An 816,401-nucleotide genomic window follows, 5' to 3' on the forward strand; every position below is an offset into this window, starting at 1 on the left:
ACAGCATATAATTCTTGCTTTCATCCAGTGTACTAACGATCGCGTACATCAATTTGGCAAGTAAATGGATGGAGAAATTCTCTACTTTCAAAACATGTGACAGCATTCGTTTGGAGGACAATCTATACAGTAGTCGAATGTTTGAATCCACCTCATGAATGTCGAACGGCAACAACCTTGGTATTTGATTGGCTTCTAACATGCGCACCTGCAAATTGGAAAGCTCACTCGCTTCTAAACCTCCTTCCTTGAACAGCTCCATAAGATGTCCATGTCGATAAACAAATTCATAACGAAGTCCGAATACTTCTTGTGTCATACAAACACCTCATTCAAAGCAAAGAATAGTAAATCGTAACGGCTACAGCTGGAAAAACCGCGTACATAAAGGGGAATTTGATGTTTTTTTGTTGCTTAAGTTCAAAAAAGGTTTCAAACCTTTTGAGCACCAGTATAGAGAACAACCAACCGGCAAGCTTACGACTCGTTGTTCTTATTTTTCTTTGAAAAAGAAGAAGGAAAAGTCCGATTAATCCTGCCCATAAAATCGCATAAACAAGTGTTTGCACAACAAACATAACGCCCATTATTGCTCCGATAGCAGCAAAAAGTTTGACATCTCCAGCTCCCAATGCCCCAATTGCATACAACACAAGTACCATGATAAAGCCTGTACCTGCACCAATGAGAGAAAAAAGTAGCCCGTTCCAGCCTTCTGAGCATGTGTGGAACAATACTCCGAATAACGTTCCACACATGGTCAACTTATTGGGCAGCTTTGAATACCGCACATCAATGATAAAGGCAACAGTTATAAAAATAATAAATAGACCAAGACATACAAGAATAAGGTTACTCCTCCCTTCAATTAAGCTCCTACCCAAGCCCGCTCAAAGCCCCTTTTTTTCAGAACAATCGTTTGGCTCATAAAAGGGATGGGCAATTGATAGATCAGTTGAGCCTCGATCCCAAAAAACGCCTCCCCGTCCTGCTTCAAACTCGGCAACGTTACAGAAATGACTTTGAAGTTGCTCTTATTAACGAACTTCACATCACAAAATGCAAACACAATTGGTGTAAAGGCAGCAAGCATCCGCGGCATAACTTGTGATTGATAAAATTCATTCAACTCATCTTGTGCCATGCCTTCGCCAAGCACTCGCTTCTCTTTTTCCCAACGTACGATCTCTAACAGCGAATCAGGTATGTAAGCCGCGTATTCATTAGCAATTTCCTCTGTACTCGTCACATGCTCCCTCGCTGATTGGACTTGATCCACGACAGTATTAAGCATCTCAGCTGCGCGGCTTTGATCATATTTTAATTGAGCTTCTTGAACTAGTATCCTCACAGGATACAGTTGACCCGCAATGGACTTCGTTGCCTCGGAAACGCCGGACTGCAACGCCATTTCTACCAAAGCAATTTGAATGAAAAGGACAAGACCTACTACGAAAGCAAGAAACAAAGGCAGAATAAGTGAAGCTTCCAGGACGATGCCGCCTTCTTGCTCTTTATGCAATTTGAGAAGCAAATCCATGTCTCCTTCCTCAATACGAAACGACGGCAGCTCGGTTCATTTGACAGTGTGTTCCAACAACTTTACATCCTAAAAGTCCAGTCCCATCCAGCAGTTTCATCACTTGAGGAATAAACCAAAGCCTGATTTCACTCGTTGCATTCGCTTGGATATAGGATGTTTGTTGATTGAGATCTTTACCTGTCTCTAATTCGTGGAGGGCCTGCATTCGGGACATCAGCTTGGTATTATTGCTATGTAACATAAGAAATAAACGGAGATAGTCTTTATACGTCAATTGGAGTGCCGATGAGATGAGCTTTGACGATAATTCAACAGCCTCACCTTTCACCAAAGCGTTCATATCGACGAATGCCTCAGCTGCACCTTGAGCCGCGGCTGCCAGAAAAACGAGTAACGGGGAGCCTATTTGGAGAAGTTCTTTTTTAGGATCTAATAACGCTTCAACGGTACGAATTGCTAAGCGTAATGAAAATATTTCTGCATAGGCGGAAGACATATTAGCCACACAGGAAGAGAAACCATACAACAGGTATTCAACCTCTTGATTTACTAAAGCGTGTGTCCCAGGATCAACTAGCTCATTCGACAATTTCGGGTTCCCCCTTGGATCTTTCTCTAGTCCATAGGTTCGGAAGTTAAACTTCGTTAACGCATATTCATTCACGTAAAGTTCATCTCGGAGAACTTCCGCAGCGCTATTCAATAAACCAAGCATATCCATTGCCCTCAAACTAGTAGGTTCTGCTTTTTCAATATCATAGGCAACATTGTTCCCTATCGTTGTATCTTGCGCATTCGCTTGTCGATATTTCTGATAGAAGCCTGAATCACCTTGGAGCTTACTATAAGTCACAGAATCACTGGATTGCGTACTTGTTAGGCTGCAACCACCGATCGCTTGCTTGGCCTTATCCATAATGGCTTGGATTTTATTCTTTTGAGTCTGCTTATCCGTCGTTGTAGCTTCATTTGCATCCATTCTCGATTTTTCTAACGGACTTTGTTTGGCATGAAAATCATTAGCAACTGTCAGGTAGCTGTCATTGGCTTGATTAACTTTGCTTGTATTTACGGTAGTATACAAGACGACACTCTCTACAGCAGATCGGAATGATGAAAACAACGCAGAGATTGCTGCGATCGACGTTTGATATTTGTAAAAATAATCATCTCCAATCAAGGACACATGTTGAAACACATCATACACAGACGAGTTTCCTTGAGTAGAAGTGCTCGAGATTCCCGTCAGCTCTGAGCGTATTTCGTCATTTTTTTGCTTGGCTTGTCGTAAGATTGGCTCAATCACCTGCTGTAGTTGTTGAACTACTTTTTCATCTGCAGCCACCTCAAGTTTGGTACGGATGATAAGTGCTGTGTAAGTCATAATTTTTTGCACTAAAGCTTCCAGCTCATTTAACTTTTGTGACAGCATTCCAGCCTGCTCCTCAAGCCTGCTTTTGGCTTCGGCAAGTGATCGGATACTAGCGGCTGCCTCAGGACCTGCTTGTACAAGTGATGCTAATGAAAGATCCATATTCCTTATGCTCGCTGTAAGCGAACGCAAATTCTCTTGAACTTGACTAATTTCGCTGCGAACTTCGTCAACTGTATGAATGCCGATTTCACCAGATAACTTGTCTAATTCAGCAACTCTGGCACTATAATAGCTATGAAATTCAGTAGTTCTGACATAGAACTCTTCCGCGCTCTGCCATGCTTCATCTAGTAAGCTTTCCCGTTGCTCGATCAACTTCTCGAGCTCAGACGCTTCCTTGGCAAATTGAGAACCCATCTGAAAAGGCTCACGGACGCCGCTCTTTTGAAATTTATCAACTATTTCGAGCGTATATTCAATCGGTGCTTTTATTTTCATATCCTCTAAGAGCTGCCCCTCAAATATGACATGACTAGCAAGCGTATAAACTGGCGTAACGCGTAACGCTCCATCGACAGCTTTGGTATTAATAAAATGAAAAGCATTCTCGGAGACGCCACCCGATAAGTTTTGGATAAAAACATCGTTAAGCAATTTTTCTGACGCCTCTTGAGAGAGACCCATGCCATAAAGCCCTCTCTTCTGCAGCTCGGGATCAAAGGAAGACATCACCGAGCGCGCAGCTGCATGTAAGGCAGATTCCGTTTCTTTCTCGGCTACTTTAATTCTGGCAAAATCAATGAGTACCGCTTGAAATAAAAAAATTGGCACAATAATAAGGATCAAATAGACAGATACGGTGCCATTTTCTGCTCGTAAGAATCTTTTCAATGGCTCCCCTCTTTCTAATTATGAATAACGACTACAATCCCTTTACGTTCAAGTTCTTTGCGAAAAGCAACCGTGGGCATTCCTTTGCCGCTGGCATCCTTCTTAAAAAAATGCCAAACGATGCCTTTCACAGTCGGATCATGCTCGAGTAATTCAACATCCTTCGGGAGCTGTTCGGTGCGAAGCTGAGCTTCCGTCAAACTATAAAACGCTTGATGACCAATGCCTCTTGCGTCTAAAGCATCAATTTTTCTGCTTTTACCAGACGCAGTCGTCCTTACAACCTCTGTCCCTCCTACAAGTGACCTCAAGTACGAAGATGCTTGACGTTCAGATTGAATACTGACGCTTGGACCTGACAAATCGCTTTTGACCGGATCTACAAGTGCCGCTTTCGCTTTCTCGGTAGATATCCGTCCGACTAAAGTTGGCAGATAAGTGCGCGTAAGGTCTGTTGTTCTGATCAGCTCAATAGAATCAATTACATGTACAACAGCTTTACTTTCCGTTTGCGTTGTATGCATCCACCGACTAAGTATTGAAGGCATGATAAAAGACTTGTTTACCGTCACTTCAACTCGATGGTCCAATAAATAATTCGCATAGGATGCTGTTCCAGTAACGCCAGTTGGAAGTAATACCGCGGCTCTAGCTAGTTTTTTCTCAACTAAACCATTAGCTTCATTAGTGGGAAGTGCGATACTAGCCCCAGATCTACCTAGTAACAAGCCAAATAAGTCGCTTACATTGTCCTGCGTTAGACGCCAATACAAACCGTCCGTTTCCTGCGGATTATAACTTCCAGTACTTATATCTTTATGGCTGTTAGTCCAAGTAAAAGCTAACTTTTCAGCAGCTGAACGAGCTAATTGCCCTACAAAAACATGTTGATAGGCAAACATGCCTACAAACAACAATGTCACTGTACAAATTAAGATCACCGGAAATACAAGGGATGCTTCTAACGTAAAGGTACCCAGCTCATTGTTGATGAACTGACGAAGTCGACTACGGCGCACAACTGGTGGTCGGGCTCGGCGCACAGGGTGCAACCGCACTGTTATCCTTCAGGTCGGAATTGGCATCACCGATCAGCTTCTGGAACCATGAGACGATCCACTTTCTGAAAATGATCGCAATTGCAACTAACACCGCTACTATCAATAAAATTTCTAACGTTCCTAATCCGTCTTCCTCTTTCCACATACGCTTAAAGAATTCAAGTATTGTTTCCATTTCAACATTCCTCTCCTATTGGTTCATCATGAGTAACGCAGGTGCCGCGACGATCACCATCACCACAACAAAAATTAACACCATCGGGAATACAAGCTTAGAAGATGCTTCCTCACCTAATGTCCGCGATACACTCTTCCTCCGCTGCCACAGCTCCAGTGAAAGAGAATGCAGCGAAACGACAAAGTCATTGCCGCCTCTTCTATAGTTAAGACCTAACGTTGATGCAAATAATGATACTTCATGTAACGCGCAGCGCTTACTGAAGTCCTCTAATACTTTCGTGAAGGAGATATTCATCTCCAGTTCATGCACAGCAACAAGCAGCTCTTTGTAAAGCGGGGAATCAGACATATTTGGCTTTGCTTGAACACAACGGATCCAAGCACGGTTGACTGTCTCTCCAGCATTTACTAAAAGCACGATTGTGCTCAGAAATTCAGGAAGCTCAAGAATCATCGATTGCTGTTTTTTACGTATTTTGTTGTCCAAATCACGAACCATCATCACTGGTGTCCCTATCGCAGCAACAACGCCAAAGGCAAGCAACGAACTATCTTCACCTGCTAGAATGGCAAGTACGGTAACGACGAATAGACACATGATGGAAGCTGATATAAGTTCTGCCATAAACCATTTACTGCCTTGCGAAGACAAGCTTCTTCCATATAAGGTCATACATTTATGATGGATTTTTAAAGTGAAATCGGGGAACCTTTCTAACAATTGGAGCTTATCGATCACATAATAGCTTGTCGGTAAGAGCATTTTCATCCGAAAGGGGTACGTTTGTATCTGAAGCTGACTACCGTATTTCTTCCGTCCGATCACCTGTACTGACATACAAAACACAATTTGTGCCAAGCCAAATAACCATATCCACATCCTACACCTTGATATTCATTATTTTTTGAGTGAGTACATAACAAGCGCCAAGCAACGACAAGCAGACGGTCATGATGAGAATCCCGCTCCCACGATACAGTGGAACCATATAATCAGGCGAGGAAAATGCCAATACAGCAACAATGAGGACGGGAGCAACAACAAGAACTCTCGATTCAAAACGCTTTTGAGCGACCATGACTGATATTTCCTGGGTTATGTCTAACTTCTCGGCAATGACCGTTGCTGTTCGTTTCATCACCTCAATTAGATTTCCTCCCGTACGTTTACAGGTCAGAAAAACATCAGAAAAGCTGAGAATATCTTCTAAATGACTGCGATCTGCAAAATGTTTAAGTGCTGCTTCGATCGGTTCACCATTTTCGACCTTACGGCAAATCAAGCCAAACTCAACGACGATCAAACAAGCTGGATCAGGATACAGCAGCTTCAAATCCTCCCATGCTTCTCGAAATGCCGATTCAATGGATTTCCCCACCGTCATAGAGGAAGAAAGACAGCTGAGAGCCTGTTTAAATTGTACATAAAGCATATTCTTACGTTTTTGGATTAATTGCTGCCGACGAAAGCGAGGAAACAGAAAACCCGTAGATCCTAAAGCGGCAGCGAGGATAACATTTTGGTAGAAAATATAACCGACCATGAATGACGGTAAACCTAGCATGAGTATGGCTGCTATTCTCTCTTTGGAGGACAAGTGATAATCGTTATAATCGATGAATACAACTGGGAGGACTGGCCGTGACTTGTGTATTGGGGGGATCTCGCTTTCTTTACAAGGGAATTTTCGTTTTTCAAGATATCGTAATAGAAGCCAACTCGCGCCACCCATGAAGATGAGCAGCAACCACACACTCATCCCACAACACCTCCTACTCTTCGAATAAACCAACTGGGTAACTGCTTACCTGCCATTTGGAGTTTGTACATATTAGCAAGTGTCTGCCCCGTATAACGGAGTGTTCCAAGAAGCTTCCCTTCTGGCGACTCCCCGCTTTCCTCAAAGAGAAACAGCGGTTGCAGCTGAACTTCGCCATCCTTCATCCCAACAACTTGTTGAATCTCTGTTACTTTGCGTGATCGATCTCGCATCCGGGAAATATGTACAATTACATCAAGTGCTGAGGCGATCTGCTTACGTATAACTTCAATGGGGAGCGGCGCCGCACTGAGTACCATCGTCTCCAGCCTACTGAGCATATCTTGCGAGGTGTTCGCGTGGCCGGTACTTAAGCTACCATCATGCCCCGTATTCATTGCAGCCAGCATATCTAGCGCCTCAGCTCCACGTACCTCCCCAACAATAATTCGATTAGGGCGCATCCGCAGGGAAGATCGAATTAATTCTCGCATCGTGATCGCCCCCTTCCCTTCTGTATTCGCATTTCTCGTTTCTAATCGGACTAAATTGGGTACGGTTTGGATCTGAAGCTCTGCTGAATCTTCAATTGTAATCACACGTTCATGCTCAGGAATCCACGCACTCAAGGCATTGAGAAACGTCGTTTTACCTGAGCCCGTTCCACCTCCGACGAATATATTGAATCCCGCTTCAACCATCATCCGAAGCATTTCCGCAGCCTCACTAGAAATACTTTCCATCCCAATCAAATCCGACATATCCAGTGGCTTTGCAGGAAATTTACGGATAGTTAATGTCGGACCACTTAGAGAGGCAGGTGGAAGCACGATATTTACACGCGAACCGTCTTTCAACCTTGCATCCACAATAGGTGTGGCCTGATTAACTATCCGATTCACTTTGGACACAATCATTTGAATTAAGTCTTCAAGCTTCTCTGCACTTTCTAGCTCATAGGGGTAACGTTCAACGGCACCCATCCGTTCGAAGAAAATACAGCTATGACCATTAACCATTATCTCTGTCACCGTTGGATCGTCGATTAACGGTTGGAGAATATCTAACCCCCTAAAGCTATCAAAAATACGCTTAACACCGACGTGCATATCACTTGAAGTCCAGCTATGCGCTCTTGCAGCACGAAAAATGGTTTCTTCGATATGCCCCAGTAACTGTGCGTCACTAACCTCATGTGTGAGATCGAGATTCTCTTTAATCTCCTGCTTTAATTCGTTAAACAGCCCTTGATTCAAGATAAGAATGCGCTCCTTCCTTGGAACTTCCCTCATTCTCATTGCAAACAGCCTGCAGCATGACATACACCTGTTCGGAAAATATATCCGATTGCCAAACTTGATCTGCCGAACTCATCACCTTCCAATCAGGAATATAGGGAAGTTTGAATGATAATTCTTTACCTAGAAAATCGAAAGAATTGGTCTGATTCCCCCTAAAGCTCGTCATAACAAAACGGATTTGAGGATATGCACTCATTTGTTTTAATAGTGTTTTAGTTCGAAAAGCATCATTCCAATCATCTCGGATCAGCCAAATGATCACATCGCTAAGCTCTAAACTCTTGACGATTCTCGGATGAACGGACGTTTCGAGATCCACGATAAGGGTATCGTAGACTGACAGGCCCACTATGGACGCAATGAGTTTTTTCACTTGCTCACCACTCATTTCTTGCATCTCCCGCATTTGCTCAAGTGGGGTTAAATAATCGAACCTTCGAGTAGCATCATGTGATTTTAATAGCGCCAGCTTAGGTCCTATCGACTCCGATGAATCTTTCAAATAATAAAGGAGCTGTGATAATCGCCCTGATTCACCTTGCAACCACTGAGAAGCAACGCTAATGGACTCCATGCTCAGATACAAGACACGTTCACCACGGAATGCCAACTGTTTCGCCATATGAACAGCCGTAATCGATTTACCGACATTGCCACTGCTGCTATACACGGATATCACTCGTGTGCGATTCATTTGTGTTCGACCAGAGCCTGACGGGGAACTTTCCGTGTATAAGGCTTGGATGTGTGAGAGCAACTCGTGCAGCGGCTGAAAACGGAATAAGAATGGATGGACAGTTTCTGGGGTTTCAGAATTCCTGATATGTTGACTCAAAAATATTTTGCTTAATGACGTACGATGATGCTGCAATAGCGGATAAAATGCATCAGATATCAATAGCACACCACTGTGGTTAGGTTCTTCTAACACCTGCAGTAGGAGTTCAAATTGCGAGAAAAGCTTTACTTGCATACGTTCAGCGAACTCCGTCGCCCGAATGAATATGGCTAATCGTTCGGCATAAATCATGTCGTCGTCTAAGACAAACAATTGAAGCTTCTTCATTGCAGCACCCCCCTCTCCCACACTTTCGCTATCCAGCGAACTTCGCGTACATACCATTGCCAATGAGTACACAACCCATAACAGCGAGCACGATTGCTATTCGCGTTATTGTTTCCACCCTCATACTTCCCCTCCTGTCTGCTTCGGAAAAACAAAAAAGCACGCGCTGACAATAGAGATTAATCCTCTACGATCAGCGGTGCTTCCGCTTGTCCGATTTTCAATTACCCAAATTGTACCACATTTCCCTAATAAATCAATCCCTTATTCCCAAGGATATTTCATGGTAAAGAAACTAGCAAGCTTCTTACTTTCCACGCGGCGAATACGTCTCATCTCAGCGCGGTGCGGAGCGGATTCGTGGAGTTTCTTCTCTTCTTCCGTTTCAGGAATGACATCTGGCACTTCCACGGGTACCTTATTTTCATCTAAAGCAACAAAAGTTAGGAAAGAAGTTGCCGCAATTTTTCTAGCGCCGGATTTCAAATCCTCTGTTACAACCTTAACGAATACCTCCATTGAGCTTTTACCTGTCCAAGTCACGAATGACTCTAAACAGACAGAATCCGACGTATGAATCGGTGACAAAAAGTCAACAGAATCCGTAGATGCCGTCACAACTGACCTCCGACAATGCTTATGAGCCGCTATGGAAGCAATGTCATCGATATAAGACATCAATTTCCCGCCAAAAAGCGTATTATGGTTGTTTACATCTGTTGGAAAAATACGTGATGTTTTGAAACATCTAGATTCTCTGGAAAATCGCTGCTCCATCTCTGTTTCCCCCTCTATATCTCATGCAAAATATGACTCATCATATCATACTTTTGGCTGGATTTGGTTATAACTTATCCCACGCGTGTAATATAGTAATACAAGCTCATTCATAAATAGGAGGTGTTTGCATGTGTTTACGTTTATCATCGTGTTCTTGATTACTTATGCGCTGTTTTCAATTTCAGGCGTATTGTTCCCCACAGATCTGCCCTACTATGCTACTTTGAAAAAACCCAGTTGGAATCCACCAGCTAAGTTATTCGGTATTGCTTGGGCGATCTTATATGCATTAATTTCTGCATCTGTCGCGATTGTCTACACGAAAACCGATGGATTTCAAGAAGCAGCGAGTAGTTATGTGTTGATATTATTGGTAAATTACGTGGCTAATCAAGCTTTCACCTTTTTCGAATTCAAATTAAAAAACTTACGTCTTGCTTTCCTTGACTCCGCTATTGTGGCTATCACCACGTATTTATTACTATACGCCACAATTCCTTATTCCAAGTTGGCTGCTTGGTTATTGCTTCCTTATTTATTATGGTCTTGTTTCGCTACACTACTAGCATGGACGATTTATCAGTTGAATAAAAACACTAACCGCGCTTATTGAAACGGGAAAATATCGATTTTTTGGGCAGAAGTGCGAGTTGATTGAGGCTTTGGTCCGGGAGAATCTCGTTGAGGAATGGTTTCAATGCTTCGTAAAAAACGTCCAAATATTGTGGCTGATCTTGAATGCAATCCCCTTTCCACACAGCTTGCAATACTTCGGATCTTGCAATTATGGGCATGATACACAATGGTTTAGATGGAAATGAGTCCTGCCACTCCGATCGATAATGCGAAGGCAACGCCCCATTCGCAATGTAATGCACTTTCTTCCCTCGTTGTTGGTAGGATGTGAATTGCGCTATTCGCTGTCGCGAACGTGGGCGATCACATTTCCCAGGCAAGCTATCCACAATAACGATTATTTCATCTGCACTATAACAAAGCTCCTGTACCGCAGGATGCTCCCACTCAGTCGATACATCCCATAGGATGATCGGCTTCTTGAGCATGTGCAGAAGCTTAAACGCATGAGAGGCCTGCCAATTACCTTGAAAACCATCAGGATTAATGGGTGCCCAAGTGGTAAAACCGTTTATCCATGGTGTAGTGATAGTAGAAGATGGGTCACAAATGTGATCAGAGGGAAACTTGTAGGGGCTTGGTGCATGGCGATCTCCATACAATAACATATATAAATCTGGTTCAATCGTCGGCTGTTCAACAAGCGCGTTGGGGATTTGGAGTGCATGTAATAACCTAGCTAGTGTAATAGCTGTGAAAGTCGCACCGACACCTGCAAATAACCCGCCAATGATGATTAATTTATCAGACGTATTGGAATGGTGTGAGCTGACTTGCAGCCCAGATTCAGCAACAATCAGATCGGCTTCAGGGGTTAAGGAACGTAGTCTTAGCTTCACTTCCATTGCGGTTTGACAGCGGTTCTGAGGTTGATCTTGCAGGAGAAAATGAATCGTTGTGCGTAGGGTTTCAGGGATCTCATCTAGACGTAGTTCCAGTGGTTTTGCCTTGCTATAAACATACTGACCTCCGGACAATAAGTAATATAACATAGAGCCAAGTGTATAAAGATCCGTTCGGGCGTCCGTTTGCAGTCCTAGATACTGTTCCGGTGCAGCGAACCCGATCGTTCCCATTTGCATTGTATCGGAAGTTTGTCCTTGTTTAAATTGTCTAGCTACTCCAAAATCAATTAAACGGACTTGATTATGTTGGTTAATCATGACGTTGGATGGCTTGAGATCGCGATAAATGATGGGTCGGGGCTGAAATGTATGTAAGTAGTGGAAGATATCAAGTAATTGAAAAGCAATTTGAACAATTAGCTTAATGGGTAGTTTACGTTGGTTTTTTTCGAATAAATCCTGTAGAGTTGGACCCTCGATATAGTCCATGACAAGATATCCATATCCACCCTCAGTAATAAAATAATCCACTAACTGCGGGAGCTGTGCATGCCCTAGCTTGGCCAGCATTTCAGCTTCTTCCGAGAAAGCAGTCTCATCGGAACCGACGCACTCAACTTCTTTCACTGCCCAACGCTTGCCCTTTAATTTCTTATCCCTAGCGAGATATACCTGGCTCATGCCGCCTTGTCCAAGCATGGACACAAGTTCGTATCTCCCTCCTACAATTGACCCTTGCCACTGTGGTCTAGGCTTCACAATTAGTAAAAACCCCCTCTTATATCCAAGTCATATTGCTCTTGATTATAAGGGAGGGCTTTTGGAAAATCTAGCTATTTTTCCGTTTTTTATATCTTTTGCAAATAAAGTGTCAATTCTTCCCGATTATGAAACAACTGCTTCGCCTTCAAGAGGAACAGTGAGTCTTCGAAAATGCGCAGAATATCGCGAACCGTTTGGAACGGTTTTTTATGCATAAGCTTCACGGTAACGATAGCTGTTCCGCCACTTTGCAAAGAGAAAAGTAAATCCGACACAAGATGTCCCATCTGCCGCGGATCCCAGCTCATGTCACAGACTAGTAAATCAAACTCATTCTCACGCAGCTTCACATCATTCGCATTTTTCTTCAGGAACGTCAGCAATGGATTGCCAAGTAGACGTGGGTTCATCGCAGCCGGGTCAATCGCCGTAACTTTCAAACCGCGCTCTAGCAGCAAAGACGTCCATCCGCCAGGCGCAGCTCCAATATCAATCGCTTTACGAGCGATACTGAAATCAATCCCGAACCGTTGCTCAGCTTCCAAAAGCTTAAATTTGGCACGTGAAATTTGATCCTCTTCTTTCATGAAACGGATCGCACCACCTGACCAATCTGATAAGTTATCACTTGGTTTTGAAATGCCGACGTAGACCTTTTTGGCGCTTATGTACACCGAAATAATATGGTCTGCATAACGGACAACAGGTTCGCCACCACATTCCGCAGTGAGAATTTCATCTATGGCTGCCTTAATAGCAAAAGGTGCATAAGGAACATCAGCACGCTCTTCCTTCCGAATTTGGGTGGCAATTTTCTCTCCGTAACCAAATAAACCAGCGGCATAGGCTTCACGAAGCCAAGCTGTCAAATGTGCAATGTCAGCATCCGTGCGACTAAGCTCCCACTCTTGTTGAACCGGTTGAACATGTCGCAGAAAGATAGGTTCATTCTCTTGCATGGTTGAAATGACATCGGTCGTATCTTCAGGTACCTGGAAATAAAACACTTCTGTCGGTACCAATAACGTAAATTTCGTAAGTGGAAATAACTTCCGCAGTTCGTCTTGCGCATATTGTGCGAACCCATGATTCGAGGTTCCAATATAGGTTGTTAATTGTGTCATAGCCGCATCCTTTTAATATTCTACATTCTTTTTAGGCTAACTTATTAAATACGCCTATTTGTCCTCAATAACCTTGATCCACGGGCGATCTTGGAACCATTCCAAGGCAACATGAATTCCGAAGGCCTTATAAATATTCTCAGGTGTCAATACATCTTCCTTACGTCCAGAGGCAATTAATTCACCTTGCTCGATTATCGCAACATGCGTAAATAAAGGCATGATTTCTTCGATGTGATGGGTGACATATACGACCGTTACATCTTGTTTACTAAGCTCATTTACGTCAGATAAGAACCGTTCACGCTCAAACAAATCCAAGCCCGCAGCAGGCTCATCCATAACGAGGATTGCTGGCTTACTCATCAAGGATCGTGCAAGCATGACCTTCTTACGTTCCCCTTGTGAAAGGCTTCCCAGAGGCTGATCAGCCAGATGTGGAATACGTACACGAGTAAGCATCTCCAGTGCTCGGTCTTTCACTTCCTGTGGAATTTCTTGATAGAACCTCAAATAAGCGTACTCACCTGTTGCAACGACCTCAAGGACTGGATCAATTAAGCTTAATTTTTCGAAAAGAGATTGAGAAATATAACCAATCTTCTTACGAACTTCCCGCACATCACATTGACCGTACCGGTTTCCGAGCACATCGACTGTGCCACGACTTGGAAATTCATAGCCATTCATCATTTCAAGCAGCGTTGTTTTACCAGAGCCATTTCGGCCCAGCAATACCCAGTGTTCACCGGATTCGATATGTACATTCACATCGTTTAAAATATGGCGTTCTCCACGTATAAAATGAATACCGGATAAATGGATCATAAGTTCGTTTCCTTTCACATTACGGTTTACTTGGATCGTTTTTTTGTGCAACTCCCATCAATACATCATCAGGCATACGATGCGCATATAGCCCCATTTCATCTGGCTTGACAGCATATAGCATCTGATACATCTGTGTGCATGCGGAAGGACTAGACGTATGAATATAAATTGCTCTTGGAAATTTACGCTGCTGAATCAACCAAATGACAACATCCATGCCCGTTTGCTTCGACATCCAACCCAAATCATGATCCAAAGATAAGATGTCTACAACACATTCCTCAAGCAAAGCAATGCATTCTTTCGCATCTTTGGCTAACACAAATCCTTGGGGACAAGGACGCGAATCATCTAAGTATACATGAATCATCCTCACATTTCCTTTCCAACAACGAATTTACGAACGCAATCTCTTCCCGATGCGTGCCATCACGCCCCGTACCTGTCTCAAGAACAATTGGAATGTCTCGTAAATAAGGGGAGTGTAAGAGGCTTTGAAAATTCGAAATGCCAATATGACCCGATCCAATGTTGGCGTGCCGATCACGGCGCGATCCCCATGGATGCACCGAATCATTCAAATGAATAGCTTTCAGATGAGATAGATAATCTAGCTGATCTCCCTTCGACTCCAGCTCTGCCCAATCCGTTCCTTGCCAAAGACGACTAGCAAAAGCATGACAAGTATCTAAGCAAAAACCAATTTTCTCGGGTGAATCGCATAGCTTACGAACTTGCACCATTTCTTCAAAGGTTAGACCCAGTTGGGAACCTTCACCTGCTTGGTTTTCAAGCAATATGAAAGAAGCTCCCGTGTAACCTTCCGTAGCACTATTCAAACATTGTATTATATTTTTGTAACCTTGTAACGGGTCTTTTCCCGTATATTTACCAAAATGCACCACAAGTCCAACAGAACCGCAGGCATTTGTAATGTCTAGGCCATTTTTGAGCAAGTTAACCATGATCTCACGTTCTGGCTCATCTGCTGCGGGATTTAATGCATAAGGAGCATGCCCGATGGAGAGAATGCCATGTTCCACACATAACTGAGCACATGCATTCGCGTCTTTACGATCGACAACTTTCGTAGCCAAACTACGCGGATTCATCGGAAAATATTGAAAAGCCTTTGCACCTATTGAAAGGGCGGTTTTGGCTGCATTCAAATAACCGCCTCGCGTTCTTACATGGGCGCCGATAAACATGTTCAATCCGACCTTTCACTTCTGGCAATGGGCACAATAAAAACATTTACGGCTTGAGACTTCGGTTTGAATGATAGGGCTCCCGCATCGTAAACAGGGCTCATCTTTGCGATCATAGACACGACATTTCGGATTATATTGTCCTGTTAAACGATCTCCCACGAATAAAGGTTCTTCCATATAGCCACCGACGGCAATCGCTTCACGAAGTAAAGCCTGCATAGCTTGGTAGAGTTGAAGTTGTTCATTATCAGTAAGCGAGGGTACCTTTCGTAAAGGGAGTAGGCCCGCTTCAAAGCAAATTTCATCCGAGTAACAATTCCCAATACCCGAAAGAAAGGTTTGATCTACAAACGTTACTTTAAGATTCCCTCGCTTAGATCGCAGTACGCTCCGAAATTGAGTGAGGTTAAGTTCGAACGGTTCAGGTCCAAGTTTTTGTAAGAGCTTATGGGTTACCTCTGGCGTATGCAGATGCAAGTAACCTAAACGTAATCCAATAAAGGACAAACTGTTGTTACCTAAATGAATGTCCACTTGAATCGTTCGATCTGGCTTCTCTTCTTGAGTACCAAAGAACATCCAACCGCCAAGCATAAGATGTAAAAGTAGGATCTCACCTGTGGCCAAATGAAACAGTAGGTGTTTGGCTCTGCGCTCTATTCGCACAATTCGATTGCCGATAAGCTTCCCCGCAAATTCTTCAGGATCTACATTCAACGATTTCGGGCGTGTCACATCGACTCCCGTAATCGGTACTCCTATGATTAATCGTGTCAACTGCTGACGATACGTTTCCATTTCCGGAAGCTCAGGCACGAGAATCACTCCTTGCCATTTTTATACCTTGTATAACCAATTGACGAATTGCGTAAACGCGTACCCTAAGGAGAATGAATGAGATGTGATGACTAGTCTTTAAATTAAACCTTCGCTCACGTAAGTAGGTTTTGGTGCCTTTTTTCTTTTCGTCATTTCCATTTTATCCGAAGATGATGGATACGAATCTGATAGCGCTCGTAAACTCATCTCTTTCTTTCGCATTTTCTGCTGCAAACGTGCAAGCCGCTTTTCCCAAGCTTCTTCAATCTCGTTGATCTTGCGGTCACCTCGGTGAAGCGCGCGCCGGCGCCACAGCCTCGCCCACGCTTCCTCTGCATAAAAGACTGCTTGACCCAAGTCCTTTTCACGGTGTTCATAGTACATCGCAAGCTCTAAATACGGTTCTAGCTGTAACGAAATACTTGCAGGTTTAAGTAAAATAGCTTGCTTCCATAGCTCAATCGCACGGTTATATTGACCAATTTTCTTGTAGTAGGTTGCTAATTGAAGTAAGACAGTTTCTTGTTCAGCCGACTGGTTAGCAGTCGTGTTAGTCATTAGTTTCTCGAATAAAACATTGAGATACTGCTCCGCCTTGGCAGGCCTTGCCATTTTGTCAAGCCAGAGTCCTGTCCGAAAGAGTTCTTCCGAGTCAATGTTGGGAATGAGCTCGGGATCATTCTCATCTGGACACAGCAGATTACCAAAATGGACAGTCAACGCGGCCAATGTTACGATATCGTGCTCGTTATGAATAAATACACCTTGAAGGATTGCAGGGTCTTTCTCAGCCAAATATTGAAAATACAATGTTGGCGCCATTGACCCTGGCACATCATCTATGCGTTCAAAGCCTAGTCTGCTCTCCTCTACTTTGCTCAAACGACAGGAGGGCAGCGTATTACGCCACAGACTTCTTGAAGCATAAAGAAGATCGAGCTGAAGCAGCTTCGTGTCATCTAGTTTAAGACGATTCAGGACAAAGCGATTCTTCAGAATCGGCCAATCGAACGTACGGCCGTTATAAGAGACGATATGCGTGTATCGTCCTAACAGTTCTTGTAGGTACACCAGCATCGCATGCTCTTCCGCTGGGTTGCGTATCATGAGCTGTTCAACCGTGAACAGCTCACCTGTGTAGTAGCCGATGCCGACCATGAATGGCACGTTGCCAGCACCGACGCCGAGTCCAGTAGTCTCCGTATCGAAGAAGAGCAGCTCTTCGAGCCGGACGACGGCGTCTCCGTCGTGAAAGCAGGACAGCTGCGCAGCAACATCGGCGAGGTCACGCAGCCGATAGATGCCATGCACGCTGTCCGCGCCGTACTGGCGGCGCCGCATGATGAACGAGCCCGCGGGGCTCGTCGCAATATGGGCGCCGAGCTGCGCCCACTCGCCCCCTGCCTCCGGCGGGGGCGGGGGTGTTACCCCAGCCGCTGCGGGTCCCCGCAGGCGGCCGAGCCTTTCGCGGAGCCCGCTCATCGGGCACCGCCATCGAGCTCTGCGAGCAGCTCCAGCGCGAGCTTCTTGCCCAGCAGACCGACCTCTTCGATCGGTCCTACACAGGCCGGGCAGCCGCTGATGCAACCGCAGCTCTTGATCAGGTTGCGCGCCTGATCCATCAGCTGTCCGTGGACCTCGTACAGCCGATCACTAAGACCCACGCCGCCTGGGTAGCGGTCGTAGAAGAACACGGTCGGCAGCTTGCTGTGCAGCGCCTTCACTTGCGGAACGACTCGGATATCCATCGGGTCGCACATCAAATACAGCGGCGCTAGATGCGCCAGGACATTGGCAATGCCAAGCAGCGCATGCTGCATGTCATTCGCCGATCGTCCTGCCGACATCGCTTCATCGAAAGTAAACCAATAGGAGCTCGTATGCAGCTCCTCTTCTGGCAATCGGATCGGCCCTGAGCCGATATTCTCATGCGTACGCAGACGGATTTTCTTGAAAATCGTTGGTTGTGCATTCACAGTCACCTCACCTAATTGACGAAGTAGACCGCCAACGCGTCCCTCCCGATTCACGTGCAATACCTTGAGCTGTACAGCCATACTCGCATCCGTGAAGTAGTCTACATTAACTTGCCTCACGAATGCTTTCTTCTCTTCATAATCCAACTTTTCAACTTGGAATTGTATGCCTTCATGGATATAAATAGCCTCTTCATGAATCAAGGTTGGCGCACTGAAACGATCACATTCCCCAATCACGCGATGACCATTGGTCATATCAATTATGATGAAGTTCTCTTGCGCCGCAGAGCGCAATGAAATGTTATGCGCAGGGAACGACTGCTCCATCCAATACCAACGATCATTGACTTGGTGCAGAACCTGCTCCTCAGTCAAATACTCAAGCACATCGGTGAGTGACTCCTCACCGAACTTCTCATTCGCTTCGAAAGGCAGCTCATAGGCCGCACACTTCACATGATCCACGAGAATGATCAGATTATCTGGATGAATACGCGCCTGCTCCGGCGGACGCTCGAAGAAATAGCGCGGATTCTGGATCAAATATTGATCCAGCGGATTACTGCTCGCGACGAGAATCGTCAACGAGGTTTCCTGCCGCCGCCCGGCACGCCCGGACTGCTGCCAAGTGCTGGCTATCGTGCCGGGATAGCCATTGAGCACGCACGCTTGCAGCTGGCCAATATCGATGCCCAGCTCCAGTGCGTTCGTGCTCACAACGCCGCGGATTTCCCCGCTGCGTAAGCCTCTTTCAATCTCCCTGCGCAGCTTCGGGAGATACCCACCGCGATAGCCGCGGATCGACTTGCTGCCCAGCTCGTGACTCACGAGCTCTTGTAAATAGGTCAGCAAGATCTCCACACGCACGCGGCTACGGGCAAACACAATCGTCTGGATCCCACTTCGCAGCAACTTGCCTGCTAGCGTACGTGTTTCCAAGACGGAGCTTTTACGTATCCCTAACTGTTGATTCACAACAGGCGGGTTATAGAATACGAAGTGCTTCTCTCCTGCTGGCGCACCATTATTATCAATCAACGCAACGGTTTCACCGATAAGTCGCTCAGCGTGTTCCTTAGGGTTATCTATCGTAGCCGAAGCACATATAAATTGCGGATTGGAACCATAGAAGCGGCAAATTCGTTTCAGCCTGCGTATCACATTCGCGACATGACTCCCGAATACACCCCGATAGGAATGCACTTCATCAATCACAATGTAGTTTAAATTCTCGAACAGCTTCACCCATTTGGTATGATGCGGCAAAATCGCAGAATGCAGCATATCTGGGTTCGTGACAACAATATGTCCAGCGTTTCGTATCGCTTGTCGAACTGTAGGTGGTGTATCACCGTCATACGTATGCGTCTTAATATCTACGTCCATAAATTCAATCATTTCTTGCAGCTCTGCGACCTGATCTTGTGCCAGTGCTTTAGTAGGGAATAAATAGAGCGCTCGCGAAGCGTCGTTCTCCAAAATCTTCTGAAGGACAGGCAGATTGTAGCAAAGCGTCTTCCCCGACGCAGTCGGAGTCACAGTAACAACGTGATTGCCAGCAGTCACTTGGCGAAACGATTCCGCCTGATGCGTATATAATTGCCCGATGTTTTTATGTCGAAGCGCAACACAAATACCCTCATGCAACCCTTCTGGAAAATCAGCCAGTTTCGGATCTCGTGGGGGTATCGTGTGCCAATATGTGACTTGCTGCATGATTTCAGGCGATTTGCGCAGCCCGTCAATCATCTCTATCATTGAAGAAACCTTACCTGTGAAAGGATTCATAAACCGAATCTCCTTACCCATTTCGTTTCTTCCATTTTACAGAATATACGTTCGTATGTCTACATCAAATCAGCTGAATCATCATAATCGTATCGTAGGCCATCATGGTCACTAGTGATCTGAGCATTGACCGACAGCGCTTGGTTGGCACTCTCTTGCATTTTGAACAAAACTTCTTGATAGTCTCTCGAACGGTGCTCTTCTCGATCATGTTTCATGGCAGTTCTTAAAGCTCTCTCAATAATAATGACATCATGACTCGTGAAATTCACGGCTTCTCGCACCTCTTCTTGGTCCATCATGTTCATAACAATTAGCTTTGCCAAATTGCGCCAATGACATACAAGTCAATGAAAAATTGAGAAATTCGTAAACAAGCTCATAATAAGGTAAAATTAGGATGAAATCCACAATAAGGAGGAATAACTAATGTCCACATCACTACCCAATGAAATTGAAGCTCATCGTCAACCGGATCATGAAATTAATCCACAGTTTCTTGAGCGTTGGTCCCCTCGTTCCTTCACGAACCAAGAAGTATCGGAAGAAGTACTGTTAAGTCTATTTGAAGCAGCACGTTGGGCACCATCGGGAAGTAATAATCAGCCTTGGCGTTTCATCGTTGCCCGTACACCTGAGCAACTTGCTAAATTCCATACGTTTATTAATCCGTTTAACCTTGTGTGGAGTGAGAAAGCTCCCGTACTTACACTTGTTATTTCACACACCAAAAGTCCAAGAGGAACAGACAATCCTAGCCATGCATTCGATGCAGGCACTGCGTGGGGATATTTAGCGCTTGAAGCGAATAATCAAGGGTTAATCACTCATGCGATGGGTGGTTTCGAACGTGAACAAGCACGCGAAGCACTCCAAATTCCTGCTGACTACGAACTTCATGCAGTTATTGCCATCGGATACCGTGGTCCTGCAGATGCACTTCCTGAAAAGCTGCAAGAACGCGAAGTTCCATCTGGCAGACTCCCGATAAACGAAACCATATTCGCAGGTGAGTTTGGCCAAAATTTGTCGAAGTGAATAGAGCTAGTATAGTACTTCAGTACTATACTAGCCTTTTTTTATTCGATATAATAGGGAATATGTAATCCAGAAGAAAGGAGAGTTCATCATGAAATTTCTTATTCCACTCCAGAGTGAAAGAGGAAATGTACTTACCTACGTACTTCTTATTCTCCTTGTTTTGATGATCGTAACACCTGTTATTCTTGCTTCGTCTTCAACGAATCAACTTGCCAATAGCCAAACTGACTATGAGAAAAAGGCTACTGATCTAGCCGTTAGTGGCATGGAATCATTTATTACCTATTTGAAGAGTTACGATACCTATGGAAACGGGATGGACCGCAGAACGTACTTCAATATGTACGGCGGTGGTTCGGGAACGCAAGGATTAGGTTGGGTCGCACGAAACATTACAACTCCTGAGGGCATTGTAACGACTTACGAGCAATATGTAGAAGTGGCAGCCACCAATACTAGAATCAATGGCCCCGTTACAGCTGACAATGTATATAATGTTTTTTTCAAAGCTACCGTCAATAATGCGCATAGCAAATTAATCAAATTTCAAATATCTGCGTTTAACGCAATCGTAGTAACAACACCAACACCTAGCCCTACCCCCAATACATCGACCCACATTGAACCGGGGCAAACCGTGCCTATTCCAGCGGGAGTTGGTGTCTTGTACGGGAATAGTTCCAATGTTAACGCTGGGAAAAACACAACTCTTTCACCAGCAATTACCAGCTATATGTCCAGTATCAAGTCTAGCGTATCATCTGCCATTGACGACTATTTGGATGTGACAAAGACACCCGGTCTAATCACCTGTACATCGTGCAGCATAAGTCAAGTAAAGTCGAGTATTAATGCAAGTTCAGCCAATCCTGTTGTTATCTATGTGCCAGGTACATTAAATGTCTCCAGCACTGAAACGCTTGGTTCGAGTACAAAGCCAGTCATTCTAATAGCTGATAATTATTCACTTAATAATGCAAATCTAGAAGTGTATGGTAGTCTAATAGCAAACCAAACTGCGTCTAATCCATCTACAACGGGAAAAATTACTGGAAGTAATCAACTTGATATAACAATTAAGAGCGGTAATGGCGGCACCTATGGCAACTTGTGGAGCGAAAGCAGCTTTATTACAGGCACGCAAACTACATTGAAAATTGATAATAACATCTATGCTGGAAGTATGACACTTAGCAATGGAGGTAACATAACAACTAAACAAATGACAATCGATGACACATTTACAATTGAAACCCAAACCACCTTAAATATCTCAAATGGCAATCTAGCTTCTGGAAATATTTACGTTAAAAATAATGCCGAGTTTAAAGTGTCTTCTGGAGATATCTTTGTATCAGGAGATTTTACCTCTGGGACTCAAATAAACCTTACGACAGGGGGCATTATTGCAGTTGCAGGGAAAATTGACTTTGCAAATAATAAAACAATTACAACCGGAACATCCAATCCGCCTGTAACTTCCTTACAATTAAGTGGGACTTCACCCGCTACACCTACACCAACGCCAACTTCGTCATCAGCAGTAACTGCAACCCCACCACCTGATTGGAATCCTATTAGAAAATAAAATAAGCCCAAATGCTAAGATCAAGTTCCCCTTGGCATTTGGGCTTATTTTACAGTTTAATATTGAAGCAGTTTAAACCCTGTTTCTCTCTTCACATTGTAATTCTCAAACCCTCCGAACAACTTTGAACGCTGAAACGTAAATGTCATAACCACCCTGAATGCTGAACCACCGATCAAATTCCCCGAAATTGTTGTAGTCCCTATAGTAGGTAAATACTGTAACCCAGTAACATGAGAGGTTAGAACTCTTTGATTCGTATAGATTCCAGGAGTTGCTAAAGTTACACTGTCTTGAATAGTCGTAGAATTAAAGTCATACATCGATAAAGTTTTGGCAACAGCATCATAGTATAGCGATTTGACTTTTTTAGTGCCCGATACATAAGTTACATAACGAAAGTCATTCGTCGCTGCATAAGCTTGATTTGAATCACTGATTTCTTTTGCAATCGTATCCATCGTTTTTCGAATCTCTGCATCAACATTGTATTTCTCTCCACTTGATTTGGATTGAAGGCTTGTCGAGGAAAGCAGCATAAGGACTACTCCCAACAATACAGTGCTAATGGTTAGCGTAGCTAATACCTCAATTAAAGTTAGACCGCGTTCATTCTTCAATTCGTCGACCCCCAGTAAACCGTAACCGTCAAAATACGTGGAACTAGCGTAGCCGGAGTTGTACTAACATCTCGGAATAAGACGATACTTTGAAGTGAAACTAATTTCCTGTTTGTAAACAAAGTCGGCGAGAAAGGGGGAGTTTGTAGGCTGGATTGTTGAACATATAATCCATAAGGTAATGCTGGATCTAATGCGGGATTAAGATCTCCCCAATTTTGCACAACGGGTACGGCAGCAGTGTAAGTGCTCCTATATTCATTTAACTTCTGCTCCGCTAAATGCAAGGCATTCACGCGTAAATCATCATTTTTATTTGACATCATAGAAAAGGAAGAAATATTAAGAAACATTAATATGACAAGACTTAAAACTACTGTCGCAGCCAGCACTTCCAGTAAGGTAAGCCCTCTTTCATTTCTTAGCATTTGCATCCCTTCTCTCTTCCATCAGCTTCATTTTTTTATAGTCTTGTCAATAAGTTCATAGTGATACGACTCTGATAATTTCGTTGTTAAATCCTTGTTCAAAAGTTCTGCATTCTTACTGTATATCGTCCAAGCCAGCATATAGTCATCCGTATTCTTCTTCTCCCAGCCGGTTTGCAATAGAATGATGGCAGCTTTCATTTTGTCGATGGTTTGGGACATCGTGAGATCATCTATGTCTTTCGCGATTTTGCTGATTTCTGCATAACGATCAACGATACTTCTCAGATCGTTAAAATCCGTGTTTTTAAACATAGGAATTAAATCTTTGGTGATTTGATTATTTCGAATAGCCACATATTGATACATTTTTTTTTGCGAAGCTGTGAAAAGCTCATTTCTATTATCATGGATAAAATCAAGTGCTACGTTCTTGTTATCACCATCCCAACCAACCTGTGCGCCTAACATTTCGGATAAACTTCGTAAAGGCACGTAAACCGATCCCTCGTACAAAATCGAATCTTTCGTGAGAGTAGTTGGTTGACCGTTAATTGTTACATTTATTCTTTGGAAGAAAACCTCAACGTTTCGAAATTGATCTTCCGCCCATGCCGAACCGCTCATCGTGAATAAGCCAATGATTCCAATTGAAAGAATCAGTTTGTACTTCCTAATCATTCAATTATCCCCTTTTACATTAATTAGTTGGCTTAGATACTTGTAATTGCTGGAGTTGTTTAAAAAACTCTTCATCTGATTGAACTGGATTCGTTCGCTTACTTGGTTCATTTACTGGTAAAGAAGGTAGCTCTTTTAGTTTCCCTACAAAAGATGGCGCATAATAAAAGGAGCATTCCAAAGTAACTAGAAGTTTCGACGCTTGCTCCTCTGTATGATTTGGTATTGTGATGCTCACTGCCGGAAGTACATTCGAAATGTCTGTTTGCTCTGTTTGACTGCTTTTTACTGAAGCTGTTTGCCAGTTCCATTTTTGAATCATAATAAAACGCTCACTATGTTGAACCTTATTCATAAAGTCAATGATTTGTGGATACGTACCCGATGCTTGAATTGTAAATGATTCTTCCATAATAACCGTTTGAGCCTGATTCTGCTGATTAGCACCTGTTGTAGGACTCGCTGAAGGCACCGCTTGTTGAACGCCGTTCGAGTTTGTCGTATAGCCTTGTGTGATGTTCGCTTGCCCCTTCGCATTTATTAAACTATCTGCTGAGCTGCTCGCTGGCTCTTGGTCACCGAATTTGATAGAAAGAATCGATAACCCGACTTGCTGCTCTAGCTCTCTGATACCAAGCAATAAACGCGGTAACTCTTCTTTCGTTGGTACTTGATACAGGACTTGTTGAATTTCATTCTCTTCCACTTTTTTGGGAATAGGACGCTGCAGAATTCGTTTTTTTTCTTGCTCAACTTTACTTAGTTGCATTTGAAGTGTTAAATGCTGCTTCGAAGATGGAAGCACATCTCGAACTACGATATATCCATTGATCAAGCAGCCTACAATAATTACGAGAAACAAAATGGTTGCCGGGGATCTCAATCGACCTATGAGATGATTCCTTTGTTCTTTATTCATAAGCCCCCCCTTATTTGCTATTAACAGGATTTTTCAGTGTAATTTCAATAACTACTTCATATACGTTATATTTTTGTGCTGTTGCAGCTGGGTTTGCGGTAGAAGGAGTTTTGGCTTCAGCTTCTGTAGTTTTTTCAGACTGCATTTTCATTTCGCTTAGCGTTTTACGCGCATCCTCAAAATCCGCATCGGTTAAGGCTGAAGTATCATTCTGGTCAATTTGCGTATTTGTTTCATCATTAAATTTTTTATCTGGCAGTTTTAAACCGTATTCTTGTTTCGCAATTTGCTGATTAATTGTCCATTTGAGTTCGTTTAGAAGCTTATCTCCTTCATTACCGCCTTCAGTAAGCGTGTCTTCAAAGACTTTTTTTATATTTTTATCTGTTTGTACCGATGTAGCTTGTGTATTTGAAGTTACTGGACTTGGTGAACTCGCAACAGCTGTACTAAACGTTTTTTCCGTTTTAACCGCCGTTAGAATCGAAATGGAATTAAACAGTGATGAACTTTGCAGCAAAGAGATGTAATCAGCTACTGATGATAAAGCTGCGAACTCAGTCTTCAAACTTACGATAACCGGAGTAACTTGAGATACGGCAGAATTTGCTCCATTATTTTGTTCTTTGTTCTCATTCTTAGGGATTTCCACAGACAAAATCCGCCCAGTTGCCGGGAGCTTCGTGGAGATCGTCTCTAAAACAGGAATCCAATCGATTCGTTTATTTTTTAATATATCAATTTCGGCTTGTAAGTTTTGAAAGTTAATTGATTGTTCATCCAATTGGCGCTGCTTGGTTAAAGATTGAATCGAAGCATTCGTTAATACGATTTGATTCTCAACGTTTTGCATATTGCTATTAAAGTAGTGACCTACATACAGAAGTGATGATGAAAGGATTATAGAAAATGATATAGATGCCACCAAAAGGGGTAAAAATATTCGTTTAGATCTGGGTGCCTTAGGCAGCAGATTTATATTTTTCATGATTCAGCCCCCCTTAGAGCTAAACCTAAAGTAACAGCATACATGGAAACATCATCTTTAAAAGTCGAATTACGACTAAAATAATTGGCAGATTGAAACAATTGTACTGGAATCGGCAGCCGCTCGTTCAAAAATGATACGATTTCAGGCATTCTGCTCAAATCACCTGAGATGACTACACCTGCAAATTCTTGATTCCGATTGTTTAACGTATAGCGATAAAAATTCATCAATCTTTCAAGCTCATGTGCCAAATCATTACAATGATTTCGAAAATCAGCATCGCCGTCCAAAAACTCTGAGAAGAGCTGATCTGCATTCGTTTTGACATCTACATTTCCCTGCGGTTTTGCAGCGAAGATGAGCGGAATACTACGAGTAATCTTGAGATCCTCACCATGAAAAATACTAAGATCACCAGCAGTCTCGTTCAAATCAACGATCAAGAAGGTGTCTTTTAACTTAGTCAACGATGTGCTTTGCAGCAACCGAAATAAAGAAAGTGCTTTAATCTCAATACTCGTTAGCTTAATCCCTGCGGAATCCAAAACTTCAAGATATTGATCCATTATTTCTTTTGGTGCCGCAACCAGCATAACATCGCATTGCATAGCTGTATCTGCTTTGGATTCTTCCTCTTGGAAATCATCAAACAACCCTTTGCCCCCGCCTAGTTCCTCTTTACCAGCAGCAGCTTCCAAGAAAAATTCCTTTCCTGTAGGAGCTTCAGCTTCTTTTTTAAACTTTTTTACAGTTTTTCTTTTTTTATGTACAATCCCATTCATTTTCACAAAATCATAAAGCGGATTCTCGAATGGTAAATGTATATTGTGTTTGATTTCAAAATCGACTAGCTTAGCCAAATCCTTTTCTGGGATATCAGGCAGCTTTAAAAACCTTACCATCACAAGTTGGCTAGGAAAAACCAAATGTATATGCTTTGGTTTCGAATCTAATCGTGTCATCATGGTTTGCAACGTTTGTATCAAGCGAAGCGGTTCCTTAATTCTACCTTCTTCCATCACAAGTGGTGGAAGCTCCTCTGTTACATTCATCTGTATCAACGGTTCATTATTTTTTCTTAGCAATACTTTGCTCATTTTTATGGTTGCATCAGAAATTTCAATTCCCAAGGAAGTTTGTCCTGGTTTCAGCGCTTTTATAAAATTAAATGATGATGTTAGCATATCCGGACTCACTCCTTTGATGAATTTCTGAGATGTATGCATCGTTATGAACGCTTAATTGAAATGAATCCAGCTTAAGTACCAGTTAATTACGGGCTCTCCCCAAAAGTAACTTATGAAGGCACCCGCAGCTATGAAAGGACCAAATGGAATACCTTGATCTTCTCGCGACGATTTCACGCGCATTTGTACAAGTCCATACATAGTTCCTAATAAACTAGCAGCAAAGAGTGTAAATAAAGTTAATTTGATTCCAGCTATGAGACCAATATATGCGAATAATTTGATATCACCGCCGCCCATACCTTCTTTTTTCAGTATGAAGATGGATGAAAGTGCGATCAGATAAAGTAATCCTCCGCCAACGAAAAATGCTGCTACGTAGTTCCAAAAAGGTAAAGGATGTATCCAAATGCGAAGGAGGAAAGCAACACCCATGCCTGAGAAAACAACTACATCAGGGATGATTCTATATCTACTATCCGCAATTGAACAAATCATTAAGATTGAAACAAAAACAAGTCCGACGATCAGTTCTAATGAAGGTCCAATCTGCCAAGTAGTGATGGCAAACGCAACTGCAGTTAGGAGTTCACCTATGGGATAAATAGGAGAAATTTTAGCTCTGCAATACCTGCAAGCTCCTCGTAATCCTAAATAGCTAAGTACAGGAATCAGATCTAGAGCCTTAAGTTCATGATTGCAGTGAACACAATGTGAGGGTGGATAGGCGATGGATTCTTTTTTTACAACCCTGATACCTACTACGTTAAAAAAGCTTCCAAATACAAGTCCGAATAGTGCAGCTGTGATTGTGTAAAGGAGAGTTAGTGTGTCCATAGTAGCTCCATTCGGGAAAGATTGAAGGATTCAATAAAGGTAACTCGTGAGAGTTACCTTTATTGGGTGTTGTACCAAAAAGTTATTGACTTAAAAATAGTGTATTAATCTGCTGCTGTTGCAGTCCAGCCTGTTGCTGCTGTGTAAGCTACGGTGACTGCTGCATACGCTGTCCCTGCATTGGAGCCTGATTGTTTAACAGGAGCTACTTTTAAATAATTAGCTGTTACAAGAGTCCCAATTGTCACAGAGGTTCCAGCACTTGTTCCAGCTGGATTAGTATCTGTCAAATAACGAATAGCAGTATCTTTTAACAATTCTACCGATTGTGCGTCTGCATTTACTTTTGAATTATTAATAATTCCCCCAATAGCCGGAACCGCAATCGCAGCAACTACCCCCAAAATTACTATAACAGCCAACAACTCGACAAGCGTTAACCCTTTTTGATTTTTAAGCAGTCTAAGCTTTGTGTTCATCATTTTTTTAAACATAGTACCCTCTCCTTCGAATAATAAAATTAATCATATATTTAATGAATACCACCCATCAGCTTAAACGTTGGGAGCATAACTGCTAATACGATGCCTCCAACAATTCCTGAGAGTAGTAATATCATTAGTGGTTCTAATAGCGATTTCAATCGATCAGCCATTGTATCAACATCCGCCTCGTAGAAATCAGCTACCTTTTCCAACATACTATCCAGAGCACCTGTCTTCTCACCAATCGCTAGCATTTGAACAACCATTGGCGGAAATAGCCATGAATCTTTGAACGGATCTGCGAGCGCTCTTCCGCTCCTGAGACCTTCTCGTGATTCCAAGATCAGCTTCCCAATGACTTCATTGCCAACTACATTTGAAACGATCGTCATGGCTTGAAGCATTGGAATTGCCGCTGCGTACAATGAACTGAAGGTTCGACTAAAGCGTGCGATGGATTGTTTATGCGCCAATTTGCCAAAGACGGGAATCTTGAGCCTAAAATAATCCCAGTAATAATTCCCTTTCTTCGAACGCTTCATTGCTTGAATGATAAAACTTGGCGCGAGCACGAAGATTGGCATAAAGAACCAATAAGATTTCAGAAGATCGCTCATTTTGATGACGATCCTTGTTGGTAGCGGCAACTCCAATCCCATTGACTTGAAATTCTCCACATATCTTGGAATTACGAATGTCATCATAAGCGTGACGACTGCTATCGTAACTACACCCATAATGATCGGATAGATCATAGCAGACTTTACTTTTTCCTTGGTGTAATGCTCTTTCTCGTAAAATACAGCTAAGCGATCCAACATATCGTCTAAGTTCCCGCTTGCCTCTCCAGCTCGGATCATGTTGACGAAAACGGTGGAAAATACAGATGGGAACTGAGCGGATGCTACTGAAAGCTGCGTACCTCTCTGCATATCCTCGGCAACTTCCTTCAGAATCTTCTTAAATACTTTGCTCTCTGTTTGCTCGCTTAAGATGCGAACAGATTCGACCATATTGACACCAGATTTATATAACGTTGAAAGTTGTCGACAGAACACGGTGAAGTGCTCCATTTTGACCTTCGGGCCACCGAAAGTAATTTCTCGATGCAAGATGCTCTTACCTTGGTCAAAGCAATCAAGAATCCATAGCCCTTTTCCCTTCAACTCATCCGTTGCCGATTGAAATGAAGCAGCTTCGAGCACCCCTTTATAGTAATGACCATGATTGTCAACAGCTTGATACCTGAACTTAGGCACTCGAGCTCGCCTCCTTACTTACAGCTCACTTATTGGAGCTCTGCGAAACCAAATAGCGCTTCTTTCGCCGTATCCACAGTGATTATGCGCTGCTGAAGCAGCTCGCGAAGCGCCATTTCCATGGTCTGCATGCCTTGAGCTTTGCCAGTTTGCATCACAGATCGGATCTGGTGCACCTTCTCCGAACGAATAAGATTCGCTACCGCTGGCGTATTAACCAACACTTCAATCGCAGCTACACGTCCGCTGCCATTTGTGATTGGTAAAAGCCTCTGCGCCAGTACGCCCAACATAACGGATGCGAGTTGTACGCGTACTTGTTGCTGCGCTTCCGATGGAAATACATCAATGATTCTGTCAATTGTTTGAGGAGCATCCGCCGTATGTAAAGTTCCAAAAACCAAATGACCCGTTTCAGCAGCAGTAATGGCAATACTAATCGTTTCCAAATCACGCATTTCACCCACCAGAATAATGTCTGGATCTTGTCGTAGTGCTGCCCGAAGTCCAGAAGAAAACGAATGGGTATCCACGCCGATCTCCCTTTGATTGACAATACAAGATTTATGCGGGTGCACAAACTCAATAGGGTCTTCCAGCGTGATGATGTGATCATTTCTAGTACGATTGATAAAATCTAAGATGGCAGCTAATGTCGTTGATTTTCCGCTACCAGTAGGTCCTGTGACGAGCACGAGACCTTGTGGCTTTTTGGCAAAATCTTGTGCGATCGATGGTAAACCTAGCACTTCCATTGCCGGTATTTTAGTAGGAATAAGACGAATCGTCAGACTAACGTTTCCTTTTTGTTTGTAGACATTGACCCTGAATCTGGAAACATCAGCAATACCATAAGATAGATCTAAATCCCCTTTTTCTAAAAAGGATTCATACTGTTCAGTCGTCATCAATTCTTTCGCCATCTCTAACGTTGTAGAAGGGATCAGAATTTGATCGTTCACTGGCTTAAGTACGCCATGAATACGAAACATAGCTGGTGAATTAACGGTAATATGTATATCAGAAGCTTTTCGATCATGAGCAAGCTTCATCAACTCAATCATGGCCACAAGAATCCCCCCCAACCCGTGTACATAGGTATATTTACTCATATATACATAGTACTATAGAACTGTAAGTAAAGTGTTAGGAATATTATTCGACATAATTTTTATGGATTAAGCAAAAAAAAATATTCAACCATTACCTGTAACACGGAACACTTCCGCTAATGTCGTTTGACCGGTGATCACTTTGCTAATACCATCTTTAATCATCGGTACCAATCCATGTTCAGTTGCGTAATTCAGATACTCGTTATCTGAACGTTTTTGCAAAATCATAGTTCGAAGTGTATTATCAATTGCCAAAATTTCATGAATCGCAAGTCGTCCCTTGTATCCACTTCTCCCGCATTCTCCGCACCCATTACCTCTACGCAGTACCTCAACTGTATATCCATGGCCTTCTAGCAACATTTTTTCTTCTTGAGAAGGGACATAGGAAGTTGAACAGCCTGGACAAATTTTACGTACAAGTCGCTGTGCAATAATGCAATTTACCGCGGATGAAATCAGGAAAGGCTCAACTCCCATATCAATTAAACGAGTAATCGAATTCGCAGCGCTGTTTGTATGCAGTGTACTGAGCACGAGATGTCCGGTCATGGCTGCGCGAATTGCAATCTCGGCTGTCTCTACATCCCTGATTTCTCCAACCATGACGATGTTAGGATCTTGCCGCAGAATTGTACGCAGTCCTTTCGCGAATGTCAGCCCAGTAACCGAATTAACCTGTACCTGATTAATACCTTGAAGTTGATATTCCACGGGATCTTCAACGGTGATAATGTTAACTTCCTCATTATTCAATTTAGATAATGCGGAGTATAGGGTAGTTGTTTTCCCGCTGCCAGTCGGTCCTGTAATAAGTACTACGCCATGAGCATTGTTAATTCCTTTTTGAAATAACATAAGGTTGTGCTCAGAGAGTCCTAATTTCTCAATTTCGGTGAGCGTGCTTCCCAGATCGAGAATTCGCATGACAACTTTCTCTCCATGAATCGTAGGAAGCGAGGAGATTCGGATATCTACTTTACGGAATTCAATATCCATCTCAACGCGACCATCTTGCGGCAATCTTCTTTCTGCCACGTTCATATTGGCCATGATCTTGACCCTAGCAATAATGACACTCTGCATGTGAGGAGGAAGTGTCCTCTCCGTGCGCATGACCCCATCCACGCGATAGCGAATACGCAAACTATCTTCCTGCGGATCTATGTGAATGTCGCTCGCTCCAATTTGGATCGCTTGAATAATGATTTGATTAACCGTCTTAACGACTGGTGAATCCTCATCTTCCACGACAGGCTTCGCTTCTTCCGATTCACGAATTGTTAAGTTCTGCATGATCTGCTCAACAGATTCCTGCAGTCCATAATAACGCTTAATCGCCCGTTGGAGTTCATCTTTCGAAGCAATCGTAGGCTCAATACGGAAACCAGTCGTCATACGAAGCTCATCAATCGCAAAATAATCTAACGGGTCAGCCATTGCCAAAATAAGTTTATTGCCTTCAGTCCGAATGGGTAAAACCTGATGTTGTTCAGCAAGCCGCTGTGGGATAATATTAATAATTTTGGTTTCGATTTTTTGACGGTAAAGCTGGATATGCGGAATACCCAATTGGAACTCAAGAACTTCAATTAATTGCTGTTCTGTGATGTAGTTACGGGTGATCAGCACGTCGCCGAGCCTCATATTCAGCTCTTTTTGCTCTCTGAGGGCATTTTTCAATTGTTCTTCCGAGATCAGGCCAGATTCAACCAGAAGATCTCCGATTCTTTTACGAGGAGCCATAACTCCGTTCACCCCCATCGATTTCAAAAAAAAAGGCCAGTTGCTTAATTCGCACCTGACTCATTTGCGCCAATGATAAGAGGCCAACCTATTATTAGAGGCGTAAAATGGATATATTCTTTTATTTAAACATAACGTGAAATCTTTGGTCAATGTAAGTTTCATCCAAATCCCGAAATCCTCGCAATCACAGAGTAAGTCACAACATGATCACACATATGGCGGATCCCAAGCTTTTTTGTCCATACCAATCCGATCACTCACAACATTCATTTCCCGATCTAGATGTACATCAACGCCGAAGCTCAGCTTTCGTTTGTGCCAGAATCGCATATCGCGCCACTGTACTTCATATCCACCATTCTTTTCTTTCCAACTCACATAAATATGCTGAGCAAATTGCAGAAATGCACGAACGCCATCTGTCCCCATCGATGCTTTCACGATTGGATGGGATTGCTGTTTATTGTAATCTTTCTTACTATACTGCTCTAGGACTTTCACCTGACCATGGCGAAGCTCACCTAAATAAAAGCTGGTATCACTTTCAAAAACAAACTGCCAATAAAACCAACTTAAACTCGGTACAAGATGACATACACCTGTAGGAATTTTCAACTCGCTATGCACAAGCTTAATGAGCTTATTTCTTTGCGATTTTTGGAACCACACATACAGAAGCGATGCAGCGAAAATAAGTGCAAACATCTCCCCAATATGACTTCCGGCCATTCCTCCCCATAACGCAAACCACAGGATTACACCCGCAGCATGAAGCGTGAACAAGAATGGATCATACAAACACAGCGTATCCAGATGTACCCATTTTTTTGTAAAAGGCCGTAAGCATTGTACGCCATAAACATTCAGAGCATCCAGCCCCACATGGCATAGAACAGCAAGAAACGTCCATAGGAATAGATGAAAGAAATTCTCCCAAACACCGAAAACAGCCGCGAGCGGTACACTTATCAACAGAGGCCAGATCAATAAAGCTGGTATTGAATGTGTCACACCTCGATGTATACGAACATAACTCGCATACCCCCGTAATCGGGCAAATGCATCTAAATCCGGCGCATGGGATCCAATCAACGTTCCAGCGAGAATGGCATGACTTAATGCGGGTTGCTGCGTAACCACCGTTTCTAAACAAGCTAATCCTGCGAGGCTAACCCCAAACAATAAGTGGCTTGCAGTATCCATTTATCGATTCCCCCGTCCTTATGTCCATTATGCTTACTGAAGACCGTTTTCCCAACGTTCATGAACGTTAAACCAGTAGAACCAAGAAGCAGGCTGCTCCCGGATAACCCTCTCCACGAAGCTATTTAAAATCAGATTGGTTTCAACCCTTGCAGCTCGGACACAACTAGTGTCGCAGGCGTGAACAAAAAGAGGTTCACCCACCACAAGCCGGTGCTTGAAGCCATAAGAACGGAATCCATAGAAGGGTACGATAGGAATTTGCAGCTCAAGTGCCAACATAGCCGTACCTTCAGGAGTACGCGTCACCCTGCCGAATAGCTTTGACAACGGAAAAGAAGGCCGCCAGAAATCGCCAAGCAAGAAAACGACACCTCCGGATTGTAAATGTCTCTTTAAGCTGCGATACAATTCCAGTGCGGGAACACTGTCATAATCTAAACCTTTACAACCTAACGCCGCGAACCTGTCATATAAGGGCTTGAGTTCAGGGCTCCCCGCTGAGGCTACAGTAAGACAATCGAACCTTCTTGAGAAATACCAATAGTAATTAAAAAAATTACCTACATGCGGTGTGTAAATAATAAACCCTTTCCCACTGGCTAACTCCTGCGCGGCCTGCAAATGCTCCTCACCTTGCAACTTGAATTTATACGTGGGTAATCGATCCGTTTGGAAACAAATTTCGAACAGTGAAAATACAACATTTCGCAGATAATTTCTTGTAAGTGATCTGACTTTCCGTTCCGACATCGGCCCTAAAACATCTGCCAGATTATGCTTCACATTCTTTAGAAACTCGTTTCGTGAAACGAGATACCATATGGAAGCTACTCCCCAACAAAAGAACGATAATATCCACAATGGAACAATGGGTAACATACGCACCAGAAGACTTCGTTCTCCTTCACCTGAGGTTAGCTTTGCGATCCATTCATACAAGGCAAGCCCACCTCATTTCACTCCGTGTGTAGAAAATGACGTTTATATCGACGCGCCACTTTATCTTTTTGTAAGATGATAAAAAAATCAACCGTCCCAAATAGCTCATCGTACGCAGGATCCCCACCAATTTCAGCTCCAAGCCATTGATAGCCTTTCATCAATGGCGGTAGTTTGCGAAACATGTCTTTCTCATTACAAGTGAGATCAATCTGCGTGAGACCAGAAATCCGATGTGTTTCAAGAGGTTCTATCCCAAATCGATCCGTTAGCACCTGTTTATGCTTCAGCATCGTATAAATTTCATTTAAATCCTCAATCGTTGAAAAGTGTACACTTGCACAGCCTATTAAATGAGTGAAATTGCGCTCACTAATATAACTCGCAATCCCTTCCCACAACATTTGTATAGCCCTTCCGCCGCGATAAGCTGGAGCAATACAACTGCGACCCAATTCCAAAGATTGTTGTCTTAGTTCTGACATAGCGCTTAAATTAAATTCGGTTTCGGAATAAAATCCAATCCCCTCGCTTGCCCGATCACCAGGCAGAAGTCGATAAGTACCGATCACTTGATCGGTTTCAAGGTCTTTAACAATCAAGTGATCACAATACGGATCATAAGCATCACATTCAAGCTTTTGTTCATTCATCAAACGTAAATTCTTCTCTTCCTCCACAAATATTTGATATCGCAGTTGCATGGCTTGCTCAATTTCTTGTTGATGTTTGGCAAGTTTCACGATCAGCTTTGCAGGTTGTGGCGCCGTCAATAGAGGTACTCCATTCATTTTTCCTCACGCCCCTCGACTAGAGTTTACAACTCCAGATTACCAAAGCTTTATTTTCTGCTGATTTGCTGGTTGTGAAGTTTTTGTAAGCATCCTGATATTTGCTGAGAAAAATGAAAAAAACACAACCCACCCGAAGGCGAATTGTGTTTATAGGAATCATCAATTGATATATTGCAAATAAATTAATAACCGTTTCAACATGACAGCTGCTTGCGCGCGAGTCGCGAAGGCATTGGGATTAAGTTGTGTCTCAGTGACGCCTTGTATTAACCCTGTTTGCAGGGTAAACGCCATTGCTTGCCTAGCCCAGTTGTCGATCGCATGTTGATCTATAAATGGATTAAGAACTGTATCTTGTTCGTAGTTTACTTGCTGGCTACCTGTGATTTGAATCGTTCTATTGATCATGGCAGCCATCTGCTCACGTGTCACCTGCAATAGCGGTCGAAAAGTCCCATCTTCAAAACCCTCAATTAAACCTGCTTTAGCCGCTGTGTTGACCATTTGCGAATACCAGTCATTGTCCTTAATATCCTGAAAACCAGAGATCCCAGGATCTGATTCGTTTACTTCTATACCAAGGGCACGGATGAGCAATGTAGCAAATTCAGCACGAGATATTTCCTTCTCGGGTTCGAAATGTTGTTCATCTACCCCAGAGATGATCCTTTTGGAAGCAAGTTTTTCTACATCTTCTCGTGCCCAATGCGTCCTCATATCTTCAAAATGTTTATCTTTCTGAATGATGGTGTATAACCCACCATATTGGTCTTTAATGACCATCTTCCATGCACCATCGCTACCAGTTAAGATAGACGGAACGAAGGCTATTTCTCCTGTTTCCACATTTAATCGTACAGCGGTCACATTGGTTGTGTAAGAAGTACCAGGAAGAGTGATTGATCTCTCCACTTGCATGTTTGCATAATGACGAATCGGAATGCCGCCTGCTTGGATTTCAAACCCGATTGGATTGGTCAGCAGCAAAGCAGTTTGTTCGGAAGTTGCTTTATCTTTCAGTGTTTTTGCTAGTTGACTTGCTTCATGTCGGATAATCACTGAGAATAGTCCATTCGAACGTTCAGCTTCACTTACATGATTTTTGAAAAGAAGCAATGGAATTGTAAACTGAATGGCATTCATATCCAGTTGAATACTTCCATTCATATCCTGTAAATCATTCCATACGCTGGATGCAAATTCGACGACTGTCGTATCGTGATCATCTTGAATTTGTAATAGCAAAGATGAAGCCGAACCCTCATTTATTGCGTTGAAAGCATCCCGTAACTCACCATCATCGGCATGGAATTTGGAGAGCATCCTGCCGTCAGGTGCCGCTTCACGGACACGCTGACTCGAAATTAGAAGTGCCTGAGAATCTGTTGACTTCGTAACTCCTGTTAACGTGTAAGTTACGCTGGGTCCTGAAGAGGACCAATTATCCGCTTCATCTCCCGCTTCCACTTTAAAACTCATGTTTATGCCTGCAGCTAAGCCTGATAATTGCTTCGTAAGCTCACTTCCGCTCACCGTAGTTAGCAATTCCGAATCTTTATATATCCGGTAGGAAGTGACCCCAACGTTGTCTGTTGCTGCCGACCAGGTTAATGTGACAGAAGAACCCGAACTTGGTGTAACCGTTACATTGGCACCATAGTTCCAGGTAGGAGCTAGTATGTCTTTGAATCCTACCGTGACATAAATCGTTGTCGAGATACCATTATAAGTCGCTGTAATGATTGCACTACCTGCACTTACTGCTGTGATATAGCCGTAACTACTTACGGTAACGACAGATGAATTTGAACTTGTGAAGCTCGTATTCGAGGTTACGTCAGTGATATTATACTGCGGATCGTAAGCGTTGATTGTAAGATACTGTGTCCCATTTATCTCCAAGTAAACTGTACTTTCATCTGCTTCAATCCGACTAACGGTAGTTGTCACATTCACACTCGCTGATGCTGTGAAACTACCATAAAATGCTGTAATCGTCGTAACGCCAGGCGAGATACCAGTCACCATGCCACTTGAATTTACACTTGCCACTGCTGGATTTGAACTCGTGAAGGTCAGGCCAGTTGTCAACGTTTGTGTGCTGCTGTCATTTTTATAACCAATCACATAGGGAGACCGTGTTGAGCCAGATTGAAGTGAATATGAATAGGAGTCGAATGCAATACGATTCAAATTCGTCAAATTTGTTGATACCGTAATATTGGCTGAAGTCGATTGGCCATTATAGGTTACCGTTAAAGTTGTTGAGCCAGCAGCAACTCCCGTGATAACGCCATTCGCATTGACTGTTGCCACAGCTGTATTCGCGATTCTGTAGGTCGCTCCAGATTGGATAGTGAATGTATTGCCATTCCCATAAACCCCTGTTAAGTAACTGGCTATCGTTCCAGTTGGTTGCAGGTTATACCCTTCCTCATCCAAATACACACGAGTTAGCGTTTGTGCATTAGGATTATTATTCAAACCACCATCAGGACCATATATTTGAAACTCTGCAAGACTAGCATACCCTCCTGAAGCGACACGCGTAGTTGTTAATCGAAAGTATCGTGCCGTGACATTCCCTTCATCCACATAACGCGGATCTCCCGCCTGCATATTCCCTGTTCGATCGGTAAAGGTATACCAGATGATGCCATCGATTGAAAAATCAATTTTGTAACCATATATATCCTGTATATTGGCATACGTCGTCTCAAAACGCTGCACATTGCGCAGTTGCCCGAGATCCACAACCAGCCATTGCGGTAATGATGGGCTACTTGGCGCCCAACTAGTTAACAATTGACCATCCACAGCCTTATCAGAGCCCCAAGAACCAGAGAAACTTGATAATGCAGCCGTAGTCTTATTTTGTGACAGAAGCGTCTGAGCCTCACTCGTTGAATATACGCGAAAATCAAATACACTGGCTTGATCTCCTGGTGAGCCAACGCCTACTACTTGTAATCTGACGAATCTTGCTAGAACATCCCCACTGTCAGTATAAAAAGGGAAATTTATTGCTGTATTCGCTGAACGATCCGCAAAAATGCTCCAATTGATGCCATCGATCGAGGATTCAATCTTGTAAGCATATGAGCTATTCACATGTTCAAATACAGTTTCAACACGTGAAACATGTACATTTTGCGTAAGGTCTACTGTTAGCCATTGTGGAAGTTGCGAATTACTAGCTAACCATTTGGTATGAATGAAACCGTCCACTGCTTGACTTGCACTATATGTAGCTCCTGTAACGGATGACGCCACAGCAGATTTCCCCTGAGAAACTGGTATTTCAGAGGCATAGGTATCTCTTGATAGACATAAAATCCCAATAATGACACAAATAGAAATGAGTAAGGCAAAATGGTATACAGTCACTCTGTAAACCGGATACGTCATGTCCACCCCCCAGTTATTAAGCGTTTACAACTATTTTATCAGAAGCCCTATCATTCCGTATAGGGCTTCTGATCTAATCTTCAAACTATTCTGAATCTTTGTACGACTTTCTAATTTCCTTAATCATAATGAAAAAGATCGAGGATATAAAGATAGAAAGCAGCACTTCACCAAGTGTAATTTCCATACCTTCACCTCGATTTCCGTTGGTTTTGTTTAGTGTATGAGGTGAACATAGGAAATTGACGTTAGGATACAAAAATAAGCTTCTCCCATTCGTAATTAATGGGAGAAGCTTATTTTTTACACTTTGCGTGGTATATCAAAGCTCCAGAAATCCCTTGCTAAGTGACTATTCGCGTGAATTTGTTGTGCCTGGTGAAGCAGTTCATTTACGCTTTCCCCTTGATACCGCGAACTAAGATGCGTCATGATCAGCGCATTCGCACCAGCCTCCTGTGCAGTCCGCGCGGCATCTGTCGAAGTCGCATGATCGAAAGCGTAGGCTAGCTCCTGCTTATCCATGGCGAAGGTCGCTTCATGAACGAGAACATCGGCATCTCTTGCCAACTTTTTAGCTCCCTCACAGTAGCGTGTATCTCCTAAAATGACGACCACACGACCAGGAACTGGGGCACCTAAGAAATCTTGCCCATGTATAGTCCGGCCATCCTCAAGCTGTACCGTGTGTCCTAGTTTCAGTTGGCCATAGATCGGACCTGGTGGTACTCCGAGTTCCTTAAGCTTTTCATTTAAAAGCTTGCCAGGTTGATCCTTCTCCACGATTCGGAATCCAAAACATTCAATACGATGCTCTAAGCGAGCCGTTTTCACAAGAAAGCTTTCGTCTTCGAAAATAATCCCCTCTTCATCAAGCTCTACAAGATGAAGTGTATAACTCAGATGAGCCCCGCTGACTTCCAGCGCAGTTTCAACGAATTGCTTAAGCCCCCGCGGACCATATAAGGTCAATGGTGTATCTCCACCCAAATAAGAGCGACTCGTCAATATTCCTGGGAGCCCATATAGATGATCACCATGCAAATGCGTGATGAAAATTTTCTCCGTTCGTCCCAACTTCACCGGAGAGTTCAGAATCTGCTGCTGCGTCCCCTCTCCGCAATCAACAAGCCAATATGTTCCCCGTTCGTCTAATAAATTCAAGGCAATTGAGGTTACATTTCGCTGCTTGGAGGGCATACCTGCCCCCGTTCCTAGAAAATACAAGTCCACAAGCCAAACCCCATTCTATCTCAATATCACATCGGCAAAACGGAAAGCGAGGATGCCGCGGAACAGAATCGTTCCTACTCGCTACCTCGCTCTCGCAATCTTATCCTACGTTAAAATAACGTGCTTCTTTATGTGCAAATACAATCGCAGATACGGAAGCTTCCGGCTCCATCATGAATGACTCCGTCAGCTCAACGCCGATATCCTCAGGCTTCAGCAGATTAAACAGCTTCGCTTGATCTTCGAGATTAGGGCAAGCTGGATAACCGAATGAGAAACGTTGTCCGATATATTTGGCTCCGAATCTTTCTTGCATCGTCATATCGACACGGTCTGCAATACCAACAACATCGCGCATAATGTGATGAACACGTTCTGCAAAGCCTTCGGCTACTTCAAGCGCTGTCGCTTGCAACGCATGGGATTTCAAATAATCCCCTTTGTCACGCCACTCTTTTGCCAATTCGTTAATATCATGTCCAGCTGTCACGAGTAGGAACCCTACATAGTCCATTTCGCCGCTTTCGACGGATTTCAAATAGTCAGCCAAGCAGAGATAAGGCTCTTTATCTTGACGAGGGAATGTAAATGTCTCAAGCAATTTGCTCGTATCTTGCGGATCATAAACGATGACATCATTCCCGTTCGATTGTGCTGGAAAGAAACGATACATGCCATGAGCCTTAATGATACCGTTATGCTGCGCAGCGTGAAGGATTGAATCTACCGTGTCCTTTAACTGAAGTGCTTTGGAATCCTTATCACTCAGCAGTTGCTCTACTTTACCCTTCAAACCAAGGTGATGACCTAACAGCATTTGCATGTTCACATAAGGCATCAAATGACTAATCGGGTAATCACGCATGATATGACGATCAGTATCTTGTGGCACCTGAACAGGTAGATCCTTAGAAACTGCAGAAGAACTCACACGTGTAAGCTGTGGCAGCTTCTCTTCTTTTTTTCCTGTATCCATAACATCGGATTCCAAGCTTTCACGAAGCTCTTGAATCAACCGTTTACGCTGCTCAGGGTCACTCAACTTGTTCGCGATATCCAGACCATCCATCGCATCCTTCGCATATAGAACAACACCCTCATATTCCGGTTGAATACGTGTCTTGGTGAATTTCCGAGTAAGCGCAGCACCACCGACGAGAATCGGTACATCTACACCTGCAGTCTTTAAATCCTGCGCAGTGATAACCATTTGTTGTGCGGATTTAACTAGCAATCCAGACAACCCGATCGCATCTGCTTGCTCTTTACGATAAGCTTCGATGATTTGCTCCGGTGGTACTTTAATTCCTAAATTGATAATTTTGTATCCGTTATTGGATAGGATGATTTCAACGAGGTTTTTCCCAATATCGTGAACATCCCCTTTGACGGTTGCCAAAATAATTTTGCCCTTCACCGCAGTCTCGGATTTCTCCATGAACGGCTCCAAGAAATTAACGGAAGCTTTCATGACTTCAGCACTTTGAAGCACCTCAGCTACGATAAGTTCGTTGCCATTGAACAGACGCCCAACTTCCTCCATCCCCTTCATAAGCGGTCCATTGATGACCTCTAACGGTGAATAAGTTTGAAGTGCAATCTCCAAATCCGGTATTAAGCCTTCTTTCGTGCCTTCAACAACATAAGAGCCTAGTCTTTCTTCCAGAGATAGGTTGGAAATCTTCTCCTTCTTCTCGACCTTCTTCTCACGGAAATGGGCAACGAACTTCGCCAAGGTATCATCGTTGGTATTATAAATGAGTTCCTCTGCTAGTTGACGCTCCGTATCAGGAATCGACGCATACCGTTCTAGTTTCTCCGTATTTACAATGGCGTAATCAAGTCCAGCCTTCGTACAATGGTACAAATAAACAGAGTTCAGAACCTCACGACCTGCATCAGGTAAACCGAATGAGATGTTACTTAGTCCTAGAATCGTTTTGGCGAGAGGATACTTCTCCTTAATCAGCTTGATCCCCTCTATTGTTTCGACGGCAGAGCCAATGTACTGCGGATCTCCTGACCCAACTGGGAACATATTTGGATCAAAAATGATATCCTCTGGATTCATGCCATATTTGCCTGTAAGAAGCTCATACGAACGTGTCGCTACCTCAATTTTGGCTTGACGTGAAACCGCCTGCCCACGCTCGTCAATTAAGATACAAACGACCGATGCCCCATAGCGATGAATCAGAGGTAAAATTCCTTCGAATTTGCTCTCTCCATCTTCTAAGTTAATCGAGTTAATAATCGCTTTACCTTGCGAATATTTGAGCCCGAGTTCGATAATATGATCATAAGTGGAATCAATCATTAACGGAACTTTGACCTTTTTTACAACTTCTTGCATGAATTCTTCTACTGCATAAGCTTCATCAATGTCCGTATCCTGTAGATTAATGTCGATAACATGAGCGCCATTTTTCACCTGGTTACGCGCAATTTCAGAGCCCTCTTCAAATTTGCCTTCTTTAATGAGGCGTTTAAACTTCCTAGATCCGGAGATATTCGTCCGTTCTCCAACCATGATTGGTCGATTTTCCGGCTCGATATATACAGTTTCAATACCTGAAATCGCAGGTGGATGAGAACCGTATTCCCCTCTTGGTTTGTAATTGGCAAGTGTTTCTGCCATTGCCTGAATGTGAGCAGGCGTCGTTCCGCAGCAACCACCAGCAATATTGAGCCAACCTTGCTCAGCAAAGCCAGCCATTTTTTTGGCCAAAGATTCGGGAGACTCATGATAATGCCCATTCTCATCCGGCAACCCTGCATTCGGATAACAACTGATGGCTGTATCAGCAATACCAGAAAGTGTACGAATATGATCTCGCATAAATTCAGGTCCCGTCGCACAGTTCAATCCCATCGAAATTGGCTTCAAATGCTCAAGGGAAATATAAAAAGATTCAATATTTTGACCAGCAAGCGTTGTACCCATCGGTTCAATCGTACCCGAGATCATGATTGGAAGCTCTACACCTAATGTTTCAAAAGCTCTGCGAATCCCGATACTGCCCGCTTTCACGTTCAGTGTATCTTGGGATGTTTCCAGAAGCATGGCATCAACGCCTGTTTCGACAAGCGCAAGTGCTTGCTGGTAATAGCTTTCTTCCAGTTGCTCAAACGTCACGCCACCAGTCACGGACAAGGTTTTGGTCGTCGGTCCCATCGCACCCACAACGTAACGTGGCCATTCTGGTGTTGAATACTTCTCAGCGGCAGCAATCGCTAATTTCGCAGCGGCGATGTTCAACTCCCGGTGACGGTCTTGTAAATCATACTCCGCCAGTACGACACTCGTCGTTCCGAACGTATTCGTTTCTATCATATCAGCGCCAGCGGCGAAATAAGCTTCATGAATTTTTTGAATAACATCTGGGCGTGTGACACATAGAATTTCATTACACCCGTCCAGGTCATCACTTCCGAAATCCTCAGCAGTCAAGTCCTCTTGCTGAATCATCGTACCCATGGCACCATCTAGGATCATAATCTTCTTCTTAAGCTGTTCTTGAATCGGTGGTTTCTTCATGACAAGACTCCCTTTCAACTTTTCCTAACGCAGAATCAAAAAAATCGACAAATTATGTTAAGATTTAGTGTAACAGAATACGGCTTCTATGAAAAGATTTTGGAATATGATAAATTCCTATAGGATTTATCGGAAAAATTTATATCCTTCCATCGACAGTTAACTTAATATCCACTATAATATGTATATATTTATTTATGAAAGAGGGATATCACATGGCACAAATTAGAATCCGCAATACCAATGAACGTATTGAAGGCGAAGCGGAAGTCAAAGCCTTCTTAGATAGTCAAGAAGTCGTATACGAGCACTGGGATGCAAACAAGCTTCCTGTAGCACTTCGCGAGAAATTCATCCTTAGTGATGAAGAGAAAGCAGAAATCATTTCCACTTATGAAGCAGAAATTAAAGATCTAGCTGCTAGACGCGGCTATGAAATTTGGGATGTCATCTCCCTATCAGATGTGACTCCGAACATTGAAGAACTTCTAAAAAAATTCGAACAAGTGCACACGCATACCGAAGATGAAATCCGCGCTATCGTTTCTGGAAAAGGGATTTTCATTATCAAATCCGAAGAACTTGGCTATTTCGATGTTGAACTTGAGCCAGGTGATGTGATTTCTGTTCCAGAGAACACGAATCATTTCTTCACTTTGATGGAAAACCGTGAAATCGTCGCTGTTCGCCTTTTCATCGAAAAAGATGGCTGGGTTGCGTACAACATTGATGATCCTGACTTTATCAAAGCTTAACACTAAAGTTACTGTAACCTAATAAAGCCCAATAGCACTTCAGACCATTGCGTCTTAAGTAGCTGTTGGGCTTTATTTCTATACGAAATTAACCATTATTGATAATCGGCAAAATTTCTTGAAGTCGTGACACTTCATAAGCAGGTACGATCTCATCGCCACTTTGAAGCCCATGATGATTAATCCATATATTACGCATTCCAATGCTTCCTGATCCCAAAATATCTGTCGTCAGTTTATCCCCGATCATGATGCCTTCCTCCGCATTAATTTCAAGCAGACCCAGTGCATAATTGAAAATCGCCGCAGCTGGCTTTCCTTGTCCAAATTCTCCAGAAATTACGATATGATCAAAGTAAGCAGCAATCTCAGGAACCCCTGCTAGTTTCTCTTTTTGTAAATCCGGTGAGCCATTCGTTAAAAGAAGAAGCTTGTAGTTGCCTTTCAACTCATCTAGTACACGGAAGGTTTCTTCATATACATAGGGACGACTGCGGCGTTCGGCTGCAAACAATTCACCCAGCTTGTACCCTAAGTCACGATCTTCAATCCCTAATCCTGCAAGCCCTTTTGTCCAAGATTCTGTGCGATAGCCAGGTGCTAGCTTCTCTAATTTGCGGAAGTTTTCATCCTCGCCTTGTGTGAAGTTAGCCCATAGTCCTTCAAATGGGTTAATCCCAATCATTTTGGTAAATGGGAACGTATCGAAAGATTCATATAAACTCCTTGCTTCTTTACGAACAGATGCTTCTAATTCCTCTGGGTTCAACCCATTGACTTGCTTCGCGGCTTCTGCGCATGTTGCAGCAAAAGCTTCCTCCACACTACGATCATCCCATAACAGCGTATCATCCAAATCAAATAGCACAGCTTTCAACGTCATCATTCATTTCCCCTTTGAATGTAGTATCTATTGTAGTAGGCTTATTTCTCTTCGTCAGTAAACTTAATGGAATCTAGTTGAACCTTCAGGTTACCCCTGAACGCATTAATATAGATTTTCCTTAGCTCATTTCGCTCATCAATCTCTGCATCCGTTAGGCCAACTGTCTTCGCCTTTCGAGCTAGTTCATTGATTCGCTCAATCGTCTTATCCATGCTGTCACTCATTGTAATCCTCCCAGTCAAAATTTCAATATGAGTACTACTTTGCCATCACCGATTAGGATTGTCAAGGATACAACGCAAAGAGACATAGCAACAGACGGCTATGTCTCGAACAATCATCTATATAGTGAACTAAGAATTAGCTCATACAGGTAGTAGTAGAACTTGCCCCTCTTGCAATGAACTGTTCGATAAGTGATTCAATGCTCTCAATTTCTCGATATAAGAACGCGTGTTCTCACCCTTCTTTTTGTGAGCTTCTGCAATCCCCCAAAGAGTATCACCACTTTGAATAACAACTTTCTCGTTTTGAGTAGCTTTCGCTGATAATTGCGCGGAAATGATCGGTGTAGACACGGTAACATTGCCATCACCTGCATAGGCTTGTACGATCGCACCGAACGAAAACACAGTTCCAAGAATTACTGCTATCAGTATGAAACGAAGTAGTAGCTTCGAATAACCCCGTTTAATCGTCATCCCTTTGGATGTATGAGCAGTACCACGAAGTGTTGTTGTTCCGTTAGATTGTGAATAAGCCATATACATATCATTCATCCCCCAAACATTTGTTCTGTTATTAGAATAACACGAACACATGTTTGAGTCAACCGTTTCTCGAACTTATGTTTGTACGAACTCGGGTTCTATGTTATACTTTGGGTAATGATTCCCAGTATTGGAGTGATATCTTATGAGTAAAATTTCGCAGCGTCAACAAGCAATAATGGAATTCATTAAGAACGAAGTGAAAGATAAGGGTTACCCGCCTTCCGTTCGTGAAATCGGCGAAGCAGTTGGACTAGCCTCCAGTTCTACCGTACATGGCCATTTGGAACGTCTTGAGAAAAAAGGCATGATTCGTCGAGATCCTACCAAACCGCGTGCAATTGAAATTCTAGGGCTGGATGGTGCCGAATCCCAATTCGCTGTCTCCGTCGCTCGTGTTCCCCTTGTTGGTAAAGTAACGGCTGGTGTTCCTATTACGGCCACTGAGAATATTGAAGATTATTTCCCACTTCCTTCAAGTATGGTTGGTGACAACAACGTGTTTATGCTTAGCATTATGGGTGACAGTATGATTGAAGCTGGTATTCATAATGGCGACTATGTCATCGTTAAACAACAACAAACAGCGAATAACGGTGATATCGTTGTAGCAATGACAGAAGATGATGAAGCTACTGTTAAGCGTTTCTACAAAGAGAAGGATCATATTCGCCTTCAACCGGAGAATTCCGCTTTACAACCCATTCTATTGAAGAATGTAACGATCCTTGGACGTGTAATTGGCTTGTTCCGGGATATGTAAGAACGGCAGATCCCGCAAAAAAAGCAAGGCTCTCAAAGTGAACTTTCACTTGAGAGCCTTGCTTTTTACCACATAAGAATTTATAAGTTTCCAGTACCCTGAAGAACAAATTCTTATTGGCGATAAAAACCACCATTTAAACGCGGTCATTCTTCCTTGAAGGACTTCGATAGAAGTTTTTCTCACATTTAAAACGTCAATACCCAGTTCCCTGCCCGGAAGATCGGTTCGATCGTCCCATCCGCTAGTTCTCCATCGATTTCAAGTTCCGCAGAACCAATCATGAAATCCACATGAATCAAGGAGCTATTCCCTCCGCGATCTTTCAACTCAGCGTTCGATAACTTGGTACCATCCTTCAAATTAATCGGATAGCAGCTACCCAACGCTAAGTGACAAGAAGCATTCTCGTCAATGCCAGTGTTGTAAAAAATACGATTTAAATTAGAAATCGGAGAATCAAACGGAACGAGTGCAACCTCACCTAAATAACGTGCCCCTTCATCCATATCCAGTAAACGTGCCAAATGGTCATAACCAACCTCCGCTTGGAAGTCCACAACCTTGCCCGCTTCGAAGGTAAAGGTAAACCGATCCACTAAAGCGCCATTAATATTCAATGGCATTGTACTCGCTACCGTACCACTAACACCTGTTCGGTTTGGAATGGTGAACACTTCTTCCGTCGGCATATTCGCTACATAGCGGACACCGCGAGCGTTCTCGTTATCTCCACCTAGCCAAATATGTCCTTCCGGCAGCTCGACACGCAGATCAGTACCCGTAGCCCGATATCGCAAAGCTTTATAGCTTCTTTCATTCAATATGTTATGCGTGGCCTTCAGCGTATCCAAATGGGACTGCCAAGCTGCCACGGGGTTCTCTTCATACACACGGTTGATTTGGAAAATAGCATCCCACATCGCAGGAATACGCTGCTCCTCTGGCAAATCCGCGTACACAATCGAAGCCCAAGCTTCTGTAGGTGCTTTAATTAAACACCAGCTAAACTCACCTGTACGCACATAGTGCTGATACTTGGCTCTTGCTGTTGAAGCGGCTTTGGAAGCTCTTGAAATCAGACTGGCATCAATACCATCGTATAGATTCGGATTTGGTACCTTAATGTTCAATAAGGCTCCTCCGTTTTCAACAAAACGTTCGAGCATCGTCGTATACCACTCAGGGTAATAGTCCATTGAATCTTCTGATGCATAATCAAATTTATTCCGAGTAATGACATCATCCTGCCAATGCACATGGACAAAATTCGCCCCAGCTTCATACGCTTTCTGAACGATTAATCTTGTTAAATCCAACGTTTCTATAGGAGCTTCAACCAACAAATCTTGGCCTTTATTCAAGTTAACCCCGATCCGGATTACTAACTCTGCATACTTCTCTATATTTCGTTTGAAATTGTCCATAGTTCAATTATTCTCCTTCGCGTTAAAAAGCCCATCAGCTCATTCTAAACGAGTCTGACAGGCGATAAGTATGTATTGGTCCTTCTTATCATACAATACCCCCTTAGAGGTTGGCAATGAAGCAAGAACAGATGAGCGAGGTAAGAACGCCGTATTCTCGTCATGCCGTCGTTGTTAGCGGAGTTTGTAGCTTTAGATTAGCCGAAGTAATATTATACAAACTTGTATTAACTGGAAAACATACAGTTATTTTCGATGAATCTCCTCGAAAACTCGATTTAGATGGAAAACATGTAGTTAATTCTGCCACTTTTGTTCTATTCGAGTAAAATGGTTAAAATTAACTGTAGGTATGGAACTAGAATAAAAAGTAGACACCTTGTTAAGAGATGAGGATAATAATCTTATCAGGAGGTGTTCATTTTGGGTGAACAGCGGCAACGGTATAATGATGAATTTAAACAACAGACGGTAAAATTTATTCAAGAACAAACGAAGTCGGTAACGCAGATAGCCGAGGAATTGAACATTCCGGCAGGAACCCTGCACCAATGGGTAGCGAAATATAGACAGTTTGAAAGTGAATCCATTGCAACACCAGAAAGACTCCGCCAGTTAGAACAGCTTTTGAAAGAGAAAGACCGCGAACTTGCAGATAAAGATCGCCTCATTGCAGATGCTCAAGAAGAACTTGCGATCGTAAAAAAGGCCGTACACATCTTCAGCAAACCAAAGAACTAAGGTTCCAGTTCATTGAAAAGCATCGTTCCGAATTTTCAATGGAGAAGATGTGTCAGACGCTTGAGGTTTCCCGGAGCGGTTACTATAAATGGTTACTTGGAAAAGAGGCGGTGAATAGCTACCAGAAGCGCAGAACTGCGCTCTTAGCTCGAATCACGTTCATATTTCATGACCATTTTGGTAGGTATGGCAGCCCTAAAATCACAGAGACACTCGTGCGTGAAGGCTGGACGGTATCTGAACGACTAGTTGGTTCACTAATGAAAGCCAATGGGCTTCGTTCCTGCGTTTCTAAGAAGTTTCGAGTGAACACGACGGATTCAAACCACGATTCACCGATTGCACCTAACTTGCTAAATCAAAATTTTCAAACAACCGCACCTAACAAAGTCTGGGTCACTGACATTACCTATATTCCGTGCCGTGAAGGCCGGTTGTATTTAGCTAGTGTTTTAGATCTTTACACGCGCAAAATTGTAGGTTGGAAGCTCGGAGACCGCATGACAACAGAGTTAGTCCTGGCTGCACTAGACCAAGCTTATGTGGCGCAGCAACCCCCAGTAGGGCTTGTGCATCACTCAGATCGAGGCTCACAATATGCCTCGGAAGATTACCGCGAAAGACTTGAAACCTACAAAATGAAAGCAAGTATGAGCCGAAAAGGCAACTGCTACGATAATGCCTGCATCGAATCCTTCCACAGCGTATTAAAGAAGGAGTTTGTTTACTGTACGAAATTTTGGACAAAGGCACAGGCTCAACAGGACATGTTCGAGTACATTGAACTCTTTTACAACCGTAAAAGAATCCATGGTTCTTTGGGCTATGTCTCGCCTGATCGATTTGAAGAACTATATTACAAAAGCGTTAGTTAATTTCTCTTAGTAGGTGTCTACTTTCTTGACAGAGGTCCAGTAATCCGTCTTTTCTGGATTTGATCGTAAAATCCAGAAATTTAACTGTAGAAAATCCATTTATTTGCCGGGAACACGGGAGATTTTCGTAAATCCTCCCCACTAAATCTACTCGCAACCAGCATATCACACATCACTACGCCTATTGGTAATCATCGCTCGCCCCAAACAATGAAAAACCCTCAACGCTTACAGCGCCGAGGGTTTCATTCATTTTAGTACAGAGACAGATATTGATCTCTTTCCCATTGGTGAACTTGAGTACGATACATGTCCCACTCAATTTCTTTCAACTCATAGAAATGCGCTAGCGCATGCTCACCAAGTGTATCGCAGACAACATCATCACGAAGCAACTCGTCTAAAGCTTGTTTCAAGTTAAGAGGCAAGCTAGGAATGCCTTCAGCTTCACGCTCTTCTTCCGTCATCACATAAATGTTGCGATCTGTTGGCGGAGGAAGCTGCATTTTGTTCTTAATGCCATCCAAACCAGCTGCAAGCATTACCGCAAGTGCAAGGTAAGGATTTGCTGCTGGATCCGGGTTACGAACTTCAACACGTGTGCTTAGACCGCGGGAAGCTGGAATCCGAATCATTGGGCTGCGGTTACTAGCAGACCAAGCTACATAGCAAGGCGCTTCATAGCCAGGAACTAAACGTTTGTATGAGTTAACAGTTGGGTTCGTAATAGCAGCGAAAGAACGCGCATGACGTAGTACACCAGCCATATATTGTCTTGCAACCGTGCTCAAACCTAATTTGTCGCTCTCATCGTAGAAGGCATTCGTCTCACCTTTGAACAAGGATTGGTGACAATGCATACCAGATCCATTCATTCCGAATAATGGCTTCGGCATAAATGTAGCATGCAAACCATGCTGTCTAGCTACCGTTTTAACAACTAGTTTGAACGTTTGAATTTGGTCAGCAGCTTTAATCGCATCTGCATATTTAAAGTCGATTTCGTGCTGGCCTGGAGCTACTTCATGGTGAGAAGCTTCGATTTCAAAGCCCATTTCTTCCAGCGTTAGCACGATATCACGACGGCAGTTTTCCCCAAGATCCATCGGTGCCAAATCGAAATATCCACCTTGGTCATTCAATTCCGTTGTTGGATTGCCTTTGTCATCTGTTTTGAACAAGAAGAATTCTGGTTCAGGTCCAACGTTCATTGCTGTGTAGCCCATATCTTCAGCTTGCTTCAATGCATTTTTCAAAATGGCGCGCGGATCTCCAGCGAATGGAGTACCGTCTGGCATATAGATATCGCAGATCAAACGAGCAACTTTGCTCTCAGTTACCCAAGGGAAAATTACCCATGTATCTAAATCGGGATATAAATACATATCCGATTCTTCAATTCGCACATACCCTTCGATGGAAGATCCATCGAACATCATTTTATTATCAAGCGCTTTCTCAAGCTGGCTCAAAGGAATTTCAACGTTCTTAATACTTCCCATCAAGTCAGTGAATTGCAAACGGATAAAGCGAACGTTTTCAGCTTTGGCAATACGAAGAATATCTTCTTTGGAGTAGTTATTGTTGTAAGTCACGCGTGCATTCTCCTCTCAAATGTAAGCGATTTGGCAACCTATTTGTAAAATCTGGAAAGCTGGCCTTGAATCAATGAAACCTGATCCGGGCGTTTACCCCCGCCAATCAATTGTTGCTTCAGCATTTTGTGCAATTGAGAGTCGGTTAATTCCTTACGCTTCACTTCCGTGTGCTCGTTAAGAATAGTTGCATCTTCAGAATCCTTATCTACAGGGATAAGAACCTGCTTGATACCTGCAATGTTAACACCTTTTTCAATCAAATCTTTAATCTCAAGAAGACGTTCCACGTCATTAAACGAATAGAGCCGTTGATTTCCAGCTGTTCTAGCTGGAATGATTAATTCGTGTTGCTCATAGTAACGAATTTGTCTTGCCGTTAGATCTGTCAGCTTCATGACGATCCCAATGGGGAATAACGCCATATTCCTACGTATTTCATCACTCATGCTAATCACTCCTGGTCAGTAAGTACCTCACTCTCATTGTACCTTCCTAACAAAAACGTGTCAAGGAGTGTCAGGTTTGTTCACAGTTTAAATTTTCACAGTAATCCCTTGTCTTCCATATGTTGGATAGCAGTTAGTACACCTAACTTGCAATGTGAGTAGGTCAAACCGCCTTGCATATAAGCGATAAAAGGTTCACGAATCGGAGCATCCGCTGACAGCTCTAAGCTGCCACCTTGAATGAAGGTCCCTGCTGCCATGATAACAGGATGCTCATACCCAGGCATGTCCCAAGGCTCGGGTACGACATGCGAATCGACAGCAGACGCCTTTTGAATGCCTTGCACGAACGTAATCAAATGTTCCGCTGATGTGAAGCGGATCGCTTGGATCAAGTCCGTCCGCTGCACATCCCATCGCGGTGAGCTGACAAAGCCAAGGTCTTCGAATATCGCTGCCGCGAAGACCGAGCCCTTGACGGCTTGCCCCACCAAATGCGGGGCAAGGAATAGCCCTTGAAACATAGCTCGCGTCGCACCGAGCATGGCTCCGACCTCGCCCCCTATACCTGGGGCGGTCAATCTGTACGCGGCGAGCTCCACGAGGTCGCGCCGCCCGGCGATATAGCCGCCCGAAGGGGCGATGCCGCCGCCGGGGTTTTTGATCAGCGAGCCGGCCATCAGATCGACGCCAACCTGCGTCGGTTCCTGCGGCTCAGTGAATTCACCATAGCAATTGTCCACGAAGACAATGAGCTCTGGGTTGATCTCTTTGACAAATCGGACCATTTCACCGATTTGTTCGACCGTGAACGACGGCCGCCAGGAGTAGCCGCGTGAACGTTGGATGCCGATGACCTTCGTATTCGGCTGAATGGCTGCCGTGATTGCTGGCCAATCCGGCGAGCCGTCTTCCAGAAGCGCGACTTCACCGTAGCCGATGCCGAAGTCTTGCAAGGAGCCCGTGCCGTCGCCAGGCTTACCAATGACCTTGTGCAACGTATCATAGGGCTTACCTGTGATGTAAAGTAGATGTTCACCAGGACGCAACACACCGAACAAAGCGGTACCGATCGTATGTGTCCCCGATACAAAGTGTGGGCGAACTAGTGCTGCTTCTGCCCCCATAGCATCGGCATAGACGAGGTCAAGCACTTCTCTGCCTCGATCATTGTAGCCATAACCCGTCGAAGAAGCAAAATGATAATCACTTACTTTATGTGTTTGGAAAGCACGTATAACTTTCCATTGATTTAGATCGATCGTTTTCTCAATTTGACGAAAAGCGCTATCTACGCGGTTCTCCGCCTTTTCCATTCTGGCAATAACTTTTTCCCCGAAATGCATCTTAGTTGCTCTCTCCCTCGTTCTCATCCTGCTCTGGCTTCGCTGAAGATTGATCGTAATCTACCAGCAAATAGGCCTGTTTCACATAATCTTCCTTGTTCACACGAACCTTGAAGATCATGTCTTCCCCATCCACATCGGTCTCAAGCACCTCACCAATACGATACATGAGGGCAATGACATCCCCTTTATTGGCTGGAATGCGGAATTCTTTGCTATCGCCCATCAGCTTATCTTCAATCGTAATACGAAGACGTTCTAAATCCTCAGGTGTGTAAGCACTCACCTTCATGAACTCACCTTGGTCAGAAAGCAATTCCCGCTCTTCTTTTGAGATAAGATCAATTTTGTTGAAGACAGTGATCTGTTCCTTCTGATGGGCGCCTAGCTGCTCTAGTACCTCTCCAACAACACGCATTTGCTCACCACGCATATCTGTGGAGCTATCCACCACATGCAGAATCAAATCTGCCTCATTCGCCTCTTCTAACGTGGCACGGAACGAAGCAACTAGATCATGGGGTAGATTTTGAATAAAACCTACTGTATCTGTGAGGACGATTTCCTTGCCGTTTGGCAATATCATTGTCCGTGACGTCGGATCTAACGTAGCGAAAAGTTGGTTCTCAATATAGACGTCTGCTTGTGTTAATTGTTTCAATAACGTGGACTTCCCTGCATTGGTATACCCAACCAACGCAACTTGAAAAACACCACTTTTCTTACGACGTTCCCGATGCAAAGTACGGTGACGCACAACTTCTTCCAGCTGCGCTTTCAGTTCGTCAATACGTCCGCGGATATGTCGACGATCCGTTTCTAGCTTCGATTCCCCTGGTCCTCTTGTCCCAATACCGCCACCCAAACGCGACAAGTTTTTGCCTTGCCCTGACAGTCTAGGTAGAAGATAGCTTAGCTGTGCTAATTCAACCTGGATAATTCCTTCACGTGTTTTGGCACGCTGTGCGAAAATATCCAATATGAGCTGAGTACGATCGATAATTTTCACATCAAGTGCTGCTTCTAAGTTACGAACTTGTGCACCTGACAATTCCTGATCGAAGATCGCCGTATTACCACCCAGCTCTTCCAACATCAGCTTTAACTCTTCGACTTTCCCTTTCCCAATAAACCACTTGGTATCCTTAGCTTCTTTGTTCTGTGTCATCGTGTCCAGCACTTGAACGCCAGCCGTTTCTGCCAGTTTCACAAGTTCTTGCAACGAATATTCTGCCAGCAGCTCATTTTTCTTCTGCTTCTGTGTAATCAAACTGACGAGCACCGCTCTGTCGTCGATTTCTTTTTCTACCATATGTGAAGTTGTTTTCATAGTCGTCTCCTTTACTTACCGCATAATGCTTAAAATGACTGAAATAAGGCCTAATTGGCCTATTCCTTCATCATTGTGGAGGAAATGATTAGGAAAGTCAATTTGAGACACAGGAAAATTCAATTATAGCGGTCTTGCCAACAAAAAACAGGGCCAGTCACACAAGTAGATCGCTCTACTCGCGGAACAACCCTGCTCCTGCTTCTTTATTTCACTCAAACAATGTCTGCCCTAAGTACGAGCCTTTCGAAGAAACACCAGGCAATACAGCAAAATAACCGCCGCCAGTCGTATCCGTATAGGCCAGCATTTGATCCGGCATCTTAGGATTCGTTAAGCGTTTCTGGATCGATTCGAACTGCGTTTGGATATTCCGATTAAAGCACACAAACAACAATCCGGCATTGATACGACCTACGCTGTCCAGATTTTCCATGAAATTATAACCGCGCCGCAAAATACGTTCACGCTCAGAATTTTCACCACTTCGTGGGTTAGATAACCGTATATGCGAGTCCAAAGCCGTCACCTTGCCCTCGGCATCTGCGGCAAACTGCGGCGTATCGAATTCAGCTTTGCCGTCCATGGGTGCTCCAGATACCTTTTGACGACCAATGATCTCTTCTTGATCCGAGTAGGTTTGTTGATCCCATGTTTCGATCCGCATTTGAATGCGACGAACAACCATATAGGTACCGCCTGCTAACCACGGTGTGCTTTCCCTATCGCTAGCATCAATCCAAACGTTATTTTTCATAAAAGACTCATCTTGTAACGCAGGATTAGCCGTACCATCTTTAAAACCAAATAAATTCCGTTTCGTCCCTTGCGCCTTCACTCCTAGTTGACCTGTTTGCTGCCAACGCAAGTGTGCAACGCCTCTAGCAGCTTTGGTTAAGTTGCGAATCGCATGGAAACAGATGATCGGATCGTCTGCACAAGCTTGAACCACGATGTCCCCATGAGTCAACTGTTCTTGAAGTGAATCTTTATGAAAGATCGGCATCTCGGTCAGGCCATCCGGTTTACGTGAACGAAGCCCGAAACGGTCAACACCTTCCTTTTCAAAAAGAGAGGCACCTACAGCAAATGTAAGGGTTAATTTACCTGTATCAAGCCCGAGCTGCTCGCCTGTATCCGTCGGAGGAAAAGCCGCGTCCTGAGGCTCAACAGCCAGCGGTTTACCCGCCATCAGAGCTGCTGCTATCTCCGTCCACTGCTTCAATAGTGCTTGCAGCTCTTTCGCATCGCTAGTTGTTACATCGAAAGCCGCCACATTCGCAAAATTTTGCTGGGGTGTGACAACACCTGTTTGATGGGTGCCATAGAAATCCAGCGTCTCATTGGCTACAGTAGCGGCAGCTTTATTCGTTGGATGCGCGGCTTGCACTTTCCCCAGCAAATCTCCCAAAACAACGCCCGCCGCACCCGCAGCGGTCATCCCCAAAAAGGCACGACGATTCATTTTGTCAGACATACCGCTTAACCCCATTCCTCTATTTGCTTAGCGTCCCCGGCATTTTCACAAGCGGTTCAGCCAATGCTTCTAATTTATTTTTCAAATCAACTTGTTTGGCTTGTTCGAGTTTACTGAAATCATTCCAAGTTGGGCCAACCGGTGAAAGTGTGTTCATGGTTTCGATAACTGTCGCTAGGCTCTTGCTAATTTTCTCATCCAAAGCCGCATCTTTGTTCTTCAATTCAGATTTAACTAGATCGTAGATTGCTTGAGCGCCTTCTACATTTGCACGGATCACCGGCACTGTCGCACCGCTCCAACGTTCTTCTTCACCTGTAATTTTGCTGGATTGCGCTTCCTCCATTAATTCCCCGACACCAGCGATAAAATCAGTAGGTGCTATCGTTGTAGCCGCTATCGCTTGTTGCATTTTCTTACCATCTTCAAGCAAACGCGCCGCAAAAGGCTCAGCATCCTTGATGTTTTTCTTCACAAACAATAAGTATTCGATTCGGTGATACCCTGTAAAAGCAGGATCCTTCTCATTTTTGAAATCATCAACGCGCGCATCCATCACACCGTCCAGCTCACTGAACGTTTCGATGATTGGCTCAATTCTCTCATACGGCATACGTGCTAGTCCATATGCTTCTGTCGCTTTTTTCATATCACCACTTTTAATGGCTGTGTTCAGTTGATCGAGCAATGTCACCAGTTGGTTACCTTGGTCTTGCACATATTTATTGTAAGCTTTGGCGGCATCCTTAAGCGCTGTAGAAGCTTCAATGACGTCTTTATTAACTGCACCTTTGTTCTCTGCAAAAGAAGTTGTCAGCTCCGTCAACGCCGCTTTTAAATTCGTGTTCAAGGCAGTCAATGTTGGTAAATCTAGCTTATCTTCTTTCAAGGCAGCTTGTAATGGTGTCAAAAATTTCTCTATTTTAAAATACAATTCCGGATATTTCGGTTTTACTTCATCTTCAAAGCTCGCCCATTGATCTTCGAGCTGGTCTGCCCATTTCTTAGCATCCTTCACTTTTGAAGTGTCTAATTGACCTTTCAAACTATCAATACTTGTAACTAGTTTCGCGGACCCGTCTTTGAGTGGGACTTTCGCAACTTCGGTTGGCTCTGATTTCCCACAACCTGCGAGAACAAGTGTTGTTGCAGCTGCTAACATAAGAAGTTGTTGACTTTTTTTCATGGGATGAACCCTCCACTTTTCTTTGAATTAGGATTTATTATTTATTGGCATATGTCTGTTAGACATGCTTTTAAGACGGTCTCTTACCACGGCTATGAGCGCCAGAAGCAACAAGAGGAACTGTGGAATTGCGCTCTCTAACGTAGGATATAGCGCAACGGCATCCCAGCTAGGCAGCCAATTGGCTGTTGTCGCTGGCAAATATCCGGCTAACTGAAGTCCATGAACGCCCATCCCGGCAAATTTAAAGCATAAGTAGAAAACAAAAACACTTGATATCAAGAAAAAGGGACGCATCGGGATACGCAGTCCGATCTTCAGAATTAGAAAGGCAATAATGAGCAGCAGACCTACACCAATCCCAATTCCGCCAAGCAGCGAAGCCAATGAAATTGAGGAAGCCATCCCGATCATAAATAAGACCGTCTCTGTCCCTTCACGGAACACAGCAAGAAAGGCAAGTAAGCTAAGCGAAGCTAGACTTCCAGTTGCTAATGCTTTGACACTTTGATTACGAATATAAGATTGCCAATTCGAAATACTTGCCTTGCTATGCAGCCAATAGCTCATATACAGGAGCATCAGAGCTGCAAAAACTCCTGTACACCCGGCAATCAGAAAATTGTTATTCCCAAAAGCACTGGCCGAGAATAACTGTTGAACCACAATGCCCAGCGCCAAGCTGACAACGAGTCCACCATAAACACCGAACCAAATCCATCTTTTCTTGTCCTCATGACCTGCTTTCTTAAGAAACCCAAGTAATGCAATAATAACGAGTAAGGCTTCGAGCCCTTCACGAAGGATTATCGTTGTAGCATCAAGCATCGTGTAGCTTGTCTTCGACGCTAACGGTTGTAAATCAGCATGCATCCGAGAAATCGTCACAGCGGCTTCCTCTGTTTGAGGCGGACTAGCGGAAAGCTGAGCGTAAGCTGTTACCATGTCTCGCTCCATGGAGGTATAAACGGCTGAGGACTGTGTCAATACAATTCCCTCAATAAGCAACCAGGAGTTGCGAAGCGTTTGAATACTCTCGGAAGCTCCCTCTATATCCTTCTCCTTCACTTGATTTGATGCTTTCTCCAACAAAGTTACTAGTGATGTAACGGTTACTTTACTATCACTCTTCGCGGAAGACCCGAATGCAGTGAGATCTCCTTCTATGAAAGAAGAGTTCAACTTATGTAGATCCTTCAATTTGGCCGCAAGTTTCAGAGCATCGACAGGCTGCTTCATCGTTTGCAGTGATGCTTCACCCATTGCGCCTTCGATTTTCTGATAAGCTGCTAACGAGATCTCTTTAACTCCATCTTCATAAGTCAGCCAATTGATTTGAAAAGCTTCGAACAATTTCGTCGCTTGCTCGATATTTCCGCTTTCTGCGGCTTGAATTGCGCTTACGATGCCTGCATCTTCTTTGGCCAGATCATCCTGAGGCTTGGCACTGGCGATCAATGGTACTGATAGAAACAATAGAAGAGCGATCCAACTGACTAAAACAACTTTCCGCATACATGACAACTCCTTTGGAGTGGTGAACATTACACGCTCCAACATTTATTTAGAAACAATATTGATAATCATTATCAGCAAAATAATTACTCTGTATATTTTACTCTGATCCTCTAAACTGTCAATTACTTTCCCATAAAAAAAAAGCCAATTAACTTAAATAAGTTAATTGGCTCTTTGATCTGTCATTTAAATTTCACATCTTCCGGACGAATCGACATCAACTCAAGTTTGGATGGTGCGTTCACATATTGACTTAACAATCGTACGGCTTGATGCCGCATCGCTTTCTCCAAAATATTCCGAACATACCTCGCATTACTGAAAGAACGCCAAGTCATCGCCTTCTCCTCGGCTAGGTGTTGCTTTAGCTTCGCTAATGTTTGTGGCAGCAGGACATATTCCCGTTCCTTCGCCATCAACTCCGTAATTTGGATCAATTGATCAATGGCATAATCCTCGAAATCAATTTGAATCGGAAACCGTGAAGGAAGTCCAGGGTTCGTTGCTAAGAATTGCTCCATTTCTTCACTATATCCCGCTAGGATGAGGATGAAATCATTTTTCTTATCTTCCATTCCTTTGACCAGCGCATCAATCGATTCCTTGCCAAAATCCTTCTCACCGCCACGTGCCAAGCTATATGCTTCATCAATAAATAGGACGCCGCCCATCGCTTTTTTCATGAGTTCACGCGTTTTTAGTGCGGTATGCCCAATGTATTCACCTACGAGGTCTGCACGCTCCACTTCAATGAAATGCCCTTTACTCAGTACACCCATGGCATGAAACATACGACCTAACAATCGTGCTACTGTCGTCTTCCCAGTTCCAGGGCTGCCCTTGAAAATCATATGGTACACATGAGCATTGCTCATAAGTCCGGCTTCAACTCGAAATTGAGAGATCTGCAGCAGCGCATAAATTTCATGCACCAGCTCTTTGACATTTTCTAAGCCAATCAGTCCATTCAGCTCTTTGAAAACATCCGATAGCGGACCCTCCATTGGCGTCCTTTTGCCAGAGATCATCGGCTCGGCGTCGGCAAGGGGTGAAGCGCCTGACTGCCCACCTGATCCCTCAACAGTTCGCCGCTGACTGCCAGGTTCCGGCTGCCGTAAAACGATGTTGATTTGTCTGGATGGCAAGCTTCTACCACTCATGAGGATCACCTCGTTTACTTGATGGTTTATTAGTGCGTATCCACCATCCTACGCTTGTAAACGCCATTTTAGACCGCAGCCTCTGCCAGAAACCAATAGTCTTTGTTTATTAACATCAATGGCGCTTAAGTCAGCATAAGTAAGGCCACGAATGTCTCCTTATCCAGAGCACCGAAGTAGCGTTTCAGTTCCACATCTGCCAATCGTTCACGAACCGCACTTTCCTCATACCGCGTGCCAACCAGCTTATGTTCTAGTTCAGCGACATCATAGGCACCGAAGAAATCACCAAATATTTTAACATGCTGCAAATGTCCTTCTTCGATATTTAAGCGAATATCTACTCTACCAACACCTTCCATTCTTTTGGCATGCTGAATGGTGCTCTTAGGTGATTTCCCATAATTCCAATCCCAGTTCTGATACCGCTCTTCCGATATCTGATGAATCTCTGTCCAATCTTCCTCTGTTAGCTTATAGCTAGGTACGTGCTCAGCATTGACTCCGAAAATAGAACTAAGCAGCTTAGATCGAAACTCTGCCATCGCAATTGGTTCTTTCAGAAACTCCACAATATTCGCGACCCGACTACGGATCGACTTAATACCTTTGGATTGGATTTTATCGGGATCAACGCGAAGTGCCGAAACGACATTCTCTATCTCCGAATCGAATAAAAGCGTCCCATGACTGAACATTCTTCCCTTGGTTGAAAATTGCGCATTGCCTGAAATTTTGCGTTCACCAACTTGGATATCATTGCGCCCTGTTAATTCAGCTTGAACTCCAAGTGAATGCAACGCTTGAACAACTGGCGCCGTAAACTTCTGAAAATTATGGAACGAATTGCCGTCATCTTGGGTGATGAAGCTGAAATTCAAGTTCCCCAGATCATGATAGACCGCACCACCACCAGACAATCGACGAACCACATGCAGGTTATTCGCTTTCACATACTCGGGATTAATTTCTTCTAGTGTATTTTGGTTTTTGCCAATAATAATTGAAGGTTCGTTTATATAAAAGAGTAAATAACTCTCCCCAGCTGGGAGCTTACGCAAGGCGAACTCTTCAATGGCTAGATTGATTCTCGGATCTGTGATTCCTTCATTATCTATAAAAAGCATACGTAATCTCCTTCTATTTCACTAAATTTGTCGTAAGGGTGCGGTTTAACGTCAGCATGCCAAGAGATGCATAGAAAAGCAATGCACGCTCATTAAATTCCCAAACATTTAACTCGAGTGATTCGGCTTCGCGTGCTCGTGCCCATTCAGCAGCAGCCTGATAAAGTCTCTTGCCAATTCCTTGACGTTGATGTACGGAGGCAACGGCAAGTTCATTTAAATAAGCATATTTACGCGGCACAAGCGCTTCATAGTTTGGACTTTGCTTCATCTCTAACATCGCGACACCGACTACCTCCCGTCCAATCTCTGCCACAATAATCTCTTTGTCCTCCCGATCCGAGAAGCTTCGATACCAGCCCATCGCAACAACATGATCAAGTTTGGCAAATCGATCTGGCAATGCCTCGGCATGTTCTTCCTGACCTTCACGAATGATTGTATTCACAGCATCATAGTCCTCCCATGTGGCTGTTCGCAATCGTAGTTGCATCGTATTCTTCCTCCCCAAATACACATTGATAAATTATTAATTTTTCAATTGAATTTTTATACACTAAATTGTATATTTATGTAATAACTTTTGAGGATGGAGGCAATTTCATGCAAACAGAACCATATTTTTTCGAATACCTTGATCGTATTGCTGCAAATACTTGGCCAGCGGAAAGTAATGCTATGGTAGATCATTGGCTCATTCGAGCATCAAACGGGATAACGAAAAGAGCAAACAGCGTTTTCGCTATTGGGTCATACCCTCGTGATGACAATTGGTTATCGCATGTTGAACAATTTTACCATAGTCATGGGTTACCTGCTATTTTTCATGTTAGTTCTGCCTCTCCTGATCAATTAGACAGCTTGCTCCAAGACCAGGGTTACGAATTAGATACTCCTTGTTATATGATGACAGCTGATTGCCAGCAAGTGGCTTCTCACGCTGAAGAACGCATAAAGAAGCAATATCCTTCAGCACTGGATCTTGAATTAGTAATTACACAATCCGTTACGAGCGAGTGGCTAGATGCCTTCCTTTTCTTAGAGCAGTACCCTGAGGAACGACGGGGCTTTTATCAAGGTTTAAGTGAGCGAATGCCAGCATCGAAAGCCTTCTTTACATTGAAAGACCAAGGTCAGACTGTCGCACTTGGCACAGCCATCGTTGAAGGAGAATGGGCTGGCTTCGTTAATGTGATCGTACACGAAGAACACCGCGGCAAGGGATACGGCTATGCCATTCTTCATGCAATGACGATTTGGAGCATCACACAAGGCGCGACGCAGCAATATTTGCAAGTGATCGCAAACAATGTGCCCGCAGTTACGTTATACGAAAAACTAGGATATAAAATGAAATATGGCTATCATTACCGAGTGAAGTATGATTTGGCTGCTCTTGTATCATCCTAACTAAGAATTTCTTAGGATGAAAGGAGCCGATTACATGACAGCCACCAAGGAAAAACCCGTTTTCCCATCACAGCATCAGAACCATCAACCTGGTATCGAATCAGAAATGAAGCCACTTCCCGAATTTGAGAATGCGAACTACAAACCAGCTGGTAAACTAAAGGATAAAGTTGCCATCATCACTGGAGGCGACAGCGGTATAGGGCGCGCTATTGCCGTGGCTTATGCCAAAGAAGGTGCCGATGTCATAATCGTCTACCTGAATGAGCATAAGGACGCTGAAGAAACACACCGACATGTGGAACAAGCGGGTCGCAGGTGCCTACACATTGCAGGCGACATTGGTGAAGAGAGCTTTTGCAAGCAAGTCGTTGACCAAGTCGTCAAAGAGTTCGGTAAGCTAGACATTCTTGTTAACAATGCCGCAGAGCAGCATCCGCAGAAAAGTATAACGGATATAACGTCAGCGCAGCTTGAACGAACGTTCCGAACGAATATTTTCTCCTACTTTTATATGGCGCAAGCCGCCCTTCCTCATCTAAAGCCAGGTAGTGCGATTATAAACACCGCTTCAATTACTGCTTACCATGGTCACGAACAATTAATTGATTATTCATCAACGAAAGGTGCAATTGTCACCTTCACGCGTTCGCTCTCCCTGCAGTTGAACGCCAAAGGCATTCGAGTGAACGGTGTTGCTCCTGGTCCCATCTGGACACCGTTAATTCCATCTACATTTACAGCGCAGGAAGTTGAGGTCTTCGGCTCTACGACACCGATGAAACGGGCCGGACAGCCTAGTGAATTGGCACCAAGCTATGTATTCTTAGCCAGTGAAGACTCCTCTTACATGGCTGGGCAAATTCTACATATCAACGGTGGAGCCATCGTAAATGGATAAATGAACAAAAAGCATGACAAGGAGCGGCCTTCCCCGCTACCCTGTCATGCTTTTTATTCATTTGAGCCCGAGCTTCAATTGCAGTTTGGTTAAATACCAATTCGTATAGGCTAGCGTTTCTCTTGTATCATGATAAGGCATGAAAAGCACCACTGACTTGGCCCCGGAGACTCGCGGATCTTTGAAACCAATCGTTTCTGCAATATCAAGTGAACGAGAGCTATGAAACTTATGCGTGATGATAATTGCGCTAACAAGTGACTTCTCATCCATAATCTGCTTACTGAACAGTAAGTTCTCATAGGTACTCGTTGCCTTGGGCTCGATAAGTATACTTGACTTCGGCAATCCATTCTTCACCAAATAGTCCCTCATGCCCTCAGCTTCAGTCAACTTAGAACCATTATGATCCAAACCACCAGATACAATAAGTTGCTTGAAGCGCCCCTGCTTGTACAACTCAACAGCCAAATCCAGTCGCTCTTGCAGCCCAGGACTTGGAATATCATTACGCAGCGAAGCTCCCAGTACAATGCCTACATCAACTTGCTTAGGCAAACTCGACTGATTTGGGCCTATCTGTACTTTCCACTGGATAAACACAACCCAACTCACCAGCAAGGCAAAGGAGATCAAAACGAATTGAAACGTCCTTACAAATATACGGTACAACCTAGATGGCGTTTCCCCTTTCGAGGTGCTTGCCTTCTTCTTCGTTGGCGCAGGTGCGATGGCGCGTTGTTTTTTGTTCATGCTAGGCTTTGCCGGCATCCTTCCTACTCCTTATCCAGAAATGTACTTACCTGCCGAAATAAGGCTGGAGCGTCCTCGCTCAAACAGATTAAATGATCCGATTTAGCGTGCCAGTGAAGCTCTCGCTGCCCTCTAAGCTTGCTATAAATATACCGCGCACTCTGCGGATGAATGACTTGGTCTCTTTCCGCTTGTGCAATAAGGGTAGGCTTATTTACTAGACTGAGCTCCGGTTTCAGATGTCGGACAAGCCTCGTAAACTGCCAGGTCGCCACCAATGGCGTCGATTTCCCCTTGATTAAACTAATTTTACGTTGATACTTCCATTCCTCACGAAGGACGTTCAAGAGCCGGCCTGGGCTCACATAAATGACCGCCGTGTTTAACAGTATGAGTCTACGTACAGGGTAACGAACCGATAAGTAGGCTGCCAATAGACCTCCCATTGAAAATCCAACCATATCAAAGGAGCCATAAGTCTCTGTCATTTTGGCCGCATGCCATTCGGCTGCCTGCACCCAATCTTCCCAACGCGAAGCGTGAAGCTGATGTCGGCATTCTCCATTCCAAGGTAAGATTGGCACCTCACACAGCTGACCACGCTCTCGTAAATGCCGAGCTAACGGCTCAACCTCATAAGGTCCACCTGTAAATCCATGGAACAATAGGCACGGTTGTTTCATGAGATCCACTCCTATCCTTTTATGAAAGCGTTGTTTATGTTAGTTTATTTTTCTTTGATTAAAATGGTGTTAATCGTTACTTTCTCTTTTGGCTTACTAGGGGTGGACTCTCCACCCATTTCCACTGGAGTTTCTGCGATTTTCGAAATTGTGGCCATACTGTCTGCTGTGACTTTTCCGAAAATCGAATAATTCGGCGTACTGTTCAAATTCGCGCAATCCGTACCCGAACAAATGAAGAATTGGCTGCCATTTGTATTGGCACCTGAGTTAGCCATCGCCACAGTACCTGGTTCATACTTATGCGTTGTTTTCAGTTCGTCAGCAAATTTATAACCTGGACCCCCTCTGCCTGTCCCTTGCGGATCTCCCGTTTGGATCATGAAGGTTTTGATAATACGGTGAAACGTCACATTGTTATAGAAGCCTTCTTTGGACAAAAAGACGAAGTTATTGACCGTTTTCGGTGCCTCTTTGGCGTACAAGTCGATTGTAAAAGTTCCTTTCGACGTTGTTACTTCAGCCTGATATGTTTTGTTCGTATCAATCATCATTTCTGGGGCTTTGCTCCATTGCTTGCCAGCTGATGCGGATGTCGATGCCGCCGGTGTTGCTGTTGCAGATGAAGCTGGTGCAGTTGTTGTTGGTGCAGAAGTACTAGAACCAGGCGTTGCCGTGCCGCCAATTGTTTCCGTAGGTTTATTGCCGCAAGCGGATGCGATCAGGGTTAAAGTAAGCAAGGAAGCGGTGATTAGCATTTTGGACTTCATGGATTTGGTAGCTAGTTTCATGTAATGGACCTCCAGTTTGATATTGTTTGATGATGCGTGCACGTACGTGCCATTAGGGCAAGAAAATATTTGCCCAACCCTTATCGGACATAACGGCTTGTCCGCTTTGGCCCGTTGGAGCTATTAGGCCCTTCAGGGCCTTATTATGCTCGCAATGTTAGTTAATTGCCGTTGCCGTTCTTCGGTTTCTCGTCAATCGGCTTATTCACCGGTAATGGCGTCGGCGTTGGACTCGGCTTAGGACTAATGGATGGGCTAGGTGTTGGTGTTGGGCTTGGCCCTGTTTCCGTTCCTGTACCAGGTTTGATCGTGGCCCCAGGGGTTGTCGAAGGGCTAGGCTTCCCACTAGGTGATGGGGATGGATTAGGATTATTCCCCCCATTACCTGGCGATGGTGACGGCGAAACCGATGGGGATGGTGACGAAATTCCGCCATTCGGAAGCGAATCATCCTTCGGAATTTCAACAGTAGCGATATTCGACTTCGCACCTGGTGTATTCGATTCGTTCGCCAGAGGTACCACATAATATTGGTAAGTTTCACCACTATTTATCGTCGTGTCCTCGACCAGCACTTTAGGTGTTTGAACAATCATTTTCGCTTCAGCCTCTGTCGCGCTTTTACGATAAACTTCGTAGCTAACTTTCTCTCCGAGAGAGGTCCATGCTATCTTAACACGCTTTGACTCCGGTACATAAGTGGCCGTAACATCTGAGATTCCACTAGGCGGTTCCTTCAAATCGTCCACATTGGCAGGCTTAACGAAGTTGGTAATTGGCTTGCCGTCTAGCGCTTTTGACATGACGGTCTTGAAAATAGCAGCCGTACTGCCGCTACCCACCGTCACATAATGTTTGGAATCGACCTTATCGAAACCTTCCCATACAGCCGCAGTCCATTCAGGCGTATAGCCAACAAACCATACATCTCGATCGTACTGTTCAATGCCCTTAATATCAAGTCCTGTTGAACCCGTTTTCCCTGCAACCGGTCGATTGAACTTCGCTTTCACACCCGTACCACCCGTCTCAACAACACCTTGCAGCAGCAGGGTCATATAGTAGGAAGTGCTTGGCTGCATAACTTGCTTTTTCTCAGGCTTATATGCTGCAACTTCTTTACCTTGAGCGTCAGTGATGCGCAAAATCGCATGTGTTTTATTTTGCGAACCTTGGTTGGCAAAAGCTGTATAGGCTCCAGCCATTTGCAATGGCGAGACACCATCCGTCAGACCACCTAGCGCAACAGCTAAATTCTGATCTTTCTGAGGATTTAAGGTGGTACCTAGTTTATTAGCAAATGCAGTCCCCGTTCCGACACCTATTTTACTTAATAACCAGACAGGTGCTAAATTGTAGGATTTCTTGACGGCTTCAAACATAGTAACTTGACCATGTGTTTGCCGATCATAGTTTTGTGGTGTGTACGAACCGAAAGACGTCTGCGTATCATCTAACATCGAATAGGGTGTGTATTTACCACTATCTAAAGCAGGGGCATAGACAGCAATTGGTTTAAAAGACGACCCTGGCTGTCTTTTGGAATACACACGACTGAACCCTTTGGTTTTATAATCCCGGCCACCGATTAACCCCATGATACCACCGGTTTTATTATCAAGTATAACCATGGCGCTCTGAATTTTCTGACCATCGGTTGCATCCTTCTGGAAAAAACTCGGATCTGCGTAGGTTTGCTCGATAGTTTGCTGAGCTTTAATATTCATCGTTGTGTAAATTCGATAACCTTTGGTCAGCAGCTCATCTTCTTCAATACCATACATGTCCTCCGCTTCATTAACCACATAGTCCACGAACGAAGCATATTCTTTCGTCCCTCCTGTGCTTGTCGATACAGGCGGTACGTAATCGACATCAGCAGCTTTGGCGCGCTCAGCCTCCGTAATATAACCCTGATCCGTCATCAGTCTTAGAACAACTGCTCGACGTTCTTTCGATAAGTCAGGATGGGTTAAAGGTGAGTAGCGGGAAGGTGCTTTGGGTAGAGCGGCAAGTGTCGCCATCTCCCATACTTCCAACTCGTTCAAATTCGATTTATTAAAGTACACCTTGGCTGCCGCTTTAATGCCGTAAGCATTGCTTCCGAAGAAAATACGATTCAAATATTTCTCTAGAATCTCATCCTTCGTAAAACGCTCATCAAGCGCAAACGCAATCGACATTTCCGTACCCTTCCGGAAAGCTGTCTTTTCCGAGCTTAGGAACACATTCTTGGCAAGCTGCTGTGTGATCGTACTTCCACCTTCAACTGCGGACATATGAATAATATCCGTGACAAGCGCACGCCCGATGGCTCTCAAGTCGACACCTGAGTGTTCATTAAAACGACGATCCTCTGTAGCGATAAAAGCTTGCTTCAGCCGTTCCGGAACGTCTTTGATATTGACACTTTCCCGATTTTCACCGCGATAGATTTTCGATATTTCAGTGGCAGGTTTATCTTTCCCATCCTTATCTTTACCTTCTTCTTGCGCATAAATAAGGGTCGACTCTGTTGTGGAGATAATTTTATCAATATTTGCATCCAGGATTTTGAAGCCGCTCATGATGACAACAATATAAATCCCCGTTGCGCAAATCACAGCAACAATTGCAGCAATGATGGAACCCATAATGAGCTTGCGTGCATTGAATTTTTTCTTCTTAGAGCCCTTATTCTGGTTTGGTTTGGACTCCCTTGGCTTGGTTTGCGGCGTGGATGGATGTCTCGTAGGTTTTTTATCCATATTCACCAACTCCCTTACGTTTCGTTTCTCTCTAGATAGATAGTCGATTTATCAAGCCCAATGAAAAATCGCCTAAATTTCAACAAAAGAACAACCTTTATACAAGGTTGCTCCCAAAAGTTTCTATTCGGTTAGACGTTTCAGTCCATTAAAAAGTTGCAAATTGAAGCGATATACAGATTATTCCGTTGCTTCTGCAGCCGCCATTAACGAAACAGCACGCTGTGGTGTGAAGGTAGAGATGGCATGCTTGTACACCATTTGTTGACGGCCTTCGCTGTCAATGATGATAGTGAAGTTATCAAATGCACGAATAAGTCCTCTAATTTGAAAGCCATTCGTTAAATAAACGGTTACGGGAATGCTTTCTTTACGCAGCTGATTTAGAAAATTGTCCTGAATATTAATGGATCGGTTCATCAGTATGTCCCCCTTAATGGAATGAAACTTTCGCCCAAACGGCGCTATTTTCTATTGGTGATATTTGTTAATTATATTCTATTTTATGTACAAACTTTCCTGCTAGTATATCACTAATCATTTCGAAATGGGCAGAAAAATTTGCTGTATCTGTCACATCAACCCAATCAATGTCCTTCATGTGCCGAAACCAAGACAATTGACGCTTCGCAAATCGACGTGTATCCCGCTTGAGCAGGATCACAGCATCTTCGAAACTGAGCTCATGCTCCAGATAACTAACGATCTCTTTGTAACCGAGAGCTTGCATGGAAATAGCTGACTTTGGGGTGCCAGCGGCCAGAAGCGCTTGTACTTCTTCGACCAATCCTTCCTGAATCATCGCATCGATGCGTTCTTCAATCCGCTGATAGAGCAGGGCTCGGTCCATCGTTAGTCCAATGATACATAGTTCGTAAGGAGATTCTTTTTTCTGGGAGGCCAAATGAGCAGTCATAGTTTCTCCAGATATATGGAAAATCTCAAGTGCTCGAATGACGCGCCTGCGGTCATTCGCATGCAGACGATTAGCACTTTCGGGATCAATTTCCCGCAATTTGGCATGAAGGGCTTCTTCCCCATACGTGTTTGCGAATTCTTCCTGCAATTGCCTGAATTCCTCATCCATGCTGACATCCGTGAATTGATAATCATAGCAAACCGATTCGATATATAATCCTGTGCCACCTACGATAAAAGGCAGCTTACCGCGCGAGTGGATGTCTTGAATTAATCCTTTTACTCGCTCTTGAAACTCGGCTGCAGAAAACGAATACGATGGATCATGAATATCAATTAGATGATGCGGGACGATTTGCTGCTCCGCCTCGCTCGCTTTGGCGGTTCCGATGTCCATACCACGATACACCTGCATCGAATCACCAGAAATAATTTCACAATCGAAGCGCTGAGCAATTTCCAAGCTGAGCTTGGTCTTGCCAACAGCGGTGGGACCAAGTAGCACGAGTAATTTCGGCTTGGCTGATGGGGCTAACACAATCGAATCACTCCATACGTTGTTTTCGTTGTTGAACGTAACACATGCTCGAACCCTAATCGAGCAAACTCAGAACTGTCTCGGTTTTCCTTAAGCACAATACTTTTGCGCGCAACGCGTCTTGCTTCAGCGATCGAAGCCAAGCTAACGGCTTCATCGTTCGCACGATGCCGAAGTGGGGATATCGCATGCGATTCCTCAATCGGACTGCGAAACATGGGATCAAAATAGACCACATCCACACTCTGCGAGTCTAACTGCTGCAAATAGGATAGGTGATGCGTGTGCCTAACCTCGATACGTCTCATTGCAGCATTCAATTCTAGTATTTCTGATTGATACTGTACCAAGCCTTCTTGAATCAGCATGGCTGGGATCTTCTCACTCTCAAGCGCTGTAACACGCCCTTCCATACCGACCACATAGGAGAATACGATGGCATCTGACGCAAGCCCCGCTGTACAATCCACAATACGGTCACCGGAAACTGCTCCTGATGCCTCAATGAGTAAATCAGGCTCCCCCCTCTGCATCCGTTTGACACGAACGAGAGACATACTTGGATGAAAAAAAGCTGCAGGGTGGTCTTCTTCATAGTACCTGATCTCTTCCCTTGTCACAAGCAGAACAGAACTATCCTTATAATTTCTCCTAAGAAGTTCCAAAGAATACTTCTTCCGGGGCACATTTCGGCCCCCATATAATACGGATAAGCGTGCGGCTTCCGCCACCAATTCAGCAGACGGGTTATACGAAGTTGTTACTAACACAGGGTTACATCACTCGCTTAAACATTTTTTCTAACTCATAGGTTGTAAAACTTACTACGATCGGTCGCCCGTGCGGACACGTATAGGGATTTCGACAGCCCGCGAGACGATCAATTAATGTCTCCATCTCCAATATACTGAGGCTTTGATTAGCCTTTATTGAAGCCTTACACGAGCACATAATCGCTGCCTTCTCGCGCAGTTTGGCGATATCCAACGCTTTGCGATCAGCAATAATGAGCTCACACATCTCTTCGACGATGCCCTTCTCTTCTCCTGATGGGAACCAATGCGGATGCGCACGTACAAGGAACGTGTTACCACCAAAGGCTTCCATATACACGCCAACTTGTTCAAATAAGGCAAGCTTATCCGCAATAACACCCGCTTCAGACGGAGTAAATTCCAGCGTAATCGGAACGAGCAATTCTTGGCTCGCCTCAGCAGGATTGCCAAAATGCTCATAAAAATATTCATAATTGATGCGTTCATGTGCTGCATGCTGATCAATTAAGTACAAGCCGGTTTCATTCTGCGCAATCAAATAGGTGCCATGCATCTGTCCAATCGGATCTAAACGAGGAAACGTTGGGAGCTTAGGTGCATCGCTATCCTCACTCGAAGGCATCAAATCCATAAATGCCTCATTCGTGCGACGTTGCTGTTGAATGGAGGTGTTTCGAAATGCTGAATCACGTACAGGCATGTAGCTCTGAGTATTTGCTGTCGTTTTTTTCGACGCAAATCCACTATCGGAAGGTGGAACAGTTCTCGAATAAGTCACGTCAGACGGCTGCTTTTGCGAAGGTGGCGTGGAAGGAAATGGCGCTGCCTGACGGTAGTCAGGAGCCGTTTCTTTAATCTGAGGTGGCAACCACTTGGTGTCATCCGTCCTCTGGTTAGAGCTTGATTCCTTCAAACCATTTAAGCCATCCAAGCTATTCGATGCTTCCAAGCCATTCCTTGCATGCAAACTCTTCGAATCTTTCAAATCCTCAGCATCTTTATGATCCTTGTAAAATTCCGCATCGAGCTCCATCGACGGACTTCGAGTTTCTTTTGGCGGCTCCACGGTACGTGTGAGTTCCAATTGTTCCTGAACGTAAGCGCCTTTCGGCACTGATGACGATTTGACTCCTGTAGGAATCAGCACTTGTCTGCCGAATAGCCGTTTCACCTCGGCTTCGATCAGTGCCGTTAGCTCCGCTTCTTTACTGAAGCGGACCTCCAGCTTGGATGGATGTACGTTGACATCCACGAGCGCAGGGTCCATCCCGATGTGCAGCGCAGCAACGGGAAAGCGATTGATCGGCAGCAGGGTGTGATACCCCTGCAGCAGGGCCTGATTCAGCGCGAAGTTACGCACATACCGACCATTGACGATGGTCGAGATGCCACCGCGATTCGCGCGTGTCATTTCGGGCTTGGCGACGAAGCCCGAGATCGTATAATCCAAGCTTTCCACTTGGAGTGGAAGCATTTGCTTGGCAATTGCCGTGCCGTATATGCCGGCAATGACTTGGAGTAGATCCCCATTGCCTAACGTTTGGAGCAATACATTGCCATTATGCTTCAAGGTGAAAGCAATGCCTGGATGAGCAAGCGAAAGTCGATATAAATAATCGGAAATATGCCCAAGCTCCGTCTGGATCGTTTTCATATATTTCAATCTAGCAGGCGTGTTATAAAATAAATCACGTACTGTCACTTCTGTTCCTCGCGATGCGGCTGTTTCTTCCACAGCACGAATCGTGCCGCCTTCGATGGTGATTTTACGTCCTAACCCATCATTCGTTGCACTTGTTACACACTCAAGCCTGGAGACAGAAGCAATACTTGGCAAGGCTTCGCCTCGGAAGCCTAGTGTACGGATCGAGAACAGATCCTTGCTCGTTGCAATTTTACTCGTAGCATGCCGCTGGAAAGCTAATTCACAATCCTCAAGAGCCATGCCTGAGCCGTTATCGGATACCCGAATTAAGGTTAAGCCACCTTCTTCAATCGTGACGTCAACACGGGTACTCCCCGCATCAACCGAGTTCTCAACCAGCTCTTTCACGACCGATGAAGGCCGCTCCACCACTTCACCTGCTGCAATTTGGTTCGCAATATGCTCGCTTAAGAGCTGAATTTTTCCCATCGTCTTAATTCCCCTTTGTAGCCTGTATAGAAACGTTCTCCCCTTGGTGAATGACCTTCAACTGTGGAAAATAATCATCAAATACATCGACATTGACGTAACTCATACCGTTTACAAGCATCAGCTTATCGGATTCAATGGCAAACGCATGCGTTCCCTTGCTATCCGTGATATCTACCGTACGATTCGGATCATTCCATGTAATTTTGGCCCCGATAAGAGCAGCTAGCCCACGTGCCGAAGCATAGAAGTTACCTTTTTCACTGAAGCTGCCGAAGCCATACCCAACGTCAACACCGTTATACGTAACATTATGTTTGGTAAACGACACTTGGATATCTGAAATACCTGTTTCATGAAGTGCTGTAATAAGCTGTGCCGAAACGCCATCAACCTTCAAGTCCGGTGTAATGCCTACTTTGTTCACTTTTCGCATTTTGGGTGTTAAGTATTCTTCGACTGTGACCTTCAAAACACTTTGATCTGGAAGCTCAAAGAGCTGCTGAACGCTCCCTTTACCAAATGTTTGCATACCAATCACTTTCGCAACTCCGTAGTCCTGTAAAGCACCCGAAAGTACCTCTGAAGCACTTGCACTATTCTCATTCGCTAAAATATAAACAGGAATCCCCAGCGGACTTCCATCTTGAAAAGTCACAGGATCATCCACACCATCACGGTTCTGGGTATGAATGAGGACGCCATCTTTTACAAAATGCTTGGCAATATTACGAGCCGTTTCTAGATAACCACCGGGATTATCACGAACATCTAGAATTAATGACTTCAGTCCTTTGGCTTGCAGCGCACTTAGTTGTTTGTCAAATTCTTCATCAGCTTCATCTGAAAAGTCCGTGATTTGTACGTAACCCACGCCATTGGCAAAACTTTTGCTGTACACTTCCGGGGAATTTACAGCTTGGCGAGTAAGTTCGAACGTTATTTCTTTATCCCCGCGAAGTACGGTCACCTTTACTATGGTACCTGCGACGCCAATAATTTTACTCCGAACAGCATCAATTGAAGTTGTCGAAGCAGCCATGCCATCCACAACTTTGATATAATCATCAGACTGCAACCCAGCTAATTCTGCCGGGGAACCTGGGATTGTTCTCGACACATATACACCTTGGTCATCAAGACCAATAACACAGCCTATGCCTTCAAAGCTATTTTCAAGGCTATTCGAGAATTGACCGTAATCCTGAGGTGTGAAGAGTACCGTATACGGATCTTTCAAACCAGCAATCATCTGCTCAATGTTCTGATTTGCCAAAGCCTCTAGGGAAACGCCACTCACATGGTTTTCGACAAGTGTCTTTCGTACGAGAACGGTCTGTAGATCCTCATCTGCCATGGCACTTGCAGGCATAACGACGGCTAGAGCCGATGCGAGTGCCAGAGTTGCTTTAACTGCTTTATTATTCAAGGGTGAGAAACTCATATACATATCTCCGTTCCAGTAGTGATCTAAAGTCAAGTTATGAAGTGTGCGATTAAAAATAACTGAAACAAGCAACCTTGGTTTACTGCAGTTTTTGCTTCCATTCATAGACTAAATTGAGCGCCTGTAGTGGCGTCATATTGATGAGATCAATGCCCTTCAACTGGTCAAGCACCAGTTGGGATTTGCCGTCAGGTTTCTTCTTGACGGCAACATCAGCTGGACTGTCCTCCTCGAAGAGGGACAGTTGCCGGATCGGTGTTGCCACGGGAAGTGCAATTGTGGCAACGGCAGCGGTCGCTGCTGCTTTCGGTACAGCTGACGCTGCCGCGCGCTCTTCAAAGCCATTCAGCAGCGCATACGAGCGCTGAATGATCGCGTCTGGCAGCCCGGCGATTTCGGCACAGTAGATGCCGTAACTCGTGCTAGCTGCCCCAGGGATGAGCTTGCGCAGGAAGGTCACCTGCCTGCCGCTTTCTTTCACGGCCATGCAGTGATTGCGCAGATGCACAAGGCTCTCTTCCAGATGGGCGAGCTCATGGAAATGCGTCGACACGAGCGTCTTGCAGCCGATCCGATCGTGAAGGAATTCAATGACCGCTTGAGCGATCGCCATGCCTTCCCCTGTCGAGGTGCCGCGGCCCAGCTCATCAATGATGACAAGGCTTCTGCTCGTCGCCTTCTCTGTCATGACCTGGATGTCCATCATCTCGACCATGAATGTACTCTGCCCGCCGATCAGATCATCTGCAGCTCCGATCCGCGTGAAGATCCGGTCCGTGACCGGAATGCGCGCGGAGCTTGCAGGTACGAAACAGCCGATCTGCGCCATGAGGCAGATCACGGCTACTTGCCGCATATACGTACTCTTACCGGCCATGTTCGGCCCGGTAATGAGCAGAATGCGGCCCTGCTCTTGAAGCAGGCTCGTCCCGTTCGCGATGAACGAGCCGTCCTGGATGACAGCCTCCACCACGGGGTGTCGTCCGTCTTCGATTTCAAGATCGAAGCCTTCGCCGATCTCCGGCTTGCGGAAGTGATGCGCCGCGCTGACCGTCGCTAGCGATTGATACACATCGGCGGTGGCAATAACCTCCGCCAGCTTCTGCAATCTGGAGATATGCTTCGAAATCCGGTCGCGCAGCTCCGTGAACAGCTCATACTCCAGATCAATCATTTTATCCTGCGCTTCCAGAATAAGCGCTTCTTTCTCTTTGAGCTCTGGCGTCACATATCGCTCCGCATTCGCAAGCGTTTGTTTACGCTCATAGCGCCCTTCCTGCAGGGCGGACATGTTGGCTTTCGTGACCTCGATAAAGTAACCGAACACTTTGTTATAGCCGATTTTGAGCGACTTAATGCCAGTAGCTTCTCGTTCTTGACGCTCCAGCTCGGCAATCCATTGCTTCCCGTTCTTGCTAGCTTCACGAAGCTGATCTAGGTAAGGTTGGTAGCCTTCGCGAATCATTCCTCCGTCACGAATAGAAACAGGTGGCTCGTCCTCAATCGCATTGGCAATCCAGGACATGACATCATCACAGACGTCCATATTCTCAACGAGCTTCCGCAGCGTTTCGGATCCCGACGTGGCACATAACTGCTGCAGCATCGGAACTTGCTGCAAGGAGTGCTTCAACGCGATCATATCGCGAGCATTGGCATTGCCATAGGAGATTCGAGCGACCAAACGCTCCAAATCATAGACTTCCTTCAGGGCTTGCTTCACATCTTCTCGCACAATCAATTGATTGTAGAGCAGATTGACAGCTTCTAATCGTTCCTCAATCCGCGCCACATTCATAAGTGGCTTCTCGATCCAACGGCGCAGCATTCGCGCACCCATGGCAGTTACCGTTTTGTCCAAAAGCCACAATAACGACCCTTTTTTCGCACGCTCACGAACCGTTTCAACGAGTTCTAAATTTCGACGAGTAAACGGATCCATCGTCATAAATTGATCAGGTTCATAGATGCGAATGTGCTTCACATGCGTTAGTGCTCTTTTTTGCGTTTCTTTTAAATAAGCAAGCAATGTAGCAACACCTTGTCGACTGATGCTAGATAAATTTGATAACGCGGCATCTTCTGCAAAATGCTCATCAAGCAAGGTTTCATCCGCTCTGCTCCACTCCGTTAGCACCATATTTCGGCCCCACGCAGCACCAGACTCGCGAATCGTTGTCAGCAGCACTTCACTGGTAACAATTTCAGATGGATTATAGACATTTAACTCATCAACGACGAGCTCCCAGGAATTAGCCAGTTTCGTTGTGTAAAGCTCCCCTGTTGAAATATCACAGGCTGTAAATGCATATCCATCCGCTTGGTTGACCAAAGATACAATATAGTTGTTGACGGATTCTCCAAGGAGTTTGCTATCCATCACTGTACCTGGCGTAACGATCCGTACGATTTCTCGGCGTACAACGCCTTTGGCCTCAGCAGGATCTTCCACCTGTTCACAGATGGCAACTTTGTAGCCTTTCTCAATTAAGCGGGACATATAGTTGTCCGCCGCATGATGAGGGACGCCACACATCGGGATTTTCTCTTCACCGCCACCTTCACGGCCTGTTAACGTAATCTCTAATTCGCGGGACGCATTAATGGCATCTTCAAAAAACATCTCATAAAAATCGCCCAGACGAAAAAATAAAAAAGCATCTGGAACTTGTGCCTTCACGGCTAAGTACTGCTGAATCATCGGCGTATATGTAGCCAACTTGTGTTCCTCCAACCTATTCCGTTATTAAGGTGAACTCTTTGAAACTATCATTCTTATTTTCATCCGTACACAACTTAATAGAAGTCATTCTGCTTGCGGCATACCCAATAATGGCCCAGCAAGCAGAACAACGAAATTCGTGTACAGCCTTCACATTCCATTCATTTTCCAACCAATTTCCAACTACTACTAATCTCGTAAATATCCCTAACTCTATGATGCGATAGATAATCTATTATAACATGATTCCTTCATCAAAAGCTTCTTTCAGCACCCCGGGTGCAATTTTCCAAGCGAACCGAATGTCCGCCATTTCGTTCCACGACACCATGGAAGTGATTTGTGATCGAAGACCTTCCAACAATCCAGCATGGACCTCATACCCCTTGAGTTGCTCCAAGTCCTTCCATAGCTTCTCTACTTCATCTTTTAGCCTTCGCTTATCACCACTGTAATACGCGGCTTGGATATCAGGTTCTTGCAGTGGCTTCCGCGTTAATCGCAAGTAGTTATTCACGATCAGCGCAGCCAATGCGAATACACCGCGAGTGATGACGGGAGAGGCCAGCCAACTCGGCAACGTCCGGTACTCGAACCCCCCATGCGACTTCTTACGGAAGTCTCCAAGATAGCCATATCGTGGTCGCCGACCACGCGTCGATTCATCCTCGATCAAGATCAGCGGCAGCGCGAGATAGTTATCCAGCGCACGCAGCAGATGCCCATTCATCCAGCAGCGGCTAAAATGCAGGTGACCGCCCAGCGGGTAGCCGCGCACGGGCATGCCACCCGAGCACCAGGCGAGGCTATGGTCTGTGATCTTCCGTGCGGCAAGCCCCATGGTTACACGCACGTTCTTTGCGAGCTGCAGCGGGTCCACGCTAGGCTGCGGGCGCAGCTCAGCCAGCGGCAGAATCACGCGATGCCCGCTTAGCACGATAGCATCGCTGCCTACGGCGCCATCGCGGGTTAGGAAGCGGTCGGCGAAGACGACCTTGCCCTGCGGGTTCACGAGCAGGAACTCCGGATCGCAGCCGAGCATTGCTCGCTCTTTGCGCTCCAGCTCTTTCGCAAGTGATTGATCGTATTGATCGATCGCTTGCGCGAAGAGCTGCACCAATCTCCCGTTCAGCTTCGGAACGGGATCGACATCCAGCACGAGTGTATGCCCCGTCGGCGTGATGCCAATGGTGACGAGGCCATAATCTAAGCCAAGGGCATAGATCGCTTTGACGGATTCTCGGCTCGCCCTCCGAGAGTGGAAATTGATTTGTGCTGGACCCACTTCTATGTAAGCAGCATTCACATTCACTTGTCTTTGATGCTGCAAGGACTTCTCCGAAAGCAGGACCGTCTCCTTTTTCTCATAAATAAGAAGTGTTTGGAGATGAAACACAGCTACTTTATATTTATGCGTAAAAAGCACGGGTTCCCTTTTCCCTCTTGAGGAGACTGACTGTGAGGTGATCGTTTTCATACCGTGAAGTTGTAACAGCGCATCTCGCTTCCTTCGATTCTGAGCGCGCATGATCGCTTTAATGGGCTGCAGAGCAAGCTTCTGGGGATATTCATCATGTGCAGCTCCCCAATGAATGATGAGCTGACCTTGCCAATCCACCGGAAGATTGGTTCCACTCGGAATACGGATTCGTTCGGCCAGCTCCTTTGCGTCTTTCTCCTGTGCGTGCAGGAAGAAGGTTTCCATTCTAACACCTCCTATTCACCTATTACCACTGCTCCTGGCGCTTTATATACGCGAATGCCCAAATGTGCGAATACAACAAAAAAGAGGGCAAATGCCCTCTGCCGAACCTCTTTAGCCCGCATATAATGGCGTATAAGATCCCCTAATCCAGTTCATCCTCGAGCAGATCGGCGTCCAGATCCTCAAAATCACCATCGCCACTGTCATCGAAATCCACGTGCTTGTCGTCGAAGTCATTGCAGCCGTTGGTGCAAACGACTACACAGACTTTCGTTTCGGCAATGAGCTCAACTTGAAACTCGCGTTCCACCCGAATGATGACGCTGTCGCCGCTTGAAGAGATGCTGGCCTCTACGCAGTTCGGCTCTTGCGTCGCGACAGCTGATACTTCGGCTGTCGTCGGCTTATGTTTTTTGTCCAAGTAGCTTAGTCCAACGATTTCTACATACGATACGGTTTCTTTTGCTACGTCTGTTTTGGTGTTACGATCGTAAGAATACCAGATGTTGATATCGTAAGTACCAACTACCTCTACGCCCTCTCCAGAATGGACAGCCTCGAATTGGTTATTAATAATCCAAGCGCCCAAAATACTGGTTGGAGAATAAGGCGGAGTCACGGTATGACTTACATGAGAAAATTTGCGACCTTTACCGCAGACAGCCTTTGTAATGATCTCTCTGCATTGCAAATCTTTATCTAATGACATCCTTTCAACCTCCTCCATACAATCATTCATTACAAGTGTATGCAGGACAGTAGTCTAGAGTGACAATTATTTTATATTATTTTTGAGATTCAAAAATACTTATATCTGTCAGAGTCAACCCGCTTCAGGTCGGTGTTTTTTTTGCTTTTTGGCAATACCTAAGTAGTGCATTAACTCTCTGTTAAGCTGTAAAATCGCTGATCTCACTTCGAATTCTTCTCGAGTCTCGGGCAATGGCATTCCCTTGTAACGAGCATTCAGCTCTTGTAATTCTTTCTCTGCTTCCCCTGTATAATAGTCTTCCTTCACAGATTGGCTAATATCTTCGAAGATCGCAGCAACCAACTCTCCTTGTGGCAAGGTCTGATACACCCCGGCAACGAGATCAATCATCCGATGTATGGATTCCAGCTGTTCGCCTCTCATGTAGAAATACACGCGCCAGTAAGGATCCCAACCAAACAACAACGTATTCTCCATTGACCGTTTCGCCAAGCTTGCCCCGCGTTCAATTTCCTCACTGACTTCGAGAAGCTCTTTCCCATCCCAAATCACCGTATTATCCCGAAGATGCTTCGCAATATTGACAAAAATGTCGGAAAACAATCCCTCTATTTGTTGTTTATGAGCGATAAGTGCGGCATCAGCCTTCGGCATATAAGCAATATTGATAAGAGTAGCTGAACCCAGTCCAATAACTAGCAAGATGAGTTCATTAAATACTGTCGGCCAGTCCGCTGATTCATAAGCAAAAAGATGCAGCATGACGACCGCGCCTGTTACAGCCCCTTCGGTAATCCGGAGCCGAACTAGAACTGGAAACACGATAAGAATAAATAAACTAACGACCCAAATATGGAACCCAAGCAGGTTAAATAAGACCGAACCGATGAGTAGTGCCAGAATGGATGCCGCGATACGGTGCAAGGCACTTTGGATGCCTTTCTTCTTCGTCACTTCAATGCCCAGAATGGCAAGAAGCCCCGCTGCTCCAGGCGTATGAACCCCTAATATATACGCCAGATACATCGCGATTATGACCGCAATGGCTGTTTTGAGCACACGAAAGCCCATAGTGTTTCACCTCTTTTACAGGTTTTTCTATGGGCTCATTATTTCATTTTGCATAGGGCTGTGGCAAGTCTTTCCTGATTACCGATGCTTCGTTAATTTTTTCTCTAAATTGGCTACGAGCTGATACATCACCGTTGCGACGATTGCGATTACGAACAGGGTAGATATCACTAAGGTGAAATTAAAAACTTGAAAACCATATATGATTAAGTATCCCAGCCCCTTCTGGGACACTAAAAATTCGCCAACGATGACGCCGATCCAGGCCAAGCCTACATTGACTTTCAGCGTAGAAACGATAGCAGGAAAAGAGGATGGCAAGATCGCTTTGAGAAATACCTTACGCTGATTGCCTCCAAATAATTTTACGACCTTGACGTAGTTATGATCCACTTCCTTGAAGCTGCCATAAACGACAAGCGTTGTAATAATGACCGTGATCGACAGTGTTGTTGCGATAATCGAGAGCAAGCCAGGACCAAATCCGACAATAAATAAAGGACCCAGTGCAACCTTAGGCATACTATTCAGCACGACAATGTAAGGATCCAGCACACGCGACAGAAATGGCGACCACCAAATCACAACCGCTAAAGCTGTACCCATGATCGTCCCCAAGAAAAATCCAATAATCGTCTCCTCTACTGTGACCGCTACATGTGGAAGCAGCGTACCGTCTAGCAGTTTCTCCCAGAGTAGTGCGAGTACCTTGGTCGGATAACTAAAAAGCAGGACATCAATCCACTTCAAACGTGAGGCAATCTCCCATAGGGATAAAAATAGAAGTAAAATGGCCGCTTGAAAAAGTCGTACCCACTTCGTCTCTCTCTTCCTCGCCTTCAGAAAACGCTGATGTACGTCCTGCTTTAATGTCTCATCCTGTTGATTGGTTTGGATGCGCTGGTGGTTATCGTGATTATCCATGCTGCACACCCCCAAACTCCTGCCAAATTTGCCGAAATAATGCATGAAATTCAGGCAATTCTCTCGCTTCAAATGGCACAGCTGCCCTTACCACCTCTGGCATTAGGAAGGACCTGCGAATTCGCCCTGGATTCGGAGCCAGTACGATAATGCGATCACTCATCGCAATCGCTTCTGAAATATCATGCGTGACCAGAATCGCTGTTTTCTTCTTGGCGCGCAGCGTCTCTACAACCAAATCTTCTAGCTGCAGCTTCGTTTGATAATCCAGTGCCGAGAAAGGCTCATCTAATAGTAGCAGCTCAGGTTCTGTTGCCAATGTTCGAACAAGTGCAACACGCTGTCTCATCCCGCCAGACAACTGCGCAGGATAATAATCTTTGAAAGCTAGCAGACCCATTTCCTCCAATAAGTGAAGCGCCCCCTGCTTCTTCTCTTTCGTCAGAATGCCTGCGATTTCCAGTCCCATACAAGCATTAGCTTCAATCGTCCGCCAAGGAAATAAGTAGTCCTGCTGCAGCATGTAACCCACTTTAGGCGATGGCCCCTGTACGTGATGCCCTGCCACGATTATCCGGCCTGACGTCGGTGGAAGGAGTCCCGCAATGATGGATAAGAGGGTAGTTTTGCCACAACCACTAGGTCCAATCAGACTGACGAACTCGCCATTCGCTATGTCAAACGATATTCCTTGTAAGGCAAGCGTTGCCCGCTCCTCAGTTACGTAAACCTGTGTGACATCTCCGACCTGAACAGCTGTGTCCATGGCACCTAACCTCCTCTTATCTTCATCCTGCGTTGAGTAGTTCGTACATGAGATTATTTCTTAACGGTTGATTTCGCTTTTTCTGCAAAAGTGTTATTCACCAGTTTGCTCCATGCCACTTTCTCTTTCAGCTCTCCAGCTGATGTCATCACGTCAAGCAAGTTATTCCATTCTTTCTCATCCACAATGCCATCCGTTGCGAAAGAGCCCTGATCTTTGTATCGTTTCACAACATTTTTCACAATCGCTACATCAATATCTTTAAAATAAGGCAATACCGCTTCCGTGATTTCATCTACGCTCTTCGCGGCAACCCATAACTGCGCCCGTTGAATCGCATTCGTGAATTTCTGAATGGTGGCCGGATTGGCTTTTATGAAGCTTTGCTTTGACATAAACACGGTATAAGGCAACTGTCCGCTTTCGACTCCGAAGGATGCAAGTACATAACCCTTGCCCTCTTTCTCAATGATCGATGCTTGCGGCTCGAAAAGCTGTACGTATTCACCAGTTCCCGAAGCATATGCCGATACGATATTCGCAAAATCAATGTTTTGAATTAACTGCAAATCCTTCTGCGGGTCGATATTGTGCTTCTTCAGCGTGAACTCTCCTGCCATTTGCGGCATGCCGCCTTTACGTTGACCAAGGAACACTTTCCCTTTGAGTGCATTCCAATCCAGCTTATCGACTTTTGTTCGAGCAACTAGGAAAGTGCCGTCCGTTTGGGTCAATTGTGCAAAATTAATAACTGGATCATCCGAGCCTTGTTGTGACACGTAAATCGATGTTTCTGACCCAACGAGTGCGACATCAATCGCATTCGAGAGCAGCGCGGTCATCGTTTTGTCTCCACCAGGTGTTGTTGTCAGCTCTACATCGAGCCCTTCATCTTTGAAAAAGCCCTGTGATAGCGCAACATACTGCGGTGCATAGAACAAGGAACGCGTCACCTCACCAATGCGCACCTTCGTTGTTTCTTCCGTTTTGGTTCCACACGCTGAAGCGATTAAGCTTAAGAGCAGAACGACGGATAATGTGAATCCCCATCTTTTCCGATTGTTCATAGGACGTCCCTCCGATTTGAATTGTAATGTATCCTATGCAGGAGCCCAGACGTCGGTTAATGGTTCTTCCAGAAAAGCTAATGGAGTTGAATAAATTTGGGATTTATGACGAAGATGCTGCGGTGTTTGTGCGTGTGCACGAAGACATGTCGAGGGATTGAATGAGGTTTTGAGCATATCGCAATCCTCCACTCGAAAGGAAGAAAAGTTTATCATGAGTGAGAAGTTGAATGAGGGAGTAACTGTTGATGTTCGGATAGAAGGAAGCAATAGTTGATAGTTGGTGGGTCGTTGAGCGTAAGATAGAGATGAAAGACAAGTAGCGACACGAAAAAACAGCTTCCCCCGACGAAAAAACCGTCAGAAAAAGCTGTTTTATCTCACACTCTTATGAATAAAAACATTGAGCTCTGTAATTACTAAATGCCATAGATTTCGGAGTACTTCTCTTCCAGATACGCGACCAAATACTCCGGATTCAACGGCTCGCCCGTTACTTGTTGAATGATTTCGTTCGGTGTCAGCAGTTTACCATGCTGGTAAACCTTCTCTGTCAACCACTCTTTGATCGGTGTTAGGTTGCCTTCAGCAATTAAGCTATCAAAGTTAGGCAGTTCTTTGCGAAGCGTGTTCGTGAACTGTGCCGCGTACATGTTCCCAAGCGCATACGATGGGAAATAACCGAACGCACCGCCAGACCAGTGTACATCCTGTAGGACACCTTCGCCGTCGTTCGGAGGCGTAATTCCCAAATACTCCTCGTATTTGGCATTCCACGCCGCAGGTAAATCCGCTACAGCGATCGTGCCGCTGAATAGCCCTTTTTCCAGCTCATAGCGAATCATAATATGTAAGTTGTACGTAAGCTCATCCGCTTCAATTCGGATCAAGGATGGCTCGATATGGTTAATCGCACGATAGAAATCGTCTACGCCAACCTCATCGATTTGCCCGCTAAAGGTCGTCTGAAGTTCACCGTAATAGCGATCCCAGAACTGTTTGCTGCGGCCAATGACGTTCTCCCAGAAGCGGGACTGCGACTCGTGAATCCCCATCGAAGTACCAGAGCAGAGATTCGTACCTACGAGGTCAGTAGAAATATTTTGCTCATACAGCGCGTGTCCGCCTTCATGAATCGTTCCGAATAGGGCTGATGTGATGTCATTTGGCAAGTAACGCGTCGTAATCCGCACATCGCCTGGGTTCAACGCTGTCGCAAATGGGTGTACCGTCTCGTCTAGACGGCCAGCGTCGAAGTCATATTGCATCTGTTTCAAAATAGCAAGCGAGAATTGCTTCTGCTTCCCAATATCAAACTGTTGATCTAAGAAGGAACGATTCGGCTGATTCGCTGAAGCACTAATCTTTGCAAGGAGTGGCACAGCTTTTTCTCGAAGGGTACCGAATACTTCATCCAGCTTTTCAACGGTCATCCCTGGCTCGTACATATCCAGCAAGGTGTTATATTTATGCCCTTCATAGCCCCACAGCTCAATAAACTCCTGTGTAGCCGCCACGATTTTCTCCAAATATGGCTGAAAAGACGCCCAATCCGAATTATGCTTCGCGCCTTCCCATGCGGACTCTGCTTGAGACGTTAACACGACATAAGCTTGATATTTGTCAGCTGGAATTTTTTTGCTGCGATCGTATTCTTTTTTGCATTCTTGCACCATTTTGCGGGATATGGGATCTAACTGCTCTAGCTCATCCGGCTGCATGAAGAAATTAACATAGTCGCCCATCTCTTCCGATGTAGACATTCGAAATACCTCGGTGGAGAGCTCACCGACAACCTCAGAACGTGTTTCGATCCCTTTTTTTGGAGCACCTGTCCACATGTCCCAATAGATCAAAGAGATCGCCTCTTCGTACTGCTTCATTTTACGAACATAAGCTTTGAACGATGCCAATTTGGCATTACCAACACTAACACTCATGTGCTCATCTCCTCCCAAATGTTTCATAAATATCATACTTCCAACGAGAGTTAGAATCAAATTTCGATCTGAATGTGGTAGAATAAGGACTAGCATTTATTCAACATTCTGTTTGTTGTGCAACGAAGTGAGGAGATGACCTTATGAACATTACATTTACCGATACAGCTAAACAACGATTAACGCCTTGGATGGAGCAAAATAACACCCTAATTAAGCTCGTTTTTGATACAGAAGGCTGTGGCTGCTCCGTGAATGGCGTACCTACCCTATGGTTGGTTTCTGAGGCTAATGGTGATGATATTTCCGCTGTAACCGATACGTTTCCTTTGATATTTAAAGCGAAGGACGAGATCTTTTTCGAGGACAACATGAAAATCGACTTCCATGAAGGCAACAAATCCTATATACTGAAGAGTAATAATCAGATTTACAATGCGGGTATGAGCTTAGTCGATAAACGATAAAGCTGCACAAACATAGACATGCAGCACATCAACTTACCTGGAGGGAAACCCATGTCTTTAATTAATGAGATTTTAAGCTACAACAAGGATTTCGTAGAAACGAAGCAATATCAAGAGTTTCTGACTACGAAATTTCCTGACAAACGAATGGTTGTCATCACGTGTATGGATACGCGACTTGTGGAATTACTTCCAAAGGCGATGAATCTTCATAATGGAGATGCCAAAATCATTAAAAATGCTGGCGCCATTATCTCTCACCCCTTCGGAAGTTTAATGCGTAGTATTATCGTCGCCGTTTACCAGCTGGATGCCGATGAAGTATTCGTCATTGGACACTATGATTGTGGTATGACAGGACTTAACTCGGAAACAGTCATTGCCAACGCAAAAAAAAGAGGCATCTCCGACGATGTCATTGAAACATTGGGACATGCTGGCATTGATCTAAAACGCTGGCTCACTGGTTTCGAGCATGTGCGCGATGGCATCGAGAAAAGTGTTAATATTATTCGGAATCATCCTTTACTTCCCAAAAATTTACCCGTACATGGTCTGATCATCGACCCAGAAACAGGTCGTTTAGATCTCGTTGACGCGGCATACCCGCCTGCATCAGAGGTGTAATAAAAAAGAAAAAGAGTAGATCCAATTCTAACTGGACCTACTCTTTTTTATTTGTCGTTATGGCTTAATCGTACGGATCAAGCGTTTCGCTTCACCATTCGGAGTAGAGATAACCTCATAAATGTTGAAATAGGAGCCTGTATTCAGTTGCTCAGATCTAATATTGGTAAATTCGAGGAACTGAACGCCAGACAATATTCTTTGCTGACCTGTAAAGGTCATTGGTTTGGAGCTCAGTAAGCGTCCTTCGGTATCTACAACCTCAAAAACGAGTGAAGAGAAATTCGCATCTGTGATGACTTGTGCTTGGCGCTGAACATCTAGATCTAATCGCAAACGATAACTATAGGACCCATCTTTGCTATACGTAGCGCTAAGCGAGTAATCGTCGAAGTCGATCGTAAATGGATACACAGAGATTGGTCCCGTCTCTGGGATTGGCTGCACTTCCGTTTTAAATGAACCAACTGCCAAACGGTTCGTATCATAGAGATTTAGTGCAAGTTTATCTGCATCCTCACTATCTGGCACCATGTAAGAATAATTCAACACATAGCTCGTGTTTGGTGCAATGTTTTTGGCCACATTGGTTTGACGCACACCTGTATAGGTGTAGCCATCTTCATTCGTCAGATCGGTTTGGAAATCAGGCAAAGCCAATGTTGTCGTGCTTTTATTCGTTAGTTTATACTTCGCAACTACCGTCTTATACCCGAAGTCTGTGTTCACACTCATTCCTAGTTCAACGAGCGACATGTCCATATTCGAATCCATGCTATTCGTCGAGGCTAGCTTAAATGGTTCACCGATCTTATACGCTGACGCAGCAGCATAAGTTGTCGCTTCGCCAGCAACACCTGCACCTGCAAGTGAAGTCACGGAAACGGGCAGCGATGCTACTTGCTTCGAATTATCCGTGTTACCTGCAGCACCTGTTCCTGTTCCTGATCCATTTCCTGTTCCTGTGCTTGCTCCTGTAGTTGTGGAGGCAGCCGCGCTTTGCTTCTCCAGTACGACCAGTTGTAACGCTTCTGCATTAAGTGAAGCGGGTACAACACCTTGGAAATGGAACGTCGTCGACTCATTCGGAGATAAGTAAGCAGAACGAACGGCATTATCGCTCGATGTCACACCTACATTACTACGACTCGCCTGGAATTCTCCAGTCAAGTTAGGAACTGTAACAATGCCATCACTTTCGTTCGTCAATGTCACATTCGCTTGCACATGTAACCCATCTGTTTGCTGAACAGCTGATGCCCATGAGGTCGACATAACTAGCCCGTTCAAAGCATCACTCGCATCTTTATTCGGGTAGGCAATTTTGTCACTGAGACGGCCAACTGAGAAGGTTTTAGCTGCATTCAGTGTACCCAGAAGTGTCGTTTTCACTTTTCCTTTAGGCGAGAACAGCAATGATAATTTACTCGTATCCAGTGTAGCGGGAACAGCTGCTTGAAGCGTCGCTGTCACAGGCTGATCAGGAAGCAAGGCACCTACATTAGCTACAAACTGAGCGCCATACGTCAACCCTTTGCTATCTTGGAAATTGAGTTCTAGTCCATCTGGCAGCTTCACACTGGCACTGCTTTCGTTAGACAGAGTCAGATCCGTGTAGACCATCCACACGCCATCTTTGTACACTTTATAGCTTTTTCCTAATTTAGCGGTAACTAACGTTTCTTCAGCGAGCGTCGTATCAATCTCTTTTAAGTTAATAACGGCTTGTTGTTCCAACGTTTGACCTGTTTCGACCATCGCAGATTCGACAGAAAGCGCACCGATATCAGATGTCGAATTATTATTCCATTGGAAAATATCAACCTTCAAATCGGAAGGTGTCAGATTGTTCGGAACTTCTGACGTAAATTTAAACGTCCCCGTTTCTCCTGCCTTCACACGTGCAACAACCTTCTCATTGAGCTTCGCAGTATACGTAATGCCATTGGCATCAATGACTTTTACGCCATAATTATTGAAATCGACGATACCATCACTATGATTGTTCAAGCCTAATGAGAAACGAAGCGAACCATCCTCGGCACCAACCGATAACGACACTTTGTCCAGAGTAAAATAGACGGAATCACTGAGAAATACACCTTCCTTGCCAGCGAAAGCTGATGTTGCCAAAGGAAGTGTTAAAAAGCTTGCAGCGGTTAGCAATAAAGCCGAACGGCTGAGCAGTCGTTTCATCTTACGTTGTTGGATCACTGGGAGTCCTCCTTGTAGTTACATTTAGTCAGAACGCAATGCGTCGATCGGACGCAGTTTAGATGCTTTGTTTGCCGGATATAAACCGAAAACCACTCCGACTAATACAGAGAATAAGAAAGAATAAAGGCCTACATTAAAGGAAAGACTGGTCGACTGCTTCGGACTAAAATATGGTAAAGCATATGAGAATCCGATGCCTAGCAGCAGTCCAATTAAACCACCCATACCACTAATAACGACCGCTTCCACTAGGAATTGAAGCAAAATATTACGACGCTTAGCCCCAATTGATTTGCGAATCCCAATTTCACGTGTTCGCTCACTTACTGTAACTAACATAATATTCATGATTCCAATTCCACCGACGAGCAAGGAAATCAAGGCAACCGCCACTAATTGATTCGTAAGTGTATTCGTTGCTTCAGTCCGTGCTTTCAACAACTCGTCCTGATTCGTTAATACAAATCCAGTATCGCTCTTGAATTTATACGTCAGGTACTGCTTCATCGTCTCTTGCGCTGTGTAAATATCATCCTTCGTAGGTGCTTCGACATACGTTGTTCGAATTTGACCCAGCTTGAATTGACGTCTAGCAGATTCTAACGGCACGATAACTGAGCTGTCTACAGAAGCTCCTCCAATATTGGATCCCTTTTCCTTAAGTGTACCGATCACGTTGAAAACAACACCATCAATGTTGATATTTTCACCAACTGGATTCAATGTCCCAAAAAATTTCTTCGTGACTTCACTGCCCAGAATGGCTACATTCGAACGAAATTCAAGGTCTGTCGGCGACAAATTTCGACCCTTGTCGATGGTTGCTTTGATGATGTCGAAATAGCGGTCATTCGTTCCAAGGACGTTATATTTTTCTTGCGTGCGATCATATTTGACATTAGAACCATTCTTGGACATCGTTGGCGCAATGGATTTGAATTCTGGGAAATTCTCGAAATTCATTAAGTCATCATAACTGAGCTGTGTCGCACGCCCATTCCCCGTCGCCGTTACGACGAGCAAATTCGTTCCCATGTTCTCGTATTGCTTCGCAATAGCTTCCGAAGTTCCTTGTCCGATGGAAACGAGTGTGACAACTGAGCTTACGCCAATAATAACGCCAAGCATGGTCAGGAATGTACGCAGCGGACTTGAAATGATCGTCCGAAGCGACATCCGGATCAGTTCACTTACCTTCATACACTCACCTCTTGCTGCACTAGCGACTTCTTCGTGTCATTCCGATAATCATCCACGATGACGCCGTCGCGGAGGGCAACGACACGCTTTGCATTATCCGCGATATGATGATCATGCGTAATGAGAACAATGGTGTTACCTTGTGCATTCAGTTGCAGGATAAGCTCCAGCACTTCCTCACCTGTACGCGAGTCCAAAGCACCTGTCGGCTCATCTGCCAAAATCAGCGAGGGTGAGATCGCCAATGCACGTGCAATGGCTACCCTCTGCTGTTGACCGCCTGACAGCTCACTTGGCCGGTGATGACCACGTTCTCCCATGCCCAGCATTTTCAACATCGCATTCGCACGTTCCTTACGCTCTTTCTTAGCAATGCCAGCATAGATCATCGGGAGCTCAACGTTTTCCATCGCGGTTAGTCTTGGAAGCAGATTAAATTGTTGGAAAATAAAGCCAATCTTCTGATTTCTAAGCTCTGCCAGTTCATTATCACTCATACGCTCAGTAACGACGCCGTCCAGGGTATAGCTACCTGATGTAGGAACATCCAACAAGCCGATCGTATTCATCAGTGTCGACTTGCCGGAACCACTGGGACCGATAATGGCAACGAAATCTCCATCAGCAACAGTTAACGATATGTTACGCAGAATGGGAAGATCTTCATCACCGCGTCTGTACGTTTTCGTTATATCTTTCAGTTCAATGATATTCATCAAAGAAATAGCTCCTTTCAGGGCAGCCTTATCTGTTACCGCCACCGGCATTACCACCACCGGTAGTACGCTGTGCAGCTCCGCCTCCAGCATTACCACCTGCTGCTCCGCCAGCTCCACCTGCTCCACCTTGCTGGAAGCCACCTGCTCCACCACCGCCAAAGCCACCGGCTCCGCCGCCTTGCTGGAATTGCTGTCTTAAGCGATTGATCTCATCTGTACTTAGATTTTGCTGTCTTCTAACAGCCGCAGGCAATACGACTTTATCGCCTTCCTTAAGTCCATCCGTGATCTCAATTTGTGTTGTCGAACGAATACCAATTTTCACTTCATGTTCAGGTTCAGATGTTCCATCCGCTTTCTTCACGGTTACAACACGTTTACCTCGTTGCAGCTGAAGCGCTTCAGGCGGGATATACAGCACGTCCTTTTTATCCTGAATCAAAATTTCACCTGTTGCCGTCATCCCATATTTCAACACATTATCTTTATTTTCGGTGGCTAAAATAACATCGTAGAACGTTACACCGTTCGTTGTTGTACCAACCGTAGAAACTTGTGTCACTTCTGCTGGGAATGTGCGTCCAGGGAAAGAGTCAACCTTAATTTCCGCTTTCATCCCCACTTTAATATTAGGTAAATCAAGCTCATCCACTTGCACAGGAAGCTGCATTTTGGCAAAACTTGCTACAGTACCAAACTGAGTCCCGCTTGTAACCCTTGTTCCCGGTCTGAAGTTGCTAAGAATATCCACTTTTTTATTCACGAAATCTGTTGAGAATACGCCATCGAAAGGAGCTAGAATTTTCAATGCTGTAACGCGATCTTGTGCCGCATCCACTTTCAACTTCTGACGTTCTAGCGCAGCTTGCGCCGTCGTTATATCATCGTCTAAGGTATCATTTAGGAAGGAGGCAAGCAGATCACCTTGGTGTACAATTACACCTGTTTTGAAAGGCATTGTGGAAATACTGCCCGTCGTACCTGCAAGTACTGTAGCAATTTGTACGTACTGTAATGCGGCTTTCCCTTGCGAATCAACCGTACGTCCGCCAATCGTTGCAGATCCCATTGCATTCAATCCTGCATCCATGGAATTATCATTCTTAATTTGAATATCGATATCGACAAGCTTACCACCCTTACCATCCGATTTCGGGTCTTTGGAAATGGCCGCTATCGTTCCTGTTTTGGTGATCATGAAACCATCAACCGTTATGTCAATGGTATCGCCTTTATGTAGTTGTGCAGCATCCTCCACAAAAAATGGCAAGGTTACTGTTAGTGTACTTGCATCGCCAATCGTGGCGATTTTCGTTGATTTATTAATCGTTGCACCAACATCAATATTGGCATACGTTAATTTCCCGCTAATTGGTGCCGTTACGCCTGTTATTCCTTTTTGTTGCTGCTTCGTATTCAAATCTTTCTCCAATTGCTCATAAGTCACCTTGGCATCTTGAAGATCGTTTTCCAAGTTTGAACTTGTCAACTCGATAAGCACATCGCCCGCTTTAACCGCTTGATTACGTGTCAGGTTAATCGATTTGATGCTAGCATTTTCCGTCGACGAAATGGTTTGGGTATCTTTGGGCTCAAATTGAGCTGTTCCCGAAACGGAGGAGCGAATGTTTCCTTTTTTAACATCAACCGTAACTTCTTTGGCCACTGCTGCTTTCGATTTCTTCCCTTTCGTTAGATACGCATAGGAACCACCAGCGCAAACGAGAATTGCCACAATCAAAATGAACCATTTACTGCGAAAAAATTTCATTCTGTTACTTCCCCCTTAGCATTTGTACGCTTGTACATGACCTTACAACTTCGAGATCAGCAATTCGATTAATTGCTTTTCAACACTGGTCCCCATTCCTCGTATGTCCAGAGATGGCACAACATTGTTTACCTGCTCTGTCACACCAGCTTCAACCCGCTGCTCAGACTTCCTCCTTTTTTCGAAAGCGTTTACAAATCGCTCCCTCTCCGCCGCCGTTAACGCTTCCCTGTGAGTTTTCACTCGTTCCGCGATACGTTGCTTCAATTGCTTCGATTGTTCATCCAAATAAGCTTTCTGTTCATTCGTTAACACTTGGATGACGGCTTTACGTTCGGATTCGTCAATGCTGCCTTCTTCTTCACTTTTGCGTACGATGGGCAAAATGGATCGAGATTGCTCTGCAGTCAATGCTAATAACGGTTGTCGATCCATCACGATTAACCCTTGAAATAGCATAACCAGCCGCTGTTCTGTTGCATTCTGTACATCTTCAGCCATAGGGAGCTCTTGCGAGACTTGGGTGGAAGCAGGCATAGTCGGGTTCCCAGTTGAAGAGGATTCGGTTTGTCCAATATCCTGTTTGGTACAACCGACTAACAAGAAGGTCGTGAGGATCACACACAGCAAAATATTGCGTGTACGAATGCTCATCCAATATACACCTCCACAAAAAAACCTATCCATCAGCAAAAGGATAGGTGAAAAATGTGTATGAAGTATGATACTATTGTGACAACTTTGTGAACATTTCAAGATTTCTTGGAAAAACAATGCGAAACTCCGTACCTTCCCCAATTCGGGAGCGAACGGAAACCTTGCCTTTCATTCCCGTGACCAGATGTTTCACAATGGTCAGTCCTAACCCTGTTCCCGAAATTGCATCCGAATCGGATGTTCGAGCTTCGTCCGCTTTATAGAATCGATCCCAGATTCGTGATAACTCACTTTCCGTCATCCCAGTTCCTGTATCTCTAATATACAGATGGACTTCTTTCTGATGCTCTTCTAATGCAACAGTTAAAGTGCCCCCTTCAGGGGTGAATTTCAACGAATTATACATTAAATTACGAATGATTTGGGCAAATCGATCGGGGTCTAATTGCACGAAACAACCATCCGTATTTTCGTCAGGCAAAATGAGATGCAATGAAATGTTCTTCTCCACAATAGCAGGCTTCAATAACTCGAGTGAGTCCTCAACTAATTCGATAATGTCAACTGGACGTAATCGAAATACATCCACCCCATTTTGAATCTGAGCAAGGTCCAGAAGATCTGTGACAAGTCGTTGCAGCCGCTGTACCTCTTGATCACAAATATGTAAATAATGCGGATATTTCTCTTGGGGGATAATATGATCATTCATGGCAACGATGAAACCACGTAAGGATGTCAAAGGTGATCTGAGTTCATGAGAGACATTAGCTAGAAACTCCTGCCTCGTCTCCTCCCACTCCTCCAACTGCTCCACCATAAAGTTAAAACTTCTAGCCAGCTGCCCAAGTTCATCCTGTGAATTGACAGGAACACGCGTCTTGAAATCTCCATGAGCTAATTCTAAAGCTGCACGATTCATTTGTTGCAGTGGCCCTGCAAGTTTACGGGAAACTACGAACAGGATAATGCCAACTGCGATGAGAGAAAACAGCAAAGGTAACCAGAGGTTAAGACGCACTGCAGAGATGACCTCACTAATATCACCTGCAGGGAAATGAAGAATGATGACCATCGGTTGTTCATTCAATTGATAGGGCGCATAGTAGGCAAATAAATTTCGTTTCCCATCCGGCGTTTCTAGACTTATCATGCTATGTCCTGAACGTCCGTGCAGACCATCAATGAATAAAGTGTCCATCTGCTTCGGAATCGCTCTTCCTTCACTATCTGAAGAACCATTTGCTATGTTTCCTTTGTCATCTACGAGCCAGACTTGTCCATTAATGCTTCTAGCTAAAATCCGAACCGTATATTTCAACTCACGTGTAGAAATCGTGCCATCCTGAACGGAATCCAATAATCGGATAATTTCTGTATTTCTTTTTTCAAGAAGTTCGATTTTATCCTTATAGAAAAGATCCGTAAAATAAGAATTCCAAAACACGAAAAGCGCAATAAAAAAAAGCACGCAGGTCGCGAGAAAAGAGAGGAAAATTTTAATATATAAGCTATTGTATTTCCCCATGACCCAACGCTTAAACATGCTGTACAACCTCAAACGAGTACCCAATCCCCCAAAGGGTTTGAATATTCCAAGTCTCATGCTGGCCTAACTTCTTCCTTAGGTTCTTCACATGCGCATCAACGGTACGTGTGCCTCCCGTAAAATCAAAATTCCACACATACCCCAGTAAATCTTCACGTGTAAATACACGCCCCGGGTTGCTCATTAAGAAAAACAATAGTTCAATCTCCTTAGGAGTTAATTCAATACGATTGCCGCCAACCGTAACGCGATACTGCTCTAAGTCGATCATAATATTTCCCATTTCCAACCATTTACGAGGAGAGCTTTGCGGACCCGTCATATCAGCAGGCGGTTGCATAGTTCTCCGAAGTACGGCCTTAATCCGCGCAATGAGCTCGTTCGGGTCAAAGGGCTTCACTAAATAATCGTCTACACCCAAATTAAAACCTCTCAGCTTGTCCAAGGACTCCCCTTTCGCCGTTAAGAAAATAATCGGTGTATGATGAAAAGGCGCATCCATTTTTCGAATTTGCTCACACAACTCGTAGCCAGAAATATCTGGAAGCATAATGTCAAGCAGCACCAAGCTTGGCCTCTCGTTCATGATGGTCTTCAGTACATGACCACCGCGAAACAATTGTATGGCTTCATAATTCGAGTGCTCCAAATATAACTTAACAACCTCAGATATATTAGTTTCATCTTCAACGACTAGAATTTTACCTTCCGAATTCATCGGTTTTCACCTAATTCCTTTCGAATAACTTGTTGTCTCGCTCGCTCTTCAATCACTTCGGACCGATCTCTTCGCGTGTGCTTGTGAATAATCATCTCATCTGACATCGGGCTTGGCGTTTGCCAGTTCCACCCTTTGAGCTGACATAACTCTAAACATAAATTCAACAACTCAGGATCAGATATAGGCAAATTCATATCTTCAAAGAGATAGTTCCCGGTTCCGATCGCTTGCCAAGCCTGCTCAATTCTCGCTTGCAGCTCCACATCGTCTAGTCCCAACGTGCGAACGTCCTCCGACTGGAGGTTATTTGCTGCACTTTGCAGCATTTTCACAGCCCCCGCATAATTCCCTCTTCGGCTATGATACATCCCCACGGCGATTTGAATAAGCCCAACATACGTTAATCTTGCTGGATCCTTGGGATGCTCTTTCCAATACTCTTCCATCACTTCATGACATTCGAAATAATCCCGCGCTCCGTGAAAGTAACATAAATAATCGGTGTATGCCTCTGGATATTGCGTCATTTGTATTCCCCTCACCTTAAGTTCATCACGGTAAATCAATATCTCTCATGTTACTAAAAAGTCAGGTCATCGTCCAATTTCACGCGGTCATCCATGAACTTCCAACTAGTCGGAAGCGCAACCAATCTACTAGTTCATGCGTCCAATAGAGTAGTTTACTAGAAAGAGGCGAATGCATGAAAATCGGAAAATGGTTACTTAGCGGTACATTACTTCTCTCCATGACGTTACCTTCAACAGTTCTTGCAGCAAGCAATGGTCCTTCCAGCATAGACAAAACGACGAAATACCGCGTCTACCAGTACAACCAAGTACTTATGGAATTTGCAACCTATGGACAGGCAGAAGCATATGCCAAATGGTTTTCCAACAGTCACGTAGAAGAAATAGGCACGCGGACTTGGGTTTGGAGCAATCTCCCGCGTTATCAGGTTTATCAGCAAGATATTACCCTCCCGGAGTGGCAATTCGCCACACTGAATGAGGCCATCGCAGAAGCAAAGAAATGGACAAACGCAAGTGTGCGGGATTTACAATCCACGGGCTGGGTGTGGAACAATTATGCGCGTTACCAACTCTATCAAAATGAAATCACGCAGGATTCGTGGAGGTTTACGAGTCTCACTGACGCCATTGCAGAAGCCAAAAAGTGGGGCAATGCGCATATTATTGATTTGAACTCCAACGGATGGGTATGGGATAACATCCCCCAAGCCGTTAAAGAGGCCAACAGCGCGGGCAGCGTAGTCTACAATGTTTATCAAGGAACGTTTTCAGCTCCAAATTGGGGATTTGCCTCCTTAGAGGATGCGATTCAAGAAGCACTCAAATGGGGAAACTCCACAGTCGTTAATAGGAACTCCAAACAAACGGTTTACAGCAATCTTAAACAATACAAAGTTTTTCAAAATGATGTTTTTCTTCAGGAATTCACATCCATAGATGAAGCGATTAGTTATGCAAAGCTATGGGGACACAGTGCCATTTACCGCGATGGCCGTAAGATTTGGAACAATTATGCCTCTTATCAAGTGTACCAGAGTACAAATCTGATTGGTGAGTTCCGAACCTTACCAGAAGCCTTATCCTATGGGAAACAGTACAGTAATGCTTCCATTCAAACGTTGGAGAATCGTACACTCTGGGATAATTTCAAAAAGCTGCAAGTCTGGGGCTGGAACGGCAGCTCAGGTGCAGAGGTCATTAAAGCTCATGTATCAAATACGATTGGACTCGATGTCGATTCTCCTTCTTATTTCGAGTTGGCAGATAACACAGGTAATTTGAAGGATACATCGAATGCTGATACGGTCAAATGGCTGCAAAAAAGCGGTTATACCGTATATCCATTGGTTAGCAATCAATTCAGCTCTACCTTAACTACACAATTCCTTGCAAACAGTGCTGCGCAAGACAAGTTTATTACGGCATTGATTAATCGCTCTGTGCAATTGGGGGTTCCAGGGATCAATGTCGATTTCGAAAGCTTAGCGGGTTCTGATCGTAATGCCTTTACTGCGTTTATTTCAAAATTGACAGCCGCTGCGCATGCAAAAAATTTAGTCATTTCTATTGATTTGCCGCGCGGTAGCGTGAAATGGAATCATCTTTCCGCTTTTGATCATGAGAAGCTTGGTGGCATTGTCGATTACATGGTGATCATGGCCTACGATCAGTTCTGGAAAGGAAGCACCTCACCTGGTTCAGTTGCTGGTATCCCTTGGGCTGATGGCGGCGTTCAAGAGTTCCTCTCCTACGGTATCCCGCGGGATAAAATCATTCTAGGCATCCCGTATTATGTACGCGAATGGCAGTTGGATGCCAAAGGAGCTTTAGTCGGGAATCGCACCGTTCTCATGAAAGATATTCCTGCGCTTATGGCTTCCAAATCGACTACGCAAACCTGGGACAACGAATTCGGGCAATATAAGGTCGAGTATAAAGAAAATGGTTACACGTTCGTATTTTGGTTGGAGAATCAAGCTACCGTCACGGCTCGTATGGATATCGCTAAGAAGTATGATATCGCTGGTATCGCAGCTTGGCGCTTAGGTTATGATACACCGGATCTATGGCAGGCTGTCTTGCAGAAGAAGTAAATAATAAGACAAAAGACCTGATAGGTAATAAGACAAAAACCTGATAGGTAATAAGACAAAAAACCTGAGCTGAGGACTTCGTCCTTGTCTCAGGTTTTTTTATTGGATAAGCCCCCACTTGGTCTAGATGAGCCCCAACTGGCTAAACGTTGTCTCCGTACCGCAATCCGCGCAGTACTTGGCATCCGCCTTATTAACCTTATAGCACCCCTTGTGCATAAGTGATTTCTCTTTGGTGCATTTGTTTTTGAGCGGCGCCCCGCACCGTATACAGTACCTGTCTTCCTTCACGGCAACATATTTGCATCTGACACAGGTTTGCAGCTCATTCTTCTCGGCCATACCTTCATCCCCTTGAAGTTCGTTGATGCGCTACTTCAAGTATATTCGGACTGGGGTCTCATTTGTTCCTACATCAATGCGCTAACTTACAACGATCAACTAACGATGAAAGGGAATGAGGATCCTCTATTCGTTCGATTTTGATGTAATAAGGGATCTACGTTCCCTTCATTCAAGTTATTTTAAGCGCTATGTATAAAAAGAGGTCCCTTTCGCCCACCCTATGAGGTAAGGGAGGTGAAAGAGACATGGCAAAAGATGTGATGTGCGAAGTGAATTCCTGCAAATACTGGGCAAATGAAAACAAATGCAAAGCTAGCTCGATTTCGATCGTGAGCCACCACGGTAGTGATCAAGCGCGCAATTCGGAAGAAACCGATTGTAAAACATTTGAATCCAAGGTTTAGTTCATCCATTACACGGTGAGTTGGACTAATGAGTTTTGTTTAAGAAGAGGCCTTCGGGCCTCTTTTATGTTTCTAACACTATTGTAACCAATAATGATAATTATTATCAGTCATTGTGAAAGAGATTTTTGCGTGTAGGGATAATCTCAAGTTAGGAGAGATTTGCAAGGTCCTCCACATCTTGTGTCGGTGCTTGACATGCAAAGTTCTCACACACATACGCTGTTGCTCGGCCACCGAGCGGCAGCTTATCTTGAACCAGCGGAATTAGCTGGCGCACCTCCTCGCCTGCGAATCCAGGCGGATGAAGCACCAGCAGCGCATTCGGCAGGTACTGCCGCTGCACCGTGCGCAGCATGTGCTGTGTCTGGGGCTTCGCCGGGTCGCCGGCGATCACGATTTCGCTGGCTGCGCCATAGGCGAAATCAAGCGCTGCCAGCGTAAGCGCGTGGCCCGGCGGGTACTTGCTAACAGCTCCAGCGAACGCCTGGAGCTGCTCTTCTGCTGCCTGCGACAGCTTCGCGTCGTAGGTCAGTTTGGACAGCCGCAGCATGTTGAGCGCGGCTGCTCCATTCCCCGACGGCATCGCGCCGTCGTAGATCTCTTTGGGGCGGGTGAGCAGCTGCTCGGCATCGCTGCCGTAGAAGAAGAGCCCGCCCCGCTCTTCGTCTCCGAAGAGACGAAGCATCTCTGCGTTCAGCTGGACCGCTTCACGGAGAAAGCGCAGCTCGAACGTGGTCTCGTACAGCTCGATCAGTCCCCATACGAGGAACGCGTAATCGTCCACGTAGCCCAGGAACGCCGCTTCGCCATCGCGATAGCGAGCGAGCAAGCGCCCATCTTCGCGGCGGAGCTCGCGAAGCAAGAAGTCCGCAGCCTTCGTCGCGGCGGCCGCGTACGTTGGCTTGTCCAAAGCGCGTGCCGCCTTGGACAGCGCAGCGATCATCAGACCGTTCCACGCGGTCAGAATTTTATCATCCTTGCCCGGATGAATCCGCTGTTCGCGATGCGCAAACAGCTTGACGCGAGCAGCCTCCAACCGCAGCTTCAGCTCATCCAGAGGGATTTGCTTCCGCCTTGCCACAGACGCCAGCGTCGTGTCGCGTAGATTCGGGATATTTTTACCCTCAAAATTCCCCGACTCCGTCAAACCATAGATCTCACTATAGAGATCTCCCTCGTCAATGCCGAGTACGTCCTCAACTTCATCCATCGTCCAAACGTAGAACTTACCTTCCACGCCTTCCGAATCAGCATCCTCCGCGGAATAGAAAGCGCCGCCTTCATCTGTCATATCACGTAGAACATAGGTAATAATTTGCTCGGCCACCTCAGCGTATTGATCTTTCCCAGTCACTTGATAAGCCTCAATATACGTCATCACCAGCAGAGCGTTATCATACAGCATTTTCTCGAAATGCGGCACTAACCACTGGGCATCAACAGAATATCTGGCGAAACCGAACCCAATATGATCATACATACCTCCACGGTGCATAGCGTCTAGCGTTTTTTCAACCATTTCAAGTGCCTGCTCATTCCCCGTTTTCTTATAATACCTGAGTAGGAATGATAAATTATGGGAGGTTGGAAACTTCGGAAACGTACCAAACCCACCATGTTCAGCATCAAAATTAGACGCATATAAGCGGAATGCCTCATGTAGCGTTTCCTCTGACAGCGTGCCGCCAGTTTGATTCTCTAGCAACCGTTGTGTCGTTTCCGTAGTCACTTGCTCACCAAGCTCGCGAACTCGCTCAGAGTCCTCCCTCCACTTGCTGGCAAGCTGTGCGATGATCTCAACCATGCCTGCTCGATTATATTTACGGCTGCGTGGAAAATAGGTCCCTGTAAAGAATGGCTTCTTCTCAGGAGTTAGGAACACCGTCAGCGGCCAACCACCTTGTCCAGTCATCGCCTGACAAACCGCCATATAGATGTGATCAATATCAGGACGCTCTTCCCGGTCAACTTTGATCGAGATGAAATCTTTGTTTAACATATTGGCTATGGTTTGGTCTTCGAACGATTCGTGTGCCATGACATGGCACCAGTGACAAGTGCTATACCCAATAGACAAGAAAACAGGCTTATTTTCCTGCTTCGCTTTTTCAAAAGCTTCCTCTGACCAAGGGAACCAGTCGACCGGGTTATATGCGTGTTGTAACAAGTAAGGTGACTTTTCCTTGGTTAGTCTATTGGGTTTGTTGTGAGTTGTCATGGGGGACCACCTCCTTATTTGTTGGATAATATTGATGTTATAGGCTCAGTTTAGCATAGTGATAAAAACTAGTTACTTAATAATTTAGCAGTTGAGATCATTCCCCATGCTCGTCTACGGAATCGAAATCCAGGCACGTTGATTTTGCCATTTCACTTCTACTGGGGTCTCAAAGAAGGAAGACAAACTGTCACTTGTCAGCACTTCGCTTGTGTCTCCTTTGGCAAACACACCACCACGGCGAATGAGTAAAGTTTGACCAAACACTGGAAGAATCTCCTCAATATGATGGGTGACAAATATTAGCGTTGGTGCATCCGACACCACGGCCAGCTCGTTAATACTGGATAATAAGGCTTCTCTGGATAGAAAATCCAGACCGTTCGTAGCCTCATCCAAAATAAGCAACTTTGGTGATGCCATTAATGCTCTAGCAATGAGCAGCTTTTGCTTCTCTCCTTGTGAGCAGGATTGATAAGTGCGATCATACAAATGCAGGCAAGACAGCCGCTGCATAAATCCCCTTGCACGTTCGAAATCTTCCTCACTCGGCTTATCATACAGCCCAATAGATGCATGTTTCCCACTGATAACTACATGCTGTGTTTTATCTGAAGCGTACAACTTTTCCTGCAAGGAGGAACTGACCCAACCGATAGATTTGCGTAATTCTCTTATATCTACGCTGCCAAAAGGATGCCCCAAGACAGACAATTGCCCCGTTGTTGGCCAAATGTAGCCATTAATCATATTCAGGAGAGTTGTTTTACCTGAACCGTTTAGTCCAAGTATGGCCCAATGCTCGCCTTTGGCAACCTGCCAATTCATATCATCCAGGATGATTTTGTTGTCCCTACACCAACCTATATTGTTCATTTCAATAACCTGCTTCATATGGTGATCACTCCTTCCAATTGCTCTCCTATTCATCCTATCATCAGATGTTTATTCGCTCAAGGAAGAAATCCTAGGCGACGGTATTAGTAAGATAAACAACCATATCCGCGTGTAGTAGGAATCTGTGGATGATAGGTTAAGTTTACCATAGGAATTGGAAACAAAAATAGAAGCTGCGAATAAATTCGCGGCCCCCGTGTTTATTTACCGTTATTAGTTTAAGTATCCTTCAAATTCCCCGTGTTTCGAATCGTGGTTGAGACTTGCAAATCGATTTTCAAATTTTTAAAATACTCGGCATGCCATTCTTCCAGTTGGGTTCGTGTCAATTCATTCCGAAAATGTTGTCCAACTCCCAGAACATCTGCTCCGCCTAGCTTAATTTTTTCAAATAAATGCTCGAACCGTTCCAGAACCAGCTTGTTCAGATCTGACTTGATGGAATCTAGCGAAGGATTACCTTTCGTATCCAATAAGATTACTTTTAAGCTTAGCTTACTTTTCAATAGAGCTTGGTTATTAACCAAATAACTTCTATGCTTCAGATGGTTACTTACAATTTGAATTGTACCCTTTCCCATCACTTCGATTTTCCCCTGCGTTTCCTTCCCATTAAATACATTGATGAGTAAGGTTTCTTCATTATTGAGTCGCCCTACCATTTTGCCATTCTTCATGATGGCTGAGCCTGTGCTTTTAATCGCCGTTGTATTTCCTGATTTAATAATAGGGATAACCACATCGTTCGTAAAGGAATGGATGCTCCTGAAAATTTTCCACGTTTGCGTGTAAGCAATTTCAGGACTCAACCCACTATTGCGCTGAAAAAAGTCATAAATTAGAGTTCCATCATTTGAATTTTTGTCCATTTTTTCAAAAAAACGATCTGGCGATTCATCACAGATAACGAACAGTGTTTTCGGGGAGACATGTCTAGAACGAATAAGACTTGACACACCGTCATTTAAACCGTGTTTGGCAAACTCTTTATCGACAAGGATGATTTTCAAATGAAGCAGATCAATTTCGCTTTCCATATTCATACTAATTTTGTCAATGATATCATTGATTGTGTCGCCACTCTCTGAAACGACTTGTATCTTGTCTGTTTCACTTACTTTTGGAATATCGAGATATACCGTATATTGCCCTTGATTGTATGAAACCCCCATAGCGATCGGTAAAGAACGATGATTGATATCCTTGTTATCCCAACAGCCGCTGAGAATAAAAAGTAAGAGTGTTGCAACAATCCATTTCAGCATATTCTTCACTTCAACTCTCTCTGACATGTTTTTGATGTTGATACCCTGCTATGAAAATGACAGTCGGAACAACTATTGCAACATACAATCGAAGAAATGAATTCCACTTCAGGAGCAATTCAACATGACCCCAGTCAGGAATGAATAAGCATATCAGGAACACGACAATTGAAATGGCAGAAATAAGATACTGATTTTTCATTTTTTTTGATTGAGACCTGATTAAGCATGCGATCTGCCAGAGGGTCATTGCGATAAAAAGAAGGACAAACGCAATTTGACTCAGCAGGAAAAAAATCGTAATCCTATCAAACATGAGCCAGTTGATTTCTATCGTATCAATCGTGAAAATGAAGGGAAATGCCAGCTGACGGGCGGTTTCTTCCCCTAATGTCACAATAGGAATATAAACCGAAAGCAGGAAAAAAATGAAAACGATAATGCTGCTCAAGTAAATGGTTTTGGGTTTATACGTGATATAAGAAGGAATAAAGCCCAGAAATAAAAATCCTCCCGCGAATGCAAACAAGCTTTTATAATAGGAAAAATCGGTGAGAAATGCGAATAGTTTGGAACGATCCTTGGGGATCAGTGGGAGTGCATAGTTCAAATCGATGCTTTGAAGAGATGCGAACATGACAAATAGCATGGGAGGAAGAAATAGGACAGCTAAAAGAAGTCCCGCTCTTAATAGTGATCTTACTCCACCATGGATGACCATAAATGCGGGAATCCCAAGCAACATACACATAAGAATCCAGATTGGAGTGTCTGCTAGAAAAACAATCGAAATGATTTCGGCATAAGCCCTCACTGTAATTATGGTAATCATTGAAAGATAGAGAAAAACCGGAAGAAGCGTTAACCACATGATTAGTTTATTCTTGTTGATCAGTACTTGAACGATATTCTGATTGTTAAAATAACTAAGCCCCTTCAGATAAATAAAAATGACGGTAATATGGATTAAATAACCTAAACCTACAGGTATCCAATAGGCTTCACGTGTACTCGCTAAGATATCCGTCGGATACATAAAGAATATCAACCCTAAATGGGTTATGATGTAGATAACTACAACTTGTAAGTTTCTAATCATGTCATTCACCTTCTGGATTTTTCAATTGCAAATATGGAACTCCAAGTGATTTGACGCCTGCTAAATAGGAGCAGATAATGACAATCCCGAATAAAAGACCGAGGACGCCAAAGATTGCGGAAAGGATCAATAAGACATATTTAAACAATCGTATCGTGAGCGCATTTTGATAGCCGACAACGGTTGCACTTGAAATAGTCGTAGCAGCCAATACAATGATGAGTAAACTGCTGACTAATTTCGCCGATACGACAGCTTGTCCTAGCACGATCCCCCCTACCATAGTTATTGTAGGTCCTATACTCGGAGGAAGTCGGACGATGGCTTCTAATGTCAATTCCAATACAAACAACAATATTAAGGTCTCTACAATCGCAGGATAGGGTACATCTATTCTACTCTTCGCGATTGAGTGCGCCAGCTCAAACCTCAACACATCCGGATTCACAGAAACTAAGGCCACATATAAACCTGGGATAATTAGCGTGATCAGCGCACCTACGATACGGATGAAGCTAAGGGCCGCAGCAAACACATACGGATGATTGGCATCATCTGCTGTCACGAACAAATCCGAAACAAGACTGGGGAGTACTAATGCGAAAGGCAACCGTTCGATGAAAAGAACCGCTTTTCCATTTTTTAAAGCTCGTGCTGCACTCTGTGGCAGTTCCGTTGTATTGTAACGTGTTACCAGTGTAAAGTTTGAAAACCCAAACATTTTCGATAGTTCTTGTACATTGCTAACATCTAAATGCAAATTCGTTTCGATTGCTTTGATGATAGATCTTAGAAGTGTAGGATCAATCTTTGTATTCAAATAGGATAAAACCACGCAATTTTTGGATACTTCCCCAAATCTATACGTCGCAATCTGCAAATCACTTGAATTTATATGCTTTCGAAGCAGGCCGACATTGAGCTCGATATCCTCGTTAAAAGCGCTGCTTGACCCTCTAACTACATTTTCAGTTAATGGCACTGTTACTGAACGATTGAGCGGTTGTGCAACCGGTATGATGCTAATATAAGTACCAGATGGCTCATGAATGGCAATAAGCATGCCATCTAATATTTCTGAGATGAGCTCGTCCAGTGTGCAAGTGGATACATTGTGACCAAGCCCACTCAGCCTATCTTCTATTGGTTGATCTATATCATCAACTGTATGTAGCTGTTCACGCACCATGGTAAGTGATCTCGGGAAATTAACGAGCGTCCTTAATCCTAGAAAGGTTAGAGGATCACTGCCTATCCATAGTTTGCGTGAAATATACTCCCTGTCTTGTTCAAAATGATATTTCAGACTGGCCAAGATAGACAAATCATATCCTCCCTTCCAATTATGCTAATAGTTCTCAAGTAGTATTTGCATACTTTAGACTTGTTAATCATGATCAAAAAAGGTACAGATCCTCAATAACTGAGATCTGTACCTTAAATTTAGACATCAAATTCCAATTGTTTCTTCGCCAGCGTAATAAACTCCAACGGGTTCGGAACTTCCTTAGCATCATATTCAATCGCGCCCATCTTCAAGATAAGCTCGACTCGGTATTTCTCCCTGTACTCGTCCCTGTTTCGCTCCTCCACACTATTTCTCAATCGATCAATTACGATAGAAGCGCCCGGTCGATCGGTGAATAACAGCATGCCCCACATTGGATTTTCCTTATTGAGCAAATAAAGCGAATCATTCGTACGGATGCTGGTCTGACTCATTTGTGATAGATCAAGTACAGCCTCCATCAGTTGTTCTTCTCCGATAATACGCCGAATTTCATCCCAGTATTTCACACTGAAAACCAGAAGTGTTAATGGGATGTGATAACGAACCGACAGCGCCATGAAAATCGTTGCATCGGATTGAAACGAAAACGTATTCTTTAAGCTTGTTTTGGCATCTACTGTTGCGAGCGATTTGTTAGCCTTCTGCAGTTGCTCATTTTCCAACTGAAGCTGGCGATTCCCATAAGTAAGCAGCCATGTTGAGATCGTAAATAGTGGCGTCATGATGAGCCAAAAATAGTTCTGAGCTCCAACTACTCCGCCCACAACCACCGTTTGATACAGCGTAAATGTGCCGTAACCGAAGATGAATAGGATATTCAAAATCAATCCCGTTGTAACGTTTGTAAAGTAGGTGACGATCGCAATTAGTAACGCAAGGTTCAAGAAAATAATATTTTGGATATAAAGATTGGGGTTTCCCGCGGTAAACACGATACAAACGAAACAGACAATAATCAGGAAAATAAATGCGCCATCCGAAACCATATTGCTTTGTAAACGCCTCATCCGCGATCCCTCCGCTTCTTTCGGTATTTACGAATTAGCAGGATAAGCGAGAGAATAACCAATAAGGCAACAAGGACAACAGCAATCATGAAACCCAGAACATCCTTGCGATTCATGACATCGCTCAATACCGTAGATGGCTCAGTCGTCGTTATTTTTTTAAATCGAAACGCATTAATTTGCCCGTCAATGTCCGTAACAGCTCCATCGCCGAATACTTTCCACAGCGTACCTTCTGATCCGATAAGTTTAGAGGCCAGATAAGCGTACTCTGAACTGGCCCCTGTGACGGCTAGCAGCCCGAAGCCATTCCCATATGGTGAATCAATCAATTGCAGCGAGCCTATGCGAGTGCCGTAGTTAGCTTCGATACTCATTTTTTCATTGGAGACGAAGCCTGTTCCACTTTTATCATATTGAAAATATAGCTTGTCATTATTCGTACGGATAACTTGATTATTCTGATAACTACCGATCGCAATGATCTCGCGGTTCTTCAGTTGTGAAGCCGCAACATTATCTTGGTAAAAAAGCACTTCCCCCGTATTGGTCTGCGCGTAACGCCCTAACAAATTAAAAATGTTCGAAATCGTTTGGTATACGTATGTATCATGCTCTTTGGGCAGAACGACTGCCAACTGATTGTAGCTGCCATCTCTCAGAAAGGGATAAGGGTAATTGTTAAACAACATATCCGCTTTATCTTTGGTATTCAGCTGTAACATGGAATCCTTATCTACAAACGCCCATGGCATTTGATCCTGATTCTCAATACAGCCTGCATTTTTGAGTTCCAAATCAAAAGCAACTTTCACGGTGAAATTCCCGTTAATATTCAATGTTTTGGGGATTGCAATATCAATGTGATCATTGTCTGCGAGCTCCGTAGACAAGCGCTTGCTGCCAATTGGTGTATCATTGATTAGGATTGTAACCATCGAACGATCGAAATCTAAATTTTTCGCGTATCGATACTTAATACTCAACTTGCTCGCATCCGCGATCGAACGGTTACCTGGAAGTGAAACGAAATAAAATTTCTCACGATGACGGTCACCGACGATCTTATCGCCTGTTTCCGTTAACGTTATGTTTCGGCTAATACTAACCGTAGGGGATTCTACCTCTGTTGTGGCATCGACTACCTTCGTATCCGTGTCAAGCTGACTGAGCAACGACTGATTACCTATTAATCGTCCTGCTTTCACTAGTAAAGCGGTATCCAAAGAAGTGACCACTAACGTCGGTTTTCCCGCAAAGGTGACCAACTTAATGTATGCTTTATTATCCAGATCATCCGCTGGAATCGTTGACTTCACTTCTTCAGGCAGATCGTTATAGAAGGAGATGAGAATAAGGGCTTGCTTTGCTTTCATACTATCCGCACTGTATGCGACGATAGGAATCCCTTTATCCGAAAGAGGATTCACCTTAGCGAATCCAGAAAGCGCGTAGGTAGCCGCTTCAAGTACAGCCAAGTTACTTTCCCCTTCTGTAACTAGGATCGCATTCAGACCTTCTTTGATCGTATCCAACCCGATAAAATGCTCATTGAAATCTCGGATATTCTTTTGAATTGCCGAGTTTGCGTAATTCACTGAAATACGCGAGGTTTTGGATATTTGCAACCAATTATCACGCGTAGCTGTCGGTAAACAAGCATTCACAGCGAGCGGCGCGGTTGTTTCGAAATTTCCTTGAAGAGTTAGTGTATTCACGTCTTTCACGAGATACGAAACGGGAATAAGAACGGTCAACTGCTGTTGTTTCGTTTCTTGAATGACCGGACGAAATGAGTGAAACGGCTTTCCGTTTATCGATAACGTTACACTTGATCGGTCATTCTGCAGAAGGCGTGAAATCTCATAATCGAGATGAACTTCAACACTGGCTACGTTCCAATAATCCTCAATCTGAAAGTACTGTGATGTATAGGTTACGCCTCCAAGTAATGACGTATCTGCAAAATTAGTTTGGTATTGTTTATTCCCAGTAGGTGAAAGCTCTTCCGCCCCTGCTGTTGAGCTTAACGAAGTAAACAGGGATAAAAGACAAACGGTCGTAATCAACAGCCATCGTTGCTTCATAAATTCTCCCCAATCTAATACCTTTCGGTTTTATACCATTTGGCTTCTCGCTTGAATACCAAATCCTTTAAATATGCATACATGCCATATGCCGCTACAACCATCCACATCTGGCAGTAAGAGACGTACATGAGCATAATAATCCAAACATTAGAAAGCTTCATTTCCCCCTTCTCTGTTACTAACGTAATGAATGTCCCGAGAATAAATAAGATGATGGCAAGCCCCCACAAGAAAGAGCTAAAACTAGCAATGGTTGTACTAACATAACCCAAAGCATGCAATATGAGAAGTAAATCGGACATGACTAACGAGGTTAGCAACAACACATATATGGAGAGATAGTATAAAATATCAAAATGAATGTTTCGAGCTGATCGTTTGAATAATAAGGGGATGTTTTTGACAATGACATAAATATTTCCCTTCGCCCACCGCGTTCGCTGCTTAAACCATACCTTGACTGTTTGTGGCTCTTGTTCCCAAGTGACTGACTTAGGTTGGAATTTAATCTTGTATCCCATTAAGTAAATGCGAAAACTAATTTCTGTATCCTCAGCAATTGCCTTCACATCCCAACCACCCATTTGCTCGATGATCGAACGCCGAAGAATAAAGTTCGTACCTGGAATCGTGCACAGCTTGAATAACTTCCATCTCCCCGCTTGTGCCATCCATTGAAATGATAATGTTTCAACATTAATAAAACGAGTCAAGAGGCTTGCATCACGATTGCGGGTTCGAAATTTCCCGATTACGGCTCCTAAACTAGCATCATGCGTAATTTCGGAAACTAGATACGTCAAAGCGGTTTTCTCAGGAGTATTATCAGCATCATAGATGGCAATAAGTTCTCCCTTGCTTAGTTTAAATCCCAAATTCAAAGCATTAGACTTCCCTTTTCCACCTATAACATTATCCGTGTTCAAGATGATCAAATTGCGCCCGGGGTACTTCGTTTGGAGATTTCCTAATAGGACACTGCTATTATCGGAGGAATTGTCATTGATGACGATAATCTCATAACGATTATGAGGATATGATAGCGCTAGCAAAGATTCCACAGTCTTCGTTATGACCTTTGCCTCATTGTGTGCCGGTACCATGATGCTAACGAATGGAGGCTCACCTTCGATAGGTGCAACCGGTTTGTTCTCAATTTGAATATAGTACAAGTAGCCTGCTACGATTAGAACAACATTAACCAATAACAGTGACCAAATACAGAAGACGGAAATTAGCATCAAAATATCTGCAACTGTCATAATGACCTCTCCTGATGGGTGAATTTTCGTTTGTACAGGCGATACCCAATGATGAGAAATACCATAAAAATAAGAAGCGTCGTTACGATGAGTACAATGAAGATATTATTTTGCACCGAAAATAAGGTCGTAAAGCTCTTCTTCACTTCTTGCACATAGGTGTGATCAGAGTCGATCTCAGCTATCGTATTGTTTAAGGCAATAGGTTGTCCATTGATTTGCAAGTGACCACGATGTGAGGTTAATTCGTTCTTTTCCGTACGCACACTATGCTCTTCATTCTTATAATCGGCAAATGTCGTCCAACTTTTTAATAAAGTGTCCAGTGTTGCTTCCATTTCTTGGCGATTTATTGGAAATGGATAAACAAATGCGGTATTCATAGGTAGGGGATTAAGTGATTTATTTGAATTTATATATTTGTTTAAATCCTTCCCATTGATTGTATACATCGCGGAATGGAACACACTCGAATTATTTCTTTGCGTATGGTATCTGATGTTTCGATTATCATAAAGTATGCCTGAATCAAAGATCGACAAGCCATACTCCGAATAATGCTGATCATAAGTCCAATATAATTCGGAACCTATACCAAGTGGAACAATCTCATATTCAGCTAAGGCATCAAGAAAAGAACTCAATTGTGCTTTTAAACCTGCGATGTCTGGACTAATTGTAGAAGCAACTACGGGTGCATTCACCACGATACTTCCATTGCGAGACTGAATATGCTTAAGTGTCTCCAAATATCGCTGCATTGCGGGGAATTGGAAATTACTAAAAACAGGTTGCACACTTGCAATGAAAGGTATGCCAGCACTATATAAACGATCTGCAGCTTCGTTAAGTAAATCCAAATCTGAGAATGGGTAGATTTCATTTAGTAAAACAAAGTTCTTACCAGTACTAGTCACATGTAACCAATCCTTCAACACGAAGGAAGCGGCCAACTCGCTTAAATTCCCTTTTAGCATGTATGGGATATACGCATTTTTGCCATGAATGACCCCATATGGATAGCTTGCTTTCCCGTTTTCAGAAAAAATAGTACCATAGGAGGTCCCGTTGAACTTTGTTGTAAACGAGATATTGCTTGCAATTATAGATCCTTGAGTGAATTGACCAATTGAAATTTTTAATGTGTCTGTAGCTTGCTTTTGTACCTCAATACCCATTTCTTGTTGAACATACGGTGGGAGTTGATACCCTATATGCATATAATCCCCAAAGTAGCCTTTCATATCACGCTTAAACATTTCAGGGGAATGAGAAACATCTTCCAAATTACTAATGTTAATCACTTTATTAAATTTGGCGAGCATGCCCGCTTCGTATTTATCATAGGAAGTTATCGTTACTTGGGCATTTAACGAAGCAAGGATACGTTGTACAGCATCTATATTACCTTCAAAGGGCGTTCCATTTGCTAAGCTATCATAAACAACTAGCACAGGTGTTGTCTCCGCTTGAGTGGCAGAAGTTATTTGGGGAAAGCATATGAAGATCAGTAGATTGACTAATAGCAATAAAGAAGTACCCATTTTGTATCGATTAAACATACCTATACCCCCTCTCCCGCGATATCAACCAAGTAAGGCTCAAGTTTCTTGGCTCCATAATCTCTTGGAAATGAGATCTATGATGGTAATCAATGATACTAAATCAAAAATTAATGTGAATAAAAACTCATGTTTGGCAAGATCCGCATCCCCGGCACCAATGATGGATACAAAAATACCGGAAAGCCCAATCCCTATTAGCATCACAATCAGAGGCAACCTGATTGCATTTCGCCATAATCGTGACCGAATAGCTGTGACAAATGAAGGTAGATATAGTCCGAGAATAGTTAAAATCCATAATAAAACAAAACCAAACGTTTTAGGAGCAATGGCTTTCTTTAACAAACTGTAACCCGAGAAGAACACGGTTTGTGCTCCAAAAGGCTTGCCCACAGAGCGTTCATAATTCCCCATCGCGTTAGGTCGGATACTGAAACCGTCGCGTGCAGCCAAGTTCAACATTTGACCAGCTTGGTTCGGATGCATCATATAATAGGTCAAAATGGAGACGAAACCGTATTTACTATAGAATTCGTCCTGTAGAATATCTGACTCCACATTTACTGTCGTATAGGCATCGAAATATTCCGTTTCGTTCAATATGGCGTATTGCTTATCGATGTCAAATCTCTTTAAGGTCTTCTCTGGATCCACAGCGCCCATAAGTACGCCCCGCGTCATAGCATGGTATTTGTTAATATTGACAAATTCTTTCGGAATGAGCATGTACGTGCCAACACCAACGCCAAGTAATGCAATGAGCAAAATCGAAGTTATTGAGCGATACAGCGTATTTTTCCTGATATAAATGAAAAAGACACCAATCGGTGCAGCAATCATACCAACAGGAGCATTTTGCTGTTTACTAGCCGTCAAAATCATGGCACTAAGGATAAATAATATCATCATAAGGTAATCATTATATCTTTTCCGATAGAGCAATAAGCCAAAAGAAACCATGTAAACACTCATAATAAGAACAACGCTCTCGCCATAAAACGAGCTAAAATAAGCCGTATATCCAGTGTCACCTAATACAAAAATTACGATCGCGGCCATTACATAGCCTAATTTCCTAGACAATTTCCAGGTCAATGCTTCCACAAGTAAATAAATGGCACCTACATAAAGTATCAAGTACATGCCTGCTTGAAAACGAATATCAAAGGTATCTTCACGATAAAAAAGTTGATTGATAAGAATTGCAGCTTTCATGAAAAATGTTTGTGTGGAAAATATGGAGGCACTATTTTCGTTATAGTATTGAAAAATACCAAAGGTTTTGACAAAATAACCAAAGTATTGGCTTGTATAGTCCGCATCCTTCACATACAGTCCATTCAAAATTCGAGCATAATCCCCATTATCCGCCATCCCAATATAGGGAGGTGTAAATAGTGCGATCACTGAAATCAAGAACACCACGATGGCAGCGAAAGCAGCTGGGGACAACTTGCGCAGCAGCATTTGGAGGAAACGATTGTTCCACATGTGATCGCACTCCTTTCTGATCAGTACGTGTAGGCTAGAAGTGCCATCAAATTATCGAAGGAATAGGCCTGCGAGGCATTGACATCTCCGAAGCCGCCATTCAGCGGGCTCTGTGGATCATGGACTTGAAATTCATTCATCTTGAGAATACTATCGGCATAAAGCTCATGATCCTTGATGACCGATCCAATCATGGCTGATATCGCGTAGATAGCAGTTGACCTAACTTCATTCAGTGGTTTTCCATCCAGATCATATTGACCGTATAAAGTTCCTGCTTTAATCTGATCTTTGATATAACGGATACTTGCTGGCTGTTCCATCTTAACTTCAGCAAGGTTTAGAATCGTTAGCAACGATTCTACCGTGTTTATGCTTTCAGATTGATAACCCTTCTTATCAAAATCGTAGCGAGTTTGGTAAAATGGAAACGAATCCGACAAATATCCTTGTTGGACAATTTGCAACATACTGGCTTCAAGTGACGCCTTCTTTTTCCGTGATAGCGGTACAAGCTCCAACGAAGCAGTGTCGATATAGCACAAGGTTAAGAATGAATTTGTCATTTTATAGGTTGGATCATAGAAGTCTCGCATTTGTCCATTCACAACATTGTATTGATAGAGTCGCTTTCCGTAAGTTTCCGCTTCCGCTCTGTAGCTCTTAGTCCCAAAAGCGACGGAAGCTTCATCGAGTGCCCGAATAATACGCAAATCATCTACAATGGCATTCATTGGATATTGTTTATTCCTTTTTGGACTATACCGATAGCTGAATCCAAATGGTGTATCGAATACTTGCTTGGCTTGCTGCCACTGCTCATCAAACTTATCTTTCTGACCTGTTAGAGCGTAATAACGCATGAAGAGACCCGCGGATTCGCTCAGAACTTCATGACCTGAAGCAGCAGCACCCATTTGATCGGTATCCTTCAGATTCGTATAAATGCCATGTTTACTTGTAAGCTTGTCCTTCATAAATTCCACTACTAAGTTGCGATTGTCAGTCACTTGCATGGTCTGACCATATTGACTGCTTGATTGCCGCTGCAATCTCGGAGTGTCTCCAAGCATAAAGTTAATCACATAATAAATCACATAGATGCCGATTAATCCGAGGCTGATCAGTCCTATATTCCTGAAAATTTTCATGTATTCCGGCAGCTCCTAACACAATCATTTCCAGAAAAAACGTCGAATGGTATGATAAAAAGACTACACACTACATCTGAGGTGGAATCTTTTATCTAGAGGTTGTATTATACGCGCGAGTAGGCTTAGTTAGTTGTAGTTTATCACATGAAACTATTCGATCAAAAGGTAAATCCTCCCTAAATCAAGAAAAATGTCGTAATAATAAGAAGGATGTCATGAACTTTTCAAATTTACTAGAAGAACTAGAACCAGCCAATCTTGTAAGTTGCCTCATCAGCCAAAGAGGTCAGATCACATTCGAGCTATACCGAGAACCGCAGTTAGCTGAAACTGTAGCAAAAATCAATTCCTGTACCAAAAGCATCCTCTCAGCACTCTATTGTATCGCTATGGATCAGGGTCTGTTGCCAGCCCCCGAGACACCTGCATCCGTATTTTTCCCGCAGTTTGCGAAAGATCCTGCATCACATAAGAGCGAAATAACGCTGCTGCATTTATTAACGATGACATCAGGCCTCGATTGGACAGAATTTGGTGGACAGAATTCTTTTCCACGCATGACAAGAACACCGAACTGGGTAGATTTCGTGTTGGATCAACCCTTATCCGATTTACCTGGTATGAAAATGTCTTATAATTCAGGCGGCTCTCAGTTATTATCTGCGATCTTGGTCCAAGCAACAGGAATGTCAGTTGCTCGTTATGCTGAGTTAACTTTATTCGAGCCGCTTGGTATTGAATCGTATAGTTGGGAACAAGACCCGCAAGGTATCCACACGGGTGGTTTCGGATTGTCTCTTCGTCCTATCGATATGCTCAAATTTGGTCAGCTCTATCTCCAGCAAGGAAAATGGGGAAATACTCAGCTTATTTCCCAAAAGCTTGTCGCTCTTTCCACGCAACCTGCGGTACGTGTAGAGGCACCTCGCCGCGGCAGCTATGGCTGGCATTGGTGGACAGACACTTACCCAGATCGTACAGATAACGACGCCTCCCTACAATCGCTAAATTACTTTAACGCGTATGGCTTCGGAGGCCAGTGCATTTATATCCTACCTTCTATTGAAACCGTTGTTGTATTGACCAATGACCAACGAAAAAAGAGCAAAATTCCGCTGCAGGTGTTCCGCCAATCCGTGGCACCTTATTTGTTGGAACTAGTAGAAGGTTCTATCACTAAATAGCAAAGAGCTTGCCACCTCTGGCAAGCTCTCCACCTACTTTTTACATAATAAAAGAATACACTAAGAAACCGCCTAAAGGCACAATCCAGAGAAGCGGGATACAATTCCAGATCAATGATGCCCTGTAGTGCCGACGTGAAAAGGTTACCCAACCTCCAATAATTGCTGCGAGTAGTCCAACCGGATATAGCCATATCGTGATGAAAATAAGCCATGTTGTTGTATTGTTGATCGCATCGGGATCGTCAAACATCATGACAGACATCCCCGCGATAAATATCCAAATAAGTATAAATATGACGTACACGATTTGTGACATAATTAATGTCCACAACATTTTGTTCCGATTCAGATTAAATCCCCCAATTCCACTCTCTACGTATGAATGATGAATGCAACTCCTCAAACAGCCTTATTTTAACATAATCCAAGGATGATATCTCTATGATTTCGTCTAGTTTCGTTATTTCACTCAAACTCTGATCAAACGAGAAAAGGGTCTGGAGCAGTCATTAACTGCATCCAAACCCTTTTAATCATCAATTAAATACCATGTTTTTCCCATAGAAGATCTCATCCATCTCCCATTTGACGCTTTTCTCAATTTCCAACTGCTCTTCTTTGCTGAGAGTATCTTTCGTGTATCCAAATAAATAGTTATTCAGATCAAACTCGCGAAGCTTGCATTTCGTGTGGAAAATATTTTCTTGATACACGTTCACATCAATCATCTGATATTGATCTTGAATTTCCTCTGGAATATAATTTTGAATAGAGCTGATCTCGTGATCGATGAAAAGCTTATGCCCGCTGATGTCACGCGTGAACCCTCTGACTCTGTAATCCATCGTCAGGATATCGTTATCGAAAGAACGAATAAGGAAATTCAACGCTTTAAGCGGCGATATTTCTCCACATGTTGAGACATCAATGTCAGCTCGGAAGGTGCTGATTCCCTCATCAGGGTGATATTCAGGATACGTATGGACAGTAATGTGACTCGTGTTGAGATGCATGACCACCGCGTCTGGTAGCGGCCCTGGCGACTCTTCAAACGATTCGTTCGGTTCCTGCTCAATTGGGCCTTCCGATACTAGCATGGTTACGCTAGCTCCTTGAGGGACATAGTCTTGCTTCGCGATATTTAAGACGTGCGCTCCAATAATGTCGGCAACCGTGTTCAATAAAGCTGTCAAACGATCCGCATTATACTGCTTATCAATATAAGCTATGTAGGCTTCGCGCTCTTCTCTTGTTTTGGTGAAACAGATATCGTACATATTAAAACTTAGCGATTTGGTTAAATTATTAAAGCCATGCAGAGTGATCATCTGCTCCGAAGTTAATTTCAAGTAAATTCCCCCCTATGTGTAAACTATAAACTGCTTACACAAATATTAAACAGCTACACATAGGATGGTATGTCGGAGTCGCTTTTATTCCATGTTAACTTTCGTCATATTCCACTTTTTAAGAATTAGCAAGAAATCGCTTCTGCAAATTGGGATGGCTACTTAATAAATCCTGATACGTTTGACCCCAATAAGCCTCTTTTAACTCGTCTCTCGACAGTTCCAGACTCGTCGATTTACCTAATTGTAAAGCATGATAGCGATAAGCATTGAAAAAATTTCTTTCTGCTGTGCTAATCCGACTTCCATTATAAATAGAAGATTGCGTCGTAAACCCTATGCTAACGAGTATGGAAACAACTGACGCTACGATGCGAGAGACCATGTAGGAGGCAACACCAGCCCACCCCGTCAATACGAATCCAATCGCAACGGCAATTATCGTCGGAAGAAAGAGTCCATATATATGCGAAAACATAGCACCTAACTGAATAAATGGGAACCACACGATGCCACTAAATGTAAGTAGAATACCCACCGTCATCGCAAATAACGTACATATGGCAATATGCGAAGGACTTAATTGCAGTGCAAAGCACAAGATCCCTGTGACAAAACCTAAAGATGAAGGCATCACACTAATGGACTCCGTGGTTTTGAGAATGCTATCCGGTTTAATATCCGGATACAATCTCGCCATAAGACCAAAGCTTGTTGGAACGTCCAGACTTATTTTAAGCCCCTGTGGCGTGTAAATAGCCATACCATGTCTCTCCTCTGCGCCTCCATCTATTAAGCTCTCTTTTTCCTCGTAACGACATCGAAAATAACTGCAATTGCGAGTACCGCACCACGAATCATGTATTGATACGAAATGCCTATTCCCATGAGATTCATCCCACTGGATAAGGAAGCCATTACAATTGCACCGATAATGGAACCTGTCACTTTACCAACGCCGCCTGCTGCGGAAACACCGCCAACATAAGCCGCGGCGATCGCATCGAGCTCGAACAATGTTCCTGCAGTCGTTGTAGCGGATTGCAACCGCGCCGTAAAAAGGATCCCGGAAAGTGCTGATAGCATACCCATCGATCCAAATACGATATAAGTAATCTTTTTCACACTAATCCCGCTCAAATTCGCTGCCTCTGGATTACTGCCTACGGCATAAATATGTCTACCTAAAACCGTTGAAGTCGTCAGGAAGTGGTATACAGCCACCACAATCATGACTACGATAACCGTCCAGGAAAAACCGTTATATCCAGCTAGAATCCATGTAATATAAGCGATGATCGCTGAGACGAAAATAACTTTTACGGTAAAAATGTTAGTAGAAACAACTTCGAAACTGTATTTCAGCTTGTTATTTCGTTTTGAAAATTCACTGTAAATGTAAAGAACGATCATGACTGCCCCCAAAATTAAGGAGAGCAGATTTAATCCCCCTACCTTCGTAATCGCGGGGATGAAGCCGTTTCCGATCGCATTGAAATTCTCATCTTTTACGATAATCGTGCCTGTTTTCTCCGTTACGCGCAGCAGTGCGCCTCTGAAAATCAACATGCCCGCAAGGGAAGCCACAAAGGACGGAATACCGAACTGAGCAACCAATAACCCATTGAATAACCCAACGACAATACCTAGCACGAGAATAATTGGAATAGTGATATAGAACGGAACTCCCGCTTGTGAGAGGAGTACAGCAGCAATGGCGCCTAGAAACCCTGCCGCAAATCCCACAGATAAATCAATATGCCGGATGACAATGACGAGGGTCATGCCTACAGCTAGAACTGCAATATACCCCGTTGCGTCAATCAGATTACTTATATTTCGCGATGACATGAACAACCCATCTGTCATGATGGAGAACGTCAGCATGATGATGAATAGGGCAATGTACATCCCATATTCTCGAATATTCACCTTAATTAGCGATTTCGCTTCACTATAAAATTGCACGGGTCTTCCTCCTATTGCGTCGCAAGCTTCATAATTATTTCTTGATCCGCGTCCTCGATGGATAGCTCGCCTTTTATTTGACCTTCGGCCATGACATAGACACGATCACTCATGCCCAAGACTTCACTAAGCTCAGATGAGATCATAATAATGCTCATTCCTTCACTGATCAGCTTGTTCATAATCGTATAAATTTCATATTTGGCCCCGACATCAATGCCGCGCGTAGGTTCATCTAAGATGAGCAGGCTCGGATTCACAAATAACCATTTGCCGAGTGAGACTTTCTGTTGATTTCCCCCACTCAAATTACCAACAATTTGTTCCACGGAAGGAGCTTTAATATTTAATGATTGCTTGTAATGATTCGAAATTTTCACTTCTTCATTATGATTAATGATACCGTTCTCAGAAATCTCGTTCAGGTTGGCAACCGCAATGTTTTGCTTAATATCTTGGATAAGGAACAATCCATCCCCTTTACGATCTTCCGTTACATAGGCAATTCCCGCCTTGATGGCATCCCTCGGATGGCTGAATGTTTGTTTAGTGCCTTCCATAAGGAGATCTCCGCGAAGCTTATACGCTTTGGGATTTCCAAAAATACTTTGCGCTAGCTCCGTTCGACCAGAGCCCATCAGACCCGCAATGCCAACAATTTCACCCTTTTTAATATGCAAATTCACATCTTTCACGACGTCCCGACCCAACTGAGGATCATATGCTGTCCAGTTTTGAATCTCGAGTATGTTCGTACCAAATGACTTCGTCATTCGTTTCGGATAAATATCGTCGATCTCGCGACCTACCATGTTTTTGATAATGACACTTTCCGAAATCTCACCATTTGCAGCATCCAGCGTACATATCGTTCTGCCATCTCGTAAAACCGTGAGTTGATCGGCTATCGCCGTTACTTCTTTGAGCTTATGAGAAATCATAATGCTCGTAATGCCTTGTTCTTTCAACTCTCGTAATAGTTCAAGCAGGTTCTCGCTTTCTTTCTCATTGAGTGCCGCTGTCGGTTCATCCAGAATGAGCAGCTTCACATCCTTGCTTAAGGCTTTGGCAATTTCAACGAGCTGTTGCTTTCCAACTCCCAAATCTTTAACAAGAACCTCTGGGTTCACATCCAGCTTCACTTTATGAAGCATTTCTTTGGCTTGACGAATCGTTTGATTCCAATCGACCATCATGCCTTTTCTTACTTCGTTACCTGCATAAATGTTCTCATACACCGTAAGGTCGGGGAATAGCGCTAACTCTTGATAAATAATGGCGATGCCCGTCTTCACACTGTCGCTGATTTTGGAGAATTGCTGAACCTTGCCCTCGAAAACGATGTCTCCTGCGTAAGTGCCGCTTGGGTATACACCGCTAAGGACCTTCATTAAGGTCGACTTGCCTGCGCCATTTTCACCCACCAAACAATGAATTTCGCCTGTATTCACTTTAAAATTAACATTCGCAAGTGCTTTCACACCCGTGAATTCTTTGGATATATTGTTCATTTCTAAGATATATTTACTCATCATCAAGCGCTCCTTAGCCAACCGACTCTCGGAATAGAGGAATAGTGATAGACGCATCTATCACTATTCCTTCCAAGCTATGTGATCTTACACCTACAAGCCTTTGAAATCGGATGCTTGATAGTACGCAGAATCCACAAGTGCAGATTTAACATTTGCTTTGTCAACGACGATTACATTTGTTTGTTTTGCTTTCACATCAATTTTGCCATTGTTATACGATCCTGTTGTTTCAGGTGTTTTACCATCCAGGATAGCAACAGCCATAACCATTGCATCTTTAACAAGTGTACGAACATCTTTGAACACGGTCATGGATTGTTTGCCGTCGATTACGTATTGAATCGAAGCTTTCTCCGCATCTTGACCCGTAACTAGGAACTTCGTAACCGCTTTATCTGATGCAAATACATCCGCGATGGAGCGAGCTGTTCCATCATTTGGAGCTAGAATGGCAACATCACCCTTCATGTCTGCTGCAGCAGCTGTCAAATGGGTTTGTGCTTTATTTTTCGCTTCGTTCGCATCCCAGTTCGTCGTGACTTGCCCGATAATTTTACTCATTTGCTCACGCGTTAATTTGGCAGTTCCTTTCAAAGCAGCAGCCTCACTGGAGTTTGCAATTTTGAATGTACCATCGGCAATTTTCGGTTGAAGCACTTGCCATGCACCGTCGAAGAACAAGAAAGCATTATTGTCAGATGCAGCGCCTGCATACAGGTACAATGGTTGACCTTTTTTAGCTTTATCAACTAAGTACTGTGCTTGTGCTTTACCCACAGCAATACTGTCGAAAGTCACATAGTAGTTAACTGCATCTGTTTTGGTAATCAAACGGTCATAGGAGATGACCTGAATGCCGGCTTTCTTTGCTGACTCTACAGCAGCTGCTGCTGCATCACCGTCTTGCGGACAAATGATTAATACTTTGATTCCTTTGGCGATCAAAGCATCAACGTTTTCTTTTTCTTTTGCTGAGGAGCCCTGGCTGAATAGGATTTCCGTTGTATATTTCGAACCTTTCAAAGCGTCTTTGAAACGTTGCTCATCTTGAACCCATCTTGGCTCGTCTTTGGTAGGCAATACAATTCCAACGCTTACTTTCGAGCTGCTGGAGTTCCCACATGCTGCAACCATAACGGCTAGAAACATAACAACTAACATCAAAGAAATCGCTTTCACACTTCGCTTCATTTGTAATACCCCTCTCAATTGTTTTGGCTGTGCGCCAACTACAAACTGAGTATATCACCGGGATTTTTCAATGTAAGCGGTTTATATTAGCACTTTTTTTAACAATGCTATACTATTTTGTCATTTGCTTTTGATTCACATTTTTATATACGTCTTCTCTCAAATGAAAGCCATCTGCGATGATCGTGGCATCCATATTGGACTGATCCACGGCAATCGGTTCGAGTAAAATGGACGGTACATCAATTTTCTTATTGTTTACTTTTTTATCTGCATGAACATTTTCGCCATTCGCCATCTTAACTGCAAGCTCAGCAGCGGTTTCTGCAAGCTTCTTAATGGGCTTATACACCGTCATTGTCTGGGTGCCCTCGACGATTCGCTGCGCAGCTGCAAGCTCCGCATCCTGCCCCGAAACGGGGATGCGACCTGCCATTTTCTGAGCTGTTAATGCTTGAATCACGCCACCTGCTGTCGCGTCATTCGCGGCAACAACAGCGTCTACTCGATTCTGATTCGCGATCAAAGCCCGCTCCATGTTCGCCAACGCATTGGCAGGCTTCCACTCTTTCGTCGATTGATCAAAAACGATAGTAATGTCCCCCTTCTCGACGAGTGGCTTCAGAATGTTCATTTGACCTTTCTTGAACATATGCGCATTGTTGTCTGTATCCGCGCCCTCGATTAAGACATAGTTGCCTTTAGGTGCCTTCTTCACGATCGCTTTCGCTTGCAATTCGCCAGCTTTCTCATTATCGAAGGAGATATATAAATCGACATCCGAACCCACAATCAAACGGTCATACGAAATAACCTTGATACCCGATTTGTGTGCCTTCTCTACGATCGCTGCAGATACCTCTGCATTGTGGGGCACAACGACAAGCACATCTACACCGCGTGATATCAAGTTCTCTGCTTGCGCAAGCTGCAAGGCATCGTCACCATTCGCGGCTTGAACTTCAATAAGCGCACCGAGCTTTTCCACAGCAGCTTTGAATAAATCCCGATCCTTCTGCCACCGTTCTTCCAACAGCGTATCGATCGATAAACCAACGACCACTTTGTTGTCGCTTTGTATAATTCGATTGGGGCTTGGCTTACTATCGAATTGCTGACTAGCTTTATCCGTTGGTGCACTGTTCGTTCCGATGAACGAGCAAGCCGATAGCACGAAGGTCAGAATCACGGTTAAACCAACCACTTCACTACTCTTTCTGACATGTTTCAGCGCAAACCCCTCCTTAAAGTTTTCTTTAGAAAACTAACTTCGTAAGCATTTATTCAGATGTGCTTTTTGTTGGTTGGCCGAATCAGCATCTTCCGATAATCCGTCGGTGAATATCCTACTAACTTTTTAAATACGCGACTGAAATAATTCGGATCGTTATATCCCACTTCAAATGTAATTTCTTTAAGACTTTTATCCGTTTCCTGCATCAATTGTTTGGCCGTTTCGATCCGATATTCCGTAAGAAAGTCAATATAATTCATTCCGAAATGCTCTTTAAACAGCTTACTGACATAGAAAGGATTCCGATCAACTGTAGCTGCAATCCGCTCCAGGGACAATTCCTCATGAGCATGTTTCTGGATATATAACTTCATCGTTTGGAGTAAATCTGTCTCTACAATTTCTCCAACCTGAACTAAATTATGAATGAGCAATCGGGATTCTGCTTTCAGTTGTATATAGCTTGTCGTTGAATAGGGAAAATAAGGCGTTTGAACATCCATCCCCATTTCCTGCAACATGCGGGTCACAACAATTAACACTTCAAAAATTCGTTGCTGCGACATCCCAACGCCCTGCTTGGCGCCTTCAAAGATATCAATCATTTGGGCAATCCGATCCCCGGCTGCTTCTAGATTTCCACGTCTAACCTCTTCGAGCACACTCTTCTCCATCTCAAGTGTCCGACCGCCAATGGCTTGAATATCATCCCGCGTCAGATTCTCATACAAACAATAACGAGCAGCCAGCGTGTTATCCATCGAAGCCAACAAAGCTTCATGATAGGATTTGCGCATGTCCCGTATATCTTTACATAATCCGCCTATGCCAATAAAAAGACGAAATCCACTCTTCACATCCAAAGCTTGGATCCATTTCTTCGCTACACTTATAGCCTGTGCGCGATAGGAGAACTCACCATCCGTGAATACAATTGCAGGTACTTGATTACCTGACATTTTCCCTAGCCAGATCGGATTGGACACATCCAGGAGTAACTCATTTAGTTCCAGGTACACATCATCGTAATCCCGTAGATGCGAAGGTTCCGCCATATCATGCGAGAATTGCAAGGTCATTACAAAACCCTCTCGCCCAGACGGAAACCCAATTAAGTCAATCATCTCAGCAAGTGATGCCGATTGCACATAATCAAATAGCAGCTGCTCCACAATATCCGCCTCCACCAGAGGCGTCATCTTCTGCAGTCGTACTTGCTCTATGCTTCTATTCGCCAGCTCCTGTTGAATCATTTGAATCTCATTGGCTACCCGGCCAATCGTCTCCAGCACGACAGAAAGTCGGCTTGGTTTCAGCATATAGTCATAGACGCCTAGTTTAATGGCTTGTTGAGCAAATTCAAACGTGTCAAATGCAGTGACCACAATAAACTTAACTGCTTTATTAGTCTCCCTAATCTTCTCTATCGCTTGAAGTCCATTGATGCCTGGCATCTTAATATCCATCGTGATCAGGTCTGGTTGTAACCGCTCGGCAGCTTCAATGGCTTCTCTGCCATTCGAGGCTTGGCCTACGACCTCTACATCTGGAGAACCTTCTTCGATTATTCGTTGCAACGCAATCCGCTCAATTGGTTCATCATCCACAATTAGCATACGAATCATACGACATGCCCCCTCGGCAGCTTCAATGTAATACAAGTACCAGCTCCTAGATGGGATTCAATCTCTATGATCTCTTCAACCCCATAGAATAGCTGTAACCGATGAATCACATTCCATATGCCTATCCCCGTAGAATGTCCTTTATATATGGAATTTTCAGTCTGTGATAATATTCGATTTAACTGCTCTTCATCCATGCCCTGTCCTGTATCTTGTACCTGAACAAGGATGTGTTTCTCTTCCTGCTTGACTCGAATCGTAAGCGTACCGCCTTCTTCAGCCGGTTCAATTGCATAAATAAACGCGTTTTCTGCAAGCGGTTGCAAAACAAGAATAGGAAGCTCAATGCCCAATGCATCCTCATCAATTTCACGAACGACTTGCAATCGATCACCGAAGCGAGCCTTCTGAATCGTTAAATACTCCTCTAGCACCTCGAGCTCATCCTTCAAGGACACTCGACTATCCAACTTACGGAGATTATATCTAAGCATACCGGCAACAGAGCTAATTAATTCACTTGTTTTTCCCGCGCCTGCCAAATATGCTTCCTTCGACAACATATTTAACGTATTGAAAAGAAAATGGGGATTAATCTGACTTTGTAAGCTCTTCAACTCGCTTTCCTTCAGCATGAGCTTATGTCGATGAAGATCATATTCCAATTGCGCTTTACTTTGAATATCATCGATGAAATGACCAATCTTAAGTCGCATACTGTCCAGCGTTTTAGCCAAGAAGGATATTTCATCGTTATTGCCCAAATCAATAGGATTTTTGAAATTCCCCCGTGACAATTCTCGTGCAGACAGCGTTAATTTCAGCAATGGCTGTGTCACACTATCAACAAATCGATAGGAAAACAGCAAAAGCAGCAAAGAAACCAACGCTAACGTCCAGAGCCCCATCTTCTTAATATTTTCACTTCGCTTAATAATTTTTCTATAGAAGGCATCATAGGTGTTCTGTTCACCACTAATTAAAGTGAGTGTCGCTTCTGAAATATACTTGGAAATATTGGATGCTTCATCAAATTGTTTCGCTGCGTTTTCTTCATCATTATCTTTTTGAAAGCGAACGGCCAAATCCATCGCCTCTGCCTGACTTTCCAGCATATTCTGCAAATTATCGAGCAGCATCATGTTGCTTGCATTTCGCAACCAGCTCATCTCTGTCTTGGTTCGAAGTAGACTATTGTTATCCGAGGCATATTGATTCAAGCTTTCTAACGTAGGTGACATTCGATATTTATTCAGAGTGGTTAGAGATTGTTGACTTAATTGCGAGGCTTGATTCATTTGCATATAGCGCTGAAGAATTTCATTATACTTTTCGACGGTACGCTGATTATAAATACTCATGGAAAGCCAAATAATCGCCATAATTACCCAGATCAAGATCGACAGCATCATCATTTTACTTCGAATGGTTTTCAGGGTGCTCTCTCCTCTTCTCCAGATGAAGTCACCACACTAATTGGCGTGAAGTAGCTGTTCTCAAGCGGCAGCTGCGCAGCATCTAACCAACGTTTCATTAAATTAACACTGAGAATACCCATATCTTCATAATGCTGCGAGAGCCCAGCTTTCACCTGCCCATTTTTAATAAGCATCATGGTTTGGGGGGAATCATCAAATTGGAAAATCGGATATTCTTTGGTCCGCGAGCGCGAATGCGCCGCTTGAACGATACTCTCTCCAGATTCGGACGACAGTCCGATAAAGGCCTTCACATCCGGATAGTGATTCAAAATATCATTCGTTTGCATCTTCGGTTGTGTCATTTCAGGATCATTAGCTGCAATTACGACCCTTAGTCCTTCATATTTTTTAAAAACTTCGGTCAGACCTTTCAATCGCAGATCATCCGTTGATGGTGAGGATATGCTCTTAATGACACCAACTGCGCCTTTTCCATTCAACTGGGTCGCAATGTACTCCCCCATAATAATCCCTTCTCGATAATGATCGGAACCGATATATGACTTACGCAAGCTGCTCGGAGCGTCGGAATTAATCGTAATGATCGGTATCCCTTTCTCTGTCGCCTTCTTCACTATATGATTAAAATCAGGATGATCCACACCTTCTACAACAATCCCGCTCGCTTTGGAAGCGATTGCAATATCGATCTGCTTAATTAACCCTTCCAAGTTCGAACGGTATACACCCCAGAAATCAATTTGAATATGATGTTCTTCTGCGGCCTCACGGGCCCCTTTTTGAATGGCATTCATCATAAAGCTGCCTTGTTCCTGTGAGATGATTACGATGCGCTCAGCCTGTTCACTCACCATTGGCTCTCCTGCCGTAGACATACTCAAATCGCTTTGATAAATCTTGAGCATATAGTAGAAAGAAAATGACAGCGTAACAAAACTACTGGCTATGATCGCAATCAAAATCAATTTTTTCATACTTTCACCCACAGACTCTTCCAATTTCCAGTAATTCTATCATGATTTCGGGGATTCGAATAGAATCAAAATTCATATTTCTTAATTGCCTATACGTAAAAATGCTGACTAATCTTCTTGCAACCGTACGATTGCATAGTTCGAGAAACCAACAAGCCCAGTACGGTGTGCGTACTGGGCTTACGATGCCTTGCAAGAACTATGAATCTTAGCTTCCCTTCGTAAATCAATTGATTATTCTTACAGATGTTATTGTTGGCTCCCGCTTTAAATCCACTATTTTCTTAAAGCTGTGTGCTGCTTCACAAAATTAACGCCAATACGCACTTCATCTAGCTGTTTAATGGATTCATCGTATTGGCTAGTCAGAACGCACATAAACAAAATATCAATGAGATGAAGCTGTGCGAGACGCGAAGAAGTGGCTGCGCTTCGAAAAACCTCTTCCTGTTTGGCAGACACGTATAAACTAATGTCAGCAATCTCGCTGATAGGAGACAACCCGTAGCTCGTCAGACTTATTGTCTTTGCGCCTTTCTCTTTGGCTAACTCTAGCATTTTCCCCACTTCGTAGGTCTCGCCCGAGAAAGATATACCAACAACTACATCATCCATTGATGACTTCGATACTAAAATGGCCGAGGTATGAAAGTCCGTATGTGCCGTCGTGAATCTGTTAATACGAACGAATTTCAGCTGGGCATCTTGAGCGATGATGGCAGAAGCGCCGATACCGAAGAAATGGATGCTTTTCGCCTGCTGCAAAGCCAGAACCGCTTGGGCAAGAGCTTCATAATTTATAATTTCAGCGGTTTCCTGTAACGCTCGAACGCTAATATTCGTCATTTTTTGAACAATAGCGTCCTGTGTCTCGTTGGGCTGTATATCCGAAAAGCTAGTGTCACTTAAATTGCGTATATCTCCAGCTACTCTAAGTTTTAATTCCTGAAACCCACTGAGTCCCGCTGATTTGCACAATCTAATGACCGCAGACGCGCTTGTTGAGCTTAGTTCCCCCAGCTCATTCGCTGTACAGCGGATAGCTTCATGAGGGTTTTCAATAATATATTGGGCAATCTTACGCTCAGAAAGCGGCAATTGATCTGCAATTTCTTGAAGCATAATTAGGCCGCCCGATAGCGACTTTGCAAGATGGTTATCCGAGATGGTTCGCACTCCCTTCAATGGTGGATTGACCTTAACTACTCCTTCAATCATACCATGAACGATGAATATTTGGAAAAAACATACAACGGGACCTGATCTTTAGAGATATTGCCAATGCAAGGCGTACACAAAGAGCTGCCAATCGGAAGATATTTCCATGAAATATTTCACTTTCCTTGAACCATCAATTGGCCTCTTGCTCTCCCAAAATGTCCACCAGACTTATGCAAAGCTTGCACCACTGTCGAATAGTCAACTTTGCATTGCAGCATGAGGATTGCCACTCGCGCATCGCCTTTAGCTAAATCGCAATAACGGCGAGCCTCTTCTTCAGTCGTCGGCGTCGCTTCCATGACGATATCAATAACACGATGACGAAGCTTGTCGTTAGTCGCCTGCACGTTGATCATCAGATTCTTATATATTTTGCCTAGACGAATCATCGTAGCCGTTGAAATCATATTCAACACTAGCTTTTGAGCAGTTGCCGCTTTTAAGCGAGTGGAGCCCGTCACGACTTCTGGGCCAACGCTCACTTCAATGGCATAGTCAACCCATTGACTTAAAGGCGTAGCTGTATTGCACGAAAGTCCAACGGTCAATATCCCGAGCTTCTTAGCCTCTTGTACAGCCCCAAGTACATATGGAGTTCTGCCGCTTGCTGCTATCCCAACCAAGACATCCCCGGTATGTAAACGTGTTCGTACTTCATCTCTTCCTACTTCCCCATTATCCTCGGCATCCTCTACCGCTTCAAATATAGCTTGAGATCCACCAGCAATAATCGCTGTCACAAGCTCTTTGTCCGTGCCAAATGTAGGTGGGCATTCCGCTGCATCCAAGATCCCTAGCCTTCCACTCGTTCCAGCTCCGATATAAAATAATCGGCCACCGTTTGCCATCTTTTTAACGATAGCCTCAATAGCGCGTTCAATTTGAGGGAGAGCCTGTTTAACTGCTAAAGGCACGTTCTGATCTTCCTCATTCATCAAAGTAATAATCTCGAGTGCACTTAGTTGATCTAATTGTTCACTTCGCTCATTTCGTTGTTCCGTCGTTAATTTATGGTTCATGGTGTTTTCGTAAACTCCCTTCATCCGGATTTATTTCACTGCACCTGCGGTCATGCCGCCTGTAATCTGTCTTTGGAAGATAAAATAGAACAGCAGCACAGGTACCATGGCGATGGTTAACGCTGCGAACAATGGCCCCCATTCGGTCCGATACTGCATCTCGGCCTGCATAACGGCAATCCCAACAGGCAGGGTATATTTCCCAGGTGTACTAATGAAAACCAATGCCATAATGTATTCATTCCAAATATTCAGCACCGTCACAATAGCCAGTGACACGAGGCCAGGCTTTGCTAACGGAAGCATGACACGGAAGAATGTGCCATAATGGTTGGCACCATCGATAGCCGCCGCTTCTTCCAGCTCTTTGGGCAGCGTTTTGAAGAAGCCTACCAGCATGAACACACCGAATGGCACGGCGGTTATCGCATATATCAACATTAGCCCGCTGAGCGTATTGGTCAAATGAAGATCATTCATAAGGAAAAAGAGCGGAATAATGCCTAGAAATGCTGGAATCATTTTATACGCCAAGTAGGAAAGAAAGAGCAGGTTACTCCCGCGAAAAGCAAATCTCGCAATGGCATAGGCTGTTGTCGCTGACAATAACACACCAGCAGTAGTGCTGACGGTTGTTACACTAATGGAATTGATGAAATAATTGCCGAATTTATACTTTTGCCATACATAAGAATAATTCTCCCAAAGTAAAGGGAAATTCGGCAGCGCCCAGGGATGACCTAACAGGAACTGTTTATTATCCTTTAACGAAGCAATAACCGTCCAAAATAACGGATACATCACGCATAGGGACCAAAAGCCGAGAATGACTGTCATACTCCAGGTCTGTAGTCTAGTTTGTCTCATCTACCGTTCAACTCCTGCTCATCTTATGTCAATTCGATGGTTTCTCTCTTCATCAGACGCTGGAGCGTGATGGTTGTAATTAAAGCAATGACAAGTATTAATACCCCGATAGCTGCTCCGTAACTGAAATTACCGTAATGAAAAGCTTGCGCATATAAATAGGAACTCATGACTTGCGTTGCATTATCCACACCGCCTTCAAAGGTCATAATACTGACAATGACGAAGGAACCACTGAGCGTTGTCGTGACAATCCAGATTACGGAAGTTTGGACTTGTTCCCAAGCGAGGGGGAGTGTAATTTTCCAAAATTGCTGCCAATGCTCAGCTCCATCAATGTTCGCCGATTCATATAAGGATTCAGGAATGCTGAGTATGCCTGCGATAAGCAAAATAATCGTAAAACCGATACCCGCCCAAATGGATGTTGGCAATAAAGCGAAGATCGACCATTTTCCACCCAACCAGGCAAACTCGAAGGATTTCCCAGTAACACTCGAAATGAAGGAATTCACAAATCCGATATTTGGATTATAAATAAACCGCCACAGAACACCTACAATAACGACCGAAATGACATTCGGGATGAAAAAAACAGAACGGTAGAAGCCAGCGCCTTTGATTTTGAATCGCGTGAGTGCAACCGCCAGCAGTAAGGAGGGAATCATAAAACCAATCACTTTGCCAAAGACTAGAATATAATCGTTCCGAATCGCTTTCGGAATGACCTCGTCGTGAAACATATTTTTATAATTATCAAATCCGATAAAATTGTACGTCTCTGAACCGCCCGACCAATCAAAGAGGCTCAAATAAATTCCCTTCATCATCGGGTACACGAGAAAGATACAATACAGGATCAGTGTTGGCAAAATGAATGATGCGACAAATAGTTTCCGCTGTAGGTTAGATCTCAATTTCATTGCGCCATGCCTCCAATCAGGTTGTCATTCCAAAAGCAGGATAGATACTTCTCTCAGGTTAATGAAGTGAAGTATCCATCCCTTCTCGGCTTCTCAAAGTTTACTTCGCTTTATCACGTTGTTTCGCTGCGCCTTCTTCTAGACGTGTTGCCCACTCGTCTTTCGTAATTTTGCCGGTTACTAAAGCTAACGTAGCATCTTTTTCGATCTTGAACAGTTCTTCTGCAAGAACAGGAACCGGTGCAATGATAACATCTGACGCAGAGAAGTACGCGCTAGCTTGCTTCACAAGTGAACTTACTTTATCTGATTTGTTCAAATCCGCCTTCACATTGAGCACGGAGCCTGTCAATTCAGCCCATGCAACGGCTTGCTTCTTCGTGAATACATACTGCAAATACGCTTTTGCCGCATCTGGGTTTTTCGCCTTTTTCGCGATACCCATCGTTGCTGTAGAAGGAATAATAATAGCTTTTCCACCTTTATCTTGAACCACAGAAGGGATGAAGCCGAATTCAAAACCAGCTGGGATATCTTTCTTCATTTCATTTTCAAGCCATAGACCATTCGGGATAAAAGCTGCTTTATGTTGTAGGAATTGCATTTGCGAATCCGTATGATTAAGCGCTGCTGCACTACCTTCGATAAAGCCTTTTGTATTAAGCTCAATCAGTTTATCGAGAGCTTTCATCACAGGTGCACTTTTGAATACACCCGCTTCAAGCGAGTTAATCTTGTTAATGATGGACGGGTCGCTTCCATTCGCTGCAACAATCGCTGAATTTAGCAAACCACCAATAATATACTGTGGATACACCCCAGTATGGATATACGGTGACATTTTGCCCGAATCTTTAATCTTCTGCAAAGTATCTAGGAAGCTAGTCCAATCTTTCGGCTCATTCCAGCCGTTTTTGCGCAATTCGGCCTTGTCATAGAAAGTTCCGTAGGATCCGAATACAATCGGCAAGGTAAAGGCTTTGCCTGGTTGGTATTCTTCCGGTTTACTGAACAGAACATCTGTGATTTTCTCGCCATCAGCGTTCTTCGCATCCTTGAGCCAATCGGTTAAATCCATCAATTGATTATCAAGGAACATCTGTCTTGCATTGGAGCCTGCTCCGTTGATAAATACCAAGTCTGGCGGGTTGCCTTGAATCCAACGTGGTTTCATCTGTTCATTAATCGTTGGCCCAGCTGTTTGCGTAATCTTCAGCTTCGGATTCAGTTTCTGAAATTCATCAAGGGATTGTTTCCACCAAGCATCACCATAGCCACCGACAAAGTATTGAATTTCAAACTCACCTGTCAATTCTTTCGCGCTGGCCGTTTCGGCCGGTTTCACAGAGGATACAGCTGGACTTGCCTCTTTTTTCGGTTCTGCCGTACCGCACCCAGTTACTAATCCTGCAGTTACCATAACACCCATAAGACTTGCACTAATTGACTTCATTTTCATACCATTGATCCCCTTTTTTAATAGAATGGATGATATCATTGTGCGAAAGAATCTCAGCTGTAAGTTAACATCCTAAGTATTCGCATGAAAATACTAAGGATTATATATAAAAAGAAGCTTGAAAAGCCTTCTTTTTGTATTCTTTTACTTTTTGGAGAGCTGTTTAACAAATTGTATGCCTAGTCGAACCTCGTCCAGCAATTCAATTGATGTATCATAATCAGCAGTAAGTACAGAGATGAATAAAATGTCAATCACATGCAATTGAGCAAGTCGCGATGATGTTGCAGCGCTGCGAAAAACCTCTTCTTGCTTGGGCGACACATACAAATTAATATCCGCCATTTCACTAATCGGTGATAACCCGAAACTGGTTAGGCTGATGGTTGTCGCACCTTTTTGCTTAGCTAATCCCAATACCTTGCTTACCTCGAACGTTTCTCCCGAAAATGAGATGCCGATTACTACGTCTTTCGGTCTTGTTTGTGCTACCAGCATGGCAGTTAAATGATAATCTGAGCTGGATGTGGTGAATGGATTAATACGTACGAATTTCATATGTGCATCTTGCGCAATGACTCCAGATGCCCCTATGCCATAGAAGTGAATTTTTTCTGCATGCTTTAATACTTCGGCTGCTCGTACCAACGCATCATAATTCATAATCTCGGCGGTTTCTTGCAAGGAGCGTATACTGTTGTTTGTCATTTTTTGTACGATAGATTGCTGTGTTTCGTGGGAAATAAAGTCTGTAAAATCTGTCTCTGATGTATTGCGTATATCCCCAGCTATTCGTAGCTTTAACTCCTGAAATCCACTGAGTCCCAACGACTTGCATAACCGGATAACCGCTGATGCACTTGTAGCGCTTAATTCACCCAACTCATTGGCCGTGCTGCGTATTGCCTCTTGGGGATTCTCTATGATATAAAGGGCTATTTTGCGCTCCGAAAGCGGTAATTGCTCCGCAATTTCTTTCAGCATTATCAAACCGCCTGTCAATGATTCGGCAAGGTGGTTTGCCATAAACTTCCCCCCTTATAGGTGCTGTTTAGCAATGGCTTCCATGGCTACGATTACAGCGCCATCCACAGGATCTGCGAACGCAGGTTGATAGCAGCCCAGCTTATGTTCCTTCAAACCCTCCATGAACTGGTTCCTAACAATATCCGAGTACATGAAGATTGATCCTGCAACCGTGACCGGCGTTGATTCATGGAAGGCGTCTGATTTTCTTCGTAACCCGCGTACCAAGCCAACAAGCTCATTACCTGCTTCTTTCAAGATATTCACGGCTACCGGGTCAAATTCTCTGGACGATTCAATGACCAGTCTAGCTAAGCTAGCAATCACCTGTTTGTTCGGAACATCACGATAGATATACTGAATGAGGTCATGTTCAGTTGCTAGCTGTAATCTTGCTAAAATCATCCCGGTTAATTGTGTAGGAGATTCCCTACGATCATAGGCTTTACAGACAGCACTAAGCGCTTGGAGTCCAATCGAATAACCGCTTCCTTCATCACCTAAAATGTGCCCCCATCCCCCATTAAAAGCTAATTTACCAGTTCGTGACAACCCAATCGCGTTAGATCCTGTTCCCGAGATAACGAGTATACCTTCTTGATTCTCAGGATGCATCGCCCCGCGAAGGGCGATAAATAAATCACTTTTTACGGTGATGTCAATACCCTCATGTAGATGTAATTCCTTGGCAATATATTTCAGCTCTTGTACAACGGATAGTCTATCCTTTTCTAAACGCGTACCGGCAATGCCTGCACAAATCCCAATAACTTCACTGGGCTGGATGTCATAAACCTTCAGACCCTCATTTATGAGATAATGAAGCCTTTTTTTCATTGTCTCCACACCAACAGTTAGTACGTTCGTACCATCCCCGACAACAACGCTTTGACATCTCATTAGATGATTATAATTCTCTACTCGCTGGAAGGCACATGTCGTTTTCGTTCCGCCCCCATCAATCCCAATGATATAAGGCATAATAGGATCACTCCAAGTAGTTAGTATCAGTATAGTCAAATTATATGTGAGTTGAAATTTAATGTCAACATTTTTTAATTTTTATTGAAATGTTATTTTAGATTGCAACGAATTCAGTTGTCGACTGAGGATTAGTCATTGAGAATGAACCGACAAAATCCTCTCCCAGTCGGCAATAGCCTTCTAGAAGAGGATTCAGCTTGATGAATAAGATTGCCTAATGTACAGAAGCCGCTTGAATTTCTTTAAACGCCCAGAACTGCTCCGTTACATCAGACCATATGGCTTTCGTGCCAGATAATGGCTCTTGACCGAGTAGTTTGTTGATCATGACTACGGCTTCAGCACGAGTCAATCTCATCTCCGGACGGAAAGTACCGTCCGCATAACCGCTGATAATTCCAGTTGCCTTTCCTTGATGAATGGCCACTTGCGCCCAATGATCACCCACGTCAGTGAAGCTTTCACCGACTGCCTCAATCTTCACTGTCAACAGCTTGGCTGTGATGCTCGCCATCTCCGCCCGCGTGATCGTTTGTTCTGGTTTGAAACTGCCATCTGGGTAGCCTGACATCAATCCCATTTTTGCCACGTGATCAATCGCTTCCTTCGCCCAATGTGTCGATACTACGTCCGTGTAGGCAATGCCTGCTTGAGTTGTAGCCATATCGAATGCACGGGTCAATATCGTTGCCATCTCCGCTCGGGTAATGCTTCGTTCTGGTCCAAATGTGCCATCTGGATAACCTGATATATATGCATTGTAATGCTTGACTGGCGTTGCCGCCGTAGCTTTCCAACCCTTCATATGCACAATCGTAAACGTACTAAATTTGTTCACTGCAAAGCGAATGCCGAGTTCACCGCTTTGGTCGAACTTTACAATCTCTCCTCGGACAAATTCTTTCGTGCCGTCACTATGCTCAATGTAAATACCTAAATCGTTCTTCTGCTCATCGCTAAGCGCTACGTCGCCGAGCGGCAACGTCAACGTTACTAGGCGACCCTGCAGATTCGTTTCGATCGTCATCGGACGACCGATCACTTCGGCGCTTCCCAATTCTGCGATTTGGAGCACGGCTTGCTCAGTTTTTGCACGCTGTTCGACTGCATCATGCTCTACTTTCTTCTTGATCGGTACAACTTGGAAGTAAGTATCATGGCTAAGTCCTTGCAGCGAGCTGCCAGAAATATCTATTCGCGCGTTATCCGTAACAATTTCGAGCCCTACGTTTGCGTTGGCCAATTGCTCGGTCGATGCTTTCGGGATCTTCACATTCAATTCCGCAACCTCGTCCTTCTCATCCGGAATGACGATTTTGGCCGAGTTGGAGCCTGTTGCTGCGAGTTGAGCGATTGTCTCAACCACTTGTTCAGATGTCAAATTGACTTCATCGCGCTTCTGTCCATTTGTATCCGGCGTACGGTAGATGACGACTGCTAACACGACGGATCCGTCATCGCTTGTACCGCCTCCAGTATGGATAGTTTCAGTTTGGGGACCTATCACTGAATCATCATCGCCACTGGCCGATACAGGTATTTGCAATTGAATAGAAGCTGTGAGAGGAACAGCCGTTACATTGCCTGCCGCATCCTTCAACTCCATATATACTGTCTTTGCTCCATCTCCCGATGAAAGTACCCATGCTTTCGTTCTAGTAGCCGCCTCCCAGCTGCTCCAAATTGCACGGTCATTGGAGAAGCGCATCTGTACGCTTCCTGAACCCGCTCCGTCGAAGCTGTATACGGCCAAAGTGACCGACGTTGAATTCGTTATAGCCGCTCCTCCGTTAATGCTGAGCGTCCCAGAAGGTGCCGTAATATCGAACGCTACTGTCCTGAACGCCATATTGCTTCCGTAGGTCGTTCCCACAACGTTAGTGGCATAGGCTCGGAAATAGTACGTCGTGTCAGGCGTTAAGTTCGCAAGGTCAAATGAGTACACCTGTGGCCTGTTTGCGCCGCTGATCGCAATGTTCCCCTCACTGCCATCTGGGTTCTGAGCAGTTCCATATACGGCACCATATACCGTAAGCGGATTACTGCCGACGCTAATGATTTCCGTTTGGATCGTCGCTGTGGTCTCTGTCACATTACTAGCTGCTTTTGTTTGTATGGCAGGCGCTGCAGGAAGAATTAGTCTGTTTACCGTAAAACTTGCCGTTTTCTCCACGCCTGACACATATTTTATTAGTACCAGTAGCTCCGCATCGCTTATATAATCTGCTGGAACACTGTCAATACCAAACGTAATGGTTGAATCTCCATTCACGACCATCGTTTGAAGAGATAATGGCGATTCCGTTGAAACGCCATCTTTGGTCACTGTAAACGTTCCGCTAAAAGAGCTTTTCAAAATATCCGTAGGCAATTCGCCAAAGGTTACCGTTAATTTGCCGTTTTCAGGAATGACAGCTGTCGTCAAATCCGTTACTGTAATTGAACGGACAGCATATTTGGCGTTGTCAGCAGTCGAAGTTGCTCTAATCTCTGCCGTACCGATTCCCACCGCCGTAACAAGCCCGTCTTCATTGACAGTTGCCACACCTTCATTGTCTGACGACCATTGCAGCGTTTTGACGGAAGCATCAACAGGCAGCACTTCGGCTTGCAACTGCACAGCCCCGCCAACGCCCATTACTTTGGCAGTTGTGTCCAAGACCACTGATTCCACTGGCTTGGGTGCAATAGCCAAGTGGATCGTCCAAGTGTTTTGGAACTGGGCTGCATTTATTTCCGGATTTATTTTAATTACGATTTGCGGGTCTGTCTCCTCAACAGTAATGTTATCGTCTTTGGCGATAACGCCCAGAGCCTTTCGGTCAACAGTGACAGTTAGTTCTTTGTTGCCATTTACTGTTGGGTTCATCACGGCAATTTTCATTGTGTTGTCCTCATACTCCCGAACAATAACAGACGCTTCATCGCTGACAGTAACACCGCCTGCACTTTTTGTCGTCCGCGCAAAGTTGTTAAGCGCAGTAATACCCAAGGCGTCGTGCTTAACCGCTTGCAAATCCGCCGTATTGGACAGCACTTTAAATTCAGGGGCTTCCGCGTACGCCGCCACCTCTTGGGAATTCATACCGGGAAGTATGGCATATTCATAGAAAGAGCCATTAGGGTTCGTTCCATGGTCTACATACATGGTCAAGTAGTTATCCGTTACAGGCGTATCATCATAAAACATAGAAGGGTTATCGTTTATTGTCTTCCATGATTCTGTACGTGATTCTCTTAATACGTTTAAATTGGAGCTATCTGGGAAGTAATAACCAATATCGGAACCCTCGACTCTTCCCTCAAGATAAGCCCATTTTGGATTTTCAACAGTTTCGCTATAGCCTAATGCAGAAGATTTGATCTCGCCATCAACTACAAAGGTATTGCTGCCTGCGGAATTAAGCCTCCTGTTCTCTATAATCGATTCTACAGAACGACCTTTGGAACTGGTAATTCCCGCGCCTAGCGCGACAATTTCATTGTCAAACATAAACCATGATTTTTTAGCTTTCAAATCCATATCTTTCGCGTTAGTGCCTTTTATATTATCCTGGAGGTCGGTTTTATCCAAGGCCATACCTGCCACCGCATACCCATCCAACTTTGAAGCTCCTGCCCATCTGATATTGGGGTTAACTGAGGAACTCGTTCCGCTTGTTCCTAGAACCTCGATTTGCTCGATCGGTTTGGTATCAACCGTAGTCCCTGGCAGTCGCTTATAGTCAACGGTAGCCCAGAAATTTTCCGCAAATTGCATAATGTCATTATTGTACAAATACGTAAAACCGTCCGACGTATGCGCACCTCGTCTGTTTTCCTGATTGCCCGCTTCAAACGACGCTACCCGATAATTATACATGGCCACATCAAACAAATAATCGTCTCTCTTCACGGTTGTACGAGCCATCCGATTAAAGGTGTAAGCACCTGTTGCTTCTGCTTCCGGCGCGATAGACTGATCCTGCAGCACACTTTTAAATAACTGTCTGTCAAATAGGCTTCTCGTTTCCAAAAGCTTCGGGTTAGCAAGTAAATGTGACTTTGCAGCTGCCTTAAAGTGGGTTGCTTGCGAACCATTGACCGATTGGGCAAGCATAATCAACCCTTTGACATGTGAATTTGCGCTTGTTCCTTCAACAGCTTTGGTTTGCCTTGATGCTGACCGTCCCCAGGTTGAATACAACAGCATCCCCTTGTACATCTGAGGCAAGTATGCGGTATCAACTGCATCATATACGCGACTAACATCGGCCTCGTTAGGCCCATAGGCTGAATCGCCAATCACATACAAAATTTCACTGATGCCGCGAAGGCTTTCGGTTCCATAGCTGTTCGTGTATGGAATGTTGCTATGCTCAATGAATGAGCCGTCATAATAAATGCCAGTGCCGGTTGTAACTAGTTCAAGAACCTGACTGCTCGAATTAAGCAGCTTGCTGGAGGCCTCCGTGATTCGGGCAGAATCTTTGGTTAATACGCCATGCATCATAACGATTAAACTTTTGTCTACTCGATTAGCGGCAATAGCGTTGCCTCCAGTTACAACTGTATCCGCTTTCGGTGAGAACACTTTCACCTTAGCCATATACTTGTTGATAGTTGCTTGCGGCAGGTAATCGTAGAGCAGCGTTACAATGCTGTTCACTTCCTTAGGCATGCCGATATCTCTTTCCCACCAGTTGGATATCGCCCATTTGGGACTCGTCGTGAACAGTGTACTGTCCATCCACTCCAAACCAAAAATAATGTCCCTATACAAGTCCGCATTGTATTGGAATGGTGAACCTTCCGCAACGTAAGCCACGGACATGTCTAACAGAAATTTATAGTACATCTGGAACTCTCTTGAGCGATTGCCAATATCCGCATCAGTCCATAGCTGGGAGACCGTGTTGGCACTTTTGTTCATTTTCTCCCAATACATTTGTCCTCTGGCCACTCTTTCATCAATTATGGCTTTGATTTCTGGATCTGTTACGTCATAGCCTGTATAAAATATGTAATCTGACCACCGTTTACGCATACGGTCAAATTCATCCTCCGAATACGGCGTAACGGTCAACTGGCAATTGGCTGAATATCCACCAGAAGTCGCCGTAATCGTTACGGTACCAGTACCTTTACTAAAAACTACACCATTTTTCACTATCGCAACGCTTTCGTCGGATGACGACCATTGGATTGGATCCGTTGCATTGATGGGTGTCCGACTAGCTTGGAGTACAACATTTTTGCCTTGCGCAATCGTTACTGCAGTCTGGTCAAGGCTAAGACCCGTTACATGACTGCTAGCCGTAACTACACACGTGGCTGTCTTATCAGGATTTTCAACGGAAGCTACTTTAATTGTCGCGGTGCCATCGACTAAACCTTTTACCAAACCATTGTTATCGACTGAGATGATCGAAGGATCAGAGCTAGACCATATGACTGCTTTATTGGAAGCGCTAACAGGAGAGATCGTAGCATGCAACAAATGCTCGGTACCTGTCAGAATAGTAAGTGTCGACGCATCCAAGTTCACATTATCAACAGCCGTTGGTACAGGTTTAATCACGAGATTATCTAGCCAGAATTCGCCTGTGTTCCACGGGGTAGTTGTTCGCGTACTTGTTACAAAAATAAATTTAATTCCAGCGATTTCATTATTATTTGGCGCTGTAAAGGTTGCCGTATATGTCTTCCAACCCTGATTAGCAGTTATTGTAGCATGATTAATGCGATCAGGACTGGCGCTGCCTGTTGAAGTGCCATCACTCTTTACAAACTCCGTACGCAATTGCACAGATGAGGTGTTGGCTCCTGTTTTGACATCCACTGAAAGGGTGTACTTGCCATTTGCAACCGCGGGCAAATCAGTGATTTTCTCTAAATAGCCGACGGATTGTGTGTACTGTACACGAAGAGACTGAGTTCCTTCTGTTTTCTGGGTTGTATCGTAGGTAGCTGAGGATAAGTTAACTGCGCCATGATTTTTTCCGAGCTTCCACTCTTTCCCAACCGTAGCAGTCATTGGTCGACCTTGTACAAAAACATCAGTCGTGTCGGCTGGATTGATTTCATCAGGCTCAAAACCTCCTCCTTTCAGAATCATATTGTTTGTATCGGCAGCTAGAGCAATCGGCTGCACGAAGTCAAAACAACTGAGCGCTATGATGATGCTGAGAAACATGGCTAAACATTTTTTGATTCGGATCATAACAATAATTATTCCTCCTGTTTTCCCGAATGGATGCAAGCACAACAGTTACCTGCCATGTATGTATCCTACTAGGAACGCTCTTCTTCGGACAATGACCAATTCTTGTGACAAACAATCCTTTATTTAAAAAAGAGAAGTCCTTGTGTAGCAAGGCTTCTCCTCCTGTAAGTTCGCTTTTTTAGTCATGATAATGACAGCTGATAATAATATTTGGGCATTCTAATTATTATACTCATTGCCTATAAATTTCCCTTGGCATACCGCCAACTGCAATGTCATTATCCAGTCCCTATTATTGAACCTCTAGGTCTGGTGGATTTTCTATGTAACCAGTGGTAGAATATAGGAGGTTGTCCCAATTTCACAATTAGAGGAGAATGGTCATGTCAATTAATGCTTATTTAAATTTCCAAGGAAACACTCGCGAAGTTGTGACTTTCTATGCTGAAGTATTTAATCTGCCCACTCCGAAAATCATTACATTTGGCGATATGCCAGCACACCCAGACTATCCGCTTCCTGAAGAAGCCAAGAATGGCGTTATGCACACTCGTCTAGATATTAACGGAAGCCCACTTATGTTCTCCGATGTATTCCCAGGTATGCCCTACGTTGTAGGTAACAACATCAGTCTTTCCTACGTGAGCTCAAACGCCGACGAAATCAAAAATGCTTTCCATAAGCTAAAAGAAGGCGGAAAAATTGGCATGGAGCTTCAAGCAACTGACTGGAGCAAATTGTACGGCCAAGTTGAGGACAAGTTCGGCATTCTATGGCAGTTCAATCTTGATAGTGGTGAAAGTTTCTAGAAATTACACATAGCTCTCTCTAGAGAAAAAAGGATTCCATCGCTCACTTCGTTCAAGTGAGTTTATGGAATCCTTTTTATTTGAACTATAAGATGGGTGATATCAACTTCGAAATCGACTCCAGGAAACGGATGCGAAGCGACCGCTTCTCATATTCCTCCAACGTCAGCTCCATACACCCCTCCATATCCTTCCAGAAGGTGTTTTCCAGCTTCGTTGCTGTCTCTTCATGAAACATCAGTGCATTCGTCTCAAAATTAAGCCGTAAGCTGCGAATATCGAAATTTGCAGTACCGACTGAGGCCACTTTACCGTCTACGATAATGGTTTTGGCATGCAGAAAGCCATAATCATACAGATAGCATTTCACACCTGCACGCAGCAGTTCCCCCACATAATACAATGAAGCCCAATGAACGAATAAATGATCAGCCTTCTCAGGTATCATAATTCTAACATCAATCCCCGATAGCGCGGCAATTCGCAAGGCATTCAACATACTTTCTTCGGGAATAAAATAAGGTGTTTGCAGCAAAATTCGGCTTTTGGCCAAATGAATCAGCTTAAGAAATGTATACACAAAATGCGGCCAAGTTTCATTCGGACCACTTGCGACAATTTGCATGGGAACCTGACCTTGTTTGGCATTCTCCAAAACTGCTGGGAAATATGTCATATCTACTTCCAATGTTTCTGCCGATGCAAGGTTCCAATCCAGGATGAACCGTGATTGCAACGCTCGCACGACACTGCCCGACAATCGAAGATGTGTATCCCGCCAGTAACCAAATTTCGGATTCAGGCCTAGGTACTCATTCCCAATATTAAATCCGCCAATGTAGCCGATCTGCCCGTCTATAATGACGAGCTTGCGATGATTCCGATAGTTAACACGATAATTAAGAAAAGGAATACTTGACGGAAAGAATGCCGCTTTGTGTCCACCTGCCAGTAGAAAATCCTTGAAAAACGAATCTTTCAACGTACGCGAGCCGATATCATCATATAAAAAACGAACAGTCACCCCTTGCTTCGCTTTGCGTGTGAGCACTTCCAGAATCCGCTGACCCAAGGTATCATTTTTCACAATATAATATTGCATGTGGATATGGTGCTCCGCTGCCTCAATTCGGCTAATCAAATCATTAAACTTCTCGACCCCATCTGTGAAAATATGTACATCGTTATCCTGCGACAAAAATGAATCATTCGTTGCAACATTCAAATAAATTAAATAACGATACTCCATAACCATCGGATCGATATAGGGAAAAGTCCCTTCCATGAGCTGCTGCCGCTGCTCACTAATCACAGTCTGCATCCGTTCCTGCATGCGCTTATTCCATTTATACAGCTTTCGGCGGCTCAAATTTTGACCCAGCATCACGTATAATAGAAAGCCTAGAATAGGAATGAATAGCAGCACCATTAACCAAGACCATGTAGCTGCCACATTGCGCCTTTCTAAGAATACCACCGTGAGCGCCAATAAAATATTAACGACGAACAACACGGTCAACATATGAGAAATCCAATCCATGCCCATTGTACCACTCCAACCCTCTTTACTTATCTGTATCTATTATACCTGAATTTTCTAAATAACGAAAAAAGCCTCTGAATTCTTTCGAATTAAGAGGCTTACTTCCAGTCAATTAAGAAGTCATTTCCGTGTAAATGGTGATATATTGCTGAGCAGACTTGCGCCAGCTAAAGTCACCTTTTTTCATATTGTTCTGAATCTTCATCCAACTATCACGATCATTCTTATAAAAGAAAACCGCGCGCCTGATGATGTGAAGCATATCATGCGCGTTATAATGCGTGAAGGAGAAACCTGTGCCCTCTCCTGTAAACTCATTATACGGCTGCACCGTATCCTTCAGACCGCCTGTTTCACGAACGATCGGCACAGAACGATAGCGCAGCGCAATCAATTGCCCAATACCACATGGCTCGAACTGTGATGGCATTAAGAAGAAATCGGATGCAGCGTAGAACTGGTGTGCTAACGCTTCATCAAAATAAATGTGCGCCGACACTTTAGTCGGATGTGTGATTGCAGCGTTCCGAAACATTTGCTCATAGACAGGCTCACCAGTTCCAAGAACAACAAGCTGTATGTCTAAGGCTAGGATTTCACGAAGCACGTGCTGAATCAGATCCAGACCCTTCTGTTGTACTAGACGAGTTACAAGGACAATCATTGGGATATCGCCGTTCACAGGAAGTCCTAGACGCTCCTGAAGTGCCGTCTTATTCTGCGTTTTCTTTGGTAACGAATCCCGATAATTCACAACCAGATTCTTATCCGTCATAGGGTCGAACACATCGTAATCAATCCCGTTCACGATGCCTGTTAATTGATCTTTGCGGTGGCGCAGTAGGCTGTCCAAGAATTCACCGTAATACGGTGTTTGAATCTCCTCCGCATATGTCTGACTTACTGTTGTTATCTGATCCGAATACAACAGTCCACCCTTCAGGAAGCTTGCGCCACCGTGAAGCTCTAGCGCGGTTCCTGAGAAGTGATCATCCGACAAACCGAACAAATCCTTGAACACTTGTTGGCCAAATACGCCTTGATATTTCAAATTATGAACAGTCGTCATCGTCTTGATCTCGCTAAAGAACGGCAAATGCTGATAATGAGCCTTCAACAACACAGGAATCATACCTGCTTGCCAATCATGACAATGAATCACGTCCGGTTGAAAGTCCAGATACGGAAGGGCCTCAATGACACCTCGACAGAAGAAGCCAAATCGCTCCGCCTCATCCCCAAAGCCATATATACCAGATCGCTTGTAATAAAACTCATTATCGACGAAATAATAGGTAACCCCTTCATGCACCAACATATCAATACCGATATATTGTTTCCGCCAGCCCAACTGTACATCAAATGACGTCACATGTGTCATCAGATCTCTAAACTTAGCCGGGATATCACCGTATTTCGGCAAAATAACACGCACATCAAGTCCTTGACGCATCAGCTCCTTAGGCAAGGAGCCGATCACATCCGCTAAACCGCCTGTCTTTATAAAAGGAACGGCCTCCGAAGCCGCGAACAGTATTTTCAATTTGCCACTCCTCCAACTTTGCTAGAACCTGATCCAACACACGAACTTGCGATTAGATCACTTTGGTTTTCGCTGCAATGAATGGTGCTTTATTGTCACCAGTTAATACACGGCCGCGGCTAATGAAGACGTCCTTATCCAGAATCGCATTCTCGATAATTACGTTTTCCTCAATCTCGCAGTTTTGCAGGATGATACTGTTTTTCACGTAGGCGCCTTTGCGGATCTTCACCCCGCGGAACAGAATGCTGTTCTCCACTTTCCCTTCAATCTGGCAGCCATTTGCGATAAGTGCGTTCTTAGCGGAAGCGGAGTCCAAATATTTGGCAGGCGGCTCATCCTTAACCTTGGTATAGATCAGATTATTCTTCTGGAAGAACAGCTCGCGCCAAATCGCAGGATTCAGCAGCTGCATACTGTGCTTGTAGTAACCTTGAATGGAATTCACAATGCCCAGATGCCCTTCAAATTTGTAGCCATAAACGCTCAGTTTATCAATATTTTTCATAATGCCATCACGAACCAAATGATCATATCCTTGCGCTAAACAGGATTCCACCATATCCAAGAGCAACGCTTTGCTCATGATATACATTTCCATGGAGATGTTATTTGTCCGCAAACGACCTGTATGATCTTCCATTAAGGTTACTTGACCAGTGTCCTTCACAGCCATGCGGCGGAATTTCCCATGAACCTCTTCATCGGTTTGCTTATAAATCACAGTGATATCCGCTTGCATATCTTCGTGGTAACGTACCGCGTCGCGTAGATCCAGATTGCACACCATGTGGCTGCGGGAAATAATGACGAACTCTTCTTTACCGCGGTAGAAATAGTCACGATGGCTATAAAACTGATACAAATCACCGCGCGAGATACCCGTCGGTTCATCCAGTACGGAAGGTAGGACGAAAAGTCCCCCACGCTTACGATCCAAATCCCACTCTTTTCCAGATCCCAGATGATCCATGAGCGAACGATATTTGTGTTGAGTGAATACAGCTACATTGTCAATCCCTGAATTCACCATATTCGATAGTGCAAAATCAATTAACCGATAACGACCACCAAAAGGCACAGATGCCGGGCAGCGGAAATAAGTCAGTTCCTCCAAATCATCCGGTTCATTGACTAAATTAATGACTCCCATCACATGTTTCAACTGACATCATCCCTTCTGATTAGCGTAGCCTGTTACCCGTTCGTTACCGCCAATAAGTACAATTTCACCATTGCCATCGACAACCGCACCATCTTCAACGACCGTATTCTCACCAATAATGGCTTTGATAATCGTTACGTTATTACCAATCTTGGCATTCGGCATAATGACTGAATCTTTAATTTGGCTGCCTTCACCAACTTGGACACCGAAGAAGAGAACAGAATGATCGACATCTCCAAAAATCGCACAACCCTCATTGACCAATGAACGTTTAATATTCGCCGTAGGTGCTACGTATTGAGCAGGTTGGTACGGATTCTGTGAATATACACGCCAATCTTTATCATTTAAGTTTAATTCATTATTGTCGTCTAAAAGATCCATATTTGCTTCCCAAAGGCTATCAATGGTTCCAACGTCTTTCCAATAGCCTTGGAACGGATAAGCAAACATTCTCGCTTCATCCTTTAGCATCATCGGAATGATATCTTTCCCAAAGTCCTTACTGGACTCCGTATTCGCTTCATCCTCAAGTAAATAGGATTTCAATACTTTCCAGTTAAAAATGTAAATACCCATTGAAGCCAAGTTAGAGTTTGCTTCTTTCGGCTTTTCAGCGAATTCGGTAATCTCCTGCTTCTCATTTACGCTCATGATACCGAAACGGCTTGTTTCTTCCCATTTCACTTCGATAACAGCGATCGTTGCGTCCGCTTTTTTCTCTTTGTGATAAGAAAGCATGAGATCGTAATCCATTTTATAAATATGGTCACCCGAGATGACCAAGACGTATTCTGGATCATACTGCTCGATAAAGCCGATGTTGCGATAAATCGCGTTTGCAGTTCCTTTGTACCAATCTCCACCTTTTTGCTCCATGAATGGTGGCAATACAGTCACACCGCCATACTTGCGGTCAAGATCCCAAGAGCTTCCAATACCAATGTACGTATTGAGAACAAGAGGCTGATACTGTGTAAGAACACCTACGGTATCAATCCCTGAATTCGTACAATTGCTGAGAGTAAAATCAATGATGCGATATTTGCCGCCAAAGTGAACAGCTGGCTTAGCTAAATTGTTCGTCAGTACGCCTAATCTTCGCCCTTCTCCTCCAGCGAGGAGCATAGCAACACATTCTTTACTGCGCATATTTGATTTCCCCCTTCACCTTCATCAATCTCTGATTGGAATTCACTCACACACTTGATATAGACAGCCGCAAGCGGCGGAATACATAACGATAAACTGTATGGCATACCATGCATGGGACTTGCTTTGCTTGTGATTGGCAGCGTATTTCCTTGTCCGGAACCGCCAAACTCTGTAGCATCGCTATTAAAAACAACTTCGTAGAGACCTAATTTCGGAACGCCGATCCGATAATCCGGATGAACAACAGGTGTGAAATTACACACAAGAATAAGTTCATCCTCCGGCGATTTCCCTTTTCGCAAATAAGTGACAACACTTTGGCTCTCGTCATGGGGATTAATCCATGCAAAGCCTTCTGGATCATGATCCAGCTGCCACAAGGCCGGTTCGTTCAAATAAAACTGATTGAGCGACTTCACGTAATGATGCATCTGCTCATGCTTCTCGTACCCGTCTAATAGAAACCAATCCAGCTCTTCGAGATCCTTCCATTCATCGAATTGACCGAATTCACTACCCATGAAAAGCAGTTTTTTGCCTGGATGCCCCGACATGTAGCCATATAAAACACGCAAATTAGCGAACTTCTGCCAATAGTCTCCTGGCATCTTATGCAGGAGTGAACGCTTTCCATGCACGACCTCATCATGTGACAAGGGAAGTACATAATTTTCACTCCATGCGTACATGAATGAGAAGGTAATTAACTTGTGATTATATCTCCGGTGGATGGGATCCAGCTTCATATATTTTAGCATATCGTTCATCCAGCCCATATTCCACTTGTAGTTAAATCCAAGTCCACCTTCGTGCACAGGAGCCGTAACTAGCGGCCAATCCGTCGAATCTTCCGCCATCATCAGCGCGTCTGGATAATAGGAGAATACAACTTGATTCAGCTTGCGAATGAACGCAACGGCCTCCAAATTCTCATCGCCACCGAGTTGATTATGGATTGGCTCCTCATTCCATCTGCCGAAATTAAGGTGCAGCATAGAAGCAACAGCATCCACTCTGATCCCATCCATATGATACATGTCCATCCAAAATAAGGCATTTGAGATTAAGAAACTCTGAACCTCCGGCCTGCCGAAATCGAAGGTAAGTGTCCCCCACTCCAGCTTCTCTGCTTTGCGAGGGTCTTCGTATTCATACAATGGCTTGCCATCAAACTGGCGGAGTCCGTGGCTGTCCTTGCAGAAATGACCTGGGACCCAGTCCATAATGACCCCAATACCCTTTTGATGACAGCGATCTACGAAACGCATGAAATCCTTAGGTGCACCGTGACGACTAGTCACAGAGAAGTAGCCAGTGGCTTGATAACCCCATGAACGATCAAACGGATGCTCGGCCAGCGGCATGACTTCAATGTGCGTGTAACCCATGTCAACCGCATAATCCACTAATTCACTCGTTAATTGTTCGTACGTGTACAGCTCCTCGCTCTTGCGATCTTTTTTACGCCAAGTGCCTAAATGCACTTCGTAAATAGAGAGCGGCTTGTTATACGCGGGAATTTCTTTCTTCTGCTGCTGCCAGGCTTGATCCTGCCACTCATATCCCTCTAAATCAACAACCCGTGAAGCCGTGCCGGGCCTTAATTCAGAATAGAAGGCATAGGGATCAGCTTTTAACAAAATCTGCCCTGTCTGACTATGAATTTCGAACTTGTAATAGTCGCCTTCACGTGCTTCTGGAATGAAAATCATCCAGAGTCCTAATGAACTAATCTTTTCCATCGTATGCTCGCCGGATTGCCAATCATTGAAATCTCCAAGTACAAACACGGTTCTCGCATGCGGTGCCCAAACGGCGAATCGAACACCTTCATGCCCTATTTCTTTGCTAACATGTGCCCCTAAGATACGATAACTGTGGAAAAGGGATCCTTCATGAAGCAGAAACAAATCCTCGGAGCTGGGTATACCAACGTTTGCTCCCACATTATCCCCCCCTATTTCGACATGTCTTTACTCTAAGATGCTTGTAACAAATCGTCTCTACCTCTACAAATACAACAAACAGGTAAGGAATTCCTTCAATTCGATACGAATAAAAAAAAGGAAATCTCTCAACCTTCGGTGAATTATTGATAGGACAAGAAATGAAAGGTGGATCACCCATAATGAAAGATAAAGTAAAAGGACTTATCGTAGGTTTAACCATTGGTTCTGTTTTAAGTGGAACTGTCGCATTTGCAGCTGGGACACAAATCGAAGTCGCTTTCCGTAATCTGACGTATATGTTTGATGGTGTCGAAAAAACGCCAACGGCAGGCAAAGGATTTATTTATGAAGGGGATACTTATGTACCCCTGCGTTTTATGAGCGACGCCCTGGGCAAGAAAGTTACGTGGGATGACGCAACAAGTACGATTTGGGTCGGAAACAATCCGAATCAAGTTGTTGCAACTTACACAGGTGGAACAGTGACGAGAGCTGAGTTCGATGTGGTCTTTAACCTTAAATCACTGTTAGATAGTGCATATGCAAGCTCCAAGGACAATATCGACTATCAGACAAGTATTCTTAAAGAATTAGTGACGAATCGGATTCTCTACGGTCGTGCATCTGATGCTGACCAAGAAGCTGCCAAAAAGAGTGCTGCTGGACAGGTTGCTGCATGGAAGCAGCAAATGGGCGTTGATAAGTTTCAAGCCGATTTGAAAAAGGCAAATGTGACTGAAACTGAACTTCAGTACTTTCTTGTTGGCAGTATGACAGCGACGAATTACGTAAAATCCAGTGTTACGGACGCTCAATTGAAATCTCAGTATGATGCATCGCTTGCTGCGAATAAAGATGCGTTTACGATCGCTTCTGTTCGTCATATTTTGATCGGACTTACAGACACAGCAGGTAAAGCTCTTCGCACGAAAGAAGAAGCTCTAACTCTTGCCAAGGATATTCAACAGAAACTCAAAAATGGTGGAGATTTCGCTGCGCTTGCTAAGCAATACTCTGAAGATCCAGGGTCGAAAGATAATGGTGGTCTTTACGCAGATGCTGATGTCAGCCAGTGGGTTGAAGGATTCAAAAACGCAGCGATCTCACAAACCGTTGGTGCGATTGGCGATCCAGTTGAAACCGAGTTTGGCTATCACGTGATCAAAGTTGACTCTCGCTCTGTTAAACCTTTTGCTGCAGTAAAAGAATCACTGCGTGCTTCGATTGAACAGGCGCAATTCCAACAATTTACCGAAAAAGAACTGCCTAGTCTGATTGAAAAGATCGATTTAGGTCAATAAATGGTGTACAATGGATGTTTAGAAAAGTTTACAAGTTGAAGGATGGATTACAACATGTTTTATGCAAAAGATTGGGTCGATTATGAGCTTCTCGATACGGGCGGCGGCGAAAAGTTAGAGCGCTGGGGGACGATTGTTCTTCGTAGACCCGACCCACAGATTATTTGGCCACTACAGAAAGAAACGCCAGCTTGGCGTCAAGCTGATGCGCATTATCACCGCAGCTCCAGCGGCGGCGGCCAATGGCAACAGAATGCTGAGCTCCCTGAGCGTTGGACGATTACGTATGATCAGAAGCTGACCTTTTATATTAAGCCAACTAGCTTTAAGCATACGGGTCTTTTCCCTGAGCAAGCGGTCAATTGGAAATGGATGATGGACAAGATTAAGGGTGCTGGTCGTCCGATCAAAGTACTCAACCTCTTCGCTTACACGGGCGGAGCAACACTGGCGTGTGCGCATGCAGGTGCGGAAGTATGCCATGTGGATGCTTCTAAAGGGGTCGTTCAATGGGCGAAGGAGAATTTGCACTTGAGCGGTATGGGTTCTAGACCTGTTCGATTCATTACGGATGATGTTTTCAAATTCGTACAGAGAGAACAACGTCGCGGCAGCAAGTACGATGCGATCATTATGGATCCACCATCCTACGGACGTGGACCTAACGGTGAAACCTGGAAATTGGAGGATGACCTCTTCCCTTTCATTCAGACTTGCCAATCCATTTTGACGGACAACCCCTTGTTCCTGTTAATCAATTCCTACACGACAGGCATCTCGGCAACAGTGCTTCAGAACATTTTGACAATGGCGATGAAAGACAAGCATGGCGGCACGATCTCCAGTGGTGAAATCGGCCTGCCGATCACTCACTCCGGCCTTATGCTCCCTTGCGGTATTCTGGGACGCTGGGAGGCGTAAGCGGTGGCATTGAAGGATGAATACGGTGCATCGCAGATACCGATTATTTTCGAAGACAACCACATTCTTGTTGTTGAGAAGCCCGTCAACATGCCTACGCAGGAAGACGAGTCTCGTGATCTTGACTTGTTGAACGCCTTGAAGGCGGATATCAAGGAGCGTTACAACAAGCCCGGCAATGTTTACCTCGGGCTTGTTCATCGCTTGGATCGTCCGGTTGGCGGCGTGATGGTCTTCGCCAAAACGTCAAAAGCCGCGTCCCGACTATCGGACGCGGTACGAACACGTCAGCTCGATAAGACGTACGTCGCTGTCGTGCACGGTAAACCCTCCCAGCCGGCCGCTACGCTGCGCCACTGGCTGTGGAAGGATACGCGGACGAATACTGTCAGCGTGGTCAAGGCAGGCCAGCAAGACGCCAAGGAGGCGGTGCTGGACTATAAGCTGCTCGGCAGCCAAGACGGGCTCAGCTTGATCCAGATCAAGCTGCACACCGGGCGGCCGCATCAGATCCGCGTGCAGCTGGCTGCCATTGGCTGCACGCTGTACGGGGACCAGCGCTACGGCAGCGCTGTCAACAAACCAGGCCAACAGCTCGCGCTGTGGGCCACGGCACTTACCTTTGAGCATCCTGTGCTCAAAGAGGAGATGCACTTCCGGTCACTGCCACCTGTGCAGCGACCTTGGAACGAATTCTCCATCCCCGAGCTATGAGGGGATGAAGGCCATTTAATTCGCAACCTTGCCCAATAAATAAATAAGCAATTTCTGATTATGAGCGGAAACGCGATTCAGGTACGAATCCAACAGTTCTTCACGGATTCCACGGCCTCTCTCGCATTCCGCTTTTCCTTTATCCGTGACATGGATCCAAACAATTCGGCGATCCTTCTCATCTCGCACACGGGTAATCAACTCCGCTTTTTCCATCCGGTCTAGTAAGGTTGTAACGGCAGCAGGTGTCGTGGATAAATACTCGATTAAATCCGAAGGCTTCATACGTTCATGGACTAGGAGCAATTCAAGCACATTCAGTTGTCCTTCCGTAATCGTAGGGGCTAAGCCTACCTCCATCTGATTTTTCAATTCCTTCGATAATTTTAGCCATAGCTTTCCGAATTCATCGGAATACATCCTCATCAACTCGCTTCCATTTTCACCTATTTACAGCAAGTATAGCATGCCTTTTCTCTACTTTAAAGATTAATGCCATTAATATTTTCTTACAAAAATTGCGAGATTCATAGACATGCTGTGGTTTGCTGATACCTAATGTCGAGCCTTCACATAGTTTGTCTAGTCATGTGTGGAATGACAAGCGAATCGACTTCTTTTAACAAGTTGCCCAGTACCTACATATACTGATCGAAGGTGTCATGCACCCTTGTAATCAACAGCGAATCCCTTTACTTTCGGAGAAACTTGACGTGCAAGGCTGTTAACTTACTTTCAAGGAGTGATTGGATTGGAAGCTTGGAAAGTGGAGCTAGGCAAAAAAGCGCTGGAAGCCGGTATGCTAAAAGACCCACAGTGGCTTGATCGATTAGATGAACCGATGCCCCTGTGGGTCTTATTAGAGTTAGCTTTTGCATTAATTGAAAGGTTGGATCCTCCAACGATTAGTTACGATTGAGGAAAGCGCAAAATCTCAACAATCGATTCTGTTTTCGTCACAGGAATAAGTGATTTACCTTGGGCTTTGCGATCTTCTAAAGGAGCTGTTTCTGTTGAGAATCGCAGTTTCTCGCCATTACTCATCACCGCTGTAATCAAGTAATCCATTTTCACAATGAATGTCCGGATTAAAGCTGAACCGTTAGGTCTGACACGCTTACCTTCCTTGAATTCGAAGGTAATAATCCCCTTCCCGCCGCGACCTTGAATTGGATAGTCTACAACGAGAGATCGCTTCGCATACCCGAGGTCCGAGATCACCAGTACTTCCCCTTCATCCCCATAGATCCACTCAGCTGATACGACTTCATCGTCTTCCTTGAGCTGGATGCCGCGTACACCTGCGGCCGCACGGCCCATCGGGTTTACTTCTTCCTCACGGAAACGAATGCTCATGCCTTGCTTCGTTACGAGAAGAATTTCCTTCGAATTGTCACTCATTTGAACATGAAGCACTTCATCTTGCTCGCCAAGTTTGCACGCAACAATCGCATTTGAGCGGTTCGTCATATATTCCTTCAGCTCTGTCCGCTTCACTTGACCTTTTCGTGTTACGAACACGAGTGACTTCGTCGGATCCTCGAATCCCTTGACTGGAATGACATTCACGATTCGATCTTCCTTCGCAATCGGGATGACATTCACGATCGCTGTTCCGTTCTCTTTCCACTTATACTCTGGAATTTGATGGACAGGCAATAAGTAGTATTGCCCCTTCTTCGTGAAGATCAGCAAACTCTCGATCGTATTGACATCCAGCAAGAAACGAAGATAATCGCCTTCCTTCAAGCCTGTATTCTCAAGCTCTCCACCTGAACGTGTGAATGAAAGCTTGCTTGTACGCTTCAAGTAGCCTTCATTGGACAAGGTGACAAGCACATCTTCCGCCGTTACTAGAACTTCTAGATTAACTTTCAGTTCTTCGACTTCTCCTTGAATCTCAGAGCGACGATCAATACCATATTTCTTGCGGATCTCGCCCATCTCATCCTTAATAACGCCTAGTAGTTTCTTCAAGCTGCCAAGAATCCCACGCAAGTATGCAATTGTTTTCTCAACATCCTTCAATTCCTTCTCCAGCGTTGTTATTTCCAAATTCGTTAAACGGTATAATTGCAGGACGAGGATGGCATCAGCTTGTCGTTCCGAAAAATGAAACTTCTCTACGAGATTATTTTGAGCATCCTGCCGATTTTTCGATGCTTTAATTGTGGCAATGACCTCATCTAGTATGTTCAGTGCTTTCACAAGTCCTTCGAGGACATGTGCTCGATCTTCCGCTTTCTCAAGCTCATATTGGGAGCGGAACGTCACGACCTCTTTCTGATGCCCTATATAGGCTTCTAGAATCTCGCGGATACCGAGCTGACGAGGTGCTTTATTCACAATTGCAACCATGTTGAAGTTATACGTGACTTGCAGATCCGTTTTCTTCAGCAAATAGGCCAGAATCCCTTGTGCATCTGCTTCCTTCTTGAGCTCAATCACGATACGAAGCCCATTCCGTCCGCTTTCATCCCGTACTTCCGCGATTCCCTCGATTTTTTTCTCCAGACGGATATTCTCCATCGCCGTTACTAACCGAGATTTAACCACTTGATAGGGAATTTCTGTTATCACAATTTGCTGTCTGCCACCGCGCATTTCTTCGATCGCAGTTTTGGAACGGATATAGATACGGCCTTTACCTGTCCGGTAGGCTTCACGAATGCCTTCTTCGCCCATGATGATCCCTGAAGTCGGGAAATCAGGACCTTTGACAATAGACATTAATTCGTCAACCGTAATTTCAGGTTTATCGATCATAGCAGTACAAGCATCAATAATTTCGCGCAAGTTATGTGGCGGAATTTCTGTTGCAAAGCCTGCAGAGATCCCACTTACCCCGTTAACGAGCAAATTTGGATAACGAGCAGGTAAAACGACCGGTTCTTTGGTTGAATTATCGAAGTTATCTTTGAACATGACCGTGCGCTTCTCAATATCCCGCAGTAATTCCATTGCGATTTCTGACAACCGTGCTTCGGTATAACGCATTGCTGCTGGTGGATCATCGTCTAAGGAACCCCAGTTCCCGTGACCATCGACTAGTGTATGCCCCATTTTCCATGGCTGTGCCATACGTACCATACCGTCATAAATCGACGCATCACCATGCGGATGATAATTACCCATTACATCCCCAACGGTTTTGGCTGATTTCCGGTAAGGCTTATCTGGCGTATTGCCGGAGTCATACATCGCATACAACACACGACGTTGAACTGGCTTCAAGCCGTCTCTCACGTCAGGTATTGCGCGATCTTGAATAATATATTTGGAATACCGACCGAAGCGATCCCCTACGATCTCCTCCAGAAAGGCTGGCAAAAACTCTTCTATGATACTCACTTTCTCGTCACCACTCTTTTTGGAAATATAACAATTACATGTTTCACATGATAAGTTGTCTATATTTTTAGATAAACGCTTTCGTCCTTTGAGGACGACGTAGCCGTTTATTTCATCTACTCAACATATTCCGTAAAATCAACGTTTTCGATAATCCATCTCTTACGTGGATCTACTTTATCGCCCATCAATGTTGTCACACGACGTTCTGCTTTGGCCGCATCTTCGATCTGTACTTGGAGCAGCGTTCGACTTTCTGGATTCATCGTCGTTTCCCACAGCTGATCCGGATTCATCTCGCCTAATCCTTTATAGCGCTGAAGCTCCGTATTCTTACCGAGTTCTTTGACCACTACCTGCAGTTGATCGTCCGTCCAAGCATATTTATGACCACCATTTTTACCTTTTCTCGTCACTTTATACAGAGGAGGCTGAGCAATATACACTTTGCCAGCATCAATCAATGGTTTCATGTAACGATAGAAGAAAGTTAGCAGCAACACTTGAATGTGTGCGCCATCCGTATCGGCATCTGTCATCAGAATAATTTTGCCGTAATTCGTCTCTTCCGCCTCGAACTCAGAACCTACTCCAGCCCCGATCGCTGCGATAATGGCTTTATATTCCTCATTTTTCAAAATATCAAGAAGCTTGGCTTTCTCGGGATTCATCGGCTTACCTTTGAGCGGCAATATCGCTTGATGCTTCGAATCACGCCCTTGCTTCGCTGATCCACCAGCGGAATCACCTTCCACGATGAATAGCTCATTCCGTTGCAAATCCTTCGATTGCGCAGGTGTTAGCTTCCCATTCAGGTTAGAGCTCTCACTCTTCCCTTTCTTGCCGCTGCGAATCTCTTCGCGTGCTTTACGCGCGGCTTCTCTCGCTCTGGATGCTTGTACAGCCTTCTTCAACATCATTTGCGCTATGTGAGGATTTTCTTCAAGGAAAACGGTCATTTTATCGGATACAACGGCATCTACCGCACTACGTGCAATAGCACTTCCTAGTTGGTCCTTGGTTTGACCTACGAATTCGACATCACCCATCTTGATATTGATGACGACCATCATACCTTCTCTGAGATCCGTCCCATCGAGGTTTTTATCCTTTTCCTTGAGAATGCCCCCTTTACGGGCATATTCATTCATCACTCGCGTGTAAGCTGTCTTAAAACCCGTCTCATGGGTTCCACCGCCGCGTGTAGGAATCGAATTTACGAAGGATGCAATCGTCTCCGTATAGCCATCATTGTATTGCAGAGCGACTTCAACTTCAATTTCTTCCTTCTCCGAGGCAAAATGAATAACAGGATGCAGCACGGTCTTCTCTTCATTCAGGAAGGCTACAAACTGGCTTGCACCGCCTTCATACTGGAACGAATCCACTTTATCTGTGCGTTCATCTTTCAAATTAACTTGAAGACCCGAGTTCAGGAATGCAATTTCCTGCAATCGCTCAGCAAGCGTATCGTAATTGATCGTCGTTCCACCTTGGAAGACGCGTTTATCTGGTTTGAAAGTTACTTTCGTCCCTGTGCGATTGGTATTGCCGATAACCTCAAGTCCTGTTACAGGTTCACCAACATGTTCTATGCCTTTATCATCAACCCAATATTCAAAACGCATCTTATGCACTTTGCCATCGCGATTAATTTCTACTTCCAACCACTCTGAAAGCGCGTTAGTTACCGAAGCACCGACACCATGCAAGCCTCCAGATTTCTTATAGCCTGAACCTCCGAATTTACCGCCAGCGTGGAGGATGGTGAATACGACTTGTGGCGTAGGAACACCTGTCTTATGCATGCCTGTAGGAATACCGCGGCCATTATCATGGACGGTAACCGATTGATCTTTATGTATCGTGACATTAATTTTGGAACAATGCTTTGCCAGATGCTCATCGACTGCATTATCTACGATTTCCCAGATCAGATGATGAAGACCTGAAGAACTGGTACTGCCAATATACATCCCTGGTCTTTTACGAACAGCAACAAGCCCTTCCAGGACTTGAATATCGTCTGCTTCGTAATCTGTCGTGGGTGTCGGGGCTTTCCCTTTCGCAAATTCTAGCTGCTCAGCCATTGGAGCCCTCCTTTATCTCTTTAATCTCTAATTTAAAATATCTTTGCGCGAAAATACCGTAAACGAAACGATAAGCGCTATTACAGTCCATACGCTTAGCACACTAAGCGAGAACCCTAAATCCATACCTTGAATAGGTGGGATCCCTCCGGTTAGATACTTCGTCAGATCCAAATTGACCATAAACAAATATTTAGCCGTCTCCCACGAGGAAACCATGTTTGATAAAATGGTTCCTGATATTAATACGGCAAGCATGACCCCCATACCTGCTGCGGTTGATCGAATTAGTACAGAAAGCATAAGCGACATGATCGCTACTACGATTGCTGTAAACCATACTAAGCCGAATTCCATCAAGAGAAAGAACCATTGATCTACGGCGCGAACACGACTAAAATCGACATCTGCCCCAGACAACTGTATGCCTGTGAAAATAGGCATGTTCCATCCGTTATAACCAAAAACAACGCCAGAAATCAAGTAACAAATCAATCCCGTCGATAAAACAGTCAGTGAGGTGAAGAAGATAACGGTAATTAATTTACTCAATAGGATTTTCCAACGCCTGACCGGTCTTGTCAACAATAATTTAATAGTCCCCGTAGAATGCTCGGATGATACGATATCTGCTGAAATGACCATAATAATCAACGGAATAAATAAACCAACGGCATTTTTCACAAATTCACGTGTAAATGTAACCGCATTCGGTGAACTTGGATTCACGTCTTGATCCAGATAGTAATTTGCAATTTGAATTTGTACACGGAGCTGCTGCTTCCACTCATCCGGCGTTCGTGCTGAGCTAAGGCGTTTTTCCCAATCAGTCACTTTCTGCCGCTGATCCGCCTTCCAATCCGATGTACCAAATTGCTTCTGTGTATGTTGAGCAACTCGCATTTGAGCATAAGTGAACATGGGAATTAAAGCAAGAAGAATAAGTAGAATGACATAAAATCGCTTTTTCTTAATCATTTTGATCATTTCATTTTTAACTAAAGCATAGAGTCCTGTCAATTCATTCACCTTCTCCTACTCGATTCGTTCCCCTTCGGTTAGACGCAAGAACAAATCTTCAAGTGTTGGATTTTTGATTTCTACTGCGTACAAACTAATTCCTTGTTCGATAAGAAGCTGGCTTAGTTTAGGAATGTCTTCTTGATTCATTTGAGTTGAAATCTGCATAACCGTTGGTGGTAAGTTAGATAGATTATCTGTATCTACCGCAATGGCTGAAATCACGAACTCAGAAGATTGCAGTACGCGCTGCGCATGTTCACCTGGTGAAACCGTCCACACCACTCTACCGCCTTGAGCAATGAGTTCATCGACAGCACCGACTTGAATCACTTCACCATGACTAATAATCGCTACACGGTGGCACATTTGCTGAAGTTCGCTGAGCAAGTGACTTGAGACGAATAAACTCAGTCCATCTGCAGCTAATCGTTGTATAAACTCCCTCATTTCTTTGATCCCCTGCGGGTCAAGTCCATTTGTTGGCTCGTCCAAAATCAGTAAGCTTGGTCGCCCTAATAACGCTTGAGCAATCCCTAAGCGTTGGCGCATGCCAAGTGAATAGGTACGCACTTTATCATGAATCCGCTGATCCATCGAGACAATTTCCACGACTTCTCTAATCCGGTTCTCATCGACATCAGGCAGCATGCGGGCAAAATGCTCGAGATTTTCCCAACCTGTCAGATAGGAATAAAGCTCTGGATTTTCAACAATACAACCCACTTTTCTCATCGCTTCGTCATGCTCTTTATGTACATCAAACCCACAGATTTGAATAGTCCCTTCCGTAGGACGAATCAAATCCACGAGCATACGAATTGTCGTTGTTTTGCCTGATCCATTAGGCCCAAGAAAACCAAATATTTCACCAGCATAGACATCAAAAGAAATGCCTTTAATAATCTCTTTGTTTTTGATTCTTTTTTTAAGATTATTGACAGATAAAACGATTTTAGGCGTTGCTGCTATAGCCATAGCATGTCCTCCCTATTTTAAAATTTGGACGATCCGATCCGCAATTCGCTCATACCCATCCCCGTTCGGATGAAAATGATCGGCAGAAGATAAATATTTGATCAAATTTTGCTCAAATAGGTCGTAGGTAGGAACAATGAGCATCTGTGGGTACTTATTCGTCAGTTTAAACACGCCGTTATTCCAGCGTTGCACGGTTAAGGAACCTTGTCTCGATGGATCAAGATCTAGAAAAGGGTGATACAAACCGATATATAAGAGCGTTGCTTTCGGGTTCGCTTGATTTATGGATGAGATGATCTTTTCCATTTTGGCTAGTGCTGGGTCTACCCGTTTCTCTGCTGCTTCAGGATTAAATTCGGTCTGATTGTCTCCTTTAAAGAGCCCATCCCCTCCAGCAAAAATATCATTTCCACCGATCGTAAGCAAAATGATATCTGCTTGCGCTAGTGCATCTTGTGTTTTTTTTAATTCTAAATCAGCAAGAAGCTGATCGCTTTTGTAGCCAGGAATAGCTAGGTTATTAAGCACAAAAACGGGTTTACCGCTTGCTTTTTCCAGCTTTTCACGGACACGACCAACATAGCCTTTACCCGTATTGTCGCCAGTTCCTGCTGTGAGTGAATCCCCGAGTGCAACGATTTGCAGCTTGCTGCTGCTTTCAATAATCGATGGTTTCGTAGGTGCTGGAGTAGCGAGTTGCAAATCTCCAGACGCTTTAGGGAACCATATTTGATTCGCCGCGTACGCAAAGCCAACGGCGAAAACAATCGTAGATATTGACGCGGTTAAACCAATGGCACCCCAGATGAAGCGAGATGATTTCAATGCTTTCCCCTCCTGCGAATAATTGGCATATTTCCAATTTAAGAGTATAGCTTCTCGTCAAATTTTGCAAACATTGGACAGATTCGTCGAGTTTACGGCATGGGATTGCAGGATGCTCACAAATAGTTCCACTCTGCAAGTCGATTTTATCGACATACAGCGTGTTCACTGCTCTAATTCTCCCTTGTAAGTCGATTTTATCGACTTACAGCAACTACACACCACTTTTTCAGGTGACAGATTGTGTCGTTGGGATGGCGGGTGGTGACTAGTTGGGCGCGGGGGCTATTAGTGAATCGTGTCTCGTTAAGTGGCAGTTGTCTCTAGTAGGTGTGTCCCTGTGGCTCAATTACCCTATTAATCGGTAGCACTCAAATTCAGAAAATTAGCCCAACCATGGGCTTAAATGATGGTGAATATGACAAGAAAGCAGCCTAACCCTACAAGAGGCCGGCCGCTTCCACTGCATTTATTTACTATCGAGGTTTAACAATAATTTGGTTTGAATATCGAGTTGTTTATCAATGGAAACAGGTCACCAGGGAAGATCTCACTCGTATTCAATTAGTGCGGACGTTGTTTATTTTTCATATATGTGGCCGGTGGAATACCAGCCATTTCGGCTAATTCCTCAATTGTCATTTGAAGATGAGAAAATTGCTCCAATTATTCCATGGTGCGCTTTACAGATAGAAGACGATACTTCTCTAGCTCAAATGCTTTTCCATCCTCTAGAATACGGCGTAGGAGGTCTTGAAAAGCCGCTTGTGAACGCATTCTACCTAATGCCTCAACAGAATGCCAATGTATCCAAATCGTATAACAGAGTTCGCTTATTGCTGATGCATTGGTTAACCCAATGTCACCCTGCAGCTCTCGCTCTTGTAATTTCTAGTATTGAACCCCTGTCTCCTATTTCATCAATCGCATCGCATAAAAAAACTGCCCAACCACATTCAAGTGGCTAAGCAGCTCCTCTTCTTTATGTCTACACAGCATCCTGCAAAAATTTATACTGGGCTTGGATCAAACCGTAATAGATCTTCTGTTCCTTCATGAGCTCATCATGATTACCAATTTCCATCATGCGTCCGTGATCAAGCACGACAATTTTGTCTGCATTACGAATCGTAGATAGACGATGTGCCACGATAAAGGACGTACGACCTGCTAAGAGTGTCTTCAGCGCCTCTTGGATTTTGAGCTCCGTATCTGTATCAATACTTGCTGTCGCTTCATCCAAAATGAGCACACGCGGATTAGCAAGCAGCGCTCTTGCGAATGAAATCAATTGGCGCTGTCCCATCGACAGGACGTTACCGCGCTCTTGCACCTCTGTATCGTACCCATTGGGCAACTTAGCTATAAAATCATGCGCATGAACCGCTTTCGCTACCTGCTCGATCTCATCGTCTGTGGCGTTTAAACGGCCAAAGCGAATGTTGTCGCGAATCGTACCAGAGAAAATAAACGTATCTTGGAGCACGACACCAATTTGGGAGCGAAGACTATGGATCGTCACTTGACGGATGTCGTGACCATCGACTTCTACAACACCCTCATTCGGGTCATAGAACCGGCAAAGCAAGTTCATGATCGTACTTTTGCCTGAACCTGTATGTCCCACTAGCGCAATGGATTGCCCTGCGGTTACATCCAAATTGATCCTGTTCAGCGCAGGACGTCCTGGCTCATACTCAAACACGAGATCTTTGAACTTCACATTTCCTTGTACATGAGGTAAATCCTTGGCACCCTCGATTTCGGAAACAGTAGGTTTCTCATCGATGAATTCAAAAATCCGTTCTGCGGAAGCCATCGCAATTAATAACTGTGAGTACATCTGCCCTAATCGCGTAATTGGCTCCCAGAAGTACCCAATGTACGTTGCAAAAGCAACAAGCAAACCAATGGAAATTTCCCCAGTTTGAACCAAATGCGCACCTAACCAGAACAAGATACAATATCCTATCGCGCCTGTAATTTCAATGAGTGGCCCAAAGGATTGATTTAACATGGATGCGCGGTTCCAGGACAACCGATTGGTCATATTCATTTTCGTGAAAAATTGAATGTTCTCTTTCTCTTGCGTGTACGCCTGTGTGACACGAATACCTTGAATACATTCGTTTAAATGGGCATTTAATCGGGATTGCTTCATCGTAACGTCCTGCCAAGAACGACGAATTTTGGTCCGAAGCTTCGTCGATATGAAAAACATAATCGGAACTGTTACTATGATCGATGCACCTAATTTAAAATTAAAGGATAACAAAATGATGATGATTCCTACCAGTTGTACAATATCAATCAATAAGTTGACGACACCGTTCGTAAATAAATCTTGTAACGAATTGACATAGTTTGTTACACGAACAAGTACGGATCCAGCTGGTCTTGTATCGAAGAACCGGAATGAAAGCTTTTGAATATGGCTAAAAAGGTCATGACGGAGGTCGTAGATTACTCGTTGCCCTATCATGTTCGTATATTTAATGCGGAAGGTGTTCGCAATCCATTGAATGAGATAAACACTGAGCATAATACCAACTATCAGTAAGAGAAGGTTCTTATCTTTAGGTATAATGGCATTGTCAATCGCTTTACTGATGAGAAGTGGAACTGTCAATTTAGTAATCGCACCCAAAAGCATCATGATGATGATAATTGGGAGCATTTGTTTTCGATAAGGCTTCATATAACCAAACAAGCGTTTTAATTGGCCCCAGTCAAAAGGCTTTTCGATCAGTTCATCATCTTGATAAACGAAGCGATGCCCTGTTTGAGAATCAGGATTGGTTGAAGCTGCATCAGCTTGCTTCGATGTAGTACTCAATTTGCCAACCTTCTTTCTGGCGTAGCGATTGGATTTATTTTGGCATCAACCGATTCCTGAGAAGTACCTTCTTCACGAGCAACTGCTGCTTGGTTCTTTGCCGTTTGATTTTGCGGACCGTCCGCATACTGAATGTCATACGTTTGACGGTATAGGCCTTCTTGCTGTAAAAGCTCTTGATGCGTACCTCGTTGAATGACCCGCCCTTTATCAAGCACAATGATTTCATCTGCGTGCTTCAACGAAGAGATCCGGTGAGCGATGATAAACGTCGTACGACCTGCCATGACTTCACCAAAACCTGCTTGAATCTCATGCTCAGTTTCCATATCAACCGCACTCGTAGCATCATCTAGAACGAGGATTTTCGGATCTTTGATCAAGGCTCTTGCTATAGCAATCCGTTGCTTCTGACCACCTGAGAGCCCAAGTCCTCGCTCACCAACTAGCGTGTTATATCCCTCTGGCAGTTCTGAAATAAAATCATGTGCTTTCGCAAGTTTAGCTGCGCGAATAATCTCATCCATCGTTACATCCTTGCGACCATAAGCGATATTGTTACGAATAGTAGATGAAAATAAGAATGTTTCTTGGAAAACTGTTGAAATTTGGCTACGGTAGCTTTCAAGTTGCAAGGAACGAATATCTTTCCCATCCAACATTACCTTGCCTTCTTTCACGTTATAAGCTCTCATGAGCAGCGAAATCACGGTAGTCTTTCCAGACCCTGTGCTTCCTAAAAGCCCAATAACAGAGCCTGGAGGCGCATCCAAAGTAAAATCATAAAGAGCCGGCTGTTTCTCGGGATACGCGAAAGTGACATGATCGAATCGCACATGCCCATCAACCTTAGTAAGCGCTGCAGCATTTTCGCTATCTTTGACATGCATGTACTGATGTAGAACCTCTAGAATCTTTTCACCAGAAGCTTTCGTTTGCGTAAAGTTATTAATGTGAAAACCAAGACCCCACATAGGACCGATTATGTACCAAATGAGACTAAAGCAGGCAACTAATTCACCTAGTGAAATCATCCCGTCAATAACCATGTAGCCCCCAGCTCCGAGTAAAATAACAACACTCAAGTTCGCTAGAATTTCCATGATCGGAAAATACTTCGCCCAAATCCCTGACGATCCAATATTCATGGACTTGTAATCTTCATTGCGTGCTGCGAACTTGGCAACCTCATGAGGTTCGCGAGCAAAAGATTTAACCGTCCGTACACCTGTAATGTTTTCCTGAACAGCCGTCGTCATTGTGCTTAATGACTGACGTACCATCCGGAAAGCCGGATGAATTTTGCCTTCAAAGCGTACTGCCGTAAATGCCAGAAATGGCATTGTGATCATCGTAAGTAAAGCTAACTTCCAACTGATGGAGAACATCATGCCCATGCCGAAAACGAGCATTAACAACACATTCAGCATTTGTGCGAAGCCAAAACCAATAAATTGGCGTATCGCTTCCAGATCAGCTGTCAACCTGGACATTAGATCTCCTGTTCTAGCTTGATCATAATACTGGAAAGATAAATATTGAAGCTTTTGGTAAAGCGCATTCCGTAAGTGGAATGCAACACGGTTTCCTAAGCGTCCCCCGCATAAACCATGTAAGAATTGAAACATCCCTTTCGTTGAAACGACTAAAACAACGATCAGTGCCAGTCGAGGCACCAGGTCAAATTGCTTCTTGGTGATAACTTCGTCAATCAGATACCGAAGTAAATTGGGATACACCAAGCCGAGCGCGGTAGCGATTGCAAGACATGCAATAGCTCCAAAAAACAGTTTTTTCTCTGGCCAAAAATATGGCTTCAGTTGCCTGAATACATCCACTTTGGGCCCTCCTTAAAAGGATAGATTTGAAACGCTTATAATGTGTGAACACTTTATGAATCTTAACACCATCACTATATGTGAGCAATTCGAGGAAACTCGGATTTAAACGCTTAATTAGGCATAAATTCACAAAATCGTGTAGTAATCCCCCCTATTCTTTTAAATCATCGGGATAACCGCCATTGAAAGCCCTTACATGAGCAATCCAAAAAAAGGAGCAACTAAGTTCCACAGAACCTAGTCCCCCTTTTGTTTAACAACTAAACAAATGCCTTCAACTGATGCTGTTTAGATATGAGTTCATCCAAATCAATCTTCATTTGAAGCGCATCACGAAGCCCTTCTGAGTGCTCTTTGACCTGTTGCTCCATGATCGATTTCTGAGCTACTAACCAATTTTCTAACTGGATGCCATACGCTTGTTCAAGCTCTGAGGTTTGACTTTCAATAAAAGCAACAACCGGCGCATTGATCCGATTTTCTAATTCGGCTTTGAGCTTGCTCTTACCATCACCCTCGAAAAATTGCTTCGCATTCTTGAAATAACTCTGAAGCAGCTTCAAGCTCACTTCCGACGCTTCAAGCTTCGTTGTCACCTCAGGTGTCACAAACGTATTCGGCTCGTAGGCAGCCTTCTCAAAGCCTTCAAGCAGTAAGCTCAGCTCCTCGCCCCAGCGATTCATCCGTTTGGTGCTGATGAGATTCATGCGGTTCTCCACACGCAGTGTAGTCGCTAGAACCTCCTGAGATAAGTCATGACCAATCATACGTAGTAGTTCATTCCAAGCGAATTGTAGTGCGGCTTTCGGATCTTTGGCCTCATCACGGAAAGTTGAAGGGTTGAATGCAAAATTATAAAGCTCTCCGAACCGATACATCGTACGTTGCTTGACATAGTACATCAACTCTTGAATTTCTTTCTTCAATTCTTTTAGCTCTGCATCATACCGCGTGTCATCAAGCAAATCTAAGCCCTGCTGCTCCGACTCGTCCAGCATGATCAATTGCAACCTGCGTTCTTCCTCACCTGACTGTGCTCGCTCCAACCACTTCTGCATCGTACCGATGGCGCGATGCAGCTCGAGATTAGCCGAGTGAATGGCGACATCACTGAGCTCATTCAAGGTAAACTGCACAAACTGCTGCTCAAAAGGCTGAATACCCGATTGTACAACTAAGTTATCGTCCCCCTTGATTTTCCCCTCTGCTGCCAAGTAACTGGAAATCGGATAAATTCGTGGATGACGAATGCCATGCTGCACTAAATTCGTTTCCACATGCTTAACAACACCTTCCAGCTCCTCAGCGCTTGCCGCCAAATCAGCTGCATTCACGATGAAAAACATTTTATCCATTTCAAAGCTATCCTTCACACGGCCTAGCTGGAGTAGGAACTCACGATCCGCTTGGGAAAAAGCATGGTTATAATAAGTGACGAATAGGATGGCATCTGCATTTTTAATATAGTTAAAAGCAACACCCGTATGTCGAGCGTTAATGGAATCTGCCCCTGGTGTATCCACGAAAATGATACCTTGATCCGTCAGTGGGTTGGAATAATACAATTCAATAAATTCTACAAAACAGGATTTATGTTCTTCCGCCACATAACCAGAAAATTCATCTTTGGTGATCCGAAGTTCAGTCCCCAAATGACTGGAGGCTGATTCCCAGCCTTTTTCAACGGCTTTCAGGAACGAGAAATGCGGTTTTCCTTTGGCTGTTACGTCAGCAGGTGAAAGCTGACTAATCCGCTTCAAAGCGCTAGTCATATCCGTCGCCTCTACGCCAAGAATTTGGAGCGAGTACAGGACATCTTCCAAGATGGCGTCAGCCTTCTTCATCTTGACCTTAGCTGTGCCATGCGGCCAGCCTTCCGTCGGCGGCATAATCTTGTTGATCGCCGCCGTCGTCGGATTTGGCGACACTGGCAACACACGTTCACCAATCAACGCATTCGCGAACGAAGACTTACCAGCGCTGAACGCGCCGAACAGCGCAATTGTGAACGTTCGCTGGCGCAGACGTTCCGCTTTCTCGCGCATGGAGCGCGCGAGCGACCGCATCGACGGCAGCCCGTCGATGAGGCTCGAGGCCGCCTGCAAGTCGGCGGCCTTGCGCTCCATGCGCTTGCCGTGTTCACCCGTGGTGAACACGGATGACGGCACTTCGGACGTTTCGGCTGCCACTGTGGAGGCAGCCGCGTCCGTGCCTGCAGCCGCCGACGCAGTCGCGGCGGCTTGCAGGATCGTGCCCATGGAGGTCACGTGCAGGTTAGCCCCGCTTAGCGGGGCTGCTGCCGGCTCCTCCATGGCCGTGTACTGCTGCGCATCCGGCAGCGCCGGCGCAGAAGGTCTTTCCCAGCTGGCCATGCGCAGCAGCTGGGTCTCTGCTGCCGCCTCGGCTTCCTCGAGGCGGGCGAGCTCGCGGCTGGCGCTCAGCCGGCCGCTTAGGGCTTGCAGCTCAGCCGCAAGCGCAGCGGCTGCTGGACGTGAGTTATCGCTGACCGAAGCCGCGATGATGTCAATCACCGCAAACGCCAGTTTGCGGTACTGCAGCTTCAGTTCCCCAGCTAGCTGCTTCATGTAGTTCAGCGTATACTCGCCGCCAAACGTCGCTCCTGTATTCACTTGTGAACCGATCAAATCGCCAGTAACTTCGACTTTCAACGCTTCAATCTGTGCAATTAGCGCAGCATCATGTTGCCCTTGCTCGCTTGCTGCCTTTTTCAGCGCATCACGCAAATGCCAATCCAGCTGTGCTTCTACTTGCTCTGCCAAATCGGCCTGAAATGCGGTTAGCCGTTTCTCTTGCTCTGCAGCAGTCTTTGCTGCACTTGAGAAAAATCCAACCTTAAATCCGGGTTTACGGCTCTCTAGATAGGCATTAGCATAATCCCTCGTTAGCGCAGGCGTAATATTTGCATTCTCAATTATGGCGCCAACATCTTTACGAAGCTCAGTAATTAACAATTCAGGCAAATTTTTCAATGCCATAAGTTCGGCTTGCTTGGCTGCTGCCAACGTTTGAACGTCCTCAACATCGCCTTCCTCGTTGATCGACTCCAGCAACTCCGCCTTCTGCGGTTCATGTTGCTCCGCCAACCATTTGCTGTGTTCGGCAGCCAAATAACGTGCAGATGCATCAATGCTATAGCTTCGCAAGATTTCACCGCGCTCGATAAGACGGCTCAGCAACCACTGCAGCTTAGCGTACTCATTATGTGGATGAGCTGGCTCCTTCATTGTCACAAATAACAGATCATCAGGTTCAATACCCCAATTTAAGAAGGCTTGCTTCGTTCCACTTTGGTACTGCTCGAAAGGAAGCTCCCATTCCTTATGCTTATCAATCATATTAACAACAAGATAGAGCGGTTTCCCCCACTCTTTCATTTTCTTTGTGAAAGCTAAATTCACTTCAGATTGCACATGGTTATAGTCCATGACATAGAACACCACATCAGCTAAATGCAAAGCGGATTCAGTAGATTGATGATGCGCATCATCTGTAGAATCAATGCCCGGCGTGTCCAGCAAAGCTGTATCTTCACCGAGGAAGAGAATAGGGTAAGTAATCTCAACCGTTTCGATATCCGTTCCGTTCACACAATAGGCTTCTAACTCGCTGAGTGGAATGGTTGTTGTCATCCCTTGCGGGTTGACCTTCCCTTCATGGCTGCGATGAGTTACATGCGCACCAGGTTGCCCATTACGAATACTAACAATATTAGCACTCGTTGGAATTGGACTTGATGGTAACAAAGCTTGGCCACACAGCTGATTAATAAGTGTTGATTTTCCAGCAGAGAAATGCCCGCAGAACGCAATATTCATCCGTCCACTATCGAGCTTATCCAGCAATTGCCCCATTTTCGTGGCATTATCATCATCACCTGCATGCCCAAGCACTTGCTGCATCTTCTTAAGTGCATCCGGCATGACCGTGATGCTTCCAGCTACCAATTGCGTCATTCGTTCATTCCGCTCCTCTATGATTTGTTCTTTAGTACTACCTCTCAGCTATACAGAAAAAAAATCTCCCAAAGGGAGATTCTGGACTTACGTGAGGGCGATTTTTTCTTTTTCCGGTAGGAAAATTTCAAAAACGTCACGATGTTGAAGAATCGTAATATCCGAATCCTTCACTTTCATCACAACAACCTCGGATTTTGTTTTCATTTTGTCTATGTAATTCTGAGGAACCTCACCGGATTCACTGACAGTTACACCTTCAATGACTTTTTCCTCATTATCAGCTAACGGTGTATTGATTACTTGCTCATAAATATCGGAGAACAATTCGAAGCTATTAGTATATACGGCGATGCATTTCATTTCAATCCCATCCTTTGTCAGCATTTCATTTGTTTGTAATAGTTTTCCTAGTTGGTTGTGGTTTCATACGCTTCTTCCCCTCACGGCATTTGTCCAATAGAGGACAGAAGGTGCAATTGGGGTTCTGTGCCTTACAGTGATATCGACCAAAGAAAATGAGTCGATGATGTGTTTGCGTCCATTCGTCTCGCGGAACTTTCTTCATTAACTTTTTTTCAACTTCCAGCACGGAATCATCCGAGCCCACAAGTCCCAATCGCTTAGAGACTCGTTCCACATGTGTGTCAACCGCAATCGCCGGCACGCCAAAAGCGTTCGATACAACGACATTTGCTGTCTTACGTCCAACACCTGGCAATTCAACTAACTGCTCATGCTTCTCAGGAATTTCACCACCGAACTTGTCCAGTAGCAATTGACACAGCTTATGAATATGACTAGCCTTGTTACGAAATAGTCCAATCCTCCGAATATCTTGCTCCAATTCCTCTAACGGAACAGCCAAGTAGTCTTCAGGGGTTTTGTACTTCGCAAACAAGTCTTTTGTAACCTTATTCACGGTTTCATCCGTACACTGAGCCGATAGTAATACAGCAATTGTTAATTCAAATGGATTACTGTGGTTCAACTCACAATGCGCATCCGGATATAGCTCACCGATCGTATCCAGAATATGTCTTACTGTCTTCTGTGTCATAGCTGATCTTCCTTAGGGTCGTAATATTCTCCAGTTTAGCGAATTGTTAGGTCATAATCAATCCTTGAAAGCGTCAAAATGCGAACATTTTCTAAAAAATAAACATTTTTTTTTGAAAAATAGAAAAAACCGTCTGTTTGAGATGATTAGCTTCTCAAATACAGACGGTTGTCCTCTAACTTTTGTTCAAATTTCTATTTTTCAATCTCAACAATTTTATTGTCAATGATATACAGATTCAATTGATCACCAGATACATAGGAGGATACCGGTACAACTGTGGAACCATTATGGAAGTAAGCTCTAGGGAACAAATTGTACGCAGTCCGATCACCTGCACTATTAGCTTTCATGTAGACTTGGTTCAACGTAGAGCTGTATTGATCAAACTCACGTTTAGAAGCTGCAGCTACTTGGATGAGCAATTTATCATTGATATCTTTCATCAATTGAACACGATCCCCCACCTTAATGGAGGAGAAACTCAAGTCAGCACCACCGTTAAGTTTCACACTGTAATTGCTACCTGCACTAATGACTTGACTTTTACCCGTAAAATCTTGAACAGTCAAGCTTGTACCTGCTGCATTCACAGCTGTTACTTTACCACGAATCGGTGTTATTAGCTCTGCCTTCGTAATCGCAAGTCCTTTAAAAGTTAATTTCACATAGTCGTCAATTGCCAAATCAGCGAACGCTGCACTAGTACCATCGGCTTTCACAAGGGAAACACCATCTAATGCGATTGTATAGTTTGTATTCGTGCCATCCATAACCGTAGCTTGTTTCAAGTTCGCATTGGTTAGAAGGGTTTTATATATCGTCGTGTTCGTTGTGACGATTTTAGTTACAGTCGTTTGATCATAGCTAAGCAGAAGACTTACCTTATCTCCCACTTTCAAATCAGAAAGCGTACTGTTCGGCTTATTTGCAACTTCAACGATAGGTGTAAAGTTCAGTTTAAACGTTAAGCTTTGCCCACTATCTGTTTTCAACGTGACATCATTCGTCTGTAAATTCAATTGTGTTAATGCGCCGTCTAACTGCGTGGACATTTGAATACTCAACACTTTTTTATTAGAAACCAGAACATCTACATATTTACCTGGGGTAAAAATACCATTAAAAGAGCTAAACGGCAATTTGCTGCCATTAAACGTGATGGAAATACCATCATTTAAAATATAAGCATTTGGATTTCCAGCATTATCTGTAACCGTTAGAATTTTAGATGAGTCCTTATAATCAATGATTTTGGCAAAATATAAATTCTCAATCGATCGATTTATTACTGTAATCGTTGTAACCTTATTATTCAACACGTCTAGCTTTAATTGATCACCAGCAGCCAGATCATAAATACTTGCGTTCGTTAAACCATTAATAACAACGCTAGCATTATTACTCAATTCAAAGGCATCGACTGTCTTACCAGAAGTTTTATTGATCAAAATCGTAGAATGATCGTCCGTAAATTGTTTGAATGTTCCTTCTACACTCGTTCCAACATCCGCTTGCTTTTTAACGATAATCTTAACAATCTCACTATTCTTGACCGTGTACTCTACCGTATCACCAACATGTATCGCATCTACACTAATTAACGTGTTATCTGCGAGTGTCGCAACTACATTACTCGAGAAGCCAAAAGTCTCAGTCTCACCTGATGCGGACTCAAGCAACGTCAATTGCATTGCGTCTTTATTTAATGTCTGAATATCGCCAACCGCTGTTTTATTCACCGGGATTTGTTTTACAACGATAGATGTATATTTGTCGCTGTCCACAAGTTGACTTTTACGAATTTGAATCGTGCTGCCCACAACGATCTCACCTAGGCTAAGTCCTCGCCCTTCGCTATCTGTTACAGCAACATCCGACGCTAAATCGTAACTTTCATAATCATCTAGGGTTGCTTTCATCGTTGTCAGATTCAGCTTTAACAACTGACCTTCGTGAATGTCCATGTGCAGTTCATCACTAAGAATTTCTACATAATAAGCTGTTCCGTTTACTTGAACAATCGATATTTCGTATGTTTCTTGCAGAACTTTTGGTGATATGGCAACATCATCTTTATTTCCGAAAAATACAGTATTCGGTGAAATTTTATAAGTACTAGTATTCCCGTCTTTATCCATAAGACCGATGCTACCGCTCGTTAGGCTAGTCAAATAGCCCTTCTTCGCACGCTCTGGCAAAGTAATCGAATCCTTTTGAGAACGACTTAGGAAAGCCGCCATTTGCGCACGAGTTACAGCGCCTTTCGGTTGAAAAGAACCATCCTCGAACCCATCTACGATTTTTAGAGCTACGGCTGCATTAATGAATCCTAATGCACTGCTGCTGATCTGCGTATTATCTGTAAATGATGTTGCCTGGCTCGATAAACTTTGTGCAAGAGAAGCTTTGCCAATAGCTCGGATGACAACTTCAGCTACCCATTCTCTTGTCGCTTTTTGATTTCCCCAATTGCCAACAAGCTTCGTTCCTTGACTTCTTAATTTTTCTTGTTCTGTTGAAATCAAGCCTTTTTGTAGGGCTAGTGCTACGTAGTTTCGAGCATATTTATCAACTAACATGAAATCAGGAAACACCGTTTCCGACGACAAATTATCGACATCTGCCTGTAAACCCATCATCCGTGTAGCCATAATTAGCACATCTTGTTGCGTTACCGAAGTTTCCGGTGAATAGATGCCATCGCCTACTCCCTCAATAACGCCTTCCAAAGCAAGCTTCGAAATGTGGCGAATCCCCCAGTAGTTACTACTCACATCATTAAAAGAAAGACGAACATTCGAATTAGAGGTTGTCGTTGAAGTTGTTGAAGTTGTTGAATTATTCACGGGTGCTGCAAGGACTGGCGTACCTGCTAGACTTGTGATGATTAATGAGCTTACGATAGCACTCGCCAATTGCTTATTTTTCATAATCAAAGTTAACTCCTCTTCAGATCCTAATTAGTAGGTCGTTTAATCGGGTATGGAAGCTCCAAATGTCCCATTAAACTATCTACTTGCTTACCATCTTTAAGTACATACAATGTTTTTACTTCTGGGAATTGAAAAATCGTTTTCTTCAGTGCTTGTACGAATAACTCTTCCCCAGGAGCACCTAATTGCGTTTTGGGGCCGAATGTCATATCCAGCTTCATTTCACCTTTGACAGCATCGAATTTCACACTTGTGAATTTCAAATCATCAAATAAGGGAATAGCCTTTGGATCATCACTTTTCTGAAGTGCTTTAAGAGCAGCCTCATACGCATCAGAATCCTTCTCAACACTCACTGTGACCACTTTTTCAACGAGCTTCATTTCATCTTGGTCACTGTAATAGGCTTTCACCTGCAACTGCTTCAGAGGCGCAACTGTAGGTTTCGGCGTGACCGTTGGTGTGGAAGTTATTGCACTTGGTGTTGTAGTTGACTGCGGTGCCGTAGTAGCTGCCCCAGATAATTGCATTTTCTGGCCACAAGCCGTAACAGACAATGTTATGGCACTTACAAGGAGCGCTCCTTGAACTAGGCGACTTGTTTTGTTCATCTTATTCACTCCTTAGCGTTATGCCTAGACAGGCTAGCCTAGTTTGAACCGCTTGATGGTCTATTTGCTTATTTAAGGTTCAAATATTCCTTAATCGCGGCAACAAGTGAAGCAGCTAATTTGTCCTGAAATGTCTCTTTATACATGGCAGATTCATCATTTTTATTGGACAAATAACCAACTTCAAGCAAGACTGCAGGCATACTAGTTTTGGTGATAACGCGGAAGTCTGCTTGACGAACCTTTCGATCAGCAAACCCAGTAGCTGGAACAGCGTACTTATGAATTACGTTAGCGAAATCTAAGCTTTCTGGCCTGTTATAGTAAGTTTCCGTTCCTGATACAGTTGCTTTGGCACTATTTCCGTGGATCGATAAAAATAAGTCTGCTGAAATATCATTAGCAAAAGAAACTCGATCATCTAGCGGAATAAAAGTATCATCAGAACGGGTCATCAGAACATGCATCTGCTTATCTTTCGATAATAGTGCCTCTACCTTCTTCGCTGTAGCAAGTGTAAATTCCTTCTCATGCTTACCCGTGATGGAAAGTGCGCCAGGATCGTTGTCACCGTGACCAGCATCGATGATAACCGTTAATTTCCTCTCTCCAATTGAAGCCTTCCATTGATTAGGAAGTTTGGATGTAATCGTCTGGTACTCCGCTGGCGCGTTCAAATCCAGAATAACTCTAACTGTAGCCGGATTATCGTTGAAATTTGAAAATCGTACTTTGGACACTAACGGCTGCTTGGATGGCAATTCTCCTGAATTTTTAACAAGTAGCTTCTGCAGTGATTCATCTAATGTGGTGTTAGGGAAATCAAACACAAGACGCGAAGGATTCGATAAAGTTAAGACTTTCGGACTTAGGCTTCCATCCTTAGCAATGACTGATAATTCCGTTTCTGATAGTGAAATAGACGTAATCACGTGAACGGACGGGTCTGGCGTGATTGTACCTGTACCTGTACCTGTACCTGTACCAGTTCCTGTTCCCGTACCGTTTCCTGTGTTTGTCCCGGTAGAAGGTTTCGTTCCTGGAGGTTTGGTCTCCGGATTTGCTGTACCTCCATCTGGAACTACAACTTCTACAGGACCCGTGACTGGTTTAGAATCCGAATCAATATCTTTGAACATATGCACGGAAGAAGTAGCGCCATCCCACTTAAATTCTATACCCAATACTTCACCGATGAAACGCAGCGGAAGCATTGTTGAGCCATTTTCGATCTTAGGTCCTACTTCTAACGTTTCTTTTTTACCATTAATGATAGCTGTTACATTGTTAATCACGAGTTGGATATTGATTTTGTCCTTCACGATAGTTACCTTACTTGTAGCTTCGTCCCAGCTCACTTTTGCACCGATTTGTTCGACGATTATTCGAACGGGAACAATCGTATTATCATTCACAATACGCGGTTGAACACCTTGGACTTCGAGTTGCTTCTCATTCATATAAAGCTTAATCGGCTTTGGCGCTTCAGCTCCAAAGGCGGTTGTTGGCAGCAGCAACAGACATGCGAGCAAAAACAAACAAAATGCAGGAAATTTCATCATTCACCTCTATGTAATGTCGGAATTGGGGGATTTCGGGGGATGTAGGAACGCAACCAATCAGCTAATTCTACGAAACTATCAACTTCCTTTATATTATAGCAAAATTAACCTATACCTGACAGCACAACCTCCTTCACTTCGACATTCTAGTAATCTATTAGACGAAGCAAATTGCCAAAAGTTGCAAGATTTATATATAAAACTTGAAAATAAAAACAAAAAAGACGTATCCCACTAGGGGATACGTCTTCTCGCATTTGCTTATTTGTAAGCTAAACGTTTTTGGTGAGCTTGCTCATACGCTGTAATTTTCGCTTCATGTTGAAGTGTCAATCCGATGTCATCCAAGCCTTGTAGCAAGAATTGACGACGGTGTTCATCCAAATCAAATTGGATTTCAAGACCGTACTCATCAGTCAGCTTTTTATTTTCTAAATCAACATTTAATTTGTATCCTTCGTGCTTCGCAGTACGTTGGAACAAATCTTCAACTTGCTCTTCCGACAATTTGATTGGCAGAATGCTGTTTTTGAAACAGTTGTTGTAGAAAATGTCTGCATAGGAAGGCGCGATGATAACGCGGAATCCGAAATCTTGAATCGCCCAAGGCGCGTGCTCACGGGATGATCCGCAACCGAAGTTCGCTCTGGAAATCAGAACGGAAGCTCCTTGATAACGGTCTTGATTTAATGGAAAATTCTCGATTACGTTACCTGCTTCATCCCATCTCCACTCGAAGAAAAGGAATTGTCCGAAGCCAGAACGCTCAATGCGTTTAAGAAATTGTTTAGGGATAATTGCATCTGTATCTACGTTTACACGATCAACAGGGCCTACAAGACCTGTATGTTGTTTGAAAGCTTCCATGTTCTCATTCTCCTTAAAGTTTTGCTACAGCAAAACTAGCATCTTAAACATTACGTTAAATAGCCGAAATTATGCTTGTTGGTATTCTTTAATTTCCCAATCACGAACGTCATAGAAATGACCTTTGATCGCTGCAGCAACAGCCATAGCTGGGGAAACAAGGTGTGTGCGTCCGCCGCGGCCTTGACGACCTTCGAAGTTACGGTTGGATGTGGAAGCACAACGTTGTCCTGGTTGAAGTACGTCTGGATTCATCGCCAAACACATACTGCAGCCCGCATCGCGCCATTCAAATCCTGCTGCGGAGAAAATTTTATCCAAGCCTTCTTTTTCAGCTTGAATTTTAACACGTCCAGAACCTGGAACAACGATTGCCGTTACACTTGGATCTACGGAGTAACCTTGCGCAATTTTAGCTGCTGCACGAAGATCTTCGATACGTCCATTTGTACAAGAACCGATGAAGACATAATCTACTTTCAGTTCTGTCATAGGTGTTCCTGGTGTTAAATCCATATATTCAAGTGCTTTTTCAGCAGCTTTACGTTCGTTCTCTGTCTCGAAGCTTTGTGGATCTGGAACCAAGGAAGTAACGCTTGTTCCCATACCAGGGCTCGTACCCCAGGTTACTTGCGGGATCAATGTATCTGCGTCGAATTCCAATACCCAGTCATACGTTGCGCCTTCGTCAGTAACAAGATTCGTCCACTCTGCTACAGCTGCGTCGAAATCAGCACCTTGAGGTACATACTCACGACCACGTAGGTAGTTAAAAGTTGTAGCATCTGGTGCAATTAGACCAGCACGAGCTCCACCTTCAATGGACATGTTACATACAGTCATACGCTCTTCCATGGAAAGACCACGGATCGCTTCACCTGTGTACTCAATAACATAACCTGTTGCGAAGTCTGTTCCGTATTTTGCGATAACACCAAGGATCAAATCCTTTGCTGTAACGCCTGGTTTCAAACTTCCGTTGATACGAACTTCAAGGGATTTTGCTCTGGATTGTTGCAAAGTTTGTGTTGCCATTACGTGTTCAACTTCACTTGTACCAATACCGAAAGCAAGTGCGCCGAATGCGCCATGCGTCGAAGTATGGCTGTCGCCACAAACGATTGTTTTGCCTGGGTGTGTAAGACCAAGTTCAGGTCCCATAACGTGAACAACACCTTGATCTAGGCTGTCCAAGTCAAAAAGTGTAACGCCGAAGTCACGGCAGTTTTGTGAAAGTGTATCAATTTGTTGTTTGGAAATTGGATCCGTAATATTGAAACGGTCCTTCGTTGGCACGTTGTGATCCATAGTTGCGAAAGTTAAGTCAGGACGACGAACTTTACGACCGGACATACGAAGCCCTTCAAAAGCTTGCGGTGAAGTTACTTCATGTACTAGATGCAAATCAATATAAATAACGCTAGGCTTGCCATCTTCCTGGTTAATAACGTGATTATCCCAAATCTTCTCGAACATTGTCTTTTTACTCATACCCAGTCACCTCTTGTCATTATCCGCATTAGTTTGCTAATGTCTTACCCTCATAAAGTACTTTAGCACGGATCACGTCATAGTTCCAAGATATAATAACTATAAGCTTGATAGATTATTCCTATATATTATATAATGGTTGACAATTGTAATGATAATGATTATCATTCTCCTAACGATATCGAATTGGCCATCGATTCACCAATCATTTGAATACATACCAATCAGGGGGATTTTATTGTGCGAAACTTTATAAAACCAGTTACTTTTTCACTTTCACTCATGTTACTTTTCATTACCGCAGCTTGCGGAACTTCAACTTCTACACCTACTCCAGCTTCATCTGTTCAGCCTGCAGCATCAGCAGTTGCTACACCTGTAGCAGATGCAGTCAAAACAATTACACATCCACTAGGAACTACTACAATTAAAGGTACACCGAAACGCATTGTTACATTAGAATGGGCTTATACCGAGGATGTACTTGCTCTAGGAATTCAACCTGTTGGTCAAGCTGATACGAAAGGTTACAACACATGGGTCAATGTGAAGCCTGCACTTGATGCTTCCGTTGTTGATGTGGGGACTCGTCAAGAGCCTAACTTAGAAACGATTACAGGCTTGAAGCCAGATCTTATTATCACAAGCACATTGCGTTCGAGTAAAAATTATGATGCACTTTCCAAAATCGCCCCAACGATCGTATTTGAATCCTATCCGGCTGAAGGAAAAGGCGATCAATTTGAAGGCATGTTAACGACATTCAAGACAATTGCAGATGTAACAGGTAAGAAAGCTGAAGGCGACAAAGTCGTAGCTGATCTTGACAAAGCTTTTGCGGATACGAAAGCGAAATTAGCAACTGCGAAAAAAGATGGCACCGAATTCGCATTAACACAAGCATATAGTAACCAAAACAATGCAGATCTTCGCATGTTCACAGACAACTCCATGGTTGTTCAAATTCTGCAACGTATCGGATTGAAAAACGTTTTCAAATCAAGCAAATTTGAACTTTATGGATTCTCAACAGCCTCTGTTGAAGCTTTACCAGCGGTCCAAAATGCGAACTTCTTCTACATCGTTCAAGATAATGACAATGTATTTGAGAAACAATTGAAAGACAATGCCGTTTGGAAAGGTCTTGCTTTTGTGAAGGAAAACAAGACTTTCAAACTACCTGGTAATACATGGACGTTCGGTGGTCCATTATCAGCTAAAGTGTTCGCTGAGCTTGCTGCAACTGCATTAACAAAATGATCCAATCTGCGATGAAATCGAAAACTAACCGTTTCGCTAATATCGAATGGAAATCACTTCTTGTGTTTGGAGGCGGACTGCTTACACTCTGCCTACTCCTTTTCCTCAATTTGACACAAGGAGAAGCTAACATAACTGTTCATACGGTCATCCAAGCTTTGATATCTCCACAAGATACCCCCGACCATCACATGGTGCGGGGGCTTCGCATGCCGCGCGCTGTCATTGGTATGCTTGCAGGTGCTGCTCTTGCTGTTGCAGGAGCACTGCTACAAACAGTCACCCGCAATCCCCTGGCCTCCGCATCAACACTTGGCCTGAACGCTGGTGCGTATTTCATCATCGTTTTGGCGGCGGTATTTTTCCCTGCACTAAAGTCTGATCATTCCTTGCTTCTAGCGTTATTAGGTGCATGTGGCGCTGCGTTCATGGCCTACTTCATGTCAGGAGGTCGCAAAAGTTCACCACTTCGCATGGCACTTGCAGGCATGATCGTAACACTAGTACTATCTGCCTTCACAAGTGGTCTGCAAATTATGTATGAGAATGAAACAAATGGCTTATTTATGTGGGGATCAGGTGCGTTAGGACAAAACGATTGGCAAGGTGTCCAATATGCGCTCCCTTGGATATGCATTGGACTTGTCGCAGCTTTTCTATTTAGTCAGAAACTGGATATGCTTGCATTAAATGAGGAAACTGCTGTTTCATTAGGTGAAAATGTGAATATGGTTCGGATGGTAGCCCTTGCCTCGGCCATACTGCTGGCTGGTGTTACAGTAAGCGTGGTAGGCCCCATAGGTTTTATCGGCCTAATCGCACCTCATCTAGTCCGTTTAATAGGTTTACAACGTCACCGACTATTGATACCAGGTAGTGCCCTCTGGGGTGCTGTCGTCTTACTTAGTGCGGATCTAGTTGCCAAAATGTTTCGAAGTACACTAGGAGAGCTACCCGCGGGTTCTGTTACCGCATTATTAGGTGCTCCATGGTTAATCTGGCTAGCCATTCGTGGCTCCAGAATGAAATCTTCAGCTGAAAGCAGCTCAATGAGTGTCGGTTATGTCGGAACTAAAATCCCGTATCCCATTCTAGTTATCGTATCTAGCATTGCTTTAGTTTTCTTATTCCTATACGGATTGACGGCTGGAGCCCTGCGAATACCTTTCGCTGAAGTTATCGCTGTAATAACAGGCCAAGGTGAAGAAATGGCTCGCAATGTTATTCTGAGTTTACGTCTTCCTCGTATTCTCGTTGCCGCTCTCGCAGGTGCCTCTTTAGCTGTCGCAGGCTCCATGATGCAAGGTGCGGTTCGCAACCCGCTCGCGGATCCTTCCGTTGTTGGTGTCACCTCAGGTGCTGGGATGGGCGCCCTATTGGTCCTAACCATTTGGCCATCAGCTCCTGGTACTTGGGTACCCGTTGGTGCCATCATTGGCGCACTCCTCTCTGCAGGAAGTGTGTATGCCTTCGCTTGGAAAAAAGGGCTTAATCCCGTTGTTCTCATTCTTATTGGGATCGCCGTTTCGGCACTTGGCTCGGCTGTCATCCAATTTCTTGTTATTAAATCGCAGCTCGGTGCTGCTCCTGCACTAACATGGTTGGCTGGCAGTACTTACTCTAGAGGATGGAAGGAATGCATCCAACTCCTGATTACGACTGTCATCCTACTGCCAAGTGCATGGCTGCTAGGTCGACGTGTAGATCTGTTGGCCTTCGGTGACCACGTGTCACTTGGATTAGGCCTTAAGTTGCAGAAAACAAGGCTTATCTCTGCAATAATCGGTGTGTTAGTTGCTGCCATCGCTGTTGCATGCGTAGGCACCGTTAGTTTCATTGGCTTACTCGCCCCTCACGCAGTACGTCTATTCTTGGGGCAACATCACCAGAAATCTGTTGTCCTTTCGGCCATTCTCGGCGCCATATTGCTTACAGGTGCTGATATCATTGGTAAAACGATACTTATCCCAAAAGAGATTCCCTCAGGTATCGTTGTAGCTATCATTGGCGCTCCGTATCTATTATTCCTCATGTATAGAAGCACTGTTCGCAAATAGCGTTGTGCAACCAAAATTAACCATAAAGGGCAATGAATCTGGATGAAACCAGTCGTCATTACCCTTTATGGTTATTTATTCCTATGTCCACCTTGTTTCGCCCCACAAAGCTTGATATGATAACCTTCAAGACATCTATAAAGGAGACACTTCTTCGCATGGAATTACGTCAATTACAGTACGCCATCCAGATCGCCATAGAACGGAATTTCTCGCGTGCAGCGGAGAAGTTACATATAGCCCAACCTTCATTGAGCCAGCAATTGTCGAAACTAGAGAAGGAACTCGGCGTCCTTTTATTTCAACGTAGCACGAATTCCGTTGAGTTGACCCACGCGGGTTCTCTGTTTGTGGAGAAGTCACAGAAGATTCTCGATATGATCGAAGGGCTCAAAAAAGAAATGGAAGACATTTCTCAAATGAAGAAAGGCCGCCTAGTCATCGGCAGTATGCCAATTACAGGATCAACTATTTTACCATACGTGGTACCTGTCTTTCAGGCTGCTTATCCGGATATTGAAATTTCGCTCGTCGAAGAAACTTCATCCAACCTGGAGACCTTAACAGTCAATGGTCAAACAGATATTTCTCTTCTATCCTTACCCTTACGTGAAGAATCACTCGTCTATGAGACGTTATTAGATGAAGAAATTATCCTAGCCGTTCCGCCGCTGCATCCATTAGCATCCAGCAAAGAGCCTATACGAATTTCTCAATTGGAAAAGGAAGCCTTCATCGCATTGAAAAAAGGACAAGGTTTCCGAAAGCTGACCCTTGATCTGTGCCAGGAAGCTGGCTTCACACCGAATATTGTTTTTGAATCGAGTAACATGGAAACCGTCCAATCGCTTGTTGCTGCTGGCATGGGGATCGCTTTCGTGCCCTACTTGATTTCCAAAAGAAGCTTACATGAACTTTCTCCCGTAAACGTCATCTTAGATGGCAGACCCACGCGCAAGCTTGTTATCGCTTATCGCAAAGGTCGATATATTTCCAAAGCTGCAGAAGCATTTATCTCCACAATGAAAGAGGTTATGCAAACGATACGTTAGCATAACCTCCAATGTCAAAAGGAGTGGTCCCTTTGAGTCGTAATTTAATTATTTTCCTGTGTATTGCTAGTTTAATGGATGCAGGACTAACAGATATGGGTCTCCGGTTGCAATTGATTGGCGAGGCCAATCCGATTATGGCTTTCCTATATGAACATAGTTACATTGCCTTCTATGGCATTAAAATTATACTCCCCCTTTCTCTCTTCTTTATTGCAGCAAAAGTAGGCAAACGACTGCTCATCAACAATCTATTCCGCCTATCTACCGTTATTTATTTAGGTATTCTCCTCTTGCATGCTTACTGGATCTCAACTTCATTCTCTCAAAGCTTGAATATCTGAATCGTGCGCTGCAATTGGGTTACCATACGAAGCATTTGCTCGGACTGAATAACAACAGCTTTGACGGAACGCGTTTGTTGTACCATCGATGTAGATACCTGCTCAGTACCCGCTGCTGATTGCTGGGTAATCGCTGAAATATTTTCCATGGTACCTGTTATGAATTGGGCTGCATTCAACATCTTCTGACTTTCTCCTGTAAACTCGCTCATACGCTGCGTAATGAATTGAATACTTTCAACCATCTCACCGAATATTTTTTCCGTTGCTTCAATGGACTCTGTCTGCCGGCGAGCAATTTCCTCATTGATCTGAATATTTTTCTGGGCCATTTTAATGCTATTTTCAATATTATGTACCATATGGAATACGCTCTTGGCCGATTTGGATGACTCTTCAGCTAACTTACGAACTTCTTGAGCTACAACAGAGAACCCTCTTCCGTGCTCGCCTGCACGCGCTGCTTCAATGGATGCATTCAAGGACAGCAAGTTCGTTTGTTCGGCAATTTCGGAGATCGTACGTGTAATGGAGGAAATTCCAGCCGCTTCCTTTACTAGATCATCAATCGTCCCCGATACATTACTTGTCGCAAGTACGATATGAGAAACACTCTCGGATTGACTTTCTACTGCTCTCATTCCTTTTTTCACAAGATCAAGCGTTTGCCCGCAACGATTATTCATTTCATGTGTAGAATCCACATAATCCGTGATTTTGGTTTCGATTTCTTTGACGACGGAGAAGCTTTTAAACACACCAGTTGAAATCTCATTCGCTCCCTCAGCAAGTGAAGTGACCGAGCCCGTTGCTTCCACGATCATCGTGTTAATACCTTCGTTTTTATGATAAATATCACGACTTGAGTCTGCTACATGCTTCGAAATCGAAGCCGTTTCATTCAGAAGTTCCTTCAATTTCACGATCATGGCATTAAAGGAGCGCCCCATATCGCCTAGCGCATCTTTGGAAGAAGCATCCACGGTTTGTGTGAAGTCTCCTTTGGCAATATTCATCGCGACACGCGTTACATTATCAATGGGCTCTGTTAACGCCTTTTCCAAGAAACGCACATAAGGAAAGCTGAACACCATGAGAATAAGTGACGAAGATAATGCAAAAATGATGGAGACATCTGCCGTTAACATCAGAATGAGGATAATAATTGTGTAAAAGGCAACAACAGTATAATAACCGAGCTGAAGCTTAGCACGAAACGATTGAGCTAGAAACCAGTTCATAGGAGTCCGACCTCTCTTTTTACAAAATGTAGTTTTACTGCCATACGATGAGGTCCATGTACCACGTCATCAATGGGTCTCCGAAACAAAAACAGATGAAACCAGCAACAGCGATGAAAGGACCATAGGGAATTGGTGAACGCCGATCCAGTTTACCTGAGGCGATTAGAGCCACACCGATGACGCTGCCAAGCAGCGCCGAAAGAAATATGCATAACAGCACGAGCTTGATTCCCATGACGAGTCCTACTAAAGCCATCAATCGAATATCTCCAAAGCCCATAGCCGGCTTCCCCATCCAAGTTGCAGCCAGAGACACAGCAAGTAGTGTGCCCCCTCCAATGATGAATCCCAACGCATAGTGCCAAATTGGCAGTGGATGAATGAATAATCGCAATCCGGTAAATAGCAACATGGCTGGATAAATGATTTTGTTGGGCAGGAGCATGTAGGCCAAATCACTCACTGTCAGGATGAGAAGCACAGATACAAGTGGATAAGCAATCCAAAGTTCATTTACGCTGACCACGAAGGGAAGGGAGGCAAATAGGATACCTCCTGCTAACTCTCCAACGATATACACAAGGGATATTGGGGATCCGCATGTGTGACATTTCCCTCTTCGGATAAACCACCCTAAGATCGGAATTAAATCAATCGCGTTAAGCTGGCGCCCACAACCTCCGCAGCTAGATCGCGGGGCAACGACGGATATACCTTTCGGTACCCGAAGCCCAACGACATTAAAGAATGAACCGAACAAAGCACCCACTATGAACAATAGAATTGTGTAACTCCATGCTTCCCACCCCATTGCCTAACCCCCTCTAGATGTCTTCCCTTATCAATACGTAATTAGAAATCTGCTTTCTTTGCATATTCACGATTGCTTACGGGGGCAGTCCCCAACTGAACCTGAAGCCAAGCAGCTAATTGATTAAAACTCTCAATGGTAACGGTTATGGATTGCTTTTGCCCACTTGCCGTTGTCATATCAATCTCAATTTTATTCTCTGCTTCCGTACAAACAACCAAGTATTGAGACATCTCGCCGTTCAGATCCTCGCTCCAGTTACACATAACACTGCTTGTGAAATTTTTCATTGGTCCAGTCCCCCTGAATAAATTAATGATCTTTCCGCCATTCACAGCTTTAAAGCCAACTTTATTCACGTCAACCGCTTCTTGTGACTTAGAAGTCGTGTTTACGGGAACTTCTTCTTTGAATACTGGAACTTCTTTGGCTGGATCTTTCACTTCATAGGTGGATTCTAAAGATTCCATCTCCAAAGTGATCTCATTGAGGTCATCTATGCTAAGTTCCATTGAGCTCGAATTTGTATCTTCATCATTAGTTTCGACTGATTCCTCTACGATCGAGTAGTTCTCCGTTATTGAAGGGTCTTCATGCGCATTAACGCTTGCTTCTTGCTGTTGCAATTGATCTTGCATTTGCTGTTGCTCCAGCTGCCATTCAAGTTCCAAATCGCCTTGCATCACAGCGGCCAGCCTCTCCATTTCCAAGAGACGATCCTCTTCTTCTGTCGTCTGTGATTGTTCAGGCATGTGCATGGTATCCGAGGACTCCATAGCAACCTTAGACTCCTCTACCTCGGCAAACGCGAGCAGAACTTCCAGCGCATTGACAACCTGAACAGGTTTGCCTGTAACTTTCCGTTCCTCCGCGACGTAATTCTTAATTTGAGATTCAGGTTCTTCTGGTTCTTGTACAGGCTCTGGATCACCACTAGTTTGTTGAAGTTCAACGACTTCAGGAATCTGTTCTTCCTCATGAATCAGCTTATTTGTTAATTCTTGGTTGGATTGGTTGGACTCGCTGCTCGACGAAATTTCATTCAAGATCTCCTCATCTTGCTTCGTAAGATGTAGCTCCTTCGGTTCTGCATATCCTTGATCAACGGCATGCAAACTTGCTGCTGGGGCGGTAGCACCTTCGGCTAACTTAGCATGTAATTCCAATTCCTCTATCTCAACTGTCGCCTCTACAACTTCGATTTCGACGACGACAGCTTCCGTGCGCTGCATATCTTGCGGTATGAGATGGCCTATAACACGGGGAACACCATATTTTCGAACGATTTCATTCACGCGATTCGGTTTAAAAGGTTTCATCACATAGCCGTTTGCACCAGCTTTCAATGCATCTGAGATGAGATCCTGCTGACTCATAGCCGAACAAATGAGAACGACTGCCGATGGATTGAGTTTACGAATTTCCTTCATCGCTTCAATTCCATCCATTTCGGGCATCGTAATGTCCATTAGAACAATATCAGGCTGAAGTTCCTCATACTTCTGTACAGCCTGTCTACCATTCTCTGCTTCTCCGACCACCTCATGACCGTATTGCTTCAAAATATCAGTCAACATTTTCCGCATAAATTTCGTATCGTCAACGACTAGGATTTGGAATGACATTGAAGGTACCTCCTTTCAGAATGTTTAATCTGTAGTTACTTGATGAATTTAACATTTTTCACAAACACGTTAAAATTGTCTGTCGTTGGGATGCCGTCTGGCGGTTGATCATAGAGATTATCATCATAGAAAATCTGAAGCCTTGATGGTTTTGAATTGTCCAATTGCACTTCAGGTACTTCTCTACTCCAATTTGAACTACCTTGATACTTTGTAACTGAGCTTCCACCGCCAGTAGTTAAATCGCCTCTCACTGCGTTGAGCTCAACACCTCCTGCACCACCATGTATGCCACCTCGAAGTTTCAACTTCGACATAACACCGTACAAGCGAATACCTTGCTTCGTATAGAAGAAGGCGCTAACATTCTCATCATCGGTATTTGTGCTATTACCTAGCACGATCTCCCCTGAAGCGACAACAATAAGCGGAGTTAATGAAGGGGCGGGAGTCTCCTCCGTGTTTTTATTAATAGAAGTCATCTGCTTCAATTCCACATTCCCATCAACATAAACAGTACCTTGAAGCCAAACATTTCCAATGATCTTCAGATCACCCTTGATATACATCGTGCCATTCGGAAAACGGAATCCGTTATTCAAGGTCACGTTGCCATCAATGGCTAAAAATTTTCCAGCTTCTACGGAAAGCTCGCCTCGCAGATCAGCCGCTACTAAATTAGGATCCGGCGACTTTACATACAGGGAACCATTCTTGAGTTTGAGCTTCGATGCGTCATCCGCCATGCTGAATACACCATTATTGATGAATAAGTCAGCCTCATTCGTAGGTGAATCTGCATCGAAAACGTTCACATCACCATCAACCGTCACCCATTGATCGTTAAACAGCTTACTCCTCATCAAATCTTGAGTCAGTGGTGGCAATTCAATAATTTCTGGATCTGGTGCTGTATACCCGCCTAGAGTAGCTAACTTAGCTGTTAGATCGATTTGTGTTTTATTCGAAACATACCCCTCTACATCAACATCAACGTCAGCATCCAGGGTAGGATCTTCTAATGGAAAATATTGCGGTCTAAAATAGGAAGGCTGTACAATTTCACTTGTCTTCGTGAGCGGCGGGAATTCTGTCACACCATCGGATTGCGTAAAATTAAACTTTCCTGGAGCTAGTGTGTCGTTGTCTCCATCGACTCGAATGAATCCACGAATCTCTGGAAGTCCTGTTTGAATCCCATATTTACTTCGATTCGTGCCGCTTGTTGTGCCTGTGAATAAGGCTTCATCCCGAACATGCAAATGATTGGCAACATAGATGTCTCCAGTGATGGAGGGTGTTCCATTTAGTACCAAATCACCATCGGATGAAACTGGATAGCGAAATACCGGGTTAATTGTGCTCACATAAACCGTCATTTGCTTCGTTATTGTTTTCGTAGGATGACCTTCAATCACGCCTCGGGAACTGATAATAAATTTGCGAACATAGGGTAAATCAGGACTTGCAAGTGGTTTAAACGGTGCTTCTGGATTTCGGATCGTCTTTGCATAGAGAATATCAACTTGATAGTTCCCTTTCTTGGCTGCAACGATCACTCCATTTCCTTCACGTTTGTTCTGCTCATCCCCCACTTCGCTATCAATAAATGACTGCATCTGGGACCATTGATTCTCTACATTACGAACACGATTCCGATAGTTCGTCCCCCCAATGGATTCTCCATTGGCGACTGCTCTGCGAATTTGTGCAAGCGTGTCGTCTAGCCCTTTCTGAGCGATCGCTTCGGCTTGAACACTAGACTCTGACGTAGCTGCTTGAATAGCCCCACCACGCAGTACACTCATGAGAATAAGCCCCATCATCGTCATTAAGACGACGGCAAGTAAGGCAATGACAAGCGCAGAGCCTTCTTCATTCTGTTTCCTCGGTTGGAGGCCATTATTGTCGACATACATTGCGTTCACTCCATGCCTCCTCCAATCCGTTACTATTATTCATTACGGAATAGTGGGATTTGTGAATCAATAACCAGCTTCGGGCTGTCAGCTAGTTTAAGCTGATCCGCATTAACTCTGGCATACTCCAGCGTAACTTGAACACGGTCATGATTCTGGCTCGCTTCACTCAAACTACCCTCACGAATCGTAAAATTGCTTCCTAATTGGAAAACACTTTTAACGACATTCGTTCCAGCTTCCCTGATTTCAATTTTCCCGCCACCGGTTGGATCCGGTTTAACTTCCATTTCATAAAGATCAATATAAATGTTCGGGTTATCATTTTTTTTCGCATAACGAATAATTTTCTTATCGGTGCCTTCATCTTGAACATAGATCGCTTCTTTCAGCTCCGAAATTATTTGACTGTATAACCCGTCTCCTTGATTACGCATCTGGGTTTCCATCGTGACTCGTTTATACATCGACACGCCCATTAGCATAAAAGAGTACAGGATGGAGGCTACCATGCCAACGATCAGCAAGGCAGCCAGAAGTTCAATCATGGACATCCCTTTCTCATTGCGCTGCATGTGGCGCTACCACCTTTTGATAAGATACGTATCGAGTGTCGTTGATGCTTTCACTGAAGGTGCATCGAGAGAATCTTCGTTCGACCAATACACAGTAACGAACATTTGAGCCAAATAGTCATCTGAATCATTACGAAACGGATCCGCAGCCTCCCAGCGAGCGTAGCTCTTCTCAAGTTCAACCAAATACCGATACGTTGTACCATTGATCTCCGTTGAGTCCAATCTCCCTTTCATTAACTCCGAACCATTACTCGATAAGTCACCAGAAAATTTGGGGCTGCTTGTCAGCTGTGAAACAATGGCGTCTTTATAGCCATTCTTGAAGTAATCACGCAGCTCAGCTGCTTTCAATCGAGCTAAGTTGGCACCGATAATTTTGCGGCTCTCTTGCGCGGATTTATCAACAGCTGAAGTGAAATAACCCATCAACGTGACACTGATAATCGACATAATCGTCACAGCAATCAAGATTTCCACGAGTGACATACCGTCTTCATTAGGCTGGGCTTGCTTCCGACGTTCATTGCGGCGCACCGTAAGTCCTCCTCACTACCTCACCGATTTGCCAGTCTAGTTGTTGTTTTGCTCGGTATCGAATTTAACAATTAGTGGTTGTTGAACCATTTCTACATTCGAACTATCGACTAATTTTAAGAAGACATAATACGTTCCGGATGTCGTGTTCGTTTTGGTTGTCACCGTTAAGCGCTTCGATGCCAATGGCTTCCATTCACTTGCTTCCGGTGTCGCTGATGATTGTTTAATCACGTAATACATATTTTTCAACGTAAACCCGTGCTCTACGTGACTACCGAAAGTTCGATCAGATACTGGATACTTCTCATCCACCACAGCAACACTTACAGGTTTATCGGAAATATCACCAGCATTATAATTCATGCCTTTTAGCGTAGCCGTTGGACCTGGGTTAATCACAAAATATTCAGGAGTTTCAGCTGTTGTAGTTGTACCTCCAATGGAAGTAGCTTCGAATTGAATTTGATGCCAACCTTGACGTTTCTCAACCGTATCGAAACCTGTCACATCACTAAGTCGAAACGCATAGGTGTTGCCATTCCGAGTCATTTTCGACGAGCTAGAACTGATAGAATATGATTTATTATCAAACCATACTTTCACACTCGTTACAGGACTTAGATTATCGGTTGCCGTGATATAAATAATGCCGTCATCTGTTGGATTTACAATATTGTGGCTCCAGCTTATCATCGGTCCTGTGCTATCTAAGGAAACATTTCCGGTTGCGACAGCACCAGCAATAGGAATCGCAGCGCTGCCACTAATCGCATTAGTGAACGCACGCGTTTTGAAATTCACGCCATTTCCATCAGGAATGACGACACCGCTTGTTTTTTGTGATTGCCAGCCTCCGTTATTAACGGAGATCTCATAACCTGCAATATAAGCCCCTTGAAAGTCATCATTGGCATAAACGGTTGAGTTTGGTAGCTGTGTGCTTGAACCAGATACAGAACGAAGCGCTCCAGGACCGACATGCCAACCATTTTCAATAATGGGCTTACCATTTCCATCAACGAGCTCATAAGTCCCTGGTGCAGTTGGCTTCAAATCAAATTCATCTGTCGTCCCATCCTTGTAAGTAATGCGTACAATGGAATGGATTTCTGTATCAATAAAACGGATATCTGAGATGGCTATCTTCTTATTATTAATCGTCCATTGCTTTTGTTTATCACTAGCTCTTAGACGTTGAAGTTCGCCCTGACTATTCCCGATATACACATTGCCATATTTATCAACCACACGAACACTTACAGATAGCTGCGTACCAAAATTAATATTGAACTGTCGATTGGCATTACAGGCATCCTTATACGTCACCTTAGCATCTTGCAGTGGATAGTCACCTGCTGCTGTATCTGGAATTAATTTAATGGAGAGATCGATCTTATCCTGGTCAAAAGGAAAATTAATGTCCCCTACGTTGACCACAACTTCATGTGTTGCAGCTTCATATTTTACGTTCGTAGCATTCTCACCAGGTGCTAAGATGAACCCCGCTGGAATGGGTTGACGAAGCGTCACCGTTTTGAGTTGAGCTGGCGCTTCAATGGTTTTGGCGATGTTATCAAAAATCACTGAAAGTTGGCTCGCAGAGCTCGCTTCATAAGCCATTCCGCCCGTCTTTGTTGCAATATATTGCAACAATTCTAGATCAATTTCATCAGAGCCAGCTGTTGCCAAAGCGATCGTATACACTTTAATACCAAGGCCTGCTAGTACATCAGCATCTGCTTTTGCAGCATTCGCAGCACTTGTTCCTCCGCTTTTTTGTTTATTTCCGTCGTTCTCATCCGTCCAAACCGTTGCTTTGCCATCCGTTAACAAAATAATTTGTTTCACGGGCTTTGTTCCACTCGCCGTTAACATCGTCTTCGCTTTCGCAAGACCATCGTCAATATTGGTAGAACCATCAGCTTTAAGTTTGTTAATTTCGGTCTGTACTTTCTCATATTCCGTTGTCAAATCATACACTTTTGACGCATCAGAGCTAAATTTTATAAGTCCTAAGCGGTCACCCATGTTTACGGCTTTAAATTTATTCGTTAATGTTGCTGAAGCACTCTTCAGAATATCTAGACGAATAGGTGTTCTGCTATCATCTTTGTCCATGTGGTAGGCCATACTTCCAGATACGTCAGCTACAAAAGCAATATCAACCGCATCCCGTGTTTGCGTTACTGTATGTGTGCCACTCGGGTCCAGTGTGTAATTAATAGTAACCAATTGATTGCGTTCAACACTTGTTATGGGGACATTTCCCACACCGCTAATAGCTAAGCAACCATTGTCTACTTCAGTCCCATAAACGGTATTCGTTCCAACGAAGACAGGGAGCATAGTCGTGAGCAACATTCCGGTCAACAAAATTGCACTTTTCTTTTTCGCTTTTTGATACCAATGCATAGTTACGAACTCCTTTCTACACCAAATGAATGATTCTCGAGATGACCTTGAAAGCTTCAGCACGAGTGAGTGACCCTTGCGGTCTGAACGAACCATCTTCATAACCGCCGACAATGCCTGCATGTATCACATTCTGAAGAGATGCTTTATTACCGTCTGTTAAACTTCCGATATCCGTGAATTCACCAGTGCCCGCTCCACCCTTAACGGCATACTTTTGTAAAATGCGATCAACGAGACCAACCATTTCAATACGCGTAATCGGTAAATCTGGAGAAAAGTTTACATCTACAGGTTTCAAATCCAACAAACCCATAGCTTGCGCAGAAGCAACCATGCTGGTTGACCAATGTTTCCCCATATCCTCGTAACCTTTGACAGGAGTTTGAACAGGTTCAATCCCTAATGCTTTAACAACAAGTGTTACAAACTCTGCTTTTGAAAGCGTACGATTCGGACGTATTGTGTGATCTTCATAACCATCGATAATCGATTTCTGCATAAGATCAAGAATGTCATCCTTTGCCCAGTGCGTTAATGCATCGCTTGGAACCGCGCTTACGGACGTTTGTTTCCATGTGCGCAGCGTTGGCACGGCATCTGGCATATCTGGCAAATTCTTTACTGAGCCAAGTGTCGGTGAAACGGCACGATCAGGATTCTGAAAAACGATACCATATACGTTGATTAAGCCATTCGATGTTACCTTTGTACTGCCATCTCGAACTGCCTCTGCATCCGTAGGGATGTTCGCCCAAGGTACTTTGCCTAGGTAGGCTTTGACACGATAGGACTCTTGGGAGGCGCTTTCAAAGTATGTACGTGTCGTCTCTTCGACGTCAGTGGCATGGAAATCAAGTTTTCCTGACACTTCTACACCAATTTCATCCCAGAACACGAGCAAATCATTGAAATCACGTGCGATTGCTCCTGTCCATATTTTCACATGTGCGCCAGAAGCATCTACGCTAGTAACAACTGCATAAGGTTCTTTGGAAATAATCATGCCGACCTGCCAACCTGCTGGTGAAAGCTTCATGTTTTCGTACTGTTGACTACGCGCTTCATTATCGAGCCCTTTTAATACGGCGAATGGATTGCTTGCTTGCACACTGACTGCTGAATTGACTGCAGCTTCACTCGCGAGAACGGTTGTTGGTGACAGTATGGATAAGACAAGAAGAGCAGTAACGAGTGCATGTTTATTGGTTTTCATTTAATCTTCTCCTAAGGTCATTTCATATTCTTTGATCGCGTCCCGATGGATAATGCCTTCTTCCACTAATTGCTTCAAGCTGGAAACCATCGTTTGCATACCGATTTGTCGATTCGTTTGAATGACCGATTTGATTTGATAGATTTTCTCTTGTCGAATTAAGTTGGCTACAGCCGGAGTATTGATTAATATTTCCAGCGCCATAGCCCTTCCTCGTCCATCCATACGCGGAACTAAACGTTGGGATAATACACTAATAAGTACGGATGCTAGCTGAACGCGTATTTGTCTTTGTTGCTCTGTTGGAAAAACATCGATAATCCGATCGACGGTTTGAGGAGCATCCGGGGTATGAAGTGTCGCGAGGACAAGGTGACCTGTTTCTGCTGCCGTAATGGCTGTCTTAATCGTTTCCAAATCCCGCATTTCACCAACTAGAATGACATCGGGATCTTGACGAAGTGCAGCACGTAAACCATTGGAGAACGTTAAGGTATCAATACCAATCTCACGTTGTGCCACCAGACAATTTTTACTCGGATGAATATACTCGATTGGATCTTCCAACGTAATAATGTGTTTCTTCTGAGTTTCATTAATGAAATCTATGATGGAAGCAAGCGTTGTCGACTTACCGCTACCTGTAGGACCTGTTACTAGAACCAGACCTTGATGCTTGTGTGCAAATTCCTGAACCAAATCAGGCAAATTTAAGCTAAAGAGGGAGGGCACTGTCGTCGACAAGACACGAAACACCATGTTAATATGTCGTTTTTGCTTAAATACATTGCCCCGATAACGAGAAAGACCTGGCAGCTCGAACGAAAAGTCAACTTCCCCCTTTTTAGACAATGTTTCATATTGTTCCTTCGTTAAAATTTCTTTCGCCATGCGATGTGTATCTTCAGGAGAAAGAACGGAATCAACCACCTTCATCAACTTCCCATGTAGCCGCATAAGAGGTTCTGTCGTTGCATTAATGTGCAAGTCAGAAGCCTTCGATTCGTAAGAAACACGCAGCAAATCTTTCAATGATAAGGTATCGGATGTCGTTGGCGAACTCATACTCATCGTGTTTCCTCCCGTATGTACATGGTTTTATTAATAAACCGGGTTCGTCTTTCCAGCAGGCTTCGTATAAGGAACAGTTAGCGGATTCTTGAAAAATTTCTGTAAACCAGGTGCATAATACGATACTAAGGAGACATTGACCGTTATTTCTCTTTTCAGAGCATTCAGCTTCACGGGGGCTCCGCTTTTCACAGCAAAAGTCAACTTGTCCACCTGCATCAAGCGATTCGTCGTTTGCAGTTCATCTAGAAAGCGATGGATCTGCGCGTAATCCCCTTTAGCTGTTGTGTTGAGCTTGATCGGAATGGCGAGTGATGGCATCGGTGGAGCAACTTGCGTGACGGTAGTACTTCCTTTCGCAGGTGCTGGTGAAATCGTTGGAGCTTTAATCACAACATCGGACGCCTTACCAATTTCAAAGTTATAACTGGCCAGTGACATCTTCGTAATGACCTCTAGCATCCGGATTTCACGTATAAGCCCTTCCACATCCGGTTCTTCAGGCACGCGATTACGTGTTTGTGATAGACTTACTTGTTCCGCAGCCCCAATTGCACCTCCGCCGGCAGAGCGTTTGTTCAAAGCGTCTAGTTCTTGTTTTTTCTGTATAAGAAGTCTCTCTTTGGTCGCCTTTTCAGTTTGAAGCGGTGAAATGAAATTGATATACACCATCACAAGCGCCAACGCGAGGATGAACGCCACGATGATTTGATTCCGTTTACTGCTGAGCATGCTCATACGTTCGATCAACCTTTCTTGTTGGGCTCGGACTTGTATTGAAGCTCGAAAGTCGCTTGAATAATAGGCAATGGTGGTTCGGTAACTACCGCTGCGTTTTTATCTTCTTGTGACGAAATCACTTTGTTCATCCCACTGCTTGAAATTAATGTAAACGAGCTGGAAGCTTTCGTCGCTTGCATGAATGTAATGATATCTTCGCTGGTAGCAAAATTTCCTGTGATCTTGACCTTATTACCATCTCCGAAGGAAAGCGCGGTTAGATTTGAAGTAAGTGGCATTAGGGCAGAAAGCTTATCAAGCACATCTGTCGCTAAGGGTTTACTTGCGACGAGTTGTTTCGGTAAAGCAACGAAATCGGCAACTGCCCCTGCTGATGGGGAGCTTGCAATCTTTGTTTGACTTTCTTTAATTTGAAGGTTCACCTGCTCCAATGCCTTATTCGTGCTCTTAATTTCTGACTTTGCGCTCGTATACATCCATCCCATTCCACTGACCACCAACACGATCGCTGTCATAAAGACATAGCGGAAAATGGGACTAGTTCCTGCTTGTTCTTCGTGCCGCATTTGCAGCAAGTTAATTTCGATGGACTGTAGCTTCTGTACGCCTGCACTCATCGACCTTAAGCCCCTTTCATTGCCAGTCCAACTGGAACTGCATATGCTTGACATGTTGTGTCTTCATCTTTCAGAATGGCAGGCAATGGGAACGATGTAATCTCACCTGTGAAAGCACTCTCTAGATGTTCTGGGAGTGCAGTGATCCATTCATGATCGCCTACCAAATAAACGAGCTCGACATGCTTCTGATCGTTGGAAACGGTGTATTGGAAATAATTCAAAACACGACCAAGCTCCATCGATAGATTGCGCGCATAAGCCGCAAGCTGATCCGTTCCTGTGTCTAGGAAGAAACTCGTATTAATTTGAATGGAACGGAAAAATACAGGTATGCCATCTACGAATATGCTGACATCCGCATGATCTGGCTCGACATGCAGCAGCATGAATCGATCCTTCATCGCGGAGCCAGTTAATTTGGTATGACGTACCAACATTCGATGAAGAGCTAGTGGTGCCAAATCAACGGCTACTGGCACTAACCCTGATTGCTTGACGACATGTGCATAACTTTCGACCACCTCGCCAGGTGTTGCAAATATGAGAACTTCCTCTTGTGCCGACGACTTGGAGGATTTGACTACACCTTCTGAAGAAGCTGCAGCCTCATCTTTTGGGGCTCCCAGTCGAACAAAATCAAACACAGGATTTTTGAAAGGCAATTGCTGTCCGCCGTGTAATTCTACGTCGATCATGTTACGTAACGCTTTATCTTTTAAGGCCGAAAAGACGGATTTACGGAGTACCACATTGGATAATGGCACCGTCACATTGATATGTGCACCTTGTAACCCAATTTGCTTGACTAGGGTTGAGATGCGCGCAATGACCGAATCTTCGTCCACGAATTTTCCGTGTTTAATACTGCCTCTATCCAGCGCAATGGAATGACGCTGTGTCAGGGTAACCTGTCCATTCTCGTTCATAATTTCAACCAGCTTCGCTTCTGTATCCGAAATTTGCATGCCGTATGTATACTTGCTCGTTTTCTTTGCGAACATTGCGGTAACTCCTCTCGGTTCTGCATAAGGGATAAGGGGCGCGCCGCTAGGCGGCGCGCTTGGTTAGATGATTATGGTGTAGTTGTTGGTGCAGTTGGCGTACCTGTTTCCACGACGTATCCTGCAATTTCAATGTTGGATTCTAGTGTAGCGTCCATATATTTTTGTGCACCATCCAAAGTAACTTGATACGTGAAGTTTCCAGTAGTAGCATCCTTTTTAACGAGTACGTGTGATTCCGAAGCATCTCCAGCACTTCTCACACCATTTGTCACAGTAGCCGCAGTACCTGGCTTATAGTTACTTGGTTTATTCGATGGATCTTTTGGAATGTTCTCCAAATATCCACTTGCATTAAGATCAGTTAATGATAATACAAGCGTTGTTCCCGCTCCTGCCAAAGTAACGCCTTCATTCGAAACATAAAGTCGTGCAGCGTCAATCGCCATGTGAGCGTTTGAACGATGTGCGTTAATTCTTGTTTTCTCTAGAATCGAACCGATTGAAGGAATAGCGATAGCTGCAATAATCGCGATAATTACGATAACAGCTAGCAACTCGATGAGCGTCAAACCTTTTTCATTTTTCATTGCCTCACGGAAAGACATTTTAGGAGCTTTAAATCCTTCTTTTTGAGTGTTTTCCAATGCCAATGCGTTCATTTCATTCCCACCTCTAGGTTTATTTTGGTTATGTACGTGCTCTTGCCAATCTGGTGTTACGTTATGTTGTATTGCTAGTAAAGCCGCCGACATGTTTGTCTATCACCTCCTTTCAAGCCGGTCGGTAATTATCCTAGGAAATTGTCGTACATTTTGAACATTGGACTCATGATCGCCGCCACAATCACGCCAACAATACTGGAGATAAAAAGCAGCATGAGAGGTTCAATCACCGCCTTTAATCGATCTACACTCTGATCGACATCCGCTTCGAAGAAATCAGCGATCTTCGCAAGCATATTATCGACCTGCCCTGTCTCCTCTCCAATGATCAGCATTTGCACGACCATTTTGGGAAAAATGCCACTTTTTTGAATCGGTTCCGATAGCATTTTACCTTGCTGCAAGCTGTCTTTGGCATCTCGGAGCACCTTGGCAATTACTCGATTGCCAACTACTTTCGCGGTTACATCCAGTGCCTGTAAGACAGGCACTGCACTCACGAATAGCGAGGACAGTGTACGCGTCATTCGGGCAACCGCAGCTTTTTTGAGAATAATGCCAAAGACTGGAATCTTAAACTTGATCGTATCGATCCAGTACTTCCCTTCTTCACTCGATGCAAAGCTCCTATACAAGACCACGATGCCAATGACGCCAGCCAAGAACATCCACCAATAATGCACGATCGCATCACTTGAGCTCATAACAAATCTGGTAATCAGCGGCAACTCTGAGCCTTGCTCTAGAAACATATCCGCAAAGGTTGGGACAATTTTCAAGAGGAGGAAGATAACGACGACGATGGCGATGACCAGAACCACGATCGGATACGTCATGGCTGATTTCACCTTCTGAACCGTTTTATGCTCTTTCTCGTAGTGTTCTGCCATCCGTTCCAGGACTTCATCCAAATTACCGCCGGTTTCGCCCGAAGCCATCATATTGACGAACATATCGGGAAATACTTTCGGATGTTCGCCCATCCCTTTCGATAAGGGGTGCCCACTTCTGATTTGCTCCGAGATATCACCTAAAGCTGCTTTCAAATATTTGGAGGTGGATTGATCTTCCAGAATCGAAACGGCCTGGTCAATCTGAATCCCAGCTCGGATCAACGTAGCGAATTGCCGACAGAAGATAACGAAGTCCTCAAGCTTGACTGCCCTTCCGATATGAATCTCAAGATCCATCGTTGTCTTCCGCTGTTCTTGGATGCTCCGAATGGTAATCCCGCGTCCTCGCAACTCCGTAATCGCCAGCTGTTTGTTCTGTGCTTTCACCATCCCTTTCAGCTTCTTACCGCTTTCATTGACGGCTTCATACGTAAAGTTCGCCAAGTTATTGTTCACCCCCATTCATAGCCTTCTTCATTTCAACTGCTATTCGTCTGCCACGGCTTTCAATACTTCTTCAATTGTGGTATGACCTTGGCGAATCTTGAGCAAGCCATCGTAGAGCATATTTTTAAAACCATTCTTCATCAAATGCTGCTCCAACTCGCTAACGGGACGATTCTGTACGATTAGGCTGCGCAGCGGTTCATCGACAACTAACAGCTCATGTACAGCGATACGACCTCTGTAGCCTGTCTTATTGCATGTTCCACAGCCTTTTCCCCTTGTTACCATGATTGGTTTATCCATGGCTCTCGGCGAAGTCATAGGTACTACGACACCTGTTCCAGTTCCCGCCAGTTGTTGTTCAGTGCCGCTTAGCAGCCCATGCGTTTCTAGCAGCTTCATCTCATCCTCTCTGGCAGGTACCTGGGCTGCACATTCACGACATACACGCCGTACTAGGCGCTGAGCCACGATACAGGAGAGTGAAGAGGCAATGAGATAGGAATCAATTCCCATATCAACAAGTCGGCTAATCGTACTGACTGCACTGTTCGTATGGATGGTGCTTAACACTAAGTGCCCCGTAAGGGAAGCACGTACCGCAATTTCTGCTGTCTCTGCATCCCGGACCTCCCCGACCATAACAATGTTCGGATCTTGTCTGAGAATAGATCGTAAGCCAGAAGCGAAAGTCAGACCAATCTGCGAGTTAACCTGTACTTGCGTTACACCATTCATTCGATACTCGACTGGATCCTCAACTGTAATGATTTTGACATCATCACCATTTAATTGACCCAATGCTGAATAGAGTGTTGATGTTTTCCCGCTTCCCGTAGGTCCCGAGATCAACATGATCCCATTCGGCTTCTGAATCATTTTGTCGAATTTCACCAAATTCGCATCACTTAGTCCCAATTCGGCAATTTTTTTAACACCTGCCGATTGATCTAGGATCCGAAGAACGATACTTTCACCATGAACTGTCGGTAATGTCGAAACCCGTATATCAATTCGGCGATTATCCACCTGCATCTGGATTCGACCATCTTGCGGTAATCGTCTTTCCGCGATGTTCAACTTTGCAATGATTTTCAATCTTGCTGTCAACACGCCCTGCATATGCTTCGGCAGCGCTTTCTCCGTTCGAAGCACACCATCGATTCGGTACTTCACGATCAGTTGTTTCTCCTGAGGATCAACATGAATATCGGACGCCCTCTGCTGCACAGCGGATTGAATGATTTGATTGACCAGCTTTACGATCGGTGATCCTTGATCATTCGCTTCGGATTCCTCATCCTTGATCTCGATTTTATCTAAGTCGACCATCAATTCATCGACAGATTCTTTCATGCCATAATTTTTCGTGATGGCTTGCTCGACTTCAGAACGAATCGCGATGACTGGCTGAACACTCATGTTCGTCGCCATTCGAATTTCTTCAATGGCTCCATAGTTCAATGGATCAACCATGGCAACTTTGATTTTGCCATTCTTACGTTCAATCGGGATCACACAGTGCTTGCGAGCAAGCGTTTCTGGAATGAGCTGAACGGTTTGCATATCGAGTTGTGTCTCAAACATGTTAACAACCGGAAACCCTAATTGAAATTCCAGTACTTCAACCAGTTGTCTTTCTGTAATCAACCCTTTATCGATAAGAATCTCACCGATTTTCTTCCTCGTGTGCACTTGCTGCTTCAGCCCTTGTTCAAGCTGATCCTCTGTGATGAGTCCGTTCATTACAAATAATTCACCTATGCGCATTGGGGGGCCTCCCTTCTGTTAATAGAGTACGTGACGGATCTGTGCAACCTAACAAGTGATTTAAGGTGATTTAAGTTCTTCCGCTGTTGGAGCCTTCGCGATGACATTGGGATGCGGTGCGTAATAATCTTTATATATCAACACGTTCTTGCCATCATTCTTCTCATCCGCGAACACCTTGACTAGAAGTCCTGATTGACCTTCACTACGTTTATCACCTTGACCAGCCAGTGTAAAATCCGTGAGTACAATGTTCTCTGGTGTGAATACTTCTTTACTAACCGTAATTTTCGGAGCTTGCCAATCCGCTTTCGGTTTCCCATTGAACGTAACGACAGGTGTTTCCCCGTTGTATATCACGCCAACTGTAATGGGTACGCCGATTGAATTATAGAAGGTTAAATCTTTCAGCTCGCTTTGAAAATTAACATCAAATCCAGCAGCTGCATAAGCGGGATTATCTCGATGTGGATAGCGTTCACCAACTTGCATGCCAGCACGCAGAGCAGCTTCATACAAAAGGGATGCCACATGCGATAACTCATCTGCCTTCATTTCAGGTACTTTGCTTTTGCTGACCTCGGTCAACCAAGCTTGAAAGGAGAATAGCTTCCCTGACTCAATCTTGATCTGTCCCGCCTGCTCTAGCCATAATTTCACATTCGCATTTACAGCAACAATACTCTGCGCTTGTGAAATGACTTGCAGACCCGATGTTAACGTCTTATCTGGTGATGTTGTTGCTGCTGTACTTATAGGCGTACTAGCAGGTACAACTGTTGGCGATGCCGTGGCCGTAGTCGTTGGCGTTGATATCGGTTTGACCGATGGCTTCGCACTTTCTTTGTCCACGCCAGCTGCAAGCGCTGTTCCTTTCGTTGAAGCATGATCCGTGTCTTTCCAGAACATCAAGCTTTCTAGTTTGTGCTCTGAATTCCACTCAATGAACCCTGCCGCCGATAATCCATATACACTCCCAGAACCGACGACGCCTAGAAGAAGAATCCATTTAATAGGCTGCAGGATCAAGGCCCTTCTTCTTTGTCTCATAGCCAACCGTCCCTCAAAGCTCGACATTTTCCCTCCCGTTTCGGTGGGATGCCTCAAATATAGACGGTAATTTCTGTAGAGCAAATCATACATATTTATTAATTCAAATGACCTAATGCATGAACTATAATTCTTAAGCCACGTTAGCCATTCAGACGCTATTTCATAGGGAATTCAATCTAGATGGGGGCTGGAGCAGGGGGCGGAAGTCGGGATTTCGCAATAGAAGTCGTACTTAGGAAGCGGTTTCATATAGTTCTTTTGAAATGTACGCGTACCCTATTAATTCCATTGCTTTTATATACCACTTGCATATGTATAAGATCGAACGCGCTTTTTCAGCAAATTCCTCAAAAAATGGGTCTTACTCCTATATATAAATTCTAACCATGCCAAAGCATGTTAGGGATTTCCAAGGTATTCATTCATAGAAAACCCAAACTACTCGGGCAGTTACTTGCTTTTCGCTCCTGACCCTTCTTGAAAATTCAAATCCTAAAGACGTTGAACACACAAAAAAAGCCCCGATCCCCACATACATCGTGAAAGATCGAAGCTTTTTTCTACAATTTGAACCATTTCTCAACGTAATACGTCAATATGTATAAATCCTATGTAATGCATAGGTATGACTTCTTGCTTTCAACCTTAAATAGCGCCAAGTACACTCAAAATCAATGATGCTTTGGAATTGACTTTCAACTTGCGATTGATTTTCGTTACATAGACACGGACCGTATTCTCGCTGATCCCCAAGACTTTGCCGATTTGCTTATAATCGTAGTCGAGCAACCAATACGTCGCGACTTCTTTTTCACGCAGCGTTAGTTTGAAAGCTTTCAAGCGTTCTTCCAGCATCTCTTCAACGAACCATGTTTTACTTTGTAATTCGGTCTTTCTCAACTCGTATTCAAGCAGAAGTGCAATCGATTTGATACACGGATACATAAAAGGTGCTGAAATATATTGAAAAGCAGTCAAAACTAAGTAACCGATGATCTGATTATCCGCAGTTTGAATCGGAACGCACATCGTCACCCAGTTATGCATCGTATCCAGATAATGATCCTCACCACTAATCCAAACTGGACGCTGAAGATCAATCGCAGCCGAAACCGCATTGGTCCCTGCACTAGACAACGATAACGAAGATCCGATCCCGATGTTGTTCAAATTCGCAGCTTGCAAGATGGATCGTTCATCCCCATTAATCGTTAAAATGACCCCATGATTATCCGTTACCATCAATAAATTAGGAAAGTAGAAGGTGTTCGTCTTCAGATGTGCTTGCCGAAGGATGACATCCATGAGTCCTTGGTTTTTAGCTAGTAGCCGTTCCATCATTTTCCCTTGCACGCGAAACCTCACGCGCGTCGAATCTCTTTGAACGCCATTAAGAAATGATTTCTCATGTAGCTTGGCTATCTCCGCTTGAGAGATGCCGACTCTCTCTGTAAATTCATGCATTTGCGTCTCTTCAGCTAATCCTTTCATCAATTCCACTCCCTTTTCCTATGTAACCCCGAAATAAATAGCATCCATGCTGTGAGTAGAATTGAATTATTTGTCGTATGCCGTCGCCCCTATCTTCACAACCTTTACAAATTTATGTATTTTTCGCGCATGTGTCACTAACTATAAGGCTCAAATCGAATGCTTGAAATAGTGCAAAGGTAGTAATTCTAAGAAGATAGTATACTTGTACTACAAAAAGATAGCGTTTGCAGTTCTTTCATCAGGAATAAGGATTTCTGGCATGTGCCGTTCGTAGGATATATACGAAAAAAGTGTCCCCTTTCTAACATCGAAGGGTAACACTCTTAAAACTCGGCTATTCGTCTAGTTACACTTCTTTGGTTGTAACTTTCGATTTGGCTCTGTTCATGAACCATCTTTGAAACATCTCCCCGTCTGCAGACTGATTTCCGCTTTAAATTCTTACATTTAACCCTAACCTTTTGAAACACCAAGGCATATTATATAAACAAAACTTATCCATTCCCAAATTAATATTGATAAAGAGATAAGAATGCCTAGGAGGCGAGATGCCAATGACGCTCATCAGAGCAATTGAACAGACATTCTGTAAGTTGCATGCACCAACACTGGAACAATTAAAAGAGGCACTTCAATCGATAGAGAGACATCTAAACTTCGTCCCAGATTTCAAAACCGAACCCAATCAACTACCCTATGGTAGAAATGTAGTGTTTAGCTCACCCGAACTGGAAGTTATCGTCATTCACATTCCGACCTCCCGCTCAACAGCCATCCATAACCATGGCTTGTCCATAGGCACGGCTTATTTGGTTTCAGGATCCTTAGTGAATTCAACCTTCTTATTAGATACAGAAGGCTATCCTGTTGCTCATAAGGATGACTTCATCCAAGCAGGAGAATACTTCATTGCGCCTGCTGATCAAATTCACCAGTTAAGCAATCCATTTCATGAACCGGCTATTTCTATCCATGTGTATACACCGCCGCTGCGTGAAGTTCGACGTTACTTACCTTATAGTGAAGTCTTAGATTATGTTATCTAAAAGAAAAACCCCTTGTAAGCTTACGTCATTTGACGTGCTCACAAGGGGTTTTCAAGTAACAATTAGAATTGTAGGGCATTCTCAATAAAGGCTTTTAGCTCCGAAATCGGCATACGCGTTTGAACCATTGTATCACGATCACGAACCGTCACTTGACCATCTGTCTCGGACTCGAAATCATATGTGATACAGAATGGCGTACCGATCTCATCATGACGACGGTAACGTTTACCAATGGATCCTGTATCATCGTAATCCACCATGAAATGCTTCGCAAGGTCTGCAAATACAGCTTGTGCACCCTCATTCAATTTCTTCGAAAGTGGGAAAATCGCGGCTTTCATCGGTGCTAATGCTGGGTGGAAGTGAAGAACAGTACGGCTGTCGTCACCTTCCAATTTTTGCTCTTCAAACGCATCAATCAGAAGCGCCAAAGTAACACGGTCTGCCCCAAGGGACGGCTCGATACAATAAGGAACATAACGCTCATTCGTTTCTTGATCGATGTAGTTGAAATCTTCACCGGAATGCGCCATGTGCTGCTTCAAATCGTAGTCCGTACGATCCGCGATGCCCCAAAGCTCGCCCCAACCGAACGGGAATTTGTACTCGATATCCGTTGTCGCATTACTATAATGTGACAACTCATCGTCGTTATGATCACGAAGACGAAGGTTATCGGCTTTTGCACCTAGGGATAACAGCCAGTTATGGCAGAAGCTTCTCCAGTACTCGAACCATTTCAAGTCTTCACCTGGCTTGCAGAAGAACTCAAGCTCCATTTGTTCGAATTCACGCGTACGGAACGTAAAGTTGCCTGGCGTGATTTCATTACGGAAGCTTTTACCGATTTGACCGATACCAAATGGCAGCTTTTTACGCATGGTACGTTGTGCGTTTTTGAAGTTAACGAAGATCCCTTGTGCTGTTTCTGGACGAAGATAAACAACGTTTGAACTCGCTTCTGTTACACCTTGGAACGTTTTGAACATCAGGTTGAATTGACGAATATCTGTGAAATCTTTGCTTCCGCAATCTGGACACACGATGTTGTGTTCCACGATCAATTTCATCATGTCATCGAACGTCATACCGTCTACGATGATTTCGATATCTTTTTCAGCCAACTTGTTCTCGATCAATTTATCCGCACGGTGACGTGCTTTACAGCTTTTACAATCGATCATTGGATCGTTGAAGTTACCTACGTGACCGGATGCCACCCATGCTTGCGGGTTCATCAAGATTGCCGCATCTAATCCAACGTTATACGGGGATTCTTGAATGAATTTTTTCCACCATGCGCGTTTAATGTTGTTTTTCAATTCAACACCAAGCGGGCCGTAATCCCATGTATTAGCCAAACCGCCATAAATTTCTGAACCTGGGAAAACGAATCCTCTGTGCTTCGCTAATGCGACGACTTGCTCCATTGTTACACTCATTGTTCAATCGCTCCTTAAGCTTCTTATATGTGGGTCTTCGACCGATGACAACCGTTTGGATATGAGCAAACATCAAAAAAGCTCAACATCCAAAGGCATCAAATAATGCCTAGGGACGAGAGCTTTAGCACCCGCGGTTCCACCCTAGTTGATATACCTGATACAAGCATATATCCCCTTTATCGTATAGGCTCCGGATAGCCGTTTCCTTGACCTTCATTCTGGGCTTTCACCATCCCCAGCTCGCTGAACATGAAGTCCTTCAAGTACTATTCATCCTTCACAGCCATAATTGATCATTCAATTGGTCTTAGTTTACAGAATATCGCAGCAAAAATCAATCTCCCTAGTACAAATGGGGCCGACGATCTTCAAAAACAGGTATTTTACCTCGAACGCGGACAACTTCTTCTAAATCAATCGTCGCCCGAAGAATGGCTTCGTTCTCATCACCTTCAACAAGCACCTCGCCCCAAGGATCGATGACCATCGAATGACCGAAGAAATTTGTCGTACCACTCGTCCCAACACGATTGCAAGAAACGACGTACATTTGATTCTCAATTGCTCGCGCCATAAGCAGTGTACGCCAGTGGTGCAAACGTGGATGCGGCCATTCTGCAGGCACGAACAAAATACGTGCGCCATCTAACGCCAATTTGCGTGACAGCTCCGGAAAACGAATATCATAACATATCATCGCCCCAGCAGGAACCCCTTCTAGATCAAACAAACCTAGTTGCTCCCCACTGTGCAAAAATTTCTCCTCATCCATAAGTCGGAACAGATGGATTTTGGAATACTCTGCGATCTCGTTACCTTCGCGATTCCATGCATAAATCGTATTGAGTATACGATCTTCTTTTTTATCCGCAATTGATCCACCGATAATGTTCACCTGATGAGTCCGAGCAAAAGTGCTCAAAAACGCCTTCGTCCGCTCCCCATTCACATCAGCAAGTTGATGAATTTCAGTTAGTGCATAACCAGTATTCCACATCTCAGGAAAAATGATGACGTCTGGCTTCTGTGCCGCGTCAACGGCTTCAAGAAGCTTTGTTTCGAGCACCGCATAATTCACATCGGGTTCACCGATCGCAATATCCATTTGAATTAGAGCAAGATTAAGTAGTTGTGACTGTGACATGTCGAGTTGACTCCCTCCGATTGAGAAAACCTCTATCGAGGCCATTCGAAGATGAGCGACCGCGTCTAGAGGTAGGTTTTATCGCCAATAAGCAAGACGTTTTCGGGAACCGAAAACTTATACTTTCTTATGTGGTAAAAAACATCTATGACTACATACTAGTCGAAAAGTACGCTCAACTCAACACGCATCACGTTTAAACCGTAGGTTTAAATTGTTTGGACTGCCCTCTAGCGATGCTGAGCGTCTGCCAATCTGTACTAGCCCAATGCTTGCAAAGCAACACGATTTGCCCGACATGATAACCATAATGCGACACTTGTCGTTGAATCGCTTGCAATACCGTATGACTTTCACCTCGGATTCGAACGTGAGACAGCACATCTTCAGGAGTCAAAGCTTGCAGTGTCGTCATCACAAATTGCCAACCCGTTTCCCACTGCTCAATCAGCTCTTCCCGAGAAAGGTGGTCGCCTTCAAATTCACCATCACGATCACGCCACCCTTTTTCCCCATCTGAGGTTAAAAAATCCGTCCAACGGGACAACATATTCCCATGCATATGCTTCATAATCACTTCCAGTGAATTCGATTCTTCATCTATAGTCTGATAAAAGAATGACTCCGCTGTCTGTGCAAATGATTTGTCCGCCAACTTCTTCATACTCTGAAAAGCACGTATGGATTCCTGTAGAAATACTTCAGCAACTTGCGTGTTCGATGCCATCAACGTTCATCCCCTTTTACATTTGTTACCATCATCATAAAGCAATATGAAAAAGATGACCAATTCAATATCTTCATCGACTATGAAAAAAAGATTAATCATGTTACATTTAGGGTATAGTTTAAAATCCCGACCTCCGGAGTGTGAATTAAACCGTGACAAACGTATCTTCAACAACCTCTCGATTTTCCATACAACCAGCTGAAAGAATGAAGGGTCTGCCTACACAATTCTTCGCAACGCTCGTTGGCAAAGCAAATGCACAAATTGCCGCTGGCCATGATGTCATTAATTTAGGCCAAGGGAATCCTGACCGTCCTACGCCTCCGCATATTGTGACTTCCATACAGGAAGCTTCTGCGAATCCGTTGTATCATAAATATCCGCCATTCAGCGGGTTTCCATTTCTGAAACAGGCGATTGCGCAACGTTATAAAGAGGATCACAACGTGGATTTGGATCCCGATACCGAAGTTGCTATTCTTTTCGGCGGCAAAACAGGTCTCATCGAAATTGCCCAATGCTTATTGAATCCAGGCGATGTATGCCTTGTTCCTGATCCTGGCTACCCTGATTATTGGTCTGGTGTCGCACTAGCAGGTGCAGAGATGGCATTCATGCCGTTACGCGAGGAAAATAACTTCCTGCCTGACTATTCGCAGTTAAAGCAGTCTGATCTGGACCGTGCTAAGCTTATGTTCATTAATTATCCGAACAACCCGACGGGTGCGACAGCTCCTGCTTCTTTTTATGAGGAAACAGTTGCCTTCGCTGAGAAAAATGGTGTCGTTGTTGCCAGTGATTTCGCCTATGGAGCTATTGGATTTGATGGTCAGAAGCCGATCTCATTCCTGCAAACCCCTGGAGCCAAAGAAGTAGGCATTGAATTCTATACCTTGTCCAAAACATACAATATGGCAGGCTGGCGTGTAGGCTTTGCCCTTGGCAACAAAGAAGTCATTCGCCTCATTAACTTGATGCAAGATCACTACTATTGCTCTTTGTTTGGTGGTATCCAAGCAGCGGCGGCTACAGCATTAACTGCCTCACAAGACTGTGTCACAGAGCTGCGTGATGTGTACGAAAGTCGTCGGAACGCGTTATACACAGCACTTGCCAGCATCGGTTGGAACGCAAAGCCATCGCAAGGTTCCTTCTTCTCCTGGCTGCCAGTACCGTCAGGACATTCCTCCCAAAGCCTTGCCGATTTACTATTGGAGGAAGCAAAAGTTGTCGTAGCACCAGGTGTTGGTTTCGGAACGCACGGTGAGGGCTACGTCCGACTGGGCCTTCTTTCTTCGGAAGCGCGATTGGAAGAGGCTGTGCAGCGGATTGGGAAATTAAATCTTTTTAACTCCTAATTATCCAAAGAACCTTGAAAGCAAGCCATTTATACCTTTACAAAGTCTCGCGTACCATGCTATTCTAGATAGAATTAAAATTCCAAACAGCAACGTTATGATGGGAATAGTACGAATCGTGCCGCACGTAACCAGGGAGTAAGCTCCATTGACTGAGAGAGCTTGCCGTGAACCGAATCCGAACCCGCCCCTGAACCGTCAACGATGAGTTGAACAGAACCCTACTGTTATACAGGGAATCTAGAGTTGAGCGCTTTCTATTTGATATGCGCTAATCTAAGGTGGTACCGCGGAAGCAACAGACTTTCGTCCTTATGTTTTAAGGACGGGAGTCTTTTTTGTATCTACATAGTTGGAAATCGAAGGATGGGATGAATATGACTCAGCGAATCGTAGTCAAAATCGGCAGCTCCTCATTAACCTCAGATACGGGTGGCTTGAATCCGGATAAAATACGTTTTTTTGCGGCGGAACTCGCGCACTTGCAGCGCAGCGGCAGCCAAGTGCTGCTCGTGACCTCCGGCGCAGTAGCAGCAGGCTTCACCTCCCTTGGCTATCGCACACGGCCCAAGGTCCTGCATGAGAAGCAGGCCGCGGCAGCCGTCGGCCAAGCGCTCTTAATGCAGGCGTACCATGAAGCATTTGCATCCCACGGCGTAAGCGTGGCGCAAATTTTGCTGACCCGGTACGACTTCTCCAACCGCAAGCGCGTGCAGAACGCGATGATGACGATTGATGAGCTCCTGCAGCGCGGCGTGGTGCCGATTATTAACGAGAACGACACCGTCTCGGTGGATGAACTGAAATTCGGCGACAATGATACGTTGTCGGCATTGGTAGGCAATTTGGTCAAAGCGAACAAATTGATCATCATTACCGATATGGACGGCCTATACACGGACGATCCTCGTAAGAACGCGAACGCACAGCGAATCGATCGCGTAGACGCCATCAGCGATGAGCTGTTCAGCTTCGCTGGAGGCTCAGGGAGCGCGGTCGGCACCGGCGGCATGCGCTCCAAGGTCGAGGCCGCCCGCATCGCGATGCGCGGGGGCGTGCCGGTCTTCATCGGGCGCGTACTTGAGCCCGATGATCTGAACCTTGCCGTGGGCGGTACCGGCAAGGGAACGTACTTTGACACGGCGCTGAACAATCTGCCGGTCAAGAAGCAGTGGGTCGGCTTCCACTCGCTGCCCCAAGGGCAAATCATTGTTGATCAAGGGGCGAAAGCTGCCTTGATCAACGGTGGGAAGAGCCTGCTCCCCGCTGGCATCACGGCAGCGGTTGGTGACTTCCACCCCGGCGATGTCGTCGAGGTGATCTGTAGTGACGGCGCGCTGCTGGGCCGCGGCGTCGTCAATTATGCGGCTTGGCAAGTTCAAGCCGCGGCAGGATTATCGACGGACGAAGTCCAGAAACGCGTCGAAGTATCACGCATCGAAGTCATCCACCGCGATGAATGGGTGCCTTTGACCTAAGTTTAGATTCACCTATAGAAAGCGAGGATCTTCCCTACACATGAGACAACAACGATTACTTAACCCAACTTTACGAGATGTACCGGGAGATGCCGAGGCAGCCAGTCACCGTCTTATGCTGCGAGCAGGACTCATTCGCCAGTTATCCAGCGGTATTTATTCCTATTTACCCTTGGGTCTTAAGGCCCTTCAACATATTCAAACGATCGTGCGTGAAGAAATGGACCGCGCTGGTGCACAAGAAATGCTCATGCCTGCCCTCCATCCTGCCGAATTATGGAAAGCATCAGGTCGTTGGGATGTCTACGGTCCTGAATTAATGCGACTTGAAGACCGCAATGGCCGTGAGTTTGCTTTAGGCGCTACACATGAAGAAGTCATTACAACACTCGTTAAAGATGAGATTCATTCTTATAAAAAGTTACCTGTCACGTTATATCAGATCCAAACGAAATATCGCGATGAGCGCAGACCACGATTCGGCCTATTGCGTGGTCGTGAGTTTCTTATGAAAGATGCGTACTCTTTTGATCGCTCAGCAAGCGGTCTAGATGCCAGCTATCAAGCGATGTTTGACGCTTATGTTAATATTTTCACACGATGCGGTTTGCAATTCCGAGCAGTTGAAGCCGATTCCGGCGCGATTGGAGGTACGGATACGCATGAATTCATGGCCTTAGCGGATGTTGGTGAGGATACGATTGTCCATTGTCCTTCCTGTCAGTATGCGGCTAATTTGGAGAAAGCCTCTGGCGTAATTACCAACGAAGGTGCTTCATCTACTGACGTGCCACATGCACAACCAACGAAAATACACACACCGGGCATAACGAGCATCAAACAATTAAGCCAATTCCTTACCATTGCACCGCAACAAATTATCAAATCCGTTGCCGTCCAAGCGGACGGAGCGCCTGTGATCATGCTCATCCGTGGAGATCTCGAAATAAATGAGATCAAGCTAAAGCAAGTTCTCGGTGTAGATGAAATCACGATGCTAACCGAAGCTGAAATCAAAGTGCTTGGTTCGATAGCCGGGTTTATTGGGCCGGTTGGTCTCTCAACCGTCAAATTACTTGCAGACACATCGATTCGAGGCTTAAACAACGCGGTTGTTGGCGCCAATGAAGCGGACTATCATCTTCAGCACGTAGATGTTCAACGTGATCTTGGTGCATTAACCTATGTTGACGTTCGCAATGTGGGCCAAGGAGAAAGCTGTATTCATTGTGGTCATGAACTCGCTTTTGCCAAAGGTATTGAAGTTGGTCACGTCTTTAAGCTCGGCACCAAATATAGTGAATCCTTAGGCGCTTCGTTTAGCGATGAAAATGGCGTCTCTGAGCCAATGATCATGGGCTGTTATGGAATCGGCGTCTCTCGTGTACTAGCTGCTGTAATCGAACAGCACCAGGATGAGCGAGGCATCATTTGGCCAAATGCCATTGCTCCTTATTCCATTCATCTGTTAACTGTTCAAATGAAGGATGAAGCCCAATTGGCATTATCCGAGGAAATCTATCACGCCTTAACTAGCGCAGGCTATTCGGTCCTGTGGGATGATCGTGAGGAACGCCCTGGCGTGAAATTCAACGATGCTGATTTACTCGGCTTCCCTTTACGATTAACCGTTGGTAAGAAAACGAACGAGCGAATTATCGAATGCAAAGAACGCCGTCAAGGCGATGTCTATGAACTGAACGTGGAACAATTGTTAACGCATTGCCAATCCTTATTTAACTAGGAGGTCTACCCATGAGTGAAGTTATTACAAAATCTAAGCTTGCTAAGCAAGCTGCCCAAGCAATGAGCAATCTCACAACGGAGCAAAAGAATGCAGCCTTGCTGCTGATGGCAGACGCCTTAATTACGGAGCAACAAGCGATCATTGAAGCTAACAGCAAGGATTTGCAGCGTGGCAAAGAACTAGGCACTAGCGCTTCTCTGCTTGACCGATTGGCGTTAAACGAAACGCGCATTGCGGCAATGGCCGAAGGTCTTCGTCAAATCGCTGAGCTTCCTGACCCAATCGGAGATACGCTTGAATCATTTGATCGCCCTAATGGTCTGCGCATTCGCAAAATCCGTGTACCACTCGGCGTTATCGGCATTATTTATGAAGCTAGACCGAATGTCACGGTTGATGCGGCAGGTCTTTGTCTCAAAACAGGCAACGCGGTTGTGCTCCGTGGCGGATCTTCAGCCCTATTTTCAAATGAGAAAATTGTGGAGGTACTGCATACAGCCTTAGAACGTTCTGACTTGCCAGCGGATGCCCTGCAATTAATCCTAAGCGCTGATCGCAGCTCCGTCGATGAAATGTTGAAGCTGAATGGCCTCATTGACGTGCTAATTCCACGTGGTGGACACTCACTTATTCAAAATGTTGTCAATAACGCGTCCGTCCCAGTCATTGAAACAGGTGCAGGGGTGTGTCATACTTTTATAGATCAAAGTGCACAGCTAGATATGGCGATTCGAATCGGGATTAATGCGAAGGCGCAACGTCCTTCTGTTTGTAATAGTATGGAGACTTTGCTTGTACACGAAGCCATTGCAGAGAAGCATTTAGCTGCGATTGCCGATGCCTTCCAAGGTGTTCATGTTGAGCTGCGGGGTGACGAGCGTTCAAGAGCTTTGGTACCAAGTATGCTGGTTGCTGAACAGTCCGATTGGGGTACGGAGTACGGGGATTATATTTTATCCATCAAAGTTGTTAAGGATTTAGATGAGGCGCTAGCTCACATTCGTAACTACGGTACGATGCACTCCGAGTGTATTGTGACAGAAGATGCTGCTAATGCTGAAAAATTCCTGCAAGAAGTGGATGCTGCTGCGGTTTATCATAACGCTTCTACCCGTTTCACCGATGGGTTTGAGTTCGGATTCGGAGCTGAGATCGGCATTTCCACGCAAAAGCTTCATGCACGTGGTCCTATGGGGCTGCCTGCGCTAACTTCAACCAAATACCGCGTCTACGGAAGCGGACAAATACGCGAATAAACCTTAGAGGAGGAACAACGGATGTCAATCATGTTATCGCAAGTTAAAATTGCTTTTGTGGGCGCAGGCTCCATGGCTGAAGCCATCGTCCGCGGACTTATTCAGACGAAAGTTGCGAATCCGCAAAACGTTTATATGATGAATCGCTCCAATCAGGATCGCTTGGCATTTTTATGCTCGGAATATGGCGTTCAAGCCACTTCAGATCAAGCGACGAAAAACACAATTATTCAAGAAGCCGACGTTGTTGTTCTCTGTATGAAGCCTAAAGATGTGGAATCTTCTTTTGCAGAGCTTGGGCCGCTTTTGAGCGAGCGTCAGCTGTTAATTTCGGTAATTGCAGGCCTTTCCATCGAAAAAACGGAAAGACTTCTGCAATCCAACTTGCCCATCGTTCGTACGATGCCAAATACTTCCTCCACCATCGGATTAGGCGCAACAGGAATGAGCTTCTCGACTAAGGTTAATGATACATTCAAGCAGCTTGCCATCCAAATGTTTGAAGCGGTTGGGACTGTTACGATTGTAGAAGAAGATAAGCTTGAAATCCTTACTGGTATATCCGGAAGTGGTCCTGCATATGTGTACTACCTCATGGAAGCGATGATTAAAGCGGGGATCGAAGGCGGTCTAACCGAAGAAGATGCGAATCAATTAACGCTTCAAACAGTACTCGGCGCCGCGCACATGGTTCAAACTACGAAGGAACATCCTGCGGAATTACGCCGTAAAGTAACGTCTCCTAACGGAGCTACGCATGCTGCTATTCAAGCATTGGATCGCCATCAGTTCGATGAAGCTATCCATCAAGCTGTGTTGCATTGCGCCGCTCGTACGAAGGAAATGGGCGAACAAATTGCCGCTACCAGCACTGTTGGAAAAACAGTTTAATCCGTTTCTGTGAAACAAGTGGAACCTAAGTGAAGTGATTCTAGTAAAGCAGGTGAAAGTTCGTCATGAGTTCATATTGTTTAGCAACGTATCGGAGTTTCGATGAGAAAGCCGATTTTCATAAAAAAGCAACAAGCATCGCTGTTGGTCTTACCGTTGGCAGCTGGACGGAACTGCCTGAGGCTCAGAAAGCTTCTATGGAGAAGCATTTGGGTAAAGTCGTTTCCGTTGAAGTCCATGAGCCTGGGGCTGGTGAACCTATTTCCGGACGCTATGCGGATATTACCATCGCCTATCCCGATGTGAACTATAGCCGAGATATTCCCGCGCTGTTAGTGACTGTTTTCGGTAAGCTTTCTATGGATGGCAAAATCAAGCTGATCGACCTTGCCTTCTCTTCTGATTTCCTTGCAGGATTCCCTGGACCGAAATTTGGCATGCAAGGCGTTCGTAATCTTCTAGGCGTGCATGATCGCCCACTGCTAATGAGCATCTTCAAATCCGTTGTCGGGTATGAATTGCCAGCACTGCGTGAGCAGTTTTACTTACAAGCGGCTGGTGGCGTCGATCTTATCAAGGATGACGAGATTTTATTTGAAAATCCGTTAACACCGATGGAGAAACGCATTGCGATTTGTCTTGAAGCAGCTGAACAAGCCACCAAGGAAACGGGTCAAAAGCTGCTCTATGCGGTTAATTTGACTGGATCAACCTCCAAACTTGCTTCACAAGCCAAGAAAGCCATCGCAGCTGGCGCTAATGCTTTGCTTTTCAATGTGTTGGCATACGGCTTCGATGTTCTACATGAGTTAAGCTCAGATCCGGATATTAACATTCCGATCATGGCACATCCTGCCTTGGCTGGAGCTACCTATCCGTCACCGCACTACGGCATCTCGCCTTCTGTCTTACTAGGCAAATTAATGCGTCTTGCTGGTGCTGATTTGGTGTTATTCCCTTCCCCCTATGGCTCCGTTGTAATGCCGAAGGAAGAGAATTTAGCCATTAAGCACGTGCTGCTAACGCAGGATTTACGTAAAGATTACACATATCAGGCGCCATCTGATCTAGAATTAAAATTAGCACCAAGCTTCCCTGTTCCTTCTGCGGGTATCCATCCTGGTCTAGTTCCACTCATTTTGCGTGATTTCGGAGGGGATGTTATTGTGAACGCCGGAGGCGGTATCCACGGTCACCCAATGGGCACTATCGCTGGAGGACAAGCTTTCCGCCAAGCGATTGATGCGACTTTACAAGGCACAACATTACGCGAGTACGCCCTAACACATCCAGAGCTACAATCAGCTATTGACACATGGGGGATTAGAGAATGAGCAAGGAACGCATTATCTTTTGTGACTTTGACGGTACGATTACCGTTAACGATAACATCGTAGCGATTATGAAGCACTTCAATCCTGAAGGTTGGGAAGGCATCGTCGAGCAGATTGTGACGCAGCAAATATCGATTCGTGAAGGTGTGGGGGCCATGTTTGCTCTTCTACCTACATCACGTAAATCGGAGATTGTGGACTATGCGATCAACAATGCGACTATCCGTGATGGTTTTGAAGAATTTGTCTCCTACTGCAAGGAGCAAGGGATTACCCTTTTGATCACAAGCGGAGGGATTGATTTCTTTATTTATCCACTGCTTCGTACGTTTGCGATTCCTGAAGATCATATTTATTGCAATGCCAGCTCTTTCGAAGGGGAAACCATCGAGATCCTGTGGCCGAACCCGTGTGATGCACATTGTCAAACCGACTGCGGGATGTGCAAAACAAGTATCATTCGTTCCTACAATCCTGAGCGGTATGAGCGGATTATTATCGGAGACAGCATCACCGATTTTGAAGGTGCTAAGTTAGTGGATACGATTTTTGCCAGATCTCACCTCATCGAGCGTTGCGATCAACTTGGCTATGCGTACCACCCCTTCGAAACGTTCTTCGATATCATTAAGCAATTGGAGGCTGAACCCGTCAAATGAGTATTTTACTTGAAGAAAAACAGCGTGCTTTCGCTGAATTACGAGACATCAAAGCAAATCTAGCGGCGCGTGGATGGTTTCCTGCGACAAGCGGCAACTTATCTGTTCGTGTTGGCGGCTTTGAACCGAATGCTTTCACCTTCGCTATCACGTCTAGCGGTAGAGATAAATCCGTCCAAACTCCTGAGGATTTCCTTCTCGTCAATGAGAAAGGTTTGCCGACGGAAGCTACAAGCCTTAAGCCATCAGCTGAAACCTTGATCCATAGTGAGATTTACCGCTTAACAGGTGCTGGCGCCATTTTTCACGTGCATACAATCTTTAACAACTTAGCTTCCGAGCTGTACGGAGAACGTGGGAGCATTCCAGTTGATGGCGTTGAGTTGATCAAAGCATTCAACATTTGGGATGAGGAAGCACAGATCGAGATCCCGATTCTGCCAAATTATGCGGAAATTCCGCGTATTGCTGAGCTTGTTGAAGGTGCGATCGTACCACGTATTCCAGGGATTGTGCTCCGTAAACACGGGATCTACGCTTGGGGAGCGAATCCCTTTGAAGCGAAGCGTCACCTCGAAGCGTTCGAATTCTTATTCGAATATGTGTACCGCTTGCATGTGCTAAAGAAGTAATCTAATCCACGTGTAGCCGCGGACACTTTAGCCTGCAGTTACGGAACGTGGTTACGCTATTTCACTTAAATTTACCTTTTACTTAAAGTTGTGGAACGTCAGTCCTCTATTTCGTAATTTCAGCGCATATACTGCGTTTGCTGCGAAATATAGGAACCTCGTTCCGCAACTTTTTTTATTGGCTATTTTCATACAACTAGCAGCCTCTCGTTCCGTATCTTTATGGTGAGAATCATGGTTTGGGGGTCGGAGGCAATATTGTCAGGCTAGGTAATCGGGTGGTATTTCGGCAGATGAGCTCTCGCTGGCGTAGGCGGGAAGCTGGGGACTTGGGGTAGCGGGTGGTTATAGGCGTGGAGACAACGTGGGTTAGCGGCAGGGTAGTCGTAGCTATGCGGTTTGTGAGCATGTATGCACTGGCTGAGTGCTGGTAGGCAGGGTACTTCGGGAGGCTGTGAGGCAGCGCATAGTTATAGATTGATCGCACTATTTCACACACTCACTCACTTTCACTTTCACTTTCACTCACACTCTCACTCTCACTCTCACTTCTCACTTCTCACTTCTCACCTCTCCTCTTCCCTTTCTCAAAAATGCAAAAAGACAACCTTTTCTACTAATTTATGATCGAAATTAGGAAATGCGTGCGAATAGGCAACCTTTTTAAGGTTTTTCAGGAAAATTTCCTGAAATTACTCCCATTTGATGCCTATTTGCATCAATTTCCAATAAAGGAGGAAGGAAACCATTCGAAAAATGCTCTTTTGCATTTTTGACAGGCTAGAGGACTTGATACATTACGCCACTTCCCCCCAATTTCTTCTCTTTATCGTAATACGCTCCAATTACTCACATAACACTCATAACACCACATTACGTTCCTAATTACACAATTCTCATACTGGGGGGGGAGTCGCGGGGCCGGCGGCAGGGGGTTTGCGCTATGCGTCGGCGACACAACGCGCATCCAGGATTCGCCCGCGTTGGCAAATACACAGAGAAGTAGCAAAAAAACGCCCATTTTCTCTCCTTCCGGAGAGAAAAATGTGCGATTTCCTTTATTATCGTGACTGCCTAAACCGCTGCGAATACTCTTTGGCCTGATCGACTGTCGAGACGCGATTGCGACTCCAATCCAGCAAAATCCGATCAATATACCGGAAATGGACTTTCCCGGCAAACACAGCTTCTTTCAAAGCGGTCATGATCAGCTCTTCTTTATACATATCTTTGTCCAGCCAATTGCTGATCGTTTCCAGCTCCATTGGCGTTAGCGGTCTAGCGAATTCATTTTCGATGGTTGTATAAATGTTCTTCACTCGATCATCGCTAGGCGCTTGCGTAGTGGCCGCCAACTCCGCTAACTCTTTCAGCTGCTGCTCCGCCACACGTTTCGCTAATTTCTTGTAGAGCGGCGTCAGGTTATACTGCTCGCTGCGAAAGCCCGTTGTTTCGTGCGTATCCTCATCGATTGCGATAAACTGCTCACGAATCAACTTCTGCACACTGGCAATAACGACATCTGGTGAAGCCGACATTCGCTCCTGGATTTCATCCAGTGTCGGGAATGTGTTCCTATCCTTTTCAACAAAGGAAATGAAATGAATCAGTGTCATGACGTCAACTTCACTCAAAAGTAGTGCACGATAATGCTTGAGTAATAGACTCGGTACCGCGACACTCCCCTCCAGAAAGCTATTCATCAGGATCGCTTCGACCTTCATCTGTATATTCGATTGCGTACTCATACGTCTTTCCCCTTTCTCCCCATGGACAATGCCACTACTTAAGGGTATAGACGGTATAACAAACGTGGGAATGGAATGGTTTCACGCACATGATCCAAACCGCAAATCCAGGCAACCGTGCGCTCTAAGCCTAAACCGAAACCGGAATGCGGTACAGTTCCATATTTGCGAAGATCCAAATACCATTGATACGCCTCTTGCGAAAGCTCGTGCTCCTTGAAGCGCTGCTCCATTAATTCAGGGTCATCAATCCGTTGACTTCCCCCAATAATTTCACCATAGCCCTCTGGCGCGATCATATCGGCACACAGTACGACTTCCGGACGACTTGGATCTGGTTTCATATAGAAAGCCTTAATCTCCGTTGGCCAGTGAGTGATAAATACCGGTGTTTCGTACTGAGCTGCAATCGCTGTCTCATGCGGAGCTCCAAAATCTTCTCCCCAAGCGAATTCATGTCCATTTTTTTGCAGATAGTCAACAGCCTCATCGTATGTGATTCGTGGGAAGCTGCCTTTAATTTTCTCTAGCTTGGATGTATCTCGCTCCAACGTTTCAAGCTCCGCTTGGCAGTTCTGCAGCACCGTTTGTACGATATGCGATACGAATTGCTCTTGTACCTCCAAGTTTTCTACATGATCCACGAACGCCATCTCTGGCTCAATCATCCAGAACTCGATGAGATGTCTACGTGTTTTGGATTTCTCCGCACGGAAGGTAGGACCGAAGGAATATACGCGGCCTAGTGCCATCGCAGCTGCTTCCATGTATAACTGTCCGCTTTGCGTCAAGAAAGCATCTTCATCGAAATATTTCGTGTGGAACAAGTTCGTCGTGCCTTCGCAAGAGGATGGTGTCAAAATTGGCGGATCCACCAAATGAAACCCTCTGTCATTGAAGAACGCTTGAACCGCTTTGATAATTTCTGCGCGAATCACAAGAACCGCACGCTGACGCGGGCTCCGAATCCACAGGTGACGATTGTCCATTAGGAAATCAACACCGTGCTCCTTCGGTGTAATCGGATACTCTTCGGTGACTTGAATGATTTCTACGCCAGTCACGTCGAGCTCGAAACCGCCTTTGGAGCGTGTGTCTTCTTTTACTTTTCCCGTTATGTATAAGGAGCTCTCTTGAGTTAGCTTAGAAGCTGCTTCCCACACCTCTTCACTCACTTCACTTTTAACAACAACACCTTGTATATATCCCGAACCGTCACGAAGCTGCAAAAACTGAATTTTACCACTTGAGCGTTTCTTGTTAAGCCAACAGCCAATGGTAACTGACTCGCCGACATGATGTTTCACTTCACCTATTGTACTTTTCATTTGGATATCCTTCCTCCCTAGAACTGAAGATCACTACTATTGTACACTATTTCCCGATTTCCACGAAAGAATCAGTCGGATTGCGATTGCACGAGACTGTAAGTATCCTGTGCGATAACCCATTCTTCATTTGTTGGAATAACAAGTGCTTCAACCTTTGAACCACGCTTGGTTATTCGCTTTTCTATACCTCTACCAAGCAGGTTCGCTTCCTCATCAAAATCAACCCCAAGGAAGCTCAAGCCCTCGCATACCGCTTTACGTAGCGGCGCGGAATTCTCGCCTACGCCTGCGGTAAACACAATCGCATCGACGCCATTCATCGCCGCGGCGTAAGCCCCGATGTATTTGCGCAGCCGATACGCATACATCTCAAAAGCCAAGGTAGCGTTCTTATCGCCCGCTTCCACAGCTTCCACGATCTCGCGCATGTCGCTGGAGATCCCTGAGATCGCCTGCAGGCCGCTATGCTTATTCAGCATGGAGCTGACCTCGCCGATCGTCAAATCCTCCTTGCCCATCACATAGGGCACGATGGCCGGATCCAGATCGCCGCTGCGCGTGCCCATCATCAGACCTTCGAGCGGGGTCATTCCCATGCTCGTGTCAACCGACTGGCCGCCCCATACAGCGGCGCAGGAAGCGCCATTACCAATGTGACAGGTAATGAGCTTCAACTGATCTAGCGGGCGTCCTAGGAAGGCAGCGGCACGCTCGCTCACGTACTTGTGCGACGTACCGTGGAAACCATAGCGGCGCACCTTATGCTTCCGGTAGAGCGCCATCGGCACCGGATACAGGTAGGCCTTCGCCGGCATCGTCTGATGGAAGGCGGTGTCGAAGACGACGGCCTGCGGCACGCCAGGCATGTTCGCATCCACCGCCGAGATGCCCAGCATATGCGCCGGATTGTGCAACGGCGCCAAATCGAAGAGACGCCGAATCTCCTTCTTCACCTCGTCCGTGACGAGGACGGAGCTCTTGAAAGATTCACCTCCGTGGACGACACGGTGGCCAACAGCATCAATCTGTGAGATGGCTGTCAACACGCCATGCTCCGGATGGACAAGCACATCAAGGACTCTGCGGATGGCCGTTGTATGCTCTAGAATTTCATCCACCTTGTGAAATTCGGGTTTGCCCGCTGGTTCGTGCATCAGGATAGCGGTATCCATCCCAATGCGTTCTACTCTCCCCTTTGCCAGTACAGTTGCATTTTCCATATCATACAGTTGATATTTCACGGATGAACTGCCAGCATTGATGACCAGAATATTCATAGTCGGTCACCGTCCTTGTCGTAACGGAAGAAACCTTCTCCCGTCTTAGCACCAAGATGACCGGCACGTACCATTTGTTTCAGCAAATAGGAAGGACGGTATTTGATATCGCCGTATTCACGGAACATCCCCTCTAGCGCAGCCAATACAGCATCTAGCCCGAACCGGTCACACATCTCCAGTGGACCATGCTTGAAATCATAGCCGATACGCATCGCTTGATCGATATCTTCAGCGGAAGCGACACCTTCGGATAAGGTGTGCAATGCCTCATTAATGAGCGTACAGATCAATCTCGTCGTAATATATCCTGGCGATTCATTCACTTTAATACTCTTTTTGGTGAGTACGTCGTCCACAAACTGACGTGTAAGATTATAAGTCTCGTCCGACGTTTTCATCGCCCGTACGATTTCAACAAGATTCACTTTGGCTACCGGATGTAGAAAATGCAAGCCAATGACACGCTCAGGATGCGTTGTAATTGCTGCAATCTCCGTAACACTTAACGTAGAAGTATTCGTAGCTAGTATGATTTGAGGCGAGCATATTTGATTGAGTTGGAAAAAGACATGCTTTTTCGCATTCAAATCTTCTGAAATCGTTTCAATCACGAGCTCGCAGGAAGCCATGTCCTGAATCGAGTTGGCTCGTTTGATTTTCGAAAGGATGGACTTCTTCTCTGCTTCCGTCAAAGCCCAACGCTCAATTTGCTTATCTAAACTGACCGTTATTAGCTCAAAAGCGCGGTCTAGCTTTTCTGTTGTTTTCTCAGCAAGTATGACATCAAGACCTCGCGCGGCCAGCATTTCGGAAATGCCCTGCCCCATCGTCCCTCCGCCAATGACACCAATTGTTCTGAACATCATAGCTTGTTTCTCCTTCTTCCGTACTTCATCCGTACTTCTTTCAAACTTCTGTCTTACTCTATTAGTATATGTATCATGCATACGTGTAGTAAAGAGAATAACCGCTGGCCTAATTGGCCAACGGTCATTATTATGCACTTTGTGACACAGAAGCGTCAAATAATGTACGAAAAGTATCACCAGAAAGTACTTCTTCCTTCATCAGAATTGCGAACGAGTGCTCAAACACACTGCGTTGCTCATCTAACATTTTCTTCGTACGCAGCATTAACGCATCCAGGATGGCAGCATTTTCTTTCATCAGCTGTTCCTTCGTCACCATCTCACGATCAATAATACCCAAGCTGGTAAGTCCGGCATCCATCATGTTACGAACCATGGAAAGCGACTGTTCGAAATCGTTGCGAGACCCGGTACTGCGACCTCCGTAAATCATTTCTTCCGCAGCCGCTCCACCAAGTGCAATCATGATCTGATCTTCGATATAATCTTTCGTATACAAATAATGATCCTGCGGCGGGTTATGACGAACATACCCCAAGGCTTTCCCACGTGGACTCACTGTTACTTGGGAAACGGACCCAGGACGAACAAGCTCTGCAATAATAGCATGGCCTAATTCATGATAAGCCACACGTTCTTTCTCACCATTCGCTGTTTCTTTATCTGTTCGCTCACCCATCATGACCTTATCAATTGCGGAAGCCAAATGCGGCTGCTCAATCGCTGGCTTATCTTCACGCATCGCATAAATAGCTGCCTCATTCAGCACGCCCTCAAGCTGTGCACCTGAAAAGCCAAAGGTTTGATCAGCCGTTTGCTCCAAAGTAACACCTTCAGCTAACGGTTTATTTTTGGCATGGATATGCAGAATGGCTAAACGACCTTTTTTATCTGGCAGATCAACCTCAATATGTCGGTCAAATCGGCCAGGACGCAGCAAAGCACTATCGAGCATTTCCTTCCGATTCGTCGCGGCAATAATGAGAATTCTCGGTGCATCATTCGTATGAATCCCATCCATCTCTGTCAACAACTGATTCAATGTCTGGTCATACTCACGTTGTTGGCCACCGTCCCGTTTTCCACCAATAACATCAATTTCATCAATAAAAATAATGGCATTATCCTTGCCTTCTTTGACAGCACGAGCTCTAGCTTCCTTAAATAAATCACGTACTCGACTTGCACCGACACCTACATACATCTCAACAAACTCACTGCCTGAAGCAGCCATATAAACAGAATTCGTATAATGCGCAGCGGCTTTGGCCATTAAAGTTTTCCCTGTACCAGGAGGCCCTGTCAATAGTAATCCTTTCAGCGGACGAATGCCTAGCTTCTTAATTTCCTCATGCTTAATCAAGAAATCAAGTGCTTCCATCAATTCTTTCTTCGCCCGATCTTGTCCGCCAATTTCATCAAAAGTGAGAAACGAAGGGGTCCGATTCTTGCTTTTCCGATCTCCTCCGCCTGCTGCAGCTCCGATACCGCCGCGGGTTTTCATCATATACAATAACGATCCACCCAGCGCACTCACGAATAAGATAGGTATCACATTCACACCTAGGAAAGCTAAGAACACTAGAAAAACAGGAATAAATCCAATCCCAATTTCTTTATATATTTTACTCATTCGGCCACACTCCAATCTGGGAGATTCTTGGCAGCATGATAAATTTAGTCGTATCACCATCTGTTAATCGAATGTAAACATTAACCTCATCCATTTCGCTGTCTACGTTCATTGTAGGCATACCATTTGCATATTTCTCTAAGGTTGTCGGAATATCCGCATAATGCTTCGTTTCCATCGCTTGAGCTACCTCAAATAACGCTTTAGACCACCATTGATCCAGCTTGTCTGAGGGTTGATTCTTAATGGTTATATTTACGGTACGTTTCCCGATAATTGATGCGCCTTCGCCTTTAATTAACTCAACAACTTGTCGTAAATTAGCGTCAGGCTTCAAAGTCAACTCGACATCCACTTGATTCGAAGAAAGCTTCATCGTGGAATTCGTTACACCTGGTGCCGTATTAATGATATGTGATAATGGATTTTCCATCGCAAAACTTGTATAAGCGAACCAGCCTCCAAAAAGTACACCAGCCGAAATAATCACGCTCAAAATAACAGGTAAAACGCGCAGTTTCATCTTCATAGGTTGGCGTCCACCTTTCTGTAATGATGTATTTGTATGCCTCTTAAGCAATACGATAAGTATATCATCACTTATATACGATATGCCTTATGTAAACAGTGGAAACTCATGAAGTCAGCATTCTAGTTTTAATACAAAAAAACTCAACCTTCTTATTGAAGGCTGAGCCGATAAGTATCCAGATAAGTACCATCTTTGAAGGTATAGTAATCATAGAAATACCGCGTACCTCTATCATCCTTCGTCTTATAAAATACTTCCCATACATAGTCATTTCCTAGTTTGCCTGGAATTGCTCGCTCAATTTCACTAGTCGGCACCTTTTTCGATACCGCAGCACGGGCTTGCTCTTCAGTAAAGGCTTCCTCCGCCATTTCCGTATGAACATCTTCAGCAGATACCCAAGCAATTAAACGCTGTCCTAGCTTGTTCTCCCCATATACAATCTGAAACGGCTCATCACCGTAGAAAAAATCCACCTTTGATGCCTTTGTCATCATACTTCCCACATAGGCTTTTTCAACAGCTACACGTTTCTCATCCCAGTGTTCGTTCTGCACATTCAGGTAGAATCGGCTAAGCACAACACCCAGCGTTGCTATAATAAAAACGCCAAGTGTGATCGTTCGCTTCGCATTCATAACCGCCGCGCACCTCCCCAAAACCACTTACTTTTCCTTAGCATTTAGCCTTTTAGTCGATCAAAACATAATTCAAATTCACGTTTAATTTTCTCTTCATCTAAAGTTAAACACTCACCTTTACGGACGATCCAGTTGCCATCAACGCAAACATCTACGACATCTTTCGCACAAGCGGAGTACACAATGTGGGAAACAAAATCCGTTTTGGGAAGAAAATGAGGCTGATCAATATCCAGTGCGATGAAATCTGCTTTCATACCAGGCTCAAGTAAACCAACATCCTCCAGCCAAATGGATTCTGCTCCCATCCGAGTTCCAAGCAATAAGGCTTCTTTCGCAGGGATCGCTAATGGGTCACCAGTTACTCCTTTATGAATAAGAGCTGCCAAACGCATTTCCTCAAACATGTCCAAATTGTTATTGGATGCCGCTCCATCTGTACCTAAAGAAACTTTAACGCCAGCACGCAATAATTCTGGTAAACGGGCAACACCACTTGCAAGTTTAAGATTACTGCCCGGATTGTGGGAAACACGTACATCATATTGTTTAAGAATAGCTATTTCTTCATCATTCAAATGGACACCATGCGCAACAAGCGTTGGGCGAGTGAATACGCCTAGTTTTTCCAAGTGCGCCACAGGTCTAGCGCCATACTGTTCGACATTGCCATCGACTTCACGGCGAGTTTCCGACATATGCGTATGAATTGGAAGATTAAGATCATGTGCAGCCTGTACAATACGCTCGATATAATCTGGTGGACAGGTGTAAGGTGCATGCGGCGACATCATCGTAGTAATTCGACCATCCGCCTTACCATGCCAGCTCTTTGCAAATTCAGTTGCTTCAATCAGCTTAGCTGTTTGCACATCCGGCGGACATAATCCGATCACACCGCGGGTCAAAACGCCGCGCATCCCTGATTCCTCTACTGCCAAAGCAACTTCATTCATATGGTCGTACATATCGACAAATGTCGTTGTGCCGCCTTTGATCATTTCTAGGATCGACAACCGCGTTCCCCATTTGACGTCCTGCGAAGTGAATTTTCCTTCCATCGGCCACATTTTTTCCTCTAACCATACTTGCAGTGCTAGGTCATCACCATAACCGCGGAGCAATGACATCGCAGCATGTCCATGTGTATTCACAAGTCCTGGCATGTACAGCTTATTCGTACCGTCAATCACTTCATCATAATTGTCTAATGGTTCTGGTACTTCTGTCCCGATGTATGTAATCTGACTGCCTTCAATAACCATGCAGCCCTTGATGGATGTTTTGTCTTCCTTATTAGAAATAAAAATACCATTTGAAATTAATGTTTTTTTCATAGTAAAAAACCCTCTCTATGCTCATTCTATAAATAGCAACTGCTCCATAAACTTTACATCTTCAAGCTTGTAAAATCAAGGAAGCCGTGTACGATTCCTAAGTTGTTGAGAAATTGTAAATTGTCACGGAATTTTCGTTGCTTTAGCCCTAACGAGTATGATACTTTAAACATTGTGAGTTTTTTCTACAATTTGGTCATTTTTAAATCACAAATTCGTTCAAAAACTTGTACATATAGTAAAAATTAGGAGGATTCTATGACAACGTTATTCACCAGAAAGAACGAAGTCGATTTCTTGCAACTTCTTATCCGTGCTGCAGAGAACGCTTTGCAAACAGCTCAATTGTTTCGTACAGCTATGATGGGTGATAAACCCCCAATTGAGTATGTCAAAGCAATTCATGATCTTGAGCATGCAGGAGACTCCATCACACATGACATTTTCAGAGGTTTGAACAAAGTATTTATCACTCCCATTGATCGGGAAGATATTATGGTTCTAGCTTCCAAAGTCGATGATGTTACTGATGGTATTGAGGCTACGATTGCTCGTTTCGACTATTTGAGTGTTTCTCATACAGATTCCTACATGAAAGATTTCTCTGGAGTTATCGTAGACTCCTGTCAACATATGCTAGATGCTTTCAAGCTTTTAGCTAAGAAAAAATATATGCAAATTCCGGAGCACACGGTGGCTATAAATAAATTAGAAAATGATGGAGATCGTTTGATGCGCGAAGGAATTCGCCAAATTTTCATCACACGCAAAGACCCTTACGAAGATTTCAAGCTCAAAGAAATTTATGAGCGTTTGGAAGAAACAACCGATGCTTGCGAAGATGTCGCTAACATTCTAGACAGCGTAGTACTTCGTTACTCTTAAGACAAGATGTCTATGTGTACGAAGAAAGTTTTCCAATTGGAAAGCGCTAGGAGGAATTCATGTTAACTTATTTGATCATAATCGTTGCACTAGCCCTGCTATTCGACTTCATCAACGGATTCCACGATACAGCTAATGCGATTGCTACTTCCATTTCTACGCGAGCATTAAGCCCGCGTGTAGCGATTTTCATGGCTGCTTCACTTAATTTTGTTGGGGCTATGGTTTCATCGGAAGTAGCCAAAACAGTAGGCGGAAGTATTGCCAATCCTGCGAAGATCGAAAATGGCGTTGAAGTCGTGATTGCAGCCTTGCTTGCAGCAATCATCTGGAACTTGCTTACCTGGTACTTGTCTATTCCATCTTCGTCCTCCCACACGTTACTTGGTGCCTTAGCTGGTGCTGTAATTGCAGGAGCAGGCTTCAATGGCGTTAACTGGAGTGGTTTCACACAAATTATTATCATTCTTATTTTATCGCCCATTATCGCTTTCGTTCTAGGTTATCTCATTATGGTATTGATCAAAAATATCGTGCTTTGGTCAGGTAACACATCCAGATCCAAACTAAATCGTGGTTTTCGTACGTTACAAATCATCTCTGCCGGATTACTTTCGTATTCCCATGGTGGAAACGATGCGCAGAAGGCAATGGGGATTATCGTGTTTGGTCTCGTTGCAGCCGGCGTTCAAGATGATTTGAATGTACCGATCTGGGTAAAAATTGCTGCAGCCCTCGCGATGGGCCTTGGTACTTCCATTGGTGGATGGCGGATCATTAAAACAGTCTCAGGTAAAATTGTTAAAATTGAACCGATCAACGGCTTTGCCTCGGACTTAACATCATCGATTGTCATTCAAATCTCAACCTTCATTGGTAAACCATTATCAACGACACACGTTATTTCCTCTGCGATTATCGGGACAGGCAGTGTCATGCGATTCCATGAAGTACAATGGGGTACGGTTGGTCGAATGTTAGTCACTTGGGTTATTACCATTCCGATCTCAATGGTTCTTGCTTACACCCTGTACTTTGCGATATTCCGTTTAATCATGTAATAACAAACAAAGGCACGACCCGCTGAAGCTGCGCGGGTCGTGCCTTTTTCATACTAATCGAGATAATAAGCTAAGCTTTGAAGCTCTGTCGTGAAATCCGCATAATGCACGCGCACATCTGGCGGCACCTTGATGATGACTGGAGCAAAGTTCAAGATCGCTTCAATGCCACAAGCAACGAACTCATTTGCTACATTCTGTGCTTCAGCCGCGGGGACGGTAATAATACCGATCCGCACACCAAGTTCAGACATAACAGACTTCATTTTATCCATGGGGAGCACAACCAAATTATTGATCACTTCGCCTGTCTTAGAAGGCATTGCATCGAATAAAGCTACAATTTTCATATCATTACGTAAGTACGTATTATAATTGCAAAGTGCTCTGCCTAAATTTCCTGCCCCAACGAGGGCAACTTGAATATGTCGATCTAATTTCAGAATCTGGCGAATCTTCTCTATCAAGTAATTGATATCATAACCAATACCTTTTTTGCCAAACTCGCCAAAATAAGCTAAGTCTTTCCGAATCTGAGCAGGATTCAGATCTAACTTCTGACCTAAATCCTGAGAAGACACCGTGGAAACATTGTTCATTTGCAACTCGTTTAGATAGCGTAAATAGATAGGTAATCTGCGGACAACAGCTTCTGAAATTTTTTGTGTTTTCACGAATTAAGCTCCTCCCATCCATTGCTCAATCCTCGGCAGCATTTGTTCGCAGGTCATGTGCTCGATCTTCGGACCAGGCAACGAATAGAGGAAGTGCTTGCCATAATACGTTTCAATAACACGTGTATCATAGATAATGACGATCCCTTTGTCTGACGCCCTCCGAACTAATCGACCGAAGCCTTGTTTAAATCGAATAACAGCTTGAGGAACAGAAAATTTCATAAATGGATTCTCATTGCGCTTCTTGATATTCTCACATTTGGCTTCTACAAGCGGGTGATTCGGCGGTTGGAATGGGAGTCGAATGATCGCCAGACAACTTAACGCATCTCCTGGAATATCTACACCTTCCCAGAACGAACTAGTGCCCAGTAACACGCACATTTTATTGTCTTGGAACATTCGGGTCAACTTACTGCGATTGCCGCTGTCAACACCCTGGCCAAGCACAGTGATGCCATGTGGGTTCAGCTTTTCCTTCATCCCTGCATGAACAAGCTTCAACATCCGGTTCGAGGTGCATAGAACTAGCATTCGCCCCTTCGTCACCTGTGCAACATCACTTAGAGAGTTGATCAGTGCTTCGATGAAAACGGGATCTCCCGCTCCCTTGATCGTTGGGAAATTACGTGGAATGACGACCAAAGCCTGCTCACGATAGTTAAAAGGAGACGGTAATTGCACTGTTTTCAGCTTACCTGACTCTTCGTCTTCTGGAATGGCTAAGCCTAGCTGCTCCGCCGAGTACTGGAACGATTTATTCACCGAAAGCGTTGCGGAGGTCAAGATAATACTGTCTTTCGTTTCAAAGAAATGCTGCTGCAGTAACCCACTAACATCCGTTGGAACGGAATTCAGCTGAACCGATTTGGCTTTCGCATACGTGCCAGCTTCAATCCAATACACGTACCCTTCATCTGCCATTTTCATAAAGAAATGAAGCGCATCACGATGCGCATACAGCTCTTTCACGGTTCCATTCAGATCGGTCACTAACCCTTGAACACCAAGTCCATCTTGCTGCTCCTTTAGTTCACTCAACAATTTATCCAAAGTTCGCAAAAGTTCATTCGCATTCAGATAAATGTTATCCTCCATAATCAACAACTCACGCCAATTCGCAGGCAGAGTCTCCGGCTTTAAACGCAGTACATATTGCGAAGTTTCCGATTGTGAAGGATCACTTTTGGAGGAAACCAACTCGTACAGGGCTTCACTTAAACGTTCCCAGTCCTCTTTGATCGAAATGATTTTCGGGAACAATCCATCAATCGTGTTACTCCATGCGGCTGCGCGCTCTCCTGCCTCTTCCGATTTCTGTAATCGGAAACGAAGCATTGGAAGCTGTCCGCTTCGATTATCCTTATACAGCCACAATAAGGAGTGGTAGAACGCAGAGGCATGCAGCTCGATCCCGAGGTGCTTACTTGCCACTTCTTCAAAGTGATGCGCCTCATCAATCACAAGGTGCTTGTAGGACGGTAGAAGGCGGTTCTCAGCCTTCATATCCGTAAAGAGGAGGGAATGGTTCGTGATGATCACATCAGCCGTGTTGGCGTCATTACGAGCTCTGTGGTAGAAGCACTTCTTATACCAAGGGCACATGCGGTTTAAACAGGAGTCCGTATCACTCGCAACCGAGTACCAGAATTGAGCACCTTTATTGCCAAAGTGTAATTCTTCCTCATCCCCATGTTCGGTTTCACTTATCCAAACGACCATTTGCGCGGCTGTTATCGGGTCTTCTCTGCCATTTTCGTAGTCCCGTGTTGTGAGCTTCGTCTCAAACTTACGAAGGCACAGATAGTGACTTCTTCCTTTGAGGACAGCTGCTTTGAAAGGAACAGGAAAAATTTCTTTTAATAAGGGGATATCCCGCTCACGCAGCTGCTCCTGCAAATTAATCGTATGTGTCGAGACGACCACTTTCTTCTCATATTTCAAACCGTAATAGATCGAAGGAATCAAGTATCCCAGTGATTTGCCTGTCCCTGTTCCCGCTTCGATCATCAAATGCTGATCTGCCTCGAGAGACTTCTCCACTTCCAGAATCATTTGATCCTGAGATTCACGATCCTCGTACACCTCGAATCGTTGTTGGAGCGCGGATTTCAGGCCTTGCTGAAAGGCTGTAAAAGAAGTTCCTAACGCTGCCGTTACTTCGTATTCAGAGCGCGGCTCTTCGTCTTCTCCCCAATCCGTCACATTCAATGTAAATTGACGAAAGTAACGATTCGTATCCATATCGACACTTGTTACTGACTCTTTATATAAACAAATTTCGTCCAAAAACCAACCCAAATCGGTGTTACCGTTTTCGAAAATTTGGTTCAACCGTTGCACCGTTAAGAGAGGCAGCCCCAGTAAGCGATCCAAGCAGTGGATCCAAATCAATGCAGTAACTTCCGCATCACTGTCTGCTTGGTGTGGCCTTTCATGATCAATCCCAAACAACGCCGCCACCATACTAAGCTGTAGACTAGAGATGGACGGGAATAAAATACGCAGCATATCCATGGTGTCCAGGACACGACCCGAGAAAGGAGGATAACCAGTTCTCGTTAGTCCTCGCTGCAGGAAAGATAAGTCGAACGCTGCTTGATGCGCTACTAGCACACAATCAAACAAGAGTGGAAACATGTCTGACATAACCTGATCGAGTGATGGTGCATCCGCAACCATCTCATTGGTAATCCCTGTTAAAGTTGTAATCGAAGAAGGTATACTAATCCCTGGGTTCACCAGAGAAGTATACCTGTCTGTAATTTCAAATTGATCTATGATGACGAGTCCAACCTGTATAATTTCGTCCCCAGGCTGACTTCCTGTCGTTTCAAAATCCAAAACTGCAAATTTCATAACGTCTATCTTCAATCCCTTCGTCCTACACTTCTCCTAGCATACCAAATCTGATTAGGAAAAGGGAATACCTTGTTTTACCGTTTCGGGTTAGGACTCATCGAGATTGATTAGCGGCTCCATACAAGAGGGGTCGGTATGATAAGCTTTTTGAAAATATTCGAAAGCCTTCTCAAGGTTCTGGTTTTGCACTTGAATACAACCCATGGCATTATAAGAAATAGCTTTCATCTTTGAATTTTCCGTCAATGGCAAGAGGAATTTGAAGTGTTGATACGCATCACCAAACTCCCCTTTTCGCAAATGTCCCATCGCTAAATACACTCGCGCTAATAAGAAATCAGGCTGCCGCTGAATCAGCACCTCGAATTCTTTGATCGCTTGATCATACATGTACAACTTATAATAACCTTGTCCGCGCATGAATTCCTCGGTTTGTTTGCCGGACATGTCGAGCTCCATAAGTTCATCATGTAAGGTTTGAGTATTGCTGATCGGCACCGCCCCATAAAACTTTCCCAGCTTCTCCTCAAAAAGCAGCCACGCCTCGATGAATTCATCACTCATCGTTTTTAACACTTGCAATTGTTCGTCAAGTTCGGCCTTTTTCTCCACATCGCTGTTCGGATATTCCTTCTGGATTTCTTCCAAAACCTCATTCATTGTGGAAAATAAATGCTTAAACATTTGGCATCCCCACCTTTGCTTCGAAAGCTTACCCTCATTCTTTGTAAACAAAGACGTTTTCATGCATGGCATGGTAAGTCTGCCTGCTTAGAGGACGGTTGAATGTTCTTCTTCCTTCAGCAACTGGGCAACGGTGTTGTTTGCTCCCATAATGGCAATCGTTGGATGATGCTTTTTCGCTTCTTCGTCGCTCATCATGGCATAGGAAACAATAATAATGGTATCACCTGTTTGAACGAGTCTCGCTGCCGCGCCATTCAGACACACCACACCTGTGCCGCGTGGCCCAGGAATAATATACGTCTCCAGACGTGCACCGTTGTTGTTATTCACGATTTGCACTTTCTCATTTGGCAGCATATCAACGAGATCAATCAAATCCTCATCGATCGTGATACTGCCGATATAGTTTAAATTCGCCTCTGTAACCGTGGCGCGGTGAATCTTTGCTTTCATCATTGTGCGAAACATAAGACGTCACTTCCTGACTTGTAGAATAAGATTATCAATTAAACGTGTTTTCCCAAACTTCACAGCCAGCGCAATAATAAGAGTAGTAATAGAATGGCTATGTTCAAAAGGCTCTAAAGTTGGGTAGGACAATACTTCAACGTAATCAATAACGGCTAATGGCGCCGTTTGGATATGATCGCGAACTAAGATTTCTAGCTCTTGTGATGTAAAAGAGGATGCTAACTTGCTATGGATGAATGCCTTCGCTTGCTGTAAAGACTGTGACAATACCAGCGCCTGCTGACGCTCCTCTGCTGATAGATATACATTACGCGAGCTCATCGCCAAGCCATCGTTCTCACGTAGGGTTGGGCAAGGCACGATTTCAACGGGTATATTTAAATCCTGAACCATTTGCTCAATCACAGCCACTTGTTGGGCATCCTTCAAACCAAAGAATGCTTGGTCCGGCTGAACCATATTGAACAGCTTACTAACAACCGTAGCCACACCATCAAAATGACCAGGTCGTGAAGCCCCGCAGAGTCTTGTCGTGACCTCCGACACACTCACCGTGGTGCGTATTGGTGTTGGGTACATCTCATCTACGGAAGGCATAAATACGATATCCACACCTGCCGCCTCAGCCACCGCCAAATCTTGCTCTTCATTGCGCGGATAACGTTCAAAGTCTTCACCAGGACCGAACTGCAAAGGATTCACAAAAATGCTTAACACAACCAATCCACTTTGAGAACGAGCTTTTTGGAGAAGACTCGCATGTCCTTCATGTAAAAAACCCATCGTCGGCACGAAACCAACAGACTGATCATTCTTGCGTCGATACGCTTTGATCCGAGCTCGTAAATCGGCAATTGTCTGAACCACTTCCATGGTGTGGATCGCTTCCATGACCAATCACTCCTTATCGCCGTATAGATATTGAACAACATCATTGTCCATATGAAATGTATTTTCTTGCGCCGGGAACGTCCGTGCTTTCACTTCTTTCACATATTCGCCAATCCCTGCACGGATAGTTTCCCCGATATTTGCATAGGCTTTAACAAACTTTCTGGGAGCACTGTCAGAACCATACTGCAGCAAATCATGATACACAAGCACTTGCCCATCACAATGAACGCCAGAACCTATGCCAATTGTGGGAATGGACAGCTGCTTCGTGATCCATGCCGCTAATTCATCCGTCACCAGTTCCAGAACAACCGCGAACGCACCTGCTTCTTCAATAGCCTTCGCATCACTCAACAGCTTCTTCGCTTGCTCCGAGCTGCGCCCTTGTACACGAAAGCCTCCCAGTTGGTGAACTGACTGTGGCGTTAGCCCCAAATGACCAACGACAGGCACGCCTGCCTCTGTAATCGCTTTGACCGTAGCCGCGATCTCCGCGCCGCCTTCCAATTTAACCGCCTTAGCTCCGCCCTCACGCATCAAACGTCCAACACCTTGTAAAGTAGCGTCCAAGCTGCCGTGGTACGTTAAGAATGGCATATCAGCGACGACAAACGTATTCGCGGCACCACGCACTGCAGCACGTGTATGATATACCATATCATCCAGAGTAACAGGCAGTGTAGAATCATAGCCTAGCACAACATTGCCTAGTGAATCGCCAACTAGAATGACATCAATACCTGCTTCTTCCGACAAACGTGCTGAAGGATAATCGTAGGCCGTAACCATCGTAATCGGTACGCCGTCTTGCTTCATTTTTCTCATCTTTGCTGTCGTTAGCGCTTTACGTTGTTCCACAGTAATCCCAGCTTCCTCATATAAAATAAAAAACCTTTTAGCTAAGAGCTAAAAGGAGCGCATGCAGACAGAATCAATGATCCCTCTGTCTCGGTCCTGTAAGGCTCAGAGCAGAATCCAACATCTTGTTCCATAGTTATTCCGTTGTCGTGGTAGACACCGACAGTGCAGTTATGACCATGCAAATTAATGAATTGCAACATTCTGCAAGGTCAATTGCCAGATCAACATACAAGTGCAGTTCCTATAAGGATACCGCCTTATGCTTCTATTATACCAAAGCTTGCTTCTGGAGGATACCCTTTATCTCCCACTACTTCAGTTCAATGTCTCCGGAATAAATCTTAACCCGTTCACCATTGGGGGTTATCACCGTCAATGCACCCGTATCATCCAAAGAATCTGCAATACCTTCAATAAACCCCGATGGCGTTGATGTCCGAATCGGTCTCTTCAGCGTGACACTTAACGCCTCCCATAGTAAACGAATTGGTGCAAATCCCTTCTCCATATAAAGGTCATACATCTCCTCGAATTCCAGTAGAAAAGCTTGTACTAATCCCTCGCGTGAAACCTTTCCGCCGGACTCAATCGCTAAAGAAGTTGCAATCGAGCGTAGTTCTTCCGGATAATCCTCTTCTAACAAATTGACGCTAATGCCAATCCCTGCGATTACATACTTCAAACGTTCGTCCTCGCCACTGCTTTCCAGCAAAATGCCGCTGACCTTTTTACCATGTATAAGAAGATCATTCGGCCATTTGATGCCGATATCAACTTGGCACACCTTTTGAATCGCACGACATAGAGCAACTGCACTAAGTAAAGTTAACTGCGGCATGAAGTATACAGGAATACGCGGTGTCAGAATAAGACTCAACCAGATCCCCTTACCCGATGGAGAATGCCAACTACGCCCCATTCGGCCTCTTCCTGCTGTCTGTCTCTCTGCGAGCACAATGGTACCCTCAGGTGCCCCTGATGCGACCAGCTTATGAGCGATCGTTTGCGTAGAGTCTACTTCATCATAAATATGTACTTTTTGACCAAGTACCTTCGTTTTCATGCCATTCAATAGCTCACTGACCTGCCACTTCGCTGGCTTACTTATCAGACGATACCCTTTGCGTGAAGCCGCTTCAAACGCATAGCCCTCCGCACGAAGTTCCTCGATGTGCTTCCAGATTGCAGTGCGGCTCACACCTAATCGCCGACTGATTTCCGCCCCGGATACGTAGGTCTCGGGCGTTTGCTCAAAAAGTTCTAAAATTCGTTCATTCATACGATTTCACTCGCAATCTTATAGTTTGATCTATAGTAGCGCAGGAGATGCGCTTGATTTCTAATTCAAATAATACTTCTAACCCAATTAACTTGCTACTTCAACGTACAATATACCTCTAATTCATTTAACTAGCTAATTCTTGCCTTACTAGATACGTCTACTCAACTAACTAGCAAGATACCTTTAACTTGACGCACTAGCTACCCCATGCTCACAATCTACTTTTACCCAATCTAGCTACCTAACAACCACAGACTTTTTCGAATAACTGGATTTCATGTAGTTATTTTGTGTAAAAAAGCGACCAATTCATGATTAGCTGGATTTAATGTAGTTAATTCCGAGGAATTCTTCCTTTTTCACTTGGAAGGCAACATTTAACTGGAGGTTTTCCAGTAAAATACAATCTCAAGAGTAAATCAAGAAAAATAAATGTAGTTTTTACCGTTATTTGATTTCATACATGCAAGCAATGGCTTCCATATCCGCCACTCAAAAGAAAAACCGCACAGCGCTGCTACTTCGCAGCCTGCGCGGCGTAAATCAGAGCCTCGCGCTCATTCGGGATTTCCCCGAGAGCCGCTCGCTCGAGCAGATCTTGCAGCAGCCTGCCCATCCATGGGCCGGGCTGCCGATCAAGGGCCGCCGCCACATCCTTGCCGGATATGGCGAGTTCCTTCAAGCTGAAGCAGGGGACCTCCTTCAGCCAATCCTCCCCGCGCCGCAGTAGCTCCGGCGCTGTTTGGGCCAAGAAGCGCGCCAAACCGCCGCGCTTCCCCTCCACCTGCGGCAGCTCGCGCAGCAGCCGCAATAACGCGCGGGCTGCGGCTTCGCCGCGGCGCACCGCGCCAAGCTTCCAGACCCGCTCCAGCGGAGCCGGGTCATCCACCTGAGCCTGCGCGGCGACAGCGTCGCGCAGGGCCAGCACTTCCGCGACCGCAGCGCCATCGGCGCGGGAGAACGTCAGCTCCTGGAGCGCCGCACGGACTACGTCCACTGGCACCTCCAGGAGCATCAGTAGCATGGCCCAGCGGTCATGCTGCCCTTCCAGCGCGCTGACAACATCCAGCGCGTCGTCCCAAGCGAGCCAAGCCTCAAAAGGCAGCGGAAGCTGCTTTTTGAGATAGGCTAGCAGGCCGCTCGCCAGCAGTAGCCGCACAGCCCGCGCAGGGGCTGGGCCTTCTACCATGCGCTGCAGCTCGCTGCGCACGCGCTCCATGGCGATATGGCGAAGCAATGGGGCATTCGCTAGCAGCGCCTGCCAAGTGCTCGCCTCGATCTCAAGATCATAGGTCGAGGCGAAACGAATGCAGCGAAGCATCCGCAAAGCATCTTCACTAAAGCGCTCTTCTGCAATGCCTACGCAGCGAAGAACACCAGCTGCCAGATCTGCTTGTCCACCATAAGGATCCTGCAGAACGCCAGCTACATCCATAGCCATCGCGTTCATTGTGAAATCCCTTCGCTGTAAATCCTCGGTTAAATCCGAAATATAGGCAACTGAGGCAGGACGACGGAATCCTTCGTACGCTGCCTCCTTACGGAAAGTCGTTACCTCATAGGCTCCTTGAGCTATCAGAACGGTCACAGTGCCGTGTTGGAGTCCCGTTGGCACCGTCCTCTGAAAAATTTCAATAACCTGCTCTGGCAGTGCAGAGGTCGCGATATCAATGTCTTTGATTGGTCGTCCCAGCACAGCATCACGTACACAGCCACCGACATAATAGGCCTCATAACCAGCTTCCATGAGCGTCGTCAATACCTCCGAAGCACCTGGATCATTCATTCCCTTACCTGCATCCAACATAATTCTCCTATCCAGTTAGCATCCTTATTGACACGAAGATGCTGAAATGCGATGTGATTCAGGGAGTTCCCGTCCTAACACGCGATAGTAAATCTCCTCGTATTGAACAGTCGTAATATCGTTACAGAACGTATATCGCGCACGATTCAAACAATTCTGTGCCATTTGTTCATACATCACTTGATTTTTCAACAGATTAATCGCATAGCTGGCCATTTGCTCCGTATCACCAACTTCAGCTAGAAAACCCGTTTCACCGTGTGTAATCAACTCAGGAATTCCTCCTGCATTGGAGCCAATCGTTGGCACGCCGCAAGCCATAGCTTCAAGTGCAACAAGTCCGAAGCTTTCTTTCTCAGAAGGCAGCAGCATGACATCTGCAAGTGAAATGACTTGGGCCACATCATCCTGTTTCCCACAGAATGTTACTTTATCCGAGAGTCCGAGCTCCTTCACCTTCGAAATCATTTTCGAAAGATCCGGTCCTTCCCCAACGAATAAAAGTCGGGACGGTACTTCTTTACTCACTTTTGCGAAAATATCCACAACATCCTGCACACGTTTCACCGGTCGGAAATTGGAAATATGGATTAGAATTTTCTCATCCGGTCGCGCGAATTCGCCTCTTAGCTTCGATATATCTCGCGGGTAATACACCCGTTTATCTACAAAGTTATAAGTCAAATCAATATCACGATCAATGGCTAGCAATTCCCGTGTTTCTTTGATGAGATCCTTGGAAACAGCCGTAACCGCATCACTTTCATTGATGGCATAACGGATTAGATCTGATATCGATTGATCCTGCCCGAGCACAGTGATATCTGTTCCGTGAAGTGTCGTTACAACCTTCAGATTCGAACCCACCATTTGCTTTGCAAGCAAGGCACAAACAGCATGCGGAATCGCATAATGCACGTGGAGCAAGTCAAGCTCTTCCATTTTGGCAACCTGAGCTAACTTACTAGCTAGCGATAGATCATAAGGTGGATAGCGGAAGACATAATATTGGCTAACTTCCACTTCATGATAATAAATATTTTTATGAAATTTGCCTAATCGAAACGGCATGCTATGTGTAATAAAGTGAACCTCGTGTCCTTTTTCAGCTAGCAGCTTTCCAAGCTCTGTCGCTACTACACCTGATCCGCCAAGTGTTGGGTAACACGTAATACCAATCTTTAACTTGTCTTTCATCTCTCACACCTCTTTCCGATCAATCAAAATGTTCTATCACCAAGGGGAGTTTGGAAACGAACCCTTCCGCGTACGTCAGTTGACGCTTCTGACCCATGATTCGATCACGAGCTTCTACACGTTCGACATAACCTTGATTGAGTGGCGTCGCAACGGTACCTGTACCCGTAATAAATTGTGACCGGTACGCACGCAGTGCTGCCATTTTGTTATCGTAAGTATTTGTTACATCTACAATTACATCAGCTTCATACACATCATTTATAAAATAAAAAAATAGTTGCTCCACATTCACAGCTTCTGTTTCTGGCAAATATTTACGTAGTTTCGCATTAAAAACAGCTTCCTGTACGAGCGTTGAACATGCTATATGATCAGGGTGACGATCTTGCCAATAAGGAGCGAACACGATTCGTGGACGAAACTTCCTGATTTCTTGTGTAATCCGTTCGATATGATCTGCTGTGACAAATAATCCTCGATCTGGTAATCCCAGATTCGTACGTGCTGCTACACCTAGAATTTTCGCTGCTTCCGCTGCTTCTTCTAGTCTAGTTTCCACCGTGCCATTTGAGGACATTTCGGCATAGGTCAATTCACAGAGTCCAACGCGAAGTCCACGTTGTGTATGTTTGGCAATGGTTGCGCCCATCCCAATTTCAGCGTCGTCTGCATGAGCACCAAATATAAGAATATCTAATTGTTCACTCATCTTATTCAATCCCTGGCTTATATTTATGTACGAGTTCTCTCCACGCAAAATCCCCACGATCCAAAGCTCTTACAAGCAACTCAGCAGTAGCAATATTCGTAGCGCATGGAATTCCCTGTACATCACACAAACGAAGCAGAGCGATAATATCAGGCTCATGCGGCTGAGCCATCAATGGATCACGCAAGAAGATGATCAAGTCCATCTCATTCTCTGCAACCAGCGCCCCAATCTGCTGATCTCCACCAAGTGGCCCTGACATAAATCGATGAATATTCAACTTCGTATTTGCCATGATTCTCGTGCCTGTTGTACCAGTTGCATATAGTTTGTGACCCTCGAAAACATGCTCATAAGCCGTAACGAAATTCACCATCTCATCTTTTTTTCGATCATGGGCAATAAGTGCGATGCTTAACATCTGACTTCCACTCTCCTAGGGGTCTCTAATCTATAAAATGCTCAAAACCATAAATCATTCCAGTATAGGTCATAACTTTACGAACCGCTATCGCTACACCTGGCATATAGGCTGCACGATCGTAAGAGTCATGTCGAATTTTAAGCGCTTGACCTTGTTCGGCCATAATAACTTCCTGTTGCGCAAATATACCTGGCAGACGTACACTATGTATTCTGAATCCATTGTAATACCCACCGCGGGAACCTTCAATTGTTTCTTCTTCTTTCGGATTACCTTGCTTAATTTCTTCACGAATTTCTGAAATAAGCTCAGCAGTTTTCACAGCTGTACCGGAAGGTGCATCCAGCTTTTGATCACCGTGATATTCGATAATTTCCAGATTCGGGAAATATTTCGAAGCTTGGGCAGCGAACCTCATCATGAGAATAGCCCCGATGGAGAAATTCGGTGCAATCAATCCGCCAATATTGTTGTCTCGGCATAGCATGTCCAAATCAGCAATAGCTTGCGGGGTGAAACCCGTCGTTCCCATCACAGGTCGAATCCCTAAGCGAATCGCAAGATTTGTATGTGAAACCGCTGTTTGCGGTCCTGTAAAATCAACTAGCACATCTGGTTTGGATTCAATTAAGACCTTTTCGATGTCGCTACCCATTAGAATCCCGCAGTCATCCATACCAACCATTCTTCCAAGATCAATGGGGCCGGAGGTACGACTTACTCCTGCAACTAACTCCATATCAGTCTCACGCAAAACGGTCTTCACGACCTCCCGCCCCATTCTTCCACTTGCTCCAATAACTGCTACTCGTATTCTACGCTCCATATTGTGATGATCTCCTTTATCTTTGTTTCGGACCTAACTCTGAATCCATTTTGATCTTGTAGATCGTGGCATGCTGCTTGGCAAGCTCATGATGCGGCTCTAGACGTACAGCCTCCATAACGGTTTGATAAGCTCTGGTATAATCCTTTCGCATGGCGAAAGCTTCACCTAGAATAAGATACGCTTCAATGGCTAGCGGATCAAGCACTATCGCTTCTTTCAGCAGAAAAATAGCGCGCTCCGGATGAGCTGACTGATTCGTAAGTTGCCTTCTAGCTTGTTCGACAAGCTCACGTGCATTCAACACTTGCAAATGGAAGCGAAATGCCTCGTTCGCTGGATCTAGATCAATCGCTTTTGATGCATGTTCCACCGCTTTGATAAGCTTATTACTTCTCGCGAAAGTAATGGAAAGTTTGTGATGATAGACAGCATTGTTTGGTTCTTCAGCTATTGCTTTTTCAAACCATTCAATGGCCTTTTCAAAATCATGCCCAAGTATGGATTCGTATGCTTTTTGTATTTGATTTTCTCCATTCATCTGCCCATCCTCCTTTGCCATTAGCGGTTTTCCCGATTCATGGGGGATGGTTTAGTTTATGAAGGTCAATTCGTTTCGGTGTTTATTTTAGTCCATCGCCCTGCATCGCGGGTATTGAATTTATGCATGATTTTGTCATGCGCTTCAGTCAGATCAATGCCAAGTGAATTCGCAAAGCAGATCGTAATGAATAAAATATCACCAAGCTCCAACTCGATTGAATTGTCCGCTTCTGTACTCTTTTTCGGTTTTTCACCGTAAGAATGATTCACCTCACGAGCTAATTCACCAACTTCTTCAGACATTCTAGCCAGCATAGAAAGAGGACTGAAATATCCTTCCTTGAACTGGGAAATATAAGTATCAACCTCTTGTTGCAGGTCTTTAAGTGTACGTTCTGACATTGGCATCCTTCTTTCTATCCTCTTCACAAAGGTTATCCTCCTTATGTTAAACTAAACGAGAAAAGTTGACAAATTTTTTGTTAGATAAGACAAGCATATTAGGCATGGAGGAATTCAGATGATATTTAAAGAAAGGTTCCAAGATCAATTTCTCAATGTGTTGGGAATCTTAATTGGGACAGCAATTTATGCGTTTGGTTTGCACTATTTTGTTATATCGAATGAGCTAATGGAAGGCGGATTAACGGGTATATCTCTTTTGCTCAAGTACGTGCTTAATGTCCCCCCTTCCATCTCCACCCTTGTATTTAATATTCCTTTATTTTACTTAGGCTGGCGAAATTTTGGTAAGGGTCCCATGCTGTATACGATATTCGGCGTCATCTGCCTTTCATTGTTTCTGTGGGTGATGGAATGGCTAATCCATATGGGTTGGTTAGTACCTTTTCATACGACGCAAGACTATTTTCTTGCAACTCTCTATGCTGGGATCACACTAGGCACGGGTCTTGGGCTTGTATTTCGATTCGGTGGAACGACAGGTGGTTCTGATATATTAGCTCGCATTGGTCATAAAAAAAGAGGCTGGAGTGTCGGACAAGTCATCCTCATTATAGATGTTGTCGTAATTGGCTCTTCTTTCCTTTATCTCCCTAAAGAAAAAGTGCTCTATTCACTAGTAGCCGTATTCGTCACATCACGGATTATTGATTACATATCAGAAGGCGCTTATGCGGCTAAAGCCTTTACGATCATTAGTGACCAGCCCAATGTGTTAGCAGAATCTATCACCAAAGTACTTGATCGCGGAGTAACGCTCTTCCCAGCACGAGGTGCCTATTCAGGAAACACGAAAGAAGTCGTCTATTGTGTCGTTTACCGGCATGAGACAAGGCAATTGCGAGAGTTAATTCACGCCGTCGATCCACGTGCTTTCATCATAGTTGGGGATGTCCATGAGGTCATTGGTGAGGGTTTTAAAACTAATTGATTTGTTTTCTAAATAAAAATAAGAAAAAGTGGGTTAAACAGCTCAACCGAGCTTGCTTAATCCACTTTTTCTCATCTATTTTCGCTTTCCTTTGTTTGCCTAACGGGAACGATATGTCGACCAGAATGATACATTTGCCAACCAACATACGATAAAACACCAATGATAATAACACCTATACTGAGTGACCAGATGATGGGATGATACGGATCCGTGAGAGGCACATATGCCAGTGCATCTTTATGTTTCATAAAGATGTCATCCAGCACTTGGTTCAAATTCACGATTCCAGCTTCTAAAGGTCTAATAGGCATTGGTTTCGTATTCACATTCGTACGAAGAAAGACCATTAAGGAATCTAACTTCTCAATGGATGATGGATCACGGCTAATGATCAACGAGGGATGAATAATGGCGATATGCTGTGATAACTTACCAAATTCTTCTATTGCTTCTTGCTGTTTATTAGCCTTGACTTGCTGACTTAGCAATTGACTATCATTTTGCAGAACCTTATAGTATTGCAGCCACATCGGCTGGTTCTTATGTGAAAGCGCATCTGTTGCTAGACGAATTTTGGCAACCGCTACTTGTCCATCAGTTGGTGAGTAATTGACCGCGTTATAAACCCGTTTCGCATCCGTGACGGTTGCAGTCAAAGCATTCAATCCCTCAATGGACGTAATTCCTTCAAATGAAATTTTCGGAATTTGATCAGATAATTGAATCAACTTATTTCTTGCCTCAGCAACTTGTCCAGACATCGTAAATGTATACATTTCTTCCGCAATCTGATTTAAAAACGTAATCCGCTCTACTTGAACTGGGTCTATAGGTTTACTAGCTTGTCCAACTGTATGTTGATTGGTTCCGCAAGCTGCAAGTAAACAAAGAACAAGGCCGAGTAAGATAGTCACCGCTATCCCTCTTAACATTCTATCGAAAAACATGGGACATCCCCTCCTTCACCATCATCATATGGAGGTTCGTCCCACTTTAGACCATCAGGTATTAGCTTTCAACAATTTTTTCTCTCTTACCATAAGGCATGTAATCGCGATCCAGATTCCAATGATACTTAAGCAGATGGTAAAAAATTGAATTGTTCCCAAATAGGGATGCAACTCACGTTGGAGCCTCGGAAAAACCCCTCTTTCATAGTCCATGAAATCATTCCAGAACGTCCAGATCGCCACCAGTACAATGGCAGGCAAGCGAAAAGAAAACCAACGAACAAATAACAGCGTTTCCACGGCCATTGCCAAATGAGACGCGGTCAGCATCCATCCATCCCAACCAACAGCTGCCCCATGCCAAGCACCTGCCCAGATCATCGTAACTGCCCAGATCCCATACTTAAATGATGTGATAAGCCCGAAAGCTTCAACAAAGCCGCGAATAGCCCTATACAGCTTACTCGTTGGTTTGGTAAGGGACCGATCCACAATCAAGTAACCAACAGAAAGGGTGAAAAACAAACTTGCAGTCGGACTATCCGGTACAAAAAACACATACCATAACGGATTCTCTGCAAGGGTGTCTACCATTTGAAGCCAATACCACTCATAGCCATATAGGGTTCCTAGTAAATTGCTTATGAATAGCAACCAAAGCATTCTCTTACTAAGTAAGAAGTCTCTGCTCCACAAATAGGAAACGGACATATTGGCCCCTCCTTTAGAATCAAGTTTGATACGTAGACCATCTAAAATTTCCAAAAAAAACCTGATCACTTTCGCGACCAGGTTCTGTTTTATTGAGTTTTTTGTTTGGATAACCACTCAGCTAATTTATCAATATCGGCATCTGTTAAGCCTTTATCGATATTAGGCTTATACATAGCAGGCATGTTGCCTTTACCATTTTTGATAATGCCCATAATGTCATCTTTCGTGTGTCCATCGCCTACACCTAATAAAGCGGGTACACCAGAAGCTGGCATTCCTTTAAGCTGTGCACCGTGACAAGCTAAGCAAGTTGCTTTTGCATAAATCGCAGCACCTGGGTCATCAGCAGCAACAATTGCAGCTGCTTTTTTCGTTTCTTTCTTCGCACCCTCACCAGCTGCGCCACCTTTGTTAGCGTGCATTTCTTCTTCACGCTTGATGTGCTCTGGAATGATATTTTTCTCTTTAAGCTCAACTTGATAGTGAGACCAAGACGTGTACGTCAGGTATGTACAAGCGATCAAAGATAAAATCATAAGGCTTGAAGCAATTGGTCTTCTATAGAAGCGACGTTCTTTACCAGTATCCAAGAAAGGAGCTAGCAATAAACCACCAAATAGTAAACCTGGTACAACTACCGCTCCAAGAACAACGTAATCACCCGATGTGTATGGATATTTCAGCAATTGATACATGAACAAGAAATACCAGTCAGGCATCGGAATAAATGCTGTGTTCTTCGGATCCGCAGGATAACCTAACGGAGCTGGGTCGGACATAACTAGAACTAGCATACCGACCAAGACAACGACACCAACCATCCATTCTTTCAACAAGAAGTTAGGAATGAAGGCTTCTGATTTACCTGGGTAAGCAGAGTAATCTCTAGGAATTAGTCGTTGTTCTTGCGTTTTCTTAATTACGCGGGAATCCCCTACGTAAACGATTTTTTCATCAGACTTATGACCATGCGCCACGCTATTCGCCCCTCCCTAAATTATAGCGGTCCGGAAATACCTTGTTTGCGAATCATGAAGAAGTGTCCGGCAAGCAAAGCGAGCAGAACGCCAGGCAGGAAGAACACATGAATAGCAAAGAACCGTGTTAGTGTTTGTGCACCAACAATGCTTCCGCCTTGCAGCAATGTTTCGATGTACGGACCAGCAAATGGTACCGATGCTGCAATTTTCATACCTACTTGTGTTGCAAAGTAAGCTTTGTTATCCCATGGAAGCAGGTATCCCGTAAAACCAAGACCTAACATAACGAAGAAAATGAGCATGCCTACCACCCAGTTCATTTCACGCGGAGCTTTGTAAGATCCTGTGAAGAACACGCGCAGGGTATGTAAGAACATCATTACGATAACTAAACTAGCTCCCCAGTGGTGCATACCTCTGACGATAACACCGAAAGCTACTTTATGTTGTAGATAATCAACGCTTGCATACGCATTGATAATATCAGGTGTGTAATACATAGTAAGGAACATACCTGACAAAATTTGAATTACTGTGATGAAAAACGTCAATCCGCCAAAACAATAAACGAATGCGGAAAAGTGATGAGCAGGGTTAACGTGTTCTGGCACCTCATGATCCGCTACATCTCTCCACATAGGCGTAATATCAAGACGTTCGTCAATCCAGTTGTATACGTTTTTAAACATCTGATCGTGACGCCCCCTTATACTCTAGTGTTAGCATGCAGTTGTCCAACATACACGAAACCATTCTCTACTTTTGTTGTGTATTCGTCTAGCGGTTTAGGTGCTACAGCAAGGTTCTTGCCGTCTTGCGTATAATGCGCACCATGACATGGACAGAAATACTGATCTTTGTAAGCAGGGTTATCGTTCCAGTTAACCGTACAGCCAAGATGCTTACATGTCGGATTTAACGCAAACAGTGCACCTTTACTGTCTTTGGAAATCCATGCTACCAGTTCAGCATCACTTTCGTACCAGCCATCTACCTGATGGACTTGGAACGTAAACGCTTGTGGAACATTCGTAATTTTACTTTCTTCGACAACTTTAACCCAGTCCGATGCTGCTTTAGGCTGAAGGACAGGATCAACGGCAAACCGAATCATCGGTATGATAATGCCGGCCCCCATGAATCCACCAGCGCCACCAAGGGTATAAGAAAGAAATTGTCGACGAGACATTTCGCGTTTGGTCCCGGGTTTCTTCCCATGCTGTTCTTCATTGTGATTGTTATGATCACTCATTCTCAGGTCTACCCTCCTACATTGGCCGAAGCCCGAACCCTCTCGGACATCAGCTACCTCTATCACGTGTCGTTCGACATTACACTACATAACTAGGACATTTCTAATAATAGCCTACGTCTACTAGGTCGTCAAGAATTCATAACTCCTTTTATTGGATTGAAATCTTCGCTTTCGGACAAATTTTAACGAAATTGTCACAACTTTTTGCAAGCCACATTCATCCATTACTACCCTTATCTTGCACATTTTTTTTCCATTAATACACGACATCACCAAAGTTACTCTACAGGGTACCATAGTTGCTGAACTTGTTTGGATATACCTGATCTAATTGCCTCTGATTGCTGCGCCCACTGCTCTTTATCGACAACGATCAACAAATCTGTTTCAGCTGATTTCCAGTGGATTGCTTCCGAATGTAAGGTTAATACGATTATGTAACGAAATCCACTTTTCTTCAATTGATGTACGATAGTCTCCACTTGCTTACTTGCACCCGTATCTGCTATGTAATGAAGAGCTGGATAAGTGACAACTCTGCCCTTGTAAGGAATCTCGATAATTTCCATGACATCACGGAGCCGCTCTAACACGGTAGTCACTTCCATCGGATCCTCAACCCCTGTCAACCCCGTCACAGGAAGAAGACACGTATCCAAATAGGGTTTCAATTCCGTCCATTCTTGTGAAACAATCTCATTAAACTTCAAGGTGTAGCGCCTCCCTATCATTTACCAAAAGAACATCCGCTATGTAGCGCAAGCTCAACTTGTACTTTAAGTACTTTAATCCGTCATCTCTTAGCTGTCAATCAAGTATTCAGTCTTCCAAATAAACTTGGTATACACAGACAAAAAAGACATGGGACTGGTATCCTCATGCCTTTATGTTTACTTGCTCATGCGCAGCTAATGATTACCCTAGTGATTGTAAAATCCTTAATTCAGACGTTAGCGCTAAAAAGGATGTCTGATCGCCTTTAGCAAGAGCGCTATCGATTTCTTTATAAAGATTTTCTTCTCTATATTTGCGTAAGGCATTATCCCAAATCATTTCCGCGAAAAGTGCCAGCAGCGCATCGTTAGATACATTCATTTTTCCCATGAGACCTACCTCCAAATGTTGTCCGCGGTTTGTCAGGAGCTTCTTTTTCGCAAGAATATATGTCTGCATTATGGTGTACGCCAACCCGTTGTTATGCTCCTATTACATCATATTCACTAGCTAATTCAACGCTTCATTCAAAAGCCCGTTTGAACGGGAATGTGTTAATACCTAGATCAGAAGAGTACCACTTTGTCTTCCTCTGCAAGACTTATCCCTCGAATCACTTTTGAGCCTATCTTAGTGACCTGGATAACTGCCCCATACGTATGATCTTCACCTATCCGGATTAAACCCATGTGCATCATCATTTGTAGGATTCGCTGCTCGACAATAGATTCTGAACCATCATAGTAAAATGGTTTAACTAATTTACTAAATAAATCTACAATCGAAGCCATCGTCACCCACTGATCACAAAGTCGATCTAGCCAAACCGATATACTTTGTAAATTAGGAATCGGATTTTTGTACAGCCTTAGCCAAAACGTATACACATCCGTAACTGTTTCTTTTTTCCCTTCCAGTAATCGTGCCTTTCCTGCTTCTGTAATGCGAAGCACCAGGTCATGCTCACTGATTAGTTGGTGGTAATAGCAATAGTCATAGATAAGTGAAAATCGATTCGGGTATTCCTTGAACATTCGTCCGTAACCGAATCGCCATGTCCCCTTTGCTACCAATCCCTCTTGAACAGATAAGATACTGAGGAGCTGCCCAAGTTGTCTTTTGTACATAAAACCTTCTGCTGTTAATGGCATTTCTTGCTGAGCAATCGCGGTTAAGAAATGAAATATGTCGTCGACTAGAAGTGATTGTTCATCGCGATAAACGTTTGGTTCATCTGTTTTCACCAAATTTTGCTTAAATTGTTTCGCTAGCACATCACCAAATCTTCGCTTTAAATCCGCTGGAACATGAAAGAGGTATTTGGTCTGTTGGGAATGCCCGTTAAACAACCAACCTAATTTCTTGAATTTCAAAATCATATCCCTTGGATTCCAATCTCCTGGTGCCTCTTCTTTCTGAAAGCGTGACTGCTGGGCTCTAGCGATGAGTTCCTCCATACTAAACGAATTGCGAGGGTCCGAGAGTAAGGAGTTGAGGAAGCGAATGTTTTCCAAACTAAGACTTTGAATGTGTTTTTCGAATATGTCTTTGCGCATGGCCGTACTCAGGATCGATTGAATCAACTCATTCTTAGAATGACCATTGCACTCACACTCGTAGGTATGTGCAATTCGGCCTAATTCATGGATATCGGCATAGCTGAGCATATCCGCTAGGTTCATTTCCATCCTACATCTCCCATCTGGCGGAGCTTTCTACTCCGATGTTTCTAGTAACCATTATGGGATTTTTTTCCGAAAATATTCCGTAACAAACAAAAAAACATGACTCTATCGAGTCATGTTTACTTTCATACCACCGTTTCCGAGGTCGTTTGTAAATGGGTTAAACAATTGTACAATTGAAGCTCCCATTGATCACTTTGTCGCAATAACAAGGTCAAAGAGGTATTCTGCAGGAACTCCTCTTGGTTCAATTTCAGAACACGAAGCACCTGAACAATAAAGCCTCCATGCGAGATGAGTAAGATCTTCTTACTCGGGTACTGACTCAAAATCTCTGTTTCAAGCTCCATCCATCTAGCCCACAAATCGCTGTCCGACTCCTGACCCAGATCCTGAAGCTTCCAATCGGCTCCCCAGCGCTCTTCACGTTCAGCGACAGTAGTTCCTTCGACCAACCCGTATTTACGCTCTCTCAAGCGTTTATCTGTACGCAATAGAGGGATACCAGATCGTGTTGAGATAATTTGTGCGGTTTCTTTCGCTCGCTTCAAGTCACTGCTAATGATGCCATCCCAATTTTCCTGAGATAGACGCAACCCAAGTAATCTTGCTTGCTCTCTGCCTTCATCCGTTAAATCTGTATCCAACTGCCCTTGCAGTTTACCTAACCGATTCCACTCTGTGCTTCCGTGACGTATAAACCCTATCATAGTCATTCTTTTACCTCCAGCGCTAGAAATGCAAAATGCTCCACTAGGAGCATTAAGTTTTCGTTCTTGATAACCAATTCATAATAATAATGGTTGCTACTAATCCAAGAAGCGATACGACTAATAAGTAATGAGGGTACGAATGGATCGGTCCAACATGAAAACGTAAAGGTTCCATGAAACTTGGATTCAGACTGGCTACAGCATCACCTAACTTATGTCCATTCAAAGATTCTGTACCGCTAATTTTTAGCGCTTGTGGTGCTTCAAGATCGTAAAGTGAATTGTCCGCGGAAGCCAATGTTGACTGTGGAGAGCCATCATATACGATGGCAAATAAAAAGCTAAACACAAAAAGAGCTAGACAAAATGCAATAACCGCCGTCAAATTTCGTCTTAATTTATAGGAAATCGAATACATCCGTTCGGAAACTGGAATTCGCCATGATTCATCCTCGTAAATTCGGCTCATTACTTTGGTGGAGACTATAGGCTCAAAGTCCGTCAGCTCCTCGTCAGTTGCAGCACTGCGGATCAGAATCATGCTTTCTTCCCATATTTGAAATTCCTCTTTACAGGAGTCGCATGTTTCTAAATGCTTATCAACTGCTGCACGACGCAGGTCATCATTCGGCAAATCCCAATAGACTCCAAATAATTCCTGGATCTCACTACACTTCATCGCTTGTCATCCCTTCGATTCTTCGAATATCGGTTCACTGAAATAAGGATCCAGATGCAATTTGACTGATGCTCTCGCTCTAAATAGAAGAGATTTCACTGAGCTGACGGTTTGACCCAAAATGTTGGCAATTTCCTGATAATCCATCTGATCATATTCACGTAAAATCAAAGCCGATCTTTGCTTTTCAGGCAAGCTATTAATCGCTTCGCGAACCATGGACACCTTTTCGTTCCTCAACATCGCCAGCTCTGGCATCGCATCAAAAGAAGCATGCGGTGTAAGACCGCTTTGCTCCAGTGACACCTGGACACTTTTATTTTTGCGCAGCTCACTCAATACGGTATTACGGGCAATCGTATATAACCAAGTAGAAAAAGATGCCTCGATCTCACGGAAAGAATGCAAACTGCGATACGCTTTATAAAATGTTTCATTACACAAATCTTCCGCGATAGCTTCCATTTGTGTGCTCTTTAGCATGTGATAAATAAAGGCAAGGATTTTACGCTCGTAACGACGCATTAGCTCGTTATACAGCTGAACATTTCCATCCTTGATTTCTCTGATCAATTGGGAATCGGTCATTACGTGGCGACCCTCCTCGCGATTCCGGGTACCACTCCAACTGTTCATACATGTTTTACTACGGTTGGAGTGAAAAGTTGCGTTATATTTGTAAAAAAAGTGTGAATGCGAAATTTAGCAAACATTTAGCCTATAACCTATTCTCGCTTCAAGACGAGATTCCTGCTAGATTCGACAAATTGTTGGATAAAGTTCATATTTCTACTACAACTCTACTATCGACATCTAAGTGCATTCCTTTTATATGTATTTTAAAAAAAGGGAAAAAGACAAAAAAAAAAAAACCGCCGAATCGGCGGTTGCACTTATGGTGCGATTATCGGATAGGAGTGGAGAGAAACCATACTGTACTTTTATTATATGTATACGGTTTCATTCTGTCAACACCTTTTTGAAAACGTTTACCAAGTATCATTTTGAACTAACAAATTGTGATTGTTCTCTTTTGGCCTGCTTGATCAAATTGCTAATGGAATGCGGACGTATAAAAGGACTTCCACCGTTGATTCGCGGTATTTGCATCGAATCCGTCCATTCTGAAGCAATACCTGCTTTCGTTGTAAAAGCGTATTGGATACCTGCCTCGTGCAAGTAAGAAATCGTCGTATCATCGTAGCTGCCATATGGATAAGCATAGGAATCCACATTTTTCGAAGCATTCAACTCCTTGAGTTTGGCAATACATTTGCGAGTATCCTGAACAACCCGACTCTTAAACTCTACCTCAGTTTCTAGCTTTCCATTTAGAATAATTTTGTTAGATAACATGGGTTTTCCATCTTTCATTGCATGAAGCTCATCGGAGTGCCCCTGGAATTCAATATTTGGGTCTTCACTACGCATCTGTTTAATCTCATCCTTAGATAAAGACGCTAACTTAGGCCTTTTGGGATCATCCAAATCTTTCGTAATAACGAAATTCACGGCAGGGATTTGAAGCCTCTTCAGAATTGGATATGCATGCGTATAGAAGCTTTCGTAGCCATCATCAAATGTGATAAGCAGCGCATTATCCGGTATTGCCGCACCTTTGGTTTTGAAGTCTTTAAATTGGTCCAAGGTAATGAAATGGAATCCTTTCCTTTGTAACGAAACTAGCTGCCGCTCAAACAGCCTCGGCGTGATTGTAACTGAGCTCTGTTCAAGTTCGTCAATGTGGTGATAGACAAGAACGGCAACCTCATTGGAATAATACACATCTTTGGCACTTGCTAAAATAGGTGAAAAATTAAGAAAGACAATCATGACCGTTAGCAAGCTTATGAATAACATTCGGTACTTCACATCAACCGCCCCATAACAATGAATAGTATGTATATAAATAATAAGACCCATTATAGCATGAGCCTTTTGACCTGTGAATCGGTTACAAAAAGAAAACAAAAGGACTTCCTTTGCGATGGCGGAAACCAACACAAAGAAAGTCCTGAACAGATAACATGGCATTCGAATTTAAACATGCACCGCATATTCTTTGCCTAATAACTCCGAAGCGCGATCGGCTTCCTCTTGGTTACGGAAAGACAATCGGAGAATACCAGGAACGTCTTCACGGCTTTCGATAATTTGAATATTGCTCAAATTAATTCGAGCATTTCCGAGCAGCGAGGTAATTGAGCCTATAATACCCGGGTGATCGGGTACATCCACATAAATATCAAATAAGGAAGTGAGTACACCTTTACGACGTTCCGGTAACTTGCTTCGGAATTCGCCAGCAATACGGAATTGCTCCGCAATCCCTTCCCCATCGCTTTGTTCAATCAGCTGAACGAATCGTGAAATCTCATCATTCCAATCCTTGAGCAGCTTGAGTAACACTTCACGATTGTTGACGAGAATATCACGCCAGATCGTAGGTTCGCTTGAGGCAATCCGAGTAATATCTCGGAAACCGCCAGCCGCTAAGTTTTGATACAAGGGATTACTCTCGTTATAGTTTCTAACTTGATTAACAAGTGCGACTGCAATAATATGCGGCAAATGGCTAATTGCACCGACGATGTCATCATGCTCTCGAGCATCGACTTGCACGATTTGCGCTTTAGTATGACTAAGTAGATTAGTCAGACGATCCACCTCAGCCTGTGGTGTGCCCTCTGCTGGAGTCAAGACATAGAAAGCATTCTCATACAGATGCGACGAAGCTGCTTCCACCCCGTGTCGCTCAGAGCCTGCCATCGGATGACCACCGATAAAATAGTAGCCTTCCTTCAAGTGCGCTGCAGCGCTTTCTGTAATGGATGCTTTCGTACTGCCCACATCCGTAATGATACAACCTTGTTTCAAAGGCAGCTTCATCAACTTCTGAACATATTCCTCCAAATTACCCACGGGTACGCATAGGAAGATGTAATCAGCCCCATCCACGGCTTCTGCCATATCGGTAGTTGCATGGTCAACAACATTCCGTTTCAGCAGCTTTTCGACGGAATTCGGATTGGGTGAATGGCCAACAACGGTAAAGTCTGGTTTTCCTTTGAAACATAAGGCAAGAGATCCACCGATCAGACCTACTCCGAATATTGCTATTTTCGTCATGACAAGAATCAACCTTTATCTTCTGAATTAGACTAGAACAGGAACCTCTGCAAGAACTTCCGTTAGAGCCGCAATGAATTTGGCATTTTGCTCACTTGAACCAATAGTGACACGCAATGATGTTGGGAAGCCCAACATATGACCACCACGAACGATTAACCCTCGGCGCAATAAGCCGTTGAATACGTCTGCCGCTGGACGAGCTACGTCCACCATAATAAAGTTCCCATGAGCAGGAAACGAGTGCAGCCCAAGTTGTTTAAATTGTTCTTCTAAGTAGTTCAAACCAGCAGTATTCGCTTCACGACAGCTTGCGATGAAATCCTGGTCATTAATCGCCGCAAGAGCAGCAGCTTGTGCGAATCGAGTCGTATTGAAAGGCTCTCGCACTTGATTAATCGAACGAATGACATCTGGATGCCCAATACCATAACCAATACGAAGCGAAGCCAACCCATAGATTTTGGAGAAAGTACGCAAAGAGATCACATTTTTGTATTGACCGATAAGCTCAATGCTATCTGGGAACTCACCTGTTGTGTTGTACTCGCAATAAGCTTCATCAAGAACAACAATCGTGTGCGCAGGAACTTTAGCTAAGAAAGCTTTAATTTCCGCATCTGTATTCATCGTACCCGTTGGATTATTCGGATTACAGATCCATACGATTTTCGTGCGATCAGTAATAGCCGCAGCCATTGCATCCAAATCATGTGTGCCATCTTTCAACGGAACTTCAATGGAGATTGCGCCTTCGATTTCACAATTGTGTTTGTATTGTGGGAATGTGTGTGAAGCCATAACGGATTCATCACCTGGCACTAGAAAAGCACGTGCTAACATAAGAATGACTTCATCCGATCCAGCGCCGAAAATAAGTTGATTCGTCTCAACGCCTAGAGAAGCTGCAACAGCTTCTGTTAATTGTACGGCGCCTCCATCTGGATACAGACTAATATTTGCAATTTCTGCTTCAATCGCAGCCTTCACATGCGGAGATGAGCCGAATGGGTTTTCATTGGAAGCAAGCTTGATCACTTCAGTTAAGCCAAGCTCACGCTTTACTTCCTCAATAGGTTTACCTGGTTGATAAACTGGTAAATGTATAATGGTTTGTTTCGGTTTCATGAAGTCACCTCATCAATTAGTGGTTCGAACGTTTTAATTGACCTACAAAGTTACCTATTTGCTTAAGACCTTCCGGATGAGCAGCATCCTCTTGGAAATGTGGTAATGCGCTCTCGATCGTGCGGACAATCGCACTCCCTACGACAACACCATCGCACAGCTTCTCAAAGCGTTCAACCTGCTCCCGCGAAGATATGCCGAAGCCCACAACAATGGGAACAGACGCGGCTTCACGCACGGTTGTAAGGAAATCTTCAATGCCGCCAAAAAATTCAGCACGCTCACCTGTAACTCCTAGGGAAGATACACAATAAACGAAACCACGTGCACTTGAAGCAATACGTTGTACACGTTCATTCGATGTTGGTGCGACTAAAGGAATCAAATGAACGCCATATTTCTCAGCAATCCCTCTAGTCTCACTATCTTCTTCCAAAGGAAGATCTGGAATAATAATGCCACTGATTTCATTCTCCTGCATCACTTTGAAAATACGTTCCAAACCAATTTGGAGAACCGGATTATAATAGGTAAAAAGGATAAATGGCAGCTGAGATCCGCGATTCCTTGCCTGTTTAGCTACATCGATTACATCAAAGATGGAAATTTTACGCTTCAAAGCGCGCTCAGAGGAGCGTTGAATAACAGGTCCATCTGCGAGTGGATCCGAGTAAGGAACACCAAGCTCGATTAAATCCGCGCCAGCGCGTTCCATTTCTAGAATCAGCTCCAAGGATGCTTCAATCGAAGGGTCACCAATTGTTAGAAAAGGGATCATTGCGGTTTCACCGCGCTCTTTGAGTTCTGCAAAACGACTGTCAATACGGTTCATCGCTTATACCCCCTCGCCAAGATAACTAATAATGGATTCCACATCTTTATCGCCGCGGCCTGACAAACTCACGATAATAATTTGGTCCTTCGTCATCGTCGGTGCTAATTTCAACGTATGTGCAATGGCATGAGCGCTCTCAAGAGCTGGTATGATACCTTCTGTGCGGCTCAACAATTGAAGAGCATCTAGTGCTTCTTGATCCGTTATTGGATAATAAGTAGCACGCTCAGCATCTTTGAGGTATGCATGTTCGGGACCAATTCCCGGGTAGTCCAAACCGGCCGAGATCGAATGCGCTGGCAATACTTGACCATACTCATCCTGAAGCAAGTAACTGAGTGACCCTTGGAATACACCTGGCGTTCCTTTGGTCATGGTAGCTGCATGCTCCTCCGTATCAACGCCGCGACCTGCTGCCTCGACACCAATCAATTTCACGGACTCATCTTGAACGAATGGATAGAAAATCCCCATCGCGTTACTGCCTCCGCCAACACAAGCAACTACTGCATCAGGCAGTCTGCCTTCTGTTTCCAAGATTTGCTCACGGGACTCATCCCCGATCACGCGTTGGAAATCACGAACCATCATCGGATACGGATGTGGCCCAGTTACGGATCCGAGAATATAGTACGTATCTTGAACGTTACTTACCCAGTAACGCAATGTTTCGTTACAAGCATCTTTCAATGTACGCGTTCCTGAAGTAACAGGAATGACTTCCGATCCTAACAATTTCATGCGAAACACATTCAATTGTTGACGTTTCGTGTCTTCTTCCCCCATGAAAACTTTACATTCAAAGCCCATTAATGCTGCGACTGTCGCTGAAGCAACACCATGCTGACCAGCACCAGTTTCCGCGATTATCTTTTTCTTCCCCATGCGTTTGGCAAGTACGGCCTGTCCGATGGTGTTATTAATTTTGTGTGCGCCTGTATGGTTTAAATCTTCACGTTTCAAATAAATCTTCGCTCCACCGAGTTGCTCTGTTAAGCGCTCTGCATAGTAAAGCGGAGTAGGTCTACCTGAATACTGCTTCTGCAAATATCGAACTTCCGCAATAAATTCAGGATCATCTTTATATCGCGCATAAGCTTCTTCAAGCTCATGTAAGGCATTCATCAATGTCTCGGGCACATAGCGGCCACCGAACTTGCCAAATCTACCTTGCTGATCAGGTACTTGTGTCACTTACGGGTCACCCTTTCCACAAACGCGGTTATTTTCGCAATATCTTTCACGCCATCTGTCTCCACGCCGCTCGATACATCAACGCCATCAGGAGCATAAGCATCTACTAATTGATCTACGTTATCATGTCGGAGTCCGCCAGCTACTAGCAATTGTATACCAGCAGAACGAGCCCACTCTTGATAAACAGGTATACAATCCCAGGCAAAAGTTGTCCCAGAACCGCCTCCGTAAACAGGGTCAAAGGTATCTAATAAGATGGCATCTACATGCCCGATATAAGGATCTAGTTGCTCAGCTACCTTGGATAGAGAAGGTATGGAATCTTCTGTTTTGGAGATTGAAACCGATTTAAATACCTGTACACCAAATTGATCACGAACCCATCCACAGAAAGCCGGTGTTTCCTGACTATGAAGTTGCACGACATCCAGAGGAGCTGCTGCTAAAATATCAACCAACTGCTCTTTCGTTGGATTGACAAACACGCCAACTGTAAGAGGCACAGTCTGACCCTTCGCTTCTTCAGCTTTCAAATAAGCAATCAGCTCGGCTGCCTTCTCAGACGTGACTTGTCGCTTACTTGGTGCAAAAACAAAGCCGATATGAGCTATCGGCAAATGTACGATTGATTTTAACACTTCAACGCTTTGAAGTCCACAAATTTTTACCGTTGGAATCGTTCCCACAGTCATCAAACCCGCCTCTTTCTGCCTATAACTGCCTCTTATTGACCAGTTCACCCATCAACTGATGAACCGCTTGTTCAACGACAGGTTGTCGCATGAAATGCTCTCCGATGAGTACAGCTTGTGCCCCAACTTTCTCGACATAGGCCATATCTTCAACGGTAGATATACCACTCTCGCTCACAACAGTTTTACCCTTTGGCATAAAGCTTATTAATTCTTCCGTTGTTCCTAGATCGGTTACGAAAGTTTTTAAATTCCGATTATTGACACCTATCAGTTGGGTATCCAGCTCAAGTGCACGCTCCAACTCTTCACGATCATGCACCTCAACCAGTGCATCTAGGCCAAGATCCTTCGCTAGGGTCAAATATTGCTTCATCTGTTCTGTTGTCAAAATCGCTGCGATAAGCAGAATGGCATCTGCTCCCAGAAGTCTTGCTTCATAGATTTGCTTCGGATCAATGGTGAAATCTTTGCGTAGCAACGGAACGTTCACCGATTTACGCACAGCCTCCAAATAATCATTGCTTCCTTGGAAATACGAAACATCGGTCAATACCGAAATACAATCGGCGCCTGCACGCTCATAAGCTTGGGCCAATCCAACCGGTTCGAAATCTGCGCGAATCAATCCTTTGGATGGCGAAGCTTTCTTCACTTCTGCGATAAGTCCCATGGAACGATTTTTCCCAAGCGTCAATGCCCGCTCAAAGCCTAAACAAGGAGGAAGCTGAGAAATTAACTTTTCAGCCTCCGCGATCGAAAAATCGCTCATCGCCTCTACTTCCACGCGTTTTGTAGCTACAATTTTATCAAGAAACATGGCATAGTTCTCCTGTGTATTGGATTAAATCTTGCAATTTCTGCTCCGCGCGTCCCGAATCAATGACTTCTGCAGCTAATTTCACGCCCTGTTGAAGAGTGCCTACATGACCCGTTACATAGAAGCATGCCGCAGCATTCGCTAGCACGATGTCCCGATATGGACCTTTCTCACCTGCAAAAATATGACGAATAATTTCTGCGTTCAGGGCAGCATCTCCACCCGCTACATCTTTGATACTATGTGCACGAAGACCTAAATCGTCCGGTGTAATGGTGTAGGTCGTAATTAGATCTGACTTCAGCTCAGAAACTTTCGTGGGTGCAGAGATACTGAATTCGTCCAACCCATCCTCACTGGCAACAACCATCGCACGTTTCAAGCCTAGTGCTTGTAGCGATTGCGCTAACATCTCTGTCTTGGTTCTATCGAAAACGCCAAGGACTTGACGATCTGCGCCCGCAGGATTGGTTAACGGTCCAAGCAAATTAAAAACCGTTCTGAATCCAAGTTCTTTACGAGGTGCTGCAACATGCTTCATCGATTGATGATAGGCCTGTGCGAACATAAAACAAATGCCAGTACGTTCAAGACATTTCGCTGCTTGTTCTCCGCTCAGTGTAATCTTAACGCCAAGCGCTTCTAGAACATCCGCACTACCACTTTTACTCGACATCGCTCTATTGCCATGCTTCGCTACTCGGATCCCGCCTGCTGATGCTACAATGGCAGCTGTCGTTGAGATATTGAACGTGTCAGCACCATCTCCACCTGTTCCACACGTATCAAGCAGGTCACTTTGGTGTACGTTCACTTGCACAGCTTTGCTTCGCATCGTCTCCGCAAACCCCGTAATCTCTTCAAATGTTTCCCCTTTGATACGAAGCGCCGTCAACAAACTGCCTATTTGTGCAGGTGAAGCAGCTCCATCCATAATCTCAGACATGACACTACGTGCTTCTTCCCGGGATAAATGATTGCCACTAATTACTTTACCAAGCGCTTGTTGTATCGAAATTGTTCCACTCATGTTCTTCCATGCCCCTTCCTTCTATGAGTTAACGAAATAGTCTTTGTTAATATCGCTAACAGGTCTAGGCTCAGGACTGAACATGGCTTCTGCCATACGAATTGATTTCAGCAAAGCCGTCGCTTTGTTCACGGTTTCTTGATATTCACTCTCAGGTACAGAATCCCAAACGATTCCTGCTCCTGCTTGCACATAGGCTTTGCCTTTTTTGAATACAATCGTCCGGATCGTAATACAAGTGTCCAAATTCCCGGAAAAACCTAGATAACCAATCGCACCTGCGTAAGAACCGCGAGACTCAGGTTCCAGTTCAGCAATAATTCCCATCGCTCTCAGCTTCGGTGCTCCAGACACCGTGCCTGCAGGCATACAGGAAAGGAAAGCATCAAAGAAATCCTTATCTTTGGCAATCTTGCCAGACACATTGGAAACGATATGCATCACGTGTGAATAGCGTTCAATGTCCATGAAGGTATCACATTTGACCGTACCGAATTCGGAGACACGCCCGATATCATTTCGACCTAAATCAACCAACATCAAATGCTCTGCACGTTCTTTCTCGTCGGCAAGCAGCTCCAACTCAAGTGCGTGATCTTCCTCTGGGGTTTTCCCTCTAGGTCTTGTTCCAGCAATCGGCCGCGTTTCTACTTTTTCTTCCTCTACCCGTACTAGCAACTCAGGAGACGTTCCAACGATAACCTCATCGTCCATTTTCAGCACATACATATACGGAGATGGATTCATTGTACGAAGCACGCGATATACCTGTAAGGGAGAAACCGTTGTTTCCATTTCAAAACGTTGGGAGAGCACGACTTGGAAAATATCGCCGGCACGAATGTATTCCTTTGCTTTATTCACATTGGCAATGAATTTATCTTTCGTAATATTGGAGCGAATTTCGCCCAAATCTGGTTCTGACACGATCGGGTTGTGCGTCATGGTATCGGAACTAAGAGGCCGTTTAATTTTTTCAATTGTCGCATCGATTTTCTCACAAGTTGCTTGATACGCCTTCGCAATATCCGCATCCGTTGCGAACTGGGGAACATGTAGGTTTGCAATCACTTTGATCTGTTGTTTGAAATGATCAAATACGATGACCTGATCGCAAAACATAAACTGAATATCATTCATTTGTAAGTCATCAATCTGATGAGCCGGTAGTTTCTCATAGTATTGCAATAAGTCATATCCGAAGAATCCAACCGCACCACCCGTAAAGCGTGGAAGATCTGCAAGCTGAGGGCTGGAGTAGGAACGAAGATACGCCTTCAACACTTCGATCGGTTTCTCATCCGTGATTTTTTTCTCGGACCCCGTTTCGACCGTTGTTTTTCCATGCTTCGCCGTGATCATCAAGAATGGATCGCTGCCTAAGAAGGAATAACGTGCCCATTTCACTCCTCCCTCTACACTTTCTAAAAGGAAGGCACGAGGCTCTTGATATAAATGTTGAAATACACGTATTGGCGTCTCGGTATCAGCTAGTAAATGACGCACCACTGGGATAAGATTATAATCTTTGGACAAACGAATGACTTCTTGCAATTCAGGTGTATACATGGAAACATCCCCTCTCAGCTTGTGAGCTGCTCGCGGTCTGCGGCGCTCAAAACTCTATTCGAATACAAAAAAACCTCTACCAGGGGTAGAGGTTGACTTTAGTTTCAGTAGACGATCAGGATGAATGTGAAAAAAAGAAAATCAGAGCTGGGTATGAACAAATAGACGATCCCCCTCTGGGAACGATCCAATGGTCATATAGCTACTTGTCTTTTTCTCATCTCAACTCGGCTCTGCTCTACTCGACTAAACTCTGCTCTACTAACCTAAACTCATCTAATTTCACTATACTACCGGGTAGCTTCATTTGTCAATTTAACAATATCAGGACGAAGTGCTTTAGCTTCTTTCAAGTACACATGATTGATCTCTGCTTGTGTTTTAGTCGTGTTGACCTGAACCATCAAGCGAATACATTTGGGTAATGCATTCTCAACTGGAACTTCCAGCGAACACATCAATGGAACAAGCTCCCAGCCAATTAGTGTACGAATTGCTCTTGCTGGAAATGTTGCCGTAATATCTTCCGTTACTGTAATGAAAACCGATCCAATATCCTCTGGAAGGAAATCATTCGCTTCTACAATTGCTTGAAGAAGCTCACTCGTTGCAGCAAGAATTTCTTCTGCATCATTCTGTTGAACTGTTGTCGCGCCACGAATTCCCCTTAAGTACATCGGTTATTTCTCCCCTTTTAGAAGGTCAACAATTTCTCTCACTTGCTGTGAAGTAACATCCTTACGGATCTCGACTTTACCAATTTCAGTCGGGATGATATACACCATCGTACCTTCTTTGAATTTCTTATCATGCATCATAGCACTCATAATGCGATCTGTATCCAAATGTGACGGGATGCTCACCGGCAATCCGTATTTCACAAATAAACCTCTAGTCACCGTATGTATGTCCTCGCTATAGCCAAACTGCTGTGCAAGCTTTGCCGCACCGACCATCCCAATAGCGATGGCCTCACCATGTAACAGCTCACCATAGCCCGCTACGGCCTCTAATGCGTGACCGATCGTATGTCCGAGGTTTAATATCGCCCTGAGATCATTCTCGCGTTCGTCCTGAGATACGACGATAGCTTTCACTTGACAACCTATGTAAAGCGCATAACTTAGCGCTTCTGGATCTAATCCTAACAGCTTGTCTGCGTTTTCATCGCACCAATGAGTGAAAGCGGAATCCCAGATCAAGCCATGCTTGATCACTTCCGACAGGCCTGCCTTCACTTCACGCTCAGGCAAAGTCAACAGCAAGTCGATGTCGAAGAGGACTAGCTCCGGCTGGTGGAACGCCCCGATGATGTTCTTCGCCATCGGGTGATTGACCGCTACCTTGCCGCCGACAGAACTGTCGTGCGCAAGGATGGTCGTCGGGATCTGCACGAAGCGGATCCCCCGCATGAAGCTCGCCGCAGCGAAGCCGGCGAGATCGCCGACCACGCCTCCTCCAAGGGCTATGATCGCAGAATTGCGATCAAGGCCCGCCTGGAGGGCGGCGGTTACGATTCCCTCGAGCTGCGCGAGGGATTTGGACGTTTCGCCTGCGGGCACGACGCAGGCTGTCGCGGCGAAGCCGCCGTCACGAAGCAGCGTCAGGACGCGCTCCAAGTGCAATGCCGCCACCGACTCGTCGGTGACTATGAGCAGCGGCGACTTGCGGCTGAGCTTCGCGCGATCGAACAGCGTCGAGATATTGGTAAGAATGCCTTGGCCAATATATATGGGATAAGACCGTTCTCCAAGCTCTACGGTAAGTTCTCTCATCTTAGTAGTTCTCCACTTGCTTAAGGAAATTCGCTAAGTTCGTGCGGATTTCTTCGATGGAGTCTCCACCAAATTTATCTAAGAAAGCATTGGCCACTTCCCAAGCGATGACATTCTCCATGATCACGCCTGCTGCTGGCACTGCACACGTATCGGAACGCTCTACTTGTGCTGTAAATACTTCTTTCGTATCGATATCTACGCTTTGCAAAGGCTTGTACAAAGTAGAAATTGGCTTCATTACCCCACGAACGATGATTTGCTCGCCTGTTGTCATTCCGCCTTCAAATCCACCTGCACGATTCGTTCTACGTCTAAAGCCAGTTTCTTGCGTATAAAGGATTTCATCATGCACGTTCGAGCCTCTGCGCTCTGCAGCTTCGAAGCCGATTCCGAATTCCACACCTTTGAAGGCTTGAATGGAAAGCACAGCTTGTGCAATTTTACCATCCAATTTGCGATCCCACTGTACGTGACTTCCAAGTCCAACAGGTACACCTTCGATAATCACTTCCACGATACCACCTAATGTATCGCCATCTTCTTTAGCAGCATCGATAGCTGCAATCATTTTCGCTTCTGCATCTTTATCAACAACACGTACTGGTGATTCTTCTGTAATACGAATAAGTTCATCGACAGGAAGCTCCTGACGTTCTACTTCAACATCACCAATGCGGATAACTTGTCCTGCTACTTTGATCCCGAACTCTGCTAACAACTGACGAGCAACAGCCCCAGTGGCTACACGCATCGTTGTTTCACGAGCACTTGATCTTTCCAAAATATTACGCAAATCTTTTTGATTATATTTGAGGCCGCCGTTTAAATCTGCATGTCCAGGACGTGGACGGTTCACACGGCGCTTACCTTCATTATCTTCTTCAACGGGTTCAATCCCCATAACGGAAGTCCAATGTTTCCAGTCATTATTCACGACAACTAATGCGATTGGCGCACCTGTTGTTTTACCATGACGCACGCCACCTGCAATGGTAGCTGTATCTTTCTCAATTTGCATCCGACGACCACGACCATAGCCTTTTTGACGTCTATGTAATTGATGGTTTAAATCTTCAAAGTTAAGGTTTACATTACTTGGAAACCCTTCAATAATCGCAGTGAGCTGCGGGCCATGCGTTTCACCTGCTGTTAAATATCTCACAATCCGTTACCCCCTAAGAATTTTACGAAGAACATCGAACTCCGTATATAAACATAATAGTATGGAAAAACCGAGCCTGCTTACTCCATGTGCCACGGTAAAAAAGCTGCAGCACCAAGCACTTTAGCGCTTTGACGCGCGATTATCTGTTGTCATTATAGTATAGCTACTCAGGTTTGGCAACAACACAAATGCAAAAACACGCTTCACAGGTCAGGGACAAACCCTTCCGCGTAAGCGTGTCATCATCTAGGCAAGAACTAGTATTAGCCGTGCATAGGTTGCTTCTGGACGACCCTCGGAGGCTCACAAAGCTGAGGATCATTCATAAGACCCGTAATTTGTGAGGAATCAACTCCTAAAATTTGAGCACATTCTTGAATGGAAATCATTCCTCTGCGATAAGCGGTAATCACCTTGCGTTTGTCCATGATAGCCCCCTAAGCGTGTATGCAATGTTCAAAGCTTGGTGTCTCCTTCACTTTGAACTGCTACATCTTAGTATTGGAAAATAAGGAAGTTCTTATACTCCTTTTTTCCGATAAAAGAACGTTTCAGCCGCTTCCAGATCATATTGACCAGGAGAAAAAATCTGTTCTGTCGAGCCAACGAAAAGCAGGCCGCCTGGTTTAAGGGCTTTGGCAAACTTCTGGTACAGCACATGCTTCGCTTCTTCTGTGAAATAAATGATGACATTACGGCACACGATCAGATCGTAACCGCTATCAAATGTATCAACAAGTAAATTTTGTTTCTGAAATCTAACTGACTTTTTGAGTTCATCCGAAACATGAAACATTAAGCCATCTTGTTTAAAATATTTCTTCACATAATTAGCTGGTACATCACGTACGGAACGATCTAAGTACATCCCTTTACGTGCTTTCTCCAAGGCACCATCGTCAATATCTGTAGCATGTAGGCTCGTCTCAGCCAATGCCCCTTGCTCAGCTAAAATCATGGCTAGTGTGTACGGTTCTTCACCTGTGGAGCAGGCTGCACTCCAAATCTTCAACCGGCGATTCCGTTTCAGCATCTCAGGTATAAACTTCTGTTCTACAAGCTCCCAACGATTCGGGTTTCTCCAAAATTCAGAAACATTGATCGTCATCCGATCCAAAAACTCATAGAATAGTTCCTTGTCCTTCATCATCGCTTCAAAAAAAGAAATAAACGTATTGTAACCTCGCTTCATTCGCAAGGTAGTTAATCGTCTCTTCATTTGCGCTTCCTTATACAACGCAAGATCAATGGACGTGTGTTCCTTTATTTTTTTAATAAACAACAAAAAATCTTGATCCTCCATGCTGTCCACCCACCTTGATCATTATGTACCTTGATACATTCTGTGTGGATTTACCAAATTCCTTCATTAAAAAACAAAAGAACCTGTGTCGTATCCGATAACAGATTCTTTGCGATGGAAGATTAGATCCATTCTTGTATGTTTTTTGAATATGTAAGAATTTCGTTTGGCTGAAAAAAATTATTTATTTCACGCTCAGCACTTTCTGGTGAATCAGACCCATGAATCAGGTTAAGATTCGTATGTACAGCATAATCACCGCGAATGGTTCCAGGTGCGGCTTCCAATGAATTCGTTTTGCCAATCATGGTTCGCGACAATGTGATAACTTGGTCACCATGCCATACCATGGCAAAAACAGGTCCTGATGTAATGAAATTCACAAGTCTTTCGAAAAAATCTTTTCCTTTATGCTCTGCATAGTGGATCTCGGCTTGTTCTCGGGAAATAACCGTCAACTTGCTGCCAATCAATTGGAAACCTTTCTGTTCAAACCGTTTTACAATCTCGCCGACAAGCCCCCGTTGTACACCATCTGGTTTAACCATGAGAAATGTTTTTTCCATTGAAAGACTACCTCCTAAAAAGTTATCGCCAGAAAACTGACTTCGTAAGCATTGGCTTACGTTTTCGTCAGAAAACTGGTTAATACGATCGATTCCCGATAAAATGAGCGATTTCGATGAGATCTTTCTTCGCTTGGTTATCCGGTAATGTGTCTAATGACGAAATCGCCTTATCGATATATACCTGGGAAAGTCGATCGGCTTCCTTAATGCCAGCACTGCCTCGAATCATTTCTAAGAATCGACTTATATCCGTTTGTCCATCCAGTTTATGTATTCGATCAAGTTCTGTCAATATCATTGGCTTTAAAGCTGGATCTTGCAGGGTCAAGATCACCGGCAACGTAATATTCCCTTGCTTAACGTCACTTCCAGGCGGTTTCCCGATCTGCTTTTCGGTGCCTGTTAAATCCAGAATATCATCCCTAATTTGGAAGGCCATACCTACATTATACCCAAAATTATACAACTTAGTGCTTATCCAGTCAGGAGCGCCTGAAGCCATCGCACCCAATTGGCAAGAAATTGCTATTAATAATGCAGTTTTGCGTCGAATGCGAAGTAAATAGTCACGTATGGTTTGCTCGGAATGAAAGAAAAAACGAATTTGCTCCATTTCTCCAATGGACATTTCAACAATTGCTTTTGACATGATCTGGTGAATTCTCGGATCCGGAATCTGAGTAATCACACCTAGCGCTCTTGCAAAAATATAATCCCCTGTAAACATCGCAATGCGATTATCCCACTTGGAGCGAACCGTCAATTGACCACGTCGTGTGTTCGCATCGTCAATAACATCATCATGCACAAGAGAAGCCATATGAATAAGCTCTAATGGCACTGCTACGTTTTTCATCGTTTGGAGTTCATAATGACCAAATTCACCAGAAAGAAGAACGAAAACGGGTCTAATCCGTTTTCCTCCCGCTTTAAGTAGGTGGATCGAAGTTTCTCTTAGCAAAGAGTGATCGTTATTCACACTCTCTTCCAGCTCTTTCTCTATCGCTGAAATATCTCTTCTTTTCCTTGCATATATATCCAACAAATTTTTCATTCGGTCACCCGTGCCACTTTAGTTTCTTCCCAAATGCCAATCTGAACTGGCTTCGGTAAGAAACCAAGTTCGAAACAGTACTGATAGTACGAATGAAGTCCATCCCACTGCTCAGCCGCGAAATCATAACACAATGTATGAAAATAATGATGCCAATAGTCGGAAGTGCCACCAACAGTAGCTTGTGCCTCTTCAATCATATACTTTGGCTCCCGATGAGCCTTTTCCTTACTTGCCTTAAATGCTTCAAAAATAGTAGTTACAAGCTCTGGATAGGCACGAATCGTTTCTTTACGAATTGCCCAGACAGCGAACGTCATCCATTTCCCCGTCCATTTAGCCCATTCTTGACCGAGATCCGTAATCATGTACTTTTGATTTCGCCAGCTTTCCTTAATGGCGTCATCCCCAATGAGAAGAGCAGCATCTGCTCCCTCCATCATTTGGTCTAGATTTGGCTTCGCATATTCATACGTCGGTTTACCATTATAAAATTTTTCTAGAATAATTTTAAGTAAATTTACAGATGTCGCAGACGTCGTAGGCAGAATGATTTTCCCGTTCACGATTTCTCGTAATGGTTTGTCATGGAAAAGAAGAATCGAGTTGACTTCGCCATAGGAGCTAACGGATAGATCCGGGAAAAGCATATAATCCTCAAAAAATTGACCGTATGAAAAAGAAGAAATGGGTCCCATATCAATTTGGCCTTCAGCCATAGCTTTATTAAGAGATGTGGGTACCTGTTCAATAATATCGACTTCTGAACTCTTCATCAGCTCAGGGAAATAATAATAGATCGGCCACACGTTTGTATAGTTGATTCGACCTATTCGGATTTTATGGTCTAGGTTGCTCATCATTATCTCCCCATCTACGGTACAAGGAATGATCAATCTCCATGCTATCCATCACTTTACCTACCAAAAAGTCAACCATCTCATCGATTGAGCGCGGACGATTATAGAAGGCTGGCATAGCCGGTATCATTCGCACACCCATTCTTGTTAGGGTAAGCATATTTTCTAAATGTATAGCATGCAAAGGTGTTTCCCTTGGCACCAGAATTAATTTTCTTCCTTCTTTTAACATGACGTCCGCGGTACGCTCAAGCAAGTTATCAGACGAACCATGCGCAATGCCAGATAATGTTCCCATCGAGCACGGAATCACAACCATCCCTCTGGTTCGAAAAGAACCACTTGCCACAGTCGCACCAATATTCGCTACGGGATGATATTCATACGAACCTGCTCGTCCACCGAAGTGCTTCTCAAGCACCTCTTGACGTTTTGTTGCACTCCAGTCATGTTCATCCTGCAGCACACGCCAACCTGCATCTGTAATAATAAGATGCACATCTAACCCAAGATCCAACAATACTTCACATAATCGGACTCCGTAGATCGCTCCACTCGCACCCGAAATTCCAATAACCCAGTTTCCGCTGCTCATGAGTGCTTACTCACAAGGACATCAAGCAATGTGAAAGTAAACATGACTAAACTCAATACGCCATTCATCGTGAAGAAAGCCGTGTTTAATTTGGACAAATCCTGCGGTGTAACGAGCCTATGTTCTTTAAACAACAATATATAAGCAATAATAAGCCCCACCAAATACAACCAACTCAGATGCGTGATGAAAAATAAGGAGACTAATCCGATTGCGGTTAAGACATGCAGTACTCGTGCTGTTAGTAGTGCTGCTTTAATGCCAAAGCGACTTGGCAATGAGTGCAACCCTTCTTTGCGATCAAACTCGGCATCCTGGCAAGCATAAATGAGATCGAAACCAGCACTCCAGCAAGCAACCGTAAGGAAAAAGATGATCGATGACCATGTAAATTGACCTGTAACCGCAATCCAACCGCCAAGCGGAGCAAGTCCCAACGTCAAGCCCAGTACGAAATGGCATGTCCAAGTAAACCTTTTGGTATAGGAATAAATCACAAGAAAGAACACTGCAATGGGTAGAAGCTTCATGGACAATGCACTTAAGTGATAGGTTGCCCAAAAAAGAACTGCAAACGAGATGATGATATAGAGAATAACTTGCGGTATTGAAATGAGTCCAGCTGGAATTGCTCGATTCTCAGTTCTTGGATTACGTTTGTCAATGGCTTGGTCAATTACACGATTCAATGCCATCGCGGCAGTGCGTGCCCCCACCATAGCTAAGGTGATCCAACCGATCTGTGCCCAGCTAGGCAAATGTCCCTGCCATACAACGGAACCGAGAATAGCCCCCATGAAGGCAAATGGCAAAGCAAACACACTGTGTTCGAATTTAATCATTTCGAGAAAAATCTTTAATTTAGTAAACATATGTGAATTACACTCCTGATTTCTTATTACCTTTTGTCCCTACATGTAGCGCCGCCACACCACCAAAGAGTGGATGGGCCTGTACGTGATCTAAACCATTCTTCGAGAAGATGGCCGCGAGTTGCTTATGATCTGGAAACGAAATTAATGATTCCGGTAACCACTTATATTGCTCATATTTCTTAACAATCAATTTGCCGAGGAACGGCATGATATGTCGGAAATATACATAATAGATAGACTTAAATGGCTGCCATGTTGGCTTGGATAGCTCTAAAGACACAACTAGCCCTCCGGGCTTAACGACACGTTGCATTTCTCGAATGACTTGTTCAAGATCGGGAACATTACGCAAGGCAAACCCGATTGTAGCAAAGTCAAACGTATTGTCGTCAAACGGAAGACTCATCGCATTTCCTTGAATTAGCTCAACCTGCTGATCTAAGTGTTGTTGTTTTATTTTCTCGGCACCAATATCCAACATATTTTGGCTGAAATCCAATCCAACCATTTTCCCTGTTCTACTAGCTTGAGCAAGACTAATGGTCCAGTCACAAGTTCCACAACATAAATCTATTGCTGTAGCCCCAGGCTGTACATTCATCTTCTTCATTGCAAATTTACGCCATGCTTTGTGACGATTAAAACTAATGATATTATTCATCAAGTCATATTTAGGTGCGATGCTTTCAAAAACACCATGTACAAATTCTTCTTTACTTTTCGCTTTTTTATTTTCATTACTCGTATTGCTTACACTCATTTCCCAGGTCCCCTTAAATTTCTTCTAACACTTTAGGATGCTCCCCAGCAAATCGTAAAAAGGGCTCTCCCATGTGAAAGAGTTCACTTTGTAGCCTATCCGATTCAAGCTTCTTTACAAAGTCCTGCAATTGCTTCGTTTGAATGTTCAGCAATTGATACAACTGTGAAGATATATTGTATTTATGTAGAAGTGTACGAACCTTCGTTGTATCAACCTCTTCACCTTGTAATTGCTTCCGCTCTTCTCGTGTACCGTTCTGGCTAATATGCCAATAACCCCAACTGCCCCTGAACTTAGAAATGGTTTCAATCCGGAAAATTTCTGTGAACAACAGTTCACATCTCACAAAGCCTCTCAGAATTTCAGGCCATGCTTGTTTGTTCGCACCATTCATAACTTCTGAAAAAGACAAAAAAAGCTGAGATTTAATTTCCACCGTGAGGTGAATGTAATCTTCTGCCGTCATTTTCAGCTGTTTCATTTTCGTGTAGCTGCTCATCTTTAACCGATTGACTTCACAGATCGCATTCGAAAGTTGCTTAATCATATCGATCTGCCCTGTTTTAGCAAGTAGATGATAAAATCTCGCACTAAAGTAATCACCTGCAAGCACTTTTAACTGCCTCGATCTTGATGCTTTCTTCTCCTTGACTTTATTGGACACTGTCACAAGATCATGAGTATCGAGTCCTAGCTGCACAAGTGCTGTTGCTAAAGTAAATAATTCACTTAATGAGCTTAGTTTGTTATTTTCATTCAAGAATGCAAACAACAGACGTGTGCGCAACTCGGGAAAATCGGGCAAGTCTGTGTGAATTTGGATCATATCATACTGCGTGTACTGTTTAGCGATCTCAGGGATCCGATAAGAATTCATGCAAAAGCCTCCGTAACCGTATGCCAAATATCATTTAATGAAACTGGATGTCTCAATCCAAATTATTATAGCATAACACGTTAATAGAAGCACAATAAATTATAGTGGATACTTTTGTTGCCATTTGGAGGTATACGTGATGCGAAATCTGTTCTGAAGCTCTTGCTCCAATTGAATTAAACTAAGCTCTGACGGCTTCTTCTCCATATCTTCGCCAAATTCACGTTGAGCAACCATAGCCAAGACAAGCTGAGTTGAGGTTGTATCGGCCGAGCCGGAATAGTCAATAATACGTACCCACACCTGATCGACATTTTTGGTTTTAACTAGCATGGTCTGTGCAATTGTATACAAATCACGATATACCGCAATCGTCTCCGCATTTTTGGGTAAACTTAAATCGAGTGACAACCGCGACGTACTTAGTTCTACTTTCCGTATTCGAAGCTGCAGTGGAATTTGAACTAGAAGATCTGCCAAGTTATTCTCGGTGAGCTGTCCCCCTCGATTATTGGACCACGTGTAGGCAGATCCTAAGCCTGAAGAAAGATCCAGCTTTGGTAACATGGATAGACTAATCGCAACAACAACCGAAATCCCTAATGTGATCACAATACGCATTGACCATTTCACAATCTACACCCCCTAAGCATATGCAGGAGCCAAATAACCGACAGGTTATCCAAATAAACAAGTCCTATACACCATTGTACATAGAAAAAAAGCAGGCTATGCCTGCTTTTCTTAAAATATATGTATTCAATTGTTACACACGATAACATGGATGTATTTCATGACAAACACTTCGCCCCGTCCAAGATGGACGTTGCAGCCGTTTATTGGAATACGCTTTTATTCTTCTGTATCGATCGTGCCAAACTTGGTCATAATCAAAGCTTTGCCTCTTACTTTAACCGCGGATGTATGCTCAGTAAACTGAGCAATCATAACCTCACCCTTGTCTAGCTTCTCTGTATGATGAAAACGTGTGTCTTGTCCACGTGTTAATCCAATCACATGAACCCCATTATCTTTCGCTTTAATCACGAAATACTCGTTACCGTTCGAATTTGACTGATCTGATTTATTCGATTGTTCCATATCCATCCTCCGTTCTTCCCTAACCTTCATACCTTACCTAATGATGCCAAAAAAAGTAACCGGAAGTCAACATGTACTAGATAGTTAATTCAGAAGGGGCTGATGTTGTTGCGCGTTTCCGATAAAATTGTTTGAACTTCGCTGGCAAAGCATGCGTGGATCCTAAGCGAATAAGAAGATCCGTCAATTTAACGGTTCCATACGCAAATAACATGCCTGCGATCACATCGATCAGCCAATGAATTTGTAAATACAGCGTCGAAAATATAATAGCCGAACAATACGTGACCATCATGTATTTGAAGATGCGATCCTTCTCCCGAAGTGCAAGTAGCAGCATGGCAAACGAAATGGACGTATGCATACTAGGAAAGCAATTCATAACTGCTACTAATAAGGAGTTTTCATCTGCAAACACACGATGAAGTAAATCAGGCTGCTTATTTACGTACCATACTTCATGAAGCAGGATCAAATTATAAAAAGGCAAGATAAGCGGAAATTGCAGCATATGCCCTGAAAGCGCGTATGACAACATTTTCTTAATACTACGTGTCCAGAAACTGCGAACAATACAGATCCAAAGCGAAAGCACAAAGCCATAGTTATACACCCATACCATAGCTCTATCCAAAAATGGTGTTGAGATCCACCTTGCCCAACCTCCCGAATTCAACGGGATTGCGTTCATATAGCTATCCCAGCGCCAGGGGTGGCGATTATTTTCAAACATCCAGTTTGCAATTTTCCACCAAAATCCATTGCCTGTCCCATAAAAATAATAAAAAACACCTAATAGGGGAATGCCGAATAGAAAAAAGCGTTTCCAATCTACATCGATCTGATCCTTCCGCACGCCTAATAAACAGATACATAGTAATATCCAACATTCTGTACTCCAGTTGCCCACCGTACCAATTCGCCAAATCAAGAAAATAGAAGCAATTATTCCGAACATTGTCCAATCCAGTGACTTAATCAGCTCATTCAACTTCAATTTAGTCAACCCTGTACCCCCTACGTAATCCAAGAGATTCAATCATATGAATGTTAACTCGCTTCGTTTCTTGGCATTAGAAAAAGACATCGAACACCGATGTCTCTGTCATAATCGGAGTAACACGATTCGAACGTGCGACCTCACCCACCCCAAGGGTGCGCGCTACCAGGCTGCGCCATACCCCGTTACGTTTACAGCCAAAAATAACGCATTCACTTTTGTTAGTATAGTAGGAGAATTTCAAATTGTAAAGCCATTTTCAGGCAAAACAAATAAAGCCGCTACCCGCATTTAGCGGCCACGGCTTTATAATTATGTAACGTTCAATCCTATGTATAAATACAAATTATTGAATGCCATCTTTAAGTGCTTTACCAGGTTTGAAAGCTGGGATTTTGCTTGCTGGGATATCAATTTCTCCACCAGTCTGTGGATTGCGTCCTTTACGAGCAGAACGTTCACGAACTTCGAAGTTACCAAATCCAACCAATTGCACTTTATCTCCACCTTGCAATGCTTCAGAAATTGCATCAAAAACAGCATCTACTGCTTTCGTTGCGTCTTTCTTGGAAAGCTCAGATGTTTCCGCAACTTTGTTGATCAATTCAGATTTATTCATGCCATTCACCTCCCCCCAAAATTTCTCACTACCGTTACTTCCTGTTTTCACCGTTTTCCTAGAAATTATACATAAACTTCTGAAAAATCGTTGATTTTCTAAGCAAAATGAACTTTGAAAGCAGACGAATAAATTCATAGTAATACACTCAGAGAGCAATTTCAAGTATCTATTTCCATTTTATGTGGGTCTTTCCGCTATTAAACGACAAAAAACACCCTTTCGAGTGTTTTTTGTCCACATTTTATTACAATATAATGGCGATTAAGCCTCCAGAGCCTTCGTTAATAATACGTCCAAGCGTTTCTTGAAGTTTGTATCTCGCATTGTCTGGCATTTGGGCAAGCTTGCCTTGTATGCCTTCTCGCACAATCGAATGCAGTGATCTTCCGAAAATATCGGACTCCCAAATCTTGAGCGGATTATCCTCAAAATCCTGCATGAGATAACGTACAAGCTCTTCACTTTGCTTTTCAGTTCCGATGATCGGTGAGAACTCGGATTCTACATCCACTCGAATCATATGAATCGAAGGCGCAGTTGCTCTTAGACGTACGCCGAATCTGGAGCCTTGACGGATTAACTCAGGCTCATCTAACGCCATCTCAGCAAGTGTAGGAGGCGCTATCCCATACCCGGTTGTTTTGACCATCTCAAGAGCCTCAGCGAATTGATCATATTCCCTCTTCGCATGTGTGAAGTCCTGCATAAGCTGGAGAAGATGATCCTTTCCGCGAATCTCAACACCAACGACCTCGACGAGAATACGATCATAGAGTTCATCAGGTGCAAAGAGATCAATCTCTGCCACACCCTGCCCCATATTCAGCCCTGCTAATGCAGCCTTATCGATAAACTCATATTCAGCAAATTGGCTGACAACACGATCAACATCGCGTAAGCGTCTGATATCCTGTACCGTATCGCGAACGGATGCTTCGAACTGTGTCCGCAGCCAATGATTCTCATCTAGAACCATTACCCAGCTAGGCAAGTTCACATTCACTTCATGAACCGGGAACTCATACAGGACTTCACGAAGCACGGAGACCATTTCTTCTTCTCCAGCACTAGCTACACTCATTGTTACAACTGGAACATCATAGCGGCTTTGCAGCTCGCTGCGCAGCTCAAGTGCAGGCTCACTGTTTGGCTTCTGAGAGTTTATGATCACAATGAACGGCTTCCCGACCTCTTTAAGTTCATTAATAACTCTTTCCTCTGCCAATACATAGGAAGACCGCGGGATATCCGAGATCGTGCCATCTGTCGTAACCACAACACCCAATGTGGAGTGCTCTTGAATGACTTTCCGTGTTCCAATCTCAGCCGCTTCTTGAAAAGGAATCGGCTCATCGAACCATGGTGTATTAATCATCCGAGGTCCGTTCTCGTCTTCATAGCCTTTGGCGCCATCGACTGCATACCCGACACAATCAACAAGGCGGACATTGACGTTCAGTCCTTCAGCCACAGAAATTTGAACCGCCGTATTCGGTACGAATTTCGGCTCCGTTGTCATAATCGTGCGGCCAGCAGCGCTCTGCGGGAGTTCATCGGTAGCCCGGATCCTATCCGCTTCGCTTTGAATGTTCGGCAGCACTACAGATTCCACAAAACGCTTTATAAAGGTTGATTTCCCTGTCCGGACTGCTCCGACAACCCCCAGGTAAATGTCCCCTCCCGTTCGTTCTGCAATGTCCTTAAAGATATCCACTTTCTCCAAGAGAATCCCTCCTACAGTTTGGTCGTCAACTGACGCTAGTGACGGTAACAATTGACTACTCGTACATTCATTTGGACTAGTAAAAATATATGTACTTTCGATAGAAATATGATAGATGCGTTTCAACTTTTTTTCGCTCATATTTTATGAAGCACATACGGCTTTCGAAAGAATATATGATCAGTCCGTTGCGCTTATTCTATAAAGACAAAAAAACCTCTTACACATGGGTAAGAGGTTAGTTCATTTTCAATTCTGTGGCATAGGTTGTTTATCTTTCCAGGCATAGGAAACGCTCCGAATCGGCACGAAATAGGAATTATCTACAAGAATCCGCCTCAAATCTTGATCCGGTTTCAAGGAATTCTCTAAAGCATTATTCTTAATGAACGTGTTGATATCCATTGCATAATCTATGGCTACTTCTCCCGTTTGCTTGTTTAAAATGTACGTAATGGCATTTTTTCGATTATACACAGATTTAATATCCGGTTCTTTCATCCCTATCAATTTGAAATCTACATAGGCAAAAGCATCATTAATGGCAACCCCTTGCGGCATATTACCACCATGTTTCGCTATGTAATCATTTACTTTCTTCTGCACGTCTTCCACACTTTGATAGGCGGACAGGTCCATTAGCTTCACCGTAGGCTTCGTTTCGGCATCAACGAGTACGTAGATGAAGACACCTCCGCTTTCAAATGCGTTCGCGGGCACTGTACTGAGCAGATTCGTTTTTTTTAGTTTTGGAAAATCAATCACATACTTCTCATAGAGTGGTGTTGTCATCTCACTATTTTTAATGGGAAGTACACCTGTTTTCTCATGATAGGTATCAACAGCTTGCCCCACAACGGTAATAAATTCTGCAGGATTAATCAGATTCTCTTTCCGTAGTTCTTGTGGGTACGCGCAGCCTGTAAGCAAAATAACCAAGATGAGTGCCAGAAGCAAGCTTCTACCTTGGGTTCGTTGTCGTTTTACTTTCACTATTCAACCATCCTATCTTGTCTAAATGAAATCGTCATCCTCCGCTTGTCTAGCTAGCTGAGCTCGAATTGCTGCCTTTAAGGGATCCTCCGGAATGTTTACTTCCACATCACCTGTAACTCGTGCTTGGCATGCAAGACGAACCCCCTCATCTACTAGGGAGCCAAGCTTCAACCGTTCATTCGTATTCAGAGGGGCTAGACCACTTTGGTCGCCTACCTTTACTTTACACATTAAACAAGCGGCCTTTGCTCCGCAACGCGTTCTTATATGAACTTTGGCTTTATTACCGGCGTCCAACAATGTTGTGCCTGGTCTTACTTTAATTTTTTTATTATCTGGCCAAAAATGAACATCAAATACACTCATCATCGTCACCGGTTCCAATCTAGCAATTCGTTCATCTTCACTTGAAATTCATGACCCCACTGATTACGGTTCATCAAATCACTCAAAGCCTGCATATGTTTGTCAGGATGTTCTTGCATCATTCTGAGAATCGGTTCATAGCGATCGGGCCGATTTCGCAGAACATTAAAGAGAAATTCATGCGCTAACGGCATAACTGGAACTTTCCACTCCTCAATGGAGGCAGAACTGTAATAGTTCTCAAACAAGTAATTGACTTCAACTTGATATAAGGATCCAAGCGCCTTGACTTTAAAATCACCAACAACCTCAATGGCATGTCCATCAATCCGATAATGACTCAGCATCGAAGCATATATAGGTGTTTCACTAAATTCTGGGTTATCAATCGCGTAAGTCTGCAGCAATTTATGTACCGTGTGAACATCCTTCAGATCGATATAAATATCCAAATCTCTGGGAGTTCTTCCAATATCGACGTTATGCAGGAGTAAGCCACAGCTTCCACCAATCAGCCATTGAACGTTATGGGCTTGCTGTAACCGAGTATGAATAGTCGAAATCGACGGGAGTAATGGCTCCAGCAGTTTCATCATGCCCACACCTTTCAGGCAGTAATTTTTTTAAAAATAAGGCTTGTGCGTAACGGAAATCGTTCCCACTTGTTTTACTACGCATTGACAGGCTAGACGATAGCCTTGTGCAAGCTCCTCTGGCTCTAGTCGATCCTCTTCCGCTTCGGAAGCCTCTGCGAGCAGCTCACGACCTTCAGCAACGTAACAGCGACATCTCGCGCAGGTTCCTCGCGTACATGAGAATCCCCAATCCACATCTGCCTTCAAAGCATGGTCCAGAATGGTTAATCCCGTCTCGGGCGTTAGTTTTATCTGCGTTTTGCGTGTTTTCAGTTCTAACATGATGATTTCCCCTCCGGTTGGTTAAAACAACGAAGATAACATAAAAAGTAAGATAGGAATAAACATTAAAAAAGCAATGAAAGACAGCACTCCGCGCCATACGCCAGATGTTCTTGTACGTGCATACGAGATCAGGAATGACGCAACAACCATCAGTCCCATGGCCACGAATGAGGCCCACATTTTGTCTAAAGGTGACATATAATAAACTCCTTATGTAAAAATCGTAAAAATGAAACACATGTAAGTATAGCACAGAATGAGAAAAAAGCATAAAGGGGATGGACCCCTTCATGCTTCTTATTTCTTACCCATCATCATGCTCATCAATTGCTGCATATTATTGGTATCAAGTTTACTGCTTTTAACGGCTTGAACGATATCATTAATCGTTTCTTCAGACACCTTGACATTCACTAATCCAGAAACCTGTTTAATGAGAGCTCTTAATTGAACTTCACTCTGCATGGTAGAAGGTTTCACTCCACTTGCAATTTTTTCGATATCTTTAGCTGTAACGGATTTGCCCGTCTTCTTCTTGACCACACTTAATACGTCCTTCGACATATCTTTATTCGCCAATTGTGCCGCCTCCTGTACCCTAAGCTAATGAGAAATCCTGATAGGGTATAGTATGAGTGCGGAGAAGAACTGGTGTAGGCTATCTCAACCCTTTTGTTTAACCTTTTGTTTATCTTGTCATCGGTAATTCTTCCATTTCGTGTGTACGCACACGTCCCATAAGATCACCTGCTGCAAGTTGTGGAGATTTTCCTTCAAATAAAACGTTATGTAATTCATTCGTAATCGGCATGGTGACCTCATAGCGTTGCGCCAGGTCATAGGCTGCTTTCGTCGTTTTCACGCCTTCAACAACCATTCCCATCTCTTTGAGCACATCTTCTAATAGAATCCCTTTGGCCAATTTGTTGCCTGCTCGCCAGTTTCTACTATGTTTACTTGTACAGGTAGCGATCAAATCACCAATTCCAGCTAATCCAGCAAAGGTAAGAGGGTTAGCCCCCATTGCAGTACCTAGTCGCGTGATTTCCGCGAGCCCTCGAGTAACAAGTGCCGCCTTCGCATTATCACCGAAATCTAAACCATCGGTTAGCCCTGCCCCAAGTCCAATGATATTTTTCAGCGCGCCGCCTACCTCAACACCTGTTACATCCGGATTCGTATACACACGGAAATATCGCGTAATAAGTAGGTCTTGAGCAGCCTCAGCGGCTTCTAAATCCTCTGCTGCGACAACGACGGTTGTCGGCATTTTGCAAATAACTTCTTCTGCATGACTTGGTCCCGAAAGGACCACGAATCGCTTCGGATCCATCTCGGGGAGCTCGTCCGCGAGCACCTCTGTCATACGCTTAAGTGTACCTGTTTCAAAACCCTTGGTCGCATGAATAATAAGTGTATCTTTCTTCAAAAATGGACGAATTCGTGAAGCAACCTCACGCATGCCTGAAGATGGAACGACCATAATAATCGCATCCGCATCTTGTACAGCTTCTAGCAAAGAATGGGTCGCTATGATCGAAGGAGATAGCGATATGTCTTTGAGAAAACGGCTATTCGTGTGCTTTTCATTAATTTCTACCACTTGTTCTTCGTTACGAGACCATAGAAGGACTTCTTTCCCATTATCCGCCAATACTGAGGCGAGTGCCGTCCCCCAACTTCCAGCTACAAGGACCGATACTTTATGTGTCACGGTTTCCCCTCCTACGCGTAGTTGTTTTTCGTTAGGCTCTTTTCTGGCCCAGCTTGTTTTCTTTACCTTGAATAAGTTTCACGATATTTGTCCGGTGACGTAAGAAGGCAAAAGCACAAAGCAAAATACTTATCCACAAAACAGGTAACGGCCGGTCCATTCCCCAAATTAGAAAAGGTAAGAGTGCTGTAAGAATAAGGGAGCCGAGCGATACGAATCGTGTGATAGCGATGATGACGATGGCTGTTAAGCCTGCGATCAAGGTAGGGACAAAACAAAGTGTTGCCATGACTCCAATGGTGGTCGCAATTCCTTTACCACCTCTGAAGCCGAAAAACACAGGCCAATTATGCCCTACAATGGCTGCTAACCCACACAAAACAGAAATCCAGATATCATCAGATCCAGGAGCAGCCCAGACCCCCAGTAAGACAGCTACGACGCCTTTTAAGGCATCCAGCAGCAGGACGAGGATTGCTGGCCCCTTCCCCAGAACGCGGAGCGTATTCGTTGCCCCCGCGTTCCCACTGCCGTGCTTACGGATATCAATTCCCTTGAACCATTTTCCGAATAAATAACTAAAGCTGATGGATCCTAGTAAATAGCCCACTACAATTGTTATTATCGAAAGCAATGTACAACATCTCCTATTCTTTGTCCGAAGTTTTTCTACGGCTCAAGATGCGAATGGGCGTTCCTTCAAAGCCGAATGCAGCACGGATTTTGTTATCCAAATAACGTTCGTATGAGAAATGCATAAGCTCTGGCTCATTCACGAAGAGTACGAACACTGGCGGCTTAACGGCTACTTGCGTCACATAGTTAATGCGCAGACGCTTCCCTTTGTCCGTTGGCGGTGGGTTGTATGCAACCGCATCGGAAACAACATCATTCAGGAGATGCGTTTGTACACGCAAGGCATGATTCTCAGCCACTTGTACGATAACAGGCAGCAGTTTATGAAGCCGCTGTGTTGTTTTCGCAGATACAAACACAATTGGTGCATAGCTCAAGAACAAGAAATGATCGCGAATCGTCGTCGTGAAATGTTGCATCGTCTTATCATCTTTCTCAACGATATCCCATTTATTTACGACAATGACAATCGCTTTTCCTGCTTCATGCGCATAGCCTGCAATGTGTTTATCTTGGTCAATAATACCTTCTTGTCCGTCGATTACAACAAGCACCACATCTGCTCGTTCAATAGCTTTCATTGCCCGCATAACGCTATATTTCTCAGTGTTCTCATAAACTTTGCCACGTTTACGCATACCAGCTGTATCAATGATAACGAACTTCTGTCCATCACGCTCGAAAGGTGTATCGATCGCATCACGTGTTGTACCTGCAACGTCGCTCACAATGACTCGCTCTTCACCAAGAATCGCATTTGTCATTGACGATTTCCCAACGTTTGGACGACCAATCAATGCGAATTTAACAACTTCTTCGCCATACTCGTCATCCGTTTTGTCAGGGAATAAGTTACATACGACCTCAAGAAGATCGCCAATCCCAATTCCGTGCGAACCCGAAATCCCTACAGGATCACCGAAACCAAGGGAATAGAATTCATAGATATCATCTTGACGTGCCAAATTATCTACTTTATTTACTGCCAAGACAACTGGCTTCTTGGAACGGAATAGTAGCTGCGCTACTTCTTCATCCGATGGAGTTACGCCCGCCTTCGCGTCAACCATGAACACGATGACATCCGCTTCTTCAATAGCAAGCTCAGCTTGTACACGAACAGATTTCAGAATTACGTCTTCGCCGTCAATTTCAATACCGCCTGTATCAATGACACTAAACGATGTATTAAGCCATTCACCAACACCATATAAACGATCTCGCGTGACACCTGGTTTATCTTCTACGATCGCCATACGATCGCCTACGATTCGATTAAAAATGGTGGATTTCCCGACATTAGGTCGGCCTACAATTGCAAGTACAGGTCTAGCCAATTTACATCTCTCCTTCGGATTCCATGATCATACATGGAAAATTACGCAACTTACATCATAACAAAAAAGAGGCGCCTTGGCTAATCTCTTTTGAGACTTCTATTAAATATGCGCCCTTCCACCGGATAATCAGGAATGTTTCACCAGAATCATCGTACCATTTTTCAGATCATGGGCATTCGCGTCTAACATTTTCTCTAAAGAGAATGCGGTTCTCTGCATCTCCTCTTCACCTTCAACCACAAAAATTGGCGCACCGCCAGCAATACGGTCTTTCGACAATGTCACGATCGCGAGAATTTGCGACATAAGGGCTTTACCCCTCCTTCTTTTTATTTACACCAGCTTCAGAAGGCATGCGCACAGCACTTTCAAGAACAGGTACACGATGAAGGGCAGTGTATGTTTTCTCTTTGTCATTTTCCTGCAAAAGTAAGAGCAAACCGATCGTCCCTGAGTCTAGGTCCAATTTAGCCATGGGCCGTAAGGAAGGCTCGCCCTCATCACGATACACACCGAACAAAGTAGACATATCATACATAATGGCTTGCCGCTGTCCAACATGAGAAATCGTTACACGGGCATTACGATTTTTCGGCTTAATGAGAAAGCCTTGACCATATTTCATTATTTTTTCACGCGAATCCCTAAGTCCTACGTTCATGATATAAATAGAACCCACCGAAACATCCGGCCCATCCATATGAATATCAACGGGTTCAATATCAGCGATGTCCCCTAATTTGCTACCCGATTTAAAGAAATTTGCAAGCCAGATTGATATTAATCCAGCAACTATCCCCCAGTACCAAGCTCCTAATATACTAAAAAAGGAAGCCAAAAAAGCTGTCATAATGACCAAATAATTACGGCCTTCGAATACCATCGCAATCCCTTCGATGTAGGCGGCTCCACGGGGGACAAGTTCTAACTCATCCACTTTCGTTAAACTCTGTCTTTCCATATTGCGCACATCTCTAAATTGTTGTGCCGCTAAAGAAAGAAACGTGACTGCTGTGTAGTTTTTATCCAACAGTGCAGGAACAGCAACCGCTCCAAGACCTGCGGCTATCACGCCAAGTGAGATATGAATGATTTTGCCATGTGGATACGTTGGATATTGCCGATAATCCGTTCGCAGCATATTGATTCGCGACAAAATGCCAAAAATGACACCAATGACAATCCCAATGGTATACCGATGCGTATGTAACCAAGCTATATCCATTGCTTAGTTGCCCCCCCTGCGGTCTAACCAGCTTCTCACTACGGTTCGGCAACCACTGTATGCAGCTTGTACTACAATCGTTATTGTTCTTGCTGTAAAAATAGACAACCACCATTGATCTTGAAACGTAGCCATACCCAACTGATGAAAGCCGTCAACTTCGTGAATACTCGCTTGATACATATCCCCGATCAAATATCCGATCGAAATGGCTGCAATTTGTTCCCAAGCATTGCGCTGAACAACTACGGCTACCAGGGCAATTAACAGAGCAGTCTGCCATTCTGAATTACGAATGATAAGAATCGGGTCCATTTCTAGCAGTTGTTGAAATAGAAAGTGTAGTGAACCAATCAGTAGTCCTATGGAAAGCAGATGTAGCTTATGTATAAAACCTTGTGTGACATAAAGAATACTAAAGGCAATCGTTAGTACAACAACATAAACAAGTTGAATATGTACATGTTGTATCGTTACGGTAACTCGTGATCCGATCAGCCAAGAGGCAAAAAAAAGAAGCATGCCTTTATGCGATATACTTCGGATGTACAGCTCCTTCCAGCCGCTGGCGAGCAAGATCAACGTGATGCAAAGGAGAATAAGCGATAGATAACCAGCATTCATAATCAAACCACCTAGCCTGCGTAGCTATCGATGACATCCTGTCATCAATGTGCTTTACGGATCTTCAGGCTCCCCCTCAAGTAAGTAATAAGGGAGATCTGCCTGATCCTTAGTATGGCAATATTTTGATTATTTACTCTGAATAGTTCGCTCTGCGTATGAAGTTAAGTCAATGCCTCTCGTTCGACACCATTCCGCGGTATCTCCAACGATGACAACTGGACACCTTGTAAGGGCTTGAATCGAATTAGCTCCTAATGCCGTCATAATTAAAATGAGTCCTTGGTGAAGTTCTTCTGCATAATCGTGAAGTGCATCTACACCATCTACACGCAATACCTTCAGAAATGCTCCTGCCATACCCACTGCCGATGCGCCTAAGGTAAGTGCTTTCGCCACTTCCAATGCATTTGTAATGCCGCCTGACGCAATAATAGAACCCCACGGATAAACAGATAGGACTTCTAATAAAGTCATACTTGTCGGTGTACCCCAATCATTCAGCCAATCTAATGCAGCAGATCGTCTCGCATTTTCAATAGCAGCAAAATTCGTGCCGCCTGAGCCTCCCACATCGAGTACCTGAACACCAACATCTCTTAGCTGCTTCGCATTATCACGCGAAATGCCAAAGCCTACCTCTTTCACAATTACCGGTACAGGCGTGTGACGAACAATGCTTTCAATGCGTCCAAGCATGCCTACGAAGCTGCGATCACCTTCTGGCATAATCAGTTCTTGCATAACGTTCAAATGGATTTGAAGCGCATTCGCTTCTATCATCTCTACCGCACGTAATGCTTGTTCCGTTGTGGCTTCACTCCCCAAATTAGCAAAGATGATACCCTTCGGATTCTCGCGCCGCACCACTTCATAGCTGGATGCCACTTCGCTATTCTTAATAGCTGACATCTGGGAGCCAACAGCCATAGGCAAACCTTTCTCCCTCGCGAGTATGGCCAATTCGCGATTAATGCTCTCTGTCTCGTGAGCGCCGCCGGTCATTGCATTAATTAAAATCGGCGAACTCATAGTGAGATCGCCGATTGTTGTTGTTAAAGCAATATGATCCGTCGAAGTCTCAGGAAGACAGTTATGCACAAGCTTGATATCCGCCAACCCTTGTTGACGAGTTTGACCAAGCTCCAGCGCATAATGGACATGCTCCATTTTGCGTGAGATGCGCATTTCTGTAACCTCCCTAGAAATTGGATCTATTTATTTTTTGAATTTAGCCAGTTTATCTCCGAAACGCTCACCAAGTGTCATGGACAAACCTTGATTGCTTAGGGATACGTTTTCGTTACCAGCAATTTCTTTTTGGTGACTAGCGCTGTTACCACGGTCACGATCACCGCGCGGTTGTCTTTCTCTATCTGGCTTGCCAGCTGATGACGGAGCCGCTGCACCAGCAGGTGCTTCAGGAGCATCTTCTGTATCTTTAATGCTTAAGCTAACGCGTTTCTCAGCAAGGTTGATTTCCAAGATTTTCACTTGTACTTCTTGGCCTTCTTTCAAAACTTCATGCGGAGTACCAATGTGACGGTGTGCGATTTGGGAAATGTGAACAAGCCCCTCAACACCTGGTGCCACTTCAACGAATGCACCGAAAGCTGCAAGACGTTTAACTGTACCTGTTACGATATCACCAGCTTTGAAATCACGCTCAACATTTGACCAAGGACCATCTTGCGTAGCTTTGATGCTCAAGCTGATTTTGTCATTGGATGGATCCAATTTAAGGATTTGCACCTTAACTTTGTCTCCTTCTTTAACAACATCAGAAGCTTGTTCAACATGCTGCCAAGCAAGTTCAGAAATATGAACAAGTCCATCAATACCACCGATGTCAACAAATGCACCGAATTGTGTCAAACGTTGTACAGTACCATCTAGTACTTGACCAACTTGAAGACCTTCGATGATTTTCTTTTTGTTTGTTTCGAACTCTTCATCCAAAATATCTTTTTGGGAAAGGATGACTTTGTTTTTCTCGCGATCAATTTCTTTCACACGAAGTCGCAATGTGCGGCCTTTGTAGGAAGAGAAATCTTCAACGAATTGACGCTCAACCATGGAAGCAGGTACGAATCCACGTACACCAATATCCACAACTAATCCGCCTTTAACAACCTCAGCAACAGCTGCTTCGATAATTTCTTTGCTCTCAAGTTGTCCTTGTAGCGTTTCCCAAGCTTTCTCGTTGTCAACAACACGTTTGGACAATACCAACGTTTCTTTTGCATCGTTGATGGAAACGATCTTCAATTCTACTTCTTGACCAAGCTCGACTGCTTGCGCAGCATCGTTCAAGCTTACGGAAGAAAGCTCACGAACTGGGATGACGCCATCGTATTTGTAACCGATATCCACGAAAGCTTGATCAGCGTCTACTTTAACGATTTTGCCTTTTACCGTAGCGCCTTTCTTCAACACAGCAACATTGTTAAGCGCGTGCTCTGCTTCTGCTTGTGATACGGCCGTTTCTTGAGCTTCCTGTGATTGATCTTCAACTTTTACTTCATCTGACATGAGATTAGCCTCCTCTATTTACAACCAACAAAAATAATTTATAAGTCACAAAGCAGCAGTCAAGCTCCTACTCTGTTTCAAACACAATAATAAGTTCAAATCACTTTATGGTTAGTATAATTCCAAGCTTTCGATTCCATACATTTCTGCTTATGCTTTACTAGTAACTGTATGTAGTCGGCGAATTTCTTTCATAATCGCTTCCGTCGCCTGCTCCAGATCCTCTGAACTACCGCCTTCATAAGCGCTCATATCAAGTGGTTTACCGTAAACGATCGTCATACGACGGAATAGTGAGTAGGTACCTACGATAGCTACCGGAACAACTGCCGCGCCCGACTTCAATGCAAGACTAGCAGCGCCTTTCTTCCCCATTCCACCCGCATTGCTTCTAGATCCTTCAGGAAAAACACCTAGCATATTGCCATCACGCAGCAGCTGTACAGCAAGTCGAATCGACTCTCTGCTTACGCCTCCGCGTTTAACTGGGAATGCGCCTACTTTAGATATGATAGACCCCAGTACTGGTATATCAAACAGCTCCGCCTTGGCCATGAAATGCACCTTGCGGCGCAGTGGTGAACCTAAGAATGGTGGGTCTAAGAAGCTAGTATGATTACCACACAAAACAACTGCCCCTTGCGTTGGAACATTTTCCATGCCGATAGCACGCATTCGGAAAAAAACGGTGAAAATAAATCGAAATAAGGCTCTTCCGATGCGATATAGCATCTTTATTTGCCACCTCCGACTTTGTCCTTGCAAAGTCCAAGAATTTCTTCCACTACTTCTTCAATCGTCATTGATGTACTGTCCATCAACACGGCATCATGCGCCCTACGCAGTGGTGAAATTTCCCTCGCCTCATCGAATTGATCGCGACGTGCGATATCCTGCTCCAATTCGGAAAGAGTCAGTGTATTCGTACCACTGTTTTCTAATTCCTTGAATCGGCGCTCAGCACGTTCCTTCACACTCGCGGTTAAGAAAACCTTGATCTCTGCATCTGGCATGACATGTGTACCAATGTCACGGCCGTCCATGACTACGCCTTTGGAAACAGTCATTTGCTGCTGTAGCGCAACTAACAAATGACGTACAGCGCCATAGCTGGCAATTTGTGAAACATGTGTCGTTACATCCGTTGAACGAATCGCTTTCGTCACATCAACACCATCTACGATGACCTGTTGCCCTTCATCTCCAGGGATGAGCTCAATCTGCATTCGATTGGCTAACGCAGCCACTTCTGTTTCTTGCTCAGGTAGCAGCCCTTCTTGCTGTACTTTCCACGTTACTGCTCGATACATGGCTCCTGTATCCACGTAAATGAAACCAAGTGCACCGGCAACTAGCCGTGCTATGGTGCTTTTACCGGCTCCAGCAGGACCATCTATGGCAATATTGAACTTATCCAAGCTGCTGTTCCTCCTAACAATACTTCACAGTACCTTACGAACAAAAAAGCAGGCACTTGCCTGCTAATTACTAGAAATTATACCACACAACATGGTCATATGCAAAACTTGGGTTCTATCCTACCTTGATTTCATGCGCTTATGAGCGTTCTCTTAAGGGATGTTCCGGTACGATATATGGTTGCCCTTCGAGTGGCTCGACACGTGTGAAATGCTTGCGAATATACGCATTTTGAAGTAATGCTTGTACACAAACTAGCAATATAATAACGAAAATTACAGCTCTAATAATGACCTTCTCTACTTTCGCAGAAAAGCGCAAAAATAACTGTTCATATGGTTCTGTCTCTGGTTCCTTGGACATGAGATCACGCTCCCGCTAGCATCCGATATGCATAGCAGTATACCCTTAGCGTTTATGTCTCAATCCCTAGCGTTTGCGAAAATCCATTTGTCTCTCAAAGCAAAAACGAATCAGTTTCTGCCGCTCTCTATCCGCGATCTCTGCGAATCGAATCATGACTAATTGCTTACCCGTCTCCGTACCTTTCACGCGTACAACTTCACCTGTAAACGGAATATGCTCGATCGTGCCATTTTTGAATGGCGCAAGTACCCAACAAGATATGATTGCATTTAAGCCTATCGGAATATGACCATCACAAATAAATGAAATACCTCCACCGCCAACATCATCCGTCAATCCAATAAATTGGATCTGGTCGTTCAGCTTCACGGCGATTTCTAATTCTGCTAAAACTCGAAGGAAATTCCTGCGTTGTATTTGCGTAATCGCACTTAACTCTGGGAGTCTTAGTTCGATCAAGCGAATAACATCCTCCGTAAAAGCTACAACTTCTGTTGTGAAATAATGCTTCACACCGCCTTGACCTAGGAAATGAGCACTAATCTCATCACCTTGATAAAGTTTTTTCAATCGTCCTGTCTTTTCATTCAAAGGGATTTCAATGATAATCGCGCTTTCTGTCACATCCGCAATTCTAGACTTATATTCGATTTTGGACTCTTCTTCATCAATACTGTTCATTTGCATATGTAAAATCTGGTTGACCTTAGGAAGCAATTTCCGCACCTCCGCGAAGTAATATGCATTAATTATACCATGACCTCACCATTTAGATAGAAAAAAAAGAAGCAGGATGATATCCTGCCTCCTCTTCCTATGATTTTCCTTTTGCAGCTTCCGCTTGATCTTGACGAATTGTCTCTATTTTCTCTTCCATGCCCACATCTGCATTTACATAAACACGATAGATATTGTTATTCATTGTGCCGATAAATTCATGACAGAGCACTTCTTCGTCCAAATCATTTTTAATAATCGCAAGCGATTCGCCAGTCACTTTCATTTTAGAACTCAGTTGTTTACGTGCTTGGTCTACTGTAATTTTCGGTTGACCAATATTGCGTTTCTTCTGTGAATAAATATAATTGGTCGCTTGTAGCCCCGTTACTTCAAGGGTATCTAAAGCAACTTTAACTGTAACTTGTTCCGGATATATGGTGACATTATTTTCTTTCTTTGCGAACAGAATGGTCGCTGTATTCTGATATTGATCGTAACTAATTGCACTTAAATCCTTGTACTCATGCTGATCCAGAAATTCATTCGCAATATCTCTTGCTTGACGAAGATTAAATTTCGCAGCTGGTACATCACGTGTCTTCATAAAATAGATCAGGTGACCACCTTTTTTGGTGTAATCCATTTGTGTATCCGTTTTGGAAGCATCATTGCTTGGAATAACAACACTATAACTTTGAAATTCAGGTGCACTTCCGCCGTTCTCGACAACTTTAATGCCACTAGAATCTTTTACGCCAAGGAAATCAATAGCTTTCTTTTTAACTTGATCTGCCGTCATATCATTGCCCGTCAGCATTTTGACATCATTTTTGGAGAACACATTTAAACTGCCTGTCCCCCAATTCAACTCATCATATCCACCTACTTGTTTGTCCACAATCTTAAAGCCATCGATAATCGCATTGTCATGCATTTCTTTTTCAGATGCGAGAGCCGTCTCCACATCCATCCAACGCAAATTATTTGCAATTACTTTATTTTGCACACCCCTAATTTCTTTAGTTATATCAGCAGAATGTGCATACAAGGTGTTCAACGTTTTCATTTCCGCTTCGGTTAAAGGCTGTTTCGTCATATCGCGAACAGACATGCGGTAAGAGAAATTAGCCATATTCGCTAGGAAATCTTCCGTTTTGTTAAAAGGCAGCAGCATTAAAGGCAATTGTGTGATGTCACTCTGCGCTTGACTTGTTAAACGCCAAACATTAACCAACCCTTTCCGGTAGGATGGTTCCGAAGTTTCATTTACCGCCAATGTATTGCCTAATTCCGTATGTAGCTTATCCATGTGAAAGGACAGGTCATGAAACGCGCGTTGATACTGATTCTCCGCTTTAATTAATATCGTATTCTTTTCTTGGTGTTCCAAATACCCCCACACAGAAGCCCCGATTAAAGCCAGCAGTAGAAATGGAAACATGACGATACTTAATCTTTTATACACAGAACTGCTCCTTTCATACCCAATCTTGCGCTTAGTTTTTACGCGTGGAGGCAGGTTTATACAAGATTGTCACAAAATAAACAGCTACTCCATCCCTTTATAGGACAATGGCGTTTATCGATTTGTACATACAAAAAAAGGCCTATTCGGAAGAATGGCCTCTTGCTAACTTTCGGTTTCTATTTCAAAATCGTGCTCATTACTGCATATGCATTGCCGAAATCCAGTTTCAATCTTGTCTTTTTCCTTCTTGCCTCGCAATACGAACTTCTCACCACATAACCGACATCGGATCTTCACTTTCACGCGCGTCGTTAATGACATGTATACCCTCCCGGTCTTTCCCCATTCCATGTAATGGAGTTCAACAAATATACAGTCATTATGACCCAAATCATCCCATTTTAATCTTCTCATCGACAGTTACAACGCGTAAAGGAGAGTGTGCATTAGCACGATCTACACGCCATATCGACCGTAACCATAGAAAAGTCATAAGCGGAATCATAATCCAAATCCAGTTGTTTGTGAATATAAGCAAAATATAATCAAATGCACCGTGCCAAGCAATTGGCAGCAACAGGGATATCCATAAATACCTATTTTGCTTATGAGGAACGAATTTGGCCTTGCCCATGTAATACCCCATCATGACACCAAATAAAGCGTGTCCCGAGACTGGCAATAGCGCACGAAGCATCAGTGCCGAGAAAGAGGAAGCATGCAAGAATGCATAAATAATATTCTCCAAGGTTGCAAAGCCAAGACTGACAGCCACCGCATACACAATCCCGTCGTATGGCTCATCGAAGGCTTCATGACGGAAAATCAAGTGATACAGTAACAACCACTTCAGAAACTCTTCAATTCCTCCTGAGAGAAAAAAAGATGTCATGATCGTGCCATTGCCGAACTCCTGGATAAATGCGTTCTGTAGAACCATCGTCGGATAAACGAGTAGTACACCAAAAAGAAACATCCGTATCACTAAATGGATAGGTTCTGTTTCGTACCGATCCTTCAGATAAAAGTAGGCGAGCAATGAGAGACCTGGCGCTATGGCTGCCAATAAAATAGGCACGATATGCATGTTCCAGCTCCCCTCTTTTTTGAATACATACCTCTATTATAGTCGTTCTGTCTAGACATTTCTACGTGTAACACAAACGACCTTAGTTGCGTATTATGGAAAACAAAACAAGCATCCTCAAAAACGGTTGTTTTTGGGAGATGCTTGTTTCATTCTCATGCATCAGGACGTGAGTCCCAATTATTTGAAATGGCGGCAGAGCACCTTAACGGCATCATCTGCAATGATGGTTTTCCCGTATTCCTCAAGAACAGCCAAGGTCACTGAAGAAGCTTCACCGAACTCAGACAAGACAGCAATAAGAGCTTGATACTTGGTTTCTTCAAGATCTACAGGTTCTAGCTGTAAAATATATTTCCCTTTGTACGAATACAGGGTACCGCCTTCCATCAGAAGGGGATTAATTACTTTGGATACACGCAGCAGATCTTCAAAATCACGGAAAGCATAGGAGATTAGATCGCTTTGTTCAAGCGTAACTTCCATTTCGTACACTTCTTCAGCTTCATGATCATCATACGCATCAGAACTCGCATACAAATCAAGCTTGCCTCTAGTGACGATGACAACCATACCTTGCGCTGGGAGGGCGAATACCTCAACAGCAAGGGGACCGGACGGGTCAAATCCGAGCTCCGAATAGGCTTGATCCATCATCTCACTAAACAACTCGTGCACTTTCGGAATTTCTCTCCACATGTCGTCTTTTTGAATTCCACGTTCAGTTAAGTCATCGAATGTTAGGAAAATCCGTATCTTATCCTGACTTAAGCGTTCTATTTTCATGATAGGATCCTCCTTTGAGCTCTCCAACTGGAAAGCTTGCATCGAAAGCATGGTCACCTTATTTCAATCAGAATATGTTAGAAAAATAAAAAGGTGAACCACTAATCAATAAATGGACATGCATCCATCTATTGTTTTCACCTATCATGTTAACACTAAATCTTTGTAATTGCACGCTTAAGTTATGTATAAAAAGAAAAAGCACAGCCGGCCCCGTGGGTATGCCAGACTGTGCTGAGCGCTTATCTTTATTGTATTGTTGCGCTGCTTATTTTATTATCCTGCAGGATTTCATTGACAGTTGCCTTCAAACTCGGGTCTTCTTTGACGATTTTCTCTACTTGGTTTAAGCCATTTGTACTCGTCGAGGAGAAATTTCGGGCTGTAGATTCTCCAACAGATTTGCTTGTGAACGTTTCTTTGGCCTTATCCATGACATTGCCCATCGATTGACTAGATGAGCTAAATGCTGAGAAAAGCATGGATTTACTTTTACGATTGAGATAAATAACAGCAGCCGCGCCTGCAATGCCACCAAGCATAAATGTTCCTAATTTCATTGGATCTCCCTCCATGATAAGTAGTATCAATCCTTTCTAGGTTGTGCGAGTTTAGAAGTGGTCATACACAACTGAAGAAGGAAAACATAGGAGAATTGACATCTGCGAATTATGGTCTTAATTGTGGTACTATAAGGGATGACCACCATGTAAGGATCTGAGGAGAATACGAATTATGAAAAAGAAAGCAAGCACACTATTCCTAACAGTCATGCTTCTATTGGCTGCCTGCAGTGCAGATCAAACCGAAACAAGTCCTGCTGCGACTACAAGTGTAGCGCCAGTTGTTCAAGTGACATCAAGCCCAAGTGAATCTCCAACCCCCACCGCGGCTCCTACACCCACACCTTCACCAACACCAACTGCTCCCGTTCAAGAAGTAGTACAAAAGACCTACCATATGAACAAAAACTATGATATCGTGCCCAATGACCCCAATGGTAATAAAAAAGTCGTCTTATTAACCTTTGATGATGGACCTAAAGAACAAGCGATGAATCAATCTCTTATTGATATCTTGAACAAACATAAGGCGAAGGCCATCTTCTTCATGAACGGTTATCGTATAAAGCAAAAGCCTGAGCTCGTAAAACTTGTTCACGAAAGCGGCAATATCATTGGTAATCATGCTTGGGATCACGACAATATGAAAGATATGCCGAATGATAAAATTGATAAACAAGTTGACGATGTTGGGCAAATTGTGAAAGAAATTACGGGTCAGTCCCCACAATTTTTCCGTCCTCCATTTGGCTCAGGTAATGATTATTTGAAGTCGAAAATTAAAAATAACAAAATGCTTTACATGACATGGTCGAATGGTTCATTAGATTGGGACATGACGAATAAGAATAATGATTCCAATAAAGTCATTGAGAATGTGATGGGGCAGCTTCACAACGGCAGCAATATTCTCATGCATGAGCTCCCATGGACAGTAGCTGCGCTTGATACGTTGCTCACGAAGCTCGAGGAAAAAGGTTATACGTTTGTTGATCCCAATGCCATTGAATTAGAAATGAGATAGGAATGAACTAAGAGCCCTACGCTGCCGCGAATGTTTCGTTCGTAGCGACGTAGGGCTCTTTTTATTTTTTACAACGAAGAATTTGAGTACTTGATCCCCCAAACAGTTAAACTCACAACTAAAGCGATAAATAACCAAAGTAATGTCATATAGAAAAGATTCGTCCATTTGCCTTGCTCCGAAGGGTGTACGGCTCTACGCGGCGGTAAATAGGTATCATCCTCTTGTTTCTCCTCCACGTCAGGATTCGAACGCGAAGCTACTCTTTCTCCAACACTCATGAACCTTGATCTTCCTCCTTGCCAAACCGAAGTATGCAACCCATCACCATATCAATCATAAAGTGAGCAATAATTGGTGTCCATAGGCTTCCCGTATGAAGGTAAATCCAACCTAAGCCATAGCTAATACAAAATACCATCCCTGTCATGAGCCAATGCTGCAGATAGCGAACATGAATTGCGGCAAATAAAATACTAGTCCAGTAAGGTCCCCAGGCATGTTGAATCGCACCACGAAATAGGACCTCTTCACAGACTGATACGACGAATGAAATAAGTGCAATATGCCAAATGGCCCTATTCCCAAAAATCATTTGATTAATGCCACCGTCATCAGATACTTCTTTGGGTACCCATCTTGAAATAAGCAGGTCAATACCAAGGACAACTACAGCAAATAAACAACCCCAAATGAGGACAGGCCAACCACCTTGAAACGACAACGCAGAAAGAATCTTTGAATTACTCTGAAATAATAGGATGATAATTCCGATAATAAGCGTAAGCAGTTGTGTAATATAAAGATTCAGCAATAAAGTTTTGTCATTCAGTTCATTGATATCAACTTTCCCAATACGAAGGTTTTTAAAATCGAATTTTTTCAAAGGAAGCAGCCTCATTTCCTTATAATATTCCTTTTTCATGCTGATTGACCTATACTAAAACAACTATAAGAGACAACAAGGAGCTTGATTTATGGAGAAGCGTCTTACCCGCACTGATTATTTATTTGCCCTCATGTTTATCTTTATGCTGGTCTGTATCCTTGGCGCTTTTTTCTATGGCTTGCGATTAGGACAAACGAAATCCGATTTAAAATATGATAAAATCATGCATGCTGATCAAGCGTCATCAGTCCCCGAAGTAGGCGCTTATGATCAACAAGTGCTTGTGTCATATTACCATACCATCTTTTTACCCTTTAGGGAATTTCAGAATAAATGGTTTGAATTATTGAGTCAAATCGAGATGGATAATGCAACTGTTGACGCTTCCGCAGTCCTGAAAGAGCTAAGTAAAATTGCAGCTGATAAATACAATACGCTCCAAAGTAAGAACATGCCTGCCTCTTCACCCTTACTTGTACAGTCACACCAAGGCTATCTGAAGAGCTTGAAGCTATTCACTGATGCATTAAGTAACTATCAGTCCAAAGCGAATGCACAAAGTCACGCACAGCTATTAGATGCCATCCAGAAGGATGCATACTTCCTTGAAGCCAAAACACAAGCCTTAACTGCGCAGAAAAATTACTTTGACTCCATCCTTGTCTGGAACGGCACTATGGATCCGGACATTGAATATTTCGATCCTAATAATACAGCCAATCTTGATCAGTGGCGCGCAATGAATTTCAACGTAAAGAATGTATATATCACCGCTAAATTATTGAAAAACAAAGCATTCTCGCCTTTTTATCCGCAGGATTTAACGATAAGAATTGATGAATTCATCGCATCCGGCCAAGCCAAAAAATTAAATGTGAATGATGTGAATCAAACCATGGAATTATTACTCAGCACGAATGCTGTTCGCACAGGAGACTTCGTCAAAGGCAAAGCGAAATGGTATTCCAATGAAACACTGCCTCAATTACCTTTCTTTTCAGATGTAAATTAAGAAAAAAGCTGAAGATTTGGTCCTCATGGACGAAGTCATCAGCTTTTTCTATTTAGTCGTATTGGAAGCCGCGGAACATGCCAATAGCAGCCATTCCCCCGTCTACATTAATGACACGCTCAAAACCGTTTTCTTTTAAATATTCAGCAACACGTAGACTGCGCATCCCATGTGCACAAACGATATAAATGTCTTCATCTTCTGGAAGCTCACCCATACGGAGTGGAATTTGCTGCATGGGAATTAATTTGGCTTCTTCCATATGATAGTAATCCCATTCATGGGGTTCCCTTACATCAATGATGACACTATTTCCTAGTGTTTTTTGGTCGACAGCTTGGAGAAAAATTTGGGGATAAATGCTCTTAATTTCCATTTAGGTACACACTCCTGCTTTCTTTAGTTAAGATCCTAACATTCACTGTACCATACATGAAAATGAGCCTCAAATATAAGCAAAATGTCATTGCATTCTGAACATTCTTGCTATAAAATAAACGAAAAGCTTCTTATTGAGTGTCAATCCGAACATTTATGACGTAAAAGTGAAAATCGTTCGACATGTATTGACACGATTTCGAACGCATGGTAATCTATTTAAAATTCTATATCACAGTACAGCGTTGACGGAGCCAAGCAAATAAAGTAGCTTTCAGAGAACCGGTGGTTGGTGAGAACCGGTAGCGAACAAATTGCGGAGCACTCCAGAGTTATTGCATTGAACGGTAGTAGATGCAATCGGGTTAGGAACACGTTACAGTTCCAGGTCGCAAGACCAAATGAGGCTACCCATGCGAATGGGCAGCGAACTAGGGTGGTACCACGAAAGCAATCTCTCGTCCCTTTGGCTACAGGCTAATTGTCTGTATCCGAGGGCTGGGAGTTTTTTTATGTTCAAATCTAAGGAGGAACCGAATTATGTTCAAAGTTCTAGTATCCGATCCAATTAGTGACATGGGAATTCAAATGCTTTATGATGCAGCTGATGTTGAAGTGGTTAAGCAATCTGGTCTATCTGAAGACGAACTCATTGCCATTATCGGTGAGTACGATGCCCTCTTAGTTCGTAGCCAAACAAAAGTAACAGAGAAAATCATGAATGCTGGTACAAAGCTTAAAGTAATTGGCCGCGCAGGTGTTGGTGTTGACAATATTGATTTGGAAGCAGCAACAAAACGCGGGATTATCGTTATTAATGCACCTGACGGTAACACAATTGCCACTTGTGAGCTTACTTTCGCCATGATGATGGCAACAGCTCGTATGATTCCACAAGCTTACAAGAAAACAGTTGGCGGCGAATGGGATCGTAAATTCATCGGCGTTGAGCTTCGCAACAAAACACTAGGTATACTCGGTATGGGACGTATCGGTAGTGAAGTTGCGAAACGTGCGAAAGTATTTGGCATGGAAGTTATCGGCTATGATCCATTCTTGACTGAAGAGCGTGCTGAGAAAATGGGCGTAAAGCTAGGTTCAGTTAACGAAATCGCAGCAAAAGCAGATTTCATTACTGTTCATACGCCACTTACACCGGAAACGCGTCACTTGATCGCGAAACCACAATTTGAATTAATGAAACCAGGCATTCGCATCATCAACTGTGCCCGCGGTGGAATTATCGATGAGCTAGCGTTGGTTGAAGCAATTGATCAAGGAATCGTTGCAGGTGCAGCTTTCGACGTATTTGAAGTCGAGCCTCCAACGAAGGATCACCCTTTCCTATCGAATCCAAAAGTGATTGTAACACCTCATCTTGGTGCATCGACGATCGAAGCACAAGAAAACGTAGCAATCGACGTTTCCGAGGAAGTTCTTCATATTCTTCGTAATGAGCCATTTAAGAATGCTGTCAATATGCCTCCTGTTCCTGCGGATGTATTAAACAAACTACAACCATACTTCAGTCTGGGTGAAAAAATCGGTTCTGTCCTTGGACAAATCGCTCAAGGTGCGGTATCTGAAATCGTAGTTAACTATGCAGGCGACTTAATGGATGTAGATACAAGCCCATTAACACGTTACATTGTAAAAGGTATTTTCCAAAATCAATTGGAATCCATCAATATCATTAATGCTATGCATCTGGCCAAATCACGCGGTGTTAACATCGTTGTGCAAACATCAAATGCATCAAATAGCTTCACTAACCTCGTTACGGTGACGGTTAAAACGAAACAAGAGGAAAAAACACTTGCTGGAACATTACTAGCTGGCTTTGGCGAGCGCATCGTGCGTATCGATCAGTATCCAGTTGACTTCGCAGCTGAGGGTAACTTGTTGTTAATTTCTCACAACGATAAACCAGGTATTATCGGACGCGTTGGAACACTTCTCGGAAGCAATCAAGTCAACATTGCAACAATGCAAGTAGGACGTAAAGTGATTGGCGGTTCCGCAATCATGGTACTGACGATTGATAAAACGGCTCCTGCTGAGGTATTGGCCGAGCTTACCAAACAAGATGAAATCGTAAATGTTCGTGCACTTACGCTTTAAAATAAGCACAAATTGTTTCACGAACAACAAGATTTTATCTGAATATTCTACAAATAAAGGCGAATGCCGAGTGATAACTCAGCATTCGCCTTTTACTATGTGTCGAAATTCGCACAATTTTCTGTTTATTTATGTTCACAAGGCAAGCAGATCGTAAATGTGCTGCCTTGCCCCCATGTGCTTTGTACCGTGACAGTCCCATGATGGGAATCAATAATGTTCTTGACGATCGCAAGGCCAAGTCCAGTTCCCCCAGAAGATCCACGCGTACGCGCCTTGTCCGCCTTGTAGAAGCGTTCAAAGATGAACGGCAGATCCTCGGCAGGGATTCCCTGCCCCTCGTCGGCGATCTCGATTCGGATCGCGGGCCGATCCTTCGAGAGGCACGCCTCCGCCTTCAAGGCGATACGCGCCCCTGCAGGCGTATGCCGGAACGCGTTGTCGAGCAGGTTCGTCAGCACCTGCTCCAAACGATCCTCATCCGCACGCTGCAGGATGAGCGGCTCGTCTGGCAGCGTCACGCTTAACGCGATGCCGCGCTCTTTGGCCAGCACCGCGAATTTGCGGTGCATGCGCCTCACCAGGGAGTCGATTTCGACCTCCCTGAAGGAAAGCTCGAGATGGCCGGCTTCCATCCGCGCCAGATCGAGAAGATCACGGACGAGGCGCCCCATGCGGAGCGACTCGTCGTGAATGACCTGCACCAGCTCCACGCGTTCTTCCGGCGTGGAAGGAATATCATCCAGCAGGGCTTCACTGTAGCCCTGCAACATCGAGATCGGCGTACGCAGCTCATGCGAGACGTTCGCCACGAAGTCCTTGCGCAGCTTATCGAGTCGTTCCTCCTCCGTCACGTCACGGAGAACGGCCACAGCGCCGCGCACTTGATCCCTGGAGTAGAGAGGCGTCATTGCCACGGACCACACGCCATTTTGCACATGAAGCTTTGTAGCGGCCTCTGCTGACTCATCGACAACCGCTTCAAAGAGCGGAATCAGGGGTACAGGGATCGGTAACGTGTTTGGATTGCTGAAGCTCATAAGTCCCCAATCGCCAAGTGCAGTATCTGGTTTTGGGAAACGTCTTGGCTCACCTTCATCATCCGACCACTCAATCGTACTCCACTCTTCTACGATTTTCTCCCCTTGCGGGTTGCTTAGCATCACAGATCCATTCACATCCAGGGTGATCACCGCATCGGTCATACTTCGTAGAATGCTCGATAGATGTTCTTTCTCCTGACTGAGGGCATGAATACTTTCCTGCACCTTTTCCCCCATGTGATTAAAGGTTTTGGCAAGCTCTCCAATCTCATCCTTGGAAAGAATAGGGACACGCGTACCATATTCCCCATGCGTGATGAAATCCGCTGCTTTCTTCAATTGCTGCAGCGGTCTCGTAATTTGTGAGAACAAGAAGAAGGCGAAGAAAGTTGTCATGAGAAAACCAACAATGGACACATAAACAAACAATCTTAACATATACGATTGTGTGGCTTCTAACGACTGCAGGGATTGATAAAGCAATGTCGCCCCTACAATACCACCCTCCAAATTGAAAAGCGGTACGGCCACAACAAGGTATTCCGCACCTGCATCAAAGCGGCCTGTGCGCGATTTATTAATTTGCTTATCGATTGTTTGGCCGGCAAATACAGGCTTCAGTTCATCTTCTGTATAGAAATCAGATACATGGAATTCAGCTAACTGACTTCCGTTGGTTCGCGGGATGGCCATTTCCTTCATTTCCGTAGAAATCACAAGCATTCTTGAATCTTGAAAGCTGAGCAACTCATTACTTAATTGATAAAATTGCTCGTTGTACATATGCGTCGTTGCTTCCTCTGAAAACTTAACTGCCACTTCTTTCATATTCTCGCGCTGATCCGTTGCTTGCGCAAAATAATTTTCCATATAATTGACAAGAAAAAAGCCCAGTATGAGCAAGACAACCCCAACTAGGCCTATAATTGTTAACCACAGTTTACCTACGACACTTCTGAAAATAAACACTTATTTAGGCACCTCTAGCTTGTAGCCTACACCCCATACTGTCGTAATCATCGCTGCAGCATCCGGGGATACTTTGTTTAATTTCTCACGAAGTCGCTTTACATGCGTATCTACAGTACGTAAGTCACCGAAAAACTCGTAGTTCCAAACATCCTTGAGCAGCTCTTCACGAGAAAAAACTTTATCAGGTGAAACAGCCAAGTAATGAAGCAATTCATATTCCTTCGGTGTTAGGGCAACTTCCTGACCACCAGCTGTCACACGATGTGCGTCATGCTCAATAATCAAGTTCGGGAATACAATATTATTGCTTGAACTTGCATCTTTGGATAAATACGCTGTCGCTGAAGAACGACGAAGAATCGCTTTCACACGGTAAATCACTTCACGCGGTGAGAACGGTTTGACGACATAATCGTCCGCACCAACTTCAAATCCACTCACACGATTCGTCTCTTCACCCTTCGCTGTTAACATGATGACTGGTGTGGACTTCACTTGACGAAGGCGTGCACAGACTTCAATGCCATCAATGCCAGGCAGCATCACATCAAGCAAGATCAGATCGAAATCGGTTTCGGTAGCCATTCGCAAAGCGGTTTCACCGTCTTCCGCTTCTTCAATCAGATAACCTTCCTTCTCTAAATACATACGGAGTAATCGGCGAATACGTTCTTCATCATCAACAACGAGTATACTTGGCTTCAATTCCATCTTAGCGTCACATCCTCTATTAATGTACGTACTTATGTTTAAACACCTGCATAAGAATGCAGTCCAGCTATGACTAAGTTCACACCTACTAATGTAAACATAACGACGATAAATCCAATTACAGTTAACCAAGCGGATTTCTTACCTTGCCAACCTTTTGAAAGACGAAGATGAAGGAATACTGCATAGAATAACCAAGTTATCAATGCCCATACTTCCTTCGGATCCCATCCCCAGAAACGGCCCCATGCTTCCTGAGCCCAAATCATCGCGAAGATGAGTGCCCCCAGGGTAAAGATCGGATAGCCAATCGCAATAGCGCGATAACTGATTTCATCTAGATCTTCCGCATCCATCCCTTTTACAACTGGGCCAATCGCTGCTCCCAATGGTTTACGAGCCACTAGGCGTGCTAGCCAATAAAGAATGAGACCACCAAGAATGGACCAAATGACGGTATTTAATTTACGACCTGCACTAGCCCCTTCCATCCAAGATGGCGCTGTAAATAAGGGTTCAGACATCCCAAGGAATGACTTCATTTCTACGACTTTCGTATCATACGGCTGTACAATTGGAGGCAGTACGTAGGTTTCTGTCGTATGATTGGTTTCCTGTACACCTTGAGCATTCGTAACAATCACATCTTTGGAGAATACTGCTTTGTAACCTGATCCATTAAATGTAAAAATCGAGGCAATAAATGCAACGAGCATAAGGATAAAGAATAAGGTAAGCTCAACACCTCTTTGTTCCTTCTTATCGGTCTTCGTCGTCCCTGTAAAGTCAACGGCTCGAAGCAGATACATTAATCCACCGGCAAAACCAACAGCAAAGAAAGCTTCTCCGGTAGCCGCAGTTGTTACGTGAATCTTCAACCAGTAACTCTGCAACGCAGGAATCAATGGCTGTACTTCACTAGGGAAAACGGAAGCATAGGCAATAATGATAAAGCCAATCGGAAGTGCAAAGACACCTAGTACCGGAGTCCGATAGATAAGATATACGATCAAGAAAGCACACATGATCATCATCCCTAAGAATGTCATAAATTCATACATATTGGAAGTAGGGATATGATCCCCTTCAGCCCATCGTGTGAAGAAGAATGTCACATGACAAGCAAACCCGACAACCGAAGTAATAAAAGCAACGAACCCCCATTGCCTCGTATGGTCTTCCGGCTTCCGGTTGCTCCACCTTTTACCCGTTATCGAAAGAACAAACAGGAAGAATGCGAGCAAATATACAAAAAAAGCGATGAGTAGAAAGGTACTGCTAACAGAGTTTACATTCACCCCTGGTTTCCTCCATTTGCTAATGTTTTCGGTAAAACGTCCAGATCATTCTTATTTAGAGCTGCGGCAACTTCATTTCGCAGTCCAAACCAGTTCTTGTTCGTATGGCCGCCGAGCGTCAACTTGCCCTCATCAATTCGAATCCAAATGCGTCGATGCTGCCAATAGAAGCCCATAATGACACCAATCATAAAGATCGCAGAGCCAACCCAGATATATGGCATTGCTTTATCCACTCGTATGTTCAAATATGTCGTGTAATTGGCAAATTGAACACCTTCCATGGAACCAACCGCAATCTTTAGCTTCTGACTAATCGCACCGTTAATGGTATCTTGTGAGAACGTTTCCTTATCGATTTGTCTCGGGAAATACAGATAAGGTTCCCCTTTTTCAGCTAGCCCTGGTCCAGTTATGCTAAAAATAAAGGCTGGCGCTTTCGGCTCATTCGATTTGGAAATTGGTTGCCCCTTCTCTATGCCAAACTCAGGGAAGAAACCTTTCAGCGTAAGTGTATAGGCACCTACCTGATAGGACTCTTTCGGATTATTCATAGGTAGATCAAAGCTGCCATATGTCTCACCCGTAGTTGGATTGCTTAGTGTAGGCTTCACCGAGATCAGCAGTGGTGTTGCTTTATAATCAAACTGATATGCTTGCAGACCCTTGTAATCCAATGGATGATTCACAATGATATTGGCCTTATGAACTTCCTCCAGTACTGGCGCTTCTGCCCCATCCCCGCAGTTCGCGGTACAATGATACAAGACAGCTTGCGTTTCATACGTCTTCGGAACGATCTGACCTTTGGCTTTGATGCTTTCAGGAAGCTCTTGTTCATCGTACAACGTGAGTGTAAATTTCTCATTCTTGATGTAGTACGAAGTATGCGGGATGGGCTTGGTTTCACCTTCAAGGATGCTCATGTATTGATCCATATGCCAGCCAGGAATCCCGCGCATAAGCACACCGATTAAAAAGATAATGAGTCCAATATGATTGATATAGGGCCCCCAGCGGCTAAAGCGATATTTTTCAGCAAGTAATGCAGAGCCATCGGTATGTATGCGGTAATTCTTTTTACGCAAAAGCGTACCCAGCTTATTCGTCCAAGCGATTTCATCCGTTCCCGCAGGCAAATCTGTAACAAGTGTGACATTTTGCCTAGTCAGAAAATTGATATGTTTACGTATTTGTTGCTTAGACAACGCCCTATATAAGGGAAGAACACGATCCAAACTGCAAATGACTAGCGAAGTTCCAATCATGAATAGCAACGTGATGAACCACCATGAGCTGAAGGTATGAGAAAAGCCAAGGGCATGATAAATATTCCCTAGTTCCCCATAGTTTTCGCTGTAATATTGAGATGGATCCATGTCCAGAAAGGTATTCTCTTGCGGAAATATCGTACCTACAGCTGAAGCGAGCAATGTAATGAAAATGATCCAAACGGCTATTTTCACTGAAGAGAAGAAATTCCAGACTTTATCGAGCAGAGAAGGATTGGACTTCTGAGACCGTCTGGCCATCCCATCATAGCGCATTTCCAGAATGTCTCTGCCATCGATATCGATCAGCGGATTCCCACAGGATTCACACAGCGTAGTACCTGTGGGGTTCTGATGTCCGCAATCGCATTTGGTATTGTAGAACATGATGACCTCCTAAAAACGTTGAACATGTGTACGACTTATAAATTACGATTTACTGACCAAGCTAGATATCGTTTCATCAATAAATGACTCTTCCATTTGGCCAATTTTTTTCACAGCAATTTTGCCATCTGTCCCTATGAAGAAGGTTGTTGGATAGTCCATTACACCATATAATTTACGCACAACTTCATTGGCATCTAACAGCACTGGCATATTTAATTTGTATTGCTCCATGAAGCCCTGGACCGTTACTTTATTCTTGTCCACATTCACTTCTAAGAAAACGACTCCTTGGCTCTTCCACTTATCGTATTGCTTCTGCAGATCAGGCATTTCTTCTTTACATGGTGGACAAAATGTACCCCAGAAATTCACTAGCACAACCTTCCCTTTGTAATCAGAGAGCTCGTGCGTTTGACCATCTAATCCAACCAAGGAGAAGTTCGTCGCTTTCTCCCCTTGCTGCGGGTATTTCTTGCTTGCTGAAGCAGACAAATTTGTAATAATCGTAAACACACCAATAATGAGCACGATTGCAAAGATCCCAATCTGTACCCACTTTTTATTACGACCCAATGTTAATCACCTTCGCTTTGTCGACAATGTTAGTTTTTGCATATCGAATTATACCCTTATTATAACGAAAAGAAGGCCAATTCTTATTGGCCTTTTTGAACGTTATGTGTCCTTAGAGCTTCGTTCCTAAGCTCTTCAACCTCTTTGGGCGTCAAGTGGCGATACTTCGCTCTTGCCAGGCCAGTTAAGAAGATGGGACCGAATTTAATCCGTTTTAATTTGATTACTGGGAACGAAATCGCCTCAAACATCCGTCTGACTTGGCGGTTTCTACCTTCATAGATAGTGATTTGAATGACAGACTCATTCTTCTCCATATTCACATCTGCGTACTCGACCTCAGCAGGTGCAGTCATACCATCTTCTAACTGTATGCCCATTTTGAGCTTATCTAATAACGTGCCGTGTGGCACTCCTTTGACAGTTGCTTGGTATGTCTTCGGTACATGATGCTTCGGATGTGTAAGCAGATGTGCGAACTCACCGTCATTCGTTAGAATGAGCAGGCCTTCCGTATCATAATCCAGTCGACCGACCGGATATACACGCTCTCTGATTCCTGGCAAGAAATCAGTGACAACCTTACGGCCTTCGGGATCCGTTGCACTCGTAATAACACCTTTGGGCTTATTTAAAATGACATAGATCTTCTTCTGTTGACCTATCGCACGTCCATCAACCCTTATCTCATCTTCAGCTGTATTCACTTTCACACCCAGCGTCGTGACGACTTCACCGTTCACTTGCACGCGTCCCGCTGTAATGATTTCTTCACATTTCCGGCGGGATGCGATCCCAGCTTCGGCTAATACCTTTTGCAGTCTTTCCATTATCCGCTTTCACCTCAAGCTAATGATAACGGACTTAACCACAAATCTCAAGCGGCAACCCACAATAACTGACAGAAGGTGACAGAATGATGGCTATTCAGGTGCCATTACGTGCCTGCCATTTATGAAAACACGAAATAACAAATAACAAGAGAAGCGATAAAGCCAACAGCATCCGAAATTAATCCCACTTTGAGCGCATAGCCAGCTTTCCGAATTCCAATCGCGCCAAAATAGACAGTTATCACATATAAAGTTGTGTCTGTGCTCCCTTGTACCGTTGAGGCAATCCGCCCAATCATGGAATCCGGACCAAATTGCTCGATTAAATCAGTCGTAAATGCTAAGGAACCCGCTCCTGTGATAGGCCTTAGAATTGCTAAAGGGAGCACTTCTGTAGGCACACCAATACTTTCAAAAAATGGCCGCATCCAGCCTATCATCATGTCCATCGCACCAGATGCACGAAATACGGAAATCGCGACCATCATCCCGACAAGGTGGGGAATAATTTTGATCGCCGTGTCAAAGCCATCTTTGGCCCCCTCTACAAATGACTCATAGACAGGAACCTTGCGATAAGCAGCGTAAAGGGGAATGAACACTATCATGATCGGGATTGCCCATGCTGAAATAAGTGAAACGAGTGCGTACATGCTGGTTCATCCTTTCAGCGGAGGGATAGGTGAGCGAGATCTGCGATACCATCTATCCACGAATATGGCCACTGTTGTGGAAATGATCGTCGCAATGAGTGTTGTACCTACGATTTCTGCCGGGTTCATCGAATTAAAATTCATCCTTATTGCAATAAGTGTTGTCGGGATTAAGGTGATACTTGACGTATTGAGTGCAAGCAACGTGGACATAGCTGCACTGGCTTCCTCTTTGTTAGGATTAAGCTTCTGAAGCTCTTGCATCGCTTTAATCCCCATCGGAGTCGCAGCATTGCCTAAGCCAAGGATATTAGCACTCATGTTCGACATGATATAGCCAAGCGCAGGATGATTCTTTGGAATACTTGGAAAAAGGAAGCGTACAACAGGCTGAAGAAGTCTTGCCAACTTGTGCAAAATACCAGCATCTTCCGCAATACGCATCATTCCCATCCAGAATACCAATACACTTATTAAACCGAAACATACGGTTACCCCATTCTTCGCCCCATCAAATGCAGCTTGTGTAACGGATTCTACATCACCATTAATAGCTGCGACGAGGAAACCAACGACGATAAAAAATAGCCATATCCAATTCACCATAGGTCAGCACTCCTTACAACTTGGCTTTACAATTTATTAATTAATCCGCCCATATGGAGCCAGATATATGAAATAACCCCTGTACTAGCATTCTGCAGATATAACTATACTTGGTCAGCAATGTCTCTTTATAAGGACTGCTCGATTGATAGGAGAATGTTGCTTTCTCGGGAACTTGCATTAATGGGTTTGCCGGATCATAGATCGGTATCGTTTGTATCAGATTATTATTCAATGAAATTCGCAGTGCACCGCGTTCAGCTAACCGATACTCCGTCGCCATTGGATCTACCAAGCTAACTTGGTGCGTTAAGCTAGCGTATTCACCTTCTGCGAGTGGGTACTTAAACGTTCGGCTTGCTACCCAAGGGGTGCCTTCGATTGCATCGCCTTTCTTCACCAGTGTCTGCAGCGGGAAATGATTGAACCCATATTGAAGCAGCTTCGCGTGATCCGCCCAATCATCACCATCATTCAAAGTCACCACGACAAGTTGCTGTCCGTTCCGTGTAGCCGAAGATACTAAGCAACGCTTAGCGAGCTTGGTATAACCCGTTTTCACCCCATCTGCACCTTCGAACATGGAAAGCATCTTATTTTTGTTGAGCCAAGAGTAATCCCACGTTTCATTCGGATTAGGTACTTTTTTCAGCTTTGTAGATACGATGTCAGCAAATACACTATTCTTGAGCGCATACGCGGTGAGCTTAGCCATATCATTCGGACTTGAACGATGACCTTCACCTTCGTCCAGCCCGGATGGATTCGTGAAATGGGAATGATCCATCCCTAGCATTTTCGCTTTCTCGTTCATCAAATAGACGAACCCTTCAACACTACCTCCAATATGCTCAGCAATTGCCGTCGCGGCGTCATTACCGGAACGCATCATGAGTCCAAATAACATGTCATGAAGTCGCATTTCTTCTCCAAGCTTCAAGTAGATGGAAGACCCTTCTTTGCCGAAAGCATTCTTACTGACCTTGACCATGCTGGTGAGGTCGCCTTGTTCAATCGCAATGATCGCCGTCATAATTTTGGTCAAGCTAGCTATACGCATAGGCGTGTCCCCTTTTTCGCTATAAAGCACACGTCCTGACTCCACATCAACGAGCGAAGCACCGACTGCATTCGTATGAATGCTTGGCGGCGCGGCTTCTACATAGGTCCATGGCGCAATTAACAATCCAATCAAGGCACAGCAAATGACGATGAACTGGCTTTTGGTTTTCATTGGTTGGGTTATCCTCCTACACGAGCGAACTTGTACACTTTTTGAGCGAATCCACTGATGAAACTTTGTACAAGTATATGCGAGTGGACGAGGGATATGTCCTGAAAACGATCCAAAACAAAAAGGCCATCCAGAAGTAGAAAATCTACTTATGGATCAGCCTTCAATTAACGCAACTTGGCGTTTACGACTTACTTATTCAATTTAGTTCGCGATTAGTACGCTGTCCAGCCTGCATCCGCTGTAACCACAGTCCCGTTAACAAAGCTCGCATCGTCGGAAGCCAAGAATAAAGCAACCTTTGCAATTTCCTCTGGCTCACCTGCTCGTGGATTTAACCCCATGCCAACCATTGCTCTTTCCATACCAAAAGGATTTGGAGCTGTAATCGTTGTTCCGATGTTTGTGCTCACACCACCAGGCGCGATGGCATTACAACGGATACCGAGATTCGCGTATTGAAAACCAACGTTTTTCGTGAATCCAACTACCGCATGTTTAGATGCCGTATACGCTGCACCCGCTCTGGATCCATTTAGTCCGCCAGCAGACGCTATGTTTACGATGACACCACTTTTTCTCTCTGTAAAAATAGGAAGAACTTTCCGAGTTGTGCGCATGACGCCTGTTGTGTTAATAGCGAAAACTCGCTCCCATAGCTCGTCCGTAAGATCTCCAGCAGGGACAAAGTTATCCATAATACCAGCATTATTTATGAGAATATCAACGGTACCGTATTCTTTCACAGCCGTATCAATCATTTGTGCAACATCTTCTTCTTTCGCAACATTCGCTGCAACAGCAATCGCTGTACCACCTTTTGCTTCAATGCCAGTAACAACCGTTTGTGCCGCCTCTACCCGAAGATCCGACACGACAACCTTAGCTCCTTCAGCTGCGAACAACTCTGCGATTGCTTTCCCCATACCTGACGCTGCTCCTGTAACGATAGCCACTTTTCCAGAAAGCTTCATGTGTATTTCCTCCAAATGTCATGTATTTTAGTGCGAATAACTCACTGAATTGTGCCTATAGAACTTCTTACACTTGGAGTATAATAGAGTATCAGAAGTGATACAATCAGTAAAAAACGCTTGTTTGTTAGCTAACGTACAAAATGATTGATTTTGTTCACTAACGCCAAAAAGGAATGAACATGAATGTCAGAAATTACTAAAAAAACAGATCGCAGAATCGTTCGAAGTAAAATCGCTCTTCGAGAAGCCCTGCTGGCGCTGATGTCACAAAAGCCCTTTACTTCCATTTCAATAACTGAAATCGTAGAATTTGCCAACTATAATCGCGGGACTTTCTATGCCAATTATGAGAGTAAGGAAGATTTGCTTGACGATATCATTGCCAATTTAACTGGGCAATTACTACAATCCTTTCGAGCACCTTATGAACATGTTGAAATATTTCGTATTCAAGAACTGCCTGCTAAGTCCGTTATGATATTTGATCATTTTTTTCAGAATTCCTCCATCTATACCACGCTGATGAAAAGTGAAGTACTGCCCAAGCTGAAGGAAAACATGTTTAGCGCCCTAAAAAAAATCACACAAGAAGAACTATTCTACCCCGATCAAGATAACGAAATCGATCAAGAGTTGTTGAGCATTTATTCGCTTCACGCCTTACTTGGCCTTATATTTCATTGGATTGAAAGTGAATTCAAATATTCACCTTCGTATATGCAGGATCAACTGATCAAACTGATTAACTGGCGTCCCACTTCTGCCAAAACGGTCGTAAAAAGCTCTCACGATTGATGAATGCCCATGAAAAAAGCTGTCCTCAAAGGACAGCTCATAATGACAACAGGCTACACAATAAAATTCTGATTCTCGACGTTGGTGACATTCGTTGAAACGGCTGCTGGCGGCTTCGCTGACATTCCCTTGATCATACTTTGAATCTTGTCCACGACCTGCGGCGCAGAATCGATTAGGCGCTCCAAGATATGCGTTTGATTATCTAACGGCACAACCTTCACGCCATTCTTACCTACAACAAGGAAAGCAATTGGCGTAATGGATACCCCACCACCGCTACCACCACCGAAGGGGAGAGCAACTTTGGCATTGAGTGCGTCGCCACGGTTTATTCCGCCTTCGATTTCGATTTCGGAGTCTGTCACAAACTCACTACCACCTGCAGCGAAACCAAATCCGACTTTTGAGATCGGCATAATGACACTACCGTCTGGCGTTTCGACCGGGTCACCGACAATTGTGTTTACGTCGACCATCTCTTTTATATTTTCCATGGCGACTTTCATGAGGCCTTGAATCGGGTGTTCAGACATCTTCATATTCCTCCTTAGCGTTTTTTCACTATCATCATACGTTTCTGACATCGAAAGCTCATACATCAAGAACTCTAAAGAACTATCATGGTTCAGTTCTAGAATGCCCCTACTAGCATGGGGTTATGTAAAACTCACGAAGCAGGTTTGAATCTAGCTCTCGCCTTCAACGCAAACTGGATCCAGGTTCGAATACCTCCTTTAATTTTAGCTGCTCGATACAACAGCCTTATGCCAGCTGTGACAGCAAACCACACTCGGATTCGACCGGCAAAACGAAACTCCGTTGCAAATTGCTTTTCATTATATTGTGGAATCACATCAATGCGCGGCTTCGCAATTAGCTTCACATACCGGATTGTAAAGCCAAGCAATGAGGACTTGATTCCCCATATGGCCCCTGTCGTTATCGCCGTTTCCGGAGCATCACCAAGACCTACACGAGTAATCCACTTAAGCTCTGTGCACTCCACTTTAGCTAAGGTCATCTTCATCCAACCATACAAATTCAGCGTATGAACAAGAACGTCTTTCGCTTCCTCGTAAAAGGCGATGACTTTATCTTTGGTAATATGATCTCTCGTTTCATCTTTCAGCTTGGCGTTATGTTGGGTCACTTTTTCAGACTTAATTAAAATCCCTTGGGTAAATCCTTTGAATTGAATGATCGGGATGACATAACGGTATCGCACGAGCCCAAACAACCCTCGCATCTCCACGGTAAGCGTATCATTATCTTTTACTCGGGAGAAATAAAACTCACCGCGCATAAAGCTGCATAGCACAACGATAATGGCAATGATGATAACCAAGACGGCCAACCCTACCCACAGCAACACTTACGCCTCCTTAGTCAAAATGAACGAAAACTCCACGCGCAAGATGAATTCTCGCAGGTGGAGTTAGTATGACCTCTAAAAGGAAATGAAATGCATGTATGGATAAGCTTTAACCTAACATGGTCTACTCAGAGTGTTCGTCACTCACGTCGTCTAGTGTCAATTGTTTCTGATCCCCGCTCAAGCGATCGAATAGCATCCGAGTTTCTTCTTCCAAATCAAAACTACCTTGAAAGTTAGCAGAGTCTGGTAGTTCTTGGATCGAATTTAAACCGAAATACTCCAAGAATTGTTTGGACGTGCCATATAAGATCGGTCTACCCACTGCATCTGCACGCCCTACCTCCGTAATTAAGTCCTTACCCGTTAACGTAGCGAGTGCTCGATCACACTTCACGCCGCGGATCTCTTCGATCTCAACGCGTGTGATTGGTTGTTTATAAGCAACGATGGATAACGTTTCAAGAGCAGCTTGTGAGAGCGAGGAACGTGATGGCGTATAAGCAAGTCTTTCAAAATACGGAGCATGCTCCGCTAATGTAGTCAGTTGGTATGCGCCAGCAACTTCTACAATTTGGACGCCACGCCCTTTACGCTTGAAATCTGTCCGCATATCTTTCAGCAGATCTTTAATCACATAAGCATCAAGTTCCATCACCTCAGCAAGTTGCTTGAGATCTAGTCCTTCGTCGCCAGAGGCGAAGAGAAGTCCTTCAATAATCGATTTCATCTGTAGGAAGTTGAGTGTCAAGGTCGGTTCCCTCCTCTTTGGCTTGAATGACGATATCTTCAAAAAGCTGATTTTGGTAGCATGTGATTTTCTTCATTTTCATCAACTCAAGGATAGCTAGAAAGGTAACGACAATTTCTTCCCGCGTCATCTCATAATCGAATAGCTTGGAAAATAACAGCTTACCACCTTTTATTTTAAGCAAATCAACAACTTCACGAATCCGATCCTTTACCGAGATCTCATCCCGTCTGATCCGTGCAACTACGTTTCGGTTTGCTAACTTGCGCAAAGTACGCTGAAAAGCAATCAATAAATCAGCAACATCCAACCCTTCCACCGGGTTCTCTTGAAGATCCGGCAGATACGGTGTTAAATCCTCGGGTTCACGTGTGTAAACGAGGCTGCGCTCCACCTCTTTGTCCCGAAGCATATCAGCAATCGATTTATATTTCCGATATTCAATCAGCTTAGCAACGAGCTCAGCGCGTGGGTCTAACGAATCATCCATATCATCAAAATATTCGTCAAATTCAATGACAGGCGGCTTAGGTAAGAGCATTTTGCTTTTGATGGAGAGCAGAGTGGCAGCCATAACTAGAAACTCACTCGTAATATCTAACTCCAGCTCCTGCATTGCTTGTACATACCCAAGGTATTGATCTGTAATTTCTTTGATCGGAATATTGTAAATGTCGAGTTCATTTTTATCAATTAGATGAAGCAATAGATCAAGGGGGCCTTCAAATGCTTCCAACTTATAGGTAACCTTCATGTCGTTCTTCCCCTTGTCATAGTGAATAAAGATGCATAATAACCTTTACGGCGTAAGGATAAATTCCGCTGAGTGCCCATTGTCCAATCGGGGTCACCATTAAAACGATTACAAGAATAAGTGCTTTGATCTGTTGTCTATCAATCCATCGCTGTTTCGGAGTCGAGAAAAACCCTCTCCATATATACCATCCATCAAGCGGATAGAGCGGCAACAAATGAATGAGTCCAATCATTAAGTTAACGATAACACAATATTGTAAATATACACGCCATTGTTCCACAACGAGCGATTCCGATGCTGCACCAAGAAGGGCAGGTAAGTAGAAGTAAAGCCACCAAAAAAATAGCACGAGTACAAGATTCGTGAGAGGTCCCGCTAGATAAACAATGGTAAGCGATAGTTTTTTATTCTTGGGAAAACGGTCCGAATCGACTGGCATTTTCTTGGACCAGCCATATGGCCCGAAGACGATCATCGCCAACCCCAAGACGTCAAGATGCGCCAAGGGGTTAAGCGAAAACCGTTTGCTATCACGAGCTGTTCGATCTCCTAGCAGCCAAGCGACCCCAGCATGCGCTGTATCATGTAAAGTCATAGCAATTAGGAAAGCAAACAGTCGCGGCAGCAGTGTTTCTAAATGGTAATAAGCCAGCATTAGGAAGAGAATTGCTTCGTCAAATTCGCCATTTCAATCGCAGTTACGGCAGCTTCCCAGCCTTTATTGCCTGCTTTCGTACCTGCACGCTCAACGGCTTGCTCAATGGAATCCGTTGTTAATACACCGAAGATTGTGGGAATACCTGTTTTCAAGTTAATAGCCGAAACACCTTTGGCCACTTCACTGCACACATAATCAAAATGCGGCGTTGATCCACGAATAACGGCACCTAGGGTAATGACAGCATCATACTTGCCACTTTCGGCCATTTTTTGCGCGATAAGAGGAAGTTCAAATGCACCTGGAACCCACGCGATATCAACTTCACTTTCATCCACACCGTGACGCTTTAGCGCGTCTTGTGCGCCGCCAAGTAGTTTGGAAGTAATAAACTCATTGAAACGTCCTACGACGATCCCGTATTTTAAATTTTGCGAAATTAAATGTCCTTCATAAATCGTAGCCATGGTAAGAATCTCCTTTTCTTTTGAACCGTATTAGTTTAGTATGTGATCTTCACTCATTCACAAAATTAAATGCCTTTGCCTACGTCGATAAAAGTAAGCATGTGGCCTAGCTTCTGTTGCTTGGTTTGCAAATAATTAAGGTTATCTTTCTTGCTCTCCATTTGAATCGGAACGCGCTCATCTACTTCGAGCCCATAGCCTTCTAAGCCTTTAATTTTACGCGGATTATTCGTCAACAAACGAAGTTTCGAGATCCCAAGATCTTTGAGAATTTGAGCACCAATGCCATAATCACGAAGATCTGGAGCAAATCCAAGCTTAATATTCGCTTCTACGGTGTCTAATCCCTGCTCTTGGAGGACATATGCCTTCAATTTATTGATTAAACCGATGCCGCGACCTTCCTGTCGCATATATAATAATACACCATTGCCCTCTTCATCAATCTGTTTTAGTGCAGCATCCAGCTGTGGACCGCAATCACAACGATGAGAATGAAACACATCACCTGTCAAACACTCGGAATGGACACGCACCAAGGTAGGTTTGGAAGGATCAATTGTCCCCTTAACTAAGGCTACGTGTTCCTTGTCATCCAATTGATTCGTATAAGCAATCGCTTTGAACGTACCGAAATCCGTTGGCAGATCCACCTCAACCTCGCGCTTCACCAACTTTTCTTGTTGATTGCGATACTGGATAAGGTCTTGAATCGTAATGATGCAAAGTTCATGCTTCGCGGCAATCTCCATCAGATCGGGCACACGAGCCATCGTGCCATCTTCTTTAATGACTTCACAAATAACGCCAGCCGGATATGAGTCACAAAGAATAGCTAAATCGATCGTTGCTTCTGTATGGCCTGCTCTGCGAAGTACACCGCCTTTTTTGGCGATCAAAGGGAAAATGTGACCTGGTCTGCGGAAATCCTGCGGCTTCGTTGACGGATCGATTAAGCCTTGAATTGTTCTGGAACGCTCATGAGCAGAAATCCCTGTACTTGTATCGGTATGATCAACGGAAACTGTGAAGGCTGTGCCGTGATAATCAGTGTTCCGTACCACCATAGGCGGTAAATCAAGTTCCTTGGCTCTCTCTTCGGTGATCGGTGCGCAGACAAGTCCACGCCCTTCTTTAATCATGAAGTTGATCACTTCAGGAGTTGTTTTATCAGCAAGCGCGATAAAATCACCTTCGTTTTCCCGATCCTCATCATCTACGGCAATAATTACTTTACCTAATTTCAGATCCTCAAGAGCTTCTTCAATCGTATTAAATCGAATGGGTTGTGTCATATGCACCTCTCCTAACTTACATAAAGCCATTATCTGCTAAAAAGCTTGCGGTCAGCTTACTTTTCTTAGGCTCTCCGTGAACAGCAGTCTCAGAAGAACCAAATTTGAGCAGTCGTTCCATATATTTGCCAAGAACATCGCATTCAATGTTGACTGTATCTCCGGCTTTTTTGTCGTGGAGAACAGTTTGCGCAAGGGTATGCGGGATAATCGAAACGGAAACATCGTTTTCTGTGACATCTACAACCGTTAAACTTATACCATCAATCGTGATGGATCCGCCAGGAATAATGTAGCGGAATATATGCGGATTCTCCGGTGCGAACCGGTAAACAACTGCATTCTCTTCGGGTATGCGGGAAAGGATCGTTGCTGTGGCATCCACATGACCTTGGACAATATGTCCGCCAAATCGGCCATTCGCAGCCATCGCCCGCTCCAAATTCACACGTGTGCCGGATTGAAGCTTCCGAAGATTCGTTTTCCGATACGTTTCAGGCATCACATCAACGGAGAAGGAATCACTATCATACGAAATGACTGTGAGACACACGCCATTAACGGCAATACTGTCACCTAAATGGACATCTTCCAGTATTTTTTTGGCGCCAATGGTCAACACCATGGCTTGCCCTCCACTATGAATGCGGCGCATGTGGCCGATTTCTTCTACAATGCCGGTAAACATGCCACTCCTCCATTCTCTAGCTCTTATACAACGGATAACCGGTGATACAAACATCCGGTCCGAATTGCTCGACACGCAGTCGGTCGAGCGTAATGGCGTCATCCATCTTCGCGTAGCCGTCGAAGTGGATGTTCACAGGTGCTGCCTGGCCCCCGCCGATAATTTTCGGCGCATACATCAGCACCAGCTTATCAATCAGGCGCCGCTCCAGCATGGCGCCGTTCAAGCGGCCTCCACCTTCGAGGAGGATGGATCCGATCTCGCGCTCGCCGAGCTGCTGCATGGCGAGCGTCAGGTCCACCTGCGGGCCGTCCCCGCAGATGAGGACCGTGATGCCGCGCGCTTCCAGCGCGGCACGGCGCTCTGCGGGCGCCTGTGCGCTCGCGAGCAGGATCGTCGGCTGACGATCCTGCTCGGTGAGCACGCGGGCGCCGAGCGGGACTCGCAGCTGCGAGTCCGCGATGATGCGTACCGGCTGCACAGCCGGTACATCGCCGCGCGTGCTCAGCTGCGGGTCGTCGGCGATGACGGTCTGTACGCCGACGAGGATACCCTGATGCCGATGGCGCAGGGTATGAACAAAAGCTCGCGACTCCGCGGATGTAATCCACTTGCTGTCGCCGGTTTTGGAAGCGATGCGGCCGTCTAGGGTGCTCGCGGTCTTCATCGTCACAAAAGGCATACGCGAGACGATGAATTTATTGAAAGCCTCGTTCAGCTTCGCGGATTCTTCACCTAGTAGGCCTACGCTCACTTCCAAACCGTGCGCGCGCAGCTTAGCGATTCCTGTCCCAGCAACTACCGGATTCGGATCCGTGGTAGCCACAACAACACGAGTCACACCAGCTTCGATGAGGCGGTCACTGCATGGCGGTGTTTTGCCATAATGACTGCAGGGCTCCAAGGTCACATAAGCTGTACTCCCCTTAGCTTCTTCGCCCGCCATACGCAACGCCAAGACCTCTGCATGCCCTTCTCCGCGCTTCAAATGTGCACCCATGCCAACAATGCGGCCCTCTTTGACAAGAACACACCCTACTACAGGATTAATTCCCGTTTGTCCAAGTGCACTCTCTGCCATCTGAAGCGCAAGTCTCATATAGGTTTCGTCATTCAACAGCCCCATGGATGATCACCGCCTTCTTAATCCAATCATTGATTCTAATGCAAAAAAGCCCCTTCCGCTTACGGATGGGGGCCAGAGATTGTTTAGATAACACGAATAAACTTCAGCTATTACGCTTGTCACATTTTTGATCAAATCAAACAATACCGACGAGGTAGTCACTTTGGACAGACCTGCCGAATTTAGGTTAATGTGAAAAAATGAACAAGCATGCTAGCGAATTGGCATTCGCATTTTCCTTCTCCCATCCAGACTATACTGTCGGTCCCGGAATTCCACCAGGTCAACCGTAGCGAAGCTGTTGTCAGGTACCGCTAGCTTCACAACGGGTCACGGACTGATCGCACCATGTACACGTACATGCATACGAATCACCGCCGGTGTGGAATTTCACCACGCCCCGAAGGTTTTGCATACTATAAAAAGAGATTAATAACTAAACCTTAGCTACTAATTTCTTTATTACACAAAAATTTATCACTCACGCATGAAAATTGCAAGGTCTTTTTTCATTTTTTCTGATAAAACTTGTCGGAATTAATGGATTTGGAACTCAACCTGGTTGAATTTACTATGAATTCATTGTTCTAATAAGGCAACATCTGAACAAATCGTTCCTTCTTCCCAATGAGGATTCGCATAGCCTGCGGGTGCATTCAGATATGTCAACCAAGCCTTGTCGAAGCCAGCTTTCTTCTTGGCCGATACACAAGCGTTTCGTTGGTCAACGCCTCTGTTCACCTCCGTTAAAAGTTCTTTCCGCAGCAGTGAATAACGTTTGATCGTACGGTCGAACTCAGCTTCCTTATCGGAATTCATCCCACCCTGTACCCACTCACCTTCAAAAATAAAAGCATAATCTTGATAAGACGCAGCTTGCATCTTGATGGCTTCAGAATAATCACGTAACGCCTGATCCCTGTATCCATGCGATTCAGCCCACATGCCATTTATCAGACGATGATACGGTGTAGGTGATTGCACATAGACGCGTTCAGTCCGTTTAAGCGAATTTTCAACAACCGCATACGTCTCGGTGAATTCCTGCTGCCACGGTCCCGCTCCAACTGAACCGATTAGCCCACCTGACAGCTGAAGCTTCCTATCTCGAATTTCCGCTTTGGATTCACTGGCTATCACAGCTGTTCCCGCGTATGTTTCAAGTTTTCTACCTACCCATGAAGACACGGTATATTCGGAAAAAGTGGTGTGCGCGCCGCTATTTATGGATCCCCAAACAACCTCTGGCTTGCTATCACCTGTAAGATCATCAATGGTCATGACCTTTGTTCGACCGTTATTCGCAGATGAAAAATGTAAATACTGAAGGATGTACTGGCTATCTTCATCAAAATCAATGATGACCCCATAAGACTTTCGTTCCTGTACCAAGCCTGTTTGCTCATCCAGAATATCCTCAACTAGTACAGTTACCCATTCATTCGAAACGCCATCTTGATCTAGATCCGTCTGGATGACGTTTAACAACTCTTTCTTGGAATCGTATGGCGACACTCGTGTTTGAAGCCATTCCGTCATATCAGTCATAGGTTCATTGAAGTGGCTAAGCTCTATTCTAAGCTGCTCAATCAAAGGTCGCTTCACCGTTTCAGAGGGCGTTTTAGCTACATCTACATCTGAGATCAAGGAAACATGTTGCGGGCTTTGAACGGTGAGTGTGGGCCGCTCTTCTCCTGTCAAAGTGAATAAACAGAGTATACCCATCCCTATACCTGCTCCTACATACCTAAGCCAAGTCTTTTTCAAACTGACATCACCTTTCATACGTATTCCCTTTTTAAGTTTGACGTATCCGTGTTCAGATCGGTTCTGATTGACTTGCTGTTACATGAGAATATTTACGGCTAATTTCGTTATTCATTCGACAACTTATTGAACCTGGATAACATGGGTAGGAGTTGGATTAGATGTATTGCATTGGAGGTTGGGTAGTGGGGAAACGTGTGTTGTTTTGCTGCTGAGTTCCTAGAGGTGTTTTGTTGCTGAGGTGCTGAGTAGCTAAGACATGGAGGACGTGGGCATGAAGTCTGTAGAATTAATTTAATTACCCATCAAACCTCAATTTACCTGTAAAATATGTAGCTAATTCAGAAGAATTTCATCAAATTTTTCAAGTAAATGGAAATTATACAGTTAATTCTTCTCCGTTCACGCTTTTGTACAAAAACACCTGAAATTAACTACAGAAAATCCATTTAGTTTGAATTTAATCCAGAAATTCAAGTAATTAACTACATTTAATCCATCTATTTCCGCCGAATCCTTTCTAGTTACATACAAATACAAAAAACTGCCCAGACCTAAGTCTGAGCAGTTCATATGACAGAAATTATACTTCTACAACTTCTACTTTTTCCATTTTGTCTTTGCCTTTGAATGCATCAACAAGCTCCATACCTTTGGATACTTTACCGAAAACCGTGTGTCCGCCATCCAAATGTGGTTGTGGTTGGTAAGCGATGTAGAATTGGCTGCCACCTGTGTTACGACCAGCATGCGCCATCGCTAGGGAGCCGCGCTCATGTTTGTTGGGGTTGATTTCACAGTTGATTTGGTAGCCAGGGCCACCAGTTCCTGTTCCAGTTGGGCAACCACCTTGTGCTACGAATCCTGGGATTACGCGGTGAAAAACAAGTCCGTTGTAGAAACCAGAGTTTGCTAGTTTTTCAAAGTTAGCGACAGTATTAGGTGCATCTTTCTCAAAAAGATCGATAACAACCTCTCCGCCACCTGCTAGTTGAATTTTTGCTTGTTTTGCCATTATGTGGTTCACTCCTTTAGGAAATAATATCTTATTCTACTATGAATGACTGCATTACACAAACAGCAGGAGGAACCCAGCGTAACTCTAGGGCCTCCCGCTGTTTTCATGATGCCTCTATACCGTTTTGCTCACTTGTTTCATTCTCGCTGGAATCACGTCATTCCCTACGATTTGATCAAAAGATTCACGTTTCACGACAAGGTCGCTTTGACCGTCTTTGACAAATACAACACCCGGTCTACGAATTCGGTTATAGTTGCTGGCCATCGAGTAATTGTAAGCTCCTGTACTCGACACCGCCAAAATATCACCTGCCACAACCTTCGGCAGATTCACATCCCAGATCAGCATATCGCCGCTTTCACAGCATTTGCCGGCAATGGAAACAACTTCAGCTGGCTGCTCTGCAGCGCGGTTCGCGAGACCCGCTTCGTATACAGCATCATATAGGGCAGGACGCGGATTGTCAGTCATACCGCCATCCACGGCCACATATTTACGAACACCGGGAATATCCTTCGTTGTGCCAACCGTGTAAAGCGTTGTCCCTGCATCGCCTACGATGCTCCGACCCGGTTCAACCCAAATTTCCGGAAGCGGATAGCCGTTGCTGCCGAAATTCGTTTTGATCGCATCAGTAATCGCCTTCACATACACAGCTACAGGTAGAGGTATATCTTCACTCACATAACGAATTCCGAAGCCACCGCCAAGGTTGATTACTTTGAACGTGACATCTAATTCTGTCCGCACATGAATTGCAAATTCAGCCATTTTCTCAGCCGCGATACGGAACCCTTCGACTTCAAATATCTGCGAACCAATATGCGAATGAATGCCCAAAAGATCTAAATTGGATAACTGCGATGCCTCTTCAATCGCGCGGAATGCAGATCCATTCCCCAAATCGAAGCCGAATTTGGAATCTGTCTGGCCTGTTGAAATATATTCATGCGTGTGCGCCTCTACACCTGGCGTAATCCGCAATAAAATTTTCACTTTTTGGCGTTTCTCAGCTGCAATCGCATTTAACATTTGCAACTCGATAAAGTTATCCACGACGAAGCATCCAATTTTGGCATCAATGGCCATTTCCATCTCAGAAATGGTTTTGTTATTCCCATGGAAATGAATACGTTCAGCTGGGAAGCCTGCTTGAAGCGCTGTATACAGCTCGCCATCGGATACAACATCCAAAGACATACCTTCTTCTTCGACAATTCGGCACATCGCCATTACACAAAACGCTTTACTTGCATAGGCTACTTGAAATTTCAGCCCAGAAGCTCCGAAAGCTTCAACGAATTCACGACAGCGCTGACGTACGAGTGTCTCGTCAAAAACATAGAGAGGCGTACCGTATTCGGCAACTAACTTTGTCGTATCAACACCGCCAATTTCGAGGTGGCCTTGGTCATTTATTCTACTGGTACCATGTAAATACATAGCAATATTTTCCCCTCTCTACTTGAACCTTCCCTATGCCAAATTCCGCTAAAGAGGTCGCATACATACTAATAAAAGTACCATAGAGCACGCGCATTTGACAATACATGCGCCTAGAACAAACAAAAAAGGGCAGGAAGATTCCAGCCCATTTTTAAGCTATGATTTAGGTTGACGGGTACCATCAATTGGCTTTGTAATGCTAAGTCTTGTTTTGCTTGCTAGTACTGGTCGACGAAGCAAAATTGCGAAAAAGCTCTTGGCATTAAACGGGATAAACGGCCACATATAGGGAGCATCATAAGATTTCTTTGAAGCTAACATAATTAGCCATAATGTGGAGCCAATCACAAACCCAGGAACTCCAAAAATAGACACTGTAATTAATAACGCCAGCCTCACGATTCGATTCGCTAAACCTAATTCATAGCTTGGAGTAGCGAACATCCCGATTGAAGCGAGTGCTAAGTAGAGGATGACCTCGTTGATAAAGAGTCCTGTCTTAACAGCAATATCTCCGACCAATATCGCGGCCACCAACCCCATCGCAGTTGCAAGCGGTGAAGGGGTATGTACCGCTGCCATCCGCATGAGATCGATTCCTATATCTGCAATCAGGAATTGAATGAGGAGCGGCAACGTACCTTCCTTCTGCGGGCCAAGGAATTCTAATCCCGCTGGTTTTAGGGAAGGCTCCATTACCATTAGATACCAGAGTGGCAGCAAGAAGATCGACATCATAATGCCGGCAAAACGTACCCACCTCAAATAGGTACCGATAAATGGTGTATTCCGATATTCCTCAGCATGTTGCACATGATGGAAAAAGGTCGTCGGCAAGATCATGACGCTTGGAGAGGTATCCACAAACACACAGACATGACCTTCTAATAGATGTGCCGAGACCACGTCCGGTCGCTCCGAATAGCGCACCATGGGGTATGGATTCCAACCCTTATTTACAATCACTTCCTCTAATTGCTTCTCACCAAGGGGCAGACCATCAATTTCTACTTGTTTCATTTTGTCTTTAATATCTTGGACAAGTGCCGCATCCGCAATATCATTAATATATCCGATACAGACATCTGTCTTCGTACGCTTACCGATTTGCATGATTTCTAGTTTAAAACGCTCATCACGAATGCGCCGTCTAACTAGGGTAACATTCACTAACAACGTTTCTACAAAACCATCGCGCGAACCTCTAACCACACGTTCTAAATCTGGTTCTGCAATCGATCTAACAGGGAAGCTTTTCGCATCAACCGCAATGGCCGTCGTTACTCCCTCAATGAAGAATGCAGTCCCACCCATTAACACTTGTCCAACAATCTCCGACATTTTCGTATAATGCTTCACTTGAATATGTGGGATTAATTTTTCAATAAAAGTTTCCAACGTATGGTGAGCCACTGCTTCACTATCTGCATAGGTCAGTCGAGTAATTATGTCCGTCAACACAGTATCTTTCGCGAACCCGTTGCAGTAGAAGATTCCGACGCGTTTAGATCCAAACACCATCTCTCTCATCACAAGATCAAAACTCCGATTTAAGCCGACCCTTTCTTCCAATACGCGCTGTACTTCTCGCAGACTTTTAGGAATATCTTCTTGGATCTTAAGTGCCTTCTCTCTCGGCGTCATATTCGTAATGGGATTATAGGCCGATAAATTCCCTTCCTCATCAACAGCTAACTTTTCTTCTTGATTTTCTTGTTTATCATCGTCCTGTAGGTCTTGCAATTTCTCCTCTTCGCTGTTTTGACCATTTCGAACAATAAATTTCATTGGTGCGCCACCATCCTCCGCTCTTTAATAAAATAACCATTCAAACAAGGAGCCAATTACCTTTCCGAAAATCATGGCCATTAATAACACAATTCGATAAGAATCCATTCCTACTCGTTTAGCCAAAATCGGCAGCACATTGACGATTTCAGTCAGTGCAGCCGCTAGCAAGCCAACGAAACAACCTGCAAATAGACCAAATAGTGCTGCGCCCATTGGAAATAAATGCATATGCAAATCACTGAAATCCACCCAAGTAAACACGAGTGAGCCTAGTACTACCGCTGCTTCATAAGCGTGGATTTTGGAGAATGAACGTGAGATTTGAGCTAACCTAGGGATGATATCCAGAACGACTAGAAAGGCAACCATGCCGCTCCCAACTGCAATGCCTCCAGCTAATCCGATAAAAGCAGCTAGGAAAGCTTCCCCGATCAGCGTAATCACTTCGCGTCCCCTTCTTCATTGATTTTCGAGTATTCTTCTGTGATTACGTAATGATTAATATTTTCTTGATACATAAACATCTCAACTTCCAAAGGACTCGGCTCTTCGTTGAATTTCTTTTTAAACAGATGGTTAAAGAAAAGCACCATACCTACACCGATGCCAATTGAATAGGGTATTTGCAAAATGAGCGGATGATCGACCTTTTTACCCGTCATCAATTCATAAATACGCTGATGGACGGTTAGCATGGACACATCCGCATGGAAGTTCATGATCGCCAGCCCAGAGCCAATAAATAAAAGCAACCATACGATCACTATGAGAAGCGGATTTGCCTTCTTATTATCGGTGTATATTTCTAACAACACGTGTGGTTCTCCAAAATGTTCAACTTGCAGCTCGGGAAACCGTTTCTTTACTTTACGAATGATTAATAGCATGTCAATGAGCACGCGATTCCCATCCTCTTGCTGGGGTTGATGGATAATCAATTCATTCAGAGCTTGTTCATATTCAGGCTCCACAAATAGCTGTGCAATGTGGTGTAGTCTCACGATCTGACCTTTGCGAACGCGAGCTTTGCGGCGCAGACGTATGTATAAATATTTATTAACTACCTGGTCCATGGTTCACCCCTCTCAGAGCTTAACAATGTCAATTCTGTCTGCAGTCATCCATGTATAGGAATAGTATGCAAAATCCTTCCTTCTCGTAATCCATTCGAGATTTGGTAAATTCTCCATGCATAAAGTTGGATATGGCAAGGCATGTTAAATAGGGAATACGATTACTTATTCCATATAAAGAAGGTGATAACATGGCAAAATTCGCGTTAACACTCGTCATCATTGGTGCGCTGAATTGGCTTCTAGTTGGGCTTTTCGAATGGGATTTAGTTTCTGCTCTACTTGGGGGAGATTCACACCGTGAATCTTCAGGGTTAAGTCGTATTGTATATTCCCTCGTAGGTTTATGCGGGATATACTGCGTCAGATTTTATGCGGTTGACCGTTATTCGGCACGGTAAAAAAGCGTTCGGTGTATAAGGAACAAGCCGCTCATCCCCCTGATACTTACTCATGGGAAATTAGCGGCTATACGTATATGCACTGAAAAACCGTCCTCCCATAGGGAGCACGGTTATACCAGCGCGCTGTTGCGTATAGAAACAATTATTGTGCAATCTGATCCTTGATCGATTGCAGAATTTTCTTCTCCAAGCGCGATACCTGCACCTGAGATATACCCAGTCTGCTTGCAACCTCCGACTGCGTCTGATCACGAAAATAGCGGAGATATACAATAAGTCTTTCTCGCTCATTGAGCGTCCCAATCGCCTCATTCAAGGCTAACTTCTCGAACCATTTCTCGCCGGATTCATCCGAAATTTGGTCCATGAGCGTGATGGGGTCTCCATCGTTCTCAAATACGGTCTCATGAATCGACGAGAGAGGTTTATTCGCCTCTTGAGCGAACACAACCTCCTCCGGCGTAATCATAAGCTCCTCGGCAACCTCTTTGATCGTAGGAAGCCTCCCCAAGCGTTTCGAAAGTTCATCCTTCGTCTTGCGAATTTTGTTCGCAAGCTCCTTCAGAGAGCGGCTTACCTTTAATGTACCATCATCTCGTAGAAACCGCTGAATTTCCCCGATAATCATCGGGACGGCATAGGTTGAGAATTTGACATCATACGATAGATCGAATTTGTCCACGGACTTGAGCAGTCCAATGCACCCGATCTGGAACAAGTCTTCGGCTTCGTAACCACGGTTCAAAAAGCGCTGAACCACGGACCACACCAAACGGATATTGCAGCTGACAAGTGTTTCTCTAGCGAGTCCATCTCCGGATTGGCTGAGGGCGATTAACCGTTTGACTTCCGAATCGTCTAAATAACTATGAGAAGCATGCTTCAGATCAACATCCATAGATCCTACCCCTAATTGTATAAAGCTTTTTTAGATTCAATTCGCTTCAACATGTTTATTTTCGTTCCGATTCCGACGGCCGTCACAACTTCCACTTCGTCCATGAAATTTTCCATAATTGTAAAGCCCATCCCAGAACGTTCTAGCTCTGGTTTAGAGGTATACAAGGGCTCCTTCGCTTGCTCTAAATCAGCAATACCTTCACCCTTGTCCTCAATCGTCAATCGAATCGTGTCATCATCAATTTCAGCTGAAATGGTAATGACACCATCCTGATTATTGTTATAACCATGTATAATCGAATTCGTTACGGCTTCTGAAACAACCGTTTTGATATCCGTCAATTCATCTAATGTTGGATCTAATTGCGAAACGAATGCGGCTACTGCTACACGTGCAAAAGCTTCATTCTCCGATCGGCTGGCAAATTGCAAGGTCATAAAGTTTCGTTCACTCATAAAGCAACCTCCAAACTGGACATTGCATTACGTTCGTTATCTTGAATCGAAACGATCTTAAACATTCCCGAAAGTTCGAACAAGCGATAAACAGCCGGTGAGACGTCACAGACGACCATTTTGCCGCCTTTGCTCGTGATTTGCTTATAACGGCCAAGAATAACGCCTAGACCTGAGCTATCCATGAAGGAGAGGTCCTTCAAACTAAGAATGAGGTGATGCGTCTGCTCCTTCGCAATTGCATCCTCCATCCTCGCCTTTACACTATCCGCTGCATGATGGTCAAGTTCACCCTTCAATCTAACAATCAGCGCTCTTCTGCCTTGCTCAAACTCAATTTGCATGCCCAATATGTTCACTCCCTTCAGGTCATGAACACTAGTTTCTACAACTGAGTTGGCATTTCCTGCCACCCGACAAAACTAGAAGAAAACCGCTAAAAGAAGGCAAAATATACGATCACATCAACTTCTATTCGCTGTTTTCCGCATTAATTCGTCCTAAATAACTCCGACGTTGTCCGCTTAAACAGCTTCCACCAAGATGCTTTATCAACAGCTTGCGGAGACTCTAAAGGGTATTCAGCCAAGACATTATCCCCATTGTAGACCATGATTTTACCAATCGGTTGACCTTCACTTACAGGTGCTCTCAAGCTTGGATCAAGCTGCAATTCATGTCGGATATTTGCCGTGTCCGTCCCTTTTTTCATTAATATGCTATAATTCTGCTTTGCAACTAACGGAACTGTCGATACTTGACCCTTATTTATCGTGAAGCTTCCCAAACTATCTCCTGTTTTGAACAATGGATAATTCGTATATTGCGCAAAAGCATAATCAAACAACTTTGTTACTTCCGCGTTTCGCGTTTTGGTATTAGGTTCACCCAGTACAACAGCAACAACACGTAAATTATCTCGTTTAGCTGTAGCTGACAAACAGAATTTGGCTTCACTCGTATAGCCAGTTTTCAATCCATCGGCTCCACTATAGAAACGCACTAATTTATTTGTATTTACAAGCCAGAATGGCTTCGGTGAGTCTTTGCGTAAATAATCTTGGTAGGCACCAGTGAAATTTGTAATCCCTTCGTGCTTCAGAAGTTCACGTGACATAATCGCGATATCATTCGCCGTTGTATAGTGATTCGCCACAGGAAGTCCATTACAGTTGGAGAAATGGGTATTCTTCATCCCGAGTTGACCTGCTCGCTCATTCATCATGGCAACAAAATTCTCTTCCGATCCCGCAATTTTCTCAGCCATTGCGACAGAGGCATCATTTCCAGAAGCCATTGCGATGCCTTTCAGCATCTCTTGAACAGACATTTGTTCACCAGGCTCTAAGAAGATTTGTGAGCCTCCCATGGAAGCCGCATATTCACTAACGCTGACTTTTTCATCCATTTTGATGGTACCCTTGTCGACTGCTTCCATAATCAATAGCATGGTCATGATTTTGGTAATACTCGCTGGCGGAAGTTTAGCATCCTTATTCTTCTCCGCAATCACCGTGCCAGTATCCGCATCCATGAGAACAGCTGATAGCGCATTCGGTGTTAGATCCACGGGTTGAACCTTGGTTTCCGCCGCATAAATCGCTGGCAGAACCAGCATCACACCTAGTTGTAAACAAATAAAACTAATTAGCCCTTTTTTTCGCATAGCAATTGTACCCCTCCTGTGATGTATGAAGTGAAAGTTTTGGCATTTTGCAGCATGAATGACTGCTAATCAGTGTTGACGAAATTCCTCTAAATTATTCCATGACGGTGAAAATAAGCCAGAACGAAAAAAAACACCTTCCGTTAGGAAAGTGCATGTTCACTGCAACTGTTATTCGATTACATCATAAATTAATTGCTTCTGTGCAGGCTGCGAAGACGTGATTTTATAGGCATCGAGAATCATCGCTTCAACCTCAGCTACGTCGAGTCGATTCGCATGGATGGTACAAATGGATTCCCCTATTTGAATGGCATCTCCTATTTTCTTATTTAACGTCAGTCCTACTGCATAATCAATCAAGTCTTCCTTCTTCGCTCGTCCCGCGCCAAGGACCATCGCTGCGATGCCGATATTTTCCGCTTGAATCTCGTTAATGAAGCCAGCTTGTTGTGCAGTAACCTCGATATGATAAGCTGCCGTTGGCAATAGCTCAGGCTGATCAACAACACGCGAGTCGCCGCCTTGGCTGGCGATAAAGCGCTTGAACGTATCCAATGCTTTCCCCTTGGAGATGATGTCACGAACAGCTTCCTGCGCCTCCTCAAAGGAGGTAAACACCTTACCCAGGACTGCCATATAAGCGGCAACAGAAATCGCAACTTCCGTTAGCTCCTTGTCTCCTGTTCCGCGCAATACATCGATGGATTCTCGAATTTCATTCGCATTTCCGATTTCGCGGCCAAGCGGCTGATCCATATCGGTAATCATCGCAATTGTTTTCCGATTCAGACGAGTTCCGATATCAACCATTGTACGAGCAAGTACTCTTGCATCCTCGACCGTTTTCATAAAGGCACCGGAACCTATTTTCACATCCAATACAATCGCTTCAGCGCCAGAAGCAATTTTCTTACTCATGATGGAGCTGGCGATCAATGGGATCGAATCCACCGTTGCCGTCACATCACGTAAGGCATAGATTTTCTTATCTGCTGGAGCCAAATTGCCACTCTGTCCGACAATGGCTATTTTATTCGTGTTAACCGCCTCAATAAAGGCTTCTTTCGACAACTCGATTTGAAAACCTGGAATAGACTCCAGTTTATCCAACGTACCTCCTGTATGCCCTAGCCCTCTACCTGACATCTTAGCAACAGGTATTCCGAGCGAAGCCACAACTGGACCTACGATGAGGCTAACTTTATCCCCTACGCCACCCGTCGAATGTTTATCCACTTTCACACCAGCAATCGCAGATAAATCAATCATTTCACCGGATCCTGCCATTGCGAGTGTAAGAAACGACGTTTCTTCATCTGTCATTCCGTTTAGAAAGGTCGCCATCAAGAAGGCGGACATTTGATAATCAGGAATACTCCCCGCGGTATATTCATTGATGATAAACGTAATTTCCTGTTCACTTAACGCTTCACCAACACGTTTCTTATGTATTAAATCAACCATTCTCATGATATTACCTCCTTAAAGTTTTCGCCAGAAAACTGACATCGTAAGCATCCGCTTTAGCTACCATCTTACATCACAATTAGGAAAATGGAAAAAAGGGAGCTAATAAGCCCCCTCTTATCTGTTATCTATGAAGATTATTGTACAATTAGTTTGGATTTCATTTTGGCATGTCCTTCGCCGCAAGGAAGAACACAATCAATTTCATATGTACCTGGTTTGTCAAACGTAATTTCTTTAGAAGGGTTTTCTTTGTCAAGTTTAATATCCAAACCAACAATTTCAACCGCATGTACGCCTTCTTTTAAAGATAAAGATACTTTTGTAGGTTCACCTTTTTTGATCGTGTACTCTGGCGTATCAAACTGCCAGTTTGAAGCAACTAATTTTAGCTGTTGCATTTTACCAGCGGCAGCCTCGGCTTCCTGTGCCTCTTGGCGATCAGAAATATCTTGAAAGAGGACTCCCAGCCCCAATGCGCCCGCAAGTATAAATAGTACAAAGAAAATCCACTTTTGCATGCATATCCCCCTCATCGTGTGTTCACTTCATCTATTCTACCTAACATCAGAGAATAATCCCATATCTAGTCCGTGGCAAAAAATTGACTATTTCGTGACAGAATTGTGAACTGAACTCCATCTTACTATTGCCCATTCCACAGCAAATTACACGCGATTCCAACGATCACTAATTTTGAAGCCACCCGTGATACCCTGAGGTTTCAACTCAGGTTGCTTCATTCGTTGCTGTACGGTCCCACTCTCTGAAAGCTTACGAATTTCATGAGTAATACGCGTGCTGCAACTAACACACAACTTATGTTCACGAATTGGTTCCGCACAGGAAGCACATTGATAACTCAAATTAGGATAATCAGAAAGATGTAACTTGCCTTCTTTCATCCAAACTTGTAATTGAATATTGGAAACACCTGTAGCAGCACAAACCTGCTCATTGGATGAACGATAATTTCTACGGAGATAATCGAGACAATCCTTTAATTGATCGTTGATACTAGTGCTGCAATCCATGCATTGGTTGCGTAAATTTCTTTGAAACACTTTCCCGCAGCGCGGGCAATTGGCCACCATGAGTTGCTGAGGAACTGACATGCTACAACACATCCTTCTATGGAATAGGTAATCTCTCTCAGAAAGATTACCATCGAATATAGTTCTAATTAACTATATTCTACCATGTGGCCCATAGGAAGGATAGGTCTTAAGGCGCCTAACCCCGCAAAAAATCATGTTTTTTTCGATCCAATTTATCCCAATTCAACCTCACGAACAAATGCTTTCACCAAAGCAATAAATTTGGGCTTCGTTCGATTCGCCACAGCCACAACCTGCTCATGCGTCAAGGGTTCGAGTTCCTCACCAATGGCCATATCTGTAATGCATGAAATGCCCAGCACTTTAAGTCCTGCATGACGGGCAGCAATCACTTCACCTACAGTGGACATACCGATCGCATCGCCTCCGATACGTGCAAGCATCGTCAACTCTGCAGGTGTACAGTAGGTAGGACCTGTAATACCCGCATATACGCCTTCCTGGAGCTTGAGTGGTGTGCCATCTTCTCCCACAACAGATGATGCCAACTCACGAGCAAGTCGGCGATAGTCACGATTATAGGCTTCTGACATATCTGGGAAACGAACACCGAGCTCACCATGGTTCGGTCCAATCAACGGGTTATCGCCTGTCATATTGATATGATCACTGATCAACATCAAATCACCCGCCTGGAAGGAGCGATTCATCCCTCCCGCCGCGTTCGTCATTACAACGGTCTGTACCCCGATAGCTTTCATCACGTAAACCGGGAACACCACTTTTTTCATATCGTAGCCTTCATAATAGTGAAAACGGCCTTGCATCACGATAACCTGCTTACCTTCTAAAGTCCCAATCACAAAACGGCCTTCATGGCCCTCTACTGTAGATACAGGGAAATGTGGAACGTCACTGTATTCGATCGCTATTGGCTGCTCAACCTGATTCGCCATATCGCCAAGTCCTGAACCTAGAACAAGTCCAATTGTTGGTGACACACTGCCTAAACGCGATTGGATGAAGCTTGCAGCCTCATTAATTTGTTGAATGTAAGTCAATGTCATGTTGTTCTCCTTATCTGCTTATAGAGGTTGTTTGAACACGCTCTTATAGTGCCTCAATAATCCCTAGGACTAGCTTCAAAAATTTAGGTTTAACTTTCTCCGTCGTCTCCATCACTTCTGCATGGGATAACGGTTGGTCTAATATACCCGATGCCATGTTGGAAATACAAGAGAAGCCCAATACTTCGATGCCCGCATGACGAGCCACGATGACCTCAGGAACAGTAGACATCCCAACGGAGTCTCCACCCAATGTACGGAACATGCGAATTTCAGCAGGTGTTTCGTAGTTAGGTCCAAGCAGCCCGACATAAACACCTTCTTGTAATTTAAAATCCTGCGTAGCCGCAACATCATGCGCTAACTTACGCAGACGCTTACTGTAAGCCTCTGACATATCCGGGAAGCGAACACCTAGCCCTGAATCATTCGGCCCAATCAACGGATTGCGGAACGTCATATTCAAATGGTCGCTGATGACCATGAGATCGCCAACTTGATAGGACTCATTGATTCCACCAGCTGCATTAGTAACGATCAAGGTTTGTACACCAAGCTCTTTCATTACACGTACAGGGAAAGAAACCGTCTCAGCCCCGTAACCTTCATAAGCATGGAAGCGCCCTTTCATCATGAGGACTTGCTTACCTTTAATGGAGCCCACAACGAGCTCACCAGCATGTCCCTCAACAGTAGAGACCGGGAAATGCGGGATACGTGAATAGTCGATTACAATGGGCTCTTCTATCAAATCAGCTAGAACGCCGAGACCTGAACCTAGAATAAGACCAATTTGTGGTGTCATATTTGTTTCTTTTTTAATAAATGCTGCAGCTTCTTGAATTTCTTGAATCATGGATGTACCTGACATGTCATCATGCCTCCTCAAATTAATGTAACTCAACTTTATTTCAAAAGATGCAAAAAGCTCTCACCATTCTTAGTTGGTTCTACGCCAAAGTTCTCAGCGATCGTCGCGCCTAAATCTGCAAAGGTTCCACGGATTCCCAAGGAAACTGGCGATTGGAAGCTTGGGCTATACAGCAAAATGGGTACATACTCGCGTGTATGGTCCGTCCCTGCGTGCACAGGGTCATTCCCATGATCCGCGGTCAAGATCAGCAGATCCTTCGGACCGAGTCCAGCTTTCAGCTGTGGTACATAGGCATCAAATTCCTCTAACGCCTTTCCGTAGCCTTCAGGATCACGTCGATGTCCATACAAGGAATCGAAATCGACTAGATTGGTAAAAGCTAGGCCCTTAAATGAGGTCCCGAGCACGTCAATCGTTTTCTGAATGCCATCCAAATTGCTTTTCGTTGAGGTCGCTTTCGTGACCCCTTCCCCATCAAAGATATCATTAATTTTACCGATGGCAATGACATCCCATCCGGCATCCTTCAGTTGATTCATAACGGTAGGCTCTGGTGGCTTGACCGCATAATCATGACGGTTTGGCGTTCGTTTGAACGCACCTGGTGAACCCAGATAAGGTCTTGCAATCACACGCCCCACGGCAAATTCATCTTGCATAGTTAGCTTGCGGGCAATCTCGCATGCGCGATACAGCTCGTCTAGTGGAATGATGTCTTCATGTGCGGCCAACTGGAACACACTATCCGCTGACGTGTAGACAATCCATGCGCCAGTTTTCATCTGCTCTTCGCCAAGCTCATCTAAAATCTCAGTCCCCGAAGCCGGTTTATTTCCGATCACTTTCCGACCTGTCTCTTGCTCAAATTGCGAGATCAAGGCTTCGGGAAAACCGTCAGGGAACACTTTAAATGGTGTAGAAATACGGAGTCCCATCAATTCCCAGTGACCCGTCATCGTATCTTTGCCAACGGAAACCTCTGCCATTTTGCCATAATAGCCTTCTGGCGACGCTACCGCAGGAATTCCCTGAATGTCTGCAATATTCCCTAAACCCATTTGCTGCAAATGGGGCAGCGCAAAGCCGCTTACTTTCTCTGCAATATGACCTAGGGTATGTGCTCCAAGGTCGCCAAACTGATCAGCATCCGGCAATTCTCCGATGCCTACGCTATCTAATACGATTAAACTAATTCGTTCAAAGCGCACCGATGTCCCTCCAAATCAATTCCTAATAGTAATGATATCCACCCTTCATTATCCCACTTCCAACCCGTGAATGCAAAACAGCAGCAATTCCAGTTGGAAGTGCCGCTGCCCTTCTGTCAACAATCATAAATGAGCTCTCGGGTGTGCTCGATTATAGACATCTTTCATTTTGATCTTCGTAACTTGCACATAGAGCTGTGTTGATGAGATATCGGAATGACCAAGCATTTCCTGTACAGATCTTAAATCCGCACCATTTTCGATTAAATGCGCAGCGAAGGAATGTCTTAGCGTATGGGGTGTAATTTCATTCGTAATATTCGTCTCCAACGCATAGCGCTTCATAATTTTCCAAAAACCTTGTCTCGTCATCCGCGTACCTAAATGCCCAATGAAGAGTGCTTCCTCATCTACCGATCTTTTGAGGAGCTTTATGCGATAGAGCTGGATGTAGGTATCAATGATCCGAATGGCAATGCCGCTAAGCGGAATCATCCTCTCTTTCTCTGCTTTGCCAATACATCGAATAAAGCCCATCTCTAGATTCACATCGGCTATATTTAATGCCACTAGTTCAGAAACACGAATCCCTGTAGCGTAAAGTAATTCAAGCATGGCTTTATCCCGGGCGCCATTCACTTGGTCTGATTGAGGAGCTTCAAGCAACTTTTCAACTTCGAGAATGCTTAGAACTTTAGGAATCCTCTTTTCCAACTTAGGAACCTCGATGAAAACAGAAGGATCAGAATCAAGCAGCCGTTCTTTCACCATGTATTGAAAAAAGGAACGTAATGAAACACGTATACGCGATAAGGTCGCTGAAGCTCGTCCGAGCGTTTTTAATTGTGATAGATAACTTCCAAGATGTACTTTCCCAGTATCTCGCCAGTTTGTAACACCCTGCATCTCAAGATAAGCAACAAATTGAAGGAGATCCCTTTCGTAGGATTCGAGTGTATTCCGTGAAAGTCCTCGTTCAGTCGTCAGAAATTGGATGAAGGATTGCAGCTCACTCGTCATTATGTCAGTCTCTCCCTCGTTTACCTGCTATGATTTCCATTCTATAGCATTCCACGGTGACTGGAGAGATTCCTTTATTTTTCGCTTTACTCACCATACCAATAAAACAAACGCAATCGCTCACTCATTGAATTCGATTCAAAAGAAACATGCTCGCTTTGTCCGAATACCTTAACGGATTTGCCAGTAGGAGCTTTGTATTTGTTTACAGGTTGGATCCAGCCGGATACGGCAAGCAGCACTTGATATAAAATGACCGTCAATGCTACAAAAACCAAAATATACTGTAAGCGAACAATTAATTTCCGATAGGAAAATATCATAGCCCGTCCCCCATGTCTATCCCATGTCTTAGGAACAGAATATGAGGTTCGGTCTATGATTATGACAGATCCGTCAATTTGGTATAAGGCATTCCGAGCGCCTCAGCGACCGCTGGATGGGTGACATTACCTTTGTACGTATTAACACCTAATTGTAGTGTGTAGTTCTCTGCTAAAGCTTGTGTGAAGCCTTTATTAGCCAACTCCAATGCGTATGGCAAGGTGACATTCGTCAAAGCAAGCGTTGAGGTACGAGGAACAGCTCCTGGCATATTGGCAACTGCATAATGAAGAACACCGAACTTCTCATATGTTGGATCACTATGGGTGGTTACACGATCAATCGTTTCGATGGAACCTCCTTGATCGACAGCAACATCCACAATGACGGCGCCCGGCTTCATACTCTGAACCATCGCCGCTGTCACTAATCGCGGTGCTCTTGCCCCTGGGATGAGGACTGCCCCAATGAGTAGATCTGCCTTTTGGACTGCACTAGCAATATTATACGGATTGGACATCAATGTACGGATATGCCCTCCGAAAATGTCATCCAAGGCTCGCATCCGGTCCGCACTTCGTTCAATAATAACGACATTAGCACCAAGCCCTAGTGCCATTTTGGCTGCATTCGTACCTACAATCCCACCGCCTAGAATAATGACATCTGCCGGCGGAACGCCTGGAACACCGCCAAGCAGAATGCCGCGGCCTCCATAGAATTTCTCGAGATAGTGGGCTCCAATCTGTACAGACATCCGCCCCGCAACCTCACTCATCGGTGTTAGTAAAGGCAGAGAGCCATTCGGCAGTTGAATCGTCTCATAGGCAATACCCGTCACTTTCTTCTCCAATAACTGAGTTGCCAGATCGCCAGCAGCTGCTAAGTGCAAATAGGTAAATAGCATCTGACCTTCTTTGAAATAGCTATATTCAGCAGGCAACGGCTCTTTCACTTTCATGATCATATCACTTTGCGCCCACACTTCAGCTGCATGTGCGATTATTGTAGCGCCTTCTTGCTTATAATCCTCATCTGAAAATCCACTGCCAATGCCTGCTCCCGCTTCGACCAACACACGATGACCAGACATTTGCAGCATCCCTGCACCGCCTGGGGTCAAAGCAACGCGATTTTCATTGTTCTTGATTTCTTTAGGAACGCCAACGACTAGGTTTGGTTTCGACATACTCGCCACCTTCTTCCTTCGGATCATTCGTCTATAATGTACCCCGACTTCCTTGCCAATTATGTGACAGTAAGCTAACTCTTAACTACTATTTAGCATATGATGTAAACACAAAAATGCCTGTATGCATTTGTCTGCATACAGGCATTTTCATAAGTTGAACAGCTTCCTTGCGGCAGCTGTTAGTGGGATTTCTCCAATGAGTCCGGTTTCCCGCGTTCGTTACAGCGGTAGCAAATACCTTGGAAATCAAGTCGATGATCTAAGACTTGAAAATGAAATTCTGATTCTAACCGTTCTTCGAAAGGTCCGAGCCAGTCTTCCATGATTTCATCTACGGCTCCGCATTGCACGCAAATTAAGTGATGATGATGATGTCGTGAATTATCGTCACGTAAGTCGTAACGAGCCACGCCGTCGCCAAAATTCATTTTCTCCAAGACGTGCAGTTCGCTCAGAAGTTCTAACGTACGATACACTGTTGCTAGCCCGATCTCTGGCGCTTTATCCTTCACAAGCATAAACACATCTTCTGCACTAAGATGATCTTGTTCATTCTCCAGTAGAACGCGAACAGTCGCTTCCCGTTGAGGTGTAAGCTTGTACCCCTGGGATTGTAGTTGTTGTTTAATTTTCTCGATCCTTGCTTCCATATGCCTCCCCCTCAGAAAGGTGGGCATCCTAGCCCATTTTTAGCCACTCTTTTCATTATAGGGGGAGCTTGCTGACAAAGTCAAACACAATCACAATTCATTTCATTCCCCATAAACCCCCACCAGCATTGGGGTTACCCATTTCATCATGTATTGGGAGAAGTATCCTTCTAATAATGCAGCTGCTAAAAGGAAGCCTCCCATCGCTAAGGTGATCGTTGTATATCTCATGAAAGGTTGGTAAATGTTACCACTACGACTCATGATTCTATGCTTTATCATATATAGCGAGAATGACATCGCAGCCACACTGCAGAAAAGAATCGCCGGTATTACGATCAAATTCTGAGGAACAACGGCTACAAGTGCAAAAAGCATCCCTTTCCACGACATCTGACCCACGAGGTATCCGACTGTGAAGCCAATCAGTACACCTTTTAGAAAATCCAATACTAAGATTAACGGCAAACCTATTATCGACAAGCCAAATAACCAAATTAATAGTATCCACTTCATATGCATACCGAATGCTTGACTAAACGACTGCTGGCTGTCAATTTCGATACCTTCATTAATTTCATGAAAAAAACTGCCCAAATGGCGGGTCATTTCCGTCCTCTGTTCCAAGGAAAGTGCATTAACCATGACGGCACCGAAAACAACGCCAATAACAAAGAGCACAGAGACGAATATAAATAACGGCAAATTATCCTTCATATATTGTTTCATCGTTAAGTTCCTATTCACACTCGCCACTCCCTCCTTGTACAACCTCTACAAAGACAAGCTTATGAGCGAAAAGGTAAAACTATGAATGATTTTTCACTTTGCCATACTTTCCGCCGCCGCCAACTTCGAGATGCAAGGTCCCTTCTCGAGCACTCACAAGGTACGCAGCAATCTCGTCCCCAACGACACTTGCTAACGCCTCTGGCGTTGCATGGTGTAAGACCTGCATTTCTGTTCCGAACTGGCTTAGCAGTTGTTCCAGCTTCTTCGGACCCAATCCTGGGATGTATTCTAAGGGGACTTGAAAATGGTACGGCGGACGATGCGCTGGTTGATAAGACATCTCCCGATCTGCAATCGCCATGATTCGGTCCATGACGCCGCGCACAATTTTGGCACTGCCGCAATTAACACAGCGTTCCACAGCTGTTTCGCCATCGTCCAATACAGCCTCACACACGCTGCAATAGGTTCGATGATATTTGCCTAATCGCGAGTTCAGGCCATAGTTGGCAGTAACACCCCGTCCATCCTGACGTCGAAGAGCTTTAGCTAACTCATCAAAAGTTGGCGCAGCAAGTTTCATCTGGTTGTATTCACGACCTATTTTGGCCAAGGAATGAGCGTCTGAATTCGTTATATATGTGAAATCATCCAGCTCAGAGATGTACCCAGCCATATCCGAATCCGCACTTAGCCCAAGTTCAACCGCAGGTATCTGCTTCACATCAAGCAAATCATTCATGCAGCTTGTAGCGCTGCCGTACACGCTTTTGTGCGGCGTAAATATGTGTGCAGGGATTAAGATGCCTCCCCGGCCCAGCACCTCTTCCTGGAGATCACGTGCAGGCACATAGATGCGTTGAGAACTAAGCTCCACATTTTTCATATGCCGGCTCATCCATCCCGTAAACTCCTGCATCACTTGAAGGTTTGGCATGTAGGCCAAAACATGCGCTGGCCCCATCCCAGGGTCTCTTACTTCAATTTCACTCCCTAGAATGATGGATGTATCCCGATACTGAATTCCCCCGCCTTCGAGCTCCGCCATGTCTCCCTTATCCAAATACATCATAATCTCATCTTGGACTGACGGAGAGTGTGTATCGATGATGGAGATCATCTCCATCCCCTTACGGTTCGCAGCTTCATGAGCAATATTGAAAAAGGTGAGATTATTCGCTGCGCTTATTTTGACAGCTTGACCTTTCTCCGTCCGGCCAATATGAATATGCAGATCAACATAGTAATCCTTCAACATTTAGATCTGACCCGTTAACTTGTAAAGCTGCCAAGCATACACCGCCATGATCGTTTTGGCGTCACTGATACGTCCCTCACGCATATACTGCTGAGCTTGTTCTAAGGTGATCGCTTCACAATCAAGGAATTCGTCCTCATCCGGGTTCGCTGTACCCTTTACTAGATCTTCCGCTATGTATAAATGGATAATCTCATCTGCAAACCCAGGTGATGTGTAGAAAGAGCTTACCAATCGAATGTTATCTGACTTATATCCTGTCTCTTCCTCAAGCTCACGTAAAGCCGCTCTCAAAGGCTCCTCACCGCTGTCGAGCTTCCCAGCAGGGATTTCCACCTGACTCTTCTCAAGCGGCTTACGGTACTGCTCTACGACGATCATTTTATCCCCTAGGAGCGGGATCACCGCTACTGCACCTGGGTGCTTAACGATCTCACGTGAAGCTGTTCCTCCATTGGGCAACGTTACTTGATCTACTTGCAGGGAAATTATTTTACCCTTGAAAATCAATTCACTGCTCGTTGTCACTTCTTCAAATTTCTTATGGTTTGTCATTCGTGCACCTCATCCTCGTAAATTGGTCTAACTTGTCCACATGCAGCATATCGTTCATTATATCAAATATTTTCCTGAAAAGAGGGTCTGTGATATGAAGAGCTATGTGAGTGCTAAGCAAATTCGACTTGTAGGTAAAGCCTGGGAGATCAAATATCAGCTGCAACAACTGCTTCAACAAGGGGATCCGAAGATACCATTGGTTGATTTCTTAGCAGGCTTGAACATAGCTCAGAAGCCTTCCTCACAAGGACATTCATATAAACTTCGAATCATCCATGCATAAATGAACGAAAACCGATTAGCCGCGCCAGTTGGCGGACGAATCGGTTTTTATTTTGTTTCTGGAGCTAGACCTTAGCAGCTTCTTTCACTAGCGCTACGACAAGTTCAGCGGTTTTGACGAGATCACGGATCGCAATGCGCTCTTTGACCGTGTGAATGTCTAAATAACCAACGGCCAAATTCACTGTAGGAATCCCCATCCCGTTGAACACATTCGCATCACTTCCGCCACCCGAGTGGAATGTACTTGCAGTTAAACCTATCGTGCTCATCGCGCGTGAAGTTAATTGTACAATCGGTGCAGAATCATCATGCATATAGGATGCGTAGACGATATCCGCATGGAATTCACAGGTCGTACCTGCATCTGCAGCAGCAGATTCACAAGCCTGTTTCATCGCTTCTATCTGCGCTTCCAGTTTGTGCTGCACAATGCTGCGTGCTTCAGCTTCCATTTTCACTTTATCGCATACCACGTTCAGCGGGCCTACGCCAGAAAAGCTGCCAATATTGGCTGTCGTTTCATTATCGATTCTACCCAATGACATGCGCGAAACAGCTTTGCTGGCCACTTGGATGGCTGAGATGCCATCTTCCGGATTCACACCAGCATGCGCTGTTTTTCCATGGAAAATGATTTCAATTTCTGCACGCCCAGGTGCCGCAGTAGCAATAGCACCAAGATTCCCATTGGAATCTAATGCGAAGCCATATTCAGCTTCCATGGAGCTGCGTTCCATGGCGCGAGCACCTTTCAAGCCGCTCTCTTCACCTGCGGTAATGACGAACTGAATACGACCATGTGGAATGTTCTGTTCTTTCAGAACTTGAATCCCTTCAAGCATGGCAGCAATACCTGCTTTATCATCACTGCCAAGAATCGTTGTGCCATCAGAGCGAATGTACCCGTCCTCACCAATTTGAGGCTTAATGCCATTCCCTGGAGCAACCGTGTCCATATGGCATGTGAAGAAAATGGTAGGAATTGCCGGATTGCTGTCTGTCGCTTCCAATGTGCAGATCAAGTTACCTGCACCATGTCCACTCTTGGACATCGATGCATCTTCGACAACATGTAAGCCATACTTGCCGAATTTCTCTTTGAGCACAACGCAGATATCTTGCTCAAATCTAGTTTCACTATCCACTTGAACGAGGGAAATGAATTCTTGGACTAAACGATCTTGTTGAATCATGTACTTTCCTCCGATACACACTTTGAGTTACAATAAAACGGTACAAGCTTGGATGAAAAAGGAGTGAATCCCGTGCTACAGAATAAGAAATGGTTTAAAGTCGTTATTTACATTATGCTCTTCGTTATGCTGCTATCTAGTTTATTGTTTACAGCCGGATTATTTTTCACGTCATAAAACGTTAGTAAATTTTAGTATCCGCGTTGTAGCTTTCTAGATTTTCTTTCACTCTTTGTAGGAACCTTCCACAGATCACACCATCCAGAATCCTGTGATCGAGCGACAAACAAAGGTTAACCATGGAGCGCACCGCTATCATATCTTGAATGACGACAGGCTTCTTCACGATCGATTCGAATGTAACAATCGCCGCTTGCGGATAGTTAATGATTGGGTACGACAGAATCGAACCGAAGGAGCCTGTATTATTAACGGTAAATGTACCGCCAACCATATCCGTGAGAGCTAATTTCCCCGCACGCGTTTTCTTCGTCAACTCATCAATTTCCCTTGCAAGTCCTGCGATATTCTTTTGATCTGCTTTCTTGATCACCGGCGTCATAACGGAATCTTCCGTACCAACAGACAAGGAAATATTAATATCGCGTTTCACGATAATTTTATCAACAGCCCACACGGAATTGATAATCGGATAGTCTTTGATCGCATTGACGACAGCCTTCAGCATAAACGCGAGGTAAGTCAAGTTGATGCCCTCGCGGCGCATGAACTCGTCCTTCACTTTGTTCCGCAGAACAACTAGATTCGTTACATCCACTTCAATCATCGTCCAAGCGTGAGGAATTTCGGTGACGCTTTGACGCATCTTCGTAGCAATCGCATTACGCATAGGTGTTACATCAATGAAATGCTCATTCCGAGCATCTAAGTTGTGGCCTTCTGCTTCGATCAGCGGTGTCTGTGGACTCGCTGATAAATGGATACCCGAGCTGCGAACAGGCTGGTTCTCCGGTTCTTCTGGGACAACAGAGGCTGCTACGGGCGCTGCTGCAGAGACTGCTTGAACAGCCGCAGGTGCAGTGTTAGCTGCATTAGCTCCACCTGATGCGATGAAGGTCTCTACATCCTTGCGCGTAATACGTCCGCCAAGACCTGTCCCTGCAACGCGTGACAAATCGACACGGTTATCTTGGGCAAGTCTGTGGACCGCTGGAGAGAAGCGGCCGCGCATGCTTTGATCCGTGTCTTCGGTAGCAACTGCTGAATTCGTGGCAGCAACAGGCGCTGCTGAAGCCGCCGCTGAGGAGCCAGCAGGCTCTTCAATGACACAAATCGCTTCACCAACGGCAGCCGTTTCACCGTCCCCAACAATAATTTTGATCAACTTGCCCTCAATGGGACTTGGCATTTCTGTATTTACTTTCTCTGTGAAAAGCTCACAAAGAACATCATATTGTTCAATATAATCGCCTGGCTTTTTCAGCCATTTGCCGATTGTAGCCGAAACGAGACTTTCCGCCAAATGCGGAACAGTAACCTCGGTGAGGCGGCCGGTTTGGTTCATACAAGTACCTCCTAATTTCGGAAAAGATCAACGAATAAGAACAAACATTAGAATAAAGCAAGCTGACGCATAGCATCCTTCAACTTATCAGCATTCAGAAGGAAAAACTTCTCCATCGGAGGATTACTTGCAACGGCTGGTACATCTGGGCCGCATAATCTTGCGATCGGCGCATCTAACTCAAATAGCATTTCTTCCGCGATAATCGCAGATACTTCCGCGCCGACACCACCGGTCTTGTTGTCCTCATGAGTTATAAGTACTTTGCCTGTTTTTCTAGCGGCTTCTAGGATCGCATCGCGATCGAGCGGCTGCAAGGTACGCAAATCAAGCACATGAGCCGAGATCCCTTCCTTGGCCAGTTCCTCAGCGGCTTGAAGCACATAATTGACTACCATGCCATAGGCGATAACGGTAATATCTGTCCCTTGACGCTTCACGTCAGCTTTGCCGATAGGTACAATGTAATCTTCTTCCGGAACTTCGGCCGATAAAGCCAAGTAACATTTCTTATGTTCAAAATAAAGCACAGGATCGCCATCGCGAATAGCCGCTTTCAGCAGACCCTTGGCATCATACGGGTTCGATGGAGCTACGATTTTCAGACCTGGCGTACCAAAGAACACGGATTCTGGACATTGAGAATGGTACAAAGCACCAGCGCCAGTTGCGCCATAAGGAGCACGAATGACGATCGGGCAGCTCCAGTCATTGTTCGAACGATAGCGAATTTTCGCCGCTTCGCTCAAGATTTGATTCGTTGCCGGGAAAATAAAATCGGCAAATTGAATTTCAGCGATCGGCTTCATCCCATACATCGCTGCGCCGATGGCAACACCAACGATTGCGGACTCTGCAAGCGGCGTGTCCATCACGCGTTCTTCGCCAAATTGATCGCGAAGTCCCTTGGTTGTGTTAAGAACGCCGCCTTTTCCTACGTCCTCACCTAAGACGAATACGTTGTCGTCCTGTTGCATTTCCTCCTGCATTGCAGATCGGATTGCTTCCAAATACGTTATAACAGCCATCTCTATTTGCCATCTCCTTCCGCATAAACATGAAGAAGCGTATCTTCCGGCTTCGGATAAGGGGCAAGATCAGCATACTTCGTTGCTTCATTGACTTCTTGCTTTTGACGTTCTTGAAGCGCTAGGTCTTGCTCTTCACTCCACAGTTCACAAGCGATGAGATACTCCTTGAATTTCAAGATGCCATCCTTCTTGCGATTTTCTTCGACTTCTTCCTTCGTACGGTACAACATATCGTCATCCGAGGTGGAGTGCGGCATAATGCGATAGCACAGCATCTCGATTAATGTTGGACCTTCTCCACGAAGGGCTCTTTCTCTTGCTTCTTTCGTTACGCGGTACATTTCCAAGACATCAGTGCCATCGACTTGAACACCTGGGAAGCCATATCCAATCGCACGATCCGCGATTTTGCCTGCCACCTGTTTATGGAGTGGGACAGAAATTGCATATTGATTATTTTCACAAACGAAGATAACCGGCAGCTTATGTACACCTGCAAAATTACAGCCCTCATGGAAATCTCCTTGATTGCTGGATCCTTCTCCGAATGAAACGAAAGTAACGAAATCCTGTTTTTTCATCTTCGCCGCCAAAGCAATCCCCGCTGCATGCGGAACTTGCGTAGTAACAGGTGAAGATGCCGTTACGATATGATTTTTACGATCACCGAAATGACCTGCCATCTGTCTGCCACCGCTATTCACATCTTCTGCTTTGCAGAAAATGGCGAGCATGAGGTCCTTCACCGTCATTCCAACCGATAAAACGAACGCATAATCACGGTAATATGGCAAGAAATAGTCTTTCTGAGCTTGCATCGCAAAGGCCATACCAACTTGTCCGGCATACTGTCCCATACCTGATACGTGAAACGGAATTTTACCTGCGCGTTGCAGCATGAAGGCGCGCTCATCGAATTTAGTTGCAAGGCTCATGACCGTATACATACGTAGTGCTTCATCATCGGATAAACCTAAACTTCTGTGCTTATATAGCTGACCAATGGACATGGAGTTTGCCTCCTTAGTGAGATTAAATGACTACTAAAACTTAATACCTGGTCCTAGTACTTGACTCTATAAGCATATTATAAACGTAAACGTTTATGATTACAATTTTTATCCGCTAATTGCAATGCCATCCACAGCTAGCATCGCTTCACCCAAAGCCTCCGAAAGTGTTGGATGCGGGTGGATCGTCTGTCCAACCTCCCAAGGCGTTGCGTTCAACACCTGAGCTAGTGCTGCCTCAGTAATGCTGTTAGTCACTTGAGGGCCAATCATGTGAACTCCTAGAATATCATTCGTGTCTTTATCAGCAATTACTTTCACAAAGCCATCGGAGTCCCCATAAACTAGAGCTTTCCCTATTCCTTTGAAACTAAATTTGCCAACTTTCACTTGGCGACCTTGATCAATCGCCTGCTGCTGGGTCCAACCCACACTGGCAATCTCAGGTCTTGTATAGGTACATTTGGATACAAGGTGCGTCTGAAGTTCATCCGGTTGATGTCCAGCAATATGTTCTGCTGCCACGATTCCCTCATGGCCAGCCATATGCGCCAGCATAAGTCCACCGATTACATCACCTACCGCGTAGATATGGGATTCCGTCGTTTGCATATAGCGATTGACGCGAATGACGCCTTTATCAATTTTGACATCCGTATTCTCAAGACCCATCGATTCTACATTTGCCACCCGACCAACCGAAACCAAGACTCGTTCTGCGGATAGTTCCTGTACCTCACCCTGCTTGTCCAATTGCATCGTAACCTTGCCATCTGCCACTTTCACAGAATCCGGGAGCAATTTCGTACCCGTCTCTAGCTTAATCCCACGTTTCTTGAATAAACGTTCTAACTCTTTGGAAACATCAGCGTCTTCTAAGCTGACTAATCGCTTATCGACTTCTACGATCGTTACTTCCACGCCAAAATCGTTTAACATCGAAGCCCATTCAACACCGATGACCCCACCGCCGACAATGATGATCGACTTCGGCAGACTTTCCATCCGCAGCGCATCTTCGCTAGTAATAATTGAAGTACCGTCTATTTCTAATCCTGGTAAACTGCGTGGTCTAGAGCCCGTTGCAATAATCAAATTGCTCGAAAGGAGCGTTTCGATATCGCCATCCTCCTTCTCAACAGAAACAGCGCCGCTGCGTGGTGAAAAAATCGAAGGTCCGATAATCCGTCCATTTCCATGGTGAATCGTAATCTTATTCTTTTTCATCAGAAATTGAAGTCCTTGATGCAGTTGATCGACAATTCGTTGCTTACGTCCTACTACTTGGTCAAAATTCAGCGAAATGGATTGTGCTGTGATGCCATAATCCTCGCTATGCTTCATCGCGGCAAACACTTCAGCACTTCTAAGCAAGGCTTTACTTGGGATACAGCCCTGATGCAGGCACGTACCGCCCATTTTATCGCGTTCGACAATCGCTACAGACTTCCCAAGCTGTGCAGCACGAATTGCAGCGGTATACCCGCCGATTCCGCCACCTAATACCACGACATCATATCTATGTTCACTCATGTATGTAAGCCTCCTATGAAACAATTACTTGTTATATGTATACGTGCGTCTCTATTATATTACCCTTTTTTGGGACCGAAGTCATAGTCTTATTTGTGAGAAAAACTTCTATCGAAGCAATTCGAGGTTGAGCGACCGCGTTTTAAATGTTGTTTTTATCGCCAATAAGAATTTGTTTTTCCGAGCACCGGAAACTTATAATTTCTTATGTGGGGAATTAGACACGCTAGCGGTTTCGAGTTATGATGTTAGAAAAAACATGTTTCATGTCAGGTAAGGAGTTACTATGAAAGCACCCTTTTATCGATTTATTGCTATTCTACTTCTCGTTATTCCTGGAATAACCGCTACTTATGGCTTTCTCGCAATGAAAGATGCCTTTTTCGCACAATTTGATACAGTTGCTAATAGCGGTATGTTATGGGGAAAATTCTTCTTAGGCTTGGTACTGTTTCTGATAGGTGTTGCCTTTATTGGCGGCTGGACCTTTTTCAGAGATCGTAAGCGGAATTATTTGGCTCCACGATTCAAACCAAAGCGCAACAAATAGACCGGACACTATGTCCGGTCCTTTTTTTACGTCAAAGCCCTCATTCTACCCCAACAAGCTTCCACACGACATGACTCGCTCGTTTAAGTATCCAATGCAATTGGAACAGACTCAAACCAATGAAAACACAAGATAGACCAATAGTGGAAAGCACTTCTTTACGCCTTTGAGTTGGTTGAAGTGTTAGTGCTTGTAAGCTTTTTATATCTACGAGACGAGCTCCAATTTTCATTCGAACAAGCAACGCACTCCCCATATTTGCTAAGCCTTTTGCTACAAAATCACTCATATAGGAGTGTACGCCGACCGTAATCAGCCATTCTCCACCCTTTTCATAGGCTAATAATAAAGCAGCATCCTCACTGTTTCCTATGCAGGACAAGACGAGATGGTGCTTACTTAGGCAATCAGGCGAACAATTATCAAGGATTCCTTGAGGATCTGGGTAGGTGTGGACAATGATTTCTGCACCACTCTTCCACACGCGATTCGAAATTTGATCTGCATCACTAACAACTACATCTGGTTGATATCCGCTGGATATTAGCGCATCCGCTCCTGAACCAACGCCAAGTAGTATCGGCTTAAACGCCGTTATAAATCCACTAGCGGCTTGCAGGTCCTTCTTATAACCTTTCCCATCGGACACTACCAAGATGTGTCTACCCGTGAATTGCGTGCGCAGGGGCAAGTTGGGTAACGAGTCTCTGACAGCTTGTTTTTCTCGCATTGCATAAGCTAAAGTGTGTTCAATAAAGGGCTCCCACCGTTCACTCGCCTGCTCATTGGCGGCTCGTTGCGCTATCAACCAGTCTTCTCTCGTAAATAGCTTACAAGTGACTGATTGACCGGCTATATGGATCATATCATGATGAATAATCATTTCTGCTTCGTGCAGAAAGATTTCAGCATGAACGGCATCCACTTCAATAATTGGGATATGCTGCTGTAACAATAATAGCGGACCTTCCGTCGGGAAGACACCACTCATAACTTGCCCACAATGAACGATCGCTTTCACTCTTCGATCTAACAGTTCTTGTGCCTGTTCTTCCTCGATATCACTCTGTGAAAGCACGAGTATACGACCGCTTGAAACCTGTTCAAACGTTTCAAATGAACCTGTTACCTTAGCTATTTTCCCTTTGCAAATTAGGCTTGGCTTTGTGGCAAATAAAGATAAAGATGACCAATTCATAGTTAGACACCTAGCTTTCCTAACGTCGTCTCATGGCCTACCTAATTTACCCGATCCCACAAAATTCTATGTATATTTTAAGCTTTGAATGGCAAGCATTGTTTAATATTCGTAAAGAAAGGAGAGGACATCTATGGAGCTAAACATGAGCGCAGACGAAGTGTTAGGCCAAATTGTACAGCTTCACAGCACAGGGGAATCGCTAGCCAAAAAAAATGTGAAGAAGCTGCATCCTGATCTTATGAAAAACGCCCTGTATTACTACCCAAGCTGGGAACATGCTTTGCAGAAGACCGGAGTAGGCAACATCGTTCACTAACATACATAGGTTGTACACTGATGCTCCGTAGGGTAGATCCTTACGGGGCCGTTTTATTACCTACTCGTCTATAACTTCCCATTCCACTTGAACCATCCGATCAACCCACGTTCGAATCTTCACCTCAATTGCTTGCTCAATCTCTTCGTCCGTCATTTCACCAAGTTTATGCTCGGCAATTTCGAGCACTTCCGTTTTCTTCGTTTCGCCATCTATCGCTAACTGGATTTGAATGCGCATATTGTTCACCCTTTTTCATTATCAACTAAACTTTCCATTGCCTCTTCCTCAACACCTGTTACAATAGAAGTATACACTCACTATAAAATAGAAAAGAGGAATCCCGATGTCACGATCACAAGCTCAAAAATTGCGTCAACGCCATATCCGTGAAGGCAAGCTCGATCCCCTTATGCAGCGATTGCACTGGCATGGTACGAATCCAGTAACCCGAACAACACCAACACGAATAGAACTTCAAAACAAACAACAGAATAAACACAAATCAAGGAATTTGAACCATGCATTACATGGCGATAATTCCTTTTGTCATTCTTGGCCTTCATCTTCTCGTATGGAAATCCCTTGTAGAGCTGCATAATGGATCATTTCTTCTTTCTCAGATGGACGGAAATTATATTTGCAATCAAACCCATTGAAGAATAACTGCCAATGCTTAACAACCCCTTGATCGTCAACCTCAAGCTCAGCCACATACAAAGAATCAGGCTCATCCTCGAACTGTAAACCAATGTGAATGAATGTCTGACCTTCTGAAATTTCTTGTTCACAATAGTCCATGATCATGTCTAGATGACCTCCTATTGAATAAAATCTTTTTTATTTATATAATATACTAATGCAACTGAGCAAACAAAGAGAAAAGCATGTTAATTTATGAATTTGCGATGTAGATTGTCTAGCTGAGCAAACTCTTAGGAGGAAATACATATGGCCTACGATCCGCAGGTAGTTGATGCAACAATAGTGAGTGATAATAAAAAGAATGGACTTTTCGAGGTTGTAGTTTCCTTGAAAGATCGCAACAAATGCCGTCTTTTCTTTGAAAGAGATGCTGAAACTGGCATCGGCCGCGTAACGGATTTGAACCGTTTGATGAAAGAACCTTGCCCAATTTGCCGCAAAGATTACCTGTGCAATTGCCTTGATCGCTACAAGTTCTCCATCGCTGATCAAGCTTTAACGTTCATTAAGTAATTGGCATAACATGAGAAAACCCCTTAGCCGCATTGGCTAGGGGGTTTGCCATGTGTAGATCAATTAATTATTCGTAGATAACACGATAGAGCCCCTCTAGTAAGCTCTGGTAATTCCTCGGATCATACGAAATCTCCGCAAAGGATACTTGAATGACCTTATTACTTGTCTTCACAATAAAAAAACTCTCCAAGCTATTCTCAGCATCAATATACGTGTAGCACACCAATTGACTGCTGCCTGTCTGTTTGCGTAGAAATGCCGTCGCTTCTTCACTCTCATTCGCGAACTTAGGCATACTTCCACCTCCTAAGCACAATTCACTCCACTACATTCAGCTGATCACCCTATCTAATGTACCGATCAGGTAATTAGGATTGGGATGTCTTCTTCCTCTTCAATACAAGATATCCACCTAGGAGCGATACTGGTACGATGGCTACTAATCCAATCAATTCGTACCATAGCGGGATTACATCCTGTGTTAATATCGAATCAAACCCAATCCCTGCACCAATGACCCCAATGATCGCTGCGTTGAATAGTTCCCCTCGTTTCGCAACCTTCGCGGTGAAATAACTACCTAGGAACGTCCAGAACAAGCCAACGACCAGAAATAAAAGTAAGAGAGCTGCATTTGAATAAATCGCATTTACATCTTGATCTTCCAACGGCCGGTTAGCAAAATATAGACTGCCAATCACCCCTGACGATAACATCGTCCCGATATTATCAATAGCTATTCCTAGCACAACGGCTAGAAAATGAAATTTTCGTACACTTTTTTGTTCCGACATAGACTTATCTTCTCTCCTGCTCACATCTGACTATTAACCTAACCATAATACCATGTGAAGTCCCTTGTAGCTAGTTCAGCTCGAACTATGCCTGTACCCACCAATTCACTTTCGAATAGGACTGTACGTCGGAACCCTTTAAAATAATAGTCTGTCCGATAGGTGGCGTGATCATCTTAACCCCTTTGGTCTTAGCAGCCTTCGCGGCGCGGGCCACAGGATCATTCCAATCATGGATGGCTAGTGTGAAGGCACCCCAGTGGATTGGCAGCATCACCTTCCCTCTCACATCCAAATGGGCTTGAACCGTTTCTTCCGGCATTAAGTGAATATCCGCCCAACGTTCATCATATTGCCCACATTCCATCAAGGTCAGATCGAAAGGACCATATTTATCTCCAATTTGCTTAAAATGAGGCGTATATCCGCTATCCCCACTGAAGAATATGCTAGAGCTCTCTCCTTTGATCACCCATGAGCACCATAAAGTCGCCCCGCGATCATTCGTACTGCGTCCTGAGAAGTGATTGGCAGGCGTACAAGCTAAATCCAGCCCTTCGAACGATATTTCTTCCCACCAATCATGCTCCTCAATCTTGGCTGCTGGAACTCCCCAGCGGATTAAATGAGCACCTACTCCAAGTGGGACAAAAAACCGTTTCACTTTGTGTTTTATTTTCATAATGGACCCATAATCCAAATGATCATAATGATCATGAGATAGAATGACAGCATCAATCTGCGGGAGCTCCGCTATCTCAAACGGGATTCCGCCGCTATATCTGTTTTTACCTATCCACGGAAATGGCGAAGGTGTTCTTCCAAACATCGGATCAAGGAGCAAGGCTTTCCCATCGATTGTGAGCAAGCTAGCCGAGTGTCCGAACCAAGTGACGCTGGTATCACCATTCACGCTAAACTGTGGCTTCTCCATCGGTAAGGGGGACTTAGGACGTCGGTTAGGGCTTCCTTTGATCATATCGCGCAAAATCCCTAGCGTTGTACGAAAGCTCATATTCATCATCGCTGGGACTGGATTTTCGAACTTGTTTTGCGCATATTGCGGTGACTGACTGAACCTTCGAATATCACCTTCAGAAGGTCTTCGACCGAATACCGGATACACTTTCATAAAGAGAACATACACACCAATTAAAATCACAATGATCACTATCGTCAATAACATTCTCGTTTCCTCCATGCCTCTAATTCCGCTTACACGATCTCTTGTTGAAAAGAATAAGCTACGATGTAATAACGTAACAACTTATCCCTTGGTTCCAAGTTTTCACGTTGCCCCTTCCCTACCCCAAATTTATTTCAGAGGACAGGGACATTAGCACAATCAGTCGTTTCGCCCAAACATTCCTCAGAAATAGTCATAAGCTATCTCGAAACACAAACCAAATATCCAATTGGAGGTTGATTCGAATGAGTTGTGGAACTGGGTATGGTACTTCCGCTGCAGCTGTCTTGGTACTTTTCATCTTATTGGTTATTATCACTAGCGCATTTGTTTGGTAATTCAAAACTAATACAGAAGGACTACCTAGAATGTCTAGGTAGTTTTTCTGCTTCCTATCTCATTCATGCAACCAAAATAAACGGCTATGTCGTACACTTGAGACGGGAGTATTTATGGAGAAATTTAGCCGAATTATGATGTGAAACATATAAATTCTTATATTTTATAAAAAATGAAAAGAACGCTCAAATTGAGCGTCCTTAACTTAACATATATTATAAAGCTCCTAACTGTCTCAAGAAACTTTATGCTCGATTCTCAGCTTGTCAGCAACCATCGCGATGAACTCGGAGTTCGTCGGTTTGGATTTCGAGATATTAATCGTATATCCGAAAATGAAGGAGATACTGTCGATATTGCCGCGCGTCCATGCGACTTCAATCGCGTGACGGATAGCGCGTTCGACGCGGCTAGGCGTTGTTTTGTATTTTTCGGCAATAGCTGGGTAAAGCGTTTTGGTGATCGCACCTAGGATTTCAATATTGTTGTAAACCATCGTAATGGCTTCACGTAAATATTGATAGCCTTTAATGTGAGCAGGTACACCAATTTCATGAATAATGCTCGTAATATTAGCATCCAAATTTTTGCCTTTTGGCATATGTACGACATTCGCACGAGGGGTTGAGGATGTTGTAGTCGTAGTTGAAGAGTTACCAGCAAGCTGACGAATACGATTCGTAAGGGTTTCCATATCAAATGGTTTTAAAATGTAATAAGAAGCGCCAAGCTGCACGGCTTTTTGTGTAATGTTTTCTTGTCCGAATGCCGTTAGCATAATGATTTTGGGCTGAGAAGGAAGATTCATCTCTCGCATTTTTTCCAGAACACCAAGTCCATCCAGATGAGGCATAATAATATCTAGAATGAGAACATCGGGCAGCTCACGCTGTTGCTCCAGAAAACGAAGGACCTCGTTACCATTGTAGGCAACACCCATAATTTCCATATCCTCTTGCTCACCAATGAACTCTGACAATAGATGGGTGAATTCTCGGTTATCGTCTGCAAGTAATACCTGAATTTTTTGCAACTGAATTTCCTCCTTTAGCTACTGAAACAAGTTGGTATTTTTCTCTCTTGTGTAAACTATTCGACAGCTCTTTTTAAATTCCTTCTGTCGAATATTATTTTTCTTTTCTTTTGTTTGAGTTTCTTATATAATATAATATTTATCTTCTAATTCCAACATTTTTCGACATGAAGACACGAAACTCGCTATTCTCTCGTAAAATGAGATTAAAAAGAAATAAAGAACTAAAGGCTACTAACTCACCTTTAGTTCTTTGTCTGTGTTCCCCGAGGTCGGTCGAAGGATGATTCCGGAGTCCTGAAGCATCCATTCGATAAAGCAACCATAGCCACTAGTCGGATCATTCACAAATACATGTGTGACCGCTCCGATCAATTTACCATTTTGGATGATGGGAGAACCACTCATGCCCTGCACAATGCCGCCCGTTTTATCTAATAAGCGTGGGTCCGTGATTTTGATAACCATGCCTTTCGTACCCGGAACGTCTTGTTTGGATACATGAACCACTTGGATATCAAATTTTTCTACCTTTTGACCTTCTAACACGGTATAGATCTGGGCTGGTCCTTCTTTCACTTCTTCTGCGAAGGCAACAGGTATCGCTTCTTTATCTAAGCTGTGATCAGGAGCACCATACATTTTCCCAAAAATCCCGAAAGCCGTATTCCGTTCAATATTTCCAATTACCTTGCTGTCCTTGTAAAGCGTTGCATGCTTTTCGCCAGGATCTCCATTATGGCTTTTGGAAATCGACGTCACATTCGAATAGACAATGTCGCCATCGCCTACAATAATGGGTGTCTGAGTATCCATATCTGTTATGACATGTCCAAGAGCCCCGTAGACGCCTTGATCTGGTGCATAGAAGGTTAACGTCCCAACCCCTGCCGCGGAGTCGCGAATGTACAGACCCAAGCGATAAGACTTATCTACTACGTCATATACTGGCTGCAATTTCACAACAAGTTCTTGATTGTTTCTTAAAATTTGCAGAACAAGGGGATTCTTGCTTTCGCCTGATTTGGCCACCAGCTCTGCGACCTTACTAACATCCTTAGAATCCTTGCCGTTAATTTTGGTTATTAAATCGCCAACTTGAATTTTAGCTTCTTCCCCAGGTGAAACTTTTTGTTCAGAGGCAACAGTCACTAGATGGTGACCTACTACCAAGATACCGGCAGACTTAATTTTCACACCGATTGTCTGGCCCCCTGGGATTACTTTTAAATCAGGTACGACATTCACTTTGACAGTCTTGATTGGAATGGCTCCGAACAGCTTGAGCTTCATTTCCGTTTGCCCAGAATGGTCGGATTGCAGTGAGATAGGTTCGTTCAAATTAACTTGAAATGAGTGCTTGGCGTTGCCATTTACCTTTACAATATCCGTATCCTTGACCGTGACCTGGGCACTGACCGGCATCGTTAACTGAAGCTGCTTCCCTTGGCCGCTAAACAAGCGGAGTTCTTGTGGAAAGGAGGCGAAGCTCTGAAAAGGCGGGGACATACTGACCAAGCAAACGAAGAAGACGAGCAAGAGTCCGAACAATCTTTTTCTTTTGTTGGATTGCACTATCAACACGCTCCTTCAAAATTCCTTGAGCCCTGACGAATAACCTCGTCAATTGCGTACCTATAAGTTAACCCCAGTCCCCTTCTTTTATAACTGTAAATGATGACTATCTATACTTTCATACCCTTGCTTTCTTATTTTTTGCCATGGTAAGCATTTCTCCAGCATGATGAAGCGTTGTTTCTGTCACTTCTACACCGCCAAGCATTCTTGCAAGCTCTTCAATTCGGCCAGCATCTGGCATATCTTGAACACGCGTGAACGTTCGCTCATGATCCACTTCTTTCCGAATATAGAAATGAACATCTGCAAAGCTTGCAACCTGCGGCAAATGAGTAATGGAGAAGACTTGACAGCTTTGCGAAAGAACGGACATTTTCTCAGCTATCGCTTGTGCCGCTCGTCCGCTAACCCCCGTATCAACCTCATCAAAGACAAGCACTGGAATTTGATCAATCCGTGCAAAAATCGCCTTCATTGCGAGCATAATACGTGAGAGCTCTCCACCTGAGGCAATTTTGCTTAATCCGCGCAGCGGTTCCCCTGGGTTAGGAGCCATGAGGAACTCAACCTGATCAATGCCTTGTCTGGAGAAGCGAACCTTATTGCCGTCAACTTCAACGCCGCGGTCATCAATAATATGAGCGATCTGCACTCGGAACTGTGTTCGTTCCATCTGAAGATCACGCAATTCATGTTCAATCTGAGCAGAGAGTTCGCTGGCAATACCTTTACGCAGGTTAGAAAGGTCTAGCGCATGCACACCAACTTGTTTCTCAGCAAGTACAAGCTTATCTTCTAATTTACGAATAATTTCATCTTTATTTTCAATCGTATCGACTTCATTTTTGATCTTTTCTAAATAGCTTAGAATCTCTTTTATATTCTCTCCATATTTTCGGCGAAGAGACGTGATGGTATCTAATCTTTGTTCAATATAATCTAATCGAGATGAATTGAACTCAATGCTGTCGCGATAGTCTCTGATTTGATAAGCTGCGTCTTCCAGTTGGTAAAAGGCCGACTGCGCCTGCTCAAGAATTGGGCTCAAATTCGTCGGATCTAGCTGAACGATATCTTGAAGGCGTGAGACTGCTTTGCCAGCAGCATCGAGTCCTCGATTCGTGGCATAGAGAAAATCATACGCTTCAGACGAGCTTTGATAAAGCTTCTCTGCATTAGCTAACTTGCGCTTCTCCTCAGCTAAAGTTTCATCTTCCCCTAATTTCAGCTTGGCTGAGGATATTTCTTCAATCTGGAACCGATACAGGTCTAACATTTGCAGCGCCTGCTTGCTCGTTTCTTGAAGATCGTTCAGCTCCTTTTGAAGCTTCATATACTGATCATAGCTAGCTTGGTACGTCTTCTTCGCTGACTCAATCTCGGCATCTCCGAACAGATCCAAGGAATGAATATGCTCGTCCACATGAAGTAAAGATTGATGCTCATGTTGGCCATGAATATTAACGAGCCACTCCCCCGTCTTGCGCAACATCGTCATATTCACAAGCTGACCATTAATTCGACTTGAGCTTTTGCCTGTTGCTGTAATTTCACGACGGATAATGAGATGCTCGGAAGCATCGGATTCAATCCCGAACTCTGTAAGCGTATGCCAAACCGGATGAGACGCAGGTAAGTCAAACATCGCTTCAATCTCTGCTTTATCAGCTCCATAACGAACTAATTCAGAAGAACCTCTACCACCGACAATCAGTGTTAACGCATCTATGATGATCGATTTCCCAGCGCCAGTTTCCCCAGTAAGGACGTGAAAACCTGCTTTAAACCGAATATGTACATGTTCAATGACAGCCAAATTACGAATTGAAAGTTCTGTAAGCATGAACGCCTCCTGATTTTATGATAATAAGGACATGACTTCATTTACAAAAGTTACACTATTCTCTTTCCCGCGGCAAATAACAAGTATCGTATCATCTCCACAAATCGTTCCCATGACGCCATTCCACTCCAAATTATCTATTAAAGCACAAATCGTATTCGCTGTGCCTGGCAAGCATTTCATAACAACCAAATTATCCGTATAATCAATGCTGACAAAATGGTCACTTAATGCCCGGCGAAGTCGCTGCATCGGATTAAATCGCTGATCTGCCGGCATGGAATACTTATATCTGCCATCATCTAGCGGCACCTTAATGAGATGGAGTTCCTTAATGTCCCTCGAAACTGTCGCCTGTGTGACATGAAATCCTGCCGCGCGCAGCGCCTCGACCAATTCATCCTGCGTTTCAATCTCATGATTAGTTATAATTTCTCTGATTTTTACATGCCTTTGACCCTTCATCCTTACACCTCTATGTGAAAAGTGATTTTTTTGATTTTGCTAACGGTCATATCAACGTAAAGGATACCCTGTGCCTCCGGATAAATGAGAGTGTAGGGCAGCAGCATATCACGTACAGCGCTCCCTGTCATCTCAAGTGGCTTGCGTTCTCTTGCCACTTTCACAAGAAAAATATCATCTTCCTTTTGCACAAAATAATCGATAAATAAGCGGCTTTCCAGCTGATCTCTCTCTCCAACGGTCATGGTAATTGGAATTTTGGTCTTACCAGCAAGCACTTCGAATCCAGCAGCCTCAAGCAAATCAACAACATCATCCTCGGGGATATTCGCATGCCTTGGAATACGTCCTCTTCTTCGACTTGAACCCACTGACCACTTCTGAAATCGCCAAAAGACGATACAAACAACAACGATAAGGATTAACAAAATGACTCTTACATCGCCTTGTTCCATGTCCTTCACCTCGCCATAGTATTCGCGAAACCGGAAGGCAAATCCTTTCTCTTAAGTGAAAAAACCCATCTTAGGGCCGCAAAAGGCGTTCTCAAAGATGAGTTTATTTTCCATGTAATTTCTGAGACTCTTTAACTGTTTCGGCAATAAGGGCTTTGATCGAAGTTGGCGCTGCCAATGACTCTTCCGTCTCGTTGCTCGACCAGTACGCAAGGAATTCAATGTTCCCTTCACCACCGGTTATTGGCGAGTAAGTGAGTCCCTTCAAGCGAAAGCCGAGCTCCTCAGCAAATGAAAGAACCGTTGTCAGAACATCAATATGTACATCAGTGTCCCTTACAACGCCCGACTTCCCAACCTTCTCTCGACCAGCTTCGAATTGCGGCTTAATTAAAGCTACAACATGACCCTGATCCCCTAAGATTTCCTTAAGTGGTGGCAAGATAATACGAAGCGAAATGAACGAAACATCAATACTGGCAAAGCTAGGTCTCGGACCGTTCAAATCCTCCAATTTCGTGTAACGGAAATTCGTTCTCTCCATGACATGAACACGCTCATCATTGCGCAGCGACCAATCCAATTGATTGTAGCCAACATCCACCGCGTAGACAGAGGCCGCACCATTTTGCAGCGCACAATCCGTGAATCCGCCCGTAGAAGCTCCAATGTCGAGCATTACTGCATCATGTAAATCGATGTCGAAATGCTTTAACGCTTTCTCCAGCTTTAATCCGCCACGGCTCACGTAAGGATGCAGCGCACCCTTTACTTTCAGCACGGCTTTCCTGCTGATCTTCATCCCCGCTTTATCAGCTGGTTCTTCATCCGCAAAAACAAGGCCTGCCATGATGGCGGCCTTTGCCTTTTCTCTGCTTTCAAAATATCCTTGCTCCAGCAGCAATAAGTCTAATCGTTCTTTATCCGATGACATATATAATGTGTTGCTCCTATTCAAAATCGGTTACTAGACCTTCGCACGTAGGACCTTACGAGGTACTAGCTTCTTTACTTCGGAAATCAAGTGATGGGCAGTTAACCCAACCTCTTCGCGTTGTTCAGGCACGCTGCCATGCTCTACGAAGTAGTCTTGAATCCCCATCAATTCAACCTGCAAACCAACAATCCGTTTCTCTGCGTAGAATTCTAAGACCGCGCTTCCGAAACCACCTTGGATTGAACCCTCTTCCATCGTGATCACTGGCATCGATTCCTTAGCTAGCTGTAGCAAGTAAGCTTCATCCAACGGTTTAATAAATCTTGCATTCACAACACGAAGTTCAATGCCTTCTTGGGCCAGCTGAGCAGCTGCTTCCTCTGCAACTTGAACCATAGGTCCAACAGCGAGAACTGCAGCATAATCACCTTCACGTACAGTTTCCCAAGTACCGAGCGGAATGGCCTTTGGAGCCTCATCAATATTAGCGCCTGTGCCATTAATACGCGGATAACGATACGCAATCGGACCATCATTATATTCAAGCGCCGTTTGCATCATATCACGCAATTCCTTCTCATCCTTCGGCATCATTAAGACCATGTTAGGAATTGTTCGCAAAAATGAAATATCATAAACACCTTGATGTGTTTCACCATCCGGTCCAACGAAACCCGAACGGTCAATGGCGAAGGTAACATTTAATTTAGGACGACAAATATCGTGAACTACTTGATCATACGCACGCTGTAAGAACGTTGAATATACAGCGAATACCGGCTTCAAACCTTCACTCGCAAGTCCTGCACATAACGTAGCCGCATGCTGCTCAGCAATACCAACATCAATCATTCGATTCGGAAATTGCTTCGCAAACTTCAATAATCCAGATCCACCTGGCATTGCAGGCGTAACCGCAACCACACGAGAGTCCTTCTCACCAAGTTCAATTAATGTATCTCCAAAAACTTGTGTATACATCGGCGGACCAGATGATTTAAGAACTTGACCTGACTCCATTTTGTAGGGCCCTAAGCCGTGCCAAGTATGTGAATCGTTCTCTGCAGGTTTATAACCTTTGCCTTTCGTCGTAACGATATGAATGAGCACAGGACCTGCAACCTTCTCAGCCTGTTTCAACGTATCCATGAGTACTTGGAGGTTATGTCCATCTACAGGACCAATATAAGTAAACCCTAGTTCTTCAAACCACACGCCATTTAAAACAAAATATTTAAGACTATCCTTCAGCTTCTCCGCTGTTTTGGCTAGCGTTCCGCCGATGGCAGGAATTTTCTTCAGTAAATATTCGACTTCCTCTTTAGCTTTCAAATAATGACGGTCCGAACGAATTTTGCTTAAATAATTATGAAGAGCCCCTACATTGGGCGCAATTGACATTTCATTGTCATTCAGAATGACCGTAATATTCTTCTTCTCATGACCAATATGATTCATGGCTTCTAATGCCATGCCGCCTGTAAGCGCACCATCACCAATGATGGCCACAACCTTATTATGCTCGCCTTTGAGATCACGCGCCATTGCCATACCCATGGCAGCTGACAGGGAAGTACTACTATGTCCTGCTTCCCAGACATCATGTTCACTTTCGGAACGCTTAATAAACCCGCAGAGCCCTTTATATTTGCGTAAAGTATCGAACTTGTCTTTACGTCCAGTCAAAATTTTGTGTACATACGCCTGGTGACCCACATCAAAAATCAGTTTATCATACGGGCTGTGAAACATGGTGTGTAACGCTATCGTGAGTTCAACCACGCCTAAGTTCGGGGCTAGATGTCCACCAGTAACGGAAAGCTTCTCAATAAGAAATTGACGGATTTCTCCTGCCAATTCTTCGAGCTCCGTCAAGGATAACCGCTTCAAATCTGCAGGCCGATTGATTTGTTCGAGCAGCACGCTTGTTTCCTCACTTTCAATGTGAAAATACTAAGATTTCACCATTATATCATATTATTGGGTAATTCGTGTGATTAAACCTCTATGGAGGCAACTCAATGATGAGCGACCGCGTTTAAAGGTAGGTTTCATCGCCAATTAGAAGATGTTTTCATTATGTGAAAACTTATTTCTAATGTGGAAAAACTACCTTCAGGTATGTCATACAAATTGTATACGTATGTCTAATGATCCCGTTTCATCAGGTAATCTGCGATCTGCAGCAACCGTTCAGGGTTGGGTATATTGGATCGAATTAAGGCTTCTTTCGCTTGATTCGTCAGCTCTTGCACTTTCTGCTCAGATGCTTCCATACCGATAAAATAAGGGAATGTCACTTTTTGCTGTTTCTCATCGCTCTTCACAGGCTTACCTAGTTTCGCTTCATCACCGATAATATCCAAAATATCATCTTGAATCTGAAAAGCAAGTCCAAGCGCATGTCCAAATTCACTGAGTGCTTCCAATTGCGCTTCGGATGCCCCAGCAATATGTCCACCAGCACGCAAAGAGAACACAATAAGATCACTTGTTTTATGTGTATGAATATAAGTAAGCTCTTCTAACTTAGTTAAACCTTGCTCTCCTAACATATCCGCAGCTTGGCCGCCAACCATGCCACGAGCACCTGCCAGTACGGCAAGCTCTTCTGTAATGGCTAGTACACGTTCTGCAGGAACACCAAACCTCTTGTGTGATTGCGCAACGCAGAAGAAGGCGTGCGTAAGCAGCGCATCGCCAGCAAGAATAGCCATTGCCTCACCATAAACTTTGTGATTCGTTAACTTACCTCTGCGATAATCATCATTATCCATCGCTGGCAGATCATCATGAACTAACGAATAGGTATGAACCAATTCAATGGCCATCGCAACAGGCATAGCAGACTCCAGCGAGCCACCTAGCGACTCTGCTGCAGCGAGAACCATAATAGGACGCAGTCGTTTGCCGCCTGCCATCAAGGAGTAGTCCATGGACTCACGTAACGAAGCTGGTACCTCCCAAGCAGTTGGCAATGATTGACGCAATGCGGCTTCAACCAATTCAGCATGGGAAGCGATGTATGTATGAATAGTAGACGTCGTGTTATTCAAACTAATTCCCCTTATCTTCCAAGACAGGCTGGAAAGGCTTCCTTGTTACCCCAGCTTCCCCTTCAACCAGCATCTCAATTTTCTTCTCCACTTGCTCCAGCTTAACGCCGCATATATGGGAGAGTCTTACACCTTCTTGATATAGTTCAATTGCTTTCTCTAAAGGAACGTCACCGCTCTCCAGCTGACTTACGATACGCTCTAACTGCTCGATAGCCACTTCAAAACTTACTTCTGTTTCACTTGTTGACATCAATGTTCGCCTCCATCCCCGAAACTTGACATTGTATTTTACCGTCCTTAAGACGTATGGATAATCGATCACCGATGTTTACTTGGGCGACCGAACGAATGAGCTGTTTCTCCTGCTCATCATAAGCAAGACTGTAGCCCCGCTGCATAACTTTCAGCGGGCTGAGGGCGTCCAGATGACGGACGCTGGATTGCCACTCCTGCTTCTTCGAGCGCAGGAGGGTCTGCATGGCCGTGAGCATCTGACGTTTGGACGTGTCCAAACGTCGTCTCGCCATCACGGCCTGCTCGGTTGGATTGAAGCTGGATAAGCGACGCTCCAGCTTCATACGCCTCTGCGCCAGCTCCGTGAGGCGCTGACGCATACGGTAACCGAGCTGCTCCGCCAGCCGGTCGAGTCGCTCCGCAGGCTGCATGAGCAGCTGCCTGCGGGGGTTCGTCAGGAACGGCGAGCGCTTCGCGCGCTCGAGCCGTTCCTGCTTGCGGCGCAGCTGCTGCAGCAGCCCGTAATGCAGGCGCTGTGCCTGCTGCGATAGCTGCTGCTTCAGCTCGAGGTGGTGCGGCACCGCGAGCTCTGCCGCTGCCGTAGGCGTCGGCGCTCTGAGATCGGCGACGAAGTCGGCGATCGTGAAGTCCGTCTCGTGGCCGACGGCAGAGATGATCGGGATCGCGGAGGCTGCGATAGCCCGCGCAACGATCTCCTCGTTGAAAGCCCACAGCTCTTCCAGTGAGCCGCCGCCGCGGCCCACGATGAGCACGTCGGCTTCACCTAGCCGGTTCATCGCTTCGATCGCTTTCACAATCGAAGGCGCCGCCTGCGTACCCTGTACAAGGACAGGGTACAGCAAGATCGGGATCGACGGGTAGCGCCGCTGCAGCGTGATGATGACATCACGAATGGCGGCCCCCGTCGGGGACGTGATCACACCAATGGCGCGCGGAAACCGAGGAATCGGTTTCTTGCGCTGTGGCGCGAATAATCCTTCTGTTTCGAGCTTCTTTTTCAGCTGCTCGAAAGCCAAATACAAGCTGCCGATGCCATCAGGCTGCATCGCCGTCACATAAAACTGATAGGCACCGTCACGCTCATAAACGGAAATATTGCCGCGAGCAATGACTTTCGTGCCTTCTTTCGGGATAAATCCCAGTTTTTGATTATGCGAAGCAAACATAATGCTTTTCAACCGACCATCCGCATCTTTCAATGTAAAATACATATGACCGCTGGAGTGATGAGTGAAATTCGAAATTTCGCCTCGCACCCACACATCCTGGAGTCGTGAATCTCCTTCCAGCAATAGCTTGATATAACGGTTTAGATCCTTTACGGATAAAATCTTGGTCTCATTTCTCGCCATAAGGTGACTATACGCTCACATTCGCTTTAGCTGCACGGCTAGCCGCATCAACTGTATTGCGAAGCAGCATCGTAATCGTCATTGGCCCTACACAACCTGGAACAGGTGTAATCGCACTTGCAATCTCTTTCACAGCTTCGAAATCAACATCACCCGTTAATTTGCCGTCTGCAGGACGGTTCATCCCAACGTCAATAACGACTGCACCTGGTTTCACATGATTAGCTTTGATCAAATGCGCTTTGCCAACCGCTACAACAAGAATATCGGCTTGTTTGGTAATTTCTTCCATGTTAGGCGTACGGGAATGAACGACAGTTACCGTTGCGTGTTCGCGCAATAACAGCATCGCCATCGGTTTACCAACGATATTACTTCTACCTACAACAACAGCATGCTTACCTGCGATTTCCACGCCCGTCCGCTTCAGAATTTCAATTACACCGTGCGGGGTACAAGGCTTCATACCATCTTTACCAATCATCAGGTTACCAACATTAATCGGGTGGAAGCAATCTACATCTTTCGCTGGATCAATTTCATCAACAACCGCTTCTTCATTGATATGCTTAGGCAGTGGTGATTGAACAAGAATCCCGTTAATTCGATTATTCGCGTTAAAACCATGGATGAGTGCAATTAATTCTGCTTGCGTCGTCTCTTCAGGCAGACGGTGTACTTCGGAATAAATACCTACATCATCGCAAGCTTTCGCTTTGTTTCTAACATATACTTGCGAAGCTGCATCTTCACCTACAATCACAACGACAAGACCTGGCTGGTTTCCCTGAGCTGTAAGTGCCGCTGCGTCAGATCTAATTTCCTCACGGATTGAGCTCACGAGTTCTTTCCCATTAATTACTTGTGCTGACATGTTATTTCCCCCTTAGCCGTTTAAGCCTTACCCCTATTTAACTATGCTGATGATCTCAATAAGGTTGTTCAAAGCGTACGCAGAACTTTCTCTTTCAGTTCGTCGATTTCTTTGATCATTTTTCCTAACACACCATTTACGAATTTCCCTGATTCCTCAGTGCCATAATGCTTGGCCAAATCAATAGCTTCATTGACAACAACCTTCGGTGGAACATCGTCGCGATACAGCATCTCGTAGGCACCCAGTCGCAGAATTTCCCGATCGATGCGAGACAGTCTGTCCATCGCCCACCCCTTCAGATACTCCTCCAACAACTCGTCGATGCTTACTTTGTTCTTGTAAGTTCCTTCAACAAGCTCAACAATGTAGACAGGATCTATCTTATCTCCGGAGAAATCCAGCTGCGTTTCATTATCATGCTCAGCTTCATGAATCGCTACTTGAACAGCCTCCTGAGGAGTAGCCTCATTCATTTGGATTTGGTATAAGCTTTGTATAGCAATTTCACGTGCAATTCTGCGTTTCATTCTGTTCCTCCTAAGTGCTTTACTCCAGCAAAGCGACCTTCTCCTAAAAACTCTTTCTCCTAGTATACGTCAAATTGGATCCAATCCAAACAAAAAAATCCATGGTTGAACCAGGGATTTTAGCGAAACATTCTCCATTTTTGTGTGAGATAGCGCCAAATGTCTTCCAGCATGACGAAACTTTCTTTGCGATCCAACTTATTTCCAACATAGAAACCAACAAGAACGATAAATGCAAAGATCAACATATCCCAGAAACCAAAAAATAAATAAACGAAACCGAAGAATATACCCGCTGACACTCCGATTACTTTGCCCCTATGGAATTCCCACAGTTCATTCCACATATGTGGATTCACCTCTATTCGACCCGGCTTTTAAACGTTGGGGCAGATTGCACGATATTCGCTACGAATACGGTTACGGAAGCTACAGGAATACCGGTAATCTCTTCTATGTAACTTTTCACTGTTCCTTGCATGTCTTCAGTCAGTTCCGGAATCGAGCTTTCCCCATCGACAATCGTTCTAATTGTTATTTCTAACCCGGATTGATTCACTCTAACTCGTGCACGCAAGTCCTTGGCACCTTTCGTGCGACCCGCTGCTTTCAGCGAAAGATTCTCAACCGTCTCGATGGAAATTCGAATATCCCCAAAATCAGTGCGTTGATCAATCGATGGTGCCTGGGAACGTCCGCGACGAAGCGTTACGATCAAGAATCGTACGGAAATCAGCAGCATAATCAAACTAATGATAATGCCCGGATAAGCGTAGCTCTTCTCGTAATAGAAATGACTAAGCGTTGTACTTGCTTGATCGAGTGGGATCCAGCTAGATGCTGTGAACAATACAAAGATCGATGCGACGAAAATAATCAGGCTATAGAAAAGTAGCAAGAGCCTGTCCACAATTTTACCCACTACGCTTGTCCCCTTCCTAAGTTAGAGGAAACCCCCTGCAACCTGTAGGGGGTTTCAATTGATCCATATGGCTCAGCTTTACCGCCTATTTCACACGATTGGCAGCCGCTGGTTCTTCGTCAATCGGTTTATCCGCCTGCTTAAAGTGAACATCATGAATGTGTACGTTGACCTCAACAACATTTAGACCTGTCATTGATTCAATAGCCATCTTCACATTGTTCTGAATATCATTTGCAACTTCTGGGATACGATTTCCATACTCGATAATGATGGAGACGTCAATGGCAGCTTCACGTTGTCCGACCTCTACCTTTACGCCTTTGGACAAATTCTTGCGTCCAAGTAATTCAGCAATGCCGCCAGCTAATCCGCCACTCATCCCCGCTACACCTTGCACTTCCACCGTTGCCAATCCGGCAATGATTTCGATAACCTCGGGGGCAATCTGGATGCTGCCCATGTCTGTCTTGACGTAATCCGGAGCGATTGTGCTCATTGTGGCACCTCCTAAAAGTTTTGCGCCAGCAAAACTGGCTTGTAAATCTTAAAATTGTGATTGTAACAATCTTGCATCATAAGCTTAAAATATAAATGGGATAAGCCATCTTAATTTATTAGTATAACATTTCGGTAAAAATATGACAAATGATTATCTACGATTCTGGATCGTTCACATCGTGCTCTTCTAAGAACTTAATATCGTGATCGCCACTGATAAATTTCTTGTGCTCAAGCAGCTTCAAATGAAAAGGAATCGTCGTGTTTACACCGTCCACCGCGAACTCATTGAGCGCTCTTTTCATACGGTTAATAGCTTCTTCACGCGTACTTCCCCAAACGATTAGCTTCGCGATCATGGAATCATAGTGTGGCGGGATCGTATACCCAGGATATACGGCACTATCCACGCGAACACCAAATCCACCTGGCGGCAAATAAAATTTCACTTGCCCTGGAGATGGCATGAAGTTCCGATTCGGATCTTCCGCATTCACGCGGCACTCGATCGCCCATCCATTGATGCGAACATCCTCTTGTCTGAATGACAACGGATTCCCTTCAGCAACGCGAATCATCTCTTGAATAATATCGATCCCCGTAATCATTTCGGTAACAGGATGTTCAACTTGGATTCGTGTATTCATTTCCATAAAGTAAAAATTACCATCTGGACCTAACAAGAATTCCAAGGTTCCCGCTCCGGAATAATTCACGGCTTTCGCTGCGCGCACTGCCGCCTGCCCCATAGCTTTACGCGTTTCCTCCGTAAGGATCGGACAAGGTGCTTCTTCAACAAGTTTTTGTCTACGACGCTGTACAGAGCAATCACGTTCGCCTAAGTGAACGACATTGCCGTGTTTATCAGCAAGGATTTGAATCTCAACATGCTTCATGCCAGTTAAATACTTCTCCAAGTAGATCCCTGCATTACCGAAGGCATTCTGCGCTTCTTGTTGAGCTGCCGTAATTTGTTGAACAAGTGTTTCCTCGTTCTCTGCAATACGGATTCCTTTACCGCCGCCGCCTGCTGTCGCTTTAATAATAATCGGATATCCGATATCACGTGCAATAACCACAGCATCATCAATATCCTCAACCAACCCATCAGAACCTGGGATAATTGGAACTCTTGCTTCCTTCATCGTTTGCTTGGCAACCGCTTTATCCCCCATTCGGGAGATCGCGTCTGGCGAAGGACCAATGAAAGTGATATTGCAGCTCTCGCAAATTTCTGCGAAGTCTGCATTTTCAGCAAGAAACCCGTATCCCGGATGAATCGCATCGCATTCCGTTAACGTTGCAACACTCATCAAGTTAGTGAAGTTCAAATAGCTGTCTTTGGAAGCTGTAGGCCCGATACAATAAGCCTCATCTGCCAAACGAACGTGCAGTGCTTCTCGATCTGCTTCCGAGTACACAGCAACCGTATAGATGCCAAGTTCACGGCATGCTCGGATAATACGAACTGCAATTTCTCCGCGGTTCGCAATAAGTATTTTATTAAATTTCATGATTTGCCCTCCTAAGAGCTCTTCCTGCGAAAAGCTTGCGCTGTCAGCATAAGCTTGCAAACGCAACTATTCCGGTCTAACCAAAAATAAAGGTTGTCCGTACTCGACTAGCTGTCCGTTCTCAACGAGAATTTCAACGATCTCGCCTTTCACTTCGGCTTCTATTTCATTCATTAATTTCATAGCTTCCACAATACAAACAACACTCTTGTCCGTTACTTTAGAGCCAACGCTTACGAATGGCGCTGATCCTGGCGAAGCGGATTGATAGAATGTCCCTACCATCGGAGATACGATCTTATGTAAAGATGAATCCTCTTGCTTGGCTTGTCCGTTAGCAGTTACTGGCACTTCAAGAGCAGCTGCTGGCGCTGTATTCGTGTAGTTTGGTTGACCAATCGGTGCGTATGTGTGTTGAACTGGAGCGGATACATACAGAGGCTCCGCTTTATTCGGTTTACGAATAGAAAGGCGTGCACCTTCATTTTCAATTTCAAGTTCTTGTAAAGAGGATTGATCGACGAGTTTAATTAACTCTTTGATTTCACTCAATTTAAACATTCAAGTCACTCCTTTAGACGTTGGTGAACCCTTAAAAAATGCGTTTTCATAGCCGCAACGTATGTATTATACCCATAAACGCACGAAATGGAAAGAGTCCAGTTTATCCGGACCCTTTCCACTTCCCATTTGTGAAGCAAAAACTTCACTAGAATCCCTACGGACGTACGTATTGGATCTTGATATTTTCTGGCATAGCTCCCAGTTCTTTGACAACCATGTCGACGATGGAAACACCTTGGCTTTTTTCCAATTTATCGGCTTGAACTGTTACTTTCCACTTATTACCATCTTGATTAATAACTGCTTGCGGGAAATCTTGTATCAAAAGATCTTGAAGATTTTCAATTTTATCTTGCAAATCTGACAAGGCAGACAAATCGTTTGTTGCTTTTGCTACCGCTTCAGGTGTTTTCTTTGTATCCAAAATGATTGTCATCAGATCCGTGGAAACTTTGCTGAAGTAGTTGTTTTGTTTCACTTGTTCATTCGTGAAATAGTCGTTAGCAGAAGTCGTTTTAGCTTGCTCTTCTACCTGTTTCAACACTTGATCATCTGTTTTAGAAGTTGTTGGTTTGCTTGCATCTTTTGTCGTAGTTTTGGAGCTATCTTGTGTCGTCGTCGCTTTAGCGTCTGTTTTTGTAGAAGTTTGCGGCGTTGTTGCTTTGGTGTCGGATTGTGTTCCTGTTCCAGATGTTGCTTTTACATCCGTTTTTGCGCCAGTAACTGGGTCCACTTGTGCCATATCAATCTTCACTTCTTGCGATTTCGTGATGGCATCAGACGATGCGAGATCCAACTTATTGACGTCCTCAGTAAAGAGATAATACGCGGATAGTACCACCATCAAGCTAAGCATCGATACGAGCCAAATTGTTTGTCTTTTTGCATTCATTGTTTATTCCTCCTTAGATTAGTTAGATAATTTGCTGAATTAATTGCCTGTTTTGCGCGGTAAAATCGAAATCTTACTCGCTTGAACATCCATTCCTCGCTCAACGGCTTCCATGATCATTTTCTTCACCGTAAGATTTTCTGCACCTTTTGCAACAACAATGACACCTCTAATTTTGGGTTTAATGTATTTGAGCACAAGCGGCTTCTGGTCACCTGATACTTGATAAATAACGACTTCACCACTTCGCGTTACCTGGGATATGTTGCGTGTTGCGCCACCATTGTCGCGTTCTGTCGTCATGGTCTGATTATCGTTATAATTTTTGTCAACGGTCATTTCTTCCGTAGATTCGATAGTAACGAGCACTTCCACTTCGCCAACACCGACAATTTGTTGCAGGATGCCCTTCAGTTGGTCACCATAAGCTTGTTCATAGTCATGAAAGCTTGCGTTTTCCTTAGACGCGCTTCCTGCAAAGGTTTCCTTACTTTCCGCTGGGGGAGACGCTCTGCCTGTGTTGATGGGATCCAGATCTTTGACATTTATAAATGCGTTGATAATCATTAGCGCAGCTCCTAAAAGCCCAACCATGATGACCCAAAGCAACGTATTCTTACGCTTGGGTCCACCTGGTCCGCCGCCGAATTTGTGCTCCATCCATTGCAGCAATGTTCCCATCGATTCACCTCGCCATCCATCCTTTGCTTTGTATAGTTTCGATCTCGATTTTGGCAGGATCCACTAACCAATTCCGTGAAATATCTTGCTTAAGTCGATCCTTTTCTTGCTCGCTAGGCAGCGCTTTAAGGGTTGAATGCAAGTCGCCTTGAGCAGAAGTCTGACGATCTTGTGCTGTCGCGGTAGAGCCAATTTTGATGGGATCTACAGGCTTGACAGGCTCCATCGCTGCAATGCTGTTACTCTTCGTTGTCGTTTGTTTCTTCGTTTCTATATCATCAAGGGTCACCTTCACATTGGTAATGCTGGGTTTCCCATTATTGTCTACCTCTACATAAACTTTTACCTCCTGTACTGGCCATTCCGTTTGTTTCTGTAAGTCCTCTTTAATCAATGCGGCTAATTGCGTTTGTACTAATTCCTGTGTTTTCTTCTGTTCTGCATCTTGAATCTTATTGGCATCCTTCGTGATGGCTGCCAATGACTTCATTTGTGTTTGATTGCCGCCAAAACCACCTGCAAGCATCGTTTTCTCATTCTGCTCCTTCTCCGCTTGACTGAGCAGCTGATCCATATCCCAGTCCTTCTGGAACAGCTGAAGCACAGGGGTGAGTAGCGTCAGTAGAATAAATAGACTCAAAACCGTCTTCACATACCGCTGCATCGTATTGCTTGGGAGCAGAAGATCAACAAACGTCGCGAGCATAATGACCATAATGACGGTTTTCAGCCATCCTGCTAACCAATCCATCGCCTAGCTCCTTTCACCTCATCATGACGGAGACATTGCTAATTGTGATCATGATGGTCAGGGCAAGAAAAAACATTAAGCTTACTGCCGCTAACGCTGCAAAAACGTAAATTAAGCTCTTACCAATCGTTTGCAGACAAGCAATAATCGGGCTATCTCCTAAGGGCTGCATCAGCGCTGCGGATAAGTTGTAGATAAAAGCTAGCGTTAAGATTTTAATCGCTGGAAACGCGCACAAGAGAACGAGGATGACAACACCAACAAGTCCTATGGCATTTTTGACAAGGAGAGAGGCCCCTATCACCGTTTCCGTTGCGTCCGAGAACAACCGCCCTACAACAGGCACGAAATTCCCAGTAATGTACTTTGCTGTTCGAATCGCTACACCATCTCTAACCGCACCTGCTGTCCCTTGAATAGAGATGACACCAAGGAAAATCGTTACGAACACACCCAGCATACTTAAACTTACGGTGCGCAGTAGATTTGCTAACTGGGTAACCTTAAACTTGTCGCTGAGTGAGCTAACGATGTGCAGCACAGCCGAGAAAAACAAGAGCGGGAAAACAAACACATATATCGCCGTTCCCACCGAGTGAATCATGAACACGATCAGAGGATGAAGGATGGCCACGGAAGTAACATTACCCATGGACGCTAATAAAGTTAGTAACAAAGGCATGATGGCGAACATGAATTGAATCATAGACGAAATGGCTGTCTTGGCGTACCCGATCGCAACGCTGAAGCTATTGATGGCAATGATGATCAATACCATATACGTGATCGTATAACCTAGCTTGCTAACCGTATTTCGTTCAAAAGAGCTTTGCAGCGTCTCCAGAATCATGCTAAAAACGGTCAATACAACGATGGAAGCTAGTAACTTGCCATTGATGATAATCTCATGAAATACATAGCTCAGAAGTCCTTTAAAGATACTTTTCATACTAATGCCCTTAGTCCCAAGAAGAAGTTCCATGAAGGTTGGAGGTTTGCTTTCCGGGAAATACCCGCCATATTCCTTCATCAGCTTATCCCAATATTGCTCGACTGGCTCCGTATTCAAGCGGTTCGCTTGTTCTTGGATGATAATATCTGTAGGCGATTCAGCCGTTAGGGAACTCGACAAGCCGAGCCAAAGACCCATCGTTATAATAAATAATAAGATCCACCGGTTGTTCAGCTTCTGGTGCGAATAAAGTAGGTGCATGCGTGTCACTCCTTAGGTGAATCTTCTAAGCAGGGAGCAGTTTAACCACGGTTTCGATAATGACTGTTATAATTGGAATGGCCATAACCATAATGAGTACCTTACCCGACAGCTCGATTTTGGAAGCAATGGAATCTTGACCGGCATCTCTAACGATCTGAGCGCCAAACTCGGCGATGTAGGCAACACCTATAATTTTCAGAATCGTTTTGAGGAAAACGAGGTTTACGTTCGACTTCACTGCTAAGTCCTCAAGGACTTGAATAACCGAAGAAATTTTGCCTATTAAGAACAAGAATATGACTATGCCCGTAAAAGCAGCTAATAGAAAGGCGAACATCGGCTTCTGTTCCTTGATGATGAGCGTCAAGATCGTGACGATGAGTCCTAAACCTACGATTTGGATGATTTCCATCAGACCACCTCATTGGAATAGGAAAATAGTTTTAATTTCTTTGAATAAGTTATCCAGCATACTAACGACCATAAAAAGCACGACCACGAAGCCTATGACCGTGACCCAGTGTGCCATATCCTCTTTACCCATCTGCTTCAGCACCGAATGGATCATCGCGATGATGATTCCGATGCCGGCGATTTGGAAAATGGCGTTCACATCTACATTCATTCCTGGCACCTCACTCCGCCTTCAAGGAACTTGTCATCCAGGGATAAATGATCCCCACTAATACATTAAAATTACGACTAACGCTCCGATGAGGACACCTAGGCTTTTCCACATTTTCTCGTAGCGTTGCTGCTCATCCCTTGCATCCGTCTCTTCCGATTGAAGTTGGCTCATCGCAAGTCGCAAGTGTTTGATTTGGTCACTTCGATCTGAGAGCCCCAGCACCGGACCGAGCCCAAGAATCACTTCTTGCTCTGCTTGCCGCATTGAGGTTCTTGCCCAGACTTCTTTCACTGTCATTTGCCATAGATCCTTAGTCGATTCACCATTACTGCCGAGCAAACGTTCTGACATTAAACGAAATAAAGTCGAAAGCGGATCAGCAACTTGCTTGCTTAATGAAGCGAAAGCTTCAGGAAGCGGCGTGAGCGCGTAGGAAATTTCCGTCTCCATTCGGCCAAGCGCGCCAATAAGTATACGAATTTGCTTGGGTCGTCTTACATAGTGAGCAGCTTGCATAAACCCATACATCGACGCTGCTCCGAAAATCAGTACTCCTCCAACGAATTTCAGCATCTTCATCGTCCTTTGCGTTCGTCATCCATCTCCCATTGCCTTACCTTGATGATCCAAGATCCGAAAGGAAGCTGAAGCACCTTTTCTTCGCTGCAGGATCACATATTTCGTAAACACACCTGACTCCATCAACTCCCTAAGAACTGGTCGTCTATGGACATCTTCATAGCTTGCTCCATGTGCTGTCGCTAGAACACGAATCCCGGTGTGAACCGCTTCATGAATCGCAAACGCATCCTCAACTCGTCCAATCTCATCCACGATGAGCACCTCAGGTGATAAGGAACGAATCATCATCATCATCCCTTCAGCCTTCGGACAACCATCTAACACATCTGTGCGAGGACCTAAGTCGAATTTCGGTACGCCTTTGACACAAGCAGCCAATTCGGAGCGTTCATCTACGATGCCTACTTTTTTGCCTGATAGTGAGCTATGCCTAGCCCCCCACTCGCCTCGGCTAATCAGTCTGGCCAAATCACGAATTAAGGTGGTCTTCCCTTGCTGCGGCGGTGAGATGATCAGGGTATGATGAATGTTCCCCATGCTCTGATCTACCAGATACGGTAAAATCTCCTGACCCACACCTTGAATTTCGCGCGCGATCCGAATGTTAAAGGAACTCACATCGCGTATTTGCTTCACTTGACCTTGGTCGAGAATCGTACGACCAGCAAGTCCAACTCGATGACCACCTGAAACGGTGATGTAACCTCTGCGCAGTTCTTCCTCAAACGTGTACAACGAATGATTCGTTAGGATCTCAAGTAATGTCAGGCAATCTTGCCTGGACGGTTTGTATGCTAAAGCTTCCTGGGTGATCATTTGCCCACGCTCGCTAATGAAGGCATATCGGTCCGCCCAGCTAATTTCAAGAGGACGTGACTCTCTCACCCTGATCTCCTCCACACTAGCTTGTACGTTCGGTGGAAGTTCGCTCAGCATGAATCGAATGTTCTGCGGCAACAAATGTGAAATACTCGCTAGCATTGGGAGACAGCCCTCCAAGTTGTCCAGTCTTCTATATTCATTTCTATGCTTACTAGAAAGAAATATGACCGATTACTTTTTAATAATCCCAATAAACAAACAACTGACCCCTGCTATGATCCACAACATCTTTCCATATGATAGTTTGTCAGCTACGCCTACTAATCCAATCGTTGTCGTAGTTAATAGTACTAGAGGACCTACTAGTGCTAGAGCTGAATTCACCAACAGCGCCTTCTCGATCGTCGCCAGTCTGAGCATAAGAATAGCAGCAATAATTTCGATGCTCCCTGACATCAGCCGCAAGGAAGCCATCGTGAGTACAATCTTGTTCATGAACTATAACACCTCCTAAAAGTTCTGTAACACATGCAAGCGAAGCGGAATAGTGCAGCGACAAAACTAGCTTCGGAAGCATACGCTTTTCCCTACCTTATGCGAGCTCGTCTCATTTTAGGCATGCTGGGCACCTCCATTTGTACTCATGCATATGCTGTACACATAATTGATCCTTCGAAGGACAGTGAGGAGAAATACCGATGGAAGTGACCTCTCAATTAAAATGGAACCCCGTTCTAGCCGACCCTACAGGAAAAAGGCAGCTGAAACCAAGAACGTTGGGGAAAACAATGGTGATGGATAAGGGGCTTGGCATGCTTGCCTTTCAGGATTTGCTCCAAACCTCTAGCAGCCATGTGGATATGATCAAACTCGGATTCGGCACTTCACCGCTTTATCCGCAATCCGTGCTGCGGAGCAAAATAAACCTAGCTAAAGAGAATAACATTCTCATTTATCCAGGAGGTACTTTTCTGGAAGTGGCTGTAACCCAGAATGCGGTAGATTCATTTTTTGACATGATACTTGCACTCGGCTTTAATGGCGTTGAAATATCCGACGGCACCATTCAAATGGATCGTAGACAACGGAATAAGTTAATTACCAGAGGGTTAGATGAAGGGTTAGAAGTCGTTACGGAGTATGGAAAAAAAGGATGGGGATCCTCCATAGAGTTAACAGAATTAATTGATACAGTCTTAATCGATTCTGAATTAGGTGCTTCCCTTGTCACGATTGAAGCGCGTGAGTCTGGCATGGGTGTTGGCATTTTCGATGGGGAAGGGAAATGCAAAGATGAGGAATTGCATAGCGTGCTTGCTTCCATTTCAGGACATAAGCTCTTATGGGAAGCACCGCAAAAAAGCCAACAAGTGCACCTGATCAACTCCCTCGGTCCCGATATTCACTTGGGCAATATTTCCCCAGATGAAGTTATTGCATTAGAAGCTTTGAGGAGAGGACTCCGGTCAGACACGTTGTCCTTAGGTACCAGAAAGGATTAGCACATGCATATCGAGGTGATCGCCAACATCGGCGAAGCAAGAAGTGACGAGTTTCTCCATAAAACCGTCATTGTCGTTGATGTTTTACGTGCAACCAGCACAATCATCACCGCTTTGATGAATGGCAGCAAGGGTGTAGTCCCTGTTGATACGGTTATAAAAGCGAAGGAATTGGCGAGAGATGGCGATTTGCTTGGTGGGGAGCGCTATTGCAAAAAAATTCCTGGATTTGATTTTGGCAATTCACCACTTGAGTACACACGCGAAGTCGTTCAAGGCAAACGCATCATCTTGACGACTACTAATGGCACAAGAGGAATTCAGAAAGCGATAAAAGCCGATCGTGTGCTAGCGGGAGCCATTATTAACGGCAAAGCCACTGCTGCGGCAGCAATCGACCTTAAACGGGACACAGTGATCGTTTGTGCAGGTACGCAAGATGTATTCTCATTAGAGGACGGCCTCTGTGCCGGCCTCATCCTGAATGAAATCGCGATTCTACTTGGCGAGCAGCACATGATAACGAATGACTTCGGTCTAGCAATGCGAGGTTGCTATCTCGAAGCTAAGAATCACTTATTCGAGACCATACTCGCTTGCAGCAACGGTAAAAAAATGAAAAAGTCCGGTTTCCTCGCGGATGTCGAACTTTGTGCCAAGACGAATATAACGGAATGCGTTCCCGTTCTGGAACACGATCAGATGGTTCCTTTTGGGCGCTAGTCCCCCATCACCATGCGTTCTAAATACAAGCCCCTTTCATAAACTTAAATGACGACGATGAGGACAAGGGGTTTTGTATATGAATGGTGATATGCTCTTAGTTATTTTAATTATTATTGGACTCATAGGCCGTTCTCCGATCATTACAACCGCGGCTTGTCTTTTACTGGCCATTAAGTTAATTGGTCTCGATCGCTATTTCCCTACCATGGAACGTAGAGGTCTCGAGCTCGGCTTGCTGTTCCTGACAATCGGTGTTTTGATTCCATTTGCAAGTGACCGTATTTCGATGAAAGATATCCTCTCCGTCTTCACAACATGGCCTGGCATCATTGCCCTCGTGGGTGGAGCGATAGCCACCTATATGAATGGAAAAGGTTTGGAGTTACTAAAAGTAGACCCACAATTAATTGTGGGTCTTGTCCTTGGTTCTATATTTGGCATTATATTTTTGCGCGGCATTCCGGTAGGACCATTAATGGCTGCCGGAATAACGGCATTTCTATTGAAGATTGCTTATTTCATTGCGGACAAACTCCATTAGTTTTCCAAATTATCTGCGATCTTCTGGACCACCAACGAAGGCTTGCTCTGCTGTGTCTAAGCCGTATGCTGTGTGAAGAGCACGAATCACATCTGTTAAGTTCGTATTGTCAATGACACAAGACATTTTAATCTCTGATGTACTTACCAATGAGATGGTAATGCCAAGATCAGAAATGACTTTGAACATCGTAGCTGCAACACCTGGTGAACTAACCATACCGGCACCAACGATCGAAACTTTAACAAGATCAACTTCGGACGTCACTTCACGGAAACCAACTTCAGCACGAATTTGTTCAATGACATCTAGCGCTTTCTCACGATCCGCCAATGTCGTTGTGAAAGAGAAATCCGCAGATCCGTTAATCACACCGCTTTGAACGATAATGTCCACGTCAATTTGCACTTCAGCAAGTGCTAGGAAAACTTTAGCAAGCTGACCTGGTTTCTCAGGAACACCCAGAATACTAATTCTTGCTACATTTTTGTCATATGCGATGCCACGAACGACGATTCCTTGCTCCATCACTGCTTCCTCCTTCACATTGGTGCCTTCATTGTAATTAAAGCTTGAACGCACCACGAGGGTCACGTTGTAATTTTTCGCATACTCGACTGCGCGAGGATGAAGAACTGCAGCTCCAAGGTTAGCAAGCTCCAACATTTCATCATAAGATATTTCAGCAAGCTTTCTAGCTACTTTCACAATCCGAGGATCCGTTGAATAAATGCCATCAACATCGGTATAAATTTCACAAAGATCCGCTTTGATCGCTGCAGCAAGTGCTACTGCTGTAGTATCGGAGCCGCCGCGGCCCAACGTAGTAATCTCACCTGCTTCTGTCATCCCTTGGAAACCAGCTACAATGACAACATTCCCTTGTTCAATCGCATTCAGGACACGATGAGGTTGAATATCCGTAATTCTCGCTTTCCCGTGAACTGGCTCTGTATAAATGCCACTTTGCCACCCAGTGTACGAAACCGCTTGTTCACCAAGATTATGTATGGCCATCGATAAAAGCGCTACGGAAACTTGCTCGCCCGTCGTCAACAACATATCCATTTCACGAGCCGGTGGGGCTCCATCGTAAATTTGCTTGGACAAGTCGATTAAATCATCCGTTGTATCACCCATCGCAGAAACGACAACAACACAGCTGTGTCCAGCTTGTTTACGCTCCACGATTCTTTTTGCAACTCGTTTCATTCGCTCCGCATCACCGACAGAGCTACCGCCAAATTTCATCACTATAAGAGACAAAGCTGACCCACTCCTAACGCATACTAGTGCATAACAATTCAATATTATAGCATACAATTGACGGACTGTGGTAAGAAAAGAAAAAAAGCCTTTCGGACTCCGTAGAGTCAGAAAGGCTTATCTTTTTAGTTGCTCGCGCGTGAAAGGTATTTGCCGTCATCTGTATCAACGGAAAGAACATCGCCTTCGTTGATGAAAAGTGGAACCATCACATTAAGGCCTGTTTCCACTTTCGCATTTTTCAATGCACCTTGTGCTGTGTTTCCTTTAACACTTGCATCGGTTTCGATAACTTTCAAATCAACGCTCTTCGGAAGGTTAATCCCTAGGATTTCCCCTTGGTAGCTCATGATTTTGATGTTCATGTTTTCTTTCAAGAAGTTCAATTCCCATTTCAATTGCTCGTGGGCAAGCGAAATCTGATCGTAAGTTTCCGTATCCATGAACGTGTACTCGTCGCCAGCTGCGTACAGGTACTGCATTTCACGGTTTTCGATGTGAGCACGTCCAACGTTCTCACCTGCACGGAATGTACGCTCAACAGTGTTGCCGTTGCGTAGGTTTTTGAGCTTGGAGCGCACGAATGCAGCACCTTTACCTGGTTTAACGTGTTGGAAATCTAGAACTGTAAAAATATCATGTTCAACTTCAATTGTCAGACCTGTTTTAAAATCGTTTACTGATATCACTTGTAAATCCCTCCGCTAGTCAATGATAAGAAAATCTTTGGTAGAATGTGTAAGTATTTTAATGCCGGTCTCAGTAATTACTACGTCATCCTCAATTCGAACTCCGCCAAAATCAGGGAGATAAATACCAGGCTCAACAGTAACAACCATACCAGGAGTTAAAATCATATCTTCGGTTTTCGACACGCGCGGAGATTCGTGTACTTCCATCCCCAGCCCATGTCCGGTCCCGTGACCGAAATAATCGCCATAGCCCCGCTTCACGATGACATCACGTGCGAACGCATCGCCTTCTCTGCCAGTAATACCGGGTTTCAGGTTTGCCAAACAATTCAACTGTGCTTCCAACACAATATCATAAATTTCTTTATGTTTATCTGTCGGCTTTCCTAGCATAACCGTTCTTGTGATGTCAGAGCAATAACCTTTATAATACGCTCCAAAATCCAATTTGACAAATTCGTTTAATCGGAGAATACGATCACTTGCTTTACCGTGTGGTAACGCTGAACGCTCACCAGACGCTACAATCGTCTCGAAGGATGTCGAGGTGCCTCCGTTTTTACGAATAAACACTTCAATTTCCAGTGCAATATCTAGCTCTTTGACACCTGGTTTAATGAAATTAAGGATGTGTGAGAAGGTTAGATCGGCCAAATCAGCCGCTTCCTGCATCACTTGAAGTTCAGCATCATCTTTCACCATTCGAATTAATTCAACAAGACGTGAAGTTGGCACGAATTCGATGCCCGGAAGTCCTTGTTGATAGTTGAGGAAATCACCATAAGACACGTCGCTTTGCTCGAAGCCAAGCTTCGTGATCCCTTGCTGCTGCAAGAGCTCTCTTACGGACTCAATCGCCTTTGCTTTATGTTCTACCACTTCAAACAATTTAGCTTGTTGCGGCGCTTGTGTCATATAACGGAAATCTGTTAATAAAATGGCACGGTCTAACGTAATAAGTACATAGCCAGATGAACCGGTGAAACCAGATACATATGTACGGTTATATGCGTTCGTGATGAGTAGTGCCGGTAATTCCTGCTGTTGCATAGCCTCGCGAAGACGTTCAATACGTTTCTCCTGCATCCAAATCACCATTCCTTCTTAAAGTTTTGCTTTAGCAAAACTAGCTTCGTAAGCCCAATGCTTACAGATGGGGTAGTAATGCTCGTAAACCAAGCGCATAGCTATCTGCGCCAAATCCGCAAATTTGACCAATTACAACGGGTGCAATGACCGAATGATGACGAAATTCTTCGCGTTTATGAATATTCGAAATATGAACCTCTACCGTTGGCAATTGGACCGTAGATAGCGCATCACGAATCGCATAGCTGTAATGCGTGAAGGCACCAGGATTCATAAGTATACCCTCCTTAGTACCGTAGGCAGCGTGAATTTTGTCAATGATCTCGCCTTCATGGTTAGATTGGAAGCTCTCCAATTCGAGCGAAAGCTCGGTTCCAAGCTGCTGCAAACCTTCAATGATGGAAGAAAGTGTGACGGTTCCATATACACCAGGTTCACGTATGCCAAGCATATTCAAATTCGGACCATTCAAAACTAGAACCCTTTTCAATTCGAAATCCTCCCGCGACAATCGTCATAGGCAACTAGCTTCTTACGGCTAATTAGCCTTTGATATTTTACCATAACTTTCATGTCTTGGGTATAGCCTCTGTTGTTCTAGTACTTGTATATTCAATGGCAATGGAATACCCAATAAACATCCCCCATACGAGAAATAAACAAATATCACTGATGATTGTATTTAGCTCCAACTCCGTGATCCAATACACCATTCCTGTAATCGGCCCTACGATGAGATAAATAATCGCCCACCATAAGGCACCATAGCCTATCCCCCAAAAAGGACTGCGCAGTTTCCACATGGTGACCATGTAGATAAATGCGGCCAATATCGAGAATAGAGCAAACGCGATCCACCCCAAGAATAATCCCAACCATGTATTAAAAAAATCATGCTTGAAAAAAGGTTCAACAAGAAAACCAATTCCTATGGTTGTGAACTTAAAGTAATTCTCGACGATTTTGAGGGCACCCCATAGTAACCCCGCAAAAAAACCGATATATAGTACAAATACCCAACGATTCGTTTGTTTTTTCTTCGCGGTATGCGCACTTGTCATCTTCGATCTTCCTTTCTCTACCGATAAGGCTTGTCTTTTCCTTGGCAATCATAGTATGTTCTGTCGCAATCGGTAGCATTCAACACCTGAATCCGTTACAATAAGAAAGTGAGTAACTGAATTCGAGAAAGATGAGAAGGTGAATCTTGTGGCAGAACAAAACAGTATATACGGAGGACAAGCCGTCATCGAGGGCGTCATGTTCGCAGGAAGAAATGTGCATGTAACTGCTGTGCGCAAAAAAGACGGTTCCCTTGATTTTTTGGAAGTACCTAAGAAAGTGATTCCGTGGGTTCAAGCACTTAAGAAAATTCCTTTTGTACGAGGAATTGTAGGAATTATCGAGTCGAGCGCCAAAGGTGCACAGCATCTGAATTTCTCCGCCGAGTCATTCGCCGAACAAGAAGGTGAAGCTGACATGCCGAAGAAAGAAGAAAAAGCAGGCATGTTCTCTGGCATCTCCATGGTTCTAGGTGTTGCTTTTGTCGGTGTCCTTTCATTTTTATTCGGTAAATTCATTTTTACGTTAGTTCCAGCTATTATTGAACAGTTTTTGTTTCAAAATGTATTTAGCAATCAGATTCTTCATAATCTTATAGAAGGTGTAATCAAAATCATTTTGCTGGTGGGATATATTTACTTCATCTCTCTTACACCTATGATTCGGAGATTGTTTCAATATCATGGCGCAGAGCATAAAGTCATCAGCGCTTATGAAGCAGGTATGGAATTAACGGTTAGCAATGTACAAAAATTCAACACCCTTCATTACCGTTGTGGAAGCAGCTTTATCGTATTTACCGTTTTAATTGGTGTTGTTATCTACTCATTCCTTCACTACGACGGCATGGTCGAGCGTATTGTGCAGCGTCTCATTTTGTTACCATTAGTTATCGGTGTCTCTTATGAGGTATTACGTTTTACGAATTCCCTTCGTGAAGTACCTGTTCTTCGTTATTTAGGGTATCCTGGTCTTTGGCTTCAATTACTGACAACCAAAGAACCTGAAGACAGTCAAGTCGAGGTGTCCATTGCATCTTTTAACCGCATGCTAGAAGCGGAAAAACGAATTATGGAGGGACGGGCATGAGAAGAAAGTTTTCTCCGATTGAAATTGCCATAGGCGTTTTGATTGCAATAGGCTTGATCGTTAGTCTGCGTGTGTTATTTATTCCTATTCTTGTGCTTGGGGCGATTTTCCTACTGTATAAATTCCCACCTTCCCGTTGGAAGAAACCTTCGATCCCTCGTGGAGCTGAAAAAGGTAAAACGAAGAACGCGAAATTCCGTGTCATCAACGGGACGAAAGATTCCGATAAGGATGATTTCCCGAAATACCACTAAGTCAAAGATTTATGTGGAGGTCGCATCACATATTTCTCATAATTTTCTTCATAAGTACTGGCAGACCAACTTTTGAAATACGCTTTGGCCGCCAAGAAGCCTGACTCGTACAGTGACATGCTTAATTCCTTGGAGATGGTGAATTGTGTATTTCCAACACCTAACGTCGGGATTTTAATGGTTCGGAAGCGATTCTTCTGTTCAATGTAGCGTTCATCATGCGCACTAAGCATGGTGCTAAAAAGCGCTTCTAACATCGTAATAGGTCCTCGGATCGTATGTGTTGGCGTATCACTCTTACCAACGAGTTGGAAACCAATAACAGGAATGAGTTTAGCACGCGGCATTTCATTGTCGAACACCCAAAGTGGGAAGTTGCTTAACAAACCACCGTCCACGATATAATTAAACTGCTCTGAGAAAGGCTTAGCCTTCTCGGAGCTTTTTATATTCCGCCGGATTCTAACTGGATCGAAGAAGTATGGAATACTCGTGCTCATCCTCACCGCTTTGGCAACCGAGAGCTTGCCAGGTTCAATGCCGTATTGCGCTATATCATTAGGCAGAACCAATAGCTTGCCCTGTGTAATATCAGAAGCAATAATACGGAGCTGGTTCGGCCCCAGATCAGCAAACGTGCGAACACCTTTCGCGGCGAGTTGTTGATTGATCCAATGTTCTAAGGCTTCGCCTGAATATAGCCCTTTTTTGAGTAACAAGCGTGCCGCGGGACCTATGATTTTCGTGTTGAAAATAGGAGAACGTTGCATAAACGACTTAAAAGGCGCTCTAAGGATCAACTCCCTCATTTCTTCCCCCGGATAGCCCGCTGCCAACAAAGCAGCCACAATCGCACCAGAGCTTGTACCTGCGACATTATGGAAGGTATATCCTTGTTCTATGGCTGCGCTCACAGCACCCGCCAAGGCTATCCCTTTGACCCCCCCACCTTCAAACACGCCATTAATCTTCATACCCTGCATCCTCCTATAGCTCTATTTCGTAGGGCTTCTTAGGTATGTATGCGAGAGTAGTTTGTTTCTATTCCCACAAAAAAAGACAGGGAACCGTAAACGGTCTCTGCCTAATTCTCTGCCTCTAACTCTTTACGAACATTCATAAGTTCATCTGCACGACTTGGATCTCTTCGAAAGTATTCTAATAATGTTTCGATACACGTAATCGAATCCCAGCTTAAATGATGCTCTATGCCTTCGACATCCTTATATATATTGTCCTCATGGACACCAATTGTCGTTAGAAAATTTTCCAATAGCTCATGACGATCCATCAAACGTTTGCCCATCTTCTTCCCCTTGGGCGTTAGGATGAGACCGCGATATTTTTCATAGATTAAATAATTATCTTTATCTAATTTTTGAATCATTTTAGTTACGGAGGAGGGGTGCACTTCAAGCCCTTCAGCAATGTCGGAAACACGAGCGTAACCTTTCTCATCGATAAGCTTGTATATTCTCTCCAAATAATCTTCCATACTTGGCGTAGCCATTGCTATATTTCCCCCTGCTGTACGAATTTCTTTCCACAAAAAAAGAATAAGTTTTCGGTATCCGAAAACTGTTTTTATTGGCGATAAAACCTGCCTCTAAACGCGGTCGCTCATCTTCGAGTGGCCTCAATAAAGGGTTTCTCACCAAATACTGCTTTCCTATCATAATCCATCTACCTAGATGCGGTCAAATCTCCCATGATTTCAAAGCTCTTCTCTTTGGCACACTAAAATAATAGATTGTCATTCCGATTTGTAAAGGAGGCCCACATGTCTACTGAGTTACTTACAAGGACGCAACCTAGTACGACGATTTTCGTGCCAGAGCTTGTTTATTTTGAACCAGATGCCCTGAATTATCCCAAAGGTAAGCAAATTTATAAATGGGCTGAACAAGAAGGCCTTGAAATTCATATGACGACCTCACATAATCAAATCCGCGATTTGCCCGGGGAAAGCGAATTAGATAAATACCGAATTGCCAAGAGAACCTTAGTTGTAGGTATTCGAAAAACGTTAAAATTCGAGACATCCAAGCCATCCGCCGAATACGCGATACCGATCGCAACAGGCTGCATGGGACATTGTCATTATTGCTATTTGCAAACAACGATGGGTGCGAAGCCGTATATTCGTGTCTATGTCAATATGGACGATATTCTAGGGGCAGCCAAGGGCTATATCGCGGAGCGCGAACCTGAAATCACCCGTTTCGAAGCCGCTTGCACATCAGATCCTGTAGGGCTTGAGCATATCTCAGGTTCGCTCAAACAATTAATCGAGTTTATGGGTGAACAAGAGCACGGTCGTCTACGTTTTGTCACCAAGTACCATCACGTAGAGCCATTATTAGATGCGAAACATAACAAGCATACCCGTTTTCGATTCAGTGTAAATGCGGATTATGTAATCAAAAACTTCGAACCTGGAACATCTCGATTTCATGAGCGCATTGAAGCGGCAGGCAAAGTTGCCAAGGCTGGTTATCCGCTTGGTTTCATCATTGCACCTATTATTTGGCATGAAGGCTGGGAGGAAGGCTATGCGACACTAATTGAAAAGCTCTATAACACCTTGCCTGCTGAAGCCACTCATGATCTTACTTTCGAGATGATTCAGCATCGTTTCACGAGAACTGCCAAGAATATTATTGAGAAGCGCTATCCCAAAACGAAGTTGGAAATGGATGAAGAAAAGAGAAAGTACAAATGGGGCAAATATGGGAAAGGTAAATATGTGTACAAAGATGAACAAGCTAACGCGTTGAGAGAATTTATCACAGAACAAATTTTCGAGAAATTCCCTCAAGCGAAGATTGAATATTTTACATGAATTCTTAGAATTTCAAGAAATCTGGTGTAATGGAGTTCAACCAAAGAGTGATTTGCGTCATTTTACCTGTATAAAGAAGAATGGCGATTATAATCATTAAGCCTCCGCCAATTTTCATAAGTAGATTGGAATAGCGTAGAATCCATTTAGTTGAACCGATGAAAAAGGAAAGCACGAAAAAAGGAATCGCGAATCCAAGCGAGTATGAAGTGGTTAGTTGGAACCAAGTGCCCGGTTCTGTCGCCGCTAAAGCAAGAATGGCTGAAAGTATTGGCCCAACACATGGTGACCAACCCGCTGCAAAGCCCATACCAACAAAGACAGAGCCAACATATCCGGCTGGCCGAAATTTAATAGACAGTTTGCGTTCTTTCATTAGCCATTGCGGTTGAAATATACCGAGTAAAAATAATCCCATTACAAATATTAAAAGTGCAGCGATTTGACGAAGCAAGTCGCGGTAGTCAATAAAGAAGCTGCCGACAAAGCCTGCCGTCAGACCTAAAGCGTAAAAAATGATGGAGAAGCCGACGATAAAGCTTAATGTGTGAAGCATCGTTTGACGTCTAACTTGTACAGTTGTTCTCCCTGACTTAAGTTCACTGACCGAAATACCTGTTATGTAGGATAAGAACGAAGGATATAAAGGTAAACAACAAGGTGAAATGAAAGATGCTATACCCGCCCAAAGGGCGATCCATAAATTAACGGAATCCATGATTTATATCCTCAATCCTCTTTTTAAAATAATCCCAATTAAAATAGCGATAAGGCTCAGAACAACCGTTCCTCCTGGTGCCAGATCCCAAATCCCAGCAACAACAAGACCAACGATGACTGCAATTTCTGAGAATAAAATCGCTAAGAAAACGGAATGTTTGAAGCTACGAGCAATTAATAGACTGCATGCGACGGGAATTGTCAACAAGGAGGAAACTAACAAGGCACCTACAATTTTGATAGCAACTGAAATGACAAGTGCCGTCAGCATCGTAATCATCATATTATAAAACTTCAAAGGAAGTCCACTTACACTCGCAGCATCCTCGTCAAAAAACATCAAGAAAAATTCTTTGAAATGAAAAGCTATAACTCCGATAACTAGCACACATACCACGAGAACCACCCATAAATCCGTGGAATCTAATGTATAGATGCTGCCGAACAGATAGCTCATGACATTCATATTAAACCCTTTGCCTAGAGTAAAAAGTAACGTTGCCAACGCCACGCCGCCTGACATAATAATGGCTATGGAGAGCTCAGCGTAGGTCTTATATGCCTTGCGCAGTCTTTCTATCGCAAATGACGCCAATAAGGCAAATACAAGTCCCACACCTAGTGGGTACACATTGATCAAGAAACCGAGTGCTACGCCAGCAATTGAAACATGCGCTAGTGTGTCCCCTATCATAGATAGACGTCTTAGAACAAGAAAAACGCCCATTAATGGCGCAGTTAGCCCGATCAATAATCCACCTATTAATGCACGTTGAAAAAAGTACTCTGTAAATATGTCCAAAATGCCCGCTCCTTACTGAACTCCGATCATCTCTCGAATCTGGCCGAGTGAATGGGTTAGATTCGTCTCACGGCAATCTTCGGGATCATGGGTATGCTTCACATAAAACTTGATGCCGCCGCTTACTTGCTGCGGTTCTGTTCCCAGATACGACTGAATCATATCCATATCATGGGAGACCATAATGAAGGTCATATGATGATGCTGATGCATATGCTTGATCATTCGGAAGAAGCCGATCTGTGTTTCGGCATCAATCCCTACGGTAGGCTCATCTAGAATGAGCAGCTCCGGGTTATTCACAATCGCGCGAGCTAAGAAGGCTCGTTGCTGCTGACCTCCAGAGAGCTGACCAATACGTCGATCGGCTAGATCTTCGATGCGCATCGCCAGCATCGCGTCTTCCGCTTTTTGCAAATCAGCTTTGGAAAGTCGGCGATATACGTTCTTCTTGGTATACATGCCAGAAAGTACAACTTCCCTAACTGTCGCTGGGAATAAAGGATTGAAAGCATTCTTCTGTGGTACATAACCGATACGTTCCCAGTCCTTGAATTGATTCAATGGACGATCAAATAATCGGATTTCTCCACTAGTTGGTTTCAATAAACCAACTAACATTTTTAGAAGCGTCGTTTTGCCCGCGCCGTTGGAACCAATCACACCAACAAAATCCCGCTCAAACACATCAAACTGGAGATTGTTAATCACTGTCTTATTTTCATATGCAAATGAAATCTGATCGATTGAAACGATTTTCTGATGGCATAACATTCTATTACTAGTTTCCATCTGATTACTCCTGACTTACTAAGAATTGTCCTACTTTCTTATTGTAACGCGAGGACTAGGTTTTTCAAGTTTTTGTCCATAATCGAAATATAATCTTCGCCTGCTTCAATCTGCTCTTCGGTAAGTCCCTCTAGTGGATTTAACACTAGGGTGTCTACCTTTGCATCCTTGGCTAACGTCTTTGCCAGCTTATCCGAGACAAGTTCTTCAAAGAAAATATATTTGAGCTGATGATCTCTAATAAAAGAGTTGATTTGTTTGAGATCTTGCGCTGTTGGCTCTGCATCCGGTGATAATCCCATGATGGACATTTGAGTCAAGCCATAGTCTCTACATAGATATGCAAAAGCATGATGAGATACTGCAATTTCTTTTTTAGTAGTTGTTGCAAGTTCCTTTTTGTATCTAGCGTCTAACTCCAATAATTTAGCGTTGTATTTCTGATAGTTTTGCTCATAGGCATCCTTATGAATTGGATCCGCCTCAATTAATGCCGTTTTAATATTATTAGCCATTATTTGTGCATTTAACGGGCTTAACCAGGCATGTGGATCAAATTCTTTTTTATTTTCATCTGTTGTAATTAAATTAGCACCTTGACTTGCTTCTACGATACGTACTTTAGATGTACTTGATAGACTTCCTAGAAAATCTTTGACCCAACCTTCAAAGCCTGCGCCTTGATATACAAAAACTTGAGCCCCTGACATATTTTTAATATCCCTGCTTTTGGGAGACCAGTCATGTGGCTCCACGCCAGCCGGGACAAGATTTATTACATTTACATAATCGCCGCCAATTTGTTTCGTAAAATCATATAAGGGATAAAAACTAGTCACAACATTTACTTTCCCCTCTACTAATCCAGCTTTCGAACTGCTGCAGCCCGCAATGCAGCAAGCAACTATTATCAATAAAGCTATGTAGATATATCGCTTCGCACGTCTTGTCATTTGAATAAACACCCACTCTAAATCGTAATTTTTTTTATTAACGTTTTGATTATACGAGGTGGGATTATTGAAGTCAATATATCTGGTGAGGAAAGCCAAAAAAGCCAGCTGCATCGTTCACAGCATGGCCATTTCTAATTCACCTATGATTTCCCTATGTTTTACTTTACATATCCGAGGTTGGTTATTCTTCAGAACCTCCAGAATCGCTTGAATCTCCTGAATCACTAGTACCTCCGGAATCCCCAGAATCACCTGAACCCGAATCGCCAGAGTCTTCTTTCCCAATCTTAGCTTCTTTGGCTTTTTGTTTTTCCTCGCTGCTACCTTTTATGGGTTTGTCTGACTCTTCTTTCAACTTTTTATAACGCTCTTCCGATTCCTTAATGAGTTTAGCATTCTGCTCTTTTTGATATTTGATCACTTCATTATACATCTGATACTGCTTTTTCAGTTCTTGATCAATCACACTTTCATTTTTAGCATCAGCTTGTTTTTTTTCTTCTTCCTTTTTCTTCTGGCCTCCACCGAATAACGAACAAGCTGTTAAAGTGATGATCAATATTGCTAAAGTTATCCCTTTTCCTATACGTTGTATAAGCATCTTATTCACTCCGTGGTTAGTTTCCTATAGCTTGCCCTTTATCATCAAAAATACCCTCAACTTAGTCACAAAAAGCAAAAGACCCTTTCCCAGAAAATCTGGGAGAGAGTCTTCGTGCATAAGGCTATTATTTCACGATCGCACCGTTCGGCATCGAATCCGGAACGGTCGCCAGTGTGAGCTGATCGCCGTGTGAAGCAGCGAGAATCATACCTTGAGACAGCTCGCCGCGCAGCTTGGCGGGCTTCAAGTTCGTGACGCAAATGACTTTACGTCCAACAAGATCATCGGGCGTGTAGAACTTCGCGATGCCCGAAACAACCTGACGCTGCTCATAGCCGAGGTCGAGCTGCAGCTTGAGAAGCTTGTCGGCGCCTTTCACAGGCTCCGCCGAAATCACTTGGGCCACGCGCAGCTCCACTTTACCGAAATCGTCGATCCCGATTTCTTCTTTGGGCTCCGGCGTTGGCACAGAAGCATTTGCAGCGGGTGCTGGCTCTGCTGCCTTTGGTTCTTCGGTGCTCTCCGAAGCACCGCCACCCATGGCCTCGACGATGTAGGCGACTTCTGCCGCTACGTCGAGTCTAGGGAACATTGGCTCTCCTTTCAGCACCTTGGTGCCTGTAGGGAGATGCCCAAAGGACTGAACGCTCTCCCAGGCAGTCAAGCGTGGTAAATCTTCCGTAGCTAAACCTAACTGTGCCCAAATCAGTTCCGGTGTCTTAGTCAAGAAAGGACGAAGAAGAACAGACGAGATGCGCTGAGATTCCGCCAGCACATACATGACCGAGCCTAGCGTATCGCGCTTGGCTTCGTCCTTCACCATCGACCACGGCTGTGTTTCGTCGATATATTTGTTCGTGCGGCTAATCAACTGCCACACCGCGGATAACGCAATGGAGAACTCCATTTTCTCCATTGATTCCTCATACTTAGCAACAGTTGTACGAACCGTCTCCAGTAGGCTTTCGTCAAATTCAGTAGCCCCTGGAATATAGGCAGGAATTCTACCAGCAAAATATTTATCGATCATCACAATCGTACGATTCAATAAATTCCCCAGATCATTAGCTAGATCATGATTTACACGTTCAACAAAACTCTCAGGTGTGAAAGTACCGTCTGCTCCAAATGGCACTTCACGCATGAGGTAATAACGAAGAGCATCCAAACCATAACGATCGATAAGTGTAACAGGGTCCACAACATTCCCCTTGGACTTGGACATTTTGCCATCCTTCATAAGCAACCAGCCGTGTGCAAATACCTTTTTCGGCAGAGGCAAATCAAGCGCCATTAACATAATCGGCCAATAAATCGTATGGAAACGCACAATTTCCTTGCTCATTAAGTGCACATCTGCTGGCCAATATTTTTTGAAAATCGTCTCATCGTCAGAACCATAACCTAGGGCTGTAATATAATTGGAAAGCGCATCAATCCAAACATAAATGACATGCTTTGGATCTCCAGGAACTTTAATTCCCCAGTCAAAAGTCGTTCTCGAAACAGCCAAATCCTCTAACCCTGGTTTAATGAAGTTGTTCAACATCTCATTCTTACGTGATTCCGGTTGGATGAAATCAGGATTTTCTTCATAATATTGCACTAGTCTATCCGCATACTTACTCATCCGGAAGAAATACGTTTGCTCCTTCATCTTCTCCACAGGACGACCACAATCAGGACATTTCCCATCAACTAATTTGCTCTCCAGAAAGAAAGATTCATCTGGGATACAGTACCAACCTTCATACTCGCCTAAATAAATATCTCCTTGATCGAGTAAACGTTGAAAAATCTTAGCAACCGCATCCTTATGTCGGTCTTCAGTTGTACGAATAAAATCATCATAGGAAATGTCTAGTTTCGCCCAAAGTTCTTTAATCCCTGAAACGATATTATCCACAAATGCTTGTGGTGTTGTTCCTTTTTCTTGCGCCTTACGTTCAATTTTCTGACCATGTTCATCAGTACCTGTTAAATACCTAACATCATAGCCTTGTAACCTTTTGTAACGCGCCATTGCATCTCCAGCAACAGTCGAATACGCATGCCCAATATGCAGCTTATCACTTGGATAGTAGATCGGTGTGGTAATGTAAAATGTTTTTGATTGTTCGGACATTATTCATTCCTCCAACAGCGGTTATTAGAAAACACAAAAAACCCTCATCCATCTTGGGACGAGAGTTGAACTCACGCGGTACCACCCAGGTTCCCCCGCCTTTCACAAGCTCGGGGCTCAGTAAGTCTATTACGACTTGCCCATTAACGCTGGGACACGAGACCAGCTTACTCTCAGGCAAAGTTTGTGTAAGCAATTGCTATACACTCTTCTACTGAGTAGCTCGAAGGCCTATTCTCCGGGACCATATTCCAAACATTCTCCTATACCGGCTTTCACCTGCCCCGGCTCTCTGTACATAGGCATCTGATTGTACTTATCCGTTCATCGAAATAAACAATATTTAGCATCTTAAGCACAATATATCGAAAAAAACAGCCACATGTCAAGCTGACAGATTCCCTATATTAATTTCCGCTCTTTGCAGGCACGTGGTCCACACCACCCGGGTGAAAAGGATGGCATTTGCAAATTCGTTTTACGGATAACCAGGAACCTTTCATAGGTCCATGAACCTCAATCGCTTCCAACGCATATTGCGAACAAGTTGGATAGAATCGACATGTTGGGGGTTTTAGCGGCGAAATAAACTTTCGATAAAAATGGATAGGGGCTTGTACAACCCTTTTCATCAGTATTCTCCTAATTCTTTGTAAAGTTGTAACCATTACTACCATCTTGACTGAAAATAAGGATCCCGTCAAATGATACTATGACTTTTGACGAAGCATGGGGTCAGTTTGAATTCGAAGGCTGTTCGTATTTAAGTCGATTTGCGGTTTATGTTACATGGTGACAATTATCTTCTTTGGGTTATAATGTTGAATGGAGCTGAAGCAATGATTAAAGGAGTTTATTCGAGATGAGAATTGAGATATTTCAAGATTTAGTCTGTCCTTGGTGCCGCATCGGGAAGAAGAATTTGATGGATGCGCTAGAAGATTTTACAGCTGAACCTGTTGAGCTGCATTATCGTGCGTATCAACTTGATCCTTCGACACCCGTTGAAGGTGCAGATTTTGCGACGCTTATGCGTACTAAATTTCGCGCTGATGAAAGCAAACTGCAAGCAATGCTCCAACAAGTGACTCAGGCTGGACAAGCATCGGGTTTACATTTTGATTTTGCACAAATCACGAAAATGCCAAATACGTTAAAAGCGCATCAGCTCATTGCGATCGCACCTGAAGAAGTCAAACAGCAGCTTGTTGACGACTTGTTCAAAGCTTATTTTGAGGATGGAAAAGATATCGGTCACATCGATTACCTCCTTGAAACTGCAAGTCTGCATGGCATGGATCCGCATCAAACTCGTATCCAACTTGCTGCTAAACAAGGTCTTGAGCAGGTTGAAAATGACCTTGCTTTTGCCAGTCAAGCTGGCGTAACAGGGGTCCCCTTTTTCGTAATTAACCGTAAATATGCGTTAACAGGTGCTCAACCCGCAGCAACGTTTCTGCAAGCGTTGGAGCAAATTAGTGCAGAGGGTACGGATGAAGCGTGATCTAAAGTTCAATATCACCCGGCATCTCCACGAGGAGAGTCGGGTTTTTATAAGCTGATAAATAGGAGTTTTACGAATGACTACTTTACTTAAGGCACTTAAGCAGCTGCCTACTCGTGCAATGATTGTGATACTTCCGTTTTTATTGATGTGCATGGTTGAATATTTGGAAAGGGGCACTTACAAGGAGTTCCATCATTGGATGACAACGTATCCTTTAGCCATGGTGCTTGCATATTTCGTTGTTGGAGCCATGTATTTGTTTCTTATCGCTGTTACTGGTGGTTCTAAGCTGTCGTTTTGGCTCCTTTGTGCCTTGTTGTTGCCACTTGGAGCGATTAGCGGCAGTAAGTTAAAGGCGATTGGCGCACCTTATTATCCATGGGATCTTTATTTTAATAACCAACTTATGGAGTATAGGAAGTTTTTGAGCGAATATTTTACGAATCGTATTGTTGGATATACCTTGCTGTTTATAGTTATTGTGGCTTGTCTGTTTCATCTCATTCTACGCAATCGTAAAATGAAGCTTCACTGGATCGAACGCAGTGTTTACGGTGTAATCGCAGTTGTAATGGCAACCAGTTTGTATGCGGATAAGCCCCTTTCTTTTACAAAACTATATGGGATTTACACGGTCCCCTGGGATCAAACGATTACCTATGATGAAAATGGTTATCTGTACTCAACTGTTCAAATGCTTAACTTTTTACATGTAGCGAAACCAGATGGATATAGTAAGAAAGCAATTACGTCTCTTCTGGACGATATCCCAGAAAAACCAGCTTCAAATGACAAAAAACCAAATATTATAGTATTGCTAGGAGAGTCCTTTTTTGATCCGACGACGATGAAAAATGTAACTTTTAGCCGCGATCCTATTCCACATTTGCATGAGTTGCAGAAAAAATTCACAAGCGGGAAGATGTTATCTCCTCAATTCGGGGGTAGTACAGCAAATGTTGAATTTGAGGTTTTATCGGGGAACTCCATGCGTTTTTTTGGAAAATCACCTGATAAAATAATTCCCTATATCGAATATATGAATCACGGTGTCGACTCTTTAGCAAGCATTACGACAAGACAAGGATATACGGCAACCGCAATTAATCCATTCTTCAGTTATTTTTTTGATAGCAGAAAAGTGTATAAACATTTTGGTTTTTCCCGGTTCATTTCGAGTGAATATTTCCCAAATGATTTCTCAGGACCTAATTATGCGGATCATGCCGTTGTGAACAAAATTATTGAGGAAACAGAAAAAAGCGCTGGGCCTGATTTCATTTTTGCTAATACGATGGAAAATCATCATCCTTACCCTCCCAATAAATTCAGTAAAAATACGATTCAGGTTACTGGAGATATTTCGGCAGAGTCAAAAAGCATTTTGGAAACTTATGCACAAGGTATTACAGCTACGGATCAGGCCCTGCAATCTCTAGTTGATTATTATTCAAAAAAGTCAGAACCGACGATTATTTTGTTTTTCGGGGACCATTTCCCATTCTTTGAGGAAAATTATAAAGTATATCGCGATGCCAAATATGTGCTGCCTGATGATCCCGATCTGTATACGAAGACACATTATACGCCTTTTGTGATATGGAATAACTTCGTCCCTGCTGACCAAGAGAAACTGAATTTAACTTCTAGCCCTTCTTTTTTGGGGCCTATGCTCTTACATTTGGCAGGTGTAAAGGGGAGTTATTATACGGATTATTTATATGATTTATCAAAGAAAATACCAGTCATTCCTCCGCAAGACATGTGGTCGACATTTAACATTAAGGAGAGCGATCTTGCTGGATATGAGAAGCTGCAGTATGATAATCTGTTCGGGGGCAGATACGGCTATGAAGCGAAAGGATACAAAGATACGATTGTCCAACCCGCGTATACGTTAGGATATGGTGATCCTATCATTTCAAAAGTCACGGTAGAAGACAAAAAAGTTAAAGTAACAGGTTCACCATTTTTCTCCTCCTGTAATGTGTATATTGATGGGCAGGAAGTTAAGTCTAATTTCGATGGAAAAGATACGCTTTATGTTGATATTGCATCTAATCCTGTAATTGAACTAGGTAAGTCGCAACAAGTTGAAGTACGTGTATATGATGATAAAAAGATGAAAATCGGTCAATCTAATCTTTATACATTGCCTTCGTCATGACAAAAGCCCCCTACGAATAGGATGAAGCATATCCTACTCATAGGGGGCTTTTGTGTGATGAGGAGCATTCCACCAGCTCATGTACATTTCTTCACAACGGTAACTTCGGAAGAATTAGGGCATCATCATCTTTTGCGACTATACACTTTCAATGTGAACGGTACTTCTTATGACCAGCATGTCCATCAGTATCAAGGTATTTCAGGGATTAAATATGGTCATTATCACGCTTTTTATGGCGTTACTGGCCCGCCAATTGCTGTAGCGAACGGAGATCATATTCATTTGCTCCAAGGTGTTGTGGATTTGAACCTGTACAACACTGGAAGACGCGGTGCGCTTGCTAAATCTGCACAAATGGAAGGAATCATTGTAGAGCTCCATCAGCATGCTTATCAAGGTTATTCGTCAATCGGTTTTGGATATGAACCTTGGTAGCTTACTTCGTTTCAATACGAATTGCCCAGTTGAAGGTGAAGGTTGCACCTGGTTCCAAGCTTTGCGCACCTGAGATTTCAGCTGGATATGATTCATTGAACACATTCATAATGCTTGTGTAAGGTTCAAGGGAAACTGCGTTTGTCCATGGCGCTGTGAATAGAACGTGAATTGGGAATTTGTCCCCCATATCAAAGATAAGTTTCGTGTTGCGAGCTTCGTAGGCAATCTCGCATATCTGTGAACCAGACGCGATGCTCAGCATCTGTGACCCGCCAGGATATCCTGGCAGCGACGAGACCTTTGCGCCCTCCTGCAAGGCCGCTGTGAGCGCCGTCGGCATAGGCTCCCCTGCCGCAAACCCACCCGCGGACAGCGGCCATTCCGCCACCGCGGGAATGGTTACCCGCACGCGGTCGGCTTCGCCCTCCGCGAACGCGAAGTACGGGTGAAAGCCAAGTGAAAGCGGCATGGAATTGCCGCCTCGGTTGGCGATTTCACCGCTGAGCGACAGCGTACCGTCCTGCAGACGGTACGTAAAGCGGAAGCATGCGGCGTGTGGGAAATACGCCAGCATGTCCGGTGTCTCCGCGATATCAAACTCCGCGGAGACATAAGCCCCGCCAGCAGCGTCCGCGCCGCTGGCAACGACCTTCCACGGCCGCTCGCGCAGCTGGCCGTGGGCGTGATCTGGCTCCCGATTCGCCGGGAGCCGGTATTCGCGGCCACCGAAGGTGAAGGCCGCTTCTTTTACACGCCCCGGCGGGAACAGAATGGGCACGCCGTAGCGCGAGGAATTGACGCGAAGCTCCGACAAGTCGTCGGGCTTCGCGATGTAACTGTGGTTCCGCACATCGAAGCGGAACAGGTGTAGACCGACGGCCGGAATAATTTCGGCCACGGCCTCATTCATGTGGTCGACGAGTTGGAGCGTCGACTCCCCTTCCCATTCACTATGTATAACTTCATACTTGCTCAAAGATGAGTCCCCCTTTTTACATGTTGTCTTTCATAATAGGTTGCGTAGTATGGCTTAAACGATTACGCGTTTGATAATAGTTATAAATCATAATGATGCCAAGTACAAGAATAAAGCTCGTAATTAAGCTTCCTTCTGCCCCAAAAGCTCCACCAGATACGACGATGGCACCTTTCGTTTCAGTTGTTATCAGGGATGACATCGGAATCCCCGAAACATCAAAGCCAAATATACATCCCTGCATTAAATTCCATGCTAAATGCAGCCCTATGGGCATCCAAAGACTACCTGTCAACTCACGACACAACCCCATCAAAAGTCCTGCCAAAAGGATATTGATAAAAGGAAGAGCCGTCGTCCACATCCCTGGATTAAAGCTATGCAGCAGGGCGAAAACAATCGTCGACACCCCTACAGCTATTGTCGGTCCAAAGCGATTTTTTACAAGACCTTGTAAATACCCGCGTGCAAAAAGTTCTTCATTGACCGCTACGCCAATAAAGAGAAGAAAGCTCCCGCCAATTGCATAACCCTTTGATAAGCTCCATTCCACTTGAACAAAATGGATGCCTCCGAATAGCCATATCACTAAGCTGCTAAGGGTTATCAGCACGGCCCCCCATAGGAAACCTTCTCCAAACCGACGGCCGAACTGAACCGTGTGCAGTCCTAATTTCCATCCCTTTTTCCGCTCAAATAAATAGAAACCCAAACAAACACCACTGATAAAACCTACAATCTGTGCCCATAATGACGCTTTAATAAAAAAGGGATTACGCGTGACAGCCTCCATGCTTACGATAAGATCAGGGTTTAACCTCACGGCAAAGACAGCTGCAGCAATAGATAAAATGACCGTAATAACGATGATGAAAATGAGGGTTAGCCCTACTTTCCCCACTATCTGAAGGATTGGAAATGATCTTCTCTTCTTCACTTCGATTTCGGCTCACTCCTTTCGTCTTTGAACAATTCGAGAATTTATGCCCAAATCCTCCCATTTCTTAGAAAGGAAACTCTTGTGCAAACGATTACGTCATGCCACAATAAGACTATCTATTGACTTGATTGAGGGGGAACACATGCTTTTTGTCCTTTTTGCACTTTGGTTTATCGCATCAGGACTACTTATTGTAGATCCCGGTTCACGCACTATGCGTTGGATGAGCGCAGTTGCTTTTACAGGAGGTTCTGGCGCCTTAGCAGCTGTCATATCAGCGGATATCATCCCCTATTTTCAGCTAACATCTCCAAATCCAGCCCTAGTTTCTTTCTTTTATCGTGTTATGAGCATCTGCTCTTTGCTTTCCTATTATGGCTTACCTTACGCTTTCGCAATGCTATCTTTAGCTTATCATTCCACTTGGCAGAAGCCTCTTCTACGTACATGGTTACCGCTTGTATTACTAGTTCCGCCACTTGTATGTCTGATCTTATTGCCAGGGTATACCGAAGAAATGCCCATAGAGTTCCGCATAGTCGCGACATGGGCCTTCCCATACATCATCATAGGTTCCTTACTGATTGCACTCAAAAAGGAACATCTCCCGGCCATGAGGCGAACACATTTGTTCACCTGCCTTGCACTGATTCCGCCCGTACTTTGTGTTGGTGTGCTCAATTATGTCATGCCCAGCTTCGGGTTCTATCGATTGTGGATCTATCATGTATGGATTTTGGCCTTTGTGGTCCCTTTCTTTGTATTTACGTTTTTCAAATATGGGTTTCTCGGTATCCGGCTACTCATTGAGCGCCGTAAGCTGGATTCTACGCTCCGCGCCATTACGTCTGGTACGGCCATTCTTAACCATGCCATAAAAAATGATGTAGGAAAAATGCGGTTATTTCTGGAGAAGATGAACCAACACGCAGCAGACACAGGGCAAACCGAACTTATACAGGACATTCATGTGGTCATGAACGCCTCTAGGCATATTCAGGAAATGATTAGCCGTGTACATGAGCAAACACAAGAATTGCCTCTGCGCATTTCACAGGTTGACGTTGTTCAGTTGCTGCAAGATGTGCTAGAATCCCTTCAAGTTTATTTAGGAAAGATCCAAGTACATGTTGAGTTGCCTGATCGGCTCGAACTTCAACTTGATCAGATCCAAGTCACAGAAACATTAACAAACATTCTTATGAATGCCATCGAAGCGATGAGCAGCGGTGGGGAGCTTTCTATTAAAGCTTTTTCAAACAAAAAAAATATGGTTCTTGAAATTAAAGATACAGGCATGGGCATGGAGAAATCCGTCCTCAAGCAAGCAGTAGAACCTTTCTACACGACAAAAAGTGGTAACCGGAATAACTTTGGTCTAGGCCTGGCTTATTGCTATAGTGTCATGAAAAAACACGGTGGTAGTTTGGAAATTAGCAGTGAACCCGGTAAAGGTACAAGTGTCTATTTGACTTTTCCGGGACAGCGCTAGACTTGCTCAGGAGAGGAAGTATCAGAATGGATGTAATTCGCATACTCATCGTGGAAGATGATCTAGACTGGCTGCGCGGTCTAACGGATTATTTGAATCGTCAAGGAGATATGACTGTCGTGGAGAGCCGATCTACAGCAGAAGATGCTCAAGCGTTATTTAGTCAGGCCGCGCCTTCTGCTGATGTCGTACTTATGGATATTATGCTTCAAAATGAACCCGCGGGCATTAGTCTTGCGGAGCAAGCCTTCTTGTCTTGGGGAGCCAAAGTCATCATGTTAACCTCCATGGAGGAAAAGGATTTCATTTTCCGTTCCTTTCAGGCAGGGGCAATCGATTATCAAATTAAGTCTCGTTTCGAGGAGCTCCCAAGCATTATTCGGGCTGCTCATGCGCGCCAGTCCGCTATTAATGCAGCTGTTTCTGAACAAATGCGTGAGGAGTTCCGCAGACTCAAACGGCTGGAGCAGCAATTCAAGATCAAAGAAGTCCGGGATCTCATCACCCCAACGGAGCTTCAAGTTCTTGATATGATCGATCAAGGCCATACGCAGACGGAAATTGCGAACCGTTTCTTCATTTCATTACGAACAGTTAAAATTCATGTTGGGCATATTTTGAAAAAGCTCGGAAGCCCGAGCAGCAAGGATGCTGCTCAGCAGTTAAGAAATTTAGGGTTTTTCGAGCGAGGTTCTTCACAAAAGGACAATGAAATCAAGAAGGAGAAATCCGATTAGTGGATATCTTTCTTCTTGAATCTTCCGCCTTTGACATCGTGGATATTGCCAACTGCAAGAAATGCTTTGGGATCAAGTCCATCCACGATGGATTTCAACTTGGCTTCTTCCAAGCGTGTAATCACACAAAAGATAACCTTCTTGTTATCCCCAGAGAATCCGCCTTCACCTTCTAAATAGGTGACGCCGCGTCCTAAGCGATCCATGATAGCCCCGCCTATCTCTCTAAAGTGGTCACTAATAATCCACACCGACTTCGACTCATCGAATCCTTCAATGGTGACATCAATCATTTTATAAGCAATAAAATAAGCGATTAACGAGTACATGGCACGATCCCACGTATAGACAAACCCTGCACTTCCAAGAATGAATAAGTTGAAAAACATAACGATCTCGCCAACAGAGAAAGGAATTTTTTTCGAAACGAGAATCGCAACGATTTCTGTCCCATCCAGTGATCCCCCGAAACGAATAACCATCCCCACGCCTATGCCAAGAATAATCCCGCCGAATACCGCGGCTAACAACGGATCGTTCGTAAGTTCCTTCACAGGATGAAGCAAGGCCGTACCTGTCGACATAACAAGAATAGCGAAAAGTGTAGATAATGCAAAAGTTTTACCAATCAATTTATAACCAATGAATAAAAAAGGAATATTTAATAAGAACAAGAACACACCGATCGGCCCTTGTGTTAAATAAGATAAAATGATCGAAATTCCCGTAATGCCTCCATCAATAATTCGATTCGGCACTAAAAAAATTTCTAACCCAACAGACATTAAAACGGCACCAATGAATAAGAACAATCCACGACGAAAAAACGCACTTTTTGTCATTTTTCGATGTTGAAGCTGCATGATTGCTTCTCTTTTTAGCTGCATTTGTTCTTTGGCCATACGCGATTCCCCCCTAACTTATCTCCTCTTTATAAGTATTCTTGATATAGCCACGATTTTCCTGCATTCTATCTATTTTTCATAGAGATACCATCGAATAATGTCGAAAGGCATGGTATAATATCAGGTGTTCAAAGGACTTTTAACTTATATTTGTACAGGAGAATCTATGAAACAACACATTGAACGATTGTTATTTGTAATTCGGCCAAGACTGCCACTTTTACTTCTTGCACTAATCCCAGTTCTGATCATGGAAATCTTGAGCCGCGGGAACTACACTGAAATGTTGTCATGGAGCTTCAAGCATTTTCTAGAGCTACTTTTCAACGAATGGATCGTAGTAAGCCTTCTGTTGTTATTCGTTGCCATCATTGGGCGAACTCGGATCGCATATTGGGTCATTGCCGGTTTCCTCGTTATCTTGGCCCTTATTAGCGGCGTAAAGCTCAAAATACTAGGCGTACCTTTGACGCCATGGGATTTAGTTGTAGCAGGCGAAGCCTCTGATATGGTGAAGTATTTATCCAACATTTTGACATTTAACGTCTTATCTGTCATTCTCCTGTTCCTTGTTGGCAGTTACTTCATCCTCTACCGTACAACCATGTTTATTAAAAAGGTAGCCTTAAAAGAACGAGCAATTCTTGCTGGAATTGGTTTAGTTATGTTTATAGCTGTCTATACGGATCTGCCACTGCCTGTTCAGAAGTGGTTTGGTATCGAAGCAGCTGTCTGGAATCAAGTGCAGAACACCCAAACAAACGGATATGCGCTTGCTACAGTACTGAATACCAAAGAAATGTTCTCTAATAGCCAAGAAGGTTATGATGATAAAGCCATTGAAGCTATCGTGAATGCATCACCCAAGCCACCTATTAAAGTTGGGGATTCAACAACACCAATTAAACCGAACGTTATTGTCATTTTAAGCGAATCATTCTGGGATCCCACCCTTATCTCAGGCGCTAAGTTCGACAAAGATCCGATTCCTTTCTTCCATAAGCTACAGAAGTCGGGAACAAGTGGAACGATGCTTTCACCTCAGTATGGCGGTGGAACAGCGAATGTGGAATTCGAGGTTCTTACGGGGAACTCAATGCGTTTCTTACCACAAGGCTCTATTGCCTATAATCAATATATTTCAAATGAAGTCGATTCATTAGCGAGTATTTATGCACGTCAGGGTTATACATCAACTGCTATTAGTCCTTTTTATAACTGGTATTTCAACAGTAATAAAATTTATCAAGACTTCGGATTTTCCAAATATATTCCGATTGAATATTTTAAACCGACGTATTCTGGTCCTTATATCGCAGATAGCGAAGTTGCTGCTAACATTATTCATGCAACTGAGCAAAGTGCAGGCTCGGATTTCGTGTTTGCGAACACGATGGAGAATCACTTTCATTACTTCCCTGGCAAGTTCCCGAAAAACACGTTTAACGTAACAGGCAACTTCTCCGCCTCTTCCGTTGGGATGCTTGAAACGCTTGCTCAAGGTATTAACGGGTCTGACAATATGTTGAAGCAATTAGTGGAATACTACGAGAAAAAAGGCGAGCCTACGATTATTGCATTCTGGGGCGACCATCTGCCAGCCCTTGGTGATGATTACGCAACGTATATTGACACGAAATATATTAGTGGTAAAGATGATCCTGATTTCTTGAAAAAAATGTACAGTGTCCCGCTTGTCGTATGGAATAACTTCGATACCGAACGTAAAGACAATTTGAATATTAGCCCTTCCTTCTTAGGTCCATATTTAATCGAATTATCGAAGCAACAAGGCAATTATTATACAAATTTCTTAACGGAATTGGCTAAAAAGTATCCAGTCATCCCACCTAAAGATCATTTTGCTGAAATGAATATCAAAGAAGATGATTTGAAGAATTACGAAACCTTGCAGTATGATATTCTTTTCGGAGATCGACACGCATACAAAAACTATCTAACACCAATTATTGATCCTAAATATATGCTTGGTTTCGGCCCAATTAGCTTAGATAAGGTAGAAGCTGATTCTCAAGATATTTCAGGTCGTACAAATTTGACACTTACTGTTACCGGTAACAATCTTCCACCTCTGGGTTACGTAACTTTGAACGGCAAAGCAATTCCTACAACTTGGAAAGACGAACATACTTGTACCGGGTTAGTTGAAGGGGCTCTACTTAAAACAGGGCTTTGGGATATCCAAGTACAAGTCAAAGACTCCAAAGAAACGATTGTAGGCAAATCAAATTCGGTTTCTATCGATATCGGCGGACGTTAATAACGCTTGTTGCCAGTCCCTGATTCTCACTTTGAGGATCAGGGGCTTTTACTATTAACCTGCCGCTGAAAATAAGTAAGAGCCCATCCCGTGATGGGATGAGCTCTCGTTACTAACTTTATATATTAAAGATTAATAATTTTGCCAGTCGCTTCGGATTCGAACGCTGCAAGAATTACTTTCAATGCTTGGTAGCCTTCTTCTCCAGAAATACGAGGAGGTTTGTTATCTAGAATGCTAGTAACGAACTCGCTGATAACTCCGCTAGATGTTTGTTTCTCATTCGTTGCTACTTGACCTACTTTGTAACGCTCAACTGTACCATTACGTAGCTCAACGATCACTTGATCGTTAGGGTCTGTATCAATTTTGATAACACCATTCTCACACCATAGAACCGTGGAATTGTCTTGGCCTTTGTAGTAAGTCCAGCTTGCTACTAAGGAACCTGTAGCTCCGCTTTTCATACGAAGCAAGCAAGTAGCATTATCATCGACGTCTGTACCCTCTTTGTGAAGCGTACCAACGAATGCAGCTACCTGAGCAACTTCATCATCAAGCAACCAACGGATAAGATCGGACTTGTGTACGCCTAGATCGCCCATAGCGCCCATGATGGCTTCTTCCTTACGGAAGAACCAGCTCTCACGACCGTCAATGCTCCAACCCTCAGGACCTGGGTGACCGAACGACGTACGGAATGTAAGAACTTTCCCAAGCTTACCTGACTCCAAGATTTCTTTCGCTTTCACATGTGGAGGCATTAGACGTTGGTTGTGACCAACCATCAAAAATACGCCATTTTTCTTCGCTGCTTCAATCATCGCTTCGGATTCAGCAGCTGTAGTTGCCATTGGTTTTTCAACTAGCACATGCGCGCCAGCATTAGCCGCGGCGATGGAGATTTCAGCGTGAAGGTAGTTTGGTGTACAAACGCTAACCGCATCAACTTTCTCAGCTTTCAACATGTCAACATAGTTACTATAAGCTTTACCGCCATGCAATTCAGCGTAGTGCTGTGCTCTTTCAATGATCGGATCAACGAATGCAACTAGCTCAACATTTGAATTGGATGCGTATTCTGGGATATGTCTATGTTTGGAAATGGAACCACAGCCAATGACGGCTACTTTAATTTTACTCATGTGATAAATGCTCCTTCAATTATAAGAATAAATTAGTTATGAACGTTTAAATAATGCTCTTTAACCCAGTTAAAGCTGTTTTCGATACTCGTTAAAGGTGCCTTCTGACAGTTATCTTGTTCCACGACAAGCCACTCTACGCCAGCTTGCTCGGCAGCAACGATAACTTTATCTAGCGGAACATCGCCTAAGCCTAGCTCCAAAGTAACTAGTTTACCATCAGCATCCTTTGTGAAATCTTTAAAATGAACCAAAGGAAGACGTCCAGCGTATTTAGCAATGTATGCTAGAGGGTCTTGTCCTGCAAATTGTACCCAACATACATCCATTTCGACTTTAATAGCATTGTTATTCGCATACATCGCATCGAAAACGAACTCATCTTCCACTTTGTAATGGAATTCGAAGTCATGGTTATGATAAAGGAATTGTAAACCTTGTTTTTGCGTCTCAACCGCTAGTGCTTGGCACTCCGCGATTAGGGCTTTCCATTGGTCAACGGATTCGCGCTCTTCTGCACCAACATAAGGGCAAATGGCATATGTAGCACCGATTGTTTTCAAATAATCGATCTCGCCTTGGAAATTATCTCGGAATCTTTGCAAGCTGATATGGCTTCCGAAACATTTCAATCCAAGCTCATCTAGCAAACCTTTAAGTTTATCTGCAGGCATGTCATAATAGCCAGCAAATTCAACACCCTCATATCCTAACTTCGCAACATGGCGAAGTGTACCTTCCATATCACGTGCCATATCATCTCTCAATGTGTACAATTGAAGTCCAATTCCTAAACGTCCCATTTGTTCTCCTCTTTTCTCATAGTGAAATCATGAATAGTAATCTTGGCATAAGTATAATCGAGATTAGCCTATTATGACCATTCACGATATAATTAAAACATCTCTTATTTGGCTACGAAAGGCGAAATCACATGAAAGCTGAACTATTAACTTGTGGGTATTCTTTTCATATGGACCCGTTTTATAACAGTAACAAATCAGGACTACTTTATTATCTTTTTCGACTACAGACAGAAGGCAGTTGTGAAGCCCTTGTTGATGGCCGTATGGTCCCGATAGAAGCAGGTCATCTGCTTTTGTTTAAACCTGGTGATCCTTACGAGCTGCGAATCGAACAGGCGAAGACGCAACCTGATCAGAAAATCGCCAGCGGCGATTACTACTTATTTTGCAAAGGTGATTGGATTGATGCATGGTGGAAACGCAACAACAAACCTACTTGCATGCGCATAGACCTCGACCCCAGATTAATCTCACTATGGCGGCAATTAAGCCTCGAGAAACGCAGAATGGAAGAAGAGAATCCCGAGCTAAGCAGTTATTTGCTCCAAGCGCTCTGCCTTTATCTTGAACGAGCAGCAACAGAAACGGTGCAAGGTCGCCCTTTCACTGGCACTCGCATGAAACGATTTATTGAGGCACATGCTACTGCAGCGTTCAAAATTGAAGATGTCGCAGATCATGTAGGACTTAGTATCTCGCGTGCTGTCCATTTGTTCAAAGAATATTTTGGTAAAACAATGATCCAATATGCCACAGAAGTACGCCTATCCAGTGCAGTTGAGCGTATGCATGATAGCTCCATGTCCTTAGAACAAATTGCTCTTAGCTGTGGATTTGGTTCTTACCCTTACTTTCATCGTGCATTTAAACAACGTTTCGGCACGTCACCCAAAGCCTATCGACAGAACATGCAGCACACTTAATTGATTAAATTCACACAATATTCAATTTTTCTAGCTATTGTATGAAACATTTTCAGCCGCTAAATCGTATTATCTATATACGAAAATACATAGCAATCTCTTATTTGTCTTAAAATTGTAAAACTATTTTAAGGTTCTATTAATAATAATCCGATATGCTAGTACTATATCCAATTCTTAGGATGGTGGAACTCATGAAAATGTTTATTACGATTCATAACAAACCTGTACCCGTATACTCCGATGAGAAAAATAAAAAGAAGTTCAATTTACTGAAGTCAGCACTTGAGGCCAAGGTTACCAAAGGTAGAGCAACACTCAAGAAATGTCTGGATTCCATCATTAGCATCGAGATTGTCGGGTGCGAAGCGATTCTTCATTCATTGAATGAACGAGATTCGTTGGCCTTATCACTTTACTAAAAAAAAGCCTGAAATCCACTGATGGATTTCAGGCTTTTTTGCTACCACATAAGAAAGTATAAGTTTTCAGACCCGAAAACAGCTTTCCTATTGGCGATAAAACCTACTATATATAGGGATCTTTGGTCGGAGATCAAAGTCTCTCAACTAATAAACGCGGTCGCTCATCATTGAATGGCCTCGATAGGGGTTTTCTCATAAGTACTTCTGTTCTACGATATTAAGATGATGCTGGGCATGCCCTGCGATCACGTAAGCAATTGCTCGGGCAGAAATTGCGAATGTATTCGCTGTCCCAAAACGTGTCCAAGCTGTTTCGGTAATGGTAGGCAACAACGCCAACGTAGCTTGTCGCACGGCTTGGAAATCCTTCACCAAATCCGTTAAAGCCACATCGTCGAAAGATGTATTGGCAATGAAAATGTCTTGATCAAAGCCAGGTAAATCCGTCGTGTCCCCACGAGCAATGCGGAGTAATCGATAGCTCATAATTCGCTCTGTATCCGTAATATGAGCCAGTACTTCCTTCAAACTCCACTTCCCTGGTGCATAGCGAGATAAAGCCTGCTCCTCTGTTAATTGTGAAAATAGGGATACGAGTGCCTTTTCTTGACTATTCAAAATGGATACATAATCCCCTTCGGGCACCAGCCCGATATAACCCGTATAGTAGGATGAATATTCGTCATGACTTGGTCGTTGCAGCATGTTAGAATTGTCTCCCTTCACTTATATGATGGTTTGAATCTATCTATCATATCTCAAAATTCCCGAAAAATGAATCATCTTCCACATAAAAAACCCATTCCCTAATTCAGGAATGGGGTAGATATCTCTACTGCTGTTTAGCATTCAGCAGCCAAATTTTGCTCTGGAAGTCGTTATGCAATCCGACGACAGGAATACCGGCGTATAACAAATGATCGCCTGGGAAGAGACCTTCCGAACCTTCGATTTCATAATCGAAGTCAGGGTTGAGTCCTTTTAAACGTAACGTCTTCAACGGCGCATACGGTTCTGCAAGCACTCGGATGAACACAACCATGGCTTGTGTCTTGTCCTCGGAGACAATCATCCACGCGGTGTCGTTCCCCTCGAACGGGCTCAACAGGCGATACATATCGCCAAATTGAACAAGCGGTCGAAGTTGTTTGTAGTCGGCAACCTGACGTTTGACGAGCTCTTTCTCTTCTTCTGTGAACTTCGTCAGATCAAGCTCATAGCCGAAGTTACCGGACATAGCTACATGACCGCGGGTTTCCAAGGACGTCATGCGATGAACTTGATGATTAGGTACAGCAGATACATGCGACCCCATGGAACTAACAGGGTACACGATACTCGTACCATATTGGATTTTCAAACGGCACACGGCATCCGTATTATCGCTTGTCCACGTTTGCGGCATGTAATACAGAATGCCTGGATCGAAACGCCCACCGCCGCCGGAGCAGCTTTCAAACAAGATATGCGGGTATTCGGTAGTAATGGCTTCCATTACGCGATACAAGCCAAGCATATAGCGATGTGCTGTCTCTCTTTGACGTTCAGGTGGCAAGGCCGCGGAGCCAATTTCCGTCATATTCCGATTCATATCCCATTTGACGTAAGTAATTGGCGCACTACTCAATATATTACGCAGCATGGCCATCACGCCTTCACAAACCTCTTGACGTGAAAAATCAAGAATCAACTGCCCACGACCTTCTGTACGTCGACGATCCGGTACATGGAGACACCAATCAGGATGCTTTCGGTACAATTCACTTTCTGGTGATACCATCTCTGGTTCAAACCATAAACCGAATTCCAAGCCTAGCTTATTAACTCGCTCTACTAAATCTTCAAGTCCACCAGGGAGCTTCGCCTTATCGACAACCCAGTCCCCAAGTGAGGTCGTATCATCATTTCTTTTGCCGAACCAACCATCATCCAATACGAAAAGCTCAATACCAAGCTCTTTTCCGGCACGAGCAATACTTTCAATTTTATCTGCATTAAAATCGAAATACGTCGCTTCCCAGTTGTTGACGAGGACAGGTCGTACACGATCACGGAATTCACCGCGGCACAGTCGCGTACGGTATAAGCGGTGATAGGCTCTGGACATCTCACCAATCCCCTGACCAGAGTACACCATAACAGCCTCAGGCGTTTGGAACTGTTGTCCTGGCTCTAGCAGCCAACTGAAATCAAAAGGATTGATTCCGATAGAGACTCGTGCTGTAGCAAAAGGATCGACTTCGGCATGCGCTGCGAAATTCCCGCTGTATACGAGGTTAAAACCATACACATCTCCGTAGTCTTCATTCGCATCTTTGGCAAGTAAAGCGATAAACGGGTTATGGGAGTGACTGCTTGATCCACGTCGGCTTTCAACGGTTAATTTACCAGGAGCCAAGGCTCTTCTTTCAATATGACGCTCACGCGCCCAACTACCTGAGAGCTGCAACAGATCCCAGTCGGCATGCGGAAAGTCTACATTCAAGCTTAATGCTCGCAAAAGCTTAAGTTCAGCCGTTCCTTCATTAATGAAACGAACAGAACGCGTGATAGCCGCATGATCGGCGAAAATCGTGTACGAAAGAATGGCTCGCAAGCCGGCTACTTTATCAACAAGCTCAATTTCTAGCGTTTCAGCTTCATGATCTGCTTCTACATACGTAGATGGTAAGCCATCTAGTACTGGCTTTCCTTGCACGATACGATGCTTGTCATAGACAAGCTCAGTAATCGTCGAACCATTGGGTTGCGCAACTTGATACGCAGGCTCGCGGAAATCGCTTGTCCCATAAGCAGGATACTCCTGTGGAAGCGTATCGAAGGAGATCTTTCTATTTTCCTTAACCGGATTCGGGCTAAAAGAAGCTCGTTCCTTATATTGAATCACCGTGCCGAGTTGACCAGATCGTATAGAGCGGCCCCAGTACACGTGGGCTGGATAGGAACCATTAATAAGCTGAATCACATAGCTCATATGTTTATTTTGCAAATGGAATATACCTTGTACAGGTTCAAATGAAATCGTCATTATAAATCCCTCCTATCCTCTATTATCGTGTCCAGAAGGAAACAAAACTATGGAGAAACTACACCTACATATGGAGGAATGTCGTTTTATTAGCAAAAATAGAACCAAGACCTCTAATCGGTCTTGGCTCTATTTTCATCAACATATCTCAATTAGCCGTATTTATACGTCATCCCATGGCCGCCCTTCGGATACACCCAATCGATGTTATAAGAAGGACACGCTATGCGACATGTTCCACATTCAATACAATTTTCAAATGCAACAGTCGTGATCTTAAGCTTTTTTTCCCACTCATACACATCGGAAGGACAGAAATAATTACAATCCTTCGTCACACAATTCAAGCAGGTTTGTTTATCTTTAATAACAAGATGGGATTTATCATCGCATTTGTAACGAATGGTGAACAGTTTATCTGAAATATCACTTTGGCTCATCCGTTCATCGCCCTCCATCCCTTGTAGCCCAGCTTCATCAAGTTTACCGTGCCGCCAGCGGCATTTTTGATGAGCTTCATGGCCATTTTTTGTTTTTCAGCTTTCGTAATCCCATCCACGAGGAACATATTGTAAGCGGCTTCGTTTACAGCACGTGGCAGTCGATCGAACAATAACCCAGGATCCTGCTCTTTCAAAAATTGATGCATTCCCTTGTACTTCTGTAGATCCTTGTGTACAAAAGATTCTTTGATTTTATTATCGTAGAGATGCATCGTTGGGGCTGTAAAATCCCCGCGTGCTTTCGCTTCGATAATAGCCTCCCCTGCCAAACGGCCTGAGGTCATAGCAAGATTCGTCCCCTCCCGGTGGACAAAGTTTATCAACTGCGCGGCATCCCCACAGACACACCAGCCATCACCAGAAAGGGTTGGTATTGAATGGAAGCCCCCTTCTGGAATAAGATGACCAGAATATTCCTTGGTCTCCCCACCTTGAATCAACTTCCGAATCATCGGATGCTGTTTAACCGCGTCAAGTACAGCGTATGGCTTCACCTTTTTATCCCGCAAATGGTTTACCATCACACCGACCCCTAACGAGATCGTTTCTTTATTCGTGTATAGAAAGCCCATACCCGCCATACCGAGCGAGGTTTCGCCCATAAATTCGATGGTGACACCTTCGTCTCCCTCAAGTCCGAAGCGGTCCTCAATCTTCTCTCGTGGCAGTGCAATAACCTCTTTGACCGCTAATGATACCTCATCCGGCATCCATTCCTTATGAATCCCCATGGCTTTACCAAGCAAGGAGTTAACGCCATCAGCAATGACGACAACGTCCGCATATAAATCGCCATCATCTCGATCAGTTCGTACGCCAACAACCTTGTTACCTTCCCGAATAACGTCTAATGCCACAGTTTCATAAATGGGAATGGCGCCTGCTGCTACAGCTTTTTCAGCGAACCACTGATCGAATTTGACCCGCAGACCCGTGAAGCAATTGTAAGGCTCTTTGTAGGCTTCATTACGATGGCCGAACGTGACCATGGACTCTTTACCCATCATCCAGATCCGTTGTTCAACAATATAGCGCTCCATCGGAAAGTTCTTCTCTGTCCAAAACTCAGGAACAAGTTCCTCGATTTGCTTCCGATAAAGGACACCGCCAAAAATATTCTTAGCGCCTGGAAACTCGCCTCTTTCGAGCAGTACAACCGATAACCCAGCTCGGGCCATCGTTAACGCTGCAGCCGCTCCAGCGGGACCACCGCCAACGACGATGGCGTCGAATTTTTCATTCATTTCGCTTCACTCCTTTCTCGGGCGAAGGTCGCCTCTGACTGCGTCTGCGTAGTGGATATTGAGGCATCAACCACCTGAGGATGAATGCCGAAAAGCGTGCGACGTTTCCTGAATTCCTCTGTAATCGCAGGAACAATTTTGAATAAATCCCCAACAAGACCGTAATGGGCGAATTGGAAAATAGGTGCTTTCTCGTCTTTATTGATCGCAACGACGACATCGGCATGACTCATCCCGACCGTGTGCTGCACAGCACCGGAGATGCCGATGGCGAAATAGAGCTTCGGCCGTACCGTCGCGCCCGTCTGCCCCACCTGATGCTCATGGCTGATCCAGCCCGCATCAACAGCAGCGCGTGACGCGCCAACGACACCGCCGAGCGCGTCCGCTAGCTCGGCGAGCAGCTTGAAAGCATCGGGCCCGCCAAGTCCGCGGCCCCCAGCAACAATAATCTCGCAGTCCTCGAGATTGAGCTTCCCTGTTTCGCGCAGGAAATCTAGCACCTGCGCGTCAATCTCTTCCTCCCGCATCGTAGCTTCGATACGGATGATCTCGCCATGGCGCTCCGCATCTTTCGGCAGCGCTTGGAACACGCCAGCGCGCGCTGTCGCCATCTGCGGCCGGTACTGCTTGCAGAGGATGGTGGCCATCATCTTCTCGGAGAAAGCCGGCCGGCTGGCCAGCAATAGACGCGACGGCGGTGGCTCCACGTCGAGCTGAGTCGTGTCGGCCGTCAACCCCGTCGGCAGGTGCGTTGCAATCGCACCTGCTAAGTCGCGACCTGTCGCTGTCGCGCCGAACAGCACGATCTCAGGCTTCGCTTCCTCGATCAGCTTCAGGCAGACCCGGCTGTATGGCCGGGTCCTATAGTTGCGAAGCTCCGCGGCTTCGCAAAGGTAAACCCGATCCGCGCCGTACGCAACGGCTTCATCAGCGAGATGTGCGACATTCTCGCCGATGACGAGCGCCATAAGCGGCGCTTCCAGCTTTGCTGCTAGCTTTTTGCCTTCGCCTAGCAGCTGCCAGGACACCTTTTTCGCGATGCCCTCGCGCTGCTCAACGACGATCAAAACCCCACGATATGCCGACCAGTCCGGCATCGATGGATCAATCTGTTCCGTTTCTCTTGCCATCGTGTCATCCTCCGTTCCTAACTATTAAGCCCAATCTAATACGGTCTGCATGTCCTTCGTCAATATCTTGTCAGCCAGCTGAGCTGCGCCAGTTTCTGGACTATCGAAAGTGATCATTTGCGTTTTCACCGCTTTGATCTCGGGTACCCACGTTTTGGCAACAATCGTTGGCGAGCCTTTGAGTCCAATCTTTGCCCGCTCCAAATCTGGAAAATCTGCCGTAGTCCATACGGTAGGCTTATATCTAGCCGCTCGAATCATGCCCGGCAATGATGCTCGTCGCACTTTATTCAGCTCTTTCAATGCGGTGATCAGTACTGGCATGCTTGTCTCAACCACTTCAATGCCATCCTCCAGTAAACGATGAACGCGTACTTTGCGTTTTTCTTCATCGACCTTAACCACTTTATTGACATAGGTAAGTTGTTCCAAATCCAATCGGCAGGCTACGCCTGGGCCAACTTGTCCGGTATCACCATCTAATGTTTGTTTTCCACAAAATACGATATCCACCGGCCCCCACGTTTCCGCAATTTTGCGAATTGTTCGAGCAACAACGTACGAGGTCGCTAGCGTATCCGCTCCTGCAAACCCGCGATCCGTTACCAACACGGCATCATCAGCGCCTAAAGAAATACATTCTTTAAGTCCTTTTTCAGCGGGTGGCGGTCCCATTGTGACAACTGTAATACGTGCACCTTGCTCATCTTTAATACGCAATGCTTCTTCCAAACCATGCATATCATAGAAATTCACAATACTGGGAACACCTTGACGAATGAGCGTATTATTTTTGGGATCAATGCGAATTTCTCTAGAATCCGGTACTTGTTTAATACAGACGACAATATGCAGCATCTCTGCACCCTCCTATTTCTGCGGGGAAGTGGCTTGCATGTTTACCACAGGCCTCGGAGGGCCTGTCATCATTGTGAATTTTGTCACGTAAATGTCGATGCGTAATCGCTTTCAGAGCAATTTATTGCCTTTCGAACAAACATAAAGATAAGAATCTAACACAGTATATGCGCGAAGGTACGGAACTTGACTAAAGTCTTGAAAAAATTGAGATACATGCTCATGTTCGACAGACTATTTCACTGAAAGACATTTTCTGTGGTATCTACAAGTGGCATGAAGGTAATTCAATAGCTCGCTAAAGTACACTTAATAATTATTCTATTTTCGAAAAATCTAGCTCCCCTCTTGCTCGAAAAGACATAAATCGTTCTTTCCAAAGGAGGCTTCTAGCTCCAATTATTTATTGTAGATACCACAGAAAATGGTTTCTCTCGATAGAGTGGGGGGAGCACCGTGGGGTGCGTCTATAGGTTGCGTGAGATGTGCTAGGTTGAGTGGATTATATGGGGTGCGCGGGGTGCGCGGGGTGCGCGGGGTGCGCGGGGTGCGCGGGGTGCGCGGGGTGCGCGGGGTGCGCGGGGTGCGTGGAGTGTGTTGGGCCCGTAGGGTCCGTGTCCTTCGTGGGGTCCGTGGAGTGGGTAAATCGGGTGAGTAATTAAGTTAGCTGCTATGTTTGAGATATTTTTTGATGCAGAGAAAAAACTGCCCACTGGCTTTTCAGCCATGTGGACAGTCTTATAGATACCTAGTGGTCAAATTTTAATTACACATTCACCTTCGTATATCGATTCGCTGGAACTGGTATGCCGAGGTTTCCACGAAGCGTATCTGCTTCATACTCGGTTCTATACAATCCGCGCTCCTGTAGAATTGGCACTACGTGATCAACGAAGTCATCCAAGCCTTTTGGCAATGCAGCGGCGATGATAAAACCATCTGCTGCATTTTCTTCGAACCACGCTTGCACGCGATCTGCAACGTATTCAGGTGTGCCAGTGAATTCGTTACGAGGCGTAGCCACATTCAAAGCCACTTGGCGCAGCGTTAGGTTTTTCTCTTTGGCAGTTTGCTTAATTTTGTCAGTTCCGCTCCGGAAGCTATTGCTCCCGAAATCCCCCAGCTCTGGAAATGGTTCATCCAACGGATATTGAGAGAAATCATGATGTTCAAAGAATCGGCCTAGATAATCCAGCGCTTTGTCAATTGTCACGAGGTTCGCAACTTCTTGATACTTGCGCTCAGCTTCTTCTTCTGTGAGTCCGATTATCGGGGCTATGCCCGGTAGAATAACTACTTCATCCGGATTACGGCCTTCGGAGGCAGCTCTCTTTTTGATATCAGCATAGTAAGCTTTCGCTTCGTCAATCGACTCATGTCCTGCAAAAATCGCATCCGCGACTTTCGCAGCAAACGCTCGGCCATCCTCGGAAGCGCCTGCTTGGAATATGACCGGCTGTCCTTGTCTTGAACGAGCGATATTCAACGGCCCCTGGACGGAGAAATATTCACCTTTGTGGTTCAATGTATGGAGCTTGCTTGGGTCAAAAAACACACCGCTTTCCTTATCACGAACAAAAGCATCATCTTCCCATGAATCCCATAGTCCGCGTGTCACTTCCAAATATTCATTAGCGATCCGATAGCGCTCGGGATGAGATGGGTGCTCTGTTTTGCTATAGTTTTTCGCTGAACCTTCTAGTGGAGAGGTAACTACGTTCCAACCGGAACGTCCGTCACTAATCAAATCAATGGAAGCAAATTGACGGGCCACCGTGAATGGTTCACTGTATGACGTCGACAATGTTCCCACCAGTCCAATGTGCGAGGTAACCGATGCTAATGCAGACAGAATGGTAATCGGCTCGAACCGATTCAGGAAATGTGGGATTGATTTTTCCGTAATGTATAAGCCATCCGCGATAAATACAAGATCAAATTTACCGGATTCAGCTTTCTGTGCTTGTTGTTTATAAAAGCCAAAATTCACACTGGCATCTGTAATCGCCTCAGGATGTCTCCAGCCTGACACATGACCACCTACACCGTGAATGATGGCACCTAATTTGATTTGCTTTTGTTTCGTCATCGTTCTCTCCGTCCTTTCACAATATCGCTGCAGTCTGTATGTGTAACCGATAGCTTTTCACGAGTATTTCACCTTTTTGAATATCCTTGTCATAAGCGCGTTCGAAGCCCAAACGTTCATAGAGCTTCACAGCGGACTCCATCATATCCGAGGTATGCAAATGAAGTGTAGCTGCGCCTAACTCGGCAGCGCGTCTTACATTTTCTTTAATCAATGCGGTTGCGATTCCCTTGCCTCTGGCACTTGGCGAAACCGCTAGTAAACGAAGGATAGGTGACTCAATCTCAAGCTCTGGCGCGCCGTAAGCGGCTTCGGAAGATTGAAACAACTGAGAGCTACCCACAACTTCATCGTCAATTAGTGCAATAATCCGCGCGATGGGCTTACTACTATCCACAGATGCGATAATATTTTCTTTATATTGATCCCAGCCTTCTGGAGGCAGTACTTCCCGATATTGACCATAGGCATCTTCTAGAACTCTTCGAATCGCTTCGCGGTCACCCTCATTGGCTTCCCGAATGTGAATCTCTTTTGCATCCGCCATACCGAATCCCTCCTATACGTGCGCTTCCAACGCATTCTTGATTCGTGCAATTTGTGCTAAATGAACCTGCACATGTGCGATAAAGGAGTTAACAACATCTTTAAGTGTAAGTGTTTGTCCTTTGAAATTTACGCCTGTTTTCTCCCAATCATCGGGAGATAATCGTCCAAAAAGCTCGTGATTATACACGAGTAATGACTGAAATAAAACTAAAATATCGGACGCTAAGCCTTCATTGGCTTTGGCGCTGCTAACCCATGGATCTTGATCAAAGGCTGGCAATATGGCCGATGAGCCAGATATAATAGCACGGATTCGGAAGGAAACAACAATGTTATGGTCGGCCAAATGGGACAGAACCTCTGTTACACTCCATTTATCCAGCGCTGGCTTCCAAACCAATTGCCCTTCGCTCAGTCCCTGGATCGCTTCCTGAAGTTGTTGATGCGTATGCAAATAGGCTGATAAATCGGGAATCGTTGTGCTCATATGGATACCTCCAAAGGTTCGTCAGATGATAGGTCTTCTAAGGCTTTCTGAGCTAAAATAGCAAAATATCGCGCACTAATCGGCAAAGCTTGTTCGTCAATATCAAAAGCAGGATGATGCCACTCTTGCGGGCCTGATGTACCCATGAATACGAAAACTCCGGGAATTTTCTTCTGGTAGAAAGCAAAATCCTCGCCTGCTGGTGTCGGCACAGGTGTAATGACATTCAAACCAGCTTGTTCTGCAGCTTCTTTCGCCAACAGCGCTAATTGCTTATCATTGAACACAGATGGTGGTCCTTTGATCCACCGAACAGCAGCCTTCGTCCCATAAGCAGCGGCAACCCCATGCACAACCTGCTCCAATCGCTCGATAACAAGTGTTCGGACATTCTCATCAAATGTGCGCAGTGTGCCATCTAGAATGGCTTTATCAGGAATCACATTCCAAGCAGTTCCGCTATGGATGCGTGTCACACTAATAACTGCACTATGCAATGAACTAATATTGCGGCTAACGATAGATTGAAGCGCGGTAATGATATGTGCTCCAGTTACAATGGGATCGATACCCGCTTCAGGAACAGCCGCATGTGTGCCAAGTCCTTCGACTTCGATTACGAATCCGTCCGCCGCCGCCATTAGTGGCCCATCTTTGACCCCTATCGTCCCGACAGGAAGATCAGGTTTGTTATGCATGCCATAAATCGCGCGAACCCCTTCAAGTGCGCCGCTGCTTATAACCTGCTCCGCGCCCTGCGCCTTCTCCTCAGCTGGTTGAAAAATGAATCGAACTGTTCCCTTTAGTTCATTTTCCCGTTGTTTGAGCAAGATCGCTGCGCCAAGCACAGCAGCTGTATGAAAATCATGACCGCAAGCATGCATCTTCCCTGCAACCTGCGACGCATAAGGAAGCCCTGTAGCTTCTTGAATCGGAAGGGCATCAATATCAGCCCGTATGGCAATAATTGGCCCTTTCTGCAAGCCGCCGACCTCTGCAATAAGACCCGTTTTTAGCTGGAAATCGGCAATACGAATCCCCGCTTCCGTGAGCCAACCATGAATCGCAGCAGTTGTTTGAATTTCCTCATGTGACAATTCAGGATGCTGATGTAAATGACGTCGAATATTCACCAACTTCTGTGCCAAATCCGATGACGTCTGCTGGAAAGTTGTTGCACTCATTTCACATGCCTCCTTCATGCCTACACTAACAATTCCGCGAATGCTTCACTCAGCAGTTCAAAGGAACGCAGGCGTTTGCTAAAATCTTTCACAGATGTCGTTACGATAAATTCATCGATATTATATTTCTGCTGAATCTCGATCAGCTTTTGGCGAACAGTCTCTTTCGTACCCTTCGTAATTTCCGCTTGCTTCTCTTCAACCGTAAATTTGGCCTGTGTTTGGCGGCCATATTCTTCCGCTTGCTCAAGCGTTCCGACAGTTAACGTCTTGCCGTTTTCCAAATGAATTTTGACATTCTTGTATTCGCCTGCAAGCTCAATAGCTTCTTCTTCCGTATCTGCTACGATTAGTGAGAGTGCCAAAAGAAGCTTAGGTTGTGTGCCTTTATCCGTATTAAAATGTTGATGATAAGCATCAAATGCCGCTTCTGCAATCGCTTGATCGCCATTAATGAATTGGGCAAAAACATATGGTAAACCAGCCTCAGCAGCCGATTGCGCGCTCGCTGCACTTGCTCCGAGGATATAAATCTCCACAGGCACACTTGGAATTGGCGAAACTTTCAAGCCCTTCAAGGGATGCTCATCATGCAGTTGATTTTTCACAAATTGTTGTAAATCCTCTAACTTCTCCGTCAAAGTAGCTGCTTCAGTAATTCCTTGCTGCAACGCTTTCGTTGAACGAGGTAAGCCCCCAGGTGCGCGACCAATGCCGAGATCTACCCTGCCTGGTGCTAAAGAAGCTAGTACATTGAAGTTCTCAGCCACCTTATAAGGGCTGTAGTGCTGCAGCATGATGCCGCCGGAGCCAATGCGAATGCGCTCTGTTTTGGCTAATAAATGTGAAATTAAAACCTCGGGTGAAGAACCCGCTACTTGTTCGGAATCGTGATGCTCGGATACCCAGAATCGGTTATAAGAGAGCGATTCCGCCTTCTGTACGAGCTCAATCGTATGCTGAAAAGCGTCATAGGCCGTTTCGCCTGGAAATACGACACTTTGATCTAAAATGCTCAATTTAATCCCCATGTTCATACACTCCGTTTCCATAACTGAGTTGATGCTAGATGTTGTAGCTCCATTCAGGCGTAATACGCTTCAGGAATTGTTTCGTCCGCTCTTCTTTGGCATTGCTGAAAATATCCCTCGGTTTGCCTTCCTCCACAATGACACCTTCATCCATAAAGACCACATGATTAGCCACTTCTCGGGCAAAGCCCATTTCATGGGTGACGATAATCATCGTGATACCTTCCTTCGCAATCTTCTGGATCACGTCCAGCACTTCACCAACAAGTTCAGGATCGAGTGCGGATGTCGGTTCATCGAATAAAATGACTTCAGGATTCAGAGCCAGCGCGCGGGCAATTCCAACACGTTGCTGCTGTCCACCGGATAGCTGGCTTGGATAGGCGTCTAACTTGCTTCCCAACCCCACTTTCTCCAGCACTTTTACGCTAGTCTCTCTTGCCGTGACTTTCGATTGCTTTTGAACAATCACAAGGCCTTCCATAACGTTTTCGAGGACTGTTTTATGCTTGAACAAATTGTAATGCTGGAACACCATCGCTGTTTTTTGCCTGAGTGCATGAATCTCACCTTTGCTGGGGCGCTTGCAATTCACAGTGAAATCCCCGATCGTCACTTCACCGAGACTCGGCTTTTCCAAATAGTTCAAGCAACGGAGCAACGTTGTTTTACCTGAACCGCTGGGGCCAAGAATACAGACGACTTCTCCTTTTTGCACGGTAAGGTTGATTCCTTTCAGCACGTCGTTTTTACCAAACGATTTGGTGATATTCGTCAGTTGAATCATGACACGCCACCTCGGTTATACAAATTGATTCGTTTCTCTAGTAAGCCTGTGGCTCGTTCAATCAAGAAGGTGATACCCCAGAACAGCAAGGCTGCTGCAATATAAGCTTCGAAAAATTTCCAATTCGTCGTTGCGACAATTTGTGCTTTAGCGTTGATTTCCACAACAGATACGGTAAAGGCCAGTGTAGAACCGTGCAGCATGCCAATCAACGTATTGGATAAGTTCGGTAAACTTACGGCTAATGCTTGTGGCAAAATAATACGACGTAATGCCTGTGTCGTCGTCATCCCGATCGAATAAGCAGCTTCCATTTGCCCCCGATTAATCGCCACGATGCCCGATCTGACGACCTCCGAAAGGTAAGCGCCAGCGGTGATGGAAAAGGATAGAAAGGCAAAGCCGATCATGGGTATAGACACAGAGCGGAAGCTCCAACCAAAAGCAACCGCAATCGAATCAATGATCATTGGCAATCCGAAATAGATAAGGAGCAAATGCATAAGCATCGGTGTACCGCGAACAAACGTCACGTAAGCTGTTGCGAGATAATAAATAAAAGGCACGCGGTATAGTCGGATTAAAGCTACTGAAGCACCTATTAAAAATCCAAAAAAGACAGAAACTACAGTAATAATCAGTGTAGTAGGCAGTGCAGAAAGCAATTGAACAAAAGCCGTCCATATGAATCCAGGGTCGATACTCATGCTTGGAAGCCCCCTTTATCCGGCTGTGAGGACCATACACCTCTGAACCATCGGCGTGATAATGGTTGACGTTCTTCTGTCACAAGCGGTTGCTCGTGTTGGAGCAAGCGCTTCTCGATGTACATAAACAGCTTTTCCAGTCCAAAGCAGATGACGAAATAGATGATGGATAAGGAAATGTACGTTTCCATAAAATGCTGTGTGGCCGCTCCGAGCGTTTGTGCTTTCCCCATCAATTCCATGGCACCTAGTGAGAAGGCCAATGAGGTATCCTTCAAGTTGGCAATAAGCAGGTTCGTAAAGTTGGGCAGCGAAATCGCAAGTGCTTGCGGCATAATAATGCGGGTAAAAGCTTGATAGCCCGTCATGCCTACAGAGTAGGCGGCTTCTACTTGCCCTTTGTCTACAGCTTTTACCGCTGCACGGATGACCTCAGAAATATAAGCGCCAGAGTGTAAAGCAAATGTGAGAATAACAAATGATAAGACAGGGGCTTTGGAGACATCCACATGGATGGCCTTCAGCAGTTCAGGTAAACCATAATAGATCAGAAATAACTGAATCAGAATTGGTGTTCCGCGAAAAAAGGAAACATAGATCTGTGATAACCTTTGCACAACCGGTATTTGATAAAGCCGGGGTAATGCAATGAGAAATCCAAAGACGATCCCGAGCACCATTGAACAAACAACTATGAATAAGCTGATATGAATGTAGTTCAGTAATTTGGGCAGAAAATCAAATACATAGGTGATATCGAATTGGGTTGCCATGATGGTGATCTCACCTTTCATAAAGTCATGACATGCTTATTTATTTGCTATCTTCTTTTTTCGTAAAGTCTCCGCCTAACCACTGCGTACTCAACTTCGACAGCGTGCCATCTGCTTTGACAGCTTTTAAAGCGACGTCAATTTTATCCGCAAGCTCTTGTCCGTCTTTATCATTTTTGCGGAATAAGAAACGCACTTCAGCTTCTTCAATAATCGGGCCAACTACTTTTAATTTACTTTGCGGATCTACGAGTGGAAGCAAGAAATCCGCTCCAAGTGCTCCATCAGCACGTCCTGTTGTAAGCTGGGTGACCAAGTCGTTGGCTGCGCCACTCTGATAGACAATTTTGATCGCATTGTCATTGGCTTTGTTATAGTTCTCCAGCAATGTGGCCTCTGCACTTGTAGCCGTCGTTAATGCTTTCTTGCCTTTCAAATCATCGATCGTTTTCACAATCGTATTATCTTTGGCTACGATGACCTTGGTTTTCCAATACGCATAAGGCTCGTTATTGAACAAATATTTCTGCTCACGCTCTTTGTTCTTCTCAATTTCATGTGCAACAAAATCAATTTTGTTCGTTTCTAAGCTAAGCAGCAAGTTGGCGAAGTCCATCGTTTTAAATTCGAACTCATATTCAGGCAACCGCTTATCAATCTCTTTCACTAATTCAATATCGTATCCTGTTAGTTTTCCGTCCTTATCCAGAAAGGCTACGTTCGGGAATTGTGTCCCTGTGCCAACGATGATTTTCTTTACTTTCACAGGTGCAGCCGTTGCAGCCGCAGTGGCTACTGGCGCTTTTGATGCATCAGCAGCAGCTTTAGGAGAAGCATTCGTTGTCTCGCTTTTCGCACCGCAGCCTGCCGCTACCAAAGTTAATGCTAATGTTGTTACCGTAAGTGTTGTGAAATTTCTCATTGTGAACCCCTCCGAATTTTCATGTATTTAATCCTTATAATTCCTACTTGTTTTGTATGAATTATTGCTATGCCTTTAATTTATCATCAAGTTGTCGAACTGGATAATAGAGTTTTTCTATATGCATATTGAGAAGTTAAATCGTATCCCGAATCGACTGCGCGATTCCTTTACATAATTCTAAGGCAGAGTTGAAAAATAAGGTGTTCTCACCGTTCAACACAATCATGTTTGTTTGCAGGGAAATACCTGCTATTTCTGGAAACTGAATCGGAAACAGCTTCCCCTCCTTGACTTCCTGTTCGACACATAGACTTGGAAGAAATGCAATACCAACACGACCAACCACTAATTTCTTAGCCGTCTCCAACGTATCCGTCTGAAATTCAATGTTCGGTGGTTGCTTCATACTCGCAAATAGACGGTGTATTCGCATCCAATCGAGAGAACCACATTCAAAGAAAACAAGGGGATATTCTCCTATATCTTCCATACAAATGGCTTCGTTCCCTATAAAGGGATGTCCTTCGTAGACATATAGACGAATGGGATCTTCATATGCTTTGGCCGAAAGGAGATTCGGGTGACTAATATTTCGTACAAAACCGAAATCAAGCTCTCGATTCAGCACCTTATTAATGATCTCCTCGGACGAAGCCGTAGTCAGCTTATAGTTCACATCTGGATATTTCAACTTAAGCTTTGGAATGATGGTTGGGATGATATAGTTCGAAACGGATACGGTACAACCTACGCGCAACTCATTTGGCAGTGTACGTTTCTGCTTCAATTGAATTTTACTTTTCTGAAAAGTTTGCAAGAGTTGTTGGGCATATGGCAGAAATTTCTTCCCATCATCCGTCAACGAAATCTGCTTCCCAATCCGCTCGAACAGTCGACAATCCAGCTCACGCTCTAAGGATTGTATGCGTGCTGTGACGGATGGCTGGGATAAAAAAAGCACTTCCGCCGCTTTGTTAAAACTGCCATAATGAATAACGTAGACGAAGGCTTCAATATTCTCAATATTCAATACGAGCACCCCTTTCGTCAAATAAGTAATAAAACTTATTATTCCGATTAATTAACTTGGTTTTATATTGGTATAACTATAGATCAACACCCATAATAGTGTCAATACCAAAAAAAAGCTGATCTCCCTTTCCTAGCGGGAGCAGCTTTTTTCATATTTAATCCTATTTAACTGTTTACTGCAATCGCCTGATTAATTCGCTCGCGCACTCCAAGCATCCATTCTGTACTACGCGGATAAACGGAGAACGTAAGTGGCTCTGACAGCCCTTCTTCAATCAAGGCAACTGTTCTCTCCTTGCCGATCTTCGTCTCGAGCAATTGTAAGGCTCGCAAGTCCTGCAGCGCTTCATGGAATACTTCCAACCGAATCGACTCAATTGGCCCCTCTTCACCTGGGTAAACGACAAAGCTGTCTCCTGAAGGGAACGTATGCAAGGCATCTGTCACTTTGAACGGATCCAATTGTTGAATGGAATACTGGGAGTAATAGAAGTTGTATCCCCAATGCAGAAACCCTTGGATGCCAAACTTGTACAACTGCAAACCAATGATTCTATTGCGTGCAGATGGCATGTTAAAGAAACGGTTCGACACTTCTTTGTACTGTACACAGCAGTAATAGGTCCATAAATCAGGGACACCTGCCTTGAGGAAAGGCTCGATATGATCGTTCGATGGAATCGGCTTCTGAACAATCCCCTGCTCGTAGAAGGAGATCTCCGTCAGCGCATCGATAATCGGGTAATTGGGAGGAAGGAGTTTCTGAACGAGATCACTCGCCTTTTTATACGTATCCAAGTTGGCTTGGGTAGGCTCATCTGACACATGAAAATAACTGCAGGACGCGATGCCAAGCCGATGGATGACGCGATCAAGTTCTGGTATGAGCTGCCCGAGGAAATGAGCGTAAGACTCCCCGGCGGCATCTGTTTCCCAACCGAAAATCCGCTGTTCTACCCCGCCAATACTAGCCATAATTTTCGGCGTATGTTTAGCCCCCCATTGGGTGAACAGATGTGAGAATTCGAAGTACTCGACACCTTTGCTTTGACACAGTGCCACCCAACGCTCTAGCTTTGTAAACCCAAAAGCATACGTCGTGCTGGCATCGATATTACCATCATCAACACTTACATCAATTAACTGTACGGTTGGGCGCTCTCCCCCTACTACGGTATCTAGCGGCGGGGTAAAGATCGGCGTCAGAATCATGTTGATTCCATGTTTAACCGCAGTTTCTAGAAACTGCCCTATGCGCGACCAGTGCTCCTCACTGAATACAGGAATGTTGTAATGTGTCGCAAGGCAATCCGTATGAAACCATTCCGTATGGATAAGCTTCTGTTTCGGAAGTGTTGCTGCGAGTACGGTGAGTTCCAGCACTTCTTCACTTAGTTTCTCCCCCTGTGGCGAAGTGAAGCTTACATGTACGTTATTCGTGCCCGCACGAACAGATGAATCTAATTCAACATGGATCCAAACAGATCTCCATTGGCCAGGAAGTGCGGTTACGGTTGAATCCTCAAGTGGATACAAGGGGTCGGGATACAACCCCGGCGTCGTTCGCAGAACGTGCTGATCATGGTTCGCATAGCAAGGCATTTCAGAAGGAACAAGACCTACAGCACGAATTGTAAAAGGTAGATCCAGTGTCGAATTGACCTCTACACCGATGTTTTTCAATAGTTGATTGGAGGTAAAGGCAATTTGGAAAGCAAAGTGCTCTCCTCTTAGTGCCGATGCTTGTTTGTACGGCGCTTCTTGTGGAGCTTCATCTGCAAATACTTTGGATAACGAGCTTAAGCAAATGGTTTGAAAAGTATCCTTAGGGTCCATGTGCATATTCCTCCATTGTTAGAAGATTCAAAAGGGGCATTTAATCCCAATTTAAAGTTTGGAATGTCCCGGTTTTTGCAGACTCTTGCGCTTTTATACACATCAGAGCACTCATCAAACCATCATCAAGCGTCGAGATGGAGCTAGCCGTCTTTTTCATGATTTCTGTAAAATTACGTGCCAGCTTCTCATCACCGCCAAAATGATTACTTCCCGCAGCGATCTCATAGGTCTCCACTCTCGCTGTATGATGCATATGTACTTTAACTATGCCTGTGTAGAAATCAAAATCTACCGTACCCTTATATCCCATAAAGCGCGCTCCACGTGCTGCAGCACCATTTCGAATAAAGAAGTTTTGCGAGTATGACATATGCATACCGCTTTCATATTGAAACAGCGCACTTCCGGAATCTTCATTCCCCGTATCTTTGGCGTAGCAGCAATACTGCCATGTTGGATCTAGCACTTCCGCTGTATGCACTGTGCTCTCCAAGCAGGTGCGATTATCTTCACAATCGACACATTTGAGCCCAGCAGATTTATGACCTTTGAAAATTTGCTTCGATGTCATCGCACAGACAGTGATCGGTCTCTGCCCAAGTATAGCTTGAATATAATCAAGATCGTGCGTTGCTTTTTGGAGGAATAGCCCCCCTGTTTCTTCCTCGTTTCGGTACCAGCTTTGAAAATATACACGGCCATACGGCACATTGTTAATCGCTTGGACATGTTCTACCGTGCCGATTTTGCCCGATTGAATGATCTCCTTAACCAACTCCACAATGGAGGTTACGCGTAATGGGAAGGATACCACGACAGGCGATTTGGATGCCTCGTAACCTTGTTTCAAACGAAGAAGATCTTCGTAGTTTGTAGCTACTGGCTTTTCGATATAAAGAGGTAGATCATGTTGTAATACTTTCAACCCCATTGTTGTATGGAGATTACAGCGAGTGCCGATCATGGCCCCGTCTAGCTGCTCCGTCTCCAGCATTTGCTCCGGCGTATCATAGTACTTAATGTGATCCCAGCCTTGTTCTAGTAACTTGGCTTTAATCTGATCTTTACGTACATCAACAATCGCTTCAATTCGGCAGTCCGCATCTGCCTTCAATACTTCTTTAATCACATGACTAATTCTAAGTCCATATCCAATTACACCTATCTTCATGCTAGCTCCCCCTCGAACTTTGCGATACCTTGATTATAAAAGAAGGACCGAGGCTTTTCTTTGTCCTGAAAGCCGATTTTTTTGTTTTTTCTGCTGTGTTATGATAGACCTATACGAATTGCATCGAAAGATCAGGAGTGACACCCATGACGATAAGCGAAACGAACACGACCGAGTATCAGCGGACACATTTGAAGATGAGTCTGGTAATCCAAAAAGTCATTACGATGCATTACTTCGAGTTTGGTAAGGATTATTCGTTTAATGGGGAGAAACATGACTTCTGGGAATTTCTCTATGTTGATCGCGGCGAAGTGGAAGTTCATGCGGATGATCAGCGCTATTTACTTAAACAGGGATCTATCATTTTTCATAAACCCAATGAATTTCATAGCTTCTATGCGACCAAAGGAAAAGCGCCCAATCTGATTGTCATGACGTTCGATTGTTATTCGAAAGCTATGCAATTTTTTGAGCAAAAAGTGCTGCATTTAGAAGATGAGGAACGTAATCTCCTTGCCCAAATCGTACGTGAAGGACAACAAGCCTTCGAATTCCCATTCGGTCATCCCCTTGTTCGCAGACAGGATGCGCCTGTTGGTAGTGAACAAATGATTCAAAGCTACCTAGAAATTCTCTTAGTTCGTCTGCTGCGGAAATCTGCTCAGGCGGAATCCGATACGCCTCTCTCTACGGTTGCTAAGGAGAAGTCAGTCCATGATTTGACTAGCAAAGTCATGAGCTACATGGAAGCGCATATCGATGCTCACCTTACGCTAAACGAAATCAGTCAAGTGTTCTGTGTAGGCAAAACACAGCTCAAGGAGCTTTTCAAAAAACATACGAACTATACGCTCATGGAGTACTTCGCCAAATTGAAAATCGACCAAGCCAAAATCCTAATTCGCGAAGAAACGTATAATTTCACAGAGATATCTAGGCAATTGGGCTTCAGCTCCGTTCACTATTTCTCCAAAGCATTTAAGAAAGCAACGCTAATGAGTCCATCCGAGTATGCTAGAACGGTCAAATCCCGCATGTAAGCACTTATCTTCCTAAAAGCCAAAAAATCCCGAGAAGCTGCCATTCGCAGTTCCTCGGGATTTCTCTTTGCTCGCCTTTGATGATTACTCTTCGTCTTCTTCCTCAACTTCATACGTGCACAGGAACCGCTCTACGCCTGGATATTTCTCACCCAGACTGCGAATTACGAATCCAACGTTGCGATAAAATTGCACAGCCTCTTCATCGGTTTCCACCGTAATGCGAACTGGCTGCATATCATCAATAATTTCAAGCAGCATGCCGCGTCCGAAGCCTTCTCCTCTGCTCTCAGGTTCAACGGCGAGGTGGCGAAGCGTCATTTCCTGTTTTTCATTCAGCTCGAAGCCGATAATGCCGACAGGTAAACCTTCCGACTCATAGGCAAATAACCATGTGTTTTCATTATTTTCATATTGACTGAGGGCTTCTTGAAGACTTTCAGGATCTGGAAACACACTATAGCCAAGTAATTGTTGAATATCACCCTCGTGAAGGCGGGATTTCACATTTAACAGCACGTACACTCACTTCTTTCTATATTCGTATATCTCTAATATTCTACTAATGGGTGATGACTGTCAACTTACGCCAATTGGCATGCTATCTATCCTGACAAGGTCGCTTGCTTCACAGTTCGAATGGCTAGTGGCACAGCAAAAGCAACTATGCTTGCTATTAACCCATAAACGAACATCCCATGAATGCCGGTGTAGAAGATGTCTGCTTTCGTTACAATCGAGCCCATTACCGTGACACTGACCGCCGTTCCAATGTTACGTGCAAATAGCTGCAGCGAAGTCGAAATCCCCTTCTGATGGGCCTCGACTAACTGCTGAGCACCGATTGTTGACACCGTAAACAAAAGTCCAAACGAGAGTCCCAGCATGGTAAGCGTGCTGAACACGTAACCGAAAGAGGTGCCATCACGAATAAAGAATAGTAAAACGGCTGTGATGACAAGTAAAGCGTTCCCCGTTAACAGCAACGGCTTATAGCCGAAGCGTATCACCCATTTCCCACTCGGGATTGCGACAACCATCCACCCGATCGATGTGCCGAGCAGCGCAATTCCACTTACAAATAGCGAATGCCCTTGATTTTGCAAAAATAAAGGAATAAAACTGGACGTTCCGAAAAGAGCCGCACAGCTGAGAAAAGAGCCGCCTATCATCAAAGCCACAGGCTTATTACGCATCAACGTCATGGGAACTATCGGGGCAGCATGCCTTTTTTCATAGAGGAAAAATGCAATTAGCAGAACCACACCAATAGCACCATAGATGTAGGTATAGGAATGTACAACGGTGATTAGAAGTAAGGACGATATTCCCGCCGCAAACAATAATGCACCCCAGTAGTCGATTACTGCTTTCTTCGGTTGATACACTTCTTTGTAAGGGAGCAAGGCTAGTAAAGCTATGAGACATATCGGAACATTCACGAAGAAAATCCAGCGCCAGTTCAAATAGGTTACAAAAAACGTACCTAACGTAGGAGCTAAAATTGCCGCTAATCCCCACATGCCTGTGAAAAAGGCTTGAACCTTTCCTCGCTGTTCCACAGGGTAAATATCTCCAGCAATAATAGATGGAAATGGCATCATCACCCCTGCACCAATTCCTTGAATCGCTCTGAAAATAATGAGCTGCACCATACTGTCTGCTAAACCACAGAGTACGGAACCGCCAAGAAATAGGAGAATACCCGCGGCATATATGCGTTTGCGCCCAAATAAATCCGATAAACGCCCTGCTAAAGGAGCAAGAACGGTAGATAGCACCATATAAGAAGTAAATGCCCAGGCATATAGACTGTTTCCACCAATGTCATTCACAATGATCGGCATCGTTGTATTAGCAATTGTCGTATCCATAGACGCGACTAACATGGCCAGTACGATACTGACCATCACGGTAGTTCGATTACGCATGAATTGTCCTCCCTAAGCTGACTTAGACACATCTATCCATTGTACCTGATTCCAGAATTGATGAATAGCAAGGAATTTACTCGGAATAGAGATAAGCCTGGAAAATTTCTCTTTACAAATACCTTTTAGGGGACTAGAATTAATCCAATATGTTTAGTGGGTAATGAAAAGAGGACATGACAACATGACTTTGAGTATTATTCTAATGGGTGTAATTGTTGGATTTCTGGTCGGAATGACAGGTGTTGGCGGCGCTTCCTTGCTGACTCCCATATTAATTTTAATTGGTATTCATCCTTCCATTGCTGTAGGAACTGATCTTCTTTATAATTCGATTACGAAGCTTTTCGGTACGGTTCAACATTGGCGACAGAAAACAATTGACTTTAAACTTGTAAAAATGCTTGCCCTAGGCAGTATTCCAGGTGTCGTAGTTGCCGTCGTGTTCCTGAAATTATTCGATTCTTTCTTTGATAATCAAGAAGTGATCATCAAGCACGCACTCGGCTATGTGTTGATTCTGGTAGCCTTCGCAACGTTGTTCAAGGTATTCTTCGGACATCGGCTGAAAGAAAATCGTTGGCAGCTTAAATCTTTAGAAGAGAAGCGTTGGTTGACGATTACGATTGGTGCCGTTCTTGGCTTCGTTGTTGGACTAACGTCCATTGGCTCTGGTTCCTTATACGCCATTGCTATGCTCTACTTTTTCCGAATGATTCCCGCACAGCTCGTGGGCACAGATATCGCGCATGCCTTTCTACTCTCGTCGACAGCAGGTATTCTACATGCAAGTATGGGGAATGTGAACTATACACTCGTCTTTAATCTTCTGATCGGTTCGATCCCTGGCGTACTCATCGGCAGCATGCTCGCAACGAAAGCACCTACAACTGTACTTCGTACGATTATTGCTACCCTAGTATTAATTAGCGGTCTTAAATTAATTTAAAGTTGAAGCAGAGCCCTAGGCTCTGTTTTTTTTGTTTAAGAAGACTCGACTCCCCCTGTCGGATCCTGCGGTTACCCGGGAAATAGCAGAATTATTTCCTTCTATGCCGTGCCCATTTTTCCATACAAATAGGCTTTAACCTACACCCTGAAACTAGTCTCTCTCATACCTTGTGAAGAACAACATGTGATCATAAAGGAGCGCTACTGCACATGCAGCGACTAATGTGTAAAGGGAAGATACATCGTGCGACTGTAACGGAAGCCGATTTGGATTATGTAGGCAGTATTACGATTGATGGACTACTGATGCGCAAGGCGAATATCCATCCGTATGAAATGGTTCAAGTCACTAGTCTGCGTAATGCAACCCGCTGGAAAACATATGCGATTCCCGCCCCAGATGGCTGCGGCAAAATCGGATTAAACGGTCCGCCTGCCCATCTCTTCTCTCCCGGAGACCTCGTGATCATTCTCAGTATGGGGCTAATGGATGAAGAGGAAATTCACTCACTCAAACCACAGGTTGTTTTCGTTGATAGTCATAATCAACTACTTCAAGTGGAAGAACATGATCTCGTCATTCAAAGGCAAGAAGAGAAAGCGCATGAGTAATCTATCCACGAGTAAATGGACGAAATATAAACTACTGCGCAAATCAAGAAAACTTCAAGCGTTTCTGCCTGAAACAGATTGGTTGAGTGAGAGCAGTTTCTGGCGCATGCTGACCAAATATGGTCAAATCATTCTAAAACCGACCGGCAGTTATGGCGGGAATGGCGTTATTCGGGTCAAAACCGTAGGAAGTTCTTCCTATGAGGTCCATGATGGTGCCAAACGCCGAACGTACACGAAGCTAGATGAGATCAATGCATTTGTTAAGAAGAAAGCAAATAAAAACTACATCGTCCAACAACGTATCCGCCTTGCCACCAAGAATGGCCGTCCCTTTGATATGAGAGTGATGGTTCAACGACACACGAAGTCTAGTTGGCAAGTGACAGGGATGCTCGCGAAGGTAGCCGGCAAAGGCTTTATTGTCACGAATATTCGCATGAGCGGTGGCCGTGTAGTTACTGTAGAGAATGCTATCCGTGGCTCTGAGCTTAAGGACATGCAGAGTTCTGAGCTCCTTGCTCAGCTGCATGCCGTTGCACTCCGTTCAGCCGATCAGCTAGGTCCTTCCTATCGTTGGGTCAAAACGATGGGGATCGACATGGCCTTCGATAAGCAAGGACATGTTTGGATAATTGAAGTAAACTTCGCTCCTATGCTCGAGTTATTCTTAAAGCTTCCTAATAAAGCTACCTACCGTACAATCAAATCATTTCATGCACGTAGGAAGCAAACATGATCGCTCCTACTAGAGACGCTGAGGAGGTCCAGATATGAAACAATGGGAGCTGCATTGCTCACGATGTTCTACAAAACTGCCCTTCCGCTATCAAGATATGAAATGCACATGCGGCGGCACTTTATTGGTTAACTATGATCTTGGGCACGTTGCACAAACGTTCACGAAAACATCCCTTGCGCTGCGTTATCCTTCTATGTGGCGATATCACGAACTACTTCCCATTCACGATCCGTCCCATATCGTTTCTTTAGGTGAAGGCTGGACGCCTCTACTGCGACTACCCGATTGGGAGAACAAGCTATCGCTCAAACGTCTATGGATCAAACGAGAAGAACAAAATCCAACAGGCAGCTTTAAATCACGCGGATTCTCGGTCGCGGTTTCCCTATTGAAACAAGCCGGAGCAACGAAAGCTGCAGTTCCGTCCAATGGGAATGCAGCCAGCGCTTTAGCCGCCTATGCAGGAAGAGCCGGCATTCAAGCGTTTGTTTTCATCCCTATGGATTGTCCCTCTCTCATTGTCGATGAATGCCCGATGTACGGAGCAACGACTGTACTCGTCGATGGCTTTATTCATGATGCTGCCGCGATCGTTGAGTCTGGCCGCAACGAGCAAGGCTGGGTGAATGTCGGCACATTGAAAGAACCCGGCCGTGTAGAAGGCAAAAAGACGATGGGGCTTGAACTTGCGGAGCAGTTGGGCTGGACGTTCCCCGATGTGATTATTTATCCCACTGGCGGCGGCTCCGGCATTATTGGCATGTGGAAAGCATTCTTGGAGTTGAAGGCATTAGGCTTCATTGATTGCGACATGCCGAGATTCGTTTGTGTACAAGAGGAAGGCTGTCAGCCTATTGTGGATGGTTTGACGAAATCGTTGGGGGGATCGAGTGTAAGCAACACGGCTTCGCTGCCTGTTAGGGACAGAATTATTCCCAATCCAACAGGGATGCGTGTTCCGAATCCGCCGGATTTGGAACTGCTTCTGTCCATTGTCAAGCAAAGCGGTGGAACTGCCATCGCGGTGTCCAAAGAGCAAATTGCCCAAGCCACGCATAGCTTAGGCTCGGAAGGCATTTCCTCTTCTCCCGAAGGCGCTGCTACTTGGGCAGCGATGCTTGCCCTTAGTGACCAAGGCTGGCTTCGCCCCACGGACACCGTGGTACTTTTCAACACCTCGCATGCGATGAAGTATGCAAAGCTTGGGACAAGTGCGGCTATTCCTATCATTCGGACGTATGATGACTTTATGCTTTATCGGAACATTTAGCTTTGTTTGATGGTGGTGGCAGGAGATAGTCGATTTTTTCGACTATCTCACTGCCTTTTACCTCTCTTGGGCCAGAGATAGACGATTTTTTCGACTATCTCCTCGCCTTTTGCTTCTTTTGGGCCGGAGATAGGCAATTTTTCCGACTATCTCCTCGCCTTTTACTTCTCTTGGGCAGGAGATAGTCGATTTTTTCGACTATCTCCTCGCCTTTTGCTTCTTTTGGGCCGGAGATAGTCGATTTTTTCGACTATCTCACTGCCTTTTGCTTCTCTTGGGCCAGAGATAGTCGATTTTTCCGACTATCTCCTCGCCTTTTACTTCTCTTGGGCAGGAGATAGTCGATTTTTTCGACTATCTCACTGCCTTTTGCTTCCCTTTAGCCGGAGATAGTCGATTTTTTCGACTATCTCCTCGCCTTTTGCTTCTCTTGGGCCAGAGATAGTCGATTTTTTCGACTATCTCCTCGCCTTTTACCTCTCTTGGGCCAGAGATAGTCGATTTTTTCGACTATCTCCTCGCCTTTTGCTTCTCTTGAGCTGGAGATAGTCGATTATTTCGACTATCTCAATACCTTTTGCTTCTCTTGGGCCTGAGATAGTCGATTTTTTCGACTATCTCCTCGCCTTTCCCTCACTTGCTGCGATGCAAAAGTGCTATGGCTTTTTCAGTGATCAGGAATTGATAACTTCTTGTCAGACTTCCACCACTCGGGCTCAGTAAGCCTTTGGATACCAAGCCTCGTAATATTTTGCTACTAGTTACTCTCGTAAGCTGCAACCAGTGGCACACTTCCTTCACATTAAAAGGCTTATTACTTGTTAAAGCAAACCTCAAAATCTCCCGCTCATAAACCGCCAACTCGTGCAAACCTACTTCTTGCGCATTACCGAATCGGCCTATCCATTCGTACAGGTTTCTTTGGCAGAAACTCGGTTTTTTCTCAAGCTCATCCCGGCTAAATGGGAAATAGGTATACCCGAGCATCGCAACACTTCGAGCACGTGCCCTTTCGAATGAGAAACGGTCTCTCGTTATTTTCTCAGCGTGCGTAATGAAGCTGTCCTCCTCGAACACAATCCCCAATGTGGGATGACAAACGTCCCCATATATCTTCACACCTGACAAACTTAACATTTCATATTCAAGTTCCAACCCATCAAACGAACCCAATACAGGCAACAGCACCTCCTTCAAAAGTATCTTCGTTCCCGTCAAATCCCTTTGCAACATCTCCAGCCTTTGACCTTCCGCATGATGAACTTGCTCATTCCAAAAGACTTCATACTCCTTCTCAAACAAATCAATCGCCTCCTAAACAAATAAAAACGCCGCCAACTCCTACAAACAGGAGCTAGCGGCGTGTGCTTCACGCATGAATCGTTGCTATCTTATTGACCTAAATTATTTTCCTCATACAAGCGGTACATCGCTTGAATCAACGGTTCTGCTGGGTCACGATTCAATAAGTATAATGTCATTAAGTATTGAAGCGGAAGTGCACATGTATTGTTACCATCTTCGACAGCAACAAATCCAGCTTCTAGTACAGGACCATGCTCCTCATGAAGCTCTAGATCTACGTAGATCTTCTGTTCAGGGAACTCCTCACGAACGGCTGCCGCACAATAAGGAACAATATGCTTGTCCAACAGTTCTTTGGCTTCATCTTCGGATTGAGGCGGATTCGGAAGAAGATGACTTTCTTCGCTTCTCAATAAATCAACGAAAAATGAGGACATCCATAGTCCTGCATTTGGATTCGTTTGGAAATTTCGCATAATTTCATTCAAGAAAAATCCGCATGCCGTGGACTTTTCGTCTTTTTTAAGTGTAAAAGCAAACATCGGACCGTAGGTTGGGTTATTGCCAATTTGTCCATCGACTTCATACTCAGGGAACTGTTCTTTCACAATTTCTTGGATATGTTGAAACCATGTAATAATGACTTGGGCCTGATCACGTTCTGGATCATGTTCAATCTCTTCGGTTGCTTGTGTTTCGATATCTTTGTCTGTCATTGTCGTTATAGCCTCCTGAATCATTCTTAATGGCACGAATATTTCTATTGTAACGCATTTACGCCAGTTCAGAAAGTATATGTTGTAATTTACATGCCGGAATGCTCTCTCAAGAAGCAACTAGCTTCATCATAAGGATGCCAACCATCGCAATTGCTAAACCAGATTGTTCTAGTTTTGAGAATTTGTCTTTCAAAATAAATCGCGTATACAACAGGACGATCAGTACATTCAGAGCCACAACTGCCGAAACCAATCCCGTAATTCCATTCGCAAATCCATGAATAATAAGAATCATACCCATAACATTCGTAATCCCAACACCCATACCAAATAGGAACGTCTTACGTTCTGTCCAAGTACTTCGCGCTGTTTGCTGAGCTGCGTTCTTCTTATCTTTCCACCACCAGATGGCGAAGCAAATCGTGCCTGTTGCAAACATAAAGAACAAGGTTGGAAATAGCGAAGCATGCACGAGTGTTGTCCATTTACTGGACAAGTCGTTGGCTGCAAATAAGAGGAGCGCGATCACACCCCACCCCGCACCTTGTAAGTTTTTCAACGTAATATCATTGGAATACCTAACGAATAAAATACCAATGACAATAACAACAAAAGCAAACAGCTGAAGCAAGTTCAGCCGTTCACCCCATAGAACATATGCAAATAGTACAACGACAACCGATGGCAATCCTGTCAAAATAGCAACTAAGGAAGCTTTGCCAACTGCGAAGCCTTTGAACATGCTGGCGTTGGCTCCGAAGGAGAACAACCCCATTTGAATCCCAATAAGCGCCGATATTTCCCATTCCGACTGCCACACTAGGGCACAAGCTAAACTTACGACCGCCCCCATAGCAAATGTGCCGCAGAGCAGTACATTTCGATTCAGCGATTGCTGACTTGACCAATGATATAAAATTCCTCGCAGCCCAAAACATAGAGCCGCGAGGACGGAAAATAGTAGCCACATGATGTTCGTTACCTCATTCTTTCTTTATTTCTCTGTTAATCGTACTAATATCGCATCCCCGTTTGCCGATACTTTAACCTCAGCAAACTTGGCATTCTGTTCATACGATCTACCCGTGCCTTCAGGGATAAAGAAATTCTCGATCCCATACTTAATGCCTTCATAACCATCTCGTTCACCATTCAAGCGTACTTCATCAGAGGCAAGTTGTTCTCCATCTTTATACTCCCTGCGGAACTCATACACGTTTGAAGTTCCGCTTGGTCCTAGAACAACGGCTATTTTCCCTTTGGAAGTCCATTCTTTTACGGTGTCTTGATAGATTGGAGGCTCTGAAATCGTGTAGCGTAGACGAACATAGTCCCCTTGAATTAGAGAACGCGGATCCAACGGCTGCAGCTGCAACTTGATCAGCTTCCCGTGACTAAGAAGATACTCACTCTTGCCAATTTGCAAAGACATAGCCGCTACTTGAAGTAACACTAATAAGGCAATGATCCAACGATTCGAACCATAACCCGTTTGCAGAAGCAAAGCGTCGTCTGTGTTGAGTCCCTTCTTCTTCTCAATCCACACTGTAATTCCAATGATCAGCATACCAATTATCGCGAAGCTAATGGATTTATGCAGAAGCTTCCACGCCAAATCGTAATATTTGTATACGAGGAAAGCGATCCAAAAGCCCATCGACCAATCAAATAGCCATTTGATATGAAGTTGTCTGCTTATCAGAATTGCCGCTAGAACGAGTACAAAGAAAAGCACGTTCGTCGTATAGTACCACCCTGATTCTGTGATAAAGGTTAAGGCAAACAGTGCTAATAAGAAAGTGGGATAGCTGCTGTATAGGACGGGCTCGCGGTATGTTGATTGACGAATCACCTGACCACCAGCGAAAAGCAGGAAGAGCAAACCCGCAATGATACTAAGAACAGCAACACCACTATCGATCCAATCAAATAAGACGAAGGCTAAGATAATTATTGAGGCTAGGAAAAAGAGGATCCGTGTAATCAAGCCCTGTAAAAATACAAAAGCCACAAGTGTTAGGGCTAAATAGATGAGCAGCATTAACGATTTGTCTGTGACAACGGCTGCACCAGTCCCCAACATAAGTCCACTTATCAAGATAGTAAAGCGAGCTAATACATTGAACCCTCGCGCGGCTAACATCCCAATCACAGCTACTAAGCCATATCCGATTAAAATATTAGCAGGTTCATCAAACCCTAACACAACAGTCACGAGCCCAATCAGCGTGAAACTTCCTAACAGAGAACCGATGATAATGACAGAAATCGTAAGAACGCGTACGATCCACTTGGTGAAGTCTCCGTCGCCTTTGGTTTCCGTCGTTACGTCTACATCTGTTCCCGCTTCTTTCTTCTCAGATGATGGCTTCCAAGCGCGCACATAGTTCATAAACATCACATTCGCACCGATAAACACGATCACGAACAACAAGCTCACAATAAAGAAAAGTTCATTATGGTACTCAATAATCAATTCAATGTACTTCGTGGTAATCGCGGCTGAAATCCAAAGCCCTGCGAACAGCAGATAGACTTTACTCTGTGTCCGATGTGCATACAGGACGGCTGCTGCCAGCGCTGCAATGAGCGGCAAGTTCATCCAAAGCCCATAATTCTCAAACGTATGGGACACGGACATGATAATGAAGATACAAAGTGTCGCTTGAAAGGTCACCCATTTGAGAAATGGGGAATGTATGATGCCCTTCTCAAACAAGACGAACAAGGTGCCGTTCACGATCGCAAGCCCTAACCAGATAACGAGTGTAGTTCCCTCAGCTTCGGAAAAACTCCCCCATTTGGGAAAGAAAAACAGTCCATAAGCGAGATGTCCAAGTATATAACTCAAGACATAATAGGGCTGCCACCTTGTAAGGATCGCATACAGAACAGCTGGTAGAGACCACACAAGAAACAAACTATAACTGTCCGCGTGTGAATTATAGGTTTGGCCGATCAGCCCGACCCCAACTCCGAAAGAAATGCAGCTAGCAAACAAGCTTAACTTACTTAAGAACGCTCTTCCAACCTTGCGAGAAAGCCAAACGGATAACCCGTAAAACCCCAATATAAGTACAAATATAGGAATAAATTTCTCTAATCGGTTCAACTTCTCCCAGTTGGAAGCAAAGAAGTAACCAATAGCAGTTAAAAGAGCACTAGCGCCCAATACATAACCAAGTTGAACCATGATTTTGTTGGAATTCATGCTGTTTTCCCTCCTCTCGACTTACTTCTTATTCTACAGGAGATCGCTGATTTGAGAAGTACTATCTATTCCTAGTACCTGATCATTAGCCTATGGATGAAATACGACCATCTGCTTCATTCTCTTGAGCATGACTTCCTTGTGAATGATGCACGAGTTGTTCATAAATGCCTTGCATGGCAAGTAACTCGGTGTGTGTGCCTTCTTCAACAATTTCCCCATGACTCATCACGATAATACGGTCGGCATGCATAATTGTTGATATCCGATGTGCAATCACGATAGACGTTCTTCCTTCAGCAACAATGTTCAGGGCCGTTTGTATGAGCTGCTCGGTTTGTGAATCCAAATTAGCCGTAGCCTCATCTAAAATAAGAACCTTGGGTTGGAATACGATGATGCGGGCAAAAGAAATCAATTGCCGTTCACCTGCCGACAACCCGCTGCCTCTCTCTGAAATCCGTGAGTCATACCCGTCCTTCATCCGTGAAATGAGCGCATCTGCTCCGACCAATTTGCAAGCTTCAATGACCGTCTCTCGTGAAATCGTAGTGTCAAACATCCTTACATTTTCAAAAATACTTCCCGCATATAGATAAGGTTCTTGCTGTACCAAACCAATTGTTCGATGGAGATCCGTCTGCGAGATGTCCCTAATATCAATGCCATCTAAACGTATGGCGCCTCCCTGCACATCATAAAAGCGGCAGAGCAGACTGATCAAGGAGCTTTTGCCCGCACCTGTTGTACCTACAACCCCAATCATTTCGCCAGGAGCGATATGTAAGTCCAAATCTGCAATGACGGCGGTATCCTTCTGATACCCGAAATGCACATGATCGAACTGAATGTCACCTTGAACATTAACCAACGGAATCAATTCTGAAACCTCTTTGTCCTTTACTTCCGGTTGCGCCGAGAAAATATTCCAAATCCGACTCATGGATACTTGTGTCGATTGAAGTGTATTCCATTGTTGTGTGATGTTATTGATCGGCTGAAAAAACTGTCTAATATACGTAATGAACGCGTAAAGAACACCAAACTCAATCGCTTTATCGAAGACGGCAATACCGCCTACCCAAGTAATAAAAGCTATTGATAAGTTCCCCAAAATGTCAAAAGAGCGGTTAAATAACACGCTTGTTCGGATCTCTCTTAGATTCGCTCGGAAATAACCTGTGTTCTTATCCGTAAAACGACTCATCTGCTCCTTTTCTTGATGGAACGCTTGAATAAGGTGCATGCCTGATAGGTTTTCAGCTGTGAACGCTACCATTTGGGATAACTTGGATCGTGATAGCTGATACGTTTTGCGCATATATTGACGAAAACCTACCGCGATGAGAACGATGATAGGAATGACGATCATACTATACAACGTCAGCATCGGATCCAAATGATACATGAGCACGATAATGAAAATCAACGTCATGCTGTCACGCACTAAGCTTAGGAGCACTTGGGTGAAAAACTGGTTCAACGTTTCCGTATCACTTGACACATGCGTGATCAGGCTTCCGCTCGGCGTTTTATCATAGTAGGACATCGACTGCCTGAAAATATGTTGAAATAAATCTTTACGGATTTTGGCTACAATGCTTTGACCTGCGAATTGCAGCAAATTATTTTGTAAGTAGCTGAAAAACATGCTAGAGATAGATAATACCCCGTACAGCAAGCAGATCTTGATCAGTGCGTTGAAATCATTTTTCCCAATCATGAGATTATCATCGATCGCAATTTTGACCAAATAAGGCTGAAATAGATCTGCCGCGATACCTAATAAGGCACAAACGACAACAACTGCAAACGTGAGCTTGTGCGGTTTGGCGTAAACAGCTAACGAACGAAAGGAAGCTTTCGATTGACTGAGGTCTTGTGGACGTTTATTCAGCTTGAACATCGTCGTTACCTCCTTCTTGAATGGCATACAGCTCCGCGTATAAACCGTCTTGAGCTAGCAGTTGATGATGGGTGCCGCGTTGGACAATTCTTCCTTCATGCAGCACGATGATTTCATCAGTGTGCTTAAGAGCAGAGATCCGATGAGCAATCCAGATCGTCGTTTTATTCGTTCGTTCTTTCCTAATCGCATCAATAATGTGCTTTTCCGTTACCGAATCTACAGCGCTGACACTATCATCTAGAATCATCAAAGGTGAATCTTTAATAATTCCTCTTGCTAAGCTCGTTCTCTGACGCTGGCCACCCGACAAGGTTACCCCGCGTTCACCTAACTTCGTCTCAAACTTTTCTGGAAATGACACGATGCTGGACAATATTTGTGCTTTATTGGCAGCACGTTCCACTTGTTCTATAGAGGATTCCCGTTTGAAGAAGGCAATATTATCCCGAATCGATGTACTGAACAAAAAGCCCTCTTGGGGCACGTAAGCGATTTGATTCCGCAGACTTTCAAGTGTCACATCACGGATATCGCTATCTCCGATCCATACTGTTCCTTCTGGTGGATCGTAGATACGCAGCATGATTTTCATCAACGTAGACTTCCCACTGCCCGTTTTGCCAATAATGCCGATCGATTTCCCTGGTTCAATGGTCAGTGAGATATCGTGAAGCACTTCATCCTCATCATCCGGATATGCAAATGACAGATGCTCAATACGAATCTCTTCCTGATCTAGGTGCGTAGGTTGAGCAAGCTCATTCTGCTTAATATCCGATTCCTTCGCTAGTAGCTCATTGACTCGCTCCAAGGAAGCTCGTGAACGCTGCAGCGCATTAATGACACGCCCAATTTGCTGTAAGGGATTCACCATCATCCGAATATACAACGTTAATTCAACGAAATGACCAATCGTAATACGCCCATGAATCGTCAAATAGCCCCCGAAGGCAATCGCAATAATTAGCGATACCGCACCCAGAAACGGAATTAACGCTTCAAATAAAGAGGAAAGTCGTACTAACCGAAGTTGGTTGTCTCGAATCCGATCGACCGTTTCGCTAAATCTGCTAATCATGATCGGTTCTACCGCGAATTTTTTTGCAACACGGATGCCTCCGAATTGCTCTTCGGCTGACTCAGTCATCGTTCCTAATGCTTCCTGAACTTGTAAGGAGCGCTGCTTGATGACTGGCTGAAACTTAGCGGATAACACAGGAATGAGTAATAAGGGCACGATACAGATCAGAATGACGTACAACGGAATGGAACTAAACAACATCGAAACGATAGCGGCTGCTATTAAAATAACGGAGTTCGTAATCTGGTTGATCCCGAGTGAGATGGACTCTCGAATAACTGTCACATCATTCATTACATAGCTTAGCAGCTTACCGACACCATTTTGGGAATAAAAAGTTGCTCCAAGCCTGGTAAAATGATCAAATAACCGATTTCTCGTTTCGAACTCGAAGCGTCGACCGCTCCGCATAATCATGTATTGTCCTATCGCGCACAATACGCCAAAGGTCACGCCAATTACAAGTAGCTGCACACTGTACTGCGCAATTAAACTTTTACTGAGTCCACCCTTCTGGAGCTGGTCCGTAAACATGCCTAGCAGTTTGGGATAGTACGAGTGAACAATATTCCCTACCGAAATCAAGAGTGCGGCGATGACATACACTAGCCAATTCTTAAGCAAGAAATCAACCAATAACCGTGTCGGCTTCAAAACGACATCACTTCCTATTACAATTTTGACTCGCTTGTAAGTCTTTCTCCATGTATTAAAAACGTCCGATCCACGCATTTCCCAGTATACGCCTATTCAGTTCCACTTCCTATATCAGATATTGACGTTATAATAAGAGAAGTCGTCATAAATTTACATAGACCTATAGGAGGCGCAGGATCATGGACTTTATTTTAGATCGTATCGAAAATAAAATTGAGTTTTTTCAGGCTTATGATTTAAAAACACTTGAAAAGAAAATCAATGATCAAGTCGACAACAACAAGGCGCTAATGCTCGATGTTTATGCCATCCAGCACAACATCGTATTCGACCCGAATGCGGGGAAAATGCTATATAGCGCTGTTGTTCATTTCAAAGTGAAATAGCATGACGATGAAGCGCATCATTACGGAATCGGGTGGCCACTTATATTTCGTTCCCGAACTGCCCCTTTATGTAAATCGTGTTCATGAATCCTTCGACTTGCAACAGCATACCCATGATTTCATTGAAATCAGCTATGTGGCAGAAGGCAGAGGTTCCCATTATATAGAAAATGTCAGTATGAATGTTACGAAAGGCGACCTCTTCTTCCTGCCTGTTGGCATATCCCATGTATTTCGTCCCGCATCTACGAATCAGAACAAGCCGCTCATCGTGTATAACTGTATTTTCACACAGGCATGGATGAACCAATTGCTTCAGCATGCAGTGACAATGGGAGAGCAAGAAATTCCACTATTTTTTCAAAAAGCAACCGCTCCTCATGGCGGTGTAGAATTCCTATCATTTCATGAACAAAATGGTGAATTTCAACCGCTGTTTGAACGATTACATTTCGAGTATAAAGCTCGACGAGCTGGTTTTATTACTGTTATGCAGTCGTGTGTTGAGCAGCTGTTCGTCTACATGCATCGAGCGAAGTTCGATTCGGATTATTCGGTTCCTCACACTAGCATGAAAAGCATCGAAAATTTGCTGACTTATATTCGGATGAATTGCAGCGATCCGCTCACGTTAGTCGAGGCAGCTGCAAAGCTTTCATTGAGTGAACGCCAGCTCCAACGACAATTAAAAAAGCTCACAGGCATGAGCTACACAACCTATGTGCAGCATGCACGGTTGGAAGCGTGTTGTCAGTATTTACGCGAGTCCTCCGATAAAATCAGCGATATTGCTGCACTGGTCGGATATCAAGATATGAAATTCTTCAATCAACTTTTCAAAAAAATGATCGGTGTCACTCCAAGGCAATATCGCCAGCAGCAAGCTGAGCGCAAAAAACCACTCACATCAATTGAATGAGAGTGGTTTTTTAATTTGTTAAAGATCCATCATGAATTGGAAAGTCAGATCATTGAAACCTGGTAATCCTTCATGTCCGAAATCCGGGAAGATTTCTAGTTTTTTGTTTGCAGTGATTTTATTGTAAGCAGCAAATTGGGTAGACGGCGGGCATACCGTGTCCATGAGACCTACGGCCATCATCACATCGCCTTGAATACGATTTGCTAGGTTTTGAATATCAATGTAACCCAATTTCGTGAAGTATTCTTCCTCACGTTTGTGCTGCGGGTCATGACGACGGAAGAAGTCCTTCAACTCTTGGTAGGCATCCTTCGCCAAATCCATCTCCCATACGCGCTTGTAGTCACTGAGGAAAGGATAGACAGGTGCTAATTTCTTAATACGCGGCTCAAGTGCTGCACAAGCAATCGTTAAAGCACCGCCTTGCGAACCACCCATTGCGCCTACACGTGCAGGGTCTACTTCAGGCATACTCATCGCAATGCCAGCAAGCTGTGCGGTATCTAAGAAAATATCACGGAATAGGAGCTGATCTGGGTGATCATTCAATCCACGAACGATGTGTCCTCTTAGAGTCGTCCCTTTGGTTCCGCCAACATCTTCCGAGAATCCACCTTGACCACGGCAATCCATGGAGAAGAAGGAATAGCCAAGCGCTGCGTAAGAAAGTTTATCGTTCCAATCACCCGAATTACCGGAGTACCCATGGAACTGCACAATCGCTGGATGTGGCTCCGTCACATTCTTTGGACGAATATATTTCGCGTAAATGCGAGCACCTTTAACACCTGTGAAATACAAATCAAAGCAGTCCGCATACGGTACTTGAAATTCACTAGGGCGAAGTTCGATTTGAGGATCTACCGCCTTCATTTCAGCGATTGCACGCTCCCAATACGTATCAAAATCTTCGGGTCTTGGATTTCGTCCTTCGTAAGAAAGAAGCTTTTCTAATGGATAATCAATTGCTGGCATGTGTCCATCCTCATTTCTATGATTTTAAGCGACCGTATAGGAAGTGAAATTGATGACTTCACCATCAATACGTTTACTGATTTCCTGCGTTGGATCGCCGCTTAACAACAACGTTTGATTAGACAAGGAAGTATATGTAATCGAGTTATTGGCACCGTATGTAGGTTGCTTGTCAGTCATCATTTGGGCAAAATGGTGAACATCGCGAATGCCGAGTGACTCTGCATTTGTTTGATCAACGCATTCGACGACGACTGCATTTGTTCTACCTCGACTAGTTACAAAACAACGATCCTCCAGAACCTCACGATGATATGGTTGCTGGATGTATACGGACATGAAAGCGTTACCTACCCGTCCAAATAGTCCGTTTGGTGACTCAACCCACTCACCTAGCGGCAAGCACCCTTTGATGTAGGTAGGCTGGTCTTCTGGTATGGAATAGGTAGCCATAATAACTTGTTTATGAAAAAGCACTTCTGTGTATTCGCTTTGATGACGCAAATCTCCTTCTGGCTGCTCCAAATCTGGATGGAAAAAATAAGCATGATTCACACCTTGTACGTGATCAAGCGGGAAAGCAATGTCCCAGCGATGCTGTTCGTTATCGAACTCGCGAATTCGTTCCCACATACCGCCCATTGCAAAGCTTTCTGTGAAGTATACATAACTATGGAGATGATCATTCTCATGCTGAGCTTGACCGATTTGTTTAGGAATTTGTCGTTTAATTTCGACGGGTACTGATGACCGATGCAAGGCAGTTTGAATGGTTTGGGCTGGCGCTTCATATGCAAGGAATCCCGCATATTCGGTTCTTGGCATGTGCGCCGGCAGTTTGAAGTCCCCATACTGCACATAATCATGCAGCACATTCGTATCCTTGGGCATGTCATGCGGCCAAATCCGCGCGTGCGGACCTGCCCAAGCGCCACCCAAGTAGAACGTCGCTCGCTCGCTCCACAAATAATCCAGCATGCGAGCTAGCTCACTTCGGATTGCTGTATCTTGGATCAACTGCCACGCACAGGTGAAAGCCTGCACCCAATGCCAGAACCACGGGAGACCACCGTATTCTGTCATCCCATTGGCCGTGACTCGTTTGAGTGTCAATTGCAGACTTTCGTAACCATCTTGGACTAAAGCGGCATCTTCATAGCGTTGTCCGAAAATCAGCTTCGCAGCCGTATATTTGGCTTCGTGATGACCATAACTTGTTAGCGGTTTCCGATAAAAGTTGCTGTCGTAAATATGGCGAAGCGTCTTATCAAATGCTACACGAAGCGATTCACTCAACTGCTCTTGATATCGCTGGGCGAAATAAACCATCAAGCTCCCCATGAGCTCAACTGGCAATGTATTCTTAGACGCCTCTTGAGGCGTTGGTCTTAAATTAAGTGGCCAGTGACCATAAGTGCTACTAGCTGGATCTTGATCTTGAATCTCAAGTAGATGAAGGAAAACACCCTCTGCTTTATCCCTCGCTTCCTTACGATCGCCTTCGAAGGTGATCGTGGGATCCACTGAAGCAGCGAATAGATAGGATGCGTAATAGAAATTGTCACGCACGTCCCCTTCGAAAAGAAAACCATTGCTCAGAACTGGCTGTTTATAAGCTGCATGCGCAATATTCGCAATAATTTCATCTTGGCGTTGCTGTATCGTAGTCAAGTTGCCATCTCCTATTGAGTAACATATGAAGCATATTTGTTTTAATATCTAATTCAAAGGCAAATTCTCCAATTGAAACGTTTCACTTCACCAATTTTATATGTTAATAAATGTAGCGTCAATGCGAATTTATGGGGATAGGGATGATAGTTGGGTTGGGTTGCTTACACTGCTTCAAGGGGCTCCCTTTCGTCTCCTGAGTTAGTGTTAACAGATTAACTGTAAATTGTACAGCTATTTCGCTTAAATCCCCTTTGAAAATCAGATTAGATGTAAAAAATGAAGTTAATTTCCTCTCTTTTCCTCAATACAGCCAATTTGTTTGAAATTAACTTCAGAAAATCCATCTAATTTCCATTTCAACGGAATTGCCCAAGAATTAACTGTATAAAATCCACCTATATCTATCCGCGAGCGTACAAATCTTGTTTAAAGCACCTCATCGCTTACTCTAGGAAAGTTTATCGTCACTTCCATCATCAATTCCATTTTGACGTTATACATCCCCTGCCCATGAAAAAGAACCTCCGCAAACCTGCGGAGGCCCCCAATTCTGTTCTATCGAATCAGCGAATAAATATCCGTGTACGCATAGCCATGAGCCTCAGCGACGGCTTGATACGTGACATGTCCTTGTGTCACATTAATCCCCTTAGCGATGGCTTTGTTATCGAGCGCTGCACGCGCGAAACCTTTGCCTGCAATTTGTAGACCATAGCTGGTCGTCACATTCGTCAACGCTAATGTAGATGTACGCGCCACGGCTCCCGGCATATTGGCTACGGCATAATGGATGACCCCATGCTTCACATAGGTTGGCTGATCATGGGTTGTAATGCGGTCGATCGTCTCGATCGATCCGCCTTGATCAATGGCAACGTCGATGATCACACTGCCTGGACTCATCGTTTTTACCATATCCTCGGTGACGAGCCGAGGTGCGCGAGCGCCAGGAATCAGTACCGCGCCAACAACGAGATCCGCACGTCGTACTACTTCAGCGATGTTGTAGGGATTGGACATGATCGTTTTCACACGGCCCTGAAATTGATCATCCAATTGACGAAGCCGGTCGGCATTCAAGTCAATGATCGTTACGTCAGCACCGAGCCCGATGGCCATTTTAGCTGCATTTGCGCCGACGATGCCGCCTCCGATCACAGCTACTTTTCCTGGTTCAACGCCAGGGACACCACCAAGCAGAATGCCTTTGCCACCATGAGCTTTCTCTAGAAAATGAGCACCGATCTGCACAGACATGCGTCCAGCCACTTCGCTCATCGGCGTTAGGAGCGGCAAGCTCCCGTTATCGAGTTGGATCGTTTCGTAGGCGATGGCTGTTACATTTTGACTAACAAGGGCATGCGTTAATTCCGCTTCAGGAGCAAGATGCAGATACGTGTACAATATCAAACCATCATGAAAGTAACCATATTCTTCAGGCAGCGGTTCTTTCACTTTGACGACCATGTCCGATGACCATACCTCCGCTGCGGTTGTAACAATTGTCGCACCTGCCGCCGTATAATCTTCGTCTGTGAACCCAATGCTGTGCCCTGCCAACGTTTCGACCCGTACTTCATGTCCTGCCTGTTTGTATGAAAGCACCGAGCTCGGTGTCATGCCAACGCGAAACTCATTATTTTTAATTTCTTTCGGAACGCCAATAATCATGCCCCATCAACCTCTCTTGAGGACCCCCTAATGAAAGGATCGCTCTCTACTTGTCTCCAAGTATAAGAGAGATTGTGGCACATGCCATTAGACATTTTGTCAAAAAACTACCGCTTTTCTTTTCACAATTTCTTCTCTGGATGAAGGAGCTGATAGGCTCTGATTCCCACTTGCAGAGCCAATCTTTTCTCAGGAAGCATATAATCAGCGCCTAGCAGCTCTTCAATTTTGTCCAATCGATAATAGAGAGATTGTCTCACGATAAAAAGCTGCTGCGCAGCGATTTGCTTCGATCCATCATGGTCGAGATACAATTTAAGCGTTCGCAGTAGTTCGCTGCCTTTTAGATTATCGTGATCAATAATTGGACCGAGATAGGTTCGGACGAATGAAGCCAGTATTCCTTTATCCGCGATATGAAATAACAGTTCGAATACGCCTAGCTCATCATAAAACATGACGTTCTTCTGCTGCAGCGTAACTGTTAATGACAACGCTTGAAGCGCTTCCTGATAGCTGCGATGGGCGTTCAAAAAGCTTTGAATAGGCTGTCCAATACCGATCTTCAACCGAGTCCCCGCGTGATCCTTCATCCCTTGAAGCGACTCAAGCACATGCTGCAAACGCTCCTTAGCTGGCTTTTTAGGAGCTTTATCGAATGCAAGAACAACAAGTCTGTTATGTTTTAACGTAATGATGGGATAAAATAGCTGCCCCTCAAAAATCGATCTAGCCGCAAGCGACAAATGAAGACCCGCAGATTCGATCCCTTCCTCTTCCGCAGTCATACCATCTTCTTGCTCCTGCTCAAATTCGATCAAGAGAACCTGATACGTTAGCGCATTCAGACGTTTAAATTCACCACCGATCAGATCTTTGATCTGCTCCTCCTGATGAATGCGCATATGAAGCAGATCATCTACCCACAGTGTTTGGGAATACAATTTCCGTTCTTCCATGTACCGTTTCCGCAACAAATCCTGTGCAATAGACAGAGAGGCTGAGTCTAGAATTAAATATTCATATTCCTGCGGTTTACGATCAAGCACAAGCATAATGTGGGCCCAGGTTTTGCCCATAGCCCCAACAGGCTGAACGATAACGGATTGTCCCTCTATGTCTTCAAAATACAACCCTGCTCCTGTTTCGTCATACCCGCTTTCTGTACTTCTGCTTGCAAGGAAAGTCAGCCATTGCGCTGACTCCCGTTTGCCAAGCGGCGGAGCGAATTTCGGCCCAGCATCGATTGGCACATAAATAACTTGACCTTTGGTGCTGCTTTGCAATAAAGCAAGTACATGCGTGACACCTTGGGAAGACAACGTCATCCGATGAAATTCACGCGATATTTTCTCCAAATCCTGAAGTGCTTTATGATGCTGATTAATAATATGAGCATGGATATCCTGCGTGATGTCAATAAATCGAACCGCTTCTGGGAAAATAATGAGCGGGAAATCGTGAGCCTCGGCCGCATCCATCCATTCTTGGGGAACTGAACTTATATAGTGTCCCATCTCGATACAAAGACAGGTTACGTTTCTGTGGATTAACTGCTCTAGATAGGTCATGAACGATTTCGTATCGTTCTTAAATGCGGCACCTGTCGTTAGGATCATCTCGCCTCCTTGCAACAGTTGTTCAAACTGAATCACCTCGATAATGTGAACCCAGCGTACCAATCGTCCTATGCCCATTTTGCCAGCCGCGATATAAGCATGTTGAAATGAGGGGCGTGCTAATATCTCTTCAACGGTTAATTGATAGTTTTGATGCATGTAAACTCACTTCTCTCTACTTGTTCTCGATCTACTCTTCTCTAAAAGTTATCCACAATCTTCGTAATAGAGTATTTGTGGATATAACATGCATACGTTCATTTAGTTTCATTTTCAGTGTACACGAAAATCTAATAAGATTCATATTCCTACGCCAACATCCGATTGCTTCCTTCAAACATGAAAACGCCGCTAGCTCTAAGAACAATGAGCTAACGGCGTATGAGCCTCATGTACAATCAACTTTTCCCAATTATAGTTCTATCGAATTTCTGATCCGAAGCACATCTTCATTCGCTTGACAGACCAATTCCGCGAACTCTTCATACGGCTCGTCTGCAAGATCCAGCAGCCCATAATTTCCAATCAAGCCTTGCGGATTCCCATAGTCGTACATGGCGAACCAATGCGTTCCCACAACGAAGGGCAACCGGGCCGCTTCTTCCACAAAGTTCCGATACGTTTCTCCCCTGCGGGACTGATTCCTAACAAGGACATTACGGGCTCCGTTCGTATTGATCAGGAATCCCGCTTCCCTCCCCGCACAGAAGCTGAATTCAGTTATCATAAATGGCAAGCCAGTTCTATCGTGAATGTGACTCATCCAACGTTCAGGCAGGTCGAAACTATAAAAGTTCAACGTGATGACATCGGCATAGTCTTTCATCACATCAAAAACAATCTCTGGTGTACTCGTTCCAACCATCCGGTCACCCAGGTTAAGTCGGTTTGGATCATATCGCTTGAGCGCAGCCGATGTCGTTTGGTAATACACCTCTGCAATTAGACGAAGGAAAGCCATTTTATCCGCTTCCAGCGCTTCAGGATGATCTGCTCGGTAAACCGCAATATGCGCCAAATCTTCGAAATCCATATATTCGGCACCCCACGTCTCATTCAAACTCTCAATCGAGCTATGGTGTTTCCTCAACATCTCGATCCAAGCCAACTTGCCGTACCCTCTTGCCGGCTGTTCCAAATAGTCGTCAACTAGGCTCGTATCATTAGCACCGTTGCCGGGGTCATTGTTGCCCCATTTGCCCCCGTGTCCCCACCAATGTATTTCATTATCGGTATAATACCCAATAACACCCGGATCGTTCAATAGGGCATCACCACGCCCGCTCATAAAGCAATCCAGACATGCACGTTCCACAGAAGCATGGAATTTGGGGTCGAAAACATCAGGGAAGCCTGTCCCCCAATCCGTATTCACTTTCGGCGCAAATCTGGACATGCGGATTTCAACTGTTTTCGGTGTGCCGTTTCCCCAATAGAAGGGTTCGTGCCAAGCGCCTAATGTGTTGAAGCCGAACTGCTCAACCTGGCTCAGCTTTTCCGCAGCCCATTTGGGAAACCATTCACGATTCCCGCCATATTTGTGTACCAGATCCGTTTTCAGCCAATGTGCCTGATCCACGATCTGATTATGCACACCATTTACACCAACGGAATAAAAAGGAGTGTTTTGCGGCGAAATAAACATCCAATTTCCGTTGGATTGCTCTACTTTATAGAATTGACTCATGTTATTCCTCCTATGAGCTAATGAATGAGAACGCTTTACATTCATTTTAGGAGAATCAATTCCGCATCACAATGAGGGCATGGCACGATATAGATCGGAATAGTCGGAAACTGAATCTGACTTAACGCTCCATTCGTTTTTTGAATTCGGCGGGAGTTAAGCCAAACTGTTCTTTAAATACCTGAGAAAAGTGAACACTGTTATCGTATCCTACATCGTGTGCAATCTCATAAATTCGCTTATCGGTGCCTAGCAGCAATTCTCTCGCTTTCCCCATCCGTATTTGAATCAAATAGTTCCAAACCGTCGTTCCGGTTTCCTGTTTGAATAAATGGGCGAAATGATTCCTGCTTATCGCAACCTGATCCGCAATTTCCTGCAGATTCAGCTTATCTGAGTAATGGTCGTTTATGAATGCTTTTACCTCTTCTATCGCCCTGCGGGACGGTTGGTCCTTAACGGCTTGCGTGACCGCAAAAATCCGTTGTGCCCCTTCCTCCAGACGGCGAACCGCACACAAGCGGAAATAGCTGCGAACTTTATCCTGCAGAATCGTCTTTTCCCAAAGACCTAAATCTTTGCCCTCTTGCAGCTCAATTTTGACCTTTTCTTTCTTGAGCTCTTCCACAATCATTTCCAACCATGCCATGGAAAGGGGATTTAACAAATAGAATCGGTCACCTGCCAGACTCTCCAACATATCTAAGGTATCCACGACTAAGAGCGGAAGCGTCTCGATCTGAACAGTCTGGATGTGCAGTACCCATCGCTGCAGCATGTCCTGATGATGAGGAATCGATCGCATGAACAGCATAGCGGCTTCCGCTCGCCGCTGCGTGGCCACCTCACCGATTGCTCGGGCAAGAGCTCCATTCAGCTGCTCCTGGTCCACAGGCTTGATAATATAATCGATGGCTCCGAGCTGCATGCTTGTTTTGGCAAATTCAAATTCGTCATAGCTGGAAACAACCACAGAAATCATCCACGGATATCTCTCGTTGACCTTCGCAATCAGATCCAGCCCGCCCATCAGCGGCATTTTGACATCCGTCACGCAGATATCCGCGTAATGTTCCTCCAACCATTCCAGAGCCTTCACCCCGTTGGCTGCCAAGCCAGAAACAACTGTTTCCTCGCTGAATTGCTCGATTTTGCTTGTTAAACTCGACCGAATAAGGTGCTCGTCATCTGCGATAAGTACACGGAACATTTCGGCTATCGCTCCTTTTGGCTGTTCAATCTATAGGGAATTCTTACGGTGACCTTAACGCCTCCAAGACGGCTTCCTTTACTAATTTCGACACCTACACCATTCATCTGGTAAAAGGCTTGCAAACGGAAATGAACGTTTAAGAGACCGACATTCGTGAGCGAGGCGTATTCTTCTTGCGATGGCGTCACCTGAAGCAGTCGAGTCCGGAAAGCTTCCAGCCGCTCTTCGTCGTAGTTTTTTCCATTATCTTCAAAAATGATCGAGACGAAGTCACCGTCCCGCTGCGCAGACACCTCCAAACGTGTCAGCTCACCTGTGGTTTCAATGCCGTGCTTTATGGCATTTTCCGCAATAGGCTGTAGAATGACTTTTAAACAAAGCACCTCACGGCAGTCCTCCGGTATGTGAATCTGGTAACTGACTTCCTCTCCAAATCGGATACGGCTTATATTCATATAGTGATTGACATGAGCAATCTCATCCTCCAAATTCACAAGCATATCCTGGTAGTTGGATGTGTATCTAAGCATGCGCGATAACGAAATGGAGGTCTTCTCGATGTCAGTATGTCCAGCTAAATGAGCCATGGAATTAATAGATTCTAGTGAATTATATAAAAAATGAGAGCGAATCTGGGACTGCATCGCAGAGAATACGGCTCGTTGCTGCATCAACTGTGTCTCCGTCAACTGTAGGATCGAGTCTTCGAGCTCATTCAACATCCGGTTAAAGGAATGGCTTAAATCCGATACTTCGTCCGAACCTTCAATATGAATGCGATCCCTGAAATTCCCATACTGAGCCCGCTTCATATGGGACCTGAGCTTGGACAAACGACTTGTAATCGATGTGGCAACCAAAGTGACAAGAATGATCGCAAGAAGGATACCCGTCGAAGCGATCCCGATCGTGACATTACGAACCCTATTGATGCTGGACGTGATATCTTGATTGGAAAGAATCGCGACCGTTTTCCAACCGGTGTAAGGGATCGTATCGAATACAATCAGCTGTTGCGTTTCTTTTCGAAGGTACGTACCGCTTTGCGCAGTCAATTGTTCGGTTATATCGGGTTCCAGAACACTGCCCACTTGCGATTGATTCTGATGAACCAAAATGGTTCCATCTGGTTTGGCAATAAGTCCTATACCTTTATCTCCAAGCTCCATCTGGTTGAGAATGGTTTGCACCGGCTCCAGTGAGATATCCATCTTCAGGAACCCTTTGGCATCAGGCTCGCCAAATTGGCCAGCCATCGACAAGATAAGTACTTGCTCCGGATTACTTTTATAATTCACATATGCGGTACTTTGAACGACACGATGATGAACCTTCTCGAGCCGACCAACTTCACTCAGCCATGGCTCGTTTGCCATCGAATAATCCTTGGATAGCCCCGAAGTGAGCGCGTAATTAAATTCGCCGCCTTTATCCGATAACATAGATATGGACATGATCTCAGGCTGGCGCACAAGAAAAGACCGCAAGTAATTACGCTCCAAAGAATGAAAACCGGAAATGAGCTCGAAGCGATCCATTGGATCGACTTTGAGCCACTCTGTGAACTCATTGCTTGTTCCAAGAACCAGAAGTCCACGCTCATATTCCATGTATTGTCGGTTCAGATTGAGATTGGCTTGACGCAAAATCTGCTCGCTGAAATGAGAAACGTCCTGCCGTATGGTACGGGACGTATCGTAATAGCTGAAAAACCCGATCATCGACACCATTGACACAATGATAACGATGAGCAGGCTAACCAGCTTCCATTTTAAGGATGCATGTATTTTCTTTAACACGATCGCATCTGCACCCCCATACAGGTGAAGAAGAACAACCCTCTTCCGGGAAACCCGGTCGAGGGTAGCTTTCCAAACCCAATGACCTATTTTTTCCTATTTTTATTGTACCAGTCTGTACGCTCCTTGACCATCTGATCGCCGCCTTGCTTGCGCCAGGTTTTAACGAATTCGTCAAAGTGTTCAACAGGTGCTTTGCCAAGTACAATTTTGCTGCCTTCTTCAAGGAACATCGTATCAATGTTGTACGTGTTTTTGGCAGCCGGCATGCCTACAGCCTCATTCTTGAACCCTTCTTTATCTCCTACAGCCCATGCAGCCTTTAACTTGGCGAAAGCAGCAGGATTGCTTAGTTTGGCTTCCTCTACCGCCGGATTCGTACCATGAATCTTGAAGATCACGTTAAATGCTTTATTTTTCTCCATCTTCGCTGTGTCAACTACGATCTTGCCGTTTTCTTTTTTATAAGAATCTCCTTCTTGCCCCAAATCGGTGAACATCTGGCCATCTTCGCTCATCAACCAATCAAAATATTTGATAACGGCTTCCGGATTTTTGGTACTCTTCATGATGATGTACGTTTTGGCAACTGGGCTCCAGCGGGTGCCGAGAGGACCGTCATAACCTGTACCTCGCGGAGTAGGAATGGCTACGACATTCGGTTTATCGTTCGGAATCGTTTTGTCTAGATCAGCTTGCCATTGCCATGCCAGTTGTTGCGTGTGCGACCACATGCCGACCAAACCGGATTTGATTTTCTGTTCCCAAACCGTCCTGGAATTGGTCAGAAACTCAGAATCCATTACTTTTTCGTCCACCATCGATTTGATAAATCCAAGCGATTGCTTCATATTGGGATGAATATTCTGGATGATTACTTCGTTGTTGTAATAAACTTCCGTGTAGGAGTTATTGACGCCCCACATGCCGAAGATATTGTCGCCCCAAGTGAATTTCTCCCGCATGGAGAATGGGATTTCATCCTTCTTGCCGTTTCCGTTCGGGTCTTTATCCCGGAATGCCTTTAGAACAGTCATCAGTTCATCGGAAGTTTTGGGAGCTTGCAGTCCCAGCTTATCCAACCAGTCTTGACGCACGTAAAGCGTTGAATTCGAATTACTGGAAGGCTGCGGAATGGCCAGAATTTTCCCGTTTACAGATACAGCATCCCATGCAGCTTGGGGAATATTCTTTTTCAAGTTTGGTCCAAATTTATCGATCAGATCGTTCAGTTCGAGAACCTTGCCTGCGGCAATCAGATCAGCTTCAGGGCCTGACCAGGATTGATAGACATCTGGGAAATCACCGGATGCAAATTTCAGCTTAAGCTGGTCTTCATACTGCGAATGGGGTAGGGATACCAAGTCCACGTCCGTGTTTGTTTTCTTCTCCATGTAGACAATGTTGGGATCATTCGCATCCAATGGAGGAAGTGACTGATCGGAAGCAAACATCCGGATTTTAACTGGTGCCGCTGGTACCGCTGGTGTTGCGGTGGCTGCTTGCGTTGCCTCTGCAGTTTTGGTTACTTCAGGCGTGCTGACCGTATTGTCTTCCCCGTTTCCGCAGCCTGCAGCTATTAGCGAGAAAGCGGACAATATAAATGCTGTTTGCTTAAACCCTTTTCTCATATAAACCTTCCTCTCAGATCTTGTTTATGAATCAAAGCGTGTTACTCTTTGATCGAACCGATGAGTGCGCCCTTAATAAAGTGCTTCTGGATGAAAGGGTAAACCAAAAGGATTGGAACTGTCGCGACTAGAATCGTTGCCATCTGCAGACCTTGCGGTGAAAGGACGACGTTGGATTCAACAAGGGAAGCCATTTCCTCGTTCATGTTAAACTGTGCAATCAGATTGTAAAGATACAGCTGCAACGGCCTCTGTTTGAAATCATTGATGTACAGCAGAGCGGAAAAGTAATTATTCCAATGACTGACAGCATAAAAGAGAATCAAAGTCACCATGATTGGGGTTGATAAAGGAACTGCAATTCGCCACAAAATGGAGAACTCCTTCATACCATCAACACGGGCAGCCTCGAACAGTTCCTCTGGCAGCGACCGGAAGAAGGTCAGGCATATAAACATATTGAAGGCCGAAATCGCACCAGGAATGATTAAAGCCCATACGGTGTTCAGCAAGTGAAGGTTTTTTACAATTAAGTACGTCGGAATCATTGGCGCTTGGAAGATCATCGTGAAGACAATCAGCAGCAGAATGATATTTTTCCCTTTAAGACCCTGCTTAGCGAGCGGATATGCGGTTACGACTGTCATGAACATGTTGACCGCTGTTCCGACTACAACGATGAATAAGGTGATGCCAAATGATCTCCAAAACACTTTATTTTCCATCACTACCTGATAATTCGTAACATTTAAACCTTTAGGCCAAAAAGTAACTTCCCCCCGGATCAGCGCCTCCGGCGAACTAAGCGAGCTTGCGATGATATAGAGGAAGGGCAGCATAACAGCAGCGCACGCAATTAGCAGTACGATGTAGTTAAACGCATCGAAGACTTTTTCTCCGAATGTGAGACGATAGCGCATTGCTTGTTCCCCCTCTCTTAGAATAGACGCTCACCAGTCGTACTGCGGCTGATCCGGTTAGCAGCAATTAATAGTCCGAACCCGACAATCGACTTAAACAATCCAATCGCTGTAGTCATGCTGTATTCACCTTTGAGAATGCCTTCCCGATAAGCGTACGTATCGATAATGTCCCCAACCTCATACGTAATTGGACTCAGGAAGACATAGATTTGCTCGACGCCCAGATCGAGGGTATGCCCGATTTTCAATAGCAGAAGCAGCATGATCGCCGGCATCATACCGGGAAGCGTTACATGCAAGAGCTGCCTCCAGCGACTTGCTCCATCGATTCGAGCAGCTTCGTACAACGAAGGATTGATTCCCGCAATTGCCGCTAAGAAAACAATTGCGCTCCAACCCGCTTCCTTCCACATTCCGGAGCTGACGACAATCGTACGAAACCAGCTCGGCTCTTGTAGGAAAAAGATCGGCTCGTAACCGAAGGCCTTTACCATATGATTAATAAGTCCGATCTGGGGGGACAGCAGCATGTAACCGAAGCCTGCAATGATGATCCACGATAGAAAATGAGGCAGATAAACGATGGTCTGTATGGTCCGGCGCATCGCCATGCTTCTGATCTCATTCAATAGAATGGCAAGTATGATCGGAGCAGGAAAAGCAAAGATTAGTTGATAAAAGCTAATGGCCAACGTGTTCCATAACAACCGCCGAAAGTGTACAAACTCGAAAAACTGCTGAAACCATTTGAAGCCTACCCAATCGCTTTGCAAGAAGCCGCCATACAAGTTGTACTCTTGAAACGCTATAATGCTTCCTAATAAAGGAACATACTTGAATACTAAAAAGTATAAAATACCTGGTGCCAACATCGCATAAAACGGCCAATAACGCCTCATATAACGAAATGTTGGGATTCCGGCAAGTCGCGTGTGCTTATTCTGAAGCGCCGCATCCTTCGCACTTGTCGGTGCAGTACTCATGAAGTTCGCCTCCCTCTTTGCTGAGATGTATCTTGGTCTCTTCTTACTTAAATTGTAAGTGAAGCGTTTACACCAAACAATAAGGGGATCAACCGAAAAGCATAGGAATCGTCTTGGGTTGTCTGGTTGATTAATTCATGAGCCCGTGTTTTTCCAGGATTTGTACGAACAGTCGAACGATTATCTATTATTCTTATTCGTTTGTTTCGTCTTCATCCAAACGGTACACTTGTAAATTCGCATATTCAGCGATCAAAGGCGCCATCTGACGTAAACCGATCTTGCCGCTGCCCAGAACGTGACCAAATTCTGTGCCATCGTCTTCCCACTCCAATACAGGCAGTTCGTTTATTGCAAAACGGACCTTCGCCCCCTGCTTCCGAAGCATCATATGATAGGGCGATATACAATCCTCCACATTAGGAATCGGATCCGCGCCTTGAGCTACTAAATGAAAACCATAGCTTTTGCGCAAATTGCATGTATGAAATCCTCTTTCATCTGGGTACCTACGCCTGAAATAAGAAATATGCAACGCGTTGATGTCTCCGTGCGTGTAATGTGCATATTGTCCAGACCGTTCGTTCAAATTGGTGGCGAACAAGTCTTCCCCGTCCTTTCCAGCTGCAGCAAAAAACATCATACTCAGACCAGGCTCCTTAATTGGCCAAAAATCCCACTCCACCTGAATGTCTCCAGGAAATTCTTCTGGGCACCAGAACACATAATTGGCCATTTGTTCCAAGCTTTCGTCGAGTGCGTTCTCCATCCGCAGTCTGCCGTTAGGAAATGTGATTTTGGCCATGCCTTCCAACTTGAAGTCCTGAATATCCTCAATTGATGCCAGCTTATTTTCGTAGATTAGCGTCCGCTTTTCTGACATTGTCTCTATTCCCCCTACCCGACTTTTTCTTTCTAAAATTTAGAAGTTCCTTTATCTCTATTCTATCGCCAGCGCCTGTACCCAACAAGGAGGAGATCATCCGAAATGCATAGGGTTAACAGGATTCTCATACAAATCAAGCCGCCCTGCTTACGCAGAACGGCTTGATTATACATAGGGATAACATATCCCGATTCACTATGGCAGAAGACCCCTTCCCTGATAAGGCGATGTCGCATCCAGCCTGAAATCCTCCTTCATAGGTGTCAGAAGACTCCATGTGGCAGGATTTGTAGCAGGATTCTTGCCCGTGTGGGTCCCTGCTTCTACATTTTTGTACAGATTACCTGTTGGGAAATCATACACATAGTCTCCGTAATTGAAATAAATCGGGACAGCGTATAAATCCGAATAGTCATCCCATCTTTCTACTAGGCTCCAATCAAAGGTAGAAGAGAACGGCGCCACATCCTTGAATTTAATCGGAGCTAAGCTTGCATTAGTCGTATTACCCGTTGCGGTAATATTGCCTAATGTCCCGTTGTTTCCAGCTATGCTGTCAATGAAAACTTGCCCGCCATCTCGTGTATTGTTCGTGAAGACCATCGGATTGTGCGTATTGTCCGATACATAGAACATTTTGTTCGAATTCACATGTCCACCAGGAATTTCATCGTAGTGGAAATTGATTTGCCGAATCACATTATTTTCAAACCTGAATTTCGATGCATAATTGGAAGGCGTATCATGGATATAGGCAAATATATCCCTACTATGGGAGAAGTAATTGTCATGCATCACAACTTCATCTGTAGGATCTGGTGTCTCTCCTGGAGCTGCAGAAAATCTTAATGTAAATAAGGAGCTGGCGGTGCCAATAAATACGTTATTATAGATCTCAGCACTGCCGGTTCTTTGACCATACTGGAAGGTACCGTCCTGCCATTGCTGGAATGGATCTTTCCAATCAAGAGCGTTCATGACGACAACGTTATTATAAACCTTGACGCCATCTCCCATATTGGTCAATTGTATACCTTCCGTACCGGATCTTAAGACCCGATTATTAAAGATTTCCAGATTGGTGAAGATATGCTGTTTGCTGATATCACTGCTGGTATTACCAATGTACATCCCTTCCGATTCCGAATCGTGGATGTACATATCATGGATTTTTACGCCATCCATGGTCGCTGTCGGAACACCGTCCGTTTTAATCAATAGACCAGCGAATCCGGCATGGGCAACCTCTATATGCGCAAGCTCGAAATTTGTGGCGTTCTTGCTTACACTGATGCCATTGGAATCGTTGCGGCCCACTTCAATTCCATATTTGCCTGCGGAAGTCAAGTAATTTCCATTCTGATGCCCTTGGAAATTGACATGACCTGTTTTAAGCACACTGTCATATTTGCCTGTTAAAATCCAATGTTTACCGCCTTCGATGGACAACGTATACGAATAGGTGCCGCTGACTTTTACCTGACCGTCATAGTTTGTAATAATCAGAGGATTACTGGCCGTCCTTTGCGGTAGATTCCCAAGTTTAATGTATTGATAATTCCCGGCAGGGATGTAAAGTCGTTCAAGTGTCTGCCAGTTGACATTTGGGAAAGAAGCTTGTAAGTCAATGTAGTAGATGGAAGTAGCCCCTTGAACGGGCAATATCAATTGGCTGTATTGGGAGATGGCCAGATCGAATGTGCCAAAAATACCGGATCCATCCTGCGCAGTTGCCTTTACCGTTACGTTCCCATCCGATACCGCTGTCAGCACGCCGCTTGAAGAAATCGTAGCGCTTCCGGTTCCGTTCACAACCGACCAAGTGACGTTGGCATTCGTTGCATCGAAAGGCTGCACAACAGCCGACATCTGCAGTGTACTACCCGTTAATAGGCTGGTGGCTCCTCCCGCTCCTGTTACGGTTATTCCACTTACAGCACGATAGGGTGAGTCTTGAATCCCGTTGCCATTCTCGTCAATCCATCCAACGAACGCGTATTCACTGGCCCTATTCGTCATCGAAAGAGGACTGCGTGCTAACAAATACCTGGCCTTCGGTACCACAGGGTTGCTGGTGACATCTTTGTCCTTCTCCCATGCTGTCGTTGCTCCGGTTGACAGATTTTGCGCACTGTTGAAGTTGATTCGCGTTTCCGTGAAACCGCTGTCATTCACCGTGTCAATGTCATCGTCCCACCAAAGTGACGCATAGGGTGTCTGGTTTCCTGAACTAGAGGCTCTGTATTTGGTCCATGTTGACGTTAATCTCACCTTGCTCCAATCCGCTCCAAAGTCCATATAGCCCACCCTGTCGGCATAGGCTGGCGCATCATCCGCTGTTGCTCCTCCCGTCGGGTGACCCGTTAGAGAATCGAGACTTGGCTGACCATCAAAAGCGTTATCCAGAGGGTAAAACTGGCTTCCACTTGCCTGTCCCGCCACAGTAGGTGTAATGATTTTATAGGACTCCTCAACGAGATATCCCACCATTGCATATTCGCTCGCTCGGTTTGTCATGTTGATTGGAGAGCGCAGCATCAAATACCGTCCCGATGGCGAAACCGGGCTGAGACTTACGTCATTGTCCTGTATCCAAGGTGTTGTAGTGCCTGTGTTGGGGAGATCCTGTACACTGTTGAAGTTAAGATGAGTTTCCGTTAGTCCACTGTCATTGGTCATGTCGATATCGTTGTCCCACCATACTTCAGTATAGGGGGTCATATCACCGACACTTGATGTCCTATACTTCGTCCAGGTAGATGTGATTCGTACATTTGCCCAATTCGGGCCGAGATCCACATATCCGACCCGGCTCGTGGAATAGGCTGGCGCATTGTTCGGTCCTGCACCCCCGACCGGCACTCCGGCAACATCGAGCGCAGCATCCGTACTGTCAAAAGCATTCTCTAACGGAAAGAATGTACTTCCCGTCGCCGCTCCGGCAGCGGAAGGTTGAATCATCTGCAACGCTCCATTTGCCAATGCAGTGCTTCCCGTGAGCAAAAACGCTAGCAACATCAGGATGACAATCAACGTACTCGTGAGCATTTTTTTCATCCACTACTTACCTCCTCATAGAAATCTATACATAACCGCGGTAGCGGACTATGTCAAACGATTCGAGTCTGGTTTTCATGCAGGTGATGAGTGAAGACGAATATACGGGACGGTTCAGTTACCTATCGTATTTTGAAGAAACGCCAAATCCGCGAGAATGACGTCTGCGAACGCTGCGTTAATATGTTTGCCTTTTTGCGAGCTTACTGCATTAGTCATGGATTGGATGCTGTTTTCGAATTTCTTGGCATTGCCTTGATCTCGCTGAATATTTTTCACGTGAGACATCAAGCTATTGCGGATACCGTTATTGCTAATCCATTCGTTAGTACTTCCGTATTCCACCAATTCCTCCAAATGATCCGCATCCATTCGAATGACAAGCTCTAATTCCACCACGGTTTGGTTACCAGCCCTATCTAAAGCCGTAACAACGATCGGATACGTGCCGACCCCCAACTCATAAGCGTTTAAAGCGATCGTTGTCCCCACTTGCTGCCCATTGAAAATCACTTTAAGCGAATGTAAGCCACTTCCTCCGTTATCGTTAGCCGTAATGTCTACAGCAACTGATTCGGTTTGCAAGAACGACAGCTGCTCCGATGATTCGATGACTGGCGGTGTGGAATCAAGCGTCTCCGTTCCTCCGTCTAACAGACCTATGCCCTGATAGGGAGATGCTGGGTCGAGTCTAAAGTCTTCCTTCATCGGCGTCAAGAGCCTCCAGGTAGAAGGATTCGTCGTAGGATTTTTGCCCGTGTGGGTTCCCGGCTCAATGCTTTCGTATAATTCACCGGTTGGGAAATAATAAACATAATCGCCATAATTGAAATAGATCGGCTCTTTATACAAATCCGAGTAATCGTCCCATCTCTCCACCTTACTCCAGTCAAAATCGACAGGGAACGTCACATCTCTGAAAAGAATTGGTGCCGCATCAGCTAACGTGCTGTTGTCTGTTGCCGATATGTTGCTTGTAGTCCCGTTATTTCCTCCAATTGCATCAATGAATACTTGCTCGCCGTCAAGGGTATTGTTACGGAAAATCATCGAATTGTGTGTATTGTCTTGAACATAAAGCAGTTTGTTCGCATTTATGTGTTCGCCTGGTAACTCATCGTATTGGTAATTGAATTGCTGAACGATATTGTTCTCAAACCGGAATTTCGACGCGTAGTTGGAAGGCGTATTATGAACATAGGCAAGGATATCTCTTCCATAGGAGAAGTAATTGTTGCGGAACACGACTTCATCTGTCGGATCAAGTAACTCTCCGGGTGCTGCCGATAATCTTAGCGTGAAAAGGTTGCTGGCACCTCCGATAAACACATTGTCAGAGATTTCTGCACTTCCAATGCGTTGACTATACTGGAAAGCCCCGTCCTGCCAGAGCTGGAATGGATCTTTCCAATCCAGAGAGCTCATCACGACTACATTGTTATAAACTTTGATGCCATCCCCCATATTGGATAGCTGAATGCCTTCCGTTCCTGACCGCAGGACCCTGTTGTTATAGATCTCCAGATTGGTAAAAATATGCTGCTTGCTGAGATCGCTGCTGGTATTGCCGATATACATCCCTTCAGACTCCGCATCATGGATGTACATATCATGGATTTTGACAACGTCCATAGTTGCTGTCGGTACACCATCTGTCTTTATTAACAGTCCCGCAAAACCGGCATGAGCAACTTCCATAAACGAAAGCTCGAAGTTTGTAGCACCGTTGCCTACACCAATCCCATTTGACGTATTTCGGCCGACTTCTATACCGTATTTGCCAGCGGAATCGGCATAATTGCCGTCCTTATGTCCCTGATAGTGGACATCTCCGGTTTTTAATTCTTCGTTATATTCCCCAGTCAAAATCCAGTTCGCACCGCCTTCGATGGACAAGGTATAGGCGTGTGTACCGCTAACCGCTACTTTACCGCCATAGTTGGTAATAATCAGAGGATTATCGGCGCTACGTTTGGGGAGGTTGCCCAATTTGATATATTGATAGTCCCCCGAGGGAATGTACAAACGCTCAAGTGTTTGCCAATTCACATTTTTGAAAGAGGCTTGCAAGTCCTTGTAATAGATGTTGGTATTTCCTTGATCAGGCAAGATCAACTGGCTGTACTTGGAAATGACAATCTCTTTATTTCCTGTCACGCCTGACCCATCTAGTGCCGTTGCCTTTACCGTCACCGTACCTTCCGATCCTGCAGTAAGAAGTCCACTCGCATCAATGGTTGCACTTCCGGTTCCATTCTGGACGGACCACACATAGGATTTGTTGGTTGCGGTAAAAGGCTGTACGACAGCCGACATTTGCAGTACAGTGTTCGTCAACATGCTAGTTGCCCCGCCTGTACCCGATACGGTAATTCCGGATACAGCGCGGAACGGCGCCTCCTGAACTCCGTTGCCGTTGGCATCGATCCAACCAATCATTGCGTATTCACTGGCTCTATTGGTCATCGTGGCAGGTCCACGGAGCAGCAAATATCTAGCCTTTGGCGAAACAGGGTTATCGCTGACATCGCTGTCCATGAACCATGGTGTCGTGGACCCCGTTGAAAGACCTTTTGCGCTATTGAAGTTGAGGCGACTTTCCGAGTAAACGCTGTCAATTACCGTGTTAATATCATTATCCCACCAGAGTTCCGCATAGGGGGACTGATCGCCCGAACTGGACGCTCTGTATTTGGTCCATGTCGACGTGATCCTAACCTTGCTCCAATCTGCTCCGAAGTCCAAGTAACCAACTCTGCCTCCGTTATAAGCGGGGGCATCCGCAGTTCCTACGCCCCCAATAGGAACGCCGGAATTCTCATCTAGATCCGGTTGACCGTCAAAGGCTCTATCCAGCGGGAAAAATTGACTTCCTGCTGCAGCACCTGCCGAGACCGGCCGAATAATTTGCAGTCCTTCTGTCCCCGCAAAGCTTTGTAGCGGTTCGCTTTCCATGGCTTGGATACCTGTAGGTACCATCGATAAGCTCAACATCATGCACATCCATATACAGCTAAGTCTCCTCATACTTACCTCCTTATCGTGATACAAGTTATACATAACCGCGTTAGCGTGTCATGCCATACAGAACAGGGAGATTACTAATACGAGTGGGGATAACTCATTCCAGCTCATTCCCCCAAAGCTTGCCCGAACCTTTGGACTTTCTCCATGCATCGCGCCAGCGGTGGACGTCGCTCGCCGTGATTACTGGCATATTTTGACGCAATGATCTCTGCGGAATCGCTGGAAAAGCTTTATGCGGCTCACTTTGGTACCAATAGGCAACACTGGCGATGTCTAATGTCAGCACGTTAGCATGCCCATGCTCAATACTGGAGCGGAGTGACTTGCGGAAATGAATGGAATCCTCTAACAAAAAACGGTAACAATGCGTACGCCCCATAAAACCTAGCTTATCCGGAATTCGGGCGTATCCGAAGTAAGGATGGGCATACAACTCGTTTGGGCACCAAGAGGAATTGAAGAAATCCTCCGTGCCTGTGCCATGCAGTGATCCCGGCCAGGGTTCACCATCTACCATAAACATGTCGTCGCCTTCTCCATACCACATCGGTCCTGGACTATCGACATAGTAATTAACGCCGACAAAATGCCCACGTCCCTCAATTTCTGCAAACAAATAATTGCCTTCATCCGTTTGATTTTTCGGTGGTTCACCCATAAGTCCCCACTCGTTCTCTTGCTCACCTGACGGTTCGGTTATTTCCCGGTTCCACCAGGCGTGAAACCGTCCTGCATCGTCCGGTATAGAAGCATGCTCCTCATAATCAATGTAATAATAAAAAGAGGGGACCTCGGACTCCGAGTCGTTCTCGAGTGTGATTTTCGCACCATGGGAGAACGGCATCGGGAAGTAACAATTCAGTCCTCTTCCTCCTGCTGGAGCCGCAGCCATCGGAAGGGAGGCAAATAAATAATGCTCGCCCCAGCCCTGTCCGAAGAAATCGCCGATTGGACTTTGTACGCTTGGCTCCGATTCGCCGTCCCAGTACATGCGCAAAATTAGGTTGCGATTGTACATGGGATCCTTCGCATTGATCGTTATCCAAATATGTTTGATAATCCCCGCATTGTGCAGCTCAGCAAGTACTGCCGTCTCTCCAGGCTTAATTTTAATATAATCGTCATTTCCTCCCGATCGGTCGTAGCTCGAAACCCGAAGTGTTTTGCAATCCTGAAATCGATACAATCCATCCAATAAGCCCATTAAGATCTCTCCTCGGTTTAGTGGTCGTAGGGAAGTTGACCTTCGCTTCATAATTCTTATTGTATGGTTCGCCTATACATCAAACAATGAGGCAATCCCCCGATTTGCATAGACATCGAACGGTACTTACTCATTCAATGAGAAAAAGCACGTACCCATCCCATCGGGACGTGTACGTGCTTCGAAATGTCTAATCTACTCATATAACGCTTTATCTATTGCAACCGTCTGACCCGACCAAACTTGTTGTGAGGTCCACGGTACATCCGCTCCTTGCCAGAACACATCATTCGCTGCCAAGCCAAGCGGTAGAAAGACCGCAGAGCATAAGTATAAGCTTCCTGTTGAGATATATGGCTCGCCAAGTTCTGGCTGATGTCCGCAAAGTCCAATCCGCAACCAACCGCCTTCATCGAAGGTGCCAGGTGCTTCAATCAATCTGCGAATGACAGCTGTCAAAGCTCCGCGTACTTGAGCCGGTTGAACGCCAACAGGCAACTCGCGCCGCAGTGCTGTCTGCGCCAACGCTTGGAAAGCTCCGAAGCGGTAAGCTAACGAACGCCCAATCGCTGGGAAAGTGCCTTCAGGAGAAATCATGCGCTCCTGAACGGCCGCATATCGCTGTGCGCGCTTCAGGACATTCTCACGCATTTTGCCCCAATCGCCATAATAAGTATGCACATGCTCAATGATATCCACCATCATCGGCTGAATAACGAAGCTGTTGTAGTAATCCGCATGATAGTCTACGCCATCACCATACATGCCATCGCCTAGATACCACTGTTCATGTTGTTTTAACGCAAAATCAACACGCATATGATCCCAGTCTTCACCCATAACACCAAGCGCGGTTTCCGTCATCGCTGCGAAAAGCAGCCAGTTATTGAAGCCTGGCTTGCGAGTGCGCGAGGTTTTCATCGCGGCAGCGAGATTCTTTTGAACGCGAGGGTCCAAGCTATGCCATAGGGTATTCGGTGCCCGTAATATGGCATGCGCTAAGAATGCGGTATCTACAATTGGCTGCATCCCCTGTGCGAAGTTCAAGAAATCCGGTGATTCCGGATCCGTTGCCGCATCCATCGCTTCTCGTACGAGATTACCATACGCCTGACGAAGCTGTTCCTCCTCGGCATCTAACGCTGGTGTCTCTAACCAAGGTGCCATCCCGACGAGCGTACGACCGAACGCTTCGAGATGCGTGAACGCGCGTTGCTCTTCTTTTTTACATTCAACTGGCATTGTGGCTCGAAGTTGTCTACTTGCTAGCGCCCGAAGGACAGGCTCAGCAATGCGAAGCATCGTCTGAACCCAATAAGCGCGATCTGTTGCCACCGCCGATTGTGAATTACTCATACCAATACCCCTTGAATCCTTTTTCTAGACGAAGCAAAGCCTCTAAATAATAGTAGTCTCCCCAAATGACATAATCGTCCGGTGCAGCTCCGCCGCGAACACTATAGGAACCGCGCTCAAGGAATCCTTGCGCATCTGGCTTGCCAATCGTAGCGTATGATTTCACTAGTCCAGCCATCGAACGTTGCACGCCATTTTCCAAATACGCACGATCCGGATCATCTGGTGCCAAATGCTCAAGAATCTCTAGCGCCCCTGCAGAAGCAATCGCAGAAGCAGAACTATCCCGCTTCGTTTCGGCATTTACTGGTGCATTGAAATCCCAATATACAACGTCATCTTCTGGCAACCGCTCGAAGAAATAACGCGCTAAGCGTTTGGCTGTCTCTAAATAGAGCGGATTTTTCGTGTAGTGGTACGAAAGCGCAAACCCGTAAATCCCCCACGCTTGACCTCTTGTCCATGTCGATCCATCTTGATAACCTTGATGCGTTCCACCACGCAGAGGTTCGCCTGTTTCTTGATCGAAGTAGAAAGTGTGGTAGGAGGAATCATCACCGCGTACCAAGTAGCGGCGTGATAAATCCGCATGGATGATCGCTACTTCTTTATATTTCGTATCTCCTGTCTGTTCATATGCCCAGTAAAGCAACGGCAGGTTTAACAGGCAATCGATAATAATCCGTCCGCCATTATGCGCGTCACCCTCAGGACCCCAAGCTTGAATGTACTGACCTTTCGGTCTCCAACGCTTCATCAAAACATCTGCAGCTTGCAAGGTAAGTTGCTTCGCATTCTCATCTTTCTCAAGAATCCACTGCGCCTTCGAGGAAAGGGAATATAGGAAGCCAATATCATGATGATCCAATCCAACATGATTCTCAAGTCTTTGTTTAAAGCTCGCTACCGTTTTCTGTGCAGCCTCTTGGAATACTTTGTCACCGCTATACTGGTAGCTCAGCCACAATATCCCTGACCAGAAGCCATCCGTCCAATCGGTATTCGGATTCAAATGATAAATATCGTTCTCACTGACATGAGGGAACTGATCCCCGAAACGCTCAATATTCACTTTCGTCTTCTGCAAAGCATCCTCAATAGCTTGTTTCCACATGATAGAATCACTCCGTATCCCTTGTTATAGGTTGCTCAGTACCTGCTTCAACTTCACGAGCGTGTTAAACGTTTAACACTCATATTTAGATTAAATTGAAACGTTTAACCTGTCAAGTAAAATTACGGCTTGACGTCCTTTTTGGACAAGAAAGTTGATCCAAACATAGTGCTGTTGTTCGGTGAAAATAAAGTTTTAGACTGGAGTCGTTGATTTAACGCGGTTTTTGAATTGATGAATCGTCAGCTTTTAATAAATAAGTTTTAGACTGATCCCTTAAAAGAAGCAACGGCGGACCAAGACTTGAAAAATAAAGTCTTAGACTGCCGTTGTAGTCATTCAAATAACGTACCCTTTAGTATAACAATGCATCATCTCTGCAGTCCCCGAAAGAGTTAATGCACAATGAGGACTGGGCAACTTGATAGCTGTGAAACCTTGTGGCTGACACTTCCAAACATCATTTCTTTTATGCCACTTAGCCCACGGCTTCCAATAATAATGAGTTGCTGCTCGGTATCCCCGCTTTCTCCATTTCGTTCAATATTTCTTCCAAGAATTTCTCTGGTACATATGTCATGCCATTCGACACATATTCTTGGCTGACATTAACCAAGGTAACTTGAGTTTGTTGTTTCGGGCTATCTCAATGGTTGCATCGAGTAGTTTGTTCGTTATTTTAGCTTTATCAATAGTCACCATAATTTTGTCAAACATATTTATCATCCTTTCCGTGGCAGCTCGTAACTATTTCGGCTACCTACAAAACGGTTTCTTGCTGCTCCTATACCGACTAAAAAGAGCAAGACAGCAGCGCCAAGCAGAATGAAAAGTGGCAGATTCCAACTATTTGTCGCATCATGCAGATATCCTATAAGAGCAGGACCGACTGCGGCAAAAAGATATCCGATCGATTGCGCCATGCCAGACAGTTTCGCTGCTTGATGCGCATTTTCAGTACGTAACCCGAAAAACATCATGGACAAACTAAAGGCGAAGCCTCCACCAATTCCGAGCATGATGATCCACAACAGAATCATATTGGAGCTTCCGTAAAGAAGTCCAATCGTTCCCGTCAAAAGCAAAATGGTTGTAATGACCACTAACAACCGTTGGCTAGACATGCGCCCAGCAATAACGGGGACAATAAAGGCAAATGGAAGCATAGCTAACTGCATGATCGAGAGGTACCATCCTGATTGGTTTGGATCAATTCCTTGCTGCTTTAAAATTTCAGGCAACCATGCGATCAAAACATAGAAAACCATGGACTGTATACCCATAAACAAGGTTACTTCCCAGGCAATGAGGGATTGCCATACATTCACTTCGTTGCTGGCCATTTGTTGACTCGTCGTGGTTGTTTGCTTCGTTTGATTTCTTAATTGGGGTAACCAACAGAGGATTGATACAAAGCTTAGAATCCCCCATATTCCCAATGCTCCCTGCCATTTTAGACCTGCGTTTACGGCTAGAGGCACACTGATTCCCGATGCGATTGCTCCACATAAACTCATTGAGATGGAGTAAACACCTGTCATGGAGCCAATTTTATTTGGGAAATCCCTTTTGATTATACTTGGCAATAATACATTACATACGGCAATTGCGAATCCAAGAATTGCTGTCCCAATAAACAGATTAGCTGCGCCAGATAAAGAACGTATTACAATACCTACAGTCAGAAAGAGTAAGGCGATCATTATGATACGTTCAACCCCATACCTTTGTCCTAATTTTGGTACTAGAGGCGATAATAAAGCAAATGCAAGCAAGGGTACAGTTGTGATCAGGCCTGCTAATGTATTTGAAATATGAACGTCATCCCTTATCAGACTCACTAAAGGACTAACTGATGTTAAGGGAGTACGTAAATTAGCTGCAATAACAATAATGCCGAGAATGATCAGCCCTATTGAGGATGGTACGGCTTTATTATTTTGTTTGTTCGGCATTCTTAATTTCTCCTTCCTGAATTCTTACGTATTATTTACTTCCTTCTGATTAAAAAAAAAAAAAAAAAAGATACATCCGCGCGAATAAATAAAGTATATTATAATATATTTTATTTATCAATAAGTAATTTGTAATATACTTTCATACATCTAAATACAAAAATACAACTCTGAAATTCCCGTCATGGAATTCAGAGTTGTATTTAATAAGTGGAGTTTTCGACTTTAGAAATCATACTTTAAGGATATATGGAGCACTGTTTCGCTATCCGTATGATTGGAATAAGAATGAGGACAATCTGCACGAAAACTGATAGTATCATATTGATTCAATGTGTAAATCTCTCCATTGACTTGAATTTCAATGGAACCAGTCATGACTGTCGCAATTTCAGTTGTATTGACATGATGACCTTCAGGCTGATACGAGCTATTTGGCTGTAAGTAAGCCCGACACATTTCAATATCGTTACTTTTAAAAATTGGTTCAATGATCCAATTTTTTTGATCATTAGAAAACCGCAGTCCTTCACCTGCTCGATACAAACTAGCAGAGTCTTCTGATTTGAATAAAGCCAATAGCGGTAAAGATATACCTTTTGAAATTTTCCATATAATCGCCAAAGTTGGATTTGTCTCGCCACGTTCGATATTCCCCAGAGTAAGTTTGCTTACGCCCGTTAGTTCCGATAAGTCGTCTAAGCTCATGCTTTTTTCTTTTCTGTACTTTTTCAAGGCAACACCGATTTGTAATACAATTTCTTTTGATTCATTGATTTCATCCATTAGATTCACCTCAACAAAAAAACAGTTATAGCTAGTATATTATTTATTTAAATTCTTTTCCATACGAGTAGTATTTGATGGTGGACTACACTTCTATGAAAAAATAATCTACCCGTTTAGTTTAATGAAACTTCGTCAGTCTAATACTTTATTTTCTCAGTCTAACACTATATTTTCAGTCTAGAACTTTATTTTCTTCTGATAGCTGTTGGATGAAGTGAATCAGTGAGATGCCTTATTTTAAAAAATAGGCTTAGCCCACTAAAAAAAATAGAACCAACGTCGATTTTCTTACGTAATACTATTCATGCATGACATTCTTTCAGGGTTAGGGAGGTTTCTTGCTTATGACAATGACATTAGCTTTTCATCAAAACACTTCAATACGGGACGCTATCTCTGAGATCATCTGGTATCTAAGAAAGAAACGTAGAATTTAATCCTAGCACCATGCCCTAAAAAACATAGAAGAAGAACAAAGCCTATGGCTTTCCGTTAACGGAGAGACATAGGCTTTGTTCTATTTGAACTGAACTTCTATAAGGCTGCGCCTTTTCCACCATCAATATTCACAGAGGTCCCCGTTACGTAGGAAGCTGCATCCGATGCTAAAAAGGTTATCACATTCGCCGCTTCCTCCGCATTACCAATACGGCCTAATGGTATATCATGCCGCGGGTCACTTGCGAATTCCTCCCAAGTAAGCTCTGGAGCACGCTTTTTCCAAACCTTCTCGATTTGGTCACTGCGGATGGTTCCAATACACACGGTATTGACTCGAATCTGTGCCGATCCCAAATCTTTGCTCATCGCATTCGTTAAAGCCAATCCAGCCGCTCTGCTAACCGATGTCGGAAGCGATGAGGCAGGAGGCGTCTTAGCCGCGGATGTCGTAATATTCACAATCGAGCCACCGCCTGCTTCTCGCATATGTGGAATCGCAAATTGCGAGCAATGAATGGCCCCGAATAATTTCAATTCCAAGTCTTGGCGCCATACAGCTGAACCTACTTGTTCAAATGGCGCCGCAGCGGAAGTCCCCGCATTATTCACAAGAATATGTAAACCACCGAAACGTTGAACCGTTTCTTCGATTGCTCTCTGACAATCAGCTTCCGACGTCACATCCGCTTGAATCGTGAAAACCTCACCTTCGGTTAGATTAGCAATTTGGACCGCAGCTTCTTGAAGCTGCTCTACATTACGTGCAAGAATAGCCACCTTCGCCCCTTCGCGGGATAACGAAATGGCGGTAGCAAGTCCGATCCCTTTACTTCCTCCCGTGATTAAGGCCACCTTATTTTGCAAGCCTAATTGCATATGGTTCGCTTCCTTTCCCTCAATAACAGAATAATAGCAATCTATAGATAAGCATACGCCATTACAGCGTCATTTTTCAAATCTCATCTGAAATAACAGCAAAGAAAAAACCATCAGGACTTATCATCCTCATGGTTTTCCATTATTTCCATTTCTATTGGTTTAAATAAACAGCTTTGCCCGTACGAGCGGACTCATAAATGGCTTCAAGAATTTGCGATACTACGAAAGCTTGCTCAGGCGTAACAACCGGATCAATATCTTGATCAATCGCATTGATCCAAGTACGCATTTCTACATCAGCAGCGCTTTCGCTTTTACCATCGTAGAAAGCAACTCCGCCTGCTTTCAAATCAACCTCGGTTGTGTAAAGACGACTGTGCTTCTCACCATTGATACGAAGGCCGCCTTTCATATCCGCTCCACCTTCAGTACCGCTTAACGAACACTTCGCTTCGTCTACTTCAAGTGTGTTTAACGCCCAGCTGGATTCAAGAATAATGGTTGCACCATTCTCCATTACGATCATCCCGAAAGCGGAATCCTCAACGGTAAACTTACTTGGATCCCACGGCCCCCAAGCGTTAGCTGCGTTTTCTTTATGGGACAATTCATGGTAGGACGTACCTAATACAACCTTCGGCTTATAGTTGTCCATCATCCAAAGAGTAAGATCAAGGGCATGCGTACCGATATCGATTAACGGACCGCCACCTTGCTTCTCTTCATCAAGGAATACACCCCATGTCGGTACAGCACGACGACGAATCGCATGTGCTTTAGCAAAATAAATGTGACCAAGCTCACCATCAGCACATACATTTTTCAAATGCTGACTATCCGGACGGAAACGGTTGTTATAACCAATGGTCAGCTTTTTGCCAGTGCGTTTCGCTGTTTCAACCATGCGTTTCGCATCTTCTGCTGTTTTCGCCATCGGCTTCTCACACATAACATGCTTGCCAGCTTCAAGAGCAGCAATTGAAATTTCCGCATGTGAAATATTCGGTGTTAATACATGCACGATATCGATCGTGGCATCTTGCAATACTTCTCTATAATCTTCGCAAACGAGCGCGCCTTCAATCCCATATTTCGCTGCAGCTGTTGCTGCACTCTCTTGGACAATGTCACAAAATGCGACTAATTCAACATTAGATAGCTTGCTCAAACTAGGCAAATGCTTGCCATTTGCAATTCCACCGCAACCAATAATACCAATACGATACTTACGTGACATGTGAAGACCTCCAGTAGGTTTTTTCCTTGCATACAAATATATGATATCTAGACAACTCTCTTAAATGTAGCACATGAAAACGCTTATTTTTAGTCTAACATTCGGACAAATCTAACTCAGAAATTACGACACAAAAATAGCCAGGAGAATAGTTCCCCTGACTTTTAAGACTACCTAACTACCACCTGCCCGCTTCTGAGCTTCCTCCAAATAACTTCGATAAAGCCCCTCATTCGGTTGTTCCTGTGTTAAATTCTCGTAGTAGCGTGCAACTTTTTGGAAATAGTAGCCATGCACATCACTTGTCGGCACAAGCCGGTAGGGATCCCAGCGATACGTTTCTACCTGGTACGCTTGACCTTGCTCCTGCGTCCACAAGGCAATTTCACACAGGCCATCTGGACCATTCCGCGTTGGCATATCTTCGATTTCCAGATGTGAATAGGTCGTACCAGGTGGAATTACGCGCTGAAAACCTGTTTGCGTCCATTGAATAATATCCAGTTCTGCTATGGGTTCATCCGCCCGCTCCCAACCAATAAGGACATCCCAGCCTTCTTTGCGTGAAACAGGTGCTGCAGCAAAGTCTTTCACAGCAAGATCTCTTCCTGTTGATGCAGACCCGATCGGAAACCAATTGCCAGAGTACTCTTTCAAGGAGAACAAATATTGATGGTCTAAATATCTATATAGGGCTGTGATTTCTGGAAACCCATCACCATCCACATCGGCGTATAGAATCGCCGCGGGATCTCCCTCCTGCTTCAGCACGACAATTTCGGCCTCCTCAGGTATACAACTGCGGACGACGGAAAGAAAATCAATTGAAGACAAGCTCATGTTATCCCTCTTTTCGCATCTTCTCAACACAAGTATATGCAGAGAGGAACTTGGCACATGTCTAGCTTGTTGTTCCTAGTTTTGTTGTTCTTGCGAATTAGGCGCTCCCTCGCTGCTCCTCATGTAACTGGTGAACGCATTGGATAAAACGCACAGTCTGTGTCTCTGCTCTCATCACTACCGAGTGGGTTTGCGCACGACCGCCCCAGCCATATTTGACACCATGTAAGAAATCGCCTGATGTGACCCCTGTTGCCGCGAAAATAATATCGGAATCACCCACAAGGTCCCTCATGCTTAACACCTTCGATGGATCCGAAATCCCCATGGCTAGACAACGCTGGTGTTCTTCTTCATTCTCAGGCAGCAAACGCCCTTGCAGCTCGCCCCCCATACAGCGCAAAGCAGCTGCTGCAAGGACTCCTTCGGGTGCTCCCCCTGAACCTACATGCAGGTCAATCCCCGTTTCCGGGAATGCCACTGCCATCGCACCTGCTACATCACCGTCACTGAGCAAATATATTTTGACTCCGAGTTTACGCAAGATCATAATGTGTTCGGCATGTCGATTGCGATCCAGGATAGAGACCGTCAGCTCTGAAATTTCCTTATGCAGAATGCTTGCCGCTTTCTGAATGGTCACCTCAAGCGGATCTTCGAGACTCAGCTTGCCAGCCAATCGCGGACCAACCGCCAGCTTCGCCATATACATATCAGGGGCATGGAGGAGATTGCCTTTTTCTGCGATAGCCACAACAGATAGGGCATTATTCCGACCGCTTGCCACAATATCTGTTCCCTCTAATGGATCAACAGCCACATCAAATTCAGGTCCTACGCCACTGCCTACCTTTTCCCCAATGTAAAGCATTGGCGCTTCATCCATTTCCCCTTCACCAATAACAACCGTCCCCCGAAAAGGAACTGCACTAAAATATTCCCGCATCGCGGAAGTTGCGGCTCCATCCGCATCATGCTTATTCCCTTTCCCTGTCCAGCTAGATGATGCAATGGCTGCTGCCTCTGTTACCCGCACGATTTCCAATGATAAGTCTCTGTGCATAAGCGATCCACCCTCTCGAAATTGGTTTGATTCGTTGTCTGATGCGTTATGATCTTTCCGCCAAAATTAAGCCCGCTGTTTCCTCAATTGCTTTCTCGCTCACATCAATAATCGAACAACCCAATTCACTATAAAGTTTCATGGCAAAAGCCAATTCTTCCTCTATGCGCTCTTTCGTCGCATATTTAGCACCGAAAGGGAGACCAACGGCTTTCAGTCGTTCTGTACGAATACCAATCAGCTTATCCACACTCATCGTGAGTCCGACTAGCTTCTTCGGGTCTAGCTCAAATAATAGACTAGGCGGTTTAACCTCTGGAACTAAAGGATAATTCGACACCTTAAATCCTTTGTGCGCCAAATATATGCTAAGCGGTGTCTTGGATGTTCGCGATGGTCCCAGCAGGACGATATGGGCTTGTTTCATTGTGCTAGGATCTTTGCCATCATCACTATTGACTGTAAATTCTACCGCTTCCACACGCTGATAATACTGTTCATCCAACTGGTAGAGCAGCCCAACCTTACGCTTAGGCGAATCCTTAAACGTGTCAATAAAGGCTTGCATCATAGGGCCCATAATATCGATGGCATTCACGCTCAATCGGATAGCTTCTTGCCGCATCATTTCTCTTAGTTCAGGCAATACAAGCGTGTAGGCGATAAATCCTTTTAGTCGTGAGGCTTCCTCTACGATCGTTCGTACTTCATCTTCCGTTCGAATGGAACCATGTCGCTTAACGACAACCTGACTTGCATTAAACTGCCGAATCGTTGCTTGAACAACCGTATTTGCTGTTTCTCCTACCGAATCCGAACATACGAAAATGGTATGCAGCTTCTCTCCCATGTAAATTCCCCCTGATTTACTTACCTAGCGCTACATCCAGCAGCAATTTGGTCATTGTTGTTTTCGTAATTCGGCCTACAACTTCCAGTCCTTCCCGGCCCTCAATTGCCTTAACGACGGGTAAGCTGTCCACTTCATGATGAATCATCTTCCGAGCTGCTTCCAGAACGCTATCTTCAGGGTTCACCGTAATAATGTTCGGTTGTCTGGTCATCACCAACGAAACTGGCATTGCTGTTGCCGTTGCATGTCCTAATGTAACCTTGAGTAAATCCTTTCGTGAAACCACGCCTGCTAGTACACCCTCCTGATTAACAATCATCAAACTCCCCACATTCTCGAGAAAAAGGGCAACAACTGCATCACTAACGGTTACTGTTTCCCGAAGCAAAAAGGGGATGCCCATTACGTCCTTCACCTTCATGGACTCAATCAACTTGCTCGGTGCATGGACGTCGTGTGCTGCTGTTCCTAGAAAATAGCCCACCTTTGGTTTGGCATCGATATGACTTAACATGACTAAGACCGCTAAATCCGAGCGAATGGTCGGTCGACTAACCCCCAGCAGCTCAGCGATACGTTCTCCAGTAATTGGCGCATATTTGCCGACGAGATCAATTATTTCTAACTGGCGAGCCGTAAGTTCGATGATGTTTCCCTCCTAAAGCAATGAAATATCGTTATATAGTATGTTCTATTTGTTATATATTGTACATTATATAACAATTCTCTGAAATATAAAGATGTTTATTGCCTATAAAAGAATTTTTTATCACCTATTTCCTCTTAGAGACAAAAAAGAGAGTTCCCCAAAAGCCATATGTATGGCCGAGACACTCCCTCAAAGTCTATATTTTATAAGAAAAAAGCGATTCCCAGGACACCTGCCCCAACAATAACAACAAATGGATGCACCTTATATTTAACAATTGCCATGAAAGCGCCGCCTGCAATGAGAAGCGTTGCTACATGCTTCCACGAAACACCTGTCTCTACCGTTCCGAAAGATGATTGCCCAAAATGCAGCGCAGCATAGACGATAAAACCTGTCACAACAGGCTTGAGACCGTAAAAGGATGATTTGAACCACGGATGCGAGTGCCAACGAAACAAAAAGGCCGCTGCGAGGATGATGACCACCAGAGACGGCAGTACCATGCCTAACGTCGCAAGAATGGCCCCAGGGATCCCCGCTGTCTCATAGCCAATTAACGTGGCGCTATTCGTTGCAATGGGACCAGGGCTGGTGCCAGACAAGGCAATAACATGATGAAATTCATCCATTGTCAGCCATTGATGCCGTTCAACCTCAAGCTGGATGACAGGAATCATGGCATAGCCGCCGCCAAAGGATACGAGACCAATTTTGAGAAATGCGAGAAATAATTGGAGTAGCATCTACGAATCACCTCATCCTCTAGATCCCATCCGCCATAAACCATTCAGCGGACTTGTTGTCAACGTTCTTAGATGTTGTTGTATCTGTATGAGATGGAGGATTTGTCATGCCCCATTTGTTCTTAAGATACGTTGTGACGAGACCGACCAGTACGCCGAGTGTGATCAACACGAGAGGCGATACCTGAACGACGAGCATGACAATCACAGTTCCTACTGCTATAAGGAAGGTAAGCCGATCGAAGATCGATGATTTTGCCATTTTGTACGCTGCAGCCGCAATAAGACCTATAATCGCAGCATGGATCCCCTCCATGATTGCTTGCATTTTGGGGTAATGCTCAAGCCAAGTATAAATCACACTTAGCAAGAGAACGATCAGAAAGGTCGGTAGCGTAATTCCTACGACGGCCGCGATAGCTCCAGCAATTCCTGCGAGACGATAACCGACCAACGCAGACACATTGACACCAACTCCACCAGGGGCTGCACCGGAGATGGCCAGAAGCTCTGACATTTCCTCGTCTGACATCCAATTCTTCATGATGACGACCTCTCGTTGAATGGCAGGAAGCATGGCATAGCCACCACCAAATGTAAGCGGGCTAATTCGAAGAAATGTCCAAAATAGGCGAATCAACTTGCTGAGTATGTTCCCTGTCATTTTGATCTCCACCTCCACTTAATTCTATTTTGAATTAAAGTGAAGAAGAAATCCAATCAATAATCGTAATCTCATGACAAGTTTTTGCTTATAATGTGGGACACTCACCCAATCAGCCGCTATTCTTTCAATGAGTTTGATTCATTTTGATAAAAAGGGGCGAGTTTGCTTCTTCATAGCCCTATTCGTCAAATACACACCTAACACGATGGAGGAGGCTCCCAACAGATGATATAGCTGCAAGGATTCCCCCGTAAAGGTGGTTGCAAAGATCGCGCTAAACAAGGGTATGAAGTTGAGAAATCCTGCGCAACGCTGGGGACCGGCTAGCTCTATAGCTTTATTCCAGCTCAAGAAAGCTACAATGGATGCGAAGATTCCCACATATAGTAATCCGCTAACCAAGCCAGGACTCCACGACACATCAGGTGATTGGAGGATCCACTCTATGGACGAACTTGGAATCAATACCACAAGCGCAACGAATACTTGCACCAGTAAAAATGGGCTTGCCGGAAAGCGGCCAGCCATTTTTTTCATACCTACGGAATATAAAGCCCAGCATAAGACGGCGATTAACATGTACATATCACCTTGATTGACGGACAAACGGAGCAGCGCAGACAAATCCCCTTGACTAATAATCCAACACACACCTAGTATGGATACGCCAATTCCAGGTAATGCCCACCAGGCAAGTCTTTCCTTCATAACAGCCCAAGTGATGAGAACAACGAATATAGGTGTCGCCGAATTCATTAATGAGGCATTAATTGAGCCCGTGTATTGGACAGCGACATACGTGAGTGAGTTAAATCCCGCTACTCCTGTTAGGGAGAGGAATACGACCATTTTCCAATTCGCTAGAAATTCATGTTTGAGTCGCCAGGCTGCTTTGCCAAAAAAGGGCAGTAAACACAAGAACGCAATACTCCATCGAACCATTGCTAATGTGATGGGAGGAATATGTACTACGAGTGACTTACCCGCCACAAAGTTACCTCCCCAAATGCAGGTTGCCAGTATTAATAAAAGGTACGGGGATCGTTTCAACATGGCCTATGTATCTCCTTTAAGTTGACTTTATGTATTTCTAAAAGAGGACTGCATCTACAAACTTGAAATGCCTCTTGGAAAAAGATACATACTAAAGCATAGCGTTGGCAAGCATTAATATTTAAAAGCAAACAAAAGTCTCCGTTTTTCTCGGAGACTTCAAGTGAAATCAAGTGAAATTGTGTGACTACAGTATGAATAGTATGAATCAACTGATGTTACATCTCATCCTCCAAGAATTGAACCTCACAGAAGCACCCAAGTGGGATCATTTCGTGCAAGCAGCACAGCATGTGTTCCTTCTCTTTCTCCTCCATTCGCCTAAGCGTATCGAAGTCAAAATGAATGATGCTGTTAATGACGTCATAATGCTTAAATCGCAACCGCCCATAAGGAAATTGCCGATTGATCGCAGCTAGAATCCCATACTGATTTAAATTCAAGCGCAGCGCCGTTTGCGTAATATCCGCAGGTACTTCTTGCAACAGCGGCACTTTATCTGCACGGACTGCACAATAGGCTTTTACTTGAAAAACGACATACGGGTACAAGTAAGCGTTTGCATATTTTTCCACATAAAGTGCATCTTGCTTAGAAAGCTGCAAATCTTCCGTCCATGCATAAATAGTCGCCTTGTATTTATCTGAAGTGTGAATTCGGATGTACCTTAAATGGGGAAAGCGAGTTTTCACTAACTTTTCCGATAAAAGCCGTGTTCCCACCAAGATCACCTCTTTCAATCCTGTCATTGTGTTAGTAGTATATGCATGAAAATAAAAACAGCTATCCTTTAACTTTGAAAAGGCAGCTGACTTTATCTCCTCGTTTACTCATCTATATTCGAGAGCTTGGCCTAATATGATGCAGCGACAGCAAAAGCCGTCCCCTGAGGTCAAATGACCACAAGGGACGGCTTCTTATACTGCACGACTTACAAGCCTTTCGCTTTCAAGAAAGCTTGCCATTGCTTCGTTGTTTCCGCATCAATCTTGTCTTGACCAGCCGCTTTCAACTTGTCGATGTATTTCTGCAGTTGATCCGCAGGATCTACAGCACCGGTTTCAAGAGCGACTTGGAACTCGTTATCTACGGCGGTCACGTTAGCAACCTCAGATTTGATCGTGTCTCGATTCACATCAAAGCCGTAGGAAGCTGGCACCATGGCGCTTTCGTTTAATTTTATCGTTTTGTCCCATACATCTGGTGTCTGTGCGCCTTTCAAGAACGCGTTAAATTGGTTGCCGAACACCCAATCCACATTCGGCGCATAGCCGGAATCCTTGATCGGTTCAATATATTTGTCATCCTTCTTCGTATAATGCTTGCCTTCCAACCCATTCGAAATTAGATTATATAACACTTTATCTGTGTTCAGAAGGTTGATGAACATGAGAGCGCGCTCTGGGTTTTTGGAGGTTTTGCTAATCACCTGCATCGCACTCGCAACACCTGTAAAGTAGGAGTCAGAGATCGGCACATACACAACAGCGTTGCCGCCATTATTCGCCATTTCATCCACTTCGCCGCCTGGCTTTGTCGTAAATTCAAGGCTTACCGCCACTTTCCCCTTTTTCTTGAGATCAGTGATGTTTTTGAGCAGCGGTGCATCCTCGTTGATATAGCCAGCTAATGACCATTTATGCATCGTCGTGAAGAAGTCCTTCTTATTTTGCAACTGTTGAATTTTCGTAATAGACGTGTACGTTTTGTCATCCTTCTTGTAAGCAACTGCAATCCCATCTGCGGCGACCAGATTCGGGTCAGTGTAGAGGCCCCATGAATTCTGAGCCATCCCGAAAGGAATAACATCCTTTTCATTGTCCTTGATCGCTTTCAGGAAAGGCTCGAGGTCTTTATACGTCTTAATTGAATTAACATCCAATTTATATTTATCTACGAATTGCTTTTGAATGACGAGACTCTTCGTCTTGGCTGCGATTTGATAAACCGGGAAGCCGTACACTTTACCATCCGTCGCTTTCATATCCGGCCAGAATTTATCGGGGATGTTCTTCCGGGCTGCGGCCGCATTTTTGCTAATCATCGCATCGGTCAGCTCCAAGAGCGCACCCTTATCAATGTTCGGCTGATAGCTGAGCAGCCAATATTTCGAGCCCCATGCTACATCAAAGGCTTCACCAGAGGCCATGATAGTGTTCAATTTCGGATCATATTCATCAAAAGAAAGCGGCTTAAGGTCTACTGTGGCATTGATTTTGCTCTTCACATACTTATTGACTTCCTCATTCACGAGAGCCTGATCCTTACCTGGCGGATTACTTGGATAATAAAACGTCAATTTGACTTCAGGCAAAGTGCTAGGTGCAGGTGTTGCGGGCGTCGCGCTTGTCGTTGTTGCTGGTGTTGTGGCTGCCGGTGATGTCGTTTCACTTGCCGTGTCAGTCTTGCATCCAGCTAACACGGACATACTCAGAAGCATAATGGCTGCAGAGTTCAGGTACATTTTTTTTCCTTTTATCAACCTTCACACCTCCATATAAAGTACCCCTGTATCATCAGAAACATCAAACCTTCCTTACAAACGCCCCCTCACCTCCTCTCAGCTTTTGAGTGAACCTACTGTGATCCCTTTCACAAAGTACTTTTGGAAAAAAGGGAATAAGATCATCATCGGACCGCCCGCCACTAAGGCCATTGCCATCCGCACGGATAAGGTAGGGAAGTTCGCAAATTGTAATTTACTCGCAGCCTCGGCCAATGGCGAATTCGCCAGAAATTCAATCTTCGATAAGATGCGAACAAGCAGCAATTGAAGCGGCACATATTTGTTATCATCGATGAACAACAAGGCATTAAACCAATCATTCCAATAGGCAAAAGATATGAATAAACCGAGTGTCGCTAACGCCGGTGTGGAAAGCGGCATAATAATACGATAGAAAATGCGAAGCTCACTGGAGCCGTCAATCTTGGCGGATTCGATAATTTCCATCGATATTTTATCGAGGAAACTTTTCATAATTATAATATTGAAAGGATTCATGAGCAGTGGAATAATGAGTGCAAGGATTGAATTTTTCAGATGCAAGTATTGTGTCATTAGGATATAGAACGGGATGGTGCCCCCATTGAATAACAAGGTGAAGAAAATATAAAACGTAAGCGGCCGATGATAGCGAAAGTCTCGTCGTGACATCGGATATGCCGTCAACGTCGTTAATAATAGGGATAACACGGTTCCAATAATGGTGATTCCGATCGTAACCCCATACGATTTCAGCCAAATGTCGGGAGATTTGAAAACAATTCGGTAAGCTTCCAAGCTGAGCTCTTTGGGAATAAAGCGATAACCGAATTGGATCAGACTGTTCTCGGACGACAATGACACCGCAATCACGAGTATAAACGGGATGATCATCAACACACATATCACGGCGAAAAACACATGAATATACCACATTGAGGCCGGTTTCACTGGTTTAGCTACGACAAGCTCCATAAAGCTCTTAGTCTCCTCCCCCCATTAGAATAAGGCGTTCTCTTTATCGATTCGGCGTACCGCTGCATTAGCTGACACAATGGTAATTAGCCCCACAACCGATTGTAGAAAGCCAACAGCAGCCCCAGAATTAATGTCACCAAGCTTCGCTAGGGCACGATACACATACGTATCTATGACATCTGTTGTCGCCATATTAGCGCCAACATTATTCGGCACAAAATAATGCAGTCCGAAATCCCCACGGAATATATTGCCTAAGCCTAGAATAAACACAATGATAATCAACGGCTTCATGAGCGGCAATGTAATCCGAAAAATCATTTGAACGCGTGATGCGCCGTCTAATTTAGCTGCTTCGTAATATTCCGTGTTTATGCCAACGATTCCAGCGTAGTAGATCAATGTCGAGAAGCCGACACTTTTCCATACAGCGACCACAGGCAGAATGAATAGCCAAGGTGTCGTCTCAAAGTACCATTTGTGCGGAGAGAGCCCGATCGTGCTAAGAAAGCTATTGAGGTACCCACTCTTATGCTCCAGGAAACCGTACGTAATGTAACCGACCAATACTAATGAAATGAAATATGGAAGAAATAGCGTGGTTTGATACACTTTCACCATACGGCCGCTTACCTCATATAACAGGATAGAAAGGACGAGAGCAGCAAGCGTTCCGAGTACGATATAAGTCATGTTGTATAAAAGGGTGTTACGAATAATACGCCAGGCGTCCTGCGATTTGAAAATAAATTCGAAATTTTTGAAGCCGACCCATTTGCTCCCTAGAATCCCTTGATCATACCTGAAATACTTAAAGGCTAAGATGAGTCCGATCATGGGCAAATACTTAATGACCAGTTCAAACAAAATGCCTGGCGTCGCAAGCAACAGCAGCTCTCGATTTTTCTGCAAGTGTTTGAATTCCTGGAATAGCCTTCGTTTTTTGTTGGGATGCGATTTCATCATTGTGCTCCTCCTTCCCTATTCGTATCTTGCCACAGGATGAAGCGTTTACATAGCGTACGATGTTCGAAAACATGTAGAAAGTATGTGTACAATGTTCGAATTACTCTCTTTTTATGATCGAAAAGCAGAAAACCGCCCTTCCATGCACCAATTGGTGGAAGAAGTGGCGGCAACTTGATCACATTTCCCCTATTATGAAATGGATTTCTTTATACGATATTCCTTGGGTGTACTTCCGAATTTAGCTTTGAACAATCGAAAAAAGTAACTCGGATTGGCATAACCGCATTTTTCCATAATATCTAAGACCGAATGATCTCCGTTCTCGAGAAGACGCTGGGCGTGCTGCAAACGAACTTCATTAATATACTCCGTGAGCGTAATTTGATAGCTATCCTTGAACAATTTCCCCAAGTACGCGGATGACAATTTGACTGTCGCGGCAATTGTTTGCTGACTCAAGTTAATATCTGCATACTTCTGATGGATGAGTTCTTTGACCGTTTCCAAGATCATGTCATTCCGTTCCACATTAGATGGCTTCTGACCCTCACAAATTTGTGAACATAGGGCTAATAAAGCTACGTACATTTCTTCTAACGTTTCCTTCTCTTGCGGAATGTGATGAATATAATCCACATTGAAGTTCATCTTTGTTACGCGATTTTCCATAATCTCAACGACTGTATACTTGATTACCCATGTTAAATTCGTTACTGCACGGTGAATATCATGATAGTGAAAAGTGGCAAAAAGGGAAAATGCTTTCTCCAGCTCGATCCCTGCTTCTGTCATTAAGCCTTTCTTCAAGCTCTCCGATAACTTCCGTTCGATGGCTTCTGGGATCGACACACGCTTATTCGCGTTGTTCTCCTTAACCATTTCACTCGTAATAATGGACTTGTAGCCGAAAATCAGCGTATATAAGCTATTCTGTAAGGCTTGTGTATAGCCAGATGACAACTGTGTCAATTGAGAGATGGGATCACTAAGTCCACACGACAGGCTCAGATCGTAATATTTCTCAATGGTATACTGGATGTCCTGAAGGATGGGCAGGATCCTATCCGTTTTCGACGTGGTAGGCGCGTCAATAAGGGATACAATAAGAATAATATGATCGCCCCATACCTCCACTGCTTCACAAGGATACACTTTGGACATCATTTCCTGTGCGATATTCGTGATGGCAAAGCTATGCATTTTCTTCAAAGCAACGGCTGTATGATTCGCATACGCCTGAAAATGATCCAAGCGAAGCACACAGACAATGATTTCGGCGGGATAAGCTATATTCAGTTGATGCTTGTCAATCAAGCTAATCATATCGTGATGTGAGAACATTTGACCGTCTGTCATAAATTTACGGATGTAATATTTATTAACGATGTGTTCCGAGCTGATTTCTTGCAGGGTATGTGACAATTTCAAATAATTCTCGCTCATGGCGTGCAACTCATCCCCCTCGGTTCGCCTCGTGGGTTCACCCCGTGGATGCTGAAACCGAATCCGATGCAGCATATCTTCGATTGGATGATACAATTTATAAGACAACCAGACCGATAGGCCAATAGCAATCAAGAGGAGAATGCCGGAGACAACTAATGACTTTACACGGGTCTGCGTAACTTCTGCCATCAATTGGTCATATGATTGTACATACAGAATCGTCCAATTCGGAATCGGATCTGCCATATAGGTAATCATGCTTTTCTCACCTTCCACATCGCCAATAACGAAGCCTGAAGGTTCATCTGTTAGAGTCCTATGATTCTTAATGTAGGTATGAATGGTATCCTGTGTTGCTTTACTGCCATACGCATCTATATTGTGAGAGGAATATAAGCGACCTTCCTGGTCTGCCATTAGAATATCCCCTTGCGAACGGCTGCCAGTATCGTTCATTTTCTTCAAGCTGTCGAAGACCCAATCGGACTTAATATACAGAACAATAGCGGATTCACCACGTGAAAAAGGCTTTAAGGATTCCGTTACGACGAACGCGAATGCATCTATTTGACCATCCTCGCGGTCGAGACTGACTGGAATGAGCCGGGACGTTTCGTGCTGATGATCAGGATCGAGCAACCAATCCGAAATTTTCTTTTTGGTCACACCGCCGTCCAATAAGAAATTGGTGGTCGTCCCGTATATCTCATTCTGAGAATGATTATAGACGACCATGGAATGTAAGAAGGAGGAACTTTCCATGATACTGGACATGCGTTGGTAGCCCTGGATTAAATCCATTTTGGGTAAGGTTTCATCGAACATCAGAGGAATGAGCAAGTTATCTTTTAAGACAAAGTAAGATAAGTGCGTAATGATTTCGTTCATATAGGAGAAATTGTACTGCATTTGCGTGAGAATTTTGAGATTCGAGTCTTCCTGAATCCGTTTCATTGATTTTTCCAACAGATATGTATTGGCAAATGAGGAAGCTAATAGGACAACAACCATCGATAACATGATCGAGCTTAGTACGCGCTGCAAATATTTCTTGGATTTATAAAAACCAAATCCTTTCATAAGTACCAAGCCCCCCTCTCATTATGACGAATTTACTGTGGTCCTATATGTTTAGTATCGATGTCAACCCAACCAAGCAAATAGGCGGGTGACGTGATCTCAAGGCAAATCTTCCCATCAGGCAACTGTCTCAATTGAGGATCTGCGATGAGCGAATGTGCATCGAATTTCCCACCGAGTAAGGAGCGCCAGGCCTGCCAGTCATAAACATCCCGCCCTAACAAATCTGCTCCTGTCGATGGCAAGGGTAGTTTCCCTGCTACCTGACAAACGCCCGGAGACCGATCCGACCAATAGAGATTATTATCCGCTTCCGCGAACTTATCTTCTCGCCAATTGACGAAATAGTAGAGGTAACCTGAATTATAAATAATGTTCCCTTTCACCGTAACCTCTTTATTGTCTTCGCCTGCCATCTCTTGTGTGCCAATAGCAGCGATCGCATCGGGATTGGATACGAGTAAATTGCCTTGAATGAGGTTGCCAATACCTTTGGAGAAAATGAGCATCCATAGCTTTCCTTCCCCTGTACTGTAGAGACCTGTCAGCACATTCTGGGTAACCGTGAAGTAGTCGGAAGCATCATCCAAATAAATGCCAAACCCGAAAGAAAAGTGAATCCCACTGTCGTGTAAGCGGTTCCCATGAATCGCATTCCCCGTCCCAACACCCCAGGATTCAATCATACCGCCATCCTGACTGTCGATCATGACATTCGAAATATCGTTATACGCAATGTAGTTATTGCGCGTATGCAGGAAGTCCCAATGGTTCTCCCAAGAAACTGGTATTCCGTAAATGTTTGCTGGCATGACCTTGTGACGCAAGCCTTTCAAGGAGATACCGTAGCGCGGCATATGCGATATCCGATTATGAGTGATTTCGTTATCTCCACTTTGATACAACAGAATTCCGCAGCCATGCCCGATCAGCTCACCACCATACCGAATCACGTTATTCGTTATCCGATGCTCTTTATTGGTATAGGAGGCTCCTGCGGAAGTAAATGAGCCCTGAAGCGGTGAATAGCCTGATGCACATATTCCCATATACCCCAAATGCTCGATAACATTGCCATGTATCCTAATGTTTCGCGTTTGATAATCCAGGAAAATTCCGCAGCTTCCAGAATTGATGAGATGACAATGCGATAGTTCGATATCCGTTGCATACTGCATATAGACCAATCCTTCTCGGTGCTCATCTCGCTCTACATTACTCAATCCCTCGTCTTCTTGAATCATTTGATAATCCGACCAGAAGTCTGTGCAGGAGAATTGGAGTCCGTGAAAATGAAGATGTTGAATAGGCTCATCTTGATCTTTGCCTTTCATCTCAATCAGCCTTGTGACTGTTGGTGCGATAATCTCCTGGTGTAGCGGAGAACCTTTTCTCGGCTTGTAGTAGAGCCATCCGCCTTTTTCATCAAAGTGGAATTGACCTGGTGCTTGCAGAAAATCGAGTGAGCCTTGCATAAAATAGCGTGAGCCTTCGCCTATTTCCCAAATGGAAGGTTGCTGAAATGACACAAATCTAGCCTCTGCATCATGAGATTTCACGGATCGCAACTCTGAAAACCAGTTCCATTCCCCTTTCCCTGGCCAAATGAATACTTGAGCTTGTGTAAGGTCACTCCCTTCTGTGATTTCTCCCTCCTTATAGTAAATGCCATCTCGGCAAGCAGCTTCAGGTTCGTCATCTACTTGAAAGTACCCTGTTGCTGGCAAACGTGCTTTAGCCATACGTTCACCATCCGCATATAGCGTATGGAAGCTGCTCCCCGTCCCTACCCACGCCCGCCACATGTCTGCGCTATAAGGCTCCCAGTTTGTAATTGGTCTTCCACCTATGATCTTGACTTCTTCACCAGGTGCATTACAATAGCTAACCCGGTAGCCATTGCTGCCTGAATCTCGCTCATCCAATTTCCATGTATCTCCTAAATAATAGGTACCACCGAACACAAAAACGATGACATCGTGGGTCATCCCATTGTGGATGATATTCCGAACTGTCATCTGAGCTTTGGTTATCGTTAAGAATGGCGCTTCTTTACTTCCATCGTGATCATCGTTTCCGGTTGTCGCTACATACAATTGGGTTGATAATAGCATGAGCTTACTCCTTTACACATCATAATAACCTTATTTATGACTAGGAGCTTGTCGGTATACCACTTTCATTCACTAGGAGCCTGGTTTAAAAGATAAGCCTTTCGCTGCTAGCTCTTCTCGAATCAAATCTTTCGCTTTGGGACCCATGCCATGCAGCTTCATTAGCTCCGTCTCGGTGATTTGGGTGAAATCATGGAGCTTCGTAATACCTGCCCCTGCTAAAGCTCGCCTCGCTGGAGCTGCTACGCCTCTGGGGAGTACCAACTGGTCTTCCTCTTGTTTATTCGTTGACATTATCTATACCTCCTTCTTTCGTCCAGCCAAAAAAGTACGCATAACTTGCTCTGCCTTCTGCGCTAAAAGCTCAGGTGTGCGACTCATCGCCTCCTGAAGTGTCATCGGACCGTTCACAATGCTGTGAATACTTGTCATGCCATATTCATAAAGCTTCTCAATCCCCTGCCCGACGGATCCAGATAAAACAATAACAGGCACGCCAAGCTTCGAAGCAGCCTGCGCTATCCCCATCGGCGCCTTGCCGGAAGCGGTCTGGGCATCCGTCTGCCCTTCGCCGGTGATGACAAGCTCAGCATCCTGCAGATGCTCATTTAACTTGGTCATCTCGATGACCACGTCGATCCCTCGCTTCGTCCTTGCAGGGAAGAACGCTTGAAAAGCACCGCCAAGTCCACCCGCGGCGCCAGCTCCAGGCAGATGATGCACAGCAATTCCTGTATGCGCTGCCATCAAATCTGCAAACTTGGTGAGCGCTGCATCGAGGGCTTCCACCATCTCTGGTGTTGCACCTTTCTGCGGTCCAAAGACATAGGATGCCCCTTGCGGACCAACGAATGGATTCGTAACATCCGAAGCAATGGTAAACTGCGATTCATTGGTGATTCGCTCATCCCACTTTGAGGCATCAATTTGTGTAAGGTGAGACAGGGCTTGTCCTCCTGCACCAATCTCGCGCTCATCCGCGTCTAAGAGTCGTAAGCCTAGCGCTTGGAGCATACCGCTTCCTCCATCATTCGTTGCGCTGCCGCCGAGCGCAAGAATGAAGGAACGATAGCCTTGATCGAGTGCATGGCGTATTAATTGACCAGTGCCATAGGTTGTCGCCAGCATCGGATTCCGGTGCTCCTCGGGAATTAGCACGAGTCCGGAAGCTGACGCCATTTCAATCACACACGTTATGCCGTCTCCTAGTACGCCATACGATGCCATCACCTCATCTTGAAGCGGACCTCGCACAGGAACAGAGATCTTATTTCCGTGCGTCGCCTGTATTAGGCTATCTACGGTTCCTTCGCCTCCGTCTGCCATTGGGATGAGGACGGTTTCTGCTGCCGGCATAGCCCGCAGAATCCCGTCTCTTATCGCTTTGGCAGCTTCTTCTGAACTAAGGCTGCCTTTAAATGAGTCAGGTGCAATCACGATTTTCATTAGTCAACCTCCAGGTCGAACAGCACAATCTTATTTATTAATTAATTTATACAACGCTTGTGTACCACTTTCCTCTTCGCCCATAGCGGCTAATTGTTCATAGAGAGATTTGGCAAGCGTCAGGCCTGGAAGCTCTACTTTCATTTCTTCGGCCGATTGCAAAGCAATCTTCATATCCTTAATAAAATGTTTCACATAAAAACCTGGCGCAAAATTGTCTGCAATCATTCGTGGCCCCAAATTACTTAACGACCAGCTGCCCGCGGCACCTGTTTCAATGCTTTGCAGCACTGTCGTTGGATTAAGCCCCGCTTTCTTCGCATATACAAGCGCTTCAACAACACCCATCATGTTGCTTGCAATCGCAATTTGATTACACATCTTCGTGTGTTGCCCCGCTCCTGCTTCACCTTGATGAACAATATTCGTGCCGATCTTTTGGAAAATAGGCAGCATCTGCTCGAACACATCGCGAGCGCCTCCAACCATAATGGATAATCGTGCTTCTCTTGCCCCAATATCTCCACCGGAAACAGGAGCATCCAAGGCGAATAAGTGACGCGTCAGTGCTTCCTCATAAATCCGTTTGGCAAGTGACGGGCTCGACGTCGTCAAATCAATTAGGAAGCTACCTGGCTCTGCCAGGGCAAGAATGCCATTGTGCCCAAAATAGATGTCTTCGACATCGCTTGGAAATCCAACCATCGTCATAATAACCTGACACTTCTGCGCTAATGCGCCTGGCGTGTCCTGCCAATTCGCCCCCTTTTCCAATAGCTCCTGTGCCTTTGCTTTCGTACGTGTATATACATGAACCTCATATCCCGCGTGAATCAAATGTCCTGCCATGCTTTTCCCCATCACGCCTGTGCCAATGAGTCCTATGATTGGTTTTGCCGTATGTGCTGTCATCTATATGTCCACCTTTCCCAGGTACCTAGTAGTAGTCACTTTTTTCTCCATTTAAACTTATCACCCTCTTCCCTTCTGGTCAAACGATGCCATGAGAGCAACTCGATCCTACGATAAGAATTGGAGGATGCGAGCGAGGGGCATAAGTGAATGAGAAGAACCGTCGGGTATGTTCATCCAGACGGTCCTAAAATCTGGTGAGATAGTCGATTTATTCGACTATCTTACTCTTACAGGCGCTGATTTCTCGGGAGATAGTCGATTTTTTCGACGATCTCACTCCTACAAGTGCTTATTTCTCGCGAGATAGTCGATTTTTTCGACGATCTCACTCCTACTGGCGCTGATTTCTCGTGAGATAGTCGATTTTTTCGACTATCTCACTCCTACTGGCGCTGATTTCTCGCGAGATAGTCGATTTTTTCGACTATCTCACTCCTACTGGCGCTGATTTCTGGTGAGATAGTCGATTTTTTCGACTATCTCACTCCTACTGGCGCTGATTTCTGGTGAGATAGTCGATTTTTTCGACTATCTCACTCCTACTGGCGCAGACTTCTCGTGAGATAGTCGATTTTTTCGACTATCTCACTCCTACTGGCGCAAATTCGCCCCTCACTTCACGCCTCAGTCCCAATAAACAAGGGATCTGCTTCTCTTACACCAAACCCAAAACAAACTATTCCTTGTTTCCCCAAAAAAGCCGTTCCAGGGATAACCACCCTTGGAACGGCTTTTCTCAACGACTAAATACCTTGGAAAGTGAACGCATACGCATACGTTCGGTTCGCGAATAACGTAAACTCGGGATGTGTTCTTGCTCCCCAGCTATCGTCTCCGCCAACACCCATCTGCTTGTAATTCACACGAACCACAACTTTATCACTCGCAGGTAGTTTATAAGGGTGATCGTGCGCCTCCAACTCGGATGGTGAGTACGGCAAAGCATTAAGCTCAACTGTTGGCAATCCCGTGATACGGAGTCCGCGCCCAGCGGAATTCGTTAGGGTCGCCCAGCGAACATCCGTCTTATTGCCGCATTCCTGTGGACGCAAGTATGGAACGAATTGCTCTGCGACAGTTCCGTTATGAAGCGCAAGCTTTGCGCCTACATTACGATCCCAGTGATTCTCGTGCGGCCCGCGGCCGTACCATGTTAAATTCTCGAACGCAGCATCAAGTTCGAACATGACGCCAACTTCAGGGATTTCTGGCAATTTGTCACCCGGTGTTAATTGCATGCCAACTTCAACTTCCCCGCTTGCCGACACGGTGTAAACAAGTTGAACTTCAGAAGCAGGCGTTGTCGCCAATTCATAACGTACACGAACCTCAGCACGTCCTGCATCCAATGATTTCGCGTTCAGTGAAAGGAGTTTGCGCCCGCTGCCCGCTTCTTGCCATGGTGCACAACGAATGTGGTGCTGGTTCCCACGATCGTTATCCGTATAAGCACGCCAGAAGTTAGGTACTGGACCTGTTTGGAATAACTCAACTCCGTCAAACAAATAGGAAGTGATATCGCCAGTTACTGCGTCAACTTGGAGTGCAAAACGCTCCCCTTCCAAGCTGATACGATCTGCTGTACGTACGACTTGAATAGCACTCTCCGTTGATAGCGCAGCCGCGGATTCTTTTTCCGCTTCCCAGTTGCGTGCATGGGCTACTGAATTCACCGCAGGAAGAATAAATTGCTCCCATGCGATTTCATGTCCCTTCGCTGCCCATAACGTATCGTCTCGCAGTACCAAACTCAACGTTAACACGAATTCATCGTTCGGGAAAAGACGCTCAACACTATCAAGTTTCAGCTCAATCGTTGTCGTTTCACCTGGCGCAACCGTATAGGATCCAGTGAACTGTTGGCTTTCTACAACACCATTGCGTGCAATCGTCCAAATCCAATCATATTCATTCAAGTTCGTGAACAAGAATTGATTCGTTACCTTGATTTGTCCCTTTACCGCGTCTACCGCTTCGAACTTCACATTCTGGTAGCACTTCTTCACTTCGTGCAGCTTCGGTGACACCGAACGATCAGCGAAGATCAAGCCATTCCCACAGAAGTTGCCATCATTCGGCGTGTCACCAAAATCACCGCCATACGCTTGATACGAGATGCCATCTGGCGTCGTCGTACGAATCGATTGATCGATCCAATCCCAGATGAATCCACCTTGTAGAATAGGATATTGATCAAACAGCTCCCAATATTTAAACAAATTGCCGCAAGAGTTCCCCATTGCATGGCTGTATTCACAAAGAATAAACGGCTTTTTCGGATTGTTTTTAGCGTATTCTTCGATCTTTTCAATTTTGGAATACATTTGACTTTCCATATCCGACGCTCTTTCCGACTCGCGCCACCAGAACACACCTTCATAGTGAACAACCCGAGAAGGATCGGCTTCACGAAGGAAATCATGCATTTTGAAGAAATTGTCTCCACCAAAGGACTCATTCCCCAGCGACCAGATAACAATCGACGGATGATTTTTGTCTCGCTGCATCATGGAGTTTGCACGATCAAGCACGGCGCCCGTCCACTCAGGACGACTTCCTGGCACCGTTTCCCCTAATTCGAATTGCGGATAACTCCAGGAGCCGTGGGTCTCCAAATTCGTTTCATCAATTACATACAGACCATATTGATCACAAAGCTCATACCATAACGGATTATTCGGGTAATGCGAAGTCCGCACAGCATTGATATTATATTGTTTCATAAGCAAAATATCGGCAAGCATGCTTTCCGCATCAACGGAACGACCGCGATCACGATCGAACTCATGACGATTCACACCTTTAAATGTAATGACCTCGCCGTTGATTTTCATCAAACCATCTTCAATTTCAAACTTGCGGAAACCAACCTTACAGCTTTCTGTCTCGAGGAGCGTCCCCTCTTCATTCAATAAACGAAGAACGAGTGTGTAAAGATACGGGCTTTCCGCACTCCACTTGGCCGGTTGGACGATGTGCGCAGATAATTCAACTTGCTGTTTCTCGATATCTGTAGCTTGAATCCCAACGCGCAGCGCTTCTTCCCAAAGTGCACGTTGCTCGCCGTCATATAACATCGCTTCCACGTGATGCACACCTTGGCTTTTCAAATCATAGTTCGTAATGGTCGCTTTAATTCGCAGCTCTGCATCTTGGCAAGCTCCATCCAAATGAGTGTCAACTTTGAAATCAGCGATATGAGCCGTAGGCGTCGAATACAGGTACACATCACGGAAAATTCCGCTCAAACGCCAAAAATCCTGATCCTCTAACCAGCTTGCATCGCTCCAACGGTACACTTCTACCGCGAGCTTGTTCTCACCAGCGATCAAATAAGGCGTGATATCAAAATCCGCTGGTGTAAACGAATCTTGGCTAAAGCCAACCAAATCTCCATTCACCCATACATAGAAGGCCGATTCCACACCTTGAAAGCTCAGATACACTGGTTGACCGCTCCAACCCTCAGGGATCGAAAAGTTGCGAACATAAGAGCCAACAGGGTTATACTTCACTGGAGCAAATGGAGGCTTCAAATCCTCATGTCCGACCCATGGATAAATAATATTCGTGTACTGCGGGAAATCAAAGCCTTGCAGCTGCCAATGGGATGGCACAGGCATATCCGCCCATTTGTTGGTGTCAAAGTCCGTTTTGTAGAAATCCTGTGGACGTCCTTCTGCATTTTCGGCAAAATGGAATTTCCAGGTGCCATTTAAGTTTTGATAAAATTGCGATGCTTCACGTACGCCAGCCAGCGCTTCCGCTTCCGTATGATAAGGCATCAGTGTTGCATGCGCTTCCAAGCGATTCAATTGATATATTTCCGGATTGTTATTCCATTCTGGGTAACCGTTTTCAGGAGCTGTGTATACAAATTTATTCGCCATGGATGATATTCCTCACTTTACGTTATTGGATAACAATTTAGCTTACCACCATATTGTACAAGACAATTATTTCTTTTAAAATATAAGAAACAACGCATGTTATATTAAAAAATGAAAGAGATGGTCGTTCCATGGCGATTGATTATAGAAAGTTTTTTGTCATTACTGAAACCGACCGTAAACTCCCTCTTATTCTCGAGACGATCGGATATGAGCGTGAACAGCAACATTATGAACGTGATGAAGGCTATCCTTGTTTTCATTGGCTGCAAACGATCTCCGGTAGTGGCGAAATTATTCTAGACAGCGGCCCCGTCAAGCTGGGTGAACGGCAAGGCATGCTGCTTGCTGGCGGTGTGCCACATGCCTATCAAGTCCCAGATACACCTTGGTCGACTTGGTATTTAACCTTCGATGGTGCATTAGCTGCCTCTATTGTGCACGCATTGGAAATCCCGCTTACTACCCCAATTAGCTGGGGGATCGATACACCATTAGCTAGTATTCATGAGTATTACTACCATAAATATCGCGATAGTCACGACTTCACCGGCACTAACGGATCTTTGGAAATCTATCAATTCCTAACGCTGCTGAAGAAGCACGGCATTATCAACAAGAGCGCCTCCTTCTCGCAAAGTCATGAGCGGCTTCTGCCGCTGCTGCTCGAGCTAGAGCATAGCTTCGGGGCTGCTCACGTGGGACTTAGCTGGATGGCGACTCAGCTCGGTGTCTCTGCCCAGCATGTGAATACGTTATTTCGCCGCGCATTCGGACTCTCTCCGTATCAATACCTGCTCCAGCTGCGCTTGCAGAAGTCCAAAGAAATGCTGATCGCGCAGCCTGATCTGACCGTGAAGCAAATCGCAGAGGCCACGGGTTTTCTCGATGCATCGCATTTCATATCAACCTTCCGCAAAGCCGTTGGGCAAACGCCGGATGTATTCAGACATCCTTATTTGAAGTAAACGTGAATCTTCCATCTCAAACAAAAAAACCGCCGCGGCGGTTTTTCAAAACATATATAACTTAATAATTGGGAACGAATTCACTATGCGCTTCGAGCAGCTTTTGGACGAAAATCTCAAAGTCTCGTAAATTCGACGAAAATTTGAAATCGGTTACACCCGTGTGGAAATCAATAACAGTTAGAGCAATGCGATTAAGGGGGTACTCGGGAATGGGTTCAGAGGCAAGTGAAATATTTTTGAAAGGGTAGATGGATGTTTCACCATAGAAACGAAGCACTGTTAAATGATCATCTCGTAACTCCAACGAAATCTGCTGTTCCGAATCCGTGAAACTCTTCAATGTACTCATCATAAATCAATCCTCCTCTTGTCCTTTAATTTTACTCTTATTCTGGAAGATTAAGAAGCCCATTTTGTAAATATTTGTTGATAATTCTAGCGTCGATAGAAGTTACTAGATGCAAAAAACCTCGCAAATAGCGAGGTTTCCATGCCTATTTATACTTTTGAATAAAAGCTATCGCGCTTGCAATATCTTTCTCTGGCTGAGCACCAACTTCACGCTCGATTGTTAGGTAGCCCTTGTAGCCAATTTCTTGCAACGCCTGGAAGTAACGTCCGAAATCTACATGACCTTCGCCTAATGCCAACTCGCGGTATGTATCTCCAGATGTAGCCGCCTCAGCGATGTTCTCATGTGTCATCGGCTTATAGCCAAGTGAACCGTATACTTCACGCGGATCAGCTTGACGTAGTCGAACGCCATCCTTCACATGCGTATGAACGATATAATCCTTCAACGTGTAAACACCTTGAACTGGATCATCACCCGTTACCATCACCATATTTGCTGGGTCAAAGTTAACCGAGACACCTTTGGTAGATAGGTTATCTAGGAAACTTTTCAAATGTGCCGACGTTTCCGGTCCTGTTTCTACTGCGAAATAGGCGCCTAAGCTGCTCGCATACACACCCAGCTCTTCACACGCTTGCAGCATCGTTTGATAGATAGGATCGTTCCGATCCTCGGGTACAACACCGATATGAGTTGTCACAACGTTCGAACCGAGTTCAACCGCAAGATCAAGGATGCGCTTGGATTTCTCAATTTTTGCTGCATTTACTGTCTGGTCTTGGAAACCATGTCCACCTAGATCACCGCAAAGTGCTGAGATTTGAAGATCCAATGACGCGATGTAGTCACGTAACTCCTTACGTGCTCCCGGAGTTAAGTTAGCAGGATCCATTTCTCCAGAAACCGCATAAATTTGGACGCCATCTGCTCCTAATTCTTTCGACTTCTTTAATCCGTCCCGTAGTCCAAGACGCAAACTATCTACCATTATACCGATTGGATTGATTATCATGACTTCAAACACTCCTTATCGCGAGCTTAGCGTTAGTTAATTTCGTCCCAGATTCTTCGAATATTTTGTAATCCGATCAATGTGCCTCGCTTACACTCTTCCATCCCCTCAAATTCCAGGGAGATGTAACCATCGTAACCTGAGCTTTTGACCAAACGCAGAATTTCAGGAATATTCAAATCACCTTGCGCCACAATCGCTCCGCGCAAATAGGTGCCGTAGGAAGATTTGAACCAGCCTTCTCCTGGATTCTGATTGGAGGGACGAATGTAGAAATCCTTCACATGGACAATAGAAGCATAAGGAAGATTATTCGTCACAGCAGCAACGGAATCCTCGTCCACACATACAAAATTACCAACATCTAGTGTTGTCCGGAAATTCGCACGATCAACGGCATGAATCAGGGCTTGAACACGTTCACTATGCTGCACGAAGAAACCGTGATTCTCAACGCTCGTAACAATCCCAAATTGGTTCGCATAATCAGCAATTTGACGACATGCTTCTGCTAAGCGCTCCAAATTGGCATTGAAATTACGAATGGAGAGATCCTCACTTCGAGCAACATCGTGCCGCATTTTCTTAACACCTAATCTGGCAGCAAGATCAACCTCGCCCTTCACACGCTCGATTTCCTGCTGATACTCTTCTTCCGTCTCAGTAAGGAAATTTGCGCCGATGGCATAATTGGAAATATCAATACCTCGAGCCTGAGCTTTCTCACGAATCGCATCCGCAAGCGCAAAGTTACCCGGTAAATCATACCCCAATGGTACAATCTCGACATGTTCACCTCCCTGATCCGCAATCCAATCGATGACGTCCATAATCGACATTTCGCCAGACTTTAATGCCTGATACAGGCTATATGTGCTAACACCTAACTTCATATGTGCTCCTCCTATGCTCCGATTCGTTCGGGCTATAATCTGATTTCTTGACCCTTCGCTGCAGATTCATAAATACCGCATAGGATTTTCATTATTTCAAGACCATCCTCAACCGGACTAATCGGTGTTTCGCCAGTTTGGCAACAAGATACGAAATGATTGATTTCATTTTGAAAAGCGCCGTTGATATCGATCGATTTGTTATTGATTTGAGGTGTCACATTCGTAATCGTATCCAAGATCTCCGTTACGAAAACAATTTCTGGCTCTAGTTCAACGCCGCCTTTGTCACCATACAATTTGACAGCGATTTCATCCTTCTTAGCATGCAAAGTGAAACTTACATCCACCATGAGGGAAGCCCCATTTTCAAAACGAATCAACACATTGGCCAAATCCTCAACCGTATTGCGCTCCGCATCATAATCTGCTGCTTTATAGAAAGATAAGTTCTTTACATTCTTCCGATTGCCCAACTTGTTATACGTATGCCCACTTACCGCAACAGGTTTCGGCTTGCCCATCAAGTACCAACACACATCAATCACGTGTACACCAATATCGATCAGCGGCCCGCCACCGGAGCGCTCAACATCCGAGAACCAACCGCCTGGATTCCCTAATCGACGTAGGCAAGAAGCTTTGGCATAATAGATCTCACCTAATTGACCATTATCTATAAAATGCTTCACAAGCTGAGCATTCGTATCATATCTTCTGACAAATCCAACTTGTAGAATCTTCCCTGTTTCACGAACTGCGTCTTGAATGCGTTGCGCTTCTTCTACTGTTTTACATAGCGGCTTCTCAACCAAAACATGCTTGCCAGCATGAAGAGCAGCAATACTGATCTCAGCATGTGTATTGTTCCATGTACAAATACTGACCGCATCAATCTCTGGATTTGCCAAAAGCTCATTATAATCGGTATAAATGTTCGCAATGTCATATTTCTCCGCTTTCGCGGCTGCTCGTTCACGATTAAGGTCACAGACAGCAACAATGACAGCATCCTCGGATTTCGTATATGAAGCAAAGTGCAAATCTGAAATTGAACCTGCACCGATAACACCAATTCTCAATTTGTTTATGCTCATTGCACATTCCAGCCTCCTTTAAATAACTACTACTTAAAGTTAACATGCTTTGGACATAGCGAGAATACCTAAGATATGCAGCTCCATGGACTATATGTTCAAAATCGCCCGGAAGATTCATCGCTGTGCGCTTATGGGATTAGCAAAATTTTGCCTACACTCTGTCTACTCTCCAGTAATCTATGAGCTTCAGCGCCATCCTTCAGGGAGAACGTTGTCAGCGTATCCATCTTCAGATTTCCGGCACGAAGTGCTTCGAATAAATCATGTGCCCGCTGGATTCGATTCTCTAAACTAGTTACGTGATTCCAGAGGTCACCGCCGGTTAATGTCTTGGATGTATCCATCAGCATTCTTGGATCCACAGGCGCTGGGTCGCCGCCAGCCATGCCATAGAAAACAACAGTGCCCTTGATTCGGACTGCAGCAAAGCTATCCATTAAAGTGGCGCCTACCGAATCATAAGCTACTTGTACACCGTTCTTTTCATATGACCACTGTAAGACTTCTTGAACCCAGTCCGCGGAATAGAGGATGACCTCATCGGCTCCAGCGTCTAGCGCGACTTGCTTTTTAGCTTCGGAAGAGGTGAGTCCCATCACCCTAGCGCCTTTACTTTTGCACAATTGGATCAAAAGTTGACCCACACCGCCTGCCGCGGCATGGATCAGAACTTCATCTCCAGCCTGGACAGGGTAGCTGTCGTTCATCAGGTAATGCGCTGTCATGCCTTGCAGAAGAAGGCCCGCCGCATGTTCAAACGAGATGTCCACTGGCAGCGGAATCGCCCGATCGACAGGAACGACGACTAGCTCCGCATTAGCAAAGGGCACGTCGGCAAAAGCGATCCGGTCACCGATTTGAATATGATGGATGTGTTTGGGCACGCTTTCGACAAACCCGGCACCTTCATACCCGAGAATATACGGCGGCTTCCCAGCCAAATGATAATTCCCTTTGCGACGATAGACGTCCGCGAAATTAAGACCTATCGCTTTCGTCCTTACCAGAATTTGATCCCCATGTAGGATAGGGTCTGGCATCTCTTTATATTGGAGAACTTCGGGACCCCCGAATTGTTCGAAAATTAATGCTTTCATAAGTAAGTGACCTCCAACTCTTAATTAACCGTTGTTATTTTAACATACCCGATTGCAGATCCAAAAAAAAGTGCCTCCAACCGCTCTTCAGCGAATGGAGACACTTGGATATTAACGAGTTATAAAAGCATGGTGAGCAGGCAATTCCGTATACGGCACGGGTTTATTGATGTAATAGCCTTGAATACCCCAGCACTGCATGTCGGCTAGCATATGGAAATGATCACACGTTTCAATGCCTTCTGCAACAACGAGTAAATTCAATGCTTTCGCCATGGCAAGAATTGCCGCGATCAATGGTACATTGCCATCTGAGATGAAAATGCGGTCGATCTTCAGCTTGTCAATCGGCAGCTGCGTTAGCATACTTAACGATGAATAACCCGTTCCGAAGTCATCCAATGCGATGGTAAAGCCTGCATTTCGCAACTTACTCAGAATGAGTTGTACTTCTTGCAGCGAGTGCAATGTTGTACTTTCTGTAATTTCAAGCTCCATGGCGATTGGGTCTACACCCTCCTCTTGCAAAATTTGCAAGACCTGATCCACAAAATTCAATTCATTGAGTTGGATTCGTGAGATATTGACTGATATTTTAAATAGAGGACCGTAAATATCCTTCAACTGAAGCCAATCCTTGCAGGCTTGACGAATAACCCAATAGCCGATAGGCACGATAAGCCCTGTTTTCTCCGCAACTGGAATAAAATCCGCCGGCTGTATGTACCCTACCTTCTCGCAATGCCATCTTAAGAGCGCTTCCGCACCAATCGCCCTGGCTGATGCTGGATTATAAATAAGTTGATAGTGCAACTGAAGTTCGTCCTTATCCATTGCTTGTGAAAGACCTAACTCATGAATGAAATTTTCGACATGATCGTATTTAGAAGAGGCTTCGTACAAATGATAGCGTTTGCGACCTGTTCCTTTCGCTGTATACAAAGCAATATCAGCTTGCTTTAGCAGATCTTGAATCGTTTCATCATGCTTTCGCTCCGCAATCCCGATACTCACACTCACTTTCACTGCATGTTCATCTACGCGAAAAGGCTCATGGAAAAGTCCGCTCAATTGCTCCGCTGTCTCTTCAATGTGAGTAGAAGGTACGGAATCCACGACTACAAATTCATCACCGCCTAAGCGAATAAGTGAATAGCGGCTATCTCCAAATACTTCTATCAACCTACAAGCGACTTCAACAAGCACCGAGTCTCCTGCCTGATGGCCGAAGGTATCATTAATATTTTTGAAATTGTCCAAGTCCATTAAATAAATCGTTGGCGGCTCCACCACATGCTCAAGTAAATATCTACGATTGAATAGGTTAGAGAGATCATCTTGATAGGCATAATTGTACAGGATATTCTCATGCTGTTTGCGCTCTGTAATATCACGTGTCACTGAAAAAATAAAACTAGCATTCCCATGTTCGTCCAAAATAGGTGTTAAAATGCTCTCGCCGCTTAGATTCCCGTTAGGTAATATAACGCCATCCTCGTATCGAATTGGCCGACGTTCATCGACTACTCTGGCATATTTATTATATAAGTAATTTGCCATTTGGCTCGAATTCGATTCAAAAAAAGTAGTTCCCATTTGATCCATCGTGATTCCACTAAATTTCGTCGCGGCATTGTTAACGTAATAATACGTGATCTCCGCACCTGTCACTTTCATAATGTAAATAGAGTCTTCAATATCATCCAGCATCATTTGCAGTAATTTCAAATCCAATGTTGTCGTTGCAGGAATTGTCATCCGTTGGACTCCTTTATCCGAATAACCTAAGCTTTGTGCCCACTATGGGTCGATTGTACTATCTATTCGACATAAATCTTCCGTATCCTTCCTAAGTAGTTCTACAATCACCGTTCTAGCCATAAAGCGATATGACTAATTAACACCAAAGTAGCATAGACCGCTACCACCAAAATAATCGTTTTGTGCTAATCATAATCGTTTTACCTCCTTATTCGAAAGTACCGAGAAGCTTACAATTACCTTAAGCAAGTAATAAAAGCTAGTAAATACTGGAGGTTACACACATGATAACAAAAGGAAATCCATTCTCACTCGCTCAATATGTCAACGAAGGCTATAGTGGACCAATGCAGGGACTTTCGCTTGAAGAATCTGATATGTACTATAACCGTTTCTTTGAGGTCATCGAACAGAATAAATTTGAACCTGGTCCTACCAAAATGAATCTATCCGCCTGGCATCAACGGCATCATTGGGCCTATACGCTAGCTACGCATCCAAGTATCGTCAACGCAATGAAGCAGATTCTTGGAGATGACTTGGTCTTGTGGGCCATGCATTTCTGGTACAAAGAGCCTAATAATGATAAGTTCATCCCGTGGCACCAAGATATCAATTATTGGCCGATGGAGCCGGCGATCAATGCGACCGCCTGGGTCAGTTTAGGGTGGTCAATTCGTGAAAATGGTTGTCTTCGCGTGATTCCTGGCACACACAAATCAATCGTCGAGCATGTTACAACGGGAACAGATCAAAGTGCTTTCGAGCAAGGTTTGCCAGCGGAGTCGATCGATGAATCATTGGCCATAGATCTTGAGATGTCTCCGGGTCAGATTGCCTTCTTCAATGAAGCTACCTTCCATGGTTCTGAAAATAACAAATCAAATATACCGCGTGTAGCCTTCTCAGTTCGCTATACAACACCAGAGGTCAAGTTCAAAATCGACGAGTGGGGCGGCGACACCTCGCGCATTCGTACCTTCCTCGTGAACGGTGAGGATCGGTTGAACCGAAACGAAGATATTAAGGGCGTCGTGCCTCAGGATTAGATGCCTCAGGATTAGATAGGAAATCGTTGCCATCTCTGCATCCAGGCATGATAGAATATAGGAACAGACAAGATCCATGGTGCGGAGGGATGCGCATTGAATTCTTTTCAAATGATGATCGAGGCGTTGGAGATTCGATTTCTGCATATTACACAGTATCAACTTGATTATCGTTGGCAGGCCAAAGAGCGCAAACTACGTCACTGTGTGATGTGGTTTGTGCATAAGGGAAGCTTCCAGCTTGCAATTGATCAAGCTTCCATGCGGTGCAATGAAGGCCAGATCATCATTTTGCCAGCCCATAGCACGATTAGTTTTCATGCCATTTCGGATGAATTATTGCTAACAAGCATTAACTTCGATGCCGAAATCTCCTTAGTTAGCAATCGCAGCTGGGTGCAGCTTCTGAATCTTCCGAATTTATTTGAGGATAAGGCCAGCAAGATTGAGCGTATTGTCCACGAAATGCTTATTCCTGAGAATGATGAGACAGCTTATGTTCATCTTCTGCAGCAGTCATCATTGCTTCGAATTTTGTATGAGCTTCTGCGTACAGAAAATGTGGCGGATTCCAGCTCCAATTACTCACACTTGGACAAGCGCATCCATACCATCATCCATTTTCTTCATGCGCATCCGCAACAGATGCCTGAAATCAAGGAGTTAGCTGAGCTTGTTCAGCTGAGTGATTCTCATTTGCGCAAATTGTTTATCAAACAAACCGGACAGGCGCCGCTCCATTTCGTTCACAGCATCAAAATTGAACAAGCCAAAAAGCTTCTCGCGACTAGCGTGAAGCCCATTTCTCAAATTTCTTATGAGCTTGGCATCGAGAATGCGAACTATTTCTCTCGCATGTTCAAAATCAAAACCAGCTTAACTCCGCTACAGTATCGGCAACAATTTGGGCTATGGTTGAACGATTAGAATTGGATAAAACCTACAGCTACTTCGGGCTGATTTCTGCATTTGCAGCAGATACCGATAAATCGCTGTAGGTTTTCCATTTAAATGTACTATTCGATTGAAAATGGATAATTTAGCTGTAATTTTTACAACTTGTTCCGCAAAGAAGCCACCCCGAGGTACTCTAGGATGCAGCTATCTACTCCAGCTCCAACGTAACCCCTATACTCACTTGCTCTCCCACCTCAGCCGCAGATAGATCAATTAAGTAGACAAGCTCTCTCCCGCCCTCGTGATTCTGATGTTCCACGGATTGAATCGACGCCTTCAGCACTTTCGCATCATATCGAATCAATTGCTGTTGCTTACCCAAACCAAGCTCCAACCGAATTTCACCTTCCTGCACGATTACTGGCTTGTGCTGTGTAACGAAACGTTCTGTTATTGAAGCGCCTGACTCACGGAACTCAAAAGAATCCAAGATCGTCAGCTTGCCTTGCAATTTATCAAACTCGAAGTTTCGCTCAAGCTTCTCAAGTAGTGGCACGGCATAGGCTTGACTGAGCTCAAGCTTGAAGTTGTCACTCGCATCCGTACATTCCGCAGCTAGTACCTGCGCACGATGCTGGATACCCGCTTCCTGGTGTTTACCATTGATGATTGGCACGCTATGACCCGCCGAACTGTTACAAAGGATCGAGTATCGCTCTTCACCAAAATATTGTTTGGTGTATAGGCCAGCTCCCAAATCTTCCAACCATCTGACCCCATCTACGATCCATAGGAAGTGGCCGACGTCATTGTGATTATGGGGCTCATCATTATGCCCGCCTTTGGCTGCAAAGCTAACGAGCTTGTTGCCCACCTTCGCCCTGCTCACCATCCATTGTGCTTCTGGCAAGAAATCCGTTTGCAACGGCATTTCTTCACGTTCACGAAGCAAAGCTTCATTCAACCACACCACGTTCCGTACGGCACTAGCGAAGCGACCACAATGGTCAATCGTCACTGGCTGATTGTCCAATGTTGGAATCCGAATCTCGGCAAACTGCTCGCACAAGCGGCTGAAAATGCCAATTTGAATGCCATTGTTCCTTGAGCAGTCAGAGAAATTAGCAATATGGTTGCCCTGCAGGAAACAGGTTTGTGGGAATTGAGCAACTCTGCGAGCTTTGGCACTCGATTGAAGAATGTCCACTTTTCCGCCTGTACGCTGCTTCAGAAGTTCACTGAAGTAGACGTAATAGCCGAAGCCATAATACCAGTAACCCAAGCCTTCCAAGCAGGCCCCTTCTTCTGAAAACCCCTCAAGAAAGCAATCCATCGATGCGAGTACTCGCGCAATGACAGGCATCAGCGTTTTCGAATCCTGAATGAGGTAAATGGCCGTCATACCGATATTCCCCGCACAAACAGCGGACCAATTGATATCGCACGTTTCCCACCAATAAGCTCTTTTGAGTGTCATATAAGGCTCGAGAACCCTCGCCATAATCTCGCGTTGAACCCTTCTTACCACAAGACCATTTAACTGAGCTTGGAACAAATGGCAAGTCTCACTCAACGCATGGGCCGTTTCTGAAGTAAATAAATCAATATGTTTATATTCTTCTCCCTCTACGGCAGCATCATGATTCATCAGATGAGCAGGCAGACACCACGTATATTCATCACAAATAGCCCAAATTGTATCTTCTAAAGCCGGCAGATAAGGTTCAACGCCACCCTTCAGAACCGCTACGACCAAAGCCGCTAACCGTCGACGACGATCGAAATAGAGTGCTTCGAATTCGATGCGAGTTCCCTTTGAACGATACAAATCCCACTCTCTAAAGGGTAATGCTGCAATCGGCTTGCTCTCGAACTCCTTGACCAATGGTGAAACCTCGTTATAGACAGTAGTAAGTAATGGACTCTCTGTATGCCTTATTGGTGTTGTAGCCACCTGTAAAGCTTCGTGAAATAAACGGCCATGATCGCTTTCAGCTTCTAGCAACGCATCTAATAGATATCGATTATTCATCGTTCTACCTCCCTATGCACTTACGATTTCGTTTACCTTTAAATATAACTGCAAACGATTTCAATAAACTAGTCATTATCTTTACCTCTATACGTCAAAAATTGACCTCTTCGCTAATATGAAAAAAAGCCTCTCGCAACAAGCGGAAGCTTTCTTCAACTAACCAATATTAATTACTCTGTTGCCCCGACTGCCTTCAGCCATGCATTGGCAATTAAAGCATGTCCAGCAGGTGATGGATGTACCCCATCAGGTGCCCAGAAAGCGCTATCAGCTTGTGTTGACGCTTGTGCAAATAAGCCATCTAAACATAATAAACGCGCGCCGAATTCTCTTGCTAATTCACGCACAGCGGTAATTTTCGGATCCAAATCTTCTCTCCATAGCTTACGATCTTCTGGTACAGGTAGTACAAAAGGCTCTATAAGAAGCAACTTCGCTCCTGTGCTTGCGGTTTGATCCAAGAGTTGACGGTATCCCTCTTTAAAAGTCTCCGTTGAAGTCCCGTCATTGCGATCATATCTGCGCCATGTATCATTGATACCGATATAAATCGAAACGAGATTAGGTTTCAAGTCCAAACAATCTTCTTGCCACCGTCCCTGTAGATCAGGCACACGATTGCCAGAAATCCCGCGGTTTAAGAATTTAACTTGTTTCTCTGGATATTTCGCTGAAAATTGAGCAGCTGTCATAAGTGCGTAGCCTCTGCCTAGATCATTGCCATTGTCACGAATACGTCCAGCATCTGTAATACTATCCCCTTGAAATAGTACGATATCTCCTTGCTCTAACCATACTGCCATTCGAACGAATCCTCCTTTGATTTACCACTTCTGCTTCTATTAATATACATATAATTTCCTAACAAATTATACCATGTCTAAAGGAGCGAGTGTACAACCAATATCAACGAAAGATGTGATGCATTTTACGTACATGAGTTTAAATAATGACAAATTCGGACAAAAAGATACGTATTCCCAAAATAAACGACGATGCCGTCCTCCCAATCCATTTGGTTGTTATCCCACTTCTCCTTTGGGGAATTTCTGCTCTTAGAAACAAAAAAACCGAGATGCACACTCGTAAGTGTACACTCGGTCAACCTAATCATGCGATGGTTCGGAGAAAAAGTAATTGATAATAGGTATTCAAAAGTTCATCCAGCTCGATAGAAAGTTCCAATACCGTTTCAGACAATAGGCCGTATGTTTGACTAGCAAGATTCAGTTCATTGCGTAATGCCTCAATCTTCTCTTCCAACTCATAACGATGTCCCATATTGATCCCTCCGATTTCGAAATTCCTATTGTGGATAACTCACACGTTTTGTTACCTTTATCATAATTGAATATTGTTAAGAAACTATTAGCAAATTACACGATTTTACGAAATTTTACAGTTAATTGTTAAATTTTGATTAATTGACCCGCCGGAACTTCCACAATTTCTCCTTCAGCGCTGAGCCAAACTGTGATTGCCGAAGGATTGTGAATGATATGGCAATCTGCAGAGAACCGCAGGTTGTCAAGCGCTTTCATATACGCCACAATTTCAGCATTGGTTGCAAACCAAATGTCGGATCGACCTTTTACTTTCTCGCCAAATTGCTCAAGGATCTCCCAGTTGTTGTCGTTTTCAAATTCATAACTGTGTCCCCATACATAGAATAATGACATGCGTGAATGTCTTTGTTCTAACTGTACGAATGTATCGGCAAGCTCGAGCATGTTCTTATGGTGACACGATGGATGCCACTCCAAGAAATCTTTCGGCATTTCAAAGTTGCCGTGGCTAGCAACCGTCCGCGCATACTCAATACCTAGTGTTGGAAGCGCCTGAATGACACGATCTGAGTAAGTTCCAAAGGGGTAGCTCATGCCACGTACAGGATAGCCAACTAAAGATTCCAATGCTTCGCGATCTTGAGAAATTTCACGAACAATTTGATCCATTGGTGACTGCTCTAAAAAAGGATGATCAATGGTATGCGCAGATACCTCATGACCTTCGAACAAGGAAGCAACCTCGGATGCCTCAATATAGCCTTCTTTCCCCAAGAAACTACTGTTCAAATGAAAGGTTCCTTTGATCCCATACTCATTCAATATACGCACGAGTCTGCGATCATGTACCCTCCCATCATCGTAACTTAACGTTAAAGCTTTGGTGACACCTTGTGGAAACCGATTCAATCGAATGCGCATTGTAAACCCTCCCAAAATAAGTAAATTACATTCTTTCAATGTATCAGAAACTTAGCTGGAGGGCTATCATTTCCTTACTCGGCTAACCAATCTGAGAGATTCGCTTTCACAAAAGCATCATCATTCAAATGTGGATAGTCCTTGTACATGCGGTCGATTTCTTCCGTTTGTCCTGGGGACAATTCTTCATGCGGATTCAAACACCATGTTCCCTTCATCAAGCCTTGTCGACGAAGCACTTCATGAATACCTGGAATACATCCAGCAAAACCATTGGCGGGGTCGAAGAATGCTGCGTTTGTCTCCGTTACTTCGATATTACGGGTAAGCCATTCCGATGCGAGGGTAGGGTTCATTCTTATTCCCTTGATTTCGTCTAACAGCTCAACTGCTTTCTGCGTCCATACTGCCCAATGTCCAAGTAAACCGCCTACTATTCTTTTCTCTATGTTCTTACCCTCAACTTGGAAATTATAAACAGTTAATAGATCAGTAATAATGTTATCATCATTTCCTGTGTAAAGGGCAATCTCATCGCGGCGCTCCGAGTAGCATACAGCACGCACGACATCAATCGTTTGATAGCGATTGAAGGGGGCCATTTTGATCGCGATAATGCCTGGAATGTTCGCGAATTGCTTCCAAAAGTCGAAACTGTATACCTTACCTCCAACGGATGGTTGAAGATAGAAGCCGATGACAGGCATTTTCTCGGCAATACGAGCTGTACGTTCCAAAATTTGTGCTTCTGTCCAGCCGGTCAAGCCTCCCATAGATAATAAGGCAGCATCATAGCCCAGTGATATTGCGATATCTGTCTCTTGCTCCGCTTGTTCGGTAGGTCCACAGATGCCTGCAACCTTAATAAATGGTCGAGTGAGTCCTGCACGCTCCACTTCTTCAGCAGCCATTCGAAGCACTTTTTCGTACAAATTATATTTCGGATCACGAATTTCAAACTGTGTGGAATGTACACCAACTGCAATACCACCTGATCCCGAAGCCATATAGTAACGTGTCAGTGCCCGTTGACTTTGCTCATCGAGCAAACGATCTGCGGTTAAAGCAAGCGGATGTGCAGGAATGACAAGTCCATCATGCAACGCTATGCGCTGCTCATTACTTAATTCCCTACGTTGCGTCATAGTTAGAATTTCCCCTCTCGCTCTTGAAAATGAGTAGGTTTATTAATCATACTGCCCCCATGCTCGATCCACTCCGCAACCCAGTCCAGCATCTGGAGAAGTGATACACGCGGGTATCCAAATAGCTGCATACTCTTCGCCGCGTTACTAAGCAACGCTGTTTCCGACTCTTGACCTTTGAAGATTGGTTCAATCCCAAGCCTTTGTCCCAGCTGCTGTGCCGCATATTTCACGGATACGGTTTCTGGTCCCGTCACATTCAAGAAATTAGCTGGACTCTGTGTCGCCAACAAGGAGCGAATCGCAATTTCGTTGGCATCCCCTTGCCAAATACAATTGAAATGCCCCATGGAAAGATCAATGGCGCGTCCTTCTTTTAAAGACTTCGCAATTTCCAATAGAACACCATAACGTAAGTCAATGGCATAGTTCAAACGATAGATCAAAACTGGTGTTCCGTTCTTGTGACTATAATGCTCGAACATCCGCTCGCGCCCAAGACAGGATTGCCCATATTCCCCGATTGGAGCTGGACTAATCGCTTCATGAGCACCGCCATACGTTACTGGTGTGAATGGATATACATTACCTGTTGAGAACACGACGATACGGGACTTGCTAAATTTCTCAGCTACGCGACCTGGCAGATAGGCATTCATCACCCAAGTGAAATGTTCCTTACCTGTAGTCCCAAATTTGGTACCAGCCATATAAATCACATTAGGAACATCTGGCAATGCCTGAAGAGCTTCATCATTTAACAGGTCGCAGGCAATTGTTTCTACCCCAAAGGATTGTAGTTCTTCCTGCAAGCCACTTTCGGAGAATCTCGAAACACCATACACCTTTTTATCAACACCTGCTGCCCGAATGGCATTCATCGCTAGCCTAGCTAGACTCGGTCCCATTTTCCCACCGACACCAAGCAGCATAATATCTCCCTCTAATTCCTGCATAAATTGTATTAAAGCAGGTGAAGGTGTTGACATGACTTTATCCAAATCTTCTAATGTTCTCATTCGCGCAATCTCCTCACATCATGATCTATATTTAAGCTTCCTGACTGTAGTATACGGACTCTCAAACATAAAAGACAAATCTTTATATTGTCTTTAAATAAACATAACATCTCTCCACATTCTTCGTTAAACGAAATAACATCCGATTTTGCGGGTGTTCGGGAGCTCGGCGTGCGGGACGGTCAGGAGGTAGTTGGTGGCGTTTGTAGGTTTGGAGTAGCATGAGCCGCGAAATATTCCATTAACTGTAAAATGTACAGCTAATTATTCGTAATTTCCTCGGAAACTCAATTTAACAGTAAAACATGTAGCTAAAACTGTCTCTTTTGTTCCGATCGGCTAAAATCCTCAAAATTAACTGTATGTTTTCCAGCTATTCTGCGTTTTATCGGGAAATCCCAAAATTTAACTGGAGGAAATCCATCTATTCCCCTGGTGCTCATGGCACACTTCATCGCGCCATTATTAGCTATGGGGTAAGACTCGCTTCCCCCAAGACATCTAATAACTACAATCTTACATGTCTAAAAAGAAAGAAACCGCTCCATATGGCTGAAGCCAGCGCTGGAACGGTTTATCTTCTAGAGCTTAGACTCTGCTGGGATCAGCCGCCAAATTCTCCAGAAAGTGAAGTCGGAACGTTTGTTTCGGTCTTCCTTTCGGCACCTTCACATAGCCAACACTCGAAATCAAGTTGTGATCCATCCATTGCAGCAGGAGCCGATGCGTACTTCTGACAGTTACCCCAAGGATACTCGCTAACTCATGCACTTCGTAATCCAGCTTGCTTGTCCGTGCTACAGTCGTCATAAGACGACTCAAATACGTCGATGTCATCCCGGCATCTTCTGCACTCTTCAGCAGCTCAGGATCTGTCATCGACAAATCCCTGCTGAGTGGGTCAGCCATCTCCAGAGGGCCAATCAATGTCTTGTCTTCCCGCACAATGAAGCAGGTATTGCCTCCGGCTTCTTTGCATCTGCGCAGCGCAAGGCGAGCATGCGTACCCGCTTCATTCGCACTGCGACCGAAGCCAATACCCATACTAAGAGAGAGACCCAGTGATTTCCAAACTTCCCGTGCGAGTGGCACCGATTTATAGCCAACCGTCTCGCGTTCGAAAATCCCCCGTGTCGTAAAAAACAAATACTCATCAGCGCCCAGATGTGTTAAATAACCATCTAACGACTCTACATAGTCGATCAGTTTTCTGTGCACTTCTAGCTTGAAGCGTTGAATATCATGCTCTGTACTTTGTTGCTGCAGTTTTTTGCCGAATTCATCTACATTGATCATGCCAACTAGGATCTGCGCTTCTTTGCTGCGCCGTGTTTCCGTTGAGAGGAGCGCACGTTCCAAGGCCACCGTTATGTTCTGATCGGTCGGTGTAATCCACTCACACGGAATCCCTTGCTTGTTAAGCGCGTCAGCGACCTGAATATCTGTGGTAAGCGCTGCTTTCGTTGCTCCCCTAAGGAAAGCCTCCTCATGGAATTGCGTCATCGTCTCCACTTGCGGGTACGGTACGCCATCATAGATCAGGAAGCTCGATGGGGTTTCACCAATCTCTTTGACATGCCTACTTAACGTTGAGGATGTAAAAGAATCAATACTAAAAATCGCATCCACCGCATGAAGCTGCGGCTTACTGCGCAGCCGATACAACGCACTAAACAGCCCGGTGTCAGTCAACGGGATCATATGCACAGGCAAATGGGTAAGAACGTTCTCTTTGACTCGTCGATAGAGTGTCGGGCCTGTAACTAGCAGCACTTCCACTTCTATCAGCAGTTGCTCGGCAATCTCTGACGCCGTTTCTGCCGTACATGCGCGTGCGATAGGCTCGAAGGACGGGAAGGACGTAGCAATCACACTCAATACTTTATTCACAAGAGCCTCTGGCCCTAATATCCCAATGGCAATTCGATTCGGAATATCCATATGTGAAGGCTCCTTTGCATCATCAATATGATCAAGTATACCCCTGTTCATGAATAAAAGACAAATCGTTATTGTGTCTTTAAATCGGAATATTGACATATTCATGACGATTAAAGTCAAATTACTCCCCCGGTAGCCAATGTGAAAATAGTTCGGTAAGAATCAGACTATTGCTCCTTTTTGGAAAGGAGTCCCCCGTTTAATTCGGAGAAATCGGACTAATGCAAGAAGCCCGGCCGTGAAAAACACCGGCCGAGCTTCATATATGGCGTCTAGCTTAATTCCGCAAGCAGCGGCATCCCCGCCTGTGCACCAAAGCGCGTCACCGACAACGAGGCCGCCTTAACAGCAATCGTAGCTGCTTCAAGTACTTCTTCACCTCGAGCTAACGCGACAGTGAAAGCTGCATTACACGCATCCCCTGCACCCGTCGTATCCACAACTTGGACGCGAGGTGCTGGAATCGTGGTTAGGCTACCCGCTACCAGCATAGCCACGCCCTTCTCACCTCGTGTGAGCAACAACCGCGGTCCCGTCATTTCCCATTGCTGCATGCCCCCCAGCAGCTCGCTCTCATTAGCATAAGTAGCTCCGCTGAGCAGCTCAAATTCCGTTTCATTCGGTGTGATGAAGTCAACGAGCTGCAGCAACTCAGCAGGCAGTTTAACCGCTGGTGCCGGATTGAGCACGGTGCGAACGCCTGCTTTACGTGCAATCTCTAGCGCTGCCTGCACAGCAGGCAGCGGAATCTCGAGCTGCACCAATAGAGCATCCGCTTCTTGAATGAGCTGAGCATGCTGATGTACTTGCTCGGGCGTTACTTTGCCGTTTGCTCCTGACACAATGACGATGCAATTGTCATCGAAGGTATGTAAGATGGTTGCCGTACCCGTGGAACAATCATCCCTGCGTACAATGGCCTCTGTGTGAATGCCATGAGCGGTCATTTGGGCTAGCAACACATCCCCGAAACCATCTTGGCCCACCGCGCCGATCATGGCAACTTGTGCACCGAGTTTTGCACATCCGACAGCTTGATTAGCCCCCTTGCCTCCAGGGATGGTATGCAGGTCATCTCCCTGCAAAGTTTCGCCAATCTTAGGCATACGGCTCATGGACACGACTAAATCCATATTCAGGCTGCCTACAACAGCTATGCGTACTGACTTCATACAGGTTAGACTCCTTTTTCTTTCAAAATGTATATATAGGGTGAATACAAGGTGTCATTACAGGTTCTATCCAGTGGGCAGAAATTCCTTTATTGCCAAACAACACGCCTATCATCGAACCTACGGTAGCCCATTCCAGCCTTGTGCCATCAAAACCTAGATGGAGCCATGCAGCTTCTGGAAAAAATCTCGAAATACAAGATTACGATCAATATAATGAACATATCGAATGAGATGTCGTGATTGATCTTGGCTCCATCTAGCCTCATCGGATACGATCGGACTTGATAGAAGTACACTTGGTGTGTTTCGTTCATCCACCAGATAGGCAATCGTTGAAATATCCCAAATGACACGAGAGTAAGCGAAATGATCAGGATGAACTTGTCGGAAAGTCTCGTATAAATACTCACCAATCACACCGGATTCCTTCACAAAATCTTTCATCTCGGATAACGTTGTTTGTAAATGCGAGGCAACGCCCATACATGGAATTAATACGAGTGGCACACCGCTATTCAAAATAATTCGCACCGCAGGAATATCTTGCTCCAAGTTAAATTCCAGCGTATGTTGCCAGTGAAGTGCATGCCCTCCCAACCAAACGACAACGATGTTCTCGATGATACGAGGTTCCATTAGAATGGCGGAAGCTACGTTCGTTATGGCGCCAATGGCGACAACGTACAAGGGATCCTCCGGCGAGGAAGCCATTGCACGTTCTACCAAATTGCGGGCTGCATCGCTCTCCACCGGTGTTTCCGGACCTGGTAGATACGTCTCAGACCCTTTGTAAATAGGAATATCCGTACGCCCCATCAGATTTAGAATTTTGTGCAGCTCGTGATAACTCTTCTCCATGCCATCCTTCGGCCCAGTCGACAGTTCGTTAAAGAAAGGTGCTGCATAGAAGGCTTCCACTTGAAGTCTCTCTGGCGACTGCAAGGCATACACAACAGCGAACTGGTCATCAATTTCATTAAATGTATCCGTATCCAACACCATTCTTATCTTGCCGGTTCTTGCATTCAAGCGTTCCATTCGTTGCGATTCCGTTATTATTGGATATTCCATAGGAAAACTCCTCACATTTTATATCATGAATTGGCTTACATATTTACTCAACAATCGAGAATATACAGATATTCTACCTAAATTCGTGGTATATTTTTATCATAGATCGGCTTATTTTTTATACGATTCGGCTATCTATGGTATATTTCATGTGGAAGGATCATCTGCGATGAATGGACATTTGGATTTTCTTTTTCGAACAACAAGACCTCAGAATGGGATGATTCATCCGCATAGACACCAGTGCTATGAATTGGTTTATTATATACAAGGAAGTGGCTCAACTCGAGTTGGAGAGTACACTCACCATTTTCACGATGACACTTTCACGTTAATTAAGCCTCATACTCTGCATGACGAGAAACATGCGACTGACAGCGAAGTTCTATTTGTAGGATTTCAAGCTGAGCTTGGCAAATATCCCCTTCGAGAAGGTTTATATCTCGACCAATCGGAAGGAGCGATTCTTGCCTTGCTGCAAAGAATGATCATTGAAATGCAGAATAAACGCTCTTTCTATACGGCTAAGCTGAATCATCTTGTTGGCGAATTAATTATTGAACTCCTCCGTTATGATGAATTCATTACCTCCGAGCCATCTGTTGATAAGGTCATATACGCCAAAAACTACATCGATGAGAATGTCAGTCAGAAAATCAGTGTTGACCTATTAGCAGATTTGGTTGGCTACAGCTATGATCGATTCCGCCATCTATTCAAAGAAGAATATGGTTTTTCACCTATGCAATACGTGATGTCCAAGCGCTTCGAACTGGCCAAACGACTGTTGAAACAAACGGATCTCTCCATATCCGCCATTTCTAATGAGAGTGGTTTCTCCAACGATACGCAATTCTGCTCGCTTTTTAAGAAAGCGACAGGTCTATCTCCTCGCCAATATCGCATACAACAATGAACAAGAAGGAGCTGCATGAACCCGTCAACAAAAAAAAGACAACCCGCAGGCTGTCTCTTTCTCTCACTAAGCGATTTTGGTTTATCATACATGTTATCTACGAAATCGGCTATAGCTGCTCATCCACCATGCGATTCGTTAACGCACCTAATTTTTCAATTTCAATCGTAACCACGTCGCCATGTTTCAAATAAACACGTTGATCTACCGGCTTACCAAGCACAACACCCTCAGGCGTTCCTGTCAAAATAATATCACCAGGCGACAACGTCATATGCTGGGAAATATAGCTGACGATTTCATCACAGTGGAAAATCATATCCGATGTATGCGAACTCTGTCTTGTCTCTCCATTTACCGTGCAAGTAATCGTTAACTGATTCGGATCACCGACTTCATCCGCCGTAACCAGATACGGGCCCAGTGGACTGAATTTATCACAGGATTTCCCCAGCAGCCATTGTTGTGTACGCATTTGCAAATCACGCGCCGATAAATCATTCACATTGCAATATCCAAACACATGGCTTAATGCCTGCTCCTTGGACACATATTTCGCCTGTTTTCCAATGACGATAACAAGCTCAGCTTCATAATCAACCTGACTTGTGACACGATTCGGAAGCGGAATATCATCGCCAGGTGAGGCAATCGTGTTATTGAACTTATTAAACAAAATCGGATACTGAGGAATTGCCGCATTCGTTTCTTCGGCGTGCTTACGATAGTTCAAGCCAACGCAGATGATTTTACCTGGATTAGTAACGCACGGACCATAACTGACTTGAGATTCATCCAGAAGGTACGCAGTTCCCGCTGTTGCCCCTTCAAGGACTCTTGCAATATAACGTTCAAGCCCAGGAATCACAGCTTCAGAGTTCGCAATAACGGACATGACATCCGTTGGAATCCCTTCCTCCGGGAACGCTTTCAATGCCTCTGTTATATCAATTACATTGTTGTCTAACTTCACACCAAGATGACTACTGCCGGAATGATCAATTGTGACTAGTTTCAAAGTTAACATCCTCTCTTTTCAAATAATTGGAAATTTGGTCCTTTATTTACGCATTCTTACCGAACACAACGCCACCATCAACATACAAGGGAGAGCCCATCATGAATTTGGAATCATCGGATGCTAGGAATAAGGCAGCTTGCGCTACATCCTCTGGAGTTCCGAGCTCATTGCTAAGTTGTCTACTTTTAAGAGCGGCAATGGCAGCCTCAGGATCATCATAAGAGGTTTTCAAATAATTCTCAACAAAAGGTGTTAAAATCGTGCCAGGCAACAGGGCATTTACCCGAATTTGGTAGGGGGCATAATCGACCTGCATCGATTTCGTCAACGCCAGTACAGCACCTTTGGTAGCTGCATAGGAAGCACGTCTTGCTAACCCGATCTCCGCAATACAGGAGGACATGTTAATAATGGACCCACTGCGCTTTTCCATCATATGGGGAATTACATATTTGGACGGCAAGAAAACGCCGCGAATATTCACACGAATGACACGATCCCACTGGTCTGGCTCCAGCTCATGCAGGGCACCAACACCGCTAATTCCTGCATTATTAAATAGCACATCAATTCGTCCACACGCTTCGATTGCTCGGTCTACCATCGTTTTGACGGAATCTGGATCCGTTACATCGGCTTGCAAGAAGAGCGCTTCTCCACCGTTAGCTTGAATTTCGGAGACTGTTTCCTCACCTTTGACCGCATCCAAATCATTGACGATCACGTGTGCTCCTTCTTTTCCAAAAAGAAGCGCTGTGCTTCTCCCGATACCTGAACCAGCACCTGTAATCAGAATTACTTTATTCAGTAATCTCACTTGGCTCCACCCCTTAGTTTATTATAGTAAACTTAGTTTATAAAATTCCATAGACTAAGTCTATCATCAGCTATCTTTCGCGTCAACGCAAAATAAACCAGATACAACCCGATACCCGCGGGTGTTAACTGGTTTACCTGAAACTTCATCTTGGTGGCTACAGCGGTACGGTTGCCGATAACGCCTGTGTGAGGATCTGAATCTCTTCCTTAGCTAGCTCTTGTTTCTGCGTCCATTGATGTACGGGCATCGAGCAACTTACAGCCGCTATCCACTTACCGTTACGATCAACAACCGGCATGGCCAAGCAGCAGAAGCCGAGCACGATCTCCTCTTGATCCACTGCAAAGCCTTGTTTTCTTATCATGCGAAGCTGTTTCAGCAGTTCTTCTCCGCTTTGAACAGTCTTCGGGGTAAAAGCATGATAGCTGCCTTCTTCGTACAAGGCAAGCACCTGTGCATCCTCCAAAGCAGAGAGCAATACTTTTCCCATCGCCGTCGCGTAAGCAAGCAAACGCATACCAGGCTCAGAGATGAGACGAACTTGCGCTGGTGCCTCTTTTTTGGCCAAATACACAAGCTCACCTTTCTCCAATCTAGCCAACTGAAAGGTTTCGCCGAGTCGCTCCACGGAACGAGTAGCTTTCTCCTCAAATAATTTCACTAGCGACATGCCAGCGAAATATGCATTGCCAATGACACCGAAAAAGGAGCCGAGCACATAGGTATCCCCTTTTTCTCTGATGACCCAATTCAACGTCTCCATCGTATGTAAAAGCGAAAACATCGTGCTCTTATTAATCCCCGTTGCAATGCTCAAGTCCATCAACCTTAGCCTAGAGGGCTGTTCCGCTACTAACTGGAGAACATCCTGTGCTCTTTCCAGTGCTGGGACCCAATATTTTCTTTCCATGCGCATACCTCACTTAAACTTGACTGTCCCTATCCGCTACAAGAGATGCTGAATTACAGGAATTTGACCGAATCGCCTAGTCGAATTTGACCTGTTTGAACGACAGAAGCATAAACACCAAACTGCAGGTCAAAGCCTTCATTTACTTTTTTGAGTACCGAAGGATCCTTATCCAGCGTATCCGGATCTATCGTGATCATCATGCATCGATCACAGAAGCTGTCTACCTGCAATTGTACTTCGCCTATAGCAATCTGTCGACCTATCCATTCTCCTTCGGAGCAGGCATGTTCATCTAACGCGACTACGAAATTGCCACGGAACCGTCGTTGATCCAAGTCCTTGCCGTACAAACTCTCGAGTTTTCTTAAGCTAGCATCTGTAATAAGAAGAATGCTGGCACCATCAACGGAGAGTAGATGTGGATGCTCTGGATGCTGCTCTTTTAATCGCGACATGGTAAGGGGAGTCTTCGTTTGGGTTTGCATCTCTTTCAATAGTGCGTCATCCCAACCGAATGTTCGCCCATCAGCAGCTGATATATGGATATCTCCATTGAGATAACTTGCTTGATAAGTCAACATGTTAGGCATATTTCGTGCCGTAACATATCGCCACCAGCCCGATTTGGATTCATCATAAAAGGCCCCAAACCGATCTCCTAGCATCCCATAGGCTTCAATTTGGCAAGATGTCAACCGCTCACCTGCGAATGACTTAATAGGATACCTATTGATTTCACTTATTTTACCAATGGTTACTTGCACAGGTTGTTCCTCCATCATTCTTATATTCCGCGCACGCAACCATTTTATCATTTCGTACTCCGCAGAGCTAGGTGACGCCTGTCGCACGCGAAACTCAAGTAAGCATAGTGAGCTTCATATGTATAGAAATCCTCGCATTACTCCCTCAACATTTGCAAACCATCAACAAGTTGCCATCTGGATCTTTAAAATTAAACCAATGTCCATGTTCGATACCTGTGACTATTTCAACATTGCTATCTGTCATGAATTGGTAAGCCTTCTGTATATCATCTGTGTTAAAATGGAATGCTGGATTTCTATAAGTAGCATCCACATGATATATTTTACTGTCCAAAATAAGATTTGACCCATTATTATCCAATGGTATACAACAAAGATGGTCAGCGATAATATTAAATGTAGGTTCCAGTCCAAGAATGCCGCAATACCATTCTCTTGCGTCTCTAATGTTACTCACAGGAATAAAAATGCCTCCGACTTTACTTAAAATAACGCTCACATTTTTCACACTCCATAATTATTAACATATTAATTTTTAAGATCTATTGTATCATACTATTTGGTAAAATAAGGGGATTCTCTCGGTATGGAGCATCGTTTAGAACAAAAAAGTCTGCACATAAAAAAAGCCACACAGTTCGTGTGGCCTTCTATATGCCGTCCTTGCTTAAATGCCTAAAAATTTGGCAAGCTTATCAAGCAAACGTTGTTGAGAAGACAACTGTATCGATATCGTGTCAAATCGATTGTCCAGTAATTCTTCATTTGAAGCTGCTTGATTGTTAACTGCCTCATCGATTAGCTCATTTAATTTCTTTGTATTGATAGCGTAATTATTACGCATTTCTTGCTCTAATTCTGTGATACTCTCCTTATGTTGCTTGCGCAATTCATAGGTCACTGCATGCATTTCATTTCTGAGATTTTGCTCCAAAACTTCAGTGATCTTGGGTTGAATGGTACAGAGTTCTTGCTCCATCTTCGAGATACTTTCTTGAAGTTGATTCCTTAACTCAGTCGTCGTTGTCTGCATGTCACCCCTGAGATTTTGTTCCAGAGCTTCTGTCAACTTGGGCTGAATCGTAGTGAGCTCTTGGAGCTCCTGTTCCAATCTGGAGATACTTTCTTGAAGTTGATTCTCTATCTTACTTGTTGTTGCCTGCATGTCACCTCTGAGATTCTGTTCCATGGCTTCTGTCAACTTGGGCTGAATCGTAGTGAGCTCTTGGAGCTCCTGTTCCAATCTGGAGATACTTTCTTGAAGTTGATTCTCTATCTTACTTGTTGTTGCCTGCATGTCACCTCTGAGATTCTGTTCCATGGCTTCTGTCAACTTGGGCTGAATCGTAGTGAGCTCTTGGAGCTCCTGTTCCAATCTGGAGATACTTTCTTGAAGTTGATTCTCTATCTTACTTGTTGTTGCCTGCATGTCACCTCTGAGATTCTGTTCCAGGGCTTCTGTCAACTTGGGCTGAATCGTAGTGAGCTCTTGGAGCTCCTGTTCCAATCTGGAGATACTTTCTTGAAGTTGATTCTCTATCTTACTTGTTGTTGCCTGCATGTCACCTCTGAGATTCTGTTCCAGGGCTTCTGTCAACTTGGACTGAACAGTAGTGATCTCTTGGAGTTCTTGGAGTTCTTGCTCCAACGTCGAGACACTTCCTTGAAGCTGCTTCTGTATCTCACTTGCCGATGCCAGTATTTCGTCTCTGAGATTTTGTTCCAAAGCTTCTCTCATCTTGGGCTGAACGGTATAGAACTCTTGGAGTTCTTGTTCCAACGTCGATACACTTTCTTGAAATTGTTTCTGCAACTCACTTGTCACTGCTTGCATTTCACCTCTGAGATTATGCTCCAAAGCTTCTCTCATCTTGGGCTGGACCGTATAGAACTCTTGGAGTTCTTGTTCCAACGTCGAGATACTTTCTTGTTGTTGCTTGTGCAGCTCATTAGTTGAAGCAAGTATTTCTTCTCTGAGACTTTGCTCCAGTGCTTCTGTCGTCTTGAGTTGAACGGTATTGAGCTCTTGGAGCTCATCTTCTAACTTCGTGAAGCTTTCATGTTGTTGATCTTGCAGCTTCTTCGTTCCTGCAAGCATTTCACCTTTGAGATCGTGCTCCAGCGTTTCTATTATCCTAGGCTGAACGGTATAGAGAACATGCTGTAGTTCATTAACCTGCTCTGAAACACTCTTATATTGTAGGTTGAGTACATCAATGTTAGCGGCAACTTCGTTGCTGTCGTCTTGTTCAATGACCTCAGCAACCTTGTAAGTAAAAATCTTGATGATATTACGCAGCTCTGCAACTTCTTCGGAAATGCCATTAAATTGAAGATTTAAGGATTCAGCTATTTTTGTAAAACGTTCATCCTGATTAGCGTCCTTCGTGACTTCAATCATCTTTTCCATAAATGTAAGAACAATATTACGAAGTTCTGCGACTTCGTTCGTAAGCTCATCAAACAGAACGTTGACGTAATTTTTAGTTGGCGCGACTTGTCTAGCACTTGAAATAGATGATATACCAACCATTTGACTGTCATCTACTTGTTCATTTATACGCTTCGGGGTTTTATTGGCTTCTATTTTCTGCGTTAAAAACTGCATCAAGTTACGTAATTCCAAGATTTCATTACTTATATTCGGGTTAACTTTGTTTTCTACAAGTTCTACGTTCATTTCCGGAACAGTCACAGATGAAGGAGTGACAGGGTTCTCTTCACCAATTGGCGTACGAATTCCTTTCTGGCTCAGTTCTTGCAAGTGTTCGTATATCATCTTATGTGATTTATTCGCATCTTTCATTTTTGCAATGACTCGAAAAACTTCAATAGCTTCTTCTGTGTATCTTAAGCTTCCTCCAACAGCGGTGGTCGGAAGAAAATCAGCAAATTGTTTGGACCATTCCACGACTGTTCCTTGCGTTTTTTTGACTAAACGTGCAATCTCATTGACCTTATATGTCCTTTTCATTGGTTAGCGATCATATCCTTTCTTCTTATATCCCGTAGGCTTAGGCATCTATAACAAGGTATTCAGGACCCTATGCAATTGACAATGAAAGCGTCAAATAGTTAGCAACGCGAAGAGGCTGCCCCATATGTAGGACAGCCTCAAATTAAAATAATGCAATTACTTTACAAGTCCATGTGGATCAATGACGAACTTCCGCGACACACCACGATCAAATTCTTGATATGCTTGAGGTGCCTCGGCCAAGGAAATGAGGGTCGCGTTGACCGCTTTGGCAATCTGTGCTTTGCCACTAAGAATCGCCATCATCAGATCTCGGTTATATTTCATGACGGGTGTCTGTCCGGTAACAAATGTATGTGATTTGGCCCAGCCCAAACCAAACCGAATTTTCAACGTCCCAATCTTAGAATCTTCATCCACTGCACCAGGGTCACCTGTGACATAAAGTCCCGGAATCCCCAAGCTGCCTCCTGCACGCGTAACTTCCATGATGGAATTGAGCACGGTTGCTGGTGCTTCGCCATGTGCTTTACCATGACCGTGTGCTTCAAAGCCTACGCAATCAATCGCTGAGTCCACTTCAGGCAATCCCAGAATCTGATCGATTTGCCCGGCTAGATCCGCATTCTCACGCAAATTAACGGTTTCGCAGCCAAAGCTTTTCGCTTGTGCTAAGCGCTCTGCATTCAGGTCCCCAACAATGACAACAGCAGCTCCCAACAACTGTGCAGAGTGCGCAGCAGCAAGACCTACTGGACCTGCCCCAGCTACGTATACGGTCGAGCCTGGACGAACGCCTGCGCTAACAGCGCCATGATAACCTGTTGGAAAAATATCAGAAAGCATCGTCAAATCTAGAATTTTCTCCATCGCTTTCTCTTTGTCCGGGAATTTCAGCAACTGAAAATCGGCATAGGGAACCATCACATATTCGGATTGTCCGCCAACCCATCCACCCATATCCACATAGCCATAGGCAGAACCTGGACGATCTGGATTTACATTTAAGCAAACATTGGTATTCCGCTCTCTACAGCTACGGCATCGGCCACAGGCAATATTAAAGGGTACGGAAACGAGGTCCCCTTTTTTAATAAACTCAACATCACGACCTACTTCAATGACTTCCCCCGTAATTTCATGTCCCAAAATAAGCCCTGAAGGAGCGGTTGTCCGACCTCGAACCATATGCTGATCACTACCGCAAATATTCGTAGTTATCACTTTGAGAATAACACCATGCTCGCATTTTCTACCGACATTCAATGGATTAACGCCAGGTCCATCTTTTAATACTAATTCTGGATAATCCGTGTCACGAATTTCAACACTTCCTGGTTTGCTGTACACAACTGCTTTATTTCCTGCCATATCGTCTTCGTCCCCTCACACAGTAATTATGCTGAGTTAGTCCCATTCATAAACAGTGTCTAAGATCGTAAAAGCTCGGAAGTAACGCAAACACAAGAATACTATTCTCTTTTCACATCTATTATCCTGCCTTTACATCATGAAAATGATAACGATTACAAAATCAATTAAGAACGCACAGCCAAGCTGTTGCGCTCTTGATTGATAATCATCTTTAAACGAACGATACCTTACTTATGGTGCATTAGGTCCAACCTCTGTTGCTACCAGTGGATGTTTCCCAAAGGATGTGCTTGAAGAGCGTTCATCCGCTCCAACGTCATTAGAAGAACGTGTTTCTCCATCCATATCCTCTGTCACATACGTATAGCTTCCTACTGCTGCATTGATCGCCGGACTTGTGGATGACAACTTTTGCAAGCCGTTTACCGTCGTGAGTAATGGGTTTGTTGCCCAGATTTGAGCAGTTGTCCTCGAAGCATTGTTGCTTACAGTGCTGCCGTTTCCTATGTTCCCCTCAAATACCGTGTTGGTGGTGCCAACTTCATAATACAGAGTCCCTGTGGAATTTTTTACGATATTATTAGCTACCCTGCTGTCTTGAGGAGCTAAGGGTTTACCAGAACCTACGATGATCCCCGTCGTGCTGTTCACAATCGTATTGTTGACGACTTGTGCTCGGTAAATTTTCCATTGTGCTTTCAAATCATCCGCTGATGGGTTGGACGGATAGCCACTTGTACCCCCATCATAATCCGCATTATCAAGAATGATCGCGTTGGCTGTTAGATTTTCCATGTAATTGTTGTAAATCTTATGATCGTTGCCATAAATGCGGATACCTGCTTGTTCCGATTCTACACCATCACCTAAGAAATAGTTTCCATAAAAGGAGTTGCTATGCCCATGTCTTGACGTGAGTCCACCCTTGGACGTCTTGAAGGTATTATAGCGAACCGTATTATTACTGCTTTTCACAGAAACGATTTCGGGTTCGCCATCGCAATTCTCAAACAGATTGTACTGGATCGTATTATACCCATTGGACAAGGAAATTCCGGATAAACCAAGACGGATTGTTTCTTTGCCATTCGCGACCCATGGACCCACATCATGAAAATAATTATATTCAATAATGTCGTACTGAGAAATGTTTCCGTTACCGTCACCTTGATAGGCAATAAGCGGATCCGTGTCGCTCTTCGGACCAAAATCATTATGGTCAATGCGATTATGATGACTATTGACGCCACTAACCTGCAGCCAGATCAGTGTTCCTCCAGTTGCTTGTAAAGCGAATCGATTTCGAGTCACTCGAATATTATTAGAACCATCTAAAAGGAGTGCTGTATTTCCTAAGTTTGTGAACTTCAATCCCTCGATTACGACATTAGACGAATTCTGAATTTGAAGTGAAGCACCGCCGGAAATGATTGCCTGACCTGAATTAGCTGCTTTAATCGTAATGGGGTTGCTCGCTGTGCCATTTTTGTTACTTAAGACAAAAGGTCCTGTTTGCGAGTAAGTCCCATTGGCTAGCACGATGGTCGTACCTGCACTTGCATTGCTTAAGGCAGTTGCTAACTGTGCGGAAGTGGAAACAGAAACACCCGGTATTACTGGGGCTTCACCGTAAATCTCCACCTCGGTATAACTGTTCCATAAGTTTGCGGAGTTGCCATGCCCAACAATTCGCACATAGCGAGCTGACGCTACATCCGTGAAGTCGAAAGTTTGTAAGCTTGTATTCAAACTACTCGTCACATTCGCCTGAACCGTCGTGAAATTCACATTATCCGTGGACGTTTGAATATCGAACGTGGAGGTTCTCGTATCCCCGCTTACAAAGGCCATTTTGATATAGGCAACCCTGACGTTTGAGCCTAAATCGTACTTGATCCATTGACCGTTGCCGCTAGCTGACCAGCGAGTGGTTAAGTTGCCATCCACTGTGTTAGCAGGCACGTTGCCATCATCCGCGCTTGCAGTTACGGAAGCCCCAGCGATAGCGAATTTCGTATCTACGGAAGCGCTTGCAGAAGTGTCACCGTAAATTTCTACCTCTGTATAACTATTCCATAAGTTCGCAGAGTTGCCATGTCCGACAATCCGCACATAACGGGCCGGGTCTACATCGGGGAAATCAAAGGTCTGCAAGCTTGTATTTAAGCTGCTCGTCACATTGGCCTGAACCGTCGTAAACGTAACATTGTCTGTAGATGTTTGAATATCAAAATTCGAAGTTCTCGTATCTCCACTTATAAAAGCGATTTTAATGAAAGATACTTTTTTCACTGCGCCCAGATCATATTTAATCCACTGCCCATCTCCGTTTGCTGACCAACGTGTCGTTAAGTTGCCATCCACCGTATTGGCAGGCACATTCCCATCATCGCTACTTGCCGTTACCCCAGATGCCGCGACCGTCAGTTTCGCATCTGCCGCATAACCAACGAAAGGAATCATGGTAAGAAACAAACTAATTAATAACATAACAATACCTACATTTTTACCTTTTCGCATAAATACATCCTCCCTTAATTTTCATTTGAACCCTTGCATCCTATCTAATCTATGAACTCCTTTCATTCAAGTCGAGTGCGTACACTCTCCTCCAATTTAATACAACTCACTGAAAATAAGCATCATCATAATCGTGAATGCATCCTCAAAATCGAAACTGATTACCCTCATTACCTAAACTCGCTATTCAAATATGGATATCTATGGCATATAAAGAAGCCCATGCTCACTTGCATGGACTTCCGAGAGATATTCGGTTGATTTATTTACATGCTTCCACCATGAGCATCAATGCCATGGACTGCCCATACGGCATCGGACATTGTTTGATGTTGCGGTAATAATCAAGGTTATTCTTTAAGCCTGTACCGTAAGAAACACCATGGACAATTCCTTCATCATCAATTTTGCTCATGACTCCTTCCAGTGCTTTCAGTCCCACAGCGCGATAACGCTCATCAATAAAACCTTTCCGCACTGCCTTCAAGATGCCATAGGCGAATGCTGAAGAAGCCGATGTTTCCAAATACGAATCAGGCTGATCCAATAATGTATGCCATAGGCCGCTTTCATGCTGAAGTGCGGCAAGTGTTCTCACCTGTCGTTCGAGCGACGAGATCAGGAACTGACTTACCCCCGCTGGGAGAGGAGCGATATCCAGATAATCGACCAGTCCTGCTGTATACCAAGAATTGCCACGTGCCCATAAGGCTTGCGCATAATGATGATGCCCGAGAAATGTCCACCCGTGAAAGAATAGTCCTGTCTTCACATCCGATAAATATTTGAGATGGACTAGGAACTGTCTGATGCTCTCTTGGAAATAGGCATCATCTTGTAACAGGACACCCATACGTGCAACGAACAAAACGGTCATATACAAAGTATCATCCCACAATTGTCCCTCGTTCAGATTCCGGGTAACACAATGTTGAAGCCCGCCTTCGTCCGTCCTAGGCATATCTTCCATGACATAGGTGACCCATTCTCTGCAAAGCGCCACATAAGTCGGATTCCCTGTTTCCTCAGCCAAATAGCTTAACGTCAGCATTGGGCACATCGTGTTTACGTTCTTGTCTGGTAAACCTTCAGCGATCCGCTTGTCAAACCATTGAATGAGCTCATTTCTAATCATCAAGTTGCCTGTTTCCTTATAATAGGAGTACAAAGCAAACAATCCAACGCCCTGAGGCCACTCCCAATTGTCCATAGAAACAATGCCAATCGCAACATTTTCTTGAAAGGCTGGTTTTAAAGTTTTCATTTGCCGTATAAGCTTCGAGATGATGTGTTCATACTTTTCAATCGTTGCAGCATTGGACATAACTTAGTTCACTCCTTATGTGAGATTAGGCTGTAAGAGACGGTCCTGTAACTGTTGCATATAAAGACTGCGTGGTTCCACATGGCTTCCAAAGCTTTCCCAGTAGGCTTCCTTGCGCAGTCGTTGATCGTAGGGACTTGGGAGGAGTGGCTTGCCTTGACTTCCGACGTGTCCGATCGCATAATTTTGAGCGGTTGGAGGTTGTTGGGAGAGCAACTCGTTCGAGGTATTCCAAGTAACATAGTTTGCCCCAGACCATCCATGGCCGCTCCCTAACCACCCTCGATCCTGAATATGGATGCGACCCTTTACATTGTCATAGAGACAGCCCACTGACCACCGATGATGAGGTTCACTCGAGTTGTAATCCATTTGCGACTCGCAATCGAGAAATACATTTGGCCCTGCAACGCGCGCATCAACTGCAAAAGCATGTCTTGCGGTTTCTGTATAAGCTCGCTGAACAAGCGTTAACTCACCCATGAGATGAAACGGGTAGCGACGGCCTCCTGTAATCACGCTGATAAATGCGAATGCCGAGCAATCCTGAATGGTAATCCATTTCGTATCGCGACCAACCTGCACTAATGCGTGTTGGAAATGGAAGCCAACTACATTGCGTACCCATGCGTTTATGACATGATCCAGGTAGATACAATTAATCGCATGCTGCTCATCAGCCATGTAGGTTGCAGTGCCCTCATTGCCATCAATTCTCGTGTCACAGATACCTGGATCATACGAAACAACCACTCGCAAATCCTCGATACCGATCTGTTCAATACGGCCTTCATCCTCGTATTTCATAAGAGCCCCGCCACCCCAGCGGCATTCAATCGCATTCGCGATAGGAGCGTCCAGTGTAATGCAATTGCCGACCATATGGGTGATGACTCTGTCGAACTCCAGTTGGAACGGAGGCCATTGAACGGTTCCACCTGTAACTGGTCTCATCCGAATCGCATCCATGCCAATAGCATGAATCCAGCGTTCATTTCCGTATCGAAGCACCTTGACGGTGTCGCCTACACGATAACAAGAAGCATCCTGCACATGGATCGTACGTGCACCTGATGGTACATACAGATCACTAATGGAGGTTAGTGTATCCGGTAATAGGGTAGGAGAGGCTTCCCCTCTAATTTCAATGAGATCCCGCTGTTTCGTCCCTGTCGCATATAACAAGGTGCCGCCATCTTCGTGACCCTCACCGCGTAATACAATACCACTTGCCTTAATTTCCAATGTACCATCAATTGGGTAGACGCCCTTCTTTAGTAGAATAGAGCCCCGAAACCCTGACAAAGATCGAGGAAATGCAGCTACCTGATCGATCGCGTCCTGAATGTGCGTCGTATTATCTCCCTCCACGGGTTCAAGTGATATAACGGGTGCGATATCTGGGATCGCTACGCCGCCTCCACCATATCCGCAATTGGAGAAATCGATGATCTGATTCCCCTTGAAATCAGGCACATAAGCCAATTTCCCATTCTCGCCTATATGAACGATGCGACTTTGCCCTTCCAACGGAATCAGCGGATTCTGGACTGTAAAATAAAAGGCATCAAAGAAAGTCAGTCCACCTTCTATTTCGATTTCTACGTTTATCCGGTATTGTCCGGCCTGCCTCACTTCGCCAGGAAATGTAAATATTGCTGCCTCGCCCGCTGCAAATTTCGTTGCTGAATGTGTCCACATCTGCTGATCTGCAGTTACATTCACTAAAGTTACTTGCACAGTTATCGCATCAGCCGTTCGCATATGCAATGCTGGAAATGGGCTGTCCATATCCAAGAAAGCTGGCTGCCCCGTCTCGCAGACTAAGGAAGGATGTTCTAACGAAAGATCGACCACCCACTCCGTTGAATCAAAAACATCGACGAAGAAACTAGATTCTTTGGTCACACCATCTAAATTTACAACAGCTAGAAATTGGGTGATACCTGATTGATGACTGGTCAGTTTGCCGTTTTCATTTACCGACATCACATTTTCGTTGCTACTGCTAAATGTGACCTCCGCTTTCGTCAAATCGGCGTCCGAACCATCTGTCATAATCCCTCTCCATGCCAATTGCGCTTGATTGTTCACTTGCATTGCTAGCGTATCGTCTTGACCGTAATCCATGCCTCCAACATTGAAGACAAGGTGATCTAACAAGGGACCCGACGGAATGGAAGCCTGTTCATAAATGCCGAAATCGATGAGTTGAACATCCCGTTCAGGATCAAATAGCATCACATCCAGTGATACATAACGTCCGATAACTCTCGGGAAAACAGCTATTTCTTCCGTTCGAATTCCGCCTACAGCTGTCTGCCGACTATATGCATCCTGCCAAGCTACTCCGTCATGAGAATAACGGATACGGTAGCTACTTATGAAGCCTGACGCAAGCTTTAATTGGATTTTATTGAACGAGAAATTTCGGCCAAGATCAACCGTTAACCAGACGAGGTTATCATCCTTCTGATCAGAACCTAATGGCTGCCAATAGGTTCTTTCGGAACCATCTACCGCTTGACTGCCAGCGCCATTCGCACTTTCTGAACTACATGTTACCGCGCATGCTAGTGCGAGATTGGCTTCGCGCACAGCTTCCGTTCTAGACATCACGCCTCAACCTCCTTACGTTGATTCCAGTTGTTATTCATCTTGGCCTATCGGAATGACCATATTCCACGTCTGCGTCGCATCATGAAAGCCCTTGGTTCCATCCGATGTAGCTGCGAACAGATGCGTTGGCTTCCCATTCTGAAAGAATAGAAAAGGTCGCTCCAAATTGCCCATTGTGCGTGTGACCCCATTATCCCAACTCACATTTCGGGAATAGGCGAGTGAGGGATGGATTCGCCAATTCATGCCATCCGTGGAAGATGCGTGTACGCCGCCATACTTTTCACCACACAAATTGCCGTCCATGTCCTTCGCTATTAATTCATATCCGTCCTCTGTTCGCCAAATGAAAGGGTCTTCTAGATGAACGTCTGGCGGGAATAGCGGTTCTTCACTCATTACCAGATAAGGACCCTCATAATGTGGCGCACGCGCAACGCCAAACGTCATCTTTCCATGGCCATGACCTTCATATTGTCTAGCTTTGTAAATTAATAACACAGAACCATCTTCCTCTACACATGGTGCAGGATTGGACGTTAAGAAGCTGTCGAACTTCCCTGGCCTTGTAGATACAATAGGGACATCGCGTCTCTCCCATGGTCCGTTAACACTGTTTGCTACCGCTAATCCAATGCGCTTGTTCGCTCGCGCTACAATACATCGCGGATCTTGGAGGTCATATCCATCACCAGCAATTGGATCAGGAAAAGGATGTGTTGACCCCATATAGAACAATAAATACTTGTCTTTATGCTTAACGATATGCGGATTATGTGTACTGCGGCCATCCCAATATTCGGCTCCACGTGCAGGTAGGACTACCTCCTGAAACGTAAAGGGCCCTTCGGGCTGATCGGCAACAGCACGTACAATTTCCGACTGGACAAGCCAACCTGGATGCATCGGAAGTGACTTCGGCCATCTGGAGGCGAACATGTGAAATCTGCTATCTTCGCCTTGAACTACGGATCCGCACCAGACCCAGTAATCTTCCATTTGGAAGCCCCCGTTCACAGGTGCAGGCATGAAATTGTAAAGCATACAATCGCTCTCCTTCTATTGTTTATTCTTTAGCTAGACACTCATTAATCTAATTTCTTTTAGGTTCATTAATACAGCACCGCAAATAGCTTGAGGCCGGACAGTCAGAGTATATTCACCTAAATTATCAAAATAAAATGGCCCTATCTCAAAGTTCTGGAATTCGTACTCCCCACCTGTTTGCATGACGCTAGCAACTAACTTATTGTCACCCGCTGTAATCTCGAAGATGCCTCCAACGGATGAATCACCTGCCCCATACACAGCAGCAACCCGATATGCGCCACCTTTTATCACGCGAAACTCCCACGAGATCGAGTCTAGCATAGAAGACCAGTTTTTAAGGTTGTCTCTCCCTTTTTTCCCCGTATCATAACGAATTGTCTGTCCGGTTAGTTCACCATCAAATACCCCGAATACATGAGACACACCATTGGCAACTACGACTTGTTTCGGATTTGAAGTTATTTCTCCTTGAAATTCCACAGCTACTACGGTACAGATTGGATCAAGCGCTTCTGTAGGCAGATGGATGATATGATCACCAGAATCATTCAACAATTGATGGGGTAAGTTTCGTTTCGACGAATCTCCCAACAGGTAACACTTCTGAATTGGATTAAGCAAACCAGGCAGCAATAGCTCCCCTCGAGCAGGCCAAACCCAAACGTGCAGATATAACGTATTTCCTTTCAACGTACAGCGGCCCCATGGTGTTCTACCGATCGGACTTCCTTGAGAGCCATATATGCTTTCACCATTCACCTTTAACCAAATGCCGATGACGCCAAGTAATTCGATTGATTTCGCGTCAATCTCTCCATCCCCCGTTGGCCCTACATTGATGACATAATTCCCACCCATACTAACGACATGGATCATATCATGGAGAATATCTTCGGCACTTCGCCACTGTTGGTCGGTTTGGTTATAGCCCCACGAATGATTTAACGTTGCGATCGATTCCCAGTCTCTCCTTGGTGTTCGCATATGGCGTTGATTATCACCTGTGTTCTCATAATCGCCGAATCCCTCACGACGAACCCGGCGATTGACTAAACAGCCTGGTTGTACCTCATGGACCAAATCCACAAATTGCTTACCCTGTTTATCCGTGATTTTATGACCACAATCAAACCAAAGAATGCCAATAGGGCCATACTGCGTTAAGAGTTCCTTCACTTGGGGGAAGGCTTTTTCTTGCAAGTATCGCTCATAGCGGGTGCTTTTGTTATCATCCTTCTCCCAGGTGTGGAGCGCATCATAAGCGCCAATATTAGCCGGATAATCCAATGTGTTTCCTTGGGAATCCGGATGATGCCAATCCATTGCGTGTGAGTAGTACAAGCAAAGAACCATATCTTCGCGCTGACAAGCAGCCGCTAATTCCGCCACAGGATCTCTGCCAAAAGGAGTTGCTTTAACAATCGAATAATCGCTGACTTGCGAATCGTACATGGCAAAACCTTCATGATGCTTAGCTGTAAAAATCATATATTTCAAACCAGCATCCTTAACAGTTCGAACCCACTTACTGGCATCAAACTGTGAAGCATGAAAATGATCGGCTATATGCTCGTATTCGTGAATCGGAATTTGAGCCCTCAACTGCAAATGCTCCGCGTAAGCCGCATTCACGGGATCGCCTTTCCAAACTCCGCCGGGCAATGAGTATAATCCCCAGTGAATGAACATGCCTACTTTTGCTTCGCGCCACCACGCTATTCGCTGCTCGCGCTGTTCATCTACCAGCACCTCTTCCTCTTGTAAACGAATCTGTTGTAGATTATTCGCTTCTGCATTATCCATGAGATGATCCTTCGTCGACATGGTAGTTCCCCCTTTCCTGCGATAGCCTATGCCTGTAATATCGCTTCAATCTCCCATAAATCCTTTTCGGATAGCTTGACCCCCGACGCCCTAACATTCTCTTCCACTTGTTGGGGGCGGGAAGCACCTATAATACAGCTAGCAACATTGTCGAGGCGGAGAATCCATGCCAATGCTAGCTGTGCCACACTTAATTCATTTCGCTCTGCGATGGGGATTAGCTTCTCCACCTTACCTAGCTGCTCATCCTTCATCAGTTGAAAAATCGCGCCATTCTGCTCTGGATCTACTGCCCTTGAATCGCTTGGGAACGGCATCCCCGGTTTATATTTACCTGTTAATATGCCTTGAGCAAGCGGCGAAAATACGATCTGACCGATTCCTTCCCTTACACTCAAAGGGACAATTTCCTTTTCGATGCCGCGTCGAAACATATGATACTGGGGCTGATTGGAGATAATGGGATGTAAGCGCAGCGCCTTCGCTATATGAACGGCATCAAGCAGTTGCTCCGCTTTCCACATACTGACACCCGTGTACAATACTTTTCCTTGCTTGATCAGATCATCCAATGCACATAATGTCTCTTCCAGCGGAGTATCCGTGTCGTACCTATGGCACTGATACAGGTCAATGTAATCCACACCGAGTCTTTGCAAGCTGGCATCGCATTGCTCCCTTATATGTTTGCGGGACAATCCACGGTCATTAGGTCCGTCCCCCATGGGCACACACACCTTGGTTGCTAGCACGTAGGATTCTCTTGGATACTTGGACAGTGCCCTGCCCACCACACGTTCTGCTTCTCCTTTGTGGTACACGTTCGCTGTATCAAATAGATTTATGCCCAACTCGTAGGCTTTATCAATAATCGATTCCGATTGTTTGTCATCGATCGCTCCACCATAGGTTAGCCAACTGCCTAAACTGAGTTCACTTACTTTTAAGCCACTGTTGCCTAATCGTCTGTACTGCATGTTAGAACCTCCCCATCATACGTGGCTATACTAAAATGAGAATAAAACGACCTCCGACTCGATGTTACTATCCTTGTTTCCCTTTGTCATTGTTCATACTTATACCCCTATGTCTTTTTTTATGATGGAGCACTGATTATGACAAAAAGAACCACCAAGGTCGTTCACCTGGATGGTTCTTGTTCGCGATCTTCACTATTAATTCTGTAAAACTTTTAACCAATCCAGCAATTGTACTGCCGTCGATTCCTCGATGAATTTGCCTTTTTGCGCTTGAACAAGTGCTTGTAGTGCATATAGCTTTGGATTGAGCTCTTGTTTCGAAGCCTTCTGAATCAGGTTTACGAGGGTCATTAATCCGCTGTAGATGCCTTCATTTTTAATCCAACCTTTTTGTTTCGCAATCGTTATGACTTCGTCCAAGTGATCTAAGTCCATTTGAACTTGCAGGTTAAATTGCTGCGTTGTTGAATTGCCAGCCCGATCTGTCGCAGTAACAGAAATTACGTGGTTCCCCCGTGTAAGTGACATCGGTTCAATGACATAGGGTGGATCAATTGGTTTGCCATCGAGTAGAATTACTTGATTGGCAATACCGCTGAGAGCATCCGTGATTCCAAAGTCCAAGTGAATGGAATCTGTCATGTAAACAGCCATGGAGACTGATGAGGTGATACGAGGAGCACTTCGATCCAATCGAATCGTTACTGCCCTCTGAGCTTCCTCGTTACCAGCTGCATCTACGCTGTAGTACGTAAGTTCATTTTCACCTTCTCCATCGACCTGAATAACTGTCCCCTCTGAATAAGGGCTGCCATTCACACTGAAATACGTATGTAGAACGCCACTTCCTCCATCCGTTGCAGTGAGGTGAACCGTTTGTGTATCCTTGTGCCATCCGCTTCCCACATCATCTGACGTGGCTGGCGCGGTCACATCCGAATCTCCGCCAATATAAATTTCATTGATATTGTTCCACGTATCCTTGGAATTGCCTTTCCCGTTGTATTTAACATATCGCGCGTTTTCTTTCCCAAACTGAAAAATCTCTAATCCTGCAGTCTTGCCACTGCTTTTCCCGCTAAACACAGTCTTCCAGCTGACGCCATCTTCCGATACCTGCAAATCAAAGTTATACTTGTCGACATCCCCTTTCAGGAATGCAAGAAGCACAGAACGTACAGGTTTCACTACACCTAGATCAAATTGAATCCAATGCGTAATTCCCTTTGCTGCATAACGGGTTGTTAAATCACCATCGATGGCACTCGCCGGTGGGAAGCTCGCATGATAACCTACGCTAGCCGACACAGCTTGAATGGGATAAGTAATGAAACGATCCGGAACCTCACCGTAAATAGGGTAACCCGTCAGCTGCACCTCATATTTAGCTTGCAAATAGGGATCTTGTCGATCCTTCACGGTAACGATAGCCGTTCCAAACACTTGCTGAGGTTGCGCAATCTCCACAATATGACTACTAGCTGCACTTATCGTTGGAATGACCTTCGTACCCAGCGGCACTGCAACTGCGTAGGCATACGTAGAAGGTGAGAAATTAGCGATAGATACACCATTGACTTGAATATCCGTTAATTTTGGCAATAATGATTCAATTGGCGGTGTATGGCTCTTAGACAAAACGAGCTTATCCAGCAGGGCACCGTTTCCTTGCGACTTTATGTTAACCTCATGGAATCCATCTGTTAGTACAAAAGGCAATTCGGCCGTCGTCCATCCCCAAGTCGATCCCGCAGCTGTAGGCAAATGGACTTCAGTCCCTTCATCCACGGATACCTGGAGGCTTCCTTCAGCTGCACCACTTGAGGAGCCTAACACATGTAGGTACACACTGCCGCCATGCGAGACATTCAGATCATACGTTAATGTGGCTGTCCCCTCTTCAGGAGATTGCATGAAAGCGCCTTTGGAGCATGTGTCACAAGCCCCTCTTGTAAAATAGCCTTCCCTACTTGAATAACTTTCCGCTTCCCACGTTGGTGATAAATCAGCATCAACCTGACGCGTCCAGCTCATATGGTCTTTCACCCACATGATGCGGGCAAAATAGATGGGACTGGTTAATACCGTGCTCATATAGTAGGGGTTTGTAAGCAATTTATAGACAGTTGTATCCGTCGTGTAAGGTGAAATATGCAGATATTCACTCCAGAGATTTGTCAATGTACAGCTAGTTGGGAGTCCATCCACTTTACAATAGAAATTACCTGTGCCAGTCGAGATTACATATCGAATCGTATTGGCGAGCTTGATTAATGTGTCTTGCGTAACGCCATATTTCCCACGATCGTATGCCCTCGTCATGCCCATAATATCATTCGCCGCATGAACACCATCCGCATCCTCAACTTTGCCGAAGTAGTCAGCCACATACCACCATTTATACACATCATGACCTTGTACTTGATAGGGTTCTAAGGAAGCCGTAAACCAATCGATCGATGCTTGGACAATGCGGTCATAGAGGTCTACTCTTGTCGGATCGTCGGCTAGCAGTTCATGACATTCCGCCAAACGCATAAAACCGTTATTGATCATCATTTGCTGATTCCATGGAATCGCTGAGTTAGGAGCTCCACTTCCCGTTGTACTCCAGCGTGCATCGTTCGGCCAATACTGGCGCAATGTATCTGGCTTCACGAAATTCGGGATCATATACGTATCCATGGATTTATCTAACTCGGTAATGTATGATTTCGCGCGTTGCAAATACGTCTCACCGTATAGCAAACCATTGCCATAAGGAACAACTTTGTTCCACAATGACTTGTTCTGAAGAATCAGTTTCGCACTGTAAGCAATGTGTCCGATCACATCGCCATTCTCGCTGCCTGAATAACCATCAATGAGCAAGCCATCACTATTAACTTCGCCAACCTTTTTGTTTGGCCATGCCAGCTCCCTGTTTCCATTCCATAAAACACGGCCGGTAACTGGATTATTCCTAGCTGAAAGCATATTCTCGCTAAATGAAATCATCCGATCGAGTATAGCTTGATCTCCACTAATTTCGTACATATAACCCATTGCTTCTACATTCTGACCGCTAGGACCATAGACGAAATCATTGCCTATATTACTAACCGGCAGACCGACAGAAGTAGATAAGATATATTGCTTAAACGAATTAATCTCCTCTTGCGTAACAGGACCGTCTAGGCTGTTAACCACCATGGGCGCCCCTGTGGCAGCAGATGCGTTTGGCGTTAAAGGAGCCCATATTCCCGAGCAACTTAGCGTAATCGCCAAGCATGAGACTAGTAATTTACGCCATCCTTTTGTCATTTTCGCTGGAATTGCAGCAAACATTATGTACCCTCCTTATTTTCGAGATTCATTGTAATCGCTTACATCATTTATCATAGTTTTTGTGGCACTTGCACGCATACTAGTTTTTTAAGCACCTATTCAACAAAATTATGATTATCCATTAATAGTTGAAATGTAACTAAGTTCCTATGCGAAAAAACGACTACATACCTATTACGGCTATGTAGTCGTTCATGTGTTTATTAATTATATACTTCCATCTCATTAATCGTCGGTACCGCGCTTGCCGAGTTGATGTACAGCCTCAGGTACCTGGAAGTCACCGGAGAGAAGTTAACTGTTTGGCTAGCACCGATCGCGGTTCCTGATGTACCGGCAATATCCGAATAGGTTGTGCCATCGTTCGAGAACTGCAGCTTGTAAGAAGTTACTCTCTGGAATGTGATTTCTTTCATCACTACCTGATTGAACGTGGTGGCAGCACCGAAATCGACGCTTATCCATTGATTATTCAGGGAACCACTGGAAGCGGACCAACGAGAGGTATTCGAGATGTCGCCATCAAACGCATTCGCGGCAGGATAAGACGCATTCCATATCGTTGAGGCACTATATGTTTTGCCCAATGCGAGATTGCCCCCTGCTCCCAAAGTCGTTGCGCTGATCGTATTGCTAGCAGCAGAAAAATTACTTGCCGCATCCTTCGCCTTTATCGTATAGCTGTATGCGGTCGATGCTGTGAGTCCCGTATCACTAAACGAAGTTGTCGTCGAAGATCCGGCCAAGGCAGCGCCACGATAGACATCATACCCCGTTACGCCCACATTATCTGTCGAAGCGCTCCAACTCAAATTGATTTGACTGCTTGATGCTGCCGTTGCTGTCACATTTGTCGGTGCTGTTGGTGCCGTTGTATCTGTTCCGCTTGGGCCATATACTTCCATTTCATCGATGTTCGGTATGTTGCTGGCTGTGGTTATAAACAGTCTTAAATACCTGGAGCTCACACTCGCAAAGTTAATCGTTTTATTGGCGCCGATTGTCGTACCTGCCGTGCCTGCGATATCTGTATAAGTGGTACCGTCGCTAGAGGTCTGGAGCTTGTAAGCCGTGACCCTCGGGAACGAAATTTCTTTGACCACGACTTGGTTGTACGTGGCAGGTGAGCCGAAATCAACACTAATCCATTGATCGTTAAAAGAACCGCTCGATGCAAACCAACGAGTCGCAACATCACCATCAAACGCTTTATCACCTAGATAAGATGCACTCCATGTCGTTGAAGCACTATAGGTCTTACCTAAAGCGAGATTCCCCGACAAAGATGACGTCGTTGCGCTTGCTGTGTTGCTTGCATCGGATGCGTTTCCTGCCGCATCTTTGGCTTTGATCGTATAGCTATAAGCTGTCGATGCACTAAGTCCCGTATCGCTGTATGAAGTTGTCGTCGAAGATCCGACAAGAGCAGCTCCACGATATACATCGTAGCCCGTTACGCCTACATTGTCTGTTGAAGCCGCCCAGCTCAAATCGATTTGATTGCCCGATATGACCGATGCCGTCAGATTCGTTGGTGCTGTCGGAGCTTGTGTATCCGGTGTGCTACCTGCCACTGGCTTCCACCAGTTACCTGAGATGAAAAGCATGTTTAACAACGTATAGCTTTCGTCGTAGTAGCCTGTTTTATGGCTTTTCATCCAATCCCATCCCGCATTGATCCAGGCTTGATGGCTGCTGTTCGTAACGGCTGCTGCAATGAATGGAGAGACGAAAACGCCTGCTGGTCCGCTAGCTGAACCAGTCACAGTTCCATCCAACTTATAACCGTCTTTCACATTGTTCGGATTACCGCCTGTTTTCCCCTTAATCCAAACAGCCATTTTGTCAGCGATTGTTTTTCCTCTCGCATCTCCATAGAGCGCGTAATCCATAACGATTCGGAGCGGTACGCGAGCCGCATTGTAGTTATACTCGTTCGTTTCAGGAAACTCATCCAAATAATTGACGGGAGCTGGTTGCGGAGGATTACCGACAACAAAGTCCGAAATCAGCCCTGTACTTGGCGAATAAGAAGTGCTGAACGAACTGTAAACACTGTACAGATTATTAATGACATTCAACCAAATTTGATCACCCGTAACGTCGTAATAGGCTCTTAAATGAGAGAGCATCCAATCAGACGGTCTCGTATTCAAAACGCTTTTGCCATCCCAATCGCCCAAGTTTAATCGATTATTGGTTGTAACATTACTGACTTTAATTCCGTCCGTAATCATCTTTTGGGCTTCCGCTAAGTAATTAATCGTTCCTGCTGATCCCCATTGATAATGAGCCAGAATCAGGGAATAAGCAATATCCATATCACCGTCTGTCGCCGAATCAAAATGTCCTTGTGCGCCAGCGTTATCTGCCACTACCCAACCCATCAAATTGGCATTTTGTGTGCTTTTATAAGCTCTAGCTGTCTTAAATAGCCCGTCGTAAATCGTTTTTGCATTGGTGTCATAGCCTGCCATTAACGCCGTAATGACCATTCCATATCCTTGACCCTCTGAAGAGCCTAGGGGTACATACCCATCTGCGTCACCAGTTATTTCCCCTTTCACATAGTAACCGCCAGGCAAGGAGGACAAGTTGTTTTTCAAATAGCTTGATTTCCATGAATTATAATAAGCTGCGACATCTGTATTCATTTGAGACTGCGAAATATGATCAGGCTTAGTAATCCCTGGATAGCTGACTTGTTGCGGAAAAGGCTTTTGCTCACCTGCAGCATGGGCACTCTGCTCGAAAGCCGGCGAAAGAATGGGTGCCGTAAAAAGGGTAACGCATATCACAGCAATTGACCACTTGCTCATCATATTTTTGACAGGTCTTACTTGGATCTCATCCATGCTAATACCTCCACTTCAAGTATGTTCGCAGATAAAAGAGACAATTGAATTACTGATTATATATTTCCATCTCGTTTATCGTCGGAGTATCACTTGCCGTGCTGATATAAAGTCGCATATATCTGGATGAAATGGAGGAAAAGGTGATCGTTTTATTGGTACCGATTACCGTTCCCGATGTTCCAGCAATGTCCGTAAAGGTTGTGCCATCGTTCGATGACTGGAGCTTGTAAGACGTTGCTCGCTGGAACGTGACTTCTTTGATAACTACCTGATTGTATGTGATGGCAGCACCAAAATCGACGCTGATCCATTGATTATTCAGGGAACCACTCGACGCTGACCAGCGGGACGTATTGGAAGTGTCTCCATCGAAGGCATTAGCAGCCGGATAAGAAGCATTCCATATCGTAGACGCGTTATACGTTTTGCCTAATGCCAGATTCCCTGCGTTATTGTATATCTCTATCTCGTCGATTGTTGGTACGGCACTGGCAGTGGTTACATATAACCGCAAATATCTAGCGTTTACACCGGTAAAATTGATCGTCTTGCTAGCGCCGATCGTTGTGCCAGCTGTGCCTGCAATATCTGTGTAGGTAGTGCCGTCGCTCGATGACTGGAGCTTGAAAGCCGTCACCCTCTGGAAAGTAATTTCTTTGATAACGACTTGATTGAAAGAGGTAGCGGCACCCAAGTCTACGCTGATCCATTGATTATTCAGGGAACCACTCGATGCTGACCAACGGGTAGCTGAGCTGCCATCAAACGCATTTGCCGCAGGATAAGTCGCGCTCCATGTCGTAGATGCGTTGTACGTTCTGCCCAATGCGAGATTGCCCCCGCCAGATTGCGTCGTTGCGTTCGCTGTATTGCTTGCTGCGGACAAGTTAGCTGCTGCATCCTCTGCTCTTACCGTATAGCTGAATGTGGTCGAAGCACTAAGTCCCGTATCGCTGTATGATGGCGATGTTGAAGAGCCAACTAATGTGCCATCCCGGTATACATTGTATTCCGTTACCCCCACATTATCTGTCGAAGCACTCCAGCTCAAATTGATTTGACTGTTGGATACTGCCGTTGCTGTCAAGCTCGTCGGTGTTGTCGGCACTTGGGTATCTGGAGGCGCTTGCGTCGTTGCACTAGCTGTATTGCTTGCGGCTGAAACGTTAGTTGCTGCATCCTTTGCTTTTACCGTATAACTGTAGGCTGTTGAAGCAGTGAGTCCTGTATCATTGAAGGAGGTTGTCGTAGCAGATCCGACCAAAGTGGCTCCGCGATAGACATTATAGCCCGTTACCCCCACATTGTCTGTCGAAGCTGCCCAGCTCAAATTAATTTGACTGCTGGATGCCGCAGTTGCTGTTAAATTGGACGGTGCTGATGGTGCAGTTGTATCCGCTCCGGTAGTGCCGTACACTTCCATCTCCTCAATATTCGGTATGTTGCTGGCTGAAGTGATATACAGTCTTACATATCTGGAGCTCACATTAGAAAAGGTAATTGTTTTATTTGAACCGATTGTCGTTCCTGTCGTTCCAGCTATATCCGTATAGGTCGTTCCATCCGCCGAGGACTGGAGCTTGTATGCCGTGACCCTCGGGAACGAAATTTCTTTGATCACGACTTGGTTGAATGTGACAGGTGAGCCGAAATCAACACTAATCCATTGATTGTTAAAGGAACCACTCGATGCTGACCAGCGAGTCGCTGCGTCTCCATCAAAGGCTTTATCCCCCAAGTAAGATGTGCTCCATGTGGTGGAGGCACTGTACGTTTTGCCCAATGCGAGATTGCCAGAAGAGACCAATGTTGTTGCACTAGCTGTATTGCTCGCTGCTGATACATTAGCTGCTGCATCCTTCGCTTTTACCGTATAGCTGTAGGCCGTCGAAGCACTGAGTCCTGTTTCGGTGAAAGATGTCGTTGTAGAAGTACCGACTAGTGTAGAACCACGATAGACGTTATAACCAGTAACGGCCACATTATCTGTAGAAGCCGTCCAGCTCAAATTGATTTGACTGCTTGATGCTGCGGTTGCGGTCAAATTGGTCGGTGCAGTCGGTGCTTGCGTATCACTGCCCGTGTATCTTTGGTTTTTCACATACATAAGACGGGCGAATGAAGCCATCGTTGTACTTGTCATATTAGGCATGGTCGCATTGGCCAACGTGTAATAAACATCTGGGCGGAGCGCTGCTAATTGGAGATAGCCGCTACGAGGATAAGTCGTCGGCGCACCATGCCCCGTTCCATCTGTACCGTCAACTCGACCCGCGTAATCACCAGGTCCCCTCATCATTACGTCGGCATACATGTTGGCAAATGGCGTCATCATCGACGCTGTAATGCCATAACGACCGATTAGAAAAGCTCGATAAAAGCCTGATATATCCAGTGCGCCGTGATTGGAATCTTCGCCTCCCAGTAGGGTCGGATTATAGCCCCAATTATAGGCTGTATTTCCTTTACTGTCCGTATAAGTTTGTTTAGCTGAATTGTCGCTGAAAAACCAATTCAGATTCGTCTGAACAATCCCGTCGTATTGTGAAACGAGAGAAGGATTATCTCCTTTAATCGCATGAGCCGCCGCCAAATTCTGTAAGCCATATGTGATCATCATCTGCTGATTCCACGGGAATACGCCGCCAGGCATGTAAGGCGATTGCGTTTGGAAATACAGTTTATTCCCCCTCGAAAGATCTAACAGCTTCGGAAAGAGGAATTGGCTAACCACATAATCGGCCTCAGTAATAAAGGTATTTGCACGTTGAACATAGGTCGCGCCATGTCCATAAGCATCGCCAATTGGAACAGTCGTATTCGTAATTGCCGGAGTCTGGAGGATCAGTCTGCCACAATAGGCAAGATGACCAATCGAGTCTCCATTGGCTGAGTCAGCAGTAGCCGTACCCGTATTATTCCCTGGCCATACTGGCGCAATCGTGTTGGTCCATACTGTGCGCTGCCCATATGGAGCAGGGAGAATATCGTTTCGCTGGGAAAGAAGCACGTCACAGAAATAGATCATACGGTCGAGGATTTCCGTATCATTCGTTAACTCATACATGAGACCCATCGCTTTGATGTTCTCACCACTTTTACCCTGCGCATATTCGCTTTGCATGGAGCCGGTATTGGGCCAGACAACAGGCTCCACCGTCTGAATATAAGATTTGAAGGAATTAATTTCGTTCTGTGTGATGGGACCATCGAAACTATCAACCACCATTGGCCCGGCGGCCGAGGCATGGTTTCCCTGGAACATACCAATGAGAAAAGCAAACATGAGTCCAAATAAAATCAGTTGTTTTTGGGAGAAATTAAAACCATAATGCTTCTTCTTGAGGTGAGAAATGATGAAAGCTGACATTATACAACCCTCTTTACACATCCCCATCGGCTGGGGTATTTGCTGACATCATGCTCGACTTCATGGCATGCCATGCAACATCATTAATTGGAGATATCGCACCTCCTTATTCATTCACCCACTCATATTAAAGCGTTTTCATAAAAATAGGAATAAGTGCTACTAACTACTTTTTTTGTTAAACTAACCTAGTTGATAAACCTGACGATACTCGGATGGTGACATGCCTACATGTTTTTTAAAGGTGGTCGAGAAATAGGAGCCATCTTGAAAGCCTGTCATATAAGCCACTTCGGTCACAGAGAAGGAAGAGTACACGAGTAGTTCTTTGGCCTTCTCCATCCTTCGATCGTAAATATACCGCATTGGCGAGACGCCGAAATGTGTTTTAAAATAACGAATGAAATAATTGGGATGAAAATGTACCATTTGCGATAGCTCCTGAATGGTCAATTCTTTGTCCAAATTCTCATCAATGTATTTGATTGTGTTAACCAATTTGTTCACGGATGAAAGCTTGATATTTATTTTTGTTTCCTTCCATCCTTCGTCGATATAAAAAGCCATCATTTCAAGCAAGGCCGCCTGGATTTTAATGGAAGATGTCAATCCAACATGACTTCGATTAATAATCAACTCCTCGAAATAACCCAACAATCGCGAACTATTCTCCAAACTAATAATATGGGGGATCCCTATCGACCGAAAGAGTTGATTGAAACTGATATTGGATGTGAAATGGCACCAGTACATGGTAAACGGTGGACCGTTTGTTACCGAAAAGGATTGGTTAACTCCTGCTGGAGCGAAGAACAATTGCCCAGACTTCGGTTGATACAGCTTTCCGTCAATTTGGATCCATCCTTCGCCTTCACAAATATAATAGAATTTATTGTAAGCGGGAACAAAATTGAGATGTTTCCAGTCCTGGGTACATACGGAATGCTTCGCATATAGTAATTTCACTCTTAAATCAGAAAGCTGATGATACAACATGTGATTTGTTAGGGGCACGGCTTCCACATCCTTTATCGAATTGAGAAAAGCCCCACCTGCCATAAGGCAGGCGGAGCGTAGTTCCCATTGGTCATTAAAGGACTTACCTTTATTTTTTCTTTGCATCGAATGCTTGTTGGTAGATTTGCAAGTACCTCGGCAGTTTCATACTATCCAAATTTTTCAAATATTCGTCCCATTTTTTATCAATATCCAAGTCCCCGATAATCATTCTTGCGGTTGACTCCTTCCGATAATCATCAATCGTTTTGCTAATATTGGCGATTTCATCCGTCTGCTCGTTTGTGAAGCTTAAGGCCGGAATCATCTTTTTAGGGTCTGGTTTATAAGGCTCGTATTTCGTCAGCGTTTCTTTATATAAAATGTCTTCCAGCGGATTTTTCGGATCAGCCGTCTGTGCTAAACGCCACTCGTTCGTACGCAGGGAAGGACCCACTTGTCCCCAAGTTGCATTCTTTGCTCCAGGTGAAGTATTACCGATTAACGTATATTTGGCAGGCTTGCCATTGATACCGATCTCATTAGGACCAGCTACTTTCCATTCCATGTCCGGTCTGCCCAGAATGGCGCGATTGGTGGCCTCCTCGGAGTAAAGGAAATCAGCTAAGCGCATTGCAATTTCCGGGTTCTTGGCTTTGTTCGTAATCACAAATGATCCAGATGTGATACTTTGTGGAATGTATTTGGATGCTTGGACACCAGTAGGACCTTTTAAAGGCGGCACAGCAACGTAATCCAACCAACGTGTTCCCTCCAATGTGTTGAAGATTGTAGGATGTTGTGCCGCAACTACACCCAAGATCACATTATCTGGATTTTCACCCAATTTTCTTAATTGATTCCGATCCTGCGTTAATGATTGTGGATCAACCAAACCTTCTTTGAACAACTTGTTGATATACTTAAGTCCTTCCTTATATTCCGGTTGCGTAAAGGCTGCGTTTATTTTGCCGTCTTTCATAAACTGCATATTGCGGTCGCTGTCAATAAAGGCTTGCAAGAGGAAAGTATCAATGTAAGAGTTGGCAATGTTGGCTCCGATAAACGGGATTTCGTCCGCTTTTTTATTACCGTTCGGGTCTTTCTCCTTAAACGCTTTCAATACCTGATAAAACTCATCTGTCGTTGTTGGCATCTTCATACCAACCGCATCGAGCCACTTCTGATTAATCCAAAGTTTGGTGGGCTGCGTACAGTGAAAGCACTCGTTAACTGATGGTAGACCATAAATGTTGCCATCTGGTGAAGTAGAAAGTTCTTTCGTGTACGGGAGTGAAGTAAACATTTTTTTAGATTCAACGCCATATTTATCGATGAGTTTGTTGAGCGGGATAAACACACCGTCTTTGCCATATAAGGTCAACTGGATTTGATCAATATTAAATCCGAGATAAACATCCGGATAGTCACCGCTTGCAAGCGAAATATTTAACTTCTGTTTGGGATCGCTTGCCACTTCCCACTCAAGATGAATGTTCGTTTTTTCTTCCAGCCATTTAGTAAACTCGTTCGTTGCAAAATTTTCTACCGCTGGATTCGTTCGCGACAATACTTTGAGTGTCGTTTTCTCTTTGGTAATCGGAAGCACGCCCGGTGGATTTACGACTTCGTTCTGTGCTGCTGCTGTTGAATCAGGCTGTTTCGTAGCCTCAGAGCTCGTATCCGATGTTTTACTACAACCGCTTAGCACCACTGTTGCACTTAAGATTAGGCTGATCGCGGGGCCCCACAACTTCATTCTTTGCATGTGAAAATCCTCCCTTATTTATCTGTATAATGTAGATAAGCTTACCCTTTTAGTGAACCGATCATCATACCTTTGACGAAATGACGTTGAATAAAAGGATAAACAACTAAAACCGGAATTGTCGCAATAACAATTAATGAATACTTGAGAAGTTCTCTCATACCTTCTCGTTGTGCTGCACCTACGACATCCGTGATGATTTCTTCATCGAAGGTGTTCTTCACTAGCACTTCACGCAGAATGATTTGAAGGGGGAACAGATCCGGTGACTTCAAATAAAGTAGAGCGGCAAAATAGGTATTCCAATGTCCTACTGCGTAAAATAACGAGAGTACAGCAATGATAGGTCCTGATAAGGGAGCCACGATTTTCACTAGAAATTTATAATCACTGCACCCATCCAGATGTGCGGCTTCTAGGATTTCATCGGGAATCGTCGTTTGGAAATACGTCCTTGCAATGATGACACTCATGACGCTCATGACACCTGGGATAATCAACGCCCAGCGGGTATCAAGCATGCCTAGTTCCTTAATTAAGAGATAGTTAGGTATTAACCCTCCGCCAAACATCATGGTGAATACAAAGAGCGCCATTACCCCATTGCGAATATAGAAGTCCTTACGTGACAAAGGGTACGCTGCAATCAGAGTCATCATCACATTGATGATAGTTCCTACAACCGCATAGAACAATGAATTGGCAAACCCAACCCAAACGCGATTGTTCTTGAATACAGCTTCGTATCCCTGCAATGTGATATCGACAGGCCACAACCATACTCTTCCTGAAATAACGGCCGTTGATGAGCTGAAGGAAGCGCTGAGCACATAAATGAGCGGGTATAAGACAGACAGTGTAAAAAGGCAAAGCACCGTGTAGTTCACGATATTAAATAGTTGATCGCCTCTGGATTCTTGAATTCGGGTCGACTTCATTCTTTTCTTTGCACCTCTCTACCACAGGCTGGTTTGCCCTAATTTTTTGGCTGCTTTATTGACGGTGTACAATAAAATAAGATTGATGACAGAAGTGAACAATCCAATCGCGGAAGCGTAGGAATATTTAATTCCCGTAGAGAGCAGACCCACCTTGTACACATAGGTATCAATAACCTCAGATGAACTGAGATTCAGTGGATTTTGCATCAACAGTACTTTTTCAAAACCAACATCCATTAAATTCCCAACACTAAGAATCAACAATATAACGGCAACGGGTAAAATCCCGGGAATATCCACATGCCTCATGCGTTGAACTTTACTCGCACCGTCCATGACAGCGGCCTCATGCAGAGAAGGGTCGATGGCAGCCAAAGCGGCTAAATAAATGATACAGCCAAAGCCTACATTTTGCCAAATACCTGACCAGACATACAGTGACTTAAAGTTATCCGGATTTCCGAAGAAATCGATTTTCTCAAAGCCCAGTTGGGCAATAATCATGTTGACGATACCGGTTTTGGGATCGAGCAGTTGGATGACGATCCCCATCATCACGACCATCGAAATGAAATGCGGGGCGTAGGTAATCAACTGCACCGATTTTTTGACGAAAGAACGATTCACGTAGTTTAAGCAAAGCGCCAGCAAGATTGGGAATGGAAACCCTGCAAGCAAGCTGTAAAAGCTTAAGCCAAGCGTATTTTTGATCACTTTCCAGAATTCATAGGAGTTAAAAAAGTTTTTAAAATGCTTCAATCCGACCCAGTCACTCCCAAAAAAACCTTTATGAGGCACATAATCTTGAAAGGCAATGACTGCACCGTACATCGGTATATATTTAAAGATGAGAATGTACAGGATAGGCAGGATGGATAATACATACAATTGAGGAACTTTTCTGATATTCGTGAATAGCTTACTTCCGAATTTAATTTTTACTTTGCCTTGTGAGCTGGTCACTTTACGGACGATTTCCACGCCAAGTCTCCTCCTCTCTTTTGTTATCTTCATGATACGTTTTCAAGAGAAGGCGAACATACTAGTTTTTTAAGCACCTAGGTAACTATTTTATGGTTTTCCATGTATCTTTTACACAAAAAAAAGGATGGCGCACCTCTATTTAGGAGGGACTTCATCCTTTTTCGCTATATCGCTATTGCTGCTGAGGCATATCTCCGCTCATCTCGCTGACTCGGCATGCGCAACGTTAGCTTAGCACCTGCCGCAGTCTCATTATTGTCAATGCATAACCCATATTGCTCACCGAAAACAATTTGAATCCGGCTGTGCACATTGGCTAAACCTATTCCACCCTCGCGCTCTATACGAACTGGCAACTGGGAGGTACTTATTTGCTGTGCGGCCAACTTAGCCTGCAGCTCCTCCAGTCTTTCGGGCGTAATCCCTACGCCATTATCCGTAACGGTTACGATAAAATCATCCTCATCCATACAGGCATCAATACGGATCTGATGGTGGCTCTCGATGCCATCAGGAAAAGCATGCTTAAACACATTTTCGATTAACGGCTGTAAGGTGAGGCGCACCATTTTTTTCAATAGAAGCTCCGGTGGAACCGTAACTTCAATTTCAAACTCGTGGCCTAAGCGGTAATTCATAATGTTCATAAAATGTAGCACATGCTTCAACTCATTGGCAACCGTTATTTCCTCTAAGTCGGCACGTACCGAATAACGAAGCATATACGACAGAGATCTAACGATCTCTTTGATTTCCTGCGAATCCTGTACGACGGCGTAACAGACGATCGTCTCGAGCGTATTGTAGAGAAAGTGTGGATTGATTTGTAATTGTAAGGCCTGGAATTCAGCAGACTGCCTTTTCAGCAAGTATTCCTTATTCTTCAACTCCTCAGCATACACTTGCTCCATAAGCTCTTGCAGTCGTGAGACCATCATATTGTAGCTAATTGTAAGACGGTCCATTTCGTCCGTTCTGCCGCTGATGGCGACATGTGTCCAATTACCTTTTTCCGTTTTACGCATGCCGTTTTCCAGCATTTTGATGGGCCGAATGATGGATTGCCCGAATCGGTAGGCAAGAATCAGCGCAATGATTAACGCAATCGCACAGGTGTATACCGTTGTTTTACGAATATTTAACGCAGGGGCTCTAAGCTCATCAAGCGGCATGGATGCTACCAACGTCAAGCCCGTATAGTCCGATCTTCGGTTAAAATGGACACGTTCAACATCGTCTTTATAATCGAAAATTTGATTTTGATTTTCGCGCAGTTTGGTAAACAGCTTGGCATCCAACTGCTTGCCAATCATGCCAGACATCGGGTGATAGATGATTTTCCCCGTATCATTCACAATATAGAAATACCCGGTTTCCCCTAGACGTATGCCCTTCCACAAAGAAGTCAGCTCTTCGATATTAAGCTCAATGCCAAGTATCCCTTTAAAGATTTTCGATGTCTGGCGATCTGAGATTTTCCGTGTTAGTGCGAGCTTCCCGTCTAGAAAACTCCAATCCATAATCGTTAATTTACCGTCTTTATCTGTAATTTCCTTCAAGGAGTCCAGCTTATCCAACAGGATTGAGTTACTGAAATCTGACGTATCCGCATTATGATCATAGATGCTAAGCCCGTTATATCCGAGCAAATACACCATACTAATTTCCGGATTATTAATAAAAAGAGGCTGAAAGACCTTCTCTTTCATCGGTCTGATGGATAGAAAATAAGGAATAAAATTGTTACCATCTAAATTCAAAAACTCTTTCACATTCGTAGAAGTTATCATCGAAACGGTAGCGCGATCGTATTTCTTTAAATACATATCCGTATGATTCATCGCATTATCGACGATTTGAGTTAATAGCTCATTGGTTTGCTTATCCACTTCCTTGGTGGATTGAACATACAGGACTAGGCCGACGATAGAAGAAGATATCACAATGACGATTACGAAATAAACGAACATACGCAATGCCAAGCTAGACCTCATTATTTGATCCCCAACATACTGCGGTATTCCGTCGGCGAGCAGCCGGTCATCTTCTTGAAAATTTTAGTGAAATAGGGATAGTTCTGATAGCCAATCGTCACACCGACATCAACAACTTTATAATGCGGCATTTCAAGAAGTTTCTTAGCCATTTCGATCCGCTTCTTCATACGGTATTGAACAAACGTTTCATTCGTCATTTTCTTGAAAATATAACTAAAGTAAGTGGGCGCAAGTCCAATCTTCTCTGCCACTTCTTCGAGGCTCAACTCTTCCGAAATATTATTGTCAATGTAGGTTTTCGCTTCTTCAAACAAGCTCTTCTGATTCCCACCCCGCCATTGAAATAATTGATGATACAGATGGACGAACTCTGACCGTAAATAGTCCATAGCCTCCGTCAAGCTATTCAATTGTACTGGCGAAGCCTGCGTGGTAAAGGTCACTAAGCCACGCGAGTTCAGTTTTTTGACTACACTCTTCAACCCATCTGCCATCATCTGATCCAACTGCTGAACTTGAATCCCTTTCAACATGTCGCTTTGTGACCACTCATCTAGTAGGGTATGGAGGGCATCCAAATCCCCAGACCAAATCGTTGCTTCAACGCGTTCCAGCCACTCCTCTATTTGAAAGAAGGAGATTTGCTTCACCTGATCCTGCTGTACGAGCAATTTATTAAGCACGGGATACAATTCATGTTCCGTAAGCGGTTTCAGTAAATATTCTTTGACGCCGAAAGTAAGGCATTTCTGAGCGTAAGAGAAATCATCATAACCAGAAATGACAACAACAGGGAAATTCACTTGCAGCTCTTGAATGGCTTTGCACAATGCCAGACCATCCATCTTCGGCATACGAATGTCGGTTAGAAGCAAATCAGGGCGCTGTTTGTTGATTTGTTCAAGTGCCTCGATGCCATTTGCTGCGACAACCGTGCGAAACAAGGGGCTGCACTGTCTGATGAGCTGGGCTAGCCCCATCCGAACCATCGGTTCGTCATCCACTATGAGGATATATTTCACTTTACAAGCACTCCCTTTGTACGCTAGGTTAAAAAAAATCCTTGTGAATATTTTACCACAGTGATAATTCATAAGTAACTTTTTTCTACACTATACGTCTCGCCGTCATCTCCATGTATTATGTTTTCTTACGATCCTATTTGTTATTTTACTATATCCCATCCCTAGCTCTACCTACGATTTAATAGACCCAACCATCATTCCCTTCATGAAATGCTTTTGCAAGAACGGATACACCAACATGATCGGTAATGTAGCAACGACGATAACAGCCATTTTCAGTCCCTCGGGTGAGACCAAGAGCATCAAGTCTGAGGTTGTATCCGATGATCCCATATTATCCGTAATAACAATCTCACGTAACCGCACTTGGAGCGTAATTAGCGAGCGTTTATCAATATAATAGAGGGCTTGTGAATACATATTCCAATTCGATACCGCATACATAATCCCCATTGTTGCCATGACCGGTTTGGACAGTGGCAGTACGACTTTCCATATCATCCGCAGCTCGCCACATCCATCGATACGGGCAGAATCCAACAGCTCAACCGGAAGATGGATGAAAAAAGAACGCATAACGAACAAATTAAAAGCGCTAATTGCGGATGGAATCATTAAAACCCAGAGTGTATTAAGCATATGCAGATTTTTCAATAGCAGATAATTCGGAATCAGAGGTGCATGGAATATCATGGTTATCAAAACATAAACCAAGGCAGGTTTCCGAAATACGTATTCTGAACGAGATAGCGGATACGCTAGACTTGATGTAGCTGCTAAATTGATCAACGTTCCAAATATGGTTATTGTCACACTATTGCGCAGCGCCATCCAGATCGTGGAATCCTTCAATATCATATGATAATTCTCAAGTGTGAATCCCACCGGCCATAGGCTGACCTGTCTGTTGTTGATTGCAACAGCGTCGCTAAAGGATTGAGCGATCACATGAAGAAGTGGCAGCAGCATAGTAAGTCCAATCATCAACAGTAACATCATGTTAAATACCTGAAAAGCTCGCTGACTAGTTGTAGAAATCACATCCCTGACCTCCTTTTGACGAACGTTAGTATAAGCTCTCTCCCGACGTTTTTTTACTCAGGGTATTACCGATCATGATCAATGCTAAACCAACAAAAGACTTAAAAAGTCCAATCGCGGTGGTGAAGCTATATTGTCGATCAACCAGACCTGCTCTGTACACATAGGTATCCAGAATTTCTCCGTTTTCGCTGTTCAGAGGGTTCAGAAACAAATAAACTCGTTCAAAACCGAAATCCATAAAATGTCCGATTTGGAGCAGCAGTAGAATGGTGATCGTAGGGAGAATGGAAGGTAAGGTAATCGACATCACCTGACGAAACCGACCCGCTCCATCGATCTCTGCAGCTTCATATAAATCTGGGTTAATGCCTGCAATTGCAGCAAGATAAATAATGGTTCCCCATCCGCTGTCTTTCCATATCCCAGATCCAATCAGAATAGAGCGGATATAACTGCTCTCGCCCATAAAATAAATGGACTCCATATGAAACCAACCCATCACTTGATTTACAATTCCTGTCGTCGGGGACAGCAGCCCAATAATAATTCCACCGACAATGACCCATGACAGAAAGTGCGGCATGTAGATTACGGTTTGCACCACCCGCTTATAACCACTAAATCGAATTTCATTCAGCAATAAAGCCAGAATGATAGGTACTGGAAATGCAAAAATCAGATCATACATACCGATTAACAGTGTGTTTTTCAGAATGATCAGAAACTCTGGATACGTAAATAACCGTTTGAAATGAGCCAAACCTACCCAAGGACTGCCGGATACCCCCTTGAAAATATTATAATTTTGAAAAGCAATGGAGGAACCGAACAAGGGGATATACTTAAACAAGGCAAAATACAAGAGTCCGGGAATTGAAAGCACATATAAGGGCCAATATTTCTGAATAAATGCCCACTGAGCTCGCGCATTCACAAACTGGAACTGTTTCTCGCCAGAGATGTCCGTTTTCGAAGCCATACGATTAGCTCCTTTCATTTTTTTGGCATCAACATAATAATCTTTGTTCCTTGGCCTATCTTGCTGACAATCTGCAGCCCATACTTCTCGCCGAACACCATCTGAATTCGACGGTGCACGTTAACGATACCAATGCCACCGATCCCTTTCGTCCGCCCGCTCTCTGCAAGCCGGTTTTCACTAAGCTTCTCGCGCAATTCTCGCAGCCTCGATTCTTCAATCCCCACTCCGTTATCTTCTACGCTGATCCAAAAGAGCGCATCGTCTTCACCCGCGTGAACACGAATATAATGGTGGTCCTCCACTCCGTCCGCAAAGGCATGCTGAAACGTATTTTCTACTAACGGCTGAAGTGTCAGTCGCACCATATGACGAAGCAAATACGCCGGATCAATGTCCACTTCCATATCAAACTCTCGTCCGATCCGATGTTTCATCACGAGTAAGTAGTGCAAGACATGTTTAAGTTCATTAGCTACCGTTATTTCTTCCAAATGGGTTTGTACAGAATAGCGAAGCATATAGGCCATTGCCTTCACAATCTCATAGATTTCCTTACTATCCTTAATAACCGCATAGCAAACAATCGTTTCTAACGTGTTATACAAAAAGTGAGGATTAATTTGAAGCTGCAGCGATTGTAACTCCGCTTTCTGACGCTCAATTCGATTTTCCTGATCCCTTAACTCGGCCTGATAGACTTCATCAACAAGCTCTGCTAGTCGACTGACCATCAGATTATAACGATTGATCAGCTCTACAATTTCATCACGGTGATTGGGAAGCGGTAGAATGACCCAGTTTCCTTTCTCCGTTTCACGCATCGCACTTTTTAGTTTGCGTATCGGACCTGTGATCGACTTACCAAACCTGATGGCAAGCCATAAGGCGAGAATGAGTGTAAAACCGCCAACAATAAGCGTTGTAGTACGAATCGTGTCTGTTGGTTTATGCAATTCATCTACCGACATGGATACGACAAGCCGCCAATTGCCATATTGGGAGCGTCGGCTCATAAACATGCGTGATTTCCCATCAATCGTAGAGGTAAATGCATGAGAACCAGCGTCTATAACCTGTTGATGAATCGCTTCCTGCATCCCCTTGCCGATCTGCGCAGCATTCGGATGGTAGACATAGTTCCCATTGCCATCGGTAATAAAGAAATAACCATCGCTCTCTAAATCAATGCCCTTCCATAACTCAGAAAGCTCAGAGGCTCTCAACTCAATGGCGAGAACACCCTTAAGTTCAGTCGAAGAAAGCCCGCGAATACGGCGAACGAGTGTCAGTGTCTGATTGGTTTGCTCCGGTAAAATACTATGGTTCAGTACGACCAAACTGCCATTCGCCGTCGTATTATTTCGGAAATAGTCTAGCTGCTCTTTTATTTGCTCCTTCGTGAACGAACCCGCGTTAATCCCATTGTAAACATACATGGCGTTACCATTGAAATTCATCAAAAAGATGTCAGTAATTTCTGGATTTCTTATAAAAATAGGTTCGATGCCAACTTCTTTGACAAGTTTACGTAGTTCGTAATACGGATATCCGATCTCCCCTTCTGGTAAATCAATGAATCGTTTGACATCGTTATTGCTGAGGAGAGACACCATTGCGCGCTCATATGCGCGAATATAATAGTCCGTATGATACACTGCATTACCTACGACTTGTGTCAACTGTTTCTCTACAATGTGTTCCAACTCACGCGAAGAGGCTTTGTACGAAAAGTAACCAACGCTGGTTAATGAAATTAAAATGACGACGAGGTAAGATAGAAACAACTTTTGATATAAATTGAAATTTCTCATTTAATCCCCATAGAGCTACGGTATTCTGTCGGAGACACGCCATAAATTTTCTTAAACGTTTTTGTAAAATGCGGGTAATCTTCATAACCTACTTCAATGGCTATATCAAACGTTCGTTTATGGGGAATGGAGAGCAAGTCCCTCGCTTTCTCCATCCTTTTATTCATCCGATAGCTTACAAACGTTTCGCCCGTCATCTTTCTAAACAACGTACTGAAATAGGAGGGAGAAATCCCGATCAAATCCGCCACCTCTGCTAGCGTGACCTCCACAGATAATCGCGTATCGATGTAAACCTTCGCTTCTTCCATCGGATCCTTGTAATTACCATGCCGTGAACATTGTAGTTCTTTCATCAACGCTCTCATGCGACACTCAAACAAGATATATAGGTCCTCTCTTGTAGCAGCACTTAACGGTTCTTGCAAACCTGGCATGTTAAATTGTTTCTTTTCTTGAAAATAGTTGTCCAATAGGTGCAATACTTCATCCAATAGATGTTTCAATTGATTGATAGTTAACAAGCTGCAGCTTTCTCGCCACTCCGCCAGGAGTCGGGACATTTCATCCATCTGCAGAGACCAAACACTCCCTTTTATACGTTCAATCCACTCTACATATTTTGAAATCGATAGGCAGCTTTGCGCATGCAGCTTGAGAATCTGATCGAATATATCGTGTAAATCAGGCGGTGTAACAGGTTTCAACAAATAGTGCTTAACCCCATAAGACAAACACTTCTGTGCATACTCAAAATCGTTATAGCCGGAAATGACGACCTTAAGCAAATTAGGATGACTAGTATGCAGGATCCGACAAAGCTCTAATCCGTCCATTTTGGGCATACGGATATCCGTAATGAGTAGGTCAGGCTCAAATTGGCTGAACCGATCGATTGCCTCGAGTCCGTTATTCGCTGTCTCAATCGTTTGAAACGGTTGCGTGTATTGTTGTGCCATTTTCATCATCCCGCTGCGAATTATCGGTTCATCATCCACAATCAGTACTTTCATCCTTCAAGCCTCACACGCCTAAGTATGACTGATAAATGAAGCGGAGCCTCCGAGATCGCTACTTGTCTCAGCTTCAATTCAAATTTATCAGAGCTGTCTCTTAGTCCAACAGCTGCTTCAGGCAATAATAGATCTATTGGTTTACAGCCTTGCGTTGAGCGGAGCACGATGTCGAGCCGCTCCTCCGATACGTCCCACTCTAAGGTGCACTCGACTCCACCACGCGCTAGCAATGGACCCGCTTTTCCTTTTCTCCAACGGGCAGGCAGCGCAGGTAAAATATGAAGCTCGCCGGGAATTGAGAAGAGCAGCATCTCCTGAATTGCTGATGTCCATCCCATATTGGCATCGAGCTGCACGGGTGCCCAATCCATGTCAACACCAATTCCCATACCGCGCCAGTCATTATGCAAGGTAATTAGATTGTTCATGACGCAGGAGCGAGCCAATGTTTCGAGACATTCGAGTGCTGAATCGCCTTGACCCATTCGCGCATAATTATTCGCCATATGCGCCAGCGACCAGCCCGATTGTTCTTTCAGTCCCAATCCTAAGCGTTTCTCAATGGATTTGACGAAAGCTTTGTAAAGAATAGGATCACTCTCACGCGTTACTTCTGTTCCGGGAAATACAGGGTATACATGCGATTCATGGCGGTGATGGTCATTTTCCTCATAATAGGGATGCATCCATTCTCTAACGGCTCCATCTTCCGTCAGTTGGTATGGTGGGATCCGTTCAAGCATTTGCCGCCAGGTCGAAATGTCTTCCAGATACATCCCAGTTATCTGCGCCCCTTCAATCAGATGTGTCAGAAGCTCCTTAGCAATGGCAAAGTCCATCGTCGCATTCATAGTCGTTCCCATCGACATGCCAGGACCTTTCCAATAATTGCCTGGGGTATTTTCCGGTGAATTAGATGGGGAACTCATCCAGTATCCGTCATCATCCATCGTAAAAAAGTCTTCATAGAACAAAGCAACCTCCCGCATAAACGGCAGCGCCCTCTCTCGCAAAAATACCAAATCTCCCGTATGCAGGTAGTAATCATAGTAATGTTGGCTGACCCATCCCGCTCCACCAGTCCAATGAATAATGTGGGGGGATGTATGTTTTAGCAGCCCTGAGCCGGGTACGCTTGGAGCCGGAATAAAGATTCCGCGACAGCCATACAGCTGTCTGGCATTGACACGGAAATCATCCATCAGCTTTTCCATGTAATTAAAGACTGCAAGCAGCAGTTCAGTCATGTTGCCCGACAAGGCCTGCCAATACATCATCTGAAGGTTTTCATTGACCATGTGAAACGACCAAACAGCGTCATAATCGCCAAACCATAAACCATATAAATGACAGGGCTGCCCTTCCGCACGCGAACTAGAAATGAGCAAATATCGTCCATAAGCCCACATTTTCTCAATGAGCGCATCCGGTGTTTCTCCTTGATAGGCTTGCATCAGCAACTCTTCGTTGGAGAGTTCCCTTCCTACTGCTGCTATGTCAAACTCCATCGCCTGAAACAAGCGGCCATGTTCAAGCACGTGCGCTGAAAGCAAGGAATCATAGCACATTGGAAGGCCGCTCAGCTCTTCATCCAATCTGCGCCATTCAGCTTGTCTATTTCCCCCAGTAAATAACTTGATTACGACCAACATAGACTCCGCATTCTTCACGGTGAAGCCTTCCTGACCATAATCTGTGTGTCCTCCCTGATGGATGACGCGGGCGCCCCCTCCGAAATCACTCCCGTCTGGATGTTGAGCGGCATAATAAATGGTGTCACCCGTAGATTTCATTTCTTCGCCTTCGGGGAACACAATACCTGACCTCCGAACATCTCGTTTATCATGAAGCTGCATGCGTAACCTTGCTTCAATCGAATGCGGTCCCCATTTGCGAATATCCATGACGACGGCATCCGCTGCGCGAGATACGAACAACCTTCGCTCATAACGGGTATCCCCATCTGTCCAACTAACGGACACTTCTCCGGTTTCCATTTGAAGCGTTCTCTTATAGGAGCGAAATGCTCGGCGAAGTGGCATGAATATCTTAAGATCCCCTAGTGGTAGAGGGGAAGCCAGTTTTGGTTGGTAACCGTGATCTTTCAGCGCATCTGAAAGCACTTTGTCTGCTTCTGGAGCCTGACCTTCATTCAGCAAGCGTCTTACCTCTGCCAATCGGTCACTCACATCCGGCAGTGGCATCGTTACACCACCCCACCACAGATCCTCATGATTCAGCAGAACTGTCTCTTCGTGAACCCCTCCGTAGACTGCCGCTCCAATCCTACCGTTACCAGAAGGCAGTGCTTCCCGCCATAATGATCGCCACCAAGAAGCCGGATAGTTCATTGAGATGAGGTGTTTCGTGTTCATGATGCATCCTCCTTGTCTTTGGGCATAAAGAACGGAAAAGTATTTGCTCGGAAGACCAAACAAATACTTTCCATCGTGCACTTTGGCAGCTATTTTCGATTACTAGAAATGATCACACCTGAACCCTTTTTATAACGTTCGTTTGCTTCTTTAAGGATCTCGTTTCCGCCTTTGCTCTTGTATTCTTCAATGACTTTCGGCCAGTCTGATATCGGCTCTTTGCCATAGATCATTTTGATCATATGGTCAATGATCTGTTTAGGACCGACATCATCTCCGATTGGCGCCAAATCAGGATATCTGGAGAAGGATTCAAGCCCTGGTACAAAACGAACCGATCCTAGACCTTCTTTGGAAACAACGGTATCCAAATATTGAATCATATCGCGACCTTCAGGCGTCAACTCTTCTCTTGCCTTATTGTATTTAGCATCATGGACGAACCAGAACATGCCTCGGAATCCGTCCTCATCGATCTCTTCTGGTTTGGTTGGCGGCGTAAACTTCACTTTGCCATTCTCCATGGTGTACGTTTCGCCTTCAATGCCGAAAGAGAAATATTTCTCAGCTTCCGGTGTCGTCATCCATTCAAAGAATTGAATGATTTTAATCGCTTTATCCTTCGATACCTTACTATTCAAGTAGTAGGATGTGTTAATACTTGAATACAGCATGTGACCTCCCCAATTCTCAGGTCCACGTGGAGATGCAATAATGTCAATTTGAGCTGTCGGAACTGCTGTTTTCACTTTATTGCGATAATTGGATAGTCCCGCCGCGTTGGCGGACCACATCCCGACTTTGCCGGCATCTATGTTTTTCCCATAGTCTGTAGAGGAAATGGATGCAAAATCCTTTGGAATTAATCCTTCATCGAACATGGCTTTGTACGCTTGAAGCGCTTTCGACATATTTTCTACATCAAAAAATTTCGGAACCACTTGGTCTCCCTGTACTTCAAATTGAGACGGCAGGACATCATAAGCTCCCAGTATGGTATCCGCATATTTGAAGTTTTCACGCAATTGGTAGGGATTTTCAACCCCAATCTTTTTAAAAGCTCGCATGACATTCAAGAACTCATCAACCGTTTTCGGCGCCGGTAAACCCGTTTGGGCTAGCAGATCAGCTCGGATGAATGTCGCACGCCTGGATGGATTGGATAACCAAGAGGGAATTCCATATATTTTTCCGTTGAAGCTCGTTTCTTGCCATGCCTCTTTCGGTACCGCTTTCATAATATTCGGTGCATATTGTTTCAATAGATCATCAAGCGGCATGAATACACCGGCTTCCACAGAACCGGACATGCCTTTTGTGGTGGCACCTCCAACATTTTGCACGACATCAGGAATATCATTAGATGAAAACATCAAGGACATTTTGGAATCAAAATCTTTGAGTGGAATCATTCGAAGATCTAAGTCTGCTTTGGTCAATTCCTCGAGCTTCATAACCCACTTTTCTTTATTGACATCTGCTGATTTCTCGGCATATTTATTCCCAGATGTTGTTAGTGACATGGAGAATTTCAACTTTTCATTAACCTTTGCAGTGTCTTCACTGCTCTTCTGTGTAGCTTCACTGCTGCATCCTGAAATAACGCTAATCGCCAAGACACCGAGCCACACCTTACCCCATATTTGTTTCATATGCCCACCTCTTTTTCAAAATTTTCTCAAGTTTCACTTGGTTATTCCCATCTTAATCTTCCAAATAACCGAAGGACATGTATTTTTTTACACTTAACTTGTGTTTCTTTTGAAAATGACTACTTCTGGTGCGTAAAGATATGCACAGGCGTACTAACGATATAACCGCGTTCATCTGTGATTTGAATGAAACACGCAGACGTATTTTCCTCAAGTAACGCGCGAATTTCATTTGGACCATATGCGATGTGTACTTCCTTCGTAAGCCATTCAATCTCAAACCAGTCTGATATCTCTGTCGCATATCGCAGCTCTGCCTTCACAATGGGCAGCTCTGACCTAAATACGACTACTACTTCTCCCTCGTTCACTTGTTCACGTACAATCTGTGGCAGTGCGCGCCCCCCCTTCGTCATGTAATCCGCAAAAGCATAAATCTCTGGCGGTTTCCATCCCGCTGCATGCGAGTGTCTCAGTTCGAAATGAATGCTAAGGCTGGAATTCATATTTCCATTACGCGATGCTTGATACGATTTGCTAAATAAGTGAAGCGGAAAATGAGGATCATAGCTCCAATTCACCCATAGCATGGGAATCGTAATGCGATCGAAATAAGCCGAAGGATCCCACAGTTGCTTAATCTTCTCAGTATAAGAAGGCGGCATTTGCTGAAAGCTCTTTCCATACTTATTGCTCGATTCGAATAAATAACCACACCCATAGACTGGGATGGCGAATGAAAAGCGTTCGTCCACCCCCGCAGCAATACCTGTCACGATTCCTCCCCATGAAATTCCATGCAAACCAATTTGATCGCTAGCCACATTTTCAAAAGTACGCAGAAATGAATGTGCCAGGATGACATTCGCAACGGCGTGGAACATCCACTGGTCCTCCACAGGGCTTGCATAATCCGCGAATTCGCCCTGCCGAGAAGGTCCGCTCCAGTCATGTTCTGGCCACAAACCATCCGTGTTCTTTGCTGTTGGGAGATGCCCTTCCAAATCCATGGCGATGGCTGCATAGCCTCGATCGTTCCACAGCTTTACCCATTCTTTGAAAGCAGTCCCCCCGCCTCCATGTACAAGGACTACACCTGGCACCTTAGCTCCCGATGCAGTATCAGGTATCCCGTAATAGGCAAATACACGTGTTTGCTTGCCTTGGTAAGGCAACGCCTCATACATCATGGCTTTGATCTGATCATCATCCATTTCAGGAACGGATACGACATGTGCCGCTTGATGCAGTGATTCGAGATTCCATGGCAGAGGCGGATGATTTCTGTTGTTATTTTGGCTTTCTTTTCCCATAGGTTATGACCATTCTCCCTCGCATTATCGTGCGCAAATCCTAAAGCTGCAAAAAATAAATACACACTATATAACTTTATTGAAATTATATCCCTGGACAAAACCTTCAACAATCAAAGAATATTTATGATAGTATAACAATATTAATGTGCAGAATGAGGTTGATGACAATGAAACACTTTTTCTGGCATGTCCTGACCGATATTGACTTTCAACTCCCTCTTTATCTGGTCTCGACGGGCTACTGGGTGAATCAGCCACCCGTAGTGAGAAAGGATGGCTACAAGGCTTTTCAATGGATTCAATGCTTTGATGGGCAAGGCATACTTGAAATCGAAGGAAAATCACTAACGATCTCCAGAGGACAGGGGATATTACTATACCCAGGGGTCCCTCACCGGTATTATCCCGTAGTGGAGCCATGGACGGTACAATGGGTTGAATTCAATGGCGATTTTGCTGGGCGACTTCTACAATCCTTGCAATTTAACAACTCTATGCTCCTCTTCATGACGAAGCCTGATCTCGTCGAAGCCAGAATCAATGAAATCAATCATGTATACAGTATCCGAAATCAGATCTCGAGCTATGATGGCTCCCATCTGCTGTATGGCTTGCTTATGGATTTATTCCGATATACGTCCACATCAGATACTCGCTCTAATCAGGAGCAGTTGGAGCAATTAAGACCCGTTATCGACTATATACAACAGCATTACGCTCAGCCCCTCACACTTCGGCATTTGGCCAATCAATTGGGAGTTACACCGCAATATACGTGTGTTTTATTTCAACAAACGTTAGGCACAAGGCCATTCGCCTACATCAATCAGTATCGTATTCATAAAGCCAAAGAACTTCTTCAATTATATCCTGATCTCGAAATTAGCCACATTTCTAAGAAAGTGGGCTTTGACAGTCCAAGCTATTTTATTAAGTTGTTTAAAAAAAGTGAAGGCATTACGCCAAATCATTTCCGAAGCGTGTACAAAACAACATGAAAAGGCTGTATCTCTCTGTAATAGATCTACGAGAGATACAGCCTTACTACTTTACTGTTTGGTTAATTTCGGCCAATATTCGTTCCGCTAGGTGTTCCTGCGCCGATTAAATCACTGCCAGTGGCTAGCTTCAGGAAGTTGCCTAAATTTGGAGACCCATCGGCATTCCGTGTGAGCGATGGCGTTAAACTTACGAAGTCTGCATCACTCGCTAGGAGACCTGCAGCATTGGTACTCTTCCCGCTTTTCCACCAAACATTCGAGCTAGCTACATCTGTTCCGCTCGTTTTATCACTCGAAGTTCCTTTGTAAGACAAGTTATTCGTGAACGTATGTGTGCCGGTGTCAAAAGTAAAATTGCCTTCACCATTACTAAATGATGTATTATTCGTCAGCGTAATGGAGCCAGGATTACTGTTGAAGGTGAATCCGTGTTTCTTATTAAGATAAGCCACGGAGTTCGTAACGATATGGTTAACTGCTATTTGTTCCCCGCCTAATTTATACCCGTTACCGTCGCTGCTGCTTGTCGAGTTCCCAGATGATGTTTGACCATTATGATGGGCTACGCTGTTCTTAATTGTGATCGGATCAATCGGTCCCGTATCTGATTTGGTATACAAATCCCAACCATCATCCGTGTTGTAAGATGAAATACAACCATCAAACACATTGCCAGGTCCTGTAGTCAGCTTAGCAGCGAACCCATCCGCATCTTCCCCGTTATCGGGATCGAAATTGTCGTGCGAGTACACGTTCACAATGTTATTGTTTGCTGGCCATTCACTGCGAGTTGCTGTTGACGCATAGCGACCAAGCTGAACGCCCGTATCCCGATTATCGTGGACATCCAAATTCTCCAAACGATTGTTATTGCCTGCTACATATACACCATTATCGGCAGCTCCCTTAATCTCGAGCCCCTTAATCGTCCAGTAACTGCCATTCACTTGCAATCCTCTTGCATTTAGGGATACATCCGCTAGATTATAGCTCTGTGAAGAGAAATCCAAGACTGGCTTCTCGGTTCCATAAGGCATGATTTGCTTGATTGCGCTTGCGGTACCATTATTCGCACGATCAATTGTAATTTGACTGTTGTAACTATACGTGCCACCACGTAAATAAATGACACCGCCGGGAGCTACCTTCGTAAGCGCCGAACTCAGTGTCGTTGGGCTTGTCAATGTCCCAGGGTTACTTGCAGAGCCATTTGGATCCACATAGACCGCGCCTGCCGTTGGAGGAGGTGTAGGTGACGGACTTGGTGGCACTGATGGCGAAGGTGACGGGGAGGCTGTTGGTGACGGTGATGGAGACTCTGTCGGCGCCGGTGTCGATGTTGAACCAGCGCTATCGGAAACGAGGATATCATCAAAGCTTACCGCCGCTTTGTAGCCAACTAAACCAATGCCACCCGAGCTTAGGCTCGTGTCTGTTGCTGTAAGCTGTAAGGTCCCGTTCACATACATACGAATTGTCGATCCAGCTAGTTCTAGCTTGACTGTATACCAAGTTCCTACTGCAAGTGGATAATCTAATGTTGCCAATGTCGTTGTGGAACCGCTTACTTTTTTGCGAATTTCTAGCTTCCCTCCGTTACTGTTATACAAGGATGCCGCATAGAAGTTATTTCCATCTTGATAGCGACCCGCTAGATACGCTCGATTGGATCCATTCCAATTATCAATTTTGACTTTGGATTCAACCGCATAATCCGTCCAGGACGCAGTACCAGCTGAGGCTCGACCTTCACTTGAGCTTGTTTGACGATAGACATAAGAGCCATTATCTTGAACGACCGTCCAGGTGCCATTCTGCGTGGTCCAGCCGTTTGCATTCCCATCATCAAAGTTATCGCTGAGTAGATTTGCTGCGAAGACAGAAGGAATGACCAACACGCCAGCAATCAGTGAGGATGTTATTAGTGCCGTAAGGGTATGTGCAGGTTTAAGCTTTTTCATTATTGAATCTCCTCCTTCAAGTAATTTCTTGCTTAATGAACACGTTAACATTTACTTCATACTACCACGTTAAAGTGATGGTACGCCGCTAACTAGACACCCCTCATCCCTATTACTCCCGGCTTCAAAGAGGAACTAGCCTGTATCCGAGTCACTATCCGACTATATCCAGTGATTACCAGGTGCGGCAATAATCATTTTTACATAAATTAACTTTTCATCGTAAAAATAGGTCTCTTTAACCAGGAATAATCACTACCTCAGATGATAATCATTTGGTTAGTTTTGAAGTTAGAGAGCTGCTATGAAGGTGCGTTCTCGTTAGGTTTTATATAGCCCTTCGTCACCGCGAGTACAAAGGTTTGCATCTCTAATTCAGATTCTTTCAACTCCTAACGGACATGAAAATCGCTATTTGGATTGGAAAGAGTCTTCCCTGAATCTAACGGACATGACTGCGGTTATTTGTACCTGAAAGCATGAAATAAGCAAAATTCTAGTGAATAACGGCGTTCGTGTCCGTTAGAACTTGAAAACCACTGTTTTGGAGCAAATAAGGTATGTTGTGTCCGTTAGCCAGCTTCAATTCCTCTATACGCTCATCCACTTGTACAAATCAATACCCCACTACGAACCTCAACAAACAAACAAACAAACAAACGAACAAAAACCGTTCCACTGCATCGCTCCAATAAGCGCTATGCAATGAAACGGCTCGTGCGCTTCACTCGGTCGATCTCCATGCACAAGGTGAATACTCATCCAGCTCCAAGTTCGAATATACAGCTGTTTTCCTTTTTTCAAAAAAGTTATACTTAATCCAATGAATCCCCTTAAAGGAGTGATCCATCCTTGCAGTATGAGCGCCTGCCCCTATCTTCCGGGTACACGATCCAAGAGAAATTCGCCCAATTCACTGACCATGAATTACACATGCACGATGCACTCGAGGTCAGCATAGCGTTGGACCAAGGGATGAAATACAAGATCGGAGAAGCCTGCTATTACGCGGGTCCTGGGGATATCTTTCTGCTGCGCCCCTTTGAGCCGCATTGGAATCTAACCCAAGAAGAGGGGCAGCCTAGTCGCTGGATCATGCTGCTTTTCTCTCCCTCCTTTGTCAGCTTCATACCCCGAGGTTCCAGCTTGCTTACACCTTTTTATATGACGAATACGTCACCTCTCATTCCTGCGGATTCGGTCCACGCACAAGCGGTGCAAAGATTGGCCATTGAAGCCCTCGAGGAAGCAAAGCAAGCACTTCCCGGCTGGGAACTTCAACAACAAACTTTGATGATCCAAATGCTTGTTCACATGCAGAGGTACTATATGATGCATAACCGCGATCAACTGCAAGAGGATTCCTCCGCGCACGGCATTATCCAGGCAATCGAATATCTCATGGCGCATTGGGCAGAGGACATAGATATGGACATTGTGATTGAACAATCACTCCTCAAGAAAACGTGGTTTTATACCAAATTCAGAGAAGTGACGGGCTTAACTCCGAATGAATTTATCGTTCGGTTACGGCTTCAATATGCCGGTCATATGCTTCAATCGTCAGCGAAGTCCATTACGGACATCGCCCTAACTTGTGGCTTCGGGTCAGCGAGTTATTTCAATAAAGTGTTCAAAGAGTTCCACCTCTTGACTCCAAGGGAATACCGCAAGCGTTGAACCCTTGCCGTTATTAATCCGCCTAGAGTTGGCATCCTGACAGCTTTATGCGGTCTTCCAACAACTTGCCCGTTTTTGCGTAACGGCAGTTCGCCGCTCCAACTTGGAAAGCATAGGCTCGTCTTGGCTTATCCGTATGGTTCATTTTACTATGGTGGAGCGTTTCGCGATGAAAAAATACGGCATCCCCCGGTGCCATCGGGTTGCATGGCGTTCCATTCGCCGGCTCAGCAGCACGCCTATGCCCCTCCTCTGTATTTAAATTCGGTTGCCGACCCATTAGATGGGAGCCAGGCGCGAGCCAAAGCCCTGCATTTTCCTGCGTGATCGGATCAAGCGCAATAAAACCGTTCAGCATATGACCAAGAATGTGCGTATATTGATTATCCTGATGCCACTCGAGTCCCTTCCCCTGCGGATCCACAACAGCATACATCCCCATCCAGAGCTTGACGTCATCGCCCAAAATCCGTTCAAACACACGAACGACATCCTGATTCGTCAGAAAGCTTGTTGTTTCAGGATACGTAGCTTTTTCTTTGGCGATATCGATAATCGCATGACTTTTCCATTGCCCGTCGCCTAGCGTATTCGCAAACAAGGCATTCTCATTGTTAATCGCCTCCACGGTCTCCGCAGTTATAAATCCAGGTGCATAGAAATATCCCTCCCGATAAAACTGATTGATCATTTCCTCTGTTAACTGAAAGTTCGTAACTCTTGACATCGCGACTGCCTCCTCAAGATCCCTTGATAACTTCCCTTTCATCGTACTGAATTCAGCGAGAATTTTCTTGCATTGTGAATAGCTAAAATTAGCAATTTTGTTCAGAAGCGAGATGTTTCATGGCTCATGAGAAAGAGAAACTGCCGCAGATTAGTGATCTGCGGCAGTTCAATTGAAATAGGTTGAAGCGCTCTGTTGGATTAGATGGATAAAGTACAGCTATTTTCGCGTTTTCTTCCTTCTTATATGAATTAACTGGAAAACATACAACTAAAATTAAGATTTCTTAGCAATTGTAGCAGAACCATGAAAAATAGATGGAGCTTTTCCAGTTATAATAACATTTGGGTCAAATCGAGTTGAAATAACTGGATATTTCCCATTTATTTACGAACAACCGTTTGCTCAGCTTGTTTAACCTAAGAATAAGTCTAGAGCTACTTTTACATTTCACTTATGATCATCATCATTTCAAACCATTCAAATAATCCTCAGCCAACATAGCAAACAACACGTGATCCTCACGCACGCCATTAATTTCCAACAACTTGCGAGCCAGTCCTTCTTGCCGGAAGCCTGCTTTTTCCAACACACGCATCGAGCCCAGATTACGCGGCATAACACCTGCTTCTACACGCAGTAGGCCTGCTTCCTCAAAAGCGAATTTCATGATAAGTTGAATCGCTTCAGTCATGTACCCTTTTCCATTATGCGCCTGATCCATACTGTAACCGAGAATACATTTCTGATGCGGCCCACGTTGTACCTCAAAAAGCGAAATATCACCAATGAGTTGACCCGTTTCAGTTAGAAAAATGCCGAAAGCGTATCGCTTATCTTCTTCCTTTTGTTTGATACTGTTTTCGATACTTTTCGCTTGTACTTCTCTTGTATAAAAAGATTCATTGCGCTTAGGACATACGCCCTCGAATAATTCACGATTACGCAGCATGAGGTCCAGCATATCATCTGTGTCGTCTACACCAAGAAACCGGATATAGACTCTTCCATTATTGTCATTCATGAATACCATCATCCTTTATCAAGAAGTCCTGTTATTATACGTCGGAATGAAGAATGGTTCAAATGACACTATTTTTGTTTATTAAAATAGAGCTGCAATTGGTTAGCCAGCACATCATCCGAAAGTGGATTCCGGTGTGTGTTTTCCAAGTAAATATATTTCTCTGTTTCTGGCATGAGGTATTCTTTGTACCAGTGGAAAAAGTCTGGACTATCCCCCTGCATGCGCAGGAATCGGCGCAGTGTATCTACATTATTAACGGTACTCGCGATGTTGGTTAACCAATCGGCACGATAGAAATTCGCCCACTTGCCGTGCTCGGCCAAGCGAAGTGCTTGTAAACCTTTGTTATAGCACCACATGGATTGAGAAGCAAAAACGAAGGCTTGCGCATACTGCTCATTACGTGCCGCAGCATAAGAACGGCAGAGCCAAATCAATCCTTCCGAACCCGTCTGGTGAATGACGCCTGGCAACCACAAATGGTCATGAACTCGCTGCTTGTCCTCACTATCCAACTTGCTGAGCAGCTCCTCACATTCTTTAACCCATTTAGACCAAGCAGCATGCCCCTCTTCACCTCGCTGCTCGAACCATTGTATTTGCTCAGCGAAACTCACTTCTCCCGTCGCCCACAGCAACCCGCGGTCTGCTTCACTTGTGCGCCCTTGCAGCCAATGCCCGATTAATCTTCTCGCAGGATGATGATAAAACTCGTCTCCAGCCAAATCATCACCATGAGGCCCATAAGCAATGGAGGCATCAGTATAGGTGCGATACAAATTAGAAATTTCTTCCTGATGGCTAGCAAAATAGCGATGAACAAACGCCTTCAAGTGCGTCTCAATATCCATCGTTCCTTGAACCCACAGCTCACGAATAATATCAAGCATATACACATGCTGACGAATATTCCCGCAATTGAGCAGGAGATAATCTGTACATCCCGCTTCAAAAGCGCTCTCCACTTCCTCCTTCACAAATGCAGCCGAACCTTGAAACATCGTCAAATGATTCGACGCTTGAAGGTCATGAAAGGTAACGTGGTAATAGATACCATGCTGACCACCATCATCCGCAGCAGGCAGCGCTGGCATCCGCATATTCAAATTGCCGTGCCGGCGCGAAACCATTTTGCCATACCCATTATCGGCCCAAATTTTGATCACATCGTGAGGCAATTCGATATAACCGCCTTTGTATAGCTCGGCAATTTCTCCGTATAAAGCTACACAATAGACGGGGTTATCAACAGCTTCCTTAATCATCTCGTATTGGCGATAAATAACGCGGGAAATCATTTCCCCACGCTTTGATGGTGTATCAAAGGATGGATCATTCTCCCAGAAAGGCTTATCCCCCTGACCTCTGAAGGAGAGTACCCACAGAATATTTTGATCCTTTTGCTTCTCAATGGCTTCCAGCCATAGCTTTTCAAATAATTCAGGGGCCTCTTTATAGCTGGCTGATCTCCCTGTATATGCTCTGAGGAACATTTCTGCGCCCAAAGGCTCCGCATGGTGATGGGTAATCCACAACCCCATTTCTGCTGCTAGCTCCAAATGAATGCCAGTCTTCGGTAGATCCGTCCCCGGAATCACCATATTTCCACCGCAGCGAAGCAGCGCCTCAAAAACTGGTAACCATACTTCGCGTGATGGCGGGTAAGCTTCTTTCCAACCGATGAGGCAGACCTCATCATTAACGAACCACCCTCTAAATCTAACTTTAGCAACAGGTGAGTCATACGGTTCACAATTCAAATCGATCGAAGTCCGTGACTGTATCGACTGATCCATCCAGAACCAGAATGGATGAATCCCTAACACCGTCTCGCTCACATGCAAGATACCGTAAACGAACCCCAAGTCATCATTCGCAACGATATGCAACTGCGTCTTCTCACCTTCGTGTGTAAAACGAAGTGCGAATGCTTCTAGATGCACCGCACAGTCATCGCTCTCCCGTGCATAGCGAATGACAAGCTCTGCCTGCTCCGGATCGTTGACAGTAAGTGCTTCAGCGCCGAGCACAGTCCTATAATCTCTTATAAACATTTCTAAAGCATGATGAACAGAAGAAGCTAATCGATCAGGCGAACATATTGATATCCTTCCCTCTAGTCGCATACTTGCATGGCTCTTACCCTGCGAACTCATCCCTACACCCCTATCGAAAGAAAAAATCATGACGCGTCCTAAGAAGCGACAACGCCATGATTTATGCCATCTATTATTTTTTTACTGCTGTATCATACTCTTTGGCTTTTTTCATCAATTCTTCGTAAGCTTGATCAGCTGTTGCTTTGTCGAACATGACTTTCTCTACGATCGTTTTGTAATCCTTCTTGAAGTTACCCCAACCTTGCGGTTCAGCCACGAATTTCTGTGCTGCCGGGCCTACTTTGTTGATAAAATCAACCGATGTTTTGTCAGACGCGCTGAAATTTGGTGCTAGTGTAGTAACGATTTTCGCATTTCCTGGAATACCACGTGTTAATGATAATGTTTTCCCTGCTTCTTGATCGTTAATGAACCAATCCACGAATTTCTTCGCTTCATCTTGTTGCTTGGAGCCTGCGTTCACACTCCAGAACATCCCTGGTTTTAACCAACCACCCGTTTGTCCTGCTTTCGGAAGTGTTGTAAACCCAAAAGCGTCTGGTTTAAGACCATTGATGGCGCCTACTTGGTTGGAGAAAATGTGACGAGCAAGCGCTGTTCCATTGACCACACTATCCATTTTCGGATCAAGTTCCTTGTCTGTGACCGTAATGTCAGCAGGCGTAACGATGCCAGCTTTACGCATTTCAGTTTGCTTGTTCATATATTTAATCCAAGTATCTTTGTCGATGGATAGCTTGTTATCTGTAAAAGACTGCCCTTTGCCTTGGCTAAGCTGATAAGCTGTGTAGTCTACTAAATCTGAGCTTTGATCAACGAAAACGTATTTATCTTTCCCTAGTTTGGCTTTGGCATCTTGGCCGAATTTATAATAGTCATCCCATGTCCAATCCCACGCTGGTGCCTTTAAACCTAATTTTTCGATCACCGTTTTATCGTAAGCCATGCCAAGTGCGGCAGTTCCTAACGGCATTGCGAAGAGCTTGCCATTCACTTTGCCTGATTCGATAAGTGCTTTATCCATATCTGCTACATTAATGCTTGCTAGATCAGCGACCAAATTACGTCCAACATACTCATTCAAGTATGCAGCGTCCATTTGGATAATGTCAGGGGCATTTTTCGCTGCAAACTGAACGCCGAGCTTATCGAAGTAACCGTCCCAACCCGAGAATTCGCTTTCAAAAGTAACATTCGGATGTAAGGCTGTATACTGCGTAAGTGCCTTCTGTGTCGCATCATGACGTTCTTGTGCACCCCACCAAGCAATACGAAGTTTAACCGGTGTAGCAGGTTCCGCCTTTGGTGTTGCAGCCGCTGCCGCTGATGGTTGAACCGAAGCTTTCGCTGGAGCTTCCTCCGTTTTGGATCCACAAGCAGATACAGATGCCATGACAACAAGTGATAATGCAGCAGTCATTAATTTTTTCTTCATTGTATAATTACCCCTCTCGCATATGTCGATCTCACACACTTATCGTATCGCTGAAAGCCTGAACGGTATAGGAGAGAATCGAACTGATTTCTTTCAGTTTTTGAAACAAGTGGGGAGAAAAATTACTTTTTCAGCAAATCACTAGGGTTAATTCCGCAATATTTCTTGAAAAGCGTACTGAAATATGGCACATTTTGATATCCAACCTGCTCAGAGACTTCATAAATCAACAAATTTCCTTCTAAGAGAAGAGCCTTCGCTTTCTCAAGCCTGACACGAATGACATAGTTCATAAAGGTTTCCCCTGTCACCTTTTTAAACAACTGATTCAAATAATTTTTCGAGATAAATAACTGTCCCGCCAACTCATCCATCGTAATGTCTTTCGCATAATGCTCATGAATGTACCCGAGCATGAAATCGACTGCCTCTTTATGCTTCTGGTTAATAGTTGGCTGTCGCTTCAGTCCAATGCTCTTCACCTTCGCTTGCAGGAAGCTCTCCACATCCGCACGATGAATAATCGTATCGGTTGACGTAACCAATTCGTTCTCATCCGTGGGGGTGATCGACATGTCAGCTTGCTGTGCTGCGTATTGCAGCAGCGTCCAAATTTCCGTAGCTAAGACGCGATAAAATAGCTTGGGGTCTCCGCCTTTGGCTGATGCCTCTTGCCGATTAATGAACCGTTGAATATGCGACCATAACTCTTCCTCACTGCTTTCCTGCAAAGACTGGGAAAGGTAACGAACCAGATCCACTGCACCTCGTCCTTGTTCAAATGCTTGCAACGATTCGAATGCAACGTCTGCTGACTTTTTCAAATCTTCCCATTTACTTATGCGTTCACCAACTGCGGCTTTCACCGTTAAGCCCAAATACCGCAGCATACTGCTCGTTAATGTCTCTATGAAACGCGCAGAACGTTCAAGAGATATCTCATCTGCTTCGCTGCGAGGAATATGTAGAACAAGTGCTGAATACGGCCCGAATAGCCAAATAAACGCTGATTCCGGCCATTCCTGCTGCGTCAGTTCCTTCGTGATATTGGACATGGCGAAGCGAAATAAATGCCAATCCGCCACCGAGATATCGGTAACTCGGTCTGTCTTCACCAGTTCAAGCACGACTACCTGCTGATCATAGTCTGTCCAGTACGTTGCGACAGTGGGCAGCTTCATGTCAGCCGCATTAGGCTGAAGCGTACCATTAAGCAGAGCTGCAAGCTGTTCATCTGCCATTTGTTGCTCATAGTTTTGAACAAAACGAACTAGCCGCTTTTTCTCCATTTTTTCCAGATAAAAATCTTCTAATTGCCCAATCGTCCGAAACAAGACTTCTCGAATCTGTTCGATCGTGATTGGTTTATTCAAATAATCGTCGACATCAAGTCGAATCGCTTGTCTAGCATACTCAAAGTCGGTATAACCGCTATGAATAATAAATCTGCCTTGAAAGCCCTCTCCCCGCAGTTTCTCGATCATTTCAATACCGCTAATGCCAGGCATATATAAATCCGTAATGACGATATCGGGCTCCACTTCACGGATTAATTCTAGTCCACTTTCTCCGTCAATTGCCTCTCCCGCGAATTCAGCATCCAGCTCGGCCCAAGGTATGATATGTCGTAAACCTCGTAAAACCTGAAAATCATCATCCACTATGGCTATTTTCCACATGCTCATGTACTCCCTTATGATATGAATATGGTTAATCGTCTGATAGAGGGAATCGGATGTCAACTTGAACGCCGCCTTGCTCCCGGTTACTCAGTTGTAAACTATATTGATTGCCGAATAAGGCATCCAGTCTTTCCTTCACATTACGAAGTCCATAGCCTCCGCGCTTCCTAGGCTTGTTCTGCCAGTTATCACTGAGTCCTTTGCCATTATCTGTAATGCTTACAAATAAGTTGTTCTCATCTCGATAGATGTCTATACTTATCTCAGCTTCGGAAGCGCCATGAAAGCCATGCATAAAAGCATTTTCTACGAACGGCTGCAGAAAAATCTTCGGCATCAGTGTGTTCTTACAGCTTTCATCCACTTTGATTCGATACGACATTTTATCTTCCCAACGCACCTGCTGAAATTTCAAATAGTGTTCAATATGCGCGACTTCCTCTGTTACAGCCACTAGACTATTCGTATTAGAAAGCGCTAAGCGAAACATACTCGCTACTTGCGCGAGCATCGAGCTGATCTTATTCTGCCCCGCCTCGATCGCCGTCCAGTTAATCTGATCAAGCGTATTATATAGAAAATGAGGATTAATCATCATTTGCAACGATTTCAGCTCTGCTGCCCGCTGCTGCACATGCTGCTCCCGCAGAGATTCGTAGAGGTCTTCTATTCGTTGTGTTAACTTACGATACCCATGAAATAATTTACCAAACTCATTCTTATAGTCGGTAGGTAAACCTTGGTCCTCCCCTGGTGAATACTGCCCCATGGCTCGAATCAATTGATTCATCGGTCGCATGAATCGGCGGGATAGGAATAGGGTAAGCAGCAGCACGAGCACAATCGAGGTAGCCCCGAGAAGAAGGAAGAGCTTCGCCATGCTTTTACTGCCTTTGGTCATTTCACTCCAAGAGCTTGCCTCGAAGAGTGTCCACTGAGAATCTGGTGATTTGGCCCACACGAAGAAATCATCCTCCACCCGTAAGGAACCGCTTGGCTTATCCATCTCCCCCTTCAATGTGAGTGTCGCTTGCTGCAATTTGCTGCTGTTTCCAGCATGCGTTATCAATCTGCCTGCTGCATCAAGTAACGCCATATTGGTCGTATCGTCTTCCGTTGAAATCAGATGCCGAATGCTCGATACTTTAATATTAAAAACCATTAAACTGTAATACTGGTTGCTATTATTGATGACCTTGCGGGCGAAGCTTATTACTGATTCTTCACGTCCATTGGTCATAATTTTGTGCTCGCCAAGCCAAGCGCTATCCGTTTCTAGAATACTCGGATACCATGCTTCCTTATCTAATTGCGACATCTGGAAGAACGTAACTGGACCTTGGGTATCCGATGTAAAGGGGTAATCCGAATAAACATGGATCGATTGCAGAATCGGTGTGCCGAAGACAAGATAGTTCAATTGACTCTGCAGATCCGTCTCGATTTGAAGGCGCTCATAAGCGTCCTTATTTCGTAATCGGCCGTAAAGGAGATCAACATTCTTGGCAGAGGTACCCGAGGTCTGCTCAATACCAATTAAGCTTGTGCTCATTTTCTTGCTCAATTCATTCAGCAAGCGTTGCTGATAAAAGGAAGTATTGGAAGCAATTTCGCTCGAAGTCCCCGAATAGCTAACAGCAATAACAATGCCGATCAACATAGCAATAATGACGGCTGAGCTGAAAAAATAAACCGCGATAATGCGATACGTTTTGAATGGATTTTGCAGCATATGTCTGCCCTCCGTATGATTCAACCTAAGCTCTTATGCAAAGAAAGCCGCAGCAAATGCAGCAGCTTTCCTAGTCATTCCTAAGCTTATCCTTTTAAAGCACCCGAAGCAATACCTTCGACGAAATGCTTCTGAGCTATGAAGAAAATGATCACGGCAGGCATAACAGACACTAAAGACATGGCTAACATTTGCCCCCACGGCACCGTTCCCGCTGAATCAATGAACAGCTTCAATGCTAAGTTAACCGTGTATTTATCGACGGAGTTGATATACAATAATTGACCAAAGAAATCATCCCAGTTCCAAAGGAAACAATAAATAGCGACAGTAACCAGCGCAGGCTTGGTCAATGGAATTATGATGCGCCAGTAAATACCGAACCATGAACATCCATCTATTTTCGCAGATTCATCCAACTCTTTCGGTATGGAACGAATAAATTGCACAAGCAAATAGATGAAGAAGGGGCCTCCCACACCGCCTGCGAGCAAATGAGGGACATAGAACGGTAAATACGTATTAATCCAATCAAATTTACTGAATAACACATACTGAGGTACGATCGTTACTTGTGTCGGAAGCATTAACGTCACAAGCAGAATGCCGAACCACATCTTACGAAGCGGGAAATCCAGGCGAGCAAAGGCAAAGGCAACAAGGGAACAAGATACGATACTTGTGAATAGTACGCCAATAATTAACTGAAAGTTATTGATATAAAATACACTGAAGTCATAATTAGGAACCGACACCCAGCCTTCTGTGTAGTTAGCCCATCGGAATGTATCGGGAAATAAATTCGGTGAGCGCATCTCATCATTCGTTTTGAGCGAAGCTCCTAGCCACCAGAAAACGGGATACATCATAATGATACTTGAAATTAGTAATAAAAGATGGGTCAAACCTTGGCGTCTTGCCATCATTTCCCCTTCCCTCCTTGCGTCTCATAGTAAACCCAGTATTTAGAGGTTGCGAAAATAAGCGCTGTTACCGCTGCAATAATGACCAGTAGAATCCAAGCTAGTGCTGAGGCATAACCCATTTGAAACTTCGAGAAAGCCCGCTCATACAAGTACATGACATATACATACGTTGAATTTACAGGGCCCCCATTGGTGATGATAAATGCCTGTGTGAACATCTGGAAGGAATTAATCGTTGATTGCACAAAGTTGAACAAAATGATTGGAGACAACATCGGCAGCGTAATTGTGAAAAATTGTCTTACCTTGCTAGCGCCATCTACGGAGGAGGCTTCATACAAATCCGTTGGAATTTGTTTCAGTCCTGCAAGGAAAATAATCATCGCCGATCCAAATTGCCACGCAATGAGAAGTACTAGTGTCCCTAAAGCCGTATCGGGATCAGCAATCCACGACTTACCTTGAATCCCGACAAGCGCTAAGGCTTGGTTAATAAAACCGTCTTTGCTGAAAATATTTTTCCATAGAATCGACACTGCGATACTCGTCCCGATCAATGATGGGAAGTAGATCATCGTCCGATAGAAGGAGATCCCTCTGATTTTCTTATTCAGCAGCATCGCCACCAACAGAGCAGTTACGAGCTTTAGTGGTACAGAGAATACGACGAATAGCAAGGTTACCTTGATGGACTCGCGGAAGGTATCATCCTCCATCACGATATGCTTGTAGTTCTGTGCCCCAAGCCAATGTGGCGCATCCAGCAAGGAGTAATCCGTAAACGAGTAATACAAGGACATCAATATTGGCCCTAGTGTTAACAGGAAAAAACCAATCAGCCATGGGGATAAAAAGAGGTATCCGGCCAAGGGAGATTCCCATCGGCTCAGAAACGGGATTTTCTTTTTCTTCGGTTTTGCAAGCAAACGCTCTGTTTGCAGCACGGTGCTTTCCATTAATCATTCCACTCCCTGTTCAAAGCGCTACGTGATTCGCTTGTTATCTTATAGTTTTATTATAAAAGGCATCACATATTAGTTACATTGCGCATCGAATGAAGTTCTTTCACTATTTCACAGTAAAAAAAATCGAAAAGTAAAGAAGACCCAGAGCACTATCGCTCTGGGTCTTGCCTATATACGACTACTTATTCACTACAATACGATGAATCAGAACGGCCGCTTGTGCGCGGGAGAGGTCCTGCTTCGGATGAATGCCTGTTTCATCACCTTGAACAAAGCCTTCGGTAGTAAGGGCTTCAATACTATCTATGGCATAGTCGGAAATGTCGGAAGCATCTTTATAGTCTAGGATTACCTCTATTGAACTTGGACGACTAGGAAGCTGCTTACTTACTTGAAGCGCTCTTGCAGTCAGTACCATCGTATCCTCACGAGTGATCTGTTTATTCGGTTCAAAAAGGTTATTTCCTGTACCCGTTGTAATGCCATATGCCTTGGCATTGGTAAGCGCATTGAAATAATAGTTACCGCTGTCAACATCCGTGAAGGCATCCGCTGTACGCGCTGGTAGATCCAATGCTCGCATCAATAGAACAATGAAATCTGCTCGTGTAATGCTGCTTTGTGGGTCGAACTCGTGTACATTTCTGCCTTCAATAACTCCCTTGGCTGCAAGTATTTTAATCGACGCTTGTGCCCATTTCACTGAAGCTAGATCAGTGAAAGTCGGACTCTTAAACATGATGGTATATTGGCTAAAATGTTTGGTAGTAAAGATGACTTGACCTGCCTGGACGTCATAATGCCCATTCGGTACAGGTATCAGCTGTCCTTGTGGATCGATATAAAAAACGACGATGTGATCCGGATTCTGCTTTTCTTGTTCTGATGGTAAATAAGGAATCTGAATTGTGACTGGTGCTTCAGGATTATGCCACGCAATCGACTTTCCATTCGCAAGCAGCTGCACGTCGTAAACAGGATGATTGTCAATCGAGTTAGCTTTCGTTAAGCGAATTTCTACCATGTCACCTAAATTATCGAGACCTTTCAGCATTTGATCAGAGATTACAATAGTGCCCAACTCTGATTGAAGCTTAAGTTCAAATGCATGCTCATTCGCCTTCAACAGATCTGCTGGGAGCAGCAGGCCAAATTGATCTATGGACGAGTTGGATTTCAAGTTAACAACGATCACTTTTTTGCCATTGGTATCATCTTGTGTAGATTGAATAGCGCTTTCTAAGTTAGTCCTCGAAATCATAGCAGTTCCTTGGTCGTTCGACTCTAGCAAAAGATGGGATGGGTCTTTCGTCGTATTCTGTCCGGTGTCTGGCTTCGTCACAGGATCTGGATCTGGTGTTGGATCCGGTGTTGGTGTTGGATCTGGATCCGGTGTTGGATCAGGATCTACAATCACTACTCGTTTGATCTCAAACGCATGCTCTGAAGCCGTCGCTTGAAATAGATCTCCCCGACCATTCGTTAAATCTGATTTCGTTAATCTGACTACTGTTTCACCTGAGGGAGCTAAATCTTTAACCTTCCAATTTACCACGAAGAGATCCGTATCAGGCAAGATAGCTTGATTGACATCCACCATCAACACTTTTATCGCAAGTGATCCCTCGGCGGTTTGATCACCCTGTATAATTTGCAGTTCCGATGAACTTGGAAGTGTAGATATCCACTGCAGCTTCGTCGAATCATAGTCGACTATGAGGTCAACCGAATACACCGCCGAGTACACACTGCTCGACACATTGTTAATTTGAAACGCAGATGGTATCGATTGTCCTGGTTTCGCTTCTGCAACGCCTTTTAATGATGCTATTGCTCCGTGTGCTTGCAAGAACAATGGGTTCACCAACGTAGTCTGTCCAACCGTCACCGTGACATTGCCCATCGTCGCTTCGTCATAGCCTGCTTTTTGAGCTGTAATCGTAAATTCTGTATCAGGCGCCACGTCAGAGAAGGTAAATGTACCAGAAGCATCTGTTATCGTAGTTCTTGACTCGCCAAGCTTCGTAAGCGTTACATGAGCACCATATACGAGATGGTTGCTTTGATCCATGACAGTTCCTGCTATTAGACCATAAGGACTATTAGCCCTATAAACGGCAATCTCATACGTTTCGTTAGCAGTTCCATCAGGTGAAACTACATAAACGACAATTCGATTTTGTCCTTCCACTAATGGAATTGCTTCTGACGTTGCACCACTTAATACCGTTTTTCCATTGATCGTGATATCCGCTTGGCTGTTGCCTGCTGTCGGAACAAATGTGATGTCATGAATGTCATAGGGAACATTGACTTGATATTGCGTTGTGTTCGGAGCAAAATCAGGTGATAATGTACCACCATTCACAAGTAGTCCTTGTAAAGATGCATCGACTTGAGCAGAGATCCGATGAATCGAAACCGTATATGTGGCCGTCGTCAGATTATCTTCCGCTGTTACAACAACGGGAATGTCCGTGTCATCTCCAGTTAAAGTAATGGAATCAGAGCTATTACCACTTCCCACAGGTACGCCGTTTACAAGAATTGATTTTACATTCGGACTGCTAGCGACAGGTGTCAGATTCACATGCTCCACATTACTTGGCACTTGTATCGCATAATGTGTACCATCCAGACGTGTTAATGTTCCTGCATCACTGGATAACTCTGCAAGTGTTGCGTCTGTTTTTGAGTAACCAATCCCTTGCGTGACTCGGAAATTATCGATATACACACTGCCATAATTGGTGCTGTTCGCATAAAAGTCAATTTTCTTAATATCCGCCATGGCGATTCGGTATGGGGCACGGTCTACTATTTTCTGACCATCGATGTAAATATCGAAACTTTGTGCAGCCATGTCGATCACCATTCGCATGTTATACCATTGACCTACAGTATACTTCATAAAATCAGTTGATGTTGTACCCTTATATCCCTTCATCGTGCCTTTATCAAAAGCAAAGCTAATACCAGGGTTCGTTAGATTCGTACTGCCATACACATAGGGCAAACTGATCCAGTTATTCCCACTGACATACGTGTCTTTTCGTTTCAAATCGGCTTCAATGGTGACAATCCCCGTTAGTGGTGTAGCAAATGTTTGAGACAGACTCGTGCTTCCCGAGTTGCTGCTTCTCGTTAAGAGGACACTTTTATCTGACACACTAGGGACCTCAGCGACCTCAACACTTCCGCCACTGGTACTGATTGTTAAATTATTTCCCGAGCTCAATGCTCCTGTCGAAAGACTATCAAATGTATGATTGTAAAGCACTTGCGGTTGTTTGCTCGACAGTAATACTTTGCCAATATCCGTGAGACTCTCCGGTGTAATAGTGACATTACCTTTGGAAACAGTAAAGTAGCCTGCTTTCGATAGCATAATTGTGTAATTCTCACCGATCGGCACCTGGCCTAATTGCAAAGTGCCCGTACTATCGGTTGTTCCGCTAACAATTTCCTCACCTTCATACATAACTTTGGCAGAAACACCCTCTAGAGCGGACATCTTCTCATCCAAAATGCTTCCGCGCAGGCTGCCATAAGGACTTGTGGAAGTAATGACAATATCCAACGTCGTCATATTCGGTGGTTGAATCGCGATTGTCGAGGTCGTCGTCAAATAACCCGTTTTTTCAGTTTTAAGCTCAACCCCCGTTGCTAATGGTACATCCGCAATCACGAACGAGCCTTTCGCATCACTGGTTGCCGTATAACTCACTGTATTGACAACCATAGAAACCTTCGCTCCGGCAACTGCTTTGCCAGAGCCATCCTTTACTTTTCCGTTCACTGATTCGGTTGTGCTGCCTGCTTCTGTGTAATATTCAAAAGCCCCGATATCCGGAAGCCCGTTATACAGCGTTTTACCCGCATAGTCTTTCAATCCGTTATTTGGCATCGCAATTCCGGCATTAATCATAGCTGAACCTGACTTTGAACGAAAACCCAGCGCTGAATCTAACCTTGGTCCTGTTTCAATGGTTCCAGAGGGACCAGCCACCGTACTAACAAATTTAGGATCTACTTGTAGAGCCTTGGTATCACTGGTAGGAATCATTAACCCGGTACCAAAATAATTGTTATTCTCGTAGAACGTTGTTCCACTTGTAGTGATTGTCGCACCTGTACGTGTCGAGTACAGATTATTATTACGAATGTTGTAGGTTGCGTCTAAGGAGGTGCCATAGCCATAGATCAAATAATTACTTTTATCATTATAAATGGTATTGTTATACACCTCAGCTATCGCCTTCTTATCCGAATGCAGATAAATGGGATATCTGGTGTTGCTTTTAATCAGATTATTACGAATCACGGTATCGCCGAATACAAATTGGCAAATAAGAATGCCATCCCCATTATCATGAATATAGTTGTATTGAATGAGTATTTTTGTTGTCCCTTTATCTGGATCGATCCCATTGGAATCGGCTCCGCCCGCTTTTTGCGTGGTCTCATACACCTCATTGTGCTGCACCACGATATCATCGGCATAGTACATTTCAATCCCTGATGTTCCTGCCTTATAGACGACATTATTTTCAACTAGTCCGCCTCTGATATCTGTCAAATACATCGCATTACAGCCATATGCCGTATCTTTTTGAGTTATATAATTGTCTCTAATAATAATATTGGTATGCGGTGTGAATTTCGGATCGGTTCCATTGGCACGTTCACCCCAGCCCGTCGAGACGGCGATGGTATTCCCATCCGCATCCTTCCCATCCCCTGTGTATTGCTTAAAAGTAATACCCGCAAAAGACGTATTCGTAATTGTGGATTGTTCCACGACTACATCATTTATTACAGTCGCTTGACTAGGTGGACTAAATATATTCGGCACTGTCGTGTCGAATACGATGCCTCCTGTTTTTTTGGATCCGTCCCAGCCTGTCTTGAAGCGAATACCCGATTGCGGTGGAACTGGCTGTGTACCGCTAATCCAGTTAATTTGCCCCGTTACATCATGAACATCGACTGCTACGATACGGAAATAATCCAATGTTGTACTATTATCACCAGAGATATGAATGCCCCTGTAATCACCAAGGTTCTCGCCTGGTGTTGCCGTTGCTGGCTTAGCATTGGAAACATCTAAATGATGAATCTCCCAATACTCCTGATTAAATAAACGTACCGCATCTTCTACCAAGCCTTTCCCTTGAATGACAGGCTTACTTCCGCTGCCATACTGATCAATGATAATTGGCAAGCCTTGGCTACCTGAGCCCTTTGGCCATAACTGCCCATCCCAAACTTCACCTGACTTCAGCAAAATCTGATCCCCAGGTTGAAACGTGGTAGCGTTTACTTTTTCTAACGTTTGCCATGCTGAGTTTTCACTCGTACCTGTATGCGAATCATTACCTCCTGTCGCATCTACATAGTAGATCGTCCCCGTGACGGGTGAAGCTTGAACACGAGATACCGGAAGAAGAGAACTTACAATTCCAAATATAAGTACAATGGCGAGGATCAAGGATGACCATTTCAATCTTTTTGGCTGAAGCAACATGTGTGACCTCCTCTAATTTCAATATGCCATATTATAAGATCTATTTTCCGCTCAAAACCAGTAGGTAAATGAACAATTCTCTTTCACTATTCCAATCATTCTGCTCTACTTCGCACAAAAAATCCCAAATCGCCGTCTTCGGCAATTCGGGATTTAACAATACAAATCGTTATGGTGTATATACTTTTACATTGTCTACGTTCGTTGTACCCGTTTGTGAGTTATCCGCATAGAATTCAATCTTGGACACATTAGAAACAGCTGCTCGCATCGTTGCCTGGGATAGCTTCAACGTGCCATTCACATAGAAATCAAATTTATCGGTATTCGTATCTAGAACAACTTTGAAATCATACCAAGTGTTCGCCGTGAAGGCTTGAATGGTCGTCCAAGTCCCGTTAACATTCGCTTTGATATTCCCTGTATCCATAGCGATTGATTCAGCAACGACGCCTGTGCTGTCATAGAGGTAAGGCAAGCACCACCATGACGTTGTTTCACTTCGTTTAACTCTGGCCTCAATCGTAATTGTACCACTTGTTGCTCCAAACGATTTGGACATAGAGGTTTTGGCCGATGCTGTCGGCTTGCTAAGCTGTACGCTCTTATCGGTTGCACTTGGTACAGCTTGCACGGTAATGACATTCGGACTGGTGCCGTTGGCAATGGTCCAACCTGTTGGGGCACTGCCAGTAGTCACCGCATCGAATGTATCATTTACCAAGTAAGTAGGTCCCGTAGTGCCTCCCGTAATCTGCGTTTCATCAGCACCAATATCTGCTGCGTCTGTGTATAACGTATCCCCCCAGAAATCAAGTCCACCATTTGATGCAATCGTAACTCCTTGATTAATGATCGGCGAGCTCGTTTGAAGCTTATAGCCCCCTAATGTGCTCATTGCAGGTCCACTCGTTTCAGTACCCGTTCCGCCAGTCCCTGGGCTCACTAATTTCGGATCGCCTGTTCTCGGATTCGCATCTCCCGCTGGAACGGTAAGTCCAGTCCCATAATAACTATTCGTATTGTAGGCAATGCCTCCGCCAGTCGTTAGTACAGCTGAACTCTGTGTTGAATCCAGAATGTTATTTCTTATATTATAGCTAGCATTAATATACGACCCATAGCCATAAATCAAATACGTGCTATTCGTATTATAGATCGTATTATTATAAATTTGCGAGGTCGCAGCCGAATCGGAATGGAGATAAATTTGATATCTCGAATTACCTGTAATTACATTGTATCGGATGATCGAGTCGCCAAAGCTGAATTGACACAGCAGGATCCCATCCCCATTGCCATGAATGTAATTGTATTGAACGACCTGTTTCGTCGTACCTTTATCCGTATCGATGCCGTTGTAGTCGGCACCACCGGCTTTTTTCACCACACCATAAGTCTCGTTCTTCTGTATAACAACATCGTCCGCATAGTAGGTTTCGATACCCGAAGTCCCCGCCGCAGCAACGACATTACTCTCAATCAACCCACCCTTAACATCTGTCATATAAATACCATTACAACCATAAATCGTGTTTGCTTGGCTAATGAAGTTATTCTTAATCGTGATATTCGTAAAAGGATACCAATTCGTATCCGAAGCGGAGCTGCGAACACCCCAACCTACCGAAACGGAGGGATTCCCATTGTTATCTTTTCCATCCCCCGTATATTGCTTGAAAATAATCCCCCCAAAAGAAGTGTCCTTAATAGAACTGTTGGAAATGACCACATCGTTGAATTTGCTCTTTATGGTTGCTGCGGCCGGCGCTAGCACGTTCGTAGACATATCAAATACAATGCCGCCAGTTCGTTTGGAGCGATCCCACCCCGTCTGGAACGTGATACCTGTTGCATTATCGGCCACATCGCCGCCAATCCAATTCACTTCACCGCTCACATCATGAACATTTAGCCCATCTAAACGGAAGTAATTGAGCGTACCAATATCTGCACCGGTAATATGTACACCTCGAAGATCACCTACGGAACTCGTTGTTTGATTACTAATATCTAGATTGTGAATTTCCCAATACTGCTGATTGTACAAATAGACAGTAGCCTTCACCGCGCCTTGTCCTTGAAACTTTGGTTTGGCTCCTGTGCCGTACTGATCAATGATGATTGGGCTCCCTGATGTACCCGAGCCTTTCGGATATAACTGACCCACCCAGGTATTTCCGGCCTCAAATAAAATGCGATCGCCTGGCTGGAACGTTGTACTATTCACTTTCGTCAATGTTTTCCACGCTGTTGCCGTACTTGTGCCATTGTTGGAATCGCTGCCGTTGCCAGCGTCGACATAGTAAGTTGTATTTGCAGCAAATACGGTTGCCGGTAGGAGCACTATCAATAATGAGAACATCATCATAATGGTTACGACGAAAGCACCTAAGCTCTTACCTTTTTTCAATAATAATCCCATGATCCTTGCCTCCTTCTAATTGTAAGCGCTTAACTTTTTATGAAAATAAAACGACTTACTTGCGTTCGTGCTTCATTCCTAACCTTCTTTCTAATCAGTCCTCCCTTAAGCTAAGCAACCTGGCACGTCGATAGTTCATACTGTCTTGTTGTTTTTGCCTGCCTATTCAATTTTGAGTTCAGTATAGTTGACAATGAAGGCAGAACATAGGGGGGAAATGAACAATTTTCTTTCATTTTATAAGGAAATAAATGGATGGATTCCTCCTACCCCTAGCGGCACCTGCCCACAGTCATATCTCAAAAAAAAAAAGCGAATGCCACTAGGCATCCCTGACAGAATTTCAACTATTTATTTAGTACAATCCCCTCCATACTATCGGATTCCCAATGGTCATCTTCCAAACCTTGCAAAAATCTCAGGTACTTGGTCTGCCTCGACCGGTCTACCAAACAAGTACCCTTGTACCGTATCGCATTGAAAGTCTTGCAGCAGGCGTAAATCTTCCTCATTCTCTACCCCTTCAGCGATGACATTAATCTTCAAATTACGAGCTAAGGTGATGATGGTGTTGACGATAGCTGCATGTGTCGGGTTTACTGATATATCCTTCACGAAAGACTGGTCAATTTTCAGATGATGTATCGGAAATTCTTTCAAGTAACTCAATGAGCTGTAGCCTGTCCCAAAGTCATCCATGGCGATCTGCAACCCCATATTCTTAAAGCTATTTAATGTCGCTAGAGCGACTTGAACATCCATCGTCATACTTTCTGTAATCTCCAACTCCAAGTACTGAGGCTCGAGCCCCGTATCTTGTAGGATATTGGAAATTTGCTCACAAAGCGATCTATCGTAGAACTGCTTCGATGATAAATTCACAGCCATGGACACCTTTGGTAATCCTAGCCTCTGCCAGTGCTTATTCTGAGCACAAGCCTCCTCGATCACCCATTTGCCAATGGGATAAATAAGACCTGTTTCTTCCGCAATCGGAATAAATTCTAAAGGTGAAACCCGCCCAAGCTGTGGGCTATCCCAACGGATTAAACTTTCAAAGCCGACGATTTTATTTTCAATCACGTTGACCTGCGGTTGGTACATCAGGATAAACTCGTTCTTCTCCAGCGCTTTACGCAGATGCTTTTCAAGCGTCATTCGCCTCTCGATTTTGGCATAGATGTGCGGGCTGAAATACTGAACTTGATTTCCACCGAGCTCCTTCGCGTAATCCATCGCGATATCGGCGAAACGAACGAGCGTTTCAGGATCTTGGTCATCTTCAGGAAACTGACTAATCCCAATGGAAGGCGAAATGTAAATCTCATGCTCTCGAATCCGAATCGGCTGATTGATACTTTGAACAATGTTCTGCGTATAGACATCGAGCTCATCCCTCGAAATATGCTTCACGAGCCCGATAAATTCATCACTGCCAACTCGAAATACATGCAGATTTTGAGTCAGAAAGCTATTCTTCAATCTCCGTGCGATGACCTGAAGAATGCGATCACCAACATCATGCCCTAACGTTTCATTCGCCAATTTGAACTGGTCTAGATTCACGAATACTACGGCGAAGCGCTCCTTCTGTACGATGGCCGCTTCAATCCATTTCGTTAATACCTGTCGATTGGGAAGGCCTGTTAAGGGATCATGATGGACCAAATACCGAATCCTCTCCTCCATACTCCGCGACTCCGTAATATCGACAGTTAATGAGATGATCTCGCGAATGACGCCATTATTTTTGATCGGTCGAAGTACCGTTAAGAAATAATAGCCATGCCATTCCGTTTCGAAATCAACAACCTCTCCCATCGACCAGGCCCATTCATAGTATTGCAGCATGTGATCTGCCATATATTTGGGGAAGATAGTGTGGATATCCTTACCAATCGCTTGTGCCTCTTTGATCCCCAGTCGATCGAACAAGGAACCTTGCCATGTGGTGTAGATAAATTCATCCTGTTCTTTTCGAAATTTCATTAACAGTCCGTTTTGCTGCCTAATCTTCTGATGAAGCTCCTCTTGAAATTGAAGCAGATCCTCTTCCATTTTAAGTAGAAAGGTGAGCATTTCAATATGACTTTTGACGGATTGCTCTTTCCCTAGCATGTTGGTTTCATTACGTAGGAATAACTTTTTTCTCATGGCGGTTTTGCACCTTAGCAGAAATTCTTCTTCCGTCAGAGCATTACGTGTTTTCTGAAAAAGAGTTTCCTTCTGAAAAAAGTCCATTGCTCCGTACTCCAGAGCTTTCATCGCTGCGTTCGAGCCTTCTTCCGTGTAGCTGCTCAGCATAATAACCGGTACGGGATGAAACGTCATAATTTGATTCAAAGCCGTTAAACCGTCCATTTCCGGCATCTCGATGTCGAGTGTGACCAGATCTGGCTGTAGTTCTACGATTTTGTCCAATGCATTAGCACCATTAACTGCGAATCCTACTACCGTAAATTGTGGATCTTGATCAAAGAGTTTGGCAATCATATTACGCATTACGATGGAGTCATCGACAATTAAGACACGGAATGTTCTCATACTTGTCACCTGATTCTTAAGTATTCATCTTCAACTGCGAGAGGAACTGCTCTCGATCGAAAACTTGGATAAGCCGATCATCTTTCTTATAAATACTCCGAATCGTAGAAAGCGAGGCTCTGCTTTGAACAATCTCTTCATTGGTATCGTGCTCAAACACAGTTACAATTTCGGTTACGGAATCCACAGCAATACCAATGGATTGTTCCTCATCCCGCACGATGAGAACACGAGATTTCGCGGAACGGGATTGTGTTGACAATCCCATACTACTACGCAAGTCATAAACCATCAGCAATTCTTCTCTAATATTCATGACGCCCAGCACATTAGGGGCAGCCCCAGCAATCTTCGTCAAAGATGGCATCGCCAAAATTTCTTGCACATGTTCAAGATGGAAGCCGTACCATTCCGCATCGAAATGAACGGTGACCAGTTCTCGCTTCGTATTGTGTTTGCCTTTATTGGCTCGATCCTTCATCCCGAAACGAACATGTCCAGAAGATGATTTCTGCATCATCGCGTTCACATCTAGAATGAGTGCAACCAGACCATCTCCAAGGATCGTCGTTCCAGCAATATACGGAATGTGACCAACGATATCATCTAAGGATTTAATGACGATTTCTTGGTTGGCAATTAATTGGTCCACGACAAGACAAATCCGTTTCTCTGCCATCCCAATCATAAGTATCGACTTCTTGGTCTTAGAAGCCTCTTCGTTCAAGCTGTTCCCTGGTGAAAGTAAGGTATTCAACCGCAGTAAAGGCAGGATTTCACCTCGCACATGACAAATTTCTTGACCATGAAGCAATTGAATTTCCTGTTCATTGTATCTGAAAATTTCAATAATGTTCGATAGAGGTACTGCGATCGTCCGCTGACCTTGACGGACAAGAAGCGAGCGAATAATAGCCAACGTTAAAGGCAATTTCAAGGTAATCGTGGTTCCTTTGCCAATTGCCGTCTCGATGTCAATGAGCCCATTCAATTTCTCGATATGCGAACGGACAATATCCATCCCAACGCCTCTGCCTGACAACTCCGTTACTTGCTCTGCCGTGGACATACCCGAGTGGAATATGAGCTTAATGATTTCCTTTTCCGTCATAAGCTGAGATTCTTCTTCCGAAATAAACCCCTTATCCACTGCTTTTTTGCGGATACGTTCTGGATCAATGCCACGACCATCATCTGTAACCGTGATTACGATAGAATTCTCTTCATGTGCAGCCTTCATCCGGATATGCCCTTTTCTTGGCTTCCCTGCTGCTTCCCGCTGGTCAGGTGTTTCCAACCCGTGATCTGCCGCATTGCGGAGGATATGTATGAGCGGATCGCTAATTTCTTCAATCAAGGTGCGATCCAGCTCCGTTTCTTTCCCTTCAATCGTCAAGACAATCTCTTTATTGGCTGTTTGAGACAAATCTCTGATTAAGCGAGGAAATCTGCTAAAAAGCTGCTCGATGGGGATCATCCGCGTCTTCATCATGCCATCACGCATATTACTAACGATTTTGCCTAAATGATGGGTAATATCTTCGAGTAAATGAATATCAGAATCTTGTTTATATTTGTCTTGCAACCGCTTCTTAACTTCAACAAGTCGTGTATTATCAATCAGCAATTCGCCAACTAAATTAATTAAGTGCTCTAAGCGCTGAACATCCACTCGAACGGTATGGGAAACTGCAGCGGTTTCTTTTACAACGGTTGGTGCTGGTTTAGCTGTTTTATGCTCAACATCCGGTGTTGCAGTCGATGACCGCGTAGATTCGCGAACTTGATCCTCAGGCTGACTATGAAATGGTCCAACAATCACTTCGGACAATTGCGAAATGCGATTGATTCTCTCTTGGATCTCCTCGCAAGCTTGGTTCGTTGAGATAAGAAAATGGATGGGAGCCTCGAGGTCTTCATCTGTACTCGACGCATTGAAGTTCGGTTGTGTCGATAAGACATCGCCCAATTCTTGAAGCTCACGAAGCACGAGTACGGCACGAACTGCCTTCATCACAGAGCCTGGTTCAATTAAAATACGAATAGAAAGGAGTTCAGGCTCAGCTGCGACGGATTGTATAGCTACTCGTGCTGGTACTGCTTCCAATGGAACGCGATCCCCGTGAGACAACTGTTCAAGAACTGCAATGAGATGCTCCACCGCTTGCTCTTCATAATTTCCTTTCAAGAAGAGCTCTCTTTGCTGCTTCATGTAATCAATACTTTGGAACAACACATTCATCAGTTCTGTGTTCACTTGAATCCGATTATTGCGAAGATGATCAAAAATATTTTCCAGTTTATGCATCATCTCTTTAAGCTTGTCAAACCCCATCGCAGCGGCTGATCCTTTGAGCGTATGAGCGATACGAAATATGGTTTGAATCGTTTCTGGTTTACTGCCATTCTCCTCAAGCTCCAATAGACTTTTATCCAAGAGAAGAAGTTGTTCACTCAATTCATCCAGAAACACACCCATATAGACTTCCATTTGAAAATCACTCATTGCCCCTTACCTCCTGGAGAAACAGCTCGCCAATATCCAATATCCCAACAAAACTGCCATCAATTTCACCGATAGCTTGTAAATAAATGCTGCCTTGTTGACCAAATTCCTCTGAAACAGGCTTGACTTCCGTAAATCCGATCACTCTGCTCACACAGTCCACCACAAGCCCCAGTGTTTTACCAGCTAGATGAACAATCATAATGCGTGTATGTTTCGTATCCATGACTGGTCTAATGCGCAGCATGGAGCGCAAACAATAGATGGGGATAATAATGCCGCGTAAATTGATGACCCCACGCAAATTTTTCTTATTTCCTGGCAAAACGGTAATCTCATGCATCTTAATGATTTCTTGAATATACGCGATAGAGAAGGCATAATGCTCCTGCCCAATCTGACCTTCAACATATAAAGGAGTGACCGTCGTTGTCATGTGCAACCCTGTCCTCTCACACTTTGAAATTGGAAACGGATTGATTCAAATCATCTGCTAAGGAAGCTAACGATTGCGAAGAGCTTGCCGTTTCCTCGGCAGCAGCCGCAGATTCCTGGCTTACGGAGGCAATGTTTTGAATAAAGCTGAGCACTTCTTCTGATTGAGCAGATTGCTGCTCGCTAGCGGCAGCGATTTCTGTCACTTGTTGTGCCGTATTCGCGACCATCCGAACGATATTATCAAACTGGATTCCTGTGCGTTCCGACAGATCGGCTGCTTCTGAAACAGCTTTGACACTCAAATCCGTATTCGTTTGCATGCCTTTAATAATAATGGCAATTTGCTTCGTCGCTTCACCGCTGCGTTCAGCTAGTTTTCTAACCTCTTCCGCAACCACCGCGAAGCCTCTGCCCTGTTCCCCTGCTCTTGCTGCTTCGATTGCAGCGTTAAGTGCTAATAAATTCGTTTGATCAGCAATATCATCAATGACCTCAATAATTTGGCCAATCTTTTGTGCATCTTGCTCGAGTAAAGACATCTGCTTCGATACATTCCCCATTGAAGTAATAGAAGCTTGTACAGCGATTCCACCCTCTTTGGCACCGTTTCTAGTTTGTTCTGACAGCTCCGCAACCACCTCTGCATTTTGAGCAACAGAGTCAATGGCAAGTGAAAGTTCTTTAAACAAGCTATTTACGGTTTGCGTTGACTCCGCTTGATGCATGCTTCCTTTGGCGATTTGCTCCGTTGTCGCAGAAATTTCTTCAGCTGCAGCTGCAACATTTTGAGAGGAAGATACCGTTTTACTGATGAGCACTCGGAGATTTTCTAGCATATCATTAAACGCCTCGGCCAATGCGCCAAGCTCGTCCTTCGTTTTCGAAGTTGCTTTCTCTCTCAAGTCGCCTTCAGATGCTTTCGTGACGACGGATAGGAGGGATTGAACGGTTTTCGAGATACTGCCTGACATATATAAAGCCACACTAATCCCGATCAAGATTGCGAATGCACCAAGTATGATAATGGTCAAAGTGCCTGATTGATTCTCGGATACAGCTGTATCCACTTCTGCTTTGGCGCCTACCTCATTATAGTGGATCCACTTTTCGAATAAATCCGTTGTTTGTGTACGAGCTGGTCTTACTTGCGTGATCACATCATATGCCAACTTATCTTCATTCTTGCTTGCTAGCCCAATAATCGTATCCGCTTGGTTCATATAAGTTGTCATTGAAGCCAATATATCGTCATAAATTTTCGTTTCTTCCCCTGAGTTTACTAATTCCGCATATGCTTTCATTTCTTTTAATGCATTTTCTTTGTTTTGTAGGATGTTGGTCTGAGCACTAGCGATTTTATCTGGATCTGTCTCAAGAATGATTTGATGAAAAGCCACTCTAACTTCGAAGAAATCAGTTTTGATTTGATCAATCTTGAGGATACTAGGCAGCCAATTTCCCTGAACATTTACTGCTGATTTTTGAATGGAGTTCATACTCATAATAGCCACTAGCCCTACTGTAAATGTGAGTACGAGTACAAGGATAAATCCTGCTAATAATTTCATTCTAATTGTTGCCTTCATCATTAAATCCCCCTAATTGTTGGTTACACTTCTTTTAATTGAATGGCAGAGAACACAAGATCAATGATTTCCCCACGTGCTTGATTTAAAAAACCTAATGATGTTTGTTGTAAATTTTCAATCGAGATACAAGATGTTAAGAGAATCTTATCCGAGAAATAATACATGGAAAGCTCGTAGGAAGAAGATACACTCTTAACAACTTCACTTATATTCGTGTTCTTGTATTTCTCAGGAAGTTCAATCGCATACATTAAGCACACTGGTTCATTTTGCATTTGTGACATCTGAAAAAACTCTCTATACATATTCGTCGTAAACGCATTCCATCGAAATCCAAATTGATAAAATGGCTCCTCCTCCCAATTCGGCTCGAATTGTGATTTTAATTCGAGAAATTGCTCGCGGTAGTAGTGGATTAGATTCATAGTTGTAGGCACCTCGCAATTCCATATCAAAGTTTATTATTTCTCAATATCCTTATCTTACCTATGAAATGTTGTGAAACTTCTATTTCGGATTTTAGCTAAACATGTTTTTTACTAATAATTAGCTAATGTTTATTTGAAATTGGGTAGAAAACATGAGAAAAGTCCTAATTTGTAAGGAATTTGTCATAATCAATAGTCTTTAGACCTACACATTCCTTACAAATATAAGACCTCGAACCCAATTTCATTGACTAACCACGTATAAAACGGGACAAAAAAAGCCCACCCTTATGCTTGATTCAGCGAAGGATGAGCGTTCTTCTTTATGTATTATATTGCTCTACGTATGGCGTCCAGAACCCGATCACCTTGAAATGGCTTGACGATGAAATCCTTGGCTCCAGCCTGAATCGCTTGTACGACCATGCCTTGCTGCCCCATGGCTGAGCACATCACAATTTTCGCATTCGCATCTTTTTTCCTAATTTCCTTAACGGCTTCTACGCCTTCCATCTCAGGCATCGTGATATCCATCGTTACGATATCCGGTTTAAGCTCCTGATACTTCTGGATAGCTACAAGTCCATTTTCCGCTTCACCAACAACATCATGTCCGCCTTTGGTCAAAATATCCTTCAGCATCATACGCATGAAAGCTGCATCATCTACGATTAAAATTTTTGCCATGATCTCTCACTCCTTTTATCAATACTCTTTCAATAGAACTACACGGATATCTCCCACCGTCTGAATGGATATGGGCAACATCAGCTTGTTGGCCTGATTGTCAAAATGATAATTTTCCTCCAATAAAGACGGCGGCGTAATATCCAGTGCAACACCTTGTTCACCAAGGATCGTGGTGGTTCTGCCTGCAATAATGTTGGCAATTTCACTCACACAGCTATCCAACATTTCACCTTCCATGTACATCCCAAAAATCGCTTCACTCATTCGACTAAATACGACACGCTGCCCGTCTAAAATCATACAGTACTCACTATTCGTGAAATTGATGGAGACGCCAATCTCATCCTTACGGATCGGTTCATTACTTATACTAACTTCGGTTTGATCTAACGATTGTGGTAGCATGTTGCCAATTGATACTCGGACACTATCCAATAATAAATTTTGCAAGTTCTGAGTCATGCTTCTCTCCCCTATCCAGTTGGTTGTAACCGGTTATAACTTCGTTTCAATACACTCACTTTAGCCTATAATTGTTAGGTAACTACACTCCTAATTGTTAAAGATGTATGTGAAAATGGAAAAAAACGGAGCTCGCTTATCGCGGTGCTCCGTTTATATGTTTAAGACTTAAGATAAATGATTTAATAATTGCTTTAATGCTGCTGCATCTGTTCTAAATTGTTCAACTGTGTTACCCATAACAAACTCCATTAGCATGTAGCGATCTTCATGGCTATCTATCAGTGCCAAGTACTGAGACCACTCGTGAATCCCTTCAGCAAATGGTCTGCGAATATCGCCATCCCAATAATAAGCGTGAAGGTTTAACAGCTTCTTGCGCGCCGCTAATTCATGCAGTCCTTCACAACGTTCCTTCATGGAGAGTTCCGGTGTTGGCTGCCACAAGCAATATAGATTGGGATGATCTGCCTCATCCAACAGCTGCATAGACGAGTGATTCGTGTCCGTTAAAGTCCCTCTATGCCACTCAAGGGCAAGTTTTATTCCTTCATCTGCAGCCATCTCAGCAATCAGTTTAGCTTCTTTAGCTATGCGAGCATAATATTCAGGGTTTGCTGCCGAAGAGGGTACAGTACCTGCCCATATGCGAATGAGCGGAGCATGCAACGCTTTCGCAGCAATCAGGCTCTCTCGAAAAACTTGCTCAGGTTGTTGGTTTGCAAGTAATCGAAAATAAGAACCATATGCGGCTACCTGCATCCCGGAATCGATTGTTCTTGTGTACAGATTGTGTGCGCCAGCCACATCCCCAGGTTGTACATGCGCGTTCTCCGACCATTCAATTGCTTTCAACCCACATTGGCTGCTTAATTCGAGAATTTCAATTGCTGATCTTTCACGAAATGTGACGGATACAAGTCCAGGTAAAATCATAGTTGCTTCCTCTCACTTTAACATAGTCTCAACTTACATAATTCCCTAAACGATTGCATTTGTAAAGAAAAAAAAGACTACAGTCACCCGAGTAGGAAGAGTGATTGCAGCCTTTTTAAACATGTACCTAGAACAATGGTCTAGCGTTTGAAGCCTTGCAGTTGTTGTTCAGCGATTTGTACTAGTCTCTTCGTGATTGTACCACCGATTGAACCTGCGTCGCGTGTAAGGAGGTTTCCATTATAACCATTTGGTTGCAAGGCAATCCCTAATTCTTGCGCAACTTCATACTTCAATTGATTTAAAGCGGCTTTGGCCTGTGGAACTAGCAATGTGTTGTTGTTAGCCATTCGTAAATCACTCCTTCTTGTGGTGTAAACATAGGATGTGGAGTGTAAGGAAATCTTATACATTCAAATTATTATTTTTCATGTTTTAATGGTATGACGATGGAGAACGTTACGCCAGCCTCTTGCGTTGTGAAATCAATCCTTCCTTTATAACGTTCAATTAACTGCTTGATGATATGAAGCCCAAGACCTTTATTGTTCTTTCCTGTTTTGGTCGAGAAGCCTGATTCAAAGATTCGTGTGTGTATGTCCGGAGTGACGGGATTACAAGAATTCTGCACCTGAATCGTGAGTTGGTTAGCTTGAACAATGCCTTCCACACTGATTTTCCTTTCGTTGACAGGCAGCTCGATCGTCGCGTCAAACGCATTATCGATCAAATTGCTTAAAATGCGGACTAAGTCAGTGGTCTTAATCGTCGTGAGTCGCAAATTTTCCATATTTTTAAAATCAACCTGCATGTCAATGTTATGCACTTCGGATTGTGCCAACTTAGCTTGGATAATTCCGCTTAATGCTGGAATATTAATTTCAACCGCTTTAATTTTGTTATCCATCATTTTCGCTTCTTGGATTAGAGGATCTATGTAGTCTTGTAGACTTTCATATTTCTTCAATTTAATCATCCATGAGATGGTCGTGATATGGTTGATGATATCATGACGCTGTTCTTTGATGGACTGAACAATCGAATTAATATTCGCCAGATACACATCTTGAACTGTTTTCACAGCTCCTTCATTCTTCTTCCGCGTGATCGAATACAGAATGATAATTACAACACAAACGAGAAGCGTGACAATGCTCATGAATATAAAAACTTCACGAAACTGCTGATGTAATGTTTTTTCGATCTGTGTGTAATCGGTTGCAACCATAACCACTTTGGGTAAGTCATCGCGCTTATACTTCAGATTGGTTGTGACCATCGGTGTAAAGCTTTTCAGAATGTTCGTCCCATTCAGAACCACATTGTAAAAAACCGTACTGTTCTTGGTCAGCGCTTCCTTGATTTTACTCTCTTCAACGCCATCTCTATACTTATAACTACCATTTAATACGAGTCGCTCTGAATACCAGCTAGCCCTATTATTTGGTGTTGGCGTTTTATCAAAAATCTTTTCCGGATTTAGGACGCCAATCTCAATTAAATTTCCTTTGTTATTTTCAAGAAGCTCTTGAATACTAGCATCCACACCTACTTTTTGGCGATAGTGTTCAAGACTGCTTGATACGTCCAAATAGGGATTAATAATATAATTGGTCGTTCCGTCGTAATATTCTCCCCATTTCCTGATATTTGCACTATCCGTCGAAGCTGTATCAATGGGGCCACTCCAGAAATTTTCGAGGGTCAAGCCGGTACCTACGTCTACACTTTTTCGATCGGTTAACTGTAATTGTGCGGAATATACGATCCCCCACGTTTTGGAGCTTGCATTGATTTCTTTGGGATCCGAGGATCTTACCCCAATAAAATCATCATCTCGTCTCTCGAATAATGTTATCCCTTCAATTTTCAATTCCTTCGCCAAGGTGACCAGTTGTTCGTTCGTAACTTGGTGGAAATCAGGATGTAAAGTCTTCTGAATAACAATCGAGGCGGTCCGTAGTTCATGACCCAGCATTTCATCATAAGTTGCCTCTACTTCACTTTGCTTACCAAGTTCGGCTGAAATCGTAGAAGTCACTAATTGTATTTTCTCTTTTTGATGATTATTTAGAAGCACCTTCGAATGTTGAAAATACGTTAAATTCATACTTAATATGGCGATCAAGAAAATTAATATTGTTTTTAATGGGAACTTGTCTAATGATGAAAACATGCTTACGACTCCCTCAACAGCATTTTGTATCCTTATTATAAAGCAATTTTGTCGAATTTTGCAGTTTTTTTAAAAAAATTGTCCGTTGGTGTATTTTAAATAGCCGAGAACGATTTTTAGAATCTCCAGTGTTTCATTATACTGCCGCAAAAGGGCTGATTTTTCAAATCTTTCTTGGGCGATATCCTCTTCTATTAAAAGCAACAGCCACACCGAATACAACGCACTATATTTGTGATAATCCATAATGAAGTTGGCTTGTGTTGGAGATTGAAGGTTCTCGCGAACGGAGATATATCTAGCAAGAATTGCGAGACGTGAATCCTGTTCGATGACCAATCGCCTGTATTGCGGACTCGTAATGTCCATCAACGTATACAGATCCCAAAAAACGCTATTCGTATGAGCGTACTCCCAATCGAAAATATAGACTTGATTATTCACTTCGGCGATGTTTAACGGATACAAATCTCCGTGCGAAATGACGATTTCATTTTCAAGTTGATCCTGGCGTAGAATATCCTCATAAAAGTAAGTGATTTGGTCACCTAGAAATCCGAGACTCTTGAATAATTGCTTCGTTTGTATATCCTTAGCCAAAATAAAACTTTGAATTACCTTCGTTTTCGGCGTGTGACCCTCAAATTCTCCAGGTAGCACCGTTGTCGGCAAGAGATGCCAATAAGGGATGAACTCTGACGTTTTTAACATCATATCCCAGCTGAAACTATGTTCCAATTCGCCCAAATCTTCGAAAACCATCCATTCCTTTTCCGGCTCCAGCGCTTGAGAAAAGTAGAGGATCTTGGGGATGTTCACCTCAGGAATTCGGACGAATAAATTCACTTGCAACCATACTTCTTTTCCCTTATTCGGATAGTTCGTAAGTGGTTTATAAATAAAGCTAGTCATGTCATCATCTACATTCACTTGAATCCGCTCAACCTTCTGACCATTACGACCCACGTAGATAACTTCTCTTTCATGCGGAATACCGTCACGAACTTTGCCAGATTCTAAGAAAATTTCCTCTTCCATAGCAGCCATTATTTTCACCGTCCTAGTCCTACTTATAATTTAAACTTACCATATCACATAAGTGAATAGGCATGATATACACAAGAAAATATGATATATTTTGCATATAAAGCTAATACATAGTCCCGATGGAGGCTTACTTATCATGTTACATGTACTTGTTGACGAAAATGATCAAACAGCGTGGTATCCCAATTATCTCAGCGGTTTAAAAAAAGGACTTGTTTCCGCGGGAGTCCCGTATACCTTTTCCCCTACGCTGCCGAAGGACCCCCAGACTCCTGTTTTGATCACACGCTTCACTCTATTTGATATGATCAAAGAAGCAAGTCCAGTTCCTCATCATCTGTATATTCAAGAACATGACGTCTGGAATCCTTTTACGAACGTTTTAGACTTAGAGTCATTATGGATTTTCCGTCATCCTTCTTTGAAAGCTATTTTCTATACAAATCCAAGCATGGTACCTTGGGGCAAACGTTGCCTGCCTACCGGTTCACAAGTCGAAGTTATCGCTGCGGGCTTTCCTTATGATCATGACTATGTGAATGCCACCTTAAAAGGTATCACACCTTCTGATGAGCGGGAGAAATTAATTGTCTTCCCAGGCCGTATGAATGAATTTTATCAGCCTTATCTCTCCGTCCGCTTGGCATTTGAATTTATGGAGTTAGGATATCGCGTGGTAATCGCCTCGCCTGTTACACCTTTGTCCCACTATCCTGTTGCCATGTGGAGAGAATTAGGCATTGAAGTGGGAAGGCTTCCGCATGCTGAGTATTATCAGCTACTATCCAAAGCAACAGCAGCGGTATCTGTCACGATTGGCGGTAGTCTCACCTTAGCACTCTACGAAGCTCAGTTGCTAGGTGCTACACCAATTGCTCCCAAGGGACGAGATGATCTGCCTCCGTTCACCGAAATGTACAGCCCTAGATACGATTTGCTGCATCCAAGAGAAGCTATTGACATGGTAGAAAATAAAGTCCCTGTTACCATAGATACGCGCTGGTTCAGTATTGATGCCTATGTTCGAACAATACTGGATACAGTTTCCAATCATTAATTTATGACACCGGCCGGTCATAAAAAAGGAGCTAAGCAGGCACACCCCGCTTAGCTCCTTTTCATTCCAATACCCAGATCTAGGGAAGAACATTTCCTGCCGCACGATAAATCTCATACCACTCTTGACGAGTCAACTGAATATCGCCAGCTTTCGCGCAATCGATTAATCGATTGATATTCATTGTCCCAGTAACTGGCTGCATCCGTGCTGGATGACGAAGAATCCACGCAATCGCGATCGTCGTATTGGATACCTCATATTTCGCCGCGATTTCATCAATCTTCAAGTTCAACTCTGGAAACTTCTCGTTATCAAGAAATACACCTTCAAAGAATCCGTATTGGAAAGGTGACCAAGGCTGAATCGTGATATCATTCAATCGGCAGAAATCAAGAATACCGCCATCACGGTCCACTGCGGAATCATTCAGCATATTCACATTGATACCATTTGAAATCATCGTTGCATTCGTAATGCTTAATTGCAATTGATTCGCCACAAGCGGCTGCTTGACCGATTTCTTCAGCAATTGAATTTGCAAAGGCGTCTGGTTGGAAACACCGAAATGTCTGACTTTCCCTGAGCTTTCCAGGAGATCAAACGCTTCAGCGACTTCTTCAGGCTCCACTAAAGCATCTGGTCGATGAAGAAGCAGAATATCTAAGTATTCCGTTTTGAGTCTTTTCAATATGTTGTCAACGGATTCCAAAATATGTTCTTTGGAAAAGTCGAACATCCCTTTTCGAATCCCACATTTGGATTGTAGAATGATCTTCTCACGTACATTAGCATTCATATGGATCGCATCCGAGAAAATTTCCTCACAAGTACCCCCACCGTATATATCCGCATGGTCGAAGAAATTAGCACCGATATCCATCGCCCCTTGGACGAAGCGTTCCGCTTCAAGCTTGTCCAGCGAGTTAATTCTCATACAGCCTACTGCAATAACCGGAACTTCTAAGGGACTGGTTCCAAGTTTCATTGTTTTTATCATAAAATAATTCCTCCTTCAAAGCTGCATCACTTATTAATTGCTCCTGAGTTGCCTCACCTATTGTCACACATTGTTAACTCATATTCAAGAATGTATGACAAGGTACTCTTATACGAAAGGGGTGATGATCTGGCTTGTTTGCCGATGGTACTTCCTCCCTACCATGCGAAAAGGACCATCAGGTTGATCACCTGACAGTCCTTGGGGCTATTCTCTGAACGTAATATTCAGCCATTCAATACATAGTTTGACCCATTTTGCATTGTGATTATAGTTCATCGGATCGGGCAAGGGCTTCTTATATTTGACAGCAGGTTCGTTGAAAAAATCTAAAAGCTCTGCGTCACTGACAGTTGGTTTCCCACTTGCTTCAGTCAATTCTTTCACGGCTACTTGCCTGTACAGCTGCGCGGAGTCCGAGTTTAGGTAATCCTGGCCCCTCGTATACCACGTTTCATCAGACGTTGAAGAGCCATGACCGATAAATGGGAAGATATGCAATTCAAAGGGGATCGTGTTCTTTCTTAACGCCGAGGCGAAGATCATGGCATTTTCAACTGGCACGGTTAAGTCTTCCACTGTATGCCAGAGAAATACAGGCGGCGTGTGAGGTCCCACACTATGTTCAAGGGAAACTTCGGCGAGTTGATCCTGACTAGCATCCTCTCCAAGCAGATTGTAAAACGAACCCAGATGTGCGAATTCCCCCGTTGTGATGACGGGGTAACCCAAAATAGCGGCATTTGGCTTGTTGGAATACTCCTGGATACCTCTGATATCCTGGAGGAAATCTCTGTTCCAATGTACAGCTAGACTCGCTGCGAGGTGTCCGCCGGCAGAAAATCCGCAAATAGCAATATGATCAGGATTAATGCGCCATTGCTCTGCATGTTCACGGATGATGATCATCGCGCGGGAAAGATCTCGTATCGGCTGCTTCTGTACGGGCTGCATGGTTGGTCTCATGCGAGTCGTATATGTCAGCACAAACGCAGACATGCCAGCCTCAAGAAATTTCATCGCCACACCTTCACCTTCTGAGGAGCTGCAGCCTTTATACCCACCGCCGGGAATAATGAGAACGGCATCTTTTTTATTCAGCCCGTCAAGTATGTAGGTTGTCAATGTCGGCATGAAGTCAGTGCCTGTGTCGTACGTATATTCTTCTCTTGTCCAAAGGTTGATTCGCTCGTTCAGCATAATAGAATAGCCCCTTCGCGCTCATAATTGACTGCTAATTTTATTGCCCTGCATGCAGCGATGCCGGCATCTCAATTCGGATTAACGTTCCTACTTCCGGTAAGCTGAAAATCGATAGTCCATACTCTTGTCCAAAATACAAAACAATCCGCTCATGAACGTTCATGATCCCAATTCCGGTAAAGCGATGCTTACTTGGTGCTTTATGTCTCTCTGTAAATAAATTGCTAAGCTGCTCCGAATCCATGCCGAGACCTGTATCCCTTATGGTAATAATGAGTTTATGCTTGACGCACTTTGTTCGGATACGAATTGTTCCTGTCCGTTTGAGCGGAACCAAACCATGGAATATGGCATTTTCCACAAGTGGTTGCAGCGTCAGCTTCAGCATCGTCGTATGGAGCGTTTCTGGTTCCGCATCTATCGTCATCGTAAATTTATCACCGTAACGCACCTTCTGAATGTACGCATACATGCGCAATCCTTCCAGTTCATCCGCCAAGGTGACAAACTCCGTACTTTTATCAAAGCTAAATGACAGCAATCCTACTAGCGCCTTAATGGTTTCCCGGACTTCATCGATTTTGTGCTGCTTAGCCAAACTACTAATACAGGCAAGCGTGTTATATAGAAAGTGCGGGGCAATTTGACTTTGCAGCATTTTTAACTCAAATTGTTTTTTCCGCCTTTCCGATTCCCGTGTCTCCTGCAGCAGATGATGAATCCGCTCCATCATTGCGTTATAACTGAGAACCAGACGCCCAATCTCATCCTTGCCACTCCCCGAAATGCTGTGTAGCACATCCATATCCCGTACACGATCCATCTTGGCAACTAATGTACGTACGGGATGGGTAACATAACGGCTTATCATATAGGTACTGGACAGTACGATGAAAATCCAAAAAACACCGGCTGTAGTAAAGTTCGTATGAAGACTTCGAATATGTTGATAAAAGAAACTATCTTTATAGAAGGCAATGAAATACCAGCCCAGCTTATTCATGCCTGATTTCACGGCCACCATGTTCCCTTGCGGACCCTCTATATCAGACACACCTAGTGAAAGCTCCGACATCTCATCAATAAATGCAGTATCCAGTTCTGGCGGAAAAACAGAAATATTGTACGGCAGCATGCGATAAGAACTCGGCAGTGTACCCTCAAATGCTTGTACGACATTTCGTTTATTCGTTATGATGGAGAATGTTTGATTTTTGGTATTCATGAACTGAGACAACAAATTGGTTAATTGAACGAGGTCGATTTCAACAACCGCCATCCCGATAAATGAACTCGTTGATGCGGATCTTAGAGGCATCGTGAACGCCACTGTTTTGCCTGACATCGGAGATTGGTATGGCTCTGTAATAAACATCCCCTGTGTTTGCTTGGCTTGCTCAAGCAGCTTCTGGATATGTGGGTTGCCAATAATCTCAAAAGTCGTTTGAGAACTGGACATTACCTTGCCATCCTCACGAACTAAATACATGGATCGATACAGGGTGCTGTTCATACTTGCATATTTGCGAAGGATCTCTGTCGCTTCATGTTCCTTAGCTTCGGTTAGTAAATCTTCTCGTGTGGAAATCAGCATGAGGATATTCTGCACATTGTCCAAGTACGCATTCATATAAAGATTCGTTCGGTCAATGATGATTTGCGCGTCAGAAACCACCTGCTTCCGAAACAAATCCTCCGCTTCCCGTAAATTAATCCAGGTAAGTCCACCAAGTAGCAGCAGCGTCCCCACTGACAGAAAAAGAAAATGTTTCGCAAGCATACTCTGTCCACCAAACCACGACATCAGCTTGTTCATTTAAAATCAGCCCTCTTATATTCGTTTGGCGCGACGCCTGTCCAATTGCGAAACAGCTGGGAGAAATAACGGTAGCTAGGAATTCCTACACGTTCTGCCACTTCATACACTTTCAACTGTGTTGTCTGAAGAAGCTCCATCGCTTTCTCTATGCGCATCCTGGTGACATAATCATTGAACGATTCTCCGGTTTCTTCACGAAACAGACGGCTAAAATAGGATGAACTCAGACCCACTTCCTCGGAAATGGATGTCAGCGTAATTGCCTCCGTTAGTCGTGTGAGGATGATTTTCTGAGCAAGCTGCACGTCATTTCTGACCTTTCGAATCCCACTTGCCCCTGATTCTTGCTCCCTTACTAATACATGCAACAATTGAACAAACGTCGGAGCTCCCTGAAGTTGAACAGTAAATGCCTCATATTCAGTTGGCCTAAGCAAAGAATGAACAGTGATAACTTTCTCACGTATTCGTAGGATGAACGCTTTCAACTTCTCTGGCTCGAACCGGCTTGCAATCGCCCATGACCTTAGGGTTTCTTGAAAAAATACGATTAGCTTCTCCTTATCTTTCGCCACGTCTATCCACTTGCTGATGATTTGATCTGCATCTGGCGAATCCTCTGGCCCTGCAAGTCCCGATGCTGCCTTGTCCGCGGTTAATGAGGTTAGTGAGCTGTCATAAAATTTCATCGCTTCAGTGATAACACTTGAGCGCAAAGAAGAAAATAAATCCTGAGGCTCTCTAACGCATCCACCTGTCACCGCCAATAAACGAAATCCACCGTAGGAATCCGTTAACTGCATCTCCAACGCCTGGTAAACCCCTCGCATAACTTGCTCCGCTTGTGTACAGGCTTCCAGAGCGGAGTGAAGATTGCAGAACACGAACACAATATCTTGATCCCCAATCGGAGACCAATAGAAATTAGAAGATTCTTTTTCCAATCGCTCTAACTGTATCTTAAGCTCATGCAGCAGATGGAACCGATCTCCCTCCTTCACTTCGACATGGAGTCTTACAGGATAATAGGGAGCTGCACGACTCCAAGCCTCCCATAGCTGCGATAACCCTGTAGCCTGATCAGCTTCCCCCATCGCAATCGTGTTCAAAAGCTGAGAAATATCCCGACGCTTCCGTTCGCGCTCGTAGCTTTGAAGATCACTTTCTCGTCTTATGGCTGCTCTAGCCTTGTCCACCGCTGCCTTCATTTCTTCTTCTTCGAAGGTAAGCTTAAGCACATATTCCAAAGCCCCAAGCTTGAGTGCTTGTTGTGCGTACTGAAAGTCACTATGTGACGTTAGCAACACGAACTGAATGCATGGGAATCTTTGCTTTGCCTGCCGCAATAGCTCCATCCCGTCCATAATCGGCATAATGATATCCGTGATGACGAGATCCGGCTTCAGTTCCTCACAAAGCAGTAAAGCCTCTTCGCCATTCTCTGCTTCTCCAACCAATTCGGCTCCAAACAAATGCCAAGGCATGGATCTGAGCTCCTGCCTTAACGGCAGTTCATCATCTACGATCAAAACCCTTATCGGTGTAGTATGCATCTAGCAACCACCTGTCATTGAAATCATTTAAACGAGGTATTTTGCCGCTGGAATAAGAACTCCGCCTCGAGGATGTTCGACACCTTGATAGCTAGCTGGCAAATTAGGATCTCCTGAAATGTACTTGGGTAGCTTCGGATAAGGGTAAATAGGTCTTTGGAAGCTGATACCATTCGGAGCAAAACCATCTTTAAACGCGGTTGCGATGATTTTCTCCGGCGCTTTTCCGTGCTCAACCCATTCAACTAATGCGGTTAAAATGTCATGATCACTATCTCTTGGCAAATTCGAATGGCCGCCTTGGCCTAGATCATTTAACCCCGGTCCCCCTCCGCAATGGCCCATCCCAGCCACAAGGAATAACCGGAAGAAATCCTGCGTTTGATCAAGGCCTCCCTGATGTTCAATCACTCGCTCATAATAGTGGAGTGCATCTTGATACGGAACAAGCGGATCCGCCATCCCCGTGTACATCAAGATTTTCCCACCTAAAGCTTTCATCTCACTGACATCAGGATTATTCGCATTGAGAATCGACGCCAATCGCTCATTCAACGTATCCAAATCGTGATCAAAATCAAATGTCGTATAATCAAAATCCGCCCCGAACACCCAATGAAATGGATATAACAAGGACGACGGTAAGCGTTCTGGATCTTGTTGAAGATCCAACCCTCCCCCACATTCCTCACTTCCATATGGAAGTGGCGTATAAATACGTTCGCCTGTCCTTGGATTGGTTGGCCCCGCATAAATCAGCTTCAATGCGGATATCTGTTCGTCGGTGAAGCTAATCCCGTCATCGTCACACTGTGAAGCAGCCAACGTCTCTGGGTCGAATTGCAGAAGCCTTGGGTCGGTTAAGAAGTTATCACCATGGAGAGCACCGCCATCTTTCCCCCGTCCATGTTCGACTACTTTACGAGTTATGAATGCAATTTGTTCTTTTGAAAAATGCGTGCCTGTTCCTTGGTTCGTTGCTTTGAAATTCCACAAAAATGCAGTATGCAAGTGAGTGCGATTGTTGGCTGGCGCCCCAGCGATGATGCCTTGATAATCAGACGGATAGCGCTGCGCTTCCATTAGTGCTTGTTGCCCACCCGTTGAACAACCCATGAAATATGCATAGCTGGCTGATCGATTGTAAAATAATTGGATGAGCGCTTTCGCTGCTTTCGTCATCTCGTGTGTTGCACGATAACCGAAATCCACCCATCGTTCCGGATGGCCAATCGCTTCAAAGGCATTTGGCGAGGTACCCATATCCGTGTTCGCTGTCGCATAGCCTCGCCGAACCCCAAATGCAAGTGGATTGTAGCTAATATAACTTGCACTACCACCATTGCCCGTGCCGAGGAATCTGCCATTCCACTCTTGTGGCAACCAAAGCTCCACACGAATGTTAGATTGCATGGTTGGCTTCAGCTGGAGGGAAACTCGGCAAAATACTGGCAAATCCGTAATTATTCTATCTTCAGCTAAAATGAGACTTCCTTCTGTCACCATTTGAACATCCGTAATCGTACAACCTGGTATGTCAACATGTTCAAATATTCCTTCCAAATTGCCGTCCCCCTCAGAGATGTCCACGCTATTTACTTCAATGACATCTGATTTCAAATACTCTAGCATGATCCAATCCATTGGTGCTTAAGACTTCCAATCGAAGCTTACTTACTTGCTCTAACCCTACATGGCGTGTTACTTGCCGTTGATAATTACCGTGAATCTCCATCACTTCACGAGCACCTTCGTCTGGATTCGCAGCATAAGCAATGACTCGGAAATCCTTCAACGTTTCCGGCTGCGGTCCCCATTCATTTTTCTTATGCAGCTGATCCTCTTGTGTCAGTGTCAATCTCCGGTGCATGCCTGTATCAAGCACGATGGTGATCTCGCTGATGGCAACCGGTGTTTCCCAAGCTAACTCAATCCAAGGTACTTGATCATCAGGATGTGACATCCACCTGTGGGAACCAGGAACGACGAGGTCCAGCCTAACACCGTTTGTGCCATGCATCGCACGGGTATAGCCATCTATTACATTCGATGCTTGGCCTTGAGGTTGTTCGGAAGAAGCTCGAACTGTCGCTTGGCTAGACAAATTATCGATAGCCGGAATACCAGGTAGAAACGCATCCTGCCCGATAAGCCGTTGTTGCGTTTTCCGAATTAATTCTTGATTCTTATACGCCATCTCAAGTGAAATACCTTCTTGAATGGCCAATGCGGCGAATGTTCCCGCACCTTGCCCCATTACACCACAAGTAGCCATGACTCTCGTGCTTGAAAAGGCAATATGTGTAGCGGATATATTGCGTCCAACAAACATCAAATTCTCCACATTCGCACTGATCAATGACCTCAGAGGAATACCATATACGTTGTTTGTATGCGGTTGATGGCAGGGATCAATCTCTTTGGCCTCAATACCCTGTGGTGGATGTGTATCCATGGGCCACCCCCCATATGCGATGACATCTTCAAAATGAACCGATTCTTCCAGATCCTTTTGTGTCAATACATGTTGACCGATGAATCGACGAGATTCCCGCTTGCCAGGCACGAAGCCGAACCAATCAAGTGCCCAGTTCTCAGACTCTGGGTGATGACCGCTATTTTTGATATGATCCCACACGCCCATCATTATGGCCAGCAGTTCGTCACGAATGAATTCGTTATCGGAGATTGTATCCAATAGTCCGCCGAACTCTACCCACCAATAACCGTATTCCCATGAAGCATGACTGCGGTACTTCAAATCTTCTTCGGAATAGCGTTTCGCCCATACAGGGGGGATGAACGACATCGGTTTGCCCATATTTCGAGCCGTAAATAACAGCGAAGAACCGAGACGATACGTATCGGCTACTGCTCCAGCGAAAGACTCTCCATATTGTTCAGAAGACTCACGACCTGTCGTGAATCGCGCTCCTGCTTCTTTGCCGAGACGTCCGTCTCCCGTACAATCCATGAAAATGTTCGCACATATTTCGAAGCTATGTTCCGTGCTTTCCCTCGTTGCCCAAGCTGACACGATTCGGTTTCCATCCATTCGCACACCGATAATGGCCGTATTCAGCATCAGCGTCAGGTTCGGTTCCGCTCTGCACTTTTCATATAAGAGGAGATCCAGCATTGAAGCGCTTCGCTGTGGATTGCGAACGGCGCACTCTAGAAGAATTTCTTCAAGGATGCCCCCTTCTCTTGCTTCTGTTTCGAGTGCTGTCCCCCGTTTGGAATGCGCCGCCCCGACGATATGCATACGGATCTCGGAAGAGGCATTGCCTCCCAGAACAGAGCGATCCTGACAAAGCGTAACCTTAGCACCGTTCCTCGCAGCCGCAATGGCAGCTACAACACCCGAAATGCCGCCTCCGGCAACTAGGATATCTGTTTGAATTCGTTGTTTCTTGTTATCTCCACTCATCATTACAATTCTCCCCCACGATCAGTTTCATTTAGAATGACAGAAAGAGATGAAGCCAGAAGCCTCTTCATCCCTTTTCAACCTTTTTCTACCTACTTCACGTATCCGAGCTCTTTCACTTTTTTCTCAGATGCCTCTAAGAACGCTTTGTAATTCATGGAACCTTCCAATGTTTTCAGGAAGCTATCGTATTCAGTAAGAGGTCGTTTCCCATAGATGAATTTGGAGAACTCTTCTTCCACATACCGATTCGCATCAGCTGCGTTATAGCCACTCGGGAAATCAATAAAACCGTTCACCGCTTGAAGGCGTGGCTGTTTATTGGCAAAGTCAATTAACTTAATTTGCGGAGCAAATTTCACGGACAAATATTCCATCTCAGGACGGCCGGTAAATTGGTAGAGCCAGAAATAGGCACCTTCTTTGGCCATCAAATCCGTTGGAACCACTTTTTCTCCTTCGAGATTAAAATGTTTTCCTTTTACACCGTATTGCACTAGCTTCGATCCATCCTTCGAGGAGACATAGTTCAACAAATCAAATACCTTTTGGAGCTTATCTGGCGATTTCTCCAATGATTTCGGAAGCGCATACAATCCTGCGGGATTACCTATATCCCAAGATGCCGTGAATTTACCGCCTGGACCTTGCAAGGCATCGATTTGCACCCAGTTGACGTTGGGATTGATGGCTTTCATCTGTTCAACGTTCTGGGCAGTTGTCATGTCCGACCAAGCTGTGTAAAAAATACCCGCTTGTCCTTTGATCGCCTTTTGCATAGCCTGTGTTTGCGAGGTTGCCATGAGTTCTGGATCAACCACACCTGCAGCAACCATATTTTTAATAGAAGCAAGCGCATCCTTCATACCTGGCGCATAGAGGGAATTGACCACTTTATTATCTTTCACATAGATGGCTGGAACTTGACTGCCGTCCATAAGACCCACGCCATAAGCACCGAAGAAGGTGTTAAACGCATTCAGTTTCGCTCCTGTGATGCCGAATGTATCTTTCTTCCCATTGCCATCCGGATCTTTCTCCGTAAACGCTTTCGCAACTTCAAGCATTTCCTCTGGCGTGGTAGGAACTTTTAGATTTAGTTTATCAAGCCAATCTTTCCGAATCCAGAACGACGTTTTGGAAGCCGTAGGTGCTTTGGCGATGGCTAATGTTTTGCCATTCAACATCCCTTGTTTAAAGCTAGCCTCACCAATGAAGTCTTTCGCTGGCTTTAGTTTATCCAGATACGGCGTCAAATCAAGTAGAAGGCCTTGGTCCGATAATTGCTTTAACTGCACACGGTCTACGGCAAATAAATCAGGGAAATTCGCTGAAGCCATGCGCACATTTAGCTGATTTTTGTAATCATCAGGAGACGCATAAACGGTCAAGTTAATTTCAGTATTTAACGCTTTGTCCAGTTCCTGCTTAATGATATCCTGATCTGGGGTTGGAAGCCCGGTTCCCGTTTCAATGATGTCCAGCTTAACTGGCTTTGCATTGGCTGCTGACGTGCTGCTTGCTGCCGGTTTCTCCGCAGCCTTCTCTGTAGGTTTATCAACTGCAGGCGAACCTCCACAACCAGCAATCAACATAGCTCCTGTTAACGTCATTGCCAGCATCGGTGCATATAAGTTCTTTTTCATAGAAACCCCTTCTTCCTCTAGTATAGTATACATTTTTTAAAATTATATTGTTACCGCGACCTGAGTCTTCCAGCTCTACTGCCCCCCTCAAAGTGAAGCAAACCTTTGTAGTTTACTCCGAGTACTTTGCGGGGACCCCGAAAATTCCTCCGGCCTTGCGGGATCAACCTTTGACAGCGCCTAGCAGCATCCCTTTTGTGAAATGTTTTTGAATAAAAGGGTACACGAGAATGATCGGCAAACTTGCGGTAATGACAGCAGCCATTTGCATCGTTTCTGTAGGCAGCACATTCTCAGCATTTTCCAATAACGGCAGCTGTGTCATCATGAGAACTTCGCGAATAACGACTTGTAAGGGATATAAGTTACGGTCAGTTACGTACATAATCGCTTGGAAGAACTCGTTCCAATGTCCAACCATGTAGAACAGCCCGACTGTAAGCATGGAAGGCACAGCTAGCGGCAATACAATTTGCCACAGAATTCGAAATTCCTTGGCTCCATCCATACGGGCGGATTCAAACAACTCTTCAGGGATGTTCTCGAAAAAACTTTTCATAATAAGCACATTAAAGCTCCATACCGCATTCGGCAAAATCATCGACCAGACGGAATTGAGCAACCCCAAATTTTTTACAATTAAATAAGTTGGAATTAAGCCTCCGCTGAATAGCATCGTAAATACAATCATAAAAAGGAAAAATCCTCTTCCCGGGAGATTGCGACGACTAAGCGGATAAGCCATCAGCGACGTCAATACTAGATTCACTACGGTTCCGACAACGGTAATGAAAATCGTAATCCAGAAAGCCCTTGGAATGTTCGTTGTGGTAAACAGCTCATGATACGCTTGAAATGTGATGGCTTTCGGGAGTAAAATAAAACCTCCATGTTTCAGCACTTCGGAAAATGGCGTAATGGAAACGGATAGCACATACATCAGTGGAAGGATCGCTGCTAAGGATGTAAGGCCTAGAATGAAAATAACGATTGTATTGACGATGCGATCTTCCCAGCTTCTTACCATGCGCTCTCCCCCCACTTCTTCGATAATTGATTGGATCCGAGCACAAGTACTAGGCCAATGATTGATTTAAACAAGCCGACTGCCGCAGCCAAACTGAAGTTAAGCTGTTGAAGTCCTGTTCGGAATACCCAAGTATCCAAAATATCAGCTACTTGATAGACTTGAATGTTATAAAGGATATAAATCTGATCGAATCCTGCGTCCATGATATGCCCTAGTTTCAGTATCAGCAAAAGCACGATAACATTCCGAATGCCAGGAAGTGTAATATGCCACATCATGCGAAGCCGACTGCCACCGTCCACACGGACTGCCTCATACAAGGTTGGGTCGATTGAGGCCATCGCAGCGAGATAAATGATAGCTCCCCAGCCCAGATCCTTCCATACTTCTGAAGCGACTAGAATCGTTCTGAAATGATCAATCGAAGTCATGAATCCGATCGATTGGCCGCCTCCTTCAACAAGCCAACGGTTGACGATACCTGAGCTTTGGGACAAGAGGGTGTTAAGTATGCCATAGATAATAACCCACGATAAGAAATGCGGCATATAGGTCATTGTTTGTACGATCGTTTTGAACCAACGCAGCCTGCATTCATTGAGCAGTAAGGCCATGATAATGGGTGGAGCAATCCCGAAAATCAGCTTATATACGCTGATCAATATGGTGTTAATCATCAGCTGTCCGAAATATGGGGAGTTAAAAAATTGTTGAAAATGTTTATACCAGGGGTCCGCCCAGTGACTCCCGACGATACCATCCAACATTTGGAAATCCTTGAATGCGATGATGATTCCGTACATGGGCAAATATTTGAACACAATGTAATAGATCACACCTGGCAAGAGCATCAGGTAAAATGCGCGAAAACCCCAAACTTGTATGATTTTTAGCTTTAGCTTCGACTCCTTAGACCTGCTCCCGACCTCAGGCACCCGCTGCTGAACCGATATCTGCTTATCCATGAGACCACCTCTTCTTCGTTTAATTCATCGCTTCGTAACGGGTTGATCTCAGTATAGCAAGCGCTTTCTTCGGATAATATACAGTAATCTCGCGAAAATGTTCGAATTTTTGCAACGGTTGTGTAACTCGATAATCGACTTACACACAGCATCTCAAGCTTATCCAGTCTTTGCGCTCCTCCTACACAAACAAACGCCGCCAGCTCCAATTTTACGGAACTAGCGGCGTATTATATTATTTCTAACGGGCAGCGACCCCTGCCAAGAAGCTTAGCATGAACTGCACCGCTAGTCGCGAGGTCACATTGCGTACATCGACGGTCGGATCGATGCAGACGAAGTCTAGTCCTTGCACCTGTGGCAGTGATCCGAGTCGGTAGAGGGCATCCAGCGCATCCCATGGATCCATCCCGCCAGTGCCGATCGCTGGGCAGCCCGGTGCAAATGCCTGATCGATCACATCCACGTCGAAACTCACATACAGCACATCCGTGCCATTCCCCGCAAGATGAAGCGCCTGGTCGAGCACCGCATCCATGCCCATCCGACGTATATCACGTGATGTATAGACATGTACTCCTTTACTCTTCACGTAGTCATGATAAGGCTTCGAATTCATGAAACCTCGAATGCCGATTTGTACGATGTGTTGTCCCTCTACCACACCCGATTCGAGGATACCGCGGAACGGCGTACCGTTGGTGACGCCACCGTCCTCAAAATTACGGACATCATGATGGGCATCAAAATGAAGGATACCCACTTTTTTCCCAGGATGACGGCCTACGAAAGCTTTGATCGACGGGCAGCTCGTCGAATGATCGCCGCCAAAGATGATCGGGATCACCCCCGGCTGTTCTCTATATAACACGCGCAAGCTTTCCTCAATGCGGCGGTGACATTCCGCGATGTCCGTCACATGCATTTGGATATCGCCGAGGTCGCGAACGGCTAAGTCTTGCAGATCAACACCATACTCCATCGAGTATGTAGTAAAGGACTTAAATGCTGCACGTACAGCCGCCGGTGTCGTCGAAGCGCCTGAATGCGAGATCGACGACTTAGACAGTGGAATGCCAATGATCCCTGCAAGCAATGGCTCTTGACCGTCCCACTGGTGAATCCAATGGGCAACCTTGGTTTCCATGTGATCTCTGAACACAGCTTGATCAGGCGGCATGAGAAAGGGGATTTCGTGGCTCATCGTGCCCCCTCCTCCTTACCTGATTCTATTGCCACAATAGTGCGGTCCCATACGATCACGTTTCCGTTTTTGATAACCCCAAACGTATGGTTAATCCCGAAATGATACGGCAAATAAGCCAGATTCGGCGCATCAAAGATGGTTAAATCCGCACGCTTTCCCACCGCGATCGAACCGATACTTTCCCCACGTCCCAGCGCATTGGCCGCGTTGATCGTACACGCAGTCAGAATCTCCTCCGGCGTCATCTTCAGGTTCAGCGATGCCAGCATCATAATGAGCTGGATCGACTCGGTCGGACAGGACCCTGGATTATAGTCCGTAGCTAGAGCCACCGGCAGCTCATAGGTGTCGATCATGTCTCGTGCACGCGCATGTTTGGCCAGGCCTAGGTTGAACGAAGTGCCCGGTAAGAGCACTGGAATCACGCCATGTTCCGCCATTGCAGCGAAGCCTTTATCGGTCGCAGCGAGCAAATGTTCAGCGGATATCGCACCGATTTCGCCCGCCAGTTCCGCCCCGCCAAGCGGTTCTATTTCGTCTGCGTGTATTTTCGGGATCAGACCGTTGCGCTTGCCCTCAAGTAGAATGCGGCGTGACTGATCGACGGAAAAAACACCCTTTTCACAAAAAACATCGCAAAATTCCGCAAGCCCCTCCTCCGCCACCGTCGGAAGCATCTCATCGACGATGAGATCTACATATTCCTCAGCGCGCCCTTTATACGCCAGCGGGACCGCATGTGCCCCCATAAATGTCGAAACAATTTCGACTGGGTGAGTATCGTTCAAACGTTTTGCCACACGGAGTTGCTTCAATTCATCTTCCAAGGTGAGACCGTAGCCACTTTTCGCCTCAACCGTCGTGACACCATTCAACAGCATCTCGTTCAAACTTCGACGCGCCTTATCATAGAGTTCCTGCTCGCTGGCTTCGCGTGTACTTTGCACCGTATTAAGTATGCCTCCACCCTGCGCCAAAATGTCCAGATAGGAGACACCGGACCGCTTCAGCGCCAGCTCATGCTCACGTGAACCGCCATGAACGAGATGGGTGTGCGGATCGACCAGCCCAGGTGTAACCATACGACCACCAACGTCAATGGTTTCTACGACTTCAAGATCCCTCATAAGTTCCAGAACATCTTGTGATGTGCCAAACGCGACGATGCTCCCCTCACTTATAGCTAACGCTGCGTCTATGATTATTTCGAGTTGCTTCATTTGCTGCCCGCAGCGCGGTGCATTCCCCGGTGGGGTAACCAAACGGCCAATCCCCGTAATAAGCAAATCAATCCGTTCCATCTGCTCCCCTCCTTCACTGACCCTGCTCACGCATCGGGATGCGAATGCCGTGCTTTTCCGCCGTTTCAATCGCTTCTTCGTAGTCCGCATCCACATGGCGGATAACCCCCATACCGGGGTCAGAAGTCAGCACACTTCGGAGACGCTCATCTGCCGCATCCGTCCCGTCCGCTACGATCACCATCCCTGCGTGCAGCGAGTAGCCCATCCCGACGCCACCGCCATGATGGATTGAAACCCAAGATGCGCCTGCTGATGTGTTGATCAACGCATTCAGGATCGCCCAGTCGCCTACCGCATCAGAACCGTCTTTCATCGCTTCCGTTTCACGATTTGGCGAAGCTACAGAGCCACAATCTAAATGATCGCGACCGATCACAATCGGTGCTTTCAACTCGCCATTTCTCACCATGTCGTTCAATGCCAGACCGAATTTCTCACGCTCCCCATAACCGAGCCAGCAAATACGCGCCGGGAGACCTTGGAACGCGACACGCTCACTTGCCATCGTAATCCAGCGGTGCAGGCGATCATTTTCTGGAAATAACTTCATCACTAGTTCGTCTGTTTTGCGAATGTCCTCCGGATCGCCTGAGAGCGCTACCCAGCGGAAAGGTCCTTTACCCTCACAAAAAAGCGGTCGGATATAAGCTGGAACGAAGCCGGGAAAATCGAAAGCATTAGCAATCCCTTGGTCGAAGGCGACCTGACGAATATTATTGCCATAATCGAACACGACAGAGCCCATTTCCTTAAGGTCAAGCATCGCTTGCACATGGGTCGCCATACTGTTCTTCGAAAGCTTTACGTATAGCTCAGGATCCTTCTCACGAAGTAGCGCTGCTTCGACCAACGTAAAGCCAACTGGGATATAGCCGATCAGCGGATCATGAGCCGATGTTTGGTCCGTGACGAAATGTGGCTTGATGCCGCGACGCACGAATTCGGGATATATATCTGCTGCGTTACCCAGCAAACCAATGGCTAACGCTTTATTCTCTTCCATAGCTTTACTTGCCAACATCAACGCTTCATCCAGTGTTTCAGCCAGCACATCACAGTAACGAGTTTGAATTCTGCGCTCAATGCGCGTTCGGTCAACTTCGACTGCAATGACGACGCCCTCATTCATGGTGACGGCTAACGGTTGAGCACCGCCCATGCCGCCAAGGCCTGCGGTTAATGTCAATGTACCTTTGAGCGAACCTCCTGTATGCTGGCGAGCCGCTTCGGCAAAGGTTTCATACGTACCTTGCAGAATGCCCTGTGTCCCGATGTAAATCCAGCTGCCCGCAGTCATTTGCCCGTACATCATCAGCCCCTTTTGCTCTAGCTCACGAAAATGCTCCCAATTCGCCCATTTGGGCACAAGTACAGAGTTAGAGAGCAGCACACGCGGTGCACGTTCATGGGTTCTGAAAACGCCGACCGGCTTGCCGGATTGGATAAGCAGTGTTTCATCGCTTTCCAGGCGCTGCAATTCGCGGACGATGGCATCGAAGGAAGGCCAGTTACGAGCCGCCTTGCCGATACCGCCGTAGACGACGAGATCTTCCGGCCGTTCTGCGACTTCCGGATCAAGATTATTCATCAACATACGCATGGCAGCTTCCTGAACCCAGCCTTTACAAGATAGATCAGTACCGCGAGGGGCGCGAATTACTCGTTTTTGAGGATTAGGATTCATCATAGTGATCTCCTCTCATATCAAAATAACTTGCCAGTCACAGCCTCAACCGCTTGCAGCCACTCGTCTTCCAGCAAAGCCGTCGCCACGTTTTCGATATCACGGGAAGTAGAACGGTCCTCCACAACGGGGGGAACGAGCGACCGCAGCTTGTCGTAGAGAACCCTAGTCGCCGGAGCAAGTCCCTCGGCACCTACAAATTCGGCAGCTTCGGCTGCACATATCAACTCAATCGCCAACACCTTGGACACGTTGTCGATGACTTGCGCGGCATTGCGCGCTGCTGTTGTTCCCATAGACACATGGTCCTCTTGATTCGCCGAAGAGGGTATCGAGTCTACGCTTGATGGGTGCGCCAGCACTTTGTTTTCCGAAACAATAGATGCACTAACATATTGCATGATCATCATGCCGGAACACACCCCTGGGTTATGGCTTAAAAAAGCCGGCAGTCCCCCGGATAGCGCTGGATTAACCAGCCTTTCGGTGCGACGTTCCGAAATGTTAGCGAGCTCGCTCATGCCGATTTTCAGAAAATCCATAGCAAATGCGATCGGTTGCCCATGGAAATTACCGCCGGAAATGACAAGACCTTTTTCCACGAATAACAACGGATTGTCCGTCGCTGCGTTCATTTCTATCACAATCTTATCCTGAACATAGGCAAGAACTTGGCGTGTCGCACCATGCACTTGGGGCAGACAGCGTAGTGAGTAAGCGTCCTGTACGCGAAGCTCTCCTTGGCGTGTGGTCAACTTGCTGCCCTTCAGCAGATTGCACAAGTTCTTCGCTACGCCGATCTGTTCTGGATAAGGGCGTACCTGATGCACCTCTTCCGCAAAAGCATCCGGAATACCGCGCAAGCATTCAACTGTCAGTGATGCGATCACATCAGCGAATTTCGCAAGTCGTTGTGATTTGATAAGTGCCAGCGTACCGATGGATGTCATAATCTGTGTGCCGTTTATAAGCGCAAGCCCCTCTTTTGCTTGTAAATTAATCGCATTGAGCCCTGCATTTGTGAGCGCATTCTCACCCGATAGGCGTTCACCTTGGTAATATGCTTCCCCCTCGCCCATCAGAACCAGTGCCAAATGAGACAACGGAGCCAAGTCTCCGCTAGCACCAAGTGATCCTTGTTCCGGTACGACGGGGTGTACGCCCCGGTTAATGCAGTCGATCAACAGCTGCAGTGTTTCCGGGCGGATGCCGGAATGTCCTTTGGCCAGCGCGTTTGCGCGCAGCAGCATCAAAGCGCGAACCGTCGGTTCCGGCAACGGTCTGCCGACGGCGCAGGCATGGCTGCGGATCAGGTTAACCTGCAGCTGGACAGCGTCTTGCGGTGAAATCGTCACGTCGCTGAATTTGCCGAACCCCGTCGTGACCCCGTAGACCACTTGGCCCGCTGCGACCAGTTCCTCCACCATGTTGCGGCACGCAATCACACGCTGGAGCGCCTGTTCATCCAGTCCGACAGGCACATGATTATAAACAACCGCCGCGACTAACTCAGGTATCAATTGCTCCCCGTTTAATAACACTGGGGTCGCTTCTAGGCTGCTTTCCTGCTGTTTGTATACCATCGCCATGTCAACATAGACTCCTTTCCTTTCTCGCTTTACCAAAAGAAAGGGACCGTACGGAAGTTGTTAGCTTCCATACGGTCCCTTTTTTAAAAAAGAGGGTTGTATGCGATTGTCCGGTATCAAGCTCCAGCCGATCCTTCATCGCGATCACCACTTTATCTTTTATTATGTTTTTGCCTAATCTTACCTAATCTAATTTTCACACGCTAGTTCGCGAACTGTCAAGATGGCTGAAAGCCTAGTTGTTGCCGCCTGTTTTGTCGAATTGCGCATCAATGCTTAAGTATCGGCTTCAATTGTGCAATGATGTCCTCCATTTGCTTCGAGCATTGCTCGTACATTTCTTTTGCCTTTTTATTATTGGTGGACAATCCATACAACATTAAATCGCCTTCGCATTTTTTTAACGTTGCAAATAGCGCTGCTTTTTCCTGTGGCACAGGTACGGTGATCTTATCATCATACAAGTCCACAAACAATTGGCCGTAAGAATCCACTTGACCTAGAAATACATTTTCGACCGTGACACCTATTTTAACTAACTCCGTATTCAACCATGCCCGGCTAAAACCTAGGGTAGCCAATGGTTCATCCATGATTACACCATCCATGATCACGGCCTGCGGCTCCTTCTCAGGCGCAACCTTTATGCCTAAATGTTTGGGTGTCAGCGGTTGATTCTCGCGCGTTAAGAGGACATTAATTTCTCCACTTGGTTCCATAATGGCAAATTCCACATCGGCCACTTTAAATACCGATCTTTTGCGCAGTTGCTCCATAAGTTCATCAGAGGTTAGGCGTTCTTTCTTTAAATTATCTTCCATGATTTTGCCATCTCTAATGAGGATTGTCCCTTTGCTATCAATGAAATCTCGGCTTTTTTTACTTTTTAGCTGCAGAAATTCAATGCCTAACGTACAAGTCACCCATACCCCAATAGCGACCAATCCTAGATACCATTTCGTATCCGTGTCCAACGAGATATACGCCGCGAGATTACCAATGGAAATCCCGGTTATGTATTCGAAGAAGGAAAGCTGGGTCACTTGCCTTTTACCCAACAGCTTCGTCATCAGGAAAAGCACCACAATTGATAAAAATGTACGTAATACAATTTCAACCCAATCTAACACAGCAAATCCTCCTCTTGATCAAACAACATGACAATTGTATTCAATTGTTTGTAGATTAGCTGAAAATTATACAATAAAATGGAAAATGTTCCAGTTACACCAAATTAACTTAATGCCGTCCTAACCCCTCTTCGCCATTAGTCCGATTATGCATTTGATTCGGACTATTGCTTAATTTTGACTGAATGAATGTCAAAAAGGACTGCCGAAGCAGCCCGTCTTTCATTTTGCTCTGAGGCAGACCTCGGGAAAAGCGCTTAAATGTTAGGATCTGCAAAAAAATTTGGAGTAGCAATCCTTGCATAGCCCTAGATGTGTCTTTCTCCTATAAAACCCTGTTTTGAAAACTGAAGATGCATGTAGTATTGGAATAAGCTTTTCACAATTTACACAGTAAATATGATCCATGTCCATCCCCCATTGCTATCACCAAAGCAACCCATCATTTGCAAATCATTGTTATTTTCATTGCTTCATGTTAACTCTATCTGACAAGAAAAGATATGGGCACTAATTTAATATGTCAGCACTTTTATTTAAATCAATAATAGTGTTAACCTGCTATAAAAGTGCATATTCATTTAGCCTTTTGAGACCGTCCATTTTATATGCAATCACGAATTCAGATGTTATAATTTATGTCTCTACAACTAATAGAAAAAGTGAGGGGAGCCTGAATTGCCACAATTTACGCACTTATGGAAAAGTAAAAGCAATTCGTTATTTTTCAAATTGCTGACAAGCTTTGCCATCATTATCTTACTATTAGTCTCGTTCAACTTTCTCTCCTATACGTTCTTTCGTACGAATATCCAGAATGAAATTATTAACAATAACCGTTTGAATTTGAACACGGCTGTTAATAATTACGAGAAACAACTCGTTCTAATCAAAAACCTAGGCTTCAATCTCTATTTCAACGAGAAAACTGAAATCATGAAAAACACGTCACCGCAATTGAACTATGAAATGATGGCGCAAATTCGAAAAGAGTTACAATCTACCTTGGCAACCCCATTTTTATATCTGCACAACATTATCTATTTCTTCAAAGACAGCTCCTATGTCATTGAAAAGGAAGGCACGAGTACGGCAGATGTCATGTTCTCTAAATTTTATTATAATGAGTCCTACAGCCTTCCATTTTGGACGGAACAACTACAGAAGCAAGCCAGCTTCAAAATATACCCGAACGCCCATTTTATTGAAAAAGGCCCTGAGAAGCCTACGTTAAAAGGCAATTTCATGCCCATTCTGATTAAAAACATTTCTAATCAAAATTTTGCCATCATTGTTTTGCTCGACAGCAGTAAAATGTACGAGGCGCTTCAGCCTCCTGGTAGCAGCCGCTTCCTTATATTAGATGAAGATCGACAACCTCTGTTTTCTTCAACAGGGGATGTCACGAAGTCTGATCTGCCGCTTGACTACATGACGGGACAACAAGGCTTCCGGCAAATCGATCAAAGTTACGTCTTTTATCAGAAAGGGTCGGAAACAGGCTACACCTATATTCATACGATTCCACTAGAACGAATCGCCTCACAAATTGTGAAGCTTAACTGGATATTGATTGCGCTGCTTGGTATTTCCGTTGTGATTGGAATTGCAGCTTCCATTTTCTTTACAATTAAATTAAATCATCCAATCGCGAGAATCATTGAATCCATCAGGAATTTAAACGGTCCGTCATCTCCACGCAGTCAGATTAAGGAATTCGATCTGATCAGCGATAAGTTGTACGATTTACAACGAATGAACCGAGACATTCACGACGATTTGACGAGTAAAAACTCGGTTCTTCAACACTATATGTACATGAACAAACTTAAGATGATTCATGGCGGCGGTCAAAATGTAAAGGTTCCGATGAACAGCGACAGGCCTTACCAATTAGTCCTTTTCCAGATGCAAATGAAACAAGCATTTCATGAACAGTCAGACATGGAAATGAATAAGGCAATGTATTATATTCGTGAATATATCCATTATCATTTCACAAGGTCTCTGCAAGAATCGCTAACTTTTCAAATTGAAAAAGATCAGATCCTCTCACTCCTCTTTATTGAGTCTGGCAGATTGTTTGATCTGGACGCAAGCTTGCAAAGCTTGAAACAGGTTTTCGACCTTGACTTGGCATACTGCCTAATCACAATTGCAACAAGTCCCCTGCAGCATGAATCGGTAGATTTAGCTGTGGCTTATGAACAAGTCATAGAGCTTGCGAAGCAGCGAAGACTTGCTGATGAGACCCTCATTGTAAGTGAGGATGAACCAGCACCTAGCAGTTTCGCGCTCAGTGTCGCCGAAGAACAAGAATTTACTGCTAATCTATCCGCAGGTAACAGCACTGCTGTCATCTCCATCGTAAGCCGTGTACTGAACCAAATGCACAAGAAAAGAGCAACCGCCTTGCAATTTTCCGAATTTGCAAGGGACATCGCAGCTCGTGTAACGAAGCTCCTTCAGTCTTCGGGAATCGAAACAGACCAACTGCTCGGCGAACAACCAATTTCCGAACAACTCAGTGAATGCTATAAAGTGGAACAATTTCACAATTTGTTCGAGAAGCTTCTTACATCGGCCTCCGAGCGGAACAAACGTAAGAAATCCCAAGCCGATTACATCACAGACTTTGTTACAGAATATGTGGAGTCGCATTACGGTGAGGACATTTCGCTCGAGCTGCTGGCAGAGAAGCTGAATATTACAGGTGCGTACTTATCTACTTATTTCAAGGAGAAGAACGGAATTAATTTCAGTGATTACATCAACAGCTATCGCATGAGCAGAGCAAAAGAAATGCTTGAACATACCCAATTGAAAATCCAAGAAATTTCCGAACGCGTCGGGTATCACAACGTTAATTCATTTATCCGCATGTTCAAAAAGGTCACAGGCATACCGCCTGGGGAGTTTCGTAAAGGGGATGCGCAAAAAGCAAAGACCTCGCCATAAGTCGGCGAGGTTTTTGCTTTTTGCGCTTAGTAACCATTTCCTTGGTGGTTATTAGGATCGTCGTCTTTTTTACCCTTTAATAGGGACTGCAGGTCTTTAAGCAACAATACTGCCGCTTCAGATGATATACGTTTTGATTCCTTTTGAACCTTTTTCGCAAAGTCTTTTAAGTCGCCTTCTTTAAGTGCTTTCAGTAAATCTTTCGCCACATCACTATCAATCGATCTGTTGTTTTTAAGCTGATTGACCAAAGTCGTTAATGAATCCAGTATATTTTGCGAGTCCCGCAGTAAATAGGTTACCGCTTCCTTGGCTATATGTTTACCGCTTTGGGATTTCACCTCATCCATGAACTCCCCTAAATCCCCTTGATTTAGTTCACTTTGGAGATCCCTTGCACTACCTGCATGATCAATCCATTTCATATCTTCAAAGCGCGTGACCAACGCTACTAAAGATTCAAGATTTGTGTAAGTGGAGAACATAACAGTTACTTTTTGTGCATTTTCCGCCTCATCGTAAGCCATTACTTCTATTTTATTGAGGCCGAGTGGCAGTGTATAAAGAGGAGTACCTACTACTTGCTTAAGCGGCTTGCCATTCAGTTGAATGATTGTCTTACTGCTGTCAACACCGGATAGACCATCCACCGTTGTAAACTGCGGTGTAAAATCACCGGAATCTAGAAAGCTGCTTCCTATGACCGGCGAAGTAACACTAATCTCAGGACCCGTCGAATCTAGATTAACACTGTTGCTCTTAAACAGCTCTTGATTCCCCGCGTTGTCAGTTGAGCGATAACTCAGCATGTACCGCCCGTCTTGTGTAATCGTTATTGGACCTGTGTAAGGCTTCCACGTTGATCCACCGTCAAAACTGTATGCTGTCTGAAACACTCCGGAAATATCGTCTGTTGCAGTCAACTGAATCGTCGCGGGATGCACATACCAGCCCTTCAATCCGTCCGGTACGGAAGGCGAGACGATACTGACCGTCTCCGGTTTTGTTTGATCCATAATCGGTAACTCCGCTTGCAGTTGCACCATCAAGTAACCGTTGTTACTAGTAAACGGAACTTCAACTTCATTGAGCTTAACCGATGTAACGTTAGGAGCATATATGATCGAAGTAACGCTCTGCATATTGCCTGTTAACGGATATTCAATGGTTAAGACATCATTGTTAATAGAAGTATTGACTGAACTAACTAGCGCAGGATCAATATTTTTCCCTTCAGCGTATAGAAAATTTATTTTTCCAGCATTCGTATTCGAATTATGGTACATATAATTACTTGTACCATCATTCAAGTCTACCATGAAGCTTGCATCATCCAAACGGTTTATACCTGCGATCTTGCTGCTGCCATTAACAGGCTCCAGGATGGATACGAACGAAGCATTCTTCCCATTGACGCGATTAATGACGGTATCGTAATAAGTATCGATCTGGGTCGCAGGACCGGGCAATTCACCTACGACCACATCAGAAGAAGCATTGTTTAGCCCGATAATTCTCAACCCAATATCCTGCTCATTCTTCCACGTCCCGCTCCACATACCATCCTGTTGACCATGCCTTGTGTTCCGCAAATATTGATAGCCATTCGTGGTCCCGATAGTACTTGGAGCTACAGGATCCAATGTCATATCGGTTTGAAAATTTCCTAGCCCGTGCAGAACCCAATCATAGTGGTGATCAGCCGCAGAGCTTACGTTGAAGAAATCAATCGCATAATCATTCGTTAATGCAACGGTTCGTTCATATTGGTTTACACCGTCATAGACATGATTTGCTGTATTGGTACTGATGGCAAAACGGTCAGAGTCTAAAAACAGCGTCGTAGGTTCAAAGCTCTCCTCATTATTTACTTTGTAAATGGATTGATCCATACCATCTACAAGCACCGTATTATGGCTGAATGTCTTTTTATAATACTGATTATATAAGGAGATGCCGTAGGTCGCGGTGCTTCCGAAATCTGGAGCAAGCCGTGTCCCTTTTCCGAAAAAATCCAGGTTTAACTTGTCGAAATGACCGTGTGATTCGCCGTGAAGACCATAGTCGATGAGGGCAAACATCTCATCTTCACCTGTGCCGGCTCTCAATACGGTGTGCCCGATCCCATCGAAGTTTTGGCTTCCGAGCTTCAACGCTGGTGCTACTGGAATTACATCGGGTCCATAGAATACAGCCTGCTCCCCGATATAAGCATCGATGTTACCGTCTTCTGGGTTCAGTTTTCCACCCCGAATTTGGTGATTATCGTTATAAATCATACTCAACAAAGATTCGTATTCCGGTAAAAACGCATATCCCTGATCATTGTTTTTATAATGCGCATACACCCCTTCGTACTCAACAGGAGGTGTGCGCAGCTTACTGCCAACGAGTGACGAAGGATATCCGCCGGAGTCATTGTTGTTACTGACGCCTAAATCGGGGTATACATATTGGAGCGGAACTTCAAACATTTTTTTGAAATTCGGATGTGCGTACATATCTCTCTCCGGATGCACAGGCGAGAGCGCGTGGCTTAGCGCTTCTGCCTGCATAAATAAAGCTCCTTGAACGTAGAAGTGGTAGCCTATCGCACCTTCCAACCAGAACCCGTCGGATAGCACACTATTTTGCATTTGATATAGGAAGCCACTCTTCCCTTTAATGGAAACATCCATGAGCGAATCATCGCCAAGCAGTACGCCGATAATGCCAATTGCAGCGTTATGCCACGTCTGGAAGTTGGAAGTACCATTATCGACTTGCTTCAACGTTTCGGCGGATTGCTTGAACAAATTCATCTCAATATCAAATTGTTCTTCGTTGGTGAACAATCCGCTATTTATTGTCAGATCGTATGCTTGCGCAAGTTTAATGATTTGAACCGCTTCATCCAGCGATTGCCAATATAGCCTGCCGTTCCTCGATTGAAGCGGATAGCTAGGATAATATTTGGCATACGCCATCAATACTTCTTTTGTCTTTTCCGCATACTTCACATCTTCCGTTAACGAGTAGGCTACAGCAAGCGCTTTGGCAGCATCGATATTTTTGCGGTGCGTAGTAGATCGCCATGCAAAATCGAAATCTCCACCGCTGTAAACTTTGCCATCATCAGGACAAGTATGGTTATGAGGTTCGTTATAGTTATAGGTTAATGGTGTATCACCGCTGTAATACCAAATCGAATGACCCCCTGGACGGTCAGGGTAATAGAACGTCGTATTCAGCCAAGTGTCCGCTTTCGTCTTGACAGCTGCCAAGTAATCCTTGGCCCATTGGTACTTGCTTACTTTCTCTTTCGCTTGTGCAAGTTGATCTTTCGTCACCATCGTATTCGGGTGCGCTTGAACTGAAGACGCCCAATCTACAACAGTCGATTGCAATTTCACGGAAGTTTCACTGCCATCCGCGTCCGATGTGACTTCCAAAGTTCCATATCTAACATCAGTAGCAGTCGCCGTGTTAGGCACTTTCACATGGACATCAACTTGAAGCTCGCCCCCTGGAGCGACTTCCTCCGTCCTACTTGGGTATGTCACCGTGTATGAGCTATCGAACGTGCTAAAGCCCGGATTCAATGCCAGCTGATAGGTGGTTGGCGTCTTCGATTTATTCGTGATTGTAAACGTGTAGTCCAAATCAACTCCAGGCTTCGCATAGCGAATGATATTGTCCGTGGACACGTCGACGACCTTTTTCGTTAACACCATGTCGTCAAAATATAAATCTAACGAGGTATCCAGAGGCGGATCGTTCGCATACCACCTAGGATGAATAATAAGTCTGCGATACTCTGCTAACGTTGTCCGCGCTGTAGATTTGGTAAACTTGGCAAGTGGAATCGCGACTTTCTTCCACCCCACCCAATCCACACGATAGGGAGCAATAAAATAATCGTAACCCGATACAGTGTTGTTATCCGTATCAATGATCATATAAATGTTGTTTCCCGTTGCTTTCCCCGAGTATACCCAAACCTCGAGTTGGTCGTATTGACTCCAGTCTGCTGTGATATCGTTGACGTTGACAGCTACGGCAGGATTGTTCCATTTGGCTGAACTCGCGCCTTCTTTCACATGTGTCGTATCAAGTACTTTGTTAGTCCATCCATTGAATGTTTCTGAATTCGTAATGGCTGGCCTGCTGTCCGAAATGATGGAGTAATAGAAGCTCGACTCGTCACTCTCTTCCCCGTTTTTCACCGCTTTGGCTACAATCTGTGTGCTGCCTTTTACCGTTATCGGTTCTGAGTAGAGGCTAAAATCTGCATCAACCCCATCGATCTTGTAATAAATAAGTGCCCCTGCTGTCTGTGAACTTAAGGCAACTTGAATATTGGATGGATACTGCTTGGAAGGCTGATTTGCGGAAATAGCAGAAGGCTTGATGACATACGTATACTGCGTTACTTCGCTATCCGTCCCATTGAGACTGGCTTTCGTCGTGATGGTTTGATTGCTAGTAAATGTGATAGCTCCCGTGTACGGCTGATAGTCGGAACTACCAATTCGATAAGAAATAATGGCACCTGGGGTGGCCGATTGCAATACCACCTCAACATGATCCGTATACGTCCCGGACCCGAGATTCGCAATAGCCGGGGCAACCATGCCTGCCGGAGCAGTAATCTGCTGTGTGATCATTGCCGGATTATACCCTGTTGCGTTAATCTGAATGCCGTAACCTTTGGCGGTGCCAAAGAGGCTTGCATCAAGGTGAAGATTACCAGGTGTTACGGAATATGTTGCACCGGGTACAGTTGCTCCATCCACGGTTACGCCTATAATCGATGACCGCCAAGCAGGATCATCTGGAAAACCAATATCCACTGAACTGCCCGTACTATTGCCTACCGTGTCAGGCGTTAAGTCAGGAGCAGCATGAGGCGCTTGATCAACGACCATCTGATTTACACGCGCATTGAAATAGCCATTAGCTTCAACGCTGATTGTATACGTTTTGGCCGTTGGAAACACTTGCGGTTGAAGACGAATATTGCCATCGGAAATGGTATATGACACCTCACTAAGCCGTGTGCCATCCACCGTGATGCCAGTAATGTTGCTCTGCCACTCCGTATTGGCAGTAAACGGCAGATCAATCGGGGTCTGTATCATATTAAGCTCGCTATCGGCTGTTAATGTCGGTGATGTACCCAGCGCTTCTCGTGCAGTCACATCATCGATATAATAGGTTGCTACATTCGAGGAGCCCGTTGAAAATTGTATCGTGTCTATCGCCGCCGCATTGCTAAATGCAGCATGAGATACAACCAAGGCCCCATTCACATAGATATCATAAGCTTTATCCGCAGCATCGGCTTCCAATCGCAACTTATACCAGCTGTTCGTCGGAAGTGTCACACCAGGTGCCGTGATCTGTGGGTTGCCATATTTTAATGCTGAGCTGCTCAATACATTTCTTATGATTTGATTGCCGGCGTTATCCAAAAGGTTCATCTCAATCGTGGCGGAAGAAGCCGAAGACGTAGCATATAAACTTGCTTCTGCAATGACTTTGGTCGTTGTAGAAGGATTAGACGTAAATCTTTTTTTGGCCCGCAAATATTGATTACTCACCGCATCTACCATCGATAAACTGTTTGTACCGCTCACATGCTGCACATTGGAAATGAATGCATTCAAATTCGGTCCCATTACAGCACCCGTACCACCCACGGTAACTGTATAGTCGGCCAAAGTCGCTGGACTACCACCTGGGGTATCCCCACTAGCTAAACTGTCAAAGTTATCGCTAATAGACGCTGGTGTATAAGCCGCATACACGTCCCCTCCCTTAGGTACATAAGCAACGAGCAATGAAGATAAAATTGAAATCGCAAGCCATTTAGAACGTATTTTTTTCAACTATAACTCCCCTTTACGAATTTAGTTGATTCTGTGATGACTAGTTTCATCCTAAAGGGATGGGAGCGGAATAGATATGTTCACGTTGCTAGAATTCAACCACTTTTATTCAAAGCCATAAAAATGATAACAGGTTAAAAAACTGTAGATTGACTCTAGGTAGACATCTTCCTCCGATCTCATCCAATTCCTTCGTCGTTATTCCGACAAAAACAACAAACCAGCACTCCAAACGGAGTCCCGGTTTGTATATCATCCTATTCGACTCTACTCAACCGCCTATCCCAAAAAGCGCTTGTTAAGAAGAAATGCTGGTTTTACCGTTTACTTGCTGTGGCTTTCCCCACTTTTGCACCCATTTATTCATTTCGTTCAACGCAGTTTGATCGCAATCATGATGGTCTCTCTGTTCATGGCCGGTCCAGCGACTCAAACAAATCGCATCAAGCGATAAGGAGGTTTTCATGCACCATCAGCTATGCCAAAAGCCCAAGCTTCTTTCCAGCTATATCCAATGCATTAATAGCAAAATCTAGATCTTCTAACGTATGCTTTGCCGTAACAATAAACCGAATGCGGCCTTTATCCATCGCGACCGTCGGGAAGACAATGCCTTGTGCGAACACGCCTTGCTGCAGCAGCAAATCTGAGAACAACATCGCCTTGGCCGGCTCGCCGACGATGACGGGTACGATTGGCGTTTCGCTAGCCCCCGTATCGAAACCAAGCGCCTGCACCTTCGTGCGGAAGTAGGTCGCGTTCGACCATAACCTGCCAATCAACGATTCGCTTTGCTTTAGCACGCGAATTGCAGCCAAGCAGGTTGCGGCCACCGAAGGCGGCGCAGAGGTGCTGAACAGAAATGGCCGTGCCTTCTGAATCAGGAAATTCTTCAGCACCTGGTCTCCAGCCACATAACCACCAACCGCTCCAACCGCTTTCGACAACGTGCCTACTTGGATGTGTACGCGTCCGTTCAAGCCAAAGTGGTCCGTGGACCCTTTGCCATTGCGTCCCAACACGCCGCTCGCATGTGCGTCGTCAACAAACACGATGGCGTCGTATTTCTCCGCCAACTCAACAATGGCAGGGAGCGGTGCGATATCACCGTCCATGCTGAACACGCCGTCGGTTACCACGACGCGTTTCGCAAACGCCCCGCACTCGCGAAGCACCGCCTCGAGCTGGTCCATATCCTTATGCGCATAGATGCGGCGCTGCGCTTTTGTCAACCGGATGCCATCGATAATGCTGGCATGGTTCAACTCATCGCTGATGACAACGTCATCAGCACCCAGAATCGTCATCACACCTTGGTTCGTTGTGAAGCCTGATTGGAACACCAAAGCGGCTTCCGTTCCTTTGAATGCCGCCAGCTCTTGCTCCAACTGATCATGAATGTCCAGCGTGCCGGTTATCGTTCGTACGGAGCCGCTGCCAACACCATATTGTTCAATTGCTTGGATGGCTGCCTTTTTCAAATCAGGATGATTCGTCAGCCCCAAGTAGTTATTTGAAGACATCTGCAGTACGCGACGACCACCGATGTTCATCCAGGTGTCAGAGCCGGACTCCCACACAGAAATTGGACGATAACGTCCCTCCTTCTTCAATTGTTCCAGTTCATGCTCAAGTGAGCTCCAATTGGCCATATTCGATTTCCTCCTTCTGCCGCAGCGGCATGCTGTCATGTGTGAATATCACTTTGCCACATAGCCCGGAAGCCATCAGCTCAAACGCCTCTTCATAACGGTCCAGTGTAAATGTATGTGTAATAAGGGGGCGCAAGTCAATGCGTTTCTGCTCAATTAGCCCCTTCAGCTGATACCAAGTTTGGTACATGCGTCGGCCAGTTATCCCTTCTATCCGTAGCCCTTTGAAGATAATATGCTTGGATAAATCCAGTGAAACCTCTTTGGTCGGAATTCCTAGTAAGGATAATCGAGCAGCCGGAGCCGCAGCTTCGAATCCGGCGCGAATGGCATCCGCATGGCCAGACATTTCCAGCACGACCTCAGCACCTTCTCCACCAGTAGCAGCCATTATCGCGTCTGCAAGCGGAGTTTTGGTGCTGTTAATCATGATGTCGGCTCCCATCTGCCTAGCCAACTCCAATCGGTATGGATTCACGTCGGCTGCGATGACCAAACCTGCCCCGCTAGCCTTCGCAACGGCGACAGCCATCAGACCGATCGGCCCAACGCCGATGATGGCAACCGACTTGCCAACGATATCCCCGGAAAGCACCGTTTGCACCGCATTGCCTAACGGATCTTGCAAGCAGCCGATCTCGTACGGCATGTCCGCGCCGTTATGGATCACGTTAGACCCCTTCACGACCGCATACTCTGCAAAGCAACCAGGCGTTGTAATCCCGAAACTGCGCGTGTTCGGACAGACGTGAGCGTTGCCCGTACGGCAAGCTTTGCATACGCCGCAAACCATGTGCCCTTCAGCTGAGATGTGATCCCCGGGCTTCACGTGCTTCACATCGTTGCCCACTTCCACGACGATACCAGCAAATTCATGACCAAATACATTCGGCGTAACGACTGCGCTTTCGGCCCAAGAGTCCCATTTATAAATGTGCACATCCGTACCGCAGATTGAAGTCGCTTTTACCCGAACCAACACTTCATCCGGCCCATAGCGTGGAATCGGCAACTCCTTCAAAACGGCTCCCGGTGCTCGATGCGTTTTGACCAACCCCATCATCGTTCCCATCGTATATTCCTCCTGATCACAAAAGTGCATTATAGTATATTTTTGTGCGCTATATAAGACTTATACATCATATTATACACATGTGCGTTATATTGTATATAGGTATTTACCTACGATTTAAAAATTTTCTAGGAGTCGTTTGCCAATTGGTAGGGTTGGTTTATAATGAGGAATAGAAAATCGACCGTTTTCGTTAGGTAGGCAGGAGGAATCATTAGTGGAACAAGAGCACGAACAGATTCATAAAAAAATCGGCAAAAGCCTGCAAGCGATTCGTAAAGCGAGGTCGTTGAGCTTAGATCAGGTGGCAGAGCTAACCGGCGTGAGTAAAGCAATGTTGGGACAAATCGAACGCGGAGATTCGAATCCGACCATCTCGATCCTTTGGAAGATCGTGAATGGCCTTCATATTTCTTTTACATCGTTGATTGAAGATGAGGAGCCGAAGGTAACGCATTTTCGCTTCTCCGACACAGAACCCTTGATGGAAGAAGACGGCCACTATCGAGCGTTCCCGCTCATTCCTTTTGACCAGAAGAAGCAATTCGAAATATATACGGTCGAGATGGATCCCGGCTGCAGCCACGCGTCGGAGCCTCATAATGAAGGCGTTGAGGAATACATCCTTATGATGCAGGGCAGCCTTGAAGTGACGTTTCACCAAGAAACTTTCCAAATGACGGTGGGAGATGCTATTCATTTCTCTGCTGATCAACCCCATACGTACCGGAATACCGCAGATATCAAAACCATGTACCATACGATCATTGTGTATCCTTCGTGAATTACTGCTTTTGAGCATTAATTCTTCATTGCTAGATGTCGAAAACCCACCGCAATAGAAAAGCGGTGGGTTTTTCCACTAGACGAATTGTTGAAACCGAAGCATTTCCTCAAACAAGACGAAGTGACTGTCTAGAATCTCATCCGGTGTTAGTCTCACTCCCGGGGCTGCAAGCCCCATGTTCGATTCAAAGGTCATACTCATGCCTCCGCAGACATGATGGATGGCAGAGGTCAGATTGAACGAAGGATGAGCGACAGCCCCCTCGCCGACCACTAATTGATTTCGTTCTACAAAAGGCAACCCCTGTTTGGCATAAGCAACACCTAGCTGCTGATTAAACGCTTGTTGCTTTTGCATGACCACATAGGGCAAATAGTGAATCTCCACAAAGTGATTGGCGTTATTCGCGCCCCCATGCAGCTGCACGGTCAGATCCGGCGCTTCCCCATCCGCGAGCTCTAGCAGCGCACGGGTTTCCTGCGCCATCGGGACAAAGAAATTATCATGCATCAGATTCACACCATCATCGTTAAAATAAGAACCGAGAAAATCCGATGCCTCTTTAATCGGATGCACAGCCTTGCAGTCCGGCCACCCACAGAGCGAACCGTCTTTCCACGTTCCTTGCATGTAATACACAGACTGCTCAAATGGCACTTCGATGAGCGAATCGATCGGCAAGCGGGCTCGGCCATCTGGATTCATGCACGGAATAAGAAGCAACCGGAATTTAGGCGCATTTTCCAAAATGTAATCATGTCGTTTCCCCCGGAAATCCGTTCCGGTTTCAAGGAGGTGAATGAGGTTCATAACAGCCACTATTCCCTCTAGCTCCCCTCCGTGAACGCCTCCGATCAGCAATAACACAGGCTTGTTTCCCTTGGTTTTATCCGCGTAATGCTTCGGATTGCCCGCTCCGCAGGCTGAATTGTAGTTCGCTTTTCGCTCAAAACTATCTTTCTCACCATAGGCGACGGTATAAATGCTTCTTCCACCCGCCGATTCCGTAAGCACACTCGTGGTTCCCCGCTTCACACTGTGTACACAAGATTCAATCTCCGATAATTGACTCTTCCAATACGGGATTCGCATCCTCTTCCTTCCCCCTTACCCTTTGACTGACCCCATCATGGCGCCTTTGACAAAATGCTTTTGAATAAACGGATAGACGAGCAGAATCGGTAGTGTACCCACTAAAATGACAGCATATTTGAGTGACTCCAGCACGACTTGCTTATTGCCGATTGCCGAGCTTACGGTTGTATCCGTCATTTGACCGACGAGTACAATATTCCGAATGGTCACCTGCAGTGGGAACAGATCCGCATCTCGAATGAAGATCAGCGCGTAGAAGAAATTGCTCCAAATTTGTACCGCATAGAATAACGAGATCGTCATGATAACCGGCTTAGAAAGAGGCAGAACGACGTTAATCAGGATGCCAAGATCCGATAGCCCGTCAATTTTTCCTGACTCCTCGAGTTCCTTTGGAATGCCTTGAAAGAACGTTCGCATAATGATTAAGTACCATGAGGACACAAGTCCGGGCAGCACCATCGCCCATATGGTATCCAGCAGCCCATAATTGCGGACAACGAGATACGTGGGAATCAAGCCGCCAGAGAACAACATGGTAAATACAATCATTAGCATGAATGTTTTGCCAAAAACGAGGTTCCTTCTCGATAAGGAATAGGCTCCCATCGTCGTGAAGATCAGCGAAAGTGTGGTTCCCAGCACGACATAAATGAGCGTATTTTTGTATCCAATAAGGATGCGCTCATCTCGAAGAACGGCGGTGTAGGCGTCAAAGTTGATGCCTTTGGGCCACAGGCTTATTTGATTCGTCGTCACGTTATCCGCGGAGCTTATAGAAACTGCTGCCATGTGAAGGAAGGGAAACAGCATGGTGCAAGCAAAAATTCCCAGCAGCAAGATGTTGGCCATATCAAAAAAACTTCTACGCTTGAGCATACAACGTCACTCCCTTACCATAGGCTAGTTTCTCCGAATCTGCGGCTGAGTTTATTGCTTGCGTAGACAAGTATGAATCCAATGATACCCATAAATAAATCAATGGCCGTCCCATAGCTGAAGCCTCCTTGCAAAATACCAATCCGATAGACGTATGTGGAGATAATGTCTGATGTATCATACGTAGCTGCATTGGATAACAGAAACACCTTTTCAAAACCGATTTCGAGCACTTGCCCGATTTGTAAAATGAATATGATGACGATCGTCGTCGCCATGCCAGGCAGCGTCACATGCCAAATTTGCTTGAATCTGCCCGCTCCATCCATTCTCGCCGCTTCATACTGTTGAGGATCAATCGTCGTGATAGCCGCCAGAAAAATAATAGAACCCCATCCCACTTGTTGCCAAATTTCCGAGGTCACATAGATGGTACGAAACCATTCGGATTCCTGCAAAAAACTGATCGGTGGGATACCGAACCCTTGCAGCAAGTGACTAACCCAACCAGAACTTGGAGACAACAGCATCACAATAATACTGGATACAACGACAGTGGATAAAAAATAAGGCAGATAGCTCACCGACTGAACGAATCGCTTGTAATGTGATCCTCGCAGTTCATTTAGCATGAGGGCGAGAATAATAGGTGCGGGAAAGCCAAATAAAAGCTTATATCCCCCAAGGAGAACTGTGTTTTTAATGATGACCAAGGCATCCCGATTTTCAAGAAACAGCTTGTAATACTTAAGTCCGACCCACTCGCTCCCAGCGATTCCCTTAAACAAATTGTAGTCCATGAAGGAAATGACAATACCGAACATCGGGACATATTTGAACAGGATATAATACACAAGTACAGGAGCCAGCAGCAGTAAAAAAGTTCGGTCTCGACTCATTTGCCTGAAGATGGATGGTTTCAACGGCAAGTCTCCTTCCTGAAGCGAGAAGGCTGAAGTCAAGCTAACTGACGTTCAGCCTTCGCATTTTTACAGCAATAGATGTTAAAACGTCAACTCAACGCTATTTTGTGTTCTTTTTCAATCGGTCAAGACCAGTTTGATACGTGTCAATGAGCTTTTGCGCACCTATTTTATTGAGCTCAGCAATGAATTTATCCCACTCGGTTATCGGCGTTTCGCCCATAATAAATTTGGCTACGGAAGATTCGTAGTATTTATTCAGTTGGTCCTCGATCACCGAAATCGAGCTCTTCTCTTCGCTAGTAAGTGGAGGCAATGCATTGATCACTGGGAAATGATATTTGGCAGCCTCATCAAAAGAAAACCGTTCATTTTCATTGCTGAGCGACTTCGACGACTCAAAATCAACGACGCCATACGCTCCTGTGGTCATAAGACCCAGTTCTTTGCGTAGGTCATTAGGCGTTTTGAATTGCGGCAGAAACTTACGCTTTCCGTTCTCAACAGTGAAGGATTCCCCTTCTTTCCCCCAGCTCAGCAGGTCCTTCCCTTCCTTCGAGTAAATAAAATCAAGATATCGCAGCGCAGCGTCTAGGTTCTTCGTCTTGGAGGATACGGCAAAGCCATATTCTTCAAGATCCGCTTTCGGAATGTAGCCTTTGCTACCGTACCCGACCGGAGGCGCCATAAATTTGAGATGAGCCCCGTTCTGAAGCTGATCGTTCATAATCTCGATTTGACCAATAAACTGAAGCGTCATAAACGATTTGTTCGTGGCAATGAACTGCGTCCACGCCTTATAGTCCATGGAAAGCCAATCCGGTGGCGTTAACCCTTCTTTGTAAAACTTATTCAAGTATTCCACCATTTTTTTGAATCCAGGATCGGTTGCCCCGTACTTGATTTTCCCGGTTGCTTTATCTTCAAAGAATCCCGGATAAACGCCAAACGAAGGTCCGAAATATTTTAACGTATTAATGCCATGCCGGAAGACGAATGGGTAGCTATCAGGGTACTGTGCTTTCAACTTTTTAGCCGTCTCGTAAAGTTCATCCCACGTTTTAGGCTCTTGCAGGTTATTTTTCTTAAAAATATCGTCGCGATAAAAATACACGAGCTGATTCCCTGCCCCCATCCCGTCGTTGAGCACGTGATACATTTCGCCTCCGGGCGAGGTAATTCGCTGGGTGACTTCCGGACGGGAAGCCAAGAAAGCTTTCAAGTTCGGCATTTTATCCAAATGCTTGGAGAGATCGAGAAACGCACCTTGTGGACCATACTTCTGAGCGTCTGGCGGAAAGACCGACATCAGATCTGGCATATCGCCAGAAGCGATTGCGAGAGCGAGCGACTCCGGACCGGTTTGCGTTTCTTGATTAATGGTAATATTGGTCCGTTCCTTGATCCATTTCCAGACTGCCCAATCTTTCTTGACCGGCCATGCTGGTGATAGATCAGTCAGCATACGGAGTGTTGCCGGTTCAGGCAATTTGGTTTGTGCCGTTGCGCTGGCAGATGCGCTCGGATTTGGAGCTGCACTTGAGGTTGCAGTAGGATTTTGTTGACCTGTACAGCCAGTTAATAGAGCAGTTACCATGGTGACGGCCAGTGCGCCGCTTTTTACTTTTCTCTTTGGTATCAAGTTACATGCACCATCCCTTTTCGTTGGTCTTTAAAGCTAGCAGCAATGAATGCGCTTACTACCGCTGTATCCTTGCTGATATCGTCATCATAAGGGAACATTTCACATGAGGTAAATCAGCAGAACCGAACAAGTTGCAACTACTTTCCGCTTTTCTAATAATAATACCATCTTCTGCAAAAAAGCTTATACACCCCCAGGAACATAATTTCCGGACGTTACGGGTACATGGCTACATAATCGAACAGAAACTCACTCTTATATCGCTGCGTGGTAAATCGAAACATATCGATCGATGGTATAACCGTATTCGTCGAGAAATGGACGTTGCTAACGGTGTATTCGCCCGTTGTTGGATTTACCGTGCCTGTGTCCTGCGAACTTGGGATATATCCCTTGAACGCATCCGCCTGCATGGCAAGCGTATATGTTTTCAGGGCTGTATCCATCTCGATCCGGAGTGTGATCCATTGATCGTTTGGCAGCTTAAAATCGGATGGCTTTGGAATCTTATAGCCAGTCGTCCCATTCCAATATCCGAAGGTTCCATCCGAGTAATAGGTAAACCTGACGGCCTCCGTTCCAGATCCGTACAACCTAAGCTCAAAGTTGCCGAACAAATCATCCTTCTTTTTATACATGAATCGCGTTTCAAATGTAACTTTGCCACTTAGTCCTGCGTTCGATCTCGTTATGCGCGGGCTTCCTGAGTAGTCATCTGCCGATAGACTGAGATGATCTCTGACCCACAACGCGTTCCCACTGGCATCCGGAGAAGGGACGATTTGAACCGAAGTCTCTGCGGAGGCGTTATACACATCCCAATTGCCACCTGTTGTCAGATTTCCGATACTCCGATCGTCAAACGCTTCATAGTACGCTCCGCTAGCGCTAGAACTAGGCAAAGTGACGTCCTTTTGGGGTCCCGTGAGCGATTCATTCCCTTTCCAATCTGAGGCTCGAATTTGAAACGTATAGTTCCCCGGATGTAAATTGGTTACATCATAGCGATACACATCACCAGTGACAGTCCCTACTCGGACGAAGTCGGTTTGCGTAGCCTCTTTCCGATAGATGTGATAGGTTGACACATACCCGGAATTGTCCGATGCCTGATCCCACTCCAGTCTTGCGGCATTGGAAAACAGCTTGACGGCTCTTACTGCATCCGTCGGTTGCCATACAGGTGCTGTCGTATCGCTTGAAGTTGGATGCATCGTGACGTAATCAAACAGGTAATCTCCCGTATAGCCCTGCACGAAAAACACAAATTTCTCAATGACGGAAGCATTCGCATTATTATAGAAGGAAAGGTCGTTCACGCGATAAATCCCATTTACCGTATCCATGGTGCCTGTATCATCCGGTGAGGATGTATATCCCTTAAATGCATCTGCTTGCAGACTAATCGAATACCGATCTGTGTTCGTGTTTAGGTCGAAGCGCAGTGTCACCCATTGATCTAACGGCAGCTTAAAGTTCGTGAAAACTTTGGGGATCCTGACATTAGTGGAGCCATCTTTAAAATAACCTAAGGTTCCGTCGGAAAAATAGACGAATCTGATGACATCTTTCGTGTTATCTCCAAGTTTTAGCTCGAAATTACCATTATCCGTGCTTTGTTTCTTATACATGAAGCGAGTTTGGAACGAGACCTCCCCGCTTAAACCCGTATTCGCTCTTAAGATGAAAGCATCTGTTGTTGAACTATTACTGGAGATATCGGTTACTTTCAGAACATTCCCCGAGCCCGTATCCGGTGTTGGCAGAATCGTGACCGTCGCCCCGTTATTCGTCGTAATTGACCATGGACTGGATGGTGTTGTGCCTACACCCAAGTGATCGAAATCGTCATAATACGCGCCGCTGGTTATCGTAGTATCCGGCATTCGGATCCGTGCTATCGGTCCGTTAACGGACACATTTCCTTGCGCATCCGCTGCCTGAACCTTGAACGTATAGGTGACGCCAGGTGTAAGATTTAATAGTTCGTACGCGGTAAATTGTCCTGTAACCGTTACTGCGAGATGAAAATCGGATTCTCCCTCTCCTTTGACGGCAATGCTGTATGTCGCTACCTTGCCGGAATCGTCAGCTGCCGGTTTCCACTTTAATCTCGCTGTCGTCGGGAAGAGGTGATCCATCCACAAAGAGGAAGTGGAGTCCCATACCGGTGCTTTCGAATCAACTGATGTAAAAGTGAGTGGATCGCTCTCTAGCGAGACATTGCCGCTCGTATCTACCGCATTCGCAGTAATCGTGTACGTTGCTCCAGGCGTCAATCCCGAAATTGTCGCGGTCATGGGCACTGTACTCGGATTGTTTGGCACGATCTGGTTTTGCACGCCATTCACATAGAGCTTATACGTGCTCACTCCGCTCGGGGCATTATCAGTTGAAGGTGTCCAGCTGACAGTTGCTGCTGTACCTCCCAACTGGGAAACCACTTGCAGCTGACTCGGTTTAGACGGTCGAACCTCATCCGACTTGACTTCGATCAGCCCGACCCAATCCAGATTCATCTTACCGCTGGCATGCCACATCATCACATCCACGGGACCAGCCGGCAGCTGTTGCCCGGTCTTCACGCGAAGCCCCTGCCAGTGCGAGCTATTGCTTCCGTCCCCAATCGTTTTCGGTGCCGCAAAATAGTAGGGTTGATCTCCAACCATAGCTAATCGCCCTGCTTGCGCACCCGAAGGCCCCGTCCATTCTGCGGTATATTTCAGGAGAAGATCATAGTTCCCGGCTCGCGGTGCCTGAATCGTCCACTTCACCCATTGCCCTGCCGTATCCCATTTCTCGATTCCAGCTCCACCGGACAAGAAGGATTGCGAAAGCTTGCCGAGATTCTTGCCGCCAGATACACTGTAGGTTTCCGCTTCCTGCGTAGAGAAATATAAATTCTGCTTATTCAAGTCAGGATTGCTCCACTGTTCGGTATTCGATGGTGTCGCAAGTCCGATCTTCTTCAATTTCAATCGACTTGCAACACCTTGCAAAATGACCGCTGCATTAGCTTCGAGATAGACGCTGCGCGAGTGTCCGTGCTGATCGAAAAGCAATCCCGATGGGATTTCTTCGACCTTGTACAACCCTGCGGCATTGGTCAATTTCCCCCAAGCCACGGTCGCCCCCGACAAGTCCGTGCCTGTCTGGAGCACGACTTGATTAGCAACTCCGTCAATGAGTGTATCCAACGTAACGTTAGTCGGCGTACCAGGTTGGACCGGATTGATTAGGAAATCCCGCTGTCCTTTTTCAACGCGAATATTCAGTACACTTCCCGTCTGCGTCCAATGGACGCCGTGATTGGCCATATTCACAGCTTGTGTGCCGCCAGTCGTAAGCACTTCACCGGTATTTACATCTTGCAGCGTGGTGATAGCGAGACCTGCCGTGTTGACGGCTACTAGCGATTCTGGGGAAAGACTTGATACGGAAATGCGATTCTGGCCATATACCACGGTAGCTGTCTGATCGCTATCGATAAGCGTGACGTCACTTCCCCCGTTAACACCTTTTTTGACGACCTTCTTTCCATCGACGAGCAGGATCGAGTTTCCTTTAACCGCAATCGCTGTTCCGTCGAACCGGTAGTTGTCGACATTAACTTCCCCGGTTGTTTGCGCCATGCGTACATAGACGACCGTGCCGTCCACAAAGCTTAATTTGGTATAATCGGGATAGGTTTCCGAAACCACGTTCTGAGGGGGGCTCGCTTCCCGTTTATACGCTGCCATCGTCGCGATGAACGTCGTTTGCTCTGCTTTCGGCGCAATGAACGCCGCATGCTTCTGTTGCCCATCGCCATATACCTTGGTTGGCAGCACTTCTTTTCCATTAAAATCAAGGAAACTATCCTCGAACTCCGTTCGCAACGTCTGCGGGGTGTGGAATTGAACCTTAAGCCCTGCTTCCCCTTTTAGAATCGTCGCTCCGGTATTGCCGTCAAGCTGTAGATCGTCTTCCGCATGCAGTCGCCAAGCAAATTCGTTGCCGCCTGACTTCGCCGACTGCAGTTGATCAATAACGACGAATTGATTGGGTCTAACATAGATGACACTTCTTCCCGCTTTGGACATCACGTTGACATTTCGGTTATAGGCATCCGTCGCATCACCGCTAACCGCATCAAAATCGGGGTGTGTGACGAACCCCGTCACTTTCCCGGATGCATCCATATCATTGATTTTCTGTCCGTATTTACCATCTATCGTAATCGCATTGGAGGAAAAGGTTTGTTTTAGATAGTTTTTGTCGTGGAGGGTGCCGTAATCGTCGAAGTATCCGCTCTCTATCACAAGCGGTTCTCCGAAAGCATTCAGTACGAAGCTGTTCTGATCGGCATGGCTATGATTATAGCTGCCAAAGGGACTGGATCGGAAATAGAGCGAAACAGCATCCGGATCGTAAAGCTTGGAATGCATCGCCACAAGGCCAATGTCCTGAAACCATTTGGAATCCGGCAGATCGATTGGCGGCTTCACAGGTACAGTTGCATCCCCATAGAAATAGTTGTTTAAGTCAGGGTACATCCCCGTTCCAACCGTTTGAGCAGCCCATTGCAGACGAGGATCATCATTCATTTGAGCTAACCGAGTATAAGCAGACACACTGGGGCCGTATGGGGTTTCTTGCGTACCGTCACCGAAAATCCCGCTCGGACTCCCTTTAGGCCACGCATAGAGGGGATACAAACCTTCGTTTCGGGAATACGCTTTTTTGTAAAGATCGAAGCCAGTTGCAGATAAAAGGACATCCATAAACTCCCTACCAAACATGGAAGACCACTGCCAATAGCCGGTTCCCTGTCCCCATCCTCCTTGCTCTCCGCCCCATGGCGGCATCATGTTGATATAGGCGGGCACCACGAATCGAAACCATGTCTCTGCCTCAGGGAGATCATGCAGCATCGCCACCGAAATAATCCCAAGGTACCCGAATGATGTCCAGCCGTGGGAATCATATGGCAAGCTGGGAATGCCAGCAAGCTTCGTCATTAGCGTCGAGGCTCGCGCTTTAATCATGTTTTTGACAGTATCTTTTTCCTCATTGGATAAATATCCTTGGAGCCAGTCGTAAGCAATCGCGGACCTATAGGCAATATAACGGTGTACCTGATCGTTCGTTGTATACCCCGTCGGTCCGTTATCCGCTGTGCTCCAACTTGCAATATCGAGCAAGCGTGCTTTTGCCTTGTCACCAACATTCGTGTCCTGCCCAATGAGATAAACGAAAGCTGCATCGAGCATTTGATCGACAACTTTATACGTGTAGTCTTTCAGGCCGGTTTGCCCTAATGTAGGTGCATCCGGTGCGGTTGAGGATAAACCTGCAACGGAAATCACCTTCGCATCATAGAAAGCTTTGCCGGATGTATTGGCCAGAGCTCGAAATGCTGCCAAGGAATTTTGTTTAGCCCACACTCTCGGATGCCCGTTGCCAACTAAGCTTAGGAGATCCGCAACGGGAGGTACGGGAAACTCGACATTATCCGTCTCGATTCGGAACTTTCGTATCGTGCTCCATTCCGACCACTCGCCGGTCTGTGTCTGGTACTTCACTCGCCAATACCAAGTTCCGGATGTAAATTCGTCAGGGAAATTATAATAGTTTACAGAGAGGCCGACGTTCTGAAAAGCAATCGTCGTCATTCCAGCGTCGGCGCTAACCTGCAGATGGTAGCTGACCGCACTGGGGACCGCCGGCCAGCGAAAATCAGGTGGATTCTGACTCGTTACCTGCAAACTTGCTGGGCTAAACTTCACAGCCAAACCTTTATCGGAGGGCCATGCGGCTGCAGCATGGGCAACGGAAGGTGAGCCAATCGGCCAAATGGGGAGAAAACTAGCAAGGACAAAAATAACTAACAATAGCAGCTTCCATGTTTTTTTATAAGACCACATCAATGTTATCAATCCCTTCGTTAAAAAATGGACAAGCATCGCCGAATCGTACGACTGTTCTTCCATTGGTCAAAGAGATTCTGTATGAACTAAGCTGCTAAGTTCAAAATGAAGATCCGCCGGCTCGCACCGGCGAATCTTCTCCTACTAGGGATAATGACTAACTTACCATTGAATAATAATTGTCGGATTTACTGCCGTGTCAATAAGCTGCTCTATGCGAATCCCACTAGCTGTTGCGCTAAACGTATAGGTGCCGGGCAGAAGCTCCTTTTTCACTGTGCCGAGAACGGTTGTTCCAAATGTGCGCCAGCCATCTGCATAATAAGAAACTTCGCCATCAAGCGGGTTACCTTGCGCGTCCTTCAGCTGGACTGTGATACTCGCCGTCTGAAAGAGTACGGATGGATCTTCGGCCGTATTCTGCTGCTTTTGCAAGCGAGTTCCTTCGTAGGACACCGCAAAGCTATACGTACCTGGCAGCAGTTCCTTGCTGACTTCTCCGTAGACGACGGCTCCGACTGTTCGCCAGCCATCCGCATAGTAGCTTGCGTTCCCTCCGCCAAGCGGATTGCCTTCGCTATCTTTGAGGAGCAGCTTAACGTTCACGGTCTGAAAGAGAACGATAGGATTCAAGGCAGTATTTTGCTGCAATTGCAAACGTGTTCCTTCGTATGCCATCGCATACGAATACGTGCCGGGCAGCAATTCCTTGCTGACTTCACCGTTGGCAGACCTTCCGAATGGCCGCCAGCCGTCTGCATAATAGCTAGCTTCCCCACCACTTAGCGGATTGCCTTGGCTATCTTTGAAGAGCAGCTTGACGTTCACCGTTCGGAACTGGACAAGGGCATCACTTCCCGTGTGTTGGGAAAGCTGCAATCGGGTGCCCTCGTAAGAAATGGCGAACGCATAGGATTTGTCAGGCAGCGCTTTGCTAACCGAGCCTGACGCATCTGTGACGCCAAATGGCTTCCAGTCACCGTCATAATAAGAGACGACACCTCCGCTGAGCGGATTACCTGTGCTATCTTTTAGCAGAACCTTGACAGCAGTTGCTGCAAGAGTAAAATTAAGCTGCTTAACGGATTCGATATTCCCTGATTTGTCTGTTGATTTATAGAGCCAAGAATAGGCGCCTTGCTTGTCAAACGTAACGGGAGCTGTATAGGTCCGCCAGGTGGCCCCGTTATCCAAGCTATATTCGGTTTTGGCCACGCCTGATGCGTCATCACTGCCAGTAAGTGTAACGGTAACTGGACTCGCGTAAGTACCGTTTGGTCCATCGGGCTGTAAAGGCGATAAGCTCGCGGTCGTCACAGGTGCAGTTTGATCCGGTGCGTCTTGTTGGTACAGAGTCACATAATCGAACGCATATTTGCCCGTAAAGCGGTTGGCGCTGAAACGGAAGGAATCGATTCCCTCTTTTACCGGCTCCGTATAGAAAGATATCCCTTTCACTTTATAAACACCCGTCGCCCGATTTAGTGTACCGTAATCATCAACGATGCCGGTATAGCCTTTTAATGCATCCATTTGTACGGTTAGGTCCACCTTTTTAAGTACTGTATCTAAGTCAACTCGCAGTGTAACCCATTGATTCTGAGGGAGAAAGAAACCTACCGGCTTAGGGATTTTGAACGCCGTGGATGGCGTGTTCCAATAGCCGAAAGTACCGTCCGAGAACCCGGAGAAACGTACAATGTCCGAACCTGAGCTGCCCAGCTTGAGTTCGAAGTTGCCAATAGGTGTACACATTCTGTCATTCGAGTCGGTGCATAGGCGATTATACATAAACCTGGTTTCGAAGACCGCCTTTCCTTTGATCGCCGTGTTGCTTCTCGTCACGATCGGATCTTCTACGTATTCATTATCCACCGGGAACGTCGAATCTTTCACAAGCAGAATCTTACCGCTGGATGGAGCGGAAGATTCAACAGTTACCGTAGAGGTAGAATCTTTTTTCAAGTCAACCTTCCAGTTTGGAGCAGCTAAATTTCCAGATGACATATTGTCGAACGACTCATAGTACTCACCGCCGCTCGTGGTTGCCGGCATTGCAATCGTAATGCTAGGACCGTTAACTGTACGGTTTCCTTGCGCATCCGCTGCTTCAACTCGGAACGTATAAGAAGCTCCCGGTACCAGACCGTCTACATCATAGGCATTCAGATGCCCAGCAACCGTTCCGGCAACCGTACCGTCTGCCCGATAGATGGAATAGGAAACTACTTTGCCCGAGTTATCTGTTGCTGAGCTCCAAGTCAGCCTCGCAGTAGAAGCAAATAAATGCTCCGCTTTTAGCGCACTCGAGCTTCCCCAGTCAGGCGCATTCGTATCCGATGTTGCGAATACCAGGGGCACACTCATCAAGGAACGATTATCACTTGTATCCGTTGAAGTTAAGGTAATCGAATACGATGTGACCGGTGCCAATCCTGTGATGGTTTCTGATGTGGTGCCATGAGGTACAACCTTCTTCTGTACCCCATTTATATAAAGGCTGTAATCCTTAACCCCTACATTATCGGTTGATGGCGTCCAACTTATGGTCGCAGTCGAATCCGTTCGAGCCGTGATTTGAAGATGACTTGGCGGGGTTGGTCGCACTTCATCCGGCTGATCTTCAATTAAGGCAATCCAGTCGAGATTCATGGGACCACCCGTGAGCCACATCTTGATATCGACAGGTCCAGCTTCCAGCTGCTGACCGGTCTTGACGCGAAGCCCTCTCCAAACTTCTGGTGTTCTTCCCCAGTCGGGTGTTCCCGTAGCATCATACGTCGTCGGCGCCTCCAAATAGTATGGTTTGTTGCCAACCATCGCCAGCCGACCCGTCAGCTTCCCTGCAGGAGGATCCCATGCCACATATTTCAAAACGAGATCATATTTGCCGGACTTCGGCACTTGAATCGTCCACTTCGCCCATTGTCCCGGCTGATCCCAAGCCCCTAAGCCGATGCCGCCAGATAGAAAAGGTCTGTTCGCGTATTTGCTAAAGCTTTTCCCGCCAGAGGCTGCTAGCGATTCAGCTTCCAGCCACTGCATATACAACGTATTTCGCTTCGTGTCCGGATCCGTCCACAGCTCAGAAACGGCAGGCGCATTGGTTTGAACCTTCCTTAACCTTAGGAGTCCGGGAACACCTTGTAAAATCACTGCCGCATTGGCTTCAAGGTATATACTTTCACGCCGTCCATGCTGCTCAAAAAACAGGCCGCTTGGCGCTTCTTCCACCACATATAACCCAGGTGAATTGGACAGATTTCCCCATGCAACAGCCGCTCCTAACGTGTCGCTATACGCTTGCAGTGTTACCGTGCTGGATACGCCGTCGATGATCAAAGGCAGCGATACGTCAGGAAGCGGACTTGGCACCGGAGCTTGATTCAGCTTAAAGTCTCGCTGACCGCTCTCTGTATGAACAAGCAGATTGCCCCCTTCCGAATCCCAGTACACGCCGCGCAGCGCCATAGCTTCTGGGGCAGAACCTCCACGAGGAATCTCTTTTCCATTGCCGCCATCAACCAGTTTATTGACCCCTGTATGAATGCGGACTTGTGTATCGGAAAGACTTGAAACGGACAGACGATCACGTCCATAGGCAATCGTGGCTTTCTGATCGCTTTCGATTAACGTGATGCCGTCCTTGACGACCTTCGTCCCGTCGACGAGTAAGATGGAATTGTCTTTGAGTGCAATGGCGCTTCCGTTAAAACGAATATTACCCGCAACGATTTCCCCTGCTGTCTCCGTCATCCGGACATAGACGATTGTTCCGTCTGCGAAGGCGAGTTTCAGATAATCGCCATGGTTTTCGGCTACAACATTCTGAGGAGCTGAATCCCTCTTGTATGCTTCTAACGTCGAAACAAATGTCGCCTTCTCCGTTTTAGGTGTGATGAATGCCGCATGCTTTTGCTGTTCTCCGCTGAAGGCCTTTGTCGGCTGAAGCTCCATTCCGCCAACGCCAAGGAACTGTTCCTCGTATTCCGTGCGCAATTGCTGCGGTGCGTGGAATCGGACTTTCAGTGCTGCTTCGCCTTTCAAAATGGTCGCTCCCGCCTGATCCGCATCAAGGGTCAGATCGTCTTCGGCATGAAGGCGCCATTCAAACTCATTCCCCTCCGCTTTCTTGGATTGGAGGTTATCAATCACGACGAACATATTCGGTCTGACGTAAATAATGGATCGATCAGCTTTGGACAACGCAGTGGCGTATGCGACGGATGCATCACCGCTGACCGCATCAAAGTCGGGATGAGTCACGAAGCCCACCACTTTGCCATCCGCATCGATACTATTCACAGGCTGACCGTACTTCCCATCAACCGTAATTGCGTTAGAAGCCAACGTCTGTTTAGCATAATATTTATCGTGATCGGTATCATAGTCATCATAGAATCCGCTCTCAATAGCAAGCGGTTCCCCGAATGCGTTGATAATAAAGCTATTTTGATCAGCATGACTGTGATTAAAGCTGCCGTAAGGACTTGATTTAAAATAGAGAGAAACGCTGTCCGGATCATAGAGCTTCTCATGCATGGCGACAAGCCCGATATCCTGAAACCAACGGGAATCTGGCATATCAACCGGCGGTTTAGCCTCTACGTCAGACGCGCCGTAAAAATAGTTGCTCAAATCAGGATACATACTGGTTCCGACGGCTTGAGCCGCCCATTTTAGATGAGGGTCCTTATACATTTGCGCTAGGCGATTGTAGTTGGACACGTTTGGACCACCAGGCGAATCTTCACTGCCATCACCAAAAATACCTTTCGGGCTGCCTTTTGGAAACGCATAAAGTGGATATAAGCCTTCGTTGCGCGAATAGGCCTTATCGTATAAATTAAAGCCTGTGGCAGCAAGAAGTACATCCATAAATTCTTTGCCAAACAGAGAGGACCACTGCCAGTAGCCGGTTCCCTGCGCCCATCCCCCATTTTCCCCTCCCCAAGGCGGCATTAAATTGATATAGGAAGGAACAACAGAGCGGAACCAAGGCTCGGCATCATCCAAATCGTGAAGCATAGCCGTTGCAATGATCCCTATGTACCCGTATGCTGTCCACCCATGGGAGTCGAATGGATTTTTCGGAATCGGATGCTGAGTCGTCAGAGCGTCAACCATCGTTTTCGTTCGAGTGAGCACCATGGCTTTAACTTTATTGCGATCGTCCTGACTCATAAGGCCGTAGAGCCAATCATACGCCATAGCCGATTTATACGTAATATAGCGGTGAATCTGATCGTGGGAGGCATAACTGGTTACCCCTGCCGTGTTCCAATTCGCTATATCCCGTAAACGATCTATCGCTCTTTTCCCCACCGTTTCATTATTCGAGATGAGATAGACAAAAGCCATATCCATCATTTCATTGACGACATTGTCGGAATAGGCACGGTCGACGGCAGTCGGCTCCTTTGGCAAAGCCGTATTGATATTGGCTACAGCCCAGGCTAGCTTGGCTTCATAGAAAGCCTTCCCCGACGTTTGGGCTAAACTTCTAAACGATTCAAGCGTCTCCGGTTTAGTCCAAATGCGCGGATGCTGGCTGCCGACTTGGCTCAAGAGCGTATCGACCGAAGGCACGATAAAAGGAACATAATCCGCATCAATACGGAATCTGCGAATCTGACTCCAGTCCGACCACCCTCCCGATTGCGTATGATATCGGACACGCCAGTACCAAGTCCCTGCTTCAAAAGTATGAGGAAAATTATAATAGTTCACACGAACCGCATCGTTCTCATAAACGACATTGGTTACAGTAGGGCTTTGACTCACCTGGAGGTCGTATTGATCCGCTCCCGGCACCGATGGCCAACGAAAATCGGGCGGGTTCTGCGTGGTCACAAGTCGATCCTCCGGTGCGAATGGTGTATTCAGCCCCGTTAAGACAGCTGACGGCCAACTCGATGCTGCTTTCGCAACGTTCGTGTTAAAAAGAGGCGTTAAATCAAATAAACTGGTAAGTAAAATGACAACCATACCTAAAGCAAGCCTTGTCTTCAAGCAACTCCTCGACAATTCAATCATCCCCTTCTTCAAACATAGCTTACCTTCTGCCGAATCTTGAAGAAATGAAATCGCTTACAAATTGTTCCCCCTTTCACTAGGATCATCGTACCTCCTCTAAAATGGTTCGTATATTAACTGAAACCTGTGATGATCAACTTTTTTTGACTCTTCATAAAAAAATGCCACTTTTCGTAAAACAGCCTATCTTTTCATTCCCTTAAAAGAAGAAAAAACGGATAAGCCAGCTATGTGGCTTAATCCGTTTCTCTACTTCACTGCTTAGGAATCCGTTCTTTTGCGATATTCGCTCGGTGTAACGCCAGTGTATTTCTTGAACATCCGATTGAAGGATGTAATGTTCTGATACCCTACTGATTTGGCGGCATCATGGATTTTGATTCGGCTATCGGCTAGAAGGTCTGTCGCTTTCGCAATGCGCGTTTCATTGATATAGTCCACGATGTTCTTGCCGGTCTTGGCTTTGAAGTAAGAGGATAAATATCCGCTGCTCATCTTTAGCTTCTCGGCGAGAATATCTAAGTAGATTTCTTCCGATAAATGCTCGTGAATATAATCCATGACGAAAGAGGTTACCGGGTATTTCTCTTCCTTCTGATCTCGGACAGCTTCCGACGAGAGCGTCACCCATTCGAGCATCAGCTGCTCCAGATCCTCCACTGTACCGCACTGCTGAATACGCTCCCCCGCTTTACCGTAAAGAGATGCCAGGCGTTCGGTGTCGATCGGGTAGGACGCGATCGCGTTTCGAATTTTACCTGCAAGGGAGTCGGCAAACCCCTGCAGGGTAGAGGCTGTTAATGCCTTGCTCCGCCACCTTGCAAAAAGCCGTTCCAAGAGCGCTATAAGCTGCTGCGTATTTCCTTCACGTAATTGCGTTTCCAGCTCTTTTTCTTGATCAGAAGATAAGCCAATTGAAATCGGCACCGTTCTGCGTTCCTGAATAAGCTGTGTTTCGTTCATGAGCAGCCGTTCTTCAAGCAGCGCCTCTGCCTCCTCAAAGGCCAAAGTCAGCTGTGTGGATGCGGTGTAAACGGAAGTTACGGCGATCGTGATGACCCCGAACTCTTTATCATGATCAAAAACTTGCTTCATTGCCCCAAGCAGATCAGTGATTTGGGCTTTGTTGTCTGTGAAAACGAGACTGAGTATTTGATCTTTTTCAATTTGAAAGGTCATGGAGTCCGGATAACTTGGTTGAAATGTGCTGTCGATATACGTTTTCATATAATAGGCCCATTGTTGCATGGAAGCGTTGGAAGATGGCGACTTGAGTGAAGGTTGGATTTGAAAAAGAACAAAAAAGAAAGGTTTATCGGCAAAATCAAGCTTATGCACATCATGCTCGTGGCCACGAATGGCTTTCAAGTGGTTCATGAAGGAAAGCTGCTTACGAATCATTTGACTGCCGTGAATTTCATGGGAGATAATATTAAATTCCTTAATGTTGGATCTAAATGGTGTTGGTTCGTTCATCTGCCGCAAGGATTCGATGACTTTCTTTAACGGGTTGTTAATCCGAGCTGCAAACAGGAATGAGAAGATTACACTGAGCAGAATTGCAGCTGCAAGAATAGCAACAACCGTAATGCTGAACCGGGACTGATTCGTAATCCGCTCAACGGGAACCCGGTACAGATAGGTGTAACCAGTGCCTTCGCCTTTCATCGTAAAATGGTACTTGCTATCCCGAATAAAATCATTGCCTTCGGCCTGCCTAAGATCGTCAAACGCAAGGGCGGCTTCTTGCGCCGTGCTTTTAAATAGTGGCTCTCCATCTTGGTTATAAATAATTAAATCGTTATAAAGGCTTTGGTGAAACGCTTTATACATTTTAGCAGCATCGAGAAACACGATCATATAGAAATCATCACTGTTTTTAATTAGCAGGGGGATCATGTCCCCAAGCGGTTGAGGACGGTCTCGAAAAATATGATTCGTCATTGGCGCAGCAGGCAGCATACGGTTGGCAAACGATTCCGTAAACTGCCGGCGCCAGAAATCAAGCGGATACGATTCGCTTTTATAGAACACTTGAAACATCGATTCGGCGTTCGTACTCGTGCCTTTTTCCACCACAAGATCGCCTTGTTTGGCATAAAAAACGATGTCATCAATAAATAGGTAAGGATTTGTTGTGAAGCTGGATATTTCCCGAATAACATCCGGAAAACGACTATAATTGGGGGCACTGCGCAACCTTTGTACCTCATCACTGTAAAAAAACAGATACATCTGCTTTTTGATCAAGTCCAAATGCTTTTCATAATTGTTCTTCGTATTTTCGAGCATCAGCGTGTTGTACTTAACGATCTCCTGCCTCACATTCTGTTTGGACACCGAGACTGCGTAAACGATCAGGGAGGCGAGCAGCAGAATGATGCATAGAAAGCCTGCAATTAGCCGTATAAAGAGCGAATTGGACTTGTTACGGATGAAAATAATCGGTTGTAAGGTTTTCATGCAATCCCCACTTTTTATGCAGGATATATTCGTGTTTACATCGTCGACTTGTGTCTATCTTAGCAAACAGGCCCACAGGTGTAAATCACTCGATTCATTCCTCTTGATAGATCTCGACAGCCCCCATTAATCCATAGGGCTGCAATCGATATGCCTGCGTATAATTTGCTTCATCCGGATGAAAAGACCACCAGTCCGCCCAGCCGCTATCATTCGGTCTTTCATGAAGAGGCCCTAATAAATTGCGTGGACTTCCGACTACTTCCATATCGATACGGTTTTGTCCTTGCACAAGCCAATTGGTCAACTCAACAGTACCTGCAGCCCGCCATGGAATCGCCTGTCGATGCGTCTCATTGACGGTTACCAGCAGTGTAACTGCTTCATAGTCCCCTAGCTTTAGCATAATTCGTTTGCCATTACTAATGTCTGCCTCCAAATCGTAATGATAGATCATGCTTCCGCAGTAGTGAGGGTACCCCTGTTTCGTCCAATCCCCAAGCGCAAGACGCGTTGGTTCAAGAATGAGACTACGATCGTGATCGAGGGCAAAATCACCAATCAAGAAGGCATTCTCCACTTCCATGTCATGCGTATAAGCGCAGCGAATCACTAGTTCATTCTCACCTTCACGCAAGGAGGGCAGCTTTAAAGATGACATTGATCGATCCAGAAACCAGCCGTCCGGCTTTCCCGGAACCGGATGTCCGTTTAATTCAACATGAAATCGCTCCAGCTGCTCGAAAACGAGTTGCGTATCTGTCTTCGGCGTGTTCTTCACATGAAAAGTAAAGCGAAATGCAACCGAAGTGCCGTCCGATGCATGTGGCTCGTGTATCCAGAAATGTCTTTGAAGCTTTCCGTTCGCATAAACGGGCCGCATGCCCAACTGCTGCCGAACCGCTTGCTGTGCTTGCCACACTTCCATTGTGTCCGACCAAGCTGCTTCTCCCAGCCGGTATTGGCAAGCGTCCATGACGAGGGCGTTCGGATGGGTTCGGGAAAAGCTCGTAATTCCCTCCATTTTCGTCAAAAGTTTCATCCCCTGCCCCAGTGGACTATGCTTCTTCGCATTTGGCAGAATTCGCTTGCTTACTTTGGAGATCACATACAGCTTGGATTCCGCAGGACCGAAGCATGCCTCAAAATGCAGGTAACCGTTGTTAGCTTGCGCCTGCTTTGCGATGACCTCTCCTGATAGCAGATCCCATTCTTCGACCCCTCCGCTTCCTTCGATCCCAACCTCCACTTCATATGAAGCTTCGCGATCATTGTTCACGACGAAGACGATCGTACAATCCGGCAGCTCGCGCCGCATGTACAAGAGTCGTTCGGCTTCCTCTCCGCTTGATGCCGTAAGACGCACAGTCCGCGGGGCAATCTGCTCTATTTCAAGAATCAGTTCGTTCCAACTATTCCTATGCTTAAAACTGTGATGGCCAGTTAGAAGGTGCAACTCGTTAGATGGCTCCGCATCCAGCAAGGTCGGAACTTGGCCATAAGCCAGAACGACTCCCCCAGCATCCATAAACGTCATCAATAGCTTTAAGGTTGACTGAAGTAAATTGCTCAGGGAAGGCAAAATAACAATGGGATAGCTTGCCTGACCGATGCCGAAGCACCCCTCAACCACAAAGCCGTCTTCTTGCATACAAAGCTCATCGCCTAAGTCAAAATCAACATGCTGGCCGAGCAAATGCTGAACAAAAGCATTAAACTCACGGTTATAGGCGTTAAGATTTTCGATATTACCGCCATCGTTACGCCATTCATTCGCTTTCACATCGCAACCGAGCTGCGACCATACGGTTGTCGATGGATGAATGACAAGAACATCTCTTCGGACACGCCCCTCGCTTAGGACTGCACCCAGCCGAGCAAAATACTGTTCCATCACATGATTATGCGGCCACCAATTCGTATTGTAATTAAATGAAGGTGGATAATCCCGTTTTCTGCATCCTCGAAGTGTGTACAGGGACAAATGGTAGGTCATGAGGTTGACCCCAAGGACAAATTGCCAATCGCCGATCCATTTGCGAGCCTCGAACGTTAATCCCCATCCCGTTACACCGTAGGTTTCCGTGATCACCCTTTTCTTGCCATATTGATTCGCGATGCTCGATACGTGCTTGACGCCCAAACTTTCGTCCGTTTGTTCGCAGAGGATGTCGATGCCAGGGATGTCCATATAGCGATAATTCGGCATGAGCGCGCCTTGATGCCTGACTGCGCCAACCAGATCTGCCTCATCGCAGAAATGGCCTGTAAATGCAAGAGCGTTTTCCCTGCACCAATCGCCGATTTGCTTCGTAAAAGACTGGCAGAACAACACAGTTACCGTTTTCCAATAATCGAAACGGACTTTAGCTGAAGGCGCCCCGTGATAGTAGAAATACGGCAGCGCATCCCAAATGTCGTAGCCATTCTTTTCCGCAAAAGCTTGCGGCAATTCGTCCGACCACGTAATCCAGGTCATCTCTGGTGCTTTAAGCTCCTCCTTAAAACCGAGCAAGCTGGGTTCATCCGTAAAAATCCCAGGTACTGTCCGACCGAACTCCCCTCCAACCGCAGCCTTATAGGTCTCATACGTCGTCTCGATGAAAATTCTGGTGGCTTCGGGATTCAAGTGATCCGGATACGTATCCCCATGGCACCATTCATTGGGGGCAGCGACGATTCGGCGAAAGATCAAGAATACCTCACTCTCAAGGAGGGTAAACGTATCCAAGGTTGGCGGTGTTAACCTCTCACAGGTTAACAGTCTATCGCCGGACAGCTGCGCACGGTAAACGGCTAGCACCTCATCATCCATATGCAAGCTATGAGAAACCGTGAGTGTTAAAGCTTTCGCTCGTACTGCATCGCCGCCTATACGCGGCACATGGCCTCCTCCCATCCCGGAAGAATAACGATCCTCATCATACAGCCATGCTTGAATACCTTCCGCTTTCGCTTTCGCTACGGAATCCTTCACCCGGTCCATAAATGCCTCGCCCATGTAGGGCGTCTCGAGACCTTCCCGCACATGCATCATAAATCCGCCCATGCCCTGTTCCTTAAAGCCCTCGATTTGTCGGTCCAACTCCTCCTGCTCCATGGTGCCATTCCAAGACCAGAAGGGTACAGATCGGCGCTCCACAGGAGGATTCTCAAATTTTTGCAACAATCCAGATTTATTCAATGCCATTCTCCCTTCACAGTTAAACAATTCATACACTACCTAGGCGTTAATCTCCGATAGTGACCCAGCGTCACTCTACCTAGAAGCTCTTGTCCGTTCACATAACGATACAGCTCATCTACGATGAAATCGCATAGCTCACGTTTGAGCAATCCATGAAAACCGCCGATATGCGGCAGACACAGGACGTTTGGAAGCGATAATAATTCATGATTCGCAGGCAGCGGCTCTTGATCATATACATCGAGTGCAGCAGATATACGTCCTGTACGAAGCACTTCCAGGAGAGCTTGTTCTTGTATGATTGGACCGCGCGCAGTATTGACAAGGAGCGAACCATTACGCATCCGCTTCAACTGCCCCTCTCCGATCATCCCTTGCGTGCGAGGCGTCCATGTATTATGAAGCGAGACAATGTCGCTGCGCTCGAACAGTTCGTTAAGCTCACAGAGCTCAACACCCCATTCGGCAGCCTCCTCTTCCGTGCAATAACTGGAATGCAGCAGCAATGTCGGCTGAAAGGGCTTCAGCATGCGTATGACATGCTTGGAAATTTCTCCAAAGCCGACCAGCCCGATCACTCTTCGCGTCACACCAAGAATCGTATCTCGGTTATTCTGACTCCACTGGCCCTGTTTGAGTCGGCTGTTAGTACCGACATGGTCCCATGCGCCTGCAAGAATCAAGGATAACGCACACTCGGCGGTAGATAGCGCGAGTACTTTATTCGCCGATGTGACAGTAATCGGCGTTTCAAAAACGTCTTCATTCACAATAGCCATCACACTCCCTGCACCATGGCCGATAAACTTCAATCGCTGCGCGCGTGACAGCACCTCAGAGGTGAACATCGGCGAACCCCAAGATGTGATACAGGCGTCATACTCATGAATTCGGTTAGCTAGCAGCTCGCTGGCGAATCTCTCATGGAGTGGAACGAAATCCACATCCGTAATGCCGGCTAACTTCTTCATCGTTGTATCCGACCAGAATAATTTGCGCAGACCTTCGTCAGCAATAGTCACTAATGTTTTCACAGATAACTCCCTCGTTTCTTCAGACTCTGACAAGCATTGCGCATAAATGCAATGTATAAAGGAAACACAATCTCCGGCGACATACCGGGAATTTGCAGTTCCTTACGCCATTTGGTCTCCCACTCCAGAGAATAGCATCCCCTATAACCCGCTAGTTCCAGCTGCTGGATAATAGTTTTGATGGGGACCTGACCCTCTCCCACTTTGGTATATTTCCAGCTCAGCTCCATCGGATCATCAAAGGGAGTACCATCTTTTATGTGAACATGAGCTAACTTTGAACCAAGCAGAGCGATTGTATCCAGCGGCAGTTCATCTTCCTCTAGCGGATGAATGATGTCATAAATAACCGCACAATTGGAGCGATCCACATCTTCCAGCAGCTTCTTCAACGATCTCCCCGTAGCAAATTCATTATGAGTTTCGACCCAGACCTGGACATTGTAAGCGCCTGCATAATCACAAGCTTCTTGAACGCTTTTCACAATTTGAGGGTAATGAATGGCCGGAACGGAATGATCTCTACGATTACGAAAGTAGCCTAGGAAGACCCGCACGCCCCTAGCCTTTAAATCACTGGCAAGTGAGGCGACCTTTTGAAACTGATTCAACTGTTCTTGATCTCCTTCATGGCCAGTGAAGCATACGCTTGAACCGATATTGCTAATCCTTAACTCTGCCTCTTCGAATTTCTGAACCGTTAATTGTCTCTCTTGAGCGTTCATCTCAGCTGAAATTCCCCAGTTCGTTCCTTCCCGCAGTTCCATTGTGCTAAAGCCGCACTTCTTCGCTAGCTGAATCATATCCTCCAAGGACCAGCCATCACAGGGCAGCGTGCTAAAAGCCAACCTCGTCATGCGTCATACCTCCTCTCGCTATAAGGATCATTATGGCAGGACCGAATAGTATCCGCTTTCCCTTTTCCACGATTTCTTTGAACAAATCAACGATTCCATGTATCATAAAATAGAAATGCAGGACAATTGAAACTCGCGGAGGTCTATATGTCCGATTATCCGATCTATGCTACCAAAGAAATGCTCGACGAAACGTTTCCCTTCAAAATAGAAATTCGCAGGCCGCATTCCATGAATCGCATCCTGCATGCGCACGAGCATCTCCAACTTTGCTATATGCTGTCTGGCAGTTGCCTACATTGGGTGGCTGGTCAGCAATATGTGCTCACAAAAGGTGATCTATTCTCGATCCCCCCCTATCAGGAGCATCGCTTGGAGATCCGCGAATCGATGGATTTCGTGATGATCCAGGTCGATTTTATGCCCCATGCACTCAATGACAGCCTTCGCGATTTGGCGCATATGGAGACCTTTGTTGATTTCGCATATATTAGGCCTCTTATTACCGACGCGGACTTGCTGCCCAAAATGACACTTCCTCCTCCTACGCAAACGGTGGTTGAAAGCCTTCTCCATGTCATTCTCGCCGAATGGGAGTCTCAAGAAGAAGGTTACCGGCTGGCGATTAAAGCCGAACTGCTCAGACTTCTCGTCATTACTGTCAGACAATATAAACGGTTTATCCACTTGCAAAGTCATCAGGATAGCCACAGAGTAGCCTTGCATAGAAAAGCTTTCTATGAGGCAATTCATTATATGGAGTCGCATTACCATGAGGAGCTTCATTTGGAAGATGTAGCAGCCAAAGCGTTGATGGCCCCTTCGTATTTCAGTCATATGTTGAAACTAGTTAGAGGCAAAACTTATATCGAGTTCTTAACGGACATTCGCATTCTGTCAGCCATGGCACTGCTCAAAGATACCGATTTGAATGTGACTGAAATTGCTGCACAGGTCGGCTATAATCACATCAGCCATTTCAATCGAACGTTTAAAAAGTATACGGGCATTACGCCGGGAGATTACCGGAAGCATCAAACGTAAGAAGAAACCAACTGGTTAGTTCCATAATGTACAAAGAGCCGTTCCTCAGGTCACTTCAGACCTAATGGGACAGCTCTTTTTCTTTTCATGCTAGTTACTTACAACCTTATGATCTGTGGCGTATTCATCTCCCCATAAACTTAACATTTCATTACTTATATAAATTATTGAATGTTATCCATAGAAATGTGGATTTAATTTCCTAAGGATTATCGGTATGATGAGGGCAATAACAAGAACGAAACGAGGAATTCACGATGGAGCTTATGATGAAAAAAATAAGTAGAAGCCGGTATTTATTACTATTATTTTTGCCCTGTTTTGTTTGGTATGTCATGTTCAAATATTTCCCCATGTTCGGTATCGTGATATCTTTTAAGAATTACAATTTATACAAGGGCATCTGGGCAAGTGATTGGGTAGGCTTCAAATACTACCTGCAGTTCTTCAAAAATCCGGATTTTTTCATCCTCATGCGAAATACGTTTTTGTTAAGCTTGTACAAATTAATAGTAGGTTTCCCAGCGCCAATTATCTTGGCACTTCTTTTAAACGAATTAACACACAAGCTGTTTAAGCGGTTTGTCCAGTCCGTCAGCTACCTTCCACATTTTATTTCGAATGTCGTCGTAGCGAGTATGGTGATCATGTTTTTGTCCCCCTCTAGCGGGGTCGTGAATCGCATGATTGAAGCCTTAGGCTTTCAACCTGTCAATTTCATGGTAAAGGCCGAACTATTTCGCCCCATTTACGCTTTATCCGAAATCTGGCAGCACGTTGGATGGGAAACGATCATTTACTTAGCCGCACTAACCGCGATTGACCCGATGCTCTATGAAGCTGCTGAGATCGATGGCGCCTCTCGATGGCAAAAAATGAAAGCAGTAACACTTCCAGGAATTATGCCTGCTATTGTCATTATCTTGATCCTGAATGTCGGCCATGTACTAGAAGTTGGTTTTGAAAAAGTATATCTGCTCTCCAATCCTGCCACTTACGAAACAGCTGATATTATTAGTACTTATGTCTATCGCGTCGGTTTAACACAGGGAAGCTTCAGTTATGCTTCGGCAATTGATTTATTTACGGGAATCATCAGCCTCATCTTAATATTAGGTACCAATTATGCGAGCCGTAAATTCGGAGACACAAGTTTATGGTAGTAGGAGGACTATGAATGAGAATAAAAATCAGCTTGTTTCAAATTGTTAATTTCATCCTGCTAGCCGGATTAATCTTCAGTACACTCTACCCCTTTATCTATATGGCTGCAGTGTCCCTAAGCTCAAACAATTACGTTTTACGGGGCGAAATCACATGGTTTCCCAAAGGACTTACCTTGGAAGTTTATAAATTAGTACTGAATGACCCGCGTATTCTGCAATCTTACATAAACACGATCCTTTACGTCATTGTCGGTACGAGTATTGCCTTACTCATTACTTCGATGGGTGCCTATGCCATGTCCAAGAAAGAAATGGTCTTTTCCAAAACGTTTACGTTCATGATCATTTTCACAATGTTCTTTAGTGGCGGTTTAATCCCTACCTTTCTCGTACTCAAATCATACGGCATTATGGATTCGATCTGGGCCATGACATTGCCAGGAGCTGTGAGTACATGGAACTTGTTGGTGATGCGAACCTTTTATGCGAATATTCCCACGGAAGTAGAAGAATCCGGAAGAATGGATGGTTTAACAGATCTAGGTATTTTCTTCCGTATCGTCATGCCGCTTTCCAAAGCTGCGTTTGCAACAATCGGCATGTTCTATGCCGTAGCGCTTTGGAACAACTTTATGCTCCCTTTGCTTTACTTAAGAGATGCAGATCTATTTCCACTACAAATTATCCTCCGAAATATCGTTCTTGCCGGTCAAGTCACCAGCTTAGGCGGTGATGTGGAAATTGTAGATGAATCCTTAAAATATACGGTTATTATGGTTTCAACGGTTCCCATTCTCTTGGTCTACCCATTCCTCCAAAAGTATTTTGTACAAGGAGCTATGATTGGTGCAGTCAAGGGTTAATATAAAAGGTATATTACTCAAAGGGAAAATTAAACAAAAGGGAGTGCTCGAATGAAAATCAAAGCAGTTTCGAAAGCAGTGGCAATCGGCTTAATTACCTCATTAGCAATTTCCTCACTTGTGGCATGCACGTCCAAGACAGAAACACCGTCCACAGGAGATGGTGCAACGAATGCGCCAGCGACAGCAGGCCAAACGAAGAAAACCTTTTCGATGATGGCAGAATCAGCAGCAACATGGCCTTATACAAAGGACTGGTTAATCTGGAAGCTGATTGAGGAGAAAACTGGCGTTACGATCGATATGCAAGTGCCTGCTGGGAAGCCAGAAGATACGATCAATTTAAATGTTGCATCCGGCAATATGCCTGATATTACTTTTATGACAAACCTTACGCTAGCTAATAAATATGGCCAACAGGGTGCTCTGGCTAACATTCTAGACTATAAAGACCAGATGCCTAATTTCAAAAAGTGGATGGACAAATATCCGGATATTGCGAAAGCCAATATCGCAGCTGACGGAAAAATGTATCTCTTCCCTAACGAAGGGTTCGGAGAAACCAACCGTATCATTTGGTTGTACAGGGAAGATGTTTTTAAGAAAAACAATTTAGCTGCGCCTAAAAATTATGACGAGCTCTATACCGTTCTTAAGAAGCTCAAGGAACTGTATCCGAAAAGCTATCCTTTAACGTTCCGTACAGGTTCTAATGGCGGCATCTTCTCTCACTTAAGTCCGAACTTTGCTACCAATGAAGGGTATTACACTGATGAGGCTACGAAAGAAGTAAAGTACGGCCCAATCGAAGAGAACTACAAAACCATGGTGTCTTACTTATCCAAATTTTACAAAGAAGGGCTCATTCCACCCGATTGGTTAACGCTTGAAACGAAACAATGGCAAGATCAGATGTCGACAGACCAAGCCTTCATTACCATTGATTATATTGGACGAATTGACTTTTTTAATAAAGCGCTAAGAAAAGATAATCCTGCCTATAACTTAGCCTTCATGGCACCACCAGCTGGCATTCCAGACGGTAAGCAGCAAAACCCTTATACCCAGATTGTAGAATCAGGTATGACCGTCTCTTCTAAATCCAAAAATGTAAAAGATGTTATGCAATTCATCGACTTCTTCTATTCCGAAGACGGTAAAAATATTGCAAGTTGGGGTAAAGAAGGCGAAACGTACACACTCGATGGCGCAAAGAAAAAAATGAAACCGGACTTTATCGATGTTGCCGATTTACGTAAGAAAACAGGTTTAGCGACGAACGGAACGTACACGTGGATTGATTATGATGCACATTTATCCATGGCTACACCAGAATTACAAGCAGCTTACGTTGAAGCAAGAAAGTATGATGGTCCGTACAGACCACAACCGTCTTATAATGAAAAAGAATTCGAAATCATGTCAACAGTCGGCACAGCAATTGATAAAAATCGCAGCGAATCCATAGCTAAATTTATTCTTGGAACAGCAAGCATGGATGATTGGGCTAAATACGTGGATGGCGCGAAGAAGTTAGGTGTACAGCAAATTATCGATACTTATAAGGCTGCTAAAGCTCGTGCTAGCAATGTGAATTTAAAATAACCTGCATAACAAAAACGGAGCCCGTGAACTCATGGAACTCCGTTTTTGTTATTTCCTAATTATTATCACACGTATTACGGCATACTCACCGTTTTTATCGCTCGCTTGATTGGAAGTCCTTCCAACCAAGGTGAATCGGCTGACAATACATAGTCGGACCGATGAATTTCATCAAGTGCGGCAAGAAGCTTACCTTTCTCCGGTGCCTTCATCGTGAAACATAGCTGCATGGTAGGCTTCTCGAGGCTATTTCCGGTTATTTCAACATCAGGGATCATTTTCATCTTCATGATTTGAATGCCTTGATCTCCTAATGCGGATGCGATCTTGCCGAGAACACCTGGATGATCCAGTACCTTAACGGTAATCTCATGGACACGACGGTTTCTTAGCAGGTATTTCTCCCATTTGTTCAATAATAGCAAACTAACTAATGCCAAGAACGTGCACAACACAGCAACAAAGAAAAACCCGGCTCCGACACATAGGCCAACTGCAGCCACAACCCATACGGAGGCAGCCGTCGTGAGCCCACTGACAACGGAGCCATTCCTTAGAATGGCTCCCGCTCCAAGAAAACCAATACCACTGATGACCTGTGCTGCTAGCCTTGCTGGATCCGCACGCACATTCGATTCATTGACGAATTCCGAGAACCCATAAATGGATAGAAGCATGATCGTGGTAGAACCCAAACAAACTAAAATATGCGTTCGAAATCCGGCAGCATGGTTACTCCATTCCCGTTCTAATCCAATTAATCCACCCAGCAGTGTAGCGATCAACATCCGAATTAATAGATCTAGGTGAGAAATATGCCAAACACTGGAGATTACCGTCATAACCTTCCCAGTCCTCCCTTAAGCCAATGAGATTTGAGCTAAAGTTACCCCTTTTTCTTCTGCTAATTGTTTAGCACGATCCAGGCGTTGCCCATATAAATAGGGTTCGTTAGCGCAGCCATCAACGTCATATCGACCTCTTGGAAATACCGCCAAACTTCAGCACGTATAAATGTCGTGCCCTGTGCGTCGATTTGGATCGCAAGAACGCCATCTGCCAATACGTCAACTTCCTTTTCCAATCCGCGATTGCTAATCAATTTCACCGTATCTCCGATTTTCAGATCCTCGGCTGTGAAAGAAACCACCTGGCTAGTTTCCCCAACAGGGACCACATCTCCAACCATATAGACACCACATTTCAGCTGTACAAAAGGACCTTCTGGCGCATACGTAATGCAAACATGACCCCGATCAATCCCACCCAAAATGCCATCAACGGTTTTCTCAGAAGCGTACACCCATGTACAAGGCATGGCATGCTTCACATACGGATCTGGGCGATGCGTATCACTGCCGCCAACGGCAACAAGTCTTTTGCCCGAGACCAATTGATCATGCCACCATTGCATGGCTCTCGCATTCCGGTCTGCAAACGGCCCATTCCACACTTCAACCCAATCATGAGCAACATTAAAATCCCATTCCCATGGGCAAAACTCGCAATGCGGGTGATTGATAACGATTTTCGCGCCACTTGCCCGTGCTTCAGCAATCTTAGCCTCGACATCTTCCTGCCCTTTCACTCGAAAATCAAGGATGGGATCAACGACGCCAAGAAAATTACTATGGCCGAAGTTCGTTGTAAACTCCATGCCCGGTATCATGAGAACATTCGTATTTCGTGGGTACGTCAGGTTTTGGCTGACGGTATTGTGATCTGTCATGGCAATAAAATCGCAGCCGAGCTCTTCCATAATGGCCGCATTTTCTTCTAGCGTAAACGTACCGTCACTATTCACGCTGTGTGTATGCAGATCTCCTTTAAGCCAACGAGGCATTTTAAACAGAAATTGGATGGTAACATGAACCGAACAACCTTCGTTCGGCACCTTGTAGGCGTTATGCAATACCGCCCAGTTACCTGGCGTTAAGTCGCCAGACATATAACCAGGCGTAGCTTTTTCCAGTCCAACTTGAAACTGTTTGCGCGCGCCTCCACTCCAACCTCTTACTCTCATCGTGTCCCTCAGCCCCAGATCAATGATTGCCTTTTGTTTACCATGCGATTCAATCGAATACGAAACCACTAGCTCCTCAACGTGCTCAGGCATCTCAAAAGGTACTTCGATATAAGCACTTTGCTCGGAATGAGCAATTTCGCGCGTAATTGTCATAACTGAACGGTTTCTATTTTCAGGTTTCATCGTTTATCTCCTTGATTGGCGCCATTCTAGGGTAGGCGCACAGCTGCAATAATGGGGTAATGATCGGAAGGGTAGCCCCCTCCAATTTGCCTTCTATCGACGATTGTTTCTACCAGCTCTATCTCCGGTGATACGAAGATATAATCAATAGGCGCTTCATCTGCTCCACCTTTAAAATCGTGCGCAGTCCGACCTATCTCTCCTTCTAGAAGAGAATACGCGTCTCTCAACCAACCTTTAGGTCCTTCTTCCTTAGATTCCCCGCTTAAATAACGGATAGTAGCATTACTCGGATGACTATTCATATCTCCCATAAGAATAACCGGTAGCGGTTGGTTAATCTGATGCATGGCGATGTAATCCCAAATTACCTTCACACCGTTTTCTCTAGCTTCCTGGCTGCGGTGATCCAGGTGCGTATTGTAGACAACAAATACTTTATGGCTGCTCTTGTCTTTGAATCGAATCCACGTGCACATTCTGGGGAACATGCTGTCCCAGCTTTTCGTGGCGACAACTTCTGGTGTATCCGATAGCCAGAAATGCCCTTCTTCAAGAACTTCAAGTTGATCTTTTTTATAGAAAATAGCATTATGCTCATCCTCGTGTTCGCCAAACCGACCTGTACCGATCCAATTGTAGGCCGGCAGCTCTTTATGAAGCTCCTTCAGCATGTCATAATACCCTTCTTGTGTACTGAAAATTATGGGGTCGTGTGCTTGGATGGTTTGAGAAACACGCTTAACACGATAAGGCCATGCATTTTCCCCATCCTTCGGCTCGTTGTATCGCAAATTGAAAGTCATGACCTTCCCTATCATCTCACTGCACCTCTTTTTCAATTATTCTTTGACAGAGCCTAGCATAATACCGTGGATAAAGTACTTTTGCAGGAATGGATAAATAATTAGAATCGGCACCATAGATACGACGATCTTGGCCGCATTGAGTGTTTTGTCCGAAACCTTCATTAATAATTCCAATTTGGAGGAATCCAGCTCCAACATCGCATTCTGACTCACAACGAGCTGCTGAATATACGTTTGCAGCGGATAATATTCGGCACTACGCATAAAAATCATCCCGTCAAAGAAAGCATTCCAATGACCAACAATACTGAATAGGGTAACGGTTGCCATGGCGGGCAATGAAAGCGGCAGATAGACACGAATCATCATGTACCATGGTCCTGCTCCATCCATGTAACCTGCTTCGCTAAGCTCCTTCGGCAAGTTACGGAAGAAGTTCATTAACAAGATTACGTTAAACACGGGTACAGCACCTGGCAGTACCAGTGCCCAGATCGTATTAAACATCCCTAAGGACTTAATCGTTAAATATAAAGGAATAATGCCACCGCTAAAGAGCATCGTGAATAACATAAACCACATATAGATGGTCCGATGCGGGAATTCCTTGTTACTTCGAGACAATGGGTAAGCCATCATGACCGTTAAGACGAAGTTAATGCCACCGCCGAGTAATACCCGTTTGACAGAGACTAGAAAAGCATTAAAAAAGTGCGGCTCTTCCAAAATTTTACGATAAGATTCCAATGTAAATCCAACAGGCCAAAACTTGACAAGGCCGCCTGCCGCTGCAGCGTTATCACTAAACGAGACAGAGAATACGTGTACAACAGGTGCAAGCGACATGAACGAGATAAGCAGCATAACGAAGATGAGAATGGCTTCAGCTACCTGAGCGGATAATGTTTTATTACGTACCATGAGTATTCACCTGCTTCATTAGAAAATTCTGTAGTTTGCGTATTTATACGCTATTTTGTAAGAGAGGATAATGAGTATGAATCCAATCATTGATTTCAAAAGTCCGACGGCCGTTGCTAAGCCATATTGTGCCTGCACGAGCCCAACCCGGTAAACATACGTATCAATAATATCGCCTGATTGGTAAACAAGCGGATTATACAAATTGAAAATTTGATCAAAACCTGCATTCAGAATGTTACCAATGCTTAAGGTAGCCAACAATACGACGGTAGGAACCAAGCTTGGCAAGGTCACATACCATAACTGCTTCAAGCGATTAGCGCCATCCATTTCAGCCGCTTCATATAGCGACGGATTAATGCCAGCTAAGGCAGCTAAATAAATGATGGCAGCAAATCCAAATTCCTTCCAAATATCTGAGCTAACCACAATGGAAGGGAACCAACTGTTTTTTGCCAAAAACATGATCGGTTCGAAACCAAACATTTTCAACGCACTGTTGATAATGCCATCCAATGACAACATATCCATTACGACACCAGCTAAGATAACCCAAGAAATAAAGTGAGGGAGGTAGACCACTGTCTGCACCCATCTTTTGAAAATATGAAAGCGAATTTCATTCAGCAATATGGCAAAAGTAAGTGGAACAATGAGATGCGCAATAATTTTACATACGGCGATAAATACGGTATTAAAAAAAATTGTTTTACTGTCTTCCAGCTCAAACATATATGTGAAATTTTCGAGCCCAATCCAGGGCGAATCCCAGATCCCCAAACCAATCTTAAAGTTTTGGAACGCAATGGCGATTCCGAACATCGGAATGAGGTGAAAAATAATAAGAAGCACAATTCCCGGTAAGAGCATCAAATGATAGTGCTTATAAAATGATCTAATATTCATTAGCTATACACCTCTGTTCCCATCATGATTGTACAAAAAGCGCACCACCAATCGGTTAGGCGGTGCGCTCTTGGCTATTTCATGTTTACTTTTTGGATTTAGTCAGTTCTTCCGTAACTTCTTTCGTAATTTCGTCGCCGCCTTGCGCTTTCCAATCGGTTACGAACTTATCAAAGGCTTCTAGCGGCTTCTCGCCCATTACAATACCGAAGAACGTTTCTTTCTCCAGCTTTTGCAGATTAGCCCATTTTCTTTCCATCGTTTTCGTGTTTGCTGTAAATTCGCTATACACTTTATTCATGTTTTGTTTCAACAAATCGGCAGGTGCTGTGTAGCCATAATAGCCAGACCAATCTTTCAAATCCGCTTTCGGTTTCGCTTTATCGCGCGTAGCTTTATCGAACATTTCTTTCATTTCTGGACTCAGCTCTTCAGGTTTGGTTTGACCACCCATTGCCTTTTTCAGCATATCTGACTTTCTTTCTACCGCATCGGCAAAATCGAAGGTCGCGTTCCCAATTGGCCAGTGTTCTGCACTTACTGAGAAATCAAGCTTCAATGCATCCGGGTCTACTTTACGTTGCGCATTGATAAAGGTGTTTGCGTAGACCATTGCGGCTTCAGGGTTTTTCATGCCTTTCTTCACAACGATAAACTGTGTACTCACTGGCACCATCATTGTATTTACTGTGCCTTTCGCATCAGGGATCAAATAGGGTACGAAGTCAGCCTTTGGATTGAGCTTCATCGTGTCAGCTGCTAAACCGCCGGACCACCATGGTCCGAAGAAAATCCCCGATTTGCCAGAAACGATATTCTCGTTCGGCTCTTTACGCAGTGCGAATTCTTTATCAATCGCGCCAGCGGCATACATATCACGCAGCTTACTGAGTGCTTGTTTCGTTTCTGGTGTGATCGAAGCATAGACAACCTTGCCTGAGCTATCTTTAATCCAGTTGGAAACGCCTTCAACACCACCGGATGGATACGCACCGAACGCTTGGAAAATACCTTTGAAATCCCCACGTTGTGCTTTCCCGTTAACTGCGAGCGACTTCTCATACCCAGCAATACCCATCGTATCCGGTTTGCCATTACCGTCTGGATCTTTCTCGACGAAAGCTTTGGCAATTGCGGTTACATCGTCAATCGATTTCGGAGGTTGAAGCCCCAATTTATCCATCCAATCCTTACGCACCCACACCATACTTGCCGCATCGGCTTGCACGCTGATGTTCGGTATTCCCATTAATTTACCCTTATAGGTCGCTTTCTCAAGCGCTTTATTATTCGTTGAACCATACAATTCTTTGGCCAATGGAGAGGCATATTTCTCGTATACTTTGCTCAAATCCTCAATTTGGCCTGCTTCAGCTAAAGCTAGAAAGATTTGCTCATTCACAAGCATAACGTCTGGTAAGTCATTGCTCGCGATAGCCAACTTCATCTTCTGTTCGTGATCCTGAGGAGCAGCATACCAAAGAATTTTAAAGTTAATATTCGTTTTTTCTGAAATGTATTTCATGTACTGGTTGCTTTCCACTGTGTCACCAGCTGGCAGCTTAGCTCCAGGACTTAAACTTTTGAACGTGGTAACTTCAATCGGATTTGGCATCTTGAAAGGATCCACTTTCACATTGGAATCCGCCGACGATTGCCCACCATCCTTAGTCCCTGTGTTGTTTGAACATGCTGTCATCAGAACAGCGATTGCCATCATGGAAATTAGAGCTTTTTTATTCTTCATAATGCCCCTCCTCTTTAATTACCCTACACTTACATCTTAAAGAAAATGAAAGGCATTCGGGTTCAATTCCGTCTTGTGTTTAGGAGCAAATCGTCTCGTAATTGGCTACATGGAACTTCCAGTAGACGAAAGTGCACTTTTTAGGAGACGATTTGCGACCTCCTCTTCTAGTTATGACTGGCTCTTGCGAAACTCACCAGGCAGCATGCCCGTTAACTCCCGAAATACCTTACTGAAATATTTTTCATTCGGATACCCAGCCTGTGTGGCGATCCATCCAATGGATTTGTTCGTTTGTGTAAGCATGGCTTTCGCGTGATTCACCCGCACTTCACGGATAAAATCATTACACGTTTTACCTGCAATATCCCGAAAACAACGGCTGAAATAGCTGCGGCTCATATTCACCCTTTTCGCAATATCCGGCAATAAAAGGTCGTGTTGAAACTCCGCATGAATAATATCGACGGCTTTCCATACACTTGCATTTACTTCTGGAGAGTAAGGTCCCTCGTCTTCATCCGCAAGCGTGGTCACAGGAAGAGCTTGAACTTGTGTATCTCTAGTTCGCATATGTTGCTCTGCCATCTTGTTCACAATTCGCCTGAGAACCTCATCCATGTGCTCATGTTCAAGCTCGACCTTCGTTATGTAATCCAGTGCCCCCAAACGAAGTGCTTCCTGGATAAGTTCGAAATCCTGATGAAACGTCAAAACGACCATGCTGATGTCCTTGTACTTCTCTTTCACAGCCCTCATTAGATCAATACCCGACATGACAGGCATCGCTAAATCTGTGATGAGCAAGTCAACTTGATTGTCCGCAAGAAACTCCAAGGCTTTCTTACCATTCCCTGCTTCGCCTACAACTTCTAAATGATGCTCCCGCCATGGCATCATTGTAATGAAACCTTTACGTACCAAGTGATCATCGTCTACAACCATAACTTTTATCATAAGCCAACTCCTCCTATTGGAAGACGAAGAACGATCGTCGTCCCTGCACCGATTGTACTTTCTATATGAAAACTGGCTGCTGGTCCAAATTGGAACTTAATCATACGATACACATATTGAAGTCCAATGCCCATGCCTACCTTCTTTTTCTCTATCGTGTTTTCACTCATTAATTGCGTGATATCTTCCTCTGTCATGCCATCTCCATTGTCTTTCACTTCTATAATGACATGCGAGAAGCCATCTTCGATTACACTTACTTCAATCACACCATTGTCACCCAAGCCATGATATAACGCATTCTCTACTAGCGGCTGAAGAATAAATCGGGGAACTGCCAATTCAAGAGCTTCAGAATCTGCATGAATCTTCACATCAAAATGAAAATTATAGCGGATCCCTTGCAGCTCGACATAATTTTTCAGAGCCTCAATCTCATCTTTAATTCGTGCAGGTCCACCTTTACCTAGGTTATAATAGAGCACTTTATTCAACGTAGATACCAACCTGTCAATATCCTTCTGTCCATTGGCACGTGCCAGCCATCGAATCGTATCCAATGTATTATGAATAAAATGAGGATTGATTTGGGTCATTAATTTCTCAACCTCAAGAAAGGCCTTACTCTGTTCTTTCTGCTCAACCTCGCTGATGAGTTCAAAAATGCGACTTCTCATTTCTGCAAACTCTCTATAGATCATAGAAAACTCTGAGATTTGCGATTGTCTTCTAGGAAATACCTCATTATTGCTTTTGACATTGCGAATATCCGTACTGAGCAGGTTCAGCGGACGATACACAGTTCGCCAAATTAACCAGGCAATAAAGAAACTTGCGATTAACGTTAAAATGGCAAAAAACACAAACTGTTTCATCCATCTATATACTTCGAGGTTATAGACCGAATTGGGAACCGCAGACATCACTTTCCATGTTTGATTACTTGCTTCTTCGAACATCCGATATTTGCCTGTGATATCCTTATTCGAATCATCAGCGGCATACACCATTCCCACTGGGAAGTCTTCAGAATTCTCGCTATATACAATTTTTCCGTAATTATCCAGGATTAGATGCACCAAGTTACCGCCGAATTGATCATTATCTTTGAGAATACTTTCGGCCAATTTAAAATTCGTTTCAATATAGACATACACATCATCACGATCTGGCAGCTCTACTTTACGCAAAATCGAAAGCACTTGATTGCCATCAATTGGATTTAGAGACAGATGCGGTCCCATATACGTAAGTTTATCGAATTTGATGAGGACTGGAAGATTCTTAAGATCATGCTTATCATTCACACTAAAATTCTCAAATAGCACCTGATTGTCATTCTCAAAATAGTAAAACATCAAACCCAGTGTAGGGTTCGTAAAGTGAATCAATCCTAATTCACTTCTGATCTCGTCGTTCAATCTTTTCTTCTCATAGATATCAGCCGACAAATACGTTTCAAGACTTTTGCCCACTCTACCGTCAAAGGCAAGCTGCTGCGAAGTGTGATTCAACTGGCCTATGGTATCCTCCAACATAATTCTGACTTGATGCAAATTACTAAGGGCACCGCCCTCCGCCTTATTTTGCAAAATGGCATACATAGAGAAATAGGAAATGCTTCCAATCAAAATTAAAGGAGCAAGCGAGCTAATAAACAGAATTATGATGAGCCGAGATTTTAACGAATGCGGCTTTGGTGGTAACCCCAATTTCTTCCATCTAGTCATGATTCAGCCTCGCTTTGTTGTTATTTATTCTTGTCTTGCCTAGTATACAAAACAAATAAAGCGCTAACAACCGTGGTGGCATTTGGAATTTATACGAAGACGGTTAAAAAAAAGCAAGACCGATGTCCCCCTATGTAAGGGACATCGGTCTTTATAGTTTGACGCATTAACTCATTTCTCGTTCATTACAATAACCCGGCATCACTGAACGTCTGGTTTTGCGATCAATCGAATGTTTTCAACTCAAGCCTTCGCCTTCGCCCCTTTTTTTACTAAAAGGAAGTAAGACAACATCGCTGCGGCACTCGTAGTCAATATAATGACCCCCAGCGGAACCGCCGTGTGTTCCCCAGCAATCCCGACTAGCGGGGAAACGACTGCTCCGAGCAAAAAGGGAATGACACCCATCAACGCAGCCGCGCTGCCTGCCATATGTCCCTGACTCTCCATCGCAAGCGGAAATGCTGCCGTGGAAGTAATCCCGATAGACGCTACAAAGAAAACGAGTGGAATCACCAGTGCATACAGCGGCCCGTGGAAAATACCCACTAGCAAGACGGCAATACTGGCAGCGCCAGCCATATAAAGTCCGAACAATAGGAAGAACTGCTCCGACACACGGTGAGCCATCCGACCGACCAACTGAGAACCAATAATCAAGGTAATCCCATTGGATCCAAATAACAGTGCAAATACCGTTGGGGAAACCCCATAAATATTTTGATAAATAAATGGGGTGCCCGAAACGTAAGCGAATACCCCCGCGATCATGACCCCCTGCGCGAGCATATACCCCGTAAATGAGCGGTCACGCAAAAGCGATCCATAGTTACGCAGTTGCTGCGCAAAATTGCTAGGACTGCGACGTTCGATGGGCAACGTTTCTTTGAGACTCCATTTGGTCATGGCAAGGAGGAACATCCCCAACAATGCCAAAGCAACGAAGACGCCAACCCAGCTCGTTAATGATAGAACTCCGCTTCCGGCCACTGGCGCCACGAGTGGGCCCAAGTTTCCAACAAGTAAGAGCAGCGAGAAAAATTTCGTGAGTTCGTGGCCGCTAAACATGTCACGTGCAATTGCCCGGGAAATGACAATGCCCGCTGACGCAACAAACCCCTGCACGAGTCGTGCAAAGATCAGCAGCCATATACTGGGCGCGATCGCGCAAGCTATGGATGCCACAACATAGAGAGCCATAGAAATAAGCAGCGGTTTGCGCCTGCCGTAAACGTCACTGAGCGACCCCATAACCACTTGCCCGACACCAAGTCCAAGTAAACAGGCGGTCAAGCTGAGCTGTACGAGTGATGCAGTTGTACCGAATTTTCCCACAATCTGTGGAAAGGCCGGTAAGTACATATCGATAGTAAAAGGTCCGAGTGTCGAAAATAAACCTAGCAGCAGCGCTAGTCGAACGGCATGCTGATTGTTCTTGTTTGTCATCTTATGAGTTTCTCCTATACTCCCATTCCATATCCGGAATTTTTCTCTGTATTTGGTTACACCATAACATAACTGTATTGTTTTTGACAACAGTTAATTGTGCGCATTGAAATGAAAAAGCAGACACCTGCGTATTCACAGTTGTCTGCTTCTTTTTATTCTCTTGCTTGCTGCCAATCACCAGCACCAAGGATGAGTTCAATATGCCATTCATAGGAGGTATTGGCGGCAATCCATTGCGCCGTCCCGTTATCGACGGCCATTTCAAGTGAATCGTAATAACCAATACTAGGCTCCAGTGTACAGGTAACTCGATCATTACACATCCCTTCATCTTTCCAAACTCCTAGCAAAGGAATCTTGTCGGGGCATACAGATACTAGTAGAAAGTTACCACTTTCTTCACCCAGTAAGCCAGACCACCCCTCTGTCACTGGTCCATTGTAATAAAACTTTCGCCCATCCCCGTCACGACTAGAGAGAGCAGCGAGGCATCTTTCCATGGCTTGTCGAAACAGCATCTCATTTTGTTATTTAATGAAGAGACCGGTTTCCCTCCAATTGAGTACTTCTTGCGTCTGAAAATTCAAAAGGCCGCCCAATTGCTTAGTTTAACGGGACTGACGATCAAAGAAGTTGCTGCTACTATTGAGATCACCGATCCTTATTACTTTTCAAGATTATTTAAGAAAATGACGGGCTCCTCACCTAGTGCATATCGGAACGTTCCGAAAGGGTAGGGTCCTTCTCTATGGAGAAATGAAGTTTAATCGCCCTCCTCACATCCTTACTTGTCCATTGAGCAAGTCGATAGTTGCCATTGCGATTCGGCATCAACCCTGGTAGCAGCTCCAACTCAACATTGTCTGAATCACCAACAGGCTGAATCACATAACGTGAATTAGCATAGGAGACAACGAGCTTATTCCCTCCCACGCGAATGGCACTCTCATCCGTTCCATTGGATACAAGTACTGGAACCGTGACGCCAATTGCGGTTAACGGCATGTCTTCTGCTGCTTCAACGAACCACTCGGTTGTGACACCTTCGACAGCAATCCGATAGGATTCCGTGATCGCTGCTATGCCCTCGACACCAGGTCTTGGCAGCATATCAGCAATGGCTCGCTTATACGCTGGATGAAGATTATCATCCGGTGTACGCAGATTCATCTCGTTTAAGAGTTGAAGTCCCGTTGCGGCGTACTGGATTTGGAAGGACAAATCTGCAGAGTCTGCTTGTACATTTGCCAGATTGGCTTGCCAATGCATCTCCTCAGGTTTGGTTGGCACCCCGTTCTTATCCAAGGATGCAAAAGCTTCGTGCTTTCTTCTGCCAAAGCCTGCTAACCTGTGCCAGACGCCATGCCCATCCCTCCAAGTCAGACCGATAGCTGCTGGAGTATGCGGACGCGGAATGACTTGTTTGGCTACAAAATAATTCAAGTGCACATTTCCGCTGAGCCCAGGTATCCCCATCGAAAGCGCCGATTCCTCTGGCAAATTCGCTTTGTGCAAGCGAACCCAGCCGGTTGCATCATGCCCCATTTGTGCAGCCGTATCCATAACAACATGATAACTGCCTTGCTGCGGTCCTGTTGTTGCATAGATCCGATGAAAAGATTCAATCGGTACTACATATCCACCTAAATCCGCAGGCGTTGCCTGTTCCCGTATGCTTTCATCAGCACTTTCAAAGCATGAAGCAGCAATTTGAGCCGCATATAAGCTGTACGTGGAATAATAGGCGTAAAACTCCCATCCATTTCGAAGCTCGCTAGCGAACCGATTCTTCAACAACCGAAATTCTACGGGATCTTCGATCCAGCGCAGAATTGATTGCAGCGCTTTCCGTGCAGCACGCTTGAAGGTGCCAGCCCATGCGAGATCTCCTTCCTTCGCATAACGCGCAGCTTCACGTTCACAGAGATAAGCATAGGTTAAATCATTCCAGATGATTTGGTTACTCCGGCCTCCAGAGCTCGTCCCTCCTGTTGTAGATTGCATATACAGCATGGTTTGGGCACCTTTGCGCAGCTGTGAATCTAGGAATTCCTTCCATTCCCCGTTATATCCAGCATCTAGGAGTCCACTAAGCTGTTGGCGAGCCGCCAAATCATAGGCAGCTGGTAGATTGGGATCGCGATAGAGCCCTTCCCGTGTGAAGCGCGTCATTTGCGGTTTCAAATACTTATCGATGAAAGCCATAGAATCCGTTAATCCTTCACGATACCTCATCATTTCTCCATGCATGGCATAGGTTGCCCAATTGCGGATAGAGCGAATATCAGGGAAATTCCGAACCGTCTGGCAATAGAATGACTCTGGCTCAACCTTGGACAAATTCATTTTCCAAGCATCGCTTCTATTCGTTTCCACCATCGGTGTCAGTAATTGATAGGCCCGAACCAGCATGTAGGTCGTGAAATCAGCATGGTCGTCCGGAACTCTATTCTCGCCTAAACAGGTGCAAGCCCAATCCATCGCGAGCAAAATTAGATCTTGTACATCCTTACAACGTTCATTCGTGAGTAGAATCGCTCCAGCTTTGGCAAAAGAGGCGGTCGCAAACTCATGCTCTTTCCCATCGCTAGGATCCAAGATCCCTCCATTCTCATTTTGAAATGGAAAAAATTGACGAACCCTCGCTTCAGCGAAATCAAGATAGATGTCACGAGATATCCCCGTTACTTCAAAATTATCGTGCTTACTCGCTTGTTGAAACTTATCAATGTGATGTTGAATCGGGTTTAATCCCTTTAAACTTTCTAAATAAGCCATTTCATCTGCGCTAAACATGCTGCACCCCCAAGAAATAGTTAATCTTCCCTGATTTCAAATCTAAACTGGGCTGTCATTTCCTGTTCCACTAGCTTGCGATCCAACAGAATCCGGTAAAATGGCATACCCGATTTGTAGTGAGAGTCTACCAGGAGATGCTCGATTTCAAGATTCCACTGCTCAGGATCATAAATGAGTGTCACTGTATCCATGTGCAGCCGCCCCTTCCCTGTCTCTTGTGGCTCTAGAGAACTGATGAAAACCTCTTGAAACGATGCTGTACCTTTATTCAAAATAACGTGATCCGTTATGAGCAATTGGGGGATCTCATCCGCTGGACGTTTCCATACAAACTCACGCGTGAGGCGTTCCAATGCAACGCAGTCGTAAGCTTTCGTCAAATCTAAGGTTACTCGCAGTCCGTCTTCAGAGATTTGGTTGTATAGGATCTCGGACCTGTATGATTTCCCGAAGCCTTGTCTACAACCATCAATGATCGGAACGGAATGACCATGAGAACCTGCGTTTATCATCTCGTACCTAATCTTCGGTTGAAAATATTGTCTGGTGTAGCGTCCTAGCCCTAAATCTGCCAGTACATTCTGACCATTCACATGTAAAATAAAGTGCCCCAGATCATTATGATTGTGTGGCTCTTCATTATGTCCACCTTTAGCAGCAAATGCTGTAATCCCGCCAAGCGCATGCTTAACTTTCGAGATAACCCATTGATTTCCTGTGAAAATTTGTTCTTGAATTCTCGCGCCATCTTCTGTAGGGAGTACAAATTCAGAATCCAATGACCACAGCATCCCTCTCGTTACATCTAACCAATTACCTGGAACGGGTTTCATACGGTATTCGTCCGTGGGAAGATGCAAAGTGGGTACATATTGCTGTAAGCGCTGAATAAGTCCTGGATTCAAGGTGACTTCCTCGGCCGAATCGGAGAAATTGACGACTTTCCCCGCCGTTAGCATACAAAATTGCGGGAACTGTGAGATCGCTGCGACCTTATCATCGCTGAGAAGAGAAATGCGCCCATGGGTTCGTTCTTTTAACAATTCTGCAAAATAAACAAAGTGTGAAAACCCATATTGCCAATAGGCTGGCCCCTCTGGTGTTGCACCCTGCTCATCAAATCCAGAGAAGTAATTCCGCAGGACCCCGATCACACGCCAAAGCATGCCAGCTAGTTTCTCACTATCTTCGATCATGTAAATAGCCGTTGCCCCTATACTTGAGGAGCATACCGCTGGCCAATTGTTTGTTTTCAATTCCCAGTTTTGAGGTGTGGGGTCATTGAAGTACACATTGAAAATCCGCTTCTCAATCTCCTCGTTCACCCGATGAACAATCCAGGGATGCAAGCGGTCTTTCAGCAAATGAACCGTTTCCGCCAGCGTGAATGCGGTCATCCCTGCCAGCAGGTCTACCGTTTCACGCGGTGGAACTGGTTGATCCCAAATACCGTTCGGATATTCATTCACGTATAGTCCCACATGTGCAGGTATTACCCACGTGTATTCGTTGCATACGTTCCAGATCGCATTCTCTAGTCCTGACTTCCATTTCGGATTATCTTCAGTCATCGCAAGCGTGCTGAAAGTATGAACACCCGCATACAACTGTTCGAAAACATTCTGATACGTCGCTCGATCTCCCGTATCACCAAATAAAGTGAACTCCGTAAAAAGCGGGGCACGAACGGGATTTTCAATGAGATGTTCTGCTCTCTTTTCTAAGGAAAGCCAGAAATCGGAGTAGTTCTCATCTTTCCGGATGCGTCGCCAATTCTCAGGAGCAGTTGCTTCTGAATAAAGTTTATGTGGTAACTGTTGCGTTTCCTCTAATGCATTCTTTAATTGACGAAAGGTTAATTGCTGAAGCATATTTATTTCCCTCACTTTCTAATTAGAAAAGAGCCATCGCTAACAATTGCAATGACTCCATTTACGTAGAAAATCTATACATTAATTTTACGAAACTGGGCGAGGTATGAATAGGGATCCAATTTAAAGATAAAGCTAATAAATTGCTCTCGTGATTTAGAATGGATATAAAAAACAATTAAAGTTACTTTTTTAAACTTTTCATGTAGACGTCTTATGAACAAAAGGAGAGCACTCCTTGTGAGAGTGCCCTTCTATTACACTAATTCTAATTTCTAAATAAGGTTTGACTTCTGCAAGAGACGTTGAATAATCGCTGCTACTTCTGCTCTTGTGATCGTAGCTTTTGGTGCAATCGTTGTTTCACTTCTGCCCGCAATAATGCCAGCCTGCAAGCAATCAGCAACATAACGCTGTGCCCATAATGACGATTCTGAACCATCGGTATACACGCTGAGAATCGATTGTTCGTCTTGCTGAGGCAACTTAGCCTTCAATCCCGTGACTGCCATCGCTTTCGCGATAATCGCCATCGCTTGTTCCCGTGTAATTGGGTCTGTCGGGTGGAACAAACCGTCTTCAAAGCCGCTAATCAGTTGATTGGAAACAGCAGTCTTGATCACACTGCTGTACCAATCCGACTCTTTCACGTCAGTGAAGGAGGTCGCACCGCTTTCGAATTTAAGTCCCAATCCACGAACAACAATAGCTGCAAACTCAGCGCGTGTAATGTCTTTATCGGGACTGAACAAACCATCACCCGTGCCTTCGATTACCATTCGCGAGCCCATACTATTCACTGCTTGCTTCGACCAATGGTCTCGTACATCACTAAATTCAATTGCGTGCGAAACGACCGAATACGTACTGTTAGTCAAACTGTTGATAACAGCATAATATTTACCGTCAATCTGAACGATTTTGGTCGGTACATGGCGTACCTTTCCATCTGGCTCAATGACAATACCTGTCGTTATTTTATTCGGGTCTACCCCGTCTGGAATAGCAATCGTGCGTTCTATATACATGTTAAACTTCGAAACATCAACAGTTTGATTACCATAGGTTGCTTTCACTGTAAAATCAATCGAAGGAGCAACAATCGTAAAGTTCCCTTTATTCGCTGCATCCTTAATGAATTCCACCGTATCCGCTGTCGCTGCAGCGATTTCGACATGAATCGTGATGTCTTGTAAAGCTACCGACTTACCGATTTGCTCACTAATCGACGCAATGTTCATCTGCTGAACAGGAATTTTATAGGTTGCCTTTTCTGTTTTGATTTCCAGAACGGCTTCCTTGTTCGCCAAATTTTTGACCATCTGGCCTGTCAATTCGCCAATAACAATATCGGAATTGTTGTTTACTGGAATCGTGATAATTACATTTCCCCCCGCTTCAGCCAGCCTTTGATCCATTTTCTCCTGATCGATCGAAATGGTGGTTACCTGCTGGTCATCACGGTTAGAGAGCATTGCTGTTCCAACGTCCTGTACTTGGCCACCAACGATAATTTCAATTTTTGTTTCCTTATTTTTTTCCTTATCCTTGTCCTTATCTTTTTCTGGTTCAGGATTTGGATTTGGATCTGGATTTGGATTAGTAACTGGCTGCTTCGTTATCTTAGCGGTTACTACTGCATCGGAAGTTAGAACTGTAGATGCTAATTTCGAATCAACCATTTTCACACTTTGCAGGGATACGTCTGCGTTACCTTCGCCTTTCGTCTTAAAGGTTATCGTACCCAATTGCAAATTCCCGTTATATCCCACAACGTTTCCTGTTTTTGTATGCACAAAAGTAAGTTGGTTACCACTAACAATCGGGTCCATCGAAAAACCTGATGCTGGAGCAGTCCAGCTGACATAAGTTAAATGTACGGAGTCAAATCCCAAATTGACTTCATATCCATACAAATCTGTTATTCCTTTTGCGGATACCGCAACTTGAATGGTTTCCCCAACTTTCGGATGATCATTATTAAGCGCTAGGGTAAAATCAGGACTGCTAGCGGCCGAGGCACCCTGCGGTATAATCCAAAATAAACAGAATATTAGCATCAAGTTCAGCATTTTGTACTTCAAAAGAATCATTCCTTTCAATAATCAATTGAGGGAGGTATGGCTACCTCCCTCAAATCCTCACCTTTTACATGATCACTGTCCAAGAATCTTTCTAGCCAAAGCAACAAGGTCGATGAGATCTAACTTGTTGTCATGATTAAGGTCATACATTTGAAGCATATTCCAATCGGAACGGACTGAGGTTGCCCCATAATTTCTTGCTAACAGAGCCAAATCACCTATGCTTGCTGTCGTATTCACCGCTGCCGCAAATGTAACCATTGCTGCGTCTAAGTTGATGACAGCCTGGTCTGTTTGAGACTGGGTCGCGTTGGCATTGTTAGTAATTGTGCGTGCATTACTAATCACAGCTTTTAATGCATCAACTACACTTTGAGAATAATGCCCCCATCTTGTTGAGCTTATCAACGCTGTATCGACCTTCGCCTGAGCAGCCGCGATTTTGGCATTTAGCTCCGTTTTATCTACAACCGGAACCGTAAGCTGAACGTTGTAGACCACATCGATATTTAATGGTGTTTCAACACCATAGACATCAGCAACGACAACATCAGTTAAGTAAACTCTGCTGATGACCGTTTGGGCAATCAGTTTTGTCTGGAAGTTCAGCTTCAGAACATCCATCGTTCCCGCAACCGTACTATTCGATCCTGTAGATGCTGCAAGAATTCTTACCTCTCCAGTTACGTCGGATTCACCAACTACTGAAAATCCTGGAACAAGCGACTCGGCAGACACAAATTGCAGTTGTCCTGCATCAAATTTCACCGTAAAATCTTGCGCATAAACGTTTTCTGTTACATTCACCAATCCATAAGTCAAGTGAAGAGCCTCACCAGCTAATACGGAAGCTGGCCCTGTCAATTGTGCTCCTTGATTGATTACTGTTATTAAACTAGTCGCAGTATGTCCACCGTCTACTGTAGTTACTGTAATCGTAGTTGTTCCAGAAGCAATGGCATGAACAACGCCATTGGACACTGTAGCAACAGATGGATTACTTGAACTCCATGTTACGTTTTTATTTGTAGCATTTATTGGTGTTATTGTTGGCGTCAAGGTAACATCACTTCCACCAACTGTTAAAGTGGTTGTTGTAATGTCCAACGATATACCTGTTACAGGAACTGCTGCAGCAGCTACTGTCACAGTACTTGTCGCAGTGAAACCACCATCTGCTGTAGTTGCTGTAATCGTTATAGCCCCTGCTGAAACCGGATGAACAACGCCATTTACCACGGTAGCCACGTTTAAATCACTTGAGTGCCATATAACGTTTTTGTTGGTTGCAGTTACTGGATTAATCGTAGGAACCAGCGTTGCATCTTGCCCTCCTACAACCAAAGAGAGTGTGCTTTGATCAAGAGTTACACTTGTAACAGGGATTGCCGTAACATTGACTTCAACTGCTGCACCTGATGTCGCATAGCGGTTTCCATCGAAACCATTCCATGTAAATACATCTGCTCCTACATAATCAGTAGCTGGTGTATAAGTAAAGTTGGCAAAATTGCTTGCAAGAACCACTTGATCTGCCACTACAGCTGTTCCGCTTAATTTCAGTGTTCCATGTGCTGGCAATGTTAGAATCTTGATACTGGCCAAAGCATCACCATCAAGATCATTAAAGCCAAAGTTAATAGCAGTAAGATTAGCTACTGTGTTTTGAGGAGTTGCAATCGTTGTGTTAGAAACCGTTGGTGCTGTATTCAATGAGATAACGACGGTTTTGGCAACAGCGTTCCCTAGATTAATACCATCATAGCCCACAAAACTCAAACCACGAGGTGAAACGGTTGGGGTTGCTAAATTGTTTTTATACTGCACAGCTTGCAAAGCTGCCTGCCATTGAGCGGCAGTTGCACCACTTGCAGAAGAGAGTGTAAGAATACCTGCTGTTGCATCGTAGCTGCTTGCAATATCACCCATTGTGCTAGGAACATTGGTAAGCTGCAATACATCTTCTGCACTCTTGAATCCATCCAAGATGCTTACCATTACTCTCGCATCATCAGGGATGATTGTAGTATCCATATCTGTAAAAGTGATATCACTATCAACAGCTACACCCGTTGTATCTGCAAAGTAAGTGGTCGTACTAGCTGATGGTGTGATCGTAGGACCCATGGTGTCTAATGAGGTGGTTACCGCTACATTGTCCCAGTAAGTAGTTACAGCTTTTGAAATTGCATTCTCCCACAAGTCACCTAAGGCAATGTAATTAGGAACTTCTGTCGTCCTTGGTTCTTGACGTACCCGCGTACCATCAATATACATATCGGTAGTAGTAGCTGGAGTAAAGTCAATCTTTAATTGATGCCACCCCGCTGTTCTTGAAGTACCGGACGGAATAAACTGATTATTTGGTTTACCGGTAAGTGCAGTGGTATATGCACGAACACTATACTGTGATGTTGATCCTTGCACCGGAGCGGCTGTATTATAGTACTGTCCTAGGAACCAAGAATTCGCAGGAGCAGTACTACTTTTCACTTGTAAAACCTGATTAACAATAGCAGCGGTAGGATCAGCGTCGTAATACCAAGCCGTAACGATCTTGTTACGGAAGTCCCATCCGGCTTGAGTCTGGTTAATAGCATTTAAGTTTCTGCCATCGTTACTTGGGGCAACAGCAGCAGTGCCAAAACTACTATAGCCATCAAAATTAAATTGATTAGTCGTAGCAGGTGTTGCTGCTACAATTCCAGCAGTTCCGGAAGTATTCGCCTTCCAAGGTCCCATCAAAGTAGGATTTGCACTGTTAGTCGTGTTAGCCTTTCCGCCAGAGATGTCTACTGGATCATTCTCGAAGTTGTCAAAGTAGTATGTCTGGATTACATTCACAAAAAATGTCTTTGTGATGACTGTAGCCCCAGCCGTTACCGTAACGGTCATAGTGGACAAACCAACAGGAAGTGATCCACCCGATGTAAATGGCTGATTTGTACCAAGAGCATTTGACACAGTCATTGAAATTTGCGGATTATTTCCACCTCTGACTTTAGGAGCAAAGTTCACTACAGCACTGTTGTCTGTCGTTAGTGCCGTTCCCACTGTTAAGTTGTTTGGTACAGTGACGTCCAACGGTCCTTTGAGAGGGGTTGTGTCCACAACATTCACATTATCAAAGTTACCTGTACTGTTTTCCCCAGTGAAAAAGTCTCCCAACGCAATGGTGTTAAAAGAAATAGCTTTGTTGGAATACCCTACCCAAACTTGATCAATATACATATCCACACCAGTACCGGATGAATAATCAAATGTCAGCGTGTGCCAACCTGGCGTACGAGGAACGGTTGACGTTTGCCACACACCTGTGCCAAGTGTAATCGAGTAGTTCGTTGCAGAATTTGCAGTGTGGATACCTGCGCCATACATAGAAGCAATCTTATCAAAGTTTGTTGCACCACTGCTGTCAACATGTGCAATAAGGCTCTTATTGCCTGCCGCCATGTCGTCATAGAAATCTACTTTAGCAACCTTTGCATAGGATGAGCTTAATACTTTATAGACTGCATTTTTGTCTACAGAACCATCTAGTTTATAGCTATAGTTACCCTCTGACTTAATCGTTGCATCGAGTAGAGGTGTACCCAGGCCCCAAGTCCAGTTAGCAGGATGCCATGAATCTTCAAAACCATTAAAGTATGTGCTGCCCGCTGGATAGACTGGGGCGGTAGCTGCATCCTCTGATAATCCCAACTCGTCAATGTAGCCTCTTAAATTGTTGGTACCACTTTTTTTCACATAGTAAGTCAAACTGGTATCATTCGGTCCAGTTGTAAAACTAACACTATGTGTAGGGCGGGCTGTCGCACCAGCGACACCAAAGGTTGAAGCCGTTGCTTGCTTTACAGGAGGATTCGTTGCAAGCCCAGTTATGCCCAATTCAAGATAGTCTGAGGCTGCCACTGGCGTTTGTTTAAATACGACGAAGTCCATAAACATACAAGTACGTGCCAAAGCCGCTGTGTTTGTGTTTGTAAACTTCAAGTAAATATCCGCTGATTCACCGCCTACAGGTACGTTTGCCAGATTTAGATTATTTATAGCCCTATAACCCCAACCCACATTACTACCCAATGTCTGGGAAGCCATCAACTTGCCGTTTGCTGGGTCACCGTTATACATCTCTATCTTACCAGCACTAGTGGTTTCAGAAGCAGTACCAAACATTACTTTGTCTACACCCGTTGCAAACTCAACATCTGGGAATTTTAGCGTAACAGATGAGCCTGCAATAAATGCGCCTTCTGAATTACGGAAACTAAAAGAATCAGGAGCGGTTGCTGGTGTGACTGGAATTGCATCTGAATAGTATCTACGTTCACCCATTACCTTACCCCAAAGCGAGGCCGTGTACTTGGTGTTTGGCTTTACAGTAACTGTTTGGGAAATCTGTTCGTCATTTTGTAGGACTGCACCTGTGTAGCCATCTTTTATAAGCATACCTTGGGCTTTTTGTCCGCCGTTTCTAAAATCCCATGCGTTATGTGAAATTATGGATGGAGAACCTACGGTAGTCCATTTATCCAATCCGTCTACAAAACCGCCGTTCTTTAGCAACTGCTGATAAGGTAACTTCTTCAATTGGAACGTTGGGTTAATGTTTGAAGCATTCGCAATATCATAGCCAGCAGTCCAAACTGCTCCCGGCTGAACTGCGCCTTGTACAGCAAAACCAGACGTGTGTCCATCGGTTACACCTGGAATTTCTATGCTTCGATACTGCTCTGGTGTTTTCAGTCTGAAATCGCCATTGGCTGGATCTACAAAAATAGCGCCAATAACAGCATTCGTACCCGTAGTATTATACTGCTCAACTGCTCCACTGGCCGATTGGGAGGCAAATGAGCCACCAAAGATGTTGCCAATGATTACCGTTCCAAAAGTTTCAAGTTGGTCAGCAGGGTCGCCCCAAGAGCTTAAACTATTGTCTTTTGAGTTATGAATTGTATTGTTTACAATCGTCATACGCTCGTTAGGCGTATTAAAAAGCATAGCAACTTTAGTGTTGTAGATAATGTTGTCATAGACTTTTAAGTTTCCAGACACGTTATCAGGATAGATACCCTCTACATTTGCCGAGTTAGGCACATCATAAAGAATATTGTGGTGAATTTCTGAACCATCAAAGTCATGGTTTACAAGGTAAATGATACCGCCATCGTAGGAAATCTTCATCGTATCATGCATTTTGTTGTACTGAATGACGGAGCTTTGGAACTTACCGCCAATAGCTGCACGACCCACGTTATAGATTTCGTTGTGGCTAACCAGCTGATTGTAGCCATAGATACCTACACCATCTTGATAATAACCAAAAAGGTCAACATCGTGAATGTTGTTGTTGATTACCTTGTTGTCATGCCCCAACATTTTGATGCCGTAACCATACATGTCTTTGATTTCACAATCACGTACCGTGTTGTTATAGCCATCTAACTCAAATGATTTTGTAAGGCCATCTGTAAGCACACTCATTGTAAAAAGTTTGTTATAGGAATCTACTTTTTCGATAACAGCACCTTTGAATGTGTTGTCATGAGAGTTTTTAAAGTTCACTCCCGCAGAACGAATGTTAATACCTTGAATAGTAATATTTGAAAGCCCCTCTAAGTTAAAAACATTCTCTCTGTTTTTGAATTCAACTTGACCGCTACTTGGGTTAATAACTGTAGCGGAAGCATCTGTTAAGTACACATACAACTTACCGGCAGCAACATCTTTATACCACACTGCTGCGTTCGATGGTTTTGTAGCTGCGCCAGCAATAAGCTTAAGCGCTTGATAGCTGTTAGAAAGATACATACCACTTGCTACACCAAATGATTTTGGTGTGTATCCAGATAGCGGCCACTTAAAGGTGATTTTATCGGCCGTATTGCTAAGAACTTCACCAGTCTGTGCAGAGAATCCATTGTTTGAAGATGCATAGACGAGTGCACCTGTCCAAGCATTCGTTGTCATGCCAGTAAATCCACGTACATACTCGTTGTCATACGTGAGAAATTGTCCATCTGCATTTACAGTACCCGATGGGTCAACATCTACATTTGTAGCACTTACAAATTTTCCATACTTTGACTTGACTAAGAGTTCACTGTCTTTTATGTATGGAAATCTTGCTGGACTCATGGATACAGGGTTACCAGTCGAATCTGTAAAAAATGCAATGTTGCCGTTACCGCTATCAAAATTCCAAGACACATTAGCCTCAAAAACACCAGCATCTGCGGTTTCTGTCCATCCAGTCACCAAGTCGCCTCCGGATATGATAACTTTGTCACTGCCGAAGTTCTTAAATGTTACGTTGTTACTTGCAGGGGTAACAGTTTCACGGTAAACACCAGCCTTAACTTGGACTTCATCACCGGCTATAGCTACGCTGGCAGCCTTTTGGATCGTCTTAAAAGGGGCTGCTACAGAACCAACGTTGGTATCGCTTCCATTCGTGCCATCAACGTAGTAGCTTGTCGCACCTGCTGCTAATGTTGTTTCTGGCATTGAAACAATTGGTGCGCAAATCATTAGAATTGCTAACAATAGGGCAGTCACTTTGCGCGATTTTATGGCTATTCCAGTATGCATATACGATACCTCCATGTTTTATTAAAGTCAGGATGCATCTGTTTCAAAGGGTATTTGAAGATGTGCTGCACTTGACATTTTTTTATTTTTTGTAAGCGCTATCATGATAGTTTTTAAAATAAAGCTTCAGTAGTCTAAATTTTCTGCAAGGGAAAGGGAGTCATTGCTTTCTAATATGCAATGACTCCTTTATGATTCCATTTGCTTCAACTTACTTCTTAGTTTTCAAGAACTCGTCAACTTGTTTTTGCAATTCAGCTACTACTTTGTCTGAACCCGCTTTTTTCATTTTTTCAATGAATTCTGCATATTTCTTGTCTGAGTCAGCAACTGCACCTGATTCTAGGACAAGCGCACTACCAGCACCGATATATTCTTTAACAACTGCTGCAATTTGTGCAAGCTCTGTTTTAATTGGATCAAGATTAGGTTTATAACCGAGTAAAGGTGAAACGGTTGCGCTGGTATTCGCATCTTGCCAGATCTTAATGAAATTAGCCGGATTAGCTTGTGTTTCGTAACTATTCGCTGTATTACCCATTGCATAAGCAAATGTGCCATATTTAGCATCTGCTGTTCCTTGGCCCGTGTAACCAATGGTTTCAATTTTATTGTCCCCAGTTTTCTTGTAATGCTTGCCTTCAATACCCCATACAAGAAGGTTATAAAGATCTTTACCCTTAGCCGTATCTAGCAAATTAAGAAGCTGCATAGCGCGATCTGGGTTTTTGGATGTTCTTGTAATTGCAAAGTTTGTGGAATCTGACAAGTTGGAGATCGTATACTTCTCTTCCATAGGAATTAGTTGAATTGGGAAACCATATCTTGTTGAATCTGTTTTCGAAACATCTTCAATATTTCCAACCATCGTATGGAACCAAGCAATGTTTCCATCTGGCTTACCTTCATCTTGACGTTGATTTTGCAAGCTCAACATATCTTTACGAATGTAACCTTTAGCAAACCAATCCGTCATTGTTTTGATATATTGCACTTCTTCCGGTGTATCATACAAATTGATAACCTTTAAGCTTTTCGGGTCTTTCAAATCACCTACTAATTTGAAAGATGGTGTAATGATATTATGATGCTGCATACTCGTAAGAACAGTTGGGCTATATCCTTTGCGTAGCTCATTGTTCTGCTTCAACTTCGCTAGGTAACCTTCGATGATTGCAAGAGATTCCTTGGATGTTGGGCCCGTTTTATAGAAAGTCTCTTGTGCTGCCTTCGGATCAATGTATCCTTTATCAACAAACTCTTTCGGTACACGCATCGTTGGACGGTTATCTACCGCTTGCTGATAGTTTGGAATCGCATACAATTTACCATTCACACGAGCACGGTCTAATACCCAAGCTGGAATTTCTTTCTTAATTTCCGGTGCATATTTATCAACTAATGAATCCAATTCGATATAAGAACCTTTGTTAACTTCAGCTGGATAATCCAATACAAATCCTGTCCAAGCAATGTCAATCTCCTCGGATGCTGCAGCCATAAGCTTCCATTTCTCAGCATATTCTGCCTGAGTGAGTGGAATGAATTCTACCTTTGTATTTGGAAGTAACGTTGCCAATTTTTTGTTAAACTCATCGTAAACCTCTTGCGAATCCGCTTGCTTACCAGGCCCCATTGTTACAAGCTTCAGCGTAACTGGTTTGGCCGCTGCTGCTGTTGCTGCAGCACTTGGCGATACATTCGAAGAAGCCGCTGGTTTGCTAGTTTCTGTTTTACTGCACCCTGTAATAATTAAAGCAGTCGTCATGCTTAGAAGAATCATCTTGTTAAATACAGTGTTTAACGATTTCATTTTTATTTTTTCCCCTTTCAATCTACACAAATATTATATTATACAGCTCTGTAATGTATATCAACCATTCCAGAGCTGGTATAAACAGACAATTATCCTTTTACTGCACCAACTGTAAGTCCTTTAGAGAAATACTTTTGGAAGAACGGAAACACCATAAGTAGTGGTCCTGCAGCCACGATCGCCATAGCAAATCTGAGGGATTCAGACGGAAGTTTATACAGATTTACATTGTCCAACTCCATGTTATAGGTCATAGCATTTTTGAGGAACTCAACTTCCATCAAGATTCGTTGCAATAGAAATTGCAACGTGTAAAGGTGCTCATTACGAATATAAATCAAAGATGTAAACCAATCATTCCATTTGTCGAGCAGCACGAACAATCCGATGGTTGCAAGAGCTGGTTTAGACAGCGGAAGAATAATTTGCCAATAGACTCGAAATTCGCTAGCACCATCTATTTTGGCTGATTCAACCAAAGCGTCAGGCAATCCTTGGAAGAATGTGCGCAAAATAATGATATAGAAAGCATTAGCTAGCGTCGGAAGAATATACACAAAGATCGTATTATTGAGATGCAGATACTGCGTAATTAGAATATAGCTTGGAATTAATCCTCCACCGAATAGCAATGTGAAGAAGATAAACATAACAATCGGTTTACGAAGCTTAAAGTTTCTTCGAGATAAGGCATAAGCGCAAGTGGACATGACGATCAATCCACAAATCATACCGCCTACTGCCTGAACAGACGTTGTTAGATAGGCATACAATATTTGATCCGGCTTTCCGAATATGAGTTTATAAGCCGTCAGATCAAAGTCTACCGGGATTAACTTGTACCCGTATTCTAATAATGATTCCTCATTGGAGAATGAGACGGCGATAACAAGAAGAAATGGGATGATGAACGCTAAACTTAATAGAATTAAGAACACATGAATTAACTTATTGCCTAAATTAGCAGAGAATGATTTAGACATTCTAGGCCGCCTCCTTCTTACACTTTTATTAACAAATTAGAACAAAGAATTATCAGGATTTATTTTCTTAACAATCGTATTACTAATAACGATTAGAATAAGTCCGACTACAGCCTGGAACAATCCTACAGCAGCTGAAATCCCGAAGTCCCCTGCACGCAATCCACGGTACACATAAGTGTCAATAACATCTGTTGTTGGATACAACACGCCGATATCCCTTGGAATTTGGTAGAACAATCCGAAATCTCCTCTGAACAGATTACCAATCGCCAGAATGATGATAATCGTTAAAACAGGCGCAAGTGAAGGAAGTGAAATCGCGAATATTTGTCTCATTCGCCCAGCTCCGTCAATTTTGGCAGCTTCGAACAATTCTGGATCGACACTCATCAAGGCCGCGTAATAAATAATGGAGCTTAATCCAACCGTTTTCCAAACTTCCACAGTCACGATAATGTAAGGCCAATACTTGGAATTTGAGTAGACGTCAATGGACTCAAATCCGAAGAATTGGATAAATTGATTGAAATAACCTAATGTAGGATTGAACAACGCGTATGTCATATAACCGACTAATACCCAGGATAGAAATTTCGGCATGATCATGGATGTTTGATAGAATTTCAAAGCCAATTTTCCACGAACCTCGAACAGCAAGAGTGCAACTGTAACCGCCGCCATATTACCCAAGATGATAAATACACCAGCATAACTAACTGTATTTCTTGTAATTCGCCATGCATCCATCGATGTGAAGAAATATTCAAAATTTTTGAATCCAATCCATGAACTCCCAAATATACCTTCGCTATACTTATAATCTTTAAAGGCAAGTATGATTCCGAACATCGGTGTATAATGGAAAATCAGGTAATATAGAATCGCTGGCAATGTTAGAACAAATAAGGCAATATTCTCTCTAACTAGTCTTTTAAATGAATTACTTCTGAGTGGCTTCGTCATTGTTTCTCTTGACGACTTATCTGTCACAGTATGTAGTGCGTTCTCTCTCATGTGTCGTTTCCCCCTTTGCTTACTTTAATTTTACGAAATAGGGGTATAATTGAATAGGTAGCCAAATTAAAGATACGGTTACGAAGTTGTGCAAATAGCTCATACGAAGTCACTAAAAGCAAGTAAAGTAACTTTTTTCAACTAATCCTTAGAATATCCGTATAATGACTCCAATAACGACCTGCCATTACGTTATAATGAAGCGAAAACATCGAGAGGATGGCGAAACATGTACAAGCTTATTCTGGTTGACGACGAAGAGATTGTACGCAGAGGGTTGAGATATTTCCTAGATTGGGAATCACTTGGGTTTCAGATCGTTGCTGATTTCGAGGATGGTAAAGAAGCCATCGAATATTTGAAAACGCATGAGGTTGATATCGTACTAACGGATATTCGAATGGCCGAGATTAATGGCATCCAATTAGCAAAACATATATATGAGAACTATCCGCAGATTCGTGTCATTATCATTAGCGGTTACAAAGACTTCGAATATGCCCAACAAGCCATTGCGTATAATGTAGAGAATTATTTGTTAAAACCAACGAAATACGACGTAATTACAGATGTATTCCAGAGCCTGAAGCTAAAGTTAGATCAACAGAAGATTGCTTCTATCCAACAGCAACAGCAATCTGTGCGATTTGATGAGCTTCTTCCTCTATTGAAAGAGCAATTTTATACCGATCTCGTGATGGGAGCATTGCGGAATAAGAATGAGCTTCATAAACGAATCCAATTATTATCTCTTTCCTTAGATCCGGCCCATTGTCCATGTGCTTTAATTGACTTAGAGCTATGTGAGCCTGAGAAGCTGACGATTAAGCCGGATAAGCTAACCTATTCGTTAAAAAGCATTTTCCTTGCTGAAAATGTTAATTTCTTGTACAAAGCCGTCTTCAATGAATATCAGGGAATGAAATTACTTGCTTTTCCAAATCATCCTGTATCACTAGAGGAGCTTCGTCAGCAACTCAATACAGAGTTGAATGAAATTATTTCCCGAATCCGAAGTAATTTTGACATCGAAATCCGTTCTCACGTGACAGCTGTATTTCAAAACCTCGTTGAATTAGCCCAATTTAGCGTACCGTTAAAGCTGGTTTATGAAGAGACGCGAGGAAAAGATCGGTTGGAGCCGAGTGAATATGAGAATCTGCTAGGGAAGTACAAGCTATTCATGGCGCATATTACGGACGGCCAAATTGAAAATACCATGAGCTTACTGGATCGATTCATGGACGAATTTCGTAATTTGCCAATCTCATTTGTTCATCGTTTAATAATGGATCTGTTCGCAATGGTGTTTCGGTACTACGCGGACCGCGGGCAAGTGGGTAAAATTCCACATGAGACCGCCCACAATTACCATGCAGTTATTGAGATCAACGATTTGGACGAAATCCGCAGATGGGCCAAGCAATTTATCAATGATCTTATGGTGCTCAATCTCAATACAAAAGAATCGAATGCTACTCTGATCGTCGAGGCAGCGCAGAAGTATATACTACAGAACTTTCATCGAGATTTATCGCTTGAAGAGGTGGCTAATCATGTGTTCTTGAATCATATTTACTTTAGCCGAATCTTCAAACAAGCTGTAGGTATCAATTATATTGATTATTTAACCCAATTACGGATTCAGAAAGCCATTGAATTATTAGAATCCCGTCAATATAAAATACATGAAATTACAGAAAAAGTTGGCTATTTGAATAGTAAATATTTTGCCCGATTGTTTAAACAAACAACCGGTGTCAGTCCTAAGGATTATATACGACAACAAAGCTTGCGTTCAGAAGGTGCTGCAAATGAAAACAAACCGTAATCTCATTCAAGCAGTCCGAATGTACAAGTTTCAAAGTCTCTTTATCAAAAGTTTAATCCTAATATTTCTCCTAGTTATTGTTCCTTTTACTGGTTTAAGCGTCGTTACGTATGTTCAAATGAACAAAGCCATTGAGACGGAAATAAGCGGCGTAAACATGAATTCACTGTATCGTGTGAAGGACAGTATCGAGACCATTTTTAAACAAATGGAGCGTGTTTCACTGGAATTGACTTATCAGGATGATGTTGCTTCCTTCATGCTATCCCCTGCGGACAATACTACGCTCAATTCCAAAATGAAGACGATCCATGATAAGATTTCAATGTTCACACGTTCCATCAAATACATGGATTCCCTGTACGTGTATTCGGAGAGAAATTCGTACATGCTTTCCAATCGATTCGACTCTCCATTAGCAGAGTTTGATGATAAAACCTGGTATAAATCCGTCTATCAGAAAATGGACAGCAACCGTTCTTATTTGGATCTACGTAAACGGAACGATATATATCCATACTTCATTTCCTTTACACTGCCTGCCTATTCGTATGGGACTAGAATTGGGGCTGTTACCGCGAATATTGATATCGAAGAACTTCGTAATTATTTATTTCAGACAGGCGAGCAGTTTGAAAACACGTACATCTTGAGTGGAGATATGGTGGCTTACAGTAATAATCGAAATGAATTTATGTCCAATATCCATGATATCGATCTGCTGAGTAGCGCGGATATCTTTGCTAATATCACTGCCCCAAACACCATGATTAAAGCCATACACAATCAGAAATATATTGTTTCAGTGCTTCCCTCGGAATATAAAAATTTAACTTATATCTCGTTGTTACCCCTCAATAATTACGAACAAAAGATGAATGAATTGCGTACATTTTTGTATTTGTTTTTTGCAATTGGCGTGGTCATTGTCTTAGTTGTTTCCTTATTGATCTCCATTAAAACATTTTCACCTGTAAATCAGATCATGTCTATGATTGAAGATCAGGAAAAGTTAGAGCCTCTCATGGACACTAATGAGAAAAACAAATGGAACGAATTACGTACCATCACAACTACTATATTCAGGACCTTAGATGCCAAACGTGGCCTCGAACAAGAGCTGCAACTCCGTATGTATTCCTTACGGAAGGCGCAGACGATTGCCTTGCAAAATCAAACGACACCGCATTTCTTATACAATACCTTGGAAACGATTAAGTATCTTGCGATTGAATTAACAAAGGGACATAATACCGTATCGAGGATGGTTACTTCACTCTCAGATCTGCTGCGACGTAGTCTGGATACCGATAATCCACTTACTGAGATAAGCGATGAAATCCAACATGCCAAACAGTACGTGGAAATTATGCAAGCCAGGTATCCGAATAAATTCGATGTCATCTGGCAGATTCAAGATAGTCTTCTTACTTGCCAGATCTTAAAGATTTCCATTCAACCGCTATTGGAAAATGCGTTTCAGCATGGGATTATTCCTACTCGTAATCCAGGACAGATTATTATTACAGGATTGCGTACATCGGATGGAATCGTCATCACCGTTTCTGATAATGGGAAAGGGATGCCGGAAGATCAACTCACTAGTCTTCAGCAAAAGCTAGCCAGCGGGGTTAGTTTAGAGGAAAAGCACATTGGATTAAAAAATTTAAATCAACGCATTAAATTACTGTTCGGTGATGCATACGGGGTGTTCATTACACCAAATCTACATAGAGGTTTAGCCGTATTTATCGTGATTCCTGAAAAAAATGACAACCAATACATCGAATAAGTCAATGAAAACAGCCGGTTTAAGAGTCGCTTGACCCCTAACCGGCTGTTTATTTATTTCCATACGCCTAGGAGTGGAGTATCCGCAACGCTCGAAAGCTGAATATCGGATAGCTCCCACTCTCCAGGCATTACGAATATGCCATCATTTGTTTTCAGGAAGGCAGGCCGTGGACCAAAGGAAAAATGTGACGGCAACGCACGTTCACCGCCGACCCACATCATATCGCGTCCGAAATGAGCTTCGTCTTTCCGGCCGATAAGCTGGTATACATCCCGTCCGTAATAGTCGGTAATCGACCATTGTTGATGCCGTTCCATCCAGATGCAAGTATTGCCAAGCAGTACGGATGTGCCCTGACCTAATTCCTTACTAGTCAGATCGTTCCAAAAGTTCTCATCCGCCTTGTGTCGAGTTACGAAGTAAAGCAAATCGTGCGAATGCCAGGCTGTCGATGGTGCAACATCGGCTTCATTACTCCAACCAGTCGCAGAAGCGAAATAGCCTCTTGGGTTTTGGTAGGCGGCGTACGTGCGGTCGCTAGCCGCTAAATAATTGCTTAACTCCTCATCCTGTACATGTGTCAAATATTGATCTACCGCAAATAAGGTCATCCCCATTCCGGCGATCAGCATCGGTTCATCGAGCTTAACCCACTTGCTGCCCGAATGGTACCAGACACGATGCATCCTTAGATGACCTTTCTGATCTTGCCATGTGCTTCTAGCAACATGCTTGCATAAGGCTCCTGCATGCGCCAAGTATCGCTCATCATCAAACAGTTCATAGGCCAATACCAGAGGGCCGATTAATAAGCCGTAATATTCGCCAGGCTCTGTACTCGTCTTGTCCTGATCATAGCGATAAGAAGCCTCGCATGCCATATCCGGCAATCCCCGAAAGTGGAATAGCTCAATCAAGCTGTCCAACTGCTTACGGAGCTCGTCGCTTCGTTCTAAATCCCCACCAAATGCGCGGAAATGCAGTAACTTCCCCCAGAAACGGGCATATTCTTGGTTACTGATAGCTTTGCCATGCGCCCTACCTTGCGTGTAGATACCGCCAAAGGGATAGATTCGGTCCATGGCTTCGAAATTAGTTTCCATGGCTGTACGAATCCCCGTTTTGACCTCATCGCTTAAATAATCTACCCCATACTTTAGCGTCAGGCCTAGTGAAACATTCGCAATGGCATTATGGATTAAGCCTAATTTAGCGCTCTCCCCAATCTGAAAACCAATGTGCGCGTATTGGCCATCTTCTTGAAAACTAGATGTCTGAAAGCGAATGAGTTGCAGCAATTGACGTTCTAACTCAGGTTCACGTCTTTTTTTAAGCAGTATTGCCAACGCTGGTAATAGCGGACTCCCCCACGTGCTGTGACCGCAAGTGAAATCGGCCCACCGATAAGGGTTAGATCCCCAGACAGAATGGTTATGAAACCCGTGAATCGCCCCATTCGGCTGTACCCAAGACAACAGCCAGTTTGCCAGTTTCCCAGCATGCGGTTTCTCTGTTCCTAGTGGTTGCTTCATTAGCTTTTCTCTCCTGTCCTATTCATGCAAAATATCATTGATTCACTAGCAGCTTTAAAATATGGACAGCGTGCCCACTGCTCTTCTCGTCCTGATCGCTGGATATTCGGTCTGGTAAAGCCGAATTGATAATAATTAGCGACTTCTTCGTGTTGATCACTATTGTCCTGGGGTCTTCGATAACTTTTCATAGAGAACAGCCGGTTAAGAGTCGCTTGACTTCTAACCGGCTATTTTCACATCAATCGCTCCATTTTACGCCAAATCTGCTGCCCCTCTATCGCATCTTCCCACAGGTCAAAATGCGGGTACATCACCTCGTGCCAATTCGTTGGTGATTGCTTCGTGGTCAGCAAGCCTTGACGAGTGATCGAACTAATCCTGCTTGGTAACTCATGATAGGAGAAGATCAGCCTGTTATGCATACCAATCATATACGTCTGATTAAAGCTATTTGGGGACTCTTCTTGCTTCTGGTAATGGTAATAGACATAGCTCGGGACCATCTCTGGCTTTAATCTCGCTATTGAACCAACTCGCTCATCAATCGAATGATTGCTGCGCCAATCTTCGTCAGGTAAGCCATCATGAAACACATCGATCATGGGAATTGCCAATCGATGCAAGGTCTCATTTGTGCTGACATTTGTGTTGGGCTCTTTTGGCCACTTCTCCAAATATCGTTCGAAAGAAACGGGCCAATCCCACAGTGAAGCGCTGTGACTGCTTACTGCCTCGGCATACACACAAACATATACATCGCAAGCGAACACAGCTACTTGCTCTAGACCTGCAGCACCCCACTTTTCACGCAGTGCAGTTCTGCTTTCCTTCACGATTTGCTTGAATTGGTTAGCCGTACCTCTACGCGTTTGTGAATAGAACAATACTCGATTCATGTCCTTCACTCCCCTACATGCCCAAATAAAAAGCTTTCGCATTGTGAATTCGCACATTCGCACGCTCTTGTTCGCTCCAATGATCCGGCAGCAGCTGTTCAAATAATTGAACAACCTCTTTATATGTACCTGCCATTAAAGCTACCGGCCAGTCGCTGCCAAACAGGATACGCTTTGGACCGAATTGCTCTGCCGTGTGACGAATATACGGTGCTAAGCGCTCTAGATTCATGCCCTCTGCAGGCGTAATCATGCCGGACCATTTACAATATACATGTGGGAACGCGGACAATGCCGCTATACTAGCAGACCAGATCTCTATTTCTCCCGTACGAATCGGTGGACCCCCTAAGTGATTAATAACGGCCTTTAGCTTCGGCACGCTATTGAGGTATTTAAGCACGGTCGGCATCTGTTCAGGACCGATTAGTAGGTCGATCGGAAAAGCATCCTCTTCCAAGACGCGTAGATTCGCTAGTAAACATTCAGACACCTGATCTTTGTTTGGTTGGAACACAGTTCGATCTAGCCGAATGCCCACAAATAACGGATTCTTCCGTAACCGAATATATTCCAAGGCGAAGGTGTCAGCAAATGGATCAAGCCAACCTACGACACCAAGTATTCGATCATCTTTACTCGCCAGCTCAAGCAGAAATTCCGTTTCTGCTATTGTCGGAGCAGCTTGTACAGCGATGAGTCCCCGCAAGGCTTCCGTATGGTCAGCAACGTCTACAGCTTCAGCTAGATCCGCTGGCAAATAATTCTGGTAGAGCGTAGGATTGCTCGGCTTCAGCCATTGATAATCCCCACGCTCCAACTGCCAGAAATGGACATGACTATCAAGGTAAGAAATCATACGCTTCGACCTCTGATCAGCTTCTCCGCTGTAGGTTCCACTTCTACACTCCATGGTGTCTCATAGGTCGGCTGGTTCACGTATCGTTTCATGTGTAGCTTGAGTTGAATACCCGCTCCAGGAGACAGGCTTACAGGCAGCCACTTGCCATCAATTGCACCTTCGCCAACTTTATCACCGATCTGATTATAGCTTTCCATGTAGGTAAACTGATGCTCACCAAAGCTGCCTGCCTGAACGATCACTTCATGTTCTTTAAATGAAGATAAATTCACCAGTGTTAGTGTGACAAACTCGTCGCCTAGCGCCTCAACCAAAGCACCGATATCCTCCGGTAGACCGCAACGCTTACGTTTTGCATCGAAATAACGTACACGAGCATGCTGCAAGCCACCATGAGAGATGTGCATCGGAGCACCAAGCATCATTTGAAGCAACCCTTCAAAGTAAACCGGCGAATATTCCTGCCATTGATGAATGCTGTACGGATGATCCCAGTCCCAGCTAGTTGGATCGCCATCAGGTGAACGGAGCTTCTCTAACTGAATAGAGATCAGCTCTATATTTTGCTTTAATATTTGCTCCGGATAATCTGGGAATTGACCTCGCATATATAGATACCAAGGCACTGTGTTCGCAATATAATGTTTCGTTTCCTTACGCGTTACTGGATTTCTCCCCGAAATGGTAGGCATGTCAATCTTGCGAAAATGATCCTCGTAAGGAATCCGGTCTACACGTGCTGCGTCTTCCTCTGCCATCGAAATCGTCCATAAGTAAATGGGATAGGTCGGAACTTGGATACGATAATCTGTCCAACCGGCATCAAAATGTTTGTTTGGAACAAACCATTTCCCATTAATTTCTTTACCTAATTCCCAATTTAAATCCAATTGCGAACGTGCCAGATCTAATTTGCTTCGGTCACCAGATAACAGAACAGCATTCATACCTGCGTTTGTGAGTGGCTCGATGATGGACATGAAACCATGTGGCCAGCGGTAGCCATAGTACCCGCCCCACCATTTGCCGTCATTGTATTCACCAATCGTATCGCTTAATCCAACGTTGTCTGGAATCAACCCACCGTTACGCTTGGTGCGTTCTTCCCAAGCTGCCAAATAATCCAAGACCCACTGACGATAAGATTCATCACTTGTATACATAAAGGCGTTGGTCATAAGTCCAGTCGAGTTCAAATTAAGCGGGACGTCACCTTTCGCTTTACGCTCATTCATACGGCTTATAATCTCGCGGTAGATGTCATCATCGGACCACTTGCACTTCCCGCTAGCAAAGTCCACACCTGGAATATCCTCGAATGGAGCTAAGTAATCGTCAAGTACACCGCGGTGCGTGACCCAGTCTTCTTCCGTCATCTCAAACCGGGGTCCCTTGCTGCCCGTTATAGGCGAACGCATTAGCTTCAGCTTCGCATCAAAGTTAGGGACTTCTGGATTCCTTCCCATATAGAGCTCAGCAAACTTCACCGCTCTTTGACGATTCTTCAGAAGATGCGGGTCAGACAACCCGAGGAAATAAAAATATAAGTAGCCTTCACCATGATGCATCCAATCGTAATAAGCGTCAAATTCATTATGAATTTGACCATATTCCGTCCATTGCCACGTAATGGCATCCCACATAAGACGAGACAACCGCAAAATTTCTTCGTTCCCGCCAAGCGTGTACAGCAAAGATAAATTCATAAACGCTTCATAGGGATCATCGGATCCGTCCATCCCTGGCCAATCTTCTCGCCAAACAATGGTTCCGTCCTCCCGCGTATAGCGTCTTACATATTCAACCGCTGCCTCATTTAAGGTATCGATTAATTTCCGTTCCATGAGTGCCCAACTTGGCGTAGTCCACGCATCGGCTGCATGGATCATACTCGTCGTGGCATTGGAGCTATTCTTCTGTGACATGGATCTTTCCTCCTACCAAAATGTATCGTGTACGCCGCGCAGCTTGCAGACTGCTTCTGCGAAGAAATAATCACCGTAGATCATCGGTACGTTCACATGAGTTTTCTTAGGGCGATTAGCCGTACCCATGCGAAGAATGGCTTCCTCGCTCGGGTCATCCCAAGCTGTGCATCGTTCGTTTAATTTGAAAATCAATTTCTCAGCCGAGCTGCGATAGAACTCCGACTCACTCTCAGGAACCAACAGACTCAACTCCAACATACCACTGGCTGCACAAGCTGTGGCACTAGAGTCCATTGCCATGTCTTCTTCCCATGGCGCTCGGAAATCCCATGGCGGCAACCCATCATCGGGTACACTCGCCAGGAAGAAATGGGCTGCCCGTTTAGCGGCATCGATATATCGCTGATCCCCTGTGTAGCGAGCACTCAGCGCCATGCCGTATAGGGACCACGCGGTGCCGCGTGACCATGCCGAGTCCGGTGAATAACCTTGCCCACCCAGTGCTTCTTGTCTTTCTCCTGTTTCGGGATCGAAGCACACAATATGGTGAGTAGACCCGTCTGGACGTAGGAATTCACGCAAAGTCGTATCCGCATGAAGAACAGCTACATGCCGAAACCGTGGATCACCCGTCTCTTCACTTGCCCAATAGAGAAGCGGAAGGTTCATCATGCAGTCAATAATCGCCCAACCCGTACGCTCCGATTGATTCCAAGCACGAATGAATTGCCCTTTCGCGTTGTATCGTCCGACTAGATGACTGGCTGCCGTCATGGCGCGTCGTTTCGACTTTTCACTGCCAAGCAGTTTGTACTGTGCCACGGAGGATAAGCTCCACATAAACCCTACATCATGATGCAGCGGATAGAAGTCGGTAAGCACGGGGTCCATCAAGGTTTCAATCTGTTCTGCTGTATCTTTGAGCTGATCATTCTTAGATTCACGATAAACCAACCAGAGTAAGCCCGGCCAGAACCCATTCGTCCACCAATCAGCATCTTCGCTGTTATACTTGCCATCATAAGAGATATATGGGAAATCAGCGCCGACTGATTCGTTCATTCCTTCTACTTTACCGTTGATTTTATGCCATAATTCATCTAACCATGGTGCATTCGTCATCTTCTAGTAACTCCTTTACCAAGTTAATGGCTGCCCTGGAAACAAAGCAAGCAGCCGATCCAAATCATGTTGCGGCAAGCCGACCCCATCACAATAACTGGCATTGAGTGCGAGCGATCGCATTGAAGTCGTTCCTGTTAAGGTAACCGTGATATCCGGACTTGAAAGACTGAATCGCATAGCAGGTTCTATCAAGCCTTTAGGCTCTGATGTCCGAAGGAAGGCTATTTGTTGTATACGGCGCTGCGCTTCTTCAAACATCGGAGAATCTTGCTTCATAAATGGTGCTGGTGCTTCAGCAAGAAGCCCCATGCCAAGTACGCTTCCGTTAATAACGGATACGCCATATTCTTTTGCAGTCGGTAGAAGCTCATCCATTGCTGAATAGTCAATGAGCATATAACGGCAGAACGTTTGGATCGAATCAATCTTCCCAGTTCGAATAAATGGCAGCAACAGAGACGGATTGAAAGCATTGACGCCAATCGCTCGCACCTTCCCTTGTTCCTTGAGTTTAAGAAAAGCAGGAATGGTTTCATTCATCCCCATCTCCGAGTTCAGTTCTGATAGCTCGTGCATTTGAATGAGATCCACATAATCCGTGCCAAGACGCTTAAGACTTTCTTCCACGGAAAGAATCGTATTTTCATACGTATACGGCACACCACGCATAACAGCTTTAGTAGCAAGGACTACTTGAGCCCTTTTCCCTTTGAGTGCCAACCCAATGCGTCGTTCACTTTCTCCTCTGCCATATAACGGTGCTGTATCGATAAAGTTGATCCCGAGTTCCAAGGCTCGATCGATCACCTCTGTCACTTGTTCGTCTGTTACCGGTCCGTAATCCCCGCCAAGCGGAGCGCCTCCAAGCCCGAGCTTAGAAACTCGAATTCCGGTTTTCCCAAAAGTTGTATACTCCATAGGTTCACTTCCTTTGTCTCTTCTCTGATAATTTAATACTACGAAACTGGGTTAAACATGCATAGGGAGTCAATTTAAAGATAAGAATGATAATTTGTTTTACAAGAGTACTTAGGGTCACCAAAAACAATTTAAGTGACTTATTTAAACTTTAAAATCAAAAAAAAACAGCAGCGGTTAACTCAGTTAAGTTAACCGCTGCTGTTATGCTATTTTCCCCGTTCAGTCGATCTTGATGAAGACCTTGTCTTCTTCAATCTTTACCGGATATGTTTTTAGATTGACGCATACTGGCTTACGCTTCGCTTCACCCGTCGTATAGTCAAACCGGCCATTATGTTTAGGACATTCAATGGTGCTTCCCATGACAAGCCCATCAGCTAAATGAAATCTCTCATGGGTGCAGAATCCATCCGTTGCATAATATTGGTTTTTATCTGAGCGATATATAGCAAACGTACGATCTTGATAATCGAAACGAATAACATCTTCTTCCTCAATGTCATCGACATTACAAGCTTCAACCCAACCCTCGATATTAGGCATGCGTACCTCCAAGATTTCGATCAGTTACCTTCCGATGCTGAGCAAATTCACGGCACCTGGGGGCGACATAGGAATGGTCTTTCCTCATCTTCCAGATATGCTGCCCATGTCTCGCGGACAGCGGCTGTGAAGCTCGGAGCAGCAGCTGGGCAGTCCTGCTTGATCTCCTCGTGCAAAGCAGGCAAATTATAATACGGAACCAACGGAAACATATGATGTTCAATATGATAATTCATATTCGTGTACAGAAACCGAAGAATACGGTTTGTATAGAAAGTCCTCGCACAAAGCCTGTGATCGAGCGTATCTTCATATAGACCGACATGCTGCGTTGAGACCAGCAAACCGTTCAGAAGAGCGCCATAGAACGCAGGCAGCCCAACGAACATGAGTGGTAAAATGCTATCTAGATAAAAGCACAAAGAGATAATAACCGCATAAAGAATAATAAATACACGTGCTTCCAAGAATAAATTCCGTTGCTCGTTGGTCGGGACCAATTCCTTCTCCTCGGCGCTTAGAAGTCCTATTGCATGTTTGAACAGGTAGGGCCAAGTATTGTAAATGAATGATTCTCGGATAATATATCGAAGCACACGTTGCAATTTCGGAGGACGCGGTTCCATTATTTCCGGATCGCTGCCCACGATGATCGTATCCGTATGGTGGCGGGCATGCGTCCAGCGAAAGTTCGTCGCTTGAATCAAGATCAGAAACGAGGTGAATTGATACAAGGCTTCGTTCATCCACGCCGTTCGAAACATTGTGCCATGGCTGGATTCATGCCATTTGGATACGGCAGGTACCGTGTAGACAGTTCCATATACGATAAAAGCGGGTAAAGCCCACCATGATCCCCACGACAGATAAGCAACATAGCCCAGAACGACTGTTAAGGCGATCCAAAGCAAGGTGTCACGAATTGCCGGCCCGTTCTTGCGTATCATGAGCTCCTTCATACGTTTTCGGGGAACGGGGCATTGATACCATTCTCCTGAAACAAGCCCTTTCTCGATCGCTTTTTGCCGTTCTGGTCCAAGAATACTATAGTCCCGCTGTATGGTGTTCCCCATATGATCTCTCCTCGTCAGTCTGTATTTTCATTCAGTTCTGAATATGTTAAGCGTACCAGATCAGATAGCACTTGACTTCCCAGAACTTATTAAATAGGATCAGACACATAAGAGTAATGCGAACGCATGGAAGGAAGAGCTATAAATGACTATGATGCACTCATCTAGTTCGATGCGATGGGTTTTCCCTCCGCATGAAGATAATCCTGAGAGATTTGAAAGCGCGACCACCATCCGACTCGTTCCGGAATTGTTCGTCGTAGGATATCAAAAATATGCAGAAGCGTATCCCATCCCCCTTCATTGTCATCATCACGCATATGAGTTTGTCTATTTACATAGCGGAAGTGCAACATGGGAGCTCGACGGTATCCCTTATCCGATGAGTGCTGGGCAATGGTTTTACACCCGTCCAGGAGAACTTCATAAAGCTCGGTTTAATCATTTGGAGCCTAGTCGGATCTGGTGGATGATTGTGCAGGATCCAGAGAGCACCACGAACTGGTTCCGTTTGGAAGGCTCTGATCGTGAGTTGGCCGGTTCTCGCTTACAGCAACTTCCACGGGTATTTCGCGCAGGTCATCGCGTGCACGAACAATTCATACGCTTGAAGGCGACATTAGAAACAGAGGGCCCTGATCAAGCTTTTTTTGCCCGACATCAGATTCTAGACATCATCATGGGACTTCTGCAGCCTACTTCTTCCAAGTCAATAGAGCCCGGAGTCAAGGATGCGGTGATCCGCTCCGTCCATCAAATAAAGCAAGCGCCTAATACGCGATATTCCGTTGCGGAGCTTGCCCGTGCATCTCAGATGAGCGAGTCTCATTTCTATAAAGTGTTTCACAACATATACGGACAGTCTCCTGCTGCTTATATGGAACGCATAAGAATGGAGCGTGCTTGCTCCCTTCTGCAAACGAGCGTTTCCATTACGGAAATTGCCTTTGAGCTAGGGTTTAAGACCAGTCAACATTTCACGACCGTATTTCGCAAACATACCGGCAGTTCACCAAGTGAGTGGCGCTCTAATCCTTTTTAGCCTGATAAAATAAAAAAAAGACTGCATTCACCCAAGGAGGAATAGGTGCTTGTAGTCTTTTGTGTTTACTTACAAATACGATCAACTTAGCGTCTGAAGCTTCCTGCCGAACCAGAAAGTTGTTGTTCTGCGATTTGCACTAAGCGCTTCGTAATGTTGCCACCAATAGAGCCAGCATCGCGTGATGCAAGGTTGCCATTGTATGCTTGAAGCTGAATCCCTAACTCTTGTGCCACCTCATACTTCAGTTGATCCATTGCTGCTTTTGCTTGTGGAACTGCCAATGTGTTGTTAGCCATAATTGTTATTCACTCCTTTTCTTGGTGTGATATTATCATGTGGAGTTTGAAAAATATTATACATGTGCTATAAAATTTTTTTTGTTCTTTTCATCTGAGACGCTCTCTTATATTTGAATCCCCTTGTATTCCAATGTTTCACGCAAAGCATGGGCCATAATGTCGTAGCCAAGCACATGAGGGTGAAGTCCATCGTCTGCAAGCTCCTCGCGCAATTGGATGCCATCTTCTGTGACCATCCGCGGCGAAATTAGTGAATGTCGATGTCAATAAAATGTTCGCTGTATTGAAAGACTGTTCAATAGCCGTATCCGTTGATCGATTAATCTGTTCCGTTAAATTTCGGGACACTTTGGAAGCGATGACAAACGTCAGCACGGCAATGACTAAAAGCCCCACCAACAGATAGGACAAAATGATTCGAATCAACATATTCTTATTTTTCAAGAAGGCCTGTAAGCTTTTCATCACGATCCTCCTCTGGTTTATGGCAAAAGAAAAAAGAGACAGCCGTTAGATAGGTCGCCTCTTTTTACTGTATCAGAAGGGTGAAGGTACTTGGATGAAGTTTTTTAACAGATGTATGCGCTTTTTTAAGAATTGAATTATCATCAGGCCCTGTTATAGCCTCGCGAACGTGATGTAATCGATTTGGGCTGGTTCTGCCGAATCGATCCGAAGTGCCCGATTGATCTGTCCCCGGTGATATTGTCCATGTAAGAGGACCTGCAACAGGATGTCCCTGACGGACGTTCGGAACGGAACCCCGCTCTGGTTCGCATAGTCGATCATCTTGTCCAACTCGGATTCCTCGAGCCCTTCGATATAGAGGCGATATTGCTCGGCGTTTTCTTCAAACATCGTCCGGATCGCTGTCAGGTCTTCTGCTTGTTCCCACAACGAATATTGCGCGCTGCCCTTGCCCTGCAATCGGGACAGCCAAACTCGTTCCGCGACCGCGACGTGCCGAACCAACTTTAGAAGGTCCTTGTTCTTCGTCTCACTCTCATCGAGAGCGTCCAAGATGCGTCCGTCCGCCCAGATCAGGTGGTCCATCATGCACTTAATCGTCTTCATTTCGATTTCCCCCTCTTCGTCTTATCGATTAATCATGGTCCAGTTCCATCCGTAATCACACGATAACCTAACCAATTTTTCTTCACCCAAATAAATGATTTTGACACTTCATCAACATAGAATAATTTAGCTCCACCAAACGATGTGCTTCCTGTCTCCTTTACATGAACACTGAGAGCCTTAATTGGATGGAGAGAGAAGAATAAATGCTTCCTAACCGCTAGTTCAGCCGTTGGATTGGGAAAGAAAAACAAATAAATCACTAACAATGTCGTGATGGATATCATCCAAATCTGTTTCCTCTTCGAGATCATTGTATCATCCTCCCAACACTTAGTTCTTTAAAAATAAGACGAAGGGAGCGTGTAATAAGTTTCCATTTAATATAGGTTGCCAAATACAATTAAACAAGAGGGATCTAACCTAAGTTGAATAAGGTAAATTCAAAAGTGCGGGTATTTCTGGATGGAAATTAGTTACTTTTAAAGTAATATTGTACTCTTTAAAGTGAAAATTAAGATGACCATCTCGCATACAAAATGGCACGCCTTTTTCTGTAAGTTTTTTACTGACCTTACTAACAAAATCTGTACTACTTACTCCGAATATGACATTCATCGTTGGTGGTAAAGCAACCATTTCTATGGGTATCCATTTTCTCTTTTTTGAAGGTATGACCATATGCGATGTACCGCCTATTGCAAAAGTAAAGTCATCTCTAACTTTATCAAGTTTCAGCTCAAAAATGTCTACAAAAAATTCTCTAAATTCCTTAACGCTATCTGCCGGAAAGCCAATTTCTCTAAGGTACAGTAATTTTAAGTCTCCTGCTGGGGTAAGTATTCCTTCCCTGACATAATGATGTGTGATAATCTCTAGCAGATTACCATCACCATCTCGAAAGTATACGTTTTTACCAGTTTCGAAATCATCAATATATCTGCCATTAGACCATTTTAATAGTGCAATCCCCTTACTTTTGAGCAAATTGACCACATTTTCAAATTCTGAAACGGGTACTTCAAAAGCAAAATGAGCTGGAGCTATTGGTTCCATAGCTTCTTTAAACGATAACTTAAAGTTTTCAGTTGGTTGGAAACATATTTCGTCTTTAGTTTCAAGAAGAATTGGGAATTGCAATTGCTCGAAGTAAAATTGTTTAACCCCTTGAATGGAGACTGTGTTCAATTGAAGTTGTTCGTAATGAGTAATGATACTGATTGCCCCCTTTATTAACTATTGCCCATTATATCATACATTTTATTCCATTAATCTGACCATTACTTGTTGAAAAAAGGCAACCAATCCACTTGGATTGGCTGCCTCTTCATTTAGCTATTGATCTCTCATTTCCCGATACATATTCAAAAAAGTCGAAGTCAGCATACAGGCGGGTTCCTCGCAAATCCTGTGCGCAAAGCCCAACGAAAGCGCCAGTAAAGGATAATTTGCGCTGATAACTGTCCGCAAGATTGCCGGAGTACAACGTCGGACCAATAGGTTGCCACGACTGACCGTCAGTACTGTAAGAGAATTGAATCTTATCGAAATTCATTGCTGCTTTCAGATAGATGCGCTCACCTTCAGGAATCGCCACATAAACGTCCAATTCATCATACTGCCCCTGATCGCTTACGATAATCGCTAGATGCTTGCCGAGCTGCTCATCATGGGAAATGCGCAGATAATAATGATCGGACTCATCATAATAGAGGACAAGTCCAGCCATTTGGGTAAAAGATACCGGTTCGAATGCCACGCATGTCACCATCTCGCACTGGAATCTTTGAATACGTCGTGCCACAAGGCTTTGGTTGTGCAAGGAGGTTAACGACTCTCGTCCCTTTAATCGTAAGAAACCGGGACGCTCCGATAAGCTTAACCATGACTCGTCAGCCGGAACCCGAAGTGTGTGCCAATGCACGCTGAGACTGGTTGAATCGAAATCATCCCGAACCGGATCTGGCGCAAACGGATACGGCGTGAGCTCCGTCTCCGGAATATGCAGCTGCGGCTGCTTTCCGCCTGAGGCGAGCTTCAACCATCCGTCCGATGTCCATACTACTTTTTGCAGGGAGGTTTCTCGCCCTAATGGACTGAGCTTGTTCCCATCTTGAAGAGGACGCGAACAAATGAATACCATGTACCAGTCACCCAACTGCGTTTCCACCAAAGAACCGTGACCCGCATTTTGTAATGGATGCTCAGGCGTATTTCTTGTTGTAATAATCGGGTATTCCGGATCAACTTCATAGGGACCGTCTATGGTAGTCGAACGCATAAGGGTGGCGGCGTGCATCGGCCCGGTTCCACCTTCTGCCACCAGTAAATAGTAGTAGCCATCCTTCTTATATACCATCGGACCTTCCGTAACACCCAAATCTGTCCCTTGCGTGACCAGCTTTATCTCGCCAATCAGCTTGCCTTCAACAGAACAGAATTCCTGCATAATGATTCCGGCGAATCTACTTTTGTTTTTGCGAAAATCCCACTGCATATTAAACAAATACTTGCGGCCATCCGTGTCGTGGAACAAAAAGTGGTCGAAACCGCTAGAATTCAGATAGATCGGCTCAGACCATGGTCCTTCAATCGAAGGTGCTGTCACGATATAGTTGTGCAGATCCTTATAAACCCCTTTTCGACCAACCACATTCGTAAAGCACAAATAGAATGTACCATCGGAGTAGCTTAAGGATGGCGCCCAAATACCGCCTGAGCTTGGTACACCTCGCAGATCAAGTTGACTTACCCGATCTAGCGGACGTGTCAACGGCCTCCAGTTCATTAAATCTTTGGAATGATGAATCAGTACACCAGGAAACCATTCGAAGGTAGATGTTGCAATATAATAGTCATCTTCAACCCGAATGATCGATGCATCCGGGTTGAAGCCGCGTAGAATTGGATTTTCAATCATGCTGTCGTGCTCCCCTTTACCACAAATACAAATCGTTCCCTTTAATCTTGAATACCGCTTCCATGAAATAATAATCGCCATAAATGATCGCATGATGATGATTTGCCGAATGATAAGAGCCAGAACCGTATTGAACCAAACTATCACTACTAGTTGTCCAATCGATTCGTGAATCCAACGATCTAAGCAACTTCACCGCAGCACCAAGATATAGATCCTTTTCATACTCCCCTACGACTTTCGCAATTTCAATCAGACCACACGCCGCAATCGCTGCAGCTGTATCATCCTCACGTTTAGGTTCTTTCGGCTGCCGGAAATCAACCGGAATCACGCCATCCGCAGGAATGTTCGCGATAAAATAGTTGGCAATCCGCTTCGCGGTTTGCAAATACTCATCCTTTTGTGTATGAATATAGCTCATCATGTACCCATATAGTGCCCAAGTCTGTCCTCTCGTCCAGGAGGAGCCTTCTTCATAGCCTTGGCCACCATACGTTCGAACCACTCCGCCTTCAAAAGGATCGAATTCCACAATATGATTGACAGAACCATCCGGTCGAACGAATGCTGTCATCCCCGTATCGGCATGCTTCATCGCAATTTGTTTGAACCGTGGGTCACCAGTTTCTTCAGAAGCCCAGTATAACAACGGGATATTGAACATGCAGTCGATAATGGCCCAGCCTCTTGTATCGGAGCCTTCTAAATCATTCCAAGCGCGAATGAATCCTCCTGCTAAATTAAAGCGTCCTGCTAACAGATTAGCTGCATGAAGCGCTCTTTTGCGAGATTCCGGATTCTGCGTTACTTTATAATTCGCCACACTTGTCGGCAACCACATAAAGCCAACATCATGATGCAAGCCGTAAAATTCATCAAAACATCGATCTAATTCTTTTTCGGAAATTTGCGCGATGTCTTTATATTTCTCGTTGCCGGTTTCGTGATGCATAAGCCACATCATGCCGCCCCAAAAGCCATTCGTCCACCAATTAATTCCATCTGTTTCAGTACTTGTTGGGTTATCCACGATGCGATTATCATGTGTGCCATTAATGGTCGTGAACGGAATTTTATGTTTGGACTTTTCGCTGACCCAGTCCATTTTCAATGAAATTCTATCAATCACTTCATTTAACCATTGTTGATCCTGCCCTTTTAACATGCGTATCTACCCACTTTCCCCATTATATTTTTCATTTTAAAAAACCTCCCTACCCGCCCTGATAGTTGATAGAGAGGTTTCCCATGTGTCGCGACCTCTTGACGATTAGCCTTTGGTTGCACCCGCGGCAATCCCTTTGACAAAGTATTTCTGCAGCGCGATGAACGCGATTAAGACAGGGATAATTGAAATCGCTGTACCTGCGAATACCATATCCCACTGGGAAGCATATTCGCCGACGAAGCCGAAAATTTCAACAATCATCGTTTTAGGCTTATCCGAAGGCAGCACCAAGCTTGGCATCAGGAAGTCGTTCCAAATGCCGAGACCGTTAAGCACAACCAAGCTCGCTGTACACGGCCCAAGCAGAGGGAACACGATCCGCCAGAAAATGCCGTATTTGGAGCAACCGTCGATTTCAGCAGCTTCCTCAATTTCACGCGGCACTCCTTTGAGAAAGCTTGTATAAAGCAGCACGCCGAATCCTACCGAACCGGAGATGTAGATGAGAATCGGCCCACTCAAGCTACCATAGAAGCCCATCATTTTCATCTCTTTGAACAAAGGAATCATATAGACTTGAAAGGGAATCATCATGCCCGCAAGAAAGTAGATATAGACCATATTCGTCCATCTTTTATTCGTCCGCTCAATCGCGTAAGCAGCCATTGGGATGATCGCAATCATCGCGATAATCGAGCTCAGTGTCAAAATAATCGAGTTGACCATCGCTCTTGGGAAATCTGTTTTGGTCCACAGATAGACGAAGCTGTCCACATACCAGCTGGTTGGGAACGAGATCGCATCCCGCATAATCGCACCGTTGCTTTTAAATGCGGAAATCAAGCTGAAGTAAATCGGGAAGAAGAAGATAATGGCAAGGACGAGTGTCAGTGCAAAGAGTAGAATCTCTAGTAGGCTTTTCTGTTTTCTCATCTTATAACTGCACCTCCCTGCTGCGAAGCAGCTTAATTTGAATCAGTGATACGATTAGGATCAAAATAAAGAGGATAAGTGATAGCGCCGTACCGAAGCCTTGCCGCAGCTCTCCAAACCCGACTTTATAAATAATGTACGTCAGTGTTTCAGTAGCAAAACCAGGTCCACCGTCCGTCATGACGGCAATCTGATCGAATATTTTGAGGGACGCAATCATCGATAACATCATGCACACTGTAAAGGCGCCTGCCAGCAGAGGGAACGTGATGTGGCGGAATTGCTGCCAGCGGTTCGCTCCATCAATACTTGCGGCTTCTGACAACTCTGGCGGAATGCCTTGCAGACCGGCCAAATAAATAATCATATAATAGCCGGCACCTTTCCATACAGTTGCAAAAATGATAGCGATCAATGCGTAATCCGGATTTCCAAGCCAATCAATCTTCAAGAAGGAAAGATGTAGTTTATCGAGCAATTGCGTAACTACACCGAAGTTGTAATTCAGAATAATTGTCCAGACAAATCCCATAACAATCCCACTAAGAAGCGTCGGGAAGTAAAAAATACTGCGAAACAAGTTGCGGAACCATCTCACCTGATCGACCAGCATCGCCAGTAGCAAGGCAACGGCATTTTCAATCACAACTAAGACTACAGACAAAATCAATGTATTTCTCAGTGCATTATGCACACGCTCGCTGTGCCACATCTCTACGAAGTTATCAAAGCCAATAAAGCGAATATCTGGACTAACGCCATCCCAGGAAGTAAAACTAAGGTAGATACTGCTCGCTGTCGGTACCATGACGAACAAGGTATAGAGAATTAGTGCTGGAATAAGAAACACGACGGAAAAGGTTAGCCATTTTCTTTTTCTCTTAATAGGCTGTATGGTGTACATTCTCTTATGCCTCCTATTGGATTTTGAAGGCAGTAGCAGGAAAACCTCCGCAAGTGACGCAGAGGTTCTCCGTTTGCAGCCTTTGTATGTCTTATTTTTTCATTGCCTTCACTTCAGTGTCCCACTCAGCATCCGCTTTTTTCAAGTAGTCAGCACTGAAATCACCTTTTACTAACCAATCTTGAACGGATTTGTAGAACCAGTTACGGAATTGCGGCGGGATTTGATTAGCTCCCCAGAAGTTATTAATTTGAAGCGATTTTTTAACGTTCGGATCTGCCATCATCGTCAGAACTTCTTGCAATTGAGGGGAAGCTTCATAGTTCATTTTTTCTTTTGTCGAAGGGATTGCGCTTGCTATTTTCAAATATTTTGGATATTGCTCTTTGCTGAAGAAGAATTTAATGAAATCTGAGATTGCAGCTGTTTTGTCTGCGTCTTTCGCAGCATTAGCTGATAGAGACCAACCTGCTGGTTGAGCAAGACCAACAACGTTTACGCCCCCTTTTTGATCCGGTACAGGGTACCAACCGAAATCAAATTTCGGGTCCGCTTGTGCGATCGTTGGGAACATCCAAGGACCAGAGAACAAGCTTGCTGCTTTACCAGTTACGAGCATGGAAGCCGTTTGATTATCAGCCGTACTCATGTAACCTTTGTCCACGTAACCTTTGGTGAACAGATCAGTCATCAGTTGCATCGCTTTCGCAGGACCAGCATCTGTAAAGCTCACTTTACCTTCAGAACGCTTGGAGTTCCAATCTGCATCACCCACGAAAACTTCGTCGATCAAGAATTTATTGACCCAGAAGCCCCAGTGGAAAATATCTTTACCACCGACTACGATCGGTGAAATGCCTTTTGCTTTCAGTTTTTCTTGAGCTACGATGAAATCTGCATATGTTTTAGGCTCTTCTGTAATGCCTGCATCTGCATAAGCTTTCTTGCTGTAAATAATCCCTTGGGGTGCAGGTAGCGAGATTGGCGCATTATAAACCTTACCATTTACTTGTGGCACACTTTCAAACAAACCTTGTAGATCTTTGGGAAGTTCAGCCAACTTGCCGGCGTCTGCGAACAATTGTGTATCACGCATTTCCACAAGATCTGGGAATTCGCCAACTGCATCTTTCGTTTTCAAAAAGTCTAGGTAAGCAGCTGTCGTTGTTTCACTCAAATCTTTGATCTTAACATTCGGGTTTGCTTTCGTGTATGCAGCAATGGCATCCGCTACTGCTTGTTTGGTTGCTGGATCACCAGTTGCATAAATGACACTGAATGTTACGTCTTTCTTCGGAGCCGTCGTCGCTGCAGCTGTGCCAGCTGGAGCGGCGCTTGAAGTTGAAGTTGCGGAATCACTGTTGTTACCGCAGCCTGCCAATATGAGTGCTAATGCTGTCGATCCTACGAGTACTTTGGAAAATGTTTTAACCATGGTTGAAAGTAACCTCCCTTTAATATCTAGCTTCTTGTGAACAACTCAAGCTGTGTGCTTCGACTCATCAGGTACTGTTCTGTTCCTTGATTTAAGACTAACATACGCCCAAATCGTTTAGAATGAAGTTTTTTAAGCTCGATATGCATGAATTTAAGAAGATGTGATCGCATGCTTTGGAGATAATCGACATGAAAAAACAGCTTTCGCCAACGCTTCAAAACGAAGCTAAGCAGAAGCTGTTCCCCAGAACAATTAAAATTCCTAACTAGTTCCCCTTGATTTGACTCTTATATTCTTGCGGAAGCTTGCCATAACTTTTCTTGAACATGTCGCTAAATTGCCTTGGATTATGATAACCCACCTGCTCTGCAATTTCATAAACGAGCAGATCTGTTTGCAAGAGAAGTCGGACTGCATTTTTCATCCGGATGTTCGTGACGTACTGCTTAAAATTCTCATGCGTGTGCTTTTTAAAGAAACTGCTAAAATAATATGGATTCATAAACACTTGGGAAGCCATGCTTTCCAGTGTGATATTTTCGCTATAATGCTCCTCAATGTATTCCTTAATAATCTTCATCTGCTGCGCTTCGCGGCTGCCGCCAGCTGTGCTTACTTGTTCCAGTATGTCCAAAATACGATCTGTTATGAAATCTGTAAGATCACGATATCGATAGAATTGATACATCCGCTGTTGCCAATCTTTCCGCTGCTCAGGTGACACCTGAAGGTCAATCCCGACAGCCGACATCTCCTCCATTAAGTCCGTTAACATAGCATATAGGAGTAATACAGCCGATTCTTTGCGACCATTGGCGCTGGTTGTAACATGCTCATAAAAGCTGACCAGCAACTCCTGCACTTGCTGCTTTTCCTTCGCAATGACCGCTTTAATCACGGCATGCTTGGCTTCTGCTAGAAACTGATCCCCGCCGCCACGGCGCTCCTCCTGTGACCAAGACAGAATCGTCCCTTCCTTTTCAAAAAAGCTATAATTCATCATCTCAATGGCCGATGTATAGGATTGCCTTAGGTCCTGCAGGCTGAGGGCCGGCCTACCGATACAAATCGTCACATGAATTTTAAGGTAATATAAAATCTTATTCCGCATTTCGCTCGCAAGACGCTGCAAATCATCCTCTATGCGCATGTGGTTCACGATAACGCATAAATTTTCGCCTTTTCGAATGACAAGACCGCTGCCATATAGCTGGATCAGCTCATCTACCAGATTGGATACCGCAAACACTATTAGACGCTTCTCATGCTCTCCCCATCTGCCATCCTGTAATTGTACATGAGCAAGCTCCACATACAGGACGCTGAAACACGAGCCCGTAAACTGCATGTTCAAAGCCTGAAGTTTACGCTGAGCTTCCTCCCACCGAATATCCCCTTGGGTAAGTCTGTCAAATAGCTCCTCGAGCTGCGTCTTCTTATCTTTTTGTTCATAAACGGCCAGCTTACCTTTGGAGGATTGATCTTCATTCGCTTCCTTCAGCTGCGTCATGGCTTTGCCTACCGCCTCGAGTAGCAGGCTTTTCTCGATTGGCTTCACCAAGTAATCAACCGCACCGAAGGCTAACGCATCCTTCGCATAAGAAAACTCCTGATACGCACTGACGAAAATTATTTTCGTATGCAACTGCCGCCGTTGTACTTCCTTGATCACATCAATGCCCGAACCGTCTGGCATGCTAATATCCGTGATAACAAGATCAGGCAACTTTTCTTCGATTTGCTCCATAAGACTTCTTCCGGTCATCGCTTCACCGACAATCGTAATGCCTAGCTCTTCCCATGGAATGAGCTTTTTTAACCCCTTGATAATGATCGGTTCATCATCAGCTAGAATGGCGTTCAACACGGACGCTCACCTCTTTCGTTAACGGAATGACTAGACGGACGGTCGTACCAATATGTTGGCTGCTGTTGATCTCTACGCCATAACCGTGCCCATACAGTCCCACGATGCGTTCATGGACATTAATTAGCCCTATACTGCTCCCTATATCTAGCGAGCTGCCCTGTGCCAACTTTAGACGAACCCGTTCAAGTGTTTCTTCACTCATCCCTACACCATCGTCGTCCACTGTAATACCAAGCAGGTTATCCGTCAGTTTTTCAATTGAAATGCGGATCGTGCCTTTCCCTGACTTTGGCATAATACCATGATAAATAGCATTTTCGACGATCGGCTGCAGGGACAGCTTCGGAATCGCACAGTCCATTAAGTCCGCATCGAACCGGAAGTCTAAACCTAGCCTATGCTCGCCGTACCTGATCACCATCAATTGAAAGTATTGCTCCACATTGGTCTTCTCTGACTTGATTGTAACGGTTTCCTCACCGTAATCGAGTACATACTTGAGCTGGTGGGATAATGACAAAATCATATCGCCCACCTCATTCGCATCTTCCGCAACAGCGCTCATCCGAATCACTTCGAGCGTATTGTACAAATAATGCGGCCTAATTTGGCTTTTCAATGCGTTCAGTTCAGCTTGCTTCTGTTTAATCTGCGCAACATACACGACGTCAATGTATTCCTTCAGCCGCCCCACCATTTTATTAAAGCCATGCGAAAGAAGCCCCAACTCATCCGCTGTCTTCACGGTTACATTCGTATCGAAATTACCGGATTCCACCTTCGCCATTTCTCGCGTAATACTACGAATCGGATTAGAAAAGCGATTCGAGAACCAAACTGCTACGACAATCAACGAAACGATACACAGGCCAATGACAATCGTAATCGTCCGTATGAGCTGTTCGACCTTGAGAAACAGTTCTTTTTTATAAAACTCACCGACAATTTGGATGTTATTCTCTGCTGTTGCCTGTTGCAGATGTAAGAAATCATCCGACGTATTGGCATGGAAAACCGTACCGATTAGCTCTAATTGATTGCTGTATAAGATAATCCCCTGATTATCTACGACATAGACAGTATCTTGTTTATTCAGGACCATCTGTTTAAAAATCTCAGTAAACACACCAAGTCCCACGTCCATGTAAAATGTACCGACAATATCACCTTCAACCTTGGATGAGCCCAGGACATCCGTAAGGTTGCGGCCAAACGTCATCACTGGATCCGTAGCCCCAAGAAAATAATCCTGTTTGTGCGTCGGAAAAAAGCTGAGTCCATTGCGATTGAGCTTCGTCTGCTCTTTCCATTCGACCTTTGGATATGGATATTGGTAATCCAGAGCAACATTGTTCTTAGATAGGCTTTCAAAAGTCCCGTTCGGCAGAACAAAAAAGACACTTTGCAGATTACGTTCCGTATATAACACCGTTTGCAAGAAATCGTTAATTGTCATCGTTAATCTGATGTCTTTTTCCTTGCTTTGCGCTGCAATGGCTTGTCCCAATTGGCCATAGAGCCCGCCAACCCCGTAGGAATACATAAGCTTCGAAATGTTATTGTACTTAACGAACATATCATCCACATTGCGACTCGCAAATAACAGCATTTGCTCATAGTTATTCGTCGCATAACGCTCCATGAAGCCGCTGAACGTCTGCAGGGAAATATAACTAAGAATGAGCAACGGAATGAGTCCTACCGAAATGAAAGAAAGTGTAAATTTGGCAAAAATGCTTTTGTGCAGCCGAAAAGGATTCGATGCCATCTGTGAGCCGCCTCATTCTTTTGATTTAGAGTAAGTCTATTTTAACAGAATTCGCACGTGATACTACCGTTGAAATTTAATCTGGATGTGCGCTTTTTTAAGAAGTACCAAAAACAACGACACCCTTGCGGATTTCGTTGTCGGAAGATGCCATTCTTATACTTTTATCGGATCAGTAGGAAAATAAACCGTATATGTCTCATCTTTCATCTCATATAGAGGAATAAAACGTATTCCCTTGTCTTGCCCCTTCGTTCGATAGTAGCCGACATTCCACCAACTGTGATTTCGCTCACGATCGGCTACGAGCATTGTTTCTGGCAAACTAGGATTCCCAACCAATCTATGTTCACGCTCAATCAACCCCGCCAATACGATTGGCCCATCCATAAAAGCTACCATATCTTCTGCGCCAGGAAGTGGCTCGGTTGTCAATGACTTAGGAAACTCGATCTGTACGATATCTCCATTGCTCCATGTTTTACGAATTTCGATGAATGATTGTGGTCTTACTGGATCACTCAATCGGACGCCATTCACGTAAATAATAGGCTCATCTTTCACCCATCTTGGTACTCTAAGTTTTAAAGTAAATTCCGCAGGATTGTCACAATTGATGGTCAAATTATAGATAAATCGGTCTGGCCGATGCCCAGGAATAGGTGGCATATCAATTTTCGTTATAGCAGTCATCCCCGTAACATTCCAATTATTCAATGGATAGACACCATATTGCCCGTCCTGTTTAAGACTAATGGCAACGGTACGATTATCTATCTTTAGATTTATTTCAGCTGGAAACCACTGACATACCGCTACGCCATCCTTCTCCTCCATAAAAATCTGCTGTTCATAAGTGGCATTCGCTTGAACTAGCGTACCATGGCAGCACCAAAAATGCTGTGTAGCGGATCCCCACTTCTTATGACTCCCTGCACCGATTCCCAGAAAATAAGAAATCATGCCTGTCTCTCCATGCTGATGAGCAAGAACTCCGTTATAAAACCTTCTCTCCCAATAGTCAGCGTATTCTGGTTCTCCCGTCCATCTGAGCAGCACATGAGCAAGTCGCATCATGTTGTAATTGACACAATGTTCCTGACCTACGCCCATCCTTTCCGCCATTTGCCCCGAGGGTACCCATAATTCACCATCATCGCCAGCGCCAGTGCAATAGTATCCTCTATTGGTAACCGCACATTTCCAAAACGCTTCTACGACTTCTCTAAACCGAACTTCCCCCGTCACCTCCCACGCTCTAGCGGCTCCCAAAATTTCAGGAATCTGCGTATTGGCATGTTTATTCGTCAGTACATCTTGTCCCGTCAACAAAGCATCAAAAAAACGACGGCGATCGTATCGATGGATTAATTCGAGATGTGTCTCATCCTGAGTTACTTCATAAAGATTTGCCCATACTTCCAACATCCCACCCGTTTCTAAATCAAGGAGATCATCCATTTGTTCTCGACTAAACTGCCCCGTCCAGCGGTAGAACCAAGAAGCTAAACCGCGCATTAGGTCGAGCGCTTGTTTATTTTGACCAACTGCATACATGTCGTAAAGCCCCATCAAAAGCTTATGAATCGTATAGTGCGGAGCCCACACATACTTTCCTTTGGCTATTCTGTTCATGTAAGACTCAGGGAATGCGGCAAGCCATTCTCCTCCATTCGCCTCCTGACAGCGAGCCAACTCTTGGACAATGAAATCCGCCTTTGCCTTAACTAACCTATCTTCCGTTTGTGCATATATACTTGCTGCCGCAGATAACCAATGCCCCATCATATGGCCTCGCAACTCACAAGTCGGTGATTCCCATCCCCAATGCCAGTGCTCGGGTCCGTCCATACTCGTCGTGGTTGCACTAGTGGTTCCGCCATTTCCACTGTAACTCCATAATCCAGCTTCCAAATAGAAAGTACGAAGTAAATTTTCATTTGTTAAGCTTATGACATACTTCTTATTGAGCTCGAAGCGTGCTGTAAGCGGCCCTGCTGACAATTTTACTCGTCCTGCTTGATATTCTTTCATACTGATTGATCTCATATTAATACCTCCATTTTTTTATATTTTTATTTATTATAGAACTTTGCTATGATTGATAAAAATACACAAATCATGTAATTACATATACTTTTTTTGGGTAAATACTGTATCCATATACGAAAGGAGGTCTGCAAGATCGATTCGTTCGTTTATTTAACAGGTAACCGGTTCCCCATGGTACGAGATTTAGGCTGGAACCAGGTAGATACCGTTTATACCCATCACGATCGCATATTGGACTTCGACGTTTTTGTATTTGTTACGAATGGCCGAATGCAGGTCGTTGAGGGGACCACGGAATATATCATTCAGGAGAAGGAGCATCTATTTTTAAAAAAAGGACTTCATCATTGGGGACGCCCTGAAACACTACCAGGAACATCTTGGTTCTGGGTGCACTTTAATTCACCTGAATATGACTCCCCTTCCTATAAAGAGCACACTCCCTTACCTGAAATCGATTTCTTTTATCCCGATCATTATGCCTACAGATTCCCAATGCCAAAGCATGGAACTTCACCCTTCCATCGAACTTTAGAAAATAAATTACAACTGCTAGTGGCGGACTTTGGGAAGCCAACAGAGCATGGTATGGTTCAACTCAGCATTCAAGTGTATCAGCTGTTTCTACAGCTTCATAAATCGATGAAAGAACATAGCCATTCAACAAGAAACTCAGGAAAAGGGGAAACTGTTGCAGGGCGAGTGATGACTTTTCTTATGCAGCATACAGACGAGGACTTTGATTCTGAGAAACTAAGCAACCATTTGAATTTAAACTATAGTTACATATCCGCAACCTTTAAAACGCAAACAGGGCTTAGCGTAATTGAAACGCATACGAAATTAAGAATAAACAAAGCGATGGATTGGATGCGAAGCACATCTCTCAATGTATCTGAGATTAGTGAGAAACTAGGATATAAGAATCCTTATTATTTCAGCCGAGTGTTTAAAAAAGTGATAGGGGAATCTCCCTCTGCTTATATGAGTCATTTCTATAAATCTTAGACAAGTAATTCTCCCCTGCAATAGTCAATTAAAAATGCCTAGTTCTGATACTTATCAGACTAGGCATTCTCTTGTTTCCAAGGAATCAATTGGATGAAGTGAGGCAGCATAACGGCTGGCTGTTCTGCCGGAAGCGAAATGCTTATGTGGAGCTATACTCACAGAATAGTTACAACAGCGATTCGGCGCCGTCCATGAACAGTTCAGTCCCGGAAATGTGGTTAGAAGCGTCTGAGGCAAGGAAAGCTACCAGATTGGCAACTTGCTCAGGCTGTCCAGGCGCATGTTCCAATGGCTGGTTTCCCTCTGGGTACTCGATCGGAATTTTAATTTTCTCGAGCTCCGCCGTCGGCTTCGTATTTTCTCCAATATTGGTCTTAATGGAGCCCGGACAGATGGCATTGACGCGTATTTTGTACTGGGCTAATTCTAACGCGGCCATTTTTGCAAATGCAACTTGCCCTGCCTTTGATGAGCTATAGGCCGTCATACCGAACCCTGAGAAGGTGCGACTTCCGTTAATGGAACTCGTGATCACTATGCTGCCCCCAATTTCTTTCATATGAGGTATCGCATGTTTTACACAAAGGAACGTCCCTTTTAGATTGACGGAAAGCGTACGATCCCAATCCTCTGACTTCATGTCTTCGATTGGCGCCAACACCCCATTGATGCCGGCATTGGCAAAGACAAAGTTTATCCGCCCCCAGGTTTTTGCAGTTTGCTCGAACGCCTCTTCAACTTGGGTCGGATCGGAGATGTCGATTTCGACCGTCATAGCCTGGCCGCCTGCTGATTCGATCTCTTGTTTCGTCTGCTTTAGCCGGTCGTTCTTCAGATCCACAAGGCATACTTTCATTCCTTGCTGCGCTAGCAGCAAGGCGGCTGCTCGTCCAATGCCGGAACCCGCTCCGGTAATCAATGCAACCCTGTCCTTTAAATCCGGTAGTACCATCAAAGACTTCTGTCCTGTTTGCACGGTTAATGTTCACCCCTAACCTGTAATGGTAGACTGCATTCAATTCCTCATGGTTTAGCTTCGTACTAAAATTACTATACCCATGCCCCGCATCATCCAAACTCAATAGATAGATGGCCTCCGAAACTTTTCCTATATTTTATAAGGCAAGATGGAACACTTTGGGCATGGGGAGCCAATAATTTCGGACAGGTAAACGACAACATCAATATCCCTCAATATAGTCCGGTCAACGTTTCATTTCCGAAACCAGCGTGGATGATTAATCTTCCAAAAAGTTAAATTTTCAATCAAACTCTCTAATTTCCCACCAATCAATCCGGCATAGAAATTACCCATCAGCAGGCCTCTCTTCCTAGAGGTCTGCTCTTTCATTCCTAATTGGTTGGATATATCGATTGCTGATTGGATGGTTACATAGCATCGATGAACTGATACTATGATTTTGATAGTATGGTTTTGAAAAACGTAAAGGAGTGAAGCTATATGTCGTTATATTTTTACTATATTATATTTGCTGCTATTTTAATTACCGGTGGAGTAGCAACAATAGCGATCGGACACTCTAATTCAAATAAAGAAGGTAATCCGGGATATGATCGCCAAACAAAAAGCATATTTGTTAATCTTACTCTTTATTATGCGGTTATCATCCCTCTAGGATTGTTAGCTTTGATCGTTTATATTGTCAAATAACAAAGAACCTTAGTTCAGTGAATCACTGTGCTAAGGTTCTTTCATTTCTATTTACTTCTATACAAAATGGTTGATTAGAAAGAAAAAGAAGCCTGAAAAAATTGAAAGAAAAAATATGATTGTTAATGGGAGAAGTCCATCCAATTTCTGCTCGTAATTGTTGCTATGTGATTTATTCATTCTTATTCTCTCCTTTTTTCACGAGATTATTATATTGTTTCTGACCTTATTACATTCAATTTCACGTTCATCTTCACGAATGAGACGAGCCCCGCCTATAGCGATAATCAAAGGACTTGATACAAGTGCACTACAAAGCATAATAAAAGATATCAAAGCCGCCACTGGTCCATCTCCTTCCCACAAGTTTTAATATCAAGCAACTTATTAACTATGATAAATTTGAAGAGGACGAATGTAACCAACCAATTACTCATTATTAATGCCATCCAATATGGATGAAATCCATGTTCACAGAATGCTACATGTTATCGTCGAAAAAAACGATTAATTTTCATAGATAAGTGGTATTATAAATGTAAAATTTGTCTAGTTTGATCTCATACTCAAGGGGATTTTTAAGATGTGGAAACCTGATCGCAATAGTAAAAAAACGCTATATGAGCAAATTGCCGACTATCTCGAGCAAAGAATTTCATATGGGGAGTTTCCTCCGGGCAGTTTGCTTCCCCCCGAACGAAAACTTGCTGAACAATTTGATGTGAACCGCAGCACTGTCATTTCGGCATTCGCAGAACTGCGATCTATGGGGATTATCGAGAGCCGCATTGGCAGCGGAACTCGAGTAAGTACATCCAAATGGGGGGCAACTCCAAAACATACACCAAACTGGAGTCGGTTTGCCGAAGGAGGAAGCTTTCTTCCTAACCTGCCCTTTTTACGGAGGATCCGCGAAGCGCTAACTCACAATCCAACATTAATCGATTTTGCGAGCGGTGAACTATCGGCTGATTTGGCTCCTACAAATGAAATTGCTGTACTCATGGGTAAAAACGCATACACATCCTATTTGGGGTACGTTAACCCTCAAGGTGCAACGCCATTAAGAGAGGCTTTAGTCGATTATCTAAACAATTACCGCGGAATACGGACAACTGAATCCTCCATTCTTGTCACATCGGGCTCTCAGCAATCATTATTTTTAATTACACAATGTCTTCTGTCTCCAGGTGACGCAGTTGCCATAGAAGATCCTTCCTACTGCTATTCGCTGCCCATGTTTCAATCAGCTGGCCTTCGCTTGTTCCGCCTACCCGTCGATAAGCATGGTGTACAGCCAGAAGATATTCGCACTTTATACAAAAAACACCGTATTAAGATGGTGTTCTTGAATCCGAATTATCAGAACCCAACTGGAGCGCTACTAAGTGAAGAAAGACGCAAACGTCTTCTTGATATCATTAGTGAATTGGGAATTCCTGTTGTGGAAGACGATCCATATAGCTTAACTTCCTATGATGGAATCCCTCCTTTGTCGCTCAAATCCATGGATACGACGGGTTCTGTTCTGTATATTGGCTCATTCTCCAAGATAGCAGCTTCAGGCTTACGTATAGGATGGATGGTAGCACCTCGTTCCATTGTGGAACGGCTAGCCGATGCTAGGCAACAGATGGATTTTGGATTAAGCATCATTCCACAGCAAGTTGCGGGACAATTTTTACAGTCAGATTATTTGGGTCCTCATTTGGAACGTTTGCGCATTCAGCTTCAATTTAAACGTGATTTACTCATCGAATCTTTAGAAAAGGAACTTTCAGGTCTAATCGAGTACGTGGTGCCGGCAGGAGGCATTCATTTTTGGTGTAAATTGATTCCGAGTATTCCGGACGGTATATTGTTAGAAGAATCCATTAAGAAAGGAATCGTAATGGTACCTGGGAGTGTTTATGGTTCCGATTCGGGATATGTGCGATTTACATTCGCAAGGGCGAAGTCAGAGGAGATTGCATTGGGGATATCCAGATTTGCTGAGGCACTGCGTGGGCTGATTGAATGAAGATATAATTTACTGTTTTTGGGACAACGTTTGAAAAGTCCTCCGTTTGAATAAAAAATGCCTAGCTCTGATTAGTCAGACTAGGCATTTATATATATTACTCAGGTAATATTCGGTACGAGTTTAAGCATTTTTATATTTCCCCGGCGTAATACCTTCCATCTTCTTAAATATGCGTCCAAAGGTTGTCACATCGCTGTATCCAACATCCCTTCCCTTCAACAGCTGAATGCTGTAAAGGGCAGCCTTGCTCCCTCAGCGATCTTGTAGCGCTTCCTATTTATTTGCCATCCTCACTGATTCTCGAACTACTGTTATTTCATTAATAATTAAAAAACGGAGCCCGCAAACTCGCGGCACTCCGTTTATGTTGTTTCTGAATTATTTAGAATTATGTCCCGTAGCCGAAAACGTTCACCACTCTACAAAGTCTCCGTATTGAGCGTAAATCCTTCAATCACGACGTCTTCATCAATTTCAATCAAAATACATCGTTTCCCCTGATAATTCACCTGTTTCACGTATTTTAAATCTTGCGGACTGACTGTAATCGTGGCTACCTTCGTATCAATCTTAATCGATTTCGATGTGAACTTCGGAAGGACGCTGCTCGCTTTGATTTCATAGTTTTTGTCGTCGACGATGTTTTGGAATGCTCGTTCCACCTTTTCCATCGTCACGTTTTCTACGCCACTCGTCGACAGCATGCGTTCCACATCTTTATAATCCAACTTCGGAGGCTCTTCCTCCTCGTTGGACTCGATGACCCTATGAATTTCCTCGTATACATGAGCGATCGTAGAGGCATCAAGTTGATCGCCCGCCACTTCTTTCACAATGTCTTCAAAAATGGCTCTCTCTTCTAACGCTGTCACGGTCTTCTCGGCATTTAAGACTTGCTCGATGAAATGCCAATTCGGTTCATGCGCTCTCCCCGAGCAATACACAATGCGATTCACGTCGGAATAATTGTCCGTCACACTAGGGTAGAAAAAACCTTGTTCCGGCGTATTCAGTTTGATAATGGGATCTACGAAGACATTATACTTATATTCCCTCTCCACATAGTCGAACATGAGCGTTTTCTTTTGTTGTTCCGTCGAATTCACACTGCACAGAATGAATAGATTCGCGAACATCTCGTTCTTTTCGCTTTCCATGGCATCTTCGTTCCTACTCTTAGTCGGCCGTGAATATTGTCCGCGAACGAAAGTGATCACTGTGTCCTGCTCGTATTGGGTATCCACCAACATTTTCTCTACTAACAAAAGCATCAGATCTTGCCATTCTTCCGCATTACCAGTCACTAAACCTTGATGGAGAAGCACCTGTGTAGGCTGCTCCGCTTCCTCCTGAAACTTTAACTCATACATCTTCTGATCTAATTCGCCGGTCAGCAGTTTTTTGAAATTGAGCATATATAGTTCCTGCTTCTCCCTGTCCACTAAGGCAAAAGATTGACGCTCATAATGGTAGATCTCGTTGGTTTCCTTCATGATATACACGTTTAAAATCTCGTGAATTTTAAGCATTTCGTTATCCAATTTAAAGTGCTTGCGAATATGTGCGATTTCTTTTTTTATCATGGTCCGTCAGACTCCTAAGAAGTGAATTGGCCTTACTAGAAAAATTAATGGCACTGAACAATTGTAAAACTCACATCACAACAAAAGCCCTTCATGAGAAGGGCCTCCACCGTTACTTCCCTTTATTTCTGAACACTTCCTGTATGTTAATTCATTATGATAGATTTCTCAACAATTTTGAGGATTTATCTTAAAACAATCTGTGATGGTTCATAAAAAATTAGAAAACGGAGCCCGCAAACCCGCGGCGCTCCGTACTTTTCATGGATTCTAATCTTTTTCAATGATCTTATAGTTAATACCCGTTTTTAATCCTGCTATACTCTTCCATCGTTATAGAAAGCACAGTGCCATGCTTAAAGCGGTAAGGGAAGCTAAAGCTTTCATCCGATCGGATAAAAAGCCCACTTTCAATGTCATCTGTTACAAAAGGAACATAGCCCTGTCCTTCACCTTCAACACCGAAAAAGTCTAGCATTAAACACCATTTTCCATTACTAAGCTTATACGCAGTTGGTGCTTCATAGGTGGAAGATCCGAGCTTTGCCATTTCCCCACTAAAAGCATCGACGGTTTCGTATTCACCGAGTAGGGAAGTCCCCTTTTGCATGATTATGCCTTTAGGATTGTCCTCGCTTTTCACGAAACGGTAGTACTTACCATTCTCTTCGTAGAGAGCAGAATCAATGACCCCGCTATCTTCCTTACGGTATAACAACTGCGGTTTAGTAAAACTTTCAAAATCCTTTGTTCGAGAATAATAGATGGATTTGTGCTCAAAATGATTGGAAGCAAGAGCAGATGTCCAATGAATGACATAATCTTCCTCCATAAGGTCGTGGAACACTTCCGGTGCCCAAAGAAAACCGAAATCCTCATCACCTAATTCAATCATTCTTTGTTCCGACCAGTTCAGAAGATCGTCTGATTCCCATAATGAAAGGTATTTACTTCCTTCTCTGACAATGTTCTCCCAGTCCCCCTTGTACTTACCATAAAAATGATTAGCAAGGCTTAAGTCGGTAGCAATAATATAAAATTTACCGTACTTGGTCCGAACGATTGTATGATCACGAACTCCCTTATCACCTTTTTCACTCCAGAGAACGGGTTGTCCTCCGTTTACCTGTTCCCAGTTAAAACCGTCCGTACTAAGTGCAAAATAGACTTGCTCCCCGTCAGGGGACTTCTTTTCCTTAAAATGTACGAATAAATAAGCTTCCATTCGAATAAAGCACCTCTCTCGATGTCCGTAGACGATTCTGAATTAGTCAACTTCTTTCGATTTTAAGGACTTGTTGATCTGAAAACAATTCATTATAATGGTTAAAAACTGACCTATCGTGCTTTTATGGAGATAAATCATGATTAAACTGATTAGTTGCGGCTACAATTTCATGCATAATATGTATATATCAGCACCAAAAAATATCTCTAGCGAATCCGATATTCCTCAAAATACCTAGGCAAAATCGTTGTCGAAGCCCCCGGCATCTGCGGCAACAAATAATGGCCGTCTACCACAGTCGCTGGCTCTTCAAAGATATGTCGGATCCACGGAATGTACTCCAGCATAATCGCGCTTGGCGTGGCAGCAACGAGATGCTGATGGATTTGGCCCATATCGCCTACGTGCGGACAGATCGGCACATCATACGATCCCGCTAAGCCGGCAACTTGCAGCCATTCGGTAATCCCACCTACACGGGTAACGTCCACTTGGCAATATTCGATAGCACCTTGGTGAATGTAATCACGGAAAGCGTATTTGTTATAGACATGCTCACCTAGTGCGATTGGAACGTTCAGCTCATCAGCGAGCTTTTTATGACCCATAATATCATCCGGATTTAGCGGTTCTTCTAACCAGAACAGGTCGAATTCTTCGAGCTTTTTGCCCCACGTCATCGCCGTACTGATGTTCCATTGTTGATTCACGTCGATCATAAAAATAACATCATCACCGATCGCCTTACGAACAGCCTTACAGCGAGCATAATCCTCACGCGGATCCGGCTTGCCGACCTTGATTTTGACACCCGTAAAACCTGCTTCCACGATCTCCATTACATCCTTGAGCAAACGGTCTTGCGACCAGTTCAACCAACCACCGTTGGTGTTGTAGGCTTTGATCGGCTTCGTTTTCGCTCCGCCGAGGTACTGCCAAAGCGGCTTATTGGAGGCTTTCGCCATAATGTCCCACAGGGCAATATCCACCGCAGCAAGCGCCATATGCGTCACGCCTGATCGGCCGATCCAGTGCATTTTACCAAAACGCATCTCTTCCCAGAGCGCTCTAACCATAAACGGATCTTTGCCGACCAGTAGAGGGGCATAGTATTTATCAATCGTATCCACGATCATATCATCACCATGGGCACAAGTTCCTGTATATCCATATCCAATAAAGCCTTCATCGGTAAAAATACGAACGCCCGCTAATCCCCAGTGTGTAGCCACATTGATAGCATCTGTAATCGGTGGCATAATCGGTACATGTAAAACAAAGCTCTCTACTTTTGTAATTTTCATGTGGTCCATCTCCTTTAATATGGTTGTTTGCTATGTATTAATAACCAAGTGAAGCGCCGCCATCGACGGGAAGTGCTACACCTGTAACGAAACCTGACTGTGAGCTTGCCAGATATAGCGCAGATTGCGCAATTTCTTCCGAAGTTGCCGGCCGGCCAATGGGATGCATATCATTCAGAGCCTGAATCGTTGCGATCGGGTCCACTTGATCCTGAATCCACTGCTGTAGCAACGGTGTAGAAACACCAGCCGGACAGATGCAATTCACGCGAATGCCAGCAGGAGCATAATCAATTGCAAGCGCTTTCGTAAATGCCACGACACCACCTTTGGTGGCTGCATACACAGGATTCATCTTTTGCCCAATCAAGCCATTGAGGGAAGCCATATTCACGACAGCACCTCGACTTTCTTTTAAATGGGGAAGGGAATATTTGATGGTCAAATACACACTTTTCAAGTTAATATCGTGGAGGCGATCCCACTCCTCTTCCTCTACATCTTCAAGGAACTTGGGTAAAATGACAGCCGCATTATTTACGAGCACGTCTAGATGCCCAAATTTCTGCACGGTTTCATGGATAAGTACCTGTACGTCAGTACTTTTTGATACGTCTGTTTGCCATGCGGAAACATGATGTCCTGAAGACGTCAACTCATACGCCAATTGAAAGGCTTCTTTCTCGTTCCAATCGGCAATCATCACCATCGCCCCCTGAGCGGCAAATAAACGAACAATCGCTTCGCCAATCCCTGATCCTCCGCCTGTCACTATGGCTGTTTTACCTGCTAATATCATGAACTTCGCCTCCATTCTTTAGAGAATAAATCCTCGAGTCCTAAGATGTGAATTGTTCAAATGCTTGAGTAACGCAGCTTCCGCCAATGATGCATCCCGAGCCACTAACCCTTGTACGACTAACATGTGTTCATCCCATTCCTCTTGCAGCAATTGCTGCTCCATCCCCTTGTGAAAGAGAGCTGAATATCTTTGAATGCGATCAATATAGACGTGAATCAGGTTGGCTAATGATTGGTTATTACAATAGTCGAGAATCAAACCGTGCAAGCTCTGATTCATGTCAGCGATTAATTTGATTTTCTCCTCATCATTTGCCGGATGACTCGTGGCCCTTGTCTTCATTTCCTGTTCCAAATGGGCTAACTTCTCTTCAGGAATTTGTGACACCGCCTTGCGGATCGCTAACGATTCCAACTCCTTACGAATTTCAAACATTTCATCCAACTCTTGCAGCGAAATCTGAGCCACGTACATCCCTTTGAAAGGGACCGTGTACACCAATTCCTCAGCCATTAACCGGGAAAGTGCTTCGCGAATTGGAATGTTACTGACCTCTAGATCACGGGCCAGCTGATCAATATTAATCTTTTCACCAGAGGGCATCTCATGGTTTAGGATTTGTTCCTTTAATAAGGTGTAAATTTCATCGGTCAAAACATAACGACTTAAGCCTTTTTTCATTGCTATCACCTTTTCTTTAATCTCATATCGTAAATCATACACGATTTATGATGTGAAATAAATAGTATATTTTTAAATACTTATTTTAGATCCAGTAATCCACATGATTACTACGTCATCCATTTCGTCATTAACTTCTACTTGTTCTTGTCCCTGTACTCCCGTGGTGATTGACCGTGTAACTTGTGGAACAGCTTTGAAAAGTAATGCAAAGATGAAAAACCATGCTTCTCTGCGATCTCCGTAATCGTTAAACTTGAATGAAGAAGGTCTTCCTTTGCCCGATTAACTCTGAAGTGAATAATATATTGTGTTGGTGGCTTCCCTGTAGCCTGTTTAAATATATCGAAAAAATAACCACGACTTATTTTCAACTCGTTATAATAGGTTTCCAAAGGTTGCAAATTCCCTTGTACAAGATCCTGATCTAATCGTTCGAGCAATCTAGCCATATGTAGGTTGGGGATATGCTCCTTTTTTAGGGCAAACGTGAGATAAAACTCGATAAATTGTTGAAAGTTACCCTGGGTCCTTAGATTGCGAATATACGTTCGATTATTTGTATCTTGATTGTCCGTGTAAAATTTCCCAAATAATTCCAACCACATCCTCAGCTTCTCCACGATCAGATACTCTGGTAATACATAAGGAAATGTAGGGCCTATCAAGTCAGGTTGCAGCGTAGCCGCATCATAACAGATCAGGCTTGGGTGGTCCGCTCGTGCCCGACGATCTACATATGACCAATCGAAATAACAGCATACATGAACCATAGGATCACAGCTGTCAGCAACCCAGTGATGTTGTTGACCTGCTGGAATGTACACAAGAGAGCCCGCTTTTACTTCATACGTGCGGTTACAGGTTTGTATAATACCTTTCCCATCACTTATTAAATAAAGTGAAGAGGTATAACAAGTCCTATTTCTACTTGTCTGATCTTTGGAGAATGGGTATCGAGTTGCATAGTACACATAAGGATGTAAGTTAGCGAATTCCATCCTTGAACACCACCCCTTACGTAAAATTAAAACAAATGATATGACGATTGTACAAATTTTTGACGATTTTGCAAATACAAACGACTCCAAACATTGTAATGTTTATCGTATAAACAACGATTTACAAGGAGGATTTGCAATGATAGACAGTAACTACTTATTGACAGATAAACAAATGATGCACTTTATTACGAAAGGTTATCTTATCATTCAGAACGAGCTGCCGAACGAACTTCATCTCAGCATCATGAACCAGATTAATTATGTTTTGCATAATGAACATAATCCAGGAAATAACATTCTCCCTCGTGTTCCAGATATTCAGCACCTATTTGATACGCCAACCGTCAAGGGTGCCTTAAGCAGTGTACTAGGCTCAGATTACTACATGCACCCACATCGCCACTGTCATTACAACCGACCGGGTAGCGAAATGCCTGGTGGCGGACAATGGCACAAAGATGGATACTGGTCCTCCATGCGCAGTCATCGACCGTGGTGGGCTATGCTCTTCTATTACACCCAAGATGTTACTGAGGATTTAGGGCCTACCGCGATCATGCCAGGTAGCCAGTATTACGAAAAATTTCTCGGTGACCGAGGTGAGACGTTATTGCCCACCGGCAAGGCAGGTACAATGGTATTAGTGCATTTTGACTTGTGGCATAAAGCTTCACTTAATATCTCAAACCTAGATCGATATATGCTTAAGTTTCAATTCCTCAGATTGAGTGCACCGACTAGGCCGAGCTGGAATCATCAACATGCAGAGATGGTTGTACCAGAAGGAACACCTGCTACCCACTGGACGTTATGGCAGGATGTATGGCAATGGCTGCGCGGAGAAAGTACACCGAACCAAGTTCGTTCAGCTGTATCTGAAGAGCGCTTATTAGCACTAAAGCAGCAGCTTGAAGCAGAAGACGCGACAGATCGCGGAAGTGCAGCAGATGAAATGGGGCTTATAGGTATAGCCGCAGCTTCCTGTGCTCCATCATTAGGGAAGCTATTGCAAGATCCAGTGGAAACGACTGCTTTGAACGCAGCCTATGCGCTAGGACAACTTGGCGAACCAGGTATCGAAACTTTAATTAAGCATATAACTGAAGGATCGAACCTAACTGCAGAACGTGCCGCATACGGGTTGCAAGGAGCTGGTACTGAGGCTATTCCCGAGCTACTCCGCACGTTGAAACATGAGAATGATCACCGTAGGGCGCTAGCCATTTTCGTACTCGGCATGATAGGCTCATCTGACGGTGAAGTGGTACCTTCACTGATAACCAGCTTACAGGATGAGAGTGAATGGGTACGCCGAAATGCGGTTGAAGCAATAGGGATGATCAAGGATCCTGGTGAACAAATAGTTTCCGCTATAGCGAAAGTATTGCAAGATTCTTTACGAAATGAGTTTGATGCCAACGCTAGTAAACTGGAGTCGGAAAAGCTGAAAGTCGGATTTCAACCTTACATTACCAATAAAATCGGATATACGGCAGCACTTTCACTGCTGCGTATTGGTAAAGTTGGGAACGTGAGTGAGGCTGTTCGCTCCCTTGAACAAGCACTATATAGTAAGGACCGATACGTCAGAGCCTATGCTGTGGAAGCACTAACCCATCTACGAACGGAAGAAGCAGTCGATATCTTGATCCGATCTCTTCGCTCTTCTCGCTGGTGCCAGGATACAAACAAGGCTAGTACTTTCTAGGATGCAATTTAAAGGGGAAATACTCGTGCTTTCTTAAGCTTTCTGTCGAATTACTTGACCGCAAACTGCTTAAGAAAGAACTGGGGGATTCAACGCAAAGGAACTAAGCACGTTCAATCGCTTAGTTCCTTTGTTCTTTCTAAATCCAAATGATCAGTGGACAACCGAATAGACCTGAGGCTCCAAGAATCGGCATATTGAGCAGTGGTTATGGTATTTCTCAATTATCAGGAATAAAACGATGGAAACATTCAATCTGGATGGTAGCCCCAGTCGTGTTTATTCTTGCATGGTTGTTTCCACAAGAAGGGCTATATGCTTCCCAAATTCAGATTCAGCTGGGGGTCCAATACTTGTTGCCGATCGAGTTTATCAGAATTCCTCTCCTGCTTTTGACGGTTGACTTCATCCGTAATCGTGCTCGTCTTTGAATTTTGAATAGTAATGAAGCCAGATCATATTTCACCCGATTTGCACATTATTTTAAGTGTACAGTTTATTTATGGTGTCGCTCAGTCGCAAGTAACATGTGCGAGAGCCACTTATGCGTTGTTTTTCAGTTCAGACTTATAATCTGTCATAATAATAACGCGACTTTCCAATCTTGACTTTTCAGCAGCAAAAGCAAGAAGATGACTTTGCGCCGAAACCTGCGCGCCAGTAAGACTCTTTTCCTTGCCATCGCTTCGAACGAGGCGAACGAAATCCCGCATGATACCCACATCGCCACCGCCATGCCCAGCTAAATTTGTATCTAGACGGATTATTTCCTTCTCACGGGTGATAAAGCTAGTCACCTCGATTTCATTTTTCTCCATATCGCCTCTGATCTGGCCCAGTGTCCCCATAATTTTCAATGACCTACCGCCTTCGAATGTAAAAGCACTCATTGTAAAAGCAACGGTCACCTCATTCGCAAATTCCAAATTGACGACCTGATGATCAACTACGTTATTATCACAATGGTAGACGCATCTTCCATACGGGCCATCCTGCAAGGCTTGAAGCACGCCCTCGTCGCTCGTATCATTGCTGATAACTTGCCGCAGCACAGTACCTACCCAATCGTCCCTTTCTATGTACATTTTAGGCGCGTAGTAGGGGCATGTCTCTTGTACCGGGCATCCGTCCAAACAACGTGTGGGTGCACCTTCAGGGGCATTATTTTGGCGAAAATGGGTTAACGAGCCAAAGGATGATACTTTCGTACACTCCGCATCAACCAGCCATTGCAGAACGTCCATATCATGGCAGCTCTTAGCGAGAATCATTGGACTGGACTTCGTTGCATCGCGCCAGTTGCCTCTCACAAAACTATGCGCTTGGTGGCGATGTTCCACATTTTCCGTATGTTGAATAGAAACCAACTTACCAATTCTCCCATCCGAAATAATCCCTTTCAACGTGGCGAAAAAGTCCGTATATCGCAGCACATGACAAATCGAAAACACACGATTGCAGGATTCCGCGTAATCCGCCATGATCAAGCATTCCGCAGGGTCAGGAGACATTGGTTTTTCCAAAAGCACATGGTACCCCTTCTCCAATGCCTGAATCGTAGGTACGAAGTGCATGTTGTCCTGTGTACAAATGAGTACGGCATCCGCAAGCTTAGGTCCTGCCAGCAACTCCTCCCAGCTCGCAAAGCTACATTCGCCAGCAATATGATGTGTTTGCTGAAAGCGATCTCTGCGCTCAGCATCCGCCTCCGCTACTGCGACGAATTGTATGTCATCCGGATGCTCCAAGGCGTAGGGCGCATACGCACCTGCACCTCTTTGTCCAGCTCCGATCAAGACTGCTGTTATTTTTCCCATTACATAATCTCTCCTTGGCTTAAAATACACTTTTCTCTAATAACTTTTCATAAAAGCAGAAAACTGCATAGAATAGTGTCCTCTACGCAGTTTTCCAGTAAACGAGTTCACATTCCTTTGAACAGACTTATTTATTTGGTCGCTTTCCATGCATCTAATTGTTTTTGCTTCTCAGCGATAATTTTGTCAGCACCTGCCTTTTTCAATTTATCCAGGAATTGCGGTAAGTATTTCTCTGGATCAATGGAACCGCTGGCAAGCGCGTAGTAAAGCTCATCGACGGCCGCATCCACGTTCGCCTTCTCTGACTTCACTGGCGTAAAATCAAAGACAAAGCCGAGCGCGTTGGATGGTGTTGCTTTCATATTGAGATCCACCCACATATTCGTGAACTTGTTGTTTACTTCCCCACCCTTAGGGTCACCTTCAAAAATGTACGTCAGCTTCATGTTACCGAATTCCCAAGGCGCAAAGATTTGGTACCCGCCATCTTTATTCGTTTCAATCCGATTATCCGCAACTTTCTTGTAATGCTTGCCATCAACACCCCAAACAAGTGTATTATAGATGTCTTTGTCTGTATTGAGCAGATTAAGGAACATCATCGCGCGTTCTTTATTTGGCGAATTAGCGGCAATGGCTGTCATCGTCGCAGCAGCTTTGTCAGTCGTGAGCAGCGGCTTTACAAATTGCAAATCATAGGATTGCGTATCTGGGTTGAAATTCGACATTCTTCCTGTCGCTGCCAAACCAGCTTGCTCAAATCCTTGTGAGTCGATATCGATTTGACCGAGCTGCAGCGCATTCTTACCTGCCTTGCGATCTGCACCAGTTTCTTTCAAGGTGGCTGCATCTTTTCTCAAATATCCTTTTGTGAACCAGTCTCTCATCATGGTGATGTATTCTTTGAATTCTGGCGTTTCGTACTGGTTAATAACTTTCGCGCCGTCTTTCAAATAAAGATCACCAGGTGTCTTTGTGTCGCCTAGAGATTCCATACCGAACATCGGCGGTGCTGTAAAGAAAGCGTCGCTGTTTTGGGAATATTCCCATGGAATGAGATTAGGCTCGTTCTTCTTCACAGTTTCGAGGAATGGTGTTAGATCGGACAGCTTTTTCACCGATTTCCAGTCCATTTTATATTTATCCGCCACTGCCTTCTGAATTAAATAGCCATAACCCGCTGTTGATTGCTGGAAGACAGGAACACCATACGTTTTCCCTTTCACCTTCACAGCGTTCCAGAACATGTCGGGAATGCCCTTTTTCGTGTCTGGCGCATATTTGGTAATAAGATCGTCCAGCGGAGCATAAGCCCCGTTAGCAACGTTTTGGAAATAGTTGTTGAAGCCTGCAGCTGTCCAGACGAGATCATACGGCTCACCGGATGCCATGACAACTTTCATTTTTTCCTCGTATGCTCCCCAATCGATGAGTTTGAGATGTACAGTTGCATTGATTTTCGGTTTAACTAGCTTGTTTAGAGCATCTTCAACAGTTTGGAGATCCTTCTGAGGTGAATTCGGAAAATAATACGTCAGTTCTACTGGTTTCAATGGTTCTGGAGTAGACTGAGCTGCGACAGCGGCTGCTGTTTCAGCCGGTTTTACTGTTTCTTGCAAAGCCGTTTGAACGGGTTCATTTGACCCACAGCCTGCAAGTACAATGGATAGAGCTGCAGTCATACCTAGCGCTTTTTTCATTTTCACCATATTGATTTTGACCTCCATGTTAATGTCTTATTTATGCTTAACGGGTGCATCGTGCTTCCCGGTAAAGCCAGCCTTACGATTTGACTGCGCCAAGCGTTAATCCTTTGACGAAATATTTTTGCAGAAAAGGATACGTGAGCACGATGGGCCCTACGGCTAACACGCAGGTTGCCATTCTGGCCGTTTCATCCGGCATCATGGCGGCTGCTCGCACAGTCAAAGCGTTTCCTTGTAAGAAGGCAATGTTATTCATGATGGATTGCAGCAGGAACTGAAGCGTATACAACTTGCTGTCTTCAACGAGAATCGCTGCTGTGAACCAGTCATTCCAATAAAACACGGCTACGAATAGACCAATTGTTGCTAGTACAGGCGTTGATAAGGGAATAACAAGCTTGATAAACGTATTGAACTCGCCGGACCCGTCAATGCGTGCGGATTCAATGATTGAATCAGGGATCGTTCTAAAGAAATTCCTCATGATGAGAACGTTAACAGAGGATACCAGATAAGGCACAAACAACACGAATATCGTATCTTTCAGGTGTAAATATTTAGATAGCAAGATATACCATGGTACTAAGCCTCCATTAAATAAAAGGCAGAATACAACCAGAAATGAGGCAATATTTTTGTACTTTACTTCATTCCTCGAAAGACTGTAGGCAAACATTGAGGATATAATCAAATGCAGCGCTGTTCCTGCAAGTGTAACAAAAATGGTAACCAAGTATGCCCTGATGATTGGCGAATTCCCTGCAAGAATGTAGGAATAAGCATTCAAGCTGAATTTTTGTGGCACTAACCCGTATCCGCTCTGAAAGATCGACTGCTCGTCAGTGAACGAAACGGATAAGATGATTAGTAGTGGAATTAAGGACAGAGCCGAATACAAGAAAAAAACAACATTCAACGAGATTCGTGAGAAGGAAAGCTGCTTCATTGGGGTAAACCTCCTAGAACAAGGAACTGTCGCGATCGTATCGACGAATCACGTAATTGGAAGCGACGACGAGAATGAAGCCGACGCAAGACTGGTATAAGCCGACAGCGGAGGACATACCGAAATCGCTCATTTTTTTCAACGATCTATATACGTAAGTATCAATTACATTCGTAGTGCTAAACAAAACACCGGATTCCTTGGGCAGGTTATAAAACATACCCCAATCCCCAAATCCCGCATAAAAGATTTTCCCTGCCTGTAAAAGCACGAGTGTAATCGTAATCGGGGCGAGCAGCGGAATTGTAATCCGAATGGCTTGTTGAAACTTACTGGCCCCGTCCATTTTAGCCGCTTCGTAGTATTCACTTGAAATGCCAGCGATTCCAGCTGCAAAAATAACTGCAAAGTAACCTACATTTTTCCACACATAGGCAGCAGGTAAAATAAATCGCCAGTACATTGGCTCCGAGTACCACTGAACAGGATCTGCTCCCACGAATTGAAGCAATTGATTGATAATGCCTCTATCCAGACTCAGAAAGGAATTTAATAAATATTCAGCCACCACCCACGACAAGAGATAAGGAAGCAGCAATATACTTTTGTAGGCCCCCGCAAGAAAACGATTTCCGATTTCATCGATCAGAATGGCGACCACTAACGCAAGACCTATCCCAAGAATAATGAAGATAAGATTATAGAAGATCGTATTAAACGTAATTTGGTAAATGGCATCTGATTTGAACAGAAACTCAAAATTCTTAAATCCGATCCAAGGGCTACCGAAAATTCCTTTGAACGGGTTATATTGTTGAAATGCGATAACCACCCCGAACATCGGCATATAGTAGATAATAAGGATGAAAAGAAGACCGGGAAGCATCATGGCATAAAAGGTTTTGTTTTTAATCAATTCACTAACCACTGGAAGAGCTCTTCGCCTTCGTTTTTTCATTGCATACATTTTAGACTTTACGGCCGTCGACCTCATAGGGTTATCTCCTCCAGTATTGGATGCTTTCGTAGACTTATCGTAATCCATGAAATCGCGAATTGAAACAATAACAATTCAATATATCTCCAATTTTTAATGCTGAACCTTCTCCGAAAATTAGCAAATCTCTAAAAAATGATGAAAGAGGGCTTCTTTCTCCACCATGTCTTTTCGAAATGGGCAGAATCGGCTAAACTAAACATGACAATATTGAAAGCATTTTACAATCGAGGTGGTTACGTTGGTTACAATAAATACCCGTACCAGTATTTTTAATCAGTTACTCATTTCATTCGTTGTCATCATCACTTCTTTAATTTTGGTGCTTTCATCATTGCTGTACTATAACTACACGTCCTCTTCCATCAACATGCTGAAGGAAATGAAAACCGATATCTTGTCCAAAACGAGCTATAGCGCCATTTACATGGATACACTGGCTAAGAAGTTTTGCCAAACACTTTCTTTAAATAATCCCCTCATAGCTTTCGCCAACAGTAACGAAGAAGATATTTTAATAACTAGCAAGGCGATTCAAACTCTAAGTTCACTCGCGATCCCGAATACATATATACATTCCGCATACATTTATAATCGTAAAACTGACACCATGATTGCCACGCCTTCAGATACTTTTTATAACAGCGCCGACTTCTACGATAAAGAAATCACGCGATGGCTAGGCAACCTACAGAACATTAAGAGTCTACCTACCCTTTATCCGATATCAAGGAAAATTAAAGCTAACGCTGAAGCCAACTCGAACTTGGTCAATGTGTACACGTATATGTTATTCGATGTAAGCGATTACAGAGAAAATTACAGCAATGCTATTATTCTAAACGTTGATGCTGATTGGCTCCGTATGACACTGTCGTCTATCGATAAGAACATGAGCAGAGATGGGAGCGAGCTATTCGTAGTCAATGAAAACGGCTCAATTGTCAGTCATTCCTCACCGGAGATGTTTATGAAAAACATTGGTGATCTTTCCTATTTTAAAGAAATGAGCGCATCCGCGGCTTCATCTGGAACTATTTTCGATAATTTTGAAGGTGAAAAGCACGTGATCTCGTATGTTTCTTCCAATGAGTTAGGGTGGAAGTTTGTCAGTATTACGCCATATAACGCTGTATTTGCAAGTGTAAAACGCAACCGCACCATCACCGTTACTTTTTGCGCTCTTATATTACTGCTAGGGCTCTTCTACGCATTTCTCGCATCTAAAAAGTTATATCGGCCTATTGGTCAGCTCACAAGCGGAATTAAGAATAGACTTCATTCGAACAACAAATCCGAAAAATTCGTTGATGAAGTCGGATTCCTAGCTAGTGCTTTCAGTGGCATGCTGGACAAAACGGACTCCTTGGAGAGTATGAAAAGGAACAGCATGCCCGTATTAAAGAATGAATACTTGAAGCATGTCTTATCTTCCTCTAGCCTTGTACTTCCTAATCATATCTCTCATACAGACAAGGACCTGGACATTACTGTCAAATTTACGGAACCATTATTCTTGTTTATGTTGAAGATTGATGGCTATAACAATTTCATTTTAAAGCATAGTGAGAAGGATCGCTCTCTGTACAAGTATGCAATCGCAAACATCGCCAAAGAGTTTACGGCTGACCATTACGGCAATGAAGTCATTGATTCCGCTGCCGATGAGTTAATTGTCTTGGCTAATATCAGTAACTCAGAGGCAGATTCCAGCACACTCTATCACACATTTCATGACATTGTCGAAAGCATCCAGCACTATGTTGCAAAGCATTTAAACATTTCAATATCAGGTACACTAGGTTATGTGATTAACTCACCTGAGCAAATCAAAAGTCTCTATGAAGAAACAGTTAGTCTTGCCTTGTATAGAATCCGATTTGGGCACGCTAGTATCCTATCACCCGAAACTCTGAAAGAAGTTGACAGCGAACGATTCACGTTCCCGACGACCAAAGAAAAACAGCTCATCGATGCGCTGAAACTCGGAAACGGCAAAGCATCCAAGGAGGCCTACAAAGAGATTATCCGGCTGATCGAGCGTTCCACTTATGACAATATCATCACCTCGATTATTTATCTGTTCTACGCCATTTACAACGAATTAAATCGAATTGCAGAAGGCACGCAAGCCAAGATGAACATCATTTCGATCGATTTTCTTCATAAAGTAACAGGATTAGAGACACTTGATGAAATGGAGGAAACTTTTTTTTCCTTGATCGATGATATCGTGCTCTTGAAAGAAGGGGCCAAGGATCATAAGAAAGATGAAATTGTTAAAAGTGTCATGACCCTGATTCACGCAAGCTACCAAGATAAAAATCTAACGCTCATCAGCTGCGCGGAAACGCTGGCCATTTCCTCCGTTTATCTTGGCAAGCTCTTCAAAAATGCCACTGGCAAATCTGTCGCCGAGTACATTACGGTGGTACGAATGGAGAAGCTTAAACATTATTTGGAACATTCACAGCTTCCCATCATTGACATCTTGGAAAAGTGCGGCATGGAAAAAAGCAATTATTTTTACACTAGTTTCAAAAAGCATTTCGGGGTGTCTTTAACGGAGTACCGGCTTAATGGTGTTAAAATCAAAAGTGATTAATATTTGAATGTAAATATCGATACGAATTGGATTAAAAAGACGAAAAGATGCATTTAATTGGTGTCAATCATCTTTTCTTTGCACTATTTTAAGAGCTTCTATCATCATTATTAATTTGGGCATGTTCCGATTTTTTATTTTATAAGCAAAATATAAATCATTAGTTACTTTTTTAGGTTCACAAATGATCTTTACTTTATTGTTTTGTATGGCGCTTGCCAGCATGTAAGAAGGCAATAAACTAATTCCAGCACCATGCTCGATTGCAGACAAAATAATATGCAAATCGGGTAATACATGTTCTGGTTTCAGTTGAGGACGTTTTTGAAAGTTCTCCCTCCAAAATCTTCTGATGATAGGCAATTCAAGACCGTAACTAAGCCATGTTTGTGAACACAGCCACGATTCTAACTGTTTTGCGTTAATAAAATCAGGTTCATGAAAATGATATGGTGCTACTACAACAAACTCTTCTTTTACAAATTGAATATACTCTACGCCGGGCTCTGAATACTTTTGTGAAGTCACGATCAAATCGACCTTATCATCAATTAATAATTCTAAAATATAAGAAGCCAACCCGAAATAGGCATTTACACGTATGTTAAAGCTTCCGAGGTATGGCGCAATTCTTTCTCTAAAAAACTCTTGCGCAGTGCCAATTTTCACAATCGGCAGTGTGGGAGATGAGACTGCTCTAAAACTTAACGTTGCCTCCTCCAGTGACTCAATTAGAGGTGCTAATTGTGTATAAAGTTCTTTTCCACGTTCAGTCGGAATCATTTTCCGCGATATTCTTGTAAACAAAGGTTCACCAACCTCTGCTTCAAGTGAGGCTAAATGTTGACTCATTGCAGGCTGCGTCAGAAACCGTGTCTTCGCCGCTTCCGATACAGAATTATGTTTATAAATACTGATAAAACTCCGATACCATTCAAAATTAGCCATTGAACAAGTTCCTCTCGTACAATCCTGTCTCATTACATCTATTATATATCCTTTTCTATAAATTGCAGACGGTTACCTCACTACATATTTATGGGGGTTATTAGTTAACCAATTCTAGTGTAACCAACATGCTTGAGGGAGTACCTACTGATAGTCAGAGAACTATTAGTGGGTACTCCCTCATCTCGCAATCGCTTTTTTCATTACTGCATTCCTGATCCCATTTTTTTAAATTTTTCACCTGTCTGTTTATAGATAAGCCCTCTCATATTGTTTTGGAACGTTGGTATTTTCGCTTCTCAGTGAAATGGCAGCATTTGTTGCCCAATAAGGATCCCGAAGCATGCCGCGTGCAATTGCCACCAAATCTGCGTCTTCATTGCCAATCACTGACTCTGCTATTGCCGGCTCCTCAAGCATGCCTACAGCAATAACAGGTATTCTAAGAGATTCTCGGATCCTCCGTGCGAACGGCACTTGGTAGCCTGGATAGTTGCCAGGCTTTCTTATTCCTTTCAGTCCTTCCCCGCCAGAACTTACATGAAATGAATCAACACCAGCAGCTTGGTAAGCTTTACATAACTCAATAGCATGCTCAATATCATAGCCGCCATCCGCATATTCAACTGCAGAAATTCGGAAGACTAACGGCATGTTTGCTGGCATTTCTTTTTTGACGGCTTTAATCACTTCAACACCAAATTTATCCAGATTCTTTCCGTAAACATCTTCGCGCTTATTGGTTAAGGGTGAATGAAATTGGTGAATCAAATATCCATGGGCTCCATGAAGTTCAATCATATCTACGCCTGCATGGATGGCACGGCGAGTTGCATCGGCGAAGAGTTGAATCATATCTTTAACTTCATCAGTTGTAAGAGACCGGGGCATCTTATAATGAGATTCTGGAAGTTTTATTGCTGATGGGGCCACAGGTTCTGTAGCATCTTCAGCTTTTAGACCCGCATGAGCAATTTGAATTCCAATTTTCGCACCATGAGCATGAACACCTTCGATGATTCTAGAAAATGCCGGAATCTGCTCATCGGACCACAAACCTAGATCAAAATCCGTGATTCGACCATCTGGGTCAACGTCTGTCATTTCTAAGATGATTAGGCCTGTCCCACCTATGGCGCGGCTAAGATAATGAACATAGTGCCATTCGTTTGGTTTGCCATCCTTAGCGGTTACGGAGTATTGACACATAGGAGCCATTACAACTCTATTTTTTAATTCTAATCCCTTAAGTTTATAAGGAGAGAACAGTTGATTACTCAAAACAAAACACCCCTTAAATTGTTATAATGATTTTCTTAAAATAGTCTCAATATCTTCCTTGTTACTCCTCCATTTAATTTTTTACATGTAAATAAAACAGGACAACTGCAAACTGTCGTCCTGTTTTAGCTTTAACCTTTTCTACTCCAGATTATTTATTTCAATTTGGCAATAATTTCTTTGGCTACGCTAATTGTTGATTGAGGATTTTGACCTGTTATCAAATTTCCGTCAACTTCGTAATGGTCGCTCCAATCCGGTGCGGTAACAAAGCTAGAACCAGATTGACGAAGTTTGGATTCCAAAAGGAAAGGCATATATTGATCTAAACCAGCAGCTTTTTCTTCCGAATCTGTAAAGGCTGTAATTCGTTTACCTTCTACTAAATATTTCCCATTCGATAACTTTGCATTAACCAAACCAGCTGGTCCGTGGCATACCGCGGCTACAATTTTTCCGGACTCATAAAACTCTTTAAGTAAAGATTGAAGGTTTTCGTTATCAGGCAAATCAAACATCGTCCCATGGCCGCCTGGCAAGAAAATAGCATCGTAATCTGAAGCTTTTGCCCCATCCAGTTTCATTGTATCCGCAAGAAATTTCTCCGTATCCAGTATTTCTTGATGCAATTCTTCACTCAAACTATTTTTATCAATCGGAGTTTTACCTCCTAAAGGACTAGCTACTGTGATGTTAAAACCATGTTTGGAAAACTCAATGTAGGACTCAGCAAATTCCGAAAGCCAAAGTCCTGTAGACTTTTCGCTATTAATTTGATTGGCTGAGGTGACAACGATTAATATATTTTTTTTCATTTTGATTTCTCTCCTCTGATTGTGATTTGTTGTTACGGTCTTATTGTATCTTCAGTTCTTCTATAAATCCAATTAGATTATAGTTGTCTATCAATAAAAATATTTATACATTACATAGTAAGAAAAACCTCTATCCACGTGTTTTAATCACACTTCGATAGAGGCTATTATTAGAACGACTTATAAACAAAACCGGTTCGTGCGTTCATTGCCGATAGCTAGTTTGATCTCTGACTCACACTTGTTTGCCGTATTGACGCTCGCTATCCCAAAATGATTGGTGCCAGGTGAGACATCACGAGGGCAAAAACGAGATTGATACTTAAATTCAAAACCTTTCAACCCATCTGATGATTCAGCCATATCGAGCATCTGATAAACGAGATTACAAATATCTTTATTCAATAATGCGAATGAAAGCTTATATTTGTATCCCCAGTTTTTTAAACTGTTTGGTAATTTCCCTACTCCTGTGTTCTTCCAAGAATGGTGAATTACATATCTCTTGCCTTCTGTCATCTTTTCTGGATAGGCAATTTGATTTAGTACGAATCGATATCCACCACGAATAGCGAAGTCATGAACAAGATCAGGTGCAACTTGCATCAATAAAAAAATGAGCGAAATTGCTCCAGCCGTAGGCTTTGACAACTTTACTTATTTCAACAGAACATTCAAGAAGTTAGTTCTAACAAATCCTTTGAAATACCGGATGGATAACAAAACTCATCAGAAGAATTAACAATTCCTTAGACAACTAGTTACAACCATTTCCTTGCTCCCATGTGAAGCTTAGGGTTACGCAATTGCTGATCTCAATGGGTGGTAATAGCATCTATAAGGAACTTTTGGAATCGAAAAAAAAGGTACAGCATCCTCAATTTTTGAGTAAGCTATACCTTTGATTGTATTTAGGGGACTTTTTCAGTGGTCTCCTTCATTACAGCAGTTTTTTGTAGTTGGGATTGCTATTTTACGATAGGGTTAATGAATTAATTGATGGTAGTTGCGACATACGCAAGATCCCAGATATCAATTTTGTTATCGGCGTTCATATCAGCAACCTTAGCTTTTGCCCAATCTGCGCTGGTGGAGTTCTTGCCATAGTGATAAGCTACAATCGCGAGGTCACCTACGTTGGTGTCGCCATCTCCGTTTATGTCTGTAGACTTATTAGCTGTTGCTTTGAATGTATCAATCGAGGTGTTGAGTACTGCGAGAGCACTGTCAACTTGGGCTTGAGTTGCGCTTGCATTGTCTCTTACAGCAATTGCTGTGTTAATTGCTCCAAGGAGTGCGTCTTTAGCTGCTTGCGGATATTGGCCAGGTCGAGTACCTACTATAGCCGCGTTGTACAGGGATTGTGCACTCGTAATTGCTGCATTCAAAGCAGTTTTATCCAGTTGAATAGCACCAACGGATATAGTCTTGCTGCTCAGTGCCGCAGTGGTTACGGTTCCATCAGGACCGCCAGTCTTCGCTTGAGAGACTGCAATGGTTCCAGTTGTATTTTGAACACCGGACTTCACCTTAAAAGTTATATTCAAAACAGGTGTGCTAGTTCCAGCTCCCCCTCCGATATTCACGGAAATGATTCTCACTTTTCCAGGGGTAGCAGTATCTTCGCTCAGAACCTGAATGTTACTGGTTGCACCCGCTGCACTGACATAATCGAATACGCTGGAATCATAGCTTAGCGTGATATCCTGTGCGTACACGCTTTGTGTCACGCTATCCAGGCTAACAGCTGCTGTGAAAGTACTTCCAGGTGTCACACTGTTGTTAGCTGCGATTGTTGCTGTAAGCGATTTGGTTTCTCCAGTACCGGGTGTATAGATTCCAAGATCGCCAAGGTCAATTGCATAGCTGCTCTGAAGTTTCTCGTATTCGCCTGCAAAGAAATCATCCAGGTATGAATGCCCAAGAACGAATCTGTCCGGATTCACGGCGCCATAGTAGCCGGCATTGGCATTGCTCTGACTGTCAAACAGCACATAGCTTCCCTGCCATCCTGATCCGGCTACGCCCCAGCTGATGATGTGATCGATGTAAGGGGCGAACCTATTGAACAGTTTGTACATCAGCGCGTACTCATAACCAAGGGCGTCAGACTGTCTCACATTGAGCACTGCGGGAGCGACCGCGCCGCCGCCTGGCGTGTTAGTCGGCATCTTAAGGTCAAGTTCTGAGTAGGCAATACCGGAAAGAAGGCCTTCGTCAATGAGAGAAGCATAGAGGGCCATGGCATATTGGTTATCGCTTGCAAGGGTCTTTCCAATCGAATCGTGTCCCTGGATACCGATGTCTTCGATAAGTGGTCTTCCGTCATACAGCGGATCGGAGAGCCATGCGGTGTTCAGTGCGCGAACCATGTTGTATACAGTCCTCGCTTTGGTGCGATTAGAAATGTCGTAATCGTTATAGGTCAGTTTCGGAGGATCGTTAACGATATACGCGTCAATGCTGCCAACGTTGTCGTGTCCGTCGAGCTTCATGTACTCGGGAAGGTTAGCGTAGTTGGCTTTGTATGCCGCCGCCATCTTGGTGTTAGGGGCCGCGATGTGCGCGTTTTTGAAGAGCAAGTAAATGTAATGCTCGGAGATGTCGCCGCCAATTAGATCATCCGACATTGCAGAAAGCCAGTTGGTGTTTTTGAGTGTCTGTCTCCAACTGTTCGGATCCGCGGGGATGGTTTCGCTGTGTCGGCTTTCATGGACCTCTTCGTTGAGTACGTCCCATGAATTGAAGGGGATTACTCCGCGGGATATACTTGAGCCATACTTCGTGTCTGTGGTCAGGAAGTGCCGCATCACATACATTGTGTGGTTAAACTGCACTCTTCTTGCCATTTCTTTGTCTACCTTAACCGTGGCTGTAACGCCGTTGCCCAATCCGTAGTAATCGGTTGTTCCATTATATCCCAATGAAAGGGTCGCGGGAATCATCTGTCTCATCCATGCAGGGGCCTGGTTGTACCATGCCAAAACGTGGGCGTGAGACTTATACTGTCCAGGAGTTCCGGAATCCCTGATCGCTTGATAAGAGCTGGTCGGGAAACTGTATTCACCTATACCAGGGGTGGTGGTTGCGCCGCTCAGCGCCTCACCAGTAACGCTTTTCAGCCAGCTTGGGCCGCGGGGATGCGTTCCATCGGCCTTGAGATTGTTGCCGTCGACAAAGATTTCATAGTGATTGGCTCTGGTTCCGGTTACTGCTCCGGTTCCAATCGTACCGACCATGAACGTGCCATTTTGCTTGTTGTAAACATTCTTTAAAGGCGTTACGACACTCTGGTTTTCCTTGTTGACAACGTTCGGAAGCGCAACTCCGTTAGGGTCCGGTGCGGTTATTTTGATGTTGGCGACAAGAAGCATACCAGTTTCTGCGGGACGCCCATTCTCGCCATGGAGCTCAAGAATGAAGTTCGAGGAAGTGCCTGTTGTGGCGGTAATGCTGTGATGCTTTAACAACCAAGTTTCACCGTTGTAGCTGCCAATCCAGTCTGGGTTAAGGTTGTTGTACTCGTATTCCCTGAGGTAGGAATCGATGTCAGAGCCGGCATTCCTGATTCTCCACCTCATGAATTTTCCCTGCGCGCTCTTGGGATAGAACACATCAAACTCAATAGTTGAGCCTGCGGGGACATCTACACTCGGCGACAACGGAGATTGAAGAGTCATTCCTCCGAAGGTGGTCTTTCCGTTATGGACGTAATTGATCTGGAGCACATCAGCCTTGCCTTGGGAATCTGCAAAAGGATACGGAATCATTTTGTATGTACCACCAGCAAAGTCGGCGGGGACACGGTTGTCAAGGGGAGTTCTTGAGGTCCAAGCATTTGTTGGCGCGGTAATTATTACTGGTATTTTACCGGAACCCGGATCAAGACGGAAATAGGGATTTGAACCGTCCGCTTTGATTTTTCCAGTGAAACTCACTATTGCGTTTTCGAGGCTGGCTATGGCTTCGCCGGCGGGAGTGAGCGCATCGCGCGCGAACGCAAGCGCGTTATTAAGATCTTTGAGTTCGTCGGCGTACACCCATGGGAAAGCTTGGTTCACATCGGATCCAACGACAGTGTTGCTAATCTGGAGCGGGAATTCCTCGTTGCCGATTTTTAAAGCTTCGGCTTGTTCAATGAGGTCGTTCAGTTCATGTGTCAGTTCGCCTCCGGCTGCAGCGGCCGGGACGGGGGCAAATGCGAATAAAGAGAACAGCATGATGACTACTAGCATGCGGGAGACGTTGATTAATGGTTTTTCACGGTTCATCTTCGTTTTACTCCTTTTCTTAAGACAACCTCTACAATCTCGGTTTAGAGTCGCCAAATTTTTAGATTTCGGAATTTTTTACAACTTTACTGATAAAAATGTTGTTTTTGTTAAAGATTTTGGTTTTTTTAATGAATTGACCATCAAATATGCCTCCGTTTCTTACTGAGCACTTGTCCCTTGGGTTACGTCGTACGGGCTTGACGATCAATATAAACACCTCCCTCTAATGTTGGGCAGATTGTGAAAACGTTTTCACCAAGGCGAATACAAGGTCTCGACCTTCTACAGCTTTAACAATTGAATGCAGCTCAGCTGTTTGTCACCGACGGTGTAGACTATTTTCTTATCTCTGCCACTCTGTATTGACTATTGATATTATGATATACAAACCTTAGAATTAACTCCATGGATGGATAATAGATCATTTGTATTTTTTTAGAAAGCGGTTACAACTTAGACCCTGGTTCATGATCTCTGTTGGCCTTACTTTCATCAAGCCCCCTTGATATTCGGATTGTGAAGGTCACAACGAAAATATCCGGCGCTTTTCGTACATTGGCTGGTGCGCAACAGTGGTGGAATGATGAAACTCGGTTCCCCCATTGAGAGAGAACCGAGTTTCTTAGACAATATAGAATTATTTCTTGTAGGATTGTTGATACGCCTGTCTTCTTTCTTTCATAACGGCTTCCCCTCCAGCATCCTTCCATTCCTTAAGTTGCTGATCATAGATACTGTCGACTTCGGTAGACTTGGCAGTAATAATTTTTGCAAGCATCTGCTTGACCTTGTCATTCAGAATCTGCGAGTACTTAATTTCTGCCTGAATCGGAATGTCCACGCGCGGGCCTGTATACCCGTCACGAGCACCCGTCTTAATACTGCTGATGGTGAAGTCTTTAAATTGCGGGTCGGTCGCATTGGCTGCCATGTTCTTTTCTGGTGTGTCCGTGCTCACGTATTTACCATTCATAATCATGGCGTAATCTTGATTATTAAAGAGAATCTGATTAGCTTCAGGCGTTGTCAAAGCAAATGGAATGCCGTCGTCACCTGTTTTGTAAGAAACGCCTTCTTGTCCGAATTGCAGCGCGATAAGATTCTTCGGTTCCGCCATCCAGTTCAAATATTTGATAACTGAATCAACGTTTTTACTCGCTGCTGGAACCATCAGATAAACACCGCTAGGAGAATACATTGGTTTAGGATACTTGCCGTTCGATGCTTTGAACGGATCAATCGTCGCGAGAACAGCTTCGGGATTGTTTTTCTTCAGGTTTGCATAGTATCCACTGTAAATAGGATCGTTTGTGTTCGGTGTGGCAGAACCTGCAAGACCGCCTACGACTTGCTTGTTAAATGTCTGGCTGAAGTCTGCCGCAAGCGGGAAGTCTTTATCGAGCAAGCCTTCGTTGTATAGTTTGTTTAGGAACTTGAAAGCTTCCTTGTTACCAGGCAATGTCCACCCATCTGGATCAGCGAACAAGTCCTCTTCGGTAATTTTATTCCAATCCCAGAATGAGTTGGTCAACGGTTTAATATGGAACATATCTATCAACGTAAAAGGAATCACTTTTCCGCCAGTATTACCCGGATCCTTCTCCTTAAACGCTTTCAATGTTTGATACCATTCATCCGTCGTCGTCGGCAAAGGCAGATTTAATTTTTCCAACCAATCTTTACGGATAATACTTGTCGTTTGCGATTGGATAACCCGTAACGCTGGAATGGTAAATTGCTTGCCGTTAAAAACGCCGTCCTTCAGTGTTGGAGCAAGTACTTTCTTCAACTGTGGTCCGTATTTCTCAATCGCTGGCCCAAGATCCGCAATACCACCGCTTTGCACGTAACTTTGAACAGTTGGCTTGTCGTACGTAAAGACGAGATCGGGCGCAGTTCCGGAAGCCATTAATACATTCAATTTCTTGACCTCCTCGGAGCGAGGGACAGTGATGAATTTAACCGTGATATTGTTCGGATCTCCGAAGTTCTTCTGAACATACTGCGTCATGAAATTGTCAGTGATTGGCGGTGCGCCTGCTGGCGTATTACTTCGATCAAACAGCTCAACCGTCAAATTAATCGGTGGACCTTTCGGGGTCTCGCCCGCAACTGTCGAACTTCCCGGAGTAGCTGAGTTACTTGGGCTGTTTTGTGAGTTGCTGCAGCCTGCTAGCGCGATAGCAGACGTCGCTAAAACTGCCATTGCTACTGTAATGGTTTTGCGAAATTTTACTCGCATGCGTAATCCTCCCTTTAATCTTTTAAGTGTATAGTGAATTCAACCGCTTGAAACGGTCGAGACAGCTATCAGCCTTTAACTGCACCCACAAGCATACCAGAGATAAAATAACGTTGGAGCCATGGGTATACGAGTAAAATTGGCACAGTTGCGAACATGATGCTTGCCGCCTGCAAGCTCTCTGGCACTGGAGAAGAACCTCCAAATCCTTCCTGGGCTATGGCATCGTTCACCTGGCTGTTAATCACGATCTCATATAGCTTTTGTTGAATCGGATATAGGTGTGCGTCGTTAATATAGAACAGCGCATCCTGAAACATGTTCCATCGATCGACCGCAGAATACAAAGCCAATGTCGCTAAAATCGGTAGTGACAACGGTAGCACGATTCGCATCAAATAGCGGAAATGACCACATCCGTCCATCCAGGCAGAATCTTCTAGTTCAGCTGGGATCTGGGTGAACGATGTTTTCAGGATAATTAACAAGAATGCATTAATGAGCAGAGGTAAGACCAGCGACCATACGCTATTCAACATATGAAGCTCTTTTATCAACAAGTAGTTTGGGATAATCCCTGGATTAAAGAACATCGTTATGATGATTAGAGCGAACAGGATGTTCTTCCCCTTAAAATTCCGCCGGCTAAGTGGATAAGCAGCTAGGATCGTGGCGATCAAGCTCACAATTGTGTAAATGACAACAAGCCAGATCGTAAACATCAGCGAGCGGATCATGCTTAGGTCACCAAATACGTTCTTATACGGTTCGAAATTTAAATCTATCGGCCATAATGTCACTTCGCCAGACATGATTGCCCGATTACCACTGAGCGATAACGAGAAAATATGGATCATGGGCACCGCGCAGAACAAACAAAAGATACCCAGTAGAAGCATAATAACCGTATTGCCTATTTTCTCAGCCGGATTTTGAATCATAGATGTACCCCCATTAAAAAATGCCTTGATTATTGATTTTTCTCGAAATGAACTCTGCCGACAGAAGAAGAATTAATCCGACTACGGACTGGAACAAACCGACAGCAGTTGCAAGTGCAAATCTTGCGGATTGAATCCCTACAGAATATACATAGGTGCTGATTACTTGAGCGTAATCCATCACATATGAGTTCTTCAGAACATAAGGTTGCTCGAAGCTGATATTGGCCATATTACCAATCTGAAGTATGAACAGGACGACAATGGTAGGCTTTATGCCTGGTAAAGTAATATGCCAGATTTTACGCATTCTGGTTGCACCATCCACTTCTGCCGCTTCATACAATTCCTTATTAATTCCCGTAAGTGCTGCTAAATACAGAATCATTCCCCATCCGGCATTGCGCCAAACCCCTGCCCCAACATAAGTTGCAATCCATAGCGCCGGTTTTTCCAAAAATGGAATGGGGGAAGCCCCAATTGCCATCAACATATGATTAATCGAACCATTATTGGTTGATAGCAACTCGATGGCCATCCCCCCTACAATGACCCACGAAATAAAATGGGGCAAATACATCAACGTCTGGCTAATCTTCTTGTACCACTGCACCCGAAGTTCATTTAGAAGAAGTGCTAAAATAATGGGAACCAGAAAGGTAAGCAATCCGAGCACGTTCAACATCAACGTGTTTCGAAGTGCCTTATAAAATTCGGGCATGGCGAAGATTTCCTTAAAGACTGCGAACCCTACCCATGGACTGGCCCAAATCCCTTTAAATATGTTGTAATCTTTGAAAGCAACCATAACGCCAGCCATCGGAATATACCTAAAAATGATGAAAAATGCCATTGGTACGACTATCATTACATATAGTGACCACTGTCTTTTCAAATAGGCAACGCCACCTCCTTTGACTGTAGGAATGGAGGTTGTTGTGCTAGCTTCAGTTTTCATTACATCGTTCCTCTCCATATGGTCTACTCACCTATGTGTATTTTTTACATAATCTCGTTGGCTTCTATGATTCTTTCTTTTTATACTTAAATTGTAAATTTAAGCGCTTTCAAAATCCATGGAAAAACTTTATACCGTTTGTATAAATTATGGATGACTTTTTGTTTCGCTCATAACAACAACGAAAAGAACCTCCGAATAAGCGAGAATCAAAGGTTCTTGTCAGGTTAGGACAACACTATATGTTGTTTAGCGTGCATTCGTTTCAGAAATATAGATTATCCTATTAATATCCTATTGCTTAGGGTTTCAAATTCCTGTCGATCAGACCTACTATTCTCTATCAAAATTCTGGATGGAGGGAAACCTTTTATTTTTTTGAATACTTTACTGAAATAATAAATATCTTCAAAGCCGCATTTATAAGCTGCTTCCTGTACAGTAAATTCACCGCTAAGGAGAATATTCTCAGCATTATTGATTTTCATTCTGTTAATATATTCTTTAACGGATGCACCCATGTATTTCTTAAATAAAGTTCCAAAATACGCAGTGGTCAAGCCAGCAATGGATGCTAGCACCTCAACTTCTATTTGATTTTGCAAGTTGCTTAAAATGTATCTAATGGATCTCTGTATTCGTTTGTCTATGTTCACATTGTTGTCTTTATAGTATAAAGCCTTGAAATAGTAATGAAGGATCATAAGCAACAATGCGCGTGCTTTCATTTCATGACCTTTATTTTTCTTTAACCATTCAAATGTTAATTCATTGTACAGTGAATGTAATTCTTCGGGCTCACCGATATGAGATATTAATGGAAACGGTAGATTAACATCCTTGCCTTCCTTATCGTAGAGTTGAATATTCAGCGCATAACTGGTCATTAGATTTGCAGAGTCAGTGGTTGCACTTCGGCGACTGCCCTTAGGGATGCACAGGAGATCTCCTTGATTTACTTCATACACATTTCCATTAATGCAGTAGTAAGCCCTTCCTTTGAAGATATATGTTAAATCGTAAAAATCTGTTGTCGCATCTTCAATAATCCAATTAGGTGTGGAGTGTCTATTGATGAATAATTCAATTTGAGGATTAATCCCGAAATATTCCATAGAAATTATCCTTTCAAATATAATATTTTAAAATAACAGCCCTTGAACGCTCATACTGGAGCGCCCAAGGGCTATTAGTCAATTTGGCCGCTATAATTTGTTTCGTAACGTTTATAGAGGTTCCAGTCTAATGAATAAGAAGTTTGATTGTAGTGCTAAGCCAATACTCCCAAATCACCGATTGTAGGAGTTACGACTTTACTGCCCCAAGAAATTATAAATAACTTGAGAAGCCTCTGCTCTAGTTCCGACTCCTTGAGGTATGAATAAATTGCCCTCTCGACCCTCAACAAAATGTAAAGCTCGCGCATTCTTGACATAAGTCGTGGCCCATGAAGATATAGCGTCCTCATCATCAAAAGCGGTTACCGAAGACATAGCAGCATTACTGTGTTGCTTTTCATAAGCACGCATAAGCATAGCGACCATTTCTTCTCGTGTAATCGATGCGTGAGGCGCAAAAGTCGTTTCACTCTTTCCTTCTACAATTCCTGACTTCACCGCAATTGAAACCTCAGGGTAGAACCAGTCTGATACCGAAACATCCGAAAAATTGCTATTTCCATTGTCGGTTAAATGAAGTGCTCTCACCAGTAAAGCAGTGAATTCAGCCCTAGTGATCTGACGTTCTGGTTCGAAATTCGTGCTGCTTGTACCTGTTACAATATGCCTAGAAGCAAGCTCCGTAATCACATTCTTCGCCCAATGAATATGGGGAACATCCTCGAAGGTTTTAGTGTATTCTAAAGCAGCGTATTTACTAAAGTGATAAATCTCGGCTGAAATTACTCCGTTTGCGTAGGTACCCCCAATAAACTCAAGCTTCCCATCATCTGCAATGTAATAAATGGAGACAAGCTTAGCGTTAAAGGAAGGATCTACTTTGAAACGCAAAGTAATTGGTTTGGTGAAATTTTTTAATGACGTAATGTGATTGTCACTTGTGACTAATTGCAAACTGAATTCGTATACGTTGCCAGATGGCTTTAAATCGACATTATATGACTGTTGGCTCTTGTCTATAAGAGTATCTGCTTCTTTAAGTGACAGGGGATTCATAGTGAATAAAAGCCTGCTGTCATTCCATTGTTCAACAGATAAATTATCTCTTAGTTGCAGCAATACCTCAGGAGGAAGTTCCACACTAAGATTTTCCTTCTTGATCTCCAAATGAGTCTGGGGATCTGTTCCAATTTGGTTCAATGCTATGTTCACTTCATTGGCAGCAGCCGGAAGCTCTATGGTTTTTTTACCTTTACCATCATCCGTAATCTTTACTGGGTCAGTATTAGGGGGAGTGTTTCCGTTTCCGTTTCCGTTTCCATTTCCACTACCACTACCATTTCCACCACCATTTCCGTTACCATTTCCGTTACCATTTCCGTTACCGCTATTCACAATGGTAATAGTTTTCTGAGAACCACCGACTACATCAGAAGAATTCAATTGGGAGTCCACTAAGGTGATTTTGTCAAGCAAGATGTCGGCTGTTCCAGTAGAAAGACCTGTAAATGTAAGTGTAAATAGATTGTTATCCCCATCTAATCCCCTATTGGGTCCTAAACTTGTATGTGCCAATTGAAGTTGGTTCCCGTTAAGAATGGTGGGGACTGTAAATCCACCTGTTACATTGCTTACTGCAGTTTTAAATTGGAGTTTTGTCGAATCATAGGTAAGGTTTAACTCATAGGCATACAAGTCATTCAGTTGCATGCCTCGGATGCTAACCTTCAGTTCGCTACCAACTGTAGTCGAGTCGGATGTTGTTGTCAAAATAAATTGAGGTGAATCTTCCGCATGTACAGGAGATACAGGAAGCAAATAAATTGTGCATAACAACATTATTGCAAGAACCTTTCCCATCATACCTTGTCTTCTAAGCATAGCTTCTTCATCCTCTCCACCAAAATACCGGAAGGAAGGTATAGAGTAACCTTCCTCCGGAAATCATTGCTTGCTTCAGTAATTCAGGATAAGTCTTGCGATGTACGCAAGGTCAGAGATATCAATCCGTCCGTTATGATTATTATCGTAACGCTTAGAGATGTTCCAGTCCGGTGAATCGGAGGTTTTATTGTAGTGATTAGCTAGGACTCCCAAATCACCTATTGTAGCTTGGGTACGAATAGAACTAGTAAAGGTTTGCAGTGCACTGCTAAGCTGAGCGAGCGTCTGATTTACCTGATCTTGCGTAGCTGAGGCATTCGATGCCACTGATTGTGCATGGCTAACGACCGTTTGCAATGCCGCTTTGGCGCCAGCTGGATATTGTCCCCACAGAGAACCTTCCATTGCCGCATCGAGACTCGCGACTGCTGTAGCAATAGTACCATTTAAAGCAGTTTTATCGATTATGTTTGCTTCGATGGTAACGTTATACGTGGATCCGCTATTCACAGTCGTGACCGTTCCGATTTCGTCGGATACTTTAACTTCTGACAGGTATACGGAACTAATCACCGTACTGGATGAAGAAAGTGCCTTAAACTGAAACTGAAGAAGATCCCCGCTTCCGTACACCGCATTCGCTACGCCTTGAGAGTAGGCCAGGACACGAACTTGGCCCGGAGCTATAACATGACTATCTGCTACAGAAACACCTGTTTTCAAGGATTGAACACCTTGAAGCTCGAGCTGGGAAGCGTTAAAGTTTAGGGTTAGATCTTGGGCATACACACCTTGTGTTACGTTTACTAATCCATAGTTTACGTTAAAAGACTGACCAGGAGTAACGCTGGTTGTCCCCGTTAATGCCGCTGAGAAACCCGCCTGACCGATGATGGTAAAACCATTTACAGTTATCGTTGAGGCTCCTTTAGATATGTTCAGTACAAATTTACCATCTGCACCATCACCAAGAATTTGGGTGGTAATCCCTAATGAATTCAGATTAGCATTATTATTAAGTAATTGTTGGGCTTTTGTTTTCAGTGTTGCTGCGTCATCACCAGTTGCATTCGGAACCGTGATACTGTTACCAAGTAGAGTTGCTGCTTGTTCCACTGCCTGTTGATCCGCACTAACATCGCCAGAATTAGCCAATGTCTTCACTAATGTCACATTGGAGAATGTCGCTTGCAAATCTGCTGTAGCACTAAGGTTGATTGCGTACAATTGCAATTTCGCATCAGTAAAGAACTCCGGCGAGAAAGTCGTCGCGACATTTGACGAAGTATTCCCTAATGGTGAATAGGTAGAACCATTATCCCTTGAATAATACCCTTGCACATCATTTCCAGTCTTCACGATGCGAAGATAATAGTCTGTACCACTTAAGGTTGTTTGACCAGTTGTATTAGAATGTGGTGTGGTACCAACCATATCCGAATTATTAATTTTAATAGCAGTACTATTTTTTCTTGCATTGATTCTGAAGTATTCACCTGTTGAAACTCGGCTCATACCTAGACCAATTTGCGTATTCTCTGCAAAAGAAGAGTCACTTAGTGCTTTATTCACGGTAAGCTTCGCTGAAAGTGTCCAGTTCCCATTAGCAGTACCCGGGAATTGCAGGATATTATGGCTAATCGGATAATCGGTATCCGCTTTTTGAGTTGCGATTGATGCTCCCGTTGCACTGTAAGTTACAGCACTTTGGGGATTTTGAGGATCCGTTGGGTTCGCTACCTGCCAACCTGTTGGAAGCCCATTGGCAAAACTTATGACCTCAGTAGTACTAAGTGCTATCTTATACGTTTTCACATTTTGACCTTTAATAAAACGTACAACAGCTGTACCTTGCGTACTATCCGCTTGCGAAATACTTACTTGTACATCATTATCATTTGTAGATGCCGTTACGGTTGGGATTGTACTTCCAGTTACCGTATACGTGTAATCAAACTTGTTAGCATCAAAGTTGGAAGGTTGCGCTCCATCAACGAAAATACTGTATGTTGGTATCAAATCAGGTGTTAGTGACAGCTGGTCTGCATAAAGAATGTTGGAATCCTTCGCATAGAGTGCCAAAACCACCTTAGCAGTACCAACTGGTTCATTATAAGTGAATGATTGGTTAAGTGTCTCATGCCAGTCTGCAATCTTTATATCTACAGGCTGGAAGGAGGTTAAACTGACTGGTCCGCCCTCAAGGATGCGGCCAACTAACTGGCCATTGCTCCAATAGGCAGGATCTCCGGCCTCACGGGCTGCGTAAGGTTCAGGCATATCACGACCATTGATCCGTGTCATACCCAATTGCTGTCCTGAGCTGTCGTAATACACGAGTTCGGCTTCCACGTCACCAGGGTTTTCAGCTGCAATATCATAGCTCTCTGGACGACTCTTCATGGCGAGGAAGTACCCTTTGAAGTTATACTTTTCTCCCTTGGCCAGTTTACCGGTGACATCCTGCCACAATCCGTCATACTGCTCTTGGGCATTGATACGGTTGGCAATTTTTCCAGATCCAGCTACTTTCGATGTGTTGCTGTTTTTCAGATAACGGGATATACCCGAGTAGCTCTGAATGTTATCCGCTGTTAATACAGGTCCTGTGACGGTCTGTTCAAACGTTCCATTGTTATAACGACCAGTAGACCAATTGTTTGTATTGGACGCAGTTGTCGTGTCAAAGTCTCCATTAAGAAGAATATTGCCTGGTATGGAAACCGTTGAGTTGTTAGCGGCTGTACTCCAATCGGAATCATTTGCCCCAAATAAGAAGCGGTCTACGGTGATTGTATCACTTGTGCCGTTCGCAGCAGCTACGATATAGAGATCCTTATGGCCGTATGCGCTAAGATCGCCCGTATCTACCATATCCTGGAATTTTCCGTATTTATTATTAGCTGGTACGTAAATATCAGCTACCCGCGTACCTTTCGATAAAATATCAGCCGTGTTGTTTACAGGTGTTCCTACTGGTAATACATAGGCTTGAAGATTGCCGCCTTTTGTTGACTTCGTCTGTGCGGTTAGGTACAACAAGTGTCTGCGGACCACACCGCCATTTGCAGAACCATCCGCAAAATTAAGATTTTTATATGCAAGGTATTCACCATTACCAAGTGTGACAGCTTCATTGTCGCGACCAGCATTTCCTGTCGTGTTACCAGGTACGCTATTGTCATTTCCTTCCGCTTCTAGGGAAGAGAAAATATCGCGTTCACCATCAAGACCGTTATAAGTGGCAAAGGTGCCCTGGGACGGTACGATGGTAACAATGCTAGCCGAAGGGATGTCGATAACGAACTTGCCATTACTTACAGGAATCGTAGCCAGCTTCTTCTGGTTCTCACTACCCGAAGTACGGAACACAGTTACACTTGTTGTACCTGCTGGGAAATCCTTCAGTGTGAATTCCAATGGCTGGACACTATCATCATTTTTTGCGTTGGAGACAGTCATAGCAAAATCATTATTCATCGGGTTCTTGAAACCAACAACATTAATATCGGTTGCAGGCGCTCGTGTTACATCGAAGCGTACATCGCCCGGTTTAATAAATCGAGAGAAATGTCCATAGCCGTAAAAGCGTTTGAACAAACGGTACTCTCCAGTTAGTGTACTTGCGTGCCCAGCCTTCTGCTGGGAGTTAGTGTTTACGAAACGGATCAGGTCGGAACCATCAGCACCGTTGTTATCCCACATACTCCACCATACGAAGCCGTTGAAGCCGGGATTGCTGGTAAACATATTCGTCAATAGGTTGGACCAACGAACAGCATCATTGATATTCTGATTGCCGTATCGTTGCGTATAGGCTCCTGCAGAACCGTCGCCTGTATCCTGATTCATGAATTCGGCCTGCCATAGCTTATATTTGGTTAGAAACTCCGGATACTTGGATCCATCCTTCGTATAATCCAACGGACTTTGTGAAAAGTCACCGGTATGGTATAGCTTTGTTTCGTCTGTACCGATACCGACCGTACCATACAAATGAGTCGTAAACGTGTCGAGATACGGATTTTTATCTGTTGCATTACCTGGGTCAGTTTCAGAAAATACCGCACCGCCTCTGCTTATTGATGCACTGAGGTTGGTACCATCTACAGCAGCAAGCTCAGGTATAAAATCAATAATCTTACCACTTGGATCCTTAATATCGTAGAGCGCACCGCCTGGTTGCATCGATTTTTTCAGAGTAGGACCGATGTAGCTGTCAATAAGCTCTGTCACATATGCAGCGCTTCCGCCTGCAAGGTCAACCTCATTAAAGGGATTGATATCGGTAATGGGAATACCCCACTGCTCCCACATGCCTCGGATATAATTGACAAGATAATCAGCAAAAGCTTGGTAATAAATTTTCACTGGCTTTCCGTCAATTGTAGCTACGTCCGCTCGAATAATCTTGTTAGGTGCATTGGTTGACGAATTACTCATCCAATAAGGTGCAGTCCATGTGCAGGCATAGAATTGATTCACGCCATACTGCTTAGCTTGAAGCATTGTCCATACCTGATCGAAATCGAACAGCTCTTTTCGAGTCCGTGGAGAGTTTTTGATGATTACAGGATTTTGGCCGGGTGCACTTAAGAGATTGGTGGGGCCTCCATCGTCATTAGCAATCGGTTGATTCCAAGACGGGTAATCCCATACGAATCCTTCGACAGGCACAAGCGTACCTGGGGCATGTTCTGGCTCGTTTGGCCAAATGCTATCGGTATTTCCATCATAGAAACGGTCACTTGCCTCAATTTTATATCCGTACTGACCGGCTGTGCCTCTCAAGGGAATTGGATTACCTTGGATGTCAAAACCTGGTTTGGTGACATCAGCAAGCAAACCTGTTACCGGGTTGAAGCCTGGGCTAGTTGCTGTAGCATTAGCGGTGGTTAGGCCGCCGTTATCCCCGATGATCACACGTACAATGTCGTGTCCAGTTCCGTCTTTTTCACTGAATGTCAGATTCAACAGATGCCTTACGGTGTCTTGATGACCAGCTGCAGCAAGCTGCATCATTTGAACGGAATCCGTGTAGGCATATGCGGCACCTAAACCATCCATCGTCTGATATTGCGTGTACCAGTTGGCTGTTACTGGTGCAGCGGTAACCGCTGCATGAACCGAGGTGGAAACTACCATAGGGGCAATAGCGGATATCATCAGTGCGCTAACTAAATTAATCGAAAGCGACTTTCGCCAATTATTCAAATTCATTCTACTTGTTCCTCCTTAGCTTTATTCAAATGTACCTTAGGTGATTGCGGGATCATCATTGCAACCATTCCTCATGTCCCACTTTTTCCTTACATTCAACTAACTTGAATTAATTGAAAACGCTTACATATAGGAGAGATGCATTCTGTATCTGCTGTACTCCCCTTAGTTAAAGAAAACACACCCAGAATTACAAAGTAAACGAAACCACGAGCTTGTTGTTATCGCAAAAATTCACCCCTTCTTTGAATCTTCGCTAATCACTCCTTGAATGATTAGATAATTCATACAACTTAGAATAATTCGTAAGATACCTTTCCAACAATGCGGTATTAGGATATGGACTGCTTGTACTTTTTATCACTTCTACCACCAGCCCACATTCCAACAACGCATTTGTTATAGGCAAAACGGTCAGGAATGTTTCGAATTAAATATTGTTCCCCTTTCTATTTTCATATAATAATTTGTCCTACCTGTTACTATAGTATCAACTCAGGAATAAGTAATATATATGAATGATCCACGATTTGTTATAAAATAGACCGAAAATTCAGGCTTAATAGTCCGCATTATTTAGCCCAATACGGTCTAGACGCGATCACGGTCTCTCCCGTTATTAACGCTTTTTCAATCATCATACCTAAATAGTGATCCTGTGAAGCCTCTGACAAACTGTAAAACTCCGAACCGTCATTGATATAATTAGCCATCTTCGTCAGACAGCTGGCAATAGCAATTTCATCATCATAAAGTCTTGCCGGAGCAAAAGGATTTTGGTACAACCATTGTTCCCCGCAAAGAATTCCTTGCAGAAAATAACCTTCTGTATTTTCATACTCCCCCCGGTTGACTCGCTTCATATCCATTTGCAATGGAACCATGTTCTCCTGCTGAATCAGAATACGGTTGTCGAAGATTTCTCCCCGCTCTCCCCTTATGGAGAGATGGTTGGAACGAACCCATGAACGGTGCTGGTCTTTGGTAAAGTCATAAATTCCCAATTTTTCCCCGAAATCTAACCATGCCATATCTCTTTGCATGGGAATCATCCTGTCTTCCTCTGGTGGACCGTTCCGGGTAGGACCGTTAACCCATCTGGATTCGAAACGCATGGCTTTGATTTTGACTTCTTCAAATGTAATACCGAGCATGCGACGGATCAAACTGACGGCGTGGTACAAATGGGAAATGGAAACTGTCGTTTCCGTAACAACCCCGAGTTTTCCCGAACGGATTAGGGCTAAACGTGCTACCTGCACGGGATGAAATTGATACTGTTCAGCTACTTGCACGCGTGCTCCAGTCAATGTCAACTTGTCGTGAAGAAGTTCTAGTCCCTGCATATCCGGTGCAGGAGGCGTTTCTACCAAAACCGGTATCCCTATTTCCGCTAGCTTAAACAGATAGTCCAGGCTCTGAGAGCCGCTTACACATAGTACAATGAAGTCCGGTTGATCATACTTTAGAAGCTCTTCTAGGGAATGATAGGCTGGTACTCTCCATTTTTCTTGCATCGTGATCCTTTTTGATAGATCCCTTATCACCATACTGATGATCTGAAACCGCTCCGGAAGCGCTTCCGCGATTCGTAAAAAGTACTGCGCACGGAAGCCAGCTCCTCCGATAATGCTGATTTTCACCGCCATTACACACACCCCATTTTATTGAATGCAATCCTAATTATAGTAAATAATTACATATGTAGATTAACGGTTTTGAGATCATAGTTTAATGAGGTCTGTAGGGTTCATGCCGGTCATTTTTTTGAAAAGAAGACTGAAATAAGGAAAGTTTTTGTATCCAACGCTCTCTGCAACCTCATAAACCAGCATATTCCGTTCCAAAAGCAGTTCGCGAGCTTTTTCAATCCTGACACGAGTCAGATAAGTATTGAAGGTTTCACCGGTCATATTTTTGAAAATGATAGACAAATGGTTCCGTGAAATGAAAACTTTATCCGACAGAATAGCCAGCGTTAAGTCCTCCGCATAATGCTCATGAATGTAGTGCGTAATGAAATCAACGACCTGACGGTGTTTACTGCTCCCCTTCCATTGTCTGCTGTCGCATATAATGGAAATTTTTTCAGATAACCACTTCTGCAGCTGATCAGGCTGGATCAAGTCCTTTATCTCTTTCGCAATCTGGTCGTTCGTGAATAGATCGTCAAGTACATGTCCAGCCTCATAAAGACAGTACGAGATAATCCCCCATAATTCACTACCTAACATCTGAACATATTCAGATCCTATCCCCACCTGGTTCTCCAGTTCTCCAATGTAATCAACAACCAGCTGCTGAGCCTTAGTTTTCTGGGCACACTTCATGGCATTCGCGAGCTCGTAAGAGAATTTCACTGGAAACAAAGCGACCTGCTCCTGTTCTGTCACCGCTTCCCTCTGATAAGCATAAAACTCAAAGGATGGGATTACTCGTAGTTGTCTCGTATCAATGGCACGGAATGCTTCCTCCGTTGAATCTGGAATTTTGGTCCAAACGGACTTTATGCTTCCACTTCCGACACGGCACATCAATTTCAGATAGCTTGCAACGCTTTCAATAATCTGAATACTCAAATCTTTAATGGCTGTGTGTGTGTGTTCATTGTTATCCGATTCCGGATGAATAATTAATACAGCACGTGTGCTGTGAAGCTCTGTATACTCCACAGATGGAAATACCTTGCGAGCCAGCTCGTAAACAATATTACTAACGGCGAATCGATATAAGTTCCAGTCCGATACTGAAAATTTACGTACCCTTTCATCACGAACTAGTTCAATCCCGATCACTGCATGGTAAGTATTGGACCAGAAACGATACGGCTGAGGCAGAATTTCTCCGCTTTGGTTAGCACTGTCCAATGTACCTACTACAGCTGAACGCACCCATTCCTTCTCAATAAACGGCTCATACAGCATCAACTTGTGCTCCAACTCGCCTTGCTTCATCCGCTTTTCTTCCACATCCATCAGCTCTTGGATAACCTTGTTTAGAATCACTTTTAACGTCGGCATACTGATCGGCTTTGATACATAATCACTGACGTTATACCTCAGAGCTTGTCTGGCATGTTCAAAATCAGAATAACCGCTCAAAATGATAATCTTTCCAGGAAATTCTTCTTTTCTTAACTGTTCAATCATATCTAAGCCATTCATAAGGGGCATATATATGTCCGTTATAATAATATCCGGCTGTGTACTCCGGATCATATTTAACCCATCGACGCCATTCATGGCTTCCCCAACCCACTCTGCTTCCAATTCATCCCAAGGAATGGCGCGCTTCATTCCTTGAAGCACTTGGCGTTCATCGTCAATAATCGCGATCTTCCACACCATATTTACCTCCTTTAGCTATTACATTTATTAGCATTCAAGAGTAATACGTCTAACAACTATGACTGGATTCTAGGCGTTCCTGACTGCCATCATCTTCATAATAACGACCTATGATAAAGGTTTAAATAGGAATGATGCACAAATTATTATAAAATATCACGGTTCTTCATTCATTTCTCTAGTATATTGTTAATTGGTTGGTGGTTCTGTCAATAATGGAAGGAATATTTCGACACGGGTTCCCCCTTCTTCACGTTCGTACAGCTCAACGCCGTAGATATGACGGAAATAGCCTGCAATTCTTTCTCTTACATTGCGAATCCCGTAACCACCCGTGTGACGCTTACGCTTATTCTCCACCACTTGTTGGAGACCGATACCGTCATCATCGATGATGATCTGGAGCGAATTCTCTAAACGGTTCATCTGAATATGGACAGAACCAGTCAGCCTTGTGTTAAATCCATGAACAATGGAATTTTCAACGAAGGGCTGCAAGGTTAGTTTAGGAATATACAGTTCCATGACATCTATTGGCACATCAATAGCATAATCAAGGCCGTTCCCCCAACGAAGCTGTTGGATTTCCAGATAGCATCGGATATGCTCCAATTCATTTTCAATTGGAATGAAACTGTTTCCGTTAGATAAGCCGATCCGAAACATTTGTCCCATCAGTTCCAGAATTCGGCTAAGCTCTTCGTGTCCGGCCTCAATGGCCATCCAGTTCAGCTGGTCAAGCATGTTGTAGAGAAAGTGAGGATTAATATTAGCCTGTAGCGCTTCAATTTCAGCTTTACGCTGTTGCTCATATCGCTGCTGGAGGGATAAGTACAAATCTTCGATCCGCTCGTTTTGCTTTCGGTAGCCGGCAAATAAATAACCAAACTCGTTCTGGTAATCTCCTGGCAAGTCCTGATTCTTACCACCGATCGAATAGGAGCTCATGGCAGATACCAGCATATTAATTGGCTTCGTAAATTGTCTACTTAAATAGAGGGTCAGCATTAACATCAGCAGTACAGCGGCAACTCCAATGATAACAATAACCTCCGCCAAATGGACGCTACTTGCAGTAATCTGATCCCATGGTGTCATTTCTACTAAAGTCCAATTGGAGTCAGACAACTTCGAATATACCAAAAGCGAATCTCCCACTGTAGAATTCCCGCGGATATGGATAAAGCCGGATTTCTCGGTTTCCATGTTCGCCCTTTGACTCATTTCGAACTGCTCCTGCATTTCACCTATTTTCAAAATTTCCTGCCCGTTACTGTCTGTCATAATCCGATTGGAACCCCTTGAGCGGCCTTTTAACAGGGATCGGATTTCTTCGGCTTTTACATGAATAACAACAACACCTAAAAAAGTATCATTAAATAATATTTTCCTCCCAAAGCTAAGAACTGGAACATTCCCCGTGAAGCTAGGAATTTCATACTCGGATGTCCAGGCAAAATCACTTTTGTCCAAATACTGGCTCCATTCTCTTCGATTATCCAAGTCCTCTATATCCCAGAATTGGATGTAACTATTTTCTTCTTTCCGGAACGGACGCTCCATATACAGGTCAATACCTTGAATGATAGGGATGGAATATGTAAGGTTGGCCATGGTGTTCTGGACATTGTCGGCTTTTTGGTGCCGATCGAATTCATCCTGACTATTCCAAAGAAGTCTAATCAATTCATTGTCACGGGAAGTGGACAAGGATATCTGCTCAATCATTGTTAGCCGTGTTGAAATTTCATTGTTCAATTCTTCCAGCAATTGTTGTTGATAATGGGAGGTGTTTTTCACCAGAGCTTTAGAAGAAATATTGTAGCTCGTCCAAACAATACTGACTAGAACCAGAAAGATGAGAACAAAAAAGCTGCGGAAAAATAGGCTCTCAATTCGAAACTTCTTGAAAATGTTAGTCATCTGGCGTTTCTCCCAACTGTAATTACTGTGAAAGAAAACGGTAAAGCTACGAAGGAAACTCGTCTCTTTACCGTCCAATTTGCATATTCAAATTTATCTTAACCTTTAATCCCCGTCGTCGCAATGCCCTCAACAAAATAACGTTGCAGAAACGTAAATACGATAGTTGCAGGGAGTATAGATACTAGAGACATTGCCAGCAATTGGCCCCATTCTTGAGCTGATTGAGCATCATTGATCATCCGCAACGCCAAGCCTACGGTGTATTTATCTACCGAGTTCAGGTACAGCAAGTGGCCAAGGAAGTCATCCCAGTTCCACAGGAAGCAGAAAATCATGATTGTTACAATTGCGGGTTGGGTCAGTGGCAGAACCACACGCCAGAATATACCAAACCATGAACAACCGTCAATCTTCGCAGACTCGTCAAGATCTTTTGGGATACCTCTGATAAACTGAATCAGCAGGAAGACGAAGAAACTACCGCCCGCTCCACTTGCCACCAAGTGAGGAACCACAAATGGAAGATAGGTGTTTACCCAACCCAGTTGGTGGAACATAGCATATTGCGGAATAATTAGTACTTGTGAAGGCATCATCAAAGTCATCATAAGAATAGAAAACCAGAGATTCTTTAATGGGAAATCTAGACGAGCAAAGCCGAATGCAACCAAGGTGGTTGAAAAAAGCGTTGCAATTAAAACCATTGCTTCAAGACTGAAGGTATTTAAATAAAAGTCAGTAAATGTGCGTCCGGGAATTGCATGCCATCCATCCGTGTAGTTGCTCCATTTGGGAACCGAAGGAAAGATCCCAGGCGATCCAAGCTCTGCATTCGATTTAAGTGATGCGCCAACCCACCAGATTAAGGGGTAAATCATAACAATACTGAACACAATCATAAGGGTATGGCGGACAGTAGAATTCCATTTTATGTTCATTTTCTTTTTTTACCTCCTGTGTCAGTTTCATAGAAGACCCAATACTTCGAAGTGCCAGCAATAATGGCTGCTACTATGACAATCATGACCAGCATAATCCATGCTAAAGCTGAAGCATATCCTAGCTCATAGCGACTGAAGGCCCTCTCATATAGATATAATGCGTATACATACGTAGAATTCATCGGTCCGCCATTGGTAATTACGAAAGCAGAAGTAAACATTTGGAATGAATTGATTACACCCATAATTAAATTAAAGTAAATAATCGGTGAAAGCATTGGTAGCGTAATTTTGAAAAATTGTAAAACCTTGTTCGCACCATCAACGGATGACGCTTCGTAAAGATCGTTTGGAATTTGCTTTAATCCTGCGAGGAAGATAACCATGGCTGAACCGAACTGCCAGACCGTTAGGAGAATCAGCGTCCATAACGCAGAGCCAGGATTCGTAATCCAACCTTTTCCTACTATTCCGAATATGGACAGAATTTCGTTAAAGATTCCGTCAACACCAAAAATATTACGCCACAAAATCGATACGGCAATACTTCCACCGATAAGAGAAGGAAAATAAACCGCGGTTCGATAAAAGGAAATACCTTTCATAGCCTTATTTAAGAGTGTTGCCACCAACAAAGCGGCAACCAGTTTCAACGGTACAGATGCCAGCACATATTGAAATGTCACTTTGACTGATTGGGTAAATCTCGGATCATCTGTAAAGATACGGGTATAGTTCCGTAAACCAATCCATTTAATTGGTTCGAGCAACGTATAATCGGTAAGTGAATAATACAATGATAGAAACATAGGATACGCCGTCAATCCAAAGAATCCGATTAACCATGGAGAAATAAACAAATAACCTGCTAACGGGGCATCCCATCTGCTGAGAAACTTGCGCTTCTTTTTCACTTCAGCGCCGTTTGCAGCAACGGTAGTAGAATTGTTCAAGTATAATCACCTCTGTACTTTCTTTATAATCGGTATTTTATAACTCTATTATATAAGTCGCTCATCTCAGTCTATAGTAGGGAAATCATCGAATTATTATAAAATATAACGAAAAACGAAGAAGCTAGCCGTGGCTGCTTCCTCGAATGGCGTTATACATAGGTAGAATTACTTTAGGAATAAATCAATCGTTCGGCCTTGTCGGCAATCCCGCTTTTTCTGTAAAAATAAGTATTGATCCGATCTCTCCATTCTCTGGCATGCTCCACTTGCTCTTCGATACGCTCAGCAACTTGCTTATGCAGTACCTCATCCATGGTTCCAGCTAGACTGTACCATTGTGTAACAAGCTGCTCTGCCTTTTCCACACCTTCGAAATGCGTGTCATATATATGCTGAATAACGGTTTTACCCGAATGAAGGACATGAATATAGGGAACATGATGGAAGAAAAGCAAAAGTTCGTCCGGGCAATCTGCTAGAGATTCATATCGTTCAAAATTAGGTGAGTTGTACTGGGATGTATATCCAGTACCTGTTGCCAGTGTCCGATCAACACCGATTCCATGCCAATCGGCATAATGATACGTCCCCCATTTGGCGTATTCGTATCCGTCTACATCAGGGCCATAGTGAGTATGGGGAGTAACCATAAAACCAACGCCTAGCGGTGCCGTATAGGACTCATAAATGTCTGGCGAACTCAATAGCATGTTCTTAATTACATGGATGATATTTTCATTATCACCGAATGTAAGTTTAATCCAATCCTCGGCAATATTCTCAGCAGTCAATTCTGGATTCCAAACCAACCTTCCATAGCCGTATAAATTGGCTTGCGCCAGCAAATGGCCTGTCCAATTCATGTCATCGCCGATATTGGAAACAGCAGCAATGCCTGCCAACCGATTGCCATGAACCGCCCCGCTGGCAATACGCTTAATGGATGAACCTTCACCATTGGTGTAGGTTTCAAAGTCCAGAATTTCCTTCCATTGAGGGATTAAATAAAACACGTGTCGTTGCTGTCCTGTATACTCCTGAGCAATTTGGAATTCTAGCACCTGATTTGTGGACGGCATGGCTCCCAACAGCGGAGATACAGGCTCTCTGACCTGGAAATCCATGGGACCGTTTTTGATCTGCAAAATGACGTTATCCATAAAGCGACCGTCCAAGGGCTTGAAGTGATCATAGGCGGCTCGAGCACGATCCGTTTTTCTGTCGCGCCAATCCTGCTTGCAGTTATAAACAAAGCAACGCCAAATAACCATGCCACTAAATGGCTCTAATGCCTCAGCCAGCATGTTGGAGCCGTCAGCGTGATCTCGGCCGTAAGTAAAAGGTCCCGGTCGGTTCTCAGAATCCGCTTTTACTAAGTAGCCGCCGAAATCCGGGATAACCGCATAAACGTCCGCTGTTTTTTCTTTCCACCACTGGCGCACATCCGAGTCAAGGGGATCCGCAGTCGTCAGACCGCCGATTTCGATAGGGCTGGCATAATTGACCGATAGGAACAGCTTGATTGCGTACTCACGGAAAATAGCAGCCAGTTTGGCCACATCAGGCAAAAATTCTGTAATTAGTTTACTTTCCACTTTATGAACATTCACATTATTGATTACAATTGCATTCAGCCCTGCGGAGGCAAGCATTCTTGCGTAATCTCGAATACGGCCATGATCTTCGGTAATCAGGTTATCTTTGAAAAAGATGGATTCGCCGGCATAGCCCCTTTCCACGCTGCCGTCCATATTATCCCACTGATTGATCATCCGTAACATATTGATAGGATTTTCAACAATATCTAATTCGTTAATGTCCGAGCCTGTACTTAACAGACGAAGCAAGTGGAAGGTTCCGTATAACACTCCTTTGGCGGAAGCCGCACCGATTGCAATACAATCGGTTTTTTTATCAGTTATAATGACATAGCCTTCCTGCCCAACCTGTGTAATTTTCTCCGCTGTTACTATACGATCTACATGAGGATTGTTGCCAAATGTTCCAATCGCAATGACAGGTTTCCCTTGTTCCGCAATTTCAGGCTGCACGCCCAAGATCCCCTCTAGACCATGGGTTAATTCTGATACTGCGGTTTGAATAACTGAATCCTTTTCCGTTATGTGAATTCGGTTAAAAACCGCATATTGATCGAATCGATCACCGGGTAACAATTGGCGGTATCCTAGCCATGCTTGATATCCGCTGCCGGTTTGGAAGGTAGAAAATGTGCCCATGTATAAATAAATCCTCCTCGTGTTGTCTTCATTATTATCTCAGTGTTTGTATTCCCAAATGACACCTGAAAGACTTTCTATGATACATCCACTGGCCCAAAGCAGTATAATCCGTGCTTAACGCGCTTCTAGCTGTTAGTATCAATCTTTCCATGATATCCTCCAATCCCATTCAAAAAGATTAAAAGATACCCTGGAACAAATACTTGTTCCAGGGTATCTGACATAGACTACTTTTCGTATGACTTCGATGCAGACTTCAACTGATCAAAAGCTTGTTGTGGGGTAATTTTACCAAAAGTAAGTTGATCACCGACCAACGTCCAATCCTTGTCAATAAAGTTGGTCCAGCCGCTTGTTGAATCCCAAGTTTGACCGTCTTTCTCTGTTGCGCGAAGCAGATCCAAACCGACCTTATCTTGATCACTAAAGCTAGATTGAAGAAGGGCAGAAATGTCTTTGTTAGCTGGCAAACCGCGAACTGTTCCCAATATTTTAGCTGCTTCAGCATCATTAACGAACCAGTTGACAAACTTCTTAGCTTCTTCCTGCTTCTTCGAGTTTGCGCTAACAGCCAAGTACATCGAAGGCTTCAACCAGCCGCCCGGAGCGGAGGCGCGAGGCATGGTCACCAAAGCGTAGGCACCTTTTTTCAAGCTATCATACGTACCATATCCATTAGAGAAAGCATAGCGTACCAAGATTTTCCCTGAAACCATTAGGTCCAATTTAGGATCATTTTCTTTGTCAGAGGCATTTACGTCAGCTGGAGGAACAAGTCCATCTTTGCGCAATTCTTCGAATTTCTTAGTCCATTCTAGGTAAGTCGCTTGATCTACATTAAATTTGCCATCTGGGGAGACAACCGAACCTTTCCCTTTAGCATACTGATAGGCAGAGTAAACGAAGTAATTACCGCCGTAATCCTTAGTGAAATACGTTCCACTAGGTAATTTCGACTTAGATTCTTTGGCTAGAGCAAAGTATTCATCCCAGTTCCAACCATTAGCAGGATTCTTTATGCTTAGTTTATCCATTGCCGCTTTGTCATAAATCATACCAAAGGCAACAGAACCAAGGGGAATACCGAATTGTTTACCGCCGGATTGTCCGCCAGCCATCAGTTTAGCATCAAATTTACTTACATCCACAGTTGGAGTCAGTTCAACCAATTGCTTGCGGGCAGCCCAATCGGGAGTCCAGCCCGGATCAAGCTGTACAATATCCGGCGCATTGTTGGCAGCCGCTTGCGTGGACAATTTGTCCAGATAACCGTCCATACCAGAGTACTCAGGTTCGAACGTTACGTTCGGGTTGTTCTTCGTGTACAATTCAAGTGCCTTCAAGGTTGCGTCATGACGATTCTGAGCCCCCCACCACATAATACGAAGCTTTACCGGCTCGGTGGATGCCTTGGCTGTCGCTGTCGGTGCGGCAGTTGGTGCTGAACTACTAGTTGTTCCTTTGTCGCCACCACCACAAGCAGCCAGTGATCCAACCAAAGCAGTTGTTGTAGCCAAAACGGCTAAAGAACGTTTCCATGTAAACATTGTTACCCCTCCTGAATGTCATTTATTGTTTTTATTTCTGTTACTATCGTAACAACTCAGCAATGAGATTGATATATGAATGATCCACGAATTGTTATAAAAAAGACCGAAAATGTTTGGAGCTAGAATCATAGTTATGGTAGAAATGAACTTTCATTCCCCTCTGTCGTATCCAGCATCTAGTTAAAAATTATATCAAATTAAAATGATATCAATTTGGGGTGAAATATACTTATAATGGTTTTGTGTAAAGCGGATTTAACTGACATTGAATACAACAAGGGGGGAGTCGTGTGAAAAAGCAGGGATTGGGTCTAAAACTGCAAAAGTTGCATTCTTTAAATGCTTGGATCATATTGTTTCTGGCAATTAGCGGTATTTTACTTTATCTACCACCCATGCGCGCTTTATTAGGTGAGGGCCGGGTTTGGCTGAAGCAGCTGCATATCGCAGCTGGATTGGTATCTCTGGCTTTGATAATTATATACCTTCCGTACATCCGCAAGCATCTTCGCCTGCTGACTACCCGCAAAGCCCAGCAGGGTAATCTGATGCTTGTACTTGTACTATTGACAGGCTGGATTGTGTCTGGCCTTGTCTTATGGAGATATCGGTCATTTCCTCCAGCTTGGAACAATTCGGCATTACTCGTTCATGATTTGCTGACGTGGGTCGGCATTCCATACGCTGTTTACCACTCCGTCACACGAAGTCGTTGGTTGAGAAAAGTCGGCCGGGAAGTTGGTCGGAATCAACATCCCCCCTTTGGAAAACCAATGGAGCTCGGTACATATGAGCCGACAACGGGCAGAATTTCCCGCCATATATCTCGCAGATCCTTCATCAAGACGGGTGTGGCGGCGGTTGTGGTGGCGGTCGCCATGCCCCCTTTTATCCGTTGGCTGAATTCTGCAGTAAGCGGCTCGAACCTCTCCTCACTTCAAGAAGAGGAATCCGTGTTCGCGGATTTTCTACAGCCGACGCCATTGTCGGATTCACTGCCACCGAAGGGGGGCGGAGCGAAGGGCAGCTTTCGGATCTATACAGTGACAGACATACCCAAGTTTAATCCCGATAAGTGGACATTCACTGTCGACGGGCTGGTTAATCAGCCTTTCCAATGGAGTTGGACCGAATTTCTGGCTTTTCCCCGCCAAGTGCAGGTCAGCGATTTTCACTGTGTCACAGGTTGGTCAGTCAACAGCTGTACTTGGGAGGGCATTCCTCTGAACAAACTGCTAGAGCAAGCAGGAGTTAAGGAGGGGGTGAAGATGGTGAAATTTCATTCAGCTGATGGCGAATATACGGACAATATCACCATTGAACAGACCTGGATGGAGGACGTGATGGTTGCAGTCATGCTAGATGGTAAGCCAATTCCCAGAGACATGGGAGGCCCTGTTCGGCTAGTGGTTCCACAAATGTACGCATACAAATCAGTAAAATGGCTGAACCGGATCGAGCTCATCGACAGTGATCATACCGGCTACTGGGAACAGCGGGGCTATGCCAAAGATGCCTGGATTTGGGTTCCGCCTATGTGATTCGGCTAATACTCAAGCTATCCACACTTCACTTTGCTAATTCTCATTTCACTATCCGCTTACGCGCCTTCATCACAAGAACTTAAATTTCCCGTTTTTCCCCATGTGTCTAAATATCCCTAAAACACCGAAAAAGCCGCGATTTATACGCGGCTCAGATTTTTTAGGTAACTATATTTTATAATGGTTTTCTCCTATTTCTCTTCTAACTCAATCACCGGTATAACTTCGAGCCAATCCATGCGTACTATGTTTTCCATGGATTTAAGAACAATGCGATGTAATCCTGGACTAAGCTGAAATTCTTCATTCAAACGCAGTGTACTCCATGATTTCCCAACAACCTCTACGATTTCAATTACTTTATCATCGACTGAAACAGCCATCCACGCTCTATCATTAGGTGCAAAAGCATGCAAATCAACCGTATAAAGCGAGGCTTTGGAAGCATGACCAACTGTGAATTCATAAGAAAACCAATCTTCAGCTGTTAATTGAACACATAATCGTTCATCAGCTTGCCAACTTTCCCCCTTGCCATGTTGAAAGTTAGGTGTCGTTCTGGCTCCTTCTATAAAGCGGATATCTGTTCTGTCATTTATCCGAAATCCAATGTTTTCAACCATACGACTCTTGGTCCCGTAGCTAATCCCTTCTCCCCTGTAACCATAGAAAATTGCTGGTATACGAGTCGAAGGTCTGCGGAATAGGGCATCCGTTACTTCTTTTTGATACAAACATTGCTCAAAAGAAATGTTGTGCAGGTATTCCCATAAAATGTGCTCGGCAGATGCCTTATCTGGTTTAACTCCGCCTTCTAAGTAGTCAATCAACTGTTGCCAGCCTTCTGGCTTGATCACAGTACATGGCGAATTATTTTTGTCCATTTTTTTCCAAGTCCAAAAATTCCACGAGATATCATGATCCTCGAATAATCGAAATGCACCAGCATACCATTCTTTATTATTCTCGCCGCCTTCCCCCATAAAGATCGGTACGTTCCATTCTTCTCGCTTATCCAGATAAATTTGAATACTCTCCGTATCTGGGTTGTTCCAGTATTTATGAAATTGAAGCATAAGATTATCATCAAATTTATCATCGAAAATCGACCAATCTGTGGCCCAGTGCACACCTTCCAAAATGATCATATGACGGTCATCGACTTCGCGAATAGCCTTAGTAATTTTCTTATAAAGCGGCATTACTTGATCATTATAAGCTGAAAACCATTCTGGCAGCGGCTCGTTCAAAAGATCATAACCTGCTACAATCCACTCATCTTTGTAACGCTCAGCCAGCATTCGCCATAACGCGACTGTGATCTCTTGATTCCGTTCGTTCGTAAACAGCTCAGGTTTATCGAACTCCGAATCGTCGATATTCGTTCCTGTCTGTCCTCCTGTAGCACCATGCAGATCAAGAATTACATACAGTCTATGCTCACGACACCAATCAATGACGTTGTCCAAGATCTTCAAATGAGCTTGATTATAGCGAACAACCTCACCATCACTATCCTCTATCAAAAATCTGGCAAGAATCGGTACACGAACGGAATTGTAACCATCCGCAGCGATTTGCCGAATATCCGACTCGGATGTATATCGACTATAATAAATCTCCCAGAATTGCTGAGCCTTCTCTTCACCGATCAAATCCTTAACCATCTGTTCGATTCGTCTTGGTCGATCCCCTTGATCAGGAAATAGCCACATGTACCCTTCCGGAAGCATCCAACTGCCAAATCCAACGCCGCGAAGCAGAATCTCCTGTCCTTCACCGTTTATCAGCTTTTTGCCTTTGGCCTTTAAAAATCCAGTTACTTCATGCCCTCCAGTTATCAAAATAAGATTCCCCCTCTCCAATTCAATTGATGGCATTATCCTTTGATCGCACCTTCTGCAATCCCATTAAGAATATATTTTTGCAGAAATAGATAAAAGATAATGACGGGCAGCATAGCCAGCAATAAGGCAGCTAGAATATTTGACCAGTCATTGCTGTATTCACCAAATAACATATTCGTTGATAAGAGCAGTGTATATCGATCTGAATCGGTTAATATTAACAGTGGCAAAAGAAAGTCATTCCATATCCATAGTAAATTCAAAATCGCAATGGTAGCTGTGACGGGTAGAAGAAGCGGAAAAATCACAGTAAGGAACAATTTAAACTCTCCACAGCCGTCGATAACGGCAGCTTCATCCAAATCTCGCGGGATAGATTTCACAAAACCGTGATATAGAAAAATGGCCATGGACACACCTAACCCGATATAGATGAAGCCAAGTCCATAAATCGAACCTTGGATGTGTAGTTCTCTAGATATTTTCACGAGGGTGATCATAACCGAGTGAAAAGGGATTAACATTGAAAGGATGAAAAGTCCAAATAAAAAAGCACTCAATTTCCCTTTCGTTCTAGACAGCTTGTATCCAGCCAAGGAAGCACAACCAATAATCCCAAATAAACCAACAAAAGCAATTTGGATCGTATTCGATAAGCTTCTTAAGAAATGTATTTTTTCAAAGGCGCTCGGATAATTGGAAAATTGAAAATCAGTAGGAAAGGATAGAATATTCGTCAGCATCTCGCTTTGCGTTTTCACAGAATTCAATAACCCCATATAGATTGGAAATAACATCACAACCGTTCCGACGAGCAGGAAGAGAAAAATAAGAGATGAGCCAGCACGACGACCTATTAGGCTAAGACCAACACGTGCATCTTGACTACTCATGCTTCCACCTCTTTTCTTTTCATGATCCACAATTGAACGAGCGTGATGATCAAAACAATCAAGAACAGAATCATTGCCTTAGCGCTAGCATAACCATAACGACTACTCAGACTAAATGCTTCTTCATAAATATTAAGTGCAATAACCTGTGTAGCCCTGCCTGGTCCACCACCAGTCAAAGCAAATACCGCATCAAACACTTTAAAGGAACCGTTTAAAGTAACGAAAAGGCCAATGGTCAAAGCCGGATATATCAAGGGCAGCGTAACATTTCGAAATGTTTGCATCGCATTCGCCCCATCTATAGCAGCAACTTCTTTCAGTTGTTGCGGTACCCCTTGAAGTGCTGCAATATAAATGACCATTAAGTATCCTACTCCACTCCAGAGGGAAAGAATCAAGAGTGTATAAAAGGAGAATTTGGGGTCCCCAATCCACGATTGGTCTAAAAAGTGAAAGATCGTATGCTCAGCTATATAGGGTATAACCTTAGTGAAAATAAACATCCACATAAACCCGCCGATAATTAAGCTAATCATATTTGGCATAAAGAAGATCGTCCGAAACCAAACCTTACTTCGTTTTTGTGATTCTATTAAGACTGCCAAAAGGATAGCCAAGAAATTGGACAATACGACCATGAATATAACGTATTTGAGTGTAAACCAAATGGAATCCTGAAAGTATGGATCATCTGTGAGCGCTTCGATATAGTTGCTCAATCCCACCATATTATAGGTAGGATTGAGCCCATTCCAATCCGTTAAGCTGTACCAGATCCCCCCAAAAGAGGGGGCGAGTACAAAAACGGAATAGAATAGTATTGCGGGAAAAACGAAGGCTAACAGGATGATGTTTTGCTTCCTATTTTTTGTGAAAATCATTTCCTATCACTCCTAGTTAACCGTTACTCAGCCTTTATTTAGTAGCTTTAACTGCTGCTGCCCATGTTTTATCCATTGTTTTAATAAACTGCTCTTTGGTAACGGTTTTAGCATAATAGCTTTGCAACAATTTAGCTTGCTCGTCTGTAACACCGTTTGGCAGCTTCAAATCCTGATACGCTTTCCCATTTTCTACATAGGCTGAGGATTCCTTCACCCACGGATTTACTTCAAATTTATGCACAGTAGAGATAGGATTGAATTTCAATTGTTTAAATAGCGCGGAAGAATCTTTCTCATCCAGGATATAGTTCAGTAAATCAAGTGCCACTTCTTTGTTTTTAGTTGTTGGCGATACTGCTAAGGAAGTAGAGGTTGAAAGATTAATCATGGTATCTTTGGGATCATTGCTTACAGGTAGTGCTGCAACGCCCATTTCAAAGCTTGGATTAACTTTCAGAATGGCATCCGCATTCCAAGGGCCTTGTACCCACATAGCGGATTTTCCATTGGCAAATTCAGCGGCCCCAGCTTCATTACCAACCTCGAAAGGTTTTTTCGTGCCGTTTGCGTTAATGAGATCGATAATATCAAAAATGGCTGCTACGTCATTATAAGAAGCCTGACCCGCACTCATCTTTTCAATCCAATCCGGATGCTTCGAGGAAACAATACCACCAAGCGATTGCGCAGTCATAAGTTGTGGAACCCATGACTCTTGAAAAGCCAGTTCAAATGGTGCAATATTGGCTGCAGTTATTTTTGCGATAACAGCTTTCATTTCATCCAATGTGTTTGGAGGTGTAATGCCCAAATCCTTGAATATTTTTTTATTGTACAAGTATCCCCATGTTGTGCTTTCAAAAGGCAACACGACGATTTTACCATCGATGGTAACGGTTTTCTTCACGGGTTCATACAAGCTTTTAATCGCTGCTTGACTAGATAGATCACTTAGGTAACCTGCTTTGTAATAAGCTGGAATATCATTTGCATGAATGGTAAACAAATCTGGTGCGTCATTCGATGCTAGACGAGTTTGTAAGATCTGCTTGGCTTGATCCGAATTAGGCATTTCCGTTTTAATCGTGATATCTACATTTTTCTCAGCCAATTCTTTTGCTTTAAATTGCTCGAAGTATTTTTCAAATTGTTCTTTATACTGGGGATAGCTCATAAATACATTGAGTTCTACTTTTTTCGGAGTTGCTGCCGCCTTTGTACTGACTGGTGTGCTTGCAGGTGCTGCACTACTAGCGTCTGTATTCGTCTTACTTGTGCTAGTGCTGCATCCTGTAGCTAATATCAAGCCTAAGATAATACTGATATTAAGCGTTTTGTTCATGGATCGTTCCCCCTCTGATTTAACTGCTCCTTCAGTATAGTGGAAGCGTTTTCTATATTCATTTCAGGATATTAACATCTTCTATTGCACAATATTGATGCGACTTGGAAAAACACGCCAATTATTTCCGTAATTCTCCTGGGGCAATTCCATAATGTTTTTTAAACACCCTGTAGAAGTAGGCAAGGTCTGGATACCCTGTCATTTCAGCAGCGTGCTTAATAGATAACTTATGATCCACAATGAGTTCTTTGGCTTTTTCCATGCGTTTGAGATGAATATAATCGGTTATCGTTTCTCCGGTGAATGTTTTGAATGCCCGACTTAAGTGCTCCTTACTTATATAAAAATAAGCGGCGAGTGACTCCAAAGTAATCGATTCGTTATAATGCCTATTGATGTACGCGGTCACCTCTCGCAAATCCAGCTTATTTCTATTTTTCCGTGCCTCCAATAGTAAAGCAATAGCCTGATTATACATGCGTTCAATCTGTCCAATGGTCTCTTTCACAGAATTCCAACCCATTTGATCGGACGGCTGTTGTTCCAATTCAGATATGATATGGTTCCATGCCAGCTCACTAGTCGAAACAAACTCTTCGAGCATTAAGGTAAAGTCATGACCGATTTTATTCAGCATACTGCCATCGAATTGTTCAGCCTGCATCGGCTCCATAAATTCCCCTAATGACTTCAACGTTTGAATGACACCTGATGCGTTTAAATCCAACATATAACCATAGATCAATTGACGATATTCCAAATACTTATCGAGTGAACCCGCATCGGCAAATACAAGCGGTGTTTTCCAAGATACATCTGAAATTTGCTTGGCTTGCTGCAGTTCACGAACACATTGCGCTAAAGCAGCATTCAGCTCTTCGGGGTCCACCGGTTTTAATAAGTATTCCTTCGCTTGGGATCGAATAGCTTGCTTTAAATAAACAAAATCATCATAACCACTCATCACAATGATCTTAAGCAAAGGATGTTTATCATTCAGCGCCTTTAAGAGCTCGACACCATCAATACCCGGCATTCTCATATCGGTTACCACGATATCAGGTGCTAGCTCTGCGACCATTTGCAATCCTTGTGTTCCATCCTCTGCCTCACCTATGATCGTTAATTGGAGCTTGTCCCATTCTCCAAGCTGCTTGATCACTTTTCTTGACCAAGGCTCATCGTCCACAATCATCACTTTATACATCTTCAAGCTCCTCCTTTTCCTGTACCGGCAATACGAATAAAACGATCGTTCCCTTCCCTGGCTTGCTGAAAATACGAATACCATATCTTTCGCCAAAATGCAGCTTCAACCGGGAATCGACATTTTTCAAACCAATACCTTTTCTTTTTCCGCTCTGCTCATCTTCAGAGAATTTCAAATTAGAATCATTGCCAGAACGTAAACCTATTCGGATATGTCCAAGCTTCTCTTCGTCTAAACCTACGCCATCATCTTGAACAGCAATTAATATTTTCTTGCGGATTCGTTTGATTCTTATCTCCACGAGCCAACTGCCTTCTTTTTTATGCAGTCCATGTTCAAATGCATTTTCTACGATAGGCTGAAGTGTAAATTTGGGAAGCTGGCTCTCAGAAGGTAAATCATCTTTCTCAACCACCACTTGACATCGCCCAGTAAACCGCTGCTCCTGAATATAAATATAGTTCTGCATATGCTTGAGCTCATCTCTAAACGTAACCAAATCACTCCCCGTACTGATTGAATATCTTAATAAATCTCCGATCACCCGTGTAACTCGATATATCTCAGGCGCATCCTTCTCTAAAGCCATCCCTCCGATTAGATGAAGGGTATTGTTGAGAAAATGCGGATTGATTTGAGCTTGTAGTGTCCTCAGTTGCGCAGTCTTAATATCTATTTTCCCTTGGTATTCTACTTCAATTAACTCTTTAATGCGTTGCATCATGGAGTTGTAACCATGCTCCAGTAGTCCGAGCTCATCACTGTTTTTGACAGATTTCAATTCAAAACTTTGAATTTCCGCTCTTCTCATGGTTCGTGCTAAACTAATAATCGGCTTACTAATACGAAGCGAAAAAAGGATAGAGAGAATAATCGAGGCAGCGACAAATAAGCTCCCAGTGACAACACCGGCATTAATCGTAGCTTGAGCGCTGCGATTTATCGTTTCGAGGGGTATGGCTTTTATCAGTGTTAATTTACCATTGCTAACTTTCTGCATAAAGAAATAATACTTATTGGTTTTCTGAATTCCAAGACCACTATCAGGTACAGCAAGACTTTTTAATAGAATAGAAATATCTCCTAATGCCTGTTCATTCTTAGACCCAGATAATAATTCCCCTTCATCGTTGCTCAAGAAAATGGAGCTGTCTGGTTCAGATCCAAGAATACTTCCGACCTCATCCCAAACCTTGCGGTTGATCTTAACGGAAAGACCACCCAATAGCTTACGATCTTCAAATCGATTCATACTGTGAAACGCATAAACCCCATTTAGTTCCTGTTTAAAATAAATATTAGTCGGTGTATCTAACATTCGGCTCCATGGTCCAGTCCGGATATCCATAAAAGAAATTAAACGGGCAACATAACTTACGGATAATGCCTGTTTGTTTTCATGAATATAAAGTGTAAAATCATCAATTTTACGGGAATTAGAATGTAATAATGAGGTTAGGGTATCACCAACATATTTTTGCGTTTGAAATTGTACATTTAAATTCGGATTAGCTATTTGTTGAAGATTACCCATTAATTCCGAATTGATCTGAACCGTATAAAATAAAATGTTCATCTGCTCAATAAGCTCATTCAAATATTGATTAGCCCATTCCATACGTGAGTTATTGGCACTAATCATTTCCTGTTCCACCGAATGCCGTGTATTGTTGCTAGCAAGCCAGGTTACAGTCACAACAGGTAATGTAGTTAAACAAATCATCAAAACCATCAATCTAAAACGGATTCCTATTTTTCTTTTCAGAAGTATCCCCTCATTTCACTTCCTATTCCAAAAGCCGCTACACAATCATATAAGAAACAATTCGTGTGAGATACCATTAATCCTCTAAGGTCGCGTCGATTAAAAAAGTAAAAAAACACGGAACCCAATTCGGATTCTCGTGTTTTCTTGTTTTTGAATCTATTCAATTCAAATGACGTATTTCAAATAGTCTCGCAGTGAACTCCCTACTGCGATAGCCTAATTTAATGTAATATTATCAATCTCAGCGTATCCTGTACTTCCCTTGGTCAGCCTTATTATGTTGTCACCTGCGGTTAGGTTAACATTCACATTCACGGTACCAAATTGTCCCCAGCCTGCTGTAGCAGGATATGTAACTGTTGAGTATGCTCCACCGTTATATGCTAAGTTTTGTGTAGAATTAGCTCCTGTGCCGTTAGCATATCGGATAGTCATTGTATAAGTTTTTGTCGTGGGTACTTTTACATAAAAATCAACATAACTATCGCTATAATCCATTTGTGCTACATATTTGCTGCTTGAAGCATTGGCGCCAGTTGCGATATTAGCGTGGTTTACAGCTGCATTTTCAGCTTCGTACACGTTAGTGGCCTGACTATACGGCGTAATATAAATGCGATAACCATCATTATTATTTAAGCCAGTCATTGGCACAGTAATCTGATTATTTGCAGTGGTATAATCCCCTTCAAGCAATGTATTTGTCGTATTCACAGCAGTCCCCCTATTTACAAACGGAGTCCAGTCTACACGCACATGCACTTTGCTGCCATTTGTTCCGAAAAACGAAGGGAAATTCTTTATAGTTGCATTGACTGATCCGTCCGTAACACCACCAAAAAGCACACTTGCATATTGCCGAGTTGAATCTACATTCGCAAAACCATCAAGTGCAAGCATATTATTAACGTTCGGAGGTGTCGTGTTTACCATGTTGCCTGTCATGTCGCCATACCATTTGTAAAACCACCATCCACCGTTTCTTTGGGTAGAGCTTGAAAGCAGGGTTCCTAATCGCCCAGGATTCGGAACATCCCAATAACTTTGCATAGCGGTATCGACTTTAAGTCTCTCAAACTTGGCAATCAAAGGTGCGGTCACTCCTGGTTTCCCTTCGTCATCCAGCCAAGCAGCACCACTGTACTCATTAATCGAAATCGGCCTTGCTGTTAGCCCTAGCGAAGTTTCAATCAACCTGTAATCATTAAAGTTGGCGGTAAAATTCTCGTTTCCAAGCTGATGCCACGATGCAATATCTGGAACTGTATTTTGGGACTTCTGGTATGCCATAAAGTCTTGCATAGCATTATGACCGTACCCAGCGAACGAGGGTCCAATTGCTTTGGCTGTAGAATCCAGCTGCTTAAGCTTGGCATAGGTTTGACTGAAGAATTCCCTAAAAGTCAAGTTTCCAGACGCATTTGACGACGTATATCCACTATTATAGATAGTACTATTGCTTATCATAGCATTTTCAGCTTCATATCTTACAGGACTTCCACCCGAGATATCGATATAGTCGATTTCAGCATATCCTGTAGTCCCCTTAGCTAATCGAATCGTGTTGCTTCCCGCGTTTAAATTAACAGTCGTTGTGAGAGAGCCTGGGCTGCTGTTAAACCAACCACCCGTATTCGGATATGTTATTGCTGCAGCGCTGCCTCCATTGACACTCATATTATGTGTCGAAGCAGCTCCTGTACCATTGGCATACCGAATATTTATCGTGTAAGCCTTAGTTGTAGGTACCGTTACTGTGAATTGCACATAGCTATTACTCGTATCAATTCCACCAACATATTTCCCTTTCCATGTACCGTCTGGTTCATTCCATAATTCATATCCATAAACATTCGTAAGACCTGCCGCTTTCACATCATTTACCGTCGTGGTCAACTTATTAAACCAATCCGTTAAATTGGTGTAATCATACCAACCGGTGAACCAATCAGCAAGACGGATAGACATTTGGCTGCCAGAAGGGGCGATTCTTTGTGCAACCGGGATAGCAGCTCCCCACGGCTGTTGATAACCAGAGACTGCAGGGTTGTTATATGCCTTAGCGTGAAGTGGAAGGAATAGATTATTATCTGGTTGATTTTCTATGATGCCGAATAAGGAACCTGCCGCCCCATGAGTTACCGGCCCGATTACACTCGATAAATCGACGGTCAGAGCACTTGCTGCATAGGCTGGAACTACTGCTGATAAACTAAACATCATTATCAATGAACTTAAGATTGCTGCTTTTTTCACATTAAACCCTCCATTAAGTTGGTGTTGGCCTGCCTACAACATGATTACTGCTTGATTATCTAACTCGACTATATTCATCATGCCTCCTTCATTTAAATCAGATATTGAAAACGCTTGCAAATATGAGGTACTTCTTAATAGTAGAGCTAAAAGCTTACTAAAGTAATTCCAATTTTCTAAGATAAGTCGAGGAATTTAATGTAATTATACCTAAATAAAGAAAAAAGGCCCCCAATTGGAGCCTTTTCATCATCCATCCTACTATTCATCTTGTTACACATCAGACCCGAAGCTTTTGAAACTCCCCAGGAGTTAGACCTGTTGCTTCTTTGAACACTTTAGAAAAGTACTTTGCATCCGGGTACCCAACTTGTTCCGCTACTTCATAAGACTTCAATGATGTGTTGATCAAAAGTTCCTTGGCTTTTTTCATTCGAATATCTTTCATATACGCCGTAAAGGACATGCCCAATTCTTTCTGAAAAAGTGAGCTTAAATACTCTGGTGTAATATTAAAATGGCTAGCCAGCTCATCTAATGAAATCCCCGTTTGATATCGCTCCTGTATCAGTTTCGAAGCTTTATGAATGATAAGACCTAAGGATTTTTCTTGCTGTCCCACATGTTGAAAAGCATATTCAGCAGCAAGTCTCATTGCTTGTTTTAACTCCATCGGTGTTTGAGCAGCTGATAATAAATTGAACACTTCATTGCGATCCTTCGTCATGGTTACATTGCCACTTAATACCTCTGCCAAGTGAAGCATATTGGAGGCGAATCGGACACAAGCTCCGGTCACTTCTTGTGGATGTACAGCCTGATTACGACATGCTGCGATCATTGGTTCTATATAGGAATAGATCTTCTCTTTATCACGATTAGAAACAGCTTCTTTCATTCTCAATTCCGTCTCGGTAGGATACTGAAATTTACTTCCTGCCTTGTCAGTGAACTCATCTTTTAGGAATGTTCGCTGATTTTCATACGTAAGTGACCACTTGTGTATTTCCCTTAAGCTTAATATTTCCTCTTTCAAATCTCTAAGATGAGGAAGCATAGTCCAGCTTAACACAATGTCTGACACTTGAAGAGTGCGTAATTGAGCTATCATCGATTCCCAAAATTGTTCTATATCGAGCAGATCTCTCTTCTGCAGTAAAATAGCAATTTCCTGGTACTCTTGCAGCTCTACAAGACAAAAGTTAGGTATCTGTATTTCATTTTCAATATAAAGTCGAATAGTATCTTTCAATTCCGATACGTTCTCATAACCAGAAGCCCCTACATAAACAGACGCAGCCTGAAATTCCATACCTGCATCAAATCCAAGAAATTCGTGAATATGTAAGTGGAAGAGTTCATGATCGATATCCGATTGCTCCAGATATCGCCTCAGCAGTTGTTCAGGACTTGAGATTGACGCTTTCTCTTCTATGCCATTGAGTAAATTTGAAATCATCGTTCTTTCTGCTTCTTGAAGCACACGTGACAAATCATCCGCCGTAATAGGCTTCAGTAAATATTCACTAACGATACCTGTCTGTAAAGCCCTGCGTGCAAAATCAAATTCGGAATGTCCACTTAAAATCACCGATTTGGACGTAATGCCTTTCTTTTTTAGGTTCTCTAGCATTTCTAAACCATCAGTTCCAGGCATCCGTATATCAGTGATAATTAAGTCCGGTCTCAATTCTTCAATGAGCGCCGCACCTTCCAATCCGTTATCACTTTCACCAACAACCTGATAGGCATCACTGAACTTATTGATTAATCGAATGATGCCTTTTCTTGTTTTCTCTTCATCCTCAACAACAACGATTCTCATCGCGACTCCCCCTTCAAGACATCGTTTTCATTGATACTAGGCAAGATGAGGTCTACCTCAGTGCCTTTCCCAACTGTACTCTTCATATAGAATTTTGCTTTGTCTCCATAGTATAGAGCCAATCGGTCAATAACGTTGCGAACCCCAATACCAGAGCCAGCTGCCAGAACACGATCATATTGACCGTCCAGAATATTCCTAACAATAGCTTCATCCATCCCACAGCCATTATCTTCAAGTTTTACACATAGTGAATTTTCATAGCCAGAATAGAAATGAATCTTGATCAAGCCTCCACTCTTCTTCCCTGAAAATGCATGAAGGATGACATTCTCTACGAAGGGTTGTAGCAATAATTTATAGATGCGAGCCCTCTTAACGCCAGATTCCATGATAATCTCATATTGGAACGAATTATTAAATCGATTTTGCTGTAGGAACAAATAATGCTCTAACCACTCGATTTCCTCAGAAAGTGAGACTAATTTATTACTTTGGCTAATGCTGTATCGAAGAATATGGGCAAGTCCTTTTAACATTCGGCTGATTTCATGTTCATCTTTTTCAATCGCCATCCAGTTAATCGAATCCAACGTATTATAAAGGAAATGCGGGTTGATTTGTGCTTCTAAAGAGCGTATTTCCGATTCTTTCTGTTTCTGGACAGCCTGCCGCGTCTCTTCCATCAGTTCATTGATGGTAATCATCATTTTATTATAGTTGGAAACGATTACAGAAAACTCATCACTTGAATTATTAGCAATTTGAACAGTGAAATTACCACGTTGGGACAATCTCATTGCATTCACAATTTTACGCACCGATTTGGTCAAAAAACCTGAGAAATAAATAATAAGGAACGTTGTCAGCGATATACTTGCAGCCCCCGCAAGTATATTGATTTTTTGCATGTCATACATTTCTGAGAATAAATCGGACTCGTTGGTCACGTTCACAATCGTCCAACCTGTCTTTTCATTTGGAAAATAGTTAATGATCGAAGCCTTTTTTAATACGTTCGCATGTGTGGGAAGCTCATTTTTCAGAGGCTTCTTATCATCAATAATGTCGGAAAGGTTCAAACCTATTTTTTCTTTGTCAGAGAAGGAAATGAGATTAAGTTTCTCATCCATTAAGAAGTTCGATGAGTTTATTTTCCTTGTTTGAGTATCATTCGTTGTAAAATTCACCGCATCGGAGAGCACCGACTCATCCAAACTAACAATAATATAACCCATATCTTCTGGTGTACCATTCGAAAGTCCGGTTAATCTACGAGCAATGTGAAAAACAAACTGTCCATTCTCTGTCTCTCCATTCACTTTCTCAGTGACCGTAACAATGGAGCCTTGTTGATTGTTTTTTAGATTTTGTAACAAGTTTAGTCGCGAATCTTCCTTAATATGATTCCATAACGTATCGATGGAAGAACCCGTCGCGCGATCAAACGAAACAATACTCCCATTATTGTTGAAAAAAGAAAGACTGCGAATACCTTCCTTCGAGTACGTATAGCTCGCCAATAACGTCCGAAGCCTGCTGGCATATAACAAGCTTTCTGACTCATTGCCATGAAGGATATTATGCACAGAACTGATGATGTCCTCATCTGAAAATACTTGATACAAAATATCGGCATAACCAGATAAAGCCGTATTCAGATTCTTATTCGTTTGAATCAAATTATAATTAACAAGTTCGTTGATTTTCGTCGTCATCGTATGCGTAGAATTATAATAAGTAAAATACTGCATGAGAATGGCTGGAAGAAATGTAACCATGAAAAAGGTAATGATCAGTTTATTTTTAAAACTAATCTCGGATTTAAAAAAATTCAATAATGCCATAGAACCACCTTTATGTGTAGGTTTTCTACTAATATTAAGTTGTCTTCATCAATAAAGCTATAGCTATAATAGGAAAAAAGGACAGATAGTTACCTAGCCCCTATCCATCCTTTCCCTTATTAATCTCTAACCCAAACCACCATTTCACCTGCTCCACGGTTCGCCCAAGCATAATAAGGAATGTATTCAACTGTAATCGTTTCTTGTTGCAATGTCTCATCCGATTTATAAAGTTCTGTACCCCATGTATCATCCATCTCTCGATAGGCTTGCACTTGTAAAACCTGAATTCCCCCAAGAAGATCAGGAACCATTTTCGTTATTGCTTGGGCTTGTCTTTGCAAGCGAATCTGATGCAAGTGTTTGCCATTATCCGCTTCTTCCATACAGTAAACCAAAGGCCCGCGTTGTAGGGAAACCTTTCCAATCGTTTCCCGAAGCAATGGATGACCTTTCATCCGCAGAAGCGGCATTGATAGTATCCATTCAACACGATCATCCGATGTCCATATACGCTCAATCATAGCGTACCCGTTTACTAGGGAGCTCTGCCATTCAACAGCCTGACCGTTGATCGCTAATTCAGTCTGATCGCTCCAACTCGGCACCCTTAAAGCCAATGTAAACGCAATATCGTTCTCGGATTCAATGGAGAAGTGAACATTCCCTTCCCACGGGAAGTTGGAGCGCTGCTTTAACGTAAACGACTTGCCGCCTACTTCAAACTCTGTATCTCCGCCAACATATAAATGAGCATAAACGCAATCATTCTTAACCGTATATACATATTGTCCAAGTGATGCCAGCAACCGAGCGATATTAGGAGGGCAACAGGCACAGCCAAACCAACCTTGTCTAACAGGCTTCACATGGTCGTAATTATGATTAACCCCACAGGCATCAGGCCATACTTCAAGCGGATTTACGTAGAAAAATTGCTTCCCGTCCTGAGACATTCCGGCAACAACCGTGTTATAAAGTGCACGTTCCATGATGTCTGCATACTCACTCTTCGCTTCAATTTGCAGCATGCGCTGAGCGAAAAAAATCAAACCGATGGATGCACATGTTTCTGCATAGACCGTATCATTAGGAAGGTCATAATCTACGGTGAATGCCTCACCGAATGCCATAGAACCAATACCGCCTGTGATATACATCCGTTTCGTGACCATATTATTCCATAACTTACGGCAAGCATCCAGCATCCCTTGATCGCCGGTTTCAACGGCCACATCAGCGATACCTGCAGCCATATAAACTGCGCGTACGGCATGTCCTTCTGCCGAATTCTGTTCACGAATTGGCAAATGCGTCTGGCTGTATTTTTTATCATGGATCATATCTGCATTGTACCAGTGTCTCGTTTTACCGCGTTTCTCGTACTCCTCTAAATAAAAATCACCTTGCCCACGTTCCTCTAAGAAGAATTTACTTAGGTGTAAATAAGTCTCATTCCCTGTCGTTCGGTAAAGCTTCACAAGGGCCAATTCAATTTCCTGATGACCATCATAACCCTTGATTTGCGTGGGTCCATGTCCAAATACGGTATTGATATAATCTGCAAATCGACATACAATGTCGAGAATTTTCTTTTTCCCTGTGGCGTTGTAATAAGAAACCGCCGCTTCGATAAAGTGCCCGGCAGTATACAACTCATGGCACTCACACAAATTCGTCCATTCTTGACCAGGCTCTTTGAGCGTGTAATAGGTATTTAAATACCCATCTTCCCGCTGAGCTCTGCCTATCAAGTCGATGACATCATCGGCAAGCTTTTCTAAGTCGGGATCCTCGCCCGTTTCCAACAAATAGCCAACAGCTTCGAGCCATTTCGCGACATCGCTGTCTTGAAAAACCATGCCGTAAAATTCGCCCTGCTCATCTCCTGCAGCAATTTTTAAATTGAGGATGGCATGACTCGGTTCCGCTTCTGGAATCCGATCATTTAACGCTTCCCATTGATAGGGCATGACAACTTCGCGAATCAACTTTACATAAGGACTCCAAAACGAATCCTGAATTCGAACATCTTTTATAGGTAATGCTTTCGCAACTTGCCATTTAAGTGATTGCATCTATGTCTCTACTCCTTTATCCGCTCTCTCTAACCTTTAACAGCACCATTCGTTAAGCCGCTTACAATATATTTTTGAATAAAGATAAAAATTAGAATGACAGGTAAAACGGAAACGACACCGAATGCCATGATGTTATTCCATGAAATCCCTTGATAGCCAAGGAAGTTATATATGCCTGCTGTCACAGGTCTCATTTCAGGTTTACTCGTAAACGTAAGTGCATAGATAAGGTCCCCCCATGCATATAAAAACGAAAACACGGCAGCAACGACAACGCCAGGAATCGCTATTGGGAGCATGATACGCAAGAAAGTTGTGAATGTGTTGCATCCGTCAATCTTCGCAGAGTCCTCTAATTCCTTCGGTAAGGAAATAAAGTATGTCCGAAGGATCATGACAGAGAATGGAATTCCAATCGTTGCATCGGCAAGAATTGGTGCCCAATATGTATTCAAAATGTGTAAATTTTTAAATTGAATAAATAATGGTGTTAAAATTAAGGAAGATGGCAACATTTGTGTTACAAGAAATAATAGAATAAAAACTTTTTTCCAAGGTGTCTTGAATCTTGCCAAACCATAGGCTGCTGGAATCGCAAGCACCGTAGATATGATCATCGTTGCGACCGAAATGATTGCGCTATTCATAAAAGATCGCAAGATATTATTATCTGCCCCGAAGAGCTGGTTCGTGTAGGATTCCCATTGAAAATGCTCAGGCAAAAACGTGGGATGCGCTAAAAAAATATCCGACTCAGGCTTCAAAGACGTCACGATCATCCAATAGAGTGGGAAGAGGAATACACAGGTAAACAGCAGTGCAGCTAGATTCAGAGTTCGATTCGTTCTTCGCTCTGCTTGGGAATGAAATTGCACGCTACATCACCTCTTCCTTACTGACCAATCTTAGATAACCTAGGCTTACAATAAATAGAATGACAAACAAAACATTGGCAACCGTAGCGCCTTGACTGAACTTGTACTCAACAAAAGAGAGCTTATAGGAAAAAGTCGACAACATTTCCGTCGCATTGATTGGACCACCATTTGTCATAATCACAATAAGATCAAACACTTTGAAGGTATAAATAAAACCTAGAATAAGTAATGAAGTAATGGCGGGTTTCAATAAAGGCAATGTAATTTTGAAAAACTTATTAAAAGAATTCGCACCATCAATCGAAGCACTCTCATAGATATCCTTCGGAATCGTGGTTAAACCCGTGGTAATCAATATCATATTGAAGGGAACACCGATCCACGTATTCGCAATAATAACAGCCCACAAGGAATTAGAAGGATTGACAAGCCACTCCACTGGTTGCTTGATCACATGCATATTCAACAATATTTCATTTAGGATTCCGCCGTTTAATCCGAAAATAAATTTAAACATTAACCCCGTTACTGTAATCGGCATGAGCCAACTAATCATAACTAACCCTCGAAGACGTTCGGCCATTGAAAATTTTTGACTGAACAAGAGCGCTAATGCAAAACCGATAATAAATTGGAAAAGAATACAAAGCACAGTATAGACTAGCGTATTATACGTGGACTTTAGAAATATAGGGTCTTTAATAATAAGCTTGTAGTTAGCGAATCCAATAAATGAAGGTGAACTTGCGATATTCATAACGTTAACATCATAAAAACTTAAACGAATATTTTCGAACATCGGATATCCAACCATCACAAGCAGATAAATAAGCGCTGGTAAAATAAAGGCATTGCTATAAAACCGATCTGTTAATTTCATTGATGTGACCCACCACCTTTCTAAAAAATTGTTGGAGCACAAATTTACTTTGTACTCCAACAATAAAGAGTTAGCCTATTTTAATGCCGCACTAATTTTATCCTGCGCTTCTTTTGCTGCAACTTCTGGCGTTTTGTTCAACGTCAACGTTTGCTGAAGAGCGGAAGAAAGAGCATTGGATATTTCCGGCCATTTCGCATGCGGACCGCGAGGTTGCGCATACTGCATTTCTTCATTAAATACTTTGAGAACAGGATCCTCCGTCCAGAACTTATCTGTAGCGACATCTTTTCGTGATGGGAAGTAACCGAAACTTTGAGCAAATGGCTTGATGACCTCTGGGCTTGCCACATACTTAATGAATTTCACAGCATCATCCACATTCTTACCATTAACGACCCCTAAGTTCTCGCCGCCAAGAACGGAAGCGTTCTTTTCGCCTTTTGGAAGAAGAACAACTCCATACTTCAGATCTGGCGCACTCGTTTTCAACTCAGGGATTTGCCAAGGTCCATTGACCATCATGGCAACTTTACCAGCTGCGAATTGCTTCATAACATCTGCCTGTGTCCAGTTGAGTACCTCTTTACTAACCGATTGATCTTTCACTAAGTTTGCTAAGAAGCTGTAAGCTTTAATGCCTTGTGGGCTATCTACTTTATCAAAAGAAGCACCTGCGGCAAGCAGCCATGGAAGGAATTGGAATGTGCCTTCTTCATTACCTAAGCCACTGAACCCTAACCCTTTCACGTCACCTTTTGAAAGCTTTTTGGAAGCATCACGTAACTCATCCCACGTTTTTGGCGGCTGAACGCCTGCACCATCTAGCATTGTTTTGTTATAGTACAAAGCCAAGTTGTTACTGCCTAATGGGATTCCATAAACTTTGCCGTTCAGTGTAGCTGATTTCCATGGTCCTTCATAAAATTGGTCTTTATCTGGCCAATCTTTAATCTTGTCCGTAATGTCAGCGAATAGTCCCATTGCAGCATATGCTGCATGATCTGGATTATCAATCACCACGATATCGGGAAGATCCTGCGCTGCTAATCCAACAGACAGACGTTTCTTAAATTCAGCGAATGGGATGAACTCAGGCACGACTTCCACATTCGGATCTACCTTCGCGTAGCCTTGTGTTAGCGTTGAAATTTTGTCGAAACGATCTTTCCCTTCAAAATAGAACCAAAGTTTAAGCTTCTTTTTTGTAGCTGCTGGAGCCGGCGTTGTTGCAGTTTTTTCAGATGCAGCTGGTGTAGTCGTTCCTGTAGCGCTTTTTGTATCACTGCTTGTAGAGGAGCAACCTACTGCAGTAGCAAGAAAAACAGATGACAAGACTAGCGATGTTAACGCTTTCTTCATTGAATATGACCTCCATTGTGATGTGCTTTTTCTTTACATCCTTATCATAAAACAATGAAAGCGTTATGATAATTCTAATAATCTAAGATAAGTAGACGATTATAAGGTAATTTTTCTTTAAAAGCACAATCCATAATCTTACATTATGCCCTTACATTCCTCCCTCAGAATGATAAGATTTTCTTACGAATGCTCGCTTGTTCGCAGGATTTCACATCCCATAGAAGTGGAGAATGAAAGTGTCAGGTAGTGGTGGAGGTCCCTATACTAAAGGAGGGCATACGGAAATAGAGGGACTGTAGTCTTTTCCCATCTTGTTCCATATACTGCACACTGCTCCATGCTGCCTTACGCAATAATTGATTGCCATGGGCATACTGTCTAAGGTCGCCAGCACCTGATAGAATTGCTGCAATGAAGATTGTGCCTCTTGTCCGACACGAATCCTTCTCGATCTTTTTTACTGTTAGTCATAAATCCAACTCCAGCTATTAGCAACGTTCAAGATAATTTTCTACAAGCGACCCTCAACGACCTCTTGTAAGATGAAATCAATTTTATCTTTTATAACACTCACGCTCCTCGAGCTGAATGTAAACAAAGGTGAGTCCCACTTTTCGGGCTGGTTTTCTTCATCAACTAACTCAACTAACTTAACCTTATAAGGTCCGCTAGGATTGAATGACGGATACCAACCAAGATCTACTATTCTTGTATGATCTTGGCTAACAATTTGCAAGATGTCTTCGTCCAAATCCAAAACATTTTCATAAGTATCATCCGTAAATTCATCTGTTGAGACTTCAAGGAAATTGTTTATGGAAATCATCCATCTTGATGGTATTCTTAGAGGAACCAATTTGGGTTTCAAAGGGAATTCACGCCTTTCGTATCCACTTTATCATTAACCATTATGCCTTCTTGCGATGACTCCGTTCCATGAAAAACCTGCCTGTTACTTCAATAAACAAAATAGGATCTGCCGCTAAGCAAATCCTAAATTATAGTTCCCAGTTAGCTCAGCGTGTGCTTGAATCAAAACACAATGACGGGACCATTCCATTTTTCATCTTGTAGAATCTTCTCTTGATAAAAATTGTATTCTTTGTACTTGGTAATTACCTGCTTCCAGAAATCATACGCGGTCTTGTTAGCAGATGTTTGCCTTATCTCCCAAGAGCCAGTGAACTGTTCAAACAATGAGTACGCAACATTTCTGCCTACCCCTTTACGCCTGTATTTCCTCATAATAAAGAAATCACTTACTAAATTTGTTTTTTCAGCAGTACTCAATTTCATGTATTCTTTTGGTACATCTAGGCTAATCCCTGAGTCGTCAACGGCTTGGAAATCACTTCGCCTTTTTCGTTAAACAGCTGCACGAGTTTTGCAGCCAGCGCCTCCGCCGCTTCTTGCTTAAAGCCTGTTTTGAAAGTAAAATATAGGGACTGAGTTGAGATCGAATATGCGATCTGCTGTCCCTCCGAATCTTAAATATTACCGCGGATGGGCGGGATGGATACGCCGTTCGTGATCATGCTTGTCTGGCGTTCCTAGAGACTCGGACCCTCGACGAACTGTAGATAAGCAAAACGTACGATTAGTGAAGAGAACAGTAGAAATGTAAGCATGAAAAGACATTTAACCTAATACTGAAATGGCGACAGTTTCGAACTTTTTCTTTCGTACTTCGGTTTTATCATTAATTTCCATACCGTTCCCTCATTCCGTCACTCGATACCCACCCTTTAATTGTCATATATTCAGACGAATTCCTTTTTTAGAGAGGTTCAATCTTTATCCCTGTACAATAAGAATAAGTAACCTTACGGGAATGGCGGGTATCCGAACTCAATACCCAGTTATTTTTCAAAATTTACTGGCTTCCGAATCCATGAGACCGATGAATTCCCGGATCGGCTGTCGTCTATATAAACGAAGGCATAAATGAACACAAACTAATTTGACGAAGAGGTGTTTTGAAAATGGCATTAACGTCCGCATTCACGAGCTTCAACCTGCCTGTAAAAAACGTAGAACAATCGAAAGCGTTCTTCACCGGACTCGGATTCGAGCTCAACCCGCAATTCCCCGAGAACGAGAATTCGGTAGCCATCGTGATCGGCGACAACCTGCAGGTCATGCTGATCAATCAAGCATTCTTTAATACGCTCACGGAGAAGGAATCCGTCGATACGAGCAAGTATGCGCAGATGACGATCGCCTTGGCCTTCGAAAGCCGGGAAAAGGTCGATGAAATCGTGAATACCGCAGTCTCCTTAGGCGGGAAATTACACGCTGAACCTGAAGATTATGGGTCCATGTATCATTGGGGCTTCGTGGACTTGGACGGCCATCTGTGGGCCATTAACTACATGAACATGGATGCGGCATAAGGTTAAGGCTCATGGAGAGCACGCTCGTACTAGGGTTCAAAAAGAAAGACGCCGGGCATCCTCCCCGGCGTCCTCTTCGCGATTATTAGTTTTGTTCGGTATAGGCTTTGAAATTGTCTATGATCGCTTGCCAGCACTTTTTATCAGATTTAGTACTCATGGATAAAATTTAGCACGCCATGCGGTAGCCCTTCGAGTGTTAAACTATCGTTTCCTTTAGCTTAATCAAGCAAGTCAATCTAAAACTTTATTTTCTGAGAGCCATATTACCCTTATTGATTCAAAATATTAGGAAAAGGGTAAACATACGATAAGTGGGAAGTGGTATTAAAAACCAGCGAAAAACGGAATTCAATTTTAGTTTTCGAAAGGTTGTTGATTCACCATGAAAACACTAAGAAGGATAAAAAGATCGAGATTTCTGCTTCGATACTTTTTGAGTAAGACTTAGCATTAGAAGTGCATTTTTGAAATAAACCGCTTCCCACTATAAGAGGACTCTGCGATATAATTCGCGGGGTCCTCGCTTTTATGATGTTATCAATCAATTTCTCCTTTGTTATTAAGCTACCCTGCCAACTAGCTTAATAAAATGAGCAGGCCACGGCAGTGCCTGTTCATTTAATGTGTGTTATTCAACTATCGTTCCTCGTTAGCGTAATGAACGGTCGTCCTTATTTCGTTCATATGTGTAATCCATAAACTTATCATGAAATTGAATTCCGTCTTTAATCGACTCTTTAGATTCCTTATCAATTAGATCCAATTCATATTTAAATCCATCATCATATCCATCAATCAATTCCATTATTCTATAGATTGTTTCATCAATTATTTCTAATTGAAATGATTTGAAAAGCTCTCTTTTAGAATGAGTATCAATGCTATCACCAAGTAACTTATATTCATCGTTATCTAAGGTATTTAATGCAATTTCTGAGTATGTTTCACTAATCGCAGATAATCTTTCAAAAAGATTTCTACGAATATCATCTACGAGCGACATAGAGAGATCCCCTTAATTTAGTTTTTTGATAAGCTCTTGCAGTAATTTCATATAACGTTCCTTTTTTACGTCTCTTATCGGCTACCTTCTCTACCACCGCGCAAATCTGCCCGATAGCTCAATGAGGCTGCCACTCGTTTTCGCAGCGGCAGCCTCATTTTATAGTTTATTCAAGTAACGTTCTCCGTTAGTTCAGACATACACACCGCAGCCTATATTGTTCCTGTTACTCAAAAGGGAACTCTTGCCACAACATTTCACGTGTCTTGCCGTAACGTCCAACAGTTTTATTAAACTCATCATTCATTTTGGCGCTGCCAAAGTATGCGCTAACTCTTTTAACAGAAGGATTGCTTAATAGAGGAATGTAGTCCACCATTTTCATATTCATTGGGAACCAATGTATGAATTCAGTTAATGCTGGAGCCTGCCCCAAACTACTGATATTTTTCAGGCCTTTCATGCTTTCCAGAAAAATTTTTCTCAACCTAGGTAAGCCGCTCAATACGGGTAGTACCTCTACATTGGTAAGCGATTGAAGGAAAAGGTATTGCAGACCAGTTAGGGTGGAAATGAAAGACAAATCGTTTACTCCACGGACTTGCCACAGTTCCAGATACTTAATATTTTCCATCCCTTCTATCGCCGAAAAATTATTAATTCCACCCAGTTTGATATCAAGTGACCACATTTTTTTCAAAGGAGTCAGATATTCTACATGTTTAGTTGTTACGGACCTCAAGGTCACATCTTCCAATTGGTGCAGTAAGCCAATTACATCAATATTTTTGGTATGGCCTTCGATATAAATTTTTTTCAATCCACGAAATCGTTCAAGAACGGCAAGATCGGGCTTCTTAGATTTCGTCTGCCCTAAGATAATTGTCTCCAACGTGTTAGGTAAAAATCTCAGTATTTCGAAACTATCCAGGTAATAAACACCTATATTTACCGATTTTAATTTATTAAGTTGGGTAATGGCATCCAGATTGACAGCCTCTGTAATACAATCAACTGTAAACCGGGACACATTAGGAAGCGCAGAAAGAAAATTTAAATCGCATGGTTGGTCGTAAAAGCCGTAAGCCCGAAGTTCTATATCATCTCGCTCGGCAAATAAATGGTTGTTTAATAGCTCAAACGTATTGGACTCAATTGGTGCCGAGAACTGGATACTTTCCAAATTTTTATTGGAGACAAGTTCCTTCACTTCTTCTTCTGATAGTCGGTCTTTTATTTCCACTCTACTTGTTGATATTTGTCTATACATGAGCTATCCCCTTTTAAACTCTCACTGCAACTAATAATACCACATATTGGAACTAATAATCTGTTCGTTATGAGGTCACCAGATCTTTCCTCATTCATTTCCATTTGCATCATATGGTACTTTGTTTTAACTCATCATATCCGCAAACAAAACATATCAAAATCTCCCCTAGCTTTAAATCAAAATACCTCGATTTTACCACGGATAACTGCTCGTTAGGTGAGCGAAAGGCTGCCTATTGTGCCGGCAGCCTCCCATAGCTATTTATTGAACAAACGTTCTTTCGTTAGTTCAAAAGAAACTTCAAAGCGGTTTGGTTTGTGTTCGCTCTTCGATGTCACGTTCCAACATCTCGTAATAATCGGTTTTTACGTTTAAGGCCTCTAAGTTTACGATAAGCTGGTCGATCTGCTCCCGGATCTGTTTTTTATGGTCCTCGAGCATCCGTCTGCGTTTGGCAACCGTCTCGTCACCGAGGTAGCGCATCTCAGCAAAATGCTGCATTTCGCGAATCGGCATGCCGGTATCGCGTAGGCGGATGAGGAACTTGAGCCATTCTATGTCCTTTTCGGAATAATATCGGTAGCCGTTATCTTCTCTTTCAATGGCGCGGATAAGACTGACCCTCTCGTAATAACGCAGCGTATGAGCGGAGAGGCCGGTCATCTTCGTAACTTGCTGAATGGTATACGTCGTTTTCATACTATCAATATATCAGAGTGCAGCGTTAATTTCCTTCACCCGGCAGAGTCATGCTGTTTAGCAGATTCATTCCGTTAATGGCCGTCGGAAACCCCCCATAAAGAACCGATTGAATGATAACCTCCTCCATTTCCTGCCGAGTCAACCCTACGTTGGATCCGGCCTCGATATGTACTCTCAATTGCGTCTCCCTGTTCAGCACCGTCAGCATGGCTATCGTTGCGATTTCCCGTTCCCTTAGAGTTAACGCTTCACGGCCGTAAATATCACCGAACCATTCCACGAGAATATTCCCTAAATCACCTAAAGGGGCCACAACGGCTTCTCCTGCATGCCCGTCTACCTTCCTCAACATTTCCATTCCGAATTCATACCGATTTTTCATATAATCAGCTCCTTATGTTTTAGCTGATTTTCATTTTAAACCTTCGAGCGCGCTCTAAAGCAAGATATTTTTAAAAATTGTCATGGTAGGTGTCATCTCACTAAACGGAAAAAATCATATGCTAAGCTATTAAATACATAAAAAAACACTAAGTCAGCGGTAGCCAGTTGTGGTATTCTTATTCAACTATCGTTATCCGTTAGTTCAACGGCGGTGGGCATTACTATTGAACACCTGCAGTTCCAAAGGTACTATTAATTACTTTTTTATAATTATCCCACTCAAAATAAAATGGCCCGATATTAATCTTTCTCGTTTCAGGCTCAAGGTAAAAGTCCTTCCAAGTAACAAGATTATTCTCCTTATCAATTTTTACAGAGATAAACCCGCATTCCTCATCCCCACACCACGAGCATACAACGCTGCTTGCTCTTATTTTTCCTCTTCTTGAATCTCTTTAAGAATGTCCGTAATTAGGACTGCCTTTAACTCTACAAGATCATTTCTCAACCAAGCCATACATTCCTCTGAAAGGCTATTGCGCTCGCCATTTAGAAAGTGATTTATCCATGCAAACACCTGTTTTGACTCACTTATACCCATGTAAAACATTGGACGAACGACTATTTTCAAAAGCGCCCGCTCGAGATGCTGACGAGCAAGAATAACTTCAGGGACGACTTCTAAAAATCCGTCCGCTGCAGCTTCACAGTTATAGCTTGGGATCCAATTACCAATCATTTCTACGATCCGGTTGTCTTCGAGATCACATGATCCATCTTTAATGCTATTAAGCAGTGTGTTAATCTGTTCCCAAGAAGTTCTTTGCATATCTATAAGTCACCTCAATACATATTTTAACATGACCTTGCCAGTTACTTGAATAAACAAAAAAAGAGCTGCCGCGATGAAAGCTCCTTCACTATCGTTCTCCTTTAGCGAATAACACAGGCTAATAAAATATCATTTCCAACCAGCACGTTGTAGTACCTCTCTTACAAAGTCGCCTTTGGCATTCGTGTAAGCCAAACTGTCATGTTGGAATCGTTGTGCAAGTTCCAACTTTAAGTCACCATATTGTTTGGCATCTTCTGGATGACTTCTTAAATAGTCTCGAAACAGAACATGGCGCTTATACTCGGCGTTGTCCATGGTGCAGACGTATAGGTGATGCCAGGTTACATTGGATGGTGGAATAAAAGCCTCTCGTCCAGCAGTTCCTAAGTCCCCTTCATGAACGTAGCCAAGGGTGGCTAACCGTTGAATAGCCTTAAGGACATCTGATTGCGCAGACACAACCACGTCGATATCAACAATTGGTTTGGCTGCCAAGCCTGGAACAGATGTACTGCCAACATGTTCTATTGTGACTACAAAATCGCTTAATACAGGAAGTACAAAACCTCGTAACTGTTGAAACAATTGAACCCAACTAGGGTCATAATCACGTACTATTAAACCGGCGCCCATCAAACCCCTCCTGCTATACTTTAACAGATACAGGCAGCTGTTCACGCTAGCTGCCTTCATATTATGATTAAACTATCGACTTATTTCCTTAATTGTTTGGTATTCTATGAAGCATCTCTAATCCTTGTTCGCTAAGGAAATTATGATTCAAGAGATAATTTGAAACAGCCTTTATGTAGTTATCGCATGATACAAAGTAATCACTTGATACAAAATATTTTTTATGCTCCATATCTTTTGTTTTCAATATGCGTATTTCTTCATCGGCTCGTTTTAGAAATAACGCAACCTCGTCATAAGATTCACTGATAAAAAGACAAATAGAATTGTTTATGTATGAAATAAGTCTATAGTAGATTGAATTTCGCTCTAGTCCAGTACGCGGTAGTGTTTCAAGTTTATTTAACATTCTAATTTTATTCATTATTTCTTCTAAGTCCATTAATTCTTTCCCCCTTAGCTAGACGAGATCTTCACATCCATATTTTAACATAATATTGAAGATTACTGCCCGATAGTTGAACAGGCTACCGAAATGTCGGTAGCCTGTTGTCGTGGAGCTATAGTTCGCCGTTAGTTTAGTCTTCGAGTTTTTTTATATAATTCTTTTGATCCTTTGTAAACATATAGCCTCGTCTCTCATAGAACCTGTGAGCATGAATTCGACTTGGGTGGGATAACAGTTTTATTCCAGAATATCCACTGTCCTTTCCCCACTGTTCCAGGCGATCAATCAAGATACTACCTATACCCTGATTCCTGTAGCTTTCTTTAACAACAAATCCCAGAACATTTACTAAAGAGTCGGAAAAAAGTAACTCATACGGACTTCCATGAATATATCCTATTACCTCGGTGTCTTGTTCGTAAACAAAGATGATATCTTTAGTTTTCTTTGTAATGATTTCAATCTTCGCTCTTACTCTCTCTTCGGTAAATACACGTAGATTCGGGTTAAAGTCTTGATTTAGCAAATAAATATCATGATAATCAGTTTCTCGAATTTCCCTGACGGTGTTTTCTTTCACTTTAAACGCCTCAATTCTTTGTCATTACAATCATCTAAAAAAATTTACAAGTGATTGTATATCTTGACCATGGCAAGGCTCTTTGTATGAACTTAACTCCCGTTACTCCAACGGACAACGGCAGCCAATCGTGTGCCGGCTGCCGTCAATTCCATTATTGAACTAAAGTGTCCCGTTAGCGTAATCAGCCAAATGCTACGAAGCGTGAATGCGGTGTTATGCCAAGGCACCTTTCGAGCGTATTTCCAAAATTCATATATCCTCTCCTTAAAAGGTTACTATCACTTTTCCTTCGGAGTGGCCAGTAGAAACTTTATTTAAAGCCATGTTAATGTCATCAAAATTATAAACTGAATCTATAGCGGGCTTAATATCTTCATCCTCAACTAGTTTCGTCAGTTTTTGTAATTGCCTGCCATTGGCGGACACGAATAAGAAGCGATATTCTTTATTCTGTTTAACTGCTAATCGATCTAAACGAGCACCTACTAAACCAAACAATAGCTTTTTCCATATTGGAAAGTTATTTTCAGCAGCAAAGCGGTAATTGGGTAAAGCCTTCAATGATACCAATTTCCCTTGGGGTTTGAGAATAGCAAGTTCCGTTTTAATTTCTTTTGCCCCCAATGTATCGATAACATAATCGATATTAGATAGCAAATCAAAATAATTTTCCTCTTTATAGTTAATGAATTGATCAGCGCCGATGGACAGTGTACGTGATCTCCCTCTTTCACTGCCGCTCGTAATCACATATAACCCCATCGATTTGGCAATCGGGATAGCCATCGTACCAAAGCCGCCAGTTCCTCCAGGAATAAATAGTTTTTTATCGGGTTGAACATGAAGTACATCATGCAAGGCTTGATATGCAGTCAAAGCCGTGAGGGGTACCGCGGCGGCCTCAATAAAAGAAAGATTTTTAGGCATAACGGAAATCGCATCCTCATGGACTGCCGCATACTCAGCAAAAGCTCCGATTTTATTTATTGGCAGCCTCGTATAAACGGGATCTCCAACCTTGAATTTCACAACATCTTTTCCAACAGCCTCAATAACGCCGGATAGTTCGTTTCCTAAAGTTAAAGGGAAGTCATAATCGGCAATCATGCGAATACTACCATTTAAAATAAGAATGTCTAAGGGATTTACACCTGCAGCTTTTACTTTGATAAGAACCTCATGGTTATTGATTTCCGGTATTTTTATATTGTTTATTTCTAATTGGATTTGTTTTGAATATTTTTCCATTTGTGCAGCTTTCAATTCTTCATCTTCTCCTTTTCTCATTTATCTTAATTCCACATTCGTTTATTGGAAAAATTGACGGCGTACTTTAACTTGTACGCCATCATAAAGCAATATCCATGTTATTCTTTACTGTTGTTGAGTTCTTTCATCGTAGGATAATCTGTGTAACCCTCGCTTCCGTTACCAGAGTACAATGTTTTACGATCTGCTTCATTCAAAGGAAAGCCTTCTTTAAGACGTTCAACTAAGTCCGGATTAGCTAATGACCATACCCCGACTGGCGCCATATCAGCAAGGCCATTATCAATATCTACACTAAGATCTTCTAGAGCCCGTCCAGCTCTATTGACTAATAATGGATTTGGCCAGATGTTGCGAATTTCACGGAGCAGTGTTTCGTTCCCTAAATGCATAACATGGAGGTAAGCTAAATTATATTGAGCTAATTCTTTTACAAGGTGAAGATAAACTTCAGGACCGTGTTCGCCCTCATCAATTCCGTTAAGAGGTGTTCCCGGCGAAATACGGAAGCCTGTTTGTTCTGCTCCAATTTCTTCAACGATTGCTTTCGTTACTTCAATTGCAAAGCGAGCACGGTTCTCTATCGATCCACCGTATTTATCCGATCGTGTATTAGAATTCTCCCCAATAAATTGATTAATCAGATAACCATTTGCTCCATGAATTTCAACGCCGTCAGCTCCTGCTTTAATAGCTGCCGCTGCTGCTTTCCGGAAGTCTGCAATTGTCGTCTGGATATCTTCTTCACTTAACTCTCTTGGAACGGGTATTTCCTGCATCCCTTTAGCCGTAAACATTTCTACACCGGGTGCGATCGCAGATGGTGCAACGGGTTGACGATGATGTGGTGTATTGTCGGGGTGCGAAACACGACCGACATGCATTAATTGGATAAATATAAATCCACCTGCTTCATGTACCGCATCCGTAACCTTTTTCCAACCTTCAATATGCTTTTCCGTATAGATGCCCGGTGACCTTAAGTAACCTTGACCATCATCAGAAGGTTGTGTGCCTTCAGTAATAATTAAACCCATCGATGCTCTTTGAGCATAATAATGGGAAGTTAGCTCTCCCGGCGTACCATCCTCTTGCGCTCTACTTCGTGTCATTGGTGCCATCGCTAACCGATGGGGTAATTCCAGGTTGCCAATTTTCGTTTTGCTCCACAGTTTTTCCATTTTAAAAACCCCTCTTTGAATTGAGTTTATTTTATTAACTCCAATGTTTCTTTCGATTATCGCTCCACTTTAGCCTGTGCGGATCTGACCGCATTTGTCATGAGCTTGCGAGGCAGCAACCGCGGCAAGAACGCCATGAACTTGTTGCGCCCCCCTGTTATGATTAAAGTCTTGCCCCGCAAGAATTCGCGATATCCTATGTCAGCCACCTGCCCAACCTCCATGACGCCGCTTCTAAACAGCTTTGAGGTGGCTAGCCCAGCACGATCGACAAAGCCAGTCGCTGTCGCTCCCGGACAGAGTGCGGACACAGTCACGCCTGTGCCGCGCAGCTCATTCTCCAAAGCCTCAGTGAACGATAGTACGTACGCTTTTGTCGCGTAGTAAACTGCCATCAGTGGTCCAGGAAAAAAAGCCACCAACGAAGCCACATTCAGCACGCCCCCTTGGTGCCTTTTGACCATATCCGGTAAGAACACCTTCGTCATTACAGTCAGAGCCTTGATATTAATGTCGATCATATTCGTCTCTTGCTCCAGCTGTGTCTCCAAGAATTCCCCGTACAAGCCGAAGCCCGCATTATTAACAAGAAAGTCGACGGTGATCCCTTTTTCTTTAAGCTCCCTGTAGATTTCCTCCGCCATGCCAGGTAACGCAACATCTTTGGCGATGTATGTCGTTTGGACACGGTACTTTTCCCGATATTCCCTCGCGAGATCCACGAGCTTGTCCTCGCTGCGTGCGACCAGCACCAAGTCGTATCCGTCTTTGGCGAAACGATCCGCCAGCTCTTTTCCAATTCCGCCCGACGCTCCGGTAATTAGTACAGTTTTGCTCTTCATTTAAGCTGTGGGTAAATAGCAGCTACACCGCCAGCGAGAGCACGCTGGAGTTGACGGCTCGGTTCATCAGCAAGAATTTCAAAGCTATCGGACTCTATTCCATCAATTGCAATTTTTGCAATATCAGCAGGGTTGGACTTCGGAGCTTCAACGCCTGACGTCATGTCTGTATCCATAAAGCCCACATGCAAGCCAGCTACTCTCACATTTTGAGGATACAGATTTAAGCGCAACTCGTTCGTCATTGCCCACGCAGCCGCCTTTGCAGCCGAATAAGCGCCTTCACTCCCCCCACTACTGAACCATGATAATGCGGAAAGGATATTCAGTATGGATCCTCCACCATTATTAATAAGAATAGGTGCGAAATTGCGAATCATGGATAATGTGCCAAAGAAGTGCGTATTAAATTCCAACTGAATTTGATCGAGATCACCGTCAAGCAAAGTAGCGCCTGTAGCCGATCCTGCATTGTTGATCAGAAGCGTTACATCTTGAGCGGCCATAGCAGCTGCAGCTACCTCTTGAGGGTTCGTAATATCAAGCTTTACAGGAATTGCACCGGGAATGTCAATGGACTGCGGATTTCTTGCTCCGGCATACACCTTAGCCCCTCTGGATAGAAGTTCAAGGGCAAGATGGCGACCAAAACCTCGGTTCGCGCCAGTGACAAATGCAACTTGTTGAGAAATATTCATTTTCATGTGCTCCTTTTATTGTATTCTGTTTATGAAATTGTTTTCTTGAAGCTATTCGGTCTGCGTTTTGATACGTAGTAAGTACGGTAAGCGAGTTTTACTCGATACTTGTTTTTTAACGAGAACGATCATTCTCAATATCGTAAAAAAAATGCTGCGTGCCTTACTCTGTTGTTTTTGTGTGTTGTGTTGTTTGTTGTTTTAACTGCGCTGATAAACTTCATTGTAAACTATGCTTTAGAGCTTCTTTCCGCGATTATTTTTGAGAATGTTCATTCTAAAATAGGCGTAAGATAACTCGATCGCAAAGAGCATGGATTAGCAGAAGGGAGACTTCACATCTGAACTGACTACCACAATTACCCTTATTCTTCCAGGAGCTTCATCGAAATATGAGTAATACGGTGAAGCTTTTCTTTGGAAGCCGAGGTTCTTGCCATTACCCTTAACCCAATCCATACATTATGCAGGTATTCCGCCAATTCCTCAGCATTGTATGTGGAGGTGAATTCACCGTCACGTTGTCCCCAAATAATAATCTCCCTGAGCAATTGCTCTGCTGTCGTGAATGCTTTCGTGGACTTGTTATCCACCTCGACGTCGCGCGCCGCCAATTCTACGGCCGAATTCACCATTAAGCAGCCGGCTGGCGAGTCCTCATCCCCGTCGATCATGAAACCAAAAATAAACTGTAATGCCTCCGATGCGGTCTTGGATCGTTTAACCCCTCCTGCAAGCGCGGCGCTGATTTTGTCGTCAAACCGATCCATCGCTTTCAGGAACAGATTATGCTTATCTCCAAAAGTATCATACAAGCTTCTTCGATGAATACCCATATGCTCAACCAACTCGGTCATGGACGTTTTCTCGTACCCCTGCTCCCAAAAGAGCCGCATCGCCTTATCCAAGACCTCTTTCTCTTCAAACTCCTTGCTTCTCGCCATTCCCATCTCCCTCCCTCAATTAATATAACATATTGAGAACGATCAGTAAAGAATCGTTATGCTCTTTTTTGAATGACATAATATTTCCATTGAGTTGGTTGTCCTACAATTCTACATATTGGAACTATCCTGCCCGTTAGCTGAGCGCGTCTTTTTAATCTTGTTGGCAATCGGATCAAGTTCTTGTCATTGCCAATTAACAAGAACTTGATCCGATTAAATAAAAAGCCCGCGATTTACGCGGACTTGATTCGGACTATGTTCTTGTCATCCGACAATTTTTTACTTATTAAATTTTAGATAGCACTACCGAAGCAATCATTCCAGCAACAGGAATCCATAAGAGATATGATTTTAAAAGTTTTACTAACCGACTGTGTTGTCCATTTACCATTTTTGTATGGTCGTGATTCATTTGTAAGTCGGTTGCTGCACCTGTCGCATTCCAAGTGTTGAAATAGTTACTGCCAGAGGAAAATAGCAGGACTGTAACTAACAAAAAAATTAATGAACCCATAAATAAATAATCCGAAATTTGTTGTAGCATATCTTGTCACTCTCCTCTTCGATGTTCTAAATTTGATTATACAACAATAACGAATTACATTCTATTATTTTACTTTTTTGGGATGTTTTCTCAACATTTATTTGAGTCCTGATTGAATTATTCTGCCCATTAGTTGAGCAGATCGGCAGAAATAAAACAGGCGATGGACCGGTTCCATCGCCACGCTATAGTGTCCCGTAAGTGTAATCGGATAAATTCTTTCTCTGCATAGTTGCTTTTCCGCACTGCGTCCGATTAGGAAGTCGTTAAGGAGCTAAGTCAAGATAGCCGTCTTTTTTATGAAATACATAGTCTTGATTACTTTGTTTTTGATTGGTGGCTTTAAAGTAGTAGTAAATATCGTCTTCTTTCACATATTCCGCACTTTCTATCTCGTAAGCCATAATCTCTTTAACTTCCACCAAGGAAAAGGTATTATCCAGTGGAGTTGCTTCCAAGGAATCAATTCTCCAGTCATCAATATTTGTCTTAACTAATGTGTATTTCACTTGTTCTGCTCTAGAGTATGTTGGGTTACCATAGGTTTTAAAAAAAATAATGATTTTCCCATTAGTTACTTGATTTAAACGGAAACTAGGTTCGTACATACTGTGTTTATGAGCATAAATTAAGCCTCGTGGTTCCATTATCCATCCAGGATCATTATTATACATATCTTCCCATCGTTTGATCGCATTTTCCGTGTTGTACTTTAACAACTCTGGTATTAACTCTTCAAAAGTTGGGGCATTTTCTTTTATTGCCTTTTTCTCTGCAACACCCATGACACTTAGTGTTTTTTCTTCCAGGTCACGAATTTTCAGAATGAATGAAGCCTTATCATCGATACGTACATCAGTTCCAGATACTGTCGTTGCTGTTGGATTCGGCGATTCTGTTGGCGCTATTGTGGTCGTTGGTGATGGTGAAATTATGGATTCATTTGCCGATTGCTCACAACCAGCTAACATGATAGTTACTAAAGTGGCAGATATAAAAACTAACAACTTTTTCATATAGGATAGCACTCTCCTCGAATAATAAATTCACGAACTTTGTAAATCACCATATAAAGGTATTCGTCGAAGTGGTTACGCTTTTCTACCTATTAGCCATCCATGCCCCAAACGGGGACTAAGGATTATGGAAGAAATTACTTTCTTCTATGGGAGCTTAATTGGCTAACTTCCTCGTTTACAGTTAATACCAATTATTAGACGAGAAACTTATCTGATAGGTTGCGTTAACCTGCCCGTTCGTAGCGAAGGGCTGCCAAGCGGCAGCCCTTTTTTAATAAAGCTATAGTTACCCGATAGCTTAATGACGTTTTTAAATCGTTTAACGTTAACTCTGCAGTGTCAGTGTATAAATCGTGAGATATCTACTTTCATATCTTAACTTCATGTAACCTCAAGATGAAGACTGCTGCCACAATAAAGAGGGACAACAATAGAAAAGCAAGCCCAAGCACGCTTCTCCCAGCTGCGTACAAAGCTGTAGAAGCTACAACGAACACAACCAATTTAAGTGCCGTTCGAAAGGGGAAGGAGAAGATGGATAACGAAGCCTTAGGAGAGAGAAACACCCCCCAAAGAATTGCGACGACCAGTGGTGAAGCGATTGCCAGCATAATTTTGACCGCACGTCCTGCCTTGATATGATAACCCCAGTATCCAAACGCAACCATTGCTCCTAGCTCCAACAGGAAAAATGCGGTGAGGATGACAACACCTATCGGTTTCACTTCCATCTGCCTCCCATTCCAACTATCAGTTCTACGTTAGAGTTTAGCAAGTCTACTGCTTTCGGCAATCGGACAACGTTCTTGTCAACCGACAACAGTTCATACCAACTTACTACTACCCGTTTCTTCCCCTGCTCACGCACATGTCCGTTCACTTTCAACCTGGGATAAATTTTTTTAATTGAAATAATCAAACATACTTTTTCTTACTTCCTCAGAATGCAAAGGATACTGAATTGCATTAAAACTTGAATACTCTTCTTGTTTAGAGAATAATTTTCCATTAATTGTATCCAAATCAAATTCAACAATTATCGAGTTATAATCTAAATCGTAATAATGTTTATAGCCAACATGACCAATGTCAGGAAAATTATTTTTGAATTTTTCATTATACTCTGGTTTAAAATAATTTATCAACGCTGCTTCCGTTATGTTTATCATATGACTATGTAGCTTGAGCGACTCCGCCTTTAGTACTTCTGCCATATGTTGCATATCAACTTCTTTTGATGTCTCAAATTCCTTGCTGGTTCCATCAAATGATGTCAGTAACCTTGGGGTAAATTCCCATAAGGACAAAACTATATCCCCTATCGGCTCATTAAACAAGTGATTTGATTGAATTTCTTGAAGTGTACTATGAGATAGTAGTCTTTGCTTAGCCGTTCTATCTCCTGTTCTTCCAAATGATTGCCCAATATATAAAATCTCATAATCCAACTCATATTTAGTATAATTTAAGAAAAAGGGAAGAATTCTAATTATTGATCCATGACCCTTATCGTTAGTTATTTTTATAGATTTTGCTGGACCATCGAAAGATATGTTGAGTTGTGAATGATCCAAGTTATTTTTCACTTTGAAATTGAAGATTTTAATCTCATCGGAAACTTCCGTTCTTACCCTTACTTCAATTTGTATGTTATCTCTTGAAACATTCAAAGAATCTGGGATAAATGATAGCTTTGGAATTTGATGTATCATATAAATATGATACTGATGATCATTACTATAGTCATATAAATCATGAGGATACAAAATTGTAGCGTGCGAACTATATGTAAGAAGCCCAAATTCAGCCATATATTTTCTTTTTATTTGTTCCATACAACATACTTTGTACTTACGTCCACTTTCACATGGACACTTATCATTTCTTCCTGTTGTCCCTTTGGTCATATCCCTCTTATCCCCTTTTATCTTCACTTTAGATCTATTCCACACTGCAACAAAATTTTGATCCACTTCAATTAACAATTTTTAAAATTAAGAATAGAATGTCATCGTGATTTTATAGATTGCTGTTCTTATTGTACTGTAAAACGATTTGCTCTAAAGGTAGACCTCTTTCGAACTCACAAAACACGTATTCATGTCCATAACAAGTTCCAAAATGAGTATTAATTGTACCTGAACCATCTAAGTACCCACTAATTTTATACAAAAGTTTGTAATCCATCTTTTTCACGCCTTTTTTGAACACTAACACTATTTTCTAAATTATAGCACTTACCAGGTATTAGAGTAATCTGCCCGTTAGTTGAGCGGTTAAGTTTATCATTGGCAATCGGAATTTCTCGAGGTATTCGCCCGAAAATCGAACTCGCTATAAAGTAGGTGAATTTGTGTCGCAAGACTACAATGTAGGGACATTTGTGCATTTTTTGATGACACAAATCCTCCCACATAAAAATATAAAAGCCTGATTCCTCAGGCATTTACATTAATAGTTATGTAGGCACTTTTGTGTCATTGGACATTATATGGCTTGTGTCACAATCTGTCTTACCAGTTAAGCTCAAACTCTAGCTCAAACTCTTTCCTCTATGTCTGATATCATGAAGTTTGAAAATTCATGTTCATCCACAGAAGTGCCCTTCTTTATGCTGTTAAAGTCCCTAGCTGTTAAAGTCCCTGTGTGCAAAATAATTTTATTTCCTGATTCCCATTTCCGTAATATTCACTTTAACGAGCAAGCTAATGTTCATCGTTGGATAGGCTTGCTTCCATTCCTCTTCGTTCCAATTTCGCGTTTTACTTCTAACGAAATCCCCTAAACCGAGCGGATCGATCCCTTCTTTTTTAAATAGTTGTATGAGTTCCATGCCACTTGTAGTTAGATCCTTTTCGAATAGGGCTTTTATTCTCTCCTGCTCCTCTTTGGTTAAGTCATTCCCCTTTGCATCAATAATTTCACCGTTTAAATGAAGATTTATCATCACTCTGGGACTTTTCGAATCTTTTTCGACTCGATACTTCACTTTTGATCCGAGATTTTTCACTGCAATGTAAGTTCCATTTTCCAGCTTTGCTTCAAGATTACCGTACTTCGTTTCTCCCAAAAGAAGTTTCATCACTCGCATCTGCTTTTCGTTCAGTGACATTGCATATTTGTCATCCTTAAATAAAGCTAGACCGGCAATCATAACTTGATTACTTTGCAAATTAAGAATCGGCAAAGAAGGGTCCATTCCTTTTCCTAAATAAGAATACTCGAAATCGTGAAGATTTTGCCTAGGAACAAGCCCGTTCCGCACGTTTGTATCGAGTAAATTGAACAAAGACATCCCTTTTTCCTCATTTAAACTGAAATTCGCTTTCAAAATCTCCTTAGCCTTTCCATCCACTATCGCTAAATACATCCTTCGAGAAGATACAGCATCACGTAAAAACACATCCAATTCATCTTCCAATCCGTTTGCTGCCAGCTCTTTACCGATTAAAATCACCAACAGATTTCCTGGTTTAATAGGCCGGCTTAATTGCATGTCCATTAATTCTGTGATATTCCTAGTTGTGTGGCCTACCTTTGCGTACAAATTATTTGAAACGGAACTGGATTTGCCAGCTTGAAACTTAGGCGCAACTATCGTAAGTTCGACTTGATCATTTGGTGCTTCATCTAAGGCACAGACAAAAGATATGGTAATTTTCTCTAACGTTTGTTGCTTTACACACCCTGTTAACAAGAAACCAATGAGTACTAAGAAGAAAAATGACCGATTCATACTGTTCTTCTCACTTTCATTCTGACAACGTCGACTATGTACAAAAAGGGAATGTACACAAAAATAATGTAAAATCCGGTTCCGGATAACATTGTTTGAACAGCTTCAATACGTGTACGATCTGGAATCAGACAAACACCTGTGAAAACAAGAATCAATAATATTGGCAGAGCTGTCAATTGTTTCACCGTAAACATGATTTTGCACATGCGACTTGAAGCCCAAAGACAGATGCATAGGATAGGAATTACCCATAAAATCTGGGCAGCCGCACCGATATATTCAAATCGTTCTATAAACGGAAAATGAATAAATTTATATTTGGTTAATTGCGGCCATATTTCCTTAGATAATTGTTCGGGTTTGAACATTAATAATGAGAAGAAAATAATTAAAAGATACGAGATGGTTGAAATAAAATTGGCTAAATGTGCCCACTTTTGTGATTTTTTTGGTGTTTCGATGAACTTGTAACAGAAAAACAACGTTTCCACGCCTAAATAAGGAAATGTCAATTCCTTTCCTGCTTGGATGATATCGTTCAGCGAATGATCTAACATTGGCGTTAAATTATTAAAATGAAAATAGGCCACTGGAAAAAACAAGGCCAGAATAGTCACATATCGTACCAAGCTAAACATACAAATGCCCACGATTACGCGAAAACCTCCTGCAACGATGTAATAAACAAGCAGGAGCAGAGCCAATGCCAATGGCCATGTCTTTAATTCAGGAAATAACCATACTTGTATTATTTCTATAAATTGCCGAATTAAGATACTTGCAATGAGCGTGAAGTAAATGATAAAGACAAAGTTAAGAACGCCACCCGCCCATTTCCCGAAAAATTGTTGATGAATATGGATAAGATCTGTTCCACTATGGTTGAGAATGCGATACATCATCCAAATGATGATGTGGAAAGCGATACCGCATAGGATGACTGAGATCCAAGCATCTTGGCCAGCCAATTGAATCGGCTTGATCGACATGGAAAGATACTCAGGTCCGAACTGCATCGAATGAATCAACACGAATACAAGGAAAGGCGAAATAGTAAATCTCGGTTGTTCGGTTGATTTCATCTTTGTTTCACTCCCAAAGCTGATTCATTCATCTATGTCTTTTTTAGCGTTTGCATATTTCCTATCAAATCTTACAGGTTTTCTTGATCTTAAAAAGGTAAATCGATGATGAAACTTGGAATAAGGTGGACGAATGACTGTATCAAATAAGTCGGACGTGCGAAACGGATAAAACGGAACCAAGTATGGCATCCCGAGTGAAGTTAATCGCAATAAATGTGCAACCATAGCTAGGATGCAGATGAAAATTCCGAGTAACCCCCACAATTGCGCAGCAAATATAAATGGAAACCGAAGAATTCGTATCGTAGCGCTCATTCGAAAAATGGGTGTAGTGAAAGAAGCTAAAGCCGACATCGCTACAATGATCAATAAAAAATTGCTCGTAAGCGCCGCTTCAACAGCTGCCGTACCAAGCACAATGCCTCCAACAATGCCGATGGTTTGTCCGATTTTCGTAGGTAGTCTAGCGCCAGCTTCCCGTAACAGTTCAATAACAAGCTCCATGATGAGTACTTCCACGAAAGGTGGAAAAGGTACATTGATCCTCGAAGAAATGATCGTAGGCAAAAAAACAGGTGAAATACTCTGACCGTGATACGTAATAACGGCAACATATAAGGGTGAGGCAAATACGGAAAACAATACGGAGAACATGCGAATCAACCTAAGTATGGAGGCAATAATCCATGGCAAATAATAATCTTCATAGGTGATGAAAAATTGCCAGAGGTTGACTGGTGCAAAAAACGCAGTCGGGGATCCATCCTTCAAAACGCATATTTGACCTGATGATACGGCCCAGGCAACATAATCAGGCCTTTCGGTCCCGATCGTCTGTGGAAAGATCGAGTTGGAATTATCTTCAATCATTTGTTGAAGCAACGTGGTGTCCGTAATTTGATCGAATTGTACATCCTCTATGCGCTGAATGCATGTATTTAAATATTGTTCGTTCGTTAGTCCCTCTATGTAAACAATCGCAACTCTCGACTTGGATATACTCCCTGTAGTAAGCTCCTTAATACGCAACTCAGGATAAGGAACTCGCTTGCGAATCAAGTTAAGATTGACGTCCAATGATTCAACAAAAGCTTCTTTCGGTCCTTCTACAGTGAATTCGGTTTCAGGTGAGGCTACGTTGCGCCCCTTTAATGCAGCAGCATTGACCAAAATACACTGATGGCTTTGAAGCCCGTATTGAATCGCAACATATCCCCGATAAATTTTGCTTTGAATGATGTCCCATTCGGTGGATATTTCTTTTTCTGGTACAGGTATCAATTGGTACAAATCCTCGAAGGATATCTCCGAATTGCTACTAAGACAACCGAGGATATGCCATTGCAGGACTTCTGTCTCTGTAAGAGATTTAAAATATCCGATGAACAAAGGATTAGCGTTCATTTTATGTTCGTAGCATACGAAATCGTCTGAATCACTAAGTTCCTTCCATAATGGAGGGACTGTATTCACTTCTGATCACCTTTTCTAATCATGATTTCTAATTCATTGTGTCACTTCAAGGGAATAATTATACAGAATCCAAGCATGGTTACCGCTCTATCTAAGTCATTGTCACAAAAAACAAAAAAGGAGCCCCGTAGTTGCCGGTTCTCCTTCATTTCTAACACTGTTATCGCTTTAGTTGCTTACACTTGGACTATGGAACGGCTAAGCCAATCCTTAAAGTGCGTAGTGGTAATTCGAGCGTTGCTACCAGTTGGAACAAGAGATTGATCATTCACCTCTACGGAGCCGTAGTAGGGCGCTTTGGCATCTGTGACAACCTGGCGTGTGTCTTTCGTTACGCTAAAAAATTGTCGAACGAGTTCGTCCATACGAATCTGATCTGGTCCAGCCACATCGACAATGCCATTCACTGGCGCCGCAAGTGTGAAATCGACAAGCGCGGCTGCAACATCATCCGAAACGATTGGCTGCATAAGGGCTGAAGGCAATCGTACTATTTCCCCTTCTGTAGCTACATCGGCGATGCCGCCGATGAATTCGAAGAACTGTGTCGCGCGGACGATCGTATAAGGAATTTTGGAATTCTGGATTAGCTCTTCCTGAGCCAGTTTCGCGCGGAAATAACCACTTTGGAGAAGGCGTTCAGTACCAACAACCGATAATGCAACATGATGACTTACTCCAGCGGTAGCTTCAGCAGCAAGAAGGTTCGTATTAGACGTAACGAAGAAATCCAAAACTGCCTGATCCTCCCATGAAGGCGCATTTGACACATCGACGACAACCTGTGCACCGACGAGCGTTTCTGCAAGCCCCTCACCTGTGATCGTGTTGACCCCTAAAGAAGGTGATGCTGCCACTACCTCGTGACCAAGCTGACGAAGGTTGTTTACAAGTTTTTTTCCAATAAGTCCACTACCACCGATAACCACAATTTTCATATTAATTCCTCCTAGTTTTTATAGCCATAAATAAGGGCTTGTAATGTTTTTTGAAAAGATTTAGTGATTGCTTCATAGTAGTTAATACGTTGTGCCATAACGATTACCTACCCTTTTTGTGTAACACTATAAAGACAATTGGCGATCTGAATGTGTGACATCAATTGTTTTATATTATCCTCTTCGCTCATATCCGATATCCACAACAATGCATCCAGAATCGGTTCTAATTTCCCGTCTTGACCTCCTTTTTTTTTTACACTATTAAGACAATTAGCAACTTCAAAGTGTGACATTCCCCTCATATCTGATCTAATTTTATTTACGCATCTCAAGGTCGGGCATTTAATCCAATGATCAAGCAGTGTTTTGTTACTTAAAAAAGAGAGGCCGTCACCACGTTGATGTCTCTACATGTGACAGCCCCTTGCCTCTGAAGCATTGAAAGCTTTGTTTCGCGGCATCTAGTTTCCATGAAACATCGATTTTACCTCCTGCTGGATGCGGAACGCTGCCTTTCGCCCTAGAAAGACCACTTGGTACAGGTGCAATCTCAGCTTGCGTCCATCTCGGTGCAAGTCTGCGCACGTCAAGGATTTCTCTTCCCAAAAAGTAAGTTGGCGCTGAAGACCATGCAGGGCAGTGACTTCGGGTAATCATGTCCGGATTCAAGAAAATTCGGATACTGCTCCCAGCAAGTTGTGGCTCCGTTTTGGATCATGGTTCCGATGTTTTGCCGGATATCCGGCAGAATTCTAGTAGAAGAAAGACATTAACGGACTGCCAATCTGGACAAAATCATTCATATTCTTGATCCAATACCAAGACCCCTTCTACGGGGTTAATCTCATTTTAGGAAGCTTCTAAGCCACACTCTTTATTCCACGATTCTGCCCGTTAATTCAAAAAAATAGGGATCGACTGCACGGCAGCCGGTGGTCCTTATTAATGTAACGTTCGCCGTTAGCTCAATTTAGTTACTTTAATGAATTAATAAACGAATCTAAAATCTTGACCGCTAGTTCATAATGATTAGATTCCAATCGTGTGTATAGGATTAGCTCTAACTCATTATCCAGGTCATGGAAAAGTTTTTCTGATGTCTTACTCGGTATTGTTGACTCTGGTAATGGAGGAGATGTGTTTAATCTGCTCTGTAATTCTTCAATTCCAAACTCCTTATTTTTAAAGCGTTCAATTATGATTTCAAAATGATGAATGCTAATTTGAAGTTAACCTCCTATATTGAGCTATCGTATTCGTTAGTTCAATCGATTTTCTTCCTGTATTTTTTGGACAGATATCGAACACAATCTTTATTTTATATCTATAACAAACACGTATTCCCCGTGTCCTTCCTTCCAAACACCCGATAAAGTGTAGATGCAACGCCCTTTTTCAGCGGGAAGGATGGCTTCATAGCCATCAATAGGTTCGCTATAATTTAGTCTTCCGTCGGTTGCCCATGCGGTGAGTTTCAACTCATTAGGTTTGTAGTCAAATTCCACCTTTAGCAGTGATGACGGCGAAGCGTTAACTGGTTTGACATGCTCGGCTAATTTCAACGGCTGAGGTGCGTCGGCGATAGCACCCTTCCATTGGTAAGATCCTAGCAGGAAAGGCACGTTTTTCCCGTCTACCATTATCTTGGGATTCGGCGGTTCAATTCCAGTGCTCGTTTTCAACTCTTCCTTTTTCATACAACCTGATGCCAACGAAACAAGCAGAATGAGCGTGAACAATAGGATTACTGACAGAATCATCTTACTAAAAGATCGGTACATTAGCCCTCCCCTTTCTTACTACATTAGACGAAAAAGGGAAATTTCAGTTGTGCTATACTGCCAGTTAGCGCAATGACGGCTCCCCCGCGGCAGCCGTATTGTGTTGAACTATCGTTTTCCATTAGCGTAATGAGCTGACCTATCATTTGAAATCCAATCACTTCAGCCATCAAAATGTAAATCCAACTTGACATTGTGGTTATTTTTGATAACATTATGTATAGAATGCTTTACTTATTGTAAAAAATACATTACAGGAGCCGTGTACCATGACCTATCAAGAAAAGAAGAGCATCGTATCGTTGATCAGCACCATACTCATTTTCGGAGCTTATTGCTTGTACATGTATCCGCAGTTCCCCGAAGGGGGGCTGGAGTCGACAGAAACCTTTCGCTTTTGGGGTTCCTTCGTCCTGGTACTGATGTTGGTTTCAATAGTCGCTCATATCATTATCAGCATTATTTTTAACATCGTCTTTCGAATAACGACCAGAGAAAAGGAACCGAAGTTCGCGGATGAACTGGATAAGCTCATTGAATTGAAAGCGAACCGAATTTCTTTTTTCGTGTTTATCATCGGCTTTCTTATTGCCATGGGATCGCTGGTCATCGATATGCCGTCGCAGGCGATGTTCATGATCCTGATCGCCTCCGGATTTCTCTCGGATTTGACCGGCTCCGTTACGAAACTTTATCACTATCGGAAAGGAGTCTAATATGAGCAAAAATCTTGTCAGCAATCACATCCGAAAATTACGATTCAACCATGATGAAATGACCCAGCAGCAGTTGGCTGACAAGGTGGGCGTAACCAGACAAACAATTGTGGCCCTGGAAAAGGGTAACTACTCCCCGTCTCTGGAACTGGCTTTTCGCATTGCTCACGCCTTCAACTTACCTTTGGAAGAGGTATTCTTTTACGGGGATAACACACAGGAGTAAGAACTAGGAATATCATTACTTTTACTGACGATGAATTTATTAAAAAAGGAGATAAAAAAATGAGTTCATACAAAAAAACTGCAAAAATTGTGGGAGTACTGTTTATACTTGCAGCGGTTACGTCGATGATAGCTGCTTTTATTTTATACAAACCTATCCTAAATGATCCCGATTACCTGATTCAAGGTTCTAAATATGCCAACCAGGTGATACTGGGAGCGCTTATGGAGTTAATACTTGTTGTTTCAGCAGTTGGTACTGCAACTACAATGTTTCCGTTTTTAAGAAAGTATAATGAAACGATAGCTCTTTGGCATCTTTGCTTCAGGTTTCTTGAAGCGGTTATCATTACTGTTGGTGTAATCAGCGTACTGTCCCTAGTGACGTTAAGCCGGGAATTTGTAGCAACAGGAGCCCCGGATACTGCCTCTTTTCAAGTTTCAGGCACTTTATTAAAAGCAATACATGACTGGACATTTTTGCTAGGCCCCCTTTTCATGCTGGGCATCAATACGATGATGTACAGTTATATATTTTATAAATCCAAGCTCGTACCCAGGTTTATATCCATCTTAGGTATGACTGGGGCAACTCTTGTTTTTATTTATGCCTTGTTAGTAATGTTCGGTGTAATTCAACAAGTTTCTGTTTGGGGTGCTATTTTGGCGCTGCCAGTAGCAGCCAATGAAATGATTCTCGCGGTGTGGCTCATCTTTAAAGGATTCAATGAGTCTGCACTTGCTTCCATGTCTCCAAATACGAAAGCGGCGAGATATTAGCACACACCTAAATAAGGCGGATTCTTAAATGAATACCTCGCATAACTGCCCGTTCGTATTATGAGGTTAACCAGTTTTTACTGGTTGACCTCTTTTGTATTTTAGAGGTTTAGTAACGGTAGTTGCAAAAGGAGAAAGTCAGGGCTAGGCCTTCTTGGATAAAGGACAGCCCTACGGAAAGAGCTTTACGATCATTCATACACGAGAGGGACTGCAGCTTTTCCATCAGCTTTTAAAGGATCTTGAAGCCACGACTGAACAAAAACCTACTGTTATTCTAGAGGCTACAGGCCATTACAATGCTCCTGTCACCCAGTTTCTAGATGATCAGAACTACTTCTACATTGTTGTTAATCCGATTCTGTCTTATCAATCGAAAAAGTCTTCGAGTTTACGTAAAGTAAAAACAGATGCCATTGACGCTTATGCCTTATGCGATTTTTTTTACAAGGAGGACTTCGAGCATCGTAAGACTAGAGGTGTGCAGTTACTAAACCTGCGCAATCTCACAAGACAGCATGAATCGGTAACGGGACAATTCGTTCAGATCAAACTTCAATTCCAAGCGGTGTTAGATCAGGTATTTCCGGAGTTTAGGGGCGTTTATGGGGCTTTGTACTCTGTGGTGTCGCTGCAAACCTTGTTAGCTTTTCCAACGTCTGAGGACGTTCTAAGTGCTGGTGAAGCTAAATTAACCGAAAAGATTTCGGTTTTATGTGCAGGTCGTTCAGAAAAATGGGCTAAAGAAAAGGCTCAGAAGCTCATGGCAGCTGCAATTCGAAATCCGTTTCGCAAAGCGCCATATCAAAGTCACTTATTTAGTATGAATATGTACATTAGCATGCTTCTCCATTATAAAGAGCATCTATCTACCCTCGAAAAGCAAATAGATGCACTCGCTAATGAAGTTGAAGAATATGAGATTATCCAATCCATCCCCGGCATCGGTGAGAAAATCGCGGCAACGATTATCTCTGAAGTTGGTGAGATTGATCGGTTTAATCATCCTAAAAAGCTCGTTGCCTTTGTTGGCGTAGATCCCAGTGTTCACATCTCGGGAAAGTTTACGGCTACGATTAATAGGATCACAAAACGTGGCTCCAGCAGACTCAGGCACGCATTGTACATGGCTGTGCTCTGCAGGCTGAGGCGCACTGGGAGTAAGAAGCTCAAAGCTTTTTACGACAAAAAAAATGGCCGAAGGAAAACCTCACAAAGTAGCGATGATCGCATGTGTGAACAAGTTACTACATTGGATATTTGTCATGCTTAAACGAAAAGAAGCATACCATGAGTTGAATTGATTGGAAATCAAACGTAATCAATGAAAAACTTTCCAAAGCAATTTGGAGGGTTATTTGGCATGCTCAGTAATTAGTATAGCACCATCTTCTCGATTTACTATTGAAAAATCTTGACAAGTTATTAGCTGGTTTAGCTTAATGAGTCTGCCACTCGTTTTTCGGTGGCAGCCTCATTGTAGTTTATTGAAGTAACGTTACCCGTTAGTTGAATTGCTTAGTTACAACGAGTTTTGTTTACTTCACGATAATATTTTTAAGAGCTGAGTCTGTGATTCCTAATCGTTTACCTTCTTCTGTAATACTATGGCTAAACTGCATTACGTTATTATGGGCAAAGTATATGTACTCAACGTACGGTTCATTTTCAAATACAACAACCGTGTAAAATGACGGTAATTTAATACCCCAGATTCCTTTAACCGATTTGATTTCATTCTTCTTGTAATGTTGTTCATTTAAAAGGTAGTTAGTCACTTTATTTGCATAAATTATTTTATTTACTTGTACGAAAACGAAGGGTGTGATGAAAAGTCCAATTATTAATATTGCTGGTATCCATTTCATTAATTTTCTCACCATAACACCCCATTCTACATCATTGCATAATAAATTAATCTGCACGTGAACCTCGTCTGGTTTATATAACTATCGTTCCTACGTTAGCGCAACGATTCTTCCAAATATATAAGCCTGTTAATTGTGAACCTGCCAGTTGCCTTCAATGTCGCAATCCAACTCAAATATCTTCTATTTATCTCCAGAAAATGTGGCGATCTTCTTATCGGTCGAATACATTAGTAGTCTTTAAGTAAATGCAGTCCCCAATCATAAGTGTTAATTACCTTTTTATCTTCTAATTCAAAAATCAGATTAGTAGGACTTCCTCCAGTAAATATGATTTGTTTAATCGCTGCACTTTCATATTTATCTTGACCATCGGACACTTCGATCCTATTTTCTTGAATGTTTTCTGGATGGGGATATATAAAAATGTAAGAATGATTAACTAGAGGATGTTTCTTTTCCGAACGACCAAAATACTGATCAACAACAATGATGACTGGCTTTCCATCCTTTTTTGCTTTAAAAGCATAATAATACGGACTTGTATGAAGCAAGTCCGTAGTTGCTGGTCCAAACAATTCAACGTTTGAAACCTTTAATTCTGTCACGATCGTTCGTGTTTTAGGAACGGGGCGTTCTGTCATTAGGAACCAAAATAGGTGATAACCCGCATATACGATTGCAACAAGTAAGAATAGCGATAATAAGGCATAAAATATCGATTTCTGCATTAGTAGGCTCACTCCCATTTTCACCCAACATCCAACACCCTATATTACAGACAATCTAACGTGGTCATTTGTTACGCTAATCTGCCCTTAGCTTAATGAAAAAGGAGCTGCTGCCGGCCGCGGTGATCTGCTCCCTGATTGTTCAACTATAGTGTCCCGTTAACGTAATGAACTTATAATGTATTCACAATCAAAACTTATAATTGAAACTCAATTAAATGCATTTGGCATAAACCTAGCTTAACACTCAGATCATTGCATTCAGCCACTCTACATACACGTTGAAGAAACTGCTTCTGCTTCATTTGTGATTTTAGCTCTGTGGAGCCTGTTCTGAACAGTCTTTGATGATGTATAGCACATAATCCCTTTGCTATGATAGGCTTTCCACAATCTCCTGCCAAGCATAAATTTTTTTCACTCGTAACTGTTTTGGTACGTGCCATATCAAATACTTCCATTCATAAGTAGTTGCAAGAAATTATCTAACTAGCGTTTAAAGTTAATTATTGTATTTAGAAAATATATGTGTACTGTATGAGTTGCCGAGTCCAAGATAATGTTCTTATCACCCGATAAAAACGGGACTGCCTATTTTCATACTGGCAGTCCCGTATTGGATTTTACTATTTCGTAAGTGTCGGGTTAAATAATCCTATACCACTATCTCCGAGTCCATCCACCTTCAATGTAACTTTAAACGTGAGTTTATTTACACCTTTCACACTTACTGACACATCATCCGGAAAATCACCTGCTTTGATTTCACTGGAATAGAGCTCCTTACCATCACCTTCGATTGCGAATATTAATATATTCTTCGAATTTTGATAGTCATTCCTCAATCCCAATTTTGCAGTAAAAGTAGAAAATTGCCCATTTAAAGGATAATACGGCTACGATTAATAGGATCACAAAACGTGGCTCCAGCAGACTCAGGCACGCATTGTACATGGCTGTGCTCTGCGGGCTGAGGCGCACTGGGAGTAAGAAGCTCAAATCTTTTTACGACAAAAAAATGGCCGAAGGAAAACCTCACAAAGTAGCGATGATCGCATGTGTGAACAAGTTACTACATTGGATATTTGCCATGCTTAAACGAAAAGAAACATACCTTGAGTTGATTTGATTGGAAATCAAACGTAATCAATGAAAAACTTTCCAAAGCAATTTTGGAGGGTTATTTGGCATGATCAGTAATTAGTATAGCACCATCTTCTCGATTTTCTATTGAAAAATCTTGACAAGTTATTAGCTGGTTTAGCTGAGCGGTTAGGATTAATTTGTTGGTAATCGGAGAATTTCTTGTGTGAACGAACATGAAAATCGAACTCCTATAAGGTAGGTGGATTTGTGTCTCAAGACTACAGTGTAGGCACATTTGTGTGTTGAACACAAAAAAACACCAGTGCACGCAAGAAAAAATCTCCTTCGGGCACGGTGCTTCCGTGTTTTCATCAAATAAAAAGGAATACTTTCCTTAAGAATTTCAAAAAATTAATGTCCTTAAAAGAATCCATTTTCTTGCTCAAATGGTTAAGCTCCCATTTTTCCCCTAATAGGTGTTTGTTTATTTCAAAAATCTCCTTGTCGAATTGATTGAGCTCGTTATTCAGGATGATTCTGGCGGCATCTTCTTCCCTCTTTAAGAGGTCATGCTCCGGACTATATGTTTGCTTAATGGTAGATATCAGGTCCTGTGCCCTTGTTTTATAAGTTTGTTCTACGTTATTTAATATTGATTTCCTTTCGTTAAATTTTGATTTTAAGGCAGTGATTTCACCTGGAGGCATGGATTGGGGGATATTAGGTCTATACTTGCGCTCTATCATTTTTTTCCATTCTACTAGTGCTTTCGCTTGGGATGGACTCAATTCTATATGAACCGAGCCACCATTTTTTAATATCATATATACCTTTTCAATTTTTTTACGACCATAGGACTGAAATATATTAATATCCAAAAAATCAGCCGGAGTACGAATTCCATTTGATCTTAAACGCCGTTTGATTTCATCATCAATATCCGGTATTTTTTCTTTGCTAATCGTATGCTTCTTTAATTGATCTTCCAGCCAAGTTTTTCGGAATGAAGCCAATAAGCCGGCAAGTTCGGTATGTTCCTCCTGATCTATGGTTTGTCTTTCACCAGCGATTTCGCTTATCTGACTCCAGAGTTCCTTCTCTACTTCTTCGGTTTCATTCTTTACTCGTTCCGATATTTCCCTTTGCCTTTGTAATAGATCATTAATCTTGTTTTCCTCCATTTGTTGGAGCTCTTGCTTGATATAGTTAATTTTGTTCAATTCGCTTGTCAGATCGGAGGCTGCACCATAAAGTTCCTTTATTTTTTCAGACGTGGTTCTTTTTTCCATAACAGTGGGAAGCTTCACATAACGCCAGCTCAAAAAGGCAATTTCAATAACTAAACCCAAAGCAGTGCAGGATGCTAAACCTGTAATCGGAGCCTTTCCGTACATAACAGTTGTAGCCAATGCCGTGAGGGTTATGACCGAGAATGAAACGGTTCTTTCTAAAACGAGCCCATATGTGGGCAGAGGCCTGAATGGCCTTGCTTCTGCTGTAAGATAATCAAGTACCCACGACGAATCAACAGGATCCAATGTTTCCGGTTGGGATTGGGCAACGGCTAACCGCTTCTTTATAGTGAATTTATCATAGAAGGCTGTTAGATAAGTATTTAATTTCGTTGCTAAGTCGGCAGAGACAGAAGAGACAGAAGCGGCTGGGTGATGAACAACATTAACCTGTGATTCGGGATCAGGAGGCTTTGGCACATTCGGCACCTCTAATGCCATGACATCACGAAAGCAGTTTACTAAAGAACGTAACGTTTCATCATTAACAAGCTCCAGTAATTCAAAAGCGCGTGATTCGCCAGGGGAGACAAAATCTTTTTGTCGAAAGAGGAGACTTTCTTCAGCTTCTCCCGCGCCAAGCGAATTCCATAACGAAGCATCCACACTAACGGCTAATATTGCAATCAAAATGACCCAGACCGAAAAGTTATCGATGTATGGCCCAAAATGCTCTACGACTCTTCCGGGGTGTTGATAATTTCTGTGACCGAGCTCGTTGCTTAGCATGCCGTTTAAGCCTGGTACATACATGCCATCATAATCGATCAGAATAATTTCATCCCTGTGAATCAATATGTTGCCATGCTGCAGGTCACCATGCGCAATGTTTGCCATGTGCAGCTCATTAATGATTTTTAGCCATTGATTTGCTAGTCCTTTTAAAATTTCAACGTTATGCAAATTTCTTTGGATGTAGTAAAGCAGCGATTCCCCCTCAACCCATTGCATTTTTACGACAGGGAACCAATTGCCATTTATTTTTATGCCTTCAGAGAGGTACTCAAAAGGAACCATATACGGTAGATTCACTGAGCTTAAATGCGAGCTGATGGCATCGTAACGGTCCTTCTGATCCTTCACATTATTGGTAAAACACCTGATCGCCCATTCCGAAAGTCCGCACTTGATTCTGTAAACACTGGCGAAGCTGCCAGAAATGGGGCGAGGGAGTCCAAGCTTATCCAATTCAGGGAGTCCGGATTGAAGCTCCGGGTCCTGAAAACAAATGTGCGGATTTTGAATCGCTTCCCTATAATCCTGTGGAGTGGGCCAAAACATCGCCTCATCTCCCCTTACATAAGATTTACTCGAATGAAAGTAACATCATCATTCCTTAGATAAAAGCTGCCGTCGCGGCGAACTAGCTTTCTTTCTGCCTCCACCAAACGGATAAAGTCATCTTCACAGGTTAACCCGTGTATTTGCTTGATTACATTGGTGCCTTCCTCGTAGCGAGTCAAAGTCCAGCAGGCCAAGGCATCGGTCATTAACCAAAAGGAATCTCCCGCTTGAGCTGTACCGCTCCAATTTTTCACGGATGCTTGAAGATGAAGGTTATAAGCTCCGTTACTCGAAATGAGAATCGGTCTATTATGAAAATCCTCGACGGAAGCCAGTGGAAAAAAGTGTTCAATTTGTTCATCCCGAATTTGAAACATGCAGCTATCACCAATCGCAATCGCATCAAACTCTACTGACCAAGTATCCGTCAAACGAAAAGTAATTCCAGCTAACGTAGAAAATGCCCCGCTGTTCAGCTTTTCTTGAGCGTACCAGGGAAGGTCTTTGGTATTTAGCTTTCTCTTCCAATCTTTGGACAATTTGGGGATGGAGTTGTGGAGCTGATGACTATCCATTTTCCCCTTGCAATAATAGCCAGCGAGTAAACCCGCCCATATATTAGCGAATGAGGATTCACTCGCCCCATCCGCTATGGCGAATCGATGATACGCAGTATCCTTATTCACAAAAATACTGGTGTTGAACGCATCTTCATATTCCTCTTTGCGATTTCCCGCCTTTTGCAATGAAAAACATTCACTTGCAATTTGCACCATAGCAACCCCTATCTAAGATTGGCGGGACGCGTACCGATATCAAGCGCTTGGACTACAAGGGTTAGATCTGCATTCATGACAAATCCCCTTGCTCCGTCCGAAAGATTCAATTGATGCTCCTGATTGGCCACCCACATCATAAATGGCGTTAGATTGCTGGATCCTTCGTAGAGCAGCCTCGAGAATTGGTCAGGCAGCCCATCCGCGGTTTCCGGGAAACTCACACTAACCGCATTCGGTCTGCTGGAAATATGCAAGTTGAATAGAAAGACGTTCCCATCGTCCGTAGCCAGTGCTCTTATTTGTTCCATTGCAGAACTCGGGTCTCCATCGGTGGATTCTCCATCTGTAATATGGATGACCACTGGCGGAAAACAATGAGGATACTCGCTGATCCATTGACTCAGAATGGTATAGGCGGAATTCATCGCCTGACACATGGGTGTCCCGCCGTTTGAGACTGGATCAAACCAGATTGGAAACTTTACAATTTGATCAACAATACCGCCAGCACCGTCCGGAACTTTCTTCAGACGCTTTTCCAGCCTTGACGGATTATCCGCGATTTCACTAATCGGTACTAATTCTTTTCCGGCAAGTACGTCACCGAAGGCCGGCCCAACACTGGCGCCATAGCCGATCACACCAACGTGGAAGTAATCGCGTATCCCCTCCGACTTCGCACACTTTATAATGAGATTCTGCAATAACCGATTGATGGCATCGGATACACTATCGGCTTTGGTGCTAGCTCCGAAAGGGTCGGACATGGAACCGGACTGATCAATAATAAACAGAAAGCAAGACGGATTGGAGCGGCTGATTTCTGCTGAGTACATAGTTTACCTCCTTAATCCTGTACATAGTTAATCATATTCCGGTGGGAATGAGGATTTGTGCTTTTATTGAAAAAAATTTGGGCAGGATTGGAAAAGAGATTCATGTGGATGACATGGAACGTGCTATTGCATGTACCATGTGCGTGGGAGACTACGACGCTATTGAAGCAAAAATTCTGAACTTGGAGGCACGGTGACATTGGGTAAAACCCGTGATAAACCCATCATACCGAGATGCTTCTTTTCTTTCAAAGTCCATTTCTTAGCACTAATAGGAATGTTTACTTGAATAACAAAAGAGGAGCTGCTGCGAAGCAAGCCCCTCAACTATCGTTCTTCGTTAGATTCCTGTAGATGGATAAATTTCAGCTTTGTAAAAAAACGAGCGCCTCAGTACGATGGAAGTACGCAACGGGTCAAAAGCCCTTTAATTCCATCATCCAGGAGGACGCTCTACTATGAAGTTTAAATCACAAGATAAGCAAAATCAACTCATTGAAAACATTACCTTTAATCATATTGTTGTAGGTGTAGACATTGCTCAGGAGGCCCATGTTGCTAGAGCAGTTAACTTTCGCGGTGTTGCTCTAGGCAATCCTCTTGAGTTCAGTAATGACGAAGAAGGCTTTAAGTCTCTCCACCGTTGGATTCGTGACTTGTTAGCTTCATATAAACTGTCTCAAATAATTGTTGGTATGGAACCCACCGGCCATTACTGGTTAAGCCTTGCCGGATGGCTTAAAAATAATGAAATTGAAGCCGTACTTGTTAATCCTCATCTAGTTAAAAAGAATAAAGAAAACCGCGACAATACACGCTCTAAAAGCGACAAAAAAGATGCTTTAGTTATTGCCGACATGGTGAAAAACGGCTACTACTCCCCTGTCCGTTTCCACTCCTCTGAGTATGAGGAGCTACGGATTCTCATGGCTAACCGAGAAACAGTCGTTAAACGCCTCGTAAGTGCCGTTAACCAGATCCACCGCTGGGTTGACATTGTTTTCCCTGAACTAAGACAAGTCTTTAAGATCTTAACTTGCAAGGGAGCATTGTTAACCCTTCGACTTTTTCCGCTCCCGGCGGACCTATGTAAACTAAGTCCTGACGATGTAATTAAAGGATGGCAGAAATCAATGAAACGGCATTCAGGTGTGCGTAGAGCTCATCTACTCATCGATCTTGCCAAGAAAACTGTTGGATCTAGGCAGGCAACACATGCTTACAAACTCCATCTAGAGCAGCTCCTTGAGGAGCATGACTTAGCCACTAAACAACTGCAGAGGATAGAAAAAGAAGCCAAAGACGTTGTTGATCGTATCCCCTATTCAGGCAAAATCCTTGCCATTACTGGAATAAGTCCAATTGCTCTAGCTGGTGTTTTAGGAGAGTCTGGGGATCTTAGTAGTTATGCGCACGGGAATGCACTACTCCGTCATGCAGGACTTAATATAACCGAAGCAAGCTCTGGGAAATGGAAGGGGCAACTGAAGCTCAGCAAACGAGGCCGTCCACGTCTGCGTCACTTTCTCTATTTAATTACGATGTGTATGGTCATGAGTAACCAAGAATTTAAAGCCTTACACCACTACAATGTTCAGGTGAAAAAGCTTAAAAAGATGAAGTCTATTATGAATTTATGTGGAAAGTTAGCTCGACTTTTAGTAGGAATGACTCGTAGTGATGAAGCATACAACCCAGATAAAATCTTTGCATTAGCAGCTTAACATAAACATTATC

Annotated in this window: 696 protein-coding genes, 1 tRNA gene, 5 pseudogenes, 1 riboswitch and 1 other annotated feature (1 of these 704 running past the window's edge); of the genes and pseudogenes, 98 read left to right on the forward strand and 604 right to left on the reverse strand. The window is 44.2% G+C overall.

Going from position 1 to position 816,401, the window contains the following annotated elements:
- The 11 genes from ACSQ8O_RS28465 to ACSQ8O_RS28515 all read right to left on the reverse strand — a co-directional run.
- A protein-coding gene (locus ACSQ8O_RS28465; RefSeq protein WP_436244428.1) for a DUF6382 domain-containing protein crosses the window boundary here: on the reverse strand, positions 1-319 show its start. The gene continues 1,124 nt to the left of window position 1, outside the view; only the first 319 of its 1,443 coding nucleotides appear in the window; the start codon lies at positions 317-319; the stop codon falls past the left edge of the window.
- A gap of 13 nt (positions 320-332) precedes the next feature.
- On the reverse strand, positions 333-884 hold the full coding sequence (locus ACSQ8O_RS28470; protein WP_436244429.1) for an A24 family peptidase: 552 nt from the start codon (positions 882-884) through the stop codon (positions 333-335).
- Complete coding sequence (locus ACSQ8O_RS28475) at positions 869-1,534, reverse strand: TadE/TadG family type IV pilus assembly protein (RefSeq protein WP_436244430.1); 666 nt, start codon at positions 1,532-1,534, stop codon at positions 869-871. The genes ACSQ8O_RS28470 and ACSQ8O_RS28475 overlap by 16 nt, the downstream gene beginning before the upstream one ends.
- A 16-nt stretch (positions 1,535-1,550) precedes the next feature.
- Positions 1,551-3,809 (reverse strand): hypothetical protein, encoded by a 2,259-nt coding sequence (locus ACSQ8O_RS28480; protein WP_436244431.1) that lies wholly within the window; start codon positions 3,807-3,809, stop codon positions 1,551-1,553.
- 14 nt (positions 3,810-3,823) lie between these two features.
- On the reverse strand, positions 3,824-4,852 hold the full coding sequence (locus ACSQ8O_RS28485) for a TadE family protein (protein WP_436244432.1): 1,029 nt from the start codon (positions 4,850-4,852) through the stop codon (positions 3,824-3,826).
- On the reverse strand, positions 4,818-5,045 hold the full coding sequence (locus ACSQ8O_RS28490) for a Flp1 family type IVb pilin (protein WP_056621006.1): 228 nt from the start codon (positions 5,043-5,045) through the stop codon (positions 4,818-4,820). The genes ACSQ8O_RS28485 and ACSQ8O_RS28490 overlap by 35 nt, the downstream gene beginning before the upstream one ends.
- 15 nt (positions 5,046-5,060) lie before the next feature.
- Entirely contained in the window at positions 5,061-5,888 is an 828-nt protein-coding gene (locus ACSQ8O_RS28495; protein ID WP_436244433.1) for a type II secretion system F family protein, read from the reverse strand.
- A 43-nt stretch (positions 5,889-5,931) separates the two neighbouring features.
- Positions 5,932-6,810 carry a type II secretion system F family protein gene (locus tag ACSQ8O_RS28500; protein WP_436244434.1) on the reverse strand — a complete coding sequence of 293 codons (879 nt, stop codon included), beginning with the start codon at positions 6,808-6,810 and terminating at the stop codon, positions 5,932-5,934.
- The gene (locus ACSQ8O_RS28505) at positions 6,807-8,066 is read right to left on the reverse strand and encodes a CpaF family protein (protein WP_436244435.1); all 1,260 of its coding nucleotides are present in this window, start codon (positions 8,064-8,066) and stop codon (positions 6,807-6,809) included. Before ACSQ8O_RS28505 ends, ACSQ8O_RS28500 begins: the two co-directional genes overlap by 4 nt.
- Entirely contained in the window at positions 8,047-9,177 is a 1,131-nt protein-coding gene (locus ACSQ8O_RS28510) for a hypothetical protein (protein WP_436244436.1), read from the reverse strand. The genes ACSQ8O_RS28505 and ACSQ8O_RS28510 overlap by 20 nt, the downstream gene beginning before the upstream one ends.
- A 264-nt stretch (positions 9,178-9,441) precedes the next feature.
- Complete coding sequence (locus tag ACSQ8O_RS28515) at positions 9,442-9,954, reverse strand: acyl-CoA thioesterase (protein WP_056620994.1); 513 nt, start codon at positions 9,952-9,954, stop codon at positions 9,442-9,444.
- Positions 9,955-10,087: 133 nt separating this feature from the next.
- On the opposite strand from ACSQ8O_RS28515, the gene ACSQ8O_RS28520 reads away from it, so the two are divergent.
- On the forward strand, positions 10,088-10,570 hold the full coding sequence (locus ACSQ8O_RS28520) for a TspO/MBR family protein (protein ID WP_436244437.1): 483 nt from the start codon (positions 10,088-10,090) through the stop codon (positions 10,568-10,570).
- Here the strand turns inward: ACSQ8O_RS28520 and ACSQ8O_RS28525 are convergent.
- From ACSQ8O_RS28525 to ACSQ8O_RS28565, 9 genes are all read right to left on the reverse strand, one after another.
- Positions 10,554-12,143, reverse strand: coding sequence for a serine/threonine protein kinase (locus ACSQ8O_RS28525; protein WP_436244438.1), 1,590 nt, complete (start codon positions 12,141-12,143; stop codon positions 10,554-10,556). The two genes, ACSQ8O_RS28520 and ACSQ8O_RS28525, sit on opposite strands and share 17 nt — an antisense overlap.
- 143 nt (positions 12,144-12,286) lie before the next feature.
- Positions 12,287-13,324, reverse strand: coding sequence for an SAM-dependent methyltransferase (locus ACSQ8O_RS28530; protein ID WP_436244439.1), 1,038 nt, complete (start codon positions 13,322-13,324; stop codon positions 12,287-12,289).
- Between the two features lie 54 nt (positions 13,325-13,378).
- Positions 13,379-14,152: an ABC transporter ATP-binding protein gene (locus ACSQ8O_RS28535; protein WP_436244440.1), complete on the reverse strand. Its 774-nt coding sequence runs from the start codon at positions 14,150-14,152 to the stop codon at positions 13,379-13,381.
- 19 nt (positions 14,153-14,171) lie between these two features.
- Positions 14,172-14,525, reverse strand: coding sequence for a cyclic-phosphate processing receiver domain-containing protein (locus tag ACSQ8O_RS28540; RefSeq protein WP_436244441.1), 354 nt, complete (start codon positions 14,523-14,525; stop codon positions 14,172-14,174).
- Positions 14,503-15,363, reverse strand: coding sequence for a deoxyribonuclease IV (locus ACSQ8O_RS28545; RefSeq protein ID WP_436244442.1), 861 nt, complete (start codon positions 15,361-15,363; stop codon positions 14,503-14,505). Before ACSQ8O_RS28545 ends, ACSQ8O_RS28540 begins: the two co-directional genes overlap by 23 nt.
- Before the next feature lie 15 nt (positions 15,364-15,378).
- Entirely contained in the window at positions 15,379-16,182 is an 804-nt protein-coding gene (locus ACSQ8O_RS28550) for an Fpg/Nei family DNA glycosylase (RefSeq protein WP_436244443.1), read from the reverse strand.
- A gap of 99 nt (positions 16,183-16,281) precedes the next feature.
- Positions 16,282-17,667 (reverse strand): ribonuclease H-like domain-containing protein, encoded by a 1,386-nt coding sequence (locus ACSQ8O_RS28555; RefSeq protein ID WP_436244444.1) that lies wholly within the window; start codon positions 17,665-17,667, stop codon positions 16,282-16,284.
- Complete coding sequence (locus tag ACSQ8O_RS28560; RefSeq protein ID WP_436244445.1) at positions 17,664-19,952, reverse strand: DEAD/DEAH box helicase; 2,289 nt, start codon at positions 19,950-19,952, stop codon at positions 17,664-17,666. Before ACSQ8O_RS28560 ends, ACSQ8O_RS28555 begins: the two co-directional genes overlap by 4 nt.
- Positions 19,953-20,011: 59 nt before the next feature.
- A complete protein-coding gene (locus ACSQ8O_RS28565) occupies positions 20,012-20,260 on the reverse strand; it encodes a hypothetical protein (RefSeq protein ID WP_436244446.1) in 249 nt (82 codons plus the stop codon).
- 121 nt (positions 20,261-20,381) lie between these two features.
- On the opposite strand from ACSQ8O_RS28565, the gene ACSQ8O_RS28570 reads away from it, so the two are divergent.
- Both ACSQ8O_RS28570 and ACSQ8O_RS28575 read left to right on the forward strand, forming a co-directional pair.
- On the forward strand, positions 20,382-20,990 hold the full coding sequence (locus tag ACSQ8O_RS28570; protein WP_436244447.1) for a nitroreductase family protein: 609 nt from the start codon (positions 20,382-20,384) through the stop codon (positions 20,988-20,990).
- A gap of 91 nt (positions 20,991-21,081) precedes the next feature.
- On the forward strand, positions 21,082-22,581 hold the full coding sequence (locus ACSQ8O_RS28575; RefSeq protein ID WP_436244448.1) for a hypothetical protein: 1,500 nt from the start codon (positions 21,082-21,084) through the stop codon (positions 22,579-22,581).
- 56 nt (positions 22,582-22,637) lie between these two features.
- On the opposite strand, the gene ACSQ8O_RS28580 is transcribed toward ACSQ8O_RS28575, so the two are convergent.
- The 17 genes from ACSQ8O_RS28580 to metH form a co-directional block, all read right to left on the reverse strand.
- Entirely contained in the window at positions 22,638-23,201 is a 564-nt protein-coding gene (locus tag ACSQ8O_RS28580; protein ID WP_436244449.1) for a prepilin-type N-terminal cleavage/methylation domain-containing protein, read from the reverse strand.
- A complete protein-coding gene (locus ACSQ8O_RS28585; RefSeq protein ID WP_436244450.1) occupies positions 23,198-23,629 on the reverse strand; it encodes a type IV pilus modification PilV family protein in 432 nt (143 codons plus the stop codon). Before ACSQ8O_RS28585 ends, ACSQ8O_RS28580 begins: the two co-directional genes overlap by 4 nt.
- Before the next feature lie 27 nt (positions 23,630-23,656).
- Positions 23,657-24,310, reverse strand: coding sequence for a stalk domain-containing protein (locus tag ACSQ8O_RS28590; RefSeq protein ID WP_436244451.1), 654 nt, complete (start codon positions 24,308-24,310; stop codon positions 23,657-23,659).
- Positions 24,311-24,329: 19 nt separating this feature from the next.
- Complete coding sequence (locus ACSQ8O_RS28595) at positions 24,330-25,229, reverse strand: hypothetical protein (protein WP_436244452.1); 900 nt, start codon at positions 25,227-25,229, stop codon at positions 24,330-24,332.
- A 10-nt stretch (positions 25,230-25,239) separates the two neighbouring features.
- Positions 25,240-26,217, reverse strand: a complete 978-nt coding sequence (locus ACSQ8O_RS28600; protein WP_436244453.1) for a hypothetical protein — start codon at positions 26,215-26,217, stop codon at positions 25,240-25,242.
- A complete protein-coding gene (gene pilM / locus ACSQ8O_RS28605; protein WP_436244454.1) occupies positions 26,214-27,404 on the reverse strand; it encodes a type IV pilus biogenesis protein PilM in 1,191 nt (396 codons plus the stop codon). Before pilM (ACSQ8O_RS28605) ends, ACSQ8O_RS28600 begins: the two co-directional genes overlap by 4 nt.
- Positions 27,405-27,458: 54 nt before the next feature.
- Positions 27,459-28,244 carry a prepilin peptidase gene (locus tag ACSQ8O_RS28610; protein WP_436244455.1) on the reverse strand — a complete coding sequence of 262 codons (786 nt, stop codon included), beginning with the start codon at positions 28,242-28,244 and terminating at the stop codon, positions 27,459-27,461.
- 104 nt (positions 28,245-28,348) lie between these two features.
- On the reverse strand, positions 28,349-28,738 hold the full coding sequence (locus ACSQ8O_RS28615) for a type II secretion system protein (RefSeq protein WP_056620935.1): 390 nt from the start codon (positions 28,736-28,738) through the stop codon (positions 28,349-28,351).
- Positions 28,739-28,776: 38 nt separating this feature from the next.
- A complete protein-coding gene (locus ACSQ8O_RS28620; RefSeq protein WP_436244456.1) occupies positions 28,777-29,988 on the reverse strand; it encodes a type II secretion system F family protein in 1,212 nt (403 codons plus the stop codon).
- A gap of 29 nt (positions 29,989-30,017) precedes the next feature.
- On the reverse strand, positions 30,018-31,052 hold the full coding sequence (locus ACSQ8O_RS28625) for a type IV pilus twitching motility protein PilT (protein ID WP_436244970.1): 1,035 nt from the start codon (positions 31,050-31,052) through the stop codon (positions 30,018-30,020).
- 132 nt (positions 31,053-31,184) lie between these two features.
- Positions 31,185-32,849, reverse strand: a complete 1,665-nt coding sequence (locus ACSQ8O_RS28630) for a GspE/PulE family protein (protein WP_436244457.1) — start codon at positions 32,847-32,849, stop codon at positions 31,185-31,187.
- A 210-nt stretch (positions 32,850-33,059) separates the two neighbouring features.
- Complete coding sequence (locus ACSQ8O_RS28635; protein WP_436244458.1) at positions 33,060-34,055, reverse strand: metal-dependent hydrolase; 996 nt, start codon at positions 34,053-34,055, stop codon at positions 33,060-33,062.
- Between the two features lie 33 nt (positions 34,056-34,088).
- On the reverse strand, positions 34,089-34,997 hold the full coding sequence (locus ACSQ8O_RS28640) for a lysophospholipid acyltransferase family protein (protein WP_436244459.1): 909 nt from the start codon (positions 34,995-34,997) through the stop codon (positions 34,089-34,091).
- Between the two features lie 17 nt (positions 34,998-35,014).
- On the reverse strand, positions 35,015-35,788 hold the full coding sequence (locus ACSQ8O_RS28645; RefSeq protein WP_056620919.1) for a GNAT family N-acetyltransferase: 774 nt from the start codon (positions 35,786-35,788) through the stop codon (positions 35,015-35,017).
- A 162-nt stretch (positions 35,789-35,950) separates the two neighbouring features.
- A complete protein-coding gene (locus tag ACSQ8O_RS28650) occupies positions 35,951-39,199 on the reverse strand; it encodes a discoidin domain-containing protein (RefSeq protein WP_436244460.1) in 3,249 nt (1,082 codons plus the stop codon).
- A gap of 303 nt (positions 39,200-39,502) precedes the next feature.
- Positions 39,503-40,432 (reverse strand): ribonuclease Z, encoded by a 930-nt coding sequence (rnz, locus tag ACSQ8O_RS28655; protein ID WP_436244461.1) that lies wholly within the window; start codon positions 40,430-40,432, stop codon positions 39,503-39,505.
- Positions 40,433-40,532: 100 nt separating this feature from the next.
- Entirely contained in the window at positions 40,533-43,970 is a 3,438-nt protein-coding gene (gene metH, locus ACSQ8O_RS28660) for a methionine synthase (protein WP_436244462.1), read from the reverse strand.
- A gap of 215 nt (positions 43,971-44,185) precedes the next feature.
- Between metH and ACSQ8O_RS28665 the strand changes: the two genes are divergently transcribed.
- On the forward strand, positions 44,186-44,725 hold the full coding sequence (locus ACSQ8O_RS28665; RefSeq protein WP_436244463.1) for a 1,2-dihydroxy-3-keto-5-methylthiopentene dioxygenase: 540 nt from the start codon (positions 44,186-44,188) through the stop codon (positions 44,723-44,725).
- A gap of 88 nt (positions 44,726-44,813) precedes the next feature.
- Here ACSQ8O_RS28665 and ACSQ8O_RS28670 read toward each other — a convergent pair whose 3' ends face one another.
- From ACSQ8O_RS28670 to ACSQ8O_RS28680, 3 genes are all read right to left on the reverse strand, one after another.
- Positions 44,814-45,608 (reverse strand): HAD family hydrolase, encoded by a 795-nt coding sequence (locus tag ACSQ8O_RS28670; RefSeq protein WP_436244971.1) that lies wholly within the window; start codon positions 45,606-45,608, stop codon positions 44,814-44,816.
- Between the two features lie 41 nt (positions 45,609-45,649).
- Entirely contained in the window at positions 45,650-45,835 is a 186-nt protein-coding gene (locus ACSQ8O_RS28675; RefSeq protein WP_056620911.1) for a DUF896 domain-containing protein, read from the reverse strand.
- A gap of 141 nt (positions 45,836-45,976) precedes the next feature.
- A complete protein-coding gene (locus tag ACSQ8O_RS28680) occupies positions 45,977-46,381 on the reverse strand; it encodes a LysM peptidoglycan-binding domain-containing protein (RefSeq protein ID WP_436244464.1) in 405 nt (134 codons plus the stop codon).
- Positions 46,382-46,526: 145 nt separating this feature from the next.
- On the opposite strand from ACSQ8O_RS28680, the gene lexA reads away from it, so the two are divergent.
- Positions 46,527-47,144 carry a transcriptional repressor LexA gene (gene lexA / locus ACSQ8O_RS28685; RefSeq protein WP_056620907.1) on the forward strand — a complete coding sequence of 206 codons (618 nt, stop codon included), beginning with the start codon at positions 46,527-46,529 and terminating at the stop codon, positions 47,142-47,144.
- Positions 47,145-47,332: 188 nt separating this feature from the next.
- Here lexA and ACSQ8O_RS28690 read toward each other — a convergent pair whose 3' ends face one another.
- Positions 47,333-48,571, reverse strand: a complete 1,239-nt coding sequence (locus tag ACSQ8O_RS28690; protein WP_436244465.1) for an aminopeptidase — start codon at positions 48,569-48,571, stop codon at positions 47,333-47,335.
- 414 nt (positions 48,572-48,985) lie between these two features.
- Between ACSQ8O_RS28690 and ACSQ8O_RS28695 the strand changes: the two genes are divergently transcribed.
- Positions 48,986-49,312, forward strand: a complete 327-nt coding sequence (locus tag ACSQ8O_RS28695; RefSeq protein WP_436241574.1) for a transposase — start codon at positions 48,986-48,988, stop codon at positions 49,310-49,312.
- 11 nt (positions 49,313-49,323) lie between these two features.
- Positions 49,324-50,187 carry an IS3 family transposase gene (locus ACSQ8O_RS28700; RefSeq protein WP_436241980.1) on the forward strand — a complete coding sequence of 288 codons (864 nt, stop codon included), beginning with the start codon at positions 49,324-49,326 and terminating at the stop codon, positions 50,185-50,187.
- Between the two features lie 254 nt (positions 50,188-50,441).
- Here ACSQ8O_RS28700 and glnA read toward each other — a convergent pair whose 3' ends face one another.
- From glnA to ACSQ8O_RS28750, 10 genes are all read right to left on the reverse strand, one after another.
- Positions 50,442-51,782 (reverse strand): type I glutamate--ammonia ligase, encoded by a 1,341-nt coding sequence (gene glnA, locus ACSQ8O_RS28705; protein WP_436244466.1) that lies wholly within the window; start codon positions 51,780-51,782, stop codon positions 50,442-50,444.
- 38 nt (positions 51,783-51,820) lie between these two features.
- A complete protein-coding gene (locus ACSQ8O_RS28710) occupies positions 51,821-52,231 on the reverse strand; it encodes a MerR family transcriptional regulator (protein WP_047676992.1) in 411 nt (136 codons plus the stop codon).
- 95 nt (positions 52,232-52,326) lie between these two features.
- Entirely contained in the window at positions 52,327-53,547 is a 1,221-nt protein-coding gene (locus ACSQ8O_RS28715; RefSeq protein ID WP_436244972.1) for an aminotransferase class I/II-fold pyridoxal phosphate-dependent enzyme, read from the reverse strand.
- A gap of 31 nt (positions 53,548-53,578) precedes the next feature.
- The gene (gene hflX, locus ACSQ8O_RS28720; RefSeq protein ID WP_436244467.1) at positions 53,579-54,907 is read right to left on the reverse strand and encodes a GTPase HflX; all 1,329 of its coding nucleotides are present in this window, start codon (positions 54,905-54,907) and stop codon (positions 53,579-53,581) included.
- 211 nt (positions 54,908-55,118) lie between these two features.
- Positions 55,119-56,384 carry an iron uptake transporter deferrochelatase/peroxidase subunit gene (gene efeB / locus ACSQ8O_RS28725; RefSeq protein WP_436244468.1) on the reverse strand — a complete coding sequence of 422 codons (1,266 nt, stop codon included), beginning with the start codon at positions 56,382-56,384 and terminating at the stop codon, positions 55,119-55,121.
- Positions 56,385-56,403: 19 nt separating this feature from the next.
- Positions 56,404-57,570 carry an EfeM/EfeO family lipoprotein gene (locus tag ACSQ8O_RS28730; RefSeq protein ID WP_436244469.1) on the reverse strand — a complete coding sequence of 389 codons (1,167 nt, stop codon included), beginning with the start codon at positions 57,568-57,570 and terminating at the stop codon, positions 56,404-56,406.
- A 27-nt stretch (positions 57,571-57,597) separates the two neighbouring features.
- Complete coding sequence (locus tag ACSQ8O_RS28735) at positions 57,598-59,085, reverse strand: FTR1 family protein (protein WP_436244470.1); 1,488 nt, start codon at positions 59,083-59,085, stop codon at positions 57,598-57,600.
- 185 nt (positions 59,086-59,270) lie between these two features.
- A complete protein-coding gene (locus ACSQ8O_RS28740) occupies positions 59,271-60,248 on the reverse strand; it encodes an AAA family ATPase (protein WP_436244471.1) in 978 nt (325 codons plus the stop codon).
- Between the two features lie 125 nt (positions 60,249-60,373).
- Positions 60,374-61,375 carry a lipoate--protein ligase gene (locus ACSQ8O_RS28745; protein WP_436244472.1) on the reverse strand — a complete coding sequence of 334 codons (1,002 nt, stop codon included), beginning with the start codon at positions 61,373-61,375 and terminating at the stop codon, positions 60,374-60,376.
- 13 nt (positions 61,376-61,388) lie between these two features.
- Positions 61,389-61,868 (reverse strand): N-acetyltransferase family protein, encoded by a 480-nt coding sequence (locus ACSQ8O_RS28750; RefSeq protein ID WP_436244473.1) that lies wholly within the window; start codon positions 61,866-61,868, stop codon positions 61,389-61,391.
- 110 nt (positions 61,869-61,978) lie between these two features.
- Here ACSQ8O_RS28750 and ACSQ8O_RS28755 point away from each other — a divergent pair, with 110 nt between their 5' ends.
- Together ACSQ8O_RS28755 and ACSQ8O_RS28760 are read left to right on the forward strand one after the other, a co-directional pair.
- The gene (locus ACSQ8O_RS28755; RefSeq protein WP_436244474.1) at positions 61,979-62,785 is read left to right on the forward strand and encodes a GNAT family N-acetyltransferase; all 807 of its coding nucleotides are present in this window, start codon (positions 61,979-61,981) and stop codon (positions 62,783-62,785) included.
- Between the two features lie 34 nt (positions 62,786-62,819).
- Positions 62,820-63,686 (forward strand): SDR family oxidoreductase, encoded by an 867-nt coding sequence (locus ACSQ8O_RS28760; RefSeq protein WP_436244475.1) that lies wholly within the window; start codon positions 62,820-62,822, stop codon positions 63,684-63,686.
- 57 nt (positions 63,687-63,743) lie between these two features.
- Here ACSQ8O_RS28760 and ACSQ8O_RS28765 read toward each other — a convergent pair whose 3' ends face one another.
- The 17 genes from ACSQ8O_RS28765 to ACSQ8O_RS28845 form a co-directional block, all read right to left on the reverse strand.
- Positions 63,744-64,439: a YdcF family protein gene (locus ACSQ8O_RS28765; protein WP_436244476.1), complete on the reverse strand. Its 696-nt coding sequence runs from the start codon at positions 64,437-64,439 to the stop codon at positions 63,744-63,746.
- Between the two features lie 23 nt (positions 64,440-64,462).
- Positions 64,463-65,122, reverse strand: a complete 660-nt coding sequence (locus ACSQ8O_RS28770; protein WP_056620878.1) for an alpha/beta hydrolase — start codon at positions 65,120-65,122, stop codon at positions 64,463-64,465.
- Between the two features lie 44 nt (positions 65,123-65,166).
- The gene (locus ACSQ8O_RS28775; RefSeq protein WP_436244477.1) at positions 65,167-65,913 is read right to left on the reverse strand and encodes a peptidylprolyl isomerase; all 747 of its coding nucleotides are present in this window, start codon (positions 65,911-65,913) and stop codon (positions 65,167-65,169) included.
- Between the two features lie 161 nt (positions 65,914-66,074).
- Complete coding sequence (locus ACSQ8O_RS28780; RefSeq protein ID WP_436244478.1) at positions 66,075-68,660, reverse strand: PBP1A family penicillin-binding protein; 2,586 nt, start codon at positions 68,658-68,660, stop codon at positions 66,075-66,077.
- A gap of 180 nt (positions 68,661-68,840) precedes the next feature.
- Positions 68,841-69,080, reverse strand: a complete 240-nt coding sequence (gene hfq / locus ACSQ8O_RS28785) for an RNA chaperone Hfq (protein WP_056620871.1) — start codon at positions 69,078-69,080, stop codon at positions 68,841-68,843.
- Positions 69,081-69,147: 67 nt separating this feature from the next.
- The gene (gene miaA / locus ACSQ8O_RS28790) at positions 69,148-70,119 is read right to left on the reverse strand and encodes a tRNA (adenosine(37)-N6)-dimethylallyltransferase MiaA (RefSeq protein ID WP_436244973.1); all 972 of its coding nucleotides are present in this window, start codon (positions 70,117-70,119) and stop codon (positions 69,148-69,150) included.
- On the reverse strand, positions 70,110-70,886 hold the full coding sequence (locus tag ACSQ8O_RS28795; RefSeq protein ID WP_436244479.1) for a class I SAM-dependent methyltransferase: 777 nt from the start codon (positions 70,884-70,886) through the stop codon (positions 70,110-70,112). The genes miaA and ACSQ8O_RS28795 overlap by 10 nt, the downstream gene beginning before the upstream one ends.
- 4 nt (positions 70,887-70,890) lie before the next feature.
- Complete coding sequence (gene mutL / locus ACSQ8O_RS28800) at positions 70,891-73,026, reverse strand: DNA mismatch repair endonuclease MutL (protein WP_436244480.1); 2,136 nt, start codon at positions 73,024-73,026, stop codon at positions 70,891-70,893.
- A 4-nt stretch (positions 73,027-73,030) separates the two neighbouring features.
- Positions 73,031-74,470: a S41 family peptidase gene (locus tag ACSQ8O_RS28805; RefSeq protein ID WP_436244481.1), complete on the reverse strand. Its 1,440-nt coding sequence runs from the start codon at positions 74,468-74,470 to the stop codon at positions 73,031-73,033.
- A gap of 82 nt (positions 74,471-74,552) precedes the next feature.
- Positions 74,553-77,192, reverse strand: a complete 2,640-nt coding sequence (mutS, locus tag ACSQ8O_RS28810) for a DNA mismatch repair protein MutS (protein ID WP_436244482.1) — start codon at positions 77,190-77,192, stop codon at positions 74,553-74,555.
- A 238-nt stretch (positions 77,193-77,430) separates the two neighbouring features.
- Positions 77,431-78,900 carry a putative amidoligase domain-containing protein gene (locus tag ACSQ8O_RS28815; protein ID WP_436244483.1) on the reverse strand — a complete coding sequence of 490 codons (1,470 nt, stop codon included), beginning with the start codon at positions 78,898-78,900 and terminating at the stop codon, positions 77,431-77,433.
- A gap of 142 nt (positions 78,901-79,042) precedes the next feature.
- The gene (locus ACSQ8O_RS28820; protein ID WP_056620858.1) at positions 79,043-79,609 is read right to left on the reverse strand and encodes an outer spore coat protein CotE; all 567 of its coding nucleotides are present in this window, start codon (positions 79,607-79,609) and stop codon (positions 79,043-79,045) included.
- A 114-nt stretch (positions 79,610-79,723) separates the two neighbouring features.
- Complete coding sequence (locus tag ACSQ8O_RS28825) at positions 79,724-80,683, reverse strand: aromatic acid exporter family protein (RefSeq protein ID WP_436244484.1); 960 nt, start codon at positions 80,681-80,683, stop codon at positions 79,724-79,726.
- A 78-nt stretch (positions 80,684-80,761) separates the two neighbouring features.
- Complete coding sequence (locus ACSQ8O_RS28830; protein WP_436244485.1) at positions 80,762-81,607, reverse strand: ABC transporter permease; 846 nt, start codon at positions 81,605-81,607, stop codon at positions 80,762-80,764.
- Complete coding sequence (locus tag ACSQ8O_RS28835) at positions 81,600-82,373, reverse strand: ABC transporter ATP-binding protein (protein WP_436244486.1); 774 nt, start codon at positions 82,371-82,373, stop codon at positions 81,600-81,602. The genes ACSQ8O_RS28830 and ACSQ8O_RS28835 overlap by 8 nt, the downstream gene beginning before the upstream one ends.
- 53 nt (positions 82,374-82,426) lie before the next feature.
- Positions 82,427-83,440, reverse strand: coding sequence for an ABC transporter substrate-binding protein (locus tag ACSQ8O_RS28840; protein WP_173119318.1), 1,014 nt, complete (start codon positions 83,438-83,440; stop codon positions 82,427-82,429).
- A gap of 419 nt (positions 83,441-83,859) precedes the next feature.
- Positions 83,860-85,380: a carboxypeptidase M32 gene (locus ACSQ8O_RS28845; RefSeq protein ID WP_436244487.1), complete on the reverse strand. Its 1,521-nt coding sequence runs from the start codon at positions 85,378-85,380 to the stop codon at positions 83,860-83,862.
- Positions 85,381-85,523: 143 nt separating this feature from the next.
- On the opposite strand from ACSQ8O_RS28845, the gene ACSQ8O_RS28850 reads away from it, so the two are divergent.
- A complete protein-coding gene (locus ACSQ8O_RS28850; protein ID WP_436244488.1) occupies positions 85,524-85,847 on the forward strand; it encodes an iron-sulfur cluster biosynthesis family protein in 324 nt (107 codons plus the stop codon).
- Between the two features lie 51 nt (positions 85,848-85,898).
- Positions 85,899-86,474 (forward strand): beta-class carbonic anhydrase, encoded by a 576-nt coding sequence (locus tag ACSQ8O_RS28855; protein WP_436244489.1) that lies wholly within the window; start codon positions 85,899-85,901, stop codon positions 86,472-86,474.
- Between the two features lie 57 nt (positions 86,475-86,531).
- On the opposite strand, the gene ACSQ8O_RS28860 is transcribed toward ACSQ8O_RS28855, so the two are convergent.
- The 8 genes from ACSQ8O_RS28860 to ACSQ8O_RS28895 form a co-directional block, all read right to left on the reverse strand.
- Positions 86,532-88,688 (reverse strand): hypothetical protein, encoded by a 2,157-nt coding sequence (locus ACSQ8O_RS28860; protein ID WP_436244490.1) that lies wholly within the window; start codon positions 88,686-88,688, stop codon positions 86,532-86,534.
- A 24-nt stretch (positions 88,689-88,712) separates the two neighbouring features.
- Positions 88,713-89,891, reverse strand: coding sequence for an ABC transporter permease (locus ACSQ8O_RS28865; RefSeq protein WP_436244491.1), 1,179 nt, complete (start codon positions 89,889-89,891; stop codon positions 88,713-88,715).
- Complete coding sequence (locus ACSQ8O_RS28870; RefSeq protein ID WP_436244492.1) at positions 89,888-90,607, reverse strand: ABC transporter ATP-binding protein; 720 nt, start codon at positions 90,605-90,607, stop codon at positions 89,888-89,890. Before ACSQ8O_RS28870 ends, ACSQ8O_RS28865 begins: the two co-directional genes overlap by 4 nt.
- Before the next feature lie 28 nt (positions 90,608-90,635).
- On the reverse strand, positions 90,636-92,381 hold the full coding sequence (locus tag ACSQ8O_RS28875; RefSeq protein ID WP_436244493.1) for an efflux RND transporter periplasmic adaptor subunit: 1,746 nt from the start codon (positions 92,379-92,381) through the stop codon (positions 90,636-90,638).
- A 42-nt stretch (positions 92,382-92,423) separates the two neighbouring features.
- A complete protein-coding gene (locus tag ACSQ8O_RS28880) occupies positions 92,424-93,035 on the reverse strand; it encodes a hypothetical protein (protein ID WP_436244494.1) in 612 nt (203 codons plus the stop codon).
- A gap of 73 nt (positions 93,036-93,108) precedes the next feature.
- The gene (locus tag ACSQ8O_RS28885; RefSeq protein ID WP_436244495.1) at positions 93,109-94,584 is read right to left on the reverse strand and encodes an ATP-binding protein; all 1,476 of its coding nucleotides are present in this window, start codon (positions 94,582-94,584) and stop codon (positions 93,109-93,111) included.
- Positions 94,577-95,305, reverse strand: a complete 729-nt coding sequence (locus ACSQ8O_RS28890; RefSeq protein WP_056620831.1) for a response regulator transcription factor — start codon at positions 95,303-95,305, stop codon at positions 94,577-94,579. The genes ACSQ8O_RS28885 and ACSQ8O_RS28890 overlap by 8 nt, the downstream gene beginning before the upstream one ends.
- The gene (locus ACSQ8O_RS28895) at positions 95,302-95,835 is read right to left on the reverse strand and encodes a DUF309 domain-containing protein (RefSeq protein ID WP_436244496.1); all 534 of its coding nucleotides are present in this window, start codon (positions 95,833-95,835) and stop codon (positions 95,302-95,304) included. The genes ACSQ8O_RS28890 and ACSQ8O_RS28895 overlap by 4 nt, the downstream gene beginning before the upstream one ends.
- 176 nt (positions 95,836-96,011) lie before the next feature.
- Between ACSQ8O_RS28895 and ACSQ8O_RS28900 the strand changes: the two genes are divergently transcribed.
- Positions 96,012-97,934 (forward strand): glycosyl hydrolase family 18 protein, encoded by a 1,923-nt coding sequence (locus ACSQ8O_RS28900; RefSeq protein ID WP_436244497.1) that lies wholly within the window; start codon positions 96,012-96,014, stop codon positions 97,932-97,934.
- A gap of 123 nt (positions 97,935-98,057) precedes the next feature.
- On the opposite strand, the gene ACSQ8O_RS28905 is transcribed toward ACSQ8O_RS28900, so the two are convergent.
- Complete coding sequence (locus tag ACSQ8O_RS28905) at positions 98,058-98,276, reverse strand: hypothetical protein (protein WP_056620823.1); 219 nt, start codon at positions 98,274-98,276, stop codon at positions 98,058-98,060.
- A gap of 248 nt (positions 98,277-98,524) precedes the next feature.
- Here ACSQ8O_RS28905 and ACSQ8O_RS28910 point away from each other — a divergent pair, with 248 nt between their 5' ends.
- Entirely contained in the window at positions 98,525-98,683 is a 159-nt protein-coding gene (locus ACSQ8O_RS28910) for a DUF1540 domain-containing protein (protein ID WP_082593545.1), read from the forward strand.
- 151 nt (positions 98,684-98,834) lie between these two features.
- On the opposite strand, the gene ACSQ8O_RS28915 is transcribed toward ACSQ8O_RS28910, so the two are convergent.
- The 11 genes from ACSQ8O_RS28915 to ACSQ8O_RS28965 form a co-directional block, all read right to left on the reverse strand.
- Complete coding sequence (locus tag ACSQ8O_RS28915; RefSeq protein WP_436244498.1) at positions 98,835-100,904, reverse strand: thioredoxin domain-containing protein; 2,070 nt, start codon at positions 100,902-100,904, stop codon at positions 98,835-98,837.
- A gap of 114 nt (positions 100,905-101,018) precedes the next feature.
- Complete coding sequence (locus ACSQ8O_RS28920; RefSeq protein WP_436244499.1) at positions 101,019-101,798, reverse strand: ABC transporter ATP-binding protein; 780 nt, start codon at positions 101,796-101,798, stop codon at positions 101,019-101,021.
- 221 nt (positions 101,799-102,019) lie between these two features.
- Positions 102,020-103,093, reverse strand: coding sequence for a Ger(x)C family spore germination protein (locus tag ACSQ8O_RS28925; RefSeq protein ID WP_436244500.1), 1,074 nt, complete (start codon positions 103,091-103,093; stop codon positions 102,020-102,022).
- On the reverse strand, positions 103,077-104,165 hold the full coding sequence (locus ACSQ8O_RS28930) for a GerAB/ArcD/ProY family transporter (protein ID WP_436244501.1): 1,089 nt from the start codon (positions 104,163-104,165) through the stop codon (positions 103,077-103,079). The genes ACSQ8O_RS28925 and ACSQ8O_RS28930 overlap by 17 nt, the downstream gene beginning before the upstream one ends.
- A 1-nt stretch (position 104,166) precedes the next feature.
- Complete coding sequence (locus tag ACSQ8O_RS28935; RefSeq protein WP_436244502.1) at positions 104,167-105,489, reverse strand: spore germination protein; 1,323 nt, start codon at positions 105,487-105,489, stop codon at positions 104,167-104,169.
- A 119-nt stretch (positions 105,490-105,608) separates the two neighbouring features.
- The gene (locus ACSQ8O_RS28940; RefSeq protein ID WP_056620813.1) at positions 105,609-106,463 is read right to left on the reverse strand and encodes a GGDEF domain-containing protein; all 855 of its coding nucleotides are present in this window, start codon (positions 106,461-106,463) and stop codon (positions 105,609-105,611) included.
- On the reverse strand, positions 106,460-108,550 hold the full coding sequence (locus ACSQ8O_RS28945; protein WP_436244503.1) for a cellulose biosynthesis cyclic di-GMP-binding regulatory protein BcsB: 2,091 nt from the start codon (positions 108,548-108,550) through the stop codon (positions 106,460-106,462). Before ACSQ8O_RS28945 ends, ACSQ8O_RS28940 begins: the two co-directional genes overlap by 4 nt.
- A gap of 14 nt (positions 108,551-108,564) precedes the next feature.
- Positions 108,565-109,815: a glycosyltransferase family 2 protein gene (locus ACSQ8O_RS28950; RefSeq protein WP_436244504.1), complete on the reverse strand. Its 1,251-nt coding sequence runs from the start codon at positions 109,813-109,815 to the stop codon at positions 108,565-108,567.
- Entirely contained in the window at positions 109,812-111,377 is a 1,566-nt protein-coding gene (locus ACSQ8O_RS28955) for a hypothetical protein (RefSeq protein ID WP_436244505.1), read from the reverse strand. Before ACSQ8O_RS28955 ends, ACSQ8O_RS28950 begins: the two co-directional genes overlap by 4 nt.
- A gap of 39 nt (positions 111,378-111,416) precedes the next feature.
- Positions 111,417-112,871, reverse strand: a complete 1,455-nt coding sequence (gene wsfD / locus ACSQ8O_RS28960) for a glycan biosynthesis hexose transferase WsfD (protein ID WP_436244506.1) — start codon at positions 112,869-112,871, stop codon at positions 111,417-111,419.
- A 20-nt stretch (positions 112,872-112,891) separates the two neighbouring features.
- Entirely contained in the window at positions 112,892-114,022 is a 1,131-nt protein-coding gene (locus ACSQ8O_RS28965) for a hypothetical protein (RefSeq protein WP_436244507.1), read from the reverse strand.
- 218 nt (positions 114,023-114,240) lie between these two features.
- On the opposite strand from ACSQ8O_RS28965, the gene ACSQ8O_RS28970 reads away from it, so the two are divergent.
- On the forward strand, positions 114,241-115,209 hold the full coding sequence (locus ACSQ8O_RS28970; RefSeq protein ID WP_436244508.1) for a serine hydrolase domain-containing protein: 969 nt from the start codon (positions 114,241-114,243) through the stop codon (positions 115,207-115,209).
- A gap of 40 nt (positions 115,210-115,249) precedes the next feature.
- Here the strand turns inward: ACSQ8O_RS28970 and ACSQ8O_RS28975 are convergent, their stop codons facing one another.
- The 18 genes from ACSQ8O_RS28975 to ACSQ8O_RS29060 form a co-directional block, all read right to left on the reverse strand.
- Positions 115,250-115,528, reverse strand: a complete 279-nt coding sequence (locus tag ACSQ8O_RS28975) for a hypothetical protein (RefSeq protein ID WP_436244509.1) — start codon at positions 115,526-115,528, stop codon at positions 115,250-115,252.
- A 220-nt stretch (positions 115,529-115,748) separates the two neighbouring features.
- On the reverse strand, positions 115,749-116,561 hold the full coding sequence (gene speD / locus ACSQ8O_RS28980; RefSeq protein WP_436244510.1) for an adenosylmethionine decarboxylase: 813 nt from the start codon (positions 116,559-116,561) through the stop codon (positions 115,749-115,751).
- Between the two features lie 118 nt (positions 116,562-116,679).
- Positions 116,680-117,324: a hypothetical protein gene (locus tag ACSQ8O_RS28985; RefSeq protein ID WP_436244511.1), complete on the reverse strand. Its 645-nt coding sequence runs from the start codon at positions 117,322-117,324 to the stop codon at positions 116,680-116,682.
- A gap of 29 nt (positions 117,325-117,353) precedes the next feature.
- Positions 117,354-118,529, reverse strand: a complete 1,176-nt coding sequence (locus ACSQ8O_RS28990; RefSeq protein ID WP_436244512.1) for a sugar ABC transporter permease — start codon at positions 118,527-118,529, stop codon at positions 117,354-117,356.
- An 11-nt stretch (positions 118,530-118,540) separates the two neighbouring features.
- Positions 118,541-120,061: an ATP-binding cassette domain-containing protein gene (locus ACSQ8O_RS28995; RefSeq protein ID WP_436244974.1), complete on the reverse strand. Its 1,521-nt coding sequence runs from the start codon at positions 120,059-120,061 to the stop codon at positions 118,541-118,543.
- A gap of 93 nt (positions 120,062-120,154) precedes the next feature.
- On the reverse strand, positions 120,155-121,255 hold the full coding sequence (locus ACSQ8O_RS29000) for a sugar ABC transporter substrate-binding protein (protein WP_436244513.1): 1,101 nt from the start codon (positions 121,253-121,255) through the stop codon (positions 120,155-120,157).
- 112 nt (positions 121,256-121,367) lie between these two features.
- Entirely contained in the window at positions 121,368-122,459 is a 1,092-nt protein-coding gene (gene xylF / locus ACSQ8O_RS29005; RefSeq protein ID WP_436244514.1) for a D-xylose ABC transporter substrate-binding protein, read from the reverse strand.
- A gap of 80 nt (positions 122,460-122,539) precedes the next feature.
- Positions 122,540-124,114, reverse strand: a complete 1,575-nt coding sequence (locus tag ACSQ8O_RS29010; protein ID WP_436244515.1) for a response regulator — start codon at positions 124,112-124,114, stop codon at positions 122,540-122,542.
- Positions 124,111-125,529, reverse strand: coding sequence for a sensor histidine kinase (locus ACSQ8O_RS29015; RefSeq protein ID WP_436244516.1), 1,419 nt, complete (start codon positions 125,527-125,529; stop codon positions 124,111-124,113). The genes ACSQ8O_RS29010 and ACSQ8O_RS29015 overlap by 4 nt, the downstream gene beginning before the upstream one ends.
- A 17-nt stretch (positions 125,530-125,546) precedes the next feature.
- On the reverse strand, positions 125,547-126,530 hold the full coding sequence (locus ACSQ8O_RS29020) for a sugar ABC transporter substrate-binding protein (RefSeq protein ID WP_436244517.1): 984 nt from the start codon (positions 126,528-126,530) through the stop codon (positions 125,547-125,549).
- Between the two features lie 276 nt (positions 126,531-126,806).
- Positions 126,807-127,706 (reverse strand): MurR/RpiR family transcriptional regulator, encoded by a 900-nt coding sequence (locus ACSQ8O_RS29025; protein ID WP_436244518.1) that lies wholly within the window; start codon positions 127,704-127,706, stop codon positions 126,807-126,809.
- Between the two features lie 158 nt (positions 127,707-127,864).
- The gene (murQ, locus tag ACSQ8O_RS29030) at positions 127,865-128,770 is read right to left on the reverse strand and encodes an N-acetylmuramic acid 6-phosphate etherase (RefSeq protein ID WP_436244519.1); all 906 of its coding nucleotides are present in this window, start codon (positions 128,768-128,770) and stop codon (positions 127,865-127,867) included.
- A gap of 30 nt (positions 128,771-128,800) precedes the next feature.
- A complete protein-coding gene (locus ACSQ8O_RS29035; RefSeq protein WP_436244520.1) occupies positions 128,801-129,637 on the reverse strand; it encodes a carbohydrate ABC transporter permease in 837 nt (278 codons plus the stop codon).
- A gap of 23 nt (positions 129,638-129,660) precedes the next feature.
- Positions 129,661-130,560 (reverse strand): carbohydrate ABC transporter permease, encoded by a 900-nt coding sequence (locus ACSQ8O_RS29040; protein ID WP_436244521.1) that lies wholly within the window; start codon positions 130,558-130,560, stop codon positions 129,661-129,663.
- Positions 130,561-130,660: 100 nt separating this feature from the next.
- Entirely contained in the window at positions 130,661-132,019 is a 1,359-nt protein-coding gene (locus ACSQ8O_RS29045) for an extracellular solute-binding protein (RefSeq protein WP_436244522.1), read from the reverse strand.
- A 144-nt stretch (positions 132,020-132,163) separates the two neighbouring features.
- Positions 132,164-133,045 carry a MurR/RpiR family transcriptional regulator gene (locus ACSQ8O_RS29050; RefSeq protein WP_436244523.1) on the reverse strand — a complete coding sequence of 294 codons (882 nt, stop codon included), beginning with the start codon at positions 133,043-133,045 and terminating at the stop codon, positions 132,164-132,166.
- A gap of 12 nt (positions 133,046-133,057) precedes the next feature.
- Complete coding sequence (locus ACSQ8O_RS29055) at positions 133,058-134,026, reverse strand: N-acetylglucosamine kinase (protein WP_436244524.1); 969 nt, start codon at positions 134,024-134,026, stop codon at positions 133,058-133,060.
- 217 nt (positions 134,027-134,243) lie between these two features.
- Positions 134,244-140,231: a polysaccharide lyase family 8 super-sandwich domain-containing protein gene (locus ACSQ8O_RS29060; RefSeq protein WP_436244525.1), complete on the reverse strand. Its 5,988-nt coding sequence runs from the start codon at positions 140,229-140,231 to the stop codon at positions 134,244-134,246.
- 386 nt (positions 140,232-140,617) lie between these two features.
- Between ACSQ8O_RS29060 and ACSQ8O_RS29065 the strand changes: the two genes are divergently transcribed.
- Positions 140,618-141,043 (forward strand): VOC family protein, encoded by a 426-nt coding sequence (locus ACSQ8O_RS29065; protein WP_436244526.1) that lies wholly within the window; start codon positions 140,618-140,620, stop codon positions 141,041-141,043.
- An 85-nt stretch (positions 141,044-141,128) separates the two neighbouring features.
- On the opposite strand, the gene cls is transcribed toward ACSQ8O_RS29065, so the two are convergent.
- The 5 genes from cls to glgB form a co-directional block, all read right to left on the reverse strand.
- Positions 141,129-142,589, reverse strand: a complete 1,461-nt coding sequence (gene cls, locus ACSQ8O_RS29070) for a cardiolipin synthase (RefSeq protein WP_327205115.1) — start codon at positions 142,587-142,589, stop codon at positions 141,129-141,131.
- 109 nt (positions 142,590-142,698) lie between these two features.
- The gene (gene glgA, locus ACSQ8O_RS29075; RefSeq protein WP_436244527.1) at positions 142,699-144,129 is read right to left on the reverse strand and encodes a glycogen synthase GlgA; all 1,431 of its coding nucleotides are present in this window, start codon (positions 144,127-144,129) and stop codon (positions 142,699-142,701) included.
- Positions 144,130-144,181: 52 nt separating this feature from the next.
- A complete protein-coding gene (glgD, locus tag ACSQ8O_RS29080; RefSeq protein ID WP_236285172.1) occupies positions 144,182-145,294 on the reverse strand; it encodes a glucose-1-phosphate adenylyltransferase subunit GlgD in 1,113 nt (370 codons plus the stop codon).
- 6 nt (positions 145,295-145,300) lie between these two features.
- Entirely contained in the window at positions 145,301-146,449 is a 1,149-nt protein-coding gene (locus tag ACSQ8O_RS29085; RefSeq protein WP_436244528.1) for a glucose-1-phosphate adenylyltransferase, read from the reverse strand.
- Positions 146,392-148,398, reverse strand: a complete 2,007-nt coding sequence (glgB, locus tag ACSQ8O_RS29090) for a 1,4-alpha-glucan branching protein GlgB (RefSeq protein WP_436244529.1) — start codon at positions 148,396-148,398, stop codon at positions 146,392-146,394. The genes ACSQ8O_RS29085 and glgB overlap by 58 nt, the downstream gene beginning before the upstream one ends.
- Before the next feature lie 182 nt (positions 148,399-148,580).
- Here glgB and ACSQ8O_RS29095 point away from each other — a divergent pair, with 182 nt between their 5' ends.
- Genes ACSQ8O_RS29095 through ACSQ8O_RS29105 form a run of 3 tightly spaced genes read left to right on the forward strand, consistent with a single transcriptional unit; the run spans position 148,581 to position 151,337 of the window.
- Positions 148,581-149,702, forward strand: a complete 1,122-nt coding sequence (locus tag ACSQ8O_RS29095; protein ID WP_436244530.1) for a peptidylprolyl isomerase — start codon at positions 148,581-148,583, stop codon at positions 149,700-149,702.
- 54 nt (positions 149,703-149,756) lie between these two features.
- Positions 149,757-150,623, forward strand: coding sequence for a class I SAM-dependent methyltransferase (locus ACSQ8O_RS29100; protein ID WP_056620772.1), 867 nt, complete (start codon positions 149,757-149,759; stop codon positions 150,621-150,623).
- Between the two features lie 3 nt (positions 150,624-150,626).
- A complete protein-coding gene (locus tag ACSQ8O_RS29105) occupies positions 150,627-151,337 on the forward strand; it encodes an RluA family pseudouridine synthase (protein ID WP_436244531.1) in 711 nt (236 codons plus the stop codon).
- 15 nt (positions 151,338-151,352) lie between these two features.
- Here the strand turns inward: ACSQ8O_RS29105 and ACSQ8O_RS29110 are convergent, their stop codons facing one another.
- Positions 151,353-151,757 carry a MarR family winged helix-turn-helix transcriptional regulator gene (locus ACSQ8O_RS29110; RefSeq protein WP_056621812.1) on the reverse strand — a complete coding sequence of 135 codons (405 nt, stop codon included), beginning with the start codon at positions 151,755-151,757 and terminating at the stop codon, positions 151,353-151,355.
- A gap of 331 nt (positions 151,758-152,088) precedes the next feature.
- On the opposite strand from ACSQ8O_RS29110, the gene ACSQ8O_RS29115 reads away from it, so the two are divergent.
- Positions 152,089-152,256 (forward strand): hypothetical protein, encoded by a 168-nt coding sequence (locus tag ACSQ8O_RS29115; RefSeq protein WP_157257037.1) that lies wholly within the window; start codon positions 152,089-152,091, stop codon positions 152,254-152,256.
- Here the strand turns inward: ACSQ8O_RS29115 and gyrA are convergent.
- From gyrA to leuC, 15 genes are all read right to left on the reverse strand, one after another.
- A complete protein-coding gene (gene gyrA, locus ACSQ8O_RS29120) occupies positions 152,247-154,688 on the reverse strand; it encodes a DNA gyrase subunit A (RefSeq protein WP_436244532.1) in 2,442 nt (813 codons plus the stop codon). The genes ACSQ8O_RS29115 and gyrA overlap by 10 nt on opposite strands.
- Positions 154,689-154,804: 116 nt before the next feature.
- Positions 154,805-156,778 (reverse strand): DNA topoisomerase IV subunit B, encoded by a 1,974-nt coding sequence (gene parE, locus ACSQ8O_RS29125; protein WP_236285194.1) that lies wholly within the window; start codon positions 156,776-156,778, stop codon positions 154,805-154,807.
- Positions 156,779-156,805: 27 nt separating this feature from the next.
- Positions 156,806-157,798, reverse strand: coding sequence for an ABC transporter permease (locus ACSQ8O_RS29130; protein WP_082595796.1), 993 nt, complete (start codon positions 157,796-157,798; stop codon positions 156,806-156,808).
- Between the two features lie 15 nt (positions 157,799-157,813).
- Positions 157,814-158,776: an ABC transporter ATP-binding protein gene (locus ACSQ8O_RS29135; RefSeq protein WP_436244533.1), complete on the reverse strand. Its 963-nt coding sequence runs from the start codon at positions 158,774-158,776 to the stop codon at positions 157,814-157,816.
- 12 nt (positions 158,777-158,788) lie between these two features.
- Positions 158,789-159,604 (reverse strand): GDSL-type esterase/lipase family protein, encoded by an 816-nt coding sequence (locus ACSQ8O_RS29140; RefSeq protein ID WP_236285210.1) that lies wholly within the window; start codon positions 159,602-159,604, stop codon positions 158,789-158,791.
- A 988-nt stretch (positions 159,605-160,592) separates the two neighbouring features.
- On the reverse strand, positions 160,593-162,440 hold the full coding sequence (locus ACSQ8O_RS29145) for an ABC transporter ATP-binding protein (RefSeq protein ID WP_056614103.1): 1,848 nt from the start codon (positions 162,438-162,440) through the stop codon (positions 160,593-160,595).
- Positions 162,437-164,278, reverse strand: coding sequence for an ABC transporter ATP-binding protein (locus ACSQ8O_RS29150; protein WP_436244534.1), 1,842 nt, complete (start codon positions 164,276-164,278; stop codon positions 162,437-162,439). Before ACSQ8O_RS29150 ends, ACSQ8O_RS29145 begins: the two co-directional genes overlap by 4 nt.
- A gap of 263 nt (positions 164,279-164,541) precedes the next feature.
- The gene (locus tag ACSQ8O_RS29155) at positions 164,542-168,255 is read right to left on the reverse strand and encodes a dynamin family protein (RefSeq protein WP_436244535.1); all 3,714 of its coding nucleotides are present in this window, start codon (positions 168,253-168,255) and stop codon (positions 164,542-164,544) included.
- 87 nt (positions 168,256-168,342) lie between these two features.
- A complete protein-coding gene (locus tag ACSQ8O_RS29160) occupies positions 168,343-168,618 on the reverse strand; it encodes a hypothetical protein (RefSeq protein ID WP_028554377.1) in 276 nt (91 codons plus the stop codon).
- 25 nt (positions 168,619-168,643) lie between these two features.
- Entirely contained in the window at positions 168,644-169,315 is a 672-nt protein-coding gene (gene nth, locus ACSQ8O_RS29165) for an endonuclease III (RefSeq protein ID WP_436244536.1), read from the reverse strand.
- Between the two features lie 194 nt (positions 169,316-169,509).
- The gene (locus tag ACSQ8O_RS29170; RefSeq protein WP_436244537.1) at positions 169,510-172,248 is read right to left on the reverse strand and encodes an S-layer homology domain-containing protein; all 2,739 of its coding nucleotides are present in this window, start codon (positions 172,246-172,248) and stop codon (positions 169,510-169,512) included.
- A 26-nt stretch (positions 172,249-172,274) separates the two neighbouring features.
- Positions 172,275-172,862, reverse strand: coding sequence for a GerMN domain-containing protein (locus ACSQ8O_RS29175; protein WP_436244538.1), 588 nt, complete (start codon positions 172,860-172,862; stop codon positions 172,275-172,277).
- 68 nt (positions 172,863-172,930) lie between these two features.
- Positions 172,931-174,424: an N-acetylmuramoyl-L-alanine amidase gene (locus tag ACSQ8O_RS29180; protein ID WP_436244539.1), complete on the reverse strand. Its 1,494-nt coding sequence runs from the start codon at positions 174,422-174,424 to the stop codon at positions 172,931-172,933.
- A gap of 261 nt (positions 174,425-174,685) precedes the next feature.
- Entirely contained in the window at positions 174,686-175,291 is a 606-nt protein-coding gene (leuD, locus tag ACSQ8O_RS29185) for a 3-isopropylmalate dehydratase small subunit (RefSeq protein WP_028554372.1), read from the reverse strand.
- Between the two features lie 69 nt (positions 175,292-175,360).
- Positions 175,361-176,782 carry a 3-isopropylmalate dehydratase large subunit gene (leuC, locus tag ACSQ8O_RS29190; RefSeq protein WP_436244540.1) on the reverse strand — a complete coding sequence of 474 codons (1,422 nt, stop codon included), beginning with the start codon at positions 176,780-176,782 and terminating at the stop codon, positions 175,361-175,363.
- Between the two features lie 240 nt (positions 176,783-177,022).
- Between leuC and ACSQ8O_RS29195 the strand changes: the two genes are divergently transcribed.
- The 4 genes from ACSQ8O_RS29195 (at position 177,023) to ACSQ8O_RS29210 (ending at position 181,495) form a co-directional block, all read left to right on the forward strand.
- Positions 177,023-178,042, forward strand: a complete 1,020-nt coding sequence (locus tag ACSQ8O_RS29195; protein WP_436244541.1) for an ABC transporter substrate-binding protein — start codon at positions 177,023-177,025, stop codon at positions 178,040-178,042.
- A gap of 11 nt (positions 178,043-178,053) precedes the next feature.
- Entirely contained in the window at positions 178,054-180,099 is a 2,046-nt protein-coding gene (fhuB, locus tag ACSQ8O_RS29200) for a Fe(3+)-hydroxamate ABC transporter permease FhuB (protein ID WP_436244542.1), read from the forward strand.
- Positions 180,100-180,257: 158 nt separating this feature from the next.
- Complete coding sequence (locus tag ACSQ8O_RS29205; protein ID WP_436244543.1) at positions 180,258-181,151, forward strand: LysR family transcriptional regulator; 894 nt, start codon at positions 180,258-180,260, stop codon at positions 181,149-181,151.
- A 32-nt stretch (positions 181,152-181,183) separates the two neighbouring features.
- Positions 181,184-181,495, forward strand: coding sequence for a DUF5658 family protein (locus tag ACSQ8O_RS29210; RefSeq protein WP_171628754.1), 312 nt, complete (start codon positions 181,184-181,186; stop codon positions 181,493-181,495).
- On the opposite strand, the gene ACSQ8O_RS29215 is transcribed toward ACSQ8O_RS29210, so the two are convergent.
- The 17 genes and pseudogenes from ACSQ8O_RS29215 to ACSQ8O_RS29295 form a co-directional block, all read right to left on the reverse strand.
- Positions 181,477-182,736: a methyl-accepting chemotaxis protein gene (locus ACSQ8O_RS29215; protein ID WP_436244544.1), complete on the reverse strand. Its 1,260-nt coding sequence runs from the start codon at positions 182,734-182,736 to the stop codon at positions 181,477-181,479. The genes ACSQ8O_RS29210 and ACSQ8O_RS29215 overlap by 19 nt on opposite strands.
- Positions 182,737-182,770: 34 nt before the next feature.
- Positions 182,771-183,550 carry a prepilin peptidase gene (locus ACSQ8O_RS29220; RefSeq protein ID WP_436244545.1) on the reverse strand — a complete coding sequence of 260 codons (780 nt, stop codon included), beginning with the start codon at positions 183,548-183,550 and terminating at the stop codon, positions 182,771-182,773.
- A 1,274-nt stretch (positions 183,551-184,824) separates the two neighbouring features.
- Positions 184,825-185,175: pseudogene (locus tag ACSQ8O_RS29225) on the reverse strand (response regulator); the annotation flags it as partial.
- A gap of 35 nt (positions 185,176-185,210) precedes the next feature.
- Positions 185,211-187,103, reverse strand: a complete 1,893-nt coding sequence (locus ACSQ8O_RS29230) for a hypothetical protein (RefSeq protein ID WP_436244546.1) — start codon at positions 187,101-187,103, stop codon at positions 185,211-185,213.
- A gap of 26 nt (positions 187,104-187,129) precedes the next feature.
- Entirely contained in the window at positions 187,130-187,669 is a 540-nt protein-coding gene (locus ACSQ8O_RS29235; RefSeq protein WP_436244547.1) for a prepilin-type N-terminal cleavage/methylation domain-containing protein, read from the reverse strand.
- A gap of 6 nt (positions 187,670-187,675) precedes the next feature.
- Positions 187,676-188,206, reverse strand: a complete 531-nt coding sequence (locus ACSQ8O_RS29240; RefSeq protein WP_436244548.1) for a type IV pilus modification PilV family protein — start codon at positions 188,204-188,206, stop codon at positions 187,676-187,678.
- A 36-nt stretch (positions 188,207-188,242) separates the two neighbouring features.
- Positions 188,243-190,621 carry a vWA domain-containing protein gene (locus ACSQ8O_RS29245; RefSeq protein ID WP_436244549.1) on the reverse strand — a complete coding sequence of 793 codons (2,379 nt, stop codon included), beginning with the start codon at positions 190,619-190,621 and terminating at the stop codon, positions 188,243-188,245.
- A 16-nt stretch (positions 190,622-190,637) separates the two neighbouring features.
- A complete protein-coding gene (locus ACSQ8O_RS29250; RefSeq protein WP_436244550.1) occupies positions 190,638-191,837 on the reverse strand; it encodes an S-layer homology domain-containing protein in 1,200 nt (399 codons plus the stop codon).
- The gene (locus ACSQ8O_RS29255) at positions 191,838-192,908 is read right to left on the reverse strand and encodes a type IV pilus twitching motility protein PilT (RefSeq protein ID WP_082595411.1); all 1,071 of its coding nucleotides are present in this window, start codon (positions 192,906-192,908) and stop codon (positions 191,838-191,840) included.
- 30 nt (positions 192,909-192,938) lie between these two features.
- The gene (locus ACSQ8O_RS29260) at positions 192,939-193,646 is read right to left on the reverse strand and encodes a hypothetical protein (RefSeq protein WP_436244551.1); all 708 of its coding nucleotides are present in this window, start codon (positions 193,644-193,646) and stop codon (positions 192,939-192,941) included.
- An 8-nt stretch (positions 193,647-193,654) separates the two neighbouring features.
- Complete coding sequence (locus ACSQ8O_RS29265) at positions 193,655-194,266, reverse strand: PilN domain-containing protein (protein WP_436244552.1); 612 nt, start codon at positions 194,264-194,266, stop codon at positions 193,655-193,657.
- A 5-nt stretch (positions 194,267-194,271) separates the two neighbouring features.
- Positions 194,272-195,270 (reverse strand): type IV pilus biogenesis protein PilM, encoded by a 999-nt coding sequence (pilM, locus tag ACSQ8O_RS29270; RefSeq protein WP_436244553.1) that lies wholly within the window; start codon positions 195,268-195,270, stop codon positions 194,272-194,274.
- Between the two features lie 71 nt (positions 195,271-195,341).
- Positions 195,342-196,025, reverse strand: a complete 684-nt coding sequence (locus ACSQ8O_RS29275; protein ID WP_436244554.1) for a prepilin-type N-terminal cleavage/methylation domain-containing protein — start codon at positions 196,023-196,025, stop codon at positions 195,342-195,344.
- 35 nt (positions 196,026-196,060) lie between these two features.
- Positions 196,061-197,284, reverse strand: coding sequence for a type II secretion system F family protein (locus ACSQ8O_RS29280; protein ID WP_436244555.1), 1,224 nt, complete (start codon positions 197,282-197,284; stop codon positions 196,061-196,063).
- Between the two features lie 30 nt (positions 197,285-197,314).
- A complete protein-coding gene (locus ACSQ8O_RS29285) occupies positions 197,315-199,045 on the reverse strand; it encodes a GspE/PulE family protein (protein ID WP_171628767.1) in 1,731 nt (576 codons plus the stop codon).
- A 60-nt stretch (positions 199,046-199,105) separates the two neighbouring features.
- Positions 199,106-200,122 (reverse strand): VanW family protein, encoded by a 1,017-nt coding sequence (locus tag ACSQ8O_RS29290; RefSeq protein WP_436244556.1) that lies wholly within the window; start codon positions 200,120-200,122, stop codon positions 199,106-199,108.
- A gap of 621 nt (positions 200,123-200,743) precedes the next feature.
- Positions 200,744-201,589: a LuxR C-terminal-related transcriptional regulator gene (locus ACSQ8O_RS29295; protein ID WP_056614185.1), complete on the reverse strand. Its 846-nt coding sequence runs from the start codon at positions 201,587-201,589 to the stop codon at positions 200,744-200,746.
- Positions 201,590-202,146: 557 nt separating this feature from the next.
- Here ACSQ8O_RS29295 and ACSQ8O_RS29300 point away from each other — a divergent pair.
- Positions 202,147-202,638, forward strand: coding sequence for a cysteine dioxygenase (locus ACSQ8O_RS29300; RefSeq protein ID WP_436244557.1), 492 nt, complete (start codon positions 202,147-202,149; stop codon positions 202,636-202,638).
- 62 nt (positions 202,639-202,700) lie between these two features.
- Here the strand turns inward: ACSQ8O_RS29300 and ACSQ8O_RS29305 are convergent, their stop codons facing one another.
- The 3 genes from ACSQ8O_RS29305 to ACSQ8O_RS29315 all read right to left on the reverse strand — a co-directional run bounded on the left by ACSQ8O_RS29305 (position 202,701) and on the right by ACSQ8O_RS29315 (position 205,957).
- The gene (locus ACSQ8O_RS29305; protein ID WP_056614192.1) at positions 202,701-204,083 is read right to left on the reverse strand and encodes a glycine--tRNA ligase; all 1,383 of its coding nucleotides are present in this window, start codon (positions 204,081-204,083) and stop codon (positions 202,701-202,703) included.
- Positions 204,084-204,429: 346 nt separating this feature from the next.
- Positions 204,430-205,230, reverse strand: a complete 801-nt coding sequence (locus ACSQ8O_RS29310; protein ID WP_436244558.1) for a carbon-nitrogen family hydrolase — start codon at positions 205,228-205,230, stop codon at positions 204,430-204,432.
- 196 nt (positions 205,231-205,426) lie between these two features.
- Complete coding sequence (locus tag ACSQ8O_RS29315; RefSeq protein WP_436244559.1) at positions 205,427-205,957, reverse strand: DUF1572 family protein; 531 nt, start codon at positions 205,955-205,957, stop codon at positions 205,427-205,429.
- Between the two features lie 155 nt (positions 205,958-206,112).
- Here ACSQ8O_RS29315 and ACSQ8O_RS29320 point away from each other — a divergent pair, with 155 nt between their 5' ends.
- The 8 genes from ACSQ8O_RS29320 to mtnB all read left to right on the forward strand — a co-directional run bounded on the left by ACSQ8O_RS29320 (position 206,113) and on the right by mtnB (position 215,315).
- On the forward strand, positions 206,113-207,318 hold the full coding sequence (locus ACSQ8O_RS29320; RefSeq protein WP_436244560.1) for a pyridoxal phosphate-dependent aminotransferase: 1,206 nt from the start codon (positions 206,113-206,115) through the stop codon (positions 207,316-207,318).
- Between the two features lie 377 nt (positions 207,319-207,695).
- The gene (gene proB, locus ACSQ8O_RS29325; RefSeq protein WP_436244561.1) at positions 207,696-208,796 is read left to right on the forward strand and encodes a glutamate 5-kinase; all 1,101 of its coding nucleotides are present in this window, start codon (positions 207,696-207,698) and stop codon (positions 208,794-208,796) included.
- Positions 208,797-208,836: 40 nt separating this feature from the next.
- Positions 208,837-210,540 carry a proline--tRNA ligase gene (locus tag ACSQ8O_RS29330; RefSeq protein ID WP_436244562.1) on the forward strand — a complete coding sequence of 568 codons (1,704 nt, stop codon included), beginning with the start codon at positions 208,837-208,839 and terminating at the stop codon, positions 210,538-210,540.
- 11 nt (positions 210,541-210,551) lie between these two features.
- Positions 210,552-211,799, forward strand: a complete 1,248-nt coding sequence (locus tag ACSQ8O_RS29335; protein WP_436244563.1) for a glutamate-5-semialdehyde dehydrogenase — start codon at positions 210,552-210,554, stop codon at positions 211,797-211,799.
- Between the two features lie 21 nt (positions 211,800-211,820).
- Positions 211,821-212,690, forward strand: a complete 870-nt coding sequence (gene proC, locus ACSQ8O_RS29340; protein ID WP_436244564.1) for a pyrroline-5-carboxylate reductase — start codon at positions 211,821-211,823, stop codon at positions 212,688-212,690.
- A gap of 65 nt (positions 212,691-212,755) precedes the next feature.
- Positions 212,756-214,024 carry a 2,3-diketo-5-methylthiopentyl-1-phosphate enolase gene (locus ACSQ8O_RS29345; protein WP_436244565.1) on the forward strand — a complete coding sequence of 423 codons (1,269 nt, stop codon included), beginning with the start codon at positions 212,756-212,758 and terminating at the stop codon, positions 214,022-214,024.
- Positions 214,021-214,683 carry a 2-hydroxy-3-keto-5-methylthiopentenyl-1-phosphate phosphatase gene (locus ACSQ8O_RS29350; RefSeq protein WP_056614213.1) on the forward strand — a complete coding sequence of 221 codons (663 nt, stop codon included), beginning with the start codon at positions 214,021-214,023 and terminating at the stop codon, positions 214,681-214,683. Before ACSQ8O_RS29345 ends, ACSQ8O_RS29350 begins: the two co-directional genes overlap by 4 nt.
- Positions 214,680-215,315 carry a methylthioribulose 1-phosphate dehydratase gene (mtnB, locus tag ACSQ8O_RS29355; protein WP_436244566.1) on the forward strand — a complete coding sequence of 212 codons (636 nt, stop codon included), beginning with the start codon at positions 214,680-214,682 and terminating at the stop codon, positions 215,313-215,315. Before ACSQ8O_RS29350 ends, mtnB begins: the two co-directional genes overlap by 4 nt.
- A 1,061-nt stretch (positions 215,316-216,376) precedes the next feature.
- Here the strand turns inward: mtnB and ACSQ8O_RS29360 are convergent.
- From ACSQ8O_RS29360 to ACSQ8O_RS29395, 8 genes are all read right to left on the reverse strand, one after another.
- A complete protein-coding gene (locus ACSQ8O_RS29360; protein WP_436244567.1) occupies positions 216,377-217,063 on the reverse strand; it encodes a DnaD domain-containing protein in 687 nt (228 codons plus the stop codon).
- A 38-nt stretch (positions 217,064-217,101) separates the two neighbouring features.
- A complete protein-coding gene (gene asnS / locus ACSQ8O_RS29365) occupies positions 217,102-218,397 on the reverse strand; it encodes an asparagine--tRNA ligase (RefSeq protein WP_200962441.1) in 1,296 nt (431 codons plus the stop codon).
- Between the two features lie 65 nt (positions 218,398-218,462).
- Positions 218,463-219,671, reverse strand: a complete 1,209-nt coding sequence (locus tag ACSQ8O_RS29370) for an acetate kinase (RefSeq protein WP_436244568.1) — start codon at positions 219,669-219,671, stop codon at positions 218,463-218,465.
- The gene (locus tag ACSQ8O_RS29375; RefSeq protein WP_171628782.1) at positions 219,668-220,540 is read right to left on the reverse strand and encodes a 3-hydroxyacyl-CoA dehydrogenase family protein; all 873 of its coding nucleotides are present in this window, start codon (positions 220,538-220,540) and stop codon (positions 219,668-219,670) included. Before ACSQ8O_RS29375 ends, ACSQ8O_RS29370 begins: the two co-directional genes overlap by 4 nt.
- A 130-nt stretch (positions 220,541-220,670) precedes the next feature.
- Entirely contained in the window at positions 220,671-222,176 is a 1,506-nt protein-coding gene (locus tag ACSQ8O_RS29380; RefSeq protein ID WP_236285334.1) for an AAA family ATPase, read from the reverse strand.
- The gene (locus ACSQ8O_RS29385; protein WP_436244569.1) at positions 222,169-222,705 is read right to left on the reverse strand and encodes a hypothetical protein; all 537 of its coding nucleotides are present in this window, start codon (positions 222,703-222,705) and stop codon (positions 222,169-222,171) included. Before ACSQ8O_RS29385 ends, ACSQ8O_RS29380 begins: the two co-directional genes overlap by 8 nt.
- Positions 222,706-222,857: 152 nt before the next feature.
- A complete protein-coding gene (locus tag ACSQ8O_RS29390; RefSeq protein WP_056614234.1) occupies positions 222,858-223,346 on the reverse strand; it encodes a cell wall elongation regulator TseB-like domain-containing protein in 489 nt (162 codons plus the stop codon).
- 44 nt (positions 223,347-223,390) lie between these two features.
- Entirely contained in the window at positions 223,391-224,686 is a 1,296-nt protein-coding gene (locus ACSQ8O_RS29395; RefSeq protein WP_436244570.1) for an amidohydrolase, read from the reverse strand.
- Positions 224,687-224,944: 258 nt separating this feature from the next.
- Here ACSQ8O_RS29395 and ACSQ8O_RS29400 point away from each other — a divergent pair, with 258 nt between their 5' ends.
- Together ACSQ8O_RS29400 and ACSQ8O_RS29405 are read left to right on the forward strand one after the other, a co-directional pair.
- On the forward strand, positions 224,945-225,571 hold the full coding sequence (locus tag ACSQ8O_RS29400; RefSeq protein WP_056614240.1) for a DUF47 domain-containing protein: 627 nt from the start codon (positions 224,945-224,947) through the stop codon (positions 225,569-225,571).
- A gap of 59 nt (positions 225,572-225,630) precedes the next feature.
- Positions 225,631-226,632 (forward strand): inorganic phosphate transporter, encoded by a 1,002-nt coding sequence (locus tag ACSQ8O_RS29405; RefSeq protein ID WP_056614243.1) that lies wholly within the window; start codon positions 225,631-225,633, stop codon positions 226,630-226,632.
- Positions 226,633-226,685: 53 nt separating this feature from the next.
- Here the strand turns inward: ACSQ8O_RS29405 and ACSQ8O_RS29410 are convergent, their stop codons facing one another.
- From ACSQ8O_RS29410 to ACSQ8O_RS29475, 14 genes are all read right to left on the reverse strand, one after another.
- Complete coding sequence (locus tag ACSQ8O_RS29410) at positions 226,686-227,306, reverse strand: redox-sensing transcriptional repressor Rex (protein ID WP_056614246.1); 621 nt, start codon at positions 227,304-227,306, stop codon at positions 226,686-226,688.
- 3 nt (positions 227,307-227,309) lie between these two features.
- Complete coding sequence (gene dinG / locus ACSQ8O_RS29415; protein ID WP_436244571.1) at positions 227,310-230,168, reverse strand: ATP-dependent DNA helicase DinG; 2,859 nt, start codon at positions 230,166-230,168, stop codon at positions 227,310-227,312.
- A 90-nt stretch (positions 230,169-230,258) separates the two neighbouring features.
- Positions 230,259-230,855 (reverse strand): tetratricopeptide repeat protein, encoded by a 597-nt coding sequence (locus tag ACSQ8O_RS29420; RefSeq protein WP_056614253.1) that lies wholly within the window; start codon positions 230,853-230,855, stop codon positions 230,259-230,261.
- 87 nt (positions 230,856-230,942) lie between these two features.
- A complete protein-coding gene (gene panD / locus ACSQ8O_RS29425; protein ID WP_056614256.1) occupies positions 230,943-231,326 on the reverse strand; it encodes an aspartate 1-decarboxylase in 384 nt (127 codons plus the stop codon).
- Positions 231,327-231,332: 6 nt separating this feature from the next.
- Positions 231,333-232,202, reverse strand: coding sequence for a pantoate--beta-alanine ligase (gene panC, locus ACSQ8O_RS29430; RefSeq protein WP_436244975.1), 870 nt, complete (start codon positions 232,200-232,202; stop codon positions 231,333-231,335).
- A 24-nt stretch (positions 232,203-232,226) separates the two neighbouring features.
- A complete protein-coding gene (gene panB, locus ACSQ8O_RS29435) occupies positions 232,227-233,081 on the reverse strand; it encodes a 3-methyl-2-oxobutanoate hydroxymethyltransferase (RefSeq protein WP_157256918.1) in 855 nt (284 codons plus the stop codon).
- Positions 233,082-233,394: 313 nt separating this feature from the next.
- Positions 233,395-234,363: a biotin--[acetyl-CoA-carboxylase] ligase gene (locus ACSQ8O_RS29440; RefSeq protein ID WP_436244572.1), complete on the reverse strand. Its 969-nt coding sequence runs from the start codon at positions 234,361-234,363 to the stop codon at positions 233,395-233,397.
- 520 nt (positions 234,364-234,883) lie between these two features.
- Complete coding sequence (locus ACSQ8O_RS29445; RefSeq protein ID WP_436244573.1) at positions 234,884-236,173, reverse strand: CCA tRNA nucleotidyltransferase; 1,290 nt, start codon at positions 236,171-236,173, stop codon at positions 234,884-234,886.
- A gap of 24 nt (positions 236,174-236,197) precedes the next feature.
- Complete coding sequence (bshA, locus tag ACSQ8O_RS29450; RefSeq protein ID WP_056614263.1) at positions 236,198-237,370, reverse strand: N-acetyl-alpha-D-glucosaminyl L-malate synthase BshA; 1,173 nt, start codon at positions 237,368-237,370, stop codon at positions 236,198-236,200.
- 19 nt (positions 237,371-237,389) lie between these two features.
- Positions 237,390-238,082 carry a bacillithiol biosynthesis deacetylase BshB1 gene (bshB1, locus tag ACSQ8O_RS29455; RefSeq protein WP_436244574.1) on the reverse strand — a complete coding sequence of 231 codons (693 nt, stop codon included), beginning with the start codon at positions 238,080-238,082 and terminating at the stop codon, positions 237,390-237,392.
- A gap of 1 nt (position 238,083) precedes the next feature.
- Entirely contained in the window at positions 238,084-238,503 is a 420-nt protein-coding gene (locus tag ACSQ8O_RS29460) for a methylglyoxal synthase (protein ID WP_056614270.1), read from the reverse strand.
- A 25-nt stretch (positions 238,504-238,528) separates the two neighbouring features.
- Positions 238,529-239,332, reverse strand: coding sequence for a 4-hydroxy-tetrahydrodipicolinate reductase (dapB, locus tag ACSQ8O_RS29465; RefSeq protein WP_436244575.1), 804 nt, complete (start codon positions 239,330-239,332; stop codon positions 238,529-238,531).
- 16 nt (positions 239,333-239,348) lie between these two features.
- Positions 239,349-239,873 (reverse strand): tetratricopeptide repeat protein, encoded by a 525-nt coding sequence (locus tag ACSQ8O_RS29470; RefSeq protein ID WP_436244576.1) that lies wholly within the window; start codon positions 239,871-239,873, stop codon positions 239,349-239,351.
- Positions 239,874-239,938: 65 nt separating this feature from the next.
- Complete coding sequence (locus ACSQ8O_RS29475; RefSeq protein WP_056616948.1) at positions 239,939-240,277, reverse strand: nucleotide pyrophosphohydrolase; 339 nt, start codon at positions 240,275-240,277, stop codon at positions 239,939-239,941.
- Between the two features lie 118 nt (positions 240,278-240,395).
- Here ACSQ8O_RS29475 and ACSQ8O_RS29480 point away from each other — a divergent pair, with 118 nt between their 5' ends.
- Positions 240,396-241,268 (forward strand): YitT family protein, encoded by an 873-nt coding sequence (locus ACSQ8O_RS29480; protein ID WP_056614277.1) that lies wholly within the window; start codon positions 240,396-240,398, stop codon positions 241,266-241,268.
- Between the two features lie 71 nt (positions 241,269-241,339).
- On the opposite strand, the gene ACSQ8O_RS29485 is transcribed toward ACSQ8O_RS29480, so the two are convergent.
- The 61 genes from ACSQ8O_RS29485 to ACSQ8O_RS29785 form a co-directional block, all read right to left on the reverse strand.
- Positions 241,340-242,218 (reverse strand): sporulation protein YpjB, encoded by an 879-nt coding sequence (locus ACSQ8O_RS29485; RefSeq protein ID WP_436244577.1) that lies wholly within the window; start codon positions 242,216-242,218, stop codon positions 241,340-241,342.
- A gap of 54 nt (positions 242,219-242,272) precedes the next feature.
- Complete coding sequence (locus ACSQ8O_RS29490; protein ID WP_436244578.1) at positions 242,273-242,932, reverse strand: DUF1405 domain-containing protein; 660 nt, start codon at positions 242,930-242,932, stop codon at positions 242,273-242,275.
- An 89-nt stretch (positions 242,933-243,021) separates the two neighbouring features.
- Complete coding sequence (locus ACSQ8O_RS29495) at positions 243,022-243,912, reverse strand: c-type cytochrome (RefSeq protein WP_056614286.1); 891 nt, start codon at positions 243,910-243,912, stop codon at positions 243,022-243,024.
- A gap of 20 nt (positions 243,913-243,932) precedes the next feature.
- Positions 243,933-244,604, reverse strand: a complete 672-nt coding sequence (gene qcrB / locus ACSQ8O_RS29500) for a menaquinol-cytochrome c reductase cytochrome b subunit (protein WP_028554311.1) — start codon at positions 244,602-244,604, stop codon at positions 243,933-243,935.
- A gap of 17 nt (positions 244,605-244,621) precedes the next feature.
- Entirely contained in the window at positions 244,622-245,167 is a 546-nt protein-coding gene (locus tag ACSQ8O_RS29505) for a ubiquinol-cytochrome c reductase iron-sulfur subunit (protein WP_056614289.1), read from the reverse strand.
- A 281-nt stretch (positions 245,168-245,448) separates the two neighbouring features.
- Positions 245,449-245,880, reverse strand: a complete 432-nt coding sequence (locus ACSQ8O_RS29510) for a DUF2487 family protein (RefSeq protein WP_056614292.1) — start codon at positions 245,878-245,880, stop codon at positions 245,449-245,451.
- Positions 245,881-246,085: 205 nt separating this feature from the next.
- On the reverse strand, positions 246,086-246,274 hold the full coding sequence (locus ACSQ8O_RS29515) for an IDEAL domain-containing protein (protein WP_056616951.1): 189 nt from the start codon (positions 246,272-246,274) through the stop codon (positions 246,086-246,088).
- A gap of 176 nt (positions 246,275-246,450) precedes the next feature.
- The gene (locus ACSQ8O_RS29520; RefSeq protein ID WP_436244976.1) at positions 246,451-247,566 is read right to left on the reverse strand and encodes a hypothetical protein; all 1,116 of its coding nucleotides are present in this window, start codon (positions 247,564-247,566) and stop codon (positions 246,451-246,453) included.
- A gap of 128 nt (positions 247,567-247,694) precedes the next feature.
- Positions 247,695-248,285, reverse strand: coding sequence for a histidine phosphatase family protein (locus ACSQ8O_RS29525; protein ID WP_436244579.1), 591 nt, complete (start codon positions 248,283-248,285; stop codon positions 247,695-247,697).
- A gap of 46 nt (positions 248,286-248,331) precedes the next feature.
- On the reverse strand, positions 248,332-248,961 hold the full coding sequence (locus tag ACSQ8O_RS29530; RefSeq protein WP_056614297.1) for an anti-sigma factor family protein: 630 nt from the start codon (positions 248,959-248,961) through the stop codon (positions 248,332-248,334).
- A gap of 6 nt (positions 248,962-248,967) precedes the next feature.
- On the reverse strand, positions 248,968-249,549 hold the full coding sequence (locus ACSQ8O_RS29535; RefSeq protein ID WP_436244580.1) for an RNA polymerase sigma factor: 582 nt from the start codon (positions 249,547-249,549) through the stop codon (positions 248,968-248,970).
- 411 nt (positions 249,550-249,960) lie between these two features.
- Entirely contained in the window at positions 249,961-250,833 is an 873-nt protein-coding gene (locus ACSQ8O_RS29540; RefSeq protein WP_436244581.1) for a polysaccharide deacetylase family protein, read from the reverse strand.
- Positions 250,834-251,001: 168 nt separating this feature from the next.
- Entirely contained in the window at positions 251,002-252,090 is a 1,089-nt protein-coding gene (locus ACSQ8O_RS29545; protein WP_436244582.1) for a prephenate dehydrogenase, read from the reverse strand.
- A gap of 27 nt (positions 252,091-252,117) precedes the next feature.
- A complete protein-coding gene (gene hisC, locus ACSQ8O_RS29550; protein ID WP_436244583.1) occupies positions 252,118-253,218 on the reverse strand; it encodes a histidinol-phosphate transaminase in 1,101 nt (366 codons plus the stop codon).
- Between the two features lie 16 nt (positions 253,219-253,234).
- Entirely contained in the window at positions 253,235-254,050 is an 816-nt protein-coding gene (gene trpA / locus ACSQ8O_RS29555; protein WP_436244584.1) for a tryptophan synthase subunit alpha, read from the reverse strand.
- Between the two features lie 3 nt (positions 254,051-254,053).
- The gene (gene trpB, locus ACSQ8O_RS29560) at positions 254,054-255,247 is read right to left on the reverse strand and encodes a tryptophan synthase subunit beta (protein WP_056614320.1); all 1,194 of its coding nucleotides are present in this window, start codon (positions 255,245-255,247) and stop codon (positions 254,054-254,056) included.
- Positions 255,244-255,942, reverse strand: coding sequence for a phosphoribosylanthranilate isomerase (locus ACSQ8O_RS29565; RefSeq protein WP_436244977.1), 699 nt, complete (start codon positions 255,940-255,942; stop codon positions 255,244-255,246). Before ACSQ8O_RS29565 ends, trpB begins: the two co-directional genes overlap by 4 nt.
- Before the next feature lie 19 nt (positions 255,943-255,961).
- On the reverse strand, positions 255,962-256,762 hold the full coding sequence (trpC, locus tag ACSQ8O_RS29570; RefSeq protein WP_436244585.1) for an indole-3-glycerol phosphate synthase TrpC: 801 nt from the start codon (positions 256,760-256,762) through the stop codon (positions 255,962-255,964).
- A complete protein-coding gene (gene trpD / locus ACSQ8O_RS29575; RefSeq protein ID WP_056614330.1) occupies positions 256,752-257,792 on the reverse strand; it encodes an anthranilate phosphoribosyltransferase in 1,041 nt (346 codons plus the stop codon). The genes trpC and trpD overlap by 11 nt, the downstream gene beginning before the upstream one ends.
- 21 nt (positions 257,793-257,813) lie before the next feature.
- A complete protein-coding gene (gene trpE / locus ACSQ8O_RS29580) occupies positions 257,814-259,361 on the reverse strand; it encodes an anthranilate synthase component I (RefSeq protein WP_056614334.1) in 1,548 nt (515 codons plus the stop codon).
- A gap of 290 nt (positions 259,362-259,651) precedes the next feature.
- Entirely contained in the window at positions 259,652-260,038 is a 387-nt protein-coding gene (aroH, locus tag ACSQ8O_RS29585; protein WP_056614336.1) for a chorismate mutase, read from the reverse strand.
- A gap of 3 nt (positions 260,039-260,041) precedes the next feature.
- Positions 260,042-261,136 (reverse strand): 3-dehydroquinate synthase, encoded by a 1,095-nt coding sequence (aroB, locus tag ACSQ8O_RS29590; RefSeq protein WP_436244586.1) that lies wholly within the window; start codon positions 261,134-261,136, stop codon positions 260,042-260,044.
- Position 261,137: 1 nt separating this feature from the next.
- Positions 261,138-262,301, reverse strand: a complete 1,164-nt coding sequence (gene aroC / locus ACSQ8O_RS29595; protein ID WP_436244587.1) for a chorismate synthase — start codon at positions 262,299-262,301, stop codon at positions 261,138-261,140.
- Between the two features lie 266 nt (positions 262,302-262,567).
- Positions 262,568-262,732 carry a hypothetical protein gene (locus ACSQ8O_RS29600; protein WP_164483568.1) on the reverse strand — a complete coding sequence of 55 codons (165 nt, stop codon included), beginning with the start codon at positions 262,730-262,732 and terminating at the stop codon, positions 262,568-262,570.
- A 92-nt stretch (positions 262,733-262,824) separates the two neighbouring features.
- The gene (locus ACSQ8O_RS29605; protein WP_056614352.1) at positions 262,825-263,607 is read right to left on the reverse strand and encodes a CheR family methyltransferase; all 783 of its coding nucleotides are present in this window, start codon (positions 263,605-263,607) and stop codon (positions 262,825-262,827) included.
- A 122-nt stretch (positions 263,608-263,729) separates the two neighbouring features.
- Complete coding sequence (gene ndk / locus ACSQ8O_RS29610) at positions 263,730-264,173, reverse strand: nucleoside-diphosphate kinase (RefSeq protein WP_436244588.1); 444 nt, start codon at positions 264,171-264,173, stop codon at positions 263,730-263,732.
- A 79-nt stretch (positions 264,174-264,252) separates the two neighbouring features.
- Positions 264,253-265,230 (reverse strand): polyprenyl synthetase family protein, encoded by a 978-nt coding sequence (locus ACSQ8O_RS29615; RefSeq protein ID WP_436244589.1) that lies wholly within the window; start codon positions 265,228-265,230, stop codon positions 264,253-264,255.
- Positions 265,227-266,093: a menaquinone biosynthetic enzyme MqnA/MqnD family protein gene (locus ACSQ8O_RS29620; protein ID WP_436244590.1), complete on the reverse strand. Its 867-nt coding sequence runs from the start codon at positions 266,091-266,093 to the stop codon at positions 265,227-265,229. Before ACSQ8O_RS29620 ends, ACSQ8O_RS29615 begins: the two co-directional genes overlap by 4 nt.
- Complete coding sequence (locus ACSQ8O_RS29625; protein WP_436244591.1) at positions 266,071-266,685, reverse strand: UbiX family flavin prenyltransferase; 615 nt, start codon at positions 266,683-266,685, stop codon at positions 266,071-266,073. The genes ACSQ8O_RS29620 and ACSQ8O_RS29625 overlap by 23 nt, the downstream gene beginning before the upstream one ends.
- Positions 266,682-267,557 (reverse strand): UbiA-like polyprenyltransferase, encoded by an 876-nt coding sequence (locus ACSQ8O_RS29630; RefSeq protein WP_436244592.1) that lies wholly within the window; start codon positions 267,555-267,557, stop codon positions 266,682-266,684. Before ACSQ8O_RS29630 ends, ACSQ8O_RS29625 begins: the two co-directional genes overlap by 4 nt.
- Positions 267,558-267,564: 7 nt before the next feature.
- Complete coding sequence (locus tag ACSQ8O_RS29635; protein WP_436244593.1) at positions 267,565-268,320, reverse strand: demethylmenaquinone methyltransferase; 756 nt, start codon at positions 268,318-268,320, stop codon at positions 267,565-267,567.
- A gap of 13 nt (positions 268,321-268,333) precedes the next feature.
- Positions 268,334-269,200, reverse strand: a complete 867-nt coding sequence (locus ACSQ8O_RS29640) for a heptaprenyl diphosphate synthase component 1 (RefSeq protein WP_436244594.1) — start codon at positions 269,198-269,200, stop codon at positions 268,334-268,336.
- Positions 269,201-269,299: 99 nt separating this feature from the next.
- Positions 269,300-269,833, reverse strand: coding sequence for a hypothetical protein (locus tag ACSQ8O_RS29645; RefSeq protein WP_436244595.1), 534 nt, complete (start codon positions 269,831-269,833; stop codon positions 269,300-269,302).
- Positions 269,834-270,052: 219 nt separating this feature from the next.
- Positions 270,053-270,301, reverse strand: a complete 249-nt coding sequence (gene mtrB / locus ACSQ8O_RS29650; RefSeq protein ID WP_056614396.1) for a trp RNA-binding attenuation protein MtrB — start codon at positions 270,299-270,301, stop codon at positions 270,053-270,055.
- Between the two features lie 76 nt (positions 270,302-270,377).
- The gene (locus ACSQ8O_RS29655; RefSeq protein WP_436244596.1) at positions 270,378-271,307 is read right to left on the reverse strand and encodes a phosphatase PAP2 family protein; all 930 of its coding nucleotides are present in this window, start codon (positions 271,305-271,307) and stop codon (positions 270,378-270,380) included.
- A gap of 105 nt (positions 271,308-271,412) precedes the next feature.
- Positions 271,413-271,486 (reverse strand) — tRNA-Pro (locus ACSQ8O_RS29660).
- A gap of 161 nt (positions 271,487-271,647) precedes the next feature.
- On the reverse strand, positions 271,648-271,920 hold the full coding sequence (locus ACSQ8O_RS29665) for an HU family DNA-binding protein (protein WP_056614405.1): 273 nt from the start codon (positions 271,918-271,920) through the stop codon (positions 271,648-271,650).
- A 247-nt stretch (positions 271,921-272,167) separates the two neighbouring features.
- Positions 272,168-273,646, reverse strand: a complete 1,479-nt coding sequence (gene spoIVA / locus ACSQ8O_RS29670; protein ID WP_056614411.1) for a stage IV sporulation protein A — start codon at positions 273,644-273,646, stop codon at positions 272,168-272,170.
- A 249-nt stretch (positions 273,647-273,895) separates the two neighbouring features.
- A complete protein-coding gene (locus ACSQ8O_RS29675; RefSeq protein WP_436244597.1) occupies positions 273,896-274,639 on the reverse strand; it encodes a hypothetical protein in 744 nt (247 codons plus the stop codon).
- Positions 274,640-274,660: 21 nt separating this feature from the next.
- Positions 274,661-275,011, reverse strand: coding sequence for a 2Fe-2S iron-sulfur cluster-binding protein (locus ACSQ8O_RS29680; RefSeq protein WP_436244598.1), 351 nt, complete (start codon positions 275,009-275,011; stop codon positions 274,661-274,663).
- Positions 275,012-275,013: 2 nt separating this feature from the next.
- Entirely contained in the window at positions 275,014-275,604 is a 591-nt protein-coding gene (locus ACSQ8O_RS29685) for a nucleotidyltransferase domain-containing protein (RefSeq protein WP_436244599.1), read from the reverse strand.
- Between the two features lie 27 nt (positions 275,605-275,631).
- Positions 275,632-275,925, reverse strand: a complete 294-nt coding sequence (locus ACSQ8O_RS29690) for a 2Fe-2S iron-sulfur cluster-binding protein (protein ID WP_056614418.1) — start codon at positions 275,923-275,925, stop codon at positions 275,632-275,634.
- 21 nt (positions 275,926-275,946) lie between these two features.
- Positions 275,947-276,126, reverse strand: a complete 180-nt coding sequence (locus tag ACSQ8O_RS29695; RefSeq protein WP_056614420.1) for a DUF2768 family protein — start codon at positions 276,124-276,126, stop codon at positions 275,947-275,949.
- Positions 276,127-276,225: 99 nt separating this feature from the next.
- Positions 276,226-276,492, reverse strand: coding sequence for a stage VI sporulation protein F (locus tag ACSQ8O_RS29700; RefSeq protein ID WP_057312634.1), 267 nt, complete (start codon positions 276,490-276,492; stop codon positions 276,226-276,228).
- A gap of 124 nt (positions 276,493-276,616) precedes the next feature.
- The gene (locus ACSQ8O_RS29705; protein WP_436244600.1) at positions 276,617-277,642 is read right to left on the reverse strand and encodes an NAD(P)H-dependent glycerol-3-phosphate dehydrogenase; all 1,026 of its coding nucleotides are present in this window, start codon (positions 277,640-277,642) and stop codon (positions 276,617-276,619) included.
- Between the two features lie 31 nt (positions 277,643-277,673).
- On the reverse strand, positions 277,674-278,276 hold the full coding sequence (gene plsY, locus ACSQ8O_RS29710; protein ID WP_436244601.1) for a glycerol-3-phosphate 1-O-acyltransferase PlsY: 603 nt from the start codon (positions 278,274-278,276) through the stop codon (positions 277,674-277,676).
- Positions 278,277-278,289: 13 nt separating this feature from the next.
- Positions 278,290-279,615 (reverse strand): ribosome biogenesis GTPase Der, encoded by a 1,326-nt coding sequence (der, locus tag ACSQ8O_RS29715; protein WP_068670360.1) that lies wholly within the window; start codon positions 279,613-279,615, stop codon positions 278,290-278,292.
- A 129-nt stretch (positions 279,616-279,744) separates the two neighbouring features.
- Positions 279,745-279,924, reverse strand: a complete 180-nt coding sequence (locus ACSQ8O_RS29720; protein WP_056614430.1) for a capping complex subunit for YIEGIA — start codon at positions 279,922-279,924, stop codon at positions 279,745-279,747.
- Between the two features lie 7 nt (positions 279,925-279,931).
- Positions 279,932-280,843 (reverse strand): YIEGIA family protein, encoded by a 912-nt coding sequence (locus ACSQ8O_RS29725; RefSeq protein ID WP_436244602.1) that lies wholly within the window; start codon positions 280,841-280,843, stop codon positions 279,932-279,934.
- A 3-nt stretch (positions 280,844-280,846) separates the two neighbouring features.
- The gene (locus ACSQ8O_RS29730) at positions 280,847-281,467 is read right to left on the reverse strand and encodes a YphA family membrane protein (RefSeq protein WP_436244603.1); all 621 of its coding nucleotides are present in this window, start codon (positions 281,465-281,467) and stop codon (positions 280,847-280,849) included.
- Between the two features lie 129 nt (positions 281,468-281,596).
- Positions 281,597-282,655: a type 2 isopentenyl-diphosphate Delta-isomerase gene (gene fni, locus ACSQ8O_RS29735; RefSeq protein ID WP_436244604.1), complete on the reverse strand. Its 1,059-nt coding sequence runs from the start codon at positions 282,653-282,655 to the stop codon at positions 281,597-281,599.
- A gap of 30 nt (positions 282,656-282,685) precedes the next feature.
- The gene (gene rpsA, locus ACSQ8O_RS29740) at positions 282,686-283,999 is read right to left on the reverse strand and encodes a 30S ribosomal protein S1 (RefSeq protein WP_056614440.1); all 1,314 of its coding nucleotides are present in this window, start codon (positions 283,997-283,999) and stop codon (positions 282,686-282,688) included.
- Between the two features lie 150 nt (positions 284,000-284,149).
- Positions 284,150-284,731, reverse strand: a complete 582-nt coding sequence (locus tag ACSQ8O_RS29745; RefSeq protein WP_056614442.1) for a lysophospholipid acyltransferase family protein — start codon at positions 284,729-284,731, stop codon at positions 284,150-284,152.
- A 2-nt stretch (positions 284,732-284,733) separates the two neighbouring features.
- Positions 284,734-285,417 (reverse strand): (d)CMP kinase, encoded by a 684-nt coding sequence (gene cmk, locus ACSQ8O_RS29750; protein WP_056614445.1) that lies wholly within the window; start codon positions 285,415-285,417, stop codon positions 284,734-284,736.
- Positions 285,418-285,556: 139 nt separating this feature from the next.
- Entirely contained in the window at positions 285,557-285,781 is a 225-nt protein-coding gene (locus ACSQ8O_RS29755; protein WP_436244605.1) for a hypothetical protein, read from the reverse strand.
- A gap of 66 nt (positions 285,782-285,847) precedes the next feature.
- A complete protein-coding gene (locus ACSQ8O_RS29760) occupies positions 285,848-286,510 on the reverse strand; it encodes a flagellar brake protein (RefSeq protein WP_327205100.1) in 663 nt (220 codons plus the stop codon).
- An 88-nt stretch (positions 286,511-286,598) separates the two neighbouring features.
- Positions 286,599-287,969, reverse strand: coding sequence for a germination protein YpeB (gene ypeB / locus ACSQ8O_RS29765; protein ID WP_436244606.1), 1,371 nt, complete (start codon positions 287,967-287,969; stop codon positions 286,599-286,601).
- 165 nt (positions 287,970-288,134) lie between these two features.
- Positions 288,135-288,293, reverse strand: coding sequence for a hypothetical protein (locus ACSQ8O_RS29770; RefSeq protein ID WP_164483569.1), 159 nt, complete (start codon positions 288,291-288,293; stop codon positions 288,135-288,137).
- Positions 288,294-288,363: 70 nt separating this feature from the next.
- Positions 288,364-289,059: a glutamic-type intramembrane protease PrsW gene (prsW, locus tag ACSQ8O_RS29775; protein WP_056614455.1), complete on the reverse strand. Its 696-nt coding sequence runs from the start codon at positions 289,057-289,059 to the stop codon at positions 288,364-288,366.
- Positions 289,060-289,239: 180 nt separating this feature from the next.
- On the reverse strand, positions 289,240-289,845 hold the full coding sequence (locus tag ACSQ8O_RS29780) for a genetic competence negative regulator (RefSeq protein WP_057312084.1): 606 nt from the start codon (positions 289,843-289,845) through the stop codon (positions 289,240-289,242).
- Between the two features lie 248 nt (positions 289,846-290,093).
- On the reverse strand, positions 290,094-290,405 hold the full coding sequence (locus ACSQ8O_RS29785) for a hypothetical protein (protein WP_436244607.1): 312 nt from the start codon (positions 290,403-290,405) through the stop codon (positions 290,094-290,096).
- 175 nt (positions 290,406-290,580) lie between these two features.
- Here ACSQ8O_RS29785 and ACSQ8O_RS29790 point away from each other — a divergent pair, with 175 nt between their 5' ends.
- Positions 290,581-291,432: a polysaccharide deacetylase family protein gene (locus tag ACSQ8O_RS29790; RefSeq protein ID WP_436244608.1), complete on the forward strand. Its 852-nt coding sequence runs from the start codon at positions 290,581-290,583 to the stop codon at positions 291,430-291,432.
- Between the two features lie 68 nt (positions 291,433-291,500).
- Here the strand turns inward: ACSQ8O_RS29790 and ACSQ8O_RS29795 are convergent, their stop codons facing one another.
- Complete coding sequence (locus tag ACSQ8O_RS29795) at positions 291,501-291,713, reverse strand: hypothetical protein (RefSeq protein WP_056614466.1); 213 nt, start codon at positions 291,711-291,713, stop codon at positions 291,501-291,503.
- On the reverse strand, positions 291,710-292,318 hold the full coding sequence (locus ACSQ8O_RS29800; RefSeq protein WP_436244609.1) for a CPBP family intramembrane glutamic endopeptidase: 609 nt from the start codon (positions 292,316-292,318) through the stop codon (positions 291,710-291,712). Before ACSQ8O_RS29800 ends, ACSQ8O_RS29795 begins: the two co-directional genes overlap by 4 nt.
- A 91-nt stretch (positions 292,319-292,409) precedes the next feature.
- Between ACSQ8O_RS29800 and ACSQ8O_RS29805 the strand changes: the two genes are divergently transcribed.
- On the forward strand, positions 292,410-293,333 hold the full coding sequence (locus tag ACSQ8O_RS29805; protein WP_436244610.1) for a hypothetical protein: 924 nt from the start codon (positions 292,410-292,412) through the stop codon (positions 293,331-293,333).
- Between the two features lie 52 nt (positions 293,334-293,385).
- Here ACSQ8O_RS29805 and ACSQ8O_RS29810 read toward each other — a convergent pair whose 3' ends face one another.
- Positions 293,386-293,709: a rhodanese-like domain-containing protein gene (locus ACSQ8O_RS29810; RefSeq protein ID WP_056614472.1), complete on the reverse strand. Its 324-nt coding sequence runs from the start codon at positions 293,707-293,709 to the stop codon at positions 293,386-293,388.
- 238 nt (positions 293,710-293,947) lie between these two features.
- Positions 293,948-294,180: a binding site (T-box leader), on the forward strand.
- A 71-nt stretch (positions 294,181-294,251) separates the two neighbouring features.
- On the opposite strand from ACSQ8O_RS29810, the gene serA reads away from it, so the two are divergent.
- The gene (gene serA, locus ACSQ8O_RS29815; RefSeq protein ID WP_056614474.1) at positions 294,252-295,832 is read left to right on the forward strand and encodes a phosphoglycerate dehydrogenase; all 1,581 of its coding nucleotides are present in this window, start codon (positions 294,252-294,254) and stop codon (positions 295,830-295,832) included.
- A gap of 125 nt (positions 295,833-295,957) precedes the next feature.
- On the opposite strand, the gene ACSQ8O_RS29820 is transcribed toward serA, so the two are convergent.
- The 10 genes from ACSQ8O_RS29820 to ACSQ8O_RS29865 form a co-directional block, all read right to left on the reverse strand.
- On the reverse strand, positions 295,958-297,844 hold the full coding sequence (locus ACSQ8O_RS29820) for an ATP-binding protein (protein WP_436244611.1): 1,887 nt from the start codon (positions 297,842-297,844) through the stop codon (positions 295,958-295,960).
- A complete protein-coding gene (locus tag ACSQ8O_RS29825) occupies positions 297,845-298,558 on the reverse strand; it encodes a response regulator transcription factor (RefSeq protein ID WP_056614488.1) in 714 nt (237 codons plus the stop codon). It lies immediately after the preceding gene.
- A gap of 38 nt (positions 298,559-298,596) precedes the next feature.
- Positions 298,597-299,856, reverse strand: coding sequence for a cytochrome c biogenesis protein CcsA (ccsA, locus tag ACSQ8O_RS29830; protein WP_436244612.1), 1,260 nt, complete (start codon positions 299,854-299,856; stop codon positions 298,597-298,599).
- Positions 299,853-301,514, reverse strand: a complete 1,662-nt coding sequence (resB, locus tag ACSQ8O_RS29835; RefSeq protein ID WP_436244613.1) for a cytochrome c biogenesis protein ResB — start codon at positions 301,512-301,514, stop codon at positions 299,853-299,855. Before resB ends, ccsA begins: the two co-directional genes overlap by 4 nt.
- A 42-nt stretch (positions 301,515-301,556) precedes the next feature.
- Entirely contained in the window at positions 301,557-302,090 is a 534-nt protein-coding gene (locus ACSQ8O_RS29840; RefSeq protein ID WP_056614494.1) for a redoxin domain-containing protein, read from the reverse strand.
- 83 nt (positions 302,091-302,173) lie between these two features.
- Positions 302,174-302,920 carry a pseudouridine synthase gene (locus ACSQ8O_RS29845; RefSeq protein WP_056614495.1) on the reverse strand — a complete coding sequence of 249 codons (747 nt, stop codon included), beginning with the start codon at positions 302,918-302,920 and terminating at the stop codon, positions 302,174-302,176.
- A 122-nt stretch (positions 302,921-303,042) separates the two neighbouring features.
- Positions 303,043-303,576, reverse strand: a complete 534-nt coding sequence (locus ACSQ8O_RS29850; protein ID WP_056614498.1) for a spore maturation protein — start codon at positions 303,574-303,576, stop codon at positions 303,043-303,045.
- A gap of 6 nt (positions 303,577-303,582) precedes the next feature.
- Positions 303,583-304,182, reverse strand: a complete 600-nt coding sequence (locus ACSQ8O_RS29855; protein WP_436244614.1) for a nucleoside recognition domain-containing protein — start codon at positions 304,180-304,182, stop codon at positions 303,583-303,585.
- Positions 304,183-304,222: 40 nt separating this feature from the next.
- The gene (locus ACSQ8O_RS29860; RefSeq protein WP_436244615.1) at positions 304,223-305,416 is read right to left on the reverse strand and encodes a D-alanyl-D-alanine carboxypeptidase family protein; all 1,194 of its coding nucleotides are present in this window, start codon (positions 305,414-305,416) and stop codon (positions 304,223-304,225) included.
- Between the two features lie 215 nt (positions 305,417-305,631).
- Positions 305,632-306,390 (reverse strand): SDR family oxidoreductase, encoded by a 759-nt coding sequence (locus tag ACSQ8O_RS29865; protein WP_436244616.1) that lies wholly within the window; start codon positions 306,388-306,390, stop codon positions 305,632-305,634.
- Positions 306,391-306,576: 186 nt separating this feature from the next.
- On the opposite strand from ACSQ8O_RS29865, the gene ACSQ8O_RS29870 reads away from it, so the two are divergent.
- Positions 306,577-307,188, forward strand: coding sequence for a TetR/AcrR family transcriptional regulator (locus ACSQ8O_RS29870; protein WP_436244617.1), 612 nt, complete (start codon positions 306,577-306,579; stop codon positions 307,186-307,188).
- Between the two features lie 53 nt (positions 307,189-307,241).
- Here the strand turns inward: ACSQ8O_RS29870 and ytfJ are convergent, their stop codons facing one another.
- The 15 genes from ytfJ to ACSQ8O_RS29945 all read right to left on the reverse strand — a co-directional run bounded on the left by ytfJ (position 307,242) and on the right by ACSQ8O_RS29945 (position 321,403).
- Entirely contained in the window at positions 307,242-307,724 is a 483-nt protein-coding gene (gene ytfJ / locus ACSQ8O_RS29875) for a GerW family sporulation protein (protein ID WP_173110107.1), read from the reverse strand.
- 134 nt (positions 307,725-307,858) lie between these two features.
- Positions 307,859-308,563 carry a DUF2953 domain-containing protein gene (locus ACSQ8O_RS29880; RefSeq protein WP_436244618.1) on the reverse strand — a complete coding sequence of 235 codons (705 nt, stop codon included), beginning with the start codon at positions 308,561-308,563 and terminating at the stop codon, positions 307,859-307,861.
- Between the two features lie 124 nt (positions 308,564-308,687).
- On the reverse strand, positions 308,688-309,293 hold the full coding sequence (gene scpB / locus ACSQ8O_RS29885; protein WP_056614519.1) for an SMC-Scp complex subunit ScpB: 606 nt from the start codon (positions 309,291-309,293) through the stop codon (positions 308,688-308,690).
- The gene (locus tag ACSQ8O_RS29890) at positions 309,277-310,068 is read right to left on the reverse strand and encodes a segregation and condensation protein A (protein ID WP_056614526.1); all 792 of its coding nucleotides are present in this window, start codon (positions 310,066-310,068) and stop codon (positions 309,277-309,279) included. Before ACSQ8O_RS29890 ends, scpB begins: the two co-directional genes overlap by 17 nt.
- Before the next feature lie 16 nt (positions 310,069-310,084).
- Entirely contained in the window at positions 310,085-310,726 is a 642-nt protein-coding gene (locus ACSQ8O_RS29895) for a site-2 protease family protein (protein WP_436244619.1), read from the reverse strand.
- Complete coding sequence (ribH, locus tag ACSQ8O_RS29900) at positions 310,726-311,196, reverse strand: 6,7-dimethyl-8-ribityllumazine synthase (RefSeq protein WP_056614532.1); 471 nt, start codon at positions 311,194-311,196, stop codon at positions 310,726-310,728. Before ribH ends, ACSQ8O_RS29895 begins: the two co-directional genes overlap by 1 nt.
- A gap of 65 nt (positions 311,197-311,261) precedes the next feature.
- Positions 311,262-312,491 (reverse strand): bifunctional 3,4-dihydroxy-2-butanone-4-phosphate synthase/GTP cyclohydrolase II, encoded by a 1,230-nt coding sequence (locus ACSQ8O_RS29905; RefSeq protein WP_436244620.1) that lies wholly within the window; start codon positions 312,489-312,491, stop codon positions 311,262-311,264.
- Positions 312,492-312,507: 16 nt separating this feature from the next.
- A complete protein-coding gene (gene ribE / locus ACSQ8O_RS29910; RefSeq protein WP_436244621.1) occupies positions 312,508-313,179 on the reverse strand; it encodes a riboflavin synthase in 672 nt (223 codons plus the stop codon).
- A 16-nt stretch (positions 313,180-313,195) separates the two neighbouring features.
- Positions 313,196-314,305 carry a bifunctional diaminohydroxyphosphoribosylaminopyrimidine deaminase/5-amino-6-(5-phosphoribosylamino)uracil reductase RibD gene (gene ribD / locus ACSQ8O_RS29915; protein WP_436244622.1) on the reverse strand — a complete coding sequence of 370 codons (1,110 nt, stop codon included), beginning with the start codon at positions 314,303-314,305 and terminating at the stop codon, positions 313,196-313,198.
- 232 nt (positions 314,306-314,537) lie between these two features.
- Positions 314,538-314,717: riboswitch (FMN riboswitch) on the reverse strand.
- A 167-nt stretch (positions 314,718-314,884) separates the two neighbouring features.
- Positions 314,885-316,072, reverse strand: a complete 1,188-nt coding sequence (locus ACSQ8O_RS29920; RefSeq protein WP_436244623.1) for a hypothetical protein — start codon at positions 316,070-316,072, stop codon at positions 314,885-314,887.
- A 583-nt stretch (positions 316,073-316,655) separates the two neighbouring features.
- Positions 316,656-317,087 carry a peptidylprolyl isomerase gene (locus ACSQ8O_RS29925; RefSeq protein WP_056614545.1) on the reverse strand — a complete coding sequence of 144 codons (432 nt, stop codon included), beginning with the start codon at positions 317,085-317,087 and terminating at the stop codon, positions 316,656-316,658.
- A gap of 117 nt (positions 317,088-317,204) precedes the next feature.
- Entirely contained in the window at positions 317,205-318,536 is a 1,332-nt protein-coding gene (gene lysA / locus ACSQ8O_RS29930; protein WP_436244624.1) for a diaminopimelate decarboxylase, read from the reverse strand.
- A 159-nt stretch (positions 318,537-318,695) separates the two neighbouring features.
- Positions 318,696-320,327, reverse strand: a complete 1,632-nt coding sequence (locus tag ACSQ8O_RS29935; RefSeq protein WP_436244625.1) for a spore germination protein — start codon at positions 320,325-320,327, stop codon at positions 318,696-318,698.
- 24 nt (positions 320,328-320,351) lie between these two features.
- A complete protein-coding gene (locus ACSQ8O_RS29940) occupies positions 320,352-320,765 on the reverse strand; it encodes a stage V sporulation protein AB (RefSeq protein ID WP_056616974.1) in 414 nt (137 codons plus the stop codon).
- A gap of 5 nt (positions 320,766-320,770) precedes the next feature.
- Entirely contained in the window at positions 320,771-321,403 is a 633-nt protein-coding gene (locus tag ACSQ8O_RS29945) for a stage V sporulation protein AA (protein WP_436244626.1), read from the reverse strand.
- Positions 321,404-321,594: 191 nt separating this feature from the next.
- On the opposite strand from ACSQ8O_RS29945, the gene ACSQ8O_RS29950 reads away from it, so the two are divergent.
- A complete protein-coding gene (locus ACSQ8O_RS29950; RefSeq protein ID WP_082595418.1) occupies positions 321,595-321,804 on the forward strand; it encodes a DUF378 domain-containing protein in 210 nt (69 codons plus the stop codon).
- 145 nt (positions 321,805-321,949) lie between these two features.
- Here ACSQ8O_RS29950 and sigF read toward each other — a convergent pair whose 3' ends face one another.
- The 17 genes from sigF to ACSQ8O_RS30035 form a co-directional block, all read right to left on the reverse strand.
- A complete protein-coding gene (gene sigF, locus ACSQ8O_RS29955; RefSeq protein WP_056614554.1) occupies positions 321,950-322,705 on the reverse strand; it encodes an RNA polymerase sporulation sigma factor SigF in 756 nt (251 codons plus the stop codon).
- Positions 322,706-322,716: 11 nt separating this feature from the next.
- Positions 322,717-323,163 (reverse strand): anti-sigma F factor, encoded by a 447-nt coding sequence (spoIIAB, locus tag ACSQ8O_RS29960; RefSeq protein ID WP_056614558.1) that lies wholly within the window; start codon positions 323,161-323,163, stop codon positions 322,717-322,719.
- Positions 323,160-323,513 carry an anti-sigma F factor antagonist gene (gene spoIIAA / locus ACSQ8O_RS29965; RefSeq protein WP_082595419.1) on the reverse strand — a complete coding sequence of 118 codons (354 nt, stop codon included), beginning with the start codon at positions 323,511-323,513 and terminating at the stop codon, positions 323,160-323,162. The genes spoIIAB and spoIIAA overlap by 4 nt, the downstream gene beginning before the upstream one ends.
- A 140-nt stretch (positions 323,514-323,653) precedes the next feature.
- Positions 323,654-324,829: a D-alanyl-D-alanine carboxypeptidase family protein gene (locus ACSQ8O_RS29970; RefSeq protein ID WP_436244627.1), complete on the reverse strand. Its 1,176-nt coding sequence runs from the start codon at positions 324,827-324,829 to the stop codon at positions 323,654-323,656.
- Between the two features lie 171 nt (positions 324,830-325,000).
- Complete coding sequence (locus ACSQ8O_RS29975; protein WP_436244628.1) at positions 325,001-326,302, reverse strand: pyrimidine-nucleoside phosphorylase; 1,302 nt, start codon at positions 326,300-326,302, stop codon at positions 325,001-325,003.
- Positions 326,303-326,436: 134 nt separating this feature from the next.
- On the reverse strand, positions 326,437-326,820 hold the full coding sequence (locus ACSQ8O_RS29980; RefSeq protein WP_056614567.1) for a cupredoxin domain-containing protein: 384 nt from the start codon (positions 326,818-326,820) through the stop codon (positions 326,437-326,439).
- Between the two features lie 147 nt (positions 326,821-326,967).
- Positions 326,968-327,414, reverse strand: coding sequence for a flagellar protein (locus tag ACSQ8O_RS29985; RefSeq protein ID WP_436244629.1), 447 nt, complete (start codon positions 327,412-327,414; stop codon positions 326,968-326,970).
- Positions 327,415-327,569: 155 nt separating this feature from the next.
- Positions 327,570-328,424 carry a purine-nucleoside phosphorylase gene (locus tag ACSQ8O_RS29990; RefSeq protein ID WP_436244630.1) on the reverse strand — a complete coding sequence of 285 codons (855 nt, stop codon included), beginning with the start codon at positions 328,422-328,424 and terminating at the stop codon, positions 327,570-327,572.
- Positions 328,425-328,467: 43 nt separating this feature from the next.
- Entirely contained in the window at positions 328,468-329,295 is an 828-nt protein-coding gene (locus tag ACSQ8O_RS29995; RefSeq protein ID WP_436244631.1) for a purine-nucleoside phosphorylase, read from the reverse strand.
- A 35-nt stretch (positions 329,296-329,330) separates the two neighbouring features.
- A complete protein-coding gene (gene deoB / locus ACSQ8O_RS30000) occupies positions 329,331-330,506 on the reverse strand; it encodes a phosphopentomutase (protein ID WP_436244632.1) in 1,176 nt (391 codons plus the stop codon).
- A 123-nt stretch (positions 330,507-330,629) separates the two neighbouring features.
- Positions 330,630-331,526, reverse strand: a complete 897-nt coding sequence (gene xerD, locus ACSQ8O_RS30005; RefSeq protein WP_436244633.1) for a site-specific tyrosine recombinase XerD — start codon at positions 331,524-331,526, stop codon at positions 330,630-330,632.
- Positions 331,527-331,612: 86 nt separating this feature from the next.
- Positions 331,613-331,849, reverse strand: a complete 237-nt coding sequence (locus ACSQ8O_RS30010; RefSeq protein WP_056614586.1) for a DUF4227 family protein — start codon at positions 331,847-331,849, stop codon at positions 331,613-331,615.
- A gap of 59 nt (positions 331,850-331,908) precedes the next feature.
- Positions 331,909-333,039: an alanine dehydrogenase gene (gene ald / locus ACSQ8O_RS30015; RefSeq protein ID WP_436244634.1), complete on the reverse strand. Its 1,131-nt coding sequence runs from the start codon at positions 333,037-333,039 to the stop codon at positions 331,909-331,911.
- A 182-nt stretch (positions 333,040-333,221) separates the two neighbouring features.
- Positions 333,222-333,692, reverse strand: coding sequence for a ferric iron uptake transcriptional regulator (gene fur, locus ACSQ8O_RS30020; protein ID WP_436244635.1), 471 nt, complete (start codon positions 333,690-333,692; stop codon positions 333,222-333,224).
- 102 nt (positions 333,693-333,794) lie between these two features.
- The gene (gene spoIIM, locus ACSQ8O_RS30025) at positions 333,795-334,439 is read right to left on the reverse strand and encodes a stage II sporulation protein M (RefSeq protein ID WP_235550466.1); all 645 of its coding nucleotides are present in this window, start codon (positions 334,437-334,439) and stop codon (positions 333,795-333,797) included.
- A gap of 61 nt (positions 334,440-334,500) precedes the next feature.
- Positions 334,501-335,682, reverse strand: a complete 1,182-nt coding sequence (locus tag ACSQ8O_RS30030; RefSeq protein WP_436244636.1) for an endonuclease Q family protein — start codon at positions 335,680-335,682, stop codon at positions 334,501-334,503.
- Entirely contained in the window at positions 335,683-336,237 is a 555-nt protein-coding gene (locus ACSQ8O_RS30035) for an NUDIX hydrolase (protein WP_436244637.1), read from the reverse strand.
- A gap of 94 nt (positions 336,238-336,331) precedes the next feature.
- Here ACSQ8O_RS30035 and mciZ point away from each other — a divergent pair, with 94 nt between their 5' ends.
- Positions 336,332-336,523, forward strand: a complete 192-nt coding sequence (gene mciZ / locus ACSQ8O_RS30040; protein ID WP_436244638.1) for a Z-ring formation inhibitor MciZ — start codon at positions 336,332-336,334, stop codon at positions 336,521-336,523.
- Between the two features lie 64 nt (positions 336,524-336,587).
- Here mciZ and ACSQ8O_RS30045 read toward each other — a convergent pair whose 3' ends face one another.
- Positions 336,588-337,718: a M20/M25/M40 family metallo-hydrolase gene (locus ACSQ8O_RS30045; protein WP_436244639.1), complete on the reverse strand. Its 1,131-nt coding sequence runs from the start codon at positions 337,716-337,718 to the stop codon at positions 336,588-336,590.
- A 72-nt stretch (positions 337,719-337,790) separates the two neighbouring features.
- Here ACSQ8O_RS30045 and prli42 point away from each other — a divergent pair, with 72 nt between their 5' ends.
- Positions 337,791-337,895, forward strand: a complete 105-nt coding sequence (gene prli42 / locus ACSQ8O_RS30050) for a stressosome-associated protein Prli42 (protein WP_157256922.1) — start codon at positions 337,791-337,793, stop codon at positions 337,893-337,895.
- Positions 337,896-337,899: 4 nt separating this feature from the next.
- Here prli42 and ACSQ8O_RS30055 read toward each other — a convergent pair whose 3' ends face one another.
- The 4 genes from ACSQ8O_RS30055 to lpdA all read right to left on the reverse strand — a co-directional run bounded on the left by ACSQ8O_RS30055 (position 337,900) and on the right by lpdA (position 342,817).
- Complete coding sequence (locus ACSQ8O_RS30055) at positions 337,900-339,243, reverse strand: dihydrolipoamide acetyltransferase family protein (protein WP_436244640.1); 1,344 nt, start codon at positions 339,241-339,243, stop codon at positions 337,900-337,902.
- Between the two features lie 47 nt (positions 339,244-339,290).
- Entirely contained in the window at positions 339,291-340,271 is a 981-nt protein-coding gene (locus ACSQ8O_RS30060; RefSeq protein WP_056614608.1) for an alpha-ketoacid dehydrogenase subunit beta, read from the reverse strand.
- Positions 340,272-340,273: 2 nt separating this feature from the next.
- On the reverse strand, positions 340,274-341,284 hold the full coding sequence (locus tag ACSQ8O_RS30065; RefSeq protein WP_236285540.1) for a thiamine pyrophosphate-dependent dehydrogenase E1 component subunit alpha: 1,011 nt from the start codon (positions 341,282-341,284) through the stop codon (positions 340,274-340,276).
- A gap of 108 nt (positions 341,285-341,392) precedes the next feature.
- A complete protein-coding gene (gene lpdA, locus ACSQ8O_RS30070) occupies positions 341,393-342,817 on the reverse strand; it encodes a dihydrolipoyl dehydrogenase (protein WP_436244641.1) in 1,425 nt (474 codons plus the stop codon).
- A 286-nt stretch (positions 342,818-343,103) separates the two neighbouring features.
- Here lpdA and ACSQ8O_RS30075 point away from each other — a divergent pair, with 286 nt between their 5' ends.
- Positions 343,104-343,367, forward strand: coding sequence for a DUF2627 domain-containing protein (locus ACSQ8O_RS30075; protein WP_056614619.1), 264 nt, complete (start codon positions 343,104-343,106; stop codon positions 343,365-343,367).
- Positions 343,368-343,407: 40 nt separating this feature from the next.
- Here the strand turns inward: ACSQ8O_RS30075 and steA are convergent, their stop codons facing one another.
- Entirely contained in the window at positions 343,408-344,565 is a 1,158-nt protein-coding gene (steA, locus tag ACSQ8O_RS30080) for a putative cytokinetic ring protein SteA (RefSeq protein ID WP_436244642.1), read from the reverse strand.
- A 133-nt stretch (positions 344,566-344,698) separates the two neighbouring features.
- Here steA and ACSQ8O_RS30085 point away from each other — a divergent pair, with 133 nt between their 5' ends.
- Complete coding sequence (locus ACSQ8O_RS30085; RefSeq protein ID WP_028554206.1) at positions 344,699-344,884, forward strand: hypothetical protein; 186 nt, start codon at positions 344,699-344,701, stop codon at positions 344,882-344,884.
- A 60-nt stretch (positions 344,885-344,944) separates the two neighbouring features.
- Here the strand turns inward: ACSQ8O_RS30085 and ACSQ8O_RS30090 are convergent, their stop codons facing one another.
- Together ACSQ8O_RS30090 and ACSQ8O_RS30095 are read right to left on the reverse strand one after the other, a co-directional pair.
- Entirely contained in the window at positions 344,945-345,124 is a 180-nt protein-coding gene (locus tag ACSQ8O_RS30090; RefSeq protein WP_056614625.1) for a hypothetical protein, read from the reverse strand.
- A gap of 309 nt (positions 345,125-345,433) precedes the next feature.
- On the reverse strand, positions 345,434-345,691 hold the full coding sequence (locus ACSQ8O_RS30095) for a hypothetical protein (RefSeq protein ID WP_056614628.1): 258 nt from the start codon (positions 345,689-345,691) through the stop codon (positions 345,434-345,436).
- A gap of 144 nt (positions 345,692-345,835) precedes the next feature.
- On the opposite strand from ACSQ8O_RS30095, the gene ACSQ8O_RS30100 reads away from it, so the two are divergent.
- The gene (locus tag ACSQ8O_RS30100; protein ID WP_028554204.1) at positions 345,836-346,102 is read left to right on the forward strand and encodes a hypothetical protein; all 267 of its coding nucleotides are present in this window, start codon (positions 345,836-345,838) and stop codon (positions 346,100-346,102) included.
- Positions 346,103-346,169: 67 nt separating this feature from the next.
- On the opposite strand, the gene ACSQ8O_RS30105 is transcribed toward ACSQ8O_RS30100, so the two are convergent.
- The 3 genes from ACSQ8O_RS30105 to ACSQ8O_RS30115 all read right to left on the reverse strand — a co-directional run bounded on the left by ACSQ8O_RS30105 (position 346,170) and on the right by ACSQ8O_RS30115 (position 348,085).
- Positions 346,170-346,400, reverse strand: a complete 231-nt coding sequence (locus ACSQ8O_RS30105; protein ID WP_056614631.1) for a hypothetical protein — start codon at positions 346,398-346,400, stop codon at positions 346,170-346,172.
- Positions 346,401-346,473: 73 nt separating this feature from the next.
- Positions 346,474-346,899, reverse strand: a complete 426-nt coding sequence (locus ACSQ8O_RS30110) for a hypothetical protein (RefSeq protein ID WP_436244643.1) — start codon at positions 346,897-346,899, stop codon at positions 346,474-346,476.
- 85 nt (positions 346,900-346,984) lie between these two features.
- The gene (locus ACSQ8O_RS30115; protein WP_436244644.1) at positions 346,985-348,085 is read right to left on the reverse strand and encodes an MBL fold metallo-hydrolase; all 1,101 of its coding nucleotides are present in this window, start codon (positions 348,083-348,085) and stop codon (positions 346,985-346,987) included.
- 245 nt (positions 348,086-348,330) lie between these two features.
- Here ACSQ8O_RS30115 and ACSQ8O_RS30120 point away from each other — a divergent pair, with 245 nt between their 5' ends.
- On the forward strand, positions 348,331-348,423 hold the full coding sequence (locus ACSQ8O_RS30120; protein WP_082595420.1) for a YjcZ family sporulation protein: 93 nt from the start codon (positions 348,331-348,333) through the stop codon (positions 348,421-348,423).
- A gap of 236 nt (positions 348,424-348,659) precedes the next feature.
- Here ACSQ8O_RS30120 and spo0A read toward each other — a convergent pair whose 3' ends face one another.
- The 26 genes from spo0A to ACSQ8O_RS30250 all read right to left on the reverse strand — a co-directional run bounded on the left by spo0A (position 348,660) and on the right by ACSQ8O_RS30250 (position 370,373).
- Complete coding sequence (gene spo0A, locus ACSQ8O_RS30125) at positions 348,660-349,457, reverse strand: sporulation transcription factor Spo0A (RefSeq protein ID WP_056614643.1); 798 nt, start codon at positions 349,455-349,457, stop codon at positions 348,660-348,662.
- A 234-nt stretch (positions 349,458-349,691) separates the two neighbouring features.
- Positions 349,692-351,032, reverse strand: coding sequence for a SpoIVB peptidase (spoIVB, locus tag ACSQ8O_RS30130; RefSeq protein ID WP_056614646.1), 1,341 nt, complete (start codon positions 351,030-351,032; stop codon positions 349,692-349,694).
- A gap of 118 nt (positions 351,033-351,150) precedes the next feature.
- Positions 351,151-352,878 carry a DNA repair protein RecN gene (recN, locus tag ACSQ8O_RS30135; protein WP_436244645.1) on the reverse strand — a complete coding sequence of 576 codons (1,728 nt, stop codon included), beginning with the start codon at positions 352,876-352,878 and terminating at the stop codon, positions 351,151-351,153.
- Positions 352,879-352,893: 15 nt separating this feature from the next.
- Positions 352,894-353,343: a transcriptional regulator AhrC/ArgR gene (gene ahrC / locus ACSQ8O_RS30140; RefSeq protein ID WP_056614653.1), complete on the reverse strand. Its 450-nt coding sequence runs from the start codon at positions 353,341-353,343 to the stop codon at positions 352,894-352,896.
- Between the two features lie 2 nt (positions 353,344-353,345).
- Positions 353,346-353,798, reverse strand: coding sequence for a hypothetical protein (locus tag ACSQ8O_RS30145; RefSeq protein ID WP_436244646.1), 453 nt, complete (start codon positions 353,796-353,798; stop codon positions 353,346-353,348).
- Positions 353,799-353,901: 103 nt separating this feature from the next.
- Positions 353,902-354,732, reverse strand: coding sequence for a TlyA family RNA methyltransferase (locus tag ACSQ8O_RS30150; protein WP_236285562.1), 831 nt, complete (start codon positions 354,730-354,732; stop codon positions 353,902-353,904).
- Between the two features lie 33 nt (positions 354,733-354,765).
- Positions 354,766-356,658 carry a 1-deoxy-D-xylulose-5-phosphate synthase gene (gene dxs / locus ACSQ8O_RS30155; RefSeq protein ID WP_171630184.1) on the reverse strand — a complete coding sequence of 631 codons (1,893 nt, stop codon included), beginning with the start codon at positions 356,656-356,658 and terminating at the stop codon, positions 354,766-354,768.
- A 224-nt stretch (positions 356,659-356,882) separates the two neighbouring features.
- A complete protein-coding gene (locus ACSQ8O_RS30160; protein ID WP_436244978.1) occupies positions 356,883-357,797 on the reverse strand; it encodes a polyprenyl synthetase family protein in 915 nt (304 codons plus the stop codon).
- Complete coding sequence (gene xseB, locus ACSQ8O_RS30165; protein ID WP_056614667.1) at positions 357,793-358,044, reverse strand: exodeoxyribonuclease VII small subunit; 252 nt, start codon at positions 358,042-358,044, stop codon at positions 357,793-357,795. Before xseB ends, ACSQ8O_RS30160 begins: the two co-directional genes overlap by 5 nt.
- Positions 358,031-359,401, reverse strand: coding sequence for an exodeoxyribonuclease VII large subunit (gene xseA / locus ACSQ8O_RS30170; RefSeq protein ID WP_436244647.1), 1,371 nt, complete (start codon positions 359,399-359,401; stop codon positions 358,031-358,033). Before xseA ends, xseB begins: the two co-directional genes overlap by 14 nt.
- Positions 359,402-359,408: 7 nt before the next feature.
- Entirely contained in the window at positions 359,409-360,275 is an 867-nt protein-coding gene (gene folD / locus ACSQ8O_RS30175; RefSeq protein ID WP_236285567.1) for a bifunctional methylenetetrahydrofolate dehydrogenase/methenyltetrahydrofolate cyclohydrolase FolD, read from the reverse strand.
- 68 nt (positions 360,276-360,343) lie between these two features.
- A complete protein-coding gene (gene nusB / locus ACSQ8O_RS30180) occupies positions 360,344-360,805 on the reverse strand; it encodes a transcription antitermination factor NusB (protein ID WP_171630181.1) in 462 nt (153 codons plus the stop codon).
- A gap of 119 nt (positions 360,806-360,924) precedes the next feature.
- Positions 360,925-361,152 (reverse strand): DUF2273 domain-containing protein, encoded by a 228-nt coding sequence (locus ACSQ8O_RS30185; RefSeq protein ID WP_436244648.1) that lies wholly within the window; start codon positions 361,150-361,152, stop codon positions 360,925-360,927.
- 14 nt (positions 361,153-361,166) lie between these two features.
- Positions 361,167-361,727: an alkaline shock response membrane anchor protein AmaP gene (amaP, locus tag ACSQ8O_RS30190; protein WP_236285569.1), complete on the reverse strand. Its 561-nt coding sequence runs from the start codon at positions 361,725-361,727 to the stop codon at positions 361,167-361,169.
- Positions 361,728-361,812: 85 nt separating this feature from the next.
- Positions 361,813-362,226, reverse strand: a complete 414-nt coding sequence (locus ACSQ8O_RS30195; protein WP_056614688.1) for an Asp23/Gls24 family envelope stress response protein — start codon at positions 362,224-362,226, stop codon at positions 361,813-361,815.
- A gap of 157 nt (positions 362,227-362,383) precedes the next feature.
- Positions 362,384-363,742 carry an acetyl-CoA carboxylase biotin carboxylase subunit gene (gene accC, locus ACSQ8O_RS30200; protein WP_056614692.1) on the reverse strand — a complete coding sequence of 453 codons (1,359 nt, stop codon included), beginning with the start codon at positions 363,740-363,742 and terminating at the stop codon, positions 362,384-362,386.
- A 66-nt stretch (positions 363,743-363,808) separates the two neighbouring features.
- Positions 363,809-364,303 carry an acetyl-CoA carboxylase biotin carboxyl carrier protein gene (gene accB, locus ACSQ8O_RS30205; protein ID WP_056614696.1) on the reverse strand — a complete coding sequence of 165 codons (495 nt, stop codon included), beginning with the start codon at positions 364,301-364,303 and terminating at the stop codon, positions 363,809-363,811.
- Between the two features lie 157 nt (positions 364,304-364,460).
- Positions 364,461-365,198 (reverse strand): SpoIIIAH-like family protein, encoded by a 738-nt coding sequence (locus tag ACSQ8O_RS30210; protein ID WP_436244649.1) that lies wholly within the window; start codon positions 365,196-365,198, stop codon positions 364,461-364,463.
- 39 nt (positions 365,199-365,237) lie between these two features.
- A complete protein-coding gene (spoIIIAG, locus tag ACSQ8O_RS30215) occupies positions 365,238-365,879 on the reverse strand; it encodes a stage III sporulation protein AG (protein WP_056614704.1) in 642 nt (213 codons plus the stop codon).
- A gap of 4 nt (positions 365,880-365,883) precedes the next feature.
- Entirely contained in the window at positions 365,884-366,630 is a 747-nt protein-coding gene (gene spoIIIAF, locus ACSQ8O_RS30220; RefSeq protein WP_436244650.1) for a stage III sporulation protein AF, read from the reverse strand.
- A gap of 13 nt (positions 366,631-366,643) precedes the next feature.
- Positions 366,644-367,843 carry a stage III sporulation protein AE gene (gene spoIIIAE, locus ACSQ8O_RS30225; protein ID WP_436244651.1) on the reverse strand — a complete coding sequence of 400 codons (1,200 nt, stop codon included), beginning with the start codon at positions 367,841-367,843 and terminating at the stop codon, positions 366,644-366,646.
- A 25-nt stretch (positions 367,844-367,868) separates the two neighbouring features.
- Positions 367,869-368,258 carry a stage III sporulation protein AD gene (gene spoIIIAD / locus ACSQ8O_RS30230; protein ID WP_056614713.1) on the reverse strand — a complete coding sequence of 130 codons (390 nt, stop codon included), beginning with the start codon at positions 368,256-368,258 and terminating at the stop codon, positions 367,869-367,871.
- A gap of 9 nt (positions 368,259-368,267) precedes the next feature.
- Positions 368,268-368,471, reverse strand: a complete 204-nt coding sequence (gene spoIIIAC / locus ACSQ8O_RS30235) for a stage III sporulation protein AC (protein ID WP_056614718.1) — start codon at positions 368,469-368,471, stop codon at positions 368,268-368,270.
- 57 nt (positions 368,472-368,528) lie between these two features.
- The gene (gene spoIIIAB, locus ACSQ8O_RS30240) at positions 368,529-369,053 is read right to left on the reverse strand and encodes a stage III sporulation protein SpoIIIAB (RefSeq protein WP_436244652.1); all 525 of its coding nucleotides are present in this window, start codon (positions 369,051-369,053) and stop codon (positions 368,529-368,531) included.
- Positions 369,054-369,068: 15 nt separating this feature from the next.
- On the reverse strand, positions 369,069-370,037 hold the full coding sequence (spoIIIAA, locus tag ACSQ8O_RS30245; protein ID WP_056614720.1) for a stage III sporulation protein AA: 969 nt from the start codon (positions 370,035-370,037) through the stop codon (positions 369,069-369,071).
- 72 nt (positions 370,038-370,109) lie between these two features.
- Positions 370,110-370,373, reverse strand: coding sequence for a YqhV family protein (locus ACSQ8O_RS30250; RefSeq protein WP_056614722.1), 264 nt, complete (start codon positions 370,371-370,373; stop codon positions 370,110-370,112).
- Between the two features lie 203 nt (positions 370,374-370,576).
- Between ACSQ8O_RS30250 and ACSQ8O_RS30255 the strand changes: the two genes are divergently transcribed.
- The 3 genes from ACSQ8O_RS30255 (at position 370,577) to ACSQ8O_RS30265 (ending at position 372,647) form a co-directional block, all read left to right on the forward strand.
- The gene (locus ACSQ8O_RS30255) at positions 370,577-371,380 is read left to right on the forward strand and encodes a phosphosulfolactate synthase (RefSeq protein WP_436244653.1); all 804 of its coding nucleotides are present in this window, start codon (positions 370,577-370,579) and stop codon (positions 371,378-371,380) included.
- Between the two features lie 3 nt (positions 371,381-371,383).
- Positions 371,384-372,103, forward strand: coding sequence for a 2-phosphosulfolactate phosphatase (locus tag ACSQ8O_RS30260; RefSeq protein WP_056614727.1), 720 nt, complete (start codon positions 371,384-371,386; stop codon positions 372,101-372,103).
- 79 nt (positions 372,104-372,182) lie between these two features.
- On the forward strand, positions 372,183-372,647 hold the full coding sequence (locus ACSQ8O_RS30265; protein ID WP_436244654.1) for a DUF441 domain-containing protein: 465 nt from the start codon (positions 372,183-372,185) through the stop codon (positions 372,645-372,647).
- Between the two features lie 9 nt (positions 372,648-372,656).
- Here the strand turns inward: ACSQ8O_RS30265 and ACSQ8O_RS30270 are convergent, their stop codons facing one another.
- The 5 genes from ACSQ8O_RS30270 to ACSQ8O_RS30290 all read right to left on the reverse strand — a co-directional run bounded on the left by ACSQ8O_RS30270 (position 372,657) and on the right by ACSQ8O_RS30290 (position 376,755).
- Complete coding sequence (locus ACSQ8O_RS30270) at positions 372,657-373,913, reverse strand: aspartate kinase (RefSeq protein WP_056614731.1); 1,257 nt, start codon at positions 373,911-373,913, stop codon at positions 372,657-372,659.
- A 125-nt stretch (positions 373,914-374,038) separates the two neighbouring features.
- Positions 374,039-374,602 carry an elongation factor P gene (efp, locus tag ACSQ8O_RS30275; protein ID WP_056614735.1) on the reverse strand — a complete coding sequence of 188 codons (564 nt, stop codon included), beginning with the start codon at positions 374,600-374,602 and terminating at the stop codon, positions 374,039-374,041.
- 15 nt (positions 374,603-374,617) lie between these two features.
- Positions 374,618-375,691: a M24 family metallopeptidase gene (locus tag ACSQ8O_RS30280; protein ID WP_436244979.1), complete on the reverse strand. Its 1,074-nt coding sequence runs from the start codon at positions 375,689-375,691 to the stop codon at positions 374,618-374,620.
- A 61-nt stretch (positions 375,692-375,752) separates the two neighbouring features.
- A complete protein-coding gene (aroQ, locus tag ACSQ8O_RS30285) occupies positions 375,753-376,184 on the reverse strand; it encodes a type II 3-dehydroquinate dehydratase (RefSeq protein ID WP_436244655.1) in 432 nt (143 codons plus the stop codon).
- 79 nt (positions 376,185-376,263) lie between these two features.
- Positions 376,264-376,755, reverse strand: a complete 492-nt coding sequence (locus ACSQ8O_RS30290; protein ID WP_436244656.1) for a YqhR family membrane protein — start codon at positions 376,753-376,755, stop codon at positions 376,264-376,266.
- A 199-nt stretch (positions 376,756-376,954) separates the two neighbouring features.
- Between ACSQ8O_RS30290 and ACSQ8O_RS30295 the strand changes: the two genes are divergently transcribed.
- Together ACSQ8O_RS30295 and ACSQ8O_RS30300 are read left to right on the forward strand one after the other, a co-directional pair.
- Positions 376,955-377,845 carry a DUF1385 domain-containing protein gene (locus ACSQ8O_RS30295; RefSeq protein ID WP_056616997.1) on the forward strand — a complete coding sequence of 297 codons (891 nt, stop codon included), beginning with the start codon at positions 376,955-376,957 and terminating at the stop codon, positions 377,843-377,845.
- Positions 377,842-378,099: a hypothetical protein gene (locus tag ACSQ8O_RS30300; RefSeq protein WP_436244657.1), complete on the forward strand. Its 258-nt coding sequence runs from the start codon at positions 377,842-377,844 to the stop codon at positions 378,097-378,099. Before ACSQ8O_RS30295 ends, ACSQ8O_RS30300 begins: the two co-directional genes overlap by 4 nt.
- Here the strand turns inward: ACSQ8O_RS30300 and ACSQ8O_RS30305 are convergent.
- The gene (locus ACSQ8O_RS30305) at positions 378,096-379,073 is read right to left on the reverse strand and encodes a patatin-like phospholipase family protein (RefSeq protein WP_436244658.1); all 978 of its coding nucleotides are present in this window, start codon (positions 379,071-379,073) and stop codon (positions 378,096-378,098) included. The two genes, ACSQ8O_RS30300 and ACSQ8O_RS30305, sit on opposite strands and share 4 nt — an antisense overlap.
- Positions 379,074-379,183: 110 nt before the next feature.
- The gene (mntR, locus tag ACSQ8O_RS30310; RefSeq protein ID WP_056614749.1) at positions 379,184-379,609 is read right to left on the reverse strand and encodes a transcriptional regulator MntR; all 426 of its coding nucleotides are present in this window, start codon (positions 379,607-379,609) and stop codon (positions 379,184-379,186) included.
- Between the two features lie 270 nt (positions 379,610-379,879).
- Here mntR and splB point away from each other — a divergent pair, with 270 nt between their 5' ends.
- The gene (splB, locus tag ACSQ8O_RS30315) at positions 379,880-380,941 is read left to right on the forward strand and encodes a spore photoproduct lyase (protein WP_436244659.1); all 1,062 of its coding nucleotides are present in this window, start codon (positions 379,880-379,882) and stop codon (positions 380,939-380,941) included.
- 4 nt (positions 380,942-380,945) lie between these two features.
- On the opposite strand, the gene ACSQ8O_RS30320 is transcribed toward splB, so the two are convergent.
- The 7 genes from ACSQ8O_RS30320 to yidD all read right to left on the reverse strand — a co-directional run bounded on the left by ACSQ8O_RS30320 (position 380,946) and on the right by yidD (position 387,572).
- The gene (locus ACSQ8O_RS30320; RefSeq protein ID WP_056614755.1) at positions 380,946-381,659 is read right to left on the reverse strand and encodes a cytochrome c biogenesis CcdA family protein; all 714 of its coding nucleotides are present in this window, start codon (positions 381,657-381,659) and stop codon (positions 380,946-380,948) included.
- A gap of 3 nt (positions 381,660-381,662) precedes the next feature.
- Positions 381,663-382,463 (reverse strand): metal ABC transporter permease, encoded by an 801-nt coding sequence (locus tag ACSQ8O_RS30325; RefSeq protein WP_056614758.1) that lies wholly within the window; start codon positions 382,461-382,463, stop codon positions 381,663-381,665.
- 12 nt (positions 382,464-382,475) lie between these two features.
- Entirely contained in the window at positions 382,476-383,255 is a 780-nt protein-coding gene (locus ACSQ8O_RS30330) for a metal ABC transporter ATP-binding protein (protein WP_436244660.1), read from the reverse strand.
- 38 nt (positions 383,256-383,293) lie between these two features.
- Positions 383,294-384,322 carry a metal ABC transporter substrate-binding protein gene (locus ACSQ8O_RS30335; protein ID WP_436244661.1) on the reverse strand — a complete coding sequence of 343 codons (1,029 nt, stop codon included), beginning with the start codon at positions 384,320-384,322 and terminating at the stop codon, positions 383,294-383,296.
- A 70-nt stretch (positions 384,323-384,392) separates the two neighbouring features.
- Positions 384,393-384,812: a hypothetical protein gene (locus ACSQ8O_RS30340; protein ID WP_436244662.1), complete on the reverse strand. Its 420-nt coding sequence runs from the start codon at positions 384,810-384,812 to the stop codon at positions 384,393-384,395.
- Positions 384,813-384,939: 127 nt separating this feature from the next.
- Positions 384,940-386,940 carry a methionine--tRNA ligase gene (gene metG, locus ACSQ8O_RS30345; RefSeq protein ID WP_436244663.1) on the reverse strand — a complete coding sequence of 667 codons (2,001 nt, stop codon included), beginning with the start codon at positions 386,938-386,940 and terminating at the stop codon, positions 384,940-384,942.
- A gap of 407 nt (positions 386,941-387,347) precedes the next feature.
- Entirely contained in the window at positions 387,348-387,572 is a 225-nt protein-coding gene (yidD, locus tag ACSQ8O_RS30350; RefSeq protein WP_216626085.1) for a membrane protein insertion efficiency factor YidD, read from the reverse strand.
- 230 nt (positions 387,573-387,802) lie between these two features.
- Here yidD and ACSQ8O_RS30355 point away from each other — a divergent pair, with 230 nt between their 5' ends.
- The 3 genes from ACSQ8O_RS30355 to ACSQ8O_RS30365 all read left to right on the forward strand — a co-directional run bounded on the left by ACSQ8O_RS30355 (position 387,803) and on the right by ACSQ8O_RS30365 (position 391,052).
- Positions 387,803-388,444: a DsbA family oxidoreductase gene (locus tag ACSQ8O_RS30355; RefSeq protein ID WP_436244664.1), complete on the forward strand. Its 642-nt coding sequence runs from the start codon at positions 387,803-387,805 to the stop codon at positions 388,442-388,444.
- Between the two features lie 76 nt (positions 388,445-388,520).
- Positions 388,521-390,614 carry an LTA synthase family protein gene (locus tag ACSQ8O_RS30360; RefSeq protein ID WP_436244665.1) on the forward strand — a complete coding sequence of 698 codons (2,094 nt, stop codon included), beginning with the start codon at positions 388,521-388,523 and terminating at the stop codon, positions 390,612-390,614.
- A 57-nt stretch (positions 390,615-390,671) separates the two neighbouring features.
- Positions 390,672-391,052, forward strand: a complete 381-nt coding sequence (locus tag ACSQ8O_RS30365; protein WP_436244666.1) for a YmaF family protein — start codon at positions 390,672-390,674, stop codon at positions 391,050-391,052.
- A 1-nt stretch (position 391,053) separates the two neighbouring features.
- Here ACSQ8O_RS30365 and ACSQ8O_RS30370 read toward each other — a convergent pair whose 3' ends face one another.
- The gene (locus ACSQ8O_RS30370; RefSeq protein WP_436244667.1) at positions 391,054-392,031 is read right to left on the reverse strand and encodes an aldose 1-epimerase; all 978 of its coding nucleotides are present in this window, start codon (positions 392,029-392,031) and stop codon (positions 391,054-391,056) included.
- 16 nt (positions 392,032-392,047) lie between these two features.
- The gene (locus ACSQ8O_RS30375; protein ID WP_436244668.1) at positions 392,048-392,968 is read right to left on the reverse strand and encodes a CPBP family intramembrane glutamic endopeptidase; all 921 of its coding nucleotides are present in this window, start codon (positions 392,966-392,968) and stop codon (positions 392,048-392,050) included.
- 145 nt (positions 392,969-393,113) lie between these two features.
- On the opposite strand from ACSQ8O_RS30375, the gene ACSQ8O_RS30380 reads away from it, so the two are divergent.
- Positions 393,114-394,463 carry a sensor histidine kinase gene (locus ACSQ8O_RS30380; RefSeq protein WP_436244669.1) on the forward strand — a complete coding sequence of 450 codons (1,350 nt, stop codon included), beginning with the start codon at positions 393,114-393,116 and terminating at the stop codon, positions 394,461-394,463.
- A gap of 26 nt (positions 394,464-394,489) precedes the next feature.
- On the forward strand, positions 394,490-395,200 hold the full coding sequence (locus tag ACSQ8O_RS30385) for a response regulator transcription factor (protein WP_436244670.1): 711 nt from the start codon (positions 394,490-394,492) through the stop codon (positions 395,198-395,200).
- Here the strand turns inward: ACSQ8O_RS30385 and ACSQ8O_RS30390 are convergent.
- The gene (locus ACSQ8O_RS30390) at positions 395,197-396,042 is read right to left on the reverse strand and encodes a YitT family protein (RefSeq protein ID WP_436244980.1); all 846 of its coding nucleotides are present in this window, start codon (positions 396,040-396,042) and stop codon (positions 395,197-395,199) included. The two genes, ACSQ8O_RS30385 and ACSQ8O_RS30390, sit on opposite strands and share 4 nt — an antisense overlap.
- A gap of 229 nt (positions 396,043-396,271) precedes the next feature.
- Between ACSQ8O_RS30390 and ACSQ8O_RS30395 the strand changes: the two genes are divergently transcribed.
- Positions 396,272-398,386: a sulfatase-like hydrolase/transferase gene (locus tag ACSQ8O_RS30395; RefSeq protein ID WP_436244671.1), complete on the forward strand. Its 2,115-nt coding sequence runs from the start codon at positions 396,272-396,274 to the stop codon at positions 398,384-398,386.
- Positions 398,387-398,511: 125 nt separating this feature from the next.
- On the opposite strand, the gene ACSQ8O_RS30400 is transcribed toward ACSQ8O_RS30395, so the two are convergent.
- On the reverse strand, positions 398,512-399,531 hold the full coding sequence (locus ACSQ8O_RS30400; RefSeq protein ID WP_436244672.1) for a Gfo/Idh/MocA family protein: 1,020 nt from the start codon (positions 399,529-399,531) through the stop codon (positions 398,512-398,514).
- A 32-nt stretch (positions 399,532-399,563) separates the two neighbouring features.
- The gene (locus ACSQ8O_RS30405; RefSeq protein ID WP_436244673.1) at positions 399,564-400,334 is read right to left on the reverse strand and encodes a sugar phosphate isomerase/epimerase family protein; all 771 of its coding nucleotides are present in this window, start codon (positions 400,332-400,334) and stop codon (positions 399,564-399,566) included.
- Positions 400,335-400,465: 131 nt separating this feature from the next.
- Here ACSQ8O_RS30405 and ACSQ8O_RS30410 point away from each other — a divergent pair, with 131 nt between their 5' ends.
- Together ACSQ8O_RS30410 and ACSQ8O_RS30415 are read left to right on the forward strand one after the other, a co-directional pair.
- A complete protein-coding gene (locus ACSQ8O_RS30410; RefSeq protein ID WP_236286396.1) occupies positions 400,466-401,260 on the forward strand; it encodes an AraC family transcriptional regulator in 795 nt (264 codons plus the stop codon).
- A 194-nt stretch (positions 401,261-401,454) separates the two neighbouring features.
- Positions 401,455-401,682, forward strand: a complete 228-nt coding sequence (locus tag ACSQ8O_RS30415) for a hypothetical protein (RefSeq protein WP_028554145.1) — start codon at positions 401,455-401,457, stop codon at positions 401,680-401,682.
- Between the two features lie 195 nt (positions 401,683-401,877).
- On the opposite strand, the gene ACSQ8O_RS30420 is transcribed toward ACSQ8O_RS30415, so the two are convergent.
- The 18 genes from ACSQ8O_RS30420 to ACSQ8O_RS30505 form a co-directional block, all read right to left on the reverse strand.
- Positions 401,878-402,390: a DinB family protein gene (locus ACSQ8O_RS30420; protein WP_436244674.1), complete on the reverse strand. Its 513-nt coding sequence runs from the start codon at positions 402,388-402,390 to the stop codon at positions 401,878-401,880.
- Between the two features lie 127 nt (positions 402,391-402,517).
- Positions 402,518-404,713, reverse strand: coding sequence for an alpha-galactosidase (locus ACSQ8O_RS30425; RefSeq protein ID WP_436244675.1), 2,196 nt, complete (start codon positions 404,711-404,713; stop codon positions 402,518-402,520).
- Positions 404,714-404,865: 152 nt separating this feature from the next.
- Positions 404,866-405,153 carry a ferredoxin family protein gene (locus tag ACSQ8O_RS30430; protein WP_028554142.1) on the reverse strand — a complete coding sequence of 96 codons (288 nt, stop codon included), beginning with the start codon at positions 405,151-405,153 and terminating at the stop codon, positions 404,866-404,868.
- Positions 405,150-406,460, reverse strand: a complete 1,311-nt coding sequence (locus ACSQ8O_RS30435) for an FAD-dependent oxidoreductase (RefSeq protein WP_436244676.1) — start codon at positions 406,458-406,460, stop codon at positions 405,150-405,152. Before ACSQ8O_RS30435 ends, ACSQ8O_RS30430 begins: the two co-directional genes overlap by 4 nt.
- A complete protein-coding gene (locus ACSQ8O_RS30440) occupies positions 406,457-407,593 on the reverse strand; it encodes an electron transfer flavoprotein subunit alpha/FixB family protein (RefSeq protein ID WP_436244677.1) in 1,137 nt (378 codons plus the stop codon). The genes ACSQ8O_RS30435 and ACSQ8O_RS30440 overlap by 4 nt, the downstream gene beginning before the upstream one ends.
- Before the next feature lie 24 nt (positions 407,594-407,617).
- The gene (locus ACSQ8O_RS30445; RefSeq protein WP_436244678.1) at positions 407,618-408,451 is read right to left on the reverse strand and encodes an electron transfer flavoprotein subunit beta/FixA family protein; all 834 of its coding nucleotides are present in this window, start codon (positions 408,449-408,451) and stop codon (positions 407,618-407,620) included.
- A gap of 766 nt (positions 408,452-409,217) precedes the next feature.
- Complete coding sequence (locus ACSQ8O_RS30450) at positions 409,218-410,540, reverse strand: LLM class flavin-dependent oxidoreductase (RefSeq protein WP_056614824.1); 1,323 nt, start codon at positions 410,538-410,540, stop codon at positions 409,218-409,220.
- 16 nt (positions 410,541-410,556) lie between these two features.
- Positions 410,557-411,087: a GNAT family N-acetyltransferase gene (locus tag ACSQ8O_RS30455; protein WP_436244679.1), complete on the reverse strand. Its 531-nt coding sequence runs from the start codon at positions 411,085-411,087 to the stop codon at positions 410,557-410,559.
- Between the two features lie 12 nt (positions 411,088-411,099).
- Positions 411,100-411,576, reverse strand: a complete 477-nt coding sequence (locus ACSQ8O_RS30460; protein WP_436244680.1) for a DinB family protein — start codon at positions 411,574-411,576, stop codon at positions 411,100-411,102.
- Positions 411,573-412,760 (reverse strand): M20 peptidase aminoacylase family protein, encoded by a 1,188-nt coding sequence (locus ACSQ8O_RS30465; protein WP_436244681.1) that lies wholly within the window; start codon positions 412,758-412,760, stop codon positions 411,573-411,575. The genes ACSQ8O_RS30460 and ACSQ8O_RS30465 overlap by 4 nt, the downstream gene beginning before the upstream one ends.
- A 20-nt stretch (positions 412,761-412,780) precedes the next feature.
- Positions 412,781-413,791, reverse strand: a complete 1,011-nt coding sequence (locus ACSQ8O_RS30470) for an LLM class flavin-dependent oxidoreductase (protein ID WP_436244682.1) — start codon at positions 413,789-413,791, stop codon at positions 412,781-412,783.
- Between the two features lie 34 nt (positions 413,792-413,825).
- Entirely contained in the window at positions 413,826-414,578 is a 753-nt protein-coding gene (locus ACSQ8O_RS30475; RefSeq protein WP_056614840.1) for an amino acid ABC transporter ATP-binding protein, read from the reverse strand.
- Positions 414,575-415,285, reverse strand: coding sequence for an amino acid ABC transporter permease (locus ACSQ8O_RS30480; protein ID WP_436244683.1), 711 nt, complete (start codon positions 415,283-415,285; stop codon positions 414,575-414,577). The genes ACSQ8O_RS30475 and ACSQ8O_RS30480 overlap by 4 nt, the downstream gene beginning before the upstream one ends.
- Positions 415,282-416,058, reverse strand: coding sequence for an amino acid ABC transporter permease (locus tag ACSQ8O_RS30485; RefSeq protein WP_436244684.1), 777 nt, complete (start codon positions 416,056-416,058; stop codon positions 415,282-415,284). Before ACSQ8O_RS30485 ends, ACSQ8O_RS30480 begins: the two co-directional genes overlap by 4 nt.
- Positions 416,059-416,098: 40 nt before the next feature.
- Positions 416,099-416,980 (reverse strand): transporter substrate-binding domain-containing protein, encoded by an 882-nt coding sequence (locus tag ACSQ8O_RS30490; protein WP_436244685.1) that lies wholly within the window; start codon positions 416,978-416,980, stop codon positions 416,099-416,101.
- A 136-nt stretch (positions 416,981-417,116) separates the two neighbouring features.
- Positions 417,117-418,013 (reverse strand): LysR substrate-binding domain-containing protein, encoded by an 897-nt coding sequence (locus tag ACSQ8O_RS30495; protein WP_436244686.1) that lies wholly within the window; start codon positions 418,011-418,013, stop codon positions 417,117-417,119.
- Between the two features lie 167 nt (positions 418,014-418,180).
- A complete protein-coding gene (locus ACSQ8O_RS30500; RefSeq protein ID WP_436244687.1) occupies positions 418,181-419,851 on the reverse strand; it encodes a DUF4091 domain-containing protein in 1,671 nt (556 codons plus the stop codon).
- Positions 419,852-419,891: 40 nt separating this feature from the next.
- On the reverse strand, positions 419,892-421,025 hold the full coding sequence (locus tag ACSQ8O_RS30505) for a Gfo/Idh/MocA family protein (RefSeq protein WP_436244688.1): 1,134 nt from the start codon (positions 421,023-421,025) through the stop codon (positions 419,892-419,894).
- A 146-nt stretch (positions 421,026-421,171) separates the two neighbouring features.
- Between ACSQ8O_RS30505 and ACSQ8O_RS30510 the strand changes: the two genes are divergently transcribed.
- The gene (locus ACSQ8O_RS30510) at positions 421,172-422,068 is read left to right on the forward strand and encodes an AraC family transcriptional regulator (RefSeq protein WP_436244689.1); all 897 of its coding nucleotides are present in this window, start codon (positions 421,172-421,174) and stop codon (positions 422,066-422,068) included.
- An 84-nt stretch (positions 422,069-422,152) separates the two neighbouring features.
- On the opposite strand, the gene ACSQ8O_RS30515 is transcribed toward ACSQ8O_RS30510, so the two are convergent.
- Positions 422,153-422,575: a GNAT family N-acetyltransferase gene (locus tag ACSQ8O_RS30515; RefSeq protein WP_436244690.1), complete on the reverse strand. Its 423-nt coding sequence runs from the start codon at positions 422,573-422,575 to the stop codon at positions 422,153-422,155.
- Between the two features lie 98 nt (positions 422,576-422,673).
- The gene (locus tag ACSQ8O_RS30520) at positions 422,674-423,999 is read right to left on the reverse strand and encodes an MFS transporter (RefSeq protein WP_436244691.1); all 1,326 of its coding nucleotides are present in this window, start codon (positions 423,997-423,999) and stop codon (positions 422,674-422,676) included.
- Between the two features lie 184 nt (positions 424,000-424,183).
- Between ACSQ8O_RS30520 and ACSQ8O_RS30525 the strand changes: the two genes are divergently transcribed.
- The 4 genes from ACSQ8O_RS30525 (at position 424,184) to ACSQ8O_RS30540 (ending at position 427,574) form a co-directional block, all read left to right on the forward strand.
- Positions 424,184-424,948 (forward strand): sulfite exporter TauE/SafE family protein, encoded by a 765-nt coding sequence (locus ACSQ8O_RS30525; RefSeq protein ID WP_436244692.1) that lies wholly within the window; start codon positions 424,184-424,186, stop codon positions 424,946-424,948.
- A 212-nt stretch (positions 424,949-425,160) separates the two neighbouring features.
- Positions 425,161-425,562, forward strand: a complete 402-nt coding sequence (gene panD, locus ACSQ8O_RS30530; RefSeq protein ID WP_436244693.1) for an aspartate 1-decarboxylase — start codon at positions 425,161-425,163, stop codon at positions 425,560-425,562.
- The gene (locus ACSQ8O_RS30535) at positions 425,555-426,301 is read left to right on the forward strand and encodes a YheC/YheD family protein (protein ID WP_436244694.1); all 747 of its coding nucleotides are present in this window, start codon (positions 425,555-425,557) and stop codon (positions 426,299-426,301) included. Before panD (ACSQ8O_RS30530) ends, ACSQ8O_RS30535 begins: the two co-directional genes overlap by 8 nt.
- A 34-nt stretch (positions 426,302-426,335) precedes the next feature.
- Positions 426,336-427,574 carry a threonine synthase gene (locus ACSQ8O_RS30540; protein WP_436244695.1) on the forward strand — a complete coding sequence of 413 codons (1,239 nt, stop codon included), beginning with the start codon at positions 426,336-426,338 and terminating at the stop codon, positions 427,572-427,574.
- Positions 427,575-428,207: 633 nt separating this feature from the next.
- Here the strand turns inward: ACSQ8O_RS30540 and ACSQ8O_RS30545 are convergent.
- The 6 genes from ACSQ8O_RS30545 to ACSQ8O_RS30570 form a co-directional block, all read right to left on the reverse strand.
- Positions 428,208-428,876, reverse strand: coding sequence for a hypothetical protein (locus tag ACSQ8O_RS30545; RefSeq protein WP_436244696.1), 669 nt, complete (start codon positions 428,874-428,876; stop codon positions 428,208-428,210).
- 89 nt (positions 428,877-428,965) lie between these two features.
- On the reverse strand, positions 428,966-429,595 hold the full coding sequence (locus tag ACSQ8O_RS30550; RefSeq protein ID WP_056614876.1) for a hypothetical protein: 630 nt from the start codon (positions 429,593-429,595) through the stop codon (positions 428,966-428,968).
- A 109-nt stretch (positions 429,596-429,704) separates the two neighbouring features.
- Complete coding sequence (locus ACSQ8O_RS30555; RefSeq protein WP_436244697.1) at positions 429,705-430,568, reverse strand: EamA family transporter; 864 nt, start codon at positions 430,566-430,568, stop codon at positions 429,705-429,707.
- A gap of 24 nt (positions 430,569-430,592) precedes the next feature.
- Positions 430,593-432,809 carry a GDYXXLXY domain-containing protein gene (locus tag ACSQ8O_RS30560; RefSeq protein WP_436244698.1) on the reverse strand — a complete coding sequence of 739 codons (2,217 nt, stop codon included), beginning with the start codon at positions 432,807-432,809 and terminating at the stop codon, positions 430,593-430,595.
- A gap of 85 nt (positions 432,810-432,894) precedes the next feature.
- The gene (locus tag ACSQ8O_RS30565; protein ID WP_436244699.1) at positions 432,895-434,715 is read right to left on the reverse strand and encodes an ABC transporter ATP-binding protein; all 1,821 of its coding nucleotides are present in this window, start codon (positions 434,713-434,715) and stop codon (positions 432,895-432,897) included.
- Positions 434,699-436,453 (reverse strand): ABC transporter ATP-binding protein, encoded by a 1,755-nt coding sequence (locus ACSQ8O_RS30570; protein ID WP_056614888.1) that lies wholly within the window; start codon positions 436,451-436,453, stop codon positions 434,699-434,701. Before ACSQ8O_RS30570 ends, ACSQ8O_RS30565 begins: the two co-directional genes overlap by 17 nt.
- Positions 436,454-436,635: 182 nt before the next feature.
- Here ACSQ8O_RS30570 and ACSQ8O_RS30575 point away from each other — a divergent pair, with 182 nt between their 5' ends.
- Together ACSQ8O_RS30575 and ACSQ8O_RS30580 are read left to right on the forward strand one after the other, a co-directional pair.
- Positions 436,636-436,842 carry a YrzA family protein gene (locus ACSQ8O_RS30575; RefSeq protein WP_056614891.1) on the forward strand — a complete coding sequence of 69 codons (207 nt, stop codon included), beginning with the start codon at positions 436,636-436,638 and terminating at the stop codon, positions 436,840-436,842.
- Position 436,843: 1 nt separating this feature from the next.
- A complete protein-coding gene (locus ACSQ8O_RS30580) occupies positions 436,844-437,761 on the forward strand; it encodes a helix-turn-helix domain-containing protein (RefSeq protein WP_436244700.1) in 918 nt (305 codons plus the stop codon).
- A gap of 18 nt (positions 437,762-437,779) precedes the next feature.
- On the opposite strand, the gene ACSQ8O_RS30585 is transcribed toward ACSQ8O_RS30580, so the two are convergent.
- From ACSQ8O_RS30585 to ACSQ8O_RS30775, 39 genes are all read right to left on the reverse strand, one after another.
- Positions 437,780-438,739 (reverse strand): acetylxylan esterase, encoded by a 960-nt coding sequence (locus ACSQ8O_RS30585; protein ID WP_436244701.1) that lies wholly within the window; start codon positions 438,737-438,739, stop codon positions 437,780-437,782.
- A gap of 24 nt (positions 438,740-438,763) precedes the next feature.
- The gene (locus ACSQ8O_RS30590; RefSeq protein WP_436244702.1) at positions 438,764-440,410 is read right to left on the reverse strand and encodes a hypothetical protein; all 1,647 of its coding nucleotides are present in this window, start codon (positions 440,408-440,410) and stop codon (positions 438,764-438,766) included.
- Positions 440,411-440,968: 558 nt separating this feature from the next.
- Entirely contained in the window at positions 440,969-442,084 is a 1,116-nt protein-coding gene (gene ald / locus ACSQ8O_RS30595; protein ID WP_436244703.1) for an alanine dehydrogenase, read from the reverse strand.
- Positions 442,085-442,206: 122 nt separating this feature from the next.
- A complete protein-coding gene (locus ACSQ8O_RS30600) occupies positions 442,207-443,862 on the reverse strand; it encodes a PucR family transcriptional regulator (RefSeq protein ID WP_436244704.1) in 1,656 nt (551 codons plus the stop codon).
- Between the two features lie 253 nt (positions 443,863-444,115).
- The gene (locus ACSQ8O_RS30605; RefSeq protein WP_436244705.1) at positions 444,116-445,390 is read right to left on the reverse strand and encodes a hypothetical protein; all 1,275 of its coding nucleotides are present in this window, start codon (positions 445,388-445,390) and stop codon (positions 444,116-444,118) included.
- A 121-nt stretch (positions 445,391-445,511) separates the two neighbouring features.
- Positions 445,512-446,600, reverse strand: a complete 1,089-nt coding sequence (locus ACSQ8O_RS30610; RefSeq protein WP_436244706.1) for a helix-turn-helix domain-containing protein — start codon at positions 446,598-446,600, stop codon at positions 445,512-445,514.
- Positions 446,601-446,605: 5 nt separating this feature from the next.
- Positions 446,606-448,402, reverse strand: coding sequence for a cache domain-containing sensor histidine kinase (locus ACSQ8O_RS30615; protein WP_436244707.1), 1,797 nt, complete (start codon positions 448,400-448,402; stop codon positions 446,606-446,608).
- 86 nt (positions 448,403-448,488) lie between these two features.
- Positions 448,489-450,033 (reverse strand): extracellular solute-binding protein, encoded by a 1,545-nt coding sequence (locus tag ACSQ8O_RS30620; RefSeq protein WP_436244708.1) that lies wholly within the window; start codon positions 450,031-450,033, stop codon positions 448,489-448,491.
- Positions 450,034-450,074: 41 nt separating this feature from the next.
- Positions 450,075-450,953, reverse strand: a complete 879-nt coding sequence (locus ACSQ8O_RS30625; protein ID WP_056614920.1) for a carbohydrate ABC transporter permease — start codon at positions 450,951-450,953, stop codon at positions 450,075-450,077.
- Positions 450,954-450,970: 17 nt separating this feature from the next.
- On the reverse strand, positions 450,971-451,939 hold the full coding sequence (locus ACSQ8O_RS30630; RefSeq protein WP_436244709.1) for an ABC transporter permease: 969 nt from the start codon (positions 451,937-451,939) through the stop codon (positions 450,971-450,973).
- A gap of 193 nt (positions 451,940-452,132) precedes the next feature.
- Positions 452,133-452,822 carry a DUF1961 family protein gene (locus ACSQ8O_RS30635; RefSeq protein WP_436244710.1) on the reverse strand — a complete coding sequence of 230 codons (690 nt, stop codon included), beginning with the start codon at positions 452,820-452,822 and terminating at the stop codon, positions 452,133-452,135.
- Between the two features lie 198 nt (positions 452,823-453,020).
- On the reverse strand, positions 453,021-455,882 hold the full coding sequence (locus tag ACSQ8O_RS30640; RefSeq protein ID WP_436244711.1) for an Ig-like domain-containing protein: 2,862 nt from the start codon (positions 455,880-455,882) through the stop codon (positions 453,021-453,023).
- A gap of 114 nt (positions 455,883-455,996) precedes the next feature.
- Positions 455,997-458,879, reverse strand: coding sequence for an Ig-like domain-containing protein (locus tag ACSQ8O_RS30645; protein ID WP_436244712.1), 2,883 nt, complete (start codon positions 458,877-458,879; stop codon positions 455,997-455,999).
- 124 nt (positions 458,880-459,003) lie between these two features.
- Positions 459,004-460,113: a glycoside hydrolase family 172 protein gene (locus tag ACSQ8O_RS30650; RefSeq protein ID WP_436244713.1), complete on the reverse strand. Its 1,110-nt coding sequence runs from the start codon at positions 460,111-460,113 to the stop codon at positions 459,004-459,006.
- 195 nt (positions 460,114-460,308) lie between these two features.
- Positions 460,309-461,469, reverse strand: a complete 1,161-nt coding sequence (locus tag ACSQ8O_RS30655; RefSeq protein WP_436244714.1) for a DUF2264 domain-containing protein — start codon at positions 461,467-461,469, stop codon at positions 460,309-460,311.
- Positions 461,462-462,583, reverse strand: a complete 1,122-nt coding sequence (locus tag ACSQ8O_RS30660; RefSeq protein WP_436244715.1) for a glycoside hydrolase family 88 protein — start codon at positions 462,581-462,583, stop codon at positions 461,462-461,464. Before ACSQ8O_RS30660 ends, ACSQ8O_RS30655 begins: the two co-directional genes overlap by 8 nt.
- A gap of 395 nt (positions 462,584-462,978) precedes the next feature.
- Positions 462,979-463,047: a universal stress protein gene (locus ACSQ8O_RS30665; RefSeq protein WP_436244981.1), complete on the reverse strand. Its 69-nt coding sequence runs from the start codon at positions 463,045-463,047 to the stop codon at positions 462,979-462,981.
- A gap of 14 nt (positions 463,048-463,061) precedes the next feature.
- Positions 463,062-463,199, reverse strand: a complete 138-nt coding sequence (locus ACSQ8O_RS30670) for a hypothetical protein (RefSeq protein WP_436244716.1) — start codon at positions 463,197-463,199, stop codon at positions 463,062-463,064.
- 106 nt (positions 463,200-463,305) lie between these two features.
- Positions 463,306-464,538 carry a CynX/NimT family MFS transporter gene (locus ACSQ8O_RS30675; protein ID WP_436244717.1) on the reverse strand — a complete coding sequence of 411 codons (1,233 nt, stop codon included), beginning with the start codon at positions 464,536-464,538 and terminating at the stop codon, positions 463,306-463,308.
- 225 nt (positions 464,539-464,763) lie between these two features.
- Entirely contained in the window at positions 464,764-465,324 is a 561-nt protein-coding gene (locus ACSQ8O_RS30680; protein WP_436244718.1) for a helix-turn-helix domain-containing protein, read from the reverse strand.
- 537 nt (positions 465,325-465,861) lie between these two features.
- Positions 465,862-466,644 (reverse strand): SDR family NAD(P)-dependent oxidoreductase, encoded by a 783-nt coding sequence (locus tag ACSQ8O_RS30685; protein ID WP_436244719.1) that lies wholly within the window; start codon positions 466,642-466,644, stop codon positions 465,862-465,864.
- A 154-nt stretch (positions 466,645-466,798) separates the two neighbouring features.
- Complete coding sequence (locus ACSQ8O_RS30690; protein WP_056614937.1) at positions 466,799-467,884, reverse strand: Gfo/Idh/MocA family protein; 1,086 nt, start codon at positions 467,882-467,884, stop codon at positions 466,799-466,801.
- Positions 467,885-468,058: 174 nt separating this feature from the next.
- Positions 468,059-468,724: a hypothetical protein gene (locus ACSQ8O_RS30695; RefSeq protein WP_436244720.1), complete on the reverse strand. Its 666-nt coding sequence runs from the start codon at positions 468,722-468,724 to the stop codon at positions 468,059-468,061.
- Positions 468,725-468,821: 97 nt separating this feature from the next.
- Positions 468,822-469,787 carry a class II fructose-bisphosphatase gene (glpX, locus tag ACSQ8O_RS30700; protein WP_436244721.1) on the reverse strand — a complete coding sequence of 322 codons (966 nt, stop codon included), beginning with the start codon at positions 469,785-469,787 and terminating at the stop codon, positions 468,822-468,824.
- Between the two features lie 46 nt (positions 469,788-469,833).
- Positions 469,834-470,637, reverse strand: a complete 804-nt coding sequence (locus tag ACSQ8O_RS30705; protein WP_056614944.1) for a pyruvate, water dikinase regulatory protein — start codon at positions 470,635-470,637, stop codon at positions 469,834-469,836.
- Between the two features lie 16 nt (positions 470,638-470,653).
- Positions 470,654-471,289, reverse strand: a complete 636-nt coding sequence (locus ACSQ8O_RS30710) for a helix-turn-helix transcriptional regulator (RefSeq protein WP_056614947.1) — start codon at positions 471,287-471,289, stop codon at positions 470,654-470,656.
- A gap of 203 nt (positions 471,290-471,492) precedes the next feature.
- A complete protein-coding gene (locus ACSQ8O_RS30715) occupies positions 471,493-472,035 on the reverse strand; it encodes a chromate transporter (protein WP_436244722.1) in 543 nt (180 codons plus the stop codon).
- A gap of 19 nt (positions 472,036-472,054) precedes the next feature.
- Entirely contained in the window at positions 472,055-472,699 is a 645-nt protein-coding gene (locus ACSQ8O_RS30720) for a chromate transporter (RefSeq protein WP_436244723.1), read from the reverse strand.
- 141 nt (positions 472,700-472,840) lie between these two features.
- Positions 472,841-473,755 carry a DMT family transporter gene (locus tag ACSQ8O_RS30725; protein WP_436244724.1) on the reverse strand — a complete coding sequence of 305 codons (915 nt, stop codon included), beginning with the start codon at positions 473,753-473,755 and terminating at the stop codon, positions 472,841-472,843.
- Between the two features lie 218 nt (positions 473,756-473,973).
- The gene (locus tag ACSQ8O_RS30730; RefSeq protein ID WP_436244725.1) at positions 473,974-474,477 is read right to left on the reverse strand and encodes a hypothetical protein; all 504 of its coding nucleotides are present in this window, start codon (positions 474,475-474,477) and stop codon (positions 473,974-473,976) included.
- A 209-nt stretch (positions 474,478-474,686) separates the two neighbouring features.
- Positions 474,687-476,237 (reverse strand): ABC transporter substrate-binding protein, encoded by a 1,551-nt coding sequence (locus ACSQ8O_RS30735; protein ID WP_436244726.1) that lies wholly within the window; start codon positions 476,235-476,237, stop codon positions 474,687-474,689.
- 78 nt (positions 476,238-476,315) lie between these two features.
- On the reverse strand, positions 476,316-477,215 hold the full coding sequence (locus tag ACSQ8O_RS30740; protein ID WP_436244727.1) for a carbohydrate ABC transporter permease: 900 nt from the start codon (positions 477,213-477,215) through the stop codon (positions 476,316-476,318).
- A gap of 24 nt (positions 477,216-477,239) precedes the next feature.
- On the reverse strand, positions 477,240-478,184 hold the full coding sequence (locus ACSQ8O_RS30745; RefSeq protein WP_436244728.1) for an ABC transporter permease: 945 nt from the start codon (positions 478,182-478,184) through the stop codon (positions 477,240-477,242).
- Positions 478,185-478,376: 192 nt separating this feature from the next.
- The gene (locus ACSQ8O_RS30750) at positions 478,377-480,713 is read right to left on the reverse strand and encodes an AraC family transcriptional regulator (protein ID WP_436244729.1); all 2,337 of its coding nucleotides are present in this window, start codon (positions 480,711-480,713) and stop codon (positions 478,377-478,379) included.
- A 32-nt stretch (positions 480,714-480,745) separates the two neighbouring features.
- A complete protein-coding gene (locus ACSQ8O_RS30755; RefSeq protein ID WP_436244730.1) occupies positions 480,746-482,827 on the reverse strand; it encodes a right-handed parallel beta-helix repeat-containing protein in 2,082 nt (693 codons plus the stop codon).
- Between the two features lie 72 nt (positions 482,828-482,899).
- Positions 482,900-483,121, reverse strand: a complete 222-nt coding sequence (locus ACSQ8O_RS30760) for a DNA-binding protein (protein WP_436244731.1) — start codon at positions 483,119-483,121, stop codon at positions 482,900-482,902.
- Positions 483,122-483,124: 3 nt separating this feature from the next.
- Positions 483,125-484,273 carry a glycerate kinase gene (locus ACSQ8O_RS30765; RefSeq protein ID WP_436244732.1) on the reverse strand — a complete coding sequence of 383 codons (1,149 nt, stop codon included), beginning with the start codon at positions 484,271-484,273 and terminating at the stop codon, positions 483,125-483,127.
- Between the two features lie 30 nt (positions 484,274-484,303).
- Positions 484,304-485,185, reverse strand: a complete 882-nt coding sequence (locus ACSQ8O_RS30770) for an NAD(P)-dependent oxidoreductase (RefSeq protein ID WP_436244733.1) — start codon at positions 485,183-485,185, stop codon at positions 484,304-484,306.
- A 746-nt stretch (positions 485,186-485,931) separates the two neighbouring features.
- Positions 485,932-489,078 carry a glycoside hydrolase family 2 TIM barrel-domain containing protein gene (locus tag ACSQ8O_RS30775; protein WP_436244734.1) on the reverse strand — a complete coding sequence of 1,049 codons (3,147 nt, stop codon included), beginning with the start codon at positions 489,076-489,078 and terminating at the stop codon, positions 485,932-485,934.
- Between the two features lie 131 nt (positions 489,079-489,209).
- Here ACSQ8O_RS30775 and ACSQ8O_RS30780 point away from each other — a divergent pair, with 131 nt between their 5' ends.
- Positions 489,210-490,046: an AraC family transcriptional regulator gene (locus ACSQ8O_RS30780; RefSeq protein ID WP_436244735.1), complete on the forward strand. Its 837-nt coding sequence runs from the start codon at positions 489,210-489,212 to the stop codon at positions 490,044-490,046.
- 61 nt (positions 490,047-490,107) lie between these two features.
- On the opposite strand, the gene ACSQ8O_RS30785 is transcribed toward ACSQ8O_RS30780, so the two are convergent.
- The 6 genes from ACSQ8O_RS30785 to ACSQ8O_RS30810 all read right to left on the reverse strand — a co-directional run bounded on the left by ACSQ8O_RS30785 (position 490,108) and on the right by ACSQ8O_RS30810 (position 496,264).
- Complete coding sequence (locus ACSQ8O_RS30785) at positions 490,108-490,401, reverse strand: hypothetical protein (RefSeq protein ID WP_436244736.1); 294 nt, start codon at positions 490,399-490,401, stop codon at positions 490,108-490,110.
- Positions 490,402-490,543: 142 nt separating this feature from the next.
- Complete coding sequence (locus tag ACSQ8O_RS30790) at positions 490,544-491,416, reverse strand: sugar phosphate isomerase/epimerase family protein (RefSeq protein ID WP_436244737.1); 873 nt, start codon at positions 491,414-491,416, stop codon at positions 490,544-490,546.
- 32 nt (positions 491,417-491,448) lie between these two features.
- Positions 491,449-492,309 carry a sugar phosphate isomerase/epimerase family protein gene (locus ACSQ8O_RS30795; protein WP_436244738.1) on the reverse strand — a complete coding sequence of 287 codons (861 nt, stop codon included), beginning with the start codon at positions 492,307-492,309 and terminating at the stop codon, positions 491,449-491,451.
- A 32-nt stretch (positions 492,310-492,341) separates the two neighbouring features.
- Positions 492,342-493,406, reverse strand: a complete 1,065-nt coding sequence (locus ACSQ8O_RS30800) for a Gfo/Idh/MocA family protein (RefSeq protein WP_420851861.1) — start codon at positions 493,404-493,406, stop codon at positions 492,342-492,344.
- A gap of 131 nt (positions 493,407-493,537) precedes the next feature.
- The gene (locus ACSQ8O_RS30805; RefSeq protein ID WP_436244739.1) at positions 493,538-494,506 is read right to left on the reverse strand and encodes a quinone oxidoreductase family protein; all 969 of its coding nucleotides are present in this window, start codon (positions 494,504-494,506) and stop codon (positions 493,538-493,540) included.
- 111 nt (positions 494,507-494,617) lie between these two features.
- Positions 494,618-496,264: a putative bifunctional diguanylate cyclase/phosphodiesterase gene (locus tag ACSQ8O_RS30810; protein WP_436244740.1), complete on the reverse strand. Its 1,647-nt coding sequence runs from the start codon at positions 496,262-496,264 to the stop codon at positions 494,618-494,620.
- Between the two features lie 287 nt (positions 496,265-496,551).
- Between ACSQ8O_RS30810 and ACSQ8O_RS30815 the strand changes: the two genes are divergently transcribed.
- Both ACSQ8O_RS30815 and ACSQ8O_RS30820 read left to right on the forward strand, forming a co-directional pair.
- On the forward strand, positions 496,552-497,316 hold the full coding sequence (locus tag ACSQ8O_RS30815; RefSeq protein WP_436244741.1) for a phytanoyl-CoA dioxygenase family protein: 765 nt from the start codon (positions 496,552-496,554) through the stop codon (positions 497,314-497,316).
- Between the two features lie 96 nt (positions 497,317-497,412).
- A complete protein-coding gene (locus tag ACSQ8O_RS30820) occupies positions 497,413-498,243 on the forward strand; it encodes a helix-turn-helix domain-containing protein (RefSeq protein ID WP_436244742.1) in 831 nt (276 codons plus the stop codon).
- A 178-nt stretch (positions 498,244-498,421) separates the two neighbouring features.
- On the opposite strand, the gene ACSQ8O_RS30825 is transcribed toward ACSQ8O_RS30820, so the two are convergent.
- The 9 genes from ACSQ8O_RS30825 to ACSQ8O_RS30865 form a co-directional block, all read right to left on the reverse strand.
- Complete coding sequence (locus tag ACSQ8O_RS30825) at positions 498,422-500,245, reverse strand: heparinase II/III domain-containing protein (RefSeq protein ID WP_436244743.1); 1,824 nt, start codon at positions 500,243-500,245, stop codon at positions 498,422-498,424.
- A 173-nt stretch (positions 500,246-500,418) separates the two neighbouring features.
- On the reverse strand, positions 500,419-501,051 hold the full coding sequence (locus ACSQ8O_RS30830) for an SGNH/GDSL hydrolase family protein (protein WP_436244744.1): 633 nt from the start codon (positions 501,049-501,051) through the stop codon (positions 500,419-500,421).
- 307 nt (positions 501,052-501,358) lie between these two features.
- Positions 501,359-501,529 (reverse strand): Spo0E family sporulation regulatory protein-aspartic acid phosphatase, encoded by a 171-nt coding sequence (locus tag ACSQ8O_RS30835; protein ID WP_436244745.1) that lies wholly within the window; start codon positions 501,527-501,529, stop codon positions 501,359-501,361.
- A gap of 128 nt (positions 501,530-501,657) precedes the next feature.
- A complete protein-coding gene (locus ACSQ8O_RS30840; RefSeq protein ID WP_436244746.1) occupies positions 501,658-502,455 on the reverse strand; it encodes a polysaccharide deacetylase family protein in 798 nt (265 codons plus the stop codon).
- Between the two features lie 74 nt (positions 502,456-502,529).
- On the reverse strand, positions 502,530-503,600 hold the full coding sequence (locus ACSQ8O_RS30845; protein WP_436244747.1) for a dihydrodipicolinate synthase family protein: 1,071 nt from the start codon (positions 503,598-503,600) through the stop codon (positions 502,530-502,532).
- A gap of 2 nt (positions 503,601-503,602) precedes the next feature.
- Complete coding sequence (locus ACSQ8O_RS30850; RefSeq protein WP_436244748.1) at positions 503,603-504,619, reverse strand: NAD-dependent epimerase/dehydratase family protein; 1,017 nt, start codon at positions 504,617-504,619, stop codon at positions 503,603-503,605.
- Positions 504,620-505,207: 588 nt separating this feature from the next.
- Positions 505,208-506,560, reverse strand: coding sequence for a hypothetical protein (locus tag ACSQ8O_RS30855; protein WP_436244749.1), 1,353 nt, complete (start codon positions 506,558-506,560; stop codon positions 505,208-505,210).
- A gap of 272 nt (positions 506,561-506,832) precedes the next feature.
- Positions 506,833-507,732, reverse strand: a complete 900-nt coding sequence (gene rbsK, locus ACSQ8O_RS30860; RefSeq protein WP_436244750.1) for a ribokinase — start codon at positions 507,730-507,732, stop codon at positions 506,833-506,835.
- A 156-nt stretch (positions 507,733-507,888) separates the two neighbouring features.
- Positions 507,889-508,806, reverse strand: a complete 918-nt coding sequence (locus ACSQ8O_RS30865; RefSeq protein ID WP_436244751.1) for a nucleoside hydrolase — start codon at positions 508,804-508,806, stop codon at positions 507,889-507,891.
- A 25-nt stretch (positions 508,807-508,831) separates the two neighbouring features.
- On the opposite strand from ACSQ8O_RS30865, the gene ACSQ8O_RS30870 reads away from it, so the two are divergent.
- On the forward strand, positions 508,832-509,722 hold the full coding sequence (locus ACSQ8O_RS30870; protein ID WP_436244752.1) for an AraC family transcriptional regulator: 891 nt from the start codon (positions 508,832-508,834) through the stop codon (positions 509,720-509,722).
- 109 nt (positions 509,723-509,831) lie between these two features.
- Here the strand turns inward: ACSQ8O_RS30870 and ACSQ8O_RS30875 are convergent, their stop codons facing one another.
- The 30 genes and pseudogenes from ACSQ8O_RS30875 to ACSQ8O_RS31020 all read right to left on the reverse strand — a co-directional run bounded on the left by ACSQ8O_RS30875 (position 509,832) and on the right by ACSQ8O_RS31020 (position 555,370).
- Positions 509,832-510,740: a fumarylacetoacetate hydrolase family protein gene (locus ACSQ8O_RS30875; RefSeq protein WP_436244753.1), complete on the reverse strand. Its 909-nt coding sequence runs from the start codon at positions 510,738-510,740 to the stop codon at positions 509,832-509,834.
- Between the two features lie 46 nt (positions 510,741-510,786).
- Complete coding sequence (locus tag ACSQ8O_RS30880; protein ID WP_236286556.1) at positions 510,787-511,560, reverse strand: SDR family NAD(P)-dependent oxidoreductase; 774 nt, start codon at positions 511,558-511,560, stop codon at positions 510,787-510,789.
- Between the two features lie 157 nt (positions 511,561-511,717).
- Positions 511,718-512,473 carry an IclR family transcriptional regulator gene (locus ACSQ8O_RS30885; RefSeq protein WP_436244754.1) on the reverse strand — a complete coding sequence of 252 codons (756 nt, stop codon included), beginning with the start codon at positions 512,471-512,473 and terminating at the stop codon, positions 511,718-511,720.
- Between the two features lie 53 nt (positions 512,474-512,526).
- Entirely contained in the window at positions 512,527-513,291 is a 765-nt protein-coding gene (locus tag ACSQ8O_RS30890; RefSeq protein ID WP_436244755.1) for an MOSC domain-containing protein, read from the reverse strand.
- A gap of 94 nt (positions 513,292-513,385) precedes the next feature.
- The gene (locus ACSQ8O_RS30895) at positions 513,386-513,742 is read right to left on the reverse strand and encodes a VOC family protein (RefSeq protein ID WP_436244756.1); all 357 of its coding nucleotides are present in this window, start codon (positions 513,740-513,742) and stop codon (positions 513,386-513,388) included.
- Between the two features lie 168 nt (positions 513,743-513,910).
- Positions 513,911-516,217, reverse strand: a complete 2,307-nt coding sequence (locus tag ACSQ8O_RS30900; protein WP_436244757.1) for a MerR family transcriptional regulator — start codon at positions 516,215-516,217, stop codon at positions 513,911-513,913.
- A gap of 159 nt (positions 516,218-516,376) precedes the next feature.
- The gene (fdhA, locus tag ACSQ8O_RS30905; protein ID WP_436244758.1) at positions 516,377-517,591 is read right to left on the reverse strand and encodes a formaldehyde dehydrogenase, glutathione-independent; all 1,215 of its coding nucleotides are present in this window, start codon (positions 517,589-517,591) and stop codon (positions 516,377-516,379) included.
- A 234-nt stretch (positions 517,592-517,825) separates the two neighbouring features.
- The gene (locus ACSQ8O_RS30910; protein ID WP_436244759.1) at positions 517,826-520,114 is read right to left on the reverse strand and encodes a chondroitinase-B domain-containing protein; all 2,289 of its coding nucleotides are present in this window, start codon (positions 520,112-520,114) and stop codon (positions 517,826-517,828) included.
- A 262-nt stretch (positions 520,115-520,376) separates the two neighbouring features.
- Positions 520,377-521,438, reverse strand: a complete 1,062-nt coding sequence (gene bglB / locus ACSQ8O_RS30915) for a beta-galactosidase BglB (RefSeq protein ID WP_436244760.1) — start codon at positions 521,436-521,438, stop codon at positions 520,377-520,379.
- A 15-nt stretch (positions 521,439-521,453) separates the two neighbouring features.
- Entirely contained in the window at positions 521,454-524,054 is a 2,601-nt protein-coding gene (locus tag ACSQ8O_RS30920) for a discoidin domain-containing protein (protein ID WP_436244761.1), read from the reverse strand.
- A gap of 33 nt (positions 524,055-524,087) precedes the next feature.
- On the reverse strand, positions 524,088-525,101 hold the full coding sequence (locus ACSQ8O_RS30925; protein WP_436244762.1) for a glycoside hydrolase family protein: 1,014 nt from the start codon (positions 525,099-525,101) through the stop codon (positions 524,088-524,090).
- Positions 525,102-525,134: 33 nt separating this feature from the next.
- Complete coding sequence (locus ACSQ8O_RS30930) at positions 525,135-526,931, reverse strand: alpha-L-fucosidase (protein ID WP_436244763.1); 1,797 nt, start codon at positions 526,929-526,931, stop codon at positions 525,135-525,137.
- 26 nt (positions 526,932-526,957) lie between these two features.
- On the reverse strand, positions 526,958-527,908 hold the full coding sequence (locus ACSQ8O_RS30935; RefSeq protein WP_436244764.1) for an aldo/keto reductase family protein: 951 nt from the start codon (positions 527,906-527,908) through the stop codon (positions 526,958-526,960).
- 198 nt (positions 527,909-528,106) lie between these two features.
- Positions 528,107-531,238 carry an OmpL47-type beta-barrel domain-containing protein gene (locus ACSQ8O_RS30940; RefSeq protein ID WP_436244765.1) on the reverse strand — a complete coding sequence of 1,044 codons (3,132 nt, stop codon included), beginning with the start codon at positions 531,236-531,238 and terminating at the stop codon, positions 528,107-528,109.
- A gap of 203 nt (positions 531,239-531,441) precedes the next feature.
- Positions 531,442-532,812: a discoidin domain-containing protein gene (locus tag ACSQ8O_RS30945; RefSeq protein ID WP_436244982.1), complete on the reverse strand. Its 1,371-nt coding sequence runs from the start codon at positions 532,810-532,812 to the stop codon at positions 531,442-531,444.
- Positions 532,810-533,976, reverse strand: a pseudogene (locus ACSQ8O_RS30950) (glycosyl hydrolase family 8); the annotation flags it as partial. The gene ACSQ8O_RS30945 and the pseudogene ACSQ8O_RS30950, both read right to left, overlap by 3 nt.
- Positions 533,977-534,142: 166 nt before the next feature.
- Positions 534,143-537,466, reverse strand: a complete 3,324-nt coding sequence (locus tag ACSQ8O_RS30955) for a discoidin domain-containing protein (RefSeq protein ID WP_436244766.1) — start codon at positions 537,464-537,466, stop codon at positions 534,143-534,145.
- A 183-nt stretch (positions 537,467-537,649) separates the two neighbouring features.
- Entirely contained in the window at positions 537,650-538,588 is a 939-nt protein-coding gene (locus tag ACSQ8O_RS30960) for an AraC family transcriptional regulator (protein WP_436244767.1), read from the reverse strand.
- Positions 538,572-540,230, reverse strand: a complete 1,659-nt coding sequence (locus tag ACSQ8O_RS30965) for an ABC transporter substrate-binding protein (RefSeq protein ID WP_436244768.1) — start codon at positions 540,228-540,230, stop codon at positions 538,572-538,574. Before ACSQ8O_RS30965 ends, ACSQ8O_RS30960 begins: the two co-directional genes overlap by 17 nt.
- Before the next feature lie 41 nt (positions 540,231-540,271).
- Positions 540,272-541,168 (reverse strand): carbohydrate ABC transporter permease, encoded by an 897-nt coding sequence (locus ACSQ8O_RS30970; RefSeq protein ID WP_056615080.1) that lies wholly within the window; start codon positions 541,166-541,168, stop codon positions 540,272-540,274.
- 18 nt (positions 541,169-541,186) lie between these two features.
- A complete protein-coding gene (locus tag ACSQ8O_RS30975; RefSeq protein ID WP_436244983.1) occupies positions 541,187-542,146 on the reverse strand; it encodes an ABC transporter permease in 960 nt (319 codons plus the stop codon).
- Between the two features lie 173 nt (positions 542,147-542,319).
- The gene (locus tag ACSQ8O_RS30980; protein WP_436244769.1) at positions 542,320-544,137 is read right to left on the reverse strand and encodes a cache domain-containing sensor histidine kinase; all 1,818 of its coding nucleotides are present in this window, start codon (positions 544,135-544,137) and stop codon (positions 542,320-542,322) included.
- 11 nt (positions 544,138-544,148) lie between these two features.
- Positions 544,149-545,174, reverse strand: coding sequence for a response regulator transcription factor (locus tag ACSQ8O_RS30985; protein WP_436244770.1), 1,026 nt, complete (start codon positions 545,172-545,174; stop codon positions 544,149-544,151).
- A 174-nt stretch (positions 545,175-545,348) separates the two neighbouring features.
- On the reverse strand, positions 545,349-546,176 hold the full coding sequence (locus tag ACSQ8O_RS30990) for a carbohydrate ABC transporter permease (protein ID WP_436244984.1): 828 nt from the start codon (positions 546,174-546,176) through the stop codon (positions 545,349-545,351).
- A gap of 67 nt (positions 546,177-546,243) precedes the next feature.
- Positions 546,244-547,200, reverse strand: a complete 957-nt coding sequence (locus ACSQ8O_RS30995) for an ABC transporter permease (RefSeq protein ID WP_436244771.1) — start codon at positions 547,198-547,200, stop codon at positions 546,244-546,246.
- 14 nt (positions 547,201-547,214) lie between these two features.
- A complete protein-coding gene (locus ACSQ8O_RS31000; RefSeq protein ID WP_436244772.1) occupies positions 547,215-549,014 on the reverse strand; it encodes a sensor histidine kinase in 1,800 nt (599 codons plus the stop codon).
- A complete protein-coding gene (locus ACSQ8O_RS31005; RefSeq protein ID WP_436244773.1) occupies positions 549,011-550,027 on the reverse strand; it encodes a response regulator transcription factor in 1,017 nt (338 codons plus the stop codon). Before ACSQ8O_RS31005 ends, ACSQ8O_RS31000 begins: the two co-directional genes overlap by 4 nt.
- A complete protein-coding gene (locus tag ACSQ8O_RS31010; protein ID WP_436244774.1) occupies positions 550,024-552,405 on the reverse strand; it encodes a glycosyl hydrolase family 95 catalytic domain-containing protein in 2,382 nt (793 codons plus the stop codon). The genes ACSQ8O_RS31005 and ACSQ8O_RS31010 overlap by 4 nt, the downstream gene beginning before the upstream one ends.
- 89 nt (positions 552,406-552,494) lie before the next feature.
- Entirely contained in the window at positions 552,495-554,057 is a 1,563-nt protein-coding gene (locus tag ACSQ8O_RS31015) for an extracellular solute-binding protein (protein WP_436244775.1), read from the reverse strand.
- Between the two features lie 119 nt (positions 554,058-554,176).
- Complete coding sequence (locus ACSQ8O_RS31020) at positions 554,177-555,370, reverse strand: alpha/beta hydrolase family protein (protein WP_436244776.1); 1,194 nt, start codon at positions 555,368-555,370, stop codon at positions 554,177-554,179.
- A gap of 170 nt (positions 555,371-555,540) precedes the next feature.
- Here ACSQ8O_RS31020 and ACSQ8O_RS31025 point away from each other — a divergent pair, with 170 nt between their 5' ends.
- Positions 555,541-556,371: an AraC family transcriptional regulator gene (locus tag ACSQ8O_RS31025; RefSeq protein WP_436244777.1), complete on the forward strand. Its 831-nt coding sequence runs from the start codon at positions 555,541-555,543 to the stop codon at positions 556,369-556,371.
- 62 nt (positions 556,372-556,433) lie between these two features.
- On the opposite strand, the gene ACSQ8O_RS31030 is transcribed toward ACSQ8O_RS31025, so the two are convergent.
- Positions 556,434-558,335, reverse strand: coding sequence for a right-handed parallel beta-helix repeat-containing protein (locus ACSQ8O_RS31030; protein ID WP_436244778.1), 1,902 nt, complete (start codon positions 558,333-558,335; stop codon positions 556,434-556,436).
- Between the two features lie 852 nt (positions 558,336-559,187).
- Here ACSQ8O_RS31030 and ACSQ8O_RS31035 point away from each other — a divergent pair.
- On the forward strand, positions 559,188-560,015 hold the full coding sequence (locus ACSQ8O_RS31035) for a helix-turn-helix domain-containing protein (protein WP_436244779.1): 828 nt from the start codon (positions 559,188-559,190) through the stop codon (positions 560,013-560,015).
- Between the two features lie 22 nt (positions 560,016-560,037).
- Here the strand turns inward: ACSQ8O_RS31035 and ACSQ8O_RS31040 are convergent, their stop codons facing one another.
- From ACSQ8O_RS31040 to ACSQ8O_RS31140, 21 genes are all read right to left on the reverse strand, one after another.
- Complete coding sequence (locus ACSQ8O_RS31040; protein ID WP_436244780.1) at positions 560,038-560,742, reverse strand: phytanoyl-CoA dioxygenase family protein; 705 nt, start codon at positions 560,740-560,742, stop codon at positions 560,038-560,040.
- Between the two features lie 466 nt (positions 560,743-561,208).
- A complete protein-coding gene (locus ACSQ8O_RS31045; RefSeq protein ID WP_436244781.1) occupies positions 561,209-561,766 on the reverse strand; it encodes a GNAT family N-acetyltransferase in 558 nt (185 codons plus the stop codon).
- Between the two features lie 68 nt (positions 561,767-561,834).
- Entirely contained in the window at positions 561,835-563,925 is a 2,091-nt protein-coding gene (locus ACSQ8O_RS31050) for a glycosyl hydrolase 115 family protein (protein ID WP_436244782.1), read from the reverse strand.
- A 73-nt stretch (positions 563,926-563,998) separates the two neighbouring features.
- On the reverse strand, positions 563,999-565,324 hold the full coding sequence (locus ACSQ8O_RS31055; protein ID WP_436244783.1) for an ABC transporter substrate-binding protein: 1,326 nt from the start codon (positions 565,322-565,324) through the stop codon (positions 563,999-564,001).
- A gap of 122 nt (positions 565,325-565,446) precedes the next feature.
- On the reverse strand, positions 565,447-567,003 hold the full coding sequence (locus tag ACSQ8O_RS31060; protein ID WP_436244784.1) for a response regulator transcription factor: 1,557 nt from the start codon (positions 567,001-567,003) through the stop codon (positions 565,447-565,449).
- Positions 567,004-567,034: 31 nt separating this feature from the next.
- Entirely contained in the window at positions 567,035-568,738 is a 1,704-nt protein-coding gene (locus ACSQ8O_RS31065) for a sensor histidine kinase (protein ID WP_436244785.1), read from the reverse strand.
- A gap of 86 nt (positions 568,739-568,824) precedes the next feature.
- Entirely contained in the window at positions 568,825-569,661 is an 837-nt protein-coding gene (locus ACSQ8O_RS31070) for a carbohydrate ABC transporter permease (RefSeq protein WP_082595537.1), read from the reverse strand.
- The gene (locus tag ACSQ8O_RS31075) at positions 569,661-570,620 is read right to left on the reverse strand and encodes a carbohydrate ABC transporter permease (RefSeq protein ID WP_436244786.1); all 960 of its coding nucleotides are present in this window, start codon (positions 570,618-570,620) and stop codon (positions 569,661-569,663) included. Before ACSQ8O_RS31075 ends, ACSQ8O_RS31070 begins: the two co-directional genes overlap by 1 nt.
- 187 nt (positions 570,621-570,807) lie before the next feature.
- Positions 570,808-576,156, reverse strand: a complete 5,349-nt coding sequence (locus tag ACSQ8O_RS31080) for a carboxypeptidase regulatory-like domain-containing protein (RefSeq protein WP_436244787.1) — start codon at positions 576,154-576,156, stop codon at positions 570,808-570,810.
- Positions 576,157-576,325: 169 nt separating this feature from the next.
- Positions 576,326-578,581, reverse strand: a complete 2,256-nt coding sequence (locus tag ACSQ8O_RS31085) for a right-handed parallel beta-helix repeat-containing protein (protein ID WP_436244788.1) — start codon at positions 578,579-578,581, stop codon at positions 576,326-576,328.
- 393 nt (positions 578,582-578,974) lie between these two features.
- The gene (locus ACSQ8O_RS31090; RefSeq protein ID WP_436244789.1) at positions 578,975-581,125 is read right to left on the reverse strand and encodes an EAL domain-containing protein; all 2,151 of its coding nucleotides are present in this window, start codon (positions 581,123-581,125) and stop codon (positions 578,975-578,977) included.
- Between the two features lie 16 nt (positions 581,126-581,141).
- The gene (locus tag ACSQ8O_RS31095; protein ID WP_436244790.1) at positions 581,142-583,631 is read right to left on the reverse strand and encodes a chemotaxis protein CheW; all 2,490 of its coding nucleotides are present in this window, start codon (positions 583,629-583,631) and stop codon (positions 581,142-581,144) included.
- Complete coding sequence (locus tag ACSQ8O_RS31100) at positions 583,624-584,067, reverse strand: chemotaxis protein CheW (protein ID WP_436244791.1); 444 nt, start codon at positions 584,065-584,067, stop codon at positions 583,624-583,626. The genes ACSQ8O_RS31095 and ACSQ8O_RS31100 overlap by 8 nt, the downstream gene beginning before the upstream one ends.
- Before the next feature lie 16 nt (positions 584,068-584,083).
- Complete coding sequence (locus tag ACSQ8O_RS31105; protein WP_436244792.1) at positions 584,084-585,658, reverse strand: methyl-accepting chemotaxis protein; 1,575 nt, start codon at positions 585,656-585,658, stop codon at positions 584,084-584,086.
- Between the two features lie 20 nt (positions 585,659-585,678).
- Positions 585,679-586,083: a hypothetical protein gene (locus ACSQ8O_RS31110; protein WP_236286618.1), complete on the reverse strand. Its 405-nt coding sequence runs from the start codon at positions 586,081-586,083 to the stop codon at positions 585,679-585,681.
- Between the two features lie 333 nt (positions 586,084-586,416).
- Entirely contained in the window at positions 586,417-586,773 is a 357-nt protein-coding gene (locus tag ACSQ8O_RS31115) for a response regulator (RefSeq protein WP_056615144.1), read from the reverse strand.
- Positions 586,774-586,791: 18 nt separating this feature from the next.
- The gene (locus tag ACSQ8O_RS31120; RefSeq protein WP_056615152.1) at positions 586,792-587,238 is read right to left on the reverse strand and encodes a chemotaxis protein CheX; all 447 of its coding nucleotides are present in this window, start codon (positions 587,236-587,238) and stop codon (positions 586,792-586,794) included.
- A 168-nt stretch (positions 587,239-587,406) separates the two neighbouring features.
- Positions 587,407-588,174 carry a sugar phosphate isomerase/epimerase family protein gene (locus ACSQ8O_RS31125; RefSeq protein ID WP_436244793.1) on the reverse strand — a complete coding sequence of 256 codons (768 nt, stop codon included), beginning with the start codon at positions 588,172-588,174 and terminating at the stop codon, positions 587,407-587,409.
- Between the two features lie 140 nt (positions 588,175-588,314).
- A complete protein-coding gene (locus ACSQ8O_RS31130; RefSeq protein WP_056615159.1) occupies positions 588,315-588,524 on the reverse strand; it encodes an alpha/beta-type small acid-soluble spore protein in 210 nt (69 codons plus the stop codon).
- A gap of 71 nt (positions 588,525-588,595) precedes the next feature.
- The gene (locus ACSQ8O_RS31135; RefSeq protein WP_436244794.1) at positions 588,596-590,350 is read right to left on the reverse strand and encodes a sensor histidine kinase; all 1,755 of its coding nucleotides are present in this window, start codon (positions 590,348-590,350) and stop codon (positions 588,596-588,598) included.
- A 69-nt stretch (positions 590,351-590,419) separates the two neighbouring features.
- Positions 590,420-591,397: a hypothetical protein gene (locus ACSQ8O_RS31140; protein ID WP_436244795.1), complete on the reverse strand. Its 978-nt coding sequence runs from the start codon at positions 591,395-591,397 to the stop codon at positions 590,420-590,422.
- Between the two features lie 136 nt (positions 591,398-591,533).
- Here ACSQ8O_RS31140 and ACSQ8O_RS31145 point away from each other — a divergent pair, with 136 nt between their 5' ends.
- Positions 591,534-592,454, forward strand: a complete 921-nt coding sequence (locus ACSQ8O_RS31145) for a hypothetical protein (RefSeq protein WP_436244796.1) — start codon at positions 591,534-591,536, stop codon at positions 592,452-592,454.
- A gap of 79 nt (positions 592,455-592,533) precedes the next feature.
- Here ACSQ8O_RS31145 and ACSQ8O_RS31150 read toward each other — a convergent pair whose 3' ends face one another.
- The 14 genes from ACSQ8O_RS31150 to ACSQ8O_RS31215 form a co-directional block, all read right to left on the reverse strand.
- On the reverse strand, positions 592,534-593,451 hold the full coding sequence (locus ACSQ8O_RS31150; protein ID WP_436244985.1) for an aldo/keto reductase: 918 nt from the start codon (positions 593,449-593,451) through the stop codon (positions 592,534-592,536).
- Between the two features lie 210 nt (positions 593,452-593,661).
- Complete coding sequence (locus ACSQ8O_RS31155; RefSeq protein WP_436244797.1) at positions 593,662-594,654, reverse strand: alpha/beta hydrolase; 993 nt, start codon at positions 594,652-594,654, stop codon at positions 593,662-593,664.
- Positions 594,655-594,694: 40 nt separating this feature from the next.
- Positions 594,695-596,473: a cache domain-containing sensor histidine kinase gene (locus ACSQ8O_RS31160; protein WP_436244798.1), complete on the reverse strand. Its 1,779-nt coding sequence runs from the start codon at positions 596,471-596,473 to the stop codon at positions 594,695-594,697.
- Positions 596,470-598,029, reverse strand: coding sequence for a response regulator transcription factor (locus tag ACSQ8O_RS31165; protein WP_436244799.1), 1,560 nt, complete (start codon positions 598,027-598,029; stop codon positions 596,470-596,472). The genes ACSQ8O_RS31160 and ACSQ8O_RS31165 overlap by 4 nt, the downstream gene beginning before the upstream one ends.
- Positions 598,030-598,056: 27 nt before the next feature.
- Positions 598,057-599,673 carry a tannase/feruloyl esterase family alpha/beta hydrolase gene (locus tag ACSQ8O_RS31170; protein WP_436244800.1) on the reverse strand — a complete coding sequence of 539 codons (1,617 nt, stop codon included), beginning with the start codon at positions 599,671-599,673 and terminating at the stop codon, positions 598,057-598,059.
- Positions 599,630-601,462 carry an FAD-dependent oxidoreductase gene (locus ACSQ8O_RS31175; protein WP_436244801.1) on the reverse strand — a complete coding sequence of 611 codons (1,833 nt, stop codon included), beginning with the start codon at positions 601,460-601,462 and terminating at the stop codon, positions 599,630-599,632. Before ACSQ8O_RS31175 ends, ACSQ8O_RS31170 begins: the two co-directional genes overlap by 44 nt.
- A gap of 89 nt (positions 601,463-601,551) precedes the next feature.
- Positions 601,552-603,105: an extracellular solute-binding protein gene (locus ACSQ8O_RS31180; RefSeq protein ID WP_436244802.1), complete on the reverse strand. Its 1,554-nt coding sequence runs from the start codon at positions 603,103-603,105 to the stop codon at positions 601,552-601,554.
- 163 nt (positions 603,106-603,268) lie between these two features.
- Positions 603,269-604,132 (reverse strand): carbohydrate ABC transporter permease, encoded by an 864-nt coding sequence (locus tag ACSQ8O_RS31185; protein ID WP_436244803.1) that lies wholly within the window; start codon positions 604,130-604,132, stop codon positions 603,269-603,271.
- Positions 604,126-605,100: an ABC transporter permease gene (locus ACSQ8O_RS31190; RefSeq protein ID WP_436244804.1), complete on the reverse strand. Its 975-nt coding sequence runs from the start codon at positions 605,098-605,100 to the stop codon at positions 604,126-604,128. The genes ACSQ8O_RS31185 and ACSQ8O_RS31190 overlap by 7 nt, the downstream gene beginning before the upstream one ends.
- 241 nt (positions 605,101-605,341) lie before the next feature.
- Positions 605,342-606,304: a formimidoylglutamase gene (gene hutG, locus ACSQ8O_RS31195; protein ID WP_436244805.1), complete on the reverse strand. Its 963-nt coding sequence runs from the start codon at positions 606,302-606,304 to the stop codon at positions 605,342-605,344.
- Complete coding sequence (gene hutI, locus ACSQ8O_RS31200) at positions 606,301-607,608, reverse strand: imidazolonepropionase (protein WP_436244806.1); 1,308 nt, start codon at positions 607,606-607,608, stop codon at positions 606,301-606,303. The genes hutG and hutI overlap by 4 nt, the downstream gene beginning before the upstream one ends.
- 13 nt (positions 607,609-607,621) lie before the next feature.
- On the reverse strand, positions 607,622-609,298 hold the full coding sequence (gene hutU, locus ACSQ8O_RS31205; RefSeq protein ID WP_436244807.1) for a urocanate hydratase: 1,677 nt from the start codon (positions 609,296-609,298) through the stop codon (positions 607,622-607,624).
- Positions 609,299-609,315: 17 nt separating this feature from the next.
- Complete coding sequence (gene hutH, locus ACSQ8O_RS31210) at positions 609,316-610,878, reverse strand: histidine ammonia-lyase (RefSeq protein WP_436244986.1); 1,563 nt, start codon at positions 610,876-610,878, stop codon at positions 609,316-609,318.
- 275 nt (positions 610,879-611,153) lie between these two features.
- Entirely contained in the window at positions 611,154-612,014 is an 861-nt protein-coding gene (locus ACSQ8O_RS31215) for a DUF421 domain-containing protein (RefSeq protein ID WP_436244808.1), read from the reverse strand.
- Positions 612,015-612,692: 678 nt separating this feature from the next.
- On the opposite strand from ACSQ8O_RS31215, the gene ACSQ8O_RS31220 reads away from it, so the two are divergent.
- The gene (locus tag ACSQ8O_RS31220; RefSeq protein WP_436244809.1) at positions 612,693-614,972 is read left to right on the forward strand and encodes a helix-turn-helix transcriptional regulator; all 2,280 of its coding nucleotides are present in this window, start codon (positions 612,693-612,695) and stop codon (positions 614,970-614,972) included.
- 26 nt (positions 614,973-614,998) lie between these two features.
- On the opposite strand, the gene ACSQ8O_RS31225 is transcribed toward ACSQ8O_RS31220, so the two are convergent.
- The 4 genes from ACSQ8O_RS31225 to tdh form a co-directional block, all read right to left on the reverse strand.
- Complete coding sequence (locus ACSQ8O_RS31225) at positions 614,999-620,842, reverse strand: hemoblobin-interacting domain-containing protein (RefSeq protein WP_436244810.1); 5,844 nt, start codon at positions 620,840-620,842, stop codon at positions 614,999-615,001.
- A gap of 298 nt (positions 620,843-621,140) precedes the next feature.
- Positions 621,141-621,308, reverse strand: coding sequence for a hypothetical protein (locus ACSQ8O_RS31230; protein ID WP_436244811.1), 168 nt, complete (start codon positions 621,306-621,308; stop codon positions 621,141-621,143).
- Positions 621,309-621,318: 10 nt separating this feature from the next.
- Positions 621,319-622,494, reverse strand: a complete 1,176-nt coding sequence (locus ACSQ8O_RS31235; protein ID WP_436244812.1) for a glycine C-acetyltransferase — start codon at positions 622,492-622,494, stop codon at positions 621,319-621,321.
- Positions 622,472-623,566: an L-threonine 3-dehydrogenase gene (gene tdh, locus ACSQ8O_RS31240; RefSeq protein WP_436244813.1), complete on the reverse strand. Its 1,095-nt coding sequence runs from the start codon at positions 623,564-623,566 to the stop codon at positions 622,472-622,474. The genes ACSQ8O_RS31235 and tdh overlap by 23 nt, the downstream gene beginning before the upstream one ends.
- A gap of 217 nt (positions 623,567-623,783) precedes the next feature.
- Here tdh and ACSQ8O_RS31245 point away from each other — a divergent pair, with 217 nt between their 5' ends.
- Positions 623,784-624,350 (forward strand): helix-turn-helix domain-containing protein, encoded by a 567-nt coding sequence (locus ACSQ8O_RS31245; protein WP_056615192.1) that lies wholly within the window; start codon positions 623,784-623,786, stop codon positions 624,348-624,350.
- 78 nt (positions 624,351-624,428) lie between these two features.
- Here the strand turns inward: ACSQ8O_RS31245 and ACSQ8O_RS31250 are convergent, their stop codons facing one another.
- The 10 genes from ACSQ8O_RS31250 to ACSQ8O_RS31295 all read right to left on the reverse strand — a co-directional run bounded on the left by ACSQ8O_RS31250 (position 624,429) and on the right by ACSQ8O_RS31295 (position 648,381).
- Complete coding sequence (locus tag ACSQ8O_RS31250; protein ID WP_436244814.1) at positions 624,429-625,445, reverse strand: M14 family zinc carboxypeptidase; 1,017 nt, start codon at positions 625,443-625,445, stop codon at positions 624,429-624,431.
- Positions 625,446-625,460: 15 nt separating this feature from the next.
- Complete coding sequence (locus tag ACSQ8O_RS31255; protein WP_436244815.1) at positions 625,461-626,327, reverse strand: carbohydrate ABC transporter permease; 867 nt, start codon at positions 626,325-626,327, stop codon at positions 625,461-625,463.
- A 14-nt stretch (positions 626,328-626,341) separates the two neighbouring features.
- Entirely contained in the window at positions 626,342-627,226 is an 885-nt protein-coding gene (locus tag ACSQ8O_RS31260; RefSeq protein ID WP_436244816.1) for an ABC transporter permease, read from the reverse strand.
- Between the two features lie 124 nt (positions 627,227-627,350).
- Positions 627,351-628,892, reverse strand: a complete 1,542-nt coding sequence (locus ACSQ8O_RS31265; protein WP_436244817.1) for an extracellular solute-binding protein — start codon at positions 628,890-628,892, stop codon at positions 627,351-627,353.
- A gap of 218 nt (positions 628,893-629,110) precedes the next feature.
- A complete protein-coding gene (locus ACSQ8O_RS31270; protein WP_436244818.1) occupies positions 629,111-634,867 on the reverse strand; it encodes a DUF4962 domain-containing protein in 5,757 nt (1,918 codons plus the stop codon).
- A gap of 99 nt (positions 634,868-634,966) precedes the next feature.
- Complete coding sequence (locus tag ACSQ8O_RS31275; RefSeq protein ID WP_436244819.1) at positions 634,967-640,816, reverse strand: DUF4962 domain-containing protein; 5,850 nt, start codon at positions 640,814-640,816, stop codon at positions 634,967-634,969.
- Between the two features lie 285 nt (positions 640,817-641,101).
- Positions 641,102-643,303: a helix-turn-helix domain-containing protein gene (locus ACSQ8O_RS31280; protein WP_436244820.1), complete on the reverse strand. Its 2,202-nt coding sequence runs from the start codon at positions 643,301-643,303 to the stop codon at positions 641,102-641,104.
- A gap of 94 nt (positions 643,304-643,397) precedes the next feature.
- Positions 643,398-646,493 carry a glycosyl hydrolase gene (locus ACSQ8O_RS31285; protein ID WP_436244821.1) on the reverse strand — a complete coding sequence of 1,032 codons (3,096 nt, stop codon included), beginning with the start codon at positions 646,491-646,493 and terminating at the stop codon, positions 643,398-643,400.
- A 29-nt stretch (positions 646,494-646,522) separates the two neighbouring features.
- The gene (locus ACSQ8O_RS31290) at positions 646,523-647,524 is read right to left on the reverse strand and encodes a hydroxyacid dehydrogenase (protein ID WP_436244822.1); all 1,002 of its coding nucleotides are present in this window, start codon (positions 647,522-647,524) and stop codon (positions 646,523-646,525) included.
- Positions 647,521-648,381, reverse strand: coding sequence for a sugar phosphate isomerase/epimerase family protein (locus ACSQ8O_RS31295; RefSeq protein WP_436244823.1), 861 nt, complete (start codon positions 648,379-648,381; stop codon positions 647,521-647,523). Before ACSQ8O_RS31295 ends, ACSQ8O_RS31290 begins: the two co-directional genes overlap by 4 nt.
- Positions 648,382-648,528: 147 nt before the next feature.
- Between ACSQ8O_RS31295 and ACSQ8O_RS31300 the strand changes: the two genes are divergently transcribed.
- From ACSQ8O_RS31300 to ACSQ8O_RS31315, 4 genes are all read left to right on the forward strand, one after another.
- Positions 648,529-649,425, forward strand: a complete 897-nt coding sequence (locus tag ACSQ8O_RS31300; RefSeq protein WP_056615221.1) for a helix-turn-helix transcriptional regulator — start codon at positions 648,529-648,531, stop codon at positions 649,423-649,425.
- A gap of 266 nt (positions 649,426-649,691) precedes the next feature.
- Complete coding sequence (locus ACSQ8O_RS31305; RefSeq protein WP_436244824.1) at positions 649,692-650,588, forward strand: ABC transporter permease; 897 nt, start codon at positions 649,692-649,694, stop codon at positions 650,586-650,588.
- Between the two features lie 14 nt (positions 650,589-650,602).
- Positions 650,603-651,454: a carbohydrate ABC transporter permease gene (locus ACSQ8O_RS31310; RefSeq protein ID WP_436244825.1), complete on the forward strand. Its 852-nt coding sequence runs from the start codon at positions 650,603-650,605 to the stop codon at positions 651,452-651,454.
- 51 nt (positions 651,455-651,505) lie between these two features.
- Positions 651,506-653,059, forward strand: coding sequence for an extracellular solute-binding protein (locus ACSQ8O_RS31315; RefSeq protein WP_436244826.1), 1,554 nt, complete (start codon positions 651,506-651,508; stop codon positions 653,057-653,059).
- 74 nt (positions 653,060-653,133) lie between these two features.
- On the opposite strand, the gene ACSQ8O_RS31320 is transcribed toward ACSQ8O_RS31315, so the two are convergent.
- The 10 genes from ACSQ8O_RS31320 to ACSQ8O_RS31365 form a co-directional block, all read right to left on the reverse strand.
- On the reverse strand, positions 653,134-653,901 hold the full coding sequence (locus tag ACSQ8O_RS31320; RefSeq protein ID WP_436244827.1) for an MgtC/SapB family protein: 768 nt from the start codon (positions 653,899-653,901) through the stop codon (positions 653,134-653,136).
- A 62-nt stretch (positions 653,902-653,963) separates the two neighbouring features.
- Positions 653,964-655,268 carry a CehA/McbA family metallohydrolase gene (locus ACSQ8O_RS31325; protein ID WP_436244828.1) on the reverse strand — a complete coding sequence of 435 codons (1,305 nt, stop codon included), beginning with the start codon at positions 655,266-655,268 and terminating at the stop codon, positions 653,964-653,966.
- A 26-nt stretch (positions 655,269-655,294) separates the two neighbouring features.
- Positions 655,295-656,089 (reverse strand): endonuclease/exonuclease/phosphatase family protein, encoded by a 795-nt coding sequence (locus ACSQ8O_RS31330; RefSeq protein WP_436244829.1) that lies wholly within the window; start codon positions 656,087-656,089, stop codon positions 655,295-655,297.
- 21 nt (positions 656,090-656,110) lie between these two features.
- The gene (locus ACSQ8O_RS31335; RefSeq protein ID WP_436244830.1) at positions 656,111-656,998 is read right to left on the reverse strand and encodes a carbohydrate ABC transporter permease; all 888 of its coding nucleotides are present in this window, start codon (positions 656,996-656,998) and stop codon (positions 656,111-656,113) included.
- Between the two features lie 18 nt (positions 656,999-657,016).
- Positions 657,017-657,907, reverse strand: a complete 891-nt coding sequence (locus ACSQ8O_RS31340; RefSeq protein ID WP_056615237.1) for an ABC transporter permease — start codon at positions 657,905-657,907, stop codon at positions 657,017-657,019.
- A gap of 85 nt (positions 657,908-657,992) precedes the next feature.
- The gene (locus ACSQ8O_RS31345; protein ID WP_436244831.1) at positions 657,993-659,654 is read right to left on the reverse strand and encodes an extracellular solute-binding protein; all 1,662 of its coding nucleotides are present in this window, start codon (positions 659,652-659,654) and stop codon (positions 657,993-657,995) included.
- Between the two features lie 171 nt (positions 659,655-659,825).
- Entirely contained in the window at positions 659,826-660,611 is a 786-nt protein-coding gene (locus tag ACSQ8O_RS31350; RefSeq protein WP_436244832.1) for a response regulator transcription factor, read from the reverse strand.
- Positions 660,608-662,341, reverse strand: a complete 1,734-nt coding sequence (locus tag ACSQ8O_RS31355; protein ID WP_436244833.1) for a sensor histidine kinase — start codon at positions 662,339-662,341, stop codon at positions 660,608-660,610. The genes ACSQ8O_RS31350 and ACSQ8O_RS31355 overlap by 4 nt, the downstream gene beginning before the upstream one ends.
- 243 nt (positions 662,342-662,584) lie before the next feature.
- Entirely contained in the window at positions 662,585-663,787 is a 1,203-nt protein-coding gene (locus ACSQ8O_RS31360) for a multidrug effflux MFS transporter (RefSeq protein WP_436244834.1), read from the reverse strand.
- A 155-nt stretch (positions 663,788-663,942) separates the two neighbouring features.
- Positions 663,943-664,290 carry a hypothetical protein gene (locus tag ACSQ8O_RS31365; RefSeq protein WP_436244835.1) on the reverse strand — a complete coding sequence of 116 codons (348 nt, stop codon included), beginning with the start codon at positions 664,288-664,290 and terminating at the stop codon, positions 663,943-663,945.
- A gap of 3 nt (positions 664,291-664,293) precedes the next feature.
- Here ACSQ8O_RS31365 and ACSQ8O_RS31370 point away from each other — a divergent pair, with 3 nt between their 5' ends.
- Positions 664,294-664,527, forward strand: a complete 234-nt coding sequence (locus tag ACSQ8O_RS31370) for a helix-turn-helix domain-containing protein (RefSeq protein WP_436244836.1) — start codon at positions 664,294-664,296, stop codon at positions 664,525-664,527.
- Here the strand turns inward: ACSQ8O_RS31370 and ACSQ8O_RS31375 are convergent.
- The 7 genes from ACSQ8O_RS31375 to ACSQ8O_RS31405 form a co-directional block, all read right to left on the reverse strand.
- Entirely contained in the window at positions 664,496-666,586 is a 2,091-nt protein-coding gene (locus ACSQ8O_RS31375) for a hypothetical protein (protein ID WP_436244837.1), read from the reverse strand. The genes ACSQ8O_RS31370 and ACSQ8O_RS31375 overlap by 32 nt on opposite strands.
- A gap of 20 nt (positions 666,587-666,606) precedes the next feature.
- The gene (locus ACSQ8O_RS31380; protein ID WP_436244838.1) at positions 666,607-668,460 is read right to left on the reverse strand and encodes a hypothetical protein; all 1,854 of its coding nucleotides are present in this window, start codon (positions 668,458-668,460) and stop codon (positions 666,607-666,609) included.
- A gap of 275 nt (positions 668,461-668,735) precedes the next feature.
- Positions 668,736-670,553 carry an S-layer homology domain-containing protein gene (locus tag ACSQ8O_RS31385; protein WP_436244839.1) on the reverse strand — a complete coding sequence of 606 codons (1,818 nt, stop codon included), beginning with the start codon at positions 670,551-670,553 and terminating at the stop codon, positions 668,736-668,738.
- A 63-nt stretch (positions 670,554-670,616) separates the two neighbouring features.
- Entirely contained in the window at positions 670,617-677,135 is a 6,519-nt protein-coding gene (locus ACSQ8O_RS31390; protein WP_436244840.1) for an Ig-like domain-containing protein, read from the reverse strand.
- 211 nt (positions 677,136-677,346) lie between these two features.
- The gene (locus tag ACSQ8O_RS31395) at positions 677,347-678,948 is read right to left on the reverse strand and encodes an ABC transporter substrate-binding protein (protein WP_436244841.1); all 1,602 of its coding nucleotides are present in this window, start codon (positions 678,946-678,948) and stop codon (positions 677,347-677,349) included.
- A gap of 92 nt (positions 678,949-679,040) precedes the next feature.
- Positions 679,041-679,934, reverse strand: coding sequence for a carbohydrate ABC transporter permease (locus ACSQ8O_RS31400; RefSeq protein ID WP_436244842.1), 894 nt, complete (start codon positions 679,932-679,934; stop codon positions 679,041-679,043).
- A gap of 36 nt (positions 679,935-679,970) precedes the next feature.
- Positions 679,971-680,951 carry an ABC transporter permease gene (locus tag ACSQ8O_RS31405; RefSeq protein ID WP_436244843.1) on the reverse strand — a complete coding sequence of 327 codons (981 nt, stop codon included), beginning with the start codon at positions 680,949-680,951 and terminating at the stop codon, positions 679,971-679,973.
- Positions 680,952-681,180: 229 nt separating this feature from the next.
- Here ACSQ8O_RS31405 and ACSQ8O_RS31410 point away from each other — a divergent pair, with 229 nt between their 5' ends.
- Together ACSQ8O_RS31410 and ACSQ8O_RS31415 are read left to right on the forward strand one after the other, a co-directional pair.
- Complete coding sequence (locus ACSQ8O_RS31410) at positions 681,181-682,782, forward strand: response regulator transcription factor (RefSeq protein WP_436244844.1); 1,602 nt, start codon at positions 681,181-681,183, stop codon at positions 682,780-682,782.
- Positions 682,766-684,574 (forward strand): sensor histidine kinase, encoded by a 1,809-nt coding sequence (locus tag ACSQ8O_RS31415; RefSeq protein WP_436244845.1) that lies wholly within the window; start codon positions 682,766-682,768, stop codon positions 684,572-684,574. Before ACSQ8O_RS31410 ends, ACSQ8O_RS31415 begins: the two co-directional genes overlap by 17 nt.
- A 53-nt stretch (positions 684,575-684,627) precedes the next feature.
- On the opposite strand, the gene ACSQ8O_RS31420 is transcribed toward ACSQ8O_RS31415, so the two are convergent.
- The 8 genes from ACSQ8O_RS31420 to ACSQ8O_RS31455 all read right to left on the reverse strand — a co-directional run bounded on the left by ACSQ8O_RS31420 (position 684,628) and on the right by ACSQ8O_RS31455 (position 693,460).
- Positions 684,628-686,109 carry a hypothetical protein gene (locus tag ACSQ8O_RS31420; RefSeq protein WP_436244846.1) on the reverse strand — a complete coding sequence of 494 codons (1,482 nt, stop codon included), beginning with the start codon at positions 686,107-686,109 and terminating at the stop codon, positions 684,628-684,630.
- A 236-nt stretch (positions 686,110-686,345) separates the two neighbouring features.
- The gene (locus ACSQ8O_RS31425) at positions 686,346-687,008 is read right to left on the reverse strand and encodes a hypothetical protein (RefSeq protein WP_436244847.1); all 663 of its coding nucleotides are present in this window, start codon (positions 687,006-687,008) and stop codon (positions 686,346-686,348) included.
- A gap of 13 nt (positions 687,009-687,021) precedes the next feature.
- Positions 687,022-687,867, reverse strand: a complete 846-nt coding sequence (locus ACSQ8O_RS31430; RefSeq protein ID WP_436244848.1) for an amidohydrolase family protein — start codon at positions 687,865-687,867, stop codon at positions 687,022-687,024.
- Positions 687,864-689,795, reverse strand: coding sequence for a hypothetical protein (locus tag ACSQ8O_RS31435; RefSeq protein ID WP_436244849.1), 1,932 nt, complete (start codon positions 689,793-689,795; stop codon positions 687,864-687,866). The genes ACSQ8O_RS31430 and ACSQ8O_RS31435 overlap by 4 nt, the downstream gene beginning before the upstream one ends.
- A gap of 12 nt (positions 689,796-689,807) precedes the next feature.
- Positions 689,808-690,920, reverse strand: coding sequence for a glycoside hydrolase family 88 protein (locus tag ACSQ8O_RS31440; protein ID WP_436244850.1), 1,113 nt, complete (start codon positions 690,918-690,920; stop codon positions 689,808-689,810).
- A gap of 15 nt (positions 690,921-690,935) precedes the next feature.
- Positions 690,936-691,841 (reverse strand): aldo/keto reductase, encoded by a 906-nt coding sequence (locus ACSQ8O_RS31445; protein WP_436244851.1) that lies wholly within the window; start codon positions 691,839-691,841, stop codon positions 690,936-690,938.
- Positions 691,842-692,063: 222 nt separating this feature from the next.
- A complete protein-coding gene (locus tag ACSQ8O_RS31450) occupies positions 692,064-692,387 on the reverse strand; it encodes a MocE family 2Fe-2S type ferredoxin (RefSeq protein ID WP_436244852.1) in 324 nt (107 codons plus the stop codon).
- A gap of 47 nt (positions 692,388-692,434) precedes the next feature.
- Positions 692,435-693,460, reverse strand: coding sequence for a fatty acid desaturase (locus ACSQ8O_RS31455; RefSeq protein WP_436244853.1), 1,026 nt, complete (start codon positions 693,458-693,460; stop codon positions 692,435-692,437).
- 145 nt (positions 693,461-693,605) lie between these two features.
- On the opposite strand from ACSQ8O_RS31455, the gene ACSQ8O_RS31460 reads away from it, so the two are divergent.
- Positions 693,606-694,502 (forward strand): helix-turn-helix domain-containing protein, encoded by an 897-nt coding sequence (locus tag ACSQ8O_RS31460; protein WP_436244854.1) that lies wholly within the window; start codon positions 693,606-693,608, stop codon positions 694,500-694,502.
- 86 nt (positions 694,503-694,588) lie between these two features.
- On the opposite strand, the gene ACSQ8O_RS31465 is transcribed toward ACSQ8O_RS31460, so the two are convergent.
- The 13 genes from ACSQ8O_RS31465 to ACSQ8O_RS31525 all read right to left on the reverse strand — a co-directional run bounded on the left by ACSQ8O_RS31465 (position 694,589) and on the right by ACSQ8O_RS31525 (position 708,931).
- The gene (locus ACSQ8O_RS31465; RefSeq protein WP_056615323.1) at positions 694,589-694,801 is read right to left on the reverse strand and encodes an alpha/beta-type small acid-soluble spore protein; all 213 of its coding nucleotides are present in this window, start codon (positions 694,799-694,801) and stop codon (positions 694,589-694,591) included.
- Between the two features lie 138 nt (positions 694,802-694,939).
- Positions 694,940-695,269: a hypothetical protein gene (locus tag ACSQ8O_RS31470; protein ID WP_436244855.1), complete on the reverse strand. Its 330-nt coding sequence runs from the start codon at positions 695,267-695,269 to the stop codon at positions 694,940-694,942.
- Positions 695,270-695,422: 153 nt separating this feature from the next.
- Positions 695,423-695,878, reverse strand: coding sequence for a DinB family protein (locus ACSQ8O_RS31475; RefSeq protein WP_436244856.1), 456 nt, complete (start codon positions 695,876-695,878; stop codon positions 695,423-695,425).
- 32 nt (positions 695,879-695,910) lie between these two features.
- Entirely contained in the window at positions 695,911-696,192 is a 282-nt protein-coding gene (locus ACSQ8O_RS31480) for a hypothetical protein (protein WP_436244857.1), read from the reverse strand.
- Between the two features lie 109 nt (positions 696,193-696,301).
- The gene (locus ACSQ8O_RS31485) at positions 696,302-697,066 is read right to left on the reverse strand and encodes a glyoxalase/bleomycin resistance/dioxygenase family protein (RefSeq protein ID WP_436244858.1); all 765 of its coding nucleotides are present in this window, start codon (positions 697,064-697,066) and stop codon (positions 696,302-696,304) included.
- 139 nt (positions 697,067-697,205) lie between these two features.
- Positions 697,206-698,798 (reverse strand): glycoside hydrolase family 43 protein, encoded by a 1,593-nt coding sequence (locus ACSQ8O_RS31490; protein WP_436244859.1) that lies wholly within the window; start codon positions 698,796-698,798, stop codon positions 697,206-697,208.
- Positions 698,799-698,814: 16 nt separating this feature from the next.
- On the reverse strand, positions 698,815-699,966 hold the full coding sequence (locus ACSQ8O_RS31495; protein ID WP_436244860.1) for a glycoside hydrolase family 88 protein: 1,152 nt from the start codon (positions 699,964-699,966) through the stop codon (positions 698,815-698,817).
- A 105-nt stretch (positions 699,967-700,071) separates the two neighbouring features.
- A complete protein-coding gene (locus ACSQ8O_RS31500) occupies positions 700,072-700,902 on the reverse strand; it encodes a carbohydrate ABC transporter permease (protein ID WP_436244861.1) in 831 nt (276 codons plus the stop codon).
- A gap of 1 nt (position 700,903) precedes the next feature.
- Positions 700,904-701,806, reverse strand: coding sequence for a carbohydrate ABC transporter permease (locus ACSQ8O_RS31505; protein WP_436244862.1), 903 nt, complete (start codon positions 701,804-701,806; stop codon positions 700,904-700,906).
- 91 nt (positions 701,807-701,897) lie between these two features.
- Positions 701,898-703,241, reverse strand: coding sequence for an ABC transporter substrate-binding protein (locus ACSQ8O_RS31510; protein WP_436244863.1), 1,344 nt, complete (start codon positions 703,239-703,241; stop codon positions 701,898-701,900).
- Between the two features lie 268 nt (positions 703,242-703,509).
- Positions 703,510-705,111, reverse strand: coding sequence for a response regulator (locus tag ACSQ8O_RS31515; protein WP_436244864.1), 1,602 nt, complete (start codon positions 705,109-705,111; stop codon positions 703,510-703,512).
- Positions 705,089-706,882 carry a cache domain-containing sensor histidine kinase gene (locus ACSQ8O_RS31520; protein ID WP_436244865.1) on the reverse strand — a complete coding sequence of 598 codons (1,794 nt, stop codon included), beginning with the start codon at positions 706,880-706,882 and terminating at the stop codon, positions 705,089-705,091. The genes ACSQ8O_RS31515 and ACSQ8O_RS31520 overlap by 23 nt, the downstream gene beginning before the upstream one ends.
- Positions 706,883-707,038: 156 nt before the next feature.
- Positions 707,039-708,931: a beta-L-arabinofuranosidase domain-containing protein gene (locus ACSQ8O_RS31525; RefSeq protein ID WP_436244866.1), complete on the reverse strand. Its 1,893-nt coding sequence runs from the start codon at positions 708,929-708,931 to the stop codon at positions 707,039-707,041.
- Positions 708,932-709,204: 273 nt separating this feature from the next.
- On the opposite strand from ACSQ8O_RS31525, the gene ACSQ8O_RS31530 reads away from it, so the two are divergent.
- Positions 709,205-709,942 (forward strand): helix-turn-helix domain-containing protein, encoded by a 738-nt coding sequence (locus ACSQ8O_RS31530; protein ID WP_436244867.1) that lies wholly within the window; start codon positions 709,205-709,207, stop codon positions 709,940-709,942.
- Positions 709,943-710,111: 169 nt separating this feature from the next.
- Here ACSQ8O_RS31530 and ACSQ8O_RS31535 read toward each other — a convergent pair whose 3' ends face one another.
- Positions 710,112-710,897 (reverse strand): SDR family oxidoreductase, encoded by a 786-nt coding sequence (locus ACSQ8O_RS31535; RefSeq protein WP_436244987.1) that lies wholly within the window; start codon positions 710,895-710,897, stop codon positions 710,112-710,114.
- Between the two features lie 129 nt (positions 710,898-711,026).
- On the opposite strand from ACSQ8O_RS31535, the gene ACSQ8O_RS31540 reads away from it, so the two are divergent.
- From ACSQ8O_RS31540 to ACSQ8O_RS31550, 3 genes are all read left to right on the forward strand, one after another.
- Entirely contained in the window at positions 711,027-711,203 is a 177-nt protein-coding gene (locus ACSQ8O_RS31540; protein WP_436244988.1) for a hypothetical protein, read from the forward strand.
- Positions 711,204-711,407: 204 nt separating this feature from the next.
- On the forward strand, positions 711,408-711,617 hold the full coding sequence (locus ACSQ8O_RS31545; RefSeq protein WP_436244868.1) for a hypothetical protein: 210 nt from the start codon (positions 711,408-711,410) through the stop codon (positions 711,615-711,617).
- A 583-nt stretch (positions 711,618-712,200) separates the two neighbouring features.
- The gene (locus tag ACSQ8O_RS31550; RefSeq protein ID WP_436244869.1) at positions 712,201-713,637 is read left to right on the forward strand and encodes a PLP-dependent aminotransferase family protein; all 1,437 of its coding nucleotides are present in this window, start codon (positions 712,201-712,203) and stop codon (positions 713,635-713,637) included.
- 422 nt (positions 713,638-714,059) lie between these two features.
- Here ACSQ8O_RS31550 and ACSQ8O_RS31555 read toward each other — a convergent pair whose 3' ends face one another.
- From ACSQ8O_RS31555 to ACSQ8O_RS31580, 6 genes are all read right to left on the reverse strand, one after another.
- Positions 714,060-715,223, reverse strand: a complete 1,164-nt coding sequence (locus ACSQ8O_RS31555) for a DUF4317 domain-containing protein (RefSeq protein ID WP_436244870.1) — start codon at positions 715,221-715,223, stop codon at positions 714,060-714,062.
- Positions 715,224-715,518: 295 nt separating this feature from the next.
- The gene (locus tag ACSQ8O_RS31560) at positions 715,519-716,448 is read right to left on the reverse strand and encodes a glycoside hydrolase family 43 protein (protein WP_436244871.1); all 930 of its coding nucleotides are present in this window, start codon (positions 716,446-716,448) and stop codon (positions 715,519-715,521) included.
- Between the two features lie 209 nt (positions 716,449-716,657).
- Entirely contained in the window at positions 716,658-717,755 is a 1,098-nt protein-coding gene (locus ACSQ8O_RS31565; protein WP_436244872.1) for a mandelate racemase/muconate lactonizing enzyme family protein, read from the reverse strand.
- Positions 717,756-717,792: 37 nt separating this feature from the next.
- Entirely contained in the window at positions 717,793-718,554 is a 762-nt protein-coding gene (locus ACSQ8O_RS31570) for an SDR family NAD(P)-dependent oxidoreductase (RefSeq protein WP_436244873.1), read from the reverse strand.
- 18 nt (positions 718,555-718,572) lie between these two features.
- Entirely contained in the window at positions 718,573-719,238 is a 666-nt protein-coding gene (locus ACSQ8O_RS31575; RefSeq protein WP_436244874.1) for a GntR family transcriptional regulator, read from the reverse strand.
- Positions 719,239-719,375: 137 nt separating this feature from the next.
- The gene (locus ACSQ8O_RS31580; RefSeq protein ID WP_436244875.1) at positions 719,376-720,239 is read right to left on the reverse strand and encodes an AraC family transcriptional regulator; all 864 of its coding nucleotides are present in this window, start codon (positions 720,237-720,239) and stop codon (positions 719,376-719,378) included.
- Positions 720,240-720,378: 139 nt separating this feature from the next.
- Between ACSQ8O_RS31580 and ACSQ8O_RS31585 the strand changes: the two genes are divergently transcribed.
- A complete protein-coding gene (locus tag ACSQ8O_RS31585) occupies positions 720,379-721,950 on the forward strand; it encodes a HEAT repeat domain-containing protein (RefSeq protein WP_436244876.1) in 1,572 nt (523 codons plus the stop codon).
- Positions 721,951-722,492: 542 nt separating this feature from the next.
- Here the strand turns inward: ACSQ8O_RS31585 and ACSQ8O_RS31590 are convergent.
- From ACSQ8O_RS31590 to ACSQ8O_RS31605, 4 genes are all read right to left on the reverse strand, one after another.
- Entirely contained in the window at positions 722,493-723,767 is a 1,275-nt protein-coding gene (locus ACSQ8O_RS31590) for a Gfo/Idh/MocA family protein (protein WP_436244877.1), read from the reverse strand.
- Positions 723,768-723,898: 131 nt separating this feature from the next.
- The gene (locus ACSQ8O_RS31595) at positions 723,899-725,479 is read right to left on the reverse strand and encodes an ABC transporter substrate-binding protein (protein WP_436244878.1); all 1,581 of its coding nucleotides are present in this window, start codon (positions 725,477-725,479) and stop codon (positions 723,899-723,901) included.
- Positions 725,480-725,552: 73 nt separating this feature from the next.
- Entirely contained in the window at positions 725,553-726,422 is an 870-nt protein-coding gene (locus ACSQ8O_RS31600; RefSeq protein WP_436244879.1) for a carbohydrate ABC transporter permease, read from the reverse strand.
- Between the two features lie 13 nt (positions 726,423-726,435).
- Positions 726,436-727,467, reverse strand: coding sequence for an ABC transporter permease (locus ACSQ8O_RS31605; RefSeq protein WP_436244880.1), 1,032 nt, complete (start codon positions 727,465-727,467; stop codon positions 726,436-726,438).
- 193 nt (positions 727,468-727,660) lie between these two features.
- Here ACSQ8O_RS31605 and ACSQ8O_RS31610 point away from each other — a divergent pair, with 193 nt between their 5' ends.
- The gene (locus ACSQ8O_RS31610; RefSeq protein ID WP_436244881.1) at positions 727,661-730,024 is read left to right on the forward strand and encodes a helix-turn-helix domain-containing protein; all 2,364 of its coding nucleotides are present in this window, start codon (positions 727,661-727,663) and stop codon (positions 730,022-730,024) included.
- Positions 730,025-730,087: 63 nt separating this feature from the next.
- Here the strand turns inward: ACSQ8O_RS31610 and ACSQ8O_RS31615 are convergent, their stop codons facing one another.
- The 18 genes from ACSQ8O_RS31615 to ACSQ8O_RS31700 all read right to left on the reverse strand — a co-directional run bounded on the left by ACSQ8O_RS31615 (position 730,088) and on the right by ACSQ8O_RS31700 (position 760,662).
- Complete coding sequence (locus ACSQ8O_RS31615) at positions 730,088-730,972, reverse strand: LysR family transcriptional regulator (protein WP_436244882.1); 885 nt, start codon at positions 730,970-730,972, stop codon at positions 730,088-730,090.
- Between the two features lie 249 nt (positions 730,973-731,221).
- Positions 731,222-732,253, reverse strand: coding sequence for an NADH:flavin oxidoreductase/NADH oxidase (locus ACSQ8O_RS31620; RefSeq protein ID WP_436244883.1), 1,032 nt, complete (start codon positions 732,251-732,253; stop codon positions 731,222-731,224).
- Between the two features lie 155 nt (positions 732,254-732,408).
- Positions 732,409-733,068 (reverse strand): type 1 glutamine amidotransferase domain-containing protein, encoded by a 660-nt coding sequence (locus tag ACSQ8O_RS31625; protein ID WP_436244884.1) that lies wholly within the window; start codon positions 733,066-733,068, stop codon positions 732,409-732,411.
- Positions 733,069-733,248: 180 nt separating this feature from the next.
- Positions 733,249-733,719: a hypothetical protein gene (locus ACSQ8O_RS31630; protein WP_436244885.1), complete on the reverse strand. Its 471-nt coding sequence runs from the start codon at positions 733,717-733,719 to the stop codon at positions 733,249-733,251.
- A 341-nt stretch (positions 733,720-734,060) separates the two neighbouring features.
- Positions 734,061-736,748, reverse strand: coding sequence for an endo-1,4-beta-xylanase (locus ACSQ8O_RS31635; protein ID WP_436244886.1), 2,688 nt, complete (start codon positions 736,746-736,748; stop codon positions 734,061-734,063).
- 1,231 nt (positions 736,749-737,979) lie between these two features.
- A complete protein-coding gene (locus tag ACSQ8O_RS31640; RefSeq protein WP_436244887.1) occupies positions 737,980-739,584 on the reverse strand; it encodes an extracellular solute-binding protein in 1,605 nt (534 codons plus the stop codon).
- Positions 739,585-739,652: 68 nt separating this feature from the next.
- On the reverse strand, positions 739,653-740,525 hold the full coding sequence (locus ACSQ8O_RS31645; protein ID WP_436244888.1) for a carbohydrate ABC transporter permease: 873 nt from the start codon (positions 740,523-740,525) through the stop codon (positions 739,653-739,655).
- 13 nt (positions 740,526-740,538) lie between these two features.
- Entirely contained in the window at positions 740,539-741,483 is a 945-nt protein-coding gene (locus ACSQ8O_RS31650) for an ABC transporter permease (protein ID WP_436244889.1), read from the reverse strand.
- Positions 741,484-741,761: 278 nt separating this feature from the next.
- Positions 741,762-742,598, reverse strand: coding sequence for an AraC family transcriptional regulator (locus ACSQ8O_RS31655; protein WP_056615540.1), 837 nt, complete (start codon positions 742,596-742,598; stop codon positions 741,762-741,764).
- A gap of 198 nt (positions 742,599-742,796) precedes the next feature.
- Positions 742,797-744,482 (reverse strand): S-layer homology domain-containing protein, encoded by a 1,686-nt coding sequence (locus ACSQ8O_RS31660; RefSeq protein WP_436244890.1) that lies wholly within the window; start codon positions 744,480-744,482, stop codon positions 742,797-742,799.
- A 75-nt stretch (positions 744,483-744,557) separates the two neighbouring features.
- A complete protein-coding gene (locus tag ACSQ8O_RS31665) occupies positions 744,558-749,705 on the reverse strand; it encodes a hypothetical protein (RefSeq protein ID WP_436244891.1) in 5,148 nt (1,715 codons plus the stop codon).
- Positions 749,706-750,277: 572 nt separating this feature from the next.
- The gene (locus ACSQ8O_RS31670) at positions 750,278-751,354 is read right to left on the reverse strand and encodes a Gfo/Idh/MocA family protein (RefSeq protein ID WP_436244892.1); all 1,077 of its coding nucleotides are present in this window, start codon (positions 751,352-751,354) and stop codon (positions 750,278-750,280) included.
- Positions 751,355-751,429: 75 nt separating this feature from the next.
- Positions 751,430-753,049, reverse strand: a complete 1,620-nt coding sequence (locus ACSQ8O_RS31675) for a response regulator transcription factor (protein ID WP_436244989.1) — start codon at positions 753,047-753,049, stop codon at positions 751,430-751,432.
- Positions 753,050-753,241: 192 nt separating this feature from the next.
- On the reverse strand, positions 753,242-754,975 hold the full coding sequence (locus tag ACSQ8O_RS31680; RefSeq protein ID WP_436244893.1) for a sensor histidine kinase: 1,734 nt from the start codon (positions 754,973-754,975) through the stop codon (positions 753,242-753,244).
- Between the two features lie 98 nt (positions 754,976-755,073).
- The gene (locus tag ACSQ8O_RS31685) at positions 755,074-755,916 is read right to left on the reverse strand and encodes a carbohydrate ABC transporter permease (RefSeq protein WP_436244894.1); all 843 of its coding nucleotides are present in this window, start codon (positions 755,914-755,916) and stop codon (positions 755,074-755,076) included.
- Positions 755,913-756,872: a carbohydrate ABC transporter permease gene (locus tag ACSQ8O_RS31690; RefSeq protein WP_436244895.1), complete on the reverse strand. Its 960-nt coding sequence runs from the start codon at positions 756,870-756,872 to the stop codon at positions 755,913-755,915. Before ACSQ8O_RS31690 ends, ACSQ8O_RS31685 begins: the two co-directional genes overlap by 4 nt.
- A 173-nt stretch (positions 756,873-757,045) precedes the next feature.
- On the reverse strand, positions 757,046-759,112 hold the full coding sequence (locus tag ACSQ8O_RS31695) for an alpha-glucuronidase family glycosyl hydrolase (protein ID WP_436244896.1): 2,067 nt from the start codon (positions 759,110-759,112) through the stop codon (positions 757,046-757,048).
- A gap of 230 nt (positions 759,113-759,342) precedes the next feature.
- The gene (locus ACSQ8O_RS31700; protein ID WP_056615562.1) at positions 759,343-760,662 is read right to left on the reverse strand and encodes an ABC transporter substrate-binding protein; all 1,320 of its coding nucleotides are present in this window, start codon (positions 760,660-760,662) and stop codon (positions 759,343-759,345) included.
- A gap of 293 nt (positions 760,663-760,955) precedes the next feature.
- Between ACSQ8O_RS31700 and ACSQ8O_RS31705 the strand changes: the two genes are divergently transcribed.
- Positions 760,956-762,206, forward strand: coding sequence for a molybdopterin-dependent oxidoreductase (locus ACSQ8O_RS31705; RefSeq protein WP_436244897.1), 1,251 nt, complete (start codon positions 760,956-760,958; stop codon positions 762,204-762,206).
- A 194-nt stretch (positions 762,207-762,400) separates the two neighbouring features.
- Here ACSQ8O_RS31705 and ACSQ8O_RS31710 read toward each other — a convergent pair whose 3' ends face one another.
- The 15 genes from ACSQ8O_RS31710 to ACSQ8O_RS31780 form a co-directional block, all read right to left on the reverse strand.
- Positions 762,401-764,053 carry a glycoside hydrolase family 5 protein gene (locus ACSQ8O_RS31710; protein WP_436244898.1) on the reverse strand — a complete coding sequence of 551 codons (1,653 nt, stop codon included), beginning with the start codon at positions 764,051-764,053 and terminating at the stop codon, positions 762,401-762,403.
- Positions 764,054-764,088: 35 nt separating this feature from the next.
- Entirely contained in the window at positions 764,089-764,949 is an 861-nt protein-coding gene (locus tag ACSQ8O_RS31715; RefSeq protein WP_436244899.1) for a carbohydrate ABC transporter permease, read from the reverse strand.
- Positions 764,946-765,833 (reverse strand): carbohydrate ABC transporter permease, encoded by an 888-nt coding sequence (locus tag ACSQ8O_RS31720; protein WP_436244900.1) that lies wholly within the window; start codon positions 765,831-765,833, stop codon positions 764,946-764,948. Before ACSQ8O_RS31720 ends, ACSQ8O_RS31715 begins: the two co-directional genes overlap by 4 nt.
- A 34-nt stretch (positions 765,834-765,867) precedes the next feature.
- Positions 765,868-767,178 (reverse strand): ABC transporter substrate-binding protein, encoded by a 1,311-nt coding sequence (locus tag ACSQ8O_RS31725; RefSeq protein ID WP_436244901.1) that lies wholly within the window; start codon positions 767,176-767,178, stop codon positions 765,868-765,870.
- Between the two features lie 121 nt (positions 767,179-767,299).
- Positions 767,300-768,388, reverse strand: a complete 1,089-nt coding sequence (locus ACSQ8O_RS31730) for a response regulator transcription factor (protein WP_436244902.1) — start codon at positions 768,386-768,388, stop codon at positions 767,300-767,302.
- On the reverse strand, positions 768,381-769,925 hold the full coding sequence (locus ACSQ8O_RS31735) for a sensor histidine kinase (protein ID WP_436244903.1): 1,545 nt from the start codon (positions 769,923-769,925) through the stop codon (positions 768,381-768,383). Before ACSQ8O_RS31735 ends, ACSQ8O_RS31730 begins: the two co-directional genes overlap by 8 nt.
- A gap of 450 nt (positions 769,926-770,375) precedes the next feature.
- Positions 770,376-772,415, reverse strand: a complete 2,040-nt coding sequence (locus ACSQ8O_RS31740) for a CBM35 domain-containing protein (protein WP_436244904.1) — start codon at positions 772,413-772,415, stop codon at positions 770,376-770,378.
- Positions 772,416-772,695: 280 nt separating this feature from the next.
- Positions 772,696-774,240 carry a response regulator transcription factor gene (locus ACSQ8O_RS31745; protein WP_436244905.1) on the reverse strand — a complete coding sequence of 515 codons (1,545 nt, stop codon included), beginning with the start codon at positions 774,238-774,240 and terminating at the stop codon, positions 772,696-772,698.
- Complete coding sequence (locus ACSQ8O_RS31750) at positions 774,237-776,087, reverse strand: cache domain-containing sensor histidine kinase (protein WP_436244906.1); 1,851 nt, start codon at positions 776,085-776,087, stop codon at positions 774,237-774,239. Before ACSQ8O_RS31750 ends, ACSQ8O_RS31745 begins: the two co-directional genes overlap by 4 nt.
- 119 nt (positions 776,088-776,206) lie before the next feature.
- Positions 776,207-778,165 (reverse strand): glycoside hydrolase family 127 protein, encoded by a 1,959-nt coding sequence (locus ACSQ8O_RS31755; protein WP_436244907.1) that lies wholly within the window; start codon positions 778,163-778,165, stop codon positions 776,207-776,209.
- 29 nt (positions 778,166-778,194) lie between these two features.
- Positions 778,195-779,043, reverse strand: a complete 849-nt coding sequence (locus ACSQ8O_RS31760) for a carbohydrate ABC transporter permease (protein WP_436244908.1) — start codon at positions 779,041-779,043, stop codon at positions 778,195-778,197.
- Between the two features lies 1 nt (position 779,044).
- The gene (locus ACSQ8O_RS31765; protein ID WP_436244909.1) at positions 779,045-779,926 is read right to left on the reverse strand and encodes a carbohydrate ABC transporter permease; all 882 of its coding nucleotides are present in this window, start codon (positions 779,924-779,926) and stop codon (positions 779,045-779,047) included.
- Positions 779,927-780,001: 75 nt separating this feature from the next.
- Complete coding sequence (locus ACSQ8O_RS31770; protein WP_436244910.1) at positions 780,002-781,288, reverse strand: ABC transporter substrate-binding protein; 1,287 nt, start codon at positions 781,286-781,288, stop codon at positions 780,002-780,004.
- Between the two features lie 514 nt (positions 781,289-781,802).
- Positions 781,803-782,159 carry a hypothetical protein gene (locus ACSQ8O_RS31775; RefSeq protein ID WP_436244911.1) on the reverse strand — a complete coding sequence of 119 codons (357 nt, stop codon included), beginning with the start codon at positions 782,157-782,159 and terminating at the stop codon, positions 781,803-781,805.
- Positions 782,160-782,323: 164 nt separating this feature from the next.
- Positions 782,324-782,587: a hypothetical protein gene (locus ACSQ8O_RS31780; protein WP_436244912.1), complete on the reverse strand. Its 264-nt coding sequence runs from the start codon at positions 782,585-782,587 to the stop codon at positions 782,324-782,326.
- A gap of 686 nt (positions 782,588-783,273) precedes the next feature.
- Between ACSQ8O_RS31780 and ACSQ8O_RS31785 the strand changes: the two genes are divergently transcribed.
- Positions 783,274-783,684, forward strand: a complete 411-nt coding sequence (locus ACSQ8O_RS31785; RefSeq protein WP_436244913.1) for a VOC family protein — start codon at positions 783,274-783,276, stop codon at positions 783,682-783,684.
- A 652-nt stretch (positions 783,685-784,336) separates the two neighbouring features.
- Here the strand turns inward: ACSQ8O_RS31785 and ACSQ8O_RS31790 are convergent.
- From ACSQ8O_RS31790 to ACSQ8O_RS31910, 25 genes are all read right to left on the reverse strand, one after another.
- Complete coding sequence (locus ACSQ8O_RS31790) at positions 784,337-784,690, reverse strand: hypothetical protein (protein WP_436244914.1); 354 nt, start codon at positions 784,688-784,690, stop codon at positions 784,337-784,339.
- Positions 784,691-784,916: 226 nt separating this feature from the next.
- The gene (locus ACSQ8O_RS31795) at positions 784,917-785,960 is read right to left on the reverse strand and encodes a hypothetical protein (RefSeq protein ID WP_436244915.1); all 1,044 of its coding nucleotides are present in this window, start codon (positions 785,958-785,960) and stop codon (positions 784,917-784,919) included.
- Between the two features lie 303 nt (positions 785,961-786,263).
- Positions 786,264-786,662 carry a MerR family transcriptional regulator gene (locus ACSQ8O_RS31800; RefSeq protein ID WP_436244916.1) on the reverse strand — a complete coding sequence of 133 codons (399 nt, stop codon included), beginning with the start codon at positions 786,660-786,662 and terminating at the stop codon, positions 786,264-786,266.
- A gap of 25 nt (positions 786,663-786,687) precedes the next feature.
- Positions 786,688-787,047 (reverse strand): carboxymuconolactone decarboxylase family protein, encoded by a 360-nt coding sequence (locus ACSQ8O_RS31805; RefSeq protein ID WP_436244917.1) that lies wholly within the window; start codon positions 787,045-787,047, stop codon positions 786,688-786,690.
- Between the two features lie 432 nt (positions 787,048-787,479).
- Positions 787,480-787,878 (reverse strand): hypothetical protein, encoded by a 399-nt coding sequence (locus tag ACSQ8O_RS31810; protein ID WP_436244918.1) that lies wholly within the window; start codon positions 787,876-787,878, stop codon positions 787,480-787,482.
- A 132-nt stretch (positions 787,879-788,010) separates the two neighbouring features.
- Entirely contained in the window at positions 788,011-788,517 is a 507-nt protein-coding gene (locus ACSQ8O_RS31815; protein WP_436244919.1) for a GrpB family protein, read from the reverse strand.
- A gap of 88 nt (positions 788,518-788,605) precedes the next feature.
- On the reverse strand, positions 788,606-788,959 hold the full coding sequence (locus ACSQ8O_RS31820; protein ID WP_436244920.1) for a hypothetical protein: 354 nt from the start codon (positions 788,957-788,959) through the stop codon (positions 788,606-788,608).
- Positions 788,960-789,095: 136 nt separating this feature from the next.
- The gene (locus ACSQ8O_RS31825; RefSeq protein WP_436244921.1) at positions 789,096-789,545 is read right to left on the reverse strand and encodes a GNAT family N-acetyltransferase; all 450 of its coding nucleotides are present in this window, start codon (positions 789,543-789,545) and stop codon (positions 789,096-789,098) included.
- A 92-nt stretch (positions 789,546-789,637) separates the two neighbouring features.
- The gene (locus ACSQ8O_RS31830; RefSeq protein ID WP_436244922.1) at positions 789,638-789,775 is read right to left on the reverse strand and encodes a hypothetical protein; all 138 of its coding nucleotides are present in this window, start codon (positions 789,773-789,775) and stop codon (positions 789,638-789,640) included.
- Positions 789,776-789,812: 37 nt separating this feature from the next.
- Complete coding sequence (locus tag ACSQ8O_RS31835) at positions 789,813-790,835, reverse strand: NADP-dependent oxidoreductase (RefSeq protein WP_436244923.1); 1,023 nt, start codon at positions 790,833-790,835, stop codon at positions 789,813-789,815.
- 80 nt (positions 790,836-790,915) lie between these two features.
- Positions 790,916-791,998, reverse strand: coding sequence for an alkene reductase (locus ACSQ8O_RS31840; protein WP_436238901.1), 1,083 nt, complete (start codon positions 791,996-791,998; stop codon positions 790,916-790,918).
- Positions 791,999-792,054: 56 nt separating this feature from the next.
- Positions 792,055-792,840 (reverse strand): SDR family NAD(P)-dependent oxidoreductase, encoded by a 786-nt coding sequence (locus ACSQ8O_RS31845; protein ID WP_436244924.1) that lies wholly within the window; start codon positions 792,838-792,840, stop codon positions 792,055-792,057.
- On the reverse strand, positions 792,837-793,538 hold the full coding sequence (locus tag ACSQ8O_RS31850; RefSeq protein WP_025723270.1) for an SDR family oxidoreductase: 702 nt from the start codon (positions 793,536-793,538) through the stop codon (positions 792,837-792,839). The genes ACSQ8O_RS31845 and ACSQ8O_RS31850 overlap by 4 nt, the downstream gene beginning before the upstream one ends.
- Before the next feature lie 365 nt (positions 793,539-793,903).
- Positions 793,904-794,482: a TetR/AcrR family transcriptional regulator gene (locus ACSQ8O_RS31855; protein WP_436238904.1), complete on the reverse strand. Its 579-nt coding sequence runs from the start codon at positions 794,480-794,482 to the stop codon at positions 793,904-793,906.
- Between the two features lie 289 nt (positions 794,483-794,771).
- Positions 794,772-795,029: a hypothetical protein gene (locus tag ACSQ8O_RS31860; protein ID WP_436244925.1), complete on the reverse strand. Its 258-nt coding sequence runs from the start codon at positions 795,027-795,029 to the stop codon at positions 794,772-794,774.
- 266 nt (positions 795,030-795,295) lie between these two features.
- Complete coding sequence (locus ACSQ8O_RS31865; protein WP_436244926.1) at positions 795,296-796,045, reverse strand: hypothetical protein; 750 nt, start codon at positions 796,043-796,045, stop codon at positions 795,296-795,298.
- Between the two features lie 371 nt (positions 796,046-796,416).
- A complete protein-coding gene (locus ACSQ8O_RS31870) occupies positions 796,417-796,779 on the reverse strand; it encodes a YrdB family protein (RefSeq protein WP_436244927.1) in 363 nt (120 codons plus the stop codon).
- 171 nt (positions 796,780-796,950) lie between these two features.
- Positions 796,951-797,955: an SEC-C domain-containing protein gene (locus ACSQ8O_RS31875; protein ID WP_436244928.1), complete on the reverse strand. Its 1,005-nt coding sequence runs from the start codon at positions 797,953-797,955 to the stop codon at positions 796,951-796,953.
- 752 nt (positions 797,956-798,707) lie between these two features.
- Positions 798,708-799,784, reverse strand: coding sequence for a Ger(x)C family spore germination protein (locus tag ACSQ8O_RS31880; protein WP_436244929.1), 1,077 nt, complete (start codon positions 799,782-799,784; stop codon positions 798,708-798,710).
- On the reverse strand, positions 799,781-800,869 hold the full coding sequence (locus ACSQ8O_RS31885; protein WP_436244930.1) for a GerAB/ArcD/ProY family transporter: 1,089 nt from the start codon (positions 800,867-800,869) through the stop codon (positions 799,781-799,783). Before ACSQ8O_RS31885 ends, ACSQ8O_RS31880 begins: the two co-directional genes overlap by 4 nt.
- A 24-nt stretch (positions 800,870-800,893) precedes the next feature.
- Positions 800,894-802,345, reverse strand: coding sequence for a spore germination protein (locus ACSQ8O_RS31890; protein WP_436244931.1), 1,452 nt, complete (start codon positions 802,343-802,345; stop codon positions 800,894-800,896).
- A 176-nt stretch (positions 802,346-802,521) separates the two neighbouring features.
- On the reverse strand, positions 802,522-803,283 hold the full coding sequence (locus ACSQ8O_RS31895; RefSeq protein WP_436244932.1) for an SDR family oxidoreductase: 762 nt from the start codon (positions 803,281-803,283) through the stop codon (positions 802,522-802,524).
- A gap of 393 nt (positions 803,284-803,676) precedes the next feature.
- A complete protein-coding gene (locus ACSQ8O_RS31900) occupies positions 803,677-803,943 on the reverse strand; it encodes a hypothetical protein (RefSeq protein WP_436244933.1) in 267 nt (88 codons plus the stop codon).
- 656 nt (positions 803,944-804,599) lie between these two features.
- Complete coding sequence (locus ACSQ8O_RS31905; protein ID WP_436244934.1) at positions 804,600-805,046, reverse strand: hypothetical protein; 447 nt, start codon at positions 805,044-805,046, stop codon at positions 804,600-804,602.
- A gap of 44 nt (positions 805,047-805,090) precedes the next feature.
- Entirely contained in the window at positions 805,091-805,237 is a 147-nt protein-coding gene (locus ACSQ8O_RS31910; protein WP_436244935.1) for a hypothetical protein, read from the reverse strand.
- Positions 805,238-805,336: 99 nt separating this feature from the next.
- Here ACSQ8O_RS31910 and ACSQ8O_RS31915 point away from each other — a divergent pair, with 99 nt between their 5' ends.
- From ACSQ8O_RS31915 to ACSQ8O_RS31930, 4 genes and pseudogenes are all read left to right on the forward strand, one after another.
- The gene (locus ACSQ8O_RS31915; protein ID WP_436244936.1) at positions 805,337-805,783 is read left to right on the forward strand and encodes a hypothetical protein; all 447 of its coding nucleotides are present in this window, start codon (positions 805,337-805,339) and stop codon (positions 805,781-805,783) included.
- 1 nt (position 805,784) lies between these two features.
- A complete protein-coding gene (locus tag ACSQ8O_RS31920) occupies positions 805,785-806,009 on the forward strand; it encodes a helix-turn-helix transcriptional regulator (RefSeq protein WP_436244937.1) in 225 nt (74 codons plus the stop codon).
- Positions 806,010-806,068: 59 nt separating this feature from the next.
- Entirely contained in the window at positions 806,069-806,788 is a 720-nt protein-coding gene (locus ACSQ8O_RS31925) for a DUF4386 domain-containing protein (RefSeq protein WP_436244938.1), read from the forward strand.
- Positions 806,789-806,942: 154 nt separating this feature from the next.
- A pseudogene (locus ACSQ8O_RS31930) lies at positions 806,943-808,092 on the forward strand (IS110 family transposase).
- Positions 808,093-808,326: 234 nt separating this feature from the next.
- Here the strand turns inward: ACSQ8O_RS31930 and ACSQ8O_RS31935 are convergent.
- The 3 genes and pseudogenes from ACSQ8O_RS31935 to ACSQ8O_RS31945 all read right to left on the reverse strand — a co-directional run.
- The gene (locus ACSQ8O_RS31935) at positions 808,327-808,713 is read right to left on the reverse strand and encodes a DUF3139 domain-containing protein (RefSeq protein WP_436244939.1); all 387 of its coding nucleotides are present in this window, start codon (positions 808,711-808,713) and stop codon (positions 808,327-808,329) included.
- Between the two features lie 173 nt (positions 808,714-808,886).
- A complete protein-coding gene (locus ACSQ8O_RS31940) occupies positions 808,887-809,387 on the reverse strand; it encodes a hypothetical protein (RefSeq protein WP_436244940.1) in 501 nt (166 codons plus the stop codon).
- 626 nt (positions 809,388-810,013) lie between these two features.
- A pseudogene (locus ACSQ8O_RS31945) lies at positions 810,014-810,265 on the reverse strand (NPCBM/NEW2 domain-containing protein); the annotation flags it as partial.
- A 17-nt stretch (positions 810,266-810,282) separates the two neighbouring features.
- Between ACSQ8O_RS31945 and ACSQ8O_RS31950 the strand changes: the two are divergent.
- A pseudogene (locus ACSQ8O_RS31950) lies at positions 810,283-810,516 on the forward strand (transposase); the annotation flags it as partial.
- 328 nt (positions 810,517-810,844) lie between these two features.
- Here the strand turns inward: ACSQ8O_RS31950 and ACSQ8O_RS31955 are convergent.
- From ACSQ8O_RS31955 to ACSQ8O_RS31965, 3 genes are read right to left on the reverse strand one after another with little or no spacing between them, the layout of a single operon-like run.
- The gene (locus ACSQ8O_RS31955; RefSeq protein ID WP_436244941.1) at positions 810,845-813,046 is read right to left on the reverse strand and encodes a protein kinase domain-containing protein; all 2,202 of its coding nucleotides are present in this window, start codon (positions 813,044-813,046) and stop codon (positions 810,845-810,847) included.
- A 14-nt stretch (positions 813,047-813,060) separates the two neighbouring features.
- The gene (locus ACSQ8O_RS31960; RefSeq protein WP_056625497.1) at positions 813,061-813,825 is read right to left on the reverse strand and encodes a hypothetical protein; all 765 of its coding nucleotides are present in this window, start codon (positions 813,823-813,825) and stop codon (positions 813,061-813,063) included.
- Positions 813,826-813,833: 8 nt separating this feature from the next.
- Positions 813,834-814,664 carry a vWA domain-containing protein gene (locus ACSQ8O_RS31965; protein WP_436244942.1) on the reverse strand — a complete coding sequence of 277 codons (831 nt, stop codon included), beginning with the start codon at positions 814,662-814,664 and terminating at the stop codon, positions 813,834-813,836.
- 458 nt (positions 814,665-815,122) lie between these two features.
- Here ACSQ8O_RS31965 and ACSQ8O_RS31970 point away from each other — a divergent pair, with 458 nt between their 5' ends.
- Entirely contained in the window at positions 815,123-816,388 is a 1,266-nt protein-coding gene (locus tag ACSQ8O_RS31970; protein ID WP_436244943.1) for an IS110 family transposase, read from the forward strand.
- Positions 816,389-816,401 lie beyond the last annotated feature (13 nt).

The organism is Paenibacillus sp. LjRoot56 (genome assembly GCF_964253335.1).
GTDB lineage: Bacteria > Bacillota > Bacilli > Paenibacillales > NBRC-103111 > Paenibacillus_E > Paenibacillus_E allorhizoplanae.

Excerpts from the sequence above, each read along its gene's own strand:
- ACSQ8O_RS28490 (WP_056621006.1), bottom strand. The coding sequence starts at position 5,045 with ATGGAAACAATACTTGAATTCTTTAAGCGTATGTGGAAAGAGGAAGAC.
- ACSQ8O_RS28495 (WP_436244433.1), bottom strand. The coding sequence starts at position 5,888 with ATGTCAGTACAGGTGATCGGACGGAAGAAATACGGTAGTCAGCTTCAG.
- ACSQ8O_RS28500 (WP_436244434.1), bottom strand. The coding sequence starts at position 6,810 with ATGAGTGTGTGGTTGCTGCTCATCTTCATGGGTGGCGCGAGTTGGCTT.
- ACSQ8O_RS28510 (WP_436244436.1), bottom strand. The coding sequence starts at position 9,177 with ATGAAGAAGCTTCAATTGTTTGTCTTAGACGACGACATGATTTATGCC.
- ACSQ8O_RS28515 (WP_056620994.1), bottom strand. The coding sequence starts at position 9,954 with ATGGAGCAGCGATTTTCCAGAGAATCTAGATGTTTCAAAACATCACGT.
- ACSQ8O_RS28530 (WP_436244439.1), bottom strand. The coding sequence starts at position 13,324 with ATGACACAATTAACAACCTATATTGGAACCTCGAATCATGGGTTCGCA.
- ACSQ8O_RS28535 (WP_436244440.1), bottom strand. The coding sequence starts at position 14,152 with ATGATCCATTTATCCGGTATTCATTTTATACGTGGAGAACGCCATATT.
- ACSQ8O_RS28540 (WP_436244441.1), bottom strand. The coding sequence starts at position 14,525 with ATGATTCATGTATACTTAGATGATTCGCGTCCTTGTCCCCAAGGATTT.
- ACSQ8O_RS28545 (WP_436244442.1), bottom strand. The coding sequence starts at position 15,363 with ATGTTTATCGGCGCCCATGTAAGAACGCGAGGCGGTTATTTGAATGCA.
- ACSQ8O_RS28555 (WP_436244444.1), bottom strand. The coding sequence starts at position 17,667 with ATGAGCGGGCTCCGCGAAAGGCTCGGCCGCCTGCGGGGACCCGCAGCG.
- ACSQ8O_RS28560 (WP_436244445.1), bottom strand. The coding sequence starts at position 19,952 with ATGAATCCTTTCACAGGTAAGGTTTCTTCAATGATAGAGATGATTGAC.
- ACSQ8O_RS28565 (WP_436244446.1), bottom strand. The coding sequence starts at position 20,260 with ATGAACATGATGGACCAAGAAGAGGTGCGAGAAGCCGTGAATTTCACG.
- ACSQ8O_RS28570 (WP_436244447.1), top strand. The coding sequence starts at position 20,382 with ATGTCCACATCACTACCCAATGAAATTGAAGCTCATCGTCAACCGGAT.
- ACSQ8O_RS28575 (WP_436244448.1), top strand. The coding sequence starts at position 21,082 with ATGAAATTTCTTATTCCACTCCAGAGTGAAAGAGGAAATGTACTTACC.
- ACSQ8O_RS28585 (WP_436244450.1), bottom strand. The coding sequence starts at position 23,629 with ATGCTAAGAAATGAAAGAGGGCTTACCTTACTGGAAGTGCTGGCTGCG.
- ACSQ8O_RS28590 (WP_436244451.1), bottom strand. The coding sequence starts at position 24,310 with ATGATTAGGAAGTACAAACTGATTCTTTCAATTGGAATCATTGGCTTA.
- ACSQ8O_RS28595 (WP_436244452.1), bottom strand. The coding sequence starts at position 25,229 with ATGAATAAAGAACAAAGGAATCATCTCATAGGTCGATTGAGATCCCCG.
- ACSQ8O_RS28600 (WP_436244453.1), bottom strand. The coding sequence starts at position 26,217 with ATGAAAAATATAAATCTGCTGCCTAAGGCACCCAGATCTAAACGAATA.
- pilM (WP_436244454.1), bottom strand. The coding sequence starts at position 27,404 with ATGCTAACATCATCATTTAATTTTATAAAAGCGCTGAAACCAGGACAA.
- ACSQ8O_RS28610 (WP_436244455.1), bottom strand. The coding sequence starts at position 28,244 with ATGGACACACTAACTCTCCTTTACACAATCACAGCTGCACTATTCGGA.
- ACSQ8O_RS28615 (WP_056620935.1), bottom strand. The coding sequence starts at position 28,738 with ATGTTTAAAAAAATGATGAACACAAAGCTTAGACTGCTTAAAAATCAA.
- ACSQ8O_RS28625 (WP_436244970.1), bottom strand. The coding sequence starts at position 31,052 with ATGATTGAGTTGATGAAGCTTGCTCATGATCGAAAAGCTTCTGATATA.
- ACSQ8O_RS28630 (WP_436244457.1), bottom strand. The coding sequence starts at position 32,849 with ATGGCTCCTCGTAAAAGAATCGGAGATCTTCTGGTTGAATCTGGCCTG.
- ACSQ8O_RS28635 (WP_436244458.1), bottom strand. The coding sequence starts at position 34,055 with ATGGATACTGCAAGCCACTTATTGTTTGGGGTTAGCCTCGCAGGATTA.
- ACSQ8O_RS28645 (WP_056620919.1), bottom strand. The coding sequence starts at position 35,788 with ATGAATGGAGTACCTCTATTGACGGCGCCACAACCTGCAAAGCTGATC.
- ACSQ8O_RS28650 (WP_436244460.1), bottom strand. The coding sequence starts at position 39,199 with ATGACGTATCCGGTTTACAGAGTGACTGTATACCATTTTGCCTTACTC.
- metH (WP_436244462.1), bottom strand. The coding sequence starts at position 43,970 with ATGAAGAAACCACCGATTCAAGAACAGCTTAAGAAGAAGATTATGATC.
- ACSQ8O_RS28665 (WP_436244463.1), top strand. The coding sequence starts at position 44,186 with ATGGCACAAATTAGAATCCGCAATACCAATGAACGTATTGAAGGCGAA.
- ACSQ8O_RS28670 (WP_436244971.1), bottom strand. The coding sequence starts at position 45,608 with ATGACGTTGAAAGCTGTGCTATTTGATTTGGATGATACGCTGTTATGG.
- ACSQ8O_RS28675 (WP_056620911.1), bottom strand. The coding sequence starts at position 45,835 with ATGAGTGACAGCATGGATAAGACGATTGAGCGAATCAATGAACTAGCT.
- ACSQ8O_RS28680 (WP_436244464.1), bottom strand. The coding sequence starts at position 46,381 with ATGTATATGGCTTATTCACAATCTAACGGAACAACAACACTTCGTGGT.
- lexA (WP_056620907.1), top strand. The coding sequence starts at position 46,527 with ATGAGTAAAATTTCGCAGCGTCAACAAGCAATAATGGAATTCATTAAG.
- ACSQ8O_RS28690 (WP_436244465.1), bottom strand. The coding sequence starts at position 48,571 with ATGGACAATTTCAAACGAAATATAGAGAAGTATGCAGAGTTAGTAATC.
- ACSQ8O_RS28710 (WP_047676992.1), bottom strand. The coding sequence starts at position 52,231 with ATGAGTGATGAAATACGTAGGAATATGGCGTTATTCCCCATTGGGATC.
- ACSQ8O_RS28715 (WP_436244972.1), bottom strand. The coding sequence starts at position 53,547 with ATGGAAAAGGCGGAGAACCGCGTAGATAGCGCTTTTCGTCAAATTGAG.
- hflX (WP_436244467.1), bottom strand. The coding sequence starts at position 54,907 with ATGAAAACAACTTCACATATGGTAGAAAAAGAAATCGACGACAGAGCG.
- efeB (WP_436244468.1), bottom strand. The coding sequence starts at position 56,384 with ATGTCTGACAAAATGAATCGTCGTGCCTTTTTGGGGATGACCGCTGCG.
- ACSQ8O_RS28730 (WP_436244469.1), bottom strand. The coding sequence starts at position 57,570 with ATGAAAAAAAGTCAACAACTTCTTATGTTAGCAGCTGCAACAACACTT.
- ACSQ8O_RS28735 (WP_436244470.1), bottom strand. The coding sequence starts at position 59,085 with ATGCGGAAAGTTGTTTTAGTCAGTTGGATCGCTCTTCTATTGTTTCTA.
- ACSQ8O_RS28740 (WP_436244471.1), bottom strand. The coding sequence starts at position 60,248 with ATGAGTGGTAGAAGCTTGCCATCCAGACAAATCAACATCGTTTTACGG.
- ACSQ8O_RS28745 (WP_436244472.1), bottom strand. The coding sequence starts at position 61,375 with ATGCTTTTTATAGATAATGAAGGAATCACAGATCCGAGAATCAATCTA.
- ACSQ8O_RS28750 (WP_436244473.1), bottom strand. The coding sequence starts at position 61,868 with ATGCAACTACGATTGCGAACAGCCACATGGGAGGACTATGATGCTGTG.
- ACSQ8O_RS28755 (WP_436244474.1), top strand. The coding sequence starts at position 61,979 with ATGCAAACAGAACCATATTTTTTCGAATACCTTGATCGTATTGCTGCA.
- ACSQ8O_RS28760 (WP_436244475.1), top strand. The coding sequence starts at position 62,820 with ATGACAGCCACCAAGGAAAAACCCGTTTTCCCATCACAGCATCAGAAC.
- ACSQ8O_RS28765 (WP_436244476.1), bottom strand. The coding sequence starts at position 64,439 with ATGAACAAAAAACAACGCGCCATCGCACCTGCGCCAACGAAGAAGAAG.
- ACSQ8O_RS28770 (WP_056620878.1), bottom strand. The coding sequence starts at position 65,122 with ATGAAACAACCGTGCCTATTGTTCCATGGATTTACAGGTGGACCTTAT.
- ACSQ8O_RS28775 (WP_436244477.1), bottom strand. The coding sequence starts at position 65,913 with ATGAAACTAGCTACCAAATCCATGAAGTCCAAAATGCTAATCACCGCT.
- ACSQ8O_RS28780 (WP_436244478.1), bottom strand. The coding sequence starts at position 68,660 with ATGGATAAAAAACCTACGAGACATCCATCCACGCCGCAAACCAAGCCA.
- hfq (WP_056620871.1), bottom strand. The coding sequence starts at position 69,080 with ATGAACCGATCCATTAATATTCAGGACAATTTTCTAAATCAGCTGCGT.
- mutL (WP_436244480.1), bottom strand. The coding sequence starts at position 73,026 with ATGGGAAAAATTCAGCTCTTAAGCGAGCATATTGCGAACCAAATTGCA.
- ACSQ8O_RS28805 (WP_436244481.1), bottom strand. The coding sequence starts at position 74,470 with ATGAGTTTCTCACCCTTGAATAATAAAGCAGTTAAAGCAACTCTGGCA.
- ACSQ8O_RS28815 (WP_436244483.1), bottom strand. The coding sequence starts at position 78,900 with ATGGAAACCTTCTTCCTGCACGCACAGGAGAAAGACGCAAAGGAGCTG.
- ACSQ8O_RS28820 (WP_056620858.1), bottom strand. The coding sequence starts at position 79,609 with ATGTCATTAGATAAAGATTTGCAATGCAGAGAGATCATTACAAAGGCT.
- ACSQ8O_RS28825 (WP_436244484.1), bottom strand. The coding sequence starts at position 80,683 with ATGGGCTTTCGTGTGCTCAAAACAGCCATTGCGGTCATAATCGCGATG.
- ACSQ8O_RS28830 (WP_436244485.1), bottom strand. The coding sequence starts at position 81,607 with ATGGATAATCACGATAACCACCAGCGCATCCAAACCAATCAACAGGAT.
- ACSQ8O_RS28835 (WP_436244486.1), bottom strand. The coding sequence starts at position 82,373 with ATGGACACAGCTGTTCAGGTCGGAGATGTCACACAGGTTTACGTAACT.
- ACSQ8O_RS28840 (WP_173119318.1), bottom strand. The coding sequence starts at position 83,440 with ATGAACAATCGGAAAAGATGGGGATTCACATTATCCGTCGTTCTGCTC.
- ACSQ8O_RS28845 (WP_436244487.1), bottom strand. The coding sequence starts at position 85,380 with ATGAGTGTTAGTGTTGGTAATGCCAAATTGGCATCGTTCAAAGCTTAT.
- ACSQ8O_RS28850 (WP_436244488.1), top strand. The coding sequence starts at position 85,524 with ATGAACATTACATTTACCGATACAGCTAAACAACGATTAACGCCTTGG.
- ACSQ8O_RS28855 (WP_436244489.1), top strand. The coding sequence starts at position 85,899 with ATGTCTTTAATTAATGAGATTTTAAGCTACAACAAGGATTTCGTAGAA.
- ACSQ8O_RS28865 (WP_436244491.1), bottom strand. The coding sequence starts at position 89,891 with ATGAAGGTAAGTGAACTGATCCGGATGTCGCTTCGGACGATCATTTCA.
- ACSQ8O_RS28870 (WP_436244492.1), bottom strand. The coding sequence starts at position 90,607 with ATGAATATCATTGAACTGAAAGATATAACGAAAACGTACAGACGCGGT.
- ACSQ8O_RS28875 (WP_436244493.1), bottom strand. The coding sequence starts at position 92,381 with ATGAAATTTTTTCGCAGTAAATGGTTCATTTTGATTGTGGCAATTCTC.
- ACSQ8O_RS28880 (WP_436244494.1), bottom strand. The coding sequence starts at position 93,035 with ATGAGCATTCGTACACGCAATATTTTGCTGTGTGTGATCCTCACGACC.
- ACSQ8O_RS28885 (WP_436244495.1), bottom strand. The coding sequence starts at position 94,584 with ATGTTTAAGCGTTGGGTCATGGGGAAATACAATAGCTTATATATTAAA.
- ACSQ8O_RS28890 (WP_056620831.1), bottom strand. The coding sequence starts at position 95,305 with ATGAATTCGGAAGGTAAAATTCTAGTCGTTGAAGATGAAACTAATATA.
- ACSQ8O_RS28895 (WP_436244496.1), bottom strand. The coding sequence starts at position 95,835 with ATGACGCAATATCCAGAGGCATACACCGATTATTTATGTTACTTTCAC.
- ACSQ8O_RS28900 (WP_436244497.1), top strand. The coding sequence starts at position 96,012 with ATGAAAATCGGAAAATGGTTACTTAGCGGTACATTACTTCTCTCCATG.
- ACSQ8O_RS28905 (WP_056620823.1), bottom strand. The coding sequence starts at position 98,276 with ATGGCCGAGAAGAATGAGCTGCAAACCTGTGTCAGATGCAAATATGTT.
- ACSQ8O_RS28910 (WP_082593545.1), top strand. The coding sequence starts at position 98,525 with ATGGCAAAAGATGTGATGTGCGAAGTGAATTCCTGCAAATACTGGGCA.
- ACSQ8O_RS28915 (WP_436244498.1), bottom strand. The coding sequence starts at position 100,904 with ATGACAACTCACAACAAACCCAATAGACTAACCAAGGAAAAGTCACCT.
- ACSQ8O_RS28920 (WP_436244499.1), bottom strand. The coding sequence starts at position 101,798 with ATGAAGCAGGTTATTGAAATGAACAATATAGGTTGGTGTAGGGACAAC.
- ACSQ8O_RS28925 (WP_436244500.1), bottom strand. The coding sequence starts at position 103,093 with ATGTCAGAGAGAGTTGAAGTGAAGAATATGCTGAAATGGATTGTTGCA.
- ACSQ8O_RS28930 (WP_436244501.1), bottom strand. The coding sequence starts at position 104,165 with ATGATTAGAAACTTACAAGTTGTAGTTATCTACATCATAACCCATTTA.
- ACSQ8O_RS28940 (WP_056620813.1), bottom strand. The coding sequence starts at position 106,463 with ATGAGGCGTTTACAAAGCAATATGGTTTCGGATGGCGCATTTATTTTC.
- ACSQ8O_RS28945 (WP_436244503.1), bottom strand. The coding sequence starts at position 108,550 with ATGAAGCAACGATGGCTGTTGATTACGACCGTTTGTCTTTTATCCCTG.
- ACSQ8O_RS28950 (WP_436244504.1), bottom strand. The coding sequence starts at position 109,815 with ATGACAGTTGCAGATATTTTGATGCTAATTTCCGTCTTCTGTATTTGG.
- ACSQ8O_RS28955 (WP_436244505.1), bottom strand. The coding sequence starts at position 111,377 with ATGTTTAATCGATACAAAATGGGTACTTCTTTATTGCTATTAGTCAAT.
- wsfD (WP_436244506.1), bottom strand. The coding sequence starts at position 112,871 with ATGTGGAACAATCGTTTCCTCCAAATGCTGCTGCGCAAGTTGTCCCCA.
- ACSQ8O_RS28965 (WP_436244507.1), bottom strand. The coding sequence starts at position 114,022 with ATGAAAATTTTCAGGAATATAGGACTGATCAGCCTCGGATTAATCGGC.
- ACSQ8O_RS28970 (WP_436244508.1), top strand. The coding sequence starts at position 114,241 with ATGAACTTTTCAAATTTACTAGAAGAACTAGAACCAGCCAATCTTGTA.
- ACSQ8O_RS28975 (WP_436244509.1), bottom strand. The coding sequence starts at position 115,528 with ATGTCACAAATCGTGTACGTCATATTTATACTTATTTGGATATTTATC.
- ACSQ8O_RS28985 (WP_436244511.1), bottom strand. The coding sequence starts at position 117,324 with ATGGCTATTTACACGCCACAGGGGCTTAAAATAAGTCTGGACGTTCCA.
- ACSQ8O_RS28995 (WP_436244974.1), bottom strand. The coding sequence starts at position 120,061 with ATGAGTAAATATATCTTAGAAATGAACAATATATCCAAAGAATTCACG.
- ACSQ8O_RS29000 (WP_436244513.1), bottom strand. The coding sequence starts at position 121,255 with ATGAAGCGAAGTGTGAAAGCGATTTCTTTGATGTTAGTTGTTATGTTT.
- ACSQ8O_RS29010 (WP_436244515.1), bottom strand. The coding sequence starts at position 124,114 with ATGATTCGTATGCTAATTGTGGATGATGAACCAATTGAGCGGATTGCG.
- ACSQ8O_RS29015 (WP_436244516.1), bottom strand. The coding sequence starts at position 125,529 with ATGATGATGCTGTCGATCTTGATCTGGGTAATTATGGCGATTATTTGG.
- ACSQ8O_RS29020 (WP_436244517.1), bottom strand. The coding sequence starts at position 126,530 with ATGAAAAAATTGATTTTGATTGCGATCATAGCCAGTAGTTTTGTTACG.
- murQ (WP_436244519.1), bottom strand. The coding sequence starts at position 128,770 with ATGAACCATAAATTAACGACGGAACAACGAAATGAGCGAAGTGAACAA.
- ACSQ8O_RS29035 (WP_436244520.1), bottom strand. The coding sequence starts at position 129,637 with ATGAGACAAACTAGACTACAGACCTGGAGTATGACAGTCATTCTCGGC.
- ACSQ8O_RS29040 (WP_436244521.1), bottom strand. The coding sequence starts at position 130,560 with ATGAAATTGAGATCTAACCTACAGCGGAAACTATTTGTCGCATCATTC.
- ACSQ8O_RS29045 (WP_436244522.1), bottom strand. The coding sequence starts at position 132,019 with ATGAAAATGAAGTCAATTAGTGCAAGTCTTATGGGTGTTATGGTAACT.
- ACSQ8O_RS29050 (WP_436244523.1), bottom strand. The coding sequence starts at position 133,045 with ATGGCAAACCACCTTGCCGAATCATTGACAGGCGGTTTGATAATGCTG.
- ACSQ8O_RS29055 (WP_436244524.1), bottom strand. The coding sequence starts at position 134,026 with ATGCCTTATATCATTGGGATTGATGGGGGCGGAACGAAAACGACATGT.
- ACSQ8O_RS29060 (WP_436244525.1), bottom strand. The coding sequence starts at position 140,231 with ATGATCCGAATCAAAAAATGTTTAGCCATGTTTCTCAGCATCATCATA.
- ACSQ8O_RS29065 (WP_436244526.1), top strand. The coding sequence starts at position 140,618 with ATGTCAATTAATGCTTATTTAAATTTCCAAGGAAACACTCGCGAAGTT.
- cls (WP_327205115.1), bottom strand. The coding sequence starts at position 142,589 with ATGGGCATGGATTGGATTTCTCATATGTTGACCGTGTTGTTCGTCGTT.
- ACSQ8O_RS29085 (WP_436244528.1), bottom strand. The coding sequence starts at position 146,449 with ATGCGCAGTAAAGAATGTGTTGCTATGCTCCTCGCTGGAGGAGAAGGG.
- ACSQ8O_RS29095 (WP_436244530.1), top strand. The coding sequence starts at position 148,581 with ATGAAAGATAAAGTAAAAGGACTTATCGTAGGTTTAACCATTGGTTCT.
- ACSQ8O_RS29100 (WP_056620772.1), top strand. The coding sequence starts at position 149,757 with ATGTTTTATGCAAAAGATTGGGTCGATTATGAGCTTCTCGATACGGGC.
- ACSQ8O_RS29110 (WP_056621812.1), bottom strand. The coding sequence starts at position 151,757 with ATGTATTCCGATGAATTCGGAAAGCTATGGCTAAAATTATCGAAGGAA.
- parE (WP_236285194.1), bottom strand. The coding sequence starts at position 156,778 with ATGGCTGAGCAGCTAGAATTTGCGAAAGGGAAAGCCCCGACACCCACG.
- ACSQ8O_RS29135 (WP_436244533.1), bottom strand. The coding sequence starts at position 158,776 with ATGGCTATAGCAGCAACGCCTAAAATCGTTTTATCTGTCAATAATCTT.
- ACSQ8O_RS29155 (WP_436244535.1), bottom strand. The coding sequence starts at position 168,255 with ATGACGCAATTGGTAGCTGGAAGCATCACGGTCATGCCGGATGCACTT.
- ACSQ8O_RS29160 (WP_028554377.1), bottom strand. The coding sequence starts at position 168,618 with ATGAAATGCATCGCCGTATATACTAATAGCTTCGAATTGTTCTCCGAT.
- nth (WP_436244536.1), bottom strand. The coding sequence starts at position 169,315 with ATGACACAGAAGACAGTAAGACATATTCTGGATACGATCGGTGAGCTA.
- ACSQ8O_RS29170 (WP_436244537.1), bottom strand. The coding sequence starts at position 172,248 with ATGAAAAATAAGCAATTGGCGAGTGCTATCGTAAGCTCATTAATCATC.
- ACSQ8O_RS29175 (WP_436244538.1), bottom strand. The coding sequence starts at position 172,862 with ATGAACAAAACAAGTCGCCTAGTTCAAGGAGCGCTCCTTGTAAGTGCC.
- ACSQ8O_RS29180 (WP_436244539.1), bottom strand. The coding sequence starts at position 174,424 with ATGATGAAATTTCCTGCATTTTGTTTGTTTTTGCTCGCATGTCTGTTG.
- leuD (WP_028554372.1), bottom strand. The coding sequence starts at position 175,291 with ATGGAAGCTTTCAAACAACATACAGGTCTTGTAGGCCCTGTTGATCGT.
- leuC (WP_436244540.1), bottom strand. The coding sequence starts at position 176,782 with ATGAGTAAAAAGACAATGTTCGAGAAGATTTGGGATAATCACGTTATT.
- fhuB (WP_436244542.1), top strand. The coding sequence starts at position 178,054 with ATGAAATCGAAAACTAACCGTTTCGCTAATATCGAATGGAAATCACTT.
- ACSQ8O_RS29205 (WP_436244543.1), top strand. The coding sequence starts at position 180,258 with ATGGAATTACGTCAATTACAGTACGCCATCCAGATCGCCATAGAACGG.
- ACSQ8O_RS29215 (WP_436244544.1), bottom strand. The coding sequence starts at position 182,736 with ATGAACTGGTTTCTAGCTCAATCGTTTCGTGCTAAGCTTCAGCTCGGT.
- ACSQ8O_RS29220 (WP_436244545.1), bottom strand. The coding sequence starts at position 183,550 with ATGGGGTGGGAAGCATGGAGTTACACAATTCTATTGTTCATAGTGGGT.
- ACSQ8O_RS29235 (WP_436244547.1), bottom strand. The coding sequence starts at position 187,669 with ATGCAGCGCAATGAGAAAGGGATGTCCATGATTGAACTTCTGGCTGCC.
- ACSQ8O_RS29245 (WP_436244549.1), bottom strand. The coding sequence starts at position 190,621 with ATGCATTGGTATCAAAAAGCGAAAAAGAAAAGTGCAATTTTGTTGACC.
- ACSQ8O_RS29250 (WP_436244550.1), bottom strand. The coding sequence starts at position 191,837 with ATGAAAACCAATAAACATGCACTCGTTACTGCTCTTCTTGTCTTATCC.
- ACSQ8O_RS29255 (WP_082595411.1), bottom strand. The coding sequence starts at position 192,908 with ATGAGTATGAGTTCGCCAACGACATCCGATACCTTATCATTGAAAGAT.
- ACSQ8O_RS29260 (WP_436244551.1), bottom strand. The coding sequence starts at position 193,646 with ATGAGCATGCTCAGCAGTAAACGGAATCAAATCATCGTGGCGTTCATC.
- ACSQ8O_RS29265 (WP_436244552.1), bottom strand. The coding sequence starts at position 194,266 with ATGAGTGCAGGCGTACAGAAGCTACAGTCCATCGAAATTAACTTGCTG.
- pilM (WP_436244553.1), bottom strand. The coding sequence starts at position 195,270 with ATGTTCGCAAAGAAAACGAGCAAGTATACATACGGCATGCAAATTTCG.
- ACSQ8O_RS29275 (WP_436244554.1), bottom strand. The coding sequence starts at position 196,025 with ATGTCGGCGGCTTTACTAGCAATACAACATAACGTAACACCAGATTGG.
- ACSQ8O_RS29285 (WP_171628767.1), bottom strand. The coding sequence starts at position 199,045 with ATGCGCATAGGTGAATTATTTGTAATGAACGGACTCATCACAGAGGAT.
- ACSQ8O_RS29290 (WP_436244556.1), bottom strand. The coding sequence starts at position 200,122 with ATGTCGAGCTTTGAGGGACGGTTGGCTATGAGACAAAGAAGAAGGGCC.
- ACSQ8O_RS29295 (WP_056614185.1), bottom strand. The coding sequence starts at position 201,589 with ATGAAAGGATTAGCTGAAGAGACGCAAATGCATGAATTTACAGAGAGA.
- ACSQ8O_RS29300 (WP_436244557.1), top strand. The coding sequence starts at position 202,147 with ATGACGCTCATCAGAGCAATTGAACAGACATTCTGTAAGTTGCATGCA.
- ACSQ8O_RS29305 (WP_056614192.1), bottom strand. The coding sequence starts at position 204,083 with ATGAGTGTAACAATGGAGCAAGTCGTCGCATTAGCGAAGCACAGAGGA.
- ACSQ8O_RS29310 (WP_436244558.1), bottom strand. The coding sequence starts at position 205,230 with ATGTCACAGTCACAACTACTTAATCTTGCTCTAATTCAAATGGATATT.
- ACSQ8O_RS29315 (WP_436244559.1), bottom strand. The coding sequence starts at position 205,957 with ATGGCATCGAACACGCAAGTTGCTGAAGTATTTCTACAGGAATCCATA.
- proB (WP_436244561.1), top strand. The coding sequence starts at position 207,696 with ATGACTCAGCGAATCGTAGTCAAAATCGGCAGCTCCTCATTAACCTCA.
- ACSQ8O_RS29330 (WP_436244562.1), top strand. The coding sequence starts at position 208,837 with ATGAGACAACAACGATTACTTAACCCAACTTTACGAGATGTACCGGGA.
- ACSQ8O_RS29335 (WP_436244563.1), top strand. The coding sequence starts at position 210,552 with ATGAGTGAAGTTATTACAAAATCTAAGCTTGCTAAGCAAGCTGCCCAA.
- proC (WP_436244564.1), top strand. The coding sequence starts at position 211,821 with ATGTCAATCATGTTATCGCAAGTTAAAATTGCTTTTGTGGGCGCAGGC.
- ACSQ8O_RS29345 (WP_436244565.1), top strand. The coding sequence starts at position 212,756 with ATGAGTTCATATTGTTTAGCAACGTATCGGAGTTTCGATGAGAAAGCC.
- ACSQ8O_RS29350 (WP_056614213.1), top strand. The coding sequence starts at position 214,021 with ATGAGCAAGGAACGCATTATCTTTTGTGACTTTGACGGTACGATTACC.
- mtnB (WP_436244566.1), top strand. The coding sequence starts at position 214,680 with ATGAGTATTTTACTTGAAGAAAAACAGCGTGCTTTCGCTGAATTACGA.
- ACSQ8O_RS29360 (WP_436244567.1), bottom strand. The coding sequence starts at position 217,063 with ATGAGTACGCAATCGAATATACAGATGAAGGTCGAAGCGATCCTGATG.
- ACSQ8O_RS29370 (WP_436244568.1), bottom strand. The coding sequence starts at position 219,671 with ATGAATATTCTGGTCATCAATGCTGGCAGTTCATCCGTGAAATATCAA.
- ACSQ8O_RS29375 (WP_171628782.1), bottom strand. The coding sequence starts at position 220,540 with ATGATGTTCAGAACAATTGGTGTCATTGGCGGAGGGACGATGGGGCAG.
- ACSQ8O_RS29380 (WP_236285334.1), bottom strand. The coding sequence starts at position 222,176 with ATGAGTAAAATATATAAAGAAATTGGGATTGGATTTATTCCTGTTTTT.
- ACSQ8O_RS29385 (WP_436244569.1), bottom strand. The coding sequence starts at position 222,705 with ATGAAGATGAAACTGCGCGTTTTACCTGTTATTTTGAGCGTGATTATT.
- ACSQ8O_RS29390 (WP_056614234.1), bottom strand. The coding sequence starts at position 223,346 with ATGAATGCGAAGCGAACGATCACACTTGGCGTTTTTATTATAGCAACG.
- ACSQ8O_RS29395 (WP_436244570.1), bottom strand. The coding sequence starts at position 224,686 with ATGAAAAAAACATTAATTTCAAATGGTATTTTTATTTCTAATAAGGAA.
- ACSQ8O_RS29400 (WP_056614240.1), top strand. The coding sequence starts at position 224,945 with ATGACAACGTTATTCACCAGAAAGAACGAAGTCGATTTCTTGCAACTT.
- ACSQ8O_RS29405 (WP_056614243.1), top strand. The coding sequence starts at position 225,631 with ATGTTAACTTATTTGATCATAATCGTTGCACTAGCCCTGCTATTCGAC.
- dinG (WP_436244571.1), bottom strand. The coding sequence starts at position 230,168 with ATGAAATTTGCAGTTTTGGATTTTGAAACGACAGGAAGTCAGCCTGGG.
- ACSQ8O_RS29420 (WP_056614253.1), bottom strand. The coding sequence starts at position 230,855 with ATGTTTAAGCATTTATTTTCCACAATGAATGAGGTTTTGGAAGAAATC.
- panD (WP_056614256.1), bottom strand. The coding sequence starts at position 231,326 with ATGTTTCGCACAATGATGAAAGCAAAGATTCACCGCGCCACGGTTACA.
- panC (WP_436244975.1), bottom strand. The coding sequence starts at position 232,202 with ATGGAAGTGGTTCAGACAATTGCCGATTTACGAGCTCGGATCAAAGCG.
- ACSQ8O_RS29440 (WP_436244572.1), bottom strand. The coding sequence starts at position 234,363 with ATGAATGAACGAATTTTAGAACTTTTTGAGCAAACGCCCGAGACCTAC.
- ACSQ8O_RS29445 (WP_436244573.1), bottom strand. The coding sequence starts at position 236,173 with ATGTTGGATGCAGGTAAGGGAATGAATGATCCAGGTGCTTCGGAGGTA.
- bshA (WP_056614263.1), bottom strand. The coding sequence starts at position 237,370 with ATGAAAGACAAGTTAAAGATTGGTATTACGTGTTACCCAACACTTGGC.
- bshB1 (WP_436244574.1), bottom strand. The coding sequence starts at position 238,082 with ATGAGTGAACAATTAGATATTCTTATATTTGGTGCTCATGCAGACGAC.
- ACSQ8O_RS29460 (WP_056614270.1), bottom strand. The coding sequence starts at position 238,503 with ATGTTAAGCATCGCACTTATTGCCCATGATCGAAAAAAAGATGAGATG.
- dapB (WP_436244575.1), bottom strand. The coding sequence starts at position 239,332 with ATGGAGCGTAGAATACGAGTAGCAGTTATTGGAGCAAGTGGAAGAATG.
- ACSQ8O_RS29470 (WP_436244576.1), bottom strand. The coding sequence starts at position 239,873 with ATGAATGGAGAAAATCAAATACAAAAAGCATACGAATCCATACTTGGG.
- ACSQ8O_RS29475 (WP_056616948.1), bottom strand. The coding sequence starts at position 240,277 with ATGTCAGAACGTACACTTAAAGACCTGCAACAAGAGGTTGATACTTAT.
- ACSQ8O_RS29480 (WP_056614277.1), top strand. The coding sequence starts at position 240,396 with ATGATATTTAAAGAAAGGTTCCAAGATCAATTTCTCAATGTGTTGGGA.
- ACSQ8O_RS29485 (WP_436244577.1), bottom strand. The coding sequence starts at position 242,218 with ATGTTTTTCGATAGAATGTTAAGAGGGATAGCGGTGACTATCTTACTC.
- ACSQ8O_RS29490 (WP_436244578.1), bottom strand. The coding sequence starts at position 242,932 with ATGTCCGTTTCCTATTTGTGGAGCAGAGACTTCTTACTTAGTAAGAGA.
- qcrB (WP_028554311.1), bottom strand. The coding sequence starts at position 244,604 with ATGTTTAAAAACGTATACAACTGGATTGACGAACGTCTTGATATTACG.
- ACSQ8O_RS29505 (WP_056614289.1), bottom strand. The coding sequence starts at position 245,167 with ATGAGTGATCATAACAATCACAATGAAGAACAGCATGGGAAGAAACCC.
- ACSQ8O_RS29515 (WP_056616951.1), bottom strand. The coding sequence starts at position 246,274 with ATGGGAAAAATGAATGTATCTAACGATGCGCTGCTGGCACTTTTCGCG.
- ACSQ8O_RS29520 (WP_436244976.1), bottom strand. The coding sequence starts at position 247,566 with ATGAACCTAGCGGATATGCTCAGCTATGCCGATATCCATGAATTAGGC.
- ACSQ8O_RS29525 (WP_436244579.1), bottom strand. The coding sequence starts at position 248,285 with ATGACTATGATAGGGTTTATACGTCACGGAAGCACAGAGTGGAATCGG.
- ACSQ8O_RS29530 (WP_056614297.1), bottom strand. The coding sequence starts at position 248,961 with ATGAAGTGTAGTGAGATCCAGGAATTATTTGGAGTCTATTGGGATTTG.
- ACSQ8O_RS29535 (WP_436244580.1), bottom strand. The coding sequence starts at position 249,549 with ATGACCGATTCCCAATTGATCAGAGAAATCAAGGATGGAAATGTTCAG.
- ACSQ8O_RS29545 (WP_436244582.1), bottom strand. The coding sequence starts at position 252,090 with ATGACGAAAATAGCAATATTCGGAGTAGGTCTGATCGGTGGATCTCTT.
- hisC (WP_436244583.1), bottom strand. The coding sequence starts at position 253,218 with ATGAAACCGAAACAAACCATTATACATTTACCAGTTTATCAACCAGGT.
- trpA (WP_436244584.1), bottom strand. The coding sequence starts at position 254,050 with ATGAACCGTATTGACAGTCGTTTTGCAGAACTCAAAGAGCGCGGTGAA.
- ACSQ8O_RS29565 (WP_436244977.1), bottom strand. The coding sequence starts at position 255,942 with ATGACTGTGGGAACGATTCCAACGGTAAAAATTTGTGGACTTCAAAGC.
- trpC (WP_436244585.1), bottom strand. The coding sequence starts at position 256,762 with ATGTTTCTTGATAAAATTGTAGCTACAAAACGCGTGGAAGTAGAGGCG.
- trpD (WP_056614330.1), bottom strand. The coding sequence starts at position 257,792 with ATGAGTGGAACAATTTCGATACAACAAGCGCTTGGTAAAGTAATTAGT.
- trpE (WP_056614334.1), bottom strand. The coding sequence starts at position 259,361 with ATGTATACACCTGAATTGCAAGAAGTCATTCGTTTGTCCAAAGATTAT.
- aroH (WP_056614336.1), bottom strand. The coding sequence starts at position 260,038 with ATGTACTTAAGGGGAATTCGTGGCGCGACAACAGTTCAACAGAATGAT.
- aroB (WP_436244586.1), bottom strand. The coding sequence starts at position 261,136 with ATGAGAGAACTTACCGTAGAGCTTGGAGAACGGTCTTATCCCATATAT.
- ACSQ8O_RS29600 (WP_164483568.1), bottom strand. The coding sequence starts at position 262,732 with ATGGACAAACGCAAGGTGATTACCGCTTATCGCAGAGGAATGATTTCC.
- ACSQ8O_RS29605 (WP_056614352.1), bottom strand. The coding sequence starts at position 263,607 with ATGGAGGATCAAGATTTTTTGTTGTTTATTAAAAAAATAAAGGAACAC.
- ndk (WP_436244588.1), bottom strand. The coding sequence starts at position 264,173 with ATGGAAAAAACATTTCTCATGGTTAAACCAGATGGTGTACAACGGGGG.
- ACSQ8O_RS29615 (WP_436244589.1), bottom strand. The coding sequence starts at position 265,230 with ATGAAAAATTTGTTGGATATATATGCAAGGAAAAGAAGAGATATTTCA.
- ACSQ8O_RS29620 (WP_436244590.1), bottom strand. The coding sequence starts at position 266,093 with ATGATGAGCAACCTAGACCATAAAATCCGAATAGGTCGAATCAACTAT.
- ACSQ8O_RS29625 (WP_436244591.1), bottom strand. The coding sequence starts at position 266,685 with ATGAGCAGCGGAAACTGGGTTATTGGAATTTCGGGTGCGAGTGGAGCG.
- ACSQ8O_RS29630 (WP_436244592.1), bottom strand. The coding sequence starts at position 267,557 with ATGTTTACTAAATTAAAGATTTTTCTCGAAATGATTAAATTCGAACAC.
- ACSQ8O_RS29635 (WP_436244593.1), bottom strand. The coding sequence starts at position 268,320 with ATGAGTGTAAGCAATACGAGTAATGAAAATAAAAAAGCGAAAAGTAAA.
- ACSQ8O_RS29640 (WP_436244594.1), bottom strand. The coding sequence starts at position 269,200 with ATGAATTCTTATCGGATCCCTGAGATCGCTAAACAGTACACGCAGTAT.
- mtrB (WP_056614396.1), bottom strand. The coding sequence starts at position 270,301 with ATGGAACAATCGAATAAATCAGATCAGTCAAATTCGAACGGTAACGAG.
- ACSQ8O_RS29665 (WP_056614405.1), bottom strand. The coding sequence starts at position 271,920 with ATGAATAAATCTGAATTGATCAACAAAGTTGCGGAAACATCTGAGCTT.
- ACSQ8O_RS29680 (WP_436244598.1), bottom strand. The coding sequence starts at position 275,011 with ATGATGAGTGTATTTGATGTTCATTTTTGGCCAGATAATAAAAAAATT.
- ACSQ8O_RS29685 (WP_436244599.1), bottom strand. The coding sequence starts at position 275,604 with ATGATGAAACTGCTGGAGCCATTACTCCCGTCGATTTCGACTATTCAT.
- ACSQ8O_RS29690 (WP_056614418.1), bottom strand. The coding sequence starts at position 275,925 with ATGTTAGAACTGAAAACACGCAAAACGCAGATAAAACTAACGCCCGAG.
- ACSQ8O_RS29695 (WP_056614420.1), bottom strand. The coding sequence starts at position 276,126 with ATGTCACCTTTAGACAAAATGTGGGCCTCATTCGTGGCCATGGGACTG.
- ACSQ8O_RS29700 (WP_057312634.1), bottom strand. The coding sequence starts at position 276,492 with ATGTCGAAGGACGTATTAAGTGTGGTCAAGAAGAAGACGGGCAAATCC.
- ACSQ8O_RS29720 (WP_056614430.1), bottom strand. The coding sequence starts at position 279,924 with ATGTCGCAAATTCTCGCGATCGTGACATTGTCGAAAGACCGTATTGCT.
- ACSQ8O_RS29725 (WP_436244602.1), bottom strand. The coding sequence starts at position 280,843 with ATGGATATAGCTTGGTTACATACGCATCGGTATACCATTGGGATTGTC.
- ACSQ8O_RS29730 (WP_436244603.1), bottom strand. The coding sequence starts at position 281,467 with ATGAATGCTGGTTATCTATCGCTTATTCTCCTTTGCATCACGTTGATC.
- fni (WP_436244604.1), bottom strand. The coding sequence starts at position 282,655 with ATGCGCATCTCACGCAAAATGGAGCATGTCCATTATGCGCTGGAGCTT.
- rpsA (WP_056614440.1), bottom strand. The coding sequence starts at position 283,999 with ATGTCAGATGAAGTAAAAGTTGAAGATCAATCACAGGAAGCTCAAGAA.
- ACSQ8O_RS29745 (WP_056614442.1), bottom strand. The coding sequence starts at position 284,731 with ATGCTATATCGCATCGGAAGAGCCTTATTTCGATTTATTTTCACCGTT.
- ACSQ8O_RS29755 (WP_436244605.1), bottom strand. The coding sequence starts at position 285,781 with ATGTCCAAGGAACCAGAGACAGAACCATATGAACAGTTATTTTTGCGC.
- ACSQ8O_RS29770 (WP_164483569.1), bottom strand. The coding sequence starts at position 288,293 with ATGTCATTAACGACGCGCGTGAAAGTGAAGATCCGATGTCGGTTATGT.
- prsW (WP_056614455.1), bottom strand. The coding sequence starts at position 289,059 with ATGCATATCGTGCCTATTTTATTGGCAGCCATAGCGCCAGGTCTCTCA.
- ACSQ8O_RS29780 (WP_057312084.1), bottom strand. The coding sequence starts at position 289,845 with ATGAAAATAGAACGCTTAAGTCAGGATAAGATACGGATTTTCCTAACA.
- ACSQ8O_RS29785 (WP_436244607.1), bottom strand. The coding sequence starts at position 290,405 with ATGAAATTAGGAACATTTATGCTTGGTGGCATTGCAGGCGCGGCTGCT.
- ACSQ8O_RS29790 (WP_436244608.1), top strand. The coding sequence starts at position 290,581 with ATGAAAAAGAAAGCAAGCACACTATTCCTAACAGTCATGCTTCTATTG.
- ACSQ8O_RS29795 (WP_056614466.1), bottom strand. The coding sequence starts at position 291,713 with ATGAGTGTTGGAGAAAGAGTAGCTTCGCGTTCGAATCCTGACGTGGAG.
- ACSQ8O_RS29805 (WP_436244610.1), top strand. The coding sequence starts at position 292,410 with ATGGAGAAGCGTCTTACCCGCACTGATTATTTATTTGCCCTCATGTTT.
- ACSQ8O_RS29810 (WP_056614472.1), bottom strand. The coding sequence starts at position 293,709 with ATGGAAATTAAGAGCATTTATCCCCAAATTTTTCTCCAAGCTGTCGAC.
- serA (WP_056614474.1), top strand. The coding sequence starts at position 294,252 with ATGTTCAAAGTTCTAGTATCCGATCCAATTAGTGACATGGGAATTCAA.
- ACSQ8O_RS29825 (WP_056614488.1), bottom strand. The coding sequence starts at position 298,558 with ATGGAATTGAAGCCAAGTATACTCGTTGTTGATGATGAAGAACGTATT.
- resB (WP_436244613.1), bottom strand. The coding sequence starts at position 301,514 with ATGTTCTACAATACCAAATGCGATTGCGGACATCAGAACCCCACAGGT.
- ACSQ8O_RS29845 (WP_056614495.1), bottom strand. The coding sequence starts at position 302,920 with ATGGAAAGACTGCAAAAGGTATTAGCCGAAGCTGGGATCGCATCCCGC.
- ACSQ8O_RS29850 (WP_056614498.1), bottom strand. The coding sequence starts at position 303,576 with ATGTACGCACTCGTTTCACTTATTTCAGCATGGGCAATCCCGATCATG.
- ACSQ8O_RS29855 (WP_436244614.1), bottom strand. The coding sequence starts at position 304,182 with ATGGTGAATTGGATATGGCTATTTTTTATCGTCGTTGGTTTCCTCGTC.
- ACSQ8O_RS29860 (WP_436244615.1), bottom strand. The coding sequence starts at position 305,416 with ATGAAAACCAAAAGCCAGTTCATCGTCATTTGCTGTGCCTTGATTGGA.
- ACSQ8O_RS29865 (WP_436244616.1), bottom strand. The coding sequence starts at position 306,390 with ATGAAGCTTTCTGGAAAAGTGGCTATCGTTACAGGAGCAGCGTCAGGT.
- ACSQ8O_RS29870 (WP_436244617.1), top strand. The coding sequence starts at position 306,577 with ATGTCAGAAATTACTAAAAAAACAGATCGCAGAATCGTTCGAAGTAAA.
- ytfJ (WP_173110107.1), bottom strand. The coding sequence starts at position 307,724 with ATGTCTGAACACCCGATTCAAGGCCTCATGAAAGTCGCCATGGAAAAT.
- scpB (WP_056614519.1), bottom strand. The coding sequence starts at position 309,293 with ATGAAATCGATTATTGAAGGACTTCTCTTCGCCTCTGGCGACGAAGGA.
- ACSQ8O_RS29890 (WP_056614526.1), bottom strand. The coding sequence starts at position 310,068 with ATGAAGGTTACCTATAAGTTGGAAGCATTTGAAGGCCCCCTTGATCTA.
- ACSQ8O_RS29895 (WP_436244619.1), bottom strand. The coding sequence starts at position 310,726 with ATGCTGGCTTATTACCATTTAGAAACACTGCTGCCGCGACTGTTTGCT.
- ribH (WP_056614532.1), bottom strand. The coding sequence starts at position 311,196 with ATGGCTACGATTTATGAAGGACATTTAATTTCGCAAAATTTAAAATAC.
- ACSQ8O_RS29905 (WP_436244620.1), bottom strand. The coding sequence starts at position 312,491 with ATGACACAACCCATTCGATTTAATACGATTGAAGAAGCTCTTGAGGAT.
- ribE (WP_436244621.1), bottom strand. The coding sequence starts at position 313,179 with ATGTTTACCGGCATTGTAGAAGAAATCGGCCACATGCGCCGCATTCAT.
- ribD (WP_436244622.1), bottom strand. The coding sequence starts at position 314,305 with ATGGGGCTGTTGAATGACGAAACCTATATGAGACTTGCGCTTCAGATG.
- ACSQ8O_RS29925 (WP_056614545.1), bottom strand. The coding sequence starts at position 317,087 with ATGGCAAAACAAGCAAAAATTCAACTAGCAGGTGGCGGAGAGGTTGTT.
- lysA (WP_436244624.1), bottom strand. The coding sequence starts at position 318,536 with ATGTATTTACATGGTACCAGTAGAATAAATGACCAAGGCCACCTCGAA.
- ACSQ8O_RS29935 (WP_436244625.1), bottom strand. The coding sequence starts at position 320,327 with ATGAAATTTATTGTTCGAAATGGTCAAAACAGCGAAGAGGAGAAATTG.
- ACSQ8O_RS29945 (WP_436244626.1), bottom strand. The coding sequence starts at position 321,403 with ATGGACCAGGTAGTTAATAAATATTTATACATACGTCTGCGCCGCAAA.
- ACSQ8O_RS29950 (WP_082595418.1), top strand. The coding sequence starts at position 321,595 with ATGGCAAAATTCGCGTTAACACTCGTCATCATTGGTGCGCTGAATTGG.
- sigF (WP_056614554.1), bottom strand. The coding sequence starts at position 322,705 with ATGGATGTTGATCTGAAGCATGCTTCTCATAGTTATTTAGACGATTCG.
- spoIIAB (WP_056614558.1), bottom strand. The coding sequence starts at position 323,163 with ATGAGTGAACGAAACTTTATGACCTTGCAATTTGCCAGCCGATCGGAG.
- ACSQ8O_RS29970 (WP_436244627.1), bottom strand. The coding sequence starts at position 324,829 with ATGCGAAAAAAAGGGCTAATTAGTTTTATTTGTTTACAACTAGGTGTG.
- ACSQ8O_RS29975 (WP_436244628.1), bottom strand. The coding sequence starts at position 326,302 with ATGAGAATGGTTGATTTAATACATAAGAAACGTGTTGGTGAAGCGTTA.
- ACSQ8O_RS29980 (WP_056614567.1), bottom strand. The coding sequence starts at position 326,820 with ATGCAAAAGTGGATTTTCTTTGTACTATTTATACTTGCGGGCGCATTG.
- ACSQ8O_RS29985 (WP_436244629.1), bottom strand. The coding sequence starts at position 327,414 with ATGTCAGTTCCTCAGCAACTCATGGTGGCCAATTGCCCGCGCTGCGGG.
- ACSQ8O_RS29990 (WP_436244630.1), bottom strand. The coding sequence starts at position 328,424 with ATGACATTGACTTACATTCAACAAATTAATGAGGCTGCAAGCTTCATC.
- ACSQ8O_RS29995 (WP_436244631.1), bottom strand. The coding sequence starts at position 329,295 with ATGTCAGGTACATCCATGATTCAAGAAATTCAAGAAGCTGCAGCATTT.
- xerD (WP_436244633.1), bottom strand. The coding sequence starts at position 331,526 with ATGACGAGTGAGCTGCAATCCTTCATCCAATTTCTGACGACTGAACGA.
- ACSQ8O_RS30010 (WP_056614586.1), bottom strand. The coding sequence starts at position 331,849 with ATGATATTTTCCTATCGGAAATTAATTGTTCGCTTACAGTATATTTTG.
- ald (WP_436244634.1), bottom strand. The coding sequence starts at position 333,039 with ATGTCGAAACCAAACCTAGTCGTTGGCGTTCCTAAAGAAATCAAGAAC.
- fur (WP_436244635.1), bottom strand. The coding sequence starts at position 333,692 with ATGGAAGCAAGGATCGAGAAAATTAAACAACAACTACAATCCCAGGGG.
- ACSQ8O_RS30030 (WP_436244636.1), bottom strand. The coding sequence starts at position 335,682 with ATGTTGAAGGATTACTATGTTGATCTGCATATTCATATTGGCCGGACG.
- ACSQ8O_RS30035 (WP_436244637.1), bottom strand. The coding sequence starts at position 336,237 with ATGACAAACCATAAGAAATTTGAAGAAGTGACAACGAGCAGTGAATTG.
- mciZ (WP_436244638.1), top strand. The coding sequence starts at position 336,332 with ATGAAGAGCTATGTGAGTGCTAAGCAAATTCGACTTGTAGGTAAAGCC.
- ACSQ8O_RS30045 (WP_436244639.1), bottom strand. The coding sequence starts at position 337,718 with ATGATTCAACAAGATCGTTTAGTCCAAGAATTCATTTCCCTCGTTCAA.
- ACSQ8O_RS30055 (WP_436244640.1), bottom strand. The coding sequence starts at position 339,243 with ATGAACCAAACCGGCCGCCTCACCGAGGTTACTGTTCCGCATTTGGCG.
- ACSQ8O_RS30060 (WP_056614608.1), bottom strand. The coding sequence starts at position 340,271 with ATGGCTGTTATAACGTATTTGGAAGCAATCCGATCTGCAATGCAGGAG.
- ACSQ8O_RS30065 (WP_236285540.1), bottom strand. The coding sequence starts at position 341,284 with ATGTCCATTGGTCAGCTATATAAGCACAGAAGTTTAGGTTTATCCGAT.
- lpdA (WP_436244641.1), bottom strand. The coding sequence starts at position 342,817 with ATGAGTGAACATAGATATGATGTCGTGGTATTAGGTGGCGGAATCGGC.
- ACSQ8O_RS30075 (WP_056614619.1), top strand. The coding sequence starts at position 343,104 with ATGAAAGCACCCTTTTATCGATTTATTGCTATTCTACTTCTCGTTATT.
- steA (WP_436244642.1), bottom strand. The coding sequence starts at position 344,565 with ATGAATTGGTCATCTTTATCTTTATTTGCCACAAAGCCAAGCCTAATT.
- ACSQ8O_RS30085 (WP_028554206.1), top strand. The coding sequence starts at position 344,699 with ATGGAGCTAAACATGAGCGCAGACGAAGTGTTAGGCCAAATTGTACAG.
- ACSQ8O_RS30090 (WP_056614625.1), bottom strand. The coding sequence starts at position 345,124 with ATGCGCATTCAAATCCAGTTAGCGATAGATGGCGAAACGAAGAAAACG.
- ACSQ8O_RS30095 (WP_056614628.1), bottom strand. The coding sequence starts at position 345,691 with ATGATCATGGACTATTGTGAACAAGAAATTTCAGAAGGTCAGACATTC.
- ACSQ8O_RS30100 (WP_028554204.1), top strand. The coding sequence starts at position 345,836 with ATGGCCTACGATCCGCAGGTAGTTGATGCAACAATAGTGAGTGATAAT.
- ACSQ8O_RS30105 (WP_056614631.1), bottom strand. The coding sequence starts at position 346,400 with ATGCCTAAGTTCGCGAATGAGAGTGAAGAAGCGACGGCATTTCTACGC.
- ACSQ8O_RS30110 (WP_436244643.1), bottom strand. The coding sequence starts at position 346,899 with ATGTCGGAACAAAAAAGTGTACGAAAATTTCATTTTCTAGCCGTTGTG.
- ACSQ8O_RS30115 (WP_436244644.1), bottom strand. The coding sequence starts at position 348,085 with ATGTTATTGACGATAGTGATCATTGTGATTTTAATTGGTGTGTATGTT.
- ACSQ8O_RS30120 (WP_082595420.1), top strand. The coding sequence starts at position 348,331 with ATGAGTTGTGGAACTGGGTATGGTACTTCCGCTGCAGCTGTCTTGGTA.
- recN (WP_436244645.1), bottom strand. The coding sequence starts at position 352,878 with ATGCTTACAGAACTTTCAATTCGTAATTTGGCTGTCATTGAACATGTA.
- ahrC (WP_056614653.1), bottom strand. The coding sequence starts at position 353,343 with ATGAAGGGTCAAAGGCATGTAAAAATCAGAGAAATTATAACTAATCAT.
- ACSQ8O_RS30145 (WP_436244646.1), bottom strand. The coding sequence starts at position 353,798 with ATGGAACAAGGCGATGTAAGAGTCATTTTGTTAATCCTTATCGTTGTT.
- ACSQ8O_RS30150 (WP_236285562.1), bottom strand. The coding sequence starts at position 354,732 with ATGTCATCGGATAAAGAACGATTAGACTTATTGCTGCTGGAGCAAGGA.
- xseB (WP_056614667.1), bottom strand. The coding sequence starts at position 358,044 with ATGTCAACAAGTGAAACAGAAGTAAGTTTTGAAGTGGCTATCGAGCAG.
- xseA (WP_436244647.1), bottom strand. The coding sequence starts at position 359,401 with ATGGCGAGAAATGAGACCAAGATTTTATCCGTAAAGGATCTAAACCGT.
- folD (WP_236285567.1), bottom strand. The coding sequence starts at position 360,275 with ATGTCAGCACAAGTAATTAATGGGAAAGAACTCGTGAGCTCAATCCGT.
- nusB (WP_171630181.1), bottom strand. The coding sequence starts at position 360,805 with ATGAAACGCAGAATTGCACGTGAAATTGCTATACAAAGCTTATACCAA.
- ACSQ8O_RS30185 (WP_436244648.1), bottom strand. The coding sequence starts at position 361,152 with ATGTGGAATGAACTGTGGGAATTCCATAGGGGCAAAGTAATCGGAGTG.
- ACSQ8O_RS30195 (WP_056614688.1), bottom strand. The coding sequence starts at position 362,226 with ATGAGCACAATCGCTCCGGATTACGTCAAGACAGACATGGGCAGCATC.
- accC (WP_056614692.1), bottom strand. The coding sequence starts at position 363,742 with ATGAAATTTAATAAAATACTTATTGCGAACCGCGGAGAAATTGCAGTT.
- accB (WP_056614696.1), bottom strand. The coding sequence starts at position 364,303 with ATGTTTAAATTGAGTGAAATCAAAGAGTTAATTAAACTCGTCGATCAA.
- ACSQ8O_RS30210 (WP_436244649.1), bottom strand. The coding sequence starts at position 365,198 with ATGAATGCAAAAAGACAAACAATTTGGCTCGTATCGATGCTTAGCTTG.
- spoIIIAG (WP_056614704.1), bottom strand. The coding sequence starts at position 365,879 with ATGGGAACATTGCTGCAATGGATGGAGCACAAATTCGGCGGCGGACCA.
- spoIIIAF (WP_436244650.1), bottom strand. The coding sequence starts at position 366,630 with ATGGATTGGTTAGCAGGATGGCTGAAAACCGTCATTATGGTCATTATG.
- spoIIIAE (WP_436244651.1), bottom strand. The coding sequence starts at position 367,843 with ATGCACCTACTTTATTCGCACCAGAAGCTGAACAACCGGTGGATCTTA.
- spoIIIAD (WP_056614713.1), bottom strand. The coding sequence starts at position 368,258 with ATGGAAATCATCCAAATCGTAGGTTTAGGACTCATCGTCACGATCTTG.
- spoIIIAC (WP_056614718.1), bottom strand. The coding sequence starts at position 368,471 with ATGAATGTAGATGTGAACGCCATTTTCCAAATCGCCGGCATCGGAATC.
- spoIIIAB (WP_436244652.1), bottom strand. The coding sequence starts at position 369,053 with ATGAAGATGCTGAAATTCGTTGGAGGAGTACTGATTTTCGGAGCAGCG.
- spoIIIAA (WP_056614720.1), bottom strand. The coding sequence starts at position 370,037 with ATGCTAGCGAGTATTTCACATTTGTTGCCGCAGAACATTCGATTCATG.
- ACSQ8O_RS30250 (WP_056614722.1), bottom strand. The coding sequence starts at position 370,373 with ATGAACAAGATTGTACTCACGATGGCTTCCTTGCGGCTGATGTCAGGG.
- ACSQ8O_RS30255 (WP_436244653.1), top strand. The coding sequence starts at position 370,577 with ATGGAAGTGACCTCTCAATTAAAATGGAACCCCGTTCTAGCCGACCCT.
- ACSQ8O_RS30260 (WP_056614727.1), top strand. The coding sequence starts at position 371,384 with ATGCATATCGAGGTGATCGCCAACATCGGCGAAGCAAGAAGTGACGAG.
- ACSQ8O_RS30265 (WP_436244654.1), top strand. The coding sequence starts at position 372,183 with ATGAATGGTGATATGCTCTTAGTTATTTTAATTATTATTGGACTCATA.
- ACSQ8O_RS30280 (WP_436244979.1), bottom strand. The coding sequence starts at position 375,691 with ATGCAGGAGAAACGTATTGAACGTCTTCGCGAGGCTATGCAACAGCAG.
- ACSQ8O_RS30290 (WP_436244656.1), bottom strand. The coding sequence starts at position 376,755 with ATGACAAGTGCGCATACCGCGAAGAAAAAACAAACGAATCGTTGGGTA.
- ACSQ8O_RS30295 (WP_056616997.1), top strand. The coding sequence starts at position 376,955 with ATGTTCGCAGGAAGAAATGTGCATGTAACTGCTGTGCGCAAAAAAGAC.
- ACSQ8O_RS30300 (WP_436244657.1), top strand. The coding sequence starts at position 377,842 with ATGAGAAGAAAGTTTTCTCCGATTGAAATTGCCATAGGCGTTTTGATT.
- ACSQ8O_RS30305 (WP_436244658.1), bottom strand. The coding sequence starts at position 379,073 with ATGAAGATTAATGGCGTGTTTGAAGGTGGGGGGGTCAAAGGGATAGCC.
- mntR (WP_056614749.1), bottom strand. The coding sequence starts at position 379,609 with ATGGCTACGCCAAGTATGGAAGATTATTTGGAGAGAATATACAAGCTT.
- splB (WP_436244659.1), top strand. The coding sequence starts at position 379,880 with ATGTCTACTGAGTTACTTACAAGGACGCAACCTAGTACGACGATTTTC.
- ACSQ8O_RS30320 (WP_056614755.1), bottom strand. The coding sequence starts at position 381,659 with ATGGATTCCGTTAATTTATGGATCGCCCTTTGGGCGGGTATAGCATCT.
- ACSQ8O_RS30330 (WP_436244660.1), bottom strand. The coding sequence starts at position 383,255 with ATGGAAACTAGTAATAGAATGTTATGCCATCAGAAAATCGTTTCAATC.
- ACSQ8O_RS30335 (WP_436244661.1), bottom strand. The coding sequence starts at position 384,322 with ATGCAGCTGGCTTTTTTGGCTTTCCTCACCAGATATATTGACTTCAAT.
- ACSQ8O_RS30340 (WP_436244662.1), bottom strand. The coding sequence starts at position 384,812 with ATGCTTATACAACGTATAGGAAAAGGGATAACTTTAGCAATATTGATC.
- metG (WP_436244663.1), bottom strand. The coding sequence starts at position 386,940 with ATGTCCGAACAATCAAAAACATTTTACATTACCACACCGATCTACTAT.
- yidD (WP_216626085.1), bottom strand. The coding sequence starts at position 387,572 with ATGAAAAGGGTTGTACAAGCCCCTATCCATTTTTATCGAAAGTTTATT.
- ACSQ8O_RS30355 (WP_436244664.1), top strand. The coding sequence starts at position 387,803 with ATGAGAATTGAGATATTTCAAGATTTAGTCTGTCCTTGGTGCCGCATC.
- ACSQ8O_RS30360 (WP_436244665.1), top strand. The coding sequence starts at position 388,521 with ATGACTACTTTACTTAAGGCACTTAAGCAGCTGCCTACTCGTGCAATG.
- ACSQ8O_RS30365 (WP_436244666.1), top strand. The coding sequence starts at position 390,672 with ATGAGGAGCATTCCACCAGCTCATGTACATTTCTTCACAACGGTAACT.
- ACSQ8O_RS30380 (WP_436244669.1), top strand. The coding sequence starts at position 393,114 with ATGCTTTTTGTCCTTTTTGCACTTTGGTTTATCGCATCAGGACTACTT.
- ACSQ8O_RS30385 (WP_436244670.1), top strand. The coding sequence starts at position 394,490 with ATGGATGTAATTCGCATACTCATCGTGGAAGATGATCTAGACTGGCTG.
- ACSQ8O_RS30390 (WP_436244980.1), bottom strand. The coding sequence starts at position 396,042 with ATGACAAAAAGTGCGTTTTTTCGTCGTGGATTGTTCTTATTCATTGGT.
- ACSQ8O_RS30395 (WP_436244671.1), top strand. The coding sequence starts at position 396,272 with ATGAAACAACACATTGAACGATTGTTATTTGTAATTCGGCCAAGACTG.
- ACSQ8O_RS30400 (WP_436244672.1), bottom strand. The coding sequence starts at position 399,531 with ATGAGTAAAATTAAAGTAGCCGTCATTGGCTGTGGTTCCATTTCCAAA.
- ACSQ8O_RS30405 (WP_436244673.1), bottom strand. The coding sequence starts at position 400,334 with ATGGGACGTTTAGGAATTGGACTTCAATTGTACACATTGAGAGATGAT.
- ACSQ8O_RS30410 (WP_236286396.1), top strand. The coding sequence starts at position 400,466 with ATGAAAGCTGAACTATTAACTTGTGGGTATTCTTTTCATATGGACCCG.
- ACSQ8O_RS30415 (WP_028554145.1), top strand. The coding sequence starts at position 401,455 with ATGAAAATGTTTATTACGATTCATAACAAACCTGTACCCGTATACTCC.
- ACSQ8O_RS30420 (WP_436244674.1), bottom strand. The coding sequence starts at position 402,390 with ATGCTGCAACGACCAAGTCATGACGAATATTCATCCTACTATACGGGT.
- ACSQ8O_RS30425 (WP_436244675.1), bottom strand. The coding sequence starts at position 404,713 with ATGACGATTTCATTTGAACCTGTACAAGGTATATTCCATTTGCAAAAT.
- ACSQ8O_RS30430 (WP_028554142.1), bottom strand. The coding sequence starts at position 405,153 with ATGAGCCAAAGTGATATTTCAGATAAACTGTTCACCATTCGTTACAAA.
- ACSQ8O_RS30435 (WP_436244676.1), bottom strand. The coding sequence starts at position 406,460 with ATGAATGAAAAATTCGACGCCATCGTCGTTGGCGGTGGTCCCGCTGGA.
- ACSQ8O_RS30440 (WP_436244677.1), bottom strand. The coding sequence starts at position 407,593 with ATGGCAAGAGAAACGGAACAGATTGATCCATCGATGCCGGACTGGTCG.
- ACSQ8O_RS30445 (WP_436244678.1), bottom strand. The coding sequence starts at position 408,451 with ATGCTGCATATTGTCGTCTGTATTAAACAAGTACCGGATTCTAGAGAA.
- ACSQ8O_RS30450 (WP_056614824.1), bottom strand. The coding sequence starts at position 410,540 with ATGACGAAACAAAAGCAAATCAAATTAGGTGCCATCATTCACGGTGTA.
- ACSQ8O_RS30455 (WP_436244679.1), bottom strand. The coding sequence starts at position 411,087 with ATGGCGGATGCAAAAGAGATTCACATTCGGGAAGCCAATGAGGGTGAC.
- ACSQ8O_RS30460 (WP_436244680.1), bottom strand. The coding sequence starts at position 411,576 with ATGAGCACAACGATTCCCGATTTATCAGCCTATTTGCATACGCATCAA.
- ACSQ8O_RS30465 (WP_436244681.1), bottom strand. The coding sequence starts at position 412,760 with ATGAGTGCAACAACTTTCCAGCAGACGTCATCGGATTTGGCACAGAAG.
- ACSQ8O_RS30470 (WP_436244682.1), bottom strand. The coding sequence starts at position 413,791 with ATGGGGATTAAATTGAGCATTTTAGATCAAAGTGTCGTATTTCCAGGC.
- ACSQ8O_RS30475 (WP_056614840.1), bottom strand. The coding sequence starts at position 414,578 with ATGATTCAACTGACGAATATCACCAAATCGTTTGGTAAAAACGACGTG.
- ACSQ8O_RS30480 (WP_436244683.1), bottom strand. The coding sequence starts at position 415,285 with ATGAGTATCGACCCTGGATTCATATGGACGGCTTTTGTTCAATTGCTT.
- ACSQ8O_RS30485 (WP_436244684.1), bottom strand. The coding sequence starts at position 416,058 with ATGGCAACCCAATTCGATATCACCTATGTATTTGATTTTCTGCCCAAA.
- ACSQ8O_RS30490 (WP_436244685.1), bottom strand. The coding sequence starts at position 416,980 with ATGAGAAATTTCACAACACTTACGGTAACAACATTAGCATTAACTTTG.
- ACSQ8O_RS30500 (WP_436244687.1), bottom strand. The coding sequence starts at position 419,851 with ATGGACCCTAAGGATACTTTTCAAACCATTTGCTTAAGCTCGTTATCC.
- ACSQ8O_RS30505 (WP_436244688.1), bottom strand. The coding sequence starts at position 421,025 with ATGAAGATAGGTGTAATTGGATATGGACTTAGAATTAGTCATGTGATT.
- ACSQ8O_RS30510 (WP_436244689.1), top strand. The coding sequence starts at position 421,172 with ATGACGATAAGCGAAACGAACACGACCGAGTATCAGCGGACACATTTG.
- ACSQ8O_RS30520 (WP_436244691.1), bottom strand. The coding sequence starts at position 423,999 with ATGCGTAATCGAACTACCGTGATGGTCAGTATCGTACTGGCCATGTTA.
- ACSQ8O_RS30525 (WP_436244692.1), top strand. The coding sequence starts at position 424,184 with ATGACTTTGAGTATTATTCTAATGGGTGTAATTGTTGGATTTCTGGTC.
- panD (WP_436244693.1), top strand. The coding sequence starts at position 425,161 with ATGCAGCGACTAATGTGTAAAGGGAAGATACATCGTGCGACTGTAACG.
- ACSQ8O_RS30535 (WP_436244694.1), top strand. The coding sequence starts at position 425,555 with ATGAGTAATCTATCCACGAGTAAATGGACGAAATATAAACTACTGCGC.
- ACSQ8O_RS30540 (WP_436244695.1), top strand. The coding sequence starts at position 426,336 with ATGAAACAATGGGAGCTGCATTGCTCACGATGTTCTACAAAACTGCCC.
- ACSQ8O_RS30550 (WP_056614876.1), bottom strand. The coding sequence starts at position 429,595 with ATGACAGACAAAGATATCGAAACACAAGCAACCGAAGAGATTGAACAT.
- ACSQ8O_RS30555 (WP_436244697.1), bottom strand. The coding sequence starts at position 430,568 with ATGTGGCTACTATTTTCCGTCCTCGCGGCTCTATGTTTTGGGCTGCGA.
- ACSQ8O_RS30560 (WP_436244698.1), bottom strand. The coding sequence starts at position 432,809 with ATGAATTCCAACAAAATCATGGTTCAACTTGGTTATGTATTGGGCGCT.
- ACSQ8O_RS30565 (WP_436244699.1), bottom strand. The coding sequence starts at position 434,715 with ATGTTCAAGCTGAATAAACGTCCACAAGACCTCAGTCAATCGAAAGCT.
- ACSQ8O_RS30575 (WP_056614891.1), top strand. The coding sequence starts at position 436,636 with ATGGACTTTATTTTAGATCGTATCGAAAATAAAATTGAGTTTTTTCAG.
- ACSQ8O_RS30580 (WP_436244700.1), top strand. The coding sequence starts at position 436,844 with ATGACGATGAAGCGCATCATTACGGAATCGGGTGGCCACTTATATTTC.
- ACSQ8O_RS30585 (WP_436244701.1), bottom strand. The coding sequence starts at position 438,739 with ATGCCAGCAATTGATTATCCATTAGAAAAGCTTCTTTCTTACGAAGGA.
- ald (WP_436244703.1), bottom strand. The coding sequence starts at position 442,084 with ATGATTATTGGCGTTCCGAAAGAAATTAAAAATAATGAGTTTCGCGTT.
- ACSQ8O_RS30600 (WP_436244704.1), bottom strand. The coding sequence starts at position 443,862 with ATGCATCAAAACTATCAATTAACCGTTGAAGAGATATTAGCACGCCCC.
- ACSQ8O_RS30605 (WP_436244705.1), bottom strand. The coding sequence starts at position 445,390 with ATGAGTCAATTCTATAAAGTAGAGCAATCCAACGGAAATTGGATGTTT.
- ACSQ8O_RS30610 (WP_436244706.1), bottom strand. The coding sequence starts at position 446,600 with ATGTTCCGTGTACTTATCGCAGATGACGAGCACCTTATTCGGTCGAGT.
- ACSQ8O_RS30620 (WP_436244708.1), bottom strand. The coding sequence starts at position 450,033 with ATGAGAAAAGGGTTTAAGCAAACAGCATTTATATTGTCCGCTTTCTCG.
- ACSQ8O_RS30625 (WP_056614920.1), bottom strand. The coding sequence starts at position 450,953 with ATGCGCTATCGTCTCACATTCGGAGAAAAAGTCTTCGATGCGTTTAAC.
- ACSQ8O_RS30630 (WP_436244709.1), bottom strand. The coding sequence starts at position 451,939 with ATGAGTACTGCACCGACAAGTGCGAAGGATGCGGCGCTTCAGAATAAG.
- ACSQ8O_RS30635 (WP_436244710.1), bottom strand. The coding sequence starts at position 452,822 with ATGTCAGAAAAGCGGACGCTAATCTACGAAAATAAGCTGGCATCAATT.
- ACSQ8O_RS30640 (WP_436244711.1), bottom strand. The coding sequence starts at position 455,882 with ATGAAAAAAATGCTCACGAGTACGTTGATTGTCATCCTGATGTTGCTA.
- ACSQ8O_RS30645 (WP_436244712.1), bottom strand. The coding sequence starts at position 458,879 with ATGATGTTGAGCTTATCGATGGTACCTACAGGTATCCAAGCCATGGAA.
- ACSQ8O_RS30650 (WP_436244713.1), bottom strand. The coding sequence starts at position 460,113 with ATGGGCTTATTGGATGGATTGTATCGATTTCAGGATTGCAAAACACTT.
- ACSQ8O_RS30655 (WP_436244714.1), bottom strand. The coding sequence starts at position 461,469 with ATGAGTAATTCACAATCGGCGGTGGCAACAGATCGCGCTTATTGGGTT.
- ACSQ8O_RS30660 (WP_436244715.1), bottom strand. The coding sequence starts at position 462,583 with ATGTGGAAACAAGCTATTGAGGATGCTTTGCAGAAGACGAAAGTGAAT.
- ACSQ8O_RS30675 (WP_436244717.1), bottom strand. The coding sequence starts at position 464,538 with ATGCCGAACAAACAAAATAATAAAGCCGTACCATCCTCAATAGGGCTG.
- ACSQ8O_RS30680 (WP_436244718.1), bottom strand. The coding sequence starts at position 465,324 with ATGGATGAAATCAATGAATCAAAAGAAATTGTATTACAAATCGGTGTT.
- ACSQ8O_RS30685 (WP_436244719.1), bottom strand. The coding sequence starts at position 466,644 with ATGCAATTAGGCTTGCAAAATAAGGTGGCCTTAATCACGGGAGGAAGT.
- ACSQ8O_RS30690 (WP_056614937.1), bottom strand. The coding sequence starts at position 467,884 with ATGTCACGTAAGTATCGTATTGGTATTATTGGTTGCGGTGGAATTGCA.
- ACSQ8O_RS30695 (WP_436244720.1), bottom strand. The coding sequence starts at position 468,724 with ATGAGCTTGTCTTCAATTGATTTTCTTTCCGTCGTCCGCAGTTGTATA.
- glpX (WP_436244721.1), bottom strand. The coding sequence starts at position 469,787 with ATGCACAGAGACTTATCATTGGAAATCGTGCGGGTAACAGAGGCAGCA.
- ACSQ8O_RS30705 (WP_056614944.1), bottom strand. The coding sequence starts at position 470,637 with ATGGGAGAGAAGCTGCATACCATTTTCGTATGTTCGGATTCGGTAGGA.
- ACSQ8O_RS30715 (WP_436244722.1), bottom strand. The coding sequence starts at position 472,035 with ATGCTACTCCAATTATTTCTCGCATTTCTCAAAATTGGTCTCGTATCC.
- ACSQ8O_RS30720 (WP_436244723.1), bottom strand. The coding sequence starts at position 472,699 with ATGACAGGGAACATACTCAGCAAGTTGATTCGCCTATTTTGGACATTT.
- ACSQ8O_RS30725 (WP_436244724.1), bottom strand. The coding sequence starts at position 473,755 with ATGTTGAAACGATCCCCGTACCTTTTATTAATACTGGCAACCTGCATT.
- ACSQ8O_RS30740 (WP_436244727.1), bottom strand. The coding sequence starts at position 477,215 with ATGGAGCTTGTCGTAGCTAAACCAGTGAAACCGGCCTCAATGTGGTAT.
- ACSQ8O_RS30745 (WP_436244728.1), bottom strand. The coding sequence starts at position 478,184 with ATGATGAAATCGCATCCCAACAAAAAACGAAGGCTATTCCAGGAATTC.
- ACSQ8O_RS30750 (WP_436244729.1), bottom strand. The coding sequence starts at position 480,713 with ATGAAAGGATTTGGTTTTTATAAATCCAAGAAATATTTGCAGCGCGTA.
- ACSQ8O_RS30755 (WP_436244730.1), bottom strand. The coding sequence starts at position 482,827 with ATGCTATTATCAACCCAATTGTATGTAGCGACAACCGGAAACGATGAT.
- ACSQ8O_RS30760 (WP_436244731.1), bottom strand. The coding sequence starts at position 483,121 with ATGTCAACGAATAAACAAGAGGAAGACCAGTTGGTACTCCCCAGAGGC.
- ACSQ8O_RS30765 (WP_436244732.1), bottom strand. The coding sequence starts at position 484,273 with ATGAAAATCGTGATTGCACCTGACTCATTTAAAGGCAGCCTTAGTTCA.
- ACSQ8O_RS30770 (WP_436244733.1), bottom strand. The coding sequence starts at position 485,185 with ATGACAGCACATACGGCAAAACCAATCATAGGACTCATTGGCACAGGC.
- ACSQ8O_RS30775 (WP_436244734.1), bottom strand. The coding sequence starts at position 489,078 with ATGGCGAATAAATTTGTATACACAGCTCCTGAAAACGGTTACCCAGAA.
- ACSQ8O_RS30780 (WP_436244735.1), top strand. The coding sequence starts at position 489,210 with ATGGCGATTGATTATAGAAAGTTTTTTGTCATTACTGAAACCGACCGT.
- ACSQ8O_RS30785 (WP_436244736.1), bottom strand. The coding sequence starts at position 490,401 with ATGATGAGTACATTGAAGAGTTTCACGGATTCGGAACAGCAGATTTCG.
- ACSQ8O_RS30790 (WP_436244737.1), bottom strand. The coding sequence starts at position 491,416 with ATGATAATCAATCCAATCGGTATAATGGTAGATAGTTTGCGTCTTGGA.
- ACSQ8O_RS30795 (WP_436244738.1), bottom strand. The coding sequence starts at position 492,309 with ATGAAGTTAGGTGTTAGCACATATAGCCTGTATCAGGCATTAAAGTCT.
- ACSQ8O_RS30800 (WP_420851861.1), bottom strand. The coding sequence starts at position 493,406 with ATGAGCATAAACAAATTGAGAATTGGTGTTATCGGTGCAGGTTCAATT.
- ACSQ8O_RS30805 (WP_436244739.1), bottom strand. The coding sequence starts at position 494,506 with ATGAAAGCATTAATTTTCGAACAATTCGGGGGTCCCGAAGTTCTCCAA.
- ACSQ8O_RS30810 (WP_436244740.1), bottom strand. The coding sequence starts at position 496,264 with ATGACAATTCCTGCAACGACAACATTGGATTTGAAATTACTGCAAATG.
- ACSQ8O_RS30815 (WP_436244741.1), top strand. The coding sequence starts at position 496,552 with ATGATAACAAAAGGAAATCCATTCTCACTCGCTCAATATGTCAACGAA.
- ACSQ8O_RS30825 (WP_436244743.1), bottom strand. The coding sequence starts at position 500,245 with ATGAATAATCGATATCTATTAGATGCGTTGCTAGAAGCTGAAAGCGAT.
- ACSQ8O_RS30830 (WP_436244744.1), bottom strand. The coding sequence starts at position 501,051 with ATGGCAGTATGGTTAGAGCAAGGAGATATCGTACTATTTCAAGGGGAT.
- ACSQ8O_RS30835 (WP_436244745.1), bottom strand. The coding sequence starts at position 501,529 with ATGGGACATCGTTATGAGTTGGAAGAGAAGATTGAGGCATTACGCAAT.
- ACSQ8O_RS30840 (WP_436244746.1), bottom strand. The coding sequence starts at position 502,455 with ATGCGCATTCGATTGAATCGGTTTCCACAAGGTGTCACCAAAGCTTTA.
- ACSQ8O_RS30845 (WP_436244747.1), bottom strand. The coding sequence starts at position 503,600 with ATGACGCAACGTAGGGAATTAAGTAATGAGCAGCGCATAGCGTTGCAT.
- ACSQ8O_RS30850 (WP_436244748.1), bottom strand. The coding sequence starts at position 504,619 with ATGAGAACATTAGAAGATTTGGATAAAGTCATGTCAACACCTTCACCT.
- ACSQ8O_RS30855 (WP_436244749.1), bottom strand. The coding sequence starts at position 506,560 with ATGGATATTCCGAATCGAATTGCCATTGGGATATTAGGGCCAGAGGCT.
- rbsK (WP_436244750.1), bottom strand. The coding sequence starts at position 507,732 with ATGAAGTCAGTACGCATAGCTGTTGTAGGCAGCCTGAATATGGATTTA.
- ACSQ8O_RS30865 (WP_436244751.1), bottom strand. The coding sequence starts at position 508,806 with ATGGAATATCCAATAATAACGGAATCGCAACGAATGGAACGCTTGAAT.
- ACSQ8O_RS30870 (WP_436244752.1), top strand. The coding sequence starts at position 508,832 with ATGAATTGGCTTACATATTTACTCAACAATCGAGAATATACAGATATT.
- ACSQ8O_RS30885 (WP_436244754.1), bottom strand. The coding sequence starts at position 512,473 with ATGGAAAGAAAATATTGGGTCCCAGCACTGGAAAGAGCACAGGATGTT.
- ACSQ8O_RS30890 (WP_436244755.1), bottom strand. The coding sequence starts at position 513,291 with ATGATAAAATGGTTGCGTGCGCGGAATATAAGAATGATGGAGGAACAA.
- ACSQ8O_RS30900 (WP_436244757.1), bottom strand. The coding sequence starts at position 516,217 with ATGAAAAGGACATATAAGGTCAATGAGATTGCACGTTTAGTCAAAAAA.
- fdhA (WP_436244758.1), bottom strand. The coding sequence starts at position 517,591 with ATGGCAGGAAATAAAGCAGTTGTGTACAGCAAACCAGGAAGTGTTGAA.
- ACSQ8O_RS30910 (WP_436244759.1), bottom strand. The coding sequence starts at position 520,114 with ATGCGAAAAGGTAAAAATGTAGGTATTGTTATGTTATTAATTAGTTTG.
- bglB (WP_436244760.1), bottom strand. The coding sequence starts at position 521,438 with ATGTCCAATGCTGCAACGATTGAAAAGTATGAACACATCATCTCGAAG.
- ACSQ8O_RS30920 (WP_436244761.1), bottom strand. The coding sequence starts at position 524,054 with ATGTCTAGAACGGAAGCTGTGCGCGAAGCCAATCTCGCACTAGCATGC.
- ACSQ8O_RS30925 (WP_436244762.1), bottom strand. The coding sequence starts at position 525,101 with ATGCTTTACAATTTCATGCCTGCACCTGTGAACGGGGGCTTCCAAATG.
- ACSQ8O_RS30930 (WP_436244763.1), bottom strand. The coding sequence starts at position 526,931 with ATGTCGACGAAGGATCATCTCATGGATAATGCAGAAGCGAATAATCTA.
- ACSQ8O_RS30935 (WP_436244764.1), bottom strand. The coding sequence starts at position 527,908 with ATGCAGTACAGACGATTAGGCAACAGTGGCTTAAAAGTAAGTGAACTC.
- ACSQ8O_RS30940 (WP_436244765.1), bottom strand. The coding sequence starts at position 531,238 with ATGTTTGCTGCAATTCCAGCGAAAATGACAAAAGGATGGCGTAAATTA.
- ACSQ8O_RS30955 (WP_436244766.1), bottom strand. The coding sequence starts at position 537,466 with ATGTCAGCTTTCATCATTTCTCACCTCAAGAAGAAGCATTATGGTTTT.
- ACSQ8O_RS30960 (WP_436244767.1), bottom strand. The coding sequence starts at position 538,588 with ATGCAAAGAAAAAATAAAGGTAAGTCCTTTAATGACCAATGGGAACTA.
- ACSQ8O_RS30965 (WP_436244768.1), bottom strand. The coding sequence starts at position 540,230 with ATGCAAAGAATGAAGTTGTGGGGCCCCGCGATCAGCCTAATCTTAAGT.
- ACSQ8O_RS30970 (WP_056615080.1), bottom strand. The coding sequence starts at position 541,168 with ATGAAGTCGACCCGAATTCAAGAATCCAGAGGCGATCAACTATTTAAT.
- ACSQ8O_RS30990 (WP_436244984.1), bottom strand. The coding sequence starts at position 546,176 with ATGATGTTACTGTTGATGATTGGACTTACTATGCTGCTGCCACTTCTT.
- ACSQ8O_RS30995 (WP_436244771.1), bottom strand. The coding sequence starts at position 547,200 with ATGGCTTCGAAAACGGACATCTCTGGCGAGAAACAGTTCCAGTTTGTG.
- ACSQ8O_RS31000 (WP_436244772.1), bottom strand. The coding sequence starts at position 549,014 with ATGAGAAATTTCAATTTATATCAAAAGTTGTTTCTATCTTACCTCGTC.
- ACSQ8O_RS31005 (WP_436244773.1), bottom strand. The coding sequence starts at position 550,027 with ATGAAAGTACTGATTGTGGATGATGAACCGATAATTCGCAGCGGGATG.
- ACSQ8O_RS31010 (WP_436244774.1), bottom strand. The coding sequence starts at position 552,405 with ATGAACACGAAACACCTCATCTCAATGAACTATCCGGCTTCTTGGTGG.
- ACSQ8O_RS31015 (WP_436244775.1), bottom strand. The coding sequence starts at position 554,057 with ATGAAACAAATATGGGGTAAGGTGTGGCTCGGTGTCTTGGCGATTAGC.
- ACSQ8O_RS31020 (WP_436244776.1), bottom strand. The coding sequence starts at position 555,370 with ATGGGAAAAGAAAGCCAAAATAACAACAGAAATCATCCGCCTCTGCCA.
- ACSQ8O_RS31025 (WP_436244777.1), top strand. The coding sequence starts at position 555,541 with ATGAAACACTTTTTCTGGCATGTCCTGACCGATATTGACTTTCAACTC.
- ACSQ8O_RS31030 (WP_436244778.1), bottom strand. The coding sequence starts at position 558,335 with ATGAAAAAGCTTAAACCTGCACATACCCTTACGGCACTAATAACATCC.
- ACSQ8O_RS31040 (WP_436244780.1), bottom strand. The coding sequence starts at position 560,742 with ATGTCAAGAGTTACGAACTTTCAGTTAACAGAGGAAATGATCAATCAG.
- ACSQ8O_RS31045 (WP_436244781.1), bottom strand. The coding sequence starts at position 561,766 with ATGAATGACAATAATGGAAGAGTCTATATCCGGTTTCTTGGTGTAGAC.
- ACSQ8O_RS31050 (WP_436244782.1), bottom strand. The coding sequence starts at position 563,925 with ATGAGTTCGCAGGGTAAGAGCCATGCAAGTATGCGACTAGAGGGAAGG.
- ACSQ8O_RS31055 (WP_436244783.1), bottom strand. The coding sequence starts at position 565,324 with ATGAAGAAAAAATTAATGACTGCTGCATTATCACTTGTTGTCATGGCA.
- ACSQ8O_RS31060 (WP_436244784.1), bottom strand. The coding sequence starts at position 567,003 with ATGTGGAAAATAGCCATAGTGGATGATGATTTTCAGGTTTTACGAGGT.
- ACSQ8O_RS31065 (WP_436244785.1), bottom strand. The coding sequence starts at position 568,738 with ATGCTGCAAAATCCATTCAAAACGTATCGCATTATCGCGGTTTATTTT.
- ACSQ8O_RS31070 (WP_082595537.1), bottom strand. The coding sequence starts at position 569,661 with ATGGCAAGACGCCAAGGTTTGACCCATCTTTTATTACTAATTTCAAGT.
- ACSQ8O_RS31075 (WP_436244786.1), bottom strand. The coding sequence starts at position 570,620 with ATGGAAAGCACCGTGCTGCAAACAGAGCGTTTGCTTGCAAAACCGAAG.
- ACSQ8O_RS31080 (WP_436244787.1), bottom strand. The coding sequence starts at position 576,156 with ATGTTGCTTCAGCCAAAAAGATTGAAATGGTCATCCTTGATCCTCGCC.
- ACSQ8O_RS31085 (WP_436244788.1), bottom strand. The coding sequence starts at position 578,581 with ATGGGATTATTATTGAAAAAAGGTAAGAGCTTAGGTGCTTTCGTCGTA.
- ACSQ8O_RS31090 (WP_436244789.1), bottom strand. The coding sequence starts at position 581,125 with ATGAGAACATTCCGTGTCTTAATTGTCGATGACTCCATCGTAATGCGT.
- ACSQ8O_RS31095 (WP_436244790.1), bottom strand. The coding sequence starts at position 583,631 with ATGAGTGATTTTCAAATGGAAGTCTATATGGGTGTGTTTCTGGATGAA.
- ACSQ8O_RS31100 (WP_436244791.1), bottom strand. The coding sequence starts at position 584,067 with ATGACAACGACGGTCACTCCTTTATATGTTGAAGGTCAGATTGGGCAG.
- ACSQ8O_RS31105 (WP_436244792.1), bottom strand. The coding sequence starts at position 585,658 with ATGATGAAGGCAACAATTAGAATGAAATTATTAGCAGGATTTATCCTT.
- ACSQ8O_RS31110 (WP_236286618.1), bottom strand. The coding sequence starts at position 586,083 with ATGAATCTAATCCACTACTACCGCGAGCAATTTCTCGAATTAAAATCA.
- ACSQ8O_RS31115 (WP_056615144.1), bottom strand. The coding sequence starts at position 586,773 with ATGGCAAAAATTTTAATCGTAGATGATGCAGCTTTCATGCGTATGATG.
- ACSQ8O_RS31120 (WP_056615152.1), bottom strand. The coding sequence starts at position 587,238 with ATGACTCAGAACTTGCAAAATTTATTATTGGATAGTGTCCGAGTATCA.
- ACSQ8O_RS31125 (WP_436244793.1), bottom strand. The coding sequence starts at position 588,174 with ATGATTTTACCTGGACTTGTATCCGTCACATTTCGTGAAAGATCAGCA.
- ACSQ8O_RS31130 (WP_056615159.1), bottom strand. The coding sequence starts at position 588,524 with ATGGCTAACAACAACACATTGCTAGTTCCACAGGCCAAAGCCGCTTTA.
- ACSQ8O_RS31135 (WP_436244794.1), bottom strand. The coding sequence starts at position 590,350 with ATGTTTTCATCATTAGACAAGTTCCCATTAAAAACAATATTAATTTTC.
- ACSQ8O_RS31140 (WP_436244795.1), bottom strand. The coding sequence starts at position 591,397 with ATGGCTGCTATGGAAGAGGAAATTTTCTTAGAATCTGGCAAAGTTCGT.
- ACSQ8O_RS31145 (WP_436244796.1), top strand. The coding sequence starts at position 591,534 with ATGTTACATGTACTTGTTGACGAAAATGATCAAACAGCGTGGTATCCC.
- ACSQ8O_RS31155 (WP_436244797.1), bottom strand. The coding sequence starts at position 594,654 with ATGCTGAACGAGCGAATCAACCTTTGGACAAGAGAAGAATATACGTAC.
- ACSQ8O_RS31160 (WP_436244798.1), bottom strand. The coding sequence starts at position 596,473 with ATGAACAAGCTGATGTCGTGGTTTGGTGGACAGAGTATGCTTGCGAAA.
- ACSQ8O_RS31165 (WP_436244799.1), bottom strand. The coding sequence starts at position 598,029 with ATGCATACTACACCGATAAGGGTTTTGATCGTAGATGATGAACTGCCG.
- ACSQ8O_RS31170 (WP_436244800.1), bottom strand. The coding sequence starts at position 599,673 with ATGGATTGGATCATGCTAGAGTATTTGAAATCAGATGTCATTGAAGTA.
- ACSQ8O_RS31175 (WP_436244801.1), bottom strand. The coding sequence starts at position 601,462 with ATGATGAGTGGAGATAACAAGAAACAACGAATTCAAACAGATATCCTA.
- ACSQ8O_RS31180 (WP_436244802.1), bottom strand. The coding sequence starts at position 603,105 with ATGAAAAAGAACTTATATGCACCGATGCTGGCAATGACGTTAACAGGA.
- ACSQ8O_RS31185 (WP_436244803.1), bottom strand. The coding sequence starts at position 604,132 with ATGGTAAGAAGCTGGGAAGATCGCATCGTCAATACAATCGTTATTTTC.
- ACSQ8O_RS31190 (WP_436244804.1), bottom strand. The coding sequence starts at position 605,100 with ATGGATAAGCAGATATCGGTTCAGCAGCGGGTGCCTGAGGTCGGGAGC.
- hutG (WP_436244805.1), bottom strand. The coding sequence starts at position 606,304 with ATGAGCCACGAAATCCCCTTTCTCATGCCGCCTGATCAAGCTGTGTTC.
- hutI (WP_436244806.1), bottom strand. The coding sequence starts at position 607,608 with ATGGAACGGATTGATTTGCTTATTACGGGGATTGGCCGTTTGGTTACC.
- hutU (WP_436244807.1), bottom strand. The coding sequence starts at position 609,298 with ATGATGAATCCTAATCCTCAAAAACGAGTAATTCGCGCCCCTCGCGGT.
- hutH (WP_436244986.1), bottom strand. The coding sequence starts at position 610,878 with ATGGTATACAAACAGCAGGAAAGCAGCCTAGAAGCGACCCCAGTGTTA.
- ACSQ8O_RS31230 (WP_436244811.1), bottom strand. The coding sequence starts at position 621,308 with ATGAAAACCTCCTTATCGCTTGATGCGATTTGTTTGAGTCGCTGGACC.
- ACSQ8O_RS31235 (WP_436244812.1), bottom strand. The coding sequence starts at position 622,494 with ATGGCCAATTGGAGCTCACTTGAGCATGAACTGGAACAATTGAAGAAG.
- tdh (WP_436244813.1), bottom strand. The coding sequence starts at position 623,566 with ATGGGAACGATGATGGGGTTGGTCAAAACGCATCGAGCACCGGGAGCC.
- ACSQ8O_RS31250 (WP_436244814.1), bottom strand. The coding sequence starts at position 625,445 with ATGCGAATCCCGTATTGGAAGAGTCAATTATCGGAGATTGAATCTTGT.
- ACSQ8O_RS31255 (WP_436244815.1), bottom strand. The coding sequence starts at position 626,327 with ATGCTCAAGCGTAGAAGTTTTTTTGATATGGCCAACATCTTGCTGCTG.
- ACSQ8O_RS31260 (WP_436244816.1), bottom strand. The coding sequence starts at position 627,226 with ATGAGTCGAGACCGAACTTTTTTACTGCTGCTGGCTCCTGTACTTGTG.
- ACSQ8O_RS31270 (WP_436244818.1), bottom strand. The coding sequence starts at position 634,867 with ATGGAAGAACAGTCGTACGATTCGGCGATGCTTGTCCATTTTTTAACG.
- ACSQ8O_RS31280 (WP_436244820.1), bottom strand. The coding sequence starts at position 643,303 with ATGAAAACCTTACAACCGATTATTTTCATCCGTAACAAGTCCAATTCG.
- ACSQ8O_RS31285 (WP_436244821.1), bottom strand. The coding sequence starts at position 646,493 with ATGGCATTGAATAAATCTGGATTGTTGCAAAAATTTGAGAATCCTCCT.
- ACSQ8O_RS31295 (WP_436244823.1), bottom strand. The coding sequence starts at position 648,381 with ATGACGAGGTTGGCTTTTAGCACGCTGCCCTGTGATGGCTGGTCCTTG.
- ACSQ8O_RS31300 (WP_056615221.1), top strand. The coding sequence starts at position 648,529 with ATGTCCGATTATCCGATCTATGCTACCAAAGAAATGCTCGACGAAACG.
- ACSQ8O_RS31305 (WP_436244824.1), top strand. The coding sequence starts at position 649,692 with ATGATGAAAAAAATAAGTAGAAGCCGGTATTTATTACTATTATTTTTG.
- ACSQ8O_RS31310 (WP_436244825.1), top strand. The coding sequence starts at position 650,603 with ATGAGAATAAAAATCAGCTTGTTTCAAATTGTTAATTTCATCCTGCTA.
- ACSQ8O_RS31315 (WP_436244826.1), top strand. The coding sequence starts at position 651,506 with ATGAAAATCAAAGCAGTTTCGAAAGCAGTGGCAATCGGCTTAATTACC.
- ACSQ8O_RS31320 (WP_436244827.1), bottom strand. The coding sequence starts at position 653,901 with ATGACGGTAATCTCCAGTGTTTGGCATATTTCTCACCTAGATCTATTA.
- ACSQ8O_RS31325 (WP_436244828.1), bottom strand. The coding sequence starts at position 655,268 with ATGAAACCTGAAAATAGAAACCGTTCAGTTATGACAATTACGCGCGAA.
- ACSQ8O_RS31330 (WP_436244829.1), bottom strand. The coding sequence starts at position 656,089 with ATGATAGGGAAGGTCATGACTTTCAATTTGCGATACAACGAGCCGAAG.
- ACSQ8O_RS31335 (WP_436244830.1), bottom strand. The coding sequence starts at position 656,998 with ATGGTACGTAATAAAACATTATCCGCTCAGGTAGCTGAAGCCATTCTC.
- ACSQ8O_RS31340 (WP_056615237.1), bottom strand. The coding sequence starts at position 657,907 with ATGAATATTAGATCATTTTATAAGCACTATCATTTGATGCTCTTACCG.
- ACSQ8O_RS31345 (WP_436244831.1), bottom strand. The coding sequence starts at position 659,654 with ATGAAGAATAAAAAAGCTCTAATTTCCATGATGGCAATCGCTGTTCTG.
- ACSQ8O_RS31350 (WP_436244832.1), bottom strand. The coding sequence starts at position 660,611 with ATGATAAAAGTTATGGTTGTAGACGATGATCACTTGGTACGTAAAGGT.
- ACSQ8O_RS31355 (WP_436244833.1), bottom strand. The coding sequence starts at position 662,341 with ATGACTAGATGGAAGAAATTGGGGTTACCACCAAAGCCGCATTCGTTA.
- ACSQ8O_RS31360 (WP_436244834.1), bottom strand. The coding sequence starts at position 663,787 with ATGACAAACAAGAACAATCAGCATGCCGTTCGACTAGCGCTGCTGCTA.
- ACSQ8O_RS31365 (WP_436244835.1), bottom strand. The coding sequence starts at position 664,290 with ATGGAAAGATGCCTCGCTGCTCTCTCTAGTCGTGACGGGGATGGGCGA.
- ACSQ8O_RS31375 (WP_436244837.1), bottom strand. The coding sequence starts at position 666,586 with ATGTTTAGCGCAGATGAAATGGCTTATTTAGAAAGTTTAAAGGGATTA.
- ACSQ8O_RS31380 (WP_436244838.1), bottom strand. The coding sequence starts at position 668,460 with ATGCTTCAGCAATTAACCTTTCGTCAATTAAAGAATGCATTAGAGGAA.
- ACSQ8O_RS31385 (WP_436244839.1), bottom strand. The coding sequence starts at position 670,553 with ATGATTCTTTTGAAGTACAAAATGCTGAACTTGATGCTAATATTCTGT.
- ACSQ8O_RS31390 (WP_436244840.1), bottom strand. The coding sequence starts at position 677,135 with ATGCATACTGGAATAGCCATAAAATCGCGCAAAGTGACTGCCCTATTG.
- ACSQ8O_RS31395 (WP_436244841.1), bottom strand. The coding sequence starts at position 678,948 with ATGAAATCGTTAAACACTGTATTTAACAAGATGATTCTTCTAAGCATG.
- ACSQ8O_RS31400 (WP_436244842.1), bottom strand. The coding sequence starts at position 679,934 with ATGTCTAAATCATTCTCTGCTAATTTAGGCAATAAGTTAATTCATGTG.
- ACSQ8O_RS31405 (WP_436244843.1), bottom strand. The coding sequence starts at position 680,951 with ATGAGAGAGAACGCACTACATACTGTGACAGATAAGTCGTCAAGAGAA.
- ACSQ8O_RS31410 (WP_436244844.1), top strand. The coding sequence starts at position 681,181 with ATGTACAAGCTTATTCTGGTTGACGACGAAGAGATTGTACGCAGAGGG.
- ACSQ8O_RS31415 (WP_436244845.1), top strand. The coding sequence starts at position 682,766 with ATGAAAACAAACCGTAATCTCATTCAAGCAGTCCGAATGTACAAGTTT.
- ACSQ8O_RS31420 (WP_436244846.1), bottom strand. The coding sequence starts at position 686,109 with ATGAAGCAACCACTAGGAACAGAGAAACCGCATGCTGGGAAACTGGCA.
- ACSQ8O_RS31425 (WP_436244847.1), bottom strand. The coding sequence starts at position 687,008 with ATGAATCGAGTATTGTTCTATTCACAAACGCGTAGAGGTACGGCTAAC.
- ACSQ8O_RS31430 (WP_436244848.1), bottom strand. The coding sequence starts at position 687,867 with ATGATTTCTTACCTTGATAGTCATGTCCATTTCTGGCAGTTGGAGCGT.
- ACSQ8O_RS31435 (WP_436244849.1), bottom strand. The coding sequence starts at position 689,795 with ATGTCACAGAAGAATAGCTCCAATGCCACGACGAGTATGATCCATGCA.
- ACSQ8O_RS31440 (WP_436244850.1), bottom strand. The coding sequence starts at position 690,920 with ATGACGAATGCACCATGGTTAGATGAATTATGGCATAAAATCAACGGT.
- ACSQ8O_RS31445 (WP_436244851.1), bottom strand. The coding sequence starts at position 691,841 with ATGGAGTATACAACTTTTGGGAAAACCGGAATTCGAGTTTCTAAGCTC.
- ACSQ8O_RS31450 (WP_436244852.1), bottom strand. The coding sequence starts at position 692,387 with ATGCCTAATATCGAGGGTTGGGTTGAAGCTTGTAATGTCGATGACATT.
- ACSQ8O_RS31455 (WP_436244853.1), bottom strand. The coding sequence starts at position 693,460 with ATGGGGAACACCATACAGCGGGACTATAGTATTCTTGGACCAGAACGG.
- ACSQ8O_RS31460 (WP_436244854.1), top strand. The coding sequence starts at position 693,606 with ATGACTATGATGCACTCATCTAGTTCGATGCGATGGGTTTTCCCTCCG.
- ACSQ8O_RS31465 (WP_056615323.1), bottom strand. The coding sequence starts at position 694,801 with ATGGCTAACAACACATTGGCAGTTCCACAAGCAAAAGCAGCAATGGAT.
- ACSQ8O_RS31470 (WP_436244855.1), bottom strand. The coding sequence starts at position 695,269 with ATGAAAAGCTTACAGGCCTTCTTGAAAAATAAGAATATGTTGATTCGA.
- ACSQ8O_RS31475 (WP_436244856.1), bottom strand. The coding sequence starts at position 695,878 with ATGAAGACGATTAAGTGCATGATGGACCACCTGATCTGGGCGGACGGA.
- ACSQ8O_RS31480 (WP_436244857.1), bottom strand. The coding sequence starts at position 696,192 with ATGATCTCGAAGAGGAAACAGATTTGGATGATATCCATCACGACATTG.
- ACSQ8O_RS31490 (WP_436244859.1), bottom strand. The coding sequence starts at position 698,798 with ATGATTGAAAATCCAATTCTACGCGGCTTCAACCCGGATGCATCGATC.
- ACSQ8O_RS31495 (WP_436244860.1), bottom strand. The coding sequence starts at position 699,966 with ATGTTAAAAGGGCAGGATCAACAATGGTTAAATGAAGTGATTGATAGA.
- ACSQ8O_RS31500 (WP_436244861.1), bottom strand. The coding sequence starts at position 700,902 with ATGAGAAAACAGAAAAGCCTACTAGAGATTCTACTCTTTGCACTGACA.
- ACSQ8O_RS31505 (WP_436244862.1), bottom strand. The coding sequence starts at position 701,806 with ATGTACACCATACAGCCTATTAAGAGAAAAAGAAAATGGCTAACCTTT.
- ACSQ8O_RS31510 (WP_436244863.1), bottom strand. The coding sequence starts at position 703,241 with ATGGTTAAAACATTTTCCAAAGTACTCGTAGGATCGACAGCATTAGCA.
- ACSQ8O_RS31520 (WP_436244865.1), bottom strand. The coding sequence starts at position 706,882 with ATGGCATCGAATCCTTTTCGGCTGCACAAAAGCATTTTTGCCAAATTT.
- ACSQ8O_RS31525 (WP_436244866.1), bottom strand. The coding sequence starts at position 708,931 with ATGAGATCAATCAGTATGAAAGAATATCAAGCAGGACGAGTAAAATTG.
- ACSQ8O_RS31530 (WP_436244867.1), top strand. The coding sequence starts at position 709,205 with ATGCAGGTCGTTGAGGGGACCACGGAATATATCATTCAGGAGAAGGAG.
- ACSQ8O_RS31535 (WP_436244987.1), bottom strand. The coding sequence starts at position 710,897 with ATGGTACTACCGGATTTAAAGGACAGGGTTGCATTGATTACCGGAGCG.
- ACSQ8O_RS31545 (WP_436244868.1), top strand. The coding sequence starts at position 711,408 with ATGTCGTTATATTTTTACTATATTATATTTGCTGCTATTTTAATTACC.
- ACSQ8O_RS31550 (WP_436244869.1), top strand. The coding sequence starts at position 712,201 with ATGTGGAAACCTGATCGCAATAGTAAAAAAACGCTATATGAGCAAATT.
- ACSQ8O_RS31555 (WP_436244870.1), bottom strand. The coding sequence starts at position 715,223 with ATGATAAAAAAAGAAATCGCACATATTCGCAAGCACTTTAAATTGGAT.
- ACSQ8O_RS31560 (WP_436244871.1), bottom strand. The coding sequence starts at position 716,448 with ATGGAAGCTTATTTATTCGTACATTTTAAGGAAAAGAAGTCCCCTGAC.
- ACSQ8O_RS31565 (WP_436244872.1), bottom strand. The coding sequence starts at position 717,755 with ATGAAAATTACAAAAGTAGAGAGCTTTGTTTTACATGTACCGATTATG.
- ACSQ8O_RS31570 (WP_436244873.1), bottom strand. The coding sequence starts at position 718,554 with ATGATATTAGCAGGTAAAACAGCCATAGTGACAGGCGGAGGATCAGGG.
- ACSQ8O_RS31575 (WP_436244874.1), bottom strand. The coding sequence starts at position 719,238 with ATGAAAAAAGGCTTAAGTCGTTATGTTTTGACCGATGAAATTTACACC.
- ACSQ8O_RS31580 (WP_436244875.1), bottom strand. The coding sequence starts at position 720,239 with ATGGAATTCGCTAACTTACATCCTTATGTGTACTATGCAACTCGATAC.
- ACSQ8O_RS31585 (WP_436244876.1), top strand. The coding sequence starts at position 720,379 with ATGATAGACAGTAACTACTTATTGACAGATAAACAAATGATGCACTTT.
- ACSQ8O_RS31590 (WP_436244877.1), bottom strand. The coding sequence starts at position 723,767 with ATGGGAAAAATAACAGCAGTCTTGATCGGAGCTGGACAAAGAGGTGCA.
- ACSQ8O_RS31595 (WP_436244878.1), bottom strand. The coding sequence starts at position 725,479 with ATGGTGAAAATGAAAAAAGCGCTAGGTATGACTGCAGCTCTATCCATT.
- ACSQ8O_RS31600 (WP_436244879.1), bottom strand. The coding sequence starts at position 726,422 with ATGAAGCAGCTTTCCTTCTCACGAATCTCGTTGAATGTTGTTTTTTTC.
- ACSQ8O_RS31605 (WP_436244880.1), bottom strand. The coding sequence starts at position 727,467 with ATGGATTACGATAAGTCTACGAAAGCATCCAATACTGGAGGAGATAAC.
- ACSQ8O_RS31615 (WP_436244882.1), bottom strand. The coding sequence starts at position 730,972 with ATGGCTAATTTTGAATGGTATCGGAGTTTTATCAGTATTTATAAACAT.
- ACSQ8O_RS31625 (WP_436244884.1), bottom strand. The coding sequence starts at position 733,068 with ATGAAAAAAAATATATTAATCGTTGTCACCTCAGCCAATCAAATTAAT.
- ACSQ8O_RS31635 (WP_436244886.1), bottom strand. The coding sequence starts at position 736,748 with ATGACTCTTCAATCTCCGTTGTCGCCGAGTGTAGATGTCCCCGCAGGC.
- ACSQ8O_RS31640 (WP_436244887.1), bottom strand. The coding sequence starts at position 739,584 with ATGCGAGTAAAATTTCGCAAAACCATTACAGTAGCAATGGCAGTTTTA.
- ACSQ8O_RS31645 (WP_436244888.1), bottom strand. The coding sequence starts at position 740,525 with ATGATTCAAAATCCGGCTGAGAAAATAGGCAATACGGTTATTATGCTT.
- ACSQ8O_RS31650 (WP_436244889.1), bottom strand. The coding sequence starts at position 741,483 with ATGAAAACTGAAGCTAGCACAACAACCTCCATTCCTACAGTCAAAGGA.
- ACSQ8O_RS31655 (WP_056615540.1), bottom strand. The coding sequence starts at position 742,598 with ATGGAATATTTCGGGATTAATCCTCAAATTGAATTATTCATCAATAGA.
- ACSQ8O_RS31660 (WP_436244890.1), bottom strand. The coding sequence starts at position 744,482 with ATGCTTAGAAGACAAGGTATGATGGGAAAGGTTCTTGCAATAATGTTG.
- ACSQ8O_RS31665 (WP_436244891.1), bottom strand. The coding sequence starts at position 749,705 with ATGAATTTGAATAATTGGCGAAAGTCGCTTTCGATTAATTTAGTTAGC.
- ACSQ8O_RS31670 (WP_436244892.1), bottom strand. The coding sequence starts at position 751,354 with ATGGCGGTGAAAATCAGCATTATCGGAGGAGCTGGCTTCCGTGCGCAG.
- ACSQ8O_RS31680 (WP_436244893.1), bottom strand. The coding sequence starts at position 754,975 with ATGACTAACATTTTCAAGAAGTTTCGAATTGAGAGCCTATTTTTCCGC.
- ACSQ8O_RS31685 (WP_436244894.1), bottom strand. The coding sequence starts at position 755,916 with ATGAACATAAAATGGAATTCTACTGTCCGCCATACCCTTATGATTGTG.
- ACSQ8O_RS31695 (WP_436244896.1), bottom strand. The coding sequence starts at position 759,112 with ATGGGCACATTTTCTACCTTCCAAACCGGCAGCGGATATCAAGCATGG.
- ACSQ8O_RS31700 (WP_056615562.1), bottom strand. The coding sequence starts at position 760,662 with ATGTTTACATGGAAACGTTCTTTAGCCGTTTTGGCTACAACAACTGCT.
- ACSQ8O_RS31715 (WP_436244899.1), bottom strand. The coding sequence starts at position 764,949 with ATGAGTAGTCAAGATGCACGTGTTGGTCTTAGCCTAATAGGTCGTCGT.
- ACSQ8O_RS31720 (WP_436244900.1), bottom strand. The coding sequence starts at position 765,833 with ATGATTTTCACAAAAAATAGGAAGCAAAACATCATCCTGTTAGCCTTC.
- ACSQ8O_RS31725 (WP_436244901.1), bottom strand. The coding sequence starts at position 767,178 with ATGAACAAAACGCTTAATATCAGTATTATCTTAGGCTTGATATTAGCT.
- ACSQ8O_RS31730 (WP_436244902.1), bottom strand. The coding sequence starts at position 768,388 with ATGTATAAAGTGATGATTGTGGACGATGAGCCTTGGTCAAGAAAAGTG.
- ACSQ8O_RS31735 (WP_436244903.1), bottom strand. The coding sequence starts at position 769,925 with ATGGGTAATCTTCAACAAATAGCTAATCCGAATTTAAATGTACAATTT.
- ACSQ8O_RS31745 (WP_436244905.1), bottom strand. The coding sequence starts at position 774,240 with ATGAGAATCGTTGTTGTTGAGGATGAAGAGAAAACAAGAAAAGGCATC.
- ACSQ8O_RS31750 (WP_436244906.1), bottom strand. The coding sequence starts at position 776,087 with ATGGCATTATTGAATTTTTTTAAATCCGAGATTAGTTTTAAAAATAAA.
- ACSQ8O_RS31755 (WP_436244907.1), bottom strand. The coding sequence starts at position 778,165 with ATGCAATCACTTAAATGGCAAGTTGCGAAAGCATTACCTATAAAAGAT.
- ACSQ8O_RS31765 (WP_436244909.1), bottom strand. The coding sequence starts at position 779,926 with ATGAAATTAACAGATCGGTTTTATAGCAATGCCTTTATTTTACCAGCG.
- ACSQ8O_RS31770 (WP_436244910.1), bottom strand. The coding sequence starts at position 781,288 with ATGAAGAAAGCGTTAACATCGCTAGTCTTGTCATCTGTTTTTCTTGCT.
- ACSQ8O_RS31780 (WP_436244912.1), bottom strand. The coding sequence starts at position 782,587 with ATGAAATTGAGTACTGCTGAAAAAACAAATTTAGTAAGTGATTTCTTT.
- ACSQ8O_RS31785 (WP_436244913.1), top strand. The coding sequence starts at position 783,274 with ATGGCATTAACGTCCGCATTCACGAGCTTCAACCTGCCTGTAAAAAAC.
- ACSQ8O_RS31790 (WP_436244914.1), bottom strand. The coding sequence starts at position 784,690 with ATGTCGCTCGTAGATGATATTCGTAGAAATCTTTTTGAAAGATTATCT.
- ACSQ8O_RS31795 (WP_436244915.1), bottom strand. The coding sequence starts at position 785,960 with ATGTATAGACAAATATCAACAAGTAGAGTGGAAATAAAAGACCGACTA.
- ACSQ8O_RS31800 (WP_436244916.1), bottom strand. The coding sequence starts at position 786,662 with ATGAAAACGACGTATACCATTCAGCAAGTTACGAAGATGACCGGCCTC.
- ACSQ8O_RS31805 (WP_436244917.1), bottom strand. The coding sequence starts at position 787,047 with ATGAAAAATCGGTATGAATTCGGAATGGAAATGTTGAGGAAGGTAGAC.
- ACSQ8O_RS31810 (WP_436244918.1), bottom strand. The coding sequence starts at position 787,878 with ATGCAAAGAACTTCTTGGGAACAGATTAACACACTGCTTAATAGCATT.
- ACSQ8O_RS31815 (WP_436244919.1), bottom strand. The coding sequence starts at position 788,517 with ATGGGCGCCGGTTTAATAGTACGTGATTATGACCCTAGTTGGGTTCAA.
- ACSQ8O_RS31820 (WP_436244920.1), bottom strand. The coding sequence starts at position 788,959 with ATGGACTTAGAAGAAATAATGAATAAAATTAGAATGTTAAATAAACTT.
- ACSQ8O_RS31835 (WP_436244923.1), bottom strand. The coding sequence starts at position 790,835 with ATGAGAAAAGGAGAAGATGAAGAATTGAAAGCTGCACAAATGGAAAAA.
- ACSQ8O_RS31840 (WP_436238901.1), bottom strand. The coding sequence starts at position 791,998 with ATGGAAAAACTGTGGAGCAAAACGAAAATTGGCAACCTGGAATTACCC.
- ACSQ8O_RS31845 (WP_436244924.1), bottom strand. The coding sequence starts at position 792,840 with ATGAAGAGCAAAACTGTACTAATTACCGGAGCGTCGGGCGGAATTGGA.
- ACSQ8O_RS31850 (WP_025723270.1), bottom strand. The coding sequence starts at position 793,538 with ATGAATATTTCTCAACAAGTTGCATTTGTCACTGGCGCGAACCGAGGT.
- ACSQ8O_RS31855 (WP_436238904.1), bottom strand. The coding sequence starts at position 794,482 with ATGGCGAGAAGCAAGGAGTTTGAAGAGAAAGAGGTCTTGGATAAGGCG.
- ACSQ8O_RS31860 (WP_436244925.1), bottom strand. The coding sequence starts at position 795,029 with ATGCTACAACAAATTTCGGATTATTTATTTATGGGTTCATTAATTTTT.
- ACSQ8O_RS31865 (WP_436244926.1), bottom strand. The coding sequence starts at position 796,045 with ATGAAAAAGTTGTTAGTTTTTATATCTGCCACTTTAGTAACTATCATG.
- ACSQ8O_RS31870 (WP_436244927.1), bottom strand. The coding sequence starts at position 796,779 with ATGGAAGTGAAACCGATAGGTGTTGTCATCCTCACCGCATTTTTCCTG.
- ACSQ8O_RS31875 (WP_436244928.1), bottom strand. The coding sequence starts at position 797,955 with ATGACCAAAGGGACAACAGGAAGAAATGATAAGTGTCCATGTGAAAGT.
- ACSQ8O_RS31880 (WP_436244929.1), bottom strand. The coding sequence starts at position 799,784 with ATGAATCGGTCATTTTTCTTCTTAGTACTCATTGGTTTCTTGTTAACA.
- ACSQ8O_RS31885 (WP_436244930.1), bottom strand. The coding sequence starts at position 800,869 with ATGAAATCAACCGAACAACCGAGATTTACTATTTCGCCTTTCCTTGTA.
- ACSQ8O_RS31895 (WP_436244932.1), bottom strand. The coding sequence starts at position 803,283 with ATGAAAATTGTGGTTATCGGTGGTAGTGGACTTATTGGAAAAAAACTT.
- ACSQ8O_RS31900 (WP_436244933.1), bottom strand. The coding sequence starts at position 803,943 with ATGATTACCCGAAGTCACTGCCCTGCATGGTCTTCAGCGCCAACTTAC.
- ACSQ8O_RS31905 (WP_436244934.1), bottom strand. The coding sequence starts at position 805,046 with ATGATTCTGTCAGTAATCCTATTGTTCACGCTCATTCTGCTTGTTTCG.
- ACSQ8O_RS31910 (WP_436244935.1), bottom strand. The coding sequence starts at position 805,237 with ATGGCTGAAGTGATTGGATTTCAAATGATAGGTCAGCTCATTACGCTA.
- ACSQ8O_RS31915 (WP_436244936.1), top strand. The coding sequence starts at position 805,337 with ATGACCTATCAAGAAAAGAAGAGCATCGTATCGTTGATCAGCACCATA.
- ACSQ8O_RS31920 (WP_436244937.1), top strand. The coding sequence starts at position 805,785 with ATGAGCAAAAATCTTGTCAGCAATCACATCCGAAAATTACGATTCAAC.
- ACSQ8O_RS31925 (WP_436244938.1), top strand. The coding sequence starts at position 806,069 with ATGAGTTCATACAAAAAAACTGCAAAAATTGTGGGAGTACTGTTTATA.
- ACSQ8O_RS31940 (WP_436244940.1), bottom strand. The coding sequence starts at position 809,387 with ATGCAGAAATCGATATTTTATGCCTTATTATCGCTATTCTTACTTGTT.
- ACSQ8O_RS31955 (WP_436244941.1), bottom strand. The coding sequence starts at position 813,046 with ATGTTTTGGCCCACTCCACAGGATTATAGGGAAGCGATTCAAAATCCG.
- ACSQ8O_RS31960 (WP_056625497.1), bottom strand. The coding sequence starts at position 813,825 with ATGGTGCAAATTGCAAGTGAATGTTTTTCATTGCAAAAGGCGGGAAAT.
- ACSQ8O_RS31965 (WP_436244942.1), bottom strand. The coding sequence starts at position 814,664 with ATGTACTCAGCAGAAATCAGCCGCTCCAATCCGTCTTGCTTTCTGTTT.
- ACSQ8O_RS31970 (WP_436244943.1), top strand. The coding sequence starts at position 815,123 with ATGAAGTTTAAATCACAAGATAAGCAAAATCAACTCATTGAAAACATT.